Origin of the sequence: Beutenbergia cavernae DSM 12333 (genome assembly GCF_000023105.1) — a bacterium.
Classification (GTDB): Bacteria; Actinomycetota; Actinomycetes; order Actinomycetales; family Beutenbergiaceae; genus Beutenbergia; species Beutenbergia cavernae.
Window position 1 is genome coordinate 56,579 of sequence record NC_012669.1, and the last position, 914,769, is coordinate 971,347.

Annotated in this window: 808 protein-coding genes, 8 tRNA genes, 1 other RNA gene, 6 pseudogenes and 3 riboswitches (1 of these 826 running past the window's edge); of the genes and pseudogenes, 429 read left to right on the forward strand and 394 right to left on the reverse strand. The window is 73.2% G+C overall.

All coding sequences use genetic code 11. The features are described 5' to 3' along the window. Nucleotides 1–8: 8 nt before the first annotated feature. Nucleotides 9–518 (reverse strand): histidine phosphatase family protein, encoded by a 510-nt coding sequence (locus tag BCAV_RS00280; protein ID WP_144016659.1) that lies wholly within the window; start codon nt 516–518, stop codon nt 9–11. Nucleotides 519–573: 55 nt separating this feature from the next. Here BCAV_RS00280 and BCAV_RS00285 point away from each other — a divergent pair, with 55 nt between their 5' ends. The 9 genes from BCAV_RS00285 (at nt 574) to BCAV_RS00325 (ending at nt 11,727) form a co-directional block, all read left to right on the forward strand. Continuing rightward, the gene (locus BCAV_RS00285) at nt 574–1,557 is read left to right on the forward strand and encodes a LacI family DNA-binding transcriptional regulator (RefSeq protein WP_043346342.1); all 984 of its coding nucleotides are present in this window, start codon (nt 574–576) and stop codon (nt 1,555–1,557) included. Further along, nucleotides 1,554–2,561: a LacI family DNA-binding transcriptional regulator gene (locus BCAV_RS00290; protein ID WP_012725102.1), complete on the forward strand. Its 1,008-nt coding sequence runs from the start codon at nt 1,554–1,556 to the stop codon at nt 2,559–2,561. The genes BCAV_RS00285 and BCAV_RS00290 overlap by 4 nt, the downstream gene beginning before the upstream one ends. Before the next feature lie 361 nt (nt 2,562–2,922). Beyond that, nucleotides 2,923–4,854: a glycoside hydrolase family 127 protein gene (locus BCAV_RS00295; protein ID WP_012725103.1), complete on the forward strand. Its 1,932-nt coding sequence runs from the start codon at nt 2,923–2,925 to the stop codon at nt 4,852–4,854. 53 nt (nt 4,855–4,907) lie between these two features. Then, nucleotides 4,908–6,563, forward strand: coding sequence for a type 2 periplasmic-binding domain-containing protein (locus BCAV_RS00300; RefSeq protein WP_012725104.1), 1,656 nt, complete (start codon nt 4,908–4,910; stop codon nt 6,561–6,563). A 106-nt stretch (nt 6,564–6,669) separates the two neighbouring features. Then, nucleotides 6,670–7,632, forward strand: coding sequence for an ABC transporter permease (locus BCAV_RS00305; RefSeq protein ID WP_012725105.1), 963 nt, complete (start codon nt 6,670–6,672; stop codon nt 7,630–7,632). Between the two features lie 14 nt (nt 7,633–7,646). Beyond that, entirely contained in the window at nt 7,647–8,603 is a 957-nt protein-coding gene (locus BCAV_RS00310) for a carbohydrate ABC transporter permease (protein ID WP_012725106.1), read from the forward strand. Then, nucleotides 8,603–9,289, forward strand: a complete 687-nt coding sequence (locus BCAV_RS00315; protein WP_012725107.1) for a YesL family protein — start codon at nt 8,603–8,605, stop codon at nt 9,287–9,289. The genes BCAV_RS00310 and BCAV_RS00315 overlap by 1 nt, the downstream gene beginning before the upstream one ends. Nucleotides 9,290–9,317: 28 nt before the next feature. After that, on the forward strand, nt 9,318–11,108 hold the full coding sequence (locus BCAV_RS00320; protein ID WP_012725108.1) for a beta-L-arabinofuranosidase domain-containing protein: 1,791 nt from the start codon (nt 9,318–9,320) through the stop codon (nt 11,106–11,108). A gap of 190 nt (nt 11,109–11,298) precedes the next feature. Continuing rightward, the gene (locus tag BCAV_RS00325) at nt 11,299–11,727 is read left to right on the forward strand and encodes a GNAT family N-acetyltransferase (RefSeq protein ID WP_222836663.1); all 429 of its coding nucleotides are present in this window, start codon (nt 11,299–11,301) and stop codon (nt 11,725–11,727) included. Between the two features lie 155 nt (nt 11,728–11,882). Here BCAV_RS00325 and BCAV_RS00330 read toward each other — a convergent pair whose 3' ends face one another. After that, on the reverse strand, nt 11,883–12,410 hold the full coding sequence (locus BCAV_RS00330) for an AAA family ATPase (RefSeq protein WP_012725110.1): 528 nt from the start codon (nt 12,408–12,410) through the stop codon (nt 11,883–11,885). A gap of 208 nt (nt 12,411–12,618) precedes the next feature. Between BCAV_RS00330 and BCAV_RS00335 the strand changes: the two genes are divergently transcribed. Continuing rightward, entirely contained in the window at nt 12,619–14,151 is a 1,533-nt protein-coding gene (locus tag BCAV_RS00335; RefSeq protein WP_012725111.1) for an alpha-N-arabinofuranosidase, read from the forward strand. A gap of 69 nt (nt 14,152–14,220) precedes the next feature. On the opposite strand, the gene BCAV_RS00340 is transcribed toward BCAV_RS00335, so the two are convergent. Continuing rightward, complete coding sequence (locus tag BCAV_RS00340; protein WP_012725112.1) at nt 14,221–15,081, reverse strand: helix-turn-helix domain-containing protein; 861 nt, start codon at nt 15,079–15,081, stop codon at nt 14,221–14,223. Nucleotides 15,082–15,152: 71 nt separating this feature from the next. Between BCAV_RS00340 and BCAV_RS00345 the strand changes: the two genes are divergently transcribed. Both BCAV_RS00345 and BCAV_RS00350 read left to right on the forward strand, forming a co-directional pair. Then, on the forward strand, nt 15,153–15,968 hold the full coding sequence (locus BCAV_RS00345) for a phytanoyl-CoA dioxygenase family protein (RefSeq protein WP_012725113.1): 816 nt from the start codon (nt 15,153–15,155) through the stop codon (nt 15,966–15,968). Nucleotides 15,969–16,125: 157 nt separating this feature from the next. Next, complete coding sequence (locus BCAV_RS00350) at nt 16,126–17,730, forward strand: ankyrin repeat domain-containing protein (protein ID WP_012725114.1); 1,605 nt, start codon at nt 16,126–16,128, stop codon at nt 17,728–17,730. A gap of 114 nt (nt 17,731–17,844) precedes the next feature. On the opposite strand, the gene BCAV_RS00355 is transcribed toward BCAV_RS00350, so the two are convergent. The 3 genes from BCAV_RS00355 to BCAV_RS00365 are packed head-to-tail and all read right to left on the reverse strand — an operon-like array spanning nt 17,845 to nt 21,232. Next, nucleotides 17,845–19,464 (reverse strand): N-acyl-D-amino-acid deacylase family protein, encoded by a 1,620-nt coding sequence (locus BCAV_RS00355; RefSeq protein WP_012725115.1) that lies wholly within the window; start codon nt 19,462–19,464, stop codon nt 17,845–17,847. Between the two features lie 29 nt (nt 19,465–19,493). Then, nucleotides 19,494–19,802, reverse strand: a complete 309-nt coding sequence (locus BCAV_RS00360; protein WP_012725116.1) for a hypothetical protein — start codon at nt 19,800–19,802, stop codon at nt 19,494–19,496. 29 nt (nt 19,803–19,831) lie between these two features. After that, nucleotides 19,832–21,232 (reverse strand): FAD-binding oxidoreductase, encoded by a 1,401-nt coding sequence (locus BCAV_RS00365; protein ID WP_012725117.1) that lies wholly within the window; start codon nt 21,230–21,232, stop codon nt 19,832–19,834. 172 nt (nt 21,233–21,404) lie between these two features. Between BCAV_RS00365 and BCAV_RS00370 the strand changes: the two genes are divergently transcribed. The 3 genes from BCAV_RS00370 (at nt 21,405) to BCAV_RS00380 (ending at nt 23,467) form a co-directional block, all read left to right on the forward strand. Beyond that, nucleotides 21,405–22,373, forward strand: a complete 969-nt coding sequence (locus BCAV_RS00370; RefSeq protein ID WP_012725118.1) for an AraC family transcriptional regulator — start codon at nt 21,405–21,407, stop codon at nt 22,371–22,373. A gap of 119 nt (nt 22,374–22,492) precedes the next feature. After that, a complete protein-coding gene (locus BCAV_RS00375) occupies nt 22,493–23,101 on the forward strand; it encodes a dihydrofolate reductase family protein (RefSeq protein ID WP_012725119.1) in 609 nt (202 codons plus the stop codon). 42 nt (nt 23,102–23,143) lie between these two features. Further along, a complete protein-coding gene (locus BCAV_RS00380; protein ID WP_012725120.1) occupies nt 23,144–23,467 on the forward strand; it encodes a YciI family protein in 324 nt (107 codons plus the stop codon). Nucleotides 23,468–23,474: 7 nt separating this feature from the next. On the opposite strand, the gene BCAV_RS00385 is transcribed toward BCAV_RS00380, so the two are convergent. After that, nucleotides 23,475–24,074: a histidine phosphatase family protein gene (locus BCAV_RS00385; RefSeq protein WP_012725121.1), complete on the reverse strand. Its 600-nt coding sequence runs from the start codon at nt 24,072–24,074 to the stop codon at nt 23,475–23,477. Nucleotides 24,075–24,108: 34 nt separating this feature from the next. After that, nucleotides 24,109–25,335 carry a PEP/pyruvate-binding domain-containing protein gene (locus BCAV_RS00390; protein ID WP_012725122.1) on the reverse strand — a complete coding sequence of 409 codons (1,227 nt, stop codon included), beginning with the start codon at nt 25,333–25,335 and terminating at the stop codon, nt 24,109–24,111. A 57-nt stretch (nt 25,336–25,392) separates the two neighbouring features. Between BCAV_RS00390 and BCAV_RS00395 the strand changes: the two genes are divergently transcribed. After that, nucleotides 25,393–25,788 carry a hypothetical protein gene (locus BCAV_RS00395; RefSeq protein WP_012725123.1) on the forward strand — a complete coding sequence of 132 codons (396 nt, stop codon included), beginning with the start codon at nt 25,393–25,395 and terminating at the stop codon, nt 25,786–25,788. After that, complete coding sequence (locus tag BCAV_RS00400) at nt 25,785–26,429, forward strand: hypothetical protein (RefSeq protein WP_012725124.1); 645 nt, start codon at nt 25,785–25,787, stop codon at nt 26,427–26,429. Before BCAV_RS00395 ends, BCAV_RS00400 begins: the two co-directional genes overlap by 4 nt. On the opposite strand, the gene BCAV_RS00405 is transcribed toward BCAV_RS00400, so the two are convergent. Further along, complete coding sequence (locus tag BCAV_RS00405; RefSeq protein ID WP_012725125.1) at nt 26,422–27,201, reverse strand: aminoglycoside phosphotransferase family protein; 780 nt, start codon at nt 27,199–27,201, stop codon at nt 26,422–26,424. The genes BCAV_RS00400 and BCAV_RS00405 overlap by 8 nt on opposite strands. 91 nt (nt 27,202–27,292) lie before the next feature. Here BCAV_RS00405 and BCAV_RS21960 point away from each other — a divergent pair. From BCAV_RS21960 to BCAV_RS00420, 3 genes and pseudogenes are all read left to right on the forward strand, one after another. Continuing rightward, nucleotides 27,293–27,493, forward strand: a pseudogene (locus BCAV_RS21960) (helix-turn-helix domain-containing protein); the annotation flags it as partial. A 921-nt stretch (nt 27,494–28,414) separates the two neighbouring features. Beyond that, on the forward strand, nt 28,415–28,894 hold the full coding sequence (locus tag BCAV_RS00415) for a hypothetical protein (RefSeq protein ID WP_043346348.1): 480 nt from the start codon (nt 28,415–28,417) through the stop codon (nt 28,892–28,894). 11 nt (nt 28,895–28,905) lie between these two features. Further along, nucleotides 28,906–29,451, forward strand: a complete 546-nt coding sequence (locus tag BCAV_RS00420) for a hypothetical protein (RefSeq protein WP_012725126.1) — start codon at nt 28,906–28,908, stop codon at nt 29,449–29,451. A 598-nt stretch (nt 29,452–30,049) separates the two neighbouring features. Here BCAV_RS00420 and BCAV_RS00425 read toward each other — a convergent pair. Beyond that, nucleotides 30,050–31,015, reverse strand: a complete 966-nt coding sequence (locus BCAV_RS00425) for a helix-turn-helix domain-containing protein (protein ID WP_012725127.1) — start codon at nt 31,013–31,015, stop codon at nt 30,050–30,052. Nucleotides 31,016–31,127: 112 nt separating this feature from the next. On the opposite strand from BCAV_RS00425, the gene BCAV_RS00430 reads away from it, so the two are divergent. The 3 genes from BCAV_RS00430 to BCAV_RS00440 all read left to right on the forward strand — a co-directional run bounded on the left by BCAV_RS00430 (nt 31,128) and on the right by BCAV_RS00440 (nt 37,338). Then, a complete protein-coding gene (locus tag BCAV_RS00430) occupies nt 31,128–35,213 on the forward strand; it encodes a S8 family serine peptidase (protein WP_012725128.1) in 4,086 nt (1,361 codons plus the stop codon). 215 nt (nt 35,214–35,428) lie between these two features. Further along, nucleotides 35,429–36,427, forward strand: a complete 999-nt coding sequence (locus tag BCAV_RS00435) for a DNA-3-methyladenine glycosylase family protein (RefSeq protein ID WP_012725129.1) — start codon at nt 35,429–35,431, stop codon at nt 36,425–36,427. A gap of 68 nt (nt 36,428–36,495) precedes the next feature. Continuing rightward, nucleotides 36,496–37,338, forward strand: coding sequence for an alpha/beta fold hydrolase (locus BCAV_RS00440; protein WP_012725130.1), 843 nt, complete (start codon nt 36,496–36,498; stop codon nt 37,336–37,338). 11 nt (nt 37,339–37,349) lie between these two features. On the opposite strand, the gene BCAV_RS00445 is transcribed toward BCAV_RS00440, so the two are convergent. Beyond that, nucleotides 37,350–37,907 (reverse strand): GNAT family N-acetyltransferase, encoded by a 558-nt coding sequence (locus tag BCAV_RS00445; RefSeq protein WP_012725131.1) that lies wholly within the window; start codon nt 37,905–37,907, stop codon nt 37,350–37,352. Nucleotides 37,908–38,309: 402 nt separating this feature from the next. Between BCAV_RS00445 and BCAV_RS00450 the strand changes: the two genes are divergently transcribed. After that, complete coding sequence (locus BCAV_RS00450; protein ID WP_012725132.1) at nt 38,310–39,071, forward strand: class I SAM-dependent methyltransferase; 762 nt, start codon at nt 38,310–38,312, stop codon at nt 39,069–39,071. A 71-nt stretch (nt 39,072–39,142) separates the two neighbouring features. Here BCAV_RS00450 and BCAV_RS00455 read toward each other — a convergent pair whose 3' ends face one another. Both BCAV_RS00455 and BCAV_RS00460 read right to left on the reverse strand, forming a co-directional pair. Further along, a complete protein-coding gene (locus BCAV_RS00455) occupies nt 39,143–39,658 on the reverse strand; it encodes an ASCH domain-containing protein (protein WP_012725133.1) in 516 nt (171 codons plus the stop codon). A gap of 4 nt (nt 39,659–39,662) precedes the next feature. After that, on the reverse strand, nt 39,663–40,217 hold the full coding sequence (locus BCAV_RS00460; RefSeq protein ID WP_012725134.1) for a YceI family protein: 555 nt from the start codon (nt 40,215–40,217) through the stop codon (nt 39,663–39,665). 170 nt (nt 40,218–40,387) lie between these two features. Between BCAV_RS00460 and aztD the strand changes: the two genes are divergently transcribed. Together aztD and BCAV_RS00470 are read left to right on the forward strand one after the other, a co-directional pair. Continuing rightward, entirely contained in the window at nt 40,388–41,722 is a 1,335-nt protein-coding gene (gene aztD / locus BCAV_RS00465) for a zinc metallochaperone AztD (RefSeq protein WP_012725135.1), read from the forward strand. 108 nt (nt 41,723–41,830) lie between these two features. Further along, a complete protein-coding gene (locus tag BCAV_RS00470; protein ID WP_012725136.1) occupies nt 41,831–42,766 on the forward strand; it encodes an aldo/keto reductase in 936 nt (311 codons plus the stop codon). A 78-nt stretch (nt 42,767–42,844) separates the two neighbouring features. On the opposite strand, the gene BCAV_RS00475 is transcribed toward BCAV_RS00470, so the two are convergent. Then, on the reverse strand, nt 42,845–44,155 hold the full coding sequence (locus BCAV_RS00475; protein ID WP_012725137.1) for an alanine racemase: 1,311 nt from the start codon (nt 44,153–44,155) through the stop codon (nt 42,845–42,847). Between the two features lie 88 nt (nt 44,156–44,243). Here BCAV_RS00475 and BCAV_RS00480 point away from each other — a divergent pair, with 88 nt between their 5' ends. From BCAV_RS00480 to BCAV_RS00510, 8 genes are all read left to right on the forward strand, one after another. Further along, nucleotides 44,244–44,687: a RidA family protein gene (locus BCAV_RS00480; RefSeq protein ID WP_012725138.1), complete on the forward strand. Its 444-nt coding sequence runs from the start codon at nt 44,244–44,246 to the stop codon at nt 44,685–44,687. Nucleotides 44,688–44,694: 7 nt separating this feature from the next. Then, nucleotides 44,695–44,904, forward strand: a complete 210-nt coding sequence (locus BCAV_RS22585) for a hypothetical protein (RefSeq protein WP_012725139.1) — start codon at nt 44,695–44,697, stop codon at nt 44,902–44,904. Between the two features lie 433 nt (nt 44,905–45,337). Beyond that, a complete protein-coding gene (nrdH, locus tag BCAV_RS00485; RefSeq protein WP_012725140.1) occupies nt 45,338–45,589 on the forward strand; it encodes a glutaredoxin-like protein NrdH in 252 nt (83 codons plus the stop codon). 100 nt (nt 45,590–45,689) lie between these two features. After that, nucleotides 45,690–46,106: a class Ib ribonucleoside-diphosphate reductase assembly flavoprotein NrdI gene (gene nrdI, locus BCAV_RS00490; protein WP_012725141.1), complete on the forward strand. Its 417-nt coding sequence runs from the start codon at nt 45,690–45,692 to the stop codon at nt 46,104–46,106. Between the two features lie 20 nt (nt 46,107–46,126). Beyond that, on the forward strand, nt 46,127–48,232 hold the full coding sequence (nrdE, locus tag BCAV_RS00495) for a class 1b ribonucleoside-diphosphate reductase subunit alpha (RefSeq protein WP_012725142.1): 2,106 nt from the start codon (nt 46,127–46,129) through the stop codon (nt 48,230–48,232). Nucleotides 48,233–48,244: 12 nt separating this feature from the next. Next, on the forward strand, nt 48,245–49,051 hold the full coding sequence (locus BCAV_RS00500) for an NUMOD3 domain-containing DNA-binding protein (RefSeq protein ID WP_012725143.1): 807 nt from the start codon (nt 48,245–48,247) through the stop codon (nt 49,049–49,051). Further along, the gene (nrdF, locus tag BCAV_RS00505; protein ID WP_012725144.1) at nt 49,048–50,028 is read left to right on the forward strand and encodes a class 1b ribonucleoside-diphosphate reductase subunit beta; all 981 of its coding nucleotides are present in this window, start codon (nt 49,048–49,050) and stop codon (nt 50,026–50,028) included. The genes BCAV_RS00500 and nrdF overlap by 4 nt, the downstream gene beginning before the upstream one ends. A gap of 778 nt (nt 50,029–50,806) precedes the next feature. Continuing rightward, the gene (locus BCAV_RS00510) at nt 50,807–52,600 is read left to right on the forward strand and encodes a hypothetical protein (protein ID WP_012725145.1); all 1,794 of its coding nucleotides are present in this window, start codon (nt 50,807–50,809) and stop codon (nt 52,598–52,600) included. 513 nt (nt 52,601–53,113) lie between these two features. Here the strand turns inward: BCAV_RS00510 and BCAV_RS00515 are convergent. From BCAV_RS00515 to BCAV_RS00525, 3 genes are all read right to left on the reverse strand, one after another. Continuing rightward, on the reverse strand, nt 53,114–53,458 hold the full coding sequence (locus BCAV_RS00515; RefSeq protein ID WP_012725146.1) for an SHOCT domain-containing protein: 345 nt from the start codon (nt 53,456–53,458) through the stop codon (nt 53,114–53,116). A gap of 138 nt (nt 53,459–53,596) precedes the next feature. Continuing rightward, nucleotides 53,597–54,262 (reverse strand): response regulator, encoded by a 666-nt coding sequence (locus BCAV_RS00520; RefSeq protein ID WP_012725147.1) that lies wholly within the window; start codon nt 54,260–54,262, stop codon nt 53,597–53,599. Further along, nucleotides 54,259–55,440: a sensor histidine kinase gene (locus BCAV_RS00525; RefSeq protein WP_012725148.1), complete on the reverse strand. Its 1,182-nt coding sequence runs from the start codon at nt 55,438–55,440 to the stop codon at nt 54,259–54,261. Before BCAV_RS00525 ends, BCAV_RS00520 begins: the two co-directional genes overlap by 4 nt. Before the next feature lie 154 nt (nt 55,441–55,594). Here BCAV_RS00525 and BCAV_RS00530 point away from each other — a divergent pair, with 154 nt between their 5' ends. Further along, entirely contained in the window at nt 55,595–56,290 is a 696-nt protein-coding gene (locus BCAV_RS00530; protein ID WP_012725149.1) for a hypothetical protein, read from the forward strand. A gap of 1 nt (nt 56,291) precedes the next feature. On the opposite strand, the gene BCAV_RS00535 is transcribed toward BCAV_RS00530, so the two are convergent. Together BCAV_RS00535 and BCAV_RS00540 are read right to left on the reverse strand one after the other, a co-directional pair. Next, on the reverse strand, nt 56,292–57,014 hold the full coding sequence (locus BCAV_RS00535) for a phosphotransferase (RefSeq protein WP_012725150.1): 723 nt from the start codon (nt 57,012–57,014) through the stop codon (nt 56,292–56,294). Next, a complete protein-coding gene (locus BCAV_RS00540; RefSeq protein WP_012725151.1) occupies nt 57,011–58,051 on the reverse strand; it encodes an LLM class F420-dependent oxidoreductase in 1,041 nt (346 codons plus the stop codon). Before BCAV_RS00540 ends, BCAV_RS00535 begins: the two co-directional genes overlap by 4 nt. A 164-nt stretch (nt 58,052–58,215) precedes the next feature. On the opposite strand from BCAV_RS00540, the gene BCAV_RS00545 reads away from it, so the two are divergent. Further along, entirely contained in the window at nt 58,216–58,596 is a 381-nt protein-coding gene (locus BCAV_RS00545; RefSeq protein ID WP_012725152.1) for a GntR family transcriptional regulator, read from the forward strand. Then, complete coding sequence (locus tag BCAV_RS00550; protein ID WP_012725153.1) at nt 58,593–59,606, forward strand: hypothetical protein; 1,014 nt, start codon at nt 58,593–58,595, stop codon at nt 59,604–59,606. Before BCAV_RS00545 ends, BCAV_RS00550 begins: the two co-directional genes overlap by 4 nt. 158 nt (nt 59,607–59,764) lie before the next feature. Here the strand turns inward: BCAV_RS00550 and BCAV_RS00555 are convergent, their stop codons facing one another. Further along, complete coding sequence (locus BCAV_RS00555) at nt 59,765–60,688, reverse strand: LLM class F420-dependent oxidoreductase (protein WP_012725154.1); 924 nt, start codon at nt 60,686–60,688, stop codon at nt 59,765–59,767. A 54-nt stretch (nt 60,689–60,742) separates the two neighbouring features. Between BCAV_RS00555 and BCAV_RS21285 the strand changes: the two genes are divergently transcribed. After that, nucleotides 60,743–61,465 (forward strand): phosphatase PAP2 family protein, encoded by a 723-nt coding sequence (locus BCAV_RS21285; RefSeq protein ID WP_012725155.1) that lies wholly within the window; start codon nt 60,743–60,745, stop codon nt 61,463–61,465. 260 nt (nt 61,466–61,725) lie between these two features. Beyond that, nucleotides 61,726–62,652, forward strand: a complete 927-nt coding sequence (locus BCAV_RS00565; RefSeq protein WP_222836664.1) for an aminoglycoside phosphotransferase family protein — start codon at nt 61,726–61,728, stop codon at nt 62,650–62,652. Nucleotides 62,653–62,661: 9 nt separating this feature from the next. Here BCAV_RS00565 and BCAV_RS00570 read toward each other — a convergent pair whose 3' ends face one another. Continuing rightward, complete coding sequence (locus BCAV_RS00570) at nt 62,662–63,495, reverse strand: siderophore-interacting protein (RefSeq protein ID WP_012725157.1); 834 nt, start codon at nt 63,493–63,495, stop codon at nt 62,662–62,664. A 187-nt stretch (nt 63,496–63,682) separates the two neighbouring features. Between BCAV_RS00570 and BCAV_RS23100 the strand changes: the two genes are divergently transcribed. The 4 genes from BCAV_RS23100 (at nt 63,683) to BCAV_RS00590 (ending at nt 67,430) form a co-directional block, all read left to right on the forward strand. After that, nucleotides 63,683–65,194, forward strand: a complete 1,512-nt coding sequence (locus tag BCAV_RS23100; protein ID WP_012725158.1) for a polysaccharide deacetylase family protein — start codon at nt 63,683–63,685, stop codon at nt 65,192–65,194. A 4-nt stretch (nt 65,195–65,198) separates the two neighbouring features. Continuing rightward, nucleotides 65,199–66,422 (forward strand): amidohydrolase, encoded by a 1,224-nt coding sequence (locus BCAV_RS00580; protein WP_012725159.1) that lies wholly within the window; start codon nt 65,199–65,201, stop codon nt 66,420–66,422. 2 nt (nt 66,423–66,424) lie between these two features. After that, a complete protein-coding gene (locus BCAV_RS00585; RefSeq protein ID WP_012725160.1) occupies nt 66,425–66,919 on the forward strand; it encodes a low molecular weight protein-tyrosine-phosphatase in 495 nt (164 codons plus the stop codon). A 91-nt stretch (nt 66,920–67,010) separates the two neighbouring features. After that, nucleotides 67,011–67,430, forward strand: coding sequence for a TFIIB-type zinc ribbon-containing protein (locus tag BCAV_RS00590; RefSeq protein ID WP_012725161.1), 420 nt, complete (start codon nt 67,011–67,013; stop codon nt 67,428–67,430). Between the two features lie 50 nt (nt 67,431–67,480). Here BCAV_RS00590 and BCAV_RS00595 read toward each other — a convergent pair whose 3' ends face one another. After that, on the reverse strand, nt 67,481–67,969 hold the full coding sequence (locus BCAV_RS00595) for a VOC family protein (RefSeq protein ID WP_012725162.1): 489 nt from the start codon (nt 67,967–67,969) through the stop codon (nt 67,481–67,483). A 27-nt stretch (nt 67,970–67,996) separates the two neighbouring features. Here BCAV_RS00595 and BCAV_RS00600 point away from each other — a divergent pair, with 27 nt between their 5' ends. Then, nucleotides 67,997–68,911, forward strand: coding sequence for a helix-turn-helix domain-containing protein (locus BCAV_RS00600; protein WP_050761533.1), 915 nt, complete (start codon nt 67,997–67,999; stop codon nt 68,909–68,911). 27 nt (nt 68,912–68,938) lie between these two features. On the opposite strand, the gene BCAV_RS00605 is transcribed toward BCAV_RS00600, so the two are convergent. Further along, nucleotides 68,939–69,454, reverse strand: a complete 516-nt coding sequence (locus tag BCAV_RS00605) for a phosphoribosyltransferase (protein WP_012725164.1) — start codon at nt 69,452–69,454, stop codon at nt 68,939–68,941. A 66-nt stretch (nt 69,455–69,520) separates the two neighbouring features. Between BCAV_RS00605 and BCAV_RS00610 the strand changes: the two genes are divergently transcribed. Continuing rightward, complete coding sequence (locus BCAV_RS00610; RefSeq protein ID WP_012725165.1) at nt 69,521–70,186, forward strand: ThuA domain-containing protein; 666 nt, start codon at nt 69,521–69,523, stop codon at nt 70,184–70,186. Continuing rightward, nucleotides 70,183–71,325: a Gfo/Idh/MocA family protein gene (locus BCAV_RS00615; RefSeq protein ID WP_012725166.1), complete on the forward strand. Its 1,143-nt coding sequence runs from the start codon at nt 70,183–70,185 to the stop codon at nt 71,323–71,325. The genes BCAV_RS00610 and BCAV_RS00615 overlap by 4 nt, the downstream gene beginning before the upstream one ends. A gap of 12 nt (nt 71,326–71,337) precedes the next feature. Here BCAV_RS00615 and BCAV_RS00620 read toward each other — a convergent pair whose 3' ends face one another. From BCAV_RS00620 to BCAV_RS00635, 4 genes are read right to left on the reverse strand one after another with little or no spacing between them, the layout of a single operon-like run. Further along, nucleotides 71,338–72,012 (reverse strand): SDR family NAD(P)-dependent oxidoreductase, encoded by a 675-nt coding sequence (locus tag BCAV_RS00620; protein WP_012725167.1) that lies wholly within the window; start codon nt 72,010–72,012, stop codon nt 71,338–71,340. Next, complete coding sequence (locus BCAV_RS00625) at nt 72,009–72,794, reverse strand: FadR/GntR family transcriptional regulator (RefSeq protein WP_012725168.1); 786 nt, start codon at nt 72,792–72,794, stop codon at nt 72,009–72,011. The genes BCAV_RS00620 and BCAV_RS00625 overlap by 4 nt, the downstream gene beginning before the upstream one ends. Beyond that, nucleotides 72,791–74,011 carry a mandelate racemase/muconate lactonizing enzyme family protein gene (locus BCAV_RS00630; protein ID WP_012725169.1) on the reverse strand — a complete coding sequence of 407 codons (1,221 nt, stop codon included), beginning with the start codon at nt 74,009–74,011 and terminating at the stop codon, nt 72,791–72,793. The genes BCAV_RS00625 and BCAV_RS00630 overlap by 4 nt, the downstream gene beginning before the upstream one ends. 46 nt (nt 74,012–74,057) lie before the next feature. After that, nucleotides 74,058–74,918: an SMP-30/gluconolactonase/LRE family protein gene (locus BCAV_RS00635; RefSeq protein ID WP_012725170.1), complete on the reverse strand. Its 861-nt coding sequence runs from the start codon at nt 74,916–74,918 to the stop codon at nt 74,058–74,060. A gap of 132 nt (nt 74,919–75,050) precedes the next feature. On the opposite strand from BCAV_RS00635, the gene BCAV_RS00640 reads away from it, so the two are divergent. The 6 genes from BCAV_RS00640 to BCAV_RS00665 all read left to right on the forward strand — a co-directional run bounded on the left by BCAV_RS00640 (nt 75,051) and on the right by BCAV_RS00665 (nt 82,045). After that, nucleotides 75,051–75,794: an SDR family NAD(P)-dependent oxidoreductase gene (locus tag BCAV_RS00640; protein WP_012725171.1), complete on the forward strand. Its 744-nt coding sequence runs from the start codon at nt 75,051–75,053 to the stop codon at nt 75,792–75,794. Nucleotides 75,795–75,850: 56 nt separating this feature from the next. Then, entirely contained in the window at nt 75,851–77,179 is a 1,329-nt protein-coding gene (locus BCAV_RS00645) for an ABC transporter substrate-binding protein (protein WP_012725172.1), read from the forward strand. A 3-nt stretch (nt 77,180–77,182) separates the two neighbouring features. Beyond that, nucleotides 77,183–78,118, forward strand: coding sequence for a carbohydrate ABC transporter permease (locus BCAV_RS00650; protein ID WP_012725173.1), 936 nt, complete (start codon nt 77,183–77,185; stop codon nt 78,116–78,118). Between the two features lies 1 nt (nt 78,119). Next, complete coding sequence (locus BCAV_RS00655; RefSeq protein WP_012725174.1) at nt 78,120–78,965, forward strand: carbohydrate ABC transporter permease; 846 nt, start codon at nt 78,120–78,122, stop codon at nt 78,963–78,965. A gap of 46 nt (nt 78,966–79,011) precedes the next feature. Next, entirely contained in the window at nt 79,012–81,021 is a 2,010-nt protein-coding gene (locus tag BCAV_RS00660) for an alpha-galactosidase (protein ID WP_012725175.1), read from the forward strand. Between the two features lie 67 nt (nt 81,022–81,088). Continuing rightward, on the forward strand, nt 81,089–82,045 hold the full coding sequence (locus BCAV_RS00665; RefSeq protein ID WP_012725176.1) for a ribose-phosphate diphosphokinase: 957 nt from the start codon (nt 81,089–81,091) through the stop codon (nt 82,043–82,045). A 3-nt stretch (nt 82,046–82,048) separates the two neighbouring features. Here the strand turns inward: BCAV_RS00665 and BCAV_RS00670 are convergent, their stop codons facing one another. Continuing rightward, nucleotides 82,049–82,681, reverse strand: a complete 633-nt coding sequence (locus tag BCAV_RS00670) for a DNA-3-methyladenine glycosylase I (RefSeq protein WP_012725177.1) — start codon at nt 82,679–82,681, stop codon at nt 82,049–82,051. A 90-nt stretch (nt 82,682–82,771) separates the two neighbouring features. Further along, nucleotides 82,772–83,197 (reverse strand): DUF1801 domain-containing protein, encoded by a 426-nt coding sequence (locus BCAV_RS00675; RefSeq protein ID WP_012725178.1) that lies wholly within the window; start codon nt 83,195–83,197, stop codon nt 82,772–82,774. A gap of 59 nt (nt 83,198–83,256) precedes the next feature. Here BCAV_RS00675 and BCAV_RS00680 point away from each other — a divergent pair, with 59 nt between their 5' ends. Further along, nucleotides 83,257–85,572 carry a GH92 family glycosyl hydrolase gene (locus BCAV_RS00680; RefSeq protein WP_012725179.1) on the forward strand — a complete coding sequence of 772 codons (2,316 nt, stop codon included), beginning with the start codon at nt 83,257–83,259 and terminating at the stop codon, nt 85,570–85,572. On the opposite strand, the gene BCAV_RS00685 is transcribed toward BCAV_RS00680, so the two are convergent. Continuing rightward, nucleotides 85,565–86,110 (reverse strand): TetR/AcrR family transcriptional regulator, encoded by a 546-nt coding sequence (locus BCAV_RS00685; RefSeq protein ID WP_012725180.1) that lies wholly within the window; start codon nt 86,108–86,110, stop codon nt 85,565–85,567. The genes BCAV_RS00680 and BCAV_RS00685 overlap by 8 nt on opposite strands. Before the next feature lie 90 nt (nt 86,111–86,200). On the opposite strand from BCAV_RS00685, the gene BCAV_RS00690 reads away from it, so the two are divergent. Further along, nucleotides 86,201–87,070, forward strand: a complete 870-nt coding sequence (locus BCAV_RS00690; RefSeq protein ID WP_012725181.1) for an alpha/beta fold hydrolase — start codon at nt 86,201–86,203, stop codon at nt 87,068–87,070. A gap of 35 nt (nt 87,071–87,105) precedes the next feature. Here BCAV_RS00690 and BCAV_RS00695 read toward each other — a convergent pair whose 3' ends face one another. Continuing rightward, nucleotides 87,106–88,467, reverse strand: coding sequence for an ABC transporter substrate-binding protein (locus tag BCAV_RS00695; protein WP_012725182.1), 1,362 nt, complete (start codon nt 88,465–88,467; stop codon nt 87,106–87,108). Nucleotides 88,468–88,651: 184 nt separating this feature from the next. Between BCAV_RS00695 and BCAV_RS00700 the strand changes: the two genes are divergently transcribed. Continuing rightward, the gene (locus BCAV_RS00700; protein WP_012725183.1) at nt 88,652–89,017 is read left to right on the forward strand and encodes a UBP-type zinc finger domain-containing protein; all 366 of its coding nucleotides are present in this window, start codon (nt 88,652–88,654) and stop codon (nt 89,015–89,017) included. On the opposite strand, the gene BCAV_RS00705 is transcribed toward BCAV_RS00700, so the two are convergent. Genes BCAV_RS00705 through fepB form a run of 5 tightly spaced genes read right to left on the reverse strand, consistent with a single transcriptional unit; the run spans nt 89,004 to nt 94,172 of the window. After that, on the reverse strand, nt 89,004–90,218 hold the full coding sequence (locus BCAV_RS00705; RefSeq protein WP_012725184.1) for an enterochelin esterase domain-containing protein: 1,215 nt from the start codon (nt 90,216–90,218) through the stop codon (nt 89,004–89,006). The genes BCAV_RS00700 and BCAV_RS00705 overlap by 14 nt on opposite strands. Next, on the reverse strand, nt 90,215–91,042 hold the full coding sequence (locus tag BCAV_RS00710) for an ABC transporter ATP-binding protein (protein WP_012725185.1): 828 nt from the start codon (nt 91,040–91,042) through the stop codon (nt 90,215–90,217). The genes BCAV_RS00705 and BCAV_RS00710 overlap by 4 nt, the downstream gene beginning before the upstream one ends. 13 nt (nt 91,043–91,055) lie before the next feature. Further along, complete coding sequence (locus BCAV_RS00715; protein WP_012725186.1) at nt 91,056–92,096, reverse strand: FecCD family ABC transporter permease; 1,041 nt, start codon at nt 92,094–92,096, stop codon at nt 91,056–91,058. Continuing rightward, nucleotides 92,093–93,157, reverse strand: coding sequence for a FecCD family ABC transporter permease (locus tag BCAV_RS00720; protein ID WP_012725187.1), 1,065 nt, complete (start codon nt 93,155–93,157; stop codon nt 92,093–92,095). Before BCAV_RS00720 ends, BCAV_RS00715 begins: the two co-directional genes overlap by 4 nt. 1 nt (nt 93,158) lies before the next feature. Beyond that, nucleotides 93,159–94,172, reverse strand: a complete 1,014-nt coding sequence (fepB, locus tag BCAV_RS00725; RefSeq protein WP_012725188.1) for a Fe2+-enterobactin ABC transporter substrate-binding protein — start codon at nt 94,170–94,172, stop codon at nt 93,159–93,161. 227 nt (nt 94,173–94,399) lie between these two features. Here fepB and BCAV_RS00730 point away from each other — a divergent pair, with 227 nt between their 5' ends. Beyond that, nucleotides 94,400–95,188 carry a DUF6882 domain-containing protein gene (locus BCAV_RS00730; RefSeq protein ID WP_012725189.1) on the forward strand — a complete coding sequence of 263 codons (789 nt, stop codon included), beginning with the start codon at nt 94,400–94,402 and terminating at the stop codon, nt 95,186–95,188. Nucleotides 95,189–95,205: 17 nt separating this feature from the next. Here the strand turns inward: BCAV_RS00730 and BCAV_RS00735 are convergent, their stop codons facing one another. The 5 genes from BCAV_RS00735 to BCAV_RS00760 form a co-directional block, all read right to left on the reverse strand. Continuing rightward, a complete protein-coding gene (locus tag BCAV_RS00735; RefSeq protein WP_012725190.1) occupies nt 95,206–96,117 on the reverse strand; it encodes a carbohydrate ABC transporter permease in 912 nt (303 codons plus the stop codon). A 10-nt stretch (nt 96,118–96,127) separates the two neighbouring features. Next, nucleotides 96,128–97,006, reverse strand: coding sequence for a carbohydrate ABC transporter permease (locus BCAV_RS00740; protein WP_012725191.1), 879 nt, complete (start codon nt 97,004–97,006; stop codon nt 96,128–96,130). Between the two features lie 92 nt (nt 97,007–97,098). Then, a complete protein-coding gene (locus BCAV_RS00745; RefSeq protein WP_144016662.1) occupies nt 97,099–97,890 on the reverse strand; it encodes a hypothetical protein in 792 nt (263 codons plus the stop codon). Between the two features lie 154 nt (nt 97,891–98,044). Further along, entirely contained in the window at nt 98,045–100,291 is a 2,247-nt protein-coding gene (locus BCAV_RS21290; protein WP_012725193.1) for an HNH endonuclease signature motif containing protein, read from the reverse strand. 857 nt (nt 100,292–101,148) lie between these two features. Beyond that, nucleotides 101,149–101,547: a VOC family protein gene (locus BCAV_RS00760; protein ID WP_012725195.1), complete on the reverse strand. Its 399-nt coding sequence runs from the start codon at nt 101,545–101,547 to the stop codon at nt 101,149–101,151. 102 nt (nt 101,548–101,649) lie between these two features. Here BCAV_RS00760 and BCAV_RS00765 point away from each other — a divergent pair, with 102 nt between their 5' ends. Together BCAV_RS00765 and BCAV_RS00770 are read left to right on the forward strand one after the other, a co-directional pair. Continuing rightward, nucleotides 101,650–102,549 (forward strand): MurR/RpiR family transcriptional regulator, encoded by a 900-nt coding sequence (locus tag BCAV_RS00765; RefSeq protein ID WP_012725196.1) that lies wholly within the window; start codon nt 101,650–101,652, stop codon nt 102,547–102,549. A gap of 25 nt (nt 102,550–102,574) precedes the next feature. Then, nucleotides 102,575–103,981, forward strand: coding sequence for a hypothetical protein (locus tag BCAV_RS00770; RefSeq protein ID WP_012725197.1), 1,407 nt, complete (start codon nt 102,575–102,577; stop codon nt 103,979–103,981). Here the strand turns inward: BCAV_RS00770 and BCAV_RS00775 are convergent. Beyond that, nucleotides 103,974–104,951, reverse strand: coding sequence for a helix-turn-helix transcriptional regulator (locus tag BCAV_RS00775; RefSeq protein ID WP_012725198.1), 978 nt, complete (start codon nt 104,949–104,951; stop codon nt 103,974–103,976). The two genes, BCAV_RS00770 and BCAV_RS00775, sit on opposite strands and share 8 nt — an antisense overlap. A gap of 66 nt (nt 104,952–105,017) precedes the next feature. On the opposite strand from BCAV_RS00775, the gene BCAV_RS00780 reads away from it, so the two are divergent. Further along, complete coding sequence (locus BCAV_RS00780) at nt 105,018–106,148, forward strand: epoxide hydrolase family protein (RefSeq protein WP_012725199.1); 1,131 nt, start codon at nt 105,018–105,020, stop codon at nt 106,146–106,148. A 1-nt stretch (nt 106,149) separates the two neighbouring features. On the opposite strand, the gene BCAV_RS00785 is transcribed toward BCAV_RS00780, so the two are convergent. Genes BCAV_RS00785 through BCAV_RS00830 form a run of 10 tightly spaced genes read right to left on the reverse strand, consistent with a single transcriptional unit; the run spans nt 106,150 to nt 116,502 of the window. Then, entirely contained in the window at nt 106,150–106,560 is a 411-nt protein-coding gene (locus BCAV_RS00785; protein WP_012725200.1) for a nuclear transport factor 2 family protein, read from the reverse strand. Beyond that, nucleotides 106,557–108,224: a DUF885 domain-containing protein gene (locus BCAV_RS00790; protein ID WP_012725201.1), complete on the reverse strand. Its 1,668-nt coding sequence runs from the start codon at nt 108,222–108,224 to the stop codon at nt 106,557–106,559. Before BCAV_RS00790 ends, BCAV_RS00785 begins: the two co-directional genes overlap by 4 nt. Beyond that, nucleotides 108,221–109,225, reverse strand: coding sequence for an LLM class flavin-dependent oxidoreductase (locus BCAV_RS00795; protein ID WP_012725202.1), 1,005 nt, complete (start codon nt 109,223–109,225; stop codon nt 108,221–108,223). Before BCAV_RS00795 ends, BCAV_RS00790 begins: the two co-directional genes overlap by 4 nt. Beyond that, nucleotides 109,222–109,578, reverse strand: coding sequence for a TIGR04076 family protein (locus BCAV_RS00800; RefSeq protein ID WP_012725203.1), 357 nt, complete (start codon nt 109,576–109,578; stop codon nt 109,222–109,224). Before BCAV_RS00800 ends, BCAV_RS00795 begins: the two co-directional genes overlap by 4 nt. Then, the gene (locus BCAV_RS00805; protein ID WP_012725204.1) at nt 109,575–110,822 is read right to left on the reverse strand and encodes an amidohydrolase family protein; all 1,248 of its coding nucleotides are present in this window, start codon (nt 110,820–110,822) and stop codon (nt 109,575–109,577) included. Before BCAV_RS00805 ends, BCAV_RS00800 begins: the two co-directional genes overlap by 4 nt. Next, a complete protein-coding gene (locus tag BCAV_RS00810) occupies nt 110,819–111,781 on the reverse strand; it encodes an ABC transporter ATP-binding protein (RefSeq protein WP_012725205.1) in 963 nt (320 codons plus the stop codon). Before BCAV_RS00810 ends, BCAV_RS00805 begins: the two co-directional genes overlap by 4 nt. Beyond that, complete coding sequence (locus BCAV_RS00815) at nt 111,778–112,836, reverse strand: ABC transporter ATP-binding protein (protein ID WP_012725206.1); 1,059 nt, start codon at nt 112,834–112,836, stop codon at nt 111,778–111,780. Before BCAV_RS00815 ends, BCAV_RS00810 begins: the two co-directional genes overlap by 4 nt. Continuing rightward, nucleotides 112,833–113,801, reverse strand: coding sequence for an ABC transporter permease (locus tag BCAV_RS00820; protein WP_012725207.1), 969 nt, complete (start codon nt 113,799–113,801; stop codon nt 112,833–112,835). Before BCAV_RS00820 ends, BCAV_RS00815 begins: the two co-directional genes overlap by 4 nt. Continuing rightward, on the reverse strand, nt 113,798–114,883 hold the full coding sequence (locus BCAV_RS00825) for an ABC transporter permease (protein ID WP_012725208.1): 1,086 nt from the start codon (nt 114,881–114,883) through the stop codon (nt 113,798–113,800). Before BCAV_RS00825 ends, BCAV_RS00820 begins: the two co-directional genes overlap by 4 nt. Next, nucleotides 114,880–116,502 (reverse strand): ABC transporter substrate-binding protein, encoded by a 1,623-nt coding sequence (locus BCAV_RS00830; protein WP_043347830.1) that lies wholly within the window; start codon nt 116,500–116,502, stop codon nt 114,880–114,882. The genes BCAV_RS00825 and BCAV_RS00830 overlap by 4 nt, the downstream gene beginning before the upstream one ends. Before the next feature lie 153 nt (nt 116,503–116,655). Between BCAV_RS00830 and BCAV_RS00835 the strand changes: the two genes are divergently transcribed. From BCAV_RS00835 to BCAV_RS00850, 4 genes are all read left to right on the forward strand, one after another. Next, nucleotides 116,656–117,192 (forward strand): cupin domain-containing protein, encoded by a 537-nt coding sequence (locus tag BCAV_RS00835; RefSeq protein WP_043346364.1) that lies wholly within the window; start codon nt 116,656–116,658, stop codon nt 117,190–117,192. A 50-nt stretch (nt 117,193–117,242) separates the two neighbouring features. Further along, nucleotides 117,243–117,647, forward strand: a complete 405-nt coding sequence (locus BCAV_RS00840; protein WP_012725211.1) for a VOC family protein — start codon at nt 117,243–117,245, stop codon at nt 117,645–117,647. Nucleotides 117,648–118,007: 360 nt separating this feature from the next. Then, nucleotides 118,008–118,865 (forward strand): hypothetical protein, encoded by an 858-nt coding sequence (locus tag BCAV_RS00845; protein ID WP_012725212.1) that lies wholly within the window; start codon nt 118,008–118,010, stop codon nt 118,863–118,865. A gap of 116 nt (nt 118,866–118,981) precedes the next feature. Further along, nucleotides 118,982–119,866, forward strand: a complete 885-nt coding sequence (locus BCAV_RS00850; RefSeq protein ID WP_012725213.1) for an aldo/keto reductase — start codon at nt 118,982–118,984, stop codon at nt 119,864–119,866. Between the two features lie 63 nt (nt 119,867–119,929). Here BCAV_RS00850 and BCAV_RS22835 read toward each other — a convergent pair whose 3' ends face one another. Then, entirely contained in the window at nt 119,930–120,277 is a 348-nt protein-coding gene (locus tag BCAV_RS22835; RefSeq protein WP_187292839.1) for a hypothetical protein, read from the reverse strand. 132 nt (nt 120,278–120,409) lie between these two features. After that, nucleotides 120,410–120,574 carry a hypothetical protein gene (locus tag BCAV_RS22840; RefSeq protein ID WP_012725215.1) on the reverse strand — a complete coding sequence of 55 codons (165 nt, stop codon included), beginning with the start codon at nt 120,572–120,574 and terminating at the stop codon, nt 120,410–120,412. A 132-nt stretch (nt 120,575–120,706) separates the two neighbouring features. On the opposite strand from BCAV_RS22840, the gene BCAV_RS22845 reads away from it, so the two are divergent. From BCAV_RS22845 to BCAV_RS00870, 3 genes are all read left to right on the forward strand, one after another. Further along, the gene (locus BCAV_RS22845) at nt 120,707–121,351 is read left to right on the forward strand and encodes a TMEM175 family protein (protein WP_012725216.1); all 645 of its coding nucleotides are present in this window, start codon (nt 120,707–120,709) and stop codon (nt 121,349–121,351) included. A gap of 11 nt (nt 121,352–121,362) precedes the next feature. After that, the gene (locus BCAV_RS00865; RefSeq protein ID WP_012725217.1) at nt 121,363–121,860 is read left to right on the forward strand and encodes a hypothetical protein; all 498 of its coding nucleotides are present in this window, start codon (nt 121,363–121,365) and stop codon (nt 121,858–121,860) included. 100 nt (nt 121,861–121,960) lie between these two features. Further along, nucleotides 121,961–122,983, forward strand: coding sequence for a GDSL-type esterase/lipase family protein (locus BCAV_RS00870; RefSeq protein WP_012725218.1), 1,023 nt, complete (start codon nt 121,961–121,963; stop codon nt 122,981–122,983). Between the two features lie 65 nt (nt 122,984–123,048). Here BCAV_RS00870 and BCAV_RS00875 read toward each other — a convergent pair whose 3' ends face one another. Further along, complete coding sequence (locus BCAV_RS00875) at nt 123,049–125,589, reverse strand: polysaccharide lyase family 8 super-sandwich domain-containing protein (protein WP_012725219.1); 2,541 nt, start codon at nt 125,587–125,589, stop codon at nt 123,049–123,051. Nucleotides 125,590–125,734: 145 nt separating this feature from the next. Between BCAV_RS00875 and BCAV_RS00880 the strand changes: the two genes are divergently transcribed. The 7 genes from BCAV_RS00880 (at nt 125,735) to BCAV_RS00910 (ending at nt 133,987) form a co-directional block, all read left to right on the forward strand. Continuing rightward, complete coding sequence (locus BCAV_RS00880; protein ID WP_012725220.1) at nt 125,735–126,199, forward strand: hypothetical protein; 465 nt, start codon at nt 125,735–125,737, stop codon at nt 126,197–126,199. Between the two features lie 178 nt (nt 126,200–126,377). Further along, complete coding sequence (locus tag BCAV_RS00885; protein WP_012725221.1) at nt 126,378–127,517, forward strand: ROK family transcriptional regulator; 1,140 nt, start codon at nt 126,378–126,380, stop codon at nt 127,515–127,517. Between the two features lie 65 nt (nt 127,518–127,582). Beyond that, complete coding sequence (locus BCAV_RS00890) at nt 127,583–129,067, forward strand: sulfatase family protein (protein ID WP_043346370.1); 1,485 nt, start codon at nt 127,583–127,585, stop codon at nt 129,065–129,067. Beyond that, nucleotides 129,064–130,413: an extracellular solute-binding protein gene (locus BCAV_RS00895; RefSeq protein ID WP_012725223.1), complete on the forward strand. Its 1,350-nt coding sequence runs from the start codon at nt 129,064–129,066 to the stop codon at nt 130,411–130,413. The genes BCAV_RS00890 and BCAV_RS00895 overlap by 4 nt, the downstream gene beginning before the upstream one ends. A 58-nt stretch (nt 130,414–130,471) precedes the next feature. Further along, nucleotides 130,472–131,419: a carbohydrate ABC transporter permease gene (locus tag BCAV_RS00900; protein ID WP_012725224.1), complete on the forward strand. Its 948-nt coding sequence runs from the start codon at nt 130,472–130,474 to the stop codon at nt 131,417–131,419. Then, nucleotides 131,416–132,315, forward strand: a complete 900-nt coding sequence (locus BCAV_RS00905; RefSeq protein WP_012725225.1) for a carbohydrate ABC transporter permease — start codon at nt 131,416–131,418, stop codon at nt 132,313–132,315. Before BCAV_RS00900 ends, BCAV_RS00905 begins: the two co-directional genes overlap by 4 nt. 22 nt (nt 132,316–132,337) lie before the next feature. Further along, on the forward strand, nt 132,338–133,987 hold the full coding sequence (locus tag BCAV_RS00910) for an alpha-L-arabinofuranosidase C-terminal domain-containing protein (RefSeq protein WP_012725226.1): 1,650 nt from the start codon (nt 132,338–132,340) through the stop codon (nt 133,985–133,987). 59 nt (nt 133,988–134,046) lie between these two features. On the opposite strand, the gene BCAV_RS00915 is transcribed toward BCAV_RS00910, so the two are convergent. Both BCAV_RS00915 and BCAV_RS00920 read right to left on the reverse strand, forming a co-directional pair. Continuing rightward, nucleotides 134,047–134,490: a DUF3995 domain-containing protein gene (locus tag BCAV_RS00915; RefSeq protein WP_012725227.1), complete on the reverse strand. Its 444-nt coding sequence runs from the start codon at nt 134,488–134,490 to the stop codon at nt 134,047–134,049. Nucleotides 134,491–134,551: 61 nt separating this feature from the next. Beyond that, complete coding sequence (locus tag BCAV_RS00920) at nt 134,552–136,369, reverse strand: glycoside hydrolase family 15 protein (protein ID WP_012725228.1); 1,818 nt, start codon at nt 136,367–136,369, stop codon at nt 134,552–134,554. Between the two features lie 116 nt (nt 136,370–136,485). Between BCAV_RS00920 and BCAV_RS00925 the strand changes: the two genes are divergently transcribed. Further along, nucleotides 136,486–139,389 carry an FAD-binding and (Fe-S)-binding domain-containing protein gene (locus BCAV_RS00925; RefSeq protein WP_012725229.1) on the forward strand — a complete coding sequence of 968 codons (2,904 nt, stop codon included), beginning with the start codon at nt 136,486–136,488 and terminating at the stop codon, nt 139,387–139,389. A gap of 241 nt (nt 139,390–139,630) precedes the next feature. Here the strand turns inward: BCAV_RS00925 and BCAV_RS00930 are convergent, their stop codons facing one another. Beyond that, nucleotides 139,631–139,855: a PLD nuclease N-terminal domain-containing protein gene (locus tag BCAV_RS00930; protein WP_012725230.1), complete on the reverse strand. Its 225-nt coding sequence runs from the start codon at nt 139,853–139,855 to the stop codon at nt 139,631–139,633. 72 nt (nt 139,856–139,927) lie between these two features. Between BCAV_RS00930 and BCAV_RS00935 the strand changes: the two genes are divergently transcribed. Continuing rightward, nucleotides 139,928–140,407: a pyridoxamine 5'-phosphate oxidase family protein gene (locus BCAV_RS00935; protein ID WP_012725231.1), complete on the forward strand. Its 480-nt coding sequence runs from the start codon at nt 139,928–139,930 to the stop codon at nt 140,405–140,407. A gap of 20 nt (nt 140,408–140,427) precedes the next feature. Here BCAV_RS00935 and BCAV_RS00940 read toward each other — a convergent pair whose 3' ends face one another. The 7 genes from BCAV_RS00940 to BCAV_RS00970 form a co-directional block, all read right to left on the reverse strand. Then, nucleotides 140,428–142,689 carry a hypothetical protein gene (locus tag BCAV_RS00940; RefSeq protein WP_050761538.1) on the reverse strand — a complete coding sequence of 754 codons (2,262 nt, stop codon included), beginning with the start codon at nt 142,687–142,689 and terminating at the stop codon, nt 140,428–140,430. 158 nt (nt 142,690–142,847) lie between these two features. Beyond that, on the reverse strand, nt 142,848–144,143 hold the full coding sequence (locus tag BCAV_RS00945) for a Gfo/Idh/MocA family protein (protein ID WP_012725233.1): 1,296 nt from the start codon (nt 144,141–144,143) through the stop codon (nt 142,848–142,850). Between the two features lie 65 nt (nt 144,144–144,208). After that, nucleotides 144,209–146,467, reverse strand: a complete 2,259-nt coding sequence (locus BCAV_RS00950; RefSeq protein ID WP_012725234.1) for a hypothetical protein — start codon at nt 146,465–146,467, stop codon at nt 144,209–144,211. Nucleotides 146,468–146,506: 39 nt separating this feature from the next. Further along, nucleotides 146,507–147,460 (reverse strand): carbohydrate ABC transporter permease, encoded by a 954-nt coding sequence (locus BCAV_RS00955; RefSeq protein ID WP_012725235.1) that lies wholly within the window; start codon nt 147,458–147,460, stop codon nt 146,507–146,509. Continuing rightward, entirely contained in the window at nt 147,450–148,403 is a 954-nt protein-coding gene (locus BCAV_RS00960) for a carbohydrate ABC transporter permease (protein ID WP_012725236.1), read from the reverse strand. Before BCAV_RS00960 ends, BCAV_RS00955 begins: the two co-directional genes overlap by 11 nt. A 2-nt stretch (nt 148,404–148,405) precedes the next feature. Beyond that, on the reverse strand, nt 148,406–149,740 hold the full coding sequence (locus BCAV_RS00965) for an ABC transporter substrate-binding protein (RefSeq protein WP_012725237.1): 1,335 nt from the start codon (nt 149,738–149,740) through the stop codon (nt 148,406–148,408). 128 nt (nt 149,741–149,868) lie between these two features. Further along, a complete protein-coding gene (locus tag BCAV_RS00970; RefSeq protein ID WP_012725238.1) occupies nt 149,869–150,891 on the reverse strand; it encodes a LacI family DNA-binding transcriptional regulator in 1,023 nt (340 codons plus the stop codon). 144 nt (nt 150,892–151,035) lie between these two features. Here BCAV_RS00970 and BCAV_RS00975 point away from each other — a divergent pair, with 144 nt between their 5' ends. Together BCAV_RS00975 and arfA are read left to right on the forward strand one after the other, a co-directional pair. Next, nucleotides 151,036–152,640 carry an FAD-dependent oxidoreductase gene (locus BCAV_RS00975; protein ID WP_012725239.1) on the forward strand — a complete coding sequence of 535 codons (1,605 nt, stop codon included), beginning with the start codon at nt 151,036–151,038 and terminating at the stop codon, nt 152,638–152,640. 55 nt (nt 152,641–152,695) lie between these two features. Continuing rightward, on the forward strand, nt 152,696–154,222 hold the full coding sequence (arfA, locus tag BCAV_RS00980) for an arabinosylfuranosidase ArfA (protein WP_012725240.1): 1,527 nt from the start codon (nt 152,696–152,698) through the stop codon (nt 154,220–154,222). Between the two features lie 327 nt (nt 154,223–154,549). Here arfA and BCAV_RS00985 read toward each other — a convergent pair whose 3' ends face one another. Beyond that, a complete protein-coding gene (locus tag BCAV_RS00985) occupies nt 154,550–156,277 on the reverse strand; it encodes a dihydroxy-acid dehydratase (protein WP_012725241.1) in 1,728 nt (575 codons plus the stop codon). A 100-nt stretch (nt 156,278–156,377) separates the two neighbouring features. Here BCAV_RS00985 and BCAV_RS00990 point away from each other — a divergent pair, with 100 nt between their 5' ends. Beyond that, the gene (locus BCAV_RS00990; protein WP_012725242.1) at nt 156,378–157,391 is read left to right on the forward strand and encodes a zinc-dependent alcohol dehydrogenase; all 1,014 of its coding nucleotides are present in this window, start codon (nt 156,378–156,380) and stop codon (nt 157,389–157,391) included. 20 nt (nt 157,392–157,411) lie between these two features. Here BCAV_RS00990 and BCAV_RS00995 read toward each other — a convergent pair whose 3' ends face one another. After that, on the reverse strand, nt 157,412–158,029 hold the full coding sequence (locus tag BCAV_RS00995) for a pentapeptide repeat-containing protein (protein ID WP_012725243.1): 618 nt from the start codon (nt 158,027–158,029) through the stop codon (nt 157,412–157,414). 31 nt (nt 158,030–158,060) lie between these two features. Beyond that, nucleotides 158,061–158,681: a DUF998 domain-containing protein gene (locus tag BCAV_RS01000; RefSeq protein WP_012725244.1), complete on the reverse strand. Its 621-nt coding sequence runs from the start codon at nt 158,679–158,681 to the stop codon at nt 158,061–158,063. A 182-nt stretch (nt 158,682–158,863) separates the two neighbouring features. Here BCAV_RS01000 and BCAV_RS01005 point away from each other — a divergent pair, with 182 nt between their 5' ends. Beyond that, nucleotides 158,864–159,334 (forward strand): GNAT family N-acetyltransferase, encoded by a 471-nt coding sequence (locus BCAV_RS01005; RefSeq protein ID WP_012725245.1) that lies wholly within the window; start codon nt 158,864–158,866, stop codon nt 159,332–159,334. A 38-nt stretch (nt 159,335–159,372) separates the two neighbouring features. Here the strand turns inward: BCAV_RS01005 and BCAV_RS01010 are convergent, their stop codons facing one another. From BCAV_RS01010 to BCAV_RS01020, 3 genes are read right to left on the reverse strand one after another with little or no spacing between them, the layout of a single operon-like run. Further along, a complete protein-coding gene (locus tag BCAV_RS01010) occupies nt 159,373–160,965 on the reverse strand; it encodes a serine hydrolase domain-containing protein (protein ID WP_012725246.1) in 1,593 nt (530 codons plus the stop codon). Next, the gene (locus BCAV_RS01015; RefSeq protein WP_012725247.1) at nt 160,962–161,471 is read right to left on the reverse strand and encodes a winged helix-turn-helix transcriptional regulator; all 510 of its coding nucleotides are present in this window, start codon (nt 161,469–161,471) and stop codon (nt 160,962–160,964) included. The genes BCAV_RS01010 and BCAV_RS01015 overlap by 4 nt, the downstream gene beginning before the upstream one ends. A 3-nt stretch (nt 161,472–161,474) precedes the next feature. Then, complete coding sequence (locus BCAV_RS01020) at nt 161,475–162,389, reverse strand: alpha/beta fold hydrolase (RefSeq protein WP_012725248.1); 915 nt, start codon at nt 162,387–162,389, stop codon at nt 161,475–161,477. An 88-nt stretch (nt 162,390–162,477) separates the two neighbouring features. Here BCAV_RS01020 and BCAV_RS01025 point away from each other — a divergent pair, with 88 nt between their 5' ends. Next, a complete protein-coding gene (locus BCAV_RS01025; RefSeq protein ID WP_012725249.1) occupies nt 162,478–163,038 on the forward strand; it encodes a dihydrofolate reductase family protein in 561 nt (186 codons plus the stop codon). A 23-nt stretch (nt 163,039–163,061) separates the two neighbouring features. Here BCAV_RS01025 and BCAV_RS01030 read toward each other — a convergent pair whose 3' ends face one another. Next, nucleotides 163,062–164,213 (reverse strand): epoxide hydrolase family protein, encoded by a 1,152-nt coding sequence (locus BCAV_RS01030; RefSeq protein WP_012725250.1) that lies wholly within the window; start codon nt 164,211–164,213, stop codon nt 163,062–163,064. 61 nt (nt 164,214–164,274) lie between these two features. Here BCAV_RS01030 and BCAV_RS01035 point away from each other — a divergent pair, with 61 nt between their 5' ends. The 6 genes from BCAV_RS01035 (at nt 164,275) to BCAV_RS01055 (ending at nt 170,049) form a co-directional block, all read left to right on the forward strand. Beyond that, nucleotides 164,275–165,231 (forward strand): helix-turn-helix transcriptional regulator, encoded by a 957-nt coding sequence (locus BCAV_RS01035; RefSeq protein ID WP_012725251.1) that lies wholly within the window; start codon nt 164,275–164,277, stop codon nt 165,229–165,231. A gap of 216 nt (nt 165,232–165,447) precedes the next feature. Further along, complete coding sequence (locus BCAV_RS01040) at nt 165,448–166,287, forward strand: RibD family protein (protein ID WP_144016663.1); 840 nt, start codon at nt 165,448–165,450, stop codon at nt 166,285–166,287. A gap of 105 nt (nt 166,288–166,392) precedes the next feature. After that, nucleotides 166,393–167,361, forward strand: coding sequence for a deoxyribose-phosphate aldolase (gene deoC / locus BCAV_RS01045; protein WP_012725253.1), 969 nt, complete (start codon nt 166,393–166,395; stop codon nt 167,359–167,361). A gap of 12 nt (nt 167,362–167,373) precedes the next feature. Next, on the forward strand, nt 167,374–168,807 hold the full coding sequence (locus BCAV_RS01050) for an aldehyde dehydrogenase family protein (protein WP_012725254.1): 1,434 nt from the start codon (nt 167,374–167,376) through the stop codon (nt 168,805–168,807). Then, nucleotides 168,797–169,021, forward strand: coding sequence for a cupin domain-containing protein (locus tag BCAV_RS22590; RefSeq protein WP_012725255.1), 225 nt, complete (start codon nt 168,797–168,799; stop codon nt 169,019–169,021). The genes BCAV_RS01050 and BCAV_RS22590 overlap by 11 nt, the downstream gene beginning before the upstream one ends. 113 nt (nt 169,022–169,134) lie before the next feature. Then, complete coding sequence (locus BCAV_RS01055; RefSeq protein WP_043347874.1) at nt 169,135–170,049, forward strand: aldehyde dehydrogenase family protein; 915 nt, start codon at nt 169,135–169,137, stop codon at nt 170,047–170,049. 45 nt (nt 170,050–170,094) lie between these two features. On the opposite strand, the gene BCAV_RS01060 is transcribed toward BCAV_RS01055, so the two are convergent. Next, nucleotides 170,095–170,616 (reverse strand): SprT-like domain-containing protein, encoded by a 522-nt coding sequence (locus BCAV_RS01060; protein WP_012725257.1) that lies wholly within the window; start codon nt 170,614–170,616, stop codon nt 170,095–170,097. Nucleotides 170,617–170,763: 147 nt separating this feature from the next. Between BCAV_RS01060 and BCAV_RS01070 the strand changes: the two genes are divergently transcribed. The 3 genes from BCAV_RS01070 (at nt 170,764) to BCAV_RS01080 (ending at nt 173,377) form a co-directional block, all read left to right on the forward strand. Next, nucleotides 170,764–172,050, forward strand: coding sequence for a S8 family peptidase (locus BCAV_RS01070; protein ID WP_012725258.1), 1,287 nt, complete (start codon nt 170,764–170,766; stop codon nt 172,048–172,050). A gap of 222 nt (nt 172,051–172,272) precedes the next feature. After that, a complete protein-coding gene (locus BCAV_RS01075; protein WP_012725259.1) occupies nt 172,273–172,788 on the forward strand; it encodes a hypothetical protein in 516 nt (171 codons plus the stop codon). Between the two features lie 52 nt (nt 172,789–172,840). Further along, nucleotides 172,841–173,377 carry a hypothetical protein gene (locus BCAV_RS01080; RefSeq protein WP_012725260.1) on the forward strand — a complete coding sequence of 179 codons (537 nt, stop codon included), beginning with the start codon at nt 172,841–172,843 and terminating at the stop codon, nt 173,375–173,377. A 120-nt stretch (nt 173,378–173,497) separates the two neighbouring features. Here the strand turns inward: BCAV_RS01080 and BCAV_RS01085 are convergent, their stop codons facing one another. The 6 genes from BCAV_RS01085 to BCAV_RS01110 all read right to left on the reverse strand — a co-directional run bounded on the left by BCAV_RS01085 (nt 173,498) and on the right by BCAV_RS01110 (nt 181,340). Next, nucleotides 173,498–174,169 (reverse strand): GAP family protein, encoded by a 672-nt coding sequence (locus BCAV_RS01085; RefSeq protein WP_012725261.1) that lies wholly within the window; start codon nt 174,167–174,169, stop codon nt 173,498–173,500. A 217-nt stretch (nt 174,170–174,386) separates the two neighbouring features. Then, nucleotides 174,387–175,154, reverse strand: coding sequence for a MerR family transcriptional regulator (locus BCAV_RS01090; protein ID WP_012725262.1), 768 nt, complete (start codon nt 175,152–175,154; stop codon nt 174,387–174,389). Nucleotides 175,155–175,375: 221 nt separating this feature from the next. Further along, the gene (locus BCAV_RS01095; protein ID WP_144016665.1) at nt 175,376–176,470 is read right to left on the reverse strand and encodes a TRM11 family SAM-dependent methyltransferase; all 1,095 of its coding nucleotides are present in this window, start codon (nt 176,468–176,470) and stop codon (nt 175,376–175,378) included. Next, the gene (locus tag BCAV_RS01100) at nt 176,419–178,221 is read right to left on the reverse strand and encodes an SLC13 family permease (protein WP_012725264.1); all 1,803 of its coding nucleotides are present in this window, start codon (nt 178,219–178,221) and stop codon (nt 176,419–176,421) included. The genes BCAV_RS01095 and BCAV_RS01100 overlap by 52 nt, the downstream gene beginning before the upstream one ends. Nucleotides 178,222–178,421: 200 nt before the next feature. Beyond that, nucleotides 178,422–180,077, reverse strand: a complete 1,656-nt coding sequence (locus BCAV_RS01105; RefSeq protein ID WP_012725265.1) for an alpha/beta hydrolase — start codon at nt 180,075–180,077, stop codon at nt 178,422–178,424. A gap of 57 nt (nt 180,078–180,134) precedes the next feature. Continuing rightward, entirely contained in the window at nt 180,135–181,340 is a 1,206-nt protein-coding gene (locus BCAV_RS01110; RefSeq protein WP_144016666.1) for an AI-2E family transporter, read from the reverse strand. A gap of 184 nt (nt 181,341–181,524) precedes the next feature. On the opposite strand from BCAV_RS01110, the gene BCAV_RS01115 reads away from it, so the two are divergent. Next, complete coding sequence (locus tag BCAV_RS01115; RefSeq protein WP_012725267.1) at nt 181,525–182,130, forward strand: GNAT family N-acetyltransferase; 606 nt, start codon at nt 181,525–181,527, stop codon at nt 182,128–182,130. Between the two features lie 9 nt (nt 182,131–182,139). Here the strand turns inward: BCAV_RS01115 and BCAV_RS01120 are convergent, their stop codons facing one another. After that, on the reverse strand, nt 182,140–182,844 hold the full coding sequence (locus BCAV_RS01120; protein ID WP_012725268.1) for a TetR/AcrR family transcriptional regulator: 705 nt from the start codon (nt 182,842–182,844) through the stop codon (nt 182,140–182,142). A gap of 112 nt (nt 182,845–182,956) precedes the next feature. On the opposite strand from BCAV_RS01120, the gene BCAV_RS01125 reads away from it, so the two are divergent. From BCAV_RS01125 to BCAV_RS01135, 3 genes are all read left to right on the forward strand, one after another. Beyond that, entirely contained in the window at nt 182,957–183,385 is a 429-nt protein-coding gene (locus BCAV_RS01125) for a hypothetical protein (RefSeq protein WP_012725269.1), read from the forward strand. A 67-nt stretch (nt 183,386–183,452) separates the two neighbouring features. Beyond that, entirely contained in the window at nt 183,453–185,540 is a 2,088-nt protein-coding gene (locus BCAV_RS01130) for an adenylate/guanylate cyclase domain-containing protein (RefSeq protein WP_012725270.1), read from the forward strand. Nucleotides 185,541–185,545: 5 nt separating this feature from the next. Then, nucleotides 185,546–186,967, forward strand: a complete 1,422-nt coding sequence (locus BCAV_RS01135; RefSeq protein WP_012725271.1) for a mechanosensitive ion channel family protein — start codon at nt 185,546–185,548, stop codon at nt 186,965–186,967. Between the two features lie 53 nt (nt 186,968–187,020). Here the strand turns inward: BCAV_RS01135 and BCAV_RS01140 are convergent, their stop codons facing one another. Both BCAV_RS01140 and hrpA read right to left on the reverse strand, forming a co-directional pair. Further along, nucleotides 187,021–187,953 (reverse strand): alpha/beta hydrolase, encoded by a 933-nt coding sequence (locus tag BCAV_RS01140; RefSeq protein WP_012725272.1) that lies wholly within the window; start codon nt 187,951–187,953, stop codon nt 187,021–187,023. A 60-nt stretch (nt 187,954–188,013) separates the two neighbouring features. Then, a complete protein-coding gene (hrpA, locus tag BCAV_RS01145; protein ID WP_012725273.1) occupies nt 188,014–192,429 on the reverse strand; it encodes an ATP-dependent RNA helicase HrpA in 4,416 nt (1,471 codons plus the stop codon). Nucleotides 192,430–192,536: 107 nt separating this feature from the next. Between hrpA and BCAV_RS01150 the strand changes: the two genes are divergently transcribed. Then, on the forward strand, nt 192,537–193,775 hold the full coding sequence (locus BCAV_RS01150; RefSeq protein WP_222836666.1) for an FAD-dependent monooxygenase: 1,239 nt from the start codon (nt 192,537–192,539) through the stop codon (nt 193,773–193,775). Nucleotides 193,776–193,801: 26 nt separating this feature from the next. On the opposite strand, the gene BCAV_RS23105 is transcribed toward BCAV_RS01150, so the two are convergent. After that, nucleotides 193,802–194,836, reverse strand: a complete 1,035-nt coding sequence (locus tag BCAV_RS23105; RefSeq protein WP_012725275.1) for a class I SAM-dependent methyltransferase — start codon at nt 194,834–194,836, stop codon at nt 193,802–193,804. A gap of 114 nt (nt 194,837–194,950) precedes the next feature. On the opposite strand from BCAV_RS23105, the gene BCAV_RS01160 reads away from it, so the two are divergent. The 9 genes from BCAV_RS01160 to metE all read left to right on the forward strand — a co-directional run bounded on the left by BCAV_RS01160 (nt 194,951) and on the right by metE (nt 205,808). Continuing rightward, a complete protein-coding gene (locus BCAV_RS01160) occupies nt 194,951–195,928 on the forward strand; it encodes an SMP-30/gluconolactonase/LRE family protein (RefSeq protein WP_012725276.1) in 978 nt (325 codons plus the stop codon). A 39-nt stretch (nt 195,929–195,967) separates the two neighbouring features. Beyond that, on the forward strand, nt 195,968–197,221 hold the full coding sequence (locus tag BCAV_RS01165; RefSeq protein WP_012725277.1) for a hypothetical protein: 1,254 nt from the start codon (nt 195,968–195,970) through the stop codon (nt 197,219–197,221). Between the two features lie 18 nt (nt 197,222–197,239). Continuing rightward, nucleotides 197,240–198,226 carry an endonuclease/exonuclease/phosphatase family protein gene (locus BCAV_RS01170; protein WP_012725278.1) on the forward strand — a complete coding sequence of 329 codons (987 nt, stop codon included), beginning with the start codon at nt 197,240–197,242 and terminating at the stop codon, nt 198,224–198,226. Nucleotides 198,227–198,277: 51 nt separating this feature from the next. Next, nucleotides 198,278–199,624, forward strand: coding sequence for a multidrug effflux MFS transporter (locus BCAV_RS01175; RefSeq protein ID WP_012725279.1), 1,347 nt, complete (start codon nt 198,278–198,280; stop codon nt 199,622–199,624). Nucleotides 199,625–199,778: 154 nt separating this feature from the next. Further along, the gene (locus tag BCAV_RS01180) at nt 199,779–201,086 is read left to right on the forward strand and encodes a sensor histidine kinase (RefSeq protein WP_012725280.1); all 1,308 of its coding nucleotides are present in this window, start codon (nt 199,779–199,781) and stop codon (nt 201,084–201,086) included. Then, complete coding sequence (locus tag BCAV_RS01185; protein ID WP_012725281.1) at nt 201,079–201,753, forward strand: response regulator; 675 nt, start codon at nt 201,079–201,081, stop codon at nt 201,751–201,753. The genes BCAV_RS01180 and BCAV_RS01185 overlap by 8 nt, the downstream gene beginning before the upstream one ends. 10 nt (nt 201,754–201,763) lie before the next feature. Continuing rightward, nucleotides 201,764–202,255: a GNAT family N-acetyltransferase gene (locus BCAV_RS01190; protein WP_012725282.1), complete on the forward strand. Its 492-nt coding sequence runs from the start codon at nt 201,764–201,766 to the stop codon at nt 202,253–202,255. A 55-nt stretch (nt 202,256–202,310) separates the two neighbouring features. Next, a riboswitch (SAM riboswitch) is annotated at nt 202,311–202,413 on the forward strand. A gap of 48 nt (nt 202,414–202,461) precedes the next feature. Continuing rightward, nucleotides 202,462–203,475, forward strand: a complete 1,014-nt coding sequence (locus tag BCAV_RS01195; RefSeq protein WP_012725283.1) for a methylenetetrahydrofolate reductase — start codon at nt 202,462–202,464, stop codon at nt 203,473–203,475. After that, nucleotides 203,472–205,808, forward strand: a complete 2,337-nt coding sequence (metE, locus tag BCAV_RS01200; protein ID WP_012725284.1) for a 5-methyltetrahydropteroyltriglutamate--homocysteine S-methyltransferase — start codon at nt 203,472–203,474, stop codon at nt 205,806–205,808. The genes BCAV_RS01195 and metE overlap by 4 nt, the downstream gene beginning before the upstream one ends. A 157-nt stretch (nt 205,809–205,965) precedes the next feature. On the opposite strand, the gene BCAV_RS01205 is transcribed toward metE, so the two are convergent. The 5 genes from BCAV_RS01205 to BCAV_RS01225 form a co-directional block, all read right to left on the reverse strand. After that, nucleotides 205,966–207,849, reverse strand: coding sequence for a heavy metal translocating P-type ATPase (locus tag BCAV_RS01205; protein WP_012725285.1), 1,884 nt, complete (start codon nt 207,847–207,849; stop codon nt 205,966–205,968). A gap of 83 nt (nt 207,850–207,932) precedes the next feature. Further along, complete coding sequence (locus BCAV_RS01210) at nt 207,933–208,436, reverse strand: DUF2231 domain-containing protein (RefSeq protein WP_012725286.1); 504 nt, start codon at nt 208,434–208,436, stop codon at nt 207,933–207,935. After that, the gene (locus BCAV_RS01215) at nt 208,433–208,972 is read right to left on the reverse strand and encodes a Rieske (2Fe-2S) protein (protein ID WP_012725287.1); all 540 of its coding nucleotides are present in this window, start codon (nt 208,970–208,972) and stop codon (nt 208,433–208,435) included. The genes BCAV_RS01210 and BCAV_RS01215 overlap by 4 nt, the downstream gene beginning before the upstream one ends. A 78-nt stretch (nt 208,973–209,050) precedes the next feature. Next, nucleotides 209,051–209,716, reverse strand: a complete 666-nt coding sequence (locus BCAV_RS01220) for a cytochrome b/b6 domain-containing protein (protein WP_012725288.1) — start codon at nt 209,714–209,716, stop codon at nt 209,051–209,053. Then, a complete protein-coding gene (locus tag BCAV_RS01225) occupies nt 209,706–210,191 on the reverse strand; it encodes a hypothetical protein (protein WP_012725289.1) in 486 nt (161 codons plus the stop codon). The genes BCAV_RS01220 and BCAV_RS01225 overlap by 11 nt, the downstream gene beginning before the upstream one ends. 208 nt (nt 210,192–210,399) lie before the next feature. Here BCAV_RS01225 and BCAV_RS01230 point away from each other — a divergent pair, with 208 nt between their 5' ends. Both BCAV_RS01230 and BCAV_RS01235 read left to right on the forward strand, forming a co-directional pair. After that, a complete protein-coding gene (locus BCAV_RS01230; protein ID WP_012725290.1) occupies nt 210,400–210,903 on the forward strand; it encodes a sigma-70 family RNA polymerase sigma factor in 504 nt (167 codons plus the stop codon). Then, nucleotides 210,900–211,679 (forward strand): anti-sigma factor family protein, encoded by a 780-nt coding sequence (locus BCAV_RS01235; RefSeq protein ID WP_012725291.1) that lies wholly within the window; start codon nt 210,900–210,902, stop codon nt 211,677–211,679. The genes BCAV_RS01230 and BCAV_RS01235 overlap by 4 nt, the downstream gene beginning before the upstream one ends. A gap of 40 nt (nt 211,680–211,719) precedes the next feature. On the opposite strand, the gene BCAV_RS01240 is transcribed toward BCAV_RS01235, so the two are convergent. The 5 genes from BCAV_RS01240 to BCAV_RS01260 all read right to left on the reverse strand — a co-directional run bounded on the left by BCAV_RS01240 (nt 211,720) and on the right by BCAV_RS01260 (nt 218,905). Beyond that, nucleotides 211,720–212,355 carry a DinB family protein gene (locus BCAV_RS01240; RefSeq protein WP_012725292.1) on the reverse strand — a complete coding sequence of 212 codons (636 nt, stop codon included), beginning with the start codon at nt 212,353–212,355 and terminating at the stop codon, nt 211,720–211,722. A gap of 62 nt (nt 212,356–212,417) precedes the next feature. Beyond that, complete coding sequence (locus BCAV_RS01245; RefSeq protein WP_012725293.1) at nt 212,418–212,648, reverse strand: hypothetical protein; 231 nt, start codon at nt 212,646–212,648, stop codon at nt 212,418–212,420. Between the two features lie 416 nt (nt 212,649–213,064). Next, nucleotides 213,065–213,829: a sulfite exporter TauE/SafE family protein gene (locus tag BCAV_RS01250; protein ID WP_012725294.1), complete on the reverse strand. Its 765-nt coding sequence runs from the start codon at nt 213,827–213,829 to the stop codon at nt 213,065–213,067. Between the two features lie 98 nt (nt 213,830–213,927). Then, nucleotides 213,928–217,980, reverse strand: a complete 4,053-nt coding sequence (locus tag BCAV_RS01255; RefSeq protein WP_012725295.1) for a TM0106 family RecB-like putative nuclease — start codon at nt 217,978–217,980, stop codon at nt 213,928–213,930. Between the two features lie 61 nt (nt 217,981–218,041). Further along, nucleotides 218,042–218,905 carry an alpha/beta fold hydrolase gene (locus tag BCAV_RS01260; protein ID WP_012725296.1) on the reverse strand — a complete coding sequence of 288 codons (864 nt, stop codon included), beginning with the start codon at nt 218,903–218,905 and terminating at the stop codon, nt 218,042–218,044. 227 nt (nt 218,906–219,132) lie between these two features. Between BCAV_RS01260 and BCAV_RS01265 the strand changes: the two genes are divergently transcribed. The 3 genes from BCAV_RS01265 to BCAV_RS01275 all read left to right on the forward strand — a co-directional run bounded on the left by BCAV_RS01265 (nt 219,133) and on the right by BCAV_RS01275 (nt 222,187). Next, entirely contained in the window at nt 219,133–219,672 is a 540-nt protein-coding gene (locus BCAV_RS01265) for an AAA family ATPase (protein ID WP_012725297.1), read from the forward strand. 18 nt (nt 219,673–219,690) lie between these two features. Beyond that, nucleotides 219,691–220,926: an APC family permease gene (locus tag BCAV_RS01270; protein WP_012725298.1), complete on the forward strand. Its 1,236-nt coding sequence runs from the start codon at nt 219,691–219,693 to the stop codon at nt 220,924–220,926. A 178-nt stretch (nt 220,927–221,104) separates the two neighbouring features. Then, nucleotides 221,105–222,187 carry a VIT1/CCC1 transporter family protein gene (locus BCAV_RS01275; RefSeq protein ID WP_012725299.1) on the forward strand — a complete coding sequence of 361 codons (1,083 nt, stop codon included), beginning with the start codon at nt 221,105–221,107 and terminating at the stop codon, nt 222,185–222,187. Nucleotides 222,188–222,298: 111 nt separating this feature from the next. Here BCAV_RS01275 and BCAV_RS01280 read toward each other — a convergent pair whose 3' ends face one another. The 3 genes from BCAV_RS01280 to BCAV_RS01290 are packed head-to-tail and all read right to left on the reverse strand — an operon-like array spanning nt 222,299 to nt 224,335. Further along, nucleotides 222,299–223,063: an ABC transporter permease gene (locus tag BCAV_RS01280; RefSeq protein WP_012725300.1), complete on the reverse strand. Its 765-nt coding sequence runs from the start codon at nt 223,061–223,063 to the stop codon at nt 222,299–222,301. After that, on the reverse strand, nt 223,060–223,779 hold the full coding sequence (locus BCAV_RS01285) for an ABC transporter ATP-binding protein (protein WP_012725301.1): 720 nt from the start codon (nt 223,777–223,779) through the stop codon (nt 223,060–223,062). The genes BCAV_RS01280 and BCAV_RS01285 overlap by 4 nt, the downstream gene beginning before the upstream one ends. Further along, nucleotides 223,772–224,335, reverse strand: coding sequence for a TetR/AcrR family transcriptional regulator (locus BCAV_RS01290; RefSeq protein ID WP_222836667.1), 564 nt, complete (start codon nt 224,333–224,335; stop codon nt 223,772–223,774). Before BCAV_RS01290 ends, BCAV_RS01285 begins: the two co-directional genes overlap by 8 nt. Nucleotides 224,336–224,427: 92 nt before the next feature. Here BCAV_RS01290 and BCAV_RS01295 point away from each other — a divergent pair, with 92 nt between their 5' ends. Together BCAV_RS01295 and BCAV_RS01300 are read left to right on the forward strand one after the other, a co-directional pair. Beyond that, entirely contained in the window at nt 224,428–225,312 is an 885-nt protein-coding gene (locus tag BCAV_RS01295; RefSeq protein WP_012725303.1) for a hypothetical protein, read from the forward strand. Then, nucleotides 225,309–226,208, forward strand: coding sequence for a hypothetical protein (locus tag BCAV_RS01300; RefSeq protein ID WP_012725304.1), 900 nt, complete (start codon nt 225,309–225,311; stop codon nt 226,206–226,208). The genes BCAV_RS01295 and BCAV_RS01300 overlap by 4 nt, the downstream gene beginning before the upstream one ends. Before the next feature lie 39 nt (nt 226,209–226,247). Here BCAV_RS01300 and BCAV_RS01305 read toward each other — a convergent pair whose 3' ends face one another. Beyond that, the gene (locus BCAV_RS01305) at nt 226,248–226,859 is read right to left on the reverse strand and encodes a Pr6Pr family membrane protein (protein WP_012725305.1); all 612 of its coding nucleotides are present in this window, start codon (nt 226,857–226,859) and stop codon (nt 226,248–226,250) included. Nucleotides 226,860–227,006: 147 nt separating this feature from the next. Here BCAV_RS01305 and BCAV_RS01310 point away from each other — a divergent pair, with 147 nt between their 5' ends. From BCAV_RS01310 to BCAV_RS01320, 3 genes are all read left to right on the forward strand, one after another. Further along, nucleotides 227,007–228,323 carry an MFS transporter gene (locus BCAV_RS01310; RefSeq protein WP_012725306.1) on the forward strand — a complete coding sequence of 439 codons (1,317 nt, stop codon included), beginning with the start codon at nt 227,007–227,009 and terminating at the stop codon, nt 228,321–228,323. 50 nt (nt 228,324–228,373) lie between these two features. Continuing rightward, nucleotides 228,374–228,739: a cupin domain-containing protein gene (locus BCAV_RS01315; RefSeq protein WP_012725307.1), complete on the forward strand. Its 366-nt coding sequence runs from the start codon at nt 228,374–228,376 to the stop codon at nt 228,737–228,739. A 102-nt stretch (nt 228,740–228,841) separates the two neighbouring features. Continuing rightward, nucleotides 228,842–229,042 (forward strand): hypothetical protein, encoded by a 201-nt coding sequence (locus tag BCAV_RS01320; RefSeq protein ID WP_012725308.1) that lies wholly within the window; start codon nt 228,842–228,844, stop codon nt 229,040–229,042. A gap of 32 nt (nt 229,043–229,074) precedes the next feature. Here the strand turns inward: BCAV_RS01320 and BCAV_RS01325 are convergent, their stop codons facing one another. Next, nucleotides 229,075–230,019: an NAD-dependent epimerase/dehydratase family protein gene (locus tag BCAV_RS01325; protein ID WP_012725309.1), complete on the reverse strand. Its 945-nt coding sequence runs from the start codon at nt 230,017–230,019 to the stop codon at nt 229,075–229,077. 81 nt (nt 230,020–230,100) lie between these two features. Here BCAV_RS01325 and BCAV_RS01330 point away from each other — a divergent pair, with 81 nt between their 5' ends. After that, complete coding sequence (locus tag BCAV_RS01330) at nt 230,101–231,024, forward strand: RNA polymerase sigma-70 factor (protein ID WP_012725310.1); 924 nt, start codon at nt 230,101–230,103, stop codon at nt 231,022–231,024. A gap of 15 nt (nt 231,025–231,039) precedes the next feature. Here the strand turns inward: BCAV_RS01330 and BCAV_RS01335 are convergent, their stop codons facing one another. The 3 genes from BCAV_RS01335 to BCAV_RS01345 form a co-directional block, all read right to left on the reverse strand. Next, entirely contained in the window at nt 231,040–233,379 is a 2,340-nt protein-coding gene (locus BCAV_RS01335) for an MMPL family transporter (protein ID WP_012725311.1), read from the reverse strand. 19 nt (nt 233,380–233,398) lie between these two features. Further along, nucleotides 233,399–234,154: a helix-turn-helix domain-containing protein gene (locus tag BCAV_RS22420; protein ID WP_012725312.1), complete on the reverse strand. Its 756-nt coding sequence runs from the start codon at nt 234,152–234,154 to the stop codon at nt 233,399–233,401. A gap of 103 nt (nt 234,155–234,257) precedes the next feature. Then, on the reverse strand, nt 234,258–235,196 hold the full coding sequence (locus BCAV_RS01345; protein WP_012725313.1) for a GNAT family N-acetyltransferase: 939 nt from the start codon (nt 235,194–235,196) through the stop codon (nt 234,258–234,260). A gap of 131 nt (nt 235,197–235,327) precedes the next feature. On the opposite strand from BCAV_RS01345, the gene BCAV_RS01350 reads away from it, so the two are divergent. After that, nucleotides 235,328–235,777, forward strand: coding sequence for a YunG family protein (locus BCAV_RS01350; protein ID WP_245528916.1), 450 nt, complete (start codon nt 235,328–235,330; stop codon nt 235,775–235,777). Nucleotides 235,778–235,787: 10 nt separating this feature from the next. Here the strand turns inward: BCAV_RS01350 and BCAV_RS01355 are convergent, their stop codons facing one another. The 3 genes from BCAV_RS01355 to BCAV_RS01365 all read right to left on the reverse strand — a co-directional run bounded on the left by BCAV_RS01355 (nt 235,788) and on the right by BCAV_RS01365 (nt 239,239). Further along, nucleotides 235,788–236,888, reverse strand: a complete 1,101-nt coding sequence (locus BCAV_RS01355; RefSeq protein ID WP_012725315.1) for a carboxylate-amine ligase — start codon at nt 236,886–236,888, stop codon at nt 235,788–235,790. 81 nt (nt 236,889–236,969) lie between these two features. Continuing rightward, nucleotides 236,970–237,545, reverse strand: coding sequence for a dihydrofolate reductase family protein (locus BCAV_RS01360; protein WP_012725316.1), 576 nt, complete (start codon nt 237,543–237,545; stop codon nt 236,970–236,972). Nucleotides 237,546–237,700: 155 nt separating this feature from the next. Beyond that, nucleotides 237,701–239,239, reverse strand: coding sequence for an ATP-dependent DNA ligase (locus BCAV_RS01365; RefSeq protein WP_012725317.1), 1,539 nt, complete (start codon nt 239,237–239,239; stop codon nt 237,701–237,703). A 49-nt stretch (nt 239,240–239,288) separates the two neighbouring features. Between BCAV_RS01365 and BCAV_RS01370 the strand changes: the two genes are divergently transcribed. Next, entirely contained in the window at nt 239,289–239,603 is a 315-nt protein-coding gene (locus BCAV_RS01370; RefSeq protein ID WP_012725318.1) for an SRPBCC family protein, read from the forward strand. Between the two features lie 147 nt (nt 239,604–239,750). Here BCAV_RS01370 and BCAV_RS01375 read toward each other — a convergent pair whose 3' ends face one another. After that, nucleotides 239,751–241,103 (reverse strand): uracil-xanthine permease family protein, encoded by a 1,353-nt coding sequence (locus BCAV_RS01375; RefSeq protein WP_012725319.1) that lies wholly within the window; start codon nt 241,101–241,103, stop codon nt 239,751–239,753. A gap of 745 nt (nt 241,104–241,848) precedes the next feature. On the opposite strand from BCAV_RS01375, the gene BCAV_RS01380 reads away from it, so the two are divergent. The 7 genes from BCAV_RS01380 (at nt 241,849) to BCAV_RS01410 (ending at nt 248,629) form a co-directional block, all read left to right on the forward strand. Then, nucleotides 241,849–242,799, forward strand: a complete 951-nt coding sequence (locus tag BCAV_RS01380; protein ID WP_012725320.1) for a nucleoside hydrolase — start codon at nt 241,849–241,851, stop codon at nt 242,797–242,799. A 71-nt stretch (nt 242,800–242,870) separates the two neighbouring features. Continuing rightward, nucleotides 242,871–244,190, forward strand: coding sequence for an ABC transporter substrate-binding protein (locus BCAV_RS01385; protein WP_012725321.1), 1,320 nt, complete (start codon nt 242,871–242,873; stop codon nt 244,188–244,190). Between the two features lie 7 nt (nt 244,191–244,197). Continuing rightward, nucleotides 244,198–245,166, forward strand: coding sequence for a carbohydrate ABC transporter permease (locus BCAV_RS01390; RefSeq protein WP_012725322.1), 969 nt, complete (start codon nt 244,198–244,200; stop codon nt 245,164–245,166). Then, nucleotides 245,163–246,041, forward strand: a complete 879-nt coding sequence (locus tag BCAV_RS01395) for a carbohydrate ABC transporter permease (RefSeq protein ID WP_012725323.1) — start codon at nt 245,163–245,165, stop codon at nt 246,039–246,041. Before BCAV_RS01390 ends, BCAV_RS01395 begins: the two co-directional genes overlap by 4 nt. Further along, nucleotides 246,038–247,000: a ribokinase gene (locus tag BCAV_RS01400; protein ID WP_012725324.1), complete on the forward strand. Its 963-nt coding sequence runs from the start codon at nt 246,038–246,040 to the stop codon at nt 246,998–247,000. Before BCAV_RS01395 ends, BCAV_RS01400 begins: the two co-directional genes overlap by 4 nt. 106 nt (nt 247,001–247,106) lie before the next feature. Beyond that, nucleotides 247,107–248,147 (forward strand): LacI family DNA-binding transcriptional regulator, encoded by a 1,041-nt coding sequence (locus BCAV_RS01405; protein ID WP_012725325.1) that lies wholly within the window; start codon nt 247,107–247,109, stop codon nt 248,145–248,147. Next, the gene (locus tag BCAV_RS01410; RefSeq protein WP_012725326.1) at nt 248,144–248,629 is read left to right on the forward strand and encodes a cupin domain-containing protein; all 486 of its coding nucleotides are present in this window, start codon (nt 248,144–248,146) and stop codon (nt 248,627–248,629) included. Before BCAV_RS01405 ends, BCAV_RS01410 begins: the two co-directional genes overlap by 4 nt. Nucleotides 248,630–248,635: 6 nt before the next feature. On the opposite strand, the gene BCAV_RS01415 is transcribed toward BCAV_RS01410, so the two are convergent. Continuing rightward, a complete protein-coding gene (locus BCAV_RS01415; RefSeq protein WP_012725327.1) occupies nt 248,636–249,337 on the reverse strand; it encodes a DUF899 domain-containing protein in 702 nt (233 codons plus the stop codon). A gap of 113 nt (nt 249,338–249,450) precedes the next feature. Here BCAV_RS01415 and BCAV_RS01420 point away from each other — a divergent pair, with 113 nt between their 5' ends. From BCAV_RS01420 to BCAV_RS01430, 3 genes are all read left to right on the forward strand, one after another. Next, the gene (locus BCAV_RS01420; protein WP_012725328.1) at nt 249,451–250,086 is read left to right on the forward strand and encodes a TetR/AcrR family transcriptional regulator; all 636 of its coding nucleotides are present in this window, start codon (nt 249,451–249,453) and stop codon (nt 250,084–250,086) included. Between the two features lie 127 nt (nt 250,087–250,213). Then, complete coding sequence (locus BCAV_RS01425) at nt 250,214–250,834, forward strand: carboxymuconolactone decarboxylase family protein (RefSeq protein ID WP_012725329.1); 621 nt, start codon at nt 250,214–250,216, stop codon at nt 250,832–250,834. A 4-nt stretch (nt 250,835–250,838) separates the two neighbouring features. Beyond that, nucleotides 250,839–251,717, forward strand: coding sequence for an RNA polymerase sigma-70 factor (locus BCAV_RS01430; protein WP_012725330.1), 879 nt, complete (start codon nt 250,839–250,841; stop codon nt 251,715–251,717). 11 nt (nt 251,718–251,728) lie between these two features. Here the strand turns inward: BCAV_RS01430 and BCAV_RS01435 are convergent, their stop codons facing one another. Genes BCAV_RS01435 through BCAV_RS01450 form a run of 4 tightly spaced genes read right to left on the reverse strand, consistent with a single transcriptional unit; the run spans nt 251,729 to nt 255,279 of the window. Continuing rightward, the gene (locus BCAV_RS01435) at nt 251,729–252,340 is read right to left on the reverse strand and encodes a response regulator transcription factor (protein ID WP_012725331.1); all 612 of its coding nucleotides are present in this window, start codon (nt 252,338–252,340) and stop codon (nt 251,729–251,731) included. Beyond that, complete coding sequence (locus BCAV_RS01440) at nt 252,337–253,470, reverse strand: sensor histidine kinase (RefSeq protein WP_144016672.1); 1,134 nt, start codon at nt 253,468–253,470, stop codon at nt 252,337–252,339. The genes BCAV_RS01435 and BCAV_RS01440 overlap by 4 nt, the downstream gene beginning before the upstream one ends. A 49-nt stretch (nt 253,471–253,519) precedes the next feature. Beyond that, nucleotides 253,520–254,317: an ABC transporter permease gene (locus BCAV_RS01445; protein ID WP_012725333.1), complete on the reverse strand. Its 798-nt coding sequence runs from the start codon at nt 254,315–254,317 to the stop codon at nt 253,520–253,522. Further along, a complete protein-coding gene (locus BCAV_RS01450; RefSeq protein ID WP_043347953.1) occupies nt 254,314–255,279 on the reverse strand; it encodes an ABC transporter ATP-binding protein in 966 nt (321 codons plus the stop codon). Before BCAV_RS01450 ends, BCAV_RS01445 begins: the two co-directional genes overlap by 4 nt. A 352-nt stretch (nt 255,280–255,631) precedes the next feature. Here BCAV_RS01450 and BCAV_RS01455 point away from each other — a divergent pair, with 352 nt between their 5' ends. From BCAV_RS01455 to pgi, 3 genes are all read left to right on the forward strand, one after another. Next, nucleotides 255,632–256,258 (forward strand): GNAT family N-acetyltransferase, encoded by a 627-nt coding sequence (locus BCAV_RS01455; RefSeq protein WP_012725335.1) that lies wholly within the window; start codon nt 255,632–255,634, stop codon nt 256,256–256,258. A 120-nt stretch (nt 256,259–256,378) separates the two neighbouring features. Next, a complete protein-coding gene (locus tag BCAV_RS23110; protein ID WP_012725336.1) occupies nt 256,379–257,227 on the forward strand; it encodes a peptidoglycan-binding domain-containing protein in 849 nt (282 codons plus the stop codon). Nucleotides 257,228–257,255: 28 nt separating this feature from the next. Continuing rightward, on the forward strand, nt 257,256–258,968 hold the full coding sequence (gene pgi / locus BCAV_RS01465) for a glucose-6-phosphate isomerase (protein ID WP_012725337.1): 1,713 nt from the start codon (nt 257,256–257,258) through the stop codon (nt 258,966–258,968). On the opposite strand, the gene BCAV_RS01470 is transcribed toward pgi, so the two are convergent. Then, the gene (locus BCAV_RS01470; protein ID WP_012725338.1) at nt 258,922–260,067 is read right to left on the reverse strand and encodes an alpha/beta hydrolase; all 1,146 of its coding nucleotides are present in this window, start codon (nt 260,065–260,067) and stop codon (nt 258,922–258,924) included. The two genes, pgi and BCAV_RS01470, sit on opposite strands and share 47 nt — an antisense overlap. 75 nt (nt 260,068–260,142) lie before the next feature. Further along, nucleotides 260,143–260,571, reverse strand: coding sequence for a DUF6069 family protein (locus BCAV_RS01475; RefSeq protein WP_012725339.1), 429 nt, complete (start codon nt 260,569–260,571; stop codon nt 260,143–260,145). 169 nt (nt 260,572–260,740) lie between these two features. Between BCAV_RS01475 and BCAV_RS01480 the strand changes: the two genes are divergently transcribed. Continuing rightward, nucleotides 260,741–261,988, forward strand: a complete 1,248-nt coding sequence (locus tag BCAV_RS01480; RefSeq protein WP_245528917.1) for a sensor histidine kinase — start codon at nt 260,741–260,743, stop codon at nt 261,986–261,988. Next, the gene (locus BCAV_RS01485) at nt 261,988–262,584 is read left to right on the forward strand and encodes a response regulator transcription factor (protein ID WP_012725341.1); all 597 of its coding nucleotides are present in this window, start codon (nt 261,988–261,990) and stop codon (nt 262,582–262,584) included. Before BCAV_RS01480 ends, BCAV_RS01485 begins: the two co-directional genes overlap by 1 nt. An 81-nt stretch (nt 262,585–262,665) precedes the next feature. Here BCAV_RS01485 and BCAV_RS01490 read toward each other — a convergent pair whose 3' ends face one another. From BCAV_RS01490 to BCAV_RS01510, 4 genes are all read right to left on the reverse strand, one after another. After that, entirely contained in the window at nt 262,666–263,037 is a 372-nt protein-coding gene (locus tag BCAV_RS01490) for an SHOCT domain-containing protein (protein ID WP_012725342.1), read from the reverse strand. A gap of 153 nt (nt 263,038–263,190) precedes the next feature. Continuing rightward, nucleotides 263,191–263,565 (reverse strand): STAS domain-containing protein, encoded by a 375-nt coding sequence (locus tag BCAV_RS01495; RefSeq protein ID WP_012725343.1) that lies wholly within the window; start codon nt 263,563–263,565, stop codon nt 263,191–263,193. Between the two features lie 1,351 nt (nt 263,566–264,916). Then, nucleotides 264,917–265,303 (reverse strand): VOC family protein, encoded by a 387-nt coding sequence (locus tag BCAV_RS01505; protein ID WP_012725344.1) that lies wholly within the window; start codon nt 265,301–265,303, stop codon nt 264,917–264,919. A 59-nt stretch (nt 265,304–265,362) separates the two neighbouring features. Further along, entirely contained in the window at nt 265,363–266,361 is a 999-nt protein-coding gene (locus tag BCAV_RS01510) for a winged helix-turn-helix transcriptional regulator (protein WP_012725345.1), read from the reverse strand. A 150-nt stretch (nt 266,362–266,511) separates the two neighbouring features. Here BCAV_RS01510 and BCAV_RS01515 point away from each other — a divergent pair, with 150 nt between their 5' ends. The 11 genes from BCAV_RS01515 (at nt 266,512) to BCAV_RS21305 (ending at nt 281,636) form a co-directional block, all read left to right on the forward strand. Next, on the forward strand, nt 266,512–267,870 hold the full coding sequence (locus BCAV_RS01515; protein WP_050761550.1) for a Gfo/Idh/MocA family protein: 1,359 nt from the start codon (nt 266,512–266,514) through the stop codon (nt 267,868–267,870). Further along, the gene (locus tag BCAV_RS01520) at nt 267,867–270,122 is read left to right on the forward strand and encodes an alpha-N-acetylglucosaminidase (RefSeq protein WP_012725347.1); all 2,256 of its coding nucleotides are present in this window, start codon (nt 267,867–267,869) and stop codon (nt 270,120–270,122) included. Before BCAV_RS01515 ends, BCAV_RS01520 begins: the two co-directional genes overlap by 4 nt. Then, nucleotides 270,119–271,612 carry an arylsulfatase gene (locus tag BCAV_RS01525; RefSeq protein WP_012725348.1) on the forward strand — a complete coding sequence of 498 codons (1,494 nt, stop codon included), beginning with the start codon at nt 270,119–270,121 and terminating at the stop codon, nt 271,610–271,612. The genes BCAV_RS01520 and BCAV_RS01525 overlap by 4 nt, the downstream gene beginning before the upstream one ends. 169 nt (nt 271,613–271,781) lie before the next feature. Continuing rightward, nucleotides 271,782–273,203: an ABC transporter substrate-binding protein gene (locus tag BCAV_RS01530; protein ID WP_012725350.1), complete on the forward strand. Its 1,422-nt coding sequence runs from the start codon at nt 271,782–271,784 to the stop codon at nt 273,201–273,203. Beyond that, on the forward strand, nt 273,200–274,168 hold the full coding sequence (locus tag BCAV_RS01535) for a carbohydrate ABC transporter permease (RefSeq protein WP_012725351.1): 969 nt from the start codon (nt 273,200–273,202) through the stop codon (nt 274,166–274,168). Before BCAV_RS01530 ends, BCAV_RS01535 begins: the two co-directional genes overlap by 4 nt. Continuing rightward, a complete protein-coding gene (locus BCAV_RS01540; protein WP_012725352.1) occupies nt 274,165–275,097 on the forward strand; it encodes a carbohydrate ABC transporter permease in 933 nt (310 codons plus the stop codon). The genes BCAV_RS01535 and BCAV_RS01540 overlap by 4 nt, the downstream gene beginning before the upstream one ends. A gap of 355 nt (nt 275,098–275,452) precedes the next feature. Further along, nucleotides 275,453–276,493 (forward strand): LacI family DNA-binding transcriptional regulator, encoded by a 1,041-nt coding sequence (locus BCAV_RS01545; RefSeq protein ID WP_012725353.1) that lies wholly within the window; start codon nt 275,453–275,455, stop codon nt 276,491–276,493. 62 nt (nt 276,494–276,555) lie between these two features. Beyond that, nucleotides 276,556–277,857, forward strand: coding sequence for an ABC transporter substrate-binding protein (locus BCAV_RS01550; protein ID WP_043346402.1), 1,302 nt, complete (start codon nt 276,556–276,558; stop codon nt 277,855–277,857). Beyond that, nucleotides 277,854–278,819 carry a carbohydrate ABC transporter permease gene (locus tag BCAV_RS01555; protein WP_012725355.1) on the forward strand — a complete coding sequence of 322 codons (966 nt, stop codon included), beginning with the start codon at nt 277,854–277,856 and terminating at the stop codon, nt 278,817–278,819. Before BCAV_RS01550 ends, BCAV_RS01555 begins: the two co-directional genes overlap by 4 nt. A gap of 1 nt (nt 278,820) precedes the next feature. Then, complete coding sequence (locus BCAV_RS01560; RefSeq protein WP_012725356.1) at nt 278,821–279,717, forward strand: carbohydrate ABC transporter permease; 897 nt, start codon at nt 278,821–278,823, stop codon at nt 279,715–279,717. Beyond that, entirely contained in the window at nt 279,714–281,636 is a 1,923-nt protein-coding gene (locus BCAV_RS21305; RefSeq protein WP_012725357.1) for an ADP-ribosylglycohydrolase family protein, read from the forward strand. The genes BCAV_RS01560 and BCAV_RS21305 overlap by 4 nt, the downstream gene beginning before the upstream one ends. A gap of 54 nt (nt 281,637–281,690) precedes the next feature. Here the strand turns inward: BCAV_RS21305 and BCAV_RS01570 are convergent, their stop codons facing one another. Next, the gene (locus tag BCAV_RS01570; protein WP_012725358.1) at nt 281,691–282,536 is read right to left on the reverse strand and encodes a fumarylacetoacetate hydrolase family protein; all 846 of its coding nucleotides are present in this window, start codon (nt 282,534–282,536) and stop codon (nt 281,691–281,693) included. A 106-nt stretch (nt 282,537–282,642) separates the two neighbouring features. Between BCAV_RS01570 and BCAV_RS01575 the strand changes: the two genes are divergently transcribed. Both BCAV_RS01575 and BCAV_RS01580 read left to right on the forward strand, forming a co-directional pair. Next, nucleotides 282,643–283,131, forward strand: coding sequence for a helix-turn-helix transcriptional regulator (locus BCAV_RS01575; RefSeq protein ID WP_222836669.1), 489 nt, complete (start codon nt 282,643–282,645; stop codon nt 283,129–283,131). A gap of 58 nt (nt 283,132–283,189) precedes the next feature. Next, on the forward strand, nt 283,190–283,648 hold the full coding sequence (locus tag BCAV_RS01580; protein WP_012725360.1) for a VOC family protein: 459 nt from the start codon (nt 283,190–283,192) through the stop codon (nt 283,646–283,648). Nucleotides 283,649–283,657: 9 nt separating this feature from the next. Here the strand turns inward: BCAV_RS01580 and BCAV_RS01585 are convergent, their stop codons facing one another. The 7 genes from BCAV_RS01585 to BCAV_RS01615 form a co-directional block, all read right to left on the reverse strand. Next, the gene (locus BCAV_RS01585) at nt 283,658–285,943 is read right to left on the reverse strand and encodes an FAD-dependent oxidoreductase (protein WP_012725361.1); all 2,286 of its coding nucleotides are present in this window, start codon (nt 285,941–285,943) and stop codon (nt 283,658–283,660) included. Then, nucleotides 285,940–286,947 (reverse strand): MurR/RpiR family transcriptional regulator, encoded by a 1,008-nt coding sequence (locus BCAV_RS01590; RefSeq protein ID WP_012725362.1) that lies wholly within the window; start codon nt 286,945–286,947, stop codon nt 285,940–285,942. Before BCAV_RS01590 ends, BCAV_RS01585 begins: the two co-directional genes overlap by 4 nt. Nucleotides 286,948–286,964: 17 nt before the next feature. Then, on the reverse strand, nt 286,965–288,404 hold the full coding sequence (locus tag BCAV_RS01595; RefSeq protein ID WP_012725363.1) for a hypothetical protein: 1,440 nt from the start codon (nt 288,402–288,404) through the stop codon (nt 286,965–286,967). A gap of 10 nt (nt 288,405–288,414) precedes the next feature. Further along, entirely contained in the window at nt 288,415–289,317 is a 903-nt protein-coding gene (locus BCAV_RS01600; protein WP_012725364.1) for a carbohydrate ABC transporter permease, read from the reverse strand. Beyond that, a complete protein-coding gene (locus BCAV_RS01605; RefSeq protein ID WP_012725365.1) occupies nt 289,310–290,260 on the reverse strand; it encodes a carbohydrate ABC transporter permease in 951 nt (316 codons plus the stop codon). The genes BCAV_RS01600 and BCAV_RS01605 overlap by 8 nt, the downstream gene beginning before the upstream one ends. Then, a complete protein-coding gene (locus tag BCAV_RS01610) occupies nt 290,260–291,597 on the reverse strand; it encodes an ABC transporter substrate-binding protein (protein ID WP_012725366.1) in 1,338 nt (445 codons plus the stop codon). The genes BCAV_RS01605 and BCAV_RS01610 overlap by 1 nt, the downstream gene beginning before the upstream one ends. 214 nt (nt 291,598–291,811) lie before the next feature. Beyond that, nucleotides 291,812–292,315: a CGNR zinc finger domain-containing protein gene (locus tag BCAV_RS01615; RefSeq protein ID WP_245528919.1), complete on the reverse strand. Its 504-nt coding sequence runs from the start codon at nt 292,313–292,315 to the stop codon at nt 291,812–291,814. Here BCAV_RS01615 and BCAV_RS01620 point away from each other — a divergent pair. Beyond that, nucleotides 292,211–293,620, forward strand: coding sequence for an MFS transporter (locus BCAV_RS01620; RefSeq protein ID WP_245528920.1), 1,410 nt, complete (start codon nt 292,211–292,213; stop codon nt 293,618–293,620). The two genes, BCAV_RS01615 and BCAV_RS01620, sit on opposite strands and share 105 nt — an antisense overlap. Here the strand turns inward: BCAV_RS01620 and BCAV_RS01625 are convergent. Both BCAV_RS01625 and BCAV_RS01630 read right to left on the reverse strand, forming a co-directional pair. After that, nucleotides 293,617–293,829, reverse strand: coding sequence for a hypothetical protein (locus tag BCAV_RS01625; protein WP_012725369.1), 213 nt, complete (start codon nt 293,827–293,829; stop codon nt 293,617–293,619). The two genes, BCAV_RS01620 and BCAV_RS01625, sit on opposite strands and share 4 nt — an antisense overlap. Continuing rightward, the gene (locus BCAV_RS01630; RefSeq protein WP_012725370.1) at nt 293,826–294,539 is read right to left on the reverse strand and encodes a DsbA family oxidoreductase; all 714 of its coding nucleotides are present in this window, start codon (nt 294,537–294,539) and stop codon (nt 293,826–293,828) included. The genes BCAV_RS01625 and BCAV_RS01630 overlap by 4 nt, the downstream gene beginning before the upstream one ends. Before the next feature lie 65 nt (nt 294,540–294,604). On the opposite strand from BCAV_RS01630, the gene BCAV_RS01635 reads away from it, so the two are divergent. The 4 genes from BCAV_RS01635 (at nt 294,605) to BCAV_RS01650 (ending at nt 299,595) form a co-directional block, all read left to right on the forward strand. Beyond that, nucleotides 294,605–295,612: a phosphotransferase enzyme family protein gene (locus tag BCAV_RS01635; RefSeq protein WP_012725371.1), complete on the forward strand. Its 1,008-nt coding sequence runs from the start codon at nt 294,605–294,607 to the stop codon at nt 295,610–295,612. 29 nt (nt 295,613–295,641) lie between these two features. Next, complete coding sequence (locus BCAV_RS01640) at nt 295,642–296,127, forward strand: LppU/SCO3897 family protein (protein ID WP_144016676.1); 486 nt, start codon at nt 295,642–295,644, stop codon at nt 296,125–296,127. A 20-nt stretch (nt 296,128–296,147) separates the two neighbouring features. Then, nucleotides 296,148–297,275 (forward strand): threonine aldolase family protein, encoded by a 1,128-nt coding sequence (locus BCAV_RS01645; RefSeq protein ID WP_012725373.1) that lies wholly within the window; start codon nt 296,148–296,150, stop codon nt 297,273–297,275. Between the two features lie 265 nt (nt 297,276–297,540). Further along, nucleotides 297,541–299,595, forward strand: coding sequence for a GxGYxYP domain-containing protein (locus BCAV_RS01650; protein ID WP_012725374.1), 2,055 nt, complete (start codon nt 297,541–297,543; stop codon nt 299,593–299,595). 51 nt (nt 299,596–299,646) lie between these two features. On the opposite strand, the gene BCAV_RS01655 is transcribed toward BCAV_RS01650, so the two are convergent. Then, nucleotides 299,647–300,348, reverse strand: a complete 702-nt coding sequence (locus tag BCAV_RS01655) for a hypothetical protein (RefSeq protein ID WP_012725375.1) — start codon at nt 300,346–300,348, stop codon at nt 299,647–299,649. 130 nt (nt 300,349–300,478) lie between these two features. Between BCAV_RS01655 and BCAV_RS01660 the strand changes: the two genes are divergently transcribed. After that, entirely contained in the window at nt 300,479–301,012 is a 534-nt protein-coding gene (locus BCAV_RS01660) for a DinB family protein (protein WP_012725376.1), read from the forward strand. Nucleotides 301,013–301,019: 7 nt separating this feature from the next. Here BCAV_RS01660 and BCAV_RS01665 read toward each other — a convergent pair whose 3' ends face one another. After that, entirely contained in the window at nt 301,020–301,679 is a 660-nt protein-coding gene (locus tag BCAV_RS01665; protein ID WP_012725377.1) for a protein-L-isoaspartate O-methyltransferase family protein, read from the reverse strand. 122 nt (nt 301,680–301,801) lie between these two features. Here BCAV_RS01665 and BCAV_RS01670 point away from each other — a divergent pair, with 122 nt between their 5' ends. After that, nucleotides 301,802–302,404, forward strand: a complete 603-nt coding sequence (locus BCAV_RS01670) for a TIGR03086 family metal-binding protein (RefSeq protein WP_043348017.1) — start codon at nt 301,802–301,804, stop codon at nt 302,402–302,404. 58 nt (nt 302,405–302,462) lie between these two features. Here the strand turns inward: BCAV_RS01670 and BCAV_RS01675 are convergent, their stop codons facing one another. Next, the gene (locus BCAV_RS01675) at nt 302,463–303,125 is read right to left on the reverse strand and encodes a response regulator (protein ID WP_012725379.1); all 663 of its coding nucleotides are present in this window, start codon (nt 303,123–303,125) and stop codon (nt 302,463–302,465) included. 62 nt (nt 303,126–303,187) lie between these two features. On the opposite strand from BCAV_RS01675, the gene BCAV_RS01680 reads away from it, so the two are divergent. Beyond that, a complete protein-coding gene (locus BCAV_RS01680) occupies nt 303,188–303,838 on the forward strand; it encodes a hypothetical protein (RefSeq protein ID WP_012725380.1) in 651 nt (216 codons plus the stop codon). Here the strand turns inward: BCAV_RS01680 and BCAV_RS21310 are convergent. Next, nucleotides 303,822–305,072, reverse strand: a complete 1,251-nt coding sequence (locus BCAV_RS21310; RefSeq protein WP_144016677.1) for a histidine kinase — start codon at nt 305,070–305,072, stop codon at nt 303,822–303,824. The genes BCAV_RS01680 and BCAV_RS21310 overlap by 17 nt on opposite strands. A 126-nt stretch (nt 305,073–305,198) precedes the next feature. On the opposite strand from BCAV_RS21310, the gene BCAV_RS01690 reads away from it, so the two are divergent. Together BCAV_RS01690 and BCAV_RS01695 are read left to right on the forward strand one after the other, a co-directional pair. Further along, nucleotides 305,199–306,275: a PIG-L family deacetylase gene (locus BCAV_RS01690; RefSeq protein WP_012725382.1), complete on the forward strand. Its 1,077-nt coding sequence runs from the start codon at nt 305,199–305,201 to the stop codon at nt 306,273–306,275. Continuing rightward, nucleotides 306,272–308,011, forward strand: a complete 1,740-nt coding sequence (locus tag BCAV_RS01695) for a PAS domain-containing sensor histidine kinase (protein ID WP_012725383.1) — start codon at nt 306,272–306,274, stop codon at nt 308,009–308,011. The genes BCAV_RS01690 and BCAV_RS01695 overlap by 4 nt, the downstream gene beginning before the upstream one ends. A 31-nt stretch (nt 308,012–308,042) precedes the next feature. On the opposite strand, the gene BCAV_RS01700 is transcribed toward BCAV_RS01695, so the two are convergent. Genes BCAV_RS01700 through BCAV_RS01720 form a run of 5 tightly spaced genes read right to left on the reverse strand, consistent with a single transcriptional unit; the run spans nt 308,043 to nt 312,288 of the window. Further along, nucleotides 308,043–309,272 carry a hypothetical protein gene (locus tag BCAV_RS01700; RefSeq protein ID WP_144016678.1) on the reverse strand — a complete coding sequence of 410 codons (1,230 nt, stop codon included), beginning with the start codon at nt 309,270–309,272 and terminating at the stop codon, nt 308,043–308,045. Then, complete coding sequence (locus tag BCAV_RS01705) at nt 309,185–310,471, reverse strand: glycosyltransferase family 2 protein (protein ID WP_012725385.1); 1,287 nt, start codon at nt 310,469–310,471, stop codon at nt 309,185–309,187. Before BCAV_RS01705 ends, BCAV_RS01700 begins: the two co-directional genes overlap by 88 nt. A gap of 7 nt (nt 310,472–310,478) precedes the next feature. Continuing rightward, nucleotides 310,479–311,387 (reverse strand): ATP-grasp domain-containing protein, encoded by a 909-nt coding sequence (locus tag BCAV_RS01710; protein WP_012725386.1) that lies wholly within the window; start codon nt 311,385–311,387, stop codon nt 310,479–310,481. Nucleotides 311,388–311,443: 56 nt separating this feature from the next. Beyond that, nucleotides 311,444–311,935, reverse strand: coding sequence for an SRPBCC family protein (locus tag BCAV_RS01715; protein ID WP_012725387.1), 492 nt, complete (start codon nt 311,933–311,935; stop codon nt 311,444–311,446). Next, nucleotides 311,932–312,288 (reverse strand): ArsR/SmtB family transcription factor, encoded by a 357-nt coding sequence (locus BCAV_RS01720; RefSeq protein ID WP_012725388.1) that lies wholly within the window; start codon nt 312,286–312,288, stop codon nt 311,932–311,934. The genes BCAV_RS01715 and BCAV_RS01720 overlap by 4 nt, the downstream gene beginning before the upstream one ends. Nucleotides 312,289–312,557: 269 nt before the next feature. Between BCAV_RS01720 and BCAV_RS21315 the strand changes: the two genes are divergently transcribed. Further along, complete coding sequence (locus BCAV_RS21315; protein WP_012725389.1) at nt 312,558–313,535, forward strand: GAP family protein; 978 nt, start codon at nt 312,558–312,560, stop codon at nt 313,533–313,535. 125 nt (nt 313,536–313,660) lie between these two features. Here BCAV_RS21315 and gdhA read toward each other — a convergent pair whose 3' ends face one another. Continuing rightward, a complete protein-coding gene (gene gdhA / locus BCAV_RS01730) occupies nt 313,661–314,998 on the reverse strand; it encodes an NADP-specific glutamate dehydrogenase (protein WP_012725390.1) in 1,338 nt (445 codons plus the stop codon). Between the two features lie 552 nt (nt 314,999–315,550). After that, entirely contained in the window at nt 315,551–317,524 is a 1,974-nt protein-coding gene (locus BCAV_RS21320; protein WP_245528922.1) for an HNH endonuclease signature motif containing protein, read from the reverse strand. A 473-nt stretch (nt 317,525–317,997) separates the two neighbouring features. Here BCAV_RS21320 and BCAV_RS01740 point away from each other — a divergent pair, with 473 nt between their 5' ends. Further along, nucleotides 317,998–318,468 carry a GNAT family N-acetyltransferase gene (locus tag BCAV_RS01740; RefSeq protein WP_012725392.1) on the forward strand — a complete coding sequence of 157 codons (471 nt, stop codon included), beginning with the start codon at nt 317,998–318,000 and terminating at the stop codon, nt 318,466–318,468. Between the two features lie 324 nt (nt 318,469–318,792). Here BCAV_RS01740 and BCAV_RS22430 read toward each other — a convergent pair whose 3' ends face one another. The 9 genes from BCAV_RS22430 to BCAV_RS01785 are packed head-to-tail and all read right to left on the reverse strand — an operon-like array spanning nt 318,793 to nt 340,712. After that, nucleotides 318,793–319,794 carry a hypothetical protein gene (locus BCAV_RS22430; RefSeq protein WP_144016679.1) on the reverse strand — a complete coding sequence of 334 codons (1,002 nt, stop codon included), beginning with the start codon at nt 319,792–319,794 and terminating at the stop codon, nt 318,793–318,795. Nucleotides 319,795–319,835: 41 nt separating this feature from the next. After that, nucleotides 319,836–322,826, reverse strand: coding sequence for a hypothetical protein (locus BCAV_RS01750; RefSeq protein WP_012725394.1), 2,991 nt, complete (start codon nt 322,824–322,826; stop codon nt 319,836–319,838). A gap of 28 nt (nt 322,827–322,854) precedes the next feature. Beyond that, the gene (locus BCAV_RS01755; RefSeq protein ID WP_012725395.1) at nt 322,855–325,134 is read right to left on the reverse strand and encodes a hypothetical protein; all 2,280 of its coding nucleotides are present in this window, start codon (nt 325,132–325,134) and stop codon (nt 322,855–322,857) included. Between the two features lie 29 nt (nt 325,135–325,163). Beyond that, entirely contained in the window at nt 325,164–327,347 is a 2,184-nt protein-coding gene (locus BCAV_RS01760; protein ID WP_012725396.1) for a hypothetical protein, read from the reverse strand. Nucleotides 327,348–327,358: 11 nt separating this feature from the next. Beyond that, nucleotides 327,359–328,096 carry a hypothetical protein gene (locus BCAV_RS01765; RefSeq protein WP_012725397.1) on the reverse strand — a complete coding sequence of 246 codons (738 nt, stop codon included), beginning with the start codon at nt 328,094–328,096 and terminating at the stop codon, nt 327,359–327,361. Beyond that, nucleotides 328,093–329,859: a hypothetical protein gene (locus BCAV_RS01770; protein ID WP_012725398.1), complete on the reverse strand. Its 1,767-nt coding sequence runs from the start codon at nt 329,857–329,859 to the stop codon at nt 328,093–328,095. Before BCAV_RS01770 ends, BCAV_RS01765 begins: the two co-directional genes overlap by 4 nt. A gap of 1 nt (nt 329,860) precedes the next feature. Then, nucleotides 329,861–332,182: a hypothetical protein gene (locus BCAV_RS01775; RefSeq protein ID WP_012725399.1), complete on the reverse strand. Its 2,322-nt coding sequence runs from the start codon at nt 332,180–332,182 to the stop codon at nt 329,861–329,863. A gap of 11 nt (nt 332,183–332,193) precedes the next feature. Then, entirely contained in the window at nt 332,194–337,068 is a 4,875-nt protein-coding gene (locus tag BCAV_RS01780; protein ID WP_012725400.1) for a hypothetical protein, read from the reverse strand. 17 nt (nt 337,069–337,085) lie between these two features. Further along, nucleotides 337,086–340,712, reverse strand: coding sequence for a hypothetical protein (locus BCAV_RS01785; protein ID WP_012725401.1), 3,627 nt, complete (start codon nt 340,710–340,712; stop codon nt 337,086–337,088). A gap of 253 nt (nt 340,713–340,965) precedes the next feature. Here BCAV_RS01785 and BCAV_RS01790 point away from each other — a divergent pair, with 253 nt between their 5' ends. After that, nucleotides 340,966–341,832 carry an ArsR/SmtB family transcription factor gene (locus BCAV_RS01790; protein WP_012725402.1) on the forward strand — a complete coding sequence of 289 codons (867 nt, stop codon included), beginning with the start codon at nt 340,966–340,968 and terminating at the stop codon, nt 341,830–341,832. 21 nt (nt 341,833–341,853) lie between these two features. Here the strand turns inward: BCAV_RS01790 and BCAV_RS01795 are convergent, their stop codons facing one another. Next, a complete protein-coding gene (locus BCAV_RS01795; protein ID WP_012725403.1) occupies nt 341,854–342,546 on the reverse strand; it encodes a hypothetical protein in 693 nt (230 codons plus the stop codon). Then, nucleotides 342,543–342,866, reverse strand: a complete 324-nt coding sequence (locus BCAV_RS01800) for a helix-turn-helix transcriptional regulator (protein ID WP_012725404.1) — start codon at nt 342,864–342,866, stop codon at nt 342,543–342,545. Before BCAV_RS01800 ends, BCAV_RS01795 begins: the two co-directional genes overlap by 4 nt. A 49-nt stretch (nt 342,867–342,915) precedes the next feature. On the opposite strand from BCAV_RS01800, the gene BCAV_RS01805 reads away from it, so the two are divergent. The 4 genes from BCAV_RS01805 to BCAV_RS01820 all read left to right on the forward strand — a co-directional run bounded on the left by BCAV_RS01805 (nt 342,916) and on the right by BCAV_RS01820 (nt 350,462). Further along, entirely contained in the window at nt 342,916–343,848 is a 933-nt protein-coding gene (locus tag BCAV_RS01805; RefSeq protein ID WP_012725405.1) for an ABC transporter ATP-binding protein, read from the forward strand. After that, on the forward strand, nt 343,845–344,630 hold the full coding sequence (locus BCAV_RS01810; RefSeq protein WP_012725406.1) for an ABC transporter permease: 786 nt from the start codon (nt 343,845–343,847) through the stop codon (nt 344,628–344,630). The genes BCAV_RS01805 and BCAV_RS01810 overlap by 4 nt, the downstream gene beginning before the upstream one ends. 191 nt (nt 344,631–344,821) lie before the next feature. Beyond that, a complete protein-coding gene (locus BCAV_RS21325; protein ID WP_012725407.1) occupies nt 344,822–345,529 on the forward strand; it encodes a helix-turn-helix transcriptional regulator in 708 nt (235 codons plus the stop codon). A 178-nt stretch (nt 345,530–345,707) separates the two neighbouring features. After that, on the forward strand, nt 345,708–350,462 hold the full coding sequence (locus tag BCAV_RS01820; protein ID WP_050761793.1) for an ExeM/NucH family extracellular endonuclease: 4,755 nt from the start codon (nt 345,708–345,710) through the stop codon (nt 350,460–350,462). Between the two features lie 179 nt (nt 350,463–350,641). Here BCAV_RS01820 and BCAV_RS01825 read toward each other — a convergent pair whose 3' ends face one another. Further along, a complete protein-coding gene (locus BCAV_RS01825) occupies nt 350,642–351,172 on the reverse strand; it encodes a gluconokinase (RefSeq protein WP_012725409.1) in 531 nt (176 codons plus the stop codon). Between the two features lie 161 nt (nt 351,173–351,333). On the opposite strand from BCAV_RS01825, the gene BCAV_RS01830 reads away from it, so the two are divergent. Next, a complete protein-coding gene (locus BCAV_RS01830; RefSeq protein WP_012725410.1) occupies nt 351,334–351,657 on the forward strand; it encodes a DUF4333 domain-containing protein in 324 nt (107 codons plus the stop codon). 63 nt (nt 351,658–351,720) lie between these two features. Here BCAV_RS01830 and BCAV_RS01835 read toward each other — a convergent pair whose 3' ends face one another. The 5 genes from BCAV_RS01835 to BCAV_RS01855 form a co-directional block, all read right to left on the reverse strand. Continuing rightward, nucleotides 351,721–353,460, reverse strand: coding sequence for a pyruvate dehydrogenase (locus BCAV_RS01835; protein ID WP_012725411.1), 1,740 nt, complete (start codon nt 353,458–353,460; stop codon nt 351,721–351,723). A 287-nt stretch (nt 353,461–353,747) separates the two neighbouring features. Next, on the reverse strand, nt 353,748–354,119 hold the full coding sequence (gene trxA / locus BCAV_RS01840; protein WP_012725412.1) for a thioredoxin: 372 nt from the start codon (nt 354,117–354,119) through the stop codon (nt 353,748–353,750). Between the two features lie 127 nt (nt 354,120–354,246). Continuing rightward, the gene (locus tag BCAV_RS01845) at nt 354,247–355,269 is read right to left on the reverse strand and encodes an N-acetylglucosamine kinase (protein WP_012725413.1); all 1,023 of its coding nucleotides are present in this window, start codon (nt 355,267–355,269) and stop codon (nt 354,247–354,249) included. Between the two features lie 7 nt (nt 355,270–355,276). Beyond that, nucleotides 355,277–356,200 (reverse strand): N-acetylmuramic acid 6-phosphate etherase, encoded by a 924-nt coding sequence (gene murQ / locus BCAV_RS01850; RefSeq protein ID WP_012725414.1) that lies wholly within the window; start codon nt 356,198–356,200, stop codon nt 355,277–355,279. A gap of 349 nt (nt 356,201–356,549) precedes the next feature. Beyond that, entirely contained in the window at nt 356,550–357,812 is a 1,263-nt protein-coding gene (locus BCAV_RS01855) for an MFS transporter (RefSeq protein WP_245528924.1), read from the reverse strand. Between the two features lie 254 nt (nt 357,813–358,066). Here BCAV_RS01855 and BCAV_RS01860 point away from each other — a divergent pair, with 254 nt between their 5' ends. After that, the gene (locus BCAV_RS01860; RefSeq protein WP_012725416.1) at nt 358,067–359,251 is read left to right on the forward strand and encodes a sialidase family protein; all 1,185 of its coding nucleotides are present in this window, start codon (nt 358,067–358,069) and stop codon (nt 359,249–359,251) included. A gap of 114 nt (nt 359,252–359,365) precedes the next feature. Here BCAV_RS01860 and pgm read toward each other — a convergent pair whose 3' ends face one another. After that, entirely contained in the window at nt 359,366–361,045 is a 1,680-nt protein-coding gene (gene pgm / locus BCAV_RS01865) for a phosphoglucomutase (alpha-D-glucose-1,6-bisphosphate-dependent) (RefSeq protein ID WP_012725417.1), read from the reverse strand. A gap of 81 nt (nt 361,046–361,126) precedes the next feature. Here pgm and BCAV_RS01870 point away from each other — a divergent pair, with 81 nt between their 5' ends. Next, nucleotides 361,127–362,026 (forward strand): DUF5926 family protein, encoded by a 900-nt coding sequence (locus BCAV_RS01870; protein WP_012725418.1) that lies wholly within the window; start codon nt 361,127–361,129, stop codon nt 362,024–362,026. 143 nt (nt 362,027–362,169) lie between these two features. Next, a pseudogene (locus BCAV_RS01875) lies at nt 362,170–362,892 on the forward strand (glycosyltransferase); the annotation flags it as partial. Between the two features lie 200 nt (nt 362,893–363,092). Here BCAV_RS01875 and BCAV_RS01880 read toward each other — a convergent pair. Next, nucleotides 363,093–365,477 carry a hypothetical protein gene (locus BCAV_RS01880; RefSeq protein WP_050761561.1) on the reverse strand — a complete coding sequence of 795 codons (2,385 nt, stop codon included), beginning with the start codon at nt 365,475–365,477 and terminating at the stop codon, nt 363,093–363,095. A 77-nt stretch (nt 365,478–365,554) separates the two neighbouring features. On the opposite strand from BCAV_RS01880, the gene pheA reads away from it, so the two are divergent. Beyond that, complete coding sequence (gene pheA / locus BCAV_RS01885; RefSeq protein ID WP_012725421.1) at nt 365,555–366,562, forward strand: prephenate dehydratase; 1,008 nt, start codon at nt 365,555–365,557, stop codon at nt 366,560–366,562. A gap of 127 nt (nt 366,563–366,689) precedes the next feature. Here pheA and BCAV_RS01890 read toward each other — a convergent pair whose 3' ends face one another. Beyond that, nucleotides 366,690–367,814, reverse strand: coding sequence for a diacylglycerol/lipid kinase family protein (locus BCAV_RS01890; RefSeq protein ID WP_012725422.1), 1,125 nt, complete (start codon nt 367,812–367,814; stop codon nt 366,690–366,692). 50 nt (nt 367,815–367,864) lie between these two features. Here BCAV_RS01890 and serS point away from each other — a divergent pair, with 50 nt between their 5' ends. The 3 genes from serS to BCAV_RS01905 all read left to right on the forward strand — a co-directional run bounded on the left by serS (nt 367,865) and on the right by BCAV_RS01905 (nt 371,766). After that, nucleotides 367,865–369,136: a serine--tRNA ligase gene (gene serS / locus BCAV_RS01895; protein WP_012725423.1), complete on the forward strand. Its 1,272-nt coding sequence runs from the start codon at nt 367,865–367,867 to the stop codon at nt 369,134–369,136. Beyond that, nucleotides 369,133–370,020 (forward strand): HAD family hydrolase, encoded by an 888-nt coding sequence (locus tag BCAV_RS01900; protein WP_012725424.1) that lies wholly within the window; start codon nt 369,133–369,135, stop codon nt 370,018–370,020. The genes serS and BCAV_RS01900 overlap by 4 nt, the downstream gene beginning before the upstream one ends. 66 nt (nt 370,021–370,086) lie before the next feature. Next, nucleotides 370,087–371,766, forward strand: a complete 1,680-nt coding sequence (locus tag BCAV_RS01905) for a tetratricopeptide repeat protein (RefSeq protein WP_012725425.1) — start codon at nt 370,087–370,089, stop codon at nt 371,764–371,766. A 24-nt stretch (nt 371,767–371,790) separates the two neighbouring features. On the opposite strand, the gene BCAV_RS01910 is transcribed toward BCAV_RS01905, so the two are convergent. From BCAV_RS01910 to BCAV_RS01925, 4 genes are all read right to left on the reverse strand, one after another. Continuing rightward, nucleotides 371,791–373,053: an RNA polymerase sigma factor gene (locus BCAV_RS01910; RefSeq protein WP_012725426.1), complete on the reverse strand. Its 1,263-nt coding sequence runs from the start codon at nt 373,051–373,053 to the stop codon at nt 371,791–371,793. Between the two features lie 30 nt (nt 373,054–373,083). Further along, nucleotides 373,084–373,473 (reverse strand): YciI family protein, encoded by a 390-nt coding sequence (locus tag BCAV_RS01915; RefSeq protein ID WP_012725427.1) that lies wholly within the window; start codon nt 373,471–373,473, stop codon nt 373,084–373,086. A 108-nt stretch (nt 373,474–373,581) separates the two neighbouring features. Continuing rightward, entirely contained in the window at nt 373,582–374,151 is a 570-nt protein-coding gene (locus BCAV_RS01920; RefSeq protein WP_012725428.1) for a bacterial proteasome activator family protein, read from the reverse strand. 7 nt (nt 374,152–374,158) lie between these two features. Then, nucleotides 374,159–377,701, reverse strand: a complete 3,543-nt coding sequence (locus tag BCAV_RS01925) for an ATP-binding protein (protein ID WP_144016680.1) — start codon at nt 377,699–377,701, stop codon at nt 374,159–374,161. A 145-nt stretch (nt 377,702–377,846) separates the two neighbouring features. On the opposite strand from BCAV_RS01925, the gene BCAV_RS01930 reads away from it, so the two are divergent. The 5 genes from BCAV_RS01930 to BCAV_RS01950 all read left to right on the forward strand — a co-directional run bounded on the left by BCAV_RS01930 (nt 377,847) and on the right by BCAV_RS01950 (nt 384,904). Continuing rightward, nucleotides 377,847–378,869 (forward strand): cyclic nucleotide-binding domain-containing protein, encoded by a 1,023-nt coding sequence (locus BCAV_RS01930; protein ID WP_012725430.1) that lies wholly within the window; start codon nt 377,847–377,849, stop codon nt 378,867–378,869. Nucleotides 378,870–378,980: 111 nt separating this feature from the next. Next, entirely contained in the window at nt 378,981–379,529 is a 549-nt protein-coding gene (locus tag BCAV_RS01935) for a hypothetical protein (RefSeq protein ID WP_012725431.1), read from the forward strand. Nucleotides 379,530–379,964: 435 nt separating this feature from the next. Further along, nucleotides 379,965–381,278: an AGE family epimerase/isomerase gene (locus BCAV_RS01940; protein ID WP_245528926.1), complete on the forward strand. Its 1,314-nt coding sequence runs from the start codon at nt 379,965–379,967 to the stop codon at nt 381,276–381,278. 182 nt (nt 381,279–381,460) lie between these two features. Continuing rightward, entirely contained in the window at nt 381,461–383,410 is a 1,950-nt protein-coding gene (locus BCAV_RS01945; protein ID WP_012725433.1) for a penicillin-binding transpeptidase domain-containing protein, read from the forward strand. 99 nt (nt 383,411–383,509) lie between these two features. After that, the gene (locus tag BCAV_RS01950) at nt 383,510–384,904 is read left to right on the forward strand and encodes a sulfatase family protein (protein ID WP_012725434.1); all 1,395 of its coding nucleotides are present in this window, start codon (nt 383,510–383,512) and stop codon (nt 384,902–384,904) included. 6 nt (nt 384,905–384,910) lie between these two features. Here the strand turns inward: BCAV_RS01950 and BCAV_RS01955 are convergent, their stop codons facing one another. Then, nucleotides 384,911–385,774: an AAC(3) family N-acetyltransferase gene (locus BCAV_RS01955; protein ID WP_012725435.1), complete on the reverse strand. Its 864-nt coding sequence runs from the start codon at nt 385,772–385,774 to the stop codon at nt 384,911–384,913. A gap of 240 nt (nt 385,775–386,014) precedes the next feature. Here BCAV_RS01955 and BCAV_RS01960 point away from each other — a divergent pair, with 240 nt between their 5' ends. Next, nucleotides 386,015–387,058 carry a daunorubicin/doxorubicin resistance ABC transporter ATP-binding protein DrrA gene (locus BCAV_RS01960; RefSeq protein ID WP_012725436.1) on the forward strand — a complete coding sequence of 348 codons (1,044 nt, stop codon included), beginning with the start codon at nt 386,015–386,017 and terminating at the stop codon, nt 387,056–387,058. Then, nucleotides 387,055–387,879 carry an ABC transporter permease gene (locus BCAV_RS01965; RefSeq protein ID WP_012725437.1) on the forward strand — a complete coding sequence of 275 codons (825 nt, stop codon included), beginning with the start codon at nt 387,055–387,057 and terminating at the stop codon, nt 387,877–387,879. Before BCAV_RS01960 ends, BCAV_RS01965 begins: the two co-directional genes overlap by 4 nt. Before the next feature lie 3 nt (nt 387,880–387,882). On the opposite strand, the gene BCAV_RS01970 is transcribed toward BCAV_RS01965, so the two are convergent. The 4 genes from BCAV_RS01970 to BCAV_RS01985 all read right to left on the reverse strand — a co-directional run bounded on the left by BCAV_RS01970 (nt 387,883) and on the right by BCAV_RS01985 (nt 394,015). After that, complete coding sequence (locus BCAV_RS01970) at nt 387,883–391,032, reverse strand: ATP-binding protein (RefSeq protein WP_012725438.1); 3,150 nt, start codon at nt 391,030–391,032, stop codon at nt 387,883–387,885. 132 nt (nt 391,033–391,164) lie between these two features. Beyond that, entirely contained in the window at nt 391,165–392,040 is an 876-nt protein-coding gene (locus tag BCAV_RS01975; protein ID WP_012725439.1) for an LLM class flavin-dependent oxidoreductase, read from the reverse strand. Nucleotides 392,041–392,078: 38 nt separating this feature from the next. Continuing rightward, nucleotides 392,079–393,035 (reverse strand): sigma-70 family RNA polymerase sigma factor, encoded by a 957-nt coding sequence (locus BCAV_RS01980; RefSeq protein WP_012725440.1) that lies wholly within the window; start codon nt 393,033–393,035, stop codon nt 392,079–392,081. Further along, entirely contained in the window at nt 393,032–394,015 is a 984-nt protein-coding gene (locus tag BCAV_RS01985; RefSeq protein WP_012725441.1) for an NAD(P)H-quinone oxidoreductase, read from the reverse strand. Before BCAV_RS01985 ends, BCAV_RS01980 begins: the two co-directional genes overlap by 4 nt. 71 nt (nt 394,016–394,086) lie before the next feature. Here BCAV_RS01985 and BCAV_RS01990 point away from each other — a divergent pair, with 71 nt between their 5' ends. After that, entirely contained in the window at nt 394,087–394,512 is a 426-nt protein-coding gene (locus tag BCAV_RS01990; protein WP_012725442.1) for a hypothetical protein, read from the forward strand. A gap of 56 nt (nt 394,513–394,568) precedes the next feature. Next, nucleotides 394,569–394,656, forward strand: a tRNA-Ser gene (locus BCAV_RS01995). A gap of 93 nt (nt 394,657–394,749) precedes the next feature. On the opposite strand, the gene BCAV_RS02000 is transcribed toward BCAV_RS01995, so the two are convergent. Continuing rightward, nucleotides 394,750–395,652, reverse strand: a complete 903-nt coding sequence (locus BCAV_RS02000; protein WP_012725443.1) for a sigma-70 family RNA polymerase sigma factor — start codon at nt 395,650–395,652, stop codon at nt 394,750–394,752. An 84-nt stretch (nt 395,653–395,736) separates the two neighbouring features. On the opposite strand from BCAV_RS02000, the gene BCAV_RS02005 reads away from it, so the two are divergent. From BCAV_RS02005 to BCAV_RS02020, 4 genes are all read left to right on the forward strand, one after another. After that, nucleotides 395,737–396,078 carry a VOC family protein gene (locus tag BCAV_RS02005; RefSeq protein WP_012725444.1) on the forward strand — a complete coding sequence of 114 codons (342 nt, stop codon included), beginning with the start codon at nt 395,737–395,739 and terminating at the stop codon, nt 396,076–396,078. A gap of 227 nt (nt 396,079–396,305) precedes the next feature. Further along, nucleotides 396,306–397,628 carry an MFS transporter gene (locus BCAV_RS02010; protein ID WP_012725445.1) on the forward strand — a complete coding sequence of 441 codons (1,323 nt, stop codon included), beginning with the start codon at nt 396,306–396,308 and terminating at the stop codon, nt 397,626–397,628. A 78-nt stretch (nt 397,629–397,706) separates the two neighbouring features. Further along, nucleotides 397,707–398,537, forward strand: coding sequence for a hypothetical protein (locus BCAV_RS02015; protein WP_144016681.1), 831 nt, complete (start codon nt 397,707–397,709; stop codon nt 398,535–398,537). 169 nt (nt 398,538–398,706) lie between these two features. Next, entirely contained in the window at nt 398,707–399,717 is a 1,011-nt protein-coding gene (locus BCAV_RS02020; protein ID WP_043346423.1) for an NAD-dependent epimerase/dehydratase family protein, read from the forward strand. A gap of 31 nt (nt 399,718–399,748) precedes the next feature. Here the strand turns inward: BCAV_RS02020 and BCAV_RS02025 are convergent, their stop codons facing one another. Together BCAV_RS02025 and BCAV_RS02030 are read right to left on the reverse strand one after the other, a co-directional pair. Then, nucleotides 399,749–400,405, reverse strand: a complete 657-nt coding sequence (locus BCAV_RS02025; RefSeq protein WP_012725448.1) for a response regulator — start codon at nt 400,403–400,405, stop codon at nt 399,749–399,751. Continuing rightward, nucleotides 400,402–401,541, reverse strand: a complete 1,140-nt coding sequence (locus BCAV_RS02030) for a sensor histidine kinase (RefSeq protein ID WP_012725449.1) — start codon at nt 401,539–401,541, stop codon at nt 400,402–400,404. The genes BCAV_RS02025 and BCAV_RS02030 overlap by 4 nt, the downstream gene beginning before the upstream one ends. A gap of 123 nt (nt 401,542–401,664) precedes the next feature. Here BCAV_RS02030 and BCAV_RS02035 point away from each other — a divergent pair, with 123 nt between their 5' ends. After that, nucleotides 401,665–402,192 carry a DUF6326 family protein gene (locus BCAV_RS02035; RefSeq protein ID WP_245528928.1) on the forward strand — a complete coding sequence of 176 codons (528 nt, stop codon included), beginning with the start codon at nt 401,665–401,667 and terminating at the stop codon, nt 402,190–402,192. A 206-nt stretch (nt 402,193–402,398) separates the two neighbouring features. On the opposite strand, the gene BCAV_RS02040 is transcribed toward BCAV_RS02035, so the two are convergent. From BCAV_RS02040 to BCAV_RS02065, 6 genes are all read right to left on the reverse strand, one after another. Next, a tRNA-Ser gene (locus BCAV_RS02040) sits at nt 402,399–402,490 on the reverse strand. Between the two features lie 125 nt (nt 402,491–402,615). Continuing rightward, entirely contained in the window at nt 402,616–403,275 is a 660-nt protein-coding gene (locus tag BCAV_RS02045; protein ID WP_012725451.1) for a hypothetical protein, read from the reverse strand. A gap of 10 nt (nt 403,276–403,285) precedes the next feature. Next, nucleotides 403,286–403,594 carry a hypothetical protein gene (locus BCAV_RS02050; RefSeq protein WP_012725452.1) on the reverse strand — a complete coding sequence of 103 codons (309 nt, stop codon included), beginning with the start codon at nt 403,592–403,594 and terminating at the stop codon, nt 403,286–403,288. Nucleotides 403,595–403,605: 11 nt separating this feature from the next. Further along, the gene (locus tag BCAV_RS02055; RefSeq protein ID WP_012725453.1) at nt 403,606–404,358 is read right to left on the reverse strand and encodes a hypothetical protein; all 753 of its coding nucleotides are present in this window, start codon (nt 404,356–404,358) and stop codon (nt 403,606–403,608) included. A gap of 150 nt (nt 404,359–404,508) precedes the next feature. Continuing rightward, nucleotides 404,509–406,020, reverse strand: a complete 1,512-nt coding sequence (pdxR, locus tag BCAV_RS02060; protein WP_012725454.1) for a MocR-like pyridoxine biosynthesis transcription factor PdxR — start codon at nt 406,018–406,020, stop codon at nt 404,509–404,511. Nucleotides 406,021–406,128: 108 nt separating this feature from the next. Continuing rightward, a complete protein-coding gene (locus tag BCAV_RS02065) occupies nt 406,129–407,040 on the reverse strand; it encodes a helix-turn-helix transcriptional regulator (RefSeq protein WP_012725455.1) in 912 nt (303 codons plus the stop codon). 203 nt (nt 407,041–407,243) lie between these two features. Between BCAV_RS02065 and BCAV_RS02070 the strand changes: the two genes are divergently transcribed. Further along, nucleotides 407,244–407,588: a cyclophilin-like fold protein gene (locus BCAV_RS02070; RefSeq protein WP_012725456.1), complete on the forward strand. Its 345-nt coding sequence runs from the start codon at nt 407,244–407,246 to the stop codon at nt 407,586–407,588. Between the two features lie 188 nt (nt 407,589–407,776). On the opposite strand, the gene BCAV_RS02075 is transcribed toward BCAV_RS02070, so the two are convergent. After that, the gene (locus BCAV_RS02075; RefSeq protein WP_144016682.1) at nt 407,777–408,148 is read right to left on the reverse strand and encodes a hypothetical protein; all 372 of its coding nucleotides are present in this window, start codon (nt 408,146–408,148) and stop codon (nt 407,777–407,779) included. A 75-nt stretch (nt 408,149–408,223) separates the two neighbouring features. Between BCAV_RS02075 and BCAV_RS21985 the strand changes: the two genes are divergently transcribed. From BCAV_RS21985 to BCAV_RS02090, 4 genes are all read left to right on the forward strand, one after another. Next, the gene (locus BCAV_RS21985; protein WP_187292840.1) at nt 408,224–408,721 is read left to right on the forward strand and encodes a MarR family winged helix-turn-helix transcriptional regulator; all 498 of its coding nucleotides are present in this window, start codon (nt 408,224–408,226) and stop codon (nt 408,719–408,721) included. A 241-nt stretch (nt 408,722–408,962) separates the two neighbouring features. Beyond that, on the forward strand, nt 408,963–409,940 hold the full coding sequence (locus BCAV_RS02080; RefSeq protein WP_144016683.1) for a hypothetical protein: 978 nt from the start codon (nt 408,963–408,965) through the stop codon (nt 409,938–409,940). Nucleotides 409,941–410,151: 211 nt separating this feature from the next. After that, a complete protein-coding gene (locus BCAV_RS02085; RefSeq protein WP_012725459.1) occupies nt 410,152–410,523 on the forward strand; it encodes a DoxX family protein in 372 nt (123 codons plus the stop codon). Between the two features lie 31 nt (nt 410,524–410,554). Continuing rightward, nucleotides 410,555–412,060, forward strand: a complete 1,506-nt coding sequence (locus tag BCAV_RS02090) for an FAD-dependent monooxygenase (protein WP_012725460.1) — start codon at nt 410,555–410,557, stop codon at nt 412,058–412,060. Nucleotides 412,061–412,093: 33 nt separating this feature from the next. Here BCAV_RS02090 and sigJ read toward each other — a convergent pair whose 3' ends face one another. Together sigJ and BCAV_RS02100 are read right to left on the reverse strand one after the other, a co-directional pair. Next, on the reverse strand, nt 412,094–413,092 hold the full coding sequence (gene sigJ / locus BCAV_RS02095) for an RNA polymerase sigma factor SigJ (RefSeq protein ID WP_012725461.1): 999 nt from the start codon (nt 413,090–413,092) through the stop codon (nt 412,094–412,096). 158 nt (nt 413,093–413,250) lie between these two features. Further along, complete coding sequence (locus tag BCAV_RS02100; protein ID WP_012725462.1) at nt 413,251–413,601, reverse strand: hypothetical protein; 351 nt, start codon at nt 413,599–413,601, stop codon at nt 413,251–413,253. A 205-nt stretch (nt 413,602–413,806) separates the two neighbouring features. On the opposite strand from BCAV_RS02100, the gene BCAV_RS02105 reads away from it, so the two are divergent. The 5 genes from BCAV_RS02105 to BCAV_RS02125 are packed head-to-tail and all read left to right on the forward strand — an operon-like array spanning nt 413,807 to nt 418,704. Then, nucleotides 413,807–414,760 carry a MetQ/NlpA family ABC transporter substrate-binding protein gene (locus BCAV_RS02105; RefSeq protein WP_012725463.1) on the forward strand — a complete coding sequence of 318 codons (954 nt, stop codon included), beginning with the start codon at nt 413,807–413,809 and terminating at the stop codon, nt 414,758–414,760. A gap of 8 nt (nt 414,761–414,768) precedes the next feature. Then, nucleotides 414,769–415,794 (forward strand): methionine ABC transporter ATP-binding protein, encoded by a 1,026-nt coding sequence (locus BCAV_RS02110; protein ID WP_012725464.1) that lies wholly within the window; start codon nt 414,769–414,771, stop codon nt 415,792–415,794. Continuing rightward, nucleotides 415,791–416,459, forward strand: coding sequence for a methionine ABC transporter permease (locus BCAV_RS02115; protein WP_012725465.1), 669 nt, complete (start codon nt 415,791–415,793; stop codon nt 416,457–416,459). The genes BCAV_RS02110 and BCAV_RS02115 overlap by 4 nt, the downstream gene beginning before the upstream one ends. Further along, a complete protein-coding gene (locus BCAV_RS02120) occupies nt 416,459–417,457 on the forward strand; it encodes an NAD(P)/FAD-dependent oxidoreductase (protein ID WP_012725466.1) in 999 nt (332 codons plus the stop codon). The genes BCAV_RS02115 and BCAV_RS02120 overlap by 1 nt, the downstream gene beginning before the upstream one ends. A 17-nt stretch (nt 417,458–417,474) precedes the next feature. Further along, a complete protein-coding gene (locus BCAV_RS02125; RefSeq protein WP_012725467.1) occupies nt 417,475–418,704 on the forward strand; it encodes an aminotransferase-like domain-containing protein in 1,230 nt (409 codons plus the stop codon). Between the two features lie 19 nt (nt 418,705–418,723). Here BCAV_RS02125 and BCAV_RS02130 read toward each other — a convergent pair whose 3' ends face one another. Then, nucleotides 418,724–419,653 (reverse strand): oxidoreductase, encoded by a 930-nt coding sequence (locus BCAV_RS02130; protein ID WP_012725468.1) that lies wholly within the window; start codon nt 419,651–419,653, stop codon nt 418,724–418,726. 96 nt (nt 419,654–419,749) lie between these two features. On the opposite strand from BCAV_RS02130, the gene BCAV_RS02135 reads away from it, so the two are divergent. Together BCAV_RS02135 and BCAV_RS02140 are read left to right on the forward strand one after the other, a co-directional pair. Then, nucleotides 419,750–420,409, forward strand: a complete 660-nt coding sequence (locus BCAV_RS02135; RefSeq protein ID WP_012725469.1) for a response regulator transcription factor — start codon at nt 419,750–419,752, stop codon at nt 420,407–420,409. A 90-nt stretch (nt 420,410–420,499) separates the two neighbouring features. Next, entirely contained in the window at nt 420,500–421,054 is a 555-nt protein-coding gene (locus BCAV_RS02140) for an NADPH-dependent FMN reductase (RefSeq protein ID WP_012725470.1), read from the forward strand. On the opposite strand, the pseudogene BCAV_RS02145 reads toward BCAV_RS02140, so the two are convergent. Then, a pseudogene (locus BCAV_RS02145) lies at nt 421,051–421,431 on the reverse strand (hypothetical protein); the annotation flags it as partial. The gene BCAV_RS02140 and the pseudogene BCAV_RS02145 sit on opposite strands and share 4 nt — an antisense overlap. 214 nt (nt 421,432–421,645) lie before the next feature. Here BCAV_RS02145 and BCAV_RS02150 point away from each other — a divergent pair. Both BCAV_RS02150 and BCAV_RS02155 read left to right on the forward strand, forming a co-directional pair. Then, nucleotides 421,646–422,269 carry a TetR/AcrR family transcriptional regulator gene (locus BCAV_RS02150; protein WP_012725472.1) on the forward strand — a complete coding sequence of 208 codons (624 nt, stop codon included), beginning with the start codon at nt 421,646–421,648 and terminating at the stop codon, nt 422,267–422,269. Further along, nucleotides 422,266–422,847 (forward strand): hypothetical protein, encoded by a 582-nt coding sequence (locus BCAV_RS02155; protein WP_012725473.1) that lies wholly within the window; start codon nt 422,266–422,268, stop codon nt 422,845–422,847. The genes BCAV_RS02150 and BCAV_RS02155 overlap by 4 nt, the downstream gene beginning before the upstream one ends. A gap of 8 nt (nt 422,848–422,855) precedes the next feature. Here BCAV_RS02155 and BCAV_RS02160 read toward each other — a convergent pair whose 3' ends face one another. The 3 genes from BCAV_RS02160 to BCAV_RS02170 form a co-directional block, all read right to left on the reverse strand. Next, complete coding sequence (locus BCAV_RS02160) at nt 422,856–423,620, reverse strand: VIT1/CCC1 transporter family protein (RefSeq protein ID WP_012725474.1); 765 nt, start codon at nt 423,618–423,620, stop codon at nt 422,856–422,858. Between the two features lie 154 nt (nt 423,621–423,774). After that, nucleotides 423,775–425,262, reverse strand: a complete 1,488-nt coding sequence (locus BCAV_RS23115) for a glycosyl hydrolase family 28-related protein (protein WP_012725475.1) — start codon at nt 425,260–425,262, stop codon at nt 423,775–423,777. Between the two features lie 14 nt (nt 425,263–425,276). After that, entirely contained in the window at nt 425,277–425,993 is a 717-nt protein-coding gene (locus tag BCAV_RS02170; protein ID WP_012725476.1) for a GntR family transcriptional regulator, read from the reverse strand. Nucleotides 425,994–426,243: 250 nt separating this feature from the next. Between BCAV_RS02170 and BCAV_RS02175 the strand changes: the two genes are divergently transcribed. The 7 genes from BCAV_RS02175 (at nt 426,244) to BCAV_RS02205 (ending at nt 432,552) form a co-directional block, all read left to right on the forward strand. Next, on the forward strand, nt 426,244–427,578 hold the full coding sequence (locus tag BCAV_RS02175) for an ABC transporter substrate-binding protein (protein ID WP_012725477.1): 1,335 nt from the start codon (nt 426,244–426,246) through the stop codon (nt 427,576–427,578). After that, nucleotides 427,575–428,513 (forward strand): carbohydrate ABC transporter permease, encoded by a 939-nt coding sequence (locus BCAV_RS02180; RefSeq protein WP_245528929.1) that lies wholly within the window; start codon nt 427,575–427,577, stop codon nt 428,511–428,513. Before BCAV_RS02175 ends, BCAV_RS02180 begins: the two co-directional genes overlap by 4 nt. Continuing rightward, entirely contained in the window at nt 428,510–429,388 is an 879-nt protein-coding gene (locus BCAV_RS02185; RefSeq protein WP_012725479.1) for a carbohydrate ABC transporter permease, read from the forward strand. Before BCAV_RS02180 ends, BCAV_RS02185 begins: the two co-directional genes overlap by 4 nt. Further along, complete coding sequence (locus BCAV_RS02190) at nt 429,385–430,119, forward strand: N-acetylmannosamine-6-phosphate 2-epimerase (protein ID WP_012725480.1); 735 nt, start codon at nt 429,385–429,387, stop codon at nt 430,117–430,119. Before BCAV_RS02185 ends, BCAV_RS02190 begins: the two co-directional genes overlap by 4 nt. After that, nucleotides 430,116–431,066: an ROK family protein gene (locus BCAV_RS02195; RefSeq protein ID WP_012725481.1), complete on the forward strand. Its 951-nt coding sequence runs from the start codon at nt 430,116–430,118 to the stop codon at nt 431,064–431,066. The genes BCAV_RS02190 and BCAV_RS02195 overlap by 4 nt, the downstream gene beginning before the upstream one ends. Continuing rightward, the gene (locus tag BCAV_RS02200) at nt 431,063–432,109 is read left to right on the forward strand and encodes a DUF4838 domain-containing protein (protein WP_012725482.1); all 1,047 of its coding nucleotides are present in this window, start codon (nt 431,063–431,065) and stop codon (nt 432,107–432,109) included. The genes BCAV_RS02195 and BCAV_RS02200 overlap by 4 nt, the downstream gene beginning before the upstream one ends. A 98-nt stretch (nt 432,110–432,207) precedes the next feature. Beyond that, nucleotides 432,208–432,552 carry a DUF488 domain-containing protein gene (locus BCAV_RS02205; protein WP_012725483.1) on the forward strand — a complete coding sequence of 115 codons (345 nt, stop codon included), beginning with the start codon at nt 432,208–432,210 and terminating at the stop codon, nt 432,550–432,552. 3 nt (nt 432,553–432,555) lie between these two features. Here BCAV_RS02205 and BCAV_RS02210 read toward each other — a convergent pair whose 3' ends face one another. Both BCAV_RS02210 and BCAV_RS02215 read right to left on the reverse strand, forming a co-directional pair. After that, nucleotides 432,556–433,872: an FtsX-like permease family protein gene (locus BCAV_RS02210; protein ID WP_012725484.1), complete on the reverse strand. Its 1,317-nt coding sequence runs from the start codon at nt 433,870–433,872 to the stop codon at nt 432,556–432,558. After that, the gene (locus tag BCAV_RS02215; protein WP_012725485.1) at nt 433,869–434,786 is read right to left on the reverse strand and encodes an ABC transporter ATP-binding protein; all 918 of its coding nucleotides are present in this window, start codon (nt 434,784–434,786) and stop codon (nt 433,869–433,871) included. The genes BCAV_RS02210 and BCAV_RS02215 overlap by 4 nt, the downstream gene beginning before the upstream one ends. A 373-nt stretch (nt 434,787–435,159) precedes the next feature. Between BCAV_RS02215 and BCAV_RS02220 the strand changes: the two genes are divergently transcribed. Beyond that, nucleotides 435,160–435,232, forward strand: a tRNA-Arg gene (locus tag BCAV_RS02220). 104 nt (nt 435,233–435,336) lie between these two features. Here the strand turns inward: BCAV_RS02220 and BCAV_RS02225 are convergent. Both BCAV_RS02225 and BCAV_RS02230 read right to left on the reverse strand, forming a co-directional pair. Beyond that, entirely contained in the window at nt 435,337–436,419 is a 1,083-nt protein-coding gene (locus BCAV_RS02225) for an ATP-binding protein (RefSeq protein WP_012725486.1), read from the reverse strand. A 108-nt stretch (nt 436,420–436,527) separates the two neighbouring features. Further along, nucleotides 436,528–439,344, reverse strand: coding sequence for an ATP-binding protein (locus BCAV_RS02230; RefSeq protein WP_012725487.1), 2,817 nt, complete (start codon nt 439,342–439,344; stop codon nt 436,528–436,530). 180 nt (nt 439,345–439,524) lie between these two features. Between BCAV_RS02230 and BCAV_RS02240 the strand changes: the two genes are divergently transcribed. The 3 genes from BCAV_RS02240 (at nt 439,525) to BCAV_RS02250 (ending at nt 440,931) form a co-directional block, all read left to right on the forward strand. Next, nucleotides 439,525–439,896 carry a cupin domain-containing protein gene (locus tag BCAV_RS02240; RefSeq protein ID WP_012725488.1) on the forward strand — a complete coding sequence of 124 codons (372 nt, stop codon included), beginning with the start codon at nt 439,525–439,527 and terminating at the stop codon, nt 439,894–439,896. 66 nt (nt 439,897–439,962) lie between these two features. Next, nucleotides 439,963–440,541: a dihydrofolate reductase family protein gene (locus BCAV_RS02245; protein ID WP_012725489.1), complete on the forward strand. Its 579-nt coding sequence runs from the start codon at nt 439,963–439,965 to the stop codon at nt 440,539–440,541. Nucleotides 440,542–440,589: 48 nt separating this feature from the next. After that, nucleotides 440,590–440,931 (forward strand): DUF1801 domain-containing protein, encoded by a 342-nt coding sequence (locus tag BCAV_RS02250; RefSeq protein WP_012725490.1) that lies wholly within the window; start codon nt 440,590–440,592, stop codon nt 440,929–440,931. Nucleotides 440,932–441,155: 224 nt separating this feature from the next. Here the strand turns inward: BCAV_RS02250 and BCAV_RS02255 are convergent, their stop codons facing one another. Next, nucleotides 441,156–442,742: an MFS transporter gene (locus tag BCAV_RS02255; protein WP_012725491.1), complete on the reverse strand. Its 1,587-nt coding sequence runs from the start codon at nt 442,740–442,742 to the stop codon at nt 441,156–441,158. Between the two features lie 204 nt (nt 442,743–442,946). Between BCAV_RS02255 and BCAV_RS02260 the strand changes: the two genes are divergently transcribed. Then, nucleotides 442,947–444,407: a lipase maturation factor family protein gene (locus BCAV_RS02260; RefSeq protein WP_012725492.1), complete on the forward strand. Its 1,461-nt coding sequence runs from the start codon at nt 442,947–442,949 to the stop codon at nt 444,405–444,407. A gap of 52 nt (nt 444,408–444,459) precedes the next feature. Here the strand turns inward: BCAV_RS02260 and BCAV_RS23265 are convergent, their stop codons facing one another. From BCAV_RS23265 to BCAV_RS02305, 9 genes are all read right to left on the reverse strand, one after another. Then, nucleotides 444,460–445,341 (reverse strand): ABC transporter ATP-binding protein, encoded by an 882-nt coding sequence (locus tag BCAV_RS23265; protein WP_012725493.1) that lies wholly within the window; start codon nt 445,339–445,341, stop codon nt 444,460–444,462. After that, nucleotides 445,334–446,383, reverse strand: a complete 1,050-nt coding sequence (locus tag BCAV_RS02270; RefSeq protein ID WP_012725494.1) for an ABC transporter substrate-binding protein — start codon at nt 446,381–446,383, stop codon at nt 445,334–445,336. Before BCAV_RS02270 ends, BCAV_RS23265 begins: the two co-directional genes overlap by 8 nt. A gap of 14 nt (nt 446,384–446,397) precedes the next feature. Then, on the reverse strand, nt 446,398–447,156 hold the full coding sequence (locus BCAV_RS02275) for an ABC transporter permease (protein WP_012725495.1): 759 nt from the start codon (nt 447,154–447,156) through the stop codon (nt 446,398–446,400). After that, nucleotides 447,153–447,446, reverse strand: coding sequence for a thiamine-binding protein (locus tag BCAV_RS02280; protein ID WP_012725496.1), 294 nt, complete (start codon nt 447,444–447,446; stop codon nt 447,153–447,155). The genes BCAV_RS02275 and BCAV_RS02280 overlap by 4 nt, the downstream gene beginning before the upstream one ends. A gap of 264 nt (nt 447,447–447,710) precedes the next feature. After that, entirely contained in the window at nt 447,711–448,589 is an 879-nt protein-coding gene (locus BCAV_RS02285; RefSeq protein ID WP_012725497.1) for an aminoglycoside adenylyltransferase domain-containing protein, read from the reverse strand. A 95-nt stretch (nt 448,590–448,684) separates the two neighbouring features. Next, nucleotides 448,685–449,425 (reverse strand): LPXTG cell wall anchor domain-containing protein, encoded by a 741-nt coding sequence (locus BCAV_RS02290; RefSeq protein ID WP_050761567.1) that lies wholly within the window; start codon nt 449,423–449,425, stop codon nt 448,685–448,687. Nucleotides 449,426–449,591: 166 nt separating this feature from the next. Continuing rightward, the gene (locus BCAV_RS02295; RefSeq protein WP_050761570.1) at nt 449,592–451,415 is read right to left on the reverse strand and encodes a DUF4012 domain-containing protein; all 1,824 of its coding nucleotides are present in this window, start codon (nt 451,413–451,415) and stop codon (nt 449,592–449,594) included. Between the two features lie 365 nt (nt 451,416–451,780). Further along, the gene (locus BCAV_RS02300; protein WP_012725500.1) at nt 451,781–454,381 is read right to left on the reverse strand and encodes an ABC transporter permease; all 2,601 of its coding nucleotides are present in this window, start codon (nt 454,379–454,381) and stop codon (nt 451,781–451,783) included. Then, a complete protein-coding gene (locus tag BCAV_RS02305) occupies nt 454,381–455,247 on the reverse strand; it encodes an ABC transporter ATP-binding protein (RefSeq protein WP_012725501.1) in 867 nt (288 codons plus the stop codon). Before BCAV_RS02305 ends, BCAV_RS02300 begins: the two co-directional genes overlap by 1 nt. Nucleotides 455,248–455,371: 124 nt before the next feature. Between BCAV_RS02305 and BCAV_RS02310 the strand changes: the two genes are divergently transcribed. From BCAV_RS02310 to BCAV_RS02320, 3 genes are read left to right on the forward strand one after another with little or no spacing between them, the layout of a single operon-like run. Then, nucleotides 455,372–456,154 (forward strand): hypothetical protein, encoded by a 783-nt coding sequence (locus BCAV_RS02310; protein WP_012725502.1) that lies wholly within the window; start codon nt 455,372–455,374, stop codon nt 456,152–456,154. After that, on the forward strand, nt 456,151–456,732 hold the full coding sequence (locus BCAV_RS02315; protein WP_012725503.1) for a DUF4352 domain-containing protein: 582 nt from the start codon (nt 456,151–456,153) through the stop codon (nt 456,730–456,732). Before BCAV_RS02310 ends, BCAV_RS02315 begins: the two co-directional genes overlap by 4 nt. Continuing rightward, nucleotides 456,729–457,280: a hypothetical protein gene (locus tag BCAV_RS02320; protein ID WP_012725504.1), complete on the forward strand. Its 552-nt coding sequence runs from the start codon at nt 456,729–456,731 to the stop codon at nt 457,278–457,280. Before BCAV_RS02315 ends, BCAV_RS02320 begins: the two co-directional genes overlap by 4 nt. Here the strand turns inward: BCAV_RS02320 and BCAV_RS02325 are convergent. Further along, entirely contained in the window at nt 457,253–459,013 is a 1,761-nt protein-coding gene (locus BCAV_RS02325) for a hypothetical protein (protein ID WP_144016687.1), read from the reverse strand. The two genes, BCAV_RS02320 and BCAV_RS02325, sit on opposite strands and share 28 nt — an antisense overlap. A gap of 313 nt (nt 459,014–459,326) precedes the next feature. Here BCAV_RS02325 and BCAV_RS02335 point away from each other — a divergent pair, with 313 nt between their 5' ends. Continuing rightward, nucleotides 459,327–460,322 (forward strand): helix-turn-helix transcriptional regulator, encoded by a 996-nt coding sequence (locus tag BCAV_RS02335; protein ID WP_144016688.1) that lies wholly within the window; start codon nt 459,327–459,329, stop codon nt 460,320–460,322. Between the two features lie 25 nt (nt 460,323–460,347). Here the strand turns inward: BCAV_RS02335 and BCAV_RS02340 are convergent, their stop codons facing one another. Then, the gene (locus tag BCAV_RS02340) at nt 460,348–462,198 is read right to left on the reverse strand and encodes a gamma-glutamyltransferase family protein (RefSeq protein WP_012725507.1); all 1,851 of its coding nucleotides are present in this window, start codon (nt 462,196–462,198) and stop codon (nt 460,348–460,350) included. Nucleotides 462,199–462,395: 197 nt separating this feature from the next. Here BCAV_RS02340 and BCAV_RS22440 point away from each other — a divergent pair, with 197 nt between their 5' ends. Continuing rightward, nucleotides 462,396–462,965: a MarR family winged helix-turn-helix transcriptional regulator gene (locus BCAV_RS22440; protein WP_187292841.1), complete on the forward strand. Its 570-nt coding sequence runs from the start codon at nt 462,396–462,398 to the stop codon at nt 462,963–462,965. Then, nucleotides 462,962–464,689 (forward strand): MDR family MFS transporter, encoded by a 1,728-nt coding sequence (locus tag BCAV_RS02350; RefSeq protein WP_012725509.1) that lies wholly within the window; start codon nt 462,962–462,964, stop codon nt 464,687–464,689. Before BCAV_RS22440 ends, BCAV_RS02350 begins: the two co-directional genes overlap by 4 nt. Here the strand turns inward: BCAV_RS02350 and BCAV_RS02355 are convergent. Next, nucleotides 464,661–465,632: an alpha/beta hydrolase gene (locus BCAV_RS02355; RefSeq protein ID WP_012725510.1), complete on the reverse strand. Its 972-nt coding sequence runs from the start codon at nt 465,630–465,632 to the stop codon at nt 464,661–464,663. The two genes, BCAV_RS02350 and BCAV_RS02355, sit on opposite strands and share 29 nt — an antisense overlap. A gap of 215 nt (nt 465,633–465,847) precedes the next feature. Between BCAV_RS02355 and BCAV_RS02360 the strand changes: the two genes are divergently transcribed. The 6 genes from BCAV_RS02360 (at nt 465,848) to BCAV_RS22860 (ending at nt 474,141) form a co-directional block, all read left to right on the forward strand. Then, a complete protein-coding gene (locus BCAV_RS02360) occupies nt 465,848–466,150 on the forward strand; it encodes a DUF1540 domain-containing protein (protein ID WP_012725511.1) in 303 nt (100 codons plus the stop codon). A gap of 198 nt (nt 466,151–466,348) precedes the next feature. After that, nucleotides 466,349–468,013: an ABC transporter substrate-binding protein gene (locus BCAV_RS02365; protein ID WP_012725512.1), complete on the forward strand. Its 1,665-nt coding sequence runs from the start codon at nt 466,349–466,351 to the stop codon at nt 468,011–468,013. Nucleotides 468,014–468,019: 6 nt separating this feature from the next. After that, nucleotides 468,020–468,985 carry an ABC transporter permease gene (locus BCAV_RS02370; RefSeq protein ID WP_012725513.1) on the forward strand — a complete coding sequence of 322 codons (966 nt, stop codon included), beginning with the start codon at nt 468,020–468,022 and terminating at the stop codon, nt 468,983–468,985. Beyond that, a complete protein-coding gene (locus BCAV_RS02375) occupies nt 468,982–469,860 on the forward strand; it encodes an ABC transporter permease (protein WP_012725514.1) in 879 nt (292 codons plus the stop codon). The genes BCAV_RS02370 and BCAV_RS02375 overlap by 4 nt, the downstream gene beginning before the upstream one ends. Then, a complete protein-coding gene (locus BCAV_RS02380; protein WP_012725515.1) occupies nt 469,857–471,494 on the forward strand; it encodes a dipeptide ABC transporter ATP-binding protein in 1,638 nt (545 codons plus the stop codon). Before BCAV_RS02375 ends, BCAV_RS02380 begins: the two co-directional genes overlap by 4 nt. A gap of 157 nt (nt 471,495–471,651) precedes the next feature. Continuing rightward, on the forward strand, nt 471,652–474,141 hold the full coding sequence (locus BCAV_RS22860; protein WP_012725516.1) for a family 43 glycosylhydrolase: 2,490 nt from the start codon (nt 471,652–471,654) through the stop codon (nt 474,139–474,141). 31 nt (nt 474,142–474,172) lie between these two features. Here the strand turns inward: BCAV_RS22860 and BCAV_RS02390 are convergent, their stop codons facing one another. Then, a complete protein-coding gene (locus BCAV_RS02390; protein WP_043346453.1) occupies nt 474,173–475,066 on the reverse strand; it encodes a VOC family protein in 894 nt (297 codons plus the stop codon). Between the two features lie 52 nt (nt 475,067–475,118). Between BCAV_RS02390 and BCAV_RS23270 the strand changes: the two genes are divergently transcribed. After that, nucleotides 475,119–476,144, forward strand: a complete 1,026-nt coding sequence (locus BCAV_RS23270; protein WP_012725518.1) for a TolB family protein — start codon at nt 475,119–475,121, stop codon at nt 476,142–476,144. 283 nt (nt 476,145–476,427) lie between these two features. Further along, nucleotides 476,428–477,444 carry a Gfo/Idh/MocA family protein gene (locus BCAV_RS02400; RefSeq protein WP_012725519.1) on the forward strand — a complete coding sequence of 339 codons (1,017 nt, stop codon included), beginning with the start codon at nt 476,428–476,430 and terminating at the stop codon, nt 477,442–477,444. A gap of 36 nt (nt 477,445–477,480) precedes the next feature. Here the strand turns inward: BCAV_RS02400 and BCAV_RS02405 are convergent, their stop codons facing one another. Beyond that, entirely contained in the window at nt 477,481–478,041 is a 561-nt protein-coding gene (locus BCAV_RS02405) for a DinB family protein (RefSeq protein WP_012725520.1), read from the reverse strand. Nucleotides 478,042–478,197: 156 nt separating this feature from the next. On the opposite strand from BCAV_RS02405, the gene BCAV_RS02410 reads away from it, so the two are divergent. Further along, the gene (locus BCAV_RS02410; RefSeq protein WP_012725521.1) at nt 478,198–478,467 is read left to right on the forward strand and encodes a DUF1876 domain-containing protein; all 270 of its coding nucleotides are present in this window, start codon (nt 478,198–478,200) and stop codon (nt 478,465–478,467) included. A gap of 56 nt (nt 478,468–478,523) precedes the next feature. Here BCAV_RS02410 and BCAV_RS02415 read toward each other — a convergent pair whose 3' ends face one another. After that, nucleotides 478,524–478,958, reverse strand: a complete 435-nt coding sequence (locus BCAV_RS02415; protein ID WP_144016689.1) for a hypothetical protein — start codon at nt 478,956–478,958, stop codon at nt 478,524–478,526. A 196-nt stretch (nt 478,959–479,154) separates the two neighbouring features. Between BCAV_RS02415 and BCAV_RS02420 the strand changes: the two genes are divergently transcribed. After that, the gene (locus tag BCAV_RS02420; RefSeq protein ID WP_012725523.1) at nt 479,155–480,270 is read left to right on the forward strand and encodes an ATP-dependent DNA ligase; all 1,116 of its coding nucleotides are present in this window, start codon (nt 479,155–479,157) and stop codon (nt 480,268–480,270) included. Between the two features lie 21 nt (nt 480,271–480,291). Here BCAV_RS02420 and BCAV_RS02425 read toward each other — a convergent pair whose 3' ends face one another. Genes BCAV_RS02425 through BCAV_RS02455 form a run of 7 tightly spaced genes read right to left on the reverse strand, consistent with a single transcriptional unit; the run spans nt 480,292 to nt 485,725 of the window. Next, entirely contained in the window at nt 480,292–481,095 is an 804-nt protein-coding gene (locus BCAV_RS02425) for an ABC transporter permease (protein ID WP_012725524.1), read from the reverse strand. Beyond that, entirely contained in the window at nt 481,092–482,060 is a 969-nt protein-coding gene (locus tag BCAV_RS02430) for an ABC transporter ATP-binding protein (protein WP_012725525.1), read from the reverse strand. The genes BCAV_RS02425 and BCAV_RS02430 overlap by 4 nt, the downstream gene beginning before the upstream one ends. Before the next feature lie 26 nt (nt 482,061–482,086). Next, complete coding sequence (locus tag BCAV_RS02435) at nt 482,087–482,866, reverse strand: hypothetical protein (RefSeq protein ID WP_043346460.1); 780 nt, start codon at nt 482,864–482,866, stop codon at nt 482,087–482,089. A gap of 28 nt (nt 482,867–482,894) precedes the next feature. Continuing rightward, nucleotides 482,895–483,677 carry a hypothetical protein gene (locus tag BCAV_RS02440; RefSeq protein WP_012725527.1) on the reverse strand — a complete coding sequence of 261 codons (783 nt, stop codon included), beginning with the start codon at nt 483,675–483,677 and terminating at the stop codon, nt 482,895–482,897. Then, nucleotides 483,674–484,558, reverse strand: coding sequence for an ATP-binding cassette domain-containing protein (locus BCAV_RS02445; RefSeq protein ID WP_012725528.1), 885 nt, complete (start codon nt 484,556–484,558; stop codon nt 483,674–483,676). Before BCAV_RS02445 ends, BCAV_RS02440 begins: the two co-directional genes overlap by 4 nt. Next, nucleotides 484,555–484,923, reverse strand: coding sequence for a GntR family transcriptional regulator (locus tag BCAV_RS02450; RefSeq protein WP_012725529.1), 369 nt, complete (start codon nt 484,921–484,923; stop codon nt 484,555–484,557). The genes BCAV_RS02445 and BCAV_RS02450 overlap by 4 nt, the downstream gene beginning before the upstream one ends. Beyond that, complete coding sequence (locus BCAV_RS02455; RefSeq protein ID WP_012725530.1) at nt 484,907–485,725, reverse strand: hypothetical protein; 819 nt, start codon at nt 485,723–485,725, stop codon at nt 484,907–484,909. Before BCAV_RS02455 ends, BCAV_RS02450 begins: the two co-directional genes overlap by 17 nt. Nucleotides 485,726–485,805: 80 nt before the next feature. On the opposite strand from BCAV_RS02455, the gene BCAV_RS02460 reads away from it, so the two are divergent. Further along, the gene (locus BCAV_RS02460; protein WP_012725531.1) at nt 485,806–486,564 is read left to right on the forward strand and encodes a YaaA family protein; all 759 of its coding nucleotides are present in this window, start codon (nt 485,806–485,808) and stop codon (nt 486,562–486,564) included. 162 nt (nt 486,565–486,726) lie between these two features. Beyond that, entirely contained in the window at nt 486,727–487,209 is a 483-nt protein-coding gene (locus BCAV_RS02465; protein ID WP_012725532.1) for a hypothetical protein, read from the forward strand. 405 nt (nt 487,210–487,614) lie between these two features. Here the strand turns inward: BCAV_RS02465 and BCAV_RS02470 are convergent, their stop codons facing one another. Further along, the gene (locus tag BCAV_RS02470; protein WP_012725533.1) at nt 487,615–488,817 is read right to left on the reverse strand and encodes an MFS transporter; all 1,203 of its coding nucleotides are present in this window, start codon (nt 488,815–488,817) and stop codon (nt 487,615–487,617) included. 116 nt (nt 488,818–488,933) lie between these two features. Then, the gene (locus tag BCAV_RS02475) at nt 488,934–490,019 is read right to left on the reverse strand and encodes a DNA polymerase domain-containing protein (protein ID WP_012725534.1); all 1,086 of its coding nucleotides are present in this window, start codon (nt 490,017–490,019) and stop codon (nt 488,934–488,936) included. Between the two features lie 117 nt (nt 490,020–490,136). Here BCAV_RS02475 and BCAV_RS02480 point away from each other — a divergent pair, with 117 nt between their 5' ends. From BCAV_RS02480 to BCAV_RS21335, 7 genes are all read left to right on the forward strand, one after another. Further along, nucleotides 490,137–490,814 carry an SIMPL domain-containing protein gene (locus tag BCAV_RS02480; RefSeq protein ID WP_012725535.1) on the forward strand — a complete coding sequence of 226 codons (678 nt, stop codon included), beginning with the start codon at nt 490,137–490,139 and terminating at the stop codon, nt 490,812–490,814. A gap of 3 nt (nt 490,815–490,817) precedes the next feature. Continuing rightward, nucleotides 490,818–491,495 carry a DinB family protein gene (locus tag BCAV_RS02485; protein ID WP_012725536.1) on the forward strand — a complete coding sequence of 226 codons (678 nt, stop codon included), beginning with the start codon at nt 490,818–490,820 and terminating at the stop codon, nt 491,493–491,495. Between the two features lie 94 nt (nt 491,496–491,589). After that, complete coding sequence (locus tag BCAV_RS02490) at nt 491,590–491,931, forward strand: PadR family transcriptional regulator (protein WP_012725537.1); 342 nt, start codon at nt 491,590–491,592, stop codon at nt 491,929–491,931. After that, nucleotides 491,928–492,908 (forward strand): hypothetical protein, encoded by a 981-nt coding sequence (locus tag BCAV_RS02495; RefSeq protein WP_012725538.1) that lies wholly within the window; start codon nt 491,928–491,930, stop codon nt 492,906–492,908. The genes BCAV_RS02490 and BCAV_RS02495 overlap by 4 nt, the downstream gene beginning before the upstream one ends. Nucleotides 492,909–492,917: 9 nt before the next feature. Then, complete coding sequence (locus BCAV_RS02500) at nt 492,918–493,238, forward strand: acylphosphatase (protein ID WP_342617339.1); 321 nt, start codon at nt 492,918–492,920, stop codon at nt 493,236–493,238. A gap of 48 nt (nt 493,239–493,286) precedes the next feature. Continuing rightward, nucleotides 493,287–493,958 carry a pyridoxine/pyridoxamine 5'-phosphate oxidase gene (locus BCAV_RS02505; protein ID WP_012725540.1) on the forward strand — a complete coding sequence of 224 codons (672 nt, stop codon included), beginning with the start codon at nt 493,287–493,289 and terminating at the stop codon, nt 493,956–493,958. Nucleotides 493,959–494,185: 227 nt separating this feature from the next. Then, nucleotides 494,186–495,025: a CPBP family intramembrane glutamic endopeptidase gene (locus BCAV_RS21335; RefSeq protein WP_012725541.1), complete on the forward strand. Its 840-nt coding sequence runs from the start codon at nt 494,186–494,188 to the stop codon at nt 495,023–495,025. Nucleotides 495,026–495,098: 73 nt separating this feature from the next. Here BCAV_RS21335 and BCAV_RS02515 read toward each other — a convergent pair whose 3' ends face one another. Further along, nucleotides 495,099–496,496, reverse strand: a complete 1,398-nt coding sequence (locus tag BCAV_RS02515) for an MFS transporter (RefSeq protein WP_012725542.1) — start codon at nt 496,494–496,496, stop codon at nt 495,099–495,101. A 158-nt stretch (nt 496,497–496,654) separates the two neighbouring features. After that, a complete protein-coding gene (locus BCAV_RS02520) occupies nt 496,655–497,314 on the reverse strand; it encodes a DUF4097 family beta strand repeat-containing protein (RefSeq protein WP_012725543.1) in 660 nt (219 codons plus the stop codon). A 238-nt stretch (nt 497,315–497,552) separates the two neighbouring features. Here BCAV_RS02520 and BCAV_RS23595 point away from each other — a divergent pair, with 238 nt between their 5' ends. Then, a complete protein-coding gene (locus BCAV_RS23595) occupies nt 497,553–498,314 on the forward strand; it encodes a GbsR/MarR family transcriptional regulator (RefSeq protein WP_012725544.1) in 762 nt (253 codons plus the stop codon). A 105-nt stretch (nt 498,315–498,419) separates the two neighbouring features. Here BCAV_RS23595 and BCAV_RS02530 read toward each other — a convergent pair whose 3' ends face one another. The 4 genes from BCAV_RS02530 to BCAV_RS02545 are packed head-to-tail and all read right to left on the reverse strand — an operon-like array spanning nt 498,420 to nt 505,094. After that, nucleotides 498,420–501,467 carry a type I restriction endonuclease subunit R gene (locus BCAV_RS02530; RefSeq protein ID WP_012725545.1) on the reverse strand — a complete coding sequence of 1,016 codons (3,048 nt, stop codon included), beginning with the start codon at nt 501,465–501,467 and terminating at the stop codon, nt 498,420–498,422. Further along, nucleotides 501,464–502,297 (reverse strand): restriction system modified-DNA reader domain-containing protein, encoded by an 834-nt coding sequence (locus tag BCAV_RS02535; protein ID WP_012725546.1) that lies wholly within the window; start codon nt 502,295–502,297, stop codon nt 501,464–501,466. The genes BCAV_RS02530 and BCAV_RS02535 overlap by 4 nt, the downstream gene beginning before the upstream one ends. Continuing rightward, the gene (locus tag BCAV_RS02540) at nt 502,297–503,523 is read right to left on the reverse strand and encodes a restriction endonuclease subunit S (protein ID WP_012725547.1); all 1,227 of its coding nucleotides are present in this window, start codon (nt 503,521–503,523) and stop codon (nt 502,297–502,299) included. Before BCAV_RS02540 ends, BCAV_RS02535 begins: the two co-directional genes overlap by 1 nt. Further along, nucleotides 503,520–505,094 carry a type I restriction-modification system subunit M gene (locus BCAV_RS02545; RefSeq protein ID WP_012725548.1) on the reverse strand — a complete coding sequence of 525 codons (1,575 nt, stop codon included), beginning with the start codon at nt 505,092–505,094 and terminating at the stop codon, nt 503,520–503,522. Before BCAV_RS02545 ends, BCAV_RS02540 begins: the two co-directional genes overlap by 4 nt. Nucleotides 505,095–505,302: 208 nt before the next feature. On the opposite strand from BCAV_RS02545, the gene BCAV_RS02550 reads away from it, so the two are divergent. Beyond that, nucleotides 505,303–506,556: an ATP-binding protein gene (locus BCAV_RS02550; protein ID WP_012725549.1), complete on the forward strand. Its 1,254-nt coding sequence runs from the start codon at nt 505,303–505,305 to the stop codon at nt 506,554–506,556. A 192-nt stretch (nt 506,557–506,748) separates the two neighbouring features. Here the strand turns inward: BCAV_RS02550 and lpdA are convergent, their stop codons facing one another. Continuing rightward, entirely contained in the window at nt 506,749–508,143 is a 1,395-nt protein-coding gene (gene lpdA, locus BCAV_RS02555; protein WP_012725550.1) for a dihydrolipoyl dehydrogenase, read from the reverse strand. A gap of 222 nt (nt 508,144–508,365) precedes the next feature. Continuing rightward, entirely contained in the window at nt 508,366–509,829 is a 1,464-nt protein-coding gene (locus tag BCAV_RS02560; RefSeq protein WP_012725551.1) for an aminotransferase class V-fold PLP-dependent enzyme, read from the reverse strand. Between the two features lie 33 nt (nt 509,830–509,862). Next, a riboswitch (SAM riboswitch) is annotated at nt 509,863–509,976 on the reverse strand. Between the two features lie 123 nt (nt 509,977–510,099). On the opposite strand from BCAV_RS02560, the gene BCAV_RS02565 reads away from it, so the two are divergent. The 5 genes and pseudogenes from BCAV_RS02565 (at nt 510,100) to BCAV_RS02585 (ending at nt 515,077) form a co-directional block, all read left to right on the forward strand. Further along, entirely contained in the window at nt 510,100–511,296 is a 1,197-nt protein-coding gene (locus tag BCAV_RS02565; RefSeq protein ID WP_012725552.1) for a hypothetical protein, read from the forward strand. A gap of 79 nt (nt 511,297–511,375) precedes the next feature. Next, nucleotides 511,376–512,764 (forward strand): hypothetical protein, encoded by a 1,389-nt coding sequence (locus BCAV_RS02570; RefSeq protein ID WP_012725553.1) that lies wholly within the window; start codon nt 511,376–511,378, stop codon nt 512,762–512,764. A gap of 269 nt (nt 512,765–513,033) precedes the next feature. After that, a riboswitch (SAM riboswitch) is annotated at nt 513,034–513,126 on the forward strand. 76 nt (nt 513,127–513,202) lie between these two features. Next, nucleotides 513,203–513,346 (forward strand): annotated as a pseudogene (locus tag BCAV_RS23290) (DUF1737 domain-containing protein); the annotation flags it as partial. A gap of 23 nt (nt 513,347–513,369) precedes the next feature. Further along, a complete protein-coding gene (locus BCAV_RS02580) occupies nt 513,370–513,828 on the forward strand; it encodes a rhodanese-like domain-containing protein (protein WP_012725555.1) in 459 nt (152 codons plus the stop codon). A 16-nt stretch (nt 513,829–513,844) separates the two neighbouring features. Beyond that, a complete protein-coding gene (locus BCAV_RS02585; protein ID WP_012725556.1) occupies nt 513,845–515,077 on the forward strand; it encodes an O-succinylhomoserine sulfhydrylase in 1,233 nt (410 codons plus the stop codon). 24 nt (nt 515,078–515,101) lie between these two features. Here BCAV_RS02585 and BCAV_RS02590 read toward each other — a convergent pair whose 3' ends face one another. From BCAV_RS02590 to BCAV_RS21340, 4 genes are all read right to left on the reverse strand, one after another. Beyond that, entirely contained in the window at nt 515,102–515,524 is a 423-nt protein-coding gene (locus tag BCAV_RS02590; protein WP_012725557.1) for a YccF domain-containing protein, read from the reverse strand. 83 nt (nt 515,525–515,607) lie between these two features. Beyond that, on the reverse strand, nt 515,608–516,243 hold the full coding sequence (upp, locus tag BCAV_RS02595) for a uracil phosphoribosyltransferase (RefSeq protein ID WP_012725558.1): 636 nt from the start codon (nt 516,241–516,243) through the stop codon (nt 515,608–515,610). Between the two features lie 46 nt (nt 516,244–516,289). Next, nucleotides 516,290–517,024: an SDR family NAD(P)-dependent oxidoreductase gene (locus BCAV_RS02600; RefSeq protein ID WP_012725559.1), complete on the reverse strand. Its 735-nt coding sequence runs from the start codon at nt 517,022–517,024 to the stop codon at nt 516,290–516,292. Between the two features lie 174 nt (nt 517,025–517,198). Continuing rightward, nucleotides 517,199–518,134 carry a GNAT family N-acetyltransferase gene (locus BCAV_RS21340; RefSeq protein WP_012725560.1) on the reverse strand — a complete coding sequence of 312 codons (936 nt, stop codon included), beginning with the start codon at nt 518,132–518,134 and terminating at the stop codon, nt 517,199–517,201. Between the two features lie 218 nt (nt 518,135–518,352). Between BCAV_RS21340 and tadA the strand changes: the two genes are divergently transcribed. The 5 genes from tadA (at nt 518,353) to BCAV_RS02630 (ending at nt 523,062) form a co-directional block, all read left to right on the forward strand. Next, the gene (gene tadA, locus BCAV_RS02610) at nt 518,353–518,829 is read left to right on the forward strand and encodes a tRNA adenosine(34) deaminase TadA (protein WP_012725561.1); all 477 of its coding nucleotides are present in this window, start codon (nt 518,353–518,355) and stop codon (nt 518,827–518,829) included. A 17-nt stretch (nt 518,830–518,846) separates the two neighbouring features. Beyond that, nucleotides 518,847–519,818, forward strand: a complete 972-nt coding sequence (locus BCAV_RS02615; protein ID WP_043348171.1) for a sigma-70 family RNA polymerase sigma factor — start codon at nt 518,847–518,849, stop codon at nt 519,816–519,818. Between the two features lie 58 nt (nt 519,819–519,876). Next, nucleotides 519,877–520,473 (forward strand): maleylpyruvate isomerase family mycothiol-dependent enzyme, encoded by a 597-nt coding sequence (locus BCAV_RS02620; RefSeq protein WP_012725563.1) that lies wholly within the window; start codon nt 519,877–519,879, stop codon nt 520,471–520,473. Between the two features lie 161 nt (nt 520,474–520,634). After that, nucleotides 520,635–521,210 carry an ArsR/SmtB family transcription factor gene (locus BCAV_RS02625; protein ID WP_012725564.1) on the forward strand — a complete coding sequence of 192 codons (576 nt, stop codon included), beginning with the start codon at nt 520,635–520,637 and terminating at the stop codon, nt 521,208–521,210. A 19-nt stretch (nt 521,211–521,229) separates the two neighbouring features. Beyond that, nucleotides 521,230–523,062, forward strand: a complete 1,833-nt coding sequence (locus BCAV_RS02630; RefSeq protein WP_012725565.1) for a S9 family peptidase — start codon at nt 521,230–521,232, stop codon at nt 523,060–523,062. Here BCAV_RS02630 and BCAV_RS02635 read toward each other — a convergent pair. Next, on the reverse strand, nt 523,049–524,167 hold the full coding sequence (locus tag BCAV_RS02635) for a YeiH family protein (RefSeq protein WP_012725566.1): 1,119 nt from the start codon (nt 524,165–524,167) through the stop codon (nt 523,049–523,051). The two genes, BCAV_RS02630 and BCAV_RS02635, sit on opposite strands and share 14 nt — an antisense overlap. Before the next feature lie 71 nt (nt 524,168–524,238). Between BCAV_RS02635 and BCAV_RS02640 the strand changes: the two genes are divergently transcribed. Beyond that, nucleotides 524,239–525,153, forward strand: coding sequence for a LysR family transcriptional regulator (locus tag BCAV_RS02640; RefSeq protein ID WP_012725567.1), 915 nt, complete (start codon nt 524,239–524,241; stop codon nt 525,151–525,153). A gap of 113 nt (nt 525,154–525,266) precedes the next feature. On the opposite strand, the gene BCAV_RS02645 is transcribed toward BCAV_RS02640, so the two are convergent. The 4 genes from BCAV_RS02645 to BCAV_RS02660 all read right to left on the reverse strand — a co-directional run bounded on the left by BCAV_RS02645 (nt 525,267) and on the right by BCAV_RS02660 (nt 528,170). Then, nucleotides 525,267–525,629, reverse strand: a complete 363-nt coding sequence (locus BCAV_RS02645; RefSeq protein WP_012725568.1) for a fluoride efflux transporter FluC — start codon at nt 525,627–525,629, stop codon at nt 525,267–525,269. Further along, nucleotides 525,626–526,057: a fluoride efflux transporter FluC gene (locus BCAV_RS02650; protein ID WP_012725569.1), complete on the reverse strand. Its 432-nt coding sequence runs from the start codon at nt 526,055–526,057 to the stop codon at nt 525,626–525,628. The genes BCAV_RS02645 and BCAV_RS02650 overlap by 4 nt, the downstream gene beginning before the upstream one ends. Nucleotides 526,058–526,141: 84 nt before the next feature. Continuing rightward, nucleotides 526,142–527,095, reverse strand: a complete 954-nt coding sequence (locus BCAV_RS02655; protein ID WP_083770135.1) for a type IV toxin-antitoxin system AbiEi family antitoxin domain-containing protein — start codon at nt 527,093–527,095, stop codon at nt 526,142–526,144. A 190-nt stretch (nt 527,096–527,285) separates the two neighbouring features. Further along, nucleotides 527,286–528,170 carry an NAD-dependent protein deacetylase gene (locus BCAV_RS02660; RefSeq protein ID WP_012725571.1) on the reverse strand — a complete coding sequence of 295 codons (885 nt, stop codon included), beginning with the start codon at nt 528,168–528,170 and terminating at the stop codon, nt 527,286–527,288. Nucleotides 528,171–528,247: 77 nt separating this feature from the next. Between BCAV_RS02660 and BCAV_RS02665 the strand changes: the two genes are divergently transcribed. Continuing rightward, nucleotides 528,248–528,334: transfer RNA gene (locus BCAV_RS02665), tRNA-Ser, on the forward strand. A gap of 74 nt (nt 528,335–528,408) precedes the next feature. On the opposite strand, the gene BCAV_RS02670 is transcribed toward BCAV_RS02665, so the two are convergent. The 6 genes from BCAV_RS02670 to BCAV_RS02695 all read right to left on the reverse strand — a co-directional run bounded on the left by BCAV_RS02670 (nt 528,409) and on the right by BCAV_RS02695 (nt 532,460). After that, a complete protein-coding gene (locus tag BCAV_RS02670) occupies nt 528,409–529,092 on the reverse strand; it encodes a DNA alkylation repair protein (RefSeq protein WP_012725572.1) in 684 nt (227 codons plus the stop codon). A 16-nt stretch (nt 529,093–529,108) separates the two neighbouring features. Continuing rightward, nucleotides 529,109–530,344 carry a glycosyltransferase 87 family protein gene (locus BCAV_RS02675; RefSeq protein WP_012725573.1) on the reverse strand — a complete coding sequence of 412 codons (1,236 nt, stop codon included), beginning with the start codon at nt 530,342–530,344 and terminating at the stop codon, nt 529,109–529,111. Between the two features lie 5 nt (nt 530,345–530,349). Continuing rightward, complete coding sequence (locus BCAV_RS02680; RefSeq protein ID WP_012725574.1) at nt 530,350–530,976, reverse strand: GNAT family N-acetyltransferase; 627 nt, start codon at nt 530,974–530,976, stop codon at nt 530,350–530,352. After that, nucleotides 530,973–531,461, reverse strand: coding sequence for a DUF4190 domain-containing protein (locus tag BCAV_RS23295; protein ID WP_012725575.1), 489 nt, complete (start codon nt 531,459–531,461; stop codon nt 530,973–530,975). Before BCAV_RS23295 ends, BCAV_RS02680 begins: the two co-directional genes overlap by 4 nt. Continuing rightward, nucleotides 531,458–532,072 carry a LytR C-terminal domain-containing protein gene (locus tag BCAV_RS02690; RefSeq protein ID WP_043346465.1) on the reverse strand — a complete coding sequence of 205 codons (615 nt, stop codon included), beginning with the start codon at nt 532,070–532,072 and terminating at the stop codon, nt 531,458–531,460. Before BCAV_RS02690 ends, BCAV_RS23295 begins: the two co-directional genes overlap by 4 nt. A 91-nt stretch (nt 532,073–532,163) precedes the next feature. Further along, nucleotides 532,164–532,460, reverse strand: coding sequence for a type II toxin-antitoxin system VapB family antitoxin (locus tag BCAV_RS02695; protein ID WP_012725577.1), 297 nt, complete (start codon nt 532,458–532,460; stop codon nt 532,164–532,166). Nucleotides 532,461–532,607: 147 nt separating this feature from the next. Here BCAV_RS02695 and BCAV_RS02700 point away from each other — a divergent pair, with 147 nt between their 5' ends. Beyond that, nucleotides 532,608–534,461 (forward strand): siderophore-interacting protein, encoded by a 1,854-nt coding sequence (locus tag BCAV_RS02700; protein WP_012725578.1) that lies wholly within the window; start codon nt 532,608–532,610, stop codon nt 534,459–534,461. Nucleotides 534,462–534,518: 57 nt separating this feature from the next. Here BCAV_RS02700 and BCAV_RS02705 read toward each other — a convergent pair whose 3' ends face one another. From BCAV_RS02705 to BCAV_RS02715, 3 genes are read right to left on the reverse strand one after another with little or no spacing between them, the layout of a single operon-like run. Continuing rightward, the gene (locus BCAV_RS02705) at nt 534,519–536,114 is read right to left on the reverse strand and encodes an ABC transporter permease (protein ID WP_012725579.1); all 1,596 of its coding nucleotides are present in this window, start codon (nt 536,112–536,114) and stop codon (nt 534,519–534,521) included. Further along, nucleotides 536,111–537,031 (reverse strand): ABC transporter ATP-binding protein, encoded by a 921-nt coding sequence (locus BCAV_RS02710; protein ID WP_012725580.1) that lies wholly within the window; start codon nt 537,029–537,031, stop codon nt 536,111–536,113. Before BCAV_RS02710 ends, BCAV_RS02705 begins: the two co-directional genes overlap by 4 nt. After that, nucleotides 537,015–537,770 carry a TetR/AcrR family transcriptional regulator gene (locus tag BCAV_RS02715; protein WP_144016692.1) on the reverse strand — a complete coding sequence of 252 codons (756 nt, stop codon included), beginning with the start codon at nt 537,768–537,770 and terminating at the stop codon, nt 537,015–537,017. The genes BCAV_RS02710 and BCAV_RS02715 overlap by 17 nt, the downstream gene beginning before the upstream one ends. A 106-nt stretch (nt 537,771–537,876) precedes the next feature. On the opposite strand from BCAV_RS02715, the gene BCAV_RS02720 reads away from it, so the two are divergent. Together BCAV_RS02720 and BCAV_RS02725 are read left to right on the forward strand one after the other, a co-directional pair. Further along, a complete protein-coding gene (locus tag BCAV_RS02720; RefSeq protein ID WP_012725582.1) occupies nt 537,877–538,251 on the forward strand; it encodes an ArsR/SmtB family transcription factor in 375 nt (124 codons plus the stop codon). After that, nucleotides 538,248–540,287 carry a heavy metal translocating P-type ATPase gene (locus tag BCAV_RS02725; protein WP_012725583.1) on the forward strand — a complete coding sequence of 680 codons (2,040 nt, stop codon included), beginning with the start codon at nt 538,248–538,250 and terminating at the stop codon, nt 540,285–540,287. The genes BCAV_RS02720 and BCAV_RS02725 overlap by 4 nt, the downstream gene beginning before the upstream one ends. Here the strand turns inward: BCAV_RS02725 and BCAV_RS02730 are convergent. Further along, nucleotides 540,272–540,829, reverse strand: coding sequence for a dihydrofolate reductase family protein (locus BCAV_RS02730; RefSeq protein WP_012725584.1), 558 nt, complete (start codon nt 540,827–540,829; stop codon nt 540,272–540,274). The two genes, BCAV_RS02725 and BCAV_RS02730, sit on opposite strands and share 16 nt — an antisense overlap. 104 nt (nt 540,830–540,933) lie before the next feature. Here BCAV_RS02730 and BCAV_RS02735 point away from each other — a divergent pair, with 104 nt between their 5' ends. Continuing rightward, nucleotides 540,934–541,566, forward strand: a complete 633-nt coding sequence (locus BCAV_RS02735; RefSeq protein ID WP_012725585.1) for a TetR/AcrR family transcriptional regulator — start codon at nt 540,934–540,936, stop codon at nt 541,564–541,566. Between the two features lie 75 nt (nt 541,567–541,641). Here BCAV_RS02735 and BCAV_RS02740 read toward each other — a convergent pair. From BCAV_RS02740 to BCAV_RS02750, 3 genes are all read right to left on the reverse strand, one after another. Beyond that, nucleotides 541,642–541,729: transfer RNA gene (locus BCAV_RS02740), tRNA-Ser, on the reverse strand. 130 nt (nt 541,730–541,859) lie between these two features. Then, nucleotides 541,860–543,143, reverse strand: coding sequence for an amidohydrolase (locus BCAV_RS02745; RefSeq protein WP_012725586.1), 1,284 nt, complete (start codon nt 543,141–543,143; stop codon nt 541,860–541,862). A gap of 92 nt (nt 543,144–543,235) precedes the next feature. Beyond that, nucleotides 543,236–543,952 carry a glycoside hydrolase family 16 protein gene (locus tag BCAV_RS02750; protein WP_012725587.1) on the reverse strand — a complete coding sequence of 239 codons (717 nt, stop codon included), beginning with the start codon at nt 543,950–543,952 and terminating at the stop codon, nt 543,236–543,238. Nucleotides 543,953–544,147: 195 nt separating this feature from the next. On the opposite strand from BCAV_RS02750, the gene ffs reads away from it, so the two are divergent. Continuing rightward, nucleotides 544,148–544,244: signal recognition particle sRNA small type (gene ffs, locus BCAV_RS21990), an RNA gene on the forward strand. A 33-nt stretch (nt 544,245–544,277) separates the two neighbouring features. Here ffs and BCAV_RS02755 read toward each other — a convergent pair. The 3 genes from BCAV_RS02755 to BCAV_RS02765 are packed head-to-tail and all read right to left on the reverse strand — an operon-like array spanning nt 544,278 to nt 546,881. Then, nucleotides 544,278–545,075: an ABC transporter permease gene (locus BCAV_RS02755; RefSeq protein ID WP_012725588.1), complete on the reverse strand. Its 798-nt coding sequence runs from the start codon at nt 545,073–545,075 to the stop codon at nt 544,278–544,280. 1 nt (nt 545,076) lies between these two features. Then, nucleotides 545,077–545,883 (reverse strand): ABC transporter permease, encoded by an 807-nt coding sequence (locus BCAV_RS02760; protein ID WP_012725589.1) that lies wholly within the window; start codon nt 545,881–545,883, stop codon nt 545,077–545,079. Continuing rightward, entirely contained in the window at nt 545,880–546,881 is a 1,002-nt protein-coding gene (locus tag BCAV_RS02765; protein WP_012725590.1) for an ABC transporter ATP-binding protein, read from the reverse strand. Before BCAV_RS02765 ends, BCAV_RS02760 begins: the two co-directional genes overlap by 4 nt. Nucleotides 546,882–547,198: 317 nt before the next feature. Here BCAV_RS02765 and BCAV_RS02770 point away from each other — a divergent pair, with 317 nt between their 5' ends. The 3 genes from BCAV_RS02770 to BCAV_RS02780 are packed head-to-tail and all read left to right on the forward strand — an operon-like array spanning nt 547,199 to nt 550,934. Then, nucleotides 547,199–549,724, forward strand: coding sequence for a DNA polymerase III subunit gamma and tau (locus BCAV_RS02770; protein ID WP_012725591.1), 2,526 nt, complete (start codon nt 547,199–547,201; stop codon nt 549,722–549,724). Between the two features lie 9 nt (nt 549,725–549,733). After that, nucleotides 549,734–550,333, forward strand: a complete 600-nt coding sequence (gene recR, locus BCAV_RS02775; RefSeq protein ID WP_012725592.1) for a recombination mediator RecR — start codon at nt 549,734–549,736, stop codon at nt 550,331–550,333. Then, a complete protein-coding gene (locus tag BCAV_RS02780; RefSeq protein ID WP_012725593.1) occupies nt 550,326–550,934 on the forward strand; it encodes a DUF5063 domain-containing protein in 609 nt (202 codons plus the stop codon). The genes recR and BCAV_RS02780 overlap by 8 nt, the downstream gene beginning before the upstream one ends. A 38-nt stretch (nt 550,935–550,972) precedes the next feature. Here BCAV_RS02780 and BCAV_RS02785 read toward each other — a convergent pair whose 3' ends face one another. After that, a complete protein-coding gene (locus tag BCAV_RS02785) occupies nt 550,973–552,064 on the reverse strand; it encodes an ABC transporter permease (RefSeq protein WP_012725594.1) in 1,092 nt (363 codons plus the stop codon). After that, on the reverse strand, nt 552,061–553,023 hold the full coding sequence (locus BCAV_RS02790; protein WP_012725595.1) for an ABC transporter ATP-binding protein: 963 nt from the start codon (nt 553,021–553,023) through the stop codon (nt 552,061–552,063). Before BCAV_RS02790 ends, BCAV_RS02785 begins: the two co-directional genes overlap by 4 nt. 159 nt (nt 553,024–553,182) lie before the next feature. Between BCAV_RS02790 and BCAV_RS02795 the strand changes: the two genes are divergently transcribed. After that, nucleotides 553,183–553,968: a TSUP family transporter gene (locus BCAV_RS02795; RefSeq protein WP_012725596.1), complete on the forward strand. Its 786-nt coding sequence runs from the start codon at nt 553,183–553,185 to the stop codon at nt 553,966–553,968. Between the two features lie 138 nt (nt 553,969–554,106). Here BCAV_RS02795 and BCAV_RS02800 read toward each other — a convergent pair whose 3' ends face one another. The 3 genes from BCAV_RS02800 to BCAV_RS02810 are packed head-to-tail and all read right to left on the reverse strand — an operon-like array spanning nt 554,107 to nt 557,266. Then, entirely contained in the window at nt 554,107–554,997 is an 891-nt protein-coding gene (locus BCAV_RS02800; protein WP_012725597.1) for a carbohydrate ABC transporter permease, read from the reverse strand. After that, nucleotides 554,994–555,980, reverse strand: a complete 987-nt coding sequence (locus BCAV_RS02805) for a carbohydrate ABC transporter permease (protein WP_012725598.1) — start codon at nt 555,978–555,980, stop codon at nt 554,994–554,996. The genes BCAV_RS02800 and BCAV_RS02805 overlap by 4 nt, the downstream gene beginning before the upstream one ends. After that, nucleotides 555,980–557,266 (reverse strand): ABC transporter substrate-binding protein, encoded by a 1,287-nt coding sequence (locus tag BCAV_RS02810; protein ID WP_245528934.1) that lies wholly within the window; start codon nt 557,264–557,266, stop codon nt 555,980–555,982. The genes BCAV_RS02805 and BCAV_RS02810 overlap by 1 nt, the downstream gene beginning before the upstream one ends. Nucleotides 557,267–557,662: 396 nt before the next feature. Between BCAV_RS02810 and BCAV_RS02815 the strand changes: the two genes are divergently transcribed. The 4 genes from BCAV_RS02815 (at nt 557,663) to BCAV_RS02830 (ending at nt 563,132) form a co-directional block, all read left to right on the forward strand. Beyond that, nucleotides 557,663–559,660 carry an aldo/keto reductase gene (locus BCAV_RS02815; protein ID WP_012725600.1) on the forward strand — a complete coding sequence of 666 codons (1,998 nt, stop codon included), beginning with the start codon at nt 557,663–557,665 and terminating at the stop codon, nt 559,658–559,660. A gap of 49 nt (nt 559,661–559,709) precedes the next feature. Next, entirely contained in the window at nt 559,710–560,690 is a 981-nt protein-coding gene (locus tag BCAV_RS02820) for a LacI family DNA-binding transcriptional regulator (RefSeq protein WP_012725601.1), read from the forward strand. A gap of 95 nt (nt 560,691–560,785) precedes the next feature. Beyond that, on the forward strand, nt 560,786–562,060 hold the full coding sequence (locus BCAV_RS02825; RefSeq protein WP_012725602.1) for an aspartate kinase: 1,275 nt from the start codon (nt 560,786–560,788) through the stop codon (nt 562,058–562,060). A gap of 4 nt (nt 562,061–562,064) precedes the next feature. Continuing rightward, a complete protein-coding gene (locus BCAV_RS02830; protein WP_012725603.1) occupies nt 562,065–563,132 on the forward strand; it encodes an aspartate-semialdehyde dehydrogenase in 1,068 nt (355 codons plus the stop codon). 111 nt (nt 563,133–563,243) lie between these two features. Here BCAV_RS02830 and BCAV_RS02835 read toward each other — a convergent pair whose 3' ends face one another. Both BCAV_RS02835 and BCAV_RS02840 read right to left on the reverse strand, forming a co-directional pair. Further along, the gene (locus BCAV_RS02835) at nt 563,244–563,795 is read right to left on the reverse strand and encodes a hypothetical protein (protein ID WP_144016695.1); all 552 of its coding nucleotides are present in this window, start codon (nt 563,793–563,795) and stop codon (nt 563,244–563,246) included. A 613-nt stretch (nt 563,796–564,408) separates the two neighbouring features. Next, nucleotides 564,409–565,581: an aminotransferase class I/II-fold pyridoxal phosphate-dependent enzyme gene (locus tag BCAV_RS02840; protein ID WP_043346469.1), complete on the reverse strand. Its 1,173-nt coding sequence runs from the start codon at nt 565,579–565,581 to the stop codon at nt 564,409–564,411. Nucleotides 565,582–565,632: 51 nt separating this feature from the next. On the opposite strand from BCAV_RS02840, the gene BCAV_RS02845 reads away from it, so the two are divergent. Further along, nucleotides 565,633–566,913 carry an MFS transporter gene (locus BCAV_RS02845; RefSeq protein WP_012725606.1) on the forward strand — a complete coding sequence of 427 codons (1,281 nt, stop codon included), beginning with the start codon at nt 565,633–565,635 and terminating at the stop codon, nt 566,911–566,913. Nucleotides 566,914–566,922: 9 nt separating this feature from the next. Here the strand turns inward: BCAV_RS02845 and BCAV_RS02850 are convergent, their stop codons facing one another. The 3 genes from BCAV_RS02850 to BCAV_RS21345 form a co-directional block, all read right to left on the reverse strand. After that, nucleotides 566,923–568,242: an MFS transporter gene (locus tag BCAV_RS02850; protein ID WP_012725607.1), complete on the reverse strand. Its 1,320-nt coding sequence runs from the start codon at nt 568,240–568,242 to the stop codon at nt 566,923–566,925. A gap of 73 nt (nt 568,243–568,315) precedes the next feature. Continuing rightward, nucleotides 568,316–570,160, reverse strand: coding sequence for a prolyl oligopeptidase family serine peptidase (locus tag BCAV_RS02855; protein ID WP_012725608.1), 1,845 nt, complete (start codon nt 570,158–570,160; stop codon nt 568,316–568,318). Nucleotides 570,161–570,164: 4 nt separating this feature from the next. Further along, nucleotides 570,165–570,791 carry a copper resistance CopC family protein gene (locus tag BCAV_RS21345; protein ID WP_012725609.1) on the reverse strand — a complete coding sequence of 209 codons (627 nt, stop codon included), beginning with the start codon at nt 570,789–570,791 and terminating at the stop codon, nt 570,165–570,167. A 215-nt stretch (nt 570,792–571,006) separates the two neighbouring features. On the opposite strand from BCAV_RS21345, the gene BCAV_RS02865 reads away from it, so the two are divergent. Together BCAV_RS02865 and prpB are read left to right on the forward strand one after the other, a co-directional pair. After that, nucleotides 571,007–572,524: an MmgE/PrpD family protein gene (locus BCAV_RS02865; protein ID WP_012725610.1), complete on the forward strand. Its 1,518-nt coding sequence runs from the start codon at nt 571,007–571,009 to the stop codon at nt 572,522–572,524. Then, nucleotides 572,524–573,420 (forward strand): methylisocitrate lyase, encoded by an 897-nt coding sequence (gene prpB / locus BCAV_RS02870; protein ID WP_012725611.1) that lies wholly within the window; start codon nt 572,524–572,526, stop codon nt 573,418–573,420. Before BCAV_RS02865 ends, prpB begins: the two co-directional genes overlap by 1 nt. 49 nt (nt 573,421–573,469) lie before the next feature. Here the strand turns inward: prpB and BCAV_RS02875 are convergent, their stop codons facing one another. Genes BCAV_RS02875 through BCAV_RS02890 form a run of 4 tightly spaced genes read right to left on the reverse strand, consistent with a single transcriptional unit; the run spans nt 573,470 to nt 578,089 of the window. Beyond that, entirely contained in the window at nt 573,470–574,930 is a 1,461-nt protein-coding gene (locus BCAV_RS02875) for a sulfatase-like hydrolase/transferase (protein ID WP_043348218.1), read from the reverse strand. 29 nt (nt 574,931–574,959) lie between these two features. Then, complete coding sequence (locus BCAV_RS02880; protein ID WP_187292843.1) at nt 574,960–575,793, reverse strand: carbohydrate ABC transporter permease; 834 nt, start codon at nt 575,791–575,793, stop codon at nt 574,960–574,962. Beyond that, nucleotides 575,790–576,680, reverse strand: coding sequence for a carbohydrate ABC transporter permease (locus BCAV_RS02885; protein WP_012725614.1), 891 nt, complete (start codon nt 576,678–576,680; stop codon nt 575,790–575,792). Before BCAV_RS02885 ends, BCAV_RS02880 begins: the two co-directional genes overlap by 4 nt. Continuing rightward, complete coding sequence (locus tag BCAV_RS02890) at nt 576,677–578,089, reverse strand: ABC transporter substrate-binding protein (protein ID WP_012725615.1); 1,413 nt, start codon at nt 578,087–578,089, stop codon at nt 576,677–576,679. The genes BCAV_RS02885 and BCAV_RS02890 overlap by 4 nt, the downstream gene beginning before the upstream one ends. Before the next feature lie 214 nt (nt 578,090–578,303). Between BCAV_RS02890 and BCAV_RS02895 the strand changes: the two genes are divergently transcribed. Beyond that, nucleotides 578,304–579,200 (forward strand): sugar-binding transcriptional regulator, encoded by an 897-nt coding sequence (locus BCAV_RS02895; protein ID WP_043346471.1) that lies wholly within the window; start codon nt 578,304–578,306, stop codon nt 579,198–579,200. A 55-nt stretch (nt 579,201–579,255) separates the two neighbouring features. Beyond that, on the forward strand, nt 579,256–580,392 hold the full coding sequence (locus BCAV_RS02900; RefSeq protein ID WP_012725617.1) for a bifunctional 2-methylcitrate synthase/citrate synthase: 1,137 nt from the start codon (nt 579,256–579,258) through the stop codon (nt 580,390–580,392). A gap of 6 nt (nt 580,393–580,398) precedes the next feature. On the opposite strand, the gene BCAV_RS02905 is transcribed toward BCAV_RS02900, so the two are convergent. Then, entirely contained in the window at nt 580,399–580,884 is a 486-nt protein-coding gene (locus tag BCAV_RS02905; protein ID WP_012725618.1) for an NUDIX hydrolase, read from the reverse strand. Nucleotides 580,885–581,092: 208 nt separating this feature from the next. On the opposite strand from BCAV_RS02905, the gene BCAV_RS02910 reads away from it, so the two are divergent. Then, complete coding sequence (locus BCAV_RS02910; protein WP_012725619.1) at nt 581,093–582,166, forward strand: 3-deoxy-7-phosphoheptulonate synthase; 1,074 nt, start codon at nt 581,093–581,095, stop codon at nt 582,164–582,166. Between the two features lie 94 nt (nt 582,167–582,260). On the opposite strand, the gene cds1 is transcribed toward BCAV_RS02910, so the two are convergent. Continuing rightward, on the reverse strand, nt 582,261–583,337 hold the full coding sequence (gene cds1 / locus BCAV_RS02915; protein ID WP_012725620.1) for an L-cysteine desulfhydrase Cds1: 1,077 nt from the start codon (nt 583,335–583,337) through the stop codon (nt 582,261–582,263). A gap of 266 nt (nt 583,338–583,603) precedes the next feature. Here cds1 and BCAV_RS02920 point away from each other — a divergent pair, with 266 nt between their 5' ends. From BCAV_RS02920 to BCAV_RS02960, 9 genes are all read left to right on the forward strand, one after another. Continuing rightward, nucleotides 583,604–584,827, forward strand: coding sequence for an MFS transporter (locus BCAV_RS02920; RefSeq protein ID WP_012725621.1), 1,224 nt, complete (start codon nt 583,604–583,606; stop codon nt 584,825–584,827). Nucleotides 584,828–584,831: 4 nt separating this feature from the next. Next, entirely contained in the window at nt 584,832–586,520 is a 1,689-nt protein-coding gene (locus BCAV_RS02925; RefSeq protein ID WP_012725622.1) for an acyl-CoA synthetase FdrA, read from the forward strand. A 52-nt stretch (nt 586,521–586,572) separates the two neighbouring features. Beyond that, nucleotides 586,573–587,841: a YlbE family protein gene (locus BCAV_RS02930; protein ID WP_012725623.1), complete on the forward strand. Its 1,269-nt coding sequence runs from the start codon at nt 586,573–586,575 to the stop codon at nt 587,839–587,841. A 5-nt stretch (nt 587,842–587,846) separates the two neighbouring features. Next, nucleotides 587,847–588,713: an oxamate carbamoyltransferase subunit AllH family protein gene (locus BCAV_RS21350; protein WP_012725624.1), complete on the forward strand. Its 867-nt coding sequence runs from the start codon at nt 587,847–587,849 to the stop codon at nt 588,711–588,713. After that, a complete protein-coding gene (locus BCAV_RS02940) occupies nt 588,710–590,008 on the forward strand; it encodes an MFS transporter (RefSeq protein ID WP_012725625.1) in 1,299 nt (432 codons plus the stop codon). Before BCAV_RS21350 ends, BCAV_RS02940 begins: the two co-directional genes overlap by 4 nt. A 34-nt stretch (nt 590,009–590,042) precedes the next feature. Continuing rightward, nucleotides 590,043–590,975, forward strand: a complete 933-nt coding sequence (gene arcC, locus BCAV_RS02945; protein ID WP_012725626.1) for a carbamate kinase — start codon at nt 590,043–590,045, stop codon at nt 590,973–590,975. A 4-nt stretch (nt 590,976–590,979) separates the two neighbouring features. Then, on the forward strand, nt 590,980–591,675 hold the full coding sequence (locus tag BCAV_RS02950) for a GntR family transcriptional regulator (protein WP_012725627.1): 696 nt from the start codon (nt 590,980–590,982) through the stop codon (nt 591,673–591,675). A gap of 80 nt (nt 591,676–591,755) precedes the next feature. Further along, the gene (locus tag BCAV_RS02955) at nt 591,756–592,328 is read left to right on the forward strand and encodes a dihydrofolate reductase family protein (RefSeq protein WP_222836670.1); all 573 of its coding nucleotides are present in this window, start codon (nt 591,756–591,758) and stop codon (nt 592,326–592,328) included. A gap of 22 nt (nt 592,329–592,350) precedes the next feature. Beyond that, a complete protein-coding gene (locus tag BCAV_RS02960; protein ID WP_012725629.1) occupies nt 592,351–593,208 on the forward strand; it encodes an alpha/beta fold hydrolase in 858 nt (285 codons plus the stop codon). Between the two features lies 1 nt (nt 593,209). Here BCAV_RS02960 and BCAV_RS02965 read toward each other — a convergent pair whose 3' ends face one another. The 4 genes from BCAV_RS02965 to BCAV_RS02980 all read right to left on the reverse strand — a co-directional run bounded on the left by BCAV_RS02965 (nt 593,210) and on the right by BCAV_RS02980 (nt 597,338). Then, a complete protein-coding gene (locus tag BCAV_RS02965; RefSeq protein ID WP_012725630.1) occupies nt 593,210–593,797 on the reverse strand; it encodes a hypothetical protein in 588 nt (195 codons plus the stop codon). Between the two features lie 94 nt (nt 593,798–593,891). Beyond that, a complete protein-coding gene (locus tag BCAV_RS02970) occupies nt 593,892–594,506 on the reverse strand; it encodes a response regulator transcription factor (protein ID WP_012725631.1) in 615 nt (204 codons plus the stop codon). Continuing rightward, nucleotides 594,503–595,663, reverse strand: a complete 1,161-nt coding sequence (locus BCAV_RS02975) for a sensor histidine kinase (RefSeq protein WP_012725632.1) — start codon at nt 595,661–595,663, stop codon at nt 594,503–594,505. The genes BCAV_RS02970 and BCAV_RS02975 overlap by 4 nt, the downstream gene beginning before the upstream one ends. 136 nt (nt 595,664–595,799) lie before the next feature. Beyond that, nucleotides 595,800–597,338, reverse strand: a complete 1,539-nt coding sequence (locus BCAV_RS02980; protein WP_012725633.1) for a UxaA family hydrolase — start codon at nt 597,336–597,338, stop codon at nt 595,800–595,802. A gap of 125 nt (nt 597,339–597,463) precedes the next feature. Here BCAV_RS02980 and BCAV_RS02985 point away from each other — a divergent pair, with 125 nt between their 5' ends. Together BCAV_RS02985 and BCAV_RS02990 are read left to right on the forward strand one after the other, a co-directional pair. Continuing rightward, on the forward strand, nt 597,464–598,243 hold the full coding sequence (locus tag BCAV_RS02985) for a glucosamine-6-phosphate deaminase (protein ID WP_012725634.1): 780 nt from the start codon (nt 597,464–597,466) through the stop codon (nt 598,241–598,243). Between the two features lie 34 nt (nt 598,244–598,277). Continuing rightward, nucleotides 598,278–599,456, forward strand: a complete 1,179-nt coding sequence (locus BCAV_RS02990) for an N-acetylglucosamine-6-phosphate deacetylase (protein WP_012725635.1) — start codon at nt 598,278–598,280, stop codon at nt 599,454–599,456. A 2-nt stretch (nt 599,457–599,458) separates the two neighbouring features. On the opposite strand, the gene BCAV_RS02995 is transcribed toward BCAV_RS02990, so the two are convergent. Next, nucleotides 599,459–600,445, reverse strand: a complete 987-nt coding sequence (locus tag BCAV_RS02995; RefSeq protein ID WP_012725636.1) for a LacI family DNA-binding transcriptional regulator — start codon at nt 600,443–600,445, stop codon at nt 599,459–599,461. 200 nt (nt 600,446–600,645) lie between these two features. Here BCAV_RS02995 and BCAV_RS03000 point away from each other — a divergent pair, with 200 nt between their 5' ends. From BCAV_RS03000 to BCAV_RS03020, 5 genes are read left to right on the forward strand one after another with little or no spacing between them, the layout of a single operon-like run. Beyond that, nucleotides 600,646–601,845 (forward strand): Gfo/Idh/MocA family protein, encoded by a 1,200-nt coding sequence (locus BCAV_RS03000; protein ID WP_012725637.1) that lies wholly within the window; start codon nt 600,646–600,648, stop codon nt 601,843–601,845. Nucleotides 601,846–601,883: 38 nt separating this feature from the next. Next, nucleotides 601,884–603,821 (forward strand): ABC transporter substrate-binding protein, encoded by a 1,938-nt coding sequence (locus BCAV_RS03005; RefSeq protein ID WP_012725638.1) that lies wholly within the window; start codon nt 601,884–601,886, stop codon nt 603,819–603,821. A gap of 7 nt (nt 603,822–603,828) precedes the next feature. Then, nucleotides 603,829–604,821, forward strand: coding sequence for an ABC transporter permease (locus BCAV_RS03010; RefSeq protein WP_012725639.1), 993 nt, complete (start codon nt 603,829–603,831; stop codon nt 604,819–604,821). Then, nucleotides 604,821–606,101 (forward strand): ABC transporter permease, encoded by a 1,281-nt coding sequence (locus tag BCAV_RS03015; protein WP_012725640.1) that lies wholly within the window; start codon nt 604,821–604,823, stop codon nt 606,099–606,101. The genes BCAV_RS03010 and BCAV_RS03015 overlap by 1 nt, the downstream gene beginning before the upstream one ends. Before the next feature lie 10 nt (nt 606,102–606,111). Beyond that, the gene (locus BCAV_RS03020) at nt 606,112–607,878 is read left to right on the forward strand and encodes an ABC transporter ATP-binding protein (RefSeq protein WP_012725641.1); all 1,767 of its coding nucleotides are present in this window, start codon (nt 606,112–606,114) and stop codon (nt 607,876–607,878) included. Nucleotides 607,879–607,992: 114 nt separating this feature from the next. Here the strand turns inward: BCAV_RS03020 and BCAV_RS03025 are convergent, their stop codons facing one another. Continuing rightward, on the reverse strand, nt 607,993–609,948 hold the full coding sequence (locus tag BCAV_RS03025; protein WP_012725642.1) for a S9 family peptidase: 1,956 nt from the start codon (nt 609,946–609,948) through the stop codon (nt 607,993–607,995). An 87-nt stretch (nt 609,949–610,035) separates the two neighbouring features. Here BCAV_RS03025 and BCAV_RS03030 point away from each other — a divergent pair, with 87 nt between their 5' ends. From BCAV_RS03030 to BCAV_RS21995, 3 genes are read left to right on the forward strand one after another with little or no spacing between them, the layout of a single operon-like run. Next, complete coding sequence (locus BCAV_RS03030) at nt 610,036–611,376, forward strand: Gfo/Idh/MocA family protein (RefSeq protein ID WP_050761595.1); 1,341 nt, start codon at nt 610,036–610,038, stop codon at nt 611,374–611,376. Beyond that, a complete protein-coding gene (locus BCAV_RS22615; RefSeq protein WP_012725644.1) occupies nt 611,373–612,731 on the forward strand; it encodes a mannitol dehydrogenase family protein in 1,359 nt (452 codons plus the stop codon). Before BCAV_RS03030 ends, BCAV_RS22615 begins: the two co-directional genes overlap by 4 nt. Before the next feature lie 53 nt (nt 612,732–612,784). Then, complete coding sequence (locus tag BCAV_RS21995; RefSeq protein WP_085970007.1) at nt 612,785–613,192, forward strand: MmcQ/YjbR family DNA-binding protein; 408 nt, start codon at nt 612,785–612,787, stop codon at nt 613,190–613,192. On the opposite strand, the gene BCAV_RS03045 is transcribed toward BCAV_RS21995, so the two are convergent. The 3 genes from BCAV_RS03045 to BCAV_RS03055 all read right to left on the reverse strand — a co-directional run bounded on the left by BCAV_RS03045 (nt 613,171) and on the right by BCAV_RS03055 (nt 616,779). Beyond that, a tRNA-Pro gene (locus BCAV_RS03045) sits at nt 613,171–613,247 on the reverse strand. The genes BCAV_RS21995 and BCAV_RS03045 overlap by 22 nt on opposite strands. Nucleotides 613,248–613,312: 65 nt before the next feature. After that, entirely contained in the window at nt 613,313–614,239 is a 927-nt protein-coding gene (locus BCAV_RS03050) for a metallophosphoesterase (RefSeq protein ID WP_012725645.1), read from the reverse strand. Between the two features lie 38 nt (nt 614,240–614,277). Continuing rightward, nucleotides 614,278–616,779 (reverse strand): penicillin-binding protein, encoded by a 2,502-nt coding sequence (locus BCAV_RS03055; RefSeq protein ID WP_012725646.1) that lies wholly within the window; start codon nt 616,777–616,779, stop codon nt 614,278–614,280. A 171-nt stretch (nt 616,780–616,950) separates the two neighbouring features. Between BCAV_RS03055 and BCAV_RS03060 the strand changes: the two genes are divergently transcribed. From BCAV_RS03060 to BCAV_RS03065, 3 genes are all read left to right on the forward strand, one after another. Continuing rightward, nucleotides 616,951–617,313 (forward strand): WhiB family transcriptional regulator, encoded by a 363-nt coding sequence (locus tag BCAV_RS03060; protein ID WP_012725647.1) that lies wholly within the window; start codon nt 616,951–616,953, stop codon nt 617,311–617,313. A gap of 80 nt (nt 617,314–617,393) precedes the next feature. Continuing rightward, the gene (sp36, locus tag BCAV_RS22455; protein ID WP_012725648.1) at nt 617,394–617,558 is read left to right on the forward strand and encodes a Sp36 family protein; all 165 of its coding nucleotides are present in this window, start codon (nt 617,394–617,396) and stop codon (nt 617,556–617,558) included. After that, nucleotides 617,555–618,022 carry a RidA family protein gene (locus BCAV_RS03065; protein WP_012725649.1) on the forward strand — a complete coding sequence of 156 codons (468 nt, stop codon included), beginning with the start codon at nt 617,555–617,557 and terminating at the stop codon, nt 618,020–618,022. Before sp36 ends, BCAV_RS03065 begins: the two co-directional genes overlap by 4 nt. 113 nt (nt 618,023–618,135) lie before the next feature. On the opposite strand, the gene BCAV_RS03070 is transcribed toward BCAV_RS03065, so the two are convergent. From BCAV_RS03070 to acs, 4 genes are all read right to left on the reverse strand, one after another. Beyond that, nucleotides 618,136–618,813 (reverse strand): Crp/Fnr family transcriptional regulator, encoded by a 678-nt coding sequence (locus BCAV_RS03070; RefSeq protein WP_012725650.1) that lies wholly within the window; start codon nt 618,811–618,813, stop codon nt 618,136–618,138. 89 nt (nt 618,814–618,902) lie between these two features. After that, complete coding sequence (locus tag BCAV_RS03075; RefSeq protein ID WP_012725651.1) at nt 618,903–619,511, reverse strand: class I SAM-dependent methyltransferase; 609 nt, start codon at nt 619,509–619,511, stop codon at nt 618,903–618,905. Next, entirely contained in the window at nt 619,508–620,404 is an 897-nt protein-coding gene (locus tag BCAV_RS03080) for an alpha/beta fold hydrolase (RefSeq protein ID WP_012725652.1), read from the reverse strand. Before BCAV_RS03080 ends, BCAV_RS03075 begins: the two co-directional genes overlap by 4 nt. Nucleotides 620,405–620,665: 261 nt before the next feature. Next, the gene (gene acs / locus BCAV_RS03085) at nt 620,666–622,669 is read right to left on the reverse strand and encodes an acetate--CoA ligase (protein ID WP_012725653.1); all 2,004 of its coding nucleotides are present in this window, start codon (nt 622,667–622,669) and stop codon (nt 620,666–620,668) included. A 536-nt stretch (nt 622,670–623,205) separates the two neighbouring features. On the opposite strand from acs, the gene BCAV_RS22000 reads away from it, so the two are divergent. The 3 genes from BCAV_RS22000 (at nt 623,206) to BCAV_RS03095 (ending at nt 625,542) form a co-directional block, all read left to right on the forward strand. Beyond that, the gene (locus BCAV_RS22000) at nt 623,206–623,745 is read left to right on the forward strand and encodes an RNA polymerase sigma factor (RefSeq protein WP_012725654.1); all 540 of its coding nucleotides are present in this window, start codon (nt 623,206–623,208) and stop codon (nt 623,743–623,745) included. Then, nucleotides 623,732–624,532: a hypothetical protein gene (locus BCAV_RS22620; RefSeq protein WP_012725655.1), complete on the forward strand. Its 801-nt coding sequence runs from the start codon at nt 623,732–623,734 to the stop codon at nt 624,530–624,532. The genes BCAV_RS22000 and BCAV_RS22620 overlap by 14 nt, the downstream gene beginning before the upstream one ends. 287 nt (nt 624,533–624,819) lie before the next feature. Next, the gene (locus BCAV_RS03095) at nt 624,820–625,542 is read left to right on the forward strand and encodes a hypothetical protein (protein ID WP_012725656.1); all 723 of its coding nucleotides are present in this window, start codon (nt 624,820–624,822) and stop codon (nt 625,540–625,542) included. Between the two features lie 387 nt (nt 625,543–625,929). Here the strand turns inward: BCAV_RS03095 and BCAV_RS21355 are convergent, their stop codons facing one another. The 3 genes from BCAV_RS21355 to BCAV_RS03110 form a co-directional block, all read right to left on the reverse strand. Then, nucleotides 625,930–626,904: a hypothetical protein gene (locus tag BCAV_RS21355; RefSeq protein WP_012725657.1), complete on the reverse strand. Its 975-nt coding sequence runs from the start codon at nt 626,902–626,904 to the stop codon at nt 625,930–625,932. 163 nt (nt 626,905–627,067) lie between these two features. After that, complete coding sequence (locus tag BCAV_RS03105; RefSeq protein WP_012725658.1) at nt 627,068–628,087, reverse strand: hypothetical protein; 1,020 nt, start codon at nt 628,085–628,087, stop codon at nt 627,068–627,070. Between the two features lie 229 nt (nt 628,088–628,316). Continuing rightward, nucleotides 628,317–630,059, reverse strand: coding sequence for a SpoIIE family protein phosphatase (locus BCAV_RS03110; protein ID WP_012725659.1), 1,743 nt, complete (start codon nt 630,057–630,059; stop codon nt 628,317–628,319). Between the two features lie 254 nt (nt 630,060–630,313). On the opposite strand from BCAV_RS03110, the gene BCAV_RS03115 reads away from it, so the two are divergent. The 7 genes from BCAV_RS03115 to BCAV_RS03145 all read left to right on the forward strand — a co-directional run bounded on the left by BCAV_RS03115 (nt 630,314) and on the right by BCAV_RS03145 (nt 635,348). After that, entirely contained in the window at nt 630,314–631,351 is a 1,038-nt protein-coding gene (locus BCAV_RS03115; protein ID WP_012725660.1) for a cellulose synthase operon protein YhjQ/BcsQ, read from the forward strand. After that, a complete protein-coding gene (locus BCAV_RS03120; protein WP_012725661.1) occupies nt 631,348–632,586 on the forward strand; it encodes a TadA family conjugal transfer-associated ATPase in 1,239 nt (412 codons plus the stop codon). Before BCAV_RS03115 ends, BCAV_RS03120 begins: the two co-directional genes overlap by 4 nt. Further along, entirely contained in the window at nt 632,583–633,461 is an 879-nt protein-coding gene (locus BCAV_RS21360; protein ID WP_050761600.1) for a hypothetical protein, read from the forward strand. Before BCAV_RS03120 ends, BCAV_RS21360 begins: the two co-directional genes overlap by 4 nt. Further along, a complete protein-coding gene (locus BCAV_RS03130) occupies nt 633,461–634,000 on the forward strand; it encodes a type II secretion system F family protein (RefSeq protein ID WP_012725663.1) in 540 nt (179 codons plus the stop codon). The genes BCAV_RS21360 and BCAV_RS03130 overlap by 1 nt, the downstream gene beginning before the upstream one ends. Before the next feature lie 156 nt (nt 634,001–634,156). Further along, the gene (locus BCAV_RS03135; RefSeq protein ID WP_012725664.1) at nt 634,157–634,483 is read left to right on the forward strand and encodes a DUF4244 domain-containing protein; all 327 of its coding nucleotides are present in this window, start codon (nt 634,157–634,159) and stop codon (nt 634,481–634,483) included. Further along, nucleotides 634,480–634,857, forward strand: a complete 378-nt coding sequence (locus tag BCAV_RS03140; protein WP_012725665.1) for a TadE family type IV pilus minor pilin — start codon at nt 634,480–634,482, stop codon at nt 634,855–634,857. The genes BCAV_RS03135 and BCAV_RS03140 overlap by 4 nt, the downstream gene beginning before the upstream one ends. Nucleotides 634,858–634,892: 35 nt before the next feature. Beyond that, nucleotides 634,893–635,348, forward strand: a complete 456-nt coding sequence (locus tag BCAV_RS03145) for an Rv3654c family TadE-like protein (RefSeq protein ID WP_012725666.1) — start codon at nt 634,893–634,895, stop codon at nt 635,346–635,348. 244 nt (nt 635,349–635,592) lie between these two features. Here BCAV_RS03145 and BCAV_RS03150 read toward each other — a convergent pair whose 3' ends face one another. Both BCAV_RS03150 and BCAV_RS22870 read right to left on the reverse strand, forming a co-directional pair. After that, complete coding sequence (locus BCAV_RS03150) at nt 635,593–638,004, reverse strand: DEAD/DEAH box helicase (RefSeq protein ID WP_012725667.1); 2,412 nt, start codon at nt 638,002–638,004, stop codon at nt 635,593–635,595. A 132-nt stretch (nt 638,005–638,136) separates the two neighbouring features. Beyond that, the gene (locus BCAV_RS22870) at nt 638,137–638,415 is read right to left on the reverse strand and encodes a winged helix-turn-helix domain-containing protein (protein ID WP_050761603.1); all 279 of its coding nucleotides are present in this window, start codon (nt 638,413–638,415) and stop codon (nt 638,137–638,139) included. 610 nt (nt 638,416–639,025) lie between these two features. Between BCAV_RS22870 and BCAV_RS21365 the strand changes: the two genes are divergently transcribed. Both BCAV_RS21365 and BCAV_RS03165 read left to right on the forward strand, forming a co-directional pair. Then, nucleotides 639,026–643,471, forward strand: a complete 4,446-nt coding sequence (locus BCAV_RS21365; protein WP_050761606.1) for a carboxypeptidase regulatory-like domain-containing protein — start codon at nt 639,026–639,028, stop codon at nt 643,469–643,471. 180 nt (nt 643,472–643,651) lie between these two features. After that, complete coding sequence (locus BCAV_RS03165; protein ID WP_187292844.1) at nt 643,652–643,993, forward strand: STAS domain-containing protein; 342 nt, start codon at nt 643,652–643,654, stop codon at nt 643,991–643,993. 42 nt (nt 643,994–644,035) lie between these two features. On the opposite strand, the gene BCAV_RS03170 is transcribed toward BCAV_RS03165, so the two are convergent. Next, entirely contained in the window at nt 644,036–644,752 is a 717-nt protein-coding gene (locus BCAV_RS03170; protein WP_012725671.1) for a DUF5701 family protein, read from the reverse strand. A 162-nt stretch (nt 644,753–644,914) separates the two neighbouring features. On the opposite strand from BCAV_RS03170, the gene argS reads away from it, so the two are divergent. Next, on the forward strand, nt 644,915–646,654 hold the full coding sequence (gene argS, locus BCAV_RS03175; RefSeq protein WP_043346487.1) for an arginine--tRNA ligase: 1,740 nt from the start codon (nt 644,915–644,917) through the stop codon (nt 646,652–646,654). Between the two features lie 42 nt (nt 646,655–646,696). Here the strand turns inward: argS and BCAV_RS03180 are convergent, their stop codons facing one another. From BCAV_RS03180 to BCAV_RS03190, 3 genes are all read right to left on the reverse strand, one after another. Further along, complete coding sequence (locus tag BCAV_RS03180) at nt 646,697–647,581, reverse strand: hypothetical protein (protein WP_043346488.1); 885 nt, start codon at nt 647,579–647,581, stop codon at nt 646,697–646,699. A 70-nt stretch (nt 647,582–647,651) separates the two neighbouring features. Next, the gene (locus BCAV_RS03185) at nt 647,652–648,947 is read right to left on the reverse strand and encodes a hypothetical protein (RefSeq protein ID WP_012725674.1); all 1,296 of its coding nucleotides are present in this window, start codon (nt 648,945–648,947) and stop codon (nt 647,652–647,654) included. Then, nucleotides 648,944–649,519, reverse strand: a complete 576-nt coding sequence (locus BCAV_RS03190) for a sigma-70 family RNA polymerase sigma factor (protein WP_012725675.1) — start codon at nt 649,517–649,519, stop codon at nt 648,944–648,946. The genes BCAV_RS03185 and BCAV_RS03190 overlap by 4 nt, the downstream gene beginning before the upstream one ends. 193 nt (nt 649,520–649,712) lie before the next feature. On the opposite strand from BCAV_RS03190, the gene BCAV_RS03195 reads away from it, so the two are divergent. Further along, complete coding sequence (locus BCAV_RS03195) at nt 649,713–652,028, forward strand: sodium-translocating pyrophosphatase (protein ID WP_012725676.1); 2,316 nt, start codon at nt 649,713–649,715, stop codon at nt 652,026–652,028. Between the two features lie 125 nt (nt 652,029–652,153). Here BCAV_RS03195 and BCAV_RS03200 read toward each other — a convergent pair whose 3' ends face one another. From BCAV_RS03200 to BCAV_RS03210, 3 genes are all read right to left on the reverse strand, one after another. After that, nucleotides 652,154–653,524 carry an MFS transporter gene (locus tag BCAV_RS03200; RefSeq protein WP_012725677.1) on the reverse strand — a complete coding sequence of 457 codons (1,371 nt, stop codon included), beginning with the start codon at nt 653,522–653,524 and terminating at the stop codon, nt 652,154–652,156. A gap of 145 nt (nt 653,525–653,669) precedes the next feature. Continuing rightward, complete coding sequence (locus tag BCAV_RS03205) at nt 653,670–655,238, reverse strand: hypothetical protein (RefSeq protein ID WP_012725678.1); 1,569 nt, start codon at nt 655,236–655,238, stop codon at nt 653,670–653,672. 101 nt (nt 655,239–655,339) lie between these two features. Then, nucleotides 655,340–657,085 carry a cation:proton antiporter gene (locus BCAV_RS03210; RefSeq protein ID WP_012725679.1) on the reverse strand — a complete coding sequence of 582 codons (1,746 nt, stop codon included), beginning with the start codon at nt 657,083–657,085 and terminating at the stop codon, nt 655,340–655,342. Nucleotides 657,086–657,133: 48 nt separating this feature from the next. On the opposite strand from BCAV_RS03210, the gene BCAV_RS03215 reads away from it, so the two are divergent. Then, nucleotides 657,134–658,660, forward strand: a complete 1,527-nt coding sequence (locus BCAV_RS03215) for a DUF7059 domain-containing protein (RefSeq protein WP_012725680.1) — start codon at nt 657,134–657,136, stop codon at nt 658,658–658,660. Between the two features lie 170 nt (nt 658,661–658,830). Then, nucleotides 658,831–659,811, forward strand: coding sequence for a type IV toxin-antitoxin system AbiEi family antitoxin domain-containing protein (locus BCAV_RS03220; protein ID WP_050761608.1), 981 nt, complete (start codon nt 658,831–658,833; stop codon nt 659,809–659,811). 43 nt (nt 659,812–659,854) lie between these two features. Here the strand turns inward: BCAV_RS03220 and BCAV_RS03225 are convergent, their stop codons facing one another. The 9 genes from BCAV_RS03225 to BCAV_RS03265 all read right to left on the reverse strand — a co-directional run bounded on the left by BCAV_RS03225 (nt 659,855) and on the right by BCAV_RS03265 (nt 667,767). Beyond that, nucleotides 659,855–660,406: an NUDIX domain-containing protein gene (locus tag BCAV_RS03225; RefSeq protein WP_012725682.1), complete on the reverse strand. Its 552-nt coding sequence runs from the start codon at nt 660,404–660,406 to the stop codon at nt 659,855–659,857. Nucleotides 660,407–660,451: 45 nt separating this feature from the next. Beyond that, nucleotides 660,452–660,874, reverse strand: coding sequence for a DUF2871 domain-containing protein (locus tag BCAV_RS03230; protein ID WP_012725683.1), 423 nt, complete (start codon nt 660,872–660,874; stop codon nt 660,452–660,454). Between the two features lie 133 nt (nt 660,875–661,007). Beyond that, nucleotides 661,008–661,763, reverse strand: coding sequence for an SDR family oxidoreductase (locus BCAV_RS03235; RefSeq protein ID WP_012725684.1), 756 nt, complete (start codon nt 661,761–661,763; stop codon nt 661,008–661,010). Further along, the gene (gene kduI / locus BCAV_RS03240; RefSeq protein ID WP_012725685.1) at nt 661,760–662,578 is read right to left on the reverse strand and encodes a 5-dehydro-4-deoxy-D-glucuronate isomerase; all 819 of its coding nucleotides are present in this window, start codon (nt 662,576–662,578) and stop codon (nt 661,760–661,762) included. The genes BCAV_RS03235 and kduI overlap by 4 nt, the downstream gene beginning before the upstream one ends. 8 nt (nt 662,579–662,586) lie before the next feature. Continuing rightward, nucleotides 662,587–663,693 (reverse strand): enolase C-terminal domain-like protein, encoded by a 1,107-nt coding sequence (locus tag BCAV_RS03245; RefSeq protein WP_012725686.1) that lies wholly within the window; start codon nt 663,691–663,693, stop codon nt 662,587–662,589. A gap of 31 nt (nt 663,694–663,724) precedes the next feature. Beyond that, nucleotides 663,725–664,504, reverse strand: coding sequence for an IclR family transcriptional regulator (locus BCAV_RS03250; protein WP_012725687.1), 780 nt, complete (start codon nt 664,502–664,504; stop codon nt 663,725–663,727). 38 nt (nt 664,505–664,542) lie between these two features. Continuing rightward, a complete protein-coding gene (locus BCAV_RS03255; protein WP_012725688.1) occupies nt 664,543–665,448 on the reverse strand; it encodes a carbohydrate ABC transporter permease in 906 nt (301 codons plus the stop codon). A gap of 1 nt (nt 665,449) precedes the next feature. Next, the gene (locus tag BCAV_RS03260; protein WP_012725689.1) at nt 665,450–666,427 is read right to left on the reverse strand and encodes a carbohydrate ABC transporter permease; all 978 of its coding nucleotides are present in this window, start codon (nt 666,425–666,427) and stop codon (nt 665,450–665,452) included. Next, nucleotides 666,424–667,767 carry an ABC transporter substrate-binding protein gene (locus BCAV_RS03265; RefSeq protein ID WP_012725690.1) on the reverse strand — a complete coding sequence of 448 codons (1,344 nt, stop codon included), beginning with the start codon at nt 667,765–667,767 and terminating at the stop codon, nt 666,424–666,426. Before BCAV_RS03265 ends, BCAV_RS03260 begins: the two co-directional genes overlap by 4 nt. A 104-nt stretch (nt 667,768–667,871) precedes the next feature. On the opposite strand from BCAV_RS03265, the gene BCAV_RS03270 reads away from it, so the two are divergent. Further along, entirely contained in the window at nt 667,872–668,345 is a 474-nt protein-coding gene (locus BCAV_RS03270; protein ID WP_012725691.1) for a GNAT family N-acetyltransferase, read from the forward strand. A 79-nt stretch (nt 668,346–668,424) separates the two neighbouring features. Here the strand turns inward: BCAV_RS03270 and BCAV_RS22625 are convergent, their stop codons facing one another. Both BCAV_RS22625 and BCAV_RS03280 read right to left on the reverse strand, forming a co-directional pair. Continuing rightward, nucleotides 668,425–669,291 carry a VOC family protein gene (locus BCAV_RS22625; protein WP_012725692.1) on the reverse strand — a complete coding sequence of 289 codons (867 nt, stop codon included), beginning with the start codon at nt 669,289–669,291 and terminating at the stop codon, nt 668,425–668,427. A gap of 5 nt (nt 669,292–669,296) precedes the next feature. After that, nucleotides 669,297–670,169, reverse strand: a complete 873-nt coding sequence (locus tag BCAV_RS03280; protein ID WP_012725693.1) for a helix-turn-helix domain-containing protein — start codon at nt 670,167–670,169, stop codon at nt 669,297–669,299. 53 nt (nt 670,170–670,222) lie between these two features. Between BCAV_RS03280 and ku the strand changes: the two genes are divergently transcribed. Further along, a complete protein-coding gene (ku, locus tag BCAV_RS03285) occupies nt 670,223–671,110 on the forward strand; it encodes a non-homologous end joining protein Ku (protein WP_012725694.1) in 888 nt (295 codons plus the stop codon). Between the two features lie 12 nt (nt 671,111–671,122). After that, on the forward strand, nt 671,123–673,573 hold the full coding sequence (locus tag BCAV_RS03290) for an ATP-dependent DNA ligase (protein ID WP_012725695.1): 2,451 nt from the start codon (nt 671,123–671,125) through the stop codon (nt 673,571–673,573). 15 nt (nt 673,574–673,588) lie between these two features. Here the strand turns inward: BCAV_RS03290 and BCAV_RS03295 are convergent, their stop codons facing one another. Beyond that, nucleotides 673,589–674,146 (reverse strand): TetR/AcrR family transcriptional regulator, encoded by a 558-nt coding sequence (locus BCAV_RS03295; protein ID WP_012725696.1) that lies wholly within the window; start codon nt 674,144–674,146, stop codon nt 673,589–673,591. Nucleotides 674,147–674,198: 52 nt separating this feature from the next. On the opposite strand from BCAV_RS03295, the gene BCAV_RS03300 reads away from it, so the two are divergent. The 5 genes from BCAV_RS03300 (at nt 674,199) to BCAV_RS03320 (ending at nt 680,266) form a co-directional block, all read left to right on the forward strand. After that, nucleotides 674,199–674,549: a VOC family protein gene (locus BCAV_RS03300; protein WP_012725697.1), complete on the forward strand. Its 351-nt coding sequence runs from the start codon at nt 674,199–674,201 to the stop codon at nt 674,547–674,549. A gap of 101 nt (nt 674,550–674,650) precedes the next feature. Beyond that, nucleotides 674,651–675,580 (forward strand): phosphatase PAP2 family protein, encoded by a 930-nt coding sequence (locus BCAV_RS03305; protein ID WP_012725698.1) that lies wholly within the window; start codon nt 674,651–674,653, stop codon nt 675,578–675,580. A 177-nt stretch (nt 675,581–675,757) separates the two neighbouring features. Then, nucleotides 675,758–678,499 carry a type I DNA topoisomerase gene (topA, locus tag BCAV_RS03310; RefSeq protein ID WP_012725699.1) on the forward strand — a complete coding sequence of 914 codons (2,742 nt, stop codon included), beginning with the start codon at nt 675,758–675,760 and terminating at the stop codon, nt 678,497–678,499. 121 nt (nt 678,500–678,620) lie between these two features. After that, nucleotides 678,621–679,661, forward strand: coding sequence for a Gfo/Idh/MocA family protein (locus BCAV_RS03315; protein ID WP_012725700.1), 1,041 nt, complete (start codon nt 678,621–678,623; stop codon nt 679,659–679,661). A gap of 26 nt (nt 679,662–679,687) precedes the next feature. Beyond that, nucleotides 679,688–680,266 (forward strand): DinB family protein, encoded by a 579-nt coding sequence (locus BCAV_RS03320; protein ID WP_012725701.1) that lies wholly within the window; start codon nt 679,688–679,690, stop codon nt 680,264–680,266. On the opposite strand, the gene BCAV_RS03325 is transcribed toward BCAV_RS03320, so the two are convergent. After that, entirely contained in the window at nt 680,252–680,776 is a 525-nt protein-coding gene (locus BCAV_RS03325; RefSeq protein ID WP_012725702.1) for a hypothetical protein, read from the reverse strand. The genes BCAV_RS03320 and BCAV_RS03325 overlap by 15 nt on opposite strands. A gap of 125 nt (nt 680,777–680,901) precedes the next feature. Between BCAV_RS03325 and tmk the strand changes: the two genes are divergently transcribed. The 6 genes from tmk to BCAV_RS03355 all read left to right on the forward strand — a co-directional run bounded on the left by tmk (nt 680,902) and on the right by BCAV_RS03355 (nt 686,241). Then, complete coding sequence (gene tmk / locus BCAV_RS03330; protein WP_012725703.1) at nt 680,902–681,534, forward strand: dTMP kinase; 633 nt, start codon at nt 680,902–680,904, stop codon at nt 681,532–681,534. Beyond that, nucleotides 681,531–682,688 (forward strand): DNA polymerase III subunit delta', encoded by a 1,158-nt coding sequence (locus tag BCAV_RS03335; RefSeq protein WP_012725704.1) that lies wholly within the window; start codon nt 681,531–681,533, stop codon nt 682,686–682,688. Before tmk ends, BCAV_RS03335 begins: the two co-directional genes overlap by 4 nt. 35 nt (nt 682,689–682,723) lie before the next feature. Beyond that, nucleotides 682,724–684,262 carry an alpha/beta hydrolase gene (locus tag BCAV_RS03340; RefSeq protein ID WP_043348315.1) on the forward strand — a complete coding sequence of 513 codons (1,539 nt, stop codon included), beginning with the start codon at nt 682,724–682,726 and terminating at the stop codon, nt 684,260–684,262. Between the two features lie 76 nt (nt 684,263–684,338). Then, nucleotides 684,339–685,343, forward strand: a complete 1,005-nt coding sequence (ligD, locus tag BCAV_RS03345) for a non-homologous end-joining DNA ligase (protein ID WP_012725706.1) — start codon at nt 684,339–684,341, stop codon at nt 685,341–685,343. Beyond that, entirely contained in the window at nt 685,340–685,804 is a 465-nt protein-coding gene (locus tag BCAV_RS03350) for a DIP1984 family protein (RefSeq protein ID WP_012725707.1), read from the forward strand. Before ligD ends, BCAV_RS03350 begins: the two co-directional genes overlap by 4 nt. Before the next feature lie 364 nt (nt 685,805–686,168). Further along, nucleotides 686,169–686,241 (forward strand) — tRNA-Thr (locus tag BCAV_RS03355). A gap of 85 nt (nt 686,242–686,326) precedes the next feature. On the opposite strand, the gene BCAV_RS03360 is transcribed toward BCAV_RS03355, so the two are convergent. Together BCAV_RS03360 and BCAV_RS03365 are read right to left on the reverse strand one after the other, a co-directional pair. Beyond that, nucleotides 686,327–686,662: a YnfA family protein gene (locus BCAV_RS03360; protein WP_012725708.1), complete on the reverse strand. Its 336-nt coding sequence runs from the start codon at nt 686,660–686,662 to the stop codon at nt 686,327–686,329. Then, the gene (locus BCAV_RS03365; protein WP_043346500.1) at nt 686,659–687,417 is read right to left on the reverse strand and encodes a MerR family transcriptional regulator; all 759 of its coding nucleotides are present in this window, start codon (nt 687,415–687,417) and stop codon (nt 686,659–686,661) included. The genes BCAV_RS03360 and BCAV_RS03365 overlap by 4 nt, the downstream gene beginning before the upstream one ends. Before the next feature lie 245 nt (nt 687,418–687,662). On the opposite strand from BCAV_RS03365, the gene BCAV_RS03370 reads away from it, so the two are divergent. The 4 genes from BCAV_RS03370 (at nt 687,663) to BCAV_RS03385 (ending at nt 690,057) form a co-directional block, all read left to right on the forward strand. Continuing rightward, nucleotides 687,663–687,866, forward strand: a complete 204-nt coding sequence (locus BCAV_RS03370) for a cold-shock protein (RefSeq protein ID WP_012725710.1) — start codon at nt 687,663–687,665, stop codon at nt 687,864–687,866. Nucleotides 687,867–687,979: 113 nt separating this feature from the next. Next, a complete protein-coding gene (locus BCAV_RS03375; protein ID WP_012725711.1) occupies nt 687,980–689,068 on the forward strand; it encodes a fatty acid desaturase family protein in 1,089 nt (362 codons plus the stop codon). A 62-nt stretch (nt 689,069–689,130) separates the two neighbouring features. Next, a complete protein-coding gene (locus tag BCAV_RS03380; protein WP_012725712.1) occupies nt 689,131–689,592 on the forward strand; it encodes a hypothetical protein in 462 nt (153 codons plus the stop codon). 3 nt (nt 689,593–689,595) lie between these two features. Continuing rightward, complete coding sequence (locus BCAV_RS03385; protein WP_012725713.1) at nt 689,596–690,057, forward strand: NUDIX hydrolase; 462 nt, start codon at nt 689,596–689,598, stop codon at nt 690,055–690,057. A gap of 108 nt (nt 690,058–690,165) precedes the next feature. Here the strand turns inward: BCAV_RS03385 and BCAV_RS03390 are convergent, their stop codons facing one another. Further along, a complete protein-coding gene (locus BCAV_RS03390) occupies nt 690,166–690,939 on the reverse strand; it encodes a TetR/AcrR family transcriptional regulator (RefSeq protein WP_012725714.1) in 774 nt (257 codons plus the stop codon). Nucleotides 690,940–691,010: 71 nt separating this feature from the next. Between BCAV_RS03390 and BCAV_RS03395 the strand changes: the two genes are divergently transcribed. The 3 genes from BCAV_RS03395 to BCAV_RS03405 are packed head-to-tail and all read left to right on the forward strand — an operon-like array spanning nt 691,011 to nt 693,558. Then, on the forward strand, nt 691,011–692,027 hold the full coding sequence (locus tag BCAV_RS03395) for a daunorubicin resistance protein DrrA family ABC transporter ATP-binding protein (protein WP_012725715.1): 1,017 nt from the start codon (nt 691,011–691,013) through the stop codon (nt 692,025–692,027). Then, nucleotides 692,024–692,842 (forward strand): ABC transporter permease, encoded by an 819-nt coding sequence (locus tag BCAV_RS03400; RefSeq protein ID WP_012725716.1) that lies wholly within the window; start codon nt 692,024–692,026, stop codon nt 692,840–692,842. Before BCAV_RS03395 ends, BCAV_RS03400 begins: the two co-directional genes overlap by 4 nt. A 44-nt stretch (nt 692,843–692,886) precedes the next feature. Beyond that, nucleotides 692,887–693,558, forward strand: a complete 672-nt coding sequence (locus BCAV_RS03405) for an SDR family oxidoreductase (protein WP_012725717.1) — start codon at nt 692,887–692,889, stop codon at nt 693,556–693,558. Here the strand turns inward: BCAV_RS03405 and BCAV_RS22460 are convergent. From BCAV_RS22460 to BCAV_RS03420, 3 genes are read right to left on the reverse strand one after another with little or no spacing between them, the layout of a single operon-like run. Next, nucleotides 693,480–694,697, reverse strand: coding sequence for a hypothetical protein (locus tag BCAV_RS22460; protein ID WP_085970011.1), 1,218 nt, complete (start codon nt 694,695–694,697; stop codon nt 693,480–693,482). The two genes, BCAV_RS03405 and BCAV_RS22460, sit on opposite strands and share 79 nt — an antisense overlap. A 7-nt stretch (nt 694,698–694,704) precedes the next feature. Then, a complete protein-coding gene (locus BCAV_RS03415; RefSeq protein WP_012725718.1) occupies nt 694,705–695,754 on the reverse strand; it encodes an aldo/keto reductase in 1,050 nt (349 codons plus the stop codon). Between the two features lie 50 nt (nt 695,755–695,804). Continuing rightward, entirely contained in the window at nt 695,805–697,886 is a 2,082-nt protein-coding gene (locus BCAV_RS03420) for a PhoX family protein (RefSeq protein WP_012725719.1), read from the reverse strand. 226 nt (nt 697,887–698,112) lie between these two features. Here BCAV_RS03420 and BCAV_RS03425 point away from each other — a divergent pair, with 226 nt between their 5' ends. Next, on the forward strand, nt 698,113–699,507 hold the full coding sequence (locus BCAV_RS03425) for a hypothetical protein (protein WP_012725720.1): 1,395 nt from the start codon (nt 698,113–698,115) through the stop codon (nt 699,505–699,507). Here the strand turns inward: BCAV_RS03425 and BCAV_RS22875 are convergent. After that, entirely contained in the window at nt 699,485–699,640 is a 156-nt protein-coding gene (locus BCAV_RS22875) for a hypothetical protein (RefSeq protein ID WP_012725721.1), read from the reverse strand. The genes BCAV_RS03425 and BCAV_RS22875 overlap by 23 nt on opposite strands. Before the next feature lie 197 nt (nt 699,641–699,837). Between BCAV_RS22875 and BCAV_RS03430 the strand changes: the two genes are divergently transcribed. The 7 genes from BCAV_RS03430 (at nt 699,838) to BCAV_RS03460 (ending at nt 708,338) form a co-directional block, all read left to right on the forward strand. Beyond that, on the forward strand, nt 699,838–700,350 hold the full coding sequence (locus BCAV_RS03430) for an RNA polymerase sigma factor (protein ID WP_012725722.1): 513 nt from the start codon (nt 699,838–699,840) through the stop codon (nt 700,348–700,350). A gap of 85 nt (nt 700,351–700,435) precedes the next feature. Next, a complete protein-coding gene (locus tag BCAV_RS03435) occupies nt 700,436–701,785 on the forward strand; it encodes a hypothetical protein (RefSeq protein ID WP_012725723.1) in 1,350 nt (449 codons plus the stop codon). 63 nt (nt 701,786–701,848) lie between these two features. Continuing rightward, complete coding sequence (locus tag BCAV_RS03440; RefSeq protein WP_012725724.1) at nt 701,849–702,565, forward strand: glycerophosphodiester phosphodiesterase; 717 nt, start codon at nt 701,849–701,851, stop codon at nt 702,563–702,565. Between the two features lie 235 nt (nt 702,566–702,800). Continuing rightward, on the forward strand, nt 702,801–703,292 hold the full coding sequence (locus BCAV_RS03445; protein ID WP_144016699.1) for a hypothetical protein: 492 nt from the start codon (nt 702,801–702,803) through the stop codon (nt 703,290–703,292). 143 nt (nt 703,293–703,435) lie between these two features. Then, nucleotides 703,436–704,008, forward strand: a complete 573-nt coding sequence (locus BCAV_RS03450; RefSeq protein WP_012725726.1) for a hypothetical protein — start codon at nt 703,436–703,438, stop codon at nt 704,006–704,008. Nucleotides 704,009–704,043: 35 nt separating this feature from the next. Beyond that, nucleotides 704,044–707,001, forward strand: coding sequence for an FAD-binding and (Fe-S)-binding domain-containing protein (locus tag BCAV_RS03455; protein WP_012725727.1), 2,958 nt, complete (start codon nt 704,044–704,046; stop codon nt 706,999–707,001). A gap of 263 nt (nt 707,002–707,264) precedes the next feature. Continuing rightward, nucleotides 707,265–708,338: a hypothetical protein gene (locus tag BCAV_RS03460; RefSeq protein WP_012725728.1), complete on the forward strand. Its 1,074-nt coding sequence runs from the start codon at nt 707,265–707,267 to the stop codon at nt 708,336–708,338. A 6-nt stretch (nt 708,339–708,344) separates the two neighbouring features. Here the strand turns inward: BCAV_RS03460 and BCAV_RS03465 are convergent, their stop codons facing one another. The 5 genes from BCAV_RS03465 to BCAV_RS03485 are packed head-to-tail and all read right to left on the reverse strand — an operon-like array spanning nt 708,345 to nt 713,457. Beyond that, nucleotides 708,345–708,938, reverse strand: coding sequence for a DUF4282 domain-containing protein (locus BCAV_RS03465; protein ID WP_012725729.1), 594 nt, complete (start codon nt 708,936–708,938; stop codon nt 708,345–708,347). 32 nt (nt 708,939–708,970) lie between these two features. Further along, nucleotides 708,971–710,056 (reverse strand): alpha/beta hydrolase, encoded by a 1,086-nt coding sequence (locus tag BCAV_RS03470; RefSeq protein WP_012725730.1) that lies wholly within the window; start codon nt 710,054–710,056, stop codon nt 708,971–708,973. 12 nt (nt 710,057–710,068) lie between these two features. Beyond that, nucleotides 710,069–710,782 (reverse strand): maleylpyruvate isomerase family mycothiol-dependent enzyme, encoded by a 714-nt coding sequence (locus tag BCAV_RS03475; protein WP_012725731.1) that lies wholly within the window; start codon nt 710,780–710,782, stop codon nt 710,069–710,071. Nucleotides 710,783–710,822: 40 nt separating this feature from the next. Next, nucleotides 710,823–712,094: a homoserine O-acetyltransferase MetX gene (metX, locus tag BCAV_RS03480; RefSeq protein WP_012725732.1), complete on the reverse strand. Its 1,272-nt coding sequence runs from the start codon at nt 712,092–712,094 to the stop codon at nt 710,823–710,825. A gap of 7 nt (nt 712,095–712,101) precedes the next feature. Further along, nucleotides 712,102–713,457 (reverse strand): bifunctional o-acetylhomoserine/o-acetylserine sulfhydrylase, encoded by a 1,356-nt coding sequence (locus BCAV_RS03485; protein WP_012725733.1) that lies wholly within the window; start codon nt 713,455–713,457, stop codon nt 712,102–712,104. 563 nt (nt 713,458–714,020) lie between these two features. Here BCAV_RS03485 and BCAV_RS21370 point away from each other — a divergent pair. Both BCAV_RS21370 and BCAV_RS03495 read left to right on the forward strand, forming a co-directional pair. Next, a complete protein-coding gene (locus BCAV_RS21370) occupies nt 714,021–715,352 on the forward strand; it encodes a C40 family peptidase (RefSeq protein ID WP_144016700.1) in 1,332 nt (443 codons plus the stop codon). Between the two features lie 138 nt (nt 715,353–715,490). Next, the gene (locus BCAV_RS03495) at nt 715,491–715,925 is read left to right on the forward strand and encodes a DUF6918 family protein (RefSeq protein ID WP_012725736.1); all 435 of its coding nucleotides are present in this window, start codon (nt 715,491–715,493) and stop codon (nt 715,923–715,925) included. A gap of 16 nt (nt 715,926–715,941) precedes the next feature. Here the strand turns inward: BCAV_RS03495 and BCAV_RS03500 are convergent, their stop codons facing one another. Then, on the reverse strand, nt 715,942–716,448 hold the full coding sequence (locus tag BCAV_RS03500; RefSeq protein ID WP_012725737.1) for an inorganic diphosphatase: 507 nt from the start codon (nt 716,446–716,448) through the stop codon (nt 715,942–715,944). 191 nt (nt 716,449–716,639) lie between these two features. On the opposite strand from BCAV_RS03500, the gene dacB reads away from it, so the two are divergent. After that, nucleotides 716,640–718,034, forward strand: coding sequence for a D-alanyl-D-alanine carboxypeptidase/D-alanyl-D-alanine endopeptidase (gene dacB, locus BCAV_RS03505; protein WP_012725738.1), 1,395 nt, complete (start codon nt 716,640–716,642; stop codon nt 718,032–718,034). A gap of 12 nt (nt 718,035–718,046) precedes the next feature. Here dacB and BCAV_RS03510 read toward each other — a convergent pair whose 3' ends face one another. Next, on the reverse strand, nt 718,047–718,610 hold the full coding sequence (locus tag BCAV_RS03510) for a hypothetical protein (RefSeq protein WP_012725739.1): 564 nt from the start codon (nt 718,608–718,610) through the stop codon (nt 718,047–718,049). Between the two features lie 119 nt (nt 718,611–718,729). Here BCAV_RS03510 and BCAV_RS03515 point away from each other — a divergent pair, with 119 nt between their 5' ends. From BCAV_RS03515 to BCAV_RS03560, 10 genes are all read left to right on the forward strand, one after another. After that, a complete protein-coding gene (locus BCAV_RS03515; RefSeq protein ID WP_012725740.1) occupies nt 718,730–719,827 on the forward strand; it encodes a zinc-dependent metalloprotease in 1,098 nt (365 codons plus the stop codon). Nucleotides 719,828–719,899: 72 nt separating this feature from the next. Continuing rightward, nucleotides 719,900–720,892, forward strand: coding sequence for a tRNA lysidine(34) synthetase TilS (gene tilS / locus BCAV_RS03520; RefSeq protein WP_012725741.1), 993 nt, complete (start codon nt 719,900–719,902; stop codon nt 720,890–720,892). An 11-nt stretch (nt 720,893–720,903) separates the two neighbouring features. Beyond that, nucleotides 720,904–721,443, forward strand: a complete 540-nt coding sequence (gene hpt, locus BCAV_RS03525) for a hypoxanthine phosphoribosyltransferase (protein ID WP_012725742.1) — start codon at nt 720,904–720,906, stop codon at nt 721,441–721,443. A 135-nt stretch (nt 721,444–721,578) separates the two neighbouring features. After that, the gene (gene ftsH, locus BCAV_RS03530) at nt 721,579–723,633 is read left to right on the forward strand and encodes an ATP-dependent zinc metalloprotease FtsH (RefSeq protein WP_012725743.1); all 2,055 of its coding nucleotides are present in this window, start codon (nt 721,579–721,581) and stop codon (nt 723,631–723,633) included. Nucleotides 723,634–723,642: 9 nt separating this feature from the next. Next, nucleotides 723,643–724,245, forward strand: a complete 603-nt coding sequence (gene folE, locus BCAV_RS03535; RefSeq protein WP_012725744.1) for a GTP cyclohydrolase I FolE — start codon at nt 723,643–723,645, stop codon at nt 724,243–724,245. A 10-nt stretch (nt 724,246–724,255) separates the two neighbouring features. Then, nucleotides 724,256–725,185 (forward strand): dihydropteroate synthase, encoded by a 930-nt coding sequence (folP, locus tag BCAV_RS03540; RefSeq protein ID WP_012725745.1) that lies wholly within the window; start codon nt 724,256–724,258, stop codon nt 725,183–725,185. Then, nucleotides 725,178–726,296 carry a 2-amino-4-hydroxy-6-hydroxymethyldihydropteridine diphosphokinase gene (gene folK / locus BCAV_RS03545; protein ID WP_012725746.1) on the forward strand — a complete coding sequence of 373 codons (1,119 nt, stop codon included), beginning with the start codon at nt 725,178–725,180 and terminating at the stop codon, nt 726,294–726,296. Before folP ends, folK begins: the two co-directional genes overlap by 8 nt. Further along, the gene (locus tag BCAV_RS03550; protein ID WP_012725747.1) at nt 726,296–726,793 is read left to right on the forward strand and encodes a DUF3180 domain-containing protein; all 498 of its coding nucleotides are present in this window, start codon (nt 726,296–726,298) and stop codon (nt 726,791–726,793) included. The genes folK and BCAV_RS03550 overlap by 1 nt, the downstream gene beginning before the upstream one ends. A 40-nt stretch (nt 726,794–726,833) precedes the next feature. Next, entirely contained in the window at nt 726,834–727,337 is a 504-nt protein-coding gene (locus BCAV_RS03555) for a PH domain-containing protein (protein WP_012725748.1), read from the forward strand. Between the two features lie 227 nt (nt 727,338–727,564). After that, on the forward strand, nt 727,565–729,061 hold the full coding sequence (locus BCAV_RS03560; RefSeq protein ID WP_245528936.1) for a PH domain-containing protein: 1,497 nt from the start codon (nt 727,565–727,567) through the stop codon (nt 729,059–729,061). Here BCAV_RS03560 and BCAV_RS03565 read toward each other — a convergent pair. After that, entirely contained in the window at nt 729,052–729,696 is a 645-nt protein-coding gene (locus BCAV_RS03565) for a DUF1684 domain-containing protein (protein WP_012725750.1), read from the reverse strand. The genes BCAV_RS03560 and BCAV_RS03565 overlap by 10 nt on opposite strands. Before the next feature lie 136 nt (nt 729,697–729,832). Between BCAV_RS03565 and BCAV_RS03570 the strand changes: the two genes are divergently transcribed. Continuing rightward, nucleotides 729,833–730,144: a hypothetical protein gene (locus tag BCAV_RS03570; protein ID WP_012725751.1), complete on the forward strand. Its 312-nt coding sequence runs from the start codon at nt 729,833–729,835 to the stop codon at nt 730,142–730,144. Between the two features lie 78 nt (nt 730,145–730,222). Further along, nucleotides 730,223–730,816 (forward strand): NUDIX hydrolase, encoded by a 594-nt coding sequence (locus BCAV_RS03575; protein ID WP_012725752.1) that lies wholly within the window; start codon nt 730,223–730,225, stop codon nt 730,814–730,816. A 15-nt stretch (nt 730,817–730,831) separates the two neighbouring features. Here the strand turns inward: BCAV_RS03575 and BCAV_RS03580 are convergent, their stop codons facing one another. The 4 genes from BCAV_RS03580 to BCAV_RS03595 are packed head-to-tail and all read right to left on the reverse strand — an operon-like array spanning nt 730,832 to nt 733,358. Beyond that, nucleotides 730,832–731,476: a hypothetical protein gene (locus BCAV_RS03580; RefSeq protein ID WP_012725753.1), complete on the reverse strand. Its 645-nt coding sequence runs from the start codon at nt 731,474–731,476 to the stop codon at nt 730,832–730,834. Then, on the reverse strand, nt 731,473–731,910 hold the full coding sequence (locus BCAV_RS21375) for a MarR family winged helix-turn-helix transcriptional regulator (RefSeq protein ID WP_012725754.1): 438 nt from the start codon (nt 731,908–731,910) through the stop codon (nt 731,473–731,475). Before BCAV_RS21375 ends, BCAV_RS03580 begins: the two co-directional genes overlap by 4 nt. 31 nt (nt 731,911–731,941) lie before the next feature. Beyond that, nucleotides 731,942–732,535 carry a TetR/AcrR family transcriptional regulator gene (locus tag BCAV_RS03590; RefSeq protein WP_012725755.1) on the reverse strand — a complete coding sequence of 198 codons (594 nt, stop codon included), beginning with the start codon at nt 732,533–732,535 and terminating at the stop codon, nt 731,942–731,944. Then, nucleotides 732,528–733,358, reverse strand: a complete 831-nt coding sequence (locus BCAV_RS03595; protein WP_043346516.1) for an alpha/beta fold hydrolase — start codon at nt 733,356–733,358, stop codon at nt 732,528–732,530. The genes BCAV_RS03590 and BCAV_RS03595 overlap by 8 nt, the downstream gene beginning before the upstream one ends. 54 nt (nt 733,359–733,412) lie before the next feature. On the opposite strand from BCAV_RS03595, the pseudogene BCAV_RS23135 reads away from it, so the two are divergent. Together BCAV_RS23135 and panC are read left to right on the forward strand one after the other, a co-directional pair. Next, nucleotides 733,413–734,330: pseudogene (locus tag BCAV_RS23135) on the forward strand (Rossmann-like and DUF2520 domain-containing protein); the annotation flags it as partial. A 108-nt stretch (nt 734,331–734,438) separates the two neighbouring features. Beyond that, nucleotides 734,439–735,278: pseudogene (gene panC, locus BCAV_RS23140) on the forward strand (pantoate--beta-alanine ligase); the annotation flags it as partial. 4 nt (nt 735,279–735,282) lie between these two features. On the opposite strand, the gene BCAV_RS03605 reads toward panC, so the two are convergent. From BCAV_RS03605 to BCAV_RS03615, 3 genes are read right to left on the reverse strand one after another with little or no spacing between them, the layout of a single operon-like run. Further along, on the reverse strand, nt 735,283–735,912 hold the full coding sequence (locus tag BCAV_RS03605; protein WP_012725758.1) for a response regulator: 630 nt from the start codon (nt 735,910–735,912) through the stop codon (nt 735,283–735,285). Further along, nucleotides 735,909–737,210 carry a sensor histidine kinase gene (locus tag BCAV_RS03610; RefSeq protein ID WP_012725759.1) on the reverse strand — a complete coding sequence of 434 codons (1,302 nt, stop codon included), beginning with the start codon at nt 737,208–737,210 and terminating at the stop codon, nt 735,909–735,911. Before BCAV_RS03610 ends, BCAV_RS03605 begins: the two co-directional genes overlap by 4 nt. 5 nt (nt 737,211–737,215) lie before the next feature. Then, on the reverse strand, nt 737,216–738,433 hold the full coding sequence (locus tag BCAV_RS03615; protein WP_012725760.1) for a DUF418 domain-containing protein: 1,218 nt from the start codon (nt 738,431–738,433) through the stop codon (nt 737,216–737,218). Nucleotides 738,434–738,601: 168 nt separating this feature from the next. On the opposite strand from BCAV_RS03615, the gene lysS reads away from it, so the two are divergent. The 4 genes from lysS to BCAV_RS03630 all read left to right on the forward strand — a co-directional run bounded on the left by lysS (nt 738,602) and on the right by BCAV_RS03630 (nt 741,910). Beyond that, nucleotides 738,602–740,065 (forward strand): lysine--tRNA ligase, encoded by a 1,464-nt coding sequence (gene lysS, locus BCAV_RS03620; RefSeq protein ID WP_043348370.1) that lies wholly within the window; start codon nt 738,602–738,604, stop codon nt 740,063–740,065. 17 nt (nt 740,066–740,082) lie between these two features. Beyond that, nucleotides 740,083–740,259: a hypothetical protein gene (locus BCAV_RS22880; protein ID WP_012725762.1), complete on the forward strand. Its 177-nt coding sequence runs from the start codon at nt 740,083–740,085 to the stop codon at nt 740,257–740,259. A gap of 121 nt (nt 740,260–740,380) precedes the next feature. Next, on the forward strand, nt 740,381–740,716 hold the full coding sequence (locus BCAV_RS03625; protein ID WP_012725763.1) for a histone-like nucleoid-structuring protein Lsr2: 336 nt from the start codon (nt 740,381–740,383) through the stop codon (nt 740,714–740,716). 96 nt (nt 740,717–740,812) lie between these two features. Beyond that, the gene (locus BCAV_RS03630) at nt 740,813–741,910 is read left to right on the forward strand and encodes a lactonase family protein (protein WP_012725764.1); all 1,098 of its coding nucleotides are present in this window, start codon (nt 740,813–740,815) and stop codon (nt 741,908–741,910) included. On the opposite strand, the gene BCAV_RS03635 is transcribed toward BCAV_RS03630, so the two are convergent. Further along, the gene (locus BCAV_RS03635) at nt 741,877–742,656 is read right to left on the reverse strand and encodes a GntR family transcriptional regulator (protein WP_012725765.1); all 780 of its coding nucleotides are present in this window, start codon (nt 742,654–742,656) and stop codon (nt 741,877–741,879) included. The two genes, BCAV_RS03630 and BCAV_RS03635, sit on opposite strands and share 34 nt — an antisense overlap. A gap of 304 nt (nt 742,657–742,960) precedes the next feature. Here BCAV_RS03635 and iolC point away from each other — a divergent pair, with 304 nt between their 5' ends. The 13 genes from iolC to BCAV_RS03700 all read left to right on the forward strand — a co-directional run bounded on the left by iolC (nt 742,961) and on the right by BCAV_RS03700 (nt 758,183). After that, on the forward strand, nt 742,961–743,899 hold the full coding sequence (iolC, locus tag BCAV_RS03640) for a 5-dehydro-2-deoxygluconokinase (RefSeq protein WP_187292869.1): 939 nt from the start codon (nt 742,961–742,963) through the stop codon (nt 743,897–743,899). Beyond that, nucleotides 743,896–744,765, forward strand: a complete 870-nt coding sequence (locus BCAV_RS03645; protein ID WP_012725767.1) for a Cgl0159 family (beta/alpha)8-fold protein — start codon at nt 743,896–743,898, stop codon at nt 744,763–744,765. Before iolC ends, BCAV_RS03645 begins: the two co-directional genes overlap by 4 nt. Beyond that, a complete protein-coding gene (gene iolB, locus BCAV_RS03650) occupies nt 744,762–745,670 on the forward strand; it encodes a 5-deoxy-glucuronate isomerase (RefSeq protein WP_012725768.1) in 909 nt (302 codons plus the stop codon). The genes BCAV_RS03645 and iolB overlap by 4 nt, the downstream gene beginning before the upstream one ends. Then, nucleotides 745,667–747,604, forward strand: a complete 1,938-nt coding sequence (iolD, locus tag BCAV_RS03655; protein WP_012725769.1) for a 3D-(3,5/4)-trihydroxycyclohexane-1,2-dione acylhydrolase (decyclizing) — start codon at nt 745,667–745,669, stop codon at nt 747,602–747,604. The genes iolB and iolD overlap by 4 nt, the downstream gene beginning before the upstream one ends. 25 nt (nt 747,605–747,629) lie before the next feature. Then, nucleotides 747,630–749,135, forward strand: a complete 1,506-nt coding sequence (locus tag BCAV_RS03660) for a CoA-acylating methylmalonate-semialdehyde dehydrogenase (protein ID WP_012725770.1) — start codon at nt 747,630–747,632, stop codon at nt 749,133–749,135. A 167-nt stretch (nt 749,136–749,302) separates the two neighbouring features. Continuing rightward, on the forward strand, nt 749,303–750,190 hold the full coding sequence (locus BCAV_RS03665) for a TIM barrel protein (protein WP_012725771.1): 888 nt from the start codon (nt 749,303–749,305) through the stop codon (nt 750,188–750,190). Continuing rightward, nucleotides 750,187–751,269, forward strand: coding sequence for a Gfo/Idh/MocA family protein (locus BCAV_RS03670; RefSeq protein ID WP_012725772.1), 1,083 nt, complete (start codon nt 750,187–750,189; stop codon nt 751,267–751,269). Before BCAV_RS03665 ends, BCAV_RS03670 begins: the two co-directional genes overlap by 4 nt. A gap of 166 nt (nt 751,270–751,435) precedes the next feature. After that, nucleotides 751,436–752,173 (forward strand): phosphoglyceromutase, encoded by a 738-nt coding sequence (locus BCAV_RS03675; protein WP_043348383.1) that lies wholly within the window; start codon nt 751,436–751,438, stop codon nt 752,171–752,173. A gap of 118 nt (nt 752,174–752,291) precedes the next feature. Continuing rightward, a complete protein-coding gene (locus BCAV_RS03680; protein ID WP_043346520.1) occupies nt 752,292–754,616 on the forward strand; it encodes an arylsulfatase in 2,325 nt (774 codons plus the stop codon). A gap of 14 nt (nt 754,617–754,630) precedes the next feature. After that, nucleotides 754,631–755,575 (forward strand): DUF1254 domain-containing protein, encoded by a 945-nt coding sequence (locus BCAV_RS03685; protein ID WP_012725775.1) that lies wholly within the window; start codon nt 754,631–754,633, stop codon nt 755,573–755,575. Between the two features lie 56 nt (nt 755,576–755,631). Then, on the forward strand, nt 755,632–757,104 hold the full coding sequence (locus BCAV_RS03690) for an NAD-dependent succinate-semialdehyde dehydrogenase (RefSeq protein ID WP_012725776.1): 1,473 nt from the start codon (nt 755,632–755,634) through the stop codon (nt 757,102–757,104). Nucleotides 757,105–757,371: 267 nt separating this feature from the next. Beyond that, nucleotides 757,372–757,794, forward strand: a complete 423-nt coding sequence (locus BCAV_RS03695) for a DUF6325 family protein (RefSeq protein ID WP_012725777.1) — start codon at nt 757,372–757,374, stop codon at nt 757,792–757,794. Between the two features lie 32 nt (nt 757,795–757,826). Further along, nucleotides 757,827–758,183 carry an SHOCT domain-containing protein gene (locus BCAV_RS03700; RefSeq protein WP_012725778.1) on the forward strand — a complete coding sequence of 119 codons (357 nt, stop codon included), beginning with the start codon at nt 757,827–757,829 and terminating at the stop codon, nt 758,181–758,183. A 134-nt stretch (nt 758,184–758,317) separates the two neighbouring features. Here BCAV_RS03700 and soxR read toward each other — a convergent pair whose 3' ends face one another. Further along, nucleotides 758,318–758,800, reverse strand: a complete 483-nt coding sequence (soxR, locus tag BCAV_RS03705; protein ID WP_012725779.1) for a redox-sensitive transcriptional activator SoxR — start codon at nt 758,798–758,800, stop codon at nt 758,318–758,320. A gap of 98 nt (nt 758,801–758,898) precedes the next feature. Here soxR and BCAV_RS03710 point away from each other — a divergent pair, with 98 nt between their 5' ends. Beyond that, nucleotides 758,899–760,413: an MFS transporter gene (locus BCAV_RS03710; protein ID WP_012725780.1), complete on the forward strand. Its 1,515-nt coding sequence runs from the start codon at nt 758,899–758,901 to the stop codon at nt 760,411–760,413. Between the two features lie 268 nt (nt 760,414–760,681). Further along, the gene (locus BCAV_RS21380; RefSeq protein ID WP_012725781.1) at nt 760,682–761,695 is read left to right on the forward strand and encodes a hypothetical protein; all 1,014 of its coding nucleotides are present in this window, start codon (nt 760,682–760,684) and stop codon (nt 761,693–761,695) included. A 215-nt stretch (nt 761,696–761,910) separates the two neighbouring features. Here BCAV_RS21380 and BCAV_RS03720 read toward each other — a convergent pair whose 3' ends face one another. Further along, nucleotides 761,911–762,501 carry a mycothiol transferase gene (locus BCAV_RS03720; protein WP_012725782.1) on the reverse strand — a complete coding sequence of 197 codons (591 nt, stop codon included), beginning with the start codon at nt 762,499–762,501 and terminating at the stop codon, nt 761,911–761,913. A gap of 151 nt (nt 762,502–762,652) precedes the next feature. Continuing rightward, the gene (locus BCAV_RS03725; protein WP_187292845.1) at nt 762,653–763,327 is read right to left on the reverse strand and encodes a hypothetical protein; all 675 of its coding nucleotides are present in this window, start codon (nt 763,325–763,327) and stop codon (nt 762,653–762,655) included. Nucleotides 763,328–763,489: 162 nt separating this feature from the next. On the opposite strand from BCAV_RS03725, the gene BCAV_RS03730 reads away from it, so the two are divergent. Further along, nucleotides 763,490–764,476 carry a helix-turn-helix transcriptional regulator gene (locus BCAV_RS03730; protein WP_012725784.1) on the forward strand — a complete coding sequence of 329 codons (987 nt, stop codon included), beginning with the start codon at nt 763,490–763,492 and terminating at the stop codon, nt 764,474–764,476. On the opposite strand, the gene BCAV_RS03735 is transcribed toward BCAV_RS03730, so the two are convergent. The 11 genes from BCAV_RS03735 to BCAV_RS03785 all read right to left on the reverse strand — a co-directional run bounded on the left by BCAV_RS03735 (nt 764,473) and on the right by BCAV_RS03785 (nt 777,773). After that, nucleotides 764,473–766,359, reverse strand: coding sequence for an alkyl/aryl-sulfatase (locus BCAV_RS03735; RefSeq protein ID WP_012725785.1), 1,887 nt, complete (start codon nt 766,357–766,359; stop codon nt 764,473–764,475). The two genes, BCAV_RS03730 and BCAV_RS03735, sit on opposite strands and share 4 nt — an antisense overlap. Nucleotides 766,360–766,435: 76 nt before the next feature. Continuing rightward, nucleotides 766,436–769,072 carry a winged helix-turn-helix domain-containing protein gene (locus BCAV_RS03740; protein WP_144016701.1) on the reverse strand — a complete coding sequence of 879 codons (2,637 nt, stop codon included), beginning with the start codon at nt 769,070–769,072 and terminating at the stop codon, nt 766,436–766,438. Between the two features lie 74 nt (nt 769,073–769,146). Then, a complete protein-coding gene (locus BCAV_RS03745) occupies nt 769,147–770,316 on the reverse strand; it encodes a PrsW family intramembrane metalloprotease (protein WP_012725787.1) in 1,170 nt (389 codons plus the stop codon). A gap of 52 nt (nt 770,317–770,368) precedes the next feature. After that, nucleotides 770,369–771,013, reverse strand: a complete 645-nt coding sequence (locus BCAV_RS03750) for a hypothetical protein (protein ID WP_012725788.1) — start codon at nt 771,011–771,013, stop codon at nt 770,369–770,371. 62 nt (nt 771,014–771,075) lie between these two features. Next, nucleotides 771,076–772,746, reverse strand: a complete 1,671-nt coding sequence (locus BCAV_RS03755; protein WP_012725789.1) for a SulP family inorganic anion transporter — start codon at nt 772,744–772,746, stop codon at nt 771,076–771,078. Beyond that, nucleotides 772,743–773,447, reverse strand: coding sequence for a potassium channel family protein (locus BCAV_RS03760; protein WP_012725790.1), 705 nt, complete (start codon nt 773,445–773,447; stop codon nt 772,743–772,745). Before BCAV_RS03760 ends, BCAV_RS03755 begins: the two co-directional genes overlap by 4 nt. Next, entirely contained in the window at nt 773,444–774,262 is an 819-nt protein-coding gene (locus BCAV_RS03765; protein ID WP_012725791.1) for a mechanosensitive ion channel family protein, read from the reverse strand. The genes BCAV_RS03760 and BCAV_RS03765 overlap by 4 nt, the downstream gene beginning before the upstream one ends. Further along, nucleotides 774,259–775,980: a SulP family inorganic anion transporter gene (locus BCAV_RS03770; RefSeq protein WP_012725792.1), complete on the reverse strand. Its 1,722-nt coding sequence runs from the start codon at nt 775,978–775,980 to the stop codon at nt 774,259–774,261. The genes BCAV_RS03765 and BCAV_RS03770 overlap by 4 nt, the downstream gene beginning before the upstream one ends. Beyond that, the gene (locus BCAV_RS03775) at nt 775,977–776,681 is read right to left on the reverse strand and encodes a hypothetical protein (protein WP_012725793.1); all 705 of its coding nucleotides are present in this window, start codon (nt 776,679–776,681) and stop codon (nt 775,977–775,979) included. The genes BCAV_RS03770 and BCAV_RS03775 overlap by 4 nt, the downstream gene beginning before the upstream one ends. Before the next feature lie 12 nt (nt 776,682–776,693). Next, nucleotides 776,694–777,089, reverse strand: a complete 396-nt coding sequence (locus tag BCAV_RS03780; RefSeq protein WP_012725794.1) for a DUF7144 family membrane protein — start codon at nt 777,087–777,089, stop codon at nt 776,694–776,696. A 147-nt stretch (nt 777,090–777,236) separates the two neighbouring features. Next, entirely contained in the window at nt 777,237–777,773 is a 537-nt protein-coding gene (locus BCAV_RS03785; protein WP_043346526.1) for a DoxX family protein, read from the reverse strand. Nucleotides 777,774–777,991: 218 nt separating this feature from the next. Here BCAV_RS03785 and BCAV_RS03790 point away from each other — a divergent pair, with 218 nt between their 5' ends. Beyond that, nucleotides 777,992–778,900, forward strand: a complete 909-nt coding sequence (locus BCAV_RS03790; RefSeq protein ID WP_012725797.1) for a LysR family transcriptional regulator — start codon at nt 777,992–777,994, stop codon at nt 778,898–778,900. On the opposite strand, the gene BCAV_RS03795 is transcribed toward BCAV_RS03790, so the two are convergent. Continuing rightward, complete coding sequence (locus BCAV_RS03795; protein WP_012725798.1) at nt 778,887–779,120, reverse strand: hypothetical protein; 234 nt, start codon at nt 779,118–779,120, stop codon at nt 778,887–778,889. The two genes, BCAV_RS03790 and BCAV_RS03795, sit on opposite strands and share 14 nt — an antisense overlap. A 98-nt stretch (nt 779,121–779,218) precedes the next feature. Between BCAV_RS03795 and BCAV_RS03800 the strand changes: the two genes are divergently transcribed. The 8 genes from BCAV_RS03800 to BCAV_RS03835 all read left to right on the forward strand — a co-directional run bounded on the left by BCAV_RS03800 (nt 779,219) and on the right by BCAV_RS03835 (nt 791,516). Then, entirely contained in the window at nt 779,219–779,890 is a 672-nt protein-coding gene (locus BCAV_RS03800) for a GAP family protein (RefSeq protein WP_012725799.1), read from the forward strand. 57 nt (nt 779,891–779,947) lie between these two features. Beyond that, the gene (locus tag BCAV_RS03805; RefSeq protein ID WP_012725800.1) at nt 779,948–780,445 is read left to right on the forward strand and encodes a DUF1269 domain-containing protein; all 498 of its coding nucleotides are present in this window, start codon (nt 779,948–779,950) and stop codon (nt 780,443–780,445) included. 90 nt (nt 780,446–780,535) lie between these two features. Beyond that, complete coding sequence (locus BCAV_RS03810; protein WP_012725801.1) at nt 780,536–781,525, forward strand: formylglycine-generating enzyme family protein; 990 nt, start codon at nt 780,536–780,538, stop codon at nt 781,523–781,525. A 136-nt stretch (nt 781,526–781,661) separates the two neighbouring features. Beyond that, nucleotides 781,662–784,019, forward strand: coding sequence for an arylsulfatase (locus BCAV_RS03815; RefSeq protein ID WP_012725802.1), 2,358 nt, complete (start codon nt 781,662–781,664; stop codon nt 784,017–784,019). Between the two features lie 100 nt (nt 784,020–784,119). After that, on the forward strand, nt 784,120–786,441 hold the full coding sequence (locus tag BCAV_RS03820) for an arylsulfatase (protein WP_012725803.1): 2,322 nt from the start codon (nt 784,120–784,122) through the stop codon (nt 786,439–786,441). Nucleotides 786,442–786,476: 35 nt separating this feature from the next. Beyond that, nucleotides 786,477–788,852, forward strand: coding sequence for an arylsulfatase (locus tag BCAV_RS03825; protein WP_012725804.1), 2,376 nt, complete (start codon nt 786,477–786,479; stop codon nt 788,850–788,852). 22 nt (nt 788,853–788,874) lie between these two features. Next, on the forward strand, nt 788,875–789,798 hold the full coding sequence (locus BCAV_RS03830) for a haloacid dehalogenase-like hydrolase (protein ID WP_012725805.1): 924 nt from the start codon (nt 788,875–788,877) through the stop codon (nt 789,796–789,798). Continuing rightward, a complete protein-coding gene (locus BCAV_RS03835; protein WP_012725806.1) occupies nt 789,795–791,516 on the forward strand; it encodes a SulP family inorganic anion transporter in 1,722 nt (573 codons plus the stop codon). The genes BCAV_RS03830 and BCAV_RS03835 overlap by 4 nt, the downstream gene beginning before the upstream one ends. 6 nt (nt 791,517–791,522) lie before the next feature. Here the strand turns inward: BCAV_RS03835 and BCAV_RS03840 are convergent, their stop codons facing one another. From BCAV_RS03840 to phoU, 4 genes are all read right to left on the reverse strand, one after another. After that, nucleotides 791,523–794,045 carry a LuxR C-terminal-related transcriptional regulator gene (locus tag BCAV_RS03840; protein ID WP_012725807.1) on the reverse strand — a complete coding sequence of 841 codons (2,523 nt, stop codon included), beginning with the start codon at nt 794,043–794,045 and terminating at the stop codon, nt 791,523–791,525. Nucleotides 794,046–794,106: 61 nt separating this feature from the next. Next, nucleotides 794,107–801,813: a DUF5979 domain-containing protein gene (locus BCAV_RS03845; protein WP_012725808.1), complete on the reverse strand. Its 7,707-nt coding sequence runs from the start codon at nt 801,811–801,813 to the stop codon at nt 794,107–794,109. Nucleotides 801,814–801,957: 144 nt separating this feature from the next. Beyond that, a complete protein-coding gene (locus BCAV_RS03850) occupies nt 801,958–802,500 on the reverse strand; it encodes a DinB family protein (RefSeq protein ID WP_012725809.1) in 543 nt (180 codons plus the stop codon). A gap of 41 nt (nt 802,501–802,541) precedes the next feature. Next, nucleotides 802,542–803,240: a phosphate signaling complex protein PhoU gene (gene phoU, locus BCAV_RS03855; RefSeq protein WP_012725810.1), complete on the reverse strand. Its 699-nt coding sequence runs from the start codon at nt 803,238–803,240 to the stop codon at nt 802,542–802,544. A 177-nt stretch (nt 803,241–803,417) separates the two neighbouring features. Between phoU and BCAV_RS03860 the strand changes: the two genes are divergently transcribed. Both BCAV_RS03860 and BCAV_RS03865 read left to right on the forward strand, forming a co-directional pair. Next, nucleotides 803,418–804,611 carry a sensor histidine kinase gene (locus tag BCAV_RS03860; protein ID WP_012725811.1) on the forward strand — a complete coding sequence of 398 codons (1,194 nt, stop codon included), beginning with the start codon at nt 803,418–803,420 and terminating at the stop codon, nt 804,609–804,611. Nucleotides 804,612–804,639: 28 nt separating this feature from the next. Continuing rightward, a complete protein-coding gene (locus BCAV_RS03865) occupies nt 804,640–805,341 on the forward strand; it encodes a response regulator transcription factor (RefSeq protein ID WP_012725812.1) in 702 nt (233 codons plus the stop codon). A 24-nt stretch (nt 805,342–805,365) separates the two neighbouring features. Here the strand turns inward: BCAV_RS03865 and BCAV_RS03870 are convergent, their stop codons facing one another. Then, complete coding sequence (locus BCAV_RS03870) at nt 805,366–805,848, reverse strand: hypothetical protein (protein ID WP_012725813.1); 483 nt, start codon at nt 805,846–805,848, stop codon at nt 805,366–805,368. Between the two features lie 187 nt (nt 805,849–806,035). On the opposite strand from BCAV_RS03870, the gene BCAV_RS03875 reads away from it, so the two are divergent. Genes BCAV_RS03875 through ispF form a run of 3 tightly spaced genes read left to right on the forward strand, consistent with a single transcriptional unit; the run spans nt 806,036 to nt 807,745 of the window. Next, nucleotides 806,036–806,518, forward strand: coding sequence for a CarD family transcriptional regulator (locus BCAV_RS03875; protein WP_012725814.1), 483 nt, complete (start codon nt 806,036–806,038; stop codon nt 806,516–806,518). A 19-nt stretch (nt 806,519–806,537) separates the two neighbouring features. After that, nucleotides 806,538–807,269, forward strand: coding sequence for a 2-C-methyl-D-erythritol 4-phosphate cytidylyltransferase (ispD, locus tag BCAV_RS03880; RefSeq protein WP_012725815.1), 732 nt, complete (start codon nt 806,538–806,540; stop codon nt 807,267–807,269). After that, a complete protein-coding gene (gene ispF / locus BCAV_RS03885) occupies nt 807,266–807,745 on the forward strand; it encodes a 2-C-methyl-D-erythritol 2,4-cyclodiphosphate synthase (RefSeq protein ID WP_012725816.1) in 480 nt (159 codons plus the stop codon). Before ispD ends, ispF begins: the two co-directional genes overlap by 4 nt. 85 nt (nt 807,746–807,830) lie before the next feature. On the opposite strand, the gene BCAV_RS03890 is transcribed toward ispF, so the two are convergent. Next, nucleotides 807,831–808,361, reverse strand: coding sequence for a MarR family winged helix-turn-helix transcriptional regulator (locus BCAV_RS03890; RefSeq protein ID WP_083769938.1), 531 nt, complete (start codon nt 808,359–808,361; stop codon nt 807,831–807,833). Between the two features lie 85 nt (nt 808,362–808,446). Between BCAV_RS03890 and BCAV_RS03895 the strand changes: the two genes are divergently transcribed. Then, nucleotides 808,447–810,354: an ABC transporter ATP-binding protein gene (locus BCAV_RS03895; protein WP_012725818.1), complete on the forward strand. Its 1,908-nt coding sequence runs from the start codon at nt 808,447–808,449 to the stop codon at nt 810,352–810,354. Between the two features lie 33 nt (nt 810,355–810,387). On the opposite strand, the gene BCAV_RS21385 is transcribed toward BCAV_RS03895, so the two are convergent. Next, complete coding sequence (locus BCAV_RS21385; protein WP_012725819.1) at nt 810,388–811,392, reverse strand: hypothetical protein; 1,005 nt, start codon at nt 811,390–811,392, stop codon at nt 810,388–810,390. Between the two features lie 174 nt (nt 811,393–811,566). Further along, nucleotides 811,567–812,178, reverse strand: coding sequence for a methylated-DNA--[protein]-cysteine S-methyltransferase (locus BCAV_RS03905; RefSeq protein WP_012725820.1), 612 nt, complete (start codon nt 812,176–812,178; stop codon nt 811,567–811,569). Nucleotides 812,179–812,347: 169 nt separating this feature from the next. Here BCAV_RS03905 and cysS point away from each other — a divergent pair, with 169 nt between their 5' ends. Both cysS and rlmB read left to right on the forward strand, forming a co-directional pair. Further along, nucleotides 812,348–813,772, forward strand: coding sequence for a cysteine--tRNA ligase (gene cysS / locus BCAV_RS03910; RefSeq protein ID WP_012725821.1), 1,425 nt, complete (start codon nt 812,348–812,350; stop codon nt 813,770–813,772). 5 nt (nt 813,773–813,777) lie between these two features. Next, on the forward strand, nt 813,778–814,752 hold the full coding sequence (gene rlmB, locus BCAV_RS03915) for a 23S rRNA (guanosine(2251)-2'-O)-methyltransferase RlmB (protein ID WP_012725822.1): 975 nt from the start codon (nt 813,778–813,780) through the stop codon (nt 814,750–814,752). A gap of 49 nt (nt 814,753–814,801) precedes the next feature. Here the strand turns inward: rlmB and BCAV_RS03920 are convergent, their stop codons facing one another. The 12 genes from BCAV_RS03920 to BCAV_RS03975 all read right to left on the reverse strand — a co-directional run bounded on the left by BCAV_RS03920 (nt 814,802) and on the right by BCAV_RS03975 (nt 828,627). Further along, nucleotides 814,802–816,049, reverse strand: a complete 1,248-nt coding sequence (locus tag BCAV_RS03920; protein ID WP_012725823.1) for a DUF4032 domain-containing protein — start codon at nt 816,047–816,049, stop codon at nt 814,802–814,804. Between the two features lie 61 nt (nt 816,050–816,110). Next, entirely contained in the window at nt 816,111–817,016 is a 906-nt protein-coding gene (locus BCAV_RS03925; RefSeq protein ID WP_085970012.1) for an endo alpha-1,4 polygalactosaminidase, read from the reverse strand. A 139-nt stretch (nt 817,017–817,155) separates the two neighbouring features. Then, nucleotides 817,156–817,929 (reverse strand): ABC transporter ATP-binding protein, encoded by a 774-nt coding sequence (locus BCAV_RS03930; RefSeq protein ID WP_012725825.1) that lies wholly within the window; start codon nt 817,927–817,929, stop codon nt 817,156–817,158. Nucleotides 817,930–818,071: 142 nt separating this feature from the next. After that, a complete protein-coding gene (locus BCAV_RS03935; RefSeq protein ID WP_012725826.1) occupies nt 818,072–819,199 on the reverse strand; it encodes an ABC transporter ATP-binding protein in 1,128 nt (375 codons plus the stop codon). Nucleotides 819,200–819,362: 163 nt separating this feature from the next. Further along, nucleotides 819,363–820,871, reverse strand: a complete 1,509-nt coding sequence (locus BCAV_RS03940; protein ID WP_012725827.1) for an aldehyde dehydrogenase (NADP(+)) — start codon at nt 820,869–820,871, stop codon at nt 819,363–819,365. A 32-nt stretch (nt 820,872–820,903) separates the two neighbouring features. Beyond that, complete coding sequence (locus BCAV_RS03945; protein ID WP_012725828.1) at nt 820,904–822,043, reverse strand: mandelate racemase/muconate lactonizing enzyme family protein; 1,140 nt, start codon at nt 822,041–822,043, stop codon at nt 820,904–820,906. After that, a complete protein-coding gene (locus BCAV_RS03950; protein ID WP_012725829.1) occupies nt 822,040–822,960 on the reverse strand; it encodes a 5-dehydro-4-deoxyglucarate dehydratase in 921 nt (306 codons plus the stop codon). The genes BCAV_RS03945 and BCAV_RS03950 overlap by 4 nt, the downstream gene beginning before the upstream one ends. Next, nucleotides 822,957–823,940, reverse strand: coding sequence for an NAD-dependent epimerase/dehydratase family protein (locus BCAV_RS03955; RefSeq protein ID WP_012725830.1), 984 nt, complete (start codon nt 823,938–823,940; stop codon nt 822,957–822,959). Before BCAV_RS03955 ends, BCAV_RS03950 begins: the two co-directional genes overlap by 4 nt. Then, a complete protein-coding gene (locus BCAV_RS03960; protein ID WP_012725831.1) occupies nt 823,937–825,340 on the reverse strand; it encodes a Gfo/Idh/MocA family protein in 1,404 nt (467 codons plus the stop codon). Before BCAV_RS03960 ends, BCAV_RS03955 begins: the two co-directional genes overlap by 4 nt. Before the next feature lie 52 nt (nt 825,341–825,392). Beyond that, the gene (locus BCAV_RS03965; protein ID WP_012725832.1) at nt 825,393–826,319 is read right to left on the reverse strand and encodes a carbohydrate ABC transporter permease; all 927 of its coding nucleotides are present in this window, start codon (nt 826,317–826,319) and stop codon (nt 825,393–825,395) included. A gap of 9 nt (nt 826,320–826,328) precedes the next feature. Continuing rightward, nucleotides 826,329–827,291, reverse strand: a complete 963-nt coding sequence (locus BCAV_RS03970) for a carbohydrate ABC transporter permease (protein WP_012725833.1) — start codon at nt 827,289–827,291, stop codon at nt 826,329–826,331. A 7-nt stretch (nt 827,292–827,298) separates the two neighbouring features. After that, nucleotides 827,299–828,627 (reverse strand): ABC transporter substrate-binding protein, encoded by a 1,329-nt coding sequence (locus BCAV_RS03975; RefSeq protein ID WP_012725834.1) that lies wholly within the window; start codon nt 828,625–828,627, stop codon nt 827,299–827,301. Between the two features lie 291 nt (nt 828,628–828,918). Between BCAV_RS03975 and BCAV_RS03980 the strand changes: the two genes are divergently transcribed. After that, entirely contained in the window at nt 828,919–829,917 is a 999-nt protein-coding gene (locus BCAV_RS03980; RefSeq protein ID WP_012725835.1) for a LacI family DNA-binding transcriptional regulator, read from the forward strand. A gap of 264 nt (nt 829,918–830,181) precedes the next feature. On the opposite strand, the gene otsB is transcribed toward BCAV_RS03980, so the two are convergent. Together otsB and BCAV_RS03990 are read right to left on the reverse strand one after the other, a co-directional pair. Further along, nucleotides 830,182–831,018 carry a trehalose-phosphatase gene (gene otsB / locus BCAV_RS03985; RefSeq protein ID WP_012725836.1) on the reverse strand — a complete coding sequence of 279 codons (837 nt, stop codon included), beginning with the start codon at nt 831,016–831,018 and terminating at the stop codon, nt 830,182–830,184. Further along, a complete protein-coding gene (locus BCAV_RS03990) occupies nt 831,011–832,450 on the reverse strand; it encodes an alpha,alpha-trehalose-phosphate synthase (UDP-forming) (protein WP_012725837.1) in 1,440 nt (479 codons plus the stop codon). The genes otsB and BCAV_RS03990 overlap by 8 nt, the downstream gene beginning before the upstream one ends. A 123-nt stretch (nt 832,451–832,573) precedes the next feature. Here BCAV_RS03990 and BCAV_RS03995 point away from each other — a divergent pair, with 123 nt between their 5' ends. The 4 genes from BCAV_RS03995 (at nt 832,574) to BCAV_RS04010 (ending at nt 836,205) form a co-directional block, all read left to right on the forward strand. Continuing rightward, entirely contained in the window at nt 832,574–834,337 is a 1,764-nt protein-coding gene (locus BCAV_RS03995) for a serine/threonine-protein kinase (protein WP_012725838.1), read from the forward strand. 117 nt (nt 834,338–834,454) lie between these two features. Further along, entirely contained in the window at nt 834,455–834,955 is a 501-nt protein-coding gene (locus tag BCAV_RS04000; RefSeq protein WP_144016702.1) for a hypothetical protein, read from the forward strand. Nucleotides 834,956–835,050: 95 nt separating this feature from the next. After that, nucleotides 835,051–836,001, forward strand: coding sequence for a DsbA family protein (locus BCAV_RS04005; protein ID WP_012725840.1), 951 nt, complete (start codon nt 835,051–835,053; stop codon nt 835,999–836,001). Between the two features lie 128 nt (nt 836,002–836,129). Continuing rightward, nucleotides 836,130–836,205, forward strand: a tRNA-Thr gene (locus tag BCAV_RS04010). A gap of 16 nt (nt 836,206–836,221) precedes the next feature. Here the strand turns inward: BCAV_RS04010 and BCAV_RS04015 are convergent. Continuing rightward, nucleotides 836,222–837,427: a XylR family transcriptional regulator gene (locus BCAV_RS04015; RefSeq protein WP_012725841.1), complete on the reverse strand. Its 1,206-nt coding sequence runs from the start codon at nt 837,425–837,427 to the stop codon at nt 836,222–836,224. Nucleotides 837,428–837,619: 192 nt separating this feature from the next. Between BCAV_RS04015 and BCAV_RS04020 the strand changes: the two genes are divergently transcribed. From BCAV_RS04020 to BCAV_RS04065, 10 genes are all read left to right on the forward strand, one after another. Continuing rightward, nucleotides 837,620–838,558: a carbohydrate ABC transporter permease gene (locus BCAV_RS04020; protein ID WP_245528938.1), complete on the forward strand. Its 939-nt coding sequence runs from the start codon at nt 837,620–837,622 to the stop codon at nt 838,556–838,558. Further along, nucleotides 838,555–839,415: a carbohydrate ABC transporter permease gene (locus BCAV_RS04025; protein ID WP_012725843.1), complete on the forward strand. Its 861-nt coding sequence runs from the start codon at nt 838,555–838,557 to the stop codon at nt 839,413–839,415. Before BCAV_RS04020 ends, BCAV_RS04025 begins: the two co-directional genes overlap by 4 nt. Then, nucleotides 839,412–840,425: a Gfo/Idh/MocA family protein gene (locus BCAV_RS04030; protein WP_012725844.1), complete on the forward strand. Its 1,014-nt coding sequence runs from the start codon at nt 839,412–839,414 to the stop codon at nt 840,423–840,425. Before BCAV_RS04025 ends, BCAV_RS04030 begins: the two co-directional genes overlap by 4 nt. Beyond that, nucleotides 840,412–841,095, forward strand: coding sequence for a hypothetical protein (locus tag BCAV_RS04035; protein WP_012725845.1), 684 nt, complete (start codon nt 840,412–840,414; stop codon nt 841,093–841,095). Before BCAV_RS04030 ends, BCAV_RS04035 begins: the two co-directional genes overlap by 14 nt. Nucleotide 841,096: 1 nt before the next feature. Further along, nucleotides 841,097–842,131 (forward strand): Gfo/Idh/MocA family protein, encoded by a 1,035-nt coding sequence (locus tag BCAV_RS04040; protein WP_012725846.1) that lies wholly within the window; start codon nt 841,097–841,099, stop codon nt 842,129–842,131. 62 nt (nt 842,132–842,193) lie between these two features. Next, a complete protein-coding gene (locus BCAV_RS04045) occupies nt 842,194–843,507 on the forward strand; it encodes an ABC transporter substrate-binding protein (RefSeq protein WP_012725847.1) in 1,314 nt (437 codons plus the stop codon). A 60-nt stretch (nt 843,508–843,567) separates the two neighbouring features. Beyond that, the gene (locus BCAV_RS04050; protein ID WP_012725848.1) at nt 843,568–844,353 is read left to right on the forward strand and encodes an SDR family NAD(P)-dependent oxidoreductase; all 786 of its coding nucleotides are present in this window, start codon (nt 843,568–843,570) and stop codon (nt 844,351–844,353) included. Between the two features lie 61 nt (nt 844,354–844,414). Continuing rightward, nucleotides 844,415–845,518, forward strand: a complete 1,104-nt coding sequence (locus BCAV_RS04055; protein ID WP_012725849.1) for a Gfo/Idh/MocA family protein — start codon at nt 844,415–844,417, stop codon at nt 845,516–845,518. A gap of 107 nt (nt 845,519–845,625) precedes the next feature. Further along, nucleotides 845,626–847,299, forward strand: a complete 1,674-nt coding sequence (locus tag BCAV_RS04060) for a PQQ-binding-like beta-propeller repeat protein (RefSeq protein ID WP_012725850.1) — start codon at nt 845,626–845,628, stop codon at nt 847,297–847,299. 61 nt (nt 847,300–847,360) lie between these two features. Further along, nucleotides 847,361–849,520 (forward strand): S9 family peptidase, encoded by a 2,160-nt coding sequence (locus tag BCAV_RS04065; RefSeq protein WP_012725851.1) that lies wholly within the window; start codon nt 847,361–847,363, stop codon nt 849,518–849,520. Nucleotides 849,521–849,634: 114 nt separating this feature from the next. Here BCAV_RS04065 and BCAV_RS04070 read toward each other — a convergent pair whose 3' ends face one another. After that, nucleotides 849,635–850,636 carry an SGNH/GDSL hydrolase family protein gene (locus BCAV_RS04070; RefSeq protein WP_012725852.1) on the reverse strand — a complete coding sequence of 334 codons (1,002 nt, stop codon included), beginning with the start codon at nt 850,634–850,636 and terminating at the stop codon, nt 849,635–849,637. A gap of 354 nt (nt 850,637–850,990) precedes the next feature. Here BCAV_RS04070 and BCAV_RS21390 point away from each other — a divergent pair, with 354 nt between their 5' ends. Continuing rightward, entirely contained in the window at nt 850,991–852,013 is a 1,023-nt protein-coding gene (locus BCAV_RS21390; protein WP_012725853.1) for a hypothetical protein, read from the forward strand. Between the two features lie 12 nt (nt 852,014–852,025). Here BCAV_RS21390 and BCAV_RS04080 read toward each other — a convergent pair whose 3' ends face one another. Further along, nucleotides 852,026–852,709, reverse strand: coding sequence for a uracil-DNA glycosylase (locus BCAV_RS04080; protein WP_012725854.1), 684 nt, complete (start codon nt 852,707–852,709; stop codon nt 852,026–852,028). A gap of 149 nt (nt 852,710–852,858) precedes the next feature. On the opposite strand from BCAV_RS04080, the gene BCAV_RS04085 reads away from it, so the two are divergent. The 3 genes from BCAV_RS04085 to mqo all read left to right on the forward strand — a co-directional run bounded on the left by BCAV_RS04085 (nt 852,859) and on the right by mqo (nt 855,336). Beyond that, nucleotides 852,859–853,152, forward strand: coding sequence for a DUF3263 domain-containing protein (locus tag BCAV_RS04085; RefSeq protein ID WP_012725855.1), 294 nt, complete (start codon nt 852,859–852,861; stop codon nt 853,150–853,152). Between the two features lie 25 nt (nt 853,153–853,177). After that, the gene (locus BCAV_RS04090; protein ID WP_012725856.1) at nt 853,178–853,747 is read left to right on the forward strand and encodes a LytR C-terminal domain-containing protein; all 570 of its coding nucleotides are present in this window, start codon (nt 853,178–853,180) and stop codon (nt 853,745–853,747) included. Between the two features lie 98 nt (nt 853,748–853,845). Beyond that, nucleotides 853,846–855,336 (forward strand): malate dehydrogenase (quinone), encoded by a 1,491-nt coding sequence (mqo, locus tag BCAV_RS04095; RefSeq protein ID WP_012725857.1) that lies wholly within the window; start codon nt 853,846–853,848, stop codon nt 855,334–855,336. 16 nt (nt 855,337–855,352) lie between these two features. Here mqo and BCAV_RS04100 read toward each other — a convergent pair whose 3' ends face one another. Next, the gene (locus tag BCAV_RS04100; RefSeq protein ID WP_012725858.1) at nt 855,353–856,771 is read right to left on the reverse strand and encodes a glycoside hydrolase family 15 protein; all 1,419 of its coding nucleotides are present in this window, start codon (nt 856,769–856,771) and stop codon (nt 855,353–855,355) included. Nucleotides 856,772–856,976: 205 nt separating this feature from the next. On the opposite strand from BCAV_RS04100, the gene BCAV_RS04105 reads away from it, so the two are divergent. After that, on the forward strand, nt 856,977–858,467 hold the full coding sequence (locus tag BCAV_RS04105) for a phytoene desaturase family protein (protein ID WP_012725859.1): 1,491 nt from the start codon (nt 856,977–856,979) through the stop codon (nt 858,465–858,467). A gap of 29 nt (nt 858,468–858,496) precedes the next feature. Here BCAV_RS04105 and BCAV_RS04110 read toward each other — a convergent pair whose 3' ends face one another. Both BCAV_RS04110 and BCAV_RS04115 read right to left on the reverse strand, forming a co-directional pair. Beyond that, the gene (locus BCAV_RS04110) at nt 858,497–859,438 is read right to left on the reverse strand and encodes a hypothetical protein (RefSeq protein ID WP_012725860.1); all 942 of its coding nucleotides are present in this window, start codon (nt 859,436–859,438) and stop codon (nt 858,497–858,499) included. After that, the gene (locus tag BCAV_RS04115) at nt 859,435–859,908 is read right to left on the reverse strand and encodes a hypothetical protein (protein ID WP_012725861.1); all 474 of its coding nucleotides are present in this window, start codon (nt 859,906–859,908) and stop codon (nt 859,435–859,437) included. Before BCAV_RS04115 ends, BCAV_RS04110 begins: the two co-directional genes overlap by 4 nt. A gap of 260 nt (nt 859,909–860,168) precedes the next feature. On the opposite strand from BCAV_RS04115, the gene groL reads away from it, so the two are divergent. The 3 genes from groL (at nt 860,169) to BCAV_RS04130 (ending at nt 864,473) form a co-directional block, all read left to right on the forward strand. Further along, nucleotides 860,169–861,797: a chaperonin GroEL gene (gene groL / locus BCAV_RS04120; RefSeq protein ID WP_012725862.1), complete on the forward strand. Its 1,629-nt coding sequence runs from the start codon at nt 860,169–860,171 to the stop codon at nt 861,795–861,797. Nucleotides 861,798–862,044: 247 nt separating this feature from the next. Next, nucleotides 862,045–863,496 (forward strand): serine hydrolase domain-containing protein, encoded by a 1,452-nt coding sequence (locus BCAV_RS04125; RefSeq protein ID WP_012725863.1) that lies wholly within the window; start codon nt 862,045–862,047, stop codon nt 863,494–863,496. A gap of 263 nt (nt 863,497–863,759) precedes the next feature. Continuing rightward, the gene (locus BCAV_RS04130) at nt 863,760–864,473 is read left to right on the forward strand and encodes an MgtC/SapB family protein (protein WP_012725864.1); all 714 of its coding nucleotides are present in this window, start codon (nt 863,760–863,762) and stop codon (nt 864,471–864,473) included. 52 nt (nt 864,474–864,525) lie between these two features. Here BCAV_RS04130 and BCAV_RS04135 read toward each other — a convergent pair whose 3' ends face one another. Then, entirely contained in the window at nt 864,526–864,957 is a 432-nt protein-coding gene (locus BCAV_RS04135; protein WP_012725865.1) for a CBS domain-containing protein, read from the reverse strand. Between the two features lie 82 nt (nt 864,958–865,039). Here BCAV_RS04135 and BCAV_RS04140 point away from each other — a divergent pair, with 82 nt between their 5' ends. Then, the gene (locus BCAV_RS04140) at nt 865,040–866,083 is read left to right on the forward strand and encodes a LacI family DNA-binding transcriptional regulator (protein WP_012725866.1); all 1,044 of its coding nucleotides are present in this window, start codon (nt 865,040–865,042) and stop codon (nt 866,081–866,083) included. Here the strand turns inward: BCAV_RS04140 and BCAV_RS04145 are convergent. The 6 genes from BCAV_RS04145 to BCAV_RS04170 all read right to left on the reverse strand — a co-directional run bounded on the left by BCAV_RS04145 (nt 866,049) and on the right by BCAV_RS04170 (nt 872,457). Beyond that, nucleotides 866,049–867,332: a glycoside hydrolase family 32 protein gene (locus BCAV_RS04145; protein WP_012725867.1), complete on the reverse strand. Its 1,284-nt coding sequence runs from the start codon at nt 867,330–867,332 to the stop codon at nt 866,049–866,051. The two genes, BCAV_RS04140 and BCAV_RS04145, sit on opposite strands and share 35 nt — an antisense overlap. After that, nucleotides 867,329–868,216 (reverse strand): carbohydrate ABC transporter permease, encoded by an 888-nt coding sequence (locus tag BCAV_RS04150; protein ID WP_012725868.1) that lies wholly within the window; start codon nt 868,214–868,216, stop codon nt 867,329–867,331. Before BCAV_RS04150 ends, BCAV_RS04145 begins: the two co-directional genes overlap by 4 nt. A gap of 10 nt (nt 868,217–868,226) precedes the next feature. Continuing rightward, nucleotides 868,227–869,177, reverse strand: a complete 951-nt coding sequence (locus BCAV_RS04155; protein ID WP_012725869.1) for a carbohydrate ABC transporter permease — start codon at nt 869,175–869,177, stop codon at nt 868,227–868,229. After that, entirely contained in the window at nt 869,174–870,571 is a 1,398-nt protein-coding gene (locus BCAV_RS04160) for an extracellular solute-binding protein (protein ID WP_012725870.1), read from the reverse strand. The genes BCAV_RS04155 and BCAV_RS04160 overlap by 4 nt, the downstream gene beginning before the upstream one ends. Before the next feature lie 155 nt (nt 870,572–870,726). Next, nucleotides 870,727–871,374, reverse strand: coding sequence for a hypothetical protein (locus BCAV_RS04165; protein ID WP_012725871.1), 648 nt, complete (start codon nt 871,372–871,374; stop codon nt 870,727–870,729). A 153-nt stretch (nt 871,375–871,527) separates the two neighbouring features. Continuing rightward, the gene (locus BCAV_RS04170; protein WP_043348442.1) at nt 871,528–872,457 is read right to left on the reverse strand and encodes a DUF4031 domain-containing protein; all 930 of its coding nucleotides are present in this window, start codon (nt 872,455–872,457) and stop codon (nt 871,528–871,530) included. A 105-nt stretch (nt 872,458–872,562) separates the two neighbouring features. Between BCAV_RS04170 and BCAV_RS04175 the strand changes: the two genes are divergently transcribed. Beyond that, the gene (locus BCAV_RS04175) at nt 872,563–872,997 is read left to right on the forward strand and encodes a PPOX class F420-dependent oxidoreductase (RefSeq protein WP_012725873.1); all 435 of its coding nucleotides are present in this window, start codon (nt 872,563–872,565) and stop codon (nt 872,995–872,997) included. 1 nt (nt 872,998) lies between these two features. On the opposite strand, the gene BCAV_RS04180 is transcribed toward BCAV_RS04175, so the two are convergent. Further along, on the reverse strand, nt 872,999–873,763 hold the full coding sequence (locus BCAV_RS04180) for an SDR family NAD(P)-dependent oxidoreductase (protein ID WP_012725874.1): 765 nt from the start codon (nt 873,761–873,763) through the stop codon (nt 872,999–873,001). 39 nt (nt 873,764–873,802) lie between these two features. Then, nucleotides 873,803–874,363: a DUF2087 domain-containing protein gene (locus BCAV_RS21395; protein ID WP_012725875.1), complete on the reverse strand. Its 561-nt coding sequence runs from the start codon at nt 874,361–874,363 to the stop codon at nt 873,803–873,805. Nucleotides 874,364–874,460: 97 nt separating this feature from the next. Here BCAV_RS21395 and tdh point away from each other — a divergent pair, with 97 nt between their 5' ends. Continuing rightward, on the forward strand, nt 874,461–875,504 hold the full coding sequence (gene tdh / locus BCAV_RS04190; RefSeq protein ID WP_012725876.1) for an L-threonine 3-dehydrogenase: 1,044 nt from the start codon (nt 874,461–874,463) through the stop codon (nt 875,502–875,504). A gap of 2 nt (nt 875,505–875,506) precedes the next feature. Continuing rightward, nucleotides 875,507–876,694: a glycine C-acetyltransferase gene (locus BCAV_RS04195; RefSeq protein WP_012725877.1), complete on the forward strand. Its 1,188-nt coding sequence runs from the start codon at nt 875,507–875,509 to the stop codon at nt 876,692–876,694. Between the two features lie 88 nt (nt 876,695–876,782). Here BCAV_RS04195 and BCAV_RS04200 read toward each other — a convergent pair whose 3' ends face one another. From BCAV_RS04200 to BCAV_RS04230, 7 genes are all read right to left on the reverse strand, one after another. Then, nucleotides 876,783–877,073, reverse strand: a complete 291-nt coding sequence (locus tag BCAV_RS04200) for a WXG100 family type VII secretion target (protein ID WP_012725878.1) — start codon at nt 877,071–877,073, stop codon at nt 876,783–876,785. A gap of 64 nt (nt 877,074–877,137) precedes the next feature. After that, nucleotides 877,138–878,022 (reverse strand): HD domain-containing protein, encoded by an 885-nt coding sequence (locus tag BCAV_RS04205; protein WP_187292846.1) that lies wholly within the window; start codon nt 878,020–878,022, stop codon nt 877,138–877,140. 5 nt (nt 878,023–878,027) lie between these two features. After that, nucleotides 878,028–879,422, reverse strand: a complete 1,395-nt coding sequence (locus BCAV_RS04210) for a sensor histidine kinase (RefSeq protein WP_144016704.1) — start codon at nt 879,420–879,422, stop codon at nt 878,028–878,030. 137 nt (nt 879,423–879,559) lie between these two features. Continuing rightward, nucleotides 879,560–880,285, reverse strand: coding sequence for a response regulator transcription factor (locus BCAV_RS04215; RefSeq protein WP_012725881.1), 726 nt, complete (start codon nt 880,283–880,285; stop codon nt 879,560–879,562). Nucleotides 880,286–880,359: 74 nt separating this feature from the next. Then, complete coding sequence (locus tag BCAV_RS04220) at nt 880,360–880,953, reverse strand: NYN domain-containing protein (RefSeq protein ID WP_012725882.1); 594 nt, start codon at nt 880,951–880,953, stop codon at nt 880,360–880,362. Between the two features lie 57 nt (nt 880,954–881,010). After that, a complete protein-coding gene (locus tag BCAV_RS04225; protein WP_012725883.1) occupies nt 881,011–881,763 on the reverse strand; it encodes a PspA/IM30 family protein in 753 nt (250 codons plus the stop codon). A 79-nt stretch (nt 881,764–881,842) separates the two neighbouring features. Further along, entirely contained in the window at nt 881,843–883,942 is a 2,100-nt protein-coding gene (locus BCAV_RS04230; RefSeq protein WP_012725884.1) for a TPM domain-containing protein, read from the reverse strand. Between the two features lie 113 nt (nt 883,943–884,055). Here BCAV_RS04230 and BCAV_RS04235 point away from each other — a divergent pair, with 113 nt between their 5' ends. Both BCAV_RS04235 and BCAV_RS04240 read left to right on the forward strand, forming a co-directional pair. Continuing rightward, nucleotides 884,056–884,817 (forward strand): type 1 glutamine amidotransferase, encoded by a 762-nt coding sequence (locus BCAV_RS04235; protein WP_012725885.1) that lies wholly within the window; start codon nt 884,056–884,058, stop codon nt 884,815–884,817. A gap of 153 nt (nt 884,818–884,970) precedes the next feature. After that, entirely contained in the window at nt 884,971–886,440 is a 1,470-nt protein-coding gene (locus tag BCAV_RS04240) for an MDR family MFS transporter (RefSeq protein ID WP_012725886.1), read from the forward strand. Nucleotides 886,441–886,543: 103 nt separating this feature from the next. Here the strand turns inward: BCAV_RS04240 and BCAV_RS04245 are convergent, their stop codons facing one another. Both BCAV_RS04245 and BCAV_RS04250 read right to left on the reverse strand, forming a co-directional pair. Further along, entirely contained in the window at nt 886,544–888,190 is a 1,647-nt protein-coding gene (locus tag BCAV_RS04245) for a DNA repair helicase XPB (RefSeq protein WP_012725887.1), read from the reverse strand. Between the two features lie 41 nt (nt 888,191–888,231). Next, the gene (locus tag BCAV_RS04250; RefSeq protein WP_012725888.1) at nt 888,232–890,520 is read right to left on the reverse strand and encodes a helicase-associated domain-containing protein; all 2,289 of its coding nucleotides are present in this window, start codon (nt 890,518–890,520) and stop codon (nt 888,232–888,234) included. A gap of 154 nt (nt 890,521–890,674) precedes the next feature. On the opposite strand from BCAV_RS04250, the gene BCAV_RS04255 reads away from it, so the two are divergent. From BCAV_RS04255 to BCAV_RS04280, 6 genes are all read left to right on the forward strand, one after another. Then, nucleotides 890,675–891,058, forward strand: a complete 384-nt coding sequence (locus BCAV_RS04255) for a cold-shock protein (protein ID WP_012725889.1) — start codon at nt 890,675–890,677, stop codon at nt 891,056–891,058. Nucleotides 891,059–891,077: 19 nt separating this feature from the next. Beyond that, a complete protein-coding gene (locus BCAV_RS04260) occupies nt 891,078–891,989 on the forward strand; it encodes a DUF3027 domain-containing protein (RefSeq protein WP_012725890.1) in 912 nt (303 codons plus the stop codon). A gap of 13 nt (nt 891,990–892,002) precedes the next feature. Next, entirely contained in the window at nt 892,003–895,056 is a 3,054-nt protein-coding gene (locus tag BCAV_RS04265; protein ID WP_012725891.1) for a sacsin N-terminal ATP-binding-like domain-containing protein, read from the forward strand. Between the two features lie 87 nt (nt 895,057–895,143). Next, nucleotides 895,144–895,749, forward strand: coding sequence for a DUF4956 domain-containing protein (locus BCAV_RS04270; protein WP_012725892.1), 606 nt, complete (start codon nt 895,144–895,146; stop codon nt 895,747–895,749). After that, a complete protein-coding gene (locus BCAV_RS04275; protein WP_012725893.1) occupies nt 895,746–896,579 on the forward strand; it encodes a polyphosphate polymerase domain-containing protein in 834 nt (277 codons plus the stop codon). The genes BCAV_RS04270 and BCAV_RS04275 overlap by 4 nt, the downstream gene beginning before the upstream one ends. Nucleotides 896,580–896,632: 53 nt before the next feature. Further along, entirely contained in the window at nt 896,633–896,965 is a 333-nt protein-coding gene (locus BCAV_RS04280; protein WP_012725894.1) for an Hpt protein, read from the forward strand. Here BCAV_RS04280 and BCAV_RS04285 read toward each other — a convergent pair. The 3 genes from BCAV_RS04285 to BCAV_RS04295 are packed head-to-tail and all read right to left on the reverse strand — an operon-like array spanning nt 896,946 to nt 898,388. Further along, the gene (locus tag BCAV_RS04285) at nt 896,946–897,692 is read right to left on the reverse strand and encodes a response regulator transcription factor (protein WP_012725895.1); all 747 of its coding nucleotides are present in this window, start codon (nt 897,690–897,692) and stop codon (nt 896,946–896,948) included. The two genes, BCAV_RS04280 and BCAV_RS04285, sit on opposite strands and share 20 nt — an antisense overlap. Next, the gene (locus tag BCAV_RS04290; protein WP_012725896.1) at nt 897,679–898,011 is read right to left on the reverse strand and encodes an Hpt domain-containing protein; all 333 of its coding nucleotides are present in this window, start codon (nt 898,009–898,011) and stop codon (nt 897,679–897,681) included. The genes BCAV_RS04285 and BCAV_RS04290 overlap by 14 nt, the downstream gene beginning before the upstream one ends. After that, a complete protein-coding gene (locus BCAV_RS04295; protein WP_012725897.1) occupies nt 898,008–898,388 on the reverse strand; it encodes a response regulator in 381 nt (126 codons plus the stop codon). Before BCAV_RS04295 ends, BCAV_RS04290 begins: the two co-directional genes overlap by 4 nt. A 132-nt stretch (nt 898,389–898,520) precedes the next feature. On the opposite strand from BCAV_RS04295, the gene BCAV_RS21400 reads away from it, so the two are divergent. From BCAV_RS21400 to BCAV_RS04310, 3 genes are all read left to right on the forward strand, one after another. Further along, a complete protein-coding gene (locus tag BCAV_RS21400; protein WP_012725898.1) occupies nt 898,521–900,617 on the forward strand; it encodes a PAS domain-containing sensor histidine kinase in 2,097 nt (698 codons plus the stop codon). An 85-nt stretch (nt 900,618–900,702) separates the two neighbouring features. Then, on the forward strand, nt 900,703–901,212 hold the full coding sequence (locus BCAV_RS04305) for a pyruvoyl-dependent arginine decarboxylase (protein ID WP_012725899.1): 510 nt from the start codon (nt 900,703–900,705) through the stop codon (nt 901,210–901,212). Then, nucleotides 901,209–901,778: a hypothetical protein gene (locus tag BCAV_RS04310; protein ID WP_245528940.1), complete on the forward strand. Its 570-nt coding sequence runs from the start codon at nt 901,209–901,211 to the stop codon at nt 901,776–901,778. Before BCAV_RS04305 ends, BCAV_RS04310 begins: the two co-directional genes overlap by 4 nt. A gap of 4 nt (nt 901,779–901,782) precedes the next feature. On the opposite strand, the gene manA is transcribed toward BCAV_RS04310, so the two are convergent. Next, nucleotides 901,783–902,970, reverse strand: coding sequence for a mannose-6-phosphate isomerase, class I (gene manA / locus BCAV_RS04315; RefSeq protein WP_012725901.1), 1,188 nt, complete (start codon nt 902,968–902,970; stop codon nt 901,783–901,785). 103 nt (nt 902,971–903,073) lie between these two features. Here manA and BCAV_RS04320 point away from each other — a divergent pair, with 103 nt between their 5' ends. Together BCAV_RS04320 and BCAV_RS21405 are read left to right on the forward strand one after the other, a co-directional pair. Then, nucleotides 903,074–904,288, forward strand: a complete 1,215-nt coding sequence (locus BCAV_RS04320; protein ID WP_012725902.1) for an MFS transporter — start codon at nt 903,074–903,076, stop codon at nt 904,286–904,288. Between the two features lie 78 nt (nt 904,289–904,366). Then, nucleotides 904,367–905,065, forward strand: a complete 699-nt coding sequence (locus BCAV_RS21405; RefSeq protein ID WP_012725903.1) for a TetR/AcrR family transcriptional regulator — start codon at nt 904,367–904,369, stop codon at nt 905,063–905,065. Between the two features lie 19 nt (nt 905,066–905,084). Here the strand turns inward: BCAV_RS21405 and BCAV_RS04330 are convergent, their stop codons facing one another. Beyond that, nucleotides 905,085–905,336 carry a DUF2530 domain-containing protein gene (locus tag BCAV_RS04330; protein WP_012725904.1) on the reverse strand — a complete coding sequence of 84 codons (252 nt, stop codon included), beginning with the start codon at nt 905,334–905,336 and terminating at the stop codon, nt 905,085–905,087. Between the two features lie 7 nt (nt 905,337–905,343). Here BCAV_RS04330 and BCAV_RS04335 point away from each other — a divergent pair, with 7 nt between their 5' ends. Next, nucleotides 905,344–906,897: an NCS2 family permease gene (locus BCAV_RS04335; protein ID WP_012725905.1), complete on the forward strand. Its 1,554-nt coding sequence runs from the start codon at nt 905,344–905,346 to the stop codon at nt 906,895–906,897. 188 nt (nt 906,898–907,085) lie between these two features. On the opposite strand, the gene BCAV_RS04340 is transcribed toward BCAV_RS04335, so the two are convergent. From BCAV_RS04340 to hpaB, 6 genes are all read right to left on the reverse strand, one after another. Continuing rightward, on the reverse strand, nt 907,086–907,889 hold the full coding sequence (locus BCAV_RS04340; protein WP_050761627.1) for a hypothetical protein: 804 nt from the start codon (nt 907,887–907,889) through the stop codon (nt 907,086–907,088). 399 nt (nt 907,890–908,288) lie between these two features. Continuing rightward, nucleotides 908,289–909,380, reverse strand: a complete 1,092-nt coding sequence (gene hpaD / locus BCAV_RS04345) for a 3,4-dihydroxyphenylacetate 2,3-dioxygenase (protein ID WP_012725907.1) — start codon at nt 909,378–909,380, stop codon at nt 908,289–908,291. Nucleotides 909,381–909,422: 42 nt separating this feature from the next. After that, a complete protein-coding gene (hpaE, locus tag BCAV_RS04350; protein ID WP_012725908.1) occupies nt 909,423–910,934 on the reverse strand; it encodes a 5-carboxymethyl-2-hydroxymuconate semialdehyde dehydrogenase in 1,512 nt (503 codons plus the stop codon). Further along, nucleotides 910,931–911,890, reverse strand: a complete 960-nt coding sequence (gene dapA, locus BCAV_RS04355) for a 4-hydroxy-tetrahydrodipicolinate synthase (RefSeq protein ID WP_012725909.1) — start codon at nt 911,888–911,890, stop codon at nt 910,931–910,933. Before dapA ends, hpaE begins: the two co-directional genes overlap by 4 nt. Then, a complete protein-coding gene (locus tag BCAV_RS04360) occupies nt 911,887–913,407 on the reverse strand; it encodes a fumarylacetoacetate hydrolase family protein (RefSeq protein ID WP_144016880.1) in 1,521 nt (506 codons plus the stop codon). Before BCAV_RS04360 ends, dapA begins: the two co-directional genes overlap by 4 nt. 7 nt (nt 913,408–913,414) lie before the next feature. Further along, on the reverse strand, nt 913,415–914,769 hold the 3' portion of the coding sequence (gene hpaB / locus BCAV_RS04365) for a 4-hydroxyphenylacetate 3-monooxygenase, oxygenase component (RefSeq protein WP_012725911.1). It continues 103 nt past the right edge of the window; the window shows 1,355 of its 1,458 coding nt (coding positions 104–1,458); its start codon lies beyond the right edge, outside the window; its stop codon occupies nt 913,415–913,417.

Here is a 914,769-nt window from a genome sequence, read left to right on the forward strand (position 1 = left end):
GAGTGCACCTAGACGCACACCGTGACGAGGTCGGGAAACGCGAGCCCGATCCACAGCTCCCCGGCGGCGGCGCCCGCGGACACGACGCCGACCCGCGCGAGCCACGCCACCATCACCATGCCGTGCGTGGCGATGACCATGTCCTCGCCCGGGTACGCACGCACGCCCGCGTCGAAGCGTGCGGCGGCCTCGTCCGGCGTCTCCCACCCGGCGTGCCGGACATCGAGCCGGCTCTCGACCCACGCCCGGCGTCGCGCGACCACGGCGTCGTCGAACGGCTCGCCCGGGCGGCTGACCTCGCCGAACCGCGCGTCGGTCGTCGGAGGTCCCGCGGCCAGCGTGATCGTCTCGACGGCCTTGGCCTCGGTGCTGCTCAGCAGCAGCCCCGCAGGGAGCGTGCCGGCCAGGCGCGCAGCTGCCGCCCTGCCCTCGTCGCTCAGCGGCCAGGCACGGGGGTCGGCGTCGGGCCGTGCCGCGGGCATCGCGTGGCGGAGCAGGTGCACCCGCCTCGCCGCCACCTGCCGCACGCTACCCGCGCCTGGCGTCGGGTCCGGCCCGTCCTACCCTGAGCGCATGCCGGTCACGATGCGCGACGTCGCCGCGCTCGCGGGCGTGTCGGTGAAGACCGTCTCGCGCGTGGTGAACCTCGAGCCGCACACGCGGCCCGAGGTCGTCCGACGGGTGCGCGCAGCGATCGCCGAGCTCGACTGGGTGCCCAACGGCAGCGCCCGCACCCTCCGGACGGGCCGCACCGGGCTCGTCGCCGTCGCCGTCACGGAGCTCCGCCGGCCGCATCTCGCGATGCTGGGAGAAGCGCTCGTCGACGAGATCGGGCGGCGTGGGCTTCAGGCCGCCGTCGAACCCACGCACGGTGATCCTGCCCGCCTGCGCGACCTGCTCGACGCCCGCGGCCGGATCTTCGACGGCCTCGTCCTGATCGGGGATCCGGGCGAGGACCTGTTGACCGGGCTGCGGGCCCAGCACCCGGTGGTCCTCGTGCACGGCGGCGGGCGGGGCACCGTCGACGCGGTGGACGCCGACCTCGTCGAGGCCGCCTCCCTCGTGGCCCGCCACCTCGTGGTCATGGGGCGATCGCGTCCCGTGCTCCTCGGGCTCGACCGCGGCGCGGGTGGTGTCGAGGCGATGCGCGCCGCGCTCGCGTCCGCCGGCGTCACGGAGCCTGCCCCCGCCATCGGTGGCGTCCGGACTCGCGCGGACGGGGCCGACGTCGTCGACCGTGCGCGTCGTGAGCGACCCGACCTCGACACCCTCGTCTGCGGCTCCGACGAGGTCGCGCTCGGCGCCCTCGCCGCTCTGGCGCGCGACGGCGTGGCCGTCCCGGACGACGTCGCCGTCATCGGCTTCGACGACCTCGACGACGGCCAGTTCACGACGCCGAGCCTCACCACCGTCGATCCAGGCCCCGGCCGCCTGGCCAGGGCGGCCATCGACCTGCTCGCCGACCGGCTCTCCGGCACCGCACCCGCGGAGCCGCGCCGCGTGATCTCCCCGGTCGAGCTCATCCGCCGGGAGTCGACCTTGGGCGGGATGTCGTGAAGGCGCCCACGCTCGCCGACGTCGCGGCGGTCGCCGGCGTCTCCGCCAAGACCGTCTCGAACGTCCTGCTCGGGCGCCCCGGCGTCTCGGCGCGCACGCGGGAGTCGGTCCGGGAGGCGATCGCGCAGGTGGGCTACGCCGTCAACCCGGCCGGACGGGGGCTCGCATCCGGGCGGACGGGGCGCGTCGCCGTCGTCGTCCCCATGCTCTACCAGCCCTACTTCGCGGAGATGGCCGAGCGGCTCATCCTCGCGCTCGAGGCGCACGGGCTCGCGACGACGCTGCGCATCGCGCCCGACGGACGCTCCGAGCTCGACGCCGTGCTCGGCGTGTCCACGCGCGACGTCGACGCCGTCGTCATCTGCCCGCACCTGCTCTCGGCGGAGCTCATCGGCGACGCCGTGCTGCCGCGGCCGGTGGTGCAGGTCGGGGGTGGCCCGGTCGACCGGATCGACGGCGTCATCATGGGTGAGCGCGCGGGCGCTGAGGCGGTGGCGCGTCACCTGCTCGACGGCGGACGACGGCGGATCGCGCTCGTGTGGAACGCTCCCCGCGGTGAGATGCCGTCCGGCTCGCGCTACGAGGGGTACCGCAGCGTGCTCGCGGAGCACGGCATCGACGTCGACCCCGCGCTGATCGCCCGCGGGTCGGACTGGGACCGACGCGTCTCGGGGTACGAGGCGATGGTGGGGCTGCTGCAGTCCGGTGCCCGGTTCGACGCCGCCATGTGCGTGAACGACGCCGTCGCCGTGGGTGCGCTGCGCGCGCTGCGCGGGCATGGCCGGCGCGTCCCGGAGGACGTCGCCGTCACCGGCTTCGACGACACCGACGAGGGCGAGTTCACGACGCCGTCCCTCACCTCGGTCAGCCCGCACCAGGAGGACATGGTGGCGGCCGCCGTCGCCATGCTCGTCGAGCGCCTCGGTGGGTACGACGGCGCTGCGCGCCACGTGCAGACCAGTGCGCACCTCGTGGTGCGCGACTCCTCGCGGCCGCCGGTGTAGCTCGCGGCCCGCGTCCGCCGAGCTCGAGTCCCGGAGGCGGCCGCGGGCGGCCGTGCTCCGGCGAGCTCGTACCCAGGCGGCGACGTCGTACTCCCGGGAGTACGAGCTCGCCGGGAAGGTACGAACTCGCGCGGGACGGGGGTGGCCGTGCTCCGCCGAGCTCGTACCCAGGCGGCGACGTCGTACTCCGGGGAGTACGAGCTCGCCGGGAGGGTACGAGCTCGGCGCGTGACGGCGCCCCGCGCCCCCGGGGTCACGCCTTGATAACGTTCACATCCAGTTCTTGTCTAGTGGTTGACAACGCTGAACAGTCGGGCGCAAGATCGCCCCCAGCCGACGACGTCCGAGGAGAGAGTCAGAGTTGACCACCACCCCAGCCCCGCCCACGCACGCGCTCGTGGCAGCGCCCGCGACGCCGCGAGCGGCAGTGGCGCAGCACAGGCCGCTCGACGTCCGCGCCGTGCGGCTGAGCTCCGCCGGCCCGCTCGGCGCCTGGCAGGAGCGCAACGCGACGGCGACGATCCCGCACTGCATCGAGCAGCTCGAGGCGTCGGGCGTGCTGGACAACTTCCGCCGGGTGATCGGCGAGTCGGGCGCGCCGTACCGGGGCTTCGTGTTCGCCGACTCCGACCTGTACAAGGTGATCGAGGCCGTCGCCTGGGAGATCGCCCGCTCCGGCACCGGCCGGTGGGACGCGTGGCTCGACGACGTCGTCGGGCTGGTCGCCCGCACTCAGGACGACACCGGCTACGTCATGACCTGGATCCAGGGCCTGCACCCGGAGAAGCGGTTCGCGGAGCTCGAGTGGACCCATGAGATGTACGTGCTCGGGCACCTGGTGCAGGCCGCCGTCGCCCTCGACCGCGCCACCTGCCGCGCCGACCTCCTCCGCATCGCCGAGCGCTTCGTGGCCCTGGTCGACCGGCGCTTCGGCCCCGGGCGCGAGGAGGGGATCTGCGGCCACCCGGAGATCGAGACGGCGCTCGTCGAGCTGTACCGGCACACCGGCGACGAACGCCACCTCGCCCTCGCGCAGCGGATGATCGACCTGCGCGGCCGGGGTCTGCTCAAGGCCGGCTCGTTCGGTCCGCGGTACTTCCAGGACCACGCCCCGGTGCGTGAGGCGCGCACCGCCGTCGGCCACGCCGTCCGGCAGCTGTACCTGGACGCGGGCGTCACCGACGTCTACCTCGAGACCGGCGAGCCAGAGCTGCTGGACGCGATGCGCGCCCAGTGGGTCGACGCGCACGAGCGCAAGATGTACCTGACCGGCGCGTTCGGCTCCCGGCACCGCGACGAGGCCTTCGGTGACGCCTACGAGCTCCCGTCGGAGCGTGCCTACGCGGAGACGTGCGCCACGATCGCCGACCTGCACTGGACCTGGCGTCTCCAGCTCGTCGGCGGCACCGCCGCGCACGCGGACGTCGTCGAGCGCGAGATCCACAACGCGCTCGCGGCGTCCGTCGACGCGACCGGCACGCGGTTCTTCTACTCCAACCCGCTGCAGCTGCGGCCCGACCGGCACTCCGAGGAGAACGCCCCGCGCGAGCGTGCGGCCTGGTACTCCTGCGCCTGCTGCCCGCCGAACATCGCGCGGGTCGTCGCGCAGCTGGCGGCGTACGTGGCGTCGAGCACGGCCGAGACCCTCTGGCTCCACCAGTACGCGGACGCGGAGATCGACCTGCCCGAGCACCTGGGCACCGGCGTCCTCGAGGTCCGCACCGACTACCCGCGCTCCGGCGTCGTCGACCTCGCCGTCCGCGGCACGCCCGCGCCCGGCGCGCACCTCGCTCTGCGCGTCCCGGCGTGGTCCACCCGCACGCTGCTCGACGGCGTCCCGGTCGCCGCCGAGGACGGCTACGTCCGCGTCGACCTCGCCGACGGCGCGGCGTGGCGGCTCGAGCTCGACGTGACGCCGCGCTGGACGCAGGCGCACCCGCGCGTCGACGCCGCCCGCGGCTGCCTCGCGCTCGAGCGCGGCCCGCTCGTGTACTGCGTCGAGCAGGCCGACGTGCCGGACGGCGTCGCCGTCGACGACCTCGTCGTCGACCCCGCCGCCGCTCCCGTCGAACGCACCCGGGACGACGGCGCCCTCGTGCTCGACGTGACCTGCCGCACGAGCGGCACCCCCACTCAGCTGTACCGCACCGCCGCGGCGGGGACGCCGTCGTCGACCACCGGGGACGGCGCGGCGCGCCGCGTCCCCGTCACGGCCGTCCCCTTCGCCACGTGGGGCAACCGCGCCCCGGGAGCGATGCGGGTCTGGCTGCCCGCACCGGAGTCAACGGACTGACCACCGGCACGTGCGTCGGACCGCGCGCACGGCCTGAACTCGAGGAGGAGCTCATGAGCAGAACGACGACGGCTCGGCGCAGGCCGGGCCGCACGAGAGCGGCGACCGGCGCCGCCGCGGGCCTCGCGGCGGCGAGCCTGGTGCTGACCGCCTGCACCGGCGGCGGGGGTGGCGAGGGCGACGGCGGCGGGGAGGCCGACGGCGACAGCGGCGGCGGCGAGACCATCCAGATCCTCGTGCTCAAGCACCCGCTCACGGGGCCGATGGCCGACATGGGCTGGGTGGCCGACCTCGAGGAGGCGGCCGACGTCACGATCGAGTGGGAAGAGGTGTCGGCCGACTGGGACCAGAAGAAGTCCACGATGCTCGCGGCCGGTGACATCCCCGACCTCATCGTCGGGACCAACGCGATCACCAACTCCGACTTCGCGACGTTCCAGGGCCTCTTCGAGGACCTGAGCGACGACCTGGACGCGCTCCCGAACGTGCAGGGCATGTTCGAGGCGCTGCCGGAGACGGAGATCATGGCGACCCAGCCGGACGGCACGATCTACGGCCTCCCCGGGTACCGCCGCTTCTGGCCGCAGACCGCGACGCGGCAGTACGTCAACCAGGAGTGGCTCGACAACCTCGGCCTCGAGACGCCGACCACCCTCGACGAGCTGTTCGACGTGCTCGTCGCGTTCAAGGACGAGGACGCGAACGGGAACGGGGACCCGAACGACGAGATCCCCATGGACTGGTCGCCCACCGGCACCGGCGGCTTCGGCTTCTTCCAGCCGACGGCGTTCCTCGGCAGCTTCGGGCTCCCGATCTCCGGCGGGGGCGGTGCAGGCTACTTCGTCGAGGACGGCGAGGTCGGCAACTTCCTCACCGACGAGCGCTACCGCGACGTCGTCGAGTTCCTGCACGAGTGCTACGCGGCCGGCCTCATCAGCGAGGAGGTCATGACGCAGGACTACTCGGCCTACCAGTCGGTGGGCCGCGGCGACGGCGACACGGCGCGCGTCGGGTTCAGCTGGGGCTGGACGTCGAGCGACCGGTTCGGCGCCCAGCTCGCGCCGCAGTACGCGGCGACGGGCCCCATGGTGGTCGAGGGTGTCGACCCGGTCTGGTCGTTCGACTCCTACGGCCTGAACTACGGCATCAACCAGGTCACGATGTCCGCGAGCACGGACGTGAAGGACGCCGCGCTGCGAGTAATCGACGCGTTCTACGACCAGGACATGTCGCTGCAGGTGCTGTGGGGCGAGTTCGGCCAGAACATCGAGCAGATCGACGACTCCACGTACGAGGTGCTGCCGCCGGCAGACGGGACGTCCGACCCGTCGACGTGGAAGTGGACCACCACGCTCGCCGACAACGGCCCGAGCTGGATCCGTGACGACATCGACGTCACGGCCCCCGCCGACCTGCTGGAGTCCGCCGAGCAGGAGGAGCCGCTCGGCGAGGCGCTCGACAACATCGACATCGAGAACAACGTGTGGCCGGGCGAGCTCATCAAGATGGATCAGGCCGACCTCAGCACGGTCTCGCTCAACAACACGAACGTGCTGAACATCGCCATGCAGAAGTGGGCGGAGTGGATCACCGGCGGCGGTGCGACGGACCAGTGGGACGACTACGTCGCCCAGCTCGAGGGTTCGGGCCTGACGCAGAACATCGAGATCCACCAGCGGTACTACGACGAGTACGTGGAGAACCGTTGAGCGTTCGCCCCGGTCCGCGGGCCCAGGCCCACGGACCGGGGCGCCGACGCGGCCGACCGACGCCGGTGGGGGCCGAGCACGTCCTGGAGCAGGAAGGGTGTGAGTGATGGCAGTGACGCTTCGTGAGGTGGCGCCCCCGTCCGTGCTGAAGGCGCCGCGGAAGCGCGGGCGCCTGTCGCGACACATCGGCAGGTACTGGCAGCTGTGGGCGATGGTGGCTCCGGCGATCGCGTTCATCGCTGTGTTCATGTACGTGCCGATGTACGGGATCCAGCTGGCGTTCCGGGAGTTCAACTTCGCCACCGGTATCACCGGCGGCGCGTGGGTGGGCTTCACGTACTTCATCCAGTTCTTCGAGAGCCCGCTGTTCTGGACGCTCATGCGGAACACGGTCGTCATCAGCGTCTCGACGCTCGTCGTCGGATTCGTGACGCCGATCGTGCTGGCCCTCATCGTGAACCAGGTGATCGGGAGGCGCCGGAAGAAGTTCATGCAGACGGCGACGTACCTGCCGCACTTCATCTCCATCGTCGTCATCGTCGGCATGCTCCAGGTGTTCCTGTCGCCGTCGTCCGGGCTGATCACCCGTTTCCTCGAGGCGCTCGGGATCACCGGGGTGAACTTCCTCGGTGATACGACGGCGTTCGTCCCCGCCTACGTCATCTCGGAGGCGTGGCAGCACACCGGCTGGAACTCGATCATCTACCTCGCGGCGCTCGCCAGCGTCAGTCCCCAGCTGTACGAGGCGGCGAAGATCGACGGCGCGAACCGGATGCAGATCATCCGCCACGTCGACTTCCCGGCGCTCGTGCCCACGATGATCGTCCTGCTGATCCTCAACATGGGCGGCGTGCTCGCCACCGGGTTCGAAAAGATCTTCCTCATGCAGAACCCGCTGAACCTCGGGATCTCCGAGGTGATCGCGACGTACGTCTACAAGATCGGGATCATCGGCAACCAGTTCAGCTACGGCACCGCCATCGGCCTGTTCAACACGCTCATCAACTTCGCCTTCCTGGTCGTCACGAACCAGGTCGCGAAGCGCGTGTCGAACACGAGCCTGTGGTGAGGAGGAGACGGACGATGGCTCTGTTCTCACGACCCGCCGCGACGGCGGGCGCCCCGGGCGGGTCGCTGCTCTCGACGCTCCGGCCGCGGACCGGAGGTGACCTCGCCTTCATGATCGGGCTCGGTCTGGTGTGCGTGGTGATCCTGTTCGCCACGCTGTACCCGATCTACTTCGTGGCGATCGCGTCGGTCAGCGACCCCACGCTCGTCTCGACCGGCCGCGTGTCGTTCTGGCCCCGCGGCATCAACTGGTTCGGCTACGAGCAGATCTTCGCGGACGCCCGCATCTGGACCGGGTACCGCAACACGCTGCTGTACACGGTGGTCGGCACCGCGCTCAACCTCGTGGTGACGCTTCCGGCCGCGTACGCGCTGTCGCGCCGGGAGTTCGCGCCGCGGCGCTTCCTCATGCTGTTCTTCGCGTTCACGATGTTCTTCTCGGGCGGCCTCATCCCGACCTACCTGCTCTACCGCGACCTCAACCTGCTCGACAACTGGCTGGTGTTCGTGCTTCCGTCCGCGGTGAACGTGTACAACCTCATCATCGCCCGGGCCTTCTTCGAGCACTCCCTCCCCGAGGAGCTGTTCGAGGCGGCGACGCTTGACGGCTCGACGTACTTCCAGTTCTTCTTCCGGATGGCCGTGCCGCTGTCGATGGCGATCATCTCGGTGATCGGCCTGTACTACCTCGTCCAGCACTGGAACGACTTCTTCACCGGCCTCGTGTTCGTGCGGGACTACTCCAAGCAACCCCTGCAGATCGTGCTGCGCGACATCCTCATCTCGAACCAGGCGTTCTCCGGCGGCGCGGGAGGGTCCGGCGGATCCGGGGGCGGAAGCTATGCGCAGCAGTACGCCGACCAGATCAAGTACGGGGTCATCATCGTCTCCACGCTGCCGGTGATCCTGCTCTACCCCTTCCTGCAGCGGTACTTCGAGAAGGGCGTGATGATCGGGTCGGTGAAGGGCTGATGGGCGCCGTCCTCACCTGGCACCAGCGGCTCGGCCGGCTCGGCATCCAGCTCCTCGGCGCGCAGCTGCTGTGGTTCGCCTGGACCCTGCGCGGCGGGATCCTGCTCGGCGCGTTCCCCGCGACGGCCGGCGTCCACGCGGCGGCCCGCGACGTCGTCCTCGCCCACCGCCGGGGGGCGGAGCCGCCGTCCTTCCGGGACATGCGGGACCGCGTGCGCCGGACCTGGCACGACGACTTCGCCGTCGCCAACCGGCTCGGGTACGGCCTGGCGCTCGCGTGGGCGTTCCTCGTGCTCGACCGCCGGCTCGTCGAGAGCGTCGACCTCGGCGGGGCGGCTCCCGTGCTCGCGGGGCTCGTGACTGTGCTTGGCATCGCGCTCGGCGTCGTCACGGTGAACGCCTGGGTCCTGCAGGCGCACTTCACGGACGGCGCGCTGGCGCTGCTGCGCCGTGGCGCCGTCCTCGCGGCGGCGCGCCCGGCCGCGGCGCTGCTCGCGAGCCTCGGCGTCGCCGTCGTCCTCTGCCTCTACTACCTGGTGCCCGGACTGATCCCGGTCTTCGGCGTCGTCGCACCGGCCGCCGTCGCCACCGCGTCCGTGTGGGGCAGCGGCGTGCTGACGGCGCCCCAGAGCACGCCGGACGCAACGTCCGGGACGCCGTCGTCCCCGCTCGTCGGCGCCCGCTGACGCCCGTCACCCCCCAAGGAAGGACGACATGACCGCGCCCGAGACCCCGCCGTCGCGCTCCGCCGTCTCCGCCGTGCTGCGCCCGCTCGGCTACACCGGTCGGGTGCGGATCACCGACGGCCCGCTCGCTGACCGCATCGCGGATGCGGCCGAGACGTACCTCGGGATGTCGCCCGACGACGTCGTGCACGGCTTCCGCCTCCAGGCCGGGCTGCCCGCGCCGGGGAACCCGATGACCGGTTGGTCCAGCCGGACGAGCCAGCCGACGTTCGGCCAGTGGGTGAGCGGCCTCGCACGGCTCGGGGTCACGGCCGGCGTCGCGGAGGCGTCCCAGCGGGCCGTCGATCTCGTGGACGCGTTCGCGGCCACCGTGGGCGACGACGGCGACGCGCGGATGGGGCTGTACGGGTACGAGAAGCTCGTGTGCGGGCTGGCCGACACGGCGCTCTACGCCGGCCACGAGGACGCTCTCGCGCTGCTCGGACGGACGGCCGAGTGGGCGTCCCGGACGTTCGAGCGCGCTCGTCCCGCGGCGTCCCCGAACGACTTCGCGGGCGGCCGGATCGGGCCCGCGAGCCACGCCCGCACGATGGAGTGGTACACGTTCGCGGAGAACCTCTACCGAGGCTGGCTGGCGGGGGCGGACGACGCCGTGCGGGAGTTCGCGAGCGAGTGGCACTACGACGCCTACTGGGACAGGTTCCTCACCCCGCCACCGCCCGGGCAGCCGTGGGACGTGCCGACGTGGCTGCACGCGTACTCGCACGTCAACACGTTCGCGTCGGCCGCCGCCGCGTACGAGGTCACGGGCGAGGTGCGGTACCTCGACATCCTGCGCAACGCCCACACCTACCTGACCACGACGCAGACGTACGCGACCGGCGGCTACGGGCCGAGCGAGCTCACCCTGCCCGAGGACGGCTCGCTGGGTCGGAGCATCGAGTGGCGCACGGACACCGCGGAGATCGTGTGCGGGTCGTGGGCCGCGTTCAAGCTGTCGAGCGCGCTGCTCAAGCACACCGGGGAGGCGCGGTACGCCGACTGGGTCGAGCAGCTCGTGTACTCGGGGATCGGCGCGGTGACCCCGGTGCGGCCGGGTGGGCGGACGCCGTACTACCAGGACCTCCGCCTCGGGATCGCGACGAAGCTGCCGCACTGGGACGACTGGCCCTGCTGCTCGGGCACGTACCTCCAGGCGGTGTCGCACCTGCCCGACCTCGTGTACTTCGGCGACGACGACGGCGGGCTCGCCGTCGCGCTGTACGTCCCGTCCACCGTGTCGTGGGAGTCCGCCGGCTCGACCGTCACGCTGACGCAGCGCACGGCCTTCCCGGTCGAGGACACGTCGACGATCACCGTGGGCGGCTCCGGCAGGTTCCGGCTCCGACTCCGGGTGCCGCCGTGGAGCGAGGGCTTCCGGGTCTCCGTCAACGGCGTGGCGGTCGACGGCGTGGCGACGCCGGGGGACTGGTTCGTGCTCGAGCGGGACTGGGCGGACGGCGACGTCGTCACCGTCACGCTCGGCGCCGGGCTGCGGGTGCTGCCCGTGGACCGCTGGCACCCGAACCGGGTCGCGTTCGCCCACGGCCCGGTGGTGCTGGCCCAGAACGCGGACTGGACGATGCCGATGTCGCTGCCGACCCCGTGGGAGATGGTGGATCTCGACGCCGCGTTCGAACGGGGGGAGGGGCTGCGGTACGCGCCGGTCGGCGTCGGGACGGCGCGGCTGCCGCTCGGCGAGCTCCGACCGCTCGCGGACGTCCCGGAGCGGGTCCCGTACCGCGTGTACGCCGACCTCGACGACCCGCGCATCGTCTGAGCGTCCGGGCGCGGTCCGGGCCGTCGCACCTGCACCTCGCCGACGCCGCTCTCCGCCGAGTGCGTGATCCGTCCCGGCGACACGCCGTCGCGCGTGCGAGAGATCACGCACGCGGCCGGGCTGACGCCGGGCGGCGCGCTCGGGTCTGAATCGGTGCCAGGGCGCTCGCGGCGGCTGCCACGATGTGCGGGTGGCGAATCTCCCGGAGGGTTACGAGGCCTCGTTCGACGCCGCTCGCCTGGACGTCGAACGCGTGCACACCTGGCTGTCGGAGGACTCCTACTGGGCCCGCGGGCGCGCTCGCGAGACGCAGGAGGCCGCGATCGCGGGCTCGCTGAACCTCGGCGTGTACGAGAGCGCGACCGGCGAACAGGTCGCGTACGCGCGCATCGTCACGGACGGCGCCACGTTCGGCTGGCTCTGCGACGTGTACGTCGCCCGGCGCGTCCGTGGGCTGGGCATCGGCACGGCGCTGGTGCGGCTCGTGCGGGAAGAGGGTGAGCGGCTCGGCCTGCGGCGGATCGTGCTCGCGACGGCGGACGCGCACGCGGTCTACGCGACGGCGGGCTTCGCGCCCCTGGAGGACCCGTCGATGTGGATGGCGCTCCAGCTGCGCTGACGCTTCTCCTCCGAGAGGGTCGGGCGTCCAGATCTGGTTGAAACGTGCCAAACGGCACGATCGGTCGCTTGGTGTGCCCGGGAGCGACCGATTGAGACATCTCGGCGCGGCGCGGCCCGCCTCGGCGAGTCACGGGCGAGCCGCGCCCCGAGCGACTACCAGTCCGCGGAGGCGGCGATCCGCTCGGCGGCGTCGCGCGGTGAGAGCCGAGTCGTGTCCACGAGCACGTCCTCGAGCTGCGCCGCGTCGAGAATCGCCTCGAGCTCGCCGCGTCGGGCGAGGTGCCAGCGCAGGCCGTCGGGGTCGTCGTCGTGCCGGGCGATGAGCCGGCGCCGAACCACGTGCTCGTCCGCCGTCAGGCGTGCCACGAACAGGCGCTCAGCGCCGAGCGCCTCGGCGTACCGCGCACGGTCCTCGCCGCGCTCGAGGACGCCCGTCACGACGAACCGCTGGGCGCCCGCGCCTCGGTAGTTCGCCGCGACCGCCGCGACGTTCGCGAGCTCGAGCGCGAGGTGGAACGGGTCATCGGCCGGGCTGGGCCACATGCGCCGGACGGCGTCGGTATCGATGAGCGCGTGCGACACCTGGGCGTGTTCCAGGTACGCGCTGAGCGACTCGCCGACGCTCGTCTTTCCGACGCCGACCGTCCCGGTGACGAGCACGGCGTCAGCGGCGGCAGGCATGTCCCACATCCTTCCATCCGGTCACTGTTCCACCGAGCGACGGCGGCCCACCTCACCCTCGAGTGCGTGATGCGTACCGGCGACACGCCGTCGAGCTCGGCAGGAGTCATGCACTCGATGACAGGGATCCGGGAGGTTCCCCGATCGCCGGAACGTCCCCTAGTGTGAACGTTAACAACACGAGCCTCGACGAGGAGTCACTCCCACCATGACCACGACCGCCCGCGCCGTCATCGACCTCGACGTCCCCGGCCCCACGATCAGCCGCCACCTGTACGGGCACTTCGCCGAGCACCTCGGGCGGTGCATCTACGGCGGCTTCTGGGTGGGCGAGGACTCGGACGTCCCGAACGAGGGCGGGATCCGGCTCGACGTCGTCGAGGCCCTCCGCGCGCTGCAGATCCCGAACCTGCGCTGGCCCGGCGGCTGCTTCGCCGACGAGTACCACTGGCGCGACGGCATCGGCCCGCGCTCCGAGCGTCCGCGGATGGTCAACACGCACTGGGGCGACGTCGTCGAGGACAACTCCTTCGGCACGCACGAGTTCATGGCGCTGTGCGAGCTGCTCGGCACCGAGCCGTACGTGAACGGCAACGTCGGCTCCGGCACGGTGCGCGAGATGAGCGAGTGGGTCGAGTACCTGACCCGCCCCGGCACGTCGCCCATGGCGGACCTGCGCCGCGCGAACGGCCGTGACGAGCCGTGGAAGGTTCCGTTCTGGGGCATCGGCAACGAGGCGTGGGGCTGCGGCGGCAACATGCGCGCCGAGGCGTACGCCGACCTCGCCCGCCAGTACGCGACGTTCTGCCGCGACCACGGCGACAACTCGCTGTACCGCATCGCGGCCGGCGCCTCGAACGGCGACTACGCGTGGACCGAGGCCCTCATGAAGGCGATCAGCTGCCTCGGCTGCACGCGCGAGCCGCGCGGCTTCTTCCAGGGCATCTCGTTCCACTACTACACGGTGCCCGGGCCGTGGCACGACAAGGGCAGCGCGCTCGAGTTCGACACCGACGACTACTACACGACCATGGTCAAGGCACGCGGCGTCGAGGAGATCATCCGCGGACACGCCGCCGTCATGGACGTGTACGACCCGGGCAAGACCGTCGGCCTCGTGCTCGACGAGTGGGGCACGTGGTGGAACGTCGAGCCGGGCACGAACCCCGGATTCCTGTACCAGCAGAACACGCTGCGCGACGCGCTCGTGGCGTCCGTGCACTTCGACGCGTTCCACCGCCACGCCGACCGGCTGTTCATGGCGAACATCGCGCAGACGGTGAACGTGCTGCAGGCCATGATCCTCACGGACCCGGAGTCCGGCGCCCTCGTGCTCACGCCGACGTACCACGTTTTCGAGATGAACACCGGTCACCACGACGCCGCCGCGCTGGACGTGCACCTGACGGGCGCCGGCACGAAGGCGGTCGGCGACGGCGAGCTCGAGCTGATCTCGGCCTCCGCGTCCGTCAAGGGCGACACGGCGCTCGTCTCGCTCACGAATCTGGACGCCGACGGCGCCGCGTCCGTCGTGCTGGATCTGCGCGGCCGATCGGTGGTCGCCTCCCGCGGCCGGATCCTCACCGCCGACTCGCTGCAGACGCACAACACGCCCGACGCGGCCGCCGTCGCGCCGTCGTCCTTCGACGCCGTCTCCGTGACGGACGACGCGTTCGGTCACGGCCTGGCCGTGGAGATCCCGGCGCACTCGTACGTGACGCTCGAGCTCGACCTCGCCTGAGGCCCGAGTTCCCCGAACCGTGCCGAGGTAGTACTCCACGGGCGAGGGAGTAGGTCCGGACCTACTCCCTCACCCGCGGAGTACTACCTCGGCGCGAGGCGGCCGCCGCGCCCGGCGCCAGTCCCGCGGCGCGTCCCCCGTGTGGGCGCGGAACCGCCGCGAGAAGTACAGGGGGTCGGGGTAGCCCACCCGCGCGGCGATCTGCGTGACCGACAGGTCCGTGCGCTCGAGCAGCTCGCACGCGGCGTCCATCCGCAGGCGCTGCACGTGCGCCATCACCGGGTCTCCCGTCGCCTCCTTCACGACATGCGCGAGGTGCGAGCCCGAGAGCCCGAGGGCCGCGGCGATCGAGGACACCGAGTGCTGCTCCTCCAGGTGCGCGCTCACGTGCTCGACGAACGCGCGCACGGTGGCGTCGGTGCGCTCGCGGTGGGGGTTCGCCAAGGCGCACCACAGCAGCGCCTCCTCGACGGCGTTCACGGCGAACTCCCGCGCGAGCGGCAGCGCCGCCCGGTGCGCGGCGACGGCGCGCTCCATCGCTGCCGCCGCCCGCTCCGCCTGCACCGGCGACAGGCGGACGACGCCGATGCCCGGCGCGTGCTGCGGCCAGTCCAGCAGGGGCAGCCACGCCATGGGCGGCCGCACGTGGACCCACAGGAGCTCCCAGGTGCCCGGCGCCGGCGCCGTCCCGTACCGCTGCGGCGTGTGCGGGTGCAGGGCGACGGCCGTTCCGGGCGGGACGGCGAGCGACGCCGCCACGTCGGCGCGGCGGGCCTCGGGCAGCACCTCGCCCCGCCCGGTGATCGTCAGCATCACCACCCACTCGGGCAGGCCGTGCGGCCGGTGGGTGGCGTACTCGGCGCCGACGTCGAGGTGACCCGGGAGCACCAGCTCGAAGTCCGGGCCTTGGTCGTCACGCTGCATGCCCATCGCAGGATTATCCATGTTCTCGGTCGTTCAGCGACTCGTGCTCGACGGCGTCCACGGGACAGACTGCCGGCATGAGCACTCTCACCGCGCCCCCTTCGGTGCGCCGCGAACGCTACGAGACCGACGGCATCATCCAGGTGGACGGCCTCATAGGTCAGGACGAGGTCGCGGTGATCCGCGACGCCTTCATGGAGCAGGTCGAGCTCGACCGGACGGCCGTCGGTTCCGTGCACGAGGTCCCCGAGGACGACATCCTGGCCCGCTTCCCGCGCTTCATGCATCCGCACCGGCGTGCGGACCTGGAGGTGGGCCGCCTGGCTCGTCGGTACATGACCGACCGGCGGGTGGTCGACGTCCTGACCGAGCTCGTCGGACCCGTCTGGGGCGCCCAGTCGATGTTCTACTTCAAGCCCCCCACGGCCCGCGGCCAGGCGATGCACCAGGACAACTTCTTCCTGCGCTCCCACCCGGAGACCTGCGTCGCCGCGTGGCTGGCGATCGACGACTGCGACGCCGACAACGGCGGCCTCGCCGTGGTCCCGGGCTCCCACGCGATGGAGGTCGTCTGCCCCGAGGAGGCCGACGCCGAGCTGTCGTTCACGAAGGGGCTCGTCCGCCCGCCGGAGGGCATGGAGGCGGTGCAGAGCGAGATGCGCGCCGGCGACGTGCTGTTCTTCCACGGCAGCCTGGTCCACGGCTCTCTGCCGAACACGACGGCCGACCGCTTCCGCCGGTCCCTGATCTTCCACTACGTGCCGCAGGGCAGCACCGAGATCTCCCGCTCCTACAACCCGCTCGTCGACGTCGAGACCGGCGAGGAGCTGACGATCGCCGACGCCACGGGCGGCGGGCCGTGCGGCGACGCCTGGGAGGGCAGCGCCCACTAGTGCGCTGACCGGGGTGGTCGGTCTATGCTCGCGGTGCGCGGCCGGGGCCGCGCCCGGGTCCGCGGGCAGGGTTCAACCCACTCCGATCGCATCGAGCACGGCCCGACCCCTGTGCAGCCGATCTTGCGGACCGTCGGCGTGACGCACGGAGGTCCCCATGTCCGAGCTGCCCGCTCACCCCGATCTCGACCACCTGCGCAAGCAGGCCAAGCGCCTGCTCCGCGGTTACCGCGCCGGCGACCCCGAGGCGTACGCGCGGCTGCGCCACGCACTTCCCGCGGCCGCCGGGCTCGACGACGCCGCCCTCGCGGCCCGAGGCTTCGCCCTGCACGATGCGCAGTCGTGCGTCGCGCGCGAGCACGGCGCGGCCTCGTGGGTCGAGCTGCGCGACGTCGTCGAGGCGCGCGCCGCGAACGCCGGCGGCGACGCGACGGCACGCTGGCTGCGCCTCGTCTACGCCGGGGACACGCTCGGCGGCACCTACGCCGCGCAGCCGCGCTCCGCGGCCCGCTGGCTGACCGAGCGACCCGACCTGCTGGGCGACGACCCGTGGCTCGCGTGCGCCGTCGGCGACGAGACCACGATCCGGGCCGCGCTGCGTGACCCGGGGTGGGTGAACCGGGCGGGCGGCCCGCTGGGCCTCCCGCCGCTCGTCGCCCTCACGCACTCGTCGCTCGTGCGGCAGCCGGAGTACGCGGACGGGATCCGGCGGTGCGCCCGCCTCCTGCTCGACGCCGGAGCGGACCCGAACCAGTCCACTCTCACTCGGTGGTCGGAGCCGGGCGACGACGAGCCGGGCGAGTACCCGCTGTCCGCCCTGTACGGCGCGGCCGGCCTCACCCACGACCGCGAGCTGACCGCCCAGCTGCTCGCGGCAGGCGCCGACCCCGACGACGGCGAGTCGCTGTACCACTCGCTCGACGACCCCGACTGCGCCCGCCTCCTGCTCGACGCGGGCGCCACGATCACCGGCACGAACGCGATGTATCGCGTCTTCGACGTCGGCGATCGGGACGACGTCGGCCTGCTTCGGCTCCTGCTCGACGCCGGAGGCGACCCGAACGAGCCGTCCGAGGGATGGGGCGCGCCGCTGCTGTTCGCGATCCGCCGACGCCGGTCGGTCGCGCACGTGCGCACGCTGCTCGACGCCGGCGCCGATCCGCGCGCGACGACCCACGGCGTGAGTGCCTACCGACTGGCGCGGCTGTTCGGGCTCGTCGAGGTCGCGGAGCTGCTCCGTGCGGCGGGCGCGGCCGACGACCTGAGCCCGGCGGAGGAGTTCGCCGCGGCGTGCGCCGCCGGCGACCGCCCGACGGTGCGCCGCCTCCTCGGCGAGCGACCCGACGTCGTCGGGACGCTGTCCGCGGAGCAGCTCCGACTCCTGCCGGACCTCGCGGAGGAGGGCGCGGGCGAGGCGGTCCGGGTCATGGTCGAGGCGGGCTGGCCGGTGGACGTCCGCGGCTCCTGGGACGGGACGGCGCTCAACCACGCGGTGTTCCGGGGCGACGCGGCGCTCACCGCGTTCCTGCTGGACCACGGCGCGGACTGGCGCGCTCGCCACGGGTTCGGCGACACGGTGCTCGGCACGCTCTCCTGGGCCTCGCTCAACCGCGAGGACGCCGCCGCCGACTGGCCGGGCTGCGCGCGGGCGCTGCTGCACCACGGCGTCGAGGTGCCGGACGGCTACGTGTTCGCCGACGACGTCGCGGAGGTCGTCGCTGAAGCGCCGGGTCAGGTGCGAGTCGAGTCCGGTCACGCCTGAGCCGCCCGGGACCCGAGGTGTCGTCGGCGCGGTACGGCACTGATCCGCCAGGTGGATCAGTGCCGTATTGCGGCGCACACCGACCTGTCTCCCCGCCGAGGCGAGCCAGCCCGCTCAGCCCCGGGACCGCAGCACGCGCCCCGGCGTGGCCGAGGTGCGGACGCCGTCGTCGAGCACGAACTCCCCGTTCACCATGACGTGGGAGATGCCGACGGCGGGGGTGCGCGGGGCGTCGAACGTGGCGCCGTCGAGCACCGCGTCGGCGTCGAGCAGCACGAGGTCCGCGCGCATCCCCGGGGCGACGACGCCGCGGTCGGTCAGTCCGAGCCGTGCGGCCGGGTTCGACGTCAGGTGCCGCACCATCTCCGGCATCGACAGCACGCCGAGGTCCCGCGCGTAGTGGCCGAGGAACCGCGGGAACGTGCCCCACGCCCGCGGGTGCGGCCGGGCGCCGACGAGGATCGCGTCGCTGCCGCCGCAGTGCCGCGGGTGGCGCATGACGGCGCGCACGTTGTCCTCGTCGCCGACGTGCATGAGGATCCCGGTCCCGAGGCCGTCGGCCACCATGAGCTCCAGCGCTGCGGTCGACGGCGGCAACCCGCGCCGGGAGGCGAGCTCCGCGATCGTCAGCCCGACCGCTCCGGCGAGCGACGCCGTCGTCACCCCCGAGACCTGGATCCCGGCCCAGTCGACCACCTCGCCGTGGTTGCCGTCGGAGCCCGTCACGTCGAGCGCGTCCAGGATCGCGGCGCGCGGTCCCGACGGCGTCGTGTCGCGCAGGCGTGCGAGCGTCGCGTCCGGGCCGCCGGCGGCGGCCCAGCTCGGCAGCAGCGCGGCGAGCGTCGTCGCGCCGGGCGTGTAGGGATAGGTGTCGAGCGTGACGTCGACGCCGTCCGCGAGCGCGGCGTCGACGAGCGCCAGCAGCTCGGCCGCCCGGCCCCGGTTCGGCGGGTAGTTCATCGTCGCGTGCGTGAGGTGGATCGGGCAGCCCGTGCGCCGCCCGACGTCGAGCACCTCCCGGTAGGCGTCGAGCGCGTGGCCGCCGTAGCCGCGGGTGTGCGGCGCCCAGTACCCGCCTCGCTCCGCCACCACGGCGGCGAGCGCCGCGAGCTCGTCCGCGGTCGCGTACATCCCCGGGGTGTACGTGAGCCCGCTCGACATGCCGCGCGCCCCGGCGTCCAGGCCCGCGGCGAGCAGCTCGCGCATCTGGGCGACCTCCGCCGGGCTCGCCGGACGGTCGGTCTGCCCGACGACGAGCATGCGCAGGTTCCCCTGTGGCACGAGGAAAGCAGCGTTGACCGCGGCGCCGTCGACCGCGCGGAGATACTCGGGCACCGTGCGCCACGCGACGTCGCCGGTGCCGTTCCACGCGGCGATCTGGCGGACGACGTCGGACGTCACGTCCGACCCGCCCAGGACGAGCGGTGCGTAGGCGATGCCGTCCTGCCCCACGACCTCCGTCGTCACCCCCTGCGAGACCTTCGCGAGGTGCTCGCGGTCGTGGACGAGCGCCAGGTCGGAGTGCGCGTGCATGTCGATGAACCCGGGGGTGAGGGTCGCCCGGCGACCGTCGGGGAGCGCGCCGTCGACGACGCGGGCGCCGTCGAGCGGGCCGGATCCGGGCGGCACGACGGCGGTGATCGAGTCGCCGTCGACGACGACGTCGGCCGCTCGTGCGGGTGCGCCCGTCCCGTCGATCAGGTCGATGCCGGCGAACACGACGCGGGAGGGCACCCGCCGACCCTCCCACAGCCGGGAGGGTTTCAGACCAGGGCGTCCGGGTCGTCGGCGGGCACCGGCGCACGCCGCCGGTGCTCGTAGCGCAGGTACCACGCCAGCATCAGCACCGCCACGGCCACGTAGAACGAGTGCAGCACCCAGATCGGACCGGCCGGAAGGCTGAACACGTAGAGCGAGTGGACGGCGTTGCCCACGTTGCTGAGCCCGAGGTTGCCCAGGCTGTAGGAGCTCAGGTCCTTGGTCCGCGCGGCCTTCGCGAGCATCGGGAGGGTGCTGACCGCGAAGATGATCGTGGACAGCGCCCCCGCGACGAGGGGGAGGGTGGAGGCCATCGCGACTCATCCCCTCGGTGGCACGCCGGTCAGGCCGGCTCGATGTTCTGGTTGATCCGGAACAGGTTGTGCGGGTCGTAGCGCCGCTTGAGCTCGACGAGACGCTCGTAGTTGTCCCGGTACGCGGCCCGGACGCGCTCCTGGCCCTCGTCTCCCATCATGTTCACGTAGGCACCGCCGGCGGACGTCGGGTGCAGCTCTTCCCAGTACCTCCGGGCCCAGTCGGTGACCTTGGCGAGGTTGGCGGGGTCGGGGTCGATGCCGGCGATGACGCCGTTCCACCCGCCGTGCCGGTAGGCGAAAGCCGTCGCGTCCGCCGGCACGCGGGAGGCGGCGCCGCTGATCGGGTACAGGTGCATCGTGGACAGCGGCGTCGGGATGCTCTCGCCGTACGTCCGGTGCAGGGCGATCGCGGCGTCGGTGATCTCCTCGAAGAAGTCCGCCTTCCAGTACCACTGCAGGCCGGCGGGCAGGAGGCCGTCGAACGCGGACTGGAGCGTGGCGTACGGCATCGGCGCCAGGCCGGTCAGCAGCGGCGACCCGAACTCGCGGACGGGTGCCAGGACCTCGTCGGCCCGGTCGCGAGGACCGGAGTAGCACCACACGATCCCGCAGACCTTGCGAGCCCAGAGCTCCTCGGGGAACGGGGCGGCGGACGGGACCTCGAGGACGCCGATCCACCCGTTGAGCTCGTCCGGCAGCGCGGGCACGAGGTCGCGGTACCACCGGAAGACCTCCTCGGTGTCGGACAGGTCGTAGAGCACCGGTCCGCCGACGATCTCGCCGGCGTCCCCCACGGGGTGGCAGGCGAACGTGAACGACGTGACGACGCCGAAGTTGCCGCCGCCGCCGCGCAGCGCCCAGAACAGGTCGGGGTGCGCCGTGGCGCTCGCCGTGACGACGTCACCGTCGGCCAGGACCACGTTCGCGGACAGGAGGTTGTCGACGGTGAGCCCGTAGTGCCGCGTGAGGTAGCCGGTGCCACCGCCGAGCGTCAGCCCTGCGACACCGGTCGTCGAGACGAAGCCCGACGGTGTGGCCAGCCCGAACTCCCCGGTGGCGCGGTCCACCTCGGCCCAGGTGCACCCGGCGGCCACGCGCACCGTGCCGCCCTGCGGGTCGACGGCGACCGACCGCAGGTCGCCGAGGTCGATGACGAGGGCGTCGTCCCACACGCCGAAACCGGCGCCGTGGTGCCCGCCGCCGCGGACGGCGAGCGGGAGCCCGCGGTCGCGTGCGAGCTCGACGCACCGGATCACGTCGGCGACGTCCGAGACGCGAACCACGGCCGCGGGACGGCGGTCGACGGCCCCGTTGTAGACCCTCCTCGCCGTGTCGTAGTCCGGATCCGTGGGACCGACGGTCCGTCCGTGGATCATCTGACGGAGCTCGGCGACGACGGCGTCCGGTCCCGTGTCGAGTGCGGACATGGCGTCCTCCTTCTTCTCCTCCGCCGGTGGCAGAATGACTCCTCGACGTTAGGGAGCAGTGCGAGGGCGCCGGAATGCCCAGGACCCCGAGGGTCTTGCCCGTTCATCCGGGTCGTCGCGCGGTCGTCGCTGGTCGTCCAGGACGGGTGCCCGAGCGTCCGGGAGGTGTGCCGTGGACGTTCTCTCCGACGTGCTCCTCGCCGTGCGCCTGACCGGTGCCGTGTACTTCGACATCGAGGCTCGGTCGCCGTTCGTCGCCGAGAGCCCGCCGACCGACAAGATCGCCGCCAAGGTCGCCGTCGACGCCGATCACCTGATCGCGTTCCACGTGCTCACGTCCGGTTCCTGCTGGGTCGAGGCAGTGGACGAGCCCGAGCCGGCGGTGCTGCTGCGGGCCGGGGAGATGGTGATCTTCTCGTCGGGGGAGGCGAACATCCTGGCCTCGGCGCCGGGGATGCGGGGACAGCCGGACGCGTCGCGGTACTACCGCCCCGTGAACGAAGCCCTGCCGTTCGTCATCGACATCACCGGCGACGCCGCAGCCGACCGGTGCCGGATCGTCTGCGGCTACCTGGCGTGCGACAAGGGCCCGTTCAACCCGTTGCTCGACTCCCTGCCGAGGATGGTCCACGCTCCCGTGTCGGAGCGGAGCTGGGGGTGGATGACGAGCCTGCTCGACGCGGCCATCGTGGCGAGCGACGAACGGGACGCCGGGCAGGAGGCGATGCTGGCCAAGCTCTCCGAGCTGATGTTCGTGGAGGCGCTCAAGACCCACATCGAGGGGCTGCCGGCGGACACGCGGAACTGGGTGGCCGGTCTCCGCGACCGCGAGATCGGCTCGGCGCTGCGTCTCATGCACGGCCGGTTCGCGGAGCCGTGGACCCTCGAGCACCTGGCGCGCGACGTCGGCATGTCGCGCTCGTCGCTGGCTGAACGATTCACCGCGTACGTCGGCGTCCCTCCGATGACCTACCTCGCGCGCTGGCGCCTGCAGCTGGCCGCGCGCCTGCTCCAGAGCGGTTCGGGGGTCGCGCAGGCCGCGAGCGCCGTCGGGTACCAGTCGGAGTCGGCGTTCAACCGGGCGTTCAAGCGGCAGGTCGGGGAGGCCCCCGGCGTCTGGCGGCGTCGGCTCAGGGCCTGACGACGCGGCGGACAAGCCCCCGAGAAGTCCAGGTGGCGGTGTCGGATCCGGGCGGCCGTGCTCGTAGCAGGGGTGAGGCCGCCCGCGAGGGGCGGCGCCGACGTGAGGAAACCGCGAACATGAAGCTGACGACCATGACCCAGGTCACGCTCGATGGAGTGATGCAAGGGAACGGCGCCGTGTCGGACGACCGCAGAGGCGGGTTCGAGCGCGGCGGATGGGCCCGTGGGGCGGGCGACGACGAGACCAGGGCCTTCATCGCGCAGACCTACCAACGCGCCGCGGCCTTCCTCTTCGGCCGGCGTACCTACGAGATGTTCGCCGGTTCCTGGGGATCGCTCGGATCGATGCGTGCGCATCCCATCGGGGTCGCCCTGAACGAGGCACCCAAGTACGTTGCCTCGACAACTCTCGCTGCAGCGCGTTGGAAGGGCACGGCAGTTCTTCGCGGTGAGCTCGCGACGGCGATCCGTGAGCTGAAGGCCGAGGTCGGGGGCGACCTGCAGGTGCACGGCAGCGGCGCCCTGACGCGGTGGCTGCTGGCGAACGACCTGGTCGACGAGATGACGCTGATCACGATCCCGGTGATCCTCGGCCAGGGCGCCAGACTGTTCCCCGACACCGGTCCCGATCGTGCCCTCGACATGATCGAGTCACGGGTCGACTCGAAGGGTGTGACGATCCAGGTCTACCGGCCCGCCGGGCGCCCGCGGTATGCGACGGACTGACCACCGGACCGCGGGGTCGCGACTCCACAGGAGGTATGTCGGATGCAGTACCTGGTCTCCGTGATCGATGACAAGAGCGCTCCCGGCAGCACGGACCGGCGGCCCGCCATTAGCGCGTTCAACGAACGACTGATCGCGGGGGGCTACTGGGTGTTCGCGGGCGGACTCGCGGACCCCGACGACGCCACGGTCATCGACAACCGGGGCGAGAAGGCGGTGCTCAGCGACGGGCCCTTCGTAGAGACGAAGGAGTACCTCGCCGGCGTCTGGGTGTGGGACGTCCCCGATCGGGACGTGGCCCTCAGGCTCGCCGCCGAGGCGTCCAAGGTCTGCGACCGGAAGATCGAGGTCCGCCCGTTCCAGTGACGCTGGCCTACGGCCTGACGACGCCGCGGAAGCCGGTCCAGCGCAGCTCGGCGGGCAGGTGGCTCATGTCGTTGACCATGACGACGCCGGGAGGCAGACCGGGGCGGTGCTCGATGACGGTGAGCGCGGCGTTCGCGCTGTCGAGCCCCAGCCACCGCGCGGGCGGGGCGTCGAGCGCGTGCCGGACGAGCCACGCGATCTGGTAGGCGTGCGTGACGAGGACCTCGTGGAGGTCGGCGTCCCTCGGGGCGGGCCGGGCGAACCGGGCGACGAGCGCGTCGGCGGTCCTGGCGCCCGCGGCGGCCTCGGCAGCGTCCATGCCGTCGAAGAACGGCGCCCAGGCGTCGGGCAGCTCGTCCGGCTCGGGCACGTACGGGATGTGGTCGACGAGCTCGGCGGCCTCGGCGACGGGGACGCCCGAGAGGTGCCGGGCGATCTCGTGCGCACTGGCGACCGCGCGCGGGAGCGGCGAGTGCCAGAGCGCGTCGACGGGCACCCCGGCGAGGCGCTCGCCGAGGAGTGCGGCCTGGTGTCGCCCCGACGGCGTGAGCTCGCCGAACGCGTCGGCGTCGCCGTGTCGTGCGAGGTAGAGGTGTCGGGTGGCCATGGGGCCCTCTCGGTCGGCGTGGTGGGGACCAGCGTCATGCAAGGGTCGTGACGGTGCCCGCCGTACCGTCGACGGTGACGGTGCCGCCGTCGCGGATCCTCGTCGTGGCGTCCGCGACGGCGAGGACGGCGGGGATGCGGCGCTCGCGGGCCACGATCGCGGCGTGGGACAGCACCCCTCCGGTCTCGGTGACGACGCCGGCGGCGATGCGGAGCAGCGGCGTCCACGCCGGATCCGTCCAGGGGCAGACCAGGACGTCGCCGGGGGCGACACGGGAGAAGTCGTCGGGACCGGTGACGACGCGCGCGGTGCCTGTCGCGCTCCCGTGGCTCCCCGGGGTCCCGGTCAGGACGGCGGGTCCGCGCTCCGTGGCGACGGCCGGTCCTCGCGGAGGTGCGGCCGTGACCGGCCGGGCCTGCAGGATCCACGCCTCGCCGTCCGCGAGCGCCCACTCGACGTCCTGCGGACCGCCGAGCGCGTCGGCGACGGCGTGCCCGAGCCCGGCGAGCCGGGTGACCGTCGCGTGGTCGAGCGCCGGTCGGTGCCGAAGGTCGTGCCGGACATCGCTGACGACGAGCCGCGTCCCGCGGCGGTCCTGACGCGTCCGCTTGTCGGCGATCGTGCTCGTGACCTCCCCGCCCGCGGCGACGAGGTAGGCGTCCGGCGTGACGGTGCCCCCGACGACGCTCGGCCCGAGTCCCCAGGAGGCCTCGATCCGGGTGGCGTCGCCGTCGTCGTCGGGCGTGAACAGCACCCCCGAGACCTCCGCGTCCACGAGCCGCTGGACGAGGACGGCCATCTCGGGGTCCCCCGCGGGCAGCCCGGGACCGGCCGCGTCCCAGTAGGCCAGCGCGCGTGCGGAGAGGAGCGACGCCCAGCAGGCACGGACTGCGTCGGCGACCGCCGCGACCCCCCGCACGGCGAGCACGCTCTCGTGCGCTCCCGCCGCCGAGGCGTGCGCCGTGTCCTCCCCGGCCGCCGACGAGCGCACGGCCACCGGGGGGTCGCCGAGCCGCTCGAGCCCGCGTGCGATCGCCTCGACCAACGCCGGGTCCAGCGGAGCATCAGCGATCGCTCGCCGAGCCGCGGCGGCGCCAGGCCCGTGTGGCGACGTCGGCAGGTCGAGACGGCGGACGGCGTCGCGCCAGGCGTCGAACGGGATCACGAAGGCGTCCGGCACGGGAAGGCCCGCGCGCACGAGCGTGCCGAGCGCGCCGGCCTTGCCTCCTCCCGCCGTCGCTGTGGCGTCCCGGAGCAGCACGCCCTCACCTCTCAACGTCGCGTTGACAACAATTCGTTGAGTCTGCAGGATCGTGGCATGCCACGCAAGGACGACCTCGCCGAGGCGGCGCAGAGCGACCACGCCCGGGCGGGCGTCGAGCAGCGGGCGCGCGAACGCCTGCTCGAGCTCGGCGCCGACGAGCTGGACGACCGGCCCTGGAGGCCGGCACCCGTGCCGCCGTCCGCCGTGGACCTCGCCCAGTTCGCGCTCTGGCGAGCCGCCGACCTGGACCCTGCGGACCTGCTGCGTGCGCTCGCGCTCCTGCCCGCGGCGCGGGACGAGGTCGAGGGCATCGAGGCGGGGTTGCTCTTCACGGCGCGGGGCGCCGGCCTGACGTGGGCCCAGATCGCCGACGCCCTGGGCTTCAACTCGCCGCAGGCGTGCCAGCAGCACTTCCACCGGCTGACGGCCCGCGCCGGCGATGCCCCATGACGCGCGAGTCACCGGCCGACCTGCTGGCCCTGCACGCCGTCCGGATCACCGGCTTCGCCGACACACCGGTGCTCGCCGACCGCGTCGGGCTCGGCACGGCCGCGGCCACGGAGGCGCTCGAGGACGCGGAGGCGCGCGGGTGGGTGAGGCGCGCCGCGTTCGCGGACCTCGCGGGCTGGTCGCTCACGGACGCGGGCCGCGCCGAGAATGAGCGCGCGCTCGCGGCCGAGCTGGCCGCCACCGGGCGGGGCGACGACGTCCGGGCGGTGTACCGGGACTTCCTCCCGCTCAACGCCCGCCTCCAGCGTGCGTGCACCGACTGGCAGCTGCGGCCGGCTCCCGGAGGGCGGCTCGCGGCGAACGACCACACGGATCAAGAGTGGGACGCCGGCGTCGTCCGGGAGCTCGCGGCGCTCGACACGGAGGTCGGCCCGCTCGCCGCACGCCTCGAGGCGGTCCTCACCCGCTTCCGCGGGTACGACGCCCGATTCGGCTCGGCGCTCCGGCGCGTGCGAGCCGGCGACGACAGCTGGGTGGACGGCACCGACGTCGACTCGTGCCACCGCGTGTGGTTCGAGCTGCACGAGGACCTCGTCGCGACCCTCGGCATCGATCGCGGCGCCGAGCCGTGTGTCAGCTAGCGAGGAGCTCCTCCCGGTGCGCGGCGAGCCACGTGCGTTCCTGCTCGACGTCGTCGGCGGCGCCCTTGGCGAGGAACGTCGCGTAGGGCTCCTCGCCCGCGCCGCCGCGCTCGCGGATGCGGTCTCGCTCGTAGCGCTGGACGTCGTCGAGCACGTCGAGGAGGTGAGCGGGGTCCTCGCCGAGCTCGTCGCACCACACGGCCAACCGGTGGGCGCGCTCGCGGATCGTCGGGGCGGGCCCGGCCGTGCGGTAGCCGGTGAGGGGGCGCAGCGGCACGAAGTACCAGGCACCCTGCGCGGCGTCCCAGCCGGCCGGCGCGGGATCTGCGGTGTCCCAGTCGATGATCCCCGTGAGGCGGTCGCCGACCCAGAGCGTGTTCCACGGTGCCAGGTCCCCGTGCCTGATCTGGTGCCGGGCGTCCGTGCGCGGACCGCCGTGCCAGACGGCGTCTGCGGGTTCGTCGAAGGTGCGCAGCGCCGCCTGCATCTGGCGGACGGCCGACGCCACCGCCCGAATGCCCTCGTCGCGTTGGAGCACGGGTGGCCACGGCCACCACGCGACGTCACCGGGCAGGAACCCCAGGATCTCGCGCCCGTCGTCGTCGATGCCGAGCGGCTCCGGGACCAGATCGAAGCCGGTGCTGCGCAGGTGCCGCAGGAGAGCGTGCACGGTCGGCGTCCAGGGGCCGGTGTTGCGCCGGACGGTGTCGCCGCGCTTGACGACCGTGTTCGCGAACCCTCCGCTCAGCGGCACCTCGGCGTCGTCGCTCATGCAGGCAACGTATCCGGCCCGCTAGCTGTACCCGGCCAGGAGGTTGGTGGCGGCGAGCCTGGTTGAACGAAGGAGAACCTCCGAATGGGATGTGGTTTGTCTAAGGCTCACTCCAACCCGGAGGTTCTCGTGTCCCACGAGTAGTGCCCGTCTGACGGTTCACGGTCGTCGGCTGATCGTCCAGCGCCACCGGGCGGGCTGGGGCCAAGCGCACATCGCTGCCGCGATGGGCGTGTCGCGTAAGTGCGTGAAGACCTGGATCGACGGCTACGCCGCCGAGGGCGACGCGGGTTGACTGGCGGTGCGTGCTGGCTGAGACGGTGGAAGATCCGAGCCCCGTCGCACGTAGGACACCGCAGTAGATGAGGTGGAGCTGCTCGAGACGAGATGATTGAGGATCATGTGGCGGGGCGTCTGAGCAGAGTGTCGGTCGGTTCGAGCCTCAGCGCGGCGGTCACCGACCGCGACGCATCGACGATCCGCACCCCGAGTTACTCGAGCGGGCACTGCAGCATCTCGTCGCGGGCGAGCAGGTGGTCGTTCGCGGGACGCTGCGTGAGATCGCGTTCGATCCGAATCCGCGCCGGTCTCGACGGCCACCAGGGATCGCTGTGATCGCCCGCGTCTATGCCCGCGACGCCTATCAGTGCCGTTACCGCGGCGAGAAGTCGATCTCCACGCCGGTCATGCGTCTGCTCGCGCGCCTCTACCCGGACCTGATTCCGATGCATCCGAACTGGAAGACGGAGCGGAGTCACCCAGCGTTCGTTTCTCGGCCTGCGACCCTCGACCACGTGGTCCCGATCGTCAGTGGCAGAGGCCGCGGAAGAAGGCGTCGTTCGTGCGCCGCTTGCCGTCAGTGAGAAGGCGGTGGCGAGGGCGTCAGCGCGACGCCGGGCGCACTTGCGCAGCCAGGCGGCTGTCGATGACGCACAACGTGACGCGACTTCCCGAAGCGACCACGACGACGGACGCTCGCTCAGCGAGATTGCGGAACGACGACGAGCCTTGGCCGCCGAACTTGAGGCGACGGGCATCGACCGCTAGACGGTAGCGACCCGCGTTCGGGCCGACCGAAGCGCAGCCCAGACTCAGCGCCACGGCCTCGACCGGTGGGTGCACCGCCCGCCGGCGCCGCGACCTCGCGGCAGGGAGAAGAGCCTGGCGAGCGTGGCGTTCTCGAAGCCGACGACCCGTCTGGCATGATCCGGGGATGCCGACAGGGCAGGAAGAGTTCTACGCAGAAACTGGTCTCTTGCGAAGCCAAGCGGACGCGATGAAGCTCCTAGTGACGTTCATGACAGCGCTCGGTGCTGCGCTCACCGTCGACGCCCTACCGCGGGAGGAGGGACGTTGGACGAGCTGGCTGCTAGCGGGCCTAGCGCTCGTGATTGGTAGCGCGCTTGTCGTCTTGCAGCTGGACCAGGTGAACGTTCCGAATCGGACCGGTCTTGCAGACCGCAGCACAGAGCGGCGCCGGGCCGCGGCAGCCTTCGCGGGCGCGGAGCTCGCCCGCGAGAGTGTGTTGGCGGCGATGGATCACGATGACCTAGCTGCGGCACGTGCCGAGTGCCTCCGGAGGAACGAAGCAATCATTGGATGGGTGAGAGTCGCAACCCGGGTTCAGATCGTTCTGTCAGCCGTGCTGCTCGCAGGCGCGTTACTGTGTCTGAACGGAGAGGCGAGCAGTTGAGGAGCGGCCTCATGACGCAACGGACGCACCGACGAGTCGGGCTGGGATTCGGACCGTCGCCTGGCGGACGGAAGTGGCGCGACGAGGTGGCCACTCGCGCTGCAGAGCGGCAGCGCGCGTGGCTAGCCGAACTTGGGCACATCGACAACGAACCCGCGGAGGCTCCGCACGACGATCACGACGAGCGCAAGGGTCCAGCGGCCGAGAACCCGGACGCCGTCACCAGCGCCGACGCGATCCGGCGCGGGGCCGCTGAGGCCTTGCGGCCATTTGCTGCGCATGTCCGGGAGAAGCCACGATCCGCCAATCCCTGGCGGATCCTGTACGGCACCCCTCGCGGCGAGGAACTGGGTGCTGTTCTCGCGACAAGGTTCGCCGCGGCGGGGCTGCAGCCGGTGGACTTGATACACGAGCATCCGAGCGCAGAGCGCGGGTGGGGACCCGTGTTGGTCACTTTGGTGCAAGCCCCGGACGGTGAGACGATGCGTTTCGAGGACGAGGATCAAGTGGAGCACGCCGTGCAGTGGGCACGGGAGCACGCAACCTTCTACTGGTGATCCGGAGATAGCCCGTCGGGCGGCGCCGCGTAGGGAAGAGGTTCTCCGCGCTTGCAGGAGTTCGCCTCGCCTTCGGTGCCGTCGGGGTCCATGAGGACGGCCATGGGGTGGTCGGCGTGGTCGCGCTACTTCACGCTCATGCCGGTGGCTCGGTCGAGGCGTAGGCGCTCCCACGCGCGCCAATTGCTTCGAGGCGGTCGGCTGCTACCGCAAGACCACCGCCGACGTCCTAGGGTGACCCTGTCCTCGTATCGTGGAAGCGGGTCGCGCACGAGCGGACGCAGTCCCAGATCAAATCTGGTGATGCGTTTCCAGCACGCCTCCGCGCACCTGGCCCGTGACGAACGGTTTAGGAACACTTCGCCCGGCTGCGCGAGCTCGGACAGGCAGCAGCGGCAGGGGCGCGCGTGCGACTCGAAGCACCTGATGTCCCGTTGTAGTCCGGCCGCGTAGATCGCCGCTGATCTCCTTGCGGAGGTCGTAGCTTTCGCTCTTGGGACGGTATGTACGCCAGACCTGGACGCGGCCGTGCAGGGCCGGACGATCTTCGCGCTCCGCAAGACGTGGCGCGACCGCAAACGACCGTATCCGGCCCGCGTCAGACCCAGCCGCGCCGCACGGCCTCGGCACCGAGCTGGAACCGGGTCGCGACGCGCGTGAGGTCCATGAGGGCGCTCACCCGCCGCTGCACCGTGCGCGTCGAGACGCCGAGCTGGCTCGCGATCCGCGAGTCGGTCAGGCCGACCATGAGGAGCGTCAGCAGGGAGCCGTCGAGCTCCTCGAGGTTGTCGACGGCGCCCGGCTCGCCCTCGTCGGTGAGCCGCGCGGCCCGGGACCACGTCGTCTCGAACACCTCCACGAGCAGGTCGAGCAGGCTCGACGGGTGGACCAGGATCGCGCCGTAGCGGTCGTCGGTGGGTCGGCGCATCGGCAGGAGCGCGAGGTCGTCGTCGATGATGAGCAGGCGGGTCGGCAGCGTCGGCGCCACTCGCACGTACTCGCCGTACGGCAGTGCCTCACGGGCGGCCGCGAGGAAGCGCGGGTTGTCCAGGACGCCGCGCTCGACGAGCACGCGGTACCGCACGCCCCGCAGCAGCGCGCGCTCCTCCTCGGCGTTCTCCTCCGCGGAGACGAACGGCACGTCGGAGCGGACGAACGCCCGCACCTGCTGACCCGCCGCGGCCTGGAGCTGCGCGAAACGCTGCCGGACGGCGTCGGCGCCCAGCACGAGGTCGACGACGTCCGGCACCGTGCGCCCGGCGAGCGCCTCGCGGTACACGGCCTCGAGGTCGACGAGGTCGGAGCGGACGGCGTCGAGCCGCCGTTCCTGCTCCGCCAGCAGCGCGCGCAGCGCTACCCCTGGCGGTGACGCGACGGCGCGCTCGGAGTCCGCACCCTGCCGCGCGGCGAGACCCGCCGTCTCCAGCGCTCCCAGGATCTCCGCGACCCGGCTCGGCGCGAGCCCGACGTCCGGCGCCAGCTCCGCGGACGTCGACGACGGCCGCTCCACCAGGGCGCGATAGACGCGCGCGGACTCCTCGTCCAGCCCGATCCCTTCGAGCATGTGCGCCCACTCCCGTGTCGAGCATCCGCCATGGCGGAAAGACGACACCCATGCTGCACCAGCCCTGTGGCACTTTGTGTCCATTCCGCCGTTCGTATCTGGAAGGCCACCCGTGCGCGCTCCGTCCACCCCCACCTCGTCGCGTGCCCGCCACCAGCGCCGCACGCTGCTCGCAGGGCTCGCGGCGACCGCCGTCGTGCTCTCGTCCTCCGCCCTCGCCTCCGCCGAACCGGACGACGGCTCCGGGACGAGCGAGCCGCCGGGAGCCGGGCCGGGTGCGGTCTCGGCCGACGGCACCGCCGGTCGGCACACCGTCACCCTCATCACGGGCGACGTCGTCACCCTGACGAACCTGGCCGACGGCACGCAGACGGTCGACGTCGAGCCGGTGGACCCTGGCGCCGTCGTCCAGACGTACGTGGCCGACGGCGACATTCACGTGGTCCCGGAGGCTGCCCTCCCGTACCTCGCGGCCGGGGCGCTCGACGACGACCTGTTCGACGTCACGCAGCTCGTGGAGTACGGGTTCGACGACGCGTCGGTCGACGCGACGCCGGTGATCGTCGAGTACACCGAGGCGCGCGGGTTCAGCGCCGCACCTGTGACCGGGCTCGACCTCGAGCTGGCGCTGTCGAGCATCGGCGGCGCGGCGGGCGGCGCGGACCGCGACGCCGCCGAGCAGGCGTGGGCGGAGCTGACCTCCGGCCCGCAGGCGTTCGGTGCGGGCGCCGCGACGTTCGCCGGTGGCATCGAGGCGATCCACCTCGACGCCCCGGTCGAGGCGTACCTCGACACGAGCGTCGGGTACATCCACGCACCGGAGGCGTGGGCCGCCGGGTTCGATGGCTCGGGCGTCCGGGTGGCGGTGCTGGACAGCGGCGTCGACGCCGGTCACCCGGACCTCGCCGACGTGGTCGTGGAGACGCAGAGCTTCGTGCCGGGGGAGGGCGTCGAGGACGTCAACGGCCACGGCACGCACGTCGCGTCGACGGTGGCCGGCTCGGGCGCCGCGTCCGACGGCGCGTACCGCGGCGTCGCACCGGGTGCCGACCTCCTGGTCGGCAAGGTGCTGTCCGACGTCGGCGAGGGCCTGAGCTCGTGGATCATCGCCGGGATGGAGTGGGGCGCGGCGAACGCCGACGTCGTCTCCATGAGCCTCGGCAGCCGCGAGGCGTCCGACGGCACGGACATCATGTCCGAGGCGCTCAACACGATCACCGCCGAGACGGGCACGCTGTTCGTCGTCGCCGCCGGGAACAACGGCGCCCCGGGCACGATCGGGTCGCCGGCCGCGGCATCGGGTGCGCTCACGATCGGCTCGATCGACGACCTCACGGGCGACCTCTCCTGGTTCACGAGCCAGGGGCCGCTCTCCGGCTCCGGCGCGCTCAAGCCGGACGTCAGCGCACCCGGGTCGCAGATCACCGCCGCCCGCTCGCAGTACTCCCCGGGCGAGGGCGCGTACACGACGATGGACGGCACCTCGATGGCGACGCCGCACGTCTCCGGTGCTGCCGCCATCGCGCTCCAGGCCGACCCGACGCTGACGGGCGCGCAGCTCAAGGACCTCCTCGTCAGCTCGGCGACCGACCTCGGGTTCACGGCGTACCAGGCCGGCAGCGGTGTCGTCGACGCGCTCGCCGTCGTCAAACGTGACGTCTTCGCGACCGGCAGCGCCGACTTCGGGATGCTGCCCTGGGGCGAGTCCTCCGGGCCGCTCGAGCGCGAGGTGACGTTCACGAACCGGTCCGACGCCGACGTGACGCTCGACCTCGCACTGACCGTCGCCGTCGAGACCCCGGGCGACGGCGACGGCGGGGGCGGCATCGAACCCGGCGCGCTCGCCGCCGAGGACGCTGTCGTGCTGCCGCAGAACCAGGTGACGGTGCCGGCGAACGGGACGGCGTCCGTCACGCTCAGCGGCGACCACAGCGCGATCGAGCCGGGGCAGCAGCTGTCCGGCACGCTCGTCGCCTCCGTGGCCGGCGAACCGGTGACGCGCACCTCGATCGGCATGATCACCGAGGCGGAGCGCTACGACCTCACGCTGCGCGCCACCGGGATCGACGGCCAGCCGGCCGCGCTGTACGCGATGTTCTTCAACCTCGACACGCAGAGCGCCGAGAGCATCCCCGTCGACGGCGAGACCACGCTGCGCCTGCCCGCCGGGCGGTACAGCGCCATGGCGTTTCCCGACGTCGAGACGGCGCCCGGTGTCGACGCCGTCGCCCTGGTCGGCGACCCGGACATCGTGCTCGACGGCGACACGGTGGTGGACCTCGACGTCCGGGCTGCCGACCCGGTGACGGTCGACGTCGGGCGCGACGGTCTGGCGTTCGAGAACCGCCGCATGGACTACAGCGTCGAGGGGATGATGGGCTCGGCGATGATCCCGATCCTCGTGGACGAGCTGCTGGCGCAGCCGCTGGTCGCGGAGAGCGCCGAGAGCTTCGGGTTCACCACGCGCTGGCGCCTGCGCGAGCCACGCGTCACCCTCACGCTGGACGGCACGAACCTGGAACCTGTCGAGCAGGTCGCGGCGCCGTACCTCGACGGCGACGTCTCAGGCCCGGCGACCGATCTCGGGACGGGGAGCGCCGACGACGTCGCGGGCGTCGCGCTGGACGGCGGGATCGCCGTCGTGCGCGGCTCGGCCGAGGTGAGCCCGCCGGAGCGCGCCGTGAACGCGGCGGCCGCCGGGTCGTCGCTGCTCGTCGTCGTCCAGCCCGAGGACGTGTTCGAGTGGTACGGGGACGAGCTCGGCAACGACGCGCCGCTGCCCGTGGTGGTCGTGAGCGGGGAGCGCGGCGAGGCGCTGCTCGCGGCGCTCGCGGCCGGTGAGGTGACGCTCGACGCCGTCGGGAAGCCGGTCGCCGACGACGTGTACGACGTCCTGCTCTACACGGACGGCGAGATCCCCGAGAACCCGACCAAGATCGCCGACGACCTCGCGCTCATCACCACGACGTACCACGGCACCGAGGACCGGCTCGTGGGGGAGTTCCGGTACGACTTCGCGCCGGGCGTCGATGTGGGTCAGGGCTTCCCGTTCGCCACCCAGCGGCCGAGCGTGCGGCGCGAGTGGGTCAGCACGACCGACGCGCGGTGGTACCAGGACGTGCTCGACGTCGACTCGACGTGGAGCGTGCGGGACGTCGTGCGGTCCTACGCGCCCGGTGAGGAGCTCGAGGCCTCCTGGTTCGCCCCGATCGTGCGGCCGTTCGTCGGCGCCGGGTACTGGGCGCCGTTCCGCCAGGCCGACGCGGTGCAGATCAACGTGCCGGGCTGGGCCGACGGCGGGAGCGTGCAGCACACCGGGGCGATGGACACGTGGTCCGGCATGCCCGGCTTCTCCCAGAACGGCCAGCTGTACGTCGACGGCGTTCTCGTGAAGGAGCAGGCGGCCCAAGGCCTCACTGTGTGGGACCTCCCGGCGGGTGAGTCCCGCTTCCGGTTCGTGAACACGACGACGCACGACGCCTCGGTGATCCCGACGTCCACGTCCACCGTGACGGAGTGGGAGTTCGACTCCTCGGCCAGCCAGGAGGAGGCGGTGCTCCCGATGATTCAGGCGTTCTACGACGTCGACGCCGCGATCGACGGGACCGTCGGCGGCGAGAGGGCGTACGGCGAGCCCGTGCCGCTCGGCCTCGAGCTCGGCCACCTCGCCGGGGCCGCCGGCGCCGCACCGCTCACGTCCGTGGCCGCGGAGTACTCGACGGACGACGGCGCCACGTGGCAGCCGCTCGAGCTCGCCGAGGCCGGTGCCGGGTCAGGAACGCTCGCGCCGACGGCCGCGTTCGTCGGCGAGCGGGAGCACGTCCGGGCGTTCGACGCCGCGGTGCCGGTGCCCGACGCCGGCGGTGCGGTGTCGCTGCGGGTCACCGCGGCGGACGAGGCCGGGAACGCCTTCAGCCAGGAGATCGCCACGGCGTTCGTGGCCGCACCGGCGCAGGAGGAGCCGGTGGACCCGGGACCCGAGCCGACCGACCCGACCGACCCGGGCGACCCGGGCGTGCCCGGGCCCGGCGACGGCGACCCCACCGACGCCGGCCCTGCCCCTGACGGCGACGGCCCGTCTGGCTCCCTGCCGAGCACGGGCGCGAGCATCGGCCTGCTCGTGCTCATCGCCGCTGCCGCCGTCGCCGGCGGGGTGCTGCTCCGACGCCGGTTCGCGGCGCGCTCGACGCAGGGGTGAGGGCGGCGGGTGCGCGGGGTTGCCCCGGCCGCGCCCGTCACGCCTCGACCCGCCGCGCCCGGACCCTCCCCGGGCGCGGCGGCCGCCGTTCGGGGTGTGCCGCTCTGATCGGCCCCAGGTCCGTCCGGTCCCACCGACCGTGTGATGAGGGTCCCGAACGGCGTGCCCGGGACCCTCGTCACACGGTCGGAGCGGTGTCGGCCTACCGTGGAGGTGTGGCCACGCTCCCGATCGTCGACGACGGCGTCCCGCAGGACCTGGGATCCCCGCGCGAGCGCGGCGCGGCTCCCGCCGCCTCGACGACGTACGACCCCCGCGGCCCGCTCGACCTCGGCGCGACGCTCGCCCCGCTGCGCCACGGCCCGTACGACCCGACGGTGGCCCTCGGTCCGCGCGGCGGCTGGGTCGCGCTGCGCACACCCCACGGAACAGCCACGCTGCGGATCGAGGCGCGCGACGCCGTCGTCCACGCCGACGCATGGGGCGCCGGCGCCGAGTGGGCGGTCGCCTCCGTGCCCGAGCTGTGCGGGGCCGGCGACGACGTCTCCGACTTCGACGCCGCCGCGCACCCCGCCGTCCGCGAGGCACGACGGCGGCAGCCCGGACTGCGCCTCACCCGCACGTCCCGCGTGCTCGATGCGCTCGCCCCGGCCGTGCTCGAGCAGCTCATCCACAGCTCCGAGGCGCACCGCGCCTGGCGGACGCTCGTCCGGAAGCACGGTGTGCCAGCGCCCGGCAGCGGTCCGGACGGTCCGGCGCCCGGCGGGCTCATGGTGGCGCCCGACGCCGACGGCTGGCGCAGGGTGCCCGTCTGGGACTGGCGTCGGGCCGGCATCAGCGAGACGCGCGGAGCGATGATCGCCCGGGCGGCCGCCGTCGCGCCGGCGCTGGAGCGCACCCTGGCGCTCGGCCGCGGCGGGCCGGAGGCGTCGCGCCGCCTGCGCTCCCTCCCGGGCGTCGGCGCCTGGACGGCCGCCGAGACCCTGCAGCGCGCTCACGGCGATCCGGACGCGCCGAGCTTCGGCGACCTCCACGTGCCGGCCGCGGTCGGCTGGGCTCTGACGGGTTCCGCCGTCGACGACGCCGGCATGGCCGAGCTCCTCGTGCCGTGGGCGGGACACCGGCAGCGCGTGGTCCGCCTGCTCCTGCGCGCGTACGGGTTCCCGCCCCGGCGCGCGCCCCGGGCGGCGGTCCCGCGCCACCGCCGCTGGTAGTTCACCCACGGCGGGTGAAATGCCGGCCAGGCGATGCCGGGAGCGCGCTCCTCTGCGAGCATGCGGACATGAGCCCGATCGGCTGGCAGGAACGCGAGGTCACGGTCGGTGAGCGTCCGGTCTTCGTGCGGCTCGGCCCGGAGGTCCCCGGCACCGTCCCGATCGTCCACGTGCACGGTTTCGGGGTCTCGGGGGTCTCGCTGATGCCGACGGCGGAGCTCCTCGCCGACCGCTGGACCACGTTCGTGCCGGACCTGCCGGGGCACGGGCGCAGCGTCGGATGGGGTCCCGGGCTCGACATCCCGGCCATCGCGCACGGCCTGCTGGGGCTGCTCGACGAGCTGGAGCTCGAGCGCGTCGTGCTGCTGGGCAACTCCATGGGCAGTCCCGTCATCCTCGAGGTCGCGCACGAGGCGAGGGACCGCGTCGCGGGAGCGGTTCTCGTGTCACCCGCGGGCGGCGTGCACAACCAGCCCTTGGCGCGCGCCCTGCGGCAGCTCGGTCGCGACGCCGTCCGCGAGAACCCACGCATGGCGACCATCGTGGTGCCCGACTACGTGCGCTTCGGCCTCCCGTCGACGTTCCGGCTCTTCCGCGAGCTGACGCGCTTCCCGTCGCTCGAGCGGCTTCTTCGCACGCCGGTGCCCACACTCGCGGTGATCGGCACGCGGGACCCGCTGATGCCCCCGCCCTGGCGCGTGCGCGAGGTGGGTCGTCTGGCGCCGGACCACGTCACGGTCGTGGTCATCGAGGGTGCTGCCCACGTCGTGAACTTCTCCCACCCGGCGGAGCTGGCCCACGTCGTCGCGAGCTGGCTCGACGGCGTGGAGATCGTCGACGATCCCGAGGCCCCAGGGGTGTCCCGCGTGCTGCGGCTGCCCCGTGGCGGACGGGATCCGGCGGTGCGGTAGCGCCGGAGGCGTCAGCCCGACAGGGCCGGCACCGGCGGCGTGAACGAGAGCTTCTCGAGCGCCGGCGGGACGTCGGTGCGCAGTCGCGCGTGCGTCTCGACGTCGAACCGCTCGTCGCCGTACCGCAGCTTCGCCCGCTCGACGCCCTCCGGCACGAAGCCGGCCGCCGTCGCGACCCGGCACGACGCGGGGTTGTTCAGGCGGTGCCCGAGCTCGAGCCGGTACAGGTCGAGATCGCGGAACGCCCAGCGGGCGACGGTGGCCGCCGCGGGGGCCGCGAGCCCTCGCCCACGCGCCGCCGCCGACAGCCAGTACGACACCCAGGCCGTGTCGTGCCGGCGGTCGATGTGCGTGAGGCCGACGTTCCCGACGACGACGCCGTCGCTCACGATCGCATGGTGCGTCGCCGTCGTGCTCAGCCCGAGATGCCCGGCGATGAACTCCGAGCACGCCTCGTCGGTCGACAGGTCGACGGCGCCGAGCTGCGTCGCGAGATCCGGGCTCGTCGCACGGGCGCGTCTCAGGTGCGGGGCGTCCTCGGGGCGCCAGGGTCGGAGCTCGACGGGCATCACGGCATCCTTCCACCCCGGGCGACGCGCCGGGTCGCGAAAGGCCTCGGCGGAACGTGCGCGAACCGTCCGTCGGGCGATCACGGGAACTCCGTCGAACGAGCGCCATCGGCGGATACGGTGCCGCGGCATGACGCCGTCGTCAATGATGCGGAACCCGCGATGACCAGCGCTCCGATCGACTGGGATGCGCCGCCCGCGCCCCACCCACCCCGCCGCGGCCTCCCTGGCCGACGCCGCGAACGGTCGCCGTCGCCTTCCGTGTGACGACCGTGACGGCCCCGTGACGTGCACTGGGAGCGCGACGGGTGGGTCCATCGCTCCTCGATCTTCCGCTGAGCACTCCGCTGCGCGTCCGCAAAGCCCGTGACCGGCGTCGGCCCTGCTGCGAGCATCTGGAGCATGGACCGCACGTTCGACGAGCTCGTCGCCGAGGCCGCCTCCGAGCCGGTCGAGGGCTGGGACTTCTCATGGCTGGACGGCCGCGCCACGGAGGAGCGCCCCTCGTGGGGATACGCGCGCCTCCTGGGCGAGCGGATGGCCCGCGCGAGCGCCACGCTCGACATCCAGACCGGAGGCGGCGAGGTCCTCGCCGGCGTCCTGACCAAACCGCCCCTGGCGGTCGCCACTGAGGGCTGGCCGCCCAACGTGGCCAAGGCCACGGCGCTGCTGCACCCGCTCGGCGTCGTCGTCGTGGCGGACGACGACGACGACCCACCCCTCCCGTTCGCGGACGCCGCGTTCGATCTGGTCACGAGCCGCCACCCGGTGCGCGCGCACTGGACGGAGATCTCGCGCGTCCTCGCTCCCGGCGGTACGTACCTGTCGCAGGAGGTCGGGCCGTCGAGCGTGTTCGAGCTGAGCGAGTTCTTCCTAGGCCCGCAGCCGCAGGAGGCGCACCTCTCGCGCCATCCCGACCACGCGGTGGCGGCGGCGACGGCGGCCGGACTCGACGTCGTCGACGTGCGCCTCGAGCGGCTGCGGATGGAGTTCCGCGACGTCGGTGCCGTCGTCTACTTCCTGCGCAAGGTCATCTGGATCGTGCCCGGGTTCACCGTCGGGGCTCACCGCGACCGCCTGCGCGAGCTGCACGACCTCATCCAGACGAACGGCCCGTTCGTCGCGCACTCGTCCCGGTTCCTCATCGAGGCCCGCAAGCCCTGACGGCGCAGAGATCCTCTCGCGGTGACGCAGAGATCCTCTCGCGGTGACGCAGAGATCCTCTCGTGAAGGGGTCAGGCGAGGTCGGGGTCCGCGTGCTCCGGTGGCCAGACGACGCGGAAACGCTCGAAGACGACCTCGTCGTCGCCGGTGAGCACGGCGCCTCGCGCCGCGCACGTCCGCGTCCAGTACGCGCTGTGCTCCTCGAGCCAGATCTCGCGGGTGCCGTCGCCCTCGTCGACGGCGAAGTCCTCGTCGACCGAGTCCATCGTGCCGATCCGCAGCTCCACGGACCGCAGGATCACCCGCGGCGTCCCGGCGCCGTCGCACGCGATCCAGTGCGAGCCGATGCGCGGGAGGTCGTCACCACGGGCGCCGAACTCGGCGACGAGCTCGGACGTGGCCCGCTTCCCGCCGCCGAGCACCCAGCTCAGGAGCTCGTCCGCGAGCGCTGCCGAGTCGCCGAACCGCTCGACCGTGTACTCCGGGCAGGCGGCGACGGCGGCTGGTCGGGCCTCCGCGTACGCCTGCCACATGCGCGTCGCCGTCGCGACGTCGAGAGCGGCGGCGGGCGTGCGATCCGTGCCCACGGTCCTACTCGGCGCGCTTGATCGCGGAGATCTCGAACTCGAGAGTGATGCGCTCGGAGACCAGGAGGCCTCCGGCGTCGAGCGGCATGTTCCACTCGAGCCCGAAGTCGCGGCGGTTGATCCGCCGAGAGCCTTCCAGCCCGGCGCGCAGCGACCCCGTGGCGTCCTGCTGCACCCCGATCAGCGTGATCGGGAGCATGACCTGGCGCGTCACGTCGCGGATCGTCAGGTCGCCGGACACGGCGAAGTCCTGGTCCTCGATCTGGTCGATGTTCGTCGACACGAACGTGATCTCGGGCCACTTCTCGACGTCGAAGAAGTCGGGGCTGCGCAGGTGGTCGTCACGTTGGCTGTTGCGCGTGTCGACGCTCGCTGCGCCGAGCGTCACGTTCACGGAGGACTGGCTCAGGTCCTCCAGGTCCGCGTGGATGAAGCCCGTGACGTCGTTGAACGCGCCACGGACCGTGGTCACCATCGCGTGCTTCGCCGAGAACCCGATCCGCGTGTGCGCGGGATCGAAGTCCCAGTCGCCCAGCAGGCTCGCCGATGACTCGTCCATGGTCTCCTCGCACGTCCGGTAGTCGTGGGCCGGCACAGTCTGACAGGTTTCCGCGGCTCAGGGTCGCACGCGGCCGTGCCACGTCCCGCGCGTCTCGGCCATGAATGAGAATGACTCTCGTTACTGATAGCGTGCTCGACGTCCTGCTCCTCCGTCACGAAGGTCCACCGATGACATCTGACGCCCGACTCCACCGGCGACGCCTCGTCGCCACGACACTGGGCCTGGTCCTCCCGGCCGTCCTGCTCGCGTCCTGCGCCACCGAGGGCGAGGGCGGCACCGGCGACGACGGCGCGGCGCCCGCCGCGACCGAGGAGGCGCCGACGTCCGACGCGACCGAGGCAGCCACCGCCACCCCGCGCCTCGCCGTCACGTACGACGGCGGGATCCAGGTCCTCGACGCCGCCACCCTCGAGGTGGTCGACGACATCGAGCTCGCCGGTTTCAACCGGCTCAACCCGGCCGGCGACGGCCGCCACCTCGTCGTCTCCACGTCGGGCGGCTTCCAGGTGCTCGACGCCGGAGCGTGGGCGGTCGCGCACGGCGACCACGCGCACTACTACACGGCGCCGCCGGTGCTCACCGACGTCGTCTACGAGGCAGGGACGCCCGGCCACGTCGTCGTCCACGACGGGCGCACGGCGCTGTTCGACGACGCCACGGGACACGTCGTCGTCACCGGCTCTGGAGACGTGGCGCTGGGCGACGTCGACCGCGAGCACACCACGCCGTCGGCGCACCACGGCGTCGCCGTCGAGCTCTCCGACGGCACGCTCGTCGTCTCGGAGGGCACCGAGGAGGCCCGGACCGGCATCCGCGTGCTCGACGCCGCCGGCCAGGAGATCGCCGCGTCCGACGAGTGCCCCGGCGTGCACGGCGAGGCCGTCGCCGCTGACGAGGCGGTCGTCGTCGGCTGCGAGGACGGCGTGCTCGTCGTGCTCGACGGCGTCGTCACGAAGGTCGCGAGCCCGGACGCCTACGGCAGGATCGGCAACCAGGCGGGCAGCGAGGCGTCGCCGATCGTGCTGGGCGACTACAAGTCGGACCGTGACGCGGAGCTCGAGCGGCCCACCCGCGTGTCCCTCGTCGACACGCGCTCCGGGGAGATGCGCCTCGTCGACCTGCCCGCGAGCTACACGTTCCGTTCCCTCGCCCGTGGCGACGACGGCGAGGCGCTCGTTCTCGGGACCGACGGCCAGGTCCACGTCATCGACCCGGCGACGGGCGACCTCACCGCCTCCATCCCGGTGATCGAGCCCTGGGAGGAGCCGGAGGAGTGGCAGTCGCCGCGGCCGGCGATCCTCACGCTCGACGGCTCGGTGTACGTCACCGACCCGGCCACGAACCGGGTGCTCGCCGTCGACGTCCCCACGGGCGAGGTCTGGCAGAGCGCGGAGCTTGGCGTCACGCCGAACGAGATCGCCGGGGTGTCGGGGGACGTGGAGGCGGGCGCGTCGGCGGAGCACGAGCACGAGGACGAGCACGAGGACGGCCACGACCACTGACGCCGGGTGACGCGGGCCGGGCGGTCGCATCCCCTGCGCCGCCCGGTCCGTCGTCGCGACCGGTGTGCCACGCTGTGCACGCTCACGCCAGCACCCAGGAGGACCCGCATGAAGACGTTCACGCTGCCCGGGACCGAGCTCGTCGTGCCGAACGTGGTGCTCGGGCTCATGCGGATCGCCGAGATGTCCGACGACGACGTCCGTCACCTCGTGCGCACCGCGCGCGACGCCGGCATCGACTTCGTCGACCACGCCGACATCTACGGTGGCGACCACGGCTGCGAGCGCCGCTTCGCCGAGGCGATGCGGCTGACGCCGTCGCAGCGCGCCGAGATCGTGATCCAGTCGAAGGCCGGGATCGTGCCCGGGGCCGGCGGCCTGCGCTACGACTTCTCCTACGACCACCTCGTGGGCCAGGTCGACGGCTCGCTCGCCGCCCTCGGCACCGACTACCTCGACATCCTGCTGCTCCACCGGCCGGACGCTCTGGTGGAGCCGGAGGAGGTCGCCCGGGCGTTCGACGACCTGGCCTCCGCCGGGAAGGTGCGGTACTTCGGCGTCTCCAACCACACGCCCGGCCAGATCGAGCTGCTCAAGAAGTACGTGACCCAGCCGCTCGTCGCGAACCAGCTCCAGCTGTCGATCACGCACGCCTCGCTGATCGCGCAGGGCGTGTCGGCGAACATGGCCGGCGAGGACCAGGCCGTCGACCGCGACGGAGGGGTGCTCGACTACTGCCGGCTGCACGACATCACGATCCAGGCGTGGTCGCCGTTCCAGGCCGGCTTCTTCACCGGCGTGTTCCTGGGCTCGCCGGACCACCCGGAGCTCAACGCCGTCATCGACCGCCTGGCCGCTGCGTACGACGTGCCACCGATCGCCGTCGCGACGGCGTGGATCACGCGGCACCCGGCGCAGATGCAGGTGGTGCTCGGCACGACGACGCCGGAGCGCGTGACCGGTGCGGCGCAGGGCTCCGACCTCCCGCTGACGCGGGCGGAGTGGTACGAGCTGTTCCGGGCGGCCGGGCACCTCGTGCCGTAGGCGCCGAACCTCGCACTCCGCGTCGAACCTCGCACCCCAGAGTGCGACGTTCGACGCGAGGTGCGAGGTTCGCCGCAGTCAGAAGTAGGTGGCGACGGCGTCGGTCACCGGGGCGTCGAGGTCGGGATCCTCGTCGGCGGAGCCGACGACCACGGGGACGAGCCGCCACTTGTCCATCGCCGTGCACGGGTGCGACAGGCCGAGCCTGACGACGGCGCCGACGCCGAGCGGGTCGTCGGCGGCGCCCCACGCGTCGTCGCGCGGCAGCCGCAGGAACGCGTGCTGGTCGTTGAGCGCCGAGACGTGCGCCCCGGCCAGGGCCGCCCGCCCCACCACCCCCGCCCCGGCGACGAGCTGCGGCGTCGGCAGCCCCTCGTCGTACGGGACGTCGCGCTTGCCGGCGTCGAGCAGCGCGAGGCCGCGCTCCGGCCGGGACACGACGCGCGCCCAGGCGTGCATCGCCGAGCGGAGCGGCACGTCGCCCCCGGCGGCGCCCCGCCCGAACGGCGTGACGGAGGCGTAGAACCCGTCGTCGTGCAGCACGTACGCGCCGGACCGCAGCACCACGCGCACCCCGTCGCGCAGGCCGGCGACGCCGTCGACCACGAGGTCGGGGAACGCGCTCCCGCCCAGGGTGAGCACCGGCGTCGGGACCTCGTACGAACCGTCCACCGCGTCGTGGAGCGCGACGACGTCGGCCACGTACGCCCGGACGGCGGCGACCGCCTCGTCGGAGCGGTCGTGCGCCGCCGCACCCTCGTAGCCCGCGACGCCGGCGAGGCGCAGGTGGGGGCTGCGCCGCACGGCGGCGGCGACGGCGAGCGCCGCGTCGACCCCGCGCGCCCCGGTGCGGGCGGTGCCGAGCTCGACGAGCACGTCGAGCGGAACGGGTGCGCCGTGGGAGGCGAGGGCGTCCTCGAGGCGCGCCACCCCGTCGACGCCGTCGACCCAGCTGAGGAGTTCGGTGGGGCCGGCGTCGTCGGCGACGGCGAAGGCGGCCCAGGCGATGCCGGCCGGGTCGACGAGGGCGTTCGCGAGCAGGATGCGCGGCACGCCGGCCGCGCGGGCGACCTGGGCCTGCCACGGCGTCGCGACGGTGATGGCCCACGCACCGGCGTCCAGCTGGCGGTGCCACAGCTGCGGGGCCATCGTCGTCTTGCCGTGCGGGGCGAGGTCGACGCCGTGCTCGGCGCACCACGCGGCGAGCGTGGCGAGGTTGTGCTCGAGCGCGGCGGCGTCGAGCGTGAGCACCGGCGTGGCGAGGTCCCGCAGCCGGAGCCCGGCGCCGGCCGCCGTCCGCCCCCACGCACGCGGCGGGAACGACTTGTGCTCGGGGCCGAGGCGGGGCGGGGTGGTGCCGAGCGCGTCGCTCGACGAGGCGTGGGCCATGGGCGTCTCCGCGGGTAGCGTGAGGGGCAAGGGCCCATCGTGGCATCCGCCGCGACGCGAGCGTCGGCCCCGGACCACGAGGAGACCCGTGAGCGAGCAGACCAGCACCGCAGCCGACGCCGCACCGTCGAGCGGCGCGAAGGTGGCGATCCTGACGTCGGACGCCCCGCCCCCCGCGCACACGTTCTCGCAGGGTGTGCGCAAGGGCCCGATCCTGCAGGTGTCCGGGCAGGGGCCGGTGGACGCGGCCACCGGCGCGTACCGGCACCCCGGCGACGTCGCGGCGCAGACGACGCTCACGCTGCGCAACGTGAAGGCGATCGTCGAGGCCGGGGGCGCCTCGTTCGCCGACGTCGTCATGCTGCGCGTGTACCTGCGTCACGAGGGTGACTTCGCGTCGATGAACGAGGCCTACGGCGCGTTCGTCGCGGAGCACGCGGGGGAGGTCCTCCCGTCCCGGACGACCGTGTTCACCGGCCTGCCTCGGCCGGAGATGCTGGTGGAGATCGACGCGCTCGCCGTCGTCGACTGAGGCGTCCGTGCAACCCCGGACCCGTCGGGTCGTCGCCTGGCTGGTGGTGCTGGCGCTCGCCGCGCCGGCGATCCTCGGCGCGATCGCGGCGTCCCGGTACTACGACGTGCGCCTGCCCGTGCTGGGCGTCGCGCTCGTGGTGCTGCTCGTGATCTACCTCCGGAGCCGACGCCGCGACGACGGTCGGCGGCGCGAGCCCGCCGATCCCTGGGGGTAGGTCCGCCCGCCGACCCCTTTCGCCGGCCCCTCCGCGACCCCGCGGCGATGTCGGTGGTCGGTGGGATCGTGGAGGGGTGGACGAGCTCCTGCGCACGTGCGACACGCCGAGGCGGTCGACCTCTTTCGGAGGTGTTCCGGCCGGGGACGACAGCGTCCGTGGCGTGCGTGCGCACAGCGCCGCACGGGCTGTCCACAGGTGGGTACCGCAGGCTTCCGCGTGGACTCAAGGATCGACGCCGTCGTCCACAGGCAGCGCGGGGTCCGGTGTGCACAGGATGGGGACGACACGCCGTGTCGACACAAGGTCTTGGGGTGATGGCAGTGCCGAACCACTAGGTGTAGTGTTCCAAACCTGGGGCGGAGCACACCGCCGATGGAATGACACGCATGTAGTTACACCGGCGGAACCGCCTCGCACGAAGGAGATCGGCATGAGCATCACCGTCTTCAGCAAGCCGGCTTGCGTCCAGTGCGACGCGACCCACCGCGCGCTGCGCAAGCACGGCCTGGACTTCACCGTCGTCGACCTGACGATGGACGCCGAGGCGCTCGAGTCCGTCAAGGCGCTCGGCTACCAGCAGGCGCCGGTCGTCCTCGCGAACGGCGACCACTGGGCGGGCTTCCGGCCGGACAAGATCCGCGCGCTCGCCGAGGGCGCCGGCTCGGTGGCAGCGGTCGCCTGACCTTCTCGACGGGGCCGCCCATCGCGGCCACCCCGGCGTCCCGGATCGATCGGGGCGCCCTCGTAGCACCAGCACCACCGGCAGGGAACCAGGGCAGAGCATGTCGCGACTCGTGTACTTCTCCTCGGTGTCGGAGAACACGCACCGATTCGTGGCGAAGCTCGGCCTGGCCGCGGACCGCATCCCGCTGCGCCCCACCGAGCCGTTCCTCCGCGCGGAGGACGAGTACGTGCTCATCGTCCCGACGTACGGCGGTGGCAACGGCCTCGGCGCCGTGCCCAAGCAGGTGATCAAGTTCCTCAACGACCCGGGCAACCGGTCGCTCGTCCGCGGTGTGATCGCCGCCGGCAACACCAACTTCGGCGAGGCGTTCTGCATCGCCGGCGACATCATCGCGGCCAAGTGCGACGTGCCGTACCTGTACCGCTTCGAACTGCTAGGAACCGACCAGGACGTCCTGCGCGTCCGAGAGGGATTGGGACGATTTTGGCTACAACGCTCACAGATCCCGGCGTAGCGGCGCGCGCGGACGAGGGCATGGACTACCACGCCCTCAACGCGATGCTCAACCTCTACGGCCCGGACGGGAGGCTGCAGCTCGACAAGGACCGCTCCGCGGCCCGCGAGTACTTCCTGCAGCACGTCAACCAGAACACCGTCTTCTTCCACAACCTCAAGGAGAAGCTCGACTACCTGGTCGAGCACGGGTACTACGAGTCCGAGGTGCTCGGGAAGTACTCGCGCGAGTTCGTCGAGCACATCTTCGACGTCGCGTACGCCAAGAAGTTCCGCTTCACCACGTTCCTCGGCGCGTTCAAGTACTACACCTCGTACACGCTCAAGACGTTCGACGGCAAGCGCTACCTCGAGCGGTTCGAGGACCGCGTGGTCATGGTGGCGCTCACGCTGGCCGACGGCGACGAGCAGCTCGCGCTCGAGCTCGTCGACGAGGTCATCAGCGGGCGGTTCCAGCCCGCGACCCCGACGTTCCTCAACGCCGGGAAGGCGCAGCGCGGCGAGCTCGTCTCGTGCTTCCTGCTGCGCATCGAGGACAACATGGAGTCGATCGCGCGCGGCATCAACTCGGCGCTGCAGCTGTCGAAGCGTGGCGGCGGCGTCGCGCTCCTGCTGTCGAACATCCGCGAGTACGGCGCCCCGATCAAGAAGATCGAGAACCAGTCCTCCGGCGTCATCCCCGTGATGAAGCTCCTCGAGGACTCCTTCTCCTACGCGAACCAGCTGGGCGCGCGCCAGGGGGCCGGCGCCGTGTACCTGCACGCGCACCACCCCGACATCCTGCGGTTCCTCGACACCAAGCGCGAGAACGCCGACGAGAAGATCCGGATCAAGACGCTCTCCCTCGGCGTCGTCATCCCGGACATCACGTTCGAGCTCGCGAAGAAGAACGAGGACATGTACCTGTTCTCGCCGTACGACGTCGAGCGCGTCTACGGCGTCCCGTTCTCCGAGATCTCGGTGACGGAGAAGTACTACGAGATGCTCGACGACGCCCGGATCCGCAAGACGAAGATCAAGGCGCGCGAGTTCTTCCAGCTGCTCGCGGAGATCCAGTTCGAGTCCGGCTACCCGTACATCGTGTTCGAGGACACGGTGAACCGGGCGAACCCGATCAAGGGCCGGATCACGATGAGCAACCTGTGCTCGGAGATCCTCCAGGTCTCGACGGCGTCGTCGTTCAACGACGACCTGTCCTACGCGGACACCGGCAAGGACATCTCCTGCAACCTCGGCTCGCTCAACATCGCGCACGCGATGGACTCGCCCGACCTCGGCAAGACCGTCGGCGTCGCGATCCGGTCGCTCACCGCCGTGTCCGACCAGACCCACATCTGGTCGGTGCCCTCGGTGGAGAAGGGCAACAACGACTCGCACGCCATCGGCCTGGGGCAGATGAACCTGCACGGCTACCTCGCCCGCGAACGGATCCACTACGGCTCGGCCGAGGGTGTGGACTTCACGAACATCTACTTCTACACGGTCCTCTACCACGCGATCGCCGCGTCGAACCAGATCGCGATCGAGCGGGGCAGCGCGTTCGCCGGGTTCTCCGAGTCGCAGTATGCGAGCGGCGAGTTCTTCGACAAGTACACCGACGGCGTCTGGGAGCCGGCTACGGACCGCGTGGCGCAGCTGTTCGCGGACGCCGAGGTCCACATCCCGACGCAGAGCGACTGGCAGGCTCTCAAGGCGTCGGTGATGGAGCACGGGATCTACAACCAGAACCTGCAGGCGGTCCCGCCGACCGGGTCGATCTCGTACATCAACCACTCGACGAGCTCGATCCACCCGATCGTCGCCCCGATCGAGATCCGCAAGGAAGGCAAGATCGGGCGGGTCTACTACCCGGCGCCGTACCTGTCCGACGACAACCTCGAGTACTACGCCGACGCGTACGAGATCGGCTACGAGAAGATCATCGACACGTACGCCGCCGCGACGCAGCACGTGGACCAGGGGCTGTCGCTCACGCTGTTCTTCAAGGACACCGCGACCACCCGCGACATCAACAAGGCCCAGATCTACGCGTGGCGCAAGGGCATCAAGACGCTCTACTACATCCGGCTGCGCCAGATCGCCTTGGAAGGGACCGAGGTGGAGAACTGTGTCTCCTGCGTGCTGTGACGGCGACGCCCGATGATCGACGAACTCGTCGCGCGATTGACTCTCGTCGGATCCGTCTACGGCATTCGACGCGTTGACTCGCTCGAGTATCGCTACGTGGGGATCACGACCAAGCCGATCGACGTCAGGCTGGCGCAACACGTCAAGAACGCACGCCTTGGCACAAAGACACCCCTGTGCGACTGGTTGCGCAAGCACGGTTCCGACGCGATCGTGGTCGACCTCCTCGACCAGGTCTACACCGGTCCCGAGGATCTCGGTGACCTCGAGATCGGCTGGATCAGGCAGCTCCGCGAAGGTGGGCACCGCTTGCTCAACGTGTCCGAGGGTGGTCTCGGACCGACCGGAGTCGTGTGGACGCAGGAGCAGCGCGAAGCTGCGAGGCTGCGTTCGACCGGCCGCAAGGGTGTCAGCCGACCTGGGGAGCTGAATCCATTCCACGGCCGCCACCACTCGCCGGAGCAACGCGAACAGTGGGCTCGGCAGCGCAAGGGAACCAACGCCGGCCCGGCGAACCCGAACTTCGGCAAGTTCGGCCCGGATCACCCCAGCTTCGGCCACGTGATGTCGCTCGAGTCGCGGGAGGCGCTTTCGAAAGCGCGGCGGGGCGAGGGGAACCCGAACTTCGGGAAGGTCACGAGCCCGGAGACCCGGGCGAAGCAGTCGGCCGCCACCAAGGGAATTCCGCGTCCGAAGAGCGCACGAAGCGCGCACACGAGATATCACACGAACAAGGGCCGTACCAGCACGGCCTGCAAGTACTGCGTCGAGGATGGAGCCGCCTCCTCGGGCACGTCCGAAGGAACGATGCTCCCATGACACCAACTGGAAAGCTCAAGCTGGTCAGCCGGGTCTCGGCGATCAACTGGAACCGCCTGCAGGACGAGAAGGACCTCGAGGTCTGGAACCGGCTCGTCAACAACTTCTGGCTGCCCGAGAAGGTGCCCGTCTCCAACGACATCCCGTCGTGGGGCACGCTGACCGACGTCGAGAAGACGCTCACGATGCGGGTCTTCACGGGGCTCACGCTGCTGGACACGATCCAGGGGACGGTCGGCGCCGTCAGCCTCATCCCGGACGCGCTGACGCCGCACGAGGAGGCCGTCTACACGAACATCGCGTTCATGGAGTCGGTGCACGCGAAGAGCTACTCGTCGATCTTCTCGACGCTGTGCTCCACCCGCGAGATCGACGACGCGTTCCGGTGGTCGGAGGAGAACTCCAACCTGCAGCGCAAGGCCGAGATCGTCATGGAGTACTACCGGGGCGACGAGCCGCTCAAGCGCAAAGTCGCCTCGACGCTGCTCGAGTCGTTCCTGTTCTACTCCGGCTTCTACCTGCCGATGTACTGGTCGAGCCGCGCGAAGCTCACGAACACGGCGGACCTGATCCGGCTGATCATCCGCGACGAGGCCGTGCACGGGTACTACATCGGGTACAAGTTCCAGCGCGGGCTGGAGGCGCTCGCGCCGGAGCAGCGCGAGGAGATCAAGTCGTACACGTACGAGCTGCTCTTCGAGCTGTACGAGAACGAGGTCCAGTACACCGAGGACCTGTACGACGAGGTCGGCCTGACCGAGGACGTCAAGAAGTTCCTGCGCTACAACGCGAACAAGGCGCTGATGAACCTCGGGTACGAGGCGCTGTTCCCGAAGGACGAGACCGACGTCAACCCGGCGATCCTCGCCGCGCTGTCGCCGAACGCCGACGAGAATCACGACTTCTTCTCGGGCTCGGGCTCCTCGTACGTCATCGGCAAGGCGGTCAACACCGAGGACGACGACTGGGACTTCTGACAGCGTAGTAGCGCCCACCGGCAGCCCGAGGAGTGCCCAATGTGCGTGCCGACTCTTAATGGATCCACGAGGTCGGTGACGGACGGCGGTACACGTGTGCAGCGGCTCGGCGGTGGCTGCAGCGCACTGGACAGGGCGAGCCGCGCCAGAGGCGAGGCGGCTCAGGCACGCCTGGGCCGCTCGCGGCTCCGCGACCCGGCGCGGGCAACGGGGCGTCTTGGAGTTGATCAGGACCGGTCAACTGCCCCGGCGCCAAAGGCTCCCATGGTGAACGCTGCGGGCGCGGCCGCGACCGGGAGCGACTACAGAACCGGATTCAGCCGTGATGCCCCAGCGGCGTCGGGGTCGCCGGGCAGATCAGTGGTGAGCGACTCGAAGCGGTCATGCAGCTGGTAGCGCTTCGCAGCGATGCTCTGGCGCAAGCCAACAGAGTCGTTCGTGCGGAGCTATCCCCGTTGCCGCCAGGAAGCAACGAGGCAGAGGTCAAGGCCCTGGACCCAGGCAGCGGCGCGATCCGTTCAGTCCGCGCGGCGCCTCGTATCGTGTTGGTGCACCCGACTACGGTCGTGCACGCGGCGACGCTTCGTTGACGTGGTGAGAGTGCTCGCCAGACGGGCGAACCCGTCGCGACAGCACAACGGTGTTGGCCGATAGGAGTGAACGTGAGCACACGTCTCCCGACTGGATCCGTGTGGAGGAAGCGGGACTTGCACCGGCGCGAACAGGGGCCCTTCGCGAGCGCAACGCGGATCGGGTCCCGAAGCGTGCAGGATCGCTCATGAGCACAGAGACCGCAGCCGTCGCGGAGATCATGAGGATCCTGAGCCGATGCCCCCATCTTGAGGGCGTGCTCGCGTCTCACGACCGTGTTCCGCTGACCGATGGTCACATCGACGTCTACTCATCGCTTAGCAGGGCGAACAAGGACTGGCTCGGGCGGGTGAATGTACAGATCAAGGGTCGCGCGAGCAGGAAGGGGACGGCGGCTTCGTTCTCGCTAAAGCGAGAGGTGCTGGAGGCCCACCTTAGGAACGCCGGCGTGCTCTTGCTGTGCGTCGACGTTGATCAGAAACGGGCCAAGGCTACTCCTAGATACGCGGCACTGGTACCGTTCGAAATTCGCCGCATTCTGGCGTCGGCTCCGGAGAAGCAGAAGAGCGTCGCAATCCCACTTAGAAAGCTGCCCCGCCTTCCAGGTGCCGTCGAGCGCATCGTGGAGGTAATCCGCGTAGGCGCGCGGCAGAACCCATTCGCCACCACTGATCCTCGTCTGTTCGAGTCAATTAAGCATATTACAATCTCGACCGCCGAGGAGGTGGACTTCAATGTGCCGACGCGCCTGCGTCCAGGCGAGGGAGCGTTCGCAGTGGAGGTGACGACCGAGAACGGTTCCCAGGTGCCTCTCGACGGTGAGTTCGAAATCCTCCCTGAAGACTACGTCGCGCGTGAACGGGATGTCCGAGTAGTGGCAGGCAATGCGGCTTTCGACAGTTTCGTGGTTCAGAGAATCTCCTCCGACCAGACATGCGTAGCGCTAGGCGAAGGCCTATCCATCGTAATCCACGAAGGTGGCGAGGGGCGCGGCGTCGACATCAACATTACGTGCCCGAGCAACTTCGTCGCACGCAAGCGTGCTGTCGAGTTCATGGTCGGCATCTTTGACAATGGCGAGATCGCCTTGGGAGATCGAACTCTCACGCTGGGCGAGGTGCCGGCCAGCAAAGGCCCGGATATCGAAGAAATACGAGGGCACCTTGCGTTCCTGTGTCGCCTCCAGGAGGTATTCGACAAATTCCAATTCGACGGCGCACTCATCGACCTCGAGGGAATGACGGAGAGGGACATTGAGCATTTGGACGTGCTGTATCGCGTCTTCGTCGAGGGAGTCGCGCCTTGCAATACCAGCGGAGAGTCCGGACGTATGCTCGTAAACTTCGGCCCTTGGGCGGTAATGCTTGTGGCTGTGCGCGGCCATGAGCCCGGCACATGGCGCTTCATCGATCCGTTCGATCCGGCTTCGCCTCAGATGCTTCGGTGGGCTGCTCAGAATGATCGTGACGTGACAATCCCGGTCACCGCCTACGACATCGTCGAACCAGAGCACCTACCGAAGGTATTGAACCTCCGGCTCGACCTGATCGACGCGGCGTACGAACGCATCGCACACTCGGAAAGCACGGTGACCATCGCCAATCAGTGCGTGCGGGATCTCCTTAACTGCGCCGACTCTGGTGGTGCGCGCCAAGAGGAGTTTCTCCATGGTGCAGCGCGATTGAACGATTGGATCATTCGTAGGGATGGGGAACGCGATGTCCATCGGCTCAACCAGTGGCAGATCGCGTGGCGGAGGCATGGTCTCACCGACGTCGACCGGACTGAAATACGCCGAATGAAGCGAGCATCGGCGAATTCGCAAGACGAGATGGCAGTGCATCAGGAATTGGCGTGCGCTCTACTGCTCGGGGACAGGGAAGAATCCGAGTTCCTCGCAAATCAGCTGACGACCGCGCAACGCGATGTGATGGAAGGCTGGCCTATTTGGGAGCTTCGTCGGCATTTAGTCCGGACGTGACCGAGGAATCGTTGTCACAATGTCCAGTAGAAATAGGAATTGGATGGCGCCGCCCTGACGTCAGGCCGTCCTTTGACTACGCTCCTCGAGAATGTCGCCGACGAGTTCGCGATCGCTCACGGCTGCGCATTGGTCTGGTCGTGATGCTTTCAGCGATCCAGATCGATTCGATGAAGCCGTGGCGCATCGAGCCCATCGGTCCGGGGCAAGGTTAGGGTGAGTGTGAGGCTTCCCCCTGGCCGTTCGTGATGGCGAAGGCCTCTTGGGGGCGCGGCAGTTGGATTACACATCATCGACTTTGTCGCAGCCCCCGATGTTACAGCGCGTCCAGGCTGTTAGAGCCGGTACTGGACTCTTTGAGGTTGCGGCACTCGCCGATTCAGGTCGCGCAATTCGAGGCCACCACCCGCGTCGTGCGGACGACGACTGGGACTTCTGACTGGCGTGAGGACACCGGGCGTGGAAGATCCGTGCCCGTTGCGAGCACGGATCTTCCACGACGGCGGCGCCGGATCAGCCGGCTGGCGGCGCAGGCGGCTGCTGCGGCGGGACGCCGGGTGGCGTCGAGCCGGTCGAGCGCAGGACGCCGAGCCGCGCGCGGTACTCCTGCTCGTTGATGTCACCGCGGGCGAACCGGTCCGCGAGGACCTGCTCGGCCGACGGCGCCGCCGAACCGGCGGCGGGCGGACCCCAGGCCCACGGCGGGCCCCAGTGTCCGCGCGAACGGCGGCGCGCGAACGCCCAGATCAGCAGCCCGATCACGACGAGCCAGAACAGCGGGAAGATCCAGAAGAACGGGAACGGTCCACCCCAGTGGGTGGCGCCGTCCGCCAGGGCAGGCAATGCCTCGATGGACATCGCCATCACCTCCTCCGGGCCGGCGCCTCGGCGCAGACCCTCGACAACAGGACCCCTCCAGGCTCTCCGTTGGGCGACGCCGGGTCGTCACCCCGGCGATGATTCCCGCCTACCCCCGTGGTGCCGTCGCGAGCGGGTTCAGGAACCCCAGCCGGGCCGTACGAGCCCTGACTCGTAGGCCGCCACGACGAGCTGCGCGCGGTCCCGCGCGGCGAGCTTCGTCATGGTCCGCGACACGTGCGTCTTCACCGTCGACGGGCTGAGGAAGAGCTTCGCCGCGATCTCGTCGTTGGAGAGCCCCTCCGCCACCGTGACGAGCACCTCTCGCTCACGGTCGGTCAGGTGGTCGAGTCCCGGCACGGCCTTGACCGCGCGGGTGGACTCCGCGACCTGCGCCAGCAGCCGCCGCGTCACGGTGGGCGACAGGAGCGCGTCACCGGCGGCCGCGACCCGCACGGCGCGCACCAGCTCGGCGGGTTCCGTGTCCTTGACGAGGAACCCGCTCGCCCCTGCGCGGATCGCCTCGGCCACGTACTCGTCGAGCTCGAACGTGGTCACGACCACGATATGGGCGCCCGACGCGCGCGGATCGGCGACGATCCGCCGCGTCGCCTCCAGCCCGTCGAGCTTCGGCATGCGGATGTCCATGAGCACGACGTCGGGCCGGGTCTCCGCCGCGAGGCGCACCGCCTCAGCACCGTCGGCCGCCTCGGCGACGACCTCGACGTCGTCCTCCGCGTCCAGCAGCGACCGGAAGCCGCCGCGGATGAGCGCCTGGTCGTCGGCGATGAGCACCCTGATCATGACGTTCCCTCCCTCGCCGCCGCGTACGGGAGCCGCACGCGCACCGTGAATCCGCCGTCCGAGTCGGGTCCGGCCTCGACGGTCCCGCCCAGCTGCTCGACCCGCTCGCGCATGCCGCGCAGGCCCCAGCCGGCCGACGACCCAGGTGACGACTCTCCCGCAGCGGGCGGCCCGCCGTCGTGCACGGAGATCGTGAGCCCGGCCGTGTCGCCGGTGACGCGGACGCGCGCCGCACGAGCCGCGGAGTGGCGCCGCACGTTCGTCAGCCCCTCCTGCACCACCCGGTACGCGGCGCGCGAGACGGCGTCGGCCACCGCGACGCCGTCGGGAACCGTGAGCACGAGGTCGACGGCGATGCCGCCTGCGCGGGTGCGCTCGACGAGCGTGGGGATGGCGTCGAGGTCGGCGCCCGGTGCCCTGGCGCCCGCGTCCGCATCGCCGTCGGCGCGCAGGATCCCGATGAGCGAGCGCACCTCGTCGAGCGACTCGGTGCTCTGCGTGCGGATGTCGAGGAGGGCACGCCGCGCGAGGTCCGGGTCGCGGTCGAGCAGGTGCGCCGCGACGCCCGCCTGCACGGCGATGGCGGACAGCGAGTGGGCGAGGACGTCGTGGAGCTCCCGCGCGAGGCGGAGGCGTTCGTCCGCGAGCGACGTGCGTTCCTCCGCGGCGCGGAGAGCGCGCCGCGCCATGGCCCGGTCCCGCCACGTGCGCAGGAGCAGGCCCACGAGAACCGGGAGCCCGCCGAACGCCAGGGCGGCGCCGGCGGCGGACCACGTCGGTGCGCCGTCCTGGAGCGCCGCGATCACCACGAACCCGACGGCGTACGCGGCGGCCGACGCGTACGCCACCGGTGGTCGCCCGGTCGCCGTCGCGAGCGCGATCACGACGCCGGCGGCGAACAGGATCGGGCCGTGCGCGAATCCGAGCGCGAGGTAGCCGAGCGTGAGGGCGACGGCGAGCGGCGCCGCGATGTGCGGGCGGCGGGCCGCGAGGGGGAGGCACGCGACGACGGCGAGGACCAGCACCAGGGTGCCCAGGCCGAACGAGCGCTCGTCGGACTGGAACCGGTGGGCGCCCCAGGTGCCGGCCACGGTGAAGAACCCGAGCACCAGGGTCGGCACCGTGAGCCGCCGCGCCGGGAACGTCCGGTCGGGCGGCGCGGCCTGCGGAGGGACCATGCTCACGCCGTCACGGTAGACCGCGGGCCGCGGGACGGCGTCGTCCGGTGGTGCCGTGGTTCGTCATCCCCCGGTGCCGTTCGGGCGGCGTCCTCCATGGCATCCGATGCGCGGGAGGTGACCACTGGCCCCCGGAGCGTGACATCGTGGCCGAATGGCCACCTCGCTCCCGCTGTTCCCTGTGGACGGCGCCATGAACAACGCTCGCTGGTGCGACGCCGTCTGCACGGCGCTCGGGCTGCCGAGCTCGACGGGCCGGCGGGTGTGGTCTGCGGGTGGTCGTCCTCCGGCGGGATATCCCGACGCCGTCACGCTGGCCGCCGACGCGACGGTCCCCGAGGTGCTGGACGTGGTTGAGCCGGGCCCCGGCGCCACGGTCAAGGACTCGTTCGCCACGCTCGACCTCGCACCGCAGGGGTTCCACGTCCTGTTCGACGCGCACTGGATCGTCCGACGGTCGGCGCAGAGCGTGCCGACGCACTCGTGGGCGCGCGTGTCGAAGCCGGCGGCGCTCGCCGTCTGGGCGGAGGCTCACGGGGGCGGACCGACGTTCGCGCCGAGCCTCGTCGACCACCCCGACGTCCGGTTCCTCGCGCTCGTCGACGACGGCGCGGTGCGGGCGGGCGTGGTGCTCAGCACCTCGCCTGGCCGGAAGGGGACGGTGGTCGGTGTGTCGAACGTGTTCCACGTCGACGGCGATGTTGCAGCCGTGTGGGCGGACGTCGTCGCGCTCACGGGTCGTGCCTGGCCCGGCGCGCCGCTCGTCGGGTACGAGGCGGACGCCGATCTCGCGCCGGCCCTGGCTGCGGGGTTCGTGGCGGCGGGACCGCTGCGCGTCTGGGCGCGCTGACTCAGCCCGCGGCGTCGGCCCACTCCCGCACGGCGCGCACGGCGGTGGACAGTCGCTCCTTCTCGGCGGCGTCCAGCGTGGGGTTGGCCGCGCGCATCGCGAGAGCGCCCGCGAGGCCGAGCCGGGCATCGCCGTCGACCGCCGCGAGGAACGCCGCTCCCAGCGCCGGCACGGCCGCGAGGGCCGGGCCGGCCTGGGCCGCGAGCTCCGAGTCCGGCGGTGCCACCGCCACCTCCGCGAGGATGAGCGCCGTCATCGCGACGTCGAGGTCGGCGGTCCCGAGCCGCGCGTTCGCCCAGTCGATGAGCACGGGCCCACGCTCGGGGTCGAGCATGACGTTGTCCGGATGCAGATCGAGATGGACGACGACGTCGCCCGGCTCGCGCGGGCCGGCAGGTGCGGGCAGGGCGTGCAGCCGGTCGTGGAGGTCCGCGAGGAGGTGGGCGGCCTCGTCGGGCCGTGCGTCGCCGGCGACCAGCGCTCCGAGCATCGTCGGGCCCGCCACCCGGGCCATCACGAGGTCGGGTCCGTGCGCCTCGACCACCGCGGGCGCGGGGAACCCGTGCTCGGCGACGTGCGCCTGGATCTCGGCCTCACGCTCGGCGTCGTAGCCGTCGCGGTAGCGACGCAGCACGAGGCCGTCGCCCAGGTCGTAGACGTCGGCCGTGCGGCCGCGGCCGAGGAGGTTCGCGGCAGAGGCGAGGCGACCCGCTCCGCCACTCACCGCAGCACCTCGGCGAGCGCCGGCAGCGCCCGCGGGTCCGTCTGCACGATGAGCGTGGTGACGACGGTGGTGCGCCACTCCTCGAGCTGGGCGGCGACGTCGAGCGGCGTGCCGGCGAGCGCGACGTCGAGCACGAGGTCGGTCGGGACCGCGGCGGCCGCGGCCGCGCGATCGCCGGCCGCGTACAGCCGCGTGATCTTCTCGATCGGGTCCGCGTACCCGAGTCGCGCGATCGCGGCGCGGTGGAAGTTCGTGGCCGCCGAGCCCATGCCGCCGACGTACAGCGCGATCTGGGGCCGCAGCCGGTCGGCCGCCTCCTCCACGTCCCTGCCGAGGGCCACGGGTACGGACGCGCTCACCTCGAAGTGCTCGCGTCCGGCGAGGTGCGGGTCGCGGCGGGCGAAGCCGTCCTCGAGAGCCTCGGCGGCGTCCTCGTTGAGCCGCGGGGAGAAGAAGGCGGGCAGCCAGCCGTCGGCGATCTCGGCGGCGAGGGCCGTGTTCCGCGGACCCTGCGCCGCGAGGTGGATCGGCAGATCGGCGCGGAGCGGGTGCACCGTCGACCGCAGAGGTTTGCCCTCGCCGGTCGCACCGACGGCGTCGTCCGGCAGCGGCAGGGGATAGGCGGGACCGGGCGCCGTCACGGGGGCCTCGCGACGCAGCACGTCGCGCACGATCTTCAGGTACTCGCGGGTGCGGGCGAGCGGCCGGGCGTACGGCTGGCCGTACCAGCCCTCGACGACCTGCGGGCCGGACGCACCCAGGCCCAGGATGAAGCGGCCGCCCGAAAGGTGGTCGAGGGTGAGGGCGGCCATCGCCGTCGCCGTCGGGGTGCGGGCGGACATCTGCGCGATGCCGGTGCCGAGGCGCACGCGCTGCGTGGTCGATCCCCACCAGGCGAGCGGCGTGAAGGCGTCGGAGCCGTAGGCCTCCGCCGTCCACACGGAGTCGAGGCCGAGCTCGTCGGCCAGGCGGACGGCGTCCGCGGCCCCGGGTGGTGGGCCGGCGGACCAGTAGCCCGTGTGGAAGCCGAACCTCATCGCCTCGGGTCTCCTCGCCGTCGTCCCGCTCACCGTAGGTGATCAGCGTCGAGGTAGTACTGACCGGACGAGGTAGTAGTTCCGTGCCTCTACCTCATCCTTTCGGTTCTACCTCGACGTCTGCCCGCCCGCCGCGGAGCGCCTTGTTCTAGTAGAATACGAACATGTTGCGACTCGACACCGCGTCTGCGGTCCCGTTCGCCGACCAGATCGCTGCGCAGGTGCGGCACGGCCTCGTCACGGGAGAGCTGCGGCCCGGGTCACGCCTGCCGTCGGCGCGCGAGCTGGGCGCGATGCTCGACGTCAACCTCCACACCGTCCTGCGGGCCTACCAGCAGCTCCGGGACGAGGAGCTGCTCGAGCTCCGCCGCGGACGCGGCGCGACGATCCGCGCGGGAGCCGCGGTCGACCGGGCACGGCTCGGCGAGCTCGCTCGCGACCTGCTCGCCGAGGCGCGACGACTCGGGATGACGACCGACGCCGTCGTCGCCCTCGTCCGTGACGCCGCCCGCACCTCACCCTCGTCCTTCGGGAGGACTCCATGACCACGCCGGACCGCCCCGCCGCCCGCGTGCCCGAGGCCCGCGTGGTGCGGCCCGCGCCGTGGCGGCGGCCGCTCGCCCTGGGGCTGGTGTGGCTGCCGGTGGTGCTGCTCGCGGTCCTCGGCTCGGTGTGGTTGCCGCGCCTGCCGGACGTCACCGCGTCCCATTGGTCGGGCTCCGGCGCCGCGGACGGGTTCACGGCGTCGGTCCCGTTCTGGGCCTGGACGACGGCGGTCGCCGCGGCGATCGCCGCCGTCGCCACGATCGTGGCGTACGCCCGGCGGGTGCTGCCGTTCGTCGCGGTCTGGTGCGTGGTGGGCGGGGCGTTCGTGACGGCGCTCGCCGCGCTGCTGTGGACGGCGTCGGCCGCCGCGACTCTTCGGGCGCCGGGCCCGGAACAGGCGCTGCTCGGAGCCGGCGGCGTGGCTGCCCTGTTCGTGCCGTTCGCCTGGGCCGGGCTCGCGTTCCTCGCCCACGGCCGTCCCGCGGTCGTGCGCCCGGAGCCCGCGTCGATCGAGCCGCTGCCGCTCGCGGACACCGAGCGCGCCGCGTGGTCGACGACGCTCACGAGCCGGATGTTCCTGTACCTCGCGGCTGGAGTCGGCGTGCTCGGTGGACTGATGACGTTCTCCGCGGCGAACGGAAATCCGGAGACCAGAGGCATCTTCGTGCCTCTGGCGGTGCTCTTCGTCGGAGTCGCCTTCATGCTCCTTGTCCTGGCCAGGGTCCGCGTGAGCGTCGACGGCCGCGGCCTGCGCCTGACGTCGTGGCTCGGGTTCCCGGTCACGCGGATCCCGCTCGACGACGTCGCCGCCGCCCGGGCGGAGCAGCTCGAGCCGGGCGAGTGGGGTGGCTGGGGCTACCGATGGATGCCTGGGCGCACGGCGTTCGTGCTGCGGCGCGGGCCGGCGCTCGTCGTCGACCGGCGCGACGGGCGCCAGTTCGCCGTCACGCTGGACGACCCCGCCACGCCCGCCGCACTGCTGGAGCGCCTCCGCGCCGACGTGGCCTGAGCCTCCCGCGCCCATTCAGACCCGGGCGGTCGATTCAGACCTTCCGGCGGGTCTGAATCGACCGCTCGGGTCTGACTCGCGGTTCGTGGAACGACGCGGCGCGACGGAAAGCCTCTCGGGGTGCCTCGGAACGCCTCGGAGGGGTCCGAGGTTCAGGGTCAGGCGGGCAGCTGCGGCGCGACGTCAGCAGCGACGAGCTCGAGGTGCTCGAGGTCGGCGAGGTCGAGCACCTGGAGGTACACCCGCCCGGCACCCCACTCGCGGAGCTGCCCGAGGCGGTCCACCACCTCCGACACCGTGCCCGCGATCCCGTGCTCCCGCAGCTCGGCCGGCTCGCGCCCGATGGCGGCGGCACGCCGCGCGAACTCGGCCTCGGTGGCACCGGCGCACAGTACGAGCGCCGCCGAGTACACGAGCGACGACGGGTCGCGGCCGGCCTCGTCGCACGCCGCCCGCACCGCGTCGAAGCGCCGAGGGATGTCTGCGATCTCCGGGAACGACGTGTTGTACTCCGCGGCGAACCGCGCCGCGAGCGCCGGGGTCCGCTTCGGCCCGTTGCCGCCGACGATGATCGGCAGCGGCGACTGCACCGGCTTCGGGAGCGCCGGGGAGTCCACGAGCTGGTAGTGCTCGCCGGAGAAGGAGTACGTCTCGCCGACCGGCGTCGACCACAGGCCCGTGATGAGCTCGAGCTGCTCGGTGAGCAGCCCGAACCGCTTCGCGGGGAACGGGATGCCGTACGCGGCGTGCTCGCGCTCGAACCAGCCGGCGCCGAGGCCGAGCTCCACCCGCCCGCCGGACATCTGGTCCACCTGCGCCACCTGGATCGCGAGGACCCCGGGGTGCCGGAACGTGGCCGAGGTGACCATCGTCCCGAGCTTGATCCGCGACGTCTCGCGTGCGAGTCCGGCCAGGGCGGTCCACGAGTCGGTCGGCCCGGGCAGCCCGTCGCCGCCCATCGTGAGGTAGTGGTCCGACCGGAAGAACGCGTCGAAGCCGAGCCGCTCGGTGGCCTGCGCCACCGCGAGCTGGTCGTCGTAGGAGGCACCCTGCTGGGGTTCGGTGAAGATGCGCAGCTGCATGCGGCCAGCCTGCCAGAACCTGCCGACGCCGTGAGGCGCTGACAGACTGCGGCGATGACGGACGACGGCGGAGAGCAGGCGTCGCCGTCGTCACGCCGTCCCCGAGCGCTGGGCATCGTCGGCGGCACGCTCGTGCTCCTTGTCGTCACGGCAGGCGGGCTGCTCCGGCTGGACCAGCAGCGCTGGGCGCGGCTCGACGACGCCGCCAGCCGGGCGATCGGCGACGCCGACCCCGCGGTCGACACGGTCGCGGACGTGCTCTCCCAGGCGCTCGACGCGTTCGACTCCTGGCCGGGCTACCTGCTCATCGCGGCGATGCTCGGCGTGCTCGCTCTGCAGCGGCGCTGGTGGCACCTCGCCGCCGCCGCGTCGACTGCGCTCGGGGGCGTGATCACGTCGCAGCTGATCAAGCTGTGGGTGGACCGGCTGCGTCCCGAGGGCACGCAGGTCGACACCCACGACGCGTCGTTCCCGTCGGGGCACTCGACGCTCGCCGCGTGCTTCGTCGTCGTCGTCGGGATGTGTCTCGGCTCGGCCGCGCGCCGCTGGTGGTGGCCGACGGGTGGGCTCCTGCTCGTGGCCATGATGCTCAGTCGCGTGCACGTCCATGCGCACTGGCTCTCGGACACGATCGCCGGGGCACTGCTCGGGATCGGCGTGGGCATGGTGGTCTGGTGGGCGATGTACCCGCAGCTCGAGCGGGAGCTGTTGAGCGAGGAGCACCGGACGGACGTCGGTGCCCGGGCAGGAAAGAACCCGCGGGCCGCCGATCGATGATCGACCGTCGTGCTGGACGAGTGCACGACTCCCGCGGGTTCCGGTGACTGCCTGACATTCGCTCGGCCGGATGGCCCAGCGACGGCTCACCGTCCTGGGTTGCACCGCCTAGCGGGCAGCCACCTCACGCGTCCGGAAAGACTTCATGTTCCTGGACCACCTCCTTCCCGTGTACCGCCACGCTACGACGACGACGGCGCCCCGCGCCAGGGGTTTATCGAGGAGCGGAACCGGGAATGCGGCTCGCCTACGATCGCGGGATGGTCGACGTCGAGCCGGCAGGTCGTGCGTCGGAGGCGCTCCCCGCGTACGTGGCGGTGGCGGTGGCGGGTGTGCCGGAGGTGGACGTCGTCGCCGTCGCCCCGCTCGCCGGCGGCACGGGCGCTGCGACGGCCGACGTCGCCAGGGTCACGGCGCGGACGCCGGACGGACGTGAGCTGACGCTCGTGCGCAAGTCCGTGCGCCCGCTGCGGGCGGGCCGGCACGCCGAGGCCGCCCGAGCCCCCGAGCACTGGGCGTACTGGCGACGGGAGCCGCTCGCCTACGCGTCCGGCGTCCTCCCGTCCGGCCCGGGGCTGCGCGCCCCCCGCTGCTTCGGCGTCGAGACCGCCGCCGACACGCTGACGCTCTGGCTCGAGGACGTGGTCGGCCCAGAGGCGGAGCCGGTGGCGGCGGCGCGGGCGCTGGCGTCGTGGCAGGCGTCGGCACCGGTGCCCGACGTGCCGTGGCTGGGCGGGCACCAGCTCGCCCAGCGCCTCGCCGTCACGGACCTGGACTGGACCCAGGTGGACGCCGACCCGCGGGTGGCGCGCGTCTGGGCGGCCCGCCACGAGCTGATGGCGGCGCTCGACGGCGTCCCGTCGGTGCTGTCCCACGGCGACGCCGGGCTGGGCAACCTGCGGGAGGCGACCGGCGACGTCGTCGCGCTCGACTGGGGCACGTTCGGCGTGGCGCCGGTCGGATCGGACGCCGCCCACCTGGCGCTGAGCGCGCAGGCTGACGTGCTCGGTCCGTACGTCGACGCGCTCGACGGCACCTTCGCCGTCGACGACGTCCGGCGCGGCTACCGCACGACGCTCGCCCTGGTCGGCGCGAGCCGGGTCCACTGGATGCTCGCCGCCGGCGTATCGGTGCCCCGCGGCTACGTCGACCTGCTGTGGCGGCTGCGCCCCGACGGCGTCCGGTGACGCCGCCGCTCAGCGGTGCCTCTTCGCCTTCCAGTACCCGGTGAACGTGATGTGGTGCTTCGGCACGCCGGCGTGCACCCAGTGCCGGCGCAGCGCCGACGGCAGCGCCTGCTCGCCCACGACCCATCCGTAGAACGGCTCGTCGCCCAGCGGGAGTGCCTGGGCGGCGGCGAGGACGGCGCGGCCCGGCACGTCGTGCGGGTCGGTCCGCGCCACCCAGGTGACGACGACGCCGTCCGGCGCGTCGAGCGGCTGCGCGTCCGCCTCGGACGGGATCTCGACGAGCGCGTGCCCGCGGGAGCCCCGCGGCAGCGACGCGAGGATCCCGGCGACGGCGGGCAGCCCGGTCTCGTCGGCGACGATCAGCACGCGCTCGAGCCCCTCGGGCGGGGTGAAGGTGATGCCCTCGTCGATGATCGCGACGGCGTCGCCCACGGCGCACGACTCCGCCCACGAGGCGGCGGGCCCCGCCGTCCCGTCGGCGGCCGAGCCGTGCAGCACGAAGTCGACGTCGAGCTCGGGGCCGTCCGGGCCGTCGGCCCGATAGGCGCGCACCGTGTAGTTGCGCAGGACGGGGCGGGACGTCGCCGAGATCGCCAGGTACTTGAGGTAGGCGATCGTGTCGAGCTTGTTCGGCAGCCGCGCGAGGGAGTCCTGGGAGACCGGGATGAAGAGCCGGAACCACTGGTCGAAGCCGAGGTACCGGAACCGCGCCGCGTCACCGCCGCCGAGGGTCACGCGCACCAGGTGCGGGGACACGGTTGCCCGCCGCAGGACGTGGAGGGTGAGCAGCTCGCTGACCGCGGGCTTCACCCGCGCCGCGGCCGTGTTCGTGCGCGCCATGTCGTCCTCTGCGTCGTGGTGAGCCGTCGCCCGTCGGCGGCCCGGAGCGAAGGTAAGGCTAGCCTATGTAGCGTCCTCCTGGGAACGGACGATTCGCCGGCCCGAGCCGCGCCGGAGGATCTCCGCTCCGCACCCGTGTGCGCGGGTTAGCCTCGGCACCGGCGAGCGGTCGAGGAGAGGGGACGCCGTGCGAGCGGCTGGGGGGCGCGGCCCGCACATCGAGGGCCACGGCGCCGGCGCTGCCCTCCTCGTCGCCCTCGTGCTCGCCGTGGCGATCGCGTGCACCGCCCCGAGCGGCGATCCCGGTGCGCCGTCACCCGACGGTCTCGTCCGCGCCGACGCCCTGGCGGCGCTGGACCCGTCCAGCGTTCCCGGGCTCGAGTCGTCCACCGAGTCCTCCACGGATCCCGACCACACCGTCGCGATCTCGACGGTCGTCGCTCCCGGCCTCGACGATCTGAACGCGCTCACGACGGCGTTCGTCGAACGCTGGCGGCCGCTCGGGGCGGCCGGGACCGACCTCGACGTCGGCTGGAACGTCGCTCTCGCGGTCCGGTCGGTGCTCGCGCTCCGCGTCCACGCCGCCCTCGAGGTCGGGTCGGCCGACGCCGTGCGCGGTGCGGCCACGTTCTACGCGGACGCCACCCGGGGCGCCGCCTGGTCCGGCCGGGAGCTCTTCACCGACGACGGCGCCAGCTCGCTGGCCGAGGCGCTCGCCGCCGCCGAGCTGCGCGCCGCGACCCGCGCGCCGGGAGCGCCGGCGCCGAGCATCACACCGACGTCGTCGCCGTACCCGGACGACCTGCCCGGCACCGGCGTCCTCGACGACGTCGCGTTCGACGCGCGCGGTGACCTGCTCGTCACCCGGCCGGACGCCGACGGCTGGCTCACGTGGAAGGTGCCGGCCGACGTCGCGTCGCCGTGGCTCAGCGACGCCGGCCGGATCGTGCGCGGATCGGTGCGCTCGGGCGGGACGTTCGTGGGGCTGCCGGGCCAGGCGGCCGCGCCCGCCCCGTCCGACGGCCCGCTCGCCGTCCCGCTCGTGCCGCCGCCGCGGCCGCCGGACCCACCCGCGGGACCGGACTGCGCCGTCGTCCGCTGCCTCGCCCTCACGTTCGACGACGGCCCCGGCCCGCACACGCAGCGCCTGCTCGACGAGCTGGCCGCCGCCGGGGTGCCGGCGACGTTCTTCCTCGTGGGGCAGAACGCGGCGAGCCGCCCGGAGCTCGTGGCCGCCATCGCGGCGGCGGGCCACCAGATCGGCAACCACACCTGGAACCATCCCGACCTGACGGGCCTCGACGCCGCGAGCGTCCGCGATCAGCTGGACCGGACGGCGTCGGCGATCCGGGACGCGTCGGGCGTCACGGCGCCGCTCGTCCGGCCGCCGTACGGGGCCATCGACGACGACGTGCGGGCGGTCCTCGCGCAGCGCGGCTCACCGGCCGTGCTGTGGAGCGTCGACACGGAGGACTGGCGCCACCGCGACGCGGCCGAGACGACCCGGCGCGCCGTCGAGCAGGCCGAACCGGGCGCCGTCGTCCTCCTGCACGACATCCACCCGAGCACGGTCGAGGCCGTCCCCGGGATCGTGCAGCAGCTCACGGATGCCGGGTACACGTTCGTCACCGTCAGCCAGCTGTTCGCCGGCCAGACACTCGAGGCCGGGCACGGGTACTCACAGCGCGCGGCAGGATAGGGGCATGGTTGCTTCCGTCCTCGCCGTCACCGGCGGCTACGTCCTGCCCGTCTCCGCACCCGCCATCGACGGCGGCACGGTCGTCGTGACCGACGGCGTGATCACCGCCGTCGGCGGCTCCGACACCCCCGTGCCCGACGGCGCCACGGTGGTGGACGCGACCGGCAAGTGGGTGCTGCCCGGGTTCGTCGAGTCGCACGGCCACCTCGGGGTGCACGAGGAGGGCGAGGGCTGGTCGGGCAACGACACGAACGAGATGACCGACCCGAACGGCGCCCGCTTCCGCGCCCTGGACGGCATCGACATCGAGGACGAGGGCTTCCGCGACGCCCTGCTCGGCGGGGTGACGTCGGCGGTCATCAAGCCGGGGTCGGGCAACCCGATCGGCGGCCGCACCGTGGCGATCAAGACGTGGGGCGGGCGCACCGTCGACGAGCAGGTGATCGCGGCCGACGTCTCCGTGAAGTCCGCCCTGGGTGAGAACCCGAAGCGCGTGTACGGCGACAAGAAGGTGACGCCGTCCACCCGGCTCGGCGTCGCGGCGGTGCTGCGCGAGGCGTTCGTCGCCGCCCGGAACTACGCGGAGAAGCGCGCCGCGGCGGCGACCAAGGGCGAGCCGTTCGAGCGGAACCTCACGCACGAGACGCTCGCGGCGGTGCTCGACGGCGACCTGGTCTGGGACCAGCACTGCCACCGGCACGACGACATCGCGACGGCGATCCGACTCTCCGAGGAGTTCGGCTACCGCCTGGTCATCAACCACGGCACCGAGGGCCACAAGATCGCCGACGTGCTGGCCGAGAAGGACATCCCGGTGATCTTCGGCCCGATGCTGACGTCGCGGTCGAAGGTCGAGCTGCGTGACCGCGCGATCCGCAACCTCGCTCTCATCGCCGCCGCCGGCGTCCGCGTCGCGATCACCACCGACCACCCGGTCATCCCGATCAACTTCCTCGTGCACCAGGCGTCGTTCGCGGTGAAGGAGGGCCTGCCGCGGGAGACGGCGTTCGAGGCCCTGACCGTCAACCCGGCGGCGTTCCTCGACCTCGACGAGCGGATCGGTGCGCTCGAGGCGGGCCGCGACGGCGACGTCGTCGTCTGGTCGGGAGACCCGCTCGACATCACCTCGCGCGCCGAGCAGGTGTTCATCGACGGGCGTGCGGCGCTCGTCACGGGCGACGACGGCGTCCCGCACGTCGTGGAGCGGCACGAGCGGTTCTCCCACTGACGATGAGCACCGGGTCCGCGCCGTTCCGGGTGCTCGTGGTCTGCACGGGGAACATCTGCCGCTCGCCGATGGCCGAGGTAGTGCTCGGCGAGCGCTTCGCCGACGCCGGGCTGGACGGACGCGTGGTCGTGGACTCCGCCGGCATCAGCGACGGGGAGCGCGGCAACCCGATCGACCGGCGGGCGCGCGCCGTGCTGGCGGAGCACGGCTACCCGGTGCCGTCCCGCGAGGCGCGGCAGGTCACGCCGTCCGACGTCGCCGAGCCCGACCTTCTGCTGGCCATGACGGACGCGCACGCGCGCGCCCTGCGGCGGCTCGGCGCTCGTGAGGACCAGGTGCGGCTGTACCGGTCGTTCGAGCCAGACGCCGGTGAGGCACCGCTCGACGTCCCCGACCCGTGGTACGGCGACCGGGAGGACTTCGAGGAGTGCCTCGCGACGGTCGAGGCCGGGGCGCCGGGCATCGTCGCGTACGTGCAGGAGCGGGTCGGCGGATGACGACGGCGCGAGGCAACCATTCGCCGTCGTCGTACGTTGGGATCCCCGGGTGCCCCCGCGCCCGACTCGCAGGCCGACGACAGGAGCGCCCATGAAGTGCCCGATCGACGACTCGCCGCTCGTGATGACCGAGCGCTCGGGCATCGAGATCGACTACTGCCCGACGTGCCGTGGCGTCTGGCTCGACAGGGGCGAGCTCGACAAGATCATCGAGCGCGCCGCGCCCGGTGCCGGGACGAGCCTCCCGCCGCCCGTGCCCGATCCGGCCGCCCCCGGCCCGGGACCGGGACCCAGCCCGGCCGCGCCGCGGTACGAGGAACCGTACGACCGGCCCTACGACCAGCCCGGGTACGAACCGCGCTTCGACGGTCGTGGCTACGACCGCGGCTACGACCAGCGCGGCTACGGCGAGTCCTACGACCCCCGGCGCGACCCCCGCTCGCAGGACCCGCGCTACCGGCGCAAGAAGAAGCGTGGCGGCTTCCTCGAGGACCTGTTCGACTTCGACTGAGCAGAGCCCCCGGAGCGACGGACGACCGCGGGAGGATCCAGGGCACTGAGTCAGCCCTGCGCGGCCATCCACTCCCGCACGCGCCGGTCGGCCTCCTCGTCGGAGACGTCCTCGACGCGCGTCATGATCGACCACCGGATCCCGAACGGGTCGCGGATCGAGGCGAACCGGTCGCCCGTGACGAACGTGGACGGCTGCTCGCGCACCGTGGCTCCGGCGCGTGCCGCGGCCTCGGTGACGGCGTCGCAGTCCGGCACGTAGATCGCGAGGGAGAACGTGACGGCGTCGTCGCCGGACGGGGCGACGATCCCGTACGCGGGGTTCGGGTCGCCGAGCTGGAGACGCCCGTCGCCGACCTGCAGCTCGGCGTGCGCGATCGTCCCGTCGGGCGCGGCTGCCCGGGCGATCTCGTGCGCTCCGAACACGTCGGTGTAGAACGCGACGGCCGCCGCGGCGCCGTCCACGCACAGGAACGGCGTGATGGTGGAGTACCCGGCGGGGCGGTAGGGGACGGCGTCGGAGCTGGCTTCAGTGGTCATGTCGGCCAGCGTGCCTACGCTGCACCCGTGGCCGATTGGACGAACGCGACACGCTTCAGCGGGGCCGGCCCCCGGCCGTCGAGCGTGCCGGCGGACGGGCGCGGCGCCCTCGTCCACCCGCATCAGCTGCAGCGCGTGCTGCACCGCGCCGTCCTCCCCGTGATCGATCCTCGGCTCGCGCCCTACGTCGAGCACTTCTGGTCGGTGGCGTGGCAGCGGCACGGCGAGGCGCCCGCCACGAGCGAGGTCATCACGCGCCCCGTCTGCCACCTCACGTTCGAGAACGGCGTGGCCGACGACGGCGGCCCGCTCGTGCGGCACGGCGTCACCATGCCCGCGGCGGTCGTCACGACCGTCTGGACCAGACGCTTCGTGGTGGACCTCGACGGCGAGGGGCGGGCGTTCGGCGTCGGGTTTCGCCCCGGCGGGCTCGCGGCGCTGGCGGGCCGCGAGCTGCTCGCCGACCTGACGCTGCCCGCGGACGACGTGTTGCCGGGTGCGGCCGCGCTCCTGCCGCGCGTGCTCGCCGAGGACGACGACGCGGCGCGTCACGCCGTCGTCGAGGGCTGGCTGGTGGGCCTCGCGGCGGAGCCCGACCCGGCGTACCTGGACGCGGTCGCGCTCATCGAGAGGGTGTGGACCGACAGCTCGATCGTCCGGGTCGAGCAGATCGGCGAGGTCGCGGGCCTGTCCGCGCGGAGCGTGCAGCGGATGTTCCGCCGGTACGTCGGGGTGGGCCCGAAGTGGGTGCTCGTGCGGGCGCGTCTCCGGGACGCCGCCGCGCGGCTGGACGGCGAGGGCGAGGCGTCCGTGTCGCTCGCGGACCTCGCCGCCGAGCTCGGCTGGGCCGATCAGTCGCATCTCGTGCGTGACTTCCGCCGGCAGCTCGGGACCACGCCGGGGCGGTACGCGCGCGATGCGCGGGCCGCGCCGACCACCTGAGCGAGCGGGCGCCGTCGTCGTCGAGATTCAGGCGTCGCGGCTCGCCCCGCCGCCGACGGGCGGCAGCGACGACCACGGGAACATGATCCAGCGGTCGGTCTCGCGCCAGCTGTAGTCCGGCTGGATCACCGACTGCGGCTTCGTGTACAGGACGGCGGATCGTGCCTCCGCGCCGTGGGAGCGCATCAGGTCCATGACGAGGGCGAGCGTGCGGCCGGAGTCGGCGACGTCGTCGACCACGAGCGCGCGGCGACCTGCGAGGTGCGACGTGTCCATGAGCGGCGGCAGCACGACCGGGTCCGGGAGCGTCTCGCCGACGGCCGTGTAGAACTCGACGTTGAGCGTGCCCATGGCCTTCGTGTCGAGCGCGTACGCGACGGCGCCCGCGGGCACGAGACCGCCGCGGGCGACGGCGATGACGACGTCGGGCGTCCAGCCGTCGTCGAGCACGGCGCGCGCGAGGGCGCGGGCGGCGTGCCCGAACTCCGGCCAGGTGAGGACCTCGCGGTCGGGATGGTCGTCGGGCGTCGGGAAGCTCTCCACGGCGTCAGCGTAGGTGCAGCGGGCCGTGTCCCCCGTCGCCGCACAACCGTCCTAGGCTCGTGCCTCGTGCAGTCATCCACGAAGCAGGCACTCATCGTCCGCGGCGGCTGGGACGGGCACAGCCCCGTCGCCACCACCGACCTCGCCGCCGCCGCCCTGACCGACCACGGGTACGCCGTCGTCGTCTCCGACACGCTCGACGCCTATCTCGACGCCGACGCGCTCGCGGCCACGGACCTGATCGTCCAGTGCTGGACGATGGGCGAGATCACCGGCGACCAGGTCGCCGGCCTGCGCGCCGCCGTCGCCGCCGGTACCGGGCTCGCGGGCTGGCACGGCGGGATCGCCGACGCCTTCCGCGCGACGCCGGAGTACCTCCAGCTGGTCGGCGGGCAGTTCGTCGCGCACCCGGGCGGCATCGTCGACCACAGCATCGAGGTCGCGCCGGAGCGGGCGGACCACCCGATCGTGGCCGGCTTCACGTCCGTCGCGCTGACGACGGAGCAGTACTGGGTGCTGAGCGACGCCCGCAACGACGTGCTCGCGACGACGACGCTCGCGCCGTCGCCCGGCGGGGAGTGGACGGAGCCGTTCGTCTCGCCGGCCGTGTGGACGCGCACGTGGGGTGCCGGCCGGGTGTTCGTGTGCACGGCCGGCCACCAGCTCGGCGACCTCGAGACCCCCGAGATCGCCGGGATCGTGGAGCGCGGCATGCTGTGGGCGTCCCGGTGAGCGAGGGCACGGCGGCGGCTCCCGTGCCGTGGACGACGGCGTCCCTCGCCTCCCCGCTGCGGGTCGGCATCGTGGGGGCCGGCGCGATCCACCGCGCGTACACGCAGACCATGGCGAGGATGCCGGACGTGGCGATCGTCGCCGTCGCCGACCTCGATCCGGCGCGCGCCGCGGCCAGCGCCGCCGAGCATCCCGGGGTGCGCGCCTCGGGGGTGGACGAGCTGCTGGCGGCGGACGACGTCGACCTCGTCCTCAACCTCACGATCCCGGCGGCGCACGCCGAGGTGGCGTTGCGCGCGCTCGCGGCCGGCAAGCACGTGTACGGGGAGAAGCCGCTCGCGGCGAGCGTCGCGTCCGCGCACGCGATGGTCGACGCCGCCGCCGGAGCCGGCCGGGTGCTCACCTGCGCGCCCGACACGGTGCTCGGCACCGGGACGCAGACGGCGCGGCACGCGATCGCCGCCGGGACGATCGGGCGGCCGACGTCGGCGACGGCGTTCTTCACGGCGCCCGGGCACGAGCTGTGGCACCCGGACCCGGACTTCTACTACGCGCCGGGCGGCGGCCCGCTGCTCGACATGGGCCCGTACTACGTGACGGCGCTCGTCCACCTGCTCGGCCCGGTGACGAGCGTCGTCGGCGCCGCGAACCGGGCACGCGCGGAGCGCACCATCGGCAGCGGCGCGCGGGCCGGCGTGACGGTCCCCGTCGACGTGGACACCCACGTGACCGGCGTGCTGGAGCACGCGAGCGGCGCCCTGTCCACGCTCGTCATGAGCTTCGACACCTGGCGCGCCGACCTGCCGAACCTGCTCGTCCACGGCACGTCGGGCTCGCTGTCGGTGCCGGACCCGAACGGGCACGGCGGCGACGTGCGCGTCGCGGGTCCGGCGACGGACCGCGAGTGGGTCGAGGTGCCGCCGGCCGCCGGGTACGTCGGCGCCGGGCGCGGGATCGGCGTCCTGGACGCGGCGCGCGCCCTCGCGGCAGGGACCACGCCTCGGGCGAGCGACGCCGTCGCCCTCCACGTGCTCGACGTGATGGCGACGCTGCTGCAGGCGGCCCAGGGCGGCGGGCGGGCGGACGTGAGCACGACGTGCGAGGTGCCGCCGCTCGTGCCGTTGACGCCCGTCGGCTGACCGGACGCGCCGTCAGTACGTGGCGCGGCCGCCGCTGAGGTCGTACACGGCGCCGGTGGAGAAGCTGACGGCGTCGGAGGCGAGGAACGACACGAGGGCCGCGAACTCCTCGGGCCTCCCGAGCCGGCGCATCGGGATGAGGCTGCGCAGGTGCTCGAGCACCTCGGGCTCCGTGGCCGCGTTCATCGGAGTGTCGATGACGGCCGGGGCGACGGCGTTCACGAGCACGCCGGTGGTGGCGAGCTCCTTGCCGAGCGACTTGGTCAGACCGATCACGGCGGCCTTCGACGCCGAGTAGGCGCTGAGGTTCGGGTTGCCGTCCTTGCCGGCCATGCTGGCGACGTTGACGATGCGACCCCAGCCGCGCTCGACCATCCCCGGCGCGAACGCGCGGCACAGGGCGAACGTGCCGAAGACGTTGACGGCGAAGACCCGCTGCCAGTCCTCGTCGGCCACGTCCACGAGCGGGACGTTGGCGCCGATGATGCCGGCGCTGTTGACCAGGACGTCGACCGGCCCGAGGCGAGCGGCGAGGTCACGGACGGCGTCGCTGTCGGAGACGTCGAGCACGTGGTCCGCGCCCGCCGCGACGTCGACGGTGACGACGCGCAGCCCGTCGTCCGTCAGCCGCTCGGCGCAGGCGCTCCCCAGGCCCGATGCACCGCCGGTCACCAGTGCTGTCCTCATGGAGCTCCTCTCGTCCCGCGTGACTCCGCCGTCCCGCGATGGGACAGCGCCTTGATGAGCGCGCTCTTGCCGTCGAGCACGACCTGGAGCATGGCCTCCGCCGCGGCGTCGGCGTCGCCCCGGTTGATCGCCTCGAAGATCGCCGCATGTCCCTGCGCGTCCTCCGTGAAGTCGGCGGGTCCGTCCGCCGCCGCGTGCTGCTGCACGTCGAAGCTGAGGTGCATGAAGTCGGCCACGAGGTGGCCGAACCGTCGCAGCAGCGCGTTGTGCGAGGCACCGTAGACGGCCAGGTGGAAGGCGACGTCGGTCGCCGCATACCCGGCGTGGTCGTGCGCCGTGTCGAGCATCGCCTGCTGTGCCCGCTCCAGGTCGTGCAGGTCGGCCATCGTGGCCCGGGTGGCAGCGAAGCGCGCCGCGGCCGGTTCCAGCACCTGACGCAGCTCGACGAGGTCGCGCATCGGCGCCTCGCCCTGACCGGAGGCGTGGAACCAGGCCAGCAGGTCGCTGTCGAAGGCGTTCCACATCTCGACGGGGCGCACGCGTGTCCCGACCTTCTGCCGGATGTCGACGAGGCCCTTCGCCGCCAGCACCTTCATCGCCTCGCGCAACGACGTCCGGCTCACGCCGTACTCGACCATGAGCTCGGCCTCCCGCGGGAGCAGCTGGCCAGGCCGGTACCGGCCACCGACCACATCGAGTCCGATCGCCTCGATCACCCGGCCCTGGAGCCCGCGCATCGAGTACCCGGAGCTGCGCTCGGTCTCCGCGCCGGCCTCGGTCATGCGCGTCCGATCCCGTGCAGGGCGCTCGACGCCGCGACGCCTCCCACCTGCGGGCTGCGGTAGAGCTGATCGCCGTCCAGCAGGATCTCGACGTCGCGCACGTAGCCGCCGAGCCGGTCGAGATCGACCGAGACCCCGAGTCCGGGTCCCTCGGGTGCGGCGATGCGGCCGTCGGCGTCCGGGAGGAGATGGTCACGCGTGATGTCGAGCGCCAGCGCCTTCGGGGCGGCGGGGTACTCGCTGATCCGATGGTCGGCGAGCCCGGCGAACGGCTGGAGCGACGCGGAGAGGGCGAGGTGTGAGGTGAACGTGTGGTTCACGAACGTCACCCCCTTCCCGGCAGCGTAGTCGGCCGCCGCCTTCGCCGGACCGATCCCACCGATCCGGCCGGTGTCGATCTGGAGGAACCCGATGTGGCCGTAGTCGACGAGGTTGCGTGCCATGTGGAGGTTGTGGGCGCCCTCGCCACCCGCGATGCGCAGCGTCCGCGTCCGGGCGGCGAGCGCCGCGTGCTCGGCGTAGGCGTGTGCCGGGAACGGCTCCTCGAGCCAGGTCACGCGCGCGTCCTCGAGTGCGGGGATGCGCAGGGCGGCTGACTCGACGTCCTCTCCCCAGATCTGCCCCGCGTCCACGAGGAGCGTCGTGTCGCGGCCCACGCCCTCCCGGGCGGCCTGGAGCTGGTCGGCATCCGCCTCGGGGGTGCCCTCGCCGAACGGTCCCCACCCGAACTTCACCGCTCGGAACCCGCGTTCCGTCGCCGATCGCGCTCGGGAGAGCGTCTCGTCGGGCGTGTCACCGAAGAGCAGGGACGCGTAGGCGACCTTCGGGTACGACGCGTCGTACCCGAGCAGGCGCCAGACCGGCTCCTCCCGGGCATGTCCGAGCAGGTCCCAGAGCGCCATCTCGATCCCGGAGTACGTGTGGGGCGCCTGGAGCAGGTCCATGCTGTTGCGAGCGACGAGCGCGCTGATCCGTGCGATGTCGGCGGGCGAGTCGAGGCGTTCGCCGAGGACCGAGGCGCTCACGGGTTGGCAGACGCCGTGCGACCGCGGCGTGACGAAGGCCGCGAGGGAGACGAGCGGGGACGCCTCGCACTCCCCCCAGCCGACGACGCCGTCGGCGACGACACGCACCAGGAGCGCATCCTGGCTGCCGTCCGCCTCGAGCGTGATCGAGGGCATGGCCGCGTAGAAGAACTCCACCGATTCGATTCGCATGCTTCCTTCGCCCTCGCTACGCCGGGTGGGATCGATAGATCGTACGTTACAGGCTGGCCGGTTCGGCCGGCACCCCGCGCACGCCGGGCCGGAGCCGGAAGACGGAGCCGGACCCCGGGTGCGCGGCGATCTCGGCAGGGCTGAGCTCGTAGCGCGCCGTGGTCACGAAGAGGTCCTCCAGGTCCGGCCCGCCGAACGCCAGGCTCGTCACGTGGCGCGCCGGCAGGTCGACGCGGGCCGTCAGCGTGCCCGACGGGTCGTGGCGGCTGAGGCACCCGGCGTCCCAGTGGGCGACCCAGATCCCGTGCTCGGCGTCGACGGCCAGCCCGTCCGGCAACCCGTCGTCCTCGCTGAACTGCACGACGAGCCGGCCCTCACCGAGCATCCCCTCGCGCAGACCGTAGGCGAGCACGCGCCCGCCGACGGAGTCGCTGACGTACACCTCGCTCCCGTCCTGGCTGAACGCCGGTCCGTTCGTCACGACAAAGCGCTCGGGCGCCCCCGTACCGTCCGATGCCCGCACGAGCCCGCCCACCGGCGCGCGCTCGGCGACGTCGGCCGTGCTCAGCCAGATGGCGCCGGTGGCATCGGTCTTCGCGTCGTTGACGTGGGTCCCGGGCGTGAGGCCCAGCTCAGGTTCGAGCGGTGCGACGGCAGCGCTCGTGCGGGAGATCCGGTACAGGCGGCGGCCGGCGGCGAGCAGGAGGTCCTCCCTGGAGCTGGTCGGCAGGAGGGCACCGAGCGGAGCCGGCAGCGGCACGGGGGACGACCGGACGTCGCCGCTCCCGTCCCAGCGGTGCAGCGTCGGACGCGCGAGATCCAGCCAGTAGAGCGCACCCTCCGCAGCGTCCCAGAGCGCCGACTCGCCGAGCTCGTCAGCTGTGGCGGCGATCGCGTCGATGTTCACGTCTTGCCTTTCGGGGATCCATAAGTACTATCTAAGCCACGAGAACGTGTCGAGCGCGACCCCTGAGGGAGGCGAGCTCGCTACGTACAGGCGATTCATCAGACCATTGTCGTTCCGGATGAGGAAGGTGCCATGCCTGTCAGGTCCACACGACGTGCGCTGGTCACGGGGGCGGCGAGCGGCATCGGTGCCGCTGTGGCGCACCGCCTCGCTCTGGCGGGGATGGCGGTCGTCTGCGCGGACGTGGACGTCGACGGCGCCGGGCGCGTCGCTGCCGAGACCGGGGGTGACCCGCTCGAGCTCGACCTCCGGTCGGTCCCGGACGACCTCGGCGACCGCCTCGGGTATCTGGACGTGCTCGTCAGCTGCGCCGGCGTCGCCGACTCGACGCCGACGAGCGACCTGGACGTCGCCGGATACCGGCGCGTCATGGAGATCAACCTGGACGGGACGGTCGCGGTCACGCTCGCCGTCCTGCCGCTGCTCCGGGCCGCCGCCTCGGGGCGCGTCCTCACCATCTCGTCGGTGCAGGGCTTCCGGGCCGCCGCCGACACGCTCGCCTATGCCACCAGCAAGGGCGCCCTGGTGACGTTCACCCGTGCCCTCGCCGTCGACGTCGCCGAGGACGGCGTGCTCGTCAACGCGCTCGCCCCGGGCTTCGTCGACACGCCGATGGCGCGGATGCCGGACGGGACGCGGGAGTACGACACCCCCTGGTTCCGCAGCGTGTACGTCGAGCACGCCCGCATCCCGATGCGCCGCCCCGGCACCGCTGACGAGGTGGCCGCGGCCGCGGAGTTCTTCGTCTCGCCCACCAACACCTATGTCACGGGCCAGGTGCTCGCCGTCGACGGCGGGCTCATGGCGACCTTCTGACACCACCCACCGCCAGGCGCCGCGCAGCGGCGCAGCCCCGAGGAAAGGACAGGACGATGAGGTTCACGACGAGAGGCGCGCTGGCCGTGGGTGCCGTGCTGGCGCTCGGGCTCGCCGCCTGCAGCTCCGGTGACCCGGACGCGGGGGAGGGCGGGCAGACCCAGATCGTGATCTGGGATGCCGGACTGCTGACGAAGAGCACCGAGGACGGCGAGATCATCGAGGAGTCGTCGTTCCTCACCCAGGCGGTCGCGATGTACGAGGAGGAGCACCCCGACATCGACATCGAAGTGGTGCAGACCACCGGTGACATCAGCGCGACCGCTGCACAGTTCCAGGCCGCCTCGATCGCGGGCGACGGACCGGACATCCGCACGTCGTTCACGGGCGGCAACACGATCTCGTTCGCGGAGTTCCTGCTCGACCTTGACGGGACCTTCGACGACGCGACCGTCGACGACCTCAGCGGATGGAACACGGTCCGCGAGGGCTATGCCGAGGACGGCGCTCTGCTCGGCATGCCCTACGGCGGCGGATCGTACTTCTACGTCTTCTACAACAAGGAGCTCGCCGAGCAGGCTGGGCTCGACCTCAGCGAACCGCCGGCGACCTGGGAGGACCTGCTCGACGTCGGTCAGCAGGTCCAGGACTCCGGCGTCGAGGCCGCCCCCTTCTGGATCGCCAACCTCGAAGGCTACGTCGGTGCCTGGGTGATCGCCGCGCTCGTGGGTGGCGAGCTCGGGTCCGACGCCTTCACGCAGATGTACAACCAGGAGATCGCGGTCGACGACGACGCCATGGTGCGCGCGTACGAGGCGTACGCCGAGCTGTACTCCCGAGGGCTCACGAACCCCGACGCGGGCAGCGTCTCGAACGGCGACGCGAGCCTCGGCTTCGTGCAGGGCGACGGGGTGTTCTACATCAGCGGCGGTTGGGAGAACGCGAGCCTGACCGAGGCGATGGGCGACAACATCGGCGTGTTCCCGATCCCGGTCCTCGAAGGTGCCGAGTACCCGAACACGGCCGCGGGCGGCCCGAACATCGCGATCTCGATCACGAACTACTCGGAGGTCCAGGAGGAGGCGAAGGACTTCCTGCGCTTCCTGGCGGAGCCGGAGATGATCGACCTGTACGTCGAGCTCTTCCAGGTCGAGGCGTCCAACAGCGCGAGCGCGGACCCGTCGGTCATCACCAACCCGCTCCTCCAGACCCAGGCCGAGATGCTGGTCGACGCGGACGCGGTCGTCTTCCCGTTCGACAACGTCATGCCGCAGGGACTCATCGATCTCTTCTACCGCGTCAACGCGACGACGTTCCTCGGCACGACGACGCCGGAGGACGCCGTCGGCCAGCTCCAGGATCTCGCGAGCACGGAGCTCGGCTGAACGATGGGAATCCTCGCAGTGCGCGAGGGCGGGGACGTCGCCGCCGTGACGTCCCCCCCGAGCGAACGCCAGAGCAGGCTCGCTCGGCGCGGACGGATGATCGGGCTCGCCGCCGTGCTCCCGGCGTTCCTCGTGGTCGTCGGGTTCATGATCTACCCGGTGCTGTTCGCGTTGTACATCTCGTTCAACGACTCGAACGGCTTGCGGTTCGACTGGGTCGGGCTGGCCAACTACCTGGACATCCTGGCCGACCCGCAGGTCCACCAGATCTTCATCACGAACCTCAAGTTCCTGATCTCGGTTCCGCTCGTGATCTTCGCCGCGCTCGTGGTGTCGATCCTGCTGTTCGAGCGCATCCGCGGCTGGCGGGCGTTCCGCGTGCTCTTCTTCCTGCCGAACGTCCTGTCCGCCGCCGTCATCGGCATCATGTTCAAGTCGGTGTTCGGGTACAACGGTCCGTTCATGGCGGCGCTCGAGGCGCTCGGCGGTGAGCGCATCGACCCGTTCGTCGACGGGAACCTCGCGATCGCCGTCATCGTGCTGGCCCTCGTCTGGTCCGGGTTCGGCTACCAGAGCCTGCTCCTGCTCAGCGGGCTGACGGCGATCGACCCCGCGGTGTTCGAGGCCGCGGCGCTCGACGGCGCGGGGTGGTGGACCCGGTTGTGGCACATCACGCTGCCGAACATCCGGCGCGTGCTCGGCTTCGTGTTCATCATCAACGTGCTCTACACGTTCTCGTCGCTGTTCGGCTTCGTCTTCGTGATGACAGCCGGCGGCCCCGGGTTCGAGACGACGACGCTGGACTACCTGGTCTATCTGCGGGCGTTCTCGACGTCGAACCTCGGCTCCGGCGCCGCCCTCGCCGTCCTGCTCTTCATGTTCATCGGGCTCCTGACGCTCGTGCAGGCGCGGTTCTTCAAGCTCTCGGAGGACGACTGACATGAGCGCATCCGCCACGAGCGCGACGCTGTCCAGGCGCGCGCGCACCCCGATCTTCCTGCTGCTCGTCGTCGGGGTCGTCACGGTGCTCTACCCGATCGTGTTCCTTCTCACGAGCGCCTTCCGGTCGAACGCCGACTATCTCCAGAACCCCTACGGCCTGCCCGGTGAGCTGACGTTCCGCAACTTCGTCGTGCTGTGGAACAGCTACGGCGTCGGGCAGGCCGTCATGAACAGCCTCACCGTCGTGCTCATCGCCCTCGTGGTCGAGCTCGCCCTGGCGATCCTCGCCGGCTACGCGCTGGCGAAGTACGACGTCCCCGGGGCCAAGCTGTTCCGGGCCGGATTCGTGTCGGTGATGCTGATCCCGAGCCAGGTGCTGATCATCCCGATCTACCTCCTGCTCTCGAGGCTGAACCTGGTGGGCGAGTTCGCCGGCCTCATCCTGGTCTACATCGCGACCGGGCTGTCCTTCGCGACGTTCTTCCTCTCGTTGACGTTCCGTGGCGTGCCGACGGAGCTGCTCGAGGCGGCCCGGATCGACGGCGCCGGGTTCTTCCGGACGCTGAGGTCGGTCGCCGCACCGGTCGGCGCGTCGGGCATCGCGACGCTCGCCGTCCTGCAGTTCCTCGCGATGTGGAACGAGCTCCTGTTCGCGTACATCCTGCTGCCGGACGACGACAAGACCATGCTGACGCCGGCGCTGGCCCAGATCGGTGGCCGCTACCTGTCCGACCAGCCGCTCGTCTCCGCCGGCCTGCTCATCACCGCTCTGCCGCCGCTGCTGCTCCTGACGTTCGCCTCGCGCTACGTGATGCAGGGCCTCGCGGCCGGCGTGGTGCGCTGACCCCACCGATTCACCACCCGAGTCCTCTCACCCCGAAGGGAATCCCGTGTCCGCTCAGCTCGACCTCGTCGCCGGCGACCAGCCCACCCTCGCCGTCCGCGTCGGAGGACGCGACGCCGTCGTCCCGTCCGGTCTGTTCCGCCTGGAGATCGACCGGCGCGTCGTCGACGGCTTCGACGACGGCAGCGCCGAGGTGCTGCCCGGGCAGGCCGGCGTGCGCGGCAGCGTGGCCGACGGCGCGGCTCACGTCGAGTGGTCGGCCCGCGAGATTGCGGGTCGCGGCGTGTGGGAGCTCGCCGCTCGGATCACGAACACGTCCGACCGGCCGATCACCCTCACCCGGATGGATCCCCTGTCGGCGCGTCTCGCGCCCGGGCGCTGGACGACGCTGCACTTCCGTTCCGCCTGGGGCGACGAGTTCGCCCCCGAGCGCGGGACGACAGACTCGCACCTGCGGCTCGACGTCCGGTCCGGGCGTTCGTCCCACGGTCGCTCGCCGTGGCTCGGTCTGGAGAACGGTGACGCGGGCGTCGTCGTCGCGCCGGCGTGGAGCGGCAACTGGCACATCGACGTCATCGACGGAGGCCGGGTCGACGCCGGCATCTCGACCTGGCGCTTCGCGACGGTGCTGCAGCCGGGCGAGTCCGTGACGGCGCCCTCGGTGGTGCTCGCCGCCGGCAGCACACTGGACGACGCGGCGGTGGCGCTCGCCGCGGCCGTCGGCGCGGCCTGGATCCCGCGGTCGCCCGCGTCGGAGGCGATGCCGGTGGAGTGGAACCACTGGTGGCCCTACGAGGACCAGGAGGTGGACGAGGGCGTCATCTGGCGCAACGCGGAGGTGGCGGCGTCGTGCGGGTTCGACGTGGCGACCGTGGACGCGGGCTGGTTCGGCGCCCCGGAGGCCGACTCGGTGTGGATGGAGCAGCGCGGCGACTGGCACCAGACCAACACCGCCCGCTTCCCGAGCGGGCTCGCGGCTCTCGGCGCCGGGATCCGGGACCGCGGCGTCAAGGCCGGCATGTGGATCGAGGCGGAGGCGATCGGCGCCGCGGCCGAGCTCCGCCGGAGCCGTCCGGACGTGGTCGCACTGTCGGAGCCGTCCTTCCGTCACGACCCGTCGTACGGCGTCCAGACCGTCTCGCTCGACCCCGACGACCCGAGCTTCCTCGGATACGTGTGCCTCGGTTCGCCGGCCGGGCGGGAGCACGTCAGCGCGGCGCTGGACGCGCTCGTCACCGAGACCGGCGCCGAGTGGATCAAGCTCGACTTCAACATCGACCCGGACTCCGGCTGCCGGCGCACCGACCACGGTCATGGAGCCGACGACGGCCTGTTCCGGCACTACGAGGGCCTGTACGCGGTGCTCGACGCGTTCCGCGAGCGCCATCCCGAGGTCGTGCTCGAGTCGTGCTCGTCCGGCGGGCTCCGCCTCGATCTCGGGCTCGCGCGGCACGTCCACTGCCACTTCCTGTCCGACCCCGACTACACCGAGCACCACCTCCAGGTGCTGTGGGGCGCGAGCCTCATGCTTCCCCCGGCGGCGATCCTGCACTGGTCGTGGTCGCAGTGGCGTGGCGACTACCCGCCCGCCCGGAAGGACTTCGCCGCCCTCGGCACGGACGAGTTCGACGCGATGCTCCGGGCGGCGATGATGCATCGGTTCGGCGTCTCCCTGCGGTTGGACGAGCTGCGCCCAGAGCTCCTCGAGCGACTCAGCGCGCACGTCTCGCTGTTCCACGGGTCGCTCGCGGACCTGGTGCGCTCCGGGAGCCTGCGCCGGTTGAGCGAGCAGCCGGTCCGCGGCCGCCGGGGCGAGCGCGCTCCGGCGTTCCAGCTCGTCGCCGCCGATCGCCATGCGGTCTTCGCGTTCCGTCTCGACGGCGCGGAGGACCTGGCGCCCGTGCACCCGGTCGACATCGACGACAGCCGCGACTATCGGGTCACCGACGTCGACTCCGGCGACGGGTTCGTCCGCTCCGGAGCCGAGCTGCGTCGCAGCGGCCTGTCGCCCGCGGAGTCGCGTCGCTCTGCGCTCTGGTTGCTCGACGCCGTCTGAGGCGAACCCGGTCTCGACGGGATCCCGGCGTACGCCGTCGCCCGACTCCTCGTCTAGGGTGACGAACGTGCGCGACATCAGGGTCTTCGCCGGTCAGTCGGGCCGCGCATTCGCGGCAGAGATGTGTGCGGGCCTCGGGGTGCCGCTCAGCGACTCCTTGCTGAAACGGTTCGCGAACGACTGCCTCGAGGTCCAGCTGCTCGAGAACTGCCGCGAACGCGACGTCTACCTCGTGCAGCCGATCGTCGCGCCCACCCAGGAGAACCTCATGGAGCTCCTGCTGATGATCGACGCCGCGAAGGGTGCGTCCGCGCGTCGCATCACCGCTGTCATGCCGCACTTCGCGTACGCACGCTCGGACAAGAAGGACGCGCCGCGCATCTCGATCGGCGGGCGGCTCGTCGCCGACCTCCTCGAGACGGCCGGCGTGGACCGCGTGCTCACGATGACCCTGCACGCCCCCCAGGTGCACGCCTTCTTCCGCGTGCCGACGGATCAGCTGCACGCCCGCCGCGAGCTCGCCGCCCACTTCGCCGGAGCCGACCTGTCGAACACCACCGTCGTCTCGCCCGACCTCGGGAACGCGAAGAGCGCGACGGCGTTCGCCCGGATGCTCGGCACGCGCGTCGCCGCCGGGGCCAAGGAGCGATTCGACGACAACCGGGTCGTCATCACGTCGCTCATCGGCGACGTCGCCGGCCGCGACATCATCGTGCTCGACGACGAGATCGCCAACGGCTCGACCATCCGTGCCATCGTCGACCTGCTCGACGACGCCGGCGTCAGCTCGATCCGGGTCGCCTGCACGCACGGGATCTTCTCCAACGGCGCCCTCGACCGCATCGCCGGCGACGACCGGATCACCGAGGTCGTCACCACCGACACGGTCCCGCAGCGCGCCCAGCACCCGAAGCTCACCGTGCTCGGGGTGGCGCCGGCGTTCGCGGACGCCGTGCACCGCATCCACAGCGGCGAGTCGGTGAGCGCCCTGTTCGACGTGCGTCCTGAGCCCGCCGATGCCTGACGCCTACGCCCGGGTCGGGCAGCCCGCGAGATGGTCGTTGACGATCCCGACGGCCTCCATCGTGGAGTAGAGCGTGGTCGGCCCGACGAACGCGAACCCGCGCTTCTTGAGCACCTTCGTCAGCGCGCGCGATCCGGGCGTCTCCGGGGGGACGTCGGCGAACGTCGCCGGCGGCGGCCCCGGCTCGGGAGCGTGCTCCTCCAACAGCGCCCTCAGCGTCCCGCCCTCGGAGTGCAGCGCGGCGAGTGCGTGCGCGTTCGCGATCGTCGCGTGCACCTTCAGCCGGTTGCGCACGATGCCCGGGTCGGCGAGGTGGCGCGCGACGTCGTCGTCGTCGAACGTCGCGACCACCTCGGGGACGAATCCCGCGAACGCGGCACGGAACGCGTCGCGCTTGCGCAGGATCGTGATCCACGAGAGGCCGGACTGGAACGCCTCGAGGCTGAGCCGTTCGAACAGCTCGCGCTCGTCGGGGCTGTCCGTGAACGGCACGCCCCACTCGGTGTCGTGGTACGCGGCGTACAGCGGGTCGCCGTCGCCGAAGCACCGCGCACCGGACGCCGGCGGATCGGCCTGTCGCAACGTGTGGATTCCGCCGACGTCGAGGCGGAGGTCATCGGGGGAGGTGTTCGTCATGGGCTCGACGGTACGTCCCGGCTCCGACGCCTACGTGCCGCCGTCCACAGGCGCCCCCCGCGCGCCGCGAGATCTGTCGCTGGGGACAACTCACCCTTCGGCGCGGCTGCCGAACACCCCGTCGGTGACCGTCTCGTAGGAGCTCCGCACGATGCCCTCGAGGACCCGGAGGTCCACGGCGTCGAGGTCCTTGAGATAGAGGCATCCCTTGCCGGTGGTGTGCGCGCCGAGCCGGGCGAGCTCGTCGGCGTGCGGACCGACGCCGTCCGGCAGGTACACCGTGATCGCCGCCTTGCGCGGCGAGAACGACGCCGTCGGGCCGTCGCCCTCGCGCCCGCTCGGGTACCGGTAGTGGTACTGCCCGAAGCCCACGATCGAGCTGCCCCACATCCGCGGGCGCTCGTCGCTGATGCGGCCCATGAGGTCGAGGAGCCGCTGCGCGTCCCGGCGGCGGACGGGATGCTCGACGGCGGCGACGTACGCCTCGACGTCCGCGTCGCCCGGTTCGGTGGCCATACGCCAGTGTGCTCCGGGCGCGAACGCGGGGCCACTCCCACCGCGCCTACGCTGATCCGGTGACCGCATCGCCGCCGCCCAGCCTCGTCGACGACGTCGACCCCCTCATCGGCACCACGGGCGAGGACCCGTGCGAGTACGGCGGGATGGTTCCCTCCACGGCGCCTCCCTTCGCCATGACGCGCTGGACGCCGATGACCCGCGAGAACCTCATCTCGGCGTGCCCGTACCACCACGACGACGAGCGCGTCATCGGGTTCATCGGCAGCCACCAGCCGGCGATCTGGATGGGCGACTGGGGGTCGGTGGTCGTGGCGCCCGGCGTCGGCGAGGTGCGTCCCGACGCGCGGGACCGCGGCCTCGTCCACGACCGCGCCACCGAGGTGGCGCACCCGGCGAGCTACGCCGTCGACCTCCTCGTGCCCGGCGACATCGGCCGCATCCGCACTCGCCTGACGGGCACGTCGCGCGTCGGGGTCCTGGAGCTGGTGTTCGACGGCGCCGACGGCGTCCCGCTCGCCGACGCGCACGTCGTCGTGCAGGCGACACGTGCCGGCTTCACCGGCGAGGTGGCGATCGACCCCGAGCGTCGGGAGATCTCGGGATACAACCCCGAGCGGCAGGACGCGCACCTCGGCCCCCCGCAGGCGGCGTCGTTCGCCGGGTACTTCGTGGCGAGGTTCGACGTCGAGACGGCCGACGACGTCGCCGTCGACGCGTTCGCCGGCGTCCCGGCCGTGGCCGGCACCGCATCGCTCGCGGCCGCCGTCGCCGCGGCTGCGGCGCCCGACCCGACGGCGTCCGACGTGCCGGCGTTCGCGTCGTGGGGCACCGCCGTCGGGGCTGAGCTGCACGAGGGCGAGACGCACCGGCGCGACGAGCACCTCGCCGCCTGGGTGCGGTTCCCGGCCGGCACGCGTCGCGTCGTCGTGCGCACCGGGGTCTCGCTGATCTCGGTGGAGCAGGCGCGGGCGAACCTGGACGCCGAGGTGCCCGACGGCGTCAGCGTGGACGACGTGGTGGAGCAGCTCCGTACGGCGTGGGCCGAGCGCCTCGACCTCGTGCGCGTGGAAGGAGCCTCGCCCGAGGAGCGGACGAACCTCGCCACGGCGCTGTTCCACGCCCTGCAGTACCCGGCCCGGCTCGACGAGGGGGACAGCGGAGCGGCCGGCGCGCGCCGCTACTACAACGGCTACCGCGACGCCGTACAAGCGACGGATCGCCCGGTGTACACGGCGTTCTCCCTGTGGGACACGTTCCGCGCGCAGAACGCGCTGCTCACCCTGCTCGCGCCCGCCGAGCTGCCCGACATGATGGCGTCGCTGCTGGCGAGCTACAGCTCGTCGGGCTGGCTGCCGATCTGGGAGAACCTCGTCGAGACGAACATCATGGTCGGCACCCACGCGGACTCGATCCTCGCCGAGGCGGTGCTCAAGGGCGTCGACGTCGACGTGCCGCTCGCGTTCGAGGCGGCGTACAAGAACGCGTCGGTCCCGCCGGACGGCGACACCGAACGCTGGTGGGGCGACCGCGAGCTCGACCCGACGCCGTCGGCCCGGGCGGGCCTCACCCGATACCTCGAGAACGGGTGGGTCGCCGCGGACGAGACGGCCGAGGCCGGCTCACGCACGCTGGACTACGCGTTCGACGACCACGCCGTCGCCGTGCTCGCCGACGCCGCCGGACGCCCCGAGATCGCTGCCGAGCTGCGCGAACGGGCCCAGTGGTACCGGAACGTGTGGAACGCGGAGCGCGGCTTCATGCAGTCCCGCAACCGGGACGGGTCGTGGGCCGAGGGCGGCTGGACCGAGGGCACGCAGTGGCCCTACACGTTCCAGGTACTGCACGACGCACGAGGGCTGCGCGACCTCATGGGTGTCGACCTGTTCCGCGCCCGCCTCGACGGGCACTTCGCCGCCGGGTGGAACCGGCACGACAACGAGCCCAGCCACCACATCCCGTACCTGTTCAGCTACGCCGGCCAGCCGTGGAAGACGGCGGAGCACACGCGCCGCATCGCGCGCGAGAGCTACCTCGCGACGCCGGACGGGCTCTGCGGCAACGACGACCTCGGGCAGATGTCCGCCTGGTACGTGTTCACCGCGCTCGGGTTCTACCCCGTCAACCCGGCGTCGACGGAGTACGTGGTCGGCGCCCCGCTGTTCGACCGACTCGAGGTCGACCTGCCGGGCGCGGCGCGACCCCTCGTCGTCGTCGCCCCCGGCGCGCCGACGCTGCCGTACGTGGCGGCCCTGCGCGTCGACGGCCGCGAGGTGACGACGCCGTTCCTGCAGCATGCGTGGATCGCCGACGGCGCGGTGGTCGAGTTCACGATGAGCGCCGAGCCCACCGACTGGGGCACCGAGCTCACCTGAGCAGGCGCTCCGCGGCGTCGCGAGCCTCGCGGGCCGGCTGCGGGCTGTCGGCGATGGCTGCTGTGACCATCGCACCGTTGGCGAGGATGAGCAGCTGTCCGGCGAGCGTCGTGGGTCGGCCCGCCTCGGCGACGAGAACCGCGATGAGATCGGCAACGGCGCGCTTGTGGGTGCGGACGACGTCCACGACGCCAGGCGACGAGCCGCGGAGCTCGGCGAACGAGTTGATGAACGCGCAGCCTCGGAACTCGGGTGTGCTGAACCAGTCGTAGAGGTAGTCGAACACGGCCAGGATCTGCTCGGTCGGCGTGGTCCGCGCGGACGTGTAGGCAGCCAGGTCCTGCCGGATCGCCGTGTCGCGCACCCGCAGCACCGCCTCGACGAGGTGCTCCTTGGACGGGAAGAGCTGGTAGGTGCGCTTCAGCGAGACGCCTGAGACCTCTCGGATGGCGTCCATGCTCACCGCGTTGATGCCCCGGTCGTAGAAGAGTGCGTCGGCTGCATCGAGCAGCTTCTGCTCGGCGGTCGTGGAGTCCATGGCACCTCACCTTGCGCGGAGAACGATCGTTCTCTACCGTACCAAAGGTCCGGGAGAACGAGCGTTCTCCAACCTGACCCAGGAGTCGCCATGCCGCATCTCGCCACCCGCCACCACACCGTCGCCGTCGGCGGACAGGAGGTCTTCTACCGCGAGGCGGGAGACCCGAGCCGGCCCACGCTGCTCCTGCTGCACGGCTTCCCCACGAGTTCCCACATGTTCCGCAACCTGATCCCGGCACTCGCCGACGAGTTCCATCTCGTCGCGCCCGACCACGTCGGCTTCGGGCAGTCGTCGGCGCCGTCGGTGGAGCAGTTCGAGTACAGCTTCGAGCGGCTGACCGAGGTCACCGACGCGCTGCTGCGGACGCTCGGCATCGACCGGTTCGCGCTGTACCTGCACGACTACGGAGCACCGATCGGCCTGCGGATCGCCAGCCGGAACCCCGAGCGGGTCATCGGGCTGATCGCCCAGAGCGGGAACGCCTACATGGAGGGCTTCACACCGTTCTGGGACGTCCTGTTCGCCCACGCCAAGGACCGGTCGGCACACGAGCCCGGCGTGCGGCGCCTGCTGGAGCCGGACTCGACGCGCTGGCAGTACACCCACGGCGTGCCTGCCGACCTGCTCGATCGGATCGCCCCGGACACCTGGCTGCTCGACCAGGCCGGCCTGGAACGGCCCGGCAACCAGGAGATCCAGCTGCAGCTGTTCTGGGACTATCAGTTCAACCTGGATCTCTACCCGGGCTTCCAGGCGTACTTCCGCGAGCACCGGCCGCCCACACTGGTCACCTGGGGCCGGCACGACGAGATCTTTGGCCCGGCCGGGGCCGAGGCGTTCGGGCGGGACCTGCCCGACGCGGAGACCCACCTGCTGGACACGGGTCACTTCGCGCTCGAGACCCACGGCGATGAGATCGCCGGCCTGGTGCGCGACTTCCTACGCCGGGCCGCTTGACGGACCTCCAGGCGCCGGGCCACGGAATCCGGGGCCTACTCGGCGATCGCCTCGTTGCCCGCGGCCTGGGCCTGGGCGAGCGCGTCCGGCACGGGGATCCGGCCGAGGAACATCTCCTCGAAGATCGGCGAGATCGCGTTGGCACCGGCGTTCACGTTCGGCCCCACGGGCGCCGCGATCGTGTCGCCGTCGAGGGCGTTCTGCAGCGCGGAGATGTCGACGTCCTGCTCCGCCCAGTACTCGAGGTAGGCATCGCGCGCGCCGACGGCGCCCGGGAACGCTGCGCCCGTCTCGGCCAGGGGGAGCTGACCCTCGACGGACCCGAGCCAGCGCAGCACCTCAGCCGTCTCCTCCGGGTGCTCGGTGGCGGCGTTGCCGAGCGCGGCGACCCCGTGGACGACGCTCACGCGTCCCTCCGGGCCCTCGAGCATCGGGGCGATGCCCCACTCGAACTCCTCGCCGATGTCGGCCATCGCGGGGAGCGAGTACTGCCCCGACTGGAAGAACGCCATCCGGCCCTGGACGAACAGGTCACGGGCGAGGTCACCGTTGGCGTTCGTGTCGGCCGCGGGCGGTGAGACGTGGTGGGTGTTGATGAGGTCGACGAGGTACTGGAACGACTCGACGCCCTCGGGGGAGTCGAACGCGAACTCGTCGCCGTCCTGGTACTGCGCGCCGTTCGACCCCAGGAAGTCGATGTAGATGGCCTGCAGGTCGTTCTGGGCGTTGAAGCCCCAGACGTCGACGTCGTCCGGGTTGAAGTCAGGGCTGGTCGCGGCGTTGCCGGCGTTGTCGGTCGTGACCGCCTGCGCGGCGGGAAGGAAGGTGTCGCCCTCGCCGGACGGGTCCCAGCGCAGCGTGGTCGGGTCGATGCCGGCGGCGTCGGTGACGGTCTTGTTGTAGAAGAGCGCGATCGAGTCCTGCAGCTGCGGCACGCCCCAGAGCGTCTCGTCGCGGGTGTAGAGGTCGGCGACGGCCTGGCTCCACTCGTCGTGGTCGTCCCCAACGCTCTGAGTAATGTCGAGCAGGTTCCCGGCGTCGGCGTAGCGGCCGAAGTTCGACGTGTTCGTCCACCAGATGTCGGCCATCTCGCCGGAGGAGATGTCGAGCGGCAGCGCCTCCCAGTAGTTCGCCCACGGGACCGTCTCGACCTCGACGCGGATGTCGGGGTTCTGCTCCTCGAACTCGTCGAACGACGTGCGGTAGGCAGCGGCGGCCGCCTCGTCCCACAGCCGGAACGTCACCGTCGTCTGCTCGCCGTCGCCGTCGTCGTCTCCGCCGCCGCCGTCGTCGCTGCCCGGGGAACAGGCCGCGAGCGTCACCGCGAGCGCCGCCGCGAGCGTCAGCGCGCCCGCGCGAGCCGCCGTTCGACCCCGAGTCCCGAACCTGGTTCCCATCACCACTCCCTCGTTCCGCGACAGGGCGTCCGCTGCCCTCCTCGGCACCCTAGCCCGGCGGGGTCCGGCCGGTCCCGGTGCCTGGGGAATGCGTCCGAACCGTGACACGCATCGGGGTCCCCCGTACGCGACCGGCATTGCCTCCCGGCGTGCGTGCGGGCGGCGTCGGCGGGACGCTGAACCCATGGACGACGACGCTGTCCGCCCCGGGATCGACACGGCCGTCCCGCCGAGCGGGCCGGGGTGCGTGGAGTGCGAGGCGGCCGACCCGCCGGCGTGGTGGGTCCACCTGCGCCGGTGCGCCGAGTGCGGGCACGTGGGCTGCTGCGACAGCTCGCCGAACCAGCACGCGACGGCGCACTTCCGCGGCACCGGGCACCGCTACATGCACAGCTACGAGCCGGGTGAGGACTGGTACTGGGACTTCGTCGAGCGCACGACGTTCGAGGGTCCCGAGCTCGCGCCGCCGACCTCGCACCCCGCCGATCAGGCGACACCCGGCCCCGCCGACCGGGTCCCGGCGAACTGGGCGGACCTCATCCACCGGTGACGTCGGTGAGGGCGCGCAGCAGGTGGTGCTTCCACCAGGCGTAGTCGTGCCCGCCGGTGACGACGTCGAGGCTGACGCGCGCGCCGGCGTCCCGGCAGGCGTCGCTGAAGTGCCGCGCCTGCTCGAGCATCGTTCCCTCGTGCGTCCCCACCTGGACCACGAACCGCGCCGAAGGACGCCCGAACGTCCCCGCCCGGAGCGCGCGCACGAGGTCGCCGGGCACCGGGTTGTCGCGCCGCGGCTCGGACCCGTCCGCGTACCAGAACGATCCCGACTGGACGACGGCGGTGCGCGCGAGGTCCGGACGCGCCAGCGCCACGGCGGCCGCCGCGAGCCCGCCGAAGCTCTGGCCGGCGACGACGACGCGCGCGGCGTCGATCGGCTGACCGGTCTCGGCCGCTCGGCGTGCGAGCGCCGCCGCGACGATCGTCGCGGCGCGGTCGGGTCGGGGCAGGTCCGCGGCGCGGCGCTCCTGGCCGTGGGAGTCGAGCAGGAGGACCTCGACGTCGAGACCTGCCCGTGCGACGGCGTCGAGCAGCCCGAGAGCCGACCACTGCTCGCCGTCGAACAGGACGAGCAGCCGGCGCCCGCTCGAGCGGCCGGGCGGCGCCCACCGGCGCACCGTGCGGAGGCGTCCGTCGACGTCGGGCACGTCCCAGCGGTCCGGCGTGGCCACCGGGTCGGGTGTGGGTGACCACGCGGGATGCTGGTACGCGCCGGGCAGCACGAGCACGCTGGAGCCGTCCCCCGGTGCAGGGGGCTGCCGCCGCGGGTTGCCCGGATCCACGCGTCCGGCCCGGTGCATCGCCAACCACCCGTCGCGCGTCGCGCCGGCGTCGCGCGGGATGCTCGGCGCCTCGACGAACCGGTAGCCCCAGGTCCCGTCCGCGGGCAGCCACCAGGACCGGTGCCACAGGTCCGTCCCCGGGAGCCGCTCGAGGAGCGCCGGTGTGACGTCGGAGCGGTGGGCGTCGGTCACGCCGTTGACGTGCACCATGACCTCGACGGAGGAGCGGTCAGTGCTCTGCTGGCGCCACACGAACGTGACCTCGCACCACGCCCGCCCGTCCCGCTCGACGGTCCGCCCGACCACGGGCGTCTCGCCCCCGGAGTCCCAGAATTCGCGTACGGCGCGGACTCGATCCGGGGCGGCCGCGAGCGCGTCGAGCCACGCCGGCCGGGCGGAGACGGGGGCGCTCACGAGCCCGCCCGTGCGCGCCGGCGGTCGCGCGGCACCACGAGCGGCCGGCCGGTCTCCGGGTCCGGCAGCACCAGGGCGTCGAGGTCGAACACGGCCCGCACGAGCTCCGGTGTGAAGACGTCCTCGGCGGCACCCTGGGCGACGACGGCGCCGTCGCGCATCGCCACGACGTGGGTCGCGTACCGGGCCGCCATGTTGAGGTCGTGCAGCACGGCGACGAGCGTGCGGCCGCCCTCGTGCAGGTGCGCGCACAGGTCGAGGACGTCGATCTGGTGGGCGACGTCGAGGAACGTCGTCGGCTCGTCGAGCAGGAGGATCGGCGTCTCCTGCGCGAGCGTCATGGCGATCCACACGCGCTGGCGCTGCCCGCCGGACAGCTCGTCGACGAGGCGGTCCGCGGCGTCCCGCATCCCCACCCGCGTGAGCGCGGCGTCGACGGCCTCCTCGTCAGCAGGGGACCACTGCCGCAGCAGCCGCTGGTGCGGGTAGCGGCCCCGCGCCACGAGGTCGGCCACCGTGATCGCGTCCGGCGTCACGGGCGCCTGGGGCAGCAGGCCGACGCGGCGAGCGATCTCCTTCGTCGGATAGGAGTGGATGGCGCGGCCGTCCAGGACGATCTCGCCCGAGCGCGGCGCCAGCATGCGCCCGAGCGCGCGCAGCAACGTGGACTTCCCGCACGCGTTCGGGCCGACGATCACCGTGAAGCCGCCGTCGGGCACGGCGAGAGTGAGGTCCTCGACGACCGTGCGCGCGGCGTACGCGAGCCGCACGTGCTCGGCGCGGAGCCGCCCGTCCGTGCCGGGCGGCGTGATGGTGCTGGTCACGACGTACTCCTTCTCATGCGCGGCGCGCGAGCAGCCAGACGAGGTACAGCCCGCCGAGCAACGAGGTGACGAGCCCGACCGGGGTGCGCAGCCCGACGTCGAGCGCCTGGCTGAGCAGGTCGGCGAGGACGAGGAGCGTCGCGCCCATGAAGAAGCTGGGCAGGACGACGACGCCGCCGCGGCGGGTGAGACGGCGCACGATCTGCGGCGCGGCGAGCGCGACGAACGCGATCGGGCCGGTGGCCGCCGTCGCCACGCCGGTGAGCGCGACGGCGAGCAGCAGCGCGGTGAACCGCTGGCGCTCCACCCCGATCCCGAGCGCACCGGCGGCGTCGTCGCCCATCTCGATGAGGGTGAGGCGTCGCGCGGCGAGCATGAGCATGGGGACGAGGACGACGACGGCGGCGGTCACGCTGAGCGCGTGCGGCCAGCCGCGGCCCGTGAGAGAGCCCGCGGTCCACTGCTGGACGGTCGTGGCGTCGTCGATCGACGCGCGGACCAGGAGGAACGACGTCACGGCGCCGAGGATCGCGCCGACGCCGATGCCCACGAGCACGAGGCGCAGCCCGCCGGCCACGCCGTCCTTGCGGGCGAGCAGGTACACGACGAGCGCCGTGGCGACGCCGCCGGCCACGGCCGCGATCGCCGTCGGGAGCACACCGCCGTCGAACAGCACGATCTGCACGACGGCGCCCGTCGCGGCACCGGTGGTGAAGCCGATGACGTCGGGCGAGCCCAGCGCGTTCCGGGAGAGGCTCTGGAACACGGCGCCGGCGACGCCGAGGCTTCCCCCGACCATGAACGCCGTGAGCAGCCGGGGCAGGCGGCGCCCGCGGACGGACCGCACGGCGGCCTCCTCGCCGGTGCCGCCGAGCGCCTGGAGCACCTCGGCGGGGCTCAGGGCGAGCGTGCCGTGCAGCATCGTGAGCACGCCGGCCGCGAGCGCGACGACGCCGAGCGCGGCGCCGACCACGAGCAGCCGCGGCGTGACGCGCACCGAGAACGCGCCGGCCCGCAGCACGCGGTCGTGCGTCAGGGCGGGGAGCGTGCTCACAGGGCCGCCACCCGGCGGGAGCGCACGAGCGCGACGAACAAGGGGCCGCCGAGGATCGCGACGGCGATGCCGGTCTGCAGCTCGCCCGGGGCGACGGCGACACGCCCGAGCACGTCGGCCAGCAGCAGGAACGCCGGGGCGACGACGAGGACGCCCGGCAGGAGCAGGCGGTGGTCCGGGCCGACGACGCCGCGCACGATGTGCGGAGCCGCCAGCCCGACGAACCCGATCGGCCCGGCGGCCGCCGTCGCGGCACCGGCGAGCAGGACGACGGCGAGCGCGGAGCCGAGCCGCGCGAGACCGGGCGTCGCCCCGACGGCTCGCGACACGTCGTCGCCCAGTGCGACGGCGTTGAGCGGCCGGGCGAGCAGGAGCGCGATCGCCAGGCCGACGACGACGAACGGCAGCACCGCCGTCGTCACGTCGAGGCCGCGGCCCTGGAGCGAGCCGACCGCCCAGTACCGGAACGAGTTGAACGCCCGCTCGTCGCTCAGCAGCACCGCGTTGGTGACGGCGGCGACGGCCACCGAGACGGCTGCCCCGGCGAGGGCCATCCGCACGGGGGTGGCGGCGCTGCGGTGCGCCGAGCCGATGGCGTACACGACGACGGCGGCAGCGGCGGCGCCTGCGAACGCGAACCACACGTACCCCTGGACGGTGGTGACGCCGAGGTAGGCGATGGCGACCACGACGGCGGCCGAGGCGCCGGCGTTGATGCCGAGCAGTCCGGGGTCGGCGAGGGGGTTGCGCGTGACCGACTGCATGAGCGTCCCAGCCATCCCGAGCGCGAGCCCGACGACGAGCGCCAGCACGGTGCGGGGCAGGCGCGACAGGACGACGATCCGGTGGTCGTCGACGCCCGGGTCGTACGCGACGAGCGCTTCCACGACAGTCCGGAGCCCGACCTGGTGCGAGCCGATCGCGAGCCCGAGGAGCGTGCCGACGGCGATCACGGCGAGGCTCGCCGCCACCAGGAGCCCGAAGCGCCGGACCGCCCCGGCGGACCGCGAGAGCGGTGCCTGCCGAGGCGGCCGGGGCGTCGTCGCGACGTCGGCCGTCACCTCAGCTGCCGTACTCCGCGACCAGCACCTCGACCATGTCGGTGGCGCTGTAGTAGTCGATGCGGAACGACGTCGGTCCGAGCGGGAGGACGCGGCCGGCGGCCACCGCCGCCTGGTTGGCCAGCAGCGGGTCCTCGAGCACCGCCGCGGCGTCCTGGTCGCCGCCCGCGGCCACGAAGATGGTCTGCACGCCGTCCAGCGCCGCCGGCAGGTTCTCCTGGGTCACGGCGGAGGTGTCCGAGCGGACCTCGCTGGCGAGCTCCTCGGGGGCCGCCACGTAGGTGAAGCCGAGAGCGGTGAGCACGTCGGCCTGGGCGCTGACGTCGGAGAACACGCGGCCGCCGTCGGCGCCGTTGTAGGCCAGGGCCGTCACGGGCTGCTCCGGCAGCTCCAGCAGGTCGGCCTGCTCGGCGACCCACGCGTCGTAGGTCTCGACGACGGCGTCCGCCTCCTCCTCGAGGCCGGTCGCCTCACCGAGGGTGGCGGCGAGGTCCTGCCAGGAGTGCGAGCCGTAGTCGAGCATGATCGTCGGGGCGATCTCGTTCAGCTGGTCGTAAGCCTCGAGCGTGGTGTCGGCGCCGATGGTCGAGCCGATGATGAGGTCCGGCTCGGCCAGCTCGATGGCCTCGAGGTCGAGCTCCAGGTCGGGGTAGAGGACCTCGACGCCGCGCTCGGCGGCGACGTCGGCCCACTGCGTGAAGAAGCCGGCGTCGTCCGTGAGCGGGCTGACGCTCGTCGCGGCGCTCGCCGTCACCGGTGCGTCGATCGCGAGCAGCGTGCCCGTCAGCGTGATCGACGTCGACACGATCGTCAGCGGCTGCTCGGGGATCTCCGCGGTGCCGGCCTCGTGCTCGACGGTGCGCGGCCAGCTGCCGGTGTCGTCACCGGCTGCCGCGGCGTCGCTCGGAGCGTCCGTCGAGTCGGCGGCGTCGCTCTCGGGTGTCGAGCAGGCGCTCAGGGCGAGGACCGCTGAGGTGGCGAGCACCGCGATGGCGGCTCGGGCTGTCGTGCGCACGGGGTCGGCGTCCTTTCGGTCGGGCGGGAGGGTCGATCGAACGTTAGGTAAGTCTTACCTACAAATGCAAGGCGGTCGTCGGTCCACGGGCCCTCCTGGCGGCCGGGATTCCGGGGCTGACGCGACGCCGTCGTGAGGCACGTCACACGCCGCCGGTGCGGGAGTGGTGCTCCCGGGAGCGCCGGTGGGGGTGTCGGGCGGGCAGCGGCATGCGGTAGAACCGCGGCATGGACGCGACCGCCTCACCGCTCGACCGCCTGCTCGACGCGCACGCGATCCTCGCCCTGGAGCACCAGCTCCATCTCGAGGACCTCGTCGAGGGTGCTGCCTGGGACGTGGATCTCGGTGCCGGCACTGTCACGTTCGCGACAGCCGCGCCGCTCACGTGCACGGTCCAGTTCGTGGGCTCGGCCGCGAGCGACTCGGAGACGTGGATGTGGGGCTGGAACAACGTCAACGGCTTCCCGGACTCGGTCATCCGGGCCGCGCAGCAGGTCCGTGACTTCGCGCAGGAGCACGACGTGGCGGAGCTGCTCGAGGCGCAGGCGCCGCTCGCCGACGACACCGTCGACCGGAACGTGCTGGCAGCGAAGGCGGTCTCCGGGCAGCTCACGCACGTGGTGGCGCGGGCCAACCCGGTCGCTCAGGTCGCGTTGCTGCTCGACCACCCGAGCCTGGCCCTGCCGGCGCCGTCGATGCCGCGCGTGAGCCGGACCGTGCTGCAGGCCATCCAGTCCGGACTGGTGCGAGACCACCGCCTCGCCGTGACGGCGTACGCGCAGGCGCGCGACGGCGTCGAGCTCGCCTGGGACGACGCCGTCGGCGTGCTCACGGTGCCGGACGGCGTCGCGCGGCTGACGTTCGATGGCCTCGGCCGGCTCACGGACACGACGTTCCGCGCTGGGCCAGCGACGCCTGACGCGCCGGCGGCGCCTGACGCGCCGGCGGTGCACGCTGCGCCGGCGGTGCCCGCCGAGCCGAAGCGCGAGAAGCGGGGCTGGTTCCGCCGCCGCTGAGGCGACGGTGCCCCGGCTCAGCGCAGCCCGGTGATCCCGATCGCCGAGGTGATCCGCCGCTGGAACACGAGGAACAGGATGACGAGGGGGAGCAGGGCGATCGTCGATGCGGCCATGACCAGCGTCCAGTTGCCCTCGTACTGGGTCTGGAGCGCCGCCGTCGCGACGGTGATGACGTTCCACTCGGTCTTCGGCGCGATCACGAGCGGCCACATGAAGTTGTTCCACTGCGTGACGACGGTGATGAGCAGGAGCGTGGTGAGGATGGGCACGTTCATCGGCAGCATGATGCGGAACAGGGTGCGTAGCACGCCGGCGCCGTCGAGCTTCGCGGCGTCCAGGATGTCGGTCGGCACGGACCGGAAGTTCTCCCGGAGCAGGAAGATCGCGTACGGGCCGGCGAACAGGAACGGCACCACGAGGCCGGCGAACGTGTTCTTCAGCCCGACCGACGTCATCATCGAGTACAGCGGGATGATGATGACGACCGCCGGGATCATGAGGCAGGCGACGTAGACCCAGAACAGCGCGTCGCGGCCCGGGAAGTCGAGCACGGCGAACGCGTACGCGGCGAGCACGCTCGTGAGCATCTGCGTGAGCACGAGCACGACCACGACCTGCGCGGTGACGGCGATCGGGACCACGAAGTCGTACCGCTCGCCGAACAGCGCGGTGTAGTTCTCGATGGTCCACGGGTCCGGCAGCGTCAGCGGCCACGTGGTGTTGAACTGGCGGGGCGTCTTGAGCGACGTCATCACGGAGAACAGGAACGGCGCGAGCACGATCACGCCGGCCGCCAGGAGGAACGCGTAGGTGAGCACGTTCGCCCACGCTCGGGAGCGCGACGCGGACGCTGCGGTGCGTCCGCCGTGCGCCGTCGGCGTCGAGAGGGCCGACGACGGCGCCGACTCCTGATGCTGCGATGTCACGTTCTCCTCCTCACGACATGTCGTAGGTGATGCGGCGGCGGAAGTAGCGCTGCTGCAGCAGCGTGATCGTCACGAGGACGGCGAACAGCACGACCGCCATCGCGGCGGCGCGGCCGAGGCGAAGGGCGACGAACGCCTCGTCGTAGATGCGGGCCGCGATGACGTCGGTGCGGCCCGGGACGCCCGGCCCGCCGCGCGTCATGGCGTAGATCGAGTCGAAGACCTGGAACGAGCTGATGATGCTCGTGACGAGGACGAAGAACATGGTCGGCCGCAGGAGCGGCACGGTGATCGACCACAGGGTGCGGGGGGCGCTCGCGCCGTCGAGCCGCGCCGCCTCGTACACCTGGTTCGGGATCTGCTGCAGGCCAGCGAGGAAGAACAGCGAGACGTAGCCGACGCTCGACCACACCTGCACGAACGCCACGGACGGCAGGGCGAGGTTGAGGTCGGTCAGCCACTCGACGCGCCGGCCGAGCAGGGCGTTGAGCGCGCCGTTCGTGGGGTCGAAGATCCAGCGCCAGACGACGCCGAGCGCCAGCGGGGCGCAGACCCACGGCAGCACGTACAGCACGCGGAGCGCGTTCGTGCCCGGGAGGCGGCGGTTGATGGCGACGGCGAGGATCAGGCCGAGCGCGATCGTCGTCGGGATGGTCAGTGCTGTGAACAGGACGGAGACCCACAGGGAGTTCCGGAACGTTGGCCAGCCGAAGATGTAGACGTAGTTGTCGAGCCCGACCCACTGCGGCGGCGAGACGAGGTCCCACCGGGTGAACGAGATGCCGATGACGATGACGACGGGCACCAGGAGGAAGAGTCCGACGCCGATGAGGCTGGGCGTGAGCAGGGCGTACGCGGCCGCGGTGTCGGCGCGCCGCCGTGTGCTCACGTGTGCCTCCGCTCGCCTCTCGTGGCGTTGACGTCGGAGCGTAGCGAGGCTCCGAGGCGATGTGCGCGCGGCGTCCGCGCGCCCTGTCGCGGTCAGTCGGCGGTCCGCCCGACGTCGGCGCTCGTGCCGCCCCTTTCCGGGCGGTCGTCACCGTTCTCCGCTGCCACTCTGGCCCCGTCTACTGGGTCGGGCGCGTCCGCTGGCTCGGCAGCGTCCCCGGCGTCGTCAGGAAGGTGCAGCGGCTCGTCGGGGTCACGACGGCGGTCGGGTGGCAGCATTTCGGGACGCCTGCTCGCGACGAGCAGGTCGAGGAGGCGGGGCATGCTGGCGCCGACCGCCTCCCAGGTGCGGGTGATCGCGACCAGGAGCATGACGATGAGCGCCGACGAGATGATGAGGAGCAGTGCCTCGACGGCGTCGGGCTGGTCGTCGGCGGTGCCGGCCGCCGTCATCCGGACGATGCCCAGGCCCGCGATCGCCTGTGCGGCATAGGTCACGAGCAGCCCGAGCTGCCAGGAGAGGTAGCGGAGCGCGACGAGTGCACGCGTCCAGCGCGAGCCGGCGGCGGCCCGTGCCCACTGGCGGTAGCGGACGCTGATGACGATCATGCCAACGCTCGAGACGACCGCGGCGAATCCGCCGGCGACTGCGAGCGGGCCCACACCCGCGCCGGGAAGCAGGGCGAACGCCGAGACGGCGAGGACGTTGATGAGTGCGAAGAGCGCACTGGCCGCACGGATCCACGGCCGGACGTCGCGCCCGTCGACGGCGGCCGCCGCGGGGTTCACCGAGATCGCGACGAACAGGAGGCCGATGAGGGTCGCCGAGGCGCCGGCCATCGCCTGGAAGAAGGCCGAGTACTCCGCGAGCGCTGGTTCCGACATGCCCGCCAGCATGCCGGACCTCGGATCTTGCGCCGGTGTGGGGGGCGATCGGTCTGTGCTGCTCTGAGTCCGCGGCGCGCCCTCGTCGGTGGGGCGGCCTGTTCTGAGTCCGCGAGCGCCCCGCCGCCGGCGGGCGCCCTGTTCTGCTCACGCGTCAGAACGGTGGTGGCTCGTCCGAGCCGCGGTCAGGGTCGTGGTCCGGGCCCGGCTCCGGCTCCGGACGCGGCGCCGGGTCGAGGCGATCCGAGTCGGAGTCCGGGTCCGATCGCCGCGGCGCCGGGTCTCGGTGGCCCGGGTCCGAGTCCGGCTCCGGACTGGGCGCCGGCGGGGGTGTGCTCGACGAGAGTGGGTGGTCCTCGAGGAACGCAGGGTCGATCGGAGCGGGATCGGGCACAAGGCGCTCTGGTGGCGCAGCGTTCTCGTTGCCGAACGGGGTGCTCCATCGGTAAGCGCCGTCGGGCTCTCGTGAGAGCGCGTACCCGCCATGGGTCTTCAGCAGGTGGTGGCGGCGGCACAGCGGGGCAAGGTTGTCGGCTGTAGTAGGGCCGAGCGGGAACGGGATGACGTGGTCGAGGTCGCACCGGTCGGACGGCGTGGTGCAGCCGGGGACGGCGCACTGGCGATCGCGGGCGCGCACGTGTCTGGCGAGTGCGTCAGGGATGCGATAGCTGCTGGGGCTGATCTCGAGCAGAGTGCCGGTGACGGGGTCGGTGAGGAGCCGCTGCCACGGCGGCTCGTCGGCGAGGGCGATGCGGCGGGCGGTCGCGGCGTCGATGGCGCCGTACCCGGTCAGGACGCCGGGGTGGTCGTCGAGCCCGAGCAGCGTGGTCGCGGCGACGACGACCTGGATCGCCGGGCGAGCACGGCCCGGCCGCCCGAGCCGCATCACCGGTAGCCCGCACCCACCCGCGGTGGACGCCGTGTGTGGGGCTGGTCGCGCTTCGCCGATGTGGTCAGTCTCGGCGATGCCTCCCGCTGTCACCGGAGCCGCGCATTCGCCGCTTCTGCGCCCGCCGTCGCTGCCGTCGTCGTCCTCGGCCCTCTCGGCGTCTTCGGTGCTGGGGCCGGTGCGGCCGATGACGTCGCTGTTGATGGCTTCCTTGCGGTCGGCGTCATCGGCTGGGGTGGCCTCGGTGGGGACGGCATCGTCGGAGCTCGTGTCCTCGCGGCTGTCGGGGCTGCCGATGACGCCGGTGGCGAGGGCGTGCTGGGCGAGGAGGGTGAGGGTGTCCGCGCGGAGCTGGTCGAGGGTGCGGGGGTCGGCGCCGGTGGTGCGGGCCGACCACGCTGCTGCGTCGCAGGCGGTCCAGATGGTCTGAGCGTCGGGTGCCGGCAGGACCGCGACGAGCTTCGCCATGCCGGCAGGCAGGGGTTCGGGGCGGCGTAGGTGTCGATCCTTCGCTGCGTGGGCGTGCAGCTGCGCGGCGTCGGCGCCGGTCGCCGTAGTGACGGCATCGCGGAGCTTCGTCTTGAGGGTGTGGTGGGGCCAGGCCGGGGCGTTCGGCAGGGTGGCGTCCACGACGGCGAGGACCACAGCGACCGGTAGGTCGGCGAGCACGCCGGCGTAGACGGCGGCCTTGCCGGCGTCGATGAGTCCGCCGGCGAGGGCGCGCCCGACGTCGGCGAGGGGTCCGGTGAATGCCTGCCCGGTGTGCACGAGCGTGCCGGCAGCGCGACGAGAGACGCCGAGGGTGGTGGCGAGCTCGTCGGGTGCGAGGCACCCGTTCGTGGAGCGGCGCGCCAGTGCGGGCGGGTTCATCTCCGTGCGTTCGGCGAGCGCGGCGGCTGCGTAGCGAACCTGCGCCGCCGCCGCCGCTTCGACCCGCCGCCAGGCCGCGACGACGCCGAGGAGCTCCTCGGTCGACAGCCGGGTCGCGTCCAGAGCGGCTAGCTGGGCCGCCAGCGCAGCAGCGCCGGCCGCAGCGGAACCGACCATCGCAGCCAGCTCCGGGTCGTCTGTGGCGTGCTCCGGAATCGCCGCTGCCGTGCCACCCGTGGAGGTGGTCGCCGTGTTCGCGACGTCGTCGGCCCGGGGTGTCGGTGCCGCAGCGGCGTCGGAGGTGTCCAGGCTGCCCGGGACGCCCGCGTGCGACTCGGCGATGGCCGACTGGTCCGTGGGCGGTTCCGCGCTGAGGGACTCCCGTGTGGGCGGTTCCGCGCTGAGGGACTCCCATGCGTGCGGCTCGGCGATGCTCGCCGGATCGGCCGGGGATGGTGCGGTGTCCGCGGCGTCGGAGCGGCTCTTGTGGGTGGCGCCGCCGAAGATGGCTCGAACCTCGAGGATCGCGCCGGCGGCTGCGGCACCGACGAGGGCGTACCCGGGGAAGCAGTGGTCGCCGCGAGCGCGCGAGACAGGGCCGGGGACGGGGGTCCCGATCCACTGCTCCGCTGCGTCGAACATGTGAACGATTGTCGCATGCGGCACCGACATTTGCAGTATGTCTGTTCGAACCTGTGGACAGGCGGAGATGTCACGGAGGGCTGCCGAGTGCGCTCAGCAGGGCGTGGCGAGCGCCAACGGTCGGGCGACCGAGTGAGGAAGTGGGAGGGGGAGCCGGACAGGCGGGCCGGTAGTGGGAGGGGGAGGCGGTTGCCGGGAGCCGAAAGTGGGAGGGGGAGCCGGACAGGCGGGCCGGTAGTGGGAGGGGGAGGCGGTTGCCGGGAGCCGGGGCGAGCGACTCGAGGGAGGTCCAGCCCGGATCGTGCCTCGCGGCCGCGACGCCGTCCTTCGACGGTCCCGCGAACCGGATGAAGCGCGCGCGTGGCGGCCTTCGGGGAGGAGCTCCGACACCTCGAGCGCGTACGTCCGCCAGAGCCGTGGCGGACGTGCGGTGTCCGGTCGATGTCGACCTCCTGCGGGCCATCCGTCCCTGTGGCAGGTCCGAACTCCTCCCACACGCAACCCCGAAGGAGCATCCCATGAGCAAGCTGTTCGCCACCGTCGTCGCGGTTCTGGCCCTCGGAGGTGCCGTCGTGGCCGCTCGGGCAGCCACCAGGAAGCCGGCCCCGAGGAGCCCCGCCGTCGGAAACTCAGCCCCGAGCAACTCCGCGACACGGAACTCCGCCACTCGGAACCCCGCCGAGGAGTCCACCTCTCGCGTCTCCAGCCTCACCTTCCCCCGGAGATCCAGCCTCGAGCTGCTCATGCGCAGCGCGAGGATCTGATGGGCGACTCCCGCGACGTCCGACCGAGGGCGAGCATCGTGCCCTCGGTCGGACCTCATCGCGCGGGGTCTGCGCAACCTCGCCCGCCAGGCGTCAGTTCGGGCGGGAGCTGAGCACGCAGAACTCGTTGCCCTCGGGGTCGGCCAGCACCTCCCAGGTGACCTCCGGCCCTTGCCCGACGTCGATCCGGCTCGCCCCCATCGACACGAGGCGTTCGATCTCAGCCTCGCGGTCGTCGCTCGTGTGAGGCGCCAGGTCGATGTGCAGCCGGTTCTTGGTGGTCTTCTCGTGCTCGACCGGCACGAACACGAGGCCCGGCGGTACCTGCTCGAACCGCAGCAGCGGGCCGAGCTCGTCGGCCCATGGCGGGACGATCACCGCCTCCTCCTCGGTCGAGAAGCGGACGTCCCACCCCAGGACCTGCGCCCACCACCTCGCCTGGGCCTGGTGGTCGCGCGACTCCACGACCGTCGTGTACCAGCGCAGCGCCATCGTCTTGCCCTCTCCTCGGTGGTCGATACACGGAGGAACCTAGGCGCGACCACCGACACGAGGTCTTGACACCCTGGCGCACGACGGGAAAGATTCCCCACCATGGCGCTACTGACGGGAGAGATTCCCGAAGTGGCGGACGCCGCCGTCCTCACCCGGCTCCCGGGCCTCCTGCCGACGTTGCGCAGCTCGGAACGCCGGATCGCCGAGGCGATCCTCGACGACCCGCAGGCGGTGTCCCGCGACACGATCGAGCAGCTCGCCGCTCGGTGCGGAACCTCGAAGACGAGCGTGACGCGCTTCTGCCGGACGATCGGGCTCGCCGGCTACACGGAGCTGCGGCTCGCCCTGGCCGGTGACGTCGGCCGACGGAGGGACGAGAGCTGGCGCGCGGAGCTCGGCAGCTCCGCCGATCCGCAGAACCCGGCCGACGTCGTCGTCGACGAGCTGCTGACCGCGAACGTCCGGGCACTCACCGAGACCGTGCGCACGCTCGACCGCGCCGCGCTCGCCGCCTCTGTCGACGCCCTCGCGTCCGCCGGCCGGATCGACCTCTACGGCATCGGCGGCAGCGGCACCGTGGCCGCCGACCTGCAGCGCCGGTTCCACCGGATCGGTCGCGTCGCGCACGCGTGGAGCGAGTCGCACGACGCGCTGACCGGCGCTGCGATGCTCGGCGCCTCGGACGTGGCGATCGCGCTCTCGCACACCGGTGAGACCAGTGAGGTCGCCGCGGCGCTCGCCCTCGCGCGGGATCGCGGGGCCACCACCATCGCCGTGACGAACTACCCGGGCTCGGCCGTCGCGGCCGCAGCGGACCTCGTGCTCGTGACGGCCGCCCACGAGGAGCGGGCGCGGGCCGACGGCCTCGCCGGCCGGCACGCCCAGATGTTCGTCGTCGACTGCCTGTACGTGCTGGTGGCCGGCGTGCTCCATGACGAGTCCCAGTCCGGGCTGCGACGGACCTCCGAGGCCGTCCGGTCCACCCGAAGGGCGCGCTGAGGCGCCCGAAGCGAAGGAGAGCACCGTGCACGAGGCAGAACCTGGCTCCACCCTGGCCCGTCTCACCCGTCGCAACCTGCTCCGCGCCACGGCGGCCGCCGCCGTCGCCACCGGCATCGGGGTGTCCGGGATGGGTGCAGCGGCGGCGCGCGCCGGCGCGACGCGGACGCCGCGGGAACGGCCGGCGCCGGCCGCGACGTCCGACCTCCCCCTCGTGGGCGGTGAGGAGTTCCCGATCGGACTGTTCTGGCCGCCGCCCCCGTTCGAGACGAACGTCGAGCGCTACACCGAGATCAAGGACGCCGGCTTCACGTTCCTGATCACCGGGAACTACCTGTTCGACGCGCACATCGTGCGCCATGCGCTCGGCGTCGCCGACGAGGTCGGGCTCAAGGTGCTCGTCAGCGACGACCTCGCCGTCAAGATCGCGGCACAGCGATTCACGATCGACGACGCCGGCGGGCGCCTCACCCTCACGCGGGAGGAGGCGGGCGCGTTCATCCGCGAGGCGCACGGCAACTACGCCGCCCACCCCTCGTTCGCCGGCCTGAACTTCTTCGACGAGCCGTTCCCGGAGCGGTACCCCACCCTCGGGGCCGCGTTCGACCTCTACCGCGAGACGTCGGGGGCGCACCTGCCGTACGCGAACCTGCTCCCGAACATCTTCGGCGACGGGTACGACGACTACCTCAACGGCTTCGTGGAGCAGGTCCGCCCATCGGTCGTCTCGTTCGACAGGTACCCGCTGCTGGCGGGCGGGGCCGAGGACGCCGACTACTTCGACAACTGGGCGCGCGTGCGCCGGGTGGGCCTCGCGCACGACGTGCCGACGTGGGTGTTCATCCAGACGCTCGCGTACGCGAACCATCGCGAGCCGACGGCGGCGGAGCTCGCCTGGCAGGTCAACGTGAGCCTGGCCTACGGGGCCAAGGGCATCCAGTACTTCACCTACTGGACCCCGGACCCGGCCCGGGGCGAGGGGTTCGAGCCGGCGCTGGTGACCGTCGACGGCGAGCTGACGCCGCGGTACGACGCCGCACGCGACCTCAACACGAGGTGGCTGCGGCAGGTCGGCAAGCAGCTCAAGCCGCTGCGGCCGGAGACCGTCGGGCACGCCAACGAGACGCCGCTCCCGAACGGGACCGAGGCCTGGCAGCCCGACACGTGGGTGCGGGCCGTGACCGGGGATCCCGTGCTCGTCAGTCGGTTCTCCAGCGGTGACGCCGGCGACCCCACTCAGTGGCTGTTCCTGGCGAACCGGTCGCACGGCGCGAGGGCACGGGTCGCCGTCGACCTCGCCGCACAGCACGTGGAGGAGGCGCAGCGCTTCGACGCGCGGACCGAGAGATACCGCCCGGGCCGCCGCAAGCGCAAGATCGAGGCGACGCTCGAACCCGGCGGGGCCGAGCTCCACAGGCTGGTGCTCAAGTAGTGGAGTCACCGACGGCGGCGGCGTAGCGCCGGGCCTGCACGCGGATCGCCTCGACCAGCTCCGGCGGTTCCTCGACCTCGAAGTCCAGCCCGAGCATGCCGATCCAGACGGCGACGATCTCTACGGTGTCGCCGCCGGTGACGAGCACGCTCGTGGCGGCGTCGACGGGCTCGACGACGCCGACCGCCGGGTTGATCCGGGCGAGCACCTCCCCGGCCGGGGCGTGCACGAGGATCCGCGTGTGCACGGCCCAGCCGGTGGAGGCCACCGTGCGCACCACGAGGTCGGAGTACTCGGCCTCGCTCAGCGGTGACGGCACGAAGTGCCGCCCGGTCCGCATGCGCAGGTCCATCCAGTCGACGCGGAAGGTGGCCCACGCCGTCGACGTCGTGTCGCGTGCCACGAGGTACCAGCGCCGCTGCCAGCTGACGAGGCGGTAGGGCTCGACGGCGCGCGGCGGGGCGTCGGCGGCGTCGTCCCGGTACGAGAAGCGGAGCCACTCGAGGTCACGGATCGCCGCCGCGATCGAGGAGAGGACGCCGGCGTCGACGACCGGGTCGGCCACGTTGCTGTCCGTGTTCACCGGACCCTGCGACGTCGCCGTCGCGAGCGCGTGCACCTTGCGCCGGACCTGGTGCGGCATCACCTGCTCGAGCTTGGCGAGCGCCCGAGCGGTCGACTCCTCGACGCCGCTCAGCCCGGTGGCTGCGCGCAGCCCGATCGCGACGGCGACCGCCTCGTCGTCGTCGAGCAGGAGCGGCGGCAGCTTGGCCCCGACACCGAGCCGGTAGTGGCCCGCGCGGCCGCGGACGCCCTCGACCGGGTAGTCGAGGCGGCGCAGACGCTCGATGTCCGCGCGGATCGTCCGGGTGGAGACGCTGAGCCGCTGCGCGAGCTCGGACCCGGACCAGCCGGGGCGCATCTGGAGCAGTGCCAGGAGGTCGAGCATCCGGGCTGCCGTGTCCGCCACGTGTTCCTCCGGAAGATGTCCGAAATTAGCAAGGAAACGAACCTATATGGCTTCTAGCGTCGAGGCATGGCAACGATCGAGAACACCCGCCCCTTCCGCATCGAGATCCCGCAGGCCGACCTCGACGACCTGCACGAGCGCCTCGCGCGCACCCGGCTGCCCCGCCCCGCCGTCGGCGACGACTGGACGTACGGCACGCCCAACCACTACCTGGCCGACATGGTGCAGCGATGGAAGGACTTCGACTGGCGTGCCGTCGAGGAGCGCCTCAACGCCTTCCCCGGCTTCCTCACCGAGATCGACGGCCAGACCGTCCACTACCTCCACGTCCGCTCCCCGGAGGAGAACGCGACTCCGCTCCTGCTCGTCCACTCCTACCCGGGAACCGTCTACGACTTCGTCGACATGATCGGGCCGCTCACCGACCCCGTGGCGCACGGCGGGAAGGCGGAGGACGCGTTCCACGTCGTCGTGCCGTCCACGCCCGGCTACGGCTTCTCGACGCCGCTCGCGGACAACGGTTGGACCATGGCGCGCGTGGCCCGCACGTACGACGCGCTCATGCGCGACCTCGGCTACGACAGCTACGGCGAGCACGGGAGCGACGGCGGAGCGCTGGTCGGGCGGGAGCTCGGCCTCCTCGAGCCCGAGGGCTACCTCGGCTCGCACGTGCTGCAGGCGTTCTCGTTCCCGTCCGGCGACCCGGCCGAGTTCGAGAGCCTCACGCCCCGTGACCACGCGGCGCTCGAGCACCTGCAGTGGTTCCAGGACGTCGGTGGGTACAACGCGATCAACGCGTCACGTCCGCAGACGGTCGGTGTCGGGATCTCCGACTCGCCCGTCGGGCTCCTCGCCTGGAACGAGCTGTTCAACTCGTTCGGCAACGGGACCGCGCTGATGACACCCGACCAGATCCTCGCCGAGGTGACGCTCGAGTGGCTCACCAACACGGGGGCGACGGCGGGGCGGTACCACTACGAGGAGGCGCACGCCGGCGCGGAGCCGCGGGTCAACCACAGCCGGATGGGCGTCGCGATCTTCGCCGACGACTTCAAGAGCATCCGGACGTTCGCCGATCGGGACAACGACAACATCGTGCACTGGGTCGAGCACCCCACGGGTGGGCACTACGCCTCGCTCGAGGTGCCGGACGCCGTGACGGAGGACATCCGCACCTTCTTCCGCCCGGTGCGCTGAGTCAGGCGAGCTTCTCCGCGTGGTGGTGCACGATCCGCCACGTCTGCTCCCGGCGCAGGACGTCCGTCACGCGGAACCTCTCGTCCGCCGTCGGAGCCGGGAACGTCGCCCGCAGCAGGTACCGCACCACGGCGACGTCGCCCCACACGTCGGCCCGGATCTCCTCCGGGCCGACGCTCGTGGGTGCGGGGCCGTCGGCTCCGCGCTCGCGGCGGACGTCGCGCAGCTCGTCCAGGGCCGTCAGGCCGTGCAGCAGGGCGTCGGCGTCCGACTCCCAGATGGTGATCTCCGGGTGCAGGTGGGCGTCGAACGCTGCCCGGTCGCCGAGCGCGCGGTACATCGCGACGACGACGGCGGTCACCTCCGCCTCGGCGGTCTGCTGGGTCGGGGCGTCGGTCACGGCGTCGGTCATGAGGGGATCTCCTGTCCTCGGGCGAGCTGGTCCTGCAGCGGACCCAGCCCCATGGGCCCGAGGCCGAGCGCCTCGGCGTGGAACGTGCGCAGGTCGAACGCGTCCCCGAGCGAGGCGGCAACGTCGGCCCGCGCCTGCTGCCACAGCCGCGCCCCGACCTTGAACGCGAGCGCCTGCCCCGGCCAGCCCAGGTACCGGTCGACCTCGAACGTCGCGGTGGACGGCTCCACCTCGGCGATCGACACGAGCGCGGCGACGCCGACCTCGGGCGTCCACCGACCGGCGTCGAGCACCCCGGTGCCGGGCGGGATCGGCAGCTCGAGGTGGAGCCCGATGTCGATGACGATGCGGCACGCGCGCCACAGCTGCGCGAACACGGCGCCGAGCCGTTCACCGGGATCGTCCAGCAGCCCGATCTCGGATGCGAGCTGTTCCGCGTAGTGCGCCCAGCCCTCCGCGTAGCCGTGCACGTGGCACAGGTTCCGCTGCCACGGGTGCAGGTCGTCGAGACCGTACGTGATCGCGTGCTGCAGGTGGTGGCCGGGTACGCCCTCGTGGTGCACGGTGCTCACCTCGCGCCACGTCGTGACGTCCGCAGCGCCCGCGGGCACCGTCCACCACACCCGGCCCGGCCGCGTGAGTCCGGCGTCGGGCGGCGTGTAGTACATGACGCCGGACTCGGCGGTCACGAGGCGCGCCTCGACGTGGCGCAGCCGCGGCGGGATCGCGAACCACCGGCCGTCGACGACGTCGGTCACGTCGTCGATCCGGCCCTGCAGCCAGGCGCGCAGCGGCTCGCCCGTCGGCACCCGCCGGGCAGGGTCGGCGTCGAGCGAGCGCACCGCGGCGGCGACGTCGGGGGAGCCGACCAGCTCGGTCGCGATGGCGGCCGCCTCGGCCTGGAGACGGCGGATCTCCTCCCAGCCCCAGGCGTACAGCTCGTCGAGGTCGACGACGGCGCCGAGGAACGCCGCACTCGTCGTCGCGTACACGTCGCGGCCGACGGCGTCGCGCTCCGGGGCGAGCGGGAGCAGCCGTTCGCGCAGGTCGTCGGCGAACGACGCCGTCGCCGCGGCCGCGTCCCGCGCAGGGCCGGCCAGCCGCTCGTCGTCGCCGGCGACGCCCGCGTAGAACCCGGACGCGACCCACGAGTCGCACTGCCGCGCCACGCCCAGCACCTGGCGGCGCGCGACGACGTCACCCCGCGCGGCGGCGGCGAGCAGCGTGTCGCGGTACTGCGCCAGCGCGCGAGGGACCTCCCGCAGGTGGCGCTCGACGACGGCGCGCTCGTCCGGCGTCGTCGACGGCAGGCCGTCGAACACCTGCCGGACGAGGTGGACGGGCGTCGCGAGCGGGGCGAGGAGGCGGCGGGTGAAGCCGACCTCGTCGAGGGCGACGTCGGCGCCGAGGCGCTCCGTCATGGCCGCCGCGAGCCGCTGCTCGGCGGCGCCCCCGGCGTCCGCGCCCAGCGCCGAGAGCTCCGCGAGCGTGCGCCGGTCGAGATCGACGCGCGCCTCGAACGTCGCGTCGGACAGGTCGCCGATCCGCAGCACGTCGTGCTCGCCGAGCACGTCCGCGGCCTCCGGGTCGAGGCGGGCGCGCTCGCGCAGATAGCCGTCGGCGACGGCGGAGACCGCCCCCGGTCCGCCCGTGGCCGCGCTCATGACGCGCTCCGCACGACGGGCAGCACCTGGCTGCCGAGGAGCCGGACGCCGCGCGCTTCGTCGAGGCCGTGCGGGGTGCCGAACTCGATCCGGTCCGCGCCGGCCTCCGCGAGCTCGACGGCGCTCGCCGCCACGTCGTGCGGCGTCCCGGCGAACGCGAACGCGTCCAGCAGGTCGTCGGGCAGCAGCGCCCCGGCGGCGGCGTCGTCGCCCGCGCGCAGGAGCTCGCGCAGGCGCTCCATGAGTCCCGGGTCGACGTCGATCGTCGGGTCGAGCGGGGCGACGACGTCGACGTAGCTCGCGACCATCCGCCGCGCGTGCTCGCGGGCGCGCGCGCCGTCGTCGTCCACCACCGTCACCGCGCCGGCGGTGATGCGCACGGCACCGGCGCCGCGGCCGGCGGCGAGAGACGCGGCGTCGAGCCACGTGCGCATCTGCCGCACCATGGCCGGGTTCGCCGTGCCGCCGATCTTCACCTCGTCGGCGATCCGCCCGGCCAGGGCGGCGCCGCGCGGACCCCAGACCCCGAGCAGGACCTCGACGTCGGGCCGCAGCGGCTCGTACTCCAGGTGCGTGCCGGCCGGCAGCGAGTGCACCTGCCCCTCGTAGCCCGACGTGTCGCCGGCGAGCAGGCGCCGGACGATCGCGACGGCGTCCTCGAGCGCGGCCAGGGGCCGCGACTGCGCCACGCCGACGCGGTCCAGCCAGGAGCCGCGCGCCAGCCCGAGGTAGGCGCGGCCGTCGCTCGCCTCGTCGAGCGCCGCGTGCTGGCCGGCGATCTCGATCGGGTGCAGCAGGTACGGGTTGAGGCACGCCGGGCCGAGCCGGAGCGTGCTCGACGCCCCGGCGACCGCCAGCAGCGCGGGCAGCGGCGGCTGGAACCCGAGGTCCGCGTACACGGAGACGCCGTCGAAGCCGAGCTCCTGGGTCAGCGCGCCCAGATCCGTGTACCGCGCCCAGGTCTTGTCCGACTGCAGGGCCAGCGTCAGCTCGACGCTCACGTGAGGTCCTCCGTGGGCAGACGTCGGGTGCCGGTGCGTTCGATGCGCATGACGAGGCGCTCCTCGGGGTCGGGGCACGCGACCTCGGCGTCCTGGGCCAGCCAGTCGCCGGGGTCGAGCGCGCGCTGCTTCGCGGGGATCAGCGGCAGCGCGGCCGCGAGCGCGTACAGGCAGAAGTGGCCGCCGTCCGGGATGCGCAGCCGGCTCGAGTGGGTCACCTCGCACCAGTCGCCCGGGCTCATGCCGCACACGGAGCGGCCCTCGATGCGGTCGACGACGATGCGCAGGTCGGCGAGCTCGGTCACGTCGCCGCCGTGGCGCCCGGCGCCCTCAGCGCTACCGGCGCCGCTCATGCGGCGGCTCCGGGCCGGAGCGTGCCGCGATCGTCGCGCACCACACGCCCGGCCTGGACGACGCCGTGCAGCGTGCGCAGCGCGGAGATGTCAGCGAGCGGGTCGGCGTCGAGCACGATGAGGTCGCCCGCGGCGCCCGGCACGAGCGCGCCGTAGGCACCCTCCTCGCCCATCCACGCGGCGCCGGCGCTCGTGGACGCGCGCATCGCCTCGAGCGGCGTCATGCCGGCGTCGACCATGAACTCGATCTCGCGCACCGTGGCCGTGGTCCCGTCGTAGGCCGCGTGCGGCGGCATGTCCGTGCCCATCGAGATCGGCACGCCGGCGGCGATCGCGTGCTGGAGGCTCTCCCAGTGCCGCGGTCCCGCGCCGAGGGCCCGGTCGATCATCCAGCGCGGCACGCCGTTCGCGAGGAAGAACTCCTCGCACCTGCTCACGGTGATCGTGGGGGTGTACCAGACGCCCCGCTCCGCCATGAGCGCGCACAGCTCGGGCGTCAGCTCGTACCCGTGCTCGACGGCGTCGAGGCCGAGTGCCACGGCGCGCTCGATCACCGGCGCGGGCCCGGCGTGGGCGGTCACCTTCCGGCCCCAGTCGTGCGCCGTCGACAGGACGGCGGCCATCTCGTCGTCCGTGAGCTGCGGCGTGTCGATGCTCTCGTGCTCCCCGGCGATGCCGCCCGAGATGCACACCTTGATGAGGTCGGCGCCGGCGCGCAGCTGCTCGCGCGTGGCGCGGCGGAACCCGTCGGCGCCGTCCGCCTCCTGACCGTCGGCGTCGTGCCCGTGCCCACCCGTGCAGCACAGCGCGTGCCCGGCGGTGCGGATCCGTGGCCCGGGGACGGCGCCGACCTCGATGGCCTTCTTCAGCGCCATGTCCGCGAAGCGGGCCTCGCCGACGAGCCGCACCGTCGTCACGCCGGCGTGCAGCGTCTCGCGGGCGTTCCCGGCCATGAACAGCGCCAGCTGGGCGGAGTCGGCGCCGTGGATCGCGTCCTGCATCGGTCCGGGCAGGGCCAGCGAGAGGTGCACGTGGCCGTTCACCAGGCCGGGGACGACGACGCCGCCCCGCGCCTCGACGACGTCGGCCCCGATCTCGCGGGCCCGCTCGAGGATCTCGGTCGAGCCGCCGACGGCGACGATGCGGCCGTCGTCCCCCACCAGCACCCCGCCGTCCGCGCGGCTCTCCTCGGCCAGGCCGTCCCACACCGTGGCGTCGGTGACCGCTAGGGGTCGGTTGCTCATCGTGCTCCCTCCGTGGCGCTCGCGCGCAGCGTGCTCTCGTCGGCGAGCCAGCACGCGACAGTGTGCTCGCCGTCCACCACCACCGGTGGTTCGGTCGTACAGATCGGCATGACGGCCGGGCACCGCGTGCGGAAGCGGCACCCCGTGGGCACGTGCGCGCCGTCGGGCACCTCCCCCCGCAGGCCGACGGGCAGGTGGGCGTCGGCCGAGATGCGCGGGAGCGCCTCGATCAGCGTCCGCGTGTACGGGTGCCGGGGCTGCGACCACACCTGCTCGGTGGGCCCGTGCTCCACGATCCGGCCGAGGTACATGACCGCTGTGACGTCGGCGATCTCGCGGACCAGGGCCAGGTCGTGGGAGATGAAGAGCATCCCGAGGCCGAGGTCGTCGACGAGCGAGGTGAGCAGGTTGACGATCTGCGCCTGCGAGGAGGCGTCGAGCGCGGTCACGGGCTCGTCGGCCACGAGCACGTCCGGCCGGGCGGCCAGCGCCCGCGCGATGGCCACCCGCTGCCGCTGCCCGCCGGAGAACTGGTGCGGGTAGCGGTCCGCGGCCTCCGGCTCGAGCCCGACGAGCTCGAGGAGCCGGGCCACCTCGCGCCCCTGCTCCTCACGGGGCACGGCGAGACCGTCCGTGATCTGGTCGCCGACCGACCGGCGGGGGTTGAGCGACGCGTAGGGGTTCTGGAACACCATCTGCAGCCGCAGGTCCGGCCCGGACCGCCGGCGCCAGCCCAGCGGGGGGACCGGCCGCCCGTCGAGCGCGATCTCCCCGGACGTGACCGGCTCCATGCCGACGACGGCGCGCGCCAGCGACGACTTGCCGCATCCCGACTCGCCGACCAGCCCGACGATCTGCCCGGCCTGCACGGTGAGCGAGACGCCGTCGACGGCGCGCACGAGCCCGCGCCCGCGGGAGCGGTACTCGACGTGCGCCTCGGTCACGGTGAGCGCGCTCATCCGGCCACCTCCACTGCCCGCAGGTCCGGCCGGACCACGCACGCGACGTCGTGACCCGGTGCGACGGCGTCGAGCGGCGGGATCGCCGCCTGGCACCGGTCCTCGCGGTAGGCGCACCGTGGCGCGAACGGGCAGCCCGCCGGGGCCGACGCCGGGGTGGCGGCGCTGCCGGGGATGGTCGCGAGCCGACGGCGGCCGGCGGGCCGGGGCGGGCCGGCGGCGGCGCGCTGCGCGGCAGCAGGTGCGGGCGCCCCCGTGAGGTCCCACGACGCGTCGGCGTGCGGCCGGGCGCGCAGCAGTGCCGCCGTGTAGGGGTGCCGCGGAGCGAGCGTGACCTCGGCCGTCGGGGCGCTCTCCATCACCCGGCCCGCGTAGAACACGTACGTCCGGGCGGTCAGCGCCGCGAGCACGCCGAGGTCGTGCGTGATGAACAGGACCGAGAGGCCGACCTGGCGGCGGAGGTCGTCGAGCAGCTCGAGGATGCCCGCCTGCACCGTGACGTCGAGCGCCGTCGTCGGCTCGTCGGCGACGAGGAGCTCCGGGTCGCACGCCAGCGCGACGGCGATCGCGACCCGCTGCCGCATCCCGCCGGAGAACTGGTGCGGGTAGGCGCGCAGCGCCGACGGCGCGTCGGGGATGCGCACGAGCTCGAGCAGCTCGCGAGCCCGGGCGTCAGCCGCGCGACGGCGCAGCCCGAGGTGCACCTGCATGTGCTCCGTCAGCTGCCGGCCGACGGTGAGCATGGGGTGCAGCGCCGCGGTCGCGTCCTGGAACACCATCGCGACGCGGCGTCCGCGCACCGTGTTCCACTGCGCCCCCCGCAGCCCGAGCAGCTCGGTGTCGCCGAGCCGCGCGGACCCGCTCGTGCGCGCCCCGGGCGGGAGGAGGCCGAGCAGGGTCTGCGCCGTCATGCTCTTGCCGGACCCGCTCTCGCCGGCGATGCCGACGATCTCGCCGGGATCGACGTGCAGGCTCACGTCGTGGAGCACCGGGAGGTCGCCGTCGGGCCCGGGCAGGGTGACGGCGAGGTCGCGGACCTCGAGCAGGGCGCTCATCGCGGGCTCCGGGCGAATCGTGGGTCGAGGCGGTCGCGCAGGGCGTCGCCGAGCACGTTGAACGCGAGCACCACGGTGAGGATCGCGAGGCCGGGGAACCCGCTCATCCACCAGCTCGACAGGTCCCGCGACCCGGCCGCGATCATGGCGCCCCACTCGGCGGCGGGGGGGCGTGGGCCGAGCCCGAGGAACGACAGCGCCGCGAGCAGCAGCACCGCGTTGCCGAGCTCGAGCGTGGCGAGCACGACGGCGGGGCCGACGGCGTTCGGGACGACGTCGCGCCGCAGCGCACGCAGCGGGCCGACGCCGAGCAGGCGGGCCGAGGCGAGGTAGTCGGAGCCACGGATCGCCAGCGCCGCGGAGCGGATGACGCGCGCATACACCGGCCAGGAGACGATCACGAGGGCGACGACGGCGTTGCGGGCGCTCGGGCCGAACGCGGCCGAGATCGCCATGGCCAGGATGATCTGCGGGAACGCGAACACGAGGTCGGTCAGGCGCATGAGGCCCTCGTCCGCGAACCTGCCGAGGTAGCCGGCGACGAGCCCGAGCACGCCGCCGATCGCGAGCGCGGCCGCCACGATGATCGCCGCGAGCGGGATCGACAGGCGCGCGCCGTACAGCACCCGGCTGAACACGTCCCGCCCCAGCTCGTCCGTGCCGAACCAGTGCGCCGACGACGGCGCCGCGTACAGGTCGGCGCTCTGGGCGATCGGGTCGTAGGGCGCGAGCCACGGCGCCGCGGCCGCGACGAGGACCCAGATCCCCAGGATGCAGACGGCGACGACGACGGCGGGCTGCGTCCAGAAGCCGCGCCCGCCCCTCCGGAGCCGGCCGAACCGCCGTCGTCGGCCCAGTGCGCGCGCGGCGCGAGGGTCCTCGTCCGCGACGCCGACGAGATCGACGGCGACCGGGTCGGCGGGCGGCATGACGTCGGGCTCGCCGGCGGGGGGCAGCGCGCTCATGAGAGCCGGATCCGGGGGTCGATGACGCCGTAGAGCAGGTCGACGACGAGGTTGACGATCGTGTACACGACGGCGACGAACAGGCCGACGCCGATGACGGCGGGCAGGTCGAGGCCGCTCGCGGCGCGGTAGGCGTACTGGCCGACACCGGGCCAGGAGAAGATCTGCTCGACGAGCACGGTGCCCGAGAGCAGCGCCGCGAACGCGAGGCCCGACACGGTGATGACCGGGACCAGCCCGGCCCGCAGCACGTGCCGGCGCAGGACCACCGACGTCGGCAGCCCCTTCGCGCGAGCGGCGGCGATGTAGTCCTGGTCGAGCACCTCGAGCATCGCCGAGCGCACGAACCGCACGAGCGTCGCCACGGTGAGGCACGTGAGCACCGCGACGGGCAGCACGAGGTGCTGGACGGCGTCCCACCAGACCATCCACTGGCCGGCCAGCAGCGCGTCGAGCGTGAACATCCCGGTCACGCGCGGCGGCGGGGACAGGTACGTGCTGAGACGCCCGCCCGACGGCGCGACCCCCAGCAGGTAGAAGAAGACGTAGAGCGCGACGAGCGAGAGCCAGAACGGCGGTGTGGACAGGCCGAGCAGCGTGCCGACGCGGACCACCTGGTCGCCGGCCCGGCCCTGCCGCACCGCCGCGTAGAGCCCGACCGCCGTCCCGATCACCACCGACAGCACCATCGCGGGCAGCGCGATCTCGAGCGTCGCCGGCACGTACGTGAGGAGGTCGCCGAGCACCGGCCGGCCGGTCTGGGTGGACACGCCGAGGTCGCCCTGCAGCAGGTTCGACAGGTAGATGCCGTACTGCGTCAGCAGCGGCTCGTCGAGCCCCCACTTCGCCCGGTACGCCGCCACGACCTCGGGGTCGGCCAGCGCGGTCTCCGACAGCGTCGCCGTCATGGAGTCGCCCGGTACGAGCTGGACCAGCAGGAACGTCACGGCCGTGACGCCGAGCAGCAGGAAGACGGTGATGACGAGCCGCCTCAGCAGGAAGCGGCCCAGGGTGTGCGCGGAGCCGCTGCCCCGGGCGGTGCGGCGAGGTGCGCGCACCGCCGGGAGCGCGGACGTCGTCATCCCCGGCCGACCGCCCGGAGGTCGACCTGCCAGCCGGCGGGGGAGTAGTCGGCGCCGCTGAGGTCCGCCGTCGCGACCACGGTGCCGCTGTTGTACGCCAGCGTGATGAACGGGCTCTCCGCGTTGAGCAGGCGCTGCCACTCCTGCATCGCCGTCACCTGCTCGTCCGGGTCGATCGACGCCGTGACGGCGTCGCCCGCGGCGATCATCTCCGGGCTCGCCAGGTCGGCGGACCAGCCGGACCGCATGGCACTCGGCTGACCGGGCGCGAAGTTGTTCACGAGCGAGGACGCGACCGGGTAGTTGAGCGACTGCGGGCTGAACCGGAACGCGACGTTGCCGGCCGACTGGGCGTCGAGGAACGCGGCGATCGGCTGCGGGTCCAGCTCGATCGTGATGCCGGCCTGGGCGGCGTCGTTCTGGATCTTCGTGGCGATCGTGGCGAGGTCGACGCCGCGGTACGTCATGGCCGGGAACATGAGCGAGACGGTCGGGTCCGTGAGCCCGGACGCGGCGAGGTGGTCGGCGGCGGCGTCGAGATCCTGCACCTGCACCTCGTCCTCGGAGAGGGCGCCGGGGAACGCCGTCGGCACCATGCCGGCGGCGGGGCGGGCGTCCTCGCCGAACAGGGCAGCGAGCCCGGCGTAGTCGATCGAGGCGCGCAGGGCCTGCACGAACTCGGGGTTGGACGTGACCTCGCTGACGGCGGGGTCCTGGTGCAGCGTCACGAAGTAGAACGTGTCCTGGCTGGCCGAGGTCTGCAGGCCCTCGGCGAGGCCGTCGAGCAGGCGGCCCGACAGGTCGAGGGCGATCATCGCGCCGTCGGCCCGCTCGATGGCGAGCTTCTGGTTCTGCGCCTCGGTGTTCTGGATGACGACGCGGTCGAACTCCGGCGCGTCACCCCAGTACTCGGGGTTCGCGGTGAGCACGATCTCCGACGCCGGGTCGAAGGAGTCGAGGACGTACGGGCCGGATCCCAGCGACGCGCCGTCCAGGAACGCCGTCGCGGAGTCCGTGGTGGCGGCGTCCTCCGCGTCCGTGGCGCCGTTCGCCGTCGCCTCCTCGGAGTTGAGGACGCCGGCAGCCGGCATCGCGAGGATCGTCGGGACGTTCGGGTTCGGCGTCTCGGACGTCACGACGACGACGTCGTCCGACGGCGCCGCTGCCGAGAGGCCCTCGACCGTCACGGACGGGCTGCCCGCGAGGTTGTGCAGCCGGTTGATGCTGAACGCGACGTCCTGAGCCGTGAGCTCGGAGCCGTCGGAGAACGTCACGTCGTCGCGCAGCGTGAACGTGAACTCGGTGGCGTCGTCGTTCGCCTCCCACGACTCGGCGAGGAGCGGCACCGGCGTGGTCACGTCCGACCCCTCGAACGTCACGAGGGTGTCGTACATGGCGTGGACGGCGAGCGCGCCCGTCGCCTCGTAGACCTGCCCGGGGTCGATGGAGTTGATGACGAACGACGTGCTGACCGTGAGCGTCCCGCCCGACGGCGCCTCGCCGTCGTCGCCTGACGGCTCGCCGCCCTGCGACCCACCTGCCGTGCAACCGGCCAGGGCGAGGGTGGCGGCGCCGGCGAGCGCGGCGACGCTCCGACGCCGTGCGGGGTGGTGTCTCACGATGGTCTCCCTCGGTTCGTGGTGCTCCATCCTCGTGCGGCGGTGGATGAGGCGCTCTGGTCGTCCGCTAGGCGGTATGACACCATGCACGGGCGCGACACGTACAGTCTCACTGAACATGTTCATCGAAACGAAACATCGCCGGGGGGACATGTGCTGGGAGACCGACTGCGGGACCTGCGCCGGCAGCACGGGCTGACGCTCCGCGACGTCGCCGGCCAGACCGGGCTGTCCGTGGCGCTCCTCAGTCAGATCGAGAACGGGCGCACCGACCCGAGCATCACGAGCCTGCGCAAGCTCGCCCGGGCGTTCGACGCCGAGGTGGCGACGCTCTTCCACGAGCCCGACGCGCCGTCGGTCCACATCTCCCGACCCGGCGAGCGCTTCCTTCTCTCCGCGCCCGCGGGGCTCATCGCCTACGAGCGAGTGACGCCGGGCCGCGGCGACCTCGAGGTCCTGCGTTCGGTCCTCGCGCCCGGCGACGTGAGCGCCGAGGGTCCGCGCGGGCACGCCTCGACGGAGTGTGTGTACGTCCTCGCGGGGGAGGTCGTCGTGACAATCGGGGAGAGCGACCACCGGCTCGTGGCGGGCGAGGCGGCGACGTTCGACTCGCGCCAGCCGCACCGCTACCGCAACGACTCGGCGGCGAACGCCGAGATCCTCGTCGTCGTCACGCCGCCGACGCCGTGACGGCGCAGGTGCTCGTGCGTAGGGTGGGATCGCCCTGAGGAGGGATCCCGATGCCGCGACCATCTCTGCGCGTGACGTCCGTGACGATCGGCACCGACCGGCCGAACGACCTGGCCCACTTCTACGCCGAGCTGCTCGGCTGGCCCGTCAGCGCTGACGAACCGGCGGTCCCCGGCGATCCCGTCCGGGGCGGTTGGGCGCAGATCCGGCCGCCCGAGGGCGAGAGCGGGCCCACGCTCAACTTCGAGTTCGAGCGCTACTTCACCGCTCCGGTGTGGCCGGCCGAGGAGGCGCGGCAGACGGCGTCGCAGCACCTCGACGTCTGGGTCGAGGACCTCGACGCGGCGGTCGGCTGGGCGGTCGAGCACGGCGCCCGGCTCGCCGAGGTCCAGCCGCAGGACGACGTCCGGGTGCTGTTCGACCCGTCGGGCCACCCGTTCTGCCTGTTCCTCTGAGTGACGGCGTTGCACTCCCGTTCGTCGTGTGGACACGTCGCCGCCCTCGTGGGCTGACGAGTTGGCACCGAGACGCACTCAACTGTTCACGCGCCCGCTCTAGGTTGCCGGCCGCAAGCTTCGGCACGATGGTGGGTACGGGCCGGACGAGGAGCCGGCGACGCGACCTCGATGGTTGTGACCCTCGTGATGACGCAGGTGTCGCGAGGCTGTTTCACATGGACGAGCACAGGGGAGTGGACTTTGAGACGAGCGATCGCAACTCTCGCGACGGTAGGGCTGGCGACTGTCGGGGTAGCCGCTACGGCGGCCTCGGCGTCGGCCGACCTGGTCACGCGCTGCGTAGGGTCGGGAGGCGCCGTGACGGTTCCCGGTGACCTGGTGGTTCCCGCAGGCGAGTCCTGCACCCTGGACGGCACCACCGTCGAGGGTCGGGTAGTGGTGCAGACCGGGGCGGACCTCATCGTGTCCGACGGCGTCTTCAACGGTGCCGTGGTGGTGGCCGCGGACGGCTACTTCGACGCCACCGGAACGCTGATCGCGGGCAACGTCAGCAACCGTGCCGGCTACGGCCTGTACCTGGAATCCAGCACCGTCGGTGGCAACTACATCGGCGCCGCCGACGCCCCGGACACGTTCCTGATCGCGTACGACGCCCAGTTCGACCGACGCGTCGAAGCGTCCGCGGGCGAGGTCACGCTGGAGTCGAGCTGGGTTGCGGGTGCTGTCACGGGCACCGGTACCGAGTATCTCGACGTGCTGGACTCCACGCTGCTCGCGGATCTCACCGTCACGGAGAGCATCGACGGCGCTGTGCTGTGTGGCAGCGAGGTCGACGGTGACGTCACCTACACCGGGAACGGCGGAGTGCAGGTGGGACCGGGGGAGCTGTTCTGGACCTGCGAGGACAGCGCGTACGTCGGCGGCAACCTCACGATCTCGGGTACCTCGGTCGGCGTCACGCTCAACGACACCATCGTCCGCGGCGACCTGGGCGGGGAGGGCAACGATCCCGCCCCGACGGGCGCGGGCAACCGGGTCCGGGGTGAGGTCTCGGGTCAGTTCGTCGACCTCGAGCCCGCCTCGGACGCGCAGCTGCGCTCGTTGCTGGCGGAGGTGGGGGACCGGACATCGGCGGACGCCACCCTGGCCGACGCCATGGAGCGGCGCGACAGTGCCACCGCAGCGGCGACGGCGGCAGGCGACGCCGGGCTCTGACGCCCGCACCGCCTCCGGGGCGCCGACGGCCCCGGGTCACGGTTCCGCCGTGACCCGGGGTTGCCCGCTGCTCCGGCCGCCGGGCTGATACACACGTGCTCGACCTGGGAGGAAGCATGCTGACACGCACGATCGGCAACGACACGGTGGGGAGCGACGACGTCGGCAGCGTGGGTCTCGGCCTCATGACCTTCGACCAGAGTGGCCCCCAGCCGCGAGAGCAGCTGCTGGACACTGTCCGGGCCGCGCTCGACGCAGGTGTGACGCTCTTCGATACCGCGGACGCCTACGGACCGGGCGAACAGCTCGGCGCCGCCTGCCAGGGCGAGAACGAGAAGCTCATCGCCTCCCTGCTCGACGAGCTCGGGGTGCGTGACCGCGTGCAGCTCGCCACGAAGGGCGGGTGCGTGCGCACCGACGGCGGCGGTTGGGCCCGCGACAGCTCGCCGGAGCACCTGAACGCGGCGGTGGACGGCAGCCTGCGCCGGCTCGGCGTCGACCAGCTCTGGCTCTGGCAGCACCACCGCCCGGACGAGACGCGCGACTACGCCGAGACGGTCGACGTGCTGAGCGCCATCGCCGACAGCGGCAAGGTGCGCGCGATCGGGTTGTCGAACGTTGACCCCGAGCAGATTCGTGCCGCGCACGCCGTGCTCGGCGAGCGCCTGGTCAGCGTGCAGAACCAGTTCTCACCGGCGTTCCTCTCCAGCCGGCCGGAGATCGACGTGTGCGCCGAGCTCGGGCTCGCGTTTCTGCCGTGGAGCCCGCTGGGCGGCCTCGGCGACGCGAAGCAGCTTGCCGAGAGGCACCCCGCCTTCGCGGAGATCGCCCGGGAGCGTGGCGTCAGCCCGCAGCAGGTGGCGCTCGCCTGGGAGCTGGCCCAAGCACCCGTGGTGATCCCGATCCCGGGGGCCAAGCGACCGGCGTCGATCGCCGACTCTGCGGCCGCCGCCGACCTCGAGCTCACACCCGACGAGCTCGCCCGCCTCGACGCCGCCTGACGGCGGCGCGACGCTGGCGGCCCTGAAGCCGGGGCGCGGACCGACCGGGCCGTCGGCACGCCGTCACGTGATGCGCCGCAGGCGCGTCCGGAACGCCAGCGCCACGGCCGCGGCGAGAGCCCAGGCGAGGAACGCCACGCGGGCGGCGAGCAGGACCGCGGTCCCGGCATGGACGACGAGCGCGGGCAGGGCGACCAGGGCGAGAGCGCCGACGGCGATGCCCGGGATGCGCAGCACGCGTCCGAGGATCGGGCGGAACGAGGCGATCGCCGCGAACGCGCCCAACGCCACGACCTGCATGACGCCCGAGGCGTGCGCAAGGTCCCGGACGACGCGCAGCTGCGAGTCCCCGAGGAGCGGCGCGAGCAGCGCTCCGCCGCCCAGGAGCGCGGCGGACGCCGCCGTCAGCACCACTGCTGCGTGACCGATCGACCGGGCCAGGTCGGCGCGGGGCGAGGGAAGCGTGCGGGCGAGAACGGCGACGCACGCGGCTCCGCCGAGCCGGAGCAGCCCGGCGAGGAGGACGGCGCCCCGGTCGGCATCTCAATAGTCGTGGAGCAGCACGTCGCTCGTGTCGCGTACCTCGAAACCGCTCGCGCCGCGAGACGTCGCGACGTACTGCGCGGCGGTGAGGGCGATCAGGCCGAGCGCAGCGGCCCACGGTCCTGCACGGTTCCAGCGCGAACGCCGTGGCGCGTGGGAGATCATCGCCCGTCCGTCCTTCCCCTGGGGTGTGCCATCGTGCCGATGCTCGGCGCGATGTCGCACGGACATTTCCACCACCCTCCGACAGACAGCCAGCGAGGGCGTCCGTCAGCGGGCGGAGTAGCGTGCCGCCCCGTGACGTATGAGAGACGCGGTGAACCGCGCTCGCTGGAGCGGTTCGTGTTCTTCAGCGACGCCGTCGTCGCCATCGCGATCACGCTCATCGTCCTGCCGCTGGTGGACAGCGCCCGGGACCTGCCGCCGGGGACGACGACGGCGGACTTCCTCGGCGAGAACGCCTACGCGCTGCTGGCGGCCGGGATCAGCTTCTTCGTCATCGGTGGCTTCTGGTCCGGCCACCGGCGGCTGTTCGACCGCGCCACCGGACTGGCGCCCGGGGTGCAGCTCCTCAATCTCGCCTGGCTCGCGACGATCGTGCTCCTCCCGCTGGCGACGGTGCTGGAGGTCTCCGCGGAGCCCGGCGACCGGCTCGGCGTGCTCCTCTACGTCGGGACGATGCTGCTGTCGCTCGTCGTCATCCAGGTGCAGGAGCTGCTGCTCGCGCGGGCCGGCCAGCTCTCGCCTACACCGACCCGGGGCGATCTCGCGAGCGGGTGGGTCGCCGTCGTCCTCATGCTCCTCGCCCTGCTGCTCGCCGTCGCGTTCCCTGCGCTCAGCCTGTACCCGCTGCTGCTGCTCGTGCTCACCGGGCCGCTGTCGCGCCTCGTGCGGCGCCGCGCCGGCGAGGGCCCGCCCGCGGCCGTGGGAGACGCGGAGTAACGTCCCGCCGCATGGGCGCCATCCCCGAGGGCTGGGGCGAGTTCGGTGTGGCGGCCGCCGGAGCGACGGCGGCGCTCGCGGGCCTGCTCATCGTGGCTATGTCCGTCAACGTCGCGGAGATCCTCGCGACGCGTGCAGTGGTCGCCGGGGCACGCTCCACCATCGCCTCGCTCGTCCTCGCGATCGCGACGTCGCTGCTCCTCCTGCCGCCCGGCATGACGCTCGTCGGGCTCGGCGTCGCGACGCTCGTCCTCACGGGTGTGGCGATCGTGATCCAGGTGGTCGGTATCGCCGCGCAGTGGACGCGCGCGAGCGAAGGCGTGACCGGCCCGGTGCGCGCGTTCATCGTGGCGCTCGCGGCGGTGGAGCACGTGCCATTCCTCGTCGGGGGCATCCTGCTCGTCGCCGGGCTCGACGCCGGGCTGTGGGGGATCGTCGCCGGGATGGTGGCCGTGGTGGTCGTCTCGATGGTGAACGCGTGGGCGCTGCTCATCGAGGTGCGGCGCTGACCTCGGACTCGTGCGGAAGGTCGGGGGCGGCACGGGCCACCGTTCTTCCACGGACTGTCGGCCGGCTCCCACGCCGCTCTGTCACGGCTAGGATCCCGCCGTGACCGACGACGTGATCATTGCCCCGCAGGCCGACTCCGAGATCTGGCGGGGCGCCGTCGCCTGGGAGGAGCGCGACGGCCGGGCGCGTGCCTGGCGGCTTCTCCCCGAGCGGGCCGCGCGCGCCCACGCACCCGAGCTCGTGCGCCACGCCACCATGGCCGCCGGGGTCCGCGCCCTCGTCACCACCGACGCGAGCGAGGCACGCCTCGAGCTGGACTTCGAGCACGACGCGGACGCGCGCCTCGACGTGCTGCTCGACGGCGAGCTGTACCGCCGGGTCGAGGTCACGTCCGGGCTCACGGACCTGCGCGTGCCGCTGCCCGACGGCGAGCACGACCTGGCGATCTGGCTGCCGCAGGTCGGGCAGTCGTGGGTCGGCCCGCTGACGCTCGTGGGGGCGTCGACGGCGGCGCCGACGCCGCCGGCCGCGCCGCGCTGGACGACGTACGGCAGCTCGATCACCCAGTGCAGCGCAGCGGACGGGCCGAGCGAGACGTGGCCGGCTGTCGCGGCACGCGCCCTCGGTTGGGATCTGACGTGCCTCGGGTTCGGTGGGCAGTGCCACCTCGACCCGATCGCCGCGAGCACGATCGCCGCCGTGCCTGCCGACGTCGTCAGCATGTGCCTCGGGATCAACATCTATGGCGGCGCCACGTTCAGCCCGCGCACGTTCGCTGCGCACGCGTCGGCGTTCGTGGAGCGGGTCCGCGCCGCGCACCCGGACGCCACCCTCGTGGTCATCACGCCGATCGCGAGCCCGGCGCGGGAGACCACGCCGAACGCCGTCGACTTCACGCTCGAGCAGATGCGCGAGGACCTGCGCTCCGTCGTCGACGTCCTCCAGGCTGAGGGCGACGCGAACCTCCACCTCGTGGACGGGCTGTCCCTGCTCGGGCTGGACGAGGTGCACCTGCTCCCCGACGCCCTGCACCCCGACGGCGAGGGCTACCGGCTCATGGGCGAGCGTGTCGCGCTCGCGATGGGCGCCCTGACCGGCGCCGCGCCGGCGACCGTGCGGTGACTGCTGGGTGCGGCCGGTGACCATAGGGGTCACCAGGCGCACCCGGTCCCGGCGAGAGCGCCGCGTCAGCGCGGCCGGAGCGTCGCCGTGAAGCTCGCCCCGTAGGCCTCGCGCACGTCGGCCCGCACCTCGGTGCCGCCGGGCACCCGACGCACCTCGACGCCGTCGTCCGCCGACTCCGCCTCGAGCCGCCGCCCCCGGATCGTCACCGTCACCGAGCGCCGGTCCATCGTCGGGTCGGACAGCGCGACGGACGTGCCGCCGTCGTCCGTCTCCCGCACGAGCACGGACGCCGGCCCGTCGATCGCCACGTTGCGGACCTGCTGGGTGCCCCCGGCGAACACGTTCGCGGCGACCAGGCCGAGGCCGGAGTGCCGCACCGCCTGGATCCGGCCGTCGTTGCGCAGCACCTGGACCGGTCCGCGCTGGTACGCGGCGAGCTGCTCGGCGCTCCCGCCCGGCACGATCGCGTAGGCCAGCTCCGAGCGGCCGCGGCGGGGATGTGCCACCGACGCCGTGAACACGCGCTTCGTCGCGGCGGTGTCGGGGTTCGACACCCGGATCACGCGGCGGCTGCGCGTCACGTCCTCGAGGGTGACGGCGACCGGGCCGGCGTCGAGCAGCGCGTAGCCGACGACCACCCCCTGTGCGGGGTTCTCCCACCGCAGCCACTCCAGCCGCTCGGGGCCGTCGTCCGGCGACCAGGCGCGTCCGCCTCGACGCGCACCGGTGACGACCACGCCGTCGCCCGGCGCCGCGATCCGGCTGTCGAGGGTCGTGACGACGTCGCGGCGGTGGGGGTCGTGCACGTCTGCGGCGAGCACGACGATCTCGTCGTCGAGCAGGAACCACGACTTCGTGGCCCGCGCGTTGGCGTACACCACGAAGTCGTCCGGGAGGACGCCGGCCTGCGCGTCGACGTACGGGACGTCGTCGGACAGCACCATGCCGGCGACGCCGTACGTGCCGAGCGTCGCGCCACCCGAGAAGGCGTTCGTGCCGCGCGGGAAGTAGACGTAGGTGTTCTGCGACTCCGACGACGACGTGAACCCCAGCGGATGGTCCGGGTTCTCGTACCAGAACCGCCCGTACAGCTCCGGGATGGTCTGCCGCTCCTCGACCGGCACCGTGGTGCCGGGCAGGCGGTACGGCGAGACGGTCGTGAAGAAGTCGACGCCGAACGCCTGCGTCTGGTCCTGGCCGGCGAGGTAGAGGTAGTGCATGCCGTCGCCCTGGAACCAGGGCATGAGGTTCTCGCCGTTCATGTACTCGTACCGGCTGATCCGGTCGGAGCTGCGCGCGAGCGCGAACGTGTACCCCGTCCGCCGGTGCACGGTGCGGTCCATCGCGTTGAACGCGACGGTGCGCTCCGCGGGGTTGAGGTCCTGCGTCGGCAGCGCGTCGTCGGCGAGGATGTCCGCGTACCGCACGATGCTCACCGGCGAGACGAAGCGCGTCGGGTCGGCCGGCGTCGGCGACGCTGCCTCGAGGTAGCGCACGTAGCCGCGCAGCGCCAGGGCGTTCTCGGCGCTCGCGTAGTCGGCGAGGTCGACGACCGCCTCCACCACCGTCGCGACGTCGGCGTACCCCGTGCCCGTGCGCGAGACCGCGCGCCCCTTGACGATCTCCGCCATCCAGCCCTCGACGATGACCGGCGCGAAGCCGTCGCGTACCCAGCCGTGGACGACGTCGGCCAGCTCGGTGCCGGGCGCGGCGGCCGTCCCGTCGAGCAGCTTGACGGTCTGGACGACGCGGGTCAGGAGCGTGCGCCCGTACGAGCCGGTGTACGCGACCGAGTGGTGCTGGATGAACGACCCGTCGGCGTAGTAGCCGTCGGTGTTCCCGTGCTGCAGGTCGTACGGGTCGATCGTGGCGAACACCGTGGACTGGTCGGCGATCGCCTTGCTGACGCGGGCGTCGTCGGCCGTCAACGCGCCCTGCAGGACGCGGTTCGTGGTGATGTCGGCGAGGTTCGCGCCGGTGTGGAAGCGGGAGTCGAGGTTGACGTCGCCGCCGACGCCGTTGCGCAGGTACGCGTCCATCGAGGCGACGTAGGTGCCGACGAGCTCCGGACGGTACGCGGCGACGTCGTCGTCGAGCAGCACCAGCGTCTTGCTGACGGACGCCGAGATGCCGATCTCCCACGTGAACCAGTTGCCGTAGTAGCCGGCCGCCTGGTCGCCGTAGTAGTTCTCGTGCAGCCAGACGAGGCCGTCGATCACGCGCCGGCGGACCTCCGTGCTGCCCACGAGCTCGGACGCGACGCCCGGCGTACATGTCGCCAGAGCAATCTCGTACAACCGGAGGAACGACGTGTTGAGGTTCGGGTCGCTCGTGCCGAGGGGCACACCGGCGAACAGCTCGCCCGGCCCGGCGGCGTCGAGCTCCGCGAGCCGCGTGCGCGCCGTCGTCTGGATGGCCGCCAGCTTCGCCGCCGCTTCCGGGCGGGCGTTGGACTCCGCGGTGCCCGCGAAGATGGCGACGGCGTTGGCGAGCAGGCGGGCGTGGTCCGCCGGGGTGTCGGCGTAGGCGCGCATCGGGGCGGCGATCGCGAGCAGGGCCCCGGCCGGGACCATCGCGAGCACCTGGCGACGGGAGAGCTGCATGGCGAACTCCTTCGATCGTCCAGCTGCGGATGTCGGAATCCAACCAGCCGGGACCTGAGCGCGGCAATCGCTTCCCTCCGCCGGGTGTGATCGTCGGCGCGTCGTCACCAGGGCGCCGCGGCCGGTCCCGCACTACGTTCGGGGGATGGCACGCGGGACCTGGACGCAGCTGTGGCGGCTGCTCAAGCGGTACGGCCCGCTGGCGCTCGCGGCGTGGCGTCAGGTGGACAAGTACCTCAAGGAGCACCCGGACGTCTCGGCCGCGAGCAAGCAGCAGATCCTGCGCTGGCGCGACCAGGTCATCGCGGTGAAGAACCGGCGCAGCGTCGAAGGGCGCCTGCGCGGGACGCTCGAGGTGGTCGATCGCCTCGCGGCCGAGCACGCATCGTCGGGGCGGCCCGAACGCGTGGCGACGGCGCGCGACTGGGCCGACCGCGCGGCGGACATCACGCGCGCGCTCGACATGGCCGTGACCCGCACCGGCACGCAGAAGAAGCTCATGCTCGACCGGATCGCCGCCCGCACCGATGCGCTCGCCGCCGAGGCGTTCGAGTCGCTGGTGGACGACGACGGCGGCCCGCCGGTCGAGATCCCGCCGCGCCGCCCGTAGGGCGTGGGTCGGCGGTTCGGCGCGCCTCGAGCCAGGTGGCGCACGGCGCCGTCCACGCACCCGACGCCCCGGCGCCACGAACACCACCGCGCCCGCCCTTCTGTCACATTCGGCCGCGAACTGACAGAAGTTCCGTCAGGCCTTGACGAAATGCCGGGCCGGAGCAGAGCCTGACGCCGTGCCCCAAGGACTGCAGCACACCGCCCCGCCACGCGCCGGCCATGAGGCGAGAATCCTCGACCACCTCCGCCGCCGCGGTCGCGCGAGCCGTGGCGAGATCGCCACCGCCCTCGGGCTCTCCCGCGCCACCGTCTCGACGGTGACCGGCCAGCTCGTGCGCACCGGCACGCTCGTCGTCGCTCCCGCCACCGAGTCCGGGCGCCTCGGCCGCCGCCCGGAGGTCCTCAGTCTCGACCCGTCCTCCGGCCTCGTCCTCGGGCTCGACTTCGGGCACACGCACGTCACGGTCGTCGCGACCGACGCGTCGCACACGGTCGTCGGCTCCGGCACGCGCCGCTTCCCCGCCACCACCTCGTGGACGAGGCGGCGGGAGATCGCCGTCGGCATGGCCACCCACGTCCTCGCGACGACGGACCGGCCGGAGTCCCTCGCCGCCGTCGGCATCGGCGTGGCCGGCAGCATCGCGGGGCGGCCCGCCGTGCTCGAGGCGATCGAAGCCACGTTCGCCGACGCGTTCGCCGTCCCGGTCCGCACGGACAACAACGCCCGCCTCGCCGGCCTCGCCGAGTGGCTGTGGGGGGCGGCCCAGGGAGCGACCGACGTCATGTACCTGCGCCTGTCCCACGGTGTGGGCGGCGCGCTCGTCATCGACGGCCGGATGCGGCGCGGTCCGCGCGCGAGCGGCGGCGAGTTCGGCCACGTGTGCGTGGACCCCGCCGGTCCCGCCTGTCGATGCACGAACCGCGGTTGCCTCGAGCGCTACGTCGGGCTCGATGCGGTGCTCGCCGAGGCGGGGGCCGACGACGTCGGCGCCCTCCTCGCCGCGCTCGACCGCGGCGACGACCGCGCTGTCGCGACCCTCGGCACCGCGAGCGACCGCATCGGACTCGTCCTCGGCAACGTCGCGACGGTGCTGGACACCCCGCGCGTCGTCCTCGGCGGCGAGCTGGCCGCCCTCGGTGACCACCTCGTCGTCGGCGTCCGGCGGGCGATGTCGCGCCACGTGCTGCCGGACAAGGCCGACGCCCTCGACGTACGCCCCGCCGCGCTGGGCGCCCGGGCCGGCGCGCTCGGCGGCGTCGCCCTGGTGCTGCAGGACACCTCGATCCCGCTGCCCGGGGCGCCGCGACCCGCCTGAGCGCGGCGCCGCCCGCGGCGCCCACACCCGCCATGACCCCGCACCACCACGAGAGGCCGGTCGCTTTGACCAACATCCTGTTCTTCCTCACCGACCAGCACCGCAAGGACACCCTCGGTGCGTACGGCAACGCGACTGTGCGCACGCCGAACCTGGACGCGCTCGCCGCCGACGGCACGACGTTCGACCGGTTCTACACGCCGACCGCCATCTGCACCCCGGCCCGCGCGAGCCTCCTCACCGGCGCGGCGCCGTTCCGCCACAAGCTGCTCGCGAACTACGAGCGGAACGTCGGGTACCAGGAGGAGCTCTCCGAGGGCCAGTTCACGTTCAGCGAGGACCTGGCGGAGGCCGGCTACCACCTCGGGCTCGTCGGAAAGTGGCACGTCGGCACGCACCGCACCGCCGGCGATCTCGGGTTCGACGGCCCGCACCTGCCGGGCTGGCACAACCCGGTCGACCACGCCGACTACCTCGCCTACCTCGAGGAGAACGACCTCCCGCCGTATCGCATCAGCGACGAGGTCCGCGGCACGTTCCCGAACGGCGCCCCGGGCAACCTGCTGGCCGCGCGGCTGCACCAGCCGCTGGAGGCCACGTTCGAGTACTTCCTCGCCGAGCGCGCGATCGACCTGCTCCGCACCTACGCGCGAGACCACCGCACGAGTGGCCGCCCGTTCTTCCTCGCGACGCACTTCTTCGGCCCGCACCTGCCGTACATCCTCCCGAGCGAGTACCTCGACATGTACGACGCCGACGACGTCGAGCTGCCGCTCTCGGTCGCGGAGACGTTCGCCGGCAAGCCGCCCGTCCAGGGCAACTACTCCGCGCACTGGACGTTCGACACGCTCGGCGACGAGACCTCCCGCAAGCTGATCGCCGCGTACTGGGGCTACGTCACGCTCGTCGACTCGCAGGTCGGCCGGATCCTCGACGCCGCCCGCGAGCTCGGCGTGTACGACGACGCGGCAGTGTTCTTCTCCGCCGACCACGGCGAGTTCACCGGCGCGCACCGACTGCACGACAAGGGTCCGGCGATGTACGAGGACATCTACACCATCCCCGGCATCGTCAAGCTGCCGGGCGGTGTCCCGGGCCAGCGCTCGGATCGGCTCGCGCACCTCATCGACCTGACGGCGACGATCCTCGACGTCGCCGGCCGTGACCCGGCCCGCGCCGTCGACGGCGTGCCCGTCACGCCGCTCGTGCGCGGCGAGGAGACGCCGTGGCGCGAGGACCTCGTCGCGGAGTTCCACGGCCACCACTTCCCGCACCCGCAGCGGATGCTCGTCACCGAGCGGTGGAAGCTCGTGGTCAACCCGGAGTCCGTCAACGAGCTGTACGACCTCGTCCGCGACCCCGACGAGCTGCAGAACCGCTACACGCACCCGGAGACGGCGGCGGTCCGCGCCGAGCTGCTCGGCCGCCTGTACCGCCAGCTGCGCGAGCGCGGCGACAACTTCTACCACTGGATGACGTCGATGTACCCGGTGGGCGAGAAGGACTACGACACGTCCCTCAGCATGTTCGAAGGAGCGCACCGCCCATGACCCGACTGACGACGACGGCGTCGCCCGCGTTCCGCAGGCCGGGTGGCGCCGTGTCCCGCCGCGCGATGCTCGGGCTGCTCGGTGCAGGGGCCGCGGGCCTGACCGCCGCGTGCTCCGCGTCCATCGGCGGCGGCATCGCCCCCGACCCCGCCGCGTTCTTCTCCGGCGACTACGACGGCGATCCGGTGCGCCTCGACTTCTGGAACCCGTTCACCGGCGGCGACGGACCCGCGATGGGCGCCATCGTCGACGCGTTCAACGCCGCGCACCCGCAGATCGACGTCCGGATGTCGTCCATCAACGCCGACCAGATGTACGCCAAGCTGCTCCCCGCCGTCGGTGCCGGGCAGGGCCCGGACGTGGTCGCCATGCACCTCGACCAGCTCGCGACGTTCGCCATCCGAGGCACGATCGTGTCGCTCGACGACATCGTGGAGGGCCTCGAGCTCGACGGCGCCGACTTCGTGGCGCAGGCCTGGGAGGCCACGGTCTTCCAGGATCGGCGCTTCGGCATCCCGCTCGACTTCTTCACGGCGGCGCAGTACTGGAACGTCGAGGCGTTCGACGCCGCCGGCGTCAGGGCGCCGTGGGACGGCAGCTCCTACCTGGACGTGATGGCGGGCCTGCAGGCCTCCGGCGTCGCGAACCCGTTCTGGGTGTCGCCCGCCTGGCAGACGTTCGTGGGACTCCTCGGCCAGTTCGGGGGCTCGCTGTTCGACGCGGACGGCACGACGGCGACCATGGGCTCGGACGCCGGCGTCGAGGCGCTGACGTGGATATGCGACGTCGTCGCCGACGGGTTCAGCCCCGCGGGCGTGACCGACGTCCGGCCCCCGTTCAAGAACGGCTCGTGCGTGACGATGACCGACCTGCCGGCCGCGATCCCGGACCTCACCCTCACGGCACCGGACCTCGAGTGGGGCGTCGGTCCGTTCCCGCAGGTCGGGCCGCAGCCGGGCACGTTCGCCAACTCGCACACGTTCACGATCACGCAGCAGACGCAAGCCGACGACGACGTCGCCCAGGCCGCGCAGGTGTTCGTCCACTGGGTGTCCCAGAACTCGGGTCAGTGGGCCGCCGGCGGTCTCACGCCGGCCAGCACGTCGGTGCGGGAGTCGGCGGAGTTCGCCGCGACGCCGCAGTCGGTCCTTGCGACGGAGGAGGTCTTCGCCTCCGCGGTCTTCCTCCCGCAGATCCCCTCGTCGCGCGACATCGCGGCGAACTCCTACCAGCGGGCCGTCAGCGAGGCGGTGCTGGGGCAGGCCACGCCCGCGGACGCCCTGGCGTTCGCCCAGCGGACCGCGCAGAGCCAGCTCGACGACGTCCGCCGGCTCTTCGAGTCCTGACCCCGAGTCCTCCGCGAACTCCCGCGCCCCAGGGCGCGCAACCACATGAGGTGATTCGATGGCGCAGATCCCGATCGCGATGGTGCGGTCGTCCGGGCCGACCCGCGGGAGCGACTCCCGCGGCTGGCGCGTGACCCCCTATCTCTTCGTCGCCCCCTTCCTCGCACTCTTCGTCCTGTTCGTCGTCGTCCCGATCGGCGCGGCGGCGTGGGCCAGCCTGCACGCGTGGAGCCTCGGCCTCCCGAACCAACCGTTCGTGGGGCTGGAGAACTACGCCGACCTGTTCGGCGGGACGTCGGTGCTGTCCGTCGAGTTCTGGAAGGGCATGAAGGCGACGGGGCTCTTCACGCTGCTCTCCGTGCCGCTGCTCGTGATCGTGCCGCTCGCCCTGGCGCTCCTGCTCAACCAGAAGTTCCCGGGCCGGACGTTCTTCCGCGCGGCATACTTCGCGCCGTACGTCCTCGGCGTCGCCGTCATCGGCCTGCTGTGGCACTTCCTGCTCGACCGCCAGCTCGGGCCGGTCAACCAGATCCTCCGCGCCCTCGGGCTTGGCGGTGACATCGCGTGGACGACGTCGCTCCCGGCGGGGTGGGTTGCTCTCGTCGGGGCGACGATCTGGTGGACGTGCGGGTTCAACGCCGTGATCTACCTGGCCGCTCTGCAGAACGTCCCGGAGGAGCTGTACGAGGCGGTCAAGGTCGACGGCGGCGGCGCCTGGCGGCGCTTCACCACCGTCACGCTGCCGAGCATCGCGCGGGTGCTGCAGTTCGTCGTGGCGATCACGATCATCGCGTCGGCCAACATGTACGGGCAGTCCGCGCTCATCACGCAGCAGCAGCCGGGCACCTCGACGCGCACGGCGATCGGGTTCATCGCCCAGACGGGCATCCAGGGGTTCAACATCGGCGCGTCGTCGGCGATGAGCATCATCCTCGCGCTCTCCCTCATGGTCGTCAGCGGCCTCGTCCTCCTCGCGTTCCGGAAGGTCGGTGACTCGGACTCATGAGCCAGACCGTCGCCACATCCCGCCCCACACCCACCCGCGACCAGGGCGAACGCTCCGACGCAGCGACGCCGCGCCGTCGTCGGCCACGCATCGCGCTCGGTCTGACGCTCGGCGCGCTCACGGCCGCGTTCGTCGTGCCGCTGCTGCTCATGCTCTCGACGTCGTTCAAGAGCCCGCAGGAGGCGAACTCCCTGACGTTCCGGCTGTTCCCGGAGAACCCGACGCTCTCGGCCTACTCGGAGATCCTCAACAACCCCGAGATCCCGATCCTGCGCTGGCTCGGGAACAGCCTGCTCGTCGCCGTCCTGCACTGCGTGCTCGTCGTGGTGCTGGCCGCGCTCGCCGCCTACGCGCTGGCGAAGATGGACTTCCGGTTCAAGAAGGCGATCTTCGCGGCGATCGTCGCGACGATGTTCGCGCCGGGCGTCATCTTCCTCATCCCGCACTTCCTCATCGTCAACCAGCTGGGCTGGCTCAACACGTACGCGTCGCTCGTGGTGCCGTCGGCGGCCGGGGCGTTCGGGGTGTTCTTCCTGCGGCAGTTCTTCCTCGGCGTCCACCCCTCGATCGAGGAGGCGGCGCGGATGGACGGGTGCAACCGCTGGGCGACGTTCCGCCGCATCGCCGTGCCGCTCGCGATGCCCGCGATCGCCACGCTCGCCGTCCTGGCCTTCCTCTCCAGCTGGAACGACTTCCTGTGGCCGGTGTTCGTGCTGTTCTCCTCGGAGATGCAGACGCTGCCCGCCGGCCTGGCTCAGCTGCAGGGGGAGAACGCGGCCCGGTTCGACCTCATGATGGCCGGAGCGGTCATCGCCAGCCTGCCCGTGCTCCTGGTCTACGTCTTCGCCCAGCGCTACATCATCGACGGCGTCGCCGCCGGCGGCGTCAAGGGCTGACCCTCCCACCGAGAAAGGCATCATGACCTCCATCGCCACCATCCGGATCGCGCCCCTTCCGGGCGAGGCCCGCATCGACCAGCGCATCTACGGTCACTTCCTCGAGTCCGCGTTCTTCGGCAACATCGAGGGCGGCGTGTTCGACGAGGGTTCGCCGCTCGCCGTCAACGGGCCGGGGCCGCTCGCCGGCTGCCGCCGCGACGTCATCGAGGCGTTCCGGGAGCTCGGCCTGCCCGTGGTGCGCTGGCCGGGCGGCAACTTCACGTCGCCGTACTGGTGGCAGGACGGCATCGGCCCGCGCGACGAGCGACCGCGCCGCCTCGAGCTCGCGTGGGGCTCGGAGGAGAGCAACCGCTTCGGGACGCCGGAGTTCCTCGCCTGGTGCGAGGCGGTGGGCACGACGCCGTACCTCGCGCACCACGCGCGCCAGGTCGACGACGGCGTCCGCTGGGTCGAGTACACGAACTACGCGGGCGACACGACGCTCACGCGGCAGCGCGCGGCGGACGGGCACCCGGACCCCCACGACGTCCCGATCTGGGGCCTCGGGAACGAGGTGTACGGGCCGTGGCAGATGGGGCACCGGCGCGTGGGCGACTACGTCGACGCCGCCCGCGAGCATGCGCGGTTCATGCGCGCCGTCGACCCGTCGATCGCGTTCGTGGCCGTCGGCGACACGCACGAGGACTGGAACCAGGCCGTCGTCGCCGGCCTCGGCGAGCTCGTGGACTGGGTCTCGCTGCACCTGTACGGCGCGAGCCGGCACCTCGTGGACCCGTCGGCGGAGGAGTTCGACGCCGTCGTCGCGCAGGCGGTGTTCTTCGAGCAGGAGATCGCCGCGCAGGCGCAGACGATCGGCGACACCCAGGTGGAGCACGGACTCACCCGGCCGCTGGCGATCGCGATGGACGAGTGGAACATCCGGCACCTCGAGCCGCGCGCATGGCCGGAGCCGCAGGCGGGCGACGACGGCGGCGTGGCTGCACGCGAGGAGGCGGCCTCGGCCCCGGACGGCTTCGACGTCGAGGGCTTCCCGGGCGGCCACGTGCGCGTCAACCGGTACAGCCCCCGCACGCTCGCGGACGCCCTGTTCTACGCGGGCGTCTTCCACGCGATGCACCGCACGGCTCATCAGAGCGTGCCCGTGACGATGGCGAACACGGTCAACCTTGTGAACGCGAACGGGCTCCTCGCGGTGCGGCCGGGCGGCGTCGTCCGACAGTCCACGTTCCACGTGTGGGACCTGTACCAGAACCACACCGGGCCGGTGCCGCTCGCCGCGGACGTGAGCGGACCGAGCCGCACCGCACGCGTGCGGCACGGCGACCACCGCCGCTCCGACGGGGAGTTCCGCACGTCGCCCGCCGTCGTCGGGCAGCTCGACGTCTCGGCGTCGACGAGCGAGGACGGCCGCACGCTGTACGTGACCGGGATCAACCGATCGGCGACCGACGACGTCAACGCTCAGATCGTGCTCGACGGCGTCACGCTGCCCGAGACGGCGACCGTGCGGAGGATCGGGGCCGGCGTCGACGACCTGTTCGCCGTGAACACGATGGCAGCGCCCGACGTCGTGGCGCTCAGCGCGCCGGCGTCCGTCTCCCTGGCGGGTGGGGTGCACACGTTCCCGGCGCACTCGATCAGCGTGCTGGAGATCGCGCTGGAGGGCTGAGCGGCGCCGCTCTCGGTCCGCGTGACGGGCTCCGCAGCCGGGCGGAAGGCTGTCCGAGGCTACGCGCGGGATCCGCGTGAGCCGGACGGTGCTCCGACGGCGAGGGCGAGTCCGGCGGCGACGCAGAGCGGCCGGTACAGGCGTGCGTCCAGGCGGCGGAATCGCTCGCTCGGCGACGGCAGGCGGAGCATCCGCGCGGACGTGACTCCACCGACGATCCCTCGCCCGAGCAGGCCGGCGGTGCCCGCGACCCGGGCGGCCTGGCCGAGACCGGTGCGCTGGAGCGACAGGGCGGCGAGGGCGATCAGCCCGGATCCGACGACCGCGCACGGGATCGGGCCCGGAACCTGCGGCGAGCCGACCACCGCGTCCGCGAGGTCGGCACGGGTACGTGCCGGCCAGCTCGAGCCGGCGCCCCACGCCAGGTGGGTGCCGCCGATCGCGGCGAGGGTCACGGCGGCGCCGAGGCCCGCGGCGCGACGGAGGCGTTCGTCGGGGGACATGGAGCTCATCCTGGCATCGCGGACCGTCGGACCAGCCCCCGGTAATCCGGTTCGGCTGCTCTCAGCGGACATCCTCGGCCGGCGCCGTCGTCGTCCCTGCCGGCAGCTCCCGGCCGAGGTGCAGGGCCGCGTTGACGAGCCCGACGTGGCTGAACGCCTGCGGGGTGTTGCCGAGGTGCCGGCCCGTGCGCGGGTCGTACTCCTCGCTCAGCAGGCCGACGTCGTTGCGCAGCGCCAGCAGCCGCTCGAACAGCGCGACGGCCTCGTCGCGGCGCCCGATCCCGAACAGCGCGTCCGCGAGCCAGAAGCTGCACGCCAGAAACGCGCCCTCGCGACCGGACAGCCCATCCACACCGTGGACACCGCCGTCGTCGACCGTGCGGTACCGCATCAGGAAGCCGTCCTCGGTGAGCTCTCGCTGCACGGCGTCGACGGTGCCGACGACGCGCGGGTCGTCCCACGGCAGGAAGCCGACGCGCGGGATGAGGAGCAGCGCGGCGTCGAGACCCTCGGACCCGTAGAACTGCGTGAACGTGTTGCGGCGCGCGTCGAAGCCCTGGGTGCACACGTCGTCGTGGATGCGGGCGCGCAAGGCCCGCCACTGGTCGAGCGGCCCCTCGCGGCCGCGCTCCTCGACCGCGCGGACCACGCGGTCGACGCCGGCCCACGCCATCACCCGCGAGTGCACGAACGGCCGCTGCGGGCCGCGGACCTCCCAGAGCCCGTTGTCGGGGTCCTGCCAGTGGCCCTCGAGGTAGTCGAGCAAGGCGTGCTGCAGCGCCCAGGCGTCGTGGCTCGGCGCCAGCCCGGCCTCGCGAGCGACGTGGAGGCAGTCCAGGACCTCGCCCCAGACATCGAGCTGCAGCTGGTCGGCGGCCGCGTTGCCGACACGCACCGGACTGGCCCCCTCGTAGCCGCCGAGCCAGTCGACCGTGTACTCGGGGATCCGACGTCGCCCGTCGAGCCCGTACATGATCTGGAGGTCCGCGGGGTCACCGGCGACAGCCCGCAGCAGCCACTCCCGCCAGGCTTTCGCCTCCTCGACGTACCCGGTGCCGATCATCGACTGCAGCGTGAACGCCGCGTCCCGCAACCAACAGAAGCGGTAGTCCCAGTTGCGTTCGCCGCCCAGCTCCTCCGGGAGCGACGTCGTCGCCGCGGCCACGATGCCGCCGGTCGGCGCGTACGTGAGGGCCTTGAGCGTGATGACCGACCGGCGGACCGCCTCGGACCATGGGCCGTCGTAGTCGATGCGTCCGACCCACGACGTCCAGAACTTCTCCGTGGAGCGCAGCGAGTGCTCGGCGCGGACCGGCCTCGGCGGAGCGAGGTGCGAGAGGTGGTGCGTGAGGACGAACGGGATCCGCTCGCCGGCCGCCACCTCGACACGCGCGCGGAGGTCGCCGTCGTCCCTCGTGACCTCCGCCGGGGTATGGAGGACGGCGGCATCCGGGCCGGCGATCGCCGTCGTCTCCCCGCGGCCCACGGTCACCCACGGGAGCACGCTGCCGTAGTCGAACCGAAGCCGAAGGTCCATCGTGACGGGCACGCGGCCGCGCACCCCCTCGACGATCCTCACGAGGTCGGCGGCCTCGCCGCGGGGCGGCATGAAGTCGATGACGCGGACGGTCCCGTCGGCGGTGTCCCACTCGCTCTCCAGGACGAGCGTGTCCGGACGGTAGCGCCGGCGCGTGCACGGTCCGCCGCCGGCGGGGCCGATCCGCCAGAAGCCGTTGTCGGCGTCGCCGAGCAGGGCCGCGAAGCACGCCGGGGAGTCGAAGCGAGGGACGCACAGCCAGTCGATCGAGCCGTCGCGCCCCACGAGCGCGGCGGTCTGCAGGTCTCCGACGAGGCCGTAGTCCTCGATCCGCTGCGCCATCGGAGTCACAGTAGGTCGGCGGGACACGTGGCGCTCGGCGGCACCGGGGCGCGCGGCGGCACCGGGGCGCGCGGACGTCGGGCCGCGGCCCGCGCTCGCGCGAGTAGGTTCGACCCGTGAGTCACGCCAGCACGCTCGAGGTGCTCCGCGCCGTCGCCGGTTCCGACCACGTGAGTGATCGCGCCACGGACCGGGCCCGCATGTCGCACGATGCGTCCCACTACCTCCTCACCCCCGAGGCCGTCGTGACGCCGTCGTCGGCGCCGGAGGTCGCGGCGCTGCTCGCAACGGCGCACAAGCACCACGTGCCGCTCACGTTCCGGTCCGGCGGGTCCAGCCTGTCGGGCCAGGCCGGCACGGACGGCGTGCTCGTCGACACGCGGCGCCACTTCGGCGGGGTCCAGGTGCTCGACGGCGGAGCCCGGGTCCGCGCGGAACCCGGCGCGGTGCTGCGTCGGGTCAACGCGGCGCTCGCGCCGTACCGGCGACGGCTCGGCCCCGACCCGGCGTCCGAGGGCGCGTGCACGATCGGCGGCGTCGTCGCGAACAACTCCTCGGGCATGACGAGCTCGACGACGGCGACGGCGTACCGCACCCTCGCCGGACTCGAGCTGATCCTGCCGAGCGGCACGTTCCTCGACACCGGATCGCCGGACGCGGATCGCCGCCTCGCGGCTCTCGAGCCGGACCTGCACGCCGGCCTGGGGCGCCTGCGCGACCAGCTGCGCGGCGACGCCGCACTGCGCGCGCGCATCGAGCACCAGTTCTCGATGAAGAACACGATGGGCTACGGCATCAACGCGTTCCTCGACCACACGGCGCCGTCGGGCATCCTCGCGCACCTCGTGGTGGGGTCGGAGGGGACGCTCGGCTTCGTCGCGTCGGCGACGTTCGACACGCTGCCGGTGCTGCCGCGGGTGGCCACGGCGCTGCTCGTGTTCGCGTCGCTGGACGCGGCGATCGACGCGCTGCCGGCCCTCGTGGCCGCCGGCGCGAACGCCGTCGAGCTCATGGACGCGACGTCCTTGCGGGTCGCGCAGGCGGACCCCTTGGCCCCGGCGCTCATCCGCGGGCTGCGCGTCGAGCACCAGACGGCGCTGCTGGTCGAGGTGGCGGCCGCTGACGACGCCGCGCTCGCCCACGTGAGCGACGCCGTCGGCGCCGTCATCGCCACGCTCCCGCTCGCCGTCCCCGGCGCGCTCTCCTCGGACGCGGCGGAGCGGGCGGCCGCGTGGCACGTGCGCAAGGGCCTGTACGCGACGGTCGCTGGCGCGCGGCCGCAGGGGACGACGGCGCTGCTCGAGGATGTCGTGGTGCCGCCGGCCGCGCTCGGGCCCGCCGTGCGCGAGCTGCAGGGACTGTTCGAGCGGTACGACTACGCCGACGCCGTCATCTTCGGCCACGCACGCGACGCGAACCTCCACTTCATGATCACGCCGCGCCTCGACGACGCCGGCCAGCTCGACGCGTACGCGGCGTTCACCGAGGACCTCGTGGACCTCGTGCTCGGCGCCGACGGCTCGCTCAAGGCGGAGCACGGCACGGGCCGCATCATGGCGCCGTACGTGCGACGCCAGTACGGCGACGAGCTGTACGCCGTCATGCGCGAGGTCAAGGCCCTGTGCGACCCGCACGGGATCCTCGCCCCCGGCGTGCTGCTCGACGACGACCCGCAGGCGCACCTGCGGCACCTCAAGTCCGTGCCCGCCGTCGACCCCGCGCTCGACAGGTGCGTCGACTGCGGCTACTGCGAGCCGGTGTGCCCCTCGCGCAACACGACGACGACGCCGCGGCAACGCATCGCGCTGCTGCGGGAGATCGCCGTCGCCCCGCCGCGGCTGCGCGATGAGCTCGAGCGCGACTACGCCTACGAGGCCGTGCAGACGTGTGCCGCCGACTCCCTGTGCGTCGTCGCGTGCCCGGTCAACATCGACACCGGGCTGGCGATGAAGGCGCGTCGGGCGCAGGGCCTGCCCGCGCCGGCGCAGCGGGCCGGCGCGGTGGCCGCCGACCACTGGGGAGTGGGACTGGGTGCGGCGCGGGCCGGGCTCGGGGTCGCGTCGGTGGTGCCGGGACCGGTGCTCTCCGGGGTGACGACGGCGGCCCGTGCGCTGCTCGGCTCGGAGTGGGTCCCGCACGCCGACGGCGCGCTGCCGGGCCCCGGCCGCCCCCGCCCGAGCGCCTTCACGTCGCGAGTGCGGGGTGAACGCGCGAGTGCGGGCCGGCACGCACCGCACTCGGACGCTGACCCCGCACTCGGCGGCGAGCACGACGTCGTGTTCTTCCCGGCGTGCATCGGCGAGCTGTTCGCGCCGGAGCGGGACGCGTCCGGGGCACCCGGAGAGGGGGCGACGACGGCGTTCCTCGCGCTCGCGGAGCGCGCGGGCCTGCGGGTGGCGATCGCCGAGCAGACGCCCGACCTGTGCTGCGGCACGCCGTGGGCGTCGAAGGGTCTCACCGCCGGCGCCGACCTCATGGCCCAGAAGCTGTTCGCCGCGCTGTGGCCGCTCACGGACGGCGGCCGCCTTCCCGTGGTGGCGGACGCGTCGTCGTGCACGCACGGTATCCACGGGCTGGCGTCGCACCTGCCGGAGCCCGATGCGGAACGCTGGTCTCGGGTGCGGGTGGTCGACGCCGTCGCGTACGCGCGCGCGGAACTACTGCCACGGCTGGGTGCCGTCGCCGACGAGCGATTGCTCGACCGGCTCGTGCTGCACCCGACGTGCGCGAGCGTGCACCTCGGGGAGGTCGACGACCTGGCGGCGCTCGGCGGCGCCGTCGCCCGTGAGGCGGTGGTTCCCGAGAACTGGGGCTGCTGCGGGTTCGCCGGCGACCGCGGGCTGCTGCACCCGGAGCTCACGCGCGGGGCGACGGAGGCCGAGGCAGGCACGGTCGCGGCGCTCGGGCGGGCCGACGCGTACGCGTCGTGCAACCGCACGTGCGAGCTGGGGATGACGCGGGCGACCGGAAAGCCGTACCGGCACGTGCTCGAGCTGCTCGAGGAGGCCACCCGGCCCTGAGCCGGGGAGCCTCTCGTTACGGCGTGACGGTCAGCGAGACCTCCGCCACGAGGGGCTGGCCGGCGAACGGCGGCTCGTGGATCGCAGGGTCCGGCGTTCCGGCACGCCGAGGCGTCGCAATCGGTCGCCCGCACCGGCACGCAGGCGGCCGATCGCGACGTCTCGAGGAGGCCGCCCGGCCCTGAGCGTGGCGCCGCCCGTCCCGAACGACCACGGCGACCACGTTCCGAGGGACCGCGGATCAGGCGTGGCGCCGCCGCCCGACCAGGAAGTACGACGCCGGCCCCACCCAGTTCACGGCGATGATCGCCGCCCACAGCGGCTTCGGACCGCGGACGTCCTGCGCCTCCCGCCGCGCGAGGTCGCGCCAGGCCGCCACGGCGAGGGCGATCTGCACGGCCGCGAGCGTGACGACGCCGGCCCGGCGGGAGGGCTCGAGGTCCTGCCACTTCATCTGCTCGGCCATTCTCCAGGGTAGATCCACAGGTCCATGGCGGCCTAGCGTGGGTGGGGGGCACCGACTGACCGGAGGCCGGACATGGTCGAGCTCACGACGGACGCCGTGTGGCGGGTGCTGGCGAAGCAGAACTTCATGGTGATCGGGATGATCTCGGCCCGCGGTCAGGCGCGGACCGTCGGCGTCATGCCCCTCGTGCTCGAGCGGACGCTGTGGTTCACGACCAACACCCAGGAGTGGCACGCGAAGCACCTGGCTGCGAACCCGGAGGTCTCGGTCACCGTCGCCATCCCCAAGCGCGTGCCGTTCGTGCCGTGGATCAAGATCCCTGCCGCGACGATCACGTTCTCGGGTGTCGCGGAGATCTTGCCCGCCGCGCAGATGCCGCGCGAGGCCCGGGAGAAGCTGGTGCGCGGGCTCGAGCTGGGCGGCGACGAGCGAGGCGCCCTGATCGGCGTCGGCGTGCGCCCGACCAGCGACTTCGTCACCTACGGCGTCGGCGTCTCCGTGCTCGGGATGCGTGACACCGAAAAGGCGCGGGGTCGGGCGCCGTCCGGCTGAGTGCCTCGCCGCCGCCGCCGTCAGCCCTCCAGGCGCCGGACGGCGATCCGCGGCCTCCTGCCCCGCGTGGTGACGACGGCGACGGCGCGCGTGAGCGGCCGGTGCGAGCGGAAAACCCGGTAGGCACCCGCGCCCGGGGCGAGGTCCGTCGTCGTCCACGGTCCGACGGGGCCGGTGACGCGGACGTCGACGGCCTCGTTCTCGAGGTTGACGACGTGCACGCCGAGGCGGTGCGTGCCGTCGAGCGCCGTCCAGGCGTGCGCTGACGCCGCCGCTGCGACGCGCGACCCCGCCAGCTGCGTGACGTCGACGGTCGTCACCTCGACCGTCAGGTCGCCGTCGTGCTCCACCCGCAGCAGGTGGTGCGCGAGCGCGCCGAGGTAGACACGGCCCGACGGCGTCAGGCTCGCGGACCGTTCGCTGCCCCACGAGATGTGCACGCGCACGTCGCCGCGAGTCAGCGAGAAGCCGGACGCCGTCGTCGACGCCGCCGTGCCCCGTGCCGGACGGGTGCCGTCGGCGAACTCGAGGACGTCGTCGTCGCGCACGAGCAGCGGCACGAGCTCGCTCGCCGCGTCGCCGGCGCTCACGGATCGGACGACGCCGTCGTGCCGGTGCGTCACGTCCGTGGTGACTTTCCCGACGTGCGCGACGTAGCGCCCGGTGAAGACGCCGGAGACGCCGCCGAGGTCCTCCGGCGCGATCACCGGAGCGGTCGCGTCCTCGCCGTCGTGGAACGTCGAGCTGACGATGTTCGTCTGCGCGACGGCGACGCCCGACGCCGTCAGCGTCGTCCAGTGGTCGTCCGCGGCGTTGTTGAACGACGCGATGACGCTGCCCGCGGCCGGGTGCCAGAACAGGCCCGGGCCGGAGCGCACCCGGGCGTTGCCACGGTTCCCGAGCAGCGTCGCGAGGTAGTAGCCGGGGCGTCGTACGAACAGCAGCTGCTGGTCGATCGTGCCCGTGCGGTACTCGGTGAAGACCGGCTCCGCGACGGGACGCAGCGCGGCGACGACGTCGTCCCGCTCCGCCGCCGTGACGTTGTCCGGCGCCTGCGGCACGTGGGCGTAGAGCCGCGGCGACGTGTCGCCCTTGGCCCGGGGCTCCACCGGGGCGGTCTCGGCAGCCCAGGCCGCGCGCGCCGCAGCCTTCGCCTCCGACGACGCGTGGAACGCCGCCAGGAGCGGGACCTCCGGCACGAAGACGCGGCCGAGCGCGGCGCGGTCCTTGTCGTCGTCCGGCGTGATGGTGAGCACCGACGTGGAGTTGCGCATGCTCGCCGCCCCGAGGTGCACGAAGCCCGGCGCGTTCGGTTCGGGCAGCACCACGTACTGCGCGAAGTCCGCCCAGCGGCGCACGTGCTCGACGAGCAGCGGGTTCCCGGTCTGCTCGTACAGGTCGCCGACGTCGGGCAGTGCCACCGCGAAGTTGTAGCCGTGGTCGTACCCGAGCGGCTCGTGGAAGTACCCGGCCGGCGCCTGGGCCGCCTCCACGAGGAGCTCGATGCGGTCCGCCAGGTCGGCGGCGATCCCCGGGTCCCCGGTGACGGTCGCGGCGTGCCCGACGCCGGCGAGCCCCCCGACGAGCTGGTTGTGCAGCTGGAGGGGCAGGTTCCAGTGGTCGAGGTCGAGGTCCATGAGCCACACCGCCGCGGCGCGCATGGCGGTGTCGATCTCGGCCAGCCGGGCGGGGAGCAGCCCGGCGGAGTCGAGGTCCCGGTACGTGTGCGCGAGAGACACGAGCCCGAAACCGGTGGTCGCGAGCGACTCCGACTCGTACGTGACCGGCCAGGCGCCGCGCGGGCCCTGGAGCGAGAGGTAGTACCCGAGTGCCGCGTCGAGTCGTCCGGTGAGGTTGGCGTCGAGGTAGTACGGGTTCCACGGCCGGTCGTGGGTGAGGAACCAGGCGAGCGTGGCGACGTGCTCCATGATCCGGGAGTTGATCGGGTCGTTCGGGGTGCGCCACCACCCGTCCTCCATCCACCCGTACAGCTCGGGGTCGTCGTCGACCACGCTGTTCGCGAGCGGCGCGAGGATCATGAGATAGCTCGCGAAGACCTGCTCGTGCGGGTCGAACTGGGTGCGGTCGGGGGCTCCGGCAGGAAGCGGGTCGACCAGCGGCAGGACCGTCCCTTCGGACGTCGCCGCGGCCGGACCGGCGCCGGCGATCCCCGCGGCGCCGAACGCGGCGATCGTCGCCGCACCGATCCCCAGCAGCCCCCGCCTGCTGATCGGCGGGAGCGCCGGGCGGAGGGGCGACGGGCTCTCGTGACTCTCGGACACCTGGCTCGTTCTCACATCGACTCCTTCGTCGTGGGCCGACTCCGCAGCCCGCGGACCATGTGAACTGCGCCGTGCGCTGATGCGCCGGCGTTGACGTGACGTTGCGTCATCGCAGACGTCGACCCGCCTTCTCCTTTCGTCAGTGGGTGGATCGGCGCTCAGCCGACGAGCTCCTCGGCGGGCACGTCGACGGCGAGCAGGGGCCGGTCGGTGGGCGGGCGCCCGAAGTCAGGCACCGGCAGGCGGTCGCCGCCGGCGAGGCTCGAGGCGTGCGCGACGATCCCGGGCGCCGCGTACGCCGCCGCCTCCCACACGTTGACCGGCGGCACGGTCCGCGTCACGACGGCGCGCACGAAGTCGTCGGCGAGGAAGTGGTGCGAGCCGAGGTGCCCGTTGCGCAGCCGCGCGTAGGCCTGGGGGAGCCGGTGCACCGGGTGCACAGCGGAGTAGCGGCTCGAGAAGTCCTCCCGCAGCACCTCGTGCAGCCCGGCGTGCTCGGCGGCGACGTCGCCGGGCGAGCCCGCTGCGGCGGCCCCCGCGGCGCCGTCGTCGGCCGTGTCCTCCACGTGCTTCGCGCACGCGAGCAGCCCCGTCACGTCCGTCGGCCCGCCGTCGCGATCGACCCACACCTGGCTCCCGGCGTTCTCCTCGAACGACGCCCGCGTGCCATAGATCGTCAGCGGGTTCCCGCCGTGGGTCCCGCGCCAGCCGATCCGGCGGAACTCGTTGACGCGGAGCATGCCGCCGTCGTCGGTCCGCATGAGGGCCGTCTGGTTCGAGTACGGGTTGTCCCACTCGTTCGCGCCGACCCCGAACACGCCGTCCTCCTCCACGTCGGCGTAGCCCAGGCAGCTCACGTCGGTGACGCGTGCGCCGGTGACGCCGAGCACCGCACCCGTGGAGTGCGTCGGGTAGAGCATCGGCGGGTAGCCCGCCACGCGGCGCCACTGCTCGCCGCCCGAGTGCTGGAACGCGGCGTAGAAGCCGTGCGCCATGTCGTGCAGGTAGTTGCCCTCGGCGTACACGAACGCGCCGAAGTCGCCGCGCGCGTACCGGTCCCGGCAGTAGATCGTGTGCGGGTAGTAGTAGGAGGTCTCGCCGCTCGCGTAGACCAGGCCGGTCCGTTCGACGGCGCTGACGATCCGCCCGACGTCGTCCAGCGAGGACGCGATCGGCACCGCGCAGTACGTGTGCTTCCCGGCGTCGAGCGCCTCGAGCGTGAGGGGTCCGTGCAGGTGGCGCTGCGCGAAGATCGCGACGGCGTCGACGTCCGAGGCGCACAGCTCGGCGTGCGATCCCACCGTCTCGACCAGCCCGTGCCGCTGCGCCACCTCGGCGAGCCGTTCGGGCACGAGGTCCGCGAGCACGACGCGCTCCACGAGCGGATGCTGCGCGAAGAGCGGGATGAACGCCTCGGCGAACATCCCCGCCCCGCTGATCCCGATGCTGATCACGTCATGCTCCCTGTGCCTCGGTGCTCACGTCCCGGACCTCCATCCTGGCCTCACCCTCCGGCGCGTCACACGGCCAGGCGCCGGACGGCGACGCGCGGGAGGCCGCCGTCGCGCGTCGTGACGACGGCGACCACCGAGCGCACCGGCACGCGCGCCTCGCGCAGGTCGTACACGGAGGAACCCGGTGCGACGTCGCGGTACGTGACGGCGCCCGCTGCCGAGACGAGCCGCACGTCCACCGCGACGTCGTCCGTGTTCACGACGTGCGTGGCGAGCTGTCCACGCCCGCCGCGGCCGGGCGTCACCTGCGCAGCCGCACCGAACGAGACCCGGCCGTCGGCGTGAGCGAGGTCGACGGCCGTGACCTCGGTGGTGATCGAGCCGGCGTGCGCGACGGTGAGGACGTGGTGCCGGCGCGAGGCGTCGGCGAAGAACGTCCGGTCCGTCGCCGTCAGCGTCACCGGGAGCTCCTCGCCCCAGCCGATCACGAACCGGGTCCCGCCGCGGGTGAGCGTGAGGCTCGACGCCGTCGCGCTCGCCGTCGTCCCGGGCGTCACCGACGTCCCGTCCGAGAAGGCCAGCACGTCGTCGGCGCGGACGACGAGCGGGATCTGCTCGGTCGCCGGCCCGCCCGCGTCGACCGAGCGGCGGATCCCGCCGGGCCAGTGCGCGACGTCGGTGGTGATCACGCCGTCGGCGGTCACGTACCGCGTGGTGAAGACGCCCTCGTGCGCGTGCAGGTCGGGCCGCGCGATCGGCTCGCCGGTCGCGTCCGGACCCTCGTGGTGCGTGGCGACGACGGCGCTCAGCGCCGACGAGACGCCGGCCGCCGTGATCGTGGTCCAGGCGTCGTCGGCGACGTTGTTCCCCGCGGCGACGACCGTTCCGGCCGCCGGGTGCCACAGGTGCGCGGTGCCCGTGCGCTGCCGTGCGTACGGGCGGACCCCGTACATGGCGGCGAGGTAGTACCCGGGCCGTCGAGCGAACACGAAGTGCTGGTCGAGCGTCCCCTCGCGCACCTGGGTGAAGGTGGCGGCTCGCAGGTACGGCAGCTGCGCGACCTGCGCGTCCCGCTCGGCCGCGCTCACCCCGTCCGGCGCGAGCGGCACGTGCATGTAGAGCCGCGCCGAGCTGTCCTGCTTCTCGCGCGGCTCGACGGGGTCGGGCGACGCCGTCCACGCGGCACGTGAGGCGACCTTCTCCTCCGCCGTGGCGTAGAAGGACCCGAGGGCCGGGACGAGGGGGAGGAAGACACGGCCGAGCGCGCCGCGGTCGAGGTCGTCCACCGGAGACGTCTCGAACGCAGCCGACGCGTTGCGGGCGCTGAACGCCCCGACGTAGAAGCCGCGCGTCTCGCCCGGTTCCAGGACGACGACGTACCCGAACCACTCGGCCCAGCGCCGCGTCAGCTCCACGACCGACGGGTCCTGCGTCTGCTCGTAGATGTGCCCGAGGTCCGGCAGCATCACCGTGAAGTTGTAGCCGGCGTCGTAGGAGCGCGGCTCGTTGAAGAACCCGGCCGGCGCCTGGCCGTGCTCGAGCAGCAGCGCGCACCGGTCGGCGAGCGACGCCGCGATGTCCGGGTCGGCGAGCACCGCCGACGCCTGGGCGACGCCTGCCAGCCCGGCGACCACCTGGTTCACGAACTGCACCGGGAACGTCCAGTGCGGCCGCGACGTGTCGACGAGCCACGCGGAGCTGGCCCGGATCGCCGCCTCGATCTCCGCACGGCGCTCCGGCAGGGCGTTCGTGGCGAGCAGGTCCCGGAGCGCCGCCGAGAGCGCGACGGTGCCGAACCCCGTCGGCGCGAGGCCGTGCTCGTCCCACCGGTACTCCGGCCAGGAGCCGTCGTCGTGCTGGATCTTCAGGTAGTAGGTCAGGGCGGCGTCCAGGCGCCCCAGCAGGTTCGCGTCGAGGTAGTACGGGTTCCACTCGCGCTGGTGGGCGTAGAACCACGACAGCGTGGCGACGTGCTCCATGATGCGCGCGTTGAACGGCTCGTTCGGGAGGCGCTGCCACCCGTCCTCCATCCACCCGAACAGCTCCTCGTCGTCGTCGATCACGCTGTTCGCGAGCGGCGCGAGGATCATCAGGTAGGCGGCGAACACCTGCTCGTTGGGGGCGAACAGGGTGCGGTCGGGCTCGCCGTCGGGCAGCGCCGCCACGAGGGGCAGCACCGTGCCCTCCGACGTCGCGAACGCGGACGGGGCCGCGAGGCCCTGGGCGGCGAACGTCGCCAGGGAGGCGGCGCCCACTCCACCGAGGAAGCCGCGGCGGCTGAGGGGCGGGAGGGCGACGGCGGCGCGTGAGGTCGAGCTGGTCATCGGTGACTCCGTTTCTCTGACGAGACGTGCGGTGGGCGCTCAGCCCTTGAGCCCGGTGCGGGAGAGTCCTTCCACGAACTGACGCTGGGCGAACAGGAAGACGATGAGGATCGGGATGACGGTGAGCGCCGTCGCGCCGATCTGCGTGTTGTAGATCGGCTCGCCGTACGCGTCCTGGTACCGCGTGAGACCGAGCGAGACGGTGAAGAGGTGCTCGCTGCGCAGGAAGATCAGCGGCTCGAAGTACATGTTGAACGACGCGAGGAACTTCATGATCGCGACGGCGGCGATCGCCGGACCCGCGAGCGGGAACGCGATCCGGGCGAAGATCCCGAGACGCCCCAGCCCGTCGAGCCGCCCCGCCTCCTCGAGCTCCGTGGGCAGCGACAGGAAGAACTGGCGGAAGATGAAGACGCCGACGATCGCCGCCGGGCCGAAGATCGGCACGATGATGAGCGGCCAGTGCGTGTCCATGAGGCCGAGCTCGGCGACCCAGCGGAAGATCGGGATGATCGTGACTTCGCCCGGCACCATCATCCCGGCCATGAGGACGAGGAAGATCTTGCCGGCGAACGGGAACCGGATGCGTGCGAACGCGTAGCCTGCGAGCGCGCAGACGATGATCGAGCCGACGGTGACGCGCGTCGCGATGTACAGCGAGTTCAGGTACTGCTGCGCGAACGGCGTGACGGTGAAGATCTTCGACACGCCGTCGAGCGTCCACTCGCGGGGCAGGATCGTCGGCGGCAGGGCGAAGATCTCGTCAGCGGGCTTGAACGCCGAGAAGACCATCCAGATCGTCGGGTAGACGAACGGCACGGACAGGACGACCAGGAGCGCGTACAGCACGACCTTCGTCACGGTGCCGCGGCGGCGCGCACGTGTCGACTCCGGCCCCCGAGCGCCTGATTCCGCGTCGTCGCCCGTGCGGCGGGAGGCGAGACCGACGCCGTCCCTGGCGGCGAGCGTCGCCGTCGTCGCCTCAGACCTCATCGTGCACCCACTTCTTCCGGCTGCCCCACTGGAGCGCCGCGAACACCAGGACGACCACGAACAACGCGACGCCGATCGCCGACGCGTAGCCGAAGTCCTGCTGCTCGAACGCGGTCTTGTACAGCAGGTAGGAGATGACGGTGGTCGACCTTCCGGGCCCGCCCTGCGTCATGATCTGGATCGGCGCGAAGACGTCCATGGCGCCGATCATCGTGATCATCGTGACGAGCAGGATCGTCGGCGTGATGAGCGGCAGCGTGATCGAGCGGAACACCCGGGTCGGGCTGGCGCCGTCGATCCGCGCCGCCTCCTTGAGGTCGCCCGGCACGTTCTGCAGCGCGGCGAGGAACAGGATCATGTTCATGCCGACGCCCTTGAACACCTGGATGACGACGAGCGTGACGAGCGCCCACGCGGGATCGCGCAGCCAGTTCGGGCCCTGGATCCCGATCATCGCGAGGAACCCGTTGACCCCGCCGTTCGCGGCCACGAGGTAGTTCCACACGAGCACCCACGCGACCGTCGAGACGATGACGGGCGAGAAGAAGAACGTGCGGAACGTCGTCGTGCCGCGCAGCTTCGTGTTGAGGAGCAGCGCCAGCGCCATCGCGAGGCAGATGTTCAGCACCATGAGGAGCGCGGCGAACTTCAGCGTCGTCCCGAACGCCTCCCACACCGCCGCATCGGCGAACAGGCGCGTGAAGTTCTCCGTGCCCGTCCACGTGAACTCCCCGATGAGCGGGCTCCAGTCGTGCAGGGCGTACCAGATGACGAAGCCGAACGGCACGAGGCCGAGCGCGACGACGCCGATCACCACCGGTGCGACGAAGGACAGCCCGATGACGGCGTCGAGGCGGGCGAGGCGGCGCGACGCCGGCCCGCTCGAACCGCGGCGCGGGTGGCGGGCCAGCTGGTCCGCCACCCGCCCGACGTCGGCGGTCATTCCTAGCTGCCGGCGATGATCGGCTCGAGGGTCGCGCAGACCTGGTCCAGCACCGTCTGGGCGTCGCCGTCCGGGACCCAGAGCGCGTCGAGGTCCACCCGCACCGGGTCGTTGATCTCGCTCATCTTCGGGTGACCGACCTTCGTGACGGCGTCGAGCGCCTGGTCGATGACCGTGCCCTGGATCTGCTCCTCGGTCAGCGCGGGGGCCGCCGCCGACAGGGTCTCGACGTTCAGCAGGGACGCCCGCGGGGGCGGGAAGTACTGGGCGAGGAGCTCGGAGCTCTCCGGGTTCGTGAAGTAGGCGAGGAAGTCCGCGGCGATCTCGGGGTTGTCACCCTGCGACACGACGCCCACGCCGCCCTGGCCCACGACGGGCACGGTGCCGGCCGGCCCCTCGGGGAGCGGCAGGAAGTCCCAGGCGAAGTCCTCGCCGAGAGCGGTGGACGCGCTGAGCTGGGACATCCGGACCGCGACCTGGCCGGATGCGAAGTCGAACTCCTCGCCCGGGCCGGGCACGGCGCCGTTGTCGAACACCTGGGTGTGGAACCAGTCGAAGAACTCCACCATCTCCGGCGAGCTCATCGTGCACTGCGTCCCGTCCTCGCTCCACGGGGCGGCACCCCACGAGAGCCACATCGCACCGAGCGCGTCGTTCCACTGGGTGTACGGGTCGGCGGGGGCCTGGAAGCCGGCCACGCCCTGGCTCTCGGCAGTCGCGCCGGCGATCTCCAGCACCGCGTCCCACGTCCACTCGCCGCTCGCGAGGAGCTCCCGCGGGTCGGGCTGTCCGGCCGCGGCGAGGAGGTCGGAGTTCACGTAGATGCCGAACGGGCTGTTGGAGAACGGGTAGCCGTACACGTTGTCGTCGGCCGACCACAGCTCCATCGCGCCCGGGAGCAGGTCGTCGAACTCGTACCCGGACGTGTCCGTGAACGTCGCCGTGACGTCCGAGAAGACGCCGGCGTCGACGAACTGCGCCGCGTAGGCCTCGGTCACCCACGCCAGGTCCGGGGCGTCGCCGCCGGCGATCTGCGTGGTGAGGGCGCCGACGTAGTCCCCGCCGGTGATCGGCTCGAACGTCACGCTGCTCACGAGGTCGGGGTTGGCCTCGATGTACGCGTCCGCGATCTCCTCGAAGATCGCGTGGTGGCCCTCGTTCGCGCTCCACATGACCATGCGGAGGTCGACGGGACCGTCGGCATCGCCTCCGCCACCGTCGCCGCCGCTGCCGCACGCGGTCAGCACCAGCGCGCCGGCGCTGAGGGCGGCGCCGACGACCAGGGCCCTGCGGCGGATCGTGGGGTGCTTCATGTCCTGCGTGAACGGTGACGTCATCGTCCAGGTCCTCCCGACAGCGGTGTTCAGGAAGCAGGTCGTTCTCCTGCTGGCTGCGACTGTACGTCGCCGCCCCGAAACTGTCTAGAGAAGTTCGGAAGAATTTTCGCGCCGCGCGGAGGCGCTCTTCACCGCTCCGGCGGAGGCGCCGTGGAGCCGCGCACGACGAGGCGCGTCGCGAGCTCGGTGTGGTGCGGTCGGCCGGTCGCACCCCCGAGCAGCGCCACGATCGTCTCGACCGCTGTCGCGCCCATCTGCTCCAGCGGCTGCCGGACCGACGTGAGCTGCGGCGAGGACATCTGCGCCATGATCAGGTCGTCGAACCCCACGACGCTGAGGTCCTCGGGCACGCGCAGCCCCGCACGCCGCGCGGCCTCCAGCACGCCGAGCGCCTGGAAGTCCGAGGCCGCGAAGATCGCCGTCGGCCGCGCTTTCCCGGCCAGCAGCTGCGCCCCGAGCTCGAGTCCCGAGTCGTACGTGAAGTCGCCGGGGAGCACGCGGGCGGGCGCGTGGTCGCCCTCGAACCCGTTGAGCGCCGCGCGGTACCCGGAGACCCGGGCCCGGCTGGCCATGGTCTGCGGCAGGCCCGAGAGCATCGCCACGTCGCGATGACCCAGGTCGAGCAGGTGCTCGGTCGCCCCGAGGCCGCCCGCCCAGTTCGTGGCGCCCACGCTGAACGTCGCCTCGTCGGGGTTGTTCACGGCGTCGATGACCACGAGCGCGAGCCCGTGGTGGGCGACGCGGGCGCGCTGGGCCTCGTCGAGCATCGACGTGATCGCGATGATGCCCCGACGCCCCGCGGCGTGGATCTCGTCGATCCAGCGCAGGTCGGCGGCGTCGTCCGGATGCCGCGCGACGGTGACGTCGACCTGCACCGGCCCGGCGGCGTCGACGGCGCCCCGGATGACGTCGAGCGTGTACGGCGAGTGCATGTCGCGGGCCAGGATCGCCACGGGCATGAGCGAGCCGCGGCGCTTCTTCGTGGCGACGTACCCGCGCTCGGACAGGATCCGCTCGACCCGCTCGCGCGTCACGTCGGAGACGTCGACGCTGCCGTTCGCGACCTTCGACACGGTCGAGATCGAGACCCCGGCGATCTCCGCGACCTCGGCAAGAGAGGGCTTCTTCCGTCTCGTCGACCGATCCGCCATGATCGGCTCCTCTCTGTGCGCGTCCTCGGGCCGCAAGTCTACCGAAGAATTCTACGAAAACCCGTGTAGCGTTGTCGGGCAGGTGCCCGGCCCCGCATCGTCGGGAAGCATCGCACAGGCATTCGACGAGGAAGTGGGTTCGACGTGGAGCTTCGGGCAGACGTAGCCGTCATCGGTGGAGGGCTCGGCGGCGTCTCGGCCGCGCTGGCCGCGCTGCAAGCGGGCCGCCGGGTGGTCATCACGGATCCGACCCGGTGGCTGGGCGGGCAGCTGACGAGCCAGCTCGTGCCCAGCGACGAGCACCGGTACATCGAGGACGACGGCGCGAACCGTTCGTACCGCGATTTCCGGGATGCGCTGCGCGAGTACTACCGCCGGCACTACCCGCTCACCGACGCGGCACGAGCAGACCCGCACCTCAACCCCGGCCACGCGTGGGTCAGCCCGGTCAGCCTCGACCCGCGCGTCGCCGTCGCCGTCATCGACGACCTGCTCGCGCCGTACCGCAGCTCCGACCGCCTCGTCGTGCTCATGGAGACCGAGCCGGTCGAGGTGGCGACGGACGGCGACCTCGTGACGGGCGTCGTCGTCCGTTCGGCGTCGGGTGAGCTGACTTCGATCACGGCGCCGTACTACCTCGACGCGACGGAGCTCGGCGATCTGCTGGAGCTGGGCGGCGTCGAGCACAGGTCGGGCCGGGAGTCCCGGGAGCAGACCGGCGAGCCGGGCGCCGCCGACACCGCCGACCCCACCGACATGCAGGGCGTGAGCTGGTGCTTCGCGATCGACCACCTCGAGGGCGAGGACCACACGATCGAGCGCCCGGATGACTACGCCTACTGGCGTGACCTGCGCCCGCCGCAGCTCGGCGGACGCCACATCCTGGGATGGGGCGACCCGGTGAAGGCCGACGGCAGCCCGGGCCGGAGGTGGGCGTTCACCCCGAATCTGGACGACGACGAGATCGACCTCGACCACCGGAACATGGGCCTGGCGCCCGAGCTGTGGAACTACCGGCGCATCGCAGCGCGACGGAACTTCACGCCGGGCTTCTACCGCAGCGACGTCGTCGTCGTGAACTGGCCGATGAACGACTACGTGGGCGGGGCGCTCTTCGGTGTGCCGGATGCCCAGCAGCACTGGGACGGGGCGAAGGCGCTGAGCCGCTCCCTCCTCTACTGGCTGCAGACGGACGCGCCGCGGGCCGACGGCGGGACCGGCTGGCCGGGGATGCGCCTCCGGGGCGACGTCGCCGGCACCGACGACGGCTTCGCCATGTACCCCTACATCCGCGAGTCGCGCCGGATCCTGGCGCTGAAGACGATCGTCGAGCAGGAGGTCTCCACCGCGTTCCGCGGCGACGGCGGTGCCGAGCGCTACCCGGACACGGTCGGCGTCGGGCACTACTACTGGATCGACCGGCACGCGACCACGGTGCGCGGCACCTCTCCGGGTGGCACCCCGCACCCGTTCGAGATCCCGCTGCGTTCCCTCATCCCCCAGCGCGTGCGGAACCTGCTCCCGGCGTGCAAGAACATCGGGACCACGCAGATCACGAACGGGTGCTACCGGCTGCATCCGGTGGAGTGGAGCATCGGCGAGGCGGTCGGCGCGCTCGCGGCGCACTGTCTCGACACCGGGACGGAGCCGCACGCCGTCGCCGGGGACGACGACGGCGTGGCCGCCTTCCAGCGCGTGCTCACCGCCTGCGGGGTTCAGCTGCGATGGGATGAGACCAAGCGCTGGTGACGGCGCGAACGCTCGGCACCCCCTGAGCTGATCCGGCGACGTTCGAGGAGCCCGCATGGTCACGGCCCGTATCACGGTCGATCGGGATTTCACCGTCGGTCTGGTACCGCGGCGCTTGTTCGGGAGCTTCGTGGAGCACATGGGGCGGTGTGTGTACTCGGGGATCTATGAGCCGGGGCACCCGACCGCGACGCCGGAGGGGTTCCGGCAGGACGTGCTGGACCTGACCAGGGAGCTGGGGGTCACGGTGGTGCGCTACCCGGGTGGGAACTTCGTGTCCGGGTATGACTGGGAGGACGGCGTCGGGCCTGTCGATCAGCGGCCGCGGCGGCTGGACGCGGCGTGGCACTCGGTGGAGACGAACGCGTTCGGGCTGCACGAGTTCGTCGCGTGGGCGGGGACGGCGGACGTGGAGGTGATGGAGGCGGTGAACCTCGGCACGCGCGGCGTGGACGAGGCGCGGCGCCTCGTGGAGTACGCGAACCATCCGGGTGGCACGGCGCTGTCGGACCTGCGCCGTGCGAACGGGGCGGAGGAGCCGTTCGGCATATCGCTGTGGTGTCTGGGGAACGAGATGGACGGGCCGTGGCAGATCGGGCACAAGACGGCGGAGGAGTACGGGCACCTCGCGGTGGAGACGGCGAAGGCGATGCGGTGGGTGGATCCCGGGCTGGAGCTCGTCGCGGTCGGCAGCTCCGGGCGCGGGATGCCGACGTTCGGCGACTGGGAGCGGGTCGTGCTGCGCCACGCCTACTCGGAGGTCGACTACATCTCGCTGCACGCGTACTACGGCGAGAGCGACGGTGACGCGGCGAGCTATCTCGCCTCCGGGGTCGACATGGACCGGTTCATCGACGGCGTGGTCGCGACGGTCGACGCGGAGCGCGCCCGGGGCAAGCACCGCAAGGTCGTCAACCTCTCGTTCGACGAGTGGAACGTGCTCCACCCGCCCGCCGGCGACGACGCTCCGGCCGACGTTCCGGCCGACTGGCCCGAGCACCCACCGATCGCCGAGCACACATACGACGTGACGGACGCCGTCGTCGTCGGCACCCTGCTGCATTCCCTGTTGCGCCACGGCGACCGCGTGACCGTCGCGAACCAGGCCATCCTCGTGAACGTCCTGGGCCCCATCCGGAGCGAGGAAGGTGGCCCGGCGTGGCGGCAGGCGACCTTCTGGCCGTTCGCCCGGACCGCGGCCCTGGCACGCGGGGCGATCCTGCGCACGGCGGTGACGAGCGAGCGCGCGGAGACGGAGAAGCACGGCGAGGTCGACGTCGTCGACGCCGCCGCCACCTGGGACGCCGAACGCGGGCGGGTGGCCCTGTTCCTCGCCAATCGGGATCTGGCCGCCGATGCTGCCGTCGAGCTCGTGCTGCGCGGTCTGGACGTGACGCGTGTCGTGAGCGCCGAGGTGCTGGCCGGCCCGGACGGCGACCGGACCGTGACGAACGACGTCGAGAACCCGGAGCGGGTCGGCCTGCGGCCGCTCGACGGCGTCCTCGCCGACGGGGACGCCGTCCGCGTGAGGCTGCCGCCCGTGTCCTGGGCCGTCGTCGAGCTCGAGGTCACGACCGCCTGACGGCCCAACCCAGTCGAGAGAGGGTGGGTGCCGGCCGCCTACGTCACTGATCCACCCAGCGGATCAGTGACGTAGGCCGGGGCGTGGGGGGTGCCGGACTACGTCACTGATCCACCCAGCGGATCAGTGACGTAGGCCGCGGCGTGGGGGGTGCCGGACTACGTCAGTGACCCACCCAGCGGGTCAGTGACGTAGGGGAGGTGGTGGGTGTCGGACTGCGTCAGTGACCCACCCAGCGGGTCAGTGACGTACGGCGCCGACACAGAGGCCGGCCCGACCCGCGCCGCACGGCTTGCCTGGACCGGCGCCGGCCACGGCGCCTCGACCTCAGTGGGACTCGCGGCCCACCCGGTGCCCGCTCGAGCCGACGAGGAAGTCGAGGTCCGCTCCGGTGTCGGCCTGCTGCACGTGGTCGACGTACAGACGCTCCCAGCCGCGCGCCGGCGCGGCGAAGGAGGCGAGCGCGGCCGGAGCGGGCTCGCGCGCGTCCAGCTCGACCGGTGCACCGTCGGGACCGACGACGTCGAGCCGCCGCCCCGGCACGTCGAGGCGGACGAGGTCGCCCGTCCGGATGCGGGCGAGCGGCCCGCCCGCCGCGGCCTCCGGCGTCACGTGCAGCACCACCGTCCCGTACGCGGTCCCGCTCATCCGCCCGTCGCAGATGCGCACCATGTCGCGGACGCCCGCCTCGACGAGCTTCTTCGGCATCGGCATGTTCGACACCTCGGGCATGCCTGGGTACCCGCGCGGCCCGCAGCCGCGGAGCACGAGCACGCTCGAGGGGTCGACGTCGAGGTCCGGGTCGTCCAGCCGCGCGTGCAGGTCCTCGATCGAGTCGAAGACGACGGCGCGGCCGGTGTGCTGCAGGAGCTCCGGCGTCGCGGCGGCCGGCTTGACGATCGCACCGCCCGGGGCGAGGTTCCCGCGCAGGACGGCGATCCCGGCGTCGGGCTGGACCGGCTCGGCGATCGTGCGGATGACCTCGCGGTCCCACACGTCGGCGTCGTCGAGGTAGTCCACCAGCGGCTTGCCGGTGACGGTGAGCGCGGCCGGGTCGAGCAGGTCGCGCACCTCGCGCAGCACGGCGTGCAGGCCGCCGGCCCGGTAGAGGTCGTCCATGAGGAAGCGGCCCGCCGGCTGCAGGTCGACGAGCAGCGGCACGTGCGAGCCGATCCGGTCGAAGTCGTCGACGGTGAGGTCGATGCCGAGCCGCCCGGCGATGGCGAGCAGGTGCACGACGGCGTTCGTCGAGCCGCCGATCGCGGCCAGCGTCACGATCGCGTTGTGGAAGGAGGCCTTCGTGAGGACGTCGGCCGGGCCGCGGTCCGCGGCGACGAGCTCGACGGCGAGCCGCCCGGTCGCGTGCGCGCCCTCGAGCAGCCGGCTGTCCGGCGCGGGCGTGCCGGCCAGGCCCGGGAGCACCATGCCCAGCGCCTCGGCCAGGAGGCCCATGGTCGACGCCGTGCCCATCGTGTTGCAGTGCCCGCGGCTGCGGATCATCGCCGATTCGCTGCGCGTGAACTGTTCCTCTGACAGCGTGCCGGCGCGCACCTCCTCGGAGAGGCGCCACACGTCCGTCCCGCAGCCGAGCGCGACTCCCTGGAACGTCCCGGTGAGCATGGGGCCGCCGGGGACGACGACGGCGGGCAGTCCCACGGACGACGCGCCCATGAGCAGCGCGGGGATCGTCTTGTCGCACCCGCCGAGGAGGACGACGCCGTCGATCGGGTTGCCGCGGATCATCTCCTCCACGGCCATCGCCGACATGTTCCGCCAGAGCATCGCCGTGGGCCGCATCTGCGTCTCGCCCAACGACGGCACCGGCATGACGAGCGGCACGCCCCCGGCCGCCAGGACGCCGTCGGCCACGCTGCGGGCGACCTCGGTGAGGTGCGCGTTGCACGGCGACAGGTCCGACGCGGTGTTCGCGATGGCGACGTGCGGGTGGGTGCCGTCGAACGCGTCGTTCGGCAGACCTCGCCGCATCCACGCACGGTGGATGTAGGCGTCCCGGCCCTGCCCGGCGTACCACTGCTGGCTGCGCAGCTGCTTCATCGACGCTGTCCCTCGCTCCCGGAGTCGTGCGCCCTAAGGTTGGCACGGTTACCGTCCCCGACGCCCCAGGAGCCCAGCCCGTGAACGGCAGGCCGCGGTCATGAAGGCTCTGGTGCTCACCGGCCCGCACGCGTGGGCGGTCGAGGACGTCCGGGAGCCGGTGGCCGGCCCGGGGCAGGTGGTCGTCGACGTCGCCCGCGTCGGTGTGTGCGGCACCGACCTCGAGCTGTTCAGCGGCGACATGGCCTACCTCCGCGACGGCCAGGCCGCGTACCCGCTGCGGCCGGGCCACGAGTGGTGCGGCACCGTGAGCGAGGTGGGCGACGGCGTCGACGGCGGCCTGGAGGGTCGGCGCGTCACCGGCGACACGATGCTCGGCTGCGGGACGTGCGCGCGGTGCCGCGCCGGTCGGCACCACGTCTGCGCGAACCGGTACGAGATCGGGATCCGCGGCGGGTGGCACGGCGCGCTCGCCGAGCGGCTGCTCGTGCCGGCGAACGCGCTGCACCGCTTGCCGGACGCCGTCGACGACGTCGTCGGCGCCCTGGTGGAGCCCGGCGGGAACGCGCTGCGCGCCGTGCGTGCCGCGGCGACCGGACCGGGGGAGCCGCTGCTCGTGGTCGGCCCCGGGACGATCGGGCTCCTCGCGGCGCTGTTCGCGCGGGACGCGGGCGCCGACGTCCACCTGCTCGGCGTCGACGACCGCTCGCTCGCCTTCGCGCGCTCGCTCGGCTTCGCGCAGGCGTGGACGACGGCGTCGCTCCCCGAGCTGCCGTGGGCGGCCGTGATCGACGCGTCCACGGGGCACGACGTGCCGCGCCGGGCGGTCGAGCTCGTGGAGCCGGCCGGGCGGGTCGTGCTCATCGGGATCTCCGACGCCCCGAGCACGCTCGACACACGCGAGCTGCCGCTGCGGGACCTGACGGTCGTCGGCATCCTCGGCGGGTCGGCGGGGCTGGCCGGCGCGATCGAGCGGTACGCGAGCGGCGCCGTCGACCCCGGCCCGCTGGTCGCGGCGACGGTGGGGCTCGGAGAGGCCGGCGACGTGCTGGGCGGTTGGCGCCCGGACGACGCCGGGCCGGGGCCGAAGCTGCACGTCGACCCGCGGCGCTGACTCGCCGGCGGTCTGCCGTCTCAGACGTCGACGACGAGCCCGAGCCCCGCGGCGATCGCGATGGCCTGATCGGCGGTGATCGTGGCGCCGCGGAGCGTGACGACCCGCGGATCGATCTCGCCGAGAGCGCTGCCCCGCAGGTCGGCGTCGGTGAAGTCGGCGCCGTGCAGCCACGAGCCCGAGAGGTCGCACCCCGCGAACACCGAGCGCGCGCACCGCGCGTGGGTGAGGTCGGACTCGCGCAGCCGCACGCCGGTGAACTCGACCCCTTCGAGGTCGGCGCCCGGGAACCCGGCGAACGACCAGTCGCCGCGGTCCACCTTCATGATCCCGAAGCTGCACCCGTCGAACATCGCGCCCACCAGCTTGCAGCCCGTGAACGTCGCGTCGAAGAAGTTGCAGCGGCGGAACGTGCAGTTCACGAACGCCGTGGAGGCGTGGTGCGACACGTTGAACGCGACGTTGGAGAAGACGCACTCCGAGAACACCGTGCCGCGCGTGGACGCCTCGGTGAGGTCGACATCGACGAACCGGACGCCGGCGTACTGCTCGGCGCCGACCTCGCGGCCGTACCAGTCCTCACCGCGGACGGTGGTCGTGGTCTCGGGATCGGGTGAGCCGCCTCGTCGTTCCGCCATGCGTGCAGTAGAGCACCGCCCACCCACGCCGTCAGCGCATCGTGACCGTGACGAGGCAGAGCGCCGCGACCCACGCCCACCCGGCCACGATGTAGAGCCGCTGGACGAGGCCGACGCGCCGGCTCTCCCGCTCCCACAGCACGCCGAACCGGTACGACGCCACGCCGAGCCCCACGGCAGCGACGCCGCTGACGATGGCGAACGCCGGCACCGCATCGGCGTACGCGAACGCCGCCGTGACGCACGCGACCGGGAGCGCCGCGAACACGACGGCGCCCGCCTGGTCGTGCCGCTCGTGCGCACGGCTGAACGTCGTCGGGTGCGCCGGCGCTCCCGGCGGGTAGTCGCGCATCGGGTCCATCGACCACACGCCGGACGCCGCGAGCGCCACGCCGAACGCCGCGATCACGACTCCGGTGGCTCGCCCCGGGAAGCCGTCGAGGGCCAGCGCGACGCCGACGCCGCCGGCCGCCGTTGCCGCGCCGGAGGTCACGAAGTTCCACCGCTGGATCCAGCCGCGTGGCCCGAGCGCCAGCGCGCTCACGGCGTGCTCCGCGGGGCGGTAGCCCGGGCGGGTGGCGCCGTCGACCGTGAACACGACGACGAACAGGACGGCCCCGACGGCGCCGCACGTCAGCAGGGCGTCGATCACGGAGGGCTCCCGGTGCGGCGGCGGCTGTCGCGTCGACCGTAGCCCGGCGCCCTGCCTGGGCACCTGTGCCGGAAGTCATGGGTGAACGCCCGGGGCGCCCCGGGGTGCGGGGCGTGCTCAGCCGCCGTGCACGTGACGCCGTCGGCGGTGCGTGGTGTGCTGGGCGGGTGATCGTGCGAGACATGACGGCCGGCGAGCTCGACGTCGTGGGGGCGCTGCGCGTGGCGGCGTACAGCGTGGACGGGCTGCTCGACGCGAGTCCGGAGTACGTCGAGGAGCTGCGCGGGCTGGGCGGCGACGGCCACGGCCAGGTGCTGGTCGCCGTCGGCAGCGGGGACGCCGTCGTCGGCACCCTCATGCTCGAGGACTTCGGCGCGCACAGCGAGGTCGCGCGCGAGGCCGGCGAGATCGAGATCCGCGGGTTCGCCGTCGACCCGGCGATGCGGGGACGCGGCGTCGGGCGGGCGCTGCTCGCGGAGGCCGAGCAGCGCGCGGCCGTGCGTGGGCACCGGATGGTGCTCTCGACGCTCCCCGCGATGACGGCCGCGCGCAGCCTGTACCTGGCGCAGGGCTACGAACGAGAGCCGGACCGCGACTGGGAGCCGCTGCCCGGCCTCCAGCTCCTCGCCTACGGGAAGGACCTGCCGGGCTGACCCCGGCTCGCGCCTCGTGCGCTGCGCCGTCGGCAGGCTCAGCGGGGGTGGAGCCGGACGTTCGCGTACGTCGGCGGCTGGGACGCGAGGTCGAGAGCCTCTCCTGTGGACGAGAACCACACGTCGTCCGTGTGCCGCTCGAGCTGCAGCCGGTGACCCTCCCAGTCGATCGACGCGAGGCCGCCCTCGTGCCTCAGCCGCGTGCGCGTGACGGCGGTCCCGTCCCGGATCGAGTAGTCGCGGTTCCACGGGCCGGACGCCGTCGGCTCCGCGTCGGGCGGCGGATCGTTGCGGTGGTGGACCTGGCCGTCGATCGCTGACTCGAGCATGCCCGGCCGCCCGTCGGCGTCGACGTCGCGCAGCACGTACCGCTGGGGCGAGTCGCCGTCGACGGCGAGCTCGTGCGGGGTCACGAGCCGCGCCGAGCGCGAGGTCCCGCCCGACCGCACGACCACGCCGTCGCCGTCGACCGCGAGCGTGAGGGTGCCGACCCGGCCGACGTACTCGCCCGCGATCGCCGCGGGCGGGCGCGGGCCGCCGTCGGGGTGCGCCGTCGGGGCAGCCGGCCGCGGCGCCAGGTCCGCCCCGGTGAGGTCCCGGAGGATCTCGGTCGCGAGGCGGAACTGGAGCGGGTGCTTCGTGGAGTTGGTGAGGACGACGACGCCGAGCCCCGCCTCGGGTGCCCAGTAGATGTCGGACAGGAAGCCGAAGCCGCCGCCGCTGTGGCCGCGGATGACCAGGTCGCCGACGCGGATGAGCGCGACGCCGAGGCCGTAGCCCTGGTCGCGCTCCGGGTGGCCGGGGACCGCCGTCATCTCCTCGGCGAGCTCGCTCGGCAGCAGGTCGGCGCCGCCGCGCAGGTGGAGCTGCGCGAAGCGGCAGGCGTCGTCGACGCTGGCGTGGACGCCGCCCGCCGGGACCATCGGGACCCGGAACGGCACCCGCGCCGACGTCCCGTGCCCGAGCGCGTGGTCCCGGTCGGCCTTGAGCGTGGCGACGTCGGCGGTGGTGCGCGCGAGACCGAGCGGCTCCAGCAGCGCCCGCTCGAGGTGCCGGTGGAACGGCTCACCGCTCACGCGCTCGAGCACGTGGCCGGCGAGGTCGTAGCCGAGGTTCGAGTACTCGTGGTGGTGGCCGACGTCGAAGCGGAGCCACGTGTCGCCGATGCTGCGGCAGTGGGCGGCGAAGCTCGCGTTCCCGACCACGTAGTTGTTCCCCACCGGCGCCTCGTGGGTGAAGCCTGCGGTGTGGGCGAGCAGGTGCCGCAGCGTGATGCGCCGCTCCGGGTTCGGCTCGAACCGGGTCCGCACGCGGAAGTCGGGCAGATAGTCGGTGATCGGCGCATCGAGATCGACGAGACCGTCGCCGACGGCGCGCAGCACCGCCGTCGCCGTATACATCTTCGAGCCCGACTGCAGGCCGAACGTGGTGTCGGTGGTGATCGGCTGCGACCCGTCCGCCGTCGTCGTCCCGAAGCCGGCCGACCACAGGATGCGGGACGCGTCGCAGACGCCGATCGCGACCCCGGGGATCGCGTGCTCGGCCAGCAGACGCGGCACGCGCTGCTCGAGCTCCGCCGCGACGGTCTCGACGTCTCGTGGCACGACGGCCCCCTTGTCGTCCGTCGTCACGCGCCGCGTCGTTCCCGCTCGACGACGGCGAGGTACGCCTCCTGAAGCTTCTCGCGCACGGTGCGCCCGTCCGCCGGCGGGCCGGCCGGCACGCCGAGGTGCTCCTCGCGCAGCTCGACCATGAACCGCTCCCACACCTGGGGGCCGCCGTCGGCGAGCGTCGTGGCGCGGACCGAGAGCTCCTCGCTCACGGGCAGCCAGCGGCTGCCCCAGGTGCCGAGCGCCGCCATCACCGGGACGAGCTCGATCGACGCCTCGGTCAGGCTGTAGATGGCCTTCTGCTTGTGCGACGGGTCGTCCCGCTTCGTCAGCATGCCGAGCGCGACGAGCTTCTTCAGCCGCGCGGCGAGCACGTTCGAGGCGATGCCCTCGATCGACCCCGTGAGGAGCTCGCGGAAGTGCCGCCGACCGCCGAAGACCATGTCGCGCAGGATGATCAGGCTCCACTTGTCGCCGAACACCTCGAGCGAGAGGTTGATCGGGCAGCCGGAACGTGGGGTGGTCACGGCTCAGTCTCTCCTGGTGTGGGCCAGCACGGCCTCGACCACGATGTCGTGGAACACGGCCGCCGGCATCTCGTGCCCGCCGCCCTCGAGCGGGACGAGCGTCGTGTGCGGGATCTCGCGGGCGAGCGCCTCGGCGTGCTCGTACGGGAAGCACGGGTCGGCCGTGCCGTGCAGGATCAGCGTCGGGGCAGCGATGTCGGCCAGGGTGCCGGGCACCGGTTCGCCGTCGGCCGCGAGCCAGAAGTTCGTGAGGCTCGCCCGGACGTCGAGCGTGCGCTCGACGACCCGCCGGGCGACCTCACGCACGCGTGCCTCGTCGAACCCGAGCGACCCGGCATACGGGCGCTCGGCGTCGACGACGTACCGTGCGACGTCGTCGGGATCCGACCAGTCAGGTTCGGGCGGGGGGTCGTCGAACGTCTCCCGGACGGCTGACGACGCAGGCGGCAGCCGGAGCTCGCCCGACGCGGCGGGCACGGCGGGACTCGTGGAGATCAGGACGAGACTCGCGACCCGGTGCGGCGCCGTCAGCGCCAGGTGTTGCGCCACGCCGCCCCCGGAGGAGAGCCCCATGACGTGGGCGCTGTCGATCCCCTCGTGGTCGAGGATGCCGACGGCGTCACGCACCAGGTCCGCCCCGGTGTAGGTGGGGGCGCCGGCCGGGTCGTGCGACGAGCGGCCGGTGTCGCGCTGGTCGTACCGCAGGACGTGCCGCCCGCCCGCGGCGAGTCGGCGGCAGAGCTCGTCGTCCCACCAGTCCATGGACCACGTGGCGCCCGCGATGAGAAGGAGGGCGGCGTCGGCGTCGTCGCCGAACGACTGGAGGCACAGGTGGACGTCGTTCACGTCGGCGACGCGCTCCCGGCCCTGGCGACCCGGCGCGCTGGCGCCGCGATCCGCCGTCATCCGCGTGCTCATGCCTGCTCCTTCAGCAACTGGTTGCGAAGTGAGATCAGTCTAGCTAGGGTCGGAGACGACGCAACCGGAACGTGAGAAGGGACGCGAGATGGCACAGCTGACCTACACGGCCGTGGGATCCCTGGACGGCTACATCGCCGACGTCGACGGGAACTTCGACTTCGCCGCGCCCGACGCCGAGCTGCACGCCCACGTGAACGCGACCGAGGGCGGCGTCGGCACGTACCTGCTCGGCCGGCGGACCTACGAGCTCATGACGTACTGGGACACCGCGTCCACGGGCGAGGACGTGCCCGCCGTCGAGCGGGAGTTCACCGAGCTGTGGCAGGCCACCGACAAGGTCGTCTACTCGCGGACGCTCGAGAACGTCGACGCGCCGCGCACCCGACTCGAGCGGGACTTCGACGTGGACGCCGTCCGCTCGCTCGTTGCCGCGGCCGACCGTGACGTGAGCATCGGCGGCCCCGTCCTCGCGGCGCACGCCATCCGTGCCGGGCTCGTCGACACGTTCCACATGTACGTCGCGCCGACGATCGTCGGGGGCGGGCTGCGAGGCCTGCCCGACGGCGTCCGGCTCGACCTCGAGCTCGTCGACGAGCGGCGCTTCGCCGGCGGCACCGTGTACCTGAGGTACGTCCCGCGCCGCTGAGTCGCGCCGCTCGCCGGACCAGGTCAGCGAAGGCCGCTGAAGAACGTGCGCACGTCGCCGACCAGGAGGTCGGGCACCTCCATGGCCGGGAAGTGGCCCCCGCGCTCGAACTCCGACCAGTGGACCACGTTGTTCTCGCGCTCGGCGACCACGCGGATCCCGGCATCGCCGGGGAACACCGCCACCCCGGAGGGCACCTCGGACCGCGTGGCCTCCTGTCCCCAGCTGGCCTGACCCTCCTTGTAGAGCCGAGCCGCCGACGTCGCCGTGCCCGTGAGCCAGTACAGGCTGACGTTGGTGAGCAGCTGGTCGAGGTCGACGGCGTCCTCGGGGAGGTCTGCCGCCGGGTCCGTCCACTCCTTGAACTTCTCCACGATCCAGGCGAGCAGCCCCGAGGGCGAGTCGGCAAGCCCGAACCCCAGCGTCTGCGGCCGCGTCGACTGGATGACGGCGTACCCGGTCCCGTCCTGCATCTGTTGGTGCAGGGCGGCGAGCCGAGCCTGCTCGACCTCGGTGAGAGCGGCGAGCTCCGCCGGGTCCCCGGTGGGGAAGCCGAGACTGCCGTTGACGTGCACGCCGACGACGTGCACGGAGTCGATGCCGCCCAGCATCGGCGAGATGACCGAGCCGGTGTCGCCGCCCTGGGCGCCGTACCGCTCGTAGCCGAGCCGATCCATCAGCACGGCCCAGGCGCGGGCGATCCGCGCCATGTCCCAGCCGGTCTCGTGAGTCGGCCCGGAGAAGCCGAAGCCGGGCATGGACGGAGCCACGACGTGGAACGCGTCGGCCGGGTCGCCGCCGTGGGCTCGGGGGTCGGTGAGCGGACCGATGATCTTCATGAACTCCACGACCGAACCGGGCCAGCCGTGCGTGAGGATCAGCGGCAGGGCGTCCGGCTCCGGCGAGCGGACGTGCAGGAAGTGGATGTTCTGCCCGTCGATGGTGGTCGTGAACTGGGGGAAGGCGTTGAGCCTCGCTTCGTGCGTGCGCCAGTCGTAGGTGGTCCGCCAGTGCTCGGCCAGCCCCGTGAGGTAGGTGACGGGGACGCCGTAGCTCCAGCCGACGCCGGGCAGCTCGTCGGGCCAGCGGGTGCGCGCCAGTCGGTCGCGCAGGTCGTCGAGGTCGGCCTGCGGGACGTTGATGTGGAAGGGGCGGATCTGCGTGTCGGCGGTCATGGGTCTACCCTGCCGACTATTGCGGCCATAATACGACCGCAAGTCGGAGGACGTTGAACCCATGACACGAACCACCGGACGGACGCTCGCCCTGCTCGGCTACCTGCAGACCCACCGGGAGTGGAGCGGCGCGGAGCTGTGCCGCCGGCTCGAGGTGAGCCCACGGACGCTGCGCCGCGACGTCGACGACCTCCGCGAGCTCGGCTACGTCATCGACTCGTCTCGCGGCATCGGCGGCGGCTACCGGCTGGGCGCCGGGAGCTCCGTGCCCCCGTTGCTCCTCGATCACGAGGAGGCGGCCGCGATCGCCGTCGGCCTCCGCGGCGCCGCACTCTCCGCAGTGAACGGCATCGAGGACGCCGCCGCGCGAGCACTCGTCAAGCTCGAGCAGACGCTCCCGTCGGCCGTGCGGCATCGCGTGCGCGACCTCGAGCGCGCCATCGTGCCGCTCGCCGGGGCACCGTCGGTCGACGTGGATGCCCTGCTCGCTGTCGCCGCCGCGATCCGTGACGCGCGGCGCCTGCGCATCGACTACACACGGCACGACGGAGCCGAGGTCCGCCGCGAGATCGAGCCGCACCGCATCGTCCGCACCCAGGACCGGTGGTACGTCATCGCGTGGGACCCGGAGCGCGCCGCATGGCGCACGCTGCGCCTCGACCGCATGCGCCCGCGGGAGCCGCTCGGTACCCGGTTCACCGCGCGGGAGATTCCCAAGGACGAGCTGCTCGAGCGGACGACGCGCAGCATCGCGACGGCGCCCTACCCGCACCACGTCGAAGTGGTCGTGCGTGCCGAGGTCGACGCCGTCCGTGCGAAGTTCGGGCCCACGGTCGCCGAGGTGCGCGACCTGGGCGACGGCACGACCCTGCTCCGGAGCGGCAGCGTCGACCTCGACGAGGCGGCCATGTACCTGGGCATGAGCGGCTTCGCGTTCACGGTGCGGTCGCCCGCGGCCCTGCGCGAGCGGCTCGTCGTCGTCGCCCAGCGGCTGCGGGAGGCGGCAGGCCCGGCCTGAGCCGCCCTCCTCGCTGCCGTGACAGGTATGACGGCGCCCCCGACCTCGTAGCGCGCACCTCGACCAGGCCATAGGTCGCCCGTGGCGTCCCGCGACCGCGACCCATCGCCTGGTGGTGCGCCCGAACGCGACCCATGGCCTGGTGGTGCGGCCCGGACGCGGGTGTCGGAGGTCGACGGTAGGCATGGCGACACCGACGGCGAAGGGGTGTCGATCATGGCGGGCGAGCACGGGGTCGCAGCGTTGACGGACGGACGGCCCGACGACGGCGAGCGAGACCGGCCGTACGTCGTCGTCTCCGTCACGACGTCGGTCGACGGGCGGGTCACGTTCGCACCCGACCGGCTCCTCATGCTCGAGCCGCACTCCTCGGCCTGGCGGGCGCTCGGCGGGGAGTCGGCCGACCGGGTGCAGGCCGCACGCGCGGCGGACCTCGAGCGCGAGCACCCGCACCAGGCGACGCTCGAGGGCAGCGGCTCACTGGTCCCGCCCGACGCCGGCCCGGTGGGCGGGCTGGACCCGGTTCCGCCCGAGGAGCGGGACGCGCTCTACGCGGACCACCTTCCGGAGGCCGTCGTGGCGCGGCCGGGGCGCACGAAGTGGTTCACCGTCGTCGACGGCCGCGGGCGCGTGCGCTGGACGATGAAGAGCGTCGGCGAGTTCGACGTCCTGGTGCTCGCCTCGCGGGCGACGCCGATCGAGTACCTCGGCTACCTGCGCCGCGAGGGGATCTGCTATCTCGTGGCGGGCGAGGAGCGGGTGGACCTGGCGGCAGCCCTGCGGCGGATGCGGGAACGGCTCGGCGTCACGACTCTCGTCTCCACGGCGGGCGGCGGGCTCAACGGTGCGCTGCTCCGGGCCGGCCTCGTCGACGAGCTCGACCTCGTCGTGCTGCCCACGGCGATCGGCGGAGCCGGGACCCCGACGGTGTTCGACGGTCCGGTGCTCCCGGAGGGCGCCACGCCCGCCGCGCTGCGCCTGCGTTCCGTGCGGGTCGAGGACGACGGCGTGCTGCGGCTCCGCTACCTCGTCGAGCGCGCGGACGCCGGTCGCTGACGCCCCGCACGACGCGGGACCGCCGGACGGTCGGCGCGACCAGCACGGCCGCTCCGCCCCGACCGCTCCGCGCCCGGCGACCCGGCTTACACTCGCAGGGTGACCGTGCTCGACGCGCTCGACGAGGCGCGCATCCGCGAGATCGCCGCGTCGCCGGCGTCCCTGCGCCAGTTCCTCCACGGCCTGCCTGGTGTCGACCAGGTGGGCGCCGAAGCGCGCGCCGCCACGCTCGGCACGCGCTCGATCAAGACGACGGCGAAGGCCGAGGCGATCGACCTCGCCATCCGGATGATCGACCTCACCACGCTCGAGGGGCAGGACACCCCGGGCAAGGTCCGCGCCCTGTGCGCCAAGGCCAGGCGCCCGGACCCGTCCGACGCCTCGGTGCCCCAGGTGGCGGCGATCTGCGTGTACCCCGACCTGGTCACCGTGGCCCGGGACGCGCTCGCGGGCAGCGGGATCCACGTGGCGAGCGTCGCCACGGGCTTCCCCTCGGGCCGCACGAGCCTCGCCGTCAAACTTGCCGACACGCGTGACGCCGTCGACGCCGGTGCCGACGAGGTCGACATGGTGATCGACCGCGGCGCGTTCCTCACGGGCCGCTACACCGACGTGCTCGCCGAGATCGTCGCCGTGCGGGAGGCGTGCGTGCGCTCCGACGGCACCCGCGCCCACCTCAAGGTCATCCTCGAGACCGGCGAGCTGGCGACGTACGACAACGTCCGCCGGGCGTCGTGGCTGGCGATGCTCGCGGGCGCGGACTTCATCAAAACGTCGACCGGGAAGGTGTCGCCGGCCGCGACGCCGCCCGTCACGATGATCATGCTCGAGGCGGTGCGCGACTTCCGGGACGCCACCGGCCGGCAGGTCGGCGTCAAGCCCGCCGGCGGGATCCGCACCACGAAGGACGCGATCAAGAACATCGTGCTCGTCAACGAGGTCGCGGGCGAGGACTGGCTGTCGCCCGAGTGGTTCCGCCTGGGTGCCTCGAGCCTGCTCAACGACCTGCTCATGCAGCGCCAGAAGCTCCGCACCGGCCGCTACGCGGGCGCCGACTACTTCACGCTCGACTGAGAGGAGGCGACAGTGGTCCTCAGCTACGCCCCGGCGCCGGAGTCCCGCGCCGTCGTCGACATCGACAGCTCGTACGGACTGTTCATCGACGGTGAGTTCACCGACGCCGCCTCGGGCAGCGCGTTCAAGTCGGTCAACCCGGCCACGGAGGAGGTGCTCGCCGACATCGCCGAGGCAGGGCCGGACGACGTCGACCGCGCCGTCGCCGCCGCCCGCCGCGCCTACGACCGGGTCTGGTCGCGCATGTCGGGCCGCGACCGCGGGAAGTACCTGTACCGGATCGCCCGGATCATCCAGGAGCGGGCGCGGGAGCTCGCCGTCCTGGAGTCGATCGACAACGGGAAGCCGATCCGCGAGTCGCGCGACGTCGACGTCCCGCTCGTCGCCGCGCACTTCTTCTACTACGCCGGCTGGGCCGACAAGCTGCCGTACGCGGGATTCGGCGTCGACCCGCGGCCGCACGGCGTGGCCGGGCAGGTCATCCCGTGGAACTTCCCGCTGCTGATGCTGGCGTGGAAGATCGCGCCGGCGCTCGCGGCGGGCAACACGGTGGTGCTCAAGCCCGCGGAGACGACGCCGCTCACCGCGCTGCTGTTCGCGCAGATCTGCCAGCAGGCGGACCTGCCGCCCGGCGTCGTCAACATCGTGACGGGTGCCGGCGAGACGGGCCGGCTGCTGGTCGAGCACCCGGGCGTCGACAAGGTCGCGTTCACGGGGTCGACGGAGGTCGGCAAAGCCATCGCGCGCGCCGTGGCGGGGACGGACAAGAAGGTGACCCTCGAGCTCGGCGGCAAGGCGGCGAACATCGTGTTCGACGACGCCCCGCTGGACCAGGCGGTCGAGGGCATCGTCAACGGCATCTTCTTCAACCAGGGCCACGTGTGCTGCGCCGGGTCGCGGCTGCTCGTGCAGGAGTCGGTGTACGACGACGTGCTGGCGCGCCTCAAGCGCCGGCTCGGCACGCTGCGCGTCGGCGATCCGCTCGACAAGAACACCGACATCGGTGCGATCAACTCGTCGGAGCAGCTGCAGCGGATCCGCACCCTGTCCGACGTGGGGGAGGCCGAGGGCGCGGAGCGGTGGTCGCCCGCGTGCGACCTGCCCGACCGTGGCTACTGGTTCCCACCGACGGTGTTCACCGGCGTCACGCAGGCGCACCGGATCGCGCGCGAGGAGATCTTCGGCCCGGTGCTGTCGGTGCTGACGTTCCGCACCCCGGCGGAGGCGGTCGAGAAGGCGAACAACACGCCCTACGGGCTCTCTGCGGGCGTGTGGACCGACAAGGGCTCGCGCATCCTGTGGATGTCGAACCAGCTGAAGGCCGGCGTCGTCTGGGCGAACACGTTCAACAAGTTCGACCCGACGTCCCCGTTCGGCGGGTACAAGGAGAGCGGCTACGGGCGCGAAGGCGGCCGGCACGGCCTGGAGGCCTACCTTGCCCACTGAGCCCGCTCCGGCCACGGGGTCCGCCTCGACCACGGGATCGGTCTCGACCACGGGATCCCCCTCGACCCCCGCGTCCACCGTGCGCCCCGGCGACCTCGTGACGGCGCCGGCAGGGATGCGGCACCGGCCCGTGGCCGACGACGGTCTCGCGAACGCACTGCACATCGAGACTCCCTGGACGAAGCAGTACGGCGAGGAAGGAGCGCCCGCGTGAGCGAAGCGCGCAGGAGGGGCGCGGCGGACGGGTCCGCGGAGACCGCGGCCGCCCGGGCGACACGACGTCCCTCGACGACAGCGAGCGTCAGGCAGGCTGCGGAGTCCCCGCGGCTGGACGTCCGCAAGACGTACAAGCTGTACGTCGGCGGCAAGTTCCCGCGCAGCGAGAGCGGCCGCAGCTACGAGGTCACCGACTCCCGCGGGCGGTTCCTGGCGAACGCGGCGCTGGCGTCGCGCAAGGACGCGCGGGACGCCGTCGTCGCAGCCCGCAAAGCCGTTCCCGGGTGGTCCGCGGCGACGGCGTACAACCGTGGGCAGGTGCTGTACCGCGTCGCCGAGGTGCTCGAGGGCCGGCGCGCGCAGTTCGTGGACGAGGTGGCAGCCGGCGAGGCGCTGACGCGGGCTCGTGCGGAGCGCGTGGTCGGCGAGGCGATCGACCGGTGGGTCTGGTACGCCGGGTGGTCGGACAAGCTCGCGCAGGTCGTCGGCGGCACCAACCCGGTGGCCGGGCCGTACTTCGACTTCTCCGTGCCCGAGCCGACCGGCGTCGTCGCCGTCCTCGCGCCGCAGCGTTCCTCCCTCCTCGGGCTCGTGTCCGTGATCGCACCCGTGATCCTGAGCGGCAACACGTGCGTCGTCGTCGCGTCGTCCGCGCGCCCGCTCCCCGCCGTGACGCTCGGCGAGGTGCTCGCCACGTCCGACGTGCCGGGCGGCGTCGTCAACCTCCTCACCGGCCGCGTGGCCGAGGTGGCGCCGTGGCTCGCGTCGCACATGGACGTGAACGCCATCGACCTCACCGGGCTCGCGGGCGTGGCGGCCGACGAGGACGCCGCCCGCGCAGCCGGGTTCGGGAGCGTCGCCGACGCCTCGGCCGCCGCCGTCGAGCTCGAACGCGCGGCGGCGGAGAACCTCAAACGCGTGACCAGACCCCCCTCGACGGAGCCGGACTGGACCGGTGAGCCCGGTCTCGACCGGATGACGGCGGTCCTCGAGACGAAGACCGTCTGGCACCCGATCGGCATCTGAGCGCGGGGGCGAACCTGCCGCCTGCCCGACCTCGCGCCGGCGTGGTCATGCCCCGCGCGCGACGCCGTACAGCTGGCGGACCTCGGCCAGCTCGGCCTGGTACGCACTCGTCATCGGCACGACCTGCCCGTTCCACCTCCAGGTGACGAGCGCGTCGAGGTCGAAGGTGCGCGAGCAGCGTGCGCAGCTGCGCGGTCGGCTCGGCCGCTGGTGCCGGTGCACCTCGTGGCCGGCGGGGCAGGTGCCCACCCACGCAGCGGGCGGCCGCTTGTCGGTCCGGAGCGTGGTCTCGCCGCGTGCGCCGAGGGCGCGCGCCTTGGCCTTCCACACGTCGTCGTGATGATGACTCGGCCCGACGAGCGCGTGCGCGATCTCGTGCAGCACCGTCTCCGTGACCTCCGCCTCGTCGTGCAGCAGCGTCAGGGGTCGGCTCAGGCTGATCTCGTGGCGGTCGAAGCGGCACTGGCCGGCGCGCACCTTCGCGCGGTCGAACGTCAGCTTCCAGCGGCCGAGCCCGTGCTGGCGCATGAGTCCGAGTGCAAGGTGGCGGGCTGCGAAGAGCTCCATGGTCCCTCCTGGGTCGAAGTGTCGAACATGAGTTCGAGACTACGAGGGGGGTCCGACATCGGGACGGTGCGCACCTCGCCCACCAGTCCGGGACGCCACGCAGCCCATGTAAGCCCTCGGTAAGAGCACGCCGACAGGCTCCGGTGCATGCCCCGCACCCACCTCCCCAGCACCATGCCCAGGCGAGCCGCCGCCGTCGTCGCCGTCGCGGCCGCCGTGGTCCTCTCGACCGCCCCGTTCGCCACGCCGGCTCACGCCGACTCCTGGCGCGACGCGCAGTGGTACCTCGACGAGTTCGACATCGAGGCGATCCACGACGTCAGCACCGGCGAGGGCGTCACCATCGGGATCATCGACACCGGGACCGACGTCACGCACCCGGACCTCCAGGGCGCGCACGTCACCCCGGCGACGGGCTACGGCACGATCGCCGATCCCTTCTCCGACCCCGAGAACCACGGGACGTCGATGGCGGCGCTCATGGTCGGGCAGGGTCATGGTCCGGACGGCGCCGACGGCGTGCTCGGGCTCGCCCCGGACGCCGACCTCGTCGTCACGAGCCTGAACTGGGACTCCGAGACGAGGGCCGACGCCGAGCTGTGGCAGGCGCAGGCCGTCACCGAGCTCGTCGAGCTGGGCGTCGACGTCATCGCGACGTCGATCGGCGGAGGGTCGGGCGCCCAGGAGGAGATGCTCGCGGCGCTCGAGTCGGCCCGGGAGGCGGGCGTCCCCGTCGTCGTCGCCGCCGGGAACAGCGAGACGTACGTGCTGCCGGGCTGCACGCAGGATCCGTGCCCCTGGGCGGATGCCCCGACCGAGGACGTCACGAACCACGTCGACGGACTCCAGGCGCCGGCGTGGTACCCGAATGCCATCCCGGTCTTCGCCTACGCGCCCGACGGCTCGCGCTGGGAGAACTCGCCCGACGTCACCCCGAGCCTGCAGCTCGCGATCTCGGCCCCCGGGCACGACCTCGTCGCGACGAACGCCGGCGGCGGATACGCGATCCGCAGCGGCACGTCGGGCGCGGCGCCGCTCGTCGCTGCGACGTTCGCCCTCGTGAAGTCCGTGCATCCGGACGCGACGTGGGACCAGCTGGTCGGCCTCGTGTACGGCGCGGCGCACGACGCCGGCGAGCCGGGCTTCGACGAGGCCTACGGCTGGGGGCGCATCGATCCGCTCGCTGCCCTCAGCGCACCGCTTCCGGACCCCGTCACGACCCCGGCCGCGGACACGCCGCCGCCCGCCGTCGGAGCGGGAGAGGGCGCGGCGGACGACGACGGCGCGACGGTGCCGGGCGAGCCGCCCCTGTGGCTGCAGCACGCGATCAGCGCGGCGGTGCTCGCCGTCGTGGTCGGCGGGGTCATCGCGCTGGTGACGTGGCTGCGCCGACGCCGTCGGCGCGCTCGCATGTCTGCTGTAAGCGGCGCGTAACCGGCCTCCGCCACTGTGATCGAACGGCAGGAACGTCGACCGGCGCCGACAGCGTCGGCACGGAAGGCGTCCTGACCGGTGAACTCCCGGCGGTCGGCCGGGCGGCGTCCCGCAGGGGGAGGCGCCGCCCGCGAGGCTGCCGCCGGGGCACGCTCCGCGGGCGGGGCATGGCCCCCATCCCCGCCCCGCCCGCGGGACCCACCAGGAGAAGAGGTAGCGCACATGCGACACAACTCGAAGATCCTGCGCCGGATCCTTGCCGCGGCGACGCTGGCGACGGCGACGCTCGGACTGATGGCGGCGCCGTCGAGCGCGCAGGCGACCGGCGACGGCGTCACCCCGGCGGCCGGGCACATCTGCCGCCAGGAACCGTCGAACTGCTGGACCGACGTCGGCAGCCATCGCCAGGCGATCCCGAAGGACGCCGGCGGGACGAACGCCTTCACCTACTACGGCTACACCGGTCCGCGGGGGATGTACAGCGTCAGCGCGCACTTCCAGGCGTTCGACGAGCTCCTCCACATCAACGCGATCCCGTCCCGGGGGTCGGTCGCGCGCGTGAACGTGTGGATCGAGGGCCAGGGCTGGGTCTCGTACCGAGCCGACCCCGGCACGCGCCGTGAGGGCATCGAGCTCGGGTACGACGGCGACATCGCGGAGGGCTCGAGCGTGCGCATCCAGGTGTGTTGGGGGAACTCCGACGACTTCTGCACCGGCTACGCGCGGGCGACGGCGTAGGTCGCCGCGCGGCAGCCCGCGGACCCATCACTCACCACGAGAAGGAGCTCAGATGAGACGACAGTCGAAGATCCTGCGCCGCGCGCTCGCCGCCGCGACGCTGACGACGGCGGCGCTCGCCACGAGCGCGGCGGCGGCGGGCACCGGAACCACGGCGAGCGAGACGCCGGCCGGCGCCTCGTCCGCAGCGCCGATGGCGGGCGGCCACATCTGCCGCCAGGAGCCGAGCAACTGCTGGACCGACGTCGACGACGACCCGCCCATGCCCGGCGACTCAGGCGGCCGCGACGGGCACGCCCACTACCGCTACTCCGGCCCGAGGGGCGACTACGGCGTCTACACGAGCTTCGACGCGTTCGACGAGCACCTGTACATCAACGCCTGGTGGTCGCGCGGTTCCGTGGCCCGTGTGAACGTGTGGATCGAAGGGCAGGGCTGGGTGACGTACCGCGCCGCCGCCGGGACCAATCGGGAGGCGATCGAGATCGGGTACGGCGGCGACGTCGCCGAGGGGTCCGAGGTCTGGATCCAGACGTGCTGGGGCGAGTCGGACGCGTTCTGCACCGGGTACGCCAAGGCGCGCGCCTAGCCCGGCCGGCGCCGACGCCGGCCCCTCGTCTCGCCGAACCTCGTCCTTCCCGTCGAACCTCGTACCCCAGGGTGCGGACGGGAAGGACGAGGTTCGGCGCAACGTGCCACGCGCGGGGACCTAGAGGTCGCCGATCGCGCCGCCGACGACGACGGTCCCGATCACGATCAGCAGGACGCCCATGACGAGGGACGTGTTCGTCGTCAACCACCGGCGCAGCCGGTCGAGCGCGGGGGCGACCCGGTGCGGCGCCACCACCATCGCGACCAACGGCGCCAGGACGGACAAGGCCGAGATCACCACGAGCAGCGCGGCGATGCCGACTTCCTGGAGGCCGCTGACCGCTGAACCGCCGAGGGAGACGCCCGCCGCCAGGAGGAAGGCGAGCTCCTTGGGGTTGCTGATCGTGACGATCGCACCCAGGACCAGGCCGCGCGACGGCGGCGCCTCGGTGATCGAGGCGAGCCAGCGTGGCAGCTCCGGCTCGCCGTCGTCGGGTCGGGGCCGCCAGCGCGTCAGACCGAGCACCACGAGGGCAGCACCGATGACGAGACGCACGACGGCCGGCAGCGATGCGGCACCTGTGAGGTGCTCGACGGCGTCCGACGCCGCGACGACGATCCCGAGCAGCACCGCGAGCGCGATCACCCGGGACAGGGCGAACAACGTGCCGGCGGCGGTCCCCCGGGGCCCTGAGAGCAGCAGCAGCAGAGCGATGACAGGGAGAGGGCTCAGGGCGATCGCCACCGCCAGCGGCAGGGTCGCACCGAGCACCTCCGCGGCGGGGTGCATGGGGTCACCCTAGGTGCGCCTCGCCTGGGCGGCGCCGGCCCTCGTCTCGCCGAACCTCGTCCTTCCCGTCGAACCTCGTACCGCAGGGTGCGAGGCTCGACGGGAAGGACGAGGTTCGGCGCACTCGTGGGTGGGGCTGCGCGGGTCGGGGTTGGGGTTGGGGTGGGCGCGGGGATCGGTGCCGGGTCTGCAGCCCCGACACCGACAGCGCGATCGCCTACAGCTCGCGCTCGGCGTACGCCGTCAGCGCGTCGCGCACGAACTCCGCCCCGTGCGGGACGTCGTCGGCCGTGTAGTTCGCGCCGAACCGCGGGTCCGCCACGTACATCTCGGCGAGCCCGACGACGTACCCCTTGGCGTCACCGCCCGGCGTCGCCGTGGGCGTTCCGGGCGTGCCCGTCAGCCACTCCACGTGGCGCCGCGCGAGCGCCTGCGCCTCGGCCGAGTCCGGGGCGACGCCGGAGCGTGCCGCCGCGATCCAGTCGTGGGACAGAGCGTCGACGCGTGCCTTCCACTCGGCACGCTCGTCCGTGGAGAGCCCGCGCCACCAGCGGTCGCCGCTCGCGTACGCGTCGCGGCCCCACCGGCGCGTGACCTCCTCCTCGTACTGCGTGTGGTCGAAACCGTCGAAGACTTCCTGTGCCATGAGTCGTTCACCTCCTTCCCGCTTGTCGATGGTCGTGCGCACGGACGCGATGCGGCGATCCAGCGCCGACCGTTCCAGCTCGAGGAGCTCGAGGTGCGTGCGCAGCGCCTGCGTGGCGTCGCGTTCGCCGTCGAGCACCTCCCGGATCGCGGCCAGCGACAGCCCGAGCTCGCGCAGCAGCAGGATCCGCTGCAGGCGCACGAGCGCGTCGTCGTCGTAGTACCGGATGCCGCCCGGACCGGTGCCGCTCGGCGCGAGCAACCCGAGATCGCCGTAGTGCCGCAACGTGCGGCTCGTCGTCCCGGACCGTCTCGCGACCTCCTGGATCGACCAGTCCATGTCCCTCACCTCCGTGTCACGCACCAGCATGCACGTTGACGTTGCGTCAACCGCAACACCGGGCCGGACGACGTCGGGTCCCGACCGTGTGGTTCGTCCCCTGACCAGGCGTTGTCGGGGGAGCAACCACACGGTCGCGGGTGGGGGCCGGGCTCAACCACGCGGTCGGCGGGGGGCCGGGTTCTCTGGGTGGCGACCGTGTGGTTCGTCCCCGGAGCGGGCTAAGCGCCGGCGCCGGTCTCGAGGGCCGCCGGCCCGGGACCGGCCTCCCGGTGCCCCACGAGGAGGGTCGCTGGGTGCCCGTTGACCAGCAGGTCGAAGGACTTCTCGGGGACGAGCCCGTGGTCGATCCACTGTGCCCGCACGTCGCGCACGAGGCGCCGCGAGAGGAGCATCGCGAGGCGGCCCCGCGGCCGCAGGACGCGCCGCATACTGGTGAGCGTCGCGGCGAAGAACTCCTCGTCCGGGGCCGGGCCGCTCTCGAACTCGCCCCACGGCGGGTCGGTCACGACGACGTCGACCGAGCCGTCGGGGACCGAGGCGAGGACCCGGGCATCCTCGGGCAGCTGCACGACCCGCGCAGCGCGGGCGAGCTCCGGGAGTCGGCGCACCGTCCCGTCCGCGTACCCGACGTCGGAGCAGATCGCCTTTCGGAACGGCCTCCGCACCCGGGCGGCGACGAGCGCGCCGCTCCCGGCGAAGGGATCGAGGACGACGTCGTCCGCGCCGGCCGGACCGGCCGCGTTGACCACCAGCTCGGCGATCTCCGGGGCGAGGCTGCCCTTCGGGACCGCCGGCCTCGGCGGCCGGGCGATGCGCCGCGCGAACAGCACCTCGTCGAGGTCGCGCCTGGTGATCGTCCAGTACTCCTCGACCGCGCCGCCGCCCCGGGGCGTGAACCTGCCACCCGTGGCCCGAGCTACGGCTGTCTCCAGCCTGACCCGGCTCGCTGCCGGCACCGCGGCGAGCCGGCCGTCCTCGGAGAACGTCAGGCGGAACTGCCGCCCGGTCCGCCGCAGCCCCCAGGCGGGCACGGCCCGTGCGATCTTCTCGACCGCCTGCCGGAGGTCACCGCGGCGCGGGGTCGAGCCGAGCACGACGAACGCGTTCTTGAGATAGGACAGCTGAGCCACCGCCGACTCGGGCGCGCCGGTGCTGACGAGAGCCGCACTGTCGTCCGCGTACAGGACCTCGGCGCGCACGTCGGCGCGCAACGACTCGGCCACGAGCTCGCCCAGCCCGGCCGTGTGTGTCCCCAGCACCTTCACGAGAGCGGCCAGATCAGCGGGATGAGCAGCAGGGCGACGGCGAGCCACGCGACCATCGTGACGATCCCGAGCTTCCAGTAGTCGCCGAACCGGTAGCCACCGGGTGCCATGACGATCATGTTGGCGGGCGTGGCGATCGGCGTCAGGAACGACGACGCACCGGCCACCGCCACCAGCATGAGCACCGGGGCGGCGGCCACCTCGGTCTGCGCGGCCGCCGCGAGCGCGATCGGGGTCACGATCAGCACGGTCGCCGTGTTGCTCACGACCTGCCCGAGCAGAGCGGTGAGCGCGAACAGCGCGGCGAGCAGCAGCAGCGGGCTGCCGCCGCCGACCAGCCCGACGACGACGTCGGCCACCGCGTCCGCGAGCCCGCTGTCGGTGATCGCGACCGAGAGGGGGATGAGCCCGCCGAGCAGCACGAGGACCTGCCACGACACTGCCCGGTACGCCTGCTGCGGAGTGACGACCCGGAACGCGACCATCGCCGCCGCGCCGGCGAGCCCGGCGATCGCCGGCGACGTGACGCCAGACGCCAGGAGGGTGACGGTCGCCGCGATGACGGCGAGCGCGCGCCACGCCCGAGGGCCGAGGGGCACCGCCTGCCGGCGCACGAGGTCGGGGGAGTCGACGACGAGCAGGTCGTCGTCGTCCTCCAGCGCCCCGACGGCCTGCCAGGTGCCGTGCACGAGCATCGCGTCGCCCTCGGCGAGCCGGGTCGGCTGCGCGCCGCGATCGGTCCCGAGCCGCAGCACCCCGAGGATGGTGACGTCGCCGCGGACGGCGCCCGGGAACACGGTCCGGCCCACGAGCCGGGACCGGGGGCGCACCACGACCTCGGCGAGGCCGACGTCCTTCCCGAGCAGGGCTTCGCGGGTGCGCCGGGTCAACGGCGTCATGACGACGGCGAGCCGGAGGTCGCGGACGAGGTCGCGCACGCGATCGGAGTCGCCGGTGACGACGACGACGTCCCCCGGCTCGAGCTCGTGGTCCGGGTCGGCCAGGTCGCCGGTCCGCACCTGCACGCCGAGCACCGTGACGTCGTCCGGCGTCGCGACGTCGGCCACCCGGGATCCCGTGAGCGGTGAGCCCGTCGCGACGCGCAGCCGGTAGAACCCACGGTCGAGGCGGTAGTGCTCGACGAGCGTCGCCGTGTGCTTGCTGAAGTCGGCCTGGATCGAGTCGACGGCGCGGCGGGGCAGCAGCCGTGGCCCGAGCAGCGCGGCGACGACCAGCGTGACGACGATGAGCGGCCCGCCCATGAGCGCGAACTCGAAGAACCCGAACGGCTCGCCGGTCTCCTCGAGCAGCGCGTCGGAGACGATGACGTTGACCGTGGAGCCGCTCAGCGTGAGCAGCGCCCCGGCGCTCGCGGCGAACGCGACGGGAATGAGCAGCTGCGACGACGGCTCTTTCAGGCGACGGGCGGCGACGACGACGATCGGCACGATCGCAGCGGCTGCACCGTTCGGCGTGACGAGCGCAGCGAGCACGGCGGCCAGGAGCATGACGGCGCCGAGCAGCCGGGCGCGCGAGGACCCGAATCGGTCGACGAGGACCCGCCCCGCCCACGCCGTCACGCCGGAGGCCTCGAGACCCTCCGCCAGCACGAAGAGCGTCCCGACGAAGATGACCACGGGGTCGCCGAACCCGGCGAGCACGGTCTCGGGTCCGATGACGCCCGTGACCAGGAGCGCGAGCGACACTCCGACCGCGACGACGCCGACCGAGATGCGGTTCCACACGAACAGCGCGATGGCCGCCGCGAGGACGAGCAGCGTGATGACGAGGTCCGACACGTCAGCCTGTCCGTCGGGCGCGGGTCGCGGCCGTCACCGGAGCGCCGTCGGACACAGTCGTTCCCCTCTCGCCGGGGCGCGGGACCGTGCTGGGCGACGCCGCGCGGCCCCTAGCGTAGGGGGAGCCGGCGACGCGTGTCCCTCCCGCGCGGCCGGCGCGACTCGGTGCCGTCGTCGGCCGCGCGCGTGCCCGGCCGGCGTCAGACCCCTGCGGGGTGGCCCCACCACGACGGCCTGGCGACGTCGTCGTCGGACTGCGGAGCCGCTGCCTGGAACGGTGCGACGTCCTGGGCGCAGGTCGCCCCGTCCGTGGCCTCGAGGTCGACCAGGTACGCCGCGATCGCCGCCGTCGCGCAGGAGCTGAGGCCCAGGGTGGTGTGGCCGTACCCCTCGACCGTCAGCACGCTGGCGTCGTTCCAGCGGTCCGCGTACGGCTGCGTGAACGCGTACGGCGTCGCGGGGTCGTAGCGGGTGCCGATGACGAGCACCGGCGCGTCGGTGCCCTGGTCCCAGGGCCCGGTGTAGGCGTCGGCGTCGGTGAACGGCACGTGCTCGCACTGCAGCCCGACCCAGGAGCGGAACCGCCCGAAGTGCGGCGCCTCGGCGTCGGCGGCGTCGGCCTGGGCGGCGTAGTCCCACGGGTCGAGCGGGTGCTCGCCGTCGACGCACATGCTCGCGAGGGCGCCGCCGATCGACGGGTAGTCCTCGATGAGGCCGAGCTCGCGGAGCAGCTCGCCGATCGAGGGAGGTCCGTGTGCCGAGAGCGTCTGCGGCGCGGCCAGCGCGGCGAGGGCGGCGGCGAGGTCGGCCCACGCCACGGGCGAGTACAGCGAGCTGAAGGCGAGGGCCACGGCGTCGTCGTACCCGAACTCGACGACCGTGCCGTCGGGCATCGGGACCGGTACGGGTGACGCGTCCAGCTGCGCGAAGAGGTCCTCGACCACCTGCCGGGGGTCGCCGAGTGCGGCCAGCGCGCACCCCTCGGGGCCCGCCTCGGCGCACAGGCGCAGGAACTCGTCGAACGTCTCGCTCGCCGCGACGCCCTGCCCGGTGCGCAGCCCGATCGATCCCTCGCCGCCGGACCACGCCTCCGGGTCGAGCGTCCCGTCCAGCGCGAGCGCCCGCACCCGGTCCGGGAAGAGGGCGCCGTAGGTCGCCCCGAGCACGGTGCCGTAGGAGTAGCCGAGGTAGGAGAGCTGCTCGTCGCCGACGGCCTGCCGCAGCAGGTCCATGTCGCGGGCCACGTTCGCCGTCGACGCGTGCGCGATGCGGTCGCCGGACAGCAGCGCGCACGAGGCCGACAGCGTCGCGAACAGCGCCTGGAACCGCGCCTCCTCGCGGCGGTCGGTCGGGAACGCGTCGCCGTCGGCGAGGAACTCGGCCTCCGTCTCGGCGTCGGGGAAGCACGTCACCGGGTCGGAGAGTCCGACGCCACGCGGGTCGAAGGCCACGATGTCGAACCGTTCGCGCACCGACGGGTCGAGGAAGGCGTCGCCGATCTGGTGCAACGTCGCGACGCCCGGCCCGCCGGGGCCGCCGAAGTTGAGGAACAGGCTGCCGATGCGCTGCGCGGGGTCTGTGGCGGGGAGGCGCGTGAGCGCGATCGTCGTCGTGTCGCCCCGCGGACGGTCGTAGTCGATGGGGACCTCGGCGCTCGCGCACTCGAACGCCTCGAGGCCCTCGCCGCACGCCTCCCAGGAGAGGTCCGGGACCCGTGCCTCGACCTGTCGGGCGGGCTCGGCGCCGGCGTGGGGCGGATCAGCGTTCGCCGTGACGGGAGCGCCCACCACGAGCAGCGCGGCGGCTGCGACGGCGGCGGTCAGGCGGACAGGGCGTCGGTCGGGTCGCCGGGGCATGCGTTCTTTCCTAACACGCGCTGCGCGACGGCGCAGTCCCGGTCGCGCCGTTCGGGGTCAGCCCGCGGGAGCGTCGTGCGGCTCGCCCGGCTTCTTCCTGTCGTGGCCCTCGTGGCCCTCGTGGCCCTCGTGGTGGGAGTCGGGGTCGCGGAGCATGTGGGAGTCGATGAGCTCGTGCCGGCGCATGTACGTGTTCCCGATGGCTTGGATCGTGGCGGCGATGGGCAGCGCCAGGAATGCGCCGAGCGGCCCGAACACGGCCCCGAACGCGAGGACGGCGACGAAGGAGACCGCGGGGTTCATCTCGAGCGCACGGGCGGAGACCTTCGGCGAGAAGATGAGGTTCTCGACCTGCTGGTACCCGACGATGAACGCGGTGACGGCGAGGCCGTACCCGATGCCCTGGGCAGCGAGGGCGACGACGACGGGCAGCGCGCCGCCGATGTAGGTGCCGATCGTCGGCACGAACTGGGAGACGACGCCGGTGAACACGGCGAGCGGGAGCGCGTAGGGCGTCCCCATGATGAGCAGGAAGACGAACGTGAACGTCGTCGACAGCGCAGCGAGCACGATGCGCGTGTTGATGAAGTCCGACACCTTGACCTGCGTGATCTCCCACATCCGCAGGACTTCCTCCTGGCGGTTCGGCGTCAGCCACCGGCAGATCGACGCCCGGAACTTCGGGCCGGCCGCGAGGAGGTAGTACGCGACGAGCAGGATGACCGACGCCGCGAAGAGGCCGCCCACGATCCCGGCGCCGACGGCGAGCGCACCCGAGGCGACGTCGTCGCCCCACTGCTCGAGCGCCTGGCGGATGAGGTCGTCCGAGTCCGGCACGACGACGCCGAACTGGCCCTCGACCCACTCCTGGATCGTGGCGTACACGTCCGGCAGGTTGCTGACCAGCTGGATCAGCTGTTGCACGAACAGGTTCCCGAACAGGGCGAGCACGACGGCGATGACGATGATCGACCCGAGGAGCGCCACGCCCGCCGCCGCTCCGCGGCGCCATCCGTGGCGCACCAGCCACACGACGGCGGGCTCGAGCGCGAGCGCTACGAAGAACGCGATGACGAGGTTGACGCCGAGCCCCTGCAGGGAGCCCAGGGCGTACCAGGACAGGATCCCGACGAAGACGGCCACGACACCCATCGCCAGCGCGCGGGGCAGCCACCGCGGAGGGCGTCGGCTCGTCGGGGCGCCACGGGGTTCCGCACGAAGCGTGAGGGGAGATCCGCCGGGGCCCGCGGGTGGCGTCGTCATGACGCGAACGTAGACCACGTGCCCCGTCGCGTCCCCGCTCCGCTCCGGGAAAGTCGTTGCGTGCCATCGCGCGGTGCACGAGGCTGTGCCGGATGTCGTTCCGCTGAGGTCGTCCAGTCCCCGCCGTCCGCCCCGCCGCCGAGGCCGGGCGCGATCCGGCGTCCCCACCCAGCGAAGGACACCCATGACCCCCACCACTCGTACCACCTCGGCGAGCGACGTCGTCGTCCGCCCCTACACCGATGACGACGGCGAGAGCTGGATGCGGTGCCGGCTGCTCGCCTTCGCGCACACGCAGTACTACGACGACGTCCGCATCTCGCCTGCTCTCGACGGACCGGCTCTGCGGATCGTGGCCGAGGTGCGGGGCGACGTCGTCGGCCTTCTCGACATCGAGATCGACGCCGAGGAGCACGCGGCGACCATCGACTCCGTCGCCGTGCTGCCCGACCACGCGGGGCGCGGGATCGCGTCGCGGATGCTCGACGCGGCGCTGCCGCTGCTCGGCGACGGGATCGCGACGCTGGACGCGTGGACCCGTGAGGACGCCGCGGCGAACGCCTGGTACGGCGCTCGCGGGTTCACGGAGCGGTTCCGCTACCTGCACGTCTACAAGGGCTGGGACGACCCGGCCGACGGCTTCACGACGCCGGACGGGCTGAGCCGGCCGGTGACGGCGTTCCTGCACGCCGACATCGAGCGCGAGGCCGAGCTGCGTGAGCGGTTCTCCCGGGTGTACGTGTGCCGGCAGTACGTGCGGGCACTGTCCGCCCCTCGGGCGAGGGCGTGACGCGTCGCGCTACGCGCGGCCGACGTGCGCCACGGCGTCCGCGAGGTGCCGGTTCGGGTGGACGAGCATCTCGTGCCCGAGCTCGACGAGCCCGTGCGCGAACTCCTCGAGCGACGCGGCGTCGACCCGGCCGGCCTCCTGGTCCCGCTCCCAGCTCGCGAGCGCGGCGATCACGAACCGCACCATGAGCGCGACCTGCAGGCCGGCGGCCGGTTCGGCACCGTCGGCGACGTGCTTGCGCATGCGATGGAACAGGTCGCTCAGCGTGCGCAGCGGCACCTCCGTCTCGACGCGCTGCGCGAGATCGGCGTCGAACGTGTCGAGGAACGCGAGCGGCATCGCGGCGAGCGTGACCTCGTTGAAGCGCGCCCAGTAGCTGGGGAGCCCGGCGCCGATCTCTCGCGCCATCGGCAGGACGTGGGCCTCGACCAGCGCGTGGAGGTCGGCGTCGCGGCCGTCGGCGGCGAGCTCGTCCATCATCGCGGACCGGTCGGCGTTGACGCGCTGGGTTCTCCGGGTCCACACGGCGTCCAGGAGACCGGCGCGCGAGCCGAAGTGGTACGTCACGGCGGAGTTGTTGCGCTGGCCGGCGGCCCGGGTGATCTGTCTGACCGGCACCTCGGGGCCACGGGTGGCGACGAGGCGCTCGGCGGCGTCGACGAGCCGCTCGCGAGCGCGGCGGCCGGCCTCGTTGCGCGTGGGCTGATCGGACACCCTCGCATCTTAGGAAGCGCGGGCGGCGATGTACCCATAGTCTCCTAGATGTCTTAGTCGGAGCAGCCTCGAACGCACCCGCAGGGGGCGGCATCGGAGGGGGCAGGCGAGCATGACCGAGATCTCCCAGCGGAAGGTCAACGCCCTGCGCGTCGGGGCCACCGCGCGGGAACGCGTCGGCGGGCGTTCGCGCAGGCATGCCGGTGATCGCCCGCCGACGACTCCCGAGCAGCGGGCGTGGCTCGCGATGTGCGGGATCGCGGCGGTCTTCGGCGCGACGGTCCTCGCCTGGTCGGCAGTCCTCGCGCTGCCGGCCGGCTGGGTCGGGACCGGACTCGGGCTCCTGCTGATCGCCGTCGTGGCTGCGGCGGCGATCGGCGTCGTGGCGCGCGCGCGTCGGCCGGGTCGGACACCCGCCCGCCGAGCCCGCGTCGCCGAGCGTCCCGGGCGAAAGTCCGCCAGAGTTGCCGCAACCGTGGCCGTCGCCTCGTCCCACTCGTCCTCCAGGGGAGCTCGTGAGTACCTCGACCGACGCGCCTGAGCAGCGCGCGCCCGACCTGCCCGCGCGCCTGCCCTCGGGGCCCCCCGACACCGGTCGACGCCGCAGGATGCGTATCGAGATCCAGTCGAAGCTCCTCGTCATGCTGCTGGCGATGGCGCTCGTGACGGCGCTCGTCGTCGGCTGGATCGGCTACCGGTCCGGCACGCAGGCCCTGGAGCAGGCCGCGTACCAGCAGGTCACGCAGGTGCGCGAGAGCCGCGCCCGTGAGGTGGCGTCGTACTTCACGGGGCTCGAGCGCGCGGTCGTGCTCAACTCGCGCACCGCGGAGAACTCCATGCAGGCGTTCGAGGCCGGCTGGCGTGACCTCGCCGGAGCGCAGGTCTCGGCCGATCAACGTGCGCAGGTCGAGGCCGTGTACTCCGACGTGCTTCTGCCGCAGCTTGCGGAGAACGCCGGCCAGGAGTTCACCGTCGAGTCGTTTCTGCCGACCTCGGACGCGGCGTGGTACCTCCAGGCCCACTACACGGACCCGGCCCTGGACTACGACGCGACCCTCGCCGTCGACGACGCCGGGGACGGCAGCGTCTGGTCCGCAGCACACGCCAGGTATCACGACACGCTCCGCGAGATCGTCACGCAGAACGAGTTCGAGGACCTGCTGCTGATCGACCCGGACGGCAACGTCGTGTACTCGGCGTACAAGGGTGTGGACCTCGGCACGAACGTGCTGAGTGGTCCGTACGCCGGTGGTTCGCTGGAGGACACCTTCCGCGAGACCGTCACGTCGAACGGCCAGGACTACGTGGGCCTGGCGGACTTCGAGCCGTATCAGCCGCTGGCGGACTCACCCACCCAGTTCGTCATGTCGCCCATCCAGGACGACGGCCTCACCGTCGGGGTCCTGGCGATCCAGGCGTCGACCGACCGCCTCAACGAGGTCCTCACCAGCGGGGGGCAGTGGCAGCAGGCGGGGTTCGGCGAGACTGGCGAGACCTACCTGGTCGGGCCGGACGGGACCCTGCGCTCCACATCCCGGCTGCTCGTGGAGAACCCGGAGGAGTACGTGGACCGGGTCGTGGCGGCGGGCACCCCGCGGGACGTGGCGGAGACCGTCGTGCGTCTCGGCAACCCGATCCTGCGGCAGTCGGTGCAGTCGCCGGCCATCGAGCGGGCGCTCGACGGCGAGACCGGCATCGTGCGGACCACCGGCTACCGCGACACGGACGTGATCGTCGCGTACACGCCGGTCGACGCCCCGGGTCTCAACTGGGTCATCGCCGCCGCCGTCGATCCCTCCGAGGTGTTCGCCCCGGTGCAGGACTTCCAGCGCCAGCTCGTGCTCTCGATCGCGGGCATGCTGCTGCTCGCGGCCGTCGCGTCGCTGCTGCTCGCGCAGGTCTTCGTGCGTCCGATCCGATCGCTCGTCAGCGGCGTCCGAGCCGTGTCCGCCGGCGACCTCGACGCCCAGGTTCGCGTGCGGACGAACGACGAGGTCGGCGACCTCGCGGAGGCCTTCAACGAGATGGCCACGAGCCTGCGCACGAAGCAGGAGCTGCTCGAGGCGGAGCAGGCCGAGAAGGACCGGATCCTGCTCAGCCTCATGCCGCCCGCCGTCGCGGAGCAGGTCAAGGGCGGCGAGGAGACGATCGCCCAGGACTTCCAGGACGTCTCGGTCGTGTTCGCCGACCTCGTCGGGTTCGCCGGGTTCACGTCAGGGATGGACTCGCACGCGGCGCTCGAGCACCTCAACGAGCTCGTGCGGGCGTTCGACGAGGCCGCCGAACGGACCGGCGTCGAGAAGGTGCGCTCCCTGCGCAACGGGTTCCTGGCGAGCTGCGGCCTCGTCATCCCGCGCGTCGACCACGCGCGCCGCATCGTCCAGTTCACGTCGGAGCTGACGGAGGTCGTGGCGGCGTTCAACGCGCGGCACGGCTCGGACCTGTCGCTGCGGGCGGGGATCAACGTCGGCACCGTCACGAGCGGCATCGTCGGGCGGGCGAGCGTCGTCTACGACCTGTGGGGCGAGGCCGTGGACCTCGCGTACCGGGTGCACGCCGAGGAGCCGGAGCCCGGCATCTACGTCACCGACCGGATCTACGACGCCGTGCGCGACCAGTACGAGTTCACCGAGGCCGGCGTGGTGCGGAGCTCCGACGGGGAGCACCCCGTCTGGCGGCTCGACGAGAGGCGGTGAGCGGCATGCTCGAGGAGGCGTGGTTCGCCTGGGCGGCAGCGGTCGTCGTCGGCGTCCCCCTGGCGCTGTTCCTGCTCACCCAGTGGCAGGACGTCCTGCGGCGGCGGGGGAGCGCGCTCCTGGCGCCGGTCAGCTTCCTGCGCAACGCCGTCGTCCCCGCGTTCGGCATCTTCGTGCTCGTCCGGTTCGCCGCGGAGTTCCCGCCGACGAACGTGTGGGTGCGCGTGCTGGCGACCGTCGCCGGCGTCGCCCTGCTGGTGTTCGCGCTGTCCGCGCTCAACGCGATGATGTTCGCGCAGGCCAGGGAGGGCTCCTGGCGCGCCCGCATCCCGTCGATCTTCGTGGAGATCGCGCGGCTCGTCCTCGTGGTGCTGGGGATGGCGGTGATCCTCTCCTGGGTGTGGGGGGCCGACGTCGGAGGCATGTTCGCGGCCCTGGGCGTCACCGGCATCGTGCTCGGCTTCGCCCTGCAGGGGGCGATCGGCTCCGTCGTGTCCGGCCTGCTGCTGCTGTTCGAGCAGCCGTTCCAGATCGGCGACCGGTTGTCCGCCGCCGGCGCCGTCGGGCGCGTGGTCGAGGTCAACTGGCGGTCGGTGCACATCGAGACCGGCGAGGGCGTGCACATCATCCCGAACTCCTCGCTCGGGGGCTCGAGCTTCGTCAACCTCAGCGAGCCCGAGGGGCGTTTCGACGTCGCGATCGACGCGGTGTTCGCGGCCGACGACCCGCCGGCCACGGTCATCGGCGTGCTGCGGGACGTGGCGCGCGACCTGCCGACCCTACGGTCCGGCGCCCGGCCGTCCGTGGCGCTGACGGCGCCGCACACGTACACGACGACGCTCCCGCTGCACGGCCCGGCCGACGAGTCGTCGGCCACGTCCGTGTTCCGGCTCTGGCTCTGGTACGCCGCACGCCGCGCCGGGCTCTCGCTGGACGGCGGCTCCGCCGGACCCAGCGCGGGCGACGAGGCGTCGGCGGCGGCGATGGCCGAGGTGCAGGAGCTGTTCGGGCTGTCGGACGCCGTCGTCGACGGCGCCCGCGACAGCGCGGTGCTGCGGGTGTACGGCGACGGCGAGATCCTGCACCACGCCGGAGCCGTCGCGCGCGGCCTGCTGTTCGTGCTGGCGGGGCGGGTGCAGCTCTCGGTGAGCCTCGGCGGTGAGGCGCGAGCGGTCGAGGCGCCGATCGAGCGGGGCGGGTACACGGGAGAGGCGTGCCTGGCGCGCGAGCCGCACGGGTTCACGGCGCACGCGCTCGGCGAGACGCGCGTGCTGTTCGTGCCCGCCGAGGTCACGCGGGCCGCGGCGCTGGCGGAGCCCCAGCTCGCCCAGCGGATCGGGGCGGTGGCCGACGCGCGCCGGCGCCTCGTCCGGGAGATCGCGCGGACGGGCGAGCGCGGCCTGCGCGAGCTCGACGTCCCGGCGTAGGTGCCGTGGGGACCTGCCCGGGGTCGTGACCGGTCCCGGCTGCGGCCAGCACGTCAGCCGTCGAGGCAGGCGAGCGACGCCTCGACGATCTGGCGCTGCGCCTCCTCGCGCGGGACGGCGGGCTCGCCGTCGCCCGCCTGCGGGCCGTAGTCGCCGAAGTACGCGTGGATCGCGCCGTCGATCGGCGTGAAGACAGTGGTGGGCGGCAGGAGCGGGGCGGAGTCGGCGACGTCCGCCGGCGTCGTCAGCCCGTCGTTCGTCCCGGTCACGGAGCAGGCTCGCAGCGCCGTCCCGGACAGGTCGGCCGCGGGGTAGCTCGCCCAGAGCAGGAGGCCGTCGACGGCGCCGTCCGGTGCCGCCTCGCGCTCCGCGAACCAGGACGCCGCCACCCCGCCGATCGAGTGCCCGCCCACGAACCACGTCTCCACCTCGGGGTGGCGGGAGATCGCCGCCCCGCTCTGCGTGGGGTTGGCGAGCGCGATGCCGTAGGGCGGCCGGAGGATGACGACGACGTACCCGGCCTCCGCGAGCGGGCGCAGCACGTGCGCGTACGCGCGGGGATCCACGCGCGCGCCCGGTGAGAACACGAGCCCGGTGGTCAGCGGCTCGGCCGGGACGAGGTCGATCGTCCCGATCTCGTCGACGACGGCGACCGACGCGTCGTCGGGGACGTCCAGCGCGGGCAGCGCGACGTCGTCGGCCGGGAACGGGCGCAGCCACGCCAGTGCCGCCGCCGACGCCAGCACGAGGACCGCGCCGACGGCGTGGCCGAGCGCGCGGAGCACGCGTCGTCCGCCACCTGCCGGCCGCTCGGCGGGTGCCTGCGCCCCCCGGATCGCCAGGACCGCGCCGAGCACGGCGGCCACGGCGAGCGTGATCGGGTACGCGGGGTGCCCGGCGCGCAGCACGTCCCAGCGGGTGAGCACCACCCACACGACGACCCCGAGCAGGACGAGCCCGGGGAGGGCGGCGAGGACACGGCGCACGGCGCCCATCCTGCCGCGCGGTCCAGGAGGTGGCCCGGTGCCGGGCCGCGCGGGAGCGGGCTACACCTGGGCGAGCGCCGTCCGGATGCGCTTGGCGGACACGGGCTGCGCCGTCCCGAGCTGCTGGGCGAAGAGCGACACCCGGAGCTCCTCGAGCTGCCACCGGACGGCCTCGGCACGTGCGGCGCGGTCCGGGCTCAGATGGGTGGCGCGCACGGAGGCCAGGGCGTCCTCGAGCTCGCTGACCTCCCACGCGAGGGTCGCGTCGCGGCCGGGATTCTCCGCCGCCTTCGCGAGGCGGTAGCCGTCGGCCCGCAGGTAGCGCGCGAGGTGGCGCAGCGACTCCGGGGGCGTCCGGGCCACGAAGCCGTCGTACACCAGCGACGCGGCGTGGTCGCGGACCTGGGTCAGCGTGCCGAGCAGCGCCATCGACGTGCTGGCGCGCACCGCGGAGTCGAGCTCGCGGTGGGCCTGGAGGGCCTCGACCACGCGTGCGACGACGCCGTACACGGCGTCCTCGAGGTGATCCCGCACGTCCGCGCGGACCCGGCGGTACGACGCGGCGTCGCGCACCGTGGTGAGGTCCGTCCCGGCCGTGAGCTGGGCGACCGCCGCCACCTGCACGTCCCGGACCAGCGCGTCCGTGTCGCGGTACGGGCTCGACGCGAGCGTGAGCGCCTCGCGGCCGGTCCAGCGCGACGTCACCCGTGCCGTCGGGATGGCGAACTCCTGGAGCAGGAGCGCGCGGACGCCGTCGGCGTGCTGCGCGCGGGCCCGCTCGGCGTCGGCGAGGACGCGCAACGCGACCCGCGTCCGCCCGCCGTCGGGATCCGGCTCGACGACGAGCGCCGGGTAGCCGCGGATGTCGAGGCCGGCGGGGCCGGTCGTGGCGAGCTCGGCGGGGATGGCCTCGCCGGGGACGTCGGCCCAGGTACGGACGGTGTCGACCTCGGCGCCGCCCGTCCGGCCCTGCTGCTCACCGCTCTCCGCCGTCGTGGGTGTGGTTTCGGGGCTCGCCACGGGGCCGGCGGGGACCGCCGCGGTGCGTGAGGCGTCGGCGAGGGCCGCGCGCACGGCGGAGCGCACCGCCGACTGGGCCTGGGCCGCGAGCCGCCGCTGCAACGCGACGAGGCTGTGCCCCTCGTCGAGCTCCTGCCCGCGCTCGCCCAGCACGCGGAACGTCATCCGCAGGTGCGCGGGGAGCCGTTCGTCGGCCTCCTCGAGCGCCTCGGCGGGGACGACGACGTCGCGCACCTCGCGCACGGCGCTCGCGAACGCCTCGTGGAAGGACGGGGCGCCGTCGGGAGCGGGCGCGACGTCCGCCCAGTCCGGGAGCCGGGCGACGACGGCCTGCGCCACGTCGGGTGCCGGGACGAGCTGCACGCGCACCTGCTTGGGCAGGGCCCGGATCGTCGCCGTCACGAGGTCCGTGAGCAGACCGGGCACCAACCAGTCGAACCCGGCCGGGCGGACCCGGTTCAGGACGGCGATCGGCACGTGCACGGTGACGCCGTCGGCATCCGTGCCCGGCGTGAACTGGTACGTCAGCGGGAGCGTCAGGTCACCCTGCGTCCAGGTGCGCGGGAACCCGGCGTCGTCGACGGCGTGCGCGGTCGGGACGAGCAGGTCGAGCGTGTACGTGAGGAGGTCGGGGTCCGCGCGCCGCGCGTCCTTCCACCAGGCGTCGAACGCGCGCGCCGTCGTCACCGACTCCGGGACCCGCTCGTCGAAGAAGTCGACCAGGGCCTCGTCGTCGACGAGCAGGCCGCGCCGCCGTGCCCGGTCCTCGATCTGGCGCGCCTCGTCGAGCACCTCCGCGTTCCGACGCACGAACGCGTGGTGCGTGCGCCACTCGCCCTCCACGAGCGCGTTCCGCAGGAACATCTCCCGGGCCGCCGCCGGGTCGACGCGCGCGAACGGGACCACCCGGTCCGCGACGATCGGCACCCCGAACAGCAGCACCTTCTCGTGGCACATCGCGGCGCCCTGCTTCGCCGACCAGAACGGCCCCGAGTAGGTGCGCTTCACGAGGTGCTCGCCGGCCTGCTCGGCCCACTCGGGCTGGATCCGGGCGGCGGTGCGCGCGAACAGCCGGGACGTCTCGACGAGCTCGGCCGCCACGATCCACGCCGGCGGCTTGCGGGCGAGCGAGGACCCGGGGAACACGACGAACCGCGACCCGCGCGCACCCGCGTACTCCCGCCGTCGCTCGTCCCACGACCCGAGGTGGCTGAGCAGGCCGGCGAGGAGCGCGCGGTGGACGGCGTCGGAGTCGACCTTCGGCTTGCGCACGTCGCCGACCCCGGCGGGCGCGTCGTCGGCCCGTGGCTCGGGGCGCAGCCCCAGGCCCTTGCCGAGCTGGCGCAGCTGCGCGTGCACGTCCTGCCACTCGCGCACCCGCAGGTAGTGGAGGAACTCCGATCGGCACAGCCGCCGGAACGCGCTCGAGCCCATGGCCTTCTGCTGGTCCTGCAGGTAGGTCCACAGCGTGTACAGCGTGAGGAAGTCCGACGTCGGGTCGGCGAACCGGCGGTGCTTGTCGTCCGCCGCCTGCTGGTGATCCGCCGGGCGCTCGCGCACGTCCTGCACGGAGAGCGCGGCCACGAGCACCATGACCTCGCGAACCACGCCGAGCCGGCCGGCCTCCACGAGCATCCGGCCCAGCCGCGGGTCGATGGGCAGCTGCGCGAGCTGCCTCCCGACGTCGGTGAGCCGGACGTCCTCGGCGTCGTCGCCCTGGCCCTCCTCGATCGCGCCGAGCTCGGTGAGGAGCGCGACGCCGTCGCGGATGGCGCGCGTGTCCGGCGGGTCGACGAACGGGAACGCGTCCATCCGGCCGAGCCCGAGCGCTGCCATCTGCAGCACCACGCTCGCCAGCGACGTGCGCAGGATCTCCGGCTCGGTGAACTCCGGGCGGCGGTCGAAGTCGCCGCGGGAGTACAGCCGGATCGCGACGCCGTCCGCCACGCGTCCGCACCGCCCGGAGCGCTGGTTCGCGCTGGCCTGGGAGATCGGCTCGATCGGCAGCCGCTGCACCTTCGTGCGTTGCGAGTAGCGCGAGATGCGGGCGAGGCCGGTGTCGACCACGTAGTGGATCCCGGGCACCGTGAGGCTCGTCTCGGCGACGTTCGTCGCCAGCACCACGCGCCGGTACGGGTGCGGGGCGAACACGCGGTGCTGCTCCGCCGCGCTGAGGCGCGCGTACAGCGGGAGGACCTCGACGGCGCCCGGTGCGGTGTTCCGCGCTCCGGGTGCCGTGTACCGGGTGCCGAGGTGAGACGCCAGCGCGTCGGCGGCGTCGCGGATCTCCCGCTCGCCGGAGCAGAACACGAGCACGTCGCCCGGGCCGAGCGCCGTCAGCTCGTCGACGGCGCGGCAGATCGCCGTCGGCTGGTCGAGCTCTTCGTCCGCCTGCTGCGGCCCCGACGACGGCGTCCGCCTCGTCCCGCGTCTCGTCGCCGTCGGCGCGGTGTGCGTCGCCCGGCCGCGGCCGGCGGCGCTCGCGGGGTCGGCGTCCGGGGCGGTCGCCGCCTCGAGCGCGGCGAGGACGCGCGCGTCGTCGGTCTCGAGCCCGGCGAGCAGGTCGGCGTCGTCGAGCACATCGAGATCGAGGGCGTCGTGCGGCGGGCGCGGGGCGCCGTCGTCCGGCTCCTCGTCCTCCTCGCCGGGGACGAGGGGCCGGTAGCGGATCTCCACCGGGTACGTGCGGCCGTTGACCTCGATGACCGGGGCCGGCGTCCCCGGGTCGCCGATCCGGGGGACCACGACGCCGTCGCGCTGCGCGAAGTGCGCGGCGAACCGCTCGGAGTCGATCGTGGCCGACGTGATGATGACCTTGAGGTCCGGGCGGCGCGGCAGCAGGCGGCGCAGGTAGCCGAGGATGAAGTCGATGTTGAGGGACCGCTCGTGGGCCTCGTCGACGATGATCGTGTCGTACCGGGAGAGGGTCGGATCCCGCTGGATCTCACTGAGCAGGATGCCGTCCGTCATCACCTTGACGAGCGTCGTCGGGCCGACGTGGTCGGTGAAGCGCACCTGGTAGCCGATGGCGCCGCCGAGCTCGACGTCGCACTCGGAGGCGATCCGCTCCGCGACGCTCCGCGCGGCGATCCGCCGGGGCTGTGTGTGTCCGATCGTGCCGGTGATCCCGCGGCCGAGCTCGAGGCAGATCTTCGGGAGCTGCGTCGTCTTGCCGGAGCCGGTCTCGCCCGCGACGACGACGACCTGGTGGTCGCGGATCGCCGCCGCGATGTCGTCCCGGCGTGCGGAGACCGGGAGGTCCGGCGGGAACGCGAGCGTCGGGAGCGCAGCGCGTCGGACGGCGAGCTGCTCCTCCGAGTACGGCCGCCACGCCGGGCGGGCCGGGCGACGCTCCCGAGGGCCGGTTCCCTGACCGCGGCCGCGGCGGCGGTTCGGGCGGCGGCGTCCGGGCGTGCCCGCGGGTCCGGCCCGCTGCTCGCTCCGTTCACCGCTCACGATGGTCGATTCTCCCAGGCCCGCGGCGCACGGGTCACCTCGATTCGTGACTGATCCCACGGTGGGGCGGGAAGGGCCGCGGCCGCGCGCCTTGCGACACTGGGACCGTGCCCCCCGTGACCCCGCCCACCGCCGTCGTCGTCGGAGCCGGGATCGGCGGGCTGACGGCGGCTGCCGCTCTGCGCCGGGTCGGGTGGAGCGTGCGGGTGCTCGAGCGGTCGCCGGAGCCGCAACCCACCGGCGCGGGGATCGTGCTGCTGGCGAACGCCATGCGCTGCCTCGACGAGATCGGCGCGGGCGACGCCATCCGCGGCCTCGGCGCCGCCGCCTACCCCGGCGGGACCAGGACGGCGTCGGGCCGCTGGCTCGCCCGCGTCGACGCCGAACGGGTCGCGGCGCGGTTCGGGTCGGGCGCCGTCGTCATCCATCGGGCGCAGCTGCACGACGCCCTCGCCGCGGTGCTCGGGCCCGACGGCGTCACGTACGGGGCGCAGGTGACCGACGTCGAGCGAGAGCCCGGCCCGACCCCGCGCGCGCTGGTCCGGTACCTCGCCGGCGGGACCGCCCAGGAGGTGACGGGCGACGTCGTGGTCGCGGCGGACGGCGCGGCGAGCGCACTGCGGGGCCGGTTCTGGCCTGGCCACGCCGACCTCGAGTACACCGGGTCGACGGCGTGGCGGGCCGTCGCGAGCGTCCCGCCCGGGACCGTCACGGAGATGTCGGAGACGTGGGCGCCGGGAGGGGCGTTCGGGATCGTGCCGATGGCCGACGGGCGCGTCTACTGGTTCGCGACGGCGCTACGTCCGGCCGGTGGGCGGGAGGGCGACGGCGCGGAGGAGCTCGCCGAGGTCCGTCGCCTCGTCGCCGGGTGGCACGACCCGATCGAGGCGGTCCTCGCGGCGACGCCGCCGGAGGCCGTGCTCCGGCACGACATCTCCGCACTGCGCCACGCGCTGCCTTCGTACGTGCGCGGGCCCGTCGCCCTCGTCGGTGACGCGGCGCACGCCATGCCGCCGAACCTCGGGCAGGGCGGCTCGCAGGCCATCGAGGACGGGATCGTCCTCGCGGCGTCGCTCGCCACGGCCGCGGCGCCCGCGGAGGTGCGCGACGGGCTGGCCAGGTACGACGCGCAGCGACGCCCCCGCTCCCAGCAGGTGCAGCGGCTGTCCTGGGCGATGGCGAGGTTCGGTGCCCAGCTGCGCCACCCCGCGGCCGTCGCGACGCGCGACGCGATGGTGCGGATCGCGCCGTCGGCGGCGGTGATGCGGGCGGCGTCCCGCTTCGCGGGGTGGGTGCCGCCGTCGCTGGCCGCGGCCGCCGGCGACGCCGCACGCGGCTCCGCCTGACGCGACAGCGGGTTCCTGGGCGTCGGTCACCGCGCCGGCGCCGCGCCGTCGTCCGGGCGGTCGTACCAGGCGAGCATCGGCACGTCGCCGCCGCGCTCGGGCGCGAGCCCGTCCGGCTCCGCCAGGCCCATGGCGGCGAGCTGGACCCCGACGTGCGGCTCGGTCCCACCTCGCGCGATGTAGTGGCTGACGAGCAGTCGCCCGCCGGGCTCCACGAGCGCACGTCCGTGGTCCACGAGCTCGCGGCGTCGATCCCGCGGGACGCAATCGAGCAGCACGTGGACGACGTCGAAGCGGCGTCCGTCCGCCGGCGTCCAGTCGAGGGCGTTGCCGACGGCGAGGCGGTCCGCCCAGTGGGGCAGGCGTCGCCGGGCGAGCTCGACCAGCTCGGGGGAGAGGTCCACGCCGTACGGCTCGACGCGGAGGCCGCGTGCCGCCGTCCACGCCGCCACGGACTCCATGAGCAGGCCGTTCGCGCACCCGAGGTCGAGGAACGTGCCGTCGGCCGGGACGGCGTCGGCGATCTGGCCGCGTCGGCGAGCCCACGCATCGGCGTCGCCGCCGAAGCCCGACCCGCCCTGCGCCGTCGTCGCCGCCAGGTAGGCGGGGGCGAGCAGGCGCATGGCGTCGGCGAAGTACGCCTCGTCCGTGTCGCCCGCACGCGAGGCGGCGACCTGGACGACGGCACGTGCGCCGTCGTCGTCGCCCTGCGCCGCCAGCCGACGGCTCAGCTCCTCCGGCGCGAACACGCCGAGCTCCGCGGCCGGGGCGGGTGGCCGCAGGTCCGGGCGGACGTCGCCGTCGACCCAGACGAGGAGGTGGTCCGCGTCGATGCCGACGACGTGCACGCGCTGGCGGCGGAACCCGGCGGCCTCCTTGGGGAGGCGGAGCGTGCCCTCCAGCAGCCAGTCCTCGCCGGGGCGCATGTCCCCGGTGACGAGGCGGACCCGACCGTCGCCCTCGACCAGCGCGGCGAACGTGCCGTCGGGCAGGACCGGCACGATCGTGAGCCGGGCGACGGCGTCAGGGGCGGGGTCGGCGTCGATCGGGAGGAACGTCACGAGCGGTCACGCTAGGCGGTGACGAGCGCGATGTCATGGGGTGCGAGCGGCGGCGGCCCGGCCTCACCCGTGCGCCTCCCTCGCGGCGACCACGGCGGGCCTACGCTCGGCGGTATGACGACGTCGCCACCTCTCGAGCAGGGCGTGATCCGCTCCCTGCCGCTGGAGCTCGACCCCGCCGTCGGGCACGAGGCCGAGCTCGCCGCCCTGATCGCCCCCGGCACCTCGCTCGACCTGCTCGCCGACGGCGGGATCTGGTTCGAGGGGCCCGCGTGGGTGAGCGAGACCGAGATCGTGTGGAGCGACGTCGTCGGGAACCGCCTCCTCACGTGGTCGCCGGACGCCGGTGCGGGGATCCTCCTCGAGCCGTCGCACCACCAGAACGGGCACACCCTCGACGGCGAGGGCCGGCTCCTGGCGGCGAGCCACGGCGAGCGCGCGATCGTGCGGCGCGAGCTCGACGGCGCATGGGCGGTCGTGGTGGACCGGCACGACGGCCGCCGGTTCAACTCGCCGAACGACCTCGTGGTCGCGGCCGACGGCGCCGTCTGGTTCACGGACCCGCGGTACGGCATCGACAAGCCGGAGGAGGGGTACGGCGGCGAGGTCGAGATGGACGGGTGCCACGTGTACCGGGTCGCCCCGGACGGGCACGTGCGCGTGGTCGCTCGCGCGCAACCGGGGCCGAACGGGCTCGCGTTCTCGCCCGCCGGCGACGTGCTGTACCTGGCGGACTCCGAGGCGGGCCACGTCCTCGCGTTCCCGGTGACCACGGCGAGCGCCGTGGCGCGCGACCCGCGCGACGGCGAGCCGCACCTCGGTGCGCCGACGACGTTCGCGCTCATCGCTCCCGGCGCGCCGGACGGCGTCCGGGTGGACTCCGACGGGCGGCTCTGGGTCTCGAGCGGCTCCGGGGTGCAGGTGTACGTGCCGGGCACGCCGGGCGGGCCGGGCGAGCGGCTCGGCACGATCCGGGTGCCCGAGCCGACGGCGAACCTGGCGTTCGGCGGCCCGGGGCGGTCCGTGCTGGCGATCACCGCCACCTCGGGGCTGTACCGCGTGGCGACGACGGTGCGCGGCGTCGGGTCCTGACCGCGCTCCTCTGCACGGTGTGGGTCGTAGGGTGACGCGGTGACCGACTCCCTCCGCGACGAGACGCTCGCGCTGGCCGCCGCGGCGCTCGGCGCCGGGCTCACGGGCGCGCAGCCTCTCGGCGGCTCCGACCGTTCCGTCGTGCTGCGCGCGCGCGTCGTGGCCGGCACGCGCACCGACCGGCTCGACTCGAGCGCCGGTACGGCGCACGGGCGCGCCACGACCGTCATCGTCAAGCGGTTCGTGGCGCCGGGTGGCGTGCCGGCGGAGTTCGGCCGCGAGCTCGTCGGGCTGAGCCGGCTGGACCGCACGCCGTCGCTGCTCGCCGTCGACGAGGAGCACCGCCTCGTCGTCATGAGCGACCTCGGCACCTGGCCCACGCTCGCCGACCTCCTGCTGGCGGACGACGCCGATGCCGCCTGGGAGGGTGCGCGCGGGTGGGCGGAGGCCCTGGGCGACCTGCTGGGGGCGTCCGCTCCTGAGGCTCCGGCCGTCGCCGCCGAGCTCGCGCGCCGCGGCGCCGGCATCGACGGCGACCTCGTGGGCATGCTCGAGCAGGGTGCGCGCCGCGTGGCGGAGCTCGTCGGGCGGGCGGACGTCCCCCCGGAGCTGACGGCCGAGCTCGCCGCGATCACCGCACTCGTCGCACCCGGTCCCCACGACGTCGTCTCGCCCGGCGACACCTGCCCCGACAACGCCGTGCTCGCGCCGTCGGGCTGGGCGTTCCTCGACCTCGAGGGCACCGCCACGCACCACCCGGCGCTCGGCGCGGCGTACACGGTGCTGCCGTTCGCCACGTGCTGGTGCGTGTTCGACCCGCCCGCCGGGCTCACCGACGACCTCCTCGCCGCGTTCACCGCCGGCCTCGGCCGGCACCTGCCGGACGTCGTCGCCGAGCCGGGCTGGTCGCGCGACGTCGACCTCGCGTGCGCGGCGTGGATCCTGCTCACGCACACGTGGGCGATCGACGGGGCGCTCGCGAGCAACACGCCGATCGGCCCGGACGGCGTCCCGTCGCCGTCGCGCCGGCAGCTGCTCGCGGGTCGGTGGCGCTGGGCTGTCGCGCACCTCCAGGGCGTGACGCCGGGGCTCGCCGCCCTGGCGCAAGAGGCGCTGGCCTGGGCGGAAGAGACCTGGGGGGCGGACGCCGCACCGGCCGGCCCGTACCGCGCGTTCGCCTCTCAGGACGACGGGAGTCGCACGTTCGGCACTCTCCCGACGGCGGTCCCGGACTCGCCCTTCGAGGATCTGCCGGAGGAGGAGCTCCGCCGCTGGGAGGGACACAGCCGCTGACCGGGCGAGAATGACCGGGTGCGCGTGATCGGCTGGCTCGTGGTGGCGCTCGTCGCCCTGGCCGCGCTCGCGCTCGTCGACCCCGCGAGGATCGGCCTGTCGACGACGTTCCCGGTGACGCAGGTCATCGCGTTCCGGTCCGTGCTCGCGGTGGCGTCGCTCGGTGCCGCGGTGGTGCTCGCCGCCGTCGCGATCGCCGTCCGCGCCTCGCACCACCAGGCGCGGGCCGCCGTCGTCCTCGCCCTCGTGTTCCTGCTGTGCGGCGCGTCGCACACGTGGGTGCTCGCCGCGCGGGGACTCACGGCGACGCCGCTCGCCCCGGCCGCGGACGACGGCGTCACCGTGCTCCAGCTCAACACGTACGGCGGCGCGTCGAGCCCGGAGGACGTCGCGCGGCTCGCCTACGCGGCGCAGGCCGACGTGCTCACCCTCCCGGAGACGACGGCGGAGTCGGCCCGCGCGATCGCCGCGCTGCTCGCGGCCGAGGGCGGCGACTACCAGGTGTTCACGCACACGACGGGTCCGTGGGCGGCGTTCTCGACGGCGCTCCTGGTGAGCGACGAGCTCGGCACGTACCACCAGGTCCCCGGGCCGCCGACCCGCGCCGGTGCCGTGCGCGCGGAGCCGGACGACGGCGTCGGCCCGGTCCTCCTCGCCGTGCACCCGACGGCGCCGCTGCGCGCGCGGATGCACCAGTGGAGCGCCGACCTCGGGGCGGTCACCGACGCGTGCCGGGCGACGCCGGGCGTGATCGTCGGCGGGGACCTCAACGCGACGGTGGACCACGCCCCGCTGCGCCACCTCGACCCGTGCGCGTCGGCGGCCGTCCTCGCGGGGTCGGGCGCCGTCTCGACGTGGCCGACGTCGCAGCCGTCCCGCCTCGGCACCACCATCGACCACGTCCTCGTCGACACGCGAGCGTGGGACGTGGCGGCCGTGAGCGTCGTCGCGGCCGGTGGGAGCGACCACCGTGGCGTCGTCGTCCACCTCGTGCCCACGGGCTGAGACGCCCCGGCCACCCGGAATGCGCGCGCGTCCGGCAGGCGTTGCGCCCTCATGGCCACCCCTGCGCCGATCGCGCACCTCGTGGAGTCCACCCCGTCTCGCAGCGGCAGGATCCCCGCCGCCCTCGTCCTCCTCCTCTCGGCGCTGACCGCCGTCGGCCCGCTGACCATCGACCTCTACCTCGCCGCGTTCCCCGACATCGCCACGGAGCTCGGCACGTCCGCCGCCACCGTTCAGCTGACGATGACGACGACGCTCATCGGGCTGGCCCTCGGGCAGCTCGTCATCGGATCGGTGTCGGACGCGCTCGGCCGCCGCCGCCCGCTCCTCGCCGCGTTCGCGCTCTACGCGGTCGTCTCGATCGCGATCGCGTTCGTGTCGTCGATCGGGGCGCTCGCCGCGCTGCGCGGCGTGCAGGGCTTCGCGGCGTCCGCGGGCATGGTCATGTCGATGGCGATCGTGCGCGACCGGTTCTCCGGCCCCCGCGTCGCGAAGGTCATCGCGCGCCTCATGCTCGTGGTCGGCGTCGCGCCGATCCTCGCGCCCACGCTCGGCGCCCAGATCCTCCGCTTCGGCGACTGGCGCACGATGTTCTTCGTGCTCGCCGGCGTCGGCGCCGCGCTCCTGGTGCTCGTGGCCCTGTTCCTGCGGGAGTCCCTGCCGGCGCAGTACCGGCGGACCGGCGGGCTCGGGCCGGCGCTCGCCTCCTACGGCTCGCTGCTGCGGGACCGCTCGTTCGTGGCGCTCGCGCTGCTCGCCGGCTTCTACATGGCGGCGATGTTCACGTACGTCTCGACGTCCACGTTCGTGTTCCAGGAGGGGTACGGGCTCACCGCGCAGCAGTTCGCGCTGGTCTTCGGTGCCGGCGCGATCGCCGTCACCGCCGGGTCGCAGATCAATGGGGCGCTCGCGGGGCGGGTGACGCCGGAGCGGATCCTGTCCGTGGTGGTGCCGACCGGCGTCGTCCTGTCCTTGCTGCTCGTGGTGGTCGCCGCGACCGCCGGGCGCACGGTCGACGGTCTCCTGCCGTTGGTCGGGGTCCTCGTGCTCGTGCTCGGCACGGCCGGCTTCGTCATGCCGTCGGTGCCCGCGATCGCGCTCGAGCGCAACGCGCACCAGGCCGGGAGCGCGGCAGCCCTGCTGGGCGCGTCGCAGTTCGGCGTCGGGGCGGCGATCGCCCCCGTCACCGGCTTGTTCGGCGAGGGCGACGCCCTGACGATGGCGCTCGTCATGAGCGGCACGATCCTCGTGGCCGCGGGGCTGCTCCTGGTCGTGGCGCGGGGATGGACGCGTGAGGCGCGGGCCATCCCCGCGCCGGCGCCGGCGTCCGACGGCGTCCCGTCACCGGCCGTTGCGGTCGCCGAGGCGGAGGCGGCGGTCGTCGCCGAGACCGCCTGACGCGGCCGCACCCACCAACGCGCCGTCAGTGGGTGCGTCTGGTGACCTATGTGGTCACCAGACGCACCCAGCGAGGCGGCCGCCCGGAGCGGACAGGGCAGGATCGCTCGGGCGGGGGAGGCGGGGCGACCGGCCGGTACGGAACCATGGGTGCGTGCCCGACCCCGATCTCGCGAGACCCGCGCCGCCGTCGTCCGGCGGTGACGGCGGCACCGGCGCGCGCGCGAGCGTCGTGGTCCGTGCGGGCGTCTACCTCGTGCTGGGCGGCGTGGTGGCCGCCGCGTACGCCGTGCTCGGGGTGGGGCTGTGGCAGCTCGTCGACGCCGCGCCCCAGGTGCCGCTCCCGATGACCGTGGCGATCGCCGTCGTCGCCGTACCGCTCGGCGCCCTCCCGCCGTTCCTCGCGCCGATCCGCGAGCTCGAGACCGCTGCCGCGCGATCGCTGCTGGGGGCCGGCGTCGACGACGTCCCCGCGCCGCCGGGAGGGCAGCTGCGCCCGGACGACCGTGCCCGCGCCGCGGCGTTCTTCGGCGCGCACCTCATCCTCGGCGGCGCGATCCTCGTCGGCCTGCTCGCCGGCCTGCCGACGGCGGTCGGGCTGCTCGGCGCCGCGCTCGGCGTCCCGTCCGACGGGATCCAGCTCGTGCCGGGCGAGAGCACGGCAGCGGCGCTCGGCCCGTGGGCGATCCCGGTGGCCCTCGCCATCCTCGTCGCCCTGCCCCTGGGGACGGCGCTCGCGGGCTCGATCATGCGTGCTCTCGCTCCGCCGTTGCTCGGTCCGGGGCCGGAGCAACGGGCGGCGGCGGAACGCGCGCGCATCGCCGCGCTCGCGGAGCGGAACCGGCTCGCGCGCGAGCTGCACGACAGCGTCGGGCACGCGCTCACCGTGACCACGCTGCAGGCGACGGCCGCCGAGCGCCTGCTCTCGCGCGACCCGGACGCCGTCCGCGAGGCGCTCCGCGCGATCCAGGACACGGGCCGGTCCGCCCTCGCGGACCTCGACCACGCGCTCGGCCTCCTGCGCTCCGACGACGCCGCCGCGCGGCCCGCCCGGGCGCCGGACCGCACGCTCGACGACCTGCCCCGGCTCGTCGCGGAGTCCGCCGCCGCCGGCCACACGCTGGGCGTCGACGGCGACGTCCCGCCCGGCCTGCCGGGCGTCGTCTCGCGCGAGGCGTACGCGATCGTCGCCGAGGCGGCCGTCAACGCGTGGCGGCACGGGTCCGGGCCGGCCCGCGTGCGCCTCGACGCCAGCGACAGCGTCCTCGGCCTCGAGATCGCGAACCCCGTGCCGACGACGTCGGGTGCCGGGCGTGCGGACCGGGCCGGGCGCGGCGTCGTCGGCATGCGGGAACGCGCGCACGTCGTCGGCGGCACGCTCGAGGCCGGCGCGTCGGACGCGCCCGACGGCGCGACCTGGGTCGTGCGCGCGAGACTTCCGTGGAGGAGAGCCGATGACTGAGCAGGTGCGGGTCGCCGTCGTCGACGACGAGCCGTTGGTGCGGGCGGGACTCGCGGCGATCGTGGACGCCGAGCCCGACCTCGGCGTCGTGGGCGAGGCGGGCGACGGCGCCGACGTGCGCGACCTGGTCGCGCGGACCCGGCCCGACGTCGTGCTCATGGACGTCCGGATGCCGGCGCTCGACGGGATCGCGGCCACGGCGGCCCTCACCCGCGACGCGGACGCCCCGCGCGTGCTGGTCGTCACCACGTTCGAGAACGACGACTACGTGCTCGACGCCCTGCGCGCCGGCGCGAGCGGGTTCCTGCTCAAGCGCGCCCACCCGGACCGCATCGTCGAGGCCATCCGGGTCGTCGCGCGCGGCGACGCCGTGCTGTTCCCGGAGGCGGTCCGGCGTCTCGTGGCGGCGTCGCCGGCGGGTGCGACGCCGTCGCCCGCCGACGGTCCGCACGGCGCAGCCATCGGCCGGCTCACGGAGCGGGAGGAGGAGGTGCTGCGGCTCGTCGCGGCCGGGATGACGAACGCGGAGATCGCCGCGCAGCTGTGGCTCGGCGTCGAGACGGTGAAGACCCACGTGGGCAACGTGCTCGCGAAGCTCGGGGCGCGCGACCGGCTGCAGGCGGCCATCGTCGCGTACGAGTCCGGGTTCGTCGTGCCCGGCGCCTAGGCTCGGTGCCATGGCCGACCCGGCGGTGCCGCAAGGGATCGAGGTGCGCCTCGCGCGCGACGACGAGCTCGAGCAGGTCGTGCGCCTGCGCTGGCGCTGGTCGAGCGAGCGCGGCACTCCCGTGGTGGCCGAGAGCGACCACGTGGCCGCCGCGGCGGCCTGGGCGCGTGAGCACCGCGACACCCACCTCCCGCACATCGCGCTCGATGACGGCGGCGTCGTCGTCGGCATGGCCTGGCTGGCGCTCACGCCCCGTGTGCCGGGCGTCGGGCAGCTGCAGCGCACGTCCGGCGACCTGCAGTCCTGCTACGTCGTGCCGGAGCGACGCGGCGCGGGGATCGGCGGTGCGCTGACGCGTGCGGTGCTGGCGACGGCGCTTGAGCGCGGCGCCGAGCACGTCACGGTGCACGCCTCGCCGTCGTCCGTGCGGATGTACGCGCGGCACGGGTTCGCCCACAGCGACCGGCTGCTGTGGGCGGAGGCCGCGATCGCGGAGGCCTGAGCCGCTGCCGCGCGGACGCCTCTAGGTCCGCTCCCCGCCATCCGTTACACTCGCTCCACCATCCAGAGCGGCCGAGAGTCCTGGCTCGACGACGCCGCAGCAACCCCCCAACGGAAGCCTCCCGAGGGGAAGGGTGCTAACGCCAGGTCCGATGGAGAGACCATGCAGGCACGTGCGTACCCGCATCGCCCGGCGAGGAGCCGGCGATGACGACGTCGACGCTGTACACCCCGGCACGCCCGACGATCTCGTTCGAGCTCTACCCGCCGCGCACGCCCGCCGGTGAGGAGCGCGCCTGGGAGACGGTCGAGGCGCTCGTCGGCGCGGATCCCGACTACTTCTCCGTGACGTACGGCGCGTCGGGCAGCACCGCGACGGCGTCGCAGTCGCTCGTGCGGCGCATCCTCACCGAGACGGACGTGCCCGCCGTCGCGCACCTCACCTGCGTCGGGCTGTCCCGTGAGCACGCGCGGGACGTCGTCGGGGGATTCCTCGACGACGGCGTCCGCGACTTCCTCGCCCTCCGCGGCGACCCGCCGGCGGGCAACCCCGACTGGAGACCGGCCCCTGGTGGCCTGGCGCGCGCGTGCGACCTCGTGGCGCTCATCCGCGACCTCGAGGACGAGCGGTTCGCCGGGAACGCGCACGCCGACGTCGCGAACCGCCTGTCGATCGCCGTCGCCGCGTACCCGGGGATGCAGGAGCACCCGGGGGCGGAGTTCCGCGTGCGCGACTGCGACCTGGAGGCGCTCGTCGCCAAGCAGCGGTGCGGCGCGGACTACGCGATCACGCAGGTCTTCTTCGACGTCCGGGCGTACACCGCCCTAGTGGACGCCGCCCGGGGCGCGGGCGTGCGGATCCCGCTCGTGCCCGGCGTCCTGCCCCTCACCGACCCCCGCCGGATCCGGCGGCTCTGCGAGCTCAACGCCATCCCGCTGCCCGCCGAGCTGCTCGCGCGACTCGACGCGGCCGACGACGAGGAGCGCGTCGCGATCGGGCTGACGGCGACGCTCGCGCTGGTGGCCGACCTGCTCGCCGCCGGCGCCCCCGGGATCCACCTGTACACGTTCAACCGCGCGGAGGCCTCCCTCGCCGTGCTCGAGCACGCCTTCGGTCGCGTGCCGGGCGCGGCCCGGCCCGGGTCGGCCGCTCCGCCGTCCCCCGATCACGCCGCACCACAGGCCCTCGTGGCCGCCCTTCCGAGACGAGGAAACGCATGACCCAGCACCTGTCCCAGCCCGAGTTCCCCGCCGCGACCGTCCTCGGCTACCCCCGGATCGGCCCGCACCGCGAGCTCAAGAAGGCCGTCGAGTCGTTCTGGGCCGGGCGCACCGACGCACATGCGCTCGAGGCGACGGCGTCGGACCTGCGCGCTCGGACCCGCTCGCACCTGGCAGCGCTCGGCCTCGGTGCCGACGACGCGTCGGTGCCGCTCGACTTCTCGTACTACGACCAGGTGCTCGACGCCGCGCTGGCGATCGGTGCCGTGCCCGAGCGGTTCACCGACCTCGTGGGCGACGACGGCACGGTGGACCTCGCCGGCTACTTCACCATCGCGCGCGGCGAGGGCGACCGGGCGCCGCTCGAGATGACGAAGTGGTTCGACTCGAACTACCACTACCTCGTGCCGGAGATCGGGCCGGCCACGCCGATCCGGTTCGTCGGCCGGCGGCGGGTCCAGGAGTTCACCGAGGCGCTGAACGCCGGGGTGCGCACGCGTCCCGTGCTCGTCGGACCCGTGACCTTCCTCCTCCTCAGCAAGGCGGCCGACGGCGCTCCCGCCGGCTTCTCGCCGCTCGACCGGCTGGACGACGTCGTCGCCGCCTATGCGGAGCTGCTCGCCGCGCTCGCGGCGGCCGGGGCGCCGTGGGTCCAGCTCGACGAGCCGGCGCTCACCTCCGACACGTGGGACGTGCCGCGCGACGAGGTGAAGGCGGCGGTGGCGCGTGCCTACGGGACGCTCGCTGCGCCGTCGTCCTCGCGGCCCGCGCTGTTCGTCGCGACGCCGTACGCGCGCCTCGGCTGCGCGATCCGCGAGCTCGCCGCGAGCGGTGTCGAGGCGATCGGCGTGGACCTCGTGCGGGGCTCCGCCCCGGACGAGGACGTCGCCGGGATCGAGAACGTGACCCTCGTCGGCGGCGTCGTCGACGGGCACAACATCTGGCGCACCGACCTCGACGCCGCCGCCGAGAAGCTCGCCGCGCTCGAGGGGGTGGGCGCCGCCCGGGTGACGACCTCGACATCGACGTCGTTGTTCCACGTGCCGCACACGCTCGACGACGAGCCGAACCTCGACCCGACGCTCAAGAGCTGGCTGGCGTTCGCCGACGAGAAGGTGGGCGAGGTCCTCGCTCTCGCCGCCGGTCCCGACGGCGCGCCGGAGGCGTTCGCGGCGTCCCGCGAGGTCCGCTCGACGCGGCCGACGACGGCCGGCGTGCGGCGTCCGGAGGTCCGCGAGCGGCTCGCGGCGCTCACCGAGGCCGACTTCCACCGCGCCGCGTACGACGCGCGGGTCGCTGCCCAGGACGCCGTTCTCGACCTCCCGCCGCTGCCGACGACGACGATCGGCTCGTTCCCGCAGACCGCCGAGATCCGCCGGGCGCGGGCCGCGCACCGACGCGGCGAGCTGACCGACGCGCAGTACGCGGAGGAGATGCGGGCCGAGATCGCGCGGGTCGTGACGCTGCAGGAGGAGCTGGGCCTCGACGTCCTCGTGCACGGCGAGCCCGAGCGCAACGACATGGTGCAGTACTTCGCGGAGCTGCTCGACGGGTTCGCGGTCACGGAGAACGGCTGGGTGCAGTCGTACGGGTCGCGGTGCACGCGGCCCTCGATCCTGTGGGGCGACGTGTCGCGGCCCGCGCCGATGACCGTGGAGTGGTCGGCGTACACGGCGTCGCTGACGTCGGCGCCGGTCAAGGGCATGCTCACCGGACCGGTGACGATCCTCGCGTGGTCGTTCGTGCGCGACGACCAGCCGCTCGGCGACACGGCCAACCAGGTGGCGCTGGCGCTGCGCGACGAGATCGCCGACCTGCAGGCCGCCGGGATCGGCATCATCCAGGTGGACGAGCCGGCGCTGCGAGAGCTCCTGCCGCTGCGGCGTGCGGACCAGCAGGCGTACCTCGACTGGTCGGTGCGCTCGTTCCGGCTGGCGACGTCCGGCGCGGTCGAGGCCACCCAGGTGCACACGCACCTGTGCTACTCGGAGTTCGGCGAGGTCATCGAGGCGATCGACGGGCTCGATGCCGACGTGACGTCGATCGAGGCGGCGCGGTCGCGGATGGAGATCCTGCCCGACATCGAGCGGTCCGGGTTCGCGCGCGGCATCGGCCCCGGCGTCTACGACATCCACTCGCCGCGCGTGCCGAGCCAGGCCGAGGTCACCGAGCTGCTGTCGGCGGCGCTCGGTTCCGTCGGGGCGCGCCGGCTCTGGGTGAACCCGGACTGCGGGCTCAAGACCCGCGGCTACGCCGAGACGGTGGACTCGCTGCGGAACATCGTCGCGGCGACGCGCGAGGTGCGGGCGGGCCTGGGCGTGCCGACGGCGTAGCCGCGGCAGGCGCCGTCGGCGGGCCTGGACGGGCGTCGACAAGGAGTGGGGTCGATCCGGGAGCAATGCGCTCCCGGATCGACCCCACTTCGCGTCGTAGCCCCGGAGGCAACGAGCGTGCCGTCGGCGAGCGGCGTCGTCGCCCCGTCGGCGGATGTCACACCCGGCTCGGCTCCGCGCGCGGAGTCTCGGCCGTCCGCACGCCGCGAGTCCCGCGCGAGCCGACGGCGCGCAACGCCCACAGGATCGAGACGACGTCGACCGCCTCCTGCAACCAGGCGCCGACGATCGCGGGCAGCACCCCGAACGCTGCGACGAGCATCAGCGCGACGCTCAGGCTGATCCCGAACCAGATGCTCTGGAGAGCGACGTCGACGGTCTCGCGGCCGACGGCGAGCGCACGGGCCACCCGGGAGATGTCGTCGCGCAGGATGACGACGTCGGCGGACTCGCTGGCCGCCGTCGAACCGCGCGCGCCCATCGCGATCCCGACGTCCGCCGTCGCGAGCACGGGTGCGTCGTTGACGCCGTCGCCGACCATGACGACGGGCCGCGGGGTCACGGCCCGCACCGCCGCGACCTTGTCGGCCGGGAGGCAGCCCGCCCGGACGTCGTCGATCGCGAGCTCGGCGGCCACGTGCTGTGCCGTCGCCTCCGCGTCCCCCGTGAGCATGAGGATGTGACGGATGCCCTGACGCCGCAGGTCGGCGATCGTGGCACGGGCGTTGGGTCGGACCTCGTCGCGCAGCACCAGCGCGCCCGTGTACGTGCGGTCCGCAGCCACGTACACGGCGAGCTCGCCGCTGGTCAGGGGCGTCGCGGCGATGTCGGAGCCGACGGCCTCGGCGACGAACGACCGTTTGCCGACGACGACGTCCCGTCCGTCGACGCGAGCCCTCACCCCTCCCGCCGTCACCTCGTCCGCGTGCTCGGCCGGCGAGCGTGCCAGGCCACGCCGCTGCGCGCCTGCGACGACCGACGCGGCCAGCGTGTGCGCGGAGTACTGCTCCGCCGACGCCGCGAGCCGCAGGACGTCGTCGGCCTCGAAGGCGTCGCTCGGGCGCACGTCCGTCAGGTCGGGGCGGCCCCAGGTCAGCGTTCCGGTCTTGTCGAACGCGACGGTCCGGGCGCGGTGGAACACCTCGAGCGTGGCGCTGCTCTTGACGATCACGCCTTCGCGCGCGGCACGGCTCATGCCGGCCATGAACGCGACCGGCGCCGCGATGATGAGCGGGCACGGTGTCGCGACGACGAGCACCTCCGCGAACCGCACCGCCTCGCCGGAGAGCCACCACGCCGTCCCGGCGATGCCGAGCGCGACGGCGGTGAAGGGTACGGCGAACCGGTCCGCGAGACGCACGACCCGAGACTTGCTCTCCGCGGCCTCCGCTACGAGAGCGACGATCTGCTGGAACTGGCTGTCCGCGGCGCTCCGCGTCGCCGCGATGGTGACGGCGCTCGATCCGTTGACGGCGCCGCTCAGAACCTCCTGGCCGACGGTGAGGTCCACCGGCAGGCTCTCGCCCGTCAGTGTCGACTCGTCGAACGTGCCCGACGGCGAGACGAGCGTCGCGTCGACCGGCACCGTCTCGTGCGGGCGGACCACGAGCCGGTCGCCCGGACGTACGTCGGCGATCGGGACGTCCTCGGTGGTGCCGTCCGGCCGGATCTGGTGACCGCGCTCAGGTGCGTGGGAGAGCAGTGACGTGAGGTCGCGGCGCGCCCGGTGGGCGGCATAGTCCTCGAGCGCCTCGCCGCCGGTGAGCATCAGGACGACCACGAGCGCTGCCCAGTACTCGCCGACGGCGACGGTGGCGCAGATCGCCGTCACGGCGAGAAGGTCGATGCCCAGCGTGCCGGCCATGAGGTCGCGGACCATGCCCCACGCGGAGCGGGCAGCGACGACGAGCGCGTAGCCGCCGAGCAGCCACGGCACGAGCTCGCGGGCCGGAGTGGCCATCATGACGGCGGCTGCTGCCGCGACGAGGAGGGTCCCGACGACCCACGGGTAGTGCCGAGCAGCGAGGACCAGCAAGCGCACAGCCCGTGTCTACCGGCGCGGCGACGCCTCGGCCACCGGGGTGCAGGGGTCGGATCGCCGGTGGCCGAGGCAGCTCGAGGTCGTCAGTCGGTGCTGAAGGACCCTTCCCACACGGCGCGGGTCCCGGACTCACCGGTCTGGACGGTCCGGAACACCGCGCCGGCGGGCACCGCCAGCGCCAGGACCAGCAGGACGACGGCGACCCACCGCGGGCCACCGCCGTCGCCGCCCCCGCTCTCGGCGTCCTCGCCTCGGGCTCCACGTGCGGCCCGCCGGGACCAGAGGTACTGCGCGATCGCGACGACGGCGAGCGCCGTCGACCACCACCACATGGTGCGCCCGAACCCGGCGTGCTCGACGGCGAGCGGCGCTCCGCCGACCCGCGGCAGCAGCCACTCGCCGGCGTTCGCCGTGACCGGGACGAGGATCGCCACCGCGATCGCGAGGAGCGGGGTCACGATGCCGAGCCGGCGTCGCGCGGCCGGCCACACCGCGGACACCGCCACGCACAGCGCCGCCAGAGGCAGCAGCACGATCACGGCGTGCACGAGGAGGACGTGCGCCGGCAACCCCGAGACCTCGGTCACGATGCCACCACCGCTCCGTCCGTCACCGTCACGGTGATCTCGGGCAGGGGTTCCTGCGCCGGGCCGCCCAGCACGGCTCCGTCCGCGAGCGCGAACGCCGAGCCGTGGCAGGGGCACGCGAGCTCGCCCTCGCCGGGTGCGACAGTGCAGCCCTGGTGCGTGCAGATCGCGCTGAACGCCTTGACCGTGCCCTCCTCGGGCTGCGTGAGCAGCGCCGGCTGGCCGGCGATCTCGACGCTGAGCGCGCCGCCGACCGGGACGTCGTCGAGCTGGGCGACGACGGCGCCCGCCGGGCTCTCGCCGCCCGGCTCGCTCGACTCGTCCGTCGGCCCCTCGCTCGAGGGCTCGTCGGCGGTGGGCTCCTCGGCACCGCTCGTCGAGGGATCCTCCCCCGGGGAGCCGCCGGAGCACGCCGCGAGGCACGCGGCGCCGACAGCCGCGATGCCGCTCGCGACGACGCCGCGCCGCGTCACGCAGAGATGGGTGTCTCGGAGCTCCTCGTGGTGCTCGAGCAGATCGGATCGTGCCGTGTCCATGCGTTCCTCCATGCCGCCTCATGGTCGCCCTCATGGTCGTGGACGTCACCCTAGGCACGGGGAAGGTGGCCGAACGGTTCAACGCTCCGCGCGATCGTCGTCCCGTCGCTCGAGCCATCCCGGCCACACCCGGGCGGCGTCGCGGCGGCGCAGCCGCCCGCCGAGGTGCATCGCGCGCCACACGCCGCGGTATCCGGGCAGCACCCCGGCCGCGATGAGGATGTGACCGAGCAGCACCGGGGTGATCACCCACGTCGACCACCGGTGCACCCGGTTGAACCAGACGAACGCCGGCCCGCCCGAGACCGCCCACAGTCCGACGCCGCTGACGATCAGCGCCAGGAGCAGGGCGAGCATGACGAGGTTGGCGATGCGCTGGCCGGGGTCGAAGTGCCCGTCGTGGCGGCCGAACCGGCCCGTGAGCACGGCCTTGGGCCAGCGCGCGAACCAGCCGAGGTCCGTGCGGCGGAACCGCACGGAGTCGGTCAGCAGGGTGCGCGCCGCACGCCACCCGAGCGTGACGCCGGCGGCCGCGATCGCGGCGAACGCCCACCCGGCCCACGTGTGGATCTCGGCGTCGGGCAGGCGCAGGAGCCGCGCCAGCACGCTCGGCCGACCCTCCTGGCCGAGCGTCAGCCACCACCCGGTGAGCAGCAGCACCAGCACGAGCACGTACACCCCGGCGTGCAGCCACCGGGTCCGGCGGTTGTTGCGCTCGACGGTCCCGACGAGGTCAGTACCCATCGCCCGTGTCGCCCGAGTCGCCGCCGGCCGTCTCGATCGTCACGGTGATCTCGTCCTCGGCGCCGGCGGCGGAGTGGTCGGCGTTGCGCAGCGACACGTTCATCGTGTGCTCGCCCTGCTCGAGGCCCTCCAGGGCGGGCGAGTCGGCCGTGATCTCGTGCTCCTCGCCGTTGCCGGACTCGATCACCTCGTAGGCGCTGTCGTCGCCGTCGAAGTACAGGTGGACGTGGTGGTTGCCGGACTCCGTCGTGCCGAGCTCCTCGCTCGAGGACACGACGAACGTGAACGGCGCGCTCAGGCTGTCGCCGTCCGCCGGCTCGATGATCTCGACCGTCGGGCCGTCCCCGCCCGCCGCCGGCTCCGCGCCGTCGTCCCCTCCGTCGCCGCCGCACCCGGCGAGCGTGAGGACGACGACGGCGGCCGCCGCCGCGAGAAGTCCCGGCCGGTGTGCGGGAAGTCTGGACAGTGTGCGCATCGTTCTCCTCCGATCGCTGCGCCGGTCCACCGAGGGGTGGCCCGACATCCCTGGCACGGACCCGGTGCGGGAGAGGTTCATCGCGGCGCCGATCGGACCCCGACGCAGGGTCGTCGTCCTCCCCCCGAGGCCGGGAGCGGAGGATGATGGGAGAACGCGACCTGAACCGCTCGGTCCCGGCCCCCGTGCTAGAGGTGGAGGTACGGCGATGGACGACGAGGCGTTGCTCATGCGTGCGCTGCACGACGCGCACGCACCGGCGCTGCGCCGGTACGTCGTCGCGCTCGGGGTCGAGGGGGGCGGAGTCGACGACGTGGTCCAGGAGACGCTCGTGCGTGCCTGGCGCAAGCCCGAGGTGCTCGACGAGACCCAGCGGTCCGCGCGGGCGTGGCTGTTCACCGTCGCCCGGCACCTCGTCATCGACGAGCACCGCACGGCACGTCGGCGGCACGAGCGACCGGCCTGGGACCCGCCGGACGTCGCCGTCGACGACGAGAGCGACCACCTGCTCGACCAGTGGCTCGTCGCCGACGCCCTGGCGGCGCTGACGCCGGAGCACCGGTCCGTCGTCGTCCGGGCGTACTACGGCGGATGGTCGGTGGCGCAGATCGCGTCCGCCGCCGGGATTCCCGCCGGCACGGTGAAGTCACGGCTGCACTACGGCCTCCGCGCGCTCCGGCTCGCGCTCCAGGAGAAGGGGGTGACCCGATGACCCCGACCGATCAGTACGCCGACTGGGACTCGGCCTACGTCCTCGGCGCCCTGGCGCCGGCCGAGCGGGACGAGTACGAACGCCACCTCGCCGGCTGCGCCGACTGCCGTGCCGCCGTCGGCGAGCTCGCCGGCCTGCCCGGGCTGCTCGGCGCTCTTCCCGCGGACGAGGCGCTCGCGCTCGTGGATCCCGACGACGCCGGCTCCGAGGACGCCGCTCGAGGGAGCGATGCCGCGCGACCCGCCGCGACCACCGGAGGAGCCGTCGCCTCACCGGGCCTCGGCCCCACGGTCCCACTCGGCCCGCTCGTGGAGCGGGTGCGGCGCGGACGACGGCGGCGCCGCCTCGCCGCCGTCGTCGGTGCGTGTGCAGGTGTCGCGGCTGTCGTCGCCCTGCTGCTCGCCGTCGTCGTGCCAGGGCTCCGCGCCCCGCAGGAGGTGGACGTCACGTTCGCGACGACGGCGCAGGCGCAGGGCGCGCCGTTGAGCGCGAGCGCACAGCTCGCCGCTCGCGACGGCGGCACCCGAATCTCCTCCACGTGCAGCTACGGCTCGTCCGGCTATGGCGACGTCGACGGCGGGGGACCGGCCCGCGTCTTCGGGCTGTACGTCACCGACGCCGACGGCGCCGTCGAGCAGGTGTCGTCGTGGACGGCGGCACCGGGCGACACGATCGAGGCGACGGGCTGGACGGACCTGCCGCTGGGCGCGATCGCCGAGCTCGACATCCGCGAGGTCGGTGCGCCCGACGCGCTCCTGCGTGCCCCGATGCCCTGAGTCACCCGCCGGACCGGGCTTGGCGCGGCATCGATCCGCGTCAGCCCGTGGGGGCGTCGTCGCGTCGCCGCTCCCACGGCGTCACCCAGCCGCCGGCGTCCCAGTGCTCCGCGGCGGCGCGCAACGGGTACGCCGTGGCCCCGTCGAGCGACTCCCGGACGATGTCCGCGTGCCCCGTGTGCTGCGCCGTCTCGGCGAGCAGGTGGACCAGGACGCGTCGCGCGGTCCACACCTCGCCCGGTGCGAACCACGGGTCGGGCGGCACGGGGACGATCAGGTCGAGATCGACGGCGGAGACCGTCGCCTCGGTCTCCGCGGCCACGTCCGCGTAGAACGCCAGGGCGCCCGCGAGCGTCTCGTCGTCGTCCAGCCGGAAGCCGCGCGCGTACGCGGCCCAGGCCTCGGTGCGGTCGCCGTCCTGGTCGAGCCTCGACGGGAGTCCGCGGGCCACGCGGTCCGCGTCGCGCACCCGGTCGCTCCAGTCCTGCTCGGTCAGGGCGACGTGCTTGACGAGGCCGCCCAGGCTGAGCGTGCTCGCCGACGGCGTCACGCGCACCTCGTCCTCGGTCAGGCCGAACGTGGCCGTGCGCAGCAGCTGTCGCTGCGCGGCGAGCGAGGTCAGGAGCAGCGTGCGCTCGTCCTCGGCGGTCCGGCTGGTGGGGGTCGTGGTGGTCATGGGCTCCTCCTCGGCTGGTGGCGTCGACGACGCTACGAGCGGTAGAGGACCGGTGGAGTCCGCTACCGCGACGAGGGCGACGTCGATCCCGGCCCGCGCTCCCCGGTGGTCCAGCCCCACACCTCGGCCTCCGCGATGAACGCCGACGACATCGGAGCGTCCTCGTCCACGTCGGGCCGCCCGGCGAGCCGGAGGCCGCCCACGGTGACCTCGGCCTCGCGGCACGGGATCCACACGGTCGACAGCACGTTCGGGGTGCCGCCGAGGTCGTACGCCTCCTTGCGCGTCAGCATGCGGTCGATGGGTCCCGTGATGGCGACGGCGACGTCGTCGCCCCCCGCCCGGAGGCCGATCGCCAGGTCCAGGTCGAACGTGACCTCCGCCTGCGTGTACTCCGGTGCGCTCCAGTCGATGCCGGCCGGCTGCCCGCCCAGGTGCTTGTTGAAGGGACTCGACCATCCAGCGCGCGAGGTCCGGGTCGGAGCCGATCACGCGGACCCGGCCGTCGGCGGCGAGCACGATCACGCGCCCCGTCCCGCCCTGCTCGGACCAGTCGACCCGCCACAGCGAGGCGTACGCGGACGGGCCGTCGTCGTCGAACAGCGTGACGCAGGGGTTGGCGCCGATCATCCGGAGGCTCGCGCAGGATAGGTCGACGGCGTCCGGTGCGTGCAGGGGATACCGGGGGCGCGCAGGCCGCGCGCCGGCCTCAGGCAGGCAGCGGAGAGATGACGCCGGTGAGGGCGAGGATGCCGTGGACGACCGTCGTGATCGAGCCCACGTACGCGAGCGTGAGCATGAGACGCCGCGCCGTCGACTGCGCGAGGACCTTGGCCAGCCACTCACCCACGAGGAGCCCCAGGAGCAGGCACGCGCCGATCCCGATCCAGACGCCGGCCGGGAACGACGGGAGCACGGCCGTGCCGGTCCCCAGCTTGACCAGGGCGGAACCCGCGGCCGTCGCCATGAAGAACGGCTGGCAGGTCGCGGCGAACGTGCGCTGGTCCCAGCGCGAGAGGATCGCGTAGACGCTCATCGCGGGACCGCCGACGCCGGCCGTGACGCTGCCGAGTCCGCCGCCGGCTCCGGCCAGGACGAGCGGGGTCGCGCCGCTCACCTGTGAGCCCCCGTGGAACAGCAGCGCCAGGCTCAGGCCGAGCAGGACCATCGCGCCGACGACGATCTCGAGGACCGACGAGTCGACCGCCCCGGCCAGGAAGGCACCCGGAACGATCCCGAGCAGCGACGACGGGACGAGGACGGCGATCCGGCGCCACGACACGTCGCGCCACACGCGCGTGAGGATGAGCGCCGACGTCGTGAACCCGGCGAAGTTGACGAGCAGGACACCGGGCAGCGGCCCGACGAGGAGGACGAGGAACGGCGCCGCGACCATCGCGAACCCCATGCCGGCGGAGCGCTGCATGCTGGCGCCGACGAGCACGGCGAGCATGACGAGCGCGGCGATCAGCACGCGTCGAACCTATGCCGGGGCGGCGCTGCGACGCCGAGCCGACCAGCACTCGGGCCGCGCGGCGGAACCCGCTCCGACGTATCCGCGCGGGGCGGTCGTCAGGCGGGTGCGCCAGCCTCCTCGAGCTCGAGCGAGCGCGCGCACAGGTCGAGGAACGCCCCGAGGTCGGCGAGCGCCCGCGCGTTCGACGGGATGGCGTCAGTCAGGCCGGCGGACCGGATGACGACGGCGGCCCACTGGCCGCGCGAGATCGCCACGTTGAGCCGGTTCCGGTTGAGCAGGAAGCCCACCCCGCGGGGAATCTCCCGCGAGCTCGACGCGGCGAGCGTCACGAGCACGACGGCGGCCTCCTGGCCCTGGAACTTGTCGACGGTGCCGACCCGCACGTCGACCAGCCCGACGGCGTCGAGCGTGGTGCGGACGAGCGCGACCTGCGCGTTGTAGGCGGCCACGACGAGCACGTCGGCCTGGCTGAGCGCCCGGGACGCCGGGAAGAACTGCGGATCGGTCCATGTGCGACCCAGCAGCGACCGGACCTGCGCGACGACCTCGTCGGCCTCCTCCTGCGACGACGTCGCGTTCCCGCGGTGCCGCAGCGTCCGCAGGTGGACCCCGGGCGGCAGCCCGTCGAGGTGGCGGCGAGCCGTGACCTCGGCCTGCGGCAGCAGGGCTCCCGCGTAGGACAACGCCGAGACGCGTTCGCACAACGCCGGGTGCAGGCGCCACGTGCGCTCGATGAAGTATCCGTGGGTGGGGGGCAACGCCTCGGCGCCACCGGAGATCCACGCGAGCGAGGAGGAGTCGATCGGCTCGGCGTGGTCGCCCTGGCTCACCTGCGCCAGCTGCTGAGGGTCGCCCAGCAGCAGCAGGCGTCGAGCTGCGGTCGACGTCGCCACGGTGTTCGCGAGCGAGAACTGGCCGGCCTCGTCGACGACCAGGAGATCCAGGCCCTCCGCCTCCACCCGGGACCGGTTCGTGAAGTCCCACGCCGTGCCACCGATGACGCAGCCGCCCTCGATGCCGTCGCGGAGGAAGTCCGCGTAGCCGCCGCGCGCGAGCTCGGTCCACGAGGAGCGCGCGGGGGACGCGTCGTCGCCGCCGCTTGCGTCCCTCGGACGCTGCGGGGCCTTGCCCACGCGCCACGGTTCGAGCCCTGCTGCCACGACCTCGTCGAGGAAGTGCTCCACCACGGCGTGCGACTGCGCGACGACGCCCACGCGCCAGCCGAGCTCGCGCACGAGGCGTCCGACGACGCGCGCGCCCACGTACGTCTTGCCCGTTCCGGGCGGTCCCTGCACCGCGAGCGCGGAGCGATCCAGCGCCGCCGTCGCTGCGGTGATGGCGGTGACGTAGTCCTCGTCGGCCACGACCGGGAGCGACGTCGTGCCGACGAGTCGTGGCTCTCGCCGCGCCAGCACGTCGAGGCCCGGCTGCGCCGGGAGGCGCGGCGGGTCCGGCACCGGGCGGGGGGCTGCGTCGTCGGCGCTCGGCGGCCAGGGCTGCTCGGGCGCCGCGGGCAGCGTCTCGACGACGTTCTCCGCGAGCCGCGTGATCGCCGCCTTGATGCCGCGTGCGGGCGGCGGGGCACCGGGCGCGACGGCCATGGGCACGGCCGGAGTCTCGCCCGCGCCGCGACCCGCTCCCTCGGTCACGACCAGGACGTCGGCGGCGCCGTCGTCGGAGATGCCCCGTTCGACCACACGGGCGTACGTCGTCGCGCGGACGCAGCCGTCCGGGGCGACCATCCCCGCCGGGAGTGGCGGCGCGTACACGAGGAACACCTCCGCGCCGGCGTCCACCGAGCTCCCGGACCCGAGCAGCCCGATCATCTTCAGGACGCGCTCGGATCCCTTCCCCGACGCCCTCGGCGTCCAGTCGGTCACGACCTCGACCGCGTCCGCGACCATGACCTCGCGCGCGTCCGACCACCACTCGATCGGGTCGGCGAGCCGCCCGTAGTGCTCGATCCAGAACGGGAGCTCCTCCCGCCGGTGGTAGTCCAGCGCTGCGGCGAGCAGCGCGTACGCCTGGGCATCGGCGCTCCGCGCGTCACGGTCCGGCCCCGCGGCGGCGAGGAGCCGATCCGTGAGGATCCGTTCGGGGTCGGGCTCGGCCGTACCGGGTTCCGGCGCGGCAGGGGTGGGCTCGACGCCACCGGGTCCGGCGGGAGGTGCCGGCGGTCCGGCGGCACCGGGCGTCGGTGCGGGCGGTGCCGTCGTCGGCGCCGCGCGGTCCGCTCCCGGCGCCTGGCCCGCCGCGTCGGGCACCACATCGGTACCCGACGAGTCCGAGTCCGCCGCACCCTGCTCCGCCGCGACCTGCGCGACCTGCTCGGCCAGCATGGCGACGTCCGGCATCCCGGCGCCGAGCAGCACCCCGTGCTCGGCCGCCCGCTCGCGGAGCCACAGCGTGAGCCGCCGGGTCGAGACGCAGTCGTACCGGTTGTAGTCGGCGATGCTCTCCATGATCTCGGCGAAGCCGGGCTCGTCGCCGTCGGCGCGCAGGAGCGTGGCGCTCGCGTACTGGATGACCGAGTCCCCGCCGGAGGTCACGCCGCCGGAGTCGCGCAGCTCGGCACCCATGTACAGCGGCTCGAGCTTCTTGATCGAGTACGACCCCTGCGACACCACCGCGCTGTTCTTCACGATGGGGTACAGGTCCACGAGGACGCCGGAGGTGATCAGCTCCTCGACCTCGTCCGCCCCGACCAGGTGCCGCTCGGCGAGGCGCCGCAGCGCCGTCTTCTCGTAGTTCGCGTAGTGGTAGACGTGCATCCCGGGATGCTGCGCCCGGCGCTGGGCGACGTAGGCGAGGAAGTCGACGAGTGCCTGCTTCTCCTCCGCACGGTCGTGCGCCCAGAAGGCGACGTACCGTTCACCGGAGCCCTCCGGGGCGCGGTCCAGGGCGTGCGCGGGGTGACCGCCCGTGACCGGCTCCTCGATGAGGCCGAAGAGGTACTCGAGGCCCCCTTCCATCGCGCCCGAGGTCGTCCACATCGGGTCGCCCTCGAAGTCGAAGTAGATGTCCCCGGCGTCGGGCTCGGGGAGCGCCCGCAGGGCTGCGGCGTCCACCACCTCGGCCCGCACCAGCGGGAGGAACAGAGCCCGCTCGGGCGCCTGAGCGCCGTCGGGCGCCTCGACGCGCGCGCCGTCGACGACGAGCAGCCCGGCCGCCTCGGCGTCGGCCATCCGCTCGAGCTGCCCGACCTGCATCGCGGCCTGCCGACGCAGCCGCGCCAGCACGGCGTCGGACGTGCCCAGCACCGGCCCGGAGCTGCCCGCCAGCTCGTCCAGCGTGAAGATCCCGACCTCCTGCAGGCGCGCACGCTGCGCCGCGCGGATGCCGGAGATCAGCCGCGTGTCGCGATGCCGCTCGACCTCCCGCGCGCAGTAGTCGCACCGCCCGCACGCACGGCGCGAGAGCGCGTCCAGCCCGAGCGCCGCAAGCTCGGGCGGATCCACGTCACCCCGCCACTCGAGCCACGACGCCGGCACACCCCGCGCGTGGTGGGCGTCCAGCAGAGCCTCGAGGAGCCGGCGCTCGTGCCGGTACACCTCGAGCACGTCGGCCAGGTCGTGCTGCGTGCGCTCCCCGCTCCCGTGGTGCAGGCTCATCGTCGGTTCGACCTGCACGCCCTCCGCCAGGAGCTGGTCGGCGTACGCGGCCATCTGCAGCAGCGCGTGCGTGCGGACCTTCTCGGTGAGCTTCGTGTCGACGACGGCGTACGTCGCCTCGCGACTGTCGTCCTGCGTCTTGAGCAGGAAGTCGGCGCGCCCGTAGAACCGGCCGTCGAAGAAGGTCGCCTGGAAGACGACGTCGGCGCCGCCGGCGATCGCGGCGAGCGTCTCCTCCCGGGCGCGCGGGAGTGAGGCGCGGAACTCCGCGCCGGACCGCTCGACGTCGTCGCCGATCTCCGCGACCCCCCGACGCTGGGCCGGGTCGAACGAGCCGAACCGCGCCCGGTACGCGGCCAGCACCCGGGCCTCGTGCGCATCGCCCAGCCGTGCGGCACGCTCCAGCATCGCGTCCTCGACGACGAGCGGCTCCGCGAGCCCGAGCTTCTCGTCCGCCACGCACAGCGCGGCATACGGGCACTCGGCACGCGCGATGTCCGTGGGCGAGTAGATGAAGCGGTCGTCGAGCAGGAACACGGGGCCTCCGAGGGATCTGAAGAGAACGTATCCCCGGCCTCCGACATCTCCGCGCAGGCGCTCAGCCGGCGAGGACCTCCCGCAGCCGCGCCGCGAACGGCGTCGGGTCGTTGTCCGGTGACCACGCGTTCACCACGAACCCACCGTGACCGCCCGGGAACTGCGCGGCCCGCAGGCCGAGCAGGGCCGCCAGCGCCTCGCCGCCCCGGCGCGCCACGGTGCCCTCGCCCTCGCTCCCGGTGGCGGGGACGATCCGCACGCCGGACTCACGCAGCGCGTCAGCTTCTGGCACGAACTCGGGCAGCGTCCTCATGTTGGCCATCAGCAGGTCGTCCCGCGAGCCGTCGTCCTCGGTCGGCAGGCCGAACATCGCCGGGTCCGGCGCCGACTGGTCCAGGTAGTCGTCCGGGAGCGGCCCCGTGTACGACACGAGCTGGATGAACTTCGCCATGGCGGGGCCGTAGCCGTCCCGCTCGTACGTCTCGACGATGTCGGCCTGGACGCGGGCGACCGTCTCGCTGTCCTCGAGCAGCGACGTCAGCGGCGGCTCGTGGGCGACGAGCGTGCGGAGGTCGCCGGGATGCGCCGCGACCCAGGCCAGCGCGTTGAGCGCTCCACCGCTCGAGGCGAACACGTCCACCTGGCCGAGCCCGACCGCCTCGACCACGCGGTGGTAGTCGTCCGCGTGGGTCTCCGGCGTGACGGGGCCGCCCTCGGTGCGGGTGCTGCGCTCCATGCCGCGCGGGTCGTACGTGATGACGACGCGGTCGTCGAGCAGGTTCGCGAGCGTCGCGAAGTCGCCGGCCGCCATCGGTGATCCGAGGGCGAACAGGGGCGGAGCACCGCTCGACGTCGCCGGTTCGCGGACGTCGTAGGTCAGGACGGCGCCGGGCACGTCCAGGGTGTGGGTCGCGGGCTCGGTCATGGGTGTTCTCCTGTGTCTCGTGGTGCACCGGTGGTGCGCGGGCGCGCCGACGCCGGCGCATCCCTAGGTCGAACGGGAGCGGCAACGATCGACAGTGTGCCGTGCTGCGCCCCGCCGAACCTCGCACCTCCCGTCGAGCTTCGCACCCCAGGGTGCGAAGCTCGACGGGAGGTACGAGGTTCGCGGAGGGGGGCGCAGGGCAGGGCAGGGCCGGTAGCGTCGCCCGGGTGATCTCCCTCCCCGAACCGCCCCCCGTCGTCGTCGTGACCGGCGCGATGGCTGCCGGCAAGTCGACGGTCGCGCAAGGGCTCGCCGAGCGGCTCCCGCGAGCCGCGCACGTCCGCGGCGACGTGTTCCGACGGTTCGTGGTCTCCGGCCGCGCCGAGCCCGAACCGCCGCTCAGCGACGAGGCCACCGCCCAGCTCCACCTCCGCCACGACCTCGCCGCCCGCGTCGCCGACACCTACGCCGAGGCCGGGTTCGTCGCCGTCGTGCAGGACATCCTGCTCGGCGACGACCTCGCCCGATTCCTGGAGCGCCTGACGACGCGGCCGCGCTACGCCGTCGTCCTCGTGCCGAGCCCGGAGGCGCTGACCGAGCGCGACGTCGCACGCGACAAGACCGGGTACGGCGGCTGGGATCCGACCGACTTCGCCGAGCTCGCCCGCGCCACGCCGCTCGGGCTCCAGGTGGACACCACCGGCTGGAGCGTGGAACGGACGGTCGAGCACGTCCTCGGCCACCTCGCCGACGCCGAGGTGACGTAGCACCGCCATGCTGGCCCTGTGAACCTGCGCCGGACGCTCACGACGACGGACGCCGTCGTCGTCGGCCTCGCCGCCATGATCGGCGCGGGCGTCTTCGTCGTGTTCGCTCCGGCGGCCGAGGCGGCGGGCGACGCGCTGCTGCTCGCGCTCGCGGCGGCGGCAGTGGTGGCGTACGCGAACGCGACGTCGTCCGCCCGGCTCGCGGCCCGCTACCCGGAGGCGGGCGGGACGTACGTGTACGGCCGGGAGCGCCTCGGCCCGTTCTGGGGATACGTGGCCGGGTGGTCGTTCGTCGTCGGGAAGACGGCGTCGTGCGCGGCGATGGCCGTGACGGTCGGCCTGTACGTGTGGCCGGGACAGGAGTACCTGGTGGCGGTGGCCGCGGTGGTGGCGCTGACGGCGCTGAACTTCGCGGGCGTGCAACGGTCGGCGCGGGTGACGCGCGCGGCCGTGGCCGTCGTCGTCGCCGTGCTGCTCGCCGTCGTCGCGGTGAGCCTGCTCAACCCTGCCGGTGCGGTACCGGTGTCCGACGACGGCGCCACCGGCCCGCTCGGCGTCCTCCAAGCCGCCGGCCTGCTGTTCTTCGCGTTCGCCGGCTACGCCCGGATCGCGACGCTCGGCGAGGAGGTGCGCGACCCGAGCCGCGCGATCCCGCGGGCGATCGCCGTCGCGCTCCTCGTGGCGCTCGGGCTGTACGCGCTGGTGGCGGTGGCGCTGCTCCGCGTCCTCGGATCCGGCGGCCTGGCGCGGGCGACGGCGCCGCTCGTCGAGGCGGTGCAGGTGGCCGGAGCGGGTGGGCTGGCTCCGGTGGTGCGGGTCGCGGCGGCGCTCGCGGCCCTGGGTGCGTTGCTCGCGCTCATCCTCGGCGTCTCGCGCACCACGCTCGCGATGGCGCGCGACCGGCACCTCCCGGCGCCGCTCGCCGTCGTCCACCCCTCCGGCGTCCCGCGGCACGCGGAGCTGGCGGTGGGCGGAGTCGTCGCCGTCGTCGCCGCGCTGATGGACGTGCGCGCGGCGATCGGGTTCTCCTCGTTCGGGGTGCTCGTGTACTACGCGATCGCGAACGCGTCGGCGTGGACCCTGCGGCGGGCCGAGGGTGGGCCGCCGCGGGTGGTGTCGGCGGTCGGTCTCGGCGGTTGCCTCGTGCTCGCGTTCACGCTGCCGACGACGGCGGTGCTCGCCGGGGTGGGCGTGCTCGCGCTCGGGGTGCTCGCGTACGTGCTCGGCGCCCGACGGCGGCGCGCGGCCGCCTGAGCTCCTCGCGGCGGGCGAGCGCCCCACGGGCGCACCCACGCCTGGCCGCACCCGGGCGGCCGGTGAGCCGGCCAGCCGGCGACCCGGCCAGCCGACGTCCACGATGCGGCCGCCCGATCCCGGAGTTTGGGCGACCCGACACATTGGCGCAGCAGCGATCGCTTGTCATCATGGCGGCGTGAGCACCCCAGTCGCCCGCCATCCGGACGCCCGTGACCTGCGCCGTTGGCGTCGGTACCTCGCCGAGGAGCAGGCGGAGGCCGCCGTGTACCGGGACCTCGCGGCCAAGCGCGACGGCGAGGAGCGCGAGATCCTGCTCGCGCTCGCGGATGCGGAGAAGCGGCACGAGCGGCACTGGCGCGAGCTGCTCGGCGACGACGTCGGGAAGCCCGTGCGCGGCACCGCCCGCACCCGCGCCCTCGGTTGGCTGGCCCGCCGGTTCGGCTCCGTGTTCGTGCTGGCGCTCGCGCAACGGGCCGAGGCCCGCGCCGTGTACGCCCAGGAGCGTGACGCCACACCGCAGATGATCGCCGACGAGCGCATCCACGAGGAGGTCGTGCGGTCTTTGGCCGCGCGGGGTCGCGCCAAGCTGTCCGGCACGTTCCGTGCCGCCGTGTTCGGCGCCAACGACGGACTCGTCTCCAACCTCGCGCTCGTCCTCGGCATCGGCGCCACCGGGGTCGACCCGACGGTCGTCCTGTTCACCGGCGTCGCCGGGCTGCTCGCCGGTGCGCTCTCGATGGGTGCGGGGGAGTTCGTGTCGGTGAGCAGCCAGCGCGAGCTGCTCGAGGCGTCGACGCCGGACCCGCTCGCCCGTCAGGCGATCCCGCACCTCGACCTGGGTGCGAACGAGCTCGCGCTCGTGTACCGGGCGCGCGGGGAGTCGGCCGACGACGCCGCCGCTCACGCCGAGCGCACGATCCGCGAGTACCGCCCGGGCGAGCGCTCCGACAGCCACCGCCGCGGCCGCGACTTCGCGGAGATCGGCAGCCCGTGGGGTGCCGCCTTCTCCAGCTTCTGCTTCTTCGCCTCGGGCGCCCTGATCCCTGTGCTGCCCTACGCGTTCGGGATGAGCGGAGTGGCCGCCGTCGCCGTCGCCGCGGGCATGGTCGGCGTGGCGTTGCTCGCCACCGGTGCGTCGGTCGGGATCCTCTCGGGCGCGTCGCCCCTGCGCCGAGCCGTGCGGCAGCTGGCCATCGGGTTCGGCGCCGCGGCCGCGACGTATCTGCTCGGCCTGCTCTTCGGCACCACCCTCGGCTGATCACCTGCCCACCGTGTCTCGAGGGTCCCGTACCGGCCGTTCGGGACCCGCATGACACGGTCGGCGTCGGACATCGGATTCCAGGGTGTGTGAAGCTCCCCGCCCGGTCCGTCAGCGATCGAGCTGGAGGCGTCGCCACGACCGCATCGTGAGGGCGGCGAACACCGCGGCCACAGCGAGGGTCACTCCGAGAGGCGCCACCGCCGTCGTCATCCCCATCGCCCACAGGGCCGGTGCGGCGAACGGGAACCACGCGCCCGTGCCGGCCACGACGGCGACCTGCGCCACGACCACGATCCCGATCGTGGCGGCGACGCCGGACAGCAGGCCGCGCCCGAGGGTCGCGACCCATCCGGCCGGGACGACCACCGCGCCGGTCAGGAGGATGAGCGCCGCGAGTCGCCCGAGGTCCTGCCAGGCACCCGCGTCGGGAACACCGTCGCCGATCGCGAGGCCGACGACGGCGAGCGCGGCGGGTGTGGCGACCGCGAGCCCCACGGTGAAGGCGGCGTGCACGACGAGCTTCGCGAGGGCGGTGCTCGCGCGGGGGACGGGCAGGGCGAAGAGTGCGCCGACTGTCCGGTCGGCGAACTCGCGTCCGACGAGCCAGCTGAGCACGATCCCGAGCGCGAGTGCTCCACCCGCTGAGACGATCTGCGCGGCCACGCCGGTGGTGCGTGCCCAGCCATGGGCGCCGGCCAGGTCGCCGAGCTGCGCGAGCACCTGCTGGTTCCCGGCGTCGGCGGCCAGCGAGAGGCTCGTGACGAGGGCCGCCGTGCCCAGCGTGACGAGCGCGGCCGTCGCGAGTGGCACGCGCGACGCCGCTGCCTTGCGCAGCTCGACGGCGACCGCGGCGCCGAGACGGCGCGCCTTCATCGCGAGGCTCGCTGGTCGTCGTCGTGCACGATGGCGAAGAACTCCCGCTCGATGTCGAGACCGCGCGGGTCGAGCGCGCCGACGACGCGTCCGCGGTTGATGACCGTGATCCTGTCGGCGATCCGCGCCACCTCGTCGAGGTGATGGCTCGAGACGAGCACGGCCGCGCCGACCGCCACCCGGCGCAGGAGCGTCTCGCGCAGGAGGACGACGCCGGACGGGTCGAGCGTGTTCGTCGGCTCGTCGAGCACCACGAGGGCGGGGTCGTGCACGAGCGCCCCGGCGAGAGCGAGTCGTTGCCTGTTCCCGTCGGAGAGCCGGCTCGTGCGCACCCGCGCGTACCGGGCGAGGTCCAGCTCGTCGAGCAGCCGGTCGACGGCGTCCCCCGCGCGGGCGCCGGCCAGGCCGTGCCACCGCGCTGCCGCGAGCAGGTTCGAGCGGAGGGTGAGCTCGGCGTACGTCGCGGCGCCCGCCACAACATGCCCGACGGCGTCCCACCGGGCCGCCGCCGCGTCGGCGCCGAAGACCCGGACCGTTCCCGATGTCGGGCGCAGCATGCCGAGGACGGCCTTCATGAGCGTCGTCTTCCCGGCTCCGTTCAGGCCGACGAGGGCATGTACGGACCCCGGTGCGACGTCGAGATCGATCCCGTGGAGCCCAGCCCCGCCCGGGAACGTGCGCACGAGGTCGCGCACCTGGAGTGGGAGGTCAGCCATCGGCGTGCTCCAACGTGTCGAGGGCGATGGTGACGGCGTCGGCGAGGCTGCGACCGTCGGCGCTGGCCCAGGCGTACAGCGCGGCGGTCAGCGCCGCGATGACGGCGGCGGCCGCTACCTGGGCCGCGAGGGGTTCGGCGCCGCCGGCGAGCAGGCCGTCGGCGATCACCCGCTCCGTCTCGGCGTTGTTGCGCGAGACGGCGCCCCGGAGCGACGGCGTGGCGGCGACGATGCGCACGCGCCGCCGGGTGTGCTCGTCCTCGGGTTCGGGGACATGGGCCCACGCCCGCCGGAGACCCCGGACGGCGCGGACCAGGGGAGGGAGTGACAGCGGTTCTGCGGCGACGGCGTCGGCGATCGCCGGGTCGTACGGGTCGTCCAGCAGCACGTTCTCCTTGGCGGCGAAGTGGCGGAAGAACGTCATGGGTGTGACGCCGGCGTCGACGGCGATCTGGGCGACGCTCGTGGCGTCGTAGCCCTGGCGCTCGAACAGGTCGAGAGCGCTGCGTTGGAGCGCCTCGCGGGTGCGGAGCCGGCGGGTCATGGACGTGGTCACGCACCCAATGTTAGTCACTAACATCCGAGCCCGGGGACCTCTCCCCATCGATGCGGGTGCGGGATCCGCGGCGTCGGCGACACAATCCCCGCATGCGGCCACCACGAACCCGAGGGCGCAGCGCGGCGGTCCTGCTCGCGGCGCTCGCCGTCGTCGGCCTGCCTGCCTGCAGCCTGCTCGCCCCGGAGGAGCCGGTCGGCCCGGTCACCGTGTGCAGCACGGACCCTGCGCCGACGGCCGGTGAGCCCGGCGACGCCGAGATCCTCCTGCGTGCCGGGTTCCTCGTCCCGGGTGGCCCGCCGCGCTACGTGGTGTACACCGACGGATCCGTGTTCCTCGTCGGGGCGCCCGAGCTCGACGGCGACGCGGCCGGGGACGCGGGCGGTGCCCACGCCGTCGTCGCGCCCGTCCCGGCGATGGCACCCGTGCCGCAGACCGACGTCTCCGAGACGGCTTACGCCGGCGCGCTCCCGGAGTGTGCGCTCGACCAGCTCGTCGAGCAGGGCGATGACCTCGCCGGCATGGTCGAGCGCCTCGGCGGCGATCTCGGCCAGCCGATGATCACGGACAGCGGGTCGCCGTGGCTCGAGTACCGCTCCTCCGACGGCGAGGTGATCGTTGCCTCCGCCTACGCGCTCGGGCACGACGATCTCGACGGTGTGAACCGCGAGCAGCGCCGCGCACGCGAGCTCATGACCGCCCTGGGTGACCTCGTGCAGGTGAACGCGACGGCACTGGAACCGACGACCGTCGTACGGCTGGAGGTGCATTCCTTCACCTCGGGGTCGGCCCCCGAGATCGACTGGCCGATCGACACCCCGTTGGACGAGATCATCGGCGAGAGCGGCTGCGGCGCGGTGTCCGGGCAGGAGGCGGCCGACCTGATCGAGGCGGAGAGCACCGGGCACACCTTCACGGCGAACGGCGGCTACCTCTCGCTCAACGTCCTCGCACCCGGCGAGCCGGCCTGCTCATGACCCGGCGTCCGGCGGCCCGCGCCGCTCGGATCGGCGCTGCGATGACGACGGCGGCGCTCGCCGTCGTCGGCCTGCCCGCCTGCAGCCTGATCGCGCCGGGCGATCCGATCGGCCCCGTCACGGTGTGCGGGACGGAGCCGGCACCAGGAGCGGGGGATCCGGGCGACGCCGAGATCCTCCTGCGCGCCGGCTTCCTGATCCCCGGCGGGCCGCCGCGGTACGTCGTGTACACCGACGGGGCGGTGTTCCTGGTCGGGCTGCCGGAGGCGGACGCGGACGCCGCGGCGGTCGATGCGCCCGACGGTGCCGTGGCCGCAGCCGCGCCGGCGCTCGCCGTGGCGCCGGTCCCGCAGAGCGACCTCGACGAGGGCGCCTATGCCGGTGCCCTCCCCCGGTGCGCTCTGGACCAGCTGGAGGAGTACGGCGACGAGCTCGCCGGTCTGGTGGAGCGGCTCGGCGGCGAGCTGGGAGCGCCGACGATCACCGACCAGGGCACATCCGAGCTGGAGTACCGGCCGCCCGACGGCGAGCCGGTCGTGGCGTCCGCGTACGCGCTCGGCGAGGAGCACGGGACCGAGGGCGTCGACCGCGAGCAGCGTCGCGCGCGGGAGCTCATGGTCGCGCTGGCCGAGGTCGTGCACGTGAACGCGACAGCGCTCGGGGCGGTGCGGGTCGACCACGTGGAGGTCCACGCCTACGCCGACGACGCCGACCAGGTCGACTGGCCGCTCGAGACCCCGCTCGCGGAGATCGTCGAGATCGGCGACTGCGGCGAGCTCACCGGCGCCGATGCTGCGGCTCTGGTCGAGGCGGAAGGTGCCGACCACGACTTCACGCCGAACGGAGGGTACGTCTCGATCAACGTGCTGGCGCCCGGAGAGTCGGCCTGCACCTGACGCAGGTGCCGGCGCCCAGGGCGGCCGCGGGGTCGAGGCTCACGCCCGGACCCTGCCACGTGCGCCGCGGACGTTCCCGACCCACGCCACGAGCGCTCCGATCGCCACGATCGCGACGGCGACCGCCACGCACCATCCGGCGACGGCGGCATACCCCTGTTCGCGCGGGTCGAGGAACGGGTACGGGTACCAGCCGACGATCGGCCCGCGGATCAGCGTGTAGACGAGGTAGACCGCCGGGAACACCAGCCACCACGCGACGTCTCGCACCGCGAGGCGGCGCGCCGGGGGAGCGAGGAGCCACTCGAGCGTCACGAGGATCGGGACGACGAAGTGCAGCACCCAGTTGGCGTACGACGGCGTCTGCACGTCGACGCCGCGCAGCAGCAGCCCGTACACCACGAACGTCACGACGAGGTAGGTCGCGGCGGCGCCGCGCACGACGTCGGGCACCGGCCGGAAGATCCCGATCCCGAGCACGACGGCGCCGAGCACGTTCGAGAGCACGGTGAAGTAGGAGAAGTGGTTCGCCGGGTTGAACGCCTCGCCGATGAGGACGATCAGGTAGATCTCCGCCGAGAGCACCAGCGCGACGACGACGGCGCGCAGCACCGTCACGAGGACGTTCGGCCTGGTCCGGGCTTCCGTCACGAGGCGACCTCCAGCTCAGGCGCGCTCGACGCGCGGCATGCGCGATCCTACGGACGGCCGCCCGGGCCGCCAGCCGGGCCACGCGGACGGGTCGAGGCGCGGACGCCGGCGGCACCGCCGTCGGGCACCGGCGTAGGGTCGAGCGCCGTGCCCCGCCTGCTCGCCGACACGACGCCGCTGCGCGTCTCCCCGGCGTATCGGCGCCTCTGGTGGGGCCTCGGCATCTCGAACATCGGCTGGCAGCTCACCGTCGTCGCCGTCGGGCTGCAGGTGTACGACCTCACCGCCTCCACGTTCGCCGTCGGCCTGCTCGGCATCTGCGCGCTCGTGCCGCTCGTGCTGCTCGGCCTGTACGGCGGGGCGCTCGTCGACGCGTTCGACCGCCGCAAGGTCGCCCTCGCCTCGGCGATCGCGCTCTGGTTCGTCACGGCGGTGCTCGCGGCCCAGGCGTGGCTGGACGTGGGGTCCGTGCCGCTGCTGTACGCGATCGTCGCCGTGCAGTCCGCGGGGTACGCGATCAACAACCCGGCGCGGACGGCGATCATCCCGCGCCTGGTCGGGCGCGAGCTGCTGCCCGCCGCGAACGCGCTGCAAGGTCTCTCGGGCAGCCTGGCGCTGACGCTCGGCCCGCTGCTCGGGGCGTTCCTCGTGGCGACCTGGGGCTACGCGGAGGCGTACACGCTCGACCTCGCCCTGTTCACGGGAGCGCTGTACGCGCTGTGGCGGCTGCCCGACCTGCCGCCGATCGAGACCGCTGACGACGACGGCGACGAGAGCGCCGCGCGCTCGGCGGTGCGCCGTCGGGTCGGCTTCGGTTCGGTGCTCGAGGGCCTGCGCTACCTCGGCACGCGCCCGAACGTGCGCATGACGTTCGTGCTCGATCTCGCGGCGATGGTCCTCGCCATGCCGCGCGTCCTGTTCCCTGCGGTCGGGGTGCTCATCATCGGGGGCGGTGCGGGGACGACGGGCACGCTCACCGCGGCGATCGCCGTCGGTGCCGTGCTCGCGAGCCTCTTCTCGGGTGGGCTCGGACGCGTGCGCTGGCAGGGCCGCGCGATCGTCGTCGCGATCGCGTGCTTCGCCGTGAGCGTCGCCGGGTTCGGCGTCGTCCTCGTCCTGGCCGGCGCGCGGGAGCCGGACACCGTGGTCGTCCCGGCGCTCGTCGCGGCGTTCGTGCTCCTCGCGCTCGCCGGCGCGTCCGACGCCGTCAGCGCCGTGTTCCGGCAGACGGTGCTGCAGGCGGCGACGCCGGACCACATGCGCGGCCGGCTGCAGGGCGTGTTCATCGTCGTCGTCGCGGGCGGCCCGCGGCTCGGCGACCTCGTGCTCGGCGCCGAGGCGACGTGGCTCGGGGAGGGCTGGGCCGCCGTCGTCGGCGGGCTGAGCTGCCTCGTCGTCGTCGCCCTGCTGGTCGCAGCGAACCGGCGCTTCCTCTCCTACGACGCCCGCGACCCACAGCCGTAGGGTGGGACCCGCCGCGGCGCCGCGGGGGCGTCGCGCCAGGAGGGGGAACCATGGACATCCTCAGCTTCGACCAGCTCGCCTCGCGGCCGGGCGGCACGCCGACGTTCATCGGCGCGGACCACGGCGCCACCGTCTCGTTCTTCGTCGAGCGGGCCGGCCCCGGTGAGGGTCCGCCGAAGCATCGCCACCCGTACGACGAGACGTTCGTCGTCATCGAGGGAACCCTCGAGTTCACCGTGGAAGGCGTGACGAAGGGCGTCGGGCCGGGCGAGATCGTGGTCGCCCCGGCGCGTGCCTGGCACTCGTTCACGAACCGCACCGACGCGCCGGCGCTCAGCGTCAACATCCACGCGGCCGACCGCATGGAGACGGAGTGGTGGAGCGACCGCGCCGAGGGCACCGACGCCGCCCGGTGAGCAGGGAGGGGCCAGTCCGCCGGTGCCGGCCGCCTGGTGCGGCGTCGGCCCGGCCGGGGGAGACTGGGCGCACGAGCCCGCACCCGCCCGGAGGCGATCGCCATGACCACCACGCGACCCGACGACGTCCCCGAGAGCGACTACGCGGAGGAGCTGGCCGCCCGCCAGCCCGGCGTCGACGACCCCGAGGTGACCGCGAGCGGTGAGGAGCCGGGCGAGGAGTGGGACGCGGACCCGGTCGACGTCGTCGAGCAGAAGGCCGAGGTCGACCTGGGTGATGACGCCCCGGAGGAGCCTGCCTGAGTCGTGGCAGGCGCGCCGGCGGCCACCGCCCGTCAGCCGATGCCGGTGCGGAACCCCTCCCGCCAGGTCGCGTACCGCGGCGTCCACCCGAGCTCACGCGTGGCCTTCGCGTTGGACGAGCCGCGCACCGAGGTCATCATCGCGACGCCCAGCTCGCCCATCATCGGCCTCGCCAGCCAGGCGGGCAGGCGCATCGGGGGCTTGGCGCCGAGCTGCTCGGCCAGGTAGGGCAGCCACTGCGACACCCGCGCAGGCTCGTCGTCCACGATGTTGTAGACGCCGGGGGCGCCGCGCTCCACGGCCGCCGCTGTCGCAGCCGCCGCGTCGGCGATGTGGATGAACGACCAGACGCCGGTCCCGCCGCCGACCAGGGGGAAGCGCCTGCGCCGGATCATCTCGCCCATGGTGCCGGTCCGCGACGCGGCCTGGCCGGGGCCGTAGAAGCTGCCGTAGCGCAGGACCAGCCCGTCGATGCCCGGGGCCTCGGTGACGGCCCGTTCGAGGTACCGGAGCGCCTGGAGCGACTGACGTGCCTCCCTGCCGGGGTCGACGGTCAGCGGGTCGTCCTCGGTCTTGACCCACCCACCGGAGCGCTCGTTGGGCCAGCCGATGTAGCCCTGCGCCAGGAAGCGGGTGACTCCGGCCGCGCGGGCGGCGGCCAGCAGGTTGCCGGTGCCCTCGGTCCGCAGGCGGTTCGTGACGGCGAAGTCACGGTCGAAGTACTTCGGGTTGCCGCTCATGGTCGCGAGGGCCGTGAGCTGGTGGACGATCACGTCGGGCTGGGTGTCGGTGACCGCGCGGAGCACGCTGTCGGCGTCGAGGCCGTCCATGATCACCCCGGTGGCCCCGGCCGCACTCAGAGCCGGCAGCCCGGCCGCGCTCCGACTGGTGCCGACCACCTCGTGGCCGGCCGCCACGAGGAGCGGTACCAGGTTGCTGCCCAGGGCTCCGGTGGCGCCTGCGACGAAGACTCGCATGATGACTCCTTCTTCGTTGGTCCGTCTGTCAGCCCGTCCGACGAGACGCTGCCCGCGGATGTGACACCTCTGCGTGATTGAATGCGCGACGTGTCCGATCTGGCGGAGCTGCACGACGACCTGCGCCCGTTGATGTTCTCGATCGCCTACCGGATGCTCGGCAGCGTCGCGGAGGCGGAGGACGTGGTGCAGGAGGCGTTCCTCCGCATGCACCGTGGCGCGCCGGACGGACTCGACGTCGACAACCCGGAGGCGTACGCGACCACCGTCACGACGCGGCTGGCGATCGACACGCTGCGTTCGGCCCGGGTCCGGCGGGAACGGTACGTCGGCCCGTGGCTGCCTGAGCCGCTCCTCCCGTCCGAGGACGCCGACCCCGCGCACCGGATCGAGCTGGACGAGACCGTGTCCACGGCGTTCCTCGTGCTGCTGGAGGCGCTGACCCCGGTGGAGCGCGCCGTGTTCGTGCTGCGCGAGGTGCTGGGCTACGACTACGCGGACGTCGCCGCCATCGTCGAGAAGAACGAGTCGAACTGCCGGCAGATCCTCGTCCGGGCGAGGAAGCGGATCGACGCCGGCCGCCCACGGTTCGACGCCGACCGGGAGCACCGGGACCGGCTGGCGGCGCAGTTCATCGCCGCCGTCACCGACGGCGACCTGGCCGGGCTGGAGCGGCTGCTCGCCGCCGACGTCGTGTTCGTCGGCGACGGCGGCGGCCGGGCCCCGGCCATCCAGCGTCCGCTGATCGGCATGGCCGGGGTGGTCCGCTTCCTCGGCGGCATGATCCGCCAGGGCGAGCGGTTCGGCGCGGTGATCGAGGCGGGCGAGGCCAACGGCCAGCTCGCGATGGTCGTCCGCACCGCCCAGGGCGACCTGCTCAGCGTCATGACGATCGACGTCGCGGACGGCCAGGTCGTCGCGCTGCGCAACCAGCTCAACCCCGACAAGCTCCAGCACGTCGGCCAGGTCGGCGACATGTTCGCCTTCCTCCGCGGCGAGGCGTAGTCGCCGGGCCCGGCGTCAGACCTTGGCGAGCTCCCGCTCGTCGTCGCCTGCGGCAGCGTGCCGTCCGCGGTCGGCGGCCTCGAGGGAGCGCACGAGCCGGTCGCCCTCGACGTCCAGGTTCGGCAGGATCCGCCCGAGCCAGCGCGGCAGCCACCACGCCTTCTCACCCGCGATCGACATGACGGCCGGGATGAGCATCATCCGGACGACGAACGCGTCGAACAGGATCCCGATCGCCAGCGCGAATCCGATCTGCTTGATCATCGCGTCGTGGCTGAAGATGAAGCCCGCGAACACCGAGATCATGATGATCGCGGCGGCGACCACCACCCGCGAGGCCATCGCGTAGCCGTGCACCACGCCCTTGACGCCGGGGTGTCCGTGCACGTGGGACTCGCGCATCGAGGACACCAGGAACATCTGGTAGTCCATCGCGAGCCCGTACAGGATCCCGGTGACGATGATCGGGAGGAAGCTCAGCAGCGGCCCTGGGGTGTCGAACCCGAACAGCTCACGCGCCCAGCCCCACTGGAACACCGCCGTCGTCGCCCCGAGCGTGGCGCCGATGCTGAGCACGAAGCCCAGCGTCGCGGTGACCGGCACGAACACGGACCGGAAGACCAGCAGGAGGATGAGCAGCGACAGCACGACGATGACGACGAGGTACGGCACGAGCGCGTCGGACAGCACCTGCGAGATGTCGATGTTGATCGCCGCCTCGCCCGTCACGCCGAGCTCGACGCCGTCCGTCGCGTCGAGCGCGCGGATCGCCTCGACCAGGTCGCGCGTGGCCGCGTCGTTCGGCCCGCTCTCCGGGACCACCGTGAGCGTCGCCGTCGCGCCGTCCTCGGACAGGCCTGTCGGCATGACCGCGCTGACGTCGTCGAGCGCGAACAGGTCCTCCTTGAGGGTGCCGATCGTGGCGACGTCGATCGGCTCGCCGTTCTCGGAGCTTGCGACGACGAGCAGCGGGGAGTTGAAGCCCTCGCCGAAGCCCTCGGTGATGGCGTCGTAGCTCTGGCGCTCGACCGTGTCGAAGTTCGCCGTGGCGGCCGTGGGCAGGTTGAGGTTCATGCTGCCGAACGGGACAGCGATGGCTCCGAGGGCGACGACGGTCCCGATCGTCACGAGGACCTTGTGCCGTGCGATGCCGCTCGCCCAGCGGGTCGCGAAGGTGGTCCGCTCCGCGTGTCGGTGACCGACGGCCTTCTCACGCTGCTTCGCGCTCACGACGCGCTCCCCGACGAATCCGAGGATCGCGGGCAGCAGCGTCAGCGCGACGAGGACCGCGACGAGCACCGTCGCGGCTGCGATGAGCGCCATGGTCGTGAGGAAGGAGATGCCGACGACGGACAGCCCGGTCAGGGCGACGATCACCGTGAGGCCGGCGAAGAACACGGCGCTGCCCGCTGTCCCGAGGGCACGGCCGGCGGCCTCGTGCGCGCTCAGACCCTGGTCGAGGATGAGCCGGCGCTGGCGGTTGACGATGAACAAGGCGTAGTCGATGCCGACGGCCAGCCCGATCATCAGCGCGAGGATCGGCGTCATCGACATCATGTCGATCACGCTCGACAGCGCGTACGCCGTCCCGACGCCGACGCCCACGCCGACGAGCGCCGTGACGAGCGGCAGACCTGCGACGACGAGCGAGCCGAGCGTGATGATGAGCACCACGGCGGCGATGAGCAGGCCGAAGATCTCGTTGGTGCCGATCGGCACCTCGAACGTCGTGGTGAGGCTCGAGCTGGGCAGCACGGTCAGGCCGGCGTCCTCGGCCGACTCCGCGGCCTCGACGATGCCGTCCGTGGCGCCCTCCGGCAGGTCCATCGCCTGCTCGGTGAGCTGCACGCTGAGCATCGCGACGCTGCCGTCCTCCGAGATGATGACGCCCGGCACCGCCGTCGTCTCGTCCAGCATCAGCGGGAGGAGCTGGAGATCACCGACCGGTGTCATCGCCTCGGCAGCCGCTTGCGCCTGCTCGAGCTGCTCGGGGGTCATCTGGCTCGGGTCGGCCGGCGCCTCCTGCTGCGCGGGGGGAGCGACGATGTCGCTGGAGTTGATCTGCGCGACGGCGTCGGCGATCGCGGCGGCGGCCTCGGGGTCGTCGACCCGGGTGCCGTCCGGAGCGACGAAGACGATGCTCGCCTGCGAGCCCGAGGCGTCCGGCATCTCCTCGGTCAGCTGGTCGAGGACCTCCTGCGACGGGGTGCCGTCGAGACGGAACTCGGTGGACGTCTGCGGCGGGTTCAGCGCGATCGCGACGCCGACGGCGCCGAGGATCACGAGCCAGACGAGCAGCACGCGACCGCGGGCGCGGAACGCGAGCTTGCCCAGGCGGTAGAGCAGGGTCGACACGGGGGTCTCCTCGTGGAGGTCAGACGGGCTGGGCTGGGTGCTCCGCGGCGATGCCGCGGGTGAGGAACGTGATGAGCTGACCGACGAGCTCGTCGGTCGTGATGGCGCCCGGTGCGTCGCCGTCGAGCTCGACGAGCAGGAGCTCGCCGCCGACGACCGGCGCGATGGTGCTGATGACGGCGCCCGGTACGAGGTGGGCCTGGAGGTCGGTGAGCCCGCCGTGCTCCGGCGTGCGCAGGAGCTCGGCGGCCTGTGTGCGCGCGTCGTTCTCGACGGTGAACAGGTGCGGGACGAGCTGTGGGTGCCGCTCGGCGAGCTGCGCGAAGGCACGGAGCGTGGTGAGGACGTCGGGCGCGAGCAGCGACCGCGTCACCTCGTCGACGGCTCCCAGGGTGGCCGCCAGGTCGCCCGCGTACCTCGTCCGGAGGCGGCACGTCAGGGCGGCGACGTGCGCGTCGTCGTCCACGTCGTCACCCTCGTGCTCCTCGGGCTCGCCGTGCTCCTCGTGGGAGTCGGCGATCACGGCCAGCACCTCGCGCACCTTGAGGACGACGACGTGCGCGACCGCCTCCTCCTTCGACGTGAAGTGGTTGAAGAAGGTGCGGCGTGCGAGGCCGGTCGCCTCGGCGAGCTCGTCGATCGTGAAGCCGTCGAGGCCGCGCTCGGAGGCGAGCTCGAACGCCGCGTGGGCGAATGCCGCGCGGGTCTCCTCGCGGCGTCGCTCGCGCAGCCCCGTCGGGGCGCTGCCCGTCTCGGGGCCGGCGGTCGTGGTCATGGATCCACGGTCACACGAAACGTGCACTCAGTGCAATCCTGCACTCTGTGCCATCGGTCACAGCGGGCCGGCGTCCGCGGGCGAACCCGGGACCACCTGCCCCTCAGGCGAGCGGCTTGCGGTAGCGGAGGTGCTCGCGCACGACGTCGAACCCGAGGCCGGCGTACAGGGAGCGCGCCCCGGCGGGGTCGTCCGCCTCGGTCACGAGCCGGAGCTCCCGCGCACCGCGCGCGACGGCGCGTCCCGCGACGTCCCGGCAGAGCGCGCTCGCGATCCCGCGCCGCTGGAACGCCGGGTCGACGGCCACGTCGTCGAGCTCGGTCACGCCGCCTCCCCGAGGTTCCGCGGCGACGTAGCCGATCGGGACGCCGTCGGCCTCCGCCACCCGGAAGAGCGTGAGGTCCGCCCGCCCCAGCCAGTCGGCGTAGGACGCCAGCGGCGGCATCGCGAAGAACTCTCGGCCCGCCCAGGCCCGCCGCGCGATCGTGTGCAGGGCCGCGGCGTCGCCGGGGACGGCGTCCCGCACCGCGACGTCCGCAGGTGCGGCTCGGGGCGGGGGCGCGTCGCCTGAGTCGAGGCGCATCTCCGCCATCGAGGTGGCGACGGCGAAGCCGGCGGACTCCAGGAGGGCGCGCCGGTCGTCCTGGTGCGACGAGGCGTTGGCGCCCAGCACCGACGTGCGCCGCGGGGTGGGGCCCGGCCGGGCGTCGCGGGCGGACGCCTCGAGGTCGCGCAGCAGGCGTGCGCCGACGCCGCGCCCGCGGTACCCGGCGGCGACGTGGCCGGTCAGCAGCACGACCCGCGTGCCGTCGTCTTCGACCCACGACGTCCGCGCGCCCCACCCGACCGGCTCGCCGCCGTCGCCGGTCGCGAGCCGGAACTCCTCGGCGTCGCGCGCCGTGCGCTGCAGGTCGTCCGCCGTCGGCACCTGCTCGGCCACGGATCGCGGGTCGATGCCGTCGACGACGGCGTCCCGTGCGTGCACGGCGGCGAGCCCGGCGGCCAGCGGCTCGTCGAGCCGGTCGACGACGACGTTCGTCACGCGGGCGACGATCGCACCGCCGGGGACGCACGGCCAGCGATTTGCGTCGGAGCCGCAGCGAGCTCGTGGGCGCGCGCATCGTCGTCATCCTCGACCAAGGCCAGACCCGCTCGGATCGCTAGTCTGCGGACGTGGCAGTGGCTGACGTGCCGCCCGCCGACGGCGTCGACCTGATCGCGGTCCGTGAGGCGCTCGAGGCGTCGTGGAGCTCGCGCACGTCGTATGGCGGCGTCTGGGACGAGCGCAATCCCGCACTCGGTCAGTGCTATCCGACAGCGCGCGTCGTCCAGCACTTCTTCCCGTCGGCCGAGATCGTCAAGGGTGTGGTCTGGACCGGCGTCAGCCACGAGGTCCACTTCTGGAACGAGCTCCGCGTCGGGGGCGGCTCGGTCGCCGTCGACCTCACCTGGCAGCAGTTCCCGCCCGGATCCGTCGTTGTCGCCCGCCAGGTGCTGGACCGGCACGCTCTCGGTGACGGCGCGACGACGCTCGCCCGGTGCGACAGCCTGCTCGCAGGCGTCCGAGCGCATCTCGGCGGGACGGGCGGCGCACCCGACGCGCCGCGACCGGACGGGCGGTAGCGGCGCCTCGTCAGGCCATCGTGCGCTCGCGGGCGCGCGCGACGACGTCGCCGAAGTCGCCCGACTCGGCGTACCAGCGCCGCTGCTGCTCCGAGCCCGTGCCTCGTTCGCGCAGGCGGTGCCAGAGCGTGGTGGCCGTCGCCAGGTCGCCCGAGTCCGCGAGCGCGCGCCCGAGGTACGCGAACAGCTCCTGGACGACGTCGTGGGCCGGCTCCGGCGTCCCGGACACCGGGCTCACGATGCGCTCGGTGAGCCCCGTGCGCGCGGCTCGCCACGCGGCGAGGCGCAGGAGCTCGGCCCGGCCGGCCGGCGCCGGCACGCCGTCGCGCGCCTCGCGCGCCGTCGTCTCCACCAGCGCTCGCACGAGGACCGCCAGGAGGACAGCGTCGTTGACGTCGAGGCAGACGTCCGCCACCCGGACCTCCACGGTCGGGTAGCGGTGGGAGAGGCGCGCGTCGAAGTAGACCATGCCGGGGTCGAGGATCGCGCCCGTGCGCAGCAGGGCCGCGACCGCCTCGTGGTAGGCCGCGGCGGAGCCGAACGGCGCCACCGGTCCGGCGCTCGGCCAGCGGTACCAGACCTGGCTGCGGTAGCTCGAGTAGCCCGTGTCCTCACCGTTCCAGAACGGGGAGTTCGCGGACATGGCGAGCAGGACCGGCAGCCAGCGCTGGATGCGGTCGATGACGGCGACGCCCTCGTCGTCGTCGGCGATCCCGACGTGCACGTGGCAGCCGCTCATCGGCGACTCGCGGGCGGGCTGCTCCAGGAGCTCGGCGATCTGCTCGTAGCGTTCGCCGCGGGTCGTCCGGGTCTCCGACTCGAACGGCGACGTCCCGAGCGCGACGATCCCCGCCCGGACGTGCGCCGCGGCGGCGTCGGCCCGGGCGCGGCACGCCCGCAGGGCGTCGGACACCTCCGCCAGCGTCGAGCAGATCGGCGTGCCGATCTCGATCTGCTGCTGGAAGAACTCCTCGTCGAGGTCGCCCGGGGCGGCCTCGGGGTGCGCGAACGTCGCGACGGCGTCGTTCGTCAGCACGGCGGCCGCGCGGGCGACCGGCCGGCCGTCGGGCCCGGCGAGGATGTACTCCTCCTCGACTCCCACCGTTCGCATGGCGTCAGTGTGCTGCGTGCTCGGATGTTCGGCATCGCCGGCCGACGGCGACACGCGAGGCAGACGTCCCGACCGGACGGGTCAGGCGCGGTCGTACGTGAGCACCGCGTTCCCGCCGTCGAACGTCGTCACGTCCGTGAGGTCGAACGCCGTGGGCGCGAAGGCGGAGCCGCCGAACGCCTGCTTTCCCGCGCCGGCGACGACCGGGTAGAGCTTGACGATCAGGCGGTCGATCTCGGACAGCAGGGCGCCGGCGAGCGTGCCGCCGCCGGCGAGGTAGATGTCGAGCTGGGAGTCCTCCGCCTTGAGCTCGCGGACGAGGGCGATCGGGTCCGTGCGCACGATCGTCACGTCCGGGTCGACCTGCTCCTGCGTGGTCGAGACGACGTACTGGCGCAGGTGCGCGTACGGGCTCGTGACGCCGGCGTCGAGCGCGGGCGTGTAGGTGCGGCGACCCATGACGATCGTGTCGAAGTGCCGGTTCGGCGTGTCGGGCATGCCGAGGTGGGCGCGGACGTGCGTCGGGATCGCGTCGGGGAACTCCGCTGCCATCCAGGTGGAGTACTCCTCGGACTGCGGGTAGAACTCGACCTCGTCGTTCGGTCCGGCGATGTAGCCGTCGATGGACAGGGCGATGTAGTAGGTCAGGCGTCGCATCGCCTCACCTTCCCGCCTCGCCGCGGGCGAGGATCGGCGACGCGCGGGCCGTCCGCCGTCGGCGAACGGCGCTGGTCGCCCTGCGCCGCACGCCGCGGAAGGTCAGTTGCCGCAGCGGCAACGAACCCTTCCGCGGCCGCCCGTGAGCGGGCCTCTCAGAGCCCGGCGAGGGTGCGCACAGTGTCGATGGTGTCGGCCTCGGCCGCCGTCTTGTCGTCGCGGTACCGCAGCACCCGCGCGAACCGGAGCGCGAGACCGCCGGGGTACCGCGTGGAGCGCTGGAGCCCGTCGAACGCGATCTCGACCACCTGCTCGGGGCGCAGGTGGACCGCCCACTCGTCGCGCGACGTCTCGAGCTCGAGGAACCGCTCCGTCTGCCACGCCAGCATCTCGTCCGTCATGCCCTTGAACGTCTTGCCGAGCATGACGAACCCGCCGGCAGGATCGCGCGCACCGAGGTGGATGTTCGAGAGCCACCCGCGCCGCCGACCCGATCCCCACTCGACGGCGAGCACCACCAGGTCGAGCGTGTGCCGTGGCTTCACCTTGATCCAGCCGGCGCCGCGCCGGCCCGCCTCGTAGGGCGTGTCCGTGGCCTTGACCACCACGCCCTCCTGCCCGTCGCGGACCGCCGCCGCGAAGAACTCCTCGGCGGCCGCCGGGTCCGACGTCGTCAGTCGGGTCACGACGTGGGGACCGGCGACGGCGTCGAGCACCTCGAGCCGCTCGCGGAGCGGAGCGTCGACGAGATCCCGGCCGTCGGCGTGCAGGCAGTCGAAGAAGAACGGCGTGAGGGTCATGGCTGCCGCGACGTCGGCGTCACGGGTGGCGGACCGCGACGCCGTCTCCTGGAACGGTCGCGGCCGGCCGCCGGCGTCGACCGCGAGCGCTTCGCCGTCGAGCACGAGCGCGCCGGCCGGGAGCGCACGGACGGCCTCGACGATCTCCGGGACGCGGCCGGTGATGTCGTCGAGGCTGCGGGTGAACACGCGGACCTCGTCGCCCGCCTTGTGCACCTGGATCCGGATGCCGTCGAGCTTGACGTCGACCGACACCGCGACGTCGCCCCCGGGGAGCTTCGCGAACGCCGCGGCGACGTCGGGTGCGGACTGTGCGAGCATCGGGCGGACGGCGCGGCCCACCGTGAGCATGAACCCGGACAGCGCCGCGACCGCCTCCGCCGGACCGGCGGCGGCGAGAGCGGCGCGGGCGACCGGGCCGGTCGCGCCGGCGAACATCGCCGCACGGCGCACCTCGGGAGCCGGCACACCGGCGGCGTCGGCGACGGCGTCGAGCACGAGGGCGTCGAGCGCACCCTGCCGCAGCTCGCCGGAGACCAGCCCCCGCAGCAGCGCCTGCTCGCGTTCCGTGGCCGCCGCGAACAGCTCGGCAGCGGCTGCGGCGCGGGCGGTGGCCGAGCCCGGGCCGGCCAGGTCGGCCATCGCGGCGAACGTGGCGTCGACGTCGGCCACCTCGAGGCTCGGATCCTCCGCCGGGCCCGGGAGGTCGCGCAACGACCTCCACCCGAGGCCGGTACGCCGCTGCCGCAGCTCGCCGGCGACGTACGCGACGACGATCTCGACGTCGTCCGCCGGCGCCCGCCGCAGCAGGTCGGCGATCGCCGCGCGCTTGGCGAGGCGCGACCGGGTGGCCGCGACGGCGTCGGACGTGGCGGCCACCTCGGCGAGAAGCATGCGGCATTCTCCCGCCGCGCGCCGACATCGCGCCCGTAGGATGCGACGCATGACCCTCGGAACCGAATCGGCCGTCGTCCCCGCTGCTCCCGAGGCGGTGCTCGCGACGATCCGCTCGGTGCTCGAGGCCAAGCGCTACCGGGTCACCGACGCACCCCCCGGAGGCCGGATCACGTTCGTGACGCGCAAGACGATGCTGAACTGGGAGCTCGACGGGATCGCGCAGGTGGCCCCCGTGCAGGGCGGGACGCAGGTGTCGGTGACGCTTCAGAGCCGCTCCGACCGGCCGCAGGCTCTGATGGACGGCTCCAAGAACGCCAAGGCGGCGAAGAAGCTGGTGAAGGAGATCGTCGAGGCGGGGTGACCGCGCCGGTCGCTCCCTGACCTTTGCCGAGGTAGTACCGGGCGGGCGAGGGAGTAGCTCCGTCCTCCTACCTCGCCCGCCCGGTACTACCTCGAGGCTTGGGGTCGAGCGACGAAGGAGTGTGGGGGCGGCGACGGCGGCTGCGCGTCAGTCGGCGGCCGGGACTGACGCCGGGCTCGCCGGCTCCGCGACGCTCGTGCCCCGCCACCGAGCGATCGCCCGCATGAGGTGGTAGATCCCGATCGCCGCCGCGGTACCGAGCGCGATCCCCTCGAAGCGGAGGTCGCCGGCGGTCCAGGTGAAGTTCGCGATGCCGATGATGAGCGCGATGGCCGCGGTCGTGAGGTTGACCGGGTCGGCGAAGTTGACCTTGTTCTGCACCCAGATCCTCGCGCCGAGGACGCCGATCATCCCGTACAGCACCGTCGCCGCGCCGCCGAGCACGCCGGCCGGGATCGTGGCGATGAGCGCCCCGAACTTCGGCGAGAGGCTGAGGAGGAGCGCCGTCGCCGCCGCCACCCAGTACGCGGCGGTCGAGTAGACGCGCGTGGCGGCCATGACCCCGATGTTCTCGGCGTACGTCGTGGTGCCGGATCCGCCGCCGCTGCCCGCGAGCACCGTGGACAGGCCGTCAGCCATGAGCGCGCGGCCGGTGACGCCGTCGAGGTTCGTGCCGGTCATCGCCGAGACCGACTTCACGTGCCCGACGTTCTCCGCCACGAGCACAAGCACGACCGGCACGAACAGGCCGAGGACGGCAGGGGTGAACGTCGGCGTCGTGAACTGCGGCAGACCGATCCAGGCAGCCTCGCTGACGGCGGTGAAGTCGACCTCGCCGCGGATCGTCGCCACGACGTACCCGATCACTACCCCGACCAGGATCGACAGCCGCCCGAGGATCCCGCGGAACAGGACGGTGACGAGGACGATCGCGAGCAGCGTGATCGTTGCCGTGACCGGGGCCGCGCGGAAGCCGCTCGTGCAGGACTCGACGATCTCGCCGTCGACCACCGACTGCTGGCACGTGCCCCACGCGGCGGGCGCGAGGTTGAACCCGATGAGGGCGACGATCGTGCCCGTCACGACCGGCGGCATGACGACGTCGATCCACCGCGCGCCGGCCACGTGCACCACGAGGCCGACGACGGCGAGCAGCGCGCCCGTGACGACGACCCCGCCGAGCGCGCTCGACATCCCGTACGTGCCCGCCGCGGCGCCGATCGGGGCGATGAACGCGAAGCTGGAGCCGAGGTAGCTCGGTAGGCGTCCGCGCGTGATGAGCAAGAAGAGCGCGGTGCCGATCGCGGAGAAGAACAGCGTGGTTGCCGGCGGGAGGCCGGTGAGCAGCGGGACGAGGAACGTCGCGCCGAACATCGCGACGACGTGCTGCATGCCGATGCCGATGGTGCGGGGCCAGGACAGTCGCTCGTCGGGGGCGACGACGGCGCCGGGTGCGATCGTGCGGCCGTCGCCGTGGCGACGCCAGGTCATGAGTGCCATGCGGGTCCTTCGCGGGTGGGGCGGCTGCGCCCGGGGTGGGCCGGTGGAACTCTAGTGAACGCGCGCCGGGCGGAGGTCGCGTCGGGTGGACGACGGCGGTCGGTCGGGTCACGCGGTGCGGCGTGGCGTGCCGCTGCCCGCGCTCGCCCGGTCCGTGCGCCTCCGGCCCAAGGCGCCCTGAGCCGCTGCTGTGGCCCGATGTTCGCGGCCCACGGTGCGTTCGGCGTGGGGGTGCGCGGCCCAGGGTGCGTTCGGGGTGGGGGTGCGCGGTGCGGCGTGGCGTGCCGCTGCCCGCGCTCGCTCGGCCCGGGCGCCTCCGGCCGAAGGCGCCCTGAGCCGCTGCTGTGGCCCGATGTTCGCGGCCCAGGGTGCGTTCGGCGTGGGGGTGCGCGGCCCAGGGTGCGTTCGGCGTGGTGGGTGTGCGGCCTGAGGCGCGCTCGGCGCGGGGGGGGGTGCGCGGCCTGGGGTGCGTTCGGGGTGGGGGGGCGCGGCCTGGGGTGGGTTCGGGGTGGGGGTGCGCGGCCTGGGGTGCGTTCGGGGTGGGGGGGCGCGGCCTGGGGTGGGTTCGGGGTGGGGGTGCGCGGCCTGGGGTGCGTTCGGCGTGGGGGCGCCGTCGAGGGCACGGCCCGACCGAGCACCCGCCCCGGCGCCGTGACCGAAACGTGACGTCGGGGAAGTTGCGCGCCTCGTTCAACACGTGTCAACCTGGTGCGAATCAACACGAGTTGAACAAGGGAGTTCCTTCATGCGCGTCATCCTCGACACCGACATGGGCATGGGTGCGCCCGGCTCCGAGATCGACGACGGCTTCGCCCTCGCGCTCCTCCTCGCAGACGACACCTTCGACGTCGAGCTGGTCACCTCCGTCAACGGGAACATCGACGTCGAGAGCGGCACCTACCTCAGCATCGAGCTGCTCCAGCGCCTCGGCCGCCCCGAGATCCCGGTGGTCCGCGGAGCCGCGGCGCCGCTCGTCGAGCCGGAGAAGGTGCGCGCGGCTCCGGACTCCGTGCGCGAGGCGTTCGGGCACCACGTCCCGGCCCCCGGTTACGCCGCGGCGGAGATCGCGCGCCGCGTCGTGGAGTCGCCGGGCGAGATCACGATCGTCGCCATCGGCCCGCTCACGAACGTCGCCGCGGCCATCGCCCTGGACGAGCGCGTCGCCGGCGCCGTCAAGGAGATCGTCGTCATGGGCGGCGTCTTCCTCGGCCACACCAACGCGCGCCGCATGCCCGGCGAGTTCAACTGGTGGGTCGACGCCCATGCCGCCCGCGCCGTGATGCGCAGCGGTGCGCCGACCCGCCTCGTCGGCCTCGACGTCACCACGAAGGTGCGGCTCACGCGCGAGCACGCCGCCACCATGGCCGCGAGCGGCCGCCCGTTCGGCCAGTTCGCCGGTGATTGCACCATCGCGTGGCTCGACCGCCTCGGTCGCGAGCACCCGGGCGAGGAGGACGCCGGCGGCTCCTGCGCCATGCACGACCCGCTGGCCGTGGCAGCGATCTCCCGCCCGGAGCTGCTCACGTGGGCACCCGCGCACGTGGACGTCGTCAGCAACGACGAGGTGGGCCGCGGCATCGCCGTCGCCGACCTGCTCACCGGCCACGACGCACCGCCAGCCAACACGACGATCGCGACGGCGGTCGACGCCGACGCCTTCATGGCCTACTTCCTCGACCGCATCACCGCCTACTGACCGACCAGACCGACCCGACCTACCCGACCAACCAGTTCGACCCCGACAACGCCGTCATGAAAGGACACGCCATGCGACGCACCACCCCAGCGGTCGGCGCCCTCGCCGCAGCCGTCATGCTCGTCACCGCCGCCTGCTCCTCCGGAGGATCGTCCGGTGGGGACGGGGGAGACGACGCCGCCTGGGCGCTCCCGGACGAGGACCCCACGGCCACCGTCCAGGTGCTCGGCCACCAGGACGCCGCCGACCTGCAGCCCGTGTTCGACGCGTTCAGCGAGGCCCACCCGAGCATCACCGTCGAGTACGAGGCCGTCCCGTTCGACCAGCTCAACTCCGTGCTCGACGCCCGGATCGCGAACAAGGACGGCAACCCGGACGTGTACTGGGCCGACCAGCCGCGCATCCCGGCGCTCTCGGCCCGGGGCTACGCCGAGGACATCACGGAGCAGTTCGCGCCGGACGCCGAGGCCTGGGACCCAGCGCCGCTCGAGTCGAGCTCGTTCGACGGCCATCAGTGGGCGGTCCCGATCGCGAACTCGACCCAGCTCCTCTACTACAACAAGGACCTGCTCGACGCCGCCGGGGCGGAGTACCCCTCGGCCGCCGTGGAGGACCGCATGACGTGGGAGGAGATCACCGAGCGCGCCGGCGCGGCGGTCGACGCCGGCGCCCAGAACGGGCTGCTGTTCGGCCAGGTGAACAGGTACTACCAGCTGCAGCCGCTCCCGATGTCGCTCGGCGGCTCGGCCGGCGGGACGGGCGAGGGGAACCTGACGCCGGACGTCACGTCGGACGCCTGGGTCGAGGCCATGACCTGGTACGGGTCGCTCTTCGCTGACGGCCTGTCGCCGCAGGGTGTCGCGCCCGAGCAGTCGGACGCCGAGTTCCTCACCGGGAACACCGCCTACATGGTGCAGGGCCCGTGGCTGCTGCCGCAGCTGACCGAGGCCGACTTCGAGTGGGGCGTCGCCGCGCACCCGTACTTCGAGGGCGGCGACGCCGTGACGCCGACCGGATCGTGGTCGCTCGCGATGAGCCCGTTCAGCGACGACAAGGAGGCGGCCGCCGTCTTCATGCGCTGGATGTCGGTCGAGGAGGGCGGCGGCTACGCGGCCTACTACGCCTCGCCGGAGCTTCCCGCGAACGTCGAGGGCAAGACGCAGTACTTCGAGCGCGAGGTCTTCGCGTCGCCGTCCGGCCAGGACGCCGTGTCGATCATCGACGCCGAGACGTCGACGACGGCGGTGCCGCGGCTGCAGACGGTCGGGTACGTGGAGTTCGAGGAGATCCTCGGGCGCGCGTTCTCCGACGTCGCGAACGGTGCGGATCCCGCAGGGGCGCTCGCGTCGGCGAGCTCCGAGCTCGAGACGGCGTGGGCGCAGTACCGGTGAGCGACCGATGACCGTCCAGTCGAGCCCCCGCGCCGCGGCGACGTCGTCGCGCGGCGCGGGGGCCGCCCCGCCCGCCCGGGCGTACCGCAACAGGCGCCGCACCAAGGAGCTCACCTGGGCAGCGGTGTTCCTCGCGCCGGCGCTCCTCGCCATCGCGACGCTCCGCATCGCGCCCAGCGTCGAGGCGATCGTCTCGAGCCTCTACTCGGGATTCCCGGGCGGCGTCCTCGAACCGGTCTTCAGCGGCCTGGCGAACTACTCCGACCTGTTCGCGAACGACGCCTTCCGCGCGACGGTCGTGCGGACCATCGTCTTCAACCTCATCATCAACCCGCTGCAGATCGCGATCGCGCTGCTCATCGCCGTCCTCATGACGCGGAGGATCGCGACGCCGGGCCTGTGGCGGACGCTCATCTTCATCCCCGCCGTCGTGCCGATGGTCGGCTCGAGCATCGTGTGGGGCATCGCGCTCCGCCCGGAAGGCCCCGTGAACGCGATCATCAGCGCGCTCGGCGGCAACCCGCAGCCGTTCCTGACGTCGCCCGACCAGGCGCTCGCGTCGATCATGCTCATCATCTCGTGGATCGGCATCGGCTACTGGATGCTGTTCCTCATCTCCGGGCTGCAGACCATCCCCGAGGAGTACTACGAGGCGGCGAAGCTCGACCGCGCGGGCCCGATCCGGACGTTCTTCCAGATCACGATCCCGCTGCTCAAGCGGCCGCTGCTGTTCGTGCTCGTGGCCGACACCGTGGCGAACTTCGTGCTGTTCGTGCCGATCCAGATGCTCACGAACGGCGGGCCGCAGAACTCGACCACGATGCAGATGTTCAACGCGTACCGCACCACGTACACGTACGGCAGCAAGAACCTCGGCGCGGCCGAGGTCGTGATCCTCACCCTGATCATGCTCGTGTTCGTGGCGGCGCAGTTCCGGCTGCTCCGTGAGGACCGAGCGCCGAGGAGGCGTCGATGACCGCCGTCACCACCCAGCCGCGCGCTGCCCGCCCCACCCGGCGGGGACGCTCCGAACGCCGGAGCATCTCGCTGACGGTGATCGCCGTCGCCGTCGCCGCCCTGTTCATCCTGCCGGCGCTGTGGCTGCTCGTCGGGTCCGTGCGGCCGAGCCAGGAGATCTTCTCCTCGCTGTCGCCGCTCTCGTGGCGGATCCTCGTGCCGAGCTCCGTGAGTCTCGACAACTACGTGAGCCTGTTCACCGGCCCGTTCGGGCGGGCCCTCGCGGTGAGCTTCATCGTGTGCTTCCTCACCGTCGCGATCGGGCTCGTGGTGTGTGCGCTCGCCGCCTACGCACTCGCGGTGCTCAACTTCCCCGGGCGCGGGGCAGTGTTCGCGTTCGTCGTCATCAGCTTCATGGTGCCGTTCGAGGCGATCGCCATCCCGCTGTCGCAGCTGTTCACGAGCTGGGGGCTCACGAACACGATCATGGGGCTCGTGCTGCCGGGCATCGGCAACGGCCTCGCGATCTTCAACCTCCGGCAGTACTTCCTGGCGGTGCCGACGTCGTACCGCGAGGCGGCCACCATCGACGGCGCCTCGGAGCCGCGGGTGCTGTGGTCGGTCTACGCACCCCTGGGTGGGTCGGCGCTCGTCAACTCGGCGCTGCTCATCTTCCTCGGGCAGTGGTCGGCGTACCTGTGGCCACTCCTCGTGGTCTCGGAGTCGCGGCTGCAGGTGGCGCCGGTCGCGCTGTCGCGCACGTTCGGGGAGCACACGTTCGACTACGGGCAGAACTTCGCGGGCGCCGTCGTGCTCTCGCTCGTGCCTGCTCTGATGATGTTCATCCTGCAGAGGTCCTTCGGGGGACTCTCGCTGGCGACGGGGGAGAAGTGAGCGCTCAGAACGACGAGTCGCAGGGGGCCGGCAGCGCGTCCGCGCCCATCACGGTGGTCGGCTCCGCGAACCAGGACTACCTGCTCCGGGTCGAGGCGTCGCCGTCGCCCGGGGAGACGGTTCTCGCGCACGGCATGCGCAAGAACCCTGGGGGCAAGGGGGCGAACCAGGCGGTCGCCGCGGCGCGGCTCGGCGGTGACGTGCGGTTCGTCGGGTGTGTGGGGGACGACGACGACGGCGCGCTCCTCCTGCGTGAGCTGCGCGCCGAGGGGGTGGGCACGTCCGACGTCGAGATCATCACGCGGGAGCACACCGGCCTGGCGATCGTCGCCGTCGACACCACCGGTGAGAACTCGATCGTCGTGGTCCCGGGCGCCAACTTCGCGCTCACGGAGTCGCGCGTGACGCGGGTGGTGCGGCGTGACGCGGCCGGCGGCGTCGTCGTCCTGCAGGCCGAGGTGCAGCCGCGGATCATCGCGGGGGCCGTCGCGGCGGCGGACGACGCCGGGGCCCGGGTCGTGCTCAACCTGGCGCCTTTCGTGGCGCTCGCCGCCGACGTCGTCGCCGCGTGCGACCCGCTCGTCGTCAACGAGTCGGAGGCGTCGGCGATGACCGGGCTGCCCGTGAGCACGCTCGACGACGCGCATGCCGCCGCCGGAGAGCTGCTGGGCCGAGCACGGTCCGTGGTGATCACGCTCGGCGCCCGCGGTGCCGTGTGGGCGGACGGCGACGGCACCGGCCACGTGCCGGCGCCCGCCCTGGACCGGGTGGTCGACACCACCGGCGCCGGCGACGCGTTCGTCGGGGCGCTCGCCGTGCGCCTGTCCGAGGGCGCGGCCCTCGAGGACGCGGTGGAGCTGGGGGTGCGTGCCGGGACCTACTCCGTGGCGCGCGAGGGGGCGCAGTCGTCGTACGCGATGGCGGCGGACCTGCGCCACGCGGAGGCGCGGACGGCGTGAGCGCCGTTCGCGGCCGCCGCGCCCGACGTCGTTGGTACGGTCGGGCGGTGGAGCCGCGAGAGGCGCGTCAGGGTGCCGGCGCCGGCGCCGGCGGGGGTGGCGTGCCGTGGCGGTGACCCGGGCGGACGTCGCCGCGATGGCGGGGGTCTCGCCCGCGCTCGTCTCCTACGTCATCAACGGCGGACCGCGGCCGGTCTCGGACCAGGCACGGCGGCGCGTCGAGGCGGCGATCGAGGCGCTCGGCTACCGGCCGAACGCCATCGCGTCGGCGCTGCGCGGCGGCATGACGCGGTCGATCGGGCTGCTGACGCCGAGCCCGGTGAACCCCTTCTTCGCGGAGATGGCCGAGGCGCTCGTGCTCGAGCTGTTCCAGCGCGGCAACACGCTCTCGATCGGCATCACCGACGACGACCCCGCGCGCGAGACGCTCTACCTGCGCTCGTTCCTCGACCGCCGGGTGGACGGGCTCATCGTCACGTCGTCGCGTGCGATGACCTCGTTGCAGAGGCTGCACGCCGACCCGGTTCCCGCCGTCGTCATCGACCGCGTGGACGACCTCGGCGTCGCCGGCGGCCCATCCAGCGTGCACGTCGACAACCTGCACGCCGCGACGTACGCCGTCGAGCACCTGCAGGCGCACGGACATCGCGTGATCGGCTGCATCGCCGGGCCGTGGCCGGTGGCGCTCTCCGCCGAGCGCATCGCCGGGTGGCGCGCGCAGCAGGAGCGGATCGGGGCAGACGCGTCCGACGCCCTCGTGGAGCATGCGGAGTTCTCCGAGTCCGGAGGCCGGGAGGCGGCGCTCGCGCTCCTCGGCCCGGAGGCGCGCCGTCGGTCTGCCCGGGCGTCCGGCCCGACGGCCCTGTTCGTGGCGTCGGACGTGCAGGCGTTCGGCGCGATCGTCGCGTGCGCGGAGCTCGGGCTGCGGGTGCCCGACGACGTCGCGATCGTCTCCCTGGACGGCACCGCGACGGCGCGGTTCTCCCGCCCGCCGCTGACGAGCGTGCGCCAGCCGGTGGTCGACATGGTGCGGGCCGCCGTCGGGCACCTGCTCGACCACATCGCCGACCCCGAGCTGGCGCCCGCGCACACCGTGCTGCGGGGGAACCTCGTGGTAGGGCGCAGCTGCGGCTGCGGGGAGCGGTGACGACGTACCTGCTCGGCCCGACGTCGGCCGCGACCATCGTGTCGCGCTCGGCGACGGCGCTGGAGGCCGAGGTGCGGTACGCGCCGCGGTCCAGGCCGCCGCCGGTGCACCTCTTCCCCACGCAGTCGGGTCACGTCGAGGTGCTCGAGGGTGAGCTCAGCGCGAGGCTCGGGCGAACCACCCGGACCTACCGGGCGGGGGAGTCGTTCGACGTGCCCGCCGGCACTCGCCACACGATGTGGAACGCGAGCCCGGAGCCGACGCGCACGACCTGGCGGACGGCGCCGCCAGGCCGCTCGGCGGAGTGGCTCGCGAGCCTCGACGCCGCCGTCCGGGCCGGCGGCGGTGTCGCCGCTGTCGCTCTCGTCACGCGCGAGTTCCGCGACGTGCTGCGGCTCGCGGGCGTGCCGGGAGTGGTCCTGCCACTGCTCGCCGTCGTCGGGCGGCTCCGCGCCCGGTTCGGCGTCGATCGAGGGCGCTGAGCGGCGTCAGCCCTTCGGGCCGTACAGCCGCGCGATGTCCGGCGAGTCCAGCCAGCCGTCGTAGGCGGCCCGCTGCGGCCAGCCCTCCGGCGAGTCCTGCCACTCCTCCTGGCGGCCCCACGGCAGCAGGTCGATGAGCGGGAACGTGTGGCTGAGCTGCTCGGTCCCGCGACCGTTCGTGTGCCAGGTCCGGTACACGTCGTCGCCGTCGCGCAGGAAGACGTTGACGGCGAACCCGCCGCCGGGAGGGGCGTCGACATCGGCGCCGAACGGGCTGTCCGCCGTCGAGTACCACTCCATCCGGTTGCCGACCTTCTCCCGGTACGCGAGGGCCTCGTCGATCGCGCCCTGGGTGACGATCACGAAGCGGGCGTCGTAGTCGTCGAGGAAGTCGAGCCGCGTGTACTGCGACGTGAGGCCCGTGCAGCCGCCGCACTGCCACTCGGCGCCCGGGTTCCACATGTGGTGGTAGGTGATCAACTGTGAGCGTCCCTCGAACACGTCGGCGAGGCGCACGGGACCGTTCGCCCCGACCAGCGTGTACTCGGGCAGGCGGACCATCGGGAGCCGACGGCGCTGGGCGGCGATGGCGTCGAGCTCGCGGGTGGCGGCCTTCTCCCGGACGCGCAGGTCGTCCAGGGCGGCGCGCCAGTCGTCCGGCTCGACGACGGCAGGCAGGTCGGTGCGAGGTGCTGCGGTGGACGTCATGGCGGTCTCCTTCGCTCAGGATCTCGGTGTGGCCTCTCCGGATCCGCTATGTTCACACCGTACACATTGCGGGACCGTCGTCAAGGGCGGACCCGGCGAGGAGGACCAGGGCAGTGACGGAGCGCAGCTCGTACCACCACGGCAACCTGCGGGAGGCGCTGCTCGCGGCCGGGCTGGACGCGACCCGGTCCGCCGGCGTGGCCGGGCTCGCGCTGCGCGACCTCGCCCGACGGGTGGGAGTCTCCCCGAACGCGGCGTACCGCCACTTCGCGGACCGGGAGAGCCTGCTCGGCGAGGTTGCTCGCCGGCTCCAGGGTGACGTCGCCGCCCGCATGGACGCCGAGCTGGAGGACGCGCTCGCCTCCGCGCGGCCCGGCGGCAGCCCCGAGCGGGCGGCGCTGCGCGCCGTCGGGCTCGGCTACATCGACTACGCCCTCGAGGAGCCCGGGTGGTTCGAGGTCGCGTTCGCGGACACGCCTCCACGAGACCCGTGGCACCTCGTCGAGGAGCCGGGGCCGGAGCTGCTGCCGCCGCCGCTCGCCCGCCTCGTGACGGCGCTCGACGGCCTGGTCGCGTCCGGCGAGCTCGCACCCGGCCGACGCGCGGGCGCCGAGTGGCCGTGCTGGTCGGCGGTCCACGGCTTTGCGCTGCTTGTCCTGCAGGGGCCCCTGCGAGCGATGCCCGTGCACGAGCAGCGCCGTGCAGCGGAGCAGACCGTCGACGCGATCGTCGCCGGCGTCCTCGCGTAGCAGAGGCGCGGCGCGACGACGACGTCCCTGCTCGACCCGGCCTCCGCGGTGACCGTCGGCCCGGATGTCACGCCGGGGAGCCGGGCGGTGTCTTCATGTCACGACCGGCACCGAAGGAGACATGACGATGAGCACCACCCGCGTCCCCCCGACCGAGATCACGGGCCCGCTCGGGTGGCTCGTGAAGACGATGGGCCGCCGCATGATGGGAGAGGTACCGGAGTCTGCCGGGGTGATGTGGCACCACCCCGCGGTGTTCAAGGACCTCATGGGTCTCGGCCGCAAGTCCGAGAAGTGGGGCAGGCTCGACGAGAACCTCTCGGTGTACGCCAGCATGGCCGCCGCCGCGGAGGTCGGGTGCAGTGCCTGCCTGGACTACCACTACTTCATGACGCGCCACAAGCACCTCGACGAGGCGAAGGCCCGCGAGGTGCCCCGCTGGCGCAGCTCCGACGTCTTCACCCCCACCGAGCGGCGGGTCATGGAGTACGCGGAGGCGATGTGCCAGATCCCGGTGGCGGTCACCGACGAGATGTCCGCGGCCCTGCTCGACGACCTCGGGCCCGCCGGGCTGATCGAGCTCACCACCAAGGTCGGGCTGATGAACGCCACGGCCCGGTCCAACATCGCTCTGGGGATCCGCTCGCAGGAGTTCGCAGCGTCCTGCGGGCTGCCACCGCTCGCGTCCCGGCCCGCGACCGACCCGGCTGGGCAGCCGAACGTCACCGCGCACCCGGTGGCAGGGTGAGGGGATGAGCGACGACCCGTTCGTCACCCATCGCAGCCTGCTGTTCACCGTCGCCTACGAGATGCTCGGCTCGGCCGCCGACGCCGAGGACGTGGTGCAGGAGACCTGGCTCCGATGGGCCGACGTCGAGCACGGAGAGGTGCGCAACCCGCGGTCGTACCTGGTTCGGGTCGTCACCCGGCAGGCGTTGAACCGGATGCGTACCCTCGCACGTCGGCGTGAGGACTACGTCGGCGAGTGGCTGCCGGAGCCCCTGCTGACCAGCCCCGACGTCGCCGACGACGTGGAGCTCGCGGAGAGCGTGTCGATCGCGATGCTCACCGTCCTCGAGACGCTCGGCCCGACGGAGCGCGCCGTCTTCGTGCTGCGTGAGGTCTTCGACGTGCCGTACGACGAGATCGGCGAGGCCGTCGGCAGGACGCCGGCCACGACACGGCAGATCGCCCGACGTGCGCGGGGACACGTCGCCGCGCGGCGCCCACGGATCGAGGTCGACCGAGCGGAGCAGGAGCGGGTCCTCGCCCGGTTCCTCACCGCCGCCAGGACCGGTGACCTGCAGGGCCTCATGGACGTGCTCGCGCCCGACGTCGTGGCAGTCGCCGACGGCGGCGGCCTCATCCGCGGCGCCGCGCGCCGTCCGGTGGCGGGTGCACGACGGTTGGCGACCGCGCTGCTCCGTGGGCTCGGGTCGGTGAGCCCCGAGCGACTCACGGTGACCCGGCTGTGGCTCAACGGCGCGCCGGGGGTGCGGTTCGACGTCGAGGGAGAAGTCACGGTTGCCCTCAGCGTCACGATCGCCGACGGCCGGATCACCCAGATCTTCGGCGTCAGCAACCCCCACAAGCTGGCCCGGCTCGACGTCGAGGAGGCGCTCGCCCGCTGAGCGGCCGCCCGTCAGAGCCAGCCGTGCTCCTGGGCCAGCCTGGCGGCCTCGGCCCGCGTGCGTGCGCCGGTCTTCCCGATGGCCGACGACAGGTAGTTGCGCACCGTCCCCTCGGACAGGTGCGTGGCGCGCGCGACGTCGGCGACGGTGCCCCCGCTTGCCGCGGCGAGCAGCACGTCACGCTCTCGCTCCGTGAGCGGACTGTCGCCGACGGTCAGCGACGCGACGGCCAGGTCCGGGTCGATCACGCGCAGCCCCGCGTGCACGCGCCGCACGGCGTCGGCGAGCTGGTCGGCGGGCGTGTCCTTGACCACGAAGCCGCTCGCCCCGGCGTCGAGCGCCCGCCGCAGGTAGCCGGGCCGCCCGAACGTCGTCACGATGAGCGACCGGCATCGGGGGTACCCGGCGGCGAGTGAGGCCGCCGCCGCGATCCCGTCCTCGCCCGGCATCTCGACGTCGAGCAGCGCGACGTCACACCTGGCCGCGCGCGCAGCGGCCAGGACCTCGTCGCCGCGACCCACCTGGGCGACGACGTCCAGGTCCGGCTCCAGGTCGAGCAGCGCGGCGAGCGCGCCGCGCACGAGCGCCTGGTCGTCCGCCAGGAGCAGCCGGATCGTGCTCATGCCGCACCGCCGGCACGCGCCGCGAGCCGGAACCCGCCCAGGCTCGACGTGCCGGTCTCCAGGGTGGCGCCCACGGCGCGCAGGCGTTCCGTGAGCCCGGCGATGCCCTGCCCAGGGGCGGGCGCGCCCGCGGCGCCACTGTCTGGCCCGGGGCCGCGTCCGTCGTCCTCCACCACGAGTCGGTCAGCGGCCAGGGTGACGACCACGCGGGACGCCCCGGCGTGCCGCAGCACGTTCGTCACGCCCTCGCGCACCACCCACGCGAACGGTTCGCGCAGAGGATCCGGGACGACGTCGACCGCGCCGGGTAGCTGCGCCTCGATCCCGGCAGCGTCGAGCGCCTGCCGTGCCGCCACGAGCTCCCCGGGGAGCGTGACACCGCGCGTGGCCTGGACCATGGAGCGGACGTCGGCGAGCGCGGAGCGGGCGAGCTCGTGGATGTCGGCGAGCTCTCCGGTTGCGGCGTCCGGGTCCCGGGACACGAGCCGCCTGGCCAGCTCCGCCTTGACGGCGACGACGGTGAGCGAGTGGCCGACGAGGTCGTGCACGTCGCGCGCGAGGCGGGCACGTTCCCGCGCCGCCGCGAGCTCGGCGATCTCCCGCTGGGCGGCGAGGAGCTGGCGGTTGCGGCGGATCAGCTGGGTGAAACCGAACGTGGCGAGGCTGGCCAGGACGACGGCGGCGACGGTCCCGTCTGCCGGGTCCCAGCCGGGGATGACCCGCGGCAGCACGAAAGCGGCCGCCGCGCACAGGATCGTCGTCACGAACGCGCGCGGGGAGCGGGTGAGGACGTGCACAGTCGCGCTGACGTACACGAGGCCGACGAGCCCGTGCTCGTGCGCCCCGAGGCACGAGATCGCTGTGAAGAACAGCTCGAGCGCGACGAGCAGGACGATCATGCTCGGCGACTGTTGCTCTCTGCGCACGAACAGCATCGAGAACGCGAACGTGATCCCGACGCCGACGACGCCGACCACAGAGACGACGCGGACCCACAGGTCGTCGGCGGCGAGGGCCGCGCTGAGTGGCTCGGCGAGGAACGCGACCCACACGATCGCGAGCAGCGGGCCGAGGAACCGCCAGGCGCGGCTGCGCCCGGCGTGACTCATCAGCGGGTCCGTCGCACTCACGGACTCACGGTAGCCATCGCCGCGGGCATCCCAGGAGGGCACGTCGTCGTCATACCCGGGCCGTGTCCTTCCGGAACCGCCACGCGGCGCCGAGGGAGAACAGTGCCGCCCAGACGACGACGTTGAGCACGGACGTGAGGGTGAATCCCTCGCCGGTGAGCGGCGCCCGCGTCAGCTCGGCCAGGCCGTACGTCGGCATGAGCTTCGCGACGTCCGCGAACCAGCCGTCGCCGAGCGGCACGAACAGCCCGCCGGCGAACGCGAGCAGCGCGATGCCCGGGCCGAGGATCTGCATCACGTTCTCCGACGGCAGCAGGTATCCCATGAACAGGCCGAATGCCGCGAACACGAAGGAGCCGGCCCACGCGATGAGTCCGCTCGCGATCCAGACGCCCAGCGGCATCTCGGCACCCACGAACGACCCGACGAGCAGAGTCACCACCACGCTCAGCGCGCCGAGCGCCATCGCGGCGAGCAGCTTCGTGGCGACGTACGCCCACGGTCGCAGCGGGGTGAGCCGGAGCTGACGCGTCCAGCCCTGGGCGCGCTCCACCGACACGCCTGCCCCGCCGGAGGTCGCGCTGAGCAGCGCCCCGTAGAGCGCCATCGACACGAGGACGTACGCGGTGACGTTCCCGTTCCCTGCCGGCTCGTCGCGGTACGCCTGCGACGTGCCGAACATCAAGAAGAACACCGGTGGCATGAGCAGCGAGAAGATCATCGTGCGCACGTTGCGCACACGTCGGCGCAGCTCCAGGCGCAGGTACGTGCTGCTCATCCCGCGAGGAACGTACGACGGCGGCCGCCGGGTCTGGAGGTCGGGTGCGGTGGGGATCGTGGTCGTCATCGGAGGGCTCCCTCGGTCGCTGCGGTCCGTGTCCGGGAGGCGGTGTCGGACGTGAGGGCGACGAACGCGTCCTCGAGGCTGTCGGCGGAGATCTCGAGCTCGCGCGCCCGCGTGGTGGTGAGCAAGAGGCGTGCGGCAGCATCGGAGTCGGAGGTGCGCACCAGCAGGCGCGACCCGCGCTCCTCGACCGACGCGACGCCGTCGAGCCCGCGCAGGCGATCCGCGACGGGGCCACGCTCGCGGTCCTCGAGGCGCGCGCTGACCGTGCGGCCCGAGGCGAGGTTCTTGATCTCGGCGGCGCTGCCGTCGGCGACGATCCTGCCGTGGCTGACGAGCACGATGCGGTCCGCGTACGCGTCGGCCTCCTCGAGGTAGTGCGTGGCGAACACGACAGTGCGTCCCTGGGCGGCGTCCTGCCGGATCGCGGCCCAGAAGTCGCGGCGGCCCTCGACATCCATGCCGGTCGTCGGTTCGTCGAGGAGCAGCAGGTCCGGCTCGGAGACCAGGGCCATCGCGAAGCGCAGGCGTTGCTGCTGGCCGCCGGAGCACTTCCCGACGCGGCGGTCGGCGAGGTCGGCGATCCCGGCACGGGCAAGGTAGGGCTGCGGGTGGGCGTCGGACCCGAACAGGGCGGCGGTGAGTTCGACCGTCTCCGCGACCGTGATGTCGCTCAGCAGACCGCCGGTCTGCATGACGGCGGCGACGCGGCCGGCCGAGATCGCGGCGGCCGGGCTCTGGCCGAAGACGGCGACCTCACCGGACGTCGGCTCGCTGAGTCCGAGCACCATGTCGATCGTGGTGGTCTTGCCGGCGCCGTTGGGGCCGAGGAACGCGACGATCTCGCCGGGCATGACCTCGAGCGTGAGGCCGTCGACGGCGCGCACGGTGCCGCCGGGTGCGATGAAGTCCTTGCGCAGGGCGCTCAGCCGGAGCGCGGGGGTTCGCAGGGTGCTGGTGTTCATGGTGTCCACGGTGCTCGCGTCCGGGGCGCCGTCCCCCCGTCGGGTGTCACCGGCCGGCCATGACATCCGTCATCCGGGCGCTCACCCGGAGCCCCACCAGGCGATTTCTCTCGTTCGTTGCGCCTCCGGCGCGACTCATCGCCTGCTGACGGCCGGCACCGCGACCCACGGCCTGGTCGCGGCCATCGACGAGACCGCGGCGACGATGTGTCGGGAGCCCCGCCGCCGTACCCGGCGGCGACGACCGTCGCGGCCAATCGCGCCGCCGGTTGCACGCGGTGCCCGCGTACGATCAGCCGCGTCGGGCACTACGCGCCCGGCGGGTCCGGCACGGCAGCGAGGCGGTGAGGCGATGTCCGCGACGGCGAAGGTGACCGCGACGGCGGATGCTGAGTACGCCGTCGTCCCGGCCAACGAGGCGGCCTGGGAGGACCTGCAGGCCGTCCTCGGGATCCGCGGCCCCGCCTCCCGCTGCCAGTGCCAGCGGTACAAGCTGCACCGCCTGGAGTCCTTCGGCGGGTTCCCGGCCGAGGAGCGCGCCCACCGGCTCCGCGAGCAGACCGAGTGCGGGTTCCCCGACGCACCGTCGACGAGCGGGCTCGTGGCCTACCTGGGCGAGGAGGCGGTCGGCTGGTGCGCCGTCGAGCCGCGGACCGCGTACGAGGGCCTGGTGCGCAACAACCGCGTGCCGTGGACGGGCCGCGACGAGAGCAAGGCCGACGACACCGTGTGGGCCGTGACGTGCGTGTTCGCGCGCGCGGGGTTCCGACGGCGGGGCGTGAGCCGAGCCCTCGTGGCCGCCGCCGTCGAGTTCGCCGCCTCCCGCGGCGCCCGCGCCCTCGAGGGCTACCCGATGACGACGACGCGCGCCATCGACGAGGAGCTGCACGTCGGCACGCTGAGCACGTTCCTCGCGGCCGGCTTCCGCGAGGTCGGGCGCCCGACGCAGCGCCGCGCCGTCGTCCGCATCGACTTCTGAGCGCGGCCTCACCCGGCGACTTCACCCCCGCGTTCACCCTCGCGCGCCATTCCCGTGGAGCACGAGCCGGCGGACGATGGTTCGGTCGCGGTGCTGCACCGCGGGAGGGGAGCACGACCGATGGACGAGCTCGTGATGGACGACGACGTCGGCACCGTGGTCATCGAGGACGTCACCACCGAGGGTCCGGCCGAGTCCGAGATCCAGGACCCGGACGCGCCAGACCCGGACGACCCCACGGTGATCCCGGTCGACCCGCCGGGGGACGGTGACCAGGGTCTCCTGCCGGGACGCCCCGGCGGACTCCCGCGCGCGGAGCGCACCGGCTCCGCGGCGATCCAGAAGTCCCTGACGCTCGCCGGCGACGGGTACCGCGGGCTGTGCCTGCAGTTCGTGCGGCTGTGCTTCGGCGTCCCCGCGCGGCACCGCTCGGCGCACGACGCCTGGGTGGCCGCCCGCGTGCGGCATCCGGGCTCGGGCACCGACGCGCCCGCCGGCACCGCCGTGTTCTGGAACATCACGGCCGGCAAGAACGCACCGTACGACCACGTGGCGATCTCCCTCGGCGGGGGCGTGTGCCGCTCGACGTCGGTCACGGCGTCGGGCATCGGGAACGTCCGGATCGCCGACCTCACCGCGCGTTGGCGCATGGCGCCCTACGGGTGGACCGAGGACCTCAACGGGTACCGCATCGTGGGCGGGGGACGACCGCCGAAGGTCGTCGTCGCCCAGGGAGCGGCCGGTCTCAAGAACGGGGACCGCGGTCCGCGGGTCAAGGCCCTGCAACAGGCCCTCAACCGGTGGAGGTCCGACCTGCCCGCGCTGGTGGCGGACGGCGTCTTCGGCGACCTCACGGAGCGCCGCCTCCGCGAGTGGCAGACGCGCAACCGCGGCGGCGCGTATCCGGCCGCAGCGCAGATCGACGGCGTGGCGGGTCCGCTCACGCTCGCGGCGCTCGACCTCGCGTAGCGAGCCGCGACCGGCATACGGTTGCGCTGTGACCTTCGACGCCGCCGCCCCGATCGACCCGACGTCCACACCAGCGTGGGCCGACCTGCTCGCCCACCACGACGCGCTCGACGTCGACCTGCGCGCCTGGTTCGCCGCCGACCCGAAGCGCGCCGAGCGGATGAGCCACCGCCTCGCGGACCTGCACGTCGACCTGTCGAAGAACACCGTCACGCCCGCGACGCTCGACCTCCTCGTCCAGCTCGCACGCGAGACGAACGTGCCGGAGCGCCTGGCCGCCATGTTCGCCGGCGAGCACGTCAACACGACCGAGGACCGCGCCGTCCTGCACACCGCGTTGCGCCGCCCCGCAGGAGCGGAGCCGCCGCTCGTGGTCGACGGCCAGCACGTCGACGACGACGTACAGGCTGAGCTGGCCAAGATGTACGCCTTCGCGGAGAAGGTCCGCAGCGGCACCTGGCGCGGCCTCACGGGCGAGCGCGTCCGCACCGTCGTCAACATCGGCATCGGCGGGTCCGACCTCGGCCCCGTCATGGCGTACGAGGCGCTCAAGCCGTACGTGCAGGAGGGCGTCGAGGTCAGGTTCGTCTCGAACATCGACCCGACCGACATCGCCCGCGCGACCCGCGACCTCGACCCGGCCACCACGCTGTTCGTCGTCGCGTCCAAGACGTTCACGACGCTCGAGACGCTCACGAACGCGCGTCTCGCACGCGCGTGGCTCTGGGCGCGGCTCGAGGCCGCGGGCGACGTCGACGACGCCACGTCCCGTGCCGCGGCGGTCGCCCACCACTTCGTCGCCGTCTCGACGGCGCTCGACAAGGTCGCCGCGTTCGGCATCGACCCGGCGAACGCGTTCGGGTTCTGGGACTGGGTGGGCGGGCGCTACTCGGTGGACTCGACGATCGGGACCTCGCTCGCCATCGCGATCGGTCCCGACGCGTTCGCCCAGCTCCTCGCCGGCTTCCACGCCGTCGACGAGCACGTGCGGACCACGCCGATCGAGCGCAACGTGCCGGTCCTCATGGGGTTGCTCAACGTCTGGTACGTCAACGTCGTCGGCGCCCACACGCACGCCGTCCTGCCGTACTCGCAGTACCTGCACCGGTTCCCCGCGTACCTGCAGCAGCTCACGATGGAGTCGAACGGCAAGTCGGTGCGCTGGGACGGCTCGCCCGTGACGACGCAGACCGGCGAGGTCTTCTGGGGCGAGCCCGGCACGAACGGGCAGCACGCGTTCTACCAGCTCCTCCACCAGGGCACACGGATCGTCCCGGCGGACTTCATCGCGTTCGCGACGCCGAACGACCCGCTCCGCGACGGCGCGAACCACGACGCCGACGTCCACTCCCTGCTCCTCGCGAACTTCCTCGCGCAGACCAAGGCGCTCGCGTTCGGCAAGACCCCGGACGAGGTCCGCGCCGAGGGGACTCCGGAGCACCTCGTGCCCGCCCGCACGTTCGCCGGCAACCGCCCGACGACGTCGATCATGGCGCCGCTGCTGACGCCGTCGGTGCTCGGCCAGCTCATCGCGCTCTACGAGCACATCACGTTCGTGCAGGGCGCCGTGTGGGGCATCGACAGCTTCGACCAGTGGGGCGTAGAGCTCGGCAAGACGCTCGCGCTGCAGATCGCGCCCGCGCTGACGGGCGACGCCGCCGCGCTCGCCGCGCAGGACCCCTCCACCGCCGCGCTCATCGCGTACTCCCGCGCACACCGCGGTCCCGATCCCGAAGCGTGACGTCCAGGAACGTCTCGACGGCGTCCGTGACGGCTTCGGACCGGATCGAGTGGAAGACGTCGAACGCATGGTGCGCGCCGGGCAGCTCGGCGTAGACCACAGGCTGCCGGGACGCGTCGCGGAGCTCCCGGACGAACCCGCGAGCGGTCTCCACCGGCGCGTACGTGTCGTGGTCGCCGTGCGTGAGGAAGAACGGCGGCGCGTCCGGGTTGACGTACGCGAACGGGGACGAAGCCGGCGCGTCGGCGGGGCCCGTGCCGTAGTAGGAGTCGTACCACCCGTACAGGCAGACGGCGGCCGACACGGACGTGTCAGGCGTGAGAGCACAGATCGACGCCAGGTGCGCGCCCGCTGACGACCCGGCGACCACGAGTGTCGACGGGTCACCGCCGAACTCCGCCGCGTGAGCGTGCGCCCAGGCGATCGCCGACTTCGCGTCGGCGAGGTGCTCGGCGAAGCCGGCCTGCGGGCGCAGGCGGTAGTTCGCGCTGACGCAGACCCAGCCTCGCTGGGCCAACCGGTGCAGGAGCGGCCGGGCCTCCCGGTTCTTGGAGCCCGAGTAGTACCCGCCGCCGTGCCAGTACACGAGCACGGGCGCGCCCTGGGGCACGTCGCGGCGGTGCAGCACGTCGAGCTGCTGCCGCCGGCCCGCCGGCCCGTACGCAATGTTCGCGACGCGCGTGACGTTGCGCGGGCGCACCACCACCGGTCCCTGGAGCGCTCGGAGCCACGTGGGAACCCGGCGTGGTGTCCGTGCCGCGCCCGGCGCGACGCCGAGGTCGTGCTGCAGGGCCGCGGTGAGCACCGCCGTCGCCGGGAGGGCGCGGGCGAGGACGACGGCGAGGCCCACGCTCGTGAGCAGCGCGAGCGCGAGCACGACCTGCCCGCCCGGGCCGGCGACGTCGCCCTCGGACACGGCGAGCACCGACGACGCCGTGAGCAGGACCAACGCGAACACCGGCAGCTCGGCCAGGGCCAGACCGAGGAAGTAGCTGATCGTCGACAGGGGCCGCGGCCGGCGCACCGGCCAGAGCGCGAACGCCGTCGCCAGCGCCACGAGGGCGGTGCCGAACAGGTAGCCGAACGGGATGTCAGTCATGGCTTCCCCTCCAGGGTGCGGGCTGGGGGAGGCCGGCAGGCCCGGCGCCCACCGACCTCCGACGGACGGTCGGGGTCATCGGCGCAGGCCGAGGGCGATCACGGCGCCGACGACGACGTGCTCGGCGACCAGCACCGTGACGGCCGCTCCGCCCTCGGCGCCGAGCGGTCCAGACAACGAGAGCAGGAGGACGACGGCGCAGGTCACCAGCCAGCCGACCTGGCCGGTGCGTCCGCGGCGCCGCGCGATCCGCCCGACCAGCGCCCGGACGCCCCAGCCGAGGAGTCCTGCGACGAGTCCGGCGACGACGACCGCGACGACGCCGACCTCCGTCCCGTCGACGACGACGGGTCCGACGCCTGCCGCTGCTCCGACGAGCCAGACGGCGGCGCCTGCCGCGGCCGCGGCGAACGGGACGATCCAGCGGGGCAGGCGTCGGGCCGGCGCCGCGGAGGCGAGCTCCGCCGTCGGGCCGGCAGAGACCTCAGGAGTGGTGCGAGACATCAGGATGCTCCTTCCGACGGTGGCCGGGTGCCGCCGTCGGCGACCACCCTCGTTCGCGGGCTCGCGCGGCACAGCGGCCGGCGGTCGGTTCCGCGCGGGACCTCGGCAGGGGAGGCCCCCGACTTCGGTCGGTAGTGCTGGCGTCGCCGACCTCATAGCGTCACGGTCCGTGACCACCGAACTCCGTACCGCACCCTCCGCGCACGACGCCGCCCGGTCCCCGCTGCGGCGCCGTCGCCGGGCGCTCGTGCTGTCGTGGGCGGGCGTGGTTGTCCTGACCGCGCTGACCGTGGCGGGTGCCTTCGACGCCACCGGCGTGCTCCCGCTCGGTGGCGGGCTCGACGTTGTCGTCGCTCTCGCCGCGCTGGCGCTCGTCCCGTTCCTCTGGACCCGGCGCCAGCTGCCCGTGGCGTACGCCCTGGCCGCCCTGGCGGTGCTCGGGCCGACCGCCACGCCGGCCTCGACCGTCGCTGTGCTCGCGATCGCGCGTTCGCGCTCGGTCCGGACGGCGCTGCCGGTCGCCGTCGTCGGCTTCGCCGCGCACGCGGTGCAGGGCCTGTGGCGGCCGATCCCCCTGCCGTACGGGTGGTGGCTGCTCTGCGCTGCCGCCGTGTTCGCGGCACTGCTCGGATGGGGCGCGTACTGGAAGGCGCGCGCCGAGCTCCTCCTCTCGCTCCGTGAGCGGGCCCGGCGTGCGGAGCGGGACCAGGCGGAACGCGTCGAACGCGCCCGCCACGACGAGCGCACCCGGATCGCCCGCGAGATGCACGACACGCTGGCCCACCGGCTCACCCTCATCGCCGCCACGGCCGGGGCGCTCGAGTACCGCCCGGACGCGCCGCCGGAGCAGGCGGCGGCCGCGGCGGCGCGGGTGCGCGACGCCGTGAGCGGCGCGCTCGATGACCTGCGGGGGATCCTGCGCCTGCTGCGCGCGGGGCCGGACGAGCTCCGACCTGCGCCGGGGTTGGCGGACCTGGGCCAGCTGGTCGCCGAGGCGCGCGCGGCCGGTGGCGCGGTGCGGTACGACGACGGCGGGACCCTGGACGGCGTGGAGGCGCCGCCCGCGCTCGCGCTCGCCGCCTACCGCGTGGTGCAGGAGGGCCTGACGAACGCGCGTCGCCACGCACCCGACGCGGCCGTGTCGGTGACGATCGCGCGGGAGCCGGACGGGATGCGCGTGGCGGTGGTCGACGACGGCGCCACCGCCCCTGCCGCGGGCGCGTCGGACGGCTCCGGCACGGGACTCGTCGGGCTCGCGGAGCGGGTCGAGCTGCTCGGCGGAACCCTCGACGTCGGTCCGCGCCCGGACGGACCCGGCTTCGCCGTCGTCGCCTGGCTACCGTGGGGCGGGTGGGAACGAGCATCAGGGTCGCGATCGTCGACGACGACGCCCTCGTCCGAGCAGCGCTGCGACTGATGCTCGACGGCGCCGACGGCATCGTCGTGGTCGCCGAGGCGGACGACGGCGCGGCGCTGCCGGCCGTGCTCGACGCTCACCCCCTCGACGTCGTGCTCATGGATCTGCGCATGCCGCGCGTCGACGGCATCGCCGCCACCCGTGAGGTGCGACGACGGCGTGACGCGCCCGCCGTCGTCGTCCTCACCACGTTCGACACCCGCGAGGAGGTCGAGGGAGCGCTGCACGCCGGGGCCGTCGGCTACCTGCTCAAGGACGCCCCGCCGGCCCGGATCGCGGAGGCGGTGCGCGCGGCGGCCCTGGGCGAGCCCGTGCTGTCGCCGCAGGTGGCGCGCCGGCTGATGACGAGCGCCGCCGACGCCGGTGCCGCCCGGAGCACCGCGAGAGCGGCCCTCGGGCGTCTCACCGCGCGCGGGCGGGAGGTGGCGCTCGAGATCGGGCGCGGGGCGAGCAACGCGGATGTCGGGGCGAGGCTCCACCTGAGCGTGCCGACCGTCAAGGCGTACGTGTCGAGCGTGCTCGCCAAGCTCGGCGTGGAGAACCGGACGCAGGTGGCGCTGCTCGTCCACGAGGCCGCTGAGGAGCCGCCGTCGTGACGAGCGCCCGGGCGTGAGGCCGCCCCGGACATGACGAAGGCCCGGGCGCGCGCCCGGGCCTTCGTGTCGATCAGCGTGGCGTCAGGACGCGAGCGCCTTCGCCTTGAGCGTGTCGAACTCCGCCTGCGTGATCGTGCCGGCGTCCAGGAGCGACTTGGCGTGCCCGATCTGCTCCGCCGGCGAGGTCTGCGTCGCCACGGACTGGATGTAGCGATCGGTGTCGGTCTTCGCCTGCTGGATCGCGGCGACCTGGCGCTCTCCCATGCCGCGCCCACGCGCGATGAGGTACACCAGCGCCGTCAGGAACGGCAGGATGATGAGGAAGAAGATCCAGACCGCCTTCCACCAACCGGAGAGCTTCGAGTCGCGGAACAGGTCGCCGATGATCTGGAACAGGACCATCAGGTAGGCGAAGAGCAGGAACGCATAGATCAGCAACCAGAAGAAGTCCATGAAGTCGTCCACGCCAGCACGTCCTTTCGAGGAGTTGGCGTCCATCGGGGTCCCGCGACGCTCGTCGGGACGACCCTAGCGACAGCGGCCTGCCCCGGTCACGCCGAAACGGCGTCATTCCGCGAGATCACCCGCCACGGGTGAGGTGCGGGCTCAGCGCGAGGAGAGCGACTGAGACGTCTGCTCGGTCGGTGGGACCGGCGTGCGTTCGACCCGGACGAGATCGCCGACGGCGGCCAGCTCGAGCAGCTCCGTGAGCCGGGGCGCCGGGTCGCGGAGCACCACCTCGCGGCTCTCCTCCGAACCGTGCTTGTGCAGCTGCAGGATGAAGGCGAGCCCGGTCGAGTCGATGAACGTGACGTCGCGTGCGTCGATGACGACCGGTCCCGGATCGGCGAGGACCGCCGCCATGGCGGCACTCGCGTCGTCGCGGAGCGCGGCATCCACCTCGCCCCAGATCCGGATGACGACTCCTCCGCCGTTCCGGGTGTGCGTGATCCCGCCGTGGGCGAGGTCGGAGATGGTCATCGTGCTCCTGCGAGAGGCGGTGCCCGGTGCGTCGGGTGACGTCGGACCGGCGAGCGTACAGCGTGTCCAACGCGCGGGTCCGGCGAGGTGTTCCGCCGCCCGGCGGAAGTGTGCGCGACGAGGACGTGACGATCGGATGACCTGACGGCGTCAGCGCGGGTGCGGCCGCGCGGCCCGCCGCTCAGCCCTCGGCGCGCGGGGCCTGCTGCCACGCCGTCGAGGCGGGTGCGGATGGTCGGGCAAGCCGGTCGCGCTCAGGGAGCGGCTGCGGCATGGGCCTCAAGCGCGCCGCGGCCCGCGGTTGTGTCCGGTGAGCGCGCCGTGGGCCGCGGTTGTGCCGGGTGAGCGCGCCGTGGGCCGCGTTTCCGGACGACTGAGCGCGGGTGTGGGCGTGGTCGTGGGGCGCGCCAGGCCGCGGCGCGCTCGGCGTCGCCGCGCAGGATGTGGTGCCGGGTGAGCGCGCCGTGGGCCGCGGTTGTGCCGGGTGGGCGCGCCGTGGGTCGCGGTTGTGCCGGGTGAGCGCGCCGTGGGTCGCGGTTGTGCCGGGTGAGCGCGCCGTGGGCCGCGTTTCCGGGCGGTTCAGCGCGGGTGTGGGCGCGGTCGAGGGCGGCGCCGGCAGCGGCGCGCTCGGCGCGGGGCCTGCTGCCACGCCGTCGAGGCGGGTGCGGATGGCCGGGCCGCCGTCCGCGCTCAGGGAGTAGCTGCGGCATGGGCCTCGAGCGCGCCGTGGGGGCCGCGGTTATGCCCGGTGAGCGCGCCGTGGGCCGCGGTTGTGCCGGGTGGGCGCGCCGTGGGTCGCGGTTGTGCCGGGTGAGCGCGCCGTGGGCCGCGGTTGTGCCCGGTGAGCGCGCCGTGGGCCGCGTTTCCGGACGGTTCAGCGCGGGTGTGGGGGTGGTCGAGGGGGGCGCCGGCAATGGCGCGCTCGGCGTCGCCGCGCAGGATGTTGTGCCGGGTGGGCGCGTCGTGGGCCGCGGTTGTGCCGGGTGGGCGCGCCGTGGGCCGCGTTTCCGGGCGACTCAGCGCGGGTGTGGGCGCGGTCGAGGGGGGCGGCCGCGGCAACACGCTGCGTGGTCCGGCGGCCGCTCCGCCGCGCGCGCTGGCAATGGCGCGCTCGGCGCCGCCGCGCGGCCCGGGTCACACGGTGCGCGGGGGGTCTGCGGTGACGACGTCGAGGCGGGTGCGGATGGCGATCCCGCCTCGCTCGTACGCGGTCGGGTCGTTCGAAGCCGGCCGCGCGGCCGTCGAGCGCGTGCTGGAACCCCTCGGTCCGCTGACCGTCGCGACGGCACCACGTCCGCGGCGAGGGCGCGACGATCGGATGACCTGACGGCGTCGGCGCGGCCGCGCGACCCTAGGCCTCGGCGCGCTCGATGTCCCCGCGCAGGATGCAGAACTCGTTGCCCTCGGGGTCGGCCATGACCAGCCATCCGCCGTCGGGCTCACGCAGGTCGTGCACGTCGGTGGCGCCGAGGCCCCGCACGCGCTCGATCTCCTCGTCGCGGGTGCGGTCCGTCGGGATGAGGTCGAAGTGCATCCGGTTCTTGCCGCTCTTCGCCTCCGGCACCCGGATGAACAGGACCCGGTGGCTGCGATCGGGCGAGAAGATCATGTTCTCCTCGTGCTCGGGCATGTTCGGGTCGTCGGGATCCTCGGCGTACCCGAGCACCGCCGACCAGAAGAGCGACAGCGTGTACGGGTCCTGGGCGTCCAGTGTGGTGTGCGAGATGCGGCTGACCATGGGGCCGACGATCCTCCGTCCGAGCCCCACAGGCCAGCGAATTGCGCCGACCGGGCGCCTCAGGCCGCGCGCTCGTCGAACACGAGCGAGGCCCGCTTGATGACGTCCAGCCCGTCGGAGACGTCGACCGCCATCACCCCGGGCAGGCTGCCGACGTCGTCGGTGAGGAACGTGTAGAGCTCCTCGTCACCGCCGACGGCGACCTCGCCGCACAGGTTCGGCTGGCCGGTGGTGGCGGCGATGTTGAGCACGTTCGGGTGCGCGGCGAGCGCGCGGCCGGCCGCCTCCAGCCGGGAGGGCGCCACGCGGAGCCAGATGAAGGCGATCACGGGCTGGCCGATGCGCGCGGGCTGGACCACGGCGCGCAGGCGGAGCAACCCCTTGCTCATCAACGCCTCCGCGCGCCGGCTCGCCGTGGCCGGCTGCACGCCGAGCCGCTCGGCGAGCTCGCGCCAGCTCATCCGGCCGTCCTCGGCGAGCGCCGCGACCACGCCCCGGTCCAGCTCGTCGAGGTCGTGCCGCGTGTGCGGGCGCTCCTCCGACCAGTGGTCCATGCGGTCGGCCCGCAGCGTGGCGAGCGCGCGGTCCGGGACCAGGCCGCCGGTCCAGCCGTGCGGCGTCGAGAACCGGCGGATGATCTTCAGCGTCGAGCTGCCGACGACGCCCGGCAGCGCCTTGAGGCGCCCTCCCGTGATCTCCAGCAGGTGGCGGGTCGAGCGGACGTGCAGCTGGGCCGCGCAGTCGAGGTCGCCGCCGATGAGCGCGACGTACCCGGACTCCGGCCAGCGGGCCAGGGCCTGGGCCACGTCGACGCTCGCCCCCGGCACGCACCGCAGCCGCAGGAACGCGGCGAAGCCGGCGTCGGCGCGTTGCTGGTCGACGACGCCGACGACGCGGACGACGTCGTCGTCCAGCAGCGTCGCGAGACGTCGGGACACGGTCGGCGCGCTGGTGGCGGCAGCCGCCGCGATGGCTCCGACGCGGGCACGCGGATGGGCGAGGAGCGCCGCCGTGATGCGGAGGTCGACGTCCTGCAGAGCGGCGATGTCTTCCATCATCGATCGAGTTCTCCATCGATTCGTTCATCGGACGCGTGATCCTTGCACCGGGACGCGACGGACGCCAAGTATCGGCGGCGCACCCGACGGCGGGGGCGGGCGAGCACCGGACGGGTGCGGCCGGGACGGGAGGACGAGGCGTTGTCAGCAGTGACCCTGAGCGTGATCGGTGCGGGACACCGGGGCGGGGACGCCTATGGCGACTACTGCTTGCGACACCCGGAGCACGCACGCGTCGTCGCCGTGGCCGAGCCCGACGACCGGCGCCGGGCCGAGTTCGCCGACCTGCACGGCATCCCCGCGGAGCGCCAGTACGCCACCTGGGAGGAGCTGCTCGCCGCCGGTCGGCTGAGCGACGGACTCGTCGTCTCGTCGCCCGACCTCGTGCGGCAGGGACCGGTCGTCGGCGGTGCCCGCCTCGGGTACGGGCTGCTCGTCGAGAAGCCGTTCGCCCCGGACGAGGCGCAGCTCGATGCGATGGTGGCCGAGATCGCCCGCACGGACGCGCTCGTCGGCGTCGCGCACGTGCTCCGGTACACGTCGTTCTACGCCACGCTCAAGGAGCTCGTCGAGCAGGGGACGATCGGCCGCCTCGTGCACCTCGACCAGACCGAGGACATCGGCTACTGGCACTTCGCGCACAGCTACGTGCGCGGGAGCTGGCGCAAGGCGGCGGACGCGACGCCGATGCTGCTGGCGAAGTCCTGCCACGACCTCGACATCATCACGTGGCTCGTCGGCCTGGACTGCACCCACGTCGAGTCCACGGGATCGCTCACGCACTTCCGCCCCGAGCAGGCGCCGGACGGCGCACCGGAGCGGTGCACCGACGGCTGCCCCGCGGCGTCGACCTGTCCGTTCTACGCACCCCGCCTCTACCTCGACCGGCTCGCCGACCACCACCAGCTCCCGGTCACCGCCGTCACGCGCGAGCCCGGCCGGGCGGCGCGCCTCGAGGCGCTCCGCTCCGGCCCGTACGGGCGGTGCGTGTACCGCAGCGACAACGACGTCGTCGACCACCAGACGGTCACCCTCACGTTCGCGGGCGGCGTGCTCGCGACCCTGCGGACGGCGGCGTTCACGGCGTCGAACACGCGCACCATCCGGCTGCTCGGCTCGCACGGGGAGATCAGCGGGCGCCTCGACACCGGTGAGATCGAGGTCCGCCGCTTCCTGCCGGCGCCGGGCCAGGAGATCGGCACGTGGCACCCGTGGGACCGCGACGCGCTCGGCCGCTCCGGGCCGCGGGACGACGAGACGTGGACGGTCAACGCCGGGCCGGTGGACGACCCCGACCTGGAGGGCCGACCGGGCCGGCGCGCCAGCGACGGTCACGCCGGCGGCGACGACGGGCTCATGCGCGAGTTCGTGGAACGCCTGCGCCTGCGCCGCGAGGGGGCCGCCGTGTCCATGCCCACGCACGTCCGCGACGCGGAACGCAGCCACCGCATCGCGTTCGCCGCGGAACGATCGCGCCGGGAGGGCCGAACAGTGGAGATGAGCGCATGAGCAGCCGGACGAACGCCGCACCGGCGGCCGGCGTCGTGCACAGCGACGCCGTGCGGGCGCTGGCCGGGCGGGTCCTGGGCGCGGCCGCGGAGCGGGTCGTCGTCGGCCCGTTGGACGACGGGTCCGAACGCGGTGCGGACGGCGCTCCCGAGGGTGCCGCCGAGTTCGCGTACGCCGCGTCCGGCGGGGAGCTGGTGGTCCGGGCGAGCGACACGCCGGCGGCGGCGGCGGGGCTCTACCACTACCTCAAGCACGCGGGCGGGCGACAGGTCACGTGGGACCGGCTGCGCCCCGAGGCGCTCACGCGGCTCCCGGACGCCCCGCCCACGCGGCGCAGCACGCCGGCCGCCGCCCGCTACGACCTCAACGTCGTGACCACCGGCTACACGGCGCCGTACTGGGACTGGGCGCGCTGGGAGCGCGAGATCGACTGGATGGCGCTGCACGGGATCACGACGCCGCTCATGGTCGTGGGGCACGAGACGGTGCTGCTGCGCACGTTCACCGCTCTCGGGCTCGACCCCGGCGACGTCGTCGCCTGGCTCGGGAGCGCGGCTCACCTCCCGTGGACGCTCATGGGTTCGACGAGCTCGTTCGGCGGCCCGCTGCCGGACTCGTGGTTCGAGCGCCGCGCCGAGCTCGGCCGGCGGATCCTCGAGCGGCAGCGGGAGCTCGGCATGCGCGCCGTGCTGCCGGCGTTCGGCGGGCACGTGCCCGACGGGCTCGGCGCCGGCGCGCGCACGCACTGGCAGGGATTCTCGACGGCGCTGCTGGGCCCGGACGACGACGCGTTCGCCGTCGTCGCCGCGGAGTTCGCGCGCCAGCAGCGGGAGCTGTTCGGCACCGACCACCTGTACGCGGCTGACCCGTTCATCGAGTCGGTCCCGCCGTCGGGCGAGCCGGAGGACCTGGCCGCGTTCGCCGCGGCGACGTACGCCGGGATGAGCGCGGCCGACCCCGAGGCCACCTGGGTGATGCAGGCCTGGCCGTTCCACTACCACCGGCGCTTCTGGACGGCGGAGCGCATCGCTGCCGTGACCGACGCCGTCCCGCGCGACCGCCTGCTGCTGCTCGACCTGTGGGCCGAGCACGCGCCGGTGTGGGACGACGGGCGCGGCATCGCCGAGCACCAGTGGCTGTGGTGCGCCGTGCACAACTTCGGCGGCAGGTTCTCGGTGCACGGCGACCTCCACGGGCTCGCCCGGGACCTCGGCGGCGTGCTCGACGACGGCGCCCGCACCGGCGGTTTCACCGGCGTCGGCATGGCGATGGAGGCGCTGGAGAACAACCCGGTCTTCTACGAGCTCCTCACCGATCTCGTGTGGGAACGACCCGACGTCGACGCGTGGGTCGGGCGGTTCGTCGACCAGCGCTACGGCTTCGCGGACGGCACCGCCGCGCGCGATGCGGTCCACGGGGCCTGGGCGATCCTCCTGCGCACGCTGTACGGGCCGGGCATGACCCGGTCGATCCCGTCACCGGTGATCGCGCGCCCGGCCGACGTCGTCGCCCCCTTCCACACGCAGCGCCTCGCCGGGGAGTTCCTCGACCCGGACGCCCCCGTGATCGTCTCCGCCAACATCGACGCCGAGGCCGACCCGCGCGTCGAGGGCGACCTGCCCGAGATCGCCAGGGCCGCGGCTCTCCTGCGCGAGGCGGCCGGGAGCTCCGACGCCGGCGGTCCTCTCGCGCACGACCTCGCGGACCTGCTCACGCACGTCGTCGCGCAGCGCACGCGCGCGCCGATCCGGGCGATCGTCGCCGCGGCTCGGGCGGGGGACGCCGACGCCGTCCGGGCGAACGGTGCGCTGCTCGCCGCGGCGATCGCCGACCTCGACGCCGTCGCCGCCACCCAGCCCGACCGCCTCCTCGGCACGTGGCTCGCGGCCGCGCAGCGGTGGGCGGACGACGACGGCGAGCGTCGCGTCCTGCTGCGCGACGCGCGTCGCCAGCTCACCGTGTGGGGCGAGCAGACGTCCGGGCTGCACGACTACTCCGGCCGGCACTGGTCGGGTCTGCTCGGCGGGTTCTACGCCCCGCGCTGGCAGCTCTGGGTCGACTGGCTCGCGGAGGCTGCCGAGAGCGGCAGCGAGCCCGACCCGCAGGAGCTGCGCCGCGCCGTCGTCGCCCTCGAGGAGAGCTGGGTGGCCCGCGACGAGACCGGACCGACGGACCCGGCCGGCGATCTGGCGGCGCTCGCGGACCGGGTGCTCGCCACCTACTCCGCCCCGCTCGAGGTGTCCGGCCGATGAGCGACCGCCCGAACGTCCTGCTCGTCATGACGGACCAGCAGCGCTGGGACACGCTCGGGTCCGCCGGGGGTCCCGTCGAGACGGCGAACCTCGACCACCTGGCGGCGCAGGGCACCACGTTCACGCACGCGTACTCGGCGACGCCGTCGTGCACCCCGGCGCGGGCGTCCCTGCTCACCGGGCAGGACCCGTGGCACACCGGCATCCTCGGCATGGGCGCCGGCCAGCCTCCGATGGCGGGCCTGGAGAACACGCTCCCGGAGGCGCTCGCGGACGCGGGCTACCACACGCAGGGCGTCGGCAAGATGCACTTCTCGCCGCAGCGGGCGCTGCACGGGTTCCACGCGACGACGATCGACGAGTCGCTCCGCGTCGAGGAGCCGGGCTTCACCTCCGACTACACGCAGTGGTTCGAGCGCCACGCGCCGGCGGACGTGCGGCAGGCCGACCACGGGCTGGACTTCAACTCGTGGCTGGCGCGACCGTTCCACACCGGCGAGCACCTGCACCCGTCGACCTGGACGGTGACGGAGTCGATCCGCTTCCTGGAGCGCCGCGACCCCACCCGGCCCTTCTTCCTCATGACGTCGTTCGCGCGGCCGCACTCGCCGTACGACCCGCCCGCGTTCTACTACGAGCACTACCTGCGCCGGCACCACACCGGCGACCTGCCGCCCGCCGTCGTCGGCGACTGGGCGTCCGTGCACGATGTGGGCGGCGCGGAGGGCATGGACCCCAACGCCTGGCGCGGCCGGCGGACCGCCGACGAGATCGGGCGCGCCCGCGCCGGCTACTACGGGTCGATCCACCACATCGACCACCAGATCGGCCGGCTGATGCGGTACCTGCGCGACCGGCGTCTCGACGCCGAGACGCTCGTCGTCTTCACCGCCGACCACGGCGACATGCTCGGCGACCACCACCTGTGGCGGAAGACGTACGCGTACGAGGGGTCGGCGCACGTGCCGCTCGTCGTGCGGCTGCCCGCCGGCATGCGCTCCGCCGGCGACGCCGAGGTGGTGGACGATCCCGTGTGCCTGCAGGACGTCATGCCGACGATCCTCGACGCGTGCGGCGTCGACGTCCCGGCCAGCGTCGACGGCGCCAGCACGCTGCCGCTCGTCACCGGCGAGCGCGTGCCGTGGCGGGAGTTCGTGCACGGCGAGCACTCCACGTGCTACCACCCGAGCCAGGAGATGCAGTACCTCACCGACGGCGCCTGGAAGTACGTGTGGTTCCCGCGCGGGGACGGCCCCGGCTCACCGCGCGAGCAGCTGTTCGACCTGCGCTCCGACCCGTACGAGGAGCGCGACCTCGCGCCGCGGTCCGACCACGCCGCCGTCCTGCGGCGGTGGCGAGCACGCCTGGTCGACGTCCTCGCCCCTCGGGACGCCGGCCTGACCGACGGCGGGGCGCTCGTCCCGCAGGACGGGCGGCCACCGCTCGTCTCGCCTCACGCCGCGTCGCGCGTCGCGGAGCGGCTCGCGTGACCCGGCAGCGCTGGGCGCCGACCCAGGCGACGGACTGTTCGATCTCGCCGCAGAACTCGCTCGTTTCGTTCATCACGACCCGTTTCATGGACGCCCCGGCCCGGGGCGCCGTTCGATCGGTCGCACGCCCCACCGACGGGGCGACGATCGTGCACCCCGAGGAGGATTCATGAGGAAGTCGACAGCCCGGCCGCGCCGGGTTCACCGAGCCGCGGGGGCGGCAGTCGTCGCTGCCGCGGCCATCGTGCTCGCTGCCTGTTCCGGCGGAGGAGGCGGCGGCGAGGGCGACGACGGCGACGCGCCCGCCGAGAGCATCACGTTCTGGACGCCGCACGTCACTCCGGAGCGGCTCGCGGCCCAGGAGGCCGTCGCGGAGCAGTTCACGGAGGAGACCGGCATCGAGGTCGAGGTCGTGGCCCTCGCCGGCCCGGACCAGAACACCACGCTCGTGGCGGGTGCCGCCTCGGGCGACGTGCCCGACGTCATCCTGCACGGCTTCGACCAGGCCGCGGCGTGGGTCGATCAGGGGCTCCTCGACCAGGAGGCGGCGCAGGCGGTCATCGACGAGCTGGACCCGTCGACGTTCGCCGAGGCCGCGCTCAACCTCTCGAGCATCGACGGCGTCCCGACGGGTGTCCCGATGGACGGGTGGGGGCACATGCTCGTCTACCGGACGGACCTGTTCGAGGCCGCCGGTCTCGACGCACCCGAGTCGATCGAGGACGTCGCCGCGGCGGCCACCCGTCTGCACGAGGACGGCTACACCGGCATCGCGCTCGGCACGCAGGCCGGCAACCCGTTCACGCGCGAGACGATGGAGGCGATGCTGCTCGCGAACGGGTGCGAGCTCGTCACGGACGGCACCGTCACGCTCGACTCCCCGGAGTGCGTCGAGGGCCTGCGGCTGTACCAGGAGATGGCGGCCTCCGGCGGGAGCGGTGAGCTCGACGTCGAGGCTGCGCGCGCCGCGTACCTGGCCGGCGACGCCGCCATGCTCGTCTTCTCGTCGCACATCCTCGACGAGCTCGCCGGACTCGACCCCAACAACCCGGTGACGTGCGACGAGTGCACGGAGAACCCGCAGTTCCTGCTCGAGAACTCGGGCTTCGCGATGGGCCTGTCCGGCCCGGACAACGACGAGCCGCAGCTCTTCGGGAACATCCTCCAGCTCGGGATCCCCGTCGGGGCCCACACCGAGGAGGCCCAGCAGTTCGCCGAGTTCCTCCTCTCCGACGGGTACATGGAGTCGGTGGGCAGCGCGACCGAGGGCCGCATCCCGGTGCGCCTCGGCACGCCGGAGAACCCGACGGAGTACACCGAGGCCTGGGCGAACCTGCCGTTCGGCGCCGCGGGCGACGGGTCGTCGATCGCCGAGGTGTACGGCCAGGACGTCGCCGACCTCATCTCCGGCGGGAGCGAGAGCTACGCGCGCTGGGGCGCCGGGACGGCCGACGCCCTCCTGGCCTCCGTGGTCGCGCAGCAGAACGTGATCCCGCAGAACCTCGGCTCGTTCTTCACCGGCGGCGACCCGGCGGAGGTCGCCACGGGCCTGCAGACCGCCGTCGAGAGCGCGCAGCAGGACGCCGGGTGACAGCCGAGTCCCTCGCGGCACCGCGCCGTCGCGGTCGTCCTGCCTCGTCCACCCGGGCGAGGCAGGACGACCGGGCCGGTCGCCTGCTCGTCGCCCCGACGGCGCTCGTCGTCGGGTTCGTCGTGCTGCTCCCGTTCGCGGCGGTGCTGGTCCTCGCGTTCCAGGACATCCGCCTCGCCGAGCTGTCCCGGATCACGTTCGCCGACCTCGGGTTCGACCTCGAGGCGTTCCTCTCCACGTTCCGCCGCGACGGGTTCTGGGACTCGTTGCGCGCGACCCTCGTCTTCGCCTCGCTCACGGCCATCGGCTCCGTGGCGCTCGGCGTCGCCGTCGCCCTCGCGCTGCGCACGCCGTTCCGCGGGCGCGCGATCGTGCGCGGCCTCATCCTCATGCCGTACGTGCTCCCGGTGGTCGCGGCGGCGCAGACCTGGCGCACCCTGCTCAACACGCAGTACGGCTTCGTCAACGAGTTCGGCATGCGGTTCCTCGGATGGGACGGCCCGATCGCGTTCCTCACGACGCCGTCGGCCTCGGTCCTCGGTGTCGAGGTGCCGCTCGCGCTGCTGAGCGTCGTGCTCGTGCAGATCTGGGGCACGTTCCCGCTCGCGTTCCTGTTCGCGACGGCGCGGCTGCACGCGGTGCCCGGCGACCTCGAGGAGGCCGCGTCGCTCGACGGCGCCGGGGCGTGGCAGCGGATCCGCTACGTCGTCCTGCCCGAGCTGTCCGGCGTCATCGGGCTGCTCCTGCTGCTGCGCTTCATCTGGACGTTCCAGACCTTCAACGAGGTCTACCTGCTCACCGGTGGTGCAGCGGGCACCCAGGTGCTCGGCGTCCGCGTCTACAACGAGCTCATCGGCCGCGCGGACATCGGGAGCGCGTCGGGCGTCGGCGTGGCCATCACGGTCATGCTCGCCGGATTCATCGCGCTCTACCTGATCCTCGCCCGGCGTCGGGGGGAACGATGACCACCACCAGCCACACCCGCCCGACCGGCCCGCAGGCCGCCGCGCGGACCTCCCCGGCGGCGCGCCGCCGTCGTCGCCGGCGGGGCGAGATCGGCCCGGCGATCGTCCGGGTGGTCGTCATCGTGGGAGCCGTGCTGTTCGCCGCCGGTCCCGTGGTCTACGCGTTCGGACTCTCGCTGCAGCCGCTGGCCGCTGTCGCCGCGAACCCGCTCGACGTGTTCCCGTCGTTCTCCGAGCTGGACTTCTCGGCGTACTCGCGTGCGCTGCTCGACGAGTCGGACGGCGGCTTCGGCCTCGGTCGCTTCATGCGGAACTCGCTCGTCCTCGCGAGCCTCACGACGCTCGCCACCTTGGCCGTGTGCGTGCTCGGGGCCTATGCGACGGCGCGGCTCGAGTTCCGCGGTCGGGGTGCGATCGGGGCGATCTTCCTCGGCGTCTACGTGCTGCCGGGCATCGCGCTCGCCGTGCCGCTGTACGTGCTCTTCAGCCGGATCGGGCTCCGGGGCACCCTCGTCGGGCTGGTGCTCATCTACATGGCGTCCACGGTGCCGCTCGCGATCTACATGCTGCGCAACTACTTCGACGGCGTCCCCCGCAGCGTCGAGGAGGCGGCGGCGATCGACGGGGCGGGACGCATGCAGATCATCGGCCGGGTCGTCCTGCCGATGACGCTGCCCGGCATCGCCGCGACCGGCCTCTACATCTTCATGATCGCGTGGAACGAGTACCTGTACGCGCTGCTGTTCCTCGTGGAGGATCGCGAACGCTGGACCGTGTCGCTCGGCGTCGCCCAGCTCGCGACGTTCGACGTCCCGGTCACGGTGCTCATGGCCGGGTCGATCGCCATCACCCTCCCGGTGGTCATCGGGTTCTTCGCCAGCCAGCGGCTCCTCATCTCTGGGCTCACCGCCGGCGCCGAGAAGGGCTGACCCGGCGAGCTGGCGGCGGCGCCAGCCCTGGCGCCGACCCCGCCCGCCGAGTCAGACCCGCCGACCCCGACCCGCCGAGTCAGACCCGAGCGGCCGAGTCAGACCTCCCGGAAGGTCTGACTCGGCCGCTCGCGTCTGACTCGGCAGTGGTGCCCTCCTCGCGCTCGCCTCTTGACACGATTCAACGCCTCCTGGCATCGTGGCGTCGCATCAGTGTGGAACCGGTACCACATCGGTTCCACATCCACCCGGGTCGCGAGCCCATGGTGGGTCCCGCGTCCCACGGCGGCTCGCGTCCCACAGCGGCTCGAGTCCCACGGCGGCTCGAGTCCCACGGCGCGGCAGGAGGTGCGACATGGCCGTCACGATCTACGAGATCGCGCGGCGCGCCGGCGTCGGCGTCTCCACGGTGTCGCGGTACCTCAACTCGTCCGGCTACGTCGGTGCCGACGCCGCCCGGCGCATCGCCGCCGTCGTCGAGGAGACGGGCTACGTCTCGAGCCGCGCCGCCAGCTCACTGACGACCAAGCGCAGCGGCGCCATCGGGTTCGTCACGTCGAGCCTCCTCAACCCGTTCGCCGCGGAGCTCGCCCACGCGATGGCCGCGGAGGCCGCCAGCGAGGGGTTCTCCGTGCTGTCGGCGGTCACGGACGGCGACGACGACCGCCTCGTCCACGTGCTGCGCGACCTGCGCAGCCACCGCGTCGACGGCGTCATCGTCACGCCGCCGGAGACCCCTGCCGTCCGCGAGGAGCTGGCCCGGACCGTGGCGTCCGGGGTGCCGGTCACGACCATCGGGATGGCGATCCCGGACGCCGCCCACGACGAGGTCAGCACGGACACGTACGGCGGGGCGCTCGACGCCGTCCGGCACCTCCTCGAGCAGGGTCACCGCGCGATCGCCGTCGTGGCCGGCCCCGATCCGGAGCGCGTCGCCGCAAGCCGGTTCCGCGCCTACCGGGACGCCCTCGACGCCGCCGGCCTCGCCGTCCGCGCCGAGCTGGTGCCCGCCACGGCGCTCGACCGTGAGGGCGGGGCCGAGGCCGCGGCGCGCCTCTTCGCCCTCGACGCACCCCCGACGGCGGTGTTCGCCGCGAACGACCTGGCGGCGCTCGGCGTCCTCCAGGCCGCCCACGAGGCGGGACTGCGCGTGCCCGACGACCTGTCCGTCGTCGGCTTCGACGACATCGCGATGGCCTCCCACGCCACCCCGCCCCTCACCACGGTGCGGCAGCCCAAGACCGCGATGGGGGTCCGCGCCGTCCGGCTGCTGCTCGACCGGATCGCCGAGCCCGAGCGCGAACCACGTTCCGAACGGCTGGAGTGCGAGCTGGTGGTGCGCGCCTCGGTGGCCCCGCCGCGCCGTGGCCGGGAAGGAGCCGCCACCGACCTCTGACGACACCCGTCCACTGCCACCCAGGAGTGACCATGCCGGATCAGCGACGATCTCTTCCCCCCATGAGCAGGCGTTCCTTCCTCGGTGGAGCCGCGGCGGCCGGTGCGCTGACGCTCGGCGCCTGCGGCTCTCCACGCTCCGCCCGCGACCTGACCTTCCTCATCAACCACACCAACCAGGAGGCCCAGCTCTTCGACGAGCAGATCGGGGTCTTCCTCGACGGCGACCCGGAGCACCGCATCACGCTCCAGAACATCGCGAGCGGCCCGCAGTTCTACACGCGGCTGCGCACCGTCTCCGTGACGAACGACCTGCCGGACGTCTGGTACGCCCGCACGCTCGACACCGCGTTCAACGTGTCCAACTCGTGGCAGCTGCCCCTCGACGAGTTCATCCGCGACGACCCCGACGCCGCTGTCGACGACATCTGGGCCGCGCAGGTGCGGCAGATGTCCGTCGACGACGTGCAGTACTCGATGCCGTACGACCTGTCCTGCTACTGCATCTACTACAACCGCACCGCCTTCGAGGAGAAGGGGATCGACCGTCCCGACGACGAGAGCTGGACCTGGGACGAGCTCTTCGAGATCGCCGAGGCGTTCACCGAGAGCTCGGGCGGGCGGCAGACGCGGTGGGGCTTCTACTTCTCGCTCGGCACCTGGTTCTTCGACGGGGTGTTCCGGTCCAACGGCGGCGGGCTCTTCGAGGACGACGGCCGGACGGTCGTCATCGCGTCCGAGGAGAACATCGCCACGCTCGACACCTTCTACGCGATGATGGACAGCGGCGTGGCGGCCCAGCCGCAGACGCTCGGGGCCGCCGTCGACCCGTTCATCTCCGGTCTGGTCGCCATGGCCGTCAACGGTTCGTGGGCGACGGCGCAGACCCGGGACCAGATCGGCGACCGGTTCGCGTGGGACGTCCTCAAGCTCCCGAAGGGCACGACCGGACGGCGCGAGGTGGCGACGGCCGGCGGGGCGTGGGGCATCTCCCGCGACTCGGCCAACCCGGAGCTCGCCTGGGAGTTCATCCGCTTCCTCTCCGACACCGAACGCCTCAACCTCTTCATCTCCGAGCCGCTGCGCGGCATCCCCGGGCGGATCTCGGCGGCCGAGGACGAGGAGGCCATGAACGCCTCGGCCGGACTGCCGCCGGAGAGCTTCCGCATCCTGCGCCAGATGCTCGTGGAGGACGCGTACGAGGTGACGTGGCCGCCGTTCTGGGCCGAGTTCGAGACGATCTGGAACAACCGCGCCACCGCGCTGAACGGCGGCGCGCGCCCGCGCGACGTCCTCACCCAGATCGACAGCGACGTCCGCGCGGCCTCCGCGCGGTTCTTCGGATCCGAAGGAGGAGACCGATGAGCACGTCAGCCCCCGCGCGCGCTTCCAGCGACGCCTCCGCCGTCGAGCAGCGCACCGGAGCGACGGGGAACCGCCCGTCCGCCCATGCGCGCCGCGAGGCCCGGACCGGATGGCTGTGGGTCCAGTCCTGGCTCGTCGGCTTCCTGCTGTTCACGCTGTTCCCGCTCGCGTTCTCGCTCTACCTGGCGTTCACGGAGTGGAACGGCCGAGGAGCACCCCGGTGGATCGGTCTGCAGAACTTCTCGACGCTCGCCGTCGACCCGCTGTTCTGGCAGTCCGTGAAGGTCACGGCCGTGTTCTCCGTGCTGTACCTGCCGCTGAGCCTGGTCATCGGCTTCGGGATGGCGATGCTCATGAACCAGCGGCTGCGCGGTGTCCGGGTGTTCCGCACGATCTACTACCTGCCGTCGGTGCTCTCCGGCGTCGCCGTCGCCGTCCTGTGGCAGTTCGTGTTCAACCGCGACTACGGGCTCGCGAACTGGCTGCTCTCGCTCGTCGGCGTCGGCCCGGTGAACTGGCTGCAGGACTCCTCGTGGGTCATCCCGGCGCTCGTCATCATGCAGCTGTGGGGCGTCGGGTCGTCGATCATCATCTACCTCGGCGGGCTGCAGGGGATCCCGACGGAGCTGTACGAGGTCGCGAGCATGGACGGCGCCGGGTTCTGGCGCACGTTGACCTCCGTGACGCTGCCGATGATGTCGCCGGTCATCTTCTTCCAGGTCGTGCTGGGCATCATCTCGACCCTGCAGATCTTCACGCAGGCCTACATCATGACCGGCGGCGGCCCGAACTACGGCTCGTACTTCCTCAGCCTCAACATCTTCAACCAGGCGTTCACGAACCTGCGCCTCGGCTACTCGTCAGCGATCGCGTGGGTGCTGTTCCTCATGATCCTCGCGATCACGCTCGTGATCTTCCGGACCTCGAAGTACTGGGTCCACGACCCGAACCGGAGGGACTGACATGGTCGTCCTCGGAAGCCGCGGCGCCGCGCCCGTCGTCCGTCACCCGCTGGGTGACCCCCACTCACGATCCCGGGTCGGACGACGGCGGTCCGCCGTCAGCTACCTCATCCTGCTGCTCGGCTGCCTCGCGTTCCTCTTTCCCCTCGCGTGGCTCGTCAGCACGAGCCTCAAGACGCAGGACCAGATCCTCGTCTTCCCGATCCAGTGGATCCCCGACCCCGTCGCCTGGGAGAACTACGCGGAGATCTTCCGGGTGGCTCCGTTCGGGCGGTACCTCCTCAACACGGTGATCCTCACCGCGTTCGGGGTGCTCGGCTCGATCATCGGGGCGTCGATCGCCGGGTACGCGTTCGCCCGGCTGCGGTTCCGCGGCCGGGACACGCTGTTCCTCGTGATGCTCGCGACGATGATGGTGCCGTCGTGGGCGACGCTCATCCCGTCGTACGTGCTGTTCGCGCGGATCGGATGGCTCGACACGTTCCTGCCGATCATCGTGCCGGCGTTCTTCGCCGCCCCGTTCAACGCGTTCCTGCTGCGGCAGTTCTTCATGTCCGTGCCCCTCGAGCTGGAGGAGGCGGCGCGGATCGACGGCGCCGGGACGTTCCGGACGTTCCGCACCATCGCCCTGCCGCTGGCGAAGCCCGCGCTGATCATCGTGGGGCTGTTCTCGTTCCTCCTGTACTGGAACGACTATCTCGGCCCCCTGGTCTACCTGCAGAGCGAGCGGAACTACCCGCTCGCGCTCGGCATCGCGAACTTCGTCGGGCTGCAGAACCAGGACTACGCGCTCGCCATGACGGGCGCCGCCATCGCCATCGCACCGTGCGTGCTGCTGTTCTTCTTCGCGCAGCGATGGTTCGTCCAAGGAGTTGTGATCACCGGAGTGAAGGGATGACCATGCACGTCGACGTCCGCTCGGAGACGTTCCGCGACAAGGTGCTCGGCTGTTGGATCGGGAAGAACTGCGGCGGGACGCTCGGCACCCCGCTCGAGGAGGGATGGGGGAGGGACGAGCCGTTCGACGTCTGGTGGTACCCGGAGCTGCAGAGCGGCGGCCTGCCGAACGACGACCTGGAGATGCAGCTCGTGTGGCTCGCGGCGCTGCGCGACGTCGGCCCGGAGCTGCGGGCGGCCGATCTGGCGACGTACTGGCTGGACCACATCGGGTACAACTTCGACGAGTACGGCCTGTCGAAGACGAACCTGCGGCTCGGGCTCCGGCCGCCCGTGTCCGGCGCGTTCAACAACTGGTTCGTGGACTGCATGGGGTGCCCGATCCGGTCGGAGGTGTGGGCGTGCGTCACGCCCGGACACCCGCGGATCGCCGCGCGCTACGCGTACGAGGACGCGATTTGCGACCACGCCGGCGGGGAGTCGGTGTACGGCGAGCTGTTCAACGCCGCACTCGAGTCGGCGGCGTTCGTCGTCGAGGACCGCGACCTCCTGCTCGACATCGCGACGTCGTACGTGCCGCAGGACTCCGCCACGCGTCGGGCGATCGACGCCGCCCGCGCCGCGCACGCCGAGGGTGTCGACTGGGTGACGGCGCGCCGTCGCGTCATCGACGCCGCACCCAGCAAGGTCGCGCAGTACTCGCCCATCAACCTCGGGTTCCAGGTCATCGGCTGGCTGTACGGCAAGGACTTCGGCGAGGCCATGTGCATCACCGTGAACTGCGGCTACGACACCGACTCCTCCGGCGGCACGATCGGCTCGTGGCTGGGCGTCCGCGCCGGCCTGTCGAACCTGCCGGAGAAGTGGACCGAGCCGTTCGGGATGGGGCTGTCGACCAACGAGTCGTGGGGCGGGGTGCGGCACCTGTCCGACGGCGCCCGCGGCATCCCGGGTGACGTTCCGGAGCTGACCGACGAGATCGTCCGGCAGGCCGAGCGGGTGCTGCTGCACCACGGCGTGCGGCTCCGAGACGGCGCGTTCGACGTCGACGTCGCCGACCTGTACGCCGACGACGCCGTTCGCGAGCTGTGGTCGCGGCCGGTCACCTCGGTCTCGGGTGGTACGGCGAGCCACGCGATCAGCGTCGACTACGGCCCGACGCCGGTGGTGCGGCCCGGCGAGGACGTCGTCTACGACGTCGCCGTGACCAGTCACCTGTCGGACCCGGTGCGGGCCGTGGTGAGCGCCGTCGTCCCCGGCGGCTGGCGGGCACCGGAGCCGGTCGAGCTCGTGCTCGACCCGCACGCGACGTCGGCGACGAAGCTCGCGCTGCCCGGCCCCGCGCGGGCGGCGATCGCGCGCACCAACCCCGTGCTGGTGTCCGTGCAGGTCGACCACATGCCGGTGGTGCCGCCGGTCCCGGCACCGCTGGTCGGCGCGCAGGCCTGGCGCGTGCTGACGGGCGACGCCGGCGTCGTCGACGGACCCGCGGACCTGCCGGACCGTTCGGCTGCGGGCCCGGCCTGGCGGGAGATCGCCGTCGACGGCAACGAGCTGCCGCTGGAGTCGCTCCGGGGAGCCGGCGACGTCGTCCTGCAGACGTTCCTGCAGGCGTTCGCGCAGCAGCAGGTACGGCTCGCCGTCGATGCGTCGGTCGCCGTGACGGTCTGGGCGGACGGCGAGCAGGTGATCGACCTGCCCGGCGGGCGGATGATCCGGCCGTCCTACGGGTCGACGGGCGACGTCGGGGCGACGCTCGACCTCGCGGAGGGCTTCCACGAGGTGGTCGTGCGGTTCCGGTTCGACGGCGCCGCTGAGGGCGCGTCGCCCGCCCTCGCGCACGTGCTGCTGTTCTCCGCGGACCGGCTCAAGCACGGCGACGTGACGCTCGGTCGGACCACGTTCCCCTGGGACGACTGAGGCCCGAGCGGGTAGGTCGGCGGCGTGCGGCGCCGCCGATCTACCCGCGTCGCCTCAGGCCGTCCCGACGACGGCGACCGGGTTCGTCAGCCGCCCCACGCCGTCGATCGCGATCTCGACGACGTCCCCCGCCGCGAGCGTGAAGCCCGCCTCGGGCACGAGGCCGGTGCCGGTGAGCAGGACGGCGCCGTACGGGAAGTCCAGAGCACGGAAGAGCCACGATGCGAGGTCCGGCAGCGTGCGGTGCAGCTGCGCCGTCGACGTCGTACCCTCGAACGCCGCGCCGCCGTCGCGCTCGATCCGCAGCGAGATGTCGAACGGGCCCTCGCCCGCGTCCCAGACCGGCACGATCACCGGACCGAGCGCGCACGCCGCCGTGTAGACCTTCGCCTGCGGCAGGTAGAGCGGGTTCTCGCCCTCGATGGACCGGCTCGACATGTCGTTCCCGACGACGTAGCCGAAGATCTCGCCGCTCGAGCTGAGCACGAGACCGAGCTCGGGCTCCGGGACGTCCCACCCGGAGTCGGCGCGGATCCCGACGGCGTCGCCCGGCCCCACGACCCGCTCGGGAGTCGATTTGAGGAACAGCTCCGGACGCGGCGCCTCGTAGACGAGGTCGTACATGAGCGCGTGCGCGGACTCCTCGGCGCGGCCGTCGCGACTGCGCTCGTACGTGACGCCGGCGGCCCAGACCTCCTGCCGGTCCACCGGGGCGAGCGTCACGCCGTCGTCGGGGACCGGTGCTCCGGACGCCGCTGCCTGCTCGACGGCGGCCCTCGCCGCGGTGAGCGGCAGCGCGAGCAGCTCGGCGAGCGGCGGGCACTCGCGGGAGGTCCCCTCCTCGCCGGTCACGACCCAGCGCGCCTCGCCGCCGTGGAGCTCTCGGGCGATCGTCGTCATGCGGTGTCCTCCTCGGTGTCCGGCCCCACCCTGCCATGGCGCGTGCGAGCACGGGTGCCCGGGACCGGGCGGTCACCGGCGTGCGACGATGGCGCGGGGTGAGGCGGTGAGCGAGGTCCTGGTGCGCGACGAGGCGGTGACGGCGCTGCGCCGCGCGCGCGACCTCGCGGACTCGCGGTATGCGGACGAGATCGACGTCGACACGCTTGCGGCGTCGGCGGGGTACTCGCGGTACCACTTCTCCCGGCTCTTCCGGCGCGTCTACGGCGAGACGCCGGGCCAGTACCTCTCGCGCCGGCGGGTGGAGCGGGCGCAGCAGATCCTCTCGTCGACCAACCTCACGGTGACCGAGGTGTGCCATCTCGTCGGGTTCACGAGCCTGGGCTCCTTCAGCAGCCGCTTCCGCGCGCTCGTCGGCGTGGGTCCGCAGGAGTACCAGCGTCGGAAGGTCGCGGAGGGCGTCCCGCCGATCCCCGGGTGCTTCCTGCTCCTCGCCGCCGGTCTCCCGACGGCGGATCGGACGACGGCGGATCGGACGACGGCGGACCGCATCACCGCACGTGTGGAGAAGCAGACGGGCCAGGGTGCGCCGTAGCGTCGGTCACGGCCGAACGGCCGAACGGCCGCAGTATCCGGCGAGAGGAAGACCCCGCATGATCACGGGACTGGGTGTGGCGAGCGTGTTCGTCACGGACTACGACGAGGCCAAGGCGTTCTTCGTGCAGAAGCTCGGCTTCACCGAACGCCACGACCTCGTGCTCGACAACGGGTACCGGTGGCTCACCGTCGGTCCCTCGGCGAGCCCGGAGCTGCAGCTGAGCGTGACTGTTCCCGGGCCTCCCGTGCACGACGACGAGACGGCGCGGATGCTCCGGACCCTGCTGGCGAAGGGGGTGCTGAGCGGGGGCGCGTGGAACACCGACGACTGCCGCGCGACGTTCGAGCTGTACACGTCGCGGGGTGTGGAGTTCCTCCAGGAACCGCAGGAGCGCCCGTACGGCGTCGAGGCCGTGTTCCGGGACCCGTTCGGGAACTGGTACAGCCTCAACGAGACCAACCGGGCGGCCTTCGACGCCGCCGCCATGAAGGACGCGTTCCCCGAACTGGCCTGAGCGCGGGCGTCAGCCCTCGGCCGCCCAGGCGCGCAGCGACACGACGCGCGCCGCCGACGCCCCGTTCGTCGCCGTCACGACCATCCGCAGCTCGGTCGCCGACACGGGCGAGGGCAGCACGTGTCGGCGGTGGCGCGCCCGGTTGTCGGTGACGTCCGCGAGGACCACCCACGGTGCGCCGTCGCCGGCGCGCGCCTCGATCCGGTAGTCGCGCACGAGCGTGGGCAGGACGTCGAACGGCGTCCGGTGGTGGTGCAGGTTGATGAGGTCCTCGTCGAGGTCGTCGTCGAGGACCACCGCCACCTCACCCACGACCGCGGGTGAGGACCACGTGAGCGCGAGCCACGGCTCGCCGTCGTGCTCCACCGGCTGCGACACCCACATCTGCGGACCGCCCCACGGCCGCGCGTACCCGCCGACGGCCTTCGACGGCGCGTACGCGGACGTCGCGGCGTCGAGCCGCAGGCACACGGAGCCGCGCTGCAGCACCTGCTTCCAGGCGCGCCACTGCTCGGTGAACTCCTCCTGGGGTGACGGCTCCCGGTGCGTGAACGTCAGCACGCCCGGCAGCACCTCGTCCGACGTGTGGACGACGACGTCGGGGTTCGCCCGCACCACCACGAACGCGTTCCGCGGCGAGGTGGGGCGCCACTGCACGGGCACGCGCACCCACTGCTTCTCCCCGGCGCTCACCTCGACCGACGCCGAGGCCGCGAGCTCCCGCGGCACGTAGTTCTGCGGCAGGTCGGGGTCGTGCACCTCGACCTCGAGCGTCGTCGCGACCGCCGCGTCCACCAGGAGCCAGATCCCGTCGAGCTCCGGGTCCACCGGCACCACGAAGCCCAGGTGGTCGGCCAGCTCCCAGGTAGCTGTCGGCGTCTCCGCGGCGAGCGTGAGCAGCGTGGACGACGCCGTGACGTCGGCGGCGAGCGCGAGGTCTGCCGGGTCGTCGTGCAGCACGCCGAGCACCGAGGCGTCGGCCCGCACGAGCGCTCGCCGCACCCGCTCGAAACGCTCCGTCGCGAGCTCGCGCGGCGCGACGCCGTCGGCCACCGCGAGCGCGGCCGCCACGCCGGCAGCCTCACCGATGACGGCGCACGTCGCCATCACGCGCGTCGTCCCGAACGCCACGTGCGACGCCGAGATGTTGCGTCCGGCGAGCCACATGTTGCGGGTGTTCGCCGAGTACAGGCTGCGCAGCGGGACGTGGTAGTTGCCGTCCGGGTGCCAGTGCCGCGAGCCGCTCTCGGAGGCATACATGCCGCCCGGAGGGTGGAGGTCGATGGACCAGCCGCCGAACGCGACCCGGTCGTCGAACGGCTCCTGCTCGAGCACGTCGGACTGCGTGAGCGTGTGGTCGCCCACGAAGCGCCGGTACTCGCGCTTGCCCGGGACGGCGCCGATCCACTCGAGCGTGAGGTTGTCGGCGTCGAACTTCCCGGAGTTCTTGATGTAGTCCCAGATGCCGTAGACAGCGCCCTGCAGCTCGTCGCGGATCCGCTCGTTGTCGGCGACGACGTCGAGCTCGCCGCCCCACTCGATCCACCAGTACGCGCACCCGTTCGCCTCGATGCGGATGGGCCGCAGGTCGGGAATGGACGTCTCGGCGATGTCCACGGCGAACGAGGGCGGCACGAACTTCACCGGTTCCCCGGCGTCCTTGGAGTAGAAGAGGATCGTGGACCCGAGGGTGGAGCGGTCCGGCCCTTCGGGTGCCCACGACTCCCCGTACGTCTCGCGCGACTCGCGGCCCGTGCGGTACCAGGCGCCGGCCAGGTGCCCGACGAGGCCGTCGCCCGTGGCGTCGACGAACGCCGGCGAGACGAACCGCAGCACCCGCTCCGACCCCATCTGCCAGCCGGTCACGGAGCTGATGGTGCGGTCGTCGTCGGGTCCCGACGCGTCCACGGAGCGCACGTCCGTGTTGAGGTACAGCGTGATGTTCGGCTCGGCGCGGACCGCCTCGAGCACCACGAGGTCCCAGTAGTACGGGTTCCCGGAGGGGTTCGTGAACTGGTTCTCCACGAACAGCTCGCCCATGATCCCGGTCTCGCGCGCGAAGTGCTGCACCCCGTGCGCGGTGGCGCCGCACACCCAGACGCGGACCTCGGAGGAGGAGTTCCCGCCGAGCACGGGTCGGTTCTGCACGAGAGCCACCCGAGCGCCCTGGCGTGCGGCGCCGATCGCGGCGCACACGCCGGCGAGCCCACCGCCGACCACCGTGAGGTCGGAGTTCACCTCCTCCGTCGTCACGACGGGCGAGGTGGAGGGGGACGACGTCGCAGCGCTGGTCATGAGAGGTCCTTCGTCGATGACGTGGTCGGGTGCGGTCGGTCGGCGGTGCCCGCGGAGCGGGGGTGGGAGTGGGGTACGGCGAACTCGACGCCGAGGGCGTCGGGCACGCGCTGGGCCACGAGGACCCACAGGAGGGCCGCGGTGAGCGTGTCGCTGGCGCGTCCCGCGAAGTAGTCGGTCCACGCCGTGCCCTCGCGCGTCCCGGTGAACAGGACGAGGTCGGCGACGTCGGCGAGCGGGCCCTCAGGGTCGCCGGTGATGACCACGGTGTGCGCGCCGTTCTCCTGCGCGAGAGCGCAGAACGCCTCGCCCACCGCGTCGTGCCCGGCGCGGGAGAGCGCGATGGCGACGTCGCCCGGGCGCAGCAGGCTGGCGGCGACGCGGGTGGCCTGCTTCCCCTCGTGGAACCAGACCGGGCGGCCGATGCGCAGGAGCCGCAGGTAGAGCTCGTGGAGCGACACGGAGTCGCCCCACTCGCCGTACAGGTGGATGCGTTCGGCCGCCGCGATCCAGTCGGCGGCGCGCGTGGCGCCCGCGAGGTCGAGCGCGCCCATGGCGTTGCGTGCCGCGCGGCTGGAGTGGGCCACCAGGACGCCGAGCACCTGGTCGGCCGGGTCATCCGGCGCGATCGCCGTGCCGATGTCGCGCTGCCAGCCGCCCTGCACCTCGCGACCGTGCTCCGTGGCGATCGCGGCCCGCATCGCCGGGAAGCCGTCGTACCCGAGCAGACCGGCCAGCCGCGTGAGAGTGGCGGGGGAGACGCCGGACGCCGTCGCCAGCCGGGTGATCGACCCCCGGCTCGCCTCCGCCGGGGCGTCGACGATGTGCGCCGCGGCACGGGCGAGCGCGCCGGTGAGCGACGGCAGAGCGTCGCGCAGCGCCTGGAGCGGGCTCGCGTCGTCCGCGTGCGCGACGACGCGCGGCGACCGCGCCGCCGCGGCGGACACCGCCGTCGACGACGACCCTGCGTCGTCGCCGTCCTGCCCCGGTCGCCTCGCCGGCATGCGTCGTCCTCCTCGCCTCACGTGTAGAACAGCTGTGCGCTGGCCCGTCCGTCGTCGTCGCTCACGAGCCGCACCCAGTGCGCGCTGAACCCCGGCGGGAAGACGTGCGTGCTGAGCTCGCCCGCCGCCACGTCCAGCGTGCCGATCCTGCCGAACGTGCCGTCCCCGCGCGCGTCGATCTCGATGTGCACGCGCATCGCGTGCTCGCCGTGGTTCTGCACGTGGAGGCACTTGTTGTCGAATCCGGTCATGAGGTACGGGTCCGACGGCGCGCCGGCGCTGACGTCCTCGTCCCACCACGGGCCGCCCCACCCGGTGGGCTTCCCGAACGACCACAGGTCGTCGGTCTTGCCGAAGAACATCCCGGACTGCGGCTCCGCCGTCGTCGGGTTCAGGCCGTGGCTCGGGGAGGCGTTGTCGGCGCCGGCCACGAACATGCCGCGCCAGCTGCAGAAGTCGCCGAGCACCCACAGGTGGGTCGAGATCGGGCGCACGCCCCAGATGCGGTTGCCGTAGGCCCACGGCGACAGCTCGTAGAACATCCCGTGGTGGTCGAGCAGGAGCCGCTCGTGCTCGACCTCGCGGATCCGCGGCCACTCCGTCTGCCACTTGTGGTCGAAGCAGTGCGAGGCCTTCGGCAGCCGGTAGCGCCGCCACTCGCCGTCGCCCTCCGTGAACACCTCGAGGATGGCGGACGCGGCGTCCCAGCCGGACGCGAAGATCGTGCCGCCGAACTCGTGCCGGCCGCCGATGGCCGTGAACGGCTTGCGCTCGAGGATGCGCCACGTCTCGCCGTCGAACTCCGCCAGGCGGCCCCGCGCACGTTCGCCCCGCCACTCCTCCTCCGCGTACTCGTTCGAGCACACGACGAGCCGGCCGAAGCTGGAGTAGCAGTCCTTGTAGTGGACCTTCCACTCGCCCTCGGTGCCGAGCTCGTCGTTGAGGTCCCAGGCGAGCTCGACGTCGAGCGTGGTGACGTCGAGGGAGAAGACCTCGCCCTCCATCGTGAGCACGTACACGTGCGTGTCCGGCTTGGTGAGGTGCCGGGCGGTGCCGCACAGCCGGTGGGGCGCCAGCTCGGGCACGGTGCGGATCTCGTGGTCGGGCGAGATGACGTGCGGGCCGATGACGAGGTTGCCGGTCGCCCAGTGGATGAAGCGGTTCGTGTACGTCCCGTCGACTCCCAGCGTCTCGGGCACCACCTCCATGGTGAGGTCCGGGTGCACCCGGCGCAGGCTCACCCCGCCACCGCTGGCCGCCTTGTGCGAGTTGTAGTTCTGCACGTACAGCACACCGTTGTACGGCATGAGCGAGCCGATCCCGAGCTCGCTGCGCGGCGGGCCGAAGTCGCCGATCTGCGCCAGGTGCGGGAACACGCCCGAGACCTGGGTCGGTGACGTGTCCGTGCGAGTGGCGACCGCCGTCGTCGTCGTCGGGCGCTGATCAGTGGTGGTCACGAGCGATTCCTCACTTGATGCCGGTGTGGGTCATGGCGTGCACGAAGCGCTTCTGCAGCAGCAGGAACACGATGAGCACGGGGATGATCGAGACGACCGACGCCGCCATCGACAGGTTGGGTGCGAGCGAGCCCTGCTCGTCGGTGAAGTTCGTCAGGCTCAGCGGGAGCGTGAACGCCTCGGGGCTCGAGATGAGCACGAGCGGCGTCTCGTAGTCGTTCCACGACCACACGAACGCGAGGATCCCGAGTGCGCTCATGACGGGCGTCGCCATCGGCAGGTAGAGCCGCCAGAAGATCTGCCACTCGTTCGCACCGTCGATCCGGGCGGCCTCCGCGAACGCCGACGGCTGCGCCACGAAGAACTGCCGCATGAGGAACGTGCCGAGCACCGTGAACATGCCGGGCAGGATGAGCGCCCACAGCGTGTCGTACAGCCCCATCTGCTGGAAGTAGATGAACCGGGGCACGAGCAGGAGCTGGGCGGGGATGATCGACGTCGCCAGGTAGGCCAGGAAGATCTTGTCGCGTCCGCGGAAGTGCAGGCGGGCGAACGCGTAGCCGGCCATCGTCGCCGTCAGCACCTCGCCGAGCACGCGGGCGGTCGCCACGATCACGGAGTTCGCGAAGGCCGGCACGATCGACGTCGGGCCGGTGAGCACCGCGACGAACGAGTCCCACCGCAGCGGGTCCGGGATCCACTCCATCGGGATCGTGAACGCGTCCGCGTTCGTCTTCAGCGACGTCGAGAGCATCCACGCGAACGGCGCGAGGAACGCGATCGCGAGGATCCACAGAGCCGCTGCCCAGATCCAGCGCGTGCGCCGGGCGCGGCGCTGCTTCGCGGAGCGGCCCGTGCGAGCCGTGCCGACGACGGCGGGCGCGGCGGCGGGGGAGAGCGTCGCGTCAGTCATGGAGAGCCTTTCCGCGCTGGGCTCGCCACATCGCGAGCGTGAGGGCGAGGACGCCGACGAACGTCACGAGGCCGATCGCCGCGGCGTACCCGAACCGGTAGAACTGGAAGCCGGTCTGATACATGTAGAAGGACATGACGGTTGTCGCGTCACCCGGGCCGCCCGCCGTCAGCAGGGCCACGAGGCCGAAGCCCTGCGACGTCCCGATGAACAGCGTGACGAGCAGGAACACGGTGGTCGGCATGAGCGCCGGCCACGTGATCGTGCGGAACCGCAGCCACGCGCCGGCGCCGTCCATCTCCGCCGCCTCGTACAGGTCGGATGGGGCGTCCTGCAGCGCCGACAGGTAGATGACGGCGGCGTACCCGACGCCGCTCCAGATCGCGATGACGATGAGGGCGGGCAGTGCCCAGCGCGACGACGCGAACCACGCCGGGGCGTTCTCGATGCCCAGGCCGTGGAGCACCTGGTTGACGAGGCCGGCCGACGGGTTCATGAGCATGAGCCACGTCATGCCGACCGCGACCGTGGACACGATGTACGGCAGGAAGAACACGGCCCGCAGCGCGCCGCGGCCAGGGATGTCGCGGTTGAGCGCGATCGCGAGCGCCATGCCGAGCAGCACGGTGAGCGGCACGCTGACACCGGCGTACACGATGGTCCGGCCGACGCTGCCCCAGAAGACGGGGTCGCGCAGCACGTTCACGAAGTTGTCGACGCCGATGAACTCGATGCCGCCGAGCCCCGAGACGAGGTTCCAGTCCGTGAACGCCAGCACGATCACCGAGACCAGCGGGATGAACGTGAACAGCGCGACGCCGATGAGGTTCGGTGCGATGAAGAGCCAGCCGACGCGGGCGCGCGGACCGGTGCCGCGGCTGGTCCGGGAGCCGGACGACGGCGCCTGAGCGGGCGCGGAGGTGGGTGCGGTCAGGGTGGCCATCAGCTGCTCCGTCCGTACCGCGTGATCGCGGCGCCTGCCTGGCGGTCGATCGCGTCGACGGCGTCCACGGGTGCGCGCTCGCCGATCCAGCACAGGTCGCGCTGCTGGCGCACGGCGAGGTCGATCTCCGGGAACGCCGTGAGGTTCGTGTCGACGAACAGCTCCGGGTCGTCGTCGAACAGGACGCGGCGGAACGAGTCGACGTCGAACCAGTCCGCGGCGTCGGGTCCGAGCAGCGAGCCGAGCATGTCCTCGGTGCCGACGTTCTGCAGCGTCGGGATCTTGCCGCCCGGCGCCATGAACTCCGAGCCGGAGAGGATCCAGAAGCGCACGAACTCCCAGGCCAGGTCCTGCTTCGACGAGCGCGGGTTCACCATGATGTGGTTGCCGAAGACGCCGGTGTTCCAGGCGCCGACGTCAGTGGTCGGGATCGGCGCGGCGGCGACCTTGAAGTCGTGCGGGTAGTTCTCGGCGTCAGCGAGGAAGCGCAGGGAGAACGGCGCCGTCATCCACAGCGCGAAGTCCTCGGCGACGAACGCGTTCTGCTGGTACGCCTCGAGCTGCCGGGCGAGGATCTCCGTCCACGGGTACAGGACGCCGTCGTCGATGAGGTCGCGGCTCAGGGCCATGTGCTCGCCGAACGCCGGGTCGGCGAAGTTCGAGCCGCCGTCGTCGGTGTACCAGTAGTTCGGGCCGAGGCTCACGCGCGCGGTGTCGGGGAGCATGTACGCGCCGTAGGTGCCGTCGCCCGTGAGCTCGGCGGCCGCGGCGACGAACTCGTCGAGCGTCCACGCCTGGGGCAGCTCGATCCCCGCCGCCTCGAGGCGGGCCAGGTTGACCAGGATCATGTTCGGTTCGCGCGTGGTGGCGAGCGCCGTCAGCCGGTCGTCCTGCCAGAAGCCCTTCGGGGCCTCGGTGTCGAGGAACTCCGCGAGCTCGGGGTCGGCCTCGACGCGGTCCGTGAGGTCGAGCGTCATGCCCGAACCGGCGCGGAGCGCGAGGTTGCCCGTGGCGTACGTGAAGTAGACGTCGATGTCGACGCCGCCCTGGAGCGCGGTGTCGAGCTTGAGGTTGCCCCGGTCGTCGTTGACGAACCGCGTGTAGTTCACCGTGTACTCGGGATGGGCCTCGTGGAAGGCGTCCACGAGGGCGCCGGGTCCGGACTCCGGTGGGACGCCGCCCCACACGTTGAGGGTGTTCTGCGGCGTGGTGCCGCCGCCGCCTCCGGAGCACGCCGCCAGCGCGCCGGCAGTACCGGCGCCGAGCGCTCCGGCGAGCACGGCGCGGCGGGTGAGGCTGGGGGCACGACGCGATGGCCGCGGTGGAACTCTGCTCATGCGATCTCCCTCGACCGTCCTCGACAACGGTGCAAGAAGTTACCGAGCATGACGTGGAGAAGCAAATGAGCGCGAGAGAGATTTTTAGACGGGCGAGTCCCGGACGCTCGACGGGCGCACCCAGGAGCTCACGTACGCGCCGACGCTCCACCCGTCTCGTCGGGTGTGACGCCACCGATCGAACGGCCAGGGCGCCCGGCGTTCCGGCGCGGGCTCACTCGTTCCTGGCCCTGTGCTGGGCGTTCTTCACGCGGTTCTGGCAGGTGACCCCGCAGAAGCGTCGCGTGCCGTTCTTGGAGCTGTCGACGTAGACCCGGTCGCAACGCGGTGCTTCGCAGACGCCGAGGCGGCCCGCGTGCCGGCTCCCGATCGCCATCGTCAGAGCCGCTGCGCAGCCTGCCGCCCAGCCGTCGCCGAGCTCGTCGGTCGGTCCGTGGAAGTGCATGTGCCAGCCGTCGCCCGCGTTGTCGAGCCTCGGCGCCGGACGGCACCAGGTGAGGAGCGCGTTGGTCCTGCGGGCGGCCTCGTCGTAGTCCTCGTCGGCCACGGCTTCGAAGATCGGGCGGGCGTCGTCGGCGAAGCGCCTGAGGATGAGCTCCGCGTCGCGGGAGACGTGCACCGGCTGTCCGCCTCTGGCCAGCGCGACGCCGAGGTCGCGCCGGAGCTGGGCACCGGTCGGCACCTCGGCCGGCCTGCCCCCCGCATCCCGGCATGTCATGAGATTGACAAGCTCCGTGGACGCCCGGAGAAGGTCGGCGACGTGACTGTCAAAGTACATTTGAACAGTCTAGGTCAACCATCTAGCGTCGCTCGCGTGACTGATGAAAGGCGGATGAACAGTCTCGGCTGGCTTCAGCTGCTCGCGTCCCTGCCACGCGCGGTGAAGGTCCTGCTGGTGGCTCGCTTCGTGAACCGCATCGGTGCCTTCTCGATGCCGTTCCTGGCCGTTCTGCTGGTTCAGGAGGTCGAGGCGAGCACCGTGCTGGCAGGGACGGTGATGGCCGCCTTCGGTGTCGCGACCATCCCGTCCCGACTCCTCGGAGGCGTGCTCGCGCAGCGCGTCGCTACACGCCACGCGGTGGCCGTCGGGCTGCTCGGCACGGCTGCGGCCCAGGGGCTGATCGCGAGCGCGTCCTCCGTGGCGATGGCGCTGGTCGGGGCCGTCCTTCTCGGGCTGTTCTTCGAGATCTACGAACCGGCGAGCCAGGCACTCATCGCGGACACCACACCAGATGCGCTGCTGCCACGAACCTACGGCCTGTTCGGCGCAACGCTCGCCTGTGCGGGACTTGCCGCGGGGACGATCGCTGCCCTCGTGGGACAGATCGGCCTGCGGTGGTTGTTCGTCGTCGACGCCGCCACGGCCACGGCCTGTGCCGCACTGGTCATCGGGTTGATGCCACGGTCGACCCGCTCTACCGCGCCCTCGGCGACGCGGACGCGATCCGCGTGGGGCGATCGGCGGCTGTGGTCCCTGATGCTGACGGGAACGGCCTTCGCGACGGTCTACCTGACCGTCCCGATGGCGATGCCCTTGGCGTTGATCGACGCGGGGCACCATCCCTCGGTGGCCGGATGGCTCGAGGCGCTGTCCGCGCTGGTGGTGATCGCGGCGCAACCACTCCTGAGCGGGCGCCCGGCGGCTGCTCGACGCATGGTCGTCGGCTACGCCGCCATCGCCGCCGGGCTCGCCACGGCGGCCGCCGCGCCCACGCTCGCCGGGTACGCGGCCGCGACTCTCGTCATGAGCGTCGGCGACGCTCTGTTGCTCGGCTACAGCCTCACCCTGGTGGCGCGGATCGCCCCAGCGGGATCGACGGCCGCCTACTTCGCCGCGTACGGGCTCACCTGGGGTGTGGCCCTCATCCTCGGGCCTCCCGCCATGGGCTACCTCATCGGCATCGGTCCGCCGACGTTCTGGTCGGCGTGCGCCATCGTCATGGTCTGCACCGGAGCGGCCACGGCAGTCATCGTTCGACGCCTGGCTCGTGCCACGACGAGGGGGCGCGGCGGCGTCGGCTAGGAGGGGCGGTCCGTGGGTGCGGTGGTCGGCACGCCGTCCGGGATCACGCACACACCGTCCACGCACTGACCGGCGCCGGCGTCCGCGCCGACGAGCGTGAACGGCGACGCCGCGCCGTCGAGCACCGGAACCCGGAGGGTCGATGGGCTCGGGGCGCTGGGATCCTCCGCGTCGCTCGCCGAGCCGGGGGAGCCGGGGGCGGCGCTCACGCGGAGGCGACGGCGGTGGCCGCCTCGTCCGGGGCCGGGGCCGGGGCAGGACGCTCGGCGGAGGCCCGGTCCGCGGCGGCCTGCGCGAGGACCTGCCGGAACACGGCCGACTCCTGGGCGCCGGCGACGCCGTAACGGCCGTCGACCACGAAGAACGGGACACCGGTGATCCCGTAGGCACGGGCCTGGGCGATGTCCGCCTGCACCTCGTCGCGGTACCGGCCGTCCTCGAGAGCCGCGCGTGCGGCCTCCGGATCGAGCCCGACGTCAGCCGCCAGAGCGAGGAGCTCCTCCGTGTGCCCGATGTGCCGCCCCTCGGTGAAGTACGCGGCGAACAGCCGTTCCTTCAGCTCGAGCTGGGTGCCGTGCGCCTTCGCGTGGTGCAGCAGCTCGTGGGCGGCGAGCGTCTTCGTGTGGCGGACGGCGTCGAAGTCGTACGTGAGTCCCTCCGTCGCCGCCAGCAGCGTCATCTGCTCCAGCATCTGCTCGACCTGCGCCACCGGCATGCCCTTGTGGCCGGCGAGGAAGTCGACCTCGGAGCCGTCGAAGTCCACAGGGGTGTCGGGGGCCAGGTCGAAGCTGTGGAACTCGACGTCCACGTCGACGTCGTCGACGTCGACAGCTGCCTGGAAGCGCCGCAACCCGATGTAGCACCAGGGGCAGGCGATGTCGGACCAGATGTCCACCTTGATCGCACTCACGCCGGGCACAACGAGCAAACGGTCCGCAGGATTCCCGTGGCCTCCCTGGGGGAGTCGTCCCTAGGCTCGACGACGTGCTCCCGGACGATCTGCCCGACCTCTCGCCGTGGGGTCTGCGTGAGCCCACCACCGTCACGCGTCCGGCGGACGGGATCAACAACGCGGTGTGGCTGCTCGACGAGGAGTACGTCGTGCGCCGGTACTCCACCCTCGACGCCGAGCACGTCGCTGCCGAGCACCGCCTGCTCGCCGCGCTCGACGAGCGTGCCGACCTGCCGTTCGCCGTCCCGGCCCCGATCCGGACCTCCGACGGCGCCACGTTCGTCGTCGCCGGAGGCAGGCCGGTCGCCGTCTTCGCCTACCGCGCCGGCGCTCCGGCACCGCCCGACCCGGCGTCGATGGAGCTGGCCGGCGAGGCTCTCGGGCTGCTCGACGCGGCGCTCGCGGAGCTGCCGGCCGAGCTCGCGCCGCGGGTCGGCCCCGCGTCGATGGCCGGGCTGCACCCCGCCGTCGACGACCTCGACGAGCTGGGCGCGGAGCTGGAGCGTCGCCTCCCCGGTGACGACGGCGTGGCGTGGTTCCGGGCCGCCTGGGCGCCGGCGGACGAGGCGTACGCCTCCTTGCGCCGGACGCTTCCGACGCAGATCCTGCACGCCGACCTGTCGCCGTCGAACGTGCTGATCCACCAGTCCCGCGTCAGCGCGATCCTCGACTTCGACCACGCCTGCCTCGGGCTGCGTGTCGAGGATCCCGTCGCGGCGATGCACATGGCGGCCGTCTTCGGCACGGCGGGCCCCGAGGAGACACTCCGGGCGTTCCGCCGCGGGTACGTCCGCACCGGCGAGATCCTCCCCGCCGAGGACGCGGCCGTCCCGGTGCTGCTGCGACGTCGCGGCGTCGGCGCCGTGGTGTGGCAGTCCGGACTCTGGCGGTCTGGCCTCGGCACGTTCGACGACGTCCGGGCACGACTGGCGGACGGTCCGGCGTTCGAGGAGCGGCTGACCGCGGGGGCCGCTGTCACCGCGCGCGCCCCGCGCTCGGCCGCTAGGCTGCGCGCGACCGGGGGCGTGCGCAGGGGCTGAACCGATCGGGGTCGGTGATGGTGCGTCCGATGCAGGCGTGGTTCCGGATCGTGTCGGTGATGGCGCTCGCCGTCGCCGCGTTCGCGACCGCCGGCTGCGGTCCGGGAGGGACGCCGTTCGACGAGGCCGAGGCAGGCGACTGCCTCGGGGACACGGGCGACACGGACACGGACGACCTGCGCGTGACCGACTGCGCCGAGGCGGATGCCAGGTGGACGGTGCTCGGGCAGGTGGAGGGAGCCGGCGCCGATGCCTGTGCCGACCTGCCGGACACCGACGTCATCATCTCCGCCGCTGACGACTCCACGTCGACGTGCGTGCGCTTCCGCGCCGCCGAGGGCGACTGCGTCTGGACCGACCTCTCGGGGTATGCGAACTGCGAGGAGGACAGCGGCTACCAGCTCGCGGCGATCGTCGAGGCCGCCGCCGACGACACCGGCTGCCCGGAGGACACCGCGCAGAGCCGCATCTACAGCGACGGCGTCGTCTACTGCTGGGTGCAGCACAGCGTGTAGCCGCACGGCCCGGCAGCGCCATGCGGCGTCGTCGTCCGCCGCCCTACACTCCACCGCCCTACGCTGTCGCCGTGCCCGTTGCGCCCGTCTCGTTCGCGTCCGACAACTACGCCCCGGCGCACCCGGAGGTGCTCGCGGCGCTGACGGAGGCGAACTCCGGGCACGCCGTCTCCTACGGCGAGGACCCGTGGACCGAGCGACTGGCCGACGTCGTCCGCCGCCACTTCGGGGAGCACGCGCTCGCGTACCCGGTGCTCACGGGGACGGGCGCGAACGTCGTCGCCCTCGCGTCGGTGCTCCCGCGGTGGGGCGGGGTGCTCGTCAGCCGGCACGCACACCTGCACACGGACGAGGCCGGAGCGCCCGAGCAGGTCGCGGGCATCAAGCTTCTCCCGGTCGCGGCACCGGACGGGCGGATCGCGCCGTCCGACGTCGAGCGGGCCGCCGTCGACCTGGCGGACGTCCACCGGGCCCAGCCGCTCGCCGTGTCGCTCACGCAGGCGACCGAGCTCGGCACCGTGTACGAGCCGGAGGCGCTCCGCGCGATCGCCGACGCCGCGCACGCCCGCGGGATGCGGGTGCACGTCGACGGCGCCCGGCTGGCGAACGCCGCGGCGCACCTCGGCGTCGGCCTGCGTGAGCTGACGACGGACGCCGGGGTCGACGTCGTGTCGTTCGGCGGGACGAAGAACGGGCTGCTGCTGGGAGAGATGGTGGTCGTGTGCGCGCCGGACGCCGTCGCCGGCCTGGAGAACCTCCGCAAGCAGGCGATGCAGCTCGCGTCGAAGATGCGGTACGTCTCGGCGCAGCTCGTCGCCCTGCTCGACGGCGACCTGTGGCTGCGTTCGGCACGGCACGCCAACGAGATGGCCGCCCTGCTGCGCACGACCCTCGACGACGCCGTCGCCTCCGGGCGAGCGCCCGGCCTCGCGTTCACGCAGCCGACGCAGGCGAACTCCCTCTTCGCGACGCTGCCTCCCGGCGTCGCCGACCGCCTGCGCGCCCGGTTCCGCTTCTACGACTGGGACGCCGCGCGCCGGGAGGTGCGCTGGATGTGCGCGTGGGACACGACGCCGGGTGACGTCGAAGGGTTCGCGGCCGCTGTCGTGGCGGAGCTCGGAGCCGCGGGGAGCGCGGCGTCCACCTGAGCGCGGCCGCTGCGTCCACCTGAGCGCGGAGCTTGTGCGTCGACCTGAGCGCGAGTCCCGTGTGCTGCGTCGACCTACGTCACTGACCCACCAGCCGGGTCAGTGACGTAGGACGCCGCCGCGCCCATTCCCTGACGCCTGCAGCAACGAATATGTTCAAAGTGTGGGATAGGCGTTGCGGGCCAGTGATCGATCGACCACGCTCGAATCCTCGACGTGAACCCCTGCCCAGCACGCAGAACCGAGCACGACGGAGTGATATCGGATGGTCTCTCGACGCGCATTTCTCGGCACGACCGGCCTCGCCGCCACGGGCGCCGTCGCCGCGAGCTGGTTCAGCCCGACGGCGGCACCGGCGGCGGCCGGGTCCGGCGGACTCTCCTGGGACCGGCGCCGGCTCCTGCCGCGGTTCGCGACGGCGAGACGGTTGCAGGTGGGCGACATCCAGCACCTGACCGGCGACGAGCAGCTGCTGCTCGGCACCCTGCAGGGCGCCGTCAACCGCCATCGTCCGGAGCTCTACTTCCACTACGACGACGCCGACAAGCCGTGGCTGTCCTCGATCGACGTCCCGCAGACCGTCCACGAGGACCCGCTGGAGCTGGTCGCCGCGTACGCGGACCGGGTGGCCGGCGCGATCGTGTACGACCCGGAGGTGCGGGACTCGATCAACGTGGCGACCACGCTGGCCGGGCTGCGGGGCGCCGTCGTCGCGTCCCCTGAGCTGGCGGCCGCGTACGAGCTGCCGGTGGTCGACGACCTGCGAGGCCGGTTCACCGGGCAGGACAAGGTGGACATCTACCGGTGGCAGCTCGACGAGCTGTGGCCGCAGTGCGAGCACCGGCTGCTCACGGGGCTGCCGCCCACGCGCGTGGTGGACGTCGAGGGCGTCACCTGGCGGGAGGTCGCCCGCGAGGCCGAGCAGATCCGGGACGAGTCCAACCGGGACCACTACACCGTCGACGTCTCGGCGGAGCTGGGCGGCGAGGCCGTCTATGTGAAGTTCTCCGACGGGTTCGGCAACGACGGCTGGGGCGCCTCGGTCGCCTCGGTGTCGGTGCTCGCCGACGGCGTCGAGATCGCCGCGTTCGTCCCCGGCAGCCCCGAGGAGGAGCAGGTGCTCGTCGAGGGTGGCAACTCCTCGCTGGGCGGCGACGGCAACCGGTTCGCCGACGGCGGCAACTTCTTCGTGTACCGGCTCGCGCCCCCGGAGGGCACCACCACCCTCGAGGTGACGGTGGACATGTGGAACCAGTACGTGGTCAGTGCCACGGACACGGCGCCGACCCGCGTCGAGCCGTTCCCGCACTTCCGCGACTACGTCGTGGCCACCCAGGCGATGGTCGTGTGGCTCGACCCGAACGGAGAGCCCGGGGAGCTGCTGTCGGAGATCTTCGCGCTCAGCGAGCCGACGACGCCGTACCTCGGGTGGTTCTCCAACGACGTCGCCGGCGAGTGGGGCGGCGTCGACCTGGCCGCCACGCAGAGCGTGGAGGTGCTCCCCGCTGACTTCTTCGCCAACGGCACGGTGCTGGGCGGCGTCCCGGCCCGGATCTCGTCTCGCCGGCGCCGGGCTCCGCGGACCGAGCTGACCGACACCGTGTACGTGACGATGACCGTGGGCGAGGGCGACAACCTGCAGTACTGCCAGCGGCACATGCGCACCCTCTGGGACAACCCGGACCGCGGTGCGGCGCCGACGAACTGGACCATCAGCCCGGTGCTGGCCGACGCCGCCCCGGCGATCTTCCGGTACTACCAGGAGACCGCCACGGAGAACGACCTGCTGGTGTGCGGGCCGTCCGGTGCCGGATACACGTACGGCGGGTCGTGGCCGCAGGAGGACTTCGACGCCTACACCGACGTGACCGGCCGGTACCTCCGGGAGACCGGACTCGACCTCGTGTACGCGTACAACAACCGCGACGACGACGGGTGGATCCCGATGCCGGAGTGGGTGATCGACTCGTACCGGCGCAACACCCAGCTCGGCGGGATCATGCAGTCCTGGGACGGCGGCGGGGTGATCGCGGCCGGCGACCTGCCGGTGATCGGCCACTTCAACGCCCCGGGGCAGGCGGTCGAGTTCAAGCAGGGGCTGGACGACTACATCGCCCAGTGGGACGGCACGAGGCCCCTGTTCGTCTCGGCCGGCATCTTCGCCTGGGGCTGGAACCCGACCGACATCGCCGAGCTGCACCAGCTCCTGGCAGCCGACGACCGGTACCAGGTGCTCCTCGGCCACGCGTTCTTCGACCTGCTGCGGCGCGCGCCGAACCCGGGCCCGCCGCCCCCGCCGCGGCCCTCCGGCCAGGGCTGAGCGCGGCGCTCGCCAGGGCGCGGCCGATCGCCGGACCGCCCGGGCGCCGGCTCAGCCCGCGAGCACCGCCGGCTTGCACACGGCTGCCCACATGTCCGGCGTGAGCTCCTGGCGCGCGCGCTCCTCGAGGTCCGCCCAGCGGCGGCACTCGGCGATCGTCTCGTCGAGCAGGTCGTAGAGCCGGTCGTCGCTGTCGGGCACGGCCGCCTCGGCGATGCCCTGGACCGAGCTCGAGATGATCGCGGCGGCGGCCCTGTCGCCGAAGCGCTCGGGCCGCACCGGTGCCCCGGCGCAGAAGTCGACGGCCCACGCCGCGGCACGCGGCGCCCGGGCGAGCGCGGCCCGGCCGCGCGGCGTCAGCTCGTCGACCGGGTGCCCGTCGAGGACGGCGAGCGCGCGCTCGGCAGCGATGATCCCGACGGCGAGGGTGTTCTGGCGCTCCGCCGCCGCGATGGGCAGCGCGGTGGTCGCCGCACGGAGCGCGATCCCGGCGTCCCAGCGCAGGTCCGCACTCGTCAGCCCGATCACCGACGGGATGAGCGGCGCGAGCCGCGGGCGGGCGGCGTCGTTCGTGAGGTCGTTGACGAGCCGCGCCATGGACGCGAGCAGGCGGTGCGTGCACGCGGGATGGTCGCTCCACGCCTCGCCGGCCAGGTACGAGGCGAGCTCCATGAAGCAGGCGCCCTTGCGGGGCGACCGGTGCTTGCCCTTCGCGAGCATCGGCATGATGTCGATCGGTGCGTCGTCGGACACGGGACACCTCCAGCGCTGTCTGGGTCCAGTGTGCGCTGTTCGGCGGGCCGTGACAACGGGAACGCCTGGCAGCGACGTTCCGCCTGGGTGTGCAAGCCGCGGTCAAGCGCCGCGGGCTACGGTCGCGACCATGACTTCTCCCCCGCGGCTCGACCCGCCGCAGCACGGGCCCGAGGCCGAGATCCTCCTGGGCTTCCTCGACTTCCACCGGCGCACGCTCCAGCTGAAGACCGACGGCCTGGACGCCGAGCAGCTGAACCGCACCCTGGCGCCGTCGTCCATGACGCTCGGCGGACTGCTCAAGCACCTGGCGTACGTCGAGGACAACTGGTTCTCGGTGGTGCTCCTCGGCAACGACGACGCCGAGCCGTGGCGAGACGTCGACTGGGGCGCCGACCGTGACTGGGAGTGGCACAGCGCGGCGCTGGACGATCCGGAGGAGCTGCGGGCTCTGCACGCCGCGGCGGTCGAGGCGTCGGAGCGCATCGTCGCCGGGGTCCTGGCGGACGACGGACTGGACCGGCTCTCCGTGCGCCGGAGCAGGTCGACGGACGAGCCGTTCAGCCTGCGCTGGATCCTCGTCCACATGATCGAGGAGTACTGCCGGCACAACGGGCACGCCGACCTCATCCGCGAGTCGATCGACGGCGCGGTCGGCGAGTAGCTCGCCGTCACTGACGGAGGGGCACGAACCGGTACGCACCGTGCGCACTGAGACGGCGGCCGCCCTCGTCCTGATCGACGACGACCAGCTCGCCCCGCACCGGGATCACCATCACACCGGTGGGGGCGAGCTGATCGAGGAGCGCGTCGGGCACCTCGCGCGCCGCCTGGGCCGAGACGAGGATCCGGTCGTACGGGGCGGCCGCCGGCCAGCCGAGCGTGTGGGGTGGGGCGACGTGGACGACGACGGCGACGCCGGACGCCGGGTCCGGCGTCGTTCGCGTGGCCGGCTCGTGCGCTGACGTCTCGTCGTCGAGAAGACCCGCGTGCGCGAGGGCGGCGCGGGACGTCGCGACGAGCTCCTCCTCGAGGTCGACGCCGACGACGGCGCCGTCCGGCGCCACGAGATGCGCCAGCAGGGCGGTGGTCCACCCGGACCCGGACCCGACGTCGAGCACGCGGTGGCCGGGCCGCGGGTCGAGCAGCAGGAGCATGTCGCGGACGGTGCGCGGCTGGCTGCACGTGGCGCCGTGGCCGATCGGGAGCGGGGCGTCGTCGCCGGCGCGGTGGCGCAGCTGACGCGGGAGGAACGGCGCGCGGCGGACGGCGGCGAACGCGTCGTCCACGCGCCGTTCCCGTTCGGCCGTCCGGTCGGCGGCTGCGGCCATCCTCCATCGTGCGCCCGCGCGGAGGTCGGTGCATGCCGGGGGCGGGCGAGGACGGCGCCCGTGCCGGCAGGAGCTCGAACGCGGGCCGCGAGGCGGTCGGCGGAGGGCTCTACGATCGGCGGATGTCGACGCCGTCGGACCTCCGCCCCCTGCACCGCACCGCCGTCACCATCAGCGTGGACATCGTCTCGCGCGTGAGGGCGGACGACCTCGACCGGCCCACGCCGTGCGGGGACTGGACGCTGAGGGACCTGCTCGCCCACATGACCGTGCAGCACCTCGGGTTCGCCGCCGCGGCCCGCGGCCACGGCGGTGACCCCGGTCTGTGGGACGCGAACCCGGACGAGCCGGACCCGGTCGGTGCGTACGCCACGGCCGCCGCGGACGTGCTCGACGCGTTCGCCGCCGACGACGTCCTCACCGCCGAGCTCGAGCTTCCCGAGTTCGCTCCCGTCACCCGTTACCCGGGCGCCCAGGCGATCGGGTTCCACTTCATCGACTACGTCGCCCACGGCTGGGACGTCGCGGCGACGCTGGGCGTGCCGTACGAGATTCCCGACGACGTCGCGGCCGCCGTCCTGCCGCTCGCGCTCCAGGTGCCGAACGGTGCCGGCCGCGGAGCGCCCGGTGCGGCGTTCGCCGCGGCGATCGAGTCGGGCGACGGCAGCAGCGACCTGGACCGCTTCCTGCTGTGGCTCGGCCGCGACCCCGCCTGGCGCCCGTGACGTCTCCTGCGCCGCCGGGCCGCGATCACCAACCGAGCGTTCCGGGCGGCCGGGCGTCTCAGACGACGCCGGCCTCGCGCGCCAGCAGCGCCGCCTGCACGCGCGAGCTGCACCCCAGCTTGGCGAGCACGCGGGAGACGTGCGTCTTCGCCGTCGCCTCCGTGATGACGAGCTCGCGCGCGATGCCCGCGTTCGAGAGCCCGCGCCCGAGGCAGGCGAGCACGTCGCGCTCGCGGTCGGTCAGCTCGGCCAGGCCGTGCGGGACCGCCGGGTCGTCCGAGCCTCCGGGCGCCGGCCCGCGGGCGACGGCGTCGAGCACCCGCCGCGTGACCTCCGGCGCCAGGGCACCCTCGCCCGCCGCGACCCGGCGTACGGCGTCGAGCAGAGCCGGCGCGTCGGTCGTCTTGAGCAGGAACCCGGCGGCGCCCGCGCGGAGAGCCGCGAACACGTACTCGTCGAGGTCGAACGTGGTGAGGACGACGACGTCGGCCAGGCCTTCTCCGACGATCGTCTCCGTGGCGGCGATGCCGTCGGTCCCGGGCATGCGCACGTCCATGAGCACGACGTCGGGACGGAGTGCGCGGACGTTCGTGACGGCGGCGGCGCCGTCGGCCGCCTCGCCGACGACCTCGACGTCGCCCGCCTGCTCGAGCATGAGCCGGAGGCCGGCGCGGATCGCGGCGTGGTCGTCGGCGAGCAGGACGCGGATCGGGGTCGACACGCGTTCGAGCGTAGCCGCGGCGCTGCGGACCTCACGTGCCAGGATGCTCGCCGAGGAGGCACATGTCTGACGACGTCCCCGCGCCCGAGACGCGATCGGGCCGGCCGGAGTGGTGGAGCCTCGCCGCGGCGATCATCCTCAGCGCGGCGACAGTGGCCTCGGCGTGGAGCGGGTACGAGGCGTCCCGCTGGGCCGGGGAGAGCGTCCGGTGGAACAGGTCGGCCACGGTCGCCCGGTTCGACGCGACGGCGCAGCTCGCCGCCGCCGACAGTCAACGCATCACCGACGTCGAGGTGTTCGGCACCTGGTTGACGGCCGAGGTGGCCGGTGACGACGCCCTGGCCGACGCCGTCCGCGAGCGCTTCCGGCCGGAGTTCGTGCCGGCGTTCGACGCCTGGTTCGCCACCACCGACGACGGGCTCCCGCCGGGCTCGCCGTTCGAGCGGGACGAGTACGTCCTCGCCGCGCAGGAGCAGGCGGACGGCTTCGTCGCCGAGGCCGAACGGAACGCCCTGCGCGCCGACGACGCCAGCGGGCTGTCCACGGACTACGTGCTGGTCGCCGTGCTGTACGCCTCGGTGCTCTTCCTGGCCGGGATCGCGTCGAAGCTGCGCAACGAGCGCGTCGCGCACCTGATGGTCGCGCTGGCCGCCCTCGTGTTCGTGGGTGCGGCGATCGCGATGCTCAGCCTGCCCATCACGTTCGGCTCCTGACGTCCGCCGGCGGGAGCGGGAGCCGAGCCCGCACGACCCACGTGCCGCCGTCGTCCGCGATCCCCGCCGTGACGGTGCCGCCCAGCGGCGTCGCGCGCTCGTTCATCCCGATGACGCCGTGGCCCCCGGTGGCCGTGGGCACGCCGGGGCGCGCGCGGTTGCTCACGTCGATCTCGAGGGTCGCGGCGTCGACAGTGAGGCTCAGCTCGGCCTGCGGGCTCGCCCCGTGCTTCGCCACGTTCGTCAGGCACTCCTGCACGATGCGATAGGCGGTCTGGTCGACGGCGCGCGGCAGCCCGTGCTCCTGCAGGCTGGCCTCGCCGGTCACCCGGACGGCGACGGCGCCGCCGAGCAGCGCGGGCAGGTCCTGCGTGAGGCGGGGTGGTGTCGTGCGCTGCTCGTCGGGGTCGTCGTCGCTCTCGCGGGCCCGCAGGATCTCGATGAGGGTGCGCATCTCGGCGAGCGCCGCAAGGCCGCCGGCGCGCACGGCGGTGAGGGCGGCGCGGTCCCGCTCGTGGTCGGGCGGGGCGGCCAGGGCGGCCTCCGCATGGATGACGACGGCGGAGACCTCGCCCGCGACGGCGTCGTGCAGGTCGCGTGCCATGCGGGTGCGTTCCGCCTCGACGGCGCTCGTGCGCTCGGCCGCTGCGAGCCGCTCGAGGCTCTCGGCCCGCTCGATCTCGAGTCGCGCCCGCTCCTCGGCAGCGGCGGCGAGCTCGGCCGCCTGCCGCACGCTGGAGGCCCACCAGATCGGCAGGCCGAGGAGCCCGCCGGTCTGCAGGCCGAGCGCGAGGACGTCCCGCAGCTCGTTCCCGCCGCGGACGGAGGCCAGGACGATGCCGACCACGATCACGCCCGCGGCCAGGTGGACGGAGCGGCGCAGGCGGGTCCCACCGAAGCGTTCGGCGGCGTAGATCGCGTCGAACAGGACGAGGGTCACGGCGAAGGACCCGCCGAGGATCGCGTCCGCGATGAACACGACCGTCGCGACGCCGAGCGTGAAGCCCGGGCGCCGGCGCCGCACCGTCATGGCCGCGCAGCCGACGGCGAGCGGGACCAGGTGCCACGCGGGCGCGACACCGCGTCCGGGTCCCCAGACGTCCACGAGACCGAGGGCGATCGTCAGGGCTCCGAGCCCGAACAGCCAGACGGCCGTCGTCGGCCCGGCGTCTTCACCGAGGTCGCGCCACGCGCGCCGAAGCCACACCACCGCACCTCCCAGGGCCTGTGCCATGAGGGTCATCCCAGCACAGGGCGCGGCGGGGCGGATCCGTCGAACGAGTGACCTCACCGCACGGGCGGCCCGCGCCCGGCCCCGCTAGGGTTCCAGCACCGACCGCCGGACGTGCGAGGGGGTGCCGTGACCCAGGACCGGCCGCGAGCGCTCGTGCTGGAGGACGACGCCGACGCCGCCGAGTTCACCCGGATCGCGCTGGAGCGGTTCGGTGGGATGGACGTCGCCGTCGTGGGTACCGCCGGCGACGCCCTCCGGCTGCTGCGGGAGCAGCACTTCGACATCCTCGTCAGCGACATCGAGCTGCCGGGGCGCTCGGGCCTGGAGATCCTGCCCGAGGTCCGCATGATCGACCCGACGCTGCCCGTCATGGTCATCACGGCGCACGGCAGCGTGAGTCACGCCGTCGAGGCGCTCCGGAAGAGCGCCGACGAGTTCCTCGTCAAGCCCGTGACGGCCATGCAGATCGTGGAGCGGGCCACCGAGCTCGTGCGGTCGGGACGGGAGCGCGATGCCGCAGGGCGCGAGGCGGTCCTCGCGATCGGCGCGCATCCGGACGACGTCGAGATCGGCGTCGGTGCGACTCTGGCGGCGCATGCCGCGGCAGGCGACCGTCTGACGATCCTGACGCTGTCCCCGGGCGCCGTCGGCGGCGAGGTGACCCTCCGGCACGCGGAGGCGCTCGAGGCGGCGGCCGTCGTCGGGGCACGCCTGGTCCATCTCGCGTTCCCGGACACCCGGCTGGATCCCGCCGACGGTCTCATCACGGCGATCGAGGAGGTTGTCGCCGACGTGCGGCCGGACCGCGTCTACACGCACACGTCCCACGACCGGCACCAGGACCACCGCGCGGTGCACGAGGCGGTGCAGGTCGCGGCGCGCCAGGTGCCGAGCCTGTGGTGCTACCAGAGCCCGTCGTCGACCGTGCAGTTCCAGCCCAACAGGTTCGTCGACGTCGACGGCTTCGTGGAGACGAAGCTCCGGATGCTCGCCGCGTACGCGTCGCAGGCACATCGTGACTACATGGACCCCGGCCTGGTGCAGGCGACGGCGCGCTACTGGTCGCGGTTCAGTCCTGCCCTCGCGGTCGAGCCGCTGGAGACGGTGCGGGCGAGCGAGTCGCTCGCCGCCGCCGCGCAGGCGGTTCGGCCTGCCCTCGGGGACGTCGAGGTGGAGCACCTTCGCGGGGTCGACGAGTCGTGAACAGCGCTGCCACCCGGACCGCGGAGAGCGTCCGGCTTCCGGCGATCATCTCCCGCTGGTTCGAGCCGACGGCGGTGGGGCTGCGGCAGGTGCCGCTGACGGTGAGCTACGCCCTGGTGCTCGCTTCGATCACCGTCACGCACGAGGTCGGCCACACGGTGCTGCTCGTGGTGGGCGCACTGATCGTGCTCGCGGTCCAGCTCATCGGCAGCCTCGGGCGCTGGACGCAGTGGTCGCCGTGGCAGTACGCGCTGCCGCTCGCCCAGATGGTCGCGCTCGTGCTGCTCGAGCTGGGCGCCGGCGTGGAGCGCAGCTACTTCCTCAGCCTCGTGTTCATACCCGTGGCCAGCCTCGCGCTCCAACCGGGCCTGCTCGGCACCGTCCTCGCGATCGCCGGCGCGACCGCCGTCATCACCCTCGGAGTGACGACGAACCCGGACATCGAAGGCACCCCGCCCGCGATCCGGGTCTTCGTGGTCGGGATCGTCGCCGCGTTCGTCGCGATCGGCACGCACGGGGCGACTGACGCCCTGCGACGGCAGGCCGACGACCTGACATCGGCGCGCGACGAGCTGACGGCGCGCGCGAAACAGCTCGTCTCCTCGCGCGACCTGCTGCGCAGCGTCATGGCCGCCGCGACGGAGCAGGCGGTCGTCGCCACCGACGCCGACGGGACAGTGGTCGCCGTGAGCACCGGGGCGGAGCGGATGTTCGAGCGTCCGCAGGACGAGCTCCTCGGCACGTGCGTCGCTGATCTCTTCCCGCCGGGCGCGGCGGATCCGGGGGGGCCGGCGCCGGCGCGCCCGTGGGCGCGCGTGGCCGCCCTCGTCGCGGCGGCGACGGCAGACGGTGCGACGTCAGCGGAGCGCACCCTCACCCGGCGCGACGGATCGGCGCGGGCGCTGGAGGTCGTGGTGACGCGCCGACCTCCGTTGTCGGACGAGCTCCCGGCGCCCGCGCCCGGGTACCTGTTCGTCGCGACGGACGTCACCGCACGGCATGAGGCGGAGCGCCTGCAGGACGAGTTCATCGGCCTCGTGAGCCACGAGCTGAGGACCCCGCTCTCCTCGATCCTCGGCTACGTCGAGCTGCTGCAGCTCGGTGGCGCCTTGAGCGGAGAGGACGAGACGTACGTCGACGTCATCGACCGCAACGCGCGTCGCCTCCTGCGGATGGTCGACGACCTGCTCACGAGCGTGCAGCTCACGGCGGGAACGTTCACCTTCCTCCCCGAGCAGGTCGACGTCGTCGGCGTGGTCCGCGAGCTCGTCACGGACATCGAGCCGACGGCGCGGCGCGCCGAGGTCCAGGTGGTCGTGGCGGGCGACGACGCCGTCCCGCTGCGCTCCGATCCTGGGCGCCTGGGGCAGGTGGTCGGGAACGTCCTGGGCAACGCCGTGAAGTTCAGCGCGCGTGGAGCCACAGTGACGGTGAAGGTCACCGGTCTGCTCGGTGCCGACGGCCGGCGCCGCGCGCGGATCGTCGTGACCGACACGGGCAGCGGGATCGCCCCGGACGATCTCGCGCGGATCACCGAACGCTTCTACCGCTCGAGCGACGCCCGCCGACGTCGCGTGCGCGGCGTCGGCATCGGGCTGTCGGTCGTGCAGGCGATCGTGGACGCGCACGGCGGCACGATCACGATCCGGTCGCAGCCGGGAGAGGGCACAGTCGTCGAGATCGACCTGCCGGACCTGACCGGCCGACCCGCCCCCGCGGCGTCGCCAGCCGAGTGAGCGAACCACGCCCTGTGCGAACGGCGCGCCGTCAGGACGTTCCAGGCGGGTTCCAGACCGCTGCGAGCGCCGCCCAGTGCTCGGCCGACATCATCGAGTACGGCGTGACGTTGACGGAGGTGATGCCGTTCGTCGCCGCCCGGCGTACGGCGCCCGCGAGCTCCCCCGGTTCGATCGAGGTCGGGTCGTCCGCTCTCCCCTTCCACAGCCCGACCGACATCGTCAGCCGGGACATGTCGTACCCGGCCTCCGCCAGCGCCGCCGTCAGCGACTCGACGTCGTCAGGACTGCGCTGAACCGGGCCGATGTACACCCAGACGACGAGCCGGTCGGCTACCTCCAGCAGGGTGCTGTAGTCGTGGCCGCTGTCCGGCCGGCCGGCCGCCGGGTCCGTCCAGTCGACGCGCACGTCCGCGCTCAGCTCGATCTGCTCCCCTCGGCCCTCGCGGACCTCGTCCAGCGCCGCCCGGACCCGGCTGAGCAAGCCCGCGACGACGTCGGAACGCCACGTCCCGATCAGCGGGGAACCGGTGTCGATCGTCCCGTCCTCGTTCCGTGGCCAGTCCGCTTCCTGGGTCATCTCGCGGAACAGGTCGAAGTCCTCCTCCCCGAACGTGAAGCGGTCGAGGTTCAGCTCGGTGAGCTCGATCGCGTTCGGGTCGTACCGCTCGCCGAGGGCAGCCGCGTAGTCGGCGATCCGCTCGCCGACCTCGCCCCGCATCAGCTGGGTGGCGGATGCCACGTGCGTGGAACGGACACCGTTCGCGTCGATGCCGGCGAGCGAGGGATCCTCCTTGATCAGCTCGGGGGTGTAGGCGTCGATGATGAGGTTGATCTGGCGGGCGACGCCGTCCTGCGACTCGTGGAGTGCGCGGGCGGCCACGGCGAGGTGGTCGGTGCCCGGCTCCGCCGCGTACTGGGGATAGGCGGGCCAGTCGAACGCGGTGAACTCGATGCGGCCCGCGTTGAGGTGGACGGTGGTCGCGTCGACCTCGTCCAGCCGTGCGGCGACCGCGTCCCAGTCGGTCTCGTCGTCGACGACGACGTCGAAGTCCAGGCTGATCGACCGGACCTCCTCAGGCGGTGCCGCCGGACGGAACGACGGCAGCGCGTCCTCGTCGACCCACGGCCGGGCGAGCACGACGCCCACGCCGACGAGCGCCACCACGGCCGTCAGGACGACGACGGCGGTGAGGCGTCGTCGTCGTCGTCCACGAGCCCCTTCACGGACACCGTCCCGCTCCGGTCGAGCTTGTTCCATCGCTGCTCCGCCCCGCCGAGCTCCAGCCGCACGGCGTCGATCGTCACGAACGTCATCATCGCCGAGTACAGCGGCCACAGCGGGACGGTCCACAGGAAGCGGAGGTCGCCGGGGGCACGGTCGAGAGCGATCGCGAGCAGCAGCAGGGCCAGCGACAAGGGGATCCCGAGGAACAGCACCCACGGCCACAGCCCGGACGGCAGCCAGCTCGTGCCGTCCGTGAGGACCAGCACAGCCAGGACGACGACCGCGAGGACCTGGACGAACGGCAGGACCAGCTGGGCGAGGGTGTTGTAGGCAAGGTACGGCCCGAAGAAGCCGTACCGCGGGTTGCCGATCGTCCGCCGGTGCAGGTCGGTCGTCTGCAGCAGGCCGCGTGCCCAGCGCACGCGCTGCCGCCACAGGCCGCGCAGCGTCGACGGCGACTCGGCATGCACCAGTGCCCGGGGGGCGAACGTCACCCGGTACCCGCGCTCGTAGATCCGCCACGTGAGCTCGAGGTCCTCGCCGAGCGTGTCCGTGCGGAACGGGCCGGTGCGCTCCAAGACGTCGCGCCGGAACGCTCCGACGTTGCCGGAGACGATGGGGAGGGCGTGCACGACGTCGAGAGCCCGGCGCATGAGGCCCGTGCCGACGTGGCTGATGAGGGCGAGGAGCTTGGTCTGGACGCGGTCGAGGTTCACCGGGCGGTCGTTCCCGCAGACGGCCCCGACGCGCTCGTCCCGGAACCCGCGCAGCAGCTCTGTGACGGTGTCCGGGCGGAACAGGCCATCCGCGTCGACGAGCAGCAGCACCTCGCCGTGGGCGGCGGCGATGCCCGTGTTCAGGGCGGCGCCCTTTCCGGCGTTCGCCTGCCGGATCGCGCGGACCGAGGGGTGCTCGGCGGCGAGGCCTTCCATGAGTGCGAACGTGTCGTCCGTCGAGCCGTCGTCGACGCACACGACCTCGAGGTGGGGGTGATCGCTGCGCAGGATCGACCGCACGCAGTGAACGATCACCACTGCCTCGTTGTACGCCGGCACGACCACGCTCACGTGCGGTGGTTCGGGGAACATCGGGCCGACGTCGTGGGGGCCGCGCGGTGCGCGTCCGTACCGAGCCTCGAACACGAGCGCGAACGGCGTCAGCAGGAGCCGGAGGACCCCGACGACCAGCAACGTGATGCCGAAGACGAGCGCGACCGAGGTGAGGATCGCCACGCCGTCGTCACGTTCCCCAGGTCCCGAGCACGGCGTCGAGGAGCTCCGGAGCGTGCGCCGACACCGCCCCGAAGCGGGCGTTGACCTCGAGCAGGACGGGGATGCCGTCCGCGTCGCGTCGCACGTCCATGTCGAGCGGCCCGACCAGGCCGAGCGCGGCTGCGGCGTGGGCGGCGACGTCGGCCGCGTCGATCGCCTCGCCGTCTGGTACCCGGGTCACGGTCGTGGCATTCCCGACCCTGCCCTCCTTGCGCCCCGTCTTCTCGAGGAGGACGACGACGGTGCCGCCGTCCCCAGGAGCGCGGTAGAGCTGCGGGCTGTACTCGACGCCGGGTGCGAAGGTCTGGACGATCCAGGAGCCGTCGGTCGCCGACCAGTCGTCGTCCGCATGCTCGACGACGCGGACCCCGCGCCCGCCGCGGGCGACCCGCGGCTTGACCACGACGGGGCCGCCGGCCCAGTCCAACGCCTCGCCCGCGGAGCCGAACGCGCTCGCCGGAGCGAAGCGGGGGACCGGCACGCCTGCGCGCTCGAGTGCCCACATCGTGAGGAGCTTGTCGGCGGCGACGGCTGTCGGCCCCGGGGGCGACACCACGATCGGGCCGCCGGCCGCTGTCGCGAGCACCGACAGCTGGGGCAGCTCCTCCGACACGGTCGGGACGACGAGCTCGGGCCTGTGTCTCCGTACGAGGTCGAGGGTGTGGGCGTCGTAGTCGGGGTCGGCAGCGGCAGGAACACGTTCGATCACGTCGAACGCGCTGTCCGTGACGGGCGCCATGTCGACACCGACGAGGCGGAGGCGCGCGCCGTCGACGCGACGCCGCGCGAGCTGGGCGCCGAGGCTCCGACCTGCCGGGCCACCGATCCCGGTGATGAGCACGGTGCGCACGGGGTCGGAGGAGGAGTCGCTCTGCACGCGGAAAGCCTAGGAGACGGGTGGCGCTCCCGCAGTGTGCTGGCGGCGCGGGTCGGTCAGACGCCGGCGGCGCGGCGGTACGGCTCCTGCATCGCCGGGAAGTAGGAGTCGAAGGACGGCGTCTCGCCTCCGGTCTCCGCGGCGACCAGCGCGTCGAGGTAGAACTCCCACCCGGGCCCGACGCTGCTGACGTCGACCTCCGGCGTGAGGTGCTGGACGAAGGTGAGCGTGGTGACCCCGCCGCTCTCGACGAGGCCGAGCTCGATGTTCCACGTGCCGTGCTCGTCGACCATCTCGACGGCGAGGTGGCGCGGGGCGTCGCACGCGAGGATGCGGATGTCACCCTCCGGGTCGCCGTCCTCGGCCGTCATCGTGAACCGCACGGTGGCGCCGGCGCTCGCGGCGCCGTCGTACCGCCCGATCCAGCGGTCGAGACGTTCGGACTCGGTGACGGCCGCCCACACGTCGTCGATCGGGGCGCGGAACGTGCGGTGCAGCGTGAGGTCGCGACCGGAGCGGCTCGTGGTCACGGTGCCGGTGATGCTCATGCGGTGTGCTCCTCGGTGTCGGGCTGGGTGGTGCGCCGTTCCCGGCGCGTGCGGTAGACCTCGGTCTCGAGCGCGTCGAGCCGGGCCGGCCATGGACCGCTGCGGAGCTCGGCGAGCCAGCGCTCGAGCTCCGCGAGGGGTGCCGGGTCGAGGCGGTAAACCTGCCGGCGACCCTCGGGGCGCGCGCGCACGAGCCCGGCTTCGCGCAGCACACGCAGGTGCCGGCTGATCGCCGGCCGGGAGACGGGGAAGCGGGCGGCGATCGACCCGGCCGCGAGGTCGCCGTCGCGGAGCAGGCGGAGGATCTCCCGGCGGACCGGGTCGTCGAGCGCCGCGAGCACGTCCACGTCCATGAAGCGAAGCGTAACAAGGTGGTTACGCGTTGGCTAGGCGCGCGGCTGGATGGGCGGGGCGCCCGCGCGTGCCGGTGCCGGGCCGGTGCACGGGTACAGCTCGCGGGCAGGTGTCCGAGCGACACGAGGGCGTGGGCACCGGGCCCGAGGCGGTGGGCTGCGGCCGCGTGCCGGTACCCGTAGCCGCGGCCGTCTACATCGAAGGGTGCACGGCGTTCCCGCCGTTCGGCCGACGACGGCGCGGCCCCGCGGCACGGAAGGTAGGCACCATGACCCCCGAACTGCTCGGCCAGCTCGCCGTTCTCGCGCTGATCGACTCCACGAGCTTCGGCACCCTGCTCATCCCGATCTGGCTCATGCTTGCGCCCGGGCGGCTTCGCGCCGGCCGTGTGCTCGTGTTTCTCGGCACGGTCGGGACGTTCTACTTCGTGCTCGGTCTGGCGCTGCTGGCTGGCGCCACGGCGCTGTACGGCCGGCTCGGCGGATGGCTGGAGAGTCCGACCGCCGGGTACCTGCAGCTTGCGCTCGGTGTCGGCCTCTTCGTGGCGTCGTTCTACATCGGACGCAAGAAGAAGGGCGACGACGCCGCCGATCCCACCGCGAAGCCGGGTCGCCTCTCGAGGTGGCGTGCTCGCGCGATGGGCGCCGACGCCGCGGTGGTGGGCGGCGCCGGGGCGGTCAGCGGGAGTGGCGCGGCGCCGAACGCGACCGCGGGCAGCGGCGGGGCTGCGGGCTCGACCGCGGGCAGCCCTGGGGCGATGAGCTCGACCACCGGCAGCGGCGGGGCGGCGGGCGCCTACGCCGCTCCGGCGTCGACGGTGCCGACCGGCGCCTACGCTGCTCCGGCGCCGACCGGAGCGCTCACCACCGACCGGCGCGCGGCGCGTTCGTCGCTGCTCGCCCTCATGGGTCTCGCGCTGGGCGCGGCGCTCATCGAGTCGGCGAGCATGATCCCGTACCTCACGGCGATCGGGCTCATGACCGGCGCCGACCTGCAGACGCCCACGGCTGTCGGGGTCCTCGCGCTCTACTGCGCCGTGATGCTGCTTCCCGCGCTCGTGATCCTCGGGGCACGGATCCTCGCGGCGGGTCTCGTGCGACGGCCGCTCGAAAAGCTCGAGGGGTGGATGACGCGGAGCGCCGCCGAGACGACGGCGTGGATCGTGGGCATCCTCGGGTTCCTCATCGCGCGTGACGCGCTCATGAGGACCGGCATCCTGGAGCAGTTCGGCGTCGTCGTGTCATGAGCCCGACCGCCGTGCTCGGTGGGAGGTCCTGCTCGACGCGACAGCGGGCGACGCTCTGGTCGGGGGCTCCGGGTCGGTCGGCGCTCCCGGTCAGATGACGCCGCTCCGCGCGAGCGCCGCTCCGGTCAGACGACGCCGAGGGCGATCATCGCGTCGGCGACCTTCGTGAAGCCGGCGATGTTCGCCCCGAGCACGTAGCTCCCCGGCGCGCCGTACTCCTCCGCGGTGTCGAGGCAGCGGTCGTGGATCGCCGCCATGATCGCGGCGAGCCGCTCCTCGGTGTAGTCGAACGTCCACGCGTCCCGCGAGGCGTTCTGCTGCATCTCCAGGGCGGACGTCGCGACCCCACCGGCGTTCGCGGCCTTGCCCGGCGCGAAGAGCACGCCGGCCGCCGCGAAGGCGGCGACGGCGTCCGGCGTCGTCGGCATGTTGGCGCCCTCCGCGACGGCGACGACTCCGTTCGCGACGAGCCGTGCGGCGTCGGCGCCCGTGAGCTCGTTCTGGGTGGCGCAGGGGAGGGCGACGTCGACCGGTACGTCCCAGATCCGGCCGTCGGACACGAACCGGGCGTCGGGCCGCGCGTCCGCATAGTCGGCGACGCGGCCGCGGTCGACCTCCTTGATCCGCCGCAGGAGCTCGACGTCCACGCCGCTCGGGTCGACGACGAACCCGGACGAGTCCGAGAACGCCACGACCTGCGCGCCGAGCGACTGCGCCTTCGTGATGGCGTGCACGGCGACGTTGCCGGACCCGGAGACCGCCACCCGGGCGCCGTCGAACGACCGGCCGCGCGTCGCGAGCATGCGCTCCGCGAACAGCACGGTGCCGTAGCCGGTGGCCTCCGTCCGCACGAGCGACCCGCCCCAGCTGATGCCCTTGCCCGTGAGGACGCCGGACTCGTACCGGTTCGTGATCCGCTTGTACTGGCCGAAGAGGTAGCCGATCTCGCGGCCGCCGACGCCGATGTCGCCCGCCGGCACGTCGGTGTACTCGCCGATGTGCCGGTAGAGCTCGGTCATGAACGACTGGCAGAACCGCATGACCTCGGCGTCCGTGCGACCTCGCGGGTCGAAGTCGGACCCGCCTTTCGCGCCGCCGAGCGGCATCCCGGTGAGCGAGTTCTTGAAGACCTGCTCGAAGCCGAGGAACTTCACCGTCCCGAGGTACACGGACGGGTGGAACCGCAGCCCGCCCTTGAACGGGCCGAGCGCCGAGTTGAACTCCACGCGGAACCCGCGGTTGATGTGTACGGCACCGGCGTCGTCGACCCACGGCACCCGGAAGATGATCTGTCGCTCGGGCTCGCAGAGCCGCTCGAGCACACCGGCGTCGACATAGCGTGGGTGCTTCGCCAGCACGGGGCCGAGGGAGTCGAACACCTCACGGACCGCCTGGTGGAACTCCGCCTCGCCGGGGTTGCGACGTAGCACGTCGTCGAAGATCTGCTTCAGGCCGGCGTCCATGTGGTCCTCGCTGCTGTGTCGGTGGCCGGGGCGCGCGTCCGCGAACCGAGGGTTGCTGTCGGTCGACGGGGCCAGTGGCCTGCTGTCGGTGGCCCGCGGCCGAGGCCATGGGCCTGCGTCGCCGGGGCGGTGAACCGGCCCAGAGTAAGCACTGTGACGGATTCCGGTACGCGCGTCCCACCTGAGGAGACGCCTGCAGTGCGGCGGCGATGCGCTTGCGGCGGCGCGGTCCGGCCCCGCGGCCCAGTCGGGTTCGGCTGTGCGGGGTTCAACACTGCGGCGGTTCGGCCACGCGGCGGTGCGGCCGTGGTTGCCAGGCGGCGGTGCGGCCATGCGGCGGTGCGGCCGTGGTTGCCAGGCGGCGGTTCGGCCACGCGGCGGTGCGGCCGTGGTTGCCAGGCGGCGGTGCGGCCACGCGGCGGTGCGTGATGCGGCCACGCGGCGCTGGACGGCTCGGCACGGGCGGGGTTCAGCAGTGCGGTGGTTCGGCTGTACGGCGCGCGTTCCGCGCTCCGGGTGCCGAGTCCGGTCGATCGCCATCGAGGCCTCGGCCTACTGGCGTCGTGGCGGCAGGGGCGGACGGTGGTAGGTGTTGCGCACCGGGCGACGCCCGGCCCCGCGGCTCGGACTGGAATTCGGCTCGTGGAACTGCGGGACTCCGGACGCGGTTGTCACGCGGCTGCGCCCGGCGTGGATGAGGTGATGGTGGTACGCGCAGAGCAGCACGCCGTCGTTGATGCTCGTGCCGCCTCCGCGCCACCACTCCACGACGTGGTGGCCTTCGCACCACGGGGCTGGGATGTGGCAGCCGGGGTAGGCGCAGCCGCCGTCTCGGGCGATCAGTGCCCGGCGCTGGTGGGGCGGAAAGAGGCGGTGCGCGCGTCCGACGTCGAGGACCTGCCCGCGTGTGCCGAGCACGATCGGGATGATGTCGGCGTCGCAGGCCAACTGGCGGACGTCACGGGCCCGGATCGGGCCGGTGTACGGAAGGTGGGCGGAGCCGAGCCCGCTCCGTAGCTCATCAAGCGAGACGGTGACCATGACCTGCGTGGGCAGACCCCCGGTCTTGGGCAGCGCCCGCACGCGAAGTGCGGCACCGCACGCCGCGAGCAGGGCGTCCAGCCGTAGCCTGGCGACGGAGCGGCGTTCGGGGGGAGCAGCGGTCGTTGCGGCCGTGGCGGTCATGCCCGCGTCGGAGCCCGCGGCGGCGTTGGGTGAGTCGCCGCCCGGGCGCGTGCCGGTGCCCGCCGTTCCGCTCTGGGGCTCGTCGGCAGCAGTGGATCCGGTATCGGTGTCGGTGCGGGCGTTCTCGCAGGTGGTGTCCTCGAACGTGCGCGGGTTGGTCGCTGTGGCGAACACGGTGTCGAGAAGCTCCCGCCCGACGTCGTCGACCAGGACGCGGAGGTGGTGCAGTCCGTGACGGCGTCCCATCTCCCACACGCCAGCGGCGGCGAGGTCCGGAACCATCGGCTCCGGGCCGTCCTGGTCGACCAGGTGGACGATCCGCTCGGCCAGGCGTCGGACACTGTCGGCGTCGACCTCCCGCGCCGCCGTCACGAGAATCTCCTCGGCACCGGTGAGCTGCTCGACCGCCTCCGCTCGGGCGCGCTCGCTCGCGGTCGCCCCGCCGTCCCCGTCGACGCCCTCCTCGCCACCGCCACCGTCCTCGTCGTGGTTCGCGACCGTGACGCCGATCGAGCGCCGGCGGCGGATAGCCTCGTCGACCTGGTGGAGTCCGCGCAGGATGTGTCCGACGGCGTCCCGATCGCCCTCGCCGTCCGCGATCAGCGCACCGACTCGAGGAAACGCCGCCGGGAGCTCTGCCCCGGAGATCGCCACGCCCGGGAGAACGTCCCGCGCCGTGGCGACCCGCCGCCGCGCTTCGTAGCCGGACAGCCGAAGTCGCACCCGCAGGGCGTCCGCCGCACTGCGATAGGGCGACCGGTTCCGCGCGGCCCGACCCCGACGACCAGCGGTGGCTCCCGCGGCGGCCTGAGGGGCCGCGGCGCCCTGTCCTGCTGACGTCGCAGCGCTGCCTCGTTCCATGAGCCCGCCGTCCGACGTGTCCTCGGTGGCCGCCGTGTCGTCACGAGTCGTTCTACCGCTCGACGTGAGCCCGCCGTTCGACCGGAGCGAACCGTTTGTCATCGCGCCGCCGTCGCCATCGACGAGCCCGAGGTGTGCACGCTTGCCGAACGACAGGGGGTGGCCGTCGTCCGCGTCGCCGAGCCGAGTAGCGCCTGCTCCGGGGTCGCGCCCACGGTCGTGGACGTCGGCCACGGCGTGTGCTGCGACGAGCTGCAGGTGCCGGACTGCGCGCGCGAAGTCCTCGATCACGGCGGCGACGTCGAGTGCCTCATCCTCGCGCCACCCGCCCGACCCCGCACCCACCGCCGCGGTGACCGACCTCATCTGCGTTTTCAAGGTGGCGGTCATGCCGTCGAGTGCGCGTACGACGGCGACCGACGTCGCACCGGGATTCCCGCGGAATCCTGGTGACGAGTCACCTGCCATCGAAAAGGCCATGCAGCAGACGCTAATTCATCGAACACACGTTCACAAGAGGTGGCGTCGAGTTCTCCTGTCAGCGAACGCCCATCCACAGGAAATGCACAGGAGGGTCGACGCCCCCTCGGGTTTGGGAGCCTGGGGACAAGTCGTCAATAGGTGTCTCGAGTGACTGGTGATCAGCGTCGGTGCGCGTCGGTAGGGTCCCCGCACGCGCTGCGAGCGGGGGCCGCTCCGCGCATCGAGGAGGCGGCCGACCATGTGTCCCTCGGATCGGCCGGTGTCGAGAGTGGTGACGCGTGGCCGGCGGTGCGCGGGCGTCGTCGGTGTCCACGGGCACAGAGTTCCGGGGTGGGGCGTGGGTGTCTGGCCCGGCGGTGCTCGGGGTTTGGGTGTGGGTGTCTGGCCCGGCGGTGCTCGGGGTGGGGTGTGGGTCTCTGGCACGGCGGAGCCCGAGGCGCGTTGTCGGTGCTCGCCGTTAGCCTCCACGCATGAGCCACCTACGCCTCCACGAAGTGACCGATCAAAACCTGCGAGCGCTCACTGATTTCCAGCTGAAGCCCGGTCAGGAGCGCTTTGTGGCCCCGGTGGTGCTCTCGATCGCCGAGGCGTACGTGACACCGACGGCGTGGCCGCGGGCCATCCTCGAGCAGGACAAGATTGTGGGTTTCGTCATGGCCAACTTCGATCCTGACAACGAGATCGAGGCCTTTCGCTGCGGGATATGGCGGCTGAACATCGCCGCCCACGCTCAGGGGCGAGGTGTGGGCCGCTTCGCAGTCGAGGAAGTCGCCAGCGAGGCGCGGAAACGGGGGCAGGACCGGATGACTGTTCTCTGGGCGGAAGGCGAGGGCGGACCGGAGAGCTTCTACCTGCGCTGCGGGTTCGAGCCGACCGGGGAGCGGATCTTCGACCAGACTCTCGGGGTGCGCACCACCGCCGCGTCGGCGCCGCGCACCTGAACACCGCGTACCTGAACACGGGGGCCGCCGCCTCGGCATCGCGGTAGGTGAACACGGGGGGCCGCCGTGTGGGCATCGCGGTAGGTGAACACGGGGGGCCGCCGTGTGGGCATCGCGGTAGGTGAACATGGGGGCCGCCGTGTGGGCATCGCGGTAGGTGAACATGGGGGCCGCCGTGTGGGCATCGCGGTAGGTGAACATGGGGGCCGCCGTGTGGGCATCGCGGTAGGTGAACACCGGGGCCGCCGCGAAGTGCGCCCGCCTCCCGACCCGCGGATCCCGACCGGCGTCCCCTCGGCCGCCAGCCGCTCGTCGGCACGCTCTTCAGCTCGGCAGGAGGCCTGCCTGCGCCCAGCTCGACCCGTCGAAGCCCACCCCCACCCCGATCGGCACGATGCGGCGGCGCGCCGCCGCCGTCGTCGTCGTCGCCCGCTCCGCACCCAGCAACGCGGCGAGGAGGGCGCGCGCCGCGGCGTCGTCGGTCGTCGCGGACAGGCGCCGCACAGCGTCGTCGTCGTCGGCGAACACCGCACCTGCGGGCGCGAACCAGGTGATGGCCACCGGGACGGTACGCCCGCCGGGGCTCGGGCTCTCGCCGGGGCTGGGGCTCTCGCCGGGGCTGGGGCTCCCCCCGGGACCGGGAGCGAACGCGACGCTGAGCCCGCACGGCCTGGGCAGCGCCTCGGACCGCAGGAGCTCACGAACACGTGCGCGCAAGAGGCCGTCCGAACCGAGCGTCGACCGCTCGAACGCCAGGAGGTCCACCTCCTCCGCGCGCTCGGCACGTGCGTACCACTCGGTGGTGCCGTCGTCGGCGACACCGGCCATGCGCCACGTCAGCCCCCACGAGCGGAACACGGGATGGGCCGCGGGGTCTGGCAGCCGGGCGCCGTCGGGCACCTCGGCGTACACCTTCGCTCCATCACGTCCGTCCTCGGCGTGGCGCCCGGCGAGCCACGCCCCGTACCGCAGCGGCCGCCCGTGCTGCGCCTGCGCAAGCGACTGCGTGTCGACGCCGGCCCACGTCCCCGCGAGCGTGAGCCGCTGGGCCGTCGGCGTCTCCGGCGGGGCGACCTCCGCCGTCCAGCGCAACGACGCATCGCGCCCGGTCCAGGCCAGCTCGACCGGCGCCCCGCTCGTCGTCAGCCGGGAGAAGCGACCGGCGATCTCGGGCCACGTCGACCGCGCGACGCCGTCGAGCAGAGCGGCCAGCGCCAGGCGCGCCCGCGTCGCCGCCGCCGGCACCACTGCCGCCGCCCGTTCCAGGGTGCGTTCCACGGCGTCGACGACGTCGGCTGTGGAGCTCGCGGCAGCGGCAGCACTCACGGCGGCGGTCCTCTCGTCGGTCCCGATGGTCGGCGCGTCCCTCACCGGATCGGCACGAGAATCTCCGTGGACTCGACGAACGCCCGCTGGTCGAAGAGCCCCGGCCCGGAGAACGTGAACCGGTGCCGATACGTGCGGAGGTCGCCGTCGCGCAGCGCGATCCGGATGCGCACCGGCTCGACCTGCGTGCCGGGGATCTCCCGCCGCACCTCGCGCACGTAGGAGTTCGCGTCGTCGCGGTACTCGAGGTCGATGAACACGGTGGCGACAGCCGCCGCGTCGAACTGCGGCACGAACACCACCTCGAGCGCGCTCTCCAGGAGGTCGTGCACCACGACGACGTCGTCGACCGCCTCGGCCGGCGGCGCCGTCTCGCTCGTGCCGTCGGTCAGGTTCTGCGTCACGGTGAACGTCACGCCGCGCCCGTCAGGGCCGGGAAGCGCCCCGCGGATCCGGAACGTCTGCGGTCCAGAGTCCTTCGTGAGCGTGAGCAGTCCACGCGGCTCCGGGTCGGCATACCCATGGGCCTCGAGGCGGATGTCGAGCGACGCGACGGTCTCCCAGTCGACGACTCCCGGCTCGAACCTGATCTCGCGGAACTCCACGTGCTCGAACGGGTTGAGCACGAGGTCCCGCTTGACCGTGTCGGCCTCGACGACCTCGTAGTGGGCGGCGTCCGCCTCCCAGCCCGCCTGCGGCGCGAAGTCGAAGCGGATCGTGGCGTCGTAGTCGAGGTCGCGCGTGGAGTTGAGGAAGAACGTGGCGGTCTTCGGCGCGGCGTCCTGCGGCGTGAACGTCAGCTCGTGGTGCTTGTGATCCGCCGGCACGGCAGGGTCGCCGTAGTCGATCGCGATGTGCGCACGGGACAGCCCGATCGGCGCGAAGTCCGTGGCCGTGCTGGCCGTGATCGTCATCTCGCGGAAGAACGGGTCGTCGAGGTCGATCTCCTTGAAGAGCACGTCGTCGCCGGCGAGGTCCTTGATGAGCAGCCCGAGGAAACCCTGCGGGGCGAAGACCCGCCGGACCGCCTCCGCGCGCTGGTACTTCACCGTGAGCTTCTTGCGCTCCTCCTGGCGCACGAACTTGAGCTTGAACGCGACGGCCGTGGGGAGCTCGAGCGGCTTCGCGCCGCCGCCGGTTCCCGTTCCGGTGCCTGTCCCGGTGCCCGTGCCGGTGCCGGTTCCGGTGCCCGTGCCAGTCCCGGTCCCGGTCCCGGTGCCGGTTCCGGTCCCCGTGCCAGTCCCAGTCCCAGTCCCGGTCCCGCCGGTCGACGCCGCTCGCGCGATCGTCCCGCTCCACGTCCGCGCCGCCCCAGGCACCTGCGCGGTGACGTGCACGACACGGTTGTCCGGGTCGCCGCCCATCGGGGAGTGCGTGCCCGGCCGCGTGCTGGCGGGCGTGTCACCCCGCGCGGCCTCCGCCGCGATCGTGCCGCCGGCGGACGTGACGACGGCGTGCGCGACGGCGAGCCGGCGTTCCGAGAGCTGCTGGTTGTACCGCGTGCGCTGCGTGTCGTCGGAGACGGCGGGGGAGTGCTCGTGGCTGGCGTGCGCGGACAGGCGCACGCTCTTCGTGCCGGGCAGGGCGAGGATCCAGGCGCGCAGGCGGTCCGCGCCCCGCTCCGGTCCCGTCCACGCGCCGTCGCCCTCGATCCGCAGCGTCCCCGACGCATCCTGGTACCGCGGATCGGTCGTCGAGTTGGAGACGTACGAGCGGAACTCCGTGCTCGGCGGCTGCACGGCCCAGCCGTTCCGCGCGGGCTTGTCGAAGTCGAAGAACAGACCGAAGACCTGCTCCGTCGCCGTGCCCGGCCACTCGACCGTGATCGGGTGCGACGACGCGGCGGCCACGTCGATCACCACGGCACCTCCCGCGCCCGGCGTCACCGCCTTCCCGTCAACGGTGACCTTCGCCCCCGCCCCGGTCACCGTCACCGTCTCGGACGTGCCGGTGGCGGACGGCTGGTGCGTGACCGCCAGCCCGGCGGGAAGAGGATTCGGCGACGACGCCGTCGTCGTCAGCGTGGCGCGTTGCAGGACCGGCGCCGTCGTCCCCCCGGCAGGCGGAGTCCCACCGGCAGGCGGAGTCCCCCCGGCGGGCGGGGTGCCGCCGGCGGGGGGAGTCCCACCGGCCGGAGGCGTCGCGGGCGGTGTGGCAGGTGGGGTGGCCGGCGGCGTCGGGATCGTGGCCGAGGCACCCGACGTCGCGAGCTGCCCCGGAACGAGGGTCGGCTCGAACCACTTCGCGAGCAGGTCGTTCTTGAAGAACTCGAGCGCCCACTTCTCCTGCTCGACCTCGTCCGCCTCGCCGGTGAAGTTGACCACCTTGATCGTGATCGCTCCCTCCTGCACGAGCGACTCGAATGCGGCGTCGATGCCCGCCTTCACGAACTTGTACTGCGCCTCGATGCTCGCGCTGAAGTGGTTGAAGATCCGCTCGAAGTCGGCCGTGATCTCGACGTCGAGCGCCGGCCGCATCGCCAGGTAGTTCATCGTGTAGACGACGCCGATGGGCGCCATCCCGTCCGTCATCGCCTCGCGCACGATCGTCGCCCCGGCCTGTGTGAGCTTGAGGCTGAACGCGGCGACGTTGCGGTGGTCCATCGACGGCACCGTGGCCCCGAGGATCGACTCGACCGCGCGGAACGTGCCGGGCCCACCGTCGGGCGCCTCCGTCCCGCCGCTCCCCTGCAGGTCCAGCGCGATGCACTGCACGGTGCCGCCGTCGAACGGCGGCTGGGCGAGGATCGGCGTCGCTGTCACCCCGGGCTCGCTCGCGACACGGGCGCGGATGCGGGACTCGGCGTTCGGGGCGAGCGTCAGCACGCTCTCGAACATCACGAACCCGCCTCCCTCCAGTCCCGTGCCGGCCTCCGCCGGCTTGAACGCCATGAACTGGAACGCGGGCCGGCTCCCGTCCGCGGTCTCCCCGATCGCCACGTGCGGCGGGAGGTACCAGAAGCGGTTCGGGTCGGCGTGGTCGCGGTACACCGTCATGTCGTCGACGGTGATGGGCTGGGAGAGGCTCAACATGGCGGTGTCCTGACAGTGTGGTCGGGTGTCACGGAGTCGTGACGACGAGGTCGAGAGCGGAGGCGGGCTGCCACTCCACGACGCGGGAGAGCCCGTTCTCGAACAGGAACGTCGAGCGGTACTCGTAGGAGTCGCGGGCGGCGTCGACGTAGTCGTACTCGAAGGCGGCCTCCGCGGTGGCGGCGTCGAGGATCACCGTGTCGGCGAAGCTGAGCCCCGCGAGCAGGTCCTCGAACCGGAGCTCGACGGTGACCTTGCGCATCTTCCGGTCGAGGAAGTCCCGGGGACGGTGCACCCGCACCGCCCGGCGTCCCTTCATCTCCGGGGCCAGCACGATGCGCCGCTCGGCCGTGACGGACTCCGGGAGCGTCACGGTGCGCCCGTCGGCGTACTGGAACGTCACCGTGTAGAACACGTCCCGCTTCGTGGGGTCGCGCAGGTCGACGGAGAACTTCTGCGGCGCCGCGCCCTGCTGGAACGTGAACGAGTCCTCGAGCACCAGCCCGGCGTCCGCGTCCACGTACCGCAGGTCGACGAACGCCGCGGCGAGCTCGGTCCAGACGACGGGCGGCACGACCTCGAGCACCCGCTTCGACGGGAACGGGTCGCGGACCGTGACGCCCTCCTCGTCCACGGTGCGCCAGTCCAGCTCGACGTCGCGATGGTCCAGCGCGCGGTACACGAGGCGGACGTCGAACGCGCGCCGAGACCGGTCGAGCTGGAACATCATCCAGGTCGACTCGAGGGCGTCGGCCGTCAGCCGCACGGTGTCGCGCTGGCTGATGGCGTTGGCCTCGTCCGTGTAGCGCAGCTCGACCTCCACGGAGGAGTACGTGGTCCACGGCACGTTCTCGGCACGCAGCGGGATCGGCTTGAACGTGAACAGGTCGACCTCGGGCGTGATCGGGATCGCGTTCTCGTGCACGGTCTCCACGGGTGACGTCAGCTGGCCGGGGCGCTCGGTCGTGTCGGCGTTCTTCAGGAGCACGTCGTACGTGACGTCGACGCCGGTCACCAGCGCGCCCGCCGGGTCGAGCTGGTTCGCCCAGTCGAACTCGGTGCTCCACGCTCCCGGCGTGAGGAACGCGTTCTTCGTGAGTCCGCCGTACGTGGCCCGCACGTTGATCGACGCGATCTCGTCGACGGCGAGGCCGGGCTGGTACGTCGCCGTCAGGCGTCGCCGCTCGAACCACGGGTCGTCGAGTGGGATGCGCTTGACGAACGTCTCGCGTGGCAACCCGCTGGCCGCGATCAGCGACAGCAGCTGCCCGAGGTGGCCCTGCGGGTGGATCGTGCGCTGGATCGTCACCCGCTCGGAGAAGTTGACGTCGAGCTTCTTGCGGTCGATCCGGGTGTAGTCGGTCTTCTTGTAGGAGAACGTCGCAGCGGTGGTGGCCGGGCCCCCGGCGGCCGCCGACGCGCCCTTGGCCGCGAGCCCGCCGATGACGTTGAGGGCGCGCTCCCAGTCCGGTGTCTTCTCCGGCGTCCACGGCGGGATCGACGGCGTGAAGAACGCGTCAGTGATCATCTGCCGCACCTGCGCGACGGCGAGGTCGCGCCGTTCGAGGATGCCCTCGTGCTCCTCGCCCTCGGGCACGAACGTGTCGGCCGAGAACACGATCGCTCGCGACTCCACGAGCTCGTCCACCGCCGTCGAGATCTCCGTGGAGAAGAACATCACGCTCGCCCCGAACGTCTCGTCGAGGTGCTTCTGCACCCGGTCCCAGTCGATCGAGAGCGTGACGTTGTAGGCCGGGCGCAGCCCGAGGAACTCGAGCGAGTACGCCACCACGATCGGGAGGATCGCCCCGTCGAGGCAGGCCTCGACGGCCGTGAAGCCCGCCTTGTCGAGGTGCACCGAGAACGCCGCCTGGTTGACGCCGTACAGCGCGGGCGCCGTGTCGTTGTCGATCGACAGCACGAACCGCGGATGCCCCTCGATCACCTCCGTGGGGCGGTCCGACTCGCCGTCGAGCATCTGCATCCGCACCGTCCCGCCGACGAGCGGCACCGGCACCACGCGCGGGACGTCGTCGAGCCCCGCGGTGCGCTGGATCTCGCGCGCGATCCCGTCGAGCCGGTCGGTGGCGACGCCGAGGTTGCAGTCGAGGTTGAGGAAGCCGCCCGAGCCCTCGACCCCGGTGTACGCGAAGAGCAGCACGCTCGGCACGTCGGTGCCGCTGCCCTCGTCGCGCACCGTGGTGATGTGCGGCGCGGTGGGCAGGTAGTACCACTGCAGCGGGTCGGCGTGGTCGGGGAACACCGAGATGTCGTCGATGACCTGGCTGCGGCTGTCGAGCAGGAGCATGGCGGGTCCTTTCGCCTCGTGCCGGCGACTCAGGCCGGGAGCTCGGGGAAGATCGTGGTTCCGGTCTCCGTGGTGGGGCCGACCACCTTGCGGGTGCCGTCCATGAGGAAGAACGTGATCGTCGACGTGAAGTCCGTCTTCGCCGGGTCCTTGAGCGGGATCGTCCACACCGGGGGCGTCGCGGCCGGGGCGTCGAACGTGAAGTCCTTGCGCTCCCGGACGGCGTTCGTCTCGTCCAGATAGGCGAGGGCGACCAGCACCACCTTGACCTTCGTCCAGTCGACGAGGTTCGTCATGATCGTCACGTCGAGCTTGTCCGCGACGATCTCGCCGACGGCGATGATGCTGTCCGTCGTCGTCGTCGGGCCGAACGGCTCTGTGGTCCCGTCCTTGCGGCTGATGAAGCCCGAGTACGTGACCGAGCCCGCGGTGTCGTCGAACACCGGGAACGCCCACTCGAGGAACGGCATGTCCGCCGAGAGCACAGCCGTCTTCTTCTGCGTGTAGTCGTTCCCCGGGTCCGTGTAGGTGGCGTCGATCGTGACGCTGGCGATCTCGTTCGCCAGGTCGCCGAGCGCCCGGAACGTGATGGTCCGCGGCGCGCCGAACGGGTCCCGCACGCTCAACGTCGTCTGCCCGACGTCGATCGTCCCGGGCGTGCCGGTGACGTCGCGGCCGTCGTCGAGCGAGTAGGTGACCTTGTACGTCACGGGCGTCGTGCGCGCCTCCTTGATGACCTCCCGCACCTGCGCGTTCGGGGCCTCGGCGGTGAGGTTCAGCGTCTTCACCACCGGCGTCGCGCCGTCGTACCGGAGCTCCACGGACGTGCGTGGGACGCGGGCGAAGTCGATGCCGTCCGCGGCGATGTCGACGGAGAGCACGCCGAGGTCGTCGACGTTGATGACGACCTCGTCGCCCGACTCCGTGAACTCCTCGGACGTGAACGAGAACGCGCTGTTCTCGTAGTTCACCGTGTAGGTGTACGTGACGTCCCGCTTGCCGTCGTGCACGAGGGACTCGAACTCCCAGACGTCGTCGGCCGAGGTGAACGTCTCGCTGTCCGTCTTCGGCTGCGGCCCGAACGGGTACGTCATCGACACGGCGACCGTATGGATGGGCAGGTTCTCGAACGGCGCGTTCACCCGCACGTTGACGCGCTTGTCCTTGAAGAACTCGTCCGCCGAGATCTTCGTGTAGTAGTCCTCCCACTTCAGGGCGTTGCCCTCGGCGTCCTTGAGCGTCGTGATGCTCGGGAGCTGGCCCTGCGGGTGCTTGGAGATGAGCGTCGCCTTGGACTCCGTGAGGTCGACGCGCACGTTCGCGATCTGCGTGCTCGAGATCGTCCGCTGGATGTTCTCGAAGTCCTGCTCGTCGTACAGGCTCTTGACGTTCGGGTCGACCTCGGCGGCCGCCGTCAGGAGGTTCCGCTCGACCTGCTCGGCGAGCATGCTCTGGATCGCCGTGCGGATCTCGGACTGGATCTTCGCGTTCTCCTCCGCCGTGAGGTTCGGGTTGTCGACGAAATCGCCCCCGATCGTCTGGACCTCGCTGTTGTAGCGGCTGGACTCCACGACCTCCGTGTAGGAGTCCTCGCTCCAGGTGTTCTCCTCGTAGTCGACACTCTGGAAGAAGCTGTAGAACTTCTCGGCGTGCCACTCGCCCCAGGCGTGCATCTTCGGCAGCCGCCCGAAGTACTCGAGGTTGTAGATCACCGTGATCGCGGAGTTCGCGCCGGTCGACAGCGTGTTCTTGAAGACGGCGGTGCCGATGTCCGTGAGCTCGAGCGCGAAGCACGCGACATTCGTGTTGTACAAGGACGGGATCGCGGCGCCGTGCTTCTTCTCGACGAGCGCTCCGCCGTCCTCGAGGAGCAGCGTCACGCTGCCCTTCGCCCAGTTGATCGGCGCGAGGGTCACCTGCGGGGCCTCGCGGCCGGCGTACTTCCGGGTGACCTCCTCCTGCAGCTTCGCCTTGATCGCGGCTTCCGTCTCCGCCGGGATCGCCAGGTCGGCGGAGAACACGACGAACCCGCCGAACGTGTCCTCGCCCTCGAGTCGCAGCTGCTCGTACTCGATGAATCGCAGCTGCAGTCCGCCGTCGGGGGTCCGAGCGAACGCCGGACCGTTGGGGAAGATGTAGAACGTGGAGTCGCTGGTGTCGTCGCCGTGGACGGTGTACCCGTCGACGAGCCGGATGTCGTCTACCTCGAGCATGGTGCTGCCTTTCAGGTGGTCCGCCAGGCGGCGGCGTCGGTGAGCAGGACGATCGGGCCGGGTTCGGAGGGTGGTCCGGGAGGCGCGACGTGGGTGTCGTGCCGCTCGGTGGCGACCCGCTCGTGGGTCGTGCCGCCCTCGGGCGAGGCGTCGCCACGGCTGGACGTGGTGGTGGTGGTGGTCGTCGTCGACGAGAAGGAGGAGGACGACGACGTCGTGGCCTCCCGGGTGGGCGCCGGCGCCTCGGTCAGGGTGTAGCGGGCGGCCAGCTGCCCGCTCGTGCCGTCGAGCGCGGCGCGTACCGCGGCGACGCGCGCGGGGCTCAGCGGGACGGCGAACGCGGCGGAGTACGGCGGGACGCCGGAGGTGACGCGCCGCGCGAGGCAGATCCAGCCGCCGTCGCCGTCGCCGACGAGCAGCTCGGCCGGCGCGACGTCGAGGCGGGCGGGCCGCAGCGTCAGCTCCGCCGGCGGCACGCCCTCGCGCCGCGCGAGCTCCTTCGCCAGGGCGGCGACGGCGTCGTCGTCAGCGGGCAGGAGGGTCGTGAGGTTGAGGAAGGCGTCGTCGCCGGCGGCGATGAGCGTGACGCTTGGTCGGCCGCGGGCGTCGCGCGCCACGCCGACGGCGTCCGGCCGGTACGTCCACTCGGTGGGCCCGACGCGGCGCGCGTGCAGGCCGTGCGCCGTCAGCTGCGGCACCGGCGCGCCGGGCACGCCCGGCGGCCGGGCGCCGGCCGCCCACCCGGTCACGGTGTGCCTCCCGGGACCGGCGCGGGCACGCGCAGCGGGGTGTCCGGGCCGAGCGGCTCCGAGAAGTCCGACTCGCCGGCCCGCCGCCACCGGTAGCCCGGAGTGAACGGCGAGAGCGCGAGGTAGGACCAGACGGCGCGCGGGCGGTCGGCGGTGAGGGCCACAGCGCCCACCGGCCCGCCGGCCTCGGGCGTGAGCTCGAGCCGCAGCACCCCGTCCGCGCTGCCGCCGGCGAACGGCCCGTCGGGGCTGACGTCGATCGTCACCTCGTGCCGCCCGGCGCCACCGAACGAGAACGGGTCGAACCGTGTGGGCCCGGACTCCAGCGGCGGGGTGCTCGCCACGCGTCCGACGGCGTCCCGCGCCTCGGCGTGCAGGGTGGCGCTGCCCGTATCGGGGGCGACGACGAGCGTGGCGCGCGGCGTGCCGGCGTCGAGCGTCACGCGCGTGCGCTGCATGAGCCCGTTCACCTCGGCCTCGTGCACGACGTCCACGGCCACGGCCTGGGCGCGCAGCGCGTCGTCGATCTCGACGGGGAGGAACGCGGCTCCGAAGGCGTCCGGCCCCAGCACCACCGTCTCGCTCGTGACGTCGAGCTCCGGCCCGGGCAGCTCCGGCACGGGGGAGTCCAGGTACGTGATCGTGCGCACGCGCGCCGCGAGCGGCTCACCGGGTGCCAGGCGCAGTGCGAGCGTCGTGAACGGCGCGGCGGGGTCGAGCACCACGGTCTCGCGCACCGTCGCGGGGCGCTCGGGCGGGCGCGGCGGCACCGTCACGTCGGCGGCGAGCGCGACGGCGCCCGCCCACGGCGGCCGGATGACGCTGGCGATGCCCAGCGTGCGATGGCCGGAGTCCAGGGCCGGCGCGACGTGCCGCCGCACCACCCGGGCGCCGACCTCCTCGGCGGTCATCGCGCGCAGCGGCCCCCACGGGTCGGTCGCGAGGGCGAGGTGGCGCGGGGCGACGACGACGTCGTCCAGCTCCCAGTGCATGTGGTCGGGGGCCTCAGCCGCCAGGAGCACGCAGGCCTCACCGTCGTCGTCGAGGATGCCGGAGCCCAGCTCGGCCGTGACGCGGTCGGCGAGGGCCGCGGCGAGGCGCGCGCGACCGGCGTCGTCCTCCGCCGCCGCGCCGCTGACGACCACGCCCAGGGCAGCGGGTGCCCGGACGAGCGCCTCGAGGAGGTCGCGGACGCGCACGGGGTCGCCGCCGAGCCCGGCGCGCAGGCGGGCGACGTCGACGTCCGCGACGCCGGGCCACCTCGCGGCGGCCCCGCGCACGGTGACGAGGGCCCGTGCCTCGACGAGGGCGATGCCGCGGTGCAGCGCCTCGACCACGAGGTCCGCAGCGACGCCGTCGAGGCTGACGCTCGCCGTGAGGCCCGCGACGCCGGCGCCGTCGAGCGGGAGGTCCGGCAGCTCGTCCGTCCCGGCGAGGTCGGGCGCCACGAGCCGCAGCAGCCCGCCCGCCGCCGGCAGCGGCTCCACCCGCATCGCCTCGTCCTGCCCGAACAGCGCGAGCCGGGTCTCGGGCAGGTCGAACCGCGTCTCGAGCCGCAGCTGCAGGAACCCGGTGGTGACGAGGCCCGGGGACCGGTCCTGCGCGACGACGTCGAGGGTCACCGCCGGGGTGTCGCCCTCGGGCGCCGCCTCAAGCCTCAGCGGCGGGGCGAACGCGAGCCCGGGCCGCTCGTGCGCGGCGAACGCCGTCCGGCCCGCCACCGCGAACGGGGCGTCCCAGTCGGGGAGCGCGTCGGCAGGCACGTCAGGTCACCGGGACCACGAGCAGGGACCGGTCGGTCGTGCGCCAGTCGGCGTCCTCGACGGTCTCGCCGGACGCCGTCACCAGCGTCTGGCGGTAGCGGAACTCGCCGCCGCCGTCCCGCCCGAGGAGGACGTCGACGAGCGGCACCGGGACCTTGCCCTTCGCCGACGGCGTCGCAGCATCCACGACGACCGGCGCGGGTCCGCCGTCGAGCTCGACGATGACCGTCTCGACAGGTCGCGCCGTATCGGCGGCCAGCTTGGCGGCGGTCGTGAGCACCGTGACCTCCCGGTTCACCGACTGTGCGATGCGCCGGTCGAGGGTGAGCGCGAGGATGGCCGCCGGGTCCGGCAGCGCCTCGACGCCGCTCGTGTCGAAGCCGACCTCGATGTCCCCCTCGCCACCGAGCTGGGCGGACGGCGTCACCGTGCAGGAGATCTCGCCGTCGGGCGCGAGCTCGACGGGCAGGTGCAGCCCGGCGATCTCCCCGGCGACCACCGCTGTCCCACGACTCACGGACGCCGTCAGCGACGAGATGCGGACCGGGCTCTCGCTCGCGTTGCGGAGCGCGACGTCGGCCGTGCCCTCGGCATCCACGGTGACGGCGCTCGCGAGCACGTCGCCGACGGTCGTCGCGAACCGCAGGTCCACGGGGATCAGGTCCTCGGCGGCCAGGCCCGTCGCCACGCTCACCGTCCCGCGCAGGACCGTTGAGACGTCGCCGACGGCGGCGAGGGCGGCGTACACGTCCTGGAACTCGGCGAACGGGAACGACTCCGCGAAGAGGAAGCCGTTGACGACGTCGACCGACTCACCCTGGGCGTCAGCATCGTCCGTGCCCTCGGGCAGGCCGAGCGTGAGCGTCGCGCTCGCGCGCAGCGGCCGCAGCTCCACCGCCGGCCGGACGCCGTCACGCTCCGGGACGTTCGCGGCGAGCGCCTCGGCGGCCGCGGCGAGCCGGCTCAGCTCGGTGACCGGAGTGATCTGGCACGTGAGAGTGACGCTGGCCTCTGACTCCTCGGCGCCCTGGTCGACTCGGAACGCCAGCGCCGGTCGCAGCGGCGCCGTCGTCGTGCGGGCCAACCGGAACGCGTCAGGAAGGTGGTAGAAGACGTGCGGGACGGCGACCTCGCGCAGGTACGGATGACGGCGGCCGTCGTGCTCCAGCAGCAGTCGCTCGTACGAGGGTGCGGACCCGCCGGATCCGGTGCCCGGGTAGACGTACGGGTGCACGGCAGGGTCGAACCGCAGGTCGACGGTGCACTGGAGCGACGGCGTCGCGGAGGAGTACTGCTGCTCCGCCGGCGGCACCACGACCGGCGGTTCGGGGACGGTCGGGGACGGTTCGGGCACGTCGACGGGGATGCGAGGGATGCGGGGGATGCGTGGCGTCCGGTGGTCCCGCACGATGGGCCCGGTGCGGTGGTCGCGGACCACTGCTCGATCGAGGCCGACGAGGCGACCTCGCGCCGCCAGCGCGAACCCCGCGGTCGGCTCGTCCGCCGCCACCGCCATCAACCCCGTCAGTCGCGACCCGACGACCAGGCGTGCCGAGCCGGCGACGTCGGCCCCGAACGTCTCGATGATCGGGTCGGGATCGGGCTCCAGGACCGGGATCGGATCCGGTTCGACGCGCTCGATCACCGGCACCTCGACGGGTTCCACCACCGGTCCCTCGACGGGCTCCAGGATGCTCATCCGCAGCTGTGGCACCGCGGCCTCGGCCACCCACTCCAGCGGCACGAGCCGCACGGGCGCACTCCCCGCGGGCACCGCGAGCGGGGCTGCCCGTGTGACGGTCAGCCGCGCGCCCTGCTCCGAGCGGAACGCCCACAGCACGGCGTCGCGCTCGGCGAGCGTCAGGGAGAACTCGACGGCGAGCCCGCCCTCGACCTCGCTCGTCGCCGAGGCGACGACCTCCGCCAGGATCGGGCTGCCGTACGTCAGCCAGGCGGTGAGGGTGCCGGGGAGGACGACGGCGGTGCGGGCCGCGTCGCCGAGCTCCGGAGCCGGGAACGCGTCGAGCACGAGACGCAGGACGAATCGACCGGTCGGCCCAGGTTCGACGTGGATGTCGTACCGGTCCCCGGCGCTCCGCAGCCGGTACCGCGGGATGTAGTAGGAGGTTGCGCCGTCCGGCGAGGACAGCAGCATGGTGTCGAGGACGAGCGTGTCGGGCGCGATCGGATGTGCGCTGGCCGAGCGCGGGAACGTGGCTGGCGCGACGATCCGGTCGGGGTCGAGCAGCACGTGGCGGGAGCCGAGCAGGCGCGGCGAGAGCGCCGTCAGCGCTCCGGCCCGGAACGAGAAGTCGGTGGGCATGGGTCAGCCCCTCACAGAGCGATCGTGTCGGCGTAGACGAGGCGCGTGACGCGGGTCGTCGCACCGCGCACGTTCGGGGAGTCCGGGGCGTCGGCGTCGAGCAGCTCGTGCTCCTCGACCAGCACGCGCCAGTGCTCCGAGGCGCCCGGCGTGCGCAGCGCGACGTCGAACGGGACGCCGTCGGGCCGTTCGTCAGGCGCCGGAAGGGCGAGCTCGCCGCTCCAGGTCGCGAGGAAGTTCGTCTCGTCGCCGATGCCCACCAGCGGCAGGCGGCGGCTCGCGACGTCGACCCACTGCAGGTCTGTCCCGCCGGTGGCGCGGGCCTGGAGCGTGAGCCGCACGGTGCGCGTGCGGCGCACGAGGGCGTCGATCGCGCTCACGGACTCCTCGGGTTCCTCGCGCTCGTCGTCGTCCCCGCGCTCGAGTCCCCGCAGCAGCGCGATCACGCCGGTGAGCGTGAGGCGTACCCGGTCGGCGTCCGGCCGGCTCACCGTCGCGGTGCGCGTGGGCAGCGGTTGGATCCACTCGACGAGGTCGACGGCGGAGAGCTCGCACCGGGCGATTGAGTGCGGCTGGTAGCGGGCGACGGCGAGACGCACGAACGGCCACAGGGTGGAGGTGGCGTCGAGGGCCACGTCCACGTACCACTGGCCGCGCCCGGGGTGGAACACGGGGACGTACCCGCACACGGTGACCGCGGGTCCGGCGTCCTCGCCCGGCAGCGGCACCGCCGGTGCCACGGTGAGGGGCCGGGCGACGTCGGGGCCGCCGGGGGAGGACCCGTACGCGGCGAGCAGCAGCTGCTCGCCGGTGAGCAGCGGGGGCCGGGACATGCCGGGCACCTGCGCCCCGGCGAGCACCGGGTCGCGCCCCCACGCGCTCACCACGCCGGACGGGTTCTTCTCCGTGCCGAGCAGGACGCCGAGCAGCTCGCCGTCGCCCGAGGAGAACCAGGGGCGGCGCAGCCAGATCCGCACGCCGGAGCGTCGGACGCGCCGCAGCGCGAACGGCTGGTCCGGTTCCGTGGTGGTCTCCCAGCGCAGCAGCGGGACGGCGCCGGCGAGGTGCGCGGCGGCCGGCCGGGCCGTGGACGGGATGACCAGCTCGACGCTCTCGCCGGCGAGCGCGGGGTCGTCGTCGGCCGGGACGTCGGCGGCGGCGAAGAACTCGCGGTACCGGGTGGTCCCGGTCGGCGTGTAGGTCACGCGGCGGTGGTGGGTGTCGGTGAACGTGTGGATGGCCCGGTGCAGCTGGACGCCGGCGGCCGCGAGCGGGCCGAGCTCGTCGTCCGCCGGGTCCGGCGCCCAGTCGACGGTCGACAGGACGCCGAGCCGTTCGGCGCCGCCCACCGGGGAGTTGACGACGACGTCGTCCCGCGCCACCTCGGCCGGCGCCGCGATCGCCACGTCGTCGACCTGCTCCGTCCAGCGGGCCTTCACGAGCAACCGGTCCGTGCTGGCCCCGTGCACGTCGACGAGCCCGACGAGCGGAGCCACCGTGATCCCCGGCGTCCGGGCTCCGCACCGCAGCACACGGAGCTCGGGCGGGCGGGCCGGCGTCGGGATCGCGTGCACGAGGCGCACGTCGACGCTGGGGGTGAGCCACCAGGTCCAGCCGGACACGGCGGCCTGGCGGAGCAGGTCGGCCGCCGCGAGGACCGCCGGCTCCGCGCTGGAGCGGTCGATCCCGCTGACCGGGTGGGAGCGCCACAGGCCGAGCTTCTCCAGGTCGTCGGTGCGCAGCGACGACGAGACGGCGACCCGCACCTGCTCGCCTGGCGGCAGGCTCACGTGGATGGCCCGCCCCTCGAGGCGCGCCCCGAGCTCGCCGCCACCGGCCAGCACCAGGCGCAGCGGTTCGACGGTGGGCCACGTCCCGGGGAACGGGATGACGACGGCCTGCAGCACCCGCGCATCGGGCAGCAGGTGCGGGTCACCGGCGTCGTAGAACACGAGCGCGACGCCGGCCGCGAACACGTCCGGCAGGTACGGCAGCCGGAGCTCGTCGACGTCGTGCACCACGTACTGCCCCTCGCCGAGCGGGGTGCCGCGCCCCGCGCCCTCCAGGTCGGCGAGCGTGACGGCGGTGTCCGGGTCGGCGTCCGGGCGGGCGTGCAGCGCGATGTCCGGCTGCTCCAGCTCGGCGCCCGGGTTCGCCGGGTCGGGCACGAACCGGTCGGTGAGCGTGCCGCGTTCCACGAGCGCCCAGCCGTACGCCGCCCTCTGCACGGCCGGGTCGGTGCTGCCGATCGCGGCGTCGAACGCGCTGCTCGTCTCGGCCTCGAGCTGGTGCGTCTTCGGCGGCACCACGTGCCGCTCGCTCGTGGCGGCGGCGTCGGGCGACGACGGCGGAAGGCCGGTCCGGACGACCAGTCGCGAGAGCTGTTCTCCGGTCGTGAGCGGCGCGCGCGCCACGAGCGCCGGGGCGCCGACCGGCTCCCACCGCAGATACGGCCGCGGCGTGGTGACGACCGGCCGGGGTCGGGGGAGCGGCCGGCCCGGGATCGGGAGTCCGGGCCGCCGCAGCACGTCGCCGAGGCCGGCGAGCGCCTCCGGGTCGATCCCCAGCTGCGGCCGGGTGCGCCAGACCTCGGCGTGCTCGGCGATCCGGCGCGACGCCGCGGCGACGCTGCGATGCAGCCCGGCGACGGTGGGCGCGACGCCGGGGGGCAGGCCCGCCGCACCACCCGCACCGCCGGCAGCCCGGCTGGCGGGGTCGGCGCCTCGGACGGCGTCCGCGACCCGCTGGGCCACGAACGCGTCGATGCGCGGCTCCCCCGTGCGCACGGCCCGCGGCAGCGTGTACGGGCGGGCGGACGACGCGCCGCCCGTGGCGCCCCTCCGTCCGCGGCGACCGGTACGCGACCGGCGCGCCCCGCCGTCATCGCCGGGCGTGACGCCGCCCAGCCATGCGGCGTCGTCGTCCGCGTCCCTCGGCAACGACGCCAGGACGTCGTCGCGGATCACGGAGACGAGACCGCCGCCGTCGCGGCGGGCGTAGCTGGCGCGCAGCCCGTCGAGGTGCGTGCGGGTGGCGGCGAGGTCGGGCCGGCGAGGCCGTGGCGTCCGCACCACCGAGTTCCCCGCCAGGTCGACGCCCACGAGCCGGAACGCGTACGACGTCCCGTAGCGCAGCCGCGGCAGGGTCCCGGGCGCGACCGTGGACCGGATGTGCACGCCGGACACGGCGGCGTCGCCGTGCGCGTCGCGCGGGTCGTCGACCACCTGCTCCTCGCCGCCCGGACCGTGCACGATCACCTTGCCCGGACGCGGTGCGGCGAGGCTCCACCCGTCCCAGCCCGCCACGACCTCGTGCAGGTAGTACGGGTTCGCGTCGTTGCCCGGCACCCGGTTGAGGCCGGAGAGCTGGAGGAACCCGGTGTCTGCGGTGCCCGTGAGGACATCCACCGGGACGTCGTCGTCGCCCGTCGCCGTCACGTCGACGAGGCGTTCGTGCACGCTGTGCCAGTCCTCGGACGCGTCGTCCCACACCTCGAGCCGCAGGCCGCGGACGACGTCGTCGTAGATGAGCTCCGGGCCGCTCACGCCGGGGCCGTCGTCGGGCGACGTGAGCTGCTCGGCCGCCTGCACCCGTTCGCGCGTCGCCGCCACGCGATCGGTGCGCGCGATGCCGAACCCTGTGGCACGCAGCGTGGCGGGCGCGGCGCTGGCCTCGTCGCCGTTGACCTCGGACGCGAGGCTGCGCGGCAGGTTGCGCAGGTGCTGGTCGAGCTTGAGCCCCGACGCGTCCGGGTCGAGGTCGAGCACCACGTACTCCTCCTCGCCGAGGGGGACGGCGCCCGCGACCCAGGCGTCGGAGGAGATCGCCGCGACGACGTCGCCGCCGACGATCACCCGCAGCCGCGGCGGGGCGAGCGAGACGACGTCGGGCGCCTCGCCGTCGTCATCCGCCGGCACGAGCCGCGCCGCGATCCACGACGCGCCCTCCAGGGCGGCGCGGTCGGCGTCGGACAGCGTCACGTCGAGCACGAGGCCGAGCCGGCGCAGCAGCGCCGGCGTGGAGCCGAGGCCGGCGGCGCGGGCGTGGAAGTCCGGGTCGGGCTCCTCGGGGCGGGGCGTCGTCGCGCCCGGCGTGGGCTCGCGCTGGTAGGGCGTCTGCTCCTCGGGGCGGTCGTAGTAGCGCCGCGTCGCGTGGGCGTCGGCCATGAGCTGGAGCACGGGCTGGGAGCTCAGGTCGTCGTCAAGCAGGCCGTCGAGGTAGGCGTTCAGCTTCTTCTCGTCGACGGCGCCGCGTTCGTCCAGCAGCACCTCGATCGCCGACGGCGTCCGCTCGTCCGTCTCGCTCGGGTACCCCTCGCGCGACCCGAGCGTCCCCAGGCTCGCGCGCGCCTCGAGCAGGCGGCGCTCCAGCAGCCGCCGGGAGCGGACCGACTTCTGCTCCGCGAGCGCGAGGAGGTTGCGGACGGCGGGGTGCACCTGCACGAGCTGGTCGATGACGGCGGCAGCCGGCGGACTGTCCATCACGCCCGGGCGTGCGGTGGGCGCCGCCAGCGCTGACGTGAGCTGCAGGTCGACGGCGTGGTCGGCCAGGCGGTGCGCCGGGTAGCTGTTCCACTCCGCCGCGGACACCTGAGGCTCGGGGAAGCCGTCCACGCGCAGACCCGGCGGGAAGACGGCGCGCCAGGCTGCGGCGTCGGGGTCGGACACGATCGTGGCGGGCAGGGGATCCGCGAGGTGCGACGCGAGGATCTCCACGCGGAGCCCCGCGAGCGTGGTCACCCAGTCCGCGGCCGCCGGGAAGTCCGCGAGGGTCGAGCCCACCGCCTGGGGCGTGAGCCGGTGCGTGACGAACACGGACAGGTGCGCCGGCGCGCCGGCCGCCAGGGTCACCGGGAGCGCCGTCGTGAGGATGCGGGTCGTCGTCATCGTTGCTCCTGGGCTCCTCAGACGGCCGCGAACGCGGCGCAGTAGCGGGACCAGTCGGCGTTCTCGCCGGTCACGGGATCGGGCGGCATGACGTCGGCCAGCGTCGGGTCGCCCTTCGAGCCGGCCAGCTTGCGTTCGCACGTGATCTCGACCGACGCGGAGAAGAACAGCACCTCGACCTCGACCACGAGCGACGCCCGGCCGATCAGCTTCCCGGTCTCGAAGTGATACGTCAGCGACAGCTCGAGCGTGATCGACGCCGAGATGAGGCCGAGCACGTCCACCTCGCCGCGGATCCGGAAGTACGCCGTCAGCAGCCCCTTCTCACCCTCGAGGCGCAGGTAGACGCCGACGGCGATCGACACCGACCCGGACGCCACGCCCAGGTCGATCGACAGGCACGCCGTCGCCTCGAGCCCGAGCTCGAGCACGACGAGCCCCTTCGGCGACGCACGCAGCTCGAGCCAGCCGCCGCCCCCGATGCACATGACGGTGAGGCGGAACGGGGAGTCCTTGCGGCAGAAGTGGAAGCCGACGGTGACGGCGTCGCCGAGGAACGGCACGCGCGCGTCCGCGCCGAGCGAGAGGTTCTCCAGGCTGAACACGCCGACCGACACGTTCGGGAGCGCGAGGTCGAAGCCGGCCGTCACCCCCTCGGGCGACACGTCGACGAACGGCGGGTCGGCGAACCCGTCGAACGGGATCAGCTGCCGCAGCGTCTCCACGAACGAGAGCGGGCCGAGGAACTCCATCCCGCCGAAGACGACGTCGATCTCCGGTTTCGCGCCGGACGACGCGCGGAAGCCGACGCGCCGGAAGGTCATCGCCATGAGTTCCGCGTTCGGCAGGAGCTGGAGGGCGAAGGTCGTCAGCTCCGCGACGACGTCGACGCTCGGGGGCGACGTCGCGCTGCCGCGGACCTCGACGGCGAGGCGGAGCCCCTGGGGATCGTCGGCGCGGAAGACGGGGCTGCCCGTGGTGGGCCAGCTCCGGATCTTCGGCTTCCACTCCAGGCGGGCGACGACGGCGCCGTCGGGGCTGAGGAGGCCGTCCAGGAAGTCCGAGAGGGCTTTCGTCACGAGGGCGACGTCGGCCCCGAGCGCCGCCAGGGCGCCGACCGGGCGCTGGAGCGCCGCCCGCAACGCGGCGGGGATCTGGGGCGCCTTGAGGGCGTCGTCCAGCGGGCCGAGCCGCCCCACGATGCTTGCCAGGGCGTCGGTGACATCCGTGATGGTGGCGGCGCTGAGGTTCTCGACGGCGTCGACCAGCGCGTCGAGGTCCACGAGCAGCGGGTTCAGCACCGCCTCGAGCTGGGCGCGGGCGGCCTCGACGCCGGCCCGGGCGCCGTCGTGCGCCGCGCCGGCGACCTCTGCGGCCAGACGCGGGCCGGCGTCGGCGGCGGCGGCGCGCAGCCGGCTCGCCTCGCTCACCAGCGTGCTGACGGCGTCGAGCGTCTCCGTCACGAACTCCGGCGCGCCTCCGAGGCCGAGCTTCTCGAGCAGCTCCACGAGGTCGAACAGGCCGAACAGCTTCGGCATCGCGCCCGCAAGGAACGTGCCCGGATCGAACTCGCCCTGCGAGAGGCCCGCGGGCGCCGTCCCGTCGTCACCGACGGCGCCGAGCGAGCGGGACAGCCCCCGCACCGCCAGGCTCGGCGCGAGGAAACCGCCCGAGCGGTCGGAGCCGCCCGAGAAGTCGACGGCGGGCGGGGCGCCGGTGACGGACAGGAACACCTGGCCGGGGTTGCCGGCGCCGAAGCCGCGGTCGGGGTCGCCCGCCGGCGCGGCGGCCGCCGCGTCCAGGTAGGGCTGCGCGTAAGCGAGGTCGACGCCTGGCGCTTGCGGCGCGAGGTGCCGCATCGCCGGGACGACGGCGTTCGTCGTCACCAGCGAGGGGCGCGACGTGCGGGCGTCGACGTCGATCGTGCCGGTGAAGCGCAGCGTGTTGACCTCGAAACGGGTGTCTCCCGAGACGGCTGACGACGCGAACGTGATCTGCTGGCCGCCGGCCGGGATGGTGCCGATCGGCGCGTACGCGGCCTCGGCGAGCGCCTGGACGTTCGGCTTCTGCAGGGCGAGATCCGGCACGAACACCAGCGGTGCGCGCAAGGTGGACGGGCGGCCGCCGGCGTCGATCCCGGTGAGCGTGAACAGGAACGGTTCGCCGGCCCGGCTGGGGACGATGGGGTCATCGACCGGAGACGGGGCGGGGTCGAGGTTCGGCGTCACCTCGGGGTCGATAGCGATCCAGCGGTACGGGTCGTCCGCGTCGGAGTAGGTGCGCTCGCGCTGCTTGATGACGATGAACGTGCGCTGCCACAACGCGGCGACGGGGTCGTCGAGGTGGGCGATCTTGCGCTCGCTCAGCGTGACCCACAGGCAGCGGTGCCCGGGCCAGAACAGGAAGCCCGGTCGTGCGACGCGCACGTACCAGTCGCGACCCATCGTGGCCTGGTGCCGGTACTGCGCGAGCAGCTCGACGCCGTCCTCGATGGGATCGTTGGGGTCGAACACGTCGGTGGACGCCCAGTCCCCCGCGAGGTCGAGCCACGCCCCGAGGGTCGAGAGCGCGAGGGCGCGCGCGTCGATCGGCGTCGCAGGCTTCGGCATGGTGCGGCTCGTGGTCTGCCGCACGAGCGCGCGTCTGTCCGCCGGGGCGAGCGACGTCGGCTGGATCTGGTGCGGGTCGGTGGTGGCGGGGCGGTCGATCGGGTCGAGGTCGCGTGACCAGATCGCGCGGACCGGGCGCTCGGCGGTCTCGTCGAGACCCACGAACGCGCCGTCGTCGTCCGTGAGGCGCGTGGTGAGGTGCGTGCGCCACAGCTCCGCGCGCTCGGGGTCCTCCAGTGCGACCAACGGTTCGGCGTCGTGCGTGAACGCGCCGTCCTCGCCCGGGGAGAGCGTGACGCGGTACGGGGCCTCGATCGCCGTCTCGTCCTCTTTCGGTGCTCGGGGCCGGGGCGAGGGGCGGGGGATCGGTCGGGGGCGCGGCGCTCGTGGGAGCAGGTCTCCGAGGCGCACGGGGCCCGCCGCGAGGCCGGCGGCGGCCCGTGCGGCCTGGACCGAGCGGAGCGTCTGGGCGCGCTGCAGCACGTGGGCGGCGGGGCGGGCGAGCCGGGCTGCCTCGAGCGCGGCGTCCCCGGTGGCCCGCACGAGGTCCGCGGGGCTGACGCCGCGCCGCAGCCGCCCGCGGGGCGTGAGCAGTCGCTCCCAGCCGGGGGCCGGGTCGATGCCGCGCAGCGGCCGGCCCGGCCGGACGGGAGCGGGGCGGCGGGCGTCCGGGGCGAGACGCAGCGCGAGCGTGCGCATCGCCGTGAGGACCCCGGCGATCGTGAACGGGACGCTCGCGCCGTCGTCCAGCGCGAACACGATGCGGCTCGCCGCCGCCGCCCGGTGCCCGACGAGCGCCGGTTCCTTCGGGAACGGCGGCGGTGGGTTGCCCACCGGCTCGGGCAGCGTGCGCTCCGTGACGTGCTGCGGCGGCAGGTGGAGGACGAGCGACGCGTCCCGTCCCGCCGTCAGGACCGGTCCGTCGGCCGTCTCGGTGAGCGTGCAGCCCGGCGCGCTGATCCGGACGTCGAGCAGGTCCCTCGCGCGGAGCAGCCGTGCCTCGGGGGCACGTGGCGTCCGCCTCGGTGGTGGCATCGCGTCTCTCCCCTCGCCACGTCGGTCGGCCCCGGACGCGCCGTCACGTTCGTCGCCATCGACGAACGTGACGGGCCCGCCCCTGCCGCGACGCTACGGACGGCGCGTGGTCGGCCACATCGGGGAAAACACTGCGATGCGCTGACGTGCCGGACGCCGTCGAGGGGCGTGCGCCGCGCCGAGTCGGCGGTGGTCGCGGTCCGAGACCACGCCGGGCTTGATACGTGACCAAAGAGTCACCTATGCTCGTGCGGTGGCCACCGACCGGGAGTTCGACGGCACGATCCGTGCGCTCTCCGACGCGCACCGTCGCGCACTCCTCGACGCGCTGCGCGAGCGTGACGGGCAGACCGTCTCGGAGCTCGAGCGGGTGCTGCCGGACCTCGGCCGGCACGCGGTGCTCAAGCATCTCCGGGTGCTCGAGGGCGCCGCGGTGGTCACGACGCAGAAGGTGGGGCGCACGCGCATCGTGCGGCTCAATCCCACGCCGATCGTCGAGCTTGCCACGCGGTGGCTCGACGACTACGCGGCGCTCGCCGGCCTCACGCTGCACCGGTTGCGCCGCCACCTCGAGACCGACCACACCGACCAGACGGACCAGACGGACCAGACGGACCAGACCGGGCCACCGGTGCCCGGTACCCACGACCATCAAGGAGTCACCATGCCCACCACCGACACCCGCACCCTGGTGGCGAGCGTCGTCATCGAGGCGACGCCCGACCGCGTCTGGCGCGCGCTCACCGATCCCGACGAGACCCGCCGCTGGTACTTCGGGGGCATCGTCCGCAGCGACTGGCGCGTCGGCAGCGCCGTCGAGTGGGTGGACGCCGACGGTGCCTCGCTCATCGCCGGCGAGATCACCGCACTCGAACCCGGTCGTCGCCTGGCGCACACGTTCCGGGCGACGTGGTCGCCCGAGACCGCCGCTGACCCGGCCTCCGACTACGAGTGGCTGCTCGAGCCGCTCGGCGACGGGCTCACCCGCGTGACCGTCACGCACACGAACGTGCCGCCCGGGACCCCGACCGCCGAGCAGGTCGACGGCGGGGCATCGCTCGTGATCAGCGCGCTGAAGACCTTCGTCGAGACGGGGCGCACGATGCCCGGCATGGGGTGATTCGCGCAGTCGGTCGGGCGGTCAGGCGGTCCGGGCGTGACCGTCGGCGACGAACCCGTTCGCGCCGACGGCGAGGTGCCGTGCCGCCCTGCGGGACAACGCCACAGCGGTGACCGTCATCGCGCACACCGGGACGGCGACGAGCGCACCGAGGAGGTGGTGGCCCGGAGCCATCGAGGCCAGGGCCACCAGGACGGCAAGGCCGAAGATGCTGAGCGCCGTGAGCGTGAGGCGTGTGAGCCAGGTGGGGACAGTCGTGGGAGCGAGGCGACGCATCGGGAACGACGTGGCGACGATGCCCAGGGCGGCACCGACCTGAGCGACGATCGCCGCAGCCCGGAGCACGTCGATGCCGGCGAGGAAGACGGCGCCCGCCCATCCGGTCGGCACGCTGGTCTCGGGGACGCCCACCGTCGAGTCGAACACCAGCCAGCCCGCCCAGCTCGCGAGCAGCACCCCCAGGACGTACGCCGAGTTGCGGCGAGCCAGCCTCAGCCTGATCTCGGCTGCGAGAGCGGAGCCGACCTCCTGCGGCGTGCCGAACTCCCGGACGAGCAGGGCTGCGGCGTCCTGCGGGACGAGCGACGGGCAGATCTCGATCGCCTCGGTCAGGCCGTCGCGGAGCTCGTCGCACACGTCACGAGCGCGGCGGCCCCGGGGCAGCTGGGCCGACACCTGTGCGAGGTACTCCTCCACCGCGCCCGACGCGGTCATGACGGCACCGAGATGACGCGCTCGACGACGTCGGCGAAGCCCCGCCAGTCCGAGCGTCGCGCGACGAGACGCGCCTCTCCCGCGGCGGTGAGCGCGTAGACCCGTCGTCGTCGGCCGTTGTGGATGGTCCACTCGCCGCTGATCAGGCCGGTCCGCTCGAGACGGTGCAGGGCCGGGTACACGGTGCCCGAGGGGAGGTCGAGGGCCCTGTCGCTCCGCGCCCGCAGGGCCTCCACGACGCCGTAGCCGTGGCGCGGTCCTGGCTCGAGCACGGCGAGCAGGAGCAGGTCCAGGTGGCCCTTGAGCATCTCCGCGTTCATACGTAGTTATGCTACCTCTGGACGATATGTAGCATCGCTACCTGTAGCGATGCTGCTCATAGTCGAGACGGAGGACGACGTGGGTCTCACGACGGACGGACTGACGAAGCGGTACGGCGACCGGATCGCCGTCGACGACCTCACGATGGAGGTGCCGGCGAGGCGGGTCACCGGTTTTGTCGGCCCCAACGGAGCGGGCAAGACCACCACCATCCGGATGCTCCTCGGGCTCGTGCGGCCCACCGCGGGCTCGGCGCAGATCCTGGGCCACCCGCTCGCGGAGCCCGCCGCCTACCTCCGCCGCGTCGGGTCCCTCGTCGACGGCCCGGCGTTCTACCCCCACCTCACGGGACGGGACAACCTCCGGGTGCTCGGCCGGCTCGCGGGGCGGACGAGCCGGATCGAGCGCGTGCTCGACGTCACGGGGCTCAGCCGGCGCGCGGGCGACCCGGTGGCCGCGTACTCGCTCGGTATGCGGCAGCGGTTGGCGATCGCTGCCGCGTTGCTGCCGTCGCCGGACCTCGTCATCCTCGACGAGCCGGCCAACGGCCTCGATCCCTCAGGGATTCGCGAGATCCGCCGTCTGCTGCGCGATCTCGCCGACGACGGCACGACAGTGCTGGTCTCGAGCCATCAGCTCGCCGAGCTCGAGCAGGTCTGCGACCACGTGGTCCTCCTCCACGAGGGCAGGTTGAGGTTCCAGGGCGCGCTCACGGACCTTCTCCTCCGCCACCACGCCCGCGTGCTCGCCCGGCCGGAGGATCCCGCGCAGCTCGACGCGCTGGCGCGCATCGCCGGGGACGACGGCTGGCAGCTCCAGGTCGACCAGGGCGTGCTGGCGGGCGACTCGCCGCGCCGCAGCCCTGCGGAGCTCAACCGGTTGGCGCACGCGCACGGCATCACGTTGGCCGAGCTCTCGAGCAGACCACCAACCCTGGAGGAGATCTTCTTCGTGCTGACTCAGGGCGGAGCCGAGCGATGAGCGCGGCGTTCGGCAGCGAGGTGGTCAAGCTCCGGCAGCGCACCTACTGGTTCGCACTCGCGGCGATGCTCGCGTTCATGGCGATCGCCATGGTGATCTCCGTGGGCGACCCCGGCGAGGTCGCGAGCGACCGCGGCCCGGCCGGCCTCGTCCTCGCGCGCCAGGATCTCGAAGCCGCGGACGGCCTTGCGCGCAGCCTCGGCAACGCCGTGACCTTCGTCGGCGTGGTCGCGCTCGCGATCGTCGCGCTCAACGTCGGCGGTGAGTACGGCCACGGCACCATCCGGAACCTCCTGGTACGCCAGCCGAACCGGGCGCGGCTGCTGCTCGGCAAGTCGGCGGCGCTCCTCACGTTCTCGGCAGCCGCCGCAGTCCTGGTGGCCCTCGTCGGGATCGGCGTCGCGCAGATCCTCGCCCGCGACCTCGACACCGCCGCCTGGTGGTCCGCGCAGGGTCGTGCGGCGAGCGCTGCCGGGGTGCTCGCGTTCGCCGTCGCCACCTGCGGCTGGGCTGCGCTCGGCATCCTCTTCGGCTTCGTGCTGAGGTCCGCGCCCGCCGCCATCGGTGTCGGCATCGGGTACGCCCTGCCCGTCGAGATCCTGTTCGGCACGATGTTCCCGGTGGCCGCACGGTGGCTGCCCGCGCAGACGTTCCAAGCCCTCGCGCGTGGAGGCACGCCCGACGTCGACGTCGCCCTCGCCGCTGCCGGGTCCGTCGCGTGGGCCGTCGTCGCCGTCCTCGTGGCACTCGTCGTCTTCCGACGGCGAGACGTCGAGGCCTGACCGCGAGGCCACCGCGCCGCGGGGTGAACGTCGGGGTGATTCCCGCGCCGCCCCCTTCCGGTGCCCCTCAGCCGCGAGCACGATGGACGTGCTTCGAACAGAGCGGCGGCGCTGGTGGGGACCGCGGATGCCGCATGGGTTCGCGCCGCAGCCCCGGGGGGCCTGCGACCTCGATCGAGGGGGCCTCGATCATGCACATCTGCGTCATAGGGGTATCGCCGCTCGTCCGCCACGGGCTGGCGCTTCAGCTGCGCGCCCGCGGGATCGCCGTGCATGCCGAGCTCGCGTCCGCCCACGAGCTCGACGTCCGCGCGAGGTTCGACGCGGCGCTCGTCGTCGCGTCCGCGCAGGAGCTTCCGGCCCTTCCCGCCGCGCTGAGCGGCCTGCTCGACGGCGGGACGGCGGTGCTCGTCCTCACGGACTCGCCAGGCGGCTGGGTGACGACGGCGGGGCGCGCCGGCAGCGCGCTGCGCTCGGTGCGGCCGGTCGGCCGCGCCCCACGCCTCGCTCGGGCCGTCGCGAGGCGGGGGCGCCTCGACGTCATGGCGCTCGACGACGCCCTCGACACCGACGTCCTCCTGGGCTGGCTCTCCTCGGCCACCGCCCGAGGAGAGGGGCCTCGCCGGGTGGCGAGCGCCGTCGTCGTCGGTCGTCCCACCCCGTTCCCGCCGCCGGGTCCGCGCGTGCGCCGCGCCCTCACCGCCGCGGAGAGCGCCGTGCTCGCCCTCGTCGGGCAGGGGTACTCGAACGCCGGGATCGCGAGCGCGCTGTCGCTGAGCCCGAAGACCGTGGAGTGCTACGTGTCGGCGGTGTTCGGCAAGCTCGGCCTGTTCGCGGAGGACCGGGAGCGCAACCGCCGTGTCGCGGCCGCCCTGGAGTGGCTCCAGAGCACCGGCTGACCGCTGCCCGAGGTCGACGGGCCCCTTGCCGCTGCGTCCGACATGCGAGACGATGCGGCGTCCCTGCAGCGGCCGGGACCTCGCGTTCGAGCGGCGTTCACACAGTCGTGACGCTCCGAGCCACCCGGTGTCACCGGCCGTCGCTACGGTGAGCGCGGCGCCGATCGGTGCCGCGTGGATGGTGGTCGAAGGAGACGTCGTGGGTTCAGCTGTGCGCACGCGGGTGACGGGTGGGATCGGGGCGCTGGCGCTCGCCGTGGTCGGGATCGGGGCGGCGCCGCTCGCCGCGCAGGCAGCTGTGTCGCCCGACGCGCCGGTCGTCGTGGCGGAGGTCTACGGCGGTGGGGGGAACTCCGGCGCCGTGTACAGCCACGACTTCATCGAGCTGGCCAACACGAGCGACGCCGTCGTCGACCTCGCCGGATGGTCGGTGCAGTACGCGTCGGCGGCCGGGACCAACTGGAGCGGGGTCATCCCGCTGGCCGGCTCGATCGAACCGGGTGCGCGGTACCTCGTGCAGGCGGGCACGAACAACGCCGGCGTCGGTCAGCCGCTCCCCGCGCCGGACGCCACCGGCTCCGCGAACCTCAGCGCCACGAACGGCAACATCGCGCTCGTCAGCGCGGGCGGTGCGCTGCAGTGCGACGCGGCAGCCTGTGCGGCCGACGCCGCCGTCGTCGACCTGGTCGGGTTCGGCACCGGTGCCGCGTTCGCCGGGACCGGGCCGGCGCCGTCGCCGTCGAACTCGACGTCGATCGCCCGCGACGCGGATCTCACCAACACGGCGGCCAACGCCGCCGACTTCACCGTCGGCGCACCGACGCCCGACGCGGCGGGCGGCGGAGATCCGGACCCGGACCCGGTGACGGCGACGATCGCCGAGATCCAGGGCGACGGCGCCGCGTCGCCGCTCGTGGGGTCGACGGTCGTCACGCGAGGCGTCGTCACGGCGGCGTACCCGACCGGCGGGTTCGACGGCTACGTCATCCAGACCCCGGGCACCGGCGGCGTGCTCGACCTTGCCACCCACACGACGTCGCAGGCGGTCTTCGTGTACTCCGCGGCCACCGTGGGTCAGGTCGCGATCGGCGACCACGTCGAGGTGACGGGCGTCGTCAGCGAGTTCTTCGGCCTCACGGAGATCACCGTCGGTGCCGACGGGCTGTCGGTGCTGAGCGAGCCGGCCGACGACGTCGCCCCCGCGCAGCTGGCCGGGTGGCCGGCCGACGGCGCGCAGCGCGAGTCGCTCGAGTCGATGCTGTACCTGCCCGAGGGGGCGTTCACCGTCTCGGACACCTACAACACGAACCGCTGGGGCGAGGTCACGCTCGCGGCCGGCGAGGAGCCGCTGCGGCAGCCCACGGACGTCGCGCGACCGGGATCGCCCGAGGCGGCGGCCGTGGTCGCCGACAACGCGGCACGCGAGGTGAGGCTGGACGACGGCGCGACGACCGACTTCCTCGAGCCCGCGAACTCCGGGCTCACCCCGCCGTACATCTCGCTCACGGACCCGGTGCGGGTGGGCGCGGCAGCGACGTTCGGCGCCGCCGTCGTCGTGGACTTCCGGAACGACGTCTGGAAGCTCAACCCCGTCGCGCACGTGACGCCGGCCGACCCCGGCGCGTACCCCGCGACGTTCGCGAACACGCGCACGGACGCCCCCGACGCCGCGGCGATCGGCGACACGGGCGACGACGCTGTGCGGCTTGCCTCGTTCAACGTGCTCAACTACTTCACGACGCTCGGCACCGATGGTGCGACCTGCGTCCCGTACACCGACCGCGCGGGCGACGGCGTCACGGTCGAGGAGGGCTGCGACCAGCGCGGGGCGTGGGACGCCGAGGACTTCCAGCGCCAGCAGGACAAGATCGTCGCGGCGATCAACGGGCTGGACGCCGACGTCGTCGGGCTCATGGAGATCGAGAACTCCGCAGCGCTGGGCGAGACGGCCGACGAGGCGCTCGGTGCGCTCGTGGCGGCGCTCAACGCGGCGGCGGGTGCGGACGTGTGGGCGTTCGTGCCGTCGTCGGCGGAGCTGCCGCCGGTCGAGCTCCAGGACGTCATCACCAACGCGATCATCTACCGGCCGGGCGCGGTGACGCCGGTCGGCGAGCCGCGTGCGCTCGGGACGCAGAGCGCGGAGGGGCAGCCGTTCGCGAACGCCCGCGAGCCCATCGGCCAGGTGTTCGCGCCGGCCGGCGGTGGCGAGGACGTCTTCGTGGTCGTCAACCACTTCAAGTCGAAGGGCTCGCCCGGGCCGCTGCCGGGCGACGAGGACTCCGGCGACGGGCAGGGAGCGTCGAACGCGTCGCGCGTGGCGCAGGCGACGGCGTTGCGCGACTGGGTGGGGCAGGTCGCCGCGGCGGACGACGCCGTCGCGCTCCTCGGTGACTTCAACTCCTACGGGCAGGAGGACCCGCTGCACGTGCTGTACGACGCCGGGTACACCGACGTCGAGGCGCACTTCGACGTCGACGGGTCGTCGTACTCGTTCGGGCGGCAGTCCGGCTCGCTCGACCACGTGCTGCTCAACGCTCCCGCGCTCGCTCGGGCGACCGGTGCCGACATCTGGGAGATCAACTCCGGCGAGGCCGTGGCCCTCGAGTACAGCCGGCACAACTACCACGGCACGCTCTTCTACGACGCGACGGCGTACCGCTCCTCCGACCACGACCCGGTGCTCGTCGGCCTCGCCGCCGGCGACTCCGAGCCGACCGGACCGGTCGACCTGACGCTCCTGAACATCAACGACTTCCACGGCCGCATCGACGGCAACACCGTCGCGTTCGCGGGCACCGTCGAGGAGCAGCGGGCGGCGGCCGAGGCCGCCGGCGGGTCGGCCGTCTTCCTGTCCGCGGGCGACAACATCGGCGCGTCCCTGTTCGCGTCGTCGGTCCAGCAGGACCAGCCGACCATCGACGTCCTGAACGCCCTGGAGCTCGCGGCGTCCGCCGTCGGGAACCACGAGTTCGACGCCGGGTACGCCGACCTCGTCGACCGGGTGATCGCCGGTGGGTCGAACGCGCAGTGGGGCTACCTGGGCGCGAACGTGTACGAGGCCGGCACCACGACTCCGGCGCTGGACGAGTACCGGCTCGTCGAGTCGGGCGGCGTGACGGTCGGCGTCATCGGCGCCGTCACCGAGGAGACCCCCACGCTCGTGCGGCCCGGCGGGATCTCGACGCTCGAGTTCGGCAACCCCGTCGAGGCGGTGAACCGCGTGGCGGCGCAGCTGACGGACGGCGACGAGGCGAACGGCGAGGCCGACGTCATCGTGGCCGAGTACCACGAGGGTGCGGGGGCGGGTACCCCGGACGGCTCGACGCTGGAGGAGGAGGTCGCCGCGGGCGGCGCGTTCGCGCAGATCGTCAACGAGACGTCGCCGCTGGTGGACGCGATCTTCACCGGGCACACCCACAAGCAGTACGCGTGGGACGCCCCGATCCCGGGCTCGACCGAGACGCGGCCGATCGTGCAGACCGGCTCGTACGGGGAGTTCATCGGGCAGGTCGTGCTGACGTACGACGCCACGACCGACGATGTGACCGCGTACACGGCGGAGAACGTGGCGCGCACGGCGACGCCGGCGGATCAGCTGATCGCGACGTACCCGCGGGTGTCCGAGGTGAACGACATCGTGACGGCGGCCCTCGCGTACGCCGAGGAGATCGGCGAGCAGCCGGTCGGGTCGGTGGCGGCGGACATCACGACGGCGTTCTCGGGCGGGTCGTACGTGAACGGTGTGTACGTCGGCCCCGGCCCGGAGCCGACGAGCGGGCGCGACGACCGCGCGTCCGAGTCGTCGCTGGGCGGTCTCGTCGCCAACGCGCTGCTCGACACGCTCGCCGACGCGGATCTGGGCGGCGCCGAGATCGGCGTCGTCAACCCCGGCGGCATGCGCGCGGAGCTGCTGTACGCACCGGACGGCGTCGTGACGTACGCGGAGGCGAACGCCGTCCTGCCGTTCGTCAACAACCTCTGGACCACCACGCTCACGGGCGAGCAGGTGAAGCTCATGCTCGAGCAGCAGTGGCAGCGGACCGACGAGGGCGAGGTGCCGTCGCGGCCGTACCTGCAGCTCGGGCTGTCGAGCAACGTCACCTACACGTTCGACGCGTCGCGGCCGGAGGGCGACCGCATCACGTCCATCACGGTGAACGGCGCACCCCTGGACCCGGCGGCGCCGTACCGCATCGGGACGTTCTCGTTCCTCGCGGAGGGCGGCGACAACTTCCACGTCTTCGCCGACGGCGCCGACACCCGCGACTCGGGTCTCATCGACCGCGACGCGTGGATCGCGTACCTCGAGGCGCACCCCGGGCTAGAGCCGGACTTCGCGCGGCAGGCGGTGAGCGTGCCGGAGCTGCCGGAGACGGAGGCCGGCGCGGAGGTGGCATTCGACGTCACCGGCCTGAACCTAACGTCGCTGGGATCACCGGAGAACACCGCCCTCACCGCGTCGTTCGACGGCGCGGAGCTGGGCGAGTTCGCCGTGGCCGACGGCGCGGCATCGGTCGCGCTGACCGTGCCGGCCGACGCGACGGCGGGGGCGCACACGCTGACGCTGGTCGCGGCCCCGTCGGGGACCACTGTCACGGTCCCGATCACGGTGTCCGAGGCGGCGCCTCCCACCGTCGGGTCCGAGACGTCGCTGTGGCTCTCGCAGACGACGTACCGCAGCGGGTCCTGGTTGCCGATCATCGCGTTCAGCCATGTCGAGCTCGACGACGGACGGTTCCCGCGGGGGCGGGTCGAGATCCGGGAGGGCGACCAGGTCGTGGCGTCGGCGCGGGTGGTGCTCGGCGTCGCGATCACGACGCTGCCGCGGCACCTCACGCCGGGGACGCACACCTACACGGCGCACTTCGTGCCGAGCGACCCGGAGGCGGTGTCCGGGAGCGTCAGCGATCCGGTGACGGTCCGGGTGCGCTGAGCGGCCGTCGGACCCGGCCGCGGGGCGGTCGGCCGGGTCCGGCTCCGGCGCCCGGCGGACCGGCTGGGCGCGCCGTCAATGGGGTCGATCCGGGAGTCATGTGCTCCCGAATCGACCCCGGTCCGGGCACCATCGTGCGCATCCCGCCGTGTGAACGGCCCGCGACGTCCGGCGTCCGGTCAGCGTGCCGCGAGCGCGAGGTCGCGTTCGATGCGCGCGACGATCTCGGCAGCCGTGTCGTCGACGTCGATGACGACCCCTGCCTCGTCGTCCGCCAGCGGCTCGAGCGTCGCGAACTGTGACGGCAGGAGCGACGGCGGCATGAAGTGGTCCGTGCGGCGCTCCATGCGCTCGGCGATCGTGGCCGCAGAGCCGCGCAGGTGGACGAAGACGACGGCGCCGCGCGCCTGCCGCAGGACGTCCCGGTAGGGCCGGCGCAGCGCGGAGCACGTGACGATCGTGCGACGTCCCGCCTCGTGCTGCTCGGTCATCCAGTCCCGGATCGCCTGCAGCCACGGCGCCCGGTCGTCGTCCGTCAAGGGAGTGCCGGCCGCCATCTTCGCGACGTTCGCCGGAGGGTGGAAGTCGTCGGCCTCGGCGTAGGTCCAGCCGAGGCCCGCGGCGAGTCCCTGGGCGACCGTCGTCTTCCCGGACCCGGCGACGCCCATGACCACGACGTGCTGGAGGTCGGGCGGGATTGGCGCTGGCACGGCGACCAGGGTAGAGCGTCCGCACGCACGCTGCGGGCCGTGACATCTCGGGCGGTGGGACGTCCGGAGGCGCGCCGTCGAGCTCGGCTAGGGTTTCGCGGCGGCCGGGCTGGCCGGCCACCGGCTCCCTGGTCCGGCCACCGGCTACTGAAGAGGAACACGTGAAGATCCGAACGATGGGTGCCGCCCTGACCGCGGCTGCCGCTGCGGTCGTGCTGGCGGCGTGCTCGGCGAGTGCCAACCTGACCGTGTCGCCGGACACCGTGGCCGACCTCGCGGAGGATGCGCTCGAGGAACAGGTCGGCGAGCGGCCCGAGATCGACTGCGGCGACGAGCAGATCGACCTCCTGAACGACGTGGAGGTCGCGTGCGAGCTCACCGATCCCGCCTCGGGGAACACCTACGACGCGACGGTGACGGTCTCCGACGTCGACGGCACGGACTTCCGCGTGAACGTTCAGGTGGCCGACTCGCCGCAAGGCTGAGTCGGCGGCACGCGCCGGGACGGCAGCGGTGCGAGCGGCGGCGCCTCCAGCCGGGCCAGCGGACTACGGCCGCGGGATGTTGCGCAGGTTGGACCGCGCCATCGCCATGACCTCGCCGAGCCCGCCGCCGAGCACCTCCTTGGTCATCGCCGTCGCGAAGCCCTTCACCTGCTTGGCGGTGATCGACGGCGGGATCGAGAGCGCGTTCGGGTCCGTCACCATGTCCACGAGCGCCGGGCCGCGCCGGTGCAGGGCTCCGGTGAGCGCCTTGCGCAGGTCCTTGGGGTGCTCCACCCGCACGGCCGGGATCCCGAGCGCCGTCGCGACGGCGGCGTAGTCGACCGGCGGTGAGTCGGTCGCCCAGGCCGGGAGACCCTCCACGAGCATCTCGAGCTTGACCATCCCGAGGGTCGAGTTGTTGAACACCACGACCTTCACGGGCAGGTGGTACGTCCGGATGGTGATGAGGTCGCCGAGCAGCATCGACAGCCCGCCGTCGCCCGCCATCGCGATGACCTGGCGCGTCGGGTCGGCGAACGCGGCGCCGATGGCGTGCGGCATCGCGTTCGCCATCGAGCCGTGGATGAACGAGCCGATGACGCGCCGTCGCCCGTTCGGCGTGATGTAGCGGGCCGCCCAGACGTTCGTCATGCCGGTGTCGACGGTGAAGACGGCGTCTGGGCCGGCCACCTCGTCCAGCTGCACGGCCGCGTACTCGGGGTGGATCGGCGTCGTCCGCTCGACCTTCCTCGTGTACGCACCCACCACCGAGCTCATGAGCTTGTCCTGCTTCGCGAGCATCTTGTCCAGGAACGCGCGCTTCTTCTTGCGGGTCACGAGCGGGAGCAGGGCGGCGGCCGTCTCCCTCGCATCCCCGACGACGGCGTAGTCCAGGCGCGTGCGGCGGCCCAGGTTCGCGGGGTTGATGTCGATCTGGGCGGTCGGGACGTCGTCGGGCAGGAACTGGTCGTACGGGAAGTCGGTCCCGATGAGCACGAGGAGGTCGGCGTCGTGCATCGCCTCGAAGCACGACCCGTACCCCAGCAGGCCGGACATGCCGACGTCGAACGGGTTGTCGTACTGGATGACCTCCTTGCCGCGCAGGGAGTGGCCGACGGGCGCCGCCGCGGCGTCGGCCAGCGCGATGATCTCGTCGTGGGCGCCCCGCGCGCCGGCGCCGACGAAGAACGTCACCTTCTGCGCGCGGTTGATTGCGTCCGCGAGCGTCTGCACGTCGGCCTGGTCGGGGACGACGCTCGGCGGGACGGGGCGGCACACGATGGGGGTGGCCGACGTCGGCACCTCCTCCTCGGCGACGTCGCCGGGGATCGTGAGGACGGCGACACCCGGCCCGGCGAGGGCGTGATGGATCGCCGAGGAGATGACGCGCGGTGCCTGCGTCCCGCTCGAGATCATCTCGGAGTAGACGGAGCACTCGATGAAGAGCCGATCGGGGTGGGTCTCCTGGAAGAAGCCGGTGCCGATCTGGTTGCTGGGGATGTGCGAGGCGATGGCGAGAACGGGCACCCGGGAGCGGTTCGCGTCGTACAGGCCGTTGATGAGGTGCAGGTTTCCGGGGCCGCACGACCCGGCGCACACCGCGAGGGCGCCCGTGACCTCGGCCTCTCCGGCGGCAGCGAACGCGGCCACCTCCTCGTGGCGCACGTGCACCCAGTCGATGCCCTTCGTGCGGCGGATGGCGTCGACGATCGGGTTGAGACTGTCGCCGACGATGCCGTAGACCCGCGTCACGCCGGCGGCGACGATGTTCTCGACGAGCTGTTCCGCGACGGTCCTGGCCATGACGGCGTCCTCCTCGTTGCTCGGATGGTCGCCTGCCACTCTGCCCTTGCCCCCGCCTCGGCGCGCGCGCAGACGGCGCCGTGTGACGTACGAGACCCCGCCCGGTTCGCGAGAGGTGAGTGGCCGCACCGCGAGAGGTGTGTGGCCGCACCGCGAGAGGTGTGTGGCCGCACCGCGAGAGGATCGTGGCCCGGACGTGCGACGAGCCCGCACGCCTCGGGTGTGCGGGCTCGTCGTCGGACGCGGGCCTCGGCGGGCCGGCTGGGCCGGCTGCTGGGCCGGGCGGCTCAGGCCTGAGCGGTCTCCTGCTCGGCGATCTTGGCGCGGACGTCGTCCATGTCGAGCTCCTTGACGGCCGTGATGACCTGCTCGAGCGCGGCCGGCGGGAGAGCGCCGGGCTGCGAGAACACGAGCACCTGCTCGCGGAACGCCATCAGCGTCGGGATCGACCGGATGCCGAACTGCATCGACAGGTCCTGCTCGGCGTCGGTGTCGACCTTGCCGAACACGATGTCCGTGTGCTGCTCCGACGCCGACTCGTACGTCGGCGCGAACTGCTTGCACGGCGGGCACCAGGTCGCCCAGAAGTCGACCAGGACGATGTCGTTGTCGGTGACCGCGGACTCGAACGTCTCGCCGGTCAGCTCGCGGGTGGCCATGAAGTCTCCTCAGGGATCGGGGTTCGGAAGGCACAACGCCGTCGGGCTCCGAGGGATTCCCCGGACCGCCCGTCACGCCCGGCCGTCACGTTCGGCGGGTCACCCGACGCCCGCGCACTGCGGGTCTTCAGGGCAGAGCGACAGTGGCGGCGGCGCGCTCCACGTCGAGCGGATCCAGGCTGACGTCGGCACGCCGCTCGGCGAGGTGCAGTGCCCCGAGCACGGGCGCCGTCGCGGCGCGCACCGCCACGCGCGGCAGGCGGTGGCCGAGCCCTGCCCTCACCCCGCGCGAGACGGGCCCGACCGAGGTCAGGACGGAGCCCGCCAGCACCACGCACGGTACGTCGTCCTGGTCGCCGGCGGCCATCGCGACGGCGTCGCTCACCAGCGCCGCGACGGCCCGGGCGACGATTGCACCAGCGACCGCGTCGCCGTCGTCGGCGGCCTGCGAGACCAGCGGCGCGAGCCGCCCGAGGGCCGCCACCGGTCCGGCGTACGCCGCGGCGACCAGCGCCTGGCGGGGGTCCGCGCCCGTGTCCGGGCCGGCGTCGATCCCGAGCGCGTGGAGCACGATCGGGGTGAGCGCGGTGCGGGGGCCGCGCGCGTCGAGCTCGGCGGCACTCGCGCGCACCGCCTCCAGCGCGAGCCACAAGCCCGAGCCGACGTCGCCGAGCAGCCAGCCCATGCCGTCGCGCCGCCGCACGACGTGGCCCGATCGCACGCGCGCGGCCACGGCGCCGGTGCCGGCGAGGAGAAGGACGCCGTCGGCGTCGTCGCCGGACCCGGCGGCGAACGCGATCTCGAGATCCGTGGAGACGTCGAGCGAGCCGGCGTCCGTGGGGAGGCCGAGCTCCGTCCAGACGTCGGACACGACGGCCACGATGCGGTCGCGCCCTGCCGCCGCGGCCCCGGAGGCGCCGACGACGGCGCTCACCCCCTGACGGGCGGCGTCGTCGAGCGCGAGCGGGCGCACGGCCTCGGCGACGGCGGTGTGCAGGGAGGCGCGCACGTCCCGGGCGCCTCCGCCGGAGTTGATGTTCGCGCCGGGGCCGCGGCCGACCGAGATCGTCGCGGGTGCACCCGGAAGGGCCATGACGGCGAGCGCCGACACCGACGTCCCGCCGACGTCCACGCCGAGCAGCAGTCTCACGCGAGCATCATGCCCGGTGCAGGATGTCCGCGAGGCGCCCCCCGGCCGCCGTGACCAGGCGGTCGGCCTCGGCGGCGTCGACGCCCCGCGCGAGCATGACCGACGCCTGCGGCACGCGGTGGTCGGCGGCCGCGAGCGCCGCCGCGGCGTCGGCCTGGTCCGCTCCGGTGATGCGCTGCACGAGCCGCAGGGCGCGGGCGCGCAGCTTCGCGTTCGACGCCGTGACGTCGACCATGAGGTTCCCGTACGTCTTGCCGAGCCGCACCATGACCGTGGTCGAGATCGCGTTGAGCACCTGCTTCTGCGCGCTCCCGGCCTTCAGCCGCGTGCTCCCGGCGAGGACCTCGGGCCCGACGACGACCTCCAGCGGGTGCGCGACCAGGCTGCTCAGCGCGGCGTGCGGGTTGCAGCAGAGTCCGACCGTGAGCGCGCCGCGCCGCCCGGCCTCCTCGACGGCGCCGAGCACGTACGGCGTGCGGCCGCTCGCGGTGATCCCGACGACCGAGTCGTCGGCGGTGACGCCGCGCTCGGCGATGGCCGCGGCGCCGTCGTCGGCACGGTCCTCCGCGCCCTCGACGGACCGGAACACCGCCGACGGGCCGCCCGCGATGATCGCCTGCACGAGCTCCGGGTCGGTGTGGAACGTGGGCGGGCACTCGGAGGCGTCCAGCACCCCGAGTCGCCCGGGCGTGCCGGCTCCGACGTAGAACAGGCGCCCGCCGCGGGACATGCGCTCCGCGATCGCGTCGATCGCGCCGGCGATCGCGGGCGCGACCGCGCGCACCGCCGCCGGCACCGACTGCTCGGCCTCGTTCATCGCGAGCACGATGTCGGTTGTGCTCAGCTCGTCGAGGTGGCCGTACCGAGGATCGATGGCCTCGGTGGCCAGGCCGGACAGGTCGACGACGCCGTTCGTCGTTGCCTCGTCCATCGCACCTCCTGCGTGGGCTCAGGCACGCCGCCCGGCCGTTCTCGGCCAAGGTACCTCATTTACATCATGCGTGGCGAGAGTGAAAACGAATGACCATCAGGTGGATGCGCGGGACGTGCCGGGACGGGAGCGGGGTAGGCGCGACGTCGCCGGCGGCGCGCGCGGAGGTCGGCGGCGCACCCTGACGCGCGGCCGGCCGAGCGCCACTCTCGCGGCGTGGGCGGGGGTCCGCATCCCCGTCCGGCCGCGTCTCGTGCTCCGCCTCGGGGCCGCCGTCAGGACGGGAGCGGGCGGCCTGGAGCGGCGGGGCGCTCAGAAGCGGCGCCGGCGCCCCGACGCGGAGCCGGCGTCAGGACGCCGGGTCGGCGGCCGGGTCGGGGATCGTCGGGACCACGGCGTCCCGCCGCCTCCGGCTCGCGAGCGCCGTCCCCATGGCGGCGAGCGCCAGGGCGGCGGACGCCACGACCACGAGGAACCCGGCGCGCGCACCGTTCGCGTCGATGATCGGGCCGGCGATCGACGAGCCGAACGAGACGCCGACGCCCAGGGACGTGCCGATCCACGTGAGGCCCTCGGTGAGGCGTGCGGGCGGCACGATCTGCTGGACGAGCGCGTTCCCGTTGACGAGAGTCGGCGCGATCGAGAACCCGACCACGAACATGACAGCGGCCAGCACCCAGAGCGAGGTCACGAGGAAGAACAGCGAGACCCCGAGCGCGAGGGCGACGACGCCGATCGCGAACCGCCGCCACAGCGACGAGCGCCAATGCCGCGCCCCGTACAGCAGGCCGGAGATGAGCGAGCCACTCGCGCAGATCCCGAGGATGACGCCCGCCAGGCCCTTCTGGCCCTCCTCCTCGGCGAACGCGACCACCGACACGTCCGTCGCGCCGAAGATCGCGCCGATGCAGACGAACACGATGCAGATCGAGACGATCGCGCCGTCGCGCAGCACCGACGTCCGCGGCGTTCCTGCGTCCGGGGGCGACGGGGCCGGCTCGGTCTTGCGCAGGCTGAGGAACCAGTACCCGCCGACGAGTGCGGCGACGATCGCGACGACCAGCCCGGCCGACGGCGAGACGCTCGTCGCGAGGATGGTCGCGAGCACGGGGCCGATGACGAAGACGAACTCGTCGAGCGCCGACTCGAGGGAGTAGGCCGTGTGCAGCTCGCGCGGGTTGGTGACGACGGCGTTCCAGCGGGTGCGGACGAGCGAGCCGAGCGAGCCGATGGTCGCGCCCGTGACGATCGCGAGCGCGAACAGGAGCGGCGCTCCGGCGTGGGACGTGGCGGCCAGGATGAGCCCGACGAGCCCGATCATCGACACCGCGAGCGCGGGCCGCATGACGCGCGCCTGGCCGTGCCTGTCGACCAGTCGGGCCAGCTGAGGAGAGCAGAGCGCCTGGGCGACGACGTACACAGCGGAGACCTGGCCGGCGAGCCCGTACGAGTCGTACAGCTCCGAGATCATGAGCACGATCCCGATGCCGACCATCGACATCGGGAAGCGAGCCAGCACCCCGGCGCTGGAGAACTGGAGGGCGCCCGGCTTCCTCAGGATCTGGGCGTACGGGTTGGGCACGGTTCGCATCATCGCACCGATCTCCGACATCGATCGAATCGATTTGAGTGGCGGTCGCGCCCGGACGGGCTGCGGCGGATGCGCCGCGAGCCGCCGAGTCGCCGCCGAGTGCATGATCCGTCCCGCCCCGGGCGGCGTGTCGCCGCGAGGCATCACGCAGTCGGCAAGGGTGGGCCGGTCGCGAGGTCGCCCGACCCGGGCTGCGTCGCCCTTGACAACGTTGTAATGGCGCTGCTCGAATGACGTGGCGAAGATCACAGTGGATCCGTTGGGGAGGAACTCAGGTGCGTCGTGCACTGCGTTCGATCGTCCTGTTCGCGCTCGCCTCGCTGATGCTGGTCACGACCGCCTCGTGGTCGTCGGCGGCACCGTCCGAGCCACCACCGCCGGGCGGTGCCGAGAACGGCACCCGCCTCATGGAGGGTCCGGCGTTCTACCCGCGCACGATCCGCCTCGCCCACGCCGGGGCGGACGACGGCGCGATCATCGCGAGCGTCGTCACGTTCGCCGACGGCCTCGGCCACGGCGCGATCTTCCGGAGCGACGACGACGGCCGCAGCTTCCAGCGCATCGGCACCGTCACCGACCCGGCCACGGCCGACGGGCTGTGCTGCGCCACCCTCTTCGAGCTCCCGCAGCAGGTCGGTGAGCTCCCGGCCGGAACCCTGCTCTGGTCGGCGTCGGTCGGCCAGCAGGCGCCGGACCGCAGGATGACGCTCCCGGTCTGGGCGAGCACGGACCAGGGCCGCACGTGGAGCAAGGTCTCGACGATCGCCACCCAGCCGAACACCGGCGGCCTGTGGGAGCCGGAGTTCGCAGTCGCCCGCGACGGGTCGCTCGTCGTCTACGTCTCCGACGAGAGCCAGCAGCCCACGCACAGCCAGACGCTCGTCCAGGCGACCTCACCCGACGGGGTGCACTGGTCCGAGCTAGAGAACATCGTGGCGGCGCGGGATCCCGACCTCCGGCCCGGCATGCCGCTCGTGAGGCAGCTGCCGAACACCACGTACCTCATGAGCTACGAGATCTGCGGGCCGGGCCAGGAGTGCAGCCAGCGGACGCGCCGCTCGCTCGACGGCGTCCACTGGGGTCCCGAGACCTGGCTCGGCGTCCGCGTCCGTACCGCCGACGGTGCGCACTTCCGGCATGCGCCGACGATCAGCTGGTACGACGACGGCACCCGCAACGGACGCCTGCTCGCCGTCGGCCAGATGCTCTACGGCGCGGACGGCACGGTGCAGCCCGGCAACGGTCGGACGATCTTCACGAGCGACCTGCTCCCGGAGCTCCCATGGGGCACCGGCCCGGCCCCGCTGGCCATCGCCGAGCCGTGGAACAACTTCTGCCCGAACTACTCCTCGAGCCTGCTGGCGATGCCGGAGCGTGACGAGCTGCTGGAGCTCGCGAGCGGCTACGACGACGTGGGGGAGTGCACGACGTACTTCGCCGTGGGGGACCTGCCGGACTGACGCAGCCACGAACCTCTCGCGGTGGGGCCACGAACCTCTCGCGGTGGGGCCACGAGCCTCTCGCGGAGGGGCCACGAGCCTCTCGCGGTGGGGCCACGAACCTCTCGCGGATGGTTAGGCGAGGGCGGCGTCCACCACCTCGCGCGCGGCGTCCTGCACCTGCGCCAGGTGCTCCGGGCCGGCGAACGACTCCGCGTAGATCTTGTAGACGTCCTCGGTGCCGGACGGCCGGGCCGCGAACCACGCACTCGCCGTCGTCACCTTCAGGCCGCCGATCGGCGCACCGTTCCCGGGCGCTGTCACGAGCCGCTCGGCGATCGGCTCGCCGGCCAGCTCCGTCGCCGTCACGTCCTCCGGCGCGAGCGCCCCGAGCCGCGCCTTCTGCTCGCGGGTGGCCGGTGCGTCGACGCGCGCGTACCAGGACTCGCCGTGCTGCTCGGCGAGGCGGGCGTGGTACGCCGACGGCGACGCTCCCGTCGCGGCCGTGATCTCGGCGGCGAGGAGCGCGAGCAGGATCCCGTCCTTGTCGGTGGTCCACACGGAGCCGTCGGTGCGCAGGAACGACGCGCCGGCGCTCTCCTCCCCGCCGAACGCGACAGCGCCGTCGAGCAGGCCCGGCACGAACCACTTGAAGCCCACCGGAACCTCGACCAGCCGACGCGAGAGGGCGCGCGCCACCCGGTCGATGAGCGCCGACGACACGAGCGTCTTCCCGACGCCCGCCGCGGCCGGCCACCCCTCGCGGGACCGGAAGAGGTAGTCGATCGCGACGGCGAGGTAGTGGTTCGGGTTCATGAGCCCGCCGTCGGGCGTGACGATCCCGTGCCGGTCGGCGTCGGCGTCGTTCCCGGTGGCCACGTCGTACGGGACCTTCCCGCCGGCGTCCGGTGTCATGGTCCGCACGAGGGAGGCCATGGCCGACGGCGAGGAGCAGTCCATCCGGATCTTGCCGTCCCAGTCGAGCGTCATGAACGCCCAGCGCGGGTCGACCTCCGGGTTGACCACGGTGAGGTCGAGCCGGTGCCGCTCCGCGATCGCTGCCCAGTACTCGACGCTCGCGCCGCCGAGCGGGTCGGCGCCGATGCGCACGCCGGCCTCGCGGATGCGGTCCAGGTCGACGACGGCGTCGAGGTCGTCCACATAGGTGAGCAGGTAGTCGTGGCGTGCGGTCGTGGGCGCCGCGACGGCCCGCTCGAACGGCACCCGGGCGATCGCGGCGAGCCCGGAGCGCACGAGCTCGTTCGCCCGCCGCGCGATCCAGGACGTCGCCTCGGAGCCCGCGGGGCCGCCGTCCGGCGGGTTGTACTTGAAGCCGCCGTCGCGCGGGGGGTTGTGCGACGGCGTCACGACGATCCCGTCGGCGAGCTCCGGCCCCTGCGTGCGGACGCCGGCCAGCGACCCGGCGCCGTTGTGCCGCAGGATCGAGTGGGAGACGGCGGGGGTGGGAGTCCAGGAGCCGCGGGCGTCGATCCGGACGTCCACCTCGGCCGCGGCGAGCACCTCGAGCGCCGTGCGCCACGCCGGCTCGGACAGGGCGTGCGTGTCGCGCCCGATGTACAGCGGGCCGTCGGTCCCCTGCGAGCGGCGGTACTCCACGATCGCCGCCGTGATCGCGGCGATGTGCGTCTCGGTGAAGGCGCCGTCGAGGCTCGACCCGCGGTGCCCGGACGTGCCGAACACGACCTGCTGAGCGGGATCGTCGGGGTCGGGCACCCGGTCGTAGTACGCGCCCACGACCTGCGCGACGTCGATGAGGTCCTCGGGCTGGGCGGGCTGACCGGCGCGCGGGTGCATGGTTCGATCCTCGCACCGGCCGCCGACGCGGTCATCCCGGTGCCGGAACGACGATGTCCCGCTGCCCGTAGGCTGCCGCCCATGGCCAAGAAGAACCGCCGTCAGAAGCAGCGCGCCTCCGAGCAGGCCGCGGCGGCAGCATCGTCGCCCGCGAAGCCGCGCCGCGCCGTCCCCGAGTTCGTCGCCCGCCCGTTCGAGGGCCTGACGGGCGAGGCGGACTGGGTGGCGATGCGCGAGATCGTCCCGGCCGCCACGGCCAAGGTCCGGACGACGGCGGAGTACGGGAGCCGCGACGTCGTCGTCGCCACGCTCCTCCCGATGCTCTGGCCGGCGCTGCACCGCGAGGACGGCACCGTGCTGGTCGCGACGCAGACGACGTCGTCGAGCGGCGACGCGAGCCGGGACGTGGCCGCAGCCCTCCTCCAGGCGCTCGAGGCCGAACCCGGCACGGCGATCCCGCCGGGCGAGCTTCCCGAGCCCGGCCCGCGGCTGCAGGACGTGCTCGAGGACGGACCCTTCGCCGTCGAGCTGAGCGAGACGTTCGACTTCTGGCTCTCGCCCCAGGACGAGCACGACCACGAGATCGAGGAGAGCCTCGAGAACGCGAACGACGCGATCGTGCCGACGGTCGCCGTCGAGGGCGTCGACGCCGCGTACTGGTGCCGCATGAACGGGCGCGAGTTCCTGCGCTGGGTCGTCCCGCAGGAGGAGGACCGCATGCTCGACGCGCTCGCCCGCCTGCACGCGGACCGAGCCGCCGGGCTCGACGACGACGCTCGGCTGGTCGGCGCGTTCCGCACCTGCGGCGTGCTCGTGCCCGTCTGGGAGCTCGCGCGCGGCACCGAGGCGGACGAGCTCACCGCCCCGCTGCAGGCGTTCGCGGGCCGGCTCGAGGCAGCGCTCGCCGACGAGGAGCCCCTCACGCCCGAGCAGCGCCGCGCCCGCGCCGGGCTCGTGTCCCGGCAGGTCAACCTGCGCTGACGACGGGCACGGCCGCCCGGGGAGGCGGCCCCGAACTGCGTCGGTGCTCCCGGCGGCTATAGGGTCGTGACGTGAGCCAGCCGACCGCCCCAGGACGCGGCCCGCTGCGCGTCGTGCGGCGTCGGCGGGGGCGCCCCGACGAGGTGTCGCAGCTCGAGGTCCAGGGGCCGGCCGAGGACCAGCGCGTCGCCGTCGTCATCCCCGCGAAGGACGAGTCGCAGCGCATCGCCGCGACGGTGCGCGCGGCTCGGGCGATCCCGCACGTCGACCTGGTTCTCGTGGTCGACGACGGCAGCGAGGACGACACCCAGCACGTGGCTCGGGCCGCCGGCGCCGTCGTCGTCCGGCACTCGCACAACCGCGGGAAGGCGTCGGCCATGGAGACGGGCGCCGCCGTCGTCGCGATGCGCGACGTCGAGGGCGGGCCGCCACGGCTCCTCCTGTTCATCGACGCCGACCTCGGCGAGACGGCCGTGAACACGGCGCCCCTGGTCCCGCCGGTGCTCGCCGGCCGCGCCGACCTCTCGGTCGCCGTGCTGCCGCGCCAGCCCGGGGCGGGCGGGCGCGGGATCGTCACCGGGCTGGCCCGGAGGGCGATCCAGCGGGCGTCCGGGTGGAGCCCGAAGCAGCCGCTGTCGGGTCAGCGGTGCCTCACACGTGAGGCGTTCGAGGCGGCGACGCCGCTGGCCCGCGGCTGGGGCGTCGAGACGGGGATGACCCTCGACTTGCTCGCGCAGGGCTTCAGGATCGTCGAGGTCCCGTGCGACCTGCGCCACCGGCCGAGCGGAAACGACCTCGCGGGCCAGATGCACCGGGCCGCCCAGTACCGCGACATCGCGTACGCGATCGGGATGCGCCGCATGCGCACGTTCGGACGCCGCCCGCCGGCGTCCGAGGTCCGCCCCGCCCTGCCCGGCTCGACCCCGGACCCGGTGGATGCGGGGGACGTCGAGGGGACGACGGCGCCGGGCGGCTCGGGAGCGCGGCCGGCGGACGGCCCGGATCGTGCCTCGGGCGACGCCTCGGGCCAGACCCCGTCCGACGCCCCGGGCGACGTCCGCAAGGATCAGGCCGAGGAGTCCTGAGGCTCGACCAGCAGCGGCGCGTCGACCGGCACCGCCGGTGGTGACAGCGTGAGCATCCAGCTGGCGCACGCGGCGAGCAGCAGCGGCACCGCCACGGAGATCCCGATCGCGGGGATCGCGATGCCCGAGTCGTTGACGACGAACCCGATGCCCATGGCCACGGCCATCGCGACGAGCCCGGGCCGCAGCATCGGCGACGCCTGCCCCATCTGCGAGATCGGGGCGCCGGCCGAGAGCCAGTCGAACTTGCCGCCGCCCGGCGAGAGGATCGCGATCTTCACGGGCCTGGCCAGCACGAACACGACGAGCGCGACGCCGGCGATCGCCAGCAGCGTGAGCGGCCGGTTGTTCGCGAGGATGCGCAGGTTGGCCTCCAGCTTGCGGAACACGACGTCCCACAGACCGCCGTCGAGCACGGTGTCGATGAACCGCCCGAGGTGGGTGCGGTCGTCGGCCGGCCGCAGCCAGTCCACGAACGCGAACAGGACGGTCACGGCAGCCGCGCCGCCGAGGACGACGGCGATCCGTTTCCACGTCAGCCGCACCCCGGCGGCCATGAGCGCGAGGATCGTGAACGCCGGGACGAGCGCCGGCGGTCCGCCGAAGTCGGCGCCGATGCCGGGAGCGCCGTCGAGCACCGTCGCGACGATGCCGATCCCGGCCACGACGGCGGCGGCGAGGAGCCGCCGTCCGGCCCGCACGAGCGGGTTGGTGACGGCGACGACGACGAGGATCGTCGACACCGTGAACAGCGCGAACGCGGTGTTGTTGAAGCCGTAGAAGCGCCCGGCGACGAGCGTCGGCACCCCCATGACCGCGGAGATCTGCAGCCGTGCCCCGGTGAGGACGTCGAGGGCGAGCACGGCGGCGGTGATGCCGGCCACCACGGCGAGCGGGCCGAGCACCCAGTCACGCCACGGGCGCAGGAGCGCGACGGCGACGATCGCGGCGTCCCACACGATGATCGCGACGGCGAGGCCGAGCGCGGGTGGGTCGACGCGCCACCAGGGCAGCAGGTTCGCGAGGAAGGACGCGACGGGCAGGGCGCCGATCGCGAGCGACACGATGCGGAGCGAGAGCAGGACGCGGCGGCGCTGCGCGGCGAGGCCACGGCGCAGGCCCTTGCCGCGCAGCACCGACAGCCGCCGGTCGAGAAACTCGCGGATCCGGAACGCGGCGGGCCGTTTGAGGCCGATCGCGACGGCGGCGTAGAGGGCGATGTTGCCGACGACGAGGAACAGGTAGAACGGCGCGACGATCGGCCGGACGGCCTGCGCGTGGACGTCCTGGTCGAGCACCGCGTCGAGGCGTCCCTCGGCGCTCGCCGGTCCGTCGGTCGCGCGCATCGGGGAGCCGACAAGCGTCCCGGTCGGCACGAACTCACCGAGGTCGAGGGCGCTGACGAGGCCGGGCAGGAGGTCGGTGGTCTGGACGTACCCCGTCTGCCGGGTCGAGGTGGTCACGAGGAGGCTCTCGCCGAACGGCGTGGACCCGTCGGTGAGGCCCGGCCCGGTCGCCGCGAGCAGGCGCAGCCCCGGGGCGGAACCGGAGTCGGCGAGCGAGGCGAGGATCACCGTCGCGTCCGGAGCCTGCTCCTGCACGGCCGCGAGGACGGCGGCGATGCGCCGCTCGACGACGTCGACCTGCGCGGTGCGTGCCTCCTCCGGCGTCGTCGGGGCGGTCGGGGCCGGAGGGTTCGGGAGCGACGCGTTCGAGAGGTCCCGCACGGTGCCGGCGTCGACGACGACGAGCGCCGACGTCGTCAGGGCTGCCGTGACCTGGGCCTCGAGGCCGACCGGCGTGGGAGCGCGCCGCAACGACGTCCCCTGCACGGCACCGTCGGAGTCCGCGAGGGCGATCGCCGCGCCGGGCCCGATCGACGTCGCGGGCACCTCGGCCTCGCTGACGGCGTTGCCCAGCGTGCCGAGCCGGGCGCCGTACCCGGTCTCCTCGGCGGCGGCGACGTAGTCCGGCCACCCGGGGACCGCCCCGGCGACCGGTTCGGCGAGCGTGCGGCACCGCCCGGACTCGTCGGCGGCACGAGCACCGGACGAGACGGCGAGCCAGCCGTCGGCGGGGCACGTGGCCGTCCGGATGCTGCGGACCACCGCCGACCCCAGCGACGCGCGCTGCGCGAGATCCCACAGCGCGGGGGTCTCCGGGCTGACGTCGCTCCATGACAGGCCGCCCACCCCCACCAGCACGACCTGCTCGCCAGGCTGCCCGGCCGTCTCCGCCCGCGCCGGGGAGGCGCTCGCGAACACGGTGAGCGAGGCAGCGAGCACCGTCACGAGTGCCGCGAGCAGGGCGACGACGGCGCCCCGTCGGGCGGTCGCGGCAGGTCGCGCAGGGCTGGTCGGCGGCACCGGTCCAGGGTAGGGGAGCACTAGTGTCGGAAGCCGGACGGGGCGCGTGGGCCCTGGTCGGGAGACGAGGAGAAGCTGTGCAGGACGCCGCTGCGGGGTCGATCGCCGGCTCTGGCCGGCCGCGGTACGCCTACCTCGGGCCGCCCGGGACGTTCACTGAGGCGGCGCTGCACCAGGTGGCGTCGCCGGACACCGCCGACTTCCTGCCTCGCGGCGACGTGGTCGCCGCCGTCGACGCCGTCCGGACCGGTGACGCCGACTTCGCCGTCGTGCCGATCGAGAACTCGGTCGAGGGCGGGGTCTCCGCGACGCTCGACACGCTGGCCGCGGGCGGCGGGCTCGTCGTCGTCGGCGAGGCGCTCGTGCCGATCAGCTTCGTGCTCGCGGCGCTGCCAGGGACGCGACTGTCCGACGTCCGCCGCATCTCCACGCACCCGCACGCGTGGGCGCAGTGCCGACGCTCGGTGGCGGCCCTCACGCCGGGCGCGGTGCACGTGCCGGCGACCTCCACGGCCGCGGCGGCGGCGCGGCTCGCCGAGGTCGCGGCCGAGCGGGCGGGCGTGCACGAGGCGGCGGAGGCGCTGGGCTTCGACGCCGTCCTCGTGGCGCCGCACTCGGCGCGGTCGTACGGGCTGGAGGTGCTCGCCGCCGACGTCGGGGACAACCCGTCGGCGGTGACGCGCTTCGTCGTCGTCGGCCGCCCGGGGCGCATCCCGCCGCGGACCGGCGCCGACAAGACCACGCTCATGGTGCAGCTCCCGGACAACGAGGCCGGTGCGCTCCTCACGATGCTCGAGCAGTTCGCGACGCGCGGCGTGAACCTGTCGCGGATCGAGTCCCGCCCGATCGGCGACGAGCTCGGCCGGTACGCGTTCTCGATCGACGCCGAGGGGCACCTCGAGGACGAGCGGGTGGCGGCGACGCTCATGGGGCTGCACCGCGTCTGTCCCCTCGTGCTGTTCCTCGGGTCCTACCCGCGGGCCGACGGCGCGCGCACCCAGGTGCACCGCGGGACCTCCGACGCGGAGTTCGCCGCGGCGCGCGGCTGGGTCGAGGGTCTGCGCGGCGACGGCGCCCCCGCCTGACCCCCAGTAACCCCCTTCGCGAGAGGAAGTCTGCGCCACCGCGAGAGGAAGTCTGCGCGACCGCGAGAGGATCACTGCGATCCTCTCGCGGTGGCGCAGACTTCCTCTCGCGAACGGTGGGGCAGCCTCAGCCGCGGACGCGGACCCTGAGCCCGCCGGGCTGCACGCGGGTCCGGACGCCGATCGCCTCGCCCAGCAGATCGCCGTCGACCTGCACCTGCTCGGCCTGGTCCATGCGCACCTCGATGTCGGCGCCGCGGAAGAAGTCGATGCGCCCCGGGCTCGCCGCGAGCTGCCCGCGCACCCCGACCCCCTGCAGCACCACCTTCCCGAACAGCGACGCCCAGCCGATGAGTCCGCCGCGGGTGTCGATCGCGGCGACGTCGAGAAGCCCGTCGTCGATCTCCGCATCCGGGAGGAGCACGATCCCGCCGGGCAGGCGCCCGCAGTTCGCGAACAGCAGCGACCGCAGCTTCAGCTGGCGCGGCTCGGCGTCGCCGATCCTCATCTCCAACCGGATCTTGCGCCCGTGCAGGTGCCGGACCCCCGCCAGGAAGTAGGCCATCCAGCCCATCCGGGCCTTGAGGTCGTCGTCGGCCCCGGCCACCATCGCGGCGTCGAACCCGATCCCCGCCATGACGAGGAACAGGTGCTCCTCGCGGTCCGTGAGCACGTCGGGAGCGTCGGCGTCGTCGTCCTCCTCGTCCGGCGTCCGCAGCCGCACGGGCGTCAGCCAACCGAGGTCCACCGGCACGTCGCGCCCGGCCAGCGCCGTGCGGATGAGCGCGTCGGCGCCGTCGACGGGCAGGTCCAGGTTCCGGGCCAGCAGGTTCCCCGTCCCGGAGGGGAGCAGCCCCATGGGCGTGCCGGTCCCCGCGAGCGCCGTCGCGACGGCGCGGACGGTTCCGTCGCCGCCGGCCGCGACGACGACCGACGCTCCGGCGTCGAGCGCCGCCCGCGCCTGCCCGACACCCGGGTCCTCGACGGTGGTGCGGTACAGCAACGGCTCCGGCATGCCGAGCTCCGCGCTGATGGTGCGCGCCGCGTGCTCGATGCGCGCCGGGTCGTCGACCTTGACCGGGTTGATGACGAACGCCGCCGGCCCGATGTCGGCGCGCGGGTTCTCGGCCCGTGGCGCCGGACCCGGGGCGTCGCCGGCGGCGCGCAGGCGGCGCAGCGCGAGCACCCCGACGACGATCGCGGCGAGGGCCAGCACGATCGCCGCGAGCGCGACGATCTGCTCCCAGGCCATGAGCACAACGTAGGCGAAAGGACACGACGGGGCCCGATACGCTCGGGCGGGTGATCGACCTCAAGGCTCTGCGCGAGAATCCCGACGTCGGCCGGGCCAGCCAGCGCTCTCGCGGCGAGGATCCCGAGCTCGTGGACCGGCTGCTCGACGCCGACGCCCGGCACCGTGCGTTGCTCACCTCGTTCGAGCAGCAGCGCGCGGAGCAGAAGGAGCTCTCGCGCGCCGTCGGGAAGGCCGCCCCGCAGGATCGCCCGGCCGTCCTGGCGCACGCGAAGTCGCGCGCGGAGCAGGTGAAGTCCGCGGAGGCCGACGCCGACCGGGCCAGGGCGGAGCTCGACGCGCTGCTCTCCCGGATGCCGAACATCGTGGCCGACGGCGTCCCACCGGGCGGCGAGGACGACTACGTGGTGCTGCGGCACGAGGGCACCCCGCGCGACTTCGCCGCGGAGGGCTTCACGCCGCGGGACCATCTCGAGCTGGGCGAACGGCTCCGCGCGATCGACACGGAGCGCGGCGCGAAGGTCTCGGGGGCGCGGTTCTTCTACCTCACCGGTCTCGGCGCCCGGCTCGAGCTCGCGCTCCTCAACGCGGCGATCGACAAGGCGCTCACGGCAGGTTTCACGCCGGTCATCACGCCGACGCTCGTGAAGCCGGAGATCATGGCCGGCACGGGGTTCCTCGGTGCGCACGCCGAGGAGGTGTACCGGATCGAGAAGGACGACCTGTATCTCGTGGGGACGAGCGAGGTGGCGCTCGCCGGCTATCACGCGAACGAGATCGTCGACCTCTCCGACGGCCCGCTGCGCTACGCCGGCTGGAGCGCGTGCTACCGGCGCGAGGCCGGCTCGCACGGGAAGGACACGCGCGGCATCATCCGCGTGCACCAGTTCCACAAGGTGGAGATGTTCTCGTACGCGCGCCTCGAGGACGCCGCCGTCGAGCACGAACGGCTGCTCGCCTGGGAGGAGGAGCTGCTCCGCCTGGTCGAGCTCCCGTACCGCGTGATCGACACGGCGGCCGGCGATCTCGGCTCGAGCGCCGCGCGGAAGTTCGACTGCGAGGCGTGGCTCCCGACGCAGGAGCGCTACCTCGAGCTGACGTCGACGTCGAACTGCACGTCGTTCCAGGCGCGGCGGCTCGGCACCCGGGAGCGCCTCGAGGACGGCTCGACCCGACCCGTCGCCACGCTCAACGGGACGCTCGCCACGACCCGGTGGATCGTCACGATCCTGGAGAACCACCAGAACCCCGACGGGTCCGTGCGCGTCCCGGCCGGCCTGCAGCCGTATCTCGGCGGGCTGACGGAGCTGCGCGCCTCATGAGTGCGGAGCTCTCCGGGAAATCTGCCGACGCCGACGACGCCGCGGGTCGCCCGGTCTTCGACGCCGCCATGGTCACGTGGCCGGCGGGGCCGGACGCGCTGGTCGCCCTGGACATCGACGGCACGCTCCTCGGGCACGACGGCTCGATGAGCGTGGGCGTGCGGGACGCCGTCGCCGCGCTGCGGGAGGCGGGCACGCATCTCGTCCTCTCGACGGGCCGCTCCGTGCCGGCCGTGCTGCCGGTCGCGGAGGAGCTCGGGCTCGATCGCGGGTGGGCGGTGTGCTCGAACGGAGCCGTCACCATCACGCTCGACCCGGAGTCCGAGAAGGGGTACGAGTTCGCGGACCTCGTGACGTTCGACGCCGGGCCGGCCGTGCGGACGCTGCTCGCCGAGCAGCCGGGGGTGATCGTCGCCGTCGAGGACCTGGGCCGCGGGTTCAAGGTCTCCGCGCCGTTCCCGATGGGGGAGCTCGGCGGCGAGGTCGAGGTCGTGGACCTCGAGGAGATGCTCGCCGAGCCCGCGACGCGCGTGACGCTGCGCGCGCCGCAGCTCATGCCCGCGGACTTCGCGGACCTCGTCGACCGGGTCGGCCTGCACGGCGTCGCGTACGCCGTCGGCTGGACCGCGTGGCTCGACCTCACGCCCGACGGCGTCTCGAAGGCGAGCGCGCTCGAGCAGGTGCGAGGCTGGGCCGGCGTCGCGCCGGAGCGGACGCTCGCCGCCGGCGACGGCAACAACGACCGCGAGATGCTCCGCTGGGCGGGGCTCGGTGTGGCGATGGGCGGTGCCGACGCCGACACGGTCCTCGCCGCTGACGCGCGCACCGGGCCGGTGGAGGACGACGGCGTCGTGCCCGTCCTGCGCGCTCTCCTGCGAGCCTGACGGCGTCGCGAGCGGACGCCGGCGCCGCTACTCTCGTCGGGTCGCACCGTCGCGACGGAGGTCATCATGCCGACGACGCCGTACCCCTTCGATCTCGGGACGCACACGCGCCGCACCTCGACGTCGTCGCCGGAGGCGGCCCAGTGGTTCGACCGCGGCCTGGTCTGGAGCTACGCCTTCCACCACGAGGAGGCGGTGCGCTGCTTCGAGAGGGCGCTCCGAGCGGATCCGCGGTTCGCCCTCGCGCACTGGGGCATCGCGTACGCGATCGGCCCCAACTACAACCTCGCGTTCGACCTCTACCCGCCCGAGGACCTGCCCGGCATGCTCGCCCGGGCAGCGGCCGAGCTGGCGCGGGCGCGTGAGCTCGCCGACGGCGCGCCGGAGGTCGAACGGGCGCTCATCGAGGCCCTCAGCACCCGGTTCCCGACCGACCCGGCCGCGGACTTCGCGGCGTACAACCGGGCCTACGCGACGGCGATGGCGCGTGCGGCGGCGCTGCACCCGGACGACCTCGACGTGATCGCGCTCCACGCCGACGCGCTGCTCAACGTCACCCCGTGGAAGCTGTGGTCGGTGGCCACCGGCGAGCCGGCGGAGGGGGCGAGCACGCTCGAGGCCAAGGCGCTGCTCGAGGATGCGCTGGCGCGACCCGGCGCGATGACCCATCCCGGGCTGCTGCACCTGTACGTGCACCTCATGGAGATGTCGCCCACCCCCGAGCTGGCGCTCCCCGCCGCTGACGCCCTGCGCCACCTGGTGCCGGACGCCGGGCACCTGTTGCACATGCCGACCCACATCGACGTCCTCGTCGGCGACTACGAGAGCGTCATCGCCGGCAACACGGCAGCGATCGAGGCCGACGAGCGTTGGGTGGCCGCATCGGCGGCGTCTGGCGACGAGGCGCCCTTCTACGCGCTGTACCGCGCGCACGACCGGCACTTCCGCATCTACGGAGCGATGTTCGCTGGCCGGTTCGAGATCGCGCGGGCGACGGCGGAGGACCTGGAGGAGAGCGTCGCGCGTGAGCTGGTGCGCGATCCCGGCATGGCGGACTTCGTCGAAGGGTTCGCCGGCATGCGGCTGCACGTCCTCGTGCGCTTCGGCCGGTGGGACGAGCTGACGGCGCACCCGCTGCCCGCCGACCCTGACCTGTACTGCGTCACCACCGCCCTCACGCACTACGCGCGCGGCGTCGCCTTCGCCGCCCTCGGCCGGGTCGCCGAGGCCGAGGGCGAACGTGCGTCGTTCGTCGCCGCGTCGGCGCGCGTCCCCGAGTCGCGCTACCTCTTCAACAACACCTGCCGCGACATCCTCGCCGTCGCGTCGGCGATGCTCGACGGCGAGATCGCCTACCGCCGGGGCCACATCGAGGAGGCGTTCGCGCATCTGCGACGTGCGGTGGACCTCGACGACACGCTGCCCTACGACGAGCCGTGGGGGTGGATGCAGCCCGCCCGGCACGCCCTGGGCGCCCTGCTGCTCGAGCAGGGCCGGGTGGACGAGGCCGCCGCCGTGTACGCGGCGGACCTCGGCCTCGACGCGACGCTCGGTCGCGCGTGCCGGCACCCGCGCAACGTGTGGAGCCTGCACGGCTACCACGAGTGCCTGAGCCGCATGGCCGGGACCGACCCCGACCCCGACCGCGTCCAGGCCGCGACGGACGCCGGCCGGCAGCTCGCCCTGGCCACCGCCCGGACGGACGTCCCGATCGAGGCGTCGTGCTTCTGCCGCACCGGGACGTGAGGTGGCCCGGACCGCGACGGCGTCCTACAGCGCCGCGAGCCGCCGGTTGAGGTACCGCTGCTCCGGCACGCTCCGCGTGAGCTGGGCGGCCCGCGCATAGGACTCGCGGGCGCCGTCGAGATCGCCGGCCTCTTCGAGCAGGTGCGCGCGGACCGCGTGCAGCCGGTGGTGGTCACGCATCGCGGCGTCGGCGCGGAGGTCCTCGAGCATCGCGAGGCCGGCACCCGGGCCGTCGACCATGGCGACGGCGACCGCCCGGTTCAGCGTGACGACCGGCGACGGCGCCACGTGGGTGAGCATGGCGTACAGCTCGCAGATCTGCGGCCAGTCGGTGTCCTCCCACGTCGCGGCCTCGTCGTGGACGGCGGCGATCGCCGCCGTGAGCTGGTACCGCCCGACCGGTCCGCGCGGCAGGACACGCTCGAGCAGGGCCACGCCCTCGGCGATCGGCGCGCGCGCCCAGCGGCGGCGGTCCTGCTCCGCGAGCGGCACGAGGTCGCCGGCACCGTCGGTGCGGGCGCCTGCGCGCGCGTTCGTGAGGAGCATGAGGGCGAGGGCGCCGGCCGCCTCGTCGTGGTCGGGCAGGGCGGCGACGACCTGGCGCACCAGGCGGATGGCCTCCGCCGTCAGGGCCTCGTCGAGCAGCGCCTCGCCCGACGCGCGGGTGTAGCCGGCCGTGAACATGAGGTGGCAGGCGTCGAGGACGGCGGCGACGCGGTCCGGCAGCTCGTCGGCCGACGGCATCGCGAACCGGGCGCCCGCCTCGCGCAGCGTCGCGCGGGCACGGGTGAGCCGCTGCGTCATCGTGCGGACGGGCACGAGGTACGCGGCGGCGATGTCGTCCACGCCGAGGCCGCCGACCGATCGCAGGCACAGCGCGACCTGCGAGGACCGGCTCAGGCTCGGGTGGCAGCACAGGAGCAGGAGCTGCAGCGTGTCGTCCGCGTCGGTCGACGGCGTCTCGTCGGCGGCGGGGACGACGGCGGAGCGTGCGTCGCGCTCGTGGTCGGCCTCCTCGCGCGCGCGGCGGGCGCCGTCCGAGCGCAGCGCGTCGATCAGCCGCCGGGACGCCACGCGGACGAGCCAGCCCCGTGGGTTGTCCGGGACGCCGTCGGTCTCCCAGGCGAGGGCGTCCTCGGCGGCGTCCTGGAGCGCGTCCTGGCACCGCTCGAGGTCGGAGTACCGCCGCAGCAGGGCCGCGAGGACGTGCGGCGCCTCCCGGCGCCACACGTCCTCGAGCGCGGCCGGGGCGGCGGAACCCGCCCCACGGCGTACGGGAACGCTCATCGCGACCCTGTCGTCGTCGTCGTCGTCCCGCTACTCGTCGCCGCCCGGCCCCATCGCGGGGCGTAGCTCGACGGTCTCGCCGGGACCGGCGAACGACGCCGTGACCTCCTCGGCGCGCTCCTGGCTCTCGACGTCGATGAGGAAGAAGCCGGCGAGGTGCTCCTTGGCCTCGGAGTACGGGCCGTCGGAGACCAGCGGGGAACCGTCGGCCCAGCGGTACAGCCGTGCGCTCGCGGCGTCGCCGAGCGCCTCGCCCCCGATGAGCTCGCCGCGCTCCTGGAGCTCGGTCATGACGGACTCGAACGCGGCGTTGAGCCGCTCCCGCTCCGCGGCGGGCAGCGCCTGGTGCGCGGGGAGGAAGTCGCTCGTGGGGTGGCCCCAGGGCTGGGGGTTGGAGTGGATGAGGATGACGTACTTCATGGCGGCTCTCCTTGAGACTCGACGACGGCGTCCCTCGCCGTCACGGGTACGTCGGAGCGGACGTCCCCGATGTCGACATGGTCGCCGCGAGCCGCTCGGGCTCGGGGCCTAGAGGTACTGACCGGGCGCGCGATCGCCGTCGTCGGCGCGGGCCACGGGCACCTGCCCCCCGGCGCCGTGCCCGGGCACCGGCATGACCCCGGGCGGCAGCGCCCGGCGCATCTGGGTCAGCTGCGACTGCGCCTGCATCTGCTGCGCCACGAGCGCCGTCTGTATCCCGTGGAACAGACCCTCGAGCCAGCCGACGAGCTGCGCCTGTGCCACGCGAAGCTCGGCGTCGGACGGCGTGGAGGCGTCGGTGAACGGCAGCGTGATCCGGTGCAGCTCCGCGATGAGCTCCGGGGAGAGGCCGTCCTCGAGCTCGTGCAGGGATCGCTCGTGCACCTCCGCGAGGCGTTCACGGGCGGCGTCGTCGAGCGGTGCGGCCTTCACCTCCTCGAGCAGCTGCTTGAGCATCGTGCCGATCCGCATGACTTTGGCCGGCTCCTCGACGAGGCTGGTCGGGTCCGTCGGACCCTTCTCCTCGGGGGTGTCGGCGCCGATCGCCTCCGGTTCGACGACGACGACCTCGGGCTGGTCCGCACGCGTGCCGGTCTGGTCCTCGCTCTGCTCCGTCATGACTCCATCATGACCGCTCCGCGCGCGCCCGGCTCGCCCGCTGCCGCAGGGCTTCCCGGCCGGAGGTCGCCAGGTACTCCCGGGCGAGGTCGGGATCGCCGATGGCGGAGGTGCGGTCGTCGAGGAGGGCGAGCGCCAGCTCGGCGACGTCGGGGAGCGCCGCTCCGTCCCCGGCGTCGAGCGCCGTAGCGAGCACCGCCTCGGGTCGGACACAGCCCCGCAGCGCCTCGAGATCGAGCCGCGACAACAGCTCGACGTGGTCCGAGGAGCGCCCGAGAGCGATCTGCGCGGCCGCCAGCTCGAGCTCGTAGGACGCCCGCGCCCGGACGTCGTCGGGGACGTCGGCCACCACCGCCGCCAGGTCTCGGGCGAGCGCCGACGCCCTGCTGACCTCACCCAGCTCCCGGTACACGTAGTGCACGCGCAGCAGCGCCTCCGCCCGGTCCTTGGCCGTGTGCGCGTCGGACATGCTCGCCAGGGCGACGCCGGCCCACTCCCGCGCACTCTCGGGCACGCCCGCCTCGACCATGAGGAGCGCGAGCAGGGCGGCGAGGTCGACCTCGAGCTGGTGGTCGCCCACCTCCTTGGCGATCGTCAGCGCTTCCGTGAACAGCTCGTGGGCCGACGCCGTACGCCCGAGCAGCGCCTCGACCTGCCCGTGGACACCGAGCGCCGTCGCGAGCGCCTCCTGGTCGTCGAGCCGCCGGATGATCTCGAGGGACTCCGTCACCCACCGCCCGGCGTCGGCGAGCTGGCCGGTGAACAGGGCGATCGCCGCCGCGTTCGTCAGCGTCACGGCCTCGCGGTAGCGGTACCCCGTCCGCCGGAACAGGGGCAGCGCCTGGATGAGCGCGGACAGGGCCTCCGAGTACCGGCCCAGGTGGTACAGCACGTTCGAGGACTGGTGCAGCGTGACGGCCTGGGCCTCCTCGTCGCCACGCTGGGAGTTCAGGGCGTACGCGGCCTCGACGCTCGCGAGCGCCGCGGCGTAGTCGTCCTCCGCGACCTCGGTCATGGACCGGTACCGCAGCGCTTCCGCCTCGACGTCGGTCAGCCCGTGCGCGCGGGCCGTCCTGAGCGCGTCCGTCAGGGCCGCGCGCGCGCCGTCCAGGTCGAACGCCCACTGCCGTGCCTTCGCGAACGCGAGCTGGGCGGCGGCGAGCTCGGCGTCCGCGCCGAGGTGCCGCGCCAGGTCGGCGGCCTGCGCGGCGTGGGCCGACGCGTCGTCGTAGGAGCTCCGCTCGAACGCCCACACGGACCGCGCGAGGGCCAGGCGGAGCTGGCGTGCCTCGTCCGCGGGCAGGTCGGCGGCGCTCGCGGCCATCGCCTCGAGGTCGGCGTGCTGTCCGTCCACGTCGCCTCGTCGCTCTCGGACGAGCAGGCGCTCCGCATGGGCATCGAACCGCAGCGCGGGGTCGGCGGGCGCGGTACGCAGCGCGCCGGCCAGCAGGTTCTCGGCGTCCTGGAGCGCCCAGACGGACCCGGCCCGGCGTGCGGCGCGCAGGTACCACCCGGCGGCGCCCTCGTCGGCGCCGCGTTCGAGGTGGTCGGCGACGACGGCGGCGTACTCGTCGCCGCGCCCGGTGCGTTCCGTGAGGTCGGCGAGCCACGCGGCCGCCTGGCGGTGGTCGACGGTGCGGCGGGACCGGAGCACGCCGTCGTACGCGACGTCGCGCAGGAGGGAGTGCGCGAAGAGGAACTCGCGCGTGCCGTCGAAGGACGACGTCGCCCGCTCCTGCACGATGCCGACGGCGCGGAGCCGGTCCAGGACGGTGCCCACGTCGGCCGGGTCCTCACCGGCGACGGCCGCCACCGCCGTGTCCCAGAACACGCGGCCGACGACGGCCGCCCGTTGCGCGACGTCCCGGTCGAGCGGTCCGAGCGCGTCGATCCGGGCCTGGAGGACGCCGCGCAGCGTGGCGGGGACGACGAGCGGCTCCCAGCGGCTGAGGTCGACGCGCCATTCGGCGTCGCGGCGGACGACGACGCCGGTCTCGTGCAGCCACGCGGCGAGCTCCTCGAGGTAGAACGGGTTGCCGTCGGCGGCCCCGAGCACCGTGTCGACGACGACGTCCGGCAGCGTCCCGGCGTGGTGCGTGAGCTCGTCGAGGAGGGTGCGGCTCGCGCGCCGGCCGAGCGGGGCGAGGTCGAGCCGCACGTGGTGGGCGCGTCCCTCGCCCCAGAGCGGCCGCCGGTCGAACAGCGCGGGCCGCGCCGTCGCGACCACGTAGACGCGGGCGGACCGCAGCTGCTCGTCGGCGCTCTCGAGCCAGTCGAGCGACTCGTCGTCGGCCCAGTGCACGTCCTCGAGCAGCACGACGACCGGCGCGACCTCCGAGATGCGGGCCATGAGCTCCGCGAGGAGCGTCGTCGCCTGCTGCCGGAGCCCTCGCGGGTCGGTGCCCGGCTCGGGGTCCCGCAGCCCCAGCCACGTCGAGACGGTGCGCGCCGCTGCTGCGGCGCGCGAGCCGAACGGCGTCGCGAAGGCCGTGCCGATCGCCTGCTCGACGGTGGCCGGCGGATCCGTCTCCGTGACCCCGATCCTCGCGAAGAGCACGGTGCGCAGGAGGGCGTTCGGCCGGTGCAGGTCGGACCGCGTGGCGCGACCGCGGAACCACCACGCCGGCTCCGGGCGCTCCGACAGCCACCGGTCGAGCTCGAACGCCAGCCGGGACTTGCCGACTCCGGCGTCGCCGACGATCGTGACGAGCCGCCACGCCCGCTCCTCGACGACGTCGTCGAGCGTCTCCCGCAGCATCGCGAGCTCGCGTTCGCGGCCGACGGTGGGCGTGTCCGCCGAGCCGTCCGACTCGATGTGGAACCGCGCCGGCCGCTCGTTGCGCACCAGGTACGCGTCGACCGGGTCCTCGATGCCCTTCAGCACGAGGCCCGGGCGCTCCTCGAACGAGAAGAGGCCGCGGACGTGCCGGTGCGTGCCGGCGGAGATGAGGACGCCGTCGACGGGTGCCGCCGCCTGGATCCGGCTCGCGCGGTTGACGGTCTGTCCCACGGCCACGAACTCGTGACCGGCCCGCTCGCCGAGCGTGCTGACGACGACGTCGCCCGTGTCGATGCCGACCCGCATGTGCAGGCGGACGCCCTGCGGCAGGCCGGCCGCGGCGGTGAGGTCGCGGAGCGACGCCCGCATCTCGAGGGCGGCACGGACGGCGCGCTGCGCGTCGTCCTCCTCGGAGGCGTACAGCCCGAACACGGCCATCACGGCGTCGCCGATGAACTTCTCGACGACGCCGCCGTGCCGCGTGATCGCGGACTGCCATCTGCCGAAGTAGGCGGCGACGATGCCGCGCACGTCCTCAGCGTCGAGGCTCCCCGACAACGTGGTGAAGTCGACGAGGTCGGCGAACACGACTGTCACGAGTCGGCGTTGCTCGCCGGCGGTGCGGGCGGAGAGCGCGTCGAGGCGCTCGCGCAGCGGCCCGAGCGCCACGTCGACGACCTGGTCCCCCAGGGTGTCGCGCTGCGCCTCGAGCGCCTCCATGGCACGCCGCAGCTGCGCGACGTCGTCTGCCCCCGGCACCTGGCCGGCCATGAGCCAACGGTAGAGGCGGGAGCGGCGCCGCGTGCCCGACCGGCCCGCGATCACCCGGCCTCCGGCGCAGAATCACCCTGTTCCGGCAGCGCGCTGGCGCCTGCGGCCGAGGATGCTGGGCCCGTGTCGTGGTGAGGAGCTCCCCATGCGTGTGCAGGCGACGGCGACAGCTGTGTCGTGGATCCCGTCCGAGTCGGTGACCGGGGCGTTGCGCGCGGGCTTCGACCTGCGGCTGTCCCACTACGACTCACCCCCTCCGGCGAGGCTGTCCTCCCCGGACGAGGTCCGGCGTCTCCGCGACGCCGACGGGTTCCGGTTCGCGAACGTGCTGGGGGTTTGGGCCGACGTCGACGACGACGGGGTGCACGACGTCGGGATCTCGCCGTCGTCGGGGCTCGCCATGGGGGCGACGACGACGCGGCTCGCGGGGCTCGCTATCCGGTTCGCGGCGGTGTCCCTGCCCGTGCTGCGCCATGAGCCGGAGGTGCTGGGCAGCGGGGTGCGGGTCGTGCAGACGGTCGGCGGTCGCACGGGTGTGCCGCTGCCGCGCCCGGTGCCGCACCCGCCGTTCGTCCAGTGGTCGGCGCCGACCGTGTGGACGACGCTCGCGGTGACGCTCCGGCCCGACGGCACGAGCGACGTCGAGCTCCTCGGCGCGAGCGCGTTCCCGCGGCACTGGGTCTACGGGCCCGACGGCACGCTCGTGGCGAAGAGCGGGCTCACGGACCCCGACGGCTGGCTCAAGCACTCCTTCGGGGAGCGGACGCCGTGGAGCAGCTCGGACTCGTCGGTGCTGGTCGCTGAGGCGGAGAGCGCGCTCGAGCGGGAGCTGTCGGCGCTCATCATGCGCGGCGGCGCTGAGCCCGAGATCCGGCGTGTCGGTGCCGGCGCCGCCGTGATGCGCCAGGGTGAGCCTGGCGACGAGCTCTTCCTCGTGCTCGACGGCGTCCTCGACGTGGCTGTCGACTCGACGATCGTGGCAGAGGTCGGGCCGGGCGCCGTCATCGGCGAACGTGCGCTCCTGGAGGGTGGTCGGCGCACGGCGACGGTGCGGGCGCGGACCCCGGCGCGGCTCGCCGTCGCGGGGGCCGACGCCGTGGACCTCGACCGGCTCCGCGAGCTCGCCGCGGGTCACCAGCGGGAGATCGGCGCGACGCCGGTCGCCTGACGGGCGGCGGGCCGGCGTCCGACGTCGCTTGGCGGGCGCCCGCCGTGACTGCCGGGTCGGGATGGTGCGGAAACCGTGGTGCGCCCGGCGCGGGTCTGGCATCCTCTGGCCATGGTGACGGGCAGCACCACGATGACGACGGCGCGGGCAACGATGCATGCGCGTTCGCTCCCGCTCGCGCTGACCTCGGTGACACTCATTGCGCTGTTGTTCTGCGAGATGGCGTACCCCCACAGCCCGTACCCCCAAGGGCTGGTGCCGGGTGTCGCGTACCTCGTGACGTTCCTGATCGTCCGAGCGATTCGGCCACGGGAGCCGATGGGTGTCCGTGTGCCCTACGGGGTGCTTGCTCTAGTCCTGCTCGCGCTCGGCATCATGCCGCTCGTCGGGATGTTCGCGGGCGCGCCGTTTCTCCTCGGGCTCGGCCTCGTCACGCTGGGGATTCGCGACCGCGATGCGTGGCTCTGGGTCCCCGGGATTGCGCTGATGGTCCTAAGCCCACTCATGGCGTTCTGGACTATCGAGAACCACCTGGGCCTGAATTCGGAGAGCGTCCTCGGTGCGCTCGTCGTGGCATTCGCCGGACTTGGGGGTTCCGCCTGGCGCCGGGAGCGCGAGATCCTCACGGCGCCTGTCTGGCCGGTGGGCTCGGCGATCTGACGACGCCGGGGCGAAGCTTCGTCGAACGCGGGGGTTCGGTCGTGCGCGTCGTTCGTGGGCGGGGAGGGTGTGTGTTCCGGAGGCGTGTTCGTTCTGGTCGTTTCGTGAGCACCCGACCGGTCGGCGAAACGACCAGAACGATCAGGTTCCGGGAGCGCATGCGTCGTCCGGGCACCCGACCGGCCGCGAAACGACCAGAACGATCAGGTTCCGGGAGCGCATGCGTCGTCCGGGCACCCGGCCGGTCGCCGAAACGATCACAACGTCCAGGTTCCCGGAAGGCATGCGCCATCCGGGCCCGTATCACCGCCGCGACTGGTCCGGTCCAGCCGACCGGTACGGCGAGAGCGCACAACGTGAACCGCTGTCTGTCGGCGGTGCGCCGACCTGCGGACCCGACGGCCGCCGTCGTCGGCGTGTACTAGCGTCGTTCCCGTGCCGCCGAAGCCCGCCGAGACGCCCCAGCCCACCGACCTGAGGGCGGCCATCGACGCCCCGCTCAGCTGGATCGGGCGCCCCGCCCACGCGCGCTGGCTCGAGGCCCACACCGACGACCTGCTCGCGTTCGCCAGCGGCGCCGGGACCCCGCACGGCTTCGGCTACCTGGACGCCGACGGCGGCCTGCGCCCGGGCAAGGACACCGAGCTCTGGATCACGTGCCGCATGATCCACTCGTTCAGCCTCGGGGTGCTGCTGGGTCGGCCCGGCTGCGCGCCGCTCGTCGACCACGGCCTGGAGGCGCTGCGCACCTCGTTCGCCGACGACGCGAACGGCGGCTGGTACTCCGCCGTCGGCCCCGACGGCCCGACCCAGCCGATCAAGGAGGCGTACGCGCACGCGTTCGTGCTCCTCGCGACGTCGAGCGCGATGCTCGCGGGCCGGCCCGGCGCCGCCGCGCTGCTCGGGCAGGCGCAGGCCGTGCACACGGAGAAGTTCTGGCGCGAGGACGAGGGCATGGCCGTTGAGTCCTGGAACGAGGACTTCACGGAGTGCGAGGCCTACCGGGGCGTCAACGCGAACATGCACACGGTCGAGGCGTACCTCGCGGTCGCGGACGCCACAGGTGAGTCGCTCTGGCGCGACCGCGCGGTGCGGATCCTGCGCCGTGTGCTGGGGTACGCCAAGGACTACGAGTGGCGCATCCCGGAGCACTTCTCGCCGTCGTGGGAGCCGCTGCCGGACTACAACACCGACGACCGGGCGCACCCGTTCCGGCCGTACGGGGCCACTGTCGGGCACTGGTTCGAGTGGGCGCGGCTCGCGCTCCACGCCCACGCCGCGCTGCTCGCGCAGGCGGGCGAGGGCGACGTCGGCTCCGTGACGGATGACGTGCAGTGGCTGCTCGACGGCGCCGTCGCCCTGTTCGGCGCCGGTGTGAGCGAGGGGTGGGACGTCGACGGCGCACCGGGCTTCGTCTACACGGTGGACTTCGCCGGGGTGCCGATCGTGCGGGACCGCATGCACTGGGTGGTCACAGAGGCGCTCGGCGCGGCCGCCGCCCTGTACGCGGCGACCGGCGACGACGACTACGCCGCCTGGTACGCCACGTGGTGGGACTACGCCCACGAGTTCCTGCTCGACGCCACGGGCTCGTGGATCCACGAGCTGGACCCGTCGAACGCGCCGGCCGACTCCGTGTGGCCCGGCAAGCCGGACATCTACCACGCGATCCAGGCCACGCTCATCCCGCGGCTCCCGCTCAACCCGGCTCTGGCGAGCTCGCTCAAGGCCGGGCTGCTCGACGCCTGAGGTCCGCGCCGACCGTGCGGCTGCTCCCCGGTCCGGTCGGTCCTGGGGGAACAACCACACGGTCGCGCGCCGCCCGCTCACGAGACCTGCACAGAAGGTGCCGCTCGATCCCGACCGGCTGGCGCCGTCGAGCACCTAGCATCGAGCCGCGCGGCAACGGCCAACCGGAGGGGACACACACGATGACGGTGCGGGACCTACGCGCGGCGGGCGGCGCCGTCGTCGCCCTCCTGGTGCTCACCGGGACGCTGACCGCGTGCTCGCCGGGTCGGCCGGGGCCGGGGGACTCCGCGGAGGCGCTCGCGAGCGCGCTCGCCGGCGGCGACGAGAGCGACGTCGGGGCCGTCACGTGGACCGGGTCCACGCCCGACAAGGTCACCACGCACCTCACCGACACGTTCGCGGCGCTCGACGGCGTGGAGCGCACGGTGCAGGTCGCCGAGCTGGAGGAGCCGGGCGACGACGACGGCGACGGTGACCCCGACACCGCCGCTGCGGAGCTCGCCTGGGAGTGGGACTTCGGCGACGGCGGCGAGAGCTGGACGTACGCGACGACGGCGCAGCTCGCGTGGGACGAGGAGACCGAGACGTGGACGGCGGCGTGGTCACCCGAGCTGCTCGTGCCCGGCCTGACGCCGACGGAGCTGCTCTCGCTCACGCGGACGAGCGGGGAGCGCGGCGAGGTCGTCGACGCGAACGGCGGCGCGATCGTCATGGACCGCGGCGTGCTGCGCATCGGGATCGACAAGACGATGGTCGACGCCGCCGACGCGCCCGCCTCGGGGCTCGCCCTCGCAGAGCTGCTGGAGTTCGACGACCCGCAGGCGTTCGCCGACCGCGTCGCCGCCGCCGGGGAGCGCGCCTGGGTCGAGGCGATCATCGTCCGGGTGTCGGAACCCGGGGTGGACCTCGACGCCGTCGCCGCCATCGACGGAGCGCGCGCCATCGACGACACGCGTCCGCTCGCCCCGACGTCCACGTTCGCGCGGCCGATCCTCGGGCGTGCCGGACCGGCGACGGCGGAGATCGTCGAGGAGTCCGACGGCGCCGTCGTCGCCGACGAGATCACCGGGCTGTCCGGGCTGCAGCGCCAGTACGACGAGGTGCTGCGCGGCGTGCCGGGGTACCTCGTGGAGGCGGTGCGCGAGGACGGTCGGCCGCGGACCCTGTTCGAGCGGGACCCGGCGCGCGGGTCCGACCTGGCGCTGACGCTCGACGCGCCCACGCAGATCCTCGCGGAGGAGGTGCTCGCCGGTGTCGGCCCCGCGAGCGCGCTGGTGGCGATCCGGCCCTCGGACGGCGCCGTGCTCGCTGCGGCGAGCGGTCCGGGATCCGCCGGGGAGAACACCGCGATGCTCGGCCAGTTCGCGCCCGGCTCGACGTTCAAGGTGGTGACGGCGCTCGCGTTGCTGCGCTCCGGCGTCGGCGTCACCGAACCGACGCTCCCGTGCACGCCGACCGTCACCGTCGACGGGCGCGAGTTCGACAACTTTCCGGGCTACCCCGAGGCCGGGCTCGGCGACGTGCCGCTGCGCACGGTCATCGCGCAGTCCTGCAACACGGCGCTCATCGCGTCGCGCGACTCGGCGCCTCCCGACGCGCTCGCCGACGCCGCAGCGGCGCTCGGCCTCGGCGTCGAGCCGTCGCTCGCGTACCCGGCGTGGCTGGGTTCCGTGCCGACCGACGTCGACGCGGGCGGCACCGAGCACGCCGCGTCGATGATCGGGCAGGGGCGGGTGCTCGCGTCGCCGCTCGCGATGGCGACCGTCGCGGCCTCGGTCGTGCGGGGCGCGGCCGTGACGCCGGTGCTCGTGGCCGACGCCGACCAGGAGCCGGCGCCCGAGGCGGAGACGCCACTCACCGACGAGGAGGCGACGGCGCTGCGCGAGCTGATGCGCGCCGTCGTCACGGAGGGCAGCGGGTCGCTCCTGGCGGACGTGCCGGGGGAGCCCGTCAGCGCGAAGAGCGGGACGGCGCAGTACGGCGACGCCGACCCGCCGCACACGCACGCGTGGATGATCGCGACGCAGGGCGACCTCGCGGTGGCGGTGTTCGTGGAACGCGGGGACTACGGCTCGGCGACGTCGGGGCCGATCGTGGAGGCGTTCCTGCGGGGGCTCGCCGCCCTCTGACCTTCGCGAGAGGTTCTCTGCGCGACCGCGAGAGGTTCTGTGCGTGACCGCGAGAGGATCTGTGCGTGACCGCGAGAGGTTCTTTGTAGGGTGCCGAGCATGCGCCGACCCAACGTCGTCCTGATCCTGTCCGACGACCACGGGTACGCGGACCGCGGCGCGCTCGGCCTGGACCCGGCGGTGCGCACGCCGGCGCTGGACCGCCTGGCCGCCGACGGCGTGACGTGCACCGACGCGTACGTCACGGCGCCGATCTGCAGCCCGTCCCGCGCGGCGATCATCTCGGGCGCCTACCAGCAGCGCTGGGGCGCGAGGTGGTTCGACTCCTCGCGCTTCGGCGACGAGCGCACGTCCCTCGCCGAACGGTTCGCCGAGCTCGGCTACGCCACGGGCTACCTCGGCAAGGTGCACTACGGCCCGGAGGACGTCGGCGACCGCGCGTGCCCGCCGCACCACGGCTTCGCCGAGACGTACTACGGGCTCGCCGGCCGCCAGCAGGGACGCCTGAACTACTTGCGGCACTCCGACGACGCCGTCGCGGAGTACGGGCCGGAGGCGTCCTGGCGCATGGCCGTCCAGCCGATGCTCTCCGGCGACGACCCCGAGGACCTCGAGGGCTTCCTCACGGCGGAGCTCGGCCGCCGGTCGCGCACGTTCGTCGACGACCACGCCGCCGAGCCGTTCTTCCTCATGCTCGCGTTCAACGCGGTGCACAACTTCTGTTGGCAGCTGCCGCCGGACGAGCTGCGCCGCCGCGGGCTCCCGGCGCGCGACGACTGGCACGACGCCGACGCCCAGGGCTACGCGGACTGGTACGACGGCGCCATCACCCCGAACCTGGAGCACGGCCGCGAGTACTACCTCGCGCAGCTCGAGCTCATGGACGCCGAGATCGCCGCGCTCCTCGACACGCTGGAGGAGCGCGGTCTCGCCGACGACACGATCGTCGTCTACCTCACCGACAACGGCGGCTCGACCTGCAACTACGGCAGCAACGCGCCCCTCGCCGGCACGAAGTACACGCTGTGGGAGGGCGGGATCCGGGTGCCGTTCCTCGTCCGGTGGCCGGGCGGCGGGTGGGCGGGCGGCCGGACGACGACGGCGCTCGTCAGCTCGCTCGATCTGGTCCCCACGCTCGTCGCGGCGGCGGGCGGGGCGGTCGACGACGTCGACGGCGTCGACCTGGCCGACGTGCTGAGCGGCGCCGGCGATCGCGCGCACGACGCGCTCCACTGGGACTGCGGCTTCCAGTGGGCGGTCCGCGAGGGCGACCTCAAGCTCCGCTACGTCGACGGCGCGTCCGAGACGGCCGCCGGGATCCGCGCCGTCGAGCACGCGGACCCGGGGGACGGCCTGACGCTCGTCGACCTCGCGGCGGACGTCGCGGAGCGGCGAGACCTGGCGGGTGATCGGCCCGACGACGTCGCCCGTCTTCTCGCGCGGCACGAGGTGTGGCGGCGGGACGTCGGGTGGGCCGACCCGGTACCGCGCTGACCGACGTCAGGCGCGGTGCTCCGTGAGCCACGCCGTCGCGAACGCCGCCGCCGCGGCCAGAGGGAACAGGCGCGCCGTCGCGTCGCCCACCCGACCGACGACCACGCCGCCGCCACCCGCGCCGGACGCGGCGCCGTCGTCGTCGTGGGCGGCAGCCTCGAAGGCGGCGCCGAGCTCGGGGAAGCCCTCGTCGTCGAGCTCGACGTCCGTGTAGGTGACCCACTCCCGCGTGCCGTCGGCGCGGAGCACCGCGCACGACGACGGCGCCAGGCGCGGCCGCGGCACGCGGTACTCGGCGAGGTGGAACGTGGTGCACGCGTCGTAGCCGACGCCGAGCAGCAGCACGCGCGCGCCGAGGCGTTCGAGGTGGCCGAGAGGGGAGTCGTCGCCGAGGTTGCACTCGAGCGGATGCGGCTCGGTGACCTCGGCGGCACGCGCCCCGAGCGCCGTGAACGACGACTGCGGGTGCGCGCTCCGCACCGCCCCCGGCACGGCCCGCACGGCGTCGGGGATGCGGCCCATCCCGCGCGTCGGGCTCGTGCGCGGGTCATACCCCGGCATCTCGGCGCGGATGAGGGGCCACCAGTCCTCGGGGACGGGCGGCGCCTGCCATCCGGCGGGGTCGGTGTTGTCCATGGAGTGGGTGGGTACGGCGAGGGTGCCGTCCGGCCCGAGCGCGTCGAGGAGCGCATCGACCACGGCGGGCGCGCCCCCGCACACCCATCCCAGCGAGCTCAGCGAGGAGTGCACGAGCAGCGTCTCGCCAGGCCGGACGCCGAGCGCGGCGAGGTCCTGAGCGAGCGAGGAGCGCGTCTGCAGCGAGCGGCCGTGGAGGTCCGTGGACGACGACGGCGGAGCGGGCGTGGTCATGGCGGTGCGGTCTCCCCGGGTGTGCGTCCCGTCAGCGTGCCAGGGGCGTCAAGGGAGATACGGGGGCGAGCGCCGCGAAGATCCTCTCGCGAACGCGCAGAGATCCTCTCGCGGTGGCGCAGACTTCCTCTCGCGAACGCGCAGAGATCCTCTCGCGAACGCGCAGGGATCCTCTCGCGAAGGTGGGGGTGAAGGCGCCCTGAGGGCGCCGTGAAACCGGGGCCGTCGAGCATGGTCGCCATGACCACACCACTGCTCAGCCGCGCCCGGAGCTCCCGGGCCGACGGCTCCGCCGTCGCCGTCCGCACCGAGGGCCTCGTCAAGACCTTCGGCACGAACCGCGCCGTCGACCACGTGGACCTGGAGGTCCACCGCGGTGAGATCTTCGGCGTCCTCGGCCCCAACGGGGCGGGCAAGACCACCACGCTGCGGATGCTCGCCACGCTGCTGGGCATCGACGAGGGGCGCGCCGAGATCTTCGGCGTCGACGTCAAGCAGCGCCCGCACGTCGTGCGCCAGCTCATCGGCGTCACCGGCCAGTACGCCTCCGTCGACGAGAACCTCACCGCCACCGAGAACCTCTACCTGTTCGGCCGGCTGCAGGGCATCAGCGGCCCGAAGTCCCGCGCCACGGCTCAGGACCTGCTCGACCGGTTCGGCCTCGAGGAGGCCGCGAACCGCCCCCTGTCCCAGTTCTCGGGCGGCATGCGGCGGCGGCTCGACCTGGCCGCGAGCCTCATCACCCGCCCGCCGCTGATCTTCCTCGACGAGCCGACCACCGGCCTGGACCCCCGCACGCGCGGCCAGATGTGGACGACGATCCGGGAGCTCGTCGAGAGCGGCTGCACGGTGCTGCTCACCACCCAGTACCTCGACGAGGCCGACCAGCTGGCCGGCCGGATCGCCGTCATCGACCGCGGCCGCAAGGTCGCCGAGGGCACACCGGACGAGCTCAAGAGCCAGGTCGGGTCGTCGACCCTCCAGGTCGTGCTGAGCGACCCCGCCGAGATCGCGACGGCGGGCGACGTCGTCAGCCGGGCGATGAGCGCCGAGCCGGTGCTCAGCCCGGAGTCGGGGCGCATCCACGTGCCGATGTCGAGCGCCGACGAGGCGGCCGACGTCCTCATCGCGCTGCGCACGGCCGGCGTCTCCGTCGCCTCGCTCAACGTCAGCAAGCCCAGCCTCGACGAGGTCTTCCTCGCCCTCACCGGCCACGACACGGGCGAGGGCGACGACGGCGCCTCCACCGACACCACGACCGAACCTCAGGAGAACGTCCGATGAGCACGCTCGCCCTCACCCAGGTCGCGGCCGACCCCGTCGCCGCCACCACGTCCCACGTCTCCCTGCGCCAGGCCGTCGCCCAGACCATGTCCATGGCGTGGCGCGCGGCGAAGACGATGCGCCGCAACCCGGAGCAGTTCTTCGACGTCACGATCCAGCCGCTCCTGTTCACCGCGATGTTCGCCTACATCTTCGGCGGGGCGATCAGCGGCGACGTCGCCAGCTACCTGCCGCTCATGATCCCGGGCATCCTCGCCCAGACTGCGCTGACCGCCTGCATGGCGACGGGCGTGCAGCTGCGCGAGGACATGGACAAGGGCGTGTTCGACCGCTTCAAGTCGCTCCCGATCGCGCGGATCGCGCCGCTGGCCGGGCCCATGGTGGCCGACCTGCTGCGGTACCTCATCGCCGCCGTCCTCACGTTCGCCACCGGGATCCTCATGGGATACCGGCCCGGCGGCGGCGTCGTCGGCGTGGCCGCGGCGATCATGCTCGTGGTCATCTCCGGATGGTCGCTCGCCTGGGTGTTCACCTGGGTCGGGACGATCGCGCGCTCCGCCCGCAGCGTGCAGGGCATCTCGATGATGATCATGTTCCCGCTGACGTTCCTGTCGAACGCGTTCGTCCCGATCGAGACGCTCCCGAGCTGGCTGCAGGGCTTCGTGCGCGTGAACCCGGTGTCGCTCGTCGTGACGGCCACGCGCGACCTCGCGAACACCGGGGATGTCACGACGGCGGTCGGCTGGGCCCTCGTCGGCTGCGCCGTCGTCGTCGCGGTCTTCGCCCCGCTCGCGGTGCGCAGCTACCAGCGCAAGATGTGACGCTCACAGCTGCGTGAGGAGTGCCGCGGCCTCCTCACGCAGCTGAGGGCCGAAGCGGCCGACGTACGCGGGCCGGAGGTCGGCGAACCGGCGAGTCACGTCGTCGCGCATCGCGACGGCCGCCTCGAGGCTCATCGTCGGGAGGGCACGGTTGTAGCCGAAGCCGTCGGCGAGCAGCAGCAGGCGGGCGACGACGTCGGCGTCCGCTCCGTGGCGCCCGTGCCACCACGCGAGCGCGAAGAGCACAGTGCCGGCGACGGGGTAGTCGAGGAACCCGGCCCCCTCACCCACGTACGTCCGGGCCTTCGCCAGGACCGTGGCGGCGAGCGCCGCGGCGAAGACGGCTCCGGCGTCCGACGGCGGGGTGTCGGCGGGCAGGTACCGGGCGTGCGCGGTGAGGCAGGACGCGGACGAGAAGAGCGTCCACGGCTCGAAGCCCGGCACGCCCGCGACGCCGGGGAAGCGGAACGCGCCGGCGGCGGCGTGCGCGTCCCGGTACCGCCGCAGGCCCTCGGCGAGGTGGCCCTCCGCCAGCACGAGCTCTGCCCGCCCCGACGCCGTGACCACGTGCCCGCCGAACCCGAACTCCGGCGCGTCGGCGCGCTCGACCTGGTCGAGGATCCGTTCCGCCTGGGCCAGGTCGCCGCGCCGCATGGCGACGACGGCGAGGAGGGCGCGCAGCTGGTGCGTGTCGTCGACGGCGCGCAGCGCGGTGAGCGGCTCGAGCGCGAGGAGCGCGTACCGCTCGCCGGCGTCCGAGTCACCGATCTGCAGGTGCATCCCGGCGAGGCCCGCGTGGAGGTTCGCCGTCACGGCCGGCCCCTCCTCCGGCCGGGCCAGGGCGAGCGCCCGCTCAGCGGCGTCGATGGCGCCGTGGATGTCGCCGTCGTTCTCCTTCCAGTGGCACGACCACTGCCAGCCGAGAGCTGCGACCCGCGGGTCTGGCGACGCCGTGAGCGAGAGGAAAGCCTGTGGTCCCACGACGTCCTCCGCCGTGACGGCGAGCACGAACGTGGTCTCCGCGGCCACGCGCGGATCGGCGGAGTCGGCGCCCAGCCGCGTCAGCACCTCGCGGGCCTCGGCGATCGCCTCCCCGCCGAAGATCCCCTCCGTCATGAGGATCGCGCCGACGACGTCGCGCGCCGGGTCGAGCAGCGCGTCGGGCAGCGGGTGGTCCCGGATCACGGTGAGCACCGCCCGGTTCAGGGGCGCGACGATCCGGGCGAAGTTGCCCGACAGACGCCACAGGTCGGCCAGCGCCGCCATGACGACGACGACGCACTCGGCGTCGGGCAGCGTCGTCGCCCGCCGCGCGATGTCGGCGAGGTTCGCCTCCTCGTCCCAGAGGCGGTCGATCGCGGCGATCTGCCTCGGGCCGTGGAGGTCGGCGCACGCGGCGACGCAGTACGCGACGGCCCACTCCCGCTGCGCCCGCTCGGCGTCGGCCGCCTCGCCCGCCTCGGCGAGCCGCAGGCGCCCGAACTCGCGGACGGTCTCGAGCATCCGGTACCGCACGCTCCCGCCGGCGTCGTGCACGCTCAGGAGCGACTGCTCGACCAGCGACGCGACGGCGTCGAGCACACCCGGTCCGGCCGTCCGCACCACGGCCTCGGCGGCGTCGAGCACGAAGCCGTCGTGGAACACGGACAGTCGGCGCAGGGCCTGCCGTTCGGGCTCGCCGAGCAGGTTCCACGACCAGTCGATGACGGCGAGCAGCGTGCGGTGGCGGTCCGGAGCGGAGCGGTCGCCCCCGCGCAGCAGGGCGAACCTGTCGCCGAGGCGCCGGTCGATGTCCGCCACGGACATCACCCTGACCTTCGCCGCGGCGAGCTCGACGGCGAGCGGGAGCCCGTCGAGGCGTCGGACGACGGCCGCCACCTCGCGCTGGTCGAGCGCGACGTCGGGGCGGGCGGCGACCGCCCGCCGGCGGAACAGCTCGGCGGCGTCGGCGTCGCCCAGCTGGGCCAGCGCGTACACCCGCTCGGCGGCGATGCCGAGCGGCGCGCGCGACGTGGTGAGGACGGTGAGGTCGCGGTTCGTGGCGACGAGGAACGCGACGAGGTCGGCGACCGTGTCGACCACGTGCTCGCAGTTGTCGAGCACGAGCAGGGTCGGGACGCCGTCGAGCTGCTGCGCGATGCGCGAGCGGATGTCGGCGCGCTGCTCGGGCGTCAGAGCGCGCCGGCCGGTGACGGAGTCCCGGACACCGAGCGCCGTGCCCACCTCGCCGAGCACGTCCTGCGGGTCGGACACGCCGACGAGCTCGACCACGTGGACGGCGGGCTCCTCGGCGCGGCGGGCGAGCACCTGCGCGAGCCGTGTCTTGCCGAGCCCGCCCGGCCCGACGATCGACGTCACGCGGCTCGTGGCGACCATCGCGCGGAGGCGGCGGACGTCGTCGTCCCGGCCGATGAGGTCGGTGGGGTCGAAGCGCACGCCCGTGCGGACGGGCCGGTCGGCGGCGATCAGCTCGCGGTGCAGACGCTGCAGCTCCGGTCCGGGGTCGGTGCCGAGCCGGTCGGCGAGCCGGGTGCGGTGTGCGTCGTACCGCTCGAGCGCCGCGGAGGGTCCACGGACGGCGGCCTCGCTGCGCAGGAGCGCGGCGAGCACGCCCTCGTCGCCGGGGCGGCGCGCCGCGGCGCGTTCGAGGAGCGGGAGCGCGGCGTCGTGGTCGCCCCCGGCGGCCAGCGCTGTGCCGAGGACGACGGCGGCCCGCTCCTTCTGCGCGGCGGCGGCCGCGCGCAGCTCGCCGAGCGCCCCCGGGGCGGGCTCGGGTTCGCCGGCCAGCGCGAGGGCCTCGCGGGCGGCGTCGCGCGCCCCGGTCGCGTCGCCGCCGGCGAGGCTCCGCTCCGCGAGCCCGGTCAGGCCGGCGAGGCGCAACGTGTCGACGTCGGTCTCCGCGAGGCCGAGGCGGTAGCCGTGCGGCGTGCGGACGACGGCGCCGGGCGACGTCGCGGTGCGGGCGCGCGCCGCGACCACCTGGAGGGCCTTCGCGGGGTGTGCCGGTGCGTCGTCGCCCCACACGGCGTCGACGAGGCGATCGTCCGCCACGGCGCCCGGCGCCGCGAGCGCGAGTGCCGCGAGGAACGCCCGGGGCCGCGCGCCCACCACGGGTGCGCCGTCCCAGCTGACGTCGTCGAGGAGCCGGAGCACCGGCCCAGCGTACGGCGGCGCTCCGTCACGCCGTCCCCGGCCCGCGCTCGGCGGACGCCGAAGCTCGGTTGCCGACGCGGCACCGGTTCCTCGGCACCCGGCAACGACGGCGAGAGTCCGCCCGGCGCGATCTCAGTCCGCGGTCAGCCAGGCGCCCACGCGCCGGATCGCGTCCACCGGGTAGGGCGCCGTCACCCACAGCGTGCGCCGGTCGACGCCGGCCGCGAGCAGGGGAGCGAGGTCCCCGCCGCCGGGGTGGTCGACCTCGAACGGCGCGTGCACGCTGACCTCGAATCCTCGGCCGCGATCCTCCTGCGCTCGCTGGCTCTCGCTGTCGGAGTCCCGCTCGGACCCGGGTGCCGCAGCGTGCGTGCGGGCGAGCGCCACCTGCTCCGCGAGCCGCGGTCCGGCCCCGCCGACGAGGTTGACGCCGTCCGCGTGCTCGGCGGCGAGGCGGATCGTGGCATCCGTGCCGGCGCCGATGACGATCGGCGGCTGCGCAGCGCCGTCGACGACGCCGGTGAGGCCGTGCGTGCGGATCGTCACGCCGTCGGCGTCCTCGTCCCGCCAGATCGACCGGAGCGCGGCGACGTACTCGACGAGCAGGGCCCGTCGCGCCGTCACCGGCAGCGTGGTGCGCCCGATCGCGTTCGCCTCGGCCGCGAACTGCGTGCCCGGCCCGGCTCCGGCCCCGATGCCGCACACGACCCGGCCGGGCGCGAGCGCCTGCAGCGTGTTGAGCGCGCTCGCGAGCTGCGCCGGGTGCCGGTTCGCGATGTTGGCGACGAGGACGCCGAGGCGGAGCCGCTGCGTGCGCGCAGCGATCGCGCCGAGAGCCACGAACGGGTCGCGTGACCAGCCCCGCGGGCCGATGCCCGTGGCGACGAGCGCGCTGAAGTGGTCGTACGTCCACACGCCGTCCCAGCCGTCGGCGTCGGCGGCCTCGGCCGCGGCGATCATCTGGTGCCCCTCCGCCCCGAACGGGGAGAGGACGAGGTCGGTCTTCACAGCGGGCCAGCGTACGGGCGTCCGCCCCAGCCGGCGGCTCAGTCCGCCTCCGGCACGGGGCGCGTGCCGTCGGGCAGCCGGACGTGGCGCAGCTTCGCGGGGTTCGCCAGGTCGTACAGCTCAGCGATGCGGCCGTCGCGCACGCCGAGCGCCATGACGCGGGGCGGGATCGGGTCGTGCGTGGCGTCGCCGGGCGAGCCCGCGAGCAGGAAGCCGAGCTCGCCGTTGACGAGCACGGGCCGCGCCGTCGTGATGACGTGCGTGCCGTACTTGTCGAGGAGCCCGAGGAAGAAGCGGGCGACCTTGTCGGAGCCGCGCACCGCGTGCAGCGCCGTCGCCGTCGTGCCGCCGGAGTCCCCGCGGGCGACGACGTCCGGGTGCAGGACGGCGACGATCGCGTCCAGGTCGCCGGCCGAGAGGGCGGCGGCGAGCTGCTCGACGGCGCGCAGGCGCGTCTCGGCGTCCGACGCCGGAGGTGGGTCGGCCACGCCGGCACGGGCGCGCGCCGCGAGCTGGCGCGCGTTCGCGGGGGACGTCCCGAGCACGTCGGCGACGTCGGCGAAGGGCACGCCGAAGCCGTCGTGCAGCACGAACGCGACGCGCTGGTTCGGCGGGAGCGCCTCGAGGATGACGAGGGCGGCGTACCGCGCGTCGGCGTCGGCGACGACGGCGTCCAGGGGGTCCGGCGCGGCGCTCGCGTGCCCGGGGGTCGGGAACGCCGTCACGACCGGCTCGGGCAGCCAGTTCCCGACGTATGTCTCGCGGCGGGCGGCGGCCGACGTGAGCCGGTCGAGGCAGATGCGGCTGACGACCGTCGTGAGCCAGGCGGGCAGGTCGCGGATCGCTGCGGACTCCGCCCGGTCGAGGCGCAGCCAGGCCTCCTGCACGGCGTCCTCGGCGTCGGCGACGCTGCCCGTCAGCCGGTACGCGACGCGCAGCAGCCGGGGACGCTCGGCCTCGAAGGCGTCGGCGAGCTCGGCGGTCCCGACGCTCATGCCGCGCCCCCCGCCGAACCGGAGCCGGTCGCCAGGAGCACCTTGCCGAAGATCGCGCCGGCGTCGAGCAGCGCGTGCGCCTGCGCGGCCTCGCGCAGCGGCAGGACGCGGTCCACGACAGGGCGCACGAGCCCCGCCGCCACCATCGGCCAGACGTGGGTGCCGACGTCGGCCACGATCGCCGCTTTCTCCGCCGGCGGGCGCGCGCGGAGCGTGGCGGCGTGCACGCTCGCGCGGCGCTTCATGAGCTGCCACACGTCGAGCTCGCCGCGGCTGCCGGCCTGGGTGCCGATGACGGCGAGCCGACCGTCGGTGGCGAGCAGTCGCACGTTGTCGGCGAGCGCTCCGCCGCCGAGGAGGTCGAGGATCACGTCGACGCCGCGGCCGTCGGAGGCGTCCTCGACGCGTTCGACGACGTCGCCCGGCCGGTGGTCGATCGCGACGTCGGCGCCGAGGTCGCGGCAGCGCGCCGTCCGGTCCGGGCCGCCCGCGGTCGTGATCACCCGCGCGCCGAGCGCCTTCGCGACGAGGATCGCCGTCGTCCCGATGCCGCCCGACCCGCCGTGCACGAGCACGGTCTCCCCGGCCCGCAGGCGCGCGGCGCGGACCATCATCGACCACACCGTGCACACCGTCTCGGGCAACCCGGCGGCGTCGACGAGGCTGACGCCGTCGGGCGCCGGGAGCACCTGCCCCGCCGCGACGACCGCCTGCTCCGCGTACCCGCCGCCGTCGAGCAGCGCGACGACGGCGTCGCCGGTGCGGAGCGACGTGACGCCGTCGCCCACCGCGGCGACGTGGCCGGAGACCTCCAGGCCCGGCCACACGGGCGCGCCGGGCGGCGGCGGGTAGCCCCCGGCGACCTGCAGGAGGTCGGGGCGGTTGACGCCGGCGGCCACGACGTCGAGGAGCACCTGGCCGGGACGGGGCTCGGGGCGCGGGACGTCCGTGGGGACCAGCCGCCCGTCGTCGATCGTCATCGCGAGCACGCTGACGACCCTACGGCGTCACCCCATCCGCGTCCTCGCCGAGGCCGCCCTACGCTGGGTGGGTGCGCGCATTCGTCGACGGGTCGACCTTCGCCGTCGACGCCGCCGACGGCCCGGACGCCGCGCCCTGGCGCGCGTGGCGGGCGACGTTCGAGGGGGAGCTCGAGGGCCGGCTGTGCACGAGCGCGGGGGCGCTGGCGCGCATGCGCAGCGGGCTGCGCTCGTCCCCGCCGGCCACCAAGCGCGCGGGGGAGGACGCCGTCGTCGGCGTCGAGGTGCTGGGCGTCAGCGACCAGGCGCTCGCGACGGCGGCGCACGCCGCGAGCGTCGTCGACCCGTTCCGCGCGATCGACGTCGGCATCGCCGTCACGCACCCCGACGTGCGGGTGATGGTGAGCTACGACCCGCTGCTGTGCCGGGTGAGCGCCGTGTACGGGCTCGACGTCGTGACGCCGGGTCGCGCCTCCGGATGGTGGGACGCGGCCTGACGTCGGGTGCGGGAGAATGGGCGCCGCCCGCGTCGCGCCCTGGCGCCCGCGAGCCGGGAGGGCTGACAGAGCGGCCGAATGTGACGGTCTTGAAAACCGTTGTGCGGTGACCCCGCACCGGGGGTTCGAATCCCCCGCCCTCCGCCCTGCGCTAGGTCCAGGAATGGGGTGGATCCGGGAGCCATGCGCTCCCGGATCCACCCCACTCCTGGCCATGGGCCAGGTCCCGCGCCCCCGCTACGGCACGAGCTGGACGTCCATCTCGCGCACGGTGGTCTGGTTCAGCACGAGGTCGATGCCCACGATGCGTCCCCGCTCTACCGTGAACGCGAACACCGCCCGCGCTGCGCCGTCCGAGGCCCACACGGCGCCCCACGCGCCGTCGACGAGCGCCGTCGTCGCGTACGCCGCGCGCCCGGCGAACGCCTCCGCGACGGCGCCAGCACCGCGCACCTCGGGAGCGAGCTCCGGGGCCCCCTTCGCCGCGTTGACGGTCGCGGCGGCGACGGCGGCCCGGTCGGCGGTCAGCACGACGTCCGGGTCGAGCAGGGCCAGGAGCCCGGCGAAGTCGCCCTCGCGCGAGGCCGCGAGGAACGCCTCGACCACCTGACGCTGGCGGGCCGGGTCCGGTTCGGCGCCGGCGTCGTCGCCGGCCCCACGCACCCGCCGCCGCGCGCGGCTCGCGAGCTGACGGGACGCCGTCGTCGACCGCCCGACGATCGGCCCGATGTCCTCGAACGGCACGCCGAACAGGTCGTGCAGCACGAACGCCAGCCGTTCCGCGGGTGCGAGCTGGTCCAGGACCACGAGGAGGGCCGTGCCGACGGCGTCCGCCTGCACGGCCGCGGCCTCCGGGTCGGGCGCGGCGTGGTCGACGGCGTCCGAGCGCTCGGCCTCGAGCGGAGCCTCGCGGCGCGACGTGCGGGAGCGCAGCATGTCGAGCGAGATCCGCCCGACGACCGTCGTCAGCCACCCCGTGAGGTTGGCGACGTCGCTCGTGTCCGATCTGCTGAGTCGCAGCCACGCCTCCTGTACGGCATCGTCGGCCTCGGCGGCGGATCCGAGGAGGCGGTACGCGACGGCGCGCAGGTGCGGCCGGTCCTCCTCGAAGCGTCGGGCCAGTCGTTCCGTGCGGTCCATCGGTCACATCCTCCTCGCGCCGGTCGTCACCCACATGACGCGTCGCATCATCGGGATGTGACCGCGACCCTCGAGGTGAGAAGCATGTCGCAGGTGTTCAAGGTGATCACGTACCCCGTCCGGGACCTCTCGGCCGCGAAGGCGTTCTACACGACGCTGCTCGGCACGGAGCCGTACGCGGACTCGGAGTACTACGTCGGCTACCGGCTCGGCGACCAGGAGATCGGCCTCGACCCGAACGGCCACGCGACCGGGCTCACGGGTCCGATCGGGTACCACCCGGTCGACGACCTGGAGGCCGCCGTGGAGGCGGCGACGGCGGCCGGGGCGACGCTCGTGAAGCCCATCGCCGAGGTCGGCCCGGGGCGGCGCATCGCCGCTGTCGCCGACGCCGACGGCAACGTCACGGGGCTCATGCACGGCTGAGGCCGGGCCTTCCGCGCCGCCCTCGGTTCGCCGAGGCGTCGCGTCCCGCCGGTTGCCCACGCGGCGATCGGCGGAACGCGGCCTCTCGCGGGCATCCCAGCGGGGCGAACCGTTCGTGCTGCTTGCATGGTGCAACCAAAAGGAGTACCGTCTCCGGTTGGCCACGTGGCGCCGTCGCCGCGCTCGCAGACCACGCCGCACTCGCGCTCAGACGGAGAGGACGCCGCATGACGACCACCACCCCACGCAACGCCCACGCATCGGGGGCGGCGCCGTCGGCGTCCACCGCCGCAGATCAGCACGACCCGACGGCGGGGTCGAGCCCGACGTCCGACGACGGCGGCCCCTCGCTCCTGAGGCAGCCGCGCGCCGTGTGGGCGGTGGCGTTCGCGGCGGTCGTCGCGTTCATGGGCATCGGTCTCGTGGACCCGATCCTCCCGGCGATCGCCAGCGACCTCGACGCGACGCACGCCCAGGTCATGCTCCTGTTCACGAGCTACATGGCCGTGACCGGGGTCGCGATGCTCGTGACTGGCTGGGTGTCGAGCCGCATCGGGGCCAAGAAGACGCTGCTCGCCGGGCTCGCGATCATCGTCGTGTTCGCCGCGCTGGCCGGAGCCTCCGACTCGATCGGCGCCATCGTCGGCCTGCGGGCCGGCTGGGGACTCGGGAACGCGCTGTTCATCGCGACGGCGCTCGCGACGATCGTCGGGGCAGCGTCCGGGGGCGTGGCGTCGGCGATCATCCTGTACGAGGCGGCGCTCGGCGTCGGCATCGCCACCGGCCCGCTGCTCGGTGGTCTGCTCGGCTCGGTGAGCTGGCGCGGGCCGTTCTTCGGGACCGCCGTGCTCATGGCGATCGCCTTCGTGGCGATCACCGTGCTGCTTCCCCGCAGCGCCCCGCCCGAGCGGCGGACGTCGCTAGCGGACCCGTTCCGCGCCCTGCGCTTCCCGGCGCTGCGTGCGCTCGCCGTGACGGCGTTCTTCTACAACATGGGCTTCTTCGCGCTCCTCGCGTACACGCCGCTCGTGCTCGACATGTCCGCCGGCTCCCTCGGCCTCATCTTCTTCGGCTGGGGTGTGTGCCTGGCGGTCACGTCGGTGCTCGTCGCCCCGTGCCTGCACAGGCGGTTCGGGAGGATCGGCGTGATCCTGGCGATGTTCGTGGGGCTCGGCGTCGTCCTCGCGGTCATGGCCCTGACGACGACGGCGCCCGCTGCCCTCATCGTGTGCGTGATCCTCGCGGGTGCGTTCCTCGGCGTCGTCAACACGCTCCTCACGGAGGCCGTGATGGTGGCCGCGCCGGTGGAGCGGGCCGTCGCGTCGGCGGCGTACAGCTTCGTGCGGTTCTTCGGCGGCGCGCTCGCGCCGTTCCTCGCCGGGTTCCTCGCCGAGGTGAGCGTGGGGCTGCCGTTCTGGATGGGGGCGGCGGCCGTGGTCGTCGCGTTCGTCGTGCTGCTGACGCAGCGGCGCACGCTGGGGCACGCCGACCGCGACGACGAGCCGGAGATCGCCGAGGCCGAGGCCCTCACCGTCGCCGAGGCCAGCTGACGCCGTCGGGCGATCAAACGCCGTCGGCTGCCGACGACGGCGAAGCGCGCCTCGTGCAGGTGCGCGAGACTTCCCTGGGTGACCGACGAGGCGACGGGGCGGCCGGACGTACCGATGATGTGGATCGGCGGGGCGCCGGGGGCGGGGAAGTCGACGATCGCTCGTGCGCTCGCGCACGAGCACGACCTGCCGCTGCACCCGATCGACCGGTGGACCTACGACCACGTCCAGCGGCTCGGGCCACGTGACTGGCCGCCACCCGACCCGGAGGAACCGGATGCGGCCGCCGAGGTGTTCGTGGAGAGCAGCAGGGAGCGGCTCGCCCTCGTGCGCGCCGACGTCCGCGCCCGCGACCTCGGCGAGGTTCCGGCCGTCGTCGAGGGACCCCAGCTGTTCCCGGACGACGCGTCCGGGCTCCGCGACGGCTGGGCGGTGTGGCTCGTGCCGGACGCGGAGCAGACGAGGTCGGCGCGGGAGCGCCGCCTCGCCGCCGTCGAGGACCCGGGAGGTCGGGCGCGTCTCGCCGGGTACCTGGCGCGCGACGCCGTCCTGGCGCGCCGGGTGCGGGAGGGCGCGGTGGTCGCGGGGCGGCCCGTGGTGGAGGTGGGCGCGGACCCCGACTGGGTGGCCGTTCGGCGCGCCGCCGAGGCGGCTCTGGCTCCTGCGCTCGGCGCGGCGTCGCGCCTCGAACCGGGCGCGCGTCTCGCCGAGCAGCGGCGGTTCGAGAACCGGGCGGCGGCCAGGCAGATCCGGCTCTGGGTCGAGACCGAGCGGCTGGACGCGCGACCGGAGTTCCCGTTCGCGTGCGAGTGCGGGCGATCGCGATGCGCCGCCACCTGGCCGGCGACGGTCGGCGCGTACGAGGCGACGGCGAGCGACGGTCCGGTCGTCACGGCCGAGCACCGGTAGCGGCTGACGTCGTCGACGGCGAGCGCTACCTCCAGGTCGAACGGGAACAGCAGCTGAGCGGAAGGCACCAAGGAGAGATCGATCCGATCCGACGCGTCAGCACCTCGGCGCACCCGTGCGTCCGGACCAGCCCGAGGGCGGGTACCGCGGGATGGCTAGGGTGGCCGCCATGGCAGCGCTGCGAGTCCTCTTCATCGGCGGCAACGGCACGATCAGCGCGGCGTCGAGCCGACTGGCGATCGAACGGGGTCACGACCTCACGCTCCTCAACCGGGGCGTCTCGGCGGCGTCGGACACCCCGGACGCCCGGCCCCCGATCGAGGGCGCAAGGTCGCTGGTCGGAGACGCCGGGGATCCGGACTCGATCCGGGCCGCCGTCGCCGGCCAGGAGTGGGACGTCGTCGTGAACTTCCGCTCGTTCTCGCCCGAGCAGGCGGCGGCCGACGTCGAGATCTTCGACGGCGTCGTCGGCCAGTACGTCTACATCTCCTCGGCCTCGGCCTACGCCAAGCCGGTGGAGCACCTGCCGATCACCGAGTCGACGCCGTTGAAGAACCCGTTCTGGCAGTACTCGCGGAACAAGATCGCCAGCGAGGAGGTGCTGGTGCGGGCCTGGCGCGAGCGCGACTTCCCGGCGACCATCGTCCGCCCCAGCCACACCTACGACGAGCGCAGCATCCCGATCCCGGGACGCTGGACGGCGATCGACCGACTGCGCCGCGGAGCGCCGGTGCCGGTGGTCGGCGACGGTACCTCGCTGTGGACGCTGACCCACACGCGCGACTTCGCCGTCGCGTTCGTCGGGCTGCTGGGCGACCGCCGCGCGGTCGGGGACACCTTCCACATCACCTCCGACGAGTCACTCACCTGGGCGCAGATCACGCGGATCCTGGCCCGTGCCGCCGGCGCGGACGAGCCGGAGCTCATCCCCATCCCGGGACGGGCCATCGGGACCGAGCTGCAGGACGAGCTCGACGGGCTGGTCGGGGACAAGGTGCACTCGGTGGTCTTCGACAACAGCAAGGTCAAGGCGCTGGTGCCCGAGTACACGGCCACCACCCGGTACTGGCAGGGCGCCGCCGAGGTCCTCGCCTGGTACGACGCCGACGAGCGCCGCCGCGTGGTCGATCCCGACGTCGACGCCGCGCTGGACCGGCTCATCACCCGCTTCGGGTCGTAGCTGTGCGCAGGGGGAGTCTGAACCGGACCGTTTAGTCCGCTCTCACGCGCCTGGTGTCGTAGGCCCACATCGCGATCTCGACGCGGTTGCGGGCGCCGAGCTTGGTCATCAACGACGCGACGTGGGTCTTGACCGTACTGAGGCCGACGAAGAGCTCGGTGGCGATCTCGGCGTTGGTCCGGCCCCGTGCCACCAGCGCGAGCACCTCCTCCTCGCGCCCGGTGAGAGGGTCGATGGGCTGGACCGGTACCGCCGGCGCCTGGTCGGCGAAGGTCGCCAGCAGCCGTCGGGTGACGTTGGGGGCGATCAGCGCGTCCCCCTCGGCCGCGGCGTGGATGGCCCGCACGAGGAGCTCCGGCCCGGCGTCCTTCAGGAGGAAGCCGCGGGCGCCCGCGCGTAGGGCGCCGAGGACGTACTCATCGAGGTCGAAGGTGGTGATCACGACGACCGCCATCGGGTCCGTCACGCCTGGCCCGGCCAGCCGCCGCGTCACCTCGACGCCGTCGAGCCCGGGCATCCGGATGTCGACGAGGAGGACATCGGGACGCAGTCGGGTCGCCAGCTCGAGCGCTGCGAGCCCGTCCTCTGCCTCACCCACGACCTCGAGGTCGGGTTGCGCGCCGAGGATCATCACCAGCCCGGCCCGGACCAGGTCCTGGTCGTCGGCTACGACCACACGGATGCTCATGTCAGCACCTCGACCGGCAGCACGGCCTCGACCACCCAGCCACCATCGGGCCCCGGCCCCGCGGAGAGCGAGCCGCCGAGGAGCAGGACGCGTTCGGCCATGCCCAGCAGGCCGAATCCAGGCTCCGGGGCTGGGCCCGGCTCCGTCTGTCCATCGTCGCTGACACGTAGCCTGACGGCGTCGCCCTCCTGCCGTACGACGATCCCGACGCGGGTCGCGCTCCGGGCGTGCCGGACGGCGTTGGTCAGCGACTCCTGCGCGAGCCGGTAGAGCGCGGCGTCCACGGGTCGTGCCAGCCGAGTCAACGAGCTGTCCAGCGAGACCTCGACCGTGGGCGTCGTGTCGGCGCGCGCCAGAGCAGGCAGGTCCGCGACACCCAGCGGCGGTGAGTAGGCGACGGCTTCCTCCTCGCGCAGCACCCGCACCATGGATCTCATCTCCGCCAGGGTTTGCGACGCTTCAGACTCGATGGCGGCCAGGACCTCGGCAGCCTTCTCAGGCTGGGCGCCGGCGACCACGCCACCGGCCTGTGCCTGCACCGCGATGGCCGAGACGTGGTGGGCCACGGTGTCGTGCAGCTCACGCGCCAGCGCCACCCGTTCCTGATTGCGGATCTCGCGCTGTTGGCGATGCAGGAGGTCCGCGCGATAGCGGAACACCGCTGCGAGGGCGACGAACAACAACAAGAGGACGATCCCGCCGAAAACGTCGACCCAGCCCGCGGAGGTTGCGTACATCCCCAGCGCGACGACGACTGTCACGAACGCCGTCCCCACGACCATCTCCCGTCCCGAGCCCCACCGCACCAGTGAGTAGAGCAGGATCAGGACGGCCATCATGGCGTACAGGCCGAGCTCCCCGGCGTCTGCAGTCAGCTGGAGGACCGAGAGCAGCCCGGCGACGCCCCACCCGACCAGGGCGGCCACCAGGGGGCGGCGCCGCCGCCAGAGCAGGGCAGGTATCAGCGCCAGGGCGAGCACCATCACCAGGGGTCGCCAGGCCAAGCCCGGCCGGACAAGGCCCTCGACCAAGGCAGCGGCCGCGAAGACGCCCACGAGCAGCCAGTCGAGACGACCAACGGGCGGGACGTCAGCAGGCCGCGGCTCGTGCCAGATGGAGCGCCGAACGGTGACCACGAATCCAGCCTAGGGATCGGCGCGTCCTGGCGTACCGGCCGAAAGCACGAGAGAGAGATCCTGCCATCGGCCAGGCGAACTGCAGCCTCCGGGCGGACGAGCTCGCCGCCGCGCTCGTCGATCGTGGACCTACCGATCGTCACCACAGCAACGGAGCCCATGATGAGAACACGTCAACCCACCATCACACTGGACGACCAGCCGATCCCGGTGAGAGCCAAGCTCGCCGCAGCGTGGACAAGCCTCATGTTCCTGTACGCCTACGTGGACATTCTCAACTTCTTCACGCCCGGCGTCGTCGACGACATCCTCGCCGGCAGGGTCTTCGAGTTCGCCCTCTCCCAGACCTTTTCGACGACGGCGCTGGCCCTCATGGCCATCCCGATCCTCATGGTCGTGCTGTCGATGACACTGCCCGCCAGGGTGAACCGGATCACGAACCTCGTCGTGGCTTCGCTCTACGTCCCCGTCACGGCATTCAACGCGGTGGGCGAGTCCTGGCTGTACTTCTACGGCCTCGGCATCGCGCTGGAACTGATCCTTCTCGCCCTGATCCTGCGGTACGCCTGGACCTGGCCGCGCACCGCATCGTCGGCGACCATGGTGACCAGCCCGGACCGTGACACCGTTCGCGCTCCGCAGCAAGCCTGAGCCCAAGAGCAGTCTCCGTGGAACCGATCACGGTGCAGACCGGTCCCACGAGGATCTTCGCTGCGCGCGATCGGTGCTCCGGCCACTCGCCCCCGCGATCGCCGTGGCACCTGCCCATTTGTGCTCACCGCAGCGGGCGAGTCGACTGCCCGCTAGCCGCATGATGCCAACGAAAAGCCCCGGATCCCTAGGGATTCGGGGCCTCGTGGCGGAGACGGTGGGATTTGAACCCACGGGAGGATTGCTCCTCCACGGCCTTAGCAGGGCCGCGCACTAGACCTGACTATGCGACGTCTCCAAGGGGACCGGCCGAGGCCGAGTCCCGTGCAGGGTACCTGCCCGGCGAGCGCGACAGCAAAGCCGCCACCGGCGCTGCTCCGTGGCGACGGTTGGCGCGAGCCAGCTGGGGCTGAACGCCCGGTGTCACCGCGCGAACTGCGGCCAGCTGTCGCGAACCCCGGCGTCGAGCGTGCCCAGCGTGCCGGCCGCGTTCCTCAGCTCCCACTGCAGCGTGATGACCGCCGTGGTGAGGGCGACAGCGGCCGTCGCGACCGCTGCGATGAGCGGCGCGATCGTGAACGAGGTCGCGATGCCCGCGATGAGGGCGACCAGCGTGGCGACGAGGCCCATCTGGAAGACGCTGACGCCGAGCCAGGCGTCGGAGAGGGCATCGTAGATCTCGAGCGCGATCGGGTCGATGACGTCGCCGATCGCGTCGAGCTGGATCGGGATCAGGCGGCCGTAGGCCTCAGCCGCTTCGCCCGTCCAGTTGCCGCCGCGCAGCAGGTCGCTGGACTCCACGAGCGTGCGGAGCTCTGAGACCGGCCCGCCGACCCCGGACGCCCACCCGTTCGCCGCCCGGTCGATGTCCGCGGGATTCCCGAACGCGATGCTGATCTCCTCCAGCCAGTCGATGACTTGCCGCACGAGCGTGTCGAGGTAGTCGAGCGCCTCCGCGATCAGCATGCCGCCGACGATGTCCGTCGGCGAGGAGAGGTCGATCCCGTCGACGACCCGCTGCCGAGCGGCGGCGATCTCCCGCTCCACGTTCCGGATGAGCTCGATGACGGCGTCGATGTTCATGTCTGCCCCCTCACTCCCAGTTCCACTGGCCGTCGAGACGGGCCTTCGCCGCCTCGTCCGTCGAGGCGTACGTGGCATGCACGTACCGCAGCTCCTCCGACGCCCCCTGGACGGTGTTCGCCCCGTCGACGAGAAGATCGTGGATGCGAGTGCGGACCTGCTCGTACTGCTGGTCGAACCCGTCCCCGAGGAACGTGAACGCCCGCTCCACGACCCCGAGCCCGTTCACGGAGTTGGCGGCCGATCTCAGTCCGTTCGCGACCTCGTACCAGAGCACCGCTTCCTCGGCGAGTGCCTCCATCGCCACCTCGTACGTCATGGCGCCTCCCGTCAGCCGAGCAGGCCGAGTCGGTCGGCGACGGCCATCGGGTCCTGGAGCTCGCGCGCTAGTCGCTCGAGGGGTGTCGCGTCGTGAGAGCTCCGCGCGGCGGCTGCGGATGCCTCGGCCCGCGCTGCGACGATCGCGTCCGTCGTGGCGAGGGAGATCGCGAGCGCCGACTGCCCACGCAACCAGTCGCCGTCGTAGGCGACCTCGAGCAGCTGACCCTGAGCATCCGCCGTGGCGACGACGCCGCCCTCACGGTGCCCGTCGTAGCGCGCGCGTCGTCGCGCCTCGAGGAGCTCGCGGCTTTCCCCCAGCGCGTGGAGTGCCTCGTCGACGACGCCGTTCAGCCTCGAGGCGACGGCCTGCGCGTCGACCGCCCCGGCCGGGCGCTCGGCGAGGATCTCCCGCAGCCGGCCGGGCAGCGAGTCCGACGTCGGCGGCATCGGCCGCGTCGTCGGCGGAGCGTCGCGCAGCCGCTCGCCGGTCATGGTGAGCGCGGTCCTCAGCCGCGCGACCTCCGCAGCACGGATCGTGTCCCGGACGACCTGACCGAGCTCCTCCGGGCGGTAGTGGTCCGGCCAGTCGGCGTCCACGACGAGCGAGACGATCGCGCCGTCGTGCCCCAGCTGCACGCTGACCGAACCAGTGTCATCGGTCGCCTCAGCGAGCGTGCCCTCGGCGTCGACCGCCTCGGCGACCTGCTGCACTCGGTCGAGCGACTCCCGGATCTCGGCGATCCTGTCCAGCTCGATGCTCATGCGTTCCCCCATCCCCACCAGCCGTGTTCGGAACTCGACGACGCTACGTCGGCGCCTCAGCCCCTGGCTGGTCCAGTTGGCCGTCCCAAGAGGGGACCACTTCGGGTGGAGGGACCCGCACGGCAGCGGCGGTCGCGATCAGCCGGACGCTCAGACCTCGGCGGGGCCTGCCTCGGCCGCTGCTGCTCGTAACGCCGAGGCGAGCGCTGCGAGCGCACCGCGGAACTCGTGCTCGGCCGGCGTCGCGAAGCCGATCACGACACCCGCGCGGCCCGCGGGGACCGGCCCGAACCGCGTGAGCGCCGGCGGCGGCGAGACGCCGAGCCGGGCGCACGAGTCCTGGACGGCCTCGACGGTCGGCATCCCCGGACGATCGCTCCAGGTGAGCACGACGTGCAGGCCACCGATCCCGCCCTGGATGTCTGCCCACGGGGCTGCCATTCGGACGGTGGACGCCAGCGCTTCCCGACGCCGTCGGTACGCGAGGCGGGAGCGGCGAACGTGTCGGTCGTACTCGCCAGAGGTGATCAGGTCGTCCAGGGTGAGCTGGGTGAGCACGCCCGCCTGCTGATCGAGGTTCCGCTTCGTCCGGACGATCTCGCCGACCCAGACCGGCGGTGCCACGACCCAGCCGAGCCTGATCCCGGGCGCGAGAGTCTTGCTCACCGTGCCGCAGTACGCGACGTGCCCCGGTTCCAGGCCCTGCAGGGCACGGTGCCGCCCGCGCGGGTCGGGGAACTCCCCGTCGTAGTCGTCCTCGACGATGAGCCCACCGGACGTCCGCGCCCACTCGATCACGGCGCGACGTCGGGCTGTGCTCAGCCGGGCGCCGGACGGGTACTGATGGGCCGGCGTCAGCAGCACCGCCGTCGCGCTCGTGGAGGGCAGTCGGGCGACGTCCGCCCCGTCCTCGTCCAGAGGAAGCGTCAGGGTGCGCACTCCGGCCGTGTGCACGACGACGGTGTGGTGCCAGTGGCGTTGCTCCTCGAGGGCGAGCACACCGCGGCGGGAGGCGATCACCCGGGACAGCACGGCCAGCGCCTGGGTGAATCCGGAGCAGACGACGACCTGCTCCGGATGGCACACGACGCCGCGCACCCGTCCGAGGTACTCGGCGAGTGTGTGCCTCAAGCCGGGATCGCCACGGCTGTCGATGTATCCCAGGCTCCGCGACGGAGCGGCGAGCAACGCACGTCGCGCGGCGGCCGCCCACGCCTCGCGGGGGAATGCCGACACGTCGGGCGAGCCGGGCTCGAAGCTGTACCGGAAGGACGCGATCTCCTCCAGCCTGCTCCCGATGTCGATCGGGGCCACGTCCGGACCGTCGCCGGCACGGTCGGCGAGCCACGTGCCGGAGCCCTGCCGGGTCGCCAGCCAGCCTTCCGCCACGAGCTGCGTGTAGGCTTCGGTCACCGTGTTGCGGGAGACGCCGAGGTCCTCGGCCAGGGCGCGGGAGGACGGCATCCTCACACCCGCACGAAGGGCGCCGCTCCGCGCCGCCGACCGGATCGCCTCCGCGAGACCCGCGCTCACCCCCTCGCCCCGTCTCACCACCGTCCGCAGGTCCTCGGACCACGATCGTGCTCGGTCGTCGGGGTCGTCACGCTCCGTCCCGATCGTGAGCAGGTCGAGCTCACGCCGGTGGCGCGCGTCGCTCGTCATGTCGGTCGAGGTCCGATCATCGGGAGACCACCCACGCTACTCACCGGTGACTAGGCGACCCTCCCGGAGAACTGGCCGGTGTCGTTCGACGTCATCCGTGAATCTTCCTCACGCCTCCGCCTCGGTGGCGCGCGGCGTCAGACTCCGGCTGTGCGGCGTCCCGGGTTCGGGTGTGGACCAGGCGCCGAGCACCTGGAGGGCTTCGTAGTCAGGGGATCCGGGTTCCGCCGTCAGGACGGTGAGCTGAACGCCGGGATTCCCGACGACGTCGAGCCCGTCGTAGTGCAGGGTCAGCTCGCCGACGATCGGGTGGTGATAGCGCTTGGTGCCGCTCTCGTGGTGCCACACGTCGTGGCGTCCCCACAGCCGGCGGAAGTGGTCGCTGCGGGTCGACAGCTCGCCGATGAGGTCGTGGAGCTCCTTGTCATGTGGGACGCGGCCCGCCTCCGTGCGCAGCTGAGCCACGTTCATCGCGGCGGCCGTGTCCCAGTCCGGGTAGAACCGGCGGGCGACCGGTTGGAGGAAGATGAACCGCGCGAAGTTGGGTCTGACCGTCGTGCTCGTGGCGATCAGCTCGTCCATCAGAGCGCGGCCGAGCGGATTCCACGCGAGCAGGTCCGTGCGGCCGTTGCCGACGAGGGCAGCCGCCGTTCCCACCGAGTCGAGGAACCACTGCAGGGTCGGTGAGGGGCGCCAGCCGGTTGTGCCTCGCTCCTGCCTCGGTGAGCCGCCGCCAGCGGCGCCTGCCCGATCTGCGAGGCGGTACAGGTGTTCGCGCTCGGCGTCGTCCATGAGCAGTGCTCGCGCGATGCCGTCCAGCACTGCCGGCGAGGCGCTGCCGAGTCCCCCGCGCTCGATCCGGGCGTAGTACTCGACGCTGACTCCGGCCAGCGCGGCGGCTTCGCCACGTCGCAGGCCCGGCACGCGCCGGTCGTCGCCGCGCTGCAGGCCGACCCGCTCCGGATCCACCCGGGCGCGTCGTGTCATGAGGAACTCGCGGACCTCCGCACGGTGATCCATCCCTCGAGGGTAGGACGGCGTCGAGCACTCTGAGATGCCCTGTCAGGACACGTCAGCCCCGGGACTCCCGCGCGCGTGCAGCCGGCGGTTCTGATGGGTTCATGGCACAGGGAGCTCGGCTCGTACTCGCAGCAGCGCTGCTTCTCGGCGTGTCGGCGTGCTCCCCGAACGTCGCCGACTCGACCGCAGCGGCGGAGGTCCGCGTGGAGGACGACGCCGTTGCCGCGCAGCTGACCGAGCAGCTCCCGTCCGACCACATTCTCTCGTTCGACAGCAGGATGGGCACGGCGCAGGTCGCTGCCCTGCCGCAGCCGCTCGACGTCCGGGGTGATGCCATGCGCAGTTACCGTGCCGGCGACGTCGTCTACTGGTCCACGGAGCAGGCGCTCGTCATCTTCCTCACCGACGGCTTCGCCGTGCCGGACGATGGCGTTCTGACCCGCATCGGCGCCGTCGTCGACGGGATGGACCAGCTCGTCGGGTGCGAGCGGGACTGCCGTGTCCATTTCGGCGCAACCTCCTCGTCGCTCGGCCGTGGCGGCGGGTGAGCGGGCCCGCAGTGGTCACTCGACGACGTCGCCGGTCACCTCGCCGCCTTCGAGCCGTGGGCGCGTTGGATGCGGTCGGGTCGCTGGTTGGAGCCTCGGACACTGCCGGGCGGACCGTTGACTGCGGCGTGGGCCCAGCCGAGCCGCATCCGGCGCCGGCCGCCAGGACGACGGCGATGACCGTGACGTCAGGTCTGAGCTGGTTCAGGTGACCTAGGAGCTGGCGACGGATGTCCGGTGCGAATGGCCACCGTTGACGTGGCCGCGGCGACGACCCAGATGAGTGGGCCCGAGAGCCCTGCGGCGATGTCGACGTGTCCGGGCACCACCATGACGGCTACGAAGGCGGCATCGATGAGACCGAGGACGACAAGGTTGAGCCAGTAGCCGAATCGGTCGTTGACGCGGTTGCAGAACCAGCCAATGGCGATCGCCTGCGCGCCGAAGACGCTCGCGCAGACGAAGAACATCAGGCTCTCGGCCTCGAGTTCACCGGCGGCAGCCGCGCCCTGTCCAATCTTGGGAACCGCCATCGAGACGCCGAGCCCCAGATGCAGCAACCCCCACAGGATGTAGGCGGCCGCGCCAACCTGAGCCCAGCGGGAAGGACCCCTCGATGCCGTAACATTCACGCCGTGAAAGATACACGACGTGTACGAGCTGTCCAAGCTGATCCTGCCATCGAGACCGCCCTGTCGGCCACCCGCCAACTGCACGCAGCGACCGAGGAGCTCCTCGACGCCGCGGCCGAGCGCTATGGGATCAACCGCAACGACCTGCGCTGCCTGGAGATCCTCGACCGTGAAGGGCCGATGCAGCCCGGCCGGCTCGCTCAGACCAGCGGACTGAGCCCAGCGGCGATCACCAAGGTGCTCGATCGACTCGAACAGGCCGGCTACGTCATACGCATGGGCCAGGGCGCGGACCGGCGCACCCGACAGGTGCGGACATCCGACCGTCACGCCCGCAAGCGGCGCGACACCTGGCAGCCGGTCGTTGCTGCCGCCACGACAGTCTTGGCTCAGCTGAGCCCGCCACAGCTCGATCTCCTCGCCACCACCCTCACCGACCTCGCCCAGGCCAACCGGGAGAGCGCCCAACGCCTACGACAGTCTGAACCGCCCCGGGTTTAGTGGAGGGCGCGCCCTCCCAGCGGCGATTGCGCTGGGTGGTGAAGGACCAGCTCGAGCTCGTCGACGGTCCGGAACGAGCCGTCGATCTTGACGCACCTGTTCTCGTCAGTGCGCCGAGCGCGGGTCCCTATAGTCAGCGGCATGCCGATGGCTTCGGTCGGCCAGATCGCGTAGGTCGCCGGGCGGCGCCTCGTGCGATCGCCAGGGTTTGGTCAAGACCCGGAGGTGCAGCATGCGCGTCGTGGCGTTCGTCCTGACCGTGGTGGGATTGACCGTCCTCACGGGGTTGGCGGGCTTGGGCATGGTGGTCCAAGCGGACCGCACCGACCCGCTCTGGCTATCCGTATCCGGCGCTGGTGTCGCACTGGCGTTCTCTGGGCCGGTGGTCCTGGGCAGCCTGGCCGCGTGGTGGCAGCTCCGCGGGTCCTCGGACTCCGGCCGCTACTACCGCCTCTGGCGCAACGTGGCCACGGCGGGCACGGTCCTGGGCGCCGCGCTGGTGGTGGTCGCCGGCTTGGCGATGGGTGTCCCCATCTGGCTGCTCTTGGTCATCGCCGTCGTGGCGCTCGGACTGCTGATCGTCGCGGTGCCGGTCGGAGACCGGGTGCGCCGGTCGGCCGATGCCAAGGGTCGGGTCACAGACGCCTTCGCGCCCGATACGAGCGACGACACGCGCCGTGTGATCCGGAGGACCGCGCTGACGTTTGCGATCACCCTCGTCGTGGTGGCTGCCGCCTGGATCCCGCTGACCGTTATGACGGGGGAGGAGCCCAACGACCTCCGGTTGGCGATGGCTCTGTCCGGGTTCCCGTTCATCGCGGCGAGCCTCGCCTGCAGCTTGTCGGCGCTGCGGCTGAACCGACGCGTCCGCGAGGTCACCGGACAGGACTTCGGCCGCCTACGCGCCATCGCGCGTGTGGTCCTCAAGGGCAAGGATGACGAGCTCGATGAGCTGGGCCAGATCGCGGCCGCGAGGTACGCCGCCCTCGCACCGGCCACGCTTGGGACGCAGCTGGGCTCCGTCGCCCTGCTGTACGTCGGCCTCGCGCTCAACATCACCTCGCAGGCGCTCGGCGGCGTGATCCCATCGACGATTCCGCTCGTCATGCTCGCCGTATTGGCAATCGCCCTCGCCGTCGTCATCCCGCTCCAGCTCCGCAACATCCGGCGCGCCAGAAATTACGCCGCTGAGCACCGCGACCTCCTGAGCAACAGGTGACACAGCCCAGCGACGGCGGCCCGACGCGCGGCCGGTGGGCTCGGAGGGTGATCTGACACTGTGCCCGGCGGCGTCGTCGTAGTGGGTAGGAGAAGGACGCTACGAAGGAGATCGTCATGGAACCTCGCATCGACCCGCACGCGAACGCAGGGCGGCTCACCGCGCACCGAGCCGCAGCGACCAAGGCTGCGGGCGCGAGCCTGGGATCACGATGAACCTCGCCTTGTGGATCACGGCCGGGCTGCTCGCGCTCGCGTTCCTGGGGTCGGGCGCCGTGAAGCTCGTCAAGTCACGTGACGACGTCGTCGCGGCCTATGCGTGGGCTGAAGACTTCTCGAAGGGGCAGATCCGACTCATCGGTGCGGCGGAGGTGCTGGGTGCCGTGGGGCTGGTCCTCCCCCCGGCGCTCGGCACGATGACCGTTCTGACTCCCGTTGCGGCCGCAGGCCTGGCTCTCTTGATGGTCGGCGCCGTGATCGTGCACCTCCGTCGCGGTGAGACGAGCAAAATCGGGTACCCGCTCGTGCTGTTCGTGCTTGCCGCTGCGCTGTGCGTGCTCCGAGCGGGTCCGTACGCCTTCTGACCGACCCTCGTCCGTAGAACGGCCACAGCCCATGGACCACGAGAACCTGCACGACACGACCGCGCTCGTCGTCGGCGGAGGCCCGACAGGCCTGACGGCGGCACTCGTCCTCGCCGCGAACGGCATCGCGTGCCGCGTCATCGAACGACGTACGGCACCAAGCTCGAGCTCGCGCGCGCTCGGCCTCCAGGCGCGGTCGATGGAGCTGCTCGCCGGCCTGGGCGTCGCGGAGGAGGTCGAACGCGTGGCCTACCGCCTCTCCGGGGCCTCTGTCATGCGCGGCGACGATGAGCTGGTGCGGCTGCCGTGGATCCCGCCGGACAGCCGCTACCCCTACACGTACGTGCTCCCGCAGGTCGGGCTGGAACATCTCCTGCGCACCCGGCTGGGCGAGCTGGGCGTCGAGGTCGAGCGCGGCGCCGAGCTCCAGCGGCTCACGCAGGACGACGCCGGCGTCGTCGCTCACCTGGCCGATGGCCGCCGCCTCACCGCCGGCTGGCTCGTCGGGGCCGACGGCGCACGCAGCCGGGTCCGCGAGGAGCTCGGCATCGCGTTCCCGGGCACGGCCACGGGCGAGACGTACTACCTCGCCGACGTCGTCCTGCGCCTCGCGACGCCGATCGAGGACAGTGCCATGTGGCTCGGCCCCGAGGGGCCGTTCATGCTGATGCGCCTGCCGGGCGGGGAGGGTCTGTGGCGGATCTTCGTCGACGTCACGGACGCGGCGCGCGCTGCAGACCTCCCGGAGCCGAGCGCCGAGATCCTGGGCGACCTGCTCGACGAGCGCGGGCCGGGCGGCGCAGGGATCGAGCGCCTCGACTGGACGTCCGTCTTCCATACCCGGGTCTGCCTCGCCGACGCCTATCGGCGCGGCCGGGTCTTCATCGCCGGCGACGCCGCACACGTCTTTCCCCCGTTCGGCGGGCAAGGCATGAACCTCGGCATCCAGGACGCCGTCAACCTCGCCTGGCGCCTGGCGACCGTCGCTCGCGGCGGCCCGCAGAACCTGCTCGACGACTACGAGACGGAACGACGTCCGATCGCCGCTGCGACGATCCGGGACGTCGAGGCCCGTCGCCGCATGTACGCGCTGCGCCATCCGGTAGCGCGGGCACTGCGCGACCTGCTCCTCCGTATGGGCGGGCGCAGCGAGCGGGCGGCGCGGAGCGGTGCCCGGAAGAACTCGCAGCTCGACTCGGGCTACTCGACAGGTGGACCGTTCGCTCCCCGCCCGCGCGTCGGCGACCGCGCACCAGACGGCGCGCTCGGCACGGGCACGGTTCACGAGCGCTTCGGTCCTGACCACCTCACGCTGTTGCGGTTCCGAGCCGGCGCGTCGCCCGAGCCGCTGACGCGCGACGGCGCGGTGCTCACCGTCTCCGTGGACGACGGCACCGACCCCGGCGGCACGCTCCGCGCGCGGTACGGCATGCGCGGGGACGGCTTCGTGCTCGTCCGGCCCGACGGCCACATCGCCGCGCGCGGCGCCCGTCCCACGCAGGCACGGCTGGCGATCGAGGCGCTTCAGCCGCAGTGAGCCCCCGCGTCGGTCACGTGGCGGCACCAAGGGTCATCGATCGCTGGCGCGCGGCGTCGACGGAGGCACGCTCCCGGCGGTCGGCCGCCGATCGGCGTCGTCGTTCCAGCGTTGGAGCTTGGCGGGGTTGAGCACGGCCCAGATGTGCTGGATGCGGTCACCGGTGATGTCGAACGCCAGCACGGTGACGATGGCGCCCTCCCGCTGCACCGACAAGCCGGGCTGACCGTTGACCAGGCACTCGACGATGGTCACGTTCGCGGGCGTTCGCTCGGCGATCGACACGTAGTGGTGCGCGACCTGGTCGGCGCCCTCGATGGGATCGAGCGCCGCGTGGGCAAGCCCGCCGCCGTCGGCGATCGCTGTCGCGTCGGGATCGAGAAGCTCGAGGAGCGCCTCGATGTCCTGGGCCACCCATGCCCTCTTGAATGCTCGGACCGTCTCCGCGTGCCGGATGGTCGACGTCTCAGGGGACTCGTACGCACGGGCACGGCGGCGAGCCGAGGAGGCGAGCTGCCGGCAGGCCGCCGGCGTTCGTCCCACGATGTTCGCGACCTCGGGGAACGAGTAGCCGAAGACGTCGTGGAGGATCAGCGCGACGCGTTCGGCCGGGCTCATGGCCTCCAGCGTCACCAGGAAGGCCATGGTCACGGACTCGTCGAGGGTGATCCGGTCCGCGGGGTCGCCGAGGCCGGCAGGCCGGCCGACGCTGGACCACTGGCCGGCCGCGGGCAGCGGCTCGGGAACCCACTCCCCGACATACCGCTCTCTGCGGGCCCGCGCCGAACCGAGGACGTCGAGGCAGATGCGGCCCGCCACGGTCGTCAGCCACGCTCCGGGGGAGCGGATGGCGTCACGCTCCTGTGGCGACTGGGCGTACCAGCGTGCGTACGTCTCCTGCACGACGTCCTCCGCCTCGGCCAGCGTGCCCAGGAGCCGGTACGCGAGGTTGAGCAGATGACGGCGCTCACCCATCACGGTGCTGTGGTTCGGTTCCCGCCGGCCCTGGTCCGGCCCGTTCTCGGTGGTCATCGCGGCGCCTGCCTCCCTCGTCTCATCCCTACCATGACGACGAACCAGGCCATCCAGCTGTGAGGGCCGAGGCTCGGCCGAGGGTTCAGGCGGCCCGGCGACGCCGTCAGGCCGCCCCGGCAGGTCTTTTACGGACGACGCCGAGGGCTGATCGCCGCTCAGCCGCTGACCCGGTCCAGGTGCTGCAACAGGTCGTGTGCGGCGAGCTCGATCTCCTTGTGTCGCCACTCGGAGGCCCGGTAGACGCAGGCGATCAGCGCGGTCCGGTGCACGCGCCGGAAGTCGCCGCACACGAAGGCATAGCGGGCCTTGGTCTCGTCGGAGGCGCCCTCGGTGAGTCCGAGGTGCCACGCGGCGTACTCCTCCCACGAGTGCCGCTCCAGGTAGGCGTTCTCGTCGTCGGCCCGCGGCTGCACCTCGCCCCAGTCGCTGTCGAGCACGTACTGCCTGGCGTCGATCAGCCGCCTGGCGTGCTTGAGGCCGCCGGGGTTCACCGTGTACGTCGCCACTTCTGCAGCCTGACCCAGCCAGACCTGGTTGTCGAGGCCAGCGCTCGGGCCGCGCCGTCTCGCGATGCGAGACCCTCAGACTCATTCGCTCAGGTGCCGGCATCTCTGGGCACACTGCACGTCGCACGAGTCGGTCGAGGGCAGACGGCCCGCAGTGCACGGAGCCGCAGCGCGGTCCGACCGTCGCCGACCCCATGGAGACCTGATGTCGCAGGACAGCACGAGCCACGACGATATCGCCGGCCACCTCGCACGCACCCGAAAGCGCCGTCGGATCGGCTTCGTGGCCGGCGGCGTCGTCGTGCTCGCCGCCGCCATCACGATCCCGCTCGTCCTCCGCAACTCCTCGTCGCCCGCCGAGGGCGCCGCCGGTGAGGACGAGCTCATCCCGCTCACCATCGCCGACACGGCGCAGAGCGACTTCCAGGACGCGATCGTCGACGTCGGCCGGGAGAACGGGCTCGACATCGAGTTCATCAACTTCGACGACCCCTACCTCCCGAACACGGCACTGGTCGAGGGCGAGGTCGACGCGAACTCGTTCCAGCACGTCGCCTGGCTCAGCCAGTTCAACAGCGAGAACGACACCGAGATCACGCCGGTGTTCTCCACGGTCATCTCCGCCTGGGGCCTGTTCTCGGACCGGTATTCCAGCGCCGACGACATCCCCGACGGCGCACGCATCGCCGTCCCCGACGACCCCGCCAACTTCTCTCGCGCGCTGTTCATCCTGCAGACGGCGGGGGTGCTCGAGGTCGACGAGGACGCCGGGGTGTTTCCCACGGAGGAGGACATCACGGCCAACCCGCGCGGCGTCGAGCTCGTGCGCATCGCCCACGAGTCCGTGCAGACGGCGTACGGCGACCCCACGATCGACGCCGTCGTCGTGGCGACCGACGACTTCGACCCGGCGCTCGGCATCACGAGCGACGACGCGCTCACGCTCGAGGACTCCGCGGCGTCGACGTCCAGCCCGTACGTGATCGTCGTCGCGACGACGCCGGAGCGCGTGGACGACCCGGCGTGGCCGCTACTCGAGCAGACCTACCGGGACGAGCGCGTCGTCGCCGCGCTCGAGGAGGAGAAGCGGGGCGAGGCGACCATCGTCGAGATGCCCGTGGAGGACCTGCGCGAGGCGCTCGCCGAGCTCACCGAGTAGGCGCCCGCATGACCGAACGCATCCGCCTCACCGGCGTCTCGAAGCGCTACGCGTCGGCCGGACGCGGCCCGGGCGCGCTCGCGCTCCACGACATCGACCTGTCCATCGCCGCGGGCGAGATCTATGGCCTCATCGGCCGCTCCGGCGCCGGGAAGTCCACGCTCCTGCGGACCATCAACGGCCTGGAGACCCCCACGAGCGGCCAGGTGCTCGTCGACGGCGTCGACGTGCACGCGCTCGCACCCCGCGAGCTCCGGGAGCTCCGGCACGGCATCGGCATGGTGTTCCAGCAGTTCAACCTGTGGGGCTCGCGCACGGTCTACGGCAACATCGCCACCCCGCTGAAGGTGGCCGGCTGGAAGGACGACGCGATCGCTGCGCGCGTGGGCGAGCTCATCGACTTCGTCGGGCTGGGCGGCAAGGCCTTCGCGCGCCCGCGGCACCTCTCCGGCGGGCAGAAGCAACGCGTCGGCATCGCCCGCGCCATCGCGAGCCGCCCGTCCATCCTGCTCGCCGACGAGGCGACGAGCGCGCTCGACCCCCAGACGACCGTCGAGATCGTCGAGCTGCTCCGGTCCGTGAACCGCGAGCTCGGCATCACGATCGTCGTCGTCACGCACGAGATGGACGTCGTCAAGCGGATCGCGGACCGGGTCGCCATCCTCAGCGAGGGTGCGGTCGTCGAGTCCGGCGAGATCCACCAGGTGCTCGCCCACCCGCGCCACCCCGTGACGGCGGGCCTCGTCGGCTCGTACGCCCGGACGTCGCTCTCGGACGCGGATCGCGCCGAGCTGCACGAGCGCTTCGACGGGCGCCGGATCGCCGTCGCGGCGGACGACGCAGTCGTGGACGGCCCCCTCCTGACGCGCCTCGCGCGCACGCACGGCGTCGACTTCGCGATCGTCCAGGGCGGCGTGGCGCGCGTGAAGGGCAGGCCGTACGGCCAGCTCAGCCTCGCGCTCTACGGGGACGACGGCGCACTCGACCGCTTTACGGCGGAGCTCGCCACCCAGGCGGAGGTGACGTCCTGGTGACGTTCGCCGGCATCGATCTCGACGTCGTCGTCCCGAAGGTCGCCGACGCGCTCTACGAGACCCTCCTCATGGTGACGGCGTCGTTCGTCCTCGCCACGGTGATCGGGCTCGTGCTCGGCATCTTCCTGTTCGCGACGCGGTCCGGGCAGCTGCTGCAGAGCTCGGTGGCGCACACGGTGCTGAACATCGTGGTCAACACCCTCCGGCCGATCCCGTTCATCATCCTGCTGATCGCCCTCACCCCGGTGACCCGCTCCCTCATCGGCACGAGCATCGGTCCGGCCGCGGCGATCCTGCCGCTGACCATCGCGGCGTCCGTCGGGATCGCGCGGGTGGCGGAGTCGAACCTCGTCGCCGTCGACCCGGGCGTCGTCGAGGCGGCGAAGGCCATCGGTGCCCGGCCGCTGCACATCCTGTTCGGGTTCGTCGTACGGGAGGCGTTCGGTCCGCTGCTGCTCTCGCTGACCTTCATCTTCGTGGCGCTCATCGACGCGACGGCGGTCGCCGGCGCGGTCGGCGGCGGAGGGCTCGGGAACCTCGCGCTCACGTACGGGTACCAGCGCTTCGACTACGGCGTGATGATCCTCATCATCGTGGTGCTCATCGGTCTGGTGCAGCTCGTCCAGCTCCTGGGCAACCGCGTCGCGCGCAGGTTCATCGACTGATGCCCGCCTCCCGCACCGGGCGGAGCGTGCTCGTGATCGGAGGCGGCGTGCTCGGGTCCGCCGTGGCAGCGAGCGTCGCCGTCCGTGGCCATGACGTCACGCTGGTGACCGATGAACCCGGGCTCGCGACGCGCGTCGGTCTGGCGAGCTTCGCCTGGGTGAACACCGCCGGCTCGCTCCCGGACGACTACCGGGAGCTCAGGTCGGACGCGCGGGCGGTCCACGCCGACCTCTCGGCGAACGGGGACGCGTGGTTCGCGCAGACCGGGTCCGAGGTGGGGACCGAGCGGACGGCGGAGGACGGCTGGGTCGACGTCGCGCGCTTCGTGGCCGCTCAGCGCGCGAGGGTGGTGGCCCGGGGCGGCTCGGTCCGGACCGGCGTCCGCGTGCGCGACCTGCGCCGGACCTCTCGCGGGCTCACCGCGACGGCCGTCCCGCTCGGCGGAGCGGAGGGCCAGGACGTCGCCGAGCTGCGCCCGGACCGCGTCGTCGTCGCGGCAGGCACCGGCACCGCGGAGCTCCTCCGCGGCCTCGGCCCGGTGTCTCGACGCGTCGGGACGGCCACAGGGCCGCGCGGTTTCCTGGCACGCGTGCGGCTCGCCGAGCCGCTGCCGGTCGACGGCGTCGTCGTCCGCGACGACCTCCAGCTGCGCCCCGACGGCCCCGGCCGGCTCGCCGTCCAGAGCCTGCGGCTCGAGGAGGCGCTGCGCGCCGGCGGCGAGTCCGCGACGCCGGCGACGGTGTGGCCGCATCTGCGCGCGGACCTCGAGCGTGCCCTCGGCACCGATGTGCCGGAGCAGGCGCTCCTCCGCGTCGACGAGGCCGCGAGGCCCGTGTCCACCGACGGGCTCCCCGTCGTCGGCCCGGTCGAGGCCGACGTGCACGTCGTGCTCACCCACAGCGGCGTGACACTCGCTCCGCTGCTCGCCGAGCTCGTCGCCCGTGATCTGGACGGCGACGCCGACGCCGGCGCGCGCCTCCGCCCGTACCGCCCCTGACCGATGGAGTGACACCCGTGACCGACCCTCACGCCGACCGACTCGCCGGCGCCAGCACGTTGCTCGCCACGTTGCCCGAGCGCCGTGGTTTCGGTGACGCGACGCTGATCCGCCCCGTGCCGGGATCGATCGACCTCGGCGGGGGCAACCCCTCCGTCGACCTGCTCCCGACCGAGCTGTACCGCGACGCGACGCACGCCGTCGTGACGGATCCGGCCTTCGGCACGGCGCTGCGGTACTCCGCCGCCCAGGGGCTGCCCGCGCTGCGCGCCGCCGTCGCCGCCCGTGAGAGGGTCGATCCCGAGCGCATCGTCGTCACCAACGGCGGGGCTCACGGGCTCGCGCTCGCCGTCCTCGGCACGCTCGACCGGGGCGACACGATCGTCGTCGACGATCCCGTGTACCCGCTCTTCCTGCGCGTGCTCGACCTCGTGGGTGGTGTGAACGTCGTGGCCGCGCCGGTCACCGCGGACGGCATCGACGTGGACGCCGTCGAGCGGCTGCTCCGCGACGGTCTCCGCCCGAAGGCCCTGTTCACGGTCCCGACGTTCCAGAACCCGGCGGGCGGCACGCTCTCGACCGAGGCGTCCGCGGCCCTCGTCGACCTCGCCGAGCGGTTCGGCTTCACGATCATCGCGGACGACCCCTACCGCGAGGTCGCGTTCCCCGGGGTCGTCGTCCCGGACCGGCCCCGGTTCCGCGACACGGACCGCGTGGTCGGCGTGAACACGTTCTCGAAGACCCTCGGGCCCGGGCTCCGGCTCGGGTGGCTCACGGTGCCCGAGTCGCTCCGCCCCGCGTACACCAAGCTGCGCAACCGCCTCGACGGCCAGACGAGCGGCGTCCTGCAGTCCGTCGTCGCCCGGATGCTCGCCGACCCGCGGTACGACGCCGCCGTGGCGCGCGCCGGCGCCGGGTACGAGCCCAGGGCGAGGGCGCTCGCGGCCGCGCTGCGCGACGAGCTGGCCGGGCACGTCGAGGTCCGCGACCCGGACGGCGGGTTTTTCGTGTGGGCGCGGCTCGACGTCGGGGCGGAGGACTCCGCGCGCCTGTTCGACGTCGCACAGGACGCCGGCGTCGTCTACCAGCGCGGCGAGTGGTTCGCTGCCGGCCAGGAGAGGTTCACCGGGTTCGTGCGGCTCTCGTTCTCCGAGGGAGACCCCGAGACGCTGCGGGAGGGTGTGGCCCGGCTCGCGACGGCGTGGCGCACAGTCCGCACGCCGTCGGTCGCGCGCCAGGAGCGCTGACGCGCGACCGCCACGCGGTCTAGGACCGGATCCCGTCGAGCAGCGCGAGCTCGTCGTCGCTCAGGCGGAGTGCGCCGGCGGCGACGTTCTCCTCGAGGTGCGCGACGCTCCCGGTGCCGGGGATCGCGAGGACGTGCGGACCGCGGTGCAGCGTCCAGGCCAACCGGACCTGGGCCGGCGTCGCGCCGTGGGCCGCGGCCACGGCGGCGACCTCCGAGCGACCGGTGTCGTCGGGGACGCCGCCGCCCGGCGCCGCGCCGGGGATGGCCGCTCCCACGGAGAAGAACGGGACGAACGCGATGCCGAGCTCGCCGCACTGGGCGAGGAGTCCGTCGTCGGCCCGCTCGGTGAGGCCGTACCGGTTCTGGACGCACACCACGGGTGTGACCTCGAGTGCCTCGGTCAGCTGCTCGGGCAGCACGTTGGAGACGCCGATATGGCGGATCAGGCCCGCGTCACGGAGATCCGCGAGCGCGCCGACGTGCTCGGCGACCGACCCTGCCTCCTGCACCAGGCCGGAGCCCCAGCGCAGGTTGACGACGTCGAGGTGGTCGAGGCCGAGCTGACGGATGTTCTCCTCGACCTGGCCGCGCAGCTGGTCGGGGCGCGCGTACGGCTCGAACTCGCCGTCGCGCGAGCGGGACGCGCCGACCTTCGTGGTGATCACCAGCTCGTCGGAGTACGGCTGGAGGGCGGTGCTGATCAGCTCGTTGATCGATCGGGTGGGCAGGAGGTAGAAGGCGGCGGTGTCGATGTGGTTCACGCCGAGCTCGACGGCGCGGCGCAGGACGGCGATCGAGTCGCCCCGCCTCCGGGGTGCGGGGTCCCACGGCATGCCGGCGAGGCGCATCGCGCCGAAGCCGAGCCGGTTGACCGTGAGGTCGCCGAGGCGCCAGGTGCCGGCGGCGGCGTCGGGGGTGGTCAGGGTGTCCGTCGTTGAAGTGGCCATGCCGCCAGCATCCGCTGCCGACGGCGTCGGCTCGCAGGAATGGCAGGTTGTTGCCGATCCTGGCAGGACCTTGCCACGTCGAGCAGAATCGACGTCATGCAGACCGGTGAAGCCGTCACGATCGTGCAGGGCGAAGCGGAGCTTCTCGCCCGCACCACACATCTGTTCGCGACTGCGACGGACGTCGCCTGCGCAGCGAACGACCTGGTCACCTGGGCGGGCGCCCACGGCTCGGCCGAGTTCACCGCCGCGCTCAGGGCGCAGAGTGAGAACGACGTCCGCATCCGCAAGGTCTACCGGCCGAACGTGCTGCTCGACCCGGTGTCGGCGCGAGGGCTGGCCAAGGCCCGCGACCGCCATGGCGCGCAGATCCGCATCACGACCGAGGAGATCAACGAGACGATCATCCTCGATCGTCGCCTGGTGATCCTGGCGGGAGACCTCAGCGCCGGACGGCGCAGCTACAGCGTCATCACCCAGCGCGAGGCCGTGCAGGGGGTCACGTCGCTGTTCGAGGCAGCCTGGCGCTCGGCCACGGATCTCGCCGTGTTCGACGCCCGGATCGCCGAGATCCGCGAGCTCGCGCCGCGGGTGCTCGATCTGCTCGGGCAGGGGGTCAAGGACGAGACGGCGGCCCGGATGCTCGGGCTCGGCGTGCGCACGTACCGCCGCCGCGTGGCCGAGCTGATGGACGCGCTCGGGGCCGAGTCGCGCTTCCAGGCGGGCGTGCGGGCGCGGGAGCTCGGCCTCGTCTGAGCGCGTCAGCATGCGAGACGCTGCGACGCCGTCGACGGCCCGCACCAGGCGTCCGACACACTGGCCGGGACAGCGCGAGGAGGAGGCAGCATGACCCTGCTGACCGCCGTCGTCGGCAATCCCCGCCAGGGATCCCGGACGCACGCGCTCACCGCGACGGTCGTCGACCAGCTCGCTCGCGCCGTCGACGCGGACGAGATCGAGACCGTCGACCTCGCCGCCCTCGGTGCGGCGCTGATCGACCCGGCGGGCGAGGGTCCGCGCGCGGCTCGCGAGCTCGCCGCGGCGTCCGACCTCCTCGTCGTCGCGACGCCCGTGTACAAGGCGACGTACACCGGGCTGCTGAAGCTGTTCCTCGACGGGTACGGGAGCAACGGGCTCGACGGCGTCACGGCTGTCGGCGTGGTCGTGAGCGCGGCGCCGGGGCACCTGCTCTCGACCGACATCCACCTGCGGTCGCTCCTCGTGGAGCTCGGGGCGGTCGTGCCGACGCGGAGTCTCGGGGTCGTCGAGGCTCAGCTGGAGGGTGCCGCGTCGCTGGTCGCCGAGTGGACGTCCGCCCACGCCGACACGCTGCGCCGGCTGACAGGCCCGGCGTCCGGAGCGCGGCAGGTCGCGGAGCTTGCGACGGGCGGCCGTGCCTAGCCGGCCGCGATGACGGCGTCGACGTCGACCTCCCGGCGCAGGTCACGGTCGGGGTGCAGCACGAAGAGCCGCGAGACGACGGCGCGGTAGAGCCGCAGGTCGGCGGGTGCGGTGACGCGTTCGGTGGTCCAGCCACCCAGTCCCTCGGCGCGGGAGCGGCGATCGACGACGCCGAGGCAGCGCGCGCGGTCAGCCTCCGACGCCTCGGCGGCCGTCGCCTCCGCGTACACCGCGCGTGTTCGCCCCTCGACGGATACGGGCGTCTCGAAGATCACGAAGCCCACCGCTGACCGCGCGTCGATGTTGCTCGAGTGACGCGCCTGGGGCCGGGAGGCCCACACGAACTCCCGTCCCTCCCGGGCGTACCAGACGGGCGTCGGCCACGGACGCCGTCGGCGCCCGCCGTGGCGAGGACGAGGTAGCGGCCGGCGTCGATGACCCGGCGCGCAAGCTCGGCGTCGTCGTCCATCGGCGGGACAGAGGTGTCAGTCATCGTCGCCCCTTCGACCGAACAGGCTTGTCCGAGTTGTCCCCGCACCGTAACCTGTACATGAGTGTTCAACAAGGGTCGACGCGTTCGAGGAGGCAGTCGTGGCGAGAGATGCGGGCGGGCAGACCGTCAAGCGTGCTGATGCGCGGCGCAACATCGAGGCGATCCTGGACGCCGCGGCGTCGCGGCTCAGTCGCGACCCCGAGGCGACCATCGCGCAGATCGCCCAGGAGGCCGGGGTCGGCCGGATCACCCTGTACGGGCACTTCGCGTCGCGGGCCGAGCTCGTCGACGCGGTGGTCGCCCGCACGATCGCGGAAGGCGATGCGGCGCTGGACGAGGTCGACCTCACGGGAGACGCCCGAGAGGCGTTGGTGCGGTTGATCGGATCGAGCTGGCTGCTCATCGTCCAGATCGGCGCGCTCATGACGGTCGCCGCGGCCACGCTCCCGCCGGAGCGCATGCTCGAGCTCCACGCCGGGCCCGTCTCGAGGGTGGAGTCGCTGATCGACCGAGGACGCGCGGAGGGGGCGTTCCGCACCGACGTGCCGTCCTCGTGGCTCGCCGGAACGCTGCACCGGCTGATGCACGGCGCGTCGGTCGAGATCGACGCCGGTCGCCTCGCGCCGCACGATGCGGCGGCCACGATCGCGGCGACGGCGCTGGCGGCGTTCACGGCACCCGGCGAGACGGTCCCGTCCGTCGACCAGGCGAGCCAGTGGTGACAGTCGCGCAGGGCGCCGGCCGTCGTCGCACGGCGTGGCTCGGCCGTCGGTGGCCGACGGCGGCGGGCATCGTCATGGCGGCCTCGCTCGCCGCGGCCTTCTGGGTCGGGTTCGCCGACCTGCGCGACCTCGCGCAGATCCTCACCGCCGCCGGGCTCGTCTACCTCGGTGCCGGTGCGCTGCGTCGTCGGGCAGCCGCGTGGCCGCTCTTCGCCATGACGTTCGTGCTCATCGGGATCGGGTTCGCCGTGCCCGGCTTCGACCCGACCCTGTGGATGTCCGGCATCGCCGTGGCCCTGCTCGTGTACGGGCTGGCACGCGGTGCGCTCCGCCCGCCGTGGGGGATGCCCCTGCAGGCGGGGGTGATGGTGCTCATCGTCGCGCTGGTGGTGGTGGCCGCGTGGGTCGGGCAGCCGTGGGCCGGGGTGCTCGTCGGTGTCGGGCTGCTCGCCCACGCCGGGTGGGACGTCTACCACCACCGAACCCGGCGGGTGGTCGCCTCGTCGATGGCGGAGTTCTGCTGCGTGCTCGACACGCTCGTCGGCGTCGCCCTCATCGTCACGTCGCTGGTGGCGTGACGGTCGGCTCAGACGACGCCGGTCACGCCGAGCAACGACCCGATCCCGTACGTCACGGCCAGGGCGAGTGCGCCGCCGAGCACGACCCGCGCCGTCGGGCGCCCCATCGGCGCCCTGCCGAGCCGCGCGCCTGCCGCGCCGAGGACCGCCAGCGCCACGAGCACGGCGCCGACCGTCGCGACGATCCGCACCGGCGCCGGCACGAGCAGCACCGTGAGGAACGGCAGCAGCGCACCGAGCACGAACGCCAGCGCCGAGGCTCCCGCCGCGTGCCAGGGGCTGACCACGTCGTCCTCATCGATCCCGGCGGCCTCGAGATGGGCGGCGTCGGCGTCGTGCGCGACGAGCTCCGCGGCCACCTGTCGAGCCGTGGCAGCGGACACGCCGCGGCGCTCGTAGGCGGCGGCGACGTCGGCGAGCCCGCGCTCCGGGTCGGTGGCGTTCCGGCGTGCCCGGGCGATGACGGCGTGTTGGCTGTCGCGCGCGCTCGACACCGACACGTACTCGCCCAGCGCCATCGAGAGCGCGCCGCCGACGAGCGCCGCGGCGCCGGCGACGACGATCGCGGGCGTCGACGACGTCGCCCCGGCCACACCCACGACCACTGCCGCCACGGAGACGATGCCGTCGTTCGCCCCGAGCACGCCGGCGCGCAGCCAGTTCAGCCGAGCGGCGAGCCCCTGGGCCAGGGGCTCGCCGCTCTCGGACCGCGCCTCGGAGGAGGAGGCGGACGTGGGGGAGAGCAGGTCGTGGTCGGCGTGGAGCGTCGTCATGCCCTGATACGACCACTATTCCTGGCGCATTTCCAGCAAGGCCAGGTTTGCCTTCAGTGAAAGCGGGCCGACGTGCGCAGGTTAGCCATTCCTTACCGTGCGGCGAATGTAGGGAAGGCCTTCTTTCCTCCGCGCCCGCGGGAGGACCCGGGCCTCAGTAGAGCTCCTCCACCGTGAGGGAGCCGGCGTGGACGGTCAATGGGTGGCCGTTGCTGGACCGTGCCACCACGCTCAGCTCGGGTGTCTCGCTGTCGGCCTCGACGACGACGGCGGCGCTCGCGTTCACCTGACCCGCGCCCGCCGCGGCCCGCTGCCGGGTGTGCTCGATCGGGACACCGTCGACGGCGAGACACAGGTCACCGGTCCCGCCCTGGGCCTTCTCGATGACGCCCGTGAACGTGGTTCGCACACGTGCCGAGCCGGAGGCGACGCCGGTGAGCGCGACGGACAGCCCGGGGACGCCGGAGTAGTCAGGCGTGGTCACGGTGGTGCTCGTGGCCAGCGCGGCGAGCTGGAGGTCCCGCGTCCGGAGCACGCGCTTGCCGTACGCACTCTGGACGCCGCGGTGCGACATCGCTGTGATGTACGGGAGGTCGGGGAGTGCTGCGCCGTCGCCCTCCTGGAACGTCGTGAAGATGTTCCCGAACGTCCCCGACGTGCCGCCCACGTCCTGGCTCATGCCGATGTTCGTGAACACGTTCTCGAGCGGGAAACGTGGATCACCGGACCACGGCTGGAAGTACACCGAGCTTCCGCCCTGCGCACCACCGCTCGGGATCGCCTGCGCGCCGTAGACAGTGTTGTTGTCGGCCCCGTGCAGGAAGAAGCCAGCCGTGCCGGCGCTCCCGCCGTAGAAGTAGACACCTCCGATGACGTCGTTGTTCGCTGCGTCCGGGTTGCCGGTCAGCGTGACCGACTCAGTGACGCCCGACGTCATGACGAGCCCGTGGGCCGCAGGCTCCGCGTCGTAGGACCAGCAGTGGAGGAGCACGTTGTTCCCGCACCCGTAGACGCACCCGGGCGGGAAGCCGTTGCGTGACGTGAGGATCCAGCCGCTCACCGTCGCAGCCCGGGTCATGACGTTCGTGAAGATCGAGTCCGTGACGTGGTTGACGCGGACGCCGTACCCCGCCTTCGCGTTCGCGTTCACCACCATGTTCGAGACGGCGAGGCTGTGGAGCGGGCCCTCGAGGCTCAGAGCCGCGGCGTCCGGGTCCACCGGGCCGTCGTAGACGAGCTCCGTCGCGCCGTCGTTCTGCACGAAGTTCAGGGACGGCGACCCGCCCCGCCCGCTGCCCTGCAACGTGACGCGGTGGTGTCGCGTCGACACAGCGGCGTCGCTGCCGTCGCCGATCCGGAGTGCGTCACCGAGGCGGTACCGCCCGCTCGGGAAGAACACGATGCCGCCGCCCTGGGCGTCGACGGCATCGATCGCCGCTCGGATCGCCGCCAGGTCGTCGGCTGTCCCGTTCCCGACGGCGCCGTGGTCCTTCACGTTCTCCCAGCCGGCCCCCGGAGTCGCCGTGGCTGGCGCGGTCCCCAGGGTCGTGGCGACGATGGCTCCGGTGCCGATCCCAGCCGTGCGCAGCAGCCCGCGTCGCGTGATCCTCGCGGCCTGGGCCGTCTCGCGTTCCTGATTCATGAGGGTCATGTCTCCTAGCGCTCGATGTCGATGAGGAAGGAATACCTGTCTGCTCGGTAGAGCGACCGCGTGTACTCGAGAGGGCGACGGTGCTGGTCCAGCGTGAGGCGCTCGATCACCAGCGCCGGCGAGAACGGCGCCACCTCCAGCAGCTTCGCGTCGGCCTGGTCGACCACCGTCGCGCCGATGCGTTGCTGCGCCGTGGAGACGGCGATGTCGTACCGGGTGGTGAGGAGGTCGTAGAGGGACCCGGACAGGTCCTCCTCGAGGAGTCCGGGCACTCGCTTCTCGCTGATGTGCACGGCTTCGAGGCAGACGGGTTCGCCGTCGGCGAGGCGGATCCGGTTGATCCTCACGACGGCGTCCGCGGGGCTGAGCCCGAGCCGCGCACCGACCTCCGGGCCGGCGTGCTCCGTCCCGCTCGTCACGAGCCTCGCCCCTGGCGTCATGCCCCGTTCCCGCATGTCCTCGGTGAACGACGTGAGGCGGATGGTTTTCTCGATGACGCGTTCGGCGACGTAGTTGCCCGAGCCCTGCACCCGGTAGACGCGCTTCTCGGCCTCGAGCGAGTCGAGAGCCTGGCGCACGGTCATCCGGCTGACGTCGAGCTGCGCCGCCAGGAGTCGCTCGGGAGGCAGTCGGTCATGCGGCTGGAGCGAGGTGTCGATGAGCTGCTCCAGGTGCCGGCGCACCCGCTCCGCCTTGCCGTCCTCCGCCTGCGTCGTGGTCATGCCGTCACCCCATCGGTCAGTGGTCTGGACCAGACGTTAGACCACCTGACCCGACGGAGGGAAGGGTCTGTGGTGGTTGGGCCAGCGAAACCTATGAAATCGAGCGAGGACCACCCCGTCGTTGACAGGTAGTCCCAAAGTGGACTAGACCTATCGAACCGGTCGTTCCGAGGCTCATGGGGGAGCGCAGCGGCGTCGGCCAGGTTCACGTCGACCGTTCCATGACCGTTCCATCGAGTGGGAGAAGACCATGAAGCGAACCCGAAGGCGGGTCGTCGCCGCGCTGGCGCTCGTCAGTGCGACGTCTCTGGTGGCGAGTGCGTGCAGCAGCGGATCCGAGGGAGGGGAGGGTGGCGAGGAGGAGGCGACCCTGCGAATCTTCGTGCACGCCAACCCGCCCACGGACGCCGGCTTCGAGGCGATCAACGCGATGTTCGAGGAGCAGCACCCGGGAGTCACCGTCGAGCTGACGACGGCGCAGGGTGCCGACTTCTTCACTGTCCGCAACACGCGTCTCACTGCGGAGAACGTGGACATCACGGAGGGGTCGTCCTCGGGCGGCACGCGCCTGCTGCCCGACTGGGTGCAGGACCAGACCGAGAGCGACTGGGTGGTGGGGCTGCAGGCCGGGACCTGGGTGGACCTGACCGACCAGCCGTTCCTGGACAACTTCAGCCCGGAGATCATGGAGGCGTACGAGTACGAGGGCCGCTCGTACGCCGTCCCGACCGGCACGAGCCTCGTGGGCGGCGTGTACTACAACACGGCTCTCTTCGAGGAGCACGGCCTCGAGCTGCCGACCACCTGGGACGAGCTCCTGCACGTCATCGACGTGTTCGAGGCGGCCGGCGTCGCACCGTTCATCATGGGCGGCAAGGACGTGTGGCCCGCGGGTGCACCGATGTATGGGCTCGTGCAGTCACTCTTCCCCGACAGCGCGGCACTCGACCAGGGGCTGTGGGAGGGCGATGTACAGCTGACGGACCCGGAGGTCGTCACGCTCATGGAGCGGCTGGCGACGATCTACGCCCACACGTACCCGCAGTGGGAGGGGATCGATTACTCCTCGGTCCCGGCGCGGTTCGCCGCCGGCGACGCCGCGATGATGCCTGACGGCGGCTGGAGCATCCCCGCGATCCAGGAGGCGGACCCGGACTTCGAGTTCGGCTACTTCCCGCTCCCCGGGAGCGACAACGCCGCTGACAACGACACGATCGCCGGAAAGCTGGAGTTCTCGCTCTCGATCCCGACCAGCTCCGACAACCAGGAGCTGGCGATGGAGTGGCTGGCGCTGTACTCCGACCCGGAGGTCTACAGCGACTTCATCGTCGCGTCCGGGTTCGGCACGGCGCAGCCTGACGTCGAGCTCGGCCCGGTGCTGCAGGGGGTCCAGCAGTACCTGCCCGAGGGTGGCTTCACGCCGTCGTGGGACCAGGTCTTCCACGGCAACCGCTACGCCGGACCGCTGGCGGCGAACCCGTTCGCGTTCGACAACGTCGCGCCCGTCGGCACCTACACCGACATGGCCGAGCTGACGGCGCGGATGAACGACGACTGGCAGGTCGGGCTGGACTCCCTGCCGTGACGGACAGCCATCGCCGCGCGCGTCGTCCCGGAGGGAGGCCGACGAGCAACCCGTTCGGGACGACGCGCGCGGGGCGCTGGGCGCCCGCTGTCACGATGGCCCCCGGCCTGCTGCTGTTCGCCCTGTTCGGGCTCATCCCCGCCGTCGCCGTGATCGGCATGTCCTTCACGAACATCTCCGGGATGCCCAACGTCCCCTGGGAGTGGACCGGGCTCGACAACTACCGGCGGTTCTTCTCGGCCGGGGCCGCCGCGGCGAACATGAGCGTGATCGTGCGCACCATCGTGTTCGCCTTCTCGGTGACGGTCATCCTCAACGCGCTCGCCCTGTTCATCGCGATCATCCTCAACCGCCGGCTCCCCGGCGCCGCGATCGCGCGCAGCATCGTCTTCATGCCGGTGGCGTTCGGCGTCACGGTGGTGGGGCTCGTGTGGTCGCTCATGCTGAACCCGACCGGTGGCCCCGCGGCGTCCCTCTGGGAGATCTTCGGAGCGAGGTCGGCGTTCCTGGGCGATCCGAGGTTGGCGTTCCCGCTCATCATCCTCGTGCAGATCTGGGCGGCGATCGGGACGACGATGATGATCTACCACGCCGGTCTCCAGGCGGTTCCCGACGACCTGTACGAGGCGGCGACCGTCGACGGCGCGAACGCGGCACAGCGGGTGCGGCACGTGACGATCCCGATGGTGGCCCCGTCCATCACCGCGAACATGATCATCTCGATCGTCGGGTCCCTGCAGACCTACCAGATCATCTACGTGCTCACCGGCGACCGGCCGACGACGTCGGTCCTCGCCATGCAGATCTTCTCGCTCGGCTTCGGCTCGTCCGAGCAGGGCTACGCCGCGGCCGTCTCGATGGTCCAGTTCGTGCTGGTCGCCGTCGTGGCGCTGGTGTTCCTCGCCTACCTCCGCCGACGGGAGACCCAGCTGTGACCACTCTGGAGCTCAGCCGCACGCCGGTCCAGGCGGCACCGAGGAAGCGCGAGGCTCGCACGTCGAAGCGGCTGTCGACGCTGCTCGTGTACGTGGCGATGCTGCTGATCGCCGTCGTCTACCTGTTCCCGCTCTTCTTCCTGCTCAACACAGCGCTCAAGGCCCCCGGCGAGTTCAACCGGGATCCGATGGGGATCGTGGACGCCCCGGCTCTGGAGAACTTCAGTGCCGCCTGGCGGCAGGGCGACTTCGGCTCACTCGTCGCGAACAGCGTGGTCTACGCGATGGTGAGCGCCACGGTCAGCACCGTGCTGTCGGTCTTCATCGCGTTCCCGGTGGCTCGGAACTACGTGCGATGGTCCAGGTTCTTCCGCGTGCTGTTCGTGATCTCGCTGTTCCTGCCGAACGCTCTGGTGGCGCAGTTCCAGCTCGTCCTGCAGCTCGGGCTGTACGACACGCGGCTCGGGTACATGCTCCTCATGACCGCGGGGCTCGGACTGGGACCGCTCCTGGTCATGGGCTACCTGCGCAGTCTCCCCCGGGAGCTGGACGAAGCGGCGGCGCTCGACGGCTGCGGGTACCTGCGGTACGTGCTCACGTTCGTCTTCCCGCTGTGCCGGCCCGTCGTCATCACCGTCTTCCTGCTGCAGGTCATCGGCGTCTGGAACGACATCATCGGGGCGACGATCTACCTGGCGTCCCCGGAGCTGCGCACGATCTCGCTCGGCCTGTTCTCGTTCTACGGGCAGTACGGCAACAACCAGTGGGAGCTGCTGTCGGCCGCGACGCTCATCGTTGCCGGACCGCTGATCCTCCTCTTCCTGCTGGCGCAGCGCTTCTTCGTCAGCGGCGCGATCGGAGGTGCGCTGAAGTGACGACACCCTCGCTGGAGCGCCTGCGGGGTGGGCTCGTCGTCTCGTGCCAGGCCCGGCAGGGCGAACCGCTGGACGCCCCCGACCACATCGTGGCGCTCGCCCGGTCCGCCGTCCTCGGCGGCGCCGTGGGCGTGCGCATCGACGGGTCCGAGAACATCAGCGCAGTACGTCGAGCCACCGACGTGCCCATCATCGGCATCAAGAAGGTCGCCGACCGCGAGCGTCCACGCATCACGCCCACGGAGGCCGACGTCATCGAGGTCCTCGACGCGGGCGCCGACATCGTGGCGGTGGACGCCTCGATGCAGTACCGGACCGACGTGGCGGCGCTCCACCGGATCGTCCGGCGGATCCGCGCTCACGGGACGGCGACGGTGATGGCGGACATCTCGACGCGTTCCGAGGCCGAACGCGCATGGGAGGCGGGGGTCGACGTCGTCGGCACGACCCTGTACGGCCACACGCCGCAGACGTCCGCCACCGTGGGTCCTGGCCTCGAGCTGGTCGCTGAGCTCGTCCCGCTGGGGATGAGGGTGATCGTCGAGGGACGTGTCACCGAGCCGGCGGAGGTCGAGGCGGCGTTCACGCTCGGCGCCTGGTCGGTGGTCGTCGGGGGCGCGATCACGAGCCCGATCGACCTGACGCGTCGGTTCGCGGCCGTCACCCCGCGCCGCAGCGGTGATCACGAGCCGGCGGAGGCCGGTCGAGGGACCTCCGGAGGGCCCGGATGACGGGGACGAACGACGGGGCACCCGTCGTCGCCGTCGACGTCGGGGGAACCAAGATCCGCTCGGCGCTGGTCTGCGGCCGCGACCAGGTCGGGGAGGCTGGGTGGCGCGCCACGCCGCGCGAGGGTGGAGCCCCCGTGCTCCAGGCGGTCCGCGCGGAGGTCGAGGCACTCGTCGCCAGCTCCGCGGTGCGCCCCCGGGGCGTGGGTCTCGCGTGCGCGGGTACGGTCGACCGCGACCGGGGTGTGGTGGTGGCCGCCGGCTCGACCCTCGCGGACTGGAGCGGTACACGGCTGCGCCGTGCGCTCGAACCCGGCCTCGGCCTGCCCGTCGTCGTCGACAACGACTGCAACGCCTTCGCCTCCGGTGTTGCGGCCGACGACGGCGGTTCGCTGCTCGCGGTGATGGTCGGGACCGGCCTGGGGGCGGGCCTGGTGATCGACGGCGAGCTCCACCGCGGGCGGCGCTTCACGGCCGGCGAGATCGCACACATGGCAGCCGGGGAGAGCGTGGGCCCGTGGTGCGGCTGCGGCCTTCCGGGACACCTCGAGGGGATCGCCTCGGGTTCCGGCATCGACCGGTACCACGCGCACCTGACGGGGCAGGGCGCCGTCGGCGTGGGCGTTGTCGCGCAGCGGTACCGGCACGGCGATCCGACGGCGGCACAGGTCGTCACGGCGGCGGGCGCGGCGCTCGGGGGCGCCCTCGCCGGGCTCGCCGTTGCGCTCGACCTCGACCGCGTCGTCGTGGGCGGAGGCGTGATCGACGCCGTCCCCGAGGTCGGGGAGATCGTCGCCAACCGGTTCGATCACGCCCTCCCCCCGACGCTCCAGCGGGACGTTCGGCTCGAGGTCTCGCCGGACTCTGCCACCGCCGTCCTGCGGGGGATCGCCCGCCAGGTCGCCGACACCACCGCCCGACGACCCGGACCCGAAGGACACGCCAGATGACCACCCCTCCCGCGCCGTCGCCCTCCGCTCAGCCGTGGTTCACCACGCGGGGCATCGTGCTCACGTGGGACGACGTCACGAGCTACGACTGGCCTGCCCTCGCCGCGCGGGCCGGCCTCACCACGGTCAGCGTCCACACGAGCGCTGACGGCTGGGCCTCGCCGGCCGCGCACGAGCTGCGAGCGCGCTGCGCCGAGCTCGGCCTGGCGATCGAGGAGCAGCAGCACGCGCTCGACCGTCTGCTCCCGCGCGCCCTGTTCGACACCGCCCCGGGCATGTTCCGGGCGGGGGCCGACGGCGTGCGCACCCCTGACGCGAACTGCTGCGCCAGCTCGCCCGACGCCCTCGACGTGATCGCCGAGCACGCCGTCACGGAGCTCGAGCGGTCCGCCACGACCACCGACCGCTTCTACTTCTGGGCGGACGACGGCGGCGGCTGGTGTCACTGCCCGCGATGCTCCGAGCTGTCGCCCAGCGACCAGTCGCTCCTCATCTCCAACCACGTGATGCGTGCGCTGCGCCGGGTGCGACCCGCTGCGCAGCTGTCGCACCTTGCCTACCAGTCCACGATGGCGGCACCGGTGGCCACGGTGCCGGAGAAGGGCGTGTTCCTGGAGTTCGCGCCCTTCTTCCGCACGTGGGAGGTGCCTCTGTCGCGGACCGAGGCCAACGGGCCGGGCTGGGACCCCAGCGTCCCCGACCGGTCGTCGCCGCGGGCCGGCCGGCGCGACATGTTGCGCGTCTCGCACGCCGAGTACCTGGACCGGCTGGACGAGAACCTGACCGTGTTCCCGGCTGCGACGGCGCAGGTCCTGGAGTACTGGCTCGACGTGTCGCTGTTCAGTGACTGGACGATGCCCGCCGTGGAGCTCCCGTGGTCGGACGGAGTCCTGGAGGCCGACCTCGACACGTATGGTTCCCGGGGGATCCGACATGTGACGACGTTCGGCGCGTACATGAACGGCGAGTACTTCGCGAGCGTCGGCGGCGTGGAACCCGTGGAGCGTTACGGGCGGGCGCTCGCGGCCTGGCGACCCCGCTGAGCGAAGGGCGACGCCCGGTGCTCGCCTCGCGTGTGCGCGCGTGGTGCGACCGGCCCGCCCGGCGTGCGGGACGTCGTCGGGCGCGTTTGGCTGGGTGCATGACGATCGCGACCAAGCGCGTCTACGACGACGCGGCGCACGGCGACGGATACCGCGTGCTCGTGGACCGCCTCTGGCCGCGCGGCGTGTCGAAGGAGCGGGCGCACGTCGACGTCTGGCTGCGCGACGTCGGACCGAGCGACGAGCTGCGCCGGTGGTTCCACCACGAGGCCCGGCTGTTCGAGGAGTTCGCCGACCGGTACCGGGCCGAGCTCGCGACCAACCCGGCGGTCGAGACGCTGCGCGGCATCGTCCGCTCCCACGACGTCGTCACGCTCGTCTACTCCGCGCGCGACGCGGAGCACAACCAGGCCGTCGTGCTGCGCGACTACCTCAGCGACTGACCGTCACGCCTCCTGCGTGAGCACCGTGCGCAGCACCCGCCGCGAGGCGAGGACGCCGGCGATCACGAGCGCGAACGCGGCGAGCACGCTGACCGCGAACTGGAGCACGACGCTCGGGTCGGTGACGGCCGAGAAGCCGAGCATCGGCACCAGGAACATCAGCGAGAACCCCGCCGCGACGCCCATCCCGACGAGGAGCGGGATCACGATCTCGCGCAGCTGGGCCGACCGCATGACGCCCAGCCCGGCGCCCGTCAGGGCGAGCGTCCGGTACTCGGCGCGCTGGTCGATGATCCGGCCCGACTGCATGACGCCGGCCGAGACCGCCGCGAGCAGCCCGGCGATCCCGAGCGTGAGGAAGCCGCCGGTCGCCATGTCGCGCGTGACGACGTCGGCGTCCGCGCCGGTGAGGACGGACATCACGCTCGCCATGCCGGCGATGAACGTGGCGAGGCTGACGCCGCCCACGGTGCGCCACGCCGTCTTGGGCGAGTCGAGGATGCGGCGGCCGGCGATGAGGGTCGCCGCGGAGCGGGCGCGCGCTGTCGTGACCCGGCCGATGAGCCAGACGACGAACGGCCCCACCACGTTGAGGATCGCGAACCCGACGAGCAGGACGGCGAGCAGGATGCCGATCCCCGCATACGGCGAGTTGAGCAGGGCGATCCACGCGCCGCCGGCCACGACCACGGGCACCACGCGGAGCCACGACAGCCCCTTCGGAGTCACGCGTGCTGCGACGCCGAGCGGCGTGATCGCGACGCGGCGCAGGCTCAGCGCGGCGGAACCGAGGGCGAGAACGACGACGGCGAGCACAGCCAGGGCGACATAGCCGGGCCCGACCCACAGCTCCGCCAGCTCGAACGTGCGGTTCTGGAAGCGAAGCTGCGCGACGAGGGGGATGAGGGCGAGGTAGCCGACGACGCCGAGCACGGCACCGACGACAGCCTGCGACGCCGCCTCCAGCAGCGTGAGCAGGCCGACCTGCGACGTCGTCGCGCCGGCGAGACGCAACGCCGCAAGACGCGCGTCACGGCGGGCCATCGCGAGCCGGGCCGCCGCGGCGCCGAGCGTCACGATCGGGATCACGAGGAGACCTGCGGCGACGTAGGCCAGGATCGGGTAGACCGCTGCGTCGCTGAACTCGTCCGCGCCGACTGCGCGTTCCTGGAACGCGAGGACTCCGCCCAGCACGACGAGCACCACCGCCGTCGTCACCGCGAACGCGATCGTCGCGAGCACCGCCGTGAGCCCCTGCGGGTCGCTCCGACCCGCGCTCCGACGGCGCAGCATCCACCACAGCGAGACGGTCTGCCTCATCGGGCGCCGCCCCACGGCGTCGTCCCGGCCGGCGCGACAGGCTGGGCGGGAGGTGCGGGCGGGGCGGGGGGTGCGGGCTGGGCTGGGGGTGCGGGCTGGGCTGCCGGCGCCTGCGGTGCGGTCTGGGCCGGCTGGGCGGGGGGTGCGGGCTGCTGCGTCGGCGCGACCATGGGCTGGGCCGACGGCGCCACCGGCGCGGCCGCGGCCTGACCACCAGCCGCCTCCTGCACCGCCTCGCCGATGATCCGCCCGTCGCGCATCGAGATGGTGCGGGAGCACCAGCGCGCCACCTCGGGATCGTGCGTGACGACGACGAGCGCCGCACCCGACGCGCGGGTCGCCGTCGTCAGCGCGTGCATGACCTCGTAGCCGGTGGTGCGGTCCAGGGCGCCGGTCGGTTCGTCGGCGAACACGACGCCGGGGTTGCCGACGAGCGCCCGCGCGATCGCGACGCGTTGCGCCTGCCCGCCGGAGAGCTCGCCCGGTCGGCGCTGCTCCATCCCGGCGAGCCCGAGGTAACCGAGCCACTGACGGGCGCGGGAGACCGCGTGCGGGCGCTCGGACCCGGCGAGCAGCAGCGGCAGCGCGGCGTTCTCCTCGGCCGGGAGCTCGGGGAGGAGCTGCCCGGACTGGAACACGAAGCCGAAGTCGTCGCGGCGTAGCGCGGTGCGCTGCGCGTCGGACAGGCCGCCGAGCTCGGCGCCGCGCCACGTGACGGTGCCGCCGGAGGGCGCGAGGATCCCCGCGAGGCAGTGCAGGAGCGTCGTCTTCCCGGAGCCGGACGGCCCCATGATCGCGACCGACTGGCCGGGGGAGATGGTGAGGTCGACGCCGTCGAGCGCCACCGTCGGGTTCTGGGCGTCGCCGTAGGTCTTCGCCAGTCGGCGCGCGACGAGAGGGGAGGCGTCTGTCATGTCGTCCATGCTCGACGGCGCGGCGGTGCGGCTGCGTCGGTCCGCGGGCGGGACGTCGCCGGAGCGGCGTGGTCCCACGGTGGGGTGGACGACGACGGCGCGTCCCCCTGCGGGAGGACGGAGTCGCCGAGTGCGGGGTGTGCGCGCGAGTGCGGTGCGTGCCGGCCCGCACTCGCGCGCACGCACCGCACTCGCACTCACCGCACCCGCGCGTACCGCACTCGCACTCACCTCGCTCGAGTGCGCGCACCGCACCCACGCGCACCGCACGGGTCGTGACCGACCACACACCCGCCGTCGCCCGGGCTGATTCGTCGCGAGGCGCCCGGAGCGGGTATCCTGCTACGCGGCCCACGGCACGTTCCGGGGCCACGCGCCCGTAGCTCAACGGATAGAGCATCTGACTACGGATCAGAAGGTTGGGGGTTCGAGTCCCTCCGGGCGCGCTCGTTGAGACAGCGACGGAAACGGCGCCACTGCTGGGAGACCGGCGGTGGCGCCGTTCTCGTTCCGGCACGGACGCCTCGCGTGCGGCGAAGCCCCGGCGCCGTCAGCCGCGCAGCGGGACCGTGACGTCCGAGCCGCCCTCCAGCGTGAACCGCTCCGCGAGCTGCGCGATCGTCGGGGTCGCCGCGAAGCCGCCGGCGAAGAGTGCCTGGCCCTGCCGGAACGACGGCGCTCGCTGGAGGAGGTCGGGCGGCACCGCGCCGAAGAACTCGCCCAGGTGGGCGAGGTCCAGAGGCCCGTTGAGCTTCATCAGGCACAGGTTGTCGCACTGGGAGAGCACCTGCGGGTGGATCTTCGACGGTCGCTGCGTCGACAGCAGCAGCCACAGCCCGTACTTCCGGCCCTCCGCCGCGATCTGGATGATCCTCTCCGTGATCGCCCGCCGCACCGGCGTCAGCGGGTCCGGAGGGCAGAGGTTGTGGGCCTCGTCGATGACGATGAGCAAGGGCTTGCGCTCCGCGCGCAGCGCCCACAGCCGGTCGAGCACCGCGAGGGCCGCCGTCGTCGACTCCTCGGGCTCGTCGAAGCCGCCGAGATCCAGTACCGTCGCCGCGGGTCTCTCCTCGATCACCGACTCGACGCTCACCCGCCCCCGCGCCCACACGTCCCAGCCGAGGGTGCCCAGGTTCTGCACCCGGAGCAGGAGCGGCCGGGCGCCGGGCTCCGACGACTGCCGCAGTGCGGCCTCGAGCGCGTCGGCGTCCTGCGGGCCGGAGTCGTCCTGGAGCCGTCGCATGGCGTTGAACTCCTCGGCGTCGGCGATGGGGTCCAGGCGCAGCACGGCGGCGCGTGAGGCGAGGTCCATGGCGACGAAGCGGACGAGGAGCGGTTCACCCCCTTCGCCGCGCGGCCGGAACACCCGCACGTCCCGCTCGCGGATCTGCTGCGCGACGTCCTCCGGCGCGCTCGGTGCGGGCTGACCGAACGAGACGAAGTCCGAGTTTGGGTCCAGCACCAGCATCGGCAGCCCCGTGTCCAGGAGGAGCCGCTCGAGCACGACGCCGAGCGCGTACGTCTTGCCCGAGCCGCTCTGGCCGCACCAGAACGTGTGACGGTTGAACCGTGCGCCGTCGAGCGAGAAGGGTTCGGCGGACCCGGCGTGCGTGCCGACGGGGAGCTGGAGCATGAGCGACCTCGTATCCAGTGCGGCCGGACGAGGCACCGCGTCGTGTGCTGATGCGCTGGAACGTAGGACCACTCGGACCCGCCCGCAAGGCGAGGGTGGCCGGCGGCCTCAGGTGCCGACGAGAGCGAGCGTGCGTTCCCGCTCGAACGCTGCGCCCAGGTTCCCGAACAGCTCGGCCGCGTCGTGCAGCGCGTCGGTGTCGCCGGTGAGGCGAGCCCGGCTCCGCTGCAGCGATGCCGCCACCCACCGGTTCCTGCCCGCGTGGCGAGCGGCGGTCTCGAGCCGGTCCTCGACGTTCGGTGATCCGGCGACGACGGCGATCTCGGCCGCGACCGCGGCGGCGTACCCGTCGAAGCGTCCCGGGGAGAATTCCGCACCGACGGACGCGAGCACGCCGTCGAGCTCACCGGTGTGCAGCGCCAGCCGAGCTCTGACGAACGCGTCCCAGGGCGCGAGGTTGGGCGAGGCGTGAAAGTCGGCAAGGCCGGTGCCCTCGCGTGCGCGCTCGCGCCACCGGTCGGCCCCGCCGGAGTCTCCCGCCAGTCCGGCCGCGAGCGAGCCCGCCAGCATCGGTACGCCGAACGTGCTCGTGCGAGGCCGCCCGGCGTCCAGGAACGCGCTCCAGGAACGCTCGGCCAGGTCGACGGCGCGCGCGTGATCCCCGGCGAGCGCGGCGGCGACGACCAGCCAGTCGAGGCTCCGCCGGTGATAGGCCGCCAGGGAGGTCTCCGCGGCTGCACGTTCGCCGATCTCGAGCGCCTCGGCGACGGCGCCCGTCGCGATCGCGTAGGCCGAGGCCCCCCGGTGGGCGTCCACGATCTCGACGAGCGCTCCCGGATCGCTCCGGTCCATGAGCGCGACGAGGTCCAGACGCTCACCCGCGAGCCGGTGGGACTCGTCCGGCCGGCCGGACGCCGCCCACGCGGTGCTGCTGGCGTCCAGCGCCGCGCTGAGCAGCACGACGTCTCCCGTCTCGCGAACCTGCGCCACGGCGTGCGCGGCCGCCCCGGCGTCGACCAGCTGCGCGCCGTCGCCCGACAACCAGGCGCGCGCGACCGCCACTGGTGCGACCCGCCGCGACGCGCCGTCGTCGTCCCCTGCAGCGATCCGATCCGCCTCCGCGAACATCCCCTCCAGCACCGGCCGCTCCACCGGCCGCTCGAAACCGGAGCCGAGGAAGCGCCGCGCCACGACGACCGCGCCCGCGAGCGCGTCGGCCCTGACGCCGCCGTCCGCGCCGGCCACCTGCGCCGCCTCGAGCAGCAGGTCGTAGGCGTCCTTCGCGTGGGTGAGCAGGTGGGCGCAGCTCGCGGCGTCCGCCAGGTCCCGCGCTGCCGCCGCCCCCGAGGGAGCGAGGCGGGCTGCCGCGAGGAAGTGGCCGCGCGCCTCGCCGACACAGCCGCGGGCGGTGGTCAACCGGGCCAGGTCACGGACGAGGGCGTGCCGGGTGGCACCACCACCTCCGCCGCCCGGGAGGGCGCGGCCGCCTCCGTCACGCGTGGGGACGCTCGGGTCCTCGAGGCGCGCGCACGCACGCAGGTCGTCCTGCACGAGCTCGAGGGCGTCCCACCAGTCCGCGCCGGACGCCATGCGGCGCCTCAGGTCCGCGGCAGTCGACGCCGCCCAGGTGCGGTAGAGCCCGACGGTGCGCCCCGCGTCGTCGGACGCGTCGAGCTGCTCACGGGCGAACTGGCGGACGCTCGCCAGGAGCGTCCATCGGGCGGCGTCCTCCGCGCGGTGCACGAGGCTCTTGTCGCCGAGCCGGCCGACGACGTCGGCCACCGTGCCGGGCGCCAGGTCCGGGCAGAGCGCGGCCGCCGAGGAGAGCGTGAACGAGCCGGCGAAGAGCGACGTCCGGGCGAGCACGTACCGCTCGTCCGCGGCGAGCAGGCGATGGCTCCACTCGATGACGGCGCGGAGCGAGCGGTGCCGCTCGTGCCCGCCTCGCGACGCGGCGACGACGCGCAGCTGGTCGGCGAGGCCGGCCCGGAGCCCGGCGACTCCCAGGGAGGCGACCCGGGCTGCGGCGAGCTCGATCGCGAGCGGTGAGCAGTCCAGACGCCGGCACAGGTCCTCGACGTCGGCGGGCTCGGCAGCGAATGCCGGGTCGCCGTCGCGGGCACGCTCGGTGAACAGCACGACGGCCTCGTCGGCCACGTGCAGCGGCCCGAGCAGGAGGACCGTCTCACCGGCGACGGCGAGACGCTCTCGGCTCGTGGCCACGATGCTCAGCCCCGGACAGGCATCGAGGAGGTCCTCGACGAGCCCGGTGACGTCGTCGACGAGGTGCTCGGCGTTGTCGAGCACGAGGAGCACCCGACCTCGAAGAGCGGCCGCGAGCGCCTGCCGCAGCGTCTGCCCCGGGCCCTCCGTCACCCCGAGCGCTGTGGCGACGGCCTCGTCGACGTGTCCCGGCCGGGTCGGGACGAGGTCCACGTACGCTCCGCCTGACGGGAACGCCGGCGCCACCGCCGTCGTCGCGGCGATGGCGAGCCGCGTCTTCCCGGCACCGCCCGGGCCGACGATCGTCGTCAGGCGCGACTCCTGCGCCAGCCGGGTGGCGGCGTCGACCTCAGCACGTCGGCCGACGAACGACGTGCGGGGCGCGGGCAGGCCGATCACACCCGACGGCGTCCCGGCGCTGCGCAGCGAGTGCCGGTGAGGTCCGGGTACGCGTCGAGGCCCGTCGTGATCGGCGGGCCGGGCACTCCCGTCCGGGCGAGCCGTGAGCCCCGCGGCGGTCGCCGCGAGGTCGCGCCGGCTCGCGACACCGAGCTTGCGCAGCAGCGCCGAGACATGGGTCTCGACGGTGCGGACCGACAGGTGCAGGTCCCGGGCGATCTGTGCGTTCGTCAGGTGCTGCGCCACACCGACCAGGACGTCGTGCTCGCGAGGGGTCACCGCTTCCGCGGGCAGGGTGGGCACGCCCCCAGTATGCAAGGCCGGCCGCGGGAGGTCCGGTCCCGGGCGGCTGCTGCCCCGCGAGATTCCGTACCGAGTCCGTAGCGGCTCCGTGGTCACCACCGAGGTGGTGGTCCACCTGCAACCCACACGATGGCTGCACTGCCCCCGGCACCGCGTCGGGCCGAACGAGGGAGGACACCCATGCTGATCGTGGCCAAGGAGGCGGACCTGCGGATCGGGACCGGTCGGACCGTGCGCTTCGAGGGGGAGGGCTACGGCTCCGGGATCTCGTACTTCCACGTGGAGAACGAGCCGGGCCAGGGGCCGGACGCGCACGTCCACCCGTACTCCGAGACGTGGGTGGTCCTCGCCGGCACCGCTCACATGCGCACCGCCGACGGCGAGACGCTCGCGCACGCGGGCGACGTCGTCGTCGTCGGCCCTGACACGGCGCACGCCTTCCGGGCCGCCGGCACCGAGACGCTCCGGATGATGTGCATCCACGCGTCGCCGCGGATCCAGCAGGAGTTCCTCGCCGACGACGAGAGCGAGCGGCTCGCTGTCGCCTTCTGACCGGCATCCCTGCCCCCACCCATCCCCGGGCGTCAGCCCGACACCACCACCCCCTTGGAGTCACCTGTGAGTACACGCAAGATCGTCGTCGGCCAGTTCGTCTCGCTCGACGGCGTCGTGGAGTCGCCGCAGACCTGGCACTTCCCCTACCTGAACGACGAGATGGGGGCAGCGCTCGGCCAGCTCTACGCCGAGGCCGACACCCTGCTCCTCGGGCGGGCCACGTACGAGGAGTTCGCCGCCGTGTGGCCGCACCAGACCGGCGCGATGGCGGACGCGATCAACGGCGTCCGCAAGGTCGTGGTCTCGACGACACTGGTGGACCCCGACTGGCAGAACACGACAGTCGTCGCGCACGACGTGCTCCGCGAGGTGGCCCGGCTCAAGGAGTCGCCCGGGAGGGACATCGCCGTGACGGGCAGCATCACCCTGACCCAGGCGCTGCTCGCGGCCGGTCTGGTCGACGAGCTGCGGCTGCTCGTCCACCCGATCGTGCTCGGCGCAGGTCGTCGCCTGTTCGCGGACGGCGGCGCGTTCGCGGACGGCGAGGCGCCCGGCCGAGGAGCCACGCGAGTGCCGCTGGCGCTCGCCAGCTCGACGACGTTCGCCACCGGCGTGCTCGACCTCACCTACCGGCCCGCCTGACCTCGGCCACCTTCCCGACCCCGCACCCGACCGAGAGGAATCCCCACCATGACCACCATCGACGAGCTCGTCGCCGGACTCGACGACGAGCGACGCGAGACCGCCACGCGGCTGTGCACGCTCCTGGACTCGGCTCTTCCCGAGGCGAGTGCCCGCGTCTACCACGGGCATCCGGTGTGGCTCGACGAAGCGCGGCCGGTCGCCGGCTTCAAGCCCTTCCCGCGCTACGTGACCTTCATGATCTGGAACGCCGAGCCGATCGACGACACCTCGGGCACGCTCGTGCCGGGTGCCCGCATGTCGACGGTGAAGTACGCGGCGGCCGAGGAGATCGACGAGGCGCTCGTCCGCGACTGGCTCGCCCGGTCCGCGGGCGTTCGAGGCGCCTGATCCCGGACATGAATCTGGCCCACCGGCAGGGGGCGGTCGGTGGGCCAGACGAGGGGCGGAGGGGAAACCTCTACCCCTGGATTGGTGACTGGCCCGCCGGCAGGGGGCGGTCGGCGGGCCAGCTGAGGTCGACTGTAGCCCGGCGCCCCCCGCCGTCCCCAGCCGATCGGCTCAAGATTTCCGCAGGATCGACGAGGGCCCCCAACGGTGCGGCCCGAGCGGCGTCAGGAGTCCTCGCCGGCGGGGGCCGGCTGCGGCGCGGAGGCGCCGGACGAGTGCCCCTGACGTAGCGAAGGAACGTGGCGCAACGCTCCGAGCCCGATGACGGCGACGCCCACCATCACGCCGACGACGCCGACGAGCCCGGCCCGCATCCCGGCGAGGAACGCCTCCCGTGCGGCGTCCAGCAGCGCGTCGTCCCCGAGCGTGCGCGCGACCTCGACGGCGCCGGCCAGGCTTCCGCGTGCCGCCGCCTCGTCCGCGGCGGAGAGGGACGCCGTCGTCGACGCGGACAGGCGTGAGGCGTACACGGCGGCAGCGACCGAGCCGACGACGGCGATGCCCAGCCCGTAGCCGAGCTCGCCGCTGGACTCGGAGGCGGCGGCCGCGGACCCGGCCTTCTCGGGCGGCGCCGAGCCCACCACGAGGTCGGTGCCGAGCGTGACCATCGGCCCGCAGCCGAGCTGGAACAGGGCGTAGCCGAGCACGGCGAACGTCAGCGGGCCGCCGACTCCCGCCTGCGTGAGCACGACGACGCCGGACGCCGCCACGGCCATGCCGCTCGCGATGAGCACGCCCGGTCGGACGCGCCGCGCGAGCAGCGGCGACACGAGGAAGCCGGTGATCGACGCCACGACTCCGGGGAGCGTGGCGATGCCGGCCTCGAGCGGTCCCATGCCCCGCACGAGCTGGAGGTACTGCGTGACGAGGTACATCGTCACGCCGGTGGAGGCGATGAGCAGCATGCCGCCGACGCCGGCCGAGAACCGGTGGTTGCGGAACAGGCGCAGGTCGAGCACCGGGTCGGTCAGGCGCAGCTGGCGGCGGGCGAACGCCACGCCGAACGCGATCCCGGCCGTGAGCCCGAGCGCGGGGAGCGGCGCCCATCCGGCGCGCGCGAGCTCCTTGACCCCGAAGACGAACGGGAGGATCGCGGCGAGCGACAGGGCGACGCTCGCGAGATCGATGCGCCCCGCGGTGGCGTCGCGGTACTCCGGCAGCAGGAGCGGTCCGAGGATCAGCAGCAGCACCATCACCGGCACGCCCAGCAGGAACGCCGCGCCCCACCAGAAGTGCTCGAGCACGATGCCGCCGACCACCGGGCCGAGGGCGGCGCCGCCCATGAAGCACACCAGCCACACGCCGATCGCCTGCGCGCGTTGCGCGGGGTCGCGGAACAGGTTGCTGATGAGGGCGAGGGTCGACGGCGCGAGCGTGGCTCCCGCGATGCCCAGGGCGCCTCGCGCGACGATGAGCATGAGCGGGCCGGTCGAGAGAGCGGCGACGATCGACGCGACGCCGAACGCGGCGCCTCCGATGAGCAGCAGGCGACGGCGTCCGATCCGGTCGCCGAGCGTGCCGGCGGTGAGCATGAACCCGGCGAGCATGAACCCGTAGACGTCGAGGATCCAGAGCTGCTGGGTTGCGGTGGCCCCGAGGTCGGAGCTCAGGGACGGCAGGGCGAGCAGCAGCACGAACACGTCGATCGAGACCAGGAGCGCGGGGAGTGCGAGCACGCCCAGCGCCGTCCACTCGCGGGCGCCGGCGCGCGCGGGGACGTCGCGACGGGAGGTGGGCTGCGTCGTCGTCATCGGCTCGACTCCTTCTCGGTGGGTCCGACGACGTTACCCGCGACTGATCCTAAAGTGCAACCAGTCGCGGATGCCGAGGGTGGGGTGAGCGTCCGAGAGCGGGCCGGCACGCACCACACTCGGACGCTCACCCCGCACTCGGCGACGGCGAACGCGCCGGTGGACGCCTCGCGCACCCCACGCCGTCGGCCTAGCGTCGCTCGGGTGGAGTGGTTCGCCGCCGGCGACTACACGATCGCCCGCGAGATCCTGCAGCGCGGTGTGGCCGCGGTGTTCGTGCTCGCGTTCGTCGCGGTGCTGCGGCAGTTCCCGGCGCTGCTCGGCTCGGGCGGGCTGCTCCCGGTTCCGCGCTACCTCGCGCGGCTCGAGCGGGTGACGCGACGTTCGCGCGTGCTCACGCTCTTCTGGTGGCGGTACTCCGACGCGCTGCTGCGCACGGTGGGCTGGGTCGGCCTGCTGCTCGCGCTCTCGCTCGTGGTGGGGCTGCCGCAGGCGGGGCCGTGGTGGGTGCCGCTCGTGGCGTTCCTCCTGCTGTACGTGCTGTACCTCTCGATCGTGGAGGTCGGGCAGACGTTCTACGCGTTCGGCTGGGAGACGCTGCTGCTCGAGGCCGGGTTCATCGTGGCCTTCCTCGGGTCCGACGACGTCGCCCCGCCCGTGCTCGTGCTCCTCGCCGCGAGGTGGCTGGTGTTCCGCGTCGAGTTCGGTGCGGGGCTCATCAAGATGCGCGGCGACCCGGCCTGGCGCGACCTCACCGCGCTGTACTACCACCACGAGACGCAGCCGATGCCCGGTCCGCTGAGCTGGCACGCCCACCACGCCCCGCGCTGGTGGCACCGCGTGGAGGTGGCCGGGAACCACGTGACGCAGCTCGGGATCGTGTGGTTGCTGTTCGCGCCGCAGCCGGTCGCGTCGATCGCGGCGGGCGTCATCGTGCTGACCCAGGCGTGGCTCGTGGTCACCGGGAACTTCGCGTGGCTCAACGCGCTGACGATGGTCCTGGCCGCGTCAGCGATCTCGGACTCCTCGTGGCGGTGGCTCCTGCCGTTCCTTCCGGAGCCTGCCGACGACGGCGTCGCTTCCGGCGCGAACATCGGCTTCGGTGTCGTCGTGGCCGCGTTCTTCGTGCTGACGGTGGTGCTGTCGTACTGGCCGGTGCGCAACCTGCTCTCTCAGCGCCAGCTCATGAACGCGAGCTTCAACCGGTTCCGCCTCGGCAACACGTACGGCGCGTTCGGGTCGATCACGCGGCGTCGTCGGGAGGTGGTGGTGGCGGGCACGCTCGCGGCCGAGCCCACCGAGGACGACTGGCGCGAGTACGGCTTCCGCGGCAAGCCCGGTGAGGTGCGTCGGCGGCCGCCGCAGGTCGCCCCGTACCACCTGCGTCTCGACTGGCTCATGTGGTTCCTCGCGCTCGGCGGCCGCGACGAGGCCTGGTTCGTGGCATTCCTGCGGCGGTTGCTCGAGGCCGATCCCGCGACGCTGCGACTGCTGCGGCACGACCCGTTCGACGGCGTCGCGCCGCGGTTCGTGCGGGCGCGCGTCTATCGGTACCGGTACACGACGCGGGCGGAGCGGCGGGTCTCCGGCGACACCTGGGTGCGGGTGTCCGCGGGTGTGCTCGTACCGCCCGTCGCGCTCGGGGACCTGCCGCCGACGCCGTGAGGCCGCAGGCGCCGGCGGCGGAATCCTTGATCGGACGCGGTCCGTGCGCGATTCAGACCCGAGCGGTCGATTCAGGGGCTCCGGAGGGTCTGAATCGACCGCTGGGGTCTGAATCGTGATCAAGGGCAGCGAGAAGCTCCGTCCGCAACTCGGGGTGGGCGTCGTCGCGGCTCACGGCGCTGCCTGGGACCGCCACCTCGCGCACGATCCGCCCGGGACGGGCGCTCATCACGAGCACCCGGTCGGCGAGGCGCAGCGCCTCGTCGACGTCGTGCGTGACGAGGACGACGGCGCCGGCGGCGGCGGCGCCGTCGGCGGTGGCCGCGCCGAGCCGAGACGACCCCGGACCGACGGCGAGTCGACCCACGCCGGAGGCTCCGCCGTCGTCCGCGTGACCGGCGAGGTGGAGCCCGGCCAGCCAGTCGTTCATCGACCGCCGGGTGAGGGCGTCCAGCGCGCCGAACGGCTCGTCGAGGAGCAGCACGCGGCGTCCGGCGAGGACCGTCCGGAGGAGGGCGAGCCGTTGGCGCATCCCGCCCGAGAGCTCGTGCGGCCACGCCCGCTCGAACCCCGCGAGCCCGAACCGGTCGAACAGCTCGGCGGCGCGCGTCTCGGCGTCCGGCACGCCGGCGATCCGCGCCCCGACGAGTGCGTTCGCCCAGGCTCGGCGCCACGGCAGGAGCGCGTCCCGCTGCGGCAACCACGCGACGTCGGGCCTTCCGCCCTCGTGCGGGACGTCGATGGCGCCGTCGAACCGGGCACCCGCGGGAAGCAGTCCCGCGAGCGCCCGCAGCACCGTCGACTTGCCGCACCCGGACGGCCCGATCACCGCGACGAACTCGCCGTGCCCGACGTCGAACGTCGCACCGCGCACGGCCTCGACGGCGTCGAACCGCACGCCGAGGCCACCCACGGCGAGGAGCGGCTCAAGCATCGGGCAGCAGCTCGTCGGTCCACAGGGCGTCGGGGTCGGTGCCCGGCGCGGCGAGGCCCTCCGACACCAGGAACTCCACGAACGCGTCCCACGTGGCCGAGTCCTGCGCGCCCCACTGCTCGGGCGTCGAGGAGTACCGCGGCGCCAGGTACGCCGCGGAGAGACGTACCAGCTCGGCGTCGAGCGCCGGCGCCGCCGCGAGCAGGGCGTCCGCTGCCGCCTCCGGGTCGGCCGTCGCCGCCTCGTAGCCGCGTGCGGTCGCCTCGAGGAACGCGCGGAGCAGCTCCGGGTCGGAGTCGACCAGCTCCTGGGACGTCGCCACCAGAGGCGTGTACCAGTTCGGGATGCAGTCGGTGTGGTCGGCGAACGGGATGGTCGTGACGTCGAGCCCGTCGACGTCGCGCAGCCGGATCGTGTCCCAGCCCTCGAAGACCCAGCCGACGTCGAACTGGTCCTGCGTGAGGCCGATGCGGAAGTCGTCGCTCGCGAGCGGCGTCATCTCGACGGCGGCCGGGTCGCCGCCGTCGCACGCCACGAGGCGCTCGATGAGCGCCGCCTCCAGGGCCGACCCGTACGTGCCGTACCTCCGGCCCGCGAGGTCCGCCGGTCGGGTGATCCCGTCAGCGGTCAGGGAGATGAGGCTCGAGGTGTTCTCCGGGATCACGGCGGCGATCGAGACGACGTCCGCCCCCTGCTCCCGGGCGGGGACGAGGGACTCGGCGACCGACAGGGCGACCTCTGCCTGGCCCGCGGCCACCAGCTGCAGCCCCGACGTCTCGCCGGGCTCGACGATCTCGACGTCGAGGCCCGCGTCGGTGTACCAGCCGCGCTCGGCGGCGAGGTAGATGCCGGAGTGGTTGGTGTTCGGCGTCCAGTCGAGCACGAGGCGCAGGCGCTGCGCCTCGCCGTCGGCGCTCGCTCCGCCTCCGATTCCGCCGCACGCGGCGAGCGTGGCGCACAGCGCGAGGGCGACGACGGCGGCCGGCACGGCCCGGGACCGGCGGGCGACCCGGTGGGCGCGCCCAGGATGGGTGAGCGTCATGATGGCGAGTCCTTTCACGAGAGGTCTGGGCGCTGCCACGGCACGAGGCGGCGGGACAGCGCGTCGACGGCGAGCACGAGGGCGCCCGTCACGAGACCCACGAGCAGCACGCCGACGAGGATCTGGTCGACGGCGTACGCCTTGCGGGAGTGCTGGATGAAGACGCCGATGCCGCTGGCACCGGCGAGGTACTCGGCGACGACGGCCGCCCCGATCGCGTACGTCGCGGCGATCCGCAGGCCGGCGAGGGCGCCAGGCAGGGCGGCGGGCAGGCGCACGAGGGCCAGCTCGTCGCGGCGCCCGCCTCCGAGCCCGCGCACCATGTCGGCGAGCTCGGCGTCCGCGCGGGCCATGGCCGAGCTGGTGGCGACCATGACCGGGAAGAACGTCGTCAGCGCGACGAGCACCACCTTGCCGCCGATCCCGAAGCCCGCCCACAGGATGAGCAGCGGGGCGAGGACGACGGTCGGCACGGTCTGCGTCAGCACGACCAGCGGCAGCACGGCGTCGCCGATCACCGGCACGAGGGCGACGACGACGGCGATCCCGGCGCCCGCGAACGCCCCGGCGGCCAGCCCGAGGCCGGCCTCGGTCAGCGTCGTGGCGAGGTGCGCGCCGAGCTCGTCGTGCAGGCGCACGCCCGCGGCGAGCACCGCCGTCGGCGCCGGCAGCACGAACGGCGGGAGCTCCGCCGCCCGCACCGCCAGCTCCCAGACGGCCACGAGCGCCGCCAGGACGAGACTCGGCAGCAGGACCCGCCGCGTCCTCCTCACGCCCGGAACTTCGTGACCAGGTCCGCGATGGTCGGGCCGGCGTCGTCCTTCCCCTGCGCCAGGCGGATCGTGGTCATGGTGCTGTCCGCGCCGGCGGCGAACGTGGCCTCGTGGACGTCGCGCACGAGCGACCAGATGCGGTCCGGCGGTCCCTCGATCACCGTGCCGAGCGCGTGGACCTCGTACGTGAGGCCGGACGCGGCGATCACCGCGATGGCGGCGTCGACGTGGGCGTACTTCTGCTCCGGGGTGCCGCTGGGGCGGGGGGAGACGTGGATCTCGACGAGCACGGTTCACTTCCTTCGGGAGTGAACCGGGCATGACGGCGGAAGGTCGACGGCATCCGACCACGAGCCCGTAGGCGGTCGACCGAGAAGTGCACGATTCCTCGCACGGCGTCCCTCCGCTGGCATTACCCAGTTCAGGTTCACGGGTCGACGCGCGCTCGCCTCGCGGCTGCGGCGCATCCTCTCAGCCCGGCTGTCCCGAGCTCCCCGGCGTTGGCGCGTCCACCCTAGCGCCACGGAGCGGACCCTCGACGCCGCCGGTCCGCGCTACGGACTGACCCATCCGGCGAGCGCGTCCCGTGCGTCGTCGCGGAACGCGCGCAGCGCCGCCGGGTCCCAGTCGTGGCCGTCGGTCGGCCGCTCTGCCTCCGACACCGGCCGCCCCGAGCGGTAGCACGCGAGCGCCTGGGCGACGACGCCGCGCCGCGGCTCGGGCAGGTTGGCCAGGGCCCAGAGGGCGCCCTCCTCCTTGCTGGTTCCCTCGGCCACCGCGCGCTCGATGCCGACGGCGTCCGCACGGAGCGTCCGAGCGACGTTGAGGACGCCGTAGTACGGGGACTCCAGCAGGTGGTCGTCGGACAGGGTCCAGGCGAGGTCCGCGCCCACGGAGTCCCGGAACGCCTCGAGCGGCACGGCACCGAACAGCTCCACGGGCGGCGGTCCGAGCAGCGCGACCCCGCGTGCCCGCGACACCACCACGTGCCCGGCCAGATCGCCGTCGACCTGCTGGGCGGCGACGTCCACGCGCCCCTCGAGAACGGCGTCCCGCCACGCCGCGGAGTAGTGCAGCTCGTACGGGCTCGGGTGCCGGAACGTCGCGGCCGCAGCCGCCGTGATCGCCGACACCTCGAGGTCACCGAGGATGGGGCGGGTGCCGGCGAGCTGTGCGAGCCCGCGCGAGAGGCGTGCCCGGCTCGTCGGCTCGATCGGGTCCGCGACGACGACGAGCAGGTCCAGGTCGGCCTTCGCGCGGTAGAAGCACCCGGCCGCGAGCGACCCGTGCAGGACCACCCCTGCTACGCCGTCGCCGAGCTCGTCCGTGAACAGGCCGACGGCGGCGCTCACGTAGGAGCGGATGTCCGGGTCCGCCGTCGCCCAGCTCTGCGCGCGGTCCGGCGGGTGCGGGGTGAGGGCGGCGGACGTCACGCGCTCAGGGTGGTGGCCGAGCGCGGGGCCACGCAACGGGATAGCTGGCGCCGGGCCGGCCCGCGCATCTGGCGCGGGCCGGCCCGACAGGTCCCTCAGCCCTGGTGGGCGCGTCGCCTGACCGCTGCGACCGTGAGCCCGCCGAGCACCACGAGCCCGCCGGCGATCCCGGCGTACGTCAGGGTCTCGGTGCCGGTGTTCGGGAGGCGTGCCTCGCCGCTCGACGGCGGCGGCGGGTCCTCGCGTCCGGGCGGGTTGGCCGAGCAGCTCGGCGTCGCCGGCGGGTAGCTGACCGTGGCGCTCGCCGTCGGGTTGACCTCGATCGTCACCGTGATCGGGTTGCGCAGCCACGCGTCGGAGGAGTCCTCGACCCACTCGCCGCCGACGAACGCCCACCCAGGCCAGTCCGTCGGGGCGCCCGAGCCGTCGACAGCCGCGCCGGGCCACAGGATCGTCCCCGACAGGGGGAGGTCCGTGTACACGACGTTGCCGCCGCTCGGGTTGACGAAGGTGATGGTCGCCGTCGAGCCCTCCGTGTTCTCGACGTCGACGTCGTACACGAGGTACGGGGCGTCGCCGTCGCAGATCGGAGAGAGCACGTTGAGGAGCATCGTCGGCTCCGGCGGCGGCTCGTAGTTCGTGGGCTCCGGCGTCGGCGCATCCGTGTTCGTGGGGGCCGGCGACGGCGACGGCGGCGGTTCCGTCGTCGGCGGTGCTGTCGCACCGAGAGCTGGAGCGGCGAGCAGCGCGGCAGGCACGAGAAGGCACGTGACCGCCAGGGCCCGCACCGAGTGGCGGCGCTTGCTCGGATGTGGTGATCCGACTGACGTGAGCATGTCCTCGACCTGTCCTTCCGGCGGCCGCTCCCTCGAGCCACCGCGCCTTGAACCCCGATCGCCGTCGGCGACTCGTCGAGCATGGCAGCGGGCTCGGGCCGGGGGGAGGGCTGCGGGCCGGAATCACCCGCGCGCGGGGAAGTTCACCCCGGGGTGAGGCGGAGGGTCACCCGCAGGTGGCCACGGCGGCGTCGCCGCCGTGGCGCGCCGTCGGTGTCATCCAGGTCCCGCCGGCGCCGGCCGCGCCGCTCGTGGTGACGGTCAGCGTCGTGGACTCACCCGGCGCCAGCTCCACGGTGACGACGGTGACCTGCCGGCCGGCGCCGTCGTCGTGCACGTCTCCACCGATGACGACGCCGTCCCGCGCGATGGAATCGATCGAGCCGCCGGCGGGGGAGTAGATCGCGACGTTCGTGCGGAGCACGCCGGGCTCGAGCGAGCCGGCACCCGCGGAGCCGAGGACGTACCACGGCAGCTGCGCGACGTCGGCGGGCACGCTCGACGTCAGCGTGACGGTCCGCGTGAGCGTGACGGCGTCGGCGTCGGCGGCGCAGGCGGCGACGCTCGTCGTCTCGACGTCGAGGTAGTAGTCGAGTTTGGCGCCGGTGCCGTCGTTGAGGAAGACGCCGGAGGCGGCGGGTTCGGCCGCGAGCGATCCGCCGACGCCGAGGCCCACGAGGTCGGCCTGCAGGTCCGCGTCACGGCTCCAGACGTTGATCCGGTGCTCCTGCGCGGCCCGCTCGACGGCCGTCGCGAGCAGGCTCGGGTCGACCGCGCCGCCGAGCGCCGAGCCGAACACGGCGGCGCTGACGCCGGCGAAGAACTCGTCCTGCTGCGCCGGCTCCGGGAACATCGCGTACGCGCCGCTCAGGAGGAGGTCGACGGCGCCGTCCGCGTCGATCCGGCCGCCCGGCACGTCCACCGGCCCGGTCGAGGTGAGGACGTACGACAGGGCCACCGGGTCCACGGAGATGACGCCGTCCACCGCGCCACGGCCGGACGCCTCCCACATGGTCGCCGCGAGGGACGCCGCGCTCGGGAAGTCGGGGAGCATCGTCGTGTCCTGGATGTACCGGGCCGGGCGGTCGCCGAAGATCTCCGCGTCCTCCGGGGCGAGGCCCGGAACCGGGTCGTCGAACGGCCCGACGTCGGCGGTGGAGACCTGGTCGGTGAGCGCGACCCGGCCGTCGTCGGCGGTGAGAACGGCCAGGGCACCGGGGATCCCGCCCGCGGAGCGCAGCTCGGAGTTGGTGAGGAACAGCACGAGGTACCGCTGCTCGCCGTCGGCACCGAGCAGCGGGGGAAGGACGGTGGTGACGGCTCGGGCGCTCGTGAGCTGCTCGTCCAGCGTGGCGAGGCCGGCCTGCAGCGACTCGACCGGTCCGGCGACGGCGCCGCGCAGCTCGGCGGGGTCGAGCGCGGCCACGTCGGCGACGACGCCGGCGAGCGCGTCGCTCGCCTCGCGCACCAGCGGTGCAGCGGCCTGGATCGGGGCGAGGTCGACGCGACCGTCCACGGGTCGCAGGGCGGCGAGGTCGACGCCGTCGCGGGCTGCGAGCAGCGGCGGCAGCACGTCGTGGGTCACGACGTCGACGGCGTCGGCGCTCACGCTCACGGCGTGGACGTCCGCACCGAGGCCGGGGAGCCGTGCGGCGAGCCACCAGAGCGGGCCGTCGGTGCTGGTGCGCGCGGTGGTCGTGAGGTCCTGGAGGTGGGCGAGGTCGACGTCGGCCGTCGGGTCGGCCTCGAGCTGCTGCTCGGCGGCCTGGACCAGCGGGACGGCCTCGGCGAGGGCGTCGCGGGCGCGGAGGGCGTCGAGCGCGAGCAGGGCCGCGGCGGCGACGACGGCGACCAGGAGCGCGGCGATGGACCAGCCGACGATGCGGCGCCCGGTGCGACGTCCCCGAGCAGGGCGCGCAGCGTCGTCGTCCGTGAGCAGGTCGTCGAGGACGTCCTGCTCGCGGGTGTCGTCCTCGCGCACGTCGGCCACCTCGTCACGCTAACCGCGCGCGCGCCGGACCTCGGGGGCGGTGCGGGGTGAAACTCGTGCCGTCCGGGGCGAAATCTCGCGGGCGCGATCGCGGGAAGCGGGGCGGCATTGGGTGAGGTGTGCGGAACCTACGGCAGTGACCCGGCCAGCGGGTCAGAGACGTAAGGGCGCAGCGACCCCGGGGGTGGGGCCACAAACCTCTCGCGGTGGGGCCACGGACCTCTCGCGAAGGGGCCACGAACCTCTCGCGGTCGGGCCACGGACCTCTCGCGGTGGGGCCACGGACCTCTCGCGGTCGGGCCACGAACCTCTCGCGGTGGGGCCACGAACCTCTCGCGAAGGGGCCACGAACCTCTCGCGAAGGGCTACTCGGTGGAGATGGCCTCGAGCACGGGCAGGCGCGAGGCGCGCACGGCCGGGCCGACCGCCGCCACCAGCCCCACCACCACGGCGAGCGCGAGGATGAGCCCGATCCGGTCCCAGGGCACGGCGAGCACGGACAGCCCCTGGTCGGCGTAGACCGACGGCAGCGCGGCCGCCAAGGCGACCCCGACCGCCACGCCCACGAACGTGCCGAACACCGCGATGAGGATCGACTCGATGGTGATCGTCGCTCCGAGCTGCAGCCGCCCGAGCCCGACGGCACGCAGCAGCCCGATCTCGCGAGTCCGCTCGACCACGGAGAGCGCGAGCGTGTTGACGATCCCGAGCACGGCGATGATCACCGACAGCGCGAGCAGGGCGTACAGGATCGCGAGGGCCTGGTCGACCATGTCGCCGAGCAGCGACGTCAGCTCGTCGGCGTCGAGGGCGGAGACCACGACGAACGGTTCGAGCGCGGTGTCCAACGCGTCGCCGAGGTCGGCCACCGAGGTCCCCGGTGCCGCGTCCACGAGCACCGCCGCGACCTGCGGCTGCCGCATGATCTCGTCGAACTGCTCGTCCGCCAGCAGCACGTCCACGGCCACGACCTGCGAGTCGATGACGGCGCCGATCGACGTCGTCAGCCTCGCGCCGCCGTCGCCGGTCAGCTCGATCGAGTCCCCCACCGCCCAGCCCTGCTCGACGGCGACGCGCTGCTGCACGGCGACCTCGCCGTCAGCCAGCGCGTCGAGCGACCCGGAGCGGACGTCGAGAGTGAACGCCCGCTGCACGCCCTCGGCGTCGATCCCGCCGAGGGTGGCGGTCTCCGAGCCGCCCTCGGGACCCTCCGTCCGGCCCTCGCCGAACCGCACGGCGTCGGCCGTCCCGACGCCGGGCACCCCCTCGACGGCGGCCACGGCGTCGGCCGGGACCACCCCCGTCGCGGACCGCACCATGAGGTCGGCGGCGACCTCCGTCGTCACGATCGACCGCGTCGACGCCTGCGCCGAGGCGGCGATCACCGCGCACGCCGCGACGAGCGCCATCCCGATGAGCAGCGCGCTCGCCGTCGACGCCGTCCGGCGCGGGTTGCGCGTCACGTTGCCGCGCGCGAGAGCGCCGAGCGGCTTGATCGGCAGGAAGGGCAGTGCCAGCACCCGGGCGCACGCCCGCGCGATCACGGGGGCGATGGCGATCGTCCCGAGCAGCGCCGCGCCCGCCCCGACCCCGAGCCACAGGCCGCGGCCTCCGGGCAGGGCCGCGTCCGCGTCACGGACCGCCGCCACCACGCCCGCGGCGCCCAGCACGAGCAGCACGGTCCCGACGATCGCCCGCAGCAGCAGCGACCGTTCCGTGACGACGACGTCGTCCCGCATGGCCTCGACGGGTGCGGTCAGCGCCGCGCGGCGTGCGGGGATCGCCGCCGCGACCACGCTCACGAGCGTGCCGGCGACGACGCACGCGGCGATGGTCGCCGCGGACAGCGGGATCTCCCCGGAGAGCGTCAGCCCGAACACGGACCGCAGGCCGGCGCGCACCACGTGCACGAGCCCGTACCCGGCCACGGCGCCGACCGCCGAGCCCACGAGTCCCACCACGGCCGCCTGCACGAGGACGACGCCGAACACCTGGCCGGGCGAGGCGCCCAGCGCCCGCAGCAGGGCGAAGTCGCGCTGCCGCTGCCGCACCGACATGGCGAACGCGTTGGCCACGATGAAGGCGCCCACGAAGAGCGAGATCCCCGCGAACACGAGGAGGAACGTGCCGAGGAAACCGAGGATCGACTGGACCTGGGCGTTCGCCTCCTCGCGCAGCTCGTCGCCGGAGGCCACCTCGACGTCGTCGGTGGCGAGCGGCTCGAGCGCGGCGAGCAGGTCGTCGAGGGCGACGCCGTCCTCGGCGTAGATCGCCACCGAGCCCACGAGTCCCTCGGGAGCGTAGGCGGCCGTCGCGGTGTCGAGGTCCAGGAACGTGAGCGTGGCCCCGGCGGCCGGCGTGCCGAGGCTCGCCTCGCCGACCACCGTCACCTCGCGCACCGAGTCGCCGAGCACGACCTGCGTCGCGTCCCCGACGGCGAGCCCGGACGCCGCGAGCGCGCCCGTCTCGAGCGCGACCTCGTCGGCGGCGCGGGGCGCGCGTCCCTCGACGATCGTCACGCCCGGGTCGTCGTCCGCCAGCGCGACGCCGATCGACGGCGCCTGCCCGTTGATCACGGCCTCGCCGTCGGCGCCGACGAGCACGAGTGGACCGGAGACGTCGGGCACCGCTTGCGCGACGCCGTCGATCGCCGCGGCGTCGTCCGCCAGCGTGAGCGGGACGAGCGCGCGTCCGCCGCCCCCGAACATCGCGCCGGAGGAGCCGCCCTCCGGCGGTCCGTCCGCGGGATCGAAGCCGCCGGCGTCGTCGGAGTCGGCCACGGCGGGACCCCGCAGATACGCGTCGCCCTGGATCGTGCTCTGGACGATGGACGAGAACGTCGCCGAGAGCATGGCGCGCAACGAGAACGTGCCGGTCACGAACGCGACGCCGAGCAGCACGGCGAGCACGGAGAGCCCGAAGCGGCCGAGGTGCTCGCGGACCTCGCGCCACGCGACGCGGCGCATCAGCGCTCGGTCTCGGGCGTGAGCTCGCCGAGCGCGTCGAGGATCCCGGTCTGCGTGGGCTGCTCCAGCTCCCCGACGATGCGGCCGTCGGCGAGGAAGAGCACCCGGTCGGCGAACGCGGCGGAGCGCGGGTCGTGCGTGACCATGACCATCGTCTGGCCGAGGTCGTCGACGCTGCGTCGCAGGTACTCCAGCAGGTCGCCGGCGCTGCGGGAGTCGAGGTTGCCGGTCGGCTCGTCGGCGAAGACGACGGCGGGGCGCGCCACGAGCGCGCGGGCGACGGCGACGCGCTGCTGCTGGCCGCCGGAGAGCTCGCTCGGGCGATGATCGAGCCGGTCGCGCAGGTCGACGGCGTCGACGACGGCGTCGAACCGCTCGCGGTCGACGCCCGCCCGGGCGATGTCCATCGGCAGGGTGATGTTCTCGGCGGCGGTGAGGGTCGGGACGAGGTTGTACGCCTGGAACACGAACCCGATGTGCGTGCGGCGCAGCGCGGTGAGCTGCCGCTGCGACATGTCGCTCACGCGCTGGCCATCCACGGTGACTGTGCCGGACGTCGCCGTGTCCAGCCCGGCGAGGCAGTGCATGAGCGTCGACTTCCCGGACCCGGACGGGCCCATGATCGCCGTCAGCGCGCCGCGCGCGAAGTCGACGTCGACGCCGCGCAGCGCGTGCACCGCCGTCGACCCGGCGCCGTACACCTTGACGAGGTCGCGGGCCGTGACGATCGCGTCGCCGACCGGACCGGGGGAGTGCAGCGCGTCGCCGGCCGCGGCCGGCGCACCGGTGGGGTCGACGACGGCGCCCGGCGACTCGGTCGGGTGGGTTCCGGTGGTCTCGGGGCTGGGTGAGGCGTGGCGCGGCACGGGTCCATCGTCACCTACGACGGGGTGGTTGCGCGTCCCCTGGGCGGGGGAACGCCCACGCGAAGGGTGAGCGCGCGACGTGCCCGGCGCCCGGTGCAGCCGTGCACCCTCTACCCTGGCGCCCGTGGAAGGGACGCCCGAGCCGCCGGACGACGCGGCGCACGCGCCGGCGCCGGAGTCGGCAGCTGGGCCGGCGCCGGAGCCGCAGCAGCGGCGCTCGCGCGACCGCGGGAAGGAGGGCGGGCGCCGGCGCGGTGCTGCCCGGGCGGCGTCCGCGCGCTACTCGCAGAGCGCGCGCTCGGTGCTGCGGCCGCTGCCCGCCCGCGTCGTCCTCATCACAGCGATCGCGGGGATCGCGGCCGTCGGCGCGACCGGAGGGTTCGCTCCCGTCGAGCTCGTGGACGTGCCGGAGGTCGAGCCCGGCACGGTCATGGAGCTCGGCCCGTACACGGCCCGGGTGGAGTCGTTCTTCGTGACGGACCAGGTCGCGACGTCAGCCCTCGAGAGCCAGGAGGGCGCCGAGGCCTGGCTCGGCGTGCGGGCGCACATCGAGAACACGTGGACGGAGCCGAGGGTTGTGAGCGACTCGTCCTTCACCCCCTTGCTGGACGGCGAGGAGGTCGCGCCGGACGGTCGGCCCACCGACATGCTCGTGCGCGACGGCTCCACGTACGTGACGTTGCAGCCGAACCTGCCCGAGGACGTGCTGATGCTGTGGCCGATCCCGGATGCCGACGCGATCGGTGACGAGGTGACGGTCCGGATGGACTCCCTCGTGTACGTCGACTCGGAGCTCCTGGGAGCGTGGGACTGGCTGCGCCCGCAGCCCGTCGCGCTCGTGACGCTGGAGCGGGACGACGACCTCCCGCCGCAGGTCATCGACCCTCCGGAGGAGGAGGACACGTGAGCAGACGTCGCTGGGCGCGCCGCGGCGTCGTCGTCCTGCTCGCGGTGCTGGTGACGTTCACCGGCTGGCTGCACAACCAACGGAGCACCCACCCGCCCGCGCAGCCGCGGGCGGCCACGGGCGCCGTCGGCGAGGACGTGACCGCCTACCCGCTCGTCGTCCACGTCACGGGTGCGCGCGCCGCGCGCCTGCTGACGTACGAGGAGTTCGACGGCCCGATGGAGCTGGACTCCGGCGGCGCGTGGGTCGGCGTCACGCTCTCCTACGCCGGGATCGACACGCCCGTGCTGCCGTCGGGCTTCGAGCTCCGGGACGCTCAGGGCCGCACGTTCAGCGAGTCCGACCGCGTGGACGTCATGACCCGCACGGCCCAGCCGGACGAGTTCTTCCGCACGGAGATCGTGTTCGAGGTGCCGACCGGTGCGCTCGACGGCGACCTCCTGCTCCGCGCGCTGCCCTCCGGCGAGGTCGACATCCCGATGTGGATCGCGGAGATCCCCCTCGGTCGCGTCGAGGTGGACGACGCCGCCCCGCTCGAGCCCGTCGAGGGCGAGTTCCTGCCGGTGGGGGAGCGATGAGCGTGGATCTCGCGTACGGCCGGAACCGCGGCCCCGGCCGCACCGTCGCGCTCGTGGTGACGGCTTTGCTCGCCGTGGGCGCGATGGTGGTGACGGTCGGCTGGTCGGACGCGCGGAGGTGGTGGGACGCGCAGCCGCGCACGGCTGTCGTGCCGGACGACGACGGCGTGGCGACGATCGGCGACGTCGCCTTCCGGCTGAGCTCGTTCGAGCGGCTCGCGAGCATCGACACCGGCTTCGAGATCTGGCAGGCGCCGGCGGGCACCCAGCTGTGGCGGGTCGAGACGGAGGTCGTGGCGCAGGGCGAGGAGGCGTCGGCGTGCGACCTGGAGCTGCTGACAGCGGACGGGCGCGTGTTCACGCGGTCGGACCAGGCGCCCGCCGCGGACGTCGCCTCGTGGAGCTTCTACTGCGGCTACGACGAGGAGGACGGCCCGACGCAGATCGTGGACTTCCTGCTCCCCGCCGACGCGGAGCCGGTCCAGGTCCGCATCTACTCCCAGTTCGACACGCTCCCGCGCTACTGGGCGTTCGACGTCGACGCGTAGTGCGGGGCCGGGGCCTCGGCTGCCGTGGGGGCGGCGGACGGCATGCGCTCGGGTAGCCGGAGGGCGCTGCGTGCCCCGAAGCGACGGAGCAGCGCGTCCGCCGCGCTGGCCAGCAGGGCGATGGAGAGCACCTGTGACACCACGACCGCCACCGCAGCGATGGCCGGGTAGAGCGCGATCCAGTCCGTGCGCACCGCCGTCGGGAGCGCCACGCCGGCCAACCACCAGATGACGTAGTCCGCCTGTTGCGCGAGGAGGAACGCCGCGCAGAACAGCAGGGCGGGCAGCCAGCCGGCCGCGAGCACGAGCCCCAGGCCACCGGTCAGTCCGCCGAACCGGCTCTCCGGATGGAGCATCGACGCCCACGCCCGACGGATCCGCTCGGCGCCCACCCGGTCGGTCACGCGCGCGGTGAGCCGCCCGAGGCGGCCGCGCGCGAGCGCCGTCGGGTCGTCGACGACCCGTTCCGCGCGCACGCCGTACACGATCGTGCCGATCGTGAGCCACGCCAGCGGCACGCCGACGCCGACGATCGCCCCGCCGACGGCCGCAGCCGCGACGGCGAAGGCGGCGTCGGCGAACGCGCCGAGGTGGGGCAGGTCGGCGACCACGCCCTCCCACCAGGCGGCGAGCTCGACGGCGGCGCTGCGCTCCCGCCACCAGCCCTGGGCGTTCCTGGTGACCTCGACGATGGCGACGGCGCCGAGGACCATCCACACGACCTCGGAGTAGCCGATGACCAGGCGCAGCCACGTCCAGCCGCCGCCGTCGTCCTCCGGATCGCGGGAGCGCAGGATCCGCCCGCCGACGAACCGGACGAGCAGCGCCGCGGCGATCGTGCCGAGCACCACGAGGGACGTGGGGTCGGGGATGTCCGCCGTCGCGTCGAAGGTCGGGTCGAGCTCGAGGTTCTCGTCGAACGCGTTGCCCATCTGGGTCTGGAGCGAGGTCAAGAAGTAGCGACCGCGGTCGTCGCTGAGCGACCCGGTGTACTCGTAGACGAGCAGGAACGGGACCATGACGCTGCCGAGCGAGGCCAGCACGAGGCCGGTCGTGCGGCGCACGCGGCGGCGGGCGCCGTCGTCGTCGGTGCTCCCGCGGTCAGGGCGTCGGAGCACGAGCAGCATGCCGACGACGGCGATCAGCCAGACGAGCGGCACCAGCGAGAACACGAGCAGGCCGAGCACGTTGTTGACCGGCGCCGTCAGGACCGCGAGGTTGAGCACGAGGTGCCGCCCGATCACGGCGAGCGCGGCGAGCGCGACGAGCGGGGCCCAGTGGCGGGCGAGCAGCCGACCGGCGTCGCGGAGGACGTCGAGGCCGTCGCGCAGGATCTGCCCCGCGCCCTCCGGAACCGGCGCCTGATCGGCGGCGCCGGCCGGCGGCGGCGATCCGGGGGACGCCGGAGCGTCCTCCTCCGGCGTGGGCCGGGGCGTCTGCGGCGGCGGTGCGCCGTGGCCCGGGACCCCAGGGCCGGACGCCGTGACGCCCGGTGGCGGCGGCAGCGGGACCGGGACACCGGCGGGCGGCGGCGGACCGGGAACAGGGCTTCCGGCGGGCGGCGGCGGACCGGGAACAGGGCTTCCGGCGGGCGGCGGCGGGCCGGCGACGGGGCGTCCGGCGGGCTGCGGGTGGCCCGGTGCGCCCGGGCGGGGGGTGCCGCGCGGCGGCGTGGGGACGTCGCGCTCGTGCGGCTGCCCCGGGGGCGGGGGCACGGGCGGCGGCACACTCACGCGGGAGAGGCTACCCACCCGGCGTCGACCGGCGGCCCGCGACGCCCCTCTGGCGCGGGCCAGCACGCCCCTCGACTCGCCCCGCCCGGCCCCGCCCCGCCTCGCCCCGCCCGGCCCCGCCCCGCCCCGCCTCGCCCTCGCTCCCGCCCCGCCTCCCCTGCGCCGAGTGCGGGATCCCTCTCGCCGGCGCACCGCGGTTCGCGTGAGAACCCACGCACTCGGCGTCGAGGGCGGACCAGGCTGGCGGGCACGCGAGCCCGAACGCGCCAGTAGCGGACCGGAACCGTCCGGTGCTGGTGCGACGATGGCGCGCATGACGGACACCCCGGGACGACTTCTCCGGCTCCTGTCGCTGCTCCAGGCGCGGCGGGACTGGCCGGGCGCGACGCTCGCCGAGCGACTCGCCGTCACGCCCCGCACCGTGCGTCGCGACGTCGACCGCCTGCGCGAGCTCGGGTACCCGGTGGTCGCGACCAAGGGACCGCACGGTGGCTACCGCCTCGCCGCCGGGCAGCAGATGCCGCCGCTCCTGCTGGACGACGAGCAGGCGGTCGCCCTGACGATCGCCCTGGTCACGGCGGCACCATCGGTCGCCGGGCTCGACGACGCCGGGCAGCGCGCCCTCGCCACCGTCCGTCAGGTGATGCCGGCCCGCTTGCGCTCCAGGGTCGACTCCCTCGCCGACGTCAGCGTCCTGCGCCCGGAGGAGCCGCACGGCGGGGTGGAGCCCGTGTCGCCGGACGTGCTCGTGGCGCTCGGCGACGCGGTCCGCGCCCAGGAGGTGCTCCGGTTCGACTACGCCGGTGGGTCGGGGGAACAGCTGACGGACGCCGACGGCGCCACGTTCCGCCCGCCGCGGCGCGTCGAGCCGCACCACGTCGCGACGTGGAGCGGGCGGTGGTACCTCGTCGCCTGGGACCTCGACCGGCGCGCCTGGCGCACGTTCCGGGCCGACCGCATCACACCGCGGACGCCGACCGGCCCGCACTTCACACGCCGCACCCTGCCGGCGCCGGACGTCGCGACGTTCCTCGGACGGCGCCTCACCGCGCGCGAGTGGCCGTGCCGCGGCGAGGCCGTGGTCCACCTCGACGCGGCGACGCTCGCGCCGTGGATGGGCGACGTCGGCAGCGTCGAGGACCTCGGCCCCGGTCGGTGCCGCGTGCTGGTGGGCTCGTGGTCCTGGGCCGGGCTCGCCGCCTGGTTCGGCAGGCTCGAGGTGGGGTTCGAGGTGCTGGGGCCGGACGAGCTGCGCGACGCCTGCGGGCGGCTCGCCGAGCGCTACGCGGCCGCGAGCCGGAGCGTCTGAGCGGCTTCGGAGGACGGGTCCGGCGTCAGCGGCCGACGGCGTAGCCCTGCATCCCGCGCGGGTTCGCCGCCGCGACGAGCATGCCGTCCTCACGCATGCCGGCGGCGCTGATCCGCCCGAGCGCCCACGGCCCGGCCTCGGTGACGACGTGGCCGCGCCCGCGCAGGTCGTCGAGCACCGCCGCACCGAGCCGCGGCTCTGCGCGGACGCCCATCGGCTCGGCCTCCCGCGGTGCGAACGACGACGGCACGTGCGTCGAGTGCCAGCTCGGCGCGTCGATCGCCGCCTGCAGGTTCGCGCCGTGCAGCAGGTGCTGCACGAGGAACGGCACCGGCCACTGGTCCTGCTGGTCCCCGCCCGGCGTCCCGAACGCGAACGCCGGCCGGCCGTCGCGCAACGCCATCCCCGGGCTGAGCGTCGTCCGCGGCCGGCGCCCTGGCCGCAGCGAGGCCGGCAGCCCGGGCTCGAGCCAGAACATCTGCGCGCGCGTCGGCAGGGCGAAGCCCAGCCCCGGCACCGCCGGCGAGCTCTGCAGCCACCCACCGGACGGCGTCGCGGACACCACGTTCCCCCACCGGTCGACGACGTCGAGGTGGCACGTGTCGCCGCGCGCCACGGTCGGCTCACCCTCGCCGACGCGCGGCGTCGTGAGCCCGTCCGGCCACGCACCGCCGTCGGCCATCGCACGCACCACGTGCTCCGCGAGCCGCGGCGTCCGGCCGCCCGGCGAGCCCGGCCGCAGCCCGTCGGCGGCCGTCTCGCCGAGCAGCGCGACCCGTTCCGCCAGGTACGCCGGGTCGAGCAGGGCAGGAGCGGAGACGACGGCGTCGGGAGCGTCGGCGTCGAGCGAGTCGCCGTAGAACGCCTCCCGGTCCGCGAACGCGAGCTTCGCGACCTCGACCGCGAGGTGCACCAGCTCCGGGGATCCGGGCGCGAGGTCGGCGACGCCGGCCCTCTCGAGCATCGCGAGCTGCGCGAGCAGCACCGGACCCTGGCTCCACATCCCCGGCTTCGCGATCTCGAGGCCGCCGAACGCCGTCGTGACCGGCTCCTCCTCGCTGGGCCGCCAGGCGTCGAGGTCGTCCGCCGTGAGGAAGCCCGCGTGCCGGGCGTCCTCGCCCCCCACGCCGTCCCACGCCGGTGTCCGCACGAACGCGTCCACGGCCTCCGCGACGAACCCCGAGTAGAACGCGCGCCGCGCTCCCTCGGCCTGCGCCGCGGCACCCGCCCCGGCAGCCTCGCCCTCCGCGACGAGGCGTTCGAGCGTCTCCGCGAGCAGCGGGTTCGCGAAGCGGCTGCGGGGCGCCGGAGCGCCTCGCCGCCCGGGTCCGCGTCCGAGGTAGATCTCGGCGGAGGCCGTCCAGTGCTCGGCGAACACGTCGGCGACGGCCTCGATCGTCGTCGCCGCCTGCGGCACGAGCGGGAAGCCGTCGCGGGCGTAGCCGATCGCGTACTGCGCGACCTCGCGCAGGGGCAGCGTGCCGTACCGCCCGAGGAGGTGCATCCAGGCGCCGAAGGCTCCGGGGACGACGGCGGCGAGGTGGCTGGTGCCGGGCACGAGGTCGAGTCCGAGGTCGCGGTACGCCTCGATCGTCGCGCCCGCCGGCGCCGACCCCTGCCCGCACAGCACGAACGTGCGGGACGCGGAGGCGTCGTGCGCGATCAGCGGCATGTCGCCCCCGACGCCGTTGAGGTGCGGCTCGACCACGTGCAGCACGAGCCCGGCGGCGACGGCGGCGTCGAACGCGTTCCCGCCCCGCTCCAGGACCGCCATGCCCGACGCCGACGCGAGCCAGTGCGTCGACGCCACCATGCCGGTGGTCCCCAGCAGCTCCGGACGAGTGGTGAACGTGGGTGCGGGGGCGACGCCTGCCATCGCGCCAGTATGCCCGCGTCCGACCGCGGCGACGTCGGCCGTCCGCGCCGCCGTCGTCGGCCACGGCCACCGACGTGCGGGTCGCGCTGCCGACGTCGACACGTGGCGTCGGGCGGGAGCGTCGGGTCCTCACCGGTGTGAGCGAGCACACACCCGCTCACATGCGTGCGCCACGCATGCAGGGCTATGCTTGGAGCATGCAAACGATTCCTGCGCTTCGTGCTGCCCTGCCCCGGGCCGACGAGCCGCCGAGGGGCGGCGCGGCATCGCCCGCCGGCGACCTGTCTCTCGTCGACCCTGCCGAGGCCGCACGCCTCGCCGCGTGCGGCGACCTCGTCGACGCGCTGCGTCGGATGATCCGCATCTACCGCGCCGGCTCGGCGCACCGGGAGCGACCCCACGGCCTGGCGACGGGCCAGGTCATGGTGCTCACCGCCGTCGACCGCTGGGCGCCCGCGCGCATGAGCGAGCTCGCGTCCCGGATGCACCTCGACGCGTCGGTCGTCAGCCGACAGGTCGCCGCGCTCGAGGGCCTCGGGCTGCTCGAGCGCGAGCCCGACCCGGACGACGGCCGCGCCTGGCGCGTCCGCCTCAGCGCCGAGGGCGTCGCCAGTCTCGCCGACGTCCGCGCCGACCAGGCGCGCATCCTCGCCGAGGCGCTGCCCGGCTGGGACGCCGAGCGGCTCCGGCACATCACCACCGACCTGCAGGACATGGCGCGCGACGTGGCCGCCGCACTCGACACCCACCAGGAGGCCACCGCATGACCGCCACCACGGCAAGCACCGCACCAACGACCGACACGGACTCCGACGCCGAGCACAAGCAGATCCTGCGCGTGCTCGTGGGTCTGCTGCTCGCACTCTTCGTCGCGATGCTCTCGGGCACGATCGTCGCGAACGCGCTGCCCGTGATCATCGCCGAGCTCGACGGCACGCAGCAGCAGTACACGTGGGTCGTGACCGCGACGCTGCTGGCGTCGACGGCGGTGACGCCGTTGTTCGGCAAGCTCGCCGACCTGTACGACAAGAAGAAGCTGCTCCTCATCGGCATCGGGATCTTCGCCGTCGGCTCCCTGCTGTCCGGTCTGTCCACGAGCGCGGGGATGCTCATCGGGTTCCGCGTGATCCAGGGCGTCGGGCTCGGCGCGCTGCAGGCGCTCGTGCAGATCACCATCGCGACGATCATCTCGCCGCGGCAGCGCGGCCGGTACGCCGGCTACATGGGCGCCGTCATGGCGTTCGCGACGGTCTCCGGGCCGCTGCTGGGCGGCCTCATCGTCGACGTCAGCTGGCTCGGCTGGCGCTGGTGCTACTGGAGCGCGATCCCGCTCGCCCTCATCGCCATGGTCGTGCTGGCCCGGCGCCTGCACGTGCCGCCGCCGTCCCGCACCGAGGTGAAGGTCGACTGGCTCGGCGCCACGCTCATCTCGGCCGCCGTCACGCTGCTGCTGCTCTGGGTCTCGTTCGCCGGCCCGACCCACTCCTACGACTGGATCTCCTGGCAGACCGCCGTCATGGTGCCCGGTGCCCTCGCCCTGTTCGGCCTGTTCATCTGGGTGGAGTCGCGCGTGGCAGAGCCGATCGTGCCGCTCTGGATCCTCAGGGAGCGGACGACGACGCTCGCGATCGTCGCGTCGATCGCCGTCGGTGTCGGGATGTTCGGCGCGAGCGTCTTCCTCGGCCAGTACTTCCAGATCGCCCGCGGGTACTCGCCCACCGAGGCCGGCCTGCTGACGATCCCGATGATGCTCGGCCTGCTGGTCTCCTCGACCGTCTCGGGGCGCTTCGTCACGCAGATCGGGCGCTGGAAGCCGTTTGTCGTCTGGGGACTCGTCACGTTCACCGCCGGGATGGGCCTCCTGGGCTCGATCCAGTACGGCACGTCCCTGTGGCTGATCGGCGTGTTCATGCTCGTCGCCGGCATCGGCCTGGGCGCCAGCATGCAGAACCTCGTGCTCGCCGTGCAGAACACGGTGCCGCTGTCCGACATGGGCGCGGCGACGTCGAGCATCACGTTCTTCCGCTCGCTCGGTGGTGCGATGGGCGTCCAGGTGCTCGGCGCGGTGTTCGCGTCGCACGTCTCGTCGCTGACGGCGACCCGGCTCACGGACGCCGGGATCCCCGTGGCCCCGGGCGGTGACGGAGGCGGGAGCCTCGATCTCAGCGAGCTCCCGGACGCCGTCGCCGACATCATCCGGTCCGCCTACGGCGACTCGATCGGGCTGCTGTTCCTCATCGGTGCCGGGCTGGCCCTCGTCGGCCTGGTGGCGGCGCTCTTCATGCGCGGCACGCACCTGCGCGACACGGTCGACCTCAAGGCGGCCGTCGCGGAGGCGGCCGAGGAGGACGTCGCCGTCGAGACGGCCGCGGCGACGGCGCTCGGCGCTGCGGTCGCGGTGGACGAGACCGCGGACCAGACTGCGGACGAGACGGCGGACGCGGTGGACGACGCCGACGGCGTCACGGCAGGCGCGCGCTCAACCACGTGAAGACCGCGCGCTCGAAGTCCGCGCGGGCGCGCGGCGCCGAGAGCGTGAGGTCGTGCAGGCCACCGGGGACGGCGACGATCGTGACGTCGTCCCCGAGGCCCTGCGCGCCGCGCCACATGTGCTGCACGTCGAGGACGGTGTCGGTCGAGGCGAGCTCCTCGGGAGTGGCCGGCCGGCCCGCGACGCCGCCCGAACGGGTGGACGAGCACACGAGTACCGGGATCCGGACGTCGAGGCCGCGCGCGACCCGAGCCTGAGCGCGGCGGATCGCGCGCAGCCACCCCGCCCGCACCGGGAAGCCCTCGATCGGCTTCCAGGCAAGGTCGTACTCCCACGAGCCGCCCGTGCTGGTGTGTAGCGAGCGCCCGTAGGCCCCGCCCAGCTTGCCCACGCGCCGAGTCGGATCGAGCCGCGAGATGCTCTCGGCCAGCGGCGTCGCGATCATGCGCCGCAGCGCCGCCTCGTTGAGGTCGAACCACGGGCTGTTCAGCACGAGGGCGTCGGCCGCCCGCGGGTGGGCGTGCGCGTACAGGCTGAGGATGAGGCCGCCCGTCGAGTGGCCGAGCAGGATGACCCGTTCGTGCCCGCGCTCCGCTCGGAGCACCGAGATCGCCGCGGAGATCTCCTCGTCGTAGGCGCGGAGGTCGCGCACGTCGCCGGCCGCGTGGTGGGCGCGCAGCGAGCGTCCGTACCGCCGCAGGTCGAGCGCGTAGAAGTCGATGCCGTGCCCCGCCCAGGCGCGCGCGTGGTGGTCCTGGAAGAAGTAGTCGGTGAAGCCGTGCACGTAGAGCACCGCGGTGGACGACGACGGCGGCCCGGCCTTCCGTACCAGCGTCGCCACGAGCTCGCCCTCCGGGTCCGCCTCGTCCGGTGCCAGCGGCAGCGTCCGCGCCACCCACTCCGAGCCGAGGACGTCGGGTCGTTCGTCGAGTTCCGTGCTCATGGCCCGATCCTCGCGCACGAACGCCGTCCGTGGGCCGAACGTGCTGCTCGAGGGACCCGGAATTGTGTGACGTCGTTGTTGTGAAATAGTGCCCCCGAATAGCGGAAGAAAGGGTGTCCTCACTAAGGCGCGCCTATCGTGGGAATGCCTCTCTGGCGCATTCTTCGGAACGGGTTTACCGTGATTCACGTACCCGCGAACCCGGAGGCGAACCCATGACCGCCACGCTCGAGATGCCCCACGTCGCCGAGTGCACGGTGCTCGGCTGCGACTACAACCACGACGGCTGCCGCGCGTTCGCCGTCACCATCTCCTCGGCGCACGCGGGCTCCACCGCGAGCTGCGCGACGTTCATCGACATCGGCGCGCGGGGCGGCCTCGACCGCGTCGTCGCCCAGGTGGGCGCGTGCCAGCGCACGGACTGCGTGTTCAACGAATCGCTCGAGTGCCGCGCCGAGGCCGTGCGGATCGGCCCCGGCGGCGGGACCGCGCACTGCCTCACGTACACGCACGGCTGACGCGCCGACGCACCTGACGCCCCGTGGACCCCGGTCCGCGGGGCGTCGTCATGTCCGGAGCCCCGCGGAGCCCTCCGACGGCGCCCGCCGAGCCCGTCCTGTCTCGGCATGCGGACATTCGCCGGGCTCGTGGTCCCGCGGCAGGGCTGCTCACCATGCTGAGGCTCAAGCAGCCCGCGCGTCGTCCAAGGAGCACCCGTGCCACGAAGCACCACCCGGTCCGTCGTCCCGTCGGCCCTGAACCGGCGAGGGTTCCTCCTCGGCACGGCGTCCGTCGCAGGGGCGGGCGTCCTCACCGCATGCGCCGGCGGTGGTGGCGAGCCGGGCTCGTCGGGCTCGACGGCGTCCGGCGAGCCGACCACGGGCGGCACCCTGACCGTCGCGTTCCCCGCCGACCCGGAGAACCTGGACCCGCACCAGCGGCCCCAGCTCTACCCGCGCACGATCACCCGCCAGATCGCTGACTCGCTCACCGACCAGGACCCGGAGACCGGCGAGGTCATCCCCTGGCTCGCCTCCTCCTGGGAGATCAGCGACGACGTGCGCACGTTCACGTTCACGCTGCGCGACGACGTCACGTTCTCCGACGGCACGCCCCTCACGGCCGACGTCGTCACAGCGAACTGGGAGCGCATCCTCGAGATCGGCCCGCTGGCGTACGTGGCCGCCGGGCTGCTGCGCGACTACTCCAGCTCCGAGGTGATCGACTCCCACACGGTGTCGATCACGTTCGCCAACCCGAACGCCCAGTTCCTCCAGGCGACGGCGTCGCAGTCCCTCGCGGTGCTCGCCCCGGCGACGCTCGCCCTCACGCCGGAGGAGGTCGCCGCCGGCGACGTCATCGGCTCCGGCCCCTACATCCTCGAGAGCTACACGCCGGGCGAGGACGTCGTCCTCACCGTGCGCGAGGACTACGCCTGGGGCTCGCCGCTGTACGCCAACCGGGGCCGCGGCTACGTGGACCGCATCGAGTTCTCGATCATCCCGGAGCCGACGACGATGGCCGGCGCCGTCGCCTCGGGGCAGATCGACTTCGCCTACCTGCTCGACGTCTCGGTGCTGTCCACGGTCGAGAGCTCGGACGCCGAGCTCATCGGCACCGACATGCCGGCGATCGCGATCCCGATCGTGCCGCTCGTGTACCGGCCGATCTTCGCGGACGAGCGCACGCGTCGCGCTCTCAGCCTCGCCACGGACCGGGAGGCGATCGTCGACTCGGTGTTCGAGGGCCGCTACCAGCCCGCGAGCGCCGTCCTCACGAAGGCGAACCCGGGCTGGGTGGACCTGTCCGACCAGCTCGCCTACGACGTCGACGGCGCGATCGCGCTCCTCGAGGAGGCCGGCTGGACGACGGTGGGTGACGACGGGCTCCGGTCGAACGACGCAGGCGAGCCGCTGCGCTTCGAGATCCAGTACACGTCCGCCGGCACCAGCTCGGAGCTCATGCTCCAGCTGCTCCAGCAGCAGTGGCGAGCCGTCGGTGCCGACTTCGTGCTCACCCCGGTCTCGACGCCGTCCGAGGCGAACCTGCACGAGTACCCGTTCGACATCACGACGTGGTCGCAGACCCGGGCCGACGCCGACGTCCTGCGCACCGTGTACAGCTCGTTCTTCGAGAACCAGTCCTTCCTGTTCGACAACGCGGACCCGGAGCTGGACGGCCTGCTCACGGAGCTGCAGACGACCGTCGACGCCGCCGCGCGGCTCGAGGTGTCCGGCGAGGCACAGCGCCTCATCGTCGAGCGCGGGTACTCGATCCCGCTGTACGACCTCACGCAGTTCTCCGCGGCGAGCTCCGCGACGTCGGGTGCTCACGCCGACATCGAGGGGAAGCCCGTGCTCGTCGACATCTGGAAGCCCTGACCCGAGGTGCGCTGGTACATCCTCCGCCGCCTCGGTCAGGCGGCACTCGTGCTCTGGGGCGCGATGACGCTGTCGTTCGCGATCGTGCACCTCGTCCCGGGCGACCCGGTGCGGATCATGCTGGGCGTCGGGGACGGCGCCGAGGGCGGGTCGGCGGCGACGACGGAGCAGATCGAGCAGGTGCGCTCCGAGCTCGGCCTCGACCGCCCCGTGCTCGTGCAGTACGTGGCGTTCCTCGCCCGTGCGGTGACGCTGGACTTCGGGACGTCGTACTCGACGCAGCGTCCGGTCACGGAGGTCATCGCCGGCGCGACGCCGCCGACGTTGCAGCTGGCCGCTCTCAGCATCGCGCTGTCGCTGGTGCTGGGGCTCGTCTTCGCGCTCGCCGGGGCGCTCCTGCCGACGCGCTGGATCCGGTCCCTGTTCCAGTCGGTGACCGTGCTGGGGATCGCCGTGCCGTCCTTCTGGGTCGCGATCCTGCTGCTCCAGGTCTTCTCGTTCTCGCTCGGGTGGTTCCCCGCCTTCGGCAACGACTCGTTCGCGGCGCTCGTCCTGCCCGCGTTCACGCTGGCGCTGCTGACGGCGGGCACGCTGGCCCAGGTGCTCGGCCGGGGCATCGTCGAGTCGCTCGCGCAGCCGTACGCGGACACCGCACGGGCGAAGGGCGCGAGCCAGGCGCGCGTCGTCGTCCGGCACGCGCTGCGCAACGGCTCGCTCCCCGTGTTCACGATCGTCGGGATGATGGTCGGCGGCATCCTGTCCGGCGCGACCATCGTGGAGACGATCTACGGCCGCAACGGCCTCGGCACGGTGATCGTCGACGCGATCACCGCGCGGGACTTCCCGCTCATCCAGGCCCTCGTGATCTTCTCCGGCGGAGTGTTCGTGATCGTGACCCTGCTCGTGGACCTCGGGTACCGCTACATCGACCCGCGGGTCACCTCGCCCGCGGCGAGCGAGGTGCTCGTATGACGACGTCGGCACTCACCGTCGCGACGGCGGATCCGTCCGGCCGGCTGGGCACGCGCCGCCTCCCCCTGGGCCGGGCGCTGCGCGAGCCGGGGCTCGTCCTGGCGGTCGCCTACCTCGGCCTCGTGCTGCTGGCCGCCCTCGCGCCGAACGTCCTCACCACGTGGGATCCGGTGACCGACGTCGACCCGGCGGCGTCGCTCTCCGCGCCGAGCGCCGAGCACTGGTTCGGCACCGACGCGCTCGGCCGCGACGTGTACTCGCGCGTCGTGCACGGCGCCAACCTCTCGATCACCGCCGGCCTGCTCGCGGTGAGCATCAGCCTCGTCGTCGGGGTGCTCGCCGGTGTGGTCTCCGGGTACGTCGGGCGGTGGGCGGACTCCACGATCATGCGCGTCATGGACGTGATGATCGCGATCCCGGGCCTGCTCCTCTCGCTCGCGTTCGTGTCCATCCTGGGCTTCGGCGTCGTGAACGTGGCGATCGCCGTCGGGATCGCCGGCATCCCCGGCTTCGCCCGGCTGGCACGCGCCGAGACGCTGCGGCTGCGCAACCTCGCCTACGTCGACGCCGCGCGGTGCTCCGGCTCCGGGTCCGCGCGGATCATCGTGCGGCACATCGTCCCCGGCGCCGGGACCGCCGTCGTCGTCCTGGCCGCCCTCGAGATCGGAGGAGCCGTGCTGGCCGTGTCCGCCCTGAGCTTCCTCGGGTTCGGCGCGGTGCCGCCGACCCCGGAGTGGGGGTCGATGGTGAACGAGGGGCGGTCGCACATCGCGTCCGCCTGGTGGCTCACGACGTTCCCGGGCGCCGCGATCGCCGCGACGGTGCTCGCGTGCAACCGGATCAGCCGGGCCGTGCGCGTGGCGGGGCGCTCATGAGCGCCGCGGACGGCGTCGTGGCGACGTCCTCGTCGGCGCCCCTGCTGCGCGTGGCGGGACTGTCCGTCACGTACCGCGGCCGCCGCGGCGTGCACCAGGCCGTGCGCGGCGTCTCGCTGGACGTCGCGCGCGGCGAGGTCGTGGCCCTGGTCGGTGAGTCGGGCTCCGGGAAGACGACCATCGGGCGGACGATCCTCGGCCTCCTGCCGGCGTCGGCGGAACGCTACGGCGCCGTCGAGCTCGACGGCGCCGACCTCCTGCGGCTGCCCGATCGCCGTCGTCGCCGTGTGCTCGGCGCCCGCATCGCCACGATCCCTCAGGATCCGCTCGCCGCGCTCAACCCGGTCCAGCGGATCGGCCCCCAGGTCGCGGAGGTGCTCGCGATCCACGGGCTCGCGTCGGGGGACGCCGCACGCGCGAGGGCGCTCGAGGCCTTGCGGCTCGCGGGCCTCGACGACGCGGAGGCCCGCTACCGCCAGTACCCTCACGAGCTCTCCGGCGGGCAGCGCCAGCGCGTGCTCATCGCGATCGCGATCGTCGCCGGACCCGAGCTGATCGTCGCGGACGAGCCGACGTCCGCCCTCGACGTCACCGTCCAGCGCCGGATCCTCGACCACCTCGAGCACCTCGTCCGCGAGACGGGGACGTCGCTCCTCCTCATCACGCACGATCTCGGGGTGGCGGGAGACCGGGCGGACCGCGTCGTCGTCCTCTCGGACGGCGAGGTCGTCGAGCAGGGTGCGACCGGCGCGGTCCTCGAGCGCCCGGAGCAGCCCTACACCCGTGCCCTGCTCGAGGCGACCCCCGACCGCCGGCCGCCGGCGACGCCGCCGCCGTCGGCCGGGTCGTCGGACTCGCCGGCCCTCGAGGTGCGCGGCCTCGGCCGCACGTTCCACGTCACCGGACGGCCGCCGGTGACCGCCGCGGACGACGTCTCGTTCACGATCCCGCGCGGGGGAGCGCTCGGCCTCGTCGGGGAGTCGGGTTCCGGGAAGACGACGACGGCGCGCATCGTCCTCGGGCTCCTGCGCCCTGACGCCGGCGAGGTGCTCGTCGACGGCCGGGTCCAGGACTCGCCCGCGGAGATCCGGCGGGCGCGCCGCTTCGTCCAGCCGGTGTTCCAGGACCCGTACTCCTCGCTCAGCCCGCACCAGTCGATCGCCTCCTCGATCGCGGAGCCGCTGCGCGCCCTCGGAGGCGGGAACCGCGCGGAGCGACGCGCCCGCGTCGCCGAGCTGCTGGACCGCGTGCACCTGCCGGCGTCCGTCGGGCGGCGGCGCCCGACCGAGCTGTCGGGCGGGCAGCTGCAGCGCGTGGCGATCGCGCGGGCGCTGGCGATCCACCCGCGGCTCGTGGTGTGCGACGAGCCGGTCAGCTCGCTGGACGTGTCCGTGCAGGCGCGGGTGCTCGACGTCCTGGCGGAGCTGCGCGAGCAGGACGGCCTGGCGCTGCTGTTCATCTCGCACGACCTGGCCGTCGTCCGCGCCGTGTGCGAGGACGTCGCGATCATGCGCGCGGGCCGGATCGTCGAGCAGGGCCGCACGCTCGACGTGTTCGCCTCACCGGCGTCGCCGTACACGGCGGAGCTGCTGGCCGCGATCCCCGGGCGCCGGACGGCGGCCGCCGTCGCCTGAGAAGCGTCGCCACCGCCGAGTGCGGGATCTCTCTCGACTCGGCCCGGCGTGTCGCGGGAGACCTCGTGCACTCGCTAGGTTCGTTCCCACGTTGTAGTCGGATCTGGGCCGAACCGCCCGCCCGCCGCCCCCGGTGGGCTCGACGTGAGGGACACCGATGTCACCTGCCACGCCCCGCACCCGCCGCCTCGCCGTCGTCGGCCTGGCCACCGCCTCCCTGATCACCACGCTCGTCGCGGCGCCCGCGGCAGCGGACCCGCCCGACCCCGCGATCGACACAGGCGACCCGGCCGCCGTCGCCGCGGCGTCGGTGACGCCCAGCCCTCCACCGGAGCCCGCGACGATCACCAACCCGGTGTCGTCGCCGTTCGCGGACAGCTACGCGGACCCGGCGGTGCTGCGCGGGCGGGACGGCTGGTTCTACGCGTACGCCACGAGCGACCCGCTCGTGAGCGGCGGCGAGTTCGGGCTCATGCACATGGCGCGGACCCGGGACTTCGCCGACTGGGAGTACCTCGGCACGGTGTTCGACGACGCCACGCGCCCTGCGTGGGCGGCGCCCGGCTCGTTCTTCTGGGCGCCGGACGTGCGGTACGTGAACGGGGAGTACCGCCTGTACTACACGGTGACGGACTCGCTCGCGAAGCCCGGCGCCGATCCCGGCATCGGGATGGCGACGGCGCCCACGCCGGCCGGGCCGTGGACCGACATCGGGCGGCCGGTGCTCGAGTCGCAGGTGCTCGCCGAGGCCGGCGCCACGGCGTTCGACCTGCGCGACTACGACGGCGCCGTGAACTCGCCGCGCGAGCTGCGGTCGCCGGAGCTGGCCGCCACCGAGAGCGCGCGAGCCGCCGTCCCGGCGTACCAGGGCCTCATCGACCCGTCCGTGCTCGCGGACACCGACGGCAGCCTGTACCTGTACGTCGGCGGGTTCGCGGGCGGCCCGCACGTGACGCGCCTCGACGACACCGGGACGACGGCGATCGGCGAGCTGCAGCAGATCGCCGTCTCCGACCGGTACGAGGGGTCGTACGTGGTCCAGCACGACGGCGCGTACTACCTCATGGTCTCTGCGGCGGGCTGCTGCTCGTCCGTCGCGAGCGGGTACAGCGTGTTCGCGGGCCGTTCCGACAGCCCGTTCGGGCCGTTCGTGGACGCCGCCGGCGTGCCGCTCAACCAGTCGCGCGCCGGCGGCACCCAGGTGATCGCCGCGAACGGGAACCGGTGGGTCGGCGTCGGGCACCACGCCGTCGTCACGGACACCACCGGACAGGACTGGATGGTCTACCACGGCATCGACCGCAACGACGGATGGCTGAACGAGCCGGGCGGCATCAACAAGCGGCCGATGCTCGTGGACCGGCTGGACTGGATCGACGGGTGGCCCGTGGTGAACGCCGGGGCGGGGCCGAGCGACGGCCCGGAGCCGGGGCCGGTCACGGGTTCCGCGCTGGGGATCACCACGGACGACCCGGCGAGCGGGCGCGCCTTCCGGGCTCTGACCGGCTCGTTCGCGTCGGTGCCGGACGACGACGGCGACGCCGGCCAGGTCGCGGCGCTGCGGCCGGGTCGGCGCGTGCCCGCCGTCGCCGTCGCGCGCGAGCTGCTGCGCGGCGAGAACCGCGTCGAGGCGGACGTCCGGCTCGCGGGCGCCGACGCCGAGGCGTGCGTGCGCGTGGACGGGCTGCGGCGCGGCGTCGAGGTGTGCGTGGACGGCGCGGCGCGCGAGCTGGTGGTCGACGCGCGGCCGGGCGGGCGCGACGTGACGGCTGCCGTGCCGGAACGGATCGACCTGGAGGGCTGGCACACGCTCGTCGTCACCCTCGAGGGCGATGCCGTCGCGGCCGAGCTGCAGGAGTCGCGGCTCGGCGACCCGATCGCGCGCGCCGTCGCCGACGTGCGCCGCGGGGGCGGCGTCGAGGGACTGCTGTCGCTGACGGCGCGGGGCGCCGGGGCGGACCTGGACAACCTCAGCGTCGCGCGGCTCGCCGAGGGTCCGACGACGCGGGTGCCGGATCCCGAGGTCGGCGACGTCACGTACACGCAGACCTTCGACGGCTCGCTCGACGACGTCCTCGCCGACGGCTGGACGCTCCTGGGCGAGCACCCGGGGCTCACGACGGCGGACGGCGCGCTGTCGTGGCCGCTCACCAGCGGCGACATCGCCGGGGCGAACGGCGCCGGGCCGGTGCTCGTGCGGGACGCCCCCGCCGGCGACTGGGTGCTCGAGACGGATCTGGAGCTCGACCTCGGTACGGACACCGTGCGGAACTTCCAGCAGGCCGGGCTGCTCGTGATGGCCGACGAGAACTTCTTCGTCCGCCTCAGCTCCGTCGCCATCGGGCACTCACGCACGGTGGAGTTCTTCACCGAGCGCGAGCACCAGGGCGTCCTCCTGCTCGGCGGGCACCTCGACGGGCCACCCGCCACCGAGATCACCCTCCGCATCCTGCGCACCGAGAACGCGGCCGGCGAGCAGCTGTACCGGTCGGCGTTCTCGATCGACGACGGCGTCACGTGGCGGTGGGGAATGACGTGGACGTTGCCGGCCGGGACCGACGTCCGCATCGGCCTGCAGGCGGGCGGCGGTGCGACGCCGGCCACGACGGCGGCGTTCGAGGAGGTGCGCATCCGCGACGCCGCCTGAGGCGCGCGGGCGCGGCGTGGCCGGACCCGAGTCAGCGGGCGGAGGTGAGGTGCAGCTCGTTGCGCCACGGGTCGGCGACGCGCAGGAGCGCCGTCGCGCCCGGGCCGCCGCCGCCGTCGAGCTCGTGCGCGATGCCGGCCACGCGGAGGCGGTCCGCGAGGGCGGCGACGTCGTCGGCCGACGGCACGTCGATCTCGATCTGGGCCAGCCGGAGGGACTGCGCGCGCGGCCCCGCGCCCATGCTGGCCCACGTGTTCGCGGCCATGTGGTGGTGATAGCCGCCCGCGGAGAAGAACAGGGCGCTGTGGCCGAGTGCGGCGGTCTCGTCGAAGCCGAGCACGTCCACGTAGAAGGCGCGGGCGGTCGGGACGTCGCCCACCTGGAGGTGGACGTGGCCGACGACGGCGTCGTCCTCTCCCGGCGTGTCCTCGAGGGCCGACGGTGTCGCGTGCGCCTGCAGGTAGGCGTTCGGGTCGAGGGGGAGTGTGTCCATGACGACGTGCGAGCCGGTCCACCGCCACGCCGAGCGCGGCCGGTCGACGTACAGCTCGACGCCGTTGCCCTCCGGGTCGGTCGCGTAGAACGCCTCCGAGACGAGGTGGTCGGCGCTCCCCGTGAACGTGTGTGGCGCGTGCTGTGCGAGGCGGGCCAGCGCGCCGGCGAGCGAGGCGGCGTCGTCGAACAGGATCGCGGTGTGGAAGAGACCCGCCTCGCCGCGCCGGGGGCGGGGCAGGTCCGGGGCGTGGACGAGGACGACGATCGGCGCTGCGCCGCGGCCGAGCGTCACCCGTGAGCCGGTGGAGTTCTCCGCGATCACGTCCAGCCCGAGCGCGCGCGTGTAGTAGGTGCGCATCGCGGTCATGTCGCCGACGTGCAGGGTCACGGCGCCCATGCGTGTGTCGGCGGCCATGAGGTCTCGGGTCATGCTGGCGTCAACGCGCGCCGGCGGGCCGTTCTTCCGCGGCAGGATGTGAGCCGTGCCTCGCGCGTTCGCTCCCGGTCAGACCGCCACCGTGTGGATCCACGACGTCGAGACGCGGGAGCGGCACCGCGCCTGGGTCTCCCGCGACGTCCTGCCGGAGGCCCCGAACTGGACGCCGGACGGCGCTCACCTCGTGCTCAACGGCGGCGGGCGGCTGTTGGTGATCGACGCCGAGCGAGCCGTCGCGCCGGAGTCCGTGACGCCGTCGCCCGTCGACGCCGCTGGGCTACCGCCGGTGAACAACGACCACGTGCTCGCGCCCGACGGGCGGACGGTGTTCGCCTCCGCGGAGGACGGGCACCTGTACGCGGTGCCCCTCGCGGGCGGGTCCGCGCGCCGGGTCTCCTCCTCGCGCGGGCCGACGTTCACGCACTACCTGCACGGCGTCTCGTCCGACGGCGCGACGCTGAGCTACGTCGGGCTGGAGCGCCGCGCCGACGGCGTCCGCACGAACCTGTTCACGATGCCTGCCGCGGGCGGGCCGAGCGTGCAGCTCACCGACGACGACTTCCCGGACGACGGCGCCGAGCTCGGTCCCGGCGAGGACGGCACCGAGTGGCTGTGGTTCAGCTCCGAGCGGCCGCTGCCCGGCGCGCCACGCCGGGCGCCGGGCCACGCGCAGCTGTTCCGGATGCGCCCGGACGGCACGGGTCTCGAGCAGCTCACGCACGACGAGCGCGTGAACTGGTTCCCGCACCCGTCGCCGGGCGGCACCCGCGTGGCGTACGTGAGCTTCCCGCCCGGCACGCTCGGGCACCCCGCCGACGTCGCGGACGTGCGGATCCGGCTCCTCCCGCTGAGCGGGCGCGCGCCGTCGGGCGCTGACGGGGAACTGGGGTCGATTCGGGAGGGTATGGCTCCCGAATCGACCCCGGTCCGGCCGCCCGGAGGGGTGGATGACGACGGCGTCGGCCGTCCCCGCGACCTGGCGCGCGTGTTCGGCGGCCAGGGCGCGATGAACGTGCCGAGCTGGGCGCCGGACTCGCGGCGGCTCGCGTACGTCGACTACTCGCCCGTCTGAGCCGGGGGCGTCCGACCGGGCCGCGTGGTGTGGCGGCGCCCTACGTCACTGACCCGGTGCGTGGGTCAGTGACGTAGGGGCTCGGGGGTGCTGCGGTTGTGTACGTCACTGACCCGCCAGCTGGGTCAGTGACGTAGGGGCTCGGGGGTGCTGCCGTTCTGTACGTCACTGATCCGCCTGGTGGATCAGTGACGTAGGTCCGCGAAACACCCCTCGCCCCTCGCGCCGAGCGGCGAGACGGACGAGACGGGACGAGCCGCCGTCGACCCGACAGGATGGGCCCATGACCACTCACCTCGAGACCGACCGCCCGCTGCGCTGGGGCATCCTCGGCCCCGGCCGAATCGCGGAGAAGGTGGCCGCTGACTTCACGCACGTGCGCGACGGCGTGCTGGTCGCCGTCGGCTCCCGGTCGCAGGAGCGTGCGACGGCGTTCGCGAGCCGGTTCGCCGACGTCGCCCCGGGTCCGATCCGGCCCCACGGCAGCTACGCGGACCTGCTCGCGGACGACGGCGTCGACGCCGTCTACATCGCGACGCCGCACAGCGAGCACGCCCGCAACGCCGTCGACACGCTGCGGGCCGGGAAGGCGACGCTCGTCGAGAAGGCGTTCACGGCGACGTACGCGGGCGCCGAGCGGGTGGTCGCGACGGCCCGCGAGACCGGCGTCTTCGCGATGGAGGCGATGTGGACGCGGTTCCAGCCGGCGATCGTCCGGATGCGCGAGCTCATCGCCGACGGGGCGATCGGCGAGGTGCGCGGCGTCCAGGCGGACCTCGGCACGCGCCGCGAGTTCGACCCCGACGACCGCACCTTCAACCTCGCGCTCGGCGGCGGCACGCTGCTCGACCTCGGCGTGTACGTGGTGTCGTTCGCGCAGATGGTGCTGGGCGATCCCGTCGGCGTGACGGCCCGGGGATCGCTCCTGCCGAGCGGCGCCGACGCCGAGGCAGGGCTCCTGCTGGACTACGGCGACGGGCGCGTGGCGACGCTGCAGACCTCGTTCGTGACGCCGTCGCCCGGGAACGCCCGCGTCTATGGCACCGCAGGGTGGATCGACGTCCCGCCCCGGTTCCACCACCCGCACGAGATCGTGCTCCACCGGCAGGGGCGCGATGCCGTGACCGAGCGGGCGATGCCCGACGGCGCCGGGTACGCGCTCGAGCTCGACGAGGTCGCGCGGTGCGTGCGTGCGGGCCGGCCCGAGAGCGCCGTCATGCCGCTCGCCGACTCGCTCGCGGTGCAGCGGGTGCTCCAGGACGCCGCCGACCAGATGGGGGTCGCGTTCGTCGACTCGTGAGCGCCCGGTCGCCTCGGCCGGACGACGCACCGAGCCCTACTGGCCGACGCGTCCGTCGATGCACTCGCGCAGCAGGTCGGCGTGCCCGCAGTGCCGGGCGTACTCCTCGATCCGGTGCACCCAGATCTCCCGCACCGCGATCTGCTCCTCGCCCAGGCGTTCGCCCAGGTCGGGATGCCTGGCCAGGGCGGCGTCGGTCGCGGCCTGCTCGCGCGCCAGATCGGCGTACGCGGCGTCGACCACCGCCGGGTCCGCGACGGCGCCGTCGAAGTCCGCGTCGGTCCCGCCGTGCAGCTGCGGCAGAGGATCGGCGTCACCCATCCCGTTGCGCCAGTCCCGTTCCGTCGCGGCGAGGTGCCGCAGCAGACCGAGCAGCGACATCGTCGACGGCGGGACGGACCGCCGCGCGAGCTGCTCCGCGTCCAGGTCCTCGCACTTCATCGTCAGCGTGAAGCGGTAGCTCGCCGTGTAGTCCTGGAGCGTCGCCAGCTCGCCGTCCGGGCTGACGCCGTCGGTGTTGCGGGGGTCGTCGGCCGGGTCCACCCACATGTCGGTGTAGACGGTGCCGCGGGTCCATCGCTCAGGTCGCTCACCCATGCGCTTCAGGATCGTCCGGGCGCGCAGGCGCCTGCAACGGAATTGCGGGCGGTGCCGCTCGAAGCGCCCACGCGGCCTGGACCTCCCGCGTTCGCCGCCCCTGCCCAGGGTGCCTACGCTGGGGGCACGGACCGAACCTGAAGAGGGTGAGCCGGAATGGACGCGACGAAGCACTGGAGCATCGCCGTCGAGATCGACGAGCACGACGACACCACACGGGCGCAGGCGCGCCTGGAGACGGCGGCCGGTCGCGAGGTCCGCGGCCTCGGCCATGCGCAGCGGAACCCGCTCGACGCGAGCGTGCCGGAGATCGGCGACGAGCTCGCCGTGGCACGGGCCTTGCGCAACCTCGCGGACCACCTGCTGCACACCACGGAGAAGGACATCGAGGGCGCGACCGGCGAGCCCGCGCACCTGTACCGGTAGACCGCGCCCGCCCCACGACGCGGGCGCCGCGGCGTGAGACGGGCCGTGCCGACCCGTCAGTTGAGCACGTCGATGTCCACCCACCACTCGTCGTCGACGAGGTTGAGGATGAGCGGCATGCGCGCATCCTCCGGGGTGTCGGCCGAGTAGGACTCGTCCTGTACGTACGCGGTCGACCCGCCCTCGTTCACCGCGGCGTCCGCGACCTCGACGTCGCCGAAGATCTCCAGCTCCTCCTCCGTGAACTCGGAGATGAAGCCGTCGACCTGGTCCTCGCACGCCTGGGCGTCGCCGTCCGCGATGGGACCGTCCTCGTCGGCCATCTGCGCGCAGGCGGCGCCGGAGTCCTGGGCAGCGACGGCATCGACGAACGCCTGGCTCACCGCGACCGGGTCCGTCCGGTCGACGTTGCCGCCACCGCCGCCGCTGCATCCGGCCAGTGCGAGCACGGCGGCCGCGCTCACGGTGAACCACATTCCCCGACGTCCCATGCGAGCCATTCCCTTGTTCGTCCCCGATGCGGCGGGCCGAGCGTCCAGCCCGTCCAGGGTGTGCGATCCGTGGCCCACCGTCGGCGGCTCCTCCCGCCGAGCCGCCTACGCTTCCACAGATCGGTTGCGCGCATCAAGGAATCGCGTCGGACGTCAGGCTGGGCGGCGGGCGGCTGCGCGCGCGAGGATGTCCCGCATGGCCCTGCCGCTGACCTCGCCGATCGACCCGATGCTCGCCAAGTCCGTGCGCGGCGTTCCCGACGCCGACGCCGTCCCCGGCGGGTACGCGTACGAGCCGAAGTGGGACGGCTTCCGCACGATCGTGTTCGCCGACGACGGCGACGTCGAGCTGCAGAGTCGCAACGGCAAGCCGATGACGCGGTACTTCCCGGAGATCGTGGACGCCGTGAAGGCGGAGCTGCCGGCGCGGTGCGTGGTCGACGGCGAGGTCGTGCTCTCGCGCGGCGGACGCCTCGACTTCGAGCTCCTCGGGCAGCGCATCCACCCGGCGGCGTCGCGCGTGAAGATGCTCGCGGAGCACGCGCCGGCCGCGCTGGTGGTGTTCGACCTGCTCGCGCTCGGCGACGACGACCTCACCCAACGCCCGTTCGCGGAGCGCGCGGCCGCCCTCGACGAGCTCGGCCTCGACGGCCCGTCCGTCCACGTCACGCCGCGCACGCGCGACGCCGACGTCGCCCGCGAGTGGTTCACGACGTACGAGGGGGCGGGGCTCGACGGCGTCGTCGCCAAGCCGCTGGACGGCGCGTACGAACCCGGGAAGCGCGCGATGCTCAAGATCAAGCACGAGCGCACGGCCGACGTCGCCCTCGCCGGGTACCGCCTCCACAAGACGTCGACCGACGAGCGGCCGCTCATCGGTTCCCTCCTCCTCGGCCTGTTCGACGACGGCGGCGACCTGCGGTTCGTGGGCGTCTCGGCGTCGTTCCCGGCCGCCCGCCGGGCCGAGCTGTACGACGAGCTGCAGGAGCTGCGCGTGGGCGAGGGGGACGAGCACCCGTGGGGCAACTGGCAGCAGCCCGAGGGCAGCAGGCGGCCCGGCGCCGTGTCGCGGTGGAACGCCGGGAAGGACCTGTCGTTCACCGCGCTGCGCGTGGAGCGCGTGCTCGAGGTGGGCTACGACCACATGGAGGGCGACCGGTTCCGCCACACGGCGCAGTTCAAGCGCTGGCGCCCGGACCGGGAGCCGACCTCGTGCACGTACGCACAGCTCGACGAGGCCGTGGGCTACGACCTCGCCGAGCTGCTGCCCGGTGCCCCGACCGCGGCACCGGGCTTCACCGGCGCGCTCTGAACGAGCGCGCCGCCGGGGTGGTCAGCTCCAGCGGAACACCTTCGCGGCGATCGGGAGCAGCACCACGGGGTAGGCGAGGAGCACGAGGACCTGCGCCCCGGGGACGGGTGCCCCGATCCACGCAGCGCTCATGACCTCGACTCCGGCGCCGAGCGGGGAGAAGGACGCCACTCTCGCCAGACCGTCGGGCATGAGCGGCAGCGGCAGCCACATCCCACCGAGGAAGAGCAGCGGGAAGTAGAGCAGCGACGCGACCGCGTTGGCGAGCGAGATCGTGGGAACGATCGCCGCGACGAGCATGCCGATCGCCAGGCAGGCGAGCGCGGAGAGGGCGACGCCGACGGCGAGCATCAGCGGGTTGTCGATCACCGGCAGGTCGAACGCCAGGAACCCGGCGGCGATCGCGAGTGCGGCGGCGACGGCGATGACGACGATCGCGATCGTCACCTGAGCGAGCAGCACGCCCTGGGGACGCATCGGCGTCGTCGAGAGCCTCCGCAGGACGCCCTGCGCCCGGTACGTGGCGATGACGACCGGGAACGACATGAGGGACGCCGTCGCGGCCGCCGCGGCGAGCGCGACCGGGGCGTAGGTCGCGATGACCTGGAGGCCGTCGTACGGCGAGCCGGGCTCCACGATCGTCTCGCGCATCCCGGGGATGACGAATCCGACGGCGACGAGGAGGACCGTCGGGAAGATCAGCGCGAAGAACACGTCGCCGGGGCTGCGCACGAACAGCTTGGCCTCCGTGCGGACGAGCCGGCCGAGGCCGGGCATGCCGCCGCGGCGGGATCGGGGGCCGGCGGGCACAGTTGTCGTGGTCATGGGTGGGCTCCTTCCTGGGCGGGGGTGTCGTCGTGGCTGATGAGCCCGACGAAGACGTCCTCGAGCGAACGGGCGCCGGTCCGAAGGGACTCGGGCACGATGCCGGCGGCGTCGAGGGCGGCGACGGCGGAGGGCAGCACGCGCCGTCCACCGCGGATCTCGAGGTCGAGGCCGTCGCCGGTCACCGTGGCGACGTCGGGCGCGGCGCGCAGGGCCTCGAGGACGGCCGCCGACGGCGCCTCGGCGAGACGGACGTGGATGGTGCGCAGCTCGCCGTCGCCGGACACCAGCTCCGCCGGCGAGCCCTCGGCGACGATGCGTCCGCCGTCGATCACGACGAGCCGGTCGCACAGCCGCTCCGCCTCGTCCATGAAGTGCGTGACGAGCAGGATCGTCACGCCGGAGTCCCGGACGGTCTCGATGAGGTCCCACGTCGCGCGGCGTGCGGCGGGGTCGAGGCCCGTGGTCAGCTCGTCGAGGATCGCGACCTGGGGGCGGCCGACGAGCGCGAGCGCGATCGACAGCCGCTGCTTCTGCCCGCCCGAGAGCGCGGCGTACCGGGCGCCCGCGCGGTCGCGCAGGTCGAGCATGTCGATCAGCTGCTCGGTCGGCATGGGGTCCGGGTAGAACGACCCGTACAGGTCGATCGCCTCGCGCACGGTGATGCGTTCGGGCAACGCCGACTCCTGCAGCTGCATGCCGAGCGCGGTGCGGATCCGGTCCGGCTCCGCCTGCGTGTCGATGCCGAGGACGCGGACGTCGCCGGAGTCGGCGTGCCGCAGGCCGGCGATCGCCTCGACGGTCGTGGTCTTGCCGGCGCCGTTCGGCCCGAGGATCCCGAAGATCTCCCCGGGGGCGACGGCGAAGCTGACGTCCTGGACGGCGACCTTCTCGCCGTAGGACTTGCGCAGGTGACGGACTTCGACGACGGGCGGGACGCCGTCGTCGGCGTGGTGACGAGCCATGGTGAACCTCTTCTTTCGGGGCTGGATCAGGACGACGTGAGTGCGCGGATGCGGATGTCGCGCACGATGAGGTGGAGCAGTCCCGCCGCGAGCGCGGTCGCGAGGATCGAGCCGGCGACGGCGACGGGGACGGAGAACGCGGCCATGCCGAGCGCGCGGGCCAGCGGCTCGCCGTACGAGCTTCCCTGGAGCGTGACCTCCGCCACGACGGCGGGAACGGCGGCGAGCGGCAGGGCGGCTGTCCCGCGCCATCCGCCCCAGCGGTAGTACCCGGTGCCGACGGCGGCGCCGGCGACGTAGTACACGGCGTTGCACACGGTCTCGGACAGCGCGAGCCGCCACGGCTGCGTGACGACGTAGCTCCGCCCGGTGAGCGAGACGTCCGGCCAGTCGTTCGCTGCCCAGAGCGCGTTCTGGACGATGGTCATGACCAGCGCGAGCAGTCCGAACGCGATGCCCGAGGCGATCGCCAGCGCCCAGAGTCCGCGCACCACGGAGCGCCGCGTCCCGCCTCCGCCCACGACGTGCGTGGCGAGCATCGCCACCGGGACGATGATCCCCATCACGAACAGGAACCATCGGCCGGACCCGATGAAGGCGAAGACCGGCTCCTCGAGCGCACCCGTCCGGGCCTGGACGATGGTCAGGACGACCAGAACGATGACCATCACGACCCAGAAGCTGATGTAGGTCGGGAGCGTCCCGCGGAGGGACCCGAGGACGACCTGCCGGGCCATCGATGCCTCGCGCCGGCGCGCCGCGGCGGCGCGGTCCACGGCGGAGGTCGTGGAGGGGGCGGTGTTCACTGCTCGGCCTTTCGTCGACATGGCGGGATCAGGAGGGGGTGAAGCCGCGGATCGGGATGTCGCGTACGACGACGTGGAGCAGCCAGCCCGCGAGCGCGATCGCGAGGAGCGAGCCGAGGACGGCGACAGGGGCCGAGGGTGTTCCGATGCCGAGCGCGGCGGCGATCGACTGGCCGTACCACTCCCCGTACCACTCGTTCTGGAGCGCGAGCTCCGCCACGGCGGCGGGGATCAGGGCGAGCGGGAGGGCCGCGGTCCCGCGCCATCCTCCCCATCGGTAGTACGCGGTGCCGACCGTGCACCCCACGAGGTAGTACAGGACGTTGTAGGCGGACTCGGCGAACCACATCAGCCACGGCTCGGACGAGTCCGCGAGTCCCGACGAGCTGATGGTGACGAGCGGCCAGTCGTTCATCGTCCGGATCCGCGTCTCCGCGAGGGTGAGCAGGACGGCGAGGAGGCCGAACGTCACGCCCGACGCGAGGGCCAGCGCGTAGTGGCCGCGGACGATGGACCGCCGGGTCCCGCCGCTCCCGACGACGTGCGGGGCGAGCAGGGCCAGCGGGAGGATGATGCCCATCACGAACAGGAAGAACCGCGAGGATCCCAGGAACGCGAAGACGGGCTCGTCGAGGGCGTTCGTACGCGCCTGCACGACCGTCAGCACGGCCAGCACGATGACCATGACGACCCAGAAGCCGGCGAAGACCACCCACGTGCTGCGCAGGCAGCCCAGAGCGACCTGCCGCGTCATGAACGCCTCGCGACGGCGCGCCGCTGCGGCGCGCTCCGACGCGGTGATCGTGCTCACGGCGTCTCCTTGCGGGTGAGGTGGACGAACAGGTCCTGGAGGCCCACGGAGTCGACCTCGACGCCGGCGGCGCGGACGGCGCGGCGCGCGTCGTCGTCGAGCGCGACGTCGAGCGTCACGCGGACCACCCCGCCCAGGCGTTGCCGGGCGAGGACCGTGTGCTCGCGCGCGATGGCCTCGACGGCGTCGGCAGGGCCGGTCAGCCCGGTGCCGCGGGCGCGGATCGCATCGGCGGAGTCGGCCACGAGCACGCGGCCGCGGTCGATGATGACGACGTCCTCGAAGAGGCGCTCGACCTCCTCGATGAGGTGGCTCGAGATGATGATCGTGCGCGGGTGCTCGGCGTAGTCCGCAAGGACAGCGTCGTAGAAGGCGTAGCGGCTGGGGGCGTCCATGCTGAGATAGACCTCGTCGAAGATCGTCAGCGGGGCCCGCGAGGCCAGGCCGAGGACGGCGCCCAGTGCCGAGCGCTGGCCGCGCGAGAGCGAGTTCGGGGACTTCTTCGTGACGATGGCGAAGACGTCGAGCAGCTCGGCGGCGAGGTCCGTCGACCAGTTCGGGCGGGTGGCCGCGTAGTAGCGGAGGGTGCGGCGCACGGGCTCGTCCCCGATCACGTCGCCGCTCTCGCGGACGAGGTGCACGCCTGCCATCACGAGCGGGTCCTCGAACGGGTCGACGCCGTCGACCCGCACGGTGCCCGACGTCGGTCGGCGCAGGCTCGCGAGCAGCGAGAGCAGGGTGGTCTTGCCGGCGCCGTTGCGGCCGATCAGGCCGGTGATGATGCCGGGCCGGAACGCGACATCGGCGCCGTCGAGCGCCTGCTCGTCTCCGTAGCGCACGACGACGTCGCGCAGCTCGGCGCCGAAGGGTGCGGGTGTCATGGCTTCTCCGTGGTGCTGGTGCCGAGGATGTGGGCGACGACGGCGTCCCGGGAGATCCCGAGCAGGTCGGCCTGGGTGAGGGCCGGGTCGAGGACCTCGCCGAAGAACGCCGCGCGGTGAGCGGCGAGGAGCTTCTCGCGGGCGCCGACCGTGACGAACATGCCGAGGCCGCGGCGCTTGTAGATGAGCCCCTCGTCGACCAGCTGCGCGTACGCCTTGGCGACGGTCGCGGGGTTGATGCGGAACGTCGTCGAGAACTGTGTGGTGGACATGACCTGCTCCTCCTCCCCGAGGGAGCCGGCGAGGATCTGCGCGCGGACCATGTCGGCGATCTGCACGTAGATGGGCTCAGGGCCGTCGAACATAGGGCCCGCTCCTCGTTCGGGGGTTCATTACGTAAGTAGTGAACCATGGGAGCGGCCTCGGGGCAAGACGGCGTCGTTGCGACGCACGCCCTGACCCGTTCGGGGCTGGGAGTGCCCGGGCGCTACGTCGCTTCCCTAAGGAGCCGGAGTGTGAGTGCTCGAGCGCCGAGCCGGCGCCCGCGTCGTCGGCGCCGGGCCGGCGGCCCGTCACGCCGACGAGCAGCCAGCCGAGCCCGAGCTGCCCCTCCGTCGCGATCCAGGCGATGACCGCTGACACGCCGCTCCCGACGGCCGGCTCGAGCGCGAGCGACGCCGGCACACCGGCCAGGACGAGCGGCGCGCACGCGACGAGCAACGCGCTGACCGGACGGGGGAGCGCGCCCGAGCGCCACGTCGCGACGCCGATCAGGGTCGTGCCGACGTAGGCCAGGTGCGCCAGCGCCCAGGCCGGGATCGCGGCGACGGCGACGACGTCGGCGGCCCCTGCGGGCAATGTCGGTGCGAGGCCACCGAGGGCGGAGCCGAGCAGGTGCGCAGCCAGCCCGGCGACGACGAGGCCGGTTCCCCAGCGGCCGAGCCGGCCGGACGTCGCGGGGCGCGAACGTCCGAGGCCGACGACGCCCACGAGCAGCAGGGCGCCGCCGATCACGGCGACGGCGACCTGGGCGACGGACGTCGGCGATCCGAGCTCCGGCTCGCCCCACACGGGGGAGCCGGCCGCGGCGAACGCGATGCCTCCAAGGACCAGGCCCGACCGCGTCGCCTGGGGCAGCGCACGGGATGCTCTCGCCGTCGTCGTCATCCGGCCAGCGTGCCCCACGCGTGTACCGCACGACTCCCTCCGACGGGTGAGATGTGGGGCGGCGTCCCTATGCTGGCCGCGTGCTGCTCGTGCTGCCACCGTCGGAGACGCAGGCGCGGCCGTCGGCGGGTTCGGGCGACCCGCTCGACCTCGCGGACCTGTCGTTCCCCGGCTTGACGGACGCCCGGGAGCGCGTCCTGCGCGGCATGGTCGCCACGAGCACCCGGCCGGACGCGCTGCGCCGACTGGGCGCGCCGGCCGGTGCGGTGGCGGACGTGCTGGCGAACGTCGACGTCGAGGATGCTCCGACGCGGCCCGCCGTCGAGCTCTTCCACGGCGCGCTGTACGCCGGGCTCGACGCCGCCTCCTGGGACCCGACCACCGCGCGCCGGGCGGGTCGGCGGATCGTGATCCTGTCGTCGCTGTTCGGCGCGCTCCGCGCGCACGACGCCGTCCCCGCGTTCCGGCTCCCCGTGTGTGCGCTCCTGGACGGGCTCGACGTCGGGCTCGAGCGGTACTGGCGCGCTGAGCTGGGCCCGGTTCTCGACGAGGCGGCGGGGCGCGAGCTCCTGGTCGATGTGCGCTCGAGCAGCTACACCTCGCTGTGGAAGCCGGGGCCGGACGTCGCGGAGCGGTGGGTTCTCGTGCGCGTGCCCGGTTCCCCGTACGAGGCGAAGCGGACGCGTGGGTTGCTCGTGCGCCACCTGTGCGGGCTGCCGCAGGGTCCGCTCGAGCCCGAGGAGCTCGTGCCCGCCGTGGCGGAGGCGTTCACGACGGCGCTCGCCCCGCCGGAGCGGCCGGGGCGACCCTGGGTGCTCGACGTCCGCCTGGCCGGCTGACCAGGCCACGTCGTCCGGTCGGGGCGGTGGCCGGCTCACCGTCGTGACGGATGTCATCGCCGAGCGGTGAGGTCCGCGGACGAAGCGGTGACACGGCGCCCTACTGCCGTCGCGCCGTCGCGGAGAGGCTGGGAGCAACCCCAACGAAAGGTGTGCTTCCCGATGTCCGACCTCATCGTCAACCTCCAGGACTTCACGGAGTCGTTGCCCCCGCTGCTCCGGTGGGTGGGGGTGATGCTCGCCGGGCTGATCCCCTACGTCGAGGCCGAGGGTGCGGCGCTCATCGGGACCGTCGCCGGCATCCACCCGGCGGTCGCGATCCCGGCCGCTGTGCTCGGCAACGCGATCGCGCTGGCCGTCGTCGTCGGGATCACGTCAGCTGTGCGCACCGGTGTGACGCGCAACCGCACGTCGGACGCCAACCCGAAGCGGGAGCGCATGCGGCGCGTGTTCGACCGCTGGGGCGTGCCGGGCGTGAGCCTGCTCGGTCCGGTCCTGCTGCCCAGTCACGTGACCGCAGCCGCGATGGTCGGCTTCGGCGCCCCGCGCGGCAAGGTCCTCGCCTGGGGAGTCGTCGCCGTCGCCGCGTGGGCCGTGGTGATCGGCCTCGTGGCCTACCTCGGCATCCGGGCCACGCTCGGCTGACCGCTCCGGGACGACGTCGCCAGGTCGGCGCGCGTCGACGTTCTGGTCGTCTGCGGTGGGGACGGGATGCGTTGCTGGGAACCTGGTCGTTCTGGTCGTTCTGATCGTTCTGGTCGTCTTGCGGTTCGGCGAAGCGACCAGAACGACCAGGTTCCCGGAGCACCAAACCCGCGGATCGTGTTCCGCCTGGCAACCTCAGACTCAGGGGCGCAGGTCGAGGCAGAAGCCCGGGTACTCGGGGTAGGCGCCCACGCGGTCCGCGACGAAGCCGAGTGATTCGTAGAACCCCACGGCGCTGGGGCTCGCCTGCCAGGTGCGGCTGAGGTGTGGTCGCGTGACGGGGTCGTTCGGCGGTGCCCGACGCCGCGGATCCCCCCCCGCAGGTGTGCTGGCGGGCGGGCGCCGTCAGGCGAGCCGACGGCGCCGCGCGGTGAGCGTGGCCACGGCCAGGTGCAGCGCGAGCGTGGCCGCAAGCACGACTGCGGCGACCACCAGCAGACCGGGCGGCTCGAGGCCGCCGGCCAGGGTGAGCCCGCCGAGGCCGCCGCCGAGCGCGGACCCGAGCGAGATCGCGCTCGCGTTGAGCGCCATGACCATGGTCGCGGACTCCGGCGCCATGGCGGCCAGCCGCGCCTGCTGCGGCACGGCCGCCCCGCCGTTGCCCACGCCGGCGACGAAGAACCACACCAGACCGAGCACGGCCGTGACCGACAGCGACGTGACGGCGAAGGACACCGCACCGAGCACGCTGTTCAGGAGCAGGCCCACCAGGATCACGGTGAGGACGCGCGCGGGCGTGAAGCGGTCGGCCAGGCGGCCGGTGAACGCGTTGCCGAGCAGGCTGGCGAGGCCGTACCCGAACATGATCGCGATGATCATCCAGCTCTCCGGGTGCGTCGGGCCCAGGATGAGGACCGCGTACGTGAAGCAGGTGTAGCTCGCGCACAGGATCCCGGTGGTGACGAGCAGGCCGCCGACCAGCTGGGGGCGGCCCAGCGGCCGGAGCCGCTCGCGCAGAGTGGTGGCAGGCAGGGTCAGACGCGGGAGTCGCAACGCGATCCCGACCAGAGCGACGGCGCCGACCACGGCGACCATGACCAGGGGGAACCGCCAGCTCGACTGGCCGAGGAGCAGTCCGACCGGCACGCCGAGCGCCGTGGCCGCCATCCAACCTCCGAGCACGAACGAGAGGGCCCGGCCCCGGTGCTGCTCGGGCGCGAGGTGGATCACGTAGCTCGTGATGACGGCGTTCAGCAGGCTGGCGCCGAGGGCCGACAGCACGCGCCCGCCGAGCGCGGCCGGGTAGTTCGGTGCGAGCGCCACGGCCAGGTTCCCGGCCACGAACACGGCCAGCGACGCCGCGATGGTCCGACGGCGTTCCCAGCCGCCGGTCGCTGCGCCGAGGATCGGACCCGCGAGCGCCGAGGTCAGCGCGAACACGGAGACGAGCTGCCCGGCCCACGAGTCGCTGACCTGGAGGTCGCCGGCGATCGCGGGCAGCAGCCCGGCCAGCACGTAGCCGTCGATGCCGGTGGAGAACGCGGCCACGGCGAGCCAGATCAGCGCGTGGTACGGCAGGCGGGACGGCGTCGTCGACGGCGTCGTCACAGAGAGTGGTGTCGTCACAAGTCTGCGTGCCCCGCCGCGGTCGAGTTCTCGAATGGCCTCGACGAGGCTATCGGGTGCCGCGGTGCGCCTCGTCGTGCGGAGGAGCCGGGCGGCCGTCAGTCGTCGCGCGGGCGGTCGCGGTCCCGCGACGGCTGCACGCGCTTCGGCTCGCCCGGCATCTTCGGGTACTCCGGCGGGTAGGGCAGGTCGCCCAGCCCGTGGTCGCGCTCGTCGCGCGCCGCCCACTCGAGCAGCACGTCGAGCGATCCCGCGGGGTGGTCGGCGTCGCCGTTCGCCCCCGCGAACAGGTCGCCGACCTCCGCGAACCGGTCCGGCATCGTCAGCACCGTGAAGTCGTCGGGCTGCACCTGGTCGACCTCGTCCCACCGCAGCGGCGCCGACACCGTGGCCCGCACGTTCGCCCGGATCGAGTAGGCGGACGCGATCGTGCGGTCCCGCGCCATCTGGTTGAAGTCGATGAACACCCGCTCGCCGCGCTCCTCCTTCCACCAGTTCGTGGTCACCTGCTCCGGAGCGCGTCGCTCGACCTCACGGCCGAGCGCGATGACGGCGCGCCGTGCCTCGACGAACGACCAGCGCGGCTCGATCGGCGCGAACACGTGCACACCGCGCCCGCCGGACGTCTTCGGCACAGCTGTGAGCCCGGCCTCCGCCGCGACCTCCCGCACGAGCGGTGCGAGCCGGGCGGAGTCGACGTAGTCCGTACCCGGCTGCGGGTCGAGGTCGATGCGCAGCTGGTCCGGGGAGTCGACCTCGGGACGGCGCACCGGCCACGGGTGGAACGTCAACGTCCCCTGCTGCGCGGCCCAGGCGACGACGGCGAGCTCGCTCGGGCAGACCTCCTCGGCCGTGCGCCCGCTCGGGAACGTGATCTCGACGGGCTCCACCCAGTCCGGCGCGTACTGCGGCACCCGCTTGCTGTAGAAGCCGTCGCCCTTGGCGCCCTGCCGGGTCGTGAGCTTCATCCCGTCGGCGTAGCCCTGCGGCCAGCGCTCGAGCGTGGTCGGTCGCTCCTTCAGAGCCGCGAGGATCCCCTCGCCGACACTGATGAAGTACCGGACGACGTCAAGCTTCGTGACGCCGTCGCCGACGCCTGCGAACAGCACCTTGTCGGGACTGCTGACCTTCACGGTGCGGCCGGCCACGTCGAGCTCGACGGGCGGCGTCTGGGCGCGTGCCATGCACGCCAGGCTAGGGCCGGCCGCCCACACGCGCTCGGACCGTGCCCGTGAAGACCGGGACGCGTATCGTGCGGCACGGGTCGCGGGTCGCGACCGACGAGAGCCGGGAGGGCCCACATGCCGACCATCGCCGTCAGCGGGAGCACCGTACAGCACCACCCCGCCGAACGCGGGACCGTCCGGCTCGCCATCACGTTCACTGGCGATCGCCGCGATCACGTGTTCCGCGCCGCGGAGAAGCTCCACGGGAGCGTCGTCGCCCAGGCGAAGGAGCACGTGGCGGCCGGCGCTGCGACGTGGTGGGGGTCGGACCGCGTCGTGGCCTGGAGCTACGACGAGTGGGTCAAGCCCAAGCCGCACCAGGACGGCGTGAAGGTCCGTCGGTTCCGCGCGTCGGCGGCCGTGCGCGTCAAGTTCGCCGACTTCGCCGCACTCGGCGCCTGGGTGTCGGACGTCGGGGTTCTCGAGGGCATCCAGGTGCAGGGCATCGAGTGGGCGCTGACCGAGAAGCGGCGCGACGCCGTCGTCGCGCAGGTCCGCACGGCCGCGGCGCAGGACGCCGTCACGCGGGCACAGGCGTACGCGGACGCGCTCGGCCTCGGCCCCGTGCGGCTGCTCGCCGTGTACGAGGACGGGCTGCGTCCCCATGTGTCCGCCGGCGCCCCCGGCCCCGTGGCGTTCGGCGCCCGAGCGATGGCCGCGGATGCCGGCGGGGGCGCGTTCGAGCTCCGCCCCGACGACATCGACGTCCACGCCGAGCTGACCGCCGACTTCGAAGCCGGAACCTCGGCGTAGCCCGTGCGCGTCGCGGTGTACGTCGACCCGAGCGCCGGCATGGCGCACGACGGGTGGGCGAGCGCCACGACGTTCGACCTGGCCGCATGGGGCGTCGTCGGCCAGGGGCCCGACGACGGCGCGGCGCTCGCCGACCTGAGCCGTCGCCTCACGGACGCCGGCGTGGTGGTGGACCCCGCCGTCGTCGAACGGCTCGAACCCGCACCCACCGGCACGGAACGGCTCTTCGGCCCGGAGCTCCTGCCGGCGACCCCCGAGCAGCGGGTCGCGACGCAGGCGGTGCTCGACGACGTCCGCCCGCGCACGCTCGCCCTGCTCGACTCGCTCGGCGAGGCGGAGCTCGACCGGGAGGACCCCGAGCGCGACCTGCCGGCGTGGGCGGCCTGGCGAACGCTGCGCGCGATGTTCTGGCACATCGCCGACTGCGAGACGAGGTACTACCTCGCGTGCCTCGGGATCCCGGCGCCGCCCCGCCTCCAGGACCTGCGCGCGGAGCTGGTCGCGTCGGCCGCGGCGGTGCGGGAGGCCGTGGCGACGATGCCCGCCGATCTCGTGGTCGACGTCGGCGCGGAGGGGCGGTGGAGCACCGTCAAGGTGCTGCGCCGGCTCGCGTGGCACGAACGCGACGAGCTCGTGGCCATGACCGCGCTGGCCGCGCGGGCGCGCGGCGCGACGGCGTAGCTCGCCCTCCCGACGACGCCGCGCTGGGCACCTGGTGCCTGACGCCATATGCCGCGTATTGCCATAGTGTGTGACACACAATAGGGTGATGGACATGAGCATGGATGACACGTCCGCTGGGCACCTGCAGGAACTCCGCCGCGGCACGGTCGTGCTCGCGAGCCTGGTGTGCCTGCGTGAAGCCGGATACGGCTACGCGCTGCTCGACCAGCTCGACGGGCTGGGCATCTCCGTCGACGCGAGCACGCTGTACCCGCTGCTCCGCCGCCTCGAGAAGCAGGGGCTTCTCGTCAGCGAGTGGAACACCGACGAGGCGCGGCCCCGCAAGTTCTACCGCACCTCGCCCGCGGGCGAGGCTCTCACCGCCGCGCTCGTCGCCGACTGGCGACGGCTGAACGACTCGATCGAATCCCTTCTGAAGGAGAACCCCTCATGAGCCGGCAGTCCCTCACGGACCGCTACGTGTACGCCGCCCTTCGTACGGTCCCCGAGGAGCAACGGGCCGAGCTCGACCCCGAGCTGCGGGAGCTCGTCGCCGACCGCATCGAGGCGCAGGACGCCGACGAGGCGGGAGACGCCGAACGGGCTGCTCTGCTCGAGCTCGGCGACCCAGCCCGCCTCGCGGCGTCGTACATCGACCGCCCGTTGCAGCTGATCGGCCCGCAGCACTACCTCCAGTGGTGGCGGTTGCTCAAGCTGCTGTGGGCCATCGTTCCGGCGTGCGTCGCCGCGGCCGTCGCGCTCGGGCTGGCCATCTCGGGCGAGAGCGTCGGCTCGATCATCGGGCAGACCATCAGCGTGGTCATTCAGGTCATCGTGCACATCGGCTTCTGGACCACGCTCGTGTTCGCCGTCCTCGATCGCACGGTCAAGGAGCCGCTGGTCGAGTGGACTCCGGACTACCTGCCCGAGATCCCGACGGCGGGCGGCGTCTCCGGCCCCTCCCGCCTCTCCCGCGGCGACGTCGTCGGCGGGACCGTGACCCAGCTGCTGCTCGTCGGCGCGCTGCTGTGGGGGACCTTCGGCTCCCCGTGGCCCTGGACGTCCGTGGACCCGCTGCTGCAGTCGGACCTGTGGCCGATCTGGGTGCTGTACTTCGCCGTGGTCGGCGTCGGTCAGATCGCACTCCTGGTGGCGACGTTCCGCCGGGGATTCACCTGGCCCCTGGCCGCCGTGAAGGTGGCGCTGAACGTGGCGTTCGCCGTCCCAGCCGTGTGGCTGACGGCGTCCGGTCGGCTGCTCAACCCGGACGTCGTCGCCCTGGCCGGCGACTCGGCCACCGACGTGGACACCGTCCTGACGGCGATCATCGTGATCACCGTCATCGTGATCGCCGCCTGGGACTCGATCGACGGCGCGATCAAGGCGTCGAAGCAGGCGCGACTCGCGCGGCGCGAGCGGGTGGCGGCGTAACCTCCGGACGTGAACGTGCGCGACGCCGACGCGGCCGGTGCCCCTGCGGGTGCCGGCCGCTCGCGCGTGCGCCGCCGGGCCGTCGTCACGGGGATCGTGCAGGGCGTCGGCTTCCGGTACTCGGCACAGCACGTCGCGGAGTCGCACGGTGTCGACGGCTGGGTGACCAACCGTGGCGACGGCGCTGTCGAGGCCGTGCTCGAGGGGTCGCCGGACGCCGTCGAGGCCGTCCTCGCGTGGCTCCGCGAGGGGCCGCCGGGCGCCTGGGTGCGGGACGTCGTCGTCACGTCCGAACCACCGGCGGGGGAGCGCGGCTTCGAGATCCGCTGAGGGCGGTCGCGACGACTCCGTGGGCGCGCGCCCGCTACCGTCGAGCCCGTGACCTCCTGGCGTGAACGACTCCGTGCCCTGCCCACCATCCCCGCGGAGGTGGAGGATCTCGACGTCGCCACGCTCCCGGGCGACCCCGTGGACCTGTTCACGGCATGGCTCACCGAGGCGATCGACGCCGGCGTCCCGGCGCCGCACGCGATGACGATCGCGACGTCTGGTCTGCACGGCGAGGTGAGCGCTCGCGCCTTGATCCTCAAGGACGTCGGCCCGCACGGCTGGGCGTTCGCCACCCGTCGGGACTCCCTCAAGGGCGCGCAGATCGCGGACAACCCGCGGGCGGCGCTCGTGTTCCTGTGGCCAGCGCTGGGCCACCAGGTGCGGGTCGTCGGCCCCGTTCGCGACCTCGGCGACGACGCCGCAGCCGCCGACTTCGCGGCGCGCTCTCCGTACTCGCGGGCGAGCGCGCTGGCCGGTCACCAGGGGGACGAGCTCGCCGACGTCGCCACGCACCGCCGGGCGTACGCGGACGCGCTCGCCCGAGCGCAGGCCGATCCCGACCTGACGCTGGCCGCGTGGCGGGTCTACGCCGTCGTTCCGCGCGAGGTGGAGTTCTGGCACTCCAGCGCGGCCGGGCAGGTGCGCGTGGTCTACTCCCGGCCGGTGGACGACGACGCCGCACCGGGCGGGGCGTGGCGGCGCACTTTCCGCTGGCCCTGAGTTGGCGGTCTGGGGCACCGCCCCGCCACCGCCGAGTGCGTGACCTCGCCCGCGACACGCCGGCCGGCGGCGCGAGGGATCATTCACTCGAGGAGTCGGCTCCTGGCGCGGGCTCCGTGGGTGGTCCGGCGGGGGCGCGGCCGGTCGCGCCGTCGCGCGGCGCCGGTTAGTTTGGCGCCGGTCGAGAGCGTTGGCGGTCGGCGGCATCCCGCCAGGAACGGATGGTCATGTCGTCACCTGTGGAGCCCTCCACCGCGCGCTGGCGCGCTACGCCGTCGGTACCCGTCGCCGCGGTGGTGTTCGTCGTCTACTGCGTGATCGTCATCGGCTTGATGAAGGCCGCTGGCGTGGGGTACGAACACTTCTTCGACAGTGCGCAGGCCGCGCTTCGCGCCGTCGTCCTACCGCTCGCCGCGGGTGCCGTCTGGCTGACCGCTTTCCTCGTCTGGGCGCGCTGGGACCACGTGTTCCGGGATGCGCGCCGCCTGCCGACGAGCTGGTTCCTGTGGATCCTGCCGGGTCTCATGGCGCTCGTCGCCGTCCTGCATCTCCTGGGCCTCGACTGGAATCGGTTCACGCCCGGGCACGTGCTCGCCGTCCTGCTCGCGAGCCTGCTGGTCGGGTACACGGAGGAGACGCTGTTCCGTGGCATCGTCCTGCGGGCGCTGCGCCAGGGCGCACGGTCCGAGGGCATGGCCATCCTCTGGACGACGCTGTGGTTCGGCGGGTTCCATCTCACGAACCTCCTGCTGAACGAGCCGGGCGCCGTCCTTCAGGTCGTCTTCGCAGCGCTCACCGGCACCGCCCTCTACCTGGCTCGCCGTGGGACAGGAACGATCATCGCGGCGATGGCGCTGCACGCGCTCTGGGACAACTCGACGTTCCTGGCCGGCGTCCACACGTCCGACAGCGGCCCCGCCCTCGCGGCGAACGCCCTCACGACCGTGGTCTACCCGCTCGCCGCTGTGACTCTCGTCGTCCTCGTGGTGCGCGACCGCCGGCGCCCGGCGCGTGAAGCCATCACCGCAGAGCCGGGCCAGGTCACCGAAGCCGACTCCCGGTCCTGAGGGCTCGGACGCCGCCCCACCGTCGTCGAGTGCGTGACCTCTCCCGCGACACGCCGGCCGGCGGCGCGAGGGATCACGCACTCGAGGAGTCGGCTCCTGGCGCGGGCTCCGTGGGTGGTGGGGGCGCGGGCGCCGGCGTGCGGATCCCGACCCACGAGATCAGCCCGCCCAGCCCGAACAGCACGGCCGTGGCGACGAGCGAGCGGTGGAACGCGGCGACGTCGAGAGTCGAGCCGATGACGATCCCCGCCCCGGCCACGGTGAGCAGGCCGGCGACGCGCGCGACGGCGTTGTTCACCGCGGAGCCGATGCCCGCGCGCTCCGGCTCGACGGCGCCGAGGATGGCCGCCGTCAGCGGCGACACCGTCATCGCGAGACCGAGGCCGAACACCACGATGCCCGGCAGCAGCTGCGTGAGGTAGGTGGCCTCCGCCGTCGTGCCCAGCATGAGGAGGTACCCGACGCCGGCGACGAGCGGCCCCGCGGTCATGAACAACCGCGGGCCGAACCTCCCGGCGAGGCGCCCGAACCAGCCGGAGAGCAGCAGGAGCAGCACCGTCGGCGGGAGGAGCGCCAGCCCGGCCTGGGTGGCCGTGTAGTTGCCCACCTGCTGCACGAACAGCGTCAGCAGGAACGAGCCGACGCCGAGCGCCCCGTAGACGGCGAACGTCGCGAGGTTCCCCCACGCGAAGTTCCTCGCCCGGAACAGGGCGAGCGGCAGCATCGGGTCGGGGGAGCGCCGCTCCCAGACGACGAACCCGACGAGCGACAGGACGCCGACGACGAGCGAGACCCACACCACGGGGTGGGTCCACCCGAGCCGGGCCTGCTCGATGAGCGCCACCACCGTGCCGCCGAGGCCGACGGCGGCCAGCGCCGCCCCGAGGACATCGATGCGCCTGCCGGCCTCGACGGCGTCGCCTCCGCGGAGGGCGGCCATCAGGATCAGCGTCACGGCCACCGGCAGCACGTTGATGCCGAACACCCAGCGCCACGACGCGGCGTCGACGAGCACCCCGCCGATCAGCGGGCCGGCGATGAACGCCCCCGACGTCCACGCCGTCCACGTGCCGATCGCCGCCGCCTGGGCCTGGCCGCGGAACTCCTGGACGATGAGCGCGAGCGAGCTCGGCACCAGGAGCGCACCCGCGGCGCCCTGCAGCGCGCGGGCCACGATCAGCACCTCGGCGGTCGGGGCGAGGGCGCACAGCACGGACGTCGCCCCGAACAGCACGAGCCCGATCGTCATGATGCGGATGCGGCCGTACACGTCGGCGAGCGAGCCCGCGAGCAGGATGAACGCGCCGAGCGTGATGAGGTACGCGTCGACGACCCACTGCTGCGTGACGAGGCCGCCACCGAGCTCCGTCTCGATCGCGGGCAGCGCCACGTTGACCACCGCGCCGTCGAGGAACGGCACGAACGCGGCGAGGATCGCGACGACGAGGGCGCGTCGCTGGCGCGGACTCACCCGCGCGACGCTACGCCCCACCTCCGACGGCGGCGCGGCAGACGTCGCTCACATGCCGCGAGGTGCGGATCTCCCGCCGAGCTCGCCCGAGGTGACAGGCGAACTCGGCGGGAGATCCGCACCTCGGTGCGGGTACCGGAGCCCGGAGGGCGACGGCGTCAGTTGCTGCGGGCGGAGATGTTGCCGTACGAGGTGGTCGCCCGGATCTCGAGCTCGACGCTGCCAGTGTTCTGCAGCGCGTTCTCGATCCGGCCGTAGCTCGTGCCGGCGTCGAGGGTGGCGGAGACGCCGGAGGCGGCGCCGACAGTGACGTCGCCGGCCTGGGTGCGCAGCTCGACGCTGCCGCGCGTGGCCTCGTCGATCCGGATGTCGCCCTTGGTCGTGCTGATCTCCGCCGGGCCCGTGAGGCGGCCGACGGTGACGTCGCCGGCGATGGCCGTGACGCGGAGGTTCGCCGCCTCGTCGAGCTTCACCGTGCCGTACGAGCTCTCGATCGTGACGTCGCCGAGCCGGCCGACGCCGCGCAGCTCCGCGGGACCCTTCGCCTCCACGCGGGAGCCGGCGGGCACCTGGACGGTGACCTCGACCGCACCGGACGGGCCGAAGAGCTCGTTCTTCGTCGGCGTCGCGATCCGGAGGACGCCGTCGGAGAGCTCGACGGTCGTGCGCTCCTCGGCCTTGACGTCGCGACCCTTCGCGGCGTTGGCGGCCCGGACGTCGACGGTCGTGTCGGCGCGGTCGGCGGCGATGACCTGCACGCGCCCGGCGGGGACGTCGATGACGGCGGTGACGGTGGTGGGGGTGTCGAACGTGTACATCGTGCTCAGCTCCTGTGCTCGGTTGCTACCCGGTGTTTCTGACATGAGAAACGCTACGTTGCGTTCGCTATTCAGGCAACCATCATGTTGCGTCACGCGCACATAATTGCAGGTCACACCGGACAGATCGTTGCACTGAACCAGAAAGCAATGCAATGAGGGGTATCGCCTACGTTGCAATGGCGAGCGATGAACGCTACGGTGGCGGCGTCGGTGGACGACGGCGGAGGGACGAGGGATGCCGGGAGGCAGGCTCACGCAGCAGGAGCGGCGGCAGATCGCGCTCGGCCTGGCCGACGACCTCGCCTACGCGGAGATCGCCCGCCGACTCGAGCGGCCGACGTCGACGATCACGCGCGAGGTGATGCGCAACGGCGGCCCGACCGCCTACCGGGCCGACCTCGCCCACCGCGCGACCGAGCGTCGGGCGCACCGCCGCCGGGAACCGGCCGTGCGTGCGTCGCGGGACGTGCGGACCGACGGCCGTGACGCCGCGGCCGTGCGGGCCTACGAGGAGTCGTTCACGGCGCTGCTCATGCAGTCGGGCCTGCCGCGCATGGCGGCCGGCGTGCTGACGTGCCTCTACACCGCCGACGCCGGGAGTCTCACCGCTGCGGAGCTCGCGGAGCGCCTGCAGGTCAGCCCGGGGTCGATCTCGAAGGCGATCACGTACCTCGAGAACCAGGGGCTCGTCATGCGGGAGCGCGGCGAGGGCAGGCGGGAGCGCTACGTCGCCGACACCGACGTCTGGTACCAGTCGATGGTCGCGTCGGCGCGGTCGAACGCCCAGCTCGCCGAGACGGCGAGGGCCGGCGTCGCCGTCCTCGGTCGCGGCACGCCCGCGGCCGTGCGGCTCGAGAACATGAGCCGCTTCGTCGACTTCGTCGGCGAGAGCATCGCCCGGGCTGCCGAGCAGGCGCGGGAGATCCTGTCGACGACGTCGCAGGCGCCGCCGGGCCCGGGTGGTGGCTCGGCGTCGTCCGGCGAACCCGGCGCCTGAGGCCGCAACGCGCTCGCGCAGTACGCGAACGGGGTAGATCGCCGGCGCAGGACGCTGCTGATCTACCCCGTTGGCGCGGCCCCGGTCACAGGACCGCCTTCCCGATCATTGCAAGTCGAAGAACCGCTCGAAGAACGCCGTAAGTCTCTCGATGACCGTCTGCTTCTTGGCACCGTGGTTCGAGCCTTTCGCAAACCGCGACACCGGGGGCAGGAGCGCGGTCACCGCGGTGCCGGTGACCCGAACCTGGCCGTCGCGGAACGCGGTGTCGATGAAGGCGCGTGTCTGGTCGGGCTTGAGGTTCTCGTCCGCGATGATCTGCTCGAGCTCGGCGTCGCGCTTCGTCGCGACGTAGGCGCGCCACTCGGCAGCCACGTCCTCATCCACGGACAGCCGGTCGACGAACTCCTCGATGAGGTCCTTCTTGTTGCGCAAGGACGGGCTGGAGTCGATGGCCCGGTCGATGGTCGCCCTGATCTCCCGGTCGTCACCGTCGCCCTTGGCCGCCCGGTACTTCTCGACGAGCATGAGGATGTAGTCGACGTTGATCTCGACCTGCTTGATTAGCTCGATCTCGAACACGACATCGTCGTTGATCGTCTCCCGCTCCGCGGTGTCGGCGCGACGGAACGACTGGTACAGGTCCAGGTAGATCGACTGGTAGTCCTGCAGGTCCCGGTCGGACAGGATCTGGTTGCCCGCGAAGTTGTCGAAGGAGAGCAGGATGTTGCGGAGCCGCAGCAGCGCCCCGAAGACGGCGATGAAGTCCTTCTGTGCCTGCTCCCCGACGATCGGCGTGCCGAGGGGGAAGCGCTCGCGCAGCTCGGTGACCTTGTCGGCGTACTCGTCGAAGTACTCCCCGTAGGGCTTGAGGAGGACGATGCCGGCGGCGTCCTTGTTGCCAAACAGCGCGATCGCGTCGTTCGTCTCCTGCTCGAGATCGCGGAAGGAGACGATGTTGCCGTAAGTCTTGACCGAGTTCAGGATCCGGTTGGTCCGCGAGTACGCCTGGACCAGACCGTGCGCGCGCAGGTCCTTGTCCACCCACAGGGTGTTCATCGTGGTGGCGTCGAACCCCGTGAGGAACATGTTGACGACGATGACCAGGTCGATCTCGCGGTCCTTTAGCCGCAGCGACAGGTCTTTGTAGTAGTTCTGGAACTTGTCCGCGCTGGTGTCGAACGAGGTCCCGAACATGTCGTTGTAGTCCTGGATTGCGTCCTCCAGGAAGTCCCGTGAACTGGCGTCGAGGTCGTGAGTCTCGAACTCCTCCTCGCCCAGCAGCCCGGCCGCGGTCTCGTCCTCGGCCTCGTTGGCGGCGTAGGAGTAGATCAGCCCGACCTTCAGCTTCTTCGCGTCAGGCAGGTCCTCCTGGAGGAGGCTGAACATGTTGTAATAGACCTTCGCCGCGTCGATCGACGCGGTCGCGAAGAGCGCGTTGAACCCCACGACACGCCGGTCCTTCAAGGCGTACGTCTGGTTGCGCTTGGTCTTCTGGTCGAAATGGTCCAGGACGTACTGGGTGACCTGGCGCACGCGGGCCGGGTCGAGCAGCGCCCTCTCCGTGTCGATCGCCGAGACCTGCTTGTCGATCACGGCGCCGACCTTGACGGTGTTGACGTAGTCGATGCGGAACGGGAGCACGTTCCTGTCGGTGATCGCGTCCACGATCGTGTACGTGTGCAGCTTGTCTCCGAACGCCTGCGCCGTGGTCCGGAGGGTCGGGTTCCCGCCCGTGCCGGCGTTGACCGCGAAGATCGGGGTCCCGGTGAACCCGAACAGGTGGTACCGCTTGAACGCCTTGGTGATCGCGGTGTGCATGTCGCCGAACTGGGAGCGGTGGCACTCGTCGAAGATGGTCACCACGTGCCCGCCGTAGATGGCGTGGCCCGCGTTCTTGGCGATGAACGTCGACAGCTTCTGGATCGTGGTGATGATGATTCGCTTCGACGGGTCCTCGAGCTGCCGCTTGAGCACGGCAGTGGAGGTGTTGGAGTTCGCCGCGCCCTTCTCGAACCTGTCGTACTCGCGCATGGTCTGGTAGTCCAGGTCCTTGCGGTCGACGACGAACAGCACCTTGTCCACGCCACCGAGCTTCGAGGCGAGCTGCGCCGTCTTGAACGACGTCAACGTCTTGCCCGAGCCGGTGGTGTGCCACACGTATCCGCCGGCAGACAGCGTGCCGAACCGCTTCTGGTTCGACGACGTCTCGATCCGCGTGAGGATCTGCTCGGTCGCAGCGATCTGGTACGGACGCATCACCAGCAGCATCCGGTCCGCTGTCTGCACGCAGTACTTCGTCAGCACGTTCAGCAGCGAGTGCTTGGCGAAGAACGTCCTGGTGAACCCGACGAGGTCCATGATCGGTCGGTTCGTCGCGTCCGCCCACCACGACGTGAACTCGAACGAGTTCGACGTCTTCCGCCCGCGCTTGGCCTTGCCCTGCTCGCTCAGGTGCTGGCTGCGGGTGGTGTTCGAGTAGTACTTCGTGAGCGTCCCGTTGGAGATCACGAAGAGCTGCACGTACTCGAACAGGCCCGATCCGGACCAGAACGAGTCGCGCTGGTACCTGTTGATCTGGTTGAACGCTTCCCGCAGATCGACCCCGCGGCGCTTCAGCTCGACGTGCACGAGCGGGAGTCCATTGACCAGGATCGTCACGTCGTAGCGGTTCGCGCGCCGCGGCCGGCCGGCCCCGTCCGACGACGGCGCACCCGGCACCTCGTACTGGTTGATCATCTGCAGCCGGTTGTTGTGGATGTGGGTCTTGTCCAGCAGCGTGATGTTCTTGCTCGTGCCGTCATCGCGCTTCAGGAGCTGAACGTGGTCCTCCTGGATCCGGACCGTCTTCTCGACGATGCCGTCCCGTTCCCCGGCGATCCTCTCGGCGAAGAACCGCTTCCACTCGGCATCGGTGAAGGTGATGTGGTTCAGGGCCTCGAGCTGCCTTCGCAAGTTCGCGACCAGGTCCGACTCGGAGGTGATCGGCAGGTACTCGTAGGCCTGCTCACGCAACAGGCGGACCAGCTCGGCCTCGAGCTCGGCCTCCGACTGGTACCGCGTCGCCTCGGCGGGGTCCGCCGTGAACTCCGCGACGACGGTCGAATCCGACGACATCGCGATCGGCTCGAACTTCGACGCGGTGTCCGTCACAGCACACTCTCCCCATCGACCTCGGCAAGCCGGTCGCGCAACGCGTCGAGGGTCGGCCCGCGAAGGTCGCCGACGCGCCATGTCGTCCAGCCGTTGGATGACCGAAGCCCCAGCGCCTGCTGGGCGGCCGTGCTCGGCGATGCGTACGCGACACCCGCGACGATGATCTCTCCCGACGTCGTCACGGTGCCGCTCGCCGCGCGTCCCCCTTGGCTGAGGTGGACTTCTGCTCCCGCTCGTAGCAGTCCGGCGGCAAGGAGGTCGGCGACCGTGCCGCGCTTCGCGATCGGGCTCTTTCGCCTCGTTCCTCGGGGGGAGGTGCGTTCCAGCTCGTCGGCCTCCTTGTGCGTGTCCACGCCCGCGAGCCGGAGTGCGGCGAGCACGCTCGCGAGCAACTCGTCGAGCGAGAGCAGCATGTGCGGAGGAAGCGTGGTGTCCTGGTCACGTTTGCCCTCGATGACGGCGACACCGGGGATCGCGGCCAGCTCGGCAGCGACGCGGCCCTCGAGGTAGCCGATCTCCGCGCTGTTGAACCCGTGGGACGTGTCGCGCTTGATCGCCACCACCCGCGACCACGCCAACTTGGGTCTCGAGGGATGGTGCAGCAGGCGCCTGCGCAGGTCGACGGCCTGGCCTACGTACAGCTGGTGGGTGCCGTCGTCCGTCAGGAGTACGTAGATGCCCGGGACACCCCACTCCTCCGGCGTCAGTCGATCGACGTCGCGACGCGCCGCGTAGGCGACCCGCAGCGCGTGCGAGACGAAGTCCGCCACGACGGGCGCCGTCGACGCCGACGGGATCTGGACGTTGACCGGGATCACCTGCGACATCAGACCGTCAGCTCCTCGAACGACAGCAGCCGGTCGCGGTAGTGCGCGTACTGCTGACGACGAGCCTCGATCTCCGCCGGCAGCCCCGACGACAGGTCGTTCACCAGCGCGTCGAACTTGTCGAGCAGGGCGACGATGCGCTCCTGGTCAGGCATAGCCGGAACCGGGACTCGGAAGTCGGCGACGATCGCCTTGTTCAGGTTGTTCTGGGATCCCACCTGGCGCTGAGCGAGGAGTCTGTCCTTCGAACTCAACATCGTGTAGTACAGATAGTCGACAAGGATGCCCGAGCCGTCTCGAGGTACGAGGCCGAGGATCGCCTGGTTGGTGGCCATCGGGATGCTAGTGATCGTGACCTCCCCGAGACTCGCATAGATCGAAAGCAGGAGTGTCCCCGCATCGAACACCTTCGCGGAACTGTTGGCCAGCCCCTCTGGCGTGATAGTCCTCTGCGTCCTCCGGATGTACTTTGAGGCCGACGTAATATCGCTGATCGCACACCAAGGGATGTCGCCGCCGTAATACACGGCATTGTCTGACTTCGGGGTGCCGCCAGACTGGATCGTACAGAGTTCGCTCAAGGTCGCCCAGCTCACTGCCTCACTTCCGCCGAATGAGAGAAGCGCGTCCCGGTAGTGGGCGTACTGCTGCTTGCGGGCCTCCAGCTCCGCCTCCAGCTCCGCCTCCAGCTCCGTGAAGGCATCCAGGATTCGCACGATATCGCGCTGGACTTCAAGCGGTGGCGCCGGGAATTTGAACTTCTTGAGTCCGACCATGTCGACAGAGGCAAAGCTGGAGACTGTGGTGTTGTTCTTGCACCACTCGTCGAGTACGAAGCAGTAGTAGAAGATGAACTTGATCTCGAAGCGATCCTGGTACTTCGGTTTGAGCGCGAGCGAAGTGAACCTCTGGTTCGACAGGTGCGGGACCGAGATGAGTGCGTGCTCCCCGATCGTCGCCGAAGTCGCGACGATGATCGAGTTGGCTGGAAACAGCCGACCACCTTTGACCGCCGTCGTGGCGATGTGCTGGATCGAGTCGTCGAGCACGCGGCCTTTCTCGCGGATGTCTTCCATCCGGAACCACGGCACTGTGCCGTCTGCCCAAGCCGACGCATCGGATTTAGGCGGCGTGTAGCCGTTTCTGGTCGAGAACAGTTCTGCGAGCTCGATGTACTCAACGCCGTCGGGCGCGTACCGCCGGATGAGGTCGTCGATGCGGCTCATGCGCCTGCACCCTCGAGATCAGCGACGATGGCGTCGATCTGGGTACGCAGCGCGGCCTGTCGTTCGACGATGCCGGCGATGCGGGCGTTGAGCTCGGTGATGTCGACGACCTCGCGTGTGTCCTCGGCCTCGACCCACGACGACACGGAGATGTTGTAGCCGTTCTCGGAGATGGCCTCGTTGTCGACGAGCTTGGCGACGTGCACGACGTCGTCGCGGGTAGTGAACGCGTCAAGGATGCGCTGCTGGTTGGCCTCGGTGAGCTTGTTCTTGTTGCCCCCGCGAACGAACTGGGCGGAGGCGTCGATGAACAACACGCCGTTGTCGGCCTTGGACTTCTTGAGCACGATGATGCAGGTCGCGATCGCAGTGCCGAAGAACAGATCGGGAGGGAGCTGGATGACGGCGTCGACGAAGTTGTTGTCGATCAGGTACTTGCGGATCTTCTGCTCCGCACCGCCGCGGTAGAGCACGCCGGGGAACTCGACGATCGCCGCGGTCCCGTTGACCGCCAGCCACGACAGCATGTGCATCGTGAACGCCAGGTCCGCCTTGGACTTCGGGGCGAGCACGCCGGCCGGTGCGAAGCGCGGATCGTTGATGAGGAGCGGGTTGGCGTCGCCTGCCCACTTGATCGAGTAGGGCGGGTTGGACACGATCGCCTCGAACGGCTCGTCGTCCCAGTGCATCGGGTCGATCAGCGTGTCGCCGTGGGCTATGTCGAAGTGTTCGAAGCCGACGTCGTGCAGGAACATGTTGATCCGGCACAGGTTGTACGTAGTCAGGTTGATCTCCTGGCCGAAGTACCCCTGGCGTACACCGCCCTTGCCGAGCACCTTGCGGAACTTCAGTAGCAGCGAGCCGGACCCGCACGCCGGGTCGTACACCTTGTTCACGCTCGTCTTGCCCACGACCGTGATCCGGGCGAGCAACTCGGAGACCTCCTGCGGTGTGTAGTACTCCCCGCCCGACTTGCCGGCCGCCGAGGCGTACATCTGCATGAGGTATTCGTACGCGTCGCCGAACGCGTCGATCTTGTTCTCGCTGAACGTGCCGTTGCCCAGGTTCAGGTCGCCGATGGCGTCGAGCAGCCTGACGAGCTTCTCGTTGCGCTTGGCTACGGTCGGGCCGAGCTTGTTGGAGTTGACGTCGACGTCGTCGAACAGGCCCTTGAGGTCATCCTCCGCCTCGGTGCCGACCGCGGAGGACTCGATGGTGCGGAAGACACGCTCGAGCGTCTCGTTCAGGTTCGGGTCGCGTGCTGCTCGGGCGCGGACGTTCGCGAACAGCTCGGAGGGACGGATGAAGAACCCCTTCTCCGCCACGATGCCCGCGACCACCTCATGGTCCGCGACGACAGAGTTGGGGGCCGTGACGTACTCGAAGTCTGTACTGCCGGCATCGCGCTCCCCTGCGTTGAGGTAGGCGGTGAGGTCCTCCGAGATGTACCGGTAGAACAGGAAGCCGAGGACGTACGCCTTGAAGTCCCAGCCGTCGACGCTGCCGCGCAGGTCGTTCGCGATCCTCCAGATGGTCTTGTGCAGCTCGGCCCTCTGGGTCTCGCGGTTCATGCTCAGACTCTCCCGTCCCACGTCGGCGCCGGCGCGCCGCAAACGTCGAGGCCACCAGGGGCGCCGTTCCGTGGAGGCTATCGGCATGGGCCGACACTCACCCGCCGGCGTCACCGCTGACGGATCGTAGAGGTCAAACCCGACGAACTGTCGGACTCAAACCCGACGAATTGTAGAGATCAGAGCCGACGAACTGTAGACTTGCGCCATGACGGACTATCGGCCACGGGTTGTGGACGCCGAGCTCGCACGTCGCATGCGCGTGATGGGCGCGGTGCTCATCGACGGCCCCAAGGCCGTGGGCAAGACGCAGACAACGACGCGGGTGGCCAAGACCGTGCTGCGGCTCGACGTCGACCGGGTGGCACGAGCGGCCCTGGAGACTGTGCCGGAGCAGCTGTTCGAGTACCCGACCCCGATCCTGTTCGACGAGTGGCAGGAGACGCCGGACCTGTGGAACCTGGTCCGGCGTGCGGTCGACGACCACCGCCGCAAGGGCTTGTACCTGCTCACCGGGTCCGCAACGCCACGAGACGACACCCGGATGCACTCGGGCGCCGGGCGGATCGGGCGCCTGCGCATGCGACCGATGTCCCTGTTCGAGTCCGGCCACTCGGACGGCTCGGTCGGCGTCGCCGCCCTACTTGATGGCGAACGAGTCACCGGCACCACGAACACGCTCACCGTGCCGCAGCTCCTCGAGCGGATCGTCGTCGGCGGCTGGCCCGAGATCACCGACTGGGACTGGACGGACGCGCGCGATTGGCTCACGGACTACCTGCGCAACCTCGCCGAGGTCGACGTCCCGCGTCTCGGACCGCGCAGGAACCCGGGAAACATCGCTCGCCTGCTTGCGTCCCTCGCGCGGGCGGTCGGGACACCGCTGAACCGGTCCGCCCTGGAGGTCGAGGTGGGCGGCGCGACCGGCCCGATCGCCTCGGAGACCCTCAACAACTACCTCGACGCACTCGAGAGGCTGATGGTGCTCGAGCCACTGCCGGCGTGGCGACCCCACATGCGTTCGCGCACCCGGCTCCGCACGACGCCGGTGCACCACTTCGTGGACCCGTCGATCGGGACGGCCGCACTCGGCGTCGGCCCGGCCGACCTGCTCGCGGATCTCAACGCGGCCGGCTTCCACTTCGAGTCGATGGCACTGCGCGACCTGCGGATCTACTCTCAGCCCCTCGGAGCGACGCTGTCCTCCTGGCGCGACACGCAGGCCAACAAGGAGATCGACGCGATCCTCGAGCTCCCGAACGGCACGTGGGCGGCGTTCGAGTTCAAGCTAGGGGAGGGCGCTACGGACGCCGCCGCAGAATCCCTCAAGGCCTTCGCGAGCAAGGTGGACACCAGGAAGCACGGAGAGCCCGCCGCCCTCGTCGTCATCAACGGTGGGCGCTTCACGGTGCGCCGCGACGACGGCGTCACGGTCGTACCGCTCTCCGTTCTCGGCCCCTGACTCGGTGGCCCGAGAACCTTCGTCTCGCCAGTGCTGCCCGGCCAAGGTCCGGGGCGCGGTCGAGCGCTCGCGGCAGGCCCGGATGTGCCGACGGGTCGTGCGCTGGGCGCCGCCGGCGCCCGAACACGGCAACGGGAAGGATCGCTGCTGGCAGGGCGCAACGATCCTCCCCGCAGACGCGAGGCGAACGCCTCAGAGGTTGATCATGTGCCCCGTGATGCCGTGGAAGGCCTCCTTGACGGCCTCGCCCAGCGTCGGGTGCGCGAACACGACGCGGGACATCTCGTCGGCCGTGAGGTCCCACGTCTGCGCGGTGTTGATCGCCGGCAGCAGCTCCGTGACGTCCGGGCCGATCATGTGCGCGCCGAGGATCTCGTTGTGCTCCGCGTCGGCGACGATCTTGACGAAGCCGATCCCGTCGCCCAGGCCCTGCGCCTTACCGTTCGCGCTGAACGGGAACTGCGCGACCTTGATCTCGTGGCCGGCGTCCTTCGCCTGCTGCTCGGTGAGGCCCATCGAGCCGATCTGCGGGTGGCAGTAGGTGGCGCGCGGGATGAACCGGTAGTCGATCGGCATGGTCTCGGCCCCGGCGATCGTCTCGGCCGCGACGATGCCCTGCGCCTCGGCCACGTGCGCGAGCATCAGCTTCGCCGTCACGTCGCCGATCGCGTAGATGCCCGGCACGTTCGTGCGCATGTAGTCGTCGATCTCGACGGCGCCGCGATCGGTGAGCTTGACGCCGACGGCCTCGAGCCCGAACCCGGCCGTGCGCGGCGCGAACCCGATCGCCGAGAGCAGCCGGTCGGCCTCCAGCACCTGCTGCTCACCGTTCGCCGACACCGTGACCTTGACCCCGCTGCCGGTGTCCTCCACGGACTCGACCTTCGTGCCCGTGAGGACCTTCACGCCGAGCTTCTTGTAGTGCTTGGCCAGCTCCTTCGAGACGTCCGGGTCCTCCAGCGGGACCATGCGGTCGAGGAACTCGACGATCGTGACGTCCACCCCGAAGTTCGCCATCACGTACGCGAACTCGACACCGATCGCGCCGGACCCGGCGATGATGATCGAGCCGGGCAGGTCGGCGTCGAGGATCTGCTCCTCGTAGGTGACGACGTTCTCGCTCACCTCGACGCCGGGCAGCATCCTCGTGACGGACCCGGTCGCGAGGATGAGGTCGTCGTACGTGAGCTGCTCGGTGGCGCCGTCGTTCAGGGCGACGTCCATCGCCTTCGGCCCGGTGAGCGTGCCCCAGCCGTCGATCTCCGTGATCTTGTTCTTCTTCATCAGGAAGTGGACGCCCTTGACGATGCCGGCCGACACCTGGCGGCTGCGCGCGTGCGTGGGGCCGTACGCCATCGTGGCGTCGCCCTCGATGCCGTACTTCGCCTTCTCACGGTTCAGCGTGTGCGCGAGGTCGGCGTTCTTCAGCAGCGCCTTGGACGGGATGCAGCCGACGTTGAGGCAGACGCCGCCCCAGTACTTCTTCTCGACGACCGCCACGGACTTCCCGAGCTGGGCCGCGCGGATCGCGGCGACGTAGCCACCGGGGCCCGCACCGAGGACGACGACGTCGTAGTGAGTTGCCATGTGGCTCAGCCTATTGGCCGCGAAGGGTCGCGCTCGTGGGCGTGGACGTGCCCTCCGTCACGCCTCGGCGGCTCGTTCGCCGGAGTGGTCGACAGCCCGTCGCCGAGTGCGTGGATCCTCCCGGGTTCGACGGCGTGTCGGCGGGAGAGAGCACGCACTCGGCGGAGGGGTAGGCGGCCGGGGTCGGCGCCAGCGCGGGTCGGCGCGAGCAGGGCCGCCGGCTCAGGCGGGGGTGGACGCCAGCGCGTGGGTCGCGGCGTGCGTCGCAGGCTCGGGGGCGGGCCCGCAACCCACGCCCGCCGCGGCCGTGGCCAGGACGGCGGGCGCCGTCGCGTCGGCCCCGAGCGCCGCCAGCAGCGACACCGCCTCGGGCAGGACTCGCTGGTCCGCCGCCGGCTGCCACCGCCCGTTCACCACGACGTACTCCGCGCCCGGTCCCTCGTCGAGGTAGGCGCGGACGCCGGCGAGCAGCCGGTCGACGTCGTCGGCAGTGGTCCCCAGCCCGATCGACGCGCGCAGCGCCCCGGCGTCGAGGTCGAGCCGGGACAGCAGCGGGTGCGCGCAGAACCGACCGTCGCGTACGCCGACGCCGTGCTCGGCGGACAGGTACGCGGCGACGAGCCCCGGGTCGTGCCCGGGCAGCGCGAACGTCACCACGCCCACCGGCTCGCCGACCGCCTCCGCGCTGTCCGACCACAGCGCGACGGTCCGGACGCCGTCGAGCTCCTCGAGTCCGGCCACCAGCCGCGTGCGCAGCTCGGCGTCGTGCGCGCGGAGGGCGTCGTCGCCGATCGCTGTCAGCTCCCGCGCGGCCACGCCGAGGGCGAGCGCCCCGATGACGTTCGGGCTGCCGCCCTCGTGCCGCTGCGGCGCCGGCTCCCACGTGGTGGACGACGCCGTCACGTTCGTCACGGCGCCGCCCCCGGCCAGGTACGGGCGGCCGGCGTCGAGCCAGTCGCGCCGACCCACGAGCGCCCCCGCGCCGTACGGCGCGTAGAGCTTGTGGCCGGAGAGCGTGACGTAGTCGGCGCCCGAGGAGGCGAGCGAGAACGCCCGGTGCGGCAGCAGCTGGGCGCCGTCGACGACGACCCGCACGCCCGCCGCGTGGGCGAGCTCGACGACGTCGTCGATCGGCAGCGCCTCGCCCGTCACGTTCGACGCGCCGGTGACGGCGAGCAGCGTGTAGTTGCGCGTGGCGAGCGCGCTCGTGAGCGTCCGCAGCGTCTCGGCGACGGTGGGTCGCAGCGCGAGGACGTCGGCGCCGCCGGCCGAGCGCTGCCAGGGGAGCAGGTTGGCGTGGTGCTCGAGGTCGAGCACGAGCACCGTGCCGCCCTCGGGCACGCACCCGGCGAGCAGGTTGAGCGCGTCCGTGGTGTTGCGGGTGATGACGACGACGTCGTCGGTGCGCGCCCCGACGAACGTGCCGATCGCCGTCCGGGACGCCTCGTACAGCGCCGTCGAGACCTGCGACAGGTAGCCGGCGCCGCGGTGCACGGAGGCATAGAGGGGGAGCGCACGGGTGACTGCCTCCGCGACGGCGGCGAGCGCCGGGGCGGAGGCCGCGTAGTCGAGGTTGGCGTACCGCACGGTGCGCGGGGCCGCGCCTGCGCCGGCAGAGGTGTCCGGCGTGACGATCGGGACGCGCGAGTCGAGACCGACGATCGGGGCGAGCGGGGACGTGCTCATGGTGAGGCCTCCTGGGTCCGTGGACCCGGTGAGGGTCCGCGCTTGCGGGCGTCACCTCGACGTCCGCCAGGTCGTCACCCGGGGCACCCCACCGCGGAGGAGGGTTGCCGGCCAGCGAGCCGGGGCTTGGCGCTGGCGCTCATGACCTACGCCGAGGATGCCACGGATCGCCGCCCGGGTGCCAGCGGGCTCTCCGGTTGCGCAAGCCCCGGACGGATGTGACGGTGCCTGCACGAGCTCACGACGAGGCGTTCCCAGCGGGGAGGGACGATGACCGGCACCGGGCACGAGCCCGCACGACCCGCACGGGTCGTGCGGCGGTGGCTCCTGCGGGGTGCGATCGTCGTCGGTGGCGCCGGGCTCGGGGTGCTCGTCGCGGCGAGCGCAGCGCAGGCGGAACCCGTCGCGTCCGAGGCGCCGGCCCTGAGCGCCGGTGCCGACGGCCCGGCCGCCGCGACCGGCCTGCTCGAGGGGATCGTGGACGACGTCGTCGCGCCCGTCGTGGAGGACGCCGTCGCCCCCGTCGTCGAACAGGTGGTGGACGACGTCGTCGCCCCGGTGATCGACGCGATCGCACCTGCCGGCGTCGCCCCGGAGCCGGCAGCGCCCGAGCCGGTGACCCCTGTGCCGCAGCCGCTGCCTCCCGTCGTCGACGACGCTCCGCGTGCCCCCGAGCCCACCGACCCCGCTGCGCCCGCCGCGCCCGCTTCCCCAGGTGAGCGACCCGGTCGCGACACGCCGACCGCCGACCTCGGCGGGGCCGCCGCGCGCGCCGTCGAGTCGCTCGCGCCCGCCACAGCTCCCGTGCTCGACGCGCTCGACCCGGTGACCGAGCCCGTCGTCGACGTCCTCGCACGGGCGCTGCGCCCGACGCTCGTGGAGGTCGGCGGGTCGCTCGGCCCGGTCCTGGGTGAGGTGCTGGGACCGCTGGCGCCGGTGCTCGGCGACGTCGTCGTCCCGATCGTCCACGCCCTGCCCCCGGTGACGGGCGGAGCGCTCGATCCGATCCTGCGCCCCGTGCTGCCGGTGCTCGAGCCGGTGCTGCCCGGCGTCGTTCCCGCGGCGAGCGACCCACCCTCCCGGGAGAGCTCTGCGCCGCCCGGGGCTCCACCAGGCCCCGCCGCCCGTGGCGACGCCACCGCCGCGTCCGTCCCGATCGCACGCCCCGGCGTCGGGACGTCCGGCACGACGGCACCGCCGGGAGTCCTCCTCCCGCCGCTCGCCGCGGCTGCTCAGCAGGTGTCGAGTGCGTCCGGGGACGACGGCGCCCCGGTGCGCGGCCCCGGCGACGAGCAGGTTCCCGCCGCGACGACCGGGGCCCCCGCCTCGTCATCCGGGGGAGCCCGCGACCTCGCCGTCGTCGCCGCTCTCGCCACGGTCACCTTCCTGCTGCTCGGCGTCGCTCGGCTGCGCGACACCACCCTCCCGTCCGCCCCGGCGTTCGAGGTGCTCGTCTCTCCTGCCTGACGCGGCTCGCCGGCGCACGCGTGCCGGACCGAGTCCCCGCGCCTCCGGGCGCTCCCAGGTATCACGGCAGGAGAAACCCATGCATGTGTTCGTGAAGAGAGCGCTGCGCATCGCGCTCTGTACGGGCGGCCTCGTGGTCGCCGGGGCCGGGGCGGCCAGTGCCGCCGAGTCCGGCCTGCTCGAGTCGATCGGCGTGGACGCGCCGATCGACGTGTCCGTCGGCGTCTCCGACGTCGCCGTCGGGGTGCTCGGCGACGCGGCGGCCGAGCCCGCCGACGAGCCCCTCCAGGTGGTCCCGGTCATGCCGGAGGTCGTCGCTGGGCCGCAGGCGGTCGAGGCTGCGCCGACGGCCGACTCCGCACCCGTCGCCGAGCTCGTGGACGACGTCGTCGGCGTCGTCGCTGACGACGTGGCGGTGGACGTGCCGGTGGACGTGTCCGTCGACGTCTCGGACGTCGCCGTCGGGGTGCTGGGTGACGCCGGCGCATCGTCGGAGACGCCGGCAGCCGAGCCGGCGGCATCTGTGGCCGTCGATTCCGCACCGACCGGAGCGGAGTCGGAGGACTCGACGTCGCTGCTCGGCGATGTCGCGGTGAATGCCCCGATCGACGTCTCGGTCGACGTCGGCTGCGTAGCGGCAGGCGTCGTCGGCGACGCGGCGGCGGCCTGCGAGGAGCCGGCTGCCGCACCGGGTCCGGCCGAGCCGGCCGCACCGGCCGAGCCGGCGGCGGGCCCGGACGAGGTGTCGGTGGACGCCCCGGTCACGGTCCCGGTGGACGTCTCGGGGATCGCCGTCGGGGTGCTCGGCGACGCGTCCGCGGAGCGCGCCGAGGCCGAGGCGAACGGTCCTGCTCCCGCGCCGGCTCCCGAGGAGCCGGCGGCGCCGGGTGCGGGATCGGGCGTGCTCGACGACGTGCTCGGTCCGGTGGACGTCGACGCTCCGGTCACGGCCCCGATCGAGCTCGGGTGCCTCGGCGCGGGTGTGGCCGGCGACGCGTCGGTCACGTGTGCCGCGCCGGCGACGGCGACACCTGCTCCGGCCGAGCCCGCCGACCCGGGAACGCGGGAGGGCGGCGTCTCGGCCGGCCTCCCGGTGACGGTTCCGGTGGGCGTCGGGTGCCTCGGGGTGGGAGTCCTCGGCGACGTGTCCTCGCAGTGCACGACGACGGCCGCCGTCGACCCCGGTGACCCGGGCGACCCCGGTGACCCGGGCGACCCCGGTGACCCGGGAACTCCGGGAGACCCGGGCACCCCGGGCGGCTCTGACGACGCCGACCAGGTCGGCCCGTCAGTCCCGGGCGGGCGCAGCGTCGTCGTCGCTCGTGGCCCTGCGCCGCGGGAGGCGAGCGGTGAGCTGGCCGAGTCGGGCGCGTCCGACGCAGCGGGACTCGCCGGTCCCGCCGCGCTCGGGCTCGTCCTGCTCGGCGCCGGCCTCGTGATCGGCGCACGCCGCCGCAGCGAGGCCTGAGGCGTCGGCGGCGGCGGCGTCATCGGGGGCGTCGCCGCCGCCGGCTGTCGGTGGGAGCGCGTGTCGTTCCCGTCGATCGGCGTCGCACTCATCTCCACAGAGGCGACGCCGGCGCCCCGGGTGCGTGGTCTCTCCGACTGAAGTGGTGTCGGTGACCGCGGAGGGATCGCGCACCCGGTGCAGCGCCGACGCTGCGCGCGCCGTGAGCGAGCGAGCCATGCCTGCCGAGCGCGTTTGGAGAGCGCCGTGTGCGCGGCGTACCATCACGCCGACCATCCAGAGCAGCCGAGAGACCTGGCTCGACGACGCTGCAGCAACCCCCCGTCCGCGGGTGAGGGTGCTACCGCCAGGACCGATGGAGGAGTACGCGTGACTGAGCGAACCACCGACGCACCGCCCCCACCGTCCGGCGACCAGAGCGCTCGCCGGCGGTACCGCCTGCTCACCGGGCCGGACGACGGCAGCTTCTGCGACCGCGTCAGCGCGGCCCTCGACGAGGGGTACGTGCTGCACGGTTCCCCGGCGGCGACGTTCGACGGCGCTCAGGTGATCGTCGCGCAGGCGGTCGTGCTGCCCGCCGCCCCGAGCGCCCAGGTGAGGCCGGCATGAGCGCCGCGGCGACGCCGTCGGGCACGACGCCGCAGCCCGGCTACGCGGGCGACGTCACCCCGGAGCGGGCGTGGGAGATCCTGAGCGAGGACGACGGCGCCGTGCTCGTCGACGTGCGCACGCGCCCGGAGTGGGCGTACGTGGGCGTACCGGACACGTCCGACCTGGGCCGCGACGTCGTCCTGGCGGAGTGGGTGAGCTACCCGACCGGGGCGCCTAACCCGGCCTTCGTCGACGAGCTGCGCGCCGCGGGCCTGGAGCCGGGCGACGAGCGGCCGATCGTGTTCCTGTGCCGGAGCGGGCAGCGCTCGATCGGTGCGGCGCTCGCGGCGACGGCGGCGGGGTTCGGCCCGGCGTTCAACATCCTCGACGGGTTCGAGGGCGGCCTCGACCCCCAGGGGCACCGGGGCGCGCGCGGCTGGCGCGCCGTCGGGCTGCCCTGGCGCCAGTCCTGAGCGGGGGCGGCGCCCGATGAGTGATCCCCGGCCCCGTTCGCCGCTGCCCGAGGGCCTGCGGCCGGACACGCTCGCCGTGCGCGGCGGGCAGGAGCGCACGAACTTCGACGAGACGTCGGAGGCGCTGTTCCTCACGCAGGGGTACGTGTACGAGAGGGCGGCCGACGCCGAGGCCGCGTTCGCGGGCGAGCTGGAACGGTTCGTGTACAGCCGGTACGGCAACCCGACCGTGTCCACGTTCGAGGAGCGGCTGCGCCTGCTCGACGGCGCCGAGGCGTGCTACGCAACAGCGACGGGCATGTCCGCCGTCTTCACGACGCTCGCGGCGCTCGTGAAGTCCGGGAGCAGGATCGTCGCCGGTCGCGCGCTGTTCGGCTCGTCGCTCGTGATCTTCGACGAGATCCTCGCGAAGTGGGGCGTGCGCACCGACTACGTGGACGCGCACGAGCTCGACCAGTGGGAGGCGGCGCTCGCGACGCCGGCGGACGTCGTGTTCTTCGAGACGCCGTCGAACCCGATGCAGGATCTGGTCGACGTGCGCGCGGTGAGCGACCTCGCCCACGCGGCGGGCGCCGTCGTCGTCCTCGACAACGTGTTCGCGACGCCGGTGCTGCAGCGGCCGCTCGACTTCGGCGCCGACGTCGTCGTCTACTCCGCCACGAAGCACATCGACGGGCAGGGCCGTGTGCTCGGCGGCGCGATCCTCGGCCCGTCCGACTTCATCGACGGTCCGGTGCAGCAGCTCATCCGCAACACCGGCCCCAGCCTCAGCCCGTTCAACGCGTGGGTGCTGCTCAAGGGGCTCGAGACGCTGTCGCTGCGGGTGCGGCACGCGACGGCGTCCGCGCTGACGATCGCGCGGTGGCTCGAGGAGCAGCCCGCCGTGGCGGACGTGAGGTACCCGTTCCTCGACTCCCACCCGCAGGTCGAGCTCGCGAAGGCGCAGCAGTCGGGCGGCGGGACCGTGGTGACGCTCACGCTCGACGCGGGCGCGGAGCCGGAGGCCGCGAAGGCGCGCACGTTCGCGTTCCTCGACGCGCTCCGGGTCATCGACATCTCGAACAACCTCGGCGACGCGAAGTCGCTCGTCACCCATCCGGCGACGACGACGCACCGCAAGCTGGGTCTCGAGGGTCGGGCCGCCGTCGGGATCGGGGAGGCGACGGTGCGGCTGTCCGTCGGGCTCGAGGACCCGCTCGATCTGCAGGAGGACCTCGAGCAGGCGTTCGCCGCGGCCGCGCGCGCCTGAACGGGGCCCGTGCGTCGGCGGTGCTCAGACCTGGGTGACGCCGCCGTACGTCGCGAACGGGCGGTCGCTCGGCACGATCTGCTTGCCGAGCGGCGTCAGCGTGACCGGGATGATCTTGAGCTCGGCGATGGCGAGCGGGATGCCGATGATCGTGACGAACAGAGCCAAGGCACTCACGAGGTGCCCGATCGTCAGCCAGATGCCGGCCACGATGATCCAGATGACGTTGCCGATCGCGGAGCCGAGGCCCGCCGTCGGCTTGTCGATCACCGTCCGCCCGAACGGCCAGAGCACGTAGTTCGCGATCCGGAACGACGCGATGCCCCACGGGATCGTGATGATCAGGACGAAGCAGATGAGGCCGGCGACGGCGTAGCCGAGGGCCATCGGGATGCCGGCGAAGAGCAGCCAGATGATGTTGAGGATGACGTTCAGGACGGAGCGCACGGTTCCATCATCGCCGCCCGGCGGGCCGTCCGGCCCCCACCGTCACCCTGATCTTTCCCTGATCTTCGCGAGCGGCGCCTCAGTCAGACGACGCCGTAGAGGCGGTCGCCGGCGTCGCCGAGCCCGGGCACGATGTAGCCCCGCTCGTTGAGCCGCTCGTCGACGGCGGCGGTCACGATGGTCACGTCGGCGCGGTCGCCGACGGCGTCCTCCACCGTCCGCAGACCCTCCGGCGCCGCGAGGAGGCAGATCGCCGTCACGTGACGTGCGCCGCGCAGGAACAGGTACTCGATGCTCGCGACGAGCGTGCCGCCCGTCGCGAGCATCGGGTCGAGCACGAAGCACTGCCGACCGGAGAGGTCGTCCGGGAGGCGGTTGGCGTACGTGATCGCCTCGAGGGTCTCCTCGTCCCGCTGCAGCCCGAGGAACCCGACCTCCGCCGTCGGCAGCAGGCGGGTCATGCCCTCGAGCATGCCGAGCCCGGCACGCAGGATCGGTACCACCATCGGCCGCGGCGACCGCAGGTGCACGCCGACCGTCGTCGTCACCGGCGTCGTGATCTCACGGGGCTCGACGGCGATGTCGCGCGTCGCCTCGTACGCGAGGAGCGTGACGAGCTCCTCGGTGAGACGCCGGAACGTCGGGGAGTCGGTCCGCTCGTCCCTCAGGACGGTGAGCTTGTGGGCCACCAGAGGGTGGTCGGCGACGTGCACACGCATGCCGGGCAGCCTATCCGCGCGCGTACGGCAGTGCCCGGGAACGGTGTCACCAGGCGACCGTCCCGGCGGCGTCGACGAAGCGGCCGCTGGGGGTGCCGTCCGGCGCCACGGCGGCGGCCGCCACGACCACGGCAGCCTCGTCGGCAGTGAGCGGCGCCTGCTCCCAGTTCCCCGGTGCGAGATCCGTCTGCACCCAGCCCGGGCAGACCGCGGTGACCACGATGTCCGTCCCGGCGAGCTTCTTCGCCAGCTGGATCGTGAGGGCGTTCACCGCGGACTTCGAGGTCTGGTAGGCCGGCACGAGCATCTCGTACCACGGCGACGCCGGATCGGTCTGGGCGGCGAGCGATCCGACCGTGGACGAGACGTTGACGATCCGCGCGGCGCCGCTCGCACGGAGCAACGGCAGCAGGGCCTCCGTGACGGCGACGAGACCGAAGACGTTCGTCTCGAACGTGGTCCGGAACAGGTCGACCGACGCGAAGTCGACGGCGTCCGTCGCCGTCGCCTCCGGGAGGATCCCCGCGTTGTTGACGAGGACGTCCAGCTCTCCGTGCCGCTCCTGCACCCAGGCGACGAGCGAGGCCACGCTGGCCTGATCGGTGACGTCGAGCGGGTGGCCCTCGACGACGACGCCCTCCGCGCGCAACGCCGACACGGCCGCCTCGACGTCGGCCGCCCCTCGCCCGGTCAGGATGACGTGGTGCCCGGCTTCCGCGAGCCGCCGGGCGGTGGCCAGGCCGAGACCGCGGGTGCTGCCGGTGACGAGGACGAGCGACATGGATGAGCCTTTCGCTGGGTGGGCGCGTGGCGCCCCGGTGGTGACGTCCGGTTCGGGCCGTCTGATGGGTAGACGCCGGCGCCGGGCGAAACGTGAGGTCGCCTCGACGCGGCGTCGACGCCGCTGCCGGCGACGCGCGCGCACGGCCGTGGGGAGGCCGTGCGCGCGCGACGCTCAGACGAGGGTGAGGTCGATCCGCGCCTCGGTCGGCTGCCAACCCGCTCGCGCGAACCCGCGGATCATGCCGACGTTCTCGTCGTCGGTGTCGGCGATGAGCGTGTGCGCGCCCGCCGCGACGAGGTCCCGGGTCGCGGCTGCGACCAGCTCGCCCGCCAGGCCGCGGCCACGATGCTCGACGGCGACTCCCACCGTGAGCACGTAACCGCGCCCGCGGGGCATGAGCCGCCAGGAGATGAGGCCGACGTCGGCCCCCGCGATCGTCGCGATCCTGATGCACTCCACCGGGTCGTCCTCGAGCAGGTCGTCGACCTGCTGTGCCGCTGCCGCGGCGAGCCCGTGCTGCGCCACGAGCTCACGGTCGCTGACGTCGAGCGAGCCGGGCAGCACCCGAGTGAGCAGGTCGGTCAACCGCTGCTCGTCACCCGGCCGCGCCTGCTCGAGGTTCATCGAGAGCGGTACGGCTGCGCTGTGGGGCGCCGCCACCTCCGCGCCGAGCTGGTAGTGCCGTCGGGTGACGCGCACCTGCCACCCGACGGCACCGAACGTCTCGACCACCCGCGTCACCGCAGGGTCGTCGAGCGTGTCGGTGACGGCGGCCGACTCGAACGACACCACCGCCTCCTCCGCCGAGCGGGCCCACGACGTCGCCGCGTGGGCGAGCAGCGCCGCCGCGTCGTCGTCGGCCGGGAGAGCGATCATGTCGACGAGCGCCAGGTCGCCGAGCAGGCGGCCCGCCACGAGCCCGTGTGCGCCGGGGTCGGAGCCTCGCACGGCCCAGACCCGCTCCGGTGCGCGTTGCCCGTTGTCGAAGACGCGGCCGAGCGAGGGCTGCTCGAACAGCAGCCGCTGCCCGGGAGTGTCGGGCTGGGGCCGATGGGTCAGGATCAGAGAGATGGCGTCGTCGCGTGACGCCGGGGAGAACAGGTCCATGTGGATCCTCGTGGTCGCGGCGCCCGGACGAAGATCCGGGCGCTGACGGGATGGCTCCGCCACCGCCGCCTGGTGTCAGCCGACCTCGGTAGCGAGGGCGGCGCGGTGCGTGAACATGGCGGCCTCCTCTCGCTCAGGCCCCTCGACAGGGGCACGGCCTCACACCCTAGGCAACAGTCCTCCGCGTTGACCAATCGGTTCTCCGGCACACTGGCGGCGTGGACCACGAGGAGGCGATCGGCCTCGCGCTCGAGCTCGCGCGCGGTGCCCTGGAGACGGACGACGTGCCGGTGGGCGCCGTCGTCCTCGGTCCCGACGGCGAGGTGATCGGCCGCGGGGCGAATCGTCGCGAGGCCGACGACGACCCGACGGCGCACGCCGAGATGATCGCCATCCGGGAGGCTGCCGCGGCCCTCGGCCAGTGGCGGCTCGAGGGATGCACGCTCGCCGTGACGCTCGAGCCGTGCACGATGTGCGCCGGCGCGACGGTTCTCGCCCGGCTGCCGCGGCTCGTGTTCGGCGCCTACGACCCGAAGGCCGGAGCGGCGGGGTCCGTGACCGACGTCGTCCGCGACCCGCGCCTCAACCACCGCGTGGAGGTCACGGGCGGCGTGCGGGAGGCGGAGTGCGGCGAGGAGCTGCGCGCCTTCTTCCGCGCCCGGCGGCGCCCGACGGCCGCGGATCCGCCGTCGTGACGGCGTCGGTTCCGGCGGTGAGCACGACCGCCCCGACCGTGGCTGACGTCGACGCCCTGCGCGGGCGTCTCACCGGGTACTGCTACCGCATGCTCGGCAGCGCTGCCGACACCGACGACGCCGTGCAGGAGACGGTGATCCGCGCCGTCGGCAACCTGGAGCGCTTCGACCCCGGGCGCGCCGCGCTCTCGACGTGGGTGCACGCGATCGCGACGCGGGTCTGCCTCGACATGCTGCGGGGAGCGCGGCGCCGGGCGCTCGCCACGGACCTCGGGCCGGCCGCGAGCGGTGGGGACATCGGCGCGCCGCTGCCGGCGGAGGCGTTCGTCGAGCCGATGCCGGACTCCCGGCTCCTCGAGGCCCAGGATCCGGGCGACGCCGTCGTGGCGCGCGAGACCGTGCGCCTCGCGTTCGTCGCCGCGCTGCAGCGACTGCCGCCCCGGCAGCGGGCGGTCCTCGTGCTGCGCGACGTCCTCGCGTTCAGCGCGCGGGAGGTGGCCGACGCGCTGGGTGTCTCCGTCGCCGCCGCGAACAGCGCGCTGCAGCGGGCTCGGGCCACGCTGGAGGCGCACCGGCCGGATCCCGTCGACCTCGCCGAGCCCGACGACGCCGGCCAGCGGGACCTGCTGCGTCGCTACGTCGCCGCGTTCGAGGCGCACGACGTCGCCGGTCTCACGGCGCTGCTACGCGAGGACGCGACCACGTCCATGCCGCCGTTTGCGTGGTGGCTGCGCGGCGGGGCGCTGATCGCGTCGCTCGTCGCGGGGAACGACGAGTGCGCGCACGATCGGCTCCTCGTGACGCGCGTCAACGGAGGGCTCGGGTTCGGGCAGTACCGACCCGACGACGCCGGCCGGTTGCGTCCGTTCGCGCTCGTGGGCGTGGAGGTGGTCGGGGGCCGGATCGCGCGCACCGTGACGTTCCTCGGCGCGGCGGACCGCTTCGGGGAGTTCGGGCTGCCGCTGGAGTGGTCGACGCCCGACCGATGAGTTCCGGTCGTGGCGGACGTACCAGGAGGTGACCGCCACACCGACCGGAAGGATCACCATGGCCGACACCGGCCGCATCATCGCCGAGACCCGGGCCGAGCGCGCCCGGCTCGTCGGCATCCTCGAGGGCCTCGCGCCTGCTCAGTGGGCCGCGCCGTCGCTGTGCGACGGCTGGCGGGTCCGCGAGGTCGTCGCCCACATCACGATGCCGTACCGGATCGGCGGCCTCGGCTACCTCGCGGGACTGGCACGGGCCGGGTTCCGGTTCCACGTCTACGCGGACCGCGCGGCCCGCGCCGACACCGCTCGCATGGACGACGCCGCGCTGCTCGCCTCGCTCCGCGACAACATCGATCACCCCTGGCGGCCGCCGGGCGGTGGCGCGCTCGGGGCGCTCAGCCACGACGTGATCCACGGGCTCGACATCACCGAACCGCTCGGCCTCCCCGGGCCGCCCGCCGAGCGCGTCGCGCTCGTGCTGGCCGAGAGCAAGGCCAAGCAGTACGCCTACTTCGGCGTGGACCTCGACGGCGTGCGGCTGGAGGCCACGGACGCCGACGTCGCGATCGGTGACGGCCGCACGGTCCGGATGCCGGTGCGCGACGTGCTGCTCGTCGTCACGGGACGGAGCCCGATGCCGGCGCCCGCGGGCTGAGGTTCGCGGCGCGCCCGCGCCACCTGCGAGTGCGGGATCCCTCCCGCCGACACGCCGGGGGACGCGCGAGGCTTCACGCACTCGGGGAGTGTTGACTCCCGCCTCTCCCGCACTCGAAGGAGGGTTGACGCCGGCCTTGCTCGAAAGATATGTTTCGAAACATGCCTTTCGAGCATGAGCCCACGAGCACCTCCTCGCTCGCGTCCCTGCGGGCGCTCAGCCACCCGCTGCGCCTGCGGATCGTCGAGCTGCTCGACGACGTCGGCCCGCTCACCGCGACCGAGGTCGCGGCTCAGCTCGCCGACACCCCCTCCAACTGCTCGTTCCACCTACGGGTCCTCGCCCGGGAGGGCCTCGTCGAGGAGGCGCCCGGCGGCCGGGGACGAGCGCGCCCCTGGCGGCTCGTCCGTCGCGACGTCGACGTACGCACCGACGACCTGGACGACGACGGCCGCGCCCAGCTCCGCGCCGTCGTCGTCGCCCTCGCCGAGCGGTTCCGCACGCACGCCCTCGCCTGGCTCGACCGCCGCGGCGAGTTTTCCCCGGCCTGGCGCGAGGCCGCCACCTCCCGGCACCTGCTGCTCCGGCTCGCCCCTGAGGAGCTCCAGGACATCAACGAGCGCGTCACGGAGCTGCTCGCCCCCTACGTCGAGCGCGACGACGACGCCGTGCCCGCCGATGCCCGTTCGGTCGCGCTCACGATCGCCACGCTCCCCGTCCTCCCACCCCGAGCTTGACCGAACCGAGAGGCCAGCCATGCACACGTTCGACGACTTCGTCCCACGCCGGCGGTTCCAGGACGCCGTCGCGCTCAGCCCCGACGGCACCCTCGTCGCGTACAGCGCGCACGACGACGGCGCCTACTCGCTGCTCGTCCGTCCCGTCGCCGGCGGCGAGCCGCGCCGGCTCGCCCGGTTCGACGACCGCTCGGTGCGCGCCGTCGCGTGGTCGCCGTCGGGGGACCGGCTCGCGTTCTCGGCCGACCGCGACGGCGACGAGCAGACGCAGATCTTCGTCGTCGGGGCGGACGGCGGTGACCCGGTGCGACTGACCGACCGGGACGACCGGCAGTACGGGCTCGCGGAGCAGCCGTTCACCCCGGACGGCGCGACGCTCGTCTACTCCGGCAACGACCGCGACGAGTCCGCCTCGGACGTGCTCGTCCACGACCTCGCGACCTCGCAGGTGCGCCGCATCGAGATGGCGCCGGGCATCACCGCGCCGGTGGACGTGTCGCCGGACGGGCGCCTGCTGACCGTGCTCGTGCTGCACTCCAACTCCGACAGCGACGTCGCCGTCGTCGACCTGGCGGGCGGCGCCGACGCCGTCCGCACCGTCGCGAGCCACGAGGGCGCCGTACGGCACCTGCCCGGCCCATGGCTCGCGGACTCCTCCGGCTTCTGGCTCCGCACGGACCGCGACGCGGAGTTCCTCGCGCTCGCCACGTGCACGCTCGACGGCGACGTCGAGGTGGTGCACGCACCCGACGCTGATGTCGAGCTCGTGACGACGGCGCACGGGCGCACCGCGTGGGTCGTCAACGAGCCCGGGGGGTTCGTGCCCTTCGTCCGCGACGAGCCGAGCGCCGAGTCGAGCGCCGAGCCGCGTCGCGTCGACCTGCCGGCCGGCGTGCTCGACGTCGCTGAGCTGGCCCCGGACGGCGTGACGCTCGTCGGGCTGTGGGGCAGCGGCGTACGTCCCCGCGAGCTCGTCGCGATCGACCTCGACGCCGCGCGGCTGCAATACCTGACCGACAGCCGGCCGCCGGCGATCCTCGAGGGTGCGCCCGCCGCCCCGGTCGCGATCACGTACCCGACCCACGACGGCCGCGACGTGCCCGCCTGGCTGTACCGGCCGTCGTCGGCCATGGGTGACGGCCCGTTCCCCGTGCTGCTCTCCGTGCACGGCGGGCCGGAGGCGCAGGAGCGCGCGGAGTACAACTACTCGGGCCTGTACCAGTACCTGCTCTCGCGCGGCATCGGTGTGCTCGCGCCGAACGTGCGCGGCTCGACCGGCTACGGCGCGAGCTACCAGAAGCTCATCCAGCGGGACTGGGGCGGCGGCGAGCTGGGCGATCTCGAGCACGCCGTGCGCTACCTGCGCACGCTGGAGTGGGTCGACGGCGATGCGATCGCCGTGTTCGGCGGCTCGTTCGGCGGGTTCGCGGCGCTGTCGTGCCTGTCGCGGCTGCCGGAGCTGTTCGCCGCCGGCGTCTCGGTGGTCGGCCCGTCCAACCTCGTCACGGTCGGACGGTCGGTGCCGGCGACCTGGCGTCCGCTGATCCGCGCCTGGCTCGGAGACCCCGACGACGACCACGACTTCCTCATGTCACGCTCGCCCATCACGTACGCCGACCAGATCGTGGCCCCGCTGTTCGTCGTCCAGGGCGCGAAGGACCCGCGCGTCGTGCAGGCGGAGAGCGACCAGATCGTCGACGCGCTCCGGGCCCGGGACGTGGTGGTCCGCTACGACGTGTACGAGGACGAGGGGCACGGCTTCACGAAGCGGGAGAACGAGATCCAGGCGCTGGGCGACGTCGCCGACTTCCTCGTCGAGCACCTCAGGCCCGCCGTCGTCACCTCCAGGTGAGCATCGCCAGGCTCGTGCCGGTCACGATGAGCGAGAGCGCGCCCCCGAGGAGCAGGGGGCGCGCTCCCGCGCGGCGCAGCCCGGCCAGGTCGGTCGACAGGCCGATCGCCGCGAGCGCGACGGTCACGAGGAATCCCGCGGCGGTCGTGAGCGCGGCACTCGCCGACGTCGGCACCAGGCCGGCGCTGTTCGCCCCGGCGAGCGCGAGGAACCCGAGGAGGAACCACGGGACGGCGCGCAGCAGCGCCCGCCGACCCGTGCCGCCGTCGCCGGCGTCCGTCCCGCCGGCGGTGGCGCCGCGCCGTCCGCGCCGGGCGACGACGACGCCGAGGACCGCGCAGATCGGCACGATCATCAGGGTGCGGGTGAGCTTGACGACGACGGCGTCGTGCGCGGCATCCGGCCCGAACGCGGTGGCGGCGGCCACGACCGACGACATGTCGTTGACGGCCGTGCCGGCGAGGACGCCGAACGTGTGCGCGTCGAGACCGAGGGCGTGCCCGAGCGGCGGGAACGCGAGAGCCGCTGCGATGTTGAAGACGAACACGGTGGACAGGGCGTAAGCGACCTTCTCGCTCGCGGGCCGCAGGACGCCGGTGACGGCAGCGATCGCCGACGCGCCGCAGATCGCTGTGCCCACGCCGATGAGCGTGCGCAGGTCGGACTCGACGCGCATCGCCCGGCCGAGCGCCCACGCGGCGAGGAGGCAGACGGCGAGCGTGACGAGCATGACGGGCACGGCGTCGGCGCCGACGCGCGCGACCTCCGCGAGCGACAGCTGGGCGCCCAGCAGGATCACGCCGAGCTGGAGCACGGGCCGGCTGGCGACGGCGAGGCCGGGCTTGAGCGTGGCCGCGGCCCTGCCGCGGAGCGCCGCGGCGACGACGGCGCCGAGCAGGATCGCGCAGACCGGTGCGCCGAGGAGCGGGAACGCCCGCCCGACGAGCGTCGCCGGCGCGGCGATCGCCACGGCGAGGGCCAGACCGGCGAGCCAGGGGAGGCGTCGGCCACGCGCACCCGACGGCTCGTGCGCTTCGTCGCGGACGACGGCGTTCCCCCGCCCGGGTGCGGGTGCGGGGGTCGCGGCGATGGTCGGCTCGGGCACGTGGTCGACTCTGCGCGCCCGGCGGCTATGCCGGAACCCATCAGTTCACGGTATGCTTATAGTTGCTGCCTATGGAGGAAGCCAGAGGCGGGCGCGGCCGCGGGGCCACGCTGGACGAGCTCCGGCTGCTCGTCGACGTGGCGGACCAGGGCAGCATCTCGGCAGCGGCGCGGGCGCAGCTCATCAGCCAGCCGTCGGCGAGCGCACGGATGCGCACGCTCGAACGCCGGCTCGGGCTCGAGCTGGTCGACCGACGCACGCGGGGCGCCGAGCTGACGGAGCACGGTCGCGTCGTGACCGACTGGGCGCGCGCCGTCGTCGCGGCGGCCGACACGCTGGTGACCGGCGCCGAGGCCCTCGCGGCCCGCCGCGACGAGCACCTCCGCCTCGCCGCGAGCCAGACGGTGGCCGAGTACCTCGTGCCCGGCTGGCTCGCTGAGCTGCGGCGCCGCGACGGCGAGCACGCGACCCGGCTGCGTGTGGCGAACTCGCGCGACGTCGTCGCCGCGCTGCGCGCCCGGGACGTCGACCTGGGGTTCGTCGAGGGGCCGAGCGTGCCCGCGGACCTGCGCTCGCGGGAGGTCGCGACGGACCGGCTCGTGCTCGTCGTGGCGCCGGACCACCCGCTGGCGCGACGCCGTCGGCCGCTGACGCGGGAGGACCTGGCGGCCCTGCCGCTCGCATCCCGCGAGGACGGGTCCGGGACGCGGGACACCGTGCGTCGGGCGCTCGGCCGCGACATGGCGCCGCCGGCCGTGGAGCTCGACTCGAACGCGGCGGTCAAGGTGGTCGTCGTCTCCGGCGGGTTCGCCGCGGTGATGAGCGAGCTCGCCGTCGCGGCGGAGCTGCGCGACGGGCGGCTCGTCGAGGCGCCGCTCGAGGGGGTCGACCTGCGGCGGTCGCTGCGGGCGGTGTGGCGGCGGGACGCGGGGCTGTCGCGGGCGGCAGAGGCGATGATCGCCGTCGCGGGCGGCCGGCGGCGCTGAGCACGACGGCAGCGAGCGCGACCTGACCTCCGCGCAGGTGGGCGTCGCGGGCTACGGCACTGACCCGCCCGGTGGGTCACTGCCGTACGGCCCGCGTGAACGCCCCGCACCGCCTACAGCGAGCCCAGGGCGAACCCGCCCGAGCACACCAGCGCGCTCACCACGGCGACGCCGAGCACGTAGACCGCAGCGCGCCGTCGTTCGCCCGCTCGCAGCAGCACGACGCCCTCGACGGCGGCCGTGCTGAACGTGGTGTACCCGCCGAGGAAGCCGGTCGCGACGACGGCGTGCCAGGTTGCCGGGACGGCGTGCGCCACGGCGAACCCGGCCAGCAGCCCGATGAGGAACGAGCCCGAGACGTTCACGACGGTCGTGCCGAGCCAGGGGAGAGCGGCGCGCGAGCGGACGACGCCGTCGACCACGAACCGCGCGGCGGCCCCGACGCCACCGGCCAGCGCGATGAGGACGAGAGTCACGAGCGGCCCCGGCCGGCCGCCGCGATCCCGCCCCACGCCGCGAGCAGCCCGAGCACGAGGCTCGCCGCCACGTAGGCGACGCCGAGCCAGGTGTGCCCGCCGCGGACGAGCGTGTCGGCCTCGAGCATGAACGCCGAGTAGGTGGTGAAGCCGCCAAGCACACCGCTGCCGGCGAACACGCGCAGGCGGCGCCGTCGTCCGGTGTCGGCGCCTCGCAGCGCGAGCGTCTCCAGCAGGACACCGAGCGCGAACGCCCCGACGACGTTGATGCCGAACGTGGTGAGCGGGAGCTCCGCCCCGGACCACGTGAGGCGGGGCACGACGTCCTCGAGCCAGGCGCGCAGGGCCGTCCCGATCCCGCCGCCGAGGGCCACGAGCCCGACGAGCGCCGGGTCCCGGTGCACGGAGCGCTGCTCGGGGCCGGTCACCGGTGAAGTCTGGCAGGCGCTCCCCGCCGACCGTGTCGTGAGGGTCTCGACGTGGCTGCTCCGGACCCTCACGACACGGTCGCGTCACGCCGCGTGCCGTCGATGTGCGTCGAGGGCCAGCCGGACCTCCGCGGGAACGAGCCCGGTGCGGACGTCACCCGGGTCGTAGCGCAGGAAGGTGGCACCGCCAGTCAGCGTGATCCCGTTCTGGCGGCGCCGGTCACGTCGATCGGCTCCCGGGGCGCCGTGCACGCTCTTGCCCTCGATCTCGGCGAGCAGCCAATGGTCCTCGTCAATGCGCCACCCCAGGTCGCCCCGAGCCTCCCCGCCGTCCGGTCGGCGGAGCCGGACCTGCAGATCGTCAGGTGGGAGTCCGGCGTCACGGCACTCGAGCCGTGCGAACGTCTCATAGGTCGATTCCGATCGTCCGTCCACGAGGCTCCACCATCCGGCGACGCGCTCGGCTCCCCGCCGACCGCGGACGAGCGAACGGACGTGCTCCAGGTCCTGGGCCGTGAGCAGCCCGAGGTTCACTGCCGAGTCCAAGACAGCGACGGCGTGGTCTCGGTCCAGCTCGGGGACCGCCTGTGCGAGTGCGACGTCGAGCGGTGCCACGGCGTGCCCGTCGCGGGTTCGCTCCACGACAGGGACAGCGAACCTCCGCACGAGGATGCCGTCCCGAGATCGTCTGCTGTCGCCGTCGGCGAGCGCCACCTGTGGGCGAATACGGACGGGAAGACCCCAGAGCCCGTGCAGGGCGAGTGCCGCGGTACCGACCGCCACGGCGTCCGGGCCGTACGCCAGCAGACCCAGGACCGCGGCGCGGCGGCGCAGGCCTCCGGGGTCGAGCTCGCGCGTGCGTGCGGGGTCGACGTCGTAGACGCCAGTCGTGACGCGTACCCACGCGCGACGATCCGCGCGCGTGCGCACCGCCTTCCTGCTCATGCCGGCCGCGACGCACTGCGCGGTGGTCACCAGGCCGAGCTGCCGCCGGGCGGCGGCACGCACAAGCAGCGGTGCAGGTCGAAGGCGACGCATGGCCACCAGGCGACCACGACGTCGTCCCGTCCCACCGGCCGCCTGTGGGCAACCTGGGCCGGCTGATCCGCACGACGCTCCTGGGGACAACCGCTCATTGACTCCGGGTCCGACCGTGTCGTGAGGGTCTCGACAGGGCTGTTCGGGACCCCCACGACACGTTCGGCGTCGTCGGACGTCAGGACTGGTTTCAGGATTCGACGTCCGGGAGCCGCCGGTCGAGCTCGACCAGGGTCTCGGTGGTCCCGGCGTGCAGGAGGACGGTGGCCAGCGCGTCGCCCCGCGTGACGCCGCGGTTGACGACGACCACGGGCTTCCCCTCGCGCGCGGCGTGCCGCACGAAGCGCAACCCGGACATCACCGCGAGCGACGATCCGGCCACGAGGAGCGCGTCGCCGTCGTCCACGATCTCGAACGCCCGCGCCACCCGTTCGCGGGGCACGTTCTCCCCGAAGTACACGATGTTCGGCTTGAGCACGCCGCCGCACACCTCGCACGCGGCGATCACGAAGTCCTCGGTCGCGGCGATGACGGCGTCGGCGTCGGGCGCGATCTCGACGTCGCCGACCTCCTCCACACGCTCCAGCCAACCCGGGTTGAGCGCCGTGAGCCGGGCGTCGAGCTCCGTCCGGGTGACGGTGGTCCCGCACTGCAGGCAGACGACCTCGTTGTAGTGACCGTGCAGGTCGACGACGCGCCGCGAACCGGCCGCCTCGTGCAGCAGGTCGACGTTCTGCGTGACCACGCCGGCGACGGCGCCGCGCTGCTCCAGCGCGGCGAGGGCGCGGTGCCCCGCGTTCGGCTCGGTCGCCGTCATGTGGTGCCACCCGACGTGGTTGCGCGCCCAGTAGTGCCGGCGGAAGGCGGGATCGCCGACGAACTGCTGGTACGTCATCGGGTTGCGCGGCGGCGAGTCGGGGCCGCGGTAGTCCGGGATGCCGGAGTCGGTGGAGATCCCGGCGCCCGTGAGGACGGCGAGGCGGCGGCCCGCGAGAAGCTCGACGACGGCGTCCAGGTCCTCCTCGGTGGCGGGCTCCCGCGTGATCGGCTCGGCCTGCCAGGTCGTCGTCCGCACTCCGTGCTCCTTCTCTCACCTCGTCGAGCGGCCCCGGTTTGGGCTCGCCCGCCCGCCCGGGTACCCTGTCCCGGCCGGGTAGCGTGTCCGAGCGGCCTAAGGAGCACGCCTCGAAAGCGTGTGTGGGTGCAAGTCCACCGTGGGTTCAAATCCCACCGCTACCGCGCACCGCCAGCGGCCCGAACCAGCGCTCAGCGCAACGGTTCGGGCCGCTGCGTCATTCCCGGGCCGCACCCGGTCATGACTCCTGGCGGCGCACGATCTCCGCGATCCAGGTCGGCGCGAACGGCGACGTGCAGCCCGGGGAGGTCGGGTAGTCCTTGAGCACCTCGAGGCGTTCACCGATGTCGACGGCGCGGGCGCGCTGCTCGGGGTGCGAGATCCCGATCTGGGCCAGGCACGTGTTCATCGCCCACTGCAGGCGGTCCGGGGCGTCCTTCATCTCCTCCTCGACGACGTCGAGCAGCCCGGCGAGGTCGAGGCCGTCCGGGCTCTTCGTCACCCGCTCGGAGGTCAGCGCCCAGCCGGCGCTCGCGACCACCGGGTCCGGATCGGCCGACCACGCGACGCGCAGCTCCTCGGCGTGCGGGTTCTTCTTCACCACGTAGTTCACGAGCCAGTCGTGCACCTTGGGCGCGCGTGCCTCGCGCAGCATGGTGTCCAGCTCGTCACGCCCGAACGCCCTCGGGCGGCTGATGAGGATCGACAGCAGCTGCGCCGCCGTGTCGTCCGTCGCCCAGAGCTCGCGGGCGAGATCGGGCTGCGTCTTCAGCCGCTTCGCGATGGCGCGCAGCCTGCCGAGGTTCACGCCGTGGTCGTCGCCGTGCCGCTCGTTCACCTCGCGCGCCTTCGGGTCCTCGAGCGCGGCCAGCTCGGCCATCAGCTCGGCCACCTCGGGCTCGGTCTGCGTCATCTCGGCCATGTCAGCCTCCCGTCCCTCACGCGGATCTCAGGGTACGGCCGGACTCGGCCTCGCGTCGTCGTCGTCGCCCCGCTGCCACGAGCACGCGCAGCGCGACCACGAGCAGGCCGACGAGCACGGCGTTGCGCGCCGCGAGCACCCAGGCCCACACGGCGGAGCCCGCGAGCAGGTCCGGGTAGCCGATCGGGTACACGAGCTGCGTGAGGAACGCCGCCACCAGCGTCCAGGCCGCCACGCGTCGCCATCGCACCCGGCCGGCCGCCCGACCGAGGGCCACGGCCACGGGCGGGGCCAGCCACGCGACGTACTGCGGCGAGAGCACCTTGTTCACGACGACGGCGACCAGCAGCAGCGCGAACGCGCCCCACGCCAGCGCACCCGCCGAGGTGAGCCCGCGGCGCGAGCGCCACACGAGCCACGTGACGACGGCGACGGCGACCGGCAGCGCGACGTCGAGAGCCAGCGCGACGCCGTCGGCGCCCGGCCCGTGCACCTCATACGTGACGAGCGGGTCGAACACGATGGTGACGGCCGGGCTCACCAGGCGGGCCAGCACGTACGGCGTGGCGGCGACGGCCTCGACCTGAAGGCCACGGGAGCCCTGCTCGAGCACGAAGTCGAGCACCCGCCCGCCGGCACCGAGGGCGAGGGCCGTGCCGACGACGAGCACGCTCACCCCGGCCGCCGCGGCCACGATCGCGCGGCCCCGCTCGCGGACGGCGGCGACCAGCGCGAGGAACGCGACGCCCGGCGTCGCCTTGATCCAGGCCACGAGCGTCAGGAGCGCGCTCGCCAGCGCCGGTCGAGTGGTCGCGACGGCGAACGCCGGGACCATGAGGGCGGCGACGACGGCGTCGAGCCGCCCCATCCCGACCGGCCCGAGGGCGAGGACGAACGCGAGCCACCACCACGCCGCGCCGACGCCCGCCGGGAGGTGACGCCGGAGCACCACCGACGCGACGCCGTCGAGCGCTGTCACGAGCACGCACCAGACGACGACGGCGCCCGTCGGGGACGACGCGACGGCCGCCAGCGGGAGCAGCGGCAGCAGAGCGCCCACCGGGTACACCCACGGCGTGTCCAGCACGGGCCACACACCGGCCTGGAGGCCGGCCTCGATCCACTGCCGGTAGAGGTCGACGTCGAAGAACGCCGGCCGGCCGAACGCACCCGCCCCGGCGACGGCGAGGAGCGCGTGGACGGCGAGGAACGCCGCCCAGAAGAGGGCCGCCGAGCGGCCGGCTCGGCGCATCGGGTTCACCCCGTGGTGCGGAGGTCCATCGCCATGGTGCGCCCGTTCACCGACTCGAACACGGTGTGGAAGCCCATGTGCTCGTAGTAGCCGATCGCGTTCGTGTTCGCCGCGCCGACGCCGAGGTGCACGCCCGGGATGCCGGCGGCGCGGAGCGCGTCGAGGAGGGTGGTCATGAGTCCGCGCCCGGCGCCCTTGCCCTGGAGGCGCGGCAGCAGGTCGATGTGGAGGTGCGCCGGGTACCGCTCGAGCAGCCCGGGGTCGGTGGCCGGCGGGTGGTGGAACGAGTGCGCGATGACGGGGTCCCGCGGACGGACGTCGCTGTCGACGTCACCCGGGTCGGGGTACCGCTCTCGCAGGTCCGGCCACCAGTCCCGCTCGAGGCGCGCCTCGAACGCGGCCGAGTCCGGGGCGCCGAGCACGTAGCCGGCCACGCCCTCGGAGTCCTCCGCGACGAACGCGAAGTCCGGCTCCAGCGCCAGGTAGGGCCCGGCGAAGCGGTGGCCGAGGATCTCCGGGTCGGCGTAGAGCTCGCGACCGTCCTTGCCCGAGTTCCCGGTGAGCAGGCACACGTGGTACAGCGCGTCCCGGTCGGCGGGTGCGGCGTGGCGGATGTGGACGTCAGGGGTCACGACCGTGAGTCTCCGAGGGTGAGGTAGGCGAGCAGTGTCAGTGCCATGAAGGCGAGCTGGAGGTAGCCGATCACGAGGCCGGCGATGGCCATCCCTCGGCCCGCCTGCTGGGTCCGCTTGATCTGGCTCAGTGCCACGTGGCCGAAGATCACGGCCGCCGTCCCGCCGAGAGGGCCGAAGCAGAGCAGGATCGAGCACACGAGGGACGCCGTCGCGAAGCCGTTCGTCGTGCCGCCGCCCGGGTACGGGACGGCCTGTCCCGGCGGGCCGTAGGCGAGGTAGGGCGACGGCGCTGCCTGCTGGCCGTACGCCGGTGGTCCGTATGCGGGTGCCGGAGGCTGGCCGTAGCTGGGAGGCGGCGGCCCGTACGCGGTCGGCGGACCGACGGGCGGCGGTGGACCGGCGGGACCCGGAGGCTGAGCTCCGTACGACGGCGGGAGGCTGGCGCCGCCGGGAAGGTACGGGTTCGGGTCCCGCTCGCTCATGACGAGGGTTCGGGCGTCGGCACCGGCTCGCACCCGGCCGGCGCGGCGATCGGCGTCTCGGGGTCGAGGGCGGCCTCGGCCGGGTCGCTCATCGCCTCGAACCCGTCGCCGAGCACCACGTTGACGGCGGCGTCCGTGCGGTTGGTCTCGAGCGTGATCGTGGCCTCGGGAAACAGGGCCGCGATCGTGTACCCGGCGGTCACGCCGGCGGCGCCCACCTGGATGTCCGTGACGCCCTCGTAGTGGCCGCCCGGGTTGTTGAGCTCGGAGTTGATGAGCACGCCGAGCGCCGCGAGCTGCTCGGCCGTGGACCCGGCCAGGCCTGCGCGCGTGGTGCCGTTGTACACGTTGACGGTCACCTCGCTGAACGCGACGGGGAGCGCGTCGGCAGCCGGGCACGGGGGCGGCAGCGCCGTGTCGGTGGGCTCGGGCGTCGAGAACGGCGGGTCGATCGGGGAGGGCAGGATCCCCGTGAACACACCGGCGGCCGCGAGGGCGACGACGCCGAGGACGGCGAGCAGCCCGCCGAAGATGACGGTCTGGCGCTGCTGGAGGTGACGTCGTCGGGCGGCGCGGCGGCGCGCGGCCTCGTCGGTGGGGGCACTCGTCACTGCGTCACCGTAACCGACGAGGAGGGTTCGCCCGGCGGCTTTCCACATCCGGCGCCGCGCGCCTGCGCACGACCGGGCTGGGGCGGCGTCGTCATGACAGCTCGAGCACCCGAGCGTGCAGGAGGGTGCGCTGCTGGAGCGCCGCGCGCAGCGCGCGGTGCAGCCCGTCCTCGAGGTACAGCTCGCCCTTCCACTCGACCACGTGAGCGAAGAGGTCGCCGTAGAACGTCGAGTCCTCCGAGAGGAGGCTGCGCAGGTCGAGCTCGAGCTTCGTGGTGATGAGCTCGTCCAGGCGCACCTGCCGGGGCGGGATCTCGGACCAGTCGCGGGGGGTCGTGCGGCCGTGGTCGGGGTAGGGGCGCCCTTCGCCCACGGCCTTGAAGATCACCCCGGGAGTCTAGCCAACCGGTGTCCGCGCCCTGACCGACGCCGCCGTCAACCCGACCCGGAAGGTAGGTTAGCCTGCCCTCAGCGGCGGTCCGCCGCGACGTCCGTGCGGCCGCTCCGGTCGCCGCTCGCCCGAGGAGACTGTGGTTTGCCGAAGCGACTGCGCGAGACGCGCGTCTTCCCCATCGTCCTGCGCCGGCTCGAGGTGCTCGCCGTCGCCGACGTGACGCCGGGCATGCGGCGTGTCACCGTCGGCGGCAGGCAGCTGCGGGCGTTCCGTTCGGAGTCCGGGATCGACCTGCCCGAGCTGCGCTCCGACGGGTTCGACGACCATCTCAAGCTGTTCTTCGCCGAGCCCGGGGCGGACCCGGTGCTGCCCGTGCAGAACCCCGGCAACATCGACTGGCCGCGGGATCCGCGACCCATCGCGAAGGACTACACGCCGCGGCGCTACGACGTCGAGGCCGGCGAGCTCGATCTCGACTTCGTGCGCCACGGCACCGGGTACGCATCCACGTGGGCCGAGCGCGCCCAGGTCGGCGACGCGATCTACACGGCCGGGCCGAAGGTCTCGGAGCTGCACCCGGCCGACGCCGACTGGTACCTGATCTTCGGCGACGAGACGGCGCTCCCGGCGATCGGGCGGTGGCTCGAGGAGATGCCGTCCGACGCGCGCGGGCAGGTGTTCGTCGAGGTGGCCGAGCCGGAGCACGAGCAGGACCTGCGGCACCCGCCGGGCGTTGAGCTGACGTGGCTGCACCGCCACGGCGCCGCTCCGGGGTCGACCGACCTGCTCGAGCTCGCGGTGCGCGGGGCCGAGTTCTGGCCCGGTGACGTGTACGCGTGGGGCGCGGGCGAGGCGGACTCGCTGAAGCCGATCCGGCGCTTCCTGCGCGACGAGCGCGACGTGCCGCGCGAACGGCTCGACGTCACCGGCTACTGGCGGCGCACCGAGCTGGCCGTCGCGGAGGACGGGAGCACGGCACTCGGCGTCGCCGACATGGTCAACCCGGTCCACGAGCGCCTGCACGAGCTCACCGACCTCGTCGGGCCGTACGCGCTGCGGGTGGCCGTGACGCTGCGGATCCCGGACCACGTGGCACGCGGCCGGACGTCCGTCGAGGCGCTCGCCGCGGCCACCGGCACCCACCCACGCGCGCTCGCGGCGCTGGTGCGGTACCTGGTCTCGGAGGACGTGCTCGGCACCGACGACGACGGCGCCCTGCGCCTCGGGGCGCTCGGCGGCGATCTCGTCGACGACGAGCACGAGGTCACCGAGCTCGACCTCGGTGGCGCCCAGGCCCACCTGGACCTCGCGATCGCCGGGCTCGCCGCGACGCTCCGGTCCGGCGCCTCGAGCTACGCCTCGACGTTCGGGCGGAGCCTCGCGGAGCACGCGGAGGAGGACGAGGCTTTCCGGCGCGAGCTGTTCGACGCCGTCACCGAGCGGGCGCGGTGGGCGCGGGCGTCGTTCGAGAACGCGTTCGGGTGGGGCGAGGCCGGCCGTGTCGTCGTCGTCGGACCGACGGCGAGCACGGTCGCGGAAGGGGTGCTCGCCGCGACGACGACGACCCGCGTGTCGGTCGTCGACCTGCCCTCCCGTCTGCCGCTCGTGCGCGAGGCGCTCGAGGAGCACGGCCTCACCGACCGGTTCGACGCCGTCGCGCGTTCGCCGCTGGCTCCGCTGGGGGACCTGGGCGCCGACGTCGTCGTCCTCGCCCCGCAGCTCCTCGAGACGCTGCCCGACGAGGACGCGCGCCTCGTGCTGGCCCAGCTCCGCGACGTCGACGCCGGCGTGGTGGTGCTCGACCGGCTCGCGGAGGACGACCCCGACGGGCTCTCGTTCGACGTCGGCGAGGACCTGGTCTCGTGGTGCGTGCACGGATCGGCGCGCCGTACGCGAGCCGAGCTCGCGGAGCTCGTGAGCGCGTCCGGCCTGACCACGGTGGAGGAGCGAGGGATCGGCTGGGGCATCACGCTCCTCCGGCTCGCGCCCGCCTGACCCTTCGCGAGAGGATTTCTGCACCTCCGCGAGAGGATCTTGGCGCGCCGCCACGCCTCAGACCGTCGGCACGTCCCGCCGTCGGAAGCCGGCCATCCCGAGCGCGCCGAGCACGAGCGCCCCAGCACCCATGATGACGAGCGGCAGGGCTTCCAGCGCCTCCATCGGTACGGCCGGTGTCTGGTTGACCGGGGAGATCCACGTGGTCCACTCCGGCAGGTCGAGGAGCGTGCCGAGCACGAGCACGACCGTCATCCAGCCGACGAGCGCCCACGCGAGGCCGAACAGCTTCGGCCACGTCCCGAACAGCAGGGCGCCGAGCGCGACCACGAGCACGAGCGCAGGGACGTAGGCCAGGGCACCGCCCGTCACGCGTCCGGTCCACGATCCGTCGCCGGTCACGGCCGCCCCCGTCGCGCCCATCGCGAACGCCCCGACGGCGAGGACGAGGACGCCGCCCACGGCCGAGACGCCGAGCGTGGTGCCGAACCACGTCCAGCGGCTCACCGGCCGGGCGAGCACCACCTCCGCGCGCCCCTCGGTCTCCTCGGAGCGCAGGCGCTGCACGACGCTGAGCGCGTAGGCGACGGCTGCGAGCACGAGGTAGGGCAGGAACAGGGCGAAGAACGACTCGGTGACCCGCGACTCGCCGCCGAGGAGCTGCTCCATCAGCGGGCTGTCCTCCATCGCGTCCTGGACGGAGTTCACGAGGGCGCCGAACGCCGCGCCGCTCACGGCGACGGCGACGGTCCAGGCGACGAACGACGGCAGCGTGAGCCGCGTCGCGAGGGCGAGCGGCGACGCGAGCGCCGGACGTGCCTGCGCACGCCCCGGCCGCTGTGCGACGAGCCCGGCCGCGAAGTCGCGCCGCGCCGCGAGCGCATGGGCAGCGAGGAGCGTGCCGGCGACGAGCGCCGCGGTGAGCAGGAGCGGCCACCACCTGGCCCCTGCGTACGGCCGTGTCTGCTGCGCCCACGCGATGGGGGAGAACCACGACAGGAGGCCGCCGTGCTCGACGAGCACGTCGCCGATGCCGCGCACCAGGAACGCCGCGCCGAGCACCGCCATGGCCATGCCGGACGCCGCGCGGGCGTGCTCCGTGACCTGCGCGGCGACGAGGGCGACGCCGCCGAACGCGACGCCCGTGAGCCCGACGGCGACCGACAGCAGCAGCCCGTCCCCGGCGTCGAGCCCTCCCGCGACGAGTCCACCCCAGATGAGGAGCGCGACGAGGGCGTTGGCGATCGCCGTCGTCACGAGCGCCGCGACGGCGGCGGCGGACCGCCCGACGACGGCGGCGCGCACCAGCTCCGCGCGGCCGGACTCCTCCTCGGCGCGGGTGTGCCGCACCACCATGAAGATGCTCATGATCGCGGCGGCCACGACGAGCGTGAGGCTGAGCTCGTTCGCGACCATCGCCCCGAGCGTGTAGTCGTCCAGCCCGAAACCGGGCCCGGCCATGACGATCGCCGCCGGGTTCTGCACGAGCTCGGCGCGGGCCTGGCGCGCCTCGGCGGTGGGGAAGGACTCCTCGAGCGCCGGCACGCTCCCGAGCACGGTGAGGCCGAGCGCGAGCGACCAGACGGGGATCCGGATCCGCTCGCGACGAAGCGCCAGCCGGACGAGCGTGCCCGTCCCGGTGAGGGCGCTCATCGGGAGGTCTCCTCGAGCTCGTCGCCGTAGTGCCGCAGGAACAGCTCCTCGAGCGACGGCGGGGCGCAGGTGAGGCTGCGGAGGCCGCGGTGCGTGAGGCTCGTCATGACCTCACCGAGGTGGTCGTTGTCGACGTCGAACGTCACGCGGCCGTCCTCGGTCACCAGGTCGTGGACGCCGGGGAGGGAGCCGATGGACGCGGAGGCGGCGGCGCCGTCGTCGAGCACCGCCGACACGGTGGACCGCGTGAGGTGTCGCATCTCGTCCAGCGTCCCGGTCTCGACGGTGCGGCCCGCGCGGATGATCGTCACGGTGTCGCAGAGCTTCTCGACCTCCGCGAGGATGTGGCTCGAGAGCAGCACGGAGCGCCCCTCCGCCTTGATCTCGGTGATGCACTCGCGGAAGACCGTCTCCATGAGCGGGTCGAGGCCCGACGTCGGCTCGTCGAGCACGAAGAGCTCCGCGTCGGACGCGAGGGCCGCGACGAGAGCGACCTTCTGACGGTTCCCCTTGGAGTACGTGCGCGTCTTCTTCGTCGGGTCGAGCTCGAAGCGCTCGAGCAAGCGCGCCCGCCGTGTGGCGTCGACGCCGCCGCGCAGGCGGGAGAGGTAGTCGATCGCCTCGCCGCCCGAGAGGTTGGGCCACAGCGCGACGTCGCCAGGCACGTAGGCGATGCGCCGGTGGAGGTCGACGGCGTCGCGCCACGGGTCGCCGCCGAGGAGGGTTGCGGAGCCGGCGTCGGCGCGGAGCAGCCCGAGGAGCACGCGGATCGTGGTCGACTTCCCGGCGCCGTTCGGGCCGAGGAAGCCGGCGACCTCGCCGGTGCGGACCGTGAGGTCCAGGCCGTCGAGCGCGCGCACGGGGCCGAACGTCTTGACGAGGTCGCGGATGCCGACGGCGTCACTGGTGCTGGTCATGGGTCGCCTTTCGTGGGCGGGGTCTGGGGGTCTCGGGGGTCTTCGGGCTTCCGGACGACGGCGTCGGCGGCGGGTGCGCCCGCTCGTACTCCAGGTACGCGTCGAGCATCGAGCTGTCGGTGAAGAGCCCGTCGGTGTAGAGCTCGAGCAGCGGGGCGGTGTAGCGCTCGACGTAGCGTTCGATCGCCTCCGACATGGACTCGCCGGGTCCGGGCGGGTCGAGCGCGAGCTCGAGGGCGAGGCTCCCGATGCTCTGGCTCGTGAGCGCTCGAGCGCGTGCCACCTCGTCCCGGGACGGGCGCACGAGTCCGCTCGCGGCGCTCCGCTCGAGGAAGGCTGCGGCGTCGGCCGCTGCGTGCTCGACGAAGTCGCGGGCGAGCTGCCCGCCTGCCTGCACGCTGCGGAAGACGTACGCCACGAGCGGGGCGAACTCGGCGACGGCGGCGAGCTGGGTGATCATCGCGCCGGACGGGCCCGAGACGTCGGCGGCACGTCGCGCCTCGTTCAGGGCGCTCAGCACGTGCGCGTCGCACGCCTCGCGCAGGCCGTCCTTGGACCCGAAGTGGTGAGCCACGAGCCCGACGCTGACACCCGCCTCCTGTGCGATCGCCCGCAGGCCGACGCCGAACCCGTGCTCGCCGAACAGGCGGATCGCGCCGTCGCGGATCCGGGCGCGGGCGGTGAGGTCCGACGGCGGAGCGGCGGTCGTGCCGCCGCCTGGCTGTCGCGTTGAACGCATGTTCAGCATGCTAGGCACGCGTTCAGTCAGGGTGCCACCTGATGTGGCGCGCGTCACAGGGAGCGCGCCCTGGTGGGGGTTCAGCGTCCGCTGTACTGTTCAGCACATGCTGAACTCAGCGACGAACACCCTGGATCGCGTCGAGGTGATGGGGCGGCTCGGCAGGGCGATGAGCGACCCGACGCGGGCACGGCTCCTGGAGCGGCTGCTGGACGGTCCGACGTATCCGGCCGAGCTCGCGGCGGATCTGGCGCTGACGCGGTCGAACGTCTCGAACCATCTGGCGTGCCTGCGTGGGTGCGGCCTCGTGCTGACGGTGCCCGACGGTCGCCGCACCCGCTACGAGATCGCCGACCCGCACCTGGCCGCTGCGCTCGGAGAGCTGATGCGGGTGGTGCTCGACGTCCGCGACGGCCGTGAGTGCGCGAACCCGTTGTGCGACGTCCCGGGGTGCACCGCCTGCGAGACGGGGACCGCGTGAGCCGGGAGTGCTGCGGCGACGACGAGATCGACGCTCGCGAGCTGCAGCTGCGAGCCCTCGCCGACGGGTCGTCCGGCGCGCTCTCCGGCGGCGCCGATGACGACGATGCCGCCGCGAGCGAGGAGGAGTTCGTCCCGTTCTGGCGGGATCGGGTGTTGCTGCTGCCGGCGGCATCCGGGGTCCTCCTCGGCGTCGGCTACGTGCTGGAGTGGACGGGTTCGGACGCTCCGGCGCTCGTGGCGCAGGGCGCCAGCCTGCTCGCGGGCGCGTGGACGTTCGTCCCGGGCGCCGTACGACGGCTCGCCCGCGGCAGGCTCGGCGTCGGGCTGCTGATGACGATCGCGGCCGTGGGCGCCGTCGCCCTCGGGCACGTGGGCGAGGCCGCCGCTCTGGCGTTCCTGTTCTCGATCGCCGAGGCGCTCGAGGACCGCGCGATGGATCGCGCCAAGCACGGTCTGCGCGCCCTGCTCGCGCTCATGCCCGCCACGGCGCGCATCTCGCGGATGGCCGGAGAGATCGAGATCCCGGCGGCGCAGGTCCGTGAGCTCGACCTCCTCGTCGTCCGACCCGGCGAGCGCATCGCCACCGACGGCGTGGTCACCACCGGGCGCAGCTCGCTCGACACGTCCGCCGTCACCGGGGAGTCCATCCCGGTCGAGGTCGCGCCGGGCGACGCCGTTCTCGCCGGGGCCGTGAACGGGACGGGTGCGCTGCTCGTCGAGGCGACGGCGGACGGGCGCGACAACTCCCTCACCACGATCGTCCGGCTCGTCGAGGAGGCCCAGGCGCGCAAGGGCGAGCGGGCGCGGCTCGCGGACCGGATCGCACGTCCCCTGGTGCCGGCGGTGCTCGTCCTCGCCGCCCTGGTGGCGGTCTGGGGACTGATCGTCGGCGACCCGGCGCTGTGGACGCAACGGGCGCTCGTCGTCCTCGTCGCGGCCTCCCCGTGCGCCCTGGCGATCGCCGTCCCCGTCACGGTGATCTCGGCGATCGGGGCCGCGAGCCGGTTCGGCATGGTCGTCAGGTCGGGCGCCGCGTTCGAGGAGCTCGGGGCCGTGCGTGCCGTGGCGATCGACAAGACGGGCACGCTCACCAGGAACCGGCCCGCCGTCGTCGAGGTCAGCACCCGTGCCGGCGTCACGGAGCACCAGGCGCTCACGCTCGCCGCCGCGCTCGAGGCGCGCAGCACGCACCCCCTGGCTGCGGCGATCCTCGCGGCCGCCCCGAGCCCGCCGCTCGCGCACGACGTCGCCGAGCTCCCCGGGCGCGGGCTCCAGGGGGACGTCGACGGCGTCCGGGTGCAGGTCGGCACTACCCGGTGGCTCGATCCCGGGGACCTCGCCGACGACGCCGCTCGCCTCGAGGGCGAGGGCATGACGGTGGTGGCGGTCGTGTCCGACGGCGTCCCGGCGGCCGTGATCGGGATCCGCGACGAGTTGCGGCCCGAGGCGCCCGACGCCGTCGCCCGCCTGCGGGCCGACGGGATCACCGTGACGATGGTCACCGGCGACAACGAACGCACCGCCCGGGCGCTCGCCGCGGAGGCCGGCATCGAGGACGTGCGCGCGGCCCAGCTGCCACAGGACAAGGAGCGGGCCGTCCGGGAGTCCTCGTCCCGCGTCCCGACGGCGATGATCGGCGACGGCGTGAACGACGCGCCGGCGCTCGCGGCGGCGGACGTCGGGATCGCCATGGGCGTGGGTGGCTCAGCGGCCGCGATCGAGTCGGCCGACGTCGCCTTCACGGGTGCGGACCTGCGGCTCGTCCCGCAGGGCCTCGCTCACGCCCGTCGCGGTCGGCGCATCATGACCGGCAACATCGCCCTCGCCCTCGCCATCATCGTGGTCCTGTTCCCGCTCGCGCTGTTCGGCGTGCTCCCTCTGGCGGGCGTCGTCCTCGTCCACGAGGTCGCGGAGGTCGTGGTCATCCTCAACGGCGTCCGGGCGGCGCGCACGGCCGGCGCGCTCGCGCCGCTGGCCCCTGTCGCCGGCCGGGGCGAACGCCTCCCCACCGGAGCGGCTCAGCGGGTCCGGTAGTGCGCGTAGATCAGGCCGCTGTCGAAGGAACGCTCCTGGACCAGGTCGAGATCGAGGCGTACGCCGTCGGGGAAGAATCGCTTGCCGCCGCCGACCACGCTCGTGGTCATGAACAGGTGGTACTCGTCGACCAGCCCGGCCGCGATCGCCTGGGCGGCGAGGTTCGGGCCGTCGACGGAGAGGTCGTGATCGGAGGAGGCCTTGAGCTTGCGCACCGCGTCCGGGTCGAAGGTTCGCTCGATGCGGGTCTTCGCGCTCGACGGCGACTCCAGCGTCGTGGAGTAGACGACCTTCTCCGCGGCCTGCCAGTCGCGGGCGTACTGCACGATGTGCGGTGGCGCATCCGGATCGGTGTGCGCGGTCTCCCAGAAGACCATCGTCTCGTACATCCGCCGCCCGTAGAGGTACGTGCCGACGTGGCGGAACGTGTCGCCGATGAAGGTGTGCACCTCCTCGTCCTCGGCTCCCCGGCCGAGGTCGCCCTCCGCGGCCTCGGCGTAGCCGTCGAGCGAGGTGATCATCGAGTAGATGAGCTTGGCCATGTCGAGCTCCTTCGCTTGAGGTGAGTCAACGGGCTCACCACAAGCACGGTAGTCATATCCGTAGTCGTGAGTCAAGTAACTCACCTCTATGGCACTATGGATCCATGCCGCGCGAGCTCTCCACCTACCATCGGGGAGTCGCCGCGGCCAACCGTGCGGCGATCCTCGACGCGGCCATGGCCCTGTTCCTCGCGTCCGGCTACGACCGCACCTCGCTGGCGAGCGTCGCCGAGAGCGCGGGGGTGTCCAAGGCGACGCTGTTCAAGCAGTTCCCGACGAAGGCGGAGCTCTTCGAGGCGACGGTGCTCGCGGCGGGCGGCACACCTGGTGGGGAGCTCGTGGATCCGCCGCCGGGAGACTTCCATGGCGGCCTGGTCACACTGGGCCTCGCGTACGCGGAGCTGCTGACACGCCCCGGGATGGAGGACCTGATCCGCGTCGTGATCGCCGAGGCCCCGCGGTTCCCGGAGCTGCGCGAGCAGACGTTCGACTTCGGCACGCTGCCCGTGCTCGCGGCGCTGGGGCGATATCTCCGGGCGGAGCACGCCGCGGGCACTGCCGACGTGGACGACCCGGACGCGGCCTCGGCGCAGTTCCTCGGGATGATCTCCACCGTCGTCTTCTGGCCTCGCCTCGTCCACGGCAACTGGTCCCTCAGCGACGAGGAGACGCTTCGCGTGGTGGACGACGCGGCCCGGACGATGGCCGCGCGCTACGGCGTGGCCGTGGGCAGCTGATCCGCCGACGCGGCTGGTCGTCGGGCCGGCGCGCCGATGACGAAGCCCCGGAACCAGACGGCTCCGGGGCCTCCGTGGCGGAGGATGGGGGATTCGAACCCCCGAGGGCTTGCACCCAACACGCTTTCCAAGCGTGCGCCATAGGCCACTAGGCGAATCCTCCGAGCCCGACGAGGATACCGGAGCCTCGGGCGCCCCCCGAACGTGAGGGGCGCCGCGCCGTCGTCGTCCGCGTCACACGTGTGGAAGGTCGGTCACCGCTCCGAGCACCGATCTTCCACACCGGCAGCGGGTCAGCTCCCGAGCCACTCCGAGGCCGCCGCGAGCATCGCGCGCACGGCGCCGTCGAGCGTTCCCGGCGCCGACGGCGCGAAGTGCGGGGAGTGGTTGTACGCCACGCCCTCGGGCAGCGACATGATCGACGCGCGCCCGGCCAGGATGTCCGCGAACAGCGCCGGGTCGTAGCCGCCCACGAACCAGAACACCGACGGGCAGCCCGCTGCCGCACCGAACCGGCCGAAGTCCTCGCTCCCGGACACCGGCCGGGGCATCTCGTGCACGTGCCCGGTCCCGAGCCCGAGGGCCAGCGCCGCGCGGGTCCGGGCCTCGCCGTCGACGTCGTTGGCGTTGAGCGGGAGCGAGTGGAGGTACGTGAACTCCGGCTCGCGCGGGGCACCGGACGCCGCCGCCTCGGCGCGCGCCATCCGCTCGATGGCCGCCATCACCTGGTCGCGGATGGTCGGGTCGAACGTGCGGACGCTGATCTTGAGCACCGCGTCGTCGGGGATGATGTTCTCCTTCATCCCCGCCACGAGGGAGCCCACCGTCACCACGACCGGGTCCTGCGAGGAGATCTCGCGTGACGCGATGGTCTGCAGCCGCATCACGAGCGACGCCCCCATGACCACAGGGTCCACCGTGAGCTCCGGCGTCGAGCCGTGGCCCCCGCGCCCGAACAGCCGGATGTGCACGGCGTCCGCCGTCGCCATCATCGGTCCCGGTCGCAGCATGGCGTGACCGGCGGGGAGCGAGGAGACGTGTTGCCCGAGGCACACGTCCGGCGTCCCGAATCTCGCGAACAGGTCGTCCTCGATCATCGCCTGAGCGCCCTCGCCGGTCTCCTCGGCGGGCTGGAACACGGCGAGGACGGTGCCGGACCAGGCGCCGCGATTCTCGGCGAGCTGCGCCGTCGCCCCGAGGAGCGCGGTGACGTGGACGTCGTGCCCGCAGCCGTGCATCACCGGGACCTCGACGCCGTCGGCCCCGATCGCCGTCACCGTCGACGCGAACGGCAGACCCGTGTCCTCGCGCAGCGGCAGCCCGTCCATGTCGGCTCGGAGGAGGACGCGCGGTCCGGCGCCGTTGGCGAGGACGCCGACGACGCCCGTGCCGCCCACGCCCTCGGTCACCTCGTAGCCCTGCGCGCGGAGCCGTTCCGCGACGACGCCGGCCGTCCGGTGCTCCTGCATCGACAGCTCCGGGTGGGCGTGCAGGTCCTCGTACAGGGAGCGCAGGTCCGCCAGTCGTCCGTCGAGCCCGTCGGTCAGGGCGTCGATGCGGGTGGGGGCGTCGGTCACGGTTCCTCCTCGGTGCGGGTCGCGATCAGCGTAGGGCTGCCGGGGACGACGGCGCCCGGCCGGGACAGCTCGGCGGGATCAGGCCGACGGCGTCAGCGGCCGAGCACGCGGACCGAGTCGATCTCGAACCGGGCCGGGAACGCGGCGTCGTCCACGCCCTGCGCCCCGCCCCAGCCCCCTCCGACGGCGAGGTTGAGGATGAGGTGGAACGGCGTGTCGAAGGGCCACGTGTCGCGCTCGGCAGCCGCCTCCCGCGCGTAGGTGAAGGACGCCTCGCCGTCGACGGACCAGGTGATGGACTCCGCGTCCCAGTCCACCGCGTACGTGTGGAACGCCTCCTGCGCGTCGGGGACCGCCGTGGTGGCCGTGCGCTGCGTGCCGTCGACGTGGTTGTACGCGGCCGTGTGGATGCTGGCGTGCACGACGCCGGGATCGTGCCCGACGTGCTCCATGACGTCGATCTCGCCGTCGTCCGGCCAACGTCGTTCGCCCGGCGTCGACGGCAGCATCCAGATCGCCGGCCACGTGCCGCGACCGATCGGCAGCCGGGCCGTCACCTCGACGCGAGCGTGGAGCCAGGCGGCGCGCGAGACGAGCCGCGCGGACGTGAAGCGCCGGTCCTGCCAGTCCTCGGCGTGCGCCTCGATCACGAGACGGCCGCCGGAGACCCGTGCGTTGCGCGCCCGGTCCGACGTGTAGAACTGGAGCTCGTCGTTGCCCCAGCCGTGGCCGCCCACGGCGTGGCTCCATCGCGCGGGATCCGGCGCGCCGTCGTCGGCGAAGTCGTCGGACCACAGCAGGGTCGTCATGACGCGCATCCCCTTCGTGCCGGCCGACGGCCGTGATCGTATCGGGCTCCGGGCGTGCCGAGTGCGGGGCGAACGCGTGAGTGCGGGCCGGTGCGCACCGCACTCGGACGCTCACTCCGCACTCGGCACGTCGACGACGGCGGAGCGCACGTCCCGCGTCGTCCTCACCTGTGTGTGGGCTCGGGTAACCTGGGTCGCGACCCCTCGTGTGGCGTCATCCCGCTGAACCCCCCCAGGGCCGGAAGGCAGCAAGGGCAGGTGGGCTCTGGCGGGTGCGCGAGGGGTCCTCACGTCCCGGAGCGTCCCGGAGCCCGGGCGCCGACGCTCACGAGCTCGCGCTCGCGTACCGGCGCAGCGCCACCACGAAGTGCCAGCGGGTGAGCAGCGCTCCCGCGAGGACGCAGCCGACACCCGCCACCGCGAACCGCGGGTCGGAGCCGCCGTCGAGCGCCGTGACCGGCAGGGTCGTGGCGAGCCCGATCGGGATCACGACGAGCAGGATCGTGCGCACGGCCGCCGGGAAGAACGCGACCGGATACCGCCCGGCGGACAGCAGGGTCGCCATGAGGTCGGTGACCGAGTCGACCGACTCCAGCCAGAACGCCAGGTAGCCCAGGTTCGTCCAGACCAGCGCGACGGCCACCAGGCCGACGGCGAACCACAGCGCGGCCAGCGCCACGTCCGCGGCGCTGGGACGAGCTCCGGCCTCGGCGAGACCGACGGCGACGAGCAGCAGCCCGGCCAGCCCGCTCCACAGCTCGGACGGCTGCATCCAGCGCACAGCGGCGTACCACTGCGTCGAGACGGGCCGGATGAGGACGCCGTCGAGCTCGCCGCGGCGGACGTAGTCGGTCATCTTCGCCTGGTTCGGCACCACGAACGCGCCGAGCAGGGCCATCGCGACCTGCGCCATCCCGGTCACGGCGATGACGAGCCCGACGTCCCAGCCGTTCACCTCGTCGGTGTGCTGGAACACCAGCAGCGCCGGGACGAGCCCGACCGCCACCTCGATGAGGCCGACGACGATCGTCGTCCAGGCCTGGGCGCGGAACTGCGCATCCCGGCCGAGCGCCTGGACGAACGCGGCGGCGGTGAAGCGCGCGTGACGGCGCAGCGTGCGCATCTCAGGCACCCGCCGCGGCGTAGGAGCGCAACCCGAGTCGCCACACGCCCGCGGCACCGGCCACGAAGACCGCCAGCCAGCCGACCTGGAGCGCGAAGCCGGCGGTGAGGCCGCCCGGCCCGCCCGCGGGATCCGCCAGCAGCACCTCCATCGGGTAGGACAGCATGAACCGGAACGGCTGCACCGCCGTCACCGCGGCGATCCCGGGCGGCATGAGCGCGAGCGGCACCACGGCCCCGGACAGCACCGGGGTGATGACGGCGAGCGCGCGGATGAAGCCCTGCACGTCCTCGAACCAGAACGCCAGCGAGCCGATCATGATGTCGAGAGCGAGCCGCATCCCGGCGGCGAGGACGACGGCGACCGCGAACAGGAGCCACCGGCCGGCGTCCGAGGGCAGGGCGATCCGATCACCGAGCAGCAGAGCGAGGGCAGCGATCAGCGGCACGATGATGACGAGCTTGACGACCTTCTCGCCCACGTTGTTCGCCACCGCGTCCAGGTGGGTCGACGCCGGCCGGATGAGCCACCGGTTGAGCGCGCCGTCACGGATCGACGCCGCCAGGTAGAACGCCGTCCAGGACGCGGTCAGCATGCCGACGACGCTCACGAGCAGGAAGTACGCCACCAGGAACTCGCCGTCGACCGGGAGCGGGGCGCCCGAGGCCAGGGCCGCCTGCCAGACCAGCAGCGACGTGATCGGCACGATCAGGTTCCCGATCTGCATGATGAGGAACTCGCCCCGGTACTGGAACGTCACGCCCACGTTCAGCGCGAACAGGCGACCGAAGAGGTGGAGCTGCCTCATGCGCCCTCACCCGCCAGCACCGCGCGCATGACGTCGTCGATGTCGGCGTCCCGCACCTCGATGTCGACGACCTCGCCCCAGCCCGGTGCGGCGGCGAGGAGCCGTTGGGCGGCCTCGCGCTCGACCTCGAGGTCGAGCCGGCTGCCGGTGGGTGAGTCGTCGGCGTCGACGAGGCGGACGCCCGGCGGCAGGAGGGCCGGGACGTGCGCGGATGCCGCGAACGTCAGCATGACCCGCTTGTGCGGACGGATGGTCCGCACGAGGTCGGGCAGGTCGCCGTCGTACTGGAGTCGGCCGTGGTCGACGAGGATGACGCGGCGGCACAGCTCGGCGACGTCGTCCATGTCGTGGCTCGTGAGGATGATCGTCGTACCGCGGGTCGCGTTGAGAGCGGCGAGGAACTCGCGCACCGCCGCCTTCGACACGACGTCGAGCCCGATCGTCGGCTCGTCCAGGAACAGCACGTCGGGCTCGTGGACGAGCGCGACGAGCAGCTCGCACTTCATCCGCTCGCCGAGCGACAGCTTGCGCACGGGGATGTCCAGCAGGTCGCGGAGCTGGAGCAGGTCGGCGAGCTCGTCCACCGTCGCGTCCAACCGGGTGCGGGGCAGGTCGTACATCGCCTGGTGGAGGCGGAGGCTGTCGGACGTCGACACGTCCCACCAGAGCATGGACTTCTGCCCGAGGACGACGGCGATGCGCCGCAGGAAGTCGTAGCGGCGCCGGGCCGGCTCGTGGCCGAGCACCGACACCGTGCCGGACGTCGGCCGCAGCAGCCCGGAGAGCATCTTCAGCGTGGTGGTCTTGCCGGCGCCGTTGCGCCCGAGCAGCCCGACGAACTCACCCTCGTGGATGGTGAGGTCGAGCGACTCGACGGCGACGCGGGTCTCGCGCGTGCGGTGGACGAGACCTCGCACGGCTGCGAGCAGCCCGGGCTGCTGTCGGTGGTACCGGTACTCCTTGCGCAGGGCGCGGGTCGAGATGACGGGTTGTGGCATGCGTGGGTCCTTGCTCTCGTGCGTGGTGCCGCCAGCGGCGCGGTGACCGGGGAGACTTCCCGGGGTCACCTCACGGGGGAGGCCGGGCCGGCGGCGAGGGATCGGTGCGGACGCACGCACGGAGGCGCCCGGGCGCAGTCGCTCCGGGCGTCACGGGGGCCAGGTCCGCGGACCTAGCTAGGTCGAGGCTTCGCCACGGCACCAGACTAGGCGTCCTCGCGGAGCACGCGCAGCGCGTTTTCCGTGAGCCGGCGGCTCGGCGGGCGGCGTCCACACGGTCCCGACGCCGTGTCGGGACCCCCGGTTAGGCTGACGCGGTGACCACAGCCCTGTACCGCCGGTACCGTCCGGACACGTTCGCGGACGTCATCGGGCAGGAGCACGTCACGGGTCCGCTCATGGCGGCGCTGCGGTCCGATCGCGCCACGCACGCGTACCTGTTCTCCGGTCCGCGAGGCTGCGGCAAGACGACGTCGGCCCGGATCCTCGCGCGGTGCCTCAACTGTGCGCAGGGACCGACGGACACGCCGTGCGGCACGTGCGACAGCTGTGTCGAGCTGGCGCGTGGCGGGCCGGGCAGCCTCGACGTCGTCGAGATCGACGCCGCGAGCCACAATGGTGTCGACGACGCCCGTGACCTGCGCGAACGCGCCGTCTTCGCCCCGGCGCGCGACCGCTACAAGATCTTCATCCTCGACGAGGCGCACATGGTGACGGCGCAGGGGTTCAACGCGCTGTTGAAGCTCGTCGAGGAGCCGCCGCCGCACGTGAAGTTCGTGTTCGCGACGACGGAGCCGGACCGCGTGATCGGCACGATCCGCTCGCGCACGCACCACTACCCGTTCCGGCTCGTTCCCCCGCAGGTGCTCGGCGACTACCTGGCTCAGGTGAGCGAGGCGGAGGGGGTGGCCGTGGCCCCGGGCGTCCTGCCGCTGGTCGTTCGCGCCGGTGGGGGATCGGTCCGGGACTCGATGTCGGTGCTGGACCAGCTCATGGCCGGTGCGGACTCCGATGGCCTCGACTACGACCGCGCGATCGCGCTCCTCGGGTTCACCCACGCGACCCTGCTGGACGACGTCGTCGACGCGTTCGCCGCCGGCGACGGCGCCACGGTGTTCCGGGTGATCGACAACGTGATCGAGTCGGGGCACGACCCGCGCCGATTCGTCGAGGACCTGCTCGAGCGGCTGCGCGACCTCATCGTCCTCGCCGCCGCAGGCGACCAGGCCGTCGCGGTGCTCCGCGCCATCCCGGAGGACCAGGTCGAACGGATGCGCGGCCAGGCGCAGCACCTCGGCGCCGCGCGACTGTCGCGAGCCGCCGACCTGGTCAACGCTGGGCTCACGGAGATGACCGGGGCGACGTCGCCGCGGCTGCAGCTCGAGCTGCTGTGCGCGCGCATCCTTCTGCCCGCGACGCCTGCGGCCGCGACGGGGGTGGAGCCGCGCTCCGCCGGCACGTCCGGCCCCGCCTCCGGCTCTGCGCCCTCCGGCGGCGCCGGGTCTGCCGCCGGTGCCGCGCCTTCGCGGCGCGAGACGCCGGCGCAGCCCGTGCCCCGCACCGAGCGGCCACCGGCTCCGGAGCGAGGGGCGCCGAGCCGGGCGGCGGCCGAGCCGCCCGCGGCGTCGGCCGCTCGCGGTGAGCGGGAGCGCGGCTCGGCGGCGCGCGCTGCGGACGAAGCGGGTCCCGAGTCGGCTGGGTCGGTGGCGTCGGGGTCCGCGGAGGCCGAACCGGGGGCGGCCCGTCGCGGAGCGCCCGCCACCGATGCGCCCGCGCGACGCCAGCAGCCCGACGCGCGCCCGGGTGGAGGCGATGACGTCGAGGGCCGTGGCGCTGGGGCCGGGCCGGAGGCCGAGGAGGCGCCTGGATCCGCGGAGCCGCCTCGCTCGGAGGTGTCGGACGAAGAGGCGCCTCGCTCCGGGGAGCCGGCCGCCGGGCAGTCTCGCTCGGAGGTGTCGGACGAAGAGGCGCCTCGCTCCGAGGTCCCGGCCGAAGGGCCGCCCCATCCGCAGGAGGCAGCCGCCGGGCGGACTCCGTCCGAGGCGCCCGCCGCCGGTCCGGTGTCCGCGGCCCCGCAGCCCGACCCCTCCCCGCTCACCGGCACGGACGCCGCCACCGTCAGGCGCCGCTGGCCCGAGGTGCTCGAGACCCTCTCCGGGATCCGGCGCGTGACGTGGACGCTGGTCGCGCAGAACGCGCAGGTCGCCTCGATCTCCGCGGGCGTGCTCGAGCTGGCGTTCGCGACCGAGGGCCTCGCCGTCACGTTCCGCAACGGGACCCACGCGGAGGCTCTGGAGCGTGCGCTGCACGAGACGCTCGGCCTCGACGTGCGGGTCCGGGCGACGATCGGCGACGCGGCGCCGACGTCGCCCCCGGCCGGCGGGACGTCGGGCGGAGCGGGTGCACCTGACGCGCCGGGCAGCGCGGGCGCCGGTGACCCGGCAGCGCGCGCCGCGGCCGACTGGGCCGCGCCGGTGGCTCGGCTCGACCCGCCGGAGCCTCCCGCGGGGGGCTCGGCTCCCGCTCCAGCCGATCCCGGGAGCACCCCGGCGCCCGGAGCGGCATCCCAGGCGAGGGCATCGGGCACCTCCGACGCGCGCCCGACCCAGGCGCGTGCCCCCCGCACCACCGACGCGCGCCCGACCCAGGCGAGGACGACCGCGGAGGCGCCACCCGCCGTCGTCGGCCCTGACGACCCCTGGCCGTCCGACGAGGACGACGACCCTGGTGAGCCCGGGGCGGGCAGCGGGCTCGTGGGTGCTCCCCTCGTCGCGCGCCTGCTCGGCGGCACGGTCATCGACGAGGTCGCCGACGGCCCGGGCGGCCCGCGCCCCGGCCCGTAGGCTGAGCCCGTGTACGAAGGCGCGGTCCAGGACCTCATCACCGAGCTCGGCCGGCTGCCGGGCGTAGGTCCCAAGAGCGCGCAGCGCATCGCGTTCCACGTGCTCGCCGCGGACCCGGACGACGTCGGCCGGCTCGCTCACGCCCTCACCGAGGTGAAGGCGCGGGTCCGGTTCTGCGAGACGTGCGGCAACGTCTCGGAGGAGGCGCAGTGCCGCATCTGCCTCGACCCGCGTCGCAACGCAGCGATCCTGTGCGTCGTCGAGGAGCCGAAGGACGTCGTCGCGATCGAGCGCACACGCGAGTTCCGCGGCCGGTACCACGTGCTCGGCGGCGCCATCAACCCGATCGACGGCGTGGGTCCCGACGACCTGCGCATCCGCGAGCTCATGACCCGGCTCGCGGACGGTCAGGTGACCGAGGTGATCATCGCGACCGACCCGAACGTCGAGGGCGAGGCGACGGCCACGTATCTGGCCCGCATGCTCGCCGGCATGGGGATCACCGTCTCGAGGCTCGCCTCGGGCCTGCCGGTCGGGGGCGACCTCGAGTACGCCGACGAGATCACGCTGGGCAGGGCGTTCGAAGGAAGGCGGAGGATCGATGTCTGACACCCCGGAGCACCAGGACCCGGCGGAGGCGCCGGCGCACGAGCTCGATGCCGACCTGACCGACCTCGCGGGGGCGACGGCGGGCGAGGTGCGCCGCTACCTCACGACGATCACGGAGGTCGCCGCCGGCGCGAACCCCGACGCCGCGATCCCGCTGCTCCTGCTCGCCGTCTCCGACCTGCTCGCCGCGGGCTCGAGGCTCGGCGCGATCGTCGACGTCGTCCCCGCGCAGCGGTTCGAGCCGGACGACGGCCCCGACGTCGACCTCGAGCCGCTCCGTCGAGGGCTCGAGAACCTCCTCGAGGGCATCGACGAGTACACCGAGGTCTCCGACCCGCTCGTGACGGCGGAGGTCGCCGTCGTGTCGCTGTCCGGCGATCTCGTGACCGTCGCCCAGGCTGCCGTGCAGGGGCTGCAGCACTTCGAGGCCGGGCACACGTCCGAGGCGCTGTGGTGGTGGCAGTACTCGTACCTGTCCTCGTGGGGGGAACGGGCGGCCGCCGCGCTGCGCGCTCTGCTCAGCGTGCTCGGGCACCTGCGGCTGGACGTGCCGGACGACGTCGCCGCCGAGGCGGAGTTCGAGGCTCTGCACCAGCCGTGACCGGACCGGACGACACGGTGCGGAAGGTTCCGCCCTCCTCAGGCGATCCGGGTCCCACGCGCCAGCGTGCGCGCCGGCACCCGCAGCCGACGGATCGTGACGGCGAGCGCGCCGGCGCCGAGCAGCAGGTAGACGCCGAGCCCCCACGGCCACACCGGGCCGCTCGACGGCAGCGGCTCCGGCGCGCCCGACCACGACGCCGGGCACTGGTCGATCTCGGTCGCCGGGCCGGCGTGGGCGTACCGGATGCCGGCGCTGATCGCGGCCATCGGGTTCGAGCCCGTGAGGTCGGGCGGCGTCAGGTCGGCCACGATGACGAACGGGTTGAGCGTCAGCAGCCAGGCGGTGCGCTCCAGGTGCGTGACGGGCAGCTCCTGGGTCCGCCACTCGCACTCCGGCGGCTCGTCACCCTCCCAGTCGTAGTCGGCGGCGACGTCGTACACCCTGACCTCGTCGGTGCGCGTCACGAGCGGCGCCGAGAGTCCGAACGCGATGAGTGTGCCGACGGACAGCCCGGCCACGGTGAGGTACGTGAGCACGGCGCTTCCCGACGTGCGCGCGGTGAGGGCCGAGAACGCCAGACCCACGGCGCACACGACGGCCAGGATGAGCGCGAGCAGCACGACGGTGCCGATCGCGACGACGACGGCAGTCCCGCCGAGCGCGAGACCCCACGCGAGGAACGGCAGCGAGGCCGCGAGGAACGCGAGCGCCGCGAGCCAGGCGGCGACGAGCTTGCCGACGGCGAGGTCCGCCGCCGACAGCGTCGTCACCTGCAGCGTCGCGAGCGTCCCGGCCGCCCGGTCGCCGTTCACGGACGTGGCGGACAGCGTCGGCGCCACCAGCAGGCCGAGGAACAGCACGAAGAAGAGCACGAGACCGAACACCGTGGCGCCGACGTCCTCCCGCGGCATCTGGGTGCCGCCGAAGTACGACACGGCTCCGCTGACGAGCGCGGTCACCCCACCGACGACGATCACCCACACGAGCAGCGCGATCTTCCAGCGGGTCGAGCGGACACGCTGGCGCAGCTCCAGCTGCGCCACGGTGCGCACACCCCACCACGTCAGGCCGCGCGGGACGTCGTCACCGTCCGGGACCGCGACGGGCACGTCGAACTGGGTGGTCATCGCCGTTCCGCCTCCAACGAGAGATACGCCTGCTCGAGCGCGCCGCCGGCCGGCGCGAGGGACGACACCGGGACACCGGCGGCGACGGCGTCGCGCAGCAGCGCGGCGGCGGCCCGCTCGTCGGGGAGGGTGACGATCGCGTCCGCTCCGCCGTCCACCGGCGGCCGGGCGTCGGCGTCGACGGCGAGCGGGAGCCCGACCGATGCCGCCCACGCGGCGAGCGCTGCGCCGTCGAGCGTCCGCAGCCGCCACCGCGTCGTGCCCTGCGTCGGCGCGACGTTCGTGGACGACGTCACGCCCCGGTCCAGGAACACGGCGTCGTCGACCAGCTCGTCGAGCTCGGCGAGAACGTGCGAGGAGATGAGGACGGCGGTCCCGGCGGCGGCGAGCTCGCGCACGAGGTGTCGCAGGTCGACCCTGGAGCGCGGGTCGAGCCCGGACGCCGGCTCGTCGAGCAGGAGCGCGCGCGGCCGGTGCACGAGGGCGCGCGCCAGCCCCAGCCGCTGCTTCTGGCCGCGCGAGAGGACGTGTGCCGGCACGTCCGCGTACTCGGTCAGGTGGACGACGGCGAGGAGCTCGTCGGCACGGGACGCCGCCTCGGGCGCGCTGATGCGGTACGCCGCGGCGACCGTCGTGAGCACCTCACGCGCCGTGAGCGAGTCCCAGGTGCCGAAGACGTCGGGCATCCAGCCCAGCAGGCGGCGAGCCCGGGCGCCGTCGTGGGCGGGGTCGAGCCCCGCCACGCGGACGACCCCGGCGTCCGGGGCGAGGAGCCCCGCGAGCATGAGCAGCAGCGTCGTCTTGCCGGAGCCGTTCGGGCCGACGAGCGCCGTGACCTGGCCCGGATGGACGCGGATCGAGGCGTCGGCGACCGCGCGGACCGAACCGAACCGGCGGGCGACGTGATCGGCGAACAGCGCGGCGCCGTCGCCGTGCTGTCGGACGTCAGTGACCGTCATGGCATGAACCTAAGCCTGAGGCCGCTGTCGGGACCCGGGGACACTGTGAACGGGTCGTGCCGATGCGGTGGGAGAGCGGGCCAGGAGGTCGACGCGAGGACCGTCTCGGCGGGCAGCGCCGGCGCACCCTCGCCGGGGACCCCGTGATAGGACGGGCGCGTGCCGCCCGACATCGACCTGCTCACGATCCTGCTGCTGGTGCTCGCCGGCCTCGCCGCGGGGTGGGTCGACGCCGTCGTCGGCGGCGGCGGGCTGATCCAGCTGCCGGCCCTGCTGCTGGTGCCCGGGATCACCCCGATCGAGGCGCTCGCGACCAACAAGCTGGGCTCGATCATGGGCACGTCCACGAGCTCGATCACCTACTACCGCCGCGTGCAGCCCGACCTGACGACGGCGGCCCCGATGGCCCTCGCCGCCCTCGCCGGGGCAAGTGGCGGTGCCCTGCTGGCCTCGCAGATACCCGGCGAGCTGTTCACGCCGATCATCCTCGTGGTGCTCGTGGGCGTCTTCGTGTTCACGCTGGCCAGGCCGCGGCTCGGCGCGCACACGCAGCTGCGCTGGGAAGGCAACCGGCACCGGTGGACCGCGGCCGGGCTCGGCGTCGCCATCGGTCTCTACGACGGGCTGCTCGGCCCCGGCACCGGCACGTTCCTCGTCATCGCGCTCGTGAGCGTGCTCGGCTACGCGTTCCTGCCGGCGTCGGCGATCGCGAAGATCGTCAACTTCGCGACGAACTTCGGGGCGCTCGTCGTGTTCGTCCCGCACGGCGTCGTGCTCTGGGGTCTGGGGCTGTGCGTCGGGGCGGCGAACCTCGTCGGCGCCTACATCGGCGCCCGGATGGCTGTCGCCAAGGGCAGCGCCTTCGTGAGGGTGGCGTTCGTCGTCGTCGTCGGCGTGCTCATCGTCCGGCTCGGCTGGGACGTCGTCGCCGACTGGCTCTCCTGACCCGAGTCCCCACACCACCCACCCGACCCCCTGCGGGCGCACGCTGTGGGTGCGACATCCGGGCTCCGTGAACACTCACTGAGCCCGGATGTCACAACCCACAGGCCGGTTGGCCACCCGGGGTGTCCGCCCGGACGGTCAGCCCTTGAGGGCCCCAGCCGCGATGTTCGCGATGAAGTGCCGCTGCCCGATGATGAACACCCCGATGAGCGGCAGCACGCTGATCAGCGCTCCCGCCATGACCATCCCGTAGTCGGTGAGGTAGATGGAGTTCAGCGTCTGGAGCGCCACCTGGAGGGTCTGCCGTTGCGGGTCGATGAGCACGACCAGGGGCCAGATGTAGTCGTTCCACGCGCCGATGAACGTGAAGATCCCGAGGAACGCCAGGCCGCCCCGGAGCATCGGAACGCCGATCGACCGGTAGCACCGGAAGAACCCGGCGCCGTCGATCCGAGCGGACTCCAACAGCTCGTCCGGGATCGAGTTCGTGGCGAACTGGCGCAGCAGGAAGATGCCGAAGGCGTTCGCCGCCCCGGGGATGATGAGCGCCTGCAGGCCGCCGATCCAGCCGAACCAGGACATGAGCACGAAGCTCGGCACCAGGGAGAGGCTGCCCGGGACGAGGAACGTCGCGATCAGCAGCGTGAACAGCACGTTCTTGCCCGGGAACGAGTACTTCGCGAACGTGAACGCCGCCAGCGAGTCGAAGAACATGACCAGGACGGCGAGCGCGCCGGCGACGAGGATCGTGTTCAGCAGGGCCTGGAACAGGTCGACGCTCGCCAGGAGGTTGCGCATGTTCTCGGCGAAGTTCGTGCCGAACGTGAGCTTCGGCGGGAAGCCGAAGATCTCTGCCGTGGTGTTCGTCGACATCGTGATGAGCCAGTAGAACGGGAAGATCGACATCAGGACGCCGATCCACAGGCAGACCTGCGTCACCAGCCTCGCCACGAGGTTGCGCTGCCGCGCGTGGCGGTCGACGCGTTCCTGGGTCGGGTCGCCCAGTCGAGGAGTCGTGAGCGCGCTCATGCCGACGCCCCCTTCTTCCGCCCACCGCGGATGCCGTCGCGTTCTCGGATGAGGCGCCAGTTGATGATCGCGAAGACGGCGGCGATGACGAAGAGCGCCCACGCGATCGCCGAGCCGTAGCCGAAGTCGAACTTCGTGAACGCCTGGTTGTACTGGTAGAGGACGATCGTCATGCCCGCCTCCCCGACGCCGCCGGTATCGCCGAGGAGCACCTGCGGCTCCGTGAACAGGCTCAGCCCACCGATCGTGGACGTGATGACGGTGAAGAGGATCACCGGGCGCAGCATCGGCACGGTGACGGAGCGGAAGATCCGCCACCCGTTCGCGCCGTCGACCTTGGCGGCGTCGTACAGGTCGGTCGGGATCGCCTGGAGGCCGGCGAGGTAGATGATCGCGTTGTAGCCGGTGAACCGCCAGATCACCATGACGGCGATCGTCACCTTGATGCCCCAGTTCGAGGAGAGCCACGGCACCTGGTCGATCCCCAGCCCGGCCAGGGCCGAGTTCACGATGCCGAAGCTGTCGGAGAAGATGGAGCCGAACACGATGGCCATGGCCACCATGCTCGTGACGTTGGGCAGGAAGTACGCGACGCGGAGGAAGCCCTTGAACCGGATGTTCTGGTGGAGCAGGAACGCGAGGACGAGGGCCAGGAACAGCATCGGGATCGTCGAGATCAACCAGATGACGAACGTGTTCCCGACGGCGTTCCAGAACCGTGGGTCGCTCAGCAGGAACTGATACTGCGCGAGGCCGACGAACCGCATCGGGCCGATGCCGTCCCAGTCCTGGAACGACAGGAAGACCGAGTACCCGATGGGGAAGAGCCCGAACACGAGGAACAGCAGGTAGAAGGGCGAGACCGCGAGGTACTGCGGCCAGAACCTCCTCAGGGGCGAGCCTTGCCTGGGGCGCGGCTGGTCCGTGGCGCGGGAGGCGGTGCGCCCCGGGGTCAGCCGGACGGACTCGTCGAGCGCGGCCATCAGATCACCCCTCGCTTCGCGAGGTTGCGGTCAGCCTCGGTGACGGCGTCGGCCCAGGCCTGCTCGGGATCCTTGCCGCTGGCCTCGACGTTCGTGAGCTCGGTGGCGAACGCGGCGGCCTGCGGCTCGTACGTGCTGACGAACGTGGGCGGGACATCGGGAGCGACGGCCGCGAAGAACTCGAGCGGGTCCTGCTCGCCGAAGAAGCCGGTGTCGCTCACCATCTCCCCGGCGGTGAACGCCTCCGGCGAGGACGGGAAGAGCTGGACCTCGTTGAACGTGGCGGCCTGGTTCTCGGGTGTGTTGAGCCAGGTGACGAACGCGAACGCGGCCTCGGGGTCCTTGCACGTGCTCGGGATGCAGAAGAACGAGCCACCGCTGTTCCCGGGCGGGCCGGGCTGGTGGGCGATGCGCCACGAGCCGGCGGTGTCGGGCGCCGTGTCGCCGAGGATCTGCGCCCACCACACGGCCTCGATGTGGCCGACCGTGCGGCCCGACGACCACGCCGAGTTCTGCTCCGTGGGAACCGGCAGCTTCGCCGTGATGCCGGCCTCGCTCGCCCGGATCGCGACCTCCCACGCCTCGCGGACGGCGCTGCCGTCCTCGGAGTAGAGCGGTCGGTTGTCGCGGTCGAAGTACCGCTCGGGCGAGGCGTTGAGGAACTGGCCGAACACCATGCCGGCGGTGTTCATCAGGGCCACGTCCGCCGTCGCGCGGAGCTCCGTGCCGAGCTCGATCCAGGCGTCCCAGTCGGCGACGGCGGCGCTGACGTCGTCCGGGTCGGACGGGAGGCCCGCCTCATCGAAGACGTCCGCACGGTAGTAGAAGCCCGTCGGTCCGGTGTCGAGCGGGAAGAAGAGCTGGCGGCCGGTCGGCGAGGTGCCGAGGTCCCACTTCCAGTCGAAGTAGCCCGCGGAGTGGTCCGCTGCGCCGAGCTCGTTGAGGTCGAAGAACTTGTCCTCGCTCGGGAAGTACAGCGAGCAGTTGGAGTTGATCGCTGCGACGTCCGGGATGTAGGCGCCACCCGCGAGCGACGTCCGGAACTTGTTGTCGTACCCGCCGCCGATGACGTCGGCCCGCAGCCTTTTCGTCGACCCCGGGATGCCTTCGGCGGCCTGGCCCAGGAGGGTCGGGCTGACCGAGCGGTTCCAGTACCAGAGCACCAGCTCGTCCGGGTCGGAGGAGATCGACGTGCTCGAACCGCAGCCCGTGAGGCTGGCGGTCAGGGCGGCGCCGGTCATCACCCCCAGCCCGCCGAGGAACTGGCGCCGATCGAGTGTGCCCATCTGCATCCCCGCTCTCGTCCTTGAGTCGAGCACCGCGCCGTGAACGATCCCGTGAACGATCACGGCATGTCGGAGGGACCGTGGCACGGTGGTCAACGCCGTGTCAAGGGTTCGTCTCGGGTGGGTCCGCGGGGCGGTGCGCCCGTGGCCGAGCCGAAAGCGCGCAGAGTGCCGCACTCCCGGCCGAGCCGGTGGTGCGGGTCCCGCGCTCCTGCCCGTGCGAGTCGGGCGCCGGGGGCTGCGTCGGTCGCTCACCGCCTTGCCGGACCCCCGCCGCCGTGGCTAACCTGGACGCGCCGTGAACGTTCACGGCGATCGATGAGCGCGCGTCGCTGCGCCCGCATTCCCGCGGAGCAGCGGGCGCCACGTCCGTCACGACGACGCCGGAGGTCACTCGTGTCCGCACCGTTCCGCTGGGCGATCCTGGGCCCTGGATCCATCGCCGCCCGCTTCGCCTCGCAGCTGCCGCACAGCGAGCACGGGGTGCTGGCCGCCGTCGCCAGCTCCGACCCCGATCGCGCGCTCGCCTTCGCCGAGCAGCACGGCGCCGGGGTGACCGGCGACTACGCGACGATCCTCGGCCGGGACGACGTCGACGCCGTGTACGTCTCCACCGTGCACACGACGCATGCCCGGCTCACGATCGCGGCGCTCGAGGCGGGCAAGCACGTCCTCTGCGAGAAGCCGCTCGCCCCGAACCACGGGTCGGTCATGGCGATGGTGGACGCCGCGCGCGGCTCCGGTCGCGTGCTGCTCGAGGCGTACATGTACCGGTTCCACCCCCTCACTCGGCAGATCCTCGAGCTCGTGGCGAGCGGCGCCGTGGGCGAGCTGCAGCACGTCGACGCGTCGTTCTCGTTCCACGCGGGCCGCACGACCGGCCGGCTCTTCGACCCGGCGCTGGCCGGTGGCGGCATCCTCGACGTCGGCGGGTACCCCGTGTCGTACGCCCGCGCGATCGCCGGCGCAGCGGCGGGTCGTGCGTTCGTCGAGCCGACGGCGCTCTCGGCCCGCGGCACGATCGGCGAGACGGGCGTGGACGAGTGGACCGTCGCCGACCTCACGTTCCCCGACGGCGTGACGGCGTCCGTGCGCACGGGCGTGCGGCTCGCCGACCCCACCACCGTCACGATCTACGGCTCGCGCGGGTCCGTCACCCTGACGGATCCGTGGACGCTCGGGGCCGGCGACGGCGCGAGCGCCACGCTGCGCGTCGTCGGCGCGGAGCCGCAGCAGATCGAGACCGGCCCGGCGTTCCCGTACGCGTTGGAGGCCGACGCCGTCGCGCTCGCTGCGTGGTCGGGCGCCGCCGACGTGCCCGAGGCCTCGCTCGACGACTCCCTCGGCACGGCGCGCGTCCTCCAGCAGTGGCGCGACGCGATCGGCCTCGTCTACCCCTTCGAGGACGACGACGCCGACGTCCCCACCGTCTCCGGCCGCCCGCTCGCTCTGCCGACGCCGGGCACCGCGACCATCCCGCACGGCACCATCGACGGGGTGGGCGACCTCTCGCGGCTCGTGATGGGCTGCGACAACCAGCCCGACCTCGCGCACGCCTCCGCCCTGTTCGACGCGTTCGTCGAGGCCGGCGGCTCGGCCTTCGACACCGCGTACATCTACGGCGGCGGCCGGCACGAGGTGCTGCTCGGCCGGTGGATGGCGAACCGCGGCGTGCGGGACGACGTCGTCGTCATCGCCAAGGGCGCGCACACGCCGCACTGCGACCCCGAGTCGATCCCGCGCCAGCTCACGGAGTCGCTCGACCGGCTCGGCACCGACCACGCCGACCTGTACCTCATGCACCGCGACAACCCCGCGGTCCCGGTCGGGGAGTTCGTCGACGTGCTCGACGCCGAGGTCCGCGCCGGCCGTGTGCGGGCGTTCGGCGGGTCGAACTGGACCCCGGAGCGCCTCGACGAGGCGAACGCCTACGCGAGCGCCCACGGGAAGACCGGATTCGCCGTCGTCAGCAACCACTTCGGACTGGCCGAGGCGTACGACGTGCCGTGGACGGGCTGCGAGCACGCCACCGACGCGGCCTCCCGGGCGTGGCTGACCGAGCGCCAGATGCCGCTGCTGCCGTGGTCGTCGCAGGCACGCGGGTTCTTCGCCGGACGGGCGCACCCCGACGACCGGTCGGACGCCGAGCTCGTGCGCTGCTACTACTCCCCGGAGAACTTCGAGCGGCTGCACCGCGCCGGGAAGCTCGCTGCGGGGCGAGGCGTCGCGACGACGGCGGTCGCGCTCGCGTATGTCCTCGCGCAGCCGTTCCCCACGTTCCCGCTCATCGGGCCGCGGTCGATCGCGGAGCTGCGCTCCTCCCTCGAGGCGACCCGGGTCGCGCTCACGCCGGAGGAGGTCGCGTGGCTGGACCTCCGCACCGACTCCGTGTGAGCCGCGGTCCCCGCCTGGCGCGATGACTCCCGGTGGCTAGGGTCGGGCCATGACGCGCGGACGACGGGTGACGATCACCGACGTCGCGGAAGCGGCCGGCGTCTCGAGGCAGACGGTCACGCGCGCCATGAACGGGATGGCCGAGATCAGCGATGCGACGCGGAGCCGGGTGCTCGAGGTCGCACGCGAGCTGCGGTACCGGCCGTCGCGGTTCGGGCGAGACCTGGTCAAGCGCGAGCAGCGCACCGTCGGGCTCGTCGTGCACGACCTCACGAACCCGTACTACCCGGAGCTGGCCTCCGCCGTCGTCGGGGCGGCGGTGGCGCGGGGCTGGAACGTCGTGCTCGCGGACACCGTGCACTCGCGGGACCGCGTCGCCGACCTGGCGGACCTCGTGCGGCAGGTCGACGTCGTCGTCGGCTATGTCGGCCTGAACCGCGAGGAGAAGGCCGAGGTGTTCGCCGGGCTGCCGGTCGTCGAGATCGACCCCGGTCCGGGCTCGGCGTTCGGCGCCGTCGACCTGGACGAGCGCCCGGCGATGGCGGAGCTGTGCACGCATCTGCTCGACGTGGGCGTGCGGCGGCCGGTGGCGCTCATGACGTCCGCCGGCGCCGAACGCGGCGTGCTCTTCCGGGAGTCGATGGCCGCGCACGGCGTCGACGTGCGCACCGTCGTCACGGGGCAGGAGAGCATCGACGCCGCGGATGCGGCCGTGGCCGACGTCGTGGCGTCCGGCGAGGAGCTCGACGCCATCCTGGCGTTCAACGACCTCCTGGCGTGCGGTGCGCTCAAGGCCCTGCGGCACGCCCGCATCGAGGTGCCGGGTCGCGTGCGGGTGGTCGGCTTCGACGGGCTCAGCCTGGGCACCGTCGTCTCCCCGGAGCTCACCACGCTCGCCATCGACATGTCTGAGGTGGCCGACGTCGCCGTCGAGCTCGCCGTGGCGATGTTCGACGGCGAGCTGCCGTACTCGGGCGACGACGTGCGGCGCAGCGTCACGCACCGGCTCGTGCTGCGCGAGTCCGCGTGAGCCCGGCATGTGGACCCGGTGCGGTCCACACCCTGAGCCCGACCTAGAATCGAACGTTCGACCCGCTCTCGAAAGCCGTCCCGAAGGTACGTCCAGTGGCCCTCATCGTCTGCAAGTTCGGCGGCTCGTCGGTGTCCGACGCCGCCAGCATCCAGCGCGTCGCCGATCGGATCGTGGCGACGAAGGCGGGCGGGAACGACGTCGTCGCCGTCGTCTCCGCGATGGGGGACACGACTGACGAGCTGGTCGACCTCGCGCAGGAGATCTCGCCCGACCCGCCGTCGCGGGAGATGGACATCCTCCTGACCGCGGGCGAGCGCATCTCCATGGCCCTGCTCGCGATCGCGATCGACGCGCGCGGCGTGAACGCGCAGGCGTTCACCGGGCAGCAGGCCGGCGTCATCACCGACACCTCGCACGGCAACGCGCGCATCATCGACGTGTCGCCGAGCCGGATCCAGCGCACGCTCGGCGCGGGGAACGTCGCGATCGTGGCGGGCTTCCAGGGGGTCACCGCGCACACGAACGACGTCACGACCCTCGGCCGCGGCGGATCGGACACGACCGCCGTCGCGCTGGCCGCGGCGCTCGGCGCGAGCGTGTGCGAGATCTACACCGACGTCGACGGCGTGTTCACCGCCGACCCGCGCATCGTCCCGACGGCGCGGCGCATCGATCGCATGACGAGCGAGGAGATGCTCGAGCTGGCCGCGAACGGGGCGAAGATCCTGCACCTGCGCGCCGTCGAGTACGCCCGGCGGTACGGCGTCACGCTCCACGTCCGCTCGTCGTTCTCCGACCGCACCGGCACGCTCGTCGTCCCGCCCGACTCCACCGAGGAAGACACCATGGAAGCCCCGATCATCTCCGGCGTCGCGCACGACCCGAGCCAGGCGAAGGTGACGGTCGTCGGCATCCCTGACGTCCCGGGCATGGCCGCGCGTCTCTTCGAGGTCGTGGCGGGCGCCGGCGTCAACGTCGACATGATCGTGCAGAACGTCTCGGCGTCGGCCACCGGGCTGACGGACATCTCGTTCACGCTCCCGGCGAGCGACGTCGCGGCCGCGCACACCGCGCTCGACCAGTTGCGCTCCGAGATCGCGATCACCGACGTGCGCTACAACGACCAGATCGGCAAGCTCTCGCTCATCGGCGCCGGCATGCGCTCGCACCCGGGCGTCTCGGCGAAGCTCTTCGGCGCCCTGCGTGACGCCGGCGTCAACATCGAGATGATCTCGACGTCGGAGATCCGGATCTCCGTGGTCACGGCCGCCGCGGATCTCGACGTCGCGGTGCGCGCCGTCCACACGGCGTTCGACCTGGACGCCGCCGAGGTCGAGGCCGTCGTGTACGGCGGGACCGGGAGGTAGGGCCATGGGTGCACGGGACGGGTTGCGGGTCGGCGTCGTCGGCGCCACCGGTCAGGTGGGCGGCGTCATGCGCCGGCTGCTCGACGAGCGGGACTTCCCGGTCGCCGAGATCCGGTACTTCGCGTCGTCGCGCTCCGCGGGCAGCACGCTGCCGTGGCGGGGGAGCGACGTCGTCGTCGAGGACGCGGCGACGGCGGACGTCGGCGGGCTCGACATCGCCCTGTTCTCCGCCGGGGCCGCGACGTCACGCGCCCAGGCTCCGCGGTTCGCGGAGGCGGGCGCGATCGTCGTCGACAACTCGTCGGCATGGCGGATGGACCCGCAGGTGCCGCTCGTCGTGTCGGAGGTGAACCCCGAGCAGGTGCATCACACGCCCAAGGGGATCATCGCGAACCCCAACTGCACGACGATGGCCGCGATGCCGGTGCTCAAGGTGCTCGACACCGAGGCCGGCCTGCGGCGCCTCATCGTGTCGACGTACCAGGCGGTCTCCGGGAGCGGGGGCGCCGGCGTCGCGGAGCTGGCCTCGCAGGTGCGGGGCGCGCTCGCGTCGGACGTGCCGCTCGAGGCGCTCGCGGTGGACGGGTCGGCGGTGCCGATGCCGGACCCGGTGAAGTACGTGCGGCCGATCGCGTTCGACGTCGTGCCGCTGGCCGGCTCGATCGTGGAGGACGGGCTCGGGGAGACGGACGAGGAGCAGAAGCTCCGGAACGAGTCGCGCAAGATCCTCGGGCTGCCCGACCTGCTGGTGTCCGGGACCTGCGTGCGGGTGCCGGTCTTCACCGGGCACTCGCTCTCGATCAACGCCGAGTTCGCGCGGCCGCTCTCGCCGGAGACGGCGATCGAGCTGCTCGCCGGGGCGCCCGGCGTCGTGCTGACCGACGTGCCGACGCCGCTGCAGGCCACCGGCGCGGACCCCACGTTCGTGGGCCGCGTGCGCACCGACCCGGGCGTGCCCGACGGGCGCGGGCTGGCGCTGTTCCTCTCCAGCGACAACCTGCGCAAGGGGGCGGCGCTCAACGCGGTCCAGGTCGCGGAGCTCGTGGCGCGGCGCGTGCTCGCGCACGCCTGACGCGCCGGGGGCGAGTTCGGCCTCAGGGCACACCCGCCGCCGCACCCGACCCGGCGCCCCAACGCTGATTGGGGTAGCTCCGGGAGCACATGACTCCCGGAGCTACCCCAATCACCGGGAATTCGGGACTGGGCAGAGGGGCCCGCACCTGCGTGCGGTTCCCTGCCACCCGCCGCTGCGCAGCGCACCGACGAGCTGCACCGTGCAGTCGCAGGGACGCACGGCGAGATGCGACCAGCGGTACCGCAACGTCACGTGTGATCGGTCCACCCGGACCTCGTTGTCGCGCCAGACATCGGCGTCGGTCGTGCCCCCGGGATGCGCGAGGGCGCCGTCGAGCTCGGCCCGGGTCGCGTACTCCCCGAACACGGCGTCGGCGCGCAGACGCAAGCCCCGGATCTCCGCCCACACCTGCCGCGCTGACGCGGGCAGGTCGTGAGCGCGGACGACGTCGCGGTGGAAGCGGTGCTCCAGCGGCGACTCCGAGCCAGCAGCGACTTCGGCGACGAGCTCGTGCAGCAGACCTCGATGGCGGAGCCTCGCCCGCCCGGCGACCTCCTGCCGAAGCCGTGAGGTTGGCACACCTCGTCGTGCCGCGGCACACAGGAACCCGATGACGTCGTCCTCGTTCGTCGCTGCGTCCGCGAGGTCGATCGCAGTCACCGCGCGACCGAGCCGGGGCGGGTCGCCGGTCGGTGCGAGCCTCCGCCTCGTGCGGTGCAGTCGGACCCCGGCGAGCGGTCGTACCTGGCGATCGTGCGGGATGGTGACGTCAAGCTGGCGCGGTTGCGATGCGACGAGACCGCCGAGGTAGCCGGCCGAACGGTGCGACAGCGCCGCCCCACGGCCACACGCGAGAACCGCTGCCCACGCACGTGAGCTCCACGTGATCGGGCCCGAGTAGGTCAGGTACACGCCGGGGTGAATCAGTTGCCAGCGCCCGGACTCGAGCCGGGAACGCGGAACCCGAGGCGACCGCCCGCACTGGGCGATCTGCCGGCGAGTGATCACCCCGCTCTGGCGTTCGAGAAGAAGCGTCAGCGGGTGGACACGCGCGACGCTGGCCATGGTCATGGTGGCGAGTGTGGCGCCACAGCCCCCGGACGGGCTCGGAGGCTGTGGACAGGTGTGTCTCGTCCCGCCAACGCGCGAGCTGCGGACAACCCGCGAGGAGGGTCGCCGCCGCCGTCATTGGGGCAACTTCGGGAGCGCATGACTCCCGGACTTACCCCAGTCGCGGAAGGGGACCGCCGGGATGGGTGCGTGAGCGACCGGCTCAGGCGGCGTGGCGCCCCGCGACGGCGGTACCCATCTGCTCGATCGCCTGCGCCAGCACGGGCCGGGGCAGGGCGAAGTTGAGCCGCACGAAGCCCTCCTCGCCGCACGCCGCGCCGTCGACCATCGCCACGCCGGCGTGCTCGCGGAAGAAGTCGCCGGGCGCGGCGCCGAGCTCGAGCTCCCGGCAGTCGAGCCAGGCGAGGTAGGTGCCCTCGGGCGGCGAGTAGCCGACGTCGGGCAGGTGCTCCGTGAGCAGCTCGCCCAGCAGGCGCCGGTTCCCGTCGAGGTAGGTGACGATCTCCTCGAGCCACCCCTCGCCGGACGTGAACGCCGCCGTGTTCGCGATGACCCCGAGGTTGGCCGCGCCGTGCGAGGCCATGAACCCGAACTTCTCCCACTCCACGGCGTCGGCGGCGTTCGACAGCAGGAGCTGAGCGCACTTGAGGCCGGGCAGGTTCCAGGCCTTCGACGCCGACGTCGCCGTCACGGTGTGGCTCGCCGCCGCCTCGGAGATCGACGCGTACGGCACGTGGTGGGCGCCCGGGTAGACGAGCGGGGCGTGGATCTCGTCGGAGAACACCCGCCCGCCGTGGGCGGTGACGACGTCGGCCAGGGCCGCCAGCTCCTCGCGGCCGAACACGCGGCCGAGCGGGTTGTAGGGGTTGCACAGCACGAGCAGTCCGGCGCCGTCCGCGAACGCGCGACCGATGCCGTCGAGGTCGAGCCGCCACACGCCGTCGTCGTCGTCGAGCAGCATGGGCACCCGGATGATCTCCCGCCCGAACAGCTCCGGGATCTTGAGGAACGGCATGTAGGCGGGCGTCGTCACGATGACCTTCTCGCCGCGACCGGAGAAGTGCTCCATCGCGACCTCGAGGGCCTTGATGACGTCGGGGAGGGGATGGATCCGCTCGGGCGAGATCTGCCACCCGTGGCGGCGGGCGTACCACTCGGAGACGGCCTCGGACATCGTGCGCACGAGGCTCGGCGGGAGGTAGCCGAACTGCGCGTCGTCGACGGCGGTGTGGAGCGCGCGGGCGATGCCCGGCGCCACACCGAAGTCCATCTCTGCGACGAAGGCGCCGATGCTGTCCGGGTAGGTCGACCACTTGATCCCGCCGCGTGCGCGGAGGTCGTCGACGGTGATGGCGTCCAGGTCCTGGGGGCTCACCACACGATCCTCTCGCATCGGCGGAGCGCGGCCGGTGCGACACTGTCGGACGTGCCCGACCCCACCGAGCTCGTCGCCGACTGGCGCGAGGCGCCCGACGTCCGCGCCGTCCAGCACCGCACCCGCCGCGTGCTCGTGTCCGCGCAGGTGCTCGGCTCGGTCGGGATGGGCGCCTCGGCGTCCGTCGGGATCCTCCTCGCGGAGCAGGTGACGCAGTCGGAGACCTGGGCGGGGGTGGCACGGACGTCGACGACGCTCGGTGCCGCGCTCGTCTCGCTGCCGCTCGCGCTGCTCGCCGCCCGCGCCGGACGGCGGACGGCGCTGAGCGCCGGCTGGTCGGTCGCGCTGCTCGGCGCCGTCCTCCTCGTGCTCGCCGCCGCGACGTCGTCGACGGTGCTGCTCGTCCTCGGCATGCTGGCGTTCGGCGCGGGGTCGGCGACCGGGCTGCAGTCCCGGTTCGCGGCCACCGACCTCGAGGTGCCGGCCCATCGCGCCCGGACCCTGTCGATCGTCGTGTGGGCCATGACGATCGGCTCCGTGCTCGGCCCGAACCTGGGAGCGCCCGGCGAGCTGGTCGAGAGCTGGTTCGGGCTCCCGGAGCTCTCCGGCGCGTTCGTCATCAGCGCCGCCGGGCTCACGGCCACCGTGATCATCCTGCTCGTCTTCCTGCGTCCGGATCCCGTGGCCGTCGCCGCGGCGAAGGCCGGCCCCGACGCCGTGCCCGCCCCGAAGGCACGGGGGAGCCTCGTGCTCGGGCTGCGGGCGATCGTCGCGACGGCGCCCGCCCGGTTCGCGTTCGTCGCGCTCGTGCTCGCGCACACGTCGATGGTCCTGCTCATGACGATGACGCCGGTGCACATGCACCACCACGGCGGCACCGTGGAGATCATCGGGCTCGTCATCAGCGGCCACGTGCTCGGCATGTTCGCGTTCTCGCCGCTGGTGGGCGCGCTGGCCGACCGGATCGGACGGATCGCCACGATCCTCATCGGCCAGGCCGTGCTGCTGGCCGCCGCCGTCGCCGCCATCGGGTGGAGCGGCGGGACCGGGGGCGTCACGGTCGCGCTGTTCCTGCTCGGTCTCGGCTGGTCGTTCGTGACGATCCCGGCCGCGACGGTCGTGTCCGACGCCGTCGCGCCGGCCGTGCGGAACGTCGTCCAGGGCACGTCCGACACCGCGATGAACGTCGTCGCCGCCGTCGCGGCCGGCGTCTCGGGTCCGCTGCTCGCCGTCGTCGGCTTCGCGAACCTCGCCTGGGGCGTCGTCGCGCTCGTGATCCCGGTGGCCGTGCTCGCCCTCCCGCTGCGGCGCGGCGTCGACCGCGCCGCGTGACAGGGCGGCTCAGGCGCGGGACTGCGACCGCGCGTGAGCGGCGGCCATCGCCCGACGCCCGGCGGGCATCGCGATCGCCGCTGTCACGACGACGAACGTGAGGATCCCGGCCGCCACCAGCAGGAGCTCCACCGAGAAGACGTCCGCGAGCGGGCCGAAGATAACCATCCCGAGCGGCATCGCCACAGCCATGACGATGCCCACGAAGCCGAACACCCGGCCCTGCCTCTCCGGTTCCACGGTCTCCTGGAGGACGGTCATCGACGTCGTCGAGAAGAAGGGCACGGCCAGTCCGACGAGGAACATGAACCCGAAGAACACCCACATGTTCGTCGACAGGCCGAGCGCGATGGACAGGCCGCCGAACGCGAACGTCGCTCCGACGATCATCGTGATGCGGTTCTTCAGCCCGCCCCAGGTGGCGAGCAGCGCGCCGCCGAGGATCATCCCGATGCTGAACGCGAGCTCGTTGACGGTGAGCTTCCACACCTCCTCGCCGAACGTCCGCACCACCATGAGGGGCGTCAGGTACGACGGCGCGACCGTCAGCACGAAGACGACGCCGAACAGCACGAGCAGCCAGCGCACGAACGGGTGCGTGACGACGTACCGCACGCCGCCGACGAGGTCGTCGAAGTAGCCGACGGGTGCGCCGTCGACCAGCTGGCGGACGAGGCGCGGCACGCGGAGCGAGGCCAGGAGCGCGATCCCGATCACCGCCGTCGCGACGTCGACGAAGAAGACCGCCTCGATCGACGCGCTCGCGTACACCGCCGCGGCCGCCGCCGGCGCGAGCAGCATCATGGTCGACTGGATCGTGCCGTTGATCCCGTTGACCCGCATGAGCTTCTCCGTCGGCACGATCTGCGGCAGCAGCGCGCTGACGGCCGGCATCTGGATCCCGGCGCCGATCGACCGGATCGCGAGCGCGGCGTAGATCAGCCAGAGCTCGTCGCGGCCGGACAGCATGAGCAGCGCGAGCGCCAGGGTCGTGACGGCGATCGCGGAGTCCGCGGCGATGATGAGCTTCTTGCGATCGAGCCGGTCCGCCCACACGCCGCCGAAGATCGACACGACCGCCTGCGGCAGGAACCCGAACAGCGACGCCAGCGCCATCACGGAGCCCGACTTCGTGACGAGCGTCAGGTGCCACATGATCGCGTACTGCACGAGCATCGACCCGAACAGCGACACCGTCTGTCCGGACAGGAAGACGGCCGCGTCGCGCCGCCAGGTCGGTTTGTCGACGACGGCGTCCCGCACCTCAGGGTCGATCCCCTCGTGGGGTGAGGGGTCGGCAGACGGCGCGCTCGGCTCGTGCTCGGGCATGGTCACCGGACCATGGTCACACCCGGATCCGACACCGGCCTCCCCCGATCGGCCGAGGTTTGGGGCGGGGCGGTCAGCCGAGGTGCGTGCGCACGAACTCGAGCTGCGCCCGCATCTGCTTGATGCGCTCGGTGTCCGCGTACGAGCCGTGCCCGGCGTCGTACCGGTACACCTCCACGGGCGGCGCCTCGGATCGCCCGCGCAGCGCCCCGACGTAGTTGTCGATCTGCCGGATCGGGCAGCGTGGGTCGTTCTCGCCCGCGAGCACGAGGGTCGGGGACCGGACGGCGCTCGCGTACGTGATCGGCGAGGACACCCGGTAGGCGTCGGGCACCTCGGCCGGCGAGCCGCCGAACAGCGACCGGTCGAACGCCTTGAGCCCGTCCATCTCGTCCTCGTACGCGGCGACGTAGTCCGCCACCGGCACGCCCGCGAGGCCCAGCGACCAGCGGTCGGGCTGCGTGCCGAGCCCGAGCAGCACGAGGTACCCGCCCCACGACGCGCCGGCCAGCACCGACCGGTCGGGGTCCAGCACGCCGCGCGTGACCAGGTGCTCGTGCACCGCCGCGACGTCCTCGAGCTCCGTGAACCCGACCTTCGCCTCGAGCGCGTCCCGCCAGGCGCTGCCGTACCCGGTCGAGCCGCGGTAGTTCACCTGCAGGACGGCGAAGCCGTGGTCCACCCACGCGGCGGCGTCCGGCGCGAACGAGTCCGAGTCGTGCCACGTGGGGCCGCCGTGGACCTCGACGATGACGGGCAGGGGCTCGACGCCTCCGGCGGGTCGGCGCAGCAGCGCGTGGATGCGGCCGCCCGGGCCGTCGAGGCACACGTCCTCGACGGGCACCGACGGGGGTGCCGGCGCCCCGATGGGCGTGAGGACGGCGCGATCGGTGCGAGCGGACAGGATCGTGCGCGGCGTCGCCGCCGACGACCACGAGAACCACACGTCGCCGTCCGGCCGCGCCGTCCCTCCGGCCACCGTGCCGGACTCGGGGCTGACCGGCGTGAGCGTGCCGTCGGACAGGTCGTACCGGTACAGCCGGGTCCGCGCGTCGTGGTCGACGGCGACGAGCAGCGCTCGTCCGTCGGGGAACCAGTCGGCGTCGGCGATCTCGCCGTCGATCCCGATCTCGATCGGTCGCTGGAGCCCCGTGGCGACGTCCCAGACGAGCGGCTTCGGCCGGCCGGCGCGCTCGTGCAGCACGAGCAGGCGCGGGTCGCCGTGCACCGGCGCGAAGTCCATCGCCCACAGGCCCTGCCCGGGCCCGTCGTCGAGCTCGGTCACGCGGCCGCCGTCGTCGGCCCGCACCACCCGGATCGCCGGGTGCCGGTTGTCCCCGCGCTCGCTGTGCTCGATGGCCACGAGGTTCGCGTCGCGGCTCAGTGCTGCGGCCGACGCGTCCTGGGCGTGCGCGTACAGGAGCACCGGGGCGGTGTCACCCGCTCCGGCCGGACCGACGACGAGCTGGTGGATCTGGGTCCCGTACGCGTCGTCCGAGCGCCCGACGACGACGGTCTTGTCCTCGCCGAGCAGCAGACCCGCCGAGTAGGCAGCGGTCAGGGGCAGCGGCGTCTCCGTGCGGCGACGCGGACCCGAGGCGAACGGCTGGCGACGCCACACGCCGAACTCGTCGCCGCCGTCGTCGTCGAACCACCAGATCCACTCGCCGCGCGGGTCGATGGTCGCGGTGACCGTGCCGTGCGGGCGGTCGGTGGTCGGGATGAGGGCACGGGTGGTCGAGTCCCACGAGTGGACCTGCCGCACGCCCTGGTGGGTGGCGACCACCACCGCGCGCTCGGGCGCCGCGAGCGCCCACTCCGGGACCGACACGTAGCCGGCGCGGAAGCGCGCCTCCCACGCGGGAGCCGGCCACTCCGGATGGCCACGCGGGACCTGGGGGGCCTCGGGGAGCTGCACGGCGTCAGTCCTGACCGCTCGTGGGCCCGTTCATCCGACCGGCGCCGCCGCGCCGCAGCCGGACGATCAACGTGACGATCGTGCCGATGATCGCGAGGCCGAACACGACGAGCAGCGGGGTGCGCCACGGGTTGCCCTCGTCGATGCCCGGCTCGTCGGCTCCGGCGGCCGCGTCGTCGGTGGCCGACGCCGTCGCCTCCGGCTCCGTGGGGGTCGCCTCGGCGGTGGGCTCGGCGGTGGGCTCCGTGGTGGCCTCCGGCAGCGCGAGCGTGAACGTCGACGTCCCGGAGATCGGGTGTCCGTCCGCCGACGTCACCCGCCAGTTCACCGTGTAGGCACCGCCGGCGAGGTCGGTGGTGAGGTGCTGCACGACACTGGTGCCGTCGAGCGTGGGCGCTCCGTGGGCGACGTCGACGCCGTCCGCTCCGACCACCTGGATCTCGTTACCGATGTCGGACGCCGGCTCGTTGAACTCCAGGACGATCTCGGTGGGAGCGGCGTCGAGGGTCGCCCCGTCAGCGGGTGTCTGGCTCACGAGGGCGTTGTGCGCGGACGCCGGAAGGGCGGTGGCCACGACGGCGACGGCGAGAAGGGTGCTCGCGAGGCTGGTCGCGGCAAGACGGCGGAACATGCAGGCATCACTCCGGTCGGATCGCTGTGGCGGTCAGCCCGCCGCAGCGTCAGCCTAACCAGCGTCGGCGGGACGCCGGGGCGCGCGGCTCCCGCCGAGGTGCGTGCGCGGCCGGGGACGGGCCATGCTGGACCCGCCGCCGGCCCGCCCTGGACCTCCGCGGCCCCGCGCGGAGCGAGCATCGCCCGGCGGGCGCTCGAACAGAGAGGTCACCGATGCCGACGACGCACCACGTCCGGGTCCACCGCAGCGAGGAGCACCTGCCGCGCTCGGAGCAGCTCGCGTGGGCGATCGCCGAGGTGGCGACGGACCGCGTCGAGGTGCCGCGCGCCGTCGTCGACATGGTCGTCAACCGCATCATCGACAACGCGGCGGTCGCGGCGGCGTCGCTGCTGCGGGCGCCGGTGGTGGCGGCGCGCGCCCAGGCGCTCGCCCACCCGTACACGCCGGGGGCCACGGTGTTCGGCCGCAGCCCGCAGCTGCGCGTCAGCCCGGAGTGGGCGGCGTGGGCCAACGGTGTCGCGGTGCGGGAACTCGACTTCCACGACACGTTCCTCGCCGCCGACTACTCGCACCCCGGCGACAACATCCCACCGATCCTCGCCGTCGCGCAGCACACGGGCGCCACGGGCGCCGACCTCATCCGGGGCATCGCCACGGGCTACGAGATCCAGGTGGACCTCGTCAAGGCCATCAGTCTCCACGCGCACAAGATCGACCACGTGGCGCATCTCGGCCCGAGTGCCGCCGCGGGCATCGGGACCCTGCTGCACCTGGACGCGTCGACGATCTACCAGGCCGTGGGCCAGGCGCTGCACACGACGACGGCGACGCGGCAGTCGCGCAAGGGCGCCATCTCGACGTGGAAGGCGTTCGCGCCGGCGTTCGCGGGGAAGGTCGCCGTCGAGGCGGTCGATCGCGCGATGCGCGGGCAGTCCAGCCCGACGCCGATCTACGAGGGCGAGGACGGCGTCATCGCCTGGCTGCTGGACGGCCCCGAGGCGAGCTACGACGTGACTCTGCCTGCTCGCGGTGAGGCGAAGCGCGCCATCCTCGAGACGTACACGAAGGAGTACTCGGCCGAGTACCAGGCGCAGGCGCTCATCGACCTGGCCCGCAGGCTGCACCGGCGCTACCCGGAGGTCGCGGACCCGGAGCAGGTCGAGCGGATCGTCATCCACACGTCGCACCACACGCACCACGTGATCGGCTCGGGGGCGAACGACCCGCAGAAGTACGACCCGACGGCGTCCCGCGAGACGCTCGACCACTCGATCCCGTACATCGTGGCGGTCGCGCTGCAGGACGGCGGCTGGCACCACGTCGACTCCTACGCGCCGGAGCGGGCGGGACGCCAGGACACCGTGGCGCTGTGGCACAAGATCTCGACGGCGGAGGACCCCGAGTGGACCCGCCGGTACCACGAGAGCGACCCGGCCCAGAAGGCGTTCGGCGGGCGCATGGAGATCGTGCTCACGGACGGCCGGACCCTCACCGAGGAGATCGCCGTGGCCGACGCGCACCCGCTCGGCGCCCGGCCGTTCGAGCGCGAGCAGTACGTGCGCAAGTTCCGCACGCTCGCCGACGGCGTCCTCGAGGACGTCGAGGCGGAGCGGTTCCTCGACCTGGTCGAGCGTCTCCCGGACCTCGGCACGGGTGAGCTGTCCGGCCTGACGATCGCGGCGCGGCCGGGCCTCCTCGGCACCGCCCGCACACCGAAGGGACTGTTCTGATGCTCCACGCGACGGCGACCGCCCAGGAGAAGCGCGGCGCTCTGCGGTCGGCGCTCGCGGACGGCGACCGGCTGCTGCGCTGGCCCGGGGCGTTCAACCCGCTCGGCGCCCGCCTCATCGAGGACAAGGGGTTCGAGGGCGTCTACGTGTCCGGCGCTGTGCTCTCCGCCGATCTCGGGCTGCCCGACATCGGCCTGACGACGCTCACCGAGGTGGCCGGTCGGGCGGGGCAGATCGCGCGGATGACGAACCTGCCGACGCTCGTCGACGCCGACACGGGCTTCGGTGAGCCGATGAACGTCGCGCGCACCGTCCAGGTGCTCGAGGACGCCGGGCTGGCCGGGTGCCACATCGAGGACCAGGTGAACCCGAAGCGGTGCGGGCACCTCGACGGCAAGCAGGTGGTGCCGCTGGCCGACGCCGTGCAGCGGGTCCGGGCGGCGGCCGACGCACGGCGCGACGGCGACTTCCTCGTGATGGCCCGCACGGACGTGCGCGCCGTCGAAGGGTTCGACGCCGCGATCGAGCGGGCTCGCGCCTTCGTGGACGCGGGCGCCGACGCGATCTTCCCCGAGGCGATGCGCTCGCTGGCGGAGTTCGAGGCGGTGGCGAACGCCGTCGACGTCCCGGTGCTGGCGAACATGACGGAGTTCGGGAAGTCCGAGCTGTTCACTGTCTCGCAGCTGCAGGACGCCGGCGTCCGGATCGTCATCTACCCGGTGACGCTGCTGCGGGTGGCGATGGGCGCCGTCGAGCGTGGGCTCGACGAGATCACCGCGGCCGGGACGCAGGCCGCGCTCGTGCCGGACATGCAGACGCGCGCGCGGCTGTACGAGCTGGTCGACTACGCCGGGTACAACGCCTTCGACGCGGAGATCTTCACGTATCGGCCGTGAGGCTGGCCTCGCGCGGGGTGTGGCGCCGCGAAAGGACGGCTGGGGATGGTCACCACGGGGCGACGCGGTCGGCGTGGCGGTGCTCGTGGAGCATCTGGAGGTCGGAGACCGCAGCGCAGAGCTCGAGCCGCCGCCGCGCGTAAGCCGGGTCGTCCCACCGGTTGACGAGCTCGTCGGGGTCGTCGGCGAGGTCGTACAGCTCGCCCGTCGCCGGCCGGCCCGCGTCAGGGTCGCCGTGCCAGACCACGACCTTCGAGTCGTGGCGCCGATACATCGTCGTGTGCGCCGGCGGGTCGTACGGGTAGCCCGAGTCGCGGTACTCCGCCCATGCGTAGGTGCGTGCCTCGCGCTCCTCACGCGCGACGGCGACGAGGTCCAGGCCCTGGTCGCGCGCGTACGGCTCGAGCCCGGCGGCGCACCGGATCGTGTGCGCGACGTCGTGGACGCCCACGAAGTCCGTGACGCGGTGGCCGGCCGGCACGAGGTCGGGCCACGACACGACCAGCGGCACCCGGACGGCGGGGTCGTACATCATCGGCCCCTTGAGGAGGAGGGCGTGGTCACCCAGCATCTCGCCGTGGTCGCTGACGAAGACGACGAGCGTGTCCCGCTCCAGCCCCTGCTCCCGCAAGGTTCGAAGGATGCGGCCGACGCCGTCGTCGATCTGGCTCACCATCGCGTGGTACGTGCGCCGGATCTCGTCGATCCCCTCGGGCGTGAAGTCCGCGAAGGACGGCCCGTGACCCACGTAGCTGGCCCGGGAGGCCTCGGACTGGAGGGTCGGCTTCGTCGCGAGCTCGTCGGGTCCGCCCACCGGGGGCGGCACCGAGCCCGGCGGATACAGGTCGAGGTACTCCTGAGGAGCCGCGAACGGGTGGTGCGGCGCGAAGTAGTTCGCGAGGAGGAAGAACGGCCGGTCGTCCTCGGTCCGCAGGAAGTCCCCGACCTCCTCGGTGACCCACGTCGAATAGCTCGCGTGCGCCGGCATCTCGTCGAAGCGCGTGTTCTCGTGCGCGAAGTTCTCCACGTCCGGTGTGACGACGTCGCCCATCGCCTCCGCCCAGAGGGCGGGGTGCCGTTCGCGCAGCCACCGGTGGTAGGCGTTCTCGGGCGCGCCGTGGAACGGGTCGTGGGCCCAGGCGAACGTCTCGAACCCGTCGTCCAGCCGCTCCTCCGTGCGCCCCTCGAACGCCGACGCGAGGTGGAACTTGCCGACGAGCCCGGTCCGGTACCCGGCGTCCGCCAGCTCGCGCGAGACGAGGCTGCGCCCTTCCGGGAGGGTGACGCCGTTGGCCCACAGGCCGTGGGAGCTCGGGTACTCGCCGGTGAGCATCGACGCGCGCGTCGGCGAGCACACCGTGTTCGGGGCGTAGCACTGCTCGAACACCGCCCCCCGCTCGGCCAGTGCCACGAGGTTGGGTGTGATCGCCGCGCTCCCCGGGTGCGTGCCGACGGCGTCGAAGCGGTGCTGGTCGGTACAGATGACGAGAATGTTCGGTCGCGAGCTCATGCTCGGGCGTTCCTCCGTGTCGGTGGTGGTCATTTCACGCTGCCGGCGGCGAGGCCGCCGACCATGTACTTGCCGAAGATCGCCCCGAGAACGATGAGGGGGAGCGAGAGCAGGACGACGCCCGCCATGACCTGGTTCCACTGCAGCGTGTAGCTCCCGAGGAACTTCTGCAGCACGAGGGGGATCGTGGCGGACTGCGAGCCGGTGAGGACCAGGGGAAACAGGAAGTTGTTCCACGCGAAGAGGAACGTCATGATCGTGACCGACGCCAGCCCCGGCCGGGCCACGGGCAGCACGACCTGGAGCATCGTCCGTAGCGGTCCGGCGCCGTCGAGCGCGGCGGCCTCGTCGAGCTCGCGCGGGATCCCGTCGATGAAGACCTTGAGCATGATCGTCGCCAGTGCCACGTTGAACGGCAGGTACACGAGCAGCAGCGCGACGATGGTGTCCGACAGACCCACTCTGGTGAAGATGGCGTACGCCGGGACGGCGAGCCCGATGGCGGGCAGGGCGCGAGCCGCGAGCAGCCACAGGCCCGTCGCTCCGGAGGAGGAGACGCCTGCACGGCTCAGGGCGTAGGCGGCCGGCGCGGAGATCGCGAGCGCCAGCGCGGCCGAGCCCACGCTCGACTGGACGCTGTTGAGGACCGGCCCGAGGAACGAGGACTCGTCGAAGAGCGCCACGAAGTTGTCGAGGGTCGGCGTGAACACCCATTGCGGGACCGGGTTCAGGCTGACCTGGGGCGGCTGGAGCGAGGTGAGGACGGCATACAGCGTGGGCAGCGTGAACACGACGAGGACGAGCGCGATGAAGACGTAGGCCGCGATCCGCGCCGGGAGGCTGGACCTCGTCGTGCGCCTCATGCCCATGCCCGTTCCGCTCGTCGCTGGAGGCGCGTGAACACCGTCACGCACACCAGCGTGAAGACGACGACGAACACGGCGATCGCGGCGCCCTCACCGAACCGCAGCTGACCGAAGAAGACCTGGAAGTTGTAGTAGGTCAGGAGCTGGGTGCTCGACCCCGGTCCGCCACGAGTGAGCACGTAGATGGTGGGAAACACCTGGATCGCGTCGATGAACCGCAGCAACGCGATGGCGATCACGGCCGGCCGGACGATCGGCAGCACGAGGCTCCACGCGCTGCGGACAGCGCCGGCGCCGTCGAGCTGGGCGGCCTCGAGGACCTCCTCGGGCACGGTCTTGAGCGCCGCCAGGGTCAGCAGGATGACGAACGGCGTGTACTGCCAGACGTCGATCCCGATGATGACCGCCATCGCCGATCCCGGCTGCGTCAGCCACTCCTGGTGGATACCGACGAGTCCGAGGTAGTAGGACACCATGCCGATGTCGCCCTGCAGGATGTACTTGAACACCAGGGCGACAGCGATCGGCGGAAGCACAGCCGGCCAGAGCAGCAGCACCCGCAGGGCGTTGCGGTTCGGGAGGAACCGGTCGAGGACGAGCGCCGTGAGAACGCCGAGCGCCAGCTCGAGCGCGAGCGCCCCGACGAGAAAGACGACGGCGAGCCAGAGGGCCGACCAGATCTCACGTCCGCCGAAGACGTCCGAGAAGTTCTCCCCGCTGAACGGTGCACGGGGGGTCAGGCTGTCGTCCGACGCGCCGAGCGCGAGGGCGAGGGCGTACACGATGGGCAGGATCGTCGTCAGGGCCAGCACGACGAACAGCGGGGCGGTGAATCCGAGCTGCCATCCACGCAGCCGGCCGTCGGCCGCGGTGAACGAGCTCACTCGAGGTACGCGGCGGCGGCCCGGATGGCTTCGGCGACCTCGACCTGGCCCGTCACCGCCTTGCTCAGCTCCTCGGCGATCTGCTGACCGACGGTCGCCCAGTCCGGTGTCGCCGGCAGGTAGTTCGGATCGTCCTCGAACGGTGAGACGCCGCCGTCGTTCGCGATCCCGATCGTGCCGGTGACGGTCGGGACGAAGCTCCCGAACCCGTAGCTCTCCTCGTACTCCGGCGACTCGTACACCTCCGCGAGAGGCGGCGCCCCGAAGTTGGCGTCCGTCTGTGTCGCCGCCGTGAGCGTCTGCGCGAGAGTCGCCCACTGCGTGAAGAGCCACGCCGCGTCCGTCGCATCGCTGTTCGCCGCGATGGTCCACCCGTGCGTGTTGTACGGCACGTACGAGCCGGCGGGACCCTCCGGCAGCGTGAACGAGTCGATGTTCCCCGCGACCTGCGAGGCCTCCGGGTTGTTGAAGGTGCCGCCGAACACGGCACCCTCCTGGACGATCGCGACCCGCCCGCTGGCGAAGGCGCGCGTGACGTCGTCGACGCTCCAGTTCGTCGCTCCGGACGGCGCGTAGTTCTGCACGAGGTCGGTGTACGTCGTGAGCGACTCGACGGCCTCCGGGGAGTCCAGGGCAGATCCCGAGTACGTGCCGTCGTCGAACGTCTCGTAGTAGCTGCCGCCGTTGGCGTAGAGCCACGCCGACCAGACGAACAGCAGCTGCGACGGGCTCGGGGCCGTCCGCAGCGCGATGCCGGCGACATCGTCGGAGTGGATCTGGTGGACGACGTCGACGAGCTCCTCGTACGTCGTCGGCACCGCGTCGATGCCGTGCTCGGCGAACACGTCGGTGCGGTAGTAGAACATCTGGGTCCCGATGAACATCGGGACGCCGTACAGCTCGTCCTCCCGGCTCAGCAGCGACGTCGTCCCCTCGCCGAACGCCGCGAGGTCCCATCCGGGGACGATGCTCTCCGCGTCGTCGACGAGCGGCCCGATCGGCTCGAGCCAGCCGCGGTCCACGTACGTCGGGATGAAGCCGGACGGCGTCTGCAGGACGTCGTACCCGCCGTCACCCGAACCGAGTGCCACTGCCGCGCGGTTCTCGGTGGACTGCTCGTCGAGGATCGTCCAGTCGACGGTGATCCCGGTGAGCTCGGTGAACTGTCCGCTGATCTGCTGGATCGCGTCGGCCTGAGGTGAGCTCTGAGCGAGAACGCTGATGCTGCCGACGCCGAGCTCCTCGCCACGTCCAGCGAGGAAGTCCTCGGCGGAGGCTTCGAGCTCGGCACCGGTGTCGTCGCCGCCGCCGCCGGCGTCGCCGCCGCCCGCGCCGCATCCGGCGAGGACCAGCGCCGCCGCGACGCCGAGCGCGCCCCACCGGGCGAGACCGGTCGGATCGTTGCGCATGTGACCTCCTCGTCAGGGTGCACACGGTCGCTGTGACCGATGGCGGTGGATCCGTGCGCCTGGCTGCTCATCCGAGCGGTGCGAGGACCATCGCTGCGCCTCAAGTCAAGGTGATGAGGGCATGGCGGGCAAGGCCTTGCGTCGAAAGTGCTCAAACGAGCATCCTGGGCGGATGGTCGATGCCTCGGGATCCCATGCTCGCGAGCGGGCGTTGATGGCACACGTCGCCCGCCGGTACTACCACGGCGGCCGGTCGAAGAGCGAGATCGCGGACGAGCTCTTCCTCAGCCGGTTCAAGGTGGCGCGCCTCCTCGACGCCGCTCGACGCACCGGCGTCGTGCAGATCACCATCGACGTCCCGGGCGACGTCAACGACAACCTCTCCCGCGAGCTCGAGGAGGCCTACCAGCTCCGGCGCGCCGTGGTCATCGATGACGGTGCCGAGGACCAGCTGCTCGCCAGACTGGGCGAGGCGGCGGTCGTGCTGCTGTCGGAGGTGGTCCGCGAGGGCGAGCTGGTGGGCATCACCTCGGCCCGCACGATGCTCGCGATCCACGAGCTGCCGCAGGTTCCCCTCCCGTTGTGCACGTTCGTGCAGATCACCGGAGAGCTCCCGCGGACAGACGCCTCGAACGTGATCAGTCTCATCCGGATCCTCACGCGCAGGACCGGAGGATCGGCGCAGGTCTTCTTCGCACCGATGGTCGCCTCGAGCGAGGACGCGTGGCGCAGCTACATGGCGCAGCCCGAGGTGCGCGCGGCCTTCGCGCGGTTCCGGGAGCTCAGCGTCCTCATCACGGGGGTCGGCGCGTGGGCGCCCGGGCGGTCGATCATCTACGACCACCTGCCGGACGTGCGCGACGACGCGACACGGGCCGGCGCCGTCGCGGAGGCCCTGGGCATCCCGATCGACGCCCACGGGCGCACGGTCCACGGACCGGCGCGGCGGCGGATCGTCGCGCCGGACGTCGAGACTCTCATGGGCACGCGAGAACGCATCGCCGTCGTGTTCGACCCCGCGCGCGCCGACGCCGTTCGGGTGGCGGCGCGGAACGGCGTCATCAACAGCATCGTGACGCAGCGGTCGAACGCGGAGGCGCTGCTCGCGTGACCGGCGCTAGCGTGGGAGCGAGCTGTCCACGCGCGGTTCCTCACGAAGGAGTGACATGACGGACGCAGATCCGCAGGCGAAGGAGATCCACAAGGGGCTGGCCGGCGTCGTCGTCGACACCACCTCGATCTCCAAGGTGGACCCCGACACGAACTCCCTGCTGTACCGCGGGTACCCGGTGCAGGACCTGGCGGCCCGGGTGTCGTTCGAGGAGGTCGCGTACCTGCTCTGGCACGGCGAGCTCCCGACGCCCGACGAGCTCCAGGCCCAGAACGCGACCGAGCGGCTCCAGCGCGACCTGGACCCCGACGTCCGCGACGCGATCCTCGCCCTCCCGACGACGGCGCACCCGATGGACGTCGTGCGCACCGCCGTCTCGGTGCTGGGAGCGACCGACCCCGATGCGGAGAACCTCGACCCCGACGCGCTGCAGGCCGCCTCGCTGCGCCTGTTCGCGCAGCTGCCGGCGATCGTCGCCCTGGACCAGCGCCGCCGGCTCGACCTGCCGGAGGTGGCGCCGCGTGCGGATCTCGGCTGGTGCGAGCACCTGCTGTACCTGACGTTCGGGCAGGTGCCGGACGCCGTCGTCGTCGACGCCTTCTCCGTGTCGATGACGCTGTACGCGGAGCACTCGTTCAACGCCTCGACGTTCACGGCGCGGGTGATCGCCTCGACGCTCTCCGACCTGTACTCGGCGGTGACCGGCGCCGTCGGCGCGCTCAAGGGGCCGCTGCACGGCGGCGCGAACGAGGCGGTGATGCGCACGTTCGCCGAGATCGGCACGGCCGACGACGCCGCCGGTTGGCTCGCCGATCGCCTGGCCGCCAAGGGCAAGGTGATGGGCTTCGGGCACCGCGTCTACAAGCACGGCGACTCCCGGGTCCCGACCATGCGCGAGGCGCTCGTGCGGATGGTCGACCACACCGGGCGCACGGAGCTCATGGCGCTGTACGCCGCGCTCGAGGACGCCATGGCCGAGCGCACCGGCATCCTGCCGAACCTCGACTACCCCGCGGGCCCGGCGTACCACCTCATGGGGTTCGAGACGGCGACGTTCACCCCGCTGTTCGTGGCGAGCAGGGTGACGGGGTGGACGGCGCACATCATGGAGCAGCTCGCCTCGAACGCGCTCATCCGGCCGCTGTCGGAGTACGTGGGACCGGAGCGGCGCGAGGTGCCGGAGCGCCCCTGACGGCGGTCAGGGGACGAAGTCGGGCCCGTTGGCCGGGTCCGCCCGGTACCGGTCGTAGGCGGCCACACGCTTCGAGGTGCTGGCGGCGAGCGGCTCCGGCAGCGCGTCGCGGGCGAACCAGCCGACCGCCGTCGACTCGTCGTCCGCGACGTGCGCCTCGCCGCCCGTCGCCACGCACCAGAACGTGAGGTTGAGGTACTGCGCGCTGTCGCCGCTCGCGTAGTGCACGACGTCGGTGGTGTCGACGAGCACGAGCGCCTCCGTGCGCGCGAGCACCCCGGTCTCCTCGAGGATCTCGCGTCGCAGACCGACGGCGGGCTCCTCGCCCGGGTCGAGGATGCCGCCCGGGATCGCCCAGAGGCCGTTGTCCGTCCGGCGACCGAGGAGCACACGATCGGCGGGATCCGTGACGACCGCGCTCACACCGGGGAGCCACAGGAGCTCGTGCCCGACGGCGGCGCGCAGGCGGGCGACGTACTCCGGGACGGGCATCGGCCCAGCCTAGGGGCGGTGCTACTCTCACCGGCGTGACGGTTCAGTTTTATTGGCGCCCCGCGCTGGCTCCTCGCGAGTCGGCGGGTCGCCGCTGAGCACCCACCGACGCACAGAGCCAGCCAGGGCGTGGACCACTCGGGTCCGCGCCCTTCGCCTTTCCAGGCGGGCCGGTCTCCTCGGTCCGCCGCCGATCGAGGAGACCGACATGACGACCGTCGCCGCCGCGCCGCGCACGAACGACCTCCGGGTCCGGGCGCTCGAACTGCTGCCCACCCCCGCCGCGATCCGCACCGAGGCGCCGCTCGACGATGACGGCGCCGCGCTCGTCGCGTCGTCCCGCCGAGGGGCCTCGGACATCCTGCGCGGCGCCGACGACCGCCTGCTCGTCGTCGTCGGTCCCTGCTCGATCCACGACCCGGAGGCCGCGCTCGCCTACGCCGCTCGGCTCGCCCCGCTGCGGGAGAGGTTCGCGGACTCGCTCGAGGTCGTCATGCGCGTCTACTTCGAGAAGCCGCGCACCACGCTCGGCTGGAAGGGCCTCATCAACGACCCGGGGTTGGACGGCTCGCACGACGTGCCTCGCGGGCTGCGCCTCGCCCGGCGGGTGCTGCTCGACGTCGTCGCCGCCGGACTCCCCGCCGCAACGGAGTTCCTCGAGCCGACGACGCCGCAGTACGTGGCGGACGCCGTCAGCTGGGGTGCGATCGGCGCGCGGACGCCGGAGAGCCAGGTGCACCGGCAGCTCGCGTCCGGGCTGTCGATGCCGATCGGGTTCAAGAACGCGACGGACGGCGACGTGCAGGCGGCCATCGACGGCTGCGTCGCGGCGGCGGCCGAGCACACGTTCCTCGGGATCGACGACGACGGCCGCGCGTCAGCCGTCGCGACCACCGGGAACCCGGACGGGCACGTGGTGCTGCGCGGGGGACGGTCCGGGCCGAACTTCGATGCGGCGTCCGTGGCCGCCGCGCTCGACCTGATCGGGGCGGCGGGCCTGCCGCGCCGGCTCGTCGTCGATGCGAGCCACGGCAACTCCGGGAAGGACCACGTGCGGCAGGCCGGCGTCGTCCGCGAGCTCGCGCAGCGGATCGGCGCGGGGGAGCGCGGCATCGCCGGCGTGATGATCGAGAGCTTCCTGGTGCCGGGGCGGCAGGAGCCGGCGCCGACGGGGCTCGTGTTCGGGCAGAGCGTGACCGACGCGTGCGTCGGCTGGGACGAGACGGAAGAGCTCCTCGCGGCGCTGGCCGTCGCCTCCGCCTCCCGCCGGTTGTCGGCCTGAGGAACTCCTCGAATCAGACCCGAGGGGTCGAGTCAGACCCTCCGGAGGGCCTGACTCGACCCCTCGGGTCTGACTCGACGCGCGGGCGAGGTCCCTAGAGCTCCCCGCCGGCGAGCAGCCGCTCGATGCGCGCGCGGTACGGCGCGGGGTCGAGGCCCTGCGCGGCGACCCACGCGTCGTCGTAGTACGTGCCGGAGTACAGGTCGCCGGAGTCGCACAGGAGCGTGACGACGCTCCCGGTCCGGCCGTCGCGGCGCATCGCGTCGATGAGCGTCCACGCACCCCACAGGCAGGTCCCGGTGGAGCCGCCCGCGCGGCGTCCGGCGTAGGCGGCGAGGTGCCGCATCGCGGCGACGCTGGCGGCGTCGGGCACGGGGATCATGTGGTCGATGACGCCGGGCACGAAGCTCGGTTCCATGCGCGGGCGGCCGATGCCCTCGATCCGGGACGGCATGCCGGTGGTGTAGTCGGGGACGTCGTCGGCCCAGCCGGGGTAGAAGGAGGAGTTCTCCGGGTCGACGACGGCGAGCCGCGTCGGGTGGCGGCGATAGCGCAGGTAGCGGCCGATGGTCGACGACGTCCCGCCCGTCCCCGCGGCGACGACCACCCACTCGGGCACCGGGTGCCGCTCCAGCGCGAGCTGGCCGAAGATCGACTCCGCGATGTTGTTGTTGCCGCGCCAGTCGGTGGCGCGCTCGGCGTAGGTGAACTGGTCGAGGTACCGGCCTCCGGTCTCGGCCGCGAGCCGCTCGGCCTCGGCGTAGATCGCGGACGGCGTGTCGACCAGGTGGCACCGGCCGCCGTACGCCTCGATCCGCGCGATCTTCGCCGGGCTCGTCCGCCGCGGCATCACGGCGACGAACGGCAGGTCGAGCATGCGCGCGAAGTACGCCTCGGACACCGCCGTGTTCCCGCTGGTGGCCTCGATGACGGTCGTGCCCTCACGCAACCAGCCGTTGACGAGCGCGTACAGGAACAGGGACCGCGCGAGGCGGTGCTTGAGGCTCCCCGTGGGGTGCACCGACTCGTCCTTGAGGTACAGGTCGATGCCCCAGTCCGCCGGGAGCGGGACCTGGTGGAGGTGGGTGTCGGCGGACCGCTGGGCGTCCGCCTCGACGCGGCGGATCGCCTCGTCGCACCAGGCGCGGTCGGCGGGGGTGAACGCGGGCATGCCGCGTAGTCTGCCGCAGCGCGTCGTGCCCGTTCCCGCCGCCCGCCGGCGTGCGAGCGGCGCCGCCCGTGCGCGACGCGTCCGGCCTCGCGAGTGCTGGATTGGTATACACGCCGCGCCGGTGACGTCGGCGACGTGCCACCGCCCTCATGGTGCACCGGAAGCGCCGCGTTCCAGGAGTTGCACTTCGGCATGGGCGCCACCACGGCTCGGCTGCCGCTACGCTGGTATACCACCACGGCCGTACGCCCGCCTCAAGGAGTCCGATGCACCCCGCGTCAGAGACGATGCCCCGCGCGACCAGAACCACCCGCTGGTGGGTGGTCGCCCTGTTGTTCTTCCTCGGTTGGCTCTTCATCTACGCCGACCGCACGATCCTCAACCCGGTCATGTCCGAGATCGGCTCGGAGTTCGGCCTCGACAAGGCCGGGCTCGGGCTCCTCAACTCGGTGTTCTTCCTGGTGTACGCGCTCGTCCAGGTCCCCTCGGGGATGCTCGGCGACAAGTACGGCCGCCTCAAGTTCATCGTGTTCGGGTTCATCGTCTTCGGCCTCTTCACGGGCCTGACCGGCATCGCCGGCGCCGTCGGCGTGCTCTTCCTGATGCGCGCGATGGCGGGCTTCGGGCAGGGCTTCTACTACGGCCCGCAGTACTCGCTCTCCGGGGAGATGATCCCGGAGCGCTTCCGCACCGTCGGCAGCGCCCTCATCAACTCGGGCCAGGCGTTCGGCATCTCGATCGGCCTCATCGCGTCAAGCTACATCGCGTTCGACCTCGACCTCGGCTGGCGCGGGCCGTTCTACGTGTTCGCCCTGCCGACGATCGTCGTCGGCCTGGCCATGTGGGTGTTCATCAAGGAGCCGGCGCGCCCGACGCCGTCGGCGGGGGACGAGCCGAAGCCCACCGTCCTCAGCCTGTTCAAGAGCAAGAACCTCGTGCGCACGTTCGTCATGGTGTTCTGCTCGATCTACGGGTTCTTCGTCATGATCACGTGGCTCCCCACCTACCTCAACGAGGTGCGCGGCGTCGCCCTGGAGGACACGGGGTTCGTGTCGTCGCTCGCGGCGTGGACGTCGGTGCCGGCGGCCCTCGTCTTCGCGTACTTCTCCGACCGCATCGGACGCCGCAAGCCGCTGCTGCTCATCGTCTTCCCGGCCGCGATCGCGTCGATCCTGCTGCTCGTGTTCGCACCGTCCATGCCGCTCGTCATCGTCGCGCTCGTGCTGTACGGCCTCACCGGCAAGCTCGCCACGGACCCGCTGCTCATCGCCCTCTGCGGCGTGAACTCGCCGAAGGCGATCACGGCGACGGCGTTCGGGCTGTTCAACTTCATCGGGATGTCGGCGTCGATCCTCGCGCCCTACATCACCGGGTTCCTCGTCGAGGCGACAGGCGAGTGGAACGTGGGCTTCTACCTGGCGATCGGCCTGCTCGTCGTCGCCATCCTCGCCGCGCTCGGCATCAAGGAGAACAGAAAGGCCGTGAGCTGACAGCATGCTCCAGACGATCATCAAGCCGAACACGTATCAGGACTCCGTGAGCCTGATGATGCTCAGCACGCAGCTGAGCGGGCTCGACGCCGTCGAGCGCGTGTCGATCATGATGGGCACGCCGGCGAACAAGGAGATCTTCCGCGACACCGGGTTCGGGTCGGACGAGCTCGAGGGTGCAGGGCCGTCCGACCTCGTCATCGCCCTGGAGGCGGACGGCGCGGGGGCCGCCGATCTCATCAGCGGACGCGTCGCCGAGTTCCTCAAGAGCCAGGCGAGCGCGGCGTCGGCGACGACCTACCCGCGCGTGCGGTCGCTGGACCGGGCGCTCACAGCGCTGCCGGACGCGAACCTCGCGCTCGTGTCGATCCCCGGCGAGCAGGCCGCACCCGAGATCGACCGGCTGCTCGACAAGGACCTCCACGTCTTCGTGTTCTCGGACAACCTCGCCGTCGACGACGAGGTGCGCCTCAAGCACAAGGCCCGCGAGAGGGGACTGCTCATGATGGGCCCGGACTGCGGTACCGGCAGCCTCGGCGGTCTCCCGCTGGCGTTCACGAACATCGTGACCCCCGGGTCGATCGGGATCGTCGGCGCGTCCGGCACCGGCACCCAGGAGGTCATGGTGCAGATCGACCGGGCGGGCGGCGGCGTCAGCCAGGCGATCGGCCTGGGCGGGCGCGACCTCTCCGAGAAGGTCGGCGCCGTCACGTGCCTCCAGGCGCTCCGCGCGCTCGACGCCGACCCGGGCACCAGCGTCATCACGCTCGTCTCGAAGCCGCCGGCGCCGTCCGTGCGCGAGACGGTGCTCGACGTGTGCCAGGAGCTGGCGACGCCGGTCGTCGCGATCCTCCTCGGCGAGCAGCCGGCGGTGGAGGTCGACGGCAACGTCCACTTCGCCGCCACGCTCGACGAGGCCGCCCGGCTCGCCGTCAGCCTCGCGGGCACCGTCACCGACGAGGAGGCGCCCGCCGTCGAGCTCGCGCCGGGCCAGCGGACCATCACCGGCCTGTTCTGCGGCGGCACGCTCACCAGCGAGGCGGCGATCCTGCTCTCGCGCGGTCTCGGCGTACCGACCGACGCCGAGCACGCCGACGGCTACATGCTGCACCACGACGGGCACACGGTGATCGACCTCGGCGACGACGCCTACACGCAGGGTCGTCCGCACCCGATGATCGACCCGTCACTGCGCGCCCAGATGATCCGGGACGCGTTCGACGACCGGCAGCTGGCGGTCCTCCTGCTCGACGTCGTCACCGGCTTCGGCTCGCACGAGGACCCCGCGGGGGCGATCGTCGGGGCCATCGAGGCCGGACGCGAGGCGGCCCGGGCCGACGGGCGTGAGGTCGTCGTCGTCGCCAGCGTCTGCGGGACCGAGAAGGACCCGCAGCCGCTGTCGGAGCAGACCCGCACGCTCCAGGAGGCCGGCGTCGTCGTGCTCGGCTCGAACGCTGCCGCGACGCGGTACGCGCTCGGCGTCGTGAGCCGCACCGGCGAGCGCCGCACGCCGGCGGAGATCCCGGAGCCCACGCGCCGGCTCGTCTCCGAGGCGCCGCGCGTCGTCAACGTCGGGCTCGCGTCGTTCGCCGACACGCTGCAGGAGCGCGGCGGCCAGGTCGTGCAGTACACGTGGTCGCCCCTGGCCGGCGGCAACGCCCGGCTGCAGCGCATCCTCGCGGCGCTGAGCTGAGCCCGCGACCCCACCAGCACCCAGACCCACGAGTTCCGAGGAGTACCCAGGCATGAACCACGCCGCCGCCATCGACGCCGCCAACGCGAAGGTCGTCGAGAAGATCACCACCGCTCAGCCCGTGCTCGTCGACGTCGTCCGCGCCGGCGACGTCATCCCCGAGCTCACCGAGGGCAAGGTCCTGCTGCACGCCGGCCCGCCGATCGCGTGGGACGAGATGACCGGCCCGATGCAGGGGTCGTGCGTCGGCGCCGCCCTGTTCGAGGGCTGGGCGACGACGGAGGACGAGGCCCGCGCGCTGCTCGCCTCCGAGGTGCGCTTCGTCCCGTGCCACCACGTGGGCGCCGTCGGCCCGATGGGCGGCATCACGAGCGCCGGCATGGCCGTGCTCGTCGTGGAGGAGCGGGGCAACGGCAACCGCGCGTACTGCACCATGAACGAGGGCATCGGCAAGGTGCTGCGGTTCGGGGCGTACGACGCCGAGGTCGTCGAGCGCCTGCACTGGATGGCCGACGACCTCGGCCCGGCGATCGCCGCCGCCGTCGCCGGCATGGAGGACGGCCTCCCGCTGCTGCCCCTCGTGGCTCGCGCCATCACGATGGGCGACGAGTTCCACCAGCGCAACATCGCGGCGTCGGCCCTGCTGTTCACGAAGCTCGCCGGACCGATCGCCGCCCAGGACCTCGAGCCGGCCCGCAAGGAGCGCATCCTGACGTTCCTGGCCGACACCGACCAGTTCTTCCTCAACGTGATGATGGCGGCGTGCAAGGCGATCATGGACAGCGCCCGCACGATCCAGGAGGGCTCGGTCGTCACGGCGATGACCCGCAACGGGAAGAACTTCGGCATCCGCGTCGCCGGGCTCGGCGACCAGTGGTTCGAGGCGCCCGTCAACACCCCGGAGGGCCTGTTCTTCACCGGGTTCTCGCAGGACGACGCGAACCCCGACATCGGCGACTCCGCGATCACTGAGGCGTTCGGCGTCGGCGGCATGGCGATGATCGCCGCGCCGGGCGTCACGCGGTTCGTGGGTGCCGGGGGCTTCGGCGACGCGCTCGCGGTCTCCAACGACATGCTCGAGATCGTCACCGGCCACAACCCCGGGCTGCCGATCCCGACGTGGGACTTCCAGGGCGCCTGCGTCGGCATCGACGTGCGCAAGGTCGTCGCCACGGGCATCACGCCGATCATCAACACGGGCATCGCGCACAAGGTCGCGGGCAAGGGTCAGGTCGGCGCCGGCACCGTCCGCGCGCCGCTGGCGTGCTTCGAGCAGGCCCTCGAGGCCCTCGCCGCGACGTACGGCGTCGAGGTCGACTGACGCCCATGACGGCCCGGTGGATCGGAGCGACGGCGTCGGAGGTGCTCCAGGCGGTGCGCGTCCTCGACGTGCACAGCGTGTTCGACACCTCCGTCAACCTCGCCGCGCCCACCACCCGCGAGCCGGCGCTCGTGCACGTCTCCCTCGTGCGCGGCGTCCGGCTGCTCGAGTGCCCGTTCGGCATCGAGCTCGAGACACCGGAGTGGACGGCATGGAGCCGGGCCGTCCACTCCGGCCGCACCCGGTGGCACGTCGACGCCCGGACCGGGGCCCTGACGGCGGACGACGCCGCGGTGAGCCTGGAGCTCGGTGCCGCGTGGCGGGGGGCGTGGGTCGACGTCGTCGCGCCGCCGCGGCCGGACTCCCTCGACCTGGCGCCCCCGACCGACGACCTGATCGGCGCGAGCGGCCTCGCGACCGTCGCTCCCGACGTCCTGCGGCGGCGGCTCCGTGACGCCGTCGCCGGGCTCGCTCGGGGCGACGCCGGCGCGGCCGCCTGGCTCGTGGGCCGCGGCCCGGGTCTGACGCCGAGCGGTGACGACGCGCTCGTCGGCGCCGTCGGCGCGCTGCACGCGCGGCGGCTCCCCGACCGGGCCGCCGACGGCGTGCGGGCGCTGGCCGAGCTGGTGGCCACCCGGGGGAGCGCCCTGACCACCGACGTCTCGTGCGCCTACCTCCGGGACGCCTGCCGCGGACGCTTCGCGGGGCCGCTCCGGCGCGCCCTGGCCGCCCGCCCCGGCGTCGTGGGGAGCGCGGCGATCCGCGACCTGCTCGCCGTCGGCCACACCTCGGGGGCCGACACCCTGCTCGGGATCGCCGCGGTGCGTGACGCGCTCGCGCCGCGGCCGTCGCTCGTCGGGGCCGCGTCGTGAGCGCGCCGGAGGGTGGTGCCGTCCCCGCGACGGAGACCTCGCAGACTCCGCCGGCCGCTGCCCGGCGATCGGACTGGCGGTGGTTGCGCTACGCGTTCCTGTTCTTCCTCGGCTGGGTCATGATGTACGCCGACCGCTCGATCCTGTCGCCGGTGCAGGACACGGTGAGGGAGCAGTTCGGCGTCTCCAACGCGACGATCGGGCTGCTCTCGAGCGTGTTCTTCGTCGTCTACGTCGCGACGCAGATCCCGTCGGGGATCCTCGGCGACCGGGTCGGCCGGATCCGCCTGATCTTCGTGGGGTTCGTGATCTTCGGGATCGCGACGGCGCTCACGGGAGTCGCGGGCATCCTGCACGTCTTCGGGATGCTCGTGCTGATGCGCGCGTTCGCCGGCTTCGGCGAGGGCCTCTACTACGGACCCCAGTACGCGAAGTCCGGCGAGGAGACTCCGCTGCGGTTCCGGGCGCTCGGGGCCGCGATCATCAACTCCGGCCAGGGGATCGGCACGGCGGTGGGCATCCTCGCCGCGACGTTCATCACGTACACCCTCGAGCTCGAGTGGGGCTGGACGTTCGTCCTGTTCGGCGGCATCACGCTCGTGGTCGGACTCCTCATCCGCACGCTCATCCCGGACTCGCGGCCGAGCCGGCCGCCCGGTCCGCTCCGCGGCGAGCTGGGCCGGTTCGGCACGCTGCTGCGGAACCGGGTGCTGCTGGGCACGTTCGTCATGCTGTTCTGCGGCGTCTACGCGTTCTTCGTGATGGTCACGTGGCTGCCGACGTTCCTGGCCCACGAGTGGGGGATGGAACCCGAGGCGGCCGGCCAGCTCTCCTCCGTCGCGTTCTGGGTGGCGGTGCCCGCCGGGCTGCTGGTGGGCCACCTCTCGGACCGCATCCGCGCCCGCCGCCCGTTCGTCGTCGTCCTGGTCCCGCTGACGATCCTCGCGATCCTCACGATGGCGTTCACCGGGCAGCACGCGGTGCTCGTCGCGGCCATCGCGATGTACGGCGCGGTCGGCAAGCTGGCCCTCGACCCCGTGCTCATCAGCGTCGTCGCCGACAACATCACGAATGAGATGCGCTCGACGGCGTACGGCCTCTACAACTGCATCGGCATGGCCGCGGCGATCGTCGCCCCGTACGTGACGGGGGCCCTCGTCGACGTCACAGGGTCGTTCCAGGCCGCCTTCCTCCTCTCCTCCGTCCTGCTCGCGATCGGCGCGAGCGTCTTCCTCCTCACCTTCCGCGAGCGCGCCACCCCCGTGGCCCCGCGCGAGGAGAGCACCGCCGTCTGACGCCCCGGCGTCGACCCCACGAAAGGAACGTCAGGTGAAGATCGTCGCTGCCCTCGGGGGCAACGCGCTGTCGCGGCGCGGTGAGCCCATCACGTCGCAGAACCTCCGCAAGAACGTGCGCGAGGCCGTGGAACCTCTCGCCGGGCTCGCGCTCGAGCACGACCTCGTGCTCACGCACGGGAACGGCCCGCAGGTCGGCCTCCTCGCGCTCCAGAACCTGGCGTACGAGGAGATCGCCGCGTACCCGCTGGACATCCTCGGCGCGGAGACGCAGGGGATGCTCGGGTACGTCGTCGGCCAGGAGCTGATGAACGCCGTCCGCCTGAAGAAGGAGATGGCGACGATCCTGACGACGACGGCCGTCGCGGGCGACGACCCGGCGTTCGACAACCCGACCAAGTTCGTGGGGCCCGTGTACTCCGAGGAGCGCGCGAACGAGCTCGCCGCCGAGCACGGGTGGACCATCGCGCAGGACGGCGAGTGGTGGCGGCGCGTGGTGCCCTCGCCCGAGCCGCTGCACATCCGGCAGGCCGCCACGATCCGCGCGCTGTCCGAGATGGGCCTCATCGTGCTGTGCGTCGGCGGTGGGGGCGTGCCGGTGGTCGCCGACTACGAGGCCGGCCACCTGCGCGGCGTCGAGGCGGTCATCGACAAGGACCTCGCGTCGGCCGTGCTCGCGCACGACATCGAGGCAGACCTGCTCCTTCTCCTGACGGACGCCGACGCCGTCTACCTCGACTGGGGCACGCCCGAGCAGCGCGCCATCGAGCGCGCGACGCCGGAGGCGCTCGCCGAGTTCGGGTTCGCCGCGGGGTCGATGGGCCCGAAGGTGGACGCCGCCCGCCGCTTCGTCGCGGACGGACACGGCGAGGCGGTCATCGGGTCGCTCAGCAAGCTCGGCGAGATCCTGGCCGGGACGTCCGGGACCCGGATCGTCGGGTCGGGTGACCTGCGGTTCTACAGTTGAGCCGATGAGCACGGTCCCCTCGCCCGCTCCCTCCACCGCGCCGCGCGTCGTGACAGCGCGCGCGGCCCTGCGGGACCGCATCGTCAGCTCGCTGCGCCAGCAGATCATCGACGGCGACCTGCGGGCGGGGACCCGACTGCACGAGCGGGACCTCTCGGAACGCTTCGGCGTCTCGCGGGTCCCGGTGCGGGAGGCGATCATCACGCTCAGCGGTGAGGGCCTGGTGGACGTGCAGCCCGGCGTCGGCGCGTTCGTCACGCCGCTGACGCGTCAGAACGTGCGGGAGGTCTTCGAGATCCGCGCCGCGCTCGAACCGATGGCGGCGCGGCTCGCGGCGTTGCGCTGCACGGCGGACCACCTGGCGACCCTGCAGGCGCTGGTCGCCGGCGCACGGGACGCCGCCCGGGTGCACGATGCGGCGGCCGGCGCGCGGGCGAACGCGGACTTCCACGAGATGCTGTTCCGGGCCACCGGGAACGACCTGCTGCAGACGATGGTGCCCGCCCTGGACGTGATGACGCGGCGGCTCTTCCCCAAGAACATCGTCCATCACGAGGCGATGATGTGGCAGGACCACGAGGCGATCACGCGCGCGATCGAGCTGGGCGACGCGGAGCGCGCAGCCGAGCTCGCAGCAGCCCACCTCGAGAACACGCGCCGCCACACGTTCGAGATGTTCGAGCGCGACGCCGAGCTGTAGCGCCTGGGCGGTCGTCGTCACGCCGAGCACATGACGGCTGTCACGTCGCGGCCGAGCCGGCGCGGGTCCAGCATCGAGAGATGAGCATGCGAGACGTCATCCTGTACATGTCGATGTCGCTGGACGGGTTCGTCGACAGCGACCGTGAGCACCCGGGGATGGCGGTCCCCGAAGGCGCCGAGCTGAAGGCCTGGAAGCTGGACCGGATCAGCAGGGCCGGTGCCCATCTCATGGGTCGCGTCACCTACCAGCAGATGTCGTCGGCCTGGCCGGGGTCTGACGATCCGTACGCGGCGCCGATGAACGACATCCCGAAGGTCGTGTTCTCGACGTCGCTCAGCGACGCCGAGGCCACGTGGCCCGAGACCCGGGTCGCGCGGGGCGACCTCGCGGCCGAGATCGCCGCGATCAAGGCGGAGGCCGGCCCGGACGTGATCGTCTGGGGTGGCGGCCGGCTGGCCGGCGCGCTGGTCGCGGCGGACCTGATCGACGAGTACCGCCTGTTGGTCCAGCCGCTGGTCCTCGGCCGCGGACAGGCCCTGTTCGACCAGCTGCCGGAGTCACGGCACCTGGACCTCGTCGAGGCCACGCCGTTCCCCAGCGGCGTCGTCCTGCACGTCTACCGACCCCAGCGCACTCCGGCGCCGCGGTGACGTCGCCCCCTACGTTGGTGCGGTGACCGCCGCCACGATCGAGATGGAGGACGGCACGCGGCTGCGGACCTGGACCTCAGGCTCGGCCGCGAGCCGCCGTCCTCCCGTCGTGATGCTCCACGGGGGACCGGGACTCCCCGACTATCTCGGCCCGGTGGCGCACCTGGTGGACGACTTGTGCCTCGTCCACCGGTACGACCAGCGCGGCACGGGCGGCTCGCCGTGGCACGGCGAGCACAGCATCGAGGGGTCCGTGCGCGACCTCGTCGCGCTGCTCGACGCCTGGGGGCACGAGCGGGTCGTCCTGATGGGCCACTCGTTCGGGACCGATCTCGCGAGCTACGTCCTGCTCGCGCACCCCGAGCGCGTGGCCGGGATGGTCCATCTGGCGGGACCCTTCCTCGGCTCGTGGCGGGAGGCGGACCAGGCGACGCAGCGAGCCCGGCGCACCGACGACCAGCAGCGGCGGCTCGACGAGCTCGGCGACATCGAGGCCCGGACCGACGCGGAGGAGATCGAGTTCCTCACGCTCTCCTGGTTCACTGACCACGCCGACCGGGCACGCGCGTGGGGCTGGGCGGCCGCCGCCGCTGCCACGCTCCGCCCCGTCAACTACGTGATGAACGCGGCGCTCAACGCGGACAGGAAGGCCAGGCCGCTCGAGTCACGCGTGGGCGAGCTGCGTGCCGCGATGCCCCGGGGCGCGACCAGCATCGGCGGCGCCGGCGACTCCCGACCCGCCGACGCCCTGAGGAGCTTCGGCCCACGCATCGGCTGCGAGGTCGTCATCGTGGCGGACGCCGGGCACCATCCGTGGCTGGAGGCTCCGCACGAGTTCCGAGCCGCGCTCCGCGCCGCTGTGGAACGGCAGGCGCGCTGAGTCAGAGCGCCGCCCACGTGACGGCGAGCAGCAGGACTCCGAGGCCGAGGTCGAGCACCGCGCAGAACTCGGTCAGCGACCGGGTGACGACCTTGTCCCGGCGGTAGTGCACGATGTCCCAGACCCCGTGCCCGATCGCCGCGGCGGCGGCCAGGTACGCGGCAGCTACGGGGCCCACCGACATCGCCGTCAGCGCGATCGCGGCGAACACGACGAAGCCGGCGGCCTGGATACCGAGCTCGCGCCGGTCGATCCTCCTGCCGCGGAGCAGCCCGTACACGGCGAATGCCGCGGCCGCGACGAGCAGCACGACGATCGCGTCCAACGCCGTCGCCATCGCGATGACGACGGCGACGGTCGCCGCGCCGGCCACGACCCAGCCGCTGCGGCGGGAGCCGAGCGCCGCCGCGGCGAGGTAGCACATGGCCGCCAGGATGATGATCATCGCCGTGACGTGGGCATCGGGGCCGCCGGCGGCGCTCCAGGCGAGGACGGCCAGGCCGACGAGCGTCGGCCATCGGGCGAGCAGGGTGCCGGCGACGCCGAGGTGCTCGTGGCGGCCGGCGTCGTCCCGCGTTGCTGTCTCCATGCCGACACTCTCGGGCCGGTCGGGCACTACGCGACCCGTGCGGTCTGTCACGGAACGGGTGTGCGCCCGGCAGGCGGCGTCGGCGTCGCCCCGCTCAGATCCAGCCGTTCTCCCGCGCCGTGCGGTAGGCGTCAGCACGGGACGACGCCGCGAGCTTGGCGGTGACGGCGGCGAGGTAGTTGCGCACGGTGCCCGGGGAGAGGAAGAGCTGGCCGGCGACGTCGCGGATCGGGCGGTCCTCACGGGCGGCGGCGAGCACTTCTGTCTCGCGCGGCGTCAGCGGCGACGGCGGTGCGGTGAGGGCGTCCGCGGCGAGGACCGGGTCGACGTACCGGTTGCCCTCGTGCACGCGCCGGACGACGTCGGCCAGCGCCGTCCCCGGCGCGCCCTTCGCGAGGAAGCCGCGCGCCCCCGACGCGAGGGCCTGGTGCAGCACCCGGGGCCGGCCGTGACCGGTGAGGATGACGCCCGCGCAGGCGGGCAGGGCGCGGCCGAGCTCGGCGATCACGGCGAGGCCGTCGAGCACGGGCATCTGGAGGTCGACGACGGCGACGTCGGGGCGGTGCGCGAGCGCCGCGTCGATCGCCCGCCGCCCGTCGGCGGCCGTCGCCACGACGTCGATGTCCGCCTCGCGCTCCAGGAGCCCGACGAGCGCGTCGCGGATCAGCTCCTCGTCGTCCGCGACGAGCACCCGGATCGGTGGCGTCATCGCGACCCGGCGCCCTGCGGGGCGAGCTCGGCTCGCAGCTCGAAGCGGCCGCCGTCGACGGGCCCGGACACCAGACGGCCGCCGGCCGCCGCGCACCGCGCCGCCAGGGCGGCCAGCCCCGTGCCGGTCCCGGCGCCGTCTCGCGCGGGTGCGGAGCGTGCGCCGTCGTTCACGATCCTCAGTGTGACCCACGACGGCGCACGCGTGAGGTCGAGCGACACGGCGCGCGCGTCACTGTGGCGCAGGACGTTGGTGACGCCCTCCCGGACGACGGCGGCGAGGAGCCGGGACTCCGCGTCGGGCAGGTGCTCCGCGGCGCCGTCGACGTCGAACTCCGCCTCGATCCCGGCCGAGCTGAGCACGAGCTCCGCGGAGGTGAGCTGGGTGGCGAGGTCCGCGACCGTGTCGCCCTGCACCGCGGCCCTGGCCTCGGCGAGCGTGTCGACGGCGATGGCGCGGATCTCCTCGTTCTCGCTCCTCGCCCGGGCAGGGTCGCGGGCAGCGAGGTCCGCCGCCAGCTCGGCCTTGAGCGCGATGACGCCGAGGCGGTGCCCGAGGACGTCGTGGAGCTCGCGGCTCACGCGCAGCCGCTCCTGCGCGACGGAGAGCGCAGCCTCGGCCTCGCGGCCGGCCTCCTCGGCCCAGAGCACCCGCAGCAGCCACACGAGCACCTGGCACATGAGCCAGACGACGCCGGCGCAGCCGAGCGCCGTCGCCGTGGCGGCGAGCACGGAATCGTCGAACACCGCGGCACCGAGGGCGGTCGCCGCGGTGAGGCCGGTCCCGACCGCCAGCGCGCCGGGCCAGGCGATCGCGAGCGGCGCGACGCCGATGACGAACCCCGCCAGCCACGCCCACGGCTGGGACCCGGGCTCGGCCCACGCGTGAGCGGCCGGCCACAGGGCGAGCGACACGGCCGCGAGGACGGCGACGTACCCGGTGCGGGCGCGCGCGGACTGCCCGGGGGTGACGGCGGACCGGAGCACGAGCACGAGCGCGACCCCGAACGCGACGAGGCCGACGGCGTAGGCCGTGGCGGAGGCGGCGCCAGGCGGGCGGGCGAGCACCCACGGCAGCACGAGCGCCCACATCGTGTAGGCGAGGAGCGCGCCGAGCACGACGAGGCGCGGGCTGATCCTGGGCGACCGCCGGGTCATCGCCCTACCGTCGGGCCTCCGGCGTCAGTTGTCCAGGCCGCAGACCGCCGCCGCCGCAAGGTGACTGCAATTGCAGAAATGCGCCGTCACGCGCGGGAGCGCCACGAGCGGCTCACGGCGCGACGCCGTCGTCCCGTCAGGTGACGGCTCCGAGCTGCCACGGCACGAACTCGTCCTGCCCGATGCCGAGCTCCTCGCTCACGGTCTTCTCGCCCGACGCGACGCGCAGGATCAGGTCGAAGATCTCCTGACCCACGCCCGCCACCGTGGCGTCGCCGTCGAGGATGCGGCCGGCGTTGACGTCGATGTCGTCGGGCATCGACCGGGCGAGCGCGGAGTTCGTCGCGATCTTGATGCTCGGGGTCGGCTGGCACCCGAACACCGACCCGCGGCCGGTCGTGAAGCACACGACCGTCGCGCCGCCGGCCACGAGCCCGGTCACGGAGACCGGGTCGTACCCCGGTGTGTCCATGAACGAGAAGCCCCGGCCGTCGATGCGCTCGGCGTACTCGTAGACGTGGGAGAGGTCGGCCCGGCCGCCCTTCGCGACGGCGCCGAGGGACTTCTCGAGGATCGTCGTCAGGCCGCCGGCCTTGTTCCCGGGGGACGGGTTGTTGTCGAGGCTGCCGCCGCCGTCGGCCGTGTAGCGCCGCCACCACTCGATGCGGTCCAGCAGGCGCGTCCCGACCTCCTCCGACACCGCGCGTCGCGTGAGGAGGTGCTCGGCGCCGTACACCTCCGGCGTCTCCGCCAGCACGGACCGGCCGCCGAGGGCCACGAGCAGGTCGGAGGCGACGCCGAGCGCCGGGTTCGCGGTGATCCCGGAGTAGCCGTCCGAGCCGCCGCAGTTGAGCCCGAGCACCAGCTCCGAGGCGTCGATCGGCTCGCGCCGGCGCTCCCCGACCACGGGCAGCATCCGCCGCACGGCCTCGACGCCGGCCGTCACCGTGGCGCGCGTGCCGCCCTCGCCCTGGATGGTCATGCGTTCGACGACGACGTCGTCCGGCAGCTCGAGATCGGCCGTCACGAGGTCGAGCTGGAGCATCTCGCAGCCGAGCCCGAGCAGGAGGATCCCGCCGAAGTTCGGGTGGGCGGCGTAGCCGCGCAGCGTGCGCAGCAGGACCTGCGCGCCCTCGGACTCGCCGACGAGACCGCACCCGCTCTGGTGCACCAGGGCGACGACGCCGTCGACGCCCGGGAACGCGTCGAGGGCGGGTCCGCGGAACTGGTCAGCGATGAGGCGCGCCGCCGTCGCCGAGCAGTTCACCGACGTCACGATGCCGATGTAGTTCCGGGTGCCCACGCGCCTGTCGGAGCGGCGGTAGCCGAGGAACGTGGGGCGCTCGCCCGCCGGCTCGGGCAGCGTCACGCGCGCGCTGCCGAACTCGTGGTGCCGGTCCTCCTCGACCATCCCGAGGTTCTGCGTGTGCACGTGATCGCCCGCGCGGATCCCTCGCGTGGCGCGGCCGATCGACTGGCCGTACTTCCGCACCTGGCCGCCCTCGGGCACGTCGGTGACGGCGACCTTGTGACCGCTCGGGACGTCGTCGAGCAGCGTGAGGCGCACGTCGCCGAGAGCCACCTCCGAGCCGGCGGCGAGGTCCCGGGCGGCGAGCACGACATCGTCCTCCGGGTCGAGGCGGATGACGCCGGTGGCGAGGGCTGGGTCTGTCACGTCGTCCTTCTTGGGGCGGGGCCGTCGGGTTGGCGTACTGCAGGGCGCTCTGCATATGCTGCACCCGCTTGCACATCCTTGCACACCCACGCCGTGGACGTTCTGCCCGCGAAAGGACCTCTCAGATGCCGAACATCACTGCCGCGACCGTCGACGAGCTGACCGTCGAGGTGCTCGCGGACGAGGCTGCGATGGGGGCGCGGGCCGCCTCCGACGCCGCACGGGCGATCCGCGAGGCGGTCGCCGAGCGCGGCGAGGCGCGCGTCGTCATCGCCACCGGCAATTCCCAGTACGCGTTCACCGACGCCCTCGTGACCCAGGACGTGCCGTGGGACCGCGTGACCGTGTTCCACATGGACGAGTACGTCGGCATCGACGACGACCACCCCGCGAGCTTCCAGCGGTGGATCCGGGAGCGGATCGCGGAGCGCGTGAACCCCCGCCGCGTCGAGTACATCGGCGGGCACGGTGACCCGGAGCAGGAGGCGGCGCGATACGAGGCGGCGCTGCGCGAGGCGCCGCTCGACCTCGTGTGCATGGGCATCGGCGAGAACGGTCACCTGGCCTTCAACGAGCCGTACGAGGCGGACTTCGACGACGACCGGTGGGCCCGCATCATCGCGCTCACCGAGGCGTCGCAGCGGCAGCAGGTCGGGGAGGGGCACTTCCCCGACCTCGCGAGCGTGCCGAGCAGCGCCATCAGCCTGACCATCCCGGCGCTCCTGTCCGCGCGCCGCGTCCAGGTGTGCGCGCCCGAGGACCGCAAGGCGGAGGCCGTGCGGGCTGCGTTCACGCAGCCCGTCTCCAGCGCCTGCCCGGCGACGATCCTGCGCCGCACACCCCACGCCGTCCTCTACCTCGAGCCGCGTTCGGCCCGTCTCCTCGGCGACGTCGTCTCGGCGTGAGCCGCAGCGGCGAACCGGCCTGAGGGCGGAACCGGTGCCGGACCTCCTCCTGCGCGGCGCCCGGCTCGCCCGCGGCGACGGAGCGCTCTCGCCGGGGGACATCCGGGTCCGGGGCGAGCGCCTCGTCGCCGTCGGCGATCGGCTCCCGACGGCGCCGGGGGACGTCGTCGTCGACGTCACCGGGCGGGTGCTCAGCCCGGGCCTCGTCGACCTGCACGTCCACGGCGCCGGCGGTCACGCGTTCGAGGACCCGGGCGCCGCCGAGCGCATCGCGCGGGACCTCGCGAGGGTCGGCGTCACGAGCGTGCAGGCCTCGCTCGTGTCGGCGACGACGGCGGAGCTCGCGGAGCGGCTCGCCGCGTTCGCCCCGCTCGTGGGGCCGCGTCCCGCCCGCGCGGCGGTGCTCGGCGTCCATCTCGAGGGACCGTTCCTCGCGGCGGGTCAGCGCGGCGCGCACGCCGCGTCCGTCCTACGCTCCCCGACGGACGCCGACCGGTCCCTGCTCGGGGAGCACGCCGGCGTCGTCACGATGGTGACGCTGGCGCCGGAGGTCGACGGCGTCCTCGACCTGGTCGGACCGCTCGCCGGCGCCGGGACGGTCGTCGCGCTCGGGCACTCCGACGCGACGGCGGCGCAGGTCCGTGCGGCGCAACGCGCCGGGGCGACGCACGTGACGCACCTCTGGAGCGGCCAGTCGTCGGTGCGGCGCGAGGGGCCCTGGCGCGTGCCGGGGATGCTCGAGGCGGCGCTCGCGGCCACCGGGATGACGGCCGAGGTCATCGCGGACGGCCGCCACCTGCCGCCGGAGCTGCTCGAGATCGCGCGACGTTGCCTCGGCCCGGACCTCGTGGTGGTCTCGGACGCCACGGCCGGCGCGGGCATGCCGGAGGGCTACCGGTATCGGCTCGGCGAGATCGAGTGCGTGGTGGCCGACGGCGTCGGCATGGTCGACGGCGCACCCAGCTTCGGGGGGAGCACGACGGCGCTGCCCGGCATGGTCCGGCATCTCGCCCGGGATCTCGGCTGGCCGCTGGGGGAGGTGCTGCGGACCGTGACGAGCGCTCCCGCCCGCGTGCTCGGGCGCGAGGGCGACATCGGAGTGCTGGCCCCCGGCGCCCGTGCGGACCTCGTGCTGTGGGACGAGGACGTGCGCGTCGAGCGCGTGTGGGTCGGCGGGTCCGAGGTGCGTGCCCGCGACACCGCGAGCGGCTGAGGTCAGCGCGCGGCGACGGGGCCGGTCGAGCTGCGGACCACCAGCTGCGTCTCCAACGTGACGTGACCCGGGCCCGAGTCGGGTTCGTCGATCAACGCGAGCAGCGTGTCCACGGCCGTCACGCCGGCCTCCGTCCCGGGCACGTGGACCGACGTGAGCGTCGGGTACGCCATCGCCGACATCGGGCTGTCGTCGACGCCGATCACGCTGAGGTCGGTCCCGACCCGCAGGCCGCGCTCCGCGACCCGCGCGAGCACGCCGAGCGCGATGAGGTCGTCGTACGCGATGACGCCGGTGGCCTCGCCGGCCAGCACGAGGTCGGCCGCGTGGACGCCGGACTGCACCTGCGGCTCGAACGGTCCGTGCTGGACGAGCGTGAGCCCGAGCCGCTCGGCGGTCTGCTCGACGGCGTGGCGGCGCTGCTCGTTGGACCAGGACCGCCGCGGCCCGTTGAGGTAGGCGATCGTCCGGTGGCCGAGCGCCGCGAGGTGCTCGACGGCCTGCCCCATGCCGTCGCCGGCGTCGATGATGACGCTCGTGCTGCCCGGGATCTCACGGTTGATGAAGACCACGGGTGCGAGCTGGGCGAGCTCACCGAGCCGGTCGGCTCCCGTGCGCGGGGAGGCGATCACGAGGCCGTCCACCCGGCGACGGATGGTCCGGGCGAGCGGCAGCTCGTCGGCGGCACGCTCGTCGATGTCCGCGATGAGCACCGTCCACCCCTTGATGGCGGCGCGCGCCTGCACCGCCTTGATGATCGGGGGGAAGAAGGGGTTGGCGATGTCCGGCACGACGAGGCCGATCAGGTCGGTCCGTCCGGACGAGAGGGAGCGCGCGACCCGGTTCGGGACGTAGCCGAGCTCCTTGGCGATCGCCAGGACCCGCTCGCGGGTCGCCGGATTGACCTTGTCGGGAGCCGACAGAGCGCGTGAGACGGTGGACTCCGAGAGATCGGCTCGAGCTGCGATGTCCGCGAGCGTCACCGCCATGCGTCCTCCCCGTGGTCGTCCCGCGGTTGCAGCAGGAGATCGTCAGAGTATGGCACGCGGGAGCACGTGTTTCAGCCCGGTTTCCGACTCTTTGCAGCGCGATGTGGCCCATGGGCGGCATTTGCAGCAAGCGCATGCATCCCCTAACGTGACGCCGGGACGGCACCGCCGTCGTCCTGCACAGGCGAGATCGGAGCAGCATGGGTCACCTGAGGATCGGGGTCGTCGGGTACGGCAATCGCGGCGTGATCGCGCAGCGCGCCGCCGAGCTCGACGGCGATGCGAGCGTCGTCGCCGTCGCCGAGCCCCTGGCGCCCGGACAGGCTCGTGCCCGGCGCGACTTCGGTCCCGAGACCCAGGTCGTCGCCGACGTCGCCGGGCTCGTGGCGGTCGGGGTCGACGCCGCCTTCATCACGAGTCCCGACTTCCTCCACGAGGAGCACGCCGTCGAGCTGCTCGAGGGCGGCGTGGCCGTCTTCGTCGACAAGCCCCTCGCGATCACGCTCGACGGCGCCGACCGGATCCTCGAGACCGCCCGGCGCACGGGATCGCGCCTGTACGTCGGGCACAACATGCGGCACATGCCCGTCATCCGGCTGATGCGTGATCTCGTCGCGGACGGCGCGATCGGCGAGGTCAAGGCCGTGTGGTGTCGGTACTTCGTCGGCGACGGAGGCGACAACTTCTTCAAGGACTGGCACGCGGACCGCTCGAAGGTCAACTCCTTGCTGCTGCAGAAGGCGTCGCACGACATCGACGTCATCCACTGGCTCGCCGGCGGCTACACCTCCCGCGTCGTCGCGATGGGCGAGCAGACGCTGTACGCCGGCATCACGGACCGTGCCGACCACTCCCACCAGCTCGTGCGCGAGTGGCACTCCCGCGAGGACAACTGGCCGCCCCTCCGCCAGACGGGCCTCAACGAGGTGGTCGACGTCGAGGACCTCACGATGGTGCAGATGGCGTTGGACAACGGCGTCCTCGCCAGCTATCAGGAGTGCCACTACACGCCGGACTACTGGCGCAACTACACGGTGATCGGCACCGAGGGTCGCCTGGAGAACTTCGGCCTCGGCCCGACCGGCGTCGTCCGGGTCTGGAACCGCCGGTCCGAGTTCGCCGAGCACGGGGACCTGGAGATCCCGATCCCGCACGTTGAGGGCGGGCACCACGGAGCCGACCCCGCCTTGTTCTCCGAGTTCCTGAACTTCGTGCGGACCGGGGAGCCCACCCAGACCTCGCCCGTGGCCGCTCGGGCCGCCGTCGCGACGGCGGCCCTGGCCACCGACTCGATGCGGAGCGGGTCCGCGCCCCGGCAGGTCCCCTCGCTCGACCCTGACCTTCGCGCGTACTTCGAGGCCGGTCAGCCGGCGTCGGCGCACGCGACACCGAGCCGATGACGGCCCGGCACCCCACCCATCGGAAGAGAGGCACCACCATGGAGAAGACGCTCGCCGCGATGACGCGACGTGGGTTCCTCGCGGTCGGCAGCGCAGGGCTGGGCGGGGCAGCCCTCGCCGCCTGCACGTCGTCATCGGAGACGCCCGAGTTCGCCGCGGACACCGACGCCCTCGAGTCGCCCATGCTCGCCGAGCTGGTCGCCGCCGGGAGCCTGCCGGAGCTGGCCGAGCGCCTGCCCGCCACCCCGATGGTCGTCGAGCCGATCGAGGGTACGGGAGCGTTCGGGGGCACCCTGCAGCGGGCCCAGACCGACGCGACGGCGACCGGCGTCATGCAGTCGTTCGCCCCCACGGGTCTCCTCGAGTGGAATGTCGCCTCCGACGCCTCGCAGGAGAGCCTCGCGGAGTCCTACGAGATCAGCGACGACAACCGCGTGTACACGTTCACGCTGCGCGAGGGGCTGAAGTGGTCCGACGGCGAGCCGTTCACCTCGGCCGACCTCGCGTTCGCGATCGAGAACTGGCTCGGCAACGCGACGCTGGTGCCGGTGCCGCCCTTCTGGTATTCCGACGTCGACCAGCAGCTGCCGATGTTCGACGCGCCCGACGAACGGACCGTCGTCATCGAGTTCCGCGAACCCTTCTCGTTGTTCGAGAAGTACATGTGTCACCCGGGCGTGAGCACGCAGTTCATCAAGCCCAAGCACTACCTGGAGCAGTTCCACCCGGACTTCGCCGACCAGGCCGACGTCGACGCCGCGTCAGCCGCCGCGGGCTTCGACTCGTGGGACCAGTACTTCGCCGACCGCGACAACACGTGGACGAACCCGGACCGACCGACCATGGGCGCGTTCAAGGTGACCGCACCGGCGAGCGCCCAGAGCGGCACGGCGACGCTCGAGCGGAACGCCTACTTCTGGAAGACGGACCCGGACGGCCGCCAGCTGCCGTACGTCGACAAGATCCAGGTGCAGGTGCTCGACCAGTCGGCACTCGACCTGCGGGCCGCCAACGGCGACCTCGACTTCCAGGGCTACTACCTCGGCTACAGCACCACGGAGACGTACCTGGCGAACGCGGAGAGCCGCGGTTTCGAGGTGCTGCGCTGGACGGACACGTGGTCGCTGCTCTCGCTGTGCTTCAACCTGTCGCACCAGAACGAGGCGCTGCGTGAGGTGTTCCTGCTGCGCGACTTCAGGTTCGCGATGTCGCACGCGATCAACCGCGACGAGATCAACTCCACGCTCCTGGGCGGCCTCGGCATCATCCGGAACCCCGTGGCTCCCGAGGGCACCGAGTACGGCGTGGACGGCAGCGGCCAGACGGCGATCGAGTACGACGTCGACCGGGCGAACGAGCTGCTCGACGGCCTCGGTCTGGCGCTCGCGGGCGACGTGCGGGCGCTCCCGGACGGGACGCCGCTCGAGCTCACGCTGCTGTACATGGACGACAACCAGGGCATGTCGCGCGCCGACGCGTTCGGCATGGTGCAGGAGATGTGGGCCGCCGTCGGCGTCCGGCTGAACCTCAGACCCGTCGACTCGACGCTGTACGCGCAGCTGCGGCTCGCGAACGACTTCGACGTCGACGGCACGTCGATGATCGAGGAGGACTTCGACCTCGAGCCCGTCTGGTTCGTGCCGACCGGCGGCAACAGCCACACCGCCCCGGGCTTCGGGCTCTGGTACTCGACGAGCGGTGCCGACGGGATCGAGCCGCCGGACGAGTTCAAGCAGCTCCTCGCGAACTGGGACGCGCTCCGCTCGGCGCCCACCGCGGACGACCGGGTCGCATCCGGGCAGGAGATCATGCAGGCCCACAACGACAACGTGTACGTGATCGGCCTCATGAAGCTGCCGTTCCAGCCGGTCGTCGTGAACAGCTCGCTCAAGAACGTGCGGGACGACGCCCCGAAGATGTCGTTCTACTACGGCCGCGAGGGCATCACGAAGACCGAGCAGATCTTCTTCGAGTAGGCGGACGGTGCTGCGCTACATAGGGTTCCGTGCGCTCAACGCCGTCCCGACGCTCGTCGTCGTCTCGTTCGTCGCGTTCTTCGTCATCCAGCTGCCGCCGGGCGACTTCGTGACGACTCAGCTCCAGCAGCTCGAGTCGCAGGGAGCGACAGTCGACCCGGCGTTCGCCGAGGCGCTGCGGGACCGCTACGGGATCGGCGAGCCGTTCCTCGTGCAGTACGGCACGTGGATCCGGAACATCGTGCTCGACGGTGACATGGGGCTGTCGTTCCAGTACCAGCGCCCGGTGACGGAGCTCATCGGGGAGCGGCTCCCGCTGACGCTGCTGCTCGGCGTCGCGACGTTGCTCGTCACCTACCTCATCGCGCTGCCCGCCGGCGTCTATGCGGCGGTGCGGCAGCGCAGCGGCGCCGACTACACGATCTCGGTGATCGGGTTCATCGCGCTCGCGACGCCGAACTTCCTGCTGGCACTCGTGCTCTCGTACATCGGGTTCAAGTACTTCGGGCAGAGCGTCGGCGGCCTGTTCTCCCCGGAGTACGTCGACGCGCCGTGGAGCCTCGCGAAGGTCGGGGACCTGCTCGCGCACCTGTGGGTGCCGGTGCTGGTGCTCGGGATCGGCGGCACGGCCGGGATCATCCGCACCCTGCGGGCGAACCTGCTCGACGAGCTCAACAAGCCGTACGTGACGACGGCGCGGGCGAAAGGTCTCCCCGAGGGGAAGGTCGTGCGCAAGTACCCGGTCCGGGTGGCGCTGAACCCGTTCGTCTCGACGGCGGGGTGGCACCTGCCGTCGCTGTTCGACGGCGAGGTGATCGTCGCCGTGGTCCTGTCGCTGGGGACGGTCGGCCCGTTGCTGCTCGCCTCGCTCAAGTCCCAGGACATGTTCCTGGCCGGCGGCATCCTGCTCATCGTCGCCGTGCTCACGGTCGTGGGGACCCTGCTGTCGGACATCCTGCTCGCGGCGGTCGACCCGCGCGTGCGATTCGGGAGGGCGTGATGGGACGGACCGGAGAGCCGGCGCGGCTCGGGCGCCCGGGGCACGGCCTCGGCGCGGAGGACATGCCGCCGGACGACGACGCGGTGCGGGCCGCCGTCGCCGGCGTCGAGACGGACGAGGCGGTGCACACGTCGCCGGTCGCCGAGGAGCCCGAGTGGGCTCCGCAGCGGCCCGGCCGCGGGGAGGACGACGGCGCAGGTCCGGCCGCGCCCTTGGCGCAGCTGTCCCAGTCGCGCCTCATCTGGCGCCGGTTCCGTCGCCACCGCGCGGCACTGGTCGCCGTCGTCGTCCTCGTGCTGATGTACCTGGTCGCACTGTTCGCGGGGTTCTTCGCGCCCGCCGACCCCGCGGCCACGAGCGCCGACCACGCGTTCCAGCCGCCGCAGGTCCCGCACGTGTCGCTGTCCGAGGGTGCCTGGGTGCACCCGTCGGTCGGCGTGACGGACCCCGAGACGATGGCGCGGGTCTTCACCGAGGACACGAGCCGCCGGATCCAGCTCGGCTTCTTCGTGCGGGGCGACTCCTACGACATCCTCGGGATCGTCCACGCGGACGTCCACCTGTTCGGGCCGGTCGACGCCGCCGAGCGCTGGTACCCGCTCGGCGCGGACCGGAAGGGTGCGGACCTCGCGTCGCGGATCATCTTCGGGTCGCAGGTGTCCCTGTCGATCGGGCTCATCGGCGTCGCCGTCTCGCTCGTGCTCGGGCTCGTGCTCGGCGGGATCTCGGGGTACTTCGGCGGGTGGGTCGACAACGTCGTCCAGCGGGTCATCGAGTTCATCATGTCGATCCCGACGCTCCCGCTCTGGCTGAGCCTCGCCGCGGCCATCCCGCCCGGCTGGGGGGCGGTGCAGACGTACCTCATGATCACGGTGATCCTCTCGCTCATCGGGTGGACGTCGCTGGCGCGCGTGATCCGCGGCCGCTTCCTGCAGACGCGGGACGAGGACTTCGTGCTCGCGGCGCGGCTCGACGGCGTGAGCACGCCGAGGATCATCGGGCGGCACCTCGTGCCGTCGTTCGCGTCGCACATCATCGCGACGGTCAGCCTGGCGATCCCCGCGATGATCCTCGCGGAGACGTCGCTGTCGTTCCTCGGGCTCGGGCTGCGCGCCCCGGCCGTGTCCTGGGGCGTGCTGCTGCAGGACGCGCAGAACGTGCAGACGGTGGCCACGGCACCGTGGCTGATGCTGCCCGGCATCGCCGTGGTGCTCGCGGTGGTCGCGTTCAACTTCGTCGGCGACGGGCTGCGGGACTCCGCCGACCCGTACGACAACTGAGGGAGCAGGCGTGAACGACACACCCGACCACGTCCTCGACGTCCGCGACCTGAGGGTCTCGTTCGTCACCGACCACGGCGCGGTCCGCGCCGTCGACGGTATTTCCTTCGCCGTCCCGCGCGGTTCGACGACGTGCCTGGTGGGGGAGTCCGGGTCCGGGAAGTCGGCGACGGCGCGGTCGATCCTGCAGGTGCTCGACGTCGCCGGCCGGATCGACGGCGGCGAGATCCTCTTCCGCGCGGCGGCCGGTGCGGACGCCGTCGACCTCGCAGCCCTGGACGCGCGCGGCCCCGCGATCCGCGACGTGCGCGGACGTGACATCGGCATGGTCTTCCAGGAGCCGATGTCCGCGCTCAGCCCGGTCCACACGATCGGCAACCAGATCGCCGAGGTCCTCGCGATCCACGAGGGGCTCGACCCGCGTTCGAAGGAGGCGCGACGGCGGGTGGTCGCCGAGCTCGAGCTCGTCGGCATCCCCCGGGCCGCCGAGCGGTTCGACGCGCACACGTTCCAGCTCTCGGGGGGCATGCGGCAGCGCGCGATGATCGCGATGGCGCTCATCTCGAGGCCTGCGCTCCTCATCGCCGACGAGCCGACCACGGCGCTCGACGTCACGACCCAGGCGCAGATCCTCGACCTCCTCGCCGAGCTCAAGGACACGCTCGGGATGTCGATGCTGTTCATCACGCACGACCTCGGCGTCGTGGCCGAGATCGCTGACGACGTCGCGGTGATGCACGACGGGAACGTCGTGGAGGCCGGCGGCGTGCGGCAGATCTTCCACGCGCCGCGCGACCGCTACACCAGGCACCTGCTGGCGTCGTTGCCGCAGCGCGCCGACAGCCCCCTCGCCGTCCACGAGCCGGAGCCGAGCGCCGTCGCCGCGGAGGAGACGTCCACCGCGCAGGAGAAGCCCCTGCTCGAGGTGGAGGACCTCGTCATGGAGTTCCGCCTGCCGAGCCGGTCGCGGTTCGGCCGGTCGAAGGAGATCCTGCGGGCCGTCGACGGCGTCAGCCTGGCGCTGCACCCGGGCCGCACGCTCGGGCTCGTGGGTGAGTCCGGGTCCGGCAAGACGACGGTCGGGCGCACGATCCTGCGTGCCTACGAACCGAAGCAGGGCAGCATCCGGTACCGCACGACGTCCGGCGACGAGGTGGACCTCGCGCGGCTCGGGAACGCGGCGCTCCGGCCGTTCCGGCGGGAGATCCGCATGGTGTTCCAGGACCCGTACTCCTCGCTCAACCCGCGCATGACCGTCGAGCAGGTCGTCACCGAGCCCCTCCGCACCGCCGGCGTGAAGGACCGCGACGAGCGGCGGGAGCGCGCGGCGTCGATGCTGCGGCGCGTCGGGCTCAACCCGGCGATGCTCGCGCGGTACCCCCACGCGTTCTCCGGCGGCGAGCGTCAGCGCATCGGCATCGCCCGCGCGCTCATCACGCAGCCGCGGATCGTCGTCGCCGACGAGGCGGTGTCGGCCCTCGACGTCTCCGTGCGCACCCAGGTGCTCGAGCTGCTCGCGGAGCTGCGCGAGGAGATGGGCCTCGCCTACCTGTTCATCTCGCACGACCTCTCCGTGGTCGAGCGCGTGTGCGACGACGTCGCCGTGATGTACCGCGGCTCGATCGTGGAGCGCGGCGAGGTCGACGCCGTGTTCGCGGACCCGCAGCACGGGTACACCCAGGCGCTGCTGTCGGCGGTGCCGATCGCCGACCCGGACGAGCGGGGCACCCGGACGCGCGTCACGTACGCCCCGGAGCTCGTCGCCCAGCCCGCCTGAGCGAGCGTCGGCGTCACGCCGGGCGCCGAACTCGTACCGGGGCGGCGAGCTCGTACCCCCGGGTGACCGATCTCGCCGCGGAGGTACGAGCTCGACCGACCTCGCCGGGCGGGGTCAGGGCAGCAGGCGCAGGCGGTCGCCCAGCAGCCGCTCGACGCGGGCCTCGTCGAACCGGCCGGCGTAGCCGGGCAGCACCCACTGCCAGCGCCCGGAGTCGGCGTCCCAGGCGCGCGTGGTGAGGTCCGTGCGCGGGTCGACGTGGCCGTGCAGCTCGATCTCGGCGATCTCGGCGTCCAGAACGCCGGCGAGCAGCGCCGTGAACGTGTGGAGCCCCCAGGCCCGGAGGCGGATCGGACCGGGACGCAACCCGGGGACCAGGCCCTCCCGCAGGAGGCGCACGGTCTCGACCACGTCCCACGCGCGCCCCGCCTGCCACGAGTCGCCGAGCCACAGCAGGTCGCACCCGAGCTTGAACGTCGAGCTGCCGATCGTGCGCGGGTCGCGCCCGTCGCGCTCGTGCGGGACGAGCGCACCGGTGCCGCGCACGTCGAGGGCGAGCACGGCGTCGTCGTCCGGTGCCCAGTCCGGCGCGAGGGCCGGTGTTCCGGCGTCCTGCAGCTCGATCGTGAGGGGGAGGTCGTCGCGCACGCCGTCGAGCGGGGTCCGCACCACCCCGGCGACGGGAACGCCGTCCTCGGTGAACCAGAAGCCGCGACGCACTCGCGACCCCTCCGGCGTCGCGGCGTCGTCGGCCTCGAACCAGCGCGGGGCGCCGTCCACGCGGCGTCGCGGGACGCTGACCCGTCCCGACAACCAGGCGACCGCGTCGTCGTCGTCCGGGCCGGGCGGCAGCGGGCCGGGGAGCTCGGCGAGCTGGTCGTCGAAGAGGAACGTCTCGCCGGGGACGTCCAGCGCGACCTCGCCGCTGCGCGTCACGCGCAGCCGGTCCGCCGTCAGCGGGGCGGTGCTCACCCGGTCGTCGGCGACGGCGTCCCCTCCGAGGTGGTGCGCGAAGAACGCCGCCGCGGCGTCCGCCATCGCGGGGTCGTACCGGTGGGGCACGGGGAACGAGGCCAGCTCCAGGCTGCTCCTGCTGCCGCCGCACCGCGCGAGGAGGTCGTGCGCCTCCGCCACGGTGGCCCGGGTGCCCTCGATCGGGAAGAAGTCGTACTCGGCCGCGAGCACGAGGGTCGGGCGCGGCGCGAAGGCGAGGAGCAGGTCGACGTGGTCGACGCCGTCGAGCGTGCCGGACAGCAGGTGCTGTTCCGCGTCCTGCCAGCCGCCCGTGACCTGGTACGCCGTGCGCGCGGTGACGAACGTGCCGGGAGCGGCGGCGGCTACGCGGGGATCGACGGCCATGAGCAGGGTGGTCAGCAGTCCGCCGCCGCTGTTGCCCGTGACCCCGATCCGGGCCGGGTCGACGTCGGGGAGCGAGGCCAGCAGGCTGATCCCGGCCATCGCGTCGCGCAGGAAGCCACGAGCGACCGACCGGCCGTGCCACCAGTGCTGGATGCCGGCGACGGTGTGCTCCTGGGTGCCCCACCCGACGGCGAGCGAGCCGTCGTCGCGGACGTAGGAGTGGCGCTCGCCCTGCCCGAGCGGGTCGGCCATCAGCACGACGAGCCCGGCTGCGGCGAGCCGCCGTGCCACGTGCTGGTACACCGGGTCCGCCTTCGCCGTCTCCGCGTGCCCGCAGGCGAAGAACACGGCGCCCCGGCTCGAGGCGGGCGCGGTGGGCCGGTACAGCGTGGCCGTGACGTGGGTGGTCGGCGTGGCTGCGTAGTGGAGGAGGTCGACGTCGAGCCCGTCCTCGTGCCTCGTGGCGGTGACGGTCACCGGCGGGGGCGTCGGGTCCACGTCCGGAGCTCCGCCCAGGCCTCGCAGCACCGCGTCCCTGATGCGCTGCTGCTCCTGCGCGAGGTCCGCCGGGGAGGTCAGGAGCCGCCGCCGGTCCTGCCACTGCCGCACGAGCTCACGGGTGCGTCGCTCGACCAAGCGGTGCAGGGCGAGCTCGGTGTCGAGGTACCCGTCGAGGTTGGCACGGAAACCCGGTCGGGCGACGTCGGCCATGGGGGTGCGTGGTCCTTCCGGGAGGTGGAGGCGCCAGAACACTGCATGCGATTGCAGAAAGTGCAGCATATCGGGCAGAGTGGCGGTGTGGGAACGACGACATCCTCGACCTCGTCCGAGCCTGGCACACGCACCACGTACGCGGTGTGCGGGCTGTCCAACCGCGGTGTGGCCAGCTTCCTGCGCCCGCTGCTCGGGTCCCGAGGGGGGAGCGAGAGCAGCGTCGGCTTCGGGGCGAACGTCGAGGACTACTCGGGCAGCGCGGAGCTCGTCGCCGTGCTCGACGCCGACGCCGCGCGCATCGGCGAGTTCCGCGACACCCTGCTGCCCGCAGGCTACGGACCCGTCGCGGAATACGGTGCGGACGACGTCGGGCGCATGCTCGACGAGACCCGCCCCGACGTGCTGCTCGTGACCGGCCCGGACCATACGCACGCCGGGCACGTCCTCGCGGCGCTGGAGCGCGGCGTCGACGTCATCGCCGAGAAGCCCATGACGTCGACGGCGCACGACGCCGCGCGCGTGCTGGCGGCGGAGCGCGCGAGCACCGCCCGCGTGCGGGTCACGCACAACCTGCGGTACACCCCGCGGCACCGTCAGATCCGGCGACTCATCGCGGACGGCGCGATCGGCCGGCCGACCCACGTGACGCTCGAGTACCACGTCGACACCCGCCACGGCGCGAGCTACTTCCTGCGGTGGAACCGCACGCGGGCGGCGTCGGGCGGGCTCAGCATCCACAAGAGCTGCCACCACCTCGACCTGATCAACTGGCTGATCGGCGACCTCCCGGCGTCCGTCGTCGCGCACGGCGCCCAGAACTACTTCGGGCCGCGCAGCCCGCACCGCCCCGCGCCCGGCGACGTCGACCCGTACGCGGCCGCGCTGAGCGCGTCCGGAGCGCTGCCGGGCGCCGACGGCGTGCGCCGCGGACTGTTCGACCTCGCCTACCGCGAGCAGTACCCCCAGCCCATGTCCCTGTACGACGACGAGATCGACGTCGAGGACACGTACCTGGCGCTCGTGCGCTACGGCGGGGGTGCTGCGCTGGCCTACTCGATCGACTTCTCCTCGCCGTGGGAGGGCTACACGCTCGGGATCAGCGGCACGCACGGTCGCATCGAGGCCACGTACGGCCGCGAGCGCGACGGGCAGCCCCGCGAGGGCTCCGACCACATCGTGCACTACCCGTTGTTCGGGTCGCGCTCCCGCATCGACGTCGCCACCGGTGCGGGCGGTCACGACGGTGCGGACGCCCTCATGCGCGCCGACCTGTTCGGGACGCCCTCGGCGGAGTCGGCCGAGCTCGGCCTCGCCGCCTCCACCCAGCAGGCTGCCTACGCCGTCGCGGCCGGCGAGGCGATGTGGCGCTCCGCGTCCACGGGCGCACCCGTCGACGTCGCGGCGCTGCTCGAGGGCGAGGCGTGAGCGCCCCTCGGCTGACACGGGAGTCCGCGCGCGGCGTCTCCGCACGCCCCGGCGTGCGCGGGCCGCTCGTGGAGCCGGCCGCCGTCGGCGTCGTCCACCTCGGCATCGGGGCGTTCCACCGGGCCCACCAGGCGGTCTACACCGAACGTGCCGCCGCGCTCGCGGGGGAGCGGGAGTGGGGGATCCTCGGGGTCACCGGGCGGCGTCCCGACGTCGCCCGCGTGCTCGACGCCTCGGGCGGCGTCTACGGCGTGCTCGTGCGGGACGGCGCGGACGTGAGCGTCGACGTCGTCGGCGCGGTCGTGGAGGCGGCATCGCCGGACCAGGACGCCGAGCGCGTGGTCGCCGCGATCGCGGCCGAGACGACCGCCGTCGTCAGCCTGACGATCACGGAGCACGGCTACGCCGGACCCCCGTTCTCCCCGCCGATCGAGCTGCTGGTCCGGGGCCTGCGGCGGCGGGCTGCGCACGGGGCGCCGCTGTCCGTGCTCAGCTGCGACAACCTGGTCGACAACGGCGCGGTGCTGCGTCGCATCGTCCGCGCCGCCGTCTCGGGCGACGACGGCGTCGCGCGCTGGGTCGACGACGCCGTCCGCTTCCCGCGCTCGATGGTGGACCGGATCGTGCCCGCCACCACGGCGGAGGACCGCCGTGCGGCGGCGGTGCTGACCGGGTTCGACGACGCCGGGCTCGTGGTCGCGGAGCCGTTCAGCGAGTGGGTGATCGAGGACGACCTCGCCGAGCGGCGGCCGCGCTGGGAGCTCGCGGGTGCGCGGGTCGTGCCCGACGTCGAACCGTACGAGCGGCTCAAGCTGCGCACGCTCAACGCCACGCACAGCCTGCTCGCGTACGAGGGCGAGGCGCGCGGGCACACGACGATCGCCGAGGCGCTGGACGACGACGAGCTCGCGCGACGGGTCGAGGCCCTCATGGCGGAGTCCGGGCTGACGCTCGAGCAGCCCCCGGGCATCGACGTCGTCGCGTACCGGGCCGAGGTCCTGCGGCGGTTCCGCAACCGTGGGATGCGGCACACGGTCGCCCAGATCGGGCACGACGGCTCCCGCAAGCTGCCCATCCGCGTGGGCGGGACGATCGGCGACCTCGTGGCGCAGGGGGTGACCCCCGACGCGACGGCGCGGGTGCTCGCCGCGTGGGCCGTGCACCTGCGTCGCGGCGCCGTCGTCGACCCCCTCGCGGACGAGCTCCAGGCGGCGGCCCGGGCCGCTCGCGACGCCGTCGAGCTCGCCGAGCTGGTGCTGCGGCTGCCGGGGATTGTGCCGGACGCCGTCGCCGGCCGACGCGACGTGCGCGACGCCGTCGCCGCACACACCGCGGAGATCCTCGCTCTGGCGTGACGCCGGTGCCGCCCGGCATTGCCCCCGGCCGCGGCCGGTGGTCTCATGGCGCGATGAGCTCCGAGCGCTTCGCTGAGGTGGCCGGCGCCTTCGACGGGCGGCCCGGCGTCGCGCTGCCCGAGGACGGCGATCGGCACTTCGGGATGGGCACGCTCCGCGTCGACCGACGGATCTTCGCGATGCTGCACGACGACGCGCTGGTCCTCAAGCTGCCGGCGTCGCGGGTGGCGGAGCTCGTGGGCGACGGCGTCGGGACGTCGTTCGGTTCCGCGAACCGCGGCAAGCCCCTCCGGGAGTGGGTGACGATCACCGACCCCACGGCGGACTGGGAGGCGCTGGCCGAGGAGGCGTACGCGTTCGTGCGCGCTCTGAGGGAGGCCGGCAGGGCTGCCGGAGACGGCGAACGGCCCGGGACCGTGCGGTCCCGGGCCGTTCGCTGTGGTCGGGGTGACAGGATTTGAACCTGCGACCTCTTCGTCCCGAACGAAGCGCGCTACCAAGCTGCGCCACACCCCGTGTTGAGCCGGTTCAGGATAGCCGAGCAGGGCCCCGAACACGAAAACGGGTGAGGGTGGTCCCGGTCACCACGCCGAGGGCCGGCGCGAGTCACGGGGCACCAGGTCGACGAGCGTCGCCTCGGGCCGGCAGGCCAGCCGCACGGGCGTGTACGGCGACGTCCCGAGCCCGGCGCTCACGTGGAGCCAGAGGGAGCCCTCGCCCCCCGGCTCGTCGGGGCGGGCGCCTGGCCACCCGTGCAGCCCGCTCGCCCGTCGAGTGTCCAGGTCGCAGTTCGTCACGAGCGCGCCGTAGCCAGGCACGCACAGCTGCCCGCCGTGCGTGTGGCCGGCCAGCACGAGCTGCGCGCCGTCGTCCTGCATCCCACGCAGCACCCGCTGGTACGGGGCGTGCGCGACGCCGATCCGCACCGACGAACCCGGGGCGGCACCGCCGTCGGCAGGTGCGGTGACGGGCGGCGGAAGGACGTCCCGCTCGAGGTGCGGGTCATCCACGCCCACGAGGTCGAGGCGGGTCCCGCCGACGTCGATCGTGTCGCGTCGGTTGGTCAGGTCACGCCACCCCGCGGCGCGGAACGCCGCGCCGAGCTCCTTGCCGGGCAGCCGATCACCGCTCGGTCCCTCGTCGCCGAACCCGCGCGGGTCGTCGAGGAAGTAGCGGAGCGGGTTCTTGATCTTCGGGGCGAAGTAGTCGTTCGATCCCATGACGAACGCGCCGGGCAGCGCCAGCAGCGGTTCGAGCGCGTCGAGGACGGCGGGGAGCGCCTCGCGGTGCGCCATGTTGTCGCCCGTGTCGACGACGACGTCGGGACCCGTGGTCGCGAGGTCACGGAGCCAGGCGCGCTTGTCGGCCTGGCGCGGGACGAGGTGCAGGTCCGAGAGGTGCAAGATCCGGACCGGCCTCGCGCCGGGGGAGAGCACCGGGACCGGGACATGCCGCAGCGTGTAGCGCCGCGCCTCGAGCAGGGACCAGCCGAGGACGCCGGCCCCCACCGTCGCCAGCCCGAGGGTCGCCGCCCGGAACGCGCGGCTCAGTTGTCCCCTCCGCCGTTGCCGCCCCCGCCGCCGCGGTCGTCGTCGTCGCCTCCGCCGGGCGGGATGACCGGCGGGAGGTTGCCGCGGTCGTCGTCGTCCTCTTCCTCTTCCTCAGGCCCGCTGCTCGGACGCAGCGTGATCGTCGTGCCCGGGCGCACCCGCGAGCCCTCCGCCGGGTCCATCTCCGCGACGGTGCCCGCCGCCTGGTCCGACGTCACGGGCTCGGCCACCTGCACCTGGAACCCAGCAGCGGTCAGCGTCTGCTGGGCGGCCGCGAGATCCTGCCCGATGACGCCCGGCACCTGGACGAGGTCGCCGTAGATCTCGCGCTCTCCGGCCCGAGGGAAGTCCTCCACCGGGTACGGCGCCATGACCTGGCTCATGTAGTCGCTGAAGATCGGCGCCGGCAGCGCGCCACCGAACACCTGCGAGTAGTACCGGCCGTTGATCACCGAGTCGAACATCGAGATGTTGCCCTCGTGGTGACCGGTCCAGACCGCCGTCGCGAGCTGCGGCGTGTACCCGATGAACCACGCGTGGTAGTCGTCGTTCGCCGTGCCGGTCTTGCCGGCGAGGGGCCGCCCGATCTGCGCCGACGTCGCGGTGCCGTTCTGCACCACCTGCTGCATGGCGTACGTCGCCGCCGCGGCGATGTGCGGCTCGAGCGCCTGGCTGCACTCCGGCTCAGGCACGGGGATCGCCTCGCCGTTCGTGTCGGTGATGCTCGTGATCGCTCGCGGCTCGCAGTAGACGCCGCCGGACGCGTACGTCGCGAACGCCGCGGCCATGGTCAGCGGAGCGATCGTGTTCGCGCCCAGGACCATCGACGGCGTCGTGAGCATCGCCTCGCCGGCCTGCGAGTCGAACAGCGCCTGGCCGTTGGGCTGCACCGTGCCGGTCCCGACGTGCACGCCCATCCGCGCCGCGGTGTCGCGGAGCGCGCACAGGTCCATGTCCTGGTTCGCCATGTAGGCGAACGCCGTGTTGATGGACTCCTGCGTCGCGCGCAGCACGGTCATCTGCCCGCTCGCGCCGCTCTCGAGGTTCTTCGGCGGCCACGACGAGACGGCGTTCGGGTAGCACGAGATCGTCCACGAATTCGCCGGGAACACCTGCCCGTTCGAGCCGTTGACGACGTCGCTGAGCGTGTGCCCGTCGATGAGCCACTGCGTCAGCACGAACGCCTTGAACGTGGATCCGGTCTGGAAGCCGTCGCCGCCGCCGTAGGCGCGGTCGACGTTGTAGTTCACGCGCGTCGCGCGTGGCTGCTCAGCCGTGGGCTGGCCGAACGGCGTGTTCTGCACCATCGCGACGATGTTCCCCGTGCCCGGCTCGACCGTCGAGATCGCGCCGCTCACGCCGAGCTCGCCCTGACGGGAGTTGTACGAGGGGTCGTTGACCGGCACGCGCCCGGTGAGCGAGTCGTACGCCGCCTGCTGGGCCGGCGGCTGCAGCGTCGTCGTGACGGTCAGGCCGCCACGGTTCAGCGCCTGGCGCCGCTCCTCCTCGGTCTCCCCGAGGATCGGGTCGTTGAGGAGGACCTCGGTGACGTACTGGCAGAAGAACGCGCTGACGCCGCCGCCCGCGGTCTGGCACCCGACGGGTGTCTGGGTGATGTGGAGCATGTCCGGGACGGCGATCGCCACCGCCGCGTCGTGCTCCTCCTGCGTGATGTATCCCTGCTGGAACATCAGGTACAGCACGGTGTTGCGGCGGTTGGTCGAGTTCTCGTAGCCGTTCGCCTCGTCGCGGACCGGGTCGTACTTGCCCGGCGACTGCGTGATGCCCGCGATGAGTGCCGCCTCGGGCAGCGTCAGGTCCGCCGCGCTGTGCCCGAAGTAGAACTGGGACGCGGCCTCGACGCCGTACTGGCTCGCGCCGAACTGCGCGATGTTGAGGTAGCCCTCGAGGATCTGGTCCTTCGTCATGACCTTCTCGAGCGCGATCGCGAGCTTGGCCTCGCGGAGCTTGCGGCCGAGGCTGGTCTCGCGCGCGGCCTCGATCGCCTCCTCGTCGCCAGCCACGTCGCCGGCCTCGATGAGCACGTTCTTCACGTACTGTTGCGTGAGCGTCGACGCCCCCTGGATGTCGCCCGAGAGCGTGCTCACCGCACCGCGCATGATGCCTTCGATGTCGACGCCGCTGTGCTCGTAGAAGCGCCGGTCCTCCGTGGCGACGACGGCGTCGCGCATGTACTGGGAGATCTGGTCCAGCGGCACGACGATCCGGTTCCGCGCGTAGTACGTCGCGAGGTGCGAGCCGTCGGCCGCGAGGATCGTGGTGCGCTCCGACGGCGTCTGCGGCCCGAGCTCGGTCGGCAGGTCGTCGAACAGCTGGTTGCCTGCCTCGGACGTCGCGCCGGCGGCCGCGATGGCCGGCATGACGAGTCCTGCGGTCAGGACGCCGCCCGCGCCGGCCACCAGGAGGTAGGCGACGAGGAGCGACACCAGCTGGACCGGGTTGACGGCGCGCGAGGTCGACCGGCGGGGTGATGCCATGCCGCCTACGATACGGGGCGGCCCGTCGTCGTCGGCCGTGGAGCATGTGACGATCGTGTGCGAAACACAATCGTCACGTCTCAATACGGTCACAAGTCTGGTCTCGCGGCCGTCCCATCGCTTAACGTCCGGTCACCAGTCAATGGTGAGTCAAGGATCGGATGTGTGTTCATGAGTGACGGGGGCTTGACGCCCGAGGCGAGCTGGACGCTCAACGCGGCATGTGCGGCAGAGGCGCCGCAGGAGATGGCGGACGACCTCTTCGTCCAGGGCGCAGCGCAGCGCGATGCCAGGCGAATCTGCTTCGCGTGCGACGTCCGTCTCGAGTGTCTCGCCGAGGCCCTCCAGACCCGAGCGCCGTTCGGCGTCTGGGGCGGGATGACGGAACGCGAACGGCGCGCGCTGCTGCGACGTCGGGGCGACGTGGCCTCGTGGTGGGACGAGATCAGGACCGACGAGGAGCTGACGACGACGTTCAGCGCGCAGCGCCTCTCGCTTGACGACGGTCGACGGCGCGTGCGCTCCACCGCGTAGGGCGAGGCGCGCCGCCCTCGCCGCGGCGCCGAGAAACGTGACCCGGGACGCGCACCGCGCTGATGCGTAGGATCGGCGGCATGACGACGTGGGAGTACGCGACTGTCCCCCTGATCATCCATGCGACGAAGCAGATCCTCGATCAGTGGGGGTCGGACGGGTGGGAGCTCGTCCAGGTCGTGCCGGGCCCGGACGGCAACGGGCTGGTGGCCTACCTGAAGCGCCCGCGCGAGGGTCAGGCGTGACGCCGTCGCAGCGGCTGGCCGAGCTGGGGCTCGAGCTGCCGGCCGTGCCGGAGCCGCTGGCGGCGTACGTGCCGGCGGTTACGTCCGGTGAGTACGTCTGGACGTCCGGTCAGCTGCCGATGCGCGACGGCGCGCTCGTTGCCACCGGCAAGGTCGGCGAGGGACCGGGACTCGTCTCGCCCGCTGACGCGAAGGAGCTGGCGCGGATCGCTGCGCTCAACGCCCTCGCGGCGATCGCGCAGCAGGCCGGCGGGCTCGACCGCGTGGTCCAGGTCGTCAAGGTGGTCGGCTTCGTGGCCTCGGATCCGTCGTTCACGGGGCAGCCCGGCGTCGTGAACGGTGCGAGCGAGCTCATCGGCGACGTGTTCGCCGAGCAGGGCATCCACGCCCGGTCGGCCGTCGGGGTGGCGTCGCTGCCGATCGACGCGCCGGTCGAGGTCGAGGTCGTCGCCCGCATCGCCTGAACGACCGCGAGAGGTTCCGTGCGGCACCGCGAGAGGTTCCGTGCGCCACCGCGAGAGAGGATCCGCGCGCAACCGCGAGAGGTTCCGTGCGCGACCGCGAGAGGATCCGCGCGTCAGCGGGCGCGCCGCTCCAACCGTGGCACGTCCAGCAGGACGACGGCGCGCCCGTCGAGCTGGATCCAGCCCCGCGCGGAGAACTCAGCGAGCGACTTGTTGACCGTCTCGCGTGAGGCGCCGACGAGCTGGGCGAGCTCCTCCTGCGTGAGGTCGTGCGGCACGCGGATCCCGCCGGGGACCGGCCGGCCGAAGCGGTGCGAGAGGTCGAGCAGAGCCTTCGCCACGCGCCCCGGCACGTCGGAGAAGACGAGGTCGGCGAGCGCGTTGTTCGTGCGGCGGAGCCGCTGCGCGAGCGAGCGGAGGAGCTGCCGCGCGAGCGAGGGGTGGTCCTCGAGCAGCGCGACGAGGTCGGGATTGTCGAGCTCGAGGAGGTTCGACGGCGCGAGGGCCGTGGCCGTCGCCGTCCGCGCTCCCGGGTCGTACAGCGAGAGCTCACCGACGATCTCGCCGGGGCCGAGGATGGCCAAGAGGTTCTCCCGCCCGTCAGGGGCGGTGTGCCCGAGCTTCACCTTGCCCGAGGCGATGACGAAGAGCCGGTCCCCGGGTTCCCCCTCGCGGAACAGCACCTCGCCGCGTCGGACGGTGACCTCGTCCATGGCGGCACGGAGCGCGGCGACGGTGTCGTCGTCGAGATCGGCGAAGATCGGCGCGGTTCGGACGACGTCCTCGTTCACTTCACGATCCCTTCGGCGCGCAGGCAGGTCCGCCCCAAGTCTGCCATTGCCGCCGGATCCGGCCAGAGGAGCGCCGCGGGTCGGACCGTTCAGGCGTGAGCGACGACGTCGAACCGGTGCCAGTGCTTCGGTCCGCGGCCGCTCGGCCCGTCCCACTCGGTCTCGGTGAGCTCGACGACGTGGAGCCCGGCCAGCAGCTCCTCGACCTCCGCGCGGGCCTGGAACGTCATCCCGTCGACGCCCGTCTCGGCGTCGGCCCACGAGTCGTTCGTCCCGAACAGGTTCACGGCGAGGACTCCGCCCGGCCGAAGGGCGGCACGCACCCGTGACCACGCGCCGTCGAACGCGCCTGGCTCGACGAACGGCAGGCTCGCACACGCCAGCACGAGGTCGGCGGCGGGGAGCGCCGCCGTCGCCAGGTCGGCCACGACCGTGTCGAGCCGGTCCCCGGCGCGCGCCGCCTCGGCCTTCGCGCGCACGAGCGGCATCGCCTCGGGTGTGACGTCGAGCGCCCACACGCGCCAGCCGCGCTCGAGCAGCCACGCCGTCTCGGTGCCGTCCCCGCACCCGAGGTCGAGCGCGCGCCCCGGCGCGGCCGTCGCCGCAGCGCCGCGCACCACGAGGTCGCGGACGTCGCGGCCCTCCCCGGCGGCGTAGTAGCCCGCCCAGTTGGACCGAGCCGTCGTCGGCCGCGTCACACCGTCTCCAGGAACTCGAGCAGATGGCGGGTGACGTCGTCAGGCGCCTCCTCCGGCAGGAAGTGCCCGGCGCCCTCGATGGTGCGGAACGCGTACGGCCCGTCCACGAACTCGGCGTCGCGCCGTGAGGCCGACGGCGCCACGAACCGGTCGCGGGTGCCGTGGAGGCTGAGCACGGGCACGGTCACCGGGTCGTGCAGCGCCGCCAGGTAGCGGCGGCCGTCCGGGCGGGGAGTGGAGCGCACCTGCCAGCGCACGAGCTCGAGCGACGTGTGCGCCACGAACGGCAGCCGCATCGCGTCGTTGTACAGCTGCGTCGCGTCGCCCTCCCACCCCGGTGCCCCCCAGGCGCGCAGGAGCCGTGTGACGCCCCCCGGCGTGCGGAGCGCACGCTCGGGGAACCACGGGAGCTGCAGGCGGGCGAGCGTCGCGAGCGTGCGCATCGGCAGCCGTCGACGGCGTAGCGCGACCGGGTGCGGGGCTCCGAGCGTCGCGACGGCGCGCGTCACCTCGGGGGCGAAGGCGGGCATCGACCACGCGATCCCGCCGCCGTACCCGTGCCCGACGACGACAGCCTCGCTCGCCCCGAGCGACCGGATCACGCCGGCTACGTCCGCCACGAGGGACGGCGTGTCGTGACCCATCGGCGGCTTGTCCGACGCGCCGAAGCCGCGCAGATCCATGGCGGCCACGCGGTAGCCGGCCTCGGCCAGCGCGGGCAGCTGGGCGCGCCAGGCGTACCAGAGCTGAGGGAAGGCGTGCAGCAGCACCACGAGGGGAGCGCGGAAGTCGTCCGGCCCGGCGAGCGCGACGTGGAACCGAGCGCCGTTCGCGGCGACGTAGGTGTGCGTCCACGGGCCCTCGACAAGGACGATCGACGGGTCGACACTCACGCGTCGTGACCCTACCTGCCTGGGGCGGTACGCCGCCCGGCGAGGCTCCGGCGTCCGGCGGTCTGGCGGTCCGACCGTTCGGGCCCGGCACGACGCGGGCGGGTGGATCGGCGTCGTCCTGCCCGCCGATCCACCCGCCCGCGCGGCGGTCGCAGAGAACCTCTCGCGGTTGCGCAGAGAACCTCTCGCGGTTGCGCAGAGATCCTCTCGCGGTTGCGCAGAGAACCTCTCGCGGTTGCGCAGAGAACCTCTCGCGGAGGGTCAGTCGGTGGACGGCGCCGTCGCCAGACCCGTCGCGATGAGGTCCATGACCGACGTGTCGGCGAGCGTGGTGACGTCGCCCACCTGCCGGTGCTCGGCGACGTCGCGCAGGAGCCGGCGCATGATCTTGCCGGACCGGGTCTTCGGCAGCTCCGCGACCACGAGGATCGAGCGCGGCTTCGCGATCGGCCCGATCTCCTTGGCGACGTGGTTCCGGAGCTCGGCGACGACGTCGTGACCCTCGCCCTCCTCGTCCGCCTTCTCGACGGCTTCCGCCCGCAGGATGACGAACGCCACGACGGCCTGGCCGGTGGTCGCGTCCTGCGCACCGACGACGGCGGCCTCCGCCACCCACGGGTGCGACACGAGCGCGGACTCGATCTCGGTGGTCGAGAGCCGGTGCCCGGAGACGTTCATGACGTCGTCGACCCGACCGAGCAGCCAGATGTCGCCGTCGGCGTCCTTCTTCGCGCCGTCCCCGGCGAAGTAGCTGCCCGGGAAGCGCGACCAGTACGTCTCGCGGAACCGCTCCTCGTCCCCCCAGATCCCTCGCAGCATCGAGGGCCACGGCTCGGTGAGCACGAGGTAGCCGCCGGAGCCGTTCGGGACGGACTTCCCGGCGTCATCGAGGACGTCGGCGACGATCCCCGGCAGCGGCACCTGGGCGCTGCCCGGCTTCGCGGCCGTGACACCCGGGAGCGGGGAGATCATGATCGCGCCGGTCTCGGTCTGCCACCACGTGTCGACCACCGGCGTCCGGTCGCCGCCGATGACGCGGCGGTACCACATCCAGGCCTCGGGGTTGATGGGCTCGCCCACGCTGCCCAGCACGCGCAGGCTCGACAGGTCGAACTGGGCGGGGATGTCCCCGCCCCACTTCATGCACGTACGAATGGCGGTGGGTGCGGTGTACAGGATGGTGACGCCGTACTTCTGGACGATCTCCCACCAGCGCCCGCGGTGCGGCGTGTCCGGCGTGCCCTCGTACATGACCTGGGTCGCGCCGTTGACCAGGGGGCCGTAAGTCACGTAGGTGTGCCCCGTGACCCAGCCGATGTCGGCCGTGCACCAGTAGACGTCCGTCTCCGGGTGCAGGTCGAACACGTTGCGGTGCGTGTACGCCGACTGCGTGAGGTACCCGCCCGTCGTGTGGAAGATGCCCTTCGGCTTCCCCGTCGTGCCGGACGTGTAGAGGATGAACAGCGGGTGCTCGGCGTCGACGGCGACCGGTGCGTGCGTCTCCGACGCGGCGTCGACGCTCTCGTGCCACCACACGTCGCGGTCGTCGGTCCAGGCGACCTCCTGGCCGGTGCGCCGCACCACGAGCACGTGCTCCACGGGCGTGCCGCCCTTGGCGAGCGCCTCGTCGACGGCCGGCTTGAGCGCGCTCGGCGCCCCACGCCGGTACCCGCCGTCAGCCGTGATGACGAGCTTCGCCTCGGCGTCGACGATGCGGCTGTGCAGCGCCTCCGCCGAGAACCCGCCGAACACGACGGAGTGCGGCGCGCCGATACGGGCGCACGCGAGCATCGCGATGACGGCCTCGGGGATCATAGGCAGGTAGATCGCCACCCGGTCGCCCGTGGACACCCCGAGGTCGCCGAGGACGTTCGCGGCGCGTGAGATCTCGCGCTGGAGGTCCGCGTAGGTCAGCGTGCGGGTGTCGCCGTTCTCACCCTCCCAGTGGATGGCCACCCGCTCGCCGAGCCCCGCAGCGACGTGCCGGTCGACGGCGTTGAACGCCGCGTTCAGCGTGCCGTCGGCGAACCATCGCGCGCGCGGAGCGTCCGAGAAGTCGAGCACCTCGGTGAACGCGGTGTCCCAGTCCAGCAGCTCACGCGCCTGGTCGGCCCAGAAGCCGAGCCGGTCTGCGGAGGCCTGCTCGTAGAGATCGGCCGAGGCGACGGCCGCGGCTGCGAACTCTGGACTCGGCGGGAAGGTGCGCTCCTCGACCAGCAGGTTCTCGAGTGCGGGCCCCGACTCGACCGGGCCGTTCTCGGGCATGACTCCTCCAGGCAGCTTCGACTGTGTGCAGAACATCCGTAGCCTAGGCCCCTCGCCCGAGCCGCGGCGGAACCGTCCGTGGGCCGGAGCGATTGGAGAGGGTGCGGACCATGCCCGAAGAGTCCGATGGGATCGAAGCGGCGTGTGAGGGCCAGCGGCGTGTTCTCGTGACCGCAGCGGAACGGGTCTTGGCGCGCATCGCCCGGGCAATCGAGGATGCGCAGCCCGGGTCACAGGCAACGAGCGGACTGGAGGCACGCGAGCTGCAGTCGCGGCTCGACTCTGAGCGGCACGCGGAGCGCGCGGAGCTAGCCAACGTTCACCCGACCGGAGTGGTGGGGACCACCTGCCCCCGAACAGGTCGGACACGCCTACCAGGCCGCTCGCGGATGGGGCGCACGTTGGAGCTAGCCACACCGGTCCGACAGCGAGCGGCTGCCGCCCGGTGACCCCAAACCGGGTCTGGGGCTGTGTAATAGCAGGTGCCGGCGCGGCGATGTACAGGGTGGAGGGCGTCGAGGAGATCGGAGCTGAGCGTGAAGCCGCGTTCTGAGGACCGTCTGCGTGAGCTGTGGCTGGCCCACGCGGCAGACGTCCATCGCTTCGCTCAGCGCGCTCTTCCGCACCATGACGCGGAAGAAGTCGTATCGGAGACCTTCGTGGTCGCGTGGCGCCGACTCGCAGACGTGCCGGAGGACGCACGCCCATGGCTCTTTGCCACCGCCCGGAACATCATGATGACCCGTGCGCGCTCGACGGGCCGACGCTATGCACTAATAGCCCGGATCGAGCGAGAACCCACAACAACCCCTGAGCCCACCGACGAACAAGCTCTCGCAAGGCACGACCTGGCGCGGGCATGGCTCTCGCTCTATGAGCAAGACCGCGAGTGTCTGGCGTTGATCGTCTGGGAGGGCCTGTCGAACCGGGACGCTGCTCGCGTGGTCGGTTGCAGCCCAACGGCCTTCGCTGTTCGAGTCATGAGAGCTCGTCGCCGCTTCGAGAAGGCGCTCGAGGACAAGCCGGAACCCCGCCCGCTGCCGATTCCACTGGGAGCAACCCATGAACAGGACTGACATCGACGCGCTGATCGGCGCGGGCGACCCGCATCCTCGCACGACGTTCGACCCGACGGCTCATGTGGAGAGGGTCCGTACCATTCTCCGGGATCCGCCTCAGAACCGCCCGGTGCGGCTGGAGTCCTCCCAATCTCCCCGTCGCCGACGAGGGTGGATCGCGGCCGCGGTTGCCGCCACTGGCGCTGCTCTGGGCGCTGTCACGCTGACCAGCCTTCCGACAGCACCAGCGTTTGCGGGATGGACGACTTCCCCCGCGTCAGTGAGCCCAGTATCGGCAGATGTACTGAGCGACGCCTGCCCTGGGCAGGCTCGCGAGATCGTTGACACCGACGGCGGACCGGCCGTCAACCTCCTCCCGCTTCCCCGCGTGATCGTCGACGTTCGTGGCCCGTACACCTATGTCGTGAGCGCCAGCGAGCAGGGATGGGAAGAGTGCCTGATCACCCCGGACGCCGAGGGTGGCATCGATGTCGTGACGAACGATGCGGCGTACGGACAGCCGGTCAGCACGCAGGTCGATGCGGATGAGGTCTCCGTCGTGGTGGGACTGGACCGTACGACCTCGTGGCGGCAGGGTGCCGACGGACTCCCCGGAGCTCTCACGTCCGCATTCGGACGGGCTGGTAGCGACGTTGTGTCTGTCACCGTCACCACCGCATCCGGGTCCGCAGTCGAGGCCACCGTTCACAACGGGTGGTGGGCTGTGTGGATCCCCGGTGAGGTCGACCTTGAGGGATCGATCTCGGCTTCCCTGGAGGATGGAAGCACCATCAGCGTGCTGTGACGACTGCACTGCTAGCACTCGATCAGGACCGGGGAATCCCGCGGGCCGGTAGGTCCACCGACCTCGAAGTGAAGGCTCCGAACGATCGGCCGCATCGTGATCATCACGCCGATCGGAGATCATTTGCTCTCCGATTCAGAGCACACTCCACGTAACCACGAATTGCCGGCAACGAGCCGGAATTACACCCCGGTGTCTGCCTGTTCTTCGCCCGCGTACTTGCTACTGTGCGCGCGTCGAGTCACATCGATGGACTCGATCCCAACGAAGCAGAAGGGGTGTTCGTAATGATGCGAACAGGCAACAGGATCAAGCTCGCCGTCGTCGCCGTGCTGGCGGCGGCTGGGGTGTCCTGGGCGCTGACAGCTGGCGCCAACCCGGAATTGGCCGAGGCGGAGTCGTCGCCCGCGCCGACCAACCTCCCCGGGATACCGGCGCCGGGAGCGCCCGACCATGTGTGGCGTGCGTGGGCCGAGGAAGACACCCTCGACCTCCGGGCCTACGACTGGGAACAGGACTCCGCCCAGCGGGGCTGCACGATCGAGGCGATCGACTTCGTCGAGGAAGTCGCGGCTGACTACAACCTCGCCATGGGCGCGCCGGATGACCTCGTCACCCTCAGGGTCGACCGGATCGAGAACTGCACCACCTCAGAGCCCGAGATCGTGCCGTTCGACATGCCTCCCGGTCCCGGGCCCATCTGCAACTCGCAGACGCACGGACCTGGCACCATCTGCATCTCGAAGTCGGGGGGCAAGGTCCACGCGTCATGGGCCTACCGTGGCTCCGGGGCCGTCAGCGGCTACCTGCGGATCTACCAGGCGCCGACCACCTCAGCGTGCGGCACCAATACGACATGGCACACAGGACCGAACACCGCCTGGAACTCGGGCGATACCCACAGCATTTCGAAGACGCAGACTCAGAACGGTGGTTACACCGCTGTGATCTGGAAGTACAACGGCATCGGGAGCTACACGAACTGGGGTCGGACCTGCGCCGTGTTGTAGGGCCACTCGGGTCACTGCGGGCGGGGTTTCCTCGGCAAGCCGTGGAGACCCCGCCCGCAGACGCGTCCCGCCCGCCGCCGTGAGTGGTCGCGTGGCGGCCAGCGCCTACACCGCCGGACGGAGCGACCGCGATGAGGTTGAGCGGGATTTGACCGGCGAGCCGAAGGTGACGCTGCGCACCGGACCGGGCGTGTGGCATCGACTGCTGTCACCCAGCGTGCGAGACCCTGAAAAGGTGTTGGTCCGGTCGCGCTGGCCTCGCCGCTTCCATCAGGGAGGTCGCTGCCGACCTGTGGCTACAACCCCGCCGCGCGGGGAGGCGCAGATGACCGGGCAGCAGTCAGAGAGTCAGCGCGCCCGGCCCTCCTGCCGGAGTTGGGGCGGCGGTCAGGCGGAGACGGCCTCCCGCCGAGCGGCGGCCTGGCCTTCCCGCCGGCCCTGACGGCGAGCGCCGTGCGAGACGACACCGGTCATCACGAGGATGACGCCGAACAGCACGAGCAGTCCCGCGCGGCCCGTGTCGAGCAGGTAGCTGTACACGTTCGTCCCGAAACCGTCGTTGATCACGAGGAACACGTCCCGGTTCTGCTCCAGCCACTCTGTGACCGGTGACGGGAACACGAGGAACGCGACGCCGGCGAGCGTCACGATCGTGCCGATGAGCATGGCGCCGAGGCCCGACCAGCGCGCCGTGATCATGATCAGGACGAGCGCCAGGAGTCCGCCGGCGAGCGACAGGAGTCCGGCGAGGTTCACGTCTCCCGGGTCCTGCTCGAGGCTGAAGAAGGTGCGCAGGGCGCCGTCGGTGAGCAGGAACCAGGCGACCGGCGTCAGCACGAGCGTGATGACGACGCTCCACAGGTGCGCAGCGGTGCGGCGGGGTCGCTCGTCCTCCCACCCGGGTTCGTCGAACGCGCCGGCTCGCGGGTCGTCCGCCGGGTACTCGCGGGCGACGTCGGAGGCGGGCAGGGGCTGTGTCGCGCTGGTGCTGGTCGTCATGGGTCGGGTCGGCTCCGTCGTCGGGGCGGCTGCGGCCGCCGGTTCGGTGGCAGGGTCCTGGGGCGTGTCGACCGGCGCGTCCGCGCCGGCGGCCGGCCGCGTGCCGGCCGGGCCCGCGGACTCCGCCGGCGTCTCGGGTCCGGTGCTCGACGCGCCCGACGCCGGCGGCGTCGCTGGTTCGTCGGCGCCGGCCGGTCGGTCCTGTGGCACCACGGGGTTCACGCGCGTCGCGTCGACCGACTCGCCGGCGCCGGCCGACTCCTCGCGCGCGTCCACCGGCGGCACGGGGCGAGGCGCGGAGTGGGAACCGGTCGTGCTCCCACTCGCTGCGTCGTCCGCGTTCTTGTCCGGTTCCGTGCTCATGGCGTCCTCCCGGTCGTGTGCTCGAACGGTAGCGACGCGGGGCGCCCGGCCTGCGGCGCCTCGCCGTGCGTGCCGCGCATCGCCGCGGTGCCTGCGCAGCTGCGGGCACGGCCCGATGCGGTCCTTCAGGATGGCATGCGGGGCGTCCGGGCGCGCGTGCTCGTCAGCCGTTCGGGCGGCTGACGACGGCGTCGCGATCGCGCACGAGAGCGATCTCCGAGCGTTCGAGGTTCCGGCCGTCCCGGCGCGCTCCGTGGGCGGCCACTCCGGCACCGAGAAGCACGACGCCGACGAGCAGGACCGTCCCCGTCGCGCCCAGGGCGTGCACGGCGTCGCCGACGGGCTCGCCGAGGAGCAGCTCCTCGATGCGGGTGACGGGTCCGGCGAGCAGCGAGCGCGCGCCGTCCGGTGCCGCGAGGTACCCGAGCCCGGCGATGACCCACAGCGCCCCGGCCACGAACGCGCCGAGGCTCGAGACCGCGGCGATCCCGACGACGACGGCGACGGCGAGCGCGCCGGCCAGCGCGACCACCGCCACCCGCGTGCGCGACTCCGACATGAGCGTGGCGGCGGTGAAGGCGCCGGCGGTCGCCAGCAGCACGGGAGTGCCGACAGCGCCCACGACCACGCTGACGACGTGCGCCACGATCCGCGGCCGCGGCGCCGTCGTCGCCCCGAGCGCGGCCGTGCGCCGAGCGTCCTCACGCTCGGTGTAGCGGCCCGCGCGTCGCGCGGCGAACGCCGTGATCCCGGCGGCGAGCATGACTCCGCCCACGAGCACGGGGGCCTGCGCCCGGAACAGGAGCTCGGCTCCGGCCTGGACGGGGAGGTCGAGCCACGTCTCGGGCAGCGCGTCGGTCACGGTGTTCACGCGAGATCGCGCGAACGTGTGGACGAGGGCGGCCGCGACGCCGTACGTCGCTCCGACCACGATCGCGGCGACCGCTGACCGCGCGGCCCACGCGACGATGCCCGCGAGCACGAGGGCACCGGCGAGCAGGGCCACCACCGCCGACGGAGGCGCCCCGCCGCCGTCGGCAGCGCCCTCCGCGAAGGCGCCGGCGGCCCCGGCGCACGCGAGCCACGCGAACGGGGCGACGACCAGAGCCAGGGCGGTGCCCACGAGGTGCGCGGCGACGCGCGATCGCGGCGGGACGGGGACGGTCGCGGGTGGTGCTGTCATCGAGGCGACGGGCTCCTTCGCGTCCGGTGCCCCCGGCCGGCGGTGCCGGCCAGCGAGGAGTGCTCCCCGCACGAAACGACGGCGCCCGCTGGGGCGCCGCCGCCGGCTCCACGGAGAGACGGGTGATCAGGCGTGCACTCGGTCGCTGCGGGAGGTCCCGCGCCACCTGTCCTCATCGACGGACTCATCGCGCGTGGGTGCCCGTTCCGCCCGTGGGGCTGTCCCGCCATTATGACCCTCCTGGCCCGCGGCGCACCAGGTCGGGCTCCTGCTGCCCGTCGGCGGGAAGAGCCACGACACGCGCGACGACGAGGGTCGTGTCGTCCCGCCACCCGCCCTCGGGCTCCAGCTGCGACACGACGTGGTCGCGCACCGCCTCGACGGGCGCGTCGGGCATCTCGCCGACCGCGGCGGCGAGGCGCGCCAGACCCGCCTCGAGGCTCTCCTCGCGGCGCTCGACCAGGCCGTCGGTGCAGAGCACCAGTGTGGTGCCCAGCGGGAACGCGGCGTGCATCTCGGGCCGCTCGCCGTGCGGGTGGGTGAGGCCGATCGGGGTGGACAGGCCGCCGTCGAGCACGTGGACGACGCCGTCGGGGGTGACGGCGAGCATGGGCGGGTGGGCCGCGCGCGCCCACCCGACGACGACGTGCTCGCCGTCGTCGTCGGCCACGCGCTCCAGGTGCGCGTACAGGCAGGTGCTGAGGTCGATCGAGCCGAGGTCCTGGGCGATCGCGTCGACCTCGGTCAGCGTGCGGCCCGGGCCGGTCCCGCCCCAGGCGCGGGCACGGATGAGCGAGCGCAGCTGGCCCATGGAGCCTGCGGCCCGCAGGTCGTGCCCGGCGACGTCGCCGATCACGATGCCGACGTTGCCGTCGTTCGCCCGGAACGCGTCGAACCAGTCGCCGCCCACGTCGGTGGCGTCGGCGGGGCCGTAGTGGGTGGCGATCTCCAGGCCGTCGAGCGGGGTGAGGTGCGGCACGAGGGTGCGCTGCAGGTCCCGCACGCGGCTGGACTCCCGGCGGTAGAGGCGCGCGTTGTCGAGCGCGACGGCGGCCCGCGACGCCGCCATGCGGGCGGTCGCGAGGTCCCGTTCGTCGAGGTGGCGCGCGTCGCCGGCGCCGAGCACGAGCACCCCGAGGCGGGCGCCGCGGGCGTCGAGCGGCACGGCGACGACGTGGTGCGCGCCGAGCGTGGCGACGGCGGCCGGGACGTCGTCGCGGAGCGTCTGGCGGCCCCACCAGGCGGCGACCTCAGAGCTGACGAGCAGGGCGCCGTCGTCGCTGACGAGCAGGCGCGAGAGCGCACCCGAGGGGTCCAGGTCGCCGCGACCGAGCGACGTCAGCACGGCGGCTGCCTCGTGCGCCGGTCCCGACCCGCCGCCCACGGTGGCGACGTGCGGCGGACGGAGGCGCCCGGCGTCGTCGAGCGACACGACCATCGCCCAGTCCGCCAGCTCCGGCACGAGGATCCCGGGCAGCATCGCCGCCTCGGCGTCGGCGTCGAACACGCCGTGGAGGTCGTCGCCGATGCGCCGGAGCAGCTCGAGCCGGCGCTGGGCGGTCCGTGACGCGGAGATCACCCGGTCGCGCTCCCGCTCGGCGTCGGCGCGCGCGGTGACGTCGACCTGGACGCCGACGTGGTGGGTCACGGCGCCGGCGTCGTCGCGCACGGGCGAGATGGAGACGTCGTTCCAGAACGGCGTGCCGTCGGGGCGGTAGTTGAGGAGCGCGGCAGCGACCGGCTCGTCGGCGCGCACCGCCAGGCCGAGGCGCGCGACGGCGGCCGGGTCGGTGGCGGGGCCCTGCAGGAACCGGCAGTTGCGGCCGAGCGCGGCGTCGCGCGCGTACCCGGTGGTGCGCGTGAAGGCCTCGTTGACCCAGACGATCGGCTCGTCGTCCTCGCGCGCGTCGGTGACGACGATCGACACCTGCGACGCCTGTGCCGCTCGGTAGATGTCATCGATGCTCGTCACGGGACGCTCCTCGGTCGGGCGCCGCCACTCTGGCGGGCGTTCGGCGGCCGGGCGGACTTCCGCGGCGTACGACGACGAAAGCCTACCGGGCGGCGTCCCTCGTCTCAGTGGGTGGCGGGTGCGGACCGGATCCTGGCGGCGCGGTTTGTCCCCAGCGGCGCCCCGACCGCCCGCTCGGGCGATCGTCCCCAGGCATCCCCCGAGCGATCGTGCCCGACGGCGAGGATCGCCTTCCGGTGGTCGAGGAGGGTGGCATGGGTGAGACAGGGCTGCGCGTGGCGCTACGGAGCAGCGACCCGCTGCTGGTGGGGCACGTCCGTCGGGTGACCGACGTCGCCGGCTGGGCGTTGGACGTCACGCCGGCCGGCGGCACGGCGCCGCGCGCCGACGTGCACGTCGACAGCGTGCGGGAACGCGGTCCAGGCGACCCTCCCTGGGCGCGCGGGGTGCGATCCCGGCGGGAGGGGCCGTTGTGGGTGGCCCGCGAGCAGCCCGGCGAGTGGCCGGCACCGGAGCCGGCGTCCGCCGTCGTGCACCTCCTGCCCGAGGCGGATGCGGAGCTGGCCGAGGCGATCGCCGATCGAGCGGAGCTGGGCCACGCCCGGGTGGTCGGCGTCGTGGGCGCCCGGGGCGGCGTCGGGGCGAGCGTCTTCGTGGGCGCGCTGGCTCGCGAGGCGGCCGGGGCGGGCGCCACGTGCGCGTTGGTCGACCTGGATCCCGCCGGAGGGCTCGACGTGCTGCTGGCGATCGAGCACGAGCCGGGTCCGCGCTGGGCCGACCTCGACGCGACGGCGGGGTCGATACCGCCCGACGCCCTGGCCGCGGCGCTTCCGGTCTGGCACGCCGTCCACGTGCTCGCGGGAGACGCGCGCGGCGGCCCGTCCGCCGGGGCGCTCGTGCCCGCGCTGAGAGCGCTGCGCGAGGCCCACGACGTGGTCCTGCTCGACCTGTCGCGGCGGGCCGACGACGCGGGCGCGACGGCGCTGGCGGCCTGCGACGACGTGGTCGTGCTCGCGCCCGGCGACGTGCACGGGGCGGCCGGGCTGTTGTCGCTGGCGCCGCGGGTCGCTGGGCGCGGGCACCTCGTGGTCCGGCAGGGCACGGCCGGCGACGCCGTGCTGGCGGCCCCGGACGAGCTCGCCGTGGCGAGCGGCCTCGGCCTGGCCGGAGTGGTGCGGCACGAGCGCGCGCTGCGTGCCGGGCTGGAGCGGGGCATGGCGCCGGGCGACCGGCGGCGCAGCCCGCTCGTCCGCACGGCTCGCGCCGTCGCTCGACGCCTGGTCCCGGCATGACGGGGCGCGCCCTCGCGGCCGAGGTCCGGGCCGCGCTGGGGTCGGCTCCCGCGCCGGCGGGCGTCGCGACGGCCGTCCGCGGCGGTGCCGGGCTCCGCGGCCGGCGCGAGGTGGTCGCGCTCGAACGCGAGGTCCGGGCCGAGCTGTTCGGCGCCGGGCCGCTCGTGCAGGCGCTGCTGGAGGCTCCGGACGTGACCGACGTCCTCGTCAACTCCCCGACCGACGTGTTCGTCGACGCGGGGATCGGGCTGGAGCGCGTCGACGTCGGGAGCGGCGTCGGTGACGTCCGGGCGCTCGCGGTCCGGCTCGCGGCGGCAGCCGGGCAGCGGCTCGACGACGCCTCCCCGGTCGTGGACGGCCGGCTCCCGGACGGCACGCGGCTGCACGCCGTCCTGCCCCCGATCGCCGCGGAAGGTGCGGTGATCTCGCTGCGCACGGTGCGCCGTCGCGCACTCACGCTCGACGAGTGGCGAGCCCACGGCGGCATCGACGACGCGACGCTCCGGGTGCTGCGGGCGATGGTCCAGCGCCGCGCGAACGTGCTCGTCTCCGGCGCCACCGGCTCCGGGAAGACGACGTTGCTGGCCAGCCTGCTGTCGGCGGCCGCGCCGGCCGAGCGGATCGTGTGCATCGAGGAGGCGCGGGAGCTCGCACCCGACCACCCGCACGTCGTGCACCTGCAGTCGCGGGCACCGAACGTGCAGGGGACGGGCGGCGTCGGCCTGCCGGAGCTGGTGCGCGCGGCCATGCGGATGCGGCCGGACCGGCTTGTCCTGGGCGAGTGCCGTGGCGCGGAGGTGCGGGAGGTGCTGACCGCCCTGAACACGGGGCACGACGGCGGGCTGGCCACCGTCCACGCGAACGCCGCCGCCGACGTCCCGGCGCGGCTCGTCGCCCTCGGTGCGCTCGCCGGGCTCGCGCCGCGCACGATCGCCGCCCAGGCGACCAGCGCTCTCGACGCCGTCGTCCACCTGGCGCGCGCGGGAGGGCGGCGGCACGTACGGGAGATCGCGGTGCTGGTGCGCGACGGCGGGGAGCTCGGCGCGGTGCTCGCCGCCGAGCGGCCGGCCGGCGGCGAGCTGCGGCTCGGTCCCGGCTGGCCGGTGCTCGGTCGCCGGCTGGGTCTGCTGGCGCCGGAGGCTGCAGACTGCTCGGCGTCGGGCGTCCTTGGCGCGCCGTCCGGTGAAACGACGGGAGGGCGCCCGTCGAGCGGCGCCGTGCGGGAGCCCTGGTGACGGCGCTGGTGCTCGTGGGCGTCCTCGTGGCCGTGGCGAGCGGCGTGGCGCTGTGGCCGGGTCCGCGGCGCCGACTGCCGCGGACGCCGCGGGCCCGGGCGGGGGCCGGGCGCGGGCGCTCGCTCCGGCTGGTGCTCGGGCCGCGGCGGCCACGTTCCGCCCGCGGGACGCCGCCGGGTGTGGATGCCTGGCTCGGGCCGATGCTCGTGGAGGTCGCCGGCCACCTGCGGGCGGGTGCGAGCGTCCCACTCGCCTGGGAGCGCGCTCTCGACCGTGCGGCCCGTGCCGGCCCGGTGGGCAGTCCGCGGGCGGACGCGCGCGGCGGCGCCGGGGCGCATGGGTCCGCGGACGTCGTGGTGCACACCCGTGCGTCGGCCGATCGTGGTGCTGGTGCTGGTGCTGGTGCTGGTGCTGGTGCTGGTGCTGGTCCTGGTGCGCGGGCCGGCGGCGTGGCGTGGCGCAGCGGAGGTGCCGCGCTCGGCGCCGACGGCGTGCCCGCCGTCCTGCTCGAGCGGGCGGGTGACTCGCCGGCACTCGACGCCGCGATCGCCGCGTGCCGGCTCGCGCACACCTCCGGGACGCCTCTCGCAGACGTGCTGACGTCGTGTGCCGCCGGGATCGTCGAGGCGGATGCCGCCGAGGCCGCACGTCGCGTCGCGCTCGCCGGGCCGACGAGCACGGCTCGGCTGCTCGGCTGGCTGCCGGTCGTCAGTCTGGTGGCAGGGACGGCGCTCGGCGCCGACCCGATCGGCGTGGTCCTCGCCGGTGGCGTCGGGCTCGTCGCGGTGCTGGGCGGCGTGGCGCTGATGGTGCTCGGGAGGCGGTGGTCCGCGGCGCTCGTCGCGTCCGCGGAGCGTGGGGGCGAGGCCGGCTGATGGCAGCGGCACTGGTCGTGGGGCTGCTCGTGGTGGTCGCGGCCGTGCCATGGCTGTGGCCGCCGCGACGGCTGCCGGTCCCGCGTCCGGCCCAGGAGCGGCGCGCGGTGCGGGTCGATGCGGCCGTCGCGTGCGAGCTCGTGGCGGCGGTCCTCGACGCCGGCGCCGCCGTCCCGACGGCGCTCGACGCTCTCGGCCGGGCGATCGACGGCGACGACGGCCGGGCTCTGCGATCGTGCGGCGGCGCGCTCCTGCTGGGCGCGTCCTGGTCGGAGGCGTGGTCCGGCGTGCCGGGGCGGTGGGCGATCGTCGAGCGCGCGCTGGAGCCGGCGTGGACGGACGGCGTGGCGCCCGGACCGGCGCTGCGCGCTGCGGCGGACGGGGTTCGAGCTCGCCGCGCGGAGCTGGCGAAGGAGGCCGCCGCCAGGCTCGGTGTGCGGCTCGTGCTGCCGCTCGGCCTCTGTTACCTCCCGGCGTTCGTGCTGCTCGGGCTCCTGCCGGTCGTGATCGCGACCGGCGGGTCGCTCCTCGGCGGGTGAGCCGCGTGTCGTCGCCGTGGCGCGGCTTGTCCCCAGATCGCGCGTGCCGTCAGTGCGGCAGAGCTGTCCCCACCCGCCCAGCGGTGCAGCGGTGCGGCGAGACATCGTGGCCGCAGGAGGTCCTCGTGTCCGAGGGCTCGAACAACGGGAGGGAAGATGTCGAAGGAGTCGAAGAGGTCCACCGGGTCGCGGGAGGTGGTCTCGGCAGTGGCGCGCGTGTGGCTCACTGCCGCACGGGTCGTCAGGTGCGTCCTGACGCGGGCGGCAGAGGGGCCGGTCGCCGCGCTGGGCCGGGTCGTGGCGATGGGGCGGGCGCGGCGCCGCCTGGTCGTGGCGAGCGCGGAGGCGGGGATGGCGACGGCGGAGTACGCGATCGCCACGCTCGCGGCAGTCGCGTTCGCCGGCCTGCTGCTCGTGATCCTGCGCAGCGGCGAGGTCCGCGAGATGTTGCTGTCGATCATCCGCGACGCCCTGTCCGTATGAGCGAGAGCTCCCCGCGGCGCGAGCGCGGGGACGAGGAGCGCGGCAGCGTGACGGCGGAGCTCGCCGTCGCGCTGCCCGCGCTGGTCGTGATTCTCGTGGCGGTCCTGCTCGCGGCGTCCGCCGGGCTGACGCAGGTGCGCTGTCAGGACGCCGCCCGCGCGGCGGCTCGGGCGGCGGCGATCGGCGACGACGACGCACGCGTCCGGGCGGTGGCGCTCGAGCTGGGAGGTCCGAGCGCCGGGGTGACCGTCGCTCGCGACGGCGAGTGGGTGGTCGTCACCGTCGAGCGCGAGGTCACGACGGGAGTGCCGAGCTGGTCGGTGACCGTGTCGGCGACGGCCAGGGCGTGGATCGAGCCGGGGGAGCCGCCGTGAGTTCTCGGGAGGGTGGTCGTCGTGTCGGTGGTCGTGTGTGTGGTCGTGACCGGGGGCCCGCCGGCGACTGCGACCCGGGCGCGGACCTCGCCGCGGACGGGCACCTCGGGGCTCGGGCGGGGAGTCGGGACCGGGATCGCGGCTCGGCGACCGTGCTGGTGCTGGGTCTCGTCGGCGCGCTGGCGGTCCTGCTCGTCGCCGTCGCACTGCTCGGCGCCGTGGCGCGGGCGCGCGGAACCGCGCAGACGGCCGCGGACCTCGCCGCGCTCGCGGCCGCCCGCGTCGCGAACGACCCGTGGGCGAGCGGTGACCCGTGCGCCGTCGCCGACGCCGTCGCACGTGCACACGCGGCCGAGCTCACGTCGTGCTCCGTCACCGGTGGAGTCCTGGACGTGACGACGGCGGTGCCCGTCAGTGTCACGCGCGGCGCGGACGGCCCGATGGTCGCCGAGGCGTCCGCGCGGGCAGGGCCGGTCGGTCCTGCCGGGTGATCCTCGCGCCAGGCGTGTCGCCCGGGTGATCCTCGCGCCAGGCGTGCCGGCCGGGTGACCCTCGCGCCGGGCGTGCCGGCGGGTGACCCTCGCGCCGGGCCGGTCGGTCCTGCCGGTGACCCTCGCGCCGAGCACGTGCCTGGCGCTCGAGCTCGTAGCGCGGAGGTGCGTGCTCGAACGTCCGGTATGTGCTCGCCGGCGACGCCCCGCACCCGGAGGCGGACCGCAACGCAGCGGGCCGTCGTCAGGCGCCCGCGGCCCGCGCGCGCAGATAGTCGAGCACGCGCAGCGCACCCGCCTTGTCGATGGGCGAGTTGCCGTTGCCGCACTTCGGCGAGAACACGCAGCGCGGGCACCCGGTGACGCACGCACACGCCGCGATGGCATCGGCGGTCGCGGAGATCCACCGGTCGGCGATCCCATACCCCCGCTCGGCGAACCCGGCGCCGCCCGGGTACCCGTCGTACACGAACACCGTCGGCTGCCCGGTGTCCTCGTGGAGCGCCGTCGAGAGTCCGCCGATGTCCCACCTGTCGCACGTCGCGAGCAGCGGCAGCATGCCGATCGCCGCATGCTCCGCGGCGTGCAGGGCGCCGGGGACGTCGCCGACGTCCAGCCCTGCCTCGCGCAGGGCGTCGAGGGGTGCCGTCCACCAGACACCGGTCGTCGCGAACGTACGGACCGGCAGCTCGAGCGGGTACGACCCGATGATCTCCATCCCGGGCAGCCGCCGACGGTCGTACCCCAGCACCTGCGAGCTCACTTCGAGCTGCCCGTACCCCCACGTCACGGGTCCCCACGACGTCGTCCGCAGCTCGGCGGCGACGCGCACATGGGTCGTGGATCGGGACCGTGTGCGGTACGTGACGTGCTGCGCGGTGACGAGTGCGACGTCGTCGGCCAGGCCGAGCACCTCGAACGTCCGGCCCTGGTGCACGTACACGGCGCCGGCGTGCACCGTGGCGTCCGCACGCGACCCGTCGACGGTGCCCAGCAGCCTGCCCGTGCCGTCCTCGACGACCTGGACCGGCGCCTGCCCCCCGCTGCCACGCAGGTCCGTGAGCCGGCTCGGCGGGTCGACGAGGGCGTGGTTCCAGTACCAGCCGGTCGGTCGCCGGCGCAGCAGGGCACGGCGCTCGAGCTCGTCGAGGAGGCTCGCGTCCGGCAGCCCGAACCGCTCGAGGTCGACGTCGGTCAACGGCCGCTCGGCTGCCGCCGCACACAGGTGCGGCGCGAGCACGTACGGATTCGTCGGGTCGAAGCTGGTCGCCTCGACCTGCTCGTCGAAGATCGCCTCCGGGTGATGCACGAGATACGTGTCGAGCGGGTTCTCGCTCGCGACGAGCACGGCCAGCCCTTCGGCGCCGGCACGCCCGGCCCGGCCCGACTGCTGCCAGAACGAGACCCGCGTACCGGGCCAGCCCGCCATCAGCACCGCGTCCAGCCCTGCGACGTCCACCCCGAGCTCCAGGGCGTTCGTCGTCGCGAGCGCCAGCAGGTCACCCGTGCGCAGGTCGGCCTCGAGATCGCGGCGTTCCTCCGGGAGATAGCCCCCGCGGTAGGCGGCGACCGGCGGCCGGCGTGCTCCGGCGACGGCGTCGCCCAGGTGGTCGAGCGCTTCCGTGGCCACCACCTCGGCGCCGATCCGCGACCTCACGAACGCGAGCGTGCGCCGTCGTCCACGCACGAGATCCGCGAGGAGGTCCGCCGTCTCCGCGAGCGCGCTGCGCCTGGGGAAGTCCCCTTCGAGCACTCCGGCGTCCGCGGCGTCGCCGCCCTCCTCCACCGAGACCGGGGCCGGCGCCGCGCCGGTCTCCCGGGTGGGCGGCGGCTCCCACAGGGCGATGCGTCGCCGACCCTGCGGCGAGGCGTCCCGCGTGACCGCGTGCACCCGATCGGGTGCGACGCCGATGAGCCGCGCCGCCGTGGCCCCCGGGTCGCCCGTGGTCGCCGACGCCATGACGACAGTCGGGGCCGCCCCCGCGGCCTCCGCGAGCCGCAGCAGCCGGCGCAGGACGAGCGAGACGTGCGCACCGAACACGCCGCGGTACGCGTGGCACTCGTCGACGACGACGTACCGCAGCCCGCGCAGCAGCCGATCCCATCGGCGGTGGCCGGGCAGCATCGAGAAGTGGAGGAAGTCCGGGTTCGACAGCACGACGTCGGCGTGGTCGCGAGCCCAGTCCCGCTCGTCGAGCGGGGTGTCGCCGTCGCACGTCGCGACCCGGACGTCGCGCAGCTCCCCGGCTGCCAGGAGGCGTTCGAGCCCGTGCCGCTGGTCCGCCGCGAGCGCCTTGGTCGGCGCGAGGTACAGCACGGCGGCCCGACGGCGCAGCGACGAGATCCGGCCGGGCTGCTCGGGCGGGCGGCGGACGGCGGTCAGCGCCGGCAGCCACGCGGCCAGGGACTTGCCGGACCCCGTCGACGTCGCGAGCACCGTGTGGGTGCCGGACCACGCGGCGTCGGCGGCCTCCACCTGGTGCACCCACGGACGCTCCACGCCCAGCCGCACGTACGCGGTCACCAGCTCCGCGTCCGCCCAGTCCGGCCACGCCGCGGTCGACCCCGGACGGGGCTCCCGTTCCTCGAGGTGCACGAGGCTCGTGCGCCGCGCCGCGGACGTCAGGAGCACCGACAGGGTGTCCGGACGCGTCATGCGCCCATCGTCGCACCGGGCAGCGACGCCGGTGTCCGGCGCTCGTCCGCCGAGTGCATGGGTTCTCTCGCGACACGCCGGTGGCGGGCGCGAGAGATCACGCACTCGGCGGAGGGTCCGACGACGTGCGGTTCAGCTCGGCACGAGCAGTCGGTACCCGATCCCCCTGACCGACGCGACCTCGAGACCCCCGACGGCGGCCAACCGCTTGCGCAGCCGCTTCACCGCCGACGTCACCGTGTCGGGATCGCCGAGGTACCCCGTGTGCCACACGTGCACCGTGAGCTCCGCGAACGACCAGACCCGGTCCATCTCGGACGCGAGCGCGACCAGCAGGTCGAACTCGCGCGTGGACAGGTGCACGCGCCGTCCGGCGATCGTGACCTCACGCGTGCCGAGATCGACTCGCAACGGTCCACGCTGCAGCGCGCCGACGCGACTGGGCTTCCGTGGCGGTGGATCGGGAGGGGCGGCCGCAACCCCAGCATGCGACCACTCCACCCGATCACCACCCAGGAGCGCCCTCGCCCCGTCGGTGTCTGCAGCTGCGACCACGACCGCCTGATTCCCCATCAGGCGGGCGACCTCGCTACAGGCTTCGAGCGGAAGCCCGACGCAGAGCACATAGCCCCTGTCGGTGTCCGCGACGTCTATGGACATGTACTGCCCACCTCCCCCGGGTGCAGTAGCGGAATCCTTGACGTTCGCGGGGTGTCGCGTCAAGGGGGGCGCATCCGTCAGAAACCGCGAGCGCGGCTTCCGAGGCGCCCGGAACCCGACCTCGAACGGCCCGGAAACCGACCGTGAACTGCCCGAGAGCCGCCAGTGACCTGACCGTGACCTGACCTTCCGCCGTCCTTGTCCACGATGTGATACAGCCGCCACGGTGAGCACGTCCCCTCACCTGGGGGCGTTCGCGGTGCCCGGCGCTCCGGTTCGGGCACACCGACCAGGAGGCACAGTGCGCACACCCGTGTTGGTCGCCAGGAGACTGGTGATAGCTGCCTCCGCGGTAGCAGGATTGGTCGCGACGCTCGCCGTCGGCGCCGTCCCTGCGCTCGCGGAACCGACCCCCGTGGTACCCGCCACGGCGGACGAGAAATTCACAGCCGAGGCCCTGCAGGTCCTCGAGGAGTCCGAGACCGCCGACTTCTGGGTCCGTTTCGCGGACCGGGCGGACCTCGACGCAGCCTCGTCCGTCGACGACTGGGACGCGCGCGGCATCGCCGTGTACGAGGCGCTGAGGGAGACGGCGGCCGCGTCCCAGGCGGGCACGATCGCGGCGCTCGACGCCGCGGACGCGTCCTACGTCCCGTACTGGGTTGCGAACGCGATCCTCGTGAAGGGTGGCACGCTGGACCTGGCGCAGAGCCTGGCGGCGAGCCCCGAGGTGCTCGAGATTCGGCAGACGACCGTCTACCCGCTGGAGGAGCCGGTGATGACGCCGGACACCACCATGGGTCCGCAAGCGGTCGAGTGGGGGATCCAGGCGATCAACGCCGACGACGTCTGGGCCACCTACGGCACCACGGGTGAGGGCATCGTGGTCGCGAACATCGACTCCGGCGTCGACTACACGCACCCGGCGCTCGTCAGCCACTACCGCGGCAACAACGGCGACGGCACGTTCACGCACGACTACAACTGGCTGGACACGTCGGCCGCCTGTGACGTCGGTCCGTGCGACACGGACGGTCATGGTTCCCACACGATGGGCACGATGATCGGGTCCGACGGCGGCGCGAACGAGATCGGGGTCGCTCCCGGTGCGGAGTGGATCGCGGCGAACGGGTGCTCCACGTGCTCCGACGCCGACCTGATGGAGGCCGGTCAGTGGATGCTCGCGCCCCGGCCCATCGGCGGCGACGACGACAGCGGCGACCCGACCAAGCGGCCCCACATCATCAACAACTCCTGGGGTTCGCGCTTCCCGTCGAACGACCCGTTCATGGAGGCGATCATCACCGACTGGGAGGCGGCGGGGATCTTCGGCTCCTGGTCGAACGGCAACAGCGGCCCGGCGTGTGAGACGAGCGGGTCGCCAGGAAGCCGGACGATCACGTACTCGGTGGGCGCGTTCGCCCAGAACGGCAGCATCGCGTCGTTCTCGGCGCGCGGCCCCGGACAGGACGGCACGATCAAGCCGAACATCGCCGCTCCCGGCGTCGCGGTGCGCTCCTCGCTCCCGGGCGGTGCGTACGGCAACGGCGACGGCACCTCGATGGCGGCGCCGCACCTCGCTGGTGCGATCGCGCTGCTGTGGAGCGCGGCGCCGTCGCTCGTCGGTGATATCCGTGGAACGTGGGCGCTGCTCGACGAGACGGCTGTCGACGTCGAGGACCTCACCTGCGGTGGCACGGCGGACGACAACAACGTGTGGGGCGAGGGCAAGCTCGACGCCCTGGCGCTGCTGCAGGCGGCCCCGGTCGGTGACTCGGGCACGCTCGCGGGCACGGTGACGGACGAGGCCGGCGCGCCGGTCGCGGGCGCCGCGGTGAACGTCGCGGGTCCGACGGAGCGCGACATCACCACTGACGAGGCGGGTGCCTTCTCCCTCGGCGTCGTGCCAGGCGACTACACCCTGACCGCCACGGCGTTCGGGTTCTCCCCGGGCACCGCGACGGCGACTGTCGTGCCGGGCGAGACCGCCACGGTCACGATCGCGCTCACGCCGGCCGCGACGTTCGCAGTCACCGGCACCGTCACGAACTCCGTGACGGGCGACCCGGTGGGCGGCGCGACGGTGAGCCTCGGCGCACCGATAGCCGACGTCACGACGGCAGCGGACGGCACGTACGCGTTCGCCGACGTCCCGGCGGGCGAGTACACGCTGTCCGTGACCGCTGGGGCGTGCGCCGAGCCGTACGCCGCAGCCGTGACGGTCGACGGCGCCGAGACGTTCGACGTCGCGCTCGCCGCGGTGTCCGACGCGTTCGGGTACTACTGCACGCTCGGTACCGACGGCTACCGCCAGGGCGACACGCTCCTGGACCTGACCGGGGACGACGTGGCCACGACCGTGGACCTGCCGTTCGACGTCGAGTTCTACGGCGACCGGTATTCGCAGGCCCACGTCTCCACGAACGGGAACCTCAACTTCCTCGCTCCGGTGACGACGGGTGCCAACGCGGTGCTCCCGCGGCCGGCGGCCCCGAACGCGGCGATCTACGCGTTCTGGGACGACCTGGACGTGGACGCCGAGGCGGGCGTCTACACGGCGGCGACGGAGATCGACGGCGAGCAGGCGTTCGTCGTCGAGTACCGGAACGTGAAGATCTGGGGCACGGCCCAGACGGGGCGGCTCAGCTTCTCCATCACGATCACCGAGAGCGGCGACGTGACCATCGGGTTCGGCGACGTGACGGCTGACGACGCGCGGGCGGGCGGCAGCTCGGCCACGATCGGCATCGAGAACGCGGACGGCACCATCGCGCACGTGTTCACGCACAACACCGCCGGCAGCGTGACCCCGGGCCTCACGGTCTCGTACGGTCTGCCCGACCACGGCCACATCAGCGGCGTCGTGAAGGACTACAACGACTCCCTGCCGATCGCGGGCGCCACGGTGACGGCGACCCCCGACGACGGCGGCGAGCCGGTGGTCCTGGAGACCGACGCCGAGGGCCGGTACGACGGGCTGCTGTTCTTCGGTGCGTACACGGTGACGATCGAGGCTGACGGGTACCGCACCGTCACGCGCGACGTCGTCATCGACGTCGAGGAGGAGCAGATCACCTTCTCGCCGAAGCTGCGCACGGGTATCGCGAACGTCGACCCGGCGTCGTTCGAGTGGATCCTCACCGAGGGCCAGTCGAGGACGGCGGAGCTCACGATCGGCAACTCCGGCTCGACGCCGCTGGACTTCACCATCGGTGAGGTTCCGCGAAACGTCAGCTCCGAGGCTCCGGCCCCGGCGCTGTCGGCGTCGACGCTCGCGAACGAGCAGGTGCCGGCCGGTGCGACGTCGCTCGCCGAGGCGAACGCCTTGGTGGCCGAGCGGGCGGAGGCGGCAGACGCCGTCGACCCGAACGCCCGGACGGCGCTCGGCGAGTACACCTCCGAGCAGCTCGAGGCGTTCTCCGCTCCGTCCTTCGAACCGGACGCGGCCGGCGACGTCCTCGCCCAGTGGAACACCGGACTGACGGTGGCGTGGGGTGTCGGCTACACGGGCGACGTCTGGGTCTCGGATCCCGAGGACATCACCAACACGCAGTTCACCCCGGACGGTGTGGAGCTCGGCTCCTACCCGGCCGACTGGGGCGGCACGTGGCCGGGCGACATGGCGCTCGACTCGAGCACCGGGGACATGTGCCAGGTCAACGTGGGTGGCGACAACGGCATCCACTGCTTCGACCCGGCCACGGGTGCGGAGACGACCGTCATCACGGGCGGGGAGGACTGGGACGCCACGTCACAGCGTGGCCTCGCGTACAACCCGACCGACGACGTCTTCTACATCGGTGGGTGGAACTCCGACGCCATCTTCACGGTGGCCGGCCTGTCGCACGACACGCCGGGAGCGCAGCTGAACGTCTGCGTGCCCGAGGACCCGTCAGTGGCGGGCCTCGCGTACAACCCGACGTCCGGCACGCTGTGGATGGTCCCGAGCTCGTTGACGACCGTCTTCTACCAGCTCGTGCCGGAGGACTGCTCGACGGTCTCGACCGTCGACTACCCGGGTGACGACCAGGGTCCGGGTGCCGGGCTCGAGCTCGACGCGACGGGCGCTCTGTGGGCCGCCAACCAGCTCACGGGCGACGTCTACCTGGTGGACGTCGGCGTCCCGAACGTCTCCGACGTGCCGTGGCTGTCGGTGGACCCGACCGAGGGTCGGGTCCCGGTGGGCGGCGAGCGCACGCTCGACGTCACCGTCGACACGACGGGGCTCGAGCCGGGTGTGTACGGGGCGAACATCCTCGTGCAGACGAACGCCGGACGCGTCTCGACGATCTCCGTCCCGGTCACCCTCGTGGTGTCGGCCTACCAGGTCGGCGTCAACGCGGGCGGCGGGGAGTACACGGACGCCGGCGAGTTCACGTGGTCGGCCGACCAGCAGCTCACGGGCAGTGCGACGTGGGGCTGGGTCGGGCAGCGCTCGGAGGTCTCGACGACCACCCGGGCGATCGGTGGGACGACTGAGGACACGCTCTTCCAGTCGCGCCGCTCCGGCGTCTTCTCGTACGTCTTCGAGGACGTTCCGGCCGGGACGTACGCGATCGACCTCGGCTTCGCCGAGTTCAACCGCAACTTCCCGGAGCGTGACCGGCTCTTCGACGTCCTCGTGAACGGCGACTACCAGATCGTCGCTCACGACGTGGCGGAGGAGGTCGGCGGTCTGTACGCGGACCAGCACGTCCTGCAGGTCGAGCACTCCGGGGGCGACCTCGAGGTGCAGTTCCTCAACCGCCGCAGCTACGACTTCCCGATCGTCAACACGGTCCGGGTGACGGAGCGCGGTGACCTGTAGGTGAGTTGACCGCGAGGGTGCACCCTCGCGAGGCGCGGCCGGGCCCCATCCCCCGGGGGCCCGGCCGTCGTCGTCCCCGGACGGCGACGAGCCGCCGGACGCAAGGCATCGGGCCACAGGGCCGAGGGATTCTGTCATGCTGTGGGCACGCGAGATCGTGGGGGAAACATGGAGCTGACGGTGGCGGGAACCGACCGGTCGGGGGTGCCGGTCGTCTCGGTCACGGGCGAGGTCGACGTGTACACGGGACCCGTCCTGCGCGAGGAGCTGGAGAAGGCCCTGGCGCGCGGCACGACCGGCGTCGTCGTCGACCTCAGCGGGGTGGCGTTCATCGACTCCACGGGCCTCGGGGTCCTCGTCACGGCCCACCGTCAGCTGGCCTCGCGCGGCGGCCGCCTCCACGTGTGCGCCCCCGAGGGGAAGATCACCTCGGTCATCGCCCTCACCGGGCTCGACGCCGTGCTGGCGGTGCACAGCGCGCTCGACGACGCCGTGCACGCCGCGGCGCCCGCCTCCGCCTGACCCTCCGCGAGAGGTTCGTGGCCCGGACCGCCCCTCGCGCGCTCAGGCCGCGCGGCGCTCTTGCGCCGACGCCGTCCCCAACCACGTGTGCGGGTTGCGGTCCCAGCACCAGCCGAGCTTCGGGGCGCGCTCCCCGCTGATCCACACGGCCGGGACGCGCTGGTCGCCCCGGCGTGAGCCGGCCAGCGAGTAGCACCGGTTGCGGCGCAGCATGTCGGGGCGTTGCGTCACGACGGCGATCCCCTCCGCGACGGTCAGCGGCGAGCGGTCCCGCGCCTGGATGGCGCGCACCGCGTCCTCCGGTGTGACGTCGCGGAGGTCGGAACCCGTGTCGATGTCGGTGAGCAGGTACGCGAACGACCGCTCGCCGTCGTCGTCCCGCGGCAGCGCGACGTCCGGACGCGGCACGAACCCCGCCCACTCCTCCTCGGTGAGCATGCTGGTCCCGGCGCGGCCGGCGAGCTCCATCCGGCGGGCGGCGGCATCCGCCGGGATCCCGGGGAGGACGAGGACGAACGGGATCGCGTCGTCGCGGCCGACGGCGTCGGCGTCCCAGGCGGTGCGCTCGCCGAGGTCGCGAGCGTGCGACCGGAGCGGCTCGAGACGAGTGCGGAAGGTCGCCTCGTCGACGCCGAGCAGCTCCGGGTAGCCGAGGTCGAGCAGGCGGGAGACCTGGCGCTCGAGCTCCACCGCGCCGTCGAACGGGACGCCCTCGTGCGGGGCGGGGACGGTGGTGGGGCGGGCGATGGTGGCGCGCACGCGGATCCTCTCCGAGGGGGCGGGGACGACGCCGACGGTACGGCGTACGGGAATCAGAACGCACCGCTGCGCCGAGTTGTTCCCGGGCGTTGGCGACGCGTCGCGCCAGGGCTGCCGACAATGGATGCCGGGACCTCGCCCGAGCGTGGGTACCGTTGGCGCATGTTCGATCCCGCCGCCATCCTGGGTCCCCGCGTCTCCGCCGCCATCGAGGCGGCGTTCGGCCTGCGCGACGTGGACCCGGTGCTGCGGCCCTCCCAGTTCGCTGACGTGCAGGTGAACGCCGCGCTCGCCCTCGCGAAGCAGGTCGGCGCACCGCCGCGGGACGTCGCCACCCGGCTGGTCGCGGCGCTCGACGCCGACGGCGCCTTCGCCGATGTCGCCGCGAAGGTCGAGGTCTCGGGACCGGGCTTCCTCAACATCACGCTGCGCGACGACTGGATCGCCGCGCAGGTGGGCGCCCAGGCCGGCGACCCCCGCCGCGGGTTGCCGACACCGGAGCCGCAGGTCGTCCCGATCGACTACTCCGCGCCGAACGTCGCGAAGGAGATGCACGTCGGGCACCTGCGCACGACCGTCGTCGGCGACGCCCTCGCCCGCACGCTCGAGGCCCTCGGGCACCGGGTCGTGCGGCAGAACCACATCGGCGACTGGGGCACCCCGTTCGGGATGCTCATCGAGCACCTGCTCGAGGTGGGGGAGGACTCGGACGCCGCGCGCCTCCTCGAGACCGACCCGAACACGTTCTACCAGGCGGCGCGGGCGAAGTTCGACGCCGAGGAGGGCGACTTCGCGACCCGTTCGCGCGCCCGGGTGGTCGCGCTGCAGGGCGGCGACGAGGCGACCCTCGCGATCTGGCGCCGCATGATCGAGCTGTCCAAGCACTACTTCAACCGCATCTACACGACGCTCGACGTGACGCTCCGCGACGAGCACCTCGCCGGCGAGAGCACGTACGACCCCATGCTCGAGGGGATCTGCGACGAGCTCGAGGCGAAGGGGCTCGCCGTCGTGAGCCAGGGCGCGCTGTGCGTGTTCCCGCCCGGGTTCACCGGGCGGGACGGGACGCCCCTGCCCCTCATCATCCGCAAGTCCGACGGCGGCTACGGCTACGCGACCACCGACCTCGCCACGATCAAGCACCGGGCGCAGGACCTGCACGCCGACCGCATCCTGTACGTCGTCGGCGCGCCGCAGCACCTGCACCTGTCGATGATCTTCGAGGTGGCGCGGCTCGCCGGCTGGCTCGGCGACACGGAGCCGGTGCACGTGCAGATCGGCAACGTGCTCGGCGCCGACGGCAAGATCCTCAAGACGCGGTCCGGGGCGCCCATCCGACTCATGGCGCTGCTCGAGGAGGCGGTCGAGCGCGCGGGCGCCGTCGTCGATGCGGCACGCGGGGATCTCGACGACGACGAGCGGTCGGCGATCGCGCGTCAGGTCGGCATCGGAGCCGTCAAGTACGCGGACCTGTCCGTGGCGCACGACACCGAGTACGTCTTCGACTTCGACCGGATGCTCGCGCTGAACGGCAACACCGGGCCGTACCTGCAGTACGCCGCGGCGCGCATCTACTCGATCTTCCGGAAGGCGGGGCTCGATCCCGCCGACGCGCGGGGCGCCGTCGTCCTCGGTGAGCCGGCGGAACGCGCGCTCGGGCTGGCGCTCCTCGACTTCGGAGCCGTCGTCGGCGACGTCGCTGCCCTGCTGGCGCCGCACCGCCTGTGCACGTACCTCTTCGAGCTCGCGCAGGCGTTCACGGCGTTCTACGACGCGTGCCCGGTGCTCACGGCCCCGACCGACGAGCTGCGCGCGTCACGGCTGGCGCTCACTGCCGCCGTCCTGGGGACGCTCGTCGAGGGGCTCGACCTGCTCGGGATCGCGGCTCCCGAGCGGATGTGAGTCCCGCCCGCGGGCGGGCGCCGGGCGAGCGACGGGCGCGCGTCAGTCGGTGACGACGACGTCGACCGGCCCGGCCGTCGCGAGCACGCTGGGCGGGGCGAGCGGGTCGAGCGGGTCGCCGCCGTCGACGACGACGTGCAGGGCCACCAGCACGGTGTACTCGCCGGCCGGGAGGCGGTCCGGCGCGGGAGTCTCCGCCGTCGGCGAGTCGCTCGGGGTGTGCTCCTGCGTCGGGTCCTCGGTGCCGAGCGCCTCGGCCGGCGTGCTGTCGGTGGGTGCCGGGCCGGCGGTCGCCCCCTCGCACGTCTGCGCGAAGGAGTGCTCGACGGAGAGCTCGACCTGCTCGCCGGACGCCAGGTCGGCCGCCACCGGTGCCTCGGAGCCGCCCAGCCAACGTCCGACGACGACGCCGTCCTGCGCGATCGTCACCGACGTGAACAGGCGCACGTCCGGGATCGTGGCGTCCGTGAGATTCGTGGCTGTCGCGGTGGTCGCGAACCAGTCCTCCGGCCCGATCGTGGTGGGCACGTCCGACGCCAGGTCGATCCGCAGCTCGCCCAGCGTCCGGGGCGCCTCGAGCTCGGCGCCGCACTCGGGGACGAACGCGACCGCCTCCGGCGTCCGCGTGGGCTCCGGCTCGGGCGTGGTGGGCTCATCGTCCGGTGTGGGCTCGGGCGACGGGGACGCCGACGGCTCGGCCGGCGGGTCGGTCGGGTCGGTGCTCGACGGCGGGGGCGAGACCGGGGCGGTCGGCAGCGGCGTCGAGGTCGGCTCGGCCGACGGCGTCTGGGAGGACGGATACCCCGGATCCGCGATCGGCGGGTCGGCGGGGAGCTCCTGCCGGGCCGCGCAGGCGCCCACGACGGGCAGGACGAGAAGGACCGTCGTGGTCGCGAGGAGCGCCCGTCGGCGCGCAGCAGTCATCATGGCTCTCCCCCTTCTCCTGTCGTGACCGCCCCTCTTCCCTACGCGAATCGAGCGCGAGATGCAAGATCGGCTACTCGATCGTGACGGACTCCACGTCGCTGACGGCGACCGCGACGAGGTGCTCGCCCTCGCCGTCCTGCGCGTCACCCGGGATGAGCAGCGCGACGACGTGCACCTCGTACCCGCCGGGCGGAAGGGAGCTGCCGTCGCAGCCGACGAGGTTGCCGGCCGCCAGGAGCGAGAACGCGCCGTCGGGGGAGGCGAACGGCACGGTGACGGCGTCACCACCGGGGAGCGGCTCGCTGACGGCCCGCCCGTCCTGCACCAGGACGACCTGCCCGAAGACCGTCGGTCCGCGCAGCTCCTGGGTCGTGGTCAGTGACCAGAACCCTTCCAGGTGGTCGGTCGCCGGCCGGGGCGACCGGATCGGCTGCTCCGCCTCGAGCGTGAACCCGGTGGTGATCGCCGGCGGCTCCCAGGCGGCGCCGCACTCGTACGTCCACGGCACGGCACCCTCCGGCTGACCGGACCGCTCCGGCGTCGGCCACTCCTCCGGCTGCTGACCGTCCACCACCGTCAGGGGCCACGGGCCGCCCTGGCCCTGCAGGTCGCCGTCGCCCTGGGCGGGAAGCAGGCCGTACACCTCGTACTCGCCGGGCGGCAGCGTCGCGTCGGTCGGTGCGGTCTCGCCGCACGCGAAGTCGAGCAGCAGCGACGCCGAGAGCTCGAACGTGTCACCGGGCGCCACGGCCAGCGCCGACGTGCCCTCGCCGTAGCCGATGTCCGGGTCCTCGTACGCGGCGACGACGGCGCCATCGAGGCCGACGACGACGAGCTGCGCCTCGTACGGCGTCGTCTCGTCGATCCAGGCCTCGCCCCGGTTCGTCAGCTCGACGACGGCGCCCAGGCGGGTCCCGAGGCCCGCCGGGTCGGCGGGGAACGCGACCGGCTCGGGGAAGGACGCCTCGAGGGCGAGCTGCGAGGGCCGGTCCGGCAACGCGAACGGTTCGCCGCACACAGGCTGGACGGGCTCGGACCCGACGATCGCCTCGCCCGTCGGTTCGCCGGTCGGCTCGTCCGTCGGCGCCTGGGTCGGCCCGTCCGTCGGGCTCTGCGTGGGCGACGGCGTCGCGGGCGGGACCGGCGCGTCGTCGTCGAACAGCCCGGGCAGCGCGGTCGCGGCGACGGCGAGGACGGCGACGGCGGCGACGCTCACGCCGGCCACGCCCAGGCCGCGCACCGTCCGACGACGGCGCACCTCGCGGCGCATCGCGGGAAGCGCAGCCGCCAACGCGTCGGGGTCGACGGGGGCGCGGTCCGCGGCGTCGTGCAGCTCGCGGGCGAGATCACGGAACTCGTCACTCATCTCGATCCTCCTGTCTCGCGGGCCGGTCGTCGTCGGACGTCCGCGCCGCCGGGGTCGAGCTGACCGGCGAGCGTCGCCGACGCGTCGCTGAGGTACCGCTTCACCGTGCCCTCCGCGAGCCCGAGCTCGCGGGCGACCTGGGGCACCGTGAGGTCGTCGTAGAAGCGCAGGATCACGCACGCGCGTTCGCGCGGGGCGAGCACCGCGAGGGCGCGCTCCACGTCGACCCGCCCGGTCACGCGCGACTCGTGCCCGGCGGTCTGCTCCTGGGCCGCGACGAGGTGGCGCACCTTTCGCCAGCGGCCCGAACGGCGCGCCTCGTCGAGGTAGAGCGTGAGGATCGCGCGCCGGACGTACGACTCCGCCTCACCGAGGGCGACGACGTCGCGTGTCCCCGCCGCGTCGATCCGCAGCCTCGGCGTCGTGCGGCGGCGGGCGAACGTCTTCACGAGCGCGTCCTGGACCAGGTCCTCGGCACCGGAGCGGTCGCCGCACAACAAGTACGCGGTGCGCAGCAGCCGCGCACCCCGCTCGCTCACGACAGTCGTGAGCGCCTCCTCCCAGCTCGCCATGGAGCTGCCCCTCTCCTGCTGCTCGGTCGGTGGTGATCACCTTTCACGAAGAAGCACGCTCGAACCAGGCGAACCGTTGGGGGGAGGATTCCCACCCTGGACTCTGGCTAGACTCACCCCGTCCCGGCGGCGACGAGGTCACCGGGCAGGGGCCAGGCGTCGCTCGACCAGCGGCGCCCGTCAAGGAGGACGAATGCTGGAGCTTGGGACCACGAGTCTGATCATCGTGGGCGTCATCGCGGTGGTCGCGCTCGCTTCCCTGGTCGTCGCGGCGGTCCTGCGGCGCCAAGTCCTGGTGGCCGGTGAGGGCACCACCGCCATGCAGGACATCGCGCGCGCGGTGCAGGAGGGGGCGTCCGCGTACCTCAACCGCCAGTTCCGCACGTTGGCGATCTTCGCCGTCGTCGTCTTCGGTCTGCTGTTCCTGCTGCCGGGCGACGGCGGCATCAAGATCGGCCGCAGCGTCGCCTTCCTGTTCGGGGCGGCCTTCTCGGCGGCCATCGGGTACCTCGGGATGTCGCTGGCGGTGCGCGCGAACGTGCGCGTCGCGGCCGCCGCGCAGCACCCGGACGGCCGGGCCGTCGGGGCGCGTCTGGCGTTCCGGACGGGCGGCGTGGTCGGCATGTCGGTCGTCGGGCTCGGGCTGCTCGGGGCGGCGGGTGTGGTGCTGGTGTACCGCGGGGACGCACCCGCGGTGCTCGAAGGATTCGGCTTCGGCGCGGCCCTGCTCGCGATGTTCATGCGGGTCGGCGGCGGCATCTTCACGAAGGCGGCCGACGTCGGGGCGGACCTGGTCGGGAAGGTCGAGCAGGGCATCCCGGAGGACGACCCCCGTAACGCCGCGACGATCGCCGACAACGTCGGCGACAACGTGGGTGACTGCGCCGGTATGGCGGCCGACCTGTTCGAGTCCTACGCCGTGACGCTGGTCGCCGCGCTCATTCTCGGCAAGGCCGTGATGGGCGAGCAGGGCCTCATCTTCCCGCTGCTCGTGACGGCGGTCGGTGCGCTCGTCGCGGTGCTCGGCGTGTGGACCACGCGGGTGCGGGGGAACGAGAACGGTCTGCGTGCGATCTACCGCGGCTTCTACATCTCGGCCCTCGCCGGCGTCGTGCTCGCCGCCGTCGCGGCCTTCACCTACCTGCCGTCGAGCTTCGAGGGCCTCGGCGGCACCGCCGATCTCGGCGACGTGACGGTGGACCCGCGCCTGGCGGCGGCGCTCGCCGTCGCGATCGGCGTCGTCCTCGCCGGCATCATCCTGTGGATCACCGGGTACTTCACCGGGACGACGACGCGGCCCACGCGCCACGTGGCGGCGACGTCACGGACCGGCGCGGCGACGGTCGTCCTGTCCGGCGTCGGCGTCGGCTTCGAGTCCGCCGTGTACACGGCCGGCATCATCGCGGCGGCGATCTGCGGCGTCTTCCTCATCGCAGGCGGCTCGATCTGGCTGTCGCTGTTCCTCATCGCGCTCGCCGGGTGCGGGCTGCTGACGACTGTCGGCGTCATCGTGGCGATGGACACGTTCGGCCCGGTCAGCGACAACGCGCAGGGCATTGCGGAGATGTCCGGCGACGTCGGCGAGGAGGGCGCGAAGATCCTCACGGACCTCGACGCCGTCGGGAACACCACGAAGGCCATCACGAAGGGCATCGCGATCGCGACGGCAGTGCTCGCCGCGACGGCGCTGTTCGGCTCCTACGCGGACGCCGTCAGCATCTCGCTGGCGGAGGTCGGCGACCGGGTCGCTGGCGCTGACGACGCGCTCGTCGCCGCGATGATGAACTACCAGATCATCTCGCCGATCACGCTGGTCGGCGTGATCCTCGGGGCGGCGACGGTGTTCCTGTTCTCGGGCCTGGCGGTCGACGCCGTCACGCGGGCCGCGGGGGCGATCGTGCTCGAGGTGCGACGTCAGTTCCGCGAGATGCCGGGCATCATGACCGGCCAGACGCGGCCCGAGTACGGCAAGGTCGTCGACATCTGCACGCGCGACTCGCTGCGCGAGCTCGCGACTCCGGGCCTGCTCGCGGCCTTCGCGCCGATCGCCGTCGGCTTCGGCCTCGGGGTGGGGCCGCTCGCCGGATTCCTCGCGGGTGCGATCGGCGCCGGAGTGCTCATGGCGGTGTTCCTCGCGAACTCCGGTGGTGCGTGGGACAACGCGAAGAAGATCGTCGAGGACGGGACCCACGGAGGCAAGGGATCGCCGGCGCACGAGGCCGTCGTGATCGGCGACACCGTCGGCGACCCGTTCAAGGACACCGCCGGCCCGGCGATCAACCCGCTGCTCAAGGTGATGAACCTCGTCGCGCTGCTCGTCGCTCCGGCCGTCGTCGCGATGAGCGTGCCGGCCGACGCGAACCACGCTCTCCGCGTGGGCATCGCCGTCGTCGCCGCGCTCATCGCCGGTGGCGCGATCGTGATGTCCCGGCTGCGTGCGACCCGCACCGACGACGCGAACGCCGCCCGGGCCGAGGAGGAGCGGGTCACCGCCGACGCCCAGCAGTAGGGCGCTCCGGGGCGCGCGTCTCGACGCCGAGGTAGTACCGAGCGGGTGAGGTGGTAGGTCGGACCTACTACCTCACCCGCTCGGTACTACCTCGACGCGTCAGGCTGGGAGGTTCCGGGCTGGTGCTATCTGGGCGCGTCGGTCGACGCGAGGTGCACGTTCGCGGGCACGCGCAGCGGGAGGAACAGCAGCAGCCCGATCAGGAGCACCGCCACGATGCCGATGATCCCCGCGCGGTTGAACCCGAACAGCGCGATCGCGAGCGCGAACGCCGCCGGCGCGAGGAACGACACGGCGCGCCCCGCCGTCGCGTACAGCCCGAAGTTCTCGTTCTCGTGCCCGAAGGGCGTGATGCGCGCGAGGAGCGACCGGGACGCCGACTGCACCGGACCCACGAAGAGCGAGATCCCGATCCCGCAGACCCAGAACACGACGGGCGACGGCGACGTCGCCACGACGGCGCCGAGCACGACGATCGCCGTCAGCGAGGTGACGATGAGGCGGCGGGGGCCGACGGCGTCGTCGATCCGGCCCGCTATCCACGTGCCGACACCGGCACCGAGGTTCGCCGCGATGCCGAGGTAGATGACCTCGGTCGTGCTGAATCCGTACGCGGACGCCGCCAGCACGCCGGCGAAGGCGAAGACGGCGCCGAGCCCGTCGCGGTACACGGCGGACGCAACGAGGAAGTGCAGGAGCCCGCGCTCGTTCCGCCACATGTGCGCGATGCGCAGACCGATGTCGCGGTAGGCGGTGACCGGGTTGAGGCTGCCGCGCGAGCCCTCGCCGGCGGGTGTGTCCGGGCCGAGGACGAGCAGCGGCAGGCAGAACACCAGGCACCAGACCGCGCTGAACAGGGCGACGGCCCGGATCGCGAGGCCGTCGTCGGTGGTGACGCCGAACAGCCCGACGTCGGGCAGCACGAACGCGAACAGGCAGATCACGAGCGACACGAGCCCGCCCAGATATCCGAGGCCCCACGCCATCCCCGAGACCCGACCGAACGTCGTCGGCGTCGCGATCTGCAGCAGCATCCCGTTGTAGAACACGCCGGCGATCTCGGAGAACACGGACGCCAGAGCCACGAGGGTCACGCCCAGCACGAGGTACTGCTGGTCCGGTCGCACGAAGAACATCGCGACCATGCACGCGACCAGGGCGAGCGTCGCGATCGCGAGGAGGCGCCGTCGTCGGCCGTAGCGGTCCGCGAGCACCCCCATGAGCGGGCACAGCAGGGCGATGGCGACGCCGGCGATCGTCTGTGCGTTGGAGAGCGCCTGGGTGCCGCGGGTGTCGGAGTCGTTCACCTGTTCCGCGACCGCCGTCGTCAGGTACACGGAGAAGACGAACGTGAGGATGATCGTCTGGAACGCCTGCTGGCCCCAGTCCCAGAACCCCCAGGCGACGACCTGGCGCCGGGGTGCCGGCGCTCCCGCAGCACCTGGCGCGGCGGGGAGGTGCTCGGTGGGAGCGGGCAGCGCGTCGTCGTGGCTCACGGGTGCACGGTAGGCCCTGAGAGGCGCCGGGCGGGGGAGTTCGTCCCGCGTTCACCGGCTCGACGGCGGCGCCTGTCACCCCAGCGCGCGCTGAGACCACGACGTGCCCGGCCGCGGCCAGTGCCGGGCACGTCGTGCGGGCAGCTCAGTGCGTGGCGGCGAACCAGTTGAGGTTGCCGATGGAGGCGAGGCCCGAGCCGAGCCCCGGTTCGGGCTGGTGGTCCGAGTAGATGGCGAGCGCGTGCTCGAACACGGCCGGGTCCCACTCGGCGGCGTCGATCCACCGGGGCGCCTGCAGGTACTGGCCCGACGGCGCGACCCCGGTGCCATTGACGCGCGTGAACACGGTGGCCAGCCCATCGGCGCCCGTCGTGGCGAGCTTGTGCGTGAACGTCCGCGCCAGCGCGCGCAGGTCCGCTTCTCCGATCCCGAGCCGGTACCGGTGCGCGGCCGCCGCGAACTGGACGCTGATGGCGCCGTGGCTCGTGTCCTCGATCTGGTCGGCGCCGTTGCCGGGCGTGCCGTAGCTCGGGTTGTGCAGCGACACGTCGCTCGCCGGGTCCCCAGTGGCGGCGTACCCGGAGAAGATGCTCGCGGTGGAGGGCCAGTAGTGCCACTGGGCGGCGCCGTCCTCCGTCCAGATCTCCGACCGGAGGAGCTTCGCGAGCGCCCGGACCCGGTCGGCGTAGCGACGGCGGCGCGTGAGGTGCGCGAGCTCGCACAAGGTCCGGCCGAGGCCGAGGCTCTGGTTCACGGGCTGGTCGTTGCCGTCGTAGGGGACCGTCATCCCCTTCGGCCACCGGTACGTGCCGCGGCCCGCGCCGAGGTCGACCCACTCGTGGTCGTGCACGGCGACGGCGGCCTCGACGGCGCGCAGGTAGCGCGCGACGCGACCCCCGTACCGGCGCTGCAGGCGCCCCTCGCCCCGGACGATCCCGACGAAGGCCGCGATCGGCGCCGTGACCATCCCGGTGTGCACGGCGAAGATCGCGGGCAGCGCCGTCGCGGCGTAGACGCCGGCTGCGGGGCGCGCGCCGGTGCCGAGGTCGTGCAGCGTGCTGTTGTTCGCCGCGGTCCCGAACGCGTCGTAGACGACGGCGACGGCGTACCGAGCGCTCGCGGGGTCGGCTGACAGCCCGGTGAACTCGTCGGTCGTGCCGCGCGCGGAGTTGCGCACGACGAGCGCGAAGAGGCCGTCCGCCTCGTGCCGGACCTCGACACTCGTCACGTCGGCCGGGCCGCGGGACGTGCGGTACTCGAACGCGACGTCGCCGGCGTCGTCGAGCAGCGGCGCCGAGCCCACCGTGTACGGACCCATCGCGCGCCACGCGGGCAGCGACTCGCCGCGGTAGTCGGTGACACCTCGCGCCGCGTCCGTCCGCTCGAGGATCAGGTCGATGTTCGTGACCATGCGGTCCAGGTAGACCGGATCGCCGTACGCGCGGTACATCGCGGCGAACCCGTCGAGCACGTACGACTGGGCCCAGGCGTAGCCGCCGGTCTCGTTGGCGTTCTCCTGGTCGGGCTGGCCGTTGATGTCGCCGGCGTGGAAGAACTCGTCGTAGGAGTCGAAGACGCCGCGGGAGGTGTAGTCACGCGGTGCGCCGGCGGCGTGTGCGCGCCCGACACCGGTCGCGGGGAGGGTGGCGATCGCGGCGCTGGCGCCGAGACCGAGGGTGAGAGCGGAACGGCGGGACAGGACTGGCGCGACCATGGAGACTCCCTGCAGAGATATGGGCGATTCCTTTCACAAGATAGGGGCTACCGAAATGCAGGGTCTAGAGGCAGTGCGACATCCGTTCCCCCGGCCGCGTCCTACGCGGGCTCGCCGTCGAGCTCGAGCCGGATCTGGTCGGCGTCGAGAACCTCGAGCGCGCGCGTGAGGGCTGTGGAGTCGTAGGTGCCGACGGCGCGCAGGTGGAGGAGCTCGGCACGCTGCGCCTCGATGACCTTCACCCGGAGGCTGCGGTACTGCGCGAAGCGTGAGGTAGGCCCGGCGGACTCCTCCTCGGTCTCCTCGCCGATGCCGAAGGTCGACTCGAGCCGCACCTGCGCCACGACCCCGGCGTCGTACGTGCCGCCGTCGTCGGTCGTCAGGCGGTCGAGCGCGCCGGTAGCGGCGTCGGCGAGGGCGACCTGCAGGCGCTGCCGCTCGTCGTCGCTCTCCGTGGTGTCCGTGCTCGTGAGCCCCAGCCGGCGGACCAGCCACGGCAGCGTGCCGCCCTGGACGAGCAGGGAACCCCCCGCCACGAGGAACGCCACGAGCACCAGCAGCGACCGGGCCGGGGTGTCGCGAGGCAGCGTCTGGGCCGCGGCGAGCGTGACCACGCCGCGCATCCCTGCCCACACGAGCAGGCCGCCCTCGCGCCACCCGAGGCGCGCTGAGGCCAGGTAGTCGACGTCGGCGATGCGCCGTGTGAATGCCAGCGTGAAGCGCGCGCGACGGCGCTCGTACGCGTCCTGCCCGAAGCGTTCCGCCACCTTGCGCACCCGCTCGGGGTCGGCCGCGGCGGCGTCCTCCCACCGCTGCTGGTTGTCCGCCATCGCCGCACGGACCGTTGCGGCCCGATCGGCGCGTCTGCCGAGCGAGCGCAGCAGCGGTGCGAGGAACGCCGCGCGGATGACGACGAGCCCGAGGATCGTCAGTGCCGCGATCCCGACGGCGAGCGCGACGCTCCCGTGGCTCTCCGTGACGTCGGTGACGATGTCGACGACCTCCAGGCCCATGACGAGGAAGACCGCGCCCTCGAGGACGAGCTCGATGGTGCGCCAGTTCTCGGTCTGGGCGAGGCGGTCCTGCGGACGCAGGTAGCGGGTGCTGCCCCAGCCGGTGACGAGACCCGCCGTGACGGCCGCGACCAGCCCTGACGCGCCCAGCTCCTCGGCGGGGACGTACGCGACGAACGGGACCACGAACGAGATCGCCGTGTTGAGCGTCGCCTGGCGGATCGCCTTGCGCGCCCGCAGGTTGAGGATGCCGACGACGCCGCCGATCGCCACGGCCACGACGACGGCGAACAGGAAGTCGCCCACGACGCCCCACAGCGACACCGCCGTGGCCGTCGCCGCGATCGCGGACCGCAGGAGAACCAGGGCCGAGGCGTCGTTGAGCAGGCTCTCGCCCTCGAGGATCGTCACGACGCGCGTCGGCGCCCCGAGCCGCTTGACGATGCTCGTCGCGACGGCGTCGGTGGGGCTGACGATCGCGCCGAGCGCGATGCCCGTGGCGAGGTTGATGTCCGGGATGAGCACGGAGAACAGCCAGCCGAGCAGCACGGCCGTGATGACCACGAGCAGCACGGAGAGCCCGGAGATCGCCCGGAAGTCACGCCGGAAGTCCATCGCCGGCATGGACACGGACGCCGAGTACAGCAGCGGCGGCAGGACGCCCATGAGGATCCACTCCGGTTCGACCTCGACCAGAGGGACGAACGGCAGCAGGCTGATCGCGACGCCGAGCAGCATGAGGACGAGCGGTGCTGCGACCCCGACGCGCGGCGCGAGCGCGTTGACGGCGACGATGGCGAGGATGCCGAGGACGGCGACGATCGCGAACTCCATGACGGTCAGTCTCCCGCCCCGGGTCACCGCGGTGTCTAGGGTGGCGACGTGTCCACCCCGCCGCGCGTCGACCCGGACGGTGCCGCGGCGCTGCGGGCGGACCTCGCACCGTTCACCGTCGACGCGCTCACCGAGCTGCTCGGCCCGGTCGCGGCGTCGGCGCTGCGGCGCGAGCAGGCGGTACCTGCGCGAGCCGTGGCGGCGGCGTCCGACGAGCCCGCCGCCACGCTGCTGCGACTGTTCGTGCTGGGCGACGACGTCCCGCGCCCCGCCCTCGACGCCGCCCTCCCGCGCCTTGGCACCGCGGGCGCCGAGCGCCTCGGCCTGGTGACCGCCTCCGGGAACGCACCGGACGCCGTCGTCCGCGCCACGTGCGACCTGACCCCCTACGCCGCGACCGACGCCGCCGGTGACGTCGCGTGGTGGATCGCATCCGACCGCGGCGAGCTCGCCACCGGCGGCCCGCTGCCCGCCGACTACGTGCTCGGCGTCGGCGGCGCCTCCACCACGCTCGCCCAGGTCACGGTGCCGGACCGTCGCGAGAGGGTGCTCGACCTCGGCACCGGTTGCGGGATCCAGGCGCTGCACGCGACCCGCCACGCGGGCGGCGTCGTCGCCACGGACGTCTCGGCACGGGCACTCGCGTACGCGGCGTTCAACGCGGCCCTCGCCGGCGCGGAGCTCGACCTGCGCGAGGGTTCGATGCTCGAACCGGTGGCCGGCGAGCGGTTCGACCTCGTGGTGTCGAACCCGCCCTTCGTCATCACGCCCCGTACGGCCGGCGTCGAGGAGTACACGTACCGCGACGGCGGACGGTCGGGCGACGATGTCGTGCGGGACCTCGTGACCGGCGTCGGAGCGGTCCTGGCGCCCGGCGGGATCGCGCAGCTCCTCGGCAACTGGGAGCACCGGAGGGGGGAGCCGTGGCAGGAGCGGGTCGAGGCCTGGCTGGTGGAGTCCGGGCTCGACGGCTGGGTGGTCCAGCGTGAGCTGCAGGACCCGGCCGAGTACGCGGAGCTGTGGCTGCGCGACGGCGGCACCACACCGGACCGGGACCCGGCGTCGTGGGCCGCGGGGTACGAGGCCTGGCTGGCGGACTTCGCCGCGCGCGGCGTCGAGGGCGTCGGGTTCGGCATCGTGACGCTGCACCGGCCGACGGCGTCCCGTGCGTCGTGGCACCGGGTCGAGGAGATGACGGGGACCGTGGCGTACCCGCTCGGCGCCGCGATCCTCGCGTCGGTGCGAACCGCGGACCTGCTCGCCGGGATGGACGACGACGGCGTGCTGGGCCGGGCATGGCGCGTCGCCCGGGACGTCACCGAGGAGCGCTACCTCACGCCGGGCGACGCCGACCCCCGCGTCATCCTGCTGCGCGCGGGCGGCGGGTTCGGGCGCACCGTGCAGGCGGGCACGGCGCTCGCCGCGTTCGTGGGCGCATGCGACGGCGAGCTCACCGGCGCCCAGCTCGTGGGCGCCCTCGCGGCGCTGCTGGACGCACCCGCCGACGCGCTCGCCGCCGAGCTCGCCGCCGACGTGCGCGCCCTCGCGCGGGACGGCCTGCTGCTCCCGGCCTGACCCGCTCCCGCTCGACCCGCGAGGCTCCTGAGCCCGTCGTCGTGTGCGCGGGCCCTCAGTGGGTGCGTCTGGTGACCACATGGGTCACCAGACGCACCCACTGAGGGCACGTGCGGACGTGTCCACAGGGCACCGTGCGCCATCGACGACGCGTGCGCCACCCTCCGGGGATGGTCACGTCCGATGATCGCCCTCCACGACGAACTCATCCCACGGCTGTCGCGCTGCTCGAGACGTTCGCCCGCCGCCAGAACGGAGTGGTGTCTCGGCGCCAGGCCGTCGAGCTGGGCGTCTCGCCGTCCTACATCCGCTCACGCCTGAGAAGCGGCAGGTGGCGCAAGGTCCACCCCGGCGTGTACGTGCTCCACACCGCGCCCCTGCCGTGGCACGCCCGGTGCTGGGCGGCCGTCCTCGCGCTCGGCGGTGCTGCGGCGGTGAGCCACGACGCGGCAGCTCACCTCCAAGGCGTCCGTGCGCGACCGCCCAGGAGGATCGACGTCGTCGTCCCGCACACGCACCGGGCACCGAGGTTGGAGGGCGTTCGCGTGCACCGCCGTCGCGGCCTCCCAGAACCCCAGGGCACACCCGCCCGAACCGAACCCGCCGTCACAGCAGTCGACCGGGTCGACCGCGCACACCACGCGGACGACGTCGTCGGCATCCTCACCGAGACTGTGCGAGCGGGAGTCGATCCCGAGCGGATCCTGGAGGCCGTGGCCGCTCGGAGCCGGATGCGGCATCGGCGGCTCGTTCTTGACGTGCTGGCGGCCGCCGTCGCCGGGGTGGAGTCCCCGCTCGAGTACCGCTATCACCGGGACGTAGAGCGAGCCCACGGCTTGCCGACCTCGCGGCTGCAGGTCCGTGAGGTGGTCGGTGGCCGGTGGATCCGCGCCGACGTCGTCTACGAGGAGTACTCGATGCGATCCGAGCTGGACGGCGAGCTCGGCCATCCGGGCGGCCGGACCGATAGCGACACCTGGCGGGACAACGACGTCGTCCTCGACCGCGGGCAGGTCACCCTGCGGTATCGGTGGGGCCACGTGGCGGGTCGGTCGTGCGCCGTGGCCGGCCAGGTGGGCCGGGGACTGCGGACCGGCGGCTGGGCAGGTTCGCCCCGGCGGTGTGGGCCGCCGTGCCGCCTGGAGGCATGATCGGGTGCGTCTGGTGACCCATGTGGTCACCAGGTGCACCCGCTCAGGCCGCGAGCAGGCCCATCGCCCCCGCGAGCCGCACGATGGCGGCGTGCACGGGGTCGTGCACCTCGAGGTAGTCGGTCGCCTCGTGCGGCGGGAGCGTCAGCACCTCGACGACCGTCTCGCCGTCGTCGGGATTCGTGGGCGCGCCGGCGAGGCGCACGTCGGCGACAGCCCAGGACCAGTGCGCCTGCGGGTGCGGCAGGTGGGGGCGGTACGGCGCGGGTCGATCGCTGTCCGCCACGTGCGAGCCGACGTGGCGGAGGTCGCCGACCAGCTCCGCCCCGGCCTCCTCGAGCAGCTCCCGGCGGGCGAGTGCGAGCAGGGTCTCGCCGGGTTCGCGCGTCCCGCCGGGGAGGAACCGGTGGTCCTGGTCGCTGCGGCAGACGACGACGTGACCCCCGGGCGTGACCGCGACCACGTGGAGACGCGACACCAGAGGGTCCGGGGCGGCCGCCGTCGTGAACGAGGTGCGACACCCGGCGTACGCCACGTACGTCTCGCTGAACAGGTCGGGGAAGCGGGTCCGCCACGCGGCGTCGGGCTCGTGCACCCGGCCCACTCTGCCAGGGGGCCGCTCACCCCTGGCGCACGTCTCTCAGCCGGCCGCGCTCGGCGCCGCGATCACGCGCCGCCGCAGTGCCACGAAGAACAGCACGAGCCCCACCGTGAGCAGGATGTGGCCCAGCCCCGCGATGCCCGCGATCATCTTCGTCGACTCCTGGCCGGCCACCGTCAGCGTGCCGTGCCAGATCATCATCGCCGAGCTCAGGACGACGCCGGCGTTGTACGTCCACAGGAACCACCGGAACAGCCGGGGCGACGCCGAGACGGTGAACACCTTCTCGAGCACGAGCGCGATGAGCAGGACGATCACGCCCAGCGTCAGCAGGTGGGTGTGCGCGACGGCGAGCTGTGTGCTGCCGGTGAACTCGTAGTGCTTCGTGAGCTCGCGGTAGTAGAGGCCGGAGGCCAGGCCCGCGACCAGGTAGGCCGCGGCGGCATGGAACAGCTGCTTCACGTGGGGTGTCCTCAGGGTCGATGAGTGGCCCGTTGCGGGCCCTGCGTCGACGCTACGGACGCCGTCGCGCGCGACATCGGCCGAAAGGTTGAGTTCCCGCCGTCGCGCACGCCGCGGGAGCGGGACCCCGGGCTCAGGAGGCGAGCCAGCCGCCGTCGACGGCGAGCACCTGACCGTGCACGTAGGACGCGGCGTCGGAGGCGAGGAACACCGCGGGTCCGACCATGTCCTCCGGCGTCGCCCACCGGCCCGCCGGGATCCGCGCGGTGATCTCGGCCGCTCGCTCGTCGTCGGCCCGCAAGGCGGCAGTGTTCGCTGTGACGACGTACCCCGGCGCGAGGGCGTTGACCCCGACGCCGCGGCCCGCCCACTCGCTCGCCAGGGCACGCGTCAGCCCGACGACGGCGTGCTTGCTCGCCGCGTAGGCCGCCACGTTCCGGCCGCCCTGGAACGAGAGCATCGACGCGATCGTGACGATGCGCCCGGAGCCGTGCGCGAGCATCGCGGTCCCGAACGAGCGGCTCAGCACCCAGGCGGCGTCGAGGTTCACCGTGAGGACCTCGCGCCACCGGCCCAGCGACACCTCCTCCGCGGGTGCCCTGGCGATGATGCCCGCGTTGTTCACGAGCACGTCCACGCGCCGGGTGGCGGCGAGCTCCTCCGCGACGTTGGCCGCGCCCTCCAGGTCCGCCAGATCGGCCACGACCGCCTCGGCCGACCCGCCGCCGTCAGCGATCTCGTCAGCGACCTCCTTGACGCCGTCGGTCCGGCCCCAGGCGAGGACGTGCGCACCGGCACGCGCGTAACCGTGCGCGATGGCGCGCCCGATGCCCGAACCGGCGCCGGTGACGACGGCGGTGCGGCCGGCGAGCGAGAACGGTCCCGTCATCGCAGGTCCGCCACGGCGACGGCGTCCATGTCGTCGAACGCCTGGTTCTCCCCGGCCATCGCCCACACGAACGAGTACGCGGCCGTCCCCGCGCCGGTGTGCACCGACCACGGCGGGCTGACGACCGCCTGCCCGTCCCCGACCACGAGCGTGCGCAGCTCGTCCGGCCGCCCGCACAGGTGAATCACGCGGCCCTCCGCCCCGAGCCCGGTGTACAGGTAGACCTCGGTGCGGCGGTCGTGGGTGTGGGGCGGCATCGTGTTCCACACGCTGCCCGGCTCGAGCGTCGTGATCCCCAGCACGAGCCGCTCCGACGCGACGCCACCCGCGTGCACGTACCGCCGCAGAGACCGCACGTTCGACGCCGCCGGCTCCCCGAGGTGCAGCGTCTCGGCGTCGGCCGCGCGGGCGAGCGTCGTCGGGTGCCGGGCGCCCGCCGGGGCGGACACGAGGTAGAAGCGCGTGTCGCCGGCGAACGCGACGGACGAGGCCCCCACCCCGACGTACAGCACGTCGTGGTGGCCGAGGTCGAAGGCCGAGCCGTCGACGGTGACGGTGCCCGCGCCGTCGCCGACGTTGACGACGGCGAGCTCGCGGCGGGCGCAGAACGTCGCGGTCCGCAGCTCCGCCGGCGGCTCGAGCGTGAGGGGTGCGCCGTCGGGGACGGCGCCGCCGATGACGATGCGGTCGTCGTGCGTGAGGGTGAGGCGCACCTCGCCGGGTGCGAACAGGTCCTCGACGAGGAAGCGGGCGCGCAGCTCCTCGGGGTCGAGCCGGGCGGCGTCGTCGGGGTGGGTCGAGTGTCGGATGTCCACGGGGCTCCTCAGCGGGCGACGGCGTCGGTCGTGACGGGTGCGGTCAGCGGGATCGCGAAGCCGGGTGCGTCCGGCACCGCCAGGACGCCGTCGGTCAGCGCGTACGCGGAGGTGTCAGCGCCCTCGGTGCGGCCGGGCACCCCCTCGACGGTGAGGACGTTCCCGAGCCCTGCGGCCATCTGCGCCGCGTAGAGCGTCTTGAGCGGCATCCCCCACGCGTGGGGCGAGGCGGCGACGCCGAGCTCGGCCAGCGTGGGCATGATCCGGCGCCACGCCGTGAGCCCGTACGAGACGACGTCCATGAGCAGCACGTCCAGGAGCCCGGCCGCGGCGAGCTCCAGGAGCTGCGGCTCGTCCGGCTCGAACTCGCCGTCGGCGACGAGCGTGCGGCTGCCCGTGGAGGCGAGGTGATCCCGCAGCAGACGCAGGCCGTCGGCCTCCTCCTGGAACGGCTCCTCGACCCAGAACAGGTCGCAGTCCGCGACGGCGGTGAGGAACCGGATCGTGCGCTCGGGGCTGAACCCGTTGTTGGCGTCGACCAGGAGGCGGGCGTCCGGGTAGGCCTCGCGCACCGCCCGCGTCACCTCGACGTCCCGCGCGAAGCCGGCCTCCGTCTCCATCCAGCGGTTGCCGCGGCCGATCTTGAGCTTGAACGCGCGGAACCCCGCCGCCCAGTCCTCAGCGCAGTTCGCGAGCACCGCCTCCAGGCCGCGCGGGGCGTCGTCCGGGTCGAGGTCGTCGAAGTAGATCGCCCCGGAGTACGTGGTGACCTCGGACTCTCCGAGGCCGCCGAGCAGCGTGTGCGCCGGGACGTCGAGGATCGTCGCCGCGAGGTCGTGCAGCGCGAAGTCCAGCGGAAGGGCCGCGGTGTCGGTCACGCCGGCCGCCGGGTCGAAGACGTCGAGCAGCGGGCGGCCGACGACGGCGTCAGCACCGTCGAGCGAGCCCTCGACGACACCCCAGCCGCTCGCCCCGGCGTCGGTCCGCACGATCACCGCCGTCGTGTCGAAGCCGGTGCCGTGGTTCCCGATCCGGGCGTTGCGGCCGACGTTGCGCGGGTAGCGGGTGCTGACTCTCGACGTCTCGATCGAGGCGATGCGGTGGTCGGCGAGCATGGTGGAAGGGCCTCCAGTGGTGGTGCGGGGGTCAGGGGGAGGAGCCGAGGTCACGGCTCAGGGCGGACACGGTGTCGACGACGGCGGTGACGATCGCGTCCTGCTTGGCGAGGATGCGCTCGGCGGGGCCGCCGACGCTCACCGAGGCGACGGGAGCGCCGCGGTGGTCTCGGACGGCGGCGGCGATGCACCGGACCTCGGGCTCGAGCTCGCCGTCGTCGATCGCGTACCCGCGTGCGGCCGTCGCGTCGAGCTCTGCGCGCAGCGACGGCAGATCGGTGAGCGTCGACGCCGTCACGGGACGCAGGTCCAGCCCGGCGATCGCCTCCTCCCGCTGGGACGGCGGCAGCGCGGCGAGATAGGCCTTGCCGAGGCCGGTGCCGTAGATCGGCCTGCGGCTGCCGGGCTTGGCAGTCATCGTCACGGCGCTCGGGCCGACCTCCTGCAGCACGTAGACCACCTCCGCGCCGTCGACCGTCGCGAGGAACGCCGTCTCCCGCACCGTCTCGACGAGCGTGCGCAGGCGACCGGCCGCGAGCTCGAACAGGTCGACGCCACCGAGCGCCTGCAGCCCGAGCCGCACGGCCGTGCCGCCGAGCCGGACGCCGCCGCCGTCGGACGGCTCGGACAGGAACCCGCGATCGCGGAGCTGGGACACGAGCCGGTACGCGGCGCTGCGTGAGATCTCGAGCTCGGCGGCGATCTCACCGACGCCGACGCGTCCGTGCTCGGCGACGAACTCGAGGATCGTGAGGCCTCGGGCCAGGGTTCCGGACGTCGACTCGTTGGTCGCGGCGGTGCGGGGGCTCATGCCGGACATCCTCGCGGATGCCGGTGGGACGAGAGCGGTCATCCCTTGAGACCCGAGCGGGAGACGCCCGCGATGATGTACCGCTGCGCGAAGGCGTAGATGAGCAGGACCGGGATGCTCGCGAGCACGGCTCCGGCCATGATCGCCGGGAAGTCGGTCCCGTACGCGCTGCGGAGCGTCGCCAGGCCCGCGGGGAGCGTGAGGCTCTCCGGGTTGAACAGGACGTACAGCGGCCACAGGAAGTCGTTCCAGCTCGCGAGGAACGACAGCACCGCGAGCGTCGCCAGCGGCGCCGTCGAGAGCGGGAGCACCACCCGCCAGAAGATCTGCCAGCGGTTCGCGCCGTCCAGCACGGCCGCTTCCTCCAGCTCGCCCGGGATCGAGAGGAAGAACTGCCGGAGGAAGAACACGCCGAACGCTGACGCCGCGCCGGGGATCACGAGGGCCCACATGGTGTCGAGCCAGTCGAACGCGTCGACGATGAGGTAGTTCGGCATGAGGAACACGAAGCCCGGGACGAACATCGTGCTGACGATGAGACCGAAGGCGACGTTCTTGCCGGGGAAGGTCATCCGGGCGAGCGAGTAGGCGGCGAGCGACGCGGTGAGCAGCACCAGCACGGTGTGCGCGACGCCGACCAGGACGCTGTTCGCCAGCCACCGCAGCACGGGCGCCTGCGGATCGGAGAAGAGCACCGTGTAGCCGTCCGTCGAGAACTCCGGCGGGATCCACTGCGGCGGGAGCGCCGTCGCGTCGCCGGCCGTCTTGAACGACGTCGAGATCATCCAGAGGATCGGTGCGAAGAACGCCACGGACAGGACGAACAGCACGAGGTAGAACGGGACCCGGGTCCACGGGCGGGTGGGCCGCTGGTGCACGACGTGCCGCACGTCGCCGTCGGTCATGGCGCCGGAGCTGGCGGGAGCGGGCGTGAGCGTGGCCATGTCAGTTCTTCTCCTGACGGCGGAAGAGCAGGAAGTTGAGAGCGCTGATCCCGATGAGGAGCAGGCAGAGGATGTAGCTCATGGCGGCGGCCCGGCCCATCCGGAACTGCTCGAAGCCGGTCTGGGCGATGTACATGATCGCCGTGCGGGTCTCGTTGCTCGGTGCCCCTCCCGTGAGGAGGTAGGACTGCCCGAACATGTTCGCGGACGCGAGGATCGTGATCGTCACGACGAACAGCAGCACGGGGCGCAAGCCGGGCAGCGTGACGTGCCAGAACTCGTGCCACCTGCTCGCGCCGTCGACGCGCGCCGCCTCGTACAAGGTGGTGTCGATGCCCTGGAGGCCGGCGAGGTAGACGACGGCGTTGAACCCGAGGGTCCACCACACGGTGACGCCGACCAGCGTGACCCAGACCCACGGCGTCGCCGTCAGCCACGGGATGATCTCGGTGACGCCCAGGCGGCCGAGGTAGTAGTTGATCAGCCCGACGTTCGCGTTGAGCAGGTTCTGCCACAGCACGCCGATGACGGCGACGCCGAGCACGTACGGCGCGAAGTAGACAGCGCGGAAGAACGTCCGCCCGGGGAACACCCGGTTGAGCATGAGCGCGAGCCCGAGCGGGATGACCACGAGGAACGGCACCGAGAAGAGGACGAACAGGCCGGTCGCCCGCATCGACTCCCAGAACTGGACGGCGGTGAGGCTCGTCGGGTCGAAGAGCTCGAGGTAGTTGCCGAGCCCGACCCACGGGCGCTCCGGCAGGAAGAAGTCCCAGTTGTGCAGGCTCATCCAGATGCCGTAGACGGCGGGGACGAGCACGAACACGCCGAAGATGATCATGAACGGCGCGAGGAAGAGGTACGGCGCCGAGGCGTTGCCCGCGCGGACCCTGGTGCCGCCGTCCGCCGAGCGACGCCGTGCTGAGGTCGGTGCCGTGCCGTTCGCGGCCTGCGTTCCGACCTGTGTGGATGCGGTCATGACATGGCCTCCGCGTACTTCTGTCGGTTCTCCTCGAGGAGGTGGTTGGCCTGCTCGGCGGCGCCGTCGAGCGCCTCCTGGGGGTCGGCGTTGAGGAGCAGGACGTCGCTGAGCGCCGGGTAGAGGATCGTCGACTGAACGTCGAAGATGCCGGGGATGAGCGGGTAGAAGCGCACGTCGGGGAGCGCCTCGGCGATCGAGGACTGCGCGGGCAGCTCGGCGAACTCCGGGCTCTCGACGACGTCACGGCGGGCGGGGATCGGGCCCGCACCTGCCCAGGCGATCGAGTTCTCGCTGATCCACGACAGGAACGTGAACGCGGCCCGCATGCGGTCCGGGTCGAACGCGCGTTGGCGCATGATGACGAACTGGTGGGAGCCGGAGAACGACGCGGGCTGCTCGCCGATGAGCGGGAGCGGGACCACCCCCCAGTCGAGATCCTCGACGCTGCCGAGGTCGTTGATCAGCGCGCCCGGGCCGCCCCAGAGAAAGGCGTTGAGGTCGTTCTTGAACGCGACGTTCGCGTCGCCGCCGCTGACGTTGCGCTTGCTCTGGTCGGACAGGATGCGCTCGAGCTGCCACTCGAGGGCCTCGCGACCCTCGGGGCCGTTGAACAGGGCGCGCGTGCCCTCCTCGTCGTACAGCTCCCCGCCGAACTGCCACTGCAGGCTGTCGAAGCCACGACCCACGCCCTGCGGGTCGATCGCGGGTAGCCAGTGCCCGGCGATGCCCTGCTCGGCGAGGATCTCGAGGGTCTCCTCGTAGCTGGCCCGGTCCCTGGGCGGATCGTCCGGGTCGAGGCCCGCGTTCTCCAGCACGCGCCGGTTGTAGAACAGGCTGTCCGGCCACACGTCGAGCGGGATCGAGTACCGGCGCCCGTTGACGATGCCGGAGCGCCAGACCGTCTCGGAGAAGTTGGCCTCGGACAGGCCGATCCGGTCGGCAGCCTCGTCGAGCGGGACGATGACGCCGCGGGCGGCGTTCGTGGCGACGTGGAAGTTGTGCATGAGGCCGATGTCCGGCGCGAGGCCGCTGACGACGGCCGACGGGAACTTCTGGTAGAAGGACGGCCACGGCATCGCGAACATCTCGATGGTGATGTTCGGGTGCTCGTCGCGGAACTGGAGCAGGAGCTCGCGCATGATCGCGCCGTCGCCCCCGGTGAGTCCGTTCCAGAACTTGAGCGTGAGCGGCGGTCCGTCGTAGCCCTCGCCGACGTCGGGGAGCGCGACGGGCGACAGGTCCGGCGGGGAGCACGCCACGAGGGCGCTCGCCGTGACCGCGGCCGCGCCGAGCCCGAGGAAAGCGCGCCGCGTCGGCGGGGTGGGGAGGGGTGGCATCGTGACGACTCCTGTGTCAGTCATTGGGACATTAACCCGGTGAATAGGACACTACCAGGACCGTTCGCCGCCTGTCACCGGGGTCCGCGCCCTAGGCTCACGGGGTGGAGATCCGAGACCGCCGGGACGGCGACGCCGATGCCCTCGTCCGGATCCTCGCCGACGTCCACGCGCGTGACGGGTATCCCGTCCGCCGGAGCAACGTCCGCCGGGAGTGGCTGTGGGACCCGGCGTTCCTCGGTGCGTGGGTCGCCGTCGTCGATGGCGACGTCGTCGGTCACATCGCCGTCGACCCGCGGCTCGACGCGCCGGGTGTTCCGCCCGGCACGCTCGGTGTCTCACGCCTGTTCGTGGCCTGGAGCGCGCACGGGCGCGGCGTCGGCGCAGCGCTGCTCGACCGCGTCCGGGCCTTCGCCGGCTCGCGCGCGCTGGGGCTGGAGGTGACGGATGATTCCGTCGCCGCTCGGGCGCTGTACGAGCGACTCGGCTGGCGACTGGTGGGCACGGCGTCGGCCTCCTGGACCGACGCCGCCGGACGGCATCCTGAGCTGACCTACTTCCTGGCGCCCGACGCCTGAGGTCAGCACGCCCACGCCGACATCGGGTGCGCCAGGTGACCACATGAGTCACCAGACGCACCCGGTGGCGACCGGACGCTCAGCTCGGTGTGAGCAGCGCGGCGTAGCGCTCCAGGATCACCGGCCACTCCGCGAACTTCCCGCGGTACTGAGCGTTCTCTGCCGTCCAGCCCCCGTGCACGAACCGGACCATTGTGCCCGCGCCGTCGTCCTCCGGTGCCGGCTCGAACCGCACCCGCACCTCGCTGGACACGCCCTCCGGCAGCGCCAGGGAGAACGTGAACGCCACCTCCGCACCCGGGTCCCACGTGGTGACCGTCCCCCAGGGGATCTCGCGCCCGCCCGCATGGTGCTCGACGACGGCGCCGCCCACCTCGGGCTCGATCGTCACCCCCGCGAACGTGTCGGAGTCCGCGGTGTAGCTCGGGTGCCACCACTCGCCGAGGCGCAGCGCGAACGCGTCGAACGCCTCCTGCGGCCCGGTCGGCACGCGGAGCACGTGGACGTGCGGCGCCAGGTCCGGGACCGGCGCCCCGCGGTACTCGCCGAACGACCAGAGGTTGCCCTCGGCGTCGCGCACGGCGAACGTGCGGCCGCCGTAGTCGCGCTCGGTCAGCGGCACGAGCACGTCCAGCCCGGCCGCGCGCACGGCGTCCCACAGGGCGGTCAGTCGCTCGGAGACGAGATATGTGCCAGCGGTGCCGGCGCGCTGCGACCACGCGTTGCCGTCCTCGTCACCGCGTTCCGGGCCGAGCATGACGCCGCCGCCCTCCGGCCAGGCGAGCTCGGCGTGCTGAACGGCGCCGTCCGTACCGGTGCGCAGGGTCTCGACGAACCCGAGCACGTCGGTGAGGACGGCGAGGAGCGCGGCAGGGTCGTGGGCCCCCAGGGTCTGCCACACCATGGGTGCGGGGGCCGGCGTGGTGGTCGACGTCGTCGTGTCCATGGACGTCATCGTCCTCCCAGCGGGTGGCCGTCCGCTTGGAGGTTTCGGAACTCCTCCGCGACCCACCGGCCCGGCGGCACCCCCGCGAACTCCCGGAACTCCGCGGTCAGGTGCGCCTGGTCGACGTACCCCGCAGCGGCGGCGACGTCGGCGAGCGCCGTCGGGCCCCCGGTGGCGACCGCCCGGGCCACGGCGGTCCGGGCGCCCGAGAACCGCGCGAGCCGAGCCACGGTCTTCGGGCCGATCCCCACCTCGTCGACGAACAGCGTCCGCAGCCGGCGCTCGCTGAGCCCGACCCGGGCGGCCACCGCCGAGACGCGGGCTCGGCCCCCCGAGGCGACGATCACCCGCCACGCCTCGGCGAGCTCCGGCCGCGGTGCGGGCGGGCTCTCCGTGCGGAGAGCCGTGCCGCGCAGGAAGGTCCCCAGGACGTCGAACACGCCGGCCCAGGGTTGACGCTCGCTCATCTGCTCCCGCAACAGCTCGCCCGAGGCTCCCAGCACGTCCCGGCCCGAGAACGTCGTCACGTCGAGCTCGCGCGCGGGCACCCCGAACAGGGCGCGGACGGCGAGCGGGTGCACCGACACCTCGACGCCGATCTGCTCGCACGCCTGGTCCACGAGAGCCGGCCTCGTGTGCAGCCCGCCGAGGATGATCGGCGTGGCGCTGGCGGACCCTGGTGCGCCGGCGTCGTGGATGACGAACTCGCCGTCGCCGAGCGTGAGGAGGAACGTCACGGACGGCGACGGGAGACCGCGGTGGACGGCGCCCGGCACCGGGGACAGGCGGAACGCGGTGACCGACCCGACGCCGGGCGCGAGACGCGACGGGCCGACCACGAACGACGCGGCGTCCCCGTCGGCGACCTCGGCAGCCATGCCTCCATCGTGCCGGGGGTGTGCATCGGGCGCGAAGCGGGGATCATGTGCGGATGCGCTCCATCTGGAAGGGCTCGTTGTCGTTCGGGCTCGTCAACGTGCCCGTGAAGGTGTATTCCGCGACCGAGGACCACGACGTCAAGTTCCACCAGGTCCACAACGAGGACGGCGGCCGCATCCGTTACCAGCGCAAGTGCGAGGTGTGCGGGAAGGTCGTCAGCTACGACGACATCGTCAAGGCGTTCGACTCCGACGACGGCGAGCGCGTCATCCTCACCGACGAGGACTTCGAGCAGATGCCCGCGCAGGCGTCGCACGAGATCGAGGTGCTGCAGTTCGTCCCGAACGACCAGATCGACCCGATCCTGTTCGACCGTAGCTACTACCTCGAGCCGGACTCGCGCTCGCCCAAGGCGTACGCCCTGCTCCGCCGCACCCTCCAGGAGACGGATCGCACCGCCGTCGTCCACTTCGCCCTGCGGCAGAAGACGCGCCTCGCGGCCCTGCGCGTCCGCGGCGACGTACTGCTCGTGCAGACGATGCTCTGGCCCGACGAGGTCCGGGAGGTGGAGTTCCCCTCGTTGGAGGACGCCCCGGAGATCTCCGACAAGGAGCTCAAGATGTCGGCGTCGCTCGTCGACTCGATGGCGGAGGACTTCCACCCCGAGGAGTTCACCGACGAGTACACGGTGCAGCTCAAGGAGCTCATCGAGGCGAAGCTCTCCGGCGGAGAGGCGTTCCAGATCGAGGAGAAGGAGGAGGAGGCGACGGGCGAGGACGCCGACGTCGTCGACCTCGTGGCCGCCCTGAGGCGCAGCGTGGACGCCCGCAAGAAGGGCACTCCCGCGAAGGACGCGGAGGGCGAGGGCGGCACGACGTCGCGGAAGAAGCCGGCCAAGGCTCCGGCGAAGAGCCGGAAGGCCAAGGAGAAGGCGTCGTAGCCGGGAGCGTCGGTGGCAGCGGGTGACGGCGGCGCGCGGGTACGCGTCGACGGCCGCGTGCTCTCGCTGACCAACCTCGACAAGGTCCTGTTCCCGGCCACGGGCACCACGAAGGCCGAGCTCATCGACTACTACCGGCGGATCGCTCCGGTGATGATCCCGCACCTCGCGGGCCGCGCCGTGACGCGCAAGCGCTGGCCGAACGGCGTCGAGACCGAGCCGTTCTTCACGAAGAACCTCGACTCCGGGACGCCCGACTGGGTGCCGCGCCGCGGGATCGTCCACCACGAGCGGACCAGCACGTACCCGCTGGTGGAGGACACGGCCACGCTCGTGTGGCTCGCGCAGATGGCCAGCATCGAGCTGCACGTGCCGCAGTGGCGCTTCCCGCCGGGTGACTCACCGTTCGTGCTCGACGGGAGCGCCACGCGGCCCGACCGGTTCGTGCTCGACCTCGACCCGGGCCCCGGCGTCGGGCTCGCGCAGTGCGCGGAGGTGGCGCTCGCGGCGAAGGGGTACCTCGACGACGTCGGGCTCGCCGCCATCCCCGTGACGAGCGGCAGCAAGGGCCTGCACCTGTACGCCACGATCCACGGCGTCAGCTCGGAGCAGGCGAGCGCGTTCGCGAAGGAGCTGGCCGGGCACCTCGCGGAGGACCTTCCGCAGCTCGTGGTCACGCAGATGAAGCGGTCGCTCCGCGACGGCAAGGTGTTCGTCGACTACTCGCAGAACAACGCCGCGAAGACCACCGTCTCGCCGTACTCGGTGCGCGGGCGGGACCAGCCGTGGGTCGCCGCGCCACGCACGTGGGGGGAGCTCGGGGAACCGGGACTCGCACACCTCGAGCTCGGCGAGGTGCTGGAGCGTGCCGCCGACGGCGACCTGCTCGCACCCCTGCTGCCGCCGGACCCGCTGTCCACCTACCGCGCGAAGCGGGACTCGGCGAGGACGCCCGAGCCGGTCCCGTTCGCCGCGCCCGTGGCGGCGCCGGCCGGGGATCCTCGGTTCGTCATCCAGGAGCACCACGCGCGTCGGCTGCACTGGGACCTGCGGCTGGAGCACGACGGCGTGCTGGCGTCGTGGGCGGTGCCGCGCGGCGTGCCGACGACGACGGGACACAACCGCCTCGCCGTCCACACCGAGGACCACCCGATGGAGTACCTCACGTTCCACGGGTCGATCCCGAAGGGGGAGTACGGCGGCGGCGAGATGACCGTGTGGGACACCGGGACGTACACGCCGGAGAAGTTCCGCGACGACGAGGTCATCTTCGTGCTGCACGGCCAGCGGGTGCAGGGGCGGTTCGCCCTCATCCGCACCGACCCGGGTCGGGGTGGGGGCAAGGAGCAGTGGCTGCTGCACCTCATGAAGGACCAGTCCGGCGTGGCGACGTCGCCGGAGAAGCGGGCGCACGCCGTCGTCGACGCTCCCGACGCGGCTGCCGACGACGGCGCTCACATCTCGCTCAGCGACGCCGTCGAACCCCGCCGCATCGCTCCCGACCTGAGACCGATGCTCGCCACCGCGGGCCAGGTCGGCGACGGCGACTACCCGGCGCGGGAGTGGGCGTTCGAGCCGAAGTGGGACGGCTACCGGGCGCTGGTCCGGTTCTCCGCGCGCGGCGTGGCCCTGCAGTCGCGGTCGGGGCGGGACTTCACGCAGGAGTTCGCGGAGCTGGCCGTCGTGCCCGAGGAGCTCGCCGCGCACGCCGGCGTCCTGGACGCGGAGATCGTGGCGCTCGACGCCGCCGGCCGCCCGAGCTTCCACGCCCTCCAGGAACGGGGCACCGGCGCCCGCCCCGCGATGCGGCTGCTCGTGTTCGACGTGCTGCACCTCGACGGCACCTCGCTCGTCAACAAGAGGTACAGCGACCGCCGCCAGGTGCTGCTCGCCCTGCCGCTCCCGGCCGCCGACCCGGACCATCTGGGCCGCGAGGAGCGCGACGTCGGCGGGTGGCGCCGGTCGGTCACCATCGGCACGTCGGTGCGGGCGGCACTGCGCGCGAGCGCGGAGGCCCGCCTCGAGGGCGTCATCGCGAAGCGCCTCGACGCGCGCTACCTGCCGGGCCGCCGCGGGCACGCCTGGGTCAAGCTCAAGCACTCGCTCGACGCCGAGGTGGTGATCGGCGGGTGGCGGCCCGGTCAGGGCAGGCGGGCCGGGGGGATCGGCTCGCTGCTGCTGGGGGTGCCCGACGACGACGGCGGCTTGCGGTACGTGGGCAAGGTCGGGACGGGTTTCACGGACGCCGCGCTGGACGCGCTCCTGGCGACGCTCGAGCCGCGGGAGCGGACGACGTCGCCGTTCACCACCGAGGTGCCTCGCGTCGAGGCGAAGGTCGCGCACTGGGTGCGGCCCGACGTCGTCGGCGAGGTGACGTTCGACTCGTGGACCGACGACGGCGTGCTGCGCGCTGCGAGGTGGCGCGGGCTGCGGCCGGACAAGGCGCCGGCGGACCTGGCCTGAGCCGCCCGGGCGCCGTCAGGGGTCGCCGGCGCCGCCCGGGGAGGGCAGCACGCTGCCGAGCGAGCGCCGCACCCGGTCCGGGTCTTCGCCGTCCGCGACGGACAGCAGAGCCGCCCGCCACGCGGCGGTGAGCATCCGCGCGGCCGGCTCGAGTCCCGCGCCGACGAGGGGGCGCAGCGCATGCTCGACCGGGTCGGGCCCGGTGGGCGCGTCGGACTCCTGGGCCGTGCTGGACGGGTCGGCCTCGCCGACGATCCGGGGGACGCCGAACCGGACGGCGGCGTCGAACGCGACGAGGAGCGCCGCTCGCAGCGCTGCCGGGCCGCTGCCCCCGTGGCTCTCCGCGGCGCCGGCGATGCGCTCGACCAGCCGCTTCTCCAGGTCCCCCCGCACGTAGGCGTACAGCCCGAGCTTGGACCCGAAGTGGTGGTACAGCGCCCCGGTGGTGACGCCCGCGTCGGCCGCGACGCCGGAGACGCTCGCGTTCCGGTACCCGTCCCGCTCGAACGCGCGCAGGGACGCCTCGACGAGTCGACCGCGCGTCGAGCCGGGAACCGGGATGTCCGCCCACATCCAGTCAGCATAACCCGTTGACGGGAACCCGTAACCGGCTTACGATATCGGCATGAGACTCACCTACCTGTATGTGGTCGTGGACGACTTCGCGCCGGCCCTGGCGTTCTACCGCGACGAGCTCGGCCTGGACGAGGCGTGGCGGGAAGGCGAGGGGACGGTCGCCTTCGCCCTCCCCGGGAGCGACGTCCAGATCATGGTCGACAAGCGCCTCGACGACGGCGCCCAGTGGTCCACCGGCCCGATGTACCAGGTCGACGACCTCGATGCCTGGGTGCGCGAGCACCCCGGCGTGCCGGCGCTCGCCCCCGAGATCGCCGCGCCGGACGCACGGATCCGCGCCTTCCGCGACCCGGGCGGCAACGTCTTCCACCTCCTGCAGGTCACCGGAGACGCGACCTGATCCAGGGTCGGCCCCCGCCGGGTCGGCCCTTCACAGGATCTGTGCGCTCCGGTCACGGTGCGCAGCGGCGATCGTCGGACCCGCCCTCTACGGTGGACGCCATGTCCGTGCTCGATCCCGCGCATCCGCGCGCCACCCACGCGCCGTCACTCACGCGAGCGACGCCGAGCGGTGGTGCCGGCGCCCGCTGGGCGTTCGCGTTCGTCGGGGCGATCGTCGCCGCGGTCGGCGTGTGGGCCACGTGGCGCTTCTTCGTGGCGTCCCCGACGGGTCAGCGCGTCGACGAGGTCGCGCTCCGGGGTTCGGAGCTCGGCCGCTCCCGGCTCGTCGAGATCGCGGAGCCGGTGCTCGACGTCGTCTCGGTCCCGTTCCTCGTCGTGGTGGTCGTGGCCGCCGTCGTCGTCGCCGCCGTGCAGCGTCGCTGGGGAACGGCGCTGCGGGTCGTCGTCCTCATGGTCGGCGCCAACCTCACCACGCAGGTGCTCAAGAGCTCGATCCTGGACCGCCCGGATCTCGGTGTCACGCCTGGGGCCAGCAACTCCTTCCCGAGCGGCCACACCACCGTCGCGGCGTCGGTCGCGGCGGCCGCGCTGATGGTGGTCCCGCGCGGCCTGCGGCCGCTCGTCGCCGTCGTCGGTGCTGCGTACACGGCCGCCACCGGCGTCGCGACGATGATCCTCGGCTGGCATCGGCCGTCCGACGTCATCGCCGCGATCGCCGTCGTCACCGCCTGGTCGCTGCTGGTGCTCATCCCCGGCGCGGCCCGGGGGTCGGCCGAGCGCGGCGTCGGCGGTGGCCGCACGTTCGCCGTCGTCGTCCTCGCGATCGCCGCCGTGGCGGGGCTCGCCGTCGGTATCGGTGCGTTGTTCGCGACGGCGAACGCGACAGTCGACCTGCCGCCGCTGCTCGACGACGTCGTGGGGGAGCTCGTCGACCGGGGCCAGCTGTTCCTGGCGTACGCCGGTGCTGCCGCAGCCGTGGGCGGGGCCGCGAGCGTGTCGGCCCTCACGCAGCTGCTGGGGCGGCGTTGAGGGATGTCGAGCGAGGACTCCCGAGCGAGCGCCAGTGGGTGCACGAGGATCGCGACCGGCGATCCATGTTGTACGGTGCGGGCGACCGGGATCACCGACCGCGCACGCCGAGCGGTCCGAATCGCTTGACGCCACGGGGCATCCTGGTCACGCACCGCCACCCGAGGAAGGCCCACCGTGCCCAGCTCCGCCCGCAAGCTCGTGATCGTCGAGTCGCCGACCAAGGCGCGCACGATCACGCCGTTCCTCGGTGACGACTACGACGTCGAGGCGAGCGTCGGGCACATCCGGGACCTCCCGCAGCCGTCCGAGCTGCCCGCGGAGATGAAGAAGGGCCCGTACCGGAAGTTCGCCGTCGATGTCGAGAACGGGTTCGACCCGTACTACGTGGTCGACGCTGACAAGAAGAAGAAGGTCAGCGAGCTCCGCAAGAAGCTCAAGGCGGCCGACGAGCTCTACCTCGCCACGGATGAGGACCGCGAGGGCGAGGCCATCGCGTGGCACCTCCTCGAGGTGCTGGAGCCGAAGGTGCCCGTGAAGCGGATGGTGTTCCACGAGATCACCCGCGAGGCGATCCAGCGGGCGCTGGAGGCGACGCGCGACCTCGACACGCGCCTCGTCGACGCCCAGGAGACCCGGCGCATCCTCGACCGGCTGTATGGCTACGAGGTCTCGCCGGTGCTCTGGCGCAAGATCGGGCCGGGGCTCTCCGCCGGTCGCGTGCAGTCCGTCGCCACGAGGCTCGTGGTGGAGCGGGAGCGCGAGCGGATGGCGTTCCGCAGCGCGAACTACTGGGACGTGCGCGGCGAGTTCAGCGGCGGGCGCGGCGAGACGGCGGGCACGTCGTTCTCCGCGCGGCTGACGGCGCTCGACGGCGACCGGGTCGCCACCGGCCGCGACTTCGACGACTCCGGCTCGCTCACGAGCAGGGCCGTCCACCTCGACGAGGCGGCCGCGACGGCGCTCGTCTCCGCGCTCGACGGGGTCGACGTCGTCGTACGTTCCGTCGACACCAAGCCGTACACCCGCCGCCCCGCCGCCCCGTTCACGACGTCGACCCTCCAGCAGGAGGCGAGCCGCAAGCTGCGGATGAACTCGCGCGCGACGATGCGCACGGCGCAGTCGTTGTACGAGAACGGCTACATCACGTACATGCGGACCGACTCCGTGACGCTCTCGACCCAGGCGATCACCGCCGCGCGCCGGCAGGCCGCGGAGCTGTACGGCGCGGAGTACGTGCCCGATGCGCCGCGCCTGTACGCGAACAAGTCGAAGAACGCCCAGGAGGCGCACGAGGCGATCCGGCCCGCCGGCGACTCGTTCCGCACTCCCGCCCAGGTCGCGAGCCGGCTCTCCGGCGACGAGTTCCGGCTCTACGAGCTCATCTGGAAGCGCACCGTCGCGTCGCAGATGGCTGACGCGAAGGGGTCGACGGCGTCCGTGAAGCTCGGTGCGAGCGCCGCCTATCCCGACGGCGCGACCCGCGACGCCGAGTTCTCGGCCTCCGGCACCGTCATCACGTTCCGCGGTTTCCTCGCGGCGTACGAGGAGGGCCGGGACGCGGGCCGGTACGACGAGGACGGCGACGGCGCGGGCCGCGGCTCCTCGTCGGGGTCGTCGGCCGCGCGCGAGACCCGCCTGCCGGATCTCGCCCAGGGCGACCAGGTCGCCGCGGAGTCGCTCACCGCGGAGGGCCACGACACCTCACCCCCGCCCCGCTACACCGAGGCCAGCCTCACCGCCGCCCTCGAGGAGCGCGGCATCGGGCGTCCGTCCACGTTCGCCGCCACGATCTCCGTGATCGTGGATCGCGGATACGTCCTGCGCCGCGGACAGGCGCTCGTGCCGAGCTGGCTGGCGTTCTCGGTGGTCCGGCTGCTGGAGGACCACTTCGGGCGGCTCGTCGACTACGACTTCACGGCCGCGATGGAGTCCGACCTCGACCGCATCGCGCGCGGTGAGCAGGACCGCGTGGCGTGGCTGACCCGGTTCTACTTCGGCGACGAGGCGGCCGGCTCGGAGGGGCTGCAGCAGCTCGTCTCCGAGCTGGGCGACATCGACGCTCGCGGCATCAACTCGATCGACCTCGGTGGCGGCGTCACCGTACGGGTCGGCCGCTACGGTCCGTACCTCGAGGCGACCGGACCGGACGGCGAGCCGCAGCGCGCGAGCGTGCCCGACGACGTCGCCCCGGACGAGCTGACGCTCGAGCGGGCCCGCGAGCTGCTCGCCACCCAGGGCGAGGGCGACCGCGAGCTCGGCACCGACCCGGCGACCGGGCGCACCATCGTGGCGCGCAGCGGGCGGTACGGGCCGTACGTCACGGAGGTCATCCCCGACGACGCCCCCGCCGCCTCGGACGACGCGAAGCCGGCGAAGCGCAAGCCGGCCAAGCCGAAGCCGCGGACGGCGTCGCTGCTGCAGTCGATGCAGCTCGAGGCGGTGGATCTCGAGCAGGCGCTCAAGCTTCTCTCCCTGCCGCGCGTGGTCGGCGTCGACCCGGAGTCGGGCGACGAGATCACCGCCCAGAACGGTCGGTACGGGCCGTACCTCAAGAAGGGCACCGACTCGCGCTCGCTCGAGACCGAGGACCAGATCTTCGACATCACGCTCGAGCAGGCTCTCGCGATCTACGCGCAGCCCAAGCAGCGGCGCGGGCAGCGGGCGTCGTCGGCGCTGCGCGAGCTCGGGGACGACCCGGTGTCCGGCAAGCCGGTGAGCGTGAAGGACGGACGGTTCGGGCCGTACGTCACGGACGGCACGACGAACGCGACGCTCCGCAAGGACGACGAGGTCGAGTCGATCACGCCGGAGCGCGCGTTCGAGCTCCTTGCGGAGAAGCGGGCCAAGGGGCCGGCGAAGAAGCGGACGACGGCGCGGAGCTCGAGCCGGAAGGCGCCCGCCAAGTCGCGCTCCTGAGGCCGGGACTGGACCTGAGCGGTCTGGGCGCGGGTCGACCGTGCGGTCGGTCCCGCGGGGCCGCCGGTCGAGGTGAGGTTCCGCACGGTCGACGTCGGGTGGCCGCCCTAGGCTGGGCGACGTGACCGATCCCACGCCGCCCGACGCCCTGCTCACGAGCGCCACCGCGCCCGACCCGATGGACGCGCCACCGTTGCGGTGGGGGATCCTCGCGCCGGGGGGCATCGCGCAGAACTTCGCGCGCACGGTGCCGGAGCACACCCGGGCGTCGGTCATCGCCGTCGGATCGCGCAGCCTCGAGCGCGCGGAGTCCTTCGCCACGGAGTTCGGCATCCGTCGCGCCTACGGCAGCTACTCCCAGCTCGTCGAGGATGACGACGTCGACGCCGTGTACGTCGCGTCGCCGCACAGCGAGCACCGCGCCCACGCGCTCCTCGCGATCCGGGCCGGCAAGCCGGTGCTCGTGGAGAAGGCGTTCACGCGGAACGCCGCCGAGGCGCGCGAGGTGTTCGACGCCGCGGAGCAGGCCGGGCTCTACGCGATGGAGGCCATGTGGTCCCGTTTCCTCCCGCACTACGCGGCGGTGCGGGAGATCGTGGCGAGCGGGGAGATCGGCGACGTCGTGTCCGTCACCGCTCAGCACGGGCAACGGCTCGTCTTCGGCCCGGAGCACCGCCTCTGGAACCCCGCCCTGGCCGGCGGCGCCGTCCTCGACCTGGCGGTGTACCCGATCTCGTTCGTGCACATGCTGCTCGGGGTGCCGGACGAGGTGCTCGCGGTCGGGTCCCTCTCGGACCTCGGCGTGGACGAGGGCGAGACCGTGCTCCTGCGGTACGGCGCACGCACCGTCGCCGTCGCCGAGGCGACGATGCTCGGCGCGATGCCGAACACCGCGACGATCACCGGGACCGCCGGCCGCGTCGAGATCCCCCGCACGTTCTACGTCCCGAACCGGGTGGTGGTGACACCCCTGGACGGGGAGCCGCGCGTCGTGCACGGCGAGGCGGTGGGCGGGTTCCAGTTCCAGGCGGCCGAGGCGGCGCGGCGCATCGCGGCCGGCGAGCTGGAGTCGCCGACGCTGACCTGGGCGGCGACGCTCGAGGTCATGGAGATCATGGACGAGGTGCGGCGTCAGCTGGGGGTCGTCTACCCGGGGGAGTGACGCTGCCGCGTGCGAGGAGCTGGGCCGTGGACATCAAGGACGAGCTGCACCGCAAGCTGAGAGCTGCTCGGGCGTCGTTCCTCTCGCGGCTCGACGGGCTCGACGAGTACGGCCTGCGCCGGCCGATGACGCCGACCGGCACGAACCTGCTCGGCCTCGCGAAGCACCTCGGCACGATGGAGTACGGCTACCTCGGTGACTGCGTGGGCCGGCCCGCACCGGAACCGATCCCGTGGCTCGAGGACGGGTCCATCTGGGACGGCGGCGACATGTGGGCGACGCCGCGGGAGTCGAGCCAGCAGATCGTCGCGTTCTACCGCCGCGCCTGCGAGCACGCGGACGCGTCCGTCGACGTGCTCGACCTCGATTCCCCGGCCCACGTCCCGTGGTGGGCGGAGGGAGAGCGCGACACGACGCTCGGCGTCCTCCTCGTCCGGATGCTCGACGAGACGGCGCACCACGCCGGCCACGCCGACATCGTGCGGGAGCTCGTCGACGGCCTCGCCGGTCCGGACCACGACGAGATCGACGACGCCACGTGGCGTGAGTACCTCGAGCGCGTGCAGGCGGCGGCCGACGCGTTCCGGCCGTCAGCGTCCGGCTGACGGGCGCCGCACCAGCAGGTGCACCGTGTGCACCACCGCGAATGCCACGGTGAACCACGCCGTCGTGACCATCATCGCCCCGCCGTCGTCGAAGGTCGGCGTCGGCGACCCCGCTCCGATCTTCGTGGCGAGCATGAGGGCGGCGAGCAGCGCGAGGACGGCGATCGTGATCGGCAGCCCGACCGTGCGGACGTCGCGGAACGCCGCGACGAGGCAGGCCGCCGCGACCGAGAACAGCACGAGCAGCCCCAGCATCGCGATCGCGGCACCACGGCCGTGACCGATCAGCTCCCACATCGACGCATACGTGCTCGTGACGTTGCCGTCGACGACGTCCGCGTAGATCTGCGTGCCGCTCAGTGCGATGGCGAGCATGCCGATCGCGGCGTACACGCGGCCGTAACCCGGCGGGGACGCCGGCCGGGCCGGGGGTGCGTAGCCGAGCGGCTGCGGGACGGCGTGCCCGGGCGGCGGCTGCGGTCCGGGCGGCGGTGTCATGGGTGACGTCATGGTGGTCCTCTCTCTCGGATCCGTGCCCACCCTGCACCGCCCGGCTTACACCGGGCTTGCGCCGGGACCGGCCCGGCGGCGGATCGCGCGATCGTCGGAGGGGAAGCGGAACTAGGCTGGCGCGCGTGAGGAGTCAGCCGCCCGGGGTGTTCGTCTCGTTCGAGGGCGGCGACGGCGCCGGCAAGACGACGCAGCTCGAGCTGCTCGCGACCTGGATCGAGCAGGCGGGTCGGGAGGTGGTGCGCACGCGGGAACCCGGGGGGACGGCGATCGGCCGCACGCTGCGGGACCTCGTGCTGCACGGCGAGGACGTCGACGCCCGCACCGAGGCCCTGCTGTACGCCACGGACCGCGCGCACCACGTCGCCTCGCTCGTGCGTCCTGCTCTGGCGCGCGGCGCCGTCGTCCTCACCGACCGGTACGTCGACTCCTCCCTCGCGTACCAGGCCGGCGGGCGCGAGCTGGCGGCGGACGACGTCCGGCGGCTGTCGATGTGGGCGGTGGATGGTCTGATGCCGGATGTGACGATCCTGCTCGACCTCGACCCGGCACACCTGCCGGCGCGCCTCACCGCCGCTCCGGACCGGCTCGAGCGTGCCGGCAGCGCGTTCCACGTGCGCACCCGTGAGGCGTACCTGGGGCTCGCGGCGCGCGAGCCGGAGCGCTGGCTCGTGCTCGACGCCGCGCTGGGGCGTGCGGAGCTCGCGGCGCAGGTGCGGGCGCGTGTGGCGCCGCGGCTCGGGAGGACCGGCACGTGACCGGCGTGTGGGACGACGTCGTCGGCCAGGACGCCGCCGTGGCCGAGCTTCGCGACGCAGCCCGCGACCCGGCGTCGATGACGCACGCCTGGCTGGTCACGGGCCCGCCCGGCTCGGGGCGGTCGGTCGCCGCGCGGGCGTTCGCCGCGGCGCTGCAGGCGGACGACGCCGACTCCTCGCCGGAGGCGGCGAACGCGCGGCGGCGCGTGCTCGCCGGCACGCACCCGGACGTGCACGTGGCGGCGACCGAGAAGTCGATCATCACGATCACCGAGGCCCGCGAGCTGGTGACCCTCGCCCAGCGTGCGCCGGCCGAGGGGCGGTGGCGGGTGATCGTGGTCGAGGACGCCGACCGGATGGTCGAGCGGACCTCGAACGTGCTGCTCAAGGCGATCGAGGAACCCCCGCCGCGCACGGTGTGGCTGCTGTGCGCGCCGAGCCCGCAGGACGTCGTCGCGACGATCCGGTCGCGGTGCCGCCAGGTGTCCCTGCGCGTGCCGCCGGCACATGCCGTGGCCGACCTCCTCGTCCGCCGGCACGGCATCGGCCACGAGCTCGCGCTGGAGGCCGCGTTCGCCGCCCAGAGCCACATCGGCCTGGCGACGAGGCTGGCGCTGAACGCGGAGGCGCGTGAGCGCCGCTCCCGGGTTCTCGAGCTCGCGGCGTCGATCCGCGGCGTCGGCGACGCGGTGCTGGCGGCCGGGGAGCTCGTCGAGGTGGCGAGCGCCCAGGCGAAGGCGTCGACCGAGGATCGCGACGCGGCCGAGCGCGCGGAGCTCCTGCACGCGATGGGCGCCGACGACGGCGCGTCCACCGCGCGGTCGTTGCCGCCCGCGCTCCGCAGCCAGCTCCGCCAGCTCGAGGACGACCAGAAGCGGCGCGCGAAACGGGCCGTGCACGACGTCCTCGACCGGGCCATGACGGACCTGCTGTCGCTGTACCGCGACGTGCTCGTCGTCCAGCTCGGTGCCGACGTCGAGCTCGTCAACGGTGGCCACGCCGAGCGGGTGCGCGCCCTGGCGAACGCCTCGACGGCCGAGCAGTCGGTCCGCCGGATGGACGCGATCGCGCAGGCGCGCACCCGGCTCGGCGCCAACGTCGCGCCGCTGCTCGCCACGGAGGCGATGGCCGTCGCGCTCCGGCCGCAGGCGTGAGCCGCGCGTGGCGGGAGGGCCCGTACGCTGACCCGGTGAGCAGGAGGCGAGCGGCGCGTGGCGTCGCGGCAGTGCTGGCGGTGGCAGGCCTGGCGGCCGCGTGCGCGGGTCCCGCGCCGATGCTGCAGCCGGTCGACGCGGGCGCGCCGACGGATCCGGGGCAGCAGGGGAGCGCCACGCCGCAGCCGTCGGACGACGCGCTCGCGGAGTTCTACACGCAGGTGCCGTCCTGGTACGCGTGCGGCGGCGGGTTCGAGTGCGCCGACGTCGAGGTGCCGCTCGACTACGACGCGCCCGACGGGGAGCGCGTGCAGCTCGCGGTCAAGCGGCTCCCGGCCGACGACCCGGCCGCCCGGCAGGGTTCGCTGCTCGTCAACCCGGGCGGGCCGGGTGCGTCGGGCCTCGACCTCGTGGACTCGGCCGCCGACCTGTTCTCGAACCGCGTGCTCGACGCGTACGACGTCGTCGGTTTCGACCCGCGGGGCGTGGGCAGCTCGACCAAGATCGTGTGTCTGGGTCCCGACGAGGAGGACCCCAGCGGCGGCGACTACGACCTGTCCGACGACGCGGAGGTGCAGCGCCTCGTCGACGACCTGGACGCGCTCGGCGAGATGTGCCGGGACCACTCCGGCGACCTGCTCGATCACGTCGACACCGTGCACGCCGCCCGTGACCTGGACGTGCTCCGGGCGGTGCTCGGCGACGAGCGTCTGACGTACCTCGGCTTCTCCTACGGCACCATCCTCGGGGCGACGTTCGCGGAGCTCTTCCCGGACCGCGTGGGGCGGCTCGTGCTCGACGGGGCGATCGACCCGTCGATCGACTACACGCAGATGACGGCGGACCAGGTCGACGGCTTCGAGGTCGCGTTCCGCTCCTACCTCGCGAACTGCCTCGAGGGCGACGCGTGCCCGTTCAGCGGCACCGAGGACGAGGCGTACGACCGGGCGGTGGCGTTCCTCGAGGAGCTCGACGCCGAGCCGCTCCCGTCCGAGGGCGAGGACGGCGAGCTCACGAGCGACGAGGCGTACGGGGCGATCCAGTCCTCGATGTACGTGGCCTGGGCCTGGGAGGCACTGAGCGAGGGCTTCACGCAGGCATTCGAGGACGCCGACGGTTCGGCGCTCGACGTCATCGCCCACGAGAACGACGACCCGGATCCGAACGCGGACTTCGCGTTCTGGGGCATCGACTGCAGCGACTACCCGATCACCTCGAGTGTCGACGAGATCCTCGCGCAGGCGGACGAGCTGGAGGAGGCCTCGGCCCTGTTCGGGGCGGCGATGGGCACCGGTGAGCTCGTGTGCCGCCAGTGGCCGTACCAGTCGACGGCGGTGCGTGAGCCGATCGAGGCCGCCGGCGCCGCGCCGATCCTGGTCGTCGGCACGACGCGCGACCCGGCGACGCCGTACCGGTGGGCGGAGGCACTCGCCGGCCAGCTCGAGTCGGGGCGGCTGCTCACCTGGGACGGCGACGGCCACACGGCGTACGCGAGCGGCAGCCCGTGCATCGACGAGGCGGTCCAGGCCTACCTGCTGGACGGGACCCTGCCGGACGACGGCACGGTCTGCTGACGCCCGGACCTCACACCCACGAGGACGTCGCGGGCCGGGAGTGCCCCCGCGGGGCCGCCCGGCTACGGTGGCGACCATGGCCCGCGAGGCGAGTGACGCCGTCGAGCTCGAGATCGCCGACAAGGTCGTCCGCCTCACGCACCCGGACCGCGTGTACTTCCCGGAGCACGGGTACACGAAGCGGGACCTCGCGGAGTACTACGTGGCCGTGGGTGACGGGATCGTCCGTGCCCTGCGGGAGCGGCCGTGCATGCTGCACCGGTTCCCGAAGGGCATCGCGGAGAAGAAGGTCCACCAGAAGCGCGTGCCCGCCGGGGCGCCACCGTGGGTGCGGACGGTGCGGGTCGAGTTCCCGCGCTACGGCCGGCACGCGTACGAGCTGTGCGTGACCGAGCCGGCGCAGGTGATCTGGGCGGTCCAGATGTCGACAGTCGAGTTCCACCCCTGGAACTCCCGCGCCGCCGACACCGAGAAGCCCGACGAGTGGCGCATCGACCTCGACCCGGGGCCGGACTGCCCGTTCTCCCGCGTGCAGCGCGTGGCCGGCGTCGTGCACGAGGTGCTGGACGAGCTGGGCGCGGTGGGGTGGCCGAAGACGTCGGGCGGGTCGGGGCTGCACATCTACGTGCGGATCGAGCCGCGGTACGGGTTCAAGGACGTGCGGCGTGCTGCGCTGGCGTTCGCGCGGGAGATCGAGCGTCGGGCGCCCGACGACGTCACGACGACGTGGTGGACCCGCGACAGGGATCCGGCGCTGCTGTTCGTCGACTACAACCAGAACGCGCGCGACCACACGATCGCCGCCGCCTACTCGGTCCGCGGGGTGCCGGACGCGCGGGTGTCCGCACCGATCACGTGGGCGGAGGTGCCCGACGTCGACCCGCACGACTTCACGATCGGCACGATGCCGGACCGCTTCGAAGCGCTCGGCGACCTGCACGCCGGGATCGACGACGCGGTGTTCTCCATCGAGCCGTTGCTCGAGTGGGCGGAGCGGGACGAGCGCGCGGGCGCCGATGCCGGTGGCCCCACGGACGAGGCGGACGACGCGGACGAGTCGGACCAGGAGGAGCACGCATGAAGCTGGCGGAGGCACTCGCCCGGCGGGCCGAGCTGACGCAGAGGTTCCAGGAGCTGCGCGGGCGGGCGGTGGCCTCGGCCCGGCACCAGGAGGGCGACCAGCCGGACGAGGATCCGGGTGAGCTCCTGGCCGAGGCGGAACGGGTCGCTGCGGAGCTCGAGGAGCTCATGGCACGGATCAACGCCACGAACCTGGCCACGGAGGTCGAGCCGGGCCTGACCGTGACCCGGGCGCTCGCGAGACGGGACGTGCTGCGGCTGCGCCGCGACCTGCGCGTGGACCTCGCGGACGCCGGCTCGGTGGGCCAGGGCGGCAGGTTCGGGCGCTCCGAGATCAAGTCGGTGTCGTCGGTCGACGTGCGCGCGCTGCGGCACGACGCCGACGCTCTGGCGGCCGAGCTGCGGGCCCTCGACTCGCGGCTCCAGGCAACGAACTGGACGACGGAGGTGGTCGACGGCTGAGCGATGGCAGTCGGTAGTCGCCGACCGAGCCGCGGGCGGACGCAACCCCCTTCACAGGAAACGGCTCACGCCGTGTCGCCCGGAGGGCAGGGCACGCAGTGCACAGGGCAGCCCTGGCACGACGCACATGCGTACCCGGCAGCACGCACAGCGCAGCACCGCGCGTCGACGTGACCCGGGAGGCGACGAGGGTGGGAACGGGGACCTGCCATCGCCGTGGACCTCAGCCGTCGCCACCTGCCGTCGTCACGCCCGAGCGGGCGTGACGACGGAGTGCCGGACCTCACGGCCGGTGATTTGGGAGGGGGTGCGGGCGGCAGGTACAGTTGTCGCCGCTGCCCGGGCCGGCTCCCGACGGCAGCGCGCCGCCTTAGCTCAGTCGGCAGAGCGATTCACTCGTAATGAATAGGTCGTGGGTTCGATTCCCACAGGCGGCTCCCTCGAACGCCCCGCACCGGTGATCCGGGCGGGGCGTCTCGCTGCCCGGTGGCGGCGCATCGGGCGCGGGCGGCGCGACGCGACCTACGCCGGGCGCGGGGCGTACATGATGACGGCGACGCCCGCCAGGCACAGGAGCGCGCCGACGACGTCCCAACGGTCCGGGCGGAAGCCGTCGACCACCATGCCCCAGGCGAGGGAACCGACGACGAAGACACCGCCGTAGGCCGCGAGGATGCGACCGAAGTGTGCGTCGGGCTGCAGCGTGGCGAAGAAGCCGTACAGGCCGAGCGCGACGACTCCGGCGCCGATCCAGATCCAGCCCTTGTGCTCACGGACGCCTTGCCACACGAGCCAGGCGCCGCCGATCTCGAACAGGGCCGCGGCGACGAACAGGATGATGGAGCGGGTCAGCGTCATCGGGGGTCCTCGCTGGTCGGCACCAGACGATCGAGCATCTCCCGGGCGTCGGGTGGGGCGGTGATCGTGAGGTCGAAGGTCGGTCCGTGCAGGTCGATCCGGAACGCGTAGAAGGCGCAGCACTCCTGCTCAGCGGCAGCGAGAGCGGTGATGCGCGCGAGGTGCGTGAGGGGCAGGGTCATCCGCAGGCCGTCCGGGACGTCTCGACGCTCCGATCCGGAGAGCGCGTCGTGCCACTCGGCGAGCCGTGCCTCGACGTCGCCCGAGCCGAGCGAGCACGCGAGCGGCGCCGGACTCGGCGCGACAGGCGCCTCGGGCACCACGGGCAGGGCGGGCGGGGCGGCGCGCGGCCGGTCGAGGAACGTGCAGCCGGCGTCACAGGGTTCCTCGCGATCCGGCAGCGCGTCGAGGCGGCGGATCGCCGTGGTGAGCGTCCCCCGGAGTGCGGCGAGTGCGGCGATCCGATCGTCGACCTGCGCGGCTCGTTCGGACATCATCGGCCGGTAGCGCGCCCGGACGCTGTGGCACGGCTCCGACTCCCACGCGTCGACGAGCTCGCGCACGGACGACAACGGGAGGTCGAGGTGCTTGGCCTGGGCGATGAACGCCAGCCGGTCCAGCGCCGTCGGCTCGTACTCGCGGTACCCGTTCTCGGCACGTGCCGCGGGCAGCAGGCCCTCGGCCTCGTAGTACCTCAGCGTCGACGCCGGAACGCCGCTGCGCGCGGACACCTCGGAGATCCTCATCCCGCTCATCCCAGGACGGTAGACCTTCAACTCGACTCGAAGGTCAAGCCGCGGGCCGGCCAAGGAACCCTGGTCAGCGGTTTCCACGGTCCTGACCATTCGCAGCCCGTGTCCGGTACGCTTGAGGGCAGTTGCAGTGCTTTGAGCGTCACATCGGCCCACTCGCGTGGGGCGTGGTTCCATCCGGAGCAGACGGCGAACACCGTGACGGCGAGTCCGACAGTCGGGCTCGTCTCGCTTTGAATGGAGTACCCATGACCATCGGAACCGTGAAGTGGTTCAACGCCGAGAAGGGCTTCGGCTTCATCGCCCCCGAGGACGGCTCTGCTGACGTCTTCGCCCACTACTCGGCGATCGTCGCCGACGGCTTCCGCTCGCTGGAGGAGAACCAGCGCGTGGAGTTCGACGTCACGCAGGGCCCCAAGGGCCCGCAGGCGTCCAACATCCGGCCGCTCTGAGCACCACCGGTCACTGAGCACGACGCCCCCGCCACGCGCGGGGGCGTCGTGCTATCCGCGCCGCGCCCCGGCAACAGACGCCTGCGCCCGGCCCAGCCCCGGAGAGGGACAGCGTGACCGCAGCGACCAGCACCACCGATCGACCCGATGCGCCGACGCGACCACGCGACGCGCACGTCAACCCGTACACGGAGCTCGCCGCGCGCATCCGCGCCGAGGGCTTCCTCCGTCGCAGGTACGGCTACTACGTCCTGCGCTCCGGCGCCGTTCTCGGCCTGCTCGCGGCGACGACCGCCGCGTTCGTCGTCATCGGCGACTCCTGGTGGCAGATGGTCACCGCCGTGATCTTCGGGGTGCTGTTCACCCAGGCGGCGTTCCTGGGGCACGACGCCGCCCATCGTCAGGTGTTCGCGTCGGGTCCGCGGAACGAGTGGGCGGGCATCCTGCTCGCGAACCTCGTCGTCGGCATCAGCATCGGGTGGTGGCAGAGCAAGCACACCCGGCACCACGCGAACCCGAACAAGGTGGGGGCTGACCCGGACATCGCGCCCGGCGTCGTGGCGTTCACCGAACGGGTGGCGGACGGACGCCGGACACCGATGGGGCGGTGGCTCACGGCACGGCAGGGCTGGCTGTTCTTCCCGCTGCTGCTCCTCGAGGGCCTCAACCTGCACGTCCAGGGCGTCCGGCGGGTGCTCGCGCCGGAGCCCGTCAAGCGCCGCGGCCTGGAGATCACGCTGCTCGCCGTGCGCCTGGTCGGGTTCATGGCCCTGACCTTCTGGGTGCTCTCGCCCGGGGTGGCCTTCGCCTTCCTCGGCGTCCAGCTCGCCGTGTTCGGCGTCTACATGGGCGCGTCGTTCGCGCCGAACCACAAGGGCATGCCAGTGGTGCCGGCCGACGTCACCATCGACTTCCTCAACCGGCAGGTCCGGATGAGCCGCAACATCAGCGGCGGGGCGTTCATGGACCTGCTCATGGGTGGCCTCAACCTCCAGGCTGAGCACCACCTGTTCCCGAGCATGCCGCGCCCGAACCTGCGCCGGGTCCAGCCCATCGTCCGCGCGTACTGCGCCGAGCACGGGATCCCCTACACCGAGACGACGATCTGGCAGTCGTACGGGATCGTGATCCGGTACCTCAACGAGGTCGGCCTGCGGGCGCGCGACCCGTGGGCGTGCCCGCTCGCCACGCAGCTGCGCTGACGACGCCGCACGGTATGTTCCCCGCGCGTGCCGCCGTGGGTGGTTCGCGGTAGACAGAGGGCATGTCGGTACTCCTGCGCTCGGTCGTCCTCGGGCTGGCGGCCGGTGGGCGCTCCACGCTCGCCGTCGCCGCCCCTGTCCTCGTCGCCGCCGGCCGCCGCCAGGGTGCCGGTCCCGCAGCGGCCCGGTTCGCCGCCGGAGCGGCAGTCGCGGCGGAGCTCTTCGGTGACAAGCTCCCCACGGCTCCTAGCCGCCTGGAGAGCCCGGCGTTCCTCGGCAGGCTCGTCGCCGGGGCCGTCGGCGGCCTCGCCGTGAGCCGGCTCGCCGGCCGGTCGTGGGGCGCGTCGCTGCTGCCGGCCGCGGGCGGTGCGGCCGCGGCGTGGGCGGGCTCCGTGGCGGGCGCGTCGTGGCGGGCGGCCGCGGGCCGTTCGGACGTGTCGTTCCTGCGCGACGACGCGCGGGCGGCCGTCATCGAGGACGCAGCAGCTCTGCTCCTGGCGCGCGCCTCCGTGGCCGGGCTCTGAATCTTGGTCGCGCGCAGCGCCGGACTGCTGCTCTTTCGCCGCGCGGACGACGCCGTCGAGGTGCTGCTCGGGCACATGGGCGGGCCGCTCTGGTCACGGCGGGAGCGGGCCTGGACGATCCCGAAGGGCGAGCACGCCGACGACGAGGACCCTCACGACGCCGCCCTGCGCGAGTTCGCGGAGGAGCTGGGGACGGCGGCGCCGCCGGGCGACGACGTCGACCTCGGCGAGATCCGGCAGCGCGCCGGCAAGGTGGTGCATGCGTGGGCTCGCGAGGCCGACCTCGACGCCTCGACCATCACCAGCAACACGTTCGAGATGGAGTGGCCGCCGCGATCGGGCCGGCGGCAGTCGTTCCCGGAGCTCGACCGCGCCGCGTGGGTGCCGCTGGCGAAGGCGCGCGGTCTCGTCGTCGCCGGTCAGGTCGAGCTGCTGGATCGCCTCGCCGAGCGGCTGTCGGGCTGACGCCGGCGCCCTCGGCCGGTCTCGCCGAGTGCGTGACTTCGCCCGGACTCCGCGGCGCGTCGGCGGAAGGGAGCACGCACTCGGCCGGCCGCGGGCGGATCCGGGACCTCAGGCGCCGCCGCGGGCGGCATCGGCGCGCTCGACGATGACGGCGATGCCGTCGAGCAGCGTCCGCACCCCGAAGCCCTCGGTCCACAGCTCCGCGACGTCCGCGTCGCCGTCGTCGGGCCGGAACGCGGCTGCGAGGTGCGGGAACATCGCCGAGTCGGCGTGGGCGAGGATCGTGGCCGTGACGTCGGGCGCCGCCGAGCCCGCCGCCGCCTCCTCCACCACGAGACGACCCTCCGCCAGCAGGAACGCAGCCATGAGGCCGACGAGCGACAGCTTCTCCCCGGCGGTCAGGCGGGTGCCGCGGAACGCCCCGACCGCCCAGTCGACCCAGCGCATCCGGTTCGGGCCGGTCTCCATCGTGGTCAGCGTGAGCTGGAACATCCAGGGGTGCTCCTGGATGAGGTCGAGCTGGACGAGCGCCCACCGTTCGAGTGCCGCGCGCCAGTCGTCGTCCGGCGGCCCGAGCAGGTCGTAGGCGTCGGGGGCGATGCGGTCGGCCATGAGCGCCAGGACGTCGTCCTTGCTGCTGACGTAGCGGTAGAGCGCCATCGTGCTGACGCCGAGCTCCTTCGCGAGCCTGGACATCGAGAGGGCCGCGAGCCCCTCGTCGTCGGCGACGCCGATCGCCGCCGCCGCGATGGCGTCGACGGTGAGGGAGGGGCGAGGGCCGCGCCGCGGGAGGCGGTCGGTGCCCCACAGCACGCGCAGCGCGGACGGGACGGCGTCGTCCGGCCGTTCGTCCTCGCGACCCGCGCGATCCTCGGTGTCCATTGACGGCATCCTAGAACTGTGTATAGCGTACGCCTGACAGCGTGCACCATACACAGTTACGGGACCCGACCATGGACACAGCTCACCGAGGCGGCGGGACGGCCGGCGACGTCGTCGTCAGCGCCCAGGGCCTCACCAAGCGCTTCGGCGCCACCCGCGTGCTGGACGGCATCGACCTCGAGCTGCGCCGCGGCGAGGTCCTCGCGCTCCTCGGCCCGAACGGGGCGGGGAAGACCACGACCGTCCGGATCCTCGCCACCCTGCTGCGACCCGACGCCGGCAGCGTGAGCGTGTGGGGCCACGACGTCGTCCGCGAGGCACGCCGCGTCCGCGACCTCATCAGCCTCACCGGGCAGTTCGCCGCCGTCGACGAGAAGCTCACCGGGGCTGAGAACCTCGTGATGATGGGCCGGCTGGCGCACCTGCCGCGCCGCGCCGTCGCACCGCGGGCCGCCGAGCTCCTCGACGCGTTCGGGCTCACGGACGCCGCCGACCGGCGCGTCGAGACGTACTCCGGCGGCATGCGGCGTCGCCTCGACCTCGCCGCCGGGCTCCTCGGCCGGCCGAGCGTGATCTTCCTCGACGAGCCGACCACCGGGCTCGACCCGCGCAGCCGCCAGGCGATGTGGGACGTGATCCGCGACGTCGTCGCCAACGGCGCGAGCCTCTTCCTCACCACGCAGTACCTCGAGGAGGCCGACCGGCTCGCCGACCGCATCGCGCTTCTCGACGACGGCGGCATCGTCGCGGAGGGCACCGCCGCGCAGCTCAAGGCGCGGGTGGGGGAGGCGAGCGTCGAGATCGTCACCGGCGGGGCCGACGACGGCGCCCGGCTCGCCCATGTGTTCGGGGTCACCCCGATCGGGGCGACGGTGCGCGTGCCGACGGACGGTTCGGTCGGCCACGTCCGCGACGTGCTGGACGCCGTCGACGGCGCCGGGGTCGCTGTCGAACGGTGGGACGTGCGGACGCCGTCGCTCGACGACGTGTTCCTCGCCCTCACCGGCCACGCCGCGCGCACCCGGCCAGACGCCGGCAGCGCGACGTCGACCACCGACGAGCAGGACCGGACGGAGGTGGCGGCATGACCGCGCTCGCCGCCCGGCCGCCCGCCGACCTCGCCCCCGCGACCTCCGGCGTCGCCCGCCTGCGGGAGTGGTGGCGCGACGCCGCCACGATGTCCGGCCGAGCGCTGCGCCTCGTCACGCGCGACCCGGACTCGCTCGTGCTGGGCGTGGTCCTGCCGATCATGCTCATGGTGCTGTTCGTGTACGTCTTCGGCGGCGCGTTCGCCGTCGGGACCGAATACCTCAACTACGTGACCCCCGGCATCATCCTGCTGTGCGCCGGGTACGGCGCCGCGAACACGGCGATCGGCGTCGCGCGCGATGCCACGACCGGCGTCATCGACCGGTTCCGGTCCATGCCTCCTGCGACGTCGACGGTGCTGGTGGGCCACGTCGTCGCGAGCGCCGCGAAGAACCTCGCGACCACCGCCGTCGTGTTCGGTGTCGCGTTCATCATGGGATTCCGGCCGGGAGCCTCGCTGCTCGAGTGGCTGGGCGCCGTCGGCGTCATCCTCCTCTTCGTGCTCGCGATCACGTGGGTCGCCGTGTTCGTGGGCGTCTCCGTGCGCTCCGAGGAGGCGGCGAGCGGGTTCACGTTCTTCATGCTGTTCCTGCCGTACGTCTCGAGCGCGTTCGTGCCGCCGGAGACGATGCCCGCCTGGCTGCGCGGCTTCGCCGAGCATCAGCCGGTGACGCCGGTGATCGAGACCATCCGGGGGCTGCTCGTCGGGACGCCGATGGGCAACGCGCCGCTGCTCGCGGTGGTGTGGTGGGTCGGCATCGGGGCAGCGTTCGCCGTCGCGGCGGGCATCGTGTTCCGGAACAAGGGACGCTGACGCTCGACGGGCGACGCCGGGCGGTCCGTGCCTAGCCTTGTCGCATGGCACAGATCGCGATCGTCGGTGGTCACGGCAAGATCGCCCGGCTCCTCATCCCGCTGCTCGTCGCGCGCGGGGACACGCCCGTCGCGCTCATCCGCAACCCGGAGCACGCGCCGGACGTGCGGGACGCGGGCGGCGTCCCGCGCCTGCTCGACATCGAGGCTCAGGACGCGGCCGCGTTCGCCGGCGCGTTCGGCCGCGCCGACGCCGTCGTCTTCGCGGCCGGGGCCGGTCCCGACGGGCGGGTCGACCGGAAGACGAGCGTGGACCTGCAGGGAGCGTTGAAGTCGATCGAGGGCGCCCGTTCCGCGGGTGTGCGCCGGTTCGTGCAGGTGTCGGCGATCGGCGTCGACGAGCCGGTGGGCGACGACGCGACCGAGGTGTGGGCCGCGTACGTCGCCGCGAAGCGGGACGCCGACGCCGCGCTCCGTGACTCCGGCCTGGAGTGGACGATCATCCGCCCGGCCCGACTCACGGACTCGCCGGGCACGGGGCTCGTCAGCCTCGCGCGGTCCCTCCCCGGGGGCGAGGTGCCGCGGGCCGACGTCGCGGCGGTGCTCGCCACCGTGCTCGGCAGTCCGTCGAGCGTCGGTCACCAGTGGGACCTCGTGGGCGGCACGACGCCGGTGCTCGAGGCCGTCGCGACCGCCATCGAGGCCGAGCGCGGCTGAGCCACTAGCCTCGCGCGGTCGGGCCCGTCCAGAGGCGGGCTCAGCCGTCGGTGCGGATCCAGGTCTCGTGGTCGCGCAGCACCCCAGGTCTGCGGCTCGCCGGTGACGGCGACGTCGGTGAGCCAGACCGTGCGATCGGCATCCCAGCCGGCGAGCACGGAAGCTGCGCCGTCGACGGGGACCGCGCGGCCCGCCGTCGTGAGGTAGCCCGCGACCGTGAGGTGCACGCCGTCGTACTCCCGGCCGACGGCCGCCCAGTCGGGGATCACCCACGCGCCGTCGCGCCCGGTGGTGCGGAACCAGTCGTGCCGGCGGCACGCCGTCACGTCCAGCGGGTGCCGGCGGCACAGGTCGGCCCAGGCGTCCGGGCCGGTGATCTCGTACACGCGGGCCTGCGGGGGGACGGCGACGGCGCGGACCGTGGCGGCGCCGTCGTCGAACCGGTCCTCCACGAACCACAGGCCCGCCGGCCCGCTGGAGCCGAGCGCCCGGGTGGAGCCGGTGAGCGCGTGCGGCGGGATCGACCACCACGAGCCGGAGAACGAGGCGCGGACGTCGCGTGGGTACTCCCGCGCCGCCCGTTCCTCGGCCTGAGCCGTCTCGGCGCGCCAGGTGGCGAGGTGGTCGACGACGGCGCCCGTGAACGGCGCGTAGATCTGGCTGTCCCGTGCGTCAAGGGTGGCCACGAGCTGCGCGGACCGCTCGATCGGCGTCGTCCACCAGGCCGCGTGGGGCGCGGAGACGACGGCCTGCGCCGTCGGCAGCAGCGCCTCTCGGACGTCCGGCGTCGCGGCCAGGACGTCCTCGCCGTCCGGCTCCTGCCAGTAGCGGGCGACGTCGACGGCGTCGCGGAGCGCCACCAGGAGATCGGCCTCGGTCGGTGACGGCGTGGGCGTGCCGCGGAAGAGCCCCGCCACCTCGGCGGGCGACGGCGTCGGCACCTCGTGCTCCGACGGGTCGGATCCGTCGGAGACGGCCGTCAGACGCACCCGCGACGTGCCCGCGCCTGGATCCAGCGCGAAGGCCGCGGCGGACGCTGCGACGGCGAGGCCGCCGTCGTCGTCCCGGACGGCGGTGGCCAGCTCGAGGCAGAGCCGCCGGCCGCGTGGGCCCGCGAGCAGCTCCCTCGCGGAGATCACGCGCGGCTCAGAGCTCGGCGACGCGGCGCCAGAGGTCGACGCCCGACTCCACGGCGAAGCCGTCGATGTCGGCCAGCTCGTCGTCGGTGAACGACGCGTTCTCGAGCGCGGCGAGGTTCTCGGCGACCTGCTCGACCCGCGACGCGCCGATCAGCGTCGAGGCGACGGTCGGGCGGCGCAGCACCCACACGAGCGCCATCTGCGCGAGCGTCTGCCCGCGGCGCCGAGCGATGCCGGCGAGGCCGCGCACCCGGGCGAGCACGTCGTCGTCGATCCGGATGCCACGGTTCGCGGCGCGCTGGACGCCGTCGGGATCCTCCGCGTACCGGTCCGACAGCACGCCCTGCGCGAGCGCCGTGAACGCGATCGCGCCCATGCCGACGTCGTCCAGCACGTCCGTCAGGCCACCCTCCACCCAGCGGTTCAGCAGGTTGTAGGACGGCTGGTGGATGACGAGCGGCGTGCCGAGCTCGGCGGCGACGGCGGCCGCCTCGCGGGTGCGCTCCGCCGAGTAGGAGGAGATGCCGACCCAGCGGGCCTTGCCCTGCCGCACGGCCGTGTCGAGCGCGCCGATCGTCTCGGCCACGGGCGTGCCGTCGTCGAACCGGTGGCTGTAGAAGATGTCGACGTAGTCGAGGTTCATGCGGGCCAGCGACTCGTCGAGGCTGGAGAGCAGGTACCCGCGGGAGCCGAGCTGGCCGTACGGGCCGGGCCACATGTCCCAGCCGGCCTTCGTCGAGATGATCAGCTCGTGCCGGTACGGCGCGAAGTCCTTGAGCATGACCCGGCCGAAGTTCTCCTCGGCGGCGCCGTACGGCGGGCCGTAGTTGTTCGCCAGGTCGAGGTGCGTGATGCCGTGGTCGAAGGCGTAGCGCAGGATCTCGCGCTGCGTCGCGAACGGGCGGTCGTCGCCGAAGTTGTACCAGAGGCCGAGCGAGATCGGCGGGAGCAGCAGGCCGGACGTCCCGACCCGGCGGTAGTCGGTGATCGCGTAGCGGTCTGCCGCGGCGACATACGGGCGGTGGGTCTCCGGCACGGGGGAGTCGTAGCGAGGCACCCGCCCAGCCTAGGCCGGGCGGGTGCCTCGGGAACCGTCTCGGGGGAGGGTCAGGCGTCGCCGATGCGGCGTCCCCGCTCGTGCCACGCCGCGACCACCGACGGCCGCGGGATCGAGGTCCCGCCGTCGGGCCAGTGCGACAGCGGGTTCTCGAACGAGGCGCCGTCCAGCTCGCCCGGGTGCTGCACGCACACGAGCACCCGCTTGTCCTGCACGAGCGGCCCGCACGTCTCGGCGCCGTGCGGCACGGTGAGGAACTGCTTGACCTGGCCGCGGTACCGCCCATCGGTCGCGACGCCGAACAGGCCGTCGTTCGTGCCGAGCGCGTTCCCGTCGGTGCTGATCCAGAGGTTCCCGTGGTCGTCGAACGTGAGGTTGTCCGGGCAGGAGATCGGCGACACCTGGCTCTTGTCGTAGCCGGCGAAGTACGTGCTCGGGTCGGCCGGGTCGCCGCACAGCAGGAAGATCCGCCACGCGAAGGCCCCGGCGCCGGAGTCCCGGCGCTGCTCGACGAGCTCGACGACGTGCCCGTGCTTGTTGGCCGTGCGCGGGTTCGCCTCGTCCGGCCCGGGGTTGGCGCCGGTACCGCGGGCCGTGTTGTTCGTCAGCGCGATGTACACGGTCCCCGTGCGCGGGCTGGGCTCCACGTCCTCCGGCCGGTCCATCTTCGTGGCGCCGACGGCGTCGCCCGCCTGCCGCGTGAAGAGCAGCACCTCCTCCGCCGTCATCCCCGGCACGTGCGACACGTGCCCGCGGCGGTCGTCGCTGGTGACGAGCGGGATCCACTCGCCCGACCCGTCCCACTCGCCGTCGGCGGGCAGGGCACCGTCGCCGAGGATCTCCTCCGGCGGCGAGTCACCGGTGAACCGGGCGACGTAGAGGGTGCCGTTGTCGAGCAGCGTGCCGTTGTGGTCGGAGTCCCGGCGGGAGACGCGGTCGCGCGAGACGAACTTGTAGAAGTAGTCGAACCGTTCGTCGTCACCCATGTACAGGGCGACGCGTCCGTCCCGCGTGACGCGCGGGTACGCGGCCTCGTGCTTGAAGCGACCGAGCGCCGTGCGCTTCTTCGGCGTGGAGCTCGGGTCCATCGGGTCGACCTCGACGATCCACCCGAACCGGTTCACCTCGTTCGGCTCGGCGGCGAGGTCGAACCGCTGATCGAACTGCTCCCACCTGCGGTCGGTCGAGCCGCCCGGCAGGCCGTACCGGCGCAGCCGCTCGCGCGTCACGGGGTCGGTCACGGCGTCGGCGCCGGCGAAGTACTGGTTGAAGTTCTCCTCGGCGGTCAGCCACGTGTTCCACGGCGTGATGCCGCCGGCGCAGTTGTTGAGCGTGCCGAGCACGGTCCGGCCGTCCGGGTCGGCGCTCGTCCGGACGAGCTCGTGGCCCGCCACCGGCCCTGTCAGGGCGAACTCGCTCGTGGTGTGCAGGCGCCGGTTGAGCGGGTGGTCGACGACGACGCTCAGCGCCCCGGATCCGCGGCCGCGACCGCGGCGCTCTTCGACGACGACGACCGTCAGGCCGTGCGCCGCCCACGCGATCTCGACCTGCTCCGCCGTCGGCGCCTCGGGGTCGTAGGCGGGGAACATCATCGGCTCGTCCGTGTACTCGTGGTTGACCACCATCGCGAACTGGCCACGGCCGAGGTCGAACATGTCGAGGTGGTCGTTGTTGTAGCCGAACTGGCGCTGCTGGGCGGCCGCCGTCTGCGCGGACGGGTCGAACGCCGGGGCGTCGGAGAACAGCGGGTCGCCCCAGCGCAGGAAGGCCTCCGAGACGTATCCGGGCGGCGTCGTGACCGCGTCGGCGGTGTTCGGCGCCACCGGGGTGAACGCGAGGCCCCGTGCGCTGCCCCGGCCCCCGTGCGCTGCAGCGGGCTGCTGGCCGAGGACGCCGACCGCGCCGGCGGCCGCCACGACGGCACCCACCTTGAGCAGGTTGCGACGCGAGATCCCCGCGGCGACGACGTCGCCGAACGTCTCCCCGCGTGACGTGTTGGGGACGTCGTGGAAGCACGCGTCCCCGCACCGGTACCGGCAGGTGAGCGCCGAGCGGTTGCCGCCGTGCCCCAGCAGCGGCAAGGGCCGGCGGGGCGGGGTCGGGCGCCCGGTGGACGGGATGGTCTCGGTCATCGTGACTCCTCCTGGTGGGTCGACGCGAAGCACGCTAGGCCTCGCGCCGCGCCGTGATGGTGAACGGCGGATGAGCGCTCGATGACCACTTGCGCACCTCATGCGTTCCGGGTGATTCCCTGCCGGAGGGCGGTCCACGGTGTGCCGACGCCGCGGCTGCGCGCCATGATGCTCCTGCGGTGGACGGCGTGCGGCGCCGTCGTGACGCGCGAGCCGAGGGGCCACGATGGACGAGCAGGACGACGCACAGCTGCGGGCACGACTCGCGCAGCTCGAGCAGGAGAACGCCTCGTTGCGGGCACGGCTGGAGGGGCCGGCCGACGCCGTCGCTCCGGTCGCCGCACCGGCACCACCTTCGCGCGGTCGGGGCCGCGCGGCCCTCGCGACGGTCCTCATCGTCCTCGGCTGCCTGCTCGCCCCGCTCGCCGTCGTCACCGGCTGGGCGAAGGCCACGCTCACCGACACGGATGCCTTCGTCGCGACCTACGCGCCGCTCGCCGAGGATCCCGAGGTCCAGGCGTTCGTCACCGACCAGGTGATGGACGCGATCACGTCGCAGGTCGACGTCGAGCAGATCACCTCCGACGCGATCGACGCCGTCATCGACCTGGGCACGGGCCCGCGCGCGACGACGGCGCTCGAGGCGCTGAAGGGTCCGGCGGCGAGCGGGCTGACGGGCCTCATCGAGAACGGCGTCTCGCGGTTCGTGACCTCCGACGCGTTCGCCACGGCCTGGACCGAGGCGCTGCGCATCAGCCACACGCAGGCGACCGGCACGCTGCAGAACGACCCTGACGCGGCGCTCGTCATCACCGACGAGGGCACGCTCGGCATCCAGCTCGGCCCGATCGTCGAACGGGTCAAGACGGCGCTCGTCGACCGCGGGATCACGTTCGCGGCGAACATCCCCGAGGTGAACCGCACGATCGTCGTCGCCGAGTCCGATGCGCTCCCGACGGCGCAGCTCGCGTACAGCACGGTCGTCACCGTGGGCACGTGGCTGCCGTGGGTGGCGCTCGCCCTCCTCGCCGGGGGAGTCCTCGTCGCCCGGCGGAAGAGCACGGCACTCGTGCGGGCGGCGATCGGGCTGGCGCTCGCGGCGGGCGTCCTCGCGCTCGCGTTCGCGGTCGGGCGGACGGCCGTCGTCGCCGCACTCCCGGCGTCGACGGTGCCCGGCGACGTCGCACGCCTGCTGTACGACACGGCTGTGGACCGGATGCGGGCGACGACGACGGCGCTGCTGGTGCTCGCGGTCGTCGTCGCCGTGGTCGCGTGGCTGGCCGGGCCGTTCGGCGTGCCCACCCGGCTGCGCGACGCCTACTCCGGCGCCGTCGCCGGCCTGCGCTCGTCAGCGGAGGAACGCGGCGTGACCACGGGATCCGTGGGCGAGTGGGTGTTCCGGCACCGCACCCTCCTGTTCGCGGCGATCGCCGTCATTCCCGCGGCGGTGCTCCTCCTCAGCCGGCCGCTGACGTCCGGCACGATCCTCGGTTGGCTCGTCGCAGCGGTGGTGGCCGTCATCGTCGTGACGTTCGTCGAGCGGCCGCCCGGCACGGCGGCCGGCGCCGGGCCCGCGGACCGGGCAGACGGCGTCGTCCTCACGGGTCCCGGATCCGGGTGAGCTCGGTCGGCTCCGGGTGAGCGAGCCGAGAGCCCGGGTGGGATGAGCTGCCGGTGATCTTCCCGAGCGCGGGGCACGCGAGCACGACGCGGGCGGTGCTCCAGCGGCGGCTCGCCCGCGAGGGCGCCTTCACCCGCGGTCTCCTCCCGCGAGGGCGCCCTCACCCGCGCGTGGCGGGCAGAACGCGCGGTTCCGGGTGCGTTCGGCGGTCGGGGCCGGCAGGAGATGGTGCAAGATTCCCGTGGGGCGCGACACATGAGCCGTGAGGCCGTTCCGTCCGGGACCGGCCCCGACTCCGCCGCTCGCCCTCCCGAGGAATCGGAGCCCTTCGTGGACGACCGCGCCGATGCGTTCTCGAGCCGCTGGTTCGAGGAGACCTTCCGCGCGCACGCGAGCGCGATCGTCCGGTACTTCGCCCGCCGCGGCCCGCGGCAGGACGCCGACGATCTCGCGGCCGAGGTGTTCGCGATCGCGTGGCGCCGGCGCGACGACGTCCCGCGCGGCGCCGAGCTGCCGTGGCTGTACCGCACCGCCGGCTACGTGCTCGCCAACCACCGCCGCAAGCACCGCGACGTGCCCGTCGACGACCTGCCGGACCACCCGAGCGGCGCACCCGGCGGCGGCGACCCCGCGCTCGCCGTCGTCACCGACGCCGAGCTGCGCGGCGCGCTGGCCTCGGTGTCGGAGCGCGACCGGGCGATCCTCCTGCTGCACGCGTGGGAGGGCCTGAGCGGCGCGGAGCTGGCGGACGTCCTCGGCATCTCGCGCTCGGGGGCCGACGCCGCGCTGTCGCGTGCCCGGAAACGGCTGCGGGAGGCGTGGCCCGACCGGATGGCGGTGTGACGCTGCAAGGTTCGCCACGGGCGGCACACAGACCCCACGAGAGCAGCTCCCGGGCACCGGGGCGCACGGAACGAACGGACAACTCATGACGGACGAGGTCGAGCGGACCGACCCCACGCTCGAGCGCTTGCGCGACGCCGACCCGGCCCGCGGCGTCGCCGCTGACCTGCCGTCGCTGCGCGCGAACGTCGCCGCGCGCGTCGGCGTCGCCGGCCCCTCGCACCTGCCCGACTCCGCGCGGGACCTGCCGATCGAGCTCCCGGGTGACGACGCCGCCGTCGTCCCGATGGCCCGGCGCACCCGCAGCGGCCTGCTCCGCGCCGCGGGCGTCGCGGCCGCGCTCGCGCTCGTCGCCGTGGGCGGCTACGGGCTGGGTGCGGTCACGATGTCGGGCGGTACCCCGAGCGCCGAGGACGCCGGGGGCGCCGAGGAGGCCGGCGCCGCGGATACGGAGAACAGCGAGGACGCCGACGGGGCGGCGCCGCCGATCGCCCTCGACGCACCGGCGAACCCGCAGGACGGCTCCGGCACCGACGAGGCGGGCGGGGCGGACGTGGCGTCGTCGTGGGCCGCGGGACGGATCGTGTTCACCGCGTCGGGGCTGTCCGGCGAACCAGGCGTCAGGCCGGGCTGGGGCCTCGACGCCACTGCTGCTGCGACTGCCGAGCGCGCCGCGCAGGCGGCGGCGGTGCTCGGCGTGGACGGCAGGCCCGAGCTGCGCGACGGCGCCTGGTACGTCGGCGCCGAGGGTGAGCTGAGCATCTCGCTCGACGGGACGGCGTCGCTGAACTACTACCTGTCGGCGCTCGACCCGGGCGCCTGCGACAGCGAGGAGGGCTGCGCCACCCTGGACGACGGGAGCGAGCGGCCCAGCGACGACGCCGCGATCGCCGCGGTGCGGGACGTCATGGCGGCCCTCGGCGTCGACCCGGCGTCGTACGCGTTCGAGGTGCAGCCGGACGCGGGGTCCGCGACGGCCTACGTCACGGCCGAGCTGGTGATCGACGACCAGCGGACGGGGCTCATGTGGAGCGGCACCGTCGGCCCGTCCGGACCGATCTCGCTGTGGGGGAGCCTCGCCGACGTCGTCGCGCTCGGCGACTATCCGGTGGTGAGCGAGCAGGAGGCCTTCGAGCGGCTCAGCGACCCGCGGTTCGGCGCGTCACCGACGGCGTGGCCGCTCGCGGCGACGGCCGACGACATGGCCGAGGAGTACACGCCGCCGACGGCGCCTCCCGTTGTTCCGGCGACTGGTGCACCGGTGTCGTGGCCGGTCGGGGAGGTCGCACTCACAGGCGCGCGGCTCGGCGTCGCCACCCACTACCAGAGCGACGGGTCGGTGCTGCTCGTGCCGACGTACGAGTTCACCGACGCCGACGGCGGGACCTGGACGGTCGTCGCCGTCGCCGACGACCGGCTCGACTTCTCGAGCTGATCCCACGACGTCCGGCTCCGCTCCGGAGGAGGGACCGGGGCGGAGCCGGATAACCTCGCCCCCGTGACGCCGTCGGACATCCGCCGCCCGCTCGTGGCCGCGCACCGCGGCGCGAGCGCCACGCACCCGGAGAACACGCTGCTCGCGTTCCGGGCCGCCGTCGACGCCGGGGCCGACGCGATCGAGCTCGACGTGCGGTGCAGCAGCGACGGCGTGCTCGTCGTCATCCACGACGCCACCCTCGACCGGACGACGGACGGGCACGGCCCGGTCGCCGCCCACCGCGCCGCCGAGCTCGTGCGTCTCGACGCCGGCGGGTCCGGACTCCCGACCCTCGAGGAGGTGGCGGAGCAGATCGGGGTGCCGCTCCTGGTGGAGGTGAAGTCCGCCGACGCCGCGCCGGTACTGGCCCGGCTCCTGGTCGCCGAGCCGCGGTTCGCTGCGCGGGTGCGCGTCATGTCGTTCCGGGCCGACCACCTGCGCGTCGTCGCGCAGTACGCACCGGACGTGCCGCGGGTGCTCGTGACCAGGTGGCCGGGCCGGGCAGCGCTCGCGCGGGCCGCGGCGGTCGGCGCCGTCGGCGTGAACGCGTTCTGGCCGAGCGTGACGCCCGGCTCCGTGGCCCGTGCCCGGGCCGGCGGGCTCGGCGTGCTGACGTGGGGTCTGGGGGAGAGGAACCTTGAGCGGCGCCTCGCGCGCGCCGTCGGGCTCGGCGTCGACGTCGTCATCGTCGACGACCCCGGCCTGGCGCGGGCGGCGCGCGACGCCGCCCGGGGATGAGGACGCGGCGACGATCTGCGGGTCGTCGTGGGCCGCCGGACGGCGGCGGCATGAGGGATTCGGGCGGTGGCCGGCCCCCGGAGGTACTGTGGTTTTCGTCACCGTCCCTCAGGGACCGGGGGTTGTGAACCGCGCAACCACGCGAAAAAACAGTGCGGTCCCGCGAGAACAGCGGCGTGCTCCATGCCCGACGATGAACGCGAGTTGACCGAATGTTGAGACGAGACGTGATGGTGTGAGCTCCATGAAGACGACGGTGCAGAAGTTTGTGTGGGGCGGACTCGCCCTCGGGGCGATCGTGGCACTCTCGGCGTGCTTGAACGCCGATGGCGGCGACGACGAGACCGGCGGCACCGCGGGTGGTGGGTCCACGACCACGGCGTGCGACGCCTTCTTCGCGGCTGAGGAGGAGAGGCCGGACGGATACGGCTCCCTCGCGGAGCGTGTCGAGACGGAGCTCACGAACGTCAACGGCGTCGAGGCGACGACCGACGACCTCTCGGCGATGCGGTCCACGTTGTTCCAGATCGAGGTCGCCCTGACGGACGCCTCGGACACCCCGGAGGACGTCGCGGAGCTCATCGGCCAGATCCAGGCGCCCTACGACGAGGTCGACGAGTACTACGCCACGAGCGCCACCGAAGAAGCGCCCGAGCCGCTCGTGCTCGACACGCAGGCTGCGCTCGACGCGATCGAGCCGCTCCGCGAGGCCTGCGACGCAGGCTGACGCGCCGGGTCGCGATCGCCGCGGAACGAGGGGCGGCACACCACGCGAGGTGTGCCGCCCCTCGTCGTCGTGGCGCGTCGCAACAGCGCCGCGCGGTGGACGGACTACCGTGGGCGCGTCCCGGGACGAGGAGGCGGCTCGGCATGACGGTCGGATCGACGGCACGACGTTCGCCGGGTAGCCGGGTGCTCGTCCCGCTCATCGCGGCCGTGCTCGGAGCCCTGCTCACGGCGTGCACGCCGCCCGGCGGCGAGAGCGAGCCGACCCCCACGCCGTCGCCCACTCCCAGCGCGAGCACCGCGCCCAGCCCGGAGCCGAGCGGTGAGCAGTCCACGGGAGGCTCCGCCACCCCGACGGGTCAGTTCTTCCGCGGCCTCCCGCCCGGCGTCGAGAGCGTGCCCGGTTCCGCGGGGCAGGCGGGGGCCGGCTGGAGCGACGCCGAGCGTCAGCTCTTCGTCGTGACGTTCGGGTCGAGCACCTGCCCGCTCGTCGGCGTCGGGGTCACCGGGTCGGAGGAGGGCCTGCTCACCGTGGAGCTCGTCGAGACCGGCGGGGACATCTGCACCACGGACATCGTGCCGACGACGTCGGTCGTCGAGGTGCCCGGATCGGTGAGCCGCGACGACGGGATCGTCGTCGTGCTGGGTGACCTCGGCGAGGTCTCGCTGCCCGCATGGGACGGCGCCACGGTCATGGCCTGGCTGCCGAACGCCTGAGCGACGGCCAGCGCGGCCGTGGGAGACTGCCGCGGGTGAGCACCCCCGCCCGAGTCCGTGCCCCTCACCTGGCTCGGGACCTGGCCGACGCCGTCGCCGGCGGGGTCGACGACAGCGCCCGCCGCCGCGCGGAGTACTCCTCGGACGCCTCGAACTACCGCGTCGTGCCGCAGGTGGTGGTGTTCCCGGCGTCCACCGACGACGTCGTGGCGGCGCTCGGGGTCGCGCGGGAGCACGGGGCTCCGGTGACCGCCCGCGGCGGCGGCACCTCCGTGGCCGGCAACGCCGTCGGGCCGGGCGTCGTCCTCGACTTCTCGCGTCACCTCGACGCGATCCTCGACGTCGACCCGACCTCGCGGACGGCGCGGGTGCAGCCGGGGGTGGTCATGTCGTCCCTGCAGGCCGCGGCCCGGCCGCACGGCCTGCGCTTCGGCCCGGACCCGAGCACGCAGGCGCGCGCCACGCTCGGCGGGATGATCGGCAACAACGCGTGCGGACCGCACGCCGTCGCCTGGGGGCGGACGGCCGACAACGTGCGCGCCCTCGAGGCGATCGACGGCACGGGCCGCGCGTTCACGGCGGCGTCCGGGCGCGGTGCGCTCGACGCCGTGCCCGGCCTGGAGCGGCTCGTCGCCGACCACCTGGCGCTGATCCGCACGGAGCTCGGGCGGTTCTCGCGGCAGGTCTCCGGCTACTCCCTGGAGCACCTGCTCCCGGAGAACGGGTCGAACCTCGCGCGGGCGCTCGTCGGGACCGAGGGCACGCTCTTCACGCTCCTCGAAGCCACGGTGGACCTCGTCCCGATCCCGGCGGCGCCCATCCTCGTAGCGCTCGGGTACCCGGACATGGCGAGCGCCGCCGACGCCGTCCCGGCGCTCCTGCCGCACGCACCGCTCGCCGTCGAGGGCATGGACGCGCGGCTGGTCGACGTCGTGCGGCGGCACCACGGCACCGTGCCGGAGCTGCCGCCGGGTGGGGGATGGCTGCTCGTCGAGGTCGGGGGAGCCGACGACGCCGACGCGCTCGCCCGCGCGAAGGCCATCGCCGCCGACGCCGGCACGTCCGCCGCGCGGGTCGTCCCCGCGGGTGCGGAGGCGGCCGCCATGTGGCGCATCCGGGAGGACGGCGCCGGCCTGGCGGGACGGACGCCGTCGGGCGACCAGGCGTGGCCGGGCTGGGAGGACGCCGCCGTGCCGCCGGAGCGGCTCGGTGCCTACCTGCGCGAGTTCGAGCAGCTCATGGCGAGCTACGGCGTCGACGGTCTGCCGTACGGGCACTTCGGTGACGGCTGCGTGCACGTGCGGATCGACGTGCCGCTCGACCGACGGTCCGACCTGCCGGGATTCGAGAGCTTCATGGTCGACGCCGCGCGGCTCGTCGCGGCGCACGGCGGATCGTTGTCCGGCGAGCACGGCGACGGCCGGGCTCGCAGCGCGCTGCTCGGGGAGATGTACTCCGCCGAGGCGCTCGACCTGTTCGGCGCCGTCAAGGCCCTGTTCGACCCGGCGGACGGACTCAACCCCGGCGTCCTCGTGCGGCCCGCACCGATCACCACCGACCTGCGCCGCCCAGCCGCCCGGCCGCTGCCGATCGTGAGCTCCGGCTTCGCCTTCCCGCACGACGGTGGCGACCTCACCCGGGCGGTGCACCGGTGCGTCGGCGTCGGGAAGTGCCGCGCCGACACCTCGGCAGCTGGCGGGTTCATGTGCCCGTCCTACCTCGCGACCCGCGACGAGAAAGACTCCACGCGGGGCCGCGCCCGGGTGCTGCAGGAGCTCGCGAACGGCACGCTCGTGCGCGGGTGGGACTCGCCGGAGGTCGCCGAGTCGCTCGACCTGTGCCTCTCGTGCAAGGCGTGCGGCCACGACTGCCCGGCCGGCGTCGACATGGCCACGTACAAGGCGGAGGTCACGCACCGCCGGTACCGGCGCCGGCTGCGGCCGGTCACCCACTACGCGCTCGGCTGGCTGCCCCGGTGGGCGCGCCTGACGACGGCGATCCCCGCCGTCGCCGGCCTGGCGAACCTCGCGCTGCGGGTCGCGCCCCTGCGGAAGGCGGTCCTGGCGGCGGGCGGGATGGACACCAGGCGGACCGTGCCGGCGTTCACGACCCGCCGCTTCTCGCGGTGGTTCGCCGCGCGCCACGCGGATCCTCTCGCGGTGGCGCAGAAATCCTCTCGCGGTGGCGCAGAAACCCTCTCGCGGTCGCGCAGAAACCCTCTCGCGGTGGCACCGGAATCCTCTCGCGAAGGTGGGGGCGGGCGTGAGGTGCTGCTCTGGGCCGACTCGTTCAGCGAGTACCTCGCCCCGGACGGCGCGCAGGCGATCGTGCGCCTGCTCACCGACGCCGGCTACACCGTGCGGATCCCGTCGGAGCCGGCCTGCTGCGGGCTCACGTGGATCTCGACCGGGCAGCTGGACGGCGCCCGGCGTCGCCTGACCCAGACGCTCGACGTGCTGAGCCCGGCCGCGCTGGCGGGCATGCCGATCGTCGGCATCGAACCGTCGTGCACGGCGGTGCTGCGGTCGGACCTCGGCGAGCTGTTCCCTGACGACCCCCGAGCCGCCGCCGTCGCGGCGGCCACCCGCACGCTGGCGGAGCTCCTCACGGACCCGGAGCTCGGGCCCGGCGAGGACTGGTTCGCCGCGCTCGACGGTGCGCTCGCCGGGGTGCCGGTGGTCGCGCAGCCGCACTGCCACCAGCACGCCGTCATGGGGTACGAGCGGGACCTCGAGCTCCTGCGGCGGGCCGGCGCCGACGTGCAGCCGGTCGCCGGCTGCTGCGGCCTGGCCGGCAACTTCGGGATGGAGCGCGGCCACTACGACGTCTCCGTCGCTGTCGCGGAGAACGGGCTGCTGCCCGCTCTGCGCGCGGCCGGGCCGGATGCGGTACTGCTCGCGGACGGCTTCTCGTGCCGCACCCAGGCCGACCACCTCGTCGGCGTCCGCGGCCGCACGCTCGCCGAGCTGCTCGTCGCGGCCGAGCGCCCCTGACCCGCTGCCGCACCCTTCGCGAGAGGATCTGTGCGCGACCGCGAGAGGATCTGTGCGCGACGGCGAGAGGATCGCAGCGAACCTCTCGCCGTCGCGCACAGATCCTCTCGCGAAGGTGCCGGCCGTTCCGTCGGCCGTCACCGAATCGAGACGTGCGCTTTACCAGAACCTGCGCCGGTACGCACCCGGAGCGGGTTGGTGCATGACACAATGGGGGTCAGTTCCCCACATCGTGAGCCAGGTCGGATGGTGCCGCGGTCGTCATGCCTCTCTTCGAGTTCGAGCACGGTCGACCCGTCCAGGTGCGTCTCGGTCGATCGACCCGGGCCCCGCTCGACGAGCAGGCGCTCGCGCTGGTGCGGGAGTCGGTCCTCGAGATGCTCCTCCTCCCGGTCTTCCCGGTCGCCTGGTGCGACGACGATCCCGACCTCGGGCCCTACCTGCTCACGCTCGACGGCGGCGGCAGCGTGGTGGTCGTGGCGGTGGTCCCACAGCTCGACGAGACCAGGCTCGTGGCCGCGCTCGCCCAGGCGTCCCGGTCCGGTCGGCGTGGCTGGCGCGACGTGGCCGAGGCCTACCCCCCGGGGGTGCCGAGCCTGCGGCGGGACTGGAACGTCTTCCGCGAGACCCTGCCGCCCAGCCCAGCGGCGGTGCCACGCCTCGTCGTCGTCACCGGCGACGCCGTCGGCCCCGCGCGTGACGCCGTCACGCTCCTCGGGGACGCGGGCGTCGTCGTCCACGAGCTGACGGCCCGCGAGCTGGTGCCCGGCCGCGTGGCCCTCGAGCTGACGGCCGTGGAGCCGGTGCCGGTCGCCCCCCGGGAGGTCCGCCTCGAGCTGGGGCCGGCGGCTGCGGTGCGCGCACTGGGGACGGGCGAACCGGCCTCGCCGGTCACGCGGCGTGAGCGACGGCGGCGCGAGACCGAGGGCGAGAGCCCGGCCGCGCCGGTCGTCACCTCCCCGGTGCGGACGCCGCCGCTCGGCATCGCGCGCCCGGCCCCGAACGCCGACCTCGCCGCGGTGGCCGCCCTGGTGGGGGCGGGCACCGAGCTGGTCGCAGCGACCAACGGCGACGTGAGCGACGCCGCCGTCCTCACCGCCGAGGGGCTGCTCGTGCTCGCCGACGGGCGCGTGTTCTCCTCGGTCGACGAGGCGGCGGCCGAGGCGTTGGGCCGCACAGTCGACGACGGGTGGCTGGCCTGGCGGTTCGGGCGCGGCGGGCCGTTCCTCGGCGAGGCGCTGCTCGAGGCGCGCTTCCGCTCGGCCACCGGACGCGCGGGTTCCTTCCGGACCGACGCCGCACCGGTACGGCGGGGGGGCCGGCGCGCGGCGTCCTGAGTCGGGTCAGCCGCGCGCGTCCAGGCGCGACCGGATCTCGCGCACGTCCATCGCCGTCCGCACGCTCGACAGCACGAACTCGAGCAGGATGCGCGCCCAGAGGATCCAGAACACGACAGGGATCCAGCCGAACAGGAGCGCGACGATGCCGAACGCGGGCGACGAGCCGCGCATCCCGCTACCGGCGATGTAGGAGGGCTGGCCGGCGGCGAACCCGACGATCACCCAGAACACCCAGACGAGCGCCCCGATGACGATGCCGAGGATGTAGACGATCTTCACGAGGCCGGGCGTCGCGTACGACTGGAACGAGAAGTCGAACGCCGCGCGGATCGGGATCGCGTCCCGTGGCGGCGCCGCCGGGTACTGGCCCGGGGGCGGTGGAGGGAAGGCGCCGCCGGGGCCGTAGCCCGTGGGTCCGGTGGGTGGCACCCCGCCCTGCTGCGCGGGGTGCGCCTGCGGCTGCCACGGCTGCCCGGGCGGCGGGCCGGGCTGCGGGCCAGGGGGCGGTTGCTGCCCGGGGTGCTGGCCCTGCGGCACGGATCCTGGGTGCTGACCCTCGTCGGGTGGGGGACCGAACGGACCTTGTGGTGTGCTCATGCTTCCCATCCTGCCCCGCACCGCCCCCGACGTCAGCGGATGTACGCCGTGGCCCACCGCCCGACGACCGCGTACGCGGCGTCGCGCACCGGCCGCGGCGACAGGACGACGTCGTGCAGCGCGTCCTCGATCGTCGCCACCGTGACGAGCGGGCCGAGCCGCAGCGCGCGTTCGGCGATGACGTCGACCTCGAGCACGACGTCGCTCCGGCGCATCTCCTCGTCCCACACCGGGGCGATGAACGAACGGGCGGACCGAAGCAGGAGGATCGGGGCGTCGATCCGGAGCCCGGCGGCGACCTGGGCGTGCCCGGCGAGGATCGCGGACAGCCAGCCGTACCGCACCGGGAACCCGTGCTCGGGCCGCCACGCCTCGACGAGCGGCCACTCGCCGTCCTGGTCGGCGGAGATCGTCCGGTGGTAGAACCCCGGGTCCACGGTGGGCAGCGGCCGGAGCGGCTGAGCGCGCGCGATCTCGCGGATCACCGGCCCCGAGAGCGTGCGCATCAGCTGCGAGCCCTGCAGCTCGAGCCACGGCGACACCAGGACCAGGGCCGCGAGACGCCCCGGGTGGCGGTGCGCCCACAGCGGGACCGTGAGCCCGCCGGTGGAGTGCGCCATGATCACCAGCGGGAGCGCTCCGACGTCGTCGGCCACGGCGTCGATCGCGGCAGCGAGGTCGTCGTCGTAGGTCGCGAGGTCGGCGGTGTAGCCCGGCGTCTGGTGGACGCGCAGGCTGCGCCCGTACTTGCGCAGGTCGACGGCGTAGAGCGCGCCGCCGAGCCCGGCCCACATCGGGCCCAGCTCGGTGTGCAGGAAGTAGTCGGTCCAGCCGTGCACGTACAGGACGGCGAACGCGGGCCGCCGGACCGGCCGGCGCCCCTCGGGTCGGTACCGCACGAGCGTCGTGACGACGTCGCCCTCCGCGTCCTCGCCGAGCGGGAGCGTGCGGGCCTCGTAGTCCGGCCCGAGCACGTCCGAACCCCACCGCCCCTCAGGAGGTGGGTCAGGGAGCGAGTCGGCACTGAACCGGGCGAGGTGCTGCGCGTCGCGGATCGTGGCCACGGCGTCCCCGAGCCGGTTCAGCGGTGCTGGGCGGATCGCGCGCGGCCGGGTCATGGCGCCGTCAGGTCACAGGAGCGGGAGGTGCGCCGACAGGTCGGGGAGCCCGTCGCTCAGCGCTCCGGGCCGCAGGGCGTCGCCGCGCTCGCGCCAGGCGAGCCGTCCCGAGGCGAGGCGGACCCAGGTGCGCTCGTCCCCGACGACGACCTGGGTGCCGGCCCGTGAGTTGAGCAGCCGGAGGAACTCCTCGGCGACGAGGGTGCGGGCCGTCGGGTCGACGGGTGACGTGACGGGCACGGACCGCGCGAGGTCGTCCGCGTGCACGACGAGCTCGATGAGGCGGGTCATGACGACGTCGGACAGCCGCATCGGCCCGCGTCGGGAGCGAACGAGAGGGTCGGGCCCTCCTCGGTGCAGCTGGTCGAGGTGCGTGAACGCGCGCGTGCCCTCGGCCTCGATCCCGGCGACCCGGTCGGACGCGATGCGCTGCGACTCGGCGACGGTGCGGGCGCTGGTCGACGACGCCGAGTCGCCGTACTGGCCGATGTAGTCGCCGATCTCGAGGCGGCGCTCATCGGTGGGGCCGTCGATGGGCTCGCAGACCGTCAAGCCGTTCATCGCGATGCCGAGGTGCGCGACCAGGTCCCCGACGCTCCACCCGGGCAGCACGCTCGGCTCGTCGAACGCCGTGTCGTCGAGCTGCTCGACCCAGGCGAGGAGCGCGTCCCACTGCTCGCGGAGATCGGCTTCGACGACGGCGTGTCGGGTGGGGGTGTCGGTCACGTCGCGACCCTAGCGCGGAGCGCGCGCGGGCCGCTCGGGCTCAGGCCCGCGTGACGGGCGCGACCTCGTGGAGGAACGCAGCGACGATCGGCCCGAGCGTGTCGAACTCGACGAGGAACCCGTCGTGGCCGTGGTCGGAGCGCACGACGTGCAGGTCGGCATGGCCGATCCCGCGGGCGATCCGCGCGGACTGGGCGGGCAGGAACAGGCGATCGGAGTCGACGGCGACGACGAGTGCGCGCGACGTGATGCCGGCCAGCGCCGACTCGACGCCGCCCCGGTCGCGGCCCAGGTCGTGCGTCAGCATCGACTGGGTGAGGACGACGTAGCTGTTGGCGTCGAACCGGCGCACCAGCTTGGCCCCGTGGTGGTCGAGGTAGGACTGCACGGCGAAGCGGCCGTCGCCGTCCATCGGGTCCTCGCCGCCCTGCGGGATCCGCCCGAACCGCGTGTCGAGCTCGGCCGCGCTGCGGTACGTCGTGTGCGCGATCTGCCGCGCGACTGCGAGCCCGAGGTGCGGGCCGTCGTCGTCGGCCGCCGCGTAGTAGTCGCCGCCACGGAACCGCGGGTCGGACCGGATGGCGCCGAGCTGCGCGTGCGCCCACGCGATCTGGTCGCCGCTGGTCTGCGCCGCCGTGGCGATCGCGGCGATCGCTCGCACGCGGTCGGGGGCGCTCGCCGCCCACTCGAGCACCCGGTGCCCGCCCATCGACGCGCCCACGACGAGTGCCCACGTGCCGATGCCGAGGTGGTCGGCGAGCTCGATCTCGGCCGCGACCTGGTCCCGCACCGTGACGTACGGGAACCGGCTGCCCCACGGTGTCCCGTCCGGCGCGGCCGACGACGGCCCGGTGCTGCCCTGGCACCCGCCGAGCACGTTCGGGGCGACCACGTAGTACCGGTTCGTGTCGATCGGCCGGCCGGGGCCGACCATCTCGGACCACCACCCGGCCGTGGGGTGGCCGGGACCCGCCGTTCCGGTCACGTGCGAGTCGCCGGTGAGCGCGTGCAGGACGAGGACGGCGTTGTCGCCGGCGGCGTTCAGCGTGCCCCACGTCTCGTACGCGAGTCGGACGCGCGGCAGCCGGCCGCCGGCCTCGAGGGTGAGGGGGCCGAGGTCCGCGAACCGCCGGTCCCCGACCGGGTCGCCGTCCCGCCATGCCGCGCTCGCGGCGACGGCGCCCCCGGACGTCGCCGACCGGCCACGTGACGCGGGCACGAGGCTGTTCGGCTGCAGGGCGGACGGGACGCCGGACGGCGGGAGCACCGTCCGATGGTACGGCCCGGCCTGGGGACCGGCGGTCTCGCTCATCGTGGGTTCACGCGGCGCCGGACGGCGTGGAGGCGCCCTCGAGCGCGCCCTTGGCGGCCCGGAAGCCGGCCTCGAGGTCCGCGAGGATGTCGTCGACGTGCTCCAGGCCGACGGAGAGCCGCACGAGCCCGGGCGTGACGCCGGAGAGTGCCTGCTCCTGCGGCGTGAGCTGGCTGTGCGTCGTCGACGCCGGGTGGATGACGAGCGAGCGGACGTCGCCGATGTTCGCCACGTTGGAGTGCAGCTCCAGCGCGTCGACGAACGCGCGGCCGGCGTCCGCCCCGCCGTCGAGCTCGAACGCGAGCACGGCACCCGCACCCTTCGGCAGGTACTTCTGCGCCGTGGCGTGCCAGGGGCTGGACGGCAGGCCGGCGTAGTGGACGGCGCGGACGTCGTCGCGTGCGTCCAGCCACTCGGCCACGCGCTGGGCGTTCGCGACGTGCCGCTCGATGCGGAGCGACAGCGTCTCGATGCCCTGCGCCAGGAGGAACGCGTTGAACGGTGAGATCGCGGGGCCGAGGTCGCGCAGCAGCTGGACCCGTGCCTTGAGCACGAACGCGAGGTTCGCGCCCAGGGCGCCGTTCACGCCGAGGTCCCGGGCGAACACCAGGCCGTGGTAGCTGGGGTCGGGGGTGTTGTAGTTCGGGAAGCGGTCCGGGTGGGCGGCGAAGTCGAACGAGCCGCCGTCGATGATGACGCCGCCGATCGCTGCCCCGTGCCCGCCGAGGTACTTGGTGGTGGAGTGGACCACGATGTCGGCGCCGTGCTCGAACGGGCGCACGAGGTACGGCGTCGCGACGGTGTTGTCCACGATCAGGGGGACCCCGGCGTCGTGCGCGAGGCCCGCGACGAGCTCGATGTCGAGCACGTCGGAGCGCGGGTTCGGGATCGTCTCCGCGAAGAACAGCTTGGTGTTGGGCTGGATCGCCGCCCGCCACTCGTCGGCGTTCGCGGCGTCCTCGACGAACGTCGTCGTGACGCCGAACTTGGGCAGCGTGTAGTGGAGGAGGTTGTAGGTGCCGCCGTACAGGCTGGCGCTCGCGACGACGTGGTCGCCGGCCTCTGCGATGTTGAGGATCGCGAGGCTCTCGGCCGCCTGGCCGCTCGCGACGAGCAGCGCGCCGACGCCGCCCTCGAGGCTCGCGAGGCGCTCCTCGACCACCTGCTGCGTCGGGTTCCCGATGCGCGTGTAGATCGGGCCAAGGTCCTGCAGTGCGAAACGGTTCGCTGCCGTGTCCGCATCCGGGAAGACGAACGACGTCGTCTGGTAGATCGGGAGGGCGCGGGCGCCGGTCGTCGGGTCGGGGCTCTGGCCGGCGTGAATCTGACGGGTCTCGAACGACCAGCCGTTCTGAGTGCTCATGGTGTTCTCCTGCTCAGGTGGGTGGATGCCTGGCGGGAGCACGTGGCGCGTCCCCCGGCAGGGCGGTGGGCGTGTGCACGTCGGGAGCGCCGCCCCGTCCATGGGGCTGCCGCGAGGGCTGTGCGCGAGCGCGCCGAACGTGCGCGTCAGCGACACATTCGGCAGAACATGGCTCGCAGAATACGGCCGTGACGCGGACGCCGACCAATTCGTGGGATGACGTCTCGCATCGTGAGATGTGGCGGCACCAGGCTTGTCGGCCGCACCAGCCACGCTCGGGTCCGCCAGGTGCGAGGTCCTCGTCGACGCGCGATCTCGGGCCTCGCGCGTCGACGAGAACCTCGCGCCTCCACACCAGTCGAAGGCCTCTCCGCGCTTGTAAAGTGACGGATGTGCACAGTGTGACGTGTGTGAATTGTGAGGCTCGTGTTTCCATTTGCGGGAAGTCTCGCTAGGGTCGATCGGGCGCCAGGGTTCCGGTTGTCAACGCGACACGCCGGGATGTCGGCGGCAGACTGCCAGGACGAGCGGGTGTGGACCCGCCTTCGACGGAGGTGACCGGCGTGGCGCGAGCGCTCCCCGCACGACGTCTGGCCCGGCTCGTCGCCGCGCTCGGTGCGGCGTCCCTCGGTGCCGGCCTGCTCGCGACCGCAGCCGCGGCGGAGCCGACGATCCCGAGCGAGGACGACGTCGAGTCGGCGCAGCAGGACGTCGACGACGCCGCCGGGCGGGTGGCCGCCCTCGAGGCGCAGCTCGCCCAGGCGAGCGCGGACCTCGAGGCGGCGGAGATCGCCGCGGCGGTGGCGGCCGAGGACTACAACGAGGCCCAGGTCGCGCTCGATGCCGCCGAGGCCGAGGTCGTCGATGCCGACGCCAGGGCCGCCGTCGCCGCCGACGAGGCCGAGGTGGCGCGCGCGGACCTCGCGGCGATCGCCATGACCGCCTACCGCGACGGGGGCGGCGCCGTCAGCAGCGTGGAGGTCTTCCTCGGGGCGAACGGCCTCGAGGACGTGCTTCGCCGCAGCTCCGCCTACGACCGCGCCGGGAGCGCTGCGGACGAGGCGCTGCAGCGGATGTCAGCCGCGCAGCTCGTCGCGGACACGCTCGCTGAGCGCGCGGCGCAGGCGCGGGACGACGCCGAGTCGGCCGCAGCAGCGCTCGAGGCCGCCGCGACCGAGGCGCAGGACGCCGCGGACGCGGCCCTCGCCCAGCAGGCGGCGACGGCGGCGACGGTGGAGTCGGCGACGGCGGAGCTCGCCGCTCTGCGGCAGACGAGCGTCGAGGTCGAGCGGCAGCGGCAGGAGGGGCTCGAGGCCGCCCAGCGCGAGCGCGAGAACCGTGCCGAGCGGGATCGGGTCGCGGAGGAGACCAACCCTCCTCCGGCGCAGCCGCCCGCACAGGAGCCGCCCGCCGGCGGTGGCGGCGGTGGTGGTGGGTCCGCCCAGCCGCCCCCCGCACCGAACCCGCCCCCGGCGCCGAACCCGCCGCCGGCCCCCGAGCCGCCGCCCGCGCCGAACCCGCCGCCGGCCACCGGCGCCGGCCAGGTCGCGCTCAGCTGGGCGATGACGCAGCTCGGCAAGCCCTACGAGTGGGGTGCCGAGGGTCCTGGCACGTACGACTGCTCCGGGCTCACGATGCGCGCGTGGCAGCAGGCCGGCGTGAACCTGGGGCGCACCACGAGGCAGCAGTGGGCGCAGACGGCGCGCGTCTCCTCGGGCCAGCTCCAGCCGGGCGACCTCATCTTCTACTCGAACAACGGCGCGGCCAGCGGGATCTACCACGTGGCGATCTTCGCGGGCGACGGGATGCGCCTGCACGCCCCGGCTCCCGGGAAGACCGTCGAGCTCGTGCCGATCTGGTGGACGAACGTCATCGGCTTCGGCCGGCCGGGCTGACCCGACGCCACCGCACCGTGGAGCCCGGTGCACCAGGTGGCGCCACGCGCCGTCAGATGTACCCAGCCAGAGGTCGGCCGCTCAACGTGCGCCACGGAACCGGACCGCCGCGGGCCGACGCCCACGTACGATGCCCGGGTGACCGACACCCTCACCACTGCCCTGACCGCACCTGAGGTGCGACCCGCCGTCGTCGCCGACATCGCCGCCCTGGTGGACTCCGAGGTCTCGGGCCTCGGAGGCATCTCCGGGATCGCGATCAAGGGCGCGTACGCCGCTGCGAAGAAGCGCAGCTCCACCGCCGTGTCGCGCGGCATCGACTCCGAGCTCGACACGATCCTCGGCGTGCTGCAGCCGCACTGGGACGCCTACCGCGCGAACGGTGGGGCGAGCTTCGGGGCGTATCTGCAGGCGCACGACGGCGTCGCTGACGAGATCCTGTCCGTGGCCGAGGCGCAGGCGAAGGCTCGCGGTGCGGAGAAGATGTACGGCCCGTTCGCCGGCCAGGCGCGCAAGATCCTCGTCGGCGCCCTGCCCGGGCTGGGCGATATCGTGGAGAAGCACGCCGCCTGACCCCCTTCGGGGAGGGTCAGTGGCCGTGGCCGAGCTCGAACTCGGTGCCCTTCGCGCGCTCGAACGAGCGGACGATCTCGGCCTCGGCCTCCTCGCGGCCGACCCAGTGCGCGCCCTCCACGGACTTGCCGGGCTCGAGGTCCTTGTAGACCTCGAAGAAGTGCTGGATCTCGAGCCGGTGGAACTCCGACACGTCGTCGATGTCGGTCCGCCACGAGGCGCGCTGGTCGCCGGTCGGCACGCAGAGCACCTTGTCGTCGCCCCCGGCCTCGTCGCGCATCCGGAACATGCCGAGCGCGCGGCACTGGATGAGGCAGCCGGGGAACGTGGGCTCCTCGAGGAGCACGAGCGCGTCGAGCGGGTCGCCGTCCTCGCCGAGCGTCCCTTCGATGAACCCGTAGTCGTCGGGGTAGCGCGTCGAGGTGAAGAGCATGCGGTCGAGGCGGATCCGGCCGGTCTCGTGGTCCACCTCGTACTTGTTGCGCTGCCCCTTGGGGATCTCGATCGTGACGTCGAAGTCCACTGCTGCCCTCTCTCGATGTACCCCGCGTCCCGAGACGGCGGGCGCGGGAAGTGCCGGCCCCTAGTGTGACGCACCGGGCGGGCACGCCACGACGCCGGTCGGTCGCGATCCTCCTGCCCTTGTCGTCTCTGTCGCTGTCCTCCTGCGCTCGTTCCTCGCTCCGGAGCCCTCGCTCGACCTACCCTTGCGGCATGCGCACCCGGACCCGGCTCGTCGTGGCGGGTCTCGCCGTCGTCGTCGTGGGCGGCTACGCCGTCGCTGACGCGGCCGACGTCGTCCCGGGCGTGCTGACCACCGTCCCGCCGTGGCCGGAGGCCGAACCGTTCCCCACGGTGACGCTCCCGGCGGAGCCGGTGCGCCCGCTCGTGCTGCCGGACCTGGACCCCGACGCGCCGATACCGGACCCGGCAGCGCTCGAGCCGGGCGTCGCGGCGCTCCGCGGCGACGACGCCGTCGGGTCACCTCCGGGAGTCGTCGTGGCCGACGTCGCCACGGGTGAGGTGCTGGTGAGCGCCGACGCGGAGACGGGCCGCGCCCCGGCGTCGACCCTCAAGCTGCTGACGGCGACGGCGGCCGTGAGCGCGCTCGACCTGTCCTCGCGCATCCCGACGACGCTCGTGCAGGACGGCGCTGACCACCTGGTGCTCGTGGGGCACGGCGACATGGCGCTCGCCGCCGGCGCCGGCGACCCGGACGCCACGATCGGCCGGGCCGGCCTCGCGGACCTCGCCGCGGAGGCGGCGAGCGTGCTGCAGGCAGCGGGCACGACGTCCGTGTCGCTGGCGGTCGACGACTCCCTGTTCACCGGACCGGAGTACGCGCCGGGCTGGGAGCCCGTGGACTTCACGCAGGGGTGGGTGGCGCCCGTCTCGGCCCTCGCCGTCGAGGTCGGGCACATCGACGGGCGCCTGCAGCGGGACACGGACCCGGCGATGGGTGCGGCGAACGCGTTCGCCGCCGCGCTCGAGGACGCCGGCGTCGAGGTCCGTGGCGCGCCGGTGCGGGGCCGCGCCGGCGACGGGGTCCAGGAGGTCGCCCGCGTGGAGTCGGCGACGATCCGCGAGCTCGTGGAGCACACCCTGCAGCTCTCGGACAACACGCTCAGCGAGGTGCTCGGACGTCTCGTGGCGCTGGAGCACGGCCAGGAGGCGAGCTTCGAGGGTGCGACCCGCGCCATCATCGCCGAGCTCGCGGCCACCGGCCTCGACACCGGCGGCACGGTGCTCGTGGACTGCTCCGGGCTGTCGTCCCGGAGCCGCGTCGCCCCACGGCTGCTCTCGGACCTGGTGCTGGCGATCACGCGCCCGGACACCCCGGGGCTGCTCGCGGCGGCGTCGGCGATGCCCATCGCCGGGCTCGAGGGCACGCTCGCGGACCGGTACTCCAGCGAGGCGGCGGGCCTGGTGCGGGCCAAGACCGGCACGCTCGCCGTCGTCGTCTCCCTCGCGGGGAACGTCGTGACGGCGGACGGCCGCCAGCTCGCGTTCGTGGTGATGGCCGACGGCGTCCCGCGCGCCGGCACGTTCGCGGCGCGGGTGGCGATCGACGAGTGGGTGTCGTCGCTCGCGGCGTGCGGCTGCACGTAGCGGCGGGCGCCCTCAGTCGTCGATCCACCGGTTGTGGCGCAGCCGCAACCCGCGGTCGATCGCGGCGAGGACGCCGCCCACCTGCAGGGCGGTGTTGAGCGGTCCCGGCAGGTCGAGCGCGAACGACGGCACGCCGTCGATCCACACCCCGAGGACGTCGAGCAGCCGAGGGACCTGCGTGACGATGGCGGCGACGAGCACCGTCCACGAGGCGGCGGCGACGGCGCGGCTCGCCGTGGGGTGCTCGGCGTGCACGCGTGCGCGCCAGGCCTCGGCGGTGCCGTCGGCGGGCGGCACGTCGTGCGTGACGCCGTCGGGCGTGATCAGGCGGACGTACCGCATGCCGTACGTCGCCGTCCGGGCGGTGATCGCGGACCCGTCGTCGAGGTCGAAGCGGACCCGCCCGCGCTGCTCGTCCACGAGGGCGCCGTCGCGGTACAGGCGGATCCGCTCGTCCCAGTCGAAGAAGTCGACGTCCACGACCCACGTGTGCCCGCCGTGCCGGACCGTGAACGCGCTGCGGTTGACGAACTGCCAGCCCTGCACGGGCCGGTAGGACTCCTCGTCGGTGGACACGGCTCCACGACACCAGGCGCTGACGGCGGCGTCGTCGGCACTTCGACGGGTCTCGCGCCTACATCCTCCGGCGGACCCGTCCGCGCGTCGCCGCGGGGGATCAGACCTAGGCTGGGTCGATGCAGCCCGAGGACGCGATCGACGGGGACGCTGGCCGAGCCGCGATCGACTGGGACGCCGCGGCGCGTCGCGCGGCACGCGTCGTCCGCGCCGGACCCCCGATCGACCGGCCCGGCCTCGACGCGCTGGTCAGCTCGCTGCGGGAGGCCGCAGCCGACGCGCCCGCGTACGTCGCCGAGGTGACCCGCCTCCCGGACGCGGCGCGCGCCGTCGAGTCCGGCACCGTGCTCGTCCTGGACCGCCCGCGCTGGGCGGCCTCCGCCGTCGACACGTTCCGCACGCTCACCGACGGGCTCCTCCCGGCGACGAAGATGCCCGGTGGCGCGACGCTCGCGGGGGAGCAGGTCGGCCTGCTGCTCGCCCTGCTCGCCACGCGCGTGCTCGGCCAGTACGACCCGTACGCACGGCCGGCGTCGGCGGAGCGCCCCGGCCGCCTCGTGCTCGTCGCCCCGAACGTGCTGCACGTCCAGCGCCAGCTCGGCGCCGACCCGCAGGACTTCCACCTCTGGGTGTGCCTGCACGAACAGACGCACGCGGTCCAGTTCGCGGCGGCGCCGTGGCTGGCCGACCATCTCGCCGAGCAGATCCGCGAGATCGTGGGCGCGCTCGCGGACGTGCCGGCCCAGGGCCGCCGCCTTGGCGACCTCCTGCGCGGCGTGCGGCGCGTGCTCGAAGGTCCCGGTGAGTCCGACGACGACGACGCCCCGTCGTCAGCGACGCCGTCGCTCCTCGAGGCGGTGCTCGAGCAGCCGGAGCAGGAGCGGATGGACCACGTGCTGGCCACGATGTCGCTGCTCGAGGGGCACGCGGACGTCGTCATGGACGCCGTGGGGCCGCGCGTGATCCCGAGCGTGGCGACGATCCGGGCGTCGTTCGAGAAGCGGCGCGACACACGCGGCACCGACCTGCTGATCCGGCGTCTGCTCGGCATGGACGCGAAGCTCCTGCAGTACCGGCAGGGGGCGGCGTTCGTGCGCGGCGTGCTGGACCGGGTCGGCCACGACGGGCTCGCCGCCGTCTGGGCCACGCCCGACCACCTGCCGACTCCCGCGGAGATCCTCGCCCCCGAGGCGTGGGTCGCGCGCGTGCACGGCTGACGGCCGCGGTCGCCAGATGACGAGCCAGCACCGCCTCGCCGGGCGCCGCGCGGACCGCGCCGCGAGGGCGGCGTGAGCGGTCCGCACCCGTCGGTGGCGGCGGCGCGGAACGCCGTCCGGGCGCTGCTCGCGGAGCTCGAGCCGGCCAGGGGCGTGCTCGTCGCGTGCTCCGGCGGCGCGGACTCGCTGGCCCTGGCGGCGGCGACGGCGTTCGTCGCGCCGCGCGCCGGCCGCGCCGCCGGTGCCGTCGTCGTCGACCACGCGCTCCAGGCCGGCAGCGCCGAGGTCGCGGCGCGCGCCGCCGACCAGTGCCGCGGGCTGGGGCTCGAGGCCCGCGTGGTCCGGGTGGACGTCGACATCGCGCTGGGCGGCCCCGAGGGTGCGGCCCGCGCCGCCCGGTACGCGGCGCTGGAGGCGGCCTCCCGCGAGGCGGGCGACGCCGTCGTCCTCCTCGGCCACACCCTCGACGACCAGGCCGAGACCGTCCTGCTGCGGCTCGCGCGCGGGTCCGGCGCACGGTCTCTCGCCGGCATGCCGCGCCGCCGCGGGGTGTTCGCCCGGCCCTTCCTCCACCTCGAGCGTGCCCGGCTCCGCGAGGTGGTCGACGCCGTCGGCCTCACCCCGTGGGAGGACCCGACGAACGCCGTCGACGGGCCGGCACGACGGGCCGACGGCGGCCCGCTGCCCCGGTCCGCGATCCGCGGCCGGGTGCTCCCCGCCCTGACCGAGGCGCTCGGGCCGGGCGTGCCGGCCTCCCTCGCGCGTTCGGCCGACCTGCTCCGCGAGGACGCCGACGCGCTCGACGCGTTCGCCGCCGACCTCCTGTCCACCGCGCGCGGCGAGGACGGGTCGCTCGACGTCGAGATCCTCGCCGCGGCGCCGCCCGCCGTCCGGCGCCGTGCGCTCCGCCGCGCCGCCCTCGACGCCGGGAGCCCGGCCGGCGACCTCGCGCACGTCCACGTCGAGGCGCTCGACGCGCTCGTGACCGGTTACCACGGCCAGGCCGGCGTAGACCTGCCGGGCGGTCGGCGGGCCGTGCGGGCCTGTGGCAGGCTGACGCTGTGAACGCCGACGACATGGGCGCCGACCTCGAGCACGTCCTGCTCACCCCTGACCAGATCGCGGAGCGGCTCGACGCCATGGCCGCGCAGATCGACGAGGACTACGCCGGCCGGGAGCTGCTGCTCGTCGGGGTCCTCAAGGGCGCCGTCATGGTCATGGCCGACCTGTCGCGGCGGCTCCACACCCCGGTGACGATGGACTGGATGGCCGTCTCGTCGTACGGGTCGGGCACGAAGTCGTCCGGCGTCGTGCGCATCCTCAAGGACCTCGACACGGACCTGCTCGGCCGTGACGTGCTCGTGGTCGAGGACATCGTGGACTCGGGGCTGACGCTGTCCTGGCTCGTGGCGAACCTGCGCAGCCGCAAGCCGGCGTCCGTCGAGGTCGCCGCCCTGCTGCGCAAGCCGGAGTCCGCGAAGGTCGACGTCGACCTGGCGTACGTCGGGTTCGACATCCCGTCGGAGTTCGTGGTCGGGTACGGCCTCGACTACGCGGAGCGCTACCGGACGCTGCCGTTCGTCGGAACGCTCGCGAAGCACGTCTACACGTCCTGACGGCGGGCGAGCGGGTCGTCGTCGCCCTCCTGCGTACTGCCCTGCGCGAACAGATGACGGTTCTCGTGCGTTGGTCGTATACCGTCACTGCGTGATGTTCCGAGCGGGAGGGACTGGCCGTACGGCCGCCACGGTATGAACGCCAAGAAGCTGACGCGCGGTCCTCTGCTGTGGATCGTCCTGCCCATCCTCGTGCTGCTGTTCGCGCTGAACCTGCTCCGGGGGTCCGGAGTCCAGACGATCGACACGTCGCAGGGCCTCGAGCTCCTGCGCGGCGACACCGTCGAGCAGGCCCAGATCACCGACGGCTACCAGCGCGTCAACCTGACCCTGACCGAGAACTTCGTGCCGGCGGAGGGCGAGGACAAGGGCACCTCCGTCCAGTTCTACTACGCCACGCCGCAGGCCGACGAGGTCGCCGAGCTCATCCGCGACGCCGACCCCGAGGGCGGGTACAACTCCGTCGTGCCGTCGACCCCGTGGTGGTCGACGCTCCTCATGACGATGCTCACGCTCGTCCTGATCGTCGCCGTCTTCTGGTTCTTCCTGTCCCGGATGCAGGGCGGGAACTCCCGGATGATGAACTTCGGGAAGTCCAAGGCGCGGCAGGTGAACGTCGAGAACCCCGAGGTGACGTTCGCCGACGTCGCGGGCGTCGACGAGGCGGTCGAGGAGCTCGTCGAGATCAAGGAGTTCCTCTCGGAGCCGGCGAAGTTCCAGGCGGTGGGCGCGAAGATCCCGAAGGGCGTCCTGCTGTACGGCCCGCCCGGCACCGGCAAGACGCTCATCGCCCGCGCCGTCGCGGGTGAGGCCGGCGTCCCCTTCTACTCGATCTCCGGCTCGGACTTCGTCGAGATGTTCGTCGGCGTCGGCGCCTCCCGGGTGCGCGACCTGTTCGAGCAGGCGAAGACGAACTCGCCGGCCATCATCTTCGTCGACGAGATCGACGCCGTCGGCCGGCACCGCGGCGCGGGCCTCGGCGGTGGGCACGACGAGCGCGAGCAGACGCTCAACCAGCTCCTCGTCGAGATGGACGGCTTCGAGGCGCACACGAACGTCATCCTCATCGCCGCCACGAACCGGCCCGACATCCTCGACCCGGCGCTGCTGCGCCCCGGCCGGTTCGACCGGCAGATCGCCGTCGAGGCGCCCGACCTGCAGGGCCGGCTCGCGATCCTGCGGGTGCACGCCAAGGGCAAGCCGATGACCGGCGACGTCGACCTCGAGGTCGTCGCCCGCCGCACGCCGGGCTTCTCCGGTGCCGACCTGGCGAACGTCCTCAACGAGGCGGCGCTGCTCACCGCCCGCTCGAACGCGCAGCTCGTCGACAACCGCGCGCTCGACGAGGCGATCGACCGCGTGATCGCCGGCCCGCAGAAGCGCACGCGCGTGATGAACGTCAAGGAGCGCAAGCTCACCGCGTACCACGAGGGCGGGCACGCGCTCGTCGCGGCGGCGCTGCGGTACACCGACCCCGTCACGAAGGTGACGATCCTGCCGCGCGGCCGTGCCCTCGGGTACACGATGGTGATGCCGATCGAGGACAAGTACTCGACCACGCGCAACGAGCTGCTCGACCAGCTCGCGTACGCCATGGGCGGCCGGGTGGCCGAGGAGCTCGTGTTCCACGACCCGACCACCGGCGCGTCCAACGACATCGAGAAGGCCACGGCGACCGCCCGCAAGATGGTCACGCAGTTCGGCATGAGCGAGCGCGTGGGCGCCCTGCGCCTCGGCCAGGCCGACGGCGAGGTGTTCCTCGGCCGCGACTACGGCCACCAGCGGGAGTACTCCGAGGAGATCGCCGGCGTCGTCGACGAGGAGGTCCGCCGTCTCATCGAGGCCGCGCACGACGAGGCGTGGGAGATCCTCACCACGTACCGCGACGTGCTCGACCAGCTCGTGCTCGAGCTCCTGGAGCGGGAGACGCTCAACCACGACGAGCTGGCCGAGGTCTTCACGGCGATCACGAAGCGCGACCCGCGTCCCGTGTGGCTGTCGAGCAACCGCCGCGGCGTGAGCGACCGCCCGCCCGTGAGCACGCCGGCGGAGATCGCCGCGGGCGAGGGCGACATGCTGCCGCAGGACCAGGCGGCCGCCGCGAACGACGACCACCCGGCGACCGAGGTCCACGAGGTCCCGCCGGAGGAGCCGGTGCGGGCCGACCGCGACGGCGAGCCGCTGGCCTGAGGTTCCGCGATGGCCTCCCCGGCCGGTGACGGTCGCGCCGTCCGCCCGTACGACGCCGCAGGTGTCGAGCGGGCGGTACGCGACCTGCTGATCGCCATCGGGGAGGACCCGGACCGCGACGGGCTCCGCGAGACCCCCGAGCGCCTCGCCCGCTCCTACGAGGAGATGTTCGCCGGGCTGCACACGGATCCCCGTGAGGCGGTTCAGACGTTCTTCGACCTCGAGCACAACGAGCTCGTGATCGTCAGCGACATCGCCGTGTACTCCGTGTGCGAGCACCACCTCCTGCCGTTCCACGGCGTCGCACACGTCGGGTACATCCCGGCCCCCTCGGGCCACGTGACCGGACTGAGCAAGCTGGCCAGGCTCGTCGAGGCGTACGCCCGCCGTCCGCAGGTGCAGGAGCGGCTGACCACGCAGATCGCCGACGCGCTGGTCCACGCGCTGGAGCCGCGCGGCGTCGTCGTCGTGCTCGAGTGCGAGCACATGTGCATGTCGATGCGCGGCGTCCGCAAGCCGGGCGCGAGGACCGTGACCTCGGCCGTGCGCGGCGCCCTGCGCGAGCCGGCGACGCGCGCCGAGGCCATGAGCCTGATCCGGGGTGCCCGCTAGGGTGACGCCCGTGCCGACAGCGACGAGCGTGCCGACGGGGCTGGGCGTGCCGGGCGACGCGCGGCGCACGCTCGTCATGGGCGTCGTCAACGTCACGCCGGACTCGTTCAGCGACGGCGGCCAGTGGCTCGCCGAGGACGTGGCCGTCGCGCACGGGGGCCGCCTGGTGGACGAGGGCGCCGACCTGCTCGACGTCGGCGGCGAGTCGACCCGTCCCGGTGCCGAGCGCACGCCCGCCGCCGAGGAGCTGCGCCGGGTGCGCGGCGTCGTCGAGCGCCTGGCCGCGGCGGGCGCCGTCGTCAGCATCGACACGATGCGCGCTGACGTCGCTCAGGCCTGCGTGGCGGCGGGTGCGGCCGTGGTCAACGACGTGTCCGGCGGGCAGGCGGACGTCGGGATGCTCGACGCGGTCGCCGCGCTGGGCGTGGACTACGTCGTCGGGCACTGGGACCCGTCCCGCACGCTCACGTCCCGCACGCCCGGGGACGTGACCGACGTCGTCGTCGACGACCTGGCCGCACGCCTCGCCGACGCACGCGCCGCAGGGATCGCGCAGGAGCGGCTCGTCGTCGACCCGTGCCTGGGGTTCGGCAAGGACGCGTCGGCGAACTGGGACCTGCTCGTCCACCTGGCCCGGCTGCGCGAGCTCGGGCACCGGGTGCTGGTCGGCGGCTCGCGCAAGCGCTTCCTGGGCGAGATCGTGGGTGCGGACCGCGCGCCGCGGGACCGTGACCACGCCACGGCGGCCCTGACCGCCCTGGCCGCCGCGGCCGGGGTGTGGGCGGTGCGGGTGCACGACGTCGGCCCGTCCGTCGACGCCGCACGCGTCGCGCAGGCGTGGATCCGGGCGGGCGGCACGGCCGGGACCGCCGGCGCCGCCGGGACTGCCGGCGCCGCCGGGATCGTGGGCCGAACGGGGAAGGAGACACGGGATGGTTGACCGCATCCGGCTCGCGGGGATCGCCGCGCGCGGGTTCCACGGCGTGCTGGAGAACGAGCGCACCGAGGGGCAGGCGTTCCTCGCGGACGTGACCCTCTGGCTCGACACGACGGCCGCCGCCGCCAGCGACGACCTCGCCGACACGGTGAGCTACGCGGACGTCGCCCAGGCCGTCGTCGGCGTCCTCACCGGGCCGCCGGTCGCGCTGCTCGAGACGCTCGCTCAGCGCGTGGCCGACGCCGTGCTCGCGTACCCGCTGATCACGTCCGTCGAGGTGACCCTGCACAAGCCCCAGGCGCCGATGCCCGTGCCGGTGGACGACGTCGAGCTGACGGTCGTGCGGTCCCGGCAGGGTGTCTCGGGCTACCCGAACGCCGGCCCGGTCGCGGCACCCTCCCCGGCGCCGGAGCCCGCGGCCCCGCCCGTGGTGGCGGAACCGGCGGCCGCGGCCGCCGTCCCGGTCGCGCCACCGGGCGCACCGATCCCCGACGCCCCGGAGCCCGCCGAGCAGCCGGCGCCCGCGGCACCGCCGGGCGTGCTGCACGCCCGGCCCGACGAGCCCGTCGGCGTGGTCCTCGCGCTCGGCGGGAACCTCGGCGACGTCCGCGCCACGCTGCGGTCGGCCATCGCCGAGCTCTCCGCCGTGGACGGGCTCGACATCGAGGCGGTCTCCCCGCTCGCCCGCACCGCCGCCGTCGTCGTCGACGGTGCCGAACCTCAGCCCGACTACCTCAACGCCGTCGTGCGCGCCACCACCGTGCTGAGCCCGCACGAGCTCCTCGACGTGGCCCACGAGGTCGAGCGCACCTACGGCCGGGAGCGGTCCGGCGAGGCCCCGTGGCCGCCGCGCACGCTGGACATCGACATCATCGACGTCGAGGGGGTCGTCGCGAGCGACGCGGCGCTCGACCTGCCGCACCCGCGCGCCCACCAGCGCGCGTTCGTGCTCGTGCCCTGGGCGCAGCTGGACGCGGCGGCGTTCCTCCCCGGCCTCGGCGGCGGGCCGGTCGACGTGCTCGCACAGACCGCGCCGGACCGCGACGGCGTCCGCTGGCTCGCGCTCGACTGGCTGGCCCCGGGCGACGCGGAGAGGTCCGGCGGCGAGGAGTGATGGAGCGCACGCGCGCGACGACGCTCGTCGCCGTCGCCTCGGTGTCGACCGCCGTGTGCCTCATCGCGCTCCGGCTGTGGGAGATGCGCGGCGGCGCCCCGGTACGCGTGCCGCTGCTGCTCGCCGTCGTGCTCGTGCTCGTGGCCGGTGTCGTGCTCGCGCTCGGGTGGCGCGTGCGCCGCTTCACGCTCGGCCGGGCCGATCTCGAGCCCATCGTTGCGGCCCGCATCCTCGCTCTCGCCAAGGCGTGCGCCGTCGTCGGCGCCCTCCAGGTCGGCTACCTGCTGGCCCAGCTGCTGCTCGTCGTCGGGCACGTCGAGGCACCCGAGCCCCGCGCGCAGGCGTGGGCGTGCGGGCTGGGGCTGCTCGGGGCGGGCACGCTCGTGGCGGCGTCCCTGATCGCCGAGTGGTGGTGCCGCGTGCCGAAGGACGACGACCGGGACGACGACCCTGACGACTCGGGCCCCGAGGACGACATCGGCGTGCATCCCTGGTGAGGAGTTCACCACCGGACGAGTCGCGGGGGAGAATGGCCGGATGACTTCCACGGACCAGCGCGACGACATCGCCTTCGCGCCGCCCGGCGTCACCTGGCACTCGGTCTCACCGAGGCTCGGCACGGTGCGGACGCTGCTCTGCGCGATCTGGCTCGGGATCCCGCTCGTCGGCGTCCTGGTGCTGGCCATCGCCGTCGGTGGGTGGACCTGGATCCTGCCCGCCGCACTCGCGCTCGTCCTGATCTGGGCGTTGTGGCTCGTCCCGCGGCAGGTCCGTGCCATGTCCTACGCCGAGCGGGAGGACGACTTCCTGTTCCGCAAGGGCGTGATGTTCCGGTCGCTCGTCGTCGTCCCGTACGGACGCATGCAATACGTCGACGTGTCCAAGGGTCCGCTCGCGCAGCGGTTCCGGATCGCGACCCTGCAGCTGCACACGGCGTCGGCGAGCACCGACGCCTCGGTGCCCGGGCTCGCGCCGGAGGAGGCCGCGCGCCTGCGTGACCGCCTCACCGCCCGGGGCGAGGCGCGGCTGGCGGGCCTGTGAGCCAGCCGCCGCCCACGCCGTCGGCCGGGCCGCCGCACGGTTCGGTCCCGACGCCGGGTCCGTACCCGCCGGCTCCGGGTTCGTACCCGCCAGCGCCGGGTCCCGTCCAGCCGGCCTCGGGTCCGTACCCGCCGGCCTCGAGTCCCGTCCCGCCGCCCCCCGGCGCCGTCCCGCCGCCGGGCGGCGGCCTCGAGGTCGACGCCGCCGGCTGGCGCCGGGTGCACCGCGTGACGCCCCTGCTGAACGCCTGGAAGGTCGCTGCGGCGCTCCTCGCGATCTTCGTGTGGCAGTACGCACGCGAGCTGTCCGAGCTGGACCTGCCGGGCGTGACGCTCGTGCTCGTGATCGTCGGGGTCATCGTCCTCGGCACCGTGATCGGCCTGGTGTACTCCTGGCTCGCGTGGCGCCGCCTGACGTTCCGGATCACCGCCGAGGCCGTCGTCATGCACTCGGGCGTGCTGTTCCGCCGTGAGCGCGACGTGCGCCTCGACCGTGTCCAGGCGGTCGACGTCACCCAGCCGCTGCTGGGCCGGATCTTCGGCTTCGCGGCGCTGAAGATCGAGTCCGCGGGTGGCGCCGAGTCAAACATCACGCTCAGCTACCTCACGGAGGACCAGGCTCAGGCGCTCCGGAACGAGATCCTGGCGCGCGCCGCCGGGCTCGAGGTGACGGCCGACGACGCCGGGCAGGTGGCGCCGGTCCCGCGGGCGCCGGAGCGCGAGGTGCTCGCCGTCGGCCCGGGGATGGTGCTCGGATCGCTCGCGCTGTCCGGCGCGACCATCGCGTTCGTCCTGCTCTGCGTCGGGGTCGCCGTCGGCGCGATCGCCGTGCGCTCGTGGGGCTTCGTGTTCTCGATCCTCCCGATGCTCCTCGGCTTCGGTGCGTACTTCTGGGGCCGGTTCAGCGGCGAGTTCTCGTTCCGGGCCGCGATCTCGCCGGACGGCATCCGGGTCCGGCACGGGCTGCTCGAGCACAAGGCACGCACCGTGCCGCCGGGCCGGATCCAGGCGGTGCAGATCCACCAGCCGCCGCTGTGGCGCCTCAAGGACTGGTGGCGCGTGCAGGTCAACATCGCCGCGTACGGGCCGGCGGGCCAGACGGAGAGCCTGCTGCTCCCCGTCGGCAGCCGGCAGGAGGCGCTGACGGCGTTGTGGCTGGCGCTCCCGGACCTCGGCGACGACGACGCGGCGACCCTGCTCGACTCCGGGCTCGTCGGGCGGGGCGACGCGGCGGGCTGGACGTCGAGCCCGCGGCGAGCCCGCTGGCTCGACCCGATGGCGTGGCGGCGCAACGGCTTCCGCATCACGCGCACGGCGCTGCTGCTGCGCGGCGGTTGGCTCTGGCGGACGCTGCAGGTCGTGCCCCACGAGCGCACGCAGTCGCTCGCCGTCGAGCGCGGTCCGTGGCAGCGCAGGCTGGGCCTGACGTCGTTCGCCGCGCACTCGACGAACGGGCCGGTGCGGCCGCGCGTCGCGCACCTCGACGCCGCGGTGGCGCTCGAGCTGCTGCTGGAGCAGTCCGAGCGCGCACACACGGCGCGGCAGGCCGCCGGCCCGGAGCAATGGATGCTGCGGGTGGCGCCCGACCTCGCGGCCGAGGCTGAGGCGCCGGCGGATCCCGCGGCCGAGGCTGAGGCGCCGGCGGATCCCGCGGCTCCCGCTGAGTCAGACCCCAGCGGCCGAGACAGACCCTCCGGAGGGTCTGGGTCGAACGCTCAGGCCTGACTCGGCGCGGCCACCAGCTCGCCGACGCCGATCGGCACGTCCAGCCGGTTGGCGGCGGGGGCGAGCGGGCACGCCCACTCCGGGTCGTAGGCGCACGACGGCGAGTACGCGAAGTTGAGGTCGAGCACGAGCCGGCCCGCGCCGTCGGTGCCGAGCGACGACCCGAGGTCCGCCCCCTTGACCGTGTCGACGACGTACCGGCCGCCACCGAACGTCGACGGGTGCGGGTCGGCGACCGGCACGAAGATCCCGCCCCCGTAGGCGGCGAGCCACCACACGGCGAGCGGGCCGAGCGGTGTGGGCGCGGTGCCGACCCGGACGAACGCGACGTCGCCGTCGGTCCCGGTCGGGTAGGTCCAGCGCTCGCCCGCGCCCTCGGGGTCGATCGCGACGTCGAACCGGAGCTCGGGGTCGTACGGGGCCACCGGCCACAGGTCGGCGACGGCGTCCCTCGCCTCCGCGGGCACGGGGCTGGCCGAGTGCGTGGCCAGCAGGTCGGTGCGACCGCGTGCCCAGGTGCCGTGGGCGGCGGCCGGGTCGTCGTGCGCGAGGAGGCGGACGCCGGCGTAGAGCCGCGCCGTCCGCCGTCGCCAGTCGAGGACGGACCAGGGGTCGGCGGGTGCGGCGGCGCTCATCGCTCCACCCTGCCGCATCCGGCCAGGGCGCGCGGCTGCCCGCGCCGGACCGGTTCCCAGCGAGCTCCCAGGAGCGTCCCGGCCGGAGCCCAGCGCGGGCGTCGATGCTCGGGGCACGACCCGGGAGGAGCACACGATGGCCGTCACGACGCAGTCGCCCAGCGGATGGTTCACGGCCACGGTGCGCCCGGTGGGCGACCTGGGGCGGGCGGACGCTGTCCGGATGCACGACGTGCTCGCCGCACTGGCCCCGAGCGCCGACGTCGTGGTGCTCGACCTCGAGGCGGCGAGACTGCGGGGCCGACGCGCCGCGGCGGTCGTCGAGGAGGCGGCCTCGGAGCTCGCCAGCCGGGGTGGCGCGCTGCTGTGCGTCCACGTGAGCGAGGCGGACGGCCTGGTGCTGGCGCTCTGCGCCCCGACGGCGGTCTGCCTCGGGCCTCGCGTCTGAGGCCGCGTTCGTACCTCGCCGGACCCCGGCTCCGAGCCGAGTGGCCCGCCGAGGCGCCGGCCGCGGTACGGTCCGGGCGTGTCGAGTCCTCACCCTGCCGCCCCGTCCGCGCCCGCGAGCTCCGAGCTGGTCGACCGCGTCGTCGCCGACCTCGTCGCCTGGGCGCCGGCCGACACCGGCCAGGCGGCACTGCGATCGCAGTACCTGGAGTTCGTGGCCGGCTCCGGGGCGGCTGCCGCGCGCCGCGACGGCGGACCCGAGCACCTCACGGCGAGCTGCTTCGTGTTCTCGCCGGACCGACGTCGCGTGCTCCTCGCGTTCCACCGGAAGGCGCGGTGCTGGCTGCAGCTGGGCGGGCATCTCGAGCCCGGCGACGCGTCCGGCCTCGACGCGGCGCTGCGCGAGGGCCGGGAGGAGGGCGGGATCGCGGACCTGACGCCGCTCGTCGCGCGACCGGCCGACCTGCACCGGCACACGCTGGTGGGAGCGTTCGGCGCGTGTCGGGTCCACTGGGACGTCGGCTACGCGGCCCTCGCGCCGGCCGACGCCGTGCCGCACGTCAGCGACGAGAGCGAGGACGTCGCGTGGTGGCCCCTCGACGACCTGCCGTCCGGTGTCCCCGCCGACCTGCCGCAGCGGATCAGGCTGATCCTGGCCGAGGTGGCCGTCTGACGAGGGCGGCGACCGTCACATGAACGGTCGAGCCGCCTCGAGGAACGCGCGAGGCTCGTCCGTGTAGAGCCGCACGGTCTCGACCTCGACGGTGCCCGCGCCCAGCTCCACCGGGATCGCGACGTCGAGGCGGAGCTCGATGTTCGTCTCGTGCTGCATCCGCAGGTGCAGCGTCCGGCCGCCGCCGTCGATGTCGTCCGTGACGCGAGGCGCCCGACCCTCGACCACGTCCTTGCGCACGGCGACGGAGTGGACGGAGTCCCACGGGATCGTCACATCGACCTCGGTGCCGTGGCGCACCGAGATGCCCGCCGGCCCGACGGCGTGAGGGCGCGTGAGGTAGGCGAGCCACAGCCCGGTCATCCACGTGAGGCCCCAGATCCCCACGGCGAGGAGCGGGATCCGGACCGGCGGCCACCGGTGCACGAGCAGGTCGACGACGACGACCTCGATCGCCGAGACCACGATGAACGCGATCAGGATCGGCTGCACGAGCCGGTGGTACGGGAACGCCGTCGACCCCTCCGGGACGCGTGGCCGCCGCAGCGCGAAACGGCCGAGGCTCCGCCAGATCCCGAGCTCCGCCCGCCACGCCCGGCGTGCGAGGTGACGCACCCGGTGCCAGGCCGTGCGACGCGGCGCCGTCGTCGTCGCGCTCACGTCGGCCGCCCGGCGTCGAACAGGCTCCGCAGCCGATCCGCGACCATCGCGAGGTCGCGCTCCAGGCGAGCGAGGTCGCCGGGATCGATCCCCGCCACGAGCTCGTCGGTGAGGATGCGGCGGTCGCGCTGCATCCCGGCGACCACCGTCTCTCCGCGGTCGGTGAGGGTGACCAGCGCGATCCGCCGGTCGGAGGGGTGCGGCCGGCGGGCCGCGTGCCCGGAGGCCTCGAGCGCGTCGACGAGGCCCGTCACGTTGCGCGGGCTGACGTCGAGCGCCGCAGCGAGCGCACGCTGCGGGAGGGGCCCCTCGGCCCCGAGCACCCACAGCAGATGGAGGCGTGCGGGGGTCAGCCCGTCGGCCTCGAACGTCCGGGCCATGTCGCGCTGGAAGAGGTAGGTGATCTCCAGGAGGCGGTCGAGCACGTCTGGCATGACGGTGAAGATACCGCATCATGAAGAGACTTCACGAATCTGGCCGGGCGAGCGCGGCGATCCCGTCCACGAGCACCCGCACGAGGGCGTCGAAGCTGCGGTCCAGATCCTGCGGGAGGCGCAGTCCGCCGCCCAGCTCGAGCAGCACGAAGCCGTGCACCGAGGCGCGAAGCACGCGGATGGCGTCGATCATGCGGTCCGGGGGGAGGTCGAACCCGCGCAGTGCCGCTGCCGCGAGATTCACCGCCTCCCGGGCGGCGTCGCGCAGCCCGGCGTCGGCCGGGTCGTCGGGGTCGGGTGCGACCTGGGTCGCCGCGTACCGGCCGGGGTGCTCATGGCCGAACGATCGCCACGCGTGCGCCAGGTGCTCGACGGCGTCCGGTCCGGAGCGGCCGATGGTCGCCTCGGCCATGGCGCGCGTGAGGTCCCGCACGGCGACGACGGCGACCCCGCGGCGCAGGTCCGCCAGCGACGCGACGTGCTTGTACAGGCTGGGCGTCGCGACGCCGGCCGCCGAGGCGACACGCGCGAGCGTGAGGTCGTCGAACCCGCGCGGGCCGCCGTCGTCGACCAGGCGGAGCGCGAGCGCGACGACGGCGTCGCGGGAGAGCCCCGCCCTAGGCACGGGCGCTGGGCAGGGCGGCGAGGTGGTCGAGCACGGCGGGCACGACGACGTCCGGGCGCTGGTGCTGCGGGTAGTGGCCGCACTCGTCGACGAGCTCGACGCGCGCACGCATCACGCTCCGGATCCAGTCGGCCTCCGCGGCCGGGTCCGGGTAGTCCGGATCCACGGCACCGAGGAGTGCAAGCGTGGGGGTGTCGACGTCGCCGAGGCGCGCGGTCACCGGGTCGTGGTCGAGCTGGAGCGCGAGGTTGCGCAGTGCGGCGAGGTGCCCCGGGCGGCGGAGCGCCGCACGGATCTCGGCCACGTGGGCGTCGAGCCGCGGCGACGTCCGGCCCGCGTTCAGCGAGCGGTAGAACCGCGCCCAGAACCCCGCGCCCCACCCGCCTGCCAGGGCGGCGCGGTACAGCAGGCGATTCATGGCTCGGCGGGTGCCGGACGCCTCCGGCTCGCGCAGGAACGGGCCGAGGAGCACGAGGCCGCGCACGGCGTCCGGGCGCTCAGCGGCTGCCCAGGCGGACGCCGCGGCGCCCATCGAGTTGCCGACGAGCACGGCCGGGCCCCCGAGGTGCTCGACGAGCGCGAGCACGTCCCACCCCGTCTCGACGTCGCCGTATGCCGGGAACGTCGTGTCGGAGTCGCCGTGGCCGCGCAGGTCGGTGACGGCGACGCGGTAGCCGGCGGCGACGAGAGCCGGGGCGAGATCGTCGTAGGCGGACCGGAGGTCGCCCATGCCGGGCACGGCCACCACGAGCGGCCCGGTCCCGGTGACGGTGTAGGCGATCCGGCCGCCCGGCCGGTCGAGGTACTGCAGTTGCTGTGTCATAGCGAGAAGGCTATGGCTATTAGCCATGATCGTCAACCCTCGACGTGCGGGAGGATGGGCGCCGTGAACTCCAGCAGGCCGGGGCGGCTCGGCGTCGGTGTGGTGGGAGCGGGACGCGTGGGCGCGGTGCTCGGGAACGCGCTGCGGGCGTCCGGGCACGCCGTCGTCGGCGCGAGCGGCGTGTCGGCCGCCTCGCGCGACCGGATCGAGATGCTCCTGCCCGGCGTGCCCGTCCTGGAGGTGCAGCAGGTCGTCGAGCGCAGCGAGCTCGTGCTCCTCGCCGTGCCGGACGACGCGCTCACCGAGCTCGTCTCCGGTCTCGCGGCGCTCGGCGCGTGGCAGCCGGGACAGCTCGTCGTGCACACGTCCGGCCGCTACGGCACGGCGGTGCTGGGCCCCGCCGCCGCGGTCGGGGCGATCCCGCTCGCGATCCATCCCGCGATGACGTTCACCGGCACCTCCCTCGATCTCACGCGGCTCGTCGGCTGCCCGTTCGCCGTCACCGCTCCGGGTCCGGTGCTGCCCATCGGGGAGGCGCTCGTCGTCGAGATCGGCGGCGAGCCGGTCGTCTTGCGGGAGTCGGCGCGCCCCACCTACCACGCGGCCCTCGCGCACGCCTCGAACCACCTCGTGACGCTCGTCGGGCAGGCGGAGCGGCTGCTCGCGGGCGCCGGCGTCGAGGATCCCGGGTACCTGCTCGCGCCGCTCGTGGGTGCGTCGCTGGACGGCGTGGTGCGTTCCGGGGAGGCGGCGCTCACGGGTCCCGTTTCGCGTGGCGACGTCGGCACGGTGGCGGCGCACCTCGAGGTGCTCGGCCGGCTCGCCGCCGAGGACCCCGGTCTCGTCGACGTCCCGCGGACCTACCGCGCCCTGGCGCGGGCCACCACGCAGCGGGCGCTCGTCGCGGGGCGCATCGGCGAGGGTGCGGCGCAGCAGCTCCTCGACGTGCTCGCCGACGACGGCGGGCGCCCCGCGGACGCCGTCGGCCCGCTGGCCGCGAGCGGGGCGAGCTCGACGGCGACGCGCGCGCCGGCGTCGCCCCGCGACCTGCCGGCTCCCGTCACGTCCGTCGCACGCACCACGGCCGAGCTCCGCGCGGCGCGCGCGGACATGCCGGGCGACGTCGCCGTCGTGATGACGATGGGTGCGCTGCACGACGGGCACGTCGCGCTGGTCCGGGCGGCGCGGCGCGAGGCGCGGCACGTCGTCGTCACCGTCTTCGTCAACCCGCTCCAGTTCGGCGACGCCGCGGACCTGGCGTCGTACCCCCGCACCCTGGACGACGACGTCGCCGCCCTGCGCGCGCTCGGCCCCGACGCCCCGGATCTCGTCTTCGCGCCGTCGGCCGACGAGATGTACCCGGGCGGGACGCCGCGGGTGACGGTCTCGGCCGGCCCGGTCGGCGCGGCGTACGAGGGCGCCTCACGCCCCGGGCACTTCGACGGGATGCTCACGGTCGTCCTCAAGCTGCTGCACCTCGTGCAGCCCGCGGTGGCGATGTTCGGCCAGAAGGACGCCCAGCAGCTCGCGCTCGTGCGGGCCATGGTGGGCGACCTCGACGTGCCGACCCGCGTCGTCGCCGTCCCCACGGTGCGCGAGGCGGACGGGCTCGCGCTGAGCAGCCGCAACGCGCGCCTGGACGCCGGGGCGCGGGACGCCGCGCTCGCCCTGTCCGCGGCGCTGCGGGCCGGGCGGGTGCGCGCCGAGGCCGGGGACGACGCCGGGGCGGTGCTCGCCGCGGCCCAGGACGTGCTCGATGGGGCCGACCCCCGCGTCGCTGTGGACTACCTCGCGCTCGTCGACCCGGCCCGCATGGTGCCCGTCGACGTCGACGCCACCGGGCAGGTGGTCCTGCTGGTTGCGGCGGTCGTCGACGGCGTCCGGCTCATCGACAACACCCCGCTCGAGCTGCACCCGTGAGCGCTCAGGGCAGCAGCCCGCTGCGGTAGCCCGCGGCGACGGCCGCCGCGCGGTCCGGCACGCCGAGCTTCGCGTACACGTGCAGCAGGTGCGTCTTCACCGTCGCCTCCGTCACACCCAGCAGCTGGGCGGCCTGCCGGTTCGTGCGACCGTCGGCGACCAGCCGCAGCACGTCGACCTCGCGCCCCGACAACGCGGCGGGCGCCGGCTGCTGGCGGGCCCGGACCCGGCTGACGAGCAGCCCGGCCACCGACGGCGCGAGGAACGTCTCGCCGTCTGCCACGGCCCGCACCGCACGGAAGAGCTCCTCGCGCGGGGCGTCCTTGAGCACGTAGCCGCGGGCGCCGGCGTCCAGCGCCGGCAGCACGTCGTCGGGCGTGTCGTACGTCGTGAGGACGAGGACCGCCACGCCGGGTGCGGACGCCGCGAGGTGGGTGATGAGGGAGACGCCACCACCGGGCATGCGCAGGTCGGTCACGACGAGATCGGGACTCGTCGCGGCGACGACGGCGAGCGCCTCGTCCGCGGACGCCGCCTCACCGACGACGTCGAGGTCGTCGGTCGTCGCGAGCTGCCCCCGGATGCCGTCGCGGACCACGGGATGGTCGTCGACGACCACGATCCGGATGCTCACCCCTGCGCTCCGCTCAGCCCGGCCGGGGCGCCGTCGTCGGCCGGCGCACCCTCGGCACGCGGCGACCCGGACCCGCCGCCGATCCCGGCCGCCTGCCGGGGCAGCCGCACGGTCACGGTGGTGCCCGCGCCCGGGGCGGAGACTACGTCGACCGTGCCGCCGAGCGCGGTCGCGCGCGCAGCGAGCGCTGTGAGGCCGTAGCCGCCGTCGGAGCTGCCCCGCGCCCCGGGTGCGAAGCCGACGCCGTCGTCGCGCACGCGCAGGACGACGACGCCGGGCGGGTACGTGAGCGAGACGCTCGCCGTGCCGGCCCGGGCGTGCCGTGCGACGTTGGCGAGGCACTCCGTCAGGGCCCGCAGGAGCGCGTGCTCCACGTCGGCGCCGAGGCGATCCGGCGGCTCGGCGAGCCGGACGTCGGCGGTCGCCGTCGACCGCTCCTGCCAGGCCGCGACGGCGCCCCGCACGGCTTCGAGGAACCGCCCCTCCGCGAGCGGGCCGGGTCGCAGGGCCGCGACGGACCGGCGTGCCTCGCGGAGGCTCTCGCGCGCCAGGTCGCGGGCCAGGCGCACCCGCCGGACCGAGGGGTGGGCGTCCCCGAGCTCCGCCTCCGCGGCCTCGAGCTGGGCGGTGACCCCGGCGAGGCCCTGGGCGAGCGTGTCGTGGATCTCGCCGGCGAGGCGAGCGCGTTCGGCCGCCACGCCCGCGTCGTGGGCCTCGCGCACGAGGTCCGCCTGGAGGGCGAGGTTGGCCTCGTGCGCCAGCTCGAGCTCGACCCGCAGCTCGCGCTCGCGCCGCTCCTGGCGCTCCGAGCTGCGGATCGTCCAGCCGATGACCGACGAGAGCCCGACGCTGCCGAGGAGGATCGCGAGGAACGGGCCGGAGAGATCCAGGCCGTCGCGGTCGGTGACGGTGAGGACGCCGGTCACCGCCGTCGCGGCGTACGCCCACCCGCCGGGGAGCACGACGAAGCACATCGCGAAGCACGAGAGGAGCACCGGGAAGAACACGAAGTCCTCGGTCTTCAGCCACCACGCCCCGGCCAGGAGGCCGACGAGGTAGACGGCCATGGGAAGGAACCGCGACTCGGGCCAGGCGGGATGGAGCACCACCCAGCCGACGTGCCAGACGACGACGGCGGCGCTCACCGCGAGCACCATGGGCGTCGCGACGCCGAGCACGAGGGCGACGGCGAGGCACGGCGCGAGCGCGAGCAGCGGGACGTACAGCCACACGAGGCTCGACCACTCGCGCCGCTGCGGCTCCTCGCCCGGTTGGTGCGCGACGTCCGCCTCGACCATGCACGTCACCTCCCTGCTCCGACCGGTGCGCTCGATCCTCCCACCGCCCGGCTCGGCGTGGCATAGCTGCGCCGCAGCAGGGTCTCCGCCGCTCCCCGCGACCCCCGGCGGGCGAGGACCACTGCGAGCACCACCGTCAGGCCCCAGCACGCCAAGGCGAGCGCGACGGACGCGGCCGGCCAGATGCGCGCACCGAGCCCGAGCGTCCACGCCGGAAGCAGCGCGACGAACACCACCGACTGCGCCAGGTAGCACGTGAGCGAGCGCTCCCCGGTCGCGGCGAGGGCGTGCGTGAGCCGGGACGCCCGCCCCCGACGACGCAGGCTGAACAGGGCGATCGCGGCGGCGTACCCGAGCCCGCCGAGCAGGCCGGTGGCGACGTGCAGGACGGAGACGAGCGTCGCCGTCGCGCCTGCCGGGTGCCACACCTCGGCCACCACGAGCGCGGCGGGCAGGCCGCCGACGAGCCCAGCCGCGATGCCACCGACAGCCCAGCCGCGCAGCAGCGGACGATGATCGGCGGGCCGATCGAGGATGCGTCGCCGGCCGGCCCAGAGGCCGATGAGCGCCGCCGGGACCACCCCGACCATGCCGACCGTGCCGATGAGCCACTCCGGCGCACGCCACGCCATCGCCTCGAGGGGGTCGGCGATCGCGACGGACCAGAACAGCGTGCGCTCTGCCGTCGGGCCCGGGTCCGCCATCGTGACGCCCTGGACGAACGGCGTGACGACCGCCGTCGCCACCGCCACCCGGAGCAGCACCTTGTCCGACGAGCGCAGGAACGCGACGAGCAGGAGGCTCACGAGGCCGTACGCCCCGAGCACGTCGCCGGAGAACAGCAGGAGCGCGTGCCCGGCGCCGAACACCAGCAGCGCCAGGCCGCGCCGGCGCACCCGGCGTCGCGCCTCGGCGTCACCCCCGGATCCCGCGGCGCTCGCGCGGGCGGCGATGCGCGCGACCCCGTAGCCGAACAGCGCCGCGAAGAGCGGGTAGGCGCGAGAGTCGACGGCGCCGACGACGACGCCGCTCGCCACGCGGTCCCACCACTCGGGCGAGAGCACGTGCTGGCGCATGCCGTACGGCCGGTCGTAGAGGTAGATCCCGACGTTCGCGACGGCGATGAGGGCGAGCATGACGCCGCGCGCGAGGTCGGGGGCGAGCGCACGGTCGGGTCGTGGTGCGGCACTCGTGTCGGTCGTGGCCCCGTCGGGGACTGTCATGTCGGCTCCCTCCGCCTGTGTCTCCCGACGCTACGAACGGTGCGCGACGCCGTCGTCGACCGGTCGACGGCGCCCGCCTCCGCCGATCGGTGGAGGCGGGGCGCGCCGTAGACTTCCCGGGTGAACGAGCAGCCCGACACCGCCGAGCAGCCCGACGTGCCCGAGCAGATGCGCGTCCGCCGCGAGAAGCGGGACCGCCTGCTCGCCCGCGGCATCGACCCGTACCCCGTGTCCGTGCCGCGCACGACGACGATCGCGCACGTGCGCGCGGCCCACCCTGACCTCGAGCCGGGGCAGGAGACGGACGACGTCGTCGGCGTCGCCGGGCGCGTGATGTTCCTGCGCAACACCGGCAAGCTGTGCTTCGTGACGATCGCCGACGGCGCGGGCACCACGCTCCAGGCGATGCTCTCGCAGGCGGAGGTCGGTGCGGAGAGCCTCGAGGCGTTCAAGGCGGACGTCGACCTCGGCGACCACCTGTTCGTGCACGGGCGCGTCATCTCCTCCCGCCGCGGCGAGCTCTCGGTCTTCGCCGACTCGTGGTCGATCGCCGCCAAGGCGTTGCGCCCCCTGCCGACCCTGCACGCCGGCACGAGCGAGGAGACGCGCGTCCGCCGGCGCTACCTCGACCTCATCGCGCGACCCGCGGCCCGCGACGTCGTGCGGGTGCGGGCCGAGGTCGTCCGTGCGTTGCGGGCCGCGTTCCACGAGCGCGACTTCGTCGAGGTCGAGACGCCGATGCTGCAGACCCAGCCCGGCGGTGCGGCGGCCCGGCCGTTCGTCACGCACATGAACGCCTACGACATCGACCTGTACCTGCGGATCGCCCCCGAGCTGTTCCTCAAGCAGGCGGTGGTCGGCGGCATCGACCGCGTCTTCGAGATCAACCGCAACTTCCGCAACGAGGGGGCGGACTCGAGCCACTCGCCGGAGTTCGCGATGCTCGAGGCGTACGAGGCGTACTCCGACTACGACGGCATGGCCCGGCTCACGCAGGAGCTCGTGCAGTCCTCGGCCCGCGCCGCTCTCGGTTCGACCACCGTGACGCTGGCGGACGGTGAGCAGTTCGACGTCGGTGGCGAGTGGCCGTCGATCTCGCTCTACGGCTCTCTCAGCGAGGCGCTCGGGCTCGAGGTCACGCCCGAGACCCCGCTGGACGAGCTGCTGCGGCTCGCGGAGAAGCACGAGCTGGAGATCGACCTCGCGACGGCGTCCCACGGCAAGGTGGTCGAGGAGATCTGGGAGCACCTGGTGCGCCCCTCGCTGCACACGCCGACGTTCGTGCGGGACTTCCCGCTCGACACCTCACCCCTGGTGCGCGCTCATCGCGACCGCGCCGGCGTCGTCGAGAAATGGGATCTCTACATCAGGGGCGTGGAGATCGCCACCGGTTACTCGGAACTCATCGATCCCGTCGAGCAGCGCGCTCGCTTCGAGGCCCAGGCGCTTCTCGCGGCCGCCGGCGATCCGGAGGCGATGCGCGTGGACGAGGAATTCCTGGAGGCGATGGAGCACGCGCTCCCGCCGCTCGGCGGAATGGGCATGGGAATTGACCGCCTGCTCATGGCCCTCACGGGGCTCGGGGTGCGCGAGACCATCCTCTTCCCCCTCGTGAAGCCCCGCGAGAGCTGACGGCGTAGGATCGACGCGTGGAGATTGTTGGTGCCCTGCTTCCGCCGATCGGCCTCGCGCTGCTGTTCACCGTCGTGATCCGCGCGCTCGTGCTCGCTGACCGGCGCGAACGTGTCGCCAGGCAGCGGGAGGACGCCGAGATCGCGCGGTCGGAGCGAGCCGCCAGGCGCGCGCCCGATGACGAGCACGCCTGACGCGCTGCGCCACCGCGAACCCCTTCCGGAATAGGAATAGCGCGCTGCGATTGACAGCGTCGACGATCGGCTGAAAGCATGGACGACGTACGTTCCGGCAATCGAACGATGGGGAGTCCTCATGGCCCAGAAGGTGAGCGTCCTGCTGGTCGACGACGTCGACGGCAGCGAGGCCTCGGAAACGGTGACGTTCGCTCTCGACGGCGTTTCCTACGAGATCGATCTCAACGACAAGAACGCGTCGAAGCTGCGTGACGCATTCGCGGAGTGGGTCGGTCACGCGCGCCGTTCCGGCGGCCGCCGCACGACCACGCGGGGCGCCGGGCGTCCCCGCTCGCGCGCCGGTGGGTCCGACGCCGCGGTGATCCGCGAGTGGGCGGTGGCGAACGGCTACCAGGTGAGCGATCGCGGTCGGATCTCCGCCGAGGTCCGCGAGGCGTACGACAAGGCGCACTGAGCGACCTCGGGAGGCGGCGTGCGCGCCGGCTCCCGCGCATGACCGGCCGTCGATCGAGGGGTGATCGGCGGCCGGTTCGCGTGCCAGGGTGTGGCCATGACCTCAGGCGCGACGCTCCGGCACCCACTCTGGCTCGGCACCTACCCGCCCGGAGGTGCCGGGGCGCCGGCCGGATCCGGTGAGGGCCTCTGGTTCCTCGGCGCCGCGGGCCCGGTGCAGGTGGCGCCGTCGCCGTCGCCGTCGTTCCTCGCCGCGCACCCGAGGGCCCCGCGCCTGTACGCCGTCGCCGAACAGGTCGACGGCGCCGTCGCGACGTTCGCGGTGACCGAGGACGGCGCCGCGACCCCCCTCGCGACAGTGCGCAGCGGGGGGACGGCGCCCTGCCACCTCGCCGTGCACCCGAGCGGGCGGTGGCTGTACGTCGCGAACTACGGCGACGGCGTCGCCAGCGCGATCGGTCTCGACGACGCCGGGAACCCGACGAGCGACGTCGTCCTCCTGCGGCACGACGGGAGCGGCCCGAACGCCGATCGTCAGGCCGGACCTCACGCGCACTCGTGCACGCTGTCGCCCGGAGGCACGCACCTGCTCGTCGCCGACCTCGGGACCGACCAGCTCCGCGCCTACCCGCTGGACGCCGAGGGCCGACCCGGCGCGCAACCGGTGCTGTCGGACCTGCCGCCCGGCACGGGACCCCGGCACGTCGCCGTCGACGGCGAGACGCTGTACGTCACGCTCGAGCTCAGCGACGAGGTGGCGGTGCTCGCGTGGGACGCCGCGACAGCGCGCGCGGACCTGCTCTCCCGCGTCCCGACCACCGCGCGGCGCCCGGGCTCGGGCGGACCGGCGAGCTTCCCGTCGCACCTGGAGCTCACGGTGCGCGACGACGGCACCGCGCTGCTCGACGTGGGCGTGCGCGGCGCCGACGTCATCAGCACGTTCGCCGTGCACCGCGACGACGTCCCGTCGCTCGACCTGATCGGCGAGTGCCCGACGGCGACCTGGCCGCGGCACTTCGTCGCCGTCCGGGAGGGAGCGGGTCGGGTCGTGGTCGCGGGCGAGCGCGCCCACCAGGTGGTGGTGCACGAGCGCGACACGACGGGCGTGCTGCGGCCCGCGACCGTGCGCCTGGACGTCCCGGCGCCGGCGTGCGTGGTTCCTCAGCGGGCGAGCAGCGTGGTCGAGAACGAGTAGCGCGACGCGCGGTAGGCGTGCGAGCCGTGCTCGACCACGCGGCCGCCGTCGTCGTACGCCGTGCGCTCCATCGTGAGGACGCACGTGCGGCCGGGCTCGCCGAGCAGGCGGGCCTCCTCGGCGTGCGCGAGCCGCGCACCGATCCGCTGCCGCGCGGTGTGCAGGCGCACGCCGCGGCGGCGCAGCGCGGCGTAGAGGCCGTCCCGCTCGAGCTCCTCGCGGGGCGGCGCCAGGTCGGCCGGGACGTGGTTGAGCAGCAGCGCCAGTGGGTCGCCGTCGGCCAGGCGCAGGCGGCGCAGGACGGCGACGGCGGTGCCGCGCGGCAGCGCGAGGGTGCGGCACAGGTCGTCGTCGCGGACGACGTCGTACGCGAGGACCCGCGTCTCGGGCGTGCGGTGCTCGGCGTCGAGGTCGTCCCACAGGGAGGTGAGCTCGACAGGGCGGGCGATCCGGCCGCTCGCGACGTGCGTGCCGGCGCCGCGGCGGCGGACGAGGAGGCCGTCCTCGACGAGCTCCGCGAGCGCGCGGCGCGCCGTGGGCCGGGAGATGCCCAGGCGCCGGGCCATCGCGACCTCGTTCTCCAGGCGGGTGCCGACGGCGACGTCCCCGGCGTGGATCGCGTCCGAGATCGCCGCGGCGACCTGCTCGTACAGAGGGGCGTCGACGGCGCGGTCGATCTCGACGTGCGGGACGTACTCGCCGCGGTCGGCGACGGCCTCGGCTTCAGGGGCGTGCTGGGCGTCCACGTCGCACCGCCTCGTCACGTCTGCTCGTCAGGCCCATCGCTGCGCCCGGCGTCGCCGGTGCGCGGCTGCGGCGGGGCCGCCGCGCGCCCATCATCGCCGAAATGTCCGGACATGCGCTAGCGGTCGTCGCGGCAGGAGTCCGTGAGGTGCGAGGTTCACGGCGAGACGCGAGGGCCCGGACAGCGGACCTCGGCGGGAACCTCGCACGTGGCGTCGGCAGGGAGGCGTCCACCATTTGTCCGAACATTTGCCAGTGCGACCGGCGTGAGGCACAGTGACCGGCGTGGAGCACGATGTCATCACGATGGGGCGCAGCGGCGTCGACCTCTACCCGCTGACGAGCGGTGTCGGGCTCGAGGACGTGACCACGTTCGGCAAGTTCCTCGGCGGCAGCGCGACCAACGTCGCGGTCGCGTCGGCCCGCCTGGGGCACCGCCCGGCCGTCATCACCGGGGTCGGCGATGACCCGTTCGGGAGGTATGTCCGCAGGACGATCCGCGAGCTCGGCGTCGACGACGCGATGGTCGTCGTCGACCCGACCCACCTGACGCCGATCACGTTCTGCGAGCTGTTCCCGCCGGACGACTTCCCCCTGTACTTCTACCGCCGGCCGAGCGCGCCGGACCTGCAGATCCGCCCCGAGCACCTCGACCTCGAGGCCATCGCTCGCGTCCAGCTGTTCTGGGGCACGGTCACGGGGCTCTCGGAGGAGCCCAGCCGGTCCGCGCACCTGGCCGCGTACGAGGCGAGGTCTGCGGGCGGGGCGCGCCGCGCGCACACCGTGCTGGATCTGGACTACCGGCCCATGTTCTGGGCGAGCCCCGAGGCCGCTCGCGAGCAGATCGCGAGGATCCTGCCGCACGTGACCGTCGCCGTCGGCAACCGGGAGGAGTGCGCCGTCGCCGTCGGCGAGAGCGACCCGGACGCCGCGGCCGAGGCGCTGCTCGACGCGGGCGCCGAGCTCGCCGTCGTCAAGCTCGGGCCTCGCGGCGTGCTGGCGGCCACGCGCGAGGAGCGGGTCGAGGTGCCACCGATGCCGGTCGAGGTCGTCAACGGGCTCGGGGCCGGCGACGCGTTCGGCGGCTCACTCGTCCACGGCCTCCTCACCGGCGCGCCGCTCGAGGCCACCATGGCCGCGGCGAGCGCGGCGGGGGCGATCGTTGCCGGTCGTCTCGAGTGCTCGACGGCGATGCCCACCCCGGGCGAGATCGACGCCGTCCTGGCGGCGGGAGCCGTGCGATGACGCGGCCGCGTGACCTGCCGGCGCTGCGATTCACGGACCCGGACGCCGTCCGCAGCTCGCTCGCCGCCCGCCCCCGGTTCGCGCCGCCCGCCGATCCCGGCGCGCGCGTGCTGCTGCTGGCCGCCGACCACCCGGCGCGCGGCGCGCTCGGCGCCGGCGCCGACCCCACCGCGATGGGCGACCGCTTCGAGCTGCTGAGGCGCCTCGTCGTCGCCCTCGGGCGGCCCGGCGTGACCGGGTTCGTCGGCACGGCCGACCTCGTCGAGGACCTCACGCTGCTCGGCGCGCTGGACGGCAAGCTCGTGCTCGGCTCGATGAACCGGGGCGGCCTGGCCGGCGCGAGCTTCGAGCTGGACGACCGGTTCACCGGCTACGACGCCGCGGGGATCGCCGCCGCCGGGCTCGACGGCGGCAAGATGCTGCTGCGCCTGGATCTCGACGACGCCGGCTCGCTCGCCACGCTCGAGGCGTCGGCCCGCGCGGTCGACGCCCTCGCCGCGCGGGACCTCGTCGCGCTCGTCGAGCCGTTCCTCGTCGGGCGCGGCGAGGGCGGGCTGCGCACCGACCTCGGCACGGACGCCGTCGTCCGCTCCGTGGCGATCGCGTCAGGGCTCGCGTCCACCACGCGTCGGACCTGGCTCAAGGTGCCGCTCGCCGCCGACATGGAACGCGTCGCGTCGGCCACCACGCTCCCGCTCCTCGTGCTCGGTGGGGAGGTCCCGGAGGACCTCGACGCGACCATGGAGTCGTGGCGTGCGGCGCTCGAGCTGCCGAGCGTGCGGGGCTTCGTGATCGGCCGCTCGCTGCTGTACCCGCCCGGCGGCGACGTCGCCGCGGCCGTCGACGAGGTGGTGGGGATGCTGTGACCGACCTTCACCTGCGTGCCGGCACGGCCGCTCGACCGGGCTGGCGCACGTGGATCGACCCCGCGCGCGCCGGCTGGGCGTACAGCGGCCTCGGCGTCACCGACCCGGCCGCGACGGACGTCGAGCTGCGCCTCGACGCCGACGAGGCGCTCGTGCTCCCGCTGAGCGGCGCCGCGACCGTACATGTGCACGACGGCGAGATGTACGAGCTCGTCGGTCGTCGCGACGTCTTCGCGGGGCCGAGCGACGCGCTCTACCTCCCGCGCGGGACGACGGCGCGTCTGACCGGTCACGTCGCCGTCGCCACCGCGCGCGTCGCCGACCTCGACGAGTCGGCGGGCCGCAGCGGCCCCGACCACTCCACGGACGGCGTCGCCTATCTCCCCGCGAGCGCCGTCGGCGTCGAGCTGCGCGGCGCCGGGCAGGCGTCGCGGCGCGTGCAGGACTACACGATCGACGCCGGCCCGGCCGCCGGCGTCCGGACCCGCCGCCTGCTCGTGTGCGAGGTCGTCACCCCCGGCGGCAACTGGTCCTCCTACCCGCCGCACAAGCACGACGCCCACGCCGAGGACGAGCGCGAGCTCGAGGAGATCTACGCGTTCGTCGTCGCAGACTCGCCCGCGGGCGAGCCCGGGCTCGCCTACCACCGCGTGTACGGAGACTCCCCGCCCATCGACCTGCTCGCAGAGGTACGGTCGGGGGACGTGGTCCTCGTGCCGCACGGCTATCACGGACCGTCGATGGCGGCGCCCGGGTACGACCTGTACTACCTCAACGTCATGGCCGGCCCCGTGGCCGACGGCCGGTGGCTCGCCGTCGACGACCCGACGCACGCGTGGGTGCGGAGGACGTGGGGCGACCAGGAGCCGGACCCGCGCGCACGGCTCGAGGAGGAGGTGCGATGACCAGCCCGGTCTCGGGCAGCGTCCGGCTCACCGTCGCCCAGGCGCTCGTCCGCTTCCTGTCGGTGCAGTACAGCGAGCGCGACGGCGTCCGGCAGCGCCTCGTTCCCGGGTGCTTCGGGATCTTCGGGCACGGGAACGTCGCCGGCGTCGGGCAGGCGCTGCTGCAGCACGCGCGCGAGTACGACGACGGCGCGGGCTCGGACGAGCCCGACGGTCTCGGCCGACCCACCGAGCCGCTCACGTACTACCTCGCGCGCAACGAGCAGGCGATGGTGCACGCCGCCGTCGGCTTCGCGCGCACGCGCCACCGCCTCCAGGCCATGGCGTGCGCGGCGTCGATCGGGCCCGGGTCCACGAACATGCTCACGGGCGCGGCGCTCGCGACGATCGACCGGATCCCGGTCCTGCTGCTGCCGTCGGACACGTTCGCCACCCGCATCCCGGACCCGGTGCTGCAGCAGCTCGAGGTGCCGTCCTCGCCCGACGTCTCCGTGAACGACGCGTTCCGCCCGCTCTCCCGGTACTGGGACCGGATCACGCGCCCCGAGCAGCTGATCGCGAGCCTGCCGGCCGCGATGCGGGTGCTCGCGGACCCGGCCGAGACCGGCGCCGTCACGCTCTGCCTGCCGCAGGACGTCCAGGCGGAGGCGCACCTCTGGCCGGTCGAGCTGTTCCGGGAGCGCACGTGGCACGTGGCCCGCGCGGTGCCGGAGCCGGCGGCGCTGGAGCGGGCCGCGGCCCTCGTCCGCTCCGCGCGCCGCCCGCTCGTCGTCGCCGGCGGCGGCGTGCGGTACTCGACGGCGTCCGGTGACCTCACCGCGTTCGCCGACGCCACCGGGATCCCGGTCGTCGACACGCAGGCGGGCAAGGGCGCGATCGCCTGGGACCACCCGCTCGCCGCCGGCGGCGTGGGAGCCACCGGCAACGCCGCCGCGAACGCGCTCGCCGCACAGGCCGACGTCGTCATCGGCGTCGGCACGCGGTACACCGACTTCACGACGGCGAGCCACACCGTGTTCGCCGACCCCGACGTGCGCTTCGTCAACCTCAACGTCGCCGCGTTCGACGCCGCGAAGCACTCCGCCGAGATGGTCGTGGCCGACGCGCGGGCCGGGCTGACCGCCCTGACCGCGGCGCTCGAGGGCTACCGCACGAGCGAGGAGTACCGCGCCGAGGTCGCCGAGCGGTCCTCCGCGTGGCACGAGGTCACCGAGGCCTGCTACCACGCCGACCACGGGCCGCTCCCGGCGCAGACCGAGGTGTTCGGGGTGCTCAACGAGCTCATGGGTCCCGACGACGTGCTCATCAACGCCGCCGGCTCGATGCCGGGGGACCTGCAGGCCCTGTGGCGGGCCTCGTCGCCGGAGCAGTACCACCTCGAGTACGGGTACTCGTGCATGGGGTACGAGATCCCCGCCGCTCTCGGCGTCAAGCTCGCCGCCCCCGAGCGCGAGGTCGTCGCCGTCGTCGGCGACGGCGGCTACCAGATGCTCCCGACCGAGCTCACGACGATCGTGTCGGAGGGGCTCAAGGTGGTGCTGGTGGTGCTGCAGAACCACGGCTTCGCCTCGATCGGTGCGCTGTCGGAGTCGGTCGGGTCGCAGCGGTTCGGCACGCGCTACCGGATGCGCGACGAGGCCTCGGGAGCTCTGGACGGCGGCGAGGTGCCGTTCGACGTCGCCGCCAACGCCGCGAGCCTCGGCGCGCGCGTCGTCGTCGCGGACGGGATCGGGGAGTTCCGGTCCGCCTTCTCGGACGCCGCCGCCGGCGACGTCACGACCGTCATCGTCATCGAGACGGACCTGACCGGCCCGAACCCGCCGTCGTCGGCGTGGTGGGACGTGCCCGTCAGCGAGGTCTCGACGCTCGAGAGCACGCGCGCCGCGTACTCCGAGTACGTGCGGTCCCGGGCGGCCCAACGGCCGTACCTGTGACCCACCCCGAGGGAGGAGCCCAGCCATGACCACCATCGGACACTGGATCGACGGCAAGCCGTACTCGCCCGCCGCCGAGAAGACGTCCCCCGTGTACGACCCCGCCCGCGGCGAGGTCGTCGCCCAGCTCGCCCACGCGACACCCGGGGAGGTCGACGAGGCCGTCGGCGCCGCGTCGCGTGCCTTCGAGGACTGGTCGCAGGTGTCGCTCGCGAAGCGCTCGTCGATCCTGTTCGGCTTCCGCGAGCTCCTCGTCGCCCACACCGACGAGCTGGCCCGGATCGTCAGCCGCGAGCACGGCAAGGTCATCTCCGACGCCAAGGGCGAGATCGGGCGCGGCCTCGAGGTCGTCGAGTTCGCCTCCGGCATCCCGCAGCTGCTCAAGGGCGAGTACTCGCCGCAGGCGGCCACCGGGATCGACGTGTACTCGTTCCGGCAGCCGCTCGGCGTCGCCGTGGGCATCACGCCGTTCAACTTCCCCGCCATGGTGCCGCTGTGGATGGCACCTCTCGCGATCGCGTGCGGCAACACGTTCGTGCTCAAGCCGTCCGAACGGGACCCGTCCGCCAGCCTGTTCCTGGCCCAGCTGTGGGCGGACGCCGGGCTGCCCGACGGCGTGTTCAACGTCGTCCAGGGCGACAAGGTCGCCGTCGACGCGCTGCTCACGCACGACGACGTCGCCGCCGTCTCGTTCGTGGGGTCGACGCCGATCGCTCGGTACATCCACGCGACCGCCACCGAGCACGGCAAGCGGGTCCAGGCGCTCGGCGGGGCGAAGAACCACGCGGTCGTGCTCGGCGACGCCGATCTCGACAACGCCGCGGAGAACCTCACCGCCGCCGCGTTCGGCGCGGCCGGGGAGCGGTGCATGGCGATCTCGGTGGCGGTGGTCGAGGACTCCGTCGCCGACGCGCTCGTGGAACGCCTCGCGACCAAGGCGCGGGCGGTCCGCGTGCGGCCCGGCTCGGACCCGGACGCGGACATGGGTCCTGTCATCACGCCGGCGGCGAAGGAGCGCATCGAGCGGCTCATCGGCTCTGCCGAGGACGACGGCGCCACGCTCGTCGTCGACGGGCGCGGGCACGTGGTCGACGGGCACGAGGACGGGTTCTTCGTCGGCCCGACGGTCATCGACCACGTCCAGCCCGAGCACGAGGCGTACCGCGAGGAGATCTTCGGGCCCGTCATCGACGTCGTCCGCGTGACCGGCCTCGAGGAGGCGGTCGACGTCATCAACACCAACCCGTACGGGAACGGCACGGCGATCTTCACGAGCTCCGGCGAGGCGGCGCGCACGTTCCAGCGGGACGTGACGGTCGGCATGATCGGCATCAACGTGCCGATCCCCGTGCCCGTGGCCTACCACTCGTTCGGCGGCTGGAAGGACTCGCTGTTCGGGTCCAGCCACATCTACGGCCCCGAGGGCGTCGCCTTCTACACCCAGGCCAAGGTCGTGACGCAGCGCTGGCCCCGCACCCGTGAGCTCGCCGACCGCGCGTCGTTCCACTTCTCCGGCGACTCCACGAAGTAGCGACCACCGATCACCCGTCAGCGAAGGAGCACCACGTGACCCGACCGCCGCTCAGCTCGCCGCCGCCCGGGGAGGCGGGGACGCCGTCGTCCACGGGGCGGGATCTCGCCCACCGTGCGGACCTGTCCACGAACACCGACCCGCGGTACTCCCGGCTGACGCTCGGCGTGTGCCCGGACCAGTGGGGGGTCTGGTTCCCGGACGACGAGCAGCAGATCCCCTGGGAGCGGGCGCTGGACGAGATGGCCGAGGCGGGCTTCTCCGTGATGGAGACCGGCCCGTTCGGGTACTTCCCGACGGACCCGGACCGGCTGGCGGCGGAGATGGCGGCGCGAGGGTTCCGGGTCGTGGCCGGGACGGGGTGGGGGATCCTGCACCAGGCCGACGCCTGGCCCCAGACGGAGGAGCGCTTCCGGGCGATCGCTGCGACGCACGCAGCCGTCGGCGCCGAGTACCTCGTGCACCTGCCGCCCCTGTTCCGGGACGACAAGACGGGCGAGATGATCGACGAGCGGGAGCTCTCGCCGTCGGCGTGGGCGCTGTACGTCGAGAACGCGAACCGGCTCGGGCGCCTGCTGCTGGACGACTACGGGCTGCGGATGGTGTTGCACCCGCACGGCGACAGCCACATCGAGACGCCCGAGGAGATCGCGCGCATCTTCGACGCGACGGACCCCGCGTACGTCAACTTCTGCCTGGACACCGGTCACGTCATCTACGGGCAGGGCGACCCGATCGGGATGATCTCGGAGTATCCGGAGCGCATCGCGTACGTGCACATCAAGGCGTTCGACCCGGAGCTCGTGCGCCAGGCGCACTCCGAGGACTGGCCGTTCGGGGAGGCCGTCGCGCGCGGCGTCTCGGTGGCGCCGCCGGCGGGCGAGCCGGACATGCGGGCTCTCGTCTCGGCGCTCGCGGGCCTCGACAAGGACCTGTACGTCATCACGGAGCAGGACCTCTACCCGGTCGAGGCGTCCGTGCCGCTGCCGAACGCGATCGCCACCCGCCGGTTCCTCGCCGAGTGCGGCCTCGGTCTGCCCGGGCCGACGGCATGACCGTCCGCATCGGCGTCGTCGGGCCCGGGGGGATGGGCCGGGCGCACATCGACCGGATCACGGGTGAGCTGGCGGGCGGCGCCGTCGTCGCCGTCCACGACATCGACGAGGTCAACGCGCGCCGCGTGGCGGAACCGATCGGGGCGAAGGTGTTCGGCAGCGCGACGGAGCTGGTGGCCTCGGACGCCGTCGACGCCGTGCTCGTGGCCAGCGACGGGACGGCGCACCTCGAGCCGGTGCTCGCCGCCGTCGCCGCGGGCAAGCCCGTGCTGTGCGAGAAGCCGCTCGCGCCGACCGCGGCGGAGTGCGAGCAGGTGATGGCCGCGGAGGTGGCTGCCGGACGACGGCTCGTGACCATCGGCTTCATGCGGCGCTTCGACGCGTCGTACCTGGCGATGAAGGCGGTGCTCGACGGCGGCGAGCTGGGTGAGGCGCTGCTCGTGCACTGCCGGCACCGCAACCCGTCCGCGCGCGAGGCGTACCGGGCGACGATGGCGATCACCGACACCGCGATCCACGAGATCGACGCGATGCGCTGGCTGCTGGGGGAGGAGATCGCCAGGGTCCGCGTCGACGTCGGGAAGAGCACGCGGAACCGCTTCGGCCACCAGATCGACCCGCTGACGCTGCTGCTCGAGACGATCTCCGGGGTGCGGGTCGACGTCGAGGTCTTCGTCAACGCCCGGTACGGGTACGACGTGCAGTGCGAGCTCGTGCTCGAGACCGGTGTCGTGTCGCTGGGCGACCAGTCGGTCGTGTCGCGGCGCGACGCGTCAGGCGCCCGGCACCGCATCACGTCCGACCACAACGACCGGTTCCACGCCGCGTTCAACGCCGAGGTGCAGCACTGGATCTCCGCCGTCGCGGCGGGTGGTGGCGCCGCCGGTGACGGCGCGGGTGGTGCGGCGTCGGCGTCGGCCTCGACGGCGTGGGACGGGTACGCGGCCGCCGTCGTCTGCGACGCCGGCGTGCGCTCCCTGGCCGCGGTGCTCGGCGGCGAGGACGACGGCGCCGGCCGCGTGGACGCCGGCGGTTGGGTCCCGGTGTCCCTCGCCCAGCGCCCCGCCCTCTACGCCTGATCCGACGTCCGCTGATTCAGACCCGAGCGGTCGACTCAGACCCTCCGGAGGGTCTGAGTCGACCGCTCGGGTCTGAATCAGCGAGGCGTCGCGACGTCGATCGACGTGAGGGTCGCGTCGCGGACACCGAGGAGCGTCGCCGTGGCGGTGCGCCACAATGGGCGGCATGACCTACACCCTGGTGCTGCTCCGCCACGGCGAGAGCGAGTGGAACGCGAAGAACCTCTTCACCGGCTGGGTGGACGTGCCGCTGTCGGAGAAGGGCACCGCCGAGGCGATCCGCGGTGGACAGCTCCTCGTCGAGGCGGGCGTGCTGCCCGACGTCGTCCACACCTCCCTGCTGCGTCGTGCGATCTCGACGGCGAACCTCGCCCTCGACGCCGCCGACCGGCACTGGATCCCAGTGCACCGCTCGTGGCGCCTCAACGAGCGGCACTACGGAGCGCTGCAGGGCAAGGACAAGAGGCAGATCCGCGACGAGTTCGGCGAGGAGCAGTTCATGACCTGGCGCCGCTCGTACGACGTGCCGCCGCCGGAGATCGAGCTCGGCTCCCAGTTCTCGCAGGACGGCGACCCGCGCTACGCGGGCGAGCCGATCCCGCGCACCGAGGCGCTGAAGAACGTGCTCGAACGGGCGCTGCCGTACTGGAACTCGGAGATCACGCCCGACCTCGCCGAGGGCAAGACCGTGCTGGTCGCCGCTCACGGCAACTCGCTGCGCGCGATCGTCAAGCACCTCGACGGCGTCGACGACGCCACGATCGCCGGGCTCAACATCCCGACGGGCATCCCGCTCGTGTACGAGCTCGACGACAACTTCGAGCCGGTCACCACGGGCGGTCGCTACCTCGACCCGGCCGCGGCCGCGGAGGCGATCGCGGCGGTCGCGAACCAGGGGAAGTAGCCCCTCACCCGCGACGGGTGAACTTTCGGCGATCCCTGCCAGGATGTCTGTCCCCGGCGACCCCCTCGGGCTAGCGTGACGACGACGTCACGCATGCCCGAGAGGATCGGTGGGTCAGGTGTCCGAGGAGTTCTCTGGAGTCATCAAGCTCGACGTGCGGGACTCCGTCCCCGACTGGTCGCCGTACGAGCTGAAGCGCGCCCCGGAGGGCGCGCCGAACGTGCTCGTCATCCTGTACGACGACACCGGTATGGCCTCGTGGTCGCCGTACGGCGGCCGCATCAGCATGCCGACGCTCGACCGTCTCGCCGCGAACGGGTTGACGTACACGCAGTGGCACACGACGGCGCTGTGCTCGCCGACGCGGTCGACGTTCCTGACCGGACGCAACCACAACGCCAACGGCATGGGCTCGATCATGGAGACCACGAACGGCTTCCCGGGATATGCGGGCCGCATCCCCGAGGAGTGCGCCACGGTCGGCCAGGTCCTGCAGCAGAACGGCTACTCGACGTTCTGGGTGGGCAAGAACCACAACGTGCCGGAGGAGGACGTCTCGTCCGGCGGGAGCAAGTCGCAGTGGCCGCTGGCCATGGGCTTCGACCGGTTCTACGGCTTCCTCGGCGGCGAGACGAACAACTGGTACCCCGACCTCGTCGAGGACAACCGGTTCGTGGAGCCGCCGTACACGCCGGACGAGGGCTACCACCTCTCGAAGGATCTGGCCGACCAGGCGATCCGGATGATCCGTGACCAGAACTCCTCGAACCCGTCGAAGCCCTGGTACACGTGGTTCTGCCCGGGCGCGAACCACGCACCGCACCATGCGCCGCAGGAGTACATCGAGAAGTACAGGGGCGCGTTCGACGACGGCTACGACGCCTACCGCACGTGGGTGCTCGACCGGATGGTCGAACGCGGCGTCCTGCCATCGGGCACGGCGCTCACGCCGTTCAACCCGATGCCGGAGGACCAGGCCAACCCGGCCGACTACGTCAAGCCGTGGGACTCCCTCTCCGATGACGAGAGGCGCCTGTTCTCCCACATGGCCGAGGTGTTCGCCGGTTTCAGCGAGTACACGGACGCGCAGGTCGGCCGCATCGTCGACTACCTCGAGGAGACGGGCCAGCTCGAGAACACGCTGATCTTCTACTGCGCCGACAACGGCGCGTCCGGGGAGGGTTCCCCCGACGGCTCGGTCAACGAGAACAAGTTCTTCAACGGCTACCCGGACGACCTCGCCGAGAACCTCGCGAAGATCGACGTGCTCGGCTCGCCCGAGACGTACAACCACTACCCGACGGGGTGGGCGGCGGCGTTCTCGACGCCGTTCCAGATGTTCAAGCGCTACTCGCAGTTCTCAGGCGGCACCTGCGACCCGATGATCGTCCACTGGCCGGCCGGCATCAGGGCCAAGGGCGAGATCCGGCACCAGTACCACCACTCGACCGACATCGTCGCCACGGTCCTCGACGTCGTCGGCATCGAGATGCCCGCCGAGTTCCGGGGCGTGACGCAGCGCCCGCTGGACGGTGTGTCGATGAAGTACAGCTTCGACGCCGAGCCGGACGGTCCGACGGAGAAGACCGTTCAGTACTACTCGATGCTCGGCACACGCGGCATCTGGAAGGACGGATGGAAGGCCTCCGCCATCCACGCACCGCTCACCGGGCACGGCCACTTCGACGACGACCGCTGGGAGCTGTACCACGTCGACGTCGATCGATCGGAATCGAAGGACCTCGCCGCGGAGCATCCCGAGAAGCTGCAGGAGCTCATCGCCGTCTGGTCCGAGGAGGCCGAGAGGAACCACGTCCTGCCGCTCGACGACCGTGCCGCGCTCGAGATCGTCACGATCGAACGACCACAGGCTGAGCCTCCCCGAACCCGATACGTCTACTACCCGGACACGGCGGCCGTGCCCGAGAGCGTGGCGGTCAACGTCCGAGGCCGCTCGTTCAAGATCATCGCGGACGTGGTTCTCGACGAGGGGGCGCAGGGCGTGCTGTTCGCGCACGGGTCCCGGTTCGGAGGGCACGCGCTGTTCCTCAAGGACGACCGGCTGCACTACGTGTCCAATTTCCTCGGCATCCCGCCGGAGCAGATGTTCGCGTCGGAGCCTCTCGCTGCGGGACCGCACACGCTCGGGATGGAGTTCATCCGCGAGAGCGCCGGGGAGCACGGCGAATCCATCGGCACGTGCACGCTCTACGTCGACGACCAGGTCGTCGCGGAGGGCCCGATGCGGGCGCAGGTCGGAAAGTTCACGCTGTGCGGCGACGGGCTGTGCGTCGGCTACGACAGCGCCGACGCCGTCAGCGGCCAGTACACGAACCCGTTCCCGTTCACCGGCGGCAAGCTGCTCGGCGTCGGCATCGACGTGAGCGAGGAGCAGTACCTCGACCTCGAGCTCGAGGCGGCGGCAGTCCTCGCGCGCGAGTAGGAAGGACGACCACGATGAGCACGATCGTCACGATCGACACCTTCGCACGCGTCGAGAGCGACACGATGATCCAGCGGATGATGCCGATCATCGGCGCCCTCGGCGTCTTCCATCACGACCGTGAGCTGGCGCCGCTCGAGCAGCAGCCGGTCATCCGGCAGAACCGCGACACGCTGTACTCGGTGGCCGTCGTCGACCTCGCCGGCGGCGCCGCGGCGCTCACGGTCCCCGACGTCGGCGGTCGGTACCTCTCGGTGATGGTCATCAACCAGGATCACTACATCAACCGGGTGTTTCACGACGCCGGGACGTACGAGCTCGCGCGGGACGAGTTCGGCACCGACTACGTCGTCGTCGCCGCGCGGATGCTGTTCGACCCCTCGGACGACTCGGACGTGGCCCAGGTGCACCGGCTCCAGGACGCCCTGACGCTGGAGACCGCCGCGCAGCGGCCGTTCGAGGCTCAAGCGGTCGACGACGTCAGCTACCGGGAGGTCCGTGAGGCGCTGCTCGTGCTCGGTCGGACGATGGGCGGGCTCGAGCGCAGCTTCGGGAGGGCCGAGGACGTCGATCCCGTGCGGCACCTCGTCGGCACAGCACTGGGCTGGGGCGGCCTGCCCGACGCCGAGGCGTCCTACCTCACGATCGAGCCCAGGCTGCCGGTCGGGCGGTACACGATGACGTTCGGCACCGACGTCCCCGCCGATGCGTTCTGGTCGCTCAGCGTGTACAACGCGGCCGGCTACTTCGAGCCCGGGCCCGCCGGCCTGACCAACGTCAACTCCGTGTTCGCGGTGCGGGGCGACGACGGCACGACCACCGTGCATCTCGGGGACTGGGGCGACGACGCGCCGAACCGGGTCGACCTGCCCGAGGGCTGGAACCTCCTGGTGCGGCTGTACCGTCCGCGGCTCGACGAGCTCGCGACCTGGTCGGCGCCCGAGATCGTCGGGGCCTGAGGAACCGGGTCTCGCGCGGACCTGCATGCGCCCGCTCGGCGTCCTAGGGTCGAGAGATGACCGACGCCGAGCGGACGCTGCTGTCCTCCGTCCCCACCCAGCTGTACATCGCGGGACAGTGGCGCGCGGCGTCGTCGTCGGCCACGTTCGACGTCCACGACCCGGCCACCGGCGACGTGATCGCCGCCGTGGCCGACGCGACGCCCGAGGACGGCGAGGCGGCGCTCGCCGCCGCGCACGAGGCGCAGGACGGCTGGGGCCGGACGCCGCCGCGCGAACGAGCGGAGCTGTTGCGCGCCGCGTTCGACGCCGTGACGGCCCGGGCGGACGACGTCGCGCTCCTCATGACGCTCGAGATGGGCAAGCCGCTCGACCAGTCGCGGGCGGAGGTCACGTACGGCGCGGAGTTCCTGCGCTGGTTCTCGGAGCAGGCGGCGCACATCGACGGCGGCTACCTGCGCGCGCCGAACGGCGCCAACCGGATCCTCGTGGTGAAGAAGCCCGTCGGCCCGTCGCTCCTGATCACGCCGTGGAACTTCCCGCTCGCGATGGCGACCCGGAAGATCGCGCCCGCGCTCGCGGCCGGCTGCACGGTCGTCATCAAGCCGGCCAGCCTCACGCCGCTCACGACCCACCTGTTCGTCAAGGTGCTCGACGACGTCGGCGTGCCGCCCGGCGTCGTCAACCTGATCTCGACGTCGCGATCCGGCGACGTCACGGGTCCGCTCATCGCCGACCCGCGCCTACGGAAGCTGTCGTTCACGGGGTCCACGGAGGTCGGGCGCTCGCTGCTCGCGGCGGCGAGCGAGCAGGTGCTGCGCACGTCGATGGAGCTCGGCGGCAACGCGCCGTTCCTCGTGTTCGACGACGCCGACCTCGAGGCCGCCGTGGACGGCGCCGTCGCCGCGAAGATGCGGAACATGGGGGAGGCGTGCACGGCGGCGAACCGGTTCCTCGTGCACGCCGCCGTCGCCGACGAGTTCGGACGGCGGCTCGCGGACCGGCTCGGCGCGCTGCGCCTCGGCCGGGGCACGGAGGACGGCGTCGACGTCGGCCCGCTCGTCGAGGAGAAGGCGCGCGACAAGGTGGACGAGCTGGTGACCGACGCGCGCGACGGCGGTGCTCAGGTGCTCACGGGCGGTGCGGTCCCCGGCGGGCCGGGCTGGTTCTACCCGCCCACGGTGCTGGCCGGTGTGCCCGAGGACGCGCGGCTGGTGCGGGAGGAGATCTTCGGGCCGGTCGCGCCGATCGTCACGTTCTCAGACGAGGACGACGCCGTCCGCCTCGCGAACGCCACGGAGTACGGCCTCGTCGCCTACGCCTACACGCGCGACGTCTCGCGGGCGCTGCGGCTGGCCGAGCGGATCGAGACCGGGATGCTCGGGATCAACGCCGGGGTGATCTCCGACGCCGCGGCGCCGTTCGGCGGGGTGAAGCAGTCGGGGATCGGGCGGGAGGGCGGCTCGGTCGGGATCGAGGAGTACCTCGAGACGACGTATGTCGGGATCGCCGACCCGTTCGGCCCTTGACCTTCGCGAGAGGAAGTCTGCGCCACCGCGAGAGGAAGTCTGCGCGACCGCGAGAGGAAGTCTGCGCGACCGCGAGAGGAAGTCTGCGCGACCGCGAGAGGAAGTCTGCGCGACCGCGAGAGGAAGTCTGCGCCACCGCGAGAGGAAGTCTGCGGCAGGCGCTCCGGATCGGCCCGGGTCACCCATGGCGTGTGATGCGGGAGACCACGAGCGGCGGTTCACTGGACTCGCAGCGGGGTGTCCCGTCCCAGCCAGGAGGAGCAAACCATGTCGATCGGTCCGGTCGAGTACGTTCTCATCGCGTTCCCCGGCAACCAGTTCAAGGGCGAGATCGTCCCGGCTCTCGCCGACCTCATCGACGCCGGGACCGTGCGCATCATCGACCTCGTGTTCCTCAAGAAGGACGCCGACGGGACGGTGACGACGTTCGAGTACGACGGGCTCGAGGACTCCGCAGCGTTCGCCGAGCTCCCCGGCGAGGCCGGCGGCTTCCTCGGCGAGGAGGACATCGCCGCAGCCGGTGACGCCCTCGAGCCGGACTTCTCCGCCGCCCTGCTCGTGTGGGAGGACGTGTGGGCAGCGCCGCTCGCCGAAGCCATCCGCGGCGCCGGTGGCGTCATCATCGGCGGCGAGCGCGTCCCGCACGAGATCGTGGAGGCCGCGCTCGAGGAGTTCGCGGCCCAGTCCTGACCGCCCCGTACGACGAGACAGAGGAGAACACCATGCTCAGACGAGGGATTGGCCGTCCGATCGGCCGCGGACTCGTCGGGACGATGGCGCGTACCGCCGTCATCGCCGGCACGGCGACGGCCGTGTCCGGGGGCGTCGCGCGGCGCCAGGCGGGCCGCGCCCAGCAGGCGCAGCAGGCGCAGGCGTACGAGCAGGAGCAGCAGCAGGAGGCGATGGAGGCCCAGGCGCAGCAGGCGGCGGCCCAGCAGGCCTACGCCGCGCCACCGCCCCCGCCCGCAGGCGGCACCGACGTCGTCAGCCAGCTCACCCAACTGGCCGCCCTCCGTGATCAGGGGGTGCTCACGGAGGCGGAGTTCGAGGCGCAGAAGGCCAGGATCCTCGCCTCCTGACCTTCGCGAGAGGAAGTTTGCGCGTTCGCGAGAGGAACTCTGCGGCACCGCGAGAGGAACCCTGCACAGGGGCCGCTCCCGGACCGCGAACATCCTCTCGCGGATGCGCAAACTTCCTCTCGCGAAGGGTGGCCTCATGTGAGCTCGACGTCGATCCGCCGGGCGCCGGGTCCCTCCTGGCCGAGCTCGTCGGCGCGGTTGGCGAGGGCGCAGCTGCCGAGCGAGAGGCAGCCGCAGCCGATGCAGTCGGTGAGGTCGTCGCGCAGCCGCTGGAGCTGCTCGATGCGTGCGTCCAGGTCCGATCGCCAGTGCCGCGACAGTCGCTCCCAGTCGCGCTTCGTCGGTGCGCGGTCCTCCGGGAGGTCCGCGAGAGCTTCGGCGATGCGGGCGAGCGAGAGGCCGACGCGCTGCGAGATGCGGATGAACGCCACGCGCCGCAGGGTGGACCGGTGGTAGCGCCGCTGGTTCCCCGCGGTGCGCTCGGCGTGGATGAGGCCTCGGGACTCGTAGAAGTGCAGGGCGGAGACGGCGACGCCGGAGCGCCGCGACAGCTCACCGACACTGATGTCGTGGTGCCGCAGCTCCCGGTGGCGCGCGACGGCGTCGTCCTCCGGCACGTCCGTCCCCTCCCACGTCTCGCGGCAGGGCGGACCTTGTCCGTCCGGCCCTCGGACCGCCTTGACCTCAACCTCGGTCGAGGTCCCAGAGTAGCGAGGTGACCCGGACGACCGAACCGCTCGGCGACGCTGTCGCCCCACCTCCCGCCGAGACCGCCCCGCGACCCGAGATCCCGCACCGGGTGGTGCTGGCCGGCATGGTCGCGCTCATCAGCCTCGCCGCGTTCGAGGCGCTGGGCACGACGACGGCGATGCCCGCCGTCGCCGCCGCGCTCGACGGTCTCGGGATGTACGCCGTCGCGTTCGCGACGTCGCTCGCCACGAGCATCGTCGGGATGACGCTCGCCGGCGGATGGGCCGACCGGCGCGGCCCGAACCCACCGCTGATCGCCGGCGTCACGACGTTCGTGGCCGGCCTCGTCGTCGCCGGCTCGGCGCACCAGATGGTGGTCGTGGTCGCCGGGCGCGCCCTGCAGGGGATCGGCACGGGCCTGTTCATCGTGGCGCTGTACGTGCTGGTCGCGCGGGTGTTCGCCCCGGAGCAGCGCCCCAAGGTCTTCGCGGCGTTCGCGGCCGCCTGGGTGGTGCCGTCGATCGTGGGGCCGGCGCTGGCGGGGCTCGTCGTCGACCACATCGGCTGGCGCTGGGTGTTCCTCGGAGCCGCGGTGCTCGTGGTGCCGACCCTCGCGCTGCTCGCGCCTGGCCTGCGTGCGGCGTCGCGCGGATCGCAGGATGCGGCCGACGACGCCGCAGCGCCCGGCGACGCGCTGGCCGCCACGCGCCGGGTGTGGTGGGCGGTGGGCGTCGCGGCCGGTCTGGCCGTCACGAACCTCGCCGGCGCGCGCATCGCGGGCGACGGCCCGGCGGGCCACGGCGACGCCGAGCTCCCCGCGGCCGGCGGGCTGGACGTCGCGCCGCTCGACGTGGTCCTGGCCGTCGTCGGGCTCGTCGTGGTGCTCGTGTGCGCCGTCCCGCTCGTCCCGCGGGGGACGCTCCGCGCCGCGCCGGGCCTGCCGAGTGTGATGGTGACCCGGGCGAGCGCGAGCGGCGCGTTCTCCGGCACCGAGGCGTTCCTCCCGCTCCTGCTCATCACCCAGCGCGGTCTGACGCCGGCGCTGGCGGGCATCATCCTCACGGTCGGCGGCGTGTCGTGGTCGACGGCGGCGTGGTTGCGCGGGCGGGACCGGCTCTCGTCGCGGGACTGCCTCCGCTACGGCGGCCTCTCGATCGCCGTCGGCATCGGCGTCGCGGGACTGTTGCTCGTGCCGGCGATCCCGGTGGCCGTCGGCATGGTGGGCTGGGCGCTCGTCGGCTTCGGGATGGGACTTGCGCACCCGACGACGTCGCTGCGCACCCTGGAGCTGTCGCCCGTGGCGGATCAGGGTCGCAACAGCGCGGCCGTGCAGGTCAGCGACGCCCTCGGAGGGGCGCTCCTGCTCACGACCGTCGGGACGGCGACGACGGCGCTGCTCGGCGTGATCGGCTCCGGTGCGTTCGTGCTCGCGATGGCGGCGAGCGGGCTGCTCGGTGTGGCCGTCGCGGTGCTGGCCACCCGCGCCGGTGGGGTGCCCTCGCCTGCCGCCCGGACATTGGACGCTTCCGCGAGCCACTGAGCTTCGGCCCCGGCCCGGTCGGGGGCGCCGGCGCCCCTTGGCGCCGAACCTCGCACTTCGCGTCGAACCTCGCACCCCAGGGTGCGAGGTTCGACGCGAAGGACGAGGTTCGGCGTGGGGTGGGCGGGGCGAGGGGTGGGCGGGCGCTCGCAGGGGTCGGCGCGGGGTGGCGTGGCGGGTTGTCCCCAGGTCGGCCGATCGGTGCTCGCGGCGGCAGTCATCCACACGCCCGCAGTCCCTGGCGGGCCTGGGGCTGCACGCTCCACGGGTGGCAACCGTCCTGACGTCCGGCGCCCGCGCGGTGACCCCGCCCGTGCCGCGCACGCTTCCCGCGCTCGTCCGACCGGGTGAGCTGGCGCGACCGGCGCTCCGCTCCGAGGTGGCGGCGGGGCGCCTCGCAGCCGTCGGCCGCTCCGCCTGCGTCGTCGTCGATCCGCAGCTGCCCGTGTGGCAACGCCGTGAGCGCCTCCACCTCGCGCGAGTGCGGGCCGACCACGAGGCCCTGACGGGCGAGCACCACTTCGCGAGGGAGTCGGCAGCGCTCCTGTACGGGTGGCCCGTCTGGCGCTGTCCCGATGCTCCGATCATCCTCCGAACCTCGTCCCCCGGAGCCCGGGCCGCCTCGGGGCGCCGGTGGAGCTACGCGGCCCTCGACGTCGACGACGGCTTCGTCCACACCGCGCGGTGCGAGCATCCCGACTGCGAGGGCCACGACCTCCCGGTGACGGCTCGCGCGCGTACGGCCGCGGACTGCGCCCGCCTCCTCCGCCCTCTGGATGCGCTCGTCGTCGTGGACGGGGCGCTGCGCGACGGCGTCCAGGCGAACGACCTCCTCGCACGCGTGGCGGCGATGCGCGGAGCCCGCGGCGTCCGGCAGGCGCGAGCCCTCATACCGTTCGCGGACGCCCTCGCCGAGAGCGCCGGAGAGAGCTGGGTGCGCTGGCTCGCCGTCGCCCACGGGCTTCCCCGCCCCCACCTCCAGCAGCCCGTCGACACCGCGACCGGGACGTTCTGGTTGGACGGGTACTGGCCGCAGGTGCGCGTCGGGTGGGAGTACGACGGCCTCGCCAAGTACGGCAGCTCCGAGGATGCGGTCCGGCGGTCGCTCCTCGCCGAGAAGAGACGGAGCGTGGCCGTCGGCGACGCTCGGATCACGCTCCTGCACTTCGACACGACCGACGTCGCGGCCCCCCGGCGCGCCGTCGAGCGCCTGCGCGCGGCGATCCCGAGCGAGCACTGGGGACCGCCGATCCCGGCGCTCGGCCCCATGCGGGCCCACTGACCGCGCCGAACCTCGCACTTCACGTCGAACCTCGCACCCTGGGGTACGAGGTTCGACGTGGAGTGCGAGGTTCGCCGAGAGAGGCTGCTGGAGTGAGGGACGGGCGTGGTGGTGGGGTGCGGGCTGGGGGCGGGCGCGGCCCGGGGGTGCGGCGTGCGGCGGGCGCGGGGGCGCGGTGATGCGGTGCGGGTGCAGGCCCGCGGCGGAAGGAGCAGTCAGGCCGGCTGGGGCGGGTCCTCGCCGACCAGCCCGTCGATCGCCTCGCGGAACAGGTCCGCGTGGCCGACGTGCCGGGCGTACTCCTCGTGCATGTCGACGAGGTAGCGCCGCACGTTCGGCGGCTCACCGCCGGACATGGTGAACTTCCAGCGCGCGTCCAGCCCGCCGTCGGCCACCACCGCCGCGAGCGCGGTGCGCGCACCGGCAACGGCCCCGTGCCACAGCGCGTACAGCTCCTCGGGCGAGTCGTCGGCGGCGCTCTCCCAGTCCCAACCGGGGTTCGCGTCCCAGTCGACGCTCTCCCACGGCTCGCCCGGCGAGCGTCCCGTGAGCGCCTCCGCCGCGTGGAGCGACTCGATGAAGGCGAGGTGCTTGAGCAGCCCGCCGAGCGTCATCGTCGACGGCGGGAAGGGTCGCCGGAGCGCGGCGGCGTCGAGCCCGCCGGTCTTCCACGCGAACTGCGCCCGTGTGCGGTCCAGCCCGAAGACGAGCGTCTCCGTCTCCCCGGCGGTCAGCTCTGGCTCGTGGATCCGCGTGTCGTCAGTGGTTCCGGCCGCCGCAGCGCCGGAGGTCGCCTCGTGCGTCATGGTCGTCGTCCCTTCGCTCGTTCCCGCTCGGATGGTGCGGTGGCGACGCTAGGACCACTTCCGGACGATGCACGTCCGGAAAGGACGGCGGCCGCGCGGGACCGGACGAACCCGACGCCCGACGGCCCGGGGGCCCCGACTCTCGCGGTCTTCAGATGATCTTCGGGAACATGGCGAGCAGCACGATGCCGGCGACAGCGAGCGTCCCGGCCCCGATCAGCAGCGCCCACCGGGTCCCGGGCGCGCGGGGTCGCTCCGCGATCGCGGCGAAGAAGAGCACGAGCGCGAAGAGGACGGTGAGCAGCGTGTAGTCGTCGCCGCGCTGGTTGTTGCGCAGGGCCTCGTCGAAGAGCCCGTCCGCCCGTTCGTCAGCTGCCGCGGCTTCCGCCTCGCCCGGGGGGACGTACTCCTCGAGCGCGAACGGGCTCGGCGCGGCGTCCGGGTTCTGCAGCGGCCGCTCGGCGATCCACAGGTCGAACGCCTCGGCGAAGTGGGGGGTGAACCGGGACTCGACGAACTCGAGGAGCTGGGTGTCGTCCTGGGCGTACGCCTCGAGCCAGAGGCTGAAGGTCTGGAGGTCCACGTCGCGGGCGGCGTTGGCGTCGTCGGCGTACCTCGCGGCCTCGATGCGGGCCGTGGAGGCACGCGAGAACGCGATGGACATCTCGCCGCCCCACTTGCTCGACTCGAACCCGCTCCAGGCGGTCAGCACCGCGGTGACGGCGAGCAGGACGACGGCGACGACGTCCCGGACGCGCGCCCACCGGTCGGGCGTCTCCGGGAGGGCGTCAGGGCGGGCACTGGCGGCGCGTCGGAGTCGTCCCACGCGCGACACGCTAGAGGCGGCCCGCGAGGTACGCGCGCGCAGCGCTGCCCGAGGAGCAGATTCTCGCCTCGGGCTCGTGGTCGGGAGGTCCGGGGTCGTGCCCTCCCGACGCCGCGGATTAGGGTTGCTACCGGACGATGTACGTCCGAAAGGGGTCCGGTCATGCGAGGCGAGACGAGCCCCACGGCGCGGGCGCTCCTGGCGCTCGAGCTCATCCAGGGCGAGCCGGGCACGACGGCGGAGCGGCTCGCCGGCCGCCTCGGCGTGTCGGAACGCGCGGCCCGGCGCTACGTCGGGATCCTGCGCGAGGCCGGGATCCCGGTGGTGTCGGAGCGGGGACGGTACGGCGGCTACCGGATCGGCCGCGGGTTCCGCCTCCCGCCCCTGACGTTCACCGACGCCGAGGCCCTCGGGCTCGTGATGGCTGTGCTCGACGGCCACCACGACGCCGCCGACCCCACCGATCCCGTCGGGAGCGCGCTGGGCAAGATCATGCGCGCGCTGCCCGAACCGGTGGCCGCCCACGCGGAGGCGGTGCGCCGCACGGCCTCCGCTGCGCCCGACCGCGCGGCGGCGAGGCCGGATCCGGGCACGACGACGGCGCTCGTCCAGGCGTGCTCCAGCCACCGCCGTATCGGCCTAGCGTACCGCTCCGAGGCGGGGTCGGAGTGGACCGTCGACGTGGAGCCGTGGGCAGTCGTCGTCCGCCACGGGCGCTGGTACCTGCTGTGCTGGTCGCTCCGTGCCGCCGCTCGCCGCGCCTACCGCGTGGACCGCGTGCTGGGCGTCACGCTCCTCGACGAGACGTTCGACGCCCCCGCGCCGTTCGATCCCGTCGCGCTGCTCGAGGAGCACCTGGCGGCGGGCTGGGAGTACGACGTCGACGTCGTCGTGGAGGCGTCGGCCGATGTCGTCCGTGCCTGCCTTCCGCGCCCGCTGGGTGCCGTCGAACCGCTCGGCCCCGACCGGTCGCACGTCATCGGCAGCACGAGCAACCCGGTGTGGTGCGCCGAGCAGCTCGCCGTGCTCCCGGCTCCGTACCGCATCGTGGGCGGGCCGGAGTTGCGGTCCTGCGCGCGGGACCTCGGCGAGCGGATGGTGGCCGCGAGCGGGCCGCGCGTGCTCCGCGGCGGTCCGGCCGAGGCCTAGGGCAGCACGATCGCGAAGCCCGGATCCGTCTCGTCCAGCGTGCCGAGCACCCGGGTCCACGCCTCGCCGTCGCCGGTGAGCTGCAGCGAGCCGTCGGCCACCAGCTCGGGGATCGACGACGGCGCGAGCAGCGCCCGGAGGAACGTCGCCTTGTCGGTCGTGAACGTCGCCTCCGGCGACTCCTCGTCGTCCTCGCGGGGGACGTCGTGCACCAGGACGCCGTTCGCGAGCCGCACGCGGAACCGCGTCCCGTCCACGACCCAGTCGACGCACGCGGCGACGTCCCAGCTTCGCGGCCCGTCGACGCGGATCGCGATCGAGTCGAGCGCCTGCGCAGGCGTGAGGGCGCCGAGGAGGTCCGGCGACGCCGTCTGCGTGGGCGTGCCGAAGGAGCCGTGCCGCAGCTCCTCGGCCCCGGAGAGGAAGAAGTTGCGCCACGTCCCGTTCTCGGAGCCGTACCCGAGCTGGGTGTACGCCGCCGCCTGCAGCTCACGCGCCGCGGCGTGGTCAGGATCCGCGAAGAGCACGTGGTTGAGGACCGTCACGACCCACCGCAGGTCGCCGTCGTCGAAGGAGTCGCGCGCCTTCGCGACCACCGCGTCAGCGCCGCCCATGAACGCGACGTAGCGGGTGGCCTCCTCGACCGGCGGGTGCTCCCACAGGTGGGCGGGGTTGCCGTCGAACCAGCCCATGTACCGCTGGTAGATCGCCTTGACGTTGTGGCTGACGCTGCCGTAGTAGCCGCGCGCGTGCCACGCGTGCTCGAGCGCCGGTGGCAGCTGGATGCGCTCGGCGATCTCCCGACCGACGTAGCCCTGGTTGATCATGCGCAGCGTCTGGTCGTGGAGGTACGCGTACAGGTCGCGCTGCTGGGACAGGAACTCCGTGAGGTCCTCGCGGCCCCACGTCGGCCAGTGGTGGGATGCGAAGACGACGTCGGCACGGTGGGCGAAGAGCCGGATCGCTTCCGTCAGATAGACCGCCCACACGTGCGGGTCGCGCACCAGCGCGCCACGCAGCGTCAGGGTGTTGTGGAGAGTGTGGGTCGCGTTCTCCGCCATGCAGAGCGCGTTGAGGTCCGGGAAGAGGAAGTTCATCTCGCTGGGCGCCTCGGTGCCGGGCGTCAGCTGGAACTCCATGGTGACGCCGTCGACCACCTCGCGCTGCCCGGTCCGGGTGACGTCCACGGTGGGGACGATGAGCGACACGGTGCCCGTGCTCGTCGTCTGGCCGAGCCCGGCGCCCACCTGGCCCGCGGCGCCCTTCTCGAGGGCCGCGCCGTACATGTACCCCGCCCTCCGCGCCATCGCCGTCCCGGCGTACACGTTCTCCGCGATCGCGTGCTCGAGGAAGCCCGCCGGCGCGAGGACGACGCATCGACCGGCGTCGACGTCCTCCTGCGTCGTGACGCCCTTGACGCCGCCGAAGTGGTCGACGTGGGAGTGCGTGTACACGACTCCAGTCACGGGCCGGTCCCCGCGGTGCTCCCGGTACAGCGCGAGCGCCGCGGCGGCCGTCTCGACCGAGATGAGGGGATCGATGACGACGACGCCCCGGTCGCCCTCCACGAACGTCACGTTCGACAGGTCGAGGCCCCGCACCTGGTAGATCCCCGGCACGACCTGGAACAGGCCGGACGTGGTCACCAGACCGCTCTGCCGCCACAGGCTCGGGTGCACGGTGCCCGGGTTCTTGCCGTCGAGGAACGCGTAGCCGCCGACGTCCCAGACCTCCCTGCCGTCGGACGTGCGCACCGCGTCCGGCGAGAGCGGCGCGAGAAGCCCGCGACCGGTGGCCGCGTGATCCCGGTCGTCGCTGAACGGGAGGGTCCGGGCGGCCTCGGCGTGCGCGGAGGCGACGGCGGCGCTGACGGGGTCGGTCATGGTGACTCCTCGGGTGCAGGTGCGGGTGCGGGTGCGGGTGCTGGTGCGGGTGACGGGCAGGGCAGGGAACGGACGGTCAGGCCGGCAGGAACCCGCGGCTCGCCGCGAGACGGACCGCCTCCCGGCGGTTGCGCGCCCCGAGCTTGCGGTAGACGGCGCGCTGGTGCGTCTTCACGGTGTTGACGCTCACGAACAGGGAGCGAGCGATCTCCGCCGCGGTCAGGGACGACCGCAGGCCGTCGAGGATCTCCAGCTCCCGGTCCGTGAGCTCCCAGTGGGACCGGCGGTGCGGAGCGCCGTCCGCGGCGGGGGTGCCCAGGAGGCCGGTGAGGAAGTCCCGATGGTCCGTGCCGGCGTGGACGAGCGCCTCCAGGTACGGGCGCAGGTCGGGCAGCCGCTCGAGGTACGGGCGCGTGAACCGGGACGGCGCCGCCACGTGGAGGCCGGCGACGATCTGCGGCAGCGGGTCCCCGCCGTCGGCGGCGTCGAGCAACGCGCCGGTGAGCTCGGCCGCGACGCGGACGTGTGCCCGCACGGGAACGGCCCGCAGGCTGGCCAGGACGTTCCTCGCCCGCTCCGCCCGGCCGGCCACCCGGAAGACCTCGGCCTGCCACACCACGGCGAAGGGCATGCACGGCGAGCGTCCGATCAGATCCGCCTCGCGGACGGCGGAGGCGACGTCGCCGGCCGCTTCCGCGGTCTTCAGGCGGAGCAGGGCATGCATGGCCTCGAGCGGCAGGCTCGCCAGGCCCTGACTGATCCCCTGCGCGGCGGCCGCCGCGCCGCCCGCGTCCCCTGTCGCGATCGACGCGAGGGCTCCGTACAGCGAGCCGAGGCTCGCGACCGCCTCGTCGTCACCCCGGGCGCGCGTGACGAGCGTGAAGTGCCGCTGCGCGACGTCGAACTCGTCCCGCCAGTACGCGAAGACGCCGGCCTCGAGCCGGAGCAGCGCCAGACGGGCGTCCTGCGCCCACCCCGAGATCTCCGCCCGCTCGAGGACGTCGGTGATCGCCTGCTCGGCGAGCACCGGTTCGGCGGCATCCACCAACGCGGAGGCCCGTTCGGCCCGGCTCGCGAGTGCGACGCCGTCGAGTCCGTGGCGCTCCGCGAGAGAGACCGCCTCGTCCAGCAGGTGGAGCGCTCCCCGGGGATCCTGCTGGCGGCGGGTGGCCCGCCGTCCGAGGTGGTACAGCAGGCCGGCCCGGACGGCGGGGTGCAGCGCCGCCGGCGACGCGAGGAGCCGTTCCGCGGCGTCGGGAGCCGACGACGGACCCGCGACGAACGTCTCGAGCATCGCGACGGCGAGCGCGTGGGAGCCGTCGGCGTCGCCCGCGTCGTGGTCAGCCAGCTGCGCGCGGGCGCGCTCGAGGAGCGACGCGGCCTCGTCACGTCGACCGGACATGCGCGCGGCGACCGACCGGATCGCGACGACGCGCGCGTCGTCCCGCGCCGTGGGCGGGAGGGCCTCGCACAGCTCGAGCAGCTCGGCCGCCCCGCCGTTCAGCAGCGCCTCGAGCGCGCCCTCGACGAGCAGGTCGACCGCAGCACCGCTGTCTCCGGCGGCGAGTGCGTGCGGCACGGACTCGGGCAGATGGCGCGCTCCCCAGAATCGCGCGGCGCGCCCGTGCAGGTCCCGGGCCAGTGCCGGGTCCTCGTGCTCGAGGCGGCTGCGGCACCAGGAGGCGAACAGGTCGTGCCAGCGGTACACGTCCTCGCCGTCGCGCCGCCCGAGGGGCGTGAGGAACAGTCCGCGGCGGAGCGTGGCGGCGAGGAGCCGCGCGCCGTCGTCGCCCGTCAGAGCGATGGCGAGGGAGGCGGTGATGACGGTGCTCGTGGTCGCCCGGCGCACGAAGGCGGCGACCGCCCGCGGGAGCGCACCGAGCACCTCGTCGTGCAGGTAGGCGCCGAACGCCTCGTCGTGTGCGGCGACGGCGCGGGCGGGGGTCGTGGCCGGGGTGGCCGGGGTGCCGCGACGTTCCGCGGCGTCCCGGTCAGGTCGATCGATCAGCGACATCCGGACCGCCGCTGGCCAGCCACGCGTCTCGTCGTGCAGCGAGACAGCCTGCGCCTGCGTGAGACCCGGGGGGTAGGACCCGGACAGCGTCACGATCTCCTCGGCCGTGAACCCGAGGTCCGCGCCGGTGACGGTGGCGTCCAGGTCCAGCCCGTCGAGGTGGGACGCGTCCCGGCTGAGGAGCAGCACGTTCGTGGTCGGTAGGCCCGCGCTCAGCACCGCGCGGACCACGGGTCTCGCGACACCAGGCGGGACGTGATGGACGTCGTCGACCACGAGGACGAGCGGGCGTCGGAGGTCGTCGAGCGCCTCGAGCACGCCGTCGAGCAGGTCGATCGCGTCCTCTGGGTCGCGAGGGTGGACGCCGGGGCGCAGCACCGCGGCCAGCGGGGCGGGCAGCTCGTCGTCGGCGAGGGCAGTGGCGATCGCGGCGAGCACGCCCCGGTACAGGCGCCGCGGGTCGGCGTCGTACGGGTCGAGCGACAGCCACGCGACGTCGGACCGGTCCGCCGCCCAGGCGGCGGCGGCCGTGGACTTCCCGAAGCCCGCGGGCGCCGCGACGTGCGAGACCGGACGGGAGGCGACGGCGTCGTCGAGCATGGCCGAGAGTCGGGGCCGGGCGATCGTCGCCTCGCCGCGGCGAGGCACCGTGACCTTGTACCGCGGCACGACCGGGCGCGGGACGTCGAGAAGGGTCACGCCTGGCACGCTAGGGCCGGCCCACCCCTCCGGCCACTCGAGGGCGTCCACGCCTGTCGGCGCTCCTGACACGTTCAGTCGAGCATGAGGCCCGAGGCGGTCGGGACGGCACGCGACGCGACGGCCTGCGCGCGCAGCCGCACCGTCGCCGCTGCCTGTCGCGCCACGATCGGGCTGGATGCCGGCACGTCCCGCAGCAGGTCCGCGAGTGCGAGCTGCGCGTGCTGCACGTCCTTGAGCGCGTGGACGGCTTCGGGTCCGCCGTGCTCCCGAGCACGCGCCCGCGCCGCGTGGCGCGCCGACCGGCTCGTGAGGTCGTGCACGTCGGACGGCGACACGACGTCGGCAGGCACGCCGCGGAACGCCGTCGTGAGCCACTCGTACTCGGTGCGTGCCGCCGCGCGGTACGCGAGCACGAACGCGACGATCATGAGGCCGTACTTGATCGGGATCACGAGGATCGACTGCCAGCCCTCGAGGCCGAACGTCACGGGCGAGTCCCACAGCGAGTGCAGGATCCACGCGACCGCCCACATCCCGAACGCGGTCCCGACGCGCTTCCCGGCCGTCAGCCCCGGCTTCCCGAGGGCGACCGCCATCCCGTACCCGGCGCACCCCGCGAAGATCGCGTGCCCGCCGAAGCCGACGACGATCCGCAGCACCGACGTGCCCAGGGCCGAGGTGACGTCCGAGTTCGGGTCGGCGACGGCGGTCTGCACGGCATAGAGCACGTTCTCGACGACCTCGAACCCGACGCCGCACACCGCGCCGAGGATCAGTCCGTCGATCGGCCGCGGGCGGATGCGCCGGACGAGGTAGAGGACGACGACGACGCCGAGCAGCTTGGCGGTCTCCTCGTCGGTGGGCGCGGCGAGCGCGGCGGCCCAGCTGCCGAGACCGATGCGGTCGTAGACGGCGATCATGTTGTCGTTCGCGACGACGGCGAGCGTGGTCGCCGTCAGGCCTCCCCACGCGAAGACCGCGACGTACGCAGCGGTCGGTGGGGCGCCGGCGACGTCGAGCTTGCTGATGATCCACAGCAGCAGCGCCGCGAGCAGGATCGCGAACACGACGCCGATGCCGAACGCCTGCGGAGCCAGGAGCGCGTAGGAGATGTTCATCAGCAGGTAGCCCGCCACGCCGACGACCAGGAGCACGAGGAAGAGCCACCACATGAGCTGGCGGACGTCGCGCAGCCGCCCGGTCGGGCGCACCGGCTCGGGACGGAACGTCGTGGTGCTCATCGGTCGCGATCCTCCTGCGCTCGTTCCTCGCTCCGGAGTCCTCGCTCGGTGCTCATCGGACCTGCACCCCCTCGACCAGCGCGTCGTACGCGTCCTGCTGGCGATCCAGGTCGCCGTGCGCGGCGATCCCGAAGATCGAGGCGGCGTCACCGCCGTCGGACACGAGCACGGTCACGAACGCGTCGTCCGCCCCGGAGCCGGTGACGCGCCCGCTGACCACCTGACCGCCGTCGGCGTCCTGCACGCTGACGTCCTCGGCCGTGCCAGGGATGCCCTCGAGCGCGAGGAGACGCACCTGGCGGTCGAAGTACGTGCGGGCGTCGTCGACGCCGCTGGCGGCGGAGACTGTCGCGTTCATGCCGGTGCGCACGAGCGTCAGCCCGGAGCTGAACCCACGGGAGGACCCCTCGCCGACACTCGACCAGCCGTCGGGCACCGTGACGCGCACCGTCGTCGAGCCGTCCGTCACCCGCAGCACGGAGCCGGACTGGACCTGCTCCACCGGCGTCGGCCCGAGCGAGGCGTGCAGGGCGATCGGGATCACGAGGAGCAGGACGACGACGAGGACGACGACGCCCGCGGCCCGGCTCCCGGTGCGTTCGATGCCGAGGCGGTTCAGTCCGCGGTCGCGCAGGAGCGGCGCATCCGACGCGGTCCCCGCCGCCGGCTCGGTGGCCGGAGGTGCCATGGCTGCCATGGGACACAGCGTGGGTGCTGGGACGGGGCCCGCGCATCGCCCGTGGCGGGTGAGAAGCGCCGTCAGGGCGCCTGCGCCGCGGCGCGGTCGTAGGCGTCGACGGCGTCGGCCACCCGTTCGTAGACGTGATCGACCGGCACCTCGGCCCGGGCGATGTCGGCCGCGAGCTCCGCGCTCACCCGGGCGAGCGCGAGCTCGATCCCGCGGTGGCGGCACCACCGAGCGAGGCGGGACAGCGCATGTGCGCCGTTCGAGTCGAGGGCGGTGACCGCCTCGGCGTCGATCACGAGCCACCGCACCGCTCCGGTGGTCGCCCGAGCCGCACCCTTGGCGTGATCGAGCACGTACTCGGCGTTGGCGAAGACGACCGGTCCGCCGTAGCGGACGACGACGAGACCGGGCCGGTCGTCGGCGTCCGGCTGCGCATGGCTCCCCGCCGCCACGGTCCGCCACCGCCGGGACCCGGGGACCGGGCCGAGCGTCCGCCTGGCCGGGCGCGACAGCCGGTGCACGAGGTCGAGCAGCGTGAGCCCGACCGCGGCGAGGATCCCGGGAAGGATGCCGAGCACCGACACGCCGACCACCGTCGCGACGGCGATCCAGCCCTCGAACCGCCGGAACCGGAACAGGGCGACGTAGTCCTTCGGCACGAGCAGCGTGACAGCGGCGAGGATGACGACGCCGGCCAGCGTCGGCTGCGGCAGGTCGTGCACGAGCGGGGTGAGCGCCAGCAGGAAGACGACGGTGCACGCCGACGCGAGCAGGCTGACCACCTGCGTGCGTCCGCCGCTCGCGACGTTGACCGCCGTCCGGGAGTCGCTCGACCCCACGGCGAAACCCTGGAACAGGCCGACGCCGGCGTTCGCGGCTCCGAGGGCGAGGAGCTCCCGGTTCGCGTCGATCGGGTAGTCCCCGCCGCGTGCGGCGTACGCCCGGGCGGTGAGCACGGCGTCGGCGAAGACCACGAGCACGATGCCGAGCGCCGGGACCACGAGGTCGAGGTACTCGCGGAGGTCCAGCAGCGGGAACGACGGAGCGGGGAGCCCGCGCGGCACGTCGCCCACGACCGCCACGCCGCGCCCCTCGAGGTCCAGCAGCGCCGAGGCCGCCGTCATGACGACGACGGCGACCAGGCTCCCCGGCACGCGCGGCCACAGCGCCCGGAGGGCGAGCACGAGCCCGATCGTCACGATCCCGACGACGGCGGGGGCGAGCCGAGCGCCGTCGAGGTTCGAGACGGCGGACATGACCAGCTCGAGCAGCGTGTCGCCGTCGGCCGAGATCCCGACGAGCTTCGCCGCCTGCCCGACGATGATGATGAGCGCGACGCCGGTGAGGTAGCCGACGAGGACGGGCTGGGAGAGGTAGTCGGCGAGGAAGCCGAGCCGCAGCGCGCCGGCGAGCACGCACAGCAGCGCGCAGACGAGGGCGAGGGCGGCGGCCAGGACGGCGTAGTCGGTCGGGCTGCCCGCGGCGATCGGCGCCAGCGCCGACGCCACGAGGATCGCCATCTGGGACTCCGGGCCCACGATCTGGACCCGGGACGTCGCGAGCAGCGCGTAGCAGACCATGCCCAGGCAGCCGGTGTACAGCCCGGCGACCGGTGGCAGCCCTGCGAGGGCGCCGTACGCGAGCCCGCTCGGGATGAGCAGGGCGGTCACGGTGAGCGCCGCGAGCAGGTCGGGGCGGAACTGTGCGCGCTCGTACGTGCGCAGCGTTCCGACGATCGTCACGACTCGTCGTCCGTCGAACCGCCCACCGTCCCGTCCGGCCCGTCCGACTGGCGCCGGAACGTCGCGACGAGGCGAGCGACGAGCGTGGTGAGGAAGATCTGGCCGGTGAGCGCCTCGAAGGTGGCGACACCGCGGCCGGGGAAGTCGGCGGCCGTCAGGTCCCCGTAGCCGAGCGTCGTCAGCGTCGTGAACGAGAAGTACTGCAGCGAGCGTGCGTCGGCGACGTCGCCCGAGGCGAAGAACGGGGTGTCGGACCGCCAGGTCATCACGCCGTACACAGCGGCGAAGAGCATCCCGATCAGGAGGTAGGCGCTGAGCGCGCCCGCGATCGTCTGCACCGTGACCCGTCGGTGCGCGAGCACGCGGGAGATCACGAGCACGAGCGTGACCATGAGCACGAGGGCGATGACGGCGTCGGTGACCCCCGCGGCGTCGTCGTCCGGCAGGAGCACGTAGGCGAGCGCGATCGCGATGACGCACGCGGCCACGACCCAGCCGAACGTCGCGGTCTGGCGGCGCGTCGGCGAGGCGGCTCGGACCGCGAGGACGAGCGCGAGAACGTAGAGGCCCGCGACGACGAATCGGGCCCAGCCGCTCTCCGTGGCCGTGTACAGCACGTAGGCGCCGGTGAGGAGCACGAGCACCGCGACGAAGTCGTCGGAGGGAGGTGCGATGAGCCGCCGGTGGCTGACCGTCCTCATAGCGCGGGCGGAGCGGTGAGCGGCTGTGCGGGCGGCGGGCACTCGAGGGTGGCGGGGATCTTCGCCTCGCGGAGCTCCTGGGCGACGGCGACGACCACGGCCGACGTCATGCGCCGTCCGGAGTCGGGGTCGAGCCAGAACCGGATCCGGCCGGTCATGCGCTCCACGGAGCTCCCGGTCCACACCACGTCGGGGGTCGGCGCGTCCAGGACGCCCGTGACGTTCCGGACCGCCTCCAGGACGTGCTTCTCGACGGTGCCCAGGTGCGTCACGTGCGACGTGCGGATCTCGATCTCCGACCGCAGCGCCCCGGACACCGAGTGGTTGACGATGGGGTCGGACAGCAGCTTGCCGTTCGGCACGTGGATCGTGCGTCCGTCGTTCGTGATGATGACGACGGAGCGCGCGTTCATCTCGACGACGGTGCCGACCTCGTCGTGCGTCGCGATGCGGTCGCCCAGGTGGATCGGCTTGCGCGTCTGGATGATGAGGCTTGCGCCGAAGTTGTCGGCGACGCCGCGCAGCGCGAGGACGACGACGACCGCGAGCACGATGGCGGCGGCCAGGAGGGGCTGGACCTCGGCTCCGAGCATGCTGAGCGCGATGCCGACGCCGAGGAGGATCACGAAGTACCCGGCGATGCGGGACGCCCCGGCGGCGATCTCCTCGCTGATGCCGTCGATGCGTCGCAGCAGGCGCAGCACGGTGTGCTTCGTCAGCCGGAAGAGCAGCCACGTGACCAGCAGGACGAGGACGACACCCAGCAGGGTCCAGCCGCTGATCGTGTTGAAGTCCACGAGCTCGGAGGGGTTCACGACGGTCTCGGATCTGGCGGGGACGAGTGCACGGAGGCGACGGCGTCGTCCACGGACGTGAACAGACGTTCCGCCGCGTCGGGGGAGACCTCGCGGACGACGTCGCGCACCGGGCCGATGTCGCCGGCGACGGCGAAGTCCACGCCGGACCGCTCGAGCGTCGTCGCGAGCTCCGCCAGCATCGTCGCGGCGGTGACGTCGGTGAACGGCGTCGTCTGCCCGTCCAGCACGACGAGCCGGACCTCGGGCGTGACGAGCGCGAGGATCTCCTCCTTGACGTGGTCGGAGTTCGCGAAGAAGAGGCCGGACTCGACGCGGACGACGACGACGTCCGGAACGGTCGGTGAGTCAGGGTGCCGGGCGGCGTCGAGCCACAGTCCGCCGACCCGCGTGAGGCGGCGCACCTTCGCTCGTGACGCGCGGTACAGCAGCAGGACCAACGAGCAGATGATGCCGACGACGAGGCCGGGCAGCGTGTCGAGCACGAGCACGCCGATCATCGCGACGACGGCGGCGATGAAGTCCGCCCGCGCCGCGACGCCGTACGACCCGGCGAGCCGCGCGCTCCACACCCGGTAGAGGCGCGCGAGCGACTTCACGTCCACGAGCTCGATGACCGCGGCGATGACGACGGCGGCCAGCACCGCGTCGGGCAGGGACTCGAAGAGGGGGGTGAGGACGAGCAGCGTGACGACGCAGAGCACCGCCACCACGAGGCCGCTCAGCTGCGACTTCGCCCCGGCGGAGCCGTTCACCGCGGTCTTCGAGAGGCTGCCGTTGACGACCATGCCGGACGCCAGCCCGGACGCGGCGTTCGCGGCCCCGAGGCCGAGCAGCTCTCGGTTGGCGTCGACGTCGTAGCCCGCCTTGGCCGCGTACGTCTTGGCGGCGCCGAGGCCCTCCGCGAACCCGACGAGCAGCACCCCGAGGGCGGGAGCCGCCAGCTGCCCGTACATCGACCAGTCGTCGGTGGGCAGCCCGAGGCTCGGCAGGCCGGGGTCGATGTGTCCGACGATGTCGAGCCGGTCCTCCCACTGCAGCGCGTTGACGAGCACGATCCCGACGACGACGGCCGCGAGCGAGGCCGGCACCACCGGGGCCCACTTCTTGAGCGCGAACACGAGCACCAGGGCGCCGATCCCGACGGCGCACGTCAGGGGACTCAGCTGCCCGAGCTGCCCGAGGATCGTGGCGACCCTCGAGAAGAAGCCCTCGCCGCCGCCATCGACCCCGAGCAGGTGAGGCACCTGGCCGATGATGATCGTGAGCGCGAGCCCCACGATGAAGCCCTTGAGGACGGGCTCGGAGATGAACGCGGCGAGGAACCCGAGGCGCAGGAGGCCGGCCAGGATGCCGGCGACGCCGGTCATGATCGCCAGCACGGTCGTCATCACGATGTACGTGCTCGTGTCGCCGCCCGCGAGCGGCGCGATCGTGGCGGCCGAGAGCGCGGCCGTGGCGGACATCGGCCCGACCACGAGGTGCCGGCTCGACCCGAACGCCGCGTACGCGATGAGCGCCGGGACGGCCGCGTACAGGCCGACCACGGGTGGGACGCCGGCGATGGTGGCGTACGCGAACGCCTCCGGCACCAGGACGGCCCAGACGGTGAGCCCGGCGATGACGTCGGGACGGATGTTCGTTCGCCGGTACCCCTGGAAGGACCCGAAGAACAGCGGGGTCTTCGTGGCGGCGGGTGCTGCTGGGGCGGCGGTCACGCGATCTCCCGTCGTTCGACGGTGCGGCGGAACAGGATGATGAGGGACACCACGGCGACCCAGACGGGGACCACCAGCACGACGATGCGAGCGTAGGTGAGCACGATCAGCAGGAGCGCGGCGGCCACGTACCCGAACCACACGAGCCAGCGGGGGAACAGCCCGGTCCGGACTCCGCGCGCCGTGCTCACGAGGATGAGAACGGCGGCGACCCGGAACGCGTAGATCATGAGCAGCGCCTCGCCGTACACGGTCATCGTGCGGGTCTGCTCGACGAACTCGGCCGCGTCGTCGCCGTTCCCGACCCGGACCGCAGCGACGGCGGCGACGGCCGCGGCCGCAGCGACGAACATCATCGCGACGAACAGGATCCCGGCGGCGAGCTGGACCGTCGCGAGGAGCGCGTCCTCCTTCAGGGCGATCTGGCTGATCCGGTGCCGGGTGGCGGCGAGGAACCAGATGAAGCAGATGCCGGCGAACGGGACGAGGTACCCGCCGGCCACGATGAGCGCCGTGCCGCCCGACCCGCGGTAGTACTCCAGGAGGACGTCGGCGTCCGCCCCCTCCCCGGGGCGGTGATCGAGCAGCATGAAGCCGACGGTGAACAGCACGGCGAAGCCCAGGCCCGCGATCGCTGCCCCGGACCCCTGGAACCGCACGCGTGGCGCCGGCCGCCCGGGCGGCACCGCCTCTGCTGCCACGTCGGCGACCCCTCAGGCCTCGCGCGCCTCGTGCCCGTGCACGACGAGGGCCCACAGCACCAGGAGGTCGATCGCGATGACGATGATCGACCACCACGGCTGCACCGGGAGCCACACGAACTGCGCGATGAGGTTCAGCGTGACCAGGACGATCGCGCCGACGCGCGCCCAGGTCTGGCCCGCCATCACGCAGATGCCGACGAGGACGAGGAGCACCCCGAGGATCAGGTGCGTCCAGCCCCAGCCCTGCACGTCCAGCACCACGAGGCTGGCGCCGGCGTCGACGACGGCGTTGTCCGGCCCCAGCACGGCAGCGAAGCCGTAGAGCACGTTGAGGACGCCGGAGGTGAGGATCATGAGGCCGGCGAACCAGATCCAACCGACCCATGCGGTGACGCGCCTGGCCATGGCGACTCTCCTTGTCTCGGGCAGCGTGCGGGCACGGCTGCGTGGGGCCAGCGTGGCGCGCCCGCCTTCTACTCGCATCACCCGGACCGGATGATCCGGGGCGGCGGTCCGACTCAGGAGGTCTCGGAGCGCGGCTGTGACCCGCCGTCAGCTCACAGGAGCTCGCCCGAGCTCGGCGTGAGCCGAGCGCTGGATCCGCAGCCGTGGCCAGCGGAGCCGTGGGCGCTCGTCGCGAAGCCGCCAGGCCAGCGTGCCGGTGATGGCGAGCATGATCGGCGCCGTCGCCCACTCGCGGACCGGATCCGTGCTGACGACCTGGGTGGCGACCGCGCCGAGGAGGATCGCCGCCAGCAGGCTGCAGCCCCAGAACTGGGACCGTCGGTCGGGGGCGACGAGCAGGACGGCGGCGAGCAGCTCGCCCGCCCCGACCAGGAGCCGGAAGCCGCGACCCAGGAGCGGGGACCGACGGACGGGAACGACCAGCAGGACCGCGGCGAGCAGCTCGCCCGCCCCGGCCACCAGGCGGAACCACGACGGAAGGCCCCACTCCACGAGCCTCCCGGCGGACGGACCGCCGAGGAACGCGTCGCCGGGCACGATCGTCGCGACAGCGCCGACGGCGAACCAGGCCGCGAGAAGCCACCACAGCACGGTCCGCACCGCCGATCCGCGCGCTGTGATCACGGCGCGGCGACCTTCCACGGGTGGCCGTCCGGAGCCGCGGTGAACAGCGGCTGGCCCCGCTCGATGGTGAGGTCCACGATGACTCCTGTGACTCGGGTCGAACGGCCCCCTCGGATCGGGTGATCCCGGATCTCACGATCCGTCCGCGCACCGGGGTGCATCAAGGTCGGATCCGGTACGGTCCGATAACCCTGGGGTTATCGGACGGAGGTGGCGCCATGGAGCTGCGGGACATCGAGATCTTCCTGACGCTGGCCGACGAGCTGCACTTCGGCCGGACAGCCGAGCGTCTCCACGTCTCCCAGGCGCGGGTGAGCCAGGCGATCAAGCAGCAGGAGCGCCGGCTCGGCGGCGCGCTGTTCGAGCGGACGAGCCGCAGGGTGAGCCTCACGCCGCTCGGTGAGCAGCTCCGGGACGACCTCCGGGTCGGGTACGACGCGATCAAGGCCGGGATCGCCCGAGCCGGGTCGGTCGCCGGAGGCGTCGGCGGCGAGCTCCGCCTCGGCGTCATGGGCAACGACGCCTTCCAGTTCTTCCACGTCCTCGACCGCTTCGAGGCCGACAACCCGGGCTGCTCGGTCTCCCTGCACGAGACCCACTTCAGCGACGCCTTCGCCGCGTTGCGTCGCGAGGAGCTCGACGTGCTGGCCGTGTGGCGACCGGTGCGGGAGCCGGACCTCGTGGAGGGCCCGCCGGTGTTCCGTGCGGGGCGCGTCCTGGTGGTGTGGTCGGGCCACGAGCTGGCGGCACATGAGGCGGTGTCCCTGGAGGACGTGGCCGACCACGTCCGGATCGACCCGCACGCAGGTCCCGAGTACTGGATCGACGCGATGCTCCCGCGCGTCACGCCGAGCGGCCGGGTGATCCCGCGGCGCGGCCCGCGACCGACGACGTTCCACGAGATCCTGGGACTGGTGGCGAGCCGGCAGTGCGTGACGCTCGCCGGCGCCCAGGCGGCGCTCTACAGCGCCCATCCGGGTGTGGTGTTCGTGCCGGTCGCCGACGCTCCGCTGCTGACCTGGGTGCTGACGTGGAGGGCGCAGGCGGAGACGCCGCTCGTCCGCGCGCTCGCCCGGGCGGCCCGCGAGGTCGGACCGCTCGGCCCGGCCGACCTCAGAACTCCGTGACGTCCGGTACTGATCGCATCGCGACGATGCGCACGCCGAGGTCGTGCAGGAGGGCGACGACGCCTGTCAGTGCGGCGGCGTCGCGCACGCGGCAGTGGAGCAGCGTGTCCGCCGCGACCTGTCCGCGCTCGCCAGCGCCTGCGTCCGCCACCGTCACGTCGGCGAACTCGCCGAGATGACCCACGTCGACGGCGCCGCGAACCTGGACCTCGTACAGCACAGGGCCTCCCCTCGGGTCCAGGGTCCGCCGGCCGACGTCCGCTGACGTCACCCGCGGCGGGTGATGCTTCGCGCCGGCCGCGGCGTCATCCTCGACGCATGGGATCAGCCATCGGTGCATCGCTGCCGATCGCCGTCGGCGTGCTCGTCAGTCCAATGCCGATCGTCGCAGTCGTCCTCATGCTCGTGACGAAGCGCGCGAGATCGAACGCCTTCAGCTTCCTGCTGGGCTGGGTCGTGGGTGTCGCGCTCGTCGGCACCCTGGTGATCCTGCTCATGGGCGGCGCGGCGGACTCCGACGACGGCGGCACACCGCTCTGGGCGGCGATCGTCAAGATCGTGCTCGGCGTGGGTCTGCTCCTGCTGGCGCTCAAGCAGTGGCGTGGGCGACCGAAGCGGGGGGAGGAGCCTCCCGCGCCGCGCTGGATGGCGGCGATCGAGGGCTTCACCCCGCCGAAGGCGTTCGGCCTGGCGTTCCTGCTCGGGGCGATCAACCCCAAGAACCTGCTGCTCGTCGTCTCCGGCGCCGCTGCCATCGTCTCGGCCACGTCGGAGCGGTCCGACCAGTTCGTGGCGCTCGCGGTGTTCGTGGTCGTGGCGACGATCGGGGTGGCGGCCCCGGTCGTCGTCTACCTCGCGATGGGCACGCGCGCGGGCGCCGTGCTGGACGACCTCAAGCACTGGATGGTCCAGAACAACGCCGCGATCATGACCGTCCTGCTCCTGGTCCTCGGCATGAAGATGATCGGCGACGGGATCGGCGCCCTCTGAGCCTCGGCGCCCTCCGGCGTCATCTACCTGTTCACCACGAGAGAGGACGTACCCCGGATGGCCACCCTGAGCGTGTGGAAGTTCGACTCCCCGGACGGCGCCGCGAACGCTGAGAGCGCGCTGGAGGTGCTCTCGAAGCAGGAGCTCGTCACGATCCACGACGCGGCGACCGTGTCGTGGGAGCAGGGCAAGAACAAGCCGAAGACCAAGCAGCGCACCTCGGCCACAGGGATCGGCGCTCTCGGCGGCGCGTTCTGGGGTTTCCTGTTCGGACTGATCTTCTTCGTGCCGCTGCTCGGCGCCGCGCTCGGCGCGGGCTTCGGCGCGCTCGGCGGATCGCTGACGGACGTGGGCATCGACGACGACTTCATCGGGTCGGTGCGCAGCAACGTCGTGCCCGGCACGTCGGCGCTGTTCATCCTCACGTCGGACGCCGTCGTCGACAAGATCCGCGCGAGCCTCGAGAGCCAGGGGATCCACGGGACCCTGCTGCAGACCAACCTGTCGGCGAACCAGGAGGAAGCCCTCCGGCACGCGTTCGGGCAGGACGCCTGACAGACGGGCATCGAGCGCGCCGTATGGTGAGCCGATGAGCGCCACGCGAGACTCCGACAGCGAGGCACGAGCGCAGGAGGATCGCGACCGATGAGCACCATGGTCGCGCTGCCGGGCGGCGCGTTCCGCATGGGGTCGCGGGACTTCTACCCGGACGAGGGCCCGGTGCACGAGCGGACGGTGGGCGCCTTCGAGATCGACGTCCACCCCGTCACGAACGCGGAGTTCGCCGCCTTCGTCGCCGACAGCGGGTACGTCACGGTGGCCGAGCGACCCCTCGACGCGATGCAGTATCCCGGTGTCGCGCCAGAGGACCTGGTGCCAGGCGGCCTCGTGTTCACGCCGACGCCAGGCCCGGTGGACCTGCGCAACTGGCGCGCGTGGTGGGACTGGCGGCCGGGCGCGACGTGGCGGCACCCGTTCGGCCCTGGCTCCGACCTCGCCGGCAAGCACGAGCACCCCGTGGTCCAGGTGAGCTTCGAGGACGCGACGGCGTATGCGGACTGGGCCGGCAAGGCGCTCCCCACCGAGGCGGAGTGGGAGTACGCGGCCCGCGCCGGCGGCGACCCCGCGACGTACGCATGGGGCGAGGAGGTCCGGCCCGACGGCGTCCTCATGGCGAACACGTGGCAGGGCCGATTCCCGTACGACAACACCGGCGCGGACGGCTGGGTGGGCACGTCCGCCGTCGGCTCGTTCCCCGCGAACGCGTTCGGCCTCGTCGACATGATCGGCAACGTGTGGGAGTGGACGACGACGCCGTACCGCCCCGCGCACGAGGTGCCGGGAGGGGGTGGGTCGCCGTCCGCGCAGCGCAGCGTGCTCCCGATGGCCGCGCCGGGGCACGGGACGGATGCCGAGCACACGCCGTCGTGCTGCGCGCCGCAGGCGAGCGCACTCGCCGGCTCGCGCACACCCGCAGACCCCCCGCCCTCAGGACCGACGATGACGCGCGCGCTCAAGGGCGGCTCGCACCTGTGCGCCCCCGAGTACTGCCTGCGGTACCGGCCCGCTGCGCGCTCGCCCCAGACCGACGACTCGGCGACGACGCACATCGGGTTCCGCTGCGTCCGGCGGTGATGACCGGTGAGGATCACCCGCGACGGGTGACGTCCGAGGAACCGTCTCCGGCGACTATCGGGGGGGCGCCGACTTCGGCGTCCGAACGGCCAGGCACGTCCAGGCGGGCGGCTCCTGGCGGCTGAGAGGGCGGTACATGAGCACCCAGAGCATCCCCCGGACGACCCTGCCGATCCCGGACCTCGCGTACACCGGCACAGTGACGTACGACGCGACCGACCCCGACACGCACTACCCGCCGATCGAGCGCCTGCTACCGCCCGACGGCGCGCCGAACGTGCTCGTGGTGCTGATCGACGACACCGGCTTCGGGGCGTCGAGCGCTTTCGGCGGCCCTGTGCACACCCCGAACTTCGAAAGGGTCGCCGCAGCAGGGCTCAAGTACACCCGGTTCCACACGACGGCGCTCTGCTCGCCGACGCGCGCCGCCCTGCTGTCGGGCCGGAATCACCACACGGTCGGCATGGGCGGGATCACCGAGATTGCCACGAGTGCGCCGGGCTACAGCTCCGTGCGCCCGAACAGCTGCGCGCCCCTCGCGGAGACGTTGAAGCTCAACGGCTACAGCACCGCGCAGTTCGGCAAGTGCCACGAGGTGCCGGTATGGGAGGCGAGCGCTGTCGGCCCGTTCGACCACTGGCCGCACCCCGGGGGTGGGTTCGAGTACTTCTACGGGTTCCTCGGCGGCGAGACCAACCAGTGGTACCCGGCCATCTACGAGAACACGTCCCCCGTCGAGCCCTGGGGTACCCCCGAGGAGGGGTACCACTTCATGGGCGACATGACGGACAAGGCGATCGACTGGACGCGCCAGCAGAAGTCTTTGGCACCCGACAAGCCGTCCTTCACGTACTTCGCGCCGGGAGCGACGCACGCGCCCCACCACGTGCCCACGGAGTGGACCGAGAAGTACCGGGGCGCGTTCGACCAGGGCTGGGATGAGGTCCGCAAGGAGACGTTCGCGCGCCAGAAGGAGCTCGGCGTCATCCCGGCCGACGCCGTCCTCACGGAGCGCAGCGCCGGCATCCCGGCGTGGGACGAGATGAGCGAGACGATCAAGCCTGCCCTGGCGCGTCAGATGGAGGTCTACGCCGGCTTCCTCTCGTACGCGGACCACCACGTCGGGCGCCTGCTCGACGCGTACGAGGAGCTGGGCATCCTCGACGATACCCTGGTCTACGTCATCATCGGCGACAACGGGGCATCCGCCGAGGGGTCGATGCACGGCACGACCAACGAGGGCTTCACGATCAACCACATGAACGCCATCGAGTCGGAGGAGTACGTCGCTGCGCACATCGACGACCTCGGGACCCCGAGCTCCTACAACCACTACGCCGTGGGCTGGGCGCACGCCATGGACACGCCGTACCAGTGGACCAAGCAGGTCGCGTCACACTGGGGCGGCACACGCAACGGGACGATCGTCAGCTGGCCCAACGGTGGGGTCGAGAAGGGCGGCATCCGCAACCAGTTCGCCCACGTGATCGATGTCGCGCCGACCGTCCTCGCGGCGGCCGGCATCCCCGAGCCGGCGACCGTCCACGGCGTCACGCAGCGGCCCTACGAGGGCACGCCGATGAACTACTCGTTCGAGGACGCGTCGGCTCCCGAGCAGCACGAGACCCAGTACTTCGAGATGGTGGGGAACCGGGCGATCTTCCACAAGGGCTGGACGGCGGTCGCCAAGCACAAGGACCCGTGGGCGGGCTCCGACCACGGCCTCGACGACGACGTGTGGGAGCTCTACGACGTCGAGAAGGACTGGACACAGTCGCACGACCTCGCGGCACAGGAACCCGAGAAGCTCGCAATCCTGCAGCGGCTCTTCCTCATCCAGGCTGCACGCTTCAACGTGCTTCCGCTCGACATCCGCTCGGCCGAGCGGTTCAACCCTGACCTCGCAGGTCGGCCGGTGCTTGTCACGGCGCAGAGCCAGACGTTCTATCACGGCATGCGGCGACTGTCGGAGAACTCCGCGATCAACATCAAGAACAAGTCGTTCACTGTCACAGCGAAAGTCGAGGCCCCTGAGGACGGCGCTAGCGGCGTGCTCATCGCGCAGGGCGGCGCATACGGCGGTTGGTCGTTCTACACCCACGAGAACAAGGTGGCGTTCGCCTACAACCTGCTCGGTCTCAGCACCGACATCGTCCGGTCGGACACGTCACTACCGGCCGGTCCGCAGGAGCTGCGCGCCCACTTCGCCTACGACGGCGGTGGTCTCGGCAAGGGCGGGACCGTCGCCCTCTTCGCCGGGGACGACAAGATCGGGGAAGGACGTGTCGAGCGCACGATCCCCCTCCAGTTCACGTTCGACGAGACCGTCGACATCGGCATGGATCTGGCTTCTCCTGTTTCGAGTGACTACGGCCCGACGGGGAACGAATTCAACGGATCGCTCGACTGGGTGCGGATCGACCTCGGCGATGATGACCATTCCCACCTCATCGACGACGAGCACAGGATGCGCGTCGCAATGCTCAAGCAGTAAGGATCACCCTTCGCGGGTGACGCCCGCGTCACGCGAGCAGCGCGAGGATCGAGATCAGTGCGCGGCCTTACGGGGGACCCGAGCAACGAGGGAGTCGACTATGGCCAGGGAGTTCCAGGGCAAGATCGAACTGGACGTCCGAGACTCGACCCCGGACTGGGGCGCCTACGAGGAGACGAAGGCGCCCGATGGCGCGCCGAACGTGCTCGTGATCCTCTTCGACGACACAGGCCTTGCCGCGTGGTCGCCCTACGGCGGGCGGATCCAGATGCCGACGTTGGACAGGCTCGCCGCGAACGGGCTGACGTACTCGCAGTGGCACACGACGGCCCTGTGCTCGCCGACCCGCTCGACGTTCCTCACGGGGCGTACGCACCATCAGAACGCCTACGCGACGATCTCGGAGACCGCGAGCGGCTTCCCCGGCTACAACGGGCACATCCCGAAGTCGAACGCGTCCGTCGCGCGTGTGCTGCGCGACGCCGGATGGTCGACCTTCTGGGTCGGCAAGAACCACAACGTCCCCATCAACGCGATCGCGTCCGGCTCCAACCGGTCCGAGTGGCCGCTCGGCCACGGCTTCGACCGCTTCTACGGCTTCATCGGCGGCGAGACGAACCAGTGGTACCCCGATCTCGCGGTCGATAACCACTACATCGATCAGCCGTACCTGCCCGATGACGGGTATCACCTGTCGAAGGACCTCGCCGACCAAGCCCTGCGGATGCTGCGGGACAGCAAGCAGTCGATGCCGGACAAGCCGTGGTACCTGTGGTTCTGCCCCGGCGCGAACCACGCGCCCCACCATGCCCCGCAGGAGTACATCGACAAGTACAAGGGGAAGTTCGACGACGGTTACGAGGCCTATCGCGAATGGGTGCTTCCGCGCATGATCGAACGCGGCATCCTGCCGGAGGGGACCGACCTCACCGAGCTGAACCCGATGACACCGGGCACGTTCAGCGAAGGCGACTCCGTTCGACCGTGGGACTCGCTCAGCGACGCGGAGAAGAAGCTCTTCAGCCGCACCGCCGAGGTGTACGCGGGCTTCAGCGAGTACACCGACGCCCAGGTCGGTCGGATCGTCGACTACCTCGAGGAGTCGGGGCAGCTCGAGAACACGTTGATCCTCTACGCAGCGGACAACGGAGCCTCAGGTGAGGGAAGCCCGAGCGGATCCATCAACGAGAACCTGTTCTTCAACGGCTACCCGGAGGACATCGAGCAGAACTTGTCGATGATCGACAAGCTGGGCGGTCCGGAGGCGTACAACCACTACCCGACCGGATGGGCGGCCGCCTTCTCGACGCCGTTCCGGATGTTCAAGCGCTACTCCTATACCGGTGGGTCCGCTGACCCACTCGTGATCCACTGGCCTGCGAAGGTCACGGCCCGGGGGGAGGTCCGGGACCAGTACCACCACTGCACCGATATCGTGCCGACCATCCTCGAGGCATGCGGCGTCGCGATGCCGGAAGTCGTGGACGGTGTGGAGCAGACCCCGTTGCCCGGAGTGCCGATGAACTACACCTTCGGGGCTTCCGACGCACCGACCACCAAGGAGACCCAGTACTACGAGATGCTCGGCACGCGCGCCATCTGGCACAAGGGCTGGAAGGCCGTCACGGAGCACGGTCCCGTCCCGATCGGCCTCGGCCATTTCGACCAGGACCGGTGGCAGCTGTTCCACACAGACGTCGACCGAGCGGAGGCCCATGACCTGGCGGAGCAGCACCCGGAGAAGCTCAAGGAATTGGGCGCGCTCTGGCTCGCCGAGGCCGAGAAGTTCCAGGTGCTGCCCTTGAACGACCTCGGAGTCGCGGACTTCATCAAGTACGAGTACCACCTTCCGGTTCCCGCGGACGGACGGTACACGTACTACCCGCAGACGACGGAGGTGCAGGAGCAGCTCGCAGCCCGCACCCAGCAGGTGTCGTTCAAGATCCTCGCGGAGGTCGAGTTCACCGCTTCGAGCGAGGGCGTGATCGTCGCGCAGGGATCACGGTTCGGCGGGTACTCGCTGTTCGTCAAGGGCGGGCAGCTTACCTACGTGTACAACTTCCTCGGGATCCCGCCGGAGCAGAAGCTCTCGGCCCCCGCGCCATCCGCCGGGCGCCACGTCGTCGGGGTCGGCTTCGACAAGACGGGCCGCGGCGCCCACGGCGAGGCCTACGGCACGCTGACGCTCTACGTCGACGACGAGGCCGTCGGGTCGACCGAGATCCGCACCCAGCTCGGCCGCTACGCGCTCACCGGGGAGGGTCTCTCGGTTGGCTACGACAGCGGCGACACCGTGTCGCGCGAGTACCACCATGGGTTCCCCTTCACCGGTGGGGAGGTCGTCAAGGTTGTGTACGACGTCGCGGACGACCACTACATCGACGTCGAGAAGGAGTTCGCGGCCAAGCTGGCGAGCGACTGACCCGGCATTTGAGATCTCACGAGTGAGGACGTCACATGACGACGAACGACCGTGCATCACGCACTGTGCTCCCGATCCCTGATCAGCGGTACGCAGGCGCGTTCACCTACGACGCGACCGATGCGGACACGACCTTCCCCGCCGTGCCTCGGGTGACGGCTCCTGACGGGGCAGCAAATGTGCTCGTGATCCTGCTGGACGACGTCGGTTTCGGGGCTTCGCGTGCCTTCGGCGGGCCGGTCAACATGCCGACGGCGGAGCGCCTCGCCGCAGGCGGGCTGAAGTACACGCGCTTCCACACGACGGCACTGTGCTCGCCCACGAGGGCGGCGATGCTCTCAGGTCGCAACCACCACACGGTAGGCATGGGATCCATCACCGAGACCGCGACGAATGCGCCGGGGTACAACAGCGTACGACCGAACACGTGCGCCCCGGTCGCCGAGGTGCTCCGGCTGAACGGTTTCTCTACCGCACAGTTCGGCAAGTGCCACGAGGTGCCGGCCTGGGAGACAAGCGGCGTCGGGCCCTTCGACCACTGGCCGAGTCCCGGCAACGGGTTCGAATACTTCTACGGTTTCACGGCCGGAGAGACGAACCAGTATTATCCGGCGATCCGTCAGGGCACCAGCCCGGTCGAGCAGGCGAAGCTTCCTGAGGAGGGCTACCACTTCATGGAGGACATGACGGATCAGGCGATCAACTGGATCAAGCAGCAGAAGGCACTGGCTCCCGACCGCCCGTTCTTCACGTACTTCGCGCCGGGTGCGACGCACATGCCCCACCACGTTCCGAAGGAATGGGCCGACAAGTACAAGGGCCAGTTCGACGACGGATGGGAGGCTCTCCGCGAGCGCACGATCGCCCGCCAGAAGGAGCTTGGGGTCGTTCCACAGGACGCCGACCTCACGGCACCGAGCGAGGGGATTCCCAACTGGGACGACCAGCCTGAGGACCTCAAGAAGGTGTTGCGGCGGCAGATGGAGAACTACGCGGGCTTCCTCGAGTTCGCCGACTTCCACACGGGTCGCCTGATCGACTCGCTCGATGAGCTCGGCATTCTCGAGGACACGCTCGTCTACTACATCATCGGCGACAACGGCGCTTCGGCGGAAGGCGGTGAGGTCGGCAGCTTCAACGGCGTGGCAGGCACGAACGGCGGCGCCGACCTGATGACGACCGAGTACATGCTCGAGCACCTCGGCGAATGGGGTGGGGTCGAGTCGTATCCGCACTATTCGATCGCGTGGGCGCACGGACTCAACGCCCCCTACCAGTGGACCAAGCAGGTCGCGTCGCACTGGGGCGGCACACGCAACGGCACGATCGTGCACTGGCCCAACGGCTTCGAATCGAAGGGCGAGTTGCGCCACCAGTTCACGCACGTCATCGACCTCGCCCCCACGATCTTCGAGGCGGCGAAGGTTCCGGCACCGGTACTGGTGCATGGAGTGACGCAGGAGCCGCTGCACGGCTACTCGATGACGTACTCGTTCGACGAGGGCGATGCCCCCGAGACGCACACGACGCAGTACTTCGAGATGTTCACGAACCGTGGCATCTATCACAACGGCTGGTCGGCGGTCACGAAGCACCACACGCCGTGGGACACCCAGATGGGGCAGCACGGCGGAAGTTTCGCCGACGACCGCTGGGAGCTCTACGACGGCTCGACCGACTGGACCCAGGCGCACGACCTCGCGAAGGAGCAGCCCGAGAAGCTCGAAGAGCTCAAGAAGATCTTCATGATCCAGGCCGCCAGATTCAACGTGTACCCGCTCGATGATCGAACCGCCGAGCGACTCGTCCCCGGCCTCGCGCACCGCCCGACGCTCGTGAAGGGCAAAGAGCTCGTGCTCTTCGAGGGGATGAGCGGGCTCACCGAGAACGTGATGCTTGACTTGAAGGCGAAGTCGTTCTCGATCACAGCGCAGGTGCAGGTCGCGGAGGCCGGTGGCCGCGGGGTGCTGCTCTCCCAGGGCGGCCGCACCGGCGGCTGGGCCCTGTTCCTCGACGCGGATGGGCACCTCGTGTACACGTACTCGTTCGTCGGCGTGATCGAGTACACGGCGCGCTCGGCGGAGCCGGTCGTCGCGGGTGAGCACCAACTCCGGATCGAATTCGCCTACGACGGCGGAGGGTTCGGCAAGGGCGGGCTCGCGTCGCTCTACATCGACGGCGAGCCGGTCGGAGAGGGTCGCGTCGAGCGCACGCACATCACGCTGTACTCGTTCGACGAGACGACGGACGTCGGTCGCGACACGGGATCTCCTGTCGTCTCGGCGTACGGTGCTCGCGACAACGGGTTTAAAGGTCGTATCGAATGGATCAAGGTCGTGCAGGGCGACGACGACCACAGCCACCTGGTGCCGTCGCACATCACGCTCGAAGCCTTGATGGCGCAGCAGTAGTGCGCGCGGAGATGAGGAAGTGATGACCCTCGCGTCCTGGGCGGACGGGTCCGCTCGTGCCGCCATCGTCGAGTTCGTCGAGGCGGTCACGAGCGGGGCGGACGCCGTACCCGAGGCCGAGCGAGTCGCCGTGTTCGACAACGACGGCACGCTCTGGACCGAGAAGCCGATGCCCACGCAGCTGCACTTCATCGTGCAGCAGTGGGCGGCGGCCGCCCAGGCGGACCCGTCGCTCGCCGACCGCCAGCCGTACCAGGCGGCGGCGAACGGGGACTTCGCCTGGCTCGGCGGGGCCGTCGACAAGCACTACGCCGGCGACGACTCCGACCTCAAGGTGATGATCGGCGCGATCCTCGCCTCGACGGCGCACGAGAGCGTCGAGGACTACCAGGCCTCGGTCGCGGCGTTCTACCGCGACGCCAAGCACCTCACGCTGCACCACCCGTACAGCCGTGCGGTGTACCAGCCGATGGTCGAGCTGCTCGGGTATCTCGAGGCGCACGACTTCACGACGTACATCGTGTCCGGCGGGGACCGCGACTTCATGCGGCCCATGACCGAGGACTACTACGGGATCCCGCCCGAGCGCGTGGTCGGGTCAGCGGTCGGGCTGGAGTACGACGCCGAGTCGAACGACGTCCGGTACTCCACGTCGTTCGACTACATGGACGACGGCCCGATGAAGCCGGTGCGGATCTGGAGCCGGATCGGCCGCCGCCCGATCCTCGCCGGCGGGAACTCGAACGGCGACGTCGAGATGCTCCGGTTCGTGCAGAAGCACCCGCGCAGCCTGAGCCTGCTCGTGCACCACGACGACGACACCGGGCGCGGCGACCCGCCGTACGACAAGGGGGCGGAGCGGGCGCTCGACGTCGCGTCGGAGCACGGCTTCCAGCTGATCAGCATCAAGGACGACTGGTCGCGCGTCTTCCCCGCGGGTCCGTGAGCTCCTGGCCGGCGCCCTCGGTCGCGCCGACGGGGCTGGGGCGCGCCTGGCTGCTGCCGACCCTGCGCGGGTACGACCGGCGCTGGATCGGTGGCGACGTCGTCGGCGGACTCGCCGCGGGCGCCGTCGTCGTCCCGCAGGCGATGGCGTACGCGACGATCGCCGGCCTGCCCGTCACGTTCGGTCTCTACACGTGCATGGTGCCGATGCTCGTGTACGCGCTGCTCGGTGGGTCGACGACGCTGAGCATGAGCACGACGTCGACCATCGCCACGCTCAGCGCGACGACGCTCCTGACCGCGGGGATCGTCGCCGGCGCGGACGACCCCAGCGCGGCGCTGTGCACGTTGACGCTGCTCGTCGGGCTCGCGCTGCTCCTCGCCCGTGTGCTGCGCCTCGGCGGGCTCGTCGAGAACATCTCGCAGGCGACGGTCATCGGGATCAAGACCGGCGTCGGCGCGACGGTGGCGGCCGGTCAGCTGCCGAAGCTCCTCGGCGTGGAGCCCGCACCTGAGGGCACCGGCTTCTTCGGCGTCGTCCGCGCGGCGATCGCGGCGTTCGACCAGGTGAACGTGCCGACGCTGCTCCTCTCGGTCGCGAGCGTGGCGGCGCTCGTGCTGCTCGCCCGGTTCGTCCCCCGGCTGCCCGCGCCCCTCGTCGTCGTCGCCGGCGGCATCCTGCTCGTGGCGCTCGCCGGGATCGCCGACCGCGGCGTCGCGCTCATCGACCCGGTCGAACCGGGACTGCCGCATCTCGTGCTCCCGGACGTCGGCGTGGTCAGCTCGGTGCTGCCGGGCGCCCTCGCCATCGCCGTCATGGCGTTCCTCGAGACGGTCTCCGTCGCCCGCGGTGTGCGACGGAGGAGCGAGCCACAGATCGACCCGAACCGGGAGCTGTTCGCGAACGGCGTCGCGGCGACCGTCGGGGCCTTCACGCAGGCGATGCCGCCCGCGGGCGGCTTCTCGCAGACGGCTGTCAACCAGCGTGCCGGCGCCCGGTCCCAGCTCGCCGGGATCGTCACCATGGTGCTGGCGGTCGCCGTCGCCCTGTTCCTCGCGCCGGTGCTCGACGACCTCCCGCAGGCGACGCTCGGAGCGATGGTCTTCGTGGCCACGCTCGGGCTCATCAACCTGCGGGAGTTCTCTCACCTGTGGCGGCTCAACCGCACCGAGTTCGTCGTCGCCGCCCTGACAGCGGTGGTGGGGCTCGTCGTCGGGCTGCTCGCCGCCGTCGGGGTCGGCGTGGTGCTCACCCTCTTCCTCGTGCTGCGGGAGCTCGACCGACCGCGGGTCGTGCCCCTGGTCGCGCGGGACGGCGGCGGCTGGGCGCCTCTGCGGGCCGAGGTCGACGAACCGCAGACGGTCCGGGCCGGTGACGCCACGGTCCTCGCCCTGCATCTCGACGGCGGCCTCTACACCGCCAACGTCCGCCCCACCGCCGACCAGATCGTCGCGTGGGCGAGCGTGACGCGGCCGGACGCCGTCGTGCTCGAAGTGGATGCGATGCGCATGCTGACGTCGACCGTCGTCGGTGGCCTGAGGGACCTCGACCGCGAGCTCGGCGACCTCGGTGCCCGGCTGTACCTCACGCGCGTTCCGCCAGATGTGCAGGCGGCAGCGGCGGAGTCGTCCTGGTTCTCGGGGTTGCGCGACTCCGGCCGGGTGCTCGAGACGGTCGACGACGCGCTGGCGGCGATCGGCGCGCGCTCTCCCGCGTGAGCCGGCTCAACCGAGCGCGATCCCGGTGGCGGGAGTGAGGAGCCCTCGGCTCTCGGCGAGCCGTAGCGCCTCCCGCCGCCCCGTGGCCCCGAGCTTGCGGTAGATCGCCCGCTGGTGGGTCTTCACGGTGTTCAGCGTGATGCTCAGCGAGACGGCGATCTCCGCGGCGGTCATGCTGGACCGCAAGAACGACAGCACCAGGCGCTCACGTTCGGTGAGGTCCCAGGGCGTGGCGGGACGGGGTGCGCCCGTGGCCTCGGCGCGTGCCAGGACCTCGACTACGAAGGCCTCGTGCGCCGTCCCGCGCGTCAGGTGCGCGGCGAGCGGCGCCGCCAGGTCGTGCGCTCGCTCGAGGAACGGGCGGATCGAACCGATCGAGGCCGCGCGCGTGATCGCCAGCTCGAGGCCACGATGCGCGTCGCTGGGCCGGCCGGCGTCGAGGGCGAGCAGCACCCAGGTGAGGCCGGCGGCGACGGCGAGGTGCCCGCCCTCCGGCGTCTGCGCGCTCCTCAGTGCGCGGGACGCCGCGTCGGCGAGGCCGCCGCGGCGCAGGTACTCCGCCTCCCAGACCGAGACGATCGGCAGCCGCGGGCCGTCGGGCATCTCACGCACGGTGTGCACAGCCGCCCCGAGATCGCCCTTCGTCGCGAGACGGTGCGCGTGGACGAGCGTGTCCAGGGTCGGCCAGCCCGAGCCCACGCCCGAGCTGAGGGCGGCGCCGTCGCCCTGGAGGTCGGCCGTCATCTGGAGCACGGCCGCGGCGACGGCGTGCGTGGCGTCGCGTGCGCTCGCGTCGCGCGCCAGTGTCAGGAGCTCGCGTGCGAGCCCGAGGTCGTCGCGCCAGAACGCGTGAAGGCCTCGTGCCAGGTGGGCCGGGGCGAGGAACGACGCCGAGCCGTGAGCCGAGCGAGTCGCACGTTCGACGGCGGCCACGGCCGCCAGGTCGGCGTGGCCGGGGGCGGAGGCGGCCATCGCGAGGCTCCGCTCGGCCGCCGCAGCGAGCTCGATGACCGGAAGGCCGGCGGTGGCCGCCGCTCGCTCGGCCTCGCGCAACAGCTCGGCCGCCGCGCCGTCCGGGTCCGTGCCCCCACGCGCGCGCCCGAGGTGGAGGAGGAGGGCGGCACGAGTCGCGGGATCGAGGTGGACGGGTCCTGCCAGGAGCTCGGAGGCTCGGCGCACGGCGTCGTCATCGGGCCGAGCCGGCACGGCGACGAGCTCGACGAGCGCGCGCGGTACCACCGCGGCGGTCTCGCGGGGCACCCAGGCGAGCAGGGCGTCACCGGTGGCGAGGTCCGCCCCCGCGTACGCACCCGCCGCCCGGATCAGCAGGAGGTCGGTCCGGTGGCGGTCGCTCGCCGCGCTGGCACCCGCCAGGTCGGACAGCGTGTCGAGCTCGCCCGCGGCCATGAGCTCCCAGGACCGATCGATCACGATCCGGGCCGCCAGGTCGACGTCGCTGCCCGCCACGGCGTGCTCCACCGCTGACCGCGGATCGTGCGGCGCCCAGTAGCGCGCGGCCCTCGTGTGGAGGTCGCGGGAACGCGCGGGATCCGTCCGGCGGCGGAGGGCACGGACGTGCCGGGCGAACACGGACTGCCACCGGTACGCCGGATCGTCGCCGACCGATCCGTCCGTATCGAGGAAGACCGCGAGATGCACGCACTCGCCGAGCAGGCGGGCGCCGTCGTCGCCGACGAGCGAGGCGGCGAGCGGGCCCGTCACGCGGTCGCTCGTCGTCGCGTCGAGCACGAAGGCGGCGACGTCATCGGGCAGCAGGTCCAGGACCTGCTCGGACAGGTAGCCGACCAGCGTCTCGCCCTCCTCCGCCGGCGCGGTGATCTCCCGTGTCCCCGCCCGGCCCGAGAGGGCGAGGGCGGCGAGCCGGACCGCCGCGGGCCAGCCCTGGGTGGCGCGCCCGAGGGCGCGGGCGTCGTCCTCGGACGGTGTCAGCGCCTCGGCGTGCAGCAGCGCGGCGACCTCGTCCGTCGTGAGCGCGAGCTCGTCCGCGCGGATCTCGGCGAGCGCGCCGTCGAGACGCAGCCGGTGCAGCGCGAGCGGCGGGTCGTGACGGGCGAGCAGCACCAGTCGGAGCGCGGGATGGCGGATGCGCACGAGGTGCGCCAGCACGTTCGGCTCGTCCAGTCCGAGCCGGTGGGCGTCGTCGAGCACGAGCACGACCGGGTCGCACGTGTCGTCGAGCGCGGCGACGAGGCCGTCGAGCAGGTCCGCCCACGGCACGCTGCCCTCGCGGGCCGCGTCGCGGGCGAGCTGGGACAGCCGGCCGGCCGCGTCCGGTTCGACCTGCCCGGCCACCGATGACGCCACCGCACGGAAGAGGGCGAGCGGCCGGGCCACCGACGCGTCGACGTCGAGCCACGCGACGCCGGCCCGGCCCACGGCCCAGCCGCGCACGAGGGTCGTCTTCCCGTACCCGGCCGGTGCCGAGACGAGCGTGACGGGTGCGCGCGTGACGGCGTCGTCGAGCGCCGCGCCGAGCCGCGGCCGGTCGATGGCAGTACCGCCCCTCATGAGGGAACCGTAGGAGAGGTGGCGCCGTCGCGCGCGGCGGCGCCACCCCTCGGTCTCGGACCTACGGCGCCGGCCGTCGAGCCGCGAGCGTGATGGCGCCACCGCCCACCAGCAGCGCCGCGAGCAGGAGCAGCCACACGGAGTCCGACCCGGTCGGCGGGAGACCGGGGTCGAACGTGTTCGTCACGGTGATCACGGCCGGATCCGCGCCGGCTGCCGGCACGACCACCTGGCCCGGCTCGCCACCCTCGACCGTGGTGGAGATCGACGACGACGCCGCCCCGCCGTCGTCGGTCTCGGTCACCACGCACTCGGCATCGACCGGCAGGCCGTCGTACGTGGCCGGTTCACCTGGGCTCACGTCGCGGGTCGCCCCGCCCGGAACCTCGATCGCCGCATCCTGGAACGTGCACGCGAGGCTGACCTCGAACGACGTCGGCGCGGTCGCGGCCCCGGCTCCGTCCACGACCTTCTCCACGACGAGGGAGCCGACGTCGAACGTGTTCGTCACGGTGACCGCCGCCGGGTCGGCGTCAGCGCCCGGGACCACGACCTGGCCCGGCTGGCCACCCTCGACCGTGGTGGAGATCGACGACGACGCCGCCCCGGCATCGTCGGTCTCCGTCACCACGCACTCGGCACCGACCGGGAGCCCGTCGTAGGACGCCGGGGCGTCCGGGGTGACCTCACGGGTCGCCCCGCCCGGGACCTCGATCGGTGCGCCCTCGAACGTGCACGCGAGGCTCACCTCGAACGGGGCGACGACGAACGCCGCCCCGTCGCCGTCCACGACCTTCTCGACGACGATCGAGCCCAGGTCGTACGTGTTCGCCACCGTGATGACGATCGGGTCCGGGACGCCCGGCGTCTCGTCCGGGGTGACGATCACCGTCTCCGGATCGATCGTGACCGACGTCGCGCCGCCCTGGTCCGTCTCCGTGAGCGTGCACTCCGACCCGTCGAGCAGCCCGAAGTACGCGGCGGTCGCGGTGTCGTCGGCGTCGAGCTCCAGCTCTCGCGTCGGACCGCCCGGGATCGGGAGGGACTGACCCTCGAACGTGCACGCGAGGGAGACCTCGAACGGCCCCGTGGCGTACTGCGCGCCGTCCCCGGTCACGACCTTCTGCACCAGCAGCGGGTCGACAGCGAAGACGTTCCTGACGTTCACCGTGACGCTCGTGGGCTCGCCGTCCGAGGTCGGCGGGACGACGACGTCGACCGACGTGCCGTCCACCGGCTCGCCGCCGTCCACGGTCATCGTGGTCTCGGTCGCACCGGCGTCGTCCGTCTCGGTGACCGTGCACTCCGACCCGACCGGCAGGCCGTCGTACGTCACCGTCTCGCCCACCTCGATCACCCGGGTCGGACCGCCGGGGATCGTCAGCTCGACGTCCTCGTACGTGCACGCCACCGACACCTCGAACGGTCCGGGGCCGTAGATCGCGCCGAGCCCGGCGATGGCCTTGGTCACGTCGATCGAGCCGACGTCGAACGTGTTCGTGATGACGACCTGGACCGGCTCGTCGTCGCCGATCGTGACGGTGTCCGGCACGACGACGGCGCCGGTCGCCCCGCCGTCGTCCACCTCGGTGACCGTGCACACGGCTCCCGTGGGCACGTTCGCGATCTGCGCGTCGAGAGGTCCGGCACCGCCGAGCGTGACGGTGCTGTCGTAGACGACGCGCGGCTCGAGCGGCCCGTCGCCGTCGTCGTCGAACGTGCACTGGACGGCGATCGTGAACGGTCCGGCGCCCCACTCCTCGGCGCCGTCGCCGTCGACCACCTTCAGCAGGTCGAGGGCGCCGACGTCGAACACGTTCGTCACCGCGACGTCGGTGGTGGGCCCGCCGCCGGGCAGCGTGTCCGGGGTCAGCACCACCGTGGCCGACGTGCCGTCCGTGATGACCGGGTCCGCGCCGTCCTGCGTGACGGTGATGGACGTCGAGCTCGCTCCCGCCGTGTCGGACTCGGTGATGGTGCACTCCGCACCCGCGGGCAGACCCGTGAGGGCGACCGGGTCCGCGCCGTCCTCGAGCTCCACCAGCATCGGCCCGGGTGGCGCATAGCCGTCCGCGAAGACCTCGTCGCCGAGGAAGGTGCACTCGACCTCCGCCTCGAAGGGCCCGAACGGGATCGGGTCGCCGTTCTCGTCGACCGCGTCCGACTCGACGGTCTTCGACAGCTCCAGCCCGGCGAGCTGGTACACGTTGACGGCCTCGATCGTCGCGACGTCCGGCTCCTCGCCGATCGTGACCGTGCCCACGACGAGCTCCGTCTCGCCGTTGCTCCCGTCCTCCGTGATCGTGCACTCCGCGCCGTACGGCAGGTTCGGCACCGTCACGGGTTCGCCTGGCGTGACGGTGATCGGGATCGGATCCAGGACCGTCTCCACCGGCGTGCCGATGGCCGAGGTGCACTGGACGAACAGCTCGAACTCGTCCGGTGCGAAGTCCGCGCCCGGGCCGGTCACCAGCTTGTCCACCTGCAGCGAGCCGGTCGCCGTCGCGACGCCGACCTTCGTGCCCTCCGTGGGGAGCAGGTCGATGTCGCCCTGCGGCGACACGACCACCGCCGAGGCGGCAGCGGAGTTCCAGGCGATCGAGCGGTCCCCGGCCTCCGGCGCCGTGGCCGGCGTGCGCGTCGTGCCCTCGAACCCGATGAACTCGCCGGGCTGGAAGAGATCGTCCTCGGGGAACGTCACGATGAACCGGAGCGCCGTGATGGAGGCGACGAGCTCCGGTGTCTCGGCACCGGTGAACTCCACCCACCCGGCCACCGGGTCGTCGGGACACTGCGGGGCGTTGATCGGGTCGTTGAGGTCGTCCATGCAGTAGTCGTCCGACGTCGTGTACGCCGCGAGAATCTCCGCGCCGGGCGGTGCGTTGATCAGCGTGGGCGGCGGGTCGATCGTGAAGATCGGCGACCACTGCGACCCACGCGGCGAGTCGGCGAACGAGCCGGTGTCGCCGAGCGCGGGCCAGCGGTCGTAGACCACGACGCGGTCCATCGGCAGGTTGCCCACGTTGTCGACCCGGATCCGCCACGTCTCCAGCCCGCCCGGTGCGATCACCGGCGTGCACGGGTACGCGTAGAAGCCATCGGCGCCCGGGATGCACTCGACGTCCTGGATGGGCGCCGCCGGATCGACGAACACGTCGAGCTCGTCGTCGTTCGTCGCCTTGACGAACTTGGACTGGGCGAGGACGCCGGCCCCGATCGGCGTGATGTCGGCGTCGGCCTCGCACGCCCCGGTGGTCGGGTTCAGGCGCGCCTCGCAGCCGTCCCAGGGTCGGTCGCCCGTGACCGCGGCCGTGTTCTGCACGAGGGTCTGCGCGGGCAGGCCCACGCGGAACCGCACCATCACGGTGATCGTGTACGTCTGGCCCACCTCGAGGGCCGAGCCCGGCGGGAACGTGAACGCCAGGGCGTCGATGTCTCCTGTCACGTCAGCCGTGACGTCCGCCGGGTCCTCGGGCAGGTCGGGCGTGCTCGGGTCGGGATCGGCGGCACCCGAGAGCGCGTAGGCGAAGGGATCGGCGACGTCCGCGAGCCGGAGCTGGGCGCCGTCGGCGTCCGCAGGCATCGGGTCGTCCACGACGACCGGGTCCACGATCGGCCGGTTCCCGGTGTTCGTGATCGCGATGTTCATGGGGATGACGGCGCCGGGTGCCGCGGTGCCCCCGGACGGCACGCCGTTGAAGTCCTTGACGATCGCGACGGCGTTCGTGGCGTGGGCGTAGAGGATCTGCGCGTCGTCGGTGTCGTCGCCGCTCACCGGGACGAGGTCGCCCGTGTCCGGGTCGACCACGAGGTCCGCACCGGTGACCGTGCCGTCCACCGAGTTGCTCGTGACGCCGGGCGCCGTCTCACCCGGCCCCGGCGGGTTGGCCTCGAGGTCCGGCAGCACCGGACCGCCGGTGCGCATGTCGTCGCGCCGCAGGATCTGGATCGGGACCGCCTGCGTCGGCGTCGCCGGGTTCTCCCAGATCGACCCGTCCGTCCGGCTGAACGTGAACCGCAGCCCCTGGACGTCCTCCGGGGCCACCCCGGCGGGCAGAGCGAACGTGCCCGACGGCGTGCCGGTCACCCAGCCGCCCCCGGTGACGACGACGCCGCCCGGGCCGGCCGTGAACGTGCCGCCGGTGTACGCGTCCACCTGGACCTGCTGGATCGGCGCCACGAGGGCCGCGCTCGGGTCGAACGCCACGAAGTCGTAGGAGTTCCAGAACTGCGGGTCGTCGTCCGTCAGCACCATCTCGACGGCGCGGGACGGGCCGAGCGGCTGGCCCGTGAGCGTCATGACGACCGGCGCGTCGTCCGCCCCGCCCTGCCCGTGGTTCGGCTCGACGATCGTGTCCGGCGTGAACGACTTGCCGACCTCGATCGCGATGGCGGCGTCCTGCAGCACCATCTCGGCGTCGTCGTAGGCGAGCCGGACGTCCGACCCGGGGACGCCGCCCGGGTCGTCGATCGTCGCGACCGCGCCGTCGGGGACCGGACTGTCTCCGGCGACGGTGATCGGGTCACCGGTGTAGCGGTCGAGCTCGCGCAGCTGGAGCGTCAGGTCCAGCACGCCGGACGCACCTGCCTCGACCAGGCCGTCGAACGCGACCTCGATGCCGACGACGTCGACCAGGTCGCTCGCGGCCAGTGCCTCGGCCTCCGCCTCCGTGAACGTGGCGGTGGTGTCGTCGTCGTAGTGCAGCGTGACGGTCGTCGTGTCGGTCCCGGCCGGCGGCGTGATGTCGATCGCGGTGAGGGTGAACGCGTCGAACGGCTTCGTCCCGTCGGCCGTCTGCACGTCACCCGAGTCGGGGACGCCCGGCTCGACCAGGCGCAGCTGGTCCACCTTGGCCGCCGACTCGTTCGTCCCGGTGATGACCACGTCGGTGCTCGGGTAGAACTCCGCCGGGGTGTCCGACGGCGGAACCGAGATCGGCCCGCCCGTCCAGTCCTTCGCCACCCCGACGTTGAGCGGCTGGTCGATGATCAGCACGTTGTCGTCGTCGTCGGCGATGAAGTCCTCACCGTCGAAGGTGGCCGTCCCGCGGGCGGTGTCGTTGACGAGGCCGGGGTCGTCCGTGTTGTAGATGGTCCCGTTCGTCGAGCCGAGCGCCGGGGTGCCGTCGCTGCGCTTGAAGTCCCGGACCTGGAAGGTCAGGTTGAGGTGGCGGCCGTCCGCCGCCGTCGACCTCGCGACACCCTCGCCCGGCTGCGGTGCGAGCGGGTCGTCGGTGGTCCGCGACGGGGACTCCGTGTAGGTGAGCCGGACCGACGTCGCCGCCTCCTGCTCGTCCGCGGTCAGGGTGTAGCCCGGGAACGATCCGTCGCAGGGGCACGGGTCGCCCGAGGCGGGCACCCAGGCGCCGCCGATGAACAGCTCGACGCCCGTCACCTGGTCGTAGGCGATGAGCGGGTCGACCGAGGCGTCGATCGGACCGACCGACACCAGGTTGAACGCGTCGTAGAAGGAGTCGGCGATGTCCGTCGTCTCCGGCGCCGCGATGTCGGAGATGACCATCGGGTCCACGCCCGTGAAGCCACCGGTGGACCAGGTGATCTGTGCCGTCACCTGGCCGTCGGAGCGCGCCAGGACGCTGACCGGCGGGTCGCCGAGGAACGACTTCTCGATGAAGTCGCCCGGGCCGTCGCCGTCGACGGGGAAGGGATCGACGGTGGCGCAGCCCTCGGCAGGGGGCGTCGGCGGCACGGTGGCCGACGATGCGCTCGAGGCGCCGCAGTTCTCCAGCGGGTCGTCCCAACCTTCTGGACCCGTGAACTCGGCGGTGAAGTTCGGCTGGAACTGGGTGCCCGGGGGGAACCCGTCGCCGGTGGAGTCGTAGACGAACTGCACGCCCTGGGCGCCGTCGGGCAGGTCACAGCTCACCGTGGCCGGCCCGGTGAACGGACCGCAGCCCGGGGCGGGTTCCCAGGAGTCGCCGTCCCAGTAGTTGATCGTGAGCGTCGAGTTCGCCGGGACGTCGGTGGTCCTCACGGACGTCGCGCTGAAGTGGTCCCAGAACGCGTCCGGGTTCTCCGGGTCGGTCGGGTCGGAGATGACGACCTGGTCCGCGTTCGTCGTCGAACCGTCCGGGCCGAACGGCAGGAGCTCGCTCGGAAGCTGCACGATGACGCTCTGCCCGGGCACGGCCGGGATCTCCGACGGCGAGATGAGCTTGCCCGTGTCCGTCGCCAGCCGGTCGACGAGTGTCACGAGGTCGTCCGACGCCGTCGCCGGGTCGGTGCTCGGGACCTCCGCCTCGATCGTGTTGGTGTGGGTGACGTCCTCGATCGCCTGGTCGGGGTCGGTGTCGGCCGTGAACGGGATCGACGCCTCGCCGCCCGTGACGATGGACCCGGTGAACTCGACGGAGAAGCCCTCGACGTCGCAGCCGGCCGGCGGGTTCGGCAGCGTGCCCGGCGTCGTCGTGGACTCGCTCGGCGTGGACCCGTCGGCGCAGCTGAACGTCACCGTCGCGGACGTCGCGTCTGCCGGCCACGTCACGCCCGTGCCGTCACCTGTGGGGCCGAACCCGGTGAAGGTCAGCGGGTCGTCGCCGGTGAACGGGCTGTCGGTGCCAGGTGCCGGCTCCGTGATCGTGAGCGAGTCCACCGGCGTGCCGGTGTTCGTCGCGCCGATCGTGACGGTGGTCGGGTCACCAGCGCTCACGGTGTCGGGGTCAAAGCTCTTCGACGCCGTCACGCTGGTGTCCGGCGGCGTGACCACATACGTGTCGCTCGCCGTCGTCTCCTCCGACTGGCCCTCGGCGTGCGTCACGAAGGACGACGTGTCGTTCGTGATCGTCGTCGGGTCGGTGAGGTCGGCGACGGCGTCGCTCTGCTCGACATTCACGGGGACCGTCGCGGTGGCCCCGGGCTGGATGTCGCCGCTGAACGTGTAGCGGACGCCCTGGACGGACGCGGGGTCGACGCTCGCGTCGAGCGGCTCCCAGGAGTCGCCGTCCCAGTACTCCTGCGTCACGGTCGTCGCGTTCGGCGGCATCGTGATGTCGCCGGTGCTCGTGTACTGCAGGTAGGTGAACGGGTTCGGGACGGCGGTCGGGTCCACCGGGTCCTGGATCACGAGCGTGTCCACCGGGTCGTTGGACGTGTTCGTCGAGCCGATCGTCATCGTCGCCGGCGTCCCCGGAGCGGCGAGCGCGCCCTCGGGTTCGATCGTCTTGGTGGTCTCGGAGTCCAGCACGAGCTCGACCACCGGGATCACGTCGTCCGACGCGGACTGCTCCGGTGCGTTGTCCGCGACGACCGTTGCGGTGTTCGTGATCGGGACGCCGTTCTCGCTGTACGGGAGGTCGGGGTCCACGATCGCCGTGATGACGATCTGGGCCTGGGCACCGTTCGGCACGGACGGGTTGGTGTAGGTCACCGTGTCGGTGTCCGTGTCGACGTCGAGCGCTCCGCCCGGCAGCTGCGTCTGGTCCGAGGCGCTGACGAGCTCGAGGTTCTCCGGGAGCGGGTCCGTGAGCACGGCGTTGGTGCACGGATCCTGGTTCGGGTCCGAGCACGAGATCGTCACGACCCACTGGATCTGCTGACCGGGTTCGTACGGCCCGGTGCTGATCTCCTGCTTGCTGATGCCCCACGTCGCGGCGGATGCGCTCAGCGCCGGGACGAGAGCGATGGGCAGCGCGAGCGCGGACGCCGCGAGGAGGGACCACGCGCGGCGCGCCGCGCGACGTCGACGCTCCCGGTGCGCCCGTCCCGCCCGCGTGCTCTCGCCGAACCGGCTCCGGAGTCCCCGAGTCATCAACTGACCTCCACCGTCACGCCTCGCGCCATGCGTTCCCGAGCCCCTTCAGACCGCGGCTCGAGCCTCCCACAGGGCGCACGGCGCGTCACCCGGAGGCAGAACCCCACCGGGAGGTCGCGGCGGCCACCGTTCGCGGCGTGATCACTGGGGTGGCGGGGTCGCCGCCCCGAGGGTGAGCTGCGCCCGGTGGAAGGCGTAGTGCACCGTGGCGTAGTGGTAGACCTCCGGCGGGGTCATCGAGTCGTCGAAGAACGGGTCCCAGCGCACCGGAAAGTGCATGTGCCGCGCCATCGACGCGGCGGTCTCCGCGGCGAGCCTCTGGTGGAGCCGGTCGAGGGTGCGGTCGAGCTGCCTGGTCAGGCGCGGTCCGTGGAACACGAGCGCACCGCCGCAGGAGCCGAGGTAGTTGACGGCGTGGAACGGGCGGGCGGCCGCGTTCAGCGTGGCGGCGAACGCTCGGCTGTAGGCCTCCGGGAGGCGCCCGAACGTGTGCACCAGTGGCAGCAGTCGGAGGACCACCATGTAGCCGAACACCATGTGGAAGAGCATCTGCTGGTTGGTCCACCGCGTGCCTGCGGTGCGGAGCCGAAGCTCGGCCGTGGTGGCGTTCCGGACGAGGCCGCGCAGGTCGGCACGGACCCGTTCCAGCTCCGCGTGGATCGCGCGCGTGTCAGGTGCGCCCACGCCTCAGTATCGCCGGCGTGCGGCTCAGCCGGCGAGCGCGGTCAGGCGCCCCGCGAGATCTGCGCGTCGACGCCGTCCGGAATGGTGGTGCCGTACGCCTCGCCCGTCACGAGGTAGGCGATGCGCCGCGCGACGGACACGCCGTGGTCGCCGAACCGCTCGTAGTAGCGGCCCAGGAGGGTGACGTCGACGACCTGCTGTGCGTCGAGCGGCCGGGCGTTCTCCCGCGGCGCGAGCATGAGCCGGAACGTCTCGCGGTGCAGGGCGTCGAGCTGGTCGTCGTCGGCCTCGATCGTGGCCGCGAGCGCGAGGTCGCGACCCTCGAGGAGCCGGACGACGTCGCGCGCCACGGTGTTCGAGGCGTCGGCGATCCTCCGGAAGACGTCGGTGAACGACTCCGGGACGGCGAGCTCCGGGTAGCGCCCGCGGGCGACCTGGGCGACGTGCCGCGCGAGGTCGCCCATCCGCTCGAGCGTGGCGGACAGGCGCAGCGCGGAGACCACCACACGCAGGTCCGTCGCGACGGGCTGCTGCCTCGCCAGGAGCGTGACGCACTGCTCGTCGAGGCTCTGCTCGAGCTGGTCGACCGTCCGGTCGTCGTCGATGACCCGCTCCGCCAGGCGCAGGTCGCCCGTCGCGAGCGCGATCGAGGCGTGCTCCATCGCGGTCTGGACATGCCTGGCCATGAGGACCAGGTCGTCGCCGACCTGCTCCAGCTCCTGCCGGAAGATCTCCCGCACGTGCGTCCCTCCTTGTCCGTGGGCGCGCGGCGAAGGCAGCGCCGTTTCCCACGTGCACGCGACACCGTCTCATCCCCAGGTGAACGGGCGGTGCCGCCCGGATGAACATCGCCCGGGCCCGGCGCCGTGGCCGGTTCTGCCTGCGGTGGCGCGGTTTCGCGCGTCTACGCTGGTGGTGTGCCCGAAGTCTCGTCGATCGCCCCGGTGGGAGTCATCGTCCTGCTGGCGATCGTCGCCGGCCTGGTGGCGTTCCGGCTCAGCGAGCGCTCGCAGCGCCGCACCTCGCCGGACCAGGCGCCGGCTCTGCCGGTCGACGACGACATGGCCGGCGTCCTCGCCGCGCTGCGGTCGACGACCATCCTGCTGGCCGCCGACGACGAGGTGCTGCGCGCGTCCGCGTCGGCGCACGCGTTGGGCCTGCTGCGCCACGGCCGCCTGACCCACGCCTCGATCGCCGACCTCGTCGCCGAGGCACGCCGGGAGGGCGGGGTGCGCGAGGTCGCGATGACGGTGCCGCGCGGACCGGGCATCGGCTCCGGTCACCTGTCGCTCGACGTCCGGGTCGCGGCACTGTCCGGGTCGCGCGTGCTCGTGCTGGCCGACGACCGGACGGCGGCCCGCCGCCTCGACGAGGTGCGACGCGACTTCGTGGCGAACGTCTCGCACGAGCTCAAGACGCCGGTCGGCGCGATCGCGCTGCTCGCCGAGACGATCGGCGACGCGGCCGGCGACCCCGACGCCGTGCGCCGGTTCAGCGAGCAGATGGGCCGCGAGTCACGGCGGCTGTCGGAGCTCGTGCAGGACATCATCGACCTGTCCCGGCTGCAGGAGCCCGACGCGCTGCTCAACTCGGCGGCCGTCGACCTCGACGCCGTCGTCGCGGAGTCCGTCGATCGCGCGCGCGTCGAGGCACGGGCACGCGACGTGGGGATCGCCGTCGGGGGCCGGCAGGGCCTGAAGGTCTTCGGGGACCACGCCCTGCTGGTGACGGCGCTGCGGAACCTCCTCGACAACGCGTTGCGGTACTCCGATCGCGGCACGCGCGTCTCGATCGGCGTGGACACCGCCGACGACGGCATGGTGGAGATCGCCGTCGTCGACCAGGGCGTGGGGATCTCCGCGGACGAGCTGCCGCGCGTGTTCGAGCGCTTCTACCGGATCGACCCCGCACGCTCCCGCGAGACGGGTGGCACGGGGCTCGGCCTCAGCATCGTGAAGCACGTGGCGGCGGACCACGGGGGCGAGGTGCGGGTGTGGTCGACGCCGGGCCGCGGGTCGACGTTCACGCTGCGGATCCCGGTCGCCGACCGACCTCCGGGCGAAGGCCCGGGCGACGAACCTCCGGACGAGGTCCGGATCATTCCCCGGTGAAGCACCGGAACCGACGAAAGGCACAGGCGTGAGCAGAATCCTGCTCGTCGAGGACGAGGAGTCCTATCGCGAGCCGCTGGGCTACCAGCTGGAACGCGACGGGTTCGACGTCGAGGCGGTCGCGACAGGCCCGGAGGCGCTGGACGCCTTCGACCGGTCGGGTGCCGACCTCGTGCTGCTGGACCTCATGCTGCCGGGGCTGTCCGGCACGGAGGTGTGCCGTGAGCTGCGGCGGCGTGGCGACGTCCCGGTGATCATGCTGACGGCCAAGGACTCCGAGATCGACAAGGTGGTGGGGCTCGAGCTCGGCGCCGACGACTACGTGACGAAGCCGTACTCCTACCGCGAGCTGCTCGCGCGGGTCCGGGCGGTGCTGCGCCGGCGCGGCGCGGGGGCCGACGGCGGTGGGCACCTGGAGGACGACGACGCCGTGCTCGTCGCCGGGCGCGTGCGGATGGACACGGACCGGCACGAGGTGCGCGTCGACGGCGAGCTCGTGCCCGTCCCGCTGCGCGAGTTCGAGCTGCTGGAGATGTTCCTGCGCAACCCGGACCGGGTGCTCACGCGCGGGCAGCTCATCGACCGGATCTGGGGGTCGAACTACGTGGGCGACACGAAGACGCTCGACGTCCACGTCAAGAGGCTCCGGGCGAAGATCGAGGCCGACCCGTCCATCCCGCAGATGCTCGTGACCGTGCGCGGGCTGGGCTACAAGCTGGTCGCCGGCTGACGCCGGCGGCCCGAGTCGGCTCGGTCAGCCCGCGGGGAGCAGGTCCGCGTACTCGGGCAGGGTGCCGTCGAGCACGGGGACCGCGACGGTGACGGCGCCGTCCTCCGGCGTCTCGAAGCCGAGGTCGGTGACTGCCCCGGGCGGCGCCGGGACGGCCGGGATGTCGATCTGCGGACCGGACTCGGTACCGATCGTGACCGTCTCGCCGGCGTCCACACGGACGATCGTCAGGGCCACGCCGTCGAGGCTGACCGTCACGGAACGCGGCCCGTCGGTGCGGTTCGTCAGAGCGCCGATGACGACGCCCGGCTCGCCCTCCGCCTCGCTGACCACGAGCACGTTCTCCCCGGTGACCGCCGGGGAGGCGTCGTCGCCCAGGCTGACGAGGACGCCGTCGCTCGCCGCGTACTGCTCGTTCGTGGTGATGGGGGAGCAGGCGACGAGCGCTGCCGCCGCCACCAGCGCGATGGCGCCGGTGGCGATGCGGGCGCGGGAGCTGCGGGCCACTGGGGCATCTCCTCAGGGGTCGGGGGCGGACGCGCCGCCAGCCTACCGGGCAGCGTCGGGGATCGTGGTCCCTGCGGCCGAGTGCCGTCCGGTGCCGCCGTGACCTGCGCAAATGCTGCTTGCTCTCGTCAAGTGTGAAGATTCTGCGTGCTAGAATGGTGCGTCGCGAAAGGGGAGTGCCTCCAACATGACGTTCAATGTCGGCGAGACGGTCGTCTACCCGCACCACGGTGCAGCCCTCATCGAAGAGATCTCCACCAGGGTCATCCGAGGAGAAGAAAAGCTCTACCTGCGGCTCAGGGTCGCGCAGGGTGATCTGACGATCGAGGTGCCCGCCGAGAACGTCGATCTCGTCGGCGTGCGCGACGTCGTCGGGAAGGAAGGCCTCGACAAGGTGTTCGAGGTGCTTCGGGCCCCGTACACCGAGGAGCCCACCAACTGGTCGCGGCGGTACAAGGCGAACGTCGAGAAGATCGCGTCAGGTGACGTGATCAAGGTCGCGGAGGTCGTGCGCGACCTGTCGCGGCGGGACCAGGACCGCGGGCTGTCCGCCGGGGAGAAGCGCATGCTCGCCCGGGCGCGCCAGATCCTCGTCTCGGAGCTCGCGCTCGCGGAGAAGACCGAGGAGGACCGGGCCGAGGCGATCCTCGACGAGGTCCTCGCCTCCTGACGGCGTCCGAGCCAGGGGCGTGAGCGCCGGTCCGACCGCGGCGATCCTTGTCGCCGCGGGTGCGGGCACCAGGCTCGGCACCGCTGTCCCGAAGGCGCTCGTGTCCCTCGCGGGTACGCCGCTGCTGCTCCACGCCCTGCGTCGGCTCGAGCACGTCGACGGCCTGACGCAGATCGTCGTCGCCGTCCCGCCCGCTCATCGCGGCGTCGTCCGCGATCTCCTGCTCGCCGCCACCCCGTGCGCCGTCCCGGTGGAGCTGGTCGACGGCGGAGCGACGCGGCAGGCCTCCGTGGCCGCCGCTCTCGCCGTCCTCGATCCCGAGGCCGACGTCGTGCTCGTCCACGACGCGGCTCGCGCCCTCGCCCCGACCTCGCTCGCCGAGCGCGTGGCGACGAGCGTGCGTGCCGGCCACGCCGCCGTCGTTCCTGGGCTGCCCGTCACCGACACGATCAAGCGCGTCGCACCGCCGTCGGGCGAGGAGGAGGCGGTCCTGGTGGTCGACACCGTCGACAGGGCGGAGCTGCGCGCCGTGCAGACACCGCAGGGTTTCGCGCGAGGGGCGCTCGTGCGCGCCCACGAGGTGGGAGCCGCCCGTGCCGTCGACGAGGGCGCGGCGGCGACCGACGACGCCGGCCTCGTCGAGGCGCTCGGCGAGCACGTGTGGATGGTGCCGGGTGAGGAGCTCGCCATGAAGATCACGACGGCACGCGACCTGGAGGTCGCCGCCCTGCTGCTGGCGGAGGCGTCGTGAGCCTCCCGCGCACCGGGATCGGGCTCGACGTGCACGCGTTCGCTGCCTCAGGCACGGGTCTGTGGCTCGCGGGGCTCCACTGGCCGGACGAACCCGCCCTCGAGGGTCACTCGGACGGCGACGTCGCCGCCCACGCCGCGTGCGACGCGCTGCTCTCCGCGGCCGGGCTCGGCGACCTCGGGTCCAACTTCGGCACCGCGCGGCCGGAGTGGGCCGGTGCCGCGGGGGTCGCGCTCCTGAGCGAGGCGGCCGCCCGGGTGCGGGCCGCCGGGTTCGTGCCGGGCAACGTCGCCGTCCAGGTGATCGGGACGCGGCCGAAGGTCGGGTCACGGCGGGCCGAGGCGGAGGCGGCGCTCGCGGAGGCGGCCGGCTGCCCCGTCTCGGTGAGCGCGACCACGACTGACGGCCTCGGGTTCACGGGCCGCGGCGAGGGGCTCGCGGCGATCGCGACGGCGCTGGTGCTGCCCGCCGGCTGACGCCGTCCCCGACGTCTTCGCTGCCGCGAGGCGCGCGGGCTGCCCTCCGGCTGACGCTCTCCTGCCGACCTCGAGCGAGATGCGGTCAGTCGGCGATCAGGCGCTCGAGCAGGCCGCGCAGCGTCGCGCGGTCGGGGTCGGAGAGCGGTGCCAGGAACTCCTCCGCGCTGGCCTGGCGGGCAGCCTCGACGGCGTCGTGCACGCGTCGTCCCTCCTGTGTCGCCGTCACGACGACGGCCCGTCGGTCCGACGGGCTCGGCTCGCGCCGGACGAGCCCGCGCTGCGCGAGCGCGTCCACGACCTCCGTCGCGGAGCGCGGCGCGATCCGCAGCGCGGCGGCGATGTCCGCGAGCCGGGGCGCGTCGTCGTCGTCGCGGGAGCACACCACCCGCAACGCGCGGGACGTGTGCGGGGCGAGGCCCCAGGGCTCCAGCGCGGCGCCCCAGCGCCGACGCATCGCGCGGGTCGCCGCGAGCAGCAGGTCGCCGAGCGGGGCGTCGGCCGCCGCACCGCCGCTGCTCGTGGCCGCCCCGCCGGTCGGGGCCGGCGGCTCGCCGCCGCCCGCAGCGCTCGCCGGCGCCGACGTCGCCCCGGCCGTCCGGCGCCGATCCCTCATGTGCTGAGGGTACCTCTTGACTTGCAACCTCATAGTGAGGTAACCTCAGCACATGACTTCCAGACCATGAATCGAGGTGATGTCCATGAGTGACGTCATCAACCCCTCGCTCGAGCGGGGCCGCGGCGACGGCTCGTCTCGGGGCGGCCGGATGGACTCCGGCGCACGCACGGACCCGAAGGACCTCGCCCAGCTGGAGGCGCACCCCGTCTCGCTGGCGCGCATCACGGGCCTGTTCCGTCCCTACGCAGGCAGGCTCGGCGTCGTCGTCGGCCTCATCGTCGCGTCCTCCCTCGCCGGGCTCGCGACCCCGTTCCTCACCCGCCATCTCATCGACGACGCCATCCCGCGGCAGGACGTGAGGCTCCTCCTCGTGCTCGTCGGCGCGATGCTGGCGGTCACCGTGGTGACGTCGGTGCTGGGCGTGCTGCAGACGTGGCTCGCGACGACGGTCGGCCAGCGCGTGATGCACGGCCTGCGCACCGGCGTCTTCGCCCACCTGCAGCGCCAGTCGATGAGCTTCTTCACGCGGACCCGCGGCGGCGAGGTCACGTCGCGCCTCACGCACGACATCGGCGCGATGCAGAACGTCGTGACGTCGACGGCGACGTCGATCGCCGCGAACGTCACCACCGCCGTCGGGACGGCGATCGCGATGGTCGCGCTGAGCTGGCGGCTGGCGCTGCTGTCGCTCGTCGTCCTGCCCCCGGCCATCTGGGTCACGCGCAAGGTCGCGCGGATGCGACGCGAGGTCACGGCGCGGCGCCAGGGTGCGCTCGCGGACCTGCAGTCGCAGATCGACGAGTCGCTGTCGGTGAGCGGCGTGCTGCTCAGCAAGACTCTCGGCGCCGGTCCGGCCCTGTCCACGCGGTTCACCGACACGTCCGGCCGCCTGCTCGAGCTCGAGGTCGCCTCGCAGCTCGCGGGTCGCTGGCGCATGGCCACGCTCAACCTCGTGTTCGCGGCGATCCCGGCGCTCATCTACCTCGCGGCGGGCCTGCTGGCCACGTCCGGCGGGATGACCATCGGGACGCTCGTCGCCTTCACCGCCCTGCAGGCCGGCCTGTTCCGGCCCCTCATGGGCGTGCTCGGCGTCGGCGTCCAGGTGACGAGCTCGATGGCGCTGTTCAGCCGCGTCTTCGAGTACCTCGACCTCGTGGTCGAGGTCGACGAGCCGGCGCGGCCGGCCGACGTCGACCCGCGCGCCGTGCGTGGCACCGTCCGGCTCGACGGCGTCTCGTTCCGCTACGCCGACGCCGATGTCGACGCGCTCAGCGGCGTCGACCTCGAGGTCCCGGCCGGGTCCCACCTCGCGCTCGTCGGGGAGACGGGCTCCGGGAAGAGCACGCTCGCCTCCCTGGTGGCGCTGCTGCACGACCCGACGTCGGGCCGCCTCACGATCGACGGCGTCGACCTGCGCGACCTCCGCCTGGAGACGCTCGCGGGCCTGGTCGGCGTCGTGTCGCAGGAGACGTACCTGTGGCACACGACGGTCCGGGAGAACCTCCGCTTCGCCCGTCCCGACGCCACGGACGCGGAGATCGAGGACGCTGCGCGCGCCGCGCAGATCCACGACCTCATCGCGTCGTTGCCCCTCGGGTACGAGACGGTCGTGGGAGCCCGTGGGCACCGGTTCTCCGGTGGCGAGAAGCAGCGGCTCGCGATCGCGCGGACCCTGCTGCGGGACCCGCGGGTCCTGGTGCTCGACGAGGCGACGAGCGCCCTCGACAACGCCACGGAGCATGCCGTGCAGACGGCGCTCGACGTCGTCAGCCGCGGCCGCACGACGATCACGATCGCGCACCGCCTCTCCACCGTGCGGGACGCGGACGCGATCGCCGTGCTGGACCACGGGCGGGTCGTCGAGCTCGGGACGCACGCCGAGCTCATGGCACGCGCGGGGCGGTACCACTCGCTCGTCGTCGGTCAGTTCTCAGCGGCGGACGACGACGGCGCCGCTCCCGTGGAGCGGGAGCTCGCCGTCGTCTCGTGACCGGGTCGGGCGATGTGGCCAGAGCCGGTCGGATCAGGCCAGGGTGCCGATCACGTCGACGATCAGGTGCACCGGGGCACTGGCGTAGACCTTGAACTGCCGCGCGGTGGAGATCCCGATCGGCTGAGCGTTCTCGCTCGCGGACCCGTCGCCCCGGTACGTGACGGCCGCCGTCGGGGGGAGCGGGCTCGAGGCGGGGTACACGCGCAGATGCCCGCTCCCGGTGCCGCCGATCGCTGTGAGGTTGGCGAGGATGCCGGTGACCCCGGACGCCGCGACGGAGACCGGGACCGTGAGCGTGCGGGTCGAGCCGGCCGCGAACCGGCCGCCGCTGCGGCGCGAGTCGTAGATCCGCACCGGGGAGGCGAGCAGGCCCGTCGACGAGCCCCCGCGGGTCATCCCCACCCGCACGCCGTTGACCTGGACGCTGCCGTCCACCGGCGTGAACAGACCGAGGTTGAGCTTCGTCGCCGTGGGATAGGGACCGTAGGCGGCGCTGGGGACGCTGCCGCGGGTCGCCGTGATGGCCGACCCGGTGGGGATGACGATGTCCCGCAGCGTGGCGAACAGGTTGCCGGTCCCGGCCGCCCAGAGACGAGCGAGGGCGTGGACGGTCGCCCCGGACGTGTTGCGGACGTACCACTCGATGTCGCGGACGAGCGCGCCGGCGGGGATGTCGACCGACGCCCACAGCATCCCCGGGGCGTTCGCCGTGTAGACGCCTACCCCGCCCCAGGCACGCTGCGACGTCGGGCTCTCAGGGGTGAAGTCGAACATCGACGCGACGGCGTAGCTGTAGCCGTTCTGCGGCGCCGACGCGATCGTTGACGTGATCGGTGACGCGAGCGGCGTGGCCGGGCCGTCGGTCGTGGTGCCCGCGTCGGGAGCCGTCGCCTCCCGCGGCGCTGCCAACGCGATGCCCGGCACGGCCGCGATGACGCCGGCCAGCGCCGTCGCGCCTGCCCCGAGGATGAGTCCGCGGCGTGCGAGCTCCACGCCCTCGTGCCCCGCGTCGTCCCCCGTCTGGTCGTGGCGCATGTCGCACCTCCTGGCCGGACGCCCGCCGTCGAGCGTCGTGCGCCCGTGACGCTAGAGCTCGGACGCCGTGCGCCACCACGGGGAAAACACTGCGGGGCCGCCTCTGAGAGCGCTCGTCCCTCCGGCGACAAACCGGTCGCGGACGGCTCGCACAGCGCCGCGGCGCCGCCGGACTCAGAAGAGCGCGGGTTCCAGGGCGCCTTCGAGCTCGAGGAGGAAGCGTTTGCGGTCGATCCCGCCGCCGTACCCGGTCAGTGATCCGTCGGCGCCGATGACGCGATGGCACGGGACGATGATCGACAACGGGTTCGAGCCGTTCGCGAGACCGACGGCGCGGGACGACCCGGGGTCACCCAGCGCGGCGGCGATGTCGCCGTAGCTGCGCGTCTCCCCGTACGGGATCTCGCGCAGGAGGTCCCACACCCGCAGCTGGAACGGCGTGCCAGCGGGGGCGAGCGGTACGTCGAACTCACGGCGCGTCCCGGAGAAGTACTCGGCGAGCTGCCGCATCGCCTCCCGGAGCACGGGCGGTGCGTCCTCCGGGTCGACCGCCAGAGCGCCGGACGAGCGGACCGCCGCCATGTCCTCCGAGGACGGCGAGAACCACACGGCCGTGAGTGCCTCCGCGCCGGTCAGCAGCAGCGGCCCGATCGGCGTCGGCACGAGCACGGCGTTCGTGGCGTGCCGCAACCCCGACGACGCCCGAGCGGCCGCACGCGCGGTGGTGGCCGCGTCGTCGTCGGGCCCGATCGTCAACGTCCGCGGGAACCGCACGGAAGTGCTCATGCACTGATCGTGCACCCTGCCACCGACATCGCCGCGCAGATCGGCGGGCACGCCGCGGATCCGCCCCTCATGCCTCGTCGGGTATCCCAGCGCGAGCAGGGCGAGCCCTGGGCCTGAGCGAGGTTCCCCCGACGCATGGGTCCGGGACCGGCGTCGGTACCCTTGCCCGGTGACCCTGCGCCTCTACGACTCCGCCACGCGAGCGGTGCGCGACTTCGAACCCCTCGAACCGGGCAAGGTCGGCATCTACCTGTGTGGCGCGACGGTGCAGGGCGAGCCGCACGTGGGTCACCTGCGCAGCGTCATCGCGTTCGACGTCCTCGTGCGCTGGCTGCGACGCAGCGGGCTCGACGTCACGATGATCCGCAACGTCACCGACATCGACGACAAGATCCTCGCGAAGTCCGCCGAGGCAGGCGTGCCGTGGTGGGCGTGGGCCTACCGGCACGAGCGCGCGTTCTCCGACGCGTACGACGCCGTCGGCAACCTCCCGCCGACGTACGAGCCGCGCGCGACCGGGCACGTCGTCGAGATGATCGAGCTCATGCAGCGCCTCGTCGATCGCGGGAACGCGTATCGCGGCAAGGACGGCAACGTGTGGTTCGACGTGCGGTCGCTGGCGGACTACGGCTCCCTCACCCGGCAGAAGCTCGAGAACATGAGCACGCTGGAGGAGGAGTCGAGCGACAAGGCCGACCCGCACGACTTCGCCCTGTGGAAGGGCCTCAAGCCGGGTGACCCGGAGACGGCGTCCTGGGAGACGCCGTTCGGCCGCGGCCGCCCGGGCTGGCACCTCGAGTGCTCGGCCATGGCGTATCGATACCTCGGCGAGACGTTCGACATCCACGGCGGGGGCATCGACCTGCGCTTTCCGCACCACGAGAACGAGCAGGCGCAGAGCCACGCCGCCGGCTACGGGTTCGCGCGGTACTGGCTGCACAACGCCTGGGTCACGGCCGGCGGCGAGAAGATGAGCAAGTCGCTCGGCAACTACCTGACCGCTGCCGAGGCGCTTGGCCGCGTGCCCGCCGTCGTCCTGCGCTACGCGCTCGCGTCGGTGCACTACCGCTCCTCGGTGGAGTTCACCGAGGCGACCCTGGCCGAGGCCCGCGTCACGTGGGAGCGGATCGCCGGCTTCGTCACGCGCGCTGCCGAGCTCACGGGCCCGGTGGGCGACGACGGCGCCGCGCGTCTTGCTGACGTCGTCCTGCCGATCGCGTTCGTCGAGGCGATGGACGACGACCTCAACGTGTCCGCGGCGCTCGCCGTGCTGCACGAGCACATCCGCCTCGGCAACACGGCGCTGAGCTCCGGTGAGGCGGGCGACGCGGCGGCCGAGCTGAGCGCCGTCCGCGGCATGCTCGACGTGCTCGGCCTCGACCCGCTCGCCGAGCCGTGGGTGGGCGAGGCGAGCGCCACGCCGCTGCGGGGCGCCGTCGACGTCCTCGTCGAAGGCGTCCTGGCGGACCGGTCCGCGGCACGTGCCGCGAAGGACTGGGCGCGTGCCGACGCGCTGCGCGACCAGCTCGCGGCGGCGGGCGTCGTCGTCGAGGACTCACCCAGCGGTGCCCGCTGGACGATCAAGGGAACGTGAGAGACATGCCGGGCAACTCCAAGCGCCGCGGCGCCGTCCGCAAGCCGGGGAGCAAGAAGGGGCCGACCGTCGGGTCGGGCGGCCAGCGCCGTCGCGGTCTCGAGGGTCGCGGGCCCACGCCGAAGGCGACCGAACGCACCGGGCATCCCGCCCAGCGGAAGGCTGCCGCGGCCGAGCGACGCGCGGCCACCCGGCCGGGCGGGGCCGGCGCACAGGGCCGGAGCGGCACCCAGCGCCAGCGCGGCACCGAGGTGATCGGCGGCCGCAACTCCGTGCTCGAGGCGCTCCGCGCGCGGATCCCGGCCACCACGCTGTACGTCGCGTCGCGGGTCGACGCCGACGACCGGATCCGCGAGATCCTCCGCATCGGCACGGGCCGTGCGCTCCCGCTCATCGAGACGACGAAGACCGAGCTCGACCGGCTCGCCGACGGCGCCGTCCACCAGGGCGTCGTGCTCGCCGTCCCGCCGTACGACTACGCCGAGCCGGCCGAGCTCCTCGAGGCGGCCGAGCGTTCCGGGACGCCGGCGCTCGTCATCGCGCTGGACAGCATCACGGACCCGCGCAACCTGGGTGCGGTGCTGCGGTCGGCCGGTGCGTTCGGTGCGCACGGCGTGCTCGTTCCGGCGCGCCGCAGCGCGGGAGTCACGGCTGCCGCGTGGAAGACGTCGGCGGGCGCGGCCGCCCGGGTGCCCGTGGCGCGTGCGACGAACCTGGTGCGCGCCCTGCAGGAGTACCAGGCGGCGGGCTGCTTCGTGGTGGGGCTCGACGGCGACGGGCCGGGCATGGTCGGCGACCTGCCGGTGGCGGACGGGCCGGTCGTGCTCGTCGTCGGCTCCGAGGGCAAGGGGCTCTCGCGGCTCGTGCGGGAGACGTGCGACGTCGTCGCCGCGATCCCGATCGCGTCGAGCGTCGAGAGCCTCAACGCCTCGGTCGCGGCGTCGATCGCGTTGTACGAGGTCGCGCGGCGCCGCGCCTGACGCGATCCCGCCTGGCTCGGGCCTGGCGGGGACCGGAGCGGCGCGGCGCTCAGTCGTCGGCGATGGCGGCCAGCGTGGCCGTGTCGAGCCCGAGCACCGCCTGCTCGTCCGGCCGGTGGCGCAGGACGTTGTCGATGTAGCTCTTCACCGCCTCCGGCATGGGCACGTCGCGTTCCTGCTGCTGCGAGATGTACCAGCGGTGCTCCAGCACCTCGTGGAACACCTCCGCGGGTTCGAGCTTGCCCCGCATCTCGCGCGGGACGGCCCGCACGGTGGGCTCGAACACCTCGGTGAGCCAGTCGTGCGCCACGAACTCCTCGTCCTCGCCCAGGCGGTCGGTGCCGGCGCGGTACGCGTCCATGTCGTTGAGCAGGCGGCGCGCCTGGTTCTCCTGGACGTCGAGACCCGTGAGCCGCATGAGGCGGCGGTGGTGGTGCCCGGCGTCGACGACCTTCGGCTGGATGCGCACGCTCGTGCCGTCGATGTCGGTGGACATCTCGAGCTCCCCGACGTCGTACCCCAGGTCGTTCAACCGGTCGATGCGCGCCGCGACGCGCCACAGCTCGTCGGTCTCGAACGACTCGGAGACGGTGAGCTCCTGCCACAGCTCCTCGTACCGGTGCACGATCATCTCGCCCACCGTCACGGTGTCCACGGAGGAGTCGAGCAGCTCGCCCGCCTCGAGGTCCATGAGCTCGCCGATGATGTTGACGCGCGCGATCTCCAGGTCGTACGCCCGCTGCCCGTCGGTGAGCCGTTCGTGCAGGTCGCCGGTCTCCGCGTCGACGAGGTACGCCGCGAAGGCGCCGGCGTCGCGCCGGAACAGCGTGTTGGAGAGGGAGACGTCGCCCCAGTAGAAGCCCACGAGGTGCAGCCGCACGAGCAGGACGGCGAGCGCGTCGATCAGCCTGGTCGCCGTGTCCGGACGCAGGTACTGGCTGAACAGGGCGCGGTACGGCAGCGAGAACTGCAGGTGCTTGGTGATGAGCACGGAGTCGAGCGGTTCGCCGTCCGGCGCCGAGCGGCCGGTGATGACGCCGACCGGCTCGACCGACGGCACGTCGAGCCGGGCCAGCTGCCGCAGCAGCTCGTACTCGCGGTACGCGACGGTCTCGCCGATCTCCTTGACGGCGATGACCCGGCCGGACAGCCGCACGAAGCGGACGACGTGCCGGGAGATGCCGCGGGGGAGCGCGGCGAGCACGTCCTCCGGCCACTCCTCGAGCGGGATGTGCCACGGCAGCGTCAGCAGGGCGGGGTCAGGGGAAGCCGCCGTGATCTGCAGGGACGGGCGCATGGGGACGATTCTCGCAGAGCCCGCGCGCGGTCCCGGCGTGCTGGCGCGAGGGGTCACGGACTCAGCACCGCTCCTCCACGTGCCCTGCCACACCTGCGGGCACGAGGCCACGGTCGCGCAGCACGACGAGCGGCGCCCGGTCCGGCGAGGCGCACACCTCGGCGAACGGCACCGCCAGCGAGTCGGCGTACTCGACCTGCAGGACGTGCTCCCCGTACGCGTCCGTGTACGCGGTGCACTCCCCGAACGCGAAGCACTCCTCCGTGACGGCGAAGTCGAACCCGACCGCCCCGCGTGCGCTCGCCGCCGCCTCCGCGGCGTTCTTCTGCCCGACGGCGAGGCCGAGCTGGTGCGCGAGGTCCGCGTACGCCGTCGCGAGAGCGAGGTTCCCGTCCTCGCTGAGCGCGTCGAACCGCGCGAACGTGTCGAGGTTGTCGATCTCGACCGCCCGGTACCCGGCCGCCGCGCACCGTTCGATCGCCGGGCCCACGATCGCCAGGATGCCCTCGCGGTTCTCCGGTGTGCGCGGGTCGAGCACGTACTCGTCCGGCCAGGCGGGGTCGACGACGGCGCCGGTGGAGTCGTGCAGGACGAGCTCGGGGTTCTCGCGCAGCCACGTCTCCGCCTCGGCCGGCTGCGTCTGGAACCCGTTGACGTAGCAGACCGAGTACACGCCGGGTGCGGGCTCCTCGGTGGAGTCGCGGACGACGACCGTCACACCCGGCGCCGGGTCGTACGCACCGCCGAGCTGGTAGTCGAGGCCGCCCGACGTCGGCGGCGGCGTCACCTCGGCGTCGTGGCCGCGCGTGGGGTCCGGGCCGTCATCCGGCGCCGCCCAGCAGCCGACGGCTGCCAGCAGGACGGCGACGGAGCCGGCCACCCGGGCAGCCCTGCTCACGACGCGAGGGCGAGTCTCCGACCGGCGCCGCCCGCGCGGCGGCGTCCGCAGGGAGGATCCGTGCGTCATGACCGCAACGATCCTCCCCGGTCCGGGTCCGTGCGCCGGCGATGCGCAGGACTGGGGTGGATCCGGGAGCGCATCGCTCCCGAAACCACCCCGATCGCTCGACATCCGCCGCCCGCCGCCTGGGCGAGGGGCGCCGTCGTCAGCGGAAGCGCTGCAGCGCGAGCGGCGCGGCCTCGGCCAGGTCGCGCACGACCTGGTGCTCGCCGCGGGCCAGGACGTCGGCCAGCTGGCCGGACGCGACGAACTCGCCGTCCGCGAGGACGTGCACGTGGGACGTCAGGCGCTCGACGACCTCGAGGTCGTGCGACACCAGGAGCACGCCCATGTCGAGCGAGGACACGACGCCGGCCAGGCGCCGGACGATCTCGCCGCGCGCCTGGGGGTCGATGGCGGTGAGCGGCTCGTCGAGGAGCAGGATCTCCGGGCGCGTCGCCAGGGCGGACGCGAGCGCGACGCGCTGCCGCTCGCCGCCGGAGAGCGTGCGCACGGCGCGGAGGGCGTACCGCTCCTCGAGGGCCACGAAGTCGAGGAGCTGCGGGATCGACGTCGCGTGCGCCCGGCCGGCCTTGCGCGCATCAGCGAGCGCACCCTTGAGCGTGCGCTCCACGGTGACGCGAGGGTCGTTGACCACGAGCCCGTCCTGCGACACGGAGCGCACGTCGGCCCGGAACAGCTTCTTGTCGCGTCGCGACAGCCGCGCGCTCGAGCGCCCGCGGTAGGTGGCGTGGCCGCGGGACGGCCGAACCTGGCCGACCAGCGCCCGGATGAGCGTGGACTTGCCCGCCCCGGACTCGCCGACGACGCCGATCGGCGCGGCGCCGGGCACGAGCTCGAGGTCGACGCCGCGGAGCACGTCGGCGCCGCCGTAGCCCGCCCAGAGTTCCTTCGCCTGCAGTACCGCCTGGGTGCTCATGCCGCGCTCGGGTCCGTTCCTTCGCAGAAGTCCATCAGTGGTCCATCGTCACACGCCGGACGACGTGCCCCGTGCACGGCGAAGGCGGCCCCTCCCGCAGGAGGGACCGCCTTCGCACGTGCACGCAGTCCGTGGCGCGGGGTCAGCCCGGGAGGCGCTCGCCCGTCGTCGCCGAGAAGCTGTGCTGCTCGCCGGCGCGGATCTTCACCCACACCTTCTCGCCCTTGTCGGGCGTGCGGCGCGGGTCGACGCGCACGATCAGCTGCGCCTCACCAGCGCCGGAGGTGATGTGCTCCGCCAGCTCCTGGTCCCCGGCGAGCCGGCCGTACACGAACGCGTCGGAGCCGAGCTCCTCGACGAGGTCGACCTGCACCGGGAACGCACCCTCGGAACCCTCGGTCGCGACGTCGAGCGACTCCGGACGGAAGCCGAGCGTGATCTTCTTGTTGTCGGAGTCGGTGACGCCGCCGAGCGTCTCGCGGCTGAGCGGGATGCGGGCGGGGCCGAGCACCGCGGCAGAGTCCTCGATGTGGAACTCGCCGAGGTTCATCGCCGGCGAGCCGATGAAGCCCGCGACGAAGGTGTTCGCCGGCTTGTCGTACATGTCGCGCGGCGTGCCGACCTGCTGGAGCAGGCCGTCCTTGAGCACCGCGATGCGGTCGCCCATCGTGAGGGCCTCGGTCTGGTCGTGCGTGACGTAGACGGTGGTGACGCCGAGACGGCGCTGCAGCGACGCGATCTGCGTACGCGTGGAGACGCGGAGCTTGGCGTCGAGGTTCGACAGCGGCTCGTCCATGAGGAACACCTGCGGCTGACGCACGATGGCGCGGCCCATGGCGACACGCTGACGCTGACCGCCGGAGAGCGCCTTCGGCTTGCGGTCGAGGTACTCGGACAGGTCGAGGATCTTCGCGGCCTCGGCGACCCGCTGGCGGATCTCCGCCTTCGGCTTGCCGGCGATCTTGAGCGCGAAGCCCATGTTGTCGGCGACGGACATGTGCGGGTACAGCGCGTAGTTCTGGAACACCATCGCGATGTCGCGGTCCTTCGGCTGGACGTCGGTGACGTCGCGGTCGCCGATGAGGATCCGGCCGGCGTTGACGTCCTCGAGGCCCGCGAGCATGCGGAGCGAGGTCGACTTACCGCATCCGGAGGGGCCGACGAGGACGAGGAACTCGCCGTCTGCCACCTCGAGGTTGAGGGCATCGACGGCGGGGCGCTCGGTCCCGGGGTAGATGCGGGTGGCGTGGTCGAACGTGACTGAAGCCATGCCAGAGTCATCCCTTCACCGGCAGGTACGTGCCGGACGATCCGTTGTGAAGAGTGGCAGCGATGTCGGCGCTGACACGACCTGACCCGCCAGGCCCGGGTGGACCTCGAGGGAGCAAGCTGACGTCAGTGTGCCACACCCCGGGCGGAGGTCGTGACGAGTCTCACAGGGCGGATCTGCCGGCCTCCCCGACCGTCGGGACGCCGTCGACGCGGCGGGGGATCCCGAGCGGGTTCTCCTCGCGCAGGGCGGGCGGCAGGGCGGCGGCGGGAGCGTCCTGGAACGCGACGGGCCGGAGGAACCGGCGGATCGCCGTCGCCCCCACGGACGTGAAGAGCGACGCGGTGGTGGCTGGCCACGGGCCGCCGTGCTGCTGGCTCCACGTGACGGCGACGCCGGTGGGCCAGCCCGCGAACAGCACGCGGCCGGCGAGGGCGATGAGGTGCGGGACGAGCGCCGACACGTCCTCGTCCGACGCCGCGTGGAGGGTGGCGGTGAGCGCGCCGCCCACGCGCTGCAGGACGGCGAGCAGGTCGGCGTCGCCCTCGTACGTGACGAGCAGGGTGCTCGGTCCGAACACCTCGTCCAGCAGCTCGGGGTGATCGAGGACGACGGCGGCGCTCGTCACGTGCACGACGGGTGCGGCGGTGTCCGTGGCCGAGCCGGCTGCGGAGTCGGCGTGCGCGCCCGACGACCCGGCTGCCGGGCCGAGCAGGCGCCGCACCCCGGGAACCGCCGCCTGGGTCTCGACGCCCGAGGCGTAGGCCTCGGCCATCCGGTGCGTCAGCATGAGGCCGCCGGCGGCCCCGGAGGCTGCGTCGGCGACGAGCTCGGGGAACCCCGTCCCCGCGGGCACGAGGACGAGCCCGGGGTTTGTGCAGAACTGGCCGACGCCGAGCGTGAACGACGCCGCGAGCCCGGCCGCGAGCTCGGCGCCGCGGGTGCGCACCGCGTCGGCGGTGACGACCACCGGGTTGATGCTGCCGAGCTCGCCGTAGAACGGGATGGGGTCCGCGCGGCCGACGGCCAGGTCGAACAGCGCCCGCCCGCCGCGCGTCGAGCCGGTGAACCCGACGGCGCGGATCGCGGCGTCCGTCACGAGCGCGACCCCGGCGTCGTGCCCCTGGACGAGGCCGAACGTCCCCTCCGGCGCCCCGGCGCCGGCGAGCGCGCCGCGCGCGATCTCGGCGGTGCGCCGCGACAGCCGCGGGTGCGCCGGGTGCGCCTTGACGACCACCGGGTTGCCGGCCGCGAGGGCCGAGGCGGTGTCGCCGCCGGCGACGGAGAACGCGAACGGGAAGTTGCTCGCCGCGAACACGCCCACCGGCCCGAGCGGGACGAGGACGCGGCGCAGGTCGGGCCGCGGCGGCGTCGCCGTCGTGTCCGCGTGGTCGATGGTGGCCTCGAGGTAGGAGCCCTCCGTGACGACGTCGGCGAAGAGCCGCAGCTGGCCGGTGGTGCGGGCCACCTCGCCGGCCAGCCGGGTCGCGCCGAGGTGCGTCTCGTCGTCGGCGATGCCGACGAGCTCGTCCGTGGCGCCGTCGAGCGCGTCGGCCACGGCGGCGAGCCACGACGCCCGCTCGGCGGCGGTGGAGGCGGCCACCACGGGCGCGGCGCTCAGCGCGGCAGCGCTCGCTGCCCGGACGTCGGTGCTGGGGGCGGTCTCGGTCACGGGTACTCCTCGGGTGGCCGTCGGTCGTGTGGTCAACGGTGCGCGGTCGCGTCGCCCGACGCACCGGCGTCGGCGGGACGCTGCCCCCGGAAGGTCAGGCCCCAGCCGGGAGCCCGGGCGACCTCGAGACGGGTGCCGCGCCGGCGCACCGGGGACGGCGCCGAGAGCAGACCCAGGTCACCGAGCCACGCCCCGTCGATCGACTCTACGCGGGTCGGCGCTGGCAGCGTGAGCGCCGCCTGGGCCGAGAGGTCCGGCAGGAGGTGGGGCGCGACCTCGATCCCGGCGGCGATCGCCTCGAGGGCGATGCGGAGGAACGGTGTGTACCCCCCGACGCGAACGATGTTCGGCTGCAGGATCCGGACGCCGGCAGCCGCGTTGTCGACCATGTCCCGGAACCGGTGCACGTGGTGGCCGTTCTCGCCCCAGGCGAGCGGGACGGGCGACGTCCGCGCGAGCGCGGCGTAGCCGCGCGTGTCGTCGGCGCGCAGCGGCTCCTCGACCCACGTGAGGTCGAACGCGGCCAGCGTGTCGATCGCGTGCTGCGCCGTCGGCAGGTCCCAGCGTTGGTTCGCGTCGACCATGAGGGCGCGGTCCGGGCCGAGCACGTCGCGGACGGCCCGCACGCGCGTGACGTCCCGGGTCAGGTCGGGGGAGCCGATCTTGATCTTGACGGCGTCGAACCCGTCGTCGACCCAGCGCCCGACCTGGTCGAGCAGGTCCGGCAGCTCGTAGTCGAGGTTGACGCCGCTGGCGTACGTGGCGACGTCGGAGGTCCTGCGGCCGACGACGTCGGGCACGCCCGCCCGCGCCCGGCGCCCCGCGGCGTCCCACAGCGCGAGGTCGAGCCCGGCGAGCGCGATCGTCGTCAGGCCGCCTCCGCCGCCCTCGTGGAGGTACGCCCACGCGTCGTCCCAGAGCGTCTCGGGATCAGCCGGGCGACCGGTGGCCCACGGGGCGAGGTCGTGCTCCAGCAGGGAACGGACCGCGCGCGGTCCGATCCGCGGCGTCCACGAGAAGCCGTGCCCGACGACGCCGTCCGAGCACCTGACGTCGACGGCGACGACGTGGTTCGCCCGCACGCCGCCGTCCCACGCCCGCGGCAGCCCGCCGCGCAGGATCCGCGTCGTCAGGCCGGTGATGCGGGCCGACGACGACGCCGCGTCCGTCACGCTCGTGCGTCCGGGTGCCGCACCTGTGCGGCCACCGCCCGGCCGTGCTCCAGCAGCGCGGCGAGGGCGTCCCGGTGCTCTGGGGTCGGGGCGACCAGGGGCGGGCGGACCCCGCCGACCTCGATCCCGCCCAGGCCCACACCGGCCTTGACCAGCGCCACCGCATAGCCCGGGACGGCGTCGCGCAGCCGGACGAACGGCGCGAAGAACTCGCGCAGCAGGGTGGTGCGGGCGGCGTCGTCCCCCCGCTCGAGGGCCGCGTGGAACGCGAGCGCCACCTCCGGCGCCGCGGCGTACACGGCCGAGGAGTAGAGCCCGACGCCGATCGCCCGGTAGGCCGCCTGCGTCAGCTCGGCCGTGAGCAGCCCGTTGAAGAACAGGAAGTCCGGCCGGTCGGCGGCCGCCAGCACGAGCCGTTGCGCGAGCGCGATGTCGCCCACGCCGTCCTTGATGCCGATGACCCGAGGGTCGGCGGCCAGCTCGGCGAGCAGCTCCGGCGTGTAGCTGGCGGTGGCCCGGTGGTAGAGGATCACCGGCAGGTCGGTCGCGTCGAGCACCGCGCGCACGTACGCGCCGAGGCCCGCGGGGGAGCCGGCCGTGAGGTACGGCGGCAGGAGCAGGATCCCGGAGCCTCCGGCGTCGGCGATCTCGCGGGCGCAGGCGATCGCGTGCGGCAGCGGGCCGCCCGCACCGCCGAGCACCGCCCGCCGACCGGCGGCCGCGGCGACCGCCGTCCGCACGACGAGGCCGACCTCGGCGGCGTCCAGCGCCGCGAACTCGCCGGTGCCGCACGCGGCGAACACGGCGCCGCAGTCCTCCACGCGGCTGGAGACGTGGGCGGCGAGCGGCTCGGGCGCGACCCGCCCTGCGGCGTCGAACGGCGTCACCGGGAAGAACAGGATGCCGGGGGCGATCATGCGCCCTCCCCGCCCCGTGCCGCGGCGACCCGCTCGACCGGCGCCGCGTCGTCGTCGTCGTCGGGGAGGGCCGCTCCACGGGCAGGTCCGCCCGCCGTCTCCGCGCGCCAGGTCCGCTCCGGCCGCCAGCCGAGCTCGCGCTCCGCCTTCGCGACGCTGAACAGCGGGTCGTGCCCGGCGACGCCTGCGGCGAACGGCGCGAGGGCTGGCAGGTGCTCCGCCACGACGTCGGCGGTCGGGCGGGCGCTGAACGCGTCGGCGGCCCCCACGAGGTAGGTCTGCGCGTTCGGCGCCTCGCGTGCGGCCTCGAGCCACCGCTCCACGAACCCGGCCGCGTCCCGCGCGTCCACGTAGTTGAACAGGGAGGCCGCGGCGAGGGCCGGGTCCGCCAGCCGCTGGGCCACCGTGTGGCCCTGCTGCGTCGGCGCGCCGGCCCACTCCTCCGGGGCGATCACGTAGCACGGCCGGAACGAGGCGACCCGGACGTCGTCGCCGCGCTGCGTGGCGACCATCCGCCCGATCGACTCCATCGCCGCCTTGGACAGCGCGTAGGCGTTCCAGGGGGCGATCGGGTGGGCCTCGTCGAGCGGCAGGTACGACGGCGACCACCCGAGCGGTGCGCCGTACCCCAGCACCGTGGGGCTCGAGGCGATGAGCACATGGTCGGCGCCCGCGGCCAGCGCTGCGTCGACGGCGTGGAACGTCACCGACGTGTTGAGGTCCCAGATCTCGTGCTCCGGGCGGCTGAACGGCACGGCGATCGCCGCGAGGTGCACGAGCGCCTGCGGGGCGAGGGTGGCGAACGTGGCTCGGGTGGCCACGGCGTCGGCGAGGTCGATCCGCAGGTGCGCGGCGCCGTCGTCCGGCGGACCCGGGACGGGACGCAGGTCCAGGGACGTGACCTCGTGACCCGCGGCGGCCAGACCCGCGACCACGCTGCGGCCCAGGCGGCCCGCGCCACCGGTGACGGCCACCCTCACGACGCGACCTCGGCGCCGTCGTCCAGCACGCCGGCGAGGTCCAGGTCGGCGACCCGGACGGCCGTGCCGGCGTCGAGCGACGCGTTCACGGCCAGCCCGACGGCGACGGCGGCAACGCCGTCCCGCAGCCCCGCCGACCGGCCCAGGGGATCGGGGCGCGACCCGACGCCGCGGAACACGTCGTCGAGCAGCACGGCGTCGCCGCCGCCGTGCGCTCCGCTTCCCATCGGGATCTCGACCTCCTCGGCCCGCTCCCAGTGTCGCTGCAGCGTCAGGCGCGTGCCCGGCGGGCGCACGTCGACGGATGCGGCGGCCGTCTCGTCGGCCGCGGCGCTCGGGTCGACGACCCGGCCGTGGCCCTCGCCCGGGGCCGGGACCCAGGACCGCTCGACGACGTCCAGCTCGAGGCGACCCAGCGTCCCCGTGAACGCCACGCGGTAGCCCTCCCACGGGGAGTACGCGTTGAGCGCGTACGTGAGGTTCGCGCCGCCGCGGTAGCCGACGAGCACCGACAGCGTGTCCTCGATCGTCACCCCGGGGGCGAAGACGTCGACGTCGCGCTGGTAGCCGTCGGAGCCCTCGGCCTCCAGGTAGAGCGTGCGCAGCGTCTCGTCGCGCGCGAGGTCGAGCGCCCAGGGGTCGCCCGGGTCGGCGCCCAGGACGTCGCGGCCCAGTCGCGGGCGGCCGGCCGCCGGCGCGTTGCCGTCGCCGTAGCGGCGCAGGCCGCCGCGCGCGAACACGACCTCGGCGACGTCGTCGAGCCACCAGTTCACGAGGTCGAAGTGGTGGCTCGACTTGTGGATCTGCAGGCCGCCCGAGCCGGCCTTGTCGCGGTGCCAGCGGCGGAAGTAGTCGGCGCCGTGCGCGGTGTCGAGGCACCACTCGAAGTGGACGGCCGTGACGTCGCCGATCGCTCCCGTGGCGAGCAGCTCCTTCACCCGCGAGTTCCGCGGCGAGTACCGGTAGTTGAACGTCATGACGAGCGACCGCCCGGACGCCTCGAGCGCCCGGGCGAGGCGCCGGACGCCGTCGGCCGACGTCGTGAGCGGCTTCTCGACGACGACGTCGGCACCCGCCTCGAGCGCCGCGACGGCGACGTCCGCGTGCGTGTGGTCGGGGCTCGTGACGACGACGACGTCCGGTGCGGTGGCCAGGACGTCCCTGGTGGCGTCCGGCCCGGCGAAGATCGCGGGCTCAGCGCCGGTCGAGGCGACGCGGTCGCGGGAGACGCCGACGCGCACCGCGTTGGGGTCCGCCAGGGCGACGAGCTCGGCCACGTCGGCGTGCGTCGTCGTCGCGGCATCGACGTACATGCGCGAGCGCGAGCCGGTGCCGACGACGGCGTACGTGCGGCGGGTGGTCTCGGTGGTCGTCTCGGACGGGGCGGGTCGCGTGGTCACACTGTTCCTCGGTTGCTGGTGTGCGGGTGGGACGGGTCGTGGTCGCCAGGGGTCACTTGAGTCCGGTCGTGGCGATCCCCTTGATGAGGTACTTCTGCCCGGCGATGAAGAACCCGATGACGGGGGCGAGCGAGACGACGGACATCGCGAACATGGGCCCCCAGGCCGACTGACCCTCGGAGTCCATGAACTGCCGCAGGGCGAGGGGGACGGTGTACAGCGCGTCGTCGGTCAGGTACAGCAGGGGACCGAAGAACTCGTTCCACGTCGAGATGAACGTGAAGATCGCCGTCGTCGCGAACGCCGGCATGCACAGCGGCACGATGACGCGCCGGAACGTGCCGAACGGTCCGCACCCGTCGATCCGGGCGGCGTCGTCGAGCTCGCTCGGCAGGTTCCGCATGAACTGCACCATGAGGAAGATGAAGAACGCGTTCGTCGCGAGGAAGTTCGGCACCACGAGCGGCAGGTACGTGTTCATCCAGCCGAGCACGTTGAACACCACGTACTGCGGGATGAGCAGCACGTGCCCGGGCAGCATGAGCGTGCCGAGCATGAGCGCGAAGAGGACCTTGCGGCCGCGGAACTCCATCCGGGCGAAGGCGTACGCGGCCAGCCCGCACGACGCGAGGTTGCCGATGATCGTCAGGACGACGATGACGAGCGAGTTCAGGATGTAGACGGTGAACGGGTGCGCCAGAGCGTTCCACCCGGTCGTGTAGTTGGACAGGTCCCACTCGGCGGGCCAGAGCGACAGGTCGGAGAACACCAGGTCGGACGGCTTGAACGAGCTCGAGAGCATCCACAGCAGCGGGTAGAGCATGACGGCGCCGACGGCGCAGAGCAGGACGTGCCGTAGGAACCTCGTGCGGCTCGTGCTGCCGAGCTTCTCGAAGTACGTGTCCTCCGACTCGGAGGTCGCGCCACGTGGAGTCCGCGTGCGGATGCGGGCGGGGAGCGCCCGGGTCATGAAGGCCATTCAGATCCCTCAGTTGTCGTAGAAGACCCAGAAGCGGGACATGAGGAAGTTCGCCGCCGTGAACAGCGCCACGATGACGAGGAGCAGCCACGCCAGCGCGGAGGCGTACCCCATGTCGAACCGCTGGAAGCCCTCGATGTAGAGGTAGAGGTTGTAGAAGAGCGTGGAGCCCGAGGGGCCGCCTGTGCCGCCGCTCATGATGTAGCCCTGGGTGAAGGTCTGCAGCGAGCCGATCAGCGCGAGCACGAGGTTGAAGAAGATGATCGGGCTGAGCAGCGGGAGGGTGATCGAGCGGAACTGGCGCCACCGGCTCGCGCCGTCGATGCTCGCCGCCTCGTAGTACATGAGCGGGATCTGCCGCAGCCCGGCGAGGAAGATCACCATCGGTGAGCCGAAGGTCCAGATGTGCAGGATGATCAGCACGCTCAGCGCGTACTGCGGGTCCGACACCCAGCTCGGGCCCTGGATCCCGAAGAAGCCCAGGACGACGTTGATGATCCCGTCGTTGCCGAAGATGTACCGCCAGAGCATGACGATGGCGACGCTCCCGCCGAGCAGCGACGGCAGGTAGTACACGGCGCGGTAGTACCGCAGGCCCTTGATGCCCTTGTTCAGCGCGAGCGCGACGCCGAGCGCGGCGAGCAGGGACAGGGGGACGGACACGAACGTGTAGGTGAACGTGACCTGGAGCGCCTGACGGAGGTATCTGTCGTTCAGCATCTCGACGAAGTTGTCGAGCCCGATCCACTGCGGCGGGTTGATGAGGTTGTAGTCGGTGAACGCCAGGTAGAACGACGCCCCGAAGGGCACGAGCGTGAACAGCAGGCCCACGAACCAGGGCAGCAGGAACAGGTAGGCGCTGCGGTCGGCGCGGCGTCGGATCGACGGACCGCGGCGCCCGGCGGAGCTCGGGGTGTCCGGCTCCGCCGGTGCGCGTTCGAGAGGAGGTGCTGTCACGGTGACTGTCTCCATCGTGGGCTCAGCCCAGGACGGCGTTCGCCTCGTCGACGAACTGCTGCGCGCCGTCGGCGGCGGTCACGCGCTCGAACTCCACCTCGGTGGAGATGTCCGCGAGCAGCGACTGCACCTCGGTGGCCCCGACCGGGTCGGCGAACGCCGGCGGCAGGTCCTCCTCGGCGAGCCCGAGGAGGTATTCGCTCGCCGTCACGTCGTCCTCCGGGAGGTCGCCCATGAGCTCCTGAGCCACCTCCGAGTTCGGCGGCACGCCACGCGTCGTCATCATGGCCTGCCACGCCGAGAGGTCGTTCGTCAGGAAGTTCAGCAGGTCGGCGGCGGCCGCCTGGTTCGGCGAGTCCGCGGCGATGGACCACAGGTGCGGGCAGTCGATCGACTGGCCGCGCCGCTCCGCCGTCGACTCCGAGGGGATGCGCAGGAGGGCGAGCGTGCCGCCGCACGCCTCGTTGTACGCCTTGAAGTTGTTGGTCGGGATGATCTCCGACGCCAGCTTGCCCTGCGCCGTGTACGACGCCTCGGCCCCGCCGCCGACGTCCTCGAAGAAGCCGGCCGGCGGGAAGCCGCCGCTCTCGCGCATGGCGCCGATCATGTCGAACCAGCCCTGCATCGTCGCCACGCTGGCGCCCAGCGCGCCGTCCTCGGTGTACAGGTCCTCGCCCTGCTGGCGGACGTACACGTACAGGTTGGCGACAGTGGCGACCTCGAAGCCGGTGCCGTACACGGCACCGCCCGAGGCCGCGGTGATGGAGTCGGCGAACACCTTGAGGTCGTCCCAGGTCCACGTGTCGCCGTCCGGCAGGTCGATGCCGTACTCGTCGAGGACGGTGGTCTGGACGATGAACCCGATCGTGTTGAGACCCGCCGGCACGCCGAGGAGGGCGCCGTCGACGGTCCAGGGGTCGATCGCGCTGTCGGGAATCTGGCCGATGTCGAGGCCGTCGACTCCGTTCAGGTCGAGGAGCGCGCCGCGGTCGCCGTACTCGCGCAGCTGGTCGCGGCGCATCGCCATGAGGTCGGGAGCGTCACCGGCGGCGATGCGCGTGGCGAGCTTGTCCTTGTACGGCGTGGAGTCCTGGTACTCGGTGGTGATGGTGACGTCGGGGTGCGCCTCCCGGTAGATGTCGAGAGCCGCCTCCGTGACCTCGGCTCGGGCGGCGTCGCCCCACCACACGAAGTTGAGCTCGACCGGCCCCGAGCCGGTCTCCTGCGGCGTCTCCTCGGGCTCGACGGCGCAGGCCGCCGTGGCACCGATCGCCGTGACGGCGCCCGCGCCGAGCGCGAGGTGGTGGAAGCCCCGGCGGGTCAGTCCCGGGGCCAGGTGCGGAGTGGCCATCGAAGTGCTCCTTTGCTCGACGTGGTTGCCCGACGTGACGGCGCGTCTGACCGCCATCCGTGAAACCGGTTTCTAGCAGCGGACGGACGGTCGCGTCAAGGGTCTGAGTCGCGGCTGCTCGCCGTCCTGCGGCCGGAAACGCTGGCGGGACAAGGGAAACGCCGAGTCGTCGGGGTGTCCGTCCCGTCGAGCTCACGTGGCGCGCCGGCGCGCGGAGGTTGAAAGGACCGACGAACGTGTGCCACTCTGCGCGTCAGCCGAGCAACCGGTTCCTGGGACGAGGGAGGGCTTGTGAACCGACCCCCGACGATCCGCGACGTCGCCGCCACGGCAGGTGTCTCACCCGCCACCGTGTCACGCGTGATGAACGGCAGCGCCTCGGTCGACGTCGCTCTCGCGCAGCGTGTCCAGACCGCTGCGGCGGACCTCGGTTACGTCGGCAACATGGTGGCGCGGCACCTCGCCACCGGGCGGACCCAGACGATCGGGCTGCTGGTGCCGGACCTCGGGAACCCCACGTTCCAGGCGGCGCTGCGGGGACTCTCGCACGCGGCTGCTCGCGCGGACTACCGCGTGGTCGTCGCCGACTCGGAGGAGAACGTCGACGAGGAGGCGATCCTTGCGGCGGAGCTCCGACGGCGCTGCGACGCGCTCGTCCTGTGCGCACCGCGCATGCCGGTCGAGGACCTCGAACGGCTCGTTCCGACTCTCGATCCGGTGGTCCTCGTCAATCGTCGCGGAGTGGGCGGCGCACCGTCGCTCCGTGTGGACTACGCGGCCGGGGTCCGTGCCCTCGTCGGGCACCTCACGTCGCTCGGCCACCGGCGTCTCGCGTTCCTCGCCGGGCCGCCGTTGAGCGTCTCGAACCGGGTCCGGGCGCAGGAGCTGCGACGGCTGGTGGCCGTCGACGGCCTCGAGCTCACCGAGATCCCGTGCGGCGCCATGTTCGAGGACGGGCACGCCGCCGGCCCGGCAGCGTTGGCCTCGGGTGCGACGGGCATCGTCTGCTACAACGACCTCGTCGCCATGGGCCTGCTCGGCGCGCTCACGGAGACGGGCGTGGCGGTCCCGGACGCCGTGTCGGTGGTCGGCTTCGACGACATCCCGTTCGCGCGGTACGCCTCGCCGCCGCTGACCACGATGTCCGTGCCGCAGGCCGAGCTCGGCGCCGCGGCCTGGGAGCGCGTCGCGGCGCTCCTCGCGGGCCGGGAGGCCGGGCACGACGTGGCCTTCCTGCCTCGGCTGGAGGCGCGGGGGAGCACCGGCGCGGCGCCTGCGGCAGCTGGGTGAGGCCCTCGTCCTGACCTCCCGGACGCAAGCCCGGCCCCCACCCCCGCCTCTGCACCGGCCGAGCGACACCCTCGCGCACAGTGAAACGATCCATAGGTCGCGAATGGTCGCCGGGCACGCCTCTGAGCGACCGTTCGCGACCTATGGATCGTTTCACGCCCGGCGAAGGCCCGGGAGGCATGTCGCCGTCGCGGGCTCGCGGGGGAGTACAGGTGCGGCGCCCGACGCCGTTGAGTGAGGTCGACCCGGGGCGGTGAGGACCGCTCAGCGGGCCCGGGCGTCGGCGAGCTCGGTGAGCAGGGCGGCGATGTCGTCGCAGCCCGAGACCGTGTACGCAGCGGCCGTCGCACCCGAGCCGACCTTGATCCCGAGGTCGTCGCCGCCGAGCGCGGCGAGCGCGTGCTCGTCGGTGACGTCGTCACCCGCGAAGAGCACGGGCACCGCGGCGGCACCGACGCCCCGGGTGACCTGCTCGCGCAGCCGCCGGACGGCGTCGCCCTTGTTCGCGGCGATCACCGGCAGCTCCACCACTCCCTTCCCGCGCAGCGCGTGCACGTCGCGCCACGTGGCTGGGCCGGCGAGCGCTGCCGTGGTGGCGGCAGCGGCGTCGTCGTCGGACGCCGTACGCGTGTGCAGGACGGCGGACGCCGGCTTGTGCTCGACCCACACCCCGTCGAGGGGTTCCGCTATCGCGTCGAGCTCCGCCCCGACGGCGTCGCGCAGCCGCTGCTGCTCGGCCGAGAGCGCCAGCGGTTGCGCGATCACGTCGCCGTCGGCCCCGATCTCGCCGACCTCGCCCCCGTGGCTGCCCATGAGGATCGTGTGCGGCGGCGGCGCGGCCAGGGCGCGCAGGTCGGCGAGCGGCCGCCCGGAGATGATCGCGAGGTGGACGCCGTCGTCGGCGGCCAGGCGCGCGAGGGCCGCCGCGGACGCCGGGAGAGTGCGCGACGCCGCCGGATCGTCCTGCAGCGGCGAGAGCACACCGTCGAAGTCGAGGGCGACGACGACGTCCCGCGCGTTCGCGAACGCCCGCACCGCTCTAGCGACGTCGGGGGCGAGGCGCGCGGCGCCGTCGTCGACGGCGGGACGGGGATCAGACATGGCTGTCGCGCCGCGGCGTCGCGGTCAGCACGGACAGGAACGAGTCCGCCCAGTGCTGCACGTCGTTGTCCAGCACCCGCTTGCGCAGGGCGCGCATCCGCCGTCGGCGCTCCTTCGGCTCCATCTCGATCGCCCGGACGATCGCCTGCTTCACGCCGTCGATGTCGTGCGGGTTGACGAGCAGCGCCTGCGACAGCTCGTCGGCGGCGCCGGCGAACTCCGACAGCACGAGCACGCCGCCCAGGTCCGTCCGCGCGGCGACGTACTCCTTCGCCACGAGGTTCATCCCGTCGCGCAGGGCCGTCACGAGCATGACGTCGCTCGCGAGGTAGAGAGCGACCATCTCCTCCGTCGGGTACGAGTGGTGCAGGTAGTGCACGGCCGGCCGGCCCATCACGCCGTAGTCGCCGTTGATGCGGCCGACGGTGCCCTCCACCTCGTCGCGCAGCACCCGGTACTGCTCGACGCGTTCCCGCGACGGGCTGGCCACCTGCACCAGCGTCGTCTCCGGCGCGGTGAGCGCGCCGTCGCGCAGCAGCTCCCCGAACGCCTTGAGCCGGTGGCCGATGCCCTTCGTGTAGTCGAGGCGGTCGACGCCGAGCATGAGCACGTCCGGATCGCCCAGCTCGTGCCGGATCTCCACGGCCCGCCGCATGACCGGCTCCGTCTGCGCGAGCTCGCTGATGGCCAGCGCGTCGATGGAGATCGGGAACGCGGCGGCGCGGACGTGCCGCTCCGGGCGCGCCCACCGGCTGCCGATCGTCACGACCTGGCCGCGCGTCGTGAGGTCCGTCAGGCGGCGCACGGAGCGGAGGAAGTTCGCGGCGTCAGAGCCTCGCTGGAAGCCGACGAGGTCTGCCCCGAGCAGCCCCTCCACGATCTGCTTGCGCCACGGGAGCTGGCTGAAGATCTCCGGCGACGGGAACGGGATGTGGTTGAAGAACCCGATCCGCACGTCCGGGCGCAGGGTGCGCAGCATCGACGGCACGAGCTGGAGCTGGTAGTCGTGCACCCAGACCGTGCCACCCTCCGCGGCGACCTCAGCGGCGGCGTGCGCGAAGCGTCGGTTGATCGTGACGTAGGAGTTCCACCACAGGCGGTGGTACTCGGGGTCGACGATCACGTCGTGGTAGAGCGGCCAGAGAGTCCCGTTCGAGAGGCCCTCGTAGTACTCCTCGACCTCCTGCCCCGAGAGCGGCACCGGACAGAGGCGCATGCCGTCGGCGTCGAACGGGTCGAGCGTGAGGTCCGGGGTCCCGGACCACCCGACCCACGCGCCGTCCTGCTTCTGCATGACGGGCTGCAGCGCGCTGACGAGCCCCCCTGGCGAGCGTGACCAGGAGATCTCCCCCTCGCGCCCCTCGTCGGGAACGCTCACGTCCACAGGGAGGCGGTTGGCGACGACGACGAACTCGTGCGGGCCGGACGGCATGAGTCTCCGATTCTGTTTTCCTCGATCGCGGTCCTCCAGCACTCGCTGGCGGAGTCTCGCTCGTGGGGGAGTAACCAGGGTAGTTCCCCGGCCGGGCCCGCGTCGGGCGTTACCTTGACGTGCATGGACGGTGGGGTGGCGCCAGCGGACTCCCCCCGCGCTCGTGGGCCGGGGAGGGAGGTCGGCGGCTACCGGCTGCTCGAACGGATCGGCTCGGGCGGCATGGGCACCGTGTACGCGGCGCTCGACGCCGACGACCGCCGCGTCGCGATCAAGCTGCTCCACCCCGCGTTCAGCGCGGACCCGTCCGCCCGGGAACGGCTGCGGCGCGAGGTGGCGAGCCTGCACCGGGTGCGCGGGCCGCACGTGGCCCGCGTGCTGGACGCCGAGGCGGACGCCGAGGAGGCGTTCGTCGTCACGGAGCTCGTGGACGGCCTGACGCTCGAGGAGTCGATCCGCGAGGCGGGCCCGTTCGTGCCCGTCGACCTGCACCCCCTGGCGCTGGGGCTCGCCGACGCGCTGGCGTCGATCCACGGCGCCGGCGTCGTGCACCGCGACCTCAAGCCGGGCAACGTGATGGTGACCGACGACGGCCCCGTGCTCATCGACTTCGGCATCGCGCAGGTGGCCGACGACGTCCGGCTCACCACGACGGGCTTCGTCACGGGGACGCCGGGGTACCTGGATCCCGCGGTCATGGCCGGCGAGGACGTCGGGGAGGCCGGCGACTGGTTCGGCTGGGCCGCCGTGCTGCTGTACGCGGCCACGGGGCGGCCGCCGTTCGGGCGCGGGCCGATGGGCGCCGTCGTCGCCCGCGTCGCCGCCGGCACGCTCGACACCGACGGACTGAGCGCCTCGGTGGCCGCGGCGTTCGCGCGCGCGCTCGACCCGGACCCGGCCGCCCGCCCGGACCACGCGGTGCTCCTCGGCGCGCTCGAGGACTCCTCGCTCGGACGCGAGCCGACGATCGTCGTCCGCCCGCACCCGAGCACCGAGGAGGACGCCACGTCCCTCGTGCCGCCACCCACCGGTACGACGGCGATGTTTCCCGCCCGGTCCGACGGGCTCGCGCCGACGGCTGTCGGCTGGCCCGTGCCGGCTGCGCCGCCGCCGGTCCCGCCGGCCGCGCAGCCGCCCGCGCCACCACCACCTGCGCGGCCGTTCGCCGGTGCCGGTGTCGGTGCCGGTGCCGCCGAGCCGCCGACCTGGGCCCAGCCGCCGTCCGCCTGGTCTCCCGTCGACACCGGCACGTGGCCCGTCGAGGAGCCGACTCCCGCGTGGGCGCTGCCGGCCGCCGCCCGACCGGGTCTCGTCGTCGCCGGCTGGGCGGCGCTCGCTGCGCTCGCGGCCGTCTGGCCGGGCCCGGCGGTGGTGATCGCGGTGGCCGGCCTCGTGGTGAGCGGGGCCGTGGGGGTCGCGGCGTTCGCGACGCGCGCGCGACGCCTGCGGCGCGGGGTGCGCCGAACGGATGCGGTCCGGGCCGCGGCGGCGTCTCCGTGGTACCTGGTGCGGGCCCTGCTCACCGCCCTGCCGGGGATCCTGCTCGGCGGTGTCGCGGCGGCGGCCACGTGGTGGCTGCTGGCCGCGCTCGCGTCGTCGGACGCGCTCGTGAGCGTGCGGGTGAGCGTCGGAGGTGCCGTGCTCGACGCCGTCGCGCGGGCGCTCGCGCTGGCCGTCGGGGCCGCTGTGGCGTGGTGGACGCCGTCGTCGGCGTGGGCACGGTCCGGAGCGCGGTCCGTGTGGGCGGCGTGGGCGCCGTCCCCGCGCGCGGTCCGGATCTGGCTCGGCGTGCTCGCGCTCGCCGTCGTCGGCGTCGTCATCGCCGTGCTCGTGGGCGACGCGGTGGTGTGGTCACCGCTCCCGGTGCCGCCGCAGCCGCAGCTCTGACCGGGCTCCTGCACGTTGTGGGTGGGATCTCCGGGTCGCGTGAACGCTCACACGACCCGGAAATCACACCCACAACCGGGACTGGTACGCCCAGCCGCGCCCCGTAGACTCACGCGCGTGTCCCGGCCCCTCAGGTCCGTCCGCGCGCGCCCCGGCGCGCTCGCGATGCTGCCGGCCGCCGTCGTCGTGCTCGTGCTGCCGGCACTCGCGGCGGTGAGCGGCGGGCTGGTGCAGCTGCGGGCCTGCGTCCCGGGAGACGGCGTGACCGGCTGGCTCGGCGCGCACCTGGCGCTCCTGCGGCCGGACCCTGCCTGCCCGGACGGAACGCTGGCGCCGCACGCGGGCACGATGCTCGCCGTCGTCGGCACCCTCGCGTTGCCGGCGCTGCTCGCCCACCTCGGTCTCCTGGTGGCGCTGGCCTCGTTCGGGCGGCTGCTCGTGGCCGGCGCGCGGGTCGTGGCGGCGCTCGTCGCTGGGTTCGTGGCCCGGATCCCGACGGTCGTGCCCGTGGGGCGCGTGCGGCGCGTGCGGTACTGGTGCGCACGTGTGGTCCAGGCTGTGACGCGGCCGGCGGCCGACCTCGCCGCGGGCCGCGGGCCGCCGGCGCTCGCCGGCTGAGCACCACGCCGCCGGCCCACACCCCAGCCCCGCCCCGCGCGTCATGCGCACACGACTCCGGGCGCCGTCGCGCCCGTCCCCACCCGAGGAAACCCATGGCCGAGAACGACAAGTCCAAGTCCACCAGACCGAACGGATCACCCGCCTCGAAGCCCGGCAGCTCCCGGCCGGGCGCGAAGCTCTCGAAGGCGGAGCGCCGCGACGCCGCCCGTCGCGAGGCGGAGCGCCTCCGCGCCGCCCAGGCGAAGCGGGAGAAGCGGAACCGCTGGATCCTCTTCAGCGCGCTCGGCGTCGTCGCTGTGCTCATCGCCGTCGCCGCCGTCGTGATCATCCAGCAGGCGAACCGCACGCTGCTCAGTGACTTCGAGGGCGCCACTCCGGCCGGCAGCGACCTGCACGGGGGCATCCCTGTGGGCGCCGAGGGCGCTGGCACGCCGAACGAGGACGCGCCCGTCGTCCAGGTGTACCTCGACTTCATGTGCCCCTACTGCGGGCAGTTCGAGGACGCCAACGCCGCCGACCTCGACGCGCTGCGCGAGGCCGGCGAGATCACCGTGACGTACCACCCGGTCTCGAACCTGGACCGGCTCTCGATGGACACCCAGTACTCCACGCGGACGGCGAACGCCGCGGCCACCGTCGCGGACGCGGCGCCCGAGGCGTTCGTGCCGTTCATGAACGGCCTGTTCGCGCAGCAGCCGGCGGAGAACACGGAGGGCCTCACCGACGAGCAGATCGGCCAGATCGCGCTCGACGCCGGGGTCCCGCAGGACGTCGTCGACACGTTCGCCGACGGCACGTTCAACGAGTGGGTCGGTCTGGCGTCGCAGCAGGCCGGTCGCGACGGCGCGACGGGGACCCCGACGGTGTTCGTGGACGGCGAGAAGCTGCCGGGCGACGTCGACATCTACACGCCGGGGGTCCTGGCGGCGTGGTTCGCCACCGAGGAGGGGATCGGCCCGGTGGACCCGGCCGCGACCCCGTCCGACGAGCCGAGCGAGGAGACGACGCCGGAGCCGACGGAGACGGCGAGCGTCGCCGACTGAGCACCGGCCGGACGGCGGGCGTCGGCCCGCCGTCCGGCGCCGGTGGGCGAGGAGCCTCCCGGCGCCGGGACGCGACGCCCGATCTGGCAGACTCACGCTCGTCCGGACCGCACGCCGTGGCCGGGCGCGCCACCTTAGCTCAGCTGGTAGAGCACCCGCCTTGTAAGCGGACGGTCGTCGGTTCGATTCCGACAGGTGGCTCCACGAGACGACGGCGCTCTCACCGCTCGGTGGCCGCGCGCGTCCGCCGCTCGGGTGAGAACGCCTGACGGGGGACGGCGCCCGCGAGGTCGCGGCGGTAGCGCCCCGGGGATTTCCCCGTGTACTTCTTGAACGCGACGCCCATGTACTCGGAGTGGCTGAACTCCAGGCGTTCCGCGATCTGCGGGAGCGTCCAGTCGGTCGAGGACAGCAGCTCCGCCACGTGCCCCATCCGCACCCGGACGATCTCCCCGTGGACCGTACGCCCGAGCGTCTGCGCGAACCGGTGGTCGAGAGAACGCCGGGACAGCCCGACGTGCCGCAGCACCTCCTCGACTGCCAGGTTCTGGTCGGAACGGTCGCGGATGTACCGCAGGGCCTCGGCGACCAGCGGGTCGGAGACGGAGAAGATGTCCGACGACTGCCGGGCGACGACGCGCAGCGGCTCGATCAGGCGCAGCCCGGGATCGAGCTCCCTGCCGCCCATCATGAGGTCGAGCATCTCGGCGGCGAGGTAGCCGGTCCGCGTGGTGTCGGGCTCGATGCTCGACAGCGCCGGTGAGGTGAGGGTGCCGACGAGCTCGTCGTTGTCGACCCCGAGGACGGCGACGGCGTCCGGGACCGCCAGGTTCGCGATCTTGCAGCCCTCGAGCACCTCCTGCCCGGCGATGTCGTAGCAGGCGAGCACCCCGACGGGCTTCGGCAGCCCGCGCAGCCACTCGGCGAGCCGCTCCCGGTCGACGGCCCGCATCCCCGACGACTTCATCGCGAACGTCTGCGGTCGGTGGCCGAGCTCGCGGACGTAGTGCGAGTACCAGGTGCTGCGCTTGATCGACCAGGCGAACCGCTCGTCACCGCAGAAGGCGAAGTGGCGCAGACCGCGTTCGGTGAAGTGCTCGACGGCGAGGCGAGCGATGGCGCGGTCGTCCGTCTCCGCGCCGGGCAGCTCGGCGGCGAGCCGGCCGGCACTGAGGTCGACGGTGGGGAGGTCCAGGCGCCGGATGAACCGGGCCGTCTCCACGTTCTCGATGCGGGCGAGCACCCCGTCGCCCTCCCAACCCTCGAGCCAGGAGAAGTCCGTCTCGTGCCGGCTGTGCTCGGCGAGATAGAGCGACCAGCCGGCGTCACCGGCGACGTACTTGCGCACACCGGCGAGGAGACCTCGAGCGTAGGCGTTGGACGTCTCGACGAGCAGGGCGACGTGACGGGTCCGACGCGGGGGCATGCCAGAAGTCTAATGATTCATGCTGGATATCGCATCGTCCCTCCCGGGCTCTCCTCCGTAGCGTTGCTCTCGAGATTGGAGGTCGATGATGACGTACACAGTCCGGCCGGCTGACCCCGCAATGCGCACGGGAGGCTGCCGCGCCGATCAGCCGGGCCACGAGGTGATCATGTGAGCGCGGCGACACTTCACGTGGAGAACGCTACGGGAGCCGCGCCGTCGCGCCCCGGCAGTCGTATTCACCGGCGGCGAGCGGCGCTCGCACCGTATGCATTCCTCACGCCGTGGCTCCTCGGGCTGCTCGTCTTCGTGCTCGGTCCGATGGCCGCCTCCTTGTATCTGTCCCTCACGGACTACAACTTCCTGCAGCCGCCGACGTTTCTCGGGTTCGACAACTACATCCGGATGTTCACGAGCGACCCCCGCTACCTGAAGTCCGTCCAGGTGACGGCGCTGTACGTCGCGGTGTCCGTCCCGCTGCAGCTGATCTTCGCCCTTGGGCTCGCTCTCCTGCTGGACCGGGCGATCAAGGGCGCCTCGATCTACCGCGCCGTGTTCTACCTCCCGTCGCTCATCGGGACGAGCGTCGCCGTCGCCGTCCTCTGGCGCACCGTGTTCGGGCAGGACGGCCTCGTCAACGCCGCTCTGGGCGTGATCGGCATCGAGTCGACGACGAGCTGGGTCGGCAGCCCGGACACCGCGCTCCTGACGCTCATCGCGCTGAACGTCTGGACGTTCGGCTCGCCGATGATCATCTTCCTCGCCGGGCTGCGGCAGATCCCGAGGTCGTACTACGAGGCCGCGGAGGTCGACGGCGCCGGCGCGGTCCGGCGGTTCGCGAGCATCACGATCCCGCTCCTGACGCCGATCGTGTTCTTCAACCTCATCCTGCAGACGATCTACGCGTTCCAGGCGTTCGTGCCCGCGTACATCGTCAGCAACGGGCAGGGCGGCCCCGCGGACTCGACGCTGTTCTACACGCTGTACCTGTACCAGCAGGGGTTCACGAACTTCCAGATGGGCTACGCGTCGGCGATGGCGTGGACGCTGCTCGTGGCGATCGCGCTCGTGACCGGCCTCAACTTCCTGCTCTCCCGCTACTGGGTCTTCTACGCGGACGGTGCGCGATGAGCGCCGAGATCGCGGACGCGCCCCCGGCCCGGTCGACGCGCACGCAGCGGGTGGTGCTGCAGGTGGTGCTCGCCGTGCTCGCGCTCGCGATGATCTACCCGCTGCTGTGGATGTTCATGAGCTCGCTGCGTGAGAACGACTCCATCTTCTCCGACGCCTCGCTCGCGCTGCGCAACCTCACGTTCGACAACTACGTGCGCGGCTGGGACGCCCAGCAGTTCCCGTTCTCGCGCTACTTCGTCAACTCCATCGTCGTGACGACGGCGGTGATCCTCGCGAACGTGGTGGCGTGCTCGCTCACGGCGTTCGCGTTCGCCCGGATGTCCTTTCGGATGAAGCCGGTGCTCATGGCCGTCATGCTCATGACGATCATGCTTCCCGAGCACGTGACGATCGTTCCGCAGTACGTGCTCTTCTCCGAGCTCGGATGGCTGAACACCTTCCTCCCGCTCACCATTCCGAAGCTCTTCGCCACGGAGGCGTTCTTCGTGTTTCTCATCATCCAGTTCATGCGCGGAATTCCCCAGGAGATCGACGAGGCGGCCGCGATCGACGGTTGTGGCCCGTTCGCCACCTATCGCCGCATCATGCTGCCTCTCATCACGCCCGCGCTCGCGACGACGGCGATCTTCTCGTTCATCTGGACGTGGAACGACTTCTTCCGTCCGCTGATCTTCCTCACCGACAACTCGCTCTTCACCGTGCCGCTGGCGGTCCGCCTGTTCGTGGACATCGGCGGCACGGACTGGGGCGCACTGTTCGCGATGTCGATCCTCTCGCTCGTGCCGATCTTCCTGTTCTTCGTGTTCGGGCAGCGCTACCTCATCCGGGGCATCGCGACGACGGGGCTCAAGTGAGTGCCGCACAGCGGGTGCGCGTCGCCGTCGTCGGTGCGGGCGCCTTCGCCCAGAGCCACCTCGCCGCGTACGCACACATCGACCGTGCGGAGGTCGCCTGGGTGTGCGACCCGGACCTGGAGGCGGCGCGGCGAACGGCCGAGCGCTGGGGGGTCCGGAGCGTCGCCGCGGACCTCGAGGACGTGCTCGCCGACGACGGCGTCGACCTGGTGGACCTCGTCACCCCGGTCGCGCTCCACGCGCCGCAGGCGACGTCGGCGCTGACGGCGGGCAGGTCGGTGCTGTGCGAGAAGCCGATGGCGCTCGACCTCGCCGAGGCGGAGGCCGTGGCCGCCGTCGCGGCGAGCGCGCGCGGTGAGCTCCACGTGAAGTTCCACCAGCGGTTCGACCCGGTGCACGAGCGCGTCCGCGACCTCCTGCGTGACGGGACGGGCGCCGTCGTCGCCCACTTCACGCTCCTCGGTGACCATCTCGCGGCGCTCCGCTCGCGGACGCACTGGCGCGGCGACCCGCGGTTCACCGGTGGGGGCTCGCTCTTCGAGTCCGGGTCCCATCTGCTGGACCTCGCCCACTTCTGGTTCGGCCCGGCGACGCGGGTGACGGCGACAGTGCACCAGCTCGTGGCCGACAACCCGGCCAAGGGCGAGGACACGGCGACGGTCGTCGTCGAGTTCGACGGCGGCGTGGTGCTCACGCTGGTCGGGTTCTGGGCGGCACCCGCCTGGGACTGGCGCAAGGACGTCTTCACCGCCGACCAGGTGCAGCTCACGGTCGAGACCGGGCGGGACAACGTCCTGCGACGGCGTGCGCGTGACGGCGCGAGCGAGGTGGTCGCCGTCCAGGAGGGCTGGTTCGACCGGTCCGTCGAGGCGTCCATCCGCCACGTCGTGGAGTGCTGTGCCGGCGACGCCACGCCTCTGGTCACGGTCGAGGACGCCCTCGACTCGATGCGGACCCTCGACGCCGCGTACACCTCGGCACGGGAGGGGCGGACCGTTGAGGTGGCGTGAGGCGACAGTCGCCGAGCTCCTCGGCCGGCCCGCCGCCGGACCGGGCCGGCGTCCGCGCCGCGCGCGCGAGGTGCGGACGGTCCCGGAGCTCCTGCTCGGCGCGGCCCGCACCCTGGCGCTGCTTGCCGCGGTGAGCGTGCTCGTGGTCGTCGGCAGCCTGGGCGTCGTCACGGCGGTCCCGGCCCTGGCCGCCGGGTCACGCCTTCTCGGACGCGCGCGGGACGGGCGTCGCGTGCGCGTCGTCGCCGACTTCGTCCGATGCGTCCGCCAGGCCTGGGGCGCTGGATGGCTCCCGAGCCTTCTCGGCGTCGCCGCGCTCGGCCTCGTCGGCCTCAACCTCGTCTTCCTCGGCCGCCGGGAGGCCGGCCTGGCCGCGCCTCTGTACGTCCTCAACGTCTCGGCGGCGCTCATCGTGCTCTGGCTCCTCGCGGCATGCGTGCGAGAGCTGGCCGACCGCCCCTCGCTGGGCACGCCCGAGCTGGCGCGCCGGTCCTGGGCGCGGGCCGTCACGTTCGGCCGCTGGCACGTCGCCGTCGCCGCCGCGGTCGGGGCCGCCGTCGCGCTGACGATCCTCGTGCCGCTCGCCGGGCTGTTCTTCGCGGCCGGCGGCGCCCTGGCCCTCGGCCGCCTGGCCGACCCCCGCACCCCCTCCGACGAAAGGTTCTCCTGACGTGCCTGCTCCCCTCCGGCTGAGCTTCCTCGGCGTCACCCATCCGCACGCCGCGGCGTGGGCCGATGCCGCACGCGACGACCCCGAGACCGAGGTGGTCGCCGTGTACGACCACGACGCCGACGCCGCCACGGCGTTCGCCGCCACGTACGGGGCGGACCGGGTGGCGCGGGCGGGGGAGGCGCTCGCGGCGGCGGACGCCGTCGTCGTCGACGGCCGCAACGACGAGGCCGTCCCGTTCGCGACGCTCGCGGTCGAGGCCGGCCTGCCGGTCTTCATCGAGAAGACCGGCGCGCGTGCCGCGGCGGAGCTGGTGGGCCTCGCGGCGAGCGCTCGCGAGGCCGGGGTGGTCACGCAGATGGGCTACTTCATGCGGTACTCCGACTCCGTCGTCGCGACCGCCGAGGCTCTGGCCTCCGGCGAGCTCGGCCGGGTCGGGCTCGCCCGGTTCCACGCGGCGATCCCGCACCAGGCCTGGACGTCGATGGCGCACTGGTTCGCCGACGCGTCGAACGTCGTCACGCCGTTCATGGAGGCGGGCTGCCACCTCGTCGACGTCGTGCGACTGCTGCTGGGTGAGCCCGACGACGTGACGGCGACGTCCGTGCGGTGGGCGGGCACCACGAGCCCGGCGGAGGACGCGCTCGCCGCGACCATGCGGGTCGGGGACACGGTCGTCGTCATCGACTTCACCGCGCACGAGGCGAGCCCATGGAACATCGCGTGGGGCGGCGAGCTGTACGGCGACGCGGCGACCCGCACGTTCGGCGTCACACCGGCCCGTACGAGCGTCGGCACCGGCGACCACGTGGCGACTGTCGACGCGCCCGTGGACCTGACCGACGCCGACGCTGTCCGCGACCGGATGGCGCAGGAGAACACGGAGCTGATGCGGCGCGGCATGCGTGCGTTCGCCGACGCCGTGCGTGGACGGACACCGAGCCCCGTCGACGCGACGTCGGGGGCACGCACGCTCGAGCTCATCGAGGACGTGCTGCGCGCGGCGGCGACGCCGGGTGTGCGCCGCCGGGACTGAGACCGACCCCTAGACGACCGGCAGCACCGAGGCCGCCGGCCGAACAACGAGAGGACGCACCAATGGTCACCAGAAGAACCTTCCTTCGTTCCTCCGGCGTGGTTCTGGGCGCCGGCGCCGTGGGCGCGCTCGCCGCGTGCGGATCGGACTCGGGCGGCGAGGAGGACGACGGCGCGCCGAAGGACCTCCGCTTCGCCTGGTGGGGGCACGAGGAGATGCACCGCACCACCGTGGAGGCTCTCGAGCTGTACTCCTCCCGGCACGAGAACGTCGAGATCACGGGCGAGAACACGTCGTGGGACGACTTCTGGGACCGGATGGCGACCCAGATCGCCGGCGGGAATGGGCCGGACGCCTTCCAGATGTCGAACCAGATGATCGTCGACTACGCGCAGCGGGGCGCGCTGCTCGACCTCGAGGAGTACGTCGGCGACGTCATCGACCTCAGCGACTGGGACGAGAACCTGCGCAGCTACGGGATCATCGACGGCGTCCGCGCGGGCGTCCCGATCAGCACCGACGCGTTCACGATCCTGGCCGACTCCGACGTGCTCGCGGAGCTCGGGCTGACGCTCCCGGAGGCCGCCTGGACCTGGGACGACCTCGCCGAGCTCTCGCTGGCCGTCCGCGAGGCGTCGGGCGGGTCGCTGTGGGGGATGTCCGACGGCGCCGGTCGTTACGAGCTCGTCGAACCCTGGGTGCGCGGCCGCGGCAAGACGCTGTTCGACGTCGAGGCGGACCCGGTCACGCTCGGGTTCGACAAGGAGGACTACGGCGACTTCCTGCAGTGGTGGAGCGACCGTCGTGACGAGGGCGCCTGCGTGCCGGCCGACGTCGCCGCGGAGGACACCAGCCACGAGACGAGCCCGCTCGTCACCGGGAGCGCGCCGCTGTACTTCACCACCACGAGCGAGCTGACGGGCGTGCGAGCGCTCACGCCGGCGGCGATCCAGGCCGTCCCGATGCCGGACACCGACGGCGGGAGCAAGAAGGCGAACTTCGTGCGCCCGAACCTGTTCATGAGCGCCTGGACCGGGACGTCCTACCCGACCGAGTGCGCACGGCTCATCGAGTTCTGGATCAACGACCCGGAGGCGGTCGAGGTGATCGGCAACTCGCGCGGCGTGCCGCCCAGCCCCGCGTCCGCCGAGCTCGTCGAGGACGCGCCGGACGCCTCGGGCCTGCGGACCCCAGCGGAGTACCTCGCGCTCATCCGCGAGGTCGGCGACCCGATGGACGCCTTGACGCCGCGCTCGGGTCGCGAGGTCTACCAGCTGATGACGCGCATCGGCGAGGAGGTCCGGTTCGGTCAGACCACCGTCCCGGCCGCCGTCGACAGCTTCTTCGACCAGGCCGCTTCCATCCTGGGCGGCTGAGCCGCTCCCCCTCGACCCGTACCACCACCCATGGTCCACGGACCACACCTAAGGAGAAGCATGCGTTTCACGAACAAGGTCGCCATCGTCACCGGGGGAGCCGCCGGGATCGGCCGCGCGACGACCGACATCCTCGCCGCGGAGGGAGCGACGGTCGTCGTCGCCGACCGCGACCTCGAGCTGGCCGAGAAGGCGCGGACGCACGCGCTGGAGAACGGTGCGCCCGACGCGCTCGCCGTCGGGTTCGACGTCGCGTCGGAGGACGACGCGCGCCGGCTCGCCGAGGCGTGTGCCGAGGCCTTCGGCCGGGTCGACGTGCTGGTCAACAACGCCGCGGCCCGGGTGTGGGGCCCGGTCACGGAGGCGAGCCTGGAGTCGTGGCGGCACATCGTCGACGTCAACCTCATCGGGCTCGGACTCACGTGCAAGCACGTCATCCCGCTGATGTCCGCGGCCGGCGGGTCGATCGTCAACGTCTCGTCGGCCAACGGCATCGTCGGCCGCCCGCACATGGCGCAGTACGACGCCACGAAGGCCGGTGTCCTCGGGCTCACCCGGTCCATGGCGTGCGACCACGCGCACGCGGACATCCGCGTCAACGCTGTGCTCCCGGGGCCGACGCTCACGGACTTCCACAAGAACCGCGCGGCGGCCGCCGGCGAGGAGATCGACCCGGCGATCACGACGCCGCACGAGGGCGGTCCGGGGATCCTGCGGCGTCAGGGCCGGCCCGAGGAGATCGCGCGGGCGATCGTCTTCCTCGCCAGCTCCGAGGCCTCGTACGTGACGGGGGCGTGCCTCTCGGTCGACGGCGGGCTCGCCGCCGTGTCGGGGCGGCTCGGATGAGCGCAGCTGCACGAGGCGCCGGCACGGCGCGCACGGCGGTCGTCGAGGACGGAGGCAGGGCATGGCGGTGAGGGTGGCGATCGCCGGACTGGGGTTCGGTGCCGAGTTCATCCCGATCTACCAGGCGCACCCCGACGCCGAGCTCGTCGCCGTGTGCCAGCGGACGGAGAGCACGCTCAGCGAGGTCGCCGACCACTTCGGAGTCCCTGGCCGCTACACGAGCTTCGAGGAGATGATCGCCGACCCGGACATCGACGCGGTCCACATCAACACGCCGATCCCGAACCACGCCGCCCAGTCCGTCGCCGCTCTGCGCGCCGGCAAGCACGTGGCGTGCACGGTCCCGATGGCGACGTCCCTGGAGGAGTGCTGGGCGGTCGTCGAGGCCGCCCGCGAGTCCGGGCGGACGTACATGATGATGGAGACGGTCGTGTACTCCCGGGAGTTCCTCCGGGTCCGCGAGCTCGTCGACGACGGCACGATCGGCCGCATCCAGTTCCTGCGCGGGTCGCACCACCAGGAGATGGCGGGGTGGCCGGGGTACTGGGAGGGCCTGCCGCCGATGCACTACGCGACGCACGCGGTGAGCCCGGTGCTCACGCTCGCGGGGGCGCTCGCCGAGAGCGTCGTGTGCCTCGGGTCGGGCCGGATCTCGCCGGAGCTCACGGCGCACTACGGGTCGCCGTTCGCCGTGGAGAGCGCGCTGCTGACGTTGCGGGACTCGCCGGTCGGGGCGGAGGTGGCGCGCTCGCTGTTCGAGACGGCGCGCGAGTACGTCGAGAGCTTCACCGTGTTCGGCAGCCGTGCCACGTTCGAGTGGGAGCAGACGGAAGGTGCCGGTCACGTGCTCCACGTCGGGGAGAAGCCGGAGCCCGTCGACGTCCCGGACTACGCCCACCTGCTGCCCGCCGAGATCGCGCGGTTCACGACGGACGGCGTCTACGACGACGAGAACGAGCACCTGTCATTCGTCCAGGGCAGCGGGCACGGCGGTTCGCACCCGCACCTCGCGCACGAGTTCGTCCGTGCCGTCGTCGAGGGCCGGCCGCCGTCGATCGACGCCGTCACCGCCGCGAACTGGACGGCCGTGGGGATCTGCGCCCACGACTCGGCGATGGCGGGCGGGGCGAGGGTGGCGATCCCCGACTTCGCGGGTGCGCCGTAGGCTGGGCGCGTAGGCGGAGGTCGTCGGCTCGCCCCGACGTGAGCGAGCGGGACGGTGCCATGGGATCGACCGGGCACGTCGCCGCGCCAGCAGTGGTCAGGTAGCCGATGGCTCGGCAGCGCGGACGCCGGCGGGGGCGCCAGGAGCCCGAGCCCATCGGCACGGACTACCCCGCCGCCCCGAACCCGGGCGGCGGACGGTCCGGCCTCGCACGGCCCTACGACGACGACGCCAACCCGTTCCTCGACCCGCTCGACTCCGTCGGGGGACGGCTGCCGTACGCGCAGCCGCCGCCCGCGGCGCCCGTCGGACCCGCCCCACCAGCGCCGATCGGGGCGACCACGGACCCGGCCGAGTCCGCCGTCGTCCCCTCCACGCCCACCCGCCCGGGGACGCCGCCACCCGGCCGGCACGCACCACCGCCCGCCGGCGCGGCGAGGCGTCGCCGCCGCACGGGTCTGGTGGTGCTCGTCACGGCCGGACTGGTCGTGGCGGTCGGCGCGGGCGCCGGGCTCCTCGCGCGCTCCGGAGGAGGTGGTGACGACGACGGTGGGACGTACCCCGACCTCGAGTACCTGGACGTCGCGTGGGAGATCCGGCCGGACGACGTCGACCCGGATCTCAGCTACTCCGGCCAGTTCGCCGACGGCGTGGACGGGACCGCGGAGACCTCGTTCCTCCCTGCCCCGGACGCCTGGGTGCTGCGCCTCGAGCCGACCGACGCCGACGACGAGTACGCACCCGGCCGGACCGACCAGCTGGCCGGCGTCGACCCGGAGACCGGGGCCACGGTGTGGCTGCGGGAGATGCCGGGCGTGCGGTGCGCCGGCGAGGTGGTCGACGGCGCCCTGACGTGCCTCTCGCACGAGGGCGACGGCGCGTGGTCGGGTCGCACTGTGGATGCCGCCACGGGCGAGGACCGCGAGGTCTGGCCGGTCGACATCACGTCCGCGAGCCTCGTCCACACCACACCTGCCGGCCTGCTCGTGGTGGGCGAGGCGGCCCCGGGCGCCTCGACGGTGCTCTCGCTCGTCGGACCGGACGGCGGCGTGCTGTGGTCGACGGACCTCGCCGATCTCCGCACCGCCGACCGCTTCCTCTGGACGTACGACGACGACGGGCGGGAGGTCACCGAGGTCATGGAACCCGTGTGGCGCGACGTCGGTGACTCGGTTGTGCTCGCCGGCTCCCGGGGTTTCATCGTCGTCGACCTCGCCGCTGGCGTCATCCTCGAGCGGTCGTGCTGGAACCTGGCGGTGACGCCCGAGGCGGCGTTCTGTCACGGGCCGGAGGGCACGGAACGGATCGACCCCGACGGGTCGGTCGCGTGGCACGCGGACGGCCCGATCCTGTCGAACGCGTACCTCCCCGCGGTCCGGCCGCTCGCGCTCGACGACGACGTCCTCGTGTGGTCGCTCGACGAGGCCACCGGCGAGCCGATCGACCAGCTCGCCGACCTGGGGCCGGACGCGGCGGGTGTGCACGTCTCGGGCACGGCCGAGGCGACGTTCGTCAACGACGACCAGACGCTGGTGCGGTTGACGCCGGACGGCCGGGGCGTGGAGTGGAGCGCCGACGTCGCCGACCTGAACGGCATCCGGCAGGCGCACGTGGTCGGCGACGTCGTCGTGCTGGACGGCTTCCCGTTCCTCGGCGTGGACCTGGCGACCGGGGAGCAGCTATGGGCGCAGGCTCCGGCGGCGACCGACGCGCGCGTCGTGGACGGGCGGCTCGTGGCGTACGGCACGTTCACGATCGCCGTGCAGGTGCTCCCGGACTGAGCGCTGAGACGTCTCCGCCGGAGTCGTCCGACGGTCCGCGTGGCGGTCGTAGGGTGACGCCATGACTCCCGAGAACCTCGCGCACCTGCGCGCCCCCGGTCGTCCGAGCGTCCATCCCGACGGCGGCTGGGCAGCCGTCGCGATCTCACGCCCGGATCTCGACGACGACGCCTACCGCAGCCAGGTGTGGCGCGTCCCGACGGACGGCGGCGCTCCCGTGCGCCTCACCGGGGGTGACTCGGACTCGGAGCCGGTGATCTCCCCGGACGGGCGATGGCTGGCGTTCCTGCGTGCCGGGAAGGACGCCCCGGCGCAGCTCGCGCTCCTCGACCTCCTGGGCGGCGAGGCGCGGGTGCTCACGGACCACCGCATCGGCGTCGGCTCGCGGCCCGCCTGGTCGCCGGACTCGCGCCGCATCGCCTACACGGCGCGCGTGCCGGAGCCCGGCCGGTACGGCACCAAGGACGGCGTGGGTGCGGGTGCGGAGTCGCCCCGGCACATCACGACCTACACCTACCGCATCGACAACGTCGGCTTCACCACCGGCCGGCCGGCGCACGTGTTCGTGCTCGAGGTGTTGGACGCACCGTCGCCGACCGACGCCGACGCGCGCGACGTCGTGCCCGTCCGGCTCACCGAGGGCGACCTGTCGCACGGGCTGCCGGTGTGGGCGCCCGACGGCGGCGCGCTGCTCACGGTCCGGTCGCGTGACGACGCGCTCCGCGGCGACCTGCTCCGCGTGGCCGTGCCGGCGCAGCTGCCGGCGCACGAGAAGGATCCCGCCGCCGACGACGACGAGACCCCGGCCCCGAAGGTGGGCGAGGACCCGGTGCGCGACGGACTCGTCGCCGTCGCGGAACCGCTGGTGATCTCCACGCCCGGCTCGCCGGCCGGCGTCGCGTTCGGCGAGCGCGACGTCGTGTGGCTCCTCGCCGTCGACCTCGGCGAGGACGACCTCGACTTCGTGGGCCGCAACGCCGCGCTGTGGCGCGGGCGCCTGGTCGGCGCGGAGCTGGTCGACGCCGCGCGCGTGACCGACCCCGCGGTCCACGACCTCAACGGCAGCACCGGACCGGGTGCCTTCCAGGTGGTCGACGACCGCGTGCTGCTCACCCGGGTCCACCGCGGTGACACCGAGCTCGTGCTCGTGGAGGGTGACGGCGCAGCCGCCGGCGACGCGCGGGTGCGGGTGCTCCTCGGCGGCTCGGCCGTGGTCGGCGCCGACGCGATCGACTCCCCGCCGGGCGAGCCGCTCCGCGTCGTCGTCTCCGCGGCGACGGCGGACTCGCCCGGTGACGTGGTCGTCGTCACCGACGACTCCGGCGAGGCCGGGGACGGGGGCGCGGCGTCGTCCGACGTCCACGTGCGCCCGCTCACCGACCTGGCCGCGCCGCTGCGCGAGGCGGCCGCCGTGCGGCCGCCGATCGAGCTCGGCGGGACGGCGCCGGACGGGTACCCGCTGCACGGCTGGCTCACGCTCCCGGACCCCGCCGTGCACGGTGCGGGTCCGCACCCGGTGCTGCTCAACATCCACGGCGGCCCGTACGCGGCGTACGGCCCGGCGTTCTTCGACGAGACGCAGGTCTACGCAGCGGCGGGGTACGCCGTCGTGTACGGCAACCCGCGCGGCAGCGCCGGGTACGGCGAGGCGCACGGTCAGGCCATCCGCGGCCGGTTCGGCACCGTCGACGCCGACGACGTCCTCGCCCTCCTCGACTCCGCGCTCGCGGCGCACCCGGAGCTCGACGGCGAGCGCGTGGGCGTGCTCGGCGGCTCGTACGGCGGCTACATGACGGCGTGGCTGACGACGCGGACCGACCGGTTCGCGGCGGCGATCGTGGAGCGGGGCTTCCTGGACCCGGTGAGCTTCGTCGGATCGAGCGACATCGGCTGGAACTTCGGGGGGCAGTACCTGGGGGAGGACCCGGACGCCGTCGCCGCGCAGAGCCCGATGGCGCACCTCGACCGGGTGACGACGCCGACGCTCGTCATCCACTCGGAGAACGACTGGCGCTGCCCCGTCGAGCAGGGCCAGCGGTGGTACGTGGGTCTGCGTCGCCGCGGCATCCCGTCCGAGCTGCTGCTCTTCCCGGGCGAGGGGCACGAGCTCTCGCGCTCCGGCCGGCCGAAGCACCGCCGCGAGCGGTTCGAGCACATCCTCGCGTGGTGGCAGCGGCACCTCCCGGTCGCACCCGCAGCCGCCGAGGGTGCTGACGGCTGACGGGCTGACAGGCCGACGGCGTCGGCCGCACCGGTCGAGGCCGACCCTCCGCGGGTCGGCCTCGACCGTGCGGTCGGCCTCCACCATGGGCGGCGTCGCCTCGCCCCACGGTGATCAGGACCTCGGCCGCGCGGACGGCGTCTCCTCCTCGACGACTCCGAGGATCGGACGCTTGGGGACGCGGGTGTCGCCGGAGGAGCGTCGGCGCAGCCGGCGCGTCGCCCACGGGTAGACGTGGATGCGCGCCCACTCGAGGTCGGCGCGGATGCGGGCCAGTCGCGGCGGCGCGGGGAGGGGGACGAGCGGATCGTCCCAGGCGTCGTCGTCGGGGGTGAGCCCGAGCGCGACGAGCGCCGCCTGCGCCACGCGGGTGTGCCCGGCGGTGGACAGGTGGATCCGGTCGTCGGCCCACATCCGCCAGTCGCGCAAGGACCGCATGCCCCACAGGTCGAGGACGTGCGCGCCGTGGCGGCGAGCGATCGACCACAGGTGCGCGTTGTAGACGCCGACCCGGCCGCGCGTGGCCGAGATCAGCGGCGAGTCGCGCACGTCCATGCCCGTGGCGAGGAGCACGTCGGCTCCGGTGCGCCGGATGCGCACGGTGGCCGACTCGATGCGGGCGGCAAGCTCGTCGACGTCGACAGCCGGCCGCAGGATGTCGTTGCCGCCGCCGACGACCGACACAAGGTCCGGCGCCATCGTCAGCGCGTGCGGCACCTGCTCGTGGACGATCGGGCGGAGCAGTCGGCCGCGGATCGCGAGGTTGGCGTACTCGAGCGCCGGCTCCCCGGCGGCCAGACGGCGCGCGGAGAGGTGCGAGGCGAGCTGGTCGGCCCACCCGCGCACCGGCGGGCCCTCGGTGGCGGGCCGGTCCGTCGCTCGGGGCGGGACGTGCCCGTCCGCCGCTCGGGGCGGGACGGGACGCTCCGCGGGCGGCGCTGCGCCGTCGTCCGCGGGACCTGCCGGCTCGCCGCCGGCGACGTCCCACAGGCCCTCCGTGAAGGAGTCGCCGACGGCGACGTACCGCCGCCAGCGCGGCGCCCCTGCCGCCGGGGTGGCCCCGCCGTCGTCCCGCGTCGGCTCGTTCCTGCCCGTCTCCCGCTGTGCCCTGCTCACCGGGCCATTCTGACGCGAGGGGCCGACAGCCGCGTCGGACGAGGTCGACCAGCCCGCGCGACCTTCCGGTGAAACGTGCCAGGTGTCGCGAGCGGTTGCTCCCAAGCGGTCAGAGCGACCACTCGCGACACCTGGCACGTTTCACCCGAAGCGCGCGCCCGGGGTTCTGGCGCCCGGGGTTGCGGCGCCCGGCCGCGGGCCCCCGGAGTCCGGAAGTCGAGGGAAAACCCTGATGACCGACGACGGCGCGGCGGGCATCGTCGTCGGGTCCGCGTGTCGGCCTACCGGCCGGCGCCGATACCGCGTGTCGGCCTACCGGCCGGCGCCGATCCGACAAGCAGGAGGCGACCACCCATGCCCACGCAACGCGACTGGCGGTTCTGCGACCGCTGCCACGGCATGTTCTTCGACGGATACGACCCGAACGGCGTCTGTCCCGCGGGCGGGACGCACCACGCCCAGGGCTACATGTTCACGCTGCCGCACGACGAACCCGAGACGCCGACCGCGCAGCGGGCGTGGCGGTTCTGCGACAGGTGCCACGGCATGTTCTGGGACGGCTACGAGCACAAGGGCGCATGCCCCGCGGGCGGCGGCCACCACGCCCAGGGCCTCGAGTTCGTCCTGCCGCACGACGTCCCGGGGACGCCGACGGCGCAGACCGAGTGGCGGTTCTGCGACCGCTGCCACGGCATGTTCTACGACGGGTACGACCCGAACGGCGTCTGCCCGGCCGGTGGCGCCCACAACCCGCAGGGCTACCCGTTCGTGCTGCCGCACGAGCCCGAGGGGCCGCCGCCGCCTCCGCCCGCCGTCGCGCTCTGGACGGACTCGCTGCGCTGCCACAGCGAGACACCGGGCTTCGGGATCGGCGAGAGCGACGAGCCGTTCGTGCTCGTGACGGTCGCGAACCTGGACGGCGCCGTGGGCGGCGTCGTGCCGCGCGTCGACGTCGTGCTCTCGGGGCCGCTCGGCGACGTGGACGACCAGGAGAACCACACGTTCCCGTTCGGACCCTTCTGGAACGGGCCGCTCACGCCCGGCTCGGCCATCTTCGTGGCAGCGATCCTCGAGCACGACAACGTGAGCCCGCACACGACCCGCAGCGCCGTGCTCGCCGCCGCGCAGGCCTCGGCGGCCGCGACGGCGGGCCAGCCGAGGGAGCGCGTCGTCGCGGAGCTGATCAGCGCCGTCAGGTCGGCGGCCGAGCCGCTGGAGGCGCCCGGCGTCGTCAACCGGCTCGTCGGCCCGCCGCAGGAGGTCGCGTTCTCCGCCGAGGAGATCGCGTCGGCGCAGGACGGCGGAACCGCCCGGCAGGTGAGGCGCTTCTCCGATTACGGCGACTACTCCGTGCACTTCCTCGCCCGCCGCGCGTGAGCGGGCAGCGGCTCAGGGGAGCGTCCAGTCCACGGGCGGCGCCCCCTGGGCCGCGAGCAGGTCGTTCGCTCGGCTGAACGGGCGCGAGCCGAAGAACCCGCCGGACGCCGACAGCGGCGACGGGTGCACCGACGCGATCACCGGCGTCGAGCCGAGCATCGGCTGGAGGCTCTGCGCCTGCCGTCCCCAGAGGATCGCGACGAGCGGGGAGTCGCGGGCGACGAGCGCCTCGATCGCGGTCTGCGTCACCTCCTCCCAGCCGCGTCCGCGGTGCGATCCCGGCGCACCGGGTCGCACCGTGAGCACGCGGTTGAGCAGCAGCACGCCGGCGTCCGCCCAGGGCGTCAGGTCGCCGGACGACGGCGGCGGCGCGCCGACGTCGGAGGCGAGCTCCGTGAAGATGTTCGTGAGAGAGCGGGGCACGGGCCGGACGTCCGGCTCCACCGAGAACGACAGCCCCATCGCATGGCCGGGCGTCGGGTACGGGTCCTGCCCGACGACGAGCACGCGCACGTCCTCCAGCGGCCGGGCGAACGCGCGGAGCACGTGCCGGCCCGCCGGGAGGTAGCCGCGCCCGGCCGCGACCTCCGCGCGCAGGAAGTCCCCGAGCGCGTGCACCTGCGGCTCGACGGGCGCCAGGGCACGCGCCCACCCCGGGTCGATGAGCTCGGCCAGCGGCGTCGGCGTCGTCGTCATCCCGCACATCCTGCCGCAGCCGGAACCCGGACCCGACGCCGCGAGGGGGAATGACACGGATGTCGTTCGCCCCTAGCATGGGTCGGGTCCGGAACGCGTGAGGCGCACAGCAGCCACGCCGTCCCAGTTCGCGACGCGAGGAGGAACACGTGGAAGCAGCGCGCACGCTGACGGTGGACGCCGAGCCGAGCGGTCTGAGCGAGCGCGACGCCGCGATCCTCGCCTTCGAGCGGCAGTGGTGGCGGTACGCAGGGGCCAAGGAGTCGGCGATCCGAGAGCTGTTCGACATGTCGGCCACCCGGTACTACCAGGTGCTCAACACGCTCATCGACACGCCCGACGCCCTCGCGGCCGACCCGATGCTCGTCAAGCGTCTGCGTCGGATGCGTTCCGCGCGCCAGCAGGCTCGCTCGGCCCGCCGCCTCTCGCCCGACCTCACCTGAGAGTCGTGCGGGTTAGCCTTCTCGCGTGAGCACGCCGCCAGGGGACTATCCCGAGGACGAGTTCGACGTCCTCGGGCGCGACCGAACCCCGCAGGGCGTGCACCGGGTCCACCGCTCGCGGTGGCACAGCTGGTGGCCGTTCCTCCTCGTCATCATCCTCGCGCCGGTCCTGGCCATCGTGGCCGTGCGGATCCTCGACCGCGAGGGCACCCTGCCGCTGGAGACGCCGAGCGCCAGCTCCTCGGCCCAGCCGACGGGGGAGGGCACCGCCTCGCCGACGTCCGAGCCCACCGAGGAGCCCACGACGCCGGCTCCCGCGATCGACCAGTCCGTCGAGGTGTCGGTGCTCAACGGTGCGGGCATCTCCGGGCTCGCCGGTGAGGTCCAGGCACAGCTCGAGGGCGCGGGCTGGACGGCCGTGACGGCCGGGAACTACCAGTCCGCGCAGCCGGACGTCTCCACGATCTACTACGCGAACGCCGACCTCGCGGACGAGGCCCAGGCGATCGCCACGGCGCTCGGCATCGGGCCGGTCGAGGAGTACGACGGCGTCCCCTCCATCACCGTCGTCCTGCGCCCGGATTTCGCTGGCTGAGACACCCGGGTCGAACGTCCCGCCGGAGCGGTGACGTTGCTCACGAAAGGGCGCCTCGCGGCAGATGCAGCGCCGTCGGGCTCCTACCGTTGGACGATGTGAGTGCCTCGAACCCTGGTGACGGACCCGTCGACGTCGTCCTCATCGGAGGCGGCATCATGAGCGCCACGCTCGCGGTGATGATCACCGAGCTCGAGCCCGACTGGCGCGTGCGGGTGTACGAGCGGCTCGACGGCGTCGCGCAGGAGAGCTCCAACCCGTGGAACAACGCGGGCACCGGTCACGCCGCGCTGTGCGAGCTCAACTACACGCCCGAGCGGCCGGACGGCTCCGTCGACATCAGCAAGGCCGTCACGGTCAACGAGCAGTTCCGCGCGTCGCGGGAGTTCTGGAACCACCTCGTCGCGCAGGGGGAGCTGCCCGCGACGACGACGTTCCTCACGTCGGTCCCGCACATGACGTTCGTGCGCGGCGAGGAGAACGTCGCCTTCCTGCGCCGCCGCTTCGAGGCGCTGACGAGCCACCCGAACTTCGCGGGCATGGAGTTCAGCGACGACCCGCACGTCATCGCCTCGTGGGCGCCGCTCCTCATCGACTCCCGGTCGCCGGAGGAGTCGGTGGCAGCGACCCGCTCGCTCGAAGGAACGGATGTCGACTTCGGCGCGCTGACGCGGTCGCTGCTCGACGTCGCCCGGTCCCGCGGCGTGGAGGTCGTCACCTCCCGTGAGGTGCGCTCCGTGCGCCGTCGCCGGGGCGGCGGCTGGCGGCTGCGCCTGAAGGACCTCTCGTGGAACCCGCGCCAGCGGCGGACGAGCGTGGACGCACGGTTCGTGTTCGTCGGAGCGGGAGGTGGCGCGCTCCGGCTCCTGCAGAGCGCGCGCATCCCGGAGATCCGCGGGTACGCGGGCTTCCCGATCAGCGGCCAGTTCATGCGGACCCGCCGCCCGGAGATCGTGGCCGCTCACCACGCGAAGGTCTACGGCAAGGCCGACGTCGGCGCGCCGCCGATGTCCGTGCCGCACCTCGACACGCGCGTCGTCGACGGCGAACCGGCCCTCATGTTCGGCCCGTACGCCGGGTTCTCGATCCGGTTCCTCAAGCACGGCGCGCTGCTCGACGCCGTCCGGACGATCCGGCCGTCGAACCTCGTGGCGATGCTCGCCGTCGCCCGCGACAACCTCGACCTCGTCAAGTACCTCGTGGGCGAGCTGGCGGCGTCGCCGCTGGCGAAGGCCCGGACGCTCCGAGCGTTCGTGCCCACCGTCGACCCGGCGCACTGGGAGACCATCACCGCCGGCCAGCGGGTCCAGGTGATCAAGTCCGACCCGAAGCGCGGGGGCGTGCTCGAGTTCGGGACCGAGGTCGTCGCCGCCGAGGACGGGTCGATCGCCGGGTTGCTCGGGGCCTCCCCGGGCGCGTCGACGGCGGCGCACGCCATGGCGTCGCTGCTCCAGCGGTGCTTCCCGGAGCGGGCCGAGGCCTGGGTGCCGCAGCTGCAGGCGATGATGCCGAGCCTGGCTCCTGCCGACTCCCGGTCGCTCGAGGACGACGTCGCGGCGCTGGCGGGCTCGCTGGGCGCCCGCGCCTGACCCGGGCCCGCCCGACTCAGCGCGACGCGTCGTCGAGCGCGTCGACGGCGAGGATCGCCACGGCCGAGCTCCAGGCGAGCGGCGCCACCTCGACCGGGCGGCCGTTCGCGTCGACCTTCTCCGGGATCGATCCGGTCGCCGTGCGGTGCTCGTCCAGCCACGTGAGCCAGGCGCGGGCGTCGTCGTCGTGCCCGTTCGACGCCGCCGCGAGCGCGTAGAGCGACGTCTGCGGCGTCCAGGAGTGGTAGGGGTCCCGCCAGGACTCGCCGGGCGCCAGCCCACCGGCCGGGCGCTGCATGAGCTCGATCGACGCCGCCCAGGCGTCCTCGGCGCCGGCCAGCGCCGTGGGCTGGAACGGCGGGAGAGCGAACGCCGTCGCCGCGTCTCTCGCCCCTCCGCCGAGGTAGCGGGGCCAGCCGTCGGGCGCGAAGGCCAGCTCGACGGCGTCACGCACCTCGGTGGCCCGGGCGGCCGCCGCGGCCGCGCCGCCGTCGTCGCCGGCGAGCGTGCGGATCCGCGCGAGCGACTCGAGCCCGGCGAGCACCGGGGCGGCGATGCCGAGCGTGAGCCCCGACTCGCGGTGCTCCCAGTAGTCCATCGACGGCGGGGGCAGGCGGTCGTCGGAGTCCGTGAGAGTGAACGCGTAGGCGGCGGTGCGGCTCAGCAGCGGTCCGAGGTCCGCGAGCACGTCCGCCCGCGTCGGTGTGCCGCCGGCGGGGGTCTCCGGGGCAGCCTGGAGCACCTCAGCGAGCGCCCAGAGGACCCAGCCGGTGGAGTCGGACTGGGTGCCGCGGTCGTCCGGCGGACCCGAACCGTCCGTGAGGTAGCGCGCCTCGAACGAGCCGTCCTCGTGCTGCACGCCCTGCAGGAACTCCAGGGCGGCGACGGCGTCCGCGACGTGCCCGGTGCGTCCGAACGCCGCGGCGACGAACGCGGCGTCCCTGGGCCACACGTAGTGCCAGGGCCCCTGCGGTGCCGCGATCGGCGCGCCGGACGCCGCACCGGCCGGGTGGGTGAGGAGGTGCAGGTCGAGCAGCGCGTCGCGCGTCATGTCCTCGTACTCGCCGCCCTCGCCCGGGATCGCCCCGGCGCCGAGCCACGCCCGCTGCTCGGCGGCGGCCTCCTCGGCGGCCGCGCGCACGGCGGTGGGTGCCTCCGCCCCGGGATCCGTGACGTGCGTCCCGGGGAGGAACGTCACCTCGTCGCCGGCCGGGACGACGGCGACGTCCGGCTCCGGGGTGAGCTCACCGCTCGCGTCCCACACCACGGCGAGGCCCTCGCCGGCCAGTTCGGGCATCCGGAAGCGGGGCTCCCACGGCCAGCGCACTCCCGGGGCCACCGCGACCGTAGCGACGACGGCGACGACCGCGACCGCGACCACGCCGAGCGCGAGCAGAGGCACGCGTCTGCCGTGCCGCGGTCGCCGCTGGAGCATCGCGCCAGCCTAGGCCAGTGCGCCGGCATCCGTTCGCCGACGGTCCGCGCCCCGTTCGGCGCGGAGTCGCATCGCGTTCACTGGCCAACGGGCGTCGAGTGCGGTGTCTGCGTCCGAGTGCGGGCCGTCACGCACCACACTCGGACGTTCGCCCCACCCTCGGCGGAGGGCGGAGCGCAAGGTTCGCGCGGCATAGGCTGAACCCGTGGCCCAGCGCACCGAGGTGGACGTCGTCGTCGTCGGTTCCGGCCCGAACGGCCTCGCCGCCGCCGTCACGATGGCGCGCGCGGGCCTCGGGGTGCAGGTCCTCGAGGCCGAGGACACGCTCGGCGGGGGCGCGCGCACCCTCGACCTGCAGCTGACCGACGTCGGCGTCACGCACGACATCTGCTCAGCCGTCCACCCGCTCGCCCTCGCGAGCCCGTTCTTCGAGGCGTTCGACCTGCCGTCCCGCGGGGTCGGACTCACGGTGCCGGAGGTGGCGTACGCCCAGCCGCTCGACGGCGGCCGCGCGGGCGTCGCCTACCACGACCTCGAGCGCACGGCCGTGGGGCTCGGGCGCGACGGCGCCGCCTGGCGCGCCTTCATGACGCCGCTCATGCGGCACCAGCGGGAGGTGATCGCCGTCTCGCTGAGCGACAAGCGCAGCATCCCGCGCGAGCTCCTCTCGCCGGGCGGGATCGCCGGTGCGCTGACGTTCGGGTCCCGCCTGCTCGAGCAGGGCTCGCGCGCGTGGAACGCGAGGTTCTCGGACGACGAGGCGCCGGCGCTGCTCACCGGCGTCTCCGCCCACGCGATCGCCCGGATGCCCGCGTTCGCGCCCGCCGGAACGGCCATCATGCTGGCGTCGCTGGCGCACACGGTGGGCTGGCCGCTCCCTGTCGGCGGGAGCCAGGCGATCACCGACGCGATGCTCGACGACCTCCGCGCCCACGGCGGCGACGTGCGCACCGGTGTGCGCGTCTCGGACTGGCGGGAGCTGCCGCGCGCCCGGGCCTACCTGTTCGACACCACGCCGCGCACGGTGCTCGAGGTCTGGAAGGACCGGGTGCCCACCGCGGCGGCGTCAGCGCTCGGCCGGTTCCCGCACGGCCCGGGAGCCGCCAAGGTCGACTTCGTGCTCGACGGCCCGGTGCCGTGGACCCACCCGGAGGTCGGCGCGGCCGGCACGATCCACGTCGGTGGGACCCGTGCGCAGATGGCAGCGGCGGAGGAGGCCGTGCACCGGGGCCGGCACGCCGCCGCCCCGATGGTCCTGGCCTCGGACCCGAGCGTCGTCGTCCCCTCCCGCGAGATCGCCGGGCTCCGCCCCTTCTGGACGTACGCGCACGTCCCGGCGGGCTCCACCCGGGACGTCACCGAGGACGTGACCGCCCAGATCGAACGATTCGCGCCCGGGTTCCGCGACGTCGTCGTCGCCTCGCGCTGCGTCCCGGCCGCCGAGATGGCGCAGCACAACGCGAACTACGTGGGCGGCGACATCGCGGCTGGCGCCGTCACGTTCTACCGGATGGTCGCGCGGCCGACGCTGCGGGCGGACCCCTACGCCGTCGGCATCCCCGGCGTGTACCTGTGCTCCGCGTCGACGACGCCGGCGCCCGGCGTGCACGGGATGAACGGCTGGTACGCCGCCGGCCGGGCTCTGCGCGCTCGGTTCGGCATCCGGCGGACGCCGGACCTGTCGCCCGGTCGGTAGGGGCCCCGGCCGCTGGTGCCGCCGCGCGCTCAGGCGGAGGCGGTGCCGGTCTCCGAACCGCCCGGCGCCCGGGGCGTGAAGCGCGCGCGCAGCCACACCGGCAGCTTCTCCAGCGGCAGGAACGCCGCCCAGCAGATGACCGTCGGGAGGAAGTGGATGCCGAGCGCGAGGTACGTGGCGAGGTGGAACGCGCAGAACGTCGCGACGGCCAGGTAGAGCCACTTCCCGCGCAGGAACAGCACGACAGGGGAGAGGAACTCGATCGCGAGCAGGCCCCACTGCCCGAGGCGCAGGATCCACGGGAACTGCAGCGTCCACGTCACCAGGTCGGAGCCGCGGCGCATGATCGCCCACACGAACACGGCGCCGTTCGCCCACGCCTGCGGGGAGCCGGACCGGATCCACTTGCTGAACGCCGAGCCGAAGTACGTGAGCACGACGGCGATCTGGGTGCAGCGCAGTGCCCACCCGGCGGCCTGCGAGGTGTCGACGTCGAACGGCCGCGCGACGCCGACCGTCGGCAGCACGGCGACGGCCACCATGAGCGCGAGGTGGTCGTGGCTGACGTACGCGAAACCCTGCGAGTTGAGCATCCACACCCAGAACGCGACGGCCACGGTCCAGCCGGTCACGAGCTGCACCCGGCCGCTCACCCGCGTGCTGGTGGTGGCCACGATGCCGAGCACGCACGCGGCGACCAGCACCACGAGCAGAGCCCACCCGCCCGCGACGCCGAGCGGCGGCAGGTGCAGGACGCGGCCCAGCAGCGTCGGCTGGTACAGGTCCGGTGTGTAGCCGTGCGGGATGACGTCGTTCGCGACGAACAGCACGTCGAACACGACGAATGCGTAGACGAGCACCCGGAACACGGCGACGCGTGCGAGCGGCAGCGGCGTGAACCACCAGCCGGTCACGGCGCCACCCACCTTCCGCAGGAGGCCGCCGGACGGCGTCGTCGTCGTCGCGCTCACCGCTCGACCTCCCACTCGGTCAGCGTCTCGATCTCCGGCTCCCCGACGACGAGCCCGTCCTCCAGCTGGCGGATCGAGCGACGCAGGTAGAGGTGGGTCGGCTGCGGGTCGCTCGGCCGAAGTGCCGCGTGCGCGTCGGCGAGGCCCTGCAGCAGCGACGGGTCGGAGATGATCCGGTCGAGCTGCCCCTCGATCTCCGCGCGGCCGACGCCGACGACGTTCTGGTTCAGCGCGATCTGGTCGGTGGTGCCGTCAGCGAACTCGGCGCTGAGGTAGACCGACCGCACGGTGCCGTTCATGTCCCGGGCCGTCGCGTACTGCGACAGCGAGCCGAACGGGAAGAGGTCGTTGGTGTCGCGGACCTGCCCGACGACGAGGACCACGAGCACGAGGGCTGTGACGGCGAGCCGCCAGGCGATGCCTGCCGGCCGGAGCGCGCGAGGCGTCGTCGCCTCCGACCCGCTGGACATGAGGGTCACTCTAGTGCGGCCCCGGCACGAGGATGATGGATCTGCGAGACGACGCGACGCGACGGCGCCCGCTGAGGACGCGCCTTGCACTCGCAGGAGGAGAGTGCCAATAATGGGTTAGCACTCTCACCACGAGAGTGACAACCCTGGCCGATGCCGATGAGGCGTTGCGACGGGCGGGACGTGACCGCCCTGAGTGACGTCGTCCGTCGCGGGCGTCGCACCGGCCGCACACCGCAACAGCGGAGGATCCACACCTCATGGCAAAGATCATTGCCTTCGAAGAGGAGGCCCGCCGCGGCATGGAGCGAGGGCTCAACCACCTCGCCGACGCCGTCAAGGTCACCCTCGGCCCCAAGGGCCGCAACGTCGTGCTCGAGAAGAAGTGGGGCGCCCCCACGATCACCAACGATGGCGTGTCCATCGCGAAGGAGATCGAGCTCGAGGAGCCGTTCGAGAAGATCGGCGCGGAGCTCGTCAAGGAGGTCGCCAAGAAGACTGACGACGTCGCCGGCGACGGCACCACGACCGCCACCGTGCTCGCCCAGGCGCTCGTGCGCGAGGGTCTGCGCAACGTGGCGGCCGGCGCCAACCCGATCGCCCTCAAGAAGGGCATCGACAAGGCGGTCGAGGCTGTCACCGCCGCGCTGCTCGAGCAGGCCAAGGAGGTCGAGACCAAGGAGGAGATCGCCGCGACCGCGGGCATCTCCGCCGGCGACCCCGCGATCGGCGAGCTCATCGCCGAGGCCCTCGACAAGGTGGGCAAGGAAGGCGTCATCACCGTCGAGGAGTCCAACGCGCTCGGCCTCGAGCTCGAGCTCACCGAGGGCATGCGCTTCGACAAGGGCTACCTGTCCGCGTACTTCGTGACGGACCAGGAGCGCCAGGAGGCCGTCCTCGAGGACGCGTACATCCTGCTCGTCGAGTCGAAGATCTCGAGCGTCAAGGACCTCCTGCCCCTCCTGGAGAAGGTCATCCAGGGCGGCAAGTCGCTCGTCATCATCGCCGAGGACATCGAGGGCGAGGCTCTTGCCACGCTCGTCGTGAACAAGCTCAAGGGCACGTTCAAGTCGGTCGCCGTCAAGGCTCCCGGCTTCGGCGACCGCCGCAAGGCGATGCTGCAGGACATGGCGATCCTCACGGGCGGCCAGGTCATCTCCGAGACCGTCGGCCTCTCGCTCGAGAACGCCGACCTCGACGCCCTCGGTCAGGCGCGCAAGATCGTCGTGACCAAGGACGAGACCACGATCGTCGAGGGTGCCGGTGACCCGGACCAGCTCGCCGGTCGCGTCGCGCAGATCCGCGCCGAGATCGAGAACTCGGACTCCGACTACGACCGCGAGAAGCTCCAGGAGCGCCTCGCGAAGCTGGCCGGCGGCGTCGCCGTCATCAAGGCCGGCGCGGCGACGGAGGTCGAGCTCAAGGAGCGCAAGCACCGCATCGAGGACGCCGTGCGCAACGCCAAGGCGGCCGTGGAGGAGGGCATCGTCGCCGGAGGCGGCGTCGCGCTCATCCAGGCCGGCAAGGTCGCGTTCGAGACGCTCGAGCTGGTCGGCGACGAGTCCACCGGTGGCAACATCGTCAAGGTCGCCATCGACGCCCCGCTCAAGCAGATCGCCATCAACGCCGGCCTCGAGGGCGGCGTCGTGGCGGAGAAGGTGCGCTCGCTGCCCGCGGGTCACGGCCTCAACGCCGCGACCGGCGACTACGAGGACCTCCTCGCTGCCGGCATCAACGACCCGGTCAAGGTGACGCGTTCCGCGCTGCAGAACGCCGCCTCGATCGCCGGTCTGTTCCTCACCACCGAGGCCATCGTGGCCGACAAGCCGGAGAAGGCGTCCGCGCCCGCCGGCGGTGGCGACGGCGACATGGGCGGCATGGGCTTCTGAGCCACATCTGACCCACACCGCTCCGCCTCCGGCCTCGGCCGGGCAGAGCACCAGGCGACGGCGGGTGTCCCCACGGGGGCGCCCGCCGTCGTCGTCTCCGCGCACCACAGGTGCTGAACCTCGTACTTCCCGTCGAGCCTCGCACCCTGAGGTACGAGGCTCGACGGGAAGTACGAGGGTCGGCGGGCGGGCGGGTGCGGCGGAGGTTCGAGCCCGGCCCGTGGGGCCGCGGGTAGGGTCGGACGCCGTGACGACGACCCACCCCACGAGCCCGACCCTCGACCCCGCCGCCCCGCTGCCGACCTCCACGCCGGAACGCGAGGGCATCCCGTCCGCCGCGATCGGCGCACTCCTCGACGCTCTCGAGGCGGCCGGCGTCGAGATGCACAGCCTCGTGCTCGCCCGGCACGGGAACGTCGTCGCCTCCGGCTGGTGGGCGCCGTACCGCAGCGACGACATCACCCTCATGTACTCGCTGAGCAAGAGCTTCACGTCGACGGCCGTCGGTGTGGCCGTCGCCGAGGGGCGGCTGGGCCTGGACGACGCCGTCACCTCCTTCTTCCCGCCGGCCGCCTCGGCCGGTGCGGGGCCGCGCACGCGCGCCATGCGGGTGCGCCACCTCCTCGCGATGTCGACGGGTCATGCCCAGGACACGACGGCGCGCCTCGACACGGCGGATCCCGTCGGGTCGTTCCTCGCGATCGAGCCGGACGCGGATCCGGGCACGCTGTTCTGCTACAACAGCGGCGCGACGCTCATGCTCTCCGCGATCCTCACGGAGCTCACGGGGGAGCGCCTCCTCGACTACGCCCGCGCGCGCGTGCTCGACCCGCTCGGGATCGGCTCGGCGTACTGGTCCCGGTTCGGGCGCTACGACATGGGGCTGTCCGGTCTGCACGTGACGACCGACGACGTCGCCCGCCTGGGGCTGATGTACCTCGGCGGCGGGGAGCTCCGCGGCCGGCGCGTCGTCCCGGCCCAGTGGGTGGAGACCGCCAGCGCCATGCACACCGACAACTCCGGCCGGGGCGCCGGCCCCGACTGGGAGCAGGGCTACGGGTTTCAGCTGTGGCGCGCCCGCCACGGCTACCGCGGGGACGGCGCGTTCGGTCAGTTCTGCGTCGTGCTGCCGGAGCACGACGTGGTGCTCGCCTCGACGGCCGCGACCGAGAACATGCAGGGCGTGCTCGACGCCGTCTGGCAGACGCTGCTCCCGGCGTTCAGCGCCGAGGCGCTGCCGGACGACGACGTCGCGCACGCCGCGCTCCGCGACCGGCTGGCGAGCCTCGCGCTGCCCGCGGTCGCGTCGGTCGTCCCAGGCTCGGACGGCGCCTGGGACCTCGCGCTGACCGGTCCGGCGGCGGACTGGGTCGACGGCGTCCGTCTCGAGGCGGCCGCGGGCGCGGCACGGCTGGTGCTCGCTGAGGACGGCGTGCCGCTGGACCTCCAGCTCGGCGACGGGACGTGGGTGCGCACCGATGTGCCGATCCGCGACGACCGCGTGCTGCGCGTCGAGGCGACCGGCGGCTGGTGCGCACCGGGCGTGCTCGAGGCCGACGTCCTGGCCGTCAACACCCCGCACCATCTGCGTCTGCGCTGCGACGTGGCGTCCGGGACGGCACATGTCGCGTGGCACACCGTGCCACTGCGCGCGGCGTCGCTGGTGCGCCTGGCGATCCCGCGAGCGGTGCTCGACTGACTTCCTGCGCGCAGAGTTCCTCTCGCGGTGGCGCAGAGTTCCTCTCGCGGTGGCGCAGAGTTCCTCTCGCGGTGGCGCAGAGTTCCTCTCGCGGTGGCGCAGAGTTCCTCTCGCGGTGGCGCAGAGTTCCTCTCGCGGACGGTCGGCGCACGTTCTCCCACGCGCCTGGCGCCGCGGCTCACACATTCCCGCGCGGCCCCGCCGGCAGCCTCTGCGGCCGGCCCGGCTGACAGGATGGGGGGCCGATTCGACGAGGGGTGGACATGGGCTGGGCGTGGGCGAGCGAGACGACCGTCACGGAGCTGCAGCTGCTGGGGCTCGCCTTCGTGCTGTGCTCGATCATCGGGCTGGAGCGGCAGTTCCACCAGAAGAGCGCGGGGCTGCGGACGCACACGCTCGTGGGGATGGGCGCCGCGGTGTTCACGCTGATCTCCGCGTACGGTTTCGCGCACGTCCTGGGCGCCGACGTCACGCTCGACCCGTCGCGGATCGCGGCGCAGATCGTCTCCGGCATCGGCTTCCTCGGGGCCGGCGTCATCTTCATGAGGCGGGACATCGTGCGCGGGCTCACGACGGCGGCGACGATCTGGGTCTCCGCCGCCGTGGGCATGGCGTGCGGGGCGGGGATGCCGGTGCTCGCGATCGCCACCACGGGACTGCACCTGGCGGCGATCTTCGTGCTGGCGCCCATCGGCCGTGCGCTGCCGACGCCGGACCGGCGCCGCCTGGTCGCGGTCCGGTACCGCGACGGCGAGGGCGTGCTGCGCTCGGTGCTCGCGACCGCCACCGACATGGGCTTCCAGGCGTCGATCATCTCCACCTCCGTCGACGAGCAGCCGAGCGGCGCCCGGGTCGTGGCGATGACGGTGCGGTTCCGTGGCCGGACGCCGCTCCGCGATCTCGTGACGGCGCTCGCCGAGCTGTCCGGCGTCGTCGGCGTCCAGTCGCAGGACGACGAGACCGAGGACGACGACTGACGTCAGGCCGAGGCGGGCCGGGTCGACCCGACCAGGCAGGACGGCGGAGCGCTCAGCTCTGCACGTACCCGACGAGCTGGTCGCGCTCGTCCTGCAGCTCGTCGAGCCGGTTCTTGACGACGTCCCCGATCGAGACGATGGCCTTCAGCCGCCCGTCGACGACGACGGGCAGGTGTCGGACCCGCAGGTCGGTCATCCGGCGGGCGAGCGACTCGATCTCGTCCTCGGGGACGCACGTCTCGACCTTCTCGGTCATGATGTCGGCGACCGGGCGCTGGAGCACGGCGGCGCCATCGACGTGCAGGTGCCGGACGACGTCGCGCTCGCTCACGATCCCCGAGACCGTCTCCCCGCCGTCGACCGAGACGACGAGCGCCCCGATCCGGCGGGAGTCCAGCTCGGCGACGAGCTCGGCGACCGTCGTCTCCGGCGACACCGTGAACACGTCCGCACCCTTGCGTCGGATCACGTCGGCGATGCGCATGATCCAGGATAGGACGGGTCGCAGCAGGAGTCGCCCCGAGCGCCCGTAGACTGCGGACCTGACACGAGACAGGGGAGGCGTCGTGACGGCACACGGAGCGACCAGCGCCGACGTGGCGCGCCGTGCCGGCGTCTCGCGCACCGCCGTCTCGCTCGTCCTCAACGGCCGCGGCGAGGGCAACATCTCGGCCGAGAACATCGAGCGCATCCACGCGGCCGCGCGCGACCTCGGGTACCGGCGCAACTCGGCGGCGGTCAACCTGCGGCGCCGCTCCACCGCCACGATCGGCATCGTCACCGACGAGATCACCACGAGCCCGTTCGCGGGGCAGCTGCTCCAGGGCGCCCGCGAGGTCGCGTTCGACCGCGGCTACCTCACGATCGTCGCCGACTACGGGCTCGACGACGCGCGCGAGCGCGAGATGGTGCGGGCGCTGCGCGGGCGCCAGGTGGACGGGTTCGTGCACGCGGCCATGTCGATGCGGGAGGTCGCGCCGGACCCGGAGATGGCCGAGCTGCCCACGGTGCTCGCGAACTGCTTCGCTCCCGGCGGGCCGGCCGGCGTCATCGCAGACGAGGAGGACGGCGGCTACCTCGCGGCGCGGTGCGTGTTCGAGCGGGGGCACCGGCGCGTCGTCATGCTCGCCGGGCGCACCCCGCAGGAGGCGGAGTACATCCCGGCGACTGCCCGCCGGGTCGCCGGCTTCGAGCGCGCGGCGCGCGAGGCGGGCGCCGGTGAGGCCCGCGTCGTCGACGCCGGCTGGCAGATCGGGATCGGTGCCGAGCACGCGACGGCGCTGCTGAGCCTCCCGGAGCACGAGCGCCCGACGGCGTTCGTGTGCGCGCGGGACCGCGTCGCCGTCGGCGTCGTCCTCGCCGCGGCGCGGCTGGGGCTCCGCGTGCCCGAGGACGTGTCGGTGGTCGGGTACGACGACGAGTCCGAGGTCGCGGCCGTCATGTCGCCGCCGCTCACCACCGTCGATCTGCCCCACCGCCGGATCGGCGAGCGCGCGATGGAGCTGCTCCTGGACGCGCTCGCCGGTGACGCGCCGCTCCCGACGGCGGACGTGCTCGTCGCGTGCGAGCTCGTCGTCAGGGAGTCGGTCGGCCCAGCTCCCACGCGGTGAGTCCGCCGGCGGCGCGCACCACCCAGGACTCGCCCGCTCGCGGGTAGGCGCGGACCGTGTGCGCGTCGCCGCCGGCGAACACCTCGACCACGGAACCGTCCACGAGCACCCGCGTGCCGCCGTCGTCGCCCCCACGCCAGATCTCGCGCTCGCCGTCGGGTCCGTCGAGCGAGACGACGACGCCGCCGCTCGCGGTGGCCTCCCACGCCGGCACGGTCAGGCGCACCTCGGGCACGGCCGTCGCCACCTCGGATCGCCGCAGGCCGGTCAGTTCCCGGGCGGGGGCGGACGTGACTCGGTCGCCGTCGAGGCCCAGCTCGCGCGGGAACGTCAGTGAGCCGGCCCAGCCGGCGGCGTCGATGTCGGCCTCGGTGGGGGCTCCCTCGCCGCGGCCCTCCCAGGTCCAGCCCCACAGGAGGACGCGGTCGCCGGCGTCGTAGGCCTGCGGGGCGTAGAAGTCGGGCCCGAGGTCGAGGTCGGCACCGGCGCGCGGCACGAACCGCGGGCGGCCCGAGTCGAGCACCAGGTCGCCGACGAACGCCACGACGCCGCGCAGGTCGTGGTCGCCGCCCGAGTGCCAGCGCGAGACGACGAGCGCCCACGCGCCGTCCTCGCCGAGGCGCACCAGCGACGGGCACTCCCAGATCTCGGCAGGCGCCAGCGCGCGGACCACGGGGTCGGCACCGTCGAGCAGCGGGCCGAGCAGGCGCCAGTCGTCGAGGTCGGACGCGTCGTACACGAGCACGAGCGGCGTGCCGTCGGTGCGGCCGGCGCCCTGGACGGCGTAGCGGCGTCCGTCGACGCGGAACAGGAACGGGTCGCGGACGTCGCGGATGCCCGGGTCCGCGGGCCGCGGGGCGACCATCCGCTCGTCGGCCACCCACCCGCCGTCGCCGTCGGGCCGCGCGAGCGCGATGCCGGCGTTCCCCGCCACGTCCGGTACCGCCGTGTACGCGAGCAGCGGGGCGCCGTCGTCGTCCGTCGTCGCCACGCCGCTCCACACGCCCGCCGCGTCGATCGCGCCGGGCCGGGGCCGCAGCGCCACGCCCTCGTCCCGCCACGTGAGCAGGTCGGCGGAGGTCGCGTGGCCCCAGCAGATCGCCTCGTGACGCGGGACGTCCGGGTTGTGCTGGTAGAAGACGTGCCAGAGGCCGTCCCAGAACCCGATGCCGTTCGGGTCGTTGACCCAACCGCGCTCCGGGCGGACGTGCAGGTGCGGGAAGGGGTCCAGGGCGGTGGTGAGGGTCACTTGCTGACTCCTGCGGTGAGGCCCGCGCGCAGCGGCCGCTGGCCGACCACGAACACGACGAGCGCGGGGATCATGGACAGGACGACGCCGGCGAGCACGACCGAGATCGAGCCGGTGCCGAGGTTCCCCTGGAGCGACACGAGGCCCAGGGGCAGCGTGTAGTTCTGCTCGCTGATCGAGAAGATGAGCGGGCGGAAGAACTCGTTCCAGTGGAAGTTGAACGCCAGGATGCCGACGATCGCCATCCCCGGCAGGGCGAGCGGTGCGTAGATCGAGCTGAACGTGCGCCACACGCCGGCGCCGTCGATCGACGCGGCCTCGCCGAGCTCGAGCGGCAGCCCCAGGAAGTACTGCCGCATGAGGAACGTGCCGAACGCGGTCGGGATCGCCGGGAGGATGAGCGCCAGGAGCGTGTCCGACAGCCCGATCCCGCGGATCAGCATGAAGATCGGCACGATCGTCACCTGGACCGGGACCATCATCGTGGCGAGCACCAGGGCGAACCAGAGGCCGCGGCCCCTGAACTCCAGGCGTGCGAACGCGTAGCCCGCGAGCGCCGCCGTCAGCATCTGCCCGACGGCGATCACGCCCGTGACGAGAGCGGAGTTCAGCGTCAGCAGGCCCATGTTGACCTGCTGGAAGACCTGGGCGTACGGCGAGAAGTCCGGGTCGGTCGGGATGAACTGCGGCGGCAGCGTGAACGACTCGGCGGGGCTGCGCAGCGACGTGGAGATCGTCCAGACGACCGGGCCGAGCGTCAGCGCGGCGGCCACGAGGAGGATGACGACGCGGGTCGCGCCCGACGGCGTCGGGAGCGCGCGACGGCGTGTGCGCGGTGCGGTGGCGCGCGGAGCGGGCGCCGTGCGGAGTGCGGTGGCGGTCATCGCTGGCCCCTCACTGGTAGAAGACGAATCGTCGTGACAGGCGGAACTGCAGCGCCGTGACGCCCATGATCAGCGCCATGAGGACGACGCCGACGGCGCTCGCCCGGCCGAACTCGAGCTGCCGGAACGCCGACTCGTAGATGACCATGACGGCGGTGCGTGTCGAGTCGCCCGGGCCGCCGCGGGTGAGGACCCAGGGCTGGTCGAAGATCTGCAGCGCCGAGATGACGCTCATCACGCAGGCTACGAGCATCGTGGGGGAGACGAGCGGGAGCGTGATGGTGCGGAACTGCCGCCACCCCGTGGCGCCGTCGATCGCGCTGGCCTCGTACACGTCGTTCGGGATGGCGGCGAGCCCGCCGACGAACAGCAGGAACGTGAACCCGAACTGCTGCCACACGTAGACGAGCACGACGACGGCGGCGGACCAGCCGCTGGTCAGCCACGCCACGCCCGGCAGGCCGACGAGCGAGAGGAACCAGTTCACGACACCGAAGTCCTCGTTGAACAGGTACCGCATGACGATGGAGACGCTCGCGGCGGAGAGGATGAGCGGGAAGAAGAACACCGAGCGGAAGAACGTCCGCAGCCAGCTCGGCATCCGCTGGGCCACGAGCACGGCGAGACCGAGGGAGACGGCGATCTGCAGCGTCACGGCCACGACGACGAACGCGATCGTGTTGAGGAACGAACGCCGCACGGTGGGGTCGACGGCGACGTCGGCGAAGTTGTCGAGGCCGGCGAACTCGGGGTTCGTGATGATGTCCCAGCGGAAGAACGCCAGGCCGATCGACGCGATGATCGGCAGCAGAGTGAAGACGCCGATGCCGATGATCGTCGGCGCGAGGAACAGCGTGACGACGAGGCGTCGCTTCCACGCGGGCCCCTGCGCGGTGCCGTGCGTGGTGGGCGGGGTCGTCGTCGCCGCGTCGCGGGCGGTGGGCAGTGCCGCGGTGGTCATGCCGTCCTCCCGAGGGCCTGGGTGAGGTCGCGTTGCAGGTTGGCCAGGGCGCGCGGGACGCCGGAGGCGCTGCCGCCCACGGCGGCGGAGATGTTCTTGATGAGCGCGGTCTCGACGGCGGCCTGCTGGGGCGGTGCCGGGATCGGGCCGGTCGTGGGGAACCGGTCGAGGGTGTCGTAGAAGACCTCCCAGTGCCGCGGGCCCTTCCCGGCGTACCGCGCCTCGTTGACCATCGAGCGCCTGGTGGGCGTGGTCGACGGGAGCGGGTAGGCGAGCTCCATGCCGTCGCGGGACGCCGTGAACTTGATCCACTCCCACGCCTCGTCCTTGCGCGGCGAGGTCGACATGATCGCGTACCCGGCGGCGCCGAACTGGTGCCGCTGCGTCCGCCAGCGCGGGAAGAACTGGACGTCGAACTCGTCCTCGGCCATCCCTGCCTCGTTGAGGCCCTGCACCCAGTAGCCGCCCGCCGGCGTCGTCCCGATCCGACCTGACGCGAACAGGCCCACCAGCGCGCCGCCGCCGCCCTCCTCGGGCCGGGTGCCGAGCCCGTCGGCCACGAGCTCGCGGAGGAACTCGACGGACTCCTCGACGCGCGGGTCGTCGGCGTTCGGCTCGAGCCACCGATAGCCGCCGCTGCGCTGCTCGCCGGGGTAGAAGCGGTCCCAGAACCACGTGCCGCCGCCGGCCTTCGTCTCGGCGAGGAAGCTCGTGTCGTTGACGTAGAGCCACGGCACGAGGCCGCCGAAGAGGCGGTTCGTCCAGAAGTACGGCACGAAGTCGGCGGCGTTCGCGGAGCGCATCGCGCGGAGCGTGGTCACGAAGTCGTCGTGGGTCCAGTCGTCGGCCGGGCGGTCGAGCCCGGCGAGCTCGAGCGCGCCGACGTTGTAGTACATGTTCGCCGCGTTGAAGTCGGTCGGGAGCTGGAACAGGCTCCCCTCGTACATGAACGCCTCGAGCAGCGTGGGGTGGACGTCGTCGAAGTACTCCTGCAGCTCGGCGGCGTCACGCAGCACGTAGTCGTCGAGCGGCTCGGCCATGAGCGACGCGAACAGCTGCGTGCCCTCCGTGGCCACGTTGACGAGGTCGGGCGGGGTGCCGGCCGCGATCATCGTGAGGATCTTCGAGAAGAAGTCGCCCCAGTCGTTGCCCTGGATGCCCTGGACCCGCACCGGGATGTCGGGGTGGATCTCGTTGAAGGCCGCGACGAGATCCTGGCGGGCGGCCGCGTCCTGCGACGTCCCGAGGATGGCGATCGTGAGGACGTCCTCGCCGCGACCGGGGATGTCGCGGCCGGTCAGGCGTGGCCAGGCCAGCCCGAGTCCGGTGAGCCCGGCGGCTCCGAGGGTGCCGAGCGCGGCACGGCGCGTGATCTCTGCGCTGAGGGGCGGCATCGTTGCTCCTTGACCTGTCACGTGTCAGGTAACACGTGACAGGTAGCATGGACCCTCGGTCCGGATGTGTCAATGCACCGCCGCGCGACGCCGTCGGACGCGGTGGGTTCCAGGCGTGCGGAGCGGTGGCTGCGGGACTCGCCGACAGCCCGCCGTCAGTGGACGAGCGTCTCCGCCGGGCAGGCCCCGAGGAGCTCGCGGGCGTCCTGGGTGGAGCCGTCGAGCACCGGGTCCACGTAGTCCGCGAGGAAGACGCGGTCGTAGTCCGGGAACGACGCGACGTACGACGTCGAGCTGAACGAGCGGAGGACGCCGACCGCGTTCGCGGCGCCGGCGACATCGCCGGCCTCCGCCCGCTGCACGGCCGTCGACAGCCAGGCACACCGCCAGTCGATCGCCATCAGCGAGGCGAAGAAGCCGTCCTCGTACCACAACAGCTCCGGGTAGGAGTCCTCGGACGCGACGAGCGTGCCGGTCTCCAGCGCGAGGATCTGGTCGTCGAGGCTCTGGAAGGACTCGAGGTTGCCCCACGCCGCGCCCGGGGGGAGCTGGAGGACCGTCGCGGCCTCGGCGCGCTCGGCGTCCTGCCGGGCGGTGAGCTCGGCGCGGTTGTCCTCGAGGTCGGCGATCCACTCCAGCGACAGCGCGTCGGGCGAGGACGGCGTCGCGTCCTGTGCGGGGGTGGGCGTGGGCGACGGCGGCGAGCCGGCACCGGGCTCCACGGTCGCCGTGCCCTGGGAACACGAGGCGAGCACCAGGACGGCGAGCGCCGCTGCGGCGGCGGCGAGCGCGCGTCGGGCCATCGGATCCCCTCCCTGCCGAGCGCTCCGGTGCGCCCCCGCGATGTGGTCCGCTCGTCGCGTGCGATTCCTGCGGCGCGGGCGAGACGTACTCCTGCGTGGAGGTTAGCCCCTGGAGCGGCAGCTGGTGCCCGGTTCAGCAGGACGGAGCGGGTGTCAGCCAGGCGCGCGCAGGCGCGCCAGCTCGGCGGCGACGTTGGCCCGGGCCGGCGCCTCCCAGCGAGCCCGCGCCGTCGTCGTCGCGTACAGGTGGTCGCGGCCGAGCAGCGACTCGAGGATCTGCGCCCGCCCGCGCCGGAAGGCCTCGTCCGGCACGTGCGCATACTCCGTGCGGACGTCGCGGGCGTACGCCGCGTAGCGCTCCGACGGCGCCGCGAGGATCGCAAGATCGGCGTCGCACAGGAGGGACCCGGCGACGTCGCCCGGGCGCACGGTGTGCGTGGTCGTGAGCAGGACCAGGCGGACGACGTCGTCGACCTCCTCCGCGGGCAGGAGCGGCCCGAGAAGTCCCCGGGCGAGGGCCGCCGACGACTCCTCGTCCGAGGTCGCCGTGGCGTCGGCCTCGCTCGCCCCAGCGGCGGACGGCGTCCCGGCGTCATACACGGCGTCGTGGAACCACGCCGCGAGCAGCGCGCGGCGCCACGCCGGCGGCGGCGCGTCCTCCGCGCGGGCGAGGTCCTCGACGCCGTCGAGCACGGCGGCGAGGTGCCGGACGTCGTGGTAGGCCCGGTGGGTCTGCGACCAGCGAGCGATCAGGTCGACGCCGACCTCCGGCGCCTGCGGGACGAGCGCCTCCCAGCGCGCGGGGAGCCTCGTGCGCGCCCGTCGCTCCCGCGCCGTGACCCGCAGCCCGCTCCGGCGCAGGCGCCGCACGAGCTCGCCCGAGGACACGGGCTGGGCGCCGCCGAGGACGAGGTCGTCGTACCGCTCGGCGGGCACGTCGTAGTGGTCGAGGTCGAAGGCGCGGTCCCGGATGCCGTGCCGCCGCGCGAACGCGTGGAGCTCCGCCACCGAGCTGTCGGACACGACGTGCGACCAGTGCGTCCCGTGGGCAGGCCAGCGCGGCGGATCGATGAGCACGGCCACGCTCACGAGCGTACGCACCCACCGGCGTCCTGGGCGTCGGAACGCCGCCGTCCGGCCGCGACGCGCGGGAGGAATGCGACCCGCCGCCGCCGGGTTGGCACCGACATGGACCTTGACTCATCCCACGCCTTCGTCCGCGACCACCGCCACGGCGTGCTCGCCACGCTCCGGAGGGACGGCCGCCCGCAGCTGTCGACGGTGCTGTACGGGGTGGGCGACGACGGCGCGCTGCTGGTGTCGTCGACGGCACCGCGCGCCAAGACGCGCAACCTCGGGCGGGACCCGCGGTTCTCGCTGCACATCGAGCGCGACGACGGCTACGCGTACGTGGTGCTCGAGGGCGCCGCCGAGCTGTCCGACGTGGCGCGGACCCCGGACGACGCCGCTGCCGACGCCCTCGTCGCGTACTACCGGCTCGCCCTGGGCGAGCACCCGGACTGGGACGACTACCGCCGTGCCATGGTCGCCGACCAGCGGCTCCTGCTGACGCTCCGCCCGGAGCGCGCGTACGGGATGCTGGAGCTGCCCCTCCCGTCGTGACCTACCGCGGCCCCATGCGCAGCGCGCCGTCCAGCCGGACGACCTCGCCGTTGAGGTAGTCCTGGGCGGCGATCGCCAGCACCATCCGGGCGTACTCGTCCGGACGGCCGAGGCGGGCGGGGAACGGCACCCCGGCAGCGAGCGAGGCCCGGAACTCCTCGGCGATCGACGACATCATCGGGGTGTCGAGGATGCCCGGGGCGATCGTCACGACCCGGATGCCGTGCTGCGCCAGGTCGCGCGCAGCGGGCAGCGTCAGTGCGGCGACCCCGCCCTTCGACGCGGCATAGGCGGCCTGCCCCACCTGCCCGTCGTACGCCGCGACCGAGGCCGTGTTGACGACGACGCCGCGCTGCCCGTCGTCGTCCGCGGGCCTCGTGCGCGCGATCGCCTCGGCGGCGAGCCGGAGCACGTTGAACGTACCGACCAGGTTGATGCCGACGACCTGCTGGAACAGGTCCAGGTCGTGCACGCCCTTCCGGGACAGGACCCTCGAGGCCCACGCGACCCCGGCACAGCTCACCGCGAGGCGCAGCGGCGCACCGGACGCGACGGCGGCGTCGACGGCGCGGGCGACGTCGTCCGCGGACGTCACGTCACCCGTCACCGCCTCGACGCCGTCGACCGGGGCGTCCGCGCGCTCCCACCCGTCGGCGAGGTCGAGGCCGACGACGTGCACGCCGTCGGCGACGAGCGCCCGCGCGGTGGCGGCGCCCAGCCCGGACGCGGCGCCGGTGACGACGGCGGAGGTTCCCTCGATCTGCATGCTCACTCCCGGTGACGACGACGGCGACGCGAGAGGAGGCTAGCGGCCGGCGGTCCAGCCTGTCGCGAGCGGCGTGCTGTAGCTGGACCCGTCGGCCGTGCGGACGAGGTGACCCGCCTCGACGAGCTCCCGGCGGACGAGGGGGACGTCGTCGGTGATCCGCGCGAGCGCCGCGTTGACGGCCGGCTCCGGGTCGCCGTCGAACACCGGCAGGGCGCTGGCGATCGCCTCGAGCATGCGTGCGCGCGGCGCCGCCTCCATGGGCAGGCGCACGAGGCGTCCGAGGCGCACGTTCCCGGACAGCTTCCGCGCCAGCTCCGGGTCGGCGGCGAGCACCCGCCCGAGCGGAGTGGCTGCCGCGTGGGCGGCCACGGCGTCGGTGAGCGTCGCCAGCCGCGCCTGCCACGCGCCGTCGGTCGACTCGGTCACGAGCCCCGCGGCGCGGAGCGCGCCGATCGCCCGGACGGCGTCGCGCTCGCGCACGCCCAGCCGCGCGGCGAGCTCGAGGGTCGACGCCGGCCCTCCGGTCGCGAGGGAGGCGAGGGCGGCGAGCCGCCGCGGGTCGGCGAGGGTGGACAGCAGCTCCACGGGATCGTCCATCCGACCAGTCTCGCCCGCCGGCTGCTTCCCGCACGAGGGCATTCGCGACGCCGGCACGTCTCGGCATACGAGAGGATGGCCGCGTGGAGTGCGTGCGATGAAGGCGTTGTACAAGCCGGCGGCCGGACCGGGTCTCGAGCTCGTGGAGCGGCCGGAGCCGGAGGCGGGGCCGGACGAGGTCAAGATCCGAGTGCTGCGCACCGGCATCTGCGGCACCGACCTGCACATCGAGTCCTGGGACGCGTGGGCGGCGTCGGCGGTCGCGGCGCCCCTGATCCCGGGGCACGAGCTCTACGGCGAGGTCGTCGCCGTCGGCGACGCCGTGCACGAGGTCCGCGTGGGGGACCGGGTGTCCGGCGAGGGGCACATCGTGTGCGGCATCTGCCGCAACTGCCGGGCCGGACGCCGGCAGATGTGCATCCGGACGAAGGGTCTCGGGGTGCAGCGCGACGGCGCGTTCGCCGAGTACGTGGTCCTGCCCGAGAGCAACGTGTGGGTCCACCACGGCGGCATCGACCCCGACGTGGGCGCGATCTTCGACCCGTTCGGGAACGCGGTGCACACGGCGTTGCGGTTCGGCGTCGTCGGCGAGGACGTGCTGGTCACCGGGAGCGGCCCCATCGGGCTGATGGCGATCGCCGTCGCCCGGCACGTGGGCGCACGCTTCGTGGTCGCGACCGACGTGAGCCCCCACCGGCTGGACCTCGCCCTCGGGATGGGCGCGGACCACGTGGTCGACGTCCGCACCGAACGCGTCCACTCGGCCCAGGAGGCGCTCGGGATGCGCGAGGGCTTCGACGTCGGGTTCGAGATGAGCGGTGCCCCGAGCGCGTTGCCGGAGATGATCGAGAACATGACGCACGGCGCCTCGATCGCCATGCTCGGCCTCCCCGCCGGGCAGATCTCGGTGGACTGGGGTGCCGTCGTGACGCGCATGATCACGATCTCGGGCATCTACGGGCGCCAGATGTTCGAGACGTGGTTCGCCATGGACGCGATGCTGGCTACCAGCGAGGTGCTCCGCGAGCGGGTCGCGTCGGTCATCACCGACCGCTTCGCGGCGGGGGACTGGGAGCTCGGGTTCGCCGCGGCGGCGTCGGCCGACCGCGGCAAGGTCATCCTCGACTGGACGGAGGTCTGAGCGTGTACGGAACGTTCGCGCAGCACGTGCAGGGACAGCTGGACGAGATCGCCGAGGCCGGGCTCACGAAACGTGAGCGCGCGATCGTCGGCCCCCAGTCGACGGAGGTGATGGCCGACGGCGCCCGCGTGCTCAACTTCTGCGCGAACAACTACCTCGGGCTCGCCGACGACCCTCGGCTGCTCGCCGCGGCCCATGCCGCCCTTGACGAGTGGGGGTACGGCCTCGCGTCCGTCCGGTTCATCTGCGGGACGCAGGAGCTGCACCTCGAGCTCGAGCGGCGGGTGTCGACGTTCCTCGGCACGGACGCCACCATCCTGTTCTCGTCCTGCTTCGACGCCAACGGCGGCGTGTTCGAGGCGCTGTTCTCAGCGGAGGACGCGATCATCTCGGACGCGCTGAACCACGCGTCCCTCATCGACGGCATCCGCCTGTGCAAGGCGCGGCGCTTGCGGTATGCGAACCGCGACATGGCCGATCTCGAGGCGCAGCTCGTGGCCGCGGCCGACGCCCGCTTCCGGATCATCGTCACGGACGGCGTGTTCTCGATGGACGGCTACTTCGCGCCGCTCGACGAGATCTGCGACCTGGCCGAGGCCCACGACGCGCTCGTCCTCGTGGACGACTCGCACGCCGTCGGGTTCGTGGGCGAGCACGGCCGAGGCACGCCGGAGCGTTTCGGCGTCGCCGACCGGGTCGACCTGTACACCGGCACGTTCGGCAAGGCGCTGGGCGGAGCCTCCGGCGGCTACGTGAGCGGGCGCGCGGAGATCGTCGAGCTGCTCCGACAGCGCGCTCGCCCGTACCTCTTCTCGAACACGATCGCGCCGCCCATCGTGGCGGGCACGCTCGCCGCGCTCGACATCGTCGAAGGAGCGGGCAGCGAGCGCGCGCACCTGAAGGACAACGCCGCCCTGTTCCGCCGGCTCATGACCGAGGCCGGGTTCGAGCTGCTCGAGGGCGAGCACCCCATCGTCCCGGTGATGTTCGGCGACGCGCGCGTCACCGCCGAGATCGCCGCGCACATGCAGTCTCACGGTGTCTATGTCACGGCGTTCTCCTTCCCTGTCGTGCCTCGCGGCGCGGCGCGCATCCGCGTCCAGCTCTCGGCGGTGCACACGCCGGGCGAGATCGCGGCGTGCGTCGACGCGTTCGTGGCGGCGCGCGCGGCCGTCCAGCCCGCCGCGTAGCGCCTCCCAGCTGGCGAGGCGCGGGGTCCGCGCCGACGCGACCGGGGGAGAGCCGCGCCGGCGCGGAGTCTCACCGGCTCGCGCGTGCCTACACCGCGAACATCCGGATCGCGGAGGTCTCCGCCTCGCTGTACTGCCGCGCCGCCGTGTCGAGCGCGAGCGTGATCTGCTCGAGCGAGGCCTCGACCTGCGCCTGGGTGCCGCGCCACTGCGCCATGAGCGCCGTGAAGCTGCTCGCCGCGCTCCCGTGCCAGCTCGCCTCCAGCGTGGCCAGGTGGCGCATCATCGCGGCGACCTCCGTGGCGATGACCGCCCCCGACGCTCGCGCGGACGCCCCCGCCTCGGCCACAGCTGCGGCGTCGACCTCGAACCGTGTCATGGAACCGACCTCCCACCATCCGCCCGCGGTCTGCGGGCTCCTGTGGCGAGGTTAGGTCGGCCGCTCAGCGGGGCGGTGGCCGGCTGAGGGTTCCTTCACCCGAGTCGGGATCAGCGTGATCTGGGGACAAGCGGCGGGGGCGGGGCGCCTCCGCGGGAGAGGTCGCACCCTCGCCCGCGGGCTCGCCCTCAGCCGCGCCCTCGGACGGCTCGTCCGGCGGCAGCGCGCGCAGCTCCGACTGCAGCCGGGACAGCTCGGCCGTGACGTTCTCGCGGGCCGGCTCCTCCCAGCCCTGCGCCATCGGGCTCGAGAACAGGGACGGCCTCGCGAGCAGCTTCGTCAGGATGGCGATCCGGTGCGTGAGGTAGTCCCGGACCGGGATGTGGGCGTACTCCTCGCGCACGGCCTTGCGGTAGGCCGCGTACTTCTGCGGCTCGACGGCCAGCGTCGCGAGGTCGGCGTCGTTGAGCGCCTGGGCGTCGATGTCGCGGATGTCAGCGGAGTGCCGGTCGACCCCGGAGACCAGCCGGGCGATGCGCTCGACGACGTCGTCGGCCACCCCGAGGTCGGTCAGCTCGCGCCGGGCTCGCTCCGCGCTCGCCACCGGGTCCTCGCCCCCGCGGTGCTTGTACGCCACGTGCGACCCGGCACTGAAGACCACGCCGTGGTACCAGCCGGCCACGCGGACGACGTCGGGGGCGTGCGTCTCCTGCGCGAGCTCGTCGATGCGCGCGAGCACGTCCACGAGGTGCTTGAGGTTGTGGTGGAACCGCCCGGGTTCGCTCCAGCTCGCGACGAGCGTGGTGCCGACCTCGTCGATCTCCTCGGCAGACGCCGTGGCGCCGATCGCTCGTGCGCTCCGGGCCCAGGCTGCGGGCAGCCACTGCGGTGCGTCGATGACGCCCATGTCGTGCTCAGGTCCCGTCGTCGATGTCAGGTCGTGCGCCATCGTAGTCACGATGCGGAGCGGCCGGGCCGAACCGGGAGCTCGATCCGCACGGTCGTCCCGCCGTCGGGCGTCGGCACGACGGACACGGCGCCTCCGTGCGCGCCGACGATCGCCGCGACGATCGCGAGCCCGAGGCCGGAGCCGCCGGCGCTGCGGCTTCGTGAGGTCTCGACGCGGTAGAAGCGGTCGAACACGCGTGCCGCGTCGTCGGGAGCGATCCCGGGTCCGTGGTCGACGACCTCGAGGACGACGGCGTCGGCCGTCGGCCGGGCCAGGACGAGCTCCACCGGGCTCCCGGCCGGGGTGTACGACGCCACGTTGCCGATGAGGTTGAGCATGACCTGGCGCAGCTGGTCGGCGTCACCCTCGACCGCCCATCCGTCCCCGTCGGCGTCCGGGGCCTCCACCCGGACGGTGCGGGCCGGGTCGATCGCGCGCAGGTCCTCCGCGGCGTCGGCGGCGAGCTGCGCGAGGTCCACCTGGCCGAGCCGCAGGCCGCGGCCCTCGTCGAGCCGGGCGAGGGCCAGGAGGTCGTTCACCAGCGAGCCCATGCGCACGGACTCACGCTCGAGACGTTCCATGACCTGCGGGACGTCGTCGTCGGGGATGCCCCCGAGGCGGTACAGCTCGGCGTACCCGCGCATCGCGGCGAGCGGGGTGCGCAGCTCGTGGCTCGCGTCCGAGACGAACCGCTGCATCCGTCGCTCGCTCGCCGTGCGCTGCGCGAACGACGCCTCGACCTGCCCGAGCATCATGTTCAGCGACCGGCTCAGCGACCCGACCTCGGTGGTCGGCGGCTCGGGCGGGACGCGTTGGCTGAGGTCGCCGCCCGCGATCGCGGCCGCCGTCGACTCGATCCGGCGCAGGGGGCGCAGGCTGCGGCGGACGACGACGTAGCCGGCTCCGGCGGCGCCCGCGAGGACCGCGGCGCTCACCACGAGCAGCCACGTGCGCATCTCCGACATCGTCGCCTCGACCGAGGTGAGCGGGAGCGCGACGGCTGCGGTCGCGATCGGTGCCCCGTCGCGCACGACCGGCCCGGCGACCACCCGCCAGCGGACCGGCCCGTCCTCGGACCCGACGGTGTACGGATGCCGGGACTGCTCTTGTACGTGCCCGAGCGAGAGGTCGCCGACGTCGGGGAACGCGGCAGTCGCACCGGAGGCCGACTGCCACGCGACAGAGCCGTCCAGGTTCGCGATGACCACGGCGTAGTCGGTCGGGATCGGGCCGGGGCCACCCGGGTTCGGGAGGGCGTTGACCGAGTTGATGACGATCGTCTCCGCGGCCGAGCGCAGCTGGCTGTCGACCTCCTGCACGAGCGTGCGGCGCAGCAGGGTCAGCGCGACGAAGCCGAACACGACGAGGGCGACCAGGAGCAGCACCGAGAAGAGGGCCACGAGGCGCACCCGGAGCGGCCGCCTCCGCCACGCCTCGGCGACGCCTCCTGGCCACGCGGGCGCCGCGGGAGTCGGCCCCGTGTCGCGCTGCCGGGCCGGCGGGGGAGGCGTGCGGCCCTCCGCATCCCGTGAGGTCGTCACGGCGTCTTGAGGACGTACCCGATGCCGCGCCGCGTGTGGATGAGCGGGACGGTGGGTGCGCCGTCGGGTCCGGGGACGTCGATCTTGCGCCGGAGGTAGGAGATGTACGACTCGACGATCGCGCTCTCGCCGCGCCAGTCGTACTCCCACACGTGGTCGAGGATCTGGGTCTTCGACAGCACCCGGCCGGCGTTGAGCATGAGGTAGCGCAGCAGCTTGAACTCCGTGGGCGAGAGCTCCACCGGCCGCCCCGCCCGACGCACCTCGCGGGCGTCCTCGTCGAGCTCCAGGTCCGCGTACCGCAGCACGCCGGAGTCCGCGTCGTGCGCCTGGGACCGGCGGAGGACGGCGCGGATCCGCGCCACGACCTCCTCGAGGCTGAACGGCTTCGTGACGTAGTCGTCACCGCCGACGGTGAGCCCGGTGACGGCGTCGGCGACGTCGTCCCGCGCGGTGAGGAAGACGACGGGTGTGCGCACCCCCCGCTCGCGCAGGCGCCGCGTCACGGTGAAGCCGTCCATGTCCGGGAGCATGACGTCGAGCACCACGAGGTCGGGCTCGCCCTCGACGATCGCCTCGAGCGCCTCGGTGCCGTCGGAGGCCGTGACGACGTCGAACCCGGCGAAGCGCAACGAGGTCGCCAGCAGGTCACGGATGTTGGGCTCGTCGTCCACGACGACGAGACGCGCCTCCGGCGTGCGGCTCGCGGGCAACGTGGTCATGAGGACCAGTGTGCGCGCCGAGTCTGGGAGTTCGCTGGACGTCGCCTGGGAGTGCGCTGGCGGCGCGTCCGGTGTTACAGGTAGCGCAGGGGGTCGAACGCCTCGAGCGGGATGATCCGCACGCGCGGGAGCGGCGTCGTGAACGCCCCGAGGTCGTCCTCGAGATCGTGCAGGGACAGCCCGCGCTCCGTCAGCTCGGTGAACCGGGCGTTCGCGAACTCGCGGAAGCACAGCAGCCCGACCCGGTGGTCGGGCGTCAGGAGATCCTCGACCTGGGGAAGGAAGTCGCCGTCGTGGCTGGCGAGGAGGACGTCGGACGGCCGGTCCGTCAGGGCCGCGAGCGTGCGCTGGATGCCGATATCGACGACCTTCTCGCCGGGACCGCCGGCCAGCGGGATCGGGTGGTACCCCAGCGCGAGCAGCGCCTGCACGAACGACATCGGCATCTGGCCGTTCGAGGCGTTGAGGAAGAAGAGGGCGGTGACCGGCTGGTCCCACAGCGTCTCCGCGAACGCCGTGATCCGGTCCCACCGCGGGCGCTCCTCGGGTGCCGGCCGGTGCCCGAGCACGCTCATGCCGAGCGTGGCGTCGATGTTCTCGCCGTCGACGAGGACATACGTGCGGCGTTCGGCGGTGGTGCCCGCGTCGGCGCCCGGTTCGCTGGTCATCGGAGTCACTGTAGGGGGCGCCGGCCGTTCCGGCGGCCCCCTACAGCGAACGCCCCGTCAGGACGTGATCTGGCCGGGCTGCTGGGCCGGGGCGATCTGGCCCTGCTTGAGAGCGGCGAGCCGGGCCTCGATCTCGATCTCCGCACCCGAGGCGCTGAGCTCCTCGAACTGGGCGTCCAGGCTGCTCGCGGCGATCTCGGCCTGGCCGGCGGCCTGCGCCTCCTCGCGGCGCACCTGGTCCTCGAACCGCGACAGCTCGCTCGTCGGGTCGAGCACGTCGATGCGGCCGACGGCGTCCTGCACCTGCTTCTGCGCCTGCGCCGTCTTCGCCCGGGCGATGAGCTGGTCGCGCTTCGTCTTGAGCTCGTTCAGCCGGTCCTTCATCTGCGCCAGGCCGGACTTCAGCTTGTCGACCGTCTGGTTCTGCGACGCGATCATCGGCGCGGCGTCGCTGACCTCCTTCTCGAAGCCGATCTGCTTCGACAGGGCGAGCTTCGCGAGGTTGTCGAACCGCTCCGCGTCGGCGGTGTTGCCCTCGGCGCGCTTGCGGTCCGCTGTCGCCGACGCCGCCGCCGCCTTGTTGCCCCATTCGACGACGGCGGTCTGGTCCTCCCGGAAGTCGGCCTCCGCGAGGCGCAGGTTCCCGATCGTCTGCGCGATGGCGGTCTCGGCCTCGGCGATGCTGTTGGTGTAGTCGCGGACCAGCTGGTCGAGCATCTTCTCCGGGTCCTCGGCACGGTCGAGGAGCGCGTTGATGTTGGCGCGGGTGAGCTGGCCGATGCGGCCCAGGATCGTCTGCTTCTCCGTCATGTCTCTTCCTTCCGTTGGCCGCCCCGGGCGGCGTGGTTGCGAACGTGTGGTGGGTCCTCGGGCGAACGGGCCGGCGTCGTCAGAAGCGCCCCCCACCGCCGCGGCGACCGCCGCTGCTCCGTCGGCTGCCGCCGCTGCTGCGCCGGCTCCCGCCGAACGACCCGCCGCTGGAGCGCCGTGACCCGCCGCGGCTCGAACCGCCGCCGTAGCCGCCGCCGGTGAACCCGCCTCCCCAGCCGCCGCCCCCGCCCCCACCGCGGTTCCCGAACAGGATGCCGCCGAGGATCATCGACCCGAGGTCGGGCCCTCCGGACGAGGACTGCTGCGGGACCTGCTGCGACCGCTCCCAGGACTCGACGTCGCGCTGGGCGAGGCTCTGGGCCGACGTCGCGTACTCCTGCGCCTGCTGGGCGGTGGCCAGCGCGGCGCCGGGATCCGTCGCTGCCTGCGTGCGCGCCTGGGTGAGGAGCCGGATCGCCTCGGCGAGGCGCGTGCGGGCCTCGGGGCCGACGGCGCCGCGTCGGGTCTCGACGAAGTCGTTCGTCGCGCGGACCTGCGACTCGAGACGGCCGAGGGTGCCCTCGAGCTGGGCCGCGGCCCGCTGCGTGACTTCCGCCTGCTCGCGCAGCGGCGCGAGCGACGCGTCGAGGGCGGCCTCCGCGTTCGCGATCCGGGTCAGGGCCGCGAGCGGGTCGCCGCCGGACGATGCGGCGCGCGCCGCGGCGATGGCCTGCGTGGCCTCGGCGACCTGGGCGTCGACCCCGTGCCCCTGGCTCGTGGCGAGCCTGTCGGCGTCGGCGAGGTCGGCGGAGATCGAGGCGATGGCGGCCTCGAGCTTCGGCGCCGCCTGGGCCAGGTCGTCGCCCGCGCGGGAGACGGCGTCGAGCAGCGTCGCCGCCTGACCGGTCGCGCCCGTCGCGACCCGGATCTGCTCGAGCGCGGCGCCGCCGTCCTGGCGCTCGACCGCAGCCCGGCCCTGCGTCACCGCCTCCGTGGCGCCGTCCAGCAGGCGCTGGGCCTGATCGGGGTTCGCCACCACCGAGGCGAGCGCCGTGGCGGGGTAGGTGACCGCCAGGTTCGTGAGCGTCTCCCGCGCGGCCGGCACCCGGCCGGCGAGCTCGGTGACCCGGCCCTCCAGCGCGTCGAGCGTGGCCGGCGCGTTGCGCTGCTCCTCGCGGAGCTCGACGAACTGCTGGGCCTCGCCCTGCAGCGAGGCCTGGACCTGCTCCAGCGTCGTGATGATCTCGGCCATCATCGCGCGGGCCTGCGGCTCCGCCTCGGCGGTGGAGTCGTCGAGCTCCTGGCGCAGCTGGAACGCGCGGGCGACCTTCGGCCTGGCGTCGGCGAGCGCCGTCGCGAAGGACGCCGTCGCGGCGGACCCGAACTGGGCCTCGGCGAACCCGAGCTCCTGCTCGTAGGTGCGCATGCCGTCGTCGATCGCGACGAGTCCCGCGCTCGCACGGCGGTTCAGCTCTTCCGTGCTCAGGGACTCGAGCGAACCGGGGGCCGAGGCGGGGCCGGCCTGCTGCCGCTGCCGCGAGCTCCGGCGCACCAGCCACACGACGAGCACCACGATCGCGGCGACCACGAGGATGCCGACGATGATCCACCCCGCGTTCGAGCCGCCCCCGCCGGAGGCGGCCCCGCTGCCGCCGCCGGCCGCGTCGCGCAGTCCGTCCGCGGCCGCGATCGCCGCACCTGCCCAGTCGTCGTCGGCCAGCGCGGGTTCGATCTGCTCCGAGCGGATCGTGGCGAGCTGGTCGTCGGTGACGGACGCGCTCGCCCCGAGCGAGAAGTCGTAGACCCGGTCCTCGACCGCGACGGCGAGCAACGCGTCGTCGTCACCCAGCTGCGACAGGTTCGCCGTCTCGTCGGCCCAGTCGCCGCCGTCCATGCCGTCGAACGAGTCGACGTACACGACGAACAGGTCGTACGGAGTGTCCTCCGCGAGGGCGTCCGCCGCGTCCAGGATGTCGGCCGTGCTCCCTGCGAGGACCGCGGCGCTGGTGGTGTCGGTCACGCGGTCGTCGAGCCGGAGCGGCTCGTCGGCGAGAGCGGCAGGGGCGAGCAGCACGGTGGCGGCGACGACGGCGCAGGCCGTGGCCGCGAGGCGCGTGCGGTGGCGTGCGGGAGACCCTGCGTCAGCCTGGGTCAGGGGTGTCGTGCGGCGTCGCGTCACGGGGCGATCCTCCGCCAGGTCGGCGACCTCGTGCAACGCGAGCGGGCCCGAGGAGCCCCCGAGCGTGTCGTACCGTGAGCCTCGCCCCGCTCGCACGAACCCGCAGGAGACCCATGTCCGCCGCCCCCCAGCCGCCGGTCCTCACCGTCGTCCAGCAGGGTCCGGACGTCGGTCCCGACCTGTTCGCGTCGTGGCTCACGGGGCTGGACCTGCGCATCGTGCGGGCGGATCTCGGCGTGCCCGTGCCAGCCGTCGGGGCCGTGGGCGACGGGCTCCTCGTGCTCGGCGGACAGATGACGGCGTTCGACGACGACGCCGCGCCGTGGCTGCCGGCCGTCCGCGCGCTGCTCGTGGACGCCGCAGCGTCGGACGTCCCGACGCTCGGCGTCTGCCTCGGGGCGCAGCTGCTCGCCCGCGCCCTGGGCGGCCGGGTGGAGGTCGCGGCGCCGCACGGGCGCGAGGCCGGCGTCGTCGACGTGCGGTGGCGGCCCGATGCGGCCGACGACGCCGTGCTCGGCCCGGCGCTCGCCTCCGTCGGCGGTGGGCGGCCGCCGTCGTCGTCCCCGGTGCTGAGCATGCACGCCGACGTCGTCACGGAGCTGCCGCCCGGGGCCGTGTGGCTCGGCAGCTCGGCCGTCTACCCGTTCCAGGCGTTCCGGTGCGGCTCGGCGCTGGGCGTGCAGTTCCACCCCGAGGCGTCCGACCACACGCTCCTCCACTGGGCGTCGGGGCACGACGACGTCGACGTCGCCGAGGTGCGTGCCCAGCTCGACGAGCGCGGCGAGCACGCCCATGCGCTCGGCCGTGCGCTCGCGGCCGCCTTCGCGGCCCAGGTGCGCGCCGCCTCCGACGCGCGGACCTGCGCGTCGGCCTGATATTCACTTTCGCGTGGTGGCGGGAACACGCCACGATGTCGGACGGTTGTGATCATCTGAGGCCCTCGAGCCTCCGCGCCGCTCCCGTGCCACCGTCGTGGTTCGCGGCGAGGCACGACCGTCCGCGACCCCGCCACGGAAGGCACCGCCTGCATGTCCGCGACCCTGCCCAACCCCGTCCCGACGGCTGAGCCCGAGCGCCTCAGCCGGGACAAGTTCGTCCTCATCGCCCTGCTTCTCGGCTCCGCCTTCGTCGTCATCCTCAACGAGACCACCATGAGCGTCGCGCTCGCGCCGCTCATGAAGGACCTCGGCATCACCGCCACCACGGGTCAGTGGCTCACCACGGCGTTCATGCTCACCATGGCCGTCGTCATCCCTGCCACCGGCTACCTGCTGCAGCGGCTCGGTACCCGCGGGGCGTACCTGCTCGCGATGTCCCTGTTCAGCGCGGGCACCCTGCTCGCCGCCGTCTCGCCCACGTTCCCGATCCTGCTCGGCGCCCGGGTCGTCCAGGCCTCCGGGACCGCGATCATGATGCCGCTGCTCATGACGACGATCATGACGATCGTGCCGACGTCGTCCCGCGGCAAGATCATGGGGAACGTCGCGATCGTCATGGCCGCCGCGCCCGCGCTCGGGCCCGCCATCTCCGGCGTCATCCTCAACTCGCTCGGGTGGCGGTGGGTCTTCGGCATCGTGCTGCCGATCGCCCTGGTGTCGCTGGTGGCCGGGTTCCTGCACGTGCGCGACACGGGTGAGCGGACGCGCGCGCCGCTGGACCCGCTGTCGCTGGTGCTCGCCGTGGTGGCGTTCGGTGGGCTCGTGTACGGACTGTCGAGTCTCGGCGAGGCCGCCCGGCACGCGCCGCCGGTGCCGCCGTGGATCCCGCTGACGGCGGGCTCGGTGATGCTCGTGGCGTTCGTCGCTCGTCAGCTCCTGCTCCAGCGGACCGACCGCGCGCTCCTCGACCTCCGCGTGTTCAGCTCGCGGTCGTTCGCCGTCTCCCTCGGGATCATGGCCGTGTCGATGATCGCGTTGTTCGGGTCGCTGATCCTGCTCCCGCTCTACCTGCAGGACTCGCTCAACCTCACGTCCCTCACCACCGGCCTGATCGTGCTGCCGGGCGGCCTCGCCATGGGCCTCCTCGGTCCGACCGTGGGGCGGCTGTTCGACCGGGTCGGCCCCCGACCGCTGGTCATCCCGGGCGCCGCGGTGGTGCTCGGCGCGCTGGGTCTCCTCACGACCGTGAGCGCCGGCACGTCGCCGTGGTTCGTGCTCGGCGCGCACGTGCTGCTGAGCCTCGGCCTGGCGTTCGTGTTCACGCCGCTGTTCACGACGGCGCTCGGGGCCCTCGAGCCGCACCTGTACTCGCACGGCTCCGCCGTCATCGGCACGACGCAGCAGCTCGCCGGGGCCGCGGGCACGGCCATGTTCGTCGCGGTCATGACACAGGGTTCCGTGGCGGCGGGGGAGGCCGGGGCGTCGCCCGCGGCGGCGCTGGCCGACGGCGTCGGGACGGCGTTCGTGTGGGGCGCGGCCTTCATGGCGCTCGCGTTCGCCCTGACGTTCCTGCTCCGCCGGCAGCCCGCCGCGGAGCTGGAGCACGCCGTCGCGCACTGAGCGGCACGGGCCGGCCGCGTGGAAGGTCGGTTGCCCTCACGGCAACCGACCGTCCACGTCGCCGCCGCGCGCGCCAGCCCGACCTCGACAGACCGGGTGGACGTCACACGTCGGCGGCGAGGTCCTCGGCGTCGATGATCCGGTAGGCGTATCCCTGCTCGGCGAGGAAGCGCTGCCGGTGCGCGGCGAAGTCCTGGTCGACCGTGTCGCGGGCGACGACGGCGTAGAAGTGCGCCGTCCGCCCGTCGCCCTTCGGGCGGAGCAGGCGGCCGAGGCGCTGCGCCTCCTCCTGCCGCGAGCCGAACGACCCGGAGACCTGGATCGCTACCGCAGCCTCGGGCAGGTCGATCGAGAAGTTCGCCACCTTGCTCACGACCAGCGTCGTCACGTCACCGCTGCGGAACGCGTCGAACAGGCGCTGGCGCTCGGGCACCGTCGTCGCCCCGGTGATCACCGGCGCCCCGATCTGCTCGCCGAGCTCCTCGAGCTGGTCGAGGTACTGCCCGATCACGAGCGTCTGCTCGCCGTCGTGCTTGCGCAGCAGCTCGCGCACCACCCGCGACTTCCCGGCCGCCGTGGCGGCGAGCCGGTACCGGTCCTCGGGCTCCGCCGTCGCGTACGCCATCCGTGCCGAGTCCGGCAGCGTCAGCCGGATCTCCACGCAATCCGCCGGTGCGATGTAGCCCTGGGCCTCGATGTCCTTCCACGGTGCGTCGTACCGCTTCGGCCCGATGAGGCTGAACACCTCGTCCTCGCGGCCGTCCTCGCGCACGAGCGTGGCCGTGAGACCGAGCCGACGGCGTGCCTGCAGGTCGGCGGTCATGCGGAAGATGGGCGCCGGCAGCAGGTGGACCTCGTCGTAGACCACGAGCCCCCAGTCCCGCGCGTCGAGCAGCTCGAGGTGGGTGTACACACCCTTCCGCCGGGTGGTGAGCACCTGGTACGTGGCGATCGTCACCGGCCGGACCTCCTTGCGGGAGCCGGAGTACTCGCCGATCTCGTCCTCGGTGAGCGAGGTGCGGCGCAGCAGCTCGTCCCGCCACTGACGGGCGCTCACGGTGTTCGTCACGAGGATGAGCGTCGTCGTCTGCGACTGGGCCATGGCCGCCGCGCCCACGAGCGTCTTCCCCGCACCGCAGGGGAGGACGACGACGCCGCTCCCGCCGTGCCAGAACGACTCCACCGCCTCGCTCTGGTACGGCCGCAGCGCCCAGCCGTCCTCCGCGAGCTCGATCGCGTGGGCCTCGCCGTCGACGTACCCCGCGAGGTCCTCCGCCGGCCAGCCGAGCTTGAGCAGCACCTGCTTGAGGTGACCGCGTTCACTGGGGTGGACGACGACGTTCTCCGGGTCGAGGCGCGCACCGACCAGTCCGGCGGTCCGCTTGGAACGCAGCACCTCCTCGAGCACCGGCACCTCGAGCGCACGCAGCACCAGCCCGTGCGCCGGGTCGTTGACGAGCTGGAGGCGGCCGTAGCGCGACATCGTCTCGGCGACGTCGACGAGCAGGGCGTGCGGGACCGGGTACCGGCTGTAGGCGAGCAACGTGTCGACGACCTGCTCGGCGTCGTGCCCGGCGGCGCGCGCGTTCCACAGGCCGAGCGGGGTGAGGCGGTACGTGTGGACGTGCTCCGGGGCGCGCTCGAGCTCGGCGAACGGCGCGATCGCGCGACGGCAGGCCTGGGCCTGGTCGTGGTCGATCTCGAGGAGGAGGGTCTTGTCGGACTGGACGATCAGGGGGCCTGACGGCATCCGACCATTCTCCCGCACCCCGGGGGTGGTGCCGTTCTCGGTCAGTCGACGGCGACGATGCGGTGCGCGGCGACGGTGATGTCCGCCTCGCGGGCGAGGTCGCGCACCCGGATGCGGCCGGCGTCGACCCGCAGCGGGCGGACCCGACGGCGCTGCACGGCGCCGCTCGGTCCGGCGACAGCGAGCCAGACGTCCGTTCCCGCCTCGACCGCGCGCCGCAGCGCGGCCAGCGCGTGGGCGGGGTCGTCGGCAGCGGCCCCGGCCGCGCGCGAGGCGAGCACGCGCTGGCTGCGTTCCTCGCCGTGCCGCAGGGAGCGGACGACGGCGGTGAGCGCGTCGCCGGTGAGCGGGGCTTCCGCAGAGGTGTCGCCGTCGCCGCGCGGACGGCGGGGCGACGGCGCGACCGATCGGCGCCGTCCGACGTCGAGCGACAGCACCGCACCGTCGCTGCCCTCGATGGCCGGCGCGTGCCCCCGTGCGCGCAGCACGCGAGCGACCTCGACCGCCGGCACCTGGGCGACCACGACCGTGGGGGCGATCGCGCGCAGCCCGAGGGGGTCGAGAGCGGCGTCCGCGAGAAGAGCGGTGAGCACGCCGGGGTCGTCCGACCGGAGATAGCTCGACGCCGAGCCGGTCCGCAGGTGCCCGTGCCGGCGGGCGGCGTCGCGGATCGCGTACTCGAGGGGCTGCGGCACGCCCGTGCGGGAGTGAGTGCTCAGCCGGGTCATGAGCTCGTCCGGGTCGAGCCCGGCGTCGAGAGCACGCTGCACGGACGCCTGGGAGAAACGCACCGTGAGGGCGCCGCCGCGCGACTCGACGTCGGCGCTCGCGGCGAGCAGGTCCGCGAGGGCGGGGGTGGGGCGCCCCGGGACGACTCCGGTGAGGTCCGCCTGGAGGAGCAGGTCGTCGATGGCCGGCGGCAGGGCGGCCTCGAGGGCGGCCGCCAGGACCCCGGCATCGGGCCGCGCGCCGCCGTCGGGTGCCAGCGCCGTCGCGACGGCACGCCCCGGACCGGTCAGCGCCCCGGCGCCGGTGAGCCCGAGCCACGCCGCCTCGGCCAGGATCGCCTCGACGGTGGCGAGAGGCGGGACCTGGCGGGGCGTGTGCCACGCCCACCACGCGTGCACGGCACCGGCGTCAGGAGCCGCGCCTTCCGGCCAGGAGGCGAGCGCGACCAGCACCTGCCGGCGGGCACCCGGCGCCCAGCGGCGCACCAGCAGCGGGTCCAGGGCCGCTCGCAGCTCACCCTTCTCGCCGCGGGAGCCCACGAGCCACGGCACGCGGTTCGTCGTCGACCAGGCGACGACGAGGCGGGCCCAGCGGGAGGCCACGTCGCCGTCGTGGTCCTCGCCCGCGGGAGTGGGTGCCCAGGCGGAGCCCTCGACGTCGTGCAGCGGCGCGACGAGCTCAGCGGTCGCGGCGAGCTCGACGACGAACGCGGCGTGCTCCGTCGGCGCTCCGATGCGCGCGGCGAACTTGCGCACGTCCCGCACGCCGACCCCGCCGGAGCGCAATGCCGGCGGCGGCTCGTCGCCCCAGGCCCGGGCGAGCTCCCCGACCTCCCGGACGATCTCCTCCGCGGCGCGCACGCCCTCGGCGGCGACCGTCGTCGGCGGGCGCTCCGGCGCGTCGGCGAGCGGCGGCGTCGTCGCGACGTCCGCGTGGGTGCGGCCGTGACGGGCGAGGAGCCCGATGGCGCGGGGGAGCACCAGCTGCGTGGGGCCGACGCGCACGAGGAGGTGGTGCTCGAGGAGCCAGGCCGCGCCCGGGGGCGGGTCGTGCTCGGGGACGGTGCCCACGGGCGGACCCCAGGTGAGTGCGTCGAGCGTGCGGCGTGCCTCGCGCGGCGCCGCCGCCAGGAGCGCGTCCAGCTCGTCGGGCCCCGTCGGTGCGCCGGGATGCGTCGCCATGACCGGGCCGAGCCCGGCGGGGTGGGGACCGAGGGCCTCGGACAGGTGCGGGACGGGGGACCACGCGCCGTCGTCGTCGTGCACCAGGCCGAGAGCCGCGAGGTGCGCGACGGCGGGTGCGGCGTCGAGCCCGGTGGCCTCGCCCAGTCGCTCGGTCGAGGCGGACTCGAGCGCCACGACCGCTTCCGCGACCGCGAGAGTGGGGGCGTCGCAGGTGGCCAGCGCGCGGGACGTGGACGGCCGTGAGGCGGCCCTCGAGGCGAGCGCCGTGAGCGAGGACGGCTCGGGGACGAGCAGGTCCCGGCGGAGCCGGAGGAGCTCGACGAGCGACTCGTCCGACCAGGTCGTGAGCGACGACGGCGACCGCGTCGCCGTGTCCGCGCCCTCCGGGCGAGCCTCGCTGCGACGGAAGGTGGGCATCCACACCACTCTACGGCGGTGGCGGGCGGCGCTCGGGGTCTGCCAGCGCGGCACCTACCGGCGACTCCCGCGCCGTCAGCGGTTATCCTTGACCCGCTCGACGCGTACCCGTTCCGCTCATGCGCGCCCTCGAACAGGAAGTCAGGGATCTCCAGTGCCCACCGGCAAGGTCAAGTTCTTCGACGCCGACCGCGGCTTCGGCTTCATCGCGGCCGACGACGGCGGCGAGGTCTTCCTGCACGCCTCCGCCCTCCCGGCGGGATCGCCGTCGCCGAAGCCCGGCACGCGGGTGGACTTCGGCATCGCCGACGGTCGCCGCGGGCCGCAGGCGTTGTCCGTGACGATCCTCGACCCGGCGCCGTCCGTGGCGCGGGGGCAGCGACGCCCGGCCGAAGACATGGTCCCGGTCGTCGAGGACCTCATCAAGCTGCTCGACGGCGCCTCCAACAGCCTGCGCCGAGGCCGCTACCCGGAGCGCGCCCAGGCGACGAAGCTCGCCCAGGTGATGCGCGTCGTCGCCGACGACTTCGACGCCTGAGCGCCCGGAAGGAGCATCGGTGAGTCCTGCCACCCTCTCCCGCCCTGCCCGGGCACCGCGGCAGGACGCCGTCCTGGCCGCCGCGGTCGATCTCGCCCGCGCCGCGGCCGAGCAGACGTCCGGGCTCGGGGACGTCGGCGAGCACCTCGGGTTCACGCTCGTCGACGACCGCCTCGGCAACCACACGTTCGCGACGACGGCGCCCGGCTACCGCGGATGGCGGTGGACGGTGACGGTGGCGCGGGTCCCGCGCTCGCGGACGGCCACCGTGTGCGAGGTCGAGCTGCTCCCCGGCGCGGACGCCCTCCTCGCGCCGTCCTGGGTGCCGTGGGCCGAGCGGCTCGCCCCGGGCGATCTCGGGCCCACGGACGTGCTCCCGTTCGACTCCGACGACCCGCGGCTCGAGACCGGGTACCGCCGCTCGGGCGACGCCGCCGACGCCGCCGACGCCGCCGACGTCGCCGTCGACCACGTCGCGATCGTCGAGCTCGGGCTCGAGCGTGAGCGGGTGCCCACGCGGGCGGCGCTCGACGCCGCCGCGACGCGGTGGTACGAGGGCGACCGCGGCCCGAACGCCCCGGGTGCGCGGGCGTCGAAGGAGCCGTGCGAGACCTGCGGCTTCCTCGTCCCGCTGACCGGCACGCTCGGTTCGATGTTCGGCGTGTGCGTCAACGAGTGGTCGCCCGACGACGGGAAGGTCGTCTCGTTCGACCACGGCTGCGGGGCGCACAGCGAGACGGACGCCGCCCCGCACGTCGCGGGCGGCGACTGGGGCTGGGGGCGGCCCGTGGTCGACGAGTTCGACCTCGAGGTGCTCCGCGCCGAGCCGGAGCCCGCGCAGGACGCCGAAACGGAGCCCGCGCAGGACGCCGAGCCGGAGCCCGCGCAGGAGCAGGCAGCCGTCGACCCGGGCGACGCGCCTTCCGTGTGAGACGGCCGCCGCGATGAGCGCACCGGACCCGTTCCGGACGGCGGAGCTCCGAGCCGCGGCGCTCACGGCCTGGACTGCGTCACCACGCCGGCTGCGGGAGGACGCGAATCTCGAGGACGACGTCGCGCGCGGGCAGTACGCGGACCGCGTCGTGGTTGAGCTGCTGCAGAACGCCGCCGACGCCGCGGCGCGCGCCCGGACGGCGGGCGCCGTGCTCCTGGAGCTGACGCACGACGACGACGGCACGCACCTGCGCGCCTCGAACACCGGGGCTCCGCTCACGCCGGACGGCGTCGCTGCGCTCGCGAGCATGCGGACGTCGGACAAGGGGCTCGCGGACGAGGTGGGCCGGTTCGGCGTGGGGTTCGCAGCGGTGCGGGCGGTGGCCGACGCCGTGGTCGTGGCCTCGTGCGACGGCGCCGTGCGGTTCGACGTCGAGGCCGCGCGCGACCTCCTCACGACGCAGGGGCGCCCGGGTCCGGCAGCGGGCGGCCACGACGACACCAGCAGTGGGGGAGCGCTCGTTGGGGTCCTGGACGAGCGGGGGCAGCACGTCCCCGCGCTGCGCCTCCCGTTCGCCGACGCGACGTCGCCGGCCCCCGGCTACACGACGACCGTCGACCTGCTCCTGCGTGGACCGGACGAGGTGGGCGACGTCGTCCGCCAGCTCGACGAGCTCGACGACGCCCTGCTCCTCGCGCTGCCGCGCCTCGCGAGCGTCACCGTCCGCACCCCGGACGGGGAGCGGCGTCTCGCGGACGTGGCGGACCGGTGGTGGACCCGCACGGTGACCGGCACGCACCCGCTCGAGCTGCTGGCCACCCGCCCCGCGGAGGAGCGCTCGCGCCGGGGCTGGTCCGTGACGTGGGCGGTGCCCCGGGACGCCGGCGAGCGCGCCGTGGTCGTGCCCACGGTGATCCATGCCCCGACGCCCACCGAGAACCGGTGCACGCTGCCGGCGCTGCTCATCGCGTCGTTCCCGGTGGAACCGTCGCGCCGTCGGCTCGCGTCCGGTCCGCTGGCCGACGCCGTCGCGCACCACGCGGGGGACGCGTACGCCGCGTTCGTCGCCGACGCGGTGAGCCGCGGCGAGTCGCCGTTCGACTTCGTCCCGGCCGGTCTGCCGTCCGACGAGGTGGACGGTGCGCTCCGTGAGGCGGCCGTCGCGGCCCTGGCCCGCACGCCCGTGCTGGCGGCCGTGACGAGCGACGAGGGAGCGCCGGTGGAGCCCGTCGCGCCGCGGGACGCCGTCGCGCTCACCGGGCCGGCCGGCGACGACCCCGCGCTGCTGCGGGTCCTCTCGCGAGCCGTCGGCGCCCTGGTCCCGCTCGACGGGCGGCACGGCGCGTCCGCCCGCGCGCTCGGCGTCACCGTGCGGGACCTCGCCGGAGTCCTGGACGACCTCCGGCCCTCCGGCGACCCCACCTGGTGGCGGGAGCTCGCCGACGTCGTCGAGCCGTACGCGCCGGATGCGGCGGTCGGCGAGTCGCTCGCGACGCTGCCGGTGCCGCTGGTCGGTGGAGGGTTCGCGCACGGCCCGCGCGGTCTCGTGGTGCTCGACGACGACGCCCCCGCGGCTGCGGTCGATGCCACGTCGGCGTTCGCGCCGTTCGGGATGCGGGTGGTGCATCCCGAGGCGGCGCACCCGCTCCTCGTGCGCCTGGGCGCCGGCTCGGCGAGCGCCGTCGGCCTGCTCGGGCACGACGCGGTGCGCGCGGCCCTGGCGTCGCTCGACGCGGACCCCGAGGACGACCCGGCCACGGCCCAGGTGCAGGACGCCGTGCTCGCGCTCGCCGACGCCGCGCTCGCGGCCGGCGTCGATCCCACGCGGATGCCGCCGGGGCTCGGCGACCTGCCGCTGCCCACGGCGAGCGGTGGCCACGCGAGGGCCGCCGAGCTCGTGCTGCCGTCCTCGCGCGCCGAGGAGCTGTTCGCCGGGGCCGAGGCGGTGGCGGCCCGGATGCTCGAGCGGTGGGGAGCGGCCGTGCTCGGTGCCGTCGGCGTACGGTCCGGCTTGCGCGTCGCCGTCGTGCCGGACGTGCTCGCGTCCGACGCCCTGATCGACGGGGAGGACGACGACGGCGCACCCGAGGGCTGGGCGGAGTACCTCGGCCACGTCGCCGACCACCTGGGCGTCGAGGCGTTCCTCGGCGACCTGACGATCGTCGAGGACCTCGAGGAGGTGGCGGACGACGCGTGGGGCCTGGCCCTCGCCGACCTCGCCTCGACGCCCGCCCTGCGGGGCGCGCTCGTGCACGAGGTGCGCGGGGCGGGATCGGCGCGGGCGCCGTCCTACGCGTCGTGGTGGCTGCGGGACCGGCTCGGTGCGCCGTTCGCCGTGCCCGGGGCGCGCGTCGCGTTCCTCCCCGACGGGCCGGCGGTCGACGACGGCGCCGACGTCGTCGCCGGCCTCGACCCGGAGGTGCTGCGCGCCCTCGGCGGCGTGCGCACGCTGGACGACCTCGACGCGGCCGGGTGGGACGGGTGCCTCGACGCGCTGCCGGACGCCGGGACCCAGGTCCCGCTCGACTCCGCGGTCGTCCTCTGGCGCGCCCTGGCGGGCGCCGCGGCTCGCGGGATCCGCCTGCCGATCCCGCCGGAGCGGGTGGTCCTGCTCGACGGCGGCCGCGCCGTCGTCGCCGACGCCACCTCCGCCGTCGTCGCCGACGAGATGACCGGCCAGCTCGGCCCGCACGTGCCCGCTGCGAGGGGGTACGCCGAGGCCGTCGCGCAGCTGCTCGACGTCGAGGTGCGGCCCGCACCCGCCGCCGTGGTCGACGGCGCCCGGGAGGACCTTCCCGGCGTGCTCGACGGCGTCGCGGCGGTGCTGCTGGACGAGCCGGGCGGCACGTGGGTCCGGGCCGAGACGCTCGCCGTGGGCCGGGTCGCCGTGCGGTGGTGGGTCGACGACGGCGACCTGCTCGCGCGCGACGAGGCCTCCCTGGCGCGGGCGCTGGCCTACGCGGGTGGCGAGTACGCCTGGCACGCCGCGTTCACGGCTGCTCTCGCCGCCGACGACGACGGCGTGCTCGTCGATCTCGCCCGGGCGCGTCCGCGCCTCGCGTGAGAACTCTCTCATCGGCGTCTCCGACTCCTCTCATGCCCGCGCGGCATCGTGACTGGTTCGTTCGACCACCTCATAGGGGAGCCAGCCATGTCCAGCCTTGTCGCAGCACTCGCCGCGGACGCCGTCGCCATCACGGTGCTCGTCTACGCGCTCTACTTCCGCCGGCACCACCGGCGTGACCTCGCGCTGGCGTACGTGGCGCTCAACGCGGGCGTGCTCGCCGTCACCCTGCTGCTCGCCGGCAGCGAGGTCGGGCTCGGGCTGGGGCTCGGCCTGTTCGGCATCCTGTCGATCATCCGGTTGAGGTCCGACTCGATCACGCAGGGCGAGATCGCCTACTACTTCGTCGCGCTCGCGCTCGGCCTCGTGAACGGCCTCCACCCCGCGGGACCGTGGCTCGCTCCGGCGATGTCCGCCGTGCTCGTGGTGGTCATGTTCGTCGCCGACCACCCGCGACTCGCCCCCCGCACCCGGCGGCAGACGGTGACGCTCGACCGGGCGTACCCCGACGCGACGCGGCTCCGGGAGGCCCTGGCCGAGCTGCTGCACGCCGAGATCCTCGCCGTGGACGTCCGCTCGCTGGACCTCGTGCTCGACACGACGGTCGTCGACGTCCGGTTCCGTCTCCACGGGGCGTCCGCCGGCGAGCCCTCCGCGGGGCGACCGCTCGAGCCGACGGGTGCCGTGTCATGACGACGGCGTCCGGCGCGCTCGGCGACGTCGTCGAGCGACTGCCTCCCGTCGACCTGGCCGAGGTGCTCGACGTCGCGGCGCTGCAGACCCGGACGGACCGCAAGTACCTCCTCGAGCCGGAGGAGTTCGCTCGGTTCGGCGCCGCCCTGGGTGACGGCTTCCGCGCGCTGGAGATCGACGGACGCCGGCTGTTCGCCTACGAGTCGGTGTACTTCGACACCCCCGCCCTCGGGCTGTACCGGTCCCACCGGCAGGGTCGCCGACGGCGGTACAAGGTGCGGACCCGCGCCTACCTGGACTCCGGCGACGCGATGCTCGAGGTCAAGCTCGAAGGTCACCGCGGCGCGACGGTGAAGCGGCGGACGCCCCACCCCGCGAGTCGCCGGCACGAGCTCACCGGCGCCGGTCACCGGTTCGTGTCGGACGTGCTCGACGACGCGTACCGGCTCACGCTGCCGCAGCTCGAACCGGTGCTGACGACGACGTACACGCGGGGCACGCTCGTCGACACCGCGACGGGCGCTCGGGTGACGTGCGACGTCGACCTCGTGTGCTCCGACCCTCGTGCCTCGCGCTCCGGTCCGGACCGCGTGCTCGTGGAGTCGAAGAGCGCCTCCGGCGCCTCGCCCGCCGACGACGTGCTGGCGGAGATCGGGGTCCGCCAGGTCTCCCTGAGCAAGTACTGCGTGGGAGTGGCGCTGCTGCGCCCGCACCTGGCCGCCAACCGGTGGTCCCGCGTGCTGCGGCGGGAGTTCGGCTGGCAGCGGAGCCCGGAGGCGGATCTTGAGCCAACGCTGAGCCGATCCTGGGCCAGGGCGACCGGATCCTGAAGGTCGACCGCCCAAGATCTCAGCATCGGTGAGGCTCGATCGGGGTGGTGGCAATGACGGTTCTGCACGACGGTGACACGCACCATGGCCTCGATACCTACATCGCGCTGATGGGCAGCAGGCTCGACCACCTCGCCGACGCATTGCGACGTGGCGAGGTCATCGAGGCGCAGTTCGTCGCGATGACACTGCACTCGACGAGCGTGATGGCGGGGGCCGCGGACGTGGCGCGCATCGCGAACGGGATCGAGCAGGAGCTCGCCTTCCAGGACACGGACCGGGCGAACGCCCTGCTGCCTCAGCTGGTGGCGGCGGGGGAGACCACCGCCACCGAGCTCCGCCGGATCCTCGCCGGGGAACCGCGCGTCATCCCCCTGTCGGCGTGAAGCGGTAACCCAGGCCGCGCACGGTATGGATCCACCGCGGTTCCAGCGAGCTGTCACCGAGCTTCCGACGCAGGTTCGCGACGTGCACCTCGACGCTGCGTCGGTCCGCCTCGGAGATCGGGGTGCCGGTGTCGTAGGCGTCGGCCCACAGCACCCGCACGAGCTCGTTCTTCGACACGACCCGGCCGGGGCGCGACGTGAGCTCCGCGAGGATGTCGAACTCGCTGCGGGTGAGGTGGATGTCGGCGCCGTCGACCCGCGTCATGCGGGAGAGCACGTCGACCTCGAGGCCGTCGGAGCCGAGGACGCTCGGCGAGCCGGGGTCCGCCTGCTCCGCCACGCCGCCGGCACGGCGTGGACGGCGCAGCATCGCCTCGATCCTGGCCCGCAGCTCCCGTGGCCGGAACGGCTTCGTCTGGTAGTCGTCGGCGCCGGAGTCGAGCCCCATGAGCGCGTCGATCTCCTCCGCCCGCGCGGTGAGCATGACGATGTACGCGTCCGACACGGGGCGGATCCGGCGCGCGACCTCGAAGCCGTCGATGTCCGGGAGGCTGATGTCCAGGGTGACCACCAGCGGTGCCACCTCCTGCACGAGGCGGACGCCGTCGTTGCCCGTCTCGGAGCTGTGCGTGCGGAAGCCCGCCTGACCGAGGACCGTCTCCAGCAGCTCACGAATGTCCGGATCGTCCTCGATGATGACGGCGACCCGTTCGCTACCCCCGGTCATGGCCGTCACCGTACCCGCTCGGCCCGAGCTCCGAGGTCAGATCGTCGAGGAGCTCGGGGATGCCGTCGAGCCGGTGGGCGCGCAGGATCGTGAGCAGCTCGCGGGCCAGCTCGCTCGCGCGCGGTCGACCGAACGTGCCGCTCGACCCGGCGATCTGGTGGGCGAGCTCCGCCGCCTCCTCCCAGCGCTCCGGGGGACTGGTGGCGTCCAGCGCCGTGCAGAGCTCGGCCAGGCGCGCACCGCGGGCGCGGTTGCGCTTCGTGGCTCGCGCCGTGATCCGGGCGAGCTCCGCCTCGGCCTGCGCGTCCGGCGAGCTCACGCGGGCCGTTCGAGCAGTCGGGCGACCTGGTCCGCGAGCGTCATCGGGTCGAACGGCTTCGCGATCACGCCGGCGAGCCCGGACCCTGACCACTCGTGCGCCTGGCCGGGGGTGAACTTCGCCGTGAGGAACACGACCGGGACCTCCCGCGTCACGGGGTCTGCCCGCAGTCGCACCAGCGTCGACGGGCCGTCGACGACGGGCATCATCACATCCAGGAGGATCACGTCCGGCGGATCCATGTGCGCGAGCCGGAGCGCCTCGGCGCCGCTGGGCGCCGTCGTCACGCGCCACCCGCCCACGAGCTGGAGCGCCATCTGCGCGACCTCGCGGATGGTCTCGTCGTCGTCGACGACCAGGACGTGCCCGGGATGCATCTCTCCTCCTGGCCGGCGACCGCACGCGGCCCGCGCGGCCTGTGCCGACCGTACCGCCACGTGACCCGGCTGACACCCGCGAGGAGCCGTCCCGGCCCTGCTCTGACTAGTCTCGGCAGTGAGGAGGCAGCCATGGAACGCGGCTCGAGCTTCCGCCGGTGGGTGTTCGTGACCGGCGGCTGGTTGCTCGCCGTCACGGTGGTGCTCTCCAGCGGACTGCCGGAGTCGTCGCGAGCTCAGGTCACGAGCGTCGTGCTGCCGGTCACAGCGGTCGTCGCCGCCACGAGCTGCCTCCTCACGTCGCGACGGTCGACGGGCCGCCGGCGTCGCGCGTGGGCTCTGCTCGCCGCCGCCGGCTACATCGGGTTCGGCGGCAACGCGGTCGGCTTCATGACGGGGACGACGACGACCGGCGACCTCGCGTACATCGGCGCCCTGCTCATCGGCGTCCTCGCGCTCCTGTCGTTCCCCTCGACGCCGGTCCGCGCGACGAGCGTCGCGCGGATGGTGCTCGACGGCGTCGTCGTCGGCGGTTCCGTGCTGGTCGTCGCGGCCGTCGCCGTCTTCCCCGACCTCGAGACGTCGGCGGGCGGCACGACCCTCGGCGAGGTCGTCGCCCTCCTCATGCCGATCGTCGACGCCGTGCTCGCCACGCTCGCCGTCGTCCTCATCACCCGCAGCTCCCGGTCCGAACGCGTGCCGCTGGTCCTCGTGGCGCTGAGCTTCGTGCTGTACGCGATGTCGGACCTGTCGTACGCGCTCCTCGGCATCTCCGCGTTCACGTTCGGGACGCCGGTCGACCTCGGGTGGATCACCGGGTACGCGCTGGGCGGGCTCGCGGCGCGGCACCCGGCCGCGACGGGAGGGCCGCGCCCGGCGCGCCGTGAGGAGTCGACCCCCGTCGCGGCGACGATCCTGACGTTCGCCGTGTTCCTGGCGGCCGCCGTCGTGTGGGTCGTGAACGTCCCGGCCGGCTCCTGGAACGTCGTCGCGGTGCTGCTGTGGCTGCTCGTGCTCGTCGCCGTCGCGGCCCGGCAGACGATCCTCGTCCTCGACAACGAGCGCCTGCGCCGCGGACTGGAGCGACGGGTCCGTGCCCGCACCGCGGAGCTGCGGGCGGTGACCCGCTCGCGGGAGCTCATGCTCTCCTCCGTGGGCGACGGGATCTACGGCGTCGACCGCGACGGGCGCGTCACGTTCGTCAACCCCGCCGGGGCGCGCACGCTCGGGTTCGCGGCACGCGAGATGGTCGGCCAGGACGCGCACGGCCTGTTCCACGCGCCGGGGCCAGACGGAGCCCCGTTCCCGTTCGACTCGTGCTACATCGCGGAGGCGATCCGGGACGGCATCACCGCCTCGGCGGAGGAGGATCTGTACCGGCGCGCGGACGGCAAGGACGTCCCGGTCGAGGTCACGGCCAGCCCGTTGCGTGACGGCGCCGTGGTGCTCGGCGCCGTCGTGGTCTTCCGCGACGTGACGCAGCGTCGCGAGGTCGACCGCCTCAAGAACGAGTTCGTCTCGGTCATCAGCCACGAGCTCCGGACCCCGCTGACGTCGATCCGTGGCTCCCTCGGGTTGCTCGCCGGCGGCGCCGCCGGGCCGATCTCGGACCAGGCTCGGCGCATGGTCACGATCGCGCTGGGCAGCAGCGAGCGGCTGACGCGCCTCATCAACGACATCCTCGAGGTCGAGCGCATGGAGGCGGGCGCCGCGCCCATCGAGCTCGCCGACCACGACGTGCGGACCGTGCTCGCCGCCGCCGTCGACCAGGTGCAGGGGCTCGCCGACGCGGACGGTGTCTCCGTGCGGCTCGGCGACGTCACCGGCCGGGTGCACGCCGACGCCGACCGGGTGGTCCAGACGTTGATCAACCTGCTCGGCAACGCCATCAAGTTCTCCGCCCGGGGCTCGCAGGTCGTCGTCGCCGCGCGCCCCGCGGGCGAGTTCGTGGAGTTCCGGGTCGTCGATCACGGCCGCGGCATCCCGCCGGACCGGCTGGAGATGATCTTCGGGCGGTTCGAGCAGGTCGACTCGTCCGACGCGCGGGAGAAGGGCGGCACCGGGCTGGGGCTCGCGATCAGCCGCAGCATCGTGGAGCGCCACGGCGGCCGGATCTGGGCGCAGAGCACCCCCGGCGAGGGATCGACGTTCTTCATGACGCTCCCGCGGGTGGACGAGGAGGCGACGACGACGGCGTCACCCACGGGGGCTGATCCGGTGGGACGATAGGGGCGCGGGGTGCGACCGGGGCAAGCGAGCGAGACTCCGACAGCGAGCGCGGGAGGATCGCGACCGAGTAATCGAGAGGACCCACGTGACCACAGCAAGGCCCGAAACCGGCCCGACGATCCGGATCAGCACCGGCACAGGCTCTGGACGCACCACGCTGTCCGCGTTCGACGCGGCCCTGCGCAGCGCCGGAGTCGCGGACTTCAACCTGCTGCGGCTGAGCTCGATCATCCCGCCCGGCAGCACCGTGCTCGAGGTCGGCGCCGCCGACCAGCTCAGCGGTGCGCACGGCGACCGGCTCTACTGCGTCTACGCCGAGGCGCACGCCGAGCTCCCGCACCACGAGGCGTGGGCGGGCATCGCGTGGGCGATCGCGCTCGACGGGAGCGGAGGCGGCCTCTTCGTCGAGCACGAAGGACCGTCGCGAGAGCAGGTCGACCGGGACCTCACCGCGACGCTCGAGGATCTCGTCGACCGCCGCGGTGGGGGCTACGAGATCGCCGGCCGCGCGATCACGTCCGCCATGTGCGAGACCGAGCCGGTGTGCGCCGTCGTCATCGCGTCCTACGCAGCGCGGGGATGGTCCGTCGAGTGACACGGCCAGGACGCGCCCGGGTCGCGACGACCCGGGCGGTGAGCGACGACGTCGTCGAGGAGTTCTGGCCCACGTACCTGGCGGCGTTCGCGCCGCTCGCGCAGCGCGCCGCGGCCAGGCACGTGCTCACGCGCGAGGAGTTCGCCGAGGAGATGGCTGACGAGCGGATCCTCAAGCTTCTCGCCCGGGACCACGAGGGGCACCCCGTCGGGCTGACGACGCTCGCGACCGATCTCGCTGCGGTCCCGTGGGTGAGTCCCGACTTCCATGCCCGGCTCTACCCGGAGCACGCGGCCCGGGGCGCGATCTACTACGTCGGGTTCACGCTCGCGCACCCCGGCCGGCGTCGCTCCCGGGTGTTCGTCGACATGCTCGACGCGCTCATCGAGATCCTCGTCACCGACCGCGTGGTGTGCGCCTACGACGTCAGCCGGTACAACGACGAGACGCTGCGGTTCGCCGAGCACCTGTTCTCGCGGGCGCGCCGGACGTGCGAGCTGGACGTGGATCGCGTCGACGTGCAGACGTACTACGCCGCGACGTTCCACGGGCCGCGCGCCACCTGACGGCTCACGGGACCCCCGCCTGGGCGAGCGTCGCGTCGCCGCTCAGGCGAGCGCCGTCGTCGCTCGCCGGCAGGAACACGGCGTCGCCGCGGCGCAGGTCGTGCGCGGTGCCGGCCGCCTCCAGGTGCGCCGTCCCCGCCACGACGAGGAGGATCCGCGGCCCACGGCCGGCCACCGCCGTCGGCTGGGGCGTGGCATGGGTGAGGGTCAGCTCGAAGTCGTCGACGGGCGCGTAGTACACGTCGGTGTTCTCGTGGGCCCGCTCCGGCGCGAGCCGGATGGGCGGCGCCGCGACGTAGTCGACGATCTCGAGCAGCCCGTCGACGTCCACGTGCTTGGGCGTGAGACCGGCCCTGATGACGTTGTCGGAGTTCGCCATGACCTCGACGGCGAGGCCGGACAGGTAGGTGTGGATGCTCCCGGCGGGCGTGAACAGCGCTTCGCCGGGCTGCAGCGTCACCGGGTTGAGCAGCAGGGCGGCGACGACGCCCGGGTCGCCGGGGTGCGCCTCCTGGAGAAGAGTGACGACCGCGTCGGCGCGCGTCGACGGGCTGGTCCCGGCCGCCAGCCTCGCGGCGCACGCCTGCGCGAGCCGCGTCACCTCGTCCGGCGTCGCCCCGGCGGCCGGGTCGAGCAGGAGCCGGAACGCCTGCTCCATGCCGGCGGCGGACGGCGCCGAGCGCAGCGCGTCGCGCAGCCCGCCGGCGAGCGGGGTGTCGAGCGAGGCGAGGATCTCCGCCGCACGACGGGGCGCCCGGAACCCGGACAGCGCCTCGAACGTCGTCAGCGCGAACACGATCTCGGGCTTGTGGTTGCGGTCCCGGTAGGAGCGGGTCGGGGCGTCCAGGGGGAGACCGCCGCCGTCCTCGCGCGCATAGCCCGCCGCGGCCTGCGCCAGCGTCGGGTGGACCTGCAGGGAGATCGGCGCCGCGGGAGCGATGAGCTTGAGCAGGTACGGCAGGCGCGGGCCGAACCGCGCGACGACGTCGTCGCCGAGCGCGGCGGCCGGATCGGCGGCGATGTGCTCGTCGAGGGAGCGGCCCAGGTCGGGCAGGGTCGACGGCGCGCTCGGGTGCGCGCCGAACCACGCCTCCGCGACCGGGGCGCTCGTCGCCGCCGTGCCGAGCAGCTCGGGGATCGCCGTGCGCGAACCCCAGGCGTAGTCCCGCAGGTGCGGTGCGAGCCGATACACGCTGGCGTCCTTTCGTCGCGGCCCTCCCGGCCGTGGTGGACGTCGAGCGTAGCCTGGCGCGAGCGCGTGCCGGGCGCCCCGGCGGGCCGGGCAGGATGGGGCCGTGAGCGCTCCGTTCCGGCTGACCCGGCTGTGGCCCGGTGTGTACCTGCCGGCGCTCGTCGTGGAGGTCGGCGTCGGTGCCATGATCCCGATGGTCCCGGTGTCGGCGACGTCGCTCGGGGCCGACCTGGCGACCGCCGGCCTCCTCGCCGCCATGCTCCCGATCGGACAGATCGCCGCCGACGTCCCGGCCGGCGCCGTCGCGGCCCGCATCGGGGACCGCCGGGCGATGATCCTCGCGTGCGGGATCGCCGCCGTCGCGATGGCGGGTGCGGCGCTCGCGACGACGGTCTGGGTGCTCGGGGTGTGCGTGTTCGTGGTCGGCGTCGCGGGAGCGGTGTTCGGGCTCGCGCGGCAGTCCTACCTGACGGAGGTGACGCCGGCGCTGCTGCGGGCGAGGGCCCTGTCGACCCTCGGCGGCGTGTTCCGGATCGGCCTGTTCATCGGGCCGTTCGTCGGGGCCCTCGTGGTGCACGGGGGCTCGCCGTCGAACGCTTACTGGCTCGGTGCGGGGACGTCCGTCCTGGCGGCGATCGTCGTGGCCGTCTCCCGGGAGGTGCCGGGCGCCGACGGCGTCCGCTCGCGCGACCGCGGGGACGGGCGGTCGACGTCGGCGGTGGTGCGTGAGCACCTCCCGCTGCTCGTGACGCTGGGCGTGGCGATCGCCGCCGTCGGCGCCGTGCGCGGTGCGCGGCAGGTGGTGCTGCCGCTGTGGTCGGAGCACCTCGGGTTCCCGCCGGCGACGACGGCGCTCGTGTTCGGGATCTCCGGCGCCGTCGACATGCTGCTGTTCTATCCCGCGGGCAAGCTCATGGACGCCCGCGGACGTCTCTGGATCGCGATCCCCTCGATGATCGTGATGGGCGTGAGCATGCTGCTCCTCCCGCTCACGCACACGGTGGCGGCGGTGGGCGTCGTCGCCATCCTGCTCGGCCTCGGCAACGGGATGGGCTCCGGCGTCGTGATGACGCTGGGCGCCGACGTCGCACCGGCGCAGGGGCGTGCCCAGTTCCTCGGGGCGTGGCGGCTGCTCCAGGACTCCGGATCCGCGCTCGGGCCGCTGCTGCTGGCCGGCGGAGCGGCGATCGGGACCCTGGCGGGCGGGGTGGTGGCGACCGGCATGCTCGGTGGGCTGGCCGCGGCAGCGCTCGCCCGGTTCGTCCCACGCTGGTCGGTGCACGCCAACCGCACGACCCGGGCGCGCGCGGGCCTCTGAGGCGGCGTGGGATACGCTGCTCGGAAGTCGGAGGAATCGGGGCCTCCGGCGAAGCTCCATCGGGATCGGGGTACCGACATGGCTTCACAGGGTCGACTCGACGAAGCAGTCGAGGAGAGTGCCACGCGTCTGGACGTGCTGGACGCGGTCATCGATGTGCTCGCCGACGCGGGCCGGGTGGCGGTGACGTTCGACAGGGTGGACGACGAGGCGCGCCTTCCGCAGGGGACGGCTGCCGGCCTGTACCGCAGCGAGGACCAGCTGCTCGTCGCCACGGCCGGGCGGGTCGTCGAGCGACTGCGCCAGCGACTGAACACCGGCGGGCTCCTGCCGCTCGACCCGGCGCCGTACGGCGAGGTGGTCCGCACCGCTGCGGCGGGCGTCGACCACGTCGTCACGGAGGCTCGAGCGGACCTGCTGGCGCTCCAGGGGCTGCGCGGCGTGAAGCTCACGCCCGACGACGAGATCGACCTGTGCGACAGGGCCGTCCGGGCGTTCGCGCGATCGGTGGCGCGCGCCGTCATCGACATGGGACTTGCCCGCAGCTCCGAGGACGTCGTCGCCTTCTTCGAGGCGATGGTCGACGTCACGTGGGCGCACCTGGAGCGCGGTCTGTCCCGCCCTGAGCTGGAGCGGCGGATCGCGCGAGCGCTGGAGCGCTACCTCATGCCGACTCGCAACCTGCGCCTGGTGGGCGGGCCGGGCGTGGACGAGGGCGAGGACGCCTCCGTGACGGTGCGCGGGGCGTCTCCGCGATCCTCGCGCGGCGTCGGCTGACGCGCCTGAGAGGGTTCGGTCAGCTCCTGCGTGCGGAGCGGGCGGCGAACGCGTAACCGACGACGCCGGAGGCGGCACCGAGTGCGCAGACGGCCGCTCCGAGGCGCGGCACACCCACGCCGGCGGCGTCGAGGATCGCCAGGACCACGAGCGCGGCGAGCCACAGCGCCGTCCCGGCGGCGAGCACGCCGCGCAGGTCGACGTGCGCCCGCTCCAGCGTCCTCTCGCGCCGAGGCGGCGGAACCAGGGCACCGGCCGGATCGTCGCTCACGACCTCGATGCTACGAGCACTCGTGGCGCTCTCGCGTCAGGCTCTGCCACTCTTGGGCCTCGTGACCACGACTCGAGCGCCGGAGCAGACCGGCGTACGCGGTGCCCTCGACCGGTACTTCCTCGTCTCGGAGAGGGGGTCGACGTTCGGCCGCGAGATCCGCGGCGGGCTGGTGACGTTCTTCGCGATGGCCTACATCATCGTGCTGAACCCGTTGATCCTCGGCACCGTGCCGGACGACGGCTTCACCGGCAGCTTCATCGGCGGTGACCCGGAGCTCGCCATCGCGCGCGTGGCGGCGACGACGGCGCTCATCGCCGGCCTCATGTCGATCCTCATGGGGGTCGTGGCGAAGTTCCCGCTGGCGCTCGCAGCGGGGATGGGGCTCAACGTCGTCGTGACGTTCTCGATCGCGACGCTGCCCGGGATGACGTGGGCCGACGCGATGGGGATCGTGGTGCTCGAGGGCATCATCATCCTGGTCCTCGTGCTGACCGGGTTCCGGGAGGCCGTGTTCCGGGCGGTGCCCCGGGAGCTCAAGACGGCGATCGGCGTCGGCATCGGTCTGTTCATCGCGTTCGTCGGGCTCGTGAACGCCGGGATCGTGCGGACGCCGCTCTCGCTCGGCACGCCCGTCGACCTCGGGGTCGGTGGCTCGTTCGCCGGCTGGCCGATGCTCGTGTTCGTGGTCGGCCTCGTGGTCTCGATCGTGCTGTACGTCCGCAAGGTGCGCGGTGCGCTGCTCATCGCGATCGGCGCGGCGACGGTGCTGGCGCTCGTCATCCAGGCGTTCGCCGGGCTCGGGCTGCGGTCCGTGACCACGACCGCCGACGGCCTCGTCGCCGAGAACGACACCGGCTGGATGCTCAACGTCCCGGAGCTGTCCGGGTCGCCGGTGCAGACGCCGGACTTCGGGCTGCTCGGCCAGTTCTCCCTGTTCGGGTCGATCGAGAAGATCGGGCTGCTCACCGTCGTGCTGCTGGTCTTCTCGCTCCTGCTGGCGGACTTCTTCGACACGATGGGGACGATGGTCGCCGTCGGCGGCGAGGCGAAGCTGCTGGACGCCGACGGCAACCCGCCGAAGACCCGCCAGATCCTCGTCGTGGACTCGATCGCCGCCGTGGCGGGCGGCGCGGGGAGCGTCTCGTCGAACACGAGCTATGTGGAGTCCGCGGCGGGTGTGGGTGAGGGCGCGCGCACCGGCCTCGCCTCGGTGGTGACGGGTGTGGCGTTCCTGCTGGCGACGTTCCTGGCGCCGCTCGTGGAGCTCGTGCCGTCGGAGGCGGCGACGCCGGCCCTCGTGCTGGTCGGGTTCCTCATGATGTCGCAGGTGGCCGGCATCTCCTGGACGCGCCTCGAGGTGGCGATCCCGGCGTTCCTCACGATCGCCGTCATGCCGTTCACGTACTCGATCACCGCCGGGATCGGGGCGGGCTTCATCGCGTACGTCCTGGTCCGGGTGACGCAGGGCAAGGTGCGCGAGATCCACCCGCTCATGTGGGTGGCCGCTGCGGCGTTCGTCCTGTACTTCGTGCGGGGGCCGCTCACCGCGCTGCTCTAGCGCCGCGGCTCGAGGCCGACGCCGGCTCCGTACGCGAGCCGGGCTCGCCACCGCCGACCAGGCGATGGGTCGCGTCCGACGCGTGGTCAGCGCGACCGGTGGCCTGCTCGCGGGCGGGTGCGCGACCGGTGGCCTTCTCGCGGGCGCGGAGTGCGACGCCTCGCCTGGTGCTCGGCCGCTCACGGCAGTCACGCGGCCGCGTCGTCACGCAGCGCCGCCAGAGCGGCGCGGACGTCGCTCACGAGGATTCCGCCGGGGAGCGTGTCCTCGGGCGCGAACCTCAGCACGTTGGCGCGTCCGCGCGTGACGAGTCGGTTCTGGCGCCGGCGGTCCTCGAGCAGAGCGGCGGGCCGGGCGTGGAACTCCCGGCCGTCGATCTCGGCCAGGAGCCAGCGGTCGCGATCGACCCACCACCCGAGGTCGCCACGCCCGAGGAAACGGCGTTGACTGTCTCGCACCACGACCTGCAGGTCATCCGGGAGGACGCCGGCGTCGTGGCAGCGCAATCGGGCGAACGTCTCGGGCGCTGACTCGGCGCGACCGTCGACGAGCCGGAACCATGTCCTCGCCGTTGCCGCTCCCCGGCGCCCTCGCATCAGCTCGGCTACCTGATGCAGCTCCTGCTCAGTGATGTGCCGTCGGTTCAGGGCGCTGTCGAGCACCGCGACCGCATGGTCGCGCCCAAGCCCAGGAATCGCCTGTGCCAGCGCCCAGATGGGTGAGGCGACGCGTCGTCCGCCGACGGGACGCGTCTCCATCTCCGAGTACTGGCGCACCAGGATCCCGGCCCGCGGGCGACGCCTGTCGCCGCGGGGCAGAGCGACCTCGGGGCGGATCGATGTCGGGAGCCCTCGGTTGCCGAGGAGCGCGAGTGCGCTACAGCCGACGGCGATCGCGTCCGGGCCGTACGCGAGCAGGCCTCCCCAGGTCGCGCGCTCCCGCCTCTCCCTCGGCCCTGTTCGCGCGGCCGACTGCGGGTCGGTGTCGAACACCCCATGCGTCGGGCGACTCCACGCTCCGGACTTGACCAACCGCCGCCGTCGGTCCGCCCCTACGCCTGCCCGTTCGCACTGCTCGGCTGACACGAGCCCTCGCTGGACCGCGGCCAGGGCGCACAGGTCCTGAGGCACGGGTAGCCGGATCGTCATGTCCGACAGCACACCCGATCCGGCGCCGCCCGAGAGCCTGCCTGTGGAGGAGCACGTGAGGGGTGCGAGGAGCGCGGTTCTGGGGACAGTCGGTGCGTCGTTCCTCGGGATCGTCCGATGGCTGGTGTCGACAAGGCCAAGGGTCGCGCTCGTCGCGCTGCAGGCGCGAGTTGTCGCCTGGTCGCAGCCGTGTGCGCGAGTCATGGCCTGCTCGACGTGTGGAAGGGGCCACGGCCGGCCACGCTAGAGCTGGGTGCCCAGCTTGAACCCCTCGGCGCCGTCGACGTCGCCGGACCCGCCGGGCGGCCGCGTGTAGGAGAACCCGTCCGCCCCGATCGTCACGTCCATCTCCCCGGCCTCGTGGCGGGTGACGAGGGGCCGCACCGAACCGGACAGGTCGAGCACCGGCGAGGCCTCCGTGTACCAGGACGGCACCACGGGGTTGCCCCACCAGTCGCGTCGCTGGTTGTCGTGCACGTCCCACGTGACGACGGGGTTGTCGGGATCCCCGGTCCAGTAGTCCTGGGTGTAGATCTCGACCCGGTGCCCGTCGGGGTCGCGCAGGTACAGGTAGAACGCGTTCGACACCCCGTGCCTCCCCGGCCCGCGCTCGATGCAGTCCGAGCGGCGCAGCGCCCCGAGCCGGTCGCACAGCGCCGTCACGTGGTGCGACTCCCTCGTCGCGAAGGCCACGTGGTGCAGCCGCGGCCCGTCGCCGCCTGTGAGCGCGACGTCGTGGACGGTCGGCTTGCGGCGCAGCCACGCCGCGTACGTGACGCCGTCGGCGTCCTGGATGTCCTCCGTCACGCGGAATCCGAGCGCCTCGAGGTAGGTCCGCCCGGACGGCACGTGCGGCACGACCTGGTTCACGTGGTCCAGCCGCACCAGCGGCGCCGTCCCCTGGCGGTCGTACGCCCACGCCAGCCGCTCGACGTGCTCGGCGTCGTGGAACAGCTCCAGGGGGAACCCGAGCGGGTCCTCGACGCGCACCGTGTCGCCGAACCCCTCGGCGAACCCGTCCGGCCGACGCTCCACCCGGCAGCCGAGCGCGGCGAAGAACGCCTCGGCGCGATCGAGGTCCGCCGGCTCGCGAACCCGGTAGGAGATCGCCGCGGCGGCCGCCACGGGACCTTCCCGCAGCACGAGGTTGTGGTGGATGAACTCCTCGAACGTGCGGAGGTGGATGACGTCGTCGCTCTCGGACGTCACCACCAGACCCAGCACGTCCACCCAGAACCGGCGCGCCGCGGCGAGATCCGTGACGACGAGCTCCACCGACGCGCACCGCACGATGTCCGGCGGCGGCGGGAGGACGACGGCGCTCGCCTCAGCCATGGGTGTCCGTTCGCCGGGGACCACGAGGTCCGGAGGGAGACGTCATGAGCCGTCCTTCGCGTGTGCTCCGGCCCCGAAGCGGGGCGTGTGGACGTCGCCGAGCGAGACGTGCACGGCCTGGCGGTGGGTGTAGAAGTCGAGCGACGTGTAGCCGCCCTCGTGCCCGACCCCCGAGGCCTTGATCCCGCCGAACGGGGTCCGCAGGTCGCGCACGTTGTGCGAGTTCAGCCAGACCATGCCCGCCTCGACGCGTTGGGCGAACGTGTGCGCCCGGACGAGGTCGTTCGTCCACACGTAGGCGGCCAGGCCGTACCGCACCGCGTTCGCGAAGGCGAGCGCCTCGGCGTCGTCGTCGAACGGCGTGATGACCACGACCGGCCCGAAGATCTCCTCCGTGAAGACCCGTGCCGTCGGCGGCACGTCCGCGAACACGGTGGGCGCGACGTAGTTCTCGCCGGTCAGCCCGGGGGCACGCCCGCCGCCGGCGAGCAGCCGCCCCTCGGAGCGGCCGATCTCGATGTAGGAGAGCACCTTCGCCGTGTGCTCCGGGTGCACGAGGGCGCCGACCTCCGTGCCGTCGTCGGCCGGGTCGCCGACGACGATCGCCGCCGCGCGCGCCGCGAACCGCTCGCAGAACTCGTCGTAGACCCGGCGCTCGACGAGGATCCGTGAGCCGGCCGTGCAGCGTTCGCCGTTGAGGGAGAAGACGCCGAACAGCGTCGAGTCGATCGCGGCGTCGAGGTCGGCGTCCGCGAACACCACGGCCGGCGACTTCCCGCCGAGCTCCATCGACAGCCCCTTGAGGTGCGGTGCGGCGTTCGCCGCGATGAGCGCACCGGTCGCCGACTCGCCGGTGAACGACAGGAGCGGGACGTCCGGGTGCCGCACGAGCGCATCCCCAGCCTCCTCGCCCAGTCCGTGCACGAGATTGAACACGCCGGCCGGCACGCCCGCCTCCGCCAGGATCTGCGGCCACAGCGACGCGGACAGCGGCGTGAACTCCGCGGGCTTCAGCACCACGGCACACCCCGCCGCGAGGGCGGGCGCGAGCTTCCAGCTGGAGAGCATGAACGGCGTGTTCCACGGCGTGATGAGGCCGGCGACGCCGACCGGCCGCCGGTGCACGTAGGTGAGCTGGGAGCCCGGCACCTCCAGCGCGTCGTCCCGCTGCGCGACGATCAGGTCGGCGAAGAACCTGAAGTTCTCCGCGGCGCGGGCGGCCTGACCCCGCGCCTGGCGGATCGGCAGCCCGGTGTCGAACGTCTCGAGCGCGGCGAGCCGTGGGCCCTGGGCCTCCACGAGGTCCGCGACCCGGGTGAGCACCCGCGCTCGCTCGCGGGCGCGCAGGTGCGGCCAGTCGCCGTCCGTGAACGCGCGGCGTGCGGCGGCGACGGCGCGGTCGACGTCGGCCGCACCCCCGGCGGCCGCCCGCACGTACACGGCGCTCCCCACGGGCTCCAGCACGTCGAACGTGGCGCCGTCGGCGCTGGGGACGTCCTCGCCGCCGATGTGGTGCAGCAGCACCTGAGGCACTCCGTCGGGAACCGTCGTCATCGTTCCTCCATCCGCAGGTCGGCGACCCGGAACCGGTCGGCAGGGGTCAGCCACTCCCGCCCCTCCTCGGCGAGAGCGCGGATGCGCTCCACGCCGGCCGGCGTCGGCGGGATCAGCGGTGGGCGGACATGAGGCGAGGCGATGAGCCCGCGCTCGGCGAGCAGCCACTTCGCCGGCGCCGGGTTGGTCTCGACGAACAGCAGGTCGACGAGCGGGTGCAGGCCGTCGTGGATCCGTCGCGCCTGTTCGACGTCGCCCGCCACCCACGCCTCGTACAGGTGGGTGTGCGCCGCCGGCGCGATGTTCGAGGTGGCGGACACGAAGCCGACGCCGCCGATCGCGAGCAGCGGGAGGCACAGCAGCTCGATGCCCGACCAGACGACGACGTCGGGTCCGCACAGGTGCAGCACGCGCGAGAAGTGCTCGAAGTCCTTCGTCGTCTCCTTGACCCCCACGAAGCTCGGCACCTCGCGGTACAGGCGCGCGACGGTCTCGGGAGCGAGGTCGACGGCGGTCCGGCTCGGCACGTTGTACGCGAGGATCGGCAGGTCGGGGAACTCGGCCGCCACCGTCCGGTACCAGACGACGAGCGCCTCCTGCGTGGGCCGCGCGTAGTACGGCGTGATGACGAGCGCCGCGTCGATGCCGGCGTCGACCGCGCGGCCCGTGAGCTCGATCGTCTCGTCGAGCCGCGTGCTGCCGGTCCCCGCCACGACGGGCACCCGATCGTCGACGGCGGCGACCACCGTCTCGATCGCGGCGGCCCGCTCGTCGACGCTCTGCGCGCTCGGCTCGCCGGTCGAGCCGCCGATCGAGATCCCGTGGCTCCCGCTGCTGAGCTGCCACGCGACGAGGTTCGCCAGGCTCGTGTGGTCCACCGCGCCGTCGTCGGTGAACGGCGTGACGAGGGGCGCGATCGAGCCGCGGATCGCGTGCGGGTCGCTGCGGAACCTCATGGGTTCCCCTCCTTCTCGTACCGGGCGCGCCACGCGGCGTCCATCGGGTACAGCCCGTCGATCGACGCGCCGTCGGCCACCTGCCGCGCGATGAACGTCTCCTGCCGCTCCTGCTCGACGGCGTCGCGCGCCACCTCCTCGGCGAGGGCTGCCGGGATGACGACGACGCCGTCGCCGTCGCCGACCACGACGTCGCCCGGCTGCACCGCGGCGCCACCGCAGGCGATGGTCACGTCGGTGTCCCACGGCACGTGCCGGCGACCGAGCAGCGCGGGATGCCGCCCGGCGGCGAAGACCGGCAGGCCGAGGGCGGCGACCGCGTGCGCATCGCGTACGCCGCCGTCCGTGACGACGCCGGCGGCTCCGCGGACCTGGGCGCGCAGCGCGAGGATGTCGCCGACCGTGCCGGTGCCGCGTTCCCCGCGTGCCTCGACGACGAGCACGTCGCCGGCCCCCAGCGCCTCCACGGCCCGCTTCTGCGGGGTGAACCCGGCGCCCCGCTCCGCGGCGAGATCGGGTCGGAACGGCACGAACCGCAGCGTCCGGGCGCGGCCCACGAGGCGCATCCCGGCGGCGAGCGGCGCGACGCCGTCGACGCTCACGTCGTCGTACCCGCGTCGGCGCAGCTGCGCACTGAGCGTGGCCGTCCCGACGGCGGCGAGGGCCTCGCGGACGTCGCTCGCCAGCTCCGGGAGCGGGTCGCCGACGGCGAGGGTCGCCTGAGGCGCCGCGGTCGCGGCGGCGACCGCGCCGGGAGGCGACGTCCCGTACGCGGCCGCCCGGACGCCGTCGTCCACCTGCGGCTGCGCGCCGAACGGGGCCATGGGCACGGACCCCGGGACCACCCGCGTGACGAGTCTTCCGGTGCTCGGCGCGCCGGGAGCCGTCGGCGCGTCCACCTCCACCTCGACAACGTCACCCGGCGCGGCGACGGAGGCGCCGGCGGGCGTCCCGGTGAGGATCACGTCGCCCGCCTCGAGCGTGAGGAGCTGCGAGAGGTCGGCGACGAGGCGGTCGAAGCCGAACAGCAGCTCCGCCGTCGTGCCCTCCTGGACCTGCACGCCGTTCACCCACGTGCGCACGCGCAGCGCGCCGGGGTCGAGGCCGTCGGCGCGCAGCAGCGCGGGACCGAGCGGCGTGAACCCGTCGCCGCCCTTGGAGCGCAGGTTCGAGCCGGCGTCGGCGTGGCGCAGGTCGTACAGGCCCAGGTCGTTCGCGGCCGTGACGGCGGCCACGCACGCCCACGCGTCCTCGGGCGAGACGCGGCGCGCGTCACGCCCGAGGACGAGGGCGATCTCCCCCTCGAAGCCCAGCAGCTCCGTCCCCGGCGGTCGTTCGACCACGCCCCCGGACGCGGCCAACGACGTCGCCGGCTTGACGAAGTACGACGGGAACTCGGGGGTCCTACCCCGCTGCGCGGCGCGCGAGCGGTAGTTCAGGTGGACGCAGACCACCTTCCCCGGGCGGCGGGACAGCCCGAGGGACGTGACGACGTCGTCGGCCGGCGCGGGAGGGATGGTCACCTCAGCCCTCGCGGTGCATCAGCTCGCGCACCCGCTCCTGCGCCGGCCCGCGGTCGTAGCCCTTGAGCATGGCCCCGGCCATCCGCACGGGGTCGCCGAAGAAGAAGTACTCGTACAGAGACTCGCGGCCGGCGAAGGAGGAGACCGACGCGTCGAGCGCGAGCTTGAACAGGCGGGCGCGGTCCTCCGCGGCGATCGCAGCACCCTGCAGGTACTGGTCGAGGTCGGCACGACCGTCGCCCGCGAAGTCCGCCTCGCTGGGCAGCGCCATGAGGCCCGACGCCGAGAACTTGCGGATGATCTCCGGCAGCCGCTGGCTGACCTTGCGCGGGTACCAGTTGCGCGCCGCGTTCAGCGTGTCCCACCGCGGCAGGAACACGCCCTCGGCGTTGAGCTCGCCGTCGACCTCCGCCGCCCGCAGCAGCGCTCGTTCGATCTCGACGTAGCTGATGAGCTCGGCGAGGTCCTCCTGGATGTGCTGGAACTGGGTGATGCCGATCGAGTCGGCGATCTCGCTCGCGAGGCCGAGGTAGAACTCCGTCTTGGCGAGCGTGCGGCACACGACCTGGTGGGCCATGAGCGCCCCGGCGCCCGTCGTCGTGTAGAACGCGTTGCACAGTTCCGGGTGACCGAGCATGAACACGCGCTCGTGGGGCACGAGCACGTCGTCGAAGACGACGACGGCGTCCATCTCGTCGAAGCGCGACGCGAGCGGCTCGTCGAACGTCGAGCCGCCCTGGTACATCGGCGTGCGGCAGTAGTACTTGAGGCCCGGGGCGTCGTTCTGGATGGCGAACGCGAACGAGTACGGGGCGTCCTCCGGCGTACCGCGGAGCACGGTCGACGGGAACACGAGCAGCTCGTCGGCGATCGGCGCGATCGTCGCGAGCATCCGTGCGCCGCGGATGACGATGCCCTGGGAGTTCTCCTCGACCACTCGCGCGGACAGCTGCCCGCCGCCCTGCTCGCTGCCCGACACCGAGCGGTTGACCTGCGGCGGGATGAGGGTGTGCGTGGCGAGGAGGTCGTTCTCGCGTGCCATCTCGTAGTACGCCGCGATCCGGTCGGCGAACTCGCCGCCCGCCTCGCCGAAGAACTCCCGCGATGCTCCGAGCGCCGTCAGCGCGCTGTTCATGTAGTCGCCGGTGCGGCCGAGGAAGCCGCCGGAGTAGTCGGCCCAGGTGCTCATCGCGCGCCGGCGGCGGGCGAGGTCGTCCTGGCTGCGCGGCACGAGGAAGGACGTCCCGACGGCGTCGCCGCTGGTGGGGGAGGGATAGGTGAGGATGTCGGCGAGCTCGGGGTCGTGCTGCATGTCGAACAGCCGCGCGTACGTGCGGGCGTTGTTCGCGAACATCG

What these genes read in the sequence shown, in the direction of transcription:
- BCAV_RS00285 (WP_043346342.1), top strand. Translation starts at nt 574, where the DNA reads ATGCCGGTCACGATGCGCGACGTCGCCGCGCTCGCGGGCGTGTCGGTG.
- BCAV_RS00300 (WP_012725104.1), top strand. Translation starts at nt 4,908, where the DNA reads ATGAGCAGAACGACGACGGCTCGGCGCAGGCCGGGCCGCACGAGAGCG.
- BCAV_RS00305 (WP_012725105.1), top strand. Translation starts at nt 6,670, where the DNA reads ATGGCAGTGACGCTTCGTGAGGTGGCGCCCCCGTCCGTGCTGAAGGCG.
- BCAV_RS00310 (WP_012725106.1), top strand. Translation starts at nt 7,647, where the DNA reads ATGGCTCTGTTCTCACGACCCGCCGCGACGGCGGGCGCCCCGGGCGGG.
- BCAV_RS00315 (WP_012725107.1), top strand. Translation starts at nt 8,603, where the DNA reads ATGGGCGCCGTCCTCACCTGGCACCAGCGGCTCGGCCGGCTCGGCATC.
- BCAV_RS00320 (WP_012725108.1), top strand. Translation starts at nt 9,318, where the DNA reads ATGACCGCGCCCGAGACCCCGCCGTCGCGCTCCGCCGTCTCCGCCGTG.
- BCAV_RS00330 (WP_012725110.1), bottom strand. Translation starts at nt 12,410, where the DNA reads ATGCCTGCCGCCGCTGACGCCGTGCTCGTCACCGGGACGGTCGGCGTC.
- BCAV_RS00335 (WP_012725111.1), top strand. Translation starts at nt 12,619, where the DNA reads ATGACCACGACCGCCCGCGCCGTCATCGACCTCGACGTCCCCGGCCCC.
- BCAV_RS00340 (WP_012725112.1), bottom strand. Translation starts at nt 15,081, where the DNA reads ATGGGCATGCAGCGTGACGACCAAGGCCCGGACTTCGAGCTGGTGCTC.
- BCAV_RS00345 (WP_012725113.1), top strand. Translation starts at nt 15,153, where the DNA reads ATGAGCACTCTCACCGCGCCCCCTTCGGTGCGCCGCGAACGCTACGAG.
- BCAV_RS00350 (WP_012725114.1), top strand. Translation starts at nt 16,126, where the DNA reads ATGTCCGAGCTGCCCGCTCACCCCGATCTCGACCACCTGCGCAAGCAG.
- BCAV_RS00360 (WP_012725116.1), bottom strand. Translation starts at nt 19,802, where the DNA reads ATGGCCTCCACCCTCCCCCTCGTCGCGGGGGCGCTGTCCACGATCATC.
- BCAV_RS00365 (WP_012725117.1), bottom strand. Translation starts at nt 21,232, where the DNA reads ATGTCCGCACTCGACACGGGACCGGACGCCGTCGTCGCCGAGCTCCGT.
- BCAV_RS00375 (WP_012725119.1), top strand. Translation starts at nt 22,493, where the DNA reads ATGAAGCTGACGACCATGACCCAGGTCACGCTCGATGGAGTGATGCAA.
- BCAV_RS00380 (WP_012725120.1), top strand. Translation starts at nt 23,144, where the DNA reads ATGCAGTACCTGGTCTCCGTGATCGATGACAAGAGCGCTCCCGGCAGC.
- BCAV_RS00385 (WP_012725121.1), bottom strand. Translation starts at nt 24,074, where the DNA reads ATGGCCACCCGACACCTCTACCTCGCACGACACGGCGACGCCGACGCG.
- BCAV_RS00395 (WP_012725123.1), top strand. Translation starts at nt 25,393, where the DNA reads ATGCCACGCAAGGACGACCTCGCCGAGGCGGCGCAGAGCGACCACGCC.
- BCAV_RS00400 (WP_012725124.1), top strand. Translation starts at nt 25,785, where the DNA reads ATGACGCGCGAGTCACCGGCCGACCTGCTGGCCCTGCACGCCGTCCGG.
- BCAV_RS00405 (WP_012725125.1), bottom strand. Translation starts at nt 27,201, where the DNA reads ATGAGCGACGACGCCGAGGTGCCGCTGAGCGGAGGGTTCGCGAACACG.
- BCAV_RS00415 (WP_043346348.1), top strand. Translation starts at nt 28,415, where the DNA reads ATGCCGACAGGGCAGGAAGAGTTCTACGCAGAAACTGGTCTCTTGCGA.
- BCAV_RS00420 (WP_012725126.1), top strand. Translation starts at nt 28,906, where the DNA reads ATGACGCAACGGACGCACCGACGAGTCGGGCTGGGATTCGGACCGTCG.
- BCAV_RS00425 (WP_012725127.1), bottom strand. Translation starts at nt 31,015, where the DNA reads ATGCTCGAAGGGATCGGGCTGGACGAGGAGTCCGCGCGCGTCTATCGC.
- BCAV_RS00440 (WP_012725130.1), top strand. Translation starts at nt 36,496, where the DNA reads ATGAGCCCGATCGGCTGGCAGGAACGCGAGGTCACGGTCGGTGAGCGT.
- BCAV_RS00445 (WP_012725131.1), bottom strand. Translation starts at nt 37,907, where the DNA reads ATGCCCGTCGAGCTCCGACCCTGGCGCCCCGAGGACGCCCCGCACCTG.
- BCAV_RS00450 (WP_012725132.1), top strand. Translation starts at nt 38,310, where the DNA reads ATGGACCGCACGTTCGACGAGCTCGTCGCCGAGGCCGCCTCCGAGCCG.
- BCAV_RS00460 (WP_012725134.1), bottom strand. Translation starts at nt 40,217, where the DNA reads ATGGACGAGTCATCGGCGAGCCTGCTGGGCGACTGGGACTTCGATCCC.
- aztD (WP_012725135.1), top strand. Translation starts at nt 40,388, where the DNA reads ATGACATCTGACGCCCGACTCCACCGGCGACGCCTCGTCGCCACGACA.
- BCAV_RS00470 (WP_012725136.1), top strand. Translation starts at nt 41,831, where the DNA reads ATGAAGACGTTCACGCTGCCCGGGACCGAGCTCGTCGTGCCGAACGTG.
- BCAV_RS00475 (WP_012725137.1), bottom strand. Translation starts at nt 44,155, where the DNA reads ATGGCCCACGCCTCGTCGAGCGACGCGCTCGGCACCACCCCGCCCCGC.
- nrdH (WP_012725140.1), top strand. Translation starts at nt 45,338, where the DNA reads ATGAGCATCACCGTCTTCAGCAAGCCGGCTTGCGTCCAGTGCGACGCG.
- nrdI (WP_012725141.1), top strand. Translation starts at nt 45,690, where the DNA reads ATGTCGCGACTCGTGTACTTCTCCTCGGTGTCGGAGAACACGCACCGA.
- nrdE (WP_012725142.1), top strand. Translation starts at nt 46,127, where the DNA reads ATGGACTACCACGCCCTCAACGCGATGCTCAACCTCTACGGCCCGGAC.
- BCAV_RS00500 (WP_012725143.1), top strand. Translation starts at nt 48,245, where the DNA reads ATGATCGACGAACTCGTCGCGCGATTGACTCTCGTCGGATCCGTCTAC.
- nrdF (WP_012725144.1), top strand. Translation starts at nt 49,048, where the DNA reads ATGACACCAACTGGAAAGCTCAAGCTGGTCAGCCGGGTCTCGGCGATC.
- BCAV_RS00510 (WP_012725145.1), top strand. Translation starts at nt 50,807, where the DNA reads ATGAGCACAGAGACCGCAGCCGTCGCGGAGATCATGAGGATCCTGAGC.
- BCAV_RS00515 (WP_012725146.1), bottom strand. Translation starts at nt 53,458, where the DNA reads ATGTCCATCGAGGCATTGCCTGCCCTGGCGGACGGCGCCACCCACTGG.
- BCAV_RS00520 (WP_012725147.1), bottom strand. Translation starts at nt 54,262, where the DNA reads ATGATCAGGGTGCTCATCGCCGACGACCAGGCGCTCATCCGCGGCGGC.
- BCAV_RS00525 (WP_012725148.1), bottom strand. Translation starts at nt 55,440, where the DNA reads ATGGTCCCTCCGCAGGCCGCGCCGCCCGACCGGACGTTCCCGGCGCGG.
- BCAV_RS00530 (WP_012725149.1), top strand. Translation starts at nt 55,595, where the DNA reads ATGGCCACCTCGCTCCCGCTGTTCCCTGTGGACGGCGCCATGAACAAC.
- BCAV_RS00540 (WP_012725151.1), bottom strand. Translation starts at nt 58,051, where the DNA reads ATGAGGTTCGGCTTCCACACGGGCTACTGGTCCGCCGGCCCACCACCC.
- BCAV_RS00545 (WP_012725152.1), top strand. Translation starts at nt 58,216, where the DNA reads ATGTTGCGACTCGACACCGCGTCTGCGGTCCCGTTCGCCGACCAGATC.
- BCAV_RS00550 (WP_012725153.1), top strand. Translation starts at nt 58,593, where the DNA reads ATGACCACGCCGGACCGCCCCGCCGCCCGCGTGCCCGAGGCCCGCGTG.
- BCAV_RS00555 (WP_012725154.1), bottom strand. Translation starts at nt 60,688, where the DNA reads ATGCAGCTGCGCATCTTCACCGAACCCCAGCAGGGTGCCTCCTACGAC.
- BCAV_RS21285 (WP_012725155.1), top strand. Translation starts at nt 60,743, where the DNA reads ATGACGGACGACGGCGGAGAGCAGGCGTCGCCGTCGTCACGCCGTCCC.
- BCAV_RS00565 (WP_222836664.1), top strand. Translation starts at nt 61,726, where the DNA reads ATGGTCGACGTCGAGCCGGCAGGTCGTGCGTCGGAGGCGCTCCCCGCG.
- BCAV_RS00570 (WP_012725157.1), bottom strand. Translation starts at nt 63,495, where the DNA reads ATGGCGCGCACGAACACGGCCGCGGCGCGGGTGAAGCCCGCGGTCAGC.
- BCAV_RS00580 (WP_012725159.1), top strand. Translation starts at nt 65,199, where the DNA reads ATGGTTGCTTCCGTCCTCGCCGTCACCGGCGGCTACGTCCTGCCCGTC.
- BCAV_RS00585 (WP_012725160.1), top strand. Translation starts at nt 66,425, where the DNA reads ATGAGCACCGGGTCCGCGCCGTTCCGGGTGCTCGTGGTCTGCACGGGG.
- BCAV_RS00590 (WP_012725161.1), top strand. Translation starts at nt 67,011, where the DNA reads ATGAAGTGCCCGATCGACGACTCGCCGCTCGTGATGACCGAGCGCTCG.
- BCAV_RS00595 (WP_012725162.1), bottom strand. Translation starts at nt 67,969, where the DNA reads ATGACCACTGAAGCCAGCTCCGACGCCGTCCCCTACCGCCCCGCCGGG.
- BCAV_RS00620 (WP_012725167.1), bottom strand. Translation starts at nt 72,012, where the DNA reads ATGAGGACAGCACTGGTGACCGGCGGTGCATCGGGCCTGGGGAGCGCC.
- BCAV_RS00625 (WP_012725168.1), bottom strand. Translation starts at nt 72,794, where the DNA reads ATGACCGAGGCCGGCGCGGAGACCGAGCGCAGCTCCGGGTACTCGATG.
- BCAV_RS00630 (WP_012725169.1), bottom strand. Translation starts at nt 74,011, where the DNA reads ATGCGAATCGAATCGGTGGAGTTCTTCTACGCGGCCATGCCCTCGATC.
- BCAV_RS00640 (WP_012725171.1), top strand. Translation starts at nt 75,051, where the DNA reads ATGCCTGTCAGGTCCACACGACGTGCGCTGGTCACGGGGGCGGCGAGC.
- BCAV_RS00645 (WP_012725172.1), top strand. Translation starts at nt 75,851, where the DNA reads ATGAGGTTCACGACGAGAGGCGCGCTGGCCGTGGGTGCCGTGCTGGCG.
- BCAV_RS00650 (WP_012725173.1), top strand. Translation starts at nt 77,183, where the DNA reads ATGGGAATCCTCGCAGTGCGCGAGGGCGGGGACGTCGCCGCCGTGACG.
- BCAV_RS00655 (WP_012725174.1), top strand. Translation starts at nt 78,120, where the DNA reads ATGAGCGCATCCGCCACGAGCGCGACGCTGTCCAGGCGCGCGCGCACC.
- BCAV_RS00670 (WP_012725177.1), bottom strand. Translation starts at nt 82,681, where the DNA reads ATGACGAACACCTCCCCCGATGACCTCCGCCTCGACGTCGGCGGAATC.
- BCAV_RS00675 (WP_012725178.1), bottom strand. Translation starts at nt 83,197, where the DNA reads ATGGCCACCGAACCGGGCGACGCGGACGTCGAGGCGTACGTCGCCGCC.
- BCAV_RS00685 (WP_012725180.1), bottom strand. Translation starts at nt 86,110, where the DNA reads ATGGACTCCACGACCGCCGAGCAGAAGCTGCTCGATGCAGCCGACGCA.
- BCAV_RS00690 (WP_012725181.1), top strand. Translation starts at nt 86,201, where the DNA reads ATGCCGCATCTCGCCACCCGCCACCACACCGTCGCCGTCGGCGGACAG.
- BCAV_RS00695 (WP_012725182.1), bottom strand. Translation starts at nt 88,467, where the DNA reads ATGGGAACCAGGTTCGGGACTCGGGGTCGAACGGCGGCTCGCGCGGGC.
- BCAV_RS00700 (WP_012725183.1), top strand. Translation starts at nt 88,652, where the DNA reads ATGGACGACGACGCTGTCCGCCCCGGGATCGACACGGCCGTCCCGCCG.
- BCAV_RS00730 (WP_012725189.1), top strand. Translation starts at nt 94,400, where the DNA reads ATGGACGCGACCGCCTCACCGCTCGACCGCCTGCTCGACGCGCACGCG.
- BCAV_RS00745 (WP_144016662.1), bottom strand. Translation starts at nt 97,890, where the DNA reads ATGTCGGAACCAGCGCTCGCGGAGTACTCGGCCTTCTTCCAGGCGATG.
- BCAV_RS21290 (WP_012725193.1), bottom strand. Translation starts at nt 100,291, where the DNA reads ATGTTCGACGCAGCGGAGCAGTGGATCGGGACCCCCGTCCCCGGCCCT.
- BCAV_RS00760 (WP_012725195.1), bottom strand. Translation starts at nt 101,547, where the DNA reads ATGGCGCTGCGCTGGTACACGACGGTCGTGGAGTCGCGCGACCACCAG.
- BCAV_RS00765 (WP_012725196.1), top strand. Translation starts at nt 101,650, where the DNA reads ATGGCGCTACTGACGGGAGAGATTCCCGAAGTGGCGGACGCCGCCGTC.
- BCAV_RS00780 (WP_012725199.1), top strand. Translation starts at nt 105,018, where the DNA reads ATGGCAACGATCGAGAACACCCGCCCCTTCCGCATCGAGATCCCGCAG.
- BCAV_RS00785 (WP_012725200.1), bottom strand. Translation starts at nt 106,560, where the DNA reads ATGACCGACGCCGTGACCGACGCCCCGACCCAGCAGACCGCCGAGGCG.
- BCAV_RS00790 (WP_012725201.1), bottom strand. Translation starts at nt 108,224, where the DNA reads ATGAGCGCGGCCACGGGCGGACCGGGGGCGGTCTCCGCCGTCGCCGAC.
- BCAV_RS00800 (WP_012725203.1), bottom strand. Translation starts at nt 109,578, where the DNA reads ATGAGCGGCGCCGGTAGCGCTGAGGGCGCCGGGCGCCACGGCGGCGAC.
- BCAV_RS00805 (WP_012725204.1), bottom strand. Translation starts at nt 110,822, where the DNA reads ATGAGCAACCGACCCCTAGCGGTCACCGACGCCACGGTGTGGGACGGC.
- BCAV_RS00810 (WP_012725205.1), bottom strand. Translation starts at nt 111,781, where the DNA reads ATGAGCGCGCTCACCGTGACCGAGGCGCACGTCGAGTACCGCTCCCGC.
- BCAV_RS00815 (WP_012725206.1), bottom strand. Translation starts at nt 112,836, where the DNA reads ATGAGCGCCCTGCTCGAGGTCCGCGACCTCGCCGTCACCCTGCCCGGG.
- BCAV_RS00820 (WP_012725207.1), bottom strand. Translation starts at nt 113,801, where the DNA reads ATGAGCGCGCTGCCCCCCGCCGGCGAGCCCGACGTCATGCCGCCCGCC.
- BCAV_RS00825 (WP_012725208.1), bottom strand. Translation starts at nt 114,883, where the DNA reads ATGACGACGTCCGCGCTCCCGGCGGTGCGCGCACCTCGCCGCACCGCC.
- BCAV_RS00840 (WP_012725211.1), top strand. Translation starts at nt 117,243, where the DNA reads ATGCCGCGACCATCTCTGCGCGTGACGTCCGTGACGATCGGCACCGAC.
- BCAV_RS00850 (WP_012725213.1), top strand. Translation starts at nt 118,982, where the DNA reads ATGCTGACACGCACGATCGGCAACGACACGGTGGGGAGCGACGACGTC.
- BCAV_RS22840 (WP_012725215.1), bottom strand. Translation starts at nt 120,574, where the DNA reads ATGATCTCCCACGCGCCACGGCGTTCGCGCTGGAACCGTGCAGGACCG.
- BCAV_RS00865 (WP_012725217.1), top strand. Translation starts at nt 121,363, where the DNA reads ATGGGCGCCATCCCCGAGGGCTGGGGCGAGTTCGGTGTGGCGGCCGCC.
- BCAV_RS00875 (WP_012725219.1), bottom strand. Translation starts at nt 125,589, where the DNA reads ATGCAGCTCTCCCGTCGCCAGGTGCTCGCGATGGTCCCGGCCGGGGCC.
- BCAV_RS00880 (WP_012725220.1), top strand. Translation starts at nt 125,735, where the DNA reads ATGGCACGCGGGACCTGGACGCAGCTGTGGCGGCTGCTCAAGCGGTAC.
- BCAV_RS00895 (WP_012725223.1), top strand. Translation starts at nt 129,064, where the DNA reads ATGACCCGACTGACGACGACGGCGTCGCCCGCGTTCCGCAGGCCGGGT.
- BCAV_RS00900 (WP_012725224.1), top strand. Translation starts at nt 130,472, where the DNA reads ATGGCGCAGATCCCGATCGCGATGGTGCGGTCGTCCGGGCCGACCCGC.
- BCAV_RS00905 (WP_012725225.1), top strand. Translation starts at nt 131,416, where the DNA reads ATGAGCCAGACCGTCGCCACATCCCGCCCCACACCCACCCGCGACCAG.
- BCAV_RS00910 (WP_012725226.1), top strand. Translation starts at nt 132,338, where the DNA reads ATGACCTCCATCGCCACCATCCGGATCGCGCCCCTTCCGGGCGAGGCC.
- BCAV_RS00915 (WP_012725227.1), bottom strand. Translation starts at nt 134,490, where the DNA reads ATGTCCCCCGACGAACGCCTCCGTCGCGCCGCGGGCCTCGGCGCCGCC.
- BCAV_RS00920 (WP_012725228.1), bottom strand. Translation starts at nt 136,369, where the DNA reads ATGGCGCAGCGGATCGAGGACTACGGCCTCGTCGGAGACCTGCAGACC.
- BCAV_RS00930 (WP_012725230.1), bottom strand. Translation starts at nt 139,855, where the DNA reads ATGGCCGAGCAGATGAAGTGGCAGGACCTCGAGCCCTCCCGCCGGGCC.
- BCAV_RS00935 (WP_012725231.1), top strand. Translation starts at nt 139,928, where the DNA reads ATGGTCGAGCTCACGACGGACGCCGTGTGGCGGGTGCTGGCGAAGCAG.
- BCAV_RS00950 (WP_012725234.1), bottom strand. Translation starts at nt 146,467, where the DNA reads ATGACCAGCTCGACCTCACGCGCCGCCGTCGCCCTCCCGCCCCTCAGC.
- BCAV_RS00955 (WP_012725235.1), bottom strand. Translation starts at nt 147,460, where the DNA reads ATGAGGTCTGAGGCGACGACGGCGACGCTCGCCGCCAGGGACGGCGTC.
- BCAV_RS00960 (WP_012725236.1), bottom strand. Translation starts at nt 148,403, where the DNA reads ATGACCGCCGACGTCGGGCGGGTGGCGGACCAGCTGGCCCGCCACCCG.
- BCAV_RS00965 (WP_012725237.1), bottom strand. Translation starts at nt 149,740, where the DNA reads ATGACGTCACCGTTCACGCAGGACATGAAGCACCCCACGATCCGCCGC.
- BCAV_RS00970 (WP_012725238.1), bottom strand. Translation starts at nt 150,891, where the DNA reads ATGGCGGATCGGTCGACGAGACGGAAGAAGCCCTCTCTTGCCGAGGTC.
- arfA (WP_012725240.1), top strand. Translation starts at nt 152,696, where the DNA reads ATGGTCACGGCCCGTATCACGGTCGATCGGGATTTCACCGTCGGTCTG.
- BCAV_RS00985 (WP_012725241.1), bottom strand. Translation starts at nt 156,277, where the DNA reads ATGAAGCAGCTGCGCAGCCAGCAGTGGTACGCCGGGCAGGGCCGGGAC.
- BCAV_RS00990 (WP_012725242.1), top strand. Translation starts at nt 156,378, where the DNA reads ATGAAGGCTCTGGTGCTCACCGGCCCGCACGCGTGGGCGGTCGAGGAC.
- BCAV_RS00995 (WP_012725243.1), bottom strand. Translation starts at nt 158,029, where the DNA reads ATGGCGGAACGACGAGGCGGCTCACCCGATCCCGAGACCACGACCACC.
- BCAV_RS01005 (WP_012725245.1), top strand. Translation starts at nt 158,864, where the DNA reads ATGACGGCCGGCGAGCTCGACGTCGTGGGGGCGCTGCGCGTGGCGGCG.
- BCAV_RS01020 (WP_012725248.1), bottom strand. Translation starts at nt 162,389, where the DNA reads ATGAGCACGCGGATGACGGCGGATCGCGGCGCCAGCGCGCCGGGTCGC.
- BCAV_RS01025 (WP_012725249.1), top strand. Translation starts at nt 162,478, where the DNA reads ATGGCACAGCTGACCTACACGGCCGTGGGATCCCTGGACGGCTACATC.
- BCAV_RS01030 (WP_012725250.1), bottom strand. Translation starts at nt 164,213, where the DNA reads ATGACCGCCGACACGCAGATCCGCCCCTTCCACATCAACGTCCCGCAG.
- BCAV_RS01035 (WP_012725251.1), top strand. Translation starts at nt 164,275, where the DNA reads ATGACACGAACCACCGGACGGACGCTCGCCCTGCTCGGCTACCTGCAG.
- BCAV_RS01040 (WP_144016663.1), top strand. Translation starts at nt 165,448, where the DNA reads ATGGCGGGCGAGCACGGGGTCGCAGCGTTGACGGACGGACGGCCCGAC.
- BCAV_RS01060 (WP_012725257.1), bottom strand. Translation starts at nt 170,616, where the DNA reads ATGGAGCTCTTCGCAGCCCGCCACCTTGCACTCGGACTCATGCGCCAG.
- BCAV_RS01070 (WP_012725258.1), top strand. Translation starts at nt 170,764, where the DNA reads ATGCCCCGCACCCACCTCCCCAGCACCATGCCCAGGCGAGCCGCCGCC.
- BCAV_RS01075 (WP_012725259.1), top strand. Translation starts at nt 172,273, where the DNA reads ATGCGACACAACTCGAAGATCCTGCGCCGGATCCTTGCCGCGGCGACG.
- BCAV_RS01080 (WP_012725260.1), top strand. Translation starts at nt 172,841, where the DNA reads ATGAGACGACAGTCGAAGATCCTGCGCCGCGCGCTCGCCGCCGCGACG.
- BCAV_RS01085 (WP_012725261.1), bottom strand. Translation starts at nt 174,169, where the DNA reads ATGCACCCCGCCGCGGAGGTGCTCGGTGCGACCCTGCCGCTGGCGGTG.
- BCAV_RS01090 (WP_012725262.1), bottom strand. Translation starts at nt 175,154, where the DNA reads ATGGACTGGTCGATCCAGGAGGTCGCGAGACGGTCCGGGACGACGAGC.
- BCAV_RS01105 (WP_012725265.1), bottom strand. Translation starts at nt 180,077, where the DNA reads ATGCCCCGGCGACCCGACCGACGCCCTGTCCGCCTGACCGCCGCCGTC.
- BCAV_RS01110 (WP_144016666.1), bottom strand. Translation starts at nt 181,340, where the DNA reads ATGACGACGCCACCCGCGGGCCCCGGCGGATCTCCCCTCACGCTTCGT.
- BCAV_RS01115 (WP_012725267.1), top strand. Translation starts at nt 181,525, where the DNA reads ATGACCCCCACCACTCGTACCACCTCGGCGAGCGACGTCGTCGTCCGC.
- BCAV_RS01125 (WP_012725269.1), top strand. Translation starts at nt 182,957, where the DNA reads ATGACCGAGATCTCCCAGCGGAAGGTCAACGCCCTGCGCGTCGGGGCC.
- BCAV_RS01130 (WP_012725270.1), top strand. Translation starts at nt 183,453, where the DNA reads ATGCGTATCGAGATCCAGTCGAAGCTCCTCGTCATGCTGCTGGCGATG.
- BCAV_RS01135 (WP_012725271.1), top strand. Translation starts at nt 185,546, where the DNA reads ATGCTCGAGGAGGCGTGGTTCGCCTGGGCGGCAGCGGTCGTCGTCGGC.
- BCAV_RS01160 (WP_012725276.1), top strand. Translation starts at nt 194,951, where the DNA reads ATGACGACGTCGCCACCTCTCGAGCAGGGCGTGATCCGCTCCCTGCCG.
- BCAV_RS01175 (WP_012725279.1), top strand. Translation starts at nt 198,278, where the DNA reads ATGGCCACCCCTGCGCCGATCGCGCACCTCGTGGAGTCCACCCCGTCT.
- BCAV_RS01185 (WP_012725281.1), top strand. Translation starts at nt 201,079, where the DNA reads ATGACTGAGCAGGTGCGGGTCGCCGTCGTCGACGACGAGCCGTTGGTG.
- BCAV_RS01190 (WP_012725282.1), top strand. Translation starts at nt 201,764, where the DNA reads ATGGCCGACCCGGCGGTGCCGCAAGGGATCGAGGTGCGCCTCGCGCGC.
- BCAV_RS01195 (WP_012725283.1), top strand. Translation starts at nt 202,462, where the DNA reads ATGACGACGTCGACGCTGTACACCCCGGCACGCCCGACGATCTCGTTC.
- metE (WP_012725284.1), top strand. Translation starts at nt 203,472, where the DNA reads ATGACCCAGCACCTGTCCCAGCCCGAGTTCCCCGCCGCGACCGTCCTC.
- BCAV_RS01215 (WP_012725287.1), bottom strand. Translation starts at nt 208,972, where the DNA reads ATGGACACGGCACGATCCGATCTGCTCGAGCACCACGAGGAGCTCCGA.
- BCAV_RS01220 (WP_012725288.1), bottom strand. Translation starts at nt 209,716, where the DNA reads ATGGGTACTGACCTCGTCGGGACCGTCGAGCGCAACAACCGCCGGACC.
- BCAV_RS01225 (WP_012725289.1), bottom strand. Translation starts at nt 210,191, where the DNA reads ATGCGCACACTGTCCAGACTTCCCGCACACCGGCCGGGACTTCTCGCG.
- BCAV_RS01230 (WP_012725290.1), top strand. Translation starts at nt 210,400, where the DNA reads ATGGACGACGAGGCGTTGCTCATGCGTGCGCTGCACGACGCGCACGCA.
- BCAV_RS01235 (WP_012725291.1), top strand. Translation starts at nt 210,900, where the DNA reads ATGACCCCGACCGATCAGTACGCCGACTGGGACTCGGCCTACGTCCTC.
- BCAV_RS01240 (WP_012725292.1), bottom strand. Translation starts at nt 212,355, where the DNA reads ATGACCACCACGACCCCCACCAGCCGGACCGCCGAGGACGAGCGCACG.
- BCAV_RS01245 (WP_012725293.1), bottom strand. Translation starts at nt 212,648, where the DNA reads ATGCTGACGCGCAAGGAGGCGTACGACCTCGGCGGCACCCCGAACGTG.
- BCAV_RS01260 (WP_012725296.1), bottom strand. Translation starts at nt 218,905, where the DNA reads ATGACCGAGCCCGCGACCCACACCCTGGACGTGCCCGGCGCCGTCCTG.
- BCAV_RS01280 (WP_012725300.1), bottom strand. Translation starts at nt 223,063, where the DNA reads ATGAAGGCGCGCCGTCTCGGCGCCGCGGTCGCCGTCGAGCTGCGCAAG.
- BCAV_RS01285 (WP_012725301.1), bottom strand. Translation starts at nt 223,779, where the DNA reads ATGGCTGACCTCCCACTCCAGGTGCGCGACCTCGTGCGCACGTTCCCG.
- BCAV_RS01295 (WP_012725303.1), top strand. Translation starts at nt 224,428, where the DNA reads ATGCGGCCACCACGAACCCGAGGGCGCAGCGCGGCGGTCCTGCTCGCG.
- BCAV_RS01300 (WP_012725304.1), top strand. Translation starts at nt 225,309, where the DNA reads ATGACCCGGCGTCCGGCGGCCCGCGCCGCTCGGATCGGCGCTGCGATG.
- BCAV_RS01315 (WP_012725307.1), top strand. Translation starts at nt 228,374, where the DNA reads ATGGACATCCTCAGCTTCGACCAGCTCGCCTCGCGGCCGGGCGGCACG.
- BCAV_RS01320 (WP_012725308.1), top strand. Translation starts at nt 228,842, where the DNA reads ATGACCACCACGCGACCCGACGACGTCCCCGAGAGCGACTACGCGGAG.
- BCAV_RS01325 (WP_012725309.1), bottom strand. Translation starts at nt 230,019, where the DNA reads ATGCGAGTCTTCGTCGCAGGCGCCACCGGAGCCCTGGGCAGCAACCTG.
- BCAV_RS01330 (WP_012725310.1), top strand. Translation starts at nt 230,101, where the DNA reads ATGCGCGACGTGTCCGATCTGGCGGAGCTGCACGACGACCTGCGCCCG.
- BCAV_RS22420 (WP_012725312.1), bottom strand. Translation starts at nt 234,154, where the DNA reads ATGACCACGACCGCCGGCCCCGAGACGGGCAGCGCCCCGACGGGGCTG.
- BCAV_RS01355 (WP_012725315.1), bottom strand. Translation starts at nt 236,888, where the DNA reads ATGCGAACGGTGGGAGTCGAGGAGGAGTACATCCTCGCCGGGCCCGAC.
- BCAV_RS01360 (WP_012725316.1), bottom strand. Translation starts at nt 237,545, where the DNA reads ATGCGACGCCTGACCTACTACATCGCCCTGTCCATCGACGGCTACATC.
- BCAV_RS01365 (WP_012725317.1), bottom strand. Translation starts at nt 239,239, where the DNA reads ATGCTTCTCGCCGAGGTGGCCGCCACGTCCGACGCCGTCGCGGCCACC.
- BCAV_RS01370 (WP_012725318.1), top strand. Translation starts at nt 239,289, where the DNA reads ATGACCCTCGGAACCGAATCGGCCGTCGTCCCCGCTGCTCCCGAGGCG.
- BCAV_RS01375 (WP_012725319.1), bottom strand. Translation starts at nt 241,103, where the DNA reads ATGGCACTCATGACCTGGCGTCGCCACGGCGACGGCCGCACGATCGCA.
- BCAV_RS01380 (WP_012725320.1), top strand. Translation starts at nt 241,849, where the DNA reads ATGCGCGTCATCCTCGACACCGACATGGGCATGGGTGCGCCCGGCTCC.
- BCAV_RS01385 (WP_012725321.1), top strand. Translation starts at nt 242,871, where the DNA reads ATGCGACGCACCACCCCAGCGGTCGGCGCCCTCGCCGCAGCCGTCATG.
- BCAV_RS01390 (WP_012725322.1), top strand. Translation starts at nt 244,198, where the DNA reads ATGACCGTCCAGTCGAGCCCCCGCGCCGCGGCGACGTCGTCGCGCGGC.
- BCAV_RS01395 (WP_012725323.1), top strand. Translation starts at nt 245,163, where the DNA reads ATGACCGCCGTCACCACCCAGCCGCGCGCTGCCCGCCCCACCCGGCGG.
- BCAV_RS01415 (WP_012725327.1), bottom strand. Translation starts at nt 249,337, where the DNA reads ATGACGTCCACCGCAGCACCTCGCACCGACCTGCCTGCCGTCGTCGAG.
- BCAV_RS01425 (WP_012725329.1), top strand. Translation starts at nt 250,214, where the DNA reads ATGAGCACCACCCGCGTCCCCCCGACCGAGATCACGGGCCCGCTCGGG.
- BCAV_RS01430 (WP_012725330.1), top strand. Translation starts at nt 250,839, where the DNA reads ATGAGCGACGACCCGTTCGTCACCCATCGCAGCCTGCTGTTCACCGTC.
- BCAV_RS01435 (WP_012725331.1), bottom strand. Translation starts at nt 252,340, where the DNA reads ATGAGCACGATCCGGCTGCTCCTGGCGGACGACCAGGCGCTCGTGCGC.
- BCAV_RS01445 (WP_012725333.1), bottom strand. Translation starts at nt 254,317, where the DNA reads ATGACGACCACGATCCCCACCGCACCCGACCTCCAGACCCGGCGGCCG.
- BCAV_RS01450 (WP_043347953.1), bottom strand. Translation starts at nt 255,279, where the DNA reads ATGAACACCAGCACCCTGCGAACCCCCGCGCTCCGGCTGAGCGCCCTG.
- BCAV_RS01455 (WP_012725335.1), top strand. Translation starts at nt 255,632, where the DNA reads ATGTCCGCGACGGCGAAGGTGACCGCGACGGCGGATGCTGAGTACGCC.
- BCAV_RS23110 (WP_012725336.1), top strand. Translation starts at nt 256,379, where the DNA reads ATGGACGAGCTCGTGATGGACGACGACGTCGGCACCGTGGTCATCGAG.
- BCAV_RS01470 (WP_012725338.1), bottom strand. Translation starts at nt 260,067, where the DNA reads ATGACTGACATCCCGTTCGGCTACCTGTTCGGCACCGCCCTCGTGGCG.
- BCAV_RS01475 (WP_012725339.1), bottom strand. Translation starts at nt 260,571, where the DNA reads ATGTCTCGCACCACTCCTGAGGTCTCTGCCGGCCCGACGGCGGAGCTC.
- BCAV_RS01485 (WP_012725341.1), top strand. Translation starts at nt 261,988, where the DNA reads ATGCTCGACGGCGCCGACGGCATCGTCGTGGTCGCCGAGGCGGACGAC.
- BCAV_RS01490 (WP_012725342.1), bottom strand. Translation starts at nt 263,037, where the DNA reads ATGGACTTCTTCTGGTTGCTGATCTATGCGTTCCTGCTCTTCGCCTAC.
- BCAV_RS01495 (WP_012725343.1), bottom strand. Translation starts at nt 263,565, where the DNA reads ATGACCATCTCCGACCTCGCCCACGGCGGGATCACGCACACCCGGAAC.
- BCAV_RS01505 (WP_012725344.1), bottom strand. Translation starts at nt 265,303, where the DNA reads ATGGTCAGCCGCATCTCGCACACCACACTGGACGCCCAGGACCCGTAC.
- BCAV_RS01510 (WP_012725345.1), bottom strand. Translation starts at nt 266,361, where the DNA reads ATGATGGAAGACATCGCCGCTCTGCAGGACGTCGACCTCCGCATCACG.
- BCAV_RS01520 (WP_012725347.1), top strand. Translation starts at nt 267,867, where the DNA reads ATGAGCAGCCGGACGAACGCCGCACCGGCGGCCGGCGTCGTGCACAGC.
- BCAV_RS01525 (WP_012725348.1), top strand. Translation starts at nt 270,119, where the DNA reads ATGAGCGACCGCCCGAACGTCCTGCTCGTCATGACGGACCAGCAGCGC.
- BCAV_RS01530 (WP_012725350.1), top strand. Translation starts at nt 271,782, where the DNA reads ATGAGGAAGTCGACAGCCCGGCCGCGCCGGGTTCACCGAGCCGCGGGG.
- BCAV_RS01540 (WP_012725352.1), top strand. Translation starts at nt 274,165, where the DNA reads ATGACCACCACCAGCCACACCCGCCCGACCGGCCCGCAGGCCGCCGCG.
- BCAV_RS01545 (WP_012725353.1), top strand. Translation starts at nt 275,453, where the DNA reads ATGGCCGTCACGATCTACGAGATCGCGCGGCGCGCCGGCGTCGGCGTC.
- BCAV_RS01550 (WP_043346402.1), top strand. Translation starts at nt 276,556, where the DNA reads ATGAGCAGGCGTTCCTTCCTCGGTGGAGCCGCGGCGGCCGGTGCGCTG.
- BCAV_RS01555 (WP_012725355.1), top strand. Translation starts at nt 277,854, where the DNA reads ATGAGCACGTCAGCCCCCGCGCGCGCTTCCAGCGACGCCTCCGCCGTC.
- BCAV_RS01560 (WP_012725356.1), top strand. Translation starts at nt 278,821, where the DNA reads ATGGTCGTCCTCGGAAGCCGCGGCGCCGCGCCCGTCGTCCGTCACCCG.
- BCAV_RS21305 (WP_012725357.1), top strand. Translation starts at nt 279,714, where the DNA reads ATGACCATGCACGTCGACGTCCGCTCGGAGACGTTCCGCGACAAGGTG.
- BCAV_RS01570 (WP_012725358.1), bottom strand. Translation starts at nt 282,536, where the DNA reads ATGACGACGATCGCCCGAGAGCTCCACGGCGGCGAGGCGCGCTGGGTC.
- BCAV_RS01580 (WP_012725360.1), top strand. Translation starts at nt 283,190, where the DNA reads ATGATCACGGGACTGGGTGTGGCGAGCGTGTTCGTCACGGACTACGAC.
- BCAV_RS01585 (WP_012725361.1), bottom strand. Translation starts at nt 285,943, where the DNA reads ATGACCAGCGCTGCGACGTCGTCCCCCTCCACCTCGCCCGTCGTGACG.
- BCAV_RS01590 (WP_012725362.1), bottom strand. Translation starts at nt 286,947, where the DNA reads ATGCCGGCGAGGCGACCGGGGCAGGACGGCGACGACGCAGGGTCGTCG.
- BCAV_RS01600 (WP_012725364.1), bottom strand. Translation starts at nt 289,317, where the DNA reads ATGACTGACGCGACGCTCTCCCCCGCCGCCGCGCCCGCCGTCGTCGGC.
- BCAV_RS01605 (WP_012725365.1), bottom strand. Translation starts at nt 290,260, where the DNA reads ATGGCCACCCTGACCGCACCCACCTCCGCGCCCGCTCAGGCGCCGTCG.
- BCAV_RS01610 (WP_012725366.1), bottom strand. Translation starts at nt 291,597, where the DNA reads ATGAGCAGAGTTCCACCGCGGCCATCGCGTCGTGCCCCCAGCCTCACC.
- BCAV_RS01615 (WP_245528919.1), bottom strand. Translation starts at nt 292,315, where the DNA reads ATGACATGCCGGGATGCGGGGGGCAGGCCGGCCGAGGTGCCGACCGGT.
- BCAV_RS01640 (WP_144016676.1), top strand. Translation starts at nt 295,642, where the DNA reads ATGCAGGCGTGGTTCCGGATCGTGTCGGTGATGGCGCTCGCCGTCGCC.
- BCAV_RS01645 (WP_012725373.1), top strand. Translation starts at nt 296,148, where the DNA reads ATGCGGCGTCGTCGTCCGCCGCCCTACACTCCACCGCCCTACGCTGTC.
- BCAV_RS01650 (WP_012725374.1), top strand. Translation starts at nt 297,541, where the DNA reads ATGGTCTCTCGACGCGCATTTCTCGGCACGACCGGCCTCGCCGCCACG.
- BCAV_RS01660 (WP_012725376.1), top strand. Translation starts at nt 300,479, where the DNA reads ATGACTTCTCCCCCGCGGCTCGACCCGCCGCAGCACGGGCCCGAGGCC.
- BCAV_RS01665 (WP_012725377.1), bottom strand. Translation starts at nt 301,679, where the DNA reads ATGGCCGCAGCCGCCGACCGGACGGCCGAACGGGAACGGCGCGTGGAC.
- BCAV_RS01670 (WP_043348017.1), top strand. Translation starts at nt 301,802, where the DNA reads ATGTCGACGCCGTCGGACCTCCGCCCCCTGCACCGCACCGCCGTCACC.
- BCAV_RS01680 (WP_012725380.1), top strand. Translation starts at nt 303,188, where the DNA reads ATGTCTGACGACGTCCCCGCGCCCGAGACGCGATCGGGCCGGCCGGAG.
- BCAV_RS21310 (WP_144016677.1), bottom strand. Translation starts at nt 305,072, where the DNA reads ATGGCACAGGCCCTGGGAGGTGCGGTGGTGTGGCTTCGGCGCGCGTGG.
- BCAV_RS01700 (WP_144016678.1), bottom strand. Translation starts at nt 309,272, where the DNA reads ATGGAACAAGCTCGACCGGAGCGGGACGGTGTCCGTGAAGGGGCTCGT.
- BCAV_RS01715 (WP_012725387.1), bottom strand. Translation starts at nt 311,935, where the DNA reads ATGAGCATCACCGGCACCGTGACCACGAGCCGCTCCGGTCGCGACCTC.
- BCAV_RS01720 (WP_012725388.1), bottom strand. Translation starts at nt 312,288, where the DNA reads ATGGACGTGGACGTGCTCGCGGCGCTCGACGACCCGGTCCGCCGGGAG.
- BCAV_RS21315 (WP_012725389.1), top strand. Translation starts at nt 312,558, where the DNA reads ATGACCCCCGAACTGCTCGGCCAGCTCGCCGTTCTCGCGCTGATCGAC.
- gdhA (WP_012725390.1), bottom strand. Translation starts at nt 314,998, where the DNA reads ATGGACGCCGGCCTGAAGCAGATCTTCGACGACGTGCTACGTCGCAAC.
- BCAV_RS21320 (WP_245528922.1), bottom strand. Translation starts at nt 317,524, where the DNA reads ATGGCCTTTTCGATGGCAGGTGACTCGTCACCAGGATTCCGCGGGAAT.
- BCAV_RS01740 (WP_012725392.1), top strand. Translation starts at nt 317,998, where the DNA reads ATGAGCCACCTACGCCTCCACGAAGTGACCGATCAAAACCTGCGAGCG.
- BCAV_RS01750 (WP_012725394.1), bottom strand. Translation starts at nt 322,826, where the DNA reads ATGTTGAGCCTCTCCCAGCCCATCACCGTCGACGACATGACGGTGTAC.
- BCAV_RS01755 (WP_012725395.1), bottom strand. Translation starts at nt 325,134, where the DNA reads ATGCTCCTGCTCGACAGCCGCAGCCAGGTCATCGACGACATCTCGGTG.
- BCAV_RS01760 (WP_012725396.1), bottom strand. Translation starts at nt 327,347, where the DNA reads ATGCTCGAGGTAGACGACATCCGGCTCGTCGACGGGTACACCGTCCAC.
- BCAV_RS01775 (WP_012725399.1), bottom strand. Translation starts at nt 332,182, where the DNA reads ATGCCCACCGACTTCTCGTTCCGGGCCGGAGCGCTGACGGCGCTCTCG.
- BCAV_RS01780 (WP_012725400.1), bottom strand. Translation starts at nt 337,068, where the DNA reads ATGACGACGACCCGCATCCTCACGACGGCGCTCCCGGTGACCCTGGCG.
- BCAV_RS01785 (WP_012725401.1), bottom strand. Translation starts at nt 340,712, where the DNA reads ATGCCACCACCGAGGCGGACGCCACGTGCCCCCGAGGCACGGCTGCTC.
- BCAV_RS01795 (WP_012725403.1), bottom strand. Translation starts at nt 342,546, where the DNA reads ATGACCGCGTCGGGCGCGGTGGAGGAGTACCTCGCACAGGTGTCGGCC.
- BCAV_RS01800 (WP_012725404.1), bottom strand. Translation starts at nt 342,866, where the DNA reads ATGAACGCGGAGATGCTCAAGGGCCACCTGGACCTGCTCCTGCTCGCC.
- BCAV_RS01805 (WP_012725405.1), top strand. Translation starts at nt 342,916, where the DNA reads ATGCTGCTCATAGTCGAGACGGAGGACGACGTGGGTCTCACGACGGAC.
- BCAV_RS01810 (WP_012725406.1), top strand. Translation starts at nt 343,845, where the DNA reads ATGAGCGCGGCGTTCGGCAGCGAGGTGGTCAAGCTCCGGCAGCGCACC.
- BCAV_RS21325 (WP_012725407.1), top strand. Translation starts at nt 344,822, where the DNA reads ATGCACATCTGCGTCATAGGGGTATCGCCGCTCGTCCGCCACGGGCTG.
- BCAV_RS01820 (WP_050761793.1), top strand. Translation starts at nt 345,708, where the DNA reads ATGGTGGTCGAAGGAGACGTCGTGGGTTCAGCTGTGCGCACGCGGGTG.
- BCAV_RS01835 (WP_012725411.1), bottom strand. Translation starts at nt 353,460, where the DNA reads ATGGCCAGGACCGTCGCGGAACAGCTCGTCGAGAACATCGTCGCCGCC.
- trxA (WP_012725412.1), bottom strand. Translation starts at nt 354,119, where the DNA reads ATGGCCACCCGCGAGCTGACCGGCGAGACGTTCGAGTCCGCGGTCACC.
- murQ (WP_012725414.1), bottom strand. Translation starts at nt 356,200, where the DNA reads ATGGACGAGGCAACGACGAACGGCGTCGTCGACCTGTCCGGCCTGGCC.
- BCAV_RS01855 (WP_245528924.1), bottom strand. Translation starts at nt 357,812, where the DNA reads ATGTCGGAGATCGGTGCGATGATGCGAACCGTGCCCAACCCGTACGCC.
- pgm (WP_012725417.1), bottom strand. Translation starts at nt 361,045, where the DNA reads ATGCACCCGCGCGCCGGTCAGCCCGCCCAGCCCGAGGACCTCATCGAC.
- BCAV_RS01870 (WP_012725418.1), top strand. Translation starts at nt 361,127, where the DNA reads ATGGCCAAGAAGAACCGCCGTCAGAAGCAGCGCGCCTCCGAGCAGGCC.
- BCAV_RS01890 (WP_012725422.1), bottom strand. Translation starts at nt 367,814, where the DNA reads ATGGCCTGGGAGCAGATCGTCGCGCTCGCGGCGATCGTGCTGGCCCTC.
- BCAV_RS01900 (WP_012725424.1), top strand. Translation starts at nt 369,133, where the DNA reads ATGAGTGCGGAGCTCTCCGGGAAATCTGCCGACGCCGACGACGCCGCG.
- BCAV_RS01905 (WP_012725425.1), top strand. Translation starts at nt 370,087, where the DNA reads ATGCCGACGACGCCGTACCCCTTCGATCTCGGGACGCACACGCGCCGC.
- BCAV_RS01910 (WP_012725426.1), bottom strand. Translation starts at nt 373,053, where the DNA reads ATGAGCGTTCCCGTACGCCGTGGGGCGGGTTCCGCCGCCCCGGCCGCG.
- BCAV_RS01915 (WP_012725427.1), bottom strand. Translation starts at nt 373,473, where the DNA reads ATGAAGTACGTCATCCTCATCCACTCCAACCCCCAGCCCTGGGGCCAC.
- BCAV_RS01920 (WP_012725428.1), bottom strand. Translation starts at nt 374,151, where the DNA reads ATGACGGAGCAGAGCGAGGACCAGACCGGCACGCGTGCGGACCAGCCC.
- BCAV_RS01925 (WP_144016680.1), bottom strand. Translation starts at nt 377,701, where the DNA reads ATGGCCGGCCAGGTGCCGGGGGCAGACGACGTCGCGCAGCTGCGGCGT.
- BCAV_RS01930 (WP_012725430.1), top strand. Translation starts at nt 377,847, where the DNA reads ATGCGTGTGCAGGCGACGGCGACAGCTGTGTCGTGGATCCCGTCCGAG.
- BCAV_RS01935 (WP_012725431.1), top strand. Translation starts at nt 378,981, where the DNA reads ATGGTGACGGGCAGCACCACGATGACGACGGCGCGGGCAACGATGCAT.
- BCAV_RS01945 (WP_012725433.1), top strand. Translation starts at nt 381,461, where the DNA reads ATGACGGTGCGGGACCTACGCGCGGCGGGCGGCGCCGTCGTCGCCCTC.
- BCAV_RS01950 (WP_012725434.1), top strand. Translation starts at nt 383,510, where the DNA reads ATGCGCCGACCCAACGTCGTCCTGATCCTGTCCGACGACCACGGGTAC.
- BCAV_RS01955 (WP_012725435.1), bottom strand. Translation starts at nt 385,774, where the DNA reads ATGACCACGCCCGCTCCGCCGTCGTCGTCCACGGACCTCCACGGCCGC.
- BCAV_RS01960 (WP_012725436.1), top strand. Translation starts at nt 386,015, where the DNA reads ATGACCACACCACTGCTCAGCCGCGCCCGGAGCTCCCGGGCCGACGGC.
- BCAV_RS01965 (WP_012725437.1), top strand. Translation starts at nt 387,055, where the DNA reads ATGAGCACGCTCGCCCTCACCCAGGTCGCGGCCGACCCCGTCGCCGCC.
- BCAV_RS01980 (WP_012725440.1), bottom strand. Translation starts at nt 393,035, where the DNA reads ATGAGCGTCGGGACCGCCGAGCTCGCCGACGCCTTCGAGGCCGAGCGT.
- BCAV_RS01985 (WP_012725441.1), bottom strand. Translation starts at nt 394,015, where the DNA reads ATGACGATCGACGACGGGCGGCTGGTCCCCACGGACGTCCCGCGCCCC.
- BCAV_RS02000 (WP_012725443.1), bottom strand. Translation starts at nt 395,652, where the DNA reads ATGGACCGCACGGAACGACTGGCCCGACGCTTCGAGGAGGACCGGCCG.
- BCAV_RS02005 (WP_012725444.1), top strand. Translation starts at nt 395,737, where the DNA reads ATGTCGCAGGTGTTCAAGGTGATCACGTACCCCGTCCGGGACCTCTCG.
- BCAV_RS02010 (WP_012725445.1), top strand. Translation starts at nt 396,306, where the DNA reads ATGACGACCACCACCCCACGCAACGCCCACGCATCGGGGGCGGCGCCG.
- BCAV_RS02020 (WP_043346423.1), top strand. Translation starts at nt 398,707, where the DNA reads ATGGCAGCGCTGCGAGTCCTCTTCATCGGCGGCAACGGCACGATCAGC.
- BCAV_RS02025 (WP_012725448.1), bottom strand. Translation starts at nt 400,405, where the DNA reads ATGAGCATCCGTGTGGTCGTAGCCGACGACCAGGACCTGGTCCGGGCC.
- BCAV_RS02045 (WP_012725451.1), bottom strand. Translation starts at nt 403,275, where the DNA reads ATGAACATCGACGCCGTCATCGAGCTCATCCGGAACGTGGAGCGGGAG.
- BCAV_RS02050 (WP_012725452.1), bottom strand. Translation starts at nt 403,594, where the DNA reads ATGACGTACGAGGTGGCGATGGAGGCACTCGCCGAGGAAGCGGTGCTC.
- BCAV_RS02055 (WP_012725453.1), bottom strand. Translation starts at nt 404,358, where the DNA reads ATGAGCATCGAGCTGGACAGGATCGCCGAGATCCGGGAGTCGCTCGAC.
- pdxR (WP_012725454.1), bottom strand. Translation starts at nt 406,020, where the DNA reads ATGACGAGCGACGCGCGCCACCGGCGTGAGCTCGACCTGCTCACGATC.
- BCAV_RS02065 (WP_012725455.1), bottom strand. Translation starts at nt 407,040, where the DNA reads ATGGATCACCGTGCGGAGGTCCGCGAGTTCCTCATGACACGACGCGCC.
- BCAV_RS02085 (WP_012725459.1), top strand. Translation starts at nt 410,152, where the DNA reads ATGAACCTCGCCTTGTGGATCACGGCCGGGCTGCTCGCGCTCGCGTTC.
- BCAV_RS02090 (WP_012725460.1), top strand. Translation starts at nt 410,555, where the DNA reads ATGGACCACGAGAACCTGCACGACACGACCGCGCTCGTCGTCGGCGGA.
- sigJ (WP_012725461.1), bottom strand. Translation starts at nt 413,092, where the DNA reads ATGACCACCGAGAACGGGCCGGACCAGGGCCGGCGGGAACCGAACCAC.
- BCAV_RS02105 (WP_012725463.1), top strand. Translation starts at nt 413,807, where the DNA reads ATGTCGCAGGACAGCACGAGCCACGACGATATCGCCGGCCACCTCGCA.
- BCAV_RS02110 (WP_012725464.1), top strand. Translation starts at nt 414,769, where the DNA reads ATGACCGAACGCATCCGCCTCACCGGCGTCTCGAAGCGCTACGCGTCG.
- BCAV_RS02120 (WP_012725466.1), top strand. Translation starts at nt 416,459, where the DNA reads ATGCCCGCCTCCCGCACCGGGCGGAGCGTGCTCGTGATCGGAGGCGGC.
- BCAV_RS02130 (WP_012725468.1), bottom strand. Translation starts at nt 419,653, where the DNA reads ATGGCCACTTCAACGACGGACACCCTGACCACCCCCGACGCCGCCGCC.
- BCAV_RS02135 (WP_012725469.1), top strand. Translation starts at nt 419,750, where the DNA reads ATGCAGACCGGTGAAGCCGTCACGATCGTGCAGGGCGAAGCGGAGCTT.
- BCAV_RS02140 (WP_012725470.1), top strand. Translation starts at nt 420,500, where the DNA reads ATGACCCTGCTGACCGCCGTCGTCGGCAATCCCCGCCAGGGATCCCGG.
- BCAV_RS02160 (WP_012725474.1), bottom strand. Translation starts at nt 423,620, where the DNA reads ATGACGACGCTCCACGCCGACCACGACCTGCTCTCCCCCACGTCCGCC.
- BCAV_RS23115 (WP_012725475.1), bottom strand. Translation starts at nt 425,262, where the DNA reads ATGAATCAGGAACGCGAGACGGCCCAGGCCGCGAGGATCACGCGACGC.
- BCAV_RS02170 (WP_012725476.1), bottom strand. Translation starts at nt 425,993, where the DNA reads ATGACCACGACGCAGGCGGAGGACGGCAAGGCGGAGCGGGTGCGCCGG.
- BCAV_RS02175 (WP_012725477.1), top strand. Translation starts at nt 426,244, where the DNA reads ATGAAGCGAACCCGAAGGCGGGTCGTCGCCGCGCTGGCGCTCGTCAGT.
- BCAV_RS02195 (WP_012725481.1), top strand. Translation starts at nt 430,116, where the DNA reads ATGACGGGGACGAACGACGGGGCACCCGTCGTCGCCGTCGACGTCGGG.
- BCAV_RS02200 (WP_012725482.1), top strand. Translation starts at nt 431,063, where the DNA reads ATGACCACCCCTCCCGCGCCGTCGCCCTCCGCTCAGCCGTGGTTCACC.
- BCAV_RS02205 (WP_012725483.1), top strand. Translation starts at nt 432,208, where the DNA reads ATGACGATCGCGACCAAGCGCGTCTACGACGACGCGGCGCACGGCGAC.
- BCAV_RS02210 (WP_012725484.1), bottom strand. Translation starts at nt 433,872, where the DNA reads ATGAGGCAGACCGTCTCGCTGTGGTGGATGCTGCGCCGTCGGAGCGCG.
- BCAV_RS02215 (WP_012725485.1), bottom strand. Translation starts at nt 434,786, where the DNA reads ATGACAGACGCCTCCCCTCTCGTCGCGCGCCGACTGGCGAAGACCTAC.
- BCAV_RS02225 (WP_012725486.1), bottom strand. Translation starts at nt 436,419, where the DNA reads ATGCTCCAGCTCCCCGTCGGCACGCACGCCGGGTCCGCCGAACCCTTC.
- BCAV_RS02240 (WP_012725488.1), top strand. Translation starts at nt 439,525, where the DNA reads ATGCTGATCGTGGCCAAGGAGGCGGACCTGCGGATCGGGACCGGTCGG.
- BCAV_RS02250 (WP_012725490.1), top strand. Translation starts at nt 440,590, where the DNA reads ATGACCACCATCGACGAGCTCGTCGCCGGACTCGACGACGAGCGACGC.
- BCAV_RS02255 (WP_012725491.1), bottom strand. Translation starts at nt 442,742, where the DNA reads ATGACGACGACGCAGCCCACCTCCCGTCGCGACGTCCCCGCGCGCGCC.
- BCAV_RS23265 (WP_012725493.1), bottom strand. Translation starts at nt 445,341, where the DNA reads ATGCTTGAGCCGCTCCTCGCCGTGGGTGGCCTCGGCGTGCGGTTCGAC.
- BCAV_RS02270 (WP_012725494.1), bottom strand. Translation starts at nt 446,383, where the DNA reads ATGACGCTCACCCATCCTGGGCGCGCCCACCGGGTCGCCCGCCGGTCC.
- BCAV_RS02290 (WP_050761567.1), bottom strand. Translation starts at nt 449,425, where the DNA reads ATGCTCACGTCAGTCGGATCACCACATCCGAGCAAGCGCCGCCACTCG.
- BCAV_RS02300 (WP_012725500.1), bottom strand. Translation starts at nt 454,381, where the DNA reads ATGCGCCGCGTCGCGTGGCGCGAGGTCCGCGAGCACCTCGGCCGCTTC.
- BCAV_RS02320 (WP_012725504.1), top strand. Translation starts at nt 456,729, where the DNA reads ATGAGCGTGGATCTCGCGTACGGCCGGAACCGCGGCCCCGGCCGCACC.
- BCAV_RS02335 (WP_144016688.1), top strand. Translation starts at nt 459,327, where the DNA reads ATGACGGACACCCCGGGACGACTTCTCCGGCTCCTGTCGCTGCTCCAG.
- BCAV_RS02340 (WP_012725507.1), bottom strand. Translation starts at nt 462,198, where the DNA reads ATGGCAGGCGTCGCCCCCGCACCCACGTTCACCACTCGTCCGGAGCTG.
- BCAV_RS22440 (WP_187292841.1), top strand. Translation starts at nt 462,396, where the DNA reads ATGCAAACGATTCCTGCGCTTCGTGCTGCCCTGCCCCGGGCCGACGAG.
- BCAV_RS02350 (WP_012725509.1), top strand. Translation starts at nt 462,962, where the DNA reads ATGACCGCCACCACGGCAAGCACCGCACCAACGACCGACACGGACTCC.
- BCAV_RS02355 (WP_012725510.1), bottom strand. Translation starts at nt 465,632, where the DNA reads ATGAGCACGGAACTCGACGAACGACCCGACGTCCTCGGCTCGGAGTGG.
- BCAV_RS02360 (WP_012725511.1), top strand. Translation starts at nt 465,848, where the DNA reads ATGACCGCCACGCTCGAGATGCCCCACGTCGCCGAGTGCACGGTGCTC.
- BCAV_RS02375 (WP_012725514.1), top strand. Translation starts at nt 468,982, where the DNA reads ATGACGACGTCGGCACTCACCGTCGCGACGGCGGATCCGTCCGGCCGG.
- BCAV_RS02380 (WP_012725515.1), top strand. Translation starts at nt 469,857, where the DNA reads ATGAGCGCCGCGGACGGCGTCGTGGCGACGTCCTCGTCGGCGCCCCTG.
- BCAV_RS22860 (WP_012725516.1), top strand. Translation starts at nt 471,652, where the DNA reads ATGTCACCTGCCACGCCCCGCACCCGCCGCCTCGCCGTCGTCGGCCTG.
- BCAV_RS02390 (WP_043346453.1), bottom strand. Translation starts at nt 475,066, where the DNA reads ATGACCCGAGACCTCATGGCCGCCGACACACGCATGGGCGCCGTGACC.
- BCAV_RS02400 (WP_012725519.1), top strand. Translation starts at nt 476,428, where the DNA reads ATGACCACTCACCTCGAGACCGACCGCCCGCTGCGCTGGGGCATCCTC.
- BCAV_RS02405 (WP_012725520.1), bottom strand. Translation starts at nt 478,041, where the DNA reads ATGGGTGAGCGACCTGAGCGATGGACCCGCGGCACCGTCTACACCGAC.
- BCAV_RS02410 (WP_012725521.1), top strand. Translation starts at nt 478,198, where the DNA reads ATGGACGCGACGAAGCACTGGAGCATCGCCGTCGAGATCGACGAGCAC.
- BCAV_RS02415 (WP_144016689.1), bottom strand. Translation starts at nt 478,958, where the DNA reads ATGGGACGTCGGGGAATGTGGTTCACCGTGAGCGCGGCCGCCGTGCTC.
- BCAV_RS02420 (WP_012725523.1), top strand. Translation starts at nt 479,155, where the DNA reads ATGGCCCTGCCGCTGACCTCGCCGATCGACCCGATGCTCGCCAAGTCC.
- BCAV_RS02425 (WP_012725524.1), bottom strand. Translation starts at nt 481,095, where the DNA reads ATGACCACGACAACTGTGCCCGCCGGCCCCCGATCCCGCCGCGGCGGC.
- BCAV_RS02430 (WP_012725525.1), bottom strand. Translation starts at nt 482,060, where the DNA reads ATGGCTCGTCACCACGCCGACGACGGCGTCCCGCCCGTCGTCGAAGTC.
- BCAV_RS02445 (WP_012725528.1), bottom strand. Translation starts at nt 484,558, where the DNA reads ATGACACCCGCACCCTTCGGCGCCGAGCTGCGCGACGTCGTCGTGCGC.
- BCAV_RS02450 (WP_012725529.1), bottom strand. Translation starts at nt 484,923, where the DNA reads ATGTTCGACGGCCCTGAGCCCATCTACGTGCAGATCGCCGACATGGTC.
- BCAV_RS02455 (WP_012725530.1), bottom strand. Translation starts at nt 485,725, where the DNA reads ATGACGACGACGGCGAGAGCATCCCGTGCGCTGCCCCAGGCGACGCGG.
- BCAV_RS02465 (WP_012725532.1), top strand. Translation starts at nt 486,727, where the DNA reads ATGTCCGACCTCATCGTCAACCTCCAGGACTTCACGGAGTCGTTGCCC.
- BCAV_RS02475 (WP_012725534.1), bottom strand. Translation starts at nt 490,019, where the DNA reads ATGGCACGCGCCCAGACGCCGCCCGTCGAGCTCGACGTGGCCGGCCGC.
- BCAV_RS02480 (WP_012725535.1), top strand. Translation starts at nt 490,137, where the DNA reads ATGCCGACCATCGCCGTCAGCGGGAGCACCGTACAGCACCACCCCGCC.
- BCAV_RS02490 (WP_012725537.1), top strand. Translation starts at nt 491,590, where the DNA reads ATGAGCATGGATGACACGTCCGCTGGGCACCTGCAGGAACTCCGCCGC.
- BCAV_RS02495 (WP_012725538.1), top strand. Translation starts at nt 491,928, where the DNA reads ATGAGCCGGCAGTCCCTCACGGACCGCTACGTGTACGCCGCCCTTCGT.
- BCAV_RS21335 (WP_012725541.1), top strand. Translation starts at nt 494,186, where the DNA reads ATGTCGTCACCTGTGGAGCCCTCCACCGCGCGCTGGCGCGCTACGCCG.
- BCAV_RS02520 (WP_012725543.1), bottom strand. Translation starts at nt 497,314, where the DNA reads ATGTACACGTTCGACACCCCCACCACCGTCACCGCCGTCATCGACGTC.
- BCAV_RS23595 (WP_012725544.1), top strand. Translation starts at nt 497,553, where the DNA reads ATGCCGGGAGGCAGGCTCACGCAGCAGGAGCGGCGGCAGATCGCGCTC.
- BCAV_RS02535 (WP_012725546.1), bottom strand. Translation starts at nt 502,297, where the DNA reads ATGTCGCAGGTGATCCCGGTCAACGTCCAGATCCCGTCGGCGTCGACG.
- BCAV_RS02540 (WP_012725547.1), bottom strand. Translation starts at nt 503,523, where the DNA reads ATGAGCCGCATCGACGACCTCATCCGGCGGTACGCGCCCGACGGCGTT.
- BCAV_RS02545 (WP_012725548.1), bottom strand. Translation starts at nt 505,094, where the DNA reads ATGAACCGCGAGACCCAGAGGGCCGAGCTGCACAAGACCATCTGGAGG.
- BCAV_RS02550 (WP_012725549.1), top strand. Translation starts at nt 505,303, where the DNA reads ATGACGGACTATCGGCCACGGGTTGTGGACGCCGAGCTCGCACGTCGC.
- lpdA (WP_012725550.1), bottom strand. Translation starts at nt 508,143, where the DNA reads ATGGCAACTCACTACGACGTCGTCGTCCTCGGTGCGGGCCCCGGTGGC.
- BCAV_RS02560 (WP_012725551.1), bottom strand. Translation starts at nt 509,829, where the DNA reads ATGAGCACGTCCCCGCTCGCCCCGATCGTCGGTCTCGACTCGCGCGTC.
- BCAV_RS02565 (WP_012725552.1), top strand. Translation starts at nt 510,100, where the DNA reads ATGACCGGCACCGGGCACGAGCCCGCACGACCCGCACGGGTCGTGCGG.
- BCAV_RS02570 (WP_012725553.1), top strand. Translation starts at nt 511,376, where the DNA reads ATGCATGTGTTCGTGAAGAGAGCGCTGCGCATCGCGCTCTGTACGGGC.
- BCAV_RS02580 (WP_012725555.1), top strand. Translation starts at nt 513,370, where the DNA reads ATGAGCGCCGCGGCGACGCCGTCGGGCACGACGCCGCAGCCCGGCTAC.
- BCAV_RS02585 (WP_012725556.1), top strand. Translation starts at nt 513,845, where the DNA reads ATGAGTGATCCCCGGCCCCGTTCGCCGCTGCCCGAGGGCCTGCGGCCG.
- upp (WP_012725558.1), bottom strand. Translation starts at nt 516,243, where the DNA reads ATGCGTGTGCACGTCGCCGACCACCCTCTGGTGGCCCACAAGCTCACC.
- BCAV_RS02600 (WP_012725559.1), bottom strand. Translation starts at nt 517,024, where the DNA reads ATGTCGCTCGTCCTCGTCACCGGCAGCACCCGCGGTCTCGGCCTGGCC.
- BCAV_RS21340 (WP_012725560.1), bottom strand. Translation starts at nt 518,134, where the DNA reads ATGGACCTGTTCTCCCCGGCGTCACGCGACGACGCCATCTCTCTGATC.
- BCAV_RS02620 (WP_012725563.1), top strand. Translation starts at nt 519,877, where the DNA reads ATGGCCGACACCGGCCGCATCATCGCCGAGACCCGGGCCGAGCGCGCC.
- BCAV_RS02625 (WP_012725564.1), top strand. Translation starts at nt 520,635, where the DNA reads ATGCCTTTCGAGCATGAGCCCACGAGCACCTCCTCGCTCGCGTCCCTG.
- BCAV_RS02630 (WP_012725565.1), top strand. Translation starts at nt 521,230, where the DNA reads ATGCACACGTTCGACGACTTCGTCCCACGCCGGCGGTTCCAGGACGCC.
- BCAV_RS02640 (WP_012725567.1), top strand. Translation starts at nt 524,239, where the DNA reads ATGGAGGAAGCCAGAGGCGGGCGCGGCCGCGGGGCCACGCTGGACGAG.
- BCAV_RS02655 (WP_083770135.1), bottom strand. Translation starts at nt 527,095, where the DNA reads ATGCGTCGCCTTCGACCTGCACCGCTGCTTGTGCGTGCCGCCGCCCGG.
- BCAV_RS02670 (WP_012725572.1), bottom strand. Translation starts at nt 529,092, where the DNA reads ATGGCCGAGATGACGCAGACCGAGCCCGAGGTGGCCGAGCTGATGGCC.
- BCAV_RS02675 (WP_012725573.1), bottom strand. Translation starts at nt 530,344, where the DNA reads ATGCGCCGAGCCGGCCGCTCGGCGGCCCTCTTCTGGGCGGCGTTCCTC.
- BCAV_RS23295 (WP_012725575.1), bottom strand. Translation starts at nt 531,461, where the DNA reads ATGAGCGAGCGGGACCCGAACCCGTACCTTCCCGGCGGCGCCAGCCTC.
- BCAV_RS02705 (WP_012725579.1), bottom strand. Translation starts at nt 536,114, where the DNA reads ATGAGCGCCCTCACCGGGACGGGCACGCTCGTCCGGCTGGCGCTTCGT.
- BCAV_RS02710 (WP_012725580.1), bottom strand. Translation starts at nt 537,031, where the DNA reads ATGACCAGCACCAGTGACGCCGTCGGCATCCGCGACCTCGTCAAGACG.
- BCAV_RS02715 (WP_144016692.1), bottom strand. Translation starts at nt 537,770, where the DNA reads ATGCGTTCAACGCGACAGCCAGGCGGCGGCACGACCGCCGCTCCGCCG.
- BCAV_RS02720 (WP_012725582.1), top strand. Translation starts at nt 537,877, where the DNA reads ATGCTGAACTCAGCGACGAACACCCTGGATCGCGTCGAGGTGATGGGG.
- BCAV_RS02730 (WP_012725584.1), bottom strand. Translation starts at nt 540,829, where the DNA reads ATGGCCAAGCTCATCTACTCGATGATCACCTCGCTCGACGGCTACGCC.
- BCAV_RS02735 (WP_012725585.1), top strand. Translation starts at nt 540,934, where the DNA reads ATGCCGCGCGAGCTCTCCACCTACCATCGGGGAGTCGCCGCGGCCAAC.
- BCAV_RS02750 (WP_012725587.1), bottom strand. Translation starts at nt 543,952, where the DNA reads ATGACGACCCTGCTGTGGTCCGACGACTTCGCCGACGACGGCGCGCCG.
- BCAV_RS02755 (WP_012725588.1), bottom strand. Translation starts at nt 545,075, where the DNA reads ATGCGCACGCTGCGCCGTCACGCGCGCTTCACCGCCGCCGCGTTCGTC.
- BCAV_RS02760 (WP_012725589.1), bottom strand. Translation starts at nt 545,883, where the DNA reads ATGAGGCAGCTCCACCTCTTCGGTCGCCTGTTCGCGCTGAACGTGGGC.
- BCAV_RS02765 (WP_012725590.1), bottom strand. Translation starts at nt 546,881, where the DNA reads ATGCCACAACCCGTCATCTCGACCCGCGCCCTGCGCAAGGAGTACCGG.
- BCAV_RS02780 (WP_012725593.1), top strand. Translation starts at nt 550,326, where the DNA reads ATGTCTGACACCCCGGAGCACCAGGACCCGGCGGAGGCGCCGGCGCAC.
- BCAV_RS02785 (WP_012725594.1), bottom strand. Translation starts at nt 552,064, where the DNA reads ATGACCACCCAGTTCGACGTGCCCGTCGCGGTCCCGGACGGTGACGAC.
- BCAV_RS02790 (WP_012725595.1), bottom strand. Translation starts at nt 553,023, where the DNA reads ATGACGGTCACTGACGTCCGACAGCACGGCGACGGCGCCGCGCTGTTC.
- BCAV_RS02800 (WP_012725597.1), bottom strand. Translation starts at nt 554,997, where the DNA reads ATGAGCGCGCTCACGACTCCTCGACTGGGCGACCCGACCCAGGAACGC.
- BCAV_RS02805 (WP_012725598.1), bottom strand. Translation starts at nt 555,980, where the DNA reads ATGGCCGCGCTCGACGAGTCCGTCCGGCTGACCCCGGGGCGCACCGCC.
- BCAV_RS02810 (WP_245528934.1), bottom strand. Translation starts at nt 557,266, where the DNA reads ATGGGCACACTCGATCGGCGCCAGTTCCTCGGCGGGCTGGGGGTGATG.
- BCAV_RS02820 (WP_012725601.1), top strand. Translation starts at nt 559,710, where the DNA reads ATGACGCGCGGACGACGGGTGACGATCACCGACGTCGCGGAAGCGGCC.
- BCAV_RS02830 (WP_012725603.1), top strand. Translation starts at nt 562,065, where the DNA reads ATGGGTGCACGGGACGGGTTGCGGGTCGGCGTCGTCGGCGCCACCGGT.
- BCAV_RS02850 (WP_012725607.1), bottom strand. Translation starts at nt 568,242, where the DNA reads ATGCCCGAGCACGAGCCGAGCGCGCCGTCTGCCGACCCCTCACCCCAC.
- BCAV_RS21345 (WP_012725609.1), bottom strand. Translation starts at nt 570,791, where the DNA reads ATGTTCCGCCGTCTTGCCGCGACCAGCCTCGCGAGCACCCTTCTCGCC.
- BCAV_RS02865 (WP_012725610.1), top strand. Translation starts at nt 571,007, where the DNA reads ATGCCGACGACGCACCACGTCCGGGTCCACCGCAGCGAGGAGCACCTG.
- prpB (WP_012725611.1), top strand. Translation starts at nt 572,524, where the DNA reads ATGCTCCACGCGACGGCGACCGCCCAGGAGAAGCGCGGCGCTCTGCGG.
- BCAV_RS02875 (WP_043348218.1), bottom strand. Translation starts at nt 574,930, where the DNA reads ATGAGCTCGCGACCGAACATTCTCGTCATCTGTACCGACCAGCACCGC.
- BCAV_RS02880 (WP_187292843.1), bottom strand. Translation starts at nt 575,793, where the DNA reads ATGAGGCGCACGACGAGGTCCAGCCTCCCGGCGCGGATCGCGGCCTAC.
- BCAV_RS02890 (WP_012725615.1), bottom strand. Translation starts at nt 578,089, where the DNA reads ATGCGCAACGATCCGACCGGTCTCGCCCGGTGGGGCGCGCTCGGCGTC.
- BCAV_RS02895 (WP_043346471.1), top strand. Translation starts at nt 578,304, where the DNA reads ATGGCACACGTCGCCCGCCGGTACTACCACGGCGGCCGGTCGAAGAGC.
- BCAV_RS02900 (WP_012725617.1), top strand. Translation starts at nt 579,256, where the DNA reads ATGACGGACGCAGATCCGCAGGCGAAGGAGATCCACAAGGGGCTGGCC.
- BCAV_RS02905 (WP_012725618.1), bottom strand. Translation starts at nt 580,884, where the DNA reads ATGCCCGTCCCGGAGTACGTCGCCCGCCTGCGCGCCGCCGTCGGGCAC.
- BCAV_RS02910 (WP_012725619.1), top strand. Translation starts at nt 581,093, where the DNA reads ATGACGACCGTCGCCGCCGCGCCGCGCACGAACGACCTCCGGGTCCGG.
- cds1 (WP_012725620.1), bottom strand. Translation starts at nt 583,337, where the DNA reads ATGCCCGCGTTCACCCCCGCCGACCGCGCCTGGTGCGACGAGGCGATC.
- BCAV_RS02920 (WP_012725621.1), top strand. Translation starts at nt 583,604, where the DNA reads ATGCACCCCGCGTCAGAGACGATGCCCCGCGCGACCAGAACCACCCGC.
- BCAV_RS02925 (WP_012725622.1), top strand. Translation starts at nt 584,832, where the DNA reads ATGCTCCAGACGATCATCAAGCCGAACACGTATCAGGACTCCGTGAGC.
- BCAV_RS02930 (WP_012725623.1), top strand. Translation starts at nt 586,573, where the DNA reads ATGAACCACGCCGCCGCCATCGACGCCGCCAACGCGAAGGTCGTCGAG.
- BCAV_RS21350 (WP_012725624.1), top strand. Translation starts at nt 587,847, where the DNA reads ATGACGGCCCGGTGGATCGGAGCGACGGCGTCGGAGGTGCTCCAGGCG.
- BCAV_RS02950 (WP_012725627.1), top strand. Translation starts at nt 590,980, where the DNA reads ATGAGCACGGTCCCCTCGCCCGCTCCCTCCACCGCGCCGCGCGTCGTG.
- BCAV_RS02955 (WP_222836670.1), top strand. Translation starts at nt 591,756, where the DNA reads ATGAGCATGCGAGACGTCATCCTGTACATGTCGATGTCGCTGGACGGG.
- BCAV_RS02965 (WP_012725630.1), bottom strand. Translation starts at nt 593,797, where the DNA reads ATGGAGACAGCAACGCGGGACGACGCCGGCCGCCACGAGCACCTCGGC.
- BCAV_RS02970 (WP_012725631.1), bottom strand. Translation starts at nt 594,506, where the DNA reads ATGACGCCACCGATCCGGGTGCTCGTCGCGGACGACGAGGAGCTGATC.
- BCAV_RS02975 (WP_012725632.1), bottom strand. Translation starts at nt 595,663, where the DNA reads ATGACCCGGCGGTCGCCCAGGATCAGCCCGCGCCTCGTCGTGCTCGGC.
- BCAV_RS02985 (WP_012725634.1), top strand. Translation starts at nt 597,464, where the DNA reads ATGCCGAACATCACTGCCGCGACCGTCGACGAGCTGACCGTCGAGGTG.
- BCAV_RS02995 (WP_012725636.1), bottom strand. Translation starts at nt 600,445, where the DNA reads ATGGCGGTGACGCTCGCGGACATCGCAGCTCGAGCCGATCTCTCGGAG.
- BCAV_RS03000 (WP_012725637.1), top strand. Translation starts at nt 600,646, where the DNA reads ATGGGTCACCTGAGGATCGGGGTCGTCGGGTACGGCAATCGCGGCGTG.
- BCAV_RS03005 (WP_012725638.1), top strand. Translation starts at nt 601,884, where the DNA reads ATGGAGAAGACGCTCGCCGCGATGACGCGACGTGGGTTCCTCGCGGTC.
- BCAV_RS03015 (WP_012725640.1), top strand. Translation starts at nt 604,821, where the DNA reads ATGGGACGGACCGGAGAGCCGGCGCGGCTCGGGCGCCCGGGGCACGGC.
- BCAV_RS03025 (WP_012725642.1), bottom strand. Translation starts at nt 609,948, where the DNA reads ATGGCCGACGTCGCCCGACCGGGTTTCCGTGCCAACCTCGACGGGTAC.
- BCAV_RS21995 (WP_085970007.1), top strand. Translation starts at nt 612,785, where the DNA reads ATGAGCTCCGAGCGCTTCGCTGAGGTGGCCGGCGCCTTCGACGGGCGG.
- BCAV_RS03055 (WP_012725646.1), bottom strand. Translation starts at nt 616,779, where the DNA reads ATGGCATCACCCCGCCGGTCGACCTCGCGCGCCGTCAACCCGGTCCAG.
- BCAV_RS03060 (WP_012725647.1), top strand. Translation starts at nt 616,951, where the DNA reads ATGAGTGACGGGGGCTTGACGCCCGAGGCGAGCTGGACGCTCAACGCG.
- sp36 (WP_012725648.1), top strand. Translation starts at nt 617,394, where the DNA reads ATGACGACGTGGGAGTACGCGACTGTCCCCCTGATCATCCATGCGACG.
- acs (WP_012725653.1), bottom strand. Translation starts at nt 622,669, where the DNA reads ATGCCCGAGAACGGCCCGGTCGAGTCGGGGCCCGCACTCGAGAACCTG.
- BCAV_RS22620 (WP_012725655.1), top strand. Translation starts at nt 623,732, where the DNA reads ATGAACAGGACTGACATCGACGCGCTGATCGGCGCGGGCGACCCGCAT.
- BCAV_RS03095 (WP_012725656.1), top strand. Translation starts at nt 624,820, where the DNA reads ATGATGCGAACAGGCAACAGGATCAAGCTCGCCGTCGTCGCCGTGCTG.
- BCAV_RS21355 (WP_012725657.1), bottom strand. Translation starts at nt 626,904, where the DNA reads ATGAGCACGGAACCGGACAAGAACGCGGACGACGCAGCGAGTGGGAGC.
- BCAV_RS03105 (WP_012725658.1), bottom strand. Translation starts at nt 628,087, where the DNA reads ATGACAGCACCACCCGCGACCGTCCCCGTCCCGCCGCGATCGCGCGTC.
- BCAV_RS03115 (WP_012725660.1), top strand. Translation starts at nt 630,314, where the DNA reads ATGGGTGAGACAGGGCTGCGCGTGGCGCTACGGAGCAGCGACCCGCTG.
- BCAV_RS03120 (WP_012725661.1), top strand. Translation starts at nt 631,348, where the DNA reads ATGACGGGGCGCGCCCTCGCGGCCGAGGTCCGGGCCGCGCTGGGGTCG.
- BCAV_RS03130 (WP_012725663.1), top strand. Translation starts at nt 633,461, where the DNA reads ATGGCAGCGGCACTGGTCGTGGGGCTGCTCGTGGTGGTCGCGGCCGTG.
- BCAV_RS03135 (WP_012725664.1), top strand. Translation starts at nt 634,157, where the DNA reads ATGTCGAAGGAGTCGAAGAGGTCCACCGGGTCGCGGGAGGTGGTCTCG.
- BCAV_RS03140 (WP_012725665.1), top strand. Translation starts at nt 634,480, where the DNA reads ATGAGCGAGAGCTCCCCGCGGCGCGAGCGCGGGGACGAGGAGCGCGGC.
- BCAV_RS03150 (WP_012725667.1), bottom strand. Translation starts at nt 638,004, where the DNA reads ATGACGCGTCCGGACACCCTGTCGGTGCTCCTGACGTCCGCGGCGCGG.
- argS (WP_043346487.1), top strand. Translation starts at nt 644,915, where the DNA reads ATGTTCGATCCCGCCGCCATCCTGGGTCCCCGCGTCTCCGCCGCCATC.
- BCAV_RS03180 (WP_043346488.1), bottom strand. Translation starts at nt 647,581, where the DNA reads ATGATGACTGCTGCGCGCCGACGGGCGCTCCTCGCGACCACGACGGTC.
- BCAV_RS03185 (WP_012725674.1), bottom strand. Translation starts at nt 648,947, where the DNA reads ATGAGTGACGAGTTCCGTGATCTCGCCCGCGAGCTGCACGACGCCGCG.
- BCAV_RS03190 (WP_012725675.1), bottom strand. Translation starts at nt 649,519, where the DNA reads ATGGCGAGCTGGGAGGAGGCGCTCACGACTGTCGTGAGCGAGCGGGGT.
- BCAV_RS03195 (WP_012725676.1), top strand. Translation starts at nt 649,713, where the DNA reads ATGCTGGAGCTTGGGACCACGAGTCTGATCATCGTGGGCGTCATCGCG.
- BCAV_RS03205 (WP_012725678.1), bottom strand. Translation starts at nt 655,238, where the DNA reads ATGGTCGCGCCAGTCCTGTCCCGCCGTTCCGCTCTCACCCTCGGTCTC.
- BCAV_RS03210 (WP_012725679.1), bottom strand. Translation starts at nt 657,085, where the DNA reads ATGGAGTTCGCGATCGTCGCCGTCCTCGGCATCCTCGCCATCGTCGCC.
- BCAV_RS03220 (WP_050761608.1), top strand. Translation starts at nt 658,831, where the DNA reads ATGGTCACGTCCGATGATCGCCCTCCACGACGAACTCATCCCACGGCT.
- BCAV_RS03235 (WP_012725684.1), bottom strand. Translation starts at nt 661,763, where the DNA reads ATGACGGGACCGTTCTCGCTCGCCGGCCGCACCGCCGTCGTCACCGGC.
- BCAV_RS03245 (WP_012725686.1), bottom strand. Translation starts at nt 663,693, where the DNA reads ATGCTCGCCGACCACCGCATCGCCTCGATCGAGACGTCGAGAGTCAGC.
- BCAV_RS03250 (WP_012725687.1), bottom strand. Translation starts at nt 664,504, where the DNA reads ATGAGCCCCCGCACCGCCGCGACCAACGAGTCGACGTCCGGAACCCTG.
- BCAV_RS03255 (WP_012725688.1), bottom strand. Translation starts at nt 665,448, where the DNA reads ATGGCCACGCTCACGCCCGCTCCCGCCAGCTCCGGCGCCATGACCGAC.
- BCAV_RS03260 (WP_012725689.1), bottom strand. Translation starts at nt 666,427, where the DNA reads ATGACCGCATCCACACAGGTCGGAACGCAGGCCGCGAACGGCACGGCA.
- BCAV_RS03265 (WP_012725690.1), bottom strand. Translation starts at nt 667,767, where the DNA reads ATGCCACCCCTCCCCACCCCGCCGACGCGGCGCGCTTTCCTCGGGCTC.
- BCAV_RS22625 (WP_012725692.1), bottom strand. Translation starts at nt 669,291, where the DNA reads ATGGACACGACGACGTCGACCACCACGCCGGCCCCCGCACCCATGGTG.
- BCAV_RS03280 (WP_012725693.1), bottom strand. Translation starts at nt 670,169, where the DNA reads ATGGCTGCCGAGGTCGCCGACGGGGACGCCGCGTCGTTCGTGGTCGGC.
- ku (WP_012725694.1), top strand. Translation starts at nt 670,223, where the DNA reads ATGCGCTCCATCTGGAAGGGCTCGTTGTCGTTCGGGCTCGTCAACGTG.
- BCAV_RS03295 (WP_012725696.1), bottom strand. Translation starts at nt 674,146, where the DNA reads ATGTGGGCGGACATCCCGGTTCCCGGCTCGACGCGCGGTCGACTCGTC.
- BCAV_RS03300 (WP_012725697.1), top strand. Translation starts at nt 674,199, where the DNA reads ATGAGACTCACCTACCTGTATGTGGTCGTGGACGACTTCGCGCCGGCC.
- BCAV_RS03305 (WP_012725698.1), top strand. Translation starts at nt 674,651, where the DNA reads ATGTCCGTGCTCGATCCCGCGCATCCGCGCGCCACCCACGCGCCGTCA.
- BCAV_RS03325 (WP_012725702.1), bottom strand. Translation starts at nt 680,776, where the DNA reads ATGACGTCACCCATGACACCGCCGCCCGGACCGCAGCCGCCGCCCGGG.
- ligD (WP_012725706.1), top strand. Translation starts at nt 684,339, where the DNA reads ATGGCCCGCGAGGCGAGTGACGCCGTCGAGCTCGAGATCGCCGACAAG.
- BCAV_RS03350 (WP_012725707.1), top strand. Translation starts at nt 685,340, where the DNA reads ATGAAGCTGGCGGAGGCACTCGCCCGGCGGGCCGAGCTGACGCAGAGG.
- BCAV_RS03360 (WP_012725708.1), bottom strand. Translation starts at nt 686,662, where the DNA reads ATGACGCTGACCCGCTCCATCATCCTGTTCGTCGCCGCGGCCCTGTTC.
- BCAV_RS03365 (WP_043346500.1), bottom strand. Translation starts at nt 687,417, where the DNA reads ATGAGCGGGATGAGGATCTCCGAGGTGTCCGCGCGCAGCGGCGTTCCG.
- BCAV_RS03370 (WP_012725710.1), top strand. Translation starts at nt 687,663, where the DNA reads ATGACCATCGGAACCGTGAAGTGGTTCAACGCCGAGAAGGGCTTCGGC.
- BCAV_RS03380 (WP_012725712.1), top strand. Translation starts at nt 689,131, where the DNA reads ATGTCGGTACTCCTGCGCTCGGTCGTCCTCGGGCTGGCGGCCGGTGGG.
- BCAV_RS03390 (WP_012725714.1), bottom strand. Translation starts at nt 690,939, where the DNA reads ATGGACACCGAGGATCGCGCGGGTCGCGAGGACGAACGGCCGGACGAC.
- BCAV_RS03395 (WP_012725715.1), top strand. Translation starts at nt 691,011, where the DNA reads ATGGACACAGCTCACCGAGGCGGCGGGACGGCCGGCGACGTCGTCGTC.
- BCAV_RS03400 (WP_012725716.1), top strand. Translation starts at nt 692,024, where the DNA reads ATGACCGCGCTCGCCGCCCGGCCGCCCGCCGACCTCGCCCCCGCGACC.
- BCAV_RS03405 (WP_012725717.1), top strand. Translation starts at nt 692,887, where the DNA reads ATGGCACAGATCGCGATCGTCGGTGGTCACGGCAAGATCGCCCGGCTC.
- BCAV_RS03420 (WP_012725719.1), bottom strand. Translation starts at nt 697,886, where the DNA reads ATGACCGAGACCATCCCGTCCACCGGGCGCCCGACCCCGCCCCGCCGG.
- BCAV_RS03425 (WP_012725720.1), top strand. Translation starts at nt 698,113, where the DNA reads ATGGACGAGCAGGACGACGCACAGCTGCGGGCACGACTCGCGCAGCTC.
- BCAV_RS03435 (WP_012725723.1), top strand. Translation starts at nt 700,436, where the DNA reads ATGACGGACGAGGTCGAGCGGACCGACCCCACGCTCGAGCGCTTGCGC.
- BCAV_RS03450 (WP_012725726.1), top strand. Translation starts at nt 703,436, where the DNA reads ATGACGGTCGGATCGACGGCACGACGTTCGCCGGGTAGCCGGGTGCTC.
- BCAV_RS03460 (WP_012725728.1), top strand. Translation starts at nt 707,265, where the DNA reads ATGCCTCTCTTCGAGTTCGAGCACGGTCGACCCGTCCAGGTGCGTCTC.
- BCAV_RS03465 (WP_012725729.1), bottom strand. Translation starts at nt 708,938, where the DNA reads ATGAGCACACCACAAGGTCCGTTCGGTCCCCCACCCGACGAGGGTCAG.
- BCAV_RS03470 (WP_012725730.1), bottom strand. Translation starts at nt 710,056, where the DNA reads ATGACCCGGCCGCGCGCGATCCGCCCAGCACCGCTGAACCGGCTCGGG.
- metX (WP_012725732.1), bottom strand. Translation starts at nt 712,094, where the DNA reads ATGAGCGAGACCGCCGGTCCCCAGGCCGGGCCGTACCATCGGACGGTG.
- BCAV_RS03485 (WP_012725733.1), bottom strand. Translation starts at nt 713,457, where the DNA reads ATGAGCACTCAGAACGGCTGGTCGTTCGAGACCCGTCAGATTCACGCC.
- dacB (WP_012725738.1), top strand. Translation starts at nt 716,640, where the DNA reads ATGCGCACCCGGACCCGGCTCGTCGTGGCGGGTCTCGCCGTCGTCGTC.
- BCAV_RS03515 (WP_012725740.1), top strand. Translation starts at nt 718,730, where the DNA reads ATGCAGCCCGAGGACGCGATCGACGGGGACGCTGGCCGAGCCGCGATC.
- hpt (WP_012725742.1), top strand. Translation starts at nt 720,904, where the DNA reads ATGGGCGCCGACCTCGAGCACGTCCTGCTCACCCCTGACCAGATCGCG.
- ftsH (WP_012725743.1), top strand. Translation starts at nt 721,579, where the DNA reads ATGAACGCCAAGAAGCTGACGCGCGGTCCTCTGCTGTGGATCGTCCTG.
- folE (WP_012725744.1), top strand. Translation starts at nt 723,643, where the DNA reads ATGGCCTCCCCGGCCGGTGACGGTCGCGCCGTCCGCCCGTACGACGCC.
- folK (WP_012725746.1), top strand. Translation starts at nt 725,178, where the DNA reads ATGGTTGACCGCATCCGGCTCGCGGGGATCGCCGCGCGCGGGTTCCAC.
- BCAV_RS03550 (WP_012725747.1), top strand. Translation starts at nt 726,296, where the DNA reads ATGGAGCGCACGCGCGCGACGACGCTCGTCGCCGTCGCCTCGGTGTCG.
- BCAV_RS03555 (WP_012725748.1), top strand. Translation starts at nt 726,834, where the DNA reads ATGACTTCCACGGACCAGCGCGACGACATCGCCTTCGCGCCGCCCGGC.
- BCAV_RS03565 (WP_012725750.1), bottom strand. Translation starts at nt 729,696, where the DNA reads ATGAGCGCCGCCGCACCCGCCGACCCCTGGTCCGTCCTCGACTGGCGA.
- BCAV_RS03570 (WP_012725751.1), top strand. Translation starts at nt 729,833, where the DNA reads ATGGCCGTCACGACGCAGTCGCCCAGCGGATGGTTCACGGCCACGGTG.
- BCAV_RS21375 (WP_012725754.1), bottom strand. Translation starts at nt 731,910, where the DNA reads ATGCCAGACGTGCTCGACCGCCTCCTGGAGATCACCTACCTCTTCCAG.
- BCAV_RS03595 (WP_043346516.1), bottom strand. Translation starts at nt 733,358, where the DNA reads ATGACACAGCAACTGCAGTACCTCGACCGGCCGGGCGGCCGGATCGCC.
- BCAV_RS03610 (WP_012725759.1), bottom strand. Translation starts at nt 737,210, where the DNA reads ATGGTCGAGGCGGACGTCGCGCACCAACCGGGCGAGGAGCCGCAGCGG.
- BCAV_RS03615 (WP_012725760.1), bottom strand. Translation starts at nt 738,433, where the DNA reads ATGACAGTCCCCGACGGGGCCACGACCGACACGAGTGCCGCACCACGA.
- lysS (WP_043348370.1), top strand. Translation starts at nt 738,602, where the DNA reads ATGCGCGTCCGCCGCGAGAAGCGGGACCGCCTGCTCGCCCGCGGCATC.
- BCAV_RS03625 (WP_012725763.1), top strand. Translation starts at nt 740,381, where the DNA reads ATGGCCCAGAAGGTGAGCGTCCTGCTGGTCGACGACGTCGACGGCAGC.
- BCAV_RS03630 (WP_012725764.1), top strand. Translation starts at nt 740,813, where the DNA reads ATGACCTCAGGCGCGACGCTCCGGCACCCACTCTGGCTCGGCACCTAC.
- iolC (WP_187292869.1), top strand. Translation starts at nt 742,961, where the DNA reads ATGGGGCGCAGCGGCGTCGACCTCTACCCGCTGACGAGCGGTGTCGGG.
- BCAV_RS03645 (WP_012725767.1), top strand. Translation starts at nt 743,896, where the DNA reads ATGACGCGGCCGCGTGACCTGCCGGCGCTGCGATTCACGGACCCGGAC.
- iolD (WP_012725769.1), top strand. Translation starts at nt 745,667, where the DNA reads ATGACCAGCCCGGTCTCGGGCAGCGTCCGGCTCACCGTCGCCCAGGCG.
- BCAV_RS03660 (WP_012725770.1), top strand. Translation starts at nt 747,630, where the DNA reads ATGACCACCATCGGACACTGGATCGACGGCAAGCCGTACTCGCCCGCC.
- BCAV_RS03670 (WP_012725772.1), top strand. Translation starts at nt 750,187, where the DNA reads ATGACCGTCCGCATCGGCGTCGTCGGGCCCGGGGGGATGGGCCGGGCG.
- BCAV_RS03675 (WP_043348383.1), top strand. Translation starts at nt 751,436, where the DNA reads ATGACCTACACCCTGGTGCTGCTCCGCCACGGCGAGAGCGAGTGGAAC.
- BCAV_RS03685 (WP_012725775.1), top strand. Translation starts at nt 754,631, where the DNA reads ATGAGCACGATCGTCACGATCGACACCTTCGCACGCGTCGAGAGCGAC.
- BCAV_RS03690 (WP_012725776.1), top strand. Translation starts at nt 755,632, where the DNA reads ATGACCGACGCCGAGCGGACGCTGCTGTCCTCCGTCCCCACCCAGCTG.
- BCAV_RS03695 (WP_012725777.1), top strand. Translation starts at nt 757,372, where the DNA reads ATGTCGATCGGTCCGGTCGAGTACGTTCTCATCGCGTTCCCCGGCAAC.
- BCAV_RS03700 (WP_012725778.1), top strand. Translation starts at nt 757,827, where the DNA reads ATGCTCAGACGAGGGATTGGCCGTCCGATCGGCCGCGGACTCGTCGGG.
- BCAV_RS03720 (WP_012725782.1), bottom strand. Translation starts at nt 762,501, where the DNA reads ATGACGCACGAGGCGACCTCCGGCGCTGCGGCGGCCGGAACCACTGAC.
- BCAV_RS03730 (WP_012725784.1), top strand. Translation starts at nt 763,490, where the DNA reads ATGCGAGGCGAGACGAGCCCCACGGCGCGGGCGCTCCTGGCGCTCGAG.
- BCAV_RS03735 (WP_012725785.1), bottom strand. Translation starts at nt 766,359, where the DNA reads ATGACCGACCCCGTCAGCGCCGCCGTCGCCTCCGCGCACGCCGAGGCC.
- BCAV_RS03745 (WP_012725787.1), bottom strand. Translation starts at nt 770,316, where the DNA reads ATGAGCACCACGACGTTCCGTCCCGAGCCGGTGCGCCCGACCGGGCGG.
- BCAV_RS03750 (WP_012725788.1), bottom strand. Translation starts at nt 771,013, where the DNA reads ATGGCAGCCATGGCACCTCCGGCCACCGAGCCGGCGGCGGGGACCGCG.
- BCAV_RS03760 (WP_012725790.1), bottom strand. Translation starts at nt 773,447, where the DNA reads ATGAGGACGGTCAGCCACCGGCGGCTCATCGCACCTCCCTCCGACGAC.
- BCAV_RS03780 (WP_012725794.1), bottom strand. Translation starts at nt 777,089, where the DNA reads ATGGCCAGGCGCGTCACCGCATGGGTCGGTTGGATCTGGTTCGCCGGC.
- BCAV_RS03790 (WP_012725797.1), top strand. Translation starts at nt 777,992, where the DNA reads ATGGAGCTGCGGGACATCGAGATCTTCCTGACGCTGGCCGACGAGCTG.
- BCAV_RS03800 (WP_012725799.1), top strand. Translation starts at nt 779,219, where the DNA reads ATGGGATCAGCCATCGGTGCATCGCTGCCGATCGCCGTCGGCGTGCTC.
- BCAV_RS03805 (WP_012725800.1), top strand. Translation starts at nt 779,948, where the DNA reads ATGGCCACCCTGAGCGTGTGGAAGTTCGACTCCCCGGACGGCGCCGCG.
- BCAV_RS03810 (WP_012725801.1), top strand. Translation starts at nt 780,536, where the DNA reads ATGAGCACCATGGTCGCGCTGCCGGGCGGCGCGTTCCGCATGGGGTCG.
- BCAV_RS03815 (WP_012725802.1), top strand. Translation starts at nt 781,662, where the DNA reads ATGAGCACCCAGAGCATCCCCCGGACGACCCTGCCGATCCCGGACCTC.
- BCAV_RS03820 (WP_012725803.1), top strand. Translation starts at nt 784,120, where the DNA reads ATGGCCAGGGAGTTCCAGGGCAAGATCGAACTGGACGTCCGAGACTCG.
- BCAV_RS03825 (WP_012725804.1), top strand. Translation starts at nt 786,477, where the DNA reads ATGACGACGAACGACCGTGCATCACGCACTGTGCTCCCGATCCCTGAT.
- BCAV_RS03830 (WP_012725805.1), top strand. Translation starts at nt 788,875, where the DNA reads ATGACCCTCGCGTCCTGGGCGGACGGGTCCGCTCGTGCCGCCATCGTC.
- BCAV_RS03840 (WP_012725807.1), bottom strand. Translation starts at nt 794,045, where the DNA reads ATGAGGGGCGGTACTGCCATCGACCGGCCGCGGCTCGGCGCGGCGCTC.
- BCAV_RS03845 (WP_012725808.1), bottom strand. Translation starts at nt 801,813, where the DNA reads ATGACTCGGGGACTCCGGAGCCGGTTCGGCGAGAGCACGCGGGCGGGA.
- BCAV_RS03875 (WP_012725814.1), top strand. Translation starts at nt 806,036, where the DNA reads ATGACGTTCAATGTCGGCGAGACGGTCGTCTACCCGCACCACGGTGCA.
- BCAV_RS03890 (WP_083769938.1), bottom strand. Translation starts at nt 808,361, where the DNA reads ATGAGGGATCGGCGCCGGACGGCCGGGGCGACGTCGGCGCCGGCGAGC.
- BCAV_RS03895 (WP_012725818.1), top strand. Translation starts at nt 808,447, where the DNA reads ATGAGTGACGTCATCAACCCCTCGCTCGAGCGGGGCCGCGGCGACGGC.
- BCAV_RS21385 (WP_012725819.1), bottom strand. Translation starts at nt 811,392, where the DNA reads ATGCGCCACGACCAGACGGGGGACGACGCGGGGCACGAGGGCGTGGAG.
- BCAV_RS03905 (WP_012725820.1), bottom strand. Translation starts at nt 812,178, where the DNA reads ATGAGCACTTCCGTGCGGTTCCCGCGGACGTTGACGATCGGGCCCGAC.
- rlmB (WP_012725822.1), top strand. Translation starts at nt 813,778, where the DNA reads ATGCCGGGCAACTCCAAGCGCCGCGGCGCCGTCCGCAAGCCGGGGAGC.
- BCAV_RS03920 (WP_012725823.1), bottom strand. Translation starts at nt 816,049, where the DNA reads ATGCGCCCGTCCCTGCAGATCACGGCGGCTTCCCCTGACCCCGCCCTG.
- BCAV_RS03925 (WP_085970012.1), bottom strand. Translation starts at nt 817,016, where the DNA reads ATGACGCACGGATCCTCCCTGCGGACGCCGCCGCGCGGGCGGCGCCGG.
- BCAV_RS03930 (WP_012725825.1), bottom strand. Translation starts at nt 817,929, where the DNA reads ATGAGCACCCAGGCGGTACTGCAGGCGAAGGAACTCTGGGCGGGCTAC.
- BCAV_RS03935 (WP_012725826.1), bottom strand. Translation starts at nt 819,199, where the DNA reads ATGGCTTCAGTCACGTTCGACCACGCCACCCGCATCTACCCCGGGACC.
- BCAV_RS03950 (WP_012725829.1), bottom strand. Translation starts at nt 822,960, where the DNA reads ATGATCGCCCCCGGCATCCTGTTCTTCCCGGTGACGCCGTTCGACGCC.
- BCAV_RS03965 (WP_012725832.1), bottom strand. Translation starts at nt 826,319, where the DNA reads ATGGCCTTCATGACCCGGGCGCTCCCCGCCCGCATCCGCACGCGGACT.
- BCAV_RS03970 (WP_012725833.1), bottom strand. Translation starts at nt 827,291, where the DNA reads ATGGAGACAGTCACCGTGACAGCACCTCCTCTCGAACGCGCACCGGCG.
- BCAV_RS03975 (WP_012725834.1), bottom strand. Translation starts at nt 828,627, where the DNA reads ATGGCCACTCCGCACCTGGCCCCGGGACTGACCCGCCGGGGCTTCCAC.
- otsB (WP_012725836.1), bottom strand. Translation starts at nt 831,018, where the DNA reads ATGTCTGATCCCCGTCCCGCCGTCGACGACGGCGCCGCGCGCCTCGCC.
- BCAV_RS03990 (WP_012725837.1), bottom strand. Translation starts at nt 832,450, where the DNA reads ATGCCGTCCGGCCCGCACGAGTTCGTCGTCGTCGCCAACCGCCTCCCT.
- BCAV_RS03995 (WP_012725838.1), top strand. Translation starts at nt 832,574, where the DNA reads ATGGACGGTGGGGTGGCGCCAGCGGACTCCCCCCGCGCTCGTGGGCCG.
- BCAV_RS04005 (WP_012725840.1), top strand. Translation starts at nt 835,051, where the DNA reads ATGGCCGAGAACGACAAGTCCAAGTCCACCAGACCGAACGGATCACCC.
- BCAV_RS04015 (WP_012725841.1), bottom strand. Translation starts at nt 837,427, where the DNA reads ATGCCCCCGCGTCGGACCCGTCACGTCGCCCTGCTCGTCGAGACGTCC.
- BCAV_RS04025 (WP_012725843.1), top strand. Translation starts at nt 838,555, where the DNA reads ATGAGCGCCGAGATCGCGGACGCGCCCCCGGCCCGGTCGACGCGCACG.
- BCAV_RS04045 (WP_012725847.1), top strand. Translation starts at nt 842,194, where the DNA reads ATGGTCACCAGAAGAACCTTCCTTCGTTCCTCCGGCGTGGTTCTGGGC.
- BCAV_RS04050 (WP_012725848.1), top strand. Translation starts at nt 843,568, where the DNA reads ATGCGTTTCACGAACAAGGTCGCCATCGTCACCGGGGGAGCCGCCGGG.
- BCAV_RS04055 (WP_012725849.1), top strand. Translation starts at nt 844,415, where the DNA reads ATGGCGGTGAGGGTGGCGATCGCCGGACTGGGGTTCGGTGCCGAGTTC.
- BCAV_RS04060 (WP_012725850.1), top strand. Translation starts at nt 845,626, where the DNA reads ATGGCTCGGCAGCGCGGACGCCGGCGGGGGCGCCAGGAGCCCGAGCCC.
- BCAV_RS04065 (WP_012725851.1), top strand. Translation starts at nt 847,361, where the DNA reads ATGACTCCCGAGAACCTCGCGCACCTGCGCGCCCCCGGTCGTCCGAGC.
- BCAV_RS21390 (WP_012725853.1), top strand. Translation starts at nt 850,991, where the DNA reads ATGCCCACGCAACGCGACTGGCGGTTCTGCGACCGCTGCCACGGCATG.
- BCAV_RS04080 (WP_012725854.1), bottom strand. Translation starts at nt 852,709, where the DNA reads ATGACGACGACGCCGACGCCGCTGGCCGAGCTCATCGACCCGGGGTGG.
- BCAV_RS04100 (WP_012725858.1), bottom strand. Translation starts at nt 856,771, where the DNA reads ATGCTCCAGCGGCGACCGCGGCACGGCAGACGCGTGCCTCTGCTCGCG.
- BCAV_RS04115 (WP_012725861.1), bottom strand. Translation starts at nt 859,908, where the DNA reads ATGTCCAGCGGGTCGGAGGCGACGACGCCTCGCGCGCTCCGGCCGGCA.
- groL (WP_012725862.1), top strand. Translation starts at nt 860,169, where the DNA reads ATGGCAAAGATCATTGCCTTCGAAGAGGAGGCCCGCCGCGGCATGGAG.
- BCAV_RS04130 (WP_012725864.1), top strand. Translation starts at nt 863,760, where the DNA reads ATGGGCTGGGCGTGGGCGAGCGAGACGACCGTCACGGAGCTGCAGCTG.
- BCAV_RS04135 (WP_012725865.1), bottom strand. Translation starts at nt 864,957, where the DNA reads ATGCGCATCGCCGACGTGATCCGACGCAAGGGTGCGGACGTGTTCACG.
- BCAV_RS04150 (WP_012725868.1), bottom strand. Translation starts at nt 868,216, where the DNA reads ATGACCGCCACCGCACTCCGCACGGCGCCCGCTCCGCGCGCCACCGCA.
- BCAV_RS04155 (WP_012725869.1), bottom strand. Translation starts at nt 869,177, where the DNA reads ATGACCACCGCGGCACTGCCCACCGCCCGCGACGCGGCGACGACGACC.
- BCAV_RS04160 (WP_012725870.1), bottom strand. Translation starts at nt 870,571, where the DNA reads ATGCCGCCCCTCAGCGCAGAGATCACGCGCCGTGCCGCGCTCGGCACC.
- BCAV_RS04165 (WP_012725871.1), bottom strand. Translation starts at nt 871,374, where the DNA reads ATGGCCCGACGCGCGCTCGCCGCCGCCGCAGCGGCGCTCGCCGTCCTG.
- BCAV_RS04175 (WP_012725873.1), top strand. Translation starts at nt 872,563, where the DNA reads ATGGACCTTGACTCATCCCACGCCTTCGTCCGCGACCACCGCCACGGC.
- BCAV_RS04180 (WP_012725874.1), bottom strand. Translation starts at nt 873,763, where the DNA reads ATGCAGATCGAGGGAACCTCCGCCGTCGTCACCGGCGCCGCGTCCGGG.
- BCAV_RS21395 (WP_012725875.1), bottom strand. Translation starts at nt 874,363, where the DNA reads ATGGACGATCCCGTGGAGCTGCTGTCCACCCTCGCCGACCCGCGGCGG.
- tdh (WP_012725876.1), top strand. Translation starts at nt 874,461, where the DNA reads ATGAAGGCGTTGTACAAGCCGGCGGCCGGACCGGGTCTCGAGCTCGTG.
- BCAV_RS04200 (WP_012725878.1), bottom strand. Translation starts at nt 877,073, where the DNA reads ATGACACGGTTCGAGGTCGACGCCGCAGCTGTGGCCGAGGCGGGGGCG.
- BCAV_RS04205 (WP_187292846.1), bottom strand. Translation starts at nt 878,022, where the DNA reads ATGGCGCACGACCTGACATCGACGACGGGACCTGAGCACGACATGGGC.
- BCAV_RS04215 (WP_012725881.1), bottom strand. Translation starts at nt 880,285, where the DNA reads ATGACCACGTTGCCCGCGAGCCGCACGCCGGAGGCGCGTCTCGTCGTC.
- BCAV_RS04220 (WP_012725882.1), bottom strand. Translation starts at nt 880,953, where the DNA reads ATGACCAGCGAACCGGGCGCCGACGCGGGCACCACCGCCGAACGCCGC.
- BCAV_RS04225 (WP_012725883.1), bottom strand. Translation starts at nt 881,763, where the DNA reads ATGACGGAGAAGCAGACGATCCTGGGCCGCATCGGCCAGCTCACCCGC.
- BCAV_RS04235 (WP_012725885.1), top strand. Translation starts at nt 884,056, where the DNA reads ATGTCCGCCGCCCCCCAGCCGCCGGTCCTCACCGTCGTCCAGCAGGGT.
- BCAV_RS04240 (WP_012725886.1), top strand. Translation starts at nt 884,971, where the DNA reads ATGTCCGCGACCCTGCCCAACCCCGTCCCGACGGCTGAGCCCGAGCGC.
- BCAV_RS04245 (WP_012725887.1), bottom strand. Translation starts at nt 888,190, where the DNA reads ATGCCGTCAGGCCCCCTGATCGTCCAGTCCGACAAGACCCTCCTCCTC.
- BCAV_RS04250 (WP_012725888.1), bottom strand. Translation starts at nt 890,520, where the DNA reads ATGCCCACCTTCCGTCGCAGCGAGGCTCGCCCGGAGGGCGCGGACACG.
- BCAV_RS04265 (WP_012725891.1), top strand. Translation starts at nt 892,003, where the DNA reads ATGAGCGCACCGGACCCGTTCCGGACGGCGGAGCTCCGAGCCGCGGCG.
- BCAV_RS04270 (WP_012725892.1), top strand. Translation starts at nt 895,144, where the DNA reads ATGTCCAGCCTTGTCGCAGCACTCGCCGCGGACGCCGTCGCCATCACG.
- BCAV_RS04275 (WP_012725893.1), top strand. Translation starts at nt 895,746, where the DNA reads ATGACGACGGCGTCCGGCGCGCTCGGCGACGTCGTCGAGCGACTGCCT.
- BCAV_RS04280 (WP_012725894.1), top strand. Translation starts at nt 896,633, where the DNA reads ATGACGGTTCTGCACGACGGTGACACGCACCATGGCCTCGATACCTAC.
- BCAV_RS04285 (WP_012725895.1), bottom strand. Translation starts at nt 897,692, where the DNA reads ATGACCGGGGGTAGCGAACGGGTCGCCGTCATCATCGAGGACGATCCG.
- BCAV_RS04295 (WP_012725897.1), bottom strand. Translation starts at nt 898,388, where the DNA reads ATGCATCCCGGGCACGTCCTGGTCGTCGACGACGACGAGACCATCCGC.
- BCAV_RS21400 (WP_012725898.1), top strand. Translation starts at nt 898,521, where the DNA reads ATGGAACGCGGCTCGAGCTTCCGCCGGTGGGTGTTCGTGACCGGCGGC.
- BCAV_RS21405 (WP_012725903.1), top strand. Translation starts at nt 904,367, where the DNA reads ATGGCTTCACAGGGTCGACTCGACGAAGCAGTCGAGGAGAGTGCCACG.
- BCAV_RS04335 (WP_012725905.1), top strand. Translation starts at nt 905,344, where the DNA reads ATGCTACGAGCACTCGTGGCGCTCTCGCGTCAGGCTCTGCCACTCTTG.
- hpaD (WP_012725907.1), bottom strand. Translation starts at nt 909,380, where the DNA reads ATGGCTGAGGCGAGCGCCGTCGTCCTCCCGCCGCCGCCGGACATCGTG.
- hpaE (WP_012725908.1), bottom strand. Translation starts at nt 910,934, where the DNA reads ATGACGACGGTTCCCGACGGAGTGCCTCAGGTGCTGCTGCACCACATC.
- dapA (WP_012725909.1), bottom strand. Translation starts at nt 911,890, where the DNA reads ATGAGGTTCCGCAGCGACCCGCACGCGATCCGCGGCTCGATCGCGCCC.